Source organism: Sphingomonas telluris, assembly GCF_022568775.1.
Taxonomy (GTDB): Bacteria; Pseudomonadota; Alphaproteobacteria; order Sphingomonadales; family Sphingomonadaceae; genus Sphingomicrobium; species Sphingomicrobium telluris.
The window spans coordinates 665620-1570347 of the sequence record NZ_JAKZHW010000001.1 but is presented as its reverse complement, the minus strand read 5'-3'; the positions used below and the strand labels follow the sequence as shown (position 1 = coordinate 1570347).

The window sequence follows — 904728 nt, the reverse complement described above, 5'->3', positions numbered from 1 at the left end:
GAGGCTCCGCTCGTGCACTTCGTCGAACAGCACCGCCGAGACTCCGCCGAGTTCCGGATCGGACTGAATTCGCGCCAGGAACACGCCGTGCGTCATCACGACGACGCGGCTGCTCTTGCCGATCTTGCTGTCGAGACGCGTTGCGTAGCCGATCGTCTGCCCGGGCGCCTCGCCCAGCCCCGAAGCCATGAACTCCGCCGCCGCGCGCGCCGCAAGGCGCCGGGGCACGAGCAACAGCACCTGTCCGCTGCACCAGCTTTGGTTGAGGAGGGCAGGCGCAACCTGCGTCGTTTTGCCCGCTCCGGGCGGCGCCACAAGAAGCGCCCGCCGTTGCACGTGCAACGCTTCGAGCAGCTCCGGCAAAACTTCTGCGATCGGGAGCGTCATTGCTGGCGACCAGTCCGATCCGGACGAGGTGGGAGTGGAGGCCCGAGCCGGAATCGAACCGGCGTGCAAGGATTTGCAGTCCTCTGCGTAACCACTCCGCCATCGGGCCGCAGCGACGCCTTTCCCCGGCTTTTCACCGACGGTCAAGCCTTCGCGAGACGCTGGCGTGCCTCCACGAGGCCTACTTAACTTTCGACCAATGGTGGTGAGTACCCTTGGCGATATAGGATACGGTAGATAAGAGCAGGTTGCATCCAAGGTGTATTAGCATAATATAACAGCTATGACGGTTCATTCCCCTGTCCCCGATTTTGCTGCCGCGCGTCAGGCGATGGTCGACTCTCAGCTCCGTCCGCAGGGCGTGAACGATCCGGCGGTCATTGCTGCCATGTCGCTCGTCCCGCGTGAGGCGTTCGTCCCCGAGGGTCAGCGCCCGCTCGCCTATATCGACCGCGCGCTGCCGATCGGCCCGGGCCGTTCAATGCCGCCTGCCGCCGTCACCGGGCTACTCCTGACGGCGCTGACGGTGGACCGCGGCGAGAGTGCGCTCGTGGTCGGCGCAGGGACCGGCTATGCGGCTTCGGTCCTTGCCGAGATGGGTGTTCGCGTGACCGCTCTCGAATCCTCGCCCGAGCTTGCCGCCGCTGCGCGCAAGCACGGCGTGAACGTCGTCGAAGGCCCGTTGGAGGCCGGCTATCCCGCCAACGCCCCTTACGACTTCATCCTCATCGACGGCGCGGTCGAGATGATCCCAGATGCGCTCGTGGCGCAGTTGAAGGAGGGCGGGCGGATCGGCGCGGCTCTCGTCGACCAGGGCATCACGCGGCTGATCGCGGGCCGCAAGGCCGGCGGCGGTTTTGCCTTCCACTCGATCGCGGATTCGGCGACGCCTGCTTTGCCGGGCTTCCAGCGGCCGCGGGCCTTCACTTTTTGAGCGTTGGAGTTTCCTCAGCCGTGATCCGTAACTTCGTCACTGCAACGGTCGCTGCGTCCCTGCTCGCGGGGACGGCGTCGGCCGATACGCTGCGCGAGGCCTTGGTCTCGGCCTATCGTACCAACCCGACGCTCACCGGACAGCGCGAGAATCTTCGCGCGACCGACGCCAACGTCGCCATCGCCAAGGCGGCGGGCCGTCCGCAGGTCAGCGCCACCGCCGGCATCAACCGCGACCTTTCGCGCAGCGGCATCCTGGAAACCGGTGGGGGGACGACCTTTTCAGCGGGCGCGGACCTCAGCCTCCCGCTCTACACCGGCGGCCGGGTCAAGAATTCAGTGAGGGCCGCGGAAACGCGCGTCGAGGCGGGCAGGGCGACGCTCCGCGCGGTTGAAGGCGACGTCTTCACGCAGGCGGTCGCCGCCTACATGGACGTGATCCGCGACCGCGCGGTGGTCGAGCTCAACTCGAACAACGTGCGCGTCCTGACCACCAACCTGCAGGCGACGCAGGACCGCTTCCAGATCGGCGACCTGACGCGCACCGACGTCGCGCAGTCGGAAGCCCGCCTCCAGCTCGGCAAGTCGCGCCTCGTGATCGCGCAGGGCCAGCAGACGGCGAGCGAAGCCGTCTATCGCCAGGTCATCGGCCATGCGCCGGGCCAACTCGCTCCGCCTCCACCGCTCCCGCCGCTGCCGACGACCGAGGACGAGGCCGTCCGCATCGCGCTTTCGAACAACCCGGATCTGCTCTCGGTTCAGCGGCAGGCGATCGCGTCGGGCTATGACGTCCGCGTTGCCGAAGGCACCCGCCTGCCCACGCTCTCCGGCGTGCTCAGCGGCACCTACGTCAATGAGCTTTCCGGCACGATCGGCAATCAGCCGAGCACAGGCAGCCAGACGACCGCGGGCCTCAGCGCCAGCATCCCGGTTTTCCAGGGCGGGCTCCCCGCTGCCCGGATCCGCCAGGCCGAAGCGCTGCAGGGCCAATCGCTAGAGCAGGTCATCGGCACCGAGCGCGCCGTTGTCGCCCAGACGCGTGCCGCCTTCGCCAACTATCAGGCGTCGCTGAAGGCCATCCAGTCCCAGACGGTCGCCGTCTCCGCCAACGAGCTCGCTCTCGAGGGCGTCCGTGCCGAACAGAGCGTCGGCACCCGCACCGTTCTCGACGTCCTCGACGCCGAGCAAGAACTGTTGAACTCGCAAGTGCTGCTCGTGACCGCACGGCGCGATGCGTATGTCGCCGGCTTCCAGCTCCTCAACGCCATGGGGCAGGCGGAAGCGCAGGACCTCGGCCTCGATGGTGGACCGCTCTACGATCCGCTCGGCAATTATCGACGCACCGCGAACAATTGGAACGATTGGTCGCGGGACCCGAAATATGTGCCGGTCGCTACGCGTACGGTCGACCCGGCGGAGATGCCGGCGACGCCGATCGTCACTCCGGACCTGATCCCGCAGCAGACGATCACCACGCCTCCGGCCGCTGGAACGGCTGCGACGCCGAGCGTGACTCAGCCGCAGCAATAGCCCATATCCCCGCTCATGCAGGCAACCGGCCGTGAGCCCTCGATGGAAGAGATCCTCGCGTCGATCAAAAAGGTGATCGCCGAAGACAAGGGCATGCGCCCGCCGGAACCGGTGCAGCAGGCGCAGGACCTGGCCGAGGACGACGAAGAGGACGTGCTCGAGCTCGAAGAGACTCTCGCGCCGCCCGCGAACCTCGGGCCGCCGCTGCTAAACGAAACCACCACGCACGCCAGCCGCAGCGCGCTGGAGCAGTTGAGCACCGTCGCCGCGAGCGTTCCTGCCATGCCCCAAGCCAACCCGCTGGAGGACATGGTCCGCGAGATGCTTCGGCCGATGCTGAAGCAGTGGCTCGACGACCATCTTCCCGGCCTGGTCGACGAGCATGTAAAGCGCGAGATTTCGCGGATCACGGGACGCCCGCTCTAAGGCTGCTTGCGCCGCGCGGAGGCTTTGCTACGCCTCCGGCATGATCAAATCATCGCTGCTTGCGGCCGCTTCAGCCGCCGCCTTCACCTTCGCTTCGCCCGCACCTGCCCGGCCGATGACCGCCACCGACATGCAGTCGATGCATCGCGTCGGCGCGCCGGAAGTCTCGCCCGACGGCAAGTGGGCAGTGTTCACCATCTCCGACACGGACTTCGACGCGAACAAGCGCAACAACGGTCTTTACCTGCTCGACCTGACGAAGGCGGGTGCCGCGCCGCAGCTCGTGACGGGCGCGGAAAAGGGCCATGACGCGGTGTTCGGCAAGGACGGGGCGCTCTACTTCCTGATGAAGGCCGGCGACCGCGACCAGCTCTTCCGCATGCCGGTCGGCGGTGCCGCGCAGCAGATCAGCGACTTCGGCGGCGACGTTTCGGGCTTCAAGCTCGCGCCAACCGGCGACCGCGTCATCGTCTGGGCCGACCAGAAGGATTGCCCCGACCTCGCCTGCGCCGCGACGACCTTCCCCGCCAAGCCCGCGGGCAGCGGCCGCACCTACGACAAGCTGTTCGTGCGCCACTGGGATAGCTGGGCAGAGCCGGGCACCAAGTCGCGCATTTATGCCTTCCCGATCGAAGGCGGAAAGCTGACGGGCGGCGGCGTTAGGCTGACTGGCAATCTCGAAGGCGACACGCCGTCCAAGCCGATGGGGGGCGGCGAGGAGATCGGCTTCTCGCCCGACGGCAAGACCGTCTACTTCGCGCTTCGGGAGGCGGGTCGAATCGAGGCGACCTCGACCAACCTCGACATCTTCTCCTCGCCCGCCGATGGCGGTGCGCCGCCGACGAACCTCACCGACGCCAACGACGGCACGGACAACCTTCCGGTGGTTTCGCCGGACGGAAAGACACTCGCTTACTTCGCGATGGCGCGGGCGGGCTACGAAGCCGATCGGCAGGTCCTGCAGCTCCGCGACGTCGCCACGGGCCAGACCCGTGCGCTGACGCAGAACTGGGACCGCTCCGTCGGTTCCATCGAATGGGCCCACGACGGCAAGTCGATCCTCGTCACCGCCGAGGATACGCTGGAGCAGCCGGTGTTCCGCGTCGACGTCGCGACCGGCAAGGTCACGCGCCTCACCAAGGACGGCCATTACGGCAACGTCCGCGCTCTCCCGAACGGCAGCATTCTCGCCACGATGAACAGCATCATGGCGCCTGACGACATCTATCTGCTCGATCGCCGCGGCAAGGCGAAGCAGCTCACGAACGCCAACCGCGAGCTGCTGGCCGAGCTCGATCCGGTCACGTTCAAGAAGTTCAGCTTTACGGGCGCCAACAACGACACGGTGTGGGGATGGACGCTGAAGCCCACGACGGCGACGGGCAAGCTGCCGATCGCCTTCCTCGTTCACGGGGGGCCGCAGGGCACGTTCAGCAACAGCTGGTCCTTCCGCTGGAACCCGCGAGTGTTCTCAGGCCCCGGCTACGGCGTCGTCGCCGTCGATTTCCACGGGTCGACCGGGTACGGCCAGGCCTTCACCGACGCGATCCACAACAATTGGGGCGGCTGGCCGCTCGAGGACCTGCAGAAGGGCCTCGCCTACGCGACTGCAAGTGACGCCCAGCTCGACGCCGACAATGCCTGCGCGCTCGGTGGCTCCTACGGCGGCTACATGATGAACTGGATCGAAGGCCGCTGGCCCGACCGGTTCAAGTGCATCGTCCAGCACGACGGCGTCTTCGACGCCCGCGCCATGGCCTACGAGACCGAGGAGCTGTGGTTCGACGAGTGGGAGCACGGGGGGAAGACCTATTACGAGGATCCGGCGGCGTTCGAGAAGTGGAACCCGGTGAACTACGTGACCGCCTGGAAGACGCCGCAGCTCGTCATCACCAGCGAGAACGACTTCCGCATCCCCTACACGCAGGGGCTTGCGGCCTTCACGGCGCTCCAGCGGCGCAACGTCCCGTCGCGCCTGCTCGTTTTCCCCGACGAGAACCATTGGGTGTTGAAGCCCAAGAATTCCATCCAATGGTATGATGAGGTGCTCGGCTGGCTGAACCGCTGGACCGGCAAATCCACGCAGTAGTGCGGTTGAACGCTCATGCGGGCGCGGCTAACCGCCTCGCATGAGCGAGCTTCCCAAGACATTCGATCCTGCTGCGATCGAGCAGCGCTGGTACGAACATTGGGAGTCCAGGGGGCTCTTCCGGCCCGACCGGCCGAATGAGGAGCCGTGGACGATCGTCATGCCGCCGCCCAACGTCACGGGCTCGCTGCATATCGGCCATGCGCTCGACAACACGCTTCAGGACGTCCTGACTCGGCGCGAGCGCATGCGCGGCAAGGACGCGCTGTGGGTCGTCGGCATGGATCATGCCGGCATCGCCACGCAGATGGTGGTCGAGCGGAATCTCGCCGCCGAGGGCATTGCGCGCGCCGAGCTCGGCCGGGACGAATTCGTCAGCCGGGTCTGGCAGTGGAAGGAAGAAAGCGGCGGCCAGATCACCCGCCAGCTCCGCCGCCTCGGTGCGTCCTGCGACTGGAGTCACGAGCGCTTCACGATGGACCCGGGCTTCTCGAAGGCGGTCATCAAGGTCTTCGTCGAGCTCTACAAGCGTGGCCGCATCTATCGCGACAAGCGCCTCGTGAACTGGGACCCCAAGTTTCAGACCGCGATCAGCGATCTCGAGGTCGAGACGCGCGAGGTCCAGGGCCAGTTCTGGACTCTTCGCTACCCGCTCGCTGACGACGCTCGCACCGGGACGGGGTCGAGCCATATCAAAGTGGCGACGACGCGGCCCGAAACGATGCTGGCCGATATGGCGGTCGCGGTTCATCCGGACGACGAGCGGTACAAGGAACTGATCGGCAAGAATATCAAGCATCCCATCACAGGGCGCCTGATCCCGATCATCGCCGATGAGCACGCCGATCCGGAGCTCGGTTCCGGCGCGGTCAAGATCACGCCGGGGCACGACTTCAACGATTATGAGGTCGGCAAGCGCGCCGGGTTCGCTCCGCGCGACATGCTCAACATGTTCGATGCGACGGCCCATGTCGTCCAGACCCAGGACGGGCTCATCCCGCAAGAGCTGCTTGGTCTCTCTCGCGAGGAAGCGCGCAAGCAAGTGCTCGACATGCTGATGGCTGGCGGCTTCCTGGCCAAGGTTGAGGATCGAGCGATCCCGACCCCGTACGGCGACCGTTCGGGTGTGGTGATCGAGCCATGGCTGACAGACCAATGGTATGTCGACGTGAAGCCGATGGCGGAACGCGTGCTCGACGCCACCCGCTCCGGCGACATCAAGATCGTGCCGGAAACCTGGTCCAAGACCTGGTTCAACTGGCTTGAGAATATCCAGCCCTGGTGTGTCTCGCGCCAGCTCTGGTGGGGCCACCGCATTCCGGCGTGGTACGCCGACGACGGCAGCGTCTTCGTGGCCGAGAGCGAGGAGGAAGCGAAGGCGCAGGCCGGCGACCAGCCGCTACGCCGCGATCCCGACGTGCTCGACACCTGGTTCTCTTCAGCGCTGTGGCCGTTCGCGACGCTGGGCTGGCCGGAGCAGACGCACGATCTCAAGCGGCACTACCCGAACGACGTCCTCATCTCCGGCTTCGACATCATCTTCTTCTGGGATGCCCGCATGGCGATGCAAGGCCTGGAGTTCATGAACGACGTGCCGTGGCGCACGCTCTACCTCCACGGCCTGGTCCGCGACGCCAAGGGCCAGAAGATGTCGAAGTCGAAGGGCAACACGGTCGATCCGCTGGGCATCGTCGACAAGTACGGCGCCGATGCGCTGCGCTTCACGCTGGCCGCGATGGAAAGCCAGGGCCGCGACATCAAGCTCGATGAGAAGCGCGTCGAGGGCTACCGCAACTTCGCGACCAAGCTGTGGAATGCCGCGCGCTTCCTGCAGATGAACGGCGTCGGCGCCAGCGACAGCATCGCCGCTCCGGCCGCCGAGCTTCCGGTCAACCGCTGGATCATCGGCGAGGTGGTCGACACGCTCGCGAAGCTCGACACCGCGTTCGATGAACTGCGCTTCGACGAGATGGCCGACGCCATCTACCACTTCGTCTGGGGCACTTTCTGCGACTGGTACGTCGAGCTGGTGAAGGGCGCGTTCGACGAGGAGACGAAGCGCGTCGCCGCTTGGGCGTTCGACCAGATCCTCGTCATGCTCCACCCGTTCATGCCCTTCGTCACCGAAGAGCTGTGGAACGCGAATGAGCGCCCGTACGACCTGATTGTCGCGAAGTGGCCGGAGCCTCAAGCCGAAGCCAACCCTATCGTCGGAACCGTCGGAAACGAGGTGGTGGACGTTCAAGCCGAGATGCACTGGGTCATCGAGACCATCATGGCAGTCCGCGCGGCGAAGAATGAGGTCGGCATCGCGCCCGGTCAGCGTCTTCCGGCATACTTGGAAGATATCTCGTCGAGTTTGTGGAAGCGTCTACCCGCAGCGCAGTCGATGTTCGAGCGCGTCGGTAGGATCGATATTCATACCTCCGAGGAGGTTCCCTCGGGGAGCGCGCTTCGGATTCCAGCCCCCGGTGCGACTTTGGTGATTCCGCTTGAAGGAGTGATCGACGTTGAAGCCGAGAGATCGCGACTTCTGAAGTCGGCAGCCGCCGCCGAAAAGGAACGCGATAGCCTCGCTGGCCGCCTGTCGAACCCGCAGTTTGCCGAGCGGGCGAAGCCTGAAGCGGTGGAGAAGGCGCGCTCCGACCATGCGGAGAAGTCCGCTGAGGCCGAACGCTACCGCGCCGCGTTGGAGAGGCTCGGCTAAAGGAGTTCAACCATGGCGGATGCGTCCACCGCTCGACGCGGCGACCTGACGCAGGGCAGCATCGGTCCGACGCTGCTGAAGTTCGCGCTGCCGACGCTGGCGTCGTCCATCCTCCAGTCGCTGAACGGCACGGTCAACGCCATCTGGGTCGGCCGTTTCCTCGGCGAGCACGCACTTGCCGCCACGTCCAACGCCAACATGGTCATGTTCCTGCTGACGGCGTTCGTCTTCGGCTTCGGAATGGCCTCGACCATCCTCATCGGCCAGTATTGGGGCCGGAAGGACGTCGACGAGGCACGCAAGATCTTCGGCACGGCCGCCGGTGCGTTCGGGATCGTCACGATCCTGATCGCGGTCGCGGGCTGGTACCTGTCGCCCGCGATCCTGCATGCGCTGGGCACGCCTGGAGACGCAGCGCCGCTCGCGCTCGACTATCTGCGGGTCATCTTCCTCGCCATGCCGGCGCTTCTGCTGCTCACCTTGCTGATGATGGCGCTGCGCGGAGCGGGCGACAGCCTGACGCCGCTCTGGTTCATGATGGTCGCGGTCATTCTCGACAGCGGTCTGAACCCGGTCTTCATTCTCGGCCTCGGTCCTGCGCCGAAGCTGGGCATCGCAGGCTCGGCGACGGCAACGCTCATCGCCAACTACACCGCGCTGATCGGCCTGCTCGTCTTCATGTACGTCCGCGACCTGCCGCTCAGGCTGCGCGGAAGCGAGCTTCGCTATTTGCTGCCGAGCGGAGCGATCCTGAAGACGATTGTCGCCAAGGGACTGCCGATGGGCATCCAGATGATCGTCATCTCCATGTCCGCTCTCGCGCTGGTCGGCATCGTCAACCGCGAGGGCGTGGACACGGCGGCGGCCTTCGGCGTCGCGATGCAGCTGTGGACCTATGTGCAGATGCCCGCGATGGCGCTCGGCGCGGCGGTCAGCGCCATGGCGGCGCAGAACATCGGCGCCGGACGCTGGGAACGCGTCAATCCGATCACCCGGTCGGGCATCATCTACACCTTGCTCATCACCGGCGTGCTGATCGTCCTCCTGACCGTCTCCGACCGGTCGGTGCTGGCGCTGTTCATGGGCAGCGACAGCCCGGCGCTGCCGATTGCGCGGCACATCCATCTGCTCGCGACCTGGAACTTCCTGCTGTTCGGAATGACCATGGTCCTGTTCGGCACGGTGCGGGCGAACGGATCGGTCTGGGGCCCGTTGCTGATCCTCTGCGTCGGGTTGGTGCCCGTCCGCTTCGGCTTCATCTTCGCGAGCTATCCCAGCCTTAACGCCGACGCGATCTGGCTGAGCTTCCCCGCAAGCTCCTTCGTCAATTTGGCGCTCGCCTTCGCCTTTTACATGCACGGCGGCTGGCGGAAGGCGCGGATGCAGATCGACCAGCGCCCGAGCGAAGAAGAATGCGTCGAGGAGGCGCAAGCGACGCGGGAGCCAGGCGGAGCGCTCAACCCGGCAGGCTAGGCACGGCGACCGTCACGGCGTCGGCGACCGCGCTGATGTCCAGCGGGGTCTCGGCGCCGATCTCGCCGTCGATCGACACTCTGAGCCGCGGCTTGGTGCTTAGCCGGAATTGGCTTCCGACGAATTCGCGCACCGTCTGGTGGCGCGATCGCAGCTTCACCGCCGCCGCGAGATAGCTCCAGCCGAGCTTCACAAGGCTCCGTCCGGCCACGACCTGAACGACAATCTCGCCGCTCTTGATGTCGGCACTTTCGATCAGCTCCAGCCCCCCATGATAGCGCCCGTTGGCGATGCGCACTTCGGTGGCCCACATCCGCCGGGTCCGTCGGCTGCCCTCCAGCTTCACGCGGAAGGCATTGAAGTTCGCGGCGGACCAGCCCGCCCAGACCAGATAGCCGAGGCGCCCGAGGCGGCGCTTCAGCCCATGCGGCACGGTCTCGGCGACCTTTGGCGCGAGGCCCATGGCCGCCGCATTCAGGAAATAGTCGCCGTTGATGCAGCCGAGGTCGATCTTGCGCGGCTCGGCCGTGGCAATCGCCTGCACCGCGCCGTCGAGGTCCAGAGGCATCCCGATCGTCCGCGCGAAGCTGTTCGCCGTTCCCAGCGGCAGGAAGGCGAAGACCGTGTCCGTGCCGATGAAATAGTCGATCATCGACGACAAAGAACCGTCGCCGCCGCCAACGATCACCATCGGCGCACGCTTGATCGCCTGCTTGACCGCGCGCTCCATGCTGTCCGCGGTCTTGCACTTCTTCGCATCGATGAGCTCGATTCCGGCGGCGGTCAGCTTGTCCCGAGCTTCGTCGAACAGGTCCGCACCGCGGCGGCTGCCCGCATTGACCACGAGGATCGCCTGTTTCGGAAGTGCTGCGGGCATCCGCCGGTCAATGTTCGGCGCGCCCTTTCTTTCCAAGGGCGTCCCAGTCTATCTGCGCGGCCAATGACGACAGCCCCTTATCCCGCCCTGCGCATGCGCCGCGGCCGGTCGAGCGCCTGGATGCGTTCGATGCTTGCCGAGAACCGGCTTCACCCCAGCGATTTCATCCTGCCTCTCTTCATTTGCGAGGGCAGCGGTGCGGAGGAGCCTATCGGCTCGCTACCGGGCGCGAGCCGCTGGAGCGTGGACCGTATCGCGGCCAAGGCAAAGGAGGCGGCGTCGCTCGGCATCCCGTGCATCGCGCTGTTCCCGAATACGCCCAACGAGCTTCGCACCGACGATGCGCGTGAGGCGCTGAACAAGGACAATCTGATCTGCCGTGCGACGAAGGCGATCAAGGACGCGGTGCCGGACATCGGTGTGCTGACCGACGTCGCGCTCGATCCGTACACGTCGCACGGCCATGACGGCATGGTCGACGGGGCGGGTTGGGTCATCAACGACGACACGGTCGCGATCCTGGTCGAGCAGGCAGTCGTTCAGGCGGAGGCGGGCGCAGACATCATTGCGCCCTCCGACATGATGGACGGCCGCGTGGCAGCGATCCGCTCGGCGCTCGAGGACGGCGGGCACCAGAACGTCGCGATCATGGCCTATGCCGCGAAATATGCGTCGGCCTTCTACGGACCGTTCCGCGAGGCGGTGGGCTCCCTCGGCCGGCTGAAAGGCGACAAGCGCGGCTACCAGATGGATCCGGCGAACATCGAGGAGGCGCTGCGGGAGGTCGAACTCGATCTCGCCGAGGGTGCTGACTTCGTGATGGTGAAGCCGGGCCTGCCCTATCTCGACGTCGTCGCACGGGTGAAGGACGCGTTCGGCGTCCCGACCTTCGCCTACCAGGTGAGCGGCGAGTATGCGATGATCGAAGCGTCGGCAGCGGCCGGCGCGGGCGACCGCAACGCGCTGATCCTGGAGACGCTGATGGCCTTCAAGCGCGCGGGTGCCAGCGGCGTGCTCACCTATCATGCCATCGATGCTGCACGGCTGATCCAGGGCTGATGCTCGACGGGCTGCGCACCGAGATCGAGCGGTTGCGCGCGGCGGCTTCCCCGCTGGAGCCGGACGCGGAGCGGCGGCGCGATGTCGGCGGGCGAACCCTCGATCACGCGCTCGCCTATTGGGACCAAGTCGAAACTGCGCCGAGCAATCGGCCTTGGTCGGAGGTCTTCGCACAGACCCTGGACCCGGAGTTCACGGATTCCGGTCGCGATCCTGCCGCAGTGCTCGATTATGTCGCGGAGTGCATCGACCGGCCCGGCTTCGCGACGACCTCGCCACGTTTCATGGCCTACATCCCCGGAGGCGGACTGCCCTATTCAGCGATGGGCGATTTGCTTGCCGCGTCAGCTAACAAATATTCCGGCTTTGCCTCGGCGAGTCCCGGCGCCGTGCGCATCGAGAATGCCTGCACCCAGTGGCTGGCGAGCGTCATCGGCTATCCGGCGACGGCGGCCGGAACGCTGACGTCAGGCGGAAGCATCGCCAACCTCACCGGTATCGTCGCCGCCCGCGAGGCTCGCGATCCGGAGGGCGGCGGCGCGGTCTACACGACGAGGTTCGCGCATTATTGCATCGACAAGGCGCTCCACATCGCGGGCAGGGGTCGCTCGCCCCGACGGCAGGTCGAGACCGACGCGCGGCATCGCATGTCGGTGGGCGCGCTCGAAGAGGCGTTCGAAGCGGACCTGCGCACCGGCATTCGGCCGTGGCTGGTCGTAGCATCGGGCGGCACGGTCGACACGGGCGCAATCGATCCGCTGCCTGAGATCGCCGAGCTCTGCCAGAAATACGGCGCATGGCTGCACGTCGACGGTGCCTATGGCGGGCTGTTCTCGCTGTGCGACGAGGGCAGGGAGTTGCTGCGCGGCATCGAGCAGGCGGACAGCGTTGCGCTCGACCCGCACAAGACCCTGTTCCTGCCGTACGGAACCGGTGCCGCTTTGGTCCGCGACGGAAAGCATCTCACCGACGCCTTCAGCGCTTCCGGCGAATATATCCGGCCGCTCGGCGAGTCCGAAGTGGGCCCTTCGCCCGCCGACCTTTCGCCGGAGTTGACGCGCCATTTTCGTGCGCTCCGCCTGTGGTTGCCGTTGCAGATCGCCGGCGTTTCGGCGTTCCGCGCGGCGCAGTCGGAGAAGCTCGCACTCGCCCGCTACTTCCACGGTCGCCTGTCGGAGCTCGACGGCTTCGACCCCGGACCGCCGCCCGACTTGTCCGTCGTCGCCTTCCGCTATGTGCCGAAGGATGGCGACGCGAACGAGTTCACCGAGCGACTGCTGAAGCACCTCCAGCAAGGAGGGCGCGTGATGATGAGCGGCACGCGCATCGACGGCATCAACCTTATCCGCTGCGCGATCCTCTCCTTCCGGACGCATCTTGAACATGTCGATCAGGCGATCGAGGCAATTCTCGACGGAGTGAGGGCGCTCAATGGCTGAGGTCGCGGCCGAGACCGAGCGGCTCCGCCTCCGCACCTGGGACGCCGAGGACCTCGATGAATTCATCCGGCACACCAACACGGAAGGCGTCATGCGCTGGCTTGGCGGTGTCCGGTCGCGCGAATGGCATGAGGCCGCGTTCGGACGCATCGAACGTTACCAGCGCGAGTTCGGCCACACATTCTGGATCGTCGAGCGCAAGTCCGACGGCGCCTTGCTGGGCTTTTGCGGCCTCAAGCGCGTCAACAGCGACGGCGCACCCAATCCCGGCGACTTCGAAGTGGGCTGGCGCCTGCGCGAGGATGCGTGGGGGCAGGGCTATGCCAAGGAAGCAGCCATCGCGAGCCTCGACCTCGCCTTCGGCAAGTTCGGCGCTCCGCACGTCGTCGCGCTCACGGTCAACCAGAACGAAGCGAGCCAGGGCCTGATGAAGCGGCTGAGCATGACCCGCCGGCCGGACATGGACTTCCAGAGCAAGGACCTGCCGCCGGAAATCAATCCGACGATCGTCTACCGCATCGAAGCCCAGGAGTGGCCTGCGGCGCGCGCGGCCGCTCTCCGCTAACTGCGCAGGCGTTTCTCGAGGACGTCGAGGCGCTCCGCCTCGCGCTGATCGATTTCCGAGACGATCGCGGCCGCCTTCTGGATCGCGTCCATGTCCGCCTGCGAAATTCCGCCCTTGGTGGCGAGCGCGGTCGAGCCCAGTCCGTCGATATCGCCCATCGCTCGCGTCGTCGGCCCGCGGGCCGCCTGGGCCGCGGAAAGCGCCTGCTGCGCCACGACCCAGCTTTCAGACGATGGAGCGCCTGCCGAGGCCGCGAGGCGCTCCGCATTGGCTGCGGCATCGCGGAAAGCGGCGTCGCCCGACTGCGCCTGATCGACCAGCGCGGCGAGATGCGCCGCCAGTCCGGCACTCACCGGCCCCGACCGAATGGGGCTCACCACCGGAACGCGGGGATCGATGTTCTCGGCCGCTCGCGGTGCCAGCGACGGGTATGGCCCGCCTTGAGTCGAGCAGGCGGAAAGCAGGGCCAGCCCAAGGAACGCAGTGGAAACGCGGGTCCGCATGGCCGAAGCTCTAGGAGGCGTGTCGGCATGTCGCAACTTTCGAGGGTTGCGCGGCGCGAACGAGGCCCCTATGTCGCCCGCCTGCCGTTTCCACGGCGCCGCGCCCGTAGCTCAGCTGGATAGAGCATCAGACTACGAATCTGAGGGTCGGACGTTCGAATCGTTCCGGGCGCGCCATTTTCCTGAGGCACCGAGCGCAATTGAGCGGTTGCATCGCAATCGTGAGCTAACTCGCAGCCCGGGCATTCCGGCCGATGGAACCGTTGCGACCTGCCACTCGTATCGGCGGTTGCAACCGCGCGAGGTGAATATGGCGCAAGCGGATCCGGACGATCGACCGACAAAGACGCAAAAGCGCGGGGCGCTCGACGCGCTCCACGCCGTGTTCGGAGCATTCCCGCTCGCTTACTTCACCTTGGCCTTCATCACCGACATTGCCTACTCGCGGTCGTACAACCTGCAGTGGCAGTATTTCTCGATCTGGCTGATCGTCGCCGGCCTGGTGATGGGCGGCCTCGCCATATTCTTCGGCGCGGTCGACTGGCTGGTCGAGCGGCGCAGGTCCGAGGGCCGTCCGCGCGGGTCGGGATGGCATATCCTATTGCCCATCGTCGCCTGGCTTCTGGCACTGCTCAACGCCTTCATCCACAGCCGCGACGGCTGGACGGCGGTTGTTCCTGAAGGGCTGATCCTCTCCGGCATCGTCGCCTTGCTGATGCTGGTGGGCGCCGGGTTCTCGACTCTGACGTGGAGGAGAAACGCGTGATGAGACGGCTCCTCCTGATCGGCTGCGCACTGGCATCGGTGGCGGCCTGCAGCGATCCCAAGTTCGACGAATCCAGCCAGATGGGCACGAACCCGGTCCTGCCGGAGCCCAAGCAGTTCCTGCTTCCGCCGGTCAACGTTTCCCCCGGCGAGGGCTGGCCGGCGGGCAAGACTCCGACGGTCGCGGCGGGTCTGCAGATCAAGGCGTTGGCCACCAACCTCGCGCATCCCCGCTTCGTCTACGTTCTTCCCAACGGCGACATCTTGGCGGTGCAGGCCAAGTCGCCGCCGCCGGAGCCGGTCAAGCGGCCGAAGGACCCGATCGTCGCGCTCGTGAAGAACAAGGCGACGAGCTACCCCGGCGGTCCAAAGGCGGCGAGCCGCATTACGCTCATCCGCGATGCGGACGGCGACGGCAGGCCCGAGGTTCAGACGACCCTGCTCGACAATCTCCGGTCGCCGTTCGGCGTAAGCTGGGTCGACGGGACGCTGTACGTCGCCAACACGGACGGCGTGGTCGCCTATCCCTATACGCCGGGCCAGACGACGCTGACCGCGCCGGGCCGGACCCTCACGCCATTGCCGGGCGGGCCCATCGATCACCACTGGACGAAGAGCCTCGTTGCCAGCCCCGACGGTACGAAGCTGTACGCAACCGTCGGATCGAACAGTAATATCGTCGAGAACGGCTGGGACGCCGAGCGGGGCAGGGCCTCGGTCTGGGAGATCGACCGCAAGACCGGCGCCGCACGCGAGTTCGCGACCGGCCTCCGCAACCCGAACAGCCCAGTCTTCTACCCGGGGACCAATACGCTCTTCGTAGTGGTGAACGAACGCGACGAGCTCGGCGCGCACTTAGTGCCGGACTATCTGACCTCGGTGAGGGACGGCGGCTTCTACGGCTGGCCCTATTCCTATTACGGCCAGCACCTCGACCCGCGCGTCAGACCGCAGAACCCCGAGCTCGTCGCGAAGGCCATCGTGCCCGACTATGCCCTCGGCTCGCACGTCGCTGCTCTGGGCCTGACCTTCTACAACGGCACTCTCCTCGGCCGCTATCGTGGTGGAGCCTTTATCGGCGAGCACGGTAGCTGGGACCGCTATTCGCCTTCCGGTTACAAGGTCGTATTCGTCCCGTTCGCCGATGGAAAGCCGACCGGCAAGCCTGTCGACGTCGTGACGGGCTTCCTCGACATGGCGAAGGGCAAGACGTTCGGGCGGCCCGTCGGGGTGGCGGTAGACCGGTTCGGTGCGCTTCTGATTGCCGACGATGTCGGAAATACCGTGTGGCGGGTTACGCCGGCGGGTTGGCAGCCAAGTGCCGCGCCGGCTCCGGTTACGACTGCGGCGGCGCACTAATCCGAACGGCCGTAGGAGCCAGCGCGCTCCTCACCGGTTGAGCGCAGACCTTCTTCTCTGCGTGCACCTGTGAACAACTTCATCCGCGAACCCCTCGAAGCCGACACCCAGGTCGAGGCACCGCCTCCGCCGCCGGGGATCCTCAAGCTGGTCGGCGCCAGCGTGGTAACCGGCGCGGCCGACGACGATCCTTCGGCCATCGGCACGTACGCGAGCGCCGGGGCGAAATACGGCTTGGGCTTCCTCTGGGTCGCTCCCGTCCTGCTGCCGATGATGTACGTGGTCACCTACCTGTCGGCGAAGATCGGGCAGGTCTACGGCAAGGGGCTGTTCGCCTGCATCCGCGACCAGTTCCCGCGCTGGGTGCTTTATCCGCTCGTGACGCTCGCCTTCATCGGCAACATCATCGAGGCTGCGGCAGACCTGGGTGGAATAGGAGCCGCGCTCAACCTGTTCGTTCCGCTGCCAATCCCGGTGATCGTCGTCGGGACCGCGGCGATTATCTACGCGATCCAGTATTTCGGATCCTACACGCTGATCCGGCATGTCTTCCGCTGGCTGGCGCTCGTCCTGTTCGCCTACATCGCCGCGGCGATCATGACCCGGCCAGATCCGGCAGAGGTGCTTCGCGCGACATTCGTTCCAAGGCTGAGGCTCGACGCCGAATTCCTGGCGCTGGTCGTCGCCTGCATCGGGACTTCGTTATCGGCCTACGTCTACACTTGGCAGTCCAACCAGGAGGTCGAGGAACAGATTGCCATCGGCCGCAGGCGGCTTTGGCAGCGACGGGGGGCCACTCGCCGCGAGATGAAGAAGACCAGTCGCGATGTGCTGACGGGCATGATCTTCTCCAACGTCATCCTCTATTTCATCATCCTTGCCACGGGCACCACGCTCCACCCGGCGGGCCAGACCGAGATCGAAACGGCCGCCCGGGCGGCATCGGCGCTGGAACCTCTGGCAGGCGAGGGAGCGAAGTTCCTGTTCGCGGCGGGCGTCGTGGGCGTCGGCTTCCTCGCCGTGCCGGTCATGACCACTGGCGCAGCCTACGACGTCGTCCAGGGCATTGGCCGTCAGGCGAGCCTTCATGACGAGCCGGAGGACAATCGCCTGTTCTACGGAGTGATCGCTCTGGTCACGGCGATTGCGGTCGGCTCAACTTCCTCGGCTTCAATCCGATGCGCGCGCTCGTCTGGTCGGGGATCGTGCAGGGCTTTTCGGTGCCGCCACTGCTCCTGATCATGATGCTTCTGACGAACAGCCGGCGCGTCGTGGGCGCCCGGACCAACGGCTGGAAGACGAATTTCCTTGGCTGGATGACGACCGCCGTGACATTCCTGTGCACGGCGGCTCTGGTCGTTAGCTGGATCGCGTGAGCGCCCTTAGGCGCTTACAGCGACCGTCGTCGGATTAGCCCGCTCTGCAAAGTCCGCCGCCAGCTTGGCATGCCAGGCCCGAGCCTGCTCGGTCATGGCGCGTTGGGCGGCCATACGCTCCTCCACGGCCCTGCGACGATAATAACGCTCGTTCGACTCCATCGTACGCGCCTCCCCAAAAGGCATGTCCCTCTCCCACTGCCGCACGATGGTCCGGAGAAACCTAAGACTCGGTTAATATCCACAGGCAGTCCGACAGAACCCGCCAAACCGTTCCAGACTGAAACAGTCTGTGGTCCGAAGGCGACAATCTTGCCGCAATTGCAGATTATCTCTGAAACCTAACGACTCATCGCTCGTTGGAGGGTGAAATGGCTGGAAGGAACGACGAATGTTGACTTCGATCGACGCCCGCCGCGATCCGTTCGATCCCGCGGTGCGGGGCTATCATGCCGTGTATCGTGAGAACGAAGTGAACCACTGCCCGGGTTGCGGTCGGACTCACTGGTTTCTCGGTCGCTTGCTGGCGGAATGCGCATTCTGCGGAACGGCACTGCCGCTGCAGGAAGGCTATCGGCAGGGAAATGCAGTCACCGTGGTCGGTTGGAGCTCGCGTTCCAGCTATCACGAGCTGAAGGCCGCTTAGGCCCTCATTTGCGATTCCCGTTCGCGGGAGGGTCAAATGCGAATATACTGACGCTCATGCGTAAGCTGTTCGCCTTGCTCATTGCAGTATCGACAATCGCGACGCCCGTGCCTGCCATTGCAGGTGCGGGCGCTTTTTCCGTGGTCAACAATACCGGCCTGAACATGCAGGCGCTAACGATCCGCCGCTACGGGACGAAGGACTGGAAGCCTCTCGGCTCCGCTCCGTCGCCGGGCGGGCGCGGCTCGGTCACGTTCAACGACCCCGATTGCGCGTTCGACATCCAGGCGACGCTTCAGGGCGTCGGCACCGTCGTCTGGAGCGGCGTCAATCTCTGCGAAGTGAAAGCGGTGATCCTGAACCGGAACGCGTCTGGCGCGCTCTGGGTCGACTACGAGTAGAGGTCACGCGGCGCTGCACCCGCGGCGGGTAGGGCCCCATCGCGACCGCCGGAGGGGCCGGCTTCACTGAATCCAGCAGTTTCGCGCCGGCGATGAAGACGACGCCCGTGCACGCCAGGGCGAGCAGCCAGCCGCCAGTCCCCGGGTACAGATCTAGATAGTGGCGAGCCCGTTCGACTGCGCCCAAGGCGATGGCATAGGTCACCAGCCACGCTTCGGTGCGGGTCTTGATGGTGAATAGTCGACCGAGTTTTCGAAGCATCGCCATGTGTTAACGCCTGAACGATTCGACTCAGGTTTTGAGCCGATTCCGTCCTAAAAAACAGAGTTACGAAGGCGTTAAGAACCCGGATTTGTCCCGATACGGGATTCAGGCGAGTTCGGTCAGGTCCAGGGCTTCCAGCAAGGCGGTTCGCGCCGCTTCCACATCGGTCGCGAGCGACGGCTTTTGCAGGTCGGCATTGTCGATGTCGATCGGCCAGGTCCGGCGGATCACCTCCGCCAATTTATCGAGCTTGGCATCGTCGACGATGAAGCGGGGATCCACGGTCGCGGGGTCGGCGACTACGCGAAGCCTCAGGCAGGCAGGGCCGCCGCCATTGGCCATCGACTGGCGAACGTCGACGACCTCGACGCGGCGGATCGGGCCGTTGCCGGCGATATGCCGCTCGATCCACGACCAGACCGTAGGCGTCTCGCGAGCCTCGGTCGGAACGACCAGCGTCATCTCGCCGTCGGGAGGGGTCACCAGCTGCGCGTTGAACAGATAGGACGTAATCGCGTCGCCGATCGGCACTTCCGCAGCGGGCACCTCGACCAGCTCGAAACCGGGCAGGCGGCTCTCGCAAAAGCCGACCAGGCCGGCGCGGTCGGCGAACGCCAGCTCGTGCGCGAAGAGGACGTTCTCATTCGCCACGGCGACGACGTCGTTGTGGAAGGCGCCCGCGGCGATCGCCTCCTCGGACTGCTCGACGAACAAGGTGCGGTCCGGATCGAGGCCGTGAAGGCGCGCGATGGCCTTCGAAGCCTGCAAATGCTGTCGCGCAGGGAACGCGCCGCCGGTGACGCCGTATACGAACAGCTCCAGGCCGCGCTCGCCGTGCTTCGATGTCACGCGCATGTGGTTCGCAGCGCCTTCATCCCCGAACGCGGGCGGGACCGGGCCGTGGACGCGGAAATGCGCCGGGTCGGCAAAGGCGATCTTCAGCTGCGCCAGCGTGCCCGGCCATTCATGGCTGCGATGCGGCATGGTCCGCAGGTTGGCGGCGGTCAGGTGGCAGCGCCCGTCGCTCGTGTCGGGCGCCGGCGAGACCGTCGCGGCATTCGCGGCCCACATCGATGAGGCCGACATGGCGGCTGCGGCGAGGGGCGCGTCGGCGTGCTCGTAGTCCGTGCCGAGTTCCGCCAGCCAGCTGCGGTTCGGGCGAGCATTCGGCAAGAAGATGCCCTGGGCGAGCCCGAGCGCGAGGTTGGCGCGCATCTTGTCGATGCCCTGCAGCGCCGCCGCGCGCGGTTGCGAAACCTGGCCAGCGTTCTTCGTCGACGCGAGGTTGCCGAAGCTCAGCCCCGCATAATTGTGCGACGGTCCGATGATCCCGTCGAAGTTGATCTCGCGAAGGGCCACTAGCGCTTTACCGCAAGGACGGTGTCGCCTTCCTTCACGCCGAGCAGCTCGGCTGCTTCGGCATCGATGCAGATGCCCTTGCGTCCGGCGCGCTTCACCATGCCGAAGCAGGCCTTGAAGTCCTTCAGCTGGCCATGGGCGAGGAGCATCTTGGTTTTCCCGCCCTCCGAGATCTCGACGATCGTCTCCTCGTCCGACTCGTCGATCGTGCGCAGGTCGTCGATGTGCGCCGTCACTGTCGGCCCGCCGTCGAAGATGTCGATGTAGCGGTCGAAGGAGAATCCTTCCTCCTCGAGCATGCGCAGAGCTGCCCGGCCGGTTGGATGCGGAAGGCCCATGACGGCACGCGCGGACTCGCTCAGCAGTGAGACGTAGATCGGCGTCTTGGGCATGAGGTCGGCGATGAATTGCGTGCCGTGCACGGCGTTAAACTCGTCCGCCTCCGGGAAGGTCATGTCGAAGAAGCGCCCCGCGAGCCCATCCCAGAAGGGCGCGTTGCCGGCCTCGTCCATCACCCCGCGAAGCTCGGCGAGGACGCGGTCGCCGAAGCGCGCGCGGTGCGATTTGATGAACAGGTAGCGGCTGCGCGCGAGCAATGACCCGAGCCCGCCCGCGCGAGCGTTTGGGTGAAGGAACAGGCCGCCGACTTCCGACGACCCTTCGAGGTCGGTCGTCAGCGTCAGAGTCTGGTTACGGAAGGTCTTGCCGAGTTCAGGGCTGGTCTGGGTCAGCGTGCTCAGGTGATAGGAATAGAAGGGCTGGCGAACGCCGACTTGGCCGAACACCTGGCAGGTGCCGCGGATGACGCTGGCCTTCGGGTCCTCCAGGACGAACATATACAGGTCGTCGGATTGGCTGTCCTCGGCGCGCGAGAAGCCTTTGTCGGAACGCGCGATCTTCTGGACCAGGGTCGCGCGGTCGGGCGGAAGGTTGGTGAACCCGCCGCCGGTGAGCTTGGCCATTTCGTAGATGGCGCCGAAGTCATCGGCCGTGACCGGGCGGACGCGGAAGCTCATGCGTTCCCTCCGGCCAGTCGCAGGATGGTCAGCGCCGACAATGCCGCGCGTTCCTTCAGGCTTTCGACGATCAGAAATTCCTCCATGCTGTGGATCTTGCCGCCGCGCACGCCCATCGTGTCGACGACGGGCACGCCGCAAGCGGCGATGTTGTTGCCGTCGCAGACGCCGCCGGACGGTTGCCAGCCGATCGCCTGGCCGAGGTCGGCGCCGGCCTGTTTCACGAGGCCGAACAGGTTGTCCATCTCCGGCGTCATCGGCTTGGGCGGACGAGCGAAGCCGCCGTGCACGTGCATGCTGACTTCGCGCTCGGACGACACGGCGGAGACGGCCTGCTGGATCGACACTCTGGCGTCGGCTTCAAGCGCGGGCGTGGCGGGCCGCATGTTGACACGGAGGATGGCGATGTCGGGCACCACGTTGGTCGGCGATCCGCCATCGATCTTCGCAGGGTTCACCGACAGGCCCGGCTTGCGCATCGCCTCGAACCGGAGAGCGAGATCGGCCGCGGCGAGCAGTGCGTTGCGCCCGTCCTCGGGATTGCGGCCGGCGTGCGCAGAGCGGCCGCGGATCGTGATCGCGAAATTGCCGCTGCCCGGACGCGCGCCGGCTAGCGTCCCGTCCGGAAGTGCGGACGGCTCGTAGGTCAGCGCCGTGCGCTTCCCGCGAGCCGCTTCGGCGATCAGCGGTGCGGAGCCAAGCGAACCGACTTCCTCGTCGCTGTTAAGAACAACCTCGTAGCCGACGCTGGTTGCCGCATCGCTCTGCTCAACGGCTTTGAGCGCCGCGAGCATCACCGCGAGCCCGCCCTTCATGTCGGCAGTGCCGGGCCCATTGATGACCTGCTCGTCGATCCAGCGCGTTTCCTGGAACGCATGATCGGCGCCGAACACCGTGTCCATGTGGCCGGTGAAAAGAAGCTGCACCGGCGCGTCCGGGCGCACCTTCAAGTGCAGGTTGCGGCCATGCTCGATGGCTATGGTACGGCCGGAGGCATCGACCGCTTCCACCGGTGCGGGGTCGACCAGCACGATGCTTCCGGGAAGCGCCGAGAAGGCGTCTGCAAGAAGCCCCGCCACGGTGGCGAGGCCATCGAGATTGCGCGAGCCGCTGTTGACCGCTGCCCAGCCCAATACCTGGTCGAGCATCGGCTCTGCCGCCGCGCGCTCGACCGCCATCTGTTCGCTGGACGACAATTCCCCCATGCCCCCGGCTCCTAGCCGTAGCGCGGGCCGAACGCCACACCGTGGCTTACGCGGGAGAAGGCTCCTGCCCGGCGGCGGTCGGCGCAATCTCCATGATCACGTCGCCTGCTTCCAGCTTTTGCACCTGCGGCCGCCAGAAGCCGTAGGCGGTGCCTCCGCGAATGATGCGTACGCCCATGTCGCTAACGTCCTTGAGCGACCGCCCGATTTCCTCGGGAAGCACGTCGCGTTCGATCAGGCGCACCTTGCCCTTCATCGAGGCCAGGTCGGCGAGATAATCCGCAATGTGCTGACCCGCGTGCGTGGTCGCAAGCAAGAGACCCGCGAAGTCGAGCGGGTTTACGACGACGTTCGCTCCGGCGCGGCGGGCAGGGGCGATATTGTCCTCCTCGTTGACGGCGATGCTGATGCGAACGTCGGGCGCGAAGTCGCGAACGGTCAGGCAGATGAGGATCGACGTGTCGTCGCGGCCCGCCGAGATGATGACGAGCTTCGCCCTTTCGACATGGACCGAGCGGATCGTCTGGTCGCGCGCGGCGTCGCCCTGCAGCACGGTGCAGCCGAGCGCCTTCGCGCGCTCCAGCCGTTCCGGATCCAGGTCGATGACGACGATGTCCTCGGGATTGGCGCCGAGATCGATCAGCTCGTCCACGGCGCGCCGGTTCTTCGTTCCGTAGCCGGCAACGACGATGTGATCGGTGAGGCTGCGCTGGATTCGTCTCATGAGGAATTTCTCCCAGGATCGCCTCGCCACGAACAGATAGGCCGAGCCGACGAAGATCAGTAGAAAGAGGATGCGGATCGGCGTGACGACGAAGGCGTCGAAGAGCCTCGTGCGCGGCGTCACCGGAACGATGTCGCCGTAACCCGTCGTCGTCGCGCTGATCATCGTGAAATAAAGGACGTCGATGAAGCTGACGCTGCCGTCGTGCGTATCCTTCAGCCCGTCGCGCTCGAGCCAGTGGACGACGACGAGAAAGCCGAGCAGGCCGACGACCGCTGCGATCCGCCACGCGAGCCCGAACCAGCCAGTGACCCGCGGCTTGCGCCGCAGCATGAGCAGTTCGCTGGTGTCTTCTTCGGCGGCCATCTCTTCCCTTTGCCGCAACTCGACTAATGCCGTTTTGGTTCACGCTGTCAGATGAACGTCGCGACCTCTGCCTTTCGGTCAAGCGATTCCGCAAGGCGTTGAAGGCGCCGGCGGACCGCGTCTCCGGCAAGTGCTTCTTCGCGGTGCGGGACGCACAAGGTCACCCCGGTCCGGCTGAGATTGAGGTTTGTCCGCTCGAGCACCGAGGCCACGCCGCCGCTAAGCCGCTGGCCGAGGCGCATCGCCAGGCCCCAGCAATGCGCGCGCCTGAGGTCCTCAGGCCGGACCAACTGGTTCATCCGCTGATCCGGCAGGCCGTCCCGCCCGAAGTTGGACGTCAACGCCTGCGCCATGATGACGCGCCCCGCAGCATCCACGCCGGTCCAGTCGCCGTGCAGCGCCATTTCCACGCCGCGATCGGCCCGGAACATCGGCGCCGCCTGCCACGCGACGTCCGCGAGCAGGCAGGCGGCCCGCCGGAGCCGCTCCATTTTCGGACTGTCCTCGAATAGTGGCGACACCCATTCGTGGAGGAGGTCGCCATGCTGTCCGAAACGATGCTCGCCGCCGCCGGCATCCCGCGCCGCCTCGACGAGCGGATCGAGCGCGCGCGTCCTCTTGTCGAGCTGCGAGTAGAGCAGGCCTTCGCGAAGGCCGAATGCGGAGACGATGAGTTCGCTCGGCTCGAGCAGGTCGACGATGTGCGTCAGGAGCATCGCCGCGATCGGGGTCGCCGCATGGCGCGCGGGTGACACGACGCGCAGCAGGTCGCCGCCTTCCTCGGCCAGCTTCTTGAGCTCCGCTGCGCGCGATGGCTTCATCCGGTAATGATGCGTCGCCGGGAGCGGGAAGTTTGTCGCGGCCATGTCGATCTTGGCGAGCGCGCGCCACGAACCCCCGACCATGTAGAACGGCCGCCCCTTGCCGGCCTTGTGCAGGCCGTTCTTCTTCAATCCCTCGCGAAGGGCTTCGTAGGCCTTCTTGGAGCCCGCCTTGCTGCGGTCGGCGCGGAGCACGCCGAGCGGAAGCGAGATCCCGTTGAGCGCGTTGCCGCCGCCGACCTCCACCAACTCCAGGCTGCCACCGCCAAGGTCGCCCACGATTCCGCTGGCGCCGGGAAAAGCCGAGACGACGCCGAGGCCGGAGTAATGCGCTTCTTCGTCGGCGCTGATGACCTCGCAGGGGAGGCCCATCGCCTCGACCTCGCGGACGAAGTCGTCGCCATTGTGGGCGTCGCGAACTGCAGCAGTCGCCACCACTCGCGTTTCCTTCACGCGCACGTGCTTCAGCAGCAGCCGGTAGCGGTTCAGCGCGCGCAGTGCGGACTGCATGCTGTCCTCGTGGAGCTCGCCGTCCTCGCTGAGGCCCGAGCCGAGCCCGGCCATGACCTTCTCGTTGAACATGGGCGACGGCGCACGCTGCCGCCCGGAATAGATCACCAGGCGGACTGAGTTGGAACCGATGTCGATGACGGAAACGGGCTGACGACGCGTCAAGTCTTCCTCGTCTTAGCGGCCGCGCTGGAAGCGGAGCTTGGGGACCTTGCGGCCCTTCTTCAACGCCTGCCCGCGGCCGGATAGCGACGGGTTGCTCATGAAATATTCGTGCAGGTTGAATGCCTCGTTCGCCTTGGGCCGAAGCCGCTCGTACGTGCCGTCCGGCAGCAGCCGCCAGCTCTGCTCATTGTCGATCAGGTTCGCGACCATCACCTGGTCGAGAAGCTGGGCGTGGACGGTTTTGTTGTCGATGGGCAGCATGTACTCGATCCGCCTGTCCAGGTTGCGAGGCATCCAGTCCGCAGAGCTTATGTACACCCTCGCTTCCGGGTGCGGCAGCTCATGCCCATTGGCAAAGCACCACAGGCGCGCATGTTCCAGAAAGCGCCCGACGATCGACTTCACGTAAATGTTTTCAGACAGGCCCGGAACGCCCGGACGGAGGCAGCAAATGCCGCGGACGACGAGGTCGACCGACACCCCGGCCTCGCTCGCCTCGTAGAGCTTGTCGATGATGATCGGGTCGACCAGCGAGTTGAGCTTCGCCCAGATGCCCGACGGCTTGCCCGCCTTGGCCGCGGCAATCTCCACGTCCATCAGCCGCAGCAGCTCCGGCCGCATTCCTGCGGGTGAAATGACCAGCTGGCGCAGGTTCTTCGGCTCGAGATAGCCGGTGATGTAGTTGAACAGCTTGGCCGCATCGCGCCCAATGCGCGGATCGGCCGTGAAGTAGCTGACGTCCGTGTAGATGCGCGCCGTCACCGGATGATAATTGCCGGTGCCGAAGTGGCAGTAGGTGCGATAGCCCTTTGCCTCGCGCCGGATGATCATCGACACCTTCGCGTGCGTCTTCCAGTCGACGAAACCGTAGACGACCTGCACGCCGGCGCGTTCGAGCGCATTGGCCCAGAGGATATTCTGCTCTTCGTCGAAGCGGGCCTTGAGCTCGACCACGGCCGTCACGGACTTGCCGGCCTCGGCCGCGTCGATGAGCGCCTTGATGATCGCCGACTGCTTGCCCGCGCGGTAGAGCGTCTGCTTGATGGCGACGACCTCAGGATCGGCCGCCGCTTGCCGCACGAACTCGACCACCACTTCGAAGCTCTCGTACGGGTGATGGACGAGGATGTCCTTTTCCCGGATCGCGGCGAAGCAATCGCCGCCATGCTCGCGGATGCGTTCCGGAATGCGCGGGTCGAATGGAGGGAATTTCAGATCCGGACGGTCCTCATCGACGATGATCGAGAGGTCGTTGAGGCCAAGCAGCGAGAATTCGTCGGAGATGATTGCATTGCCGGCGTCGAGGCCCTGCTTGATGCCGCGCACCAAAGTGTCCGGCATGTCCGGCTCGATCTCCAGCCGCACGACGCGCCCGCGCCGGCGCCGCTTGATCGCGGTGCGGAAGTAGCGGACCAGATCCTCGGCCTCTTCCTCGACCTCGATGTCGCTGTCGCGGATGACGCGGAACGCGCCGCCGCCGAGCACCGTATATTTGGGGAAGAGGTAGTCGGTCTTCCGCCGGATCAGCGTTTCCAGAGAGATGTAGCGCGCCTTCTTGCCCGGAATCCGGATGAATCGCGGCACTGCCGTCGGCAGCATGATGAGCTCGCGGATCGGCTCGGTGCGACCCCGACGAAGCTCGAAGATCAGAGTGAAGCCCTTGTTCGGAATGAACGGAAAGGGATGCGCGGGGTCGATTGCCTGCGGCGTCAGCAGCGGGAAGATCTGCTCGCGGAAATGCTGGTCCAGCCAGGCTTCGGCCGCCTCGTCGAGCTTCTCATAGCCGATCGTAATGACGCCGACCTGCGCGAGAGCCTCCTGTAGCTGCGCGAGGACCTGTAGCTGGCTGCCGACCAGCCGGTCGGTCTCTTCGTCGATCGCCTGGAGCTGCTGAAGGGTGGTTAGCCCGTCGGGCGACATTTCCTCGATGCCGAGGGCCTGGTGTGCCTTCAGGCCGGCGACGCGGACCATGAAGAACTCGTCCAGGTTGTTGGCGGAAATCGACAGGAAACGCAGCCGCTCGAGCAGCGGGTGATGATCGTTGCTGGCCTCTTCCAGGACGCGCCGGTTGAAGGCCAGCCAGCTCAGCTCGCGGTTGAAGTATCTCGGCTCGGGAGCAGCGGGTATTTCCGGAGTGGCCTCGACCACAGGATCAGGCAGTTGTGTCTCTGCGGAAGTGGCCATTCGTTTCGCACGTGTTGCTGCCATGGTCCGCGTGTAGCAGGCCATGTGGTGGATGTCCCCGAACTGAAACAGAGGGACATTACAGTCGTATGACGCTACGAAGATATCGGGTGAATTCTCGGGAGGGCGCCACGGTGGCCAAGCAGACGACCAAGAGTACCAAGGCCGGAACAGCATCCAAGAAGCCTTCGAGACCGAGGGCCGCGGCGCCCGCCGCGAAACCCGCCAAGACCACGAAAGTCGCCAAGGTGGCGAAGGTGGCCAAGGCCCCCAAGGTCCAGAAGGTGGTGACGGGCGCGAAGAAGATCGCCCAGAACCCGGCCACCAGCGAAATCGTGGCGGCGACCCTGGTCGCTGCAGCGGCCGCGCTTCGCGATCCCAAGCGGGCTCGCGCTCTGGCGACCGAGGCCGGCCAGGAAATCAAGCAGGCGGCGAAGAGCGGCGTCGATAGCGGCAGCGCGCTCTGGCAGCTTGCGATGGACGTTGCGCGCCGGAGCATCGATGCGATCGGCGGCGACAGCGGCGGCAAGGGCAAGAAGTCAGGCGGCAAGAAGGCCAAGAAGGCGGGCAAGAAGAAGTAGCCCGTTCCGAGGCTCGACGTCCCTCCTAGGCCTGAATCAAATTTGTCCTCACGGCCCAGCGGACGAGCTCCGCCGTGGTCCGAACCTTCAGCTTTCGCATGGCGGTCGATCGGTGCGTCTCGACCGTCTTCAGTGCGATGTTCAGGTGGGCCGCGACCTGCTTGTTCAACTTCCCTTCGGCGATGAGCTGGACGACCTCACGCTCCTTAGGCGTGAGGATCGAACCGGGCGTATTTGGAGCCGAGTTCAGGAACTGCTCCAGAAGCGCGTCGGAAATCGTCGGCGAGAAATAGGGCCTGTTCTGCGACAAGGCATCGAGCGCCGTCAGCAGATGCTGCTGCGGGTCCGATTTCACGACGAAGCCGCGAACGCCGGCTCGGATGACTTCCGACACGATCTCCTGCCGATCGTGCATCGAATAGAGCAGAATCGACGTGTCCAGTTTCTCCCGCTGTACGGTTCGCGCCACGTCCAGTCCGTTGAGCTCTGGCAGCGAGTAGTCCAGCACCACGATCCGCGGATTGAGTTCACGGATCAGGCGGAGCGCTTCTCTTCCGTCGTGAGCAACGCCGACGACCTGGTAACGCTTGTCCGTCTCGATGAGCGATTGCACGCCGCGAATGATGGCGTCGTGATCGTCTGCAATCAGGATCCGAAGCGGAGCGTTGGTCAACGCGCGCTCATGTGAGTCTGTGGCGCACGCGCATAGACGTCATTTGACACCATCGCTTCCCCCAGGCCTAACTTACGTGGGGATTCTTCTAGATCGTCACGGAGGCAACGACCACCGTTTTCGAATTGGCGACAATTGTTGTTGCCGGGAAGCGCCTGGCTCAGGGGCGAAAGTGGCGGCTGATGGGCGATCCCATCATGCGTTGCCCTAAGGCGTCCTGCTCCAGGAAGTCCCGCATCATGGCGGGCACCATCTCGTACCGGCCGAGCCGGACCGAAGCGTTCGTTCCCGGCCAGCTTGCCCAGACGTAGCCGTCGCGCAGGCTGAAGATGATCTCATCTTCGGGGACAGATCGGCGGTCCGGCGGGCTAAGAGGTTTGAATTGCGCCATATCCTGCGTTTCTCGAACCCAAGGATGACTGGGGCTTCAAGACGCAGGCCCATGCACGTGCGACGAAGAACTGTCCTCGCACACGCACTATCTATTCATCTCGGGTTCACGAAAATCGGGAGGAATCAGGAGTTTGAGCTAAGGGTCCGGTCTCAGGCGAATCCCGGGCCGCAGGAGGGTTTGTTATGGATCGGGTGAACGGTGGCTGCCTCTGCGGATCGGTCAGAATCGAAGCAAGCGGACGTCCCTATCGCGTCGGAGTGTGCCACTGCCTCGACTGCCGCAAGCATCACGGAGCGACATTTCACGCGTCGGCGATCTTTCCGGCCGACGCAGTGGCAATCGAAGGCGAGACGGGTGAGTTCAGGGGGCGGCATTTCTGCCCACGCTGCGGCTCGTCCGTATTCGGGCGCAGCGGCGACGAGGTCGAAGTGAATCTGGGCGCACTGGACGAGCCGAGTCAGTTCGAGCCCACCTATGAATTATGGACGATCCGGCGCGAGCAATGGCTTCCGCCTTTCCCCGCCACGCGGACATACGAACGCGATCGCGGTTCCGGCCGCTTCGAGGATTAAGGCTCCAGCCGCCTGAGTGCTTCGGCCAGGACCGATCGCACGGACTGAAGCGTGTAGGGGTCGTCGGGGTGGGGCGCAGCGCCTTCGCGCTCAAAGAAGGGCCGTTCATCCATCGCGCGGCCCCATTCGACGTCGGCTTCGCGGACGACTTCCTTCAGCAGGTCATCGGAAGCGAGTACCCGGCGGCAGTAGCCCGCCAGCGCCAGCAAGGGATGTTCAGGGTCCTTCTGGAGCGCATCGCTGGCGTTGACGTGGCGGTGCATCACCGTCCGCAACGCTCCCGCGGTATCGGCAACATTGTGCCGCAACCAGTCGCCCACCGCATTCTCCGCCTGCTGCTGCGGAGAAAGAGCGGAGGCTCCCTTCATCGCGCCGGGTCCGGCCATCCGCCCAAGCGCTTCCTCCGCGCTGAACTTCCGGTTCCGCCGGATCTCCTGCTCGATGTCGGCGTCGGTCGGCTTGTCCGGGTCGGTGCTCATCGTCGGCGGAAGGTGATGACAAGAATGGCCGCGCCCGTCTCTACGGGAATGTCTCCAGTCCCAGTAGACATGCTGGTGTATTATGTATATAAGACACTACAGGAGGCATGAGATGCTTGAAGATCCACGGGCGAAGCGCGCAGCGATTGCGGCCGCCATCGGTGCAGTCGTGGCAATCCCACTGCCGTTCGTGGGCCCGATCTTCGGCGCCCTCGTCGGCGGCGGCATCGGCTATTTCACGGCGCCGCCGCGCACCTGACCTAGAGGTACTCCTCGAACTCCTTCAACAGCCGGCGGTAAAGGTCCCGCTTGAAGGGGACGATCAGGTCCGGAAGTTGCTCCGGCTCGATCCATTTCCAGTCGTTGAACTCGGGATGGTTGGTGGCGATGTTCACGTCGCTGTCGTCGCCCGTGAAGCGCGCCAGGTACCAGTCCTGCAGCTGGCCCCGCCATTTGCCGCCCCATAATTTGCCCTGAAGCTCCGGCGGCAGGTCGTACTTCAGCCACTCCGGGCATTCGGCAATTCGCTCTACCAGGTGCGGCGGGATGCCTGTTTCCTCTTCCAGCTCGCGCTTTGCAGTCGCCCACGGCTTCTCGCCCTTGTCGATGCCGCCCTGGGGCATCTGCCATGCCTCGTCGGTGTTATCGATGCGCCGCCCGACGAAGACCTTCCCATCCTTGTTCAGCAGCATGACGCCGACTCCGCGGCGGTACTTCTTGTCGTCGTCGCTCATGCGGGGCCCATAACGGCACTGTCCCGACGCGGGGAGTGTTTTCGTGACAGAAAGGTGGCGAAAGAGACGTCAGAGTCCTAAAGAGGGGGCAATCAAAACCATCAGCGTTTGTGAAGGGTAAGTATCGTGGCCACGGCCACCCATCTCATCACCGAGGACGAAGCCGCCTCGCATCCCCAGGCCGAAGCCGTCGTCGTCCGTTTCGCCGGCGACAGCGGCGACGGCATGCAGCTGACCGGAGGTCAGTTCACTCTTTCCACCGCCCTTGCCGGCAACGATCTGGCGACCTTCCCGGACTTCCCGGCGGAGATCCGCGCGCCGCAGGGCACGACGTTCGGCGTCAGCGCCTTCCAGATCAACTTCGGCTCGACTGCGATCGAGACGGCGGGCGACCAGCCGGACGTGCTCATCGCAATGAACCCGGCAGCGTTGAAGGTGAACGTGAACCAGCTTCGCGACGGCGGCCTGATCATTGCCGATGAGGGCGAGTTCACGGCGCGCAACCTCGCGAAGGCGGGATACGACCAAAATCCGCTGGAAGACGGCAGCCTCGCGCGCTGGCAGCTTGTCCACTTCAACATCTCGCAGCTGACGCTCGATGCGGTGAAGCCCTACGGCCTCGGCAACAAGGAAGCACTTCGCTGCAAGAACATGTGGACGCTAGGGCTCGCGCTCTGGATGTTCGACCGCGACCGCCAGCCGATCGTCGACTGGCTGAAGACCAAGTTCGCCAAGGCGCCTGAGCTTGCCGAGGCGAACATCGCCGCCCTCAATGCCGGCCACGCCTATGGCGAGACAGTCGAGATGGGCGCGCCGTTCAAGCAGCATCATGTCGCGCCCGCGCCTGCGGAGCCGGGCCTCTACCGCACCGTCACCGGAGCGGAATCGCTGGCGCTTGGTCTCGTCGCGGGTGCGCAGCTTGCGAACCTGCAGATGTTCTTCGGCTCCTATCCTATCACGCCGGCCAGCCCGCTGCTGCATCACCTCGCGCGGCTGAAGGAGTTCGGGATCACGACCTTCCAGGCGGAGGACGAGATCGCGGCCATTTGCGCGGCGATCGGCGCATCCTACGCGGGGCAGCTCGGCGTCACCTCGTCGTCCGGTCCGGGCATTGCGCTGAAGACCGAAGCGCTGGGCCTCGCGATCATGACGGAGCTTCCGCTGATCGTCGTCAACTCGCAGCGCGGCGGTCCGTCGACCGGCCTGCCGACGAAGACGGAGCAGTCCGACCTTTACCAGGCGGTCTACGGCCGTAACGCCGATGCGCCGTTGCCGGTGATCGCGGCGCGCTCGCCTGCCGACGCGTTCGACTGCGCGATCGAGGCGGTGCGGATTTCCACGCGCTACATGACTCCGGTAATGCTCCTTACCGACGGCTACATCGCCAATGCGGCGGAGCCGTGGAAGGTGCCGGACATGAGCGGCTACCAGCCGTTCCCGGTCACCTACTTCACGCAGGCGACGGCCGAGGGCGAGGGCGTGCTGCCCTATGCCCGCAACGGCGACCTCGCGCGTCCATGGATCAAGCCGGGCACGCCCAGTCTCGAGCATCGCATCGGGGGCATCGAGAAGGCGCCGGGCTCGGGCAACATCGACTACTCGCCGGCCGCGCACCAGGAGATGACCGACACCCGCGCGCACAAGGTCAACAAGGTCGCCGAGAGCATTCCTGATCAGGACGTGTGTCTCGGCAAGCAAGGGGCGAAGCTGGCCGTCGTCGGATGGGGCTCGACGTTCGGGCCGATCCACCAGGCGGTGCGGCGCTCGCTCGGCCGCGGGCTCGACGTCGCGCACGTCCACATTCGCCACATCTGGCCGATGCCGAAGAACATGGGCGCGCTGCTGAAGAGCTTCGACCGGATCCTCGTTCCGGAGATGAACACGGGCCAGCTCAAGACCGTGCTCCGTGACCAGTTCCTCGTCGATGCGCAGCCGCTGAACAAGGTCAGCGGCCACCCCTTCCGCATCGCCGAGATCGAAGCGGCGATCGAGGCCGCGCTGAAGTGAAGCCGATTAACCCCTGGCCGATGATCATCATGCTGATCCTCGTCTGCGCACTGATTTACTGGGTAATGTACCGATGAACGAGATGACCAAAGTGACCACCGCCAAGGATTGGGCGAGCGACCAGGAGGTCCGCTGGTGCCCGGGCTGCGGCGATTATGCGGTGCTCAAGGCCGTGCAGCGGACGATGCCGGACCTCGGCGTCGCGCGCGAGAAGACCGTGTTCGTAAGCGGCATCGGCTGTTCCAGCCGCTTCCCCTATTACATGGCGAGCTACGGATTCCACACGATCCACGGGCGCGCACCGGCCTTCGCGACAGGCATTAAGCTTGCAAACCCGGAGCTCGACGTGTGGATCATCACCGGGGACGGCGATGCGCTGTCGATTGGCGGCAACCACACGATGCACATCCTGCGCCGCAATCTCGACTGCCAGATCCTGCTGTTCAACAACGAGATCTACGGCCTGACCAAGGGGCAATATTCGCCCACGAGCCGGATCGGCACGCGCTCGCCGTCGACGCCGTTCGGTTCGGTCGACCGGCCGATCAAGCCGTGCATGTTTGCGTTGGGCTCCGGCGCTCGCTTCGTCGCCCGCGGCATCGACGTGCACAAGAATCTGCCGGACGTTCTAAAGGCTGCCCACGCGCACAAGGGCGCCAGCTTCGTCGAGATCTACCAGAACTGCGTCGTCTACAACGACGACGTTTTCGCCAGCTTCACAGAGCGCGGCGTGGCTCAGGAGAAGCAGCTCTGGCTCAAGGCCGGCGAGAAGATGCTATTCGCGAACGGGACCAAGGGCCTCGCGCTCGACGCCGAGAACCTATGCCTGAAGGTCGTCGATGCAGACGACCCGGCGGTCATCGTCCATGATCCGAGGAACAAGGGCATCGCCGCAATGCTGATCGGCCTTCCGCCAAGCTTCCCGGTCGCGCTGGGCGTCATCTACGAGAATCCCGCGCCGACGTTCGAATCCGCGGTCGTCGAGCAGAACGCCGCCGTAGCTTCCGGCAAGAAGGCCGACCTCCAGGCGCTCGTTTCGAAGGGCCAAACCTGGCAGGTCGAGAAAGAGCCGCACAAGCTCTGATCCGCTAGCCCAGCTTGGACAATCTCACCCATTCGATGGCCGGCTGGGTGCTGGGCCAGGCCGGTCTCAAGACGAAGACGCGCAAGGGGCTTGCAGCGCTGATCCTCGGCGCGAACATGCCGGACATCGATGTCTTCTTCGGCAATGCGCCGTGGGATCCGCTGGCGATTCACCGCGGCTTCACGCACGGCATCGTCGGCGGCGTGCTGGTCATGCCGCTGGTCCTCGCGGGCCTGCTGTGGCTGCTCGACCGGTGGCAGTCGAGCCGCGGCAAGGAGTTCAAGAGCGAGCTGCCAATGCGGTTCGGCTGGCTGATCCTGTTGTCCTATTTGGGCGCGATTACGCACCCGTTTCTGGACCTGCTCACGACCTACTCGGTGCAGCTCTTCTCGCCCTTTTCCAACCGTTGGTACCATGCCGACGGCCTGTTCATCATCGACGTCTGGCTATGGCTCGGTCTCGCGATCGCCATCGGCGTTTCGAAGCGGCGGGAGCAGAGCGGGCGCGAGTGGAAGCGCTTGCCGCAGATCGCGATCGGAGTTGTGTTCGCCTACGTCGCTCTAAACTTGCTGACCACGAACCGTGCCGCCACCGCCGTGCGCTCCGTCAGTCCGGTTGCAAGCTCCATCTTCGCCTCGCCACCGCCGGTCCTGTCCTGGCGCCGCGATCTCGTCTGGCGCGAGGACCATTGCTACCGCCGCAGCACTTACGTCCCGTTCCGTGGACTCGGCCCGGTCAGCGAGTGCCAGCCGACGAACATGGACGACCCGATCGTCCGCCGGGCGATACGCACCGACAAGCGCCTGCAGAAATTCCTCAAGTGGTCGGTCATGCCGCAGGCCGACGTGATCCGCGACCATTGCACGGCGCGCGTGACCATCGGCGATGCGCGCTACGGCGAGGGCCGGCGGTCGCGGCTGGCGCGCGAAACGGTCGTGCCGATCTGCGCGACCAACCTCGACAAGCGCACGCCGAATTCATAACTGGCGCGGGATGAGCACTCGCGGCGAACATCTGGTACGCGGCGGGCTGCTGTTCGTGAACGGCAGCGGCCTTCTCGGACGCCTTTTCGCACGCAGCTTTTCCGTCGTGCTCGACCAGATCGACGAGCGTCTCGCCGTTGGTGGGATCGACCTGTCCCTCCCTAACGGATCGCGCCGCCACATCGGGTTCAGGGCCGAGGGGCCGGTCGCGGTCGTCCGCCTGCACAGCTGGTATGCGCTGGTTCGCCTCGTCACTTCGGGATCGATCGGCTGGTATCGCGCCTGGTCGAAAGGCGAGTGGAGCTCGCCCGATCCCGTGCCGCTGTTCGCATTGTTCACGGTCAATGCGCGCAGTCTTGGCGACACCGGCCGCGCGAAAGGCGCGGCGCGGCTGTTCAATCTCGTGAAGCATCGCCGCCGCGACAACGATGTCGCCAAGGCGCGCGAGAACATCGCCGCGCACTACGATCTCGGCAACGATTTCTACGCGGCCTGGCTCGACCGCACGATGACGTACAGCTCCGCGCGTTTCGCGAGTGCTGACGACAGCCTCGAAGCGGCGCAACTGCGCAAGGTTCACGCGCTCCTCGACCGGCTCGACCTCCAGCCGGGTCAGCGCTTGCTGGAGATCGGTTGCGGCTGGGGAACGCTGGCGATCGAAGCGGCGAAGCGCGGGGTCGACGTCGTCGGTCTTACGCTATCGACCGAGCAGAAGGCCTGGGCGGACGAGAAGATCGCTGCGCAAAATCTCGCCGGCCGCGTCGAGATCCGCCTCCAGGACTATCGCGACACGAATGAGCAGTTCGACGCTATCGCTTCGGTCGAGATGGTCGAGGCGGTCGGCCAGCGCTGGTGGCCGGCCTATCTCGATTGCATCGCGCGCAACCTGAAGCCCGGCGGCCGCGCGGCGCTGCAGTTCATCAGCATCGATCATGCGATCTTCGACGGCTACGTTCGCAATCCCGATTTCATCCAGGCCTACATTTTTCCCGGCGGCTGCCTGCTCAATGAGCCGGCCTTCGAGTGGCTCGCGCGGGAGCGGGGGCTGTCATGGGAAAACCGCGAAGGATTCCGCCTCGATTATGCGGAGACTTTGAAGCGCTGGCACGTGCGCTATGACGAGGCAGTGGAGGCCGGCAGGCTGCGCGGCTTCGACGACGATTTCCATGCGCTCTGGCGCTACTATTTGATGTATTGCGAAGGGGGCTTTCGCGGCGGCGCAATCGACGTCGCGCAAGTGACGATGACGAAGGGCTGATCGGCCCGAATGGGGGAGGGGCTAAGTGCGTATATCGAAAGTCGCGGGTCTTGTTGCGTGCCTGGCGCTCGTAGCGTCGCAGGCGTCGGCAGAAACCACTCAGGAGGTGGTCAACAAGGCGCCGAACGGCCTCGCCCAAACGCCGCCCATGGGCTGGAACAGCTGGAACAAGTTCGCCTGCGACATCAACGAGAAGACGGTTCGCGCGACGGCCGACGCCATGGTCAGTTCCGGCATGCGCGACGCGGGCTACCAATATGTCGTCATCGACGACTGTTGGCACGGCAAGCGCGATGAGAATGGCTTCATCACCGCGGACGCGCAGAAGTTTCCCTCCGGCATCAAGGCGCTCGCCGACTACGTCCATTCGAAGGGCCTGAAGTTCGGCATTTATTCCGACGCCGGGCGCCTGACGTGCGGCGGACGCCCGGGCAGCCAGGGTCACGAATATCAGGACGCACTGACCTATGCGCGCTGGGGGGTCGACTATCTGAAGTACGACTGGTGCAGCACCGGCGATCGCAATGCGCAGGAAGGCTATGCGGTGATGGCCGACGCGCTTCGCCAAAGCGGCCGCGACATCGTCTTCTCGCTCTGCGAATGGGGCACCGCCAAGCCGTGGCTGTGGGCGAAGAACACCGGCAACCTCTGGCGCACGACTGGCGACATCTGGGACAGCTTTGCCAAGAATGACATGGCGCATGACTGGGCGCATCCTGTCCTTTCCATCGTCGACGCCAACGAGCCGCTGTGGCCCTTCGCCGGGCCGGGGCACTGGAACGATCCCGACATGCTTGAAGTCGGCAACGGTGGGATGACTCCGGCGGAATATCGCTCGCACTTCTCGCTGTGGGCGATGATGGCTGCGCCGCTGATGGCCGGGAACGACATCGCCAACATGGATGAGACGACGCGCTCGATCCTGCTCAACAAGGACGTGATCGCGGTCGACCAAGATAAGCTCGGCGTGCAGGGGCGGCGGATCGTGCAAGACGGGGACAAGGAAGTGTGGGTGAAGCCGCTCGCGGGTGGGGGCCGAGCCGTGCTACTGTTCAATCGCGGCGACACGCCGGCGACGATCGCGACGGACGCTGACCATCTCGGCTATCCACCGAAGGTCCGCGCGAAGGTTCGCGATCTATGGGCGCACCAGGCTCTGCCGAACTGGACGGGCAGGCTCGAAGCGACCGTCGAACCGCACGGGGTCGCGATGTTCCGGATCGACCCTAGCTGAGCGTTCGCGCGACTGCGTGTTGCCATCCGGCGAGGAGCGTCGCCCGAAGATCGGCGTCCATGGTCGGCTGGAAAGTGTCGGCCGCCGACCAGGTGCGCGACAGCTCGTCCAGCCCCGACCAGACACCCGTCGCGAGGCCCGCGTGGAACGCCGCGCCGAGCGCCGTCGTTTCGAGGTTCGCGGGTCGCTCGACAGGCACTTCGAGGATGCTGGCGAGGAACTGGCACAGCCAATTGTTGGCCGTCATGCCGCCATCGACGCGGATCGCTGCGGGCGGTGCGCTCCCGTCCGCGACCATCGCGCTGATCAGATCGCGGGTCTGGTAGGCGGTCGCCTCGAGCGCTGCCCGCGCGATGTGCGCGCCGGTCGCATCGAGCGTCAGCCCCGTGATCGCGGCGCGCACGTTCGGTTCCCAATAGGGCGCCCCAAGCCCGACGAACGCCGGGACCATGTAGACGCCGTGGCTGTCCGGAACGCGTGTTGCGAGGCCGTCCGTCTCCGACGCGTGTGCGATCACGCCAAGCCCGTCGCGCAGCCATTTGACCGCGGCTCCGGCGACGAAGATCGATCCTTCGAGCGCGTAGGTCATCTGTCCGTTCAGCCGGTAGGCGGGCGTCGTCAGCAGGCGGTTCTCGGACCGGACGGCCTCCGCGCCCGTGTTCAGCAGCATGAAGCAGCCGGTGCCGTAGGTCGACTTGACCATGCCGGGCCGGAAGCAGGCCTGGCCGACCAATGCCGCCTGCTGGTCGCCCGCCACCCCGGCAATGGGGATTTGCGGGTCGAACAGGCCCGGCGAAGTCAGCCCGAACATGCAGCTGTTGTCATGCACTTGCGGCAGCAGGCCCATGGGCACACGGAAGAGGCGGCAGAGTTCTTCGTCCCAGCGCTGCTCATGGATGTCGAACAGCAGCGTCCGGCCGGCATTGGTCACGTCCGTCGCATGTGCGGTGCCGGCGGTAAGCCGCCAGAGCAGGAAGCTGTCGATCGTCCCGGCAGCCAGCTCGCCGCGTTCGGCTCGCGCACGGGCGCCGGCGACATTGTCGAGGATCCAGGCGATCTTCGTCGCCGAGAAATAGGGGTCGAGCAGAAGCCCCGTCTTCCCCTGCACCATCGGCTCCGCGCCGTCGGCCTTCAGCCGTGCGCAGAGGTCCGCAGTCCGCCGGTCCTGCCACACGATCGCCCGGTGGATCGGCTCGCCCGTCTCGCGATCCCAGACGACGACTGTCTCGCGCTGGTTCGTGAGTCCAAAGGCGGCAATGCGGCTCTGCTCGAATCCACTCACCGCGATCACCTCGCGCGCGACCGCCAGGGTGTCGCGCCAGATGTCCTCGGGATCGTGCTCGACCCAACCCAGCTGGGGATAGTGTTGCTGGAACTCGCGCTGTGCCGTCGCGACCGGTCGCGCGGCGGAATCGAACAGGATGGCGCGCGTGGACGTCGTGCCCTGGTCGATCGCGAGGATGTGGTCGGACCGCATCGGGTCCGCAGACTAGCTCAAAGCGGCCGCGCGTCCACTGGTGGTCAGGGCGCCGCCCACTCCTTCGCCTTTTCCATGATCGTCAGCTCTCGGAGCAGTGCATCGACGCTTTCCGTCAGCTCGGGGAGGAAGCTGATCTGATGGCGCGCGCCGCGATAGGACTCCACCATCAGCAAGGCATCGATAAGGATCGGGAAGACCACGCTTTCGGCATCCTCCAGCTCCGCCAGCTCCCGCAGCTTTTCGACAGCCTTCCGTCTCGCATTTTCGGGATTGGACAGCGCAGCCGTCCTCCCAATCATCCAACCCATGACGCATACCCTCCGCTCAAAGAGGTGAGGATACGCCTGCTGTGCACGGCGTGAAGTTCGGGCGGGCTTATGGGTGGTGCGGCTCGGCGTTACCGGCGTTAGCGGATCAGGCGTCGGGCGCGCGGACGAGTTCGCCTGTGGGCACGTCGGAAAGCACGCGGCCGAGGATGAACTCTGCGACGACTTCGGGCGGCTTCACCTTCTCGGGCTCCTCGCCCGGGAAGGCGAGCTGGCGCATGCGAGTGCGCGTCGCACCCGGGTCGACGATGTGCACGCGGATGCGGGCCGCATGCTCCGTTTCGTCCGCGTAGGTGCCGAGCAAATTCTCGAACGCCGCCTTGGACGAGGCATAGCCGCCCCAGAAGGCGCGGGGCTTGCTGCCGACCGACGAGGTAATGCCGATGATGTCGGCGCGTTCGGCCTTGCGGATCATCGGATCGAACGCCGCGATCAGCGCCTGCGGAGCGAGCAGGTTGGTCGCGAGGACCCGGCCATATTCCTTGACGTCCAGATGCTCGACCGGCGTCAGCGACCCCAGCATGCCGGCGTTCAGCACCATGATGTCGAGCGCTTCCCAGCGCTGCCGCACGGCTTCCGCGAGCTTCGGAATCGAGGTGCCGTCGATCAGGTCGAGCGGAGCGATCGTCGCGCTTCCGCCGGCCGCATGGATGCGGTCCTCGACCTCCTCGAGCGCGCTCGCGGTGCGGGCGACAAGGATCACGTGCGCGCCTTCGCGGGCCAGCGCTTCGGCGGTTGCGGCGCCGATGCCGCGGCTCGCGCCGGTGACGAGCGCCAGCTTGCCGGCGAGCGGTTTCGAATCAGTCATTGCGGGGGCCTGTAGCGGCTAGCGCGCGGCGACCAAAGCGAGCGACGCGTCCGGATCGCTTTCCGCGAGATCGGTCAGGCGCGTCGGATAATCGCCGGTGAAGCAGGCGTCGCAGCGCTGCGGCGCGTTCGGGTCGCGGTCCTGGCCGAGCGCACGGTATAGGCCGTCGATCGAAATGAACGCCAGGCTATCCGCGTTGATATAGTCGCGCATTGCCTCGATACTCATCTGCGCCGCCAAAAGCTTTGCACGCTCCGGCGTGTCGACGCCGTAGAAGCAGCTGTACTTCGTCGGCGGCGACGCGATCCGCATGTGCACTTCGCGGGCGCCGGCATCGCGCATCATCTGCACGATCTTCACCGACGTCGTTCCACGAACAATGGAATCGTCGATGAGGACGATGCTCTTGCCGCGAATCAGCGCCGAGTTGGCGTTATGCTTCAGCTTGACGCCTAAGTGGCGGACCTCCTGGCTCGGCTGGATGAAGGTCCGGCCAACATAGTGCGAGCGGATGATGCCCAGCTCGAACGGGATGCCGCTTTCCTGGCTGTAGCCGATGGCCGCTGGAACGCCGCTGTCCGGCACGGGCACGACGAGGTCGACCTGGACCGGCGCCTCGCGTGACAGCTCCGCGCCAATGTTCTTGCGCACTTCGTAGACGGACGTGCCGTCGACGATCGAATCCGGACGCGAGAAATATACGTGCTCGAAGATGCAGGGGCGGGCGCTCGCCTTCTCGAAAGGACGAAAGGAGCGGAGTCCCGAGCCGTTGACGATCACCAGCTCGCCCGGATCGAGGTCGCGGATGAAGCTGGCGCCGATCACGTCGAGCGCGACCGTTTCCGACGCGAAGATCGTCGCTTCGCCGAGCTTGCCCATGACGAGCGGGCGAATGCCGAGCGGATCGCGGCAGGCGATCAGGCCCTGCTCCGTCAGCACGACGAGCGAGTAGGCGCCCTCCACCTGCTTCAGCGCGTCGATCAGACGGTCGGTCGGGCTCGCGGCCTGCGAGGTGGCGACGAGGTGGATGATGACTTCGGTGTCGCTGGTCGACTGGAAGATGGAGCCGCGGCGGTTGAGCGTGCGGCGAAGCTTCATCGCGTTCGACAGATTGCCGTTGTGGCCAACCGCAAATCCGCCGTCGTTCAACTCGGCGTAGAGCGGCTGGACGTTGCGAAGGGCCGTCTCGCCCGTCGTCGAATAGCGGACGTGGCCGATTGCCGCCCGTCCCGGCAGCTTCCGCATGACGTCGTCGCGGTCGAAGTTCCCGGCAACGTGGCCCATGGCACGGTGCGAATGGAAATGAGCGCCGTCGTAGCTGGTGATTCCGGCGGCTTCCTGCCCGCGATGCTGCAAGGCATGCAGCCCGAGCGCGACGAAGCCGGCCGCATTGTCGGCACCCCAGATTCCAAAGATGCCACACTCCTCGCGGAGCTTGTCCCCATCGAGGGTTTCAAACGGATTTGTGGTGAGCATTGTCCCCGGTCCGGCGCTGCTAGGCGCGTCATATAGGTGTCACGTTCGCGTTTGTCGCCCCCTGCCGCGATTCCGGTCGAAATCCTCACGCAGGTTGACGTTTACGTGAACGTAAAGCATAGGCGCGATTGATGGACGCTGAACGGCGCTATTACTCGATCGGGGAGATGTGTGACGCATTCGGCGTCACCGCCCGCGCGCTGCGTTTCTACGAGGACGAAGAGCTCATCTCGCCGGAACGGCGGGGCACCACGCGCCTGTACACCGAGCGGGACCGTGCGCGGCTCATCTGGATCCTTCGCGGAAAGCGCGTCGGCTTCAGCCTCAACGACATCCGCGAGCTGCTCGATCTCTACGACGTCGGCGATCAGCGGCACACGCAGATCCTGACGACGCTGGAACGCTGCCGCGACCGCATCGCCACGCTCCATCGCCAGAAGCACGATATCGACACGACCATCGCGGAGCTCGAGGAATTTTGCGCCGTGCTGGACGGACGACTGAACGAAAAGGACAGCTGAAATGCCGATCTACAACGCCCCCGTGCGCGAAACCCGCTTCATCCTGGAGGATGTGCTGGAGATCGGCCGCTATTCGAACCTGCCGGGCTTCGCCAACGCGACGCCGGACCTCGTCCAGGCGATCCTCGAGGAGGGCGGCAAGTTTTGCGAGGAAGTGCTCCAGCCGCTGAACCGCGTCGGCGACGAGGAAGGCTGCAAGCGCAACGACGACGGGTCGGTGACCACGCCTCCGGGCTTCAAAGGCGCATGGGACCAGTTCGTTGCCAACGGCTGGACGACCTTGTCTGCGCCGGAAGAGTATGGCGGGCAGGGCCTCCCGCAGGTCATTTCGACTGCGGTGTCGGAGTTCCTCTGTTCCGCCAACCACAGCTTCGAAATGTACAACGGCCTCACCCAAGGCGCGATCGCCGCCCTGGTCGTAAAGGGCACGGACGAGCAGAAGCGGACCTATCTGCCGAACATGGTCGCCGGCCGCTGGACCGGAACGATGAACCTGACGGAGCCGCACTGCGGAACCGACCTCGGCCTGCTCAAGACCCGCGCCGATCCCAATCCGGACGGAAGCTACTCGCTGACCGGCACGAAGATCTTCATCTCGTCGGGCGAGCACGACCTTTCCGAGAACATCATCCACATGGTGATCGCGAAGATCGCGGGCGCGCCCGACAATGTGAAAGGCATCTCGCTGTTCGTGGTGCCCAAGTTCCTCGTCAACGAGGACGGCAGCATTGGCGAGCGCAACGGCGTCAGCTGCGGCTCCATCGAGAAGAAGATGGGCATCCACGGCAACGCCACCTGCGTCATGAACTATGACGGGGCGAAGGGCTGGCTGGTAGGCGAGGCGGAGAAGGGGCTGGCCGCCATGTTCATCATGATGAACGCCGCGCGTCTCGGGGTCGGCTTGCAGGGCCTCGCGCAGGGCGAGGTCGCCTACCAGAACGCGGTCCTCTACGCCCGCGAGCGGCGGCAGGGTCGGGCGCTGCACAAGGAAGCGCAGGACCCGAACGCCAAGGCCGATCCCCTGTTCGTCCATCCGGACGTGCGCCGGATGCTGATGGAGATGCGCGCATTCAACCAGGCGGCGCGTGCGCTCATCCTTTGGGGGGCGCTGCAGGTCGACCTGTCGCGCAGCGCGCAGAGCGAGGAAGAGCGCCAGCGCGCGGATGACCTCGTTTCGCTGATCACGCCGGTCATCAAGGGCTATCTGACCGACAAGGGCTTCGAGGCAACCGTTTCAGCCCAGCAAATATTCGGTGGGCACGGATATATCCGCGAGCATGGGATGGAGCAGTTCGTCCGCGACGCCCGCATCGCCCAGATCTATGAGGGAACGAACGGCATCCAGGCCATGGACCTGGTCGGGCGCAAGCTGGCCAAGGACGGCGGACGGGCGGTGCGCACTTTCTTTCAGGTCCTGACTGAAGACCTGCTCGCGGCCGGCACGGCTGGTGATCCCGCAGGCATCGTCGTGCCGCTGGAGCGGGCCGTGGGCGAGCTCCAGGCCGCCACCATGTGGCTGGCGCAGAACGGCATGGCCGACCCGGACAATGCCGGCGCCGGCGCCTATGCCTACATGCAGCTCATGGGCCTCGTGACGCTCGGCTGGATGTGGCTGAAGATGGTCCAGGTTTCTGGCCCGCTCGCCGCCAACGGCTCGGCGGAGCGCGACTTCCACGAGGCCAAGCTTATCACCGCGGCCTTCTTCGCCCAGAGGGAGCTGCCTCTCGCAGCGGGATACCGCAAGCAGGTAGAAGCCGGCGCGGAGACCCTGATGAAGCTGCCCGAAGAGGCGTTCTAGCTCGCGGCTTTCTGCCCGGTGCCGACGTACCAGGGCTGGAGCATCGGCACATCGTTGAGCTTCTGCTTCTTCGGGGCGAGCCGCGAGAGCTGGAAGCTATCGTTGAACTGAATCCCGAACTTGCCTGACTGGGCCCACCGGACGACGCCTTCAACCGGTCCCGCACCGACGATGTCCATCGCGATCCGAGTGCCCGGCGCGACCGCGCGATCGGATTCGACGAGGGCGCCCATGGCCGAAATATTGCGCAGGCGGACCTCCACGGCCTTTCCGTCGATCGACGCGAGCGCGCGGCGCATCAGCCGCTGACGCGGTTCGCGCACGCACTGGAACCCCTCGGCCTCGACGCGGCTGCTGTTGGCGATGCCGCGCGCATCCTCGCCTTCCACGGGCTTGCCGAAAATGTAGCCCTGGATGTGGCTGCACCCGAGTTCGCGGATCAGGTGGAGGTCGTCGTGCGTCTCCACGCCCTCGGCGCACGTATCCATGTCGAGGCTCTCGGCGAGCGTCACGATGGCGCGAATGATGGCGCTGTTGCGGCTGGTCTTCGACGCCGCGCCGCGGACGAAGCTCTGGTCGATCTTGATCTTGTCGAACGGAGCCTTCTTCAAATAGCCGAGCGAACTGTAGCCGGTCCCGAAATCGTCGAGCGCCAGCCGAACGCCCAGGTCCTTAAGGCGGGCGAACGTGTCGTCCGTCGTCTCGCCCTCTGCCAGGAAAACGCCCTCGGTGATTTCCAGCTCGAGGCGGCTCGATCTGACGCCCGTCTTATTCAGCGCATTGCTGACGATGTCGACGATGCCCGGGTCGTTGAACTGGATGGGTGAGAGGTTGACCGCGATCCGAACGTTGTCGGGCCACTTAGCCGCCTCTTCGAGCGCAGTTTCGAGCACCCAGGTACCTATGCGCCCGATGAGGCCGCATTCCTCGGCCAGCGGGATGAACTTGTCCGGCGAGATCCTGCCGCGAAGCGGGTGGTTCCAGCGGACCAGCGCCTCGAAGCCGCAGACGTCCTCACCGGCCGCGCTCACGATCGGCTGGTATGCGACCCACAGCTCGCCCTTGTCGATCGCCTGACGAAGGTCGTTCTCGAGCACCTGGCGGTCCGAAGCCTCGGAGTGCATCGAGGGCTCGTAGAAGCAGTGCTTGCCGCGGCCGGCACCCTTGGCAGCGTAGAGCGCAAGATCGGCGTCGCGAATGAGGCTGTCGGCGGTGCAGCGGCCCGGATCGCCGATCGAAACGCCGACGGAAGCGCCGATGACCACGCGATGGCCCTCGATGTTGTAGGGGCGCGAGACTTGCTCGATCAGAGTGCGGGCCAGCGATTCCAGAAGGCCGATGTCGACCGTTCCCGGAAGCACGGCCTTGAACTCGTCACCGCCGAGACGGCCGACCTGGCCATGATCGCCCATCACTGACTTCAGGCGGTCTGCGACCTGACGAAGAAGCGCATCGCCGACGGGGTGGCCGAGCGTATCGTTCACATTCTTGAAGCGGTCGAGGTCGATCAGGAACAGCGCGCAGCCCTTCTGCCGGTTCGTGGCGTTGCGCAGTGCCTCGTCGAGCGTCTGGCGCATCATAGCGCGGTTCGGCAGGCCGGTGAGGGAATCGAAGCGCGCGAGGCGAGTGATTTCCTGCTCCGAACGGCGCTGCTCGGTCAGGTCGGTGCCGATGCCGCGGAAGCCGAGGAAACGGCCGCGCTCGTCGAAGATCGGGTTGCCCGACAGCGACCAGTGAATGTCCTCGTCGGAAGCGGCCGTCACGACCACGTCGGAGAAGGGGAAACGCGCCGACAGATGGAAGCCAAGCGTCTTGCCATGGCTGGTGTCAGCGGACAGCAGATCGGTGAATTGCCGCCCAAGAAGCTCCGGGGCCTCACACTTGAAGTCGTCGGCCAGCTGCTGAGACACGTACGAGAGGGTACCTTCGGCGTTGGTCTCCCAGAACCAGCCGCGCCCGCTGTTCTCGAACTCGTCGACGAAGTTCACCGCCTTGCGGGCCTCCGCGTCGAGATTGAGGCGCTTGCGTCCAGTCGCGATAAAGCTTCGCTCGCCCGCGATGCTGTAGGCAACCAACGCCATGGACAGCACGATCACGGCCGCCGGAATGATCGTCGTTCCGGCAAGCGCAATGGCTGCCAGAGCCGACGTGATCATGTTGGTGAAGATCAACGGCGGCGACTGGATCGAAACGATCGCGCCCATCGCGATCCCCACGCTCATCGCGATCGGGGCGGCGGAGAGCGGCAGGATGAAGCTGTCGTCCGCGACCGCCAACCCGAACCAAATCCACAGCAAGCCGACGGCGCCTAGATAGGCGCAGAGCCCACGAATCAGTGTGTGCGACGCGAGGTTGGCCTTCTCGCGAAAATGCAGGGCGGCTGCGGCAGCAGCGTCGAGTGCGATGACGAGGCCCGCCGGGATAAGCGGGTTGTCGAACGAGAAACCGGTGACCTTCGAGCTGAGCAAGAAGGCGCAGCCGATCGCGACGATGACGTGCGTTACGCCCAGCAACAGGGCGATGTGATCGAGGCCAGAGACGCGCCAGTCGAGAAGCGAGGCTTCATCGCTCGAGTCCGGCCGCCGGACATCGAACCACAACGCCTCCGAGATCGACACCCTCTTCGGTGTCGTCTCCGTCTGTTCAACAGCTCGTGCAAACCGCGTTCTACGCATTCCCCAACTTTCGAAACGGACGCCCCATCCGCAAAGAAAGTCCTTACGCCCCGGCGAGTTAACGCCAGGGCTAAGGAACAGGGTTAGCGCGACGTTACCTATTCTTCGGTAGGGAGAAAATCCGGCACGGAGAGGTAGCGCTCGCCGGTGTCGTAGTTGAAGCCGAGCACACGAGCGTTTGCGCCCAGTTCCGGCAGCTTCTGCTTGATCGCCGCCAGCGTCGCGCCGGACGAAATGCCGACGAGGATGCCCTCTTCACGAGCCGCCCGCCGAGCCATTTCCTTCGCATCGTCCGGCGTCACCTGGATCACGCCGTCGAGCAGGCTGGTGTCCATGATCGCGGGGATGAAGCCGGCGCCGATGCCCTGGATGGGGTGGGGTCCCGGATCGCCACCGGACAAGACCGGCGAAAGCGTCGGCTCGACCGCGAAGACTTTCAGCTCCGGCCATTCCTGCTTCAGAACCTCGGCACAGGCCGTGATGTGGCCGCCGGTGCCGACGCCCGTGATCAGCGCGTCGATCGGGTTTTCCTTGAACGCGGCGAGGATTTCCTGCGCGGTTGTGCGGCGATGGACTTCGAGGTTCGCGGGGTTTTCGAACTGCTGCGGCATCCAGCTGTTTGGCGTTTCCGCGAGGATTTCCTGGGCGCGGGCGATCGAGCCTTTCATGCCCTTTTCGCGCGGGGTCAGGTCGAACTGCGCGCCATAGGCCAGCATCAGGCGGCGGCGCTCGACGCTCATGCTGTCGGGCATGACGAGGATGAGCTTGTAGCCCTTCACCGCCGCGACCATCGCCAGGCCGATGCCCGTGTTGCCGGACGTCGGCTCGACGATCGTACCGCCCGGCTTCAGCTTGCCGCTCTTTTCCGCATCCTCGACCATCGCGAGTGCAATGCGGTCCTTGATCGATGCGCCGGGGTTGGAGCGCTCGGACTTCACCCAGACGTCGGCTCCGTCGCCGAACAACCGGTTGATGCGGATGTGCGGCGTATTGCCGATGGTATCGAGGATGCTGTTGGCCTTCATGCGGTCGATCTCCTGCCCAAGCTGTGGCAATTAAATCCTAGTTACCGACTAGACTATAGTGACTTCCGCTCCGAGTTGAAGGCCCGTTACACTCCACTCGACACGACGTCAGCCTCTTCCGGCGCAGGGACGGGCAACTCGAAGGTCCGGGCTCGCCGTAGTTCCGGGAAAATGCCCGCCCAGATCAAGGTGATGCAGATGGCCGCGATGCCGCCCGCAACGGTCGCTACAACTGGCCCGAGGAGCGCCGCGGTGAAGCCACTGCGGGTCTCGCCAAGCTCGTTGGACGCGGAAATGGCGAGCGTGGACACGGCCGATACCCGCCCGCGCATGTCGTCCGGCGTGTGCAGCTGGATCAGCGACTGGCGAATGTACACGGAGAACATGTCGGCGGCGCCCAGCAGCGCCAGCATGGCCAGCGACAAAGGATAATAGGTCGAGAAGCCGAAGATCGCGGTGGCTGCGCCGAAGACCACGACCGCGCCCAGCATCTTGACACCGACATCGGTCTTCAACGGGCGGATCGAGAAGAAGAGAGCAGTCAGCGTCGCGCCAACCGCGGGCGCGGCGCGCAGCGGACCGAGCCCGTCCGCGCCAACCTGCAGGATGTCGCGTGCATAGACCGGCAGCATCGCCGTCGCGCCGCCCAGCAGTACCGCGAACAGGTCGAGCGTGATTGCGCCCAGCACGAGCCGGTTGCGGCGGACATAGGATAGTCCGTCCGACATCTGCTTGAACGGGCTTCCCGGCTTCAACGCGGTGCGCGGAATGGGTCCGATCGAGAACAGGCAAACGACCGCGAAGGCGAAGAGCAAGGCGCTTAGCGCGTACGGGAAATGGGGCTCCACGTCGTAGAGGAGGCCGCCGATGGCAGGCCCGGCGATAGCTCCGGTCTGCCATGCGGCGGAGCTCAGCGCGATGGCCTGGGGCAGGATTTCCTTCGGGACCAGGTTAGGCGCGAGCGCTCCCAGCGCCGGTCCCGCGAAGGCCCGCGCGACGCCGAGCAGTGCGGCGACGCCGAACAGGATCGGCAGGCTGATGAACCCGCCCCATGTCGCGGCGAACAGGATCAGCGCGCACAGCAGTTCGAGCGAGACGACCGCCCGCGCAATCTTCCGGCGATCGAGCCGGTCCGCCGTCCATCCGCTGATCGGCGTCAGGATGAACAAGGGCACGAACTGGACGAGGCCGATCAAACCCAGCCGGAACGCCGCCTCGCGGATGCTCATCGTCTCGCGGGCGATGTCGTAGACCTGCCAGCCGATGACGATGACCATCGCCATCTGCGCGATCGTCGTCGCCAGCCGGGAGAACCAGAACGCCCGGTAGTCGGGGATACGCAAAGGGGCAGGGATCACGTCCTGCCCCCTAATCAGGCTTTCGGAATGCCGCAATCAGGCGGTTTGGCGAACAGCCGTGCGCTTGCCGTTGCGGGAGGCGGCCTTTACCCGTGCGCGCCCCAAGGGAGAGATGCATGCGTAAATTCTTGATTGCGTCGGTTGCGGTTGCGGCGTTGGCCGTCGGCGGCTGCCAGGTAAACGAGACTTCGAACCAGTCGGGCACCAGCTCGGCCGAAGCGCCGACCGGCGACTGGCCCTCGTTCGTCAACAATTTCATCGAGGCGACCTTCAAGGCCAATCCCGGCTTCGCGGTGATGCAGGGCCGGCACGAATATGACGGTCAGATCGCGGATCTCTCCCCGGCGGCGATCGACGCCGAGGTCGCGCGGCTGAAGAAGGCGATTTCCGATGCCCAGTCCTTCGGCGACGACGAGCTCACCGCCGAGCAGCGATATCAGCGCGACTATCTGGTCGCGGTGGCCAAGGGCCAGTTGTTCTGGGCCGACCCGGAAGGCGCGGACCAGCTGCACACCAACCCGGCCGCCTATCTCGGCTTCGTCGACCCATCGGTCTACGTGACCGTGCCCTATGCTTCGAAGGAGCAGCGGCTGAAGGCATACATCAAGTTCTTGTCGAACGTGCCGCGCGCGGTCGAGCAGATGCGCTCTAACATCAAGACGCCGATGCCGATCAGCTTCGTCGACTATGCGAAGTCCGCGTTCGGCGGGTTTGCCGAATATTATCCGGGCGACGGAACGGCGGCGTGGAAGGGCGTCGGCAGCGACGAGGACCAGCAGGCGCTCAAGGCGGCATCCGACAATGCCGTCAAGGCGATGAAGGACACGGTTGCGTGGGTCGAGAGCCAGCGCGCCTCAACCAAGCCGAACTTCGCGCTGGGCAAGGAGAAGTTCCAGCGGATGCTGGCCGACACCGAGATGGTGACGACGCCGGTGGAGGAGCTCGAACGGATCGGCCGCGCGGACCTCGAATCCAACCAGAAGCTGCTGAAGGAAGCGTGTGCGCGCTACGCAGCGGGCAAGACGATCCCCGATTGCATGGCAAAGATGAACTCCGACAAGCCCGAAGGCGGGCCGGTCGCGGAAGCGCGGCGGCAGCTCCCGACGCTCAAGCAGTTCATCATCGACAAGGACATTGTGACGATTCCGGGACCGGAAGAAGCGAAGGTCGAGGAATCGCCGCCCTACAACCGGCAGAACGGCGCCTACATCAACATCCCGGGGCCGTACGAAAAGAACCTGCCGTCGGTCTATTACATCTCTCCGCCGGACCCGACCTGGTCGAAGGCGGCGCAGGAAGCCTACATCCCGGGCAAGGCGGATCTGCTGTTCACCTCGGTCCATGAAGTGTGGCCGGGCCACTTCCTCAACTTCCTGCACGCCAACCGGTCCAAGGACATGTTCGGCCGCGTGTTCGTCGGCTACGCCTTCGCGGAAGGCTGGGCGCATTATTCGGAAGAGATGATGCGGCAGGCGGGCGTGGGCGGCGGCACGGACGAGGTGCTGATCGGTCAGCTGTCGAACGCGCTCCTGCGCGACTGCCGGTTCCTCTCTGCGATCGGCATGCACACCGGGTCGATGACGCAGCAGCAGAGCTACGACCTGTTCCGCAACCAGTGCTATCAGGACGAAGGCAATGCGAAGCAGCAGGCGGCGCGCGGCACCTACGATCCGGCCTATCTCAACTACACGATGGGCAAGCTGATGATCCGCAAGCTGCGCGACGACTGGACCGCGACCCGTGGGGGGCAAAAGGCGTGGAAGGCGTTCCACGACCAGTTCCTCAGCTACGGCGGCCCGCCAATCCCGCTGGTCCGCCAGCAGATGATGAACGGCAAGGCGGAAGCGGTTTTCTGATGCCTTGCGTTCTTGCTTCGTTCCGGTAGGTTCGAAGCGATATGGCGAAGCCCAAGACGCGTTATGTGTGCCAGTCCTGCGGCTCGGTTGCGAGCCGCTGGCAGGGCCAGTGCACGGACTGCAGCGAGTGGAACACGCTCGTGCAGGAGAGCGCGGAGGTGTCGAGCATCTTCGCCGCCAAGCATAACCTGCAGGGCGGCGGGCGTGTGATTTCGCTCGTCGGGCTCGATCATCCGGTTGCGCTTCCGGAGCGAATTTCGACAGGCATCGCCGAGTTCGACCGCGCGATCGGCGGCGGCATCGTCCCGGGCTCGGCCATGCTGGTCGGCGGCGATCCGGGCATCGGCAAGTCGACCTTGCTGCTGCAGGTCTGCGCGGACCTCGCCGCGAAGGGGCGCGGCGTCATCTATGTCTCCGGTGAGGAGTCGGCGGAGCAGGTGCGGCTTCGCGCCGTGCGGCTCGGCCTCGGCAAGGCGCCGGTGCGGCTGGCGTCGGCGACGTCGGTTCGCGATATCCTGACGACGCTCGGCGACAATGGCGGCGCGGACCTGCTCGTCATCGATTCCATTCAGACGATGCATTCCGACCTGATCGAGGGCGCGCCCGGCACGGTCAGCCAGGTTCGCGCCTCCGCGCAGGAGCTGGTGCGGTTCGCCAAGGAGCACGGAACCGCGCTGATCCTCGTTGGCCACGTCACCAAGGACGGCACGATCGCCGGCCCGCGCGTGCTCGAACATATGGTCGACACGGTGCTGAGCTTCGAAGGCGAGCGCAGCCACCAGTACCGCATCCTCCGCGCCATCAAGAACCGCTTCGGTGGCACCGACGAGATCGGCGTCTTCGCCATGGAGCGCGAGGGGCTGACCGAAGTCCCGAATCCGTCGGTGCTGTTCCTGACCCAGCGCGGCGAGCCCGTCAGCGGCACGAGCATCTTCCCCGCGCTGGAAGGCAGCCGACCGGTCCTGGTGGAGATCCAGGCGCTGACCGTGCGCCTCGCCAGTGGAGCCACGCCGCGCCGTGCTGCCGTAGGCTGGGACAGCGGCCGCCTCGCCATGATCCTTGCCGTGCTGGAAGCGCGCTGCGGCCTCAGCTTCGCGACGGCTGAAGTCTATCTCAACGTTGCGGGGGGATATCGCTTGACCGATCCCGCAGCCGACCTCGCGGTGGCGGCGGCGCTGATCTCGGCAATGTCGGAGCGGCCGGTGCCGAACGAGTGCATTGTCTTCGGCGAGATCGCTCTGTCCGGCGAGGTCCGGCAGGTCGCGCACGCTGGCCTGCGCCTGAAGGAAGCGGCCAAGCTCGGGTTCGAGCGCGCCTGGGCGCCGTCCGGCGCGAAGGAGGCGGAAGGCATCTCCACGGCCGGCTTCGGCAACGTCCGCGCGCTCGTGGATCAGATACTCGGTCGCTAATCCCCGATTGCGACCTGCCCGCCGTTGCTCGAGTTCGCCGGCACGGGCAATTCCATCCGGCTGTTCTTCCTAAGCCAGGCGTTGGTGCCGCCGATTCCGTGGAACGAGAATTCGAGGTCGGCCCGCCGTGGCAACTTGGAGACGCAGATCCGGTCCTTCTCGCCCATGTGGTTGAGCAGGTACTGCTTGAGCGCTCCAGCCGTGAAAGGCGCATTGACCAGATAAGAGGATTGCAGGACCTGATGGCCCTTCAGCTTGGCTATGGCTTTGCGGAGTGCGGGAAGCTGGTCGACGCTTCCCCCGTCCTGAACCTCGAAGCTGACCACGTACACAGGCATCCTGAACTCCCGTCCAGAAGTGTCGTGGCGTCCCTTTTATCCATGATACACAAATCGTTAGCGCCTCGCCACAATTACCGCGGGCAGTCTCCTCCGTCTTGGCGTCAGGACCGAGGCAGAGAAGCCGGGGCCGGCCGCGCTTTTTCTCGAATAGGCGGGACTGGCGCACCGCAAGGCCGTCGGCTAGCCGATGCCTGAATGAGCGCGCTCGACATCTTCGTGATCGTATTGCTTGGCGGCGGGGCCCTGCTCGGGCTCGTGCGCGGGCTGGTGCACGAGCTCCTCTCGCTGATGGCCTGGGTCGTGGCGATCGTCATGCTGCGCCTGTTTCACGCACCGATCTCCGCCGCGCTGACCGAGCCGGTGGGCACGGCGACCGGAGCCGCGGTGCTCGCCTTCGCCATCCTCTTCCTGCCGAGCTTCCTGTTCATGAAGCTGCTGGCGAGGTCGATCGGCAAGAGGTCGCGCAGCTCGGTGCTCGGCCCGTTCGACCGCGTGCTCGGCGGCGGCTTCGGCATGCTCAAGGGCCTGCTCGCCGCGACGCTCTTCTTTCTGCTCGCGAACCTGGCGACGGATCTGGTCTACGGGCCCGATGCCGAGCGGCCCGACTGGATGCGCAATTCGCGGACCTATCCGCTCCTCAACGCAAGCGGCCGGGCGGTCGTCGACTGGGTCGAGACACGTCGCAAGGGCAGCGAGCAGCTCGAAGAAGCGCAGAACCTCGAAGAAGCCCAGAATCTGGAGACGAAGGAGTGATCCGCCTGCATGACACGATGACGCGCCAGAAGCGGGACTTCGTGCCCGCCGACCCTAAGCGCATCACCATGTATGTGTGCGGACCCACGGTCTATGGCCGCGCGCACATCGGTAATGCGCGGCCAGCGGTCGTGTTCGACATGCTCGCGCGGCTGATCCGGCACGAGTTCGGCGCGGACAGCCTCGTCTATGCGCGCAACGTCACCGATGTGGACGACAAGATCATCGCCTCGGCGGAGAAGGAAGGCGTCGACCCCTCGGTGATCACCGCTCGCTACGAGCATTTCTACCTGGAGGACATGGGCGCGCTCGGCGTGAACCCGCCCGACCTCGCTCCGCACGCGACGCAGGAAATCCCGGCGATGGTCGCAATGATCGAGCGGCTGATCGAGAACGGCAACGCCTACGAGGCGGAGGGCCACGTCCTCTTCAGCGTGCCGAGCGACGCGGACTATGGCGCGCTCAGCAAACGTGACCGCGAGGCAATGATTGCCGGCGCCCGCGTGGAGGTCGCGCCTTACAAGCGGGACCCTGCGGACTTCGTCATGTGGAAGCCGAGCCCGGAAGGTGTCATCGGCTGGGACTCGCCGTGGGGCAGGGGCCGGCCCGGCTGGCACGTCGAATGCTCGGCGATGATCGCGCGGCACCTCGGCGAGACGATCGACATCCACGGCGGCGGTCTCGACCTCATCTTTCCGCACCACGAGAACGAGATCGCGCAGAGCCGCTGCGCGCACGGCGGAGCGCCGCTCGCCCGCGTCTGGGTGCACAATGGATTCGTCGACATGGGCAGTGAGAAGATGTCCAAATCGCTCGGCAATATCATCACGCCGGCGGAGCTGCTCGAGCAGGGCCATCGCGGCGAGACGCTGCGTCTCGCGCTGCTTTCGGCCCACTATCGCCAGCCCCTGCCGTGGACGGAGAGCCTGATCGCGCAGGCGAAGGCGACCCTCGATCGGCTCTATCGCGTGGCCGGTGAGGCCGAAGCGGGCGAGGTCGACGAGGGCGTCGTCGAGGCGCTCCGCGACGACCTGAACACGCCGCTGGCGCTGTCACGGCTCTCGGCCATCGAGGATCCCGCTACGTTGAAGGCCAGCGCTGCATTGCTCGGCCTGCTCGGCGCTTCCGCGGAGGAGTGGTTCAAGGGTGGCGGCGATGCCGATGCGATCGAGGCGCGCATTGCCGAGCGGGCGGAGGCGAAAAAGAACCGCGACTTTGCTACGGCGGACCGCATCCGTGACGAGCTGAAGGCGGATGGCATCCTGTTGGAAGACGGGTCTTCGGGCACCACTTGGCGCAAGGAATGAACGCACCCCTCTACACGACCGAGATCCTGCGGCTGGCAGCATCCTTGCCCGAGCCGCGTGGGCTCGATCGGGTAGATGGCGCTGCGGATGAGCGGTCGCCGACTTGCGGCAGCACTCTTCGCGTCGAGGTCCAGCTCGACGACGGGGGTCGCGTGAGAGCGATCTCGCAGACGGTGCATGCCTGCGCGTTCGGCCAGGCCTCCGCCGCTCTCATGGCCGCCAGTGCCGCCGGCAAGTCGCGTGACGAGGTGCGAGAGGCGCTCGACGATCTCACCAACTGGCTTGCGGGGAAGAGCGACGAGCCCGGCTCGTGGCTAGGTCTGCAGACGTTGGCGCCCGCGCGGTCGCGCAAGTCGCGCCATGGCGCGATCCTCCTCCCGTTCAGGGCACTTGCATCGGCAATGGAGCGAGCAGGCGGATGACAACGACACCCGCCGAACTCGTTGCCAACAGCACCCTGATCGCCGGAGCCATCATGCTCGGCTCTGCGCTCTTCTTCGTCACTCTGTTCCGCAAGCTCGGGCTCGGTGCCACCCTGGGCTACATCGTCGCCGGAGCGATCATCGGGCCGAACCTGCTCGGCCTCATCGGGCAGGCCGACGCGATCATGTCGGTGTCGGAAATCGGCATCGCCTTCCTGCTCTTCCTGGTCGGTCTGGAGCTGAACCCGAGCCGCCTGTGGCGGCTGCGCAGGGACATCTTCGGCCTCGGCCTGATCCAGGTGCTGCTGTGCGGCGTCGCGCTCGCCGTGCTGATCCATTTCGCCCTGGACTTCAGCATTGAGGCGAGCATCGCCATCGGCCTCCCGCTTGCGCTCTCGTCGACCGCGCAGGTCCTGCCGATGCTGCGCAACACCGGCCAGCTCAACCATCCACGCGGCGAGCGAGCCTTCTCGGTCCTGCTGTTCCAGGACCTGTCGATCGTTCCGATGATCACGATCATCGCCGCCATGTCGCGGGCGCCGGCCGATCCGGGGACTCCTCCCGGCTGGCTGCTGACGCTCTACACGGTGGGCGCGATCATCGGCCTCGTGGTGGCCGGCCGCTTCATCCTCAATCCGCTGCTGCGGCTGGTCGGCCGCTTCGGCGAGCGCGAGCTGTTCGTCGTCGTCGGCTTGTTCACGGTCATGGCGAGCGCGGCGCTGATGCACTCGCTTCACCTGTCGACCGCGCTCGGCGCATTCATCGCCGGCGTGGTGCTCGCGGAATCGCCGTACCGGCACGAGCTGGAAAGCGACGTTGAGCCATTCCGCTCGATCCTGCTCGGCCTGTTCTTCCTCTCGGTCGGCATGCTCATCGACTTCGGCGCGGTCGCAGCGCGGCCCGGCCTGGTGTTCGGCCTCGCGGTCGGGATCATCGTCGTGAAGGCGGTCCTGATCTCCGGAATCGCTTTCCTTTTCGGCATGCGAAAGGGGCGCGCCATCTGGCTCGGCCTGCTGCTCAGCCAGGCCGGCGAATTCGGCTTCGTCCTGTTCGGGCAAGCGGCGGACGCACAGCTCATCACGGTCGAGGCGGCGTCGCTGTTCAGCGCCGTCGTCACCCTGACCATGGTCTCGACGCCGTTCCTGATGGTGGTGATCGAATGGATCCTGCGGCGGCTTCCCGAACCCGCCGTCGACCTCGACGGACCGGAGCACTCGCCCGAGACCAACGCCATCGTCGTTGGGTACGGCCGCTTCGGCCAGACGGTCGCGCAGATGCTCATGGCCAAGCAGATCCCGGTCACGATCATCGACAGCAAGGCTTCGCAGATCGAACTCAGCGAGGAGTTCGGGACGAAAGTCTATTACGGCGACGGCACACGCCTAGACCTGCTGCGGACCGCGGGTGCGGAGACCGCCGAGGGCATCATCTTCTGCCAGAACCCCCAGGAACTGACGAAGGACAAGCTGGAGGCCGTATTCGAATCCTTCCCGCATGCAGCAATCATGGCCCGGGTCTACGACCGGCTGCAGGTCATCGAGTTCGACGGCCTCGACCTCGCGGTGTGCCAGCGCGAGCTTTACGAAAGCGCGGTCGTCATGGGGCGAAAGGCGCTGATGAAGCTCGGCGTTTCGCGGCGTGAGGCGGAGCGCGTCGAGCGCGAATATCGTGAGCGGGACCTCGAAAGGCTGGAGGCGCAGACCGTCACCGGCGATCTCCACGCCAAGTCCGACCGCAGCTTCGGAGTGGACCGTCCGCTTCCGGACGAGGTCGCGGACCCGGCCTAGCTCGCCGCTTGGCGGTCCTGGCCGTCCAGATGCTTCTCTATCGCGGTAACGATCGATTCGACGACTTCGCCATGCGCCGCGCTGCCGCTGGTCACGCGGATGTGGGCCTCGGCGTAGGACGGGCCGCGCTCCTCTGCGAGCCGTTCCAGCGTGCGCTTGGGGTCGCCGTTGCGAAGCAGCGGGCGCGTGTCGCGGCGGGACGTCCGGTTGGCAAGGATCTCGACCGGCGCGTCGAGCCAGATGGTGATGGCGCGCTCGTTCAACAGGCTTCGCGTGCGCGGATCGACGAAGGCTCCGCCGCCGGTGGCGATGACCCGGACTTCGCCGTCGATCAGGCGGGCGACGAGTCGGCGCTCCCCGTCGCGGAATTCCGCCTCGCCGAAGCGCTCGAAGATTTCCGCGGCGGAGCAGCCCGCCGCGCTTTCGATCGCTTCGTCCGTGTCGATGAACTCCAGGCCGAGCCGCCGCGCCAGGCGACGGCCGACGGTCGACTTGCCGGCACCCATCAGGCCGACAAGAACCAGCGGACGATCGAGGCGATCTGACAGCTTTCCCACCGGCAGGGCTATACAGCGGCGGGGCGGGGCGGCAAAAGCGGTCGCGTTCCAATTCCAACAGACGCGAGTGCCATGCCGCGAGCCGTAATCGTCCTTGTCGTCCTCCTCCTCTTGATCATCGGGCTGATGTTCTTCTTTTCGAGGCAGGCGGGTGAAGTGCCCACGAAAACCATCGAGACCGAGGTCACTGCCACTTCCAATGCAAGCTAGCCGCCTGCTCGCGGCGGGGGCCGCAATTGCGCTGGCGATTCCCGCGCTGGCGCAGGTGGCCACGCCGTCCAACGTCGCGACTCCCGCTCCCGCGCCGACGCCCGCACCGGCCCAGCCGGCGCCGAGCGGCACGCTGACGACGCCGACACCTTCGGCGGCCCCCGATTCCGTCGGCGAGGTCCAGGTCGGCGTCACCGACGGCACTCCGATCGAGCTGGTCCGGGAAGTCGCTCCGCCGGTCGAATATCCCGATCACGCGCGCCGCGATCCGCGGTTCGCCGGGCGCCTCGATGCCGCAGACCTCGGGCTAGACGCCGCTCCGTTCGGCGGCGCCAGCGGGGCTTACGTCGCCACGCTGATGCGGCGGATGCAGACTCCGCTGGCTTCGCGCTGGGCGCATATCGCGTTGCGCAACGTGCTGCTCGCCCGCGTGCCGGCACCGCGCAACATCAATCCCGTCGACTGGACGGCGGAGCGCGCCTGGCTGCTCGTGCGCATGGGCGAGGCGGACAGCGCGCGCATGCTCGTGTCCAGCGTCGACGTCGACCGCTTCACGCCGCGCATGTTCCAGGTCGGCGTCCAGAGCGCTCTCGCCAATGCCGATCCGGCGGGTCTCTGCCCGTTGGAGCAGGGCATCGAGAAGGTCGAGCCCAACATCTACCAGCTGGTCGACGCCATGTGCTCCGCGCTCGCGGGTGAACCGGAGGCAGCCGCCGAGCAGGTGGACTCCGCGCGCCGCCGCGGCCGCGTTCGTGGCATCGATCTCGAGCTTGCGCAGAAGGTCGTTGGCGCTGGCGGCAATACGCGCCGCGCAGTGACGATCGAGTGGGAGCCGGTCGACCGGCTCGACACGTGGCGGTTTGGCCTTGCCACCGCGACGGGGATGACTTTCCCCGATCGCCTGATCAACGATGCGCCGCCGCAGCTCCGCGCCTGGCAGGCGGCGGCTCCGATGCTTGCGCCGCAGGACAGGCTGGCCTCAGCGCAGATCGCGGCGGGGCTCGGCGTCTTCTCATCGCAGTCGCTCGTCGATCTCTATTCGCTGATCTATGAAGCGACGAGCCCGGACGATTTGCCGGACACGCCGGCGTGGCAGCTGCGGCTGGCGTTTGTCGGCAAGGACCTCGACACCCGGCTCGGCGCGATGCGCAAGCTGTGGGACGCGTCGAAAGACCCGCTCCAGGCGGAGGCCGCGCGCGCGATGCTCGGCAAGGCGGCGGCGCTCGTGACGCCGAGCAAGGACCTGCAGACCGACGCGCCCAACCTGATCGCATCGATGCTGGCCGCCGGATACGATCGCGACGCGGCGCGCTGGGCACGCGCGGTCAATCAGATGGACGACCAATATGCCGACCAAGCCTGGGCGATGCTCGCTCTCGGCGCGCCGGACGGCACGAGCAACGTCGACGTCAGCGCCGGCCGGATCAGCAAGTTCATCGATCGGGACAATAGCGAGGGAAAGAAGCGCAGTGCCTTGCTCGTCGCGGGTCTCGCGGGTCTTGGCCGGATCGACACGGCGACGGCAGGCCGACTCAGCAACCGTCATGGCCTCCGCCTGGGACACCGATCGAGTTGGACGAAGCTCATCGACCGCGCTGCAGCCCTCGGACAGTCGGGAACGGTCCTCGTCATGACCGGCACGGGCCTGCAGGCGGCGACCTTTGCTGACATCCCGCCCGCGCACGTCTTCCACTCGGTCGCCGCGCTGAAGCGCACCGGTCAGGACTACACCGCCCGAATGATCGCTGCGGAAGCGCTCGCACGGACGTGATCCTGGCGTGACCTTCGAAGACCGGGCGCTCGTCGATCGATTCCTCGACATGATGGCGGCCGAGGCGGGGGCTTCGCGCAATACCTTGCTGGCCTACCGCACCGACCTCGAGCGGGCAGCGGACGGGCTCGGACAGCCCATCGGGACTGCGGGCAGCGACGTGCTGTCGAAGCTCGGCGAACAGTGGCGCGACCTCGCGCCATCCACGGTCGCGCGGCGCTCGGCGGCGCTGCGGCGGTTCTACGGCTTCCTGTTCGACGAGGGACTTCGGAAGGACGATCCGTCGGGTGCTTTGCCGAAGCCGACGCTTCAACGGCCGCTGCCGAAGATCCTCGATTCCAACGAGGTCACCGCTCTGTTCGAAGCGGCGGAGGCCCGGGCGGCGAGCGACGAGCCGCTGGCGGTCCGAAACCTGACGCTGCTGGAATTGCTCTACGGATCGGGCCTGCGCGCAACCGAGCTCGTCAGCCTCCCACGCGGCGCGCTCCGCACCGGCCAGCCGTTCATGGTCCTGCGCGGCAAGGGATCGAAGGAACGGCTCGTACCCATCTCCAGCCGTGCCGAGCAGGCGGTCGTGCGCTGGCGAGAGCATGTTCCGACCGGCTCGCTATGGCTGTTTCCGAGCGGGAAGACGCATCTCAGCCGCATCAGGCTCTACCAGATCGTCCGGGCGATGGCGGCGGATGCGGGAATCCCGCCCGAGCGCATCAGCCCGCACGTCCTTCGGCATGCCTTCGCCACGCATCTGCTCTCGGGAGGAGCGGACCTGCGGGTCGTCCAGTCGCTGCTGGGCCATGCCGACATTGCGACGACCCAGATCTACACGCACGTCGACAGCGCCCGGCTGATCCAGCTGGTCAACACCAAGCATCCTTTGGCGGACCGTCGTTGACGCTAACGGCAAGCCGCCCTACCCGCGCGGTCAAATGGCATTGAACACCTACCTCGAATTCGAAAAGCCGATTGCCGAGCTCGAAACGCGCGTCGCGGAGCTCAAGGAGACGGCGAACTCCGGCGACCTCGATCTCGATGCGGAAATCGGCCGGCTCGAGGCGAAATCCTCGAAGCTGCTGCGCGAGACCTATGCGAAGCTGACGCCGTGGCAGAAGGCGCAGGTGGCCCGTCATCCGGAACGGCCGCACTTCAAGGACTATGTCGCCGGGCTGACCGACGACTTCGTTCCGCTCGCGGGGGACCGCGGTTTCTCCGACGATCCCGCGATCCTCGGCGGTCTCGCCACGATCGGCGGCCGCAAGGTGTTGCTCCTTGGGCATGAGAAGGGCGACGACACCGCCTCGCGCCTCAAGCACAATTTCGGGATGGCCAAGCCCGAGGGCTATCGCAAGGCGATCCGCCTGATGAAGCTCGCCGACCGCTTCGCTCTTCCGGTCGTCAGCCTGGTCGATACGCCCGGTGCCTTTCCGGGCGTGCAGGCGGAGGAGCGCGGGCAGGCGGAGGCCATTGCGCGCGCCACCGAGGAATGCCTCTCGCTCAAGGTGCCGATGATCGCCGTCATCGTCGGCGAAGGCGGGTCGGGCGGAGCGATCGCGATCGCCGCGGCCAACCGCGTGCTCATGTTCGAACATGCGATCTACTCAGTCATCTCGCCGGAAGGCTGCGCGTCGATCCTGTGGCGGACCGCGGACAAGGCCGCCGAGGCTGCGGAAGCGATGCGCATTACGGCGCAGGACCAGCAGGCGCTCGGCGTGGTCGACCGCGTCGTTCCGGAACCGCTCGGCGGGGCGCAGCGCGACCCGCAGGAGGCCATCGCGAACCTCAAGGAAGCGATCCTCGAAGAGCTGTCCGGCTGCTCGAACCTTGGTGGCGAAGAGCTTCTGAAGCAGCGCCGGGCCAAGTATCTCGCAATGGCCTGAACCGGCAACCGCAGGAACCCACACAGTCATCTCTCGTTCAAATCGCTTCGGGTCAGTTACGTGCCCGTAGCGAATTCGAGAGGTGGTTCATGCGGTCTGCGTTCCTTGTTCTCGGCAGCATCGCCATGGTGGCTGTGCCGACGGCGTCCTCGTCGCAAATGGCGGGGCGTCCGCTCAATCCGCGTTACGTCCAGGAAGCCCAGCAGGATCATCCGAAGCTGCTCGCCGAATTCGGGGGTGCAGAGACCGGGCCGCGCGCCAACTATGTCGACGGCGTCGGACGGCGGGTTGCCTCGTTCTCTGGAGTCACTCCGGGGGCCTACCGCTTCACCGTCCTGAATTCCGCCGTCGAGAACGCCTTCGCGGTCCCCGGCGGATACGTCTACATAACCCGGCAGCTGATGGGGCTGATGGACGACGAGTCACAGCTCGCCTTCGCGCTCGGCCATGAGGTCGGCCACGTCGCCGCCAACCATGCACAGGCCCGCGAATCCTACGCTAGCCGCAGTTCGGTGCTTGGCGTGCTCGGTGCCATCCTCGGTAGCGTCGTCGGCGGTGGACTCGGCAGCGCGGTCGCGCAGATGGCGCAAACCCGCTCGCAGCTCGCGACGTTGAGCTTCTCGCGCGACCAGGAATATCAGGCGGATACTTTGGGCCTGCGCTACATCACCGCGGCGGGCTACGATCCGGGGGGAGGCGCCGGCGTTCTTACCGCGATCACCCGCGCGACGGCGCTGGAGGCTCGCGTGCAGGGCCGCACCGGCCGCCAAACTCCGGAGTGGGCTAGCACCCACCCGCTGAGCGAGAATCGCGTGCAGCGGGCCCTTAATGAGGCTCGGCAGACCGGGCACCTCGGCCAGGGCATGCGCAACCGCGACCAGTTCCTCGCGAACGTGCAGGGCATGTACGTCGATGACGATCCCGCGCAGGGCATCATCGACGGACGGACGTTCACCCATCCGGACCTGAAGATCTTCTTCGCCGTTCCGCCCGGTTACCTGATGCAGAACGGAACGACGGCGGTGACGATCAGCGGTTCCGGCGGGAAGGCCCAGTTCAGCGGCGGCCGCTATTCCGGCAACCTCGACAATTACATCTATCGCGTGCTGCAGGGCCTGACCGGCGGCGAGATCCCCTTGCAGATGGGTCCGACGCAGCGGACGATGATCAACGGCATTCCAGCCGCCTACAACGTCTCCCGCGCGAATACCTCGTCAGGTCCGGTGGACGTCAGCGTCTTCGCCTATCAATGGGGACCGGACACGGTCTACCACTTCGTGATGCTCAGCCGCGGCGGGCAGGGCATCGGGCCGTTCGTTCCGATGGTGCAGTCGATCCGGCGCATCTCGCCGGCGGAGGCGGCGGCGATCCGGCCGCGGATCATCGATGTGTGGACGGTGCGTCCGGGCGACACGGTGCAAGGGCTCGCGAGCCGGATGGCCTATCGCGACTTCCAGCTCGACAGGTTCCTGTCGCTTAATGGATTGCAGGCTAACTCCCGCCTCGTCCCCGGTCAGAAGGTCAAGTTGATCGTTTACGGCTCCAGACGTGCGTGAAGTCCTGCGGCATTTTCAGCCGCAGGTCCTCACATCGAATTCTGCACGTTGCTCTGAATCTTGCCCCACAGGCCTCCCATGCCTCCGCCCATGGCGGAAAGGCCGCCCATCATCGCAACGATGATGAGAGAGGCGATGAGTCCGTATTCGATCGCGGTTGCTCCCGTCTGGTCGGCAAGGAGCCTGCGTAAAGTCATTCGGATAGCGATCACGCCACCCTCCTCTGGTCCACGTCCACGAGGCCTGAATAGTCGTAACGGGTTAACAAGTGATGCGGCGCAGAGGTTAACGGACCCTCATCCACTTCAACCGTGCGGCGTCCACGCCGCGAAGTGGATCAGCTCGAAGCGCTCGGTCACACGGCCGCTCTCCGCTTCCAAAGCGAACTGATTAACCGCAGCCGTGACCGCTTCGCGCGTCAGCGGCTTGCGGGATCGGGCGGTCAGGAGGTTGGTCGCGCCCATCGCCCGCAGGTCGCGGACCAGGTCCCAAAGGCTCGTGTAGCTGACGTTTACGCGATCGACGTCGACGACGGGCATGGCAAAGCCGGCATCGCTGAGAAGGCCCGCGACCGCGGACGGCTCGACCCGGGGATGGACATGCGGCGTTGCGGCCCCCGTCTTTTCGTCTGCGGCGCGCATGGCGGAACGCAGCGCGGGAAGGGTATCGCCGCCTGCAAAGGCGCCGAGCAGCAGCGAATCCTCCTGCAGGGCGAAGCGCAGCGTCAGCAGAGCGGTCGGCAGATCGTTGACCGTGTCGAGCCATCCGATGGCGATGCACAGGTCGTAGGCGCCCGGCTGCACCTGCATCAGCGCGTCCGGGTCGATCACGTCCACTGCATCGCACTGTTCCAGCAGCCGCTCCCGCCATTGCGGGCTGGCGTCGCCGACGAACAGTGCGGACCGGAAGCGGCGGCTGACCAGCGAGAGGCGATCGACGACATCCTCGAACGCGCGGTCGTGAAGGAAGCGCTCCGGCCCCTTGCGGTCGGCGCGTGCACGGCGAAGCGCGCGCAGCTTTTCATCGAACAGGTCGGCCACGGCGCGCTTGTGCGGCGACGGCGGAGCGGCGACAAGATGCGAGTGAGGGTGCGTTCAACGATCAACACTGCGCTGAAGGCGGTGCTGGATTTTGCTCTGCCGCCGCGCTGCGCCGGTTGCGGAGCGATCGTGGCCGACGTCCACAGCTTCTGCGGCGATTGCTGGTCGCAGGTCGAATTCCTGGGCGAGAGCGGCTGCATGACGTGCGGGATGCCGCTCGAAGCGACGGACGCGGAGCTTTGCGGCGTTTGCGTTGCAAAGCCTCCGCGCATCGAGCGCACGCGATCGGCGGTTGCGTACGACGAGCTTTCGCGGAGCATCGCCATCCGGCTCAAGTACGGCCGCAAAGTTGCGCTCGCGCGGACGATGGCGCGCTTCATGGCGCCGCTCGTCCGCCCCGAGCACGATCCCGTCCTCGTGCCGGTGCCGCTCCATCGCGGCCGCCTGTGGCAGCGCGGATTCAACCAGTCCTTGCTGGTCGCGAACGAGATCGCCCGCGCCACCGGATTGCGGTCCGAAGCGCGGCTTCTGCGGCGAACGAGGTCCACGCCCGCCCTGAAAGGCATGAGCATCGCCCAGCGGCGAAAGACCGTCGCGGGAGCGTTCGCCGTCGATCCGGCGGCGGACCTTCAGGGGCGTACGGTCGTTCTCGTCGACGACGTGCTCACGACCGGAAGCACCGCCAATGCCTGCGCCAAGGTATTGAAAAAAGCCGGTGCCGCCCGAATTGAGCTGGTAAGCTGGGCGCGAGTGATCAAGCCGACGCAATTGACTTGAGAGGAGTGAGGTGAGCGTGGTCCGGGTGGAGATGTATGTGAAGTCGGCCTGTCCCTTTTGCTATCGGGCGCAGCTGCTCCTGGATGCCAAGGGCGTCGACTATGAGCTGTACGAGCTGACCTGGGGCAGCCCGTTGCGTGAGGAGATGGTCCAGCGCGCGTCCGGACGGACGACCGTCCCGCAAATCTTCATCAACGGAACGCATGTCGGCGGGTGCGACGATCTTTATGCGCTGGACCAGCAGGGCAAGCTGGAGCAATTGCTGGCCGCCTGATGGTTCGGATCGCACTCTTCCAGTCCACGACGGGCGTCGACCCCGCAGCAAGCGCGGAGCGGCTGGTCCGCGCCGTGCGCGAGGCTGCTGACGGCGGAACGGCCATGCTGTTTACGCCCGAGATGTCGGGGCTTCTCGACCGGGATTCGGAGCGCGCGGCGCACAATGTGCGGCTCGAGGAGAATGACGAGGTCCTTGCCGCCGTCCGCGATGCCGCGCGCGAGCATGGCATCTGGGTCCATATCGGCTCGCTCGCCATCAGGACCGAGGGCCGTCAGCTCGCCAATCGCGCGTTCGTGATCGACCCGCGCGGCGAGATCCGCGCGCGTTATGACAAGATCCATCTGTTCGACGTCGACCTTCCAACGGGCGAGAGTTGGCGCGAGAGCAACACCTACAAGCATGGCAGCGAAGCCGTGGTCGTGACCGGAACGCCGGTCGGCACCTTGGGCCTCGCCATCTGCTACGACCTGCGCTTCCCGGCTCTCTTCTCGCGGCTTGCGGAAGCGGGTGCGGACGTGATCGCGGTGCCTGCCGCGTTCACCGTGCCGACCGGCCGAGCGCATTGGGAAGTGCTGCTGCGGGCCCGCGCGATCGAGGCGGGGCTGTTCGTCGTCGCTGCCGCGCAGGCGGGACAGCACGAGGACGGGCGCACGACCTACGGTCACTCGCTGGTTGTCGATCCCTGGGGCGACGTGCTTGTCGACATGGCCGAAAATTCCGGCGTCGCCTTCGCGGAGATCGAGCTGAGCCGGATCACCGACGTTCGCGGCCGCGTGCCTGCGCTCAGCCATCGCCGAACCGTCGAGCAGGCGGTCAGCCGGTGATCGTTTTCGACCTTCGGTGCATCGAGGGCGGAGAGGTCTTCGAAGGCTGGTTCAGCTCGACCAGCGACTATCAGGGGCAGCTCGAACGCGGGCTGGTGCAGTGCCCCGTGTGCGGGTCGGCCCAGGTCGAGAAGGCGCCTATGGCGCCGCGCGTCGGCCGATCGACGGCCGCAGAGGACGGCGTCCGCGCGAAGCTCGCTGAGATGGCCGCTATCCAGCAGAAGCTGCTCAGCAATTCCGAATATGTGGGCGAGCAGTTGCCGGAGACGGCGCGCGCCATGCATCTCGGCGAGGTCGAGAAGAAGGCGGTCCACGGGCAGGCGAGCGTTGCTGAAGCCAAGGCGCTGATCGACGAGGGCGTGCCCATCATGCCGCTGCCGCTGCCCATCGTCCCGCCCGGCCAAGTGAATTGATAAAACGGCTGCGGGTGCCTATTCCCGCACCGGATCGGCTCCGTAGCTCAGCAGGATAGAGCGACGGTTTCCTAAACCGCAGGTCGCAGGTTCGAGTCCTGCCGGGGCCACCAACTTGGTTCATGGGCCGATGGGGATATGGCTGTAGAACAGCAGAAAGCGCGCGCCGGAAACATCTTCACGGCACATCCGCGTGCACTCGGAATGACGTGGGCAAGCCACGGGTCGGGAGCAATCAAGATCGGTGCCGAGCTGATCGGGGCCGGGACCGCCTGCATCATTCATGCGATTGTACCTGGATGGTTCACGGAAACTGCCGGCCGGACGGTGATCCGGCTTCACGATCACATGGTGAAGCGGAAAGCCGGCGCAAAGAACCCGAACGCATGGCCCGACTATGAAATCTGACCGGGGTCTCCCGGTAGCGATTATCGGTGGCGGGTTTTCGGGAACGATCGTGGCGGCGCAACTGGCGCGGCGGGGCATCGACAATGTGCTGATCGAAGGCTCGGGCCGGGCAGGGCGCGGCGTCGCTTATTCGACGCGGGAGCCGGCGCACGTGCTCAACGTCTGCGCGGACGTGATGAGCGCGTGGGAAGACGATCTCGACCATTTCGTGCGAGTCGCGGAGGCGGAAGGCGCAACGCGCCGCGACTTCGTGCAGCGAATGCAGTTCGGACAGTATCTGCGCCGCATCCTCGACGAGGCCCTCGCCACCGGCCGGACGCGGCTGGTCCAACGGTTGGCCATGGAGGCGGAGCCGCGCGACGGCGGCTGGCGCGTCAGCCTGGACGGCGGCGAGCAGCTTCAGGCAAGCGCATTGGTCCTCGCGCTCGGCAACCAGCCGCCGGAGCCGCTGCCGTTTGGCGGCGGATCAACGCGGGTCATCGACAACCCGTGGGGACCGGAGGCGCTCGCTGCCATCGAGGACCTGGCGGCCACGAACGAAGACGTCCTGCTGGTCGGGACCGGGCTGACCATGGTCGACGCCGTGCTGTCGCTCGATGCCGCCGGCCATCAGGGACGGATCGTCGCGCTTTCGCGCCGTGGCCTGGTCCCTCGCGGGCACGTGGATTTCGAAGCTGCGCCCGTGGAGCGCGGCGACATCCCCGCGGGCAACGTGCGTGCCTTGTGGCGCTGGCTGCGCCGCCGTTCCGCCCAAGTGGGCTGGCGAGCGGCAATCGATTCCCTGCGTCCGCACAGCCATTGGCTGTGGCAGAGCCTTCCGCAGGATCAGCGGGAAAGGTTCGCTCGGCATGCGCGGCCGTGGTGGGACGTTCACCGCCATCGCATCGCCCCCACCGTTGCGCAGCGCCTTCACGAGCTGATCGCCGAGGGCAGGCTTCAGATCGTCGCCGGCCGCATCCAGTCCGTGCGCGAGGAGCATGACGCCTTGTCCGTGGTCTATCGCCGTCGCGGCAGCTCGACTGTTCAGGACGAGCGTTTCGCCTACATGATCAATTGCACCGGCCCGCTCGGTCGCATCGACCGGACCCGCGATGCCCTGCTGAAAGGCATGCTCGCCGACGGTCTCGCCAGGCCCGACGACATGGGCATTGCGCTCGACGTCGACGAGCACTCGCGGATCGCGGGATCGCAGCGTGCCTGGGCGATGGGACCCCTGACCAAGGGCCGGTATTGGGAAATCATCGCGGTTCCCGATATCAGGGGCCAGGCCGCAGCCGTGGCCGAAGATATTGCGATGGAGCTAAAGCGATGAGCGCGTTCGAACATGGCGAGCCGGAGGACGGGGACCTCGTCAATTCGGGTCCCGCCGTGGAAATTCCGGACGACGTCAGCGAAGCCATCCGCACGCTTATCCGCTGGGCCGGCGACGATCCCGACCGCGAAGGCCTGCTCGACACGCCGCGCCGCGTCGCCAAGGCCTGGAAGGAATATGCCAAGGGCTACGAAGAAGATCCCTGCAAACACCTCAGCCGCACATTCCACGAGGTCGGCGGCTATGACGAGATCGTGCTTTTGAAGGACATACCGTTCCAGTCGCACTGCGAGCATCACATGGCGCCGATCATCGGCAGGGCGGCAATCGCCTATCTGCCGGGTGACAAGGTCGTCGGCATCAGCAAGCTGGCGCGCGTGCTGCACGGCTTTGCGCGGCGGCTTCAGGTTCAGGAGCGGCTGACGGCGCAGGTCGCCGACTGCATCTGGGATCATCTGCAGCCCAAGGGCGTCGCGGTGGTCATCGAGGCGAGCCATGCCTGCATGACGGCGCGGGGAGTGCAGACTCCGGGTGTGATGATGACCACCAGCCGCATGATGGGGACGTTCCGCGCGGACGAGCGGAGCCGCCGCGAAGTGCTCGCGCTGATGGGATACTAACCCATATCAAATGTGAATTTACTTTCGGTTCAACCGGAGTAGTCTCCGCGCCCGGCCGACCTCGCCCGTTTTTGTCTGTGAAGACGGGGCCGACCTGCGAGCGGGCGGCCAATCGGGGTCCCCCTCGGTTATAAGGGGGACGTTCATGAGAACAGTCACGTGCACGGCGATCGCTGCCGCTCTCATCCTGATGGCGCCTGCCTGCAAGCAGCAGGAAACCGCTGCGAGCAACGAACCGGCCGCCGCGACGACCGAAGCTGCCGCTACCGATATCTCGGTGCTCAACGGCACCTGGAAGACCGATCGCGACAGCGTGAAGTTCGAAGGCAAGCCCGACGAATTCGTGCTGAAGGACGGCAAGTTCACCTGCAGCACCTGCATTCCGCCGGTGGATCTCGTGGCGGACGGCCAGTTCCACGAAGTCACCGGCCGGCCCTATGCCGACCACATGTCGATCAAGGCCGTCGACGACAAGTCGTTGGAATGGAAGAGCCAGAAGGGCGGGCGCGATACGTTCGCCGCGACGTTCTCAGTGTCGGCGGATGGCAACACGCTGACCCGCAAGTTCAAGGACATGACGACCCCGAATGCTCCGCCGGTCGAAGGAGCGAGCAGCTCCAAGCGCGTTGGCGCGGCGCCCGCGGGCGCGCATGCCGTTTCCGGCCAATGGATGGCTGAGCACGTCAACGAATATTCCGAGGACGCGCTGAACGCGACCTACAAGGTCGAGGGCAACAAGGTGTCCTGGTCGGGCATGGGCCAGAGCTATACGGCCGAGCTCGGCGGACCCGCCGTTCCTGTGACGGGCGACATCGGCGGAACGACCGTGCAGGTCTCTGTGGAAGGCAATGGCCTGAAGGAGGTTTTCACGCGCGACGGCAAGGTCGTGAGCGAAGCCGTGACGGTGCCGTCGGCCGACGGGCAGTCCGTGACCTGGACCAGCACCGATCCGCGTGACGGGTCGAAGGTCAGCGGAACGGCCAAGAAGACGAGCTAAGGGGGGTGGTGCCGGGCGGCCTAGGGGCGCGGCCGCCCGGCCTTTCATGACACCCTTGCGCGAATTTCGGCGTTGAACGGCCATGGCCAAGACGCCCAAGACATCCGCGCGGAAGCAGAAGCTCAAGGTCTTCCGGACTCCGATCGGCTTTCACGACGCCTATGTCGCGGCGCCGAGCCAGAAGGCCGCGCTCGAAGCCTGGGGCGCGGAAGCGAACCTGTTCGCGCAGAACATCGCCGAGCAGGTCACCGACCCCGAGCTGATGGAAGAACCGCTCGCCAATCCCGGGCAGGTCATCCGCCGGCTGCGCGGCAGCGAGGAGGAGCACGTCGCCGCGCTGGGCAAGCAGAAGCTGCCGAAACGGGTCGAAAAAGCGGAGCCGATCAAGCCTGCTTCACGGGGTCCCAAACCGAGCCGCGACGAGCTGGACGCAGCCGAGGCCGCGCTGGAGAAGGCGGAGAAGAAGCAGCGCAAGGAACTGCGCGAGTTCGACGAGAAGCTGGAGGCGCTGCAGCGCAAGCGTCGGGACCTGCAGCGCAAGCACGAAGCGAAACGGGATGCGCTCGCGGAGGCTCGGGACGAAGCGAAAGCTGCCTACGAAAGAGCGGTGCGGCGCTGGGAGCGTTAACATCCGCAAATTTGGTTACGGCACATCAACAAAACGGTTGTGAGGGTCCACCGCACATGCGATGCAGTGCGGGGGTGCACTCATGGATGATGTCGCCAAGCGACGGGAACTGAACGACAAAATCCTTGAAGGCCTCGCTCAGCTTGAGGCGCACCTCGAGCAACTTCGTCGGCATGGCGTGCAGAGCGAACTGATCGAAGAGATTGAGACGGTTGTGCGGGAAATCAGCGCCGAGAGCCGGCTGTCGTCCTAATGCTTGAGGACGCGCCTGACCTCGAGCTCGTCGAGATTGCGTTCGAGCTCGTCGGCGAGCTTGCGTAAGCTTTGCGCATTGGGAAGCGGATCGACTTCATCCGCCAGCTGACGGCAAAGTTTCACCGTCGCTCTCAATTTATGCAAAGATACAGTCAACGCCACACGCCCCGAATCCGCCCGGTCCATTGTTAGCAGAACTTCCGTTAATTCAAGACGGGTTAAACTGCTGTTACCGCCCATGACGGCCCACTAACTTTCGATGAGTTGGAGCCCCCATCGCCTCGACTTAGTCAGCGGCTGGGATTGTCGCCCCAAAGGCAATTCCCACTGTCGCAAATGGGAGGCGGTCCGGAGCCGGGGAGACACCGGACCGCTTCTTAGCGTTAGCGACGCGGGGGATCAGGGTCATGCCAGTTGCGGGAGTGTCCGGCCGCTCCGGCGGCGCAGCGCGACGCCGGCGACGCCCAAGCCCAGCAGCATCATCGCCCACGTGCCGGCCTCCGGCACTGCCGACAACGGCGTGACAGTCGCGCGGACGACGAAATCGTCGAAGTCGTCGTCCTGGTTCGTCACGCGATCGTCGTAGCCGAGGTAAAAGACCGAGGTCGTGCCGCCCGAAGTGAAGTCCGGACCGATGAAGATGCCGAAGCCGGGATCGCCGATCGTCGCGGATCCTCCGGCCGACGTGCTGAACATGAGCAGGCCGGCGAGATCGCCCGCTGCAAGCATCGAGCTGCCGAGCGCGATGGGCGTGGCGAAGCTGTTCAGGAGCGTCGTCATCTCCGTGTAGGAGACGCCGGGTGCGGAGAAGGTGTCGTCGAGGCTGCTCTCAGTCCCGAGCAGCTCGAAGCTGATCATAGAATCCGCATCGAGAAGGATGGAGGTGCCCGCACCCGTCGCGAGCTGCGTCAGTCCAAGGCCATTCAGGTCCGACTGGAAGTCGTTCGATCCAGGGATCGCGGTCGAACCCGTGAAGTTGATGGTGACTGCGGCACTTGCGGGTGAGCTAGCGGCGAGTAGCCCGGCAAAACCGAGCGCGGCTTTCGTAAGCATATGCATGGCGACGCCTCCGAACTCCGAGAATAGTTGGAGCCGGAACTAGCAAAGCGCCGTTAACCATAACGTTCCTACTGCTGTTCTTTTCGGGGTGAGTGTTTCATTTTGGCACAGTTGCCAGTGCAATGGCGTCGCCGAAATGCTCGTCGCCCGGACGCGTGATTATGGGAAGGCGCCGCTACTGACGTAGGTTCCTAGCAGTGGGCTGGGGTGGCTGGTCAGCGAAGCCTGAGAGACTCGGACCGAGAGCATCAATCCGTCAGACGACGGATTCCTGGTGCGCCTTCTCGCTCTCCCGCTGGGCTCGCATGGTTTCGGTGCGTTCGGCTCGAGCGGCCATCTCCATCCATGCGGCCTCGGCTCGCAGGCAGCGCTCGCGGACGTTGGCAAGTGTGGCTTCAGCCGCCTCCGCGCGCGCAGCTTCGGCGCGAAGCAAATAGGTTTCCCGATCCTTCGATCGGGTTGTTGTGTGGGCTTCGACCATCAAAGATTCCAATCAACTCCCTCGGCCGGCTCCGCACTTGGCGGAACTGGCTCGAGGGCCCTCCCGAAGGAGGAAAACAAGTCCGTTACGCGGACTGCAGGTTCACGGCGCTCAACTTGCCGTTGCGGCCCTGCTCCAGCTCGTAGCTGACGCGCTGTTCCTTCTGGAGCGTGCGCATTCCGGCCCGCTCAACGGCGGAGATATGCACGAACGCATCGCTGCCGCCGTCTTCGGGGGCGATGAATCCGTATCCCTTGTCGTCGTTGAAAAACTTTACTGTGCCGATGGGCATATGCTCATTCCTTCGTAGTGCGACCGCGTGCGCGGTCAGTGATCGCTAGGAGAAGCGAAAAGAGGGAATGAGGGCCGCAAAGCGCCTGAAAACCATCCGATTGCGACTAGTAGCGAAGGCTCCCTAGCACAGGCGCTTTCATCTTACGAATTTGTGCTCCGGGGGCGCCTGGGGCGCGACGCTGACCGAAGTGCCGTATCGAGACGCGACGGCCGTAGGAATAAGTGAGGAGCCTCAAATTCCATGGAGGCTTTCTATGTCCGTATCCCGTTTGCTGCTGCAGACCGCAGCCGTAGCTCTGCTGATCGCGGCGCCTTCAACCGCTTATAGTGCGCCCAAGGGCAATATCATCGCTGCAGCCCAGACTTCCCCCGATCACAAGACATTGGTCGCGGCAATCAAAGCAGCGAAACTGGTCGATGATCTGGCCAGCAAGGGGCCGCTGACCGTCTTCGCACCGACCGACGCCGCCTTTGCCAAGCTTCCGGCCGGAACAGTTGAAACCCTGCTGCAACCGCAGAACCGCGATCAGCTGGTGAAAATCCTGACCTACCACGTCGTGGCCGGCCAGTTCACCGCGGCTGCGATCGTGCAGCTGATCAATCAAGGCGGCGGCCAGGCCACTCTGACGACCCTCGAAGGCTCCCCGCTGGTCGCGAGACTGGTGGACGGGAAAGTCGTCGTCACCGACGAGAGCGGACGCACTGCCACCGTCGTCACCGCGGACCTTCAGCAGTCCAACGGCGTGATCCACGTGACCGATGGTGTCTTCCTGCCAAACTAAATGGACGGCAGCCTGCTGCCGGCTTTCGGCCTGAGCCGGCAGTACGGCACAAAGCGCGTACTGAACGAATTGGGGAATCGGCGTTGTACCGGTCGCTTAACTGGTGAACTGGAGTCACCGCGTGGCGTGCGATACTTGCCGTCCCCAAGCCGGCCCACCCGCTTCGGATCTTCCCCGGGCTTATGCGCTGCAGCTCATTGCCAAACTCCGCGAAACCTTGCGTTTATTGAAGGGCAGGGAGTCTGAGGGGCTCGACGATAAAGTCAGAGCTCTGGAGGCAGCGCTCACGGAACTCGAAGGCACCATAAGGTCAAGCGAGGCGACCCGCGTGGTCTGATGGAGACTAGCTGCCCCAGCTGAGGCGCGCCTTTCGCCTCACCCAACGAGAAGAGTTACTATTTCGACGAGCACGATAGCCAGGACGATGGGGAGGCACACAGCCAATCCGATCACCCATTTGTCCGACTCGAGTTCGCTCCATTTGTGACTTCTCATGGCCGGCGCGATTACCCGTCGGCCGCTGTTTTCAACAAGATAACCAACGGTAAGGGACGGCTCCGAAACGAAACGGCACTCGGGCGTGTAGTTCCCGTCGTCCGCGTCGGATCGCGGTCGGCGATTGGACGATGCCGTCGACATTTAGCAAATTCGCGTTGAATAACGTGCTCCCGGGGTCATGATGAGCAAAGGTGAATAAGGCTGCGCCATGACCGGCTCTTTCGTAAGAGCGCTGTTCGATGAGGCGCCGCCGGGCACCTTTGCGAAGGGATACGTTTTCATCGCGTCTCCCGATCTGACCGAGGCCGAAACAGATCCCGACGCCGGCTATTGGCACTGCGACATTGCGGGCGAGGACAGGCTTACGTGGTCAGCGAAAGTCTATGAGCTATTCGGCTTGCCGACGGGCAGCCCAATTGTTCGCGAGCAAATCGTAGCGCTTTACGAGGAATGCTCGAGAGAGGCTCTACAGCGCGTCCGCAAATATGCGCTGAGCCGCGCCTATGGTTTCATTCTCGACGCGGCGATCGAACCAGCGGCGTCGGAGGCGCGGTGGATCAGGATCCTGGCCGTCCCGATCTTGGCTGAGCGACGGATCGGTGCCTTGCACGGGTTGAAACGGAAACTCTAGCTGTGAAACCGTCGAGATTATGGTGGTCGCTAAAGCAACGTAAGTGCACGACCAGTTAACTTATGATAACCTCACAGCGCGTGGTTTTCGGAGTGAAACGACTCACGGCAAAACTGTAGAAAGTGGAGGGCGTAAGCGCGGCTCAGCCCGGCAGTAAGCGGGGCTTCACGCCGGTATCGGGGAGGACGTCCCATGATGATCTCGAAAATCGATAGCGCGTTTGACTCCTTCAAGTCTCCGAAAACCTCAAACGATTCAAACCGGCTTCCGCGAAGAGCGCGTATGAGGAGGCTAACCTCCGGGCTCTGCTCCATCGCCCTGCTCGCCGCCACCTTTGCATCCGGCCCCGCTTACGCGGCCGAGAAGGATGCGGTGCGCATGTGGAATGAAAGGGCCATCACGACCCTCGTCAACGGACCAGCTGCCGCCGTGCCAGGCATGCAGTTCACGCCTCCGGTCGCAACCATACATCTCGCGATCGTCCAGGGCGCGGTCTACGACGCGGTCAACGCCATCAAGGGCGGGCACGACGCCTATCTGCCCGGACTGAAGGCGCCGACCAGCGCGTCCAAGGGCGCAGCCGCTGCGACAGCAGCGCATCATGCCCTCAGCGGCCTCGTCGATCAGGCGCCGTTGACGGCGACTCTGACCGCCCAGGTCAAGGCCGCGATCAAAGCCCGTCTCGATTCCGAATACGCCAGCTCGCTGGCCGAGATCCCGGACGGTGACGCCAAGGCCAAAGGCATCGAAGTCGGAACCGCGGCTGCGGCAGCGATATTGGCCAACCGGGTCGGCGACGGCCGCTTCGGCCCGCCGGGTTATCCGGTCCCCGCGAACCCGGGCCCTGGAGAATGGCGCCCGAATCCGGTAAACGATCCGAACGCCTGGGTGCGCAACGTGCGACCGTTCACCCTGCCGAGCTCGGATTACATTCACACGGCAGGGCCGCCGCTCCCCTTGACAAGCGCGCAATACACGGCCGAGTTCAACGAGGTGAAGTCGCTAGGCCGGGTCGACTCAGCTACGCGCACGCCAGCTCAGACCTCGCTGGCGTATTGGACTGGCGGACACCCGCTTCCCATGCTGTATGGGGCGATGCGGCAGGTGGCGGCCTCGAAGGGGCTGACAATCACCGAACAAGCGCGGTTCCACGCCATGACCAGCATGTCGATGGCGGACAGCGCGATCAATTGCTTTGCAGAAAAGGCCCGCTGGAGCTTCTGGCGGCCCACGAGCGCCATCCAGCTCGCCGCCACCGACGGCAACGATGCGACCGAGGCCGATGGCGGCTGGACCTCACTCCTGCCCTTGCCGCCATACGCAGACGAGCCATCGGGCGCCAACTGCGTCTTCAGCGGCTTGATGAACGCCGCCAAGGCGTTCTTCGGCAACGACGCCGCGGAGTTCGATATCGTAAGCCCGGGCCTCGCGACGGTGCCTGGGAGCGGATCGACCCGGCACTACAGCCACTTCACCGATGTCATCCCCGACGTGATCGAGGCGCGGATTGTTGGTGGCCTTCACTTCCGCACGGCTGACGTTCATGGCGCCATGCTCGGGAAATCGGTGGCCGATTACGTGGATGCGCACTTCTTCAACTGCCGCAACTCTGGCCAGTGCAAGCAGGAAGAACGCGAGTAACGCCGGCGTAGACGCTCGGCCTATGGTAGGTGTCAGGTTGATGCGAACCGCTCTCTGTTTAGCGATTGGTTTCGCGGTCGTTTTTGGCGGTGTCCCCGCGTCCTTTGCCCAGGATTCGCGAGTTGTGGACCATGGCAAGTCCGCGGGGACCGCGACTGCGGTGAAAGGGCGGCAGCAGCAGACGCTCGGAAGGGGCATCTCTCTTGTCGTGCCGACCGGCAAGATTTCGGTAGATCCTGCCGCCGCGGCCGGCGAGCCGATTTACGTACGCCGGTCGACGGTCAGAGACGGCATGACGGTCGTGGAAGTTTCCACCACGCCCTTCATGCCGGTGTTGGCTTCGAACGCAGGCCCCGGAGGCACTCCGTTGAAAGTCAGACCGGACCAACCGGCGGGTTGGTAGGCTCGACGGATCCCTGACCTGCAGCGACCGGCGCTGGAACCCGAACAGCCATGATTGGTTTACGGTCCGCGCCGAATGTCGCCCCGGTGGCGTCGCTCCGGGTTCGGCGTTTGTAATCTCGGGAGTGGAGGCGGTCCCGCGTGCGGCGGGGCCGCCTTCTTTCGTTCCAGGAACGTCATGGGCCGGTTGTTCGTTTTACCCCTGCGAGCAATGACATCCCCGTTACCTCGCAGAAGGCGGCCCGCCCCCCTCCGGATGGGTCGCCTTCTTCCAATCGGGCTGCGCCTCTGGCCCTGAGCCGCGCCGCTATCATCCAGGTGCATTTGTCGCATCGCGATCAGAAAGTTGTGGATCGAAACTGATACTGCTGGCTACTGCCGTTCCATGACGAAAAAGGAGCTCCCGCCGTGTTTCAGGCGGGGTTGCGAGTACGCAGCGAGTATCGTTTTCAATGGGGTTCTTCTTTGTGGGACGCACGCGAACGAAGCGCTGGAGATGCGCCGTCAGGTATTGATGCGCGACAAAGAGGAAGGTAGCGGCGATCAGCCGTTGGAGCGGGAGTGAAGCTCAACGCTTATTCGGAACACGCGCGCCGAGTGGGTCGAGTAGAATGAATGACAAAGACAAGAGCGAGATCGCTCGCCTCGAAGAAGTGAACGAGCGGCTCGAGGACAGCCTGGATCGCTGTCGAGAACTCCTGAAAGAGTACCGTTCGAAGCTAGCCGCGAACGCGAATGACGAGCCTGAGTCTGAGCCGGACGAGGACGGGCAGAAGCAGTCAGGATAACCAGCTTCTATGGCCAACGATGTCCTGGATCACATCGAAAGCGCATCGCGGCGCTGATTCATTTTCGATGCTAACGAATGGTAAGGTGTCCCGCTTTGAGACAGGGAGTAAAGACGTCCGCGGAACCCTTTCCCTTGGTGAGCGACGCGAGGGGAGCGGGAACCGTCCTATGGCGCAGTAGGAAGGCGGCTCGGGCCTCCCCATTGTGGTCCGAGCCGCCGCTATCCAGCAGGGCGGGCGCCTAAGAAATAACCAGATAGGCGAAATAGCTGTTGACATCGTCACGCTGTTTCGGTACACGGTAGGCACAATGAAGAATTGGGTTTCGGGCCGGGCTCCTTCGGGAGTGACCGGCCCGAAGCCGTTTTGGGGGTCGGGGAATGGCGCGGAAGGCGGGGGCGGGCGAGCTGGTGCTCGTCGGAGGTAAGACGGCGCAGGTGCGCAAGGGGTCGGAACGCAGCTGGACCAAGGCGAAGGAGACGAAGTTCCTCTCGGTTCTCGCGGAGACGTGCAACGTCAGCCTTGCCTGCGAGCAGGCCGGCGTATCGCAAAGCCAAGCTTATCGCCGGCGCAAGAGCGACGCCGCCTTCCGCGCTGGATGGCTGGACGCGATCGGCACGGCCTATCAGCGGCTGGAGCTGGTGCTTCTGGAGCGGGCGCTCAACGGCACCGAGAAGATCGTCATCAAAACCGACGGACGCGAGGAAAGGATGCGCGAGTATCCGAACCAGATCGCGCTGACTTTGCTGCGGATGCATCGCGATACGGCGAGCGAGGCGGAGACGGAGATCGCTGCCGACGATGTCGAGGAGATCCGCGCACGACTGATCGGCAAGCTCGAGCGGCTGCGGGAGCGCCAGGAGAAGGCCGCGCCGTCCGAATGAAGGCGATGTCGATGCGCGAGCTGATGCTGCAGCTCGCGAAGGCGCCGATCGAGGAGGCAATCCGGATCATCGGCGCGATGAGCCCGCCCGACATTCTGAGGCTGGACGCATGTTTCGAAGCTTGGGCGCATGAGAGCCAGCTTCCGCCCAAGAGCGAAGGCTGGCGCGTCTGGCTGCTGATGGCGGGGCGCGGGTTCGGGAAGACGCGGGCAGGGGCCGAGTGGGTTCATGCGCTTGCAGGCGCGAAGCCCGGGGTCCGGATCGCTCTCGTCGGCGCAACGATGCACGATGCGCGCAACGTTATGGTCGAGGGCGTCAGCGGGCTGCTGCGGGTCGCCAAGTTGCATGGCGTGCGGTTGAGCTGGGAGCCGAGCCTTGGTCGCTTGAAGTGGCGCAACGGAAGTGAGGCGCAGATTTTTTCGGGCGAGAATGCCGACGGGCTGAGGGGGCCCGAGCATGATTTCGCCTGGGCGGACGAGCTGGCCAAATGGAGCCAGGCGGACGCGGCGTGGGACAATCTGCAAATGGGCCTGCGGCGGGGATCGCGGGCGCGGGTGCTGGTCACGACGACGCCGCGGCCGGGACCGCTGCTCGAGCGGATTAAAAAGGACAAGTGGACGGTGACGACGACGGGACGGACGAGCGAGAACCTCAACCTGGACCGGCGCTTCGTCGAGGTGATGACGGCGACCTATGGCGGGACGCGGCTGGGGCGCCAGGAGCTGGACGGCGAGCTGATCGCGGACGTCGAAGGCGCGCTTTGGCCGCGGGACCTGATCGAATGTTCGCGGGCTGACCGGCCTGCCGGGTTCGAGCGCATCGTGGTCGGGGTCGATCCGCCGGCAGGAGCGGGCGCGGAAAGCGATGCCTGCGGGATCGTGGTGGCCGGACGCTCGCAGGGGCGGCTCTACGTCATCGCGGACGAAAGCTGCCAGGGGCTGAGCCCCGACGGCTGGGCGCGGCGCGTCGCCGGTGCCGTGACTAGATGGGACGCGGACATGGTGGTCGCCGAGGCGAACAATGGCGGCGCGATGGTCGGAAGCGTGCTCGGTGCAGCCGAGATCGGCGTACGTGTGAAGCTCGTCCATGCATCGCGCGGAAAGGTTGCGAGGGCCGACCCGATCGCGCTGCGGTTCGAGAGCGGGCGGGCGTACTTCGCTGGGCGCTTTCCGGCGCTCGAAGATGAGCTGGCCGGACTGTCGCTCGGGGGCGGCTACGAGGGGCCGACGCGGTCGCCGGACCGCGCCGATGCGATGGTCTGGGCGCTCACCGAACTGGGCGAAACCCGGAGCGGGATTCCCCGCGTTCGGGCGTTGTGATTCGAAGGTGAAATATTCACAAATCAAGGAAATACCTGAGGGACGGCCGGCCTTGTTTGAATTACGGAAAGACGAGGGTCGCTGAACGCGCTGGGAAACGTTCCCATGACAATCAAAGCCGTGCTGAGACGCTGGCTTGAGTCGCATCCTTTTAACGGCCGCGCCGCCATTGTCGTTGGAGCGACGGCGGTCGCGATTCCAACGGCGATCCGGTTTGCGGTCGATGGGGTCGTCAGCGGCATTCCGGTCACCGGTTACGTGCCGTTCGTGCTGATTTCGGCCGTATTGCTGGGCTGGCTCAACGCGAGCATGGTCGCGGTGGCGTCCGCGCTGATTGGGGATGCCCTGTTCGTGGGGCCTGCCAACGAATTGCTTGAGGGCCCGTCCGACGTCTTTACGGTAGGATTGTTCCTGATCGTGTCGGGCGTCCTCATCGGCTTCGTGGAATTGGTGCGCCGGATCGTCGCGGAGGACGACCAGGTCGAGGCGCACAGGGAGCCGAGCGGGATTATCTTCAGCCTGGAGAAGGGGGTGGCCTGGGCGAGATGGCGCGGGCAGGGGGAGCCGGTGCGGCTGGGCCCACAAGCCGAAGTCGCCGAGATGATGGAGGATTTCCTCGGGCAGGTGGAGGTCGCGAAGCGCCTTAACGCTCACGCGAGGGAGACAAGAAAAAATGCCGCCGCACTCGCGCGCAGCGGCATCTCAACGAACGCTTAGCCGTTCAGGCGATTTGCGCGACTGCGGCGGGCTTGCGCCGGCGCAGCGAGAAGCCGACGGCCCCGAAGCCGACGAGCATCATCGCCCAGGTGGTGGGCTCAGGAACGCCCGAGCTGGTGCCTCCGGTCACGAACGTGAAATTGTCGAGCAGGACCCAGTCGTATGATTCCGTGGTCGACAGGTGCGCCGAGGTAATCCCGGGTACGCTCAGGCCATAATATTCGCCGGCATTGCTGCCGCCGATCGCCCCGAAGGTGAAGGTGTCGAGCAAGGTCGCGCCGTTGTAGGCCGTGATGGTCCACGACGAGTCATGAGCGCCGAGGTTGAAGCCGAACGCCGACACGGCGCTGTCGAATGTGAACAGGAGGTCCGTCGTCGAGCCCTGGTTGTTGTCGAGGTACGTTCCGGTCGTGTTGTACTGACCCGCATAGGTCGTATCGATGTTGACGTTCCCGCCGACGCCGCTGATCGTCACGGCGCCGAGATCGAGCGACGGATAGGTGCCGTTCGCCAGTCCGGTGAACGTGACCTGCGTGCCGCCCGCGAGAGCGGGATCGGACGCCGGGTTGCCATTTCCGCTGATCGAAGTTGCATTCGCGGCGGTCGCCGCAGTCAAGGCAAGAAGGGCAGCAACGCTGCCGGAGATTACTGAATTCACACGCGCCTCCTCAAGCATACATGCAAGTGGAACTGGGCTACCCCCCTATTCCAGGCGCACAGCCATAGTTAACTTTCGTTAAGTGACAAGAACGTAATGATTTGTGCGCCGTCCCATTTTGGGGCGGAGGTGAAGCCAGGAGAAGGCGGCCCGCGGTTAGGACATTGCGGGTCGCCTTCCCTAGCCGTCCGCGCGTCGGGGGGCTTCCCGCATGACGACGGCTATGCGCGCAACAGGGAAGTTCCGCGCAGAGGCGCAGTCACGCGCGCCCTCGAACGCCCCAAACTCTCGGAGCCGCGAGGGGTTGCCGAAGCTAATGTAGATCAGTCGCGCGGTCGTTCGCGCGAACACCAAGGAGAAAGCATGCGATTCTGGTTCGGCCGCAAGTCTGCGGCTCCGGACGCGCGGCCTTATGCGCCGGCGTGGTTGAGTGCGCGCGAGAGCGAGGGCTTTGCGCGCGGATACGAGACTCAGTTCGACGAGGTGTTCCGGCGTAATCCTGTGGGGCAGCGCGCGGTGCGGCTGGTCGCGGGGATGCTCGGTGCGCTGCCAATTTATGCCTCGAAGGGCGACGAGCGGGCTGCGGCGATCGTGTCGGCAGATGGATTGCTGGAGAGCATTGCGGCGCAGTTGCTGCTGCATGGGAACAGCTATGCGCAGCTGATCGTCGGCGACGATGGGGCGCCGGCGGAGATCTTCATTCTGCGGCCGGAGCGCGTGAGCGTCGTCGCGGACGAGCGGGGGTGGCCGACGGCGTACCTTTATCGTGTGGCCGGGCGCGTCACGCGGTTCGAGGCTCGCGATCCGCTTGGGCGAATGCAGTTGGCGCATTTGAAGAGCCTGCATCCGCGCGACGATCATTATGGCATGGGTTGCCTGGACGCGGCTTGCCCGGCCGCGACGGTGCACAATGGGGCGGCTCGCTGGAACAAGGCGCTGCTCGACAATGCAGCGCGGCCAAGCGGGGCGCTCGTCTACGATCCGGGTGACGGGACGACCTTGTCGACCGACCAGTTCACGCGATTGAAGGACGAACTGTCGGCGGAATTCTCCGGCAGCGGCAATGCGGGGCGGCCCTTGCTGCTCGAGGGTGGGCTCAAGTGGCAGGCGCTGGGCATGACGCCGGCGGACATGGACTTCGTCGCGCTGAAGGAAGGCGCGGCACGGGACATCGCCTTGGCGTTTGGAGTGCCGCCGGTGCTGGTCGGGCTTCCGGGCGATGCGACCTACGCCAATGCGCGTGAGGCGGGACGGGCGCTCTATCGCCAGACGATCCTGCCGATGGCGAGCCGGATCCTGAGCGGGCTCGGCACGATGCTGAGCGACTGGATGGGGCCGGTGAAGCTGGCCGTCGATACGGACCAGCTGAGCGAGCTGGCCGAGGACCGGTCGAAGCTTTGGGAGCAGGTCGGGGCGGCGAGCTTCCTCAGCGAGGAAGAGAAGCGCGAGCAGCTGGGCTTCGCGGCGAAGCGGGAGGAGGCATGACGGTGGTGACGGCGGATGCGCTGCTCGCGAGCCTGATGGCGCAGGCGGAAGGGCGCGGTGTGGACATGGTCACGCTGCGCGCGCTCGCCGAGGAGTCGAGCGAGAGCGGGGCGCGGCGAGCATTGGCGCAGCTCGGCCTGGACGACGCGCGGGCGCGGCGGGACATGGATGAGCTTCGCGAGCTTCTGTCGGCGTGGCGGGATGCGAAGCGGAGTGCGGCGCGGGCCGTTGCGGCCTGGGCCGTGAGTGTCGTGCTGGCGCTGTTGCTGATCGGATTGGCGGTGCGGCTTCGGCTGACCGAGCTGGTGACGCGATGAGCGTGCGCTTTGCGGGATATGCGGCGGTGTTCGACCGGCCGGACAGTGGCGGCGACATCATCCGCAAGGGCGCGTTCGCGGACGCGCTGAGGCGGGCGGGGGAGGTGCCTTTGCTGTGGCAGCACAAGGCGGGGCGGGTTCTCGGGCGGATCGAGCATCTGTCCGAGGACAAGCGCGGGCTGCGCGTGATTGCGCGGGTCGACGATGCGCGGGCCGGGTTGCTGCTGCAGAGTGGGAAGCTCGACGGGCTCAGCTTCGGCTATCGAGTACGCGAGGCGCGGTCGGGCGCGCATCGTGAGTTGATTGATCTCGCCCTGGTTGAGGTCAGCCTCGTCGCGAAGCCGATGCAGCGGCTCGCGCGGGTACATGTGGTCGAGGCAGATTAGGGCTTGGGCGGCTTGGCATTACGAAGCTCCGTCGCGAACGCGTTGAAGATCGGATCTGCGTTCGCACGCGCCGCGCAGGCATTGAGCGTATCGCGATAGGCTTTCGGGTCTTCGCCCATGGCTTTGACCATCGCGGTAAAATGCTCGCCCTGCCGGGGGTTCTCACCGGGATGATCCCGATCCCAGACCGTTTCGAACCAGAGGCCCATGATCAACAGTTCTTTCCGGATATCGGTCGGAGCCTGCTTGGCGGCGGCCATCCTGTCGAAGAATTCGAAAAGCACGGCCCAGTCGGAATCATTGTTCGGATCGACGGTCGCGACATTCGCATTTGAAGCGCCGGCGAGGGCCAGAAGAGCAAGGGAACGATGGAACATTCGACAGGGACGCTCAGCTTCGAGGCATCGTCGCCGAAGCTGATCGTACCTGCGGACGCGCTTGTCGGCGTGACGGGGTTGGTCACCGTCGGCGTCGCGCAGGTTGGCGATTATGCGAAGTCCCGGCCGGTCACGCTGCCATTCGACCTCGGCAGCTAGGCCGATGAGGCGCGTTCTTCTCGGGTGGCTTCGAGGTCGCCGATGCGGCGTGAGGCGATCCACAGGGCGACTAGCGTGAACGGCGGAACGACGTACAGCGAGAAGATGCCCGTCGCGAGGCTGCCGGTGATGGCCGCGACCTTGCCTGCACAATAAGGGCCGAGCGCGAGGCCGACCATGGATGTCCCGAGCACGTAGGTAGCGCCGGCCGTTCCGCGCATTCTGGGCAACACCAGATCCTGAAGCGTTGCCACCGCCGCGCCGACCCAGAGCGCGCTGCAGAGGCTGATGTACGGAGCGAGCAGGTAGAAGGTGACGAGGTTATCCGTCGTGAACGCCCAGAAGATTGCGGGCGCGGGCAGGATGATCGCGGCCATGTTCACGTAGAGCCTTCCGCCGGGGTGGCGACGGCGCAGTTTGTCGCTCACGATCCCGCCCACAATCACGCCGACTGCGGAAGCCAGTGCGGCGCTCCAGCCGAATAGGGCGGAGACTTCTTCCGCGGCGGTCGATCCGTTGAGGAAGACGGCGACGTCGGTCGGGCCCGCGTAAAAGGTTCTCAGCAGGTAGGGCGGAATCCAGAAGGCCACGGCGTAGGTCATGAAGCTGATGCTTCCGAACGCGACGACAAGCATGGTCGCGACAGGTGTTCCCCAAAGAAGCTTGTGGGTGGCAGGGTCGCGACGCTTGAGGGACTGGGTCCAGCTGAACACGGCGTAGATGCCGAGCCACCAGGCGATCCATTGCGGCCAGTCGCCGCTGAGGCTCCCGAGCAGGAATCCGCCTGCGACGCTAACGGCGAGAACCAGCAAGTTAGGGACGAGAGCGCCGGGAAGTCTCGCCACGCTGAACAAAGTCAGCGGCGGAATGATTGCTACCAGTTCTCGGCCGAACTCGCCCCAGGCATTCGGACGCACGATGTCCGCGGCGTGGCCGTCGATCGCGCCGCGCAGGGGTTCCTTGAGCGACCAGATCCATATGGCGAGGAGCAGCCCGGGCAAACCCACGGCGAGGAAGGCGGCCTGCCACGGAGCGATGGCGGAGTCGGGATAGTTGCGAGCCCACCAGGCGAGGACGAAGCCGCCCAGCGGAAGCGCGATGCCTCCGCCGATGTAGAGGCCGCTCGAATAGATCGAGAGCGCGGTTGCCCGCCGCTCCTTGGGAAAATAATCCGCGATCATCGAATAGGCGGCCGGAGACGCGCTTGCCTCGCCTATCCCAACGCCGATGCGAGCCGCGGCGAGCATCCCGAAGTTCTGGGCCAGGCCGGACAGGGCCGTCATCGACGACCAAAGTCCGAGCCCCATCGCCATCAGGCGGCCACGGTACCAGCTGTCGGCCAGGCGCCCGAGGGGTATGCCGAACAGGGCGTAGAAGACCGCGAAGGCGGTGCCGTAGAGGAAGCCAATCTGCGCGTCGTCGAGCTTCAGGTCGGCCTTGATGCTTTCAGCGAGGATGCTGACGATCTGCCGGTCGATGAAGTTGAAGACGTAGACGACCACGAACAGAATCAGCGCGTACCAGGCGTAACCCGACGCGCGCGCCGGTGAGGTCGTATCGTTGCTCATCGCCAGCGCTCTCCCTCACCAACTCGACAAGTCTGGCGGAGCGGAACAGAAAGGCAAGCCACGCATAGTTGCGAACGGGAGAGAGTGATGTTGCGTATCAGTGTTCTGGCATTGGGTCTGGCGGGCTGCGTCCCGATGGCCGCGCCCGACGTTCCTGTGGCGACGGTGCCGCTCGTAAACGCGAGTGGTGCAAGCATCGGTACGGTGCGCGTGTTCGCGGAGAATACCGGCGTGACGCTGCGGATCGACGCGACTGGGCTTCCCGCAGGAATGCATGGCGCGCACCTGCACGCCGTCGGCAAATGCGAGGGACCGAAGTTCACCTCGGCCGGCGGGCACTGGAATCCGACGAGCAAGCAGCACGGTCACCAGAACCCCGCGGGCTATCACACGGGCGATCTAGGCAACCTTGGTGTTGGCGCGGACGGCAAGCTGACGGCGGGTCTGCTGGTGCCGGGCGCGAGAGTGAGCAGCGATGGCTTCGGGGACGGACCGGTGTTGCTGGATGCGGATGGGGCGGCCCTTGTCATCCACGCGGGGCAGGACGACGAGAAGACGGACCCGAGCGGCAATAGCGGCGACCGCATCGCCTGCGCCGTGCTATAGCGTCCCCCATGACAAAAACCACAAAGCTGCCGAAGCACATCGCCGGCGTGAAGATTCCGAAGAAGCTGCGCAAGCGCGGTGGAAAAGCGTACGCGCTGCTTCAGAACCCACTGGTCGCCGACCTCGTGGCCGCTGGCCTGATTGCCGCCGCGGATGCGATGGCAAAATCGAAGTCGGCGAAGAAGGCAGGCAAGGCGGCCAAGCACGCCGCCAAGGATGCCGGAGAGGCGACCTCGTCGGCCGGTGGCATCAGCGCGATCGGGCTTGGGACGATCCTCGGCTTCGCGGCTCGCGAAGCCGCGCGAGCGATCAAGAGCAACGCGCGCTAGGCGGCTTCGATCTCCGGCGGCGCCGGGACGAGGATGAAGGCCGGGACGATAGCGCCCGATGGTTCTTCGTCATCCGTACGTGCGAGCTGCTGAGCGCGGAGGCGGTATAGGCTTGCGAGCTCCTCGTGACGCCAGCGGGCGGTTAGCGAGGCGGCGCTGCGGGCCGCGTCGTCCTCCTGCGAAGCGCGCTTGAGGTAGTAGTCGCGGTCTTCCGCCTTCATATCCCTTCTCCGCCCCTCAGGATTGAGAACGCGTACAGGGAAGCCCCCGCTTCCGACTCGGCAGTCGATGCCTGCCGAACTGTGCTTGGCGTTTGTGACACCCGCACGACGAATAAGTGCGCACGTGAAATGAACGCAGGATTACGGCTGTTCCGGCGAACCTCCCGCTGCCGACGAAACGTGCCTAGGCAGCGACGTTGATGTGCATGATCGGCTCGTGATCCTCGTGCCGTTCCAATGCCTCATGGCTGTCCGCCCGGTCGAAGAACTGCACGCGCATCTGGTAAAGCCAGGCGAGTTCTTCGTGCCGGCCGCGCACCTGTCTGTTGGTGGCGCACCGTGCCGCCCGCGTTTCCTGTTCCGCACGGAACATGAAGTAGTCCCGATCCTTCGACGTCATGTTCTGCCTCCGCCCCGGTTGGCAGTTGTAGGTCACGCACTCCCTGACGCCATCGAATCGAAAGCGGCACCTCACCCATTGAGAGTGTGACTCTCATCGGGGTGCCGCGCAATTGAGGATTCGTACGGGCGGTAAAAAACCTGAGCCGTAACGAGGGTTTATCCGAGCGGGTTGCCGTTTCGCCTGACTTGTGGCGCGGCTACAGCTGGCTTGAGTTGGCTGCCCGGCTGACTTTACGCCGGCCGGGCAGACCCCGTTTATCCGCGGTAGGTGTTGGCGCGGTTGATGCGGACGTTGGTGACGGCTCCGCGATAATCGACGTTGCAGCGGAAGCGCAGGTCGCCGGTCGCCGCATAGCCGTTGTTCTGATAACCGTAGGCCTGGCCGTGAGGCGGGTAGCCGCCGCGGCTGTCCAGCAATCCGGATACGCGAAGGCCGTTGTTCCGGCGCTCGACATTGGTGATCGCGGTGACCCGCATGTTCGGGGCGTAACCCTGCTGATAGCCGCGGTTGTTGTTGTAACCGTAGGCGTTGCCATAGGGCTGCGGGCGGTACTGGCTGGAGGCCTGAGCCATGGCCGCGCTCGCGCACTGTTGGACGGCCGTGCGGTCGTTCACATTGTAACGGTTGCCGAGCAGCTGGCCGATGATCGAGCCGAGATCGCCCTGCTGGCTATAACCGGGCTGGCCATAACCATAGCCCGGCTGGCCGTAGCCCTGCTGATATCCCTGCTGCGGCGGATAATAGCCGTAGCCCGGTTGGCCCGGCGCCGGCTGTGGCACAGGCGCCTGGTACTGATACTGCGCAGCGGCGGGGGCGGCGAGGCCGCCGATTACCGCGGCGGCGGTCAGAACGCTCTTGAACATGGTCATGCAAATTTCCTCATCTCATCCGGGAAACGCCGGTGAGTTCGGGGGGTAGAACGACTGTGCGCCGCGATTTGATGCATGAACTGAAAACAACAAGCCCAGCCTAGAACAGGCGCGAGGTGCTGACGGCGGCAAGGCATTCGAAGTGGAGGGGCAGGGTCTGCTCGTCGAATTCAGCCGCCTTGAGAGGCCCGACGGGCTTTTGGACGCGGAGGCGGACGAGGTCGGCCGGCGCGATGTCCCTGGCGCACATGGCGCATGGCTTGCCGTCCACGTCCCCAGCGTCATCGAGCAGCGGAGTCCGGCCGTGCCAGTGGCGGTGGAAGGTCAGCGGCATTTCGGGGCGCAGGTGCTTGCGCAGGCATTCGGTGTGGCAGGCGCTTTCCTGAACCATAAAGGGCGGCGTGTCGGGGTCGACGCGGATCAGGCGGAGGATCGTGCCCCAGGGGACGAGCTCGCCGCAGAAGCGGCAGAGATGGCCGGTCTTGAAGTCGGGATCGCGACGGCGGCCCACTTAGCCTTCGCTTCCGCCTCCGGGTGCGGGCGGCGCTGGTGGAGGCGGGGGCGGGGCCGGCGGTTCGGGGATGCCCGGCCCGCTGCTGCTCTTCTCCGCTCCGGGCTGGATCGCGCAGTCCTGCAGCCAGGGGTCGTCGCCTCCACCCGCCATGCGCTTGCAGCTGACGGTTACGCGCTGGCCCGGCACCAGCTTCTTGGCGTCTTCGATCGCGATGCCGGCGAGGTCGGCGCCGAGCGGGGCTTCCGGATTGGACGTCTTCAGGCGCATGTCGAGACTGCCGTAGCCGTCCGGCACGAGGCGCAGGAATTCGCCGCTCACCACCATTTCATGGCCCCTGAACCGCTTAGCGGCAGAGCCGGGGTCGTCGCGATAGGCGTCGTAGACCTGCTGCGCCTCGATGACGGTCGGTCCCTTGCGCGGACCGTCGGTGTCGATGTGGATCGCGGGGCCGGTCAGCCCGAACTTGCCCACTGCCGCCAGCGCGAGCAGGACCACGGCGCCGCCGATGATCACCTTTTTGCGGTTTGCGTGCAGCTCGTCTTCCGAACGTCCGACCGGCGCGCCGCGCCGGCTAGCGCGAATGCCCGGGTCCGTCGGCGCTCCGCAATTCGGGCAGAACTCCCGGAGCACAGGCACGTCGGCAGCACATTCCTGACACTGCACCTGACGCCCCTTTCCCTTGCCGCGAAAGTCGCGGCTGTTTGCCATGGAGGGGTAACGGTGAGCAAGGGGTGGCGACTAGCGCCCATAGCGGGCTGGCGCCGGGGCGCGGCGAGCTCAAGCTGTTTGCGCGCGAACCTCGCGGCGCTCTCTAGCCCGCTAAATCCAATCTACTGGACTCTCAGGATTCGTAACGGCAGTTTTACATCTGCCGGGTCTACCTTATGATATTGGGGCATCCAGTCAGTGAAACTGCTTCGTTTTGCAATCTCCAACTTTCGAGGGATAGAGTACACTTCGATTGAGCTAGATGCGGGTGCTCCGGGCAAAGTCGTGACTTTGATCGGGCTCAATGAGAGTGGAAAAACCACGGTCCTAGAAGCGATTTCAAACTTTCTATCTTCAGATGAAGAGACACAGAATCTCCTCGAGACCGTCTACGCTGAAGTAGATCCCCTAACCTTCATACCGAAGGAGCGTCGGGGCCTGTTCACCGATAGAATATCGATCGAGGCTGACGTTGAACTGGACGAATCTGACATTGAGGCCGTTAGGACTGCGCTCTGGGCAAGGCATAACGTCCGGCTGGTCCCAGGTTCACTGGAATCAGATCTAAATCTCGAACAGGCGTTCGACTTCGAAGATAGTACCTTAAAGAAAAGGAATCGCTTCTGGAGGCTCAGCTTCAAATATAAGAAAGGAAACTCCGGTTACATAGACTACAATTGCCACGTTGGATCAGACCCTATCTGGCAAACAGCAGTCGCAGTTCTAAACAAGCGAATTCCACAAATTGTATATTTTCCGACGTTTCTTTTTGACATGCCAGACAGGATATATTTGACCCAAACTCTGGAAGACGATGTCAAAGATTCTTATTACCGCAGAGTATTTTCAGACGTTCTGAAACACATCAATCCCAAGTACTCTCTTGATACGCATATATTAGATAGAGTGAAAAAGATCATAGATGAGTATGGTATAGCTGCGCTGAGCGACGCTAGTAAGACGGACCATGTAGACAGCGTAGTTAGAGCGGCTTCTAACGAAATAAGTCGCGTTATAATGGGAGCGTGGAAGTTTATCCTCGAAAAGGAAGAGCTACAACTTCGGGTTGAGTTAAAATGGGGTGTCGATGAAGCGCGCGAAAATTCGGTTTATGTTGAGCCGCATCTCATCGAGAGGCAGCAATATAAGTATGTCTTAAAAGAACGCTCACTAGGTTTTCGCTGGTTCTTTTCCTTTTTGCTATTCACGCAGTTTAGAGCATCCGGCACGAGCGAGCATGGAACCGTATTTCTATTTGATGAACCGGCGTCTCATCTACATCCATCAGCGCAAGTCGAACTACTGAAAAGTTTCGACAAAATCATGGGTGCGAAGGATCGCATTATATATTCGACCCACAGCCATTACCTTATAAACCCAAATTGGCTTGAGAAAGCCTATATAGTCAACAATAACGCAATAGATCTGGATGAAGCGGACTTTGCGTCATTCTACCCAAACAGCAACGATATAGTAGCGATTAGATATAAAAGATTCGTTTCAGATAATCCTACACGCATGACTTACTTTCAACCAGCACTAGATGCGCTGAGAGTGAAGCTTAGCCCTTTGATGCTAACTGGCCCAGCAATAGTCGTTGAAGGTAAGTTCGATTACTATCCCTTCGTCTATCTTTTGAGAAGGATCGCGCCCGACAGCAATCTGCATGTTTTCTCTGCGCTTGGTGCCGGGGAGATGGGCATCGTGGCTTCGGTTCTTCGGGGGCTTGGACTTAGTTTTGTAGTGCTCCTTGATGCGGATACCAAGGGGAAATCAGAGGCCAAAAGGTATCGTGACGAATACCGTTTTCAAGATGAGCAGATCATGACGTTGGATGAGGCTGATTCTTCGCTCAATGGGTCTGCGTTTGAAGGCATTTATGGGCAAGATGTTCATAAGTTGATTGAGGACAGCGGCTTGGACTCTGAGGCGAAGCTAAAGGCCAAGGGATCAGCGCTTTTCCAACTTTTATTGGCCACGCAGGACTATACTCCCCTCCTAGAAGAGACTTTCGCGACGTTCGAGAAGGTGCTCGCGACCCTTCAGGACAAACTAGCTCTGCAGTGATTGTCTAAGTCAGTCCGAACTGGGGGTCTCCTCCTACTTCGCCGCAATCAAATCGGGCTGATCCTCGTCCGCTGACACCTTGCGCGCCCGCTTGGCCTTCTTCGGCGCCGCCTCCACCACCTCCGGCTTCACGCTCGCGCGTTCGAGGAGGGGCTTCAGGTACTGACCGGTGGCCGACTTCGGCTCTGCAGCGACCGTTTCGGGCGTGCCTTCGACCACGATCTTCCCTCCGTTGACGCCTCCGCCCGGGCCGAGGTCGATGACCCAGTCGGCGGTCTTGATGACGTCGAGGTTGTGCTCGATCACGACGACGGTGTTGCCGGTCTCGACCAGGCGGTGGAGCACCTCCAGCAGCTTGCGCACGTCCTCGAAATGGAGGCCGGTGGTGGGCTCGTCGAGGATGTAGAGCGTCTTGCCCGTGGCCCGCCGCGAAAGCTCCTTCGACAGCTTCACGCGCTGCGCCTCGCCGCCCGACAGGGTCGTCGCCTGCTGCCCAACCTTGATGTAGCCGAGGCCGACCTCCTGAAGCATGCGCATCTTGTCGCGGATGCCGGGGACGGCCTTGAAGAACTCGGCCGCGTCCTCGACTGTCATGTCGAGCACGTCGGCGATCGACTTGCCCTTGAACTTCACCTCCAGCGTCTCGCGGTTGTAGCGCGCGCCGTGGCAGACGTCGCAGGTGACGTAGACGTCGGGCAGGAAGTGCATCTCGATCTTGATGACGCCGTCGCCCTGGCACGCCTCACACCGGCCGCCCTTGACGTTGAAGCTGAAGCGGCCGGGCTTGTAGCCGCGCGCCTGCGCCTCCGGCAGCCCAGCGAACCAGTCGCGGATCTGTGTGAAGGCGCCGGTATAGGTCGCCGGGTTGGACCGCGGCGTGCGGCCGATCGGCGACTGGTCGATGTCGATGACCTTGTCGAGGTTGGCGAGGCCGTCGATGCCCTCGCACGGGCCGCAGACGATGCGCGCGCCGTTCAGCGCGCGGGCCGCGCCGGCGTAGAGCGTGTCGATGGTCAGCGAAGACTTGCCCGAGCCGCTGACGCCGGTGACGCAGGTGAAGGTGCCGAGCGGGAACTTGGCCGTCACGTTCTGCAGGTTGTTGGCCCTGGCGCCCTTCACGGTGACGAACTTGCCGGTGCCCTTCAGCCGCTTCTGCGGGAGCGGGATCTCGCGGCGGCCGCTGAGGTAGTCGGCGGTGACGCTGGTCTCGCAGGCGAGCAGCTCTTCGAGCGTGCCCTGGCACACGACCTCCCCGCCGTGGACGCCCGCGCCCGGTCCCATGTCGATGACGTGGTCGGCGTGGCGGATCGCGTCCTCGTCATGCTCGACGACGAGCACGGTGTTGCCGAGCGACTTGAGGCGCTTCAGCGTTTCGAGGAGGCGGTCGTTGTCCTTCTGGTGAAGGCCGATCGACGGTTCGTCGAGGACGTAGAGGACGCCCGAGAGGCCTGAGCCGATCTGCGAGGCGAGGCGGATGCGCTGGCTCTCGCCGCCCGACAGCGTGCCCGACGTGCGGTCGAGGTGGAGATAGTCGAGGCCGACATTGTGCAGGAAGCCGAGGCGCTCGTTGATCTCCTTGAGGATGACGTGCGCGATCTCCCGCTGGGTCGGGTTGAGCTTCTCCTCGAGGCTGCCGAACCAGGCGTAAGCGTCGGCGACCGAGCGGCGGCTGGAGAGGGAAATGTCCTCTCCTGCGATCTTCACGCTGAGCGCCTCGGGCTTGAGGCGAGCGCCGTGGCAGACCTCGCACGGGCGGCTGGCCTGGTAGCGGCTGAGCTCCTCACGCATCCAGGCGGACTCGGTCTGGAGCATGCGGCGGTTGAGGTTGCCGATGACGCCTTCGAACGGCTTCTTCACCTCGTAGGACTTGCGGCCGTCGACGAAGCGGAGAGTGACCGGGCGGCCTTTGGTGCCGTGGAGGATGACATCCTGCGCCTCCTCCGGGAGCTGGCCCCACGGCGTTTCGAGGTCGAAGCCGTAGGCGCGGGCGAGCGAGCTCAGCACCTGCATGTAATAGGGCGAAGGCGGGTTGGACTTGGCCCAGGGGACGACCGCGCCCTTCTTGATCGACAGCGCGTGGTTGGGAACGACGAGGTCCTCGTCGAACACCAGCTTCTCGCCGAGGCCGTCGCAGGCGGGGCAGGCGCCCTGCGGCGCATTGAAGCTGAACAGGCGCGGCTCGATCTCGGCGATGGTGAAGCCGCTGACCGGGCAGGCGAACTTCTCGGAGAAGAGGATGCGTCCGGGCGGGGCGTAGTCGAGCTTCATGCCCTTGGGCGCGGGATCGGCGTCGGGCTGCGGGTCGGCGGGGTCGAGGTAAGCGAGGCCCTCGGCGAGCTTCAGCGCGGTCTCGAAGCTGTCGGCGAGACGCGGCTCGATGCCTTCGCGAACGACGATGCGGTCGACGACGATCTCGATGTCGTGCTTGTACTTCTTGTCGAGCGCCGGGGCGTCCTCGATGTCGTGGAACTCGCCGTCGATGCGGACGCGGGTGAAGCCGGCCTTCTGCCACTCGGCGAGCTCCTTGCGGTACTCGCCCTTGCGGCCGCGGACGACGGGCGCGAGCAGGTAATGCCGGCTGCCGTCCGGCAGGCTCATCACGCGGTCGACCATCTGGCTCACCTGCTGCGCCTCGATCGGGAGGCCGGTTGCCGGCGAGTAAGGGATACCGACGCGCGCCCAGAGCAGGCGCATGTAGTCGTAGATCTCGGTGACCGTGGCGACCGTCGAGCGCGGGTTGCGCGAGGTCGTCTTCTGCTCGATCGAAATGGCGGGCGAGAGGCCGTCGATATGCTCGACGTCCGGCTTCTGCATCATTTCCAGGAACTGGCGAGCGTAGGCGGACAAGGACTCGACGTAGCGGCGCTGGCCCTCGGCATAGATGGTGTCGAAGGCGAGCGACGACTTGCCCGATCCGGACAGGCCGGTGATGACCGTCAGGCTCTCGCGCGGGATGTCCACGTCGACGGCCTTCAGATTGTGCTCCCGCGCGCCGCGGACGGAAATATGGGTCAGCATCGGCTGGTTTTCGTTCCGTTTATGTTCTGATTGTAGCGAGCCACAGCTGATGGTCAACGCGGCTTTGTTTAGATGGGTGCAGTCGTCGCAAACTGCAACCAGCTTCCCTTCGCCTAATCGGGCATGTTAGCGCTCACATTCGGAGAGTTACAGGGAAGAGCGATGCCGAAGACGCGTATGCTGTTGAGTGCGGCAGTTCTGCTTTGCTTGATTACGCCGGCGAGAGCCGCGGATCAGGATCTGAAACCTAGCGCAGCGGGCTATCTGGAAGCGCGCGGCGTGAACTATCTCGTGTTCAACAATTGGTACGATGGCCTGTTCGCGGATTCCAAGATCAGCGGCGTCGAAATCGTCCAGCGCGGCAACCGCATCGCCACCAACGGCGACGTGCGCCTGTCCGCGACGCCCGGGCAGTGGGACCGGATCGGCCGGATGGTCGAGCGCAAGGTCGATCCGAGGACCGGCGCGACCGATGTCCTGCTCGAATATGCCAGTTTTGGTTTCCGCTATCGGATCCACACCGAGGCACGAGGCAGGGCGCTTGCCGTCTCGGTGATACTGGACCAGCCTCTGCCGGAAGCCTTGGCCGGCAAGGCGGGCTTCAACCTCGAATTCAAGCCGTCCGCCTACTTCCACAAAAGCTTCATGGCAGGCGGAACGGCCGGAACGTTCCCGTTGCATCCCGCGTCGAACATGGCCGCAGGCGGAGCGAGGCAGCCATCGAGCGGCCGGGACATCGGGCCGGGTGCCGAACCGCTTCCACTTGCAAGCGGGCAGACGATCGTGCTCGCTCCCGAGGACGAGGCTCACCGGGTGACGTTGCGGTCGGATGGCGGGACCATCGACATGTATGACGGGCGAAACCAGGCGAACAATGGCTGGTTCGTTCTGCGCGGCGCTCTACCCGCACAGCGCACCGGCAAGGCGCTCGAATGGACGATCGAAGCGAGCAGCGATCCCACTTGGGTGCGAGCGCCGGTCATCGGCCACAGCCAACTGGGTTACGCGCCGGAGCAACGCAAGGTCGCGGTCATCGAGCTTGACGCGAACGCGTCCGCCGGAGGCCAGGCGAAGCTCGTTCGGATCAATGCCGACGGGAGCTCAGCCGTTGCACTGACTGCCGCACCAAAGCCCTGGGGCAAATATCTCCGCTACAACTACCGGACGTTCGATTTCTCATCCGTCCGGACATCCGGAATCTACCGGCTCGAATATGGCGGGACCAGGACCGCGACGTTCCGCATAGCGCCCGACGTCTACTCCGATGCGTGGCACCTTGGTCTGGACGTCTACATGAACGTCCAGATGGACCACATGCTGGTCAATGAGGCCTATCGCGTGTGGCATGGTGAGTCTCATCGCGACGACGCGCTGCAGGCGCCGGTCAATGACGAGCACATCGATCTCTACCGGCAGGGATCCACGACCGACACGAAATACAAGCCGGGCGAGCACATTCCCGGACTAGCTGGCGGTGGGTGGCTGGATGCCGGTGACTTCGACATCCGGACCCAGACTCAATACGCAGTGATCAGGCAACTGGTCGAGACGTACGAGCGCTACCGCCCTGTTCGGGACGAAACGCTCATCGACCAGAAGCTCCGCCGGGTCGAAATGCATGTCCCGGACGGGAAGCCGGACTATCTGCAGCAGGTCGAGCATGGCGTGCTGCAATTGCTCGCGCAGCAGGACAATGTCGGCTTCGCGATCCATGGCATCGTCGAGCCGGATGTTGCCCAATATACGCATCTCGGGGATGCCGCCAGCAAGACGGACGCTCGGGTGGGGACCAAGGACGATCGCTGGGCCTTCACTAGCCGCGCTTCCGCCCTCAACTATGGTTCGGCGGCGGCACTGGCCGCGGCCGCTCGGGTTCTCGGCGGTTACGACGATCGCCTGGCCGCGAAGTGCCTCGAGAATGCAAAGCGCATCTGGGCCGACGAGCAGTCGCATCCGCCCTTCACCTTCAGTCACGGCAACACGACCGGCGGACCGGTCGAAGCGGAAAAATTCGGGGCTGCGGTTGAGCTTCTGCTGACCACGAAGGACGCGGAGTACGCCGCAGCCGTCGATCAGCTTTGGCCCACGGTGGCTGACAAATATCCGGTCGTGATCGGCGACGCGCTTCGGGCCGTCCCGGTGATGCCGCAAGCGTACCAAGCCGCGGTAAGAGCGAAAATCGTCGCGCTTCGAGCGAACGAAGCAAAGCAGTGGCCGCGCCCGAACCCCTACGGAGTACCGATCACGGAAGGCGGCTGGGCGGGCAACGGGCAGGTAATGCAATACGGCTTGCTCGATTATCTCGTGCACAAGACGTTTCCGGACCTGAGCGACGGTTCGGCAGCGTTCGCCGCGCTGAACTACATCCAGGGGACACACCCAGGCTCGGACCTGTCATTCGTGTCCGGCGTCGGCACCGTCTCCAAGGAGGTCGCCTACGGCAACAACCGCGCCGACTTCAGCTTCATCGCTGGCGGAGTGGTACCCGGCGTGCTCGTGATCAAGCCCGACCTGCCGGAGAATAGCGAAGACTGGCCGTTCTTCTGGGGCGAGAATGAGTATGTCGTAAACATGACGCCGACTTACTCGGCACTCGTTCATGCGGCGCTCGATCTGCTGGCCGAAAGGCGCGCGAAAGAGACCAGGAATCCATAGCTCCGCCCGCATCTCATCGACGGCAGTCGACCGTTGGTCGATGCCGGCTGTAAGCTGAGGAGTCGACGGCCGAAGTTGCCCCGTCAAATCAAGGATTTGGGGGATATGATGATCGGTCGGACCAAGCTGCGCCTCGGCGCCATCGTTCTTGCCGGAAGCATTCTCGCGTCGGTGCCGGCTGTCGCGCAGAATACATCAGGCGCTGCCGCTGCAACCGGCAGCCAGCCGCAGGTCGTGCGCTACGGCACCTGGGGCGTGGACATCGCCACGCGTGACACGTCCGTGAAGCCGGGCGACGACTTCCAGCGCTACGCAAGCGGCAAGTGGATGGACGAGAACGAAATCCCTGCCGACAAGTCCCAGAACGGTGTCGGATCAGAGGTCAACGACCGCAACCAGGAGCGGCTCCGCTCCATCGTCACAAGAGCTCCGAAAGACAGCCAGCTAGGCGCCTTCTACGCAAGCTACATGGATGAGACGCGGCTGGAGCAGCTCGACGCGTCTCCGCTTAAGGCCGACTTGGATCGGGTCGCCACGATCAAGTCGAAGGCGGACATGACGCACTTCATGGCCGCCTCCGCGCGGGAGTTCGGATCGACCGTTTTCGGACTGGGCGTCCTTCCGGATCCAGCGAACCCAACCATGAACATCGCTTTCGTGGCGACCTCCGGAATGGGGCTGCCCGATCGCGATTACTACCTGACGGACAAGTACAAGCCGCAGCGCGAGGCCTATCGCGCCTACATCCAGCGCACCCTGGACATGATCGGCACGCCCAATGCCTCAGCGGCGGCGGAGCAGGTGCTCGCGTTCGAGACCGAGATCGCTAAGATCTCGTGGCCGCAGGCCGACCTTCGGGACATCGACAAGCTCAACAATCCGATGACGCTCGTGCAGCTGAAGGCCTACGCGCCGCAGTTCGACTGGGACGGCTATCTTCATGAGACGAAGGTTCTGTCGCCGCACATGATCGTTGGTGACAATACGGCGGTGAAAGCGATGGCCGCGCTTTATGAGAAGACGCCGCTCGAGACGCTGAAAACGTGGGAGCGCTTCAAGGTTGCTGACCAGGCTTCGAATTATTTGTCCAAGCGGTTTGTCGACAGCAAGTTCGAGTTCACGAAGGCCCTGAACGGCGCGAAAGAGCTCCGTCCGCGTTGGCGCCGCGGCATCGGCGAGGTCGACGGGCGCCTCGGCGAGCTCCTCGGGAAGACCTACGTCGACCGTTACTTCCCGGCCCAGTCCAAGACGATGATGGAAGAGTTGGTCGCCAACCTGAAGCGGGCGGCGGCGAAGCGCATCCAAGGCAACAGCTGGATGGAGGACGCGACCAAGCAGGCGGCGCTTGCGAAGCTCGCCAGGATGGACGTGATGGTCGGCTATCCCGCCAAGTTCCGCGATTATTCGAAGCTCGTCATGAAGCCCGACGACCTCTACGGTAACATCAAGCGCAGCGCGGCCTTCGAATGGGACTATCAGCTCGACGACCTCAACAAGCCGGTCGACCGCAAGAAGTGGGCGATGAGCCCGGCCACGGTCGACGCCTACAATGGCTTTCTCGAGAACAAGATCGTCTTCCCCGCCGGCATCCTGCAGCCCCCGTTCTTCGATCCGCAGGCTGACGCCGCCGTGAACTACGGCGCGGCCGGCGCGATCATTGGGCACGAGATCATGCACGGCTTCGACGACCAGGGCCGCAAGGTCGACGAGAACGGAGCCGTCCGCGACTGGTGGACCAAGGGTGACGCAGAGCGCTTCAAGAAGCTGACGGACGCTCTCGGAAAGCAATACTCGTCTTATGAGGCGGCGCCCGGCGTGTTCATCAATGGCGACCTGACCATGGGCGAGAATATCGGCGACATGTCCGGCCTGGAGGTCGCCTACACTGCATATCAGATGTCGCTGAACGGGAAGCCGGCACCGGTGATCGACGGGCTCACGGGCGACCAGCGCTTCTTCCTGGCCTTTGCGCAGGCATGGCGCGGCAAGCAGCGCGACGATGCGATCAAGACTCAGGTCGCGTCCGACCCGCACAGCCCCCGCCGGTACCGCGTCATCGGACCTCTCCGGAACCTCGACGCCTGGTACGCGGCGTTCGGGATCGGTCCGGACTCCAAGTTCTACATCGCGCCGGAACAGCGCGTTCGCATTTGGTAATCGGCGACCGCTCGCCCGGATCGTCGAGGGAGTGCGCGGCTGAGCATCCTCGGCCGCGCATTCTTTCCGCTTACGTTAGCGCATAGTTCGCGACTTCCTCGTAATGCGCGCCGTGCCGCGAGAGGTGACTCTCGTAGAGGATGAAGCTGTCGATCTCGAACGGGTCGGACGCGAGTGTTGAATTGCGGCGAACGAACGATTCCACAGCCTCTCCACTTCCGCGGTTCCAGCGGGCGAGGGTAATGTGGGGCGCGAACGCCCGGTGCTCTGCGTCGAGACCGGCTTGCTGAAGTGCTCGTTCGACCTTGGCCGCAAGGGCAACGACTGGCTCCCGAGGCTCCACCGCTGCCCATAGCGCGCCGCCATTCCGGCGCTCGAACTTGCCAACCCCCCGAACACGAAGCTCGAACTTCGGGGCGCGAATGGCACCCAAGGCCGCAGTGATGTCGTTCGCCAGCGGGCGGTCCACTTCACCGATGAATCGCAGGGTCAGATGAAGCTGCTCATCGCCGACCCAGCGCAGCGCCGGACTGTCGTCCATGGCGTCGACTAGGACGTCCCGGACATCCTCCGGCGGACGGATGGCGACGAATAGGCGATGCATCAGAGGGACCTAGGTGAGTTCCCGATTGTTCAGACTGGCTCAGGTATCGATTGAATTGGCCTCAATCGCGAGGTTGAATCTTTGTCGCGCGTTTCAGTCCAGCGTGCTTTCGCGCGCCATCGACAGCGTGCTGTCGCAGGATTTGCAGGACTTCGAGCTGATCGTCGTCGATGACCGGTCGAGCGACGGCTCGGCGGACGTCGCTCGCGGGTATGGCGAAGGGCATGTGCGGGTGATCGAGCTCGATGAACATGCAGGAAGCAACGCCGCCCGTAATGCCGGTATCCGCGCGGCGCGCTCCGACCTGGTGGCTTTCCTCGACAGCGACGACGCTCTTCTGCCGCACAAGCTCTCCACGGTCGTTTCCGAGTTCGAGCAAAGGCCCGAGCTCGACGTCCTCGTGGACAGCTTCGTGAAATTCTCCCCTGGCTCGACCCGGACGCGGTACAATCCGCGGATTGCATCGACATCCGAATTCCGCAGGCGACTCTTCGGTCGCGAGCTTTGGAAATCGACATCCGCAATCACGGTTCGGCGAGACGCAGCCTTTCGCGCGGGCCTGTTCGACGAGAACGTCACGCGCCGCCAGGACATGGATTTTCTGATCCGGCTGAGCGAGGTCGCAAACTGCGGGGCAACGGACGCAGTCCTGTGGGTGAAGCATTGGTCCGCCGACGGAATTTCAGCCGATCCCACCTTCGTGCCGACCACACTCGATCTCGCGGCTCGCCACCCGAACTACGTGGAAGAACGTGCCTATCGCAGCGGCATTTCGCGCGACCTGACGCGGCATGTGTTGCTCCTGCTGCGGCAGGGACAGCTTAGCCAGGTCCGTACCGAAGCCACCATGATCATCGATCACTTTGGACGCCGGAAGACGGCGAGCCTTTTCGCTTCCGGGACGAAAGAGCTCGCCCGCCGCGCTATCCGGCGGCAACGGTTTTCCGCGATGGCGTCTCGCGCGGCTGCGGCTGGATCGGCTCGAACTCCCGGGTCAGCGCGCTCTTGATCTCGCCGACGAGGCCGACCCCGTAGAATCCGAGCGCGACCGCCATCGCGGCCGGACGCTGCCACACCGGCAGATCGACCTTCTTCCCCTTCTTCAGGATCCGCGACCAGGACTTGCCAACCTTCTTGCCGAAGAAGCCAAAGGCGAAGCCGATGCGGCCGCTTTTGCTCTGGGTGTCGGTCTGGAAGGCTTGGTAATCGCGATCCATCCCCATCGTCCAAGCGCGCCACGCAAGGAAGCGATAGCCGGGGTGGGGGGCGTGGATGGTCATGGCATCCGCGGTGCGGACGAACTTGAAGCCTTGGGCGCTCAGATCGCGCAGCCAGAAGCCGCATTGCTTCTTGAATGCCGGCAGATCGGGGAAGGAGTGCTCGCGGAAGAACGCCGTCCTGACCGCGCAATTGTTGGCGTGAATCTTCTGCCGCTTCTCCGTCTTCTCCCGCTCATCGCGCAGGTTGAAGATCCAGCTGAGAGCGAAAGTCTTCGACAAGAAATCGTCGTAACCGAGCACCGTGAATCCCCCGACCGCAACGATTTCGGGGTCTGAGAAGGGCTTCAGGAGCGCTTCGAGCCACCCCGGCTGGGGGGCAGCATCGCTGTCGAGCATGATCGAAATGTTAGTTTTCGCGCGGCCGATCCCGAAGTTCTTGAGCTTGTAGTAGGTCAGTCCGTCGGTCGGAACGATCTCCAGATCTGCGACTTTGGCCATGTTCGGCGCGGCGCTATCCAGCGCCCTTTCGATCGTTCCGGGTGCGACTGAATTCTTGTCGAAAAGGTAGGTAACTCTCGGCTTTTGGGCCATTTTCGGGCCGGCCGTTTCAAGCTCCTGCTCGAGCGCTGCCATGGCGGCGGCAGTCCATTTGTCCTCGACATCGATGGCGTTTTCCCACTCGATGACAATGGTCACGGGCGGGAGGTTTTCGGAGCGGCGGCTGGCCATGGCGATACAAGTATAATCGACGTCAACCGTTCCTCGTAAGCTTCCATGTCCGGTTTTGCTTGAAAGCAATTCAGCCATTCACGATATTCCGTGAGTGACGGGCCTCTTGTCCGCCACAAAGGAGATGAAATGCAGAACCAGTTTGACCCGCGCACGACCGGCGTGAATGCCGCTACGGTAGGCGTTCCGCGCGCCGCCCGCGATGCGGGCCTCCGGTCCTACATGCTGTCGGTTTACAACTACATGGCTTCGGGCGTGCTGCTGACCGGCATCGTCGCCTTGCTGTTCGCCAACTCCGGTTTTGCCGCGCAAGTGCTCGGAACGCCGCTGCAGTGGGTGATCATCCTGGCGCCGCTCGGCTTCGTCATGGCGATGAGCTTCGGCCTCAACCGCATGTCGACGGGCACACTCCAGATGCTCTTCTGGGCCTTCGCCTTCGCGATGGGCCTGTCGATGTCCTCGATCTTCCTGGTCTACACCGGGGTGTCGATCGCGCAGACCTTCTTCGCGGTGGCGGCCGGTTTCCTTGGTCTCAGCATCTACGGCTACACGACTAAGCGCGACCTGAGCGGCTTCGGCACGTTCCTGATCATGGGCGTCATCGGGCTCCTTGTCGCGATGCTGATCAACCTGTTCCTTCGCTCGCCGGCGATGGACTTGGCCATTAGCGCCATCGGCGTGCTGCTGTTCGCGGGCCTGACCGCCTACGATACGCAGAAGATCAAGAGCATGTACGCCTACGTCGCGGGCAGCGACATGATGGGCAAAGTCGTGATCATGGGCGCGCTGAACCTGTACCTCGACTTCGTGAACATGTTCATGTTCCTGCTGAGGTTCATGGGTGACCGCCGCTAAGCAATAGCGACACGAGAGAGGGAAGGGCCGGGGGAGCGATCCGCCGGCCCTTTTCGTTTGGGCGTCCAACTGCGAAGAGCGAGCCGCAGAACCGGTATCAAAGGAGTCGTTCCATGTGCGACAGTGACAATGACCGGAGTTTCATCGTCGATGCCTCGTTCACGCGCCGCTCGGCCGTCCTGACAATCACTTCAGCTGCAGCCGCGGCGGGCTTGCCGGGGATGGCCTTCGCGGCCGAGGTCGTCGAAACTGACGTCACCGTGCCGACGCCGGACGGGCATGCCGACGCGGTGCTGTTTCACCCTGCCGGTTCGGGCTCTTGGCCTGCCGTCCTGATGTTCCCGGATATCCTGGGGCTGCGGCCGGTCTTTCGCGACATGGGACGGCGGCTAGCGGCATCGGGCTACACTGTGCTGGTGCCCAACCCCTTCTACCGGACGCAGCGCGCGCCGGTCGTGACCGGCCCCATCGACTTCAACAAGCCGGAAGACCGCGCCAAGCTCATGAGCCTGAAGGACACGCTGACCGACGCGCGTGTCGACGCGGATGCGACGGCGTTCCTCGCGTTCCTGGACAAGCAGAAGCAGGTCGATCGCCGGAAGGGCGCGGGCGTCCAGGGCTATTGCTTCAGCGGCCCGTTCGCCTTCCGCACGGGAGCCGTCCGCTCCAATCGCATCCGTGCCGTGGCAAGCTTCCACGGCGGCGGCCTGGTGACGAAGGACGCCAACAGCCCGCACCTGCTGATTCCCAAGACCAAGGCCGACTTCCTGGTCGCCATCGCCCGCAACGACGACGAGAAGCAGCCTGATGCGAAGGAAGTGCTGAAGGCTGCGTTCGCTGCCGCCAAGCGCCCGGCAACGGTTGAGGTCTATCCTGCGGACCACGGCTGGACCGTGGCGGGAAGCCAAGCCTACAACGAGCCCGCTGCTGAACGCGCCTGGGCTGAGCTGCTGCGATTGTACCGGGCGCGCCTGCGCTGACGGGAGGGTCAGGCGGGCTGAGGTGCCTGCTGGGCCTGCATTTCGGCGATGAGCCTGCCGTCGATCTCTTGTGCGCGGCGATACGCGTCCCGATCGGTCATCCGCCGCGCGTAATCGACGAAGACTTCGCGCGGCTCGAGCAGGTTGAAGGCGAGCATGAAGTTGACGTTCGCGCCGACGAACAGGTCCGCCGCCGTGAAGTGGTCGGCAGCGATATACTCCCGGCCGGTCAGCGCCTTCTCGAGCGTATTGATGGCCAGATCGTAATTGCCATAGCCGAACATGCGCTGGCGCTCGGGCGTAGGCTCCCAGCCTGCGGCCTTGTTGCTGAACGCCGCCTCGATCGGTCCAGACGTAAAGAAGATCCAGCGGTAGTAGTCGGCCCGATCTGAAGTCGGGGGCGCAAGCCGCGCCTCCGGGAAGGCGTCGGCGAGATAGCAGCAGATCGCGGCGACTTCGGTGACGACCTTGCCCTTGTGCCTGATCGCCGGAACCTTCCCCATGGGATTGACCGACAGATACGGCTCTTCCTTCATGCTCGTGCCGTAGCCGAGGATTTCGGTGTCGTAGGGAGCGCCGACCTCCTCCAGCATCCAGCGCACCGTTTGGCCACGCGATTGCGGGTTCGTGTAGAAGATGAGGTCGGCCATTTCCGTTCTCCCTGTTCAGAACAAAACGGGAACTACTCCTAATCGAAGCATTGCTCAAGCATGTCGAGCATGACCTTGAGCGACTTCACCCTGATAGCGCCACGGCCGATCGGACCGAAATGCTCGACCCGATGGACGGTTGTTCGCCCGCGCCGGGCGAGTGCGAAATGGACCAGGCCCTCCTCACAGCCCTCCGCGGCGGGACCGGCGAACCCAGTGACGCCGATGGCGATCTCTGCCTTCGAACGCGCCAATGCCCCCTCGGCCATTGCCCGCGCAACAGTTTCCGAAACGGCATCGTTGTGGTCGAGCAATTCACGCCGAATGCCGAGCAGGTCGGTCTTCGCCTCCTTGCTGTAGGTGACGAAGCCGCGGTCGAAGGCGTGGCCGGCGCCTTCGATGTCGGTGAGCAAGGCGGCGAGCATTCCGCCGGTGCAGCTCTCCGCGGTCGCGACCGTCAGATCACGGTCGCAAAGGCTGTGCATCAGGCGTTCGGCCTGCTCGTCCAGATGATCCGGAAGAGCAGGCTCGAGAGTTTCGCTCAACCGCGTTCTCCGCCGGCGCCCGCCCGCTCGGCACCGCTCTGGTCGCGGGTCGCGCGGAATTCGCTGTCGGACGACCAGTTCGGCCATTCGCGCGAGTTCGCCAGACGCTCACCGACCATGTGCAGAAGCTGCGCATCCTCGGCCTGGCCACGGAAATCCCAGTCCGGCTGATACTCGTCGTCGGGCTGGTGGTAGCGCTTGGCGGTGTAGTCGCGAGCAATCGCCTCCCCGCGGGCCGTGCCGCCGTTCACCAGGTCGTTGCCCGATTTGAAGCTGATCGCCGGCACGCCGACCTTGGCGAAGGAGAAGTGGTCGGATCGGTAGAAGCCGCCGCTTTCCGGATGTGGATCGGCGGTGAAGTACCGGCCCTGCGTCTTGCCCTCCGCGATCAGGTCATCGAGCAGGCCGAGCTTCGCCGTCCCGGAGATGCTGAAGTTCTTGGCCGGACCCCACACGCCCATCGAGTCGGTGTTGAGGACGCCGACCGTCTTGGCGAGCGGATAGAGCGGGTTCGCCGCATAATATTCGGAGCCGAGCAGGCCTTTCTCCTCGGCCGTCACCGCAAGGAAAACGACCGAACGATCCGGGCGCGGACCCTTCGCGAAGGCGCGCGCCTGCTCGATCAAGTGCGAGATGCCCGTCGAGTTATCGAGGGCGCCGTTGTAGATGTTGTCGCCGTTCGCGTCCGGCTTGCCGATGCCCAGGTGATCCCAGTGCGCGGTGTAGATCACCGTCTCATCCGGATGCTTCTTGCCGGGCAGGATGCCGACGACGTTGTGCGACGTGATCGTCTCCGTCTTCGCCTGCACGTTGGCGCTCAGCGTCGCCTTCAGCGGGATGGGCTGGAAACCACGAAGCTTCGCCTGCGCCTTCGCCTGGTCGAAGTTCAGGCCCGACGCCGCGAAGATCTGCTCCGCCAGCGGGCGCTGGATCCAGCTTTCGAACGCCGTGTGCTCGCTCGCCGGATTCTGGCGAACGATGTCGAACATGGTGTTCGTGTTGGAATTCTTGACCGTGTTCCAGCCGTAGGAGGCGGGGGCGGTCTCGTGGACGATCAGGACGCCGGCCGCACCTTTGCGAGCGGCTTCCTCATATTTGTACGTCCAGCGGCCGTAATAGGTCATCGCCTTGCCGCCGAAGTCGCCTTCGCCACCTTCGAAGTCCGGGTCGTTGACGAGAACGACGAGCAGCTTGCCGCGCACGTCCTGGCCCTTGAAGTCATCCCAGTTCCGCTCCGGCGCGGTCACGCCGTAGCCAACGAACAGGAGCGGGGCATTGGCGAGGTTGACCGTGGTCTGGCCGTTGCTCGGGCTACGCACGGCAATCTGCTCGCCTTGCGTCAGCGCGATTCTCTGGCCGTTGCCGAGGTTGAGCGAGAGCTGCGGCGTGCCGACGATGTCGGACTGAAATAGCGGTACGTCCTGAGTCCACTTGCGCTGGCCGTTCACCAAGTCGCCACCTGGCTGGACGCCCGCCGCCTGGAGCTGGCTGACGATATAATCGACGGTCTTGGTTTCGGCGCGCGTGTTGACGCCGCGGCCTTCGAAGGCGTCGGAGCCGAGCGTCTGCACGTGCTGCGACAGGCGCTGCGGGCTGAAGGTGCCGGTCGGTGCGGCAAGCAGCGGAACGGCTACCAGCGCGAGGGCGCTGCCAGCGAGCCAACGGAATGTCTTCAAAATCTCTCTCCCCAGAGTCGCGGATGGGCTGCAGCGGCTGACTCAAGGAAATGGCCAGCCGCCGAATAGGTTGCAGGAGTGGACTAGTTAGCGAGCGGTCGCCGGGGAAGCCCCATTCGATAGGTCGGCAGTGGTGGCCGCAGGCTTCTGCCGATAGCGCTCGAACCAGGCGAGGATCGCGCTTGCTTTGGCCGCCGATTGCGAGGGCCGCGCGGCGATGCCGCCGTGGCTCGCGCCAGGCACTTTCACCAGCGCCGTCGGAATGCCGCGCAGCTGGAGAGCCGTATAATATTGCTCCGCCTGGCTGACCGGCGTGCGGAAGTCCTCGCTTCCGACCACGACGAGCGTCGGCGTCTTCACGTTGCCGACGAGGCTGAGCGGCGAATATTTCCAATAGGCTTGCGGGTCCTCCCACGGACGCTCTTTGCGCCAACCCGGCGAGAAGGCCGCGGCGAAGTCGGTCGTCAGTGCGAAGCTCGCGAGCTCGATGACCGGCTTCTGCGTCGCTGCGCCGCGAAAGCGATCGGTCTTGCCGACAATCCAGGCGGTCAACACGCCGCCGCCCGATCCGCCCGTCACGAACAGATTGTTCGGATCGACACGGCCCGTCGCGATTGCCGCGTCCACGGCGCTCATCAGGTCGTCATAGTCATGGCTCGGGTAGTTCTTGTCGATCTCGTCGGCGAAGGCCTGCCCGTAGGAGGTTGAGCCGCGCGGGTTCGCGTAAAGAACGACATAGCCGGCCGAGGCGTACAACTGATCGTCCGTCGAGAAGGTGGGCCCATAGGCTGACCAGGGTCCCCCGTGGATTTCCAAGATCAACGGATACTTCTTGCTGGGATCGTAATCGGGCGGCATCACCATCCACGCGTCGATCGGCCGCTGGTCGAAGGACGAGGTTACGGGGAGCTTGGTGACTTCCCCAAGGACCTTGGCACCGAGACTGCTGTCGTTGAGGCGCGTCAGCCGCCGTAGCGACCCGCCCGATGCGATCGCGATGTCCGACGGGCGCGACGGGTCTCCCGCCGTGACCGCAATCCTGCCGTCCCGCGACACCGTGAACTCGCCGCCGCTGTAGGGCCGGTCGAGGCCGCTGCCGGTGAGACCCGAAGCGACGTCGCGGACGGAGCCGTCGAGCCCGACACGCGCGACGCGGTTGCTGCCGTGCTCGTCGTACAGGACGTAGACAGACCGTCCGTCAGCGCTCCACACCGGATTGTTCACCGCCCGGTCGAACCCGCCAGTCAGGGCGCGCGCGCCCGAGCCGTTGAGGTTCATGACGTAGAGCTTGGTATCGTCGTAGGCTTTGCCGCTCTCGTCATAGCCGACATAGGCGATGAGCTTTCCGTCAGGCGAAACGATGGGTGAGGCATCCGGTCCCTTGCGCGTGGTGAGCGCGACCGGCGTGCCGCCATCAATGCTCACGCGATAGACTTCCGACTCGTTGAGGTTGCGGTCCCAGTCCTTGTTGAGGTTTGCGCTGAAGATCACGGAGCGGCTGTCCGGCGTCCAGGAAACCTGAGCGCCTGCGTTAGTCGGCCCAAACGTGAGCTGTGTCGGTGCACCGCCGTCGGCCGGTACCCAGAAAATTTGCTGGTATCCGGGCTTGAAATACCCGGCCCCGTCGAAGCGATAGGTGATGGCGTCGATGACCTGCAGGGGATCGGCCCACTTGGCGCCTTCAGGCTTGGCCGGCGCCTGTCCGAGCTTCGGCCCGTCGTCGGGCACGAACATAGAATAGGCGATGCGCTGTCCATCCGGCGACCAAGCAATGCTGTCGGGACTGTCAGGAAGGCCCGTGATGCGGGCGCTCTCGCCGTTCGCCATCCAGCGCACGAAGAGCTGCGGTGCGCCGCCCTCTGCCGCGACATAGGCGAGGCGGCTGCCGTCCCTCGACCAGCGCGGCGAGAAATAGGAACCGGAACCTGCGAGAAGCGGCCGCTGCTGCCCCGACGCGACATCGATCAGCCAGATCGTCGAGCGGGCATTGTCCGTCATGATGTCGTTAGACTTGCGGACGTAGGCGATCGTCTTTCCGTCCGGGCTGATCTGCGGATCGGTCGCGACCTCGAGGTTGAATAGGTCGGAGCCAGTCAAATGGCGGCTCGGCGCAGTGGCAGGCGCAGCGGAGGCCGGCGTATTGAGGCTGGTCGCAGAAAGCAGGAGCGCCAACGGCGCAAGCGAACGGGAAAGACGCATCAAAAAAGCTCCCCTCGATTGAGGCGCGCACGATTCAACTTCCCGGCGCGTCCGACAAGCACCTTATCGACGGTTCGACGAGCATAATTCAACCGAACGGTTGACAATGATCGCGGCAGAATTAATTAAACCATATGGTTGAAAATCGACTCGACATGACGTTCCACGCTCTCGCCGATCCCACGCGGCGGGGCATGCTCGCGAGCCTCGCGCTTGGCGAGAAATCGATCGGAGAGCTGGCAAGCCCCTTCGACATGAGCTTCGCCGGCGCGTCCAAGCACGTGAAGGTGCTCGAAGAGGCGGGCCTCATCGCCCGCCGCAAGATCGGCCGCACGCACGTCATCCGCATCGAAGCCAAGCCGCTCGAGGAAGCGGAGCGCTGGCTCAGGCAGTGGGAGAAGTTCTGGAGTGGACGCCTCGATCGCCTCGAAGCGCTGCTCGAAGCCGACAAGCAGAAGGAGAAACGAAATGACTGAAGCCACCGCGCAGGTCCGGGCGCCCCTCAAAAAGATCGCCCCGAACGCCATTCGCCTCGAACGAGTCCTCGATGCGCCTGCCGAGAAGGTCTGGCGCTATCTCACCGAGGCCGATCTTCGCTCGCAATGGTTCATGGGCGGTACCGATGCGCGGCCGGACAGGGACTTCGAGCTGCTCAACGACCACGATAATCTATCGGACGACGACGTGCCTTATCCGGAGAACTACGCCGAGTTCAAAGGCCGCACCTGGTCCGAGAAGGTCCTCCGCTTCGATCCGCCCCGGTTACTGGAAACAACGTTCCAAGGCGGCAAGAACGGGACGGTCACCTACGAGCTGAAGCCGGAGGGCGAACGCACCCGGCTGGTCGTAACGCACAGCGGCATCGAGAGCCCGACGGGCTTCCAGGATTTCGGAAGCGGCTGGAACTCGCATCTGACCGTTCTCGAGGAGCGCCTGGCAGGTCGGAGCATCCGCAACTTCTGGGAGCTTCACGCGCAATCGCGAGAAGCGGTGAAGGAAGCGCTGGAGGGCTGATCCGAGCGCATCGCTTCCGGCCATCGTGCCCGGGCCGGCGGAAAGTGGTAGGACTACGCGTGCCTACCACCCGCCGGCGAACGTCCCGTGCGTATCCGAGTGCCGTTCCCGCAAGGACCACCGAAAGGCACTCGCAATGGCCAAGATTCTTTGCGTTCTCTACGAAGACCCGGCCGACGGTTATCCGACTACCTATCCGCGCGACGACTTGCCGAAGATCGAGCGCTACCCCGACGGCCAGGCGCTACCCACCCCGAGAGCCATCGACTTCCAGCCCGGACACCTGCTCGGAAGCGTTTCAGGGGAACTCGGCTTGCGTCGCTTCCTGGAGGCTGCAGGGCACCAGTTCGTCGTTACGGCGGACAAGGACGGTCTGGACAGCCGGTTCGAGCACGAACTCGTCGACGCCGATGTCGTCATCTCGCAGCCTTTCTGGCCAGCCTATCTGACCGCCGAACGAGTTGCCAAGGCCAAGAATTTGAAGCTCGCCATAACGGCCGGGATCGGATCGGATCACGTCGATCTGCAGGCAGCGATCGAGCGCGGCATCACCGTTGCCGAAGTGACCTACTGCAACTCGATCAGCGTCTCCGAACACGTCGTGATGATGATCCTTTCGCTAGTTCGGAATTATCTTCCGTCGTGGGAAGTGGTGAAAGCGGGCGGCTGGGATATCGCCGATTGCGCGTCACGATCCTACGACGTTGAAGGCATGCACGTCGGTACAGTCGCAGCCGGACGGATCGGATCGGCCGTTCTGCGGCGGCTCAAGCCGTTCGACATGCATCTCCACTACACCGACCGGCACCGTCTGCCGCCGGAGGTCGAGCAGGAGCTTGGCCTGACTTTTCATGAGTCCGCAGCGGAGATGGTCCCGCACTGCGACGTGGTGACGATCAATGCTCCGTTACATCCGGAAACGGAGAACCTGTTCGATGATGCGATGTTCGCCCGAATGAAGCGCGGCGCTTATCTGGTGAACACGGCGCGCGGAAAGGTCGTCAATCGCGACGCCGTCGCCGCGGCACTGAAGAGCGGTCATCTTGCTGGATACGCGGGAGATGTCTGGTTTCCGCAGCCCGCGCCGCGAGACCATCCCTGGAGAACTATGCCTCATCAGGGAATGACGCCGCACATCTCCGGGACGTCGCTGTCGGCGCAGGCGCGCTACGCTGCCGGCACTCGCGAGATCCTGGAATGCTTCCTGGAAGGGCGTCCCATTCGGGAGGAGTATTTGATCGTTCACGGCGGTCACCTGGCCGGCGCGGGAGCGCACAGCTACAGCGAGGGCGATGCGACAAAGGGTTCGGAGGAAGCGGCGCGCTTCCAGGTTCCGAATCCCTTGCGGGCCTAACAAGAAGGGCCCGCCGAAGCGGGCCCTGGAGTTCGTTAGCTTATGTCTATTCGGTCGTAGCGTCGCCCTTCGGCTTCGTCGTAGCCTTCGGCTTGGCGGCCGCCTTGGCCTTCGACTTGGACGGCTTCGGAGCGGCAGGCACGATCTCGAACGTCGGAGCATTGTCCCTGATGCGGACCTTCACCTCGCCGCCGTTGACCAGCTTGCCGAACAGCAGCTCTTCCGCGAGCGGCTGCTTGATCTTCTCCTGCACCAGCCGAGCCATCGGACGAGCGCCGTAGAGCCTGTCGTAGCCGCGGTCGGTGAGCCAGGTCCGCGCCTCGTCGTCCAGCTCGATGTGGACGCCGCGGTCGGCAAGCTGCAGCTCCAGCTGCAGGATGAACTTGTCGACGACGCGGGCCACGACGGCCGGCGGCAGGTAGGCAAAGGGCACGATCGCATCCAGCCGGTTACGGAATTCCGGCGTGAACATCTTCTTGACCGCGTCCTCCTGCGCATCCTCGCGGGTGGCTGCGCCGAAGCCGATCGACTCACGTGCCATGTCGGCCGCGCCGGCGTTCGTGGTCATGATCAGGATGGTGTTCCTGAAATCGACCGTCTTGCCGTGGTGGTCGGTTAGCTTTCCGTTGTCCATCACCTGCAGGAGGATGTTGAACAGGTCCGGGTGCGCCTTCTCGATCTCGTCGAGCAGCAGCACGCTGTGCGGATGCTGGTCGACCGCATCGGTAAGAAGACCGCCTTGGTCGTAGCCGACATAGCCCGGAGGCGCGCCGATCAGGCGGCTGACCGAGTGCCGTTCCATATATTCCGACATGTCGAAACGCTGGAGCGGAATGCCGAGGACGGACGCGAGCTGGCGCGCGACCTCGGTCTTGCCGACGCCGGTCGGACCCGAGAACAGATAGTTGCCGATCGGCTTGTCGGGCTCGCGAAGGCCGGCGCGCGAGAGCTTGATGGCCGACGACAGCTTCTCGATCGCCAGGTCCTGTCCGAACACAACCCGCTTCAGGTCTGCCTCGAGATTCTCGAGGACGCGCTTGTCGTCGGTCGACACGGACTTCGGAGGGATGCGCGCCATGGTCGCGACCACGGCCTCGATCTCCTTGGTCGTGATGACCTTCTTCCGGCGGCTCGGCGGAACCAGCATCTGCATCGCGCCGACTTCGTCGATCACGTCGATCGCCTTGTCCGGCAGCTTGCGGTCATGGATGTACCGCGCGCTGAGCTCGACCGCCGACTTGATGGCGTCGGTCGTGTAGCGCACGTTGTGGTGGCCCTCAAAGGACGACCGCAGGCCGGCGATGATCTTGATGGTGTCCTCGACCGTCGGCTCGTTCACATCGATCTTCTGGAAGCGCCGGAGCAGGGCCCGGTCCTTCTCGAAGTGGTTGCGGAACTCCTTGTAGGTCGTCGACCCGATGCAGCGGATCGCGCCCGAGGACAGCGCCGGCTTGAGCAGGTTCGAAGCGTCCATCGCGCCGCCCGAGGTCGCGCCCGCACCGATGACGGTGTGGATCTCGTCGATGAAGAGGATGGCGTGAGGCATCTTCTCCAGTTCGGAGACGACGCTCTTCAGGCGCTCCTCGAAGTCGCCGCGATAGCGCGTGCCGGCAAGCAGCGCGCCCATGTCGAGAGCATAAATCGTTGCCGGCTTCAGGACGTCTGGAACGTCACCCTCGATGATCTTGCGCGCGAGGCCCTCGGCGATCGCGGTCTTACCGACGCCCGGGTCGCCCACGTAGAGCGGATTGTTCTTCGACCGGCGGCAGAGGATTTGCACCGTGCGGTCCACTTCGGCGCTGCGGCCGATCAGTGGATCGACCTTGCCGGCGCGGGCCTTCTCGTTGAGGTCGACGGTGAACTGCTTGAGGGCAGATTCCTTCTTGCCCTCCTTCTCACCGCTTTTCTCCTCGGTGCCGCCGACTTCACGCGGCTCGGCAGCGGCCTCGCCCTTGCCGACCCCGTGGCTGATGTAGGTCACAGCATCTAGACGGCTCATGTCCTGCTGCTGCAGGAAATAGACCGCATAGCTCTCGCGCTCCGAGAAGAGAGCGACGAGTACGTTCGCGCCGGTCACCTCATCGCGGCCGGACGACTGCACGTGCAGGATCGCGCGCTGGACGACGCGCTGGAATCCGCTTGTCGGAGTTGGGTCGGTGCCGGTGTCGGCGACCAGGGCCCCAAGCTCATTGTCGAGATAATGCTTCACGGAAGCGCGAAGCTCGTCCCTGCTGACGCCGCAGGCGGTCATGACCTTCGACGCATGCTCGTCGTCGATCAGGGCGATGAGAAGATGTTCTAGAGTCGCATACTCGTGTCTGCGCCGGCTGGCTTCGGCCAGCGCATTGTGAAGCGTCTGTTCGAGTTCGCGAGCGAAACTGGGCATTTAGATTTTACTCCTGCCCGGATCCCCGGAAATGGGCCGGGCTCTTTTAACGAATGTCATACGCGGCAAACGCGCAATCAAGGGGCGCGGACCCGCTTATCCCCAGAATATCGCTAGGGAAGCTTGTCGAAGGCTGAACGAGGAGGGCGATGTGTCACCCACCCGACACGTACTGCTACTTTTTGAACAGCTCTTCGGCCGCCGAGCGGTGCGCTTGTGCGCGATTCATGTGGGCCTCCACTCGGGCGATCTCGGCTTTTAGGGCTTCGATGCGGGCGTGGAGTTCCTCGATCGAGATGGGATCGAGATCCTGTTTTGCAAGCTCGGTCAGCGGGTCGCCCGGCTTGCTCGGAAAGAGATCGTCCAGGTCCATGGCGGGAATCGTTGACCCATGCGGTCCTGCTGTCAATAAGCCCGCGGTGTGAGCAAGACACCCGCGTCCATGAAGGCGATCGTCGCTCCCCAGCCCGACGGGGCTGAGGACCTCGCGGTCATCGAGCGTCCCGTGCCACGCCCGGGGGCCGGGGAAGTCCTGATCGAAGTCGCGGCGGCAGGGATCAACCGTCCCGACATCCTCCAGCGGAGAGGTCTTTACCCGCCGCCGCCCGGAGCTCCCGACATTCTCGGACTGGAAGTCGCGGGCGTGGTGGTCGAGGTCGGCCCCGGAGCGGAAAGCCAGCTCGGAAGGAGGGTCTGCGCTCTAGTTGCCGGGGGCGGTTACGCTGAATATTGCGTGGCGCCCGCCGGGACCTGCCTGACCGTCCCAGAGGTTATGCGGCTGCACGAAGCCGCGGCCATGCCGGAAACCCTCTTCACCGTCTGGACGAATCTGTTCGAACGCGGCTTTGCGGCCGACGGCGACTTCGTCCTGGTGCATGGCGGGACTAGCGGCATCGGAACAATGGCCATCACGCTCGGCAAGCTGTTCGGCCTCCACGTCATCGTGACCTGCGGCAGCGATGAAAAATGCGCCCGCGCACTGGAACTCGGAGCCTCCACCGCCGTCAATTACAAGACGCAGGACTTCGTGGAGGAAGTGAAGAAGGTCACGTCAGGTCAGGGAGTGTCCGTCGTGCTCGACATGGTCGGCGGCGACTACGTTCCGCGCAACATTGCCTGCCTGGCTGACGAGGGGCGGCACGTTTCCATCGCCTTCCAGCGAGGCGCGAAAGCGGAAGTGCCTGTGCCCGACATCATGCGCCGACGGCTGACGCTGACCGGCTCGACGCTGCGGCCGCGCTCGGTCGAGTTCAAGACGATGGTCGCCGACGAGCTCAACCGAACCGTCTGGCCCTATGCCGAAGGCGGCCGTCTGAAGCCGGTCATCGACAGCGTCTATCCGCTCGACCAAGCGGCAGCCGCGCACGCTCACATGGAGTCCGGCAATCACGTCGGAAAAATCGTGCTCGATGTGAAGGCGTGAACGAGACGCTCATCCTCCACGAATATGCGCAGTCCGGAAACTGCTACAAAGTGCGCCTGACCGCAGCGCTGCTTGGGGTACCGATCGAGCGGCGCGAATATGACATTCTGAAGGGCGAAACCCGCACGCCGGAGTTCCTCGCCAGCGTGAATTCCAACGGGCGGATCCCCGTCCTGCAGATCGGCGACCGCTTCATCCCGGAGAGCAATGCCGCGTGCTACTATCTCGCGACGGGATCGTCGCTCATTCCGGCGGACCGCTTCGATCACGCCGACATGCTCCGCTGGATGTTCTTCGAGCAGTATAATCACGAGCCGAACATCGCCACTTTGCGCTTCTGGAAGGGGTGGGTCGGCTTCGACAACCTAAGCGACGTGCAGCGGATGCAAATTCCGGCCAAGGAGGCGGCCGGTAGGGCAGCTCTCGAATTGATGGACGAGCATCTGACCGAGCGGGACTGGTTCGCGGGGGACCAGCTGTCGCTCGCCGACATCGCCTTGTTCGCCTATACGCATGTCGCGGAAGACGCCGACTTCGCGCTTGCGGATTACCCGGGAATTGCCGCCTGGATTGAGCGTATCAGGGCGGTTCCGAACTACATTTCTATCGACGCGTGACACTTGCTCCAGATTGGCATCGGGCGTAGAGCGCGAGCCAACGCCGGCCGCTCCGTGAGGGGCGGCCCTATTCATTTCTGAACTCTGGAGGATTCCAGTGGCCCAGCCCCTGATGCCCCATGCGACCGCTGCCTGGCTGGTCGAAAATACCTCGCTCACGTTCGAGCAGATTGCCGAGTTCTGCGGGCTGCACATCCTCGAAGTGCAGGCGATCGCGGATGACACGGCTGCCACCAAGCTGACCGGCCGGGACCCCGTTCGCGCCGGCGAGCTGACCCACGAGGAAATCGAGAAGGGCCAGAAGGACTCGTCCTACGCCCTGCAGATGCACAAGGCGCCCGATCCGGTCCGCCGCACCAAGGGCCCGCGCTACACGCCAGTCTCGAAGCGCCAGGACAAGCCGGACGGGATCGCCTGGATCATCAAGAACCATCCCGAGGTCAGCGACGGCCAGATCAGCAAGCTGATCGGCACGACCCGCACGACCATCGCCGCGATCCGCGACCGCACGCACTGGAACATGGCGAACATCACGCCGAAGGATCCGGTCACGCTGGGCCTCACCAGCCAGCGCGAGCTCGATGCGTCTATCGCCAAGGCCCAGAAGGCCGCCGGCGCCGCCGCTCCGACCGACGAGCGCTTCGAGAGCGACCGCGACGCCCTGATCGAGCAACTTCGCCACGAACGCGAGCAGCATGCCCGCGAGGCGGAGGCCGCTCTTGCGGCTGCGGAAGCTGGCGACGAGGCTCCCTCCGACGAAATCGTCCCGGGCATCCGCGACCCGTTCCGCCGTTGATTTGACTCCTCGCTAGGCTCATTCCTCGGCCATGGACGTGCCCGAACAGCAGAGCGACCTGAGCTTCGAAGCGGCCCTCGCGCGGCTGGAGGAGATCGTCCGTCTCCTCGAGCGCGGCGAGGCTCCGCTCGATCAGTCCATCGAGCTCTATCAGGAGGGCGATCGCCTCCGCCGGCACTGCGAGGCGCGGCTGAAGGCGGCGCAGGCCCGCATCGAGCAGATCGCTTTCGGTGCCGAGGGACGCCCGGCGGGAGTCACTCCCTTCGATGCCGGTTGAGACACTCGATCGCCTGAGGCTCGAGCTCGATGAAGAGGCGAGCCGTGTTTGCAGAGAGATCGACGAGCTCTTCGGCCAGTTGCTCGTCTCCCGCGACGATGGCCGCGACATCCTGTTCGCCGCGATGCGCCACGCGGCGATCGGTGGAGGCAAGCGTCTTCGCCCATTGCTGACCGTCGCCGGAGCGCGCCTGTTCGGCATCGACCGCGATCGAGCGCTGCGTGCCGGCGCGGCTATCGAAGCGATCCACGTCTACTCGCTGATCCACGACGACCTGCCATGCATGGATGACGACGACGTCCGTCGCGGCAAGCCGACCGTGCACAAGGCATTCGGCGAGGCGGCCGCAATTCTTGCCGGCGACAGCCTTCACGCGCTGGCCTTCGAGATCCTCGCCGATCCCGCGACCCACGAGGATCCTTTCGTCCGGTCCGAGCTGACGATCGAACTTGCCCGAGCGTCCGGCCCCAACGGCATGGCCGGTGGTCAGATGATGGACCTTGCCGCGGAGGGGCAGTCGCTCGATCTCCCCGCGATAACGCGGCTTCAGCAGCTCAAGACCGGCGCGCTGATCGAGTATGCGGTCGAGGCACCGTGCGTCATGGCGCACCTGCCGGCTGAGGCACGCACGCCTTACCGCGGCTACGCGCGCAACATCGGGCTCGCCTTCCAGATCGCGGACGATCTCATCGACCATGCCGGCGACCCTGAGCGTGCGGGGAAGCGCACGGGCAAGGACGCAGAAGCAGGGAAGGCGACGTTCGTTTCCGTCCTCGGTCCCCAACGGGCGGAGCAGCAGGCGCGCTTCCTCGTCGAGCAGGCTATCGAGCATCTGGCGGACCACGGCTCCGAAGCCGACCTGCTGCGGGCGCTCGCGCGCTTTGCTATTGAGCGGAACCACTAGGGAGAGCGTATGGCGGAGCGGATCGGCGTCTATCCGGGGACCTTCGACCCCATTACGCTCGGGCACATCGACATCATCCGCCGCGGCGCTCACCTGGTGGACCAGCTGGTCATCGGCGTGACCACCAATCCCTCCAAGGAGCCGATGTTCACCATCTCCGAGCGGTTGGCGATGGTCCGGCGTGAGGTGTCAGGACTCGGCGCCAACATCACGGTCGTCGAATTCGATTCCTTGCTCATGGACTTCGCGGAATCGCAGAAGGCGACCATGATCATCCGTGGTCTCAGGGCCGTCGCGGACTTCGAGTACGAGTTCCAGATGGCCGGCATGAACCAGCAGCTGAACGACGACATAGAGACCGTCTTCCTCATGGCCGACGTCTCCCTCCAGCCGATCGCGTCACGGCTGGTTAAGGAGATTGCGCGCTATGGCGGCTGCATCGACAAGTTCGTAACGCCCGCCGTGGCTCAGGACGTCAAACGTCATCTTGAAGGAGAAATGGGCGCATGATCGCTCGAGTTTTGCTTTCGTTCGCCGCAATCGCGCTCGTGGCGGCCAAGCCGGGGCCGCAGGCGCCCGCAGTGCCGGTTCAGAGCAGCATCGCCCCTCCGGAAGTCGCCAACGACCCCCAGAACCGCCTGACGCTCGAACTCAGCAATGGCGGGACGGTCGTGATCCTCCTCCGTCCGGACGTCGCGCCGCTGCACGTCGAGCGGATGCGCCAGCTCGCGAAGAACGGCTTCTATGACGGCCTCAAGTTCCACCGCGTGATCCCGGGCTTCATGGCGCAGAGCGGCGATCCGAAGGGAACGGGTGAGGGCGGTTCGACTCTTCCGAACGTGAAGGCCGAGTTCAGCTCTCTGCCGTTCATGCGGGGAACGCTGGGCGCGGCGCGCGCCGACGGTGACGTGGACTCGGCGAACAGCCAGTTCTTCATCGCCTATGGTCCGAACGCGATGCTCGACAAGCATTACACGATCTATGGCCGCGTCATTTCGGGCATGGACGCCGTCGACAAGATCGCTCCGGGCGAGCCGCCCGCCGAACCGACGACGATCGTTCACGCGAGGATCGGGAACTAGTAGGGCGCGCGGATGCGCGTCGACCTTTTCGACTTCGACCTTCCTGCCGAGCTGATCGCCTTGCGGCCGGCGAAGCCGCGCGATGCGGCGCGTCTGCTGCTCGTCGAGGGCGATCAGATCTCGGACAAAGCGGTTCTCGACCTGCCGAACCTGCTTCGGCCTGGCGACGTGCTCGTCTTCAACGATACGCGGGTCATTCCGGCGCAACTCGAAGGCCGCCGCCGCGAGGCCAGCATTGGCGCCACGCTCCACAAGCGGGAAGGGCCCCGCGACTGGTGGGCCTTCGTCCGCAACGCGAAGCGCGTCCGCGATGGCGACGTGATCGAATTCGGTGGAGGCGTTTGCGCGTCAGCGGTGGAGCGCGACGAGCAGGGCGCAATCCTGCTGAGTTTTCACGGCGACGAGCCCGTCGAAGTCCTGCTCGAACGAGCCGGTAGGATGCCGCTTCCGCCCTACATCGCCTCGCGCCGTCCAGCTGATGAAGCCGATCGTGAGGATTACCAGACGATGTTCGCGCGGGAGGAGGGAGCCGTCGCTGCACCGACTGCCGCGTTGCACTTCACGCCGCGCTTGATCGAGCAGCTGGAAGCACGCGGCATTAGCCGTGAGACGCTGACACTGCACGTTGGTGCAGGCACTTTCCTACCCGTGAAGGCGGAGGACACGACCGAGCACCGAATGCACGCAGAGTGGGGTCGCATCGACGCAGAAACGGCGGGTCGGCTGAACGCCGTCCGAGCCTCGGGAGGCAGGCTGATCGCGGTCGGCACGACTTCGCTCCGCCTGCTCGAAAGCGCCGCGGACGACGGCGGCATTATCCAGCCTTTCGAAAGCGACACGGCCATCTTCATCACGCCCGGCTATCGCTTCAAGGCGGTCGACGGCCTCGTGACGAACTTCCACCTGCCCAAATCGACGCTCTTCATGCTCGTCAGCGCGCTGATGGGCCTGGACGTCATGAAGGCGGCGTACCGACAAGCCGTCGAAAAGGGCTACCGCTTCTACAGCTATGGTGACGGCAGCTTATTGCTGCCCGCTAGGAGCTAAGCTTCAGCCGGCGCTGAACCTCGACACCAAACAGGCTGTCCTTGGGCCAGCGCTTCAGGATGACTGCCGCGCTGGAGGTAATCATTTGCTTGCCGGAACTGTTGCCCTGTCTGACGAGGCAAGCGCCGCGCGTGTTCTGCACCCAGGCAGTGCGCCACGGGTCGTCCGGATAACGCTCGCGCATTAGCGGCTCGGCCCGATCCAGCTTCCGCAGCCCCTCGGCATAGTTCCCGCCAGCGCAAGCCATGTCCGCAAGATCGACCAGGATGGGCGCAACGAGTCGATTGTCGTGCGACTCCGCAGATTTCAGCGCCTTCCTGAAAAGCTCCTCGGCTGCAGCTTCTTCTCCGAGTCCACGACGAGCAATCGCCTGGTTGGAGAAGATGAAGGACAAATCGTCGTGCGTCTCGGAGCGCTGCGCGAGGTATATGTTGGTGCTCCTGGTCAGGAGCGGGAGAGCTTCCTTGAACTTCCTCTGCTCGATCATCACTCGCGCGAGATTGTTCAGCGTCGCCGCCAGATCCGGATGCTGCGGACCGAGGACCTGCTGGTCGAGTTCCAGCGACTGCCGCCAATAGCCTTCCGCCGCTTTCGGATCGGTCTGCAGGTAGGCCACCGTGCCGAGTTGGTTGAGGTCTTCCGATACCTTCGGATGAAGGCGCCCCTGTACCGACGCGCGGATCGACAGCGCCTCGGCATAGTGCCGGCGCGACGCGGGCAGGTCGTCGCCCATCTGGTCCAGCAGCCCCAGGGATTCGAGGTCGCGCGCCACGGCAGGCGATCGATCGCCCTCGTTCGCCCGGTCCCATTCCAGCGCCTTGGCAATGAGCGGTCGCGCCTCGTCATATTTCTCGAGCGCGGCGAGCGATTCCGCCTTCCCGGTCAGCGCACGCGAATAGAGCGCGGGATCCTGCAGACTTTCCGGCTTCCCAAGTCCCCGAAGCACGCGATCGTAGATCGCGACCGCCTGCTCATACTCGCCCTGCAGAGCGCGCGAGGTGGCCAGCACCGCAAGCTGCCGATTGCGCGTCTCGCGGCTGCCGACGTTGAGGGCAAGGGACCGGCGGATGAGGTCGTCCGCCCGCCGGAACGAGCCGAGGCCGATGTAGACCTCGCTCAACGTGCTCACGAGCTCCGCCTTCACGTCGGGCTCGTTTCCGAGTTCGCCTTCGATCTGGCGCGCGCCGCGATCGAGGACTTCCATTGCGGTGATGCTCTCGCCCTTGGATTCCGACGGGTCCGAGACCTGGAACAGGCCTTTCACGAAGTCGGTCGTGCGTTGCGCCGTAATGGTTTTCTGCCGCGCAACATCACGCTCATGAACCGCCTGCGCGCGCGAGATCAGCGCAAAGATCGTGAGGCCTGTCATGATGAGGAAGCCAACGCTTGCCGCTGCGGCGAGCGTCAGAAGCCGCTTTTGCCGGCGTGATTGCTCGCGCTGGCGAAGCTCATCGTAGCGGACGCCGATGACGCCTGCGGCCAGCTTCAGGAAGGCGTTGCGCTTGCCGTCGCCAGTTGGCCGCGCGTCCGCTGCCAGCGGTTCGGCTCCAAGGTCGAGTAGGGCCGGCGGAAAGAGGTGGGCCTCCGGGTGAACCGTGCCGTCGCCGCTCGCTTCGGGGACGATGAGGCACTGGATGCGATGGCGCTTGCCGAGCGCTGCGAAGGTCCGGACTTCCTCGTTCACCCAGCGCGATTGCGCGCCGTTCGTCGAGCAGATGACGATCAGGCTCGATGCTTCGCCGAGCGCTTGCCGGACCGAGTCCGCAAGGTTCGTGGAAGCCGCCAGCTCCTCTCGATCCTGGAAAACTGGTGGAAGCTTCCGCTCGAGCGGGCCCCACGGCCCATCGCGGCCGACCAGCGCCTGCGGCAAGCGATAGCGTTCGAGCTCGCGGTGCAGCCACGCCGCCCAGGCGCGATCCTTGTGGTTGTAGCTTATGAACGCGGAGTAGCGGGTCGGCGGCTGCCCGGCGGCCATCGATTCAGGCGGGTTGGGGGAGGGCCCTGCGGCGCCTCATCGCCATACCCGCAAGGCCGAAACCCAGCAGCATGGTCAGCCACGTTGCCGGTTCCGGCACGGCCGGCAGCAACTGTCCGTTTGAATCGAACCGGTAGGTCTGGTTGGCTAGCGGGCCGCTTACCTCGTACAACCCGCCCGGCAGGTTGAACCCGTACAGTCCGGCGTCGCCCAGGGCTCCGAGATTGTAGGTGTAATCGACCTGGAACCCGTCGGCGAGATCCGTCAGCGTCATGGTGTAGACGGGGAGGTTGCCCTGCAGCTGCGCGAGGAGAGCTGCCTTGCCGGAGGCGAACACGTCGAGCGGATCGCACGGACAACCGCTGATGTCGCCGAAGGACATGATCATGTCCGTCAGGCCGCCGTCGGTCGGATCGAAGACGGCATTCTCAACGATATCGAACGTGGCCATGCCGCAGGTGAGTGGATTGGCGCAGGAATACCAGTTCACCGTGAAGCTGTTCGCGGTTGCGCTTGTTTCGGCGACCAGCTCGCCGTCAAACCCCAGATTCGGGATGAAAGTTGTCGGATCGCCTGGACCGTCGAGAAAATACGGGCTGAAGATCGGCGCTGCGTAATCTCCCAAGCTGTCGGCTGGGGCTGGGCCCGTGTAGGTCAGCGGGGAAGCGGTGCCTGTATAGCTGTTCTGCGCGGACAGCTGCGTTTCGATCGAGTTGAACGAAACCGTGCCGTTGCTGTTCACGTAGAAGGCGTCGTACGAACTCCCGCTGATCTGGATGGTGAAGGCCATTGCGTTGGGCTGGCAGTCCGACGTGAACGAGGTGAGCGGACTGCAGTAAGCGCCCGTGGTCATTGTCGAGCTGGCATCGATGACGGTTCGTCGAGCGGTGGCGGGCTGAGCCGCAAGCGCCAGAGAGAGAAACCCGAAGGATGCGAAGAAGCGCAGAAGCCGGCACAAATGCATGATTGCCCCCATGCGCGCGTGAAGGGCTGCTCATACCGCGTAACTCATGGTTAACAAAACGCTTTCTTGCGTGCGCGTTAATTCAAGCTGCTCCTGTGAAGCAGGCTTTCCATCTCTTGCTTGAGGCTCTCAAGCTTATCCCGCTGATGTCCCTCGCGAACCGCAAGCTGGCCGCCTGGAGCATCCATCCACAGCTTGAAGTATGGATCGCCGTCGCTGTCTTCGGTCTCTTCGATCCAGAAGCGGCCGCGGTCTGTCCACAGCTCCTGGCGACGGAAGGCCTTTCCTCGTTCGATGTGGATACTCCGGTTGCTGCGGATCCGAAGCACCGACGTTTCCTGGTTGAAGGACCAGATGAGGCCGCTGATTCCGACGGCCCAGAAGATGAGCATGATGACAGGCCACCATCTGCCTGGCTCGGGCGTTCCGTCGCGAAGAGCGACGAAAGTGGCGATTGCTACCGCGCCGAGCCACAAGGTCATGAAGCCACGGTAGAAGAGCGCGACATTGTTGCGGATGACGAGCGGGTATCTGCTCATGGCCTGATTGTAGCATGGGGCCGCTCGACTCCCGTTAACGCGCTTGGCATGGGTCGCGGCTAGTGACCCGCTTCTTGTTCAACATCGCCGCCATGGACGGAAAGGCCCGCACCGGGGCCATCGCCATGGAGCGTGGCGAAATCCGCACGCCCGCGTTCATGCCGGTGGGCACGGCCGCGACGGTCAAGGCGATGAAGCCGCAGGACGTTCGCTCGTCCGGCGCCGACATCATCCTCGGCAACACCTATCATCTGATGCTGCGCCCCGGCGCGGAGAGGGTCGCCCGTCTCGGTGGCCTGCACCGCTTTATGGGCTGGGAGCGGCCGATCCTGACCGACAGCGGCGGCTACCAGGTGATGAGCCTGTCTGAGCTCACCAAAGTCAGCGAGGAAGGCGTCTCGTTCGCCAGCCATCTCGACGGCACTCGCCACATGCTGTCGCCGGAGCGATCGATCGAGGTTCAGCGCCTTCTCGGTTCCGACATCGTCATGGCCTTCGACCAGCTCGTTCCCGCAACCGCGGCACGCGAGGAAGCGGCCGCGGCTATGGAGCGCTCGATGCGCTGGGCAAAGTGCTCCCGGGTGGAGTTCGACCGGGGCGGTCAGCATGCCGCGCGGGCGGCACTGTTTGGGATCCAGCAAGGGGGGCTCGACGAGCGACTGCGCAAGGCGTCCGCCGACGCACTGATCGACGTCGGCTTCGACGGCTATGCGGTCGGTGGGCTCGCGGTAGGCGAGGGGCATGAGGCGATGTGCGCGTGCCTCGACTATGCGCCGGCTCAGCTTCCCGAAGACAAGCCGCGCTACCTGATGGGCGTCGGCAAGCCGGACGATATCGTCGAGGCCGTGCGGCGTGGCATCGACATGTTCGACTGCGTCCTTCCGACGCGCTCGGGCCGGACCGGTCAGGCCTTCACGGCCGACGGCCCGCTCAACATTCGCAACGCACGCTTCGCGGACGAACAAGAGCCGCTTGAGCCCGGCTGTCCGTGCCCGACGTGCACCAAGTTCGAACGGGCGTACGTGCACCACCTCGTCCGTTCCGGCGAGATCCTCGGCGCGATGCTGATGACCGAGCACAACCTCTGGTTCTACCAGCGGCTGATGCAGGGCCTTCGCGATGCCATCGCCGCGCATCGGCTCGACGAGCACGCGTCCCAATTCTTGTCGCGATACCGTCGGCTGGCCTGACAGTCGCGGGCACCGTCGAAAGGACGGCCCTGCTGTGGTAAAGGGTGGCGCAGGGAGGAAGCCATGTCCCGTCCCATTGCTACTTTGTTGCTCATCGCTTTCGTCGCCGGCTCCGCCGCCGCCGCAACTTCACGCCAGACACCTCGCGAAAGCTGGGGCAAGACGGGGGTGACGCTTCTACAATATCGGCAAGATGCGGCGGACTGCACGGCGCAGGGCTACTTCCTCGACATCTCGCAGACCGACGATGCGAAGGCCTTTGTCGGAGCGTCGCGACGGCTCGATTCAGAAGTCGAGATGGGCGTCGACCCCTACCGATACCAATCGATCGTCAACGCCACCCGGCCGGATGTCCGCTACCAGAACCTCAAGAGCACGCTTCAGGCGACCGTCGATGAGTGCCTGGCCGCACGCGGCTATTCGAAGTTCCGCCTGACAGATGAGCAGCGGCATCACCTCGGAAGATTGAAGTCAGGCTCGGATCAGCGCCGTGCTTACCTCTACAGCCTGGCGACCGATCCGGCCGTCCTTCAGAGCCAGAAGCTCGACACAACGCATTAGGCTGGTTCGAGCTTGTCCTGCGTGCGCAGCGTGAAGTCGCTGGCGTCGTGGCGCTCATGCAGCTGCTCCGCCGGGTCGCCGTTGGTCTTGTTGACGATGCGGCCGCGCTTCACTGCGGGCCTTTCAGCAATCTGCCTGGTCCAGCGCTGAACGTGCTCATATTCGTGAACCGACAGGAAGATGTCCGCGTCCGGGTAGGACTTGCCGAGCGCGAGCTGGCCGTACCAGGGCCAGATGGCGATGTCGGCGATCGAATAGTCGCCCCCGGCGATGAACTCGCGCTGGGCGAGCTGGCGATTGAGGACGTCGAGCTGCCGCTTGGTCTCCATCGCGTAGCGGTTGATCGCATATTCGATCTTGGTCGGCGCATAGGCGAAGAAGTGACCGAAGCCGCCGCCGAGGAAGGGCGCGCTTCCCATTTGCCAGAACAGCCAAGACAAAGTTTCCGCCCGTTCCCGTCCTGAAGCCGGCAGGAACTCGCCGAACTTCTCGGCGAGATAGACGAGGATTGCGCCGGACTCGAAGATGCGGACCGGCTCGGGCGCGCTTCGATCGACGAGGGCTGGAATCTTCGAATTCGGGTTCACGTCGACGAAGCCGCTGCCGAACTGGTCGCCATCGCCGATGCGGATCGGCCAAGCGTCATATTCGGCGTCCCTGTGTCCGCGCTCGAGCAATTCCTCGAACATGATGGTCACCTTCTGCCCGTTGGGGGTGCCGAGCGAATAAAGCTGGAACGGGTGCTTGCCGACGGGAAGCGCCTCGTCGTGCGTCGGCCCGGCAATTGGGCGGTTGATGCTGGCGAACTGGCCGCCGCTCGGCTGGTCCCAGGTCCAGACCTGCGGGGGGACGTACTCGGCGCTGTCGGTCATGCTGCTGTCCCTTGTCGAATGGACAGGTCAGCTAGGAAGGCGCGCGGGCGCTTTCCAGAAACATCTTTGTGCCTAGGCGGCGCTCACCGAGAGGAAACTCGGGAGCGGCCCGTTCCAGTCGCTCTTGATGTCCTCGACGATCGGAGAGGCGCGGCGTTCGTCGCGCTCCTCACGATCTCCGCGAGGCGGACGCGCCGCGCGCTCGGGCCGGTCTTCGCGGGCCGGACGAGCTGCGCGTTCCTCGCGGTCTTCCCGCGCTGGCCGAGCCGCGCGCTCCTGGCGCTTGGGACGTTCCTCACGCTTTTCGCGCTTCGGCTCTTCGGCCTTGGGCGAGTCCTTTTCAGGCGCCTGCTGCTCGAGGCGCGGGATCTTGGTGCCGGTCAGCTTCTCGATCGACGCGACATTCTCGGAATCCTCGCGCGTGGCGAGCGTGATCGCCGTGCCTTTCGCCCCCGCGCGGCCGGTGCGGCCGATGCGGTGGACGTAATCGTCCGGCTGCCATGGCACGTCGAAATTGAAGACGTGGCTCACGCCCTTCACGTCGAGACCCCGAGCGGCGACGTCGGAAGCTACGAGGATGTTGATCTCGTCGCGCTTGAACCGGTCGAACTCGGCAATGCGGTCCGACTGCTCCATGTCGCCGTGGATCTGCCCGACCGCGAAGCCGGAGCGCTTGAGGCTCGTGGTCAGCTCACGAACGGTCGTCTTCTTGTTGCAGAATATGATCGCGTTCTTGACGTCCCCCGTCTTCAAAATCTGGCGCAGCGTGTCGCGTTTCTTGGCCGTGGTTACCACCACGATCTTCTGATCGATGTTCGTATTGGCGGATGCCGGACGAGCCACCTCGACCCGCTTCGGCTCGTTGAGGAATTTCTCGGCCAGCTTCTGGATCGGCGGCGGCATGGTCGCCGAGAAAAGCAGGGTCTGCCGGGCCTTCGGCAGCTTCGAGCAGATTTCCTCAATGTCCGGGATGAAGCCCATGTCGAGCATGCGGTCGGCTTCGTCAATCACGAGCAGTTCGCAGCCGTTCAGCAGAATCTTGCCCCGCTGGAACAGGTCCATCAGGCGGCCCGGCGTTGCGATGAGCACGTCGACGCCCCTTTCGAGCGCCTTCACCTGGTCGCCCATCTGAACGCCGCCGATGAGGAGGGCCATCGAGAGCTTGTGGTACTTGCCGTACTTCTCGAAATTCTCGGAGACCTGTGCCGCTAGCTCGCGCGTAGGCTCCAGGATCAGCGACCGCGGCATCAGCGCACGGCTGCGACCATGCGCCAGAATGTCGATCATTGGCAGCACGAAGCCGGCGGTCTTGCCGGTGCCGGTCTGGGCGATGCCGACCAGGTCGCGGCCCATCAGCACGGACGGGATCGCCGCCCGCTGGATAGGGGTCGGCTCCGTGTAGCCGCTGTCCTCGACAGCGCGAAGCAATTGATCAGAAAGGCCGAGGTCGGCAAAAGTCATGCAAAATCCGGAAGATGAAAGCTGAGTGGCTGCATATGTCACGCAGCCTCCCTCGTCACATTGGGGCTAAGGCGCGCATTTCAACCTTGTCAAGGAACTAGCGGGCGATCTTGGGCTCCAGGCGCCGGAATCTCTCGATCCTGCAGCTGCTGCCCATGCGCGAATGAATGGTGTCGCGCTTGATGCAAACCTGGCCGTCGTCGGGGGTCAGGTAGAAACCATTGTAGAAATCGAGGGCAGGACAGTCTTCCGAGAGCCTCGCCCGAAGCCGCGTCCGGTCATAGAGCACGAAGTCCACATGCTCGCGTCCGGACAACATCGCGCCGCGAATGCTCTTCGCCGGGATGCACTTGGGACCCTTATGCTCTTCCCACTCGATCGCGGGCGCCGGCCGCACGGGGATGCGCATGATCACTTCCTGCTCGACGACAAGAGTGCGCACCTCGTCCCTCGGGCCGAGAACCATCATGCCGAACATTGCCGGCAGTAGAGAGAGGAGCAGCGAAAGCGGCATTTCCAGTGAAGCTATGGGTCCCCACCGCGAGATGCGGCCAACCCGTTGAACAATGAATGAATTGCCGCCGCAAGCGAGACCTTCCTCACACAGGTGAACGGCACTTGCGAAACCGGAAGGCCTTGAATAGAGCGCACCGGACGATTTTTCCCGGCTCGTGGGAAGGCGCAACGGCGCACCCGGACCGGCACCCAGGAGACTAAATCGACATGGCGACTGCCGCGCCCACTCAGGAATTGCCGCTTTTTTACAATGCGCTCGAGCCGCTGAACTCCGGCCAGCACGCAAGCATGAAGATTCGCCGTATCGAAAAAGCGCCTACGATCGGCGCGACGCACGCGGTTCCGGTGACCGTCGACGAGTTCGCTCTGCTGCAGCGCCACTACCCGATCGTCTTCTCCGTTGGCCCCGAGCCGGTTCCCTTGGCCCTGATGGGTCTTAGCGAGGGAACCAACGTTTTCCTCGACGAGAATGGCATCCCGAAGGATCCGGCGACCTACATCCCGGCCTACATGCGCCGTTATCCGTTCCTGCTTGCTCGCCTCCGTCCGGACAGTGACGAGCTGTCGCTCTGCTTCGACCCGACTTCGGGCGCAGTCGGCGACTTCGAGGACGGCGAGCCGCTGTTCAACGGCACGGAGCCGTCGGACGCGACCAAGGCGATCCTTCAGTTCTGCGAGCAGTTCGAGACGGCCGGCCAGCGCACCGCGGCCTTCCTTCAGGAACTGAAGAAGTCAGACCTGCTGATGGACGGCGAAGTCGCCATCCAGCCGGAAGGCTCCGATCAGCCATTCGTGTATCGCGGCTTCCGCATGGTCGACGAAGAGAAGCTCCGTGAGCTTCGCGGCGACGAGCTGCGCAAGATGAACCAGAGCGGCCTGCTCGCGCTCATCTACGCGCACCTTTTCTCGCTGTCGCAGATCCGCGAGGTGTTCTCGCGCCAGGTGCAGCAGGGCAAAGGCCCGATCCCGGCGCCGCAGCGGGTTCCCGCCGAAGCGTGACCGGGTTGCGGCGGGTCGACTTGATCGGCCGCCGCAGCCTCCCAAATTGAAGGTGCCCGGGCAGCGCGGCTTCCCCTCATGCGCGACCCGGGCCTCGCACCCTCGGGTGCGTTCCTCCCTGAACTTGGGCCGTCCCGGCAACGGGGCGGCCTTTTTTGTTACCTATTCTGCGGCCTGAGCGAACCTGCGGTCCAACAAATGCTGGCCGAGGCGAAGGGCAAGCTGCTCAATCAGGCGAGCACAGCGCGCGAAGTCCTTGCCGGCGCTTGAATTGTCGGCAGCAAGGTAGAGTCGGCGATCCATTTCTATCTGGATCGCGTGCACGCCCGTGTGCGGGGCCCCGTGCCGCTGCACGATATGGCCTCCGGCAAAAGGTTGATTCACGCCCGCGCGGAAGCCCATCGACGTCACGATCTTCACTGCCTCGGAGGTTACCCAGGGCGATGCGCTTTGCCCGTAGCGATCGCCGATGATTACTGACGGGCCGCTTTCGGGGGACGGCATGGAATGGCAATCGAGAAGCAGCGCGCAGCCGAAGCGATCGAGCAACAGGCCAAGCTGCTCTTCGATGGCGCGATGGTACGGCCGGTGAACCTGGTCTAGCCGCTCCTCCAATTCCTGCCGCGGGATCGGCTGCCGCCACAAAGGCCCGTGCGCCGTCCGCCCGGGGACGATGCCAAGTCCCCCACGGGCGCGTGGGCTCAGTGACGCGACCGGTCCTGTTCGCACCACGGTCGGATCGATCTCGTCCTCCGCGCGATTGCAGTCGATCGCCGCGCGAGGCGCTTTCGCGACCACCGCACCGATCCCGGCGCCGATGGCTCGGCCCGCGAGCTCGTCGACCCGCGGGTCCTCAAGCGTGTGAAGAGCGCGCTCGCCACCTTTGGACAGCGCGACCAGCCACTGCGGATAATCGCGTCCCGCATGCGGGACCGAAAGGAGCACAGGAACGTTAGCGCTGGGAAGGTGGATGGCCGGCGGTGAAAGCGGCATGTGGGGCAGGTACTCCTGTTTCGACTGTCACATTTCGGGTCAGTCTCGTGCCATCACGCTGGAAAATATTAAACGTTCCGAGCATAAGTGCACATATGGCGAAAATTCTTCTAGCCGAAGACGACGGCTCGATGCGCGAGTATCTGCAGCGTGCGCTGCAGCGCGTCGGTTATGAAGTGGCTGCTGTCGGCTGCGGTACGGAAGCTATGCCGCTCCTCCAGAACGAGCGCTACGACCTCCTCCTGACCGACATCGTCATGCCGGAAATGGACGGGATCGAGCTTGCCCAAAAGGCGTCTGCGATCGACCCGGAGATCCGCGTCATGTTTATCACCGGCTTCGCGGCGGTCGCCCTGCAGGGCGGCCGAACGACCCCTGGAGCCAAGCTCCTGTCGAAGCCGTTTCACCTGAAGGACCTTGTCGCCGAGGTGGACCGCATCTTCCAAACCGAAGACCAGCACGGGCGGCTCTAGGCCGCTCTTTCTCCATTCAGCGTGATCCAGGTCGCGGTTGCCGCCGCGACAACCTCGCCATTCGCGTCGTGCAAGGCGCTGCCTACGCGATGCTTTCGGCCGTGGGTCTCGATGGGCCAGCCGGTGACGATCAGCGGCTCTCCGACTTGGACGGGACGGTGGAGGACCGCTGACATTCGCCCGAGCAGGGCCATCCCTGCTTTATCCTCTGCCGCGAAGTAGCCCGGACAATCGAGCGCGGCCCACAGGAACTCTGGCCGGACCCGGCCTTGGCCGTCGCTCACCGTCTCGTCAGGAGTCCATGTCGCTGCGACCCGGTTGGCCTTGTCATGGAGCGGGCCCGGGAAGATGCGCATGCCGTCGCCATCCCCCCGCTCCGGACCGCAGACGAAGCACCCGGGGAAGATATGGCGGTGATGCCCCGTGAAGCGAGGCTCGGCATCCTGCGCGTCCGCAAGGGTCGGAGCTGGCGGAACGTCGATGTCGACCGCCTCGGAAGACGCCGTGACGAGAACGGAATCGTCCTGCGCGAGGGTCGCCGTCACATCGTCCGTCGTCAGCGTCAGGTCCTCGTCTATGGGCGGTGGAGCCTTCAGCGTCACGGTGCAGTTGGAGCTGCCTAGAGCAGCGGCGACGAGGCCCGCCACATAGCCGCCATTGCCGGACTCCGGCGGTCCCCTGAACCGCCTTTCGATGCGCACTGTCGACATGGCGGCATCGTCTCATCTGAGCTCGGGCGAAGCAACTGCATTAGATGTCTTTGGAAGGGTTGCGTCCCCCGCCGCCGCTCTCTACATGCCCGTTCCCGAGTGGGCGTGTAGCTCAGTGGTAGAGCACTGTGTTGACATCGCAGGGGTCGCAAGTTCAATCCTTGCCACGCCCACCATTTTTCTTCTCTGAGATCAGAGATTTAGAGAAGTCTGGATGGTCTGCTCTGCAGCGGTCGGCTGGTTCAACTGCACCGACGTGTTGGTATTGACGCGCTTGATCTGAACGGTCCCGGTGTAGGATGAAAAGAGCGGGGAGACGACCTTGCTCATTGCGCCGGAGGAACCTGGAGATGACACCCTTAGGGTTCCGGTGCTTCGAATATTCGATGGCGACGGCTTTCTAACCCGCATCTCGATCCCAGGTCGCGATCTTGAGTTTGAGACCGCTGTTAGGTTTGGCTTCATCGACGCGCCGGAGCTGGGGCAAGCTGGCGGTTACGAAGCGAGGGACTTCCTTACGAGCTTGATTGGAGGCCGGTGGGTGGACCTTGGTATTCTTCTCAAGATGGACACTGGCCGCATCATCGACGGGCATGGCCGGATCGTCGCGGTTCCTTACTTGCGGCACGAAGGCTCGGTGTGCCGGAATATAGAGCTTGAGATGGTGCTGAACGGCTGGGCGTGGGTCTTGGATCGCTACGAACCGGATGCACGATATTTCGATGCTCTAGACGAAGCTCGCCGGAACCGACGCGGGATCTGGGCGCAGACTGGGAATATCCACCCCTGGGAGTTCAAGAAGCGAGCGCATCGCAAGCTAAGATCAGAACGCCACGAGCGACAATCGGGGTTTCTCTTTGACAAAGCGCCTGGGCCTCCCTGTCCAAACGATGGATGCCTGGGGCGGCTGGTCCAGCGCTCAGGAAAGTTCGGAGCGTTTTACGGTTGCTCCGAGTTTCCCAAATGCCGCTATGCACGTTCTGCGCTTGAATAGAGCCCTAGCCTTCAATCAGAACTCCAAGGCCGCCGCGGCATCTTTCATGAAAGACGGGCTGTAGCGTGCATACGTTCGCTCGGTCACCCTGGTCGAGGTATGGCCAAGGAACTGCGAGATCTTCTGCATCGGCACGTCTGCTTGAGCCATCCAAACGCCGGCCGTGTGGCGAAAGACGTGTGGCGAGCATGGGACCGCAGAGCGTTTCGCGGCCATCCTGATAGCTTTCTTAATGCTCTTTACGCGCTCGCCGCTCCACTCAATAACGAATCCAGTCAAAGCGCCGCGAGCAGCCTCCTCAAGGGCGGCGAGGGCGCGTTGATTGAGAGGCACGACGGGGCGTCGCTTGTTAGTCTGCTCGTGCTCTGGTGAGTTGAAGTTGATCGTCTGGTGTTTGAAGTCCACCTGGTCCCACCGGAGCTCCAAGATTGCGCTCATGCGGGCGCCGGTGGTGAGTGCGAGAATGATGAAGAGCCGCACATGCGCGGTCTCGACATTGCTCAGCAGCGTGTCGAACTCATCTCGCGTCAGGTATCGATCGCGAGGTGGGCTGCCAGTGGGAAGCCAAACTCGATTGTGACCGCGACCGTAGCGAAGATTTAGACAAGCCCTGAGGTATTCGAGCTCGGTTCTCACTGTTCCTGGAGCTGCACCAAAGCGCTGCCGCATCTTCGCATAGGCCCGGCAGTCGTCCTTGCTGACGTCAGTCCCAAGACAGTGCGCGAATACTGGCTGGAGGTGCTTCCAGGCGTTCTCCTGTCGGGTGACATCCTTCCGATCCTTACGGCGGTCAGCGAGATATGACTTCCAAAGATCTTCAACCCGTTCGGAGGCTGGCGCATTCAGCTTTTGCCAGACCTCTTCCGCTCGGACGCGAGCTAAGCCTTTGTCATTCGTGCCAAGCGAATATCGACGACGCTGCTTTCCGGCACCGATCGCGACTGCATATTTTCCACGGTAACTGACGAGTTCGTATTCTGCACAGGGCGCAAGTTGGCGCATTCGTATCTCTCAACTTCGGTGACGGGGATGCGGAAAAGCTTGCCGAGTGAAAACGCGGCGAGCTCTCCACGATGGATCATCTGACGGACCTTTTCCGCGCTACAGCTCCACCGCTTTGCCAAGGTTTCTGGCGTGAACGGCTTCGCTGGTGGCATGGGAGGTTCGAGCGGCGGGGACTGGATTTGCGTGCTAACGTTTGTCATATGGGTGCTATATAACACACATAAAGCAGAGTCTAGCTGGGAAATTGAGCATGACTGAACACCGTTGGGCGGAGACACCCGCAGCTCGGATGCTGGCATCTGGCCTGAGGATTGCCGCAATGGAGCGGGGCCTGAGTCTTCGCGAGATTGGTCGCCGTCTGGAATACAAACAGCCGGTAGTGCTCAGTCACATGGCCACCGGCCGCGTTCCTATTCCTTTGGACCGAGCGCTAGACATCGCTCGCGAGGTCGGCCTTCCTGAAAAGCAGTTTTTGCAGGAGGTTCTCCAACAACGACATCCAGGCGTGGATTGGCGTCTTATAACTGCAGCCGTAGATCCCTTCGTAGATGAGCTGGAGACGATCGCTCGAAAGCCACTCAGCGATCTCAGCTCCGAACATCAAAGAGTGCTCAAGGATGTCGTTCGCGATCCCGACCCTGGCTCGCGCTGGCTGTCTGTTCACGAGATCGCCGCTTTGCAGCAACTGCGGAAGATATTCCCTCAAATGCATCGAGAGGGATTGTCCTCAGATGATCGGAGCCTTCTAGACCTGATTCCCGCTCTCATCGACCGGGACGGCTAACCCCTCAAACGTTCGGCATGGCCCGATTGAGTGTTGAACAACACACAGACATGCAGTATTATGGCCTCACTGGGACCGACAGGTTCCTGCCATACGCACATGAGATTGGAGCCGGCATTCACCGGCGCAACGGCGATACCGGGACGAAGACCGGCGTTACGAGCAGTGCGAGCGAAGGGAAGATCGGCGTCGCCGGTTGTCGGCCCGGTTTAGCGCTCTAGGGGGCGCGAGACGAAAGGACGCCTTAAAGGATGGGAGCTCTGCATCGCCGCAACTCCCTGCCCCGGCCTCGTGGAAGATGAGAGCAAAGCCGGGGTGTTTCCAAATACCTGGATAACCGAGTGCTGCTACGGCAGCGGATTGGGGGTCTGATGGTTCGGTCACGGACTCCGCCGAACCGCCTTGTGAGCTACATAGGCCCTTCTCCACTTCTCATGGGAAGTCGCAATCCCCTTGCATACGAGAGATGCCGCCCTTGTGCCGTCACTCCGTGTGCAGGGGGGATATGCTTCTTTGGGAAGCCTTAGATATTGATTTGATTGGACTCGAAGTCTTCTTGAAAAAGACGAGGCGAGCGCCGGAGCGAAGCGGAGGCGGCGCCTGGTAGCGGCGGAACGCCGCTACCTACTTCCCATGAGCTTCCATGCAGAAGCCACCCGCATCCATTACGAGCTGACCATAACCATGAGGTTCATTCGAAATAGAAAGGTGAATCTCATGAAACTACTCAAGCTCTATAAGATCGAACCCATTGGTCTCCCTGTCACCCACGTTGCTGCACGCTCGGAAGAGCAGGCGATGCAGATGTATGTAACTTCGGCGGCAGCGCGGGAGCTTCCTGATCGGGCGTTCTCGGTCGAGCTCGTCGCACTCGATGGTCTCAACCGGGACAAGCGGATTCAGCTTGAAGCGCTCCTAGCGACTTCGACCGAAGGCATCGCCCGCTACGATCAAGATGCAGGATGGGTGATCGACTCCGAAGGCTGGTCTTCATTCGACAGCGATGAAATGGAGCTCTCGGGCGTGCGCATATTTGAAATGAGAGACCCGACGCCGATCGAAGCATTCGTGCTCGCCGCCGACTTTGATCGTGCGTCTGAACTTTTCGGGCTTCACCTCCAGGCGCACGGTGGTGATCGTGACTCCTTGCTTTATAGGGAGTGGTCGATCGATGCCCTGCCTAACCCCGGACAATCTGTGGTTCGCGAAGCCCTGGAGCTGCACCGCGAAGGGTTACTCACCAGCGATGCCGTTGGTCGGTGGGTCTTCATTACCCCACTCGCCGATCGCTCCGTTGCCGTCTGCGATCGATAGATAGCGATAGGGGCGGCGGCGTGTAATGCTGCTCGTCGTCGTCCCTGTTCGATTGCCGGTCCGTGTGCCTGCAATAGAAGTTTAGAGCGGTGGCGAATGAATCTGCCCTCCACTTCGGCGGCGGCATCGACGGCTGGTTCTCGGCAGTTTTCCGGCGCTTTCGGCGGGTCTGGGAACTTGTGTCGCAATCTTGGTGCGGTTGAACGCATCAACCAAATCCCGGCGGTCACTCCGTGGTATAATCGCTGATGCCAAAGAAGCACCGCAACCTCATCACCGAGAAGAAATGGCTCAAAGCCGTCGATGCGTATGAACTCGGCCATAGGAATGGTAGTCAACTCGCTCGCGAGCTCGGCGTTTCACCCGCGACGGTCTCCCGCGAGCTCAAGCGTCGCGGCGCTCTCAAGGGTCGCAGAGTTGCTGAGACCTTGGTCGAGCTGGAGGTGTCGCTGACTACTAAGGCGCGGCAGCGAGCTCGCGAGCGCTCATTGAAGGAGATCGTAGCGTTAGAGCGCGTAGCGCTGCTCAACGTCATGATCGAAGACATGGTGAAGAGCGTTCTCACGGCAGGGGGCGCGGAGGAGTTGGCTTTGGCTGCGTCCAAGGTTGCTGAGGTTCGAGAAGCCTTGGGTCGGTAACGATCCATCAGCGCCAGGCGCGATATTTCCGTTGCGGCTTGTTGCCTTAGGATAAGGCTGGCTATTACGGTTGCGCTCGGAACCAGCCGCGGGGTGTATGCCGCGGCTGATGGGGGAATAACGTGCCGGGCAGTTTCTACGAACAACCGATCCTGAATTCGCCTTACGCGATCCCCGCGCTCCACCATCCGCTGGACGAGCATGGGCAGCCGCTCGACCTGCCGCCCATAAAGGGGCGCCGCCCTTCGAAGTTCATCGTTCCGGTTCCGAAGTCCAGGAAGCGGCAGGCGCCGGCGCAAGGCACGCTCGATCTGGAGAGCTATACCGACAATGCTCTGATCAACGAGGTCAGAGGATACGTTGATGCGTGGCGCAGCATCCCCAACCCGGCAGACTGGGGTGTGACGGCAGCAAGCCAGCGGCTGCTCGATTACTGGCGCAATCATGAGTTCTCCGGCGTGCGACCATTCTTCTGTCAGGTCGAAGCTGTCGAAACGATGATCTGGCTGACCGAGGTAGCCCCTCAACGCTCCGCCACGAAGAAGCTCACCGAGCAGATCTTGCAGGCAAATCGGGAAGCCAATCCCGATCTCTTCCGCATCGCGATGAAGATGGCGACGGGCAGCGGCAAGACCACGGTGATGGCCATGCTTATCGCGTGGCAGACCGTAAACGCGGTCAGGCAGCCCCATTCGAAGAATTTCAGCAAGGCATTCCTCATCGTCGCGCCCGGCATTACGATCCGTGACCGGCTTCGGGTCCTGCTCCCCGAGGATCCCGACAATTACTACGTCACTCGCGAGATCGTGCCGCCGGAGATGATTGGCGAGGTCCGCAAGGCTGAGATCGTCATCACCAACTACCATTCCTTTCAGCACCGCGAGGTTCTGCAGGCGCCGAAGGTCGCGAAGGGGCTGCTCCAGGGTAACGATCCTGAACCGATCCGCACGACCGAGACCGACGGGGAGATGCTCAAACGAGCCTGCGGAAGTTTACTCAGCCACCGCAATGTAAACGTCATCAACGACGAGGCGCACCACTGTTACCGGCACAAGGTCGGCGGCGAAGAAGAGAAGATCACGATCGAGGAAAAGGAGGAGGCGGCCGAGAACGAGAAGGCTGCCCGCCTCTGGATCAGCGGCATTGAGGCGTTGAAGCGCAAGGTCGGCGTCCGTGCGATCTACGACCTCTCGGCGACGCCGTTCTTCCTGCGCGGCTCTGGCTATGAAGAAGGCACGCTCTTCCCATGGGTCGTGTCAGATTTCAGCCTGATGGACGCGATCGAGTGCGGCATCGTGAAGCTCCCTCGCGTGCCCGTCTCCGACAACCTGCCGAACCAGCAGGACGTGCTCTATCGGCACCTGTGGAAGCATATCGGCAAGAGCATGCCGAAGACAGCAGCGGCGGCGGGCAAGATGAGTCCGTTCGATTTGCCGAACGAGCTGCAGACTGCACTCTACGCTCTCTACAGCCATTACGAGAAGACGTTCCAGCTCTGGCAGGCCGAGAGCATCGGCGTGCCGCCGGTGTTCATTGTCGTGTGTCAGAACACAGCGATCTCCCGCTTGGTTTTCGAGTGGATTTCGGGGTTCGAGCGTGAAGTCGGCGAGAAGGGCGATGAGCGCGCTGCCTTCCACGGTGGCAACCTGGAGCTGTTCCGCAATTATGATGAGCATGGCGGACGTTTGTCGAAGCCGAGGACGTTGCTGATCGACTCTCGCCAGATCGAGTCTGGTGACGCCCTAGACAAGAATTTTCGCGAAATGGCTGTGCCGGAGATCGAGCAATTTAAGCGTGAGCTTGCCCAGCGCGGCGGCGCGGGAAGCGTCGGCGACATCAGCGACGAAGACCTGCTGCGCGAGGTCATGAACACCGTCGGTCGCGAGGGCCGCCTGGGCGAGCAAATTCGCTGCGTCGTTTCGGTGTCGATGCTGACCGAGGGTTGGGACACCAACACCGTGACACATATTCTCGGTGTGCGCGCATTCGGGACGCAACTGCTGTGCGAGCAGGTGGTCGGTCGCGGTCTTCGTCGTCAGTCATACGAGCTCAACCCCGAAACGGGATTGTTCGACGTTGAATATGCGGACGTCATGGGCATCCCGTTCGACTTCACCGGCAAGCCACAAGTGGCCACGCCCCGACCGCCGAAGCCGATTACCCGCGTCCACGCCATCAAGGAACGGTCCGAGCAGGAGATCATGTTCCCGCGGGTCACTGGTTACCGACGCGATTTGCCCGAAGAGCGGCTGGTCGCCGAGTTCACCGAAGACTCCAAGCTCATCATAACTCCCGAGGACATTGGCGCGACAAAGGTCTTCATGGAGGGCATCGTCGGCGAGGGAGTCATCATCACGCCGGAGGTGCTGGAAGGGCTGCGGCCCTCCACGATCAGCTTCAACCTCGCCAAACACCTGCTCTACACCTGCTTCCTCGACGAGGACCGCATCCCGAAGCAGCACCTGTTTCCGCAGATCCAGCGGATTGCTCGACGATGGATCGACGAGGGCTACCTTGTCACCAAGGGAGTGCCGACCGGCGCGATCCTCTACCTCAATCAGCTCGCCAAGGCGGCGGAGCGGATCGACCGTGCGTGTAACCGCGGCGCTGGCGAGGATGCCCGCATCAAAGCGATCCTCGACCCCTACAATCCGAAGGGCTCGACCAGGTTCGTAAACTTCATCACGTCGAAGACATGCCAAGTGACTGGATCGAAGCCACCCAAGTGCCAGATCAGCCACGTCGTCCTCGACAGCGACTGGGAAGGCGTCATGGCGGACGTGTTCGAAAGCCATCCGCGGGTGCTGGCTTACGCGAAGAACCAGGGCATGGGCCTTGAGGTGCCATATCTCGATGGCGGTATTTCGCGCCGCTACGTCCCCGACTTCGTGGTGCGATTGGACGATGGTGGTGACGAGCCGCTGAACCTGATCCTGGAGGTCAAGGGCTATCGCGGCGAGGATGCTAAGGCGAAGGGCGACACCATGATGAGTTACTGGGTGCCCGGCGTGAACGCGCTCGGCGAGTTCGGTCGCTGGGGCTTCGCCGAGTTCGGCGATTGGGCGGTCATGGATGATGACTTCGCGAAGCTGGTGGACCGCTTGCTAGTGAAGGAATTCGCATGAGTTCCAGGCCAACCCCAAGTCTCGACAAGCTGCTGTGGGTGAAATTCGGCTGGTCAGATTTCTATCGAGGTGGGCCGGTGGACGGGAACTTCCCGTGGATCAAAGGCGGCGAGCAGGGGCACGAAGCCTGGAACTTCCTGCGCCAAAGCGACGGCACCTACTACTGCTACACTCCGCCCCAGGGAGGCAGCGGGACGCCCTGGAACCCAGACCTTCATGGCTGGACAGTCGTCTGCCTTGCGAAGGATCCGCATCGCCAAGGCGTGAACGTCGTCGGCTGGTATGAAGACGCGGAACTGATGGGAAAATATGAGATTCGCCCCGACGGCTTCGACCCTGGCGGCGTCGAGCCAAGTGACGAATATTACTATTCGATCCGTGCGAAGAAGGCGTTCCTGGTCCCGCCGGAATTTCGGACCCACCCATTCTCTCACACGAGCATTCGGCAGGGCAAATACTCCTTCCTCGCCGGCCCAAATGTAGTCACGAACGACAACAAGCGCGAGGTTCGCGCAATTCTCGAGGAGCGCCTTAGGCGGCTCAAGAACGTCGCAATCGAGAATCCAGACGTCGAGACTGCGCCGGACCGTGACAACGACGAGATCGACCCACTTTGCGGCTTCGGTGACGCCGAGCACCGCAAGAGCGTCGAAGTGGCGGCGGTCGAAGCTGCCAAGGCGGTGTTGACCAAGCAGGGTTACAAGTGTGTGTCACGCGAGGATGACAATGTCGGCTTCGACCTCGAAGCGACACACAAGAACGGCAGCACCCTCCATGTCGAAGTGAAAGGGACGGCGAGCAAACAGGCCCGCTTCTTCCTGACAGCTAATGAGCACGGCTACCGCGAAGCCTCGGAATGGCGGCTTGCGATGGTCGTTGACGCACTCAGCAAGCCCCAGGTGCAAATTTACGACCTGCGGGAATTTGAACGAGAATTCGAAATCGCACCGATGGTGTGGAAGGGAACGAAGAGGACTCAATCGTAATGGCGCGGAATAACGGGCAAGGCAGCCGCCCGAAGCAGATCGGCACGCTCACGCATGACGAGGCGCGGCGGCGCAACATCCCGACGGCGGAGATGGAGAGCTTCTTCCTTCGCGAGGAGGATCGTGATCCACGCGAGCCGGTGCATTACGAGCGCTCACGGCCACTGCCGGAGGGAGAAATGAGGGACCGCGACCCCGATCTCGACCCGCAGATCATCTGGAACGGCGCTCGCATCCGGCTCAGCAAGGATCAGATGAAGCAGCTCGCCGAGACGGGTGAAGTCGAGATCGGCGACGCGCAGCTCGTCTGGCGCGGCAAGGACACGCAGGACTGGTCGGACCTGATTGTCCAAGTGCCGCCGCTCTACATTCAGGAGAAGGTCCACCCCAAGGCGATTATCGACGACCTCAAACGTCGCAGTAATACTACCCGCGAAGCAGAGAGCGACGCGCCGGACCTGTTTGCCGACTTCAACGGCCTGGACCCTGAGGCGAAGGCGGAGTTCTACGCCCACGATTTGCACTGGTCGAACCGTATGATCCTCGGTGACAGCCTGCAGGTGATGGCGAGCCTTGCCGAGCGTGAGAGCCTGCGCGGCAAGGTGCAGTGCGTGTATTTCGATCCACCCTATGGCATCAAGTTCGGCTCGAACTGGCAGGTTTCCACGCAATCGCGTGACGTGAAGGACGGCAAGCAGCAGGACATCAGCCGAGAGCCCGAACAGGTGAAAGCGTTTCGCGATACCTGGAAGGATGGCATCCACTCATACCTGGCCTACCTCCGCGATCGCTTCACGGTAATGCGGGATCTGCTTCACGACAGTGGCTCAATCTTTGTGCAGATCGGCGATGAGAATGTGCATCGCGTGCGGGCGGTATTGGACGAAGTGTTTGGCACTGAGCAGTTCGTTGCGCAGATCACCTTCCGCGTGAAGAGCCCGTTGGGTGTGTCTGACCTTGCACGAACAACCGATTTCATTTGTTGGTATTCGAAATCGAAAGACCACATGAAGTTTCGGCAGGCGAAAAAGCCCAAGCTGCTTTCAGAACATCCAGAGTTCACGCAGGCGTTGGATGATGACGGCCGCACTATCTCTCGCACGAGCGCCGAGGAGCACGGCGTTGCAGCTGAAAGATTCTTCACGGCGCAAAACCTGGCCTCGTCAGGCTACACTCAGTCTTGCACGTTTCCATACACTCTCGCTGGTAGGACGTTTGCGTCTCCCAAGGGTAAGAGCTGGAAGACGAATCTCGACGGCATGAATCGCCTCGCTATGGCGGATCGGCTGCAGCCTCTGACAACCAGTCTGCGTTGGCGCTACTTCTTTGGCGATGCACCGTCCGAGGTAATCACCGACGTCTGGACGGACACCTTTTCAGCGTCAGACAAGACGTATGTGGTGCAGACCTCAGAGGCTGTCATCCAACGCTGCATTCTCATGACAACCGATCCCGGCGATCTCGTTTTGGATCCCACCTGCGGATCGGGAACAACTGCTTATGTTGCAGAGCAGTGGGGACGGCGGTGGATCACAATTGACACCAGCCGCGTAGCGTTAGCGCTGGCCCGAACTCGGATCATGGCTGCGCGGTTTCCTTGGTATCAGTTAGCCGACAGCCGTGAGGGCGCCGCGAAGGAAGCTCAGTTGTCCGGCCGCGTGCCCGAAGATCGAGTCTTCGCGAACGACATTCGCCAAGGATTTGTTTACGAGCGAGCGCCGCATGTCACGCTCAGATCGATTTCCAACAATGCTGAAATCGATGTGATTTGGGAGAAGTGGCAAAAAGCGCTTGAGCCTCTGCGCGCATCTTTAAATGCGGCGCTCAATAAGAGCTGGGAGGAGTGGGATGTCCCACGCGCCGCGGGAGAGTCCTGGCCACCCAAAGCGAAAGCCGATTTGACCTCGTGGTGGACGGCGCGGACAGATCGTCAACGCGAGATCGATGAATCTATCGTCAGGGGCGCAGAGGTCGAAATGCTCTACGACCGCCCCTACGTCGATAACAGCCGTATACGCGTCGCTGGGCCCTTCACCGTTGAGAGCCTTTCGCCACACCGCGTGCTGCCTGCGAGCGATGCCGAACTGATCGAAGAAATCGATGCCGCCGAAGGCAAGCGCGTTCGCACGGAATCACCCGAGAACGATTTTGCGCAGATCGTCATTGAGCACCTCAAAACGGCTGGTGTTCACCAGCACGACAAGGGCGACCGCATCACATTCGACAGCGTGCACCCATGGCCGGGCAACTGGATAGGTGCGGATGCGAGCTTCACAGAGGGCGACACCGGCGTCGAACGCCGGGCAGGAATCTTCATCGGTCCAGAGTTCGGCACGGTTGGCCGCTCTGACTTGGTCGCTGCGGCTCGCGAAGCAGCCGATGCTCGCTTCGATGTAGTGATCGCCTGTGCGTTCAACTTCGACGCGCACTCGTCTGAGTTCGATGGCCTTGGCTCGCTCAAAATCATCAAGGCGCGCATCAATCCTGACATGCACATGGCCGGTGAGCTCAAGAATACCGGCAAAGGCAATATGTTTGTGGTGTTCGGTGAGCCTGACATCAACGTGCTCGACGACGGTGGCGAGACGATCCGCGTTAAGGTGAATGGTGTCGATGTGTTCGATCCGAACACCGGCGATATTCGCTCCAACGACACTCGCGGTATTGCCGCGTGGTTCGTGGACACGGATTACAACGAAGAGAGCTTCTTCGTGCGCCACGCCTACTTCCTGGGCGCGAACGACCCATACAAAAGCCTCAAGACCGCCCTTCGTTCAGAGATCGACGAGGAGGCTTGGAGCACGCTCTACAGCGACACGTCACGCCCATTCCCGCGGCCGACGAACAGTCGCATCGCGGTGAAAGTGATCAACCACTTCGGCGACGAGGTGATGAAGGTGTTCGGGGTCTAACGATGGCTCCGTCGGCTCAGGATCCGATGGCAGTATGGACCCATGGGGGGAATGCCAATTCAGACCTCTTTTCCGCGTTGCTGGACCGATCCGACCTTAGCGATCTTAAATCAATTGTTGGCGGGTTCGCATTCGTCTCGCTTTCGGGTGCAATGCATTTGAGGAACGTCTTGCAGTCGGACGCTCGCCTGCTGGCGTGCAAGAAGACTCTCATGATTGGAATCAGTCAGGGGATTACGGAGCCCCAAGCGGTAAGAATTCTTAGAGACATCCCGAACACCAGCGCAAAGCTCTTCACTCCGCAGAAGAAAGTGACATACGAGTCCCTGTTCTCCCCGCCGGTGTTTCATCCAAAATTTCTGTTCGTTGAATCCAAGAATCTCAACGACTGCTGGATGATTGGATCGGCAAATCTCACCGGAGCTGCGATCGGGCTGCAGGGAAAGAACATAGAACTTGCGTCGATTGCAAACCTTACAGGCAACCCCGCCAAGCAGAGGCGTCAGCAATTAGAGGAGTGGATGAGCGCGTTTGCCGGGCTATTGCGGCCAGCGACCGATCCATTGCTCGCTGCTTACTCAGAGGCAAGACTTGACGCTTTCAAAACGAATCCGGCGTTGCTTGCAGCCACCGAACCCAGCTCGGACTTGTCCCTCGCGTCAGAGCTGTTTGTGGAAGTTGGTGCAGCCAGTGGCATTGCTAGACACCAGGTCGAGTTCAACCGGCACTTGGCAACGTTTTTTGGCAAGCCGTCAAAAAAGCGGAGAGACTATGTCCTGACGGACGGCCACACGTCTTGGTCGGGGCGACCACTTACTCCTAAGACAACCAGCTTCGGGGTAGAAATATACCGTTTGGGAATGCCCACGACCACGAAGGGTGGAGAACCGATCGCTGGACGCGCAATCCATTTCAAGCGCACCAAAAATCCGCGCAAGTTTGAGTTCGATGTCACCGATCTTGGTAGCAATGCCTATGAGTCGTGGTTCGGACAGGCCAATCAATACGGACATGTCGGCTCAACCTCAGGGGGACGTCGGTTCGGCTACATTTTTTAGAGTCTGAACGAACCGGCTGTGGAGGGTAATGCGTAGATGGGTAAGGGGGGATACCTGGGTGGCTCGACGATCATTCGTGCATGGGGCGGGCAGCCGTCGCGTGCGAAGACGAGAGCCGCACCGATTGATCTAAATGCGCATCTGAAAAAGCCGAAGAAGCAAATCAACAAGAAGCCGAAACGCCAGAAGCTTACGGCTGCGCAGAAGGAGGCCGAACGAAAGGCCAGAGAAGCTGCCAAAAAAGCGCAGCCAAATGTCGTCGTCGAGGTGCGCGGCGCAAATCCACAGAACGCTGGGAGAGAGGCTGCCAGGCGGTCATTAAAGGGCAATGGGCTTACGATTCCTGACCAGGTCGCCAAAGCCAGCAAGACGGTGCGGACTATCGAAGCTGACATTGCGAAAACGAAGCTACGCCTGGTCAACCTGGAGCGTCTTTTGGTTGAAGCGCGGAAGCAGCTGGAGCGGGCAGAGAACTCGCCTCGCCGCACTGCTCTTGGGCAGGCCCTTGCAGATGCGCGCCATAAGCGGCGAAGCGAATGAACCTCCATCTTGCTGATACTTTCACGGCAGCGCTGGCGCGGCTGCCCGCGCATGAAGCGAAAGCCGTGAAATCCACGGTCGTTGACCTGCATATCGATCCGAGCGGCAACGGCCTACAGATGCACCGGATCGACAAGTCGAAGGATCCGAACTTCTGGTCAGTGCGCGTGAACCGCGACCTGCGTCTAATCGTTCACAAGAATGCGGACAGCGTGCTCGTTGCCTATGTTGGCCACCACGATCCAGCCTACGTGTGGGCCGAGCGCCGGCGGATTGAGGCGCACCCGCGCACCGGCGCAATGCAGATCATCGAAGTGCGGGAGTTGGTCGAGGAGACTCAGCAGCCCTCCGCCTTCAATTTTGAAAGTCTCACTGAGGCTCCTGCTGCCGAGGAGCTTCCGGTCTTTGCGGGACTCGATGAGGATCAGCTCATGTCTGTCGGCGTGCCGGCCGACTGGGTTGAAGACGTGCGCGGCGCAACCGAAGATGGCTTCTTCAAGCTTGCTGCCCACCTACCCGATGAAGCGGCGGAAGCGTTGCTCGAATTTGCGGCGACGGGAAAGCTTCCTGCGCCTGCACCAGCCGCTACGATCAACCCATACGAACACCCCGACACGCTCAGGCGCATCCGTCCGATCGCGGATCAGGAAGAGCTGGAGCAGGCCCTCTCGTTTCCTTGGGACAAGTGGGGCGTATTCCTGCACCCGTCGCAGCGAAGCTCGGTCGAGCGAGATCATGGCGGATCCGCACGAGTGGCAGGCTCAGCGGGGACGGGGAAGACGATCGTGGCGCTTCATCGTGCTGTTCGTCTGGCCAAGACTAATCCACGAGCGCGCATCCTTCTAACCACGTTCTCCGACCCGCTCGCCGATGCTCTCAAGAAGAAGCTCGCGGTGCTCTCGCCTGAGACGAGCGGAGTAGTGCGGCGGATCACGGTCGAGTCATTCCAGCGCGTGGCCGAGCAACTCTTCCAGCTGGTCCATGGCGCTCGACCGCGGATCGCAGGCGAGCAGTTGCTACGGGGCCTGCTCAAGAAGGCTGCTGAGCAGCACAACGTCCGTGGGTTTTCGGAGCGCTTCCTGCTGTCGGAATGGACGCATGTCATCGACGCCTGGGGTATTGCGAGCGCTGAGGCTTTCCGCGACGTGCAACGCATGGGCCGAAAGAGCCGCTTGGGACCGAACCAGCGGGAGCGGCTCTGGCCGGTGTTCGAGAGTGTCCGCTCTGTCATTACCGAGCAGGGCCTCACGACCTGGGCGACGATGTTTAGCGAGCTGGCCGAAACTTACTCGGCCAAGTCAGAGAAGCCATTCGACCACATCTTGATCGATGAGGCGCAGGATCTCGGTCCGGCCGAGCTTCGGTTCTTCGCGGCTATCGCTCCCGTCGGCGAGAACACTCTCTTCTTTGCAGGCGATTTGGGACAGCGGATCTTTCAGCATCCCTACTCATGGAAGAGCCTCGGCGTTGATGTTCGCGGTCGCTCATCGACGCTCAAGGTCTGCTATCGCACGTCACAGCAGATCCGCTCCGCGGCCGATCGGTTGCTTCCCGAACAACTGCGGGATGTCGATGGGGTGGAGGACGAACGCCGCGGCACAATCTCCGTATTCGAGGGACCACCTCCGCATGTCGAGGTCTGCGGATCGGCAAACGACGAAGCCGCTGCGGTCGCGCAGTTCATTGATGCTTCGATTGAAGCTGGCGCTGCTCCTGACGAGATCGGAATCTTCGTGCGCACTCCACAGCTTGTCGAGCGTGCGAAAGCAGCGGTTGAGCGTGCGTCTAATGGTGCGCGACCGACCATTAGCGTCATGCACCTTGCGAAAGGTCTTGAGTTCAAGTCGGTCGTGGTGATGTGCTGCGACGAGGGCGTGCTGCCCCTCGATGAGCGGGTCGCCGACGCTGCGGATGAAGCCGAGCTTGACGACATCTACGAGACAGAGCGACGGCTGCTCTACGTCGCCTGCACTCGGGCGCGGGACAGCCTTCTGGTCACCGGGACGAAGCCTGGGTCGGAGTTCCTTCGCGACCTCATGCGGGAGCGATCGCCCAGGTAAGCCGGTATAGAAAGGCTGTTTGAGCATACCGTTTCGAGCTTGCTGCCAACTGGTAACCCATTTCAGTGCAAGCTGAATCGAGGAAGCCCTAGGACCGGCGGCGTGCTGTCACCCTGATGCTGCCTATCAGGCGCCCTAAGCCAGCATTACCCATCCACTGGCCTTAACCTCGTTGGACTGTCGAGAGTAATCGGGGACAAGCGTCGGCATTGAGAACGTATCATGAACTAGCAACAACGCCTTGCAGGACCTATCAAGCCCCTATGGCGACAGTCGACACGCCGGATGAGGAGCAAGCTGCGCCAGAAGCGCCGGTCGCTTGGATGGAGCGCGCCCGAAAGTCTGCCATGACTATTCGGTCTCGACTACTGCTCGGTGCATCGGGTCGTTCTGTTCGTGCCCTCTATTGGCTGAGGCAGCATGGCCGGAGGGCGGAGGTCGTCGCATGGCTGATCTCGGTAGGCGTCGGGGCAAAGCTGCTCAGCGAATTACGGCTGGGAATCGCGGCGTGGTTCGCTCCGCCTCGCCTAGGGGGTCTCCAGACTTTACTGGTCGGAACCGGCACGGCCCTTATCGGCGGCACAGCTATTGCCGCATCGCTCGTCCTGTTCGCAATGCAGGTGAACGTCGAGCGCCTGCCGTTCGGGCTGTTTCGTCGCCTAAGTTCGGATCTCAAACTGCTGCTCGCGTTCGCTGGATCGTTTGGTCTTGCAATCGGTGTCGCCTCATTTTCGCTGATCTCTTCACCGGCAAACGCCGCCTTCTGCGTCGGCGCAGCCATCTTGTTCGTCCTGCTGATCTTGAGGTCGTTCCTCTATGCGTATCGGCGATCGCTGGCTTTGATCAGTCCAGAATACCAGCTCGAACTGATCAAGCTCGATGTAGCGAAGGAAGCGAGACGCTGGGATCGGCGCGCTCGTTGGGCAGAGCCGCTTTTGGACAAACAGCAGGCCGACGGCAAATTTGACCAATTGCGATACACAATCTCGCAGGTCGATCCGCGGCTGCGCATCGCTGCGGACAAAGGATTGAAGCACTCAGTCGCGCTGGCGCGCAAGCTTAGCGATCAGGGTGATGCCATTGCAGCTGAGTCAGCCCTCCAAACCGTGGTGGTTATCAATCAGCTTTATGTGGCGGCGCGGGGACGATCGTTCTTCGCGAGCACGTTGATCGGCGACAACGAGCATGTTCACGACCCGATCATTACTCACTCGATCGAGGCAATAAAGAACTACTATCGGTCAGCCCTGGGTCGTCGAGACGAAGAGCAGATGATCAGTGCGCTCGGCACCCTGAAAGCGCTGGCTGGGGCGTATCTAGGGATCGAGTATCGTGATGACTTCGATTCCAAGACCCACGCTTGCTACGCTGCGGGACAGTTGCAAACCGAAGTCGAGCAGCTAGTCGCACATTTGATGCCAGACGCGCTCTATCGAGCCGTGGGTATCCTTGGGACTTGCGCCCGCGAACTCGCCGTCAGATCTCGGCCTGAGGACGCCGTGCCGCTGGTTCAGAAGATTGCCGCGCTCGGAGCCACCGGCGCGGCTCGTGAAGATCACATCGTCATCACTCACGCTGCGACAGAGCAATTGGCGAAAATGACGGTCCTGCTCTTCGGCGTGGAGCGCTTTGATCCGGGCTATGCCACACGGGAAACCCTAGCGAGCACCATCAGTATGACGAAGCTCGTTCTCGGGAGTTCTCACGCCCGTCAGGCACCCTTCGGATCGCCGCTGGATTCTTATTTCAGTGGTGTTCCTCGTAAGCTAGGCGAGCTGACCAATGCGCTCTTGAAAGCGGACGTCGGCGACGAGCACGCGCAGCAGGTTGCCAGGAACGTCGAGGAATGGGCGGAGGAGCTCCATCGGCCCATCAAGGAACTGCTTCTGCAGTCGGTCGAGAAGCAGTCCATTTTCACGATTATTCTCATCCAGTTCGTTCACTCAGTCACAGAAGCGCTGCTCGCGATGGCTTCGGCCGAATGCTGTCGTGATCACGAGAGAGACGAATTGCGAAAGCACGCGCTCTGGCTGGTTTCTGTCTTCTCGTGGTTGCCGACAGAGCCCGACTCCGCGCTGCACGTCCATAATCTGTCGTTCATCGAGTATCTTCTGCAAATTGCGGGGGCTGCTCGGCGGTGGGGCGGCGATGATGTTCTTGACGAGGTGAGGAAACGCCTACTGAAATGGAGCATCGCCGTCTCGCTGCATCAATGGGACGCACTTGAGAATGGCATTTATGCCCTTGCTTCAATGGCAGTGGCCCAAGGCGATGGAGAGCGTGATCGTTTGCTCCGAGACCTCCAAGCAAATGTGAATGAGGCTTTCGTAGGCAAGGAGACTAGGGATCACGTCGCCCGCGAATTGCGAATGAAGGCAGAGAATTTGCGCGATCGCCAGTTCGAGATCAACGTGATCGAACGAGCGCTGACTTCGGTGGAGCGAGAGCCCATCAAAGCGCTGCTACGGGATGCTGCGAACATATTGTCGCCAGATACGAAGGACGAACCAGTAAGATCGGTGATCCTTTGAACGACATCGCCACGCCCGAGTAGGCGTCAGCTTCGGTCGAAACCGGATGATGTGCGCCTGCGGTCCACGCCGCGGCGTCGAAGCGCTTTATCGTCCGTAGAAGGAATCAAAGACCCGCACGACATCGGCATAGCGCCGCTCCAAGTTCACGAACCGCGAGCCGTTGTATGAGCCGATCCGGTCCTGATCGGACGGGAACTGATACCCCAAGGTCCGCAACGTGGGAATGATTGGCTTCCAGAGCGCCACAATGTGCGTCGGTGCAAGCGCGTCGATGAGCGCGCTGGTGTGCGTCTCCCAGCAGCGCGAGAGTATACCTGTGCCACGGAAAAGGCTGGGAAGATTGCTACCGAGCGGGCGCGTGGCGCATTTGACAACCTCGACGTATGCGATGTCGCGAATGTCGAAGCTCAATCGGCGGCGGGCATCGGTGTTCACCATTTGAGGCCAATGCGCCATGCTTTCGGGAAGAAAGGCCATGAGCTCTTCGAAGGCTTCCTGGTCACCCCGCGCAACTCGCTCTTGCAGTCGCAACATTCGCGCATCGTTCTCATGGTGGATGCCCGCATGCGCCAGGCCGGGATTACCCGCGATCACCACCAGCCCCCGGTAGTTCGGGCCAACGTAATCAGGCGCGGGAAACGCGAGCGGCATTTCCCCCCCGATGGCAGCGAACTCGGCTCTGCAGGTTGCCACGTGCGGACAGGCGGCAACCCGAACGGCGTGCTCGAAGAGGTTCCGGCGATCGATTGGCCTATTCACAGTGCGCTCTCTAAGACTACGCTACACGACCTTGCCGGTGTGCTGAAAAATTAGGTCCGCGTGGGTGTGTGGCCGCTCGCTCATCACGGCGGGAAAGACGACTTGTTGAAGGCACCGAGCGACGATTAGTTCGAAGTCGCGCACTGGGTCTCTTTCGTAGGTGCTGTAATATTCCTCGTATTTGCTGGACTCGTAAACGTTCGGCGCGCCTCCATGGATAACGCTGGCGCGCAACCTGAGAATGAGCCGGATGCGCTCGCTAGTATACTCCGGTCCCATTACCGGACCCACCGCGTCTACAACTGCCTGAGTGGCCTGAGACGCATCGCCGAAAATCGCATCGATAGCAGCGAACAGGGTCGGGAACCGCTTCACTGGATCGGGCGCCCATGCCCGATAGTAATATTCGAGAGCGCGCATTTGGCGTCTGTGCTCATTCGAGGGCGAGACCAGCTTTTCCGCAAGCACCGACAGCCACTCACGGTCCGATGCATCTAAGACTAAGCTCTCCATAAGGGGCGGGGTGTGAGGATCGCCGAAGGAGATCGTGCAGCGGTCGTCGAAACTCGTGTATCCGCCGAACATCTTTCGTCCGCTGAACATGTATCGTTCGCTCCGGTGGGGAAGCAGCGCCACGGCACCAAGGACCGCAGCTCGTATCTGCTTGGCCGCGTCCAGCGTCGGGGCTTCCACGCCGAGCCACGACGTCGGGCTATGGCGTATCCCGTCCCACTCTCGCACCGGGGGGAAACTATCAGGAACCAGGTCCGTGTGGACCTGGTGGGCGGTCAGTTGATCGGCGAGGGCGGGTGGAGAGCAGATAAAAAACCTGCTCGAGTCGAAGGCTGCATCGGATGCGATTGGGATCAGGGGGAACAGAACGATCTGCCGGGGTTCCACGAATAGAGCAGACGCGCCGGCCGCGTTTGCGAGCCGCTCCTTCGTGTCAGCGCTCAGGTGCTCATCATACGAGCAGCTGAATCGGACGCCGAAGGCTTGCTCAGCGAGTAGGTAGTAATGGTCGCTTATGAAGCGCTTGAGCCTGCTATTGACCTCATCCATCGAGAGCGAGCGCAGGTGGGGAGAACCGTGCCGTCGCACGTAAAGTGCCGCCTGGAGCAAAGCCTTGCTGTCGTAGTTTACCTCCGTCCCCATGCGAGCGAGGGCAATCGGCTCGCCGGGTCCGGCGAACATGAAACTCGACCGGAGGCGATCGGGGTGACGGCCCTGGAACATGGACGCGAGTAATAACGACACCGCTTGCATGGCATGATTCATGACCGAAGCAGATAGCAAACCGCGTATCACGAAGCGCTCGATTTTCGTTTCCGAAGCTCGATTTATGCAACATGCCGCGGATCATATTCTCACCTGCAGTGTTCGGTTGGTTCAAATTGAACTCGACCGGTTGTCGAATCGCGTTTTTGTTGGGCAAATCGAGCTCCAGCCGTGCGCATAGCATCGAAATATCAGTAGGTTAGCTGAGGCTGCTCGTGTTGACATCGCAGGTCCGTCCTATTGGCAATCCAGTGCGTCACAGTCGCGGATGATCGATCGGCGATCCAATCATTAGACGTCAGACGCCGTTCATCGGGAGGGTGCCAGGAATGGCCATCACCTGAGATCGCAACCGAGCGCCCTGTGACAGAGAGACCTATCGTGCTCTCGCTCGCAGGAGATGCATCATGGAAAAGGCATATTGGCTCGGCCGGAATAGGGCTTCGCTCAAGGCCGCCCAGCACGCAGTTAGCGCGGAGGCACGGCTGATTCATTACGATCTTGCCGGTCGCTACAGTTTGAAAGCCCTCTCAGCTGAGACGCAGGCAATCGATCTTGCTGATGTGCTGCCGCCCGCGATCTACGCGCGCAACGGCTCCAGCCCCAACAAGCTGCGCTCCAATGTCTGAGGTTGCACGCATTCTCGCTTTCGCCTCGGTGGTTCTGATGGCGATCTCATTCGCTATTTGGTCCAACAGGCTCCGAGGTCCGTTGCTGGAGCGGCTCGATGGGCAGCGGGCATCAAACGCGGCGCCGGCGACCCTTGCCATAACATTGCTCATGGTTGCGTTCGGCATCAGCGCCGTAGCAGCGGTGCTGGCGATCGGCGGCTGGATCGCTCCTTAGGTTAGGTGGGCGCGACCCCTCCGCTAGTTTACTCGCTCATCACTTCCCGCACTGCCGCCTCTACGTCACTCACGCGGAAGGGTTTGCTAAGCACAGGATGCTGAGGCATCCGGGACCGCGCGTCGTCGGCTCGCCCTGTGATGAAGATTACCGGGATTGGATTTTCAGAGCAGATGGTCTGGACCGCATCGATACCGGAACCGGGCTTCAGCTCGATGTCGGCAGTGATCAAATCTGGGCATCGTTGCCTCGCTGCGGTTACCGCTTCATCGAGCGACACAGCGAAGTCAAAAGATGTGAAGCCGCAGCTGCTCAGGAGCCCTTCAATCGTTATGGCGATCAGATCGTCGTCCTCGATAATCAACGCGTGCATCGCCTGCTCCCCTGGAAGTCAGGAGCGCGGCTGCACTCCAGCACTGGTCGATGGTGGCCAAGTGTAACGGGTCAACGCTTCGCGGGAACTAAGAGGCCCCGGATGTTTTGAGTTACTGTTCGGCTTCGGACAGTGTATTGTTGCAAAACCATCGGACAAGCTTGGCGAGCCGATGGCAGAGAGATGTGCGAAGCTCCCGCCCAAGGAGCGCTTCAATGAATCTGCCTCACGATCTGGCCCAAGCGCAGGCGCTCGCGCTGGCGATCGTTGACACTTTGCCAGAACCATTCCTGGTGCTCGATGACGAGCTCCAACTCTTAGCCGGCAGCCGTTGCTTCTACGAGGTCTACGGCGAGGATCCCGCCAGTGCGCATGGCCGTTCCATGTTCGAGCTGTCGGGCGGACAATGGGACATCCCTGGGCTCAGGCAGCTTCTTGCGGCCGTCGTTGACGATCGCACCGCCATCGACAGCTTCGAGTTTGAGCGTAACTTCGCGAAGCTCGGCAAGCGCACGCTGCACCTGAACGCTTTGCCCATCCGCGATAAAAGCGGGTCAGGGCGGATGGTGCTGGTCGCGATCAAGGACATCACCGAGCGACGCGCTGCTGAACAGGAGAAGCAGCTACTCTTGGAGCACACGGAGGAGCTGCTCGAACAGCAAAAAACGCTCCTGCGCGAGATGCGGCATCGCATCGCGAACAGCCTGCAAATCATTGCCAGTATCCTGCTACTGAAAGCGGGGGCAGTAAGTTCGGAAGAGACCAAGAACGAGCTTCGTGCAGCTCACCAGAGGGTCATGTCGGTGGCCGCGGTGCAAGGCCACCTGCAGGCCTCGGACGGTATCGAGCAGATCGAGATGGGTCCCTATCTGGCGAAACTGAGCTCGGGCCTCGCTTCGTCGATGGTCGACCCTCGGCAAAACATCGATATTACCGTTACTTCCGATCGAGGGGTGCTCCCAACGAGCCATGCGGTGAGCATCGGGTTGATCGTTACCGAACTGATCATCAACGCCGTGAAATACGCCTTCCCCGAGGGGCGCTCATCAGATCGCATTCGCGTGACCTTCGAGATGGCAAAATCAGACTGGAAACTCACCGTCGCCGACAATGGCACGGGACGAAGGCAAGAGACGGAGTCGGGCACATCGACGGGATTGGGCACCGCGCTCGTCGCGGCATTGGCTAAGCAGTTGAAGGCTCAAGTCTCTGAAACATCGTCCAGCGAGGGTCTCGTCGTGGCGGTGACCAAGGCGACATTTGAATCACGATTGCCGCGGGCGGCATGAAGAACGCTTAGCGGGGACATCGAGTGCGTGACTGGCGGGACAGCGGGTTCATCGATACAGGCAACGTTCTGCAGACGTCGCTTGCAAAAAGGCGCCCAGCCGAAGCCGGACGCCTTTCGCGTGACGAACAAACCTATCAACGCGTGATGTCGAGCAGTGCCAGGATCATCTGAGACTGACGGTCGATCTGGTAGACGCGCCCATTGTCATAACCGTAATAGACGCGAGCATCATCGACATACTGGCCGCGATACTCGGCTGGCAGGTTGACCATTCGGGCGGTGACGTGCTGACCAATCCTTGCATCACCGTTGAACCGATCGCCGGGATGCAATCCTGCAAACCTGGCGTCGGGCACCCACTGCCCATTGATACTGCGACTTTCCCAACTCGCCGTATCACCGCGGCGACCGTTGTGATCGCGACTGGCGATACGAATGTCCTCGGCTAGTGCGGTGCTGCGTTGCAGCAGCTGGGCATGTTCGCGGCCGCTGATACCATTTGGACTGAACCTGCGTTCAAGTCGCACCAGCTGGCTTAGTTCTTCGCGCAAGGCGAAGCTTTCACGCCGTGAGATCGCGCCCTCGCTGACACCCGCGTCAATCTGCATTCGGAGCTGCTGGCTGTAAGTGCGGCTATGGCCCCACTGCGTAGGTGCAGGCGTGTTCGGTGTCTGGCTGTAATTCGGCTCATGGACCCACTGGGCGGAGGCTGGCGCTGCGAGCGAAAGCGCGGCAACGCCGGCCATCAAGCTGTAAATCATTTTCATCGGATGTTCCTTTGGCTCCCCGGTCCGGGGGAGGCGGTCGCACCGCCAATCGCCCGAACCCCTTGAGGCTCGAGCGATCGGCGTCGAAGAGCGGGAACGGAGACGAGCTTCGCCGCCGTTCGCGCCACTTGGTTAGATGGTCTGAAGGTTCAGCGCGCAGGGCTGGCGCTGGGGGTTCGTGCCCACGTCATAGGAAAGACGCTGACCGACCGTCGGGACGGCGTTGTTTCCCCACGAGAAGGCGTTCCGCTCAAAGCGAAGCAGATCGCCGCCGGTCTCCGGCTTGATCTCGCCGTGGCCGTTGCCGGTGTCAAACGAGCTGACGGTTCCAAAATATTTCATGTTGAGTTCCTTTGTTGGCAGAGGCCGGAATGGCACCCTACCGCTAGGAGACGATAAAGATGGAGGAAGGTGCGGCTTAGCGCCCAAGACCGTCGATTGCGACTGGTAGCAACGAAAAGATAGTTGTTGTTGGACAGTTAAACAAGGCAATCCCTAAAATATAAATCGTCGTAACCTTAGAATATTCATAATAAACTGTCGTCGAGCATCTAGTAATATCCTCGCCGATCACTACCTTACATTTTGATAGAATGTTATCGAGGAGAAGCGCGATGTTCGGGTTTACTGGTGCTGACAGCGCAGAGACCGTCGTCCGCAAGCGGGGATATATGGCCGACGCGCAGGCGCGCTGGCCCTTCCTCACCCACTTCGATGCATCCACAATCAAGAACGAACGGCAACTCGCCACAATGGTAAAGGAGCGCTGCTCCCGGCCGCAGGAAGACGCGGAAGCCGACGTCCACGAATGGATGGAAGGCAAGGCGTTCTAACGATGGAGACGGAGCGCCGCACTCCGCCTGAGACCCCCCTGTTCTTCAACGAGCTCGGGGTGAACAGCATCCAGATCGGCGTTGCAGCCTTTCATTGTATCGGTGTGATGCCTCCCCACGATCATCCGCACGTCTATCTCAACATGGGAGAGGAAACAGATATTCTGTGCCCATATTGTTCGACAGAATACCGCTTCAACGCTGCGCTTCCGTGGAATGAAACAATCCCCCACAACTGCTGGGCGGCCCAAGCGAAGCAGCCCCGCCCCGTTCCCCACGTGCAATGAACAATGAGACACTTCGGAACCGTCAAATCGTTCGACGCCACGACTGGCCACGGTTCGATCTGCCCAAGTCGCGCCGGCGGACTCATCGGCTTTCAAAAGGGCCCCGCTCTTTGGCAACGAAGCGTCGATCCGGTTTCTGGGCAGCGCTTATCGTATGAGCTGGTCCTTACGGACCGCGGAGCACGAGCGGTCAAGCTGCGGAATGATTGCGAGCGCAGTTGAAGCGCATGCGCTCGTTTAGGGCAAATATTCGAAAGGAACCAAGATGAGCGCATATCCGGATGACGAGCCCAGCAATGCCGAGCTCGAGCACTATGGCATCGAAAGAGTTCCCGCTGACACCTTCGTTTGGCAGGGCTACCGTTATACACAGGCGAGAGACGCCCTGGCGGCGGCGAAGCGCGCGGAGAAACGATGAGCCGCGTAATCCTGCTGGCATTGAGCGAGGCAGACGTAAGAGCGCACTGCGCTCGCCTTGCGATCGGGGTCTCGTCGATTGAAGATCTGTTGGGCGGCGGTGTCCGGTTGGTATGCCAAAGTAGCGCGGGAGCCGAGACGATGAGGCACAAGCTGCAAACGGCTCTGATCCGCGGTGAGGTGGTTCGTGAAAGGGTTCGTCCGTCGAAGCATCGAATGTGAGGCCGAAGCCAGCTTGGCCTACGATCGGCTAGATCGCTCTCTCATTGCATATCAATCGTTACTAGTCCCATCGAGCTCGTCTAGGATGCGTTCGGTCTCGGCGACCAGTCTCAGACGCTCTTGTTCATCGATTCCCGCCATCGCTAAGCCACCGGCCAGCACGGATGCCGCATCTTCTGTCGAGATTTGTCGCAATCGCCGGTCAATGACTTTTAGCCGCGCAAGGATGCCCTCATCATTCATGATGCTTTTCGTTTCGGTCGGAGATGTTGCGAGCGCGGGTGCGGGTCGGTCATAGGTTGTGGCAAGGACGGCGCCTGGCACTGGTGTGTTCCGCTTGATGAACGCTTCGGCCTCTCGCATCGTCGCGAACGCATGTTCGCTGGTTTCGCCTCCGTGATGTTCCAAGAAAACGACATACGGCAGGTCGGCGTTTGAGGCGCGCGTGACCCGCCCGCTCGTCGAGCTCATGTGACCACCTTCATTGTCCCACGATTGCTCCTCCCGTTTCGTTGCGTCGCTGGCGAGCTTGGTGTCGACCTCCTCGGCTGCTGACCGAAAGGCGGTGAAGCTTTTGTCTTTCGCATTGCCGGGATCAGGCATGGGATTTCTCCTAAGCTCAGGCGTTAGGCGCCATGAGCGGACTTCTAGATATGGGGACGGACGTGACTAGTTGCGAGCTGCTCCCGGCTTTGGCTCGGCCGACCTCCGGTGGTAAGTTTGAGAGGGATTCTCACCTACAGTGTTCGGGTGGTTCAATGTGAACCAGAACCGTTGCTGAAACCCCTTTTTGTTGGCCAAATCGACTTCAAGCAGCGGTCAGATCATTGAAAAATCAACACGTTAGCTGAGGCTGCTCGTGTTGACATCGCAGGGGGGTGGTCGCGGAATCGACCGTTCGGCAACCGATGCGCCCAGACTGGGACGTCCTAGAATTTCGCCGAGCAACTGATCCTGATGGTGCCGATCAGCCGCGGTCCAAATTCAAACTGCCATCCAGCAGTCGAACTATTCGGCGCGGCGCTGCCAAAGCATTGGTCCGTAAGCCGCGAGGAAGAGAGCTAGACCGGCAATCCAAGTGAAACCGCTGATGTCTAGCAGCAACCGATAGGAAGCCAGCCCGAGCGATGCGGCTACCCTCAAGAGAGCGGCTACCGTCACGCAGATGTAGAGGACGACAGTTGCCCTGCTAGCTTTCAGAGCCCGTCCGGTATGGCCCAAAGTCGCTCGTGTCATCACGGCAAGGATCATCGTCGTCATCGCTCCGGCTGTTAAAGCGTGAATTGCGGCGCTGCGGGGAACGTCAAAGCCGCCGACGCTCAGGCCAAGGAGCAGAAGGCCGATCGGGATCCATGCATAACCAACATGCAAGATCAGGACGAGCGGATCACTCACCGCTCGCATTCCGCCCCAGCGCGAAAGTCGAAGGAACTGGGCCGCGCCGGCGAGCACAAGCGCGAAGCCTGTCAATTGATTGTCCGGGAAGCCAAGCCACAGCAGCAAAGCGACCGCGGTTGAGACGATCACCAGCAGGTCGAGGCGTTGCGGCTGCGTCGGCAGCCCCCGCTTCATTCCTTGCTTGGCCATCCAGTTGCGCGTGAACGATGGGATAATGCGACCACCGATCAGGGAAATTATGACAATTATTAGCGCGATCGCTCCTCGCCAGCCCAAGTCCGCAGAGACCATGCCGGCTGCGCCAGCGTAATCCGCGGCGTCGGCGAGTCCGAACAGAAGGACCAGGCCGACAATGGGCACATTGCGATTGTTGCTCGCGAGCACTTCGCGCGCTGCAAGCAGGGCAAGCGAAACAAACAGCCCGACATCGACGATAGCCGCGGGCCACAATCCGATGCGCGCTGACACCAGAACTGCCAATCGCGCCGTAGCCCACAAGCCGAACAGGCCGAGCAGCGGCGTCCCCGCAATCGGCAATCGCCCGGTCCAATTGGGGATTGCAGTCAGCAGAAACCCGGCTACCGCGGCGCCGACGAAGCCAAACAGCATTTCGTGGCGATGCCAGGCAACCGCCTCGAAAGCGGTAGGAAGGCCAACTTCACCGGCAAGGGTGCATAGCCAAAGCGCGATTGCGATTATTGCCCAGGTTGCAGCGCCGAAAAAGAAGGGACGAAAACCCCCGCGCAGGATCGGTGGCGCCGCCCCTTCGCGCCTTTTTCTCAGCGCAAGCATCTGCTCGCCCCGCGTCACATTTTTGATCGAACTCTGGGTCATGAATTTCTAACTAGAAACAGCAAGCAGTTTCTCGAACATGATCGTTACCAGGAGCGAGCTGTCCTCGTGCGCCACCACCGAATGCTTCTCGCCGCGATCAAGATACATCCACTCTCCCGCACTGAGCTTCACCTGCGTCGCCCCGTCGAGCGTGACCGAACCCTCCAGACAAACGATGGTCACAAAACCAGGAACGGCATGCTCCGCGATCTCCTCACCGGAGCGAAGGATCAACTGCATTGCTTCGAATGCATCAGTCTTTACGAGCGCCGCAGTTTTAGCCTCATCAGAGGCCACAGACGGAAGACGAACGATTTCGCTCGGCACAAGGTGATGAAGAGCCACAATTGGATCTTTCGTTTTCAGGCCGCCTGACCAGATCGCTCGCCGCTTGCGTGGGGCACGATTCCCCGTGGCTGGCGAAGCTTCATAATGAAGTCCCAGCTCATGATCAGTCCGCCCGCCGAGAAGACAACATCCCCCGGCAAGCGCATCCACTGCCAGAAGAGTGTCTGGTCGTAGAACGCTTGGCTGCGCGCCCATGCGTATCCGTGCTCGTAGACCGCGTTCAACTGCGGCCACCCAATGGGGAAGAAGTGCAGGAAGATCCACATCGCAAGCCCGCCGTTGTAGCACCAGAAGGCAATTCGGCCCGCCGTTTCATTGAATGGCGCACCGGGGCCGGCGCGGTAGCGAAGGCAGAAGTAAATCAGCCCGAGCGCCAGCAAGCCAAAGGCACCGAACAGCGAAGTGTGCGCGTGATTGAGCGTAAGGAAGGTGCCGTGCTCATAATAATTGACGAGCGGGGCGTTGAGCGTGCCGCCACCGAACACACCGGCGCCCACGAAATTCCAGAATGCCGACCCAAGGATGTAAAGATAGGCGAGCCCGTAGTCGAAGGTCGCGGCACCTTTGATCAATCGGTGCTGCGAAATGGCCTCAAGGATTAGCAGCACGAGAGGCAGGACTTCGATGAAGGAGAACATGCTCCCGAGGGGAACCCACATGCCGGGGCCGCCACCCCAGTAGAGGTGATGCCCCGTTCCGAGCACGCCGCCGAGGAAGATCAGAATGAGTTCGAGATAGACCGAGCGCTCCGCGAGCTTGCGAGAGACGAGCCCGAGCGACATCAGCAGGTAGGCGCTCATTGCTACCGCGAAGAACTCGAACGACTGCTCAACCCACAGGTGGACCACCCACCAACGCCAGAAGTCCGTGATGGTGAACGACTTCTCAATGCCGGTCAGCGGGATCATCCCGAAGATATAGAGAACGGCGACGTTGATCGTAGCCGCCCAGATCAGGTGCTCCAGGCGGATCGCGCCGCTCCAGAACTGCCGGGTCGCCTCGACCACCGTCTCCCGGCTCGGCCAAAGCGCGCGAAACATGAGGCCGCTCCAGCTTAGCAACGCGACGAAGAACAACATTTGCCAGAAGCGGCCGAGCTGAATGTAGGACAGGCCCTGGTTGCCGAACCAGAACCAGCCTTTGTCGATCACACCCTGGATGCCCAGGTAATTGCCGAGAAGGGCGGCGGCGACGACGAACAGCGAGACCCAGAACAGCAGGTCGACTAGAAAGCCCTGGCCTTTGGCTTCGCGTCCGCCGGCGATTGCCGGAGCGATAAAGAGACCGCTCGCGATCCAGCCGAGCCCGATCCAGATGATCGGTGCCTGCAAATGGAAGCTGCGCAAGAAGTTGAACGGCAGGATGTAGTTGAGCTGGACGCCGTAGAAGGTCTCCCGCTCATAATAAGAGTGCGCCATGATGGCACCGGCGCCCTGCGATGCAAGGAACACGAGCGCGACGACGATGAAATATTTGCCAGTCTTGATCTGGCTCGGTGTCAGAGCGCGGTAGACAGCGAGACCGCGCTCCATCGGCGCATCGTCGGGATGGTCGAGATAGGCCCGGTAGAGCCACAGCACGAAGCCCATCGCGAAGAAGGTGAAGCAGAAGCTGATCCACGTCCACTGGAAGGTGTTCGTGGTCGGGGTGTTGCCGACCGACGGCTCATAGGGCCAGTTCTCGGTCCACGATGTGCTCGGATGAGCCGGTCGGCGCGCAACAGTCGTAATCGCAGAATAGATAATGAAGTCGGCGGTCTGCTTCCGAAGCGTAGAGTTTAAGCTCTTGGCCGGCACCCAGCCCGCAGACAGGTTGACCGTGTTGAGTTTCATCGTGAGCTCGCCTTGAACGCCGCGGACCGCCTGGGCGACGGCATCTGGCAGAACAACCCTTGCTTGAGTCAGGTCGATGCCTTGCAGCTGCTTTTGCATCGTCGCTGCGGCAGCCGCGTCGGCTAGTGCAGCCGCTGGCGAAGTCGCCGAAGGCGTGGTGGGCGCCGGGGGCGTCCCGGCGGGGCCTGTAGTAGCGAGCGACTTGTTGCCTGGCGCAATGGTGCCCGGCGGCGTGGCGGCAGAGTTCGCGAGGCTCTGCTTGGTAAGCACCCCCAGGCGAACGAGCGTCGAAGCGGTATAATCCTCCCCGAAATAGGAGCCCATGCCGTAAATGCTGCCGTAATCCATGAGATCGGCTTTTTGGAAGCCGCCCTTGCCGGCGACGATGTCGTCGGCGGACATGATCACATTGCCCGCGGTATCGGTGAACGCTTGTGGGTGCGGCGGGGCGTTCTCGTATGTCTTCACGGTTGCCCATCCGAGAAGTGCGAAACAGAGGATCGCGGTTACGAGCAGCACCCACTTCAAGATGTCGCTGACGGGATCGACCGATGGTCGGCTAAGCTCGGCGTCGTTCACAAGCGGCTCCCCTGTTCATTACCAGCGACGTTGCTTCTTATCTGAGCGCAATTTCAAACGCCAAGACCGACGTTCGATACTTCTCGGTCCTGCGGCACCAACCGAAGTTCGCCTTCTCCGCGAGACGTCACGCTACGCACGAGGTCACGGTATCGGCCTGCCATTTCAATGTGCACGCGCCTGACTCGCGCGTCCTCGGAGCCGAGTGCAGCAATCTGTTCCTCGGTCACTCTACGACGATAGTAGCGTTGGTCGTCCATCATTGACCTCCAGAACACAGAATCGAGCGGCGATCGGGCACTGCTCCGCGCCAACAACTCAGACCAACGATGCGATCGTCACGACAGCGATGCCGAACATCAGAATGAGAAACGGGAGCAGCAAAACAAGCGTGGTCGCCTCGCGTGCGGTCGAATGACCGGTAGCGGTCATGATACCGCGGTCGGCAAACTCAGACCAACTCAGCGCCCTCGTGCTGGTCTCTCGCGCTGCAATGCGAGGGAACAGTGCCGGAACCGCAAAGAAGGCAGCGATGAAAGCGAATATGACTCCGACCACGACAGCCATGTGGCCGCCTCTAAAAGCGAGACCGAGCACGGCGACAAAGCCGGTGAACATCGTCGCCATCGCTATGTAGATAGGAGCTGGAAGTTCGAAGCTCTGATCGCGGCAAGCACGATCCGCAGGCGCGCTTACAATCTCGCCTTGAGAAAGCAGCTGTTCATGAGTTTGGCGACCCGTCATTTATCTGACTCCACTTCAAGTGCTTGTGCAACTCAAAATGGCGAACGGGACTCGAGCGCTCTATATGTAATGTTCCTTAGCCTGGCTCTCCGCTCTCCGCTGCGAACGCGATCCGCAGCGCTTCGGACAGGCTCTTCACTCCCAACTTGCTCATCAAATTGGCGCGATGAATCTCGACTGTTCGTGGACTGATGTTGAGGTCGTAGCCGATCGATTTGTTCGGAAGGCCCTTTGCGAGGCCGTCGAGCACTTCACGTTCGCGGGGCGTGAGCAGCTGCAATTTGACCGCCGCTTCGTGCGCTTGCTCGCGATTGGCGGTCGAATGATTCAAGCGAGCAAAACCCTGTTCGATCGCGCCGAGCAGAACCGCCTTTTGGAATGGTTTCTCGATGAAATCGACTGCTCCGGCTTTCATCGCTCGAACCGCAAGACTGACATCACCGTGGCCCGTCATGATGATCACAGGCAGAGTCACGCCCTTGGCGCTTAGCGCCGCTTGGGCCTCAAGCCCGTCCATTCCAGGCATGCGGATGTCGAGCAGAATGCAACCCGATTGGAGGTCTGGCGCAGCCTTCAACAGCTCGCTGCCGCTCTCGTAGATGCGAACCTGAAAGCCCGACGTCTTGAGGGCGAAGCCGACGGAGCGCCGGATCGCGTCATCATCATCGACCAGATGAACCAGCCGTCGATCATCAGTCATGCTTTTGTGTCTCCGCTTGGGAGCGTGAAGTGGAATGCCGTGCCGCCATTCGACCCCTGCTCGAACCAGATCCGCCCGCCGTGTGCTTCTACGATTGTCCGGCAGATCGATAGGCCGATGCCCATGCCGTTTTGCTTCGATGTGACAAACGGCTGAAAGAGTTGCGGCGCGACCGCCTCGTTGATGCCGGAGCCCGTATCCTCGATAGTGACGCGAACTAAGTCGTCCGCCTCACGGCTGGTGCGAATAGCCAGGCAACGGACCGTGCTGTCCATCATGGCATCGATTGCATTACGGATGAGATTGACCAGGACCTGTTGAACCTGGATGCGATCGACGAAAACCAGATCGGCACGAGGATCCAGCGACAGCTGAACGTCAATGCCGTGCTCGCGAGAACCGACGAGGGCGAGCGCATTCGCCTCATTCATTAGGCGTTGCAGACTTTCGACGCGCCTCTCCATTTCTCCGTTGCTCATAAAATCGCGCAGCCGTCGGACGATTTGGCCCGCTCGCACGGCCTGCTCTGCTGCTTCGTCGAGCGCTTCTCTGACCATCGCCAGAGTCTCTGCATCTGGGTCGTTCTCAAGAAGATCGCGGGCGCTTTCGCAATAGGTGGCTACGGCCGTGAGCGGCTGGTTGAGCTCGTGCGCCAGGGATGAAGCAAGTGTCCCCATCTCGCTGACACGGCCCACATGCGCGAGCTCCGACTGTAAGTCCTGCAGACGAAGCAGGGTCTCCTGTCGTTCAGTGAGGTCGCGGATGAAGCCGGTAAAGATGCGCCGTTTCCCAAGCCAGGCTTCGCCAACCGAAAGCTCCATCGGGAAAGTGCTGCCGTCGCGGTGCAGCCCCGTCGTGACGCGGCCGATGCCGATGATCTTGCGCTTTCCGGTCGTGAGATAGTTGGTCAGATACTGATCGTGCCGCTCGCGGTCTGGCGACGGCATCAGCATCTTGACATTTCGGCCAACGACTTCGTCTTCCCGATAGTCGAACATTTTCTCGGCTGCGGCGCTGAATGACAGAATGCTGCCATGCTCATCAATGACAACCATCGCGTCCGGCACGGTGGCGAGAATAGACCGCAGATGGGCTTCCGCTTCCGGCCCTTGTTCGGAACTTGGCTGATCCATGTGACGGCTCATAGCAATGCACGAGCCCAAAGGCAGTTTCGCGTTTGCGACGCCACTTAGGAAAGTTACTTATCCAAAGTGTGAGCGCGTCGCGCTACCTGCGAAGCGGAATGGATAAGCCTGACCGCACCATGAGCGATGAACGCAAACCCGGCAGTGCGGACCTCGCGCGCCGGCTCGAGCGCTATCGTCGCAGAGTTGAAGCCGAGGGAAGGCAGCGCTCTCTGCGCGTCATTGATCGCGCAATCGAAGATGTCGAGGGTCATGCAGGCAGGGCCCGCTGACGCGCTCGGTTGCGCAGTGGCGGTCAGCGCATTTCGACGCAACCGGCTTACGGAACATTACGGATAGGGGCGTTGAGCAGCGGATTCTACATGCCCCGCAGCAACGGTCATTGGCCGCCGCTCGAGTAAAAGGAGTTGAACATGACTGCCCCCTTCATCGACCTCTCGGTTCATCATCAGCCCAAAGGCCTTTCGGACCGCGTAGCCTATGGCTTCACCAAGCTGCTTCGCTGGACCGCTGACACCTTCTTCGCCGAGCGCTACGGCCATCGCGCCGTCGTGCTGGAGACCGTCGCCGCGGTTCCTGGAATGGTCGGCGCGACCATCAATCACCTCCACTGCCTGCGTCGCATGTGCGACGACAAAGGTTGGATTCGCACGCTCATGGACGAAGCCGAGAATGAGCGCATGCACCTGATGACCTTCATTGAGATCAGCCAGCCGACGCTGTTCGAGCGCGCTGTCATCATCGGGGTCCAGTGGGTCTTCTACTGCTTCTTCTTCGCTCTTTACCTGGTCAGTTCGAAGACCGCTCACCGCGTTGTTGGCTATTTCGAGGAGGAGGCGGTCATCAGCTACACACACTATCTGGCTGAGATTGATGAGGGCCGCTCCGAAAACGTGCCGGCGCCGGAGCTTGCAAAGCGCTACTGGGGCCTTCCGGCCGATGCCAGGCTCCGCGATGTTGTGCTGGTCGTCCGCGCAGATGAGGCGCACCACCGCGATGTGAACCACGGTTTTGCGAACGAGCTCGCTGGCCTTCCTCAGGGTGCTGTGGCGCCCTGCCCGCAGCACAATGAACTGCAGCCTCAATGGAAGCGCGCTGCGTGACGGGCAGGGGCGACACGAAATCGTCCCGTCGCCCCGGAGTCTGCTATACAACGCCGGTTGTGGGAGCTTTTGGATGGAACAGCCTGCGCTTGAAATCCTGAACGCGAACCGGATCATGACGATCGCAACGGTGCGGCCGGATGGGTGGCCTCAAGCCACGATTGTGGGCTACGCGAACCGAGGATTCTGCGTTTATTTCCTGATCTATCGCACCAGCCAGAAGTTCGAAAACATCGCACACGAGAACCGCGTGGCGATCACGGTAGCTCGCGAACCTGGACAGCTGCGCGACATCACGGCTGTCTATGCGGGTTGCACGGTTCGCGAAGTCATGGACCTCGCCGAACGCAGCCGTGCGTGGGAGCTTCTGGCGAAGCGGCACCCCAACCTTACGGACCTCGCGCCGCCCGAAGATGCGGAGGTCGCGACGATGGCAGCCGACTGCAAGCATCTCTCAGTGCTCGATTATAGTCAGGGCCTCGGCCACACCGAGACGGTGACGATCGATGCGGATGAGCCGGCCAGACCATGACAACGTGGTCCGGCATTTGACGTCCATAAGAATCGAGTGACACAAAGTCGTCCGCGTCGTTGAATGCGGTCAGCTCGACGGTCGGGACGCGATGAAACCCAAGCTTCTAACAACGCTGAAAGACTACTCTTGGCGCCTCTTCTTCGGCGACGCGCTCGCGGGAATTACAGTCGCACTCGTCGCGCTCCCACTCAGCATCGCAATTGCGATCGCCTCCGGCGCAACTCCGCAAGCGGGGCTTGTCACCGCAATCATTGGCGGCTTCCTCATCTCATTGTTGGGTGGGAGCAAGGTGCAAATCGGTGGCCCGACGGGTGCCTTCATCGTCGTAGTAGCCGGAGTCATCGCCCAGTTCGGTTTCGATGGGCTGCTGCTCGCGACGTTCCTTGCCGGCTTCATACTTGTAGCGGGGGGTCTCGTGAGGGCCGGCCGGTTCATTTTGCTTGTTCCCGAGCCGGTGATCGAGGGTTTTACCGTCGGCATTGCGCTCATCATAGGCGTCAGTCAGCTGAAGGATCTGCTCGGCCTCTCGGCCATCAAAGTGCCCGCCGATCTCATCCATGGCTTACCGGCTCTCTGGGCCGCACGCGGACAAGTAAATTCCTCGGCAGTGGTCGTGGGTATTGTCGCAATGGCCGGCATCGCCCTGCTGCGCCGTCGCATTCCGTGGTTTCCCGGCTCACTGCTTGTGATCGCTGCCGCTTCTGCGGCGGTAGCGCTGATCCCAATGCCGGTGGACACCATCTACTCTCGATTCGGCGCGCTTCCTGCTGGGCTGCCGCCGCCTCACATCCCGCATGTGAGCATTGCACGTATCGGCGAGCTGCTGCCCTCTGCCTTCTTGATAGCCTTCCTAGCAGCCGTTGAGTCACTCCTCTCTGCTATCGTGGCGGACCGGATGATCGAGGGCAGTCACCGCTCTAATGCGGAACTCCTCGCTCAAGGCGCCGCAAACATCGTCTCACCTCTGTTCGGAGGGCTGCCGGCGACCGGCGCGATCGCAAGAACGGCTACTAACGTGCGCGCTGGTGGACGCACTCCAATGGCCGGCATTGTGCACGCAGTCACGATCCTTCTGGTGGTCATCGCTGCCGCACCACTCGCGGGCTATTTGACCATGCCGGCGCTCGCCGCCTTGCTCATCGTGACAGCTTGGTTGATGAGCGAACCCGCACGGTGGTCTGAACGCATGAGCCTTCCTGCGGGGGACCGCGCGCTGTTCTTCATGACAATGATCTTGACGGTAGTTAGCAACCTTACGATTGCGATTGCCGTCGGCAGTGGAGCCGGTTTGGGATTGCGCTTGCTCCGCAGGAATGTGGAGCCCGCGGCGTGGAATCCGGTCGATCGCTCGAAGCTGTAACGGGGGTTTGCACCTGCAGTGTTCGACTAGTTCAAGTTGAACCCGAACCGTTGTCGAATCGCGGTTTCATTGGTCAAAGCGGCCCTTTTGCCAATGCAGAACTGCTAAAAATCAACAGGTTAGCTGAGGCTGCTCGTGTTGACATCGCAGGGGTCGCAAGTTCAATCCTTGCCACGCCCACCATTTTCTCCCTTATAAAGCCATGCTTTCGCGAGCTCAGACCTTAAGCTCTGTTTGGGTGAAACTTGGGTGAAGAGGAATGGGGCGACGTCGCGAAGGCTGGTCACACTACGACCTCTACGACAAGCCGGAGCCCGTAAAGATCGCGCTGGATAAGCTGGTACCGTTTACATGAAGCATCTGGGCCAAGCCGGAGCGGCCGCTAACGCGGACACTAGAGTTTCGGAGTTGGCTAAAAGGGTACCCTGACCAGCGTATTGCACTAGCGTCCGCTCTCCACCCATTCCTGCCGTCAGCGCGGTGCAGCTTTCGCCCCAAACCGGACGCTAGGAGCGAAAGTCCACTTTCAATCCCTTGTTCTGCCCGTTTCTGTTCATAGTGTCAGGCGATCGCCGGTCGGCGCGCCTGCCGTAGATCTAGTGCGCGCGTCTGCCCTCAGGCCGCTCGCTGACGTCGATCAACTCATTCATGATCGTCTCCGCGTCAGGGCCGATGATGATCTGAACTTCGGTTCCGATCAGGACCCAGCCGCGCGGCTGCCGATCGAGCTCTGCAGAAATGAGCTTCGAGGGGTCTTCGACTTCGACGATGATACGGCCGCCGCAACTGCGGATCCGGCGAACGCCGGCGGGCTGGACTGCTTCTCGGATCGACGCGGCGCCACCGGTTGAACGTCCCGACGCCGCGGATCGCATTTCGCTGGCAACCTGATCGGCAATGGGGCCAAGCACAACCTGCAGCGCTTGCCCACCGGGCCGCACGATCCCACGCGCTCCGAGGACGCGGAGTGCGGGCTCGTCGATCGCTAAGGTGTTTTTGAGGCTTAACCGCAGGCGTGTGGTGCAGGCGTCGATGGACTTGAGATTGGACGCGCCGCCCAAGGCAGTGACGAACTGCTGTCCGCGACTGCCGTCTTCTATTGGCGCTGCCGATGCGATGGCGCTCGACGGCTCACGGCCTGGCGTCGCGAGGTTGAACCTGCGGATGCACCAACTGAACGCCGCGTAGTAAACGAGGCCGTAGGCCACGCCGACGGGCAGGAGCAGTAACGGCCGCGTCGCGAGGCCGTAGTTGAGCAAATAGTCGAAGAGGCCGGCGGAAAAGCCGAAGCCGAGCTTCACCCCGAGCGCGTCCATGATCACCATGGACAGGCCGGTCAGCACCGCGTGGATGACGAACAACAGCGGCGCGAGGAAGATGAACAGGAACTCGATCGGCTCCGTGACGCCGGTGAGGAGCGATGTCAGGGCAACGCTGAGCAAGATGCCGCCAACCGCCTTCCGCCGTTCCGGAAAGGCGTTGCGGTACATTGCCAGGCACGCGGCCGGGAGCCCGAACATCATCACTGGGAAGAAGCCGGACATGAAGCCGCCGGCGGCCGGATCGCCGGCGAAGAAGCGCTTCAGGTCGCCCGTTGCCCCGTTGTAATCGCCCAGCAGGAACCAGGCGATGTTGTTCAGGATGTGATGCAACCCGGTGATCAGCAGCAGCCGGTTGAGCACGCCGTAGAGGAACAGGCCGATGGGCCCGGCGCTCACGACCCAGTGGCTCAGGGTGTCGACGCCTGACTCGAACCACGGGAATCCGTACCCGAACAGCACCGCCCCGATGATTCCGGCGAAGCCCGCGACGATCGGGACGAAGCGTCGGCCCGCGAAGAACGCCAGATAATCCGGCAGCTTGATGTTCGCGAAGCGGTTGTACAGCAGCCCCGCCACGATGCCGGAAAGGATACCGGCGGGCACACTCAGCTTGGAGATTTCCTTCGCTCGCCAGGCGGCCTGCTCGAGGTCACTGTTTCCTGCAATGTCCGGCGGGAGCTGCAGCAACGCCTTCGCCCCCTCAGTGGCGACGACATAGGCGACCACTCCGGCAAGCGCTGCAGCGCCATGATTTTCGCGCGCAAGACCTACCGCGACGCCGGCGGCGAACAGCAGGCCCAGGTTGGAGAAGATGGCGTTGCCGGCGGCCGCAATGAACGGGACGTCGAGCATGTCAGCCTGGCCAAGACGCAGCAGTAGCGCGGCGATCGGCAGGACGGCGATCGGCAGCATCAGCGCGCGGCCGAGCGGCTGCAGCTTTTCGACGTTAAGCCTCATGAGAGCGCCTCCGCCGCAACGGCGCGCACTTCTGCCGCGGATGCAGCCGCGCAAGCGCGCTTCGCGACTTTCCGGCACTGGTCCGTGCGCAACCCACGTACGACTGCCTTCACCGCGGGTATTGCGGCGGGGGCTGCAGAGAGCTCGGTCACGCCGAGACCGATGAGCAGGGCGGCCGCCAAAGGATCCGAAGCAAGGCCGCCGCAAACGGCGAGGCACCGACCGTGTGCGGCCGCGCCTTCGCCAGCGCAGTCTATGAGCCGCAGCACAGCCGGATGAAATGCATCGATCATCCCCGAAACGCCCGCGTTCGTGCGGTCCGCTGCCAGCGTATATTGGGTCAGGTCGTTCGTCCCGACGGACAGGAAGTCGGCCTCGGCAGCAAGCTCGCGCGCCAGCATCGCCGAAGCGGGCGTTTCAATCATGATGCCTAGCGAAACCCTGTCTGTTACGCCTACCGACCGTTGCGCCTCCTCGAGCGCCGCGCGGGCCTCGAGAAGCTCGGACACGTCCGCGATCATCGGCAGCATGATGCGCAGCTGTTCCGTGGGAACCGCCCGCAGCACGGCGCGCAATTGGGTCTGCAGCAGTTCGGGCCGGGCAAGGTTGAGGCGAACGCCGCGCAGGCCCAGCGCCGGATTCTCCTCTCGTGGAACGCCTAGGTACGAGACTTGCTTATCGGCGCCGATGTCAATCGTCCGCACGATCAACGGTCGGCCGTCGAGAGCTGCCGCGATTTTGGCATAGGCGGCGCGCTGCTCCTCTTCATCGGGCGCGCTGTCCCGTCCGAGGAAAAGGAATTCCGTACGAAGCAAGCCGCAGCCTTCTGCGCCGGCTCTTACCGCCGAACTCGCCTCGGCAGCCGAAGCGAGATTGGCGAAAACCTCGATCCGCGCGCCGTCGGCGGTGAAGCAAAGTTCCTGGGCGCGCTCGACTTCGGCCGAACGCCTGTTGCGGCGCTCCTCGACCTCGGCGCGCGCGTCTTGAAGCCGTTCCGGCGAAGGCGGCGCTTCCAGAATGCACCGCTCCGCGTCAAGTATGGCCACGCTGCCCTCGGGCAATTGAAGGACGCTTGGACCCGCGGCCGCGAGCATCGGAATGCCAGCAGACGCCGCTAGGATCGCCACGTGAGAGGTGGGGCCGCCCTCCGCTGTGCAGATGCCCGCGAGTCGGCTACGATCGAGCGCGAGGAATTCCGAGGGAAGGAGATCCGGCGCAACAATGAGCGCTTCAGCCGGAAGGTCGACAGACGCCGATCCTGCGTCGCCTGTCAGGAGCGCGATCACGCGTCGCTCGATATCGAGCAGGTCAGCGGCGCGTTCCATCAGCAAAGCGTCGCCGGTCGCGCGCAGCGTCTCGCGCGCAGCTTCGCAGGCGACACGCCAGGCAAATCCAGCGCTGCGGCCTTCCGCGATCTGGCGCGCTGCAGCGCCGTTGAGTTCCGGATCTTCGAGCAGCTCGAGATGGGCTTCGGCGAGCCCTGCCTCGACCGCACTGTCTCCGCTCAGCGAGCCTCGCACCGAGTTCAGTGCATTGGCGAGCAGCTCGCGCTCCCGAGCGAGGCCTTTCCCGTCCCGTTCGACCGTGAGGTCCGCAGCGCGGAATTGGACGATCGTCCCGACGGCGAGACCAGGCGATGCGCAAACGGCCCCGCCTCGACGGGCATGAACCGGCAACGCCGCTCCGCTTTGTTCTTCGCCGAGCCCCGCTTCGATGAGCGCGACGACGGCATCCGCCGCGGCTTGTCCTTGCGATCCTCGGCCGATGATGCGCAGCTCGTCGCCTTGGCGAACTCCGAGCCCCATCAGCGCGACGACGCTCTTCGCGTTCGCTGTGCGATCGGCGCGGGCGACGCTGACGTCGGCGGGAAAGGATTTGACCAGCGCCGCAATCCGCGCAGCAGGCCGCGCATGAAGTCCGTTCGCAGCGTCGACGCGTACGGAGCGCTCGTACGTCTCTCCTTCCGCCGACAGTGCCGACGCATTGGCAACGCCGCGAACCGTCGCAATCGGTTCGCCGTTTCTCACCGGTCTCGACAGCCGATCCGGGGTCAGGTCGAACCCCTCGTTCGCGACGATCAGGGGCGTGACGAGGCTCTTCGCTACCGCAGCGACTGCTGCAAGATCGAACTCGATAAGCGGATCGCCTGCCTTGACGACTTCCCCGGCCACGCAAAGTGCGCGGAAGCCCTTCCCTCCGAGGGCCACGGTCTCAAGCCCGATGTGAATGAGCAGCTCGGCCCCGTTCGCCAGGCGCAGCGTTACGGCGTGAGCCGTGTCGGGGATCGAAATGACGGTCGCGTCCGCCGGAGCGCGGATCAGGTTTTCGAGCGGGTCGATCGCCAGACCATCGCCCATCATTCGCTCTGCGAAAACCGGATCGGGCACTTCTTCCAGCGGCGTCAGCCAGCCGCGGACAGGCGCCTGCAGAACGACGTCCGTCATTCGGCGAGAAGCTCGACGCGATTGACTGCCCAGAGCGGGTCCACGCCTCGCGCAGTGTACGAGATGCACAGGTCTTCGCGGCCCGGCCGCGGTGCGATTGGAGCGATAAGGCGCGTCACGCCCGCGTTGACCGCAGCCGGTGCGAGCGGCACCGTTGCGACCACGTCGCCCTCACACCCGCCGGCACGAACTTCGAACTCCCCTTCCGGAGTGGCAGGCGGGCGAAAGTGGATTCCCTCTTTGTCCTTGCCCACCTGGAAGTTGAACGGAACCTGCCCGACGTCGATGGCGATGTGCTTGGTGCCGCCGAGGGGTGCCTGGGCAAAGATCCAGCACGGTTCGAAGATGTCCATCACGAACACCTCTCGTAGACCTTGCGCCGGAAAGTCGTCTTCGAGCGCGAGCTTCACCTTTTCCGCGCAGGTTCGGAGTTGCTCGTCGCCGCGTGTGCGCACGGACTTCTCGTCGACGATGCGGTCGAACGCCCCCGCACTGGGCGCGTCACCATAGAAGGTCGCGGCGCGCAGACGCGTCGGGAAAGGAGCGGCAACAGGCGCGGAATATAATGCCGACGCGGATGTCGGCACGCTTCCGTCGAGCGTGTACCGGATCGGCAGCCCCGACTGGCTCTTCAGCGCAATGGCCACCGTCTTCGCCGGCGGCGCGTAATCGAGCTCGGCGTCAACGGCGAAGGCGCTGGCTGCGGGCGTGAGGCCAAGTGTCTTCATCCGCTCCATCTGCGGCACAAGACGATCAATGAAGTTCGCGAAATCCCGGTTCGGCGGATTGGACCAGCCGATCTCGGCGACGGCACTCGCGCGCGGAAAGGCGTTCCACGCGAAGCGATCTTCCGTGCGGACGTGTTCGGTCCACAGGTTCGCCTGCAGTCCGAGCACGTGCTTGCGCTGCTCGGGCGCGAGCTCCGACGGAAGCGGGTCGAACGCATAGACGCTCTTCAGGTCGATGGAATTGCCGCGGCCGGGCGGTTCGATGTCGCTAAAGCCCTGGCGATTGTCGAAGTAGAGGATTGGGGCTGGACTGAGCACGGAATCGTGGCCGGCCTTGGCGGCGGCAATCGCACCGTTCGTGCCTTGCCAGGACATGATCGTGGCGTCTTTCGGAATGCCGCCTTGGAGGATCTCGTCCCAGCCGATCATCTCCCGGCCATGCGCGGACAGGAACTTGCCAATGCGCGACATGAACCAGCTCTGTAGCTGGTCTTCGTCCTTGAGGCCCAAGGCCTTCATGCGAGCTTGGATGGAAGCCGAAGCCTTCCACTGATCCTTCACCGCCTCGTCGCCGCCGACATGGATGTAGCGCGACGGGAAGAGCGCCATCGTTTCCCTCAGTACGTCTTCGAGGAAAGCGAAGGTGCTGTCGTCAACGTTGTACAGCCAAGGGAAGATGCCCCAGTCGGACTCCGCGCCGGCCGTTATGGGCGCGCCGGTGCCGAGCTTCGGATAGGCCCGGATCGCCGACAGGGCATGGCCTGGCATTTCGATCTCGGGAACGATCGTGACGTTCCGAGCCGCCGCGTAGGCGACGATCTGACGGACCTGGTCCTGCGTATAGAACCCGCCGATGCGCGGCAGAGGCGGAGCACCCGGCGCAGTCGCCGGAACGCGCCAACCTGATACTTCCGTCAGCCGCGGGTACTTCTTGATTTCCAGCCGCCAACCCTGATCGTCGACCAGGTGCCAGTGCAGTGTGTTGAGCTTGTTGACGGCCATCCAGTCGATGAGCCGCTTGACGAACTCCGGCGACTGGAAATGCCGCGCGCTGTCGAGCATGAGCCCGCGCCAGCGAAACTTGGGCGCGTCCTGGATGGTAGTTGCCGGAACGACGTTCTTCTTCTCGCCCGAAGCGAGCTGCCAAGTCGTGATCGCACCGTAGAGCAGGCCAGCGTCGGTCGACGCCGTGATGGTCACGCCAGTTCGATCGCTTTCGACGGTATAGCCTTCGGCCGCGAAGCCAGCTTTGCGAACGAGGCGGATCGGGCCGGTACCCTCTGCGACCTTTAGTTGAAGTCCGTTGCTCCGCGACAGGAGCTCGCGGAGATACTCCGCCGCGGCCAAAGCGCCTTTGTCATCGCTCGGCACCTGCATCGCCGAGGACGTGGACAGAACGAAGCTGCTTTCGTGCTCCACGACCTCCTGCGGCGCCGGAAGCAGTTTTGGTGGGGCAGCCCACCCGCACCCTGCGTGAAGCAAAGCGGCCACAAGCGACAGTCGAACCCAGCCTCTCACGCGTCGCAACCTCCGGCAGCGAAGGGCGCGAAGCTGCTTCAGCTCCGCGCCCTCATTCCCGCCCTCAATACTTGAAACGAACGCCGAAGTAGAACTGCCGGCCGTTGTCATAGATGGCACGCGGCTGCGCCTTGGAGTTGCCGTAGTATTTCAGGTTCTCGTCGGTGAGGTTGATGGCGTCGAACGTCACCGCCAGATTGTCCATCACGTTGACGCTGACCGACGCATCCAGCGACGAAGATGCGTCCGCCGTTAGCGCCGAGGCGCGGTCCTGATTGACGAAATATTTCGAGCGATAATTGTAGGCGAGACGCGCGCTGAGCAGGTCGTTTTCGAAATAGCCGACCAGGTTCACCGTGTGCTTGGAGTTACCCTCGACCGCGCGTCCGTCGGACTTCTTCGCGTCGGAATAGGTGTAATTCGCCTGGAAGCCGAAGCCGCCCCAGATCGGCTGCTGCCAGCTGATCTCGGCGCCCTTGTTCGTGCCGCCCGAACCGTTGACGGGACGCGTCACCTGGAATGCGCAGTTCCATAGGTTCGCACCTGCGGAGGTACAGCCCGCCGGGTTCGGATTGACGTTTTGCTCGACCAGATGGACTTCCGTGGCGGTCGCCGACGTGATGTAGGTCTGGATGTCCTTGTAGAAGAGGGCCACCGAAACCAGCGACTGCCGCGACGGATACCATTCGAACGAGATGTCGAACTGGTCGGCACGGAACGGATCGAGCTGCGGATTGCCGCCCGTCCCGGTCAGGATCGTCGGACGAAGCTCGATCTGCGGAGCCATCGACGCATAATCGGGACGCGTGACCGTCCGCGCGGCCGCGGCGCGAATGATCATGTCGTCCCTGACGTCGAACGCCACGTTCACGCTCGGCAGCCAGTCCGTGTAGCTGTTCTTGAAGGTGACCGGCGTGATCGGACCGAATGGATTGGGCTCCCCGCCCGGGTCACCGATCAACCAGCCGTCGGCGGTCTGGTCCGTGTGGACCAGGCGCAGGCCGAGATTGCCCCGCCAGCGCTCGCCTGAGAAATTCCCCATGACGAAGCCGCCATAGGTTTTTTCCGTGATCTGGAAGCTCGCCTGCGGATTGAGGAAGCGGATGTCGCGCGCCGTCGTGGTTGGCGTCCAATCGACGAAGTCGAGCGTGCCGAACAGGTCCTCTAGAGCGCCCTTGTCCACCTGCAGGTAGGAATCGAGGACGCCATTGCCGCCGATGTCCGACAGGAAGTTGCCGGGCGTCATGCTGCCGGCAACGGTGTCGAGACCACAGGGCGCCCCACCACCGCAATCGTTGCCGTTCCAGGGATAGAATGTCCCGGTGCGACCCGCGATGTGCAGCGTTTCGCGCTTGTGGTTGGTGAACTTCAGTCCCGCCTTGATCGACTGGAACGGCCCCGCTTCGATGAGCCGCGTCACGTCGCCGCGCGCGTAGAATTCCTGGTCCGTGTTCTTGATCGTGTCATAGGATGCCCAGCCGAGCGTCATCCCGTCCGCGCTCTCGGGGTCGAGATCCGTGAAGTGGATCTTCGGAACGCCGTGCAGGTCGAAGGTGAAGCCCGTCGGAGCGTTGGTTTCCCAGAACGGCTGCGCTTCGGTTTCGCCTTCGGCGTCGGTGTAGCCGATCTGGCCGTGGAAGGCCCATTTGTCGTCCGGCTTGAAGTCGACATTGTAATCGAGCGACCGCGTCTGGGTGTGCGCGAGACGATCGATCGCATCGAAGACCGCGCCGTTCACGCCCGGGATCATCGCGAACGTGCCGGAGGTAACGGTGCCGTCCTCGACGGTCGTATTGGTCGGGACAGCGCCGTTGTTCAGCATGTTCGAGAACCACGCCATGTAGTTCTGGTTGAAGTTGTCGGCGTTCATGTGGCTATAGAGCCCGGTCAGGCTCATCTCCACCGTATCGGTGGGACGCCATTGCGCCGTTGCGTTGAAGCCGATGCGCTCACGGGTCTGCTTGAACAGCACCGAGCCGACGAGGGCCGGGATCTGCAAGTCTTCGCCCAGCTCCTCGGGCGCGGCCGTATAACCCAGCACCTCGACGCCATCGCGGCGAAGATGGCGCTTCTGATAGATCGCGCCGAACAGCAGGCCGAACGTCTTGTCCTGATTGTGCCAGGAAATCATCGCCGAGGCGTTGGGATCCACCTTATCGGCGAGCTCGGAGTAGACACCCTGAAGCGAGCCGTTGATGGTCAACGGCTTCTCGTCGAGCGGCATGCGCGTCTTGACGTTGATGGTCGCGCCGATGCCGCCTTCCTCGATGTCGGCCTTCGGCGATTTATACACCTCGAGCGTCGACACCATCTCGGCGGGCAGCATCAAATAGTTGAACGAGCGAGAGGCCGCGAGCTGGTCGAGAACAAACCAGTCGGCGGTGGCGACGGCATGACCGTTGAGCAACGTGAGGCTGAGGTTCGGCGCCGTGCCGCGCACCGATACGCGTTCGCCTTCGCCGAAATCCCGGCTGATCGAAACGCCCGTTACGCGCTGCAAGGCCTCGGCGACGTTCTTGTCCGGGAACTTGCCGATATCTTCCGCCGAGACGGCATCGACGACCGCGTCGGCCTGGCGCTTGATCGCGATCGCCTGCTGAAGGCTCGCGCGGATGCCGGTGATGACGATCTCGTCGCCGCTCGCTGCGTCTGCCGGTGCCGACGGTGCCGGTTGAGCTGCGTCAGTGGCCGGTGCAGGCGGCGCCGGTTGGTTCGGATCTGCTGTTTGCGCGTGCGCCGTTCCAGCCATGAGCGCGAACGCGCTCGCCGAGCTGACGATCAAGTGCCGAATGGCCATACCCTGTCTCCCCCTTTCGAGCCGCGGGCAATCAGTGGACTAGTTCCAAATGAATACCAATGGTCCGTAATTTGCAGACCATTCCTTAATTGGTTTCAAACGTCAAGAGGGTCGGAATTGTGGCGGTATATAAGGCATTTGAAATTTTTCTGCTGGCATTTGGTAACAGATTGGTATTATGAGACTCGCGTAACCGGCGGGGGGCACGGGGTGACGGGCTTAGCGGAGCGGATTGGAAAGCTGGACGGGCGCGGGCCGCTGTACCGCCGGCTCCAAGACGCGCTGCGCCGGGCGATCGACACATCGGTCATTGGACCGCAGGACGCGCTTCCGCCGGAAAGAGACCTCGCAACCGATTTCGCGGTGTCGCGGATTACCGTGCGCAAGGCTCTCGACGGATTGGTCGCGGAGGGCCTCCTCCTTCGCAAGCAGGGCGCCGGTACGTTCGTGAGCGGACGGGTCGAAAAGCAGTTCGCCAAGCTCACGTCCTTCTCGGAGGACATGATCGCTCGCGGGCGCACGCCTCACAGCGAATGGCTCACGCGCACGGAAGGTTCAGTCACGCCGGAAGAGTCGCTCGCGCTTGGCTTGAGCCCTGGCGCCGCCGTCTATCGTTTCAATCGCATCCGATTCGCCGACGACCTGCCGATGGCTCTCGAATATACGAAGATCCCTGGGTTCGGGCTTCCGAACGTCCACGTCGTGGAGGACTCGCTCTACGCGGCGCTGCAGTCGGAGGGCAACCGGCCGACTCGCGCGCTACAGCGGCTTCGTGCCGTACTGCTCGACGAGGAGCGCGCGGAGCTGCTGGGGGTCGAGCCCGGCGCTCCCGCTCTCTACATTGAGCGCCGCGGATTTCTCGATGACGGCCGCGTGATCGAGGCGACCGAAAGCTGGTATCGCGGCGACGCATACGACTTCGTTGCAGAGTTGAACGCGCGCGCATGAGCATTCGTCACGTGCAAGAAACGCGGATGTTCGCCGAGGCTGCCGAAGCTCCCGCCGTCGTAGCGCGGCAATTCCTCGAGAACGGCGATCTCGTTCGATCTCTGGGTGAACGCCTGCGGGCGGAGCCTCCACGAGGCGTGATCACCTACGCACGAGGGAGTTCGGACCATGCGGCGACCTTCGCGAAATATGTGGTCGAGACTCGCGCCGGAGTCCTTACCACCTCGGCGGCACCGTCCGTGTCGTCGGTTTACGGGGATACGCTGGACGTTCGGGACATGCTGGCGCTCGCGATTTCGCAGTCGGGACGCAGCCCGGACATCCTTGCGGCCCTGGATCGCGCGAAGGCCGGACATGCCTTCACGGTCGCAATGGTCAACGCGGAAGGCTCTCCGTTATCCGAGCAATGCGATCTGACGATCCCGCTCCGTGCCGGCGTCGAGGAAAGCGTCGCCGCCACCAAGTCCTACATCGCGAGCCTTGCGGCCATTCTGCACCTCGTAGCGGCATGGAATGGCGACCAGGATCTGCTCGGCGCGTTGAACGGCGCACCCACCCTCCTTGAGGAAGCATGGAGTTCCGACTGGGAGCCGCTGGTCGAGTGCCTTGCTCATGCCGACGGCCTTTATGTAATCGGCCGCGGGCCGGGTCTCGGCGTCGCTCAGGAGGCCGCTCTCAAGCTCAAGGAAACTTGCAGAGTCCACGCCGAAGCGTTCAGCGCGGCAGAGGTCCGGCACGGTCCGATGGCGCTCGTCGGGCGCGATTTTCCTGTGCTCGTCCTCCGTCAGCCCGATGAGACTGGCGAACTGGTGGACCGACTCGTGCGCGATATGGTCGGGCATGGGGCGCCTGTTTTCGTCGCGGGCGGAGCCGTCGCCGGAGCGCACAGCCTCCCCGTCCCAACCAGCCATGAGTTGATCGCGCCACTGCTCCAGATCCAGGCCTTCTATCGTGCCGCAAACGCGCTCTCGCTTCGGCGAGGGCTCGATCCGGACCAGCCGATGCATCTCAAGAAGGTCACGGAGACTCTGTGACGAAAGTGGCGCTGATCAACGGTCGAGTCCTGATCGACGGAAGGATCTCCGAAGGGAAGGCCGTGCTGGTCGAAGGCAATCGCATCCGTGCCGTGACGGACGAACAGGAAGCCGGAAGCTTCGAGACTCACGATTTGCGTGGTGGGCTCCTCGTTCCCGGGTTTATCGATACGCAGGTAAACGGCGGCGGGGGCGTGCTCTTCAACGACGCTCCGACCGTAGACACGATCCGCACCATTGGCGCCGCGCACCGTGCGTTCGGAACGACCGGCTTCTTGCCGACGCTAATCAGCGACGACCTCCACGTGATCCGATCGGGGATCGAGGCCGTCGAAACAGCGATCGCTCAAGGCGTCCCGGGCGTGCTCGGCATTCACATCGAGGGCCCGTTCCTCAACGAGCACCGCAAAGGCATTCACGACGCCGACAAGATCCGTAACCTCGACGAGGAGGGCTTCCAGGTCCTGACATCCATGAAGGCCGGCCGGACTGTCGTTACGGTCGCTCCCGAATGCACCACGCCGGAAATGATCGCGCGCCTCGTCGGCGCCGGGGTCATCGTGTCGGCCGGCCATAGCAACGGCAGCTACAACGACGTTCGCGCCGCAATGGACGCCGGCCTCTCAGGCGTGACGCATCTGTTCAATGCAATGTCCCCGCTTGGCGCGCGTGAGCCCGGCGTCGTCGGCGCTGCGCTGGAAAGCGATGCGACCTGGTGCGGGATCATTGTCGACGGCCACCACGTCAGCCCGGCGACGTTAAAGATCGCATTGCGGTGCAAGGCGCACGACAGGTTCATGCTCGTCACCGACGCCATGCCGAGCGTCGGTTCGGCGTCGAAGGAATTCATTCTCCAGGGAAAGCCCATCTTCGCGAAGGACGGAGCCTGCCTTGATGAACACGGCAGGCTTGCTGGATCGGACCTCGACATGGCTTGGGCCGTCCGCAATGCCGTCGAGCTTCTCGATCTCCCCCTCGAAACTGCGCTGGCAATAGCAAGCGCCTCGCCGGCCGCGTTCCTCGGGCTGGATGGAGAGCAAGGCGTAATTGCCCCGGGCAGGCGGGCCGACTTCGCTTTGTTAGACGGAGAACTGACGGTGCGCGAAACTTGGATCGGAGGAGTTTGGGCGGGCGTTCCTGAAGCGTAACTTTACTCCGCTTCGCCCGCGTGTGGTGCAGCCCCGTTCGAGCGAGGCCCCTCTCCGACGAAAGCTGGCAGCAGGCCCAGATATTAGCGAAGTTCAACGACCGAAGCTAACCACAAACGGTAGCATGGCTAGGCATGCGCACCGACTTCAGGATACCATTGGCTCCGACTCACAGCTGAGGAGTGAGATCGATGGGGCTGAAGCGTCTACTCGTTGCCGCAGCGATAACGGCGGGACTGAGCGCTCAACCGGCGAGTGCCGAAGTCGTCGTCGTTTCGGGCAACAACTATGGGGCGGCCCTCGGAGCCCTTCCCGGGTTCGACTATTCACTCGGCACTCTCGACGGAGTGACTCTCGCGATCAGCGGGACCGAGAACCGCAGCGGGTTCGTGATCGGTGGTTGGCCGCAGGACGATCCAGCAACAGCGGATATTGGATGGTCGATCGACGGAACATCAAATTTTTCTCTCTTCCTGTTTCCGGTATCCCAGGGATCGGTAGAACTCGCCACGTTTGCGGTGCCCATCTCAGGCTCGGGCGAGGCGACGGTGAGGGATGATGACCGGAGTTTCGAGATGTCGGCGAACGGCGCGGCAACCTTTTCCGTCGATCCTTCGATCATACCGCAGTTGGGCACTTCGGGCATCTACGATTGGGACCTGGCTCTAAGGTTCTTCGGGCCGGGTTTCTACGACGGATCGGACATTACGTTCAGCTCAGATCCTCCGCTTCAACCGATCTCACTCGGCCCCGTCTGCTACGGTGGAGCGTTCCAGGGAGAAGAGCTCTGCAACTTCTTCAACTACACTTTGAGCTATTCTTACACGCCGAACGCGTCCGCGGTTCCGGAGCCCTCGACGTGGATGATGATGCTCGTGGGATTTGTAGCCGCGGGTGTTCGCGTCCGGCGAAACAAGGTGCATTCCCGGCTTCCATCACCCTTCGGAACATGAATTGACGAGGCTTGCCGGCGCAAACTGAAGAACCTCTCTCCGATCGAGCGCGCGCAATCCGATTGTTTATCGGCTTCTTAGGTGGGCTCTCGACTTACAGTGTTCGACTGGTTCAACTTGAACGCGAACGGTTGTCGAATCGCGTTTTGTTGGGCCAATCGGCATGTTCGCCTGCTTGGAACCTTGAAGAGTCAGCAGGTCAGCTGAGGCTGCTCGTGCTGACATCCCAGGGGCCGCAAGTTCATCCTTGTCACGCCCACCATTTCTTCCCTGAGATCCAAGCCATATCCGCAATTGACCCGACTGGTCTGGTCGCCGGTGCGAGCCGAGGCCTATCCTCCTGAAAATTCAGGCGGGCGGGGTGGTCCGTGTCCAAGAAGTCTCGCTGGTCCTTGCGCGGAGCAGCCGCCAAAAGAGGGCCGAATGAAGATTCTTCACGTCCTTCCCAGCCTCGCCAGGGGCGGCGGCGAGCGGCTCGCGATCGAGCTTGCGAACCGGCAGGTTGCGGCGGGCGACAAGGTGACGATGGTCCTCGGCCATCCGCTGCCGAAGGACCGCGCGCACGACGGCCTCGATCGACGGGTGAAGGTCCATCTCGTCTCGGACAAGCCGATGGGGCGCTTGGGCAAGTATCCGGAGATGGTCCGCTGGATTTCGGCCAACCGCTCGCTCATCGCCGACCATGACGTGCTGCACTGCCACCTGACTTACGGCGCGCTGTTCGCTGCGGGCGCGCGGGCGTTGGCGGGCAGGAACGGTCCGGCAGTGGTCGAAACCTACCACGCCGTGGGCATGCCCATTCCGCGCATCCAACGCTGGTTCCATGCGCAGCTCGCGGGGCAGTGGGACGGCCTCGGGATGATGGTCGAGGATCCCTACTGGCGCGAGTTTTTCAAGCGGAATGCGCATATCGCGTCGAAGGTGATTCCCATCGGGCTGGGCGAGACCGACACGAGCAACGTCACGCGCAAGCAGCAGGCGGATTATCGCGCGTCGCTGGGTATTCCGGCAGACGCCAAGGTTGTGACGACGGTCAGCCGACTCATCGAGGAGCGACGACCGCGCCGTTACGTGCCCGCGTTCGCGACGATCGCGGAGGAGCTTGGGCCCAACGTGTATTTCGTCATGGGCGGCGATGGACCCGAGCGTGCGGCGATCGAGCGTGATGCCGCAGCGGCAGGGATCGCGGACCGTTTGCATCTTCCCGGACTGATCGAACGGATCGAACTGCCGCTGTCGATCAGCGACCTCTACGTCACCGCGAACGTCGGGGCCGTGTCGGGCGTCGCCGGCCTTCAAGCGGTTGCTGCCAAGGTTCCCGTCATCGCAATCCAGTTGCGCGGCGATCATAGCGGAGAGAGCGACTGGATCTGGTCGAGCCGCAACCCGGCGGAGGTTGGAGACAAAGCGGTCGAGCTGCTGCGATCCGACCAGACACGCAACGAGCTTGCCAAGCGGCAGTACAGGCATTTGCAGGCGGAGCATTCCGCAGCGGCCATGGCGCGAAGCTATGGCGCATTGTACCGCGAGGCGATCCGGCGGCGGAGCGGGGGCTGAATGCAGTTCATCGACCTCAAGGCGCAATATTCGGCGCTTCGTGAACGCATCGATCGCCGCATCGAGGCCGTGCTCGAGCATGGCGCCTTCATCATGGGGCCGGAGGTGGCGGAGCTCGAGGGCGAGCTGGCCAGCTATTGCGGTGTAGGCCACGCCGTCACCTGCGCGAATGGTACGGACGCGCTGGTGCTTGCATTGCGAGCGCTCGGGATTGGGCCGGGCGACGCGGTGTTCACGACGCCTTTCACCTTCTTCGCGACGGTCGAGGCGATCATGCTGGCCGGTGCGCTGCCTGTCTTCGCGGACATCGATCCACGCACGTTCAATCTCGATCCGGTCGCGCTGCAGGAAGCAGTTGAGCGCACGCGCGACGCCGGTCGAGTTAGGCCCCGCGCAGTCATGACCGTCGACCTGTTCGGCCTCCCCGCAGACTATGCGACTATCGAACAGGTCTGTGCGCGGCACGGGCTGGAGCTAATCGAGGATGCCGCGCAGGCTTTCGGTGCGTCGGTTCGTGGGATGAAGGCTGGCGCATTCGGGCGCGTCGCTACGACCAGTTTCTTCCCCGCCAAGCCGCTCGGTTGCTACGGCGACGGCGGGGCGCTTTTCACGGAGGACGATGAGCTCGCGGACGTGCTTCGGTCGCTGCGCATGCACGGGAAGGGGGAAGACAAGTACGACAATGTCCGAGTGGGGACGAACAGCCGGTTGGACACCATCCAGGCTGCGATCCTCCTCGAAAAGCTGGACGCGTTCCCGGGGGAACTCGAACGGCGTCAGCAGGTCGCCGAGCGTTACCGGCAGGCCTTGCCGAACTGGCTGACGGCACCGCACGTGCCCGACGGACATGTCAGCAGCTGGGCGCAACATTCGGTGCTTGCCGCATCGGGCGACGATCGGGAGCGATGGATCGCCGGGCTGAAGTCCGCCGGGGTTCCCACCGCCATTTATTACGCGCGCTCGCTGCACCTGCAGACGGCGCTTGCGCATCTGAATCACTCGGCAGGCGACTTTCCGGTGGCCGAGGATGTCAGCAACAGGATCTTCAGCCTGCCGATGAGCGCGTACCTGACCGAGGCGGATCAGGACCGGGTGATCGATGCCCTGCGAGCCCTCGGCTAGCGCTTCAGGCGAGCGGCGATGCGTCTGACGCCGGCCAGCAGCGACACCCGCTCCTGGTACCAGTCGAACAGCATCTCGCCTTCGCGGAAATTGAGCGTGTGGGGTCCGTGCCGGTCGCCAAAGCGGACGGTGCCGATCTTGCGCTCCGTATAGCTGTCCGGAGTGAGCTCATCGATTTCGAAGGCGATCAGGCCGTCGCCGTAGCCGCCTGAGAAATCCTGCCCGAACCGGATGAGCCGCCCATCCAGATTGAGGATCGCTCCGCCCATTCGCGAACCCTCAGGCGAGATGCGGATCGGGCTTGCAGGATGCAGCTTGAACTCGCTGTCGATCGCGCTGGCGGACCAAAGGTGAAGGACGTTCGCGCCCGCACTCGCGCCCGCACTCCGAGGGTTCCCGAAGAGGTAGATCCGGCCTCCGTGCTGCAGCAGGGTGGGGTCGGTGACGCGTTCGTCATTCTCGATCCGAAGAGTGGGCAGGGGCTGGGCATCGGCGTCGGCGAGATAAGCGCGAGGCGTGGACCAGCTTGCACATTCCGGAACGATGATTTCCTTGCCGTCGATGCGGGTCGTCGCGGGGTACGACAGGTGACCAGCCTCCCGGATCAGGGGTCGCTCGCCGGTAGCTTCCACGCTGACGATTTCACCGCGCCGGGTCCGCTTGTTGAGGGCTTCGACGAGGATGCTCCCGAGAGCATCCGAATAAAAGGGATCGGCGTAGATGCGGTAATCTTTCGCAATCGGCAAGGTTTGCCATTCGCTCGCGGGAGGAATCTCGCCCGCGATCACTTGGGACGGCTCGCGTACGGATGCCGTGGAGACGTTCCACGCCTTCTCGACGAAGCCGCCGTAGAGGAGGCGGCGAACGAACCTTCCCGCCATTGCAAGCGTGAACGCCATGGTGCGCCCGTTCGACGGAAGGCGGCAATTTCGGCCATTTCGCTCCTTGGCGAGGGTGCGGCGCGCGAGCGCGTTCCGGATCGCGGTGTTGATGATTAGCGGTGAGTGCCGATACGCCTCGATCAGGGTCGCTCGGTAGGACCAGGGAAAGACCTTGGTCTCGCAGGTGGCGACGACCTCACCCGCATCGAGGCGATCGCCGATCACCTGCACGACTTGTCCCATGACAGGAGCGCCCTCGCTGATTTCCCAGAAGCCGGCGGGACGCCCGCGATATCGATCGGGGTCGCCGTGGTGATAGGACAGGATAGGGATGGGAAGCTCGCCCGTGCTCGGCACGCGAAGCAGACCCATTCCAAACTTGAGGATCACATCCGCGGCGCGAAGCCTCGCCACGATGTCGGGAGGCAGGCGCTGCCACGCCCCGTCATATTCGGACGCGAACTCGGTCGTGCTGGCGATACTTTTCTCGCCTGATGCGACGGGAACGAAGCGCGTCAGCCGGTTGCGGACGCTGAGGAGGTTCAGCGCGTAATAGGCGCCGTGCTTCAACCAGCGCTTCGGCAGGCGGGTATTAGTGCAGGAGAAAACGGCAATTTCGTCGACGCCATCGATGGCGTTCAGGGTGTCCAAAGCGAAGCGTTGAACGGCTCCGTTGTCGACGATGACGGCAATGTTCAAAGGCGTGTGCCTAGGCGTCGATGCGGCGGGCGGGGCATCCGGCATAGGTGCCGGCCTCGATTAGGTCGGTCACCACAGCACTGCCCGCGCCGACGACGATATCGGCGCCGATGGACATTCCGGGGCGGACTGCGGTGCCAACCCCGATCAGGCTTCGCTCACCAACCGATACGTTTCCGCAGAGGCGGACGCCCGGCGCGATGTGCGCGGCCTTCCCGATCTGGCAGTCATGATCGACGCTCGCGGCCGTATTGACGATCGCCGCTTCGCCGATCTTGGAGTCGGCAATCAGAACCGCACCCGCCGCCACGAATGCTCCTGCCCCGATCGACACCGTCGATCCGACGATCGCCGACGGATGAACGACGGGCTCGACCTCGCAGCCCTCGCTCGCCAGCCAATCGAGAAGTTCGCTTCGCCCGCGGTTGTTGCCAATTCCGAGAGCGACGGGAGAGCCGCTGATGTTGGACGCGATCCAGTCGCGGGTGCCGGAGACGGGGATTCCGAGCACGACGCGCCCCGCCGCGGAAGGGTCATCATCGATGAGAATGATCGGCCGGTCCGGAGTCCGTGCCCGCACCGCCTCGATCACGACCTTGGCGTGACCGCCCGACCCGAAAATGATCAGTTCAGACACGCCGCCCCCTGCGCTTCACTCAAGCGTTCGTACCGCGCCTTGTGAACGGGGTCACGACACCTTCGGCAACGCGTTCGATTTCGTCCTCCGGGTCGATCAGCTCACGGAGCTTCCGCCGGACCGTTCCGGCATGCCCGCTCCCGATCGCCTCGCGAAGCTCGTCGAGATGCGGCTGAAGGTCTTGGAGGCTGACGAACCGCTCCTTCGCCATGTGGATGCGCGGGTGAGTGGTCTCGAGCGTGTCCTCTCCTACGAACAATTCCTCGTAGAGCTTCTCGCCTGGACGGAGCCCGACGTACTGAATCTCGATGTCGCCGGCAGGATTGTTCTCGTCGCGCACGGACATTCCGGACAATTGCACCATGTTCCGCGCCAGCTCGTCGATGCGGACCGGTTCGCCCATGTCGAGCACGAAGACTTCGCCGTCCCGCGCCATCGCGCTTGCCTGGAGCACCAGCTGCGTCGCTTCGGGAATCGACATGAAGTAGCGCGTGATCTCCTGGTGGGTAACGGTCACCGGTCCGCCCTGGGCGATCTGCTTGCGGAAGCGCTGCACGACCGAACCGGAGGAATCGAGGACATTGCCGAAGCGCACAATGCCGAACGCCGTCTCGCAAGCCGGATGGTCGGCATAGGCCTGCACGATCAGCTCGGCGGTCCGCTTGCTGGCGCCCATGACGCTCTTCGGCCGAACAGCTTTGTCGGTGGAGATCATGGTGAAGCGGGTGAGCTTGGCTTCGAACGCAGCCCGAACGAGGATGAGCGTCCCGAGGACGTTGTTCTCCACGCCGACGACTTCGTTCCGCTCCAGCAGTGGGACGTGCTTGTAGGCGGCGGCGTGATAGATGCAGTCGACGTCATGCTCACGGAGCAGACTACGGATGAGGGCCTCGTTCAGCATCGAGCCGACGACCGGAACGATGTCCGGGCGTGTGTCGCGCGGAAGCTTGTCGAGCATTTCGCCTAGCGACTGGTCTATCGCGTAGAGCGTGAACTCCGAATGATCGAGGAGAACCAGCTTGCGCGGACCGCCCTGAAGCACCTGCCGGCAGATTTCGGCACCGATCGATCCGCCGGCGCCAGTCACGAGGATGGTATGATCCTGGATCGCGTCGCGGATGAGTTCTCCGATCGGTTCGACGGGATCGCGGCGCAACAGGTCGCTGACGTCGATCGGGCGGACGTCACTGACGGTGAAGCGACCCGAGACGATCTCTTCGGGCGCGGGGATCGTCTTCGCCTTCAGGTTCAGTCCCGTCACCCGGTTGATCGCGGCTAGGCGCTGGCTCCGGCTCGCGCTCGAAAGAGCGAGGAAGACTTCGCTGATCCGCTCCGCGCGTGAAATCTGCGGAAGCTCGTAGGAGGCGTGAATCGGCAATCCGGCCAGGATCTGGCCGCGGAGCGCAGGATCGTCGTCGACGAAGGCCACGAGCCGATACTGGGGCGTCATCCGCACCGAGTTGGCGAGGCTGATGCCGGCGGCGTTCGCGCCGTAGATGACGATGTTGAAGCGCGCATGCGGAGAGGGCGGGGGCACTCGCGCGGCACCTGAGAGCAGCAGGGCCATGACGTAGCGGCCCATGAACAGCATCAGGAACAGGAAGCCGCAGTAGATGAAGGCGACCGAGCGTGGCACGAAGCTCGGCAGGCCGCTGATGAGGATCCGCTCCTGCATCAGATAGACGAGGATCACCCAGGCGATGGCGGCGATTGCAGCGCCCGAGAAGATGCGGGTGACGGTCCGCAGGTCGAAGTAGCGCAGGACGATGTGGTAGACCTGCAAACGGTAGAGCGCGAAAATCCCAATTGCGAACGACACGCAGGCCGCCAGGATGAGCTTCGCGCTCTGAGGAACATACGGGATTCCAAGGCGAGCAGAAAATGCGCCCCACAGGGAAACGGCCATCGCGGCGCCGTCATAGCCGACGAGGATTGCTCGCTTTCGCACCCGGCTCAATTCGGGAAGGCGCTTTAGGAATTCGCTGACCATGACCCCGTTCAGGTTCCTTCTGGTCAATGGTCCTTAGCAGCTGATTCGGACAAAACATCCGAGATTATTTGAGCAAGCCGTTGAGCTCGCCGCATTATAAGGTCCGGGCGCAGCGTCGGGTGCACTTCGACCATCAAACTCGTTTCGCTGAGCCGCTGCGCGGTTGGGCAATTGGGCGTGGGCATCCCGTTGAAGGCCAGCTCACGATAGATTTCGCTGCAAGAGCCAGAGAAAACTCGAATCCCTTCTGCGGCCGAGCGGCGCAGAATTTCCGTCCGAGCAGACGTGCCAGTTCCCGGCTCAAGCTGAAAATACAACTTGTAGAAGGCGTGACGCATGCCTTCCCGCGGGAGGGGCATGCTGATTCCGCGAGTTTCGGATAGTGCGTCGATCCAGATCTGAGCATTCCGCGCACGCGTTTTGAGCCAAGCGTCGAGCTTGCCAAGCTGGGCAAGCCCGATCGCAGCTTGGGGGCCGGTGAGGCGCCAGTTCGTCCCGACGCTGTCGTGGAGCCAGCGGAATTGACCGGGATTGTCTGGCGGCGCGAGTGCCTTCGCGCGGTTCTTCCCATGGTCCTTGAATGCCCATGCCCGTTCATGGGCATCCGCGTCGCGGAAGCTGACGAAGCCCCCTTCGCCGCCCGTAGTGATGATCTTGTCCTGACAAAAGGAGAATGCAGCTGCGTCCCCGAAGCTGCCCGCGGGGCGTCCGTCCACGGTTGCGCCGGGGCTCTGAGCGCAATCCTCGATAACCTTCACTCCGTGACGGCCCGCGAGTTCCATGATCGCCGGCATGTCGGCAGGCCAGCCGGCGAGATGGACCGGAATGATCGCCTTGGTCCGCGGCGTCAGGACCCGTTCGACCGTCTCGGCGCTGATGTTTCCGCTGGCTGGCTCGACGTCCGCAAACATCGGCTTTGCGCCAACGAGCATCACGCAGAAAGCCGACGCCACGAACGATCGCGGCGTGACAATGACCTCATCCTTCGACTCAATTCCGAGAGCCCGAAGTGCCAGTTCCAGCGCAACCGAGCCGTTTGCGACAGCGACACCGTGGCACCCGCCAAAGCGTTCGGTACAGGCGCGTTCGAATGCTGAGACATCGGGACCGGTCCACTGGTTGACCTTGCCGGAGCGCAGCACCGCGCCCGCTGCCTCAATCTCGTCTTCTTCAAATGCGGGCCAGGCCTCGTCCGGTCGGAGCCGGAGATCCTCCATCGCACCGAGCTCCTTCGGAGCGCTGCTCATGCGGGCAGCTCTCGTGTTTCGGGCCGAACCTCGCGTGTCTTTACGTAATAGGCCCAGTTCGCCGCGAAGAAGGCTAACCAGGCCGGCAGGATCATGACTTTCTGGCGCAGTCCCAGCCCGACGTTATAGAAGACCATGGACAACAGGATCGTCAGCGTCGCCGCGAAGATGATGGCAAACTCCAGAAAGAAAACCGACCGGGTTAGCCTGAGAACCTGCTGCCACCTGCTCAGCAGGAAGAGAGTCATCGCGATGAAAATGCAGTTCTCGACGGACGCGATCAGCCCGAGAGCGCCATTCGCATCGAGGAAGAGTGGCCGGTAGAGCTGACTGAACAGTTTCATTGGCATCGAAGCGCCCGCAATCGAAGTCGTCCCGGCGATCGTATCGTTTACCTGTGCCTTGCGAGCGAAGAAGTCTGCCACGGAATCCGGGTTGCTGACCGTCATGTTGAAGGTTGTGTCCACGGACATGGCAACCAGGGCCGAACCGCCGAGTGCCAGGATGAGCAGGCCGATCCTCGCGCCGATGCTGCTGCGCGAATCGACCGCGGCCGCGAGCGCCAGGGACACCGCCGTAATGAGGGCGACGTGCGGTCTGAAGAGGACCATGACACCAAGTGCAATCGCGAATGGAATCAACCGTGTTCGCAAGGACAGGACTGACCAGACCGCGAGGCTGGTCGCGAACAACAGAGGCGCGTCCTTGCCGATGGCGCTCGTCCAAAAGTGAAGACCCGGAAGGAATAGCAATGCCGTGGTCAGTGCCGTCGGAGGTACAGCCAAAGCGATGTGGATCTCTTCGAAGGAGCGCATGATCAGAACGACGCCCCAGAATCCGACCGCCTGGAAGATCAGGAAGTAATCGAGATAGCTTCCCCCGATCGTCTCCTTCATGCTTTGAACCAGTTGCACGGTGAAGACAGTGCCCAGCTTGAATGGCCACCGCGCGAGATGCCAGCCATCATAGAAGTAGGTCGAGGTGTCTGCCGTATTGTGCAGCACGTAGACGTAGTAAACGACGGTCGAGCAAAGATGGACGATCAGCAGCGCAAGGAACAGCAGCAGCCGGCTTTGGGTCAGGCGAACGGACGCCATCGGCAGCGCTGCGAAGCTCAGGAGGAGGCCTATCAAACCGACCGGGGTCAAGTGAGCCGTCCTTCAATGATCGACGGGAAGGGCGTGGCGGCCAAGGTCGTGCTCGTCAAGCGCGCGCGGACATGATCGGCGCTGAATCAAGCCGTTCCAGCACTTTGGGCGGAGCTCTTCGCTTCCTCCTCGATCACCTGCCTCAGGCGCGGCGGCGTCAACTGGCGGGGCTGTCGGTCCTGATCGTCGTCGGCGCGCTCGCCGAGATGGCGACCGTAGTCGGCGCGCTGCCGTTCCTTTCCTTCCTCGCCGCCGATCACGCGTCCAAGGGTTTCGGGAAAATTTCCAACGCGCTCACCGGAATGGGCCTGCATTCGTCAACAGAGATGATTGTGGCCACCGGCATCCTGCTCATGGTTCTGGCCGTGATCGCCGGAGCGATACGACTCTGGCTGGTCGCGGTCGGCCAGCGATGGGCGTTCGGTGCCGGCCATGATCTGGGCGTCGACATACAGCGCCGGATCCTGCTGCAGCCGTACGATTTCCACATCGCTCGAAATAGCAGCGACGTGCTTGCCATTCTCGAGAAGGTCCACATGCTCTCGACGAGCGTGCTTCTGCAGCTCGTCTACGGCTCCAGCGCGGCGGTCGTCACGGTGCTGATCGTCGCGACGCTGGTCGCGATCGATCCCGTTGCAGCCCTGTTCTCGCTGGGCATCTTCGGCCTGCTCTACGCGCTCGTGTCGCGTGTTGCGGCGCGCCGTCTCCATCGCAACTCCGCGATCTCGGCGCGAAGCTACGACCAGCGTCTGCGGGTCGTGCTAGAAAGCCTCGGAGGGATTCGGGACGTCATCATCGATGGCAGTCAGCAACTCCACCTCGAATCTTTCCGCGCCATAGATCGCGAGTTCACGAAGGCCAGCGCGAGCACGCAGTTCATCGGAGCCGCGCCGCGCCATGTGATCGAGGCGGTGGGCACAGTCGTGATCATCGCGCTCGCGCTGCTGCTCTGGTCCCGCGAGGGGAGTCTTGCGCTTGCCCTGCCGATCCTTGGAGCCATGTCGATCGGCGCCTTCCGGCTGCTGCCATACCTTCAGCAACTGTATTTCAGCTGGGCAGTGCTCGCCGGCAATCGCTCTATCGCATTCGAGGTGGCCGACTTCATGACGCTTCCCGAGGGGCGAGAGGGCACGACGGACGCTCCGGCGCCGATGCCGTTTCGCAACTCCATTCGCCTCGAGAACGTGAGCTTCGCCTACGCCCGAGCCCCTCGGCCTGCGCTGGTCGACATCGCATTCGATGTTCCGCGCGGTTCAGTTGTGTTTGTCGCGGGCAGGACCGGCAGTGGAAAGAGCACGCTCGGCGACGTGCTCATGGGCCTGCTCGAACCGAGCTCCGGCCGCGTACTCATCGACGGTGAGCCCCTCCGGCCCGCACAATGGCGGTCATGGCGGCGAAACATCGCTCATGTGCCTCAGTCGATTTTCCTCGCCGATACGAGCATCGCCCGGAACATCGCTTTTGGTGTCGCGGAAGGGGCCATCGATCTTGAGCGGGTCGAGGCAGCCGTGCGAGGCGCCTGCCTGCAGGACGTGATCTTCGACTTGCCGCAGGGTCTCGATACGGTCGTCGGGGAACGCGGCGCGCGTTTGTCCGGAGGACAGCGGCAAAGGCTGGGGATTGCCAGGGCCATCTACCGCGACGCGCCGGTGCTGTTTCTTGACGAGGCCACGAGCGCGCTCGATAGCGCGACCGAGGATGCGGTGCTCCGGTCGATTACCCATGCTTCCGAAGGCAGGACGATCTTCATCATCAGCCATCGCGCCAGTGTCATGGACTATTGTGACTCGATTGTCCGTTTGGACGGCGGAAGGCTGATCGAGACGGCCACGACGCGCGCGCCGAGCCCAGGAAAAGCCGCCTTTCCCTAGCGTTCCAGTTCGGACCACAGGCGAAACGGTGGGCACCGCCGCCGCGTCTGCTTCGTTTATGCTGATGCAAATCAGTTTCGGAGCGCCGCCTTGGCGGAAGAAAGGATCGTTGCAGTCGGATTGCTTACCCAGCGCGAGGTGGAGCTGCTGGGGCACGGCTTTTCGCGACTGTGGCCTGTCGACGAGACTCCCTGCTTCCAGGAATTGCTGAAGGCCATCGACGACGCCGATCGCGAGTTCGAGCGGACTCATGCGGAAGAGATGGATCATGGCCCTGCGCTTGAGGGCGGCCCTGCGCCTGGAGGCGGGCGGTACTAGTAGACGCGCCGCTGGGCGGCGATCAGCATCCGCAGAAGCATCGCGACCGGGCGCGGAACGCCCACTTTGCCTTCGAGCCAGAGGCTGACCGCCGAGCGGCTGACGCCTATCGCGTTGGCGAGGTCGTTCTGCGTCCGATATCCCAGCGTCCGCATAGCCGTACGCAGCTCGTCCGGCGCCATGGACGCAAGCATCTCCTTGTCGGGCGCATGGCTCCTCATAAATGCAACTGTAGCCGCAGCTTACCGCAGACGAAAAGGGGATGACGCTAGATCGCGTCGGCGCCGCGGTCTCCGGTGCGGATGCGGACCGCCTGTTCGATGTCGGACACGAAGATCTTGCCGTCGCCGATGCGGCCGGTGCGGGCGGACTCCGCGATCGCTTCCACCACATTGTCGACCAGGCTGTCCTCGACGACGACCTCGATCTTCACCTTGGGCAGGAAGTCGATGACATATTCGGCGCCGCGGTAGAGCTCCGTATGGCCCTTCTGGCGGCCGAAACCCTTCACCTCGGTGACGGTTATGCCGGAGACGCCGGCGTCGTGAAGCGCGTCCTTCACGTCGTCGAGCTTGAACGGCTTTATGACTGCCTCGACCTTTTTCACTTCGGCCCCATCGTTGCTGTGCGCGGGATCGACCATGCCCAATCAGGGCCGCATTTGGAAGGCAGGGGGCGCCTGAAATGAAAGCAATCATCCTTTCCGCCGGGCAGGGATCGCGGCTCGGACATCTAGTCGACGGCCGACCGAAGTGCCTGATCGAGTTCAACGGGCGCACCTTGCTCGACCGACAGCTCGACACGCTCGAGGCGAACGGCGTGCACGAGGCCGTCGTCGTCACCGGCTTCCACGACGAGCTGGTCAATGCAGCGATTGCGGCTCGGAGCGGAGGACCGAAGGTCCGGACGATCTACAATCCGTTCTACAAGGTCGCGGACAACACCGGCTCGCTCTACATGGCCCGCGAGGAGCTGAGCGGCGATTGCCTCGTGTGGAACGGCGATACCTTGGTATCACGAGACCTCATGGCCAAGGTCGTGGGCAACACGCGGTCCGGGATCTGCGTCACGATCGACCGCAAGGACAGCTACGATGACGATGACATGAAGGTCGTCGCGGCCGATGACGGCAGTCTCCGAGCAATCGGCAAGCGGATCAGCGAAGGCGTCAACGCGGAATCCATCGGCCTTCTGGCATTCCGCGCGGGCGGCGCGGAGCAATTCCGCAACGCCATCGAGAAGGCGATGCGGACCACCGAGGGCACCACCATCTGGTACCTGCGCGTGATCCATCACCTGGCTCAGAGCGGTGAAGTGTGGACGCTCGACATCAACGGTTCCGAATGGGGCGAAGTCGACTTCCCGCCCGACGTGGAGGCCGCGCAGCAGCTGACGGCGCGGTGGGACGCGGCGAAAGTGACGGCCGCGGCTTAGCTAGTGCTTAGGTTGGAGCAGACGTAGAGCTATTCCGACCCAACTTCCGATTTGAACTTCGCCATTTCCTCCTCGTGCCGCCGCACGGCCTCCGCGTGCTCCGCCTTCGCCCGTTCGAATTCGGCAAGGGCTCGGTTCGCCGCCGCCTGCTGCTCCTCCCTCTGACGGACGAAGTCGTCGTTGGCGCGCACGAATTCGTCCATCCTGCGCTGCTGCTCGGCGACCTGCGCGGAATCCGTGATCATAACCGGCGTGCCGATCTCAGTGGCTCCGTAGAGGAGCTTGGCGAAACCCGTCGGCAGGCGGATGCAGCCATGCGAGGCCGCGTATCCCGGCAGGTTGCCTGCATGCAATGCGACGCCCTTCGACGTGAGGCGCTGCATGTAGGGCATCGGTGCATTGTCGTACGTGCTGGACCGATGCACGAGTTGCTTTTCCAGGATGGGGAACACCCCTGTTGGTGTCTCGCGATCCTTGCTGCCCGTCGAGATCGTCGACGCGCCAATGAGAACGCCGTCGCGGTAGACCATGGCGCGCTGCGACGCGAGATTGATGACCACGAACAGAGGACCGGTCGAAGCAGCCCTGGATTCCCAGGCGTATTCGCCGGGTTGGAGCGTAGCTGCCCTCAACACGACGGGCAGATTTTTGTCATTTGCTGGGCGCGCGGCAGCCGAAGCCGCAGCGCATGTCAAAACCAGTAATGCAATTAGCCGTTTCACCACTACCCTCGGTCAGACGTTGCTTCCGAACAGGCCCCCGGCTGCGTGGTGCTTTAGCGTAGCAGGGACGCCCGCACCATAGGGGAAGTCACGGACGGTCTACCCGACGCCTACGCAGTGGGCGGAAGAAACCTGCTGACGACGTCTCTCGCAAGCCGCGCCGGTCGCTGCGTGACCGCGTCGAGGCAGCACCAGCAGCTCTTCACTTCGCTGAGCACCTCCTGTCCGCGGCGGACGACGGTGGTGAAGTAGGCGCGGGCGCCTTCGACCTTGTCCGCGATCACCTCCGCGACCACGGTGTCCTGCAGGAACGTCGGCTTGCGGTAGGAAATCTCATGCTTGAGCGCGACCCAGAGGTGGCGCGCCACTGCGTCTGGCGGAGCGACGCTCTGCCAATAGTCGACCACCGCGTCCTGGACCCACTTCAGGTATACGCTGTTGTTCACGTGCCCCATGTGGTCGATGTCGGCAGGCTCGATCGCGACAGGGTGGCGGAACATGGCGGGGCAGCTCGACTCCATTGGGTTCACGCTCCCACTAGCTGACAGAAGTGTCAATAAGGTTGCGCCAGCACGCGACTTTGCGGGGATACGCTACTGTGCTACATAGGTAATACGGTAACCCAGTCTCGGACGGAGACTTGCCATGGCCATCGGCCTCTATTTGCTGCTGAACCTGGCGGTCCTCGTCATCGTGGCGCGCGCTTCTTCGGCGAGAGGCTGGCGCTTGGTTGGGATGCTGTTCCTGCTCGGCATTGTTGCCGGCTCGGCCAACAATTTGCTCGAAGCCGTCGCGTTCGGAGTGATGACTGTGCCGGACGTCGCGACGGCAGCGATCCCCGCATTGATCATCTTCGCGATTCTGGCGCCGCTGGCAGTGACTTTGGCCGGCCGCTGGAAGCGATCGAACGAGGCGCTCGCGGAGGAGGTGAGAGTCACCTTGCCGATCGTGCTCGCGGTGATCGGCGCCTATGAGATCCTGTACTGGAGCGCCGGGACACTCGTCTTCCCTTACATCGCCGACTTCTACGCCACGCGGCGGATCCCTCCGGCAGGGCTGGTTGCATCGCTGCAGATCGTGCGTTCGCTGATTTTCGTCGGCGCCGCCTGGCCGTTGCTGAAGTCAGGACTGAAGTCCGCGCCCCTGGTGCTTGCGCTCGTTTACGGAATCATCGCGGGCGTCGCGCCGCTTTTGCCCGACAATCCCTACATGCCGCCGGATATCCGCTTCTACCACGCGATCGAAACGAGCGTGTCGAACGCCCTGTTCGGTCTGATCGTCGGCTGGCTGTTCACCCGCCGGCCGAGGCTGGCTCAGGCGTAGGGAGGCTTGTCGAGGCCCTTAGGGCTCTTCGTAAAAATCTCGCAGCCGTCCTCGGTGATGCCGATCGAATGCTCGAACTGCGCCGAGAGCGAGCGGTCGCGCGTCACTGCGGTCCAGCCGTCGTCGAGCAGCTTCACGTCGGGGCGGCCGATGTTGATCATCGGCTCGACGGTGAAGAACATGCCGGGCTTGAGCTCGGGGCCAGTTCCCGGGCGCCCGGCGTGGACGACTTCCGGGCTGTCGTGGAACAGGCGGCCGACGCCATGCCCGCAGAAGTCGCGCACGACGGTGTAGCGCTGGCCCTCGGCATGGCGCTGGATCGCAGAGGCGATGTCGCCGAGGCGGTTGCCGGGCTTGGCCTGCTCCAGGCCGATCATCAGGCATTCGTAGGTGACGTCCACGAGGCGGCGCGCCTTCAGTGGAACGTCGCCGACCAGGTACATGCGGCTCGTGTCACCGTGCCAGCCATCGACGATCGGCGTCACGTCGATGTTGACGATGTCGCCGTCCTTCAGCTTCCGGTCCTCCGGAATGCCGTGGCACACGACGTGGTTGATCGAGGTGCAGCAGCTCTTCGTATAGCCGCGATAGCCGAGCGTCGCGGGAACCGCCCCTTCGCGCAGCATGTGCTCGCGGACGATGTCGTCGAGCTCTTCGGTCGTCACGCCGGGGACGACGTGCGGGACGAGCGCATCGAGGATCTCCGCAGCGAGCCGGCCCGCGCGGCGCATGCCCTCGAAGCCTTCGGGGCCGTGCAGCTTGATAACGCCGTTCCGTGCCTCGACGCGGTCGTCGGCATCGACTGTGATGTACTGGGTCATGGGCCCTACATAGTCCGAGCGGGCCCGGATTGCACCCGGGGCCTGGACCAAAAGTCGCTTTGAACCGAGGCGGGTCCTGTGCGTATGGGGCTGGAATGAACGACGAGCGGGTCTGGACTGCGGCGCTGCTGGTGATCGGCGACGAAATTCTGTCGGGCAGGACTCAGGACAGGAATGTCGCGCAGGTCGCGTCATGGCTGAACCGCCAGGGCATCCGCCTGGCCGAAGTGCGGATCGTCCCGGACGACGAGCAGCGGATCGCGGATGCCGTGAACGCAATGCGCACGCAGAACGACTATCTCATCACCACCGGCGGAATCGGCCCGACGCACGACGACATCACCGTGGATTCGATCGCGCTGGCGTTTGGCGTCCCGGTCATCGTGCATCCCGAGGCCAGGCGCATCCTCGAGGAGTATTACGCGACGCGGGGCGGACTGAACGATGCGCGCCTGCGTATGGCGCGGACGCCCGAGGGCGCCGAGCTCATTCAGAACGAGGAGTCCGGCGCTCCGGGCGTGAAGATCGGCAATGTCTACATCCTCGCGGGTGTGCCGAGCATCGCTGCGCAGATGCTGGAGGCGCTGGACGGCAAGCTGGAAGGCGGCCGGCCCGTCGTTTCGGTGACCGTGGGAGCCTATGCCGCCGAAAGCGAGGTCGCGGACATCCTGCGCGAGACCGAGGCCTCGCATCCCGGCGTTGTGATCGGCAGCTATCCCTTCTTCCGCGACGGGCGTCATGGCGCCAATTTCGTGCTTCGCTCGGTCGATGGCCCGCTTGCGGAGGGCACGGCGGACGAACTGAGCCGGCGCCTCGTCGAGGCCGGCCTGGACCCGGTTCGCGGCGGCATTTAGCCGGTCTGTTCGCGCTCGCCCCTCTGAGTTAAGCTCGCCGCATACGGGGGATGTGCGGACCATGCCGAACGACGATCATCGTCCGACGATCTTCCTTAGCTACGCGCATGCCGACAAGCCTCGCGCCCAGCGCGTCGCTGCTGCCTTGCAGCGCGATTTCACCGTCTGGTGGGACGAGCTGATCGAAGGCGGCTCCCGGTTCGCCCGGTCGATCGACGAAGCACTGGATGCGGCCGATGCCGTGGTCGTGCTTTGGTCCACGAATTCCGTCGAGTCCGACTGGGTCAGGGACGAAGCCACGCACGCACGCGACCGGCACCGGCTGGTGCCGCTGTCGCTCGACGGGACCAAGCCGCCGCTCGGCTTCCGGCAATATCAAATCATCGACCTGACGCATTGGCGCGGACGGCCGGACGCTCCGCAAATGGAGGCGGTGCGCCGGGCGATCGAGGCGGCGCTGGGGCAGGAGCCTGTTGAGCGGAAGCCATCGTCCGCGCCCGTGACACGGCGTAACGCGATCGTAGGCGCGGGCGCCGCGGCTGCAGCCGCCGTTGCGGGCGCCATCGCCTGGAAGACCGGGCTGCTCGGGTCGTCGCCGGCCTCCGCCCGAAGCATCGCCGTCCTTCCGTTCAAGAACGTCACGGGCGATCCGAGCCAGGCCTTCCTGTCCGATGGCCTTACCGAGGAGGTCCGCTCGGCGCTTGCACGAAACGCGGGCCTCATGGTGCTCGCGGCGACCACTTCGAACACAGTGAAGGACGATGCCGGCGATGCGAAGTCGATCGCCGACAAGCTGGGCGTGGCGTACCTGCTGGACGGCTCGGTGCAGCGGGACGGCGATCGCGTTCGGGTGGGCACGAACCTCACCAACGGCAAGACCGGATTTTCCGAATGGTCGCAGCGTGTCGACCGGCAATTGGGGGACATTTTCGCCTTTCAGTCCGAGATCGCGCGGAGCGTTTCGAATGCCCTGTCGGTGCAGATGGCCACGGATTCCCCGGGGCTGGGCGGGACAAGGGACGCAAGGGCGCTCGAAGCCTATTTGCGTGGGAAAGCCCTCTACAATCTCGCCAAGGATGCGGACACGGACCGCCAAGCGCGGGCGGAATATGAAGTCGCCATCGCGGCCGATCCGAAGTTCGCATTGGCGCATGCGGCCTTGTCTCGCGTGCTGGCGTCGATTGCCTCACAAAGCGCGGCCGCGAGCGAGCTAAAGCCGCTCTATACGGCCGCCGAGCGCGAGGCCGAGCAGGCGATCAGCCTGGCGCCTACGCTGCCGCAGGGACATTTGGCGCTTGGCTATTCGAAGTTTGCCGGCTTCATGGATGTTCGTGGAGCCCGGCCATCCTACGACAGGGCATATCAGCTTGGCCGGGGTGACGCCGACATTGTCCTGCTATGCGCCATCTACATGGTCCGCGGGCGGCGGTTCGACGAGGCGAGGGACGCGATCGACCGAGCTTTGGCGCTCGATCCGCTCAATCCTCGTACGCACCGTGCGGCCGGTGCGATTTCATACGCATCACGCAAATATCCTGAGGCCGTCGGTCAGTATCGCCGCGCGCTGCAGTTGAATCCCAGAATCTCAGTCGCCCACGCTTCCATGGGCGATGCCTTGATGGAAATGGGTAGGTTGAACGAGGCTCGGGCAGCCTATGAAGCGGAGCCTGCGAGCATGTTCCGGCTTCGCGGGCTCGCGATCCTCGAGCATCGCGCGGGGAATGAAGCCGCGGCTGAGAAGGCCTTTTCGCAGCTCGTGAACGAGGTAGGCGACGCGGCGACCTACCAGCAGGCCGAGGTCATGGCACAATGGGGGAAGCCGGTGGAGGCCCTGATGCTCCTCGGTCGCGCGAAGGTCATCGGGGATTCTGGCCTCAGCCTGATCGCCACAGACCCGCTGCTGGACCCGATCGCCAAGGACCCGCGCTTCCAGCGCTTCGTGAGCGACCTAGGCTTCGCCTGACGAGGACTATCGGAAAAGCGTGAATCGTGAGACACCACGCGCCGCTTCGTGAGGAGAGCGGTCATGATGATGCTCGAAGACATTCAACAGCGCGGCCCAAGAGACGAAGAAGAAGATCGCGGCAGCGGGGACGACCGTGGCAGCGGTGACGATCGGGGCAGCGGCGACGATCGCGGAAGCGGGGATGACCGCTAACGCAATTCGTTGACGGTTGGAGCGGCCGCCATTGCGCGGGCGATCCAGTCGCGGAAATGCTCGTTGTCGATCCGGAGATAAACGCCGGCGCTATCCGCGCGATAGCAGCCGATGCCCCAGTTCACGACGCCGACTAGCACTTGCGGATCGTCGAGCACGAGCGGTCCGCCGCTGTCGCCGGTGCAGGTATCGGCGTCGTCGCCGGGCGTGCGGCCGGTTGCGCACATCTGATACTCGCGCGTCTTGCCCTCGTATTGTGGGTAGTCCGCGCAATCGACCGTCCTGAGGTCGACGGCGGTGAGCTCCGCCTGGAAGCCCTTGTCCTTGCCTTCCTCGGCTTGGCCCCAGCCCGAAGCATAGACGTCCACGCCGGCTTCGAGCGGCGGACCCTCGTAGAGGGGGATGGGCGCGATCGGCCCCGCGCTGCCGACATGCGTATCCTTGTCGGCGACGTAGTGGATCAGGGCGATGTCGTAGAGATGCTCGGCCTTGTTCCAGTCGGCATGGCGCACCATCCGGTCGATACGAAAGGTCACGCCCTCGTCATTGTCGAGATAGTCGGCGCCGAGCCGTACCCGATAGCCCTTGTCGACCTTCGCCTGGTCGATGCAGTGCGCGGCAGTCAGGACCCAGCCGTTGGCGATCAGCGAGCCGCCGCAGCGGTGCGCGAGGTCCCATGGGTCGCGCTCGGCAAGCTCCTCGGGCGTCCAGCCCGTAAAGTTGCTGTAGATCTCGGCTTGCCAGGGAGACGCGCCGGTTTCCCCTTCTTGCTCTTGTTCGGGCTCGGCCGCCTGAATCGCGGCCGCGAGCAGCAGGATATGGAGCATCGGTGGCGTCCTCCCCGACGGCGCTTATGCCATGGGGCGAGGTTTCGGCCAATGTTGGTGACGGTCGCCCCGCCTTCGGCGTGCGCTCCAAAGCTTCGACATGCCCCCGGCATGTCGAGCCTTGGAGCGGGTAACGGGAATCGAACCCGTGCGTTCAGCTTGGGAAGCTGACAGGCTACCATTACATCATACCCGCTCGGCAGCGCCTCCGAATTAGGTCTTGCCTCCCGGACCGTCAACGCGCTCTAAAAACACTGTGGGGGACAGCGAGCAGGATCCGGTCAAGATCGAGGCAGGGGCGCTGCACGACCGCCGCCTGCGTTATTTCGACTTCGTGATGGCGGCATTCGTCACCATCCTCCTGCTTTCGAATGTGCTGGGGGCGGGGAAGGTTGCAGTCATCCGCTTGCCCGTCATCGGCGATTGGCCATTCGGCGCGGGCATTCTTTTCTTCCCCATCTCCTACGTCATCGGCGACGTCCTGACTGAGGTCTACGGCTACGCCCGCGCGCGCCGGTGCATCTGGGCGGGGACGGCGGCGCTACTGTTCATGGCGTTCATGGCGATGGTCGTCGTTGCCTTGCCGCCGGCCAAGGATTGGACGGGACAAGCGGCCTATGAGCAGGTGTTCGGCCAGGTGCCGCGCATCGTCTTCGCTTCGATCCTGGCGTTCTGGGCGGGTGAGTTCGCCAACAGCCTGGTCCTCGCCAAGATGAAGGTCTGGACCGAAGGCAAATATCTCTGGATGCGGACCATCGGCAGCACGCTAGTCGGGCAGGGCGTCGACAGCCTCATCTTCTACCCGCTAGCCTTCTGGGGCGCGACCGGATGGACCAACGACCTGGTGATCAAGGTCCTGCTGACCCAATGGGTGCTGAAGGTCAGCTGGGAAGTCATCCTGACGCCGGTCACTTACGCCGTGGTCGGCTTCCTCAAGCGCCGCGAAGGAGTCGACGTGTTCGACGAACGCACGGATTTCACGCCTTTCGCCGCGAAAATTTAACATATGTTGCTTGGCTGCGAGCGATGGGATCATGGCGGAGCTCCAGGCTGGCGAATGAAGGGGCTTCGAAACATGGCCATGCGCTCGAATGCGGCGGTGCTCGGAAAATGAGCAGGTTACCGCTCGGGAAGGCAATATTGTGGAATTTGGCAGTCATTGCCTTCCTGCCCCTGTTCTTCCTTGCTGCGCTGGTGCCTTCCAGGAAGCGCAAGAGCTTGGTGTGGGGCAGCATGCCGCTCATCTCGAACAAGTATTGGTCGAAAGCGATGCAACAGGCCGGGTACGCGAGCGTCACGGTCATGCAAAATCATTTCCCGATTAACGAACGGTCAGACTTCGATCTTTATTTCGAGGATTTTGCTCCCGCGTTCCTACCCGCCAAGGCTCGGTTTGGATTGGGAGGCTGCATCGCGCTCTGCTGGGTACTTCGAAACGCCCGAGTGGTGCACATTTCGTTTCTTGGGTTTGCGCTCGATGCCACGTTGTGCTGGCGGCTCGAATCCTGGCTGTTCCGCCGTGCGGGAGTCAGGGTCGTGGTCATGCCTTTCGGAGGGGACTTCTACATCTACTCGCGCATTGTCGACACTTCGCTGCGCTACGGACTCCTCGCATCTTATCCGGACCTCGCTCTTCGGGAGGGCCGAACGACGAAGCGGGTGGATCACTGGAGCAGGCGTGCCGATGCAGTTGTCGCCGGCATGATGATCGACGGGCTCGGGCGCTGGGACGTTACCTTGAACCAGTTCTTCGTTGTCGACACGGATGCTTGGACTGCCAAGCCGCGCTATTCCGCTCACGACGGCAGGACGGGCCCGGTGCGGGTGCTTCACACGCCTAATCACCGTGGCTTCAAGGGCACTGAAACCCGCTCGATCTTGAAGGGGACGTTCCGCTCCGCCTCCAGCGCGAGCAATGCTCCCCGTGAATCGCGCCGCACGTCGAGTGAATGAAGCGCGCAGTCGGGAAGGATTTGCTCCAGCAGCACGGCGAATGCGTAGGTAACCGGAGGTTTGGTGGCAAGCAGATTGCCGAGCGCCGTCGATGCGCTTAACCGGTCCGACGGTCGTGTTCATGGGCGCCAGGCATGGAGCCGGTTACGATGCGGGGATTTCGCCTTCACGCGTTGGATCCGGCAACGGCGAAATGTCTGTCCGACGGCGACTTGAGCACCCTTGAGGACGCGCCCAACTTCTCGGACATACACGAGTGCGTGCGCGATCTCGCACGTTCAACCAGCGAACTTTATCGCAAGCGGCGGAGCGTCTCACCCTGGCTAGGATATTTTTGCCGTGACGACTCCTATCGCGTTGTAGGAACAGCGGCCTTTGTCGGCCCTCCAGCGGCGGGTGCCGTTGAAATTGCCTACCACACGTTTCCTGAGTTCGAAGGTCGCGGGATCGCTACTGCGATGGCCGAACAATTGCTCGAGATCGCTCGCAAGGCCGACCCCTGTCTGCGCGTCATCGGCTTCACCCGGCCGGAGCAAGACGCGTCGACACGAATCCTCGAACGGATCGGCTTTCATCAAGTGGGCGAGGGCTTGGACGAGGCTTGGCGGTGGGAGTTTTCAAATCCTGACGCTCGGTCCGAATTGCGCTTGGCCCGCCCCCAAAGTGCCGCCGAGCGGCTTAGAGGCAGGCTTCGAGGTACGGCTGGTCGAAGCCGAACTGCTTGGCCTTTTCGAGCGTGTAGGGACGCAGGCCCATGGAGCGGTACTCGCCGATGATCTTTCCATCGGGCGTCTCGTCCAGATACTCGAACTTGAACAGCTCCTGTGTGACGATCACTTCGCCTTCCATGCCGATCACTTCGGTAACGTTCGTCGTGCGGCGTGAACCGTCGCGGAGACGCTTCACCTGGACGATGATGTCGACCGAGTCCGCGATCTGGCGGCTAATCGCCTCCTTCGGGATCTTGATGTCGCCCATCATGACCATGTTTTCCATACGAGCCAGGCATTCGCGCGGGCTGTTGGAGTGGAGCGTGGCCATCGAACCGTCGTGACCCGTATTCATGGCCGCCAGGAGGTCGAAACACTCCTGGCCGCGAATTTCGCCGAGGATGATGCGGTCAGGACGCATACGCAGGGCGTTGATGACGAGGTCGCGGATGGTGATCGCGCCCTGGCCCTCGAGATTCGGCGGGCGGGTTTCGAGCGGCAGCCAGTGCGGCTGCTGCAGACGAAGCTCGGCCGCGTCCTCGATCGTGATCACGCGCTCGCCCGGGTCGATCATCTTCGACAAGGCGTTGAGCATGGTCGTCTTACCGGAGCCGGTACCGCCGGAGATGATCACGTTCATGCGCGATGCGCCGGCGATCTTTAGCACTGTCGCCATCTTCTCCGACATGGAGCCGAAGCCCTTCATCATGTCGAGCGTGATCGGCTTCTCGGAGAACTTACGAATGGAGATGGCCGTGCCGCGAAGCGACAACGGCGGGATGATGACGTTGACGCGGCTGCCGTCTTGGAGACGGGCGTCGGCGAGCGGCGTCGTCTGGTCGACGCGGCGCCCAACCTTGTTCACGATGCGCTGCGCGATCTGGAAGAGGTGCTCTTCGTCGCGGAACTGGATCTGCGCGATCTCAAGCTTGCCCTTGCGCTCGATGAAGGTCTGGTCCGGCCCATTGACCATGATGTCGCTGACGGCTGGGTCGGCGAGCAGCTCCTCGAGCGGCCCGAGGCCCAGAAGCTCGTCGACGAGAACCTTCTCGAGAGCGAACTGCTCGCGGCGGTTGAGGGTGATCTTCAGCTCGGCGAGAACCTCGCTGATGATCGGGCGGAATTCTTCGGCGAGCTCGTCCTTGTTGAGCGTCGCCGCGGCTTCCGGGTCCACGCGCTCCAGAAGGCGAGGGAGGACCTGCTCCTTGATGCGGTGGACCGCAGCCTCGAAGCCCTCGGTCTTGCTGCTGGCGGCCTCGCCGCTGGCGTTCTGGCGGCTGTTGAGGCGATCCATCGCCGCCGACTGAACCTCTTGCGCCTCCGGGTAGCCGCCGCCGTCCACGTCGGACGTCAGATCGGCGACCGGCGGAAACTGTTCTCCGCCTTCAGGTGCGGGGGCGGTGGAGGAGGAAGACCCCCCACCGGAGCCACCCTTCATCGGTTTTGCGACGCCGAAGCTCGGGCGGCCACCGCCGCCGCTGCTCAGATTGCCGCGCTTGCCGAATGCGTTCATTCCGTTCCCGTTTCCTGCGATTCCGCCGAAAGTCAGGAATGGTGAATAGGAGCCAAACTTTTAGAAAAAGCTAACTGCGTTTAGTTTTCCGCGGTTCACGCGGCTCCGGGCGCATCCGGTTGATTGCGACGGAATTATCCGCGCGGAGCCAGCTTCCGGTTTCTGTGAGTTCCGGCAACGAAGCCGGAACGGGCGATTAGGCCCCCGCGCTCTCCGCCAGCACGGTCAGGCCGCGCTCACTGACTTCCGCGAAACCGCCGGTCACGGGAATGCGCTCCGGCTGGGCGCCCTGGGTGCGGTAAACGGCGATGTCGCCGTCGCGAAGCGTCGTCATGTACGGCGCGTGGCCGGCCAGGATGCCGGACTCGCCCTCGGTGCCGGGGACGACGACCATGTAGACGTCATCGGCCATGACCAGGCGGTCGGGGGTGACGAGCTCGAACCTGAGATCGGCCATTACTTCTTACCTTCAATCGCCGCGTCGAACGCGCTTGCGGCTGCTTCGAACTTGTCGCGGCAGCCCGTATTGCAGAAGCCGACGACCTCGCCCTTGTAGAGCGTCAGGCTGTCGGCGCTGACCGGCTCCCCCGACCAGGGACAGACGTCGTTGACGCAGTCCTCAAGGCGAAGCCGGTCGGCCAATTCCGCTTAGGCTTCCTGGGCCAGCTTCTCGGCCTTGGCGACGACTTCGTCGATGCCGCCGACCATGTAGAAGGCCGCTTCCGGAAGGTGGTCGTACTCGCCGTTCACGACCGCCTTGAACGAGCGGACCGTGTCTTCGACCTGCACGAACTTGCCCGGGATGTTGGTGAACACCTCGGCCACGTGGAACGGCTGCGACAGGAAGCGCTGGATCTTGCGGGCGCGGCTGACGACCAGCTTATCCTCTTCGGAAAGCTCGTCCATGCCGAGGATCGCGATGATGTCCTGCAGCGACTTGTACTTCTGCAGCGTCTCCTGGACCGCACGAGCGACTTCATAGTGCTCCTGACCCACGACCGACGGGGTCAGAACGCGGCTGACGGAGTCGAGCGGGTCGACCGCCGGGTAAATGCCCAGCTCGGAGATCGCACGCGACAAAGTGGTCGTGGCGTCCAAGTGGGCGAACGACGTCGCCGGCGCCGGGTCGGTCAAGTCGTCGGCCGGCACGTAGATGGCCTGCACCGAAGTGATCGAACCCTTGTTGGTCGACGTGATGCGCTCCTGAAGAGTGCCCATGTCGGTCGCCAGGGTCGGCTGGTAGCCCACGGCCGAAGGAATACGGCCGAGAAGCGCCGACACTTCCGAGCCCGCCTGCGTGAAGCGGAAGATGTTGTCGACGAAGAACAGGACGTCCTGTCCCTCCTGATCGCGGAAATATTCGGCCTGCGTCAGACCCGAAAGGGCGACGCGGGCGCGTGCTCCCGGCGGCTCGTTCATCTGGCCGAACACCAGCGCCACCTTGGAGCCTTCCGGCGTCGGATTGCCGTCGGCGTCCTTGGCGATAACGCCTGCCTCGAGGAACTCGTGGTAGAGATCGTTACCCTCGCGGGTGCGCTCGCCGACGCCGGCGAACACGGAGACACCGCCGTGGCCCTTCGCAATGTTGTTGATCAGCTCCTGGATGAGCACGGTCTTGCCGACACCTGCGCCGCCGAACAGGCCGATCTTGCCGCCCTTCGCGTAAGGCGCGAGCAGGTCGATGACCTTAATGCCGGTGACCAGAATGCTGGCTTCGGTCGACTGGTCGACGAAGGCCGGTGCGTCCGCGTGAATCGAGGCGCTGAGGTCGCTGCCGATCGGGCCGCGCTCGTCGATCGGCTCGCCGATGACGTTCATGATGCGGCCGAGAGTCTTCGGGCCGACCGGCACGCGGATCTGCGAGCCCGTGGCGCGGACCGTCTGGCCGCGGGTCAGGCCGTCGGTGGAGTCCATCGCGATCGTGCGGACGACGTTTTCGCCAAGGTGCTGAGCAACCTCGAGCACGAGACGGTTGCCCTGGTTCTCGGTCTCGAGAGCGGCGAGGATCGGCGGGAGCTCGCCTTCGAACGCGACGTCGACGACGGCGCCGATGACCTGGGCAACGCGGCCGACAAGGTTGCCGGTCTGCTGCTCGACTGAGGAACCCGAACCGGAAGTCGGCGCGTCGGCCTTCTTGGCTCGGCTGCGGGGCTTGGTCTCGGGAGCGGCGGTTGCCATGTCTGTCTTCCTTGGCTTCGTGTTTCGTTACAGCGCTTCAGCGCCGGAGATGATTTCAACGAGTTCGGTGGTGATCGCGGCCTGGCGCTGGCGATTATACTGAATCGACAGCCGGTTGATCATGTCGCCGGCATTGCGGGTCGCATTGTCCATCGCGGTCATTTGCGAGCCGTAGAAGCCCGCATTGTTTTCCAGCAAAGCGTGGAAAATCTGGATCGCGATGTTCCGCGGCAGGAGGTCGGCGAGGATCTCTTCCTCGTCCGGCTCATACTCGACCGCTGCGAGCGAAGCCGGCGCATTGCCCGCCTCGGAGGTTTCGACCTGCGGCACCGGGATGATCTGCTCGACCGCCGGCTCCTGGAGCAGCGTCGAACGGAAATTCGCGAACGCCAGGTGCACGACGTCGATCTTGTCGGTCGTGTACCGATCGATAAGGTCCTGAGCGATCGCCTGCGCGTCGGCGTAGCTCGGCGTCTTCATCGCGGTCGTGTCGTACTGGCCGACGATCGCCTTCGGGGCGATGCGCTGGATCAGCGGACGGCCCTTGCGGCCGACGATGTAGAACAGGACGGTCTTGCCCTCAGCCACCAACTGCTGCGCCTTCACGCGGACGGCGCGCAGGATGTTCGTGTTGAACGCGCCCGCGAGACCGCGGTCGCTCGTCACCACGACGATCAGGTGCGTGTCGTCCTTGCCCGTGCCGGCCAGGAGAGCCGGGCTCTCCGGGTTACGGGCGACCTTTGCAGCGAGCGAAGACACGACGCTGCCCATGCGGGCAGAGTAGGGACGGCCCGATTCCGCACCCTGCTGCGCACGGCGCAGCTTGGCGGCGGCGACCATCTTCATCGCCTTGGTGATCTTCTGCGTCGACTTCACCGAGCCGATGCGGATCTTGAGGGCCTTAAGGCTCGCCATGTTATGCGAACGTCTTCCCGAACTCGGTCAGCGCTTCCTTGAGCTTGCCGGCCGTGTCGTCGTCGAGCGCCTTGCTGTCGCGGATGCTCTTGAGGATTTCGCCGTGTTCATTGCGCAGGAAGGTCAGCATCGCCGCTTCGTAACGAACCACGTCACGAACCTCCACGCTGTCGAGGAAGCCTTGCGTACCGGCGAAGATCGAGGCGACCTGCTCTTCGACCGGCATCGGACTGTACTGCGGCTGCTTCAGCAGCTCGGTCAGGCGGGCGCCGCGGGCCAGAAGCCTCTGCGTGGCGGCGTCGAGGTCCGAACCGAACTGAGCGAAGGCGGCCATCTCGCGGTATTGCGCGAGCTCCAGCTTGATCGAGCCGGCGACCTTCTTCATCGCCTTGGTCTGCGCGGACGAACCGACGCGGCTGACCGAAAGGCCGACGTTAATCGCCGGACGGATGCCCTGGTAGAACAGGTCGGTCTCGAGGAAGATCTGGCCGTCCGTGATCGAGATGACGTTGGTCGGAATGTAGGCCGACACGTCGCCCGCCTGCGTCTCGATGATCGGCAGAGCCGTGAGCGAGCCGTTGCCGTTGGCGTCGTTCATCTTTGCAGCGCGCTCGAGGAGCCGGCTGTGGAGATAGAAGACGTCGCCCGGATAGGCTTCGCGGCCCGGCGGACGGCGGAGCAGAAGCGACATCTGGCGATACGCGACGGCCTGCTTGGAAAGGTCGTCGTACACGATCACGGCGTGCATGCCGTTGTCGCGGAAGTACTCGCCCATCGCGACGCCCGTGTAGGGCGCGAGATACTGTAGCGGAGCGGGCTCCGAAGCGGTGGCGGCGACGACGATGGAATATTCCATCGCGCCATTCTCTTCGAGCGCGCGGACGATCTGCGCGACGGTCGAGCGCTTCTGGCCGACTGCAACGTAGATGCAATAGAGCTTCTGGCTCTCGTCGCCCGAAGCATTGGCCTGCTTCTGGTTGATGAAGGTGTCGAGAGCGACGGCGGTCTTGCCGGTCTGGCGATCGCCGATGATCAGCTCGCGTTGGCCGCGGCCGATCGGAACCAGGGCGTCGAGCGCCTTGAGGCCGGTCTGCACCGGCTCGTGCACCGACTTCCTGGGGATGATGCCCGGCGCCTTCACTTCGACGCGGCGGCGCTCGGTGAACTCGATAGGGCCCTTACCGTCGATTGGGTTGCCAAGGGCGTCGACGACGCGGCCGAGCAGGCCCTTGCCGATCGGAACGTCGACGATGGTGCCGGTGCGGCGGGCAGTCGAACCTTCGCGGATGGTGGCGTCCGAGCCGAAGATCACGACACCCACGTTGTCGGCTTCGAGGTTCAGCGCCATGCCTTTGATGCCGCCGTCGAACTCGACCATCTCGCCGGCCTGGACGTTGTCGAGGCCGTGGATGCGCGCGATGCCGTCGCCGACGGACAGTACGGTGCCGACTTCCGAGACCTCCGCCTCGGCGTCGAAATTCGCGATCTGGTCGCGGATGACGCGGGAAATTTCAGCGGCGCGGATGTCCATATTCAGCCTTTCATCGCCTCGGCGAGTCTGTTGAGTTTGGTGCGGATGGAGGAGTCGATCATCTGGCTGCCCAGCTTGATGACGATGCCACCCAGGATTTCAGGGTCGATGCGGGTTTCGATCGAAACTTCACGGCCGACGCGCGAACGAAGCTGCAGCTTCAGTGCGGCCAGCTGGTCGTCCTTGAGCGCGTGCGCGGTGACGACTTCCGCTGTGGTTTCGCCGCGATGCTCGGCCGCGATCCGCCGGAAGAGACGGATGACGGGCTGCAGCTGGTTCTTCCGCCCGTTCTTGGCCAGAACGCCCAGGAAGTTGGCCGTGGTCGGATCGAGCGAGAGCTGCTGGCTGACTGCTGCGAACGCCCTGGCGGCTTCCTCGCGGTCGACGAGCGGACTCGCGACCAGCTCGGCAAAGTCGCGCGAATCCACCAGCGTCTGCGAGAGCAGGTCGAGGCTGCGGCTGACCGCATCGATCTGCCGTTCATCGCGTGCGAGGTCGAACAGAGCGGAGGCGTATCGTCCCGCTAAGCTGGCCTGAATGCCGCCGGATGTCTCCACGCGCCAAAAGCTCCCGAACTGGAATGTGCCCCACGAAAAAACAGGGCGATATCAAGGTTTCCCCCGACGCCCCATGTGGGATGCGCGGGGCCCTAGCAGCGGGTCTTTCGTGATGCAAGGCGGTCGTCGGGACTCTGCGGCAGAGGTCCTATCGGCGGCAGGCGTCGAGATCCGCGACAACCGGGAAATGGTCCGAAGCGACGCGATTGTCGTCGAAGTGCCAGGCGAGCACGCCGTAGCGTTCGACCTCGATCTTCGGGTCGACCAGCACGAAGTCTATGCGCATCCTGTCCTTCGGCAAGGGCAGGGCGTTGAAGTCGTTCCACGTCCCGTCCGGTCCGACGGGCGGTGTCCTCGAAACGACCCGGGAATCGCGCAGGCCCAGCTTGGCCGAGGTCAGTTCCTGAAGCGGAGGAGTGTTGGGCTCCGTGTTCATGTCGCCAGTGACGAGGACCGCCTCACCGGGTTGACGGTTGGCCGCCAGCCATCGGGTGATCTGGCGAGCGCCTTCGAGGCGCGCCTGCTGCCCTTCATTGTCCATGTGCGTGTTGAGTGCGAGGAACTTACGGCCGTCGCTCTTGCGGACCAGGTGCGCCCAGGTCGCGACGCGGCTGTACGCGGCGTCCCAGCCCTTCGAGGGAACGTTGGGTGTGGGGGACAGCCAGAAAGTGCCGCTTGTCTTCAGGCTGAAGACATTGCGGTCGAACGCAAGGTTGGCGGATTCGCCCGAAGGTCCCGGCTCCCGGGCAGTGCCGAGGACGCTGTAGTTCGGAAACGCCTTCTCGAGATCCGCCCTCTGGCCTGGCACCACCTCCTGCAGCCCGAGGATCGCGGGACGCATCAGCCCGATCTGACCGATGAATTGGTCGCGCCGGTTGGACCACCGGTTCACCCCATCGGATTCGAGGTCTAGCCGGATGTTGTACGTCATCACACGCATCGGCGGGCAGGTGGCCGGAGCAGGCGAAGAAGCGGCCAGTGCCGCGAGTGCCAAGGTAATCATGCGGATGGTTTAGAGGCGGTGTGTTTGACCGCAAGCCGCGGGAAGCGCTGCATCGCATGCGTCGGTACGAAGGTCTCCAATAAGGAGAACTCGAATGCCGACTTATCGCGTTTCCGGTCTCGATCCTGAGCCTTTCAAACCGCTCTTCGGCCTGTCCGACGAGGAACTGGCGAGCCGCGGTGCGTTCCGGATGACCGTCAGCAGCCCGACCTTTCCGTGCCGCGTGAGCCTGACGGACCGCGCGATCGGCGAGACGGTGCTCCTGCTCAATCACGTCAGCCACGACGTCGCGAACCCGTATCGCGCCAGCCATGCGATCTTCGTCACCGAGGGCGAGGACGAGGCCGCGGAATATGTCGATGAAGTCCCGCCGGTCTTCGAAAAGCGCGTGCTGTCGCTGCGCGGGTTCGACGCCGACGGAATGATGGCCGACGCTGTGCTCACCCAGCCGGGAGAGGCCGACGCCGGTATTCGCAAGCTGTTCGAGAACCCGGACATCGTCAGCATTCACGCTCACAACGCCACGCGCGGCTGCTTCTCAGCCAAGATCGAAAGGGCCTGACCCATGGAAGCGCTTGCACGCACAACTGCCGCGCCTAGATCGAAAACTGTGACCAACGTGTCGCGTCTCGATGCCGATACGGCCTGGGCGGCCTTCATGCGCCGCGACCGCCGCTGGGACGGCCGGGTCATCGGCGCGGTCAAGACGACGGGTATCTACTGCAAGCCCAGCTGCCCGGCGAAGCGCCCCAAGCGCGACAATGTCGAATTCTTCGCCACCGGCGAGGAGGCTCGGGCCGCCGGCTACCGCTCCTGCATGCGGTGCAAGCCGGACGAGGTCGGCCGGGACCGTGAGGCGGTGGCCAAGGCGGTGAAGCTTATCGAAGCAGCCGAAGACGCGCCCAACCTGGCGGAACTCGCGACCGAAGTGTCCTACGCGCCGCACCATTTCCAGCGCATCTTCAAGCGCGACCTCGGCGTCTCGCCCGCGGGATACTGGCGCGGCCTTCGCGCCAAGCGTGCGGCCGATGCCCTGGGGGAGACCGAGCAAGTGACCGAAGCGATCTACGAAGCCGGATACTCCGGTCCCAGCCGCTTTTACGCCGACGCCAAGGAGAGGCTCGGGATGACGCCCTGTGCGTGGCGCGACGGCGGACGCGGGGAGACGATCCGCTGGACCGTGGTCGACAGCATTCTCGGTCCGCTGCTGGTCGCGACGACCTCCAAGGGCATTTGCCGGCTGACCTTCGACGAAGGCGAGGAGGCGCTTGTCCGCCATTTCCCGAACGCGACCCTGGTCCCGGACGACGGCTCGATGGCGAACCTGATCAGCGGTGTCATTGCGGCGATCGACCATCCGCAGGATGCGCCGGAGCTTCCGATCGACGTGCGCGGCACCGCGTTCCAGGAGGCGGTCTGGAGCGAGCTCCGCAAGATCCCGCTCGGCGAGACGCGCAGCTATGCCGACATCGCCGCCGCGGTCGGCCAGCCCAACGCTGTTCGCGCGGTGGGAACTGCCAACGGATCGAACCCGGTGGCCGTGCTCGTGCCCTGCCACCGAGTGATCCGGTCGGACGGATCGCTCGGCGGCTATGCCGGCGGTCTGGACCGCAAGCGCAAGCTGCTCGATGCCGAGAAGGAGACCACGCAGGGAGCGCTCGACCTCTAGGCGTCAGGCGTCCTGGAAGAACTTCTGGGCCGCCTGCCACTTCTCCTTCGCCATCGCCTGGTTGCGGACTTTCAGCTGCTCCAGGACGGCCACGGTCGCGTCGTGCCATTTGCCGCGGTGAGGGCTGTAGGCGAGTGTTGAGATGGCCTGGCTGGCATCGTCGAGGCGGTTGTCCTCGATGAGGCGCCCGACGAGCTCCATGCGCAGCTTCGAATCCTGCGGCGCGAGCGCGACGGCGTAGATTAGGCCATCCACCGCGTTCTTCGTCGGCTTCACCCCTTCGGCGACGAAGCTGCGGTAGAAGAGCACCAGGGGCTCGGCCGCTTCCGGGTCGACCTTGTTCGCCTGCAGGAAGGGTGCGCGGACCGCATTCCAATCCGCGCCCGCTGGGTTCGCCTTGGCCAGAGCCGTGCCGGCACGCCCCTTGGCGATCAGCGCATCAAACGATTGCGGATTCTTTGCCAGCGCCTTGTTCGCTGCGTCGGCCGCTTCCTTCGCATTCCCCGCCGAGAGCTCCAGCTGCGACAGCGTGGTGAGCACGTTGACGTCCTCAGGGCTCTGTGCAGCGATGGCACGAGCCTTCGTGAGGTAATCCCTGGCGCGCACGTCATCTCCGCCGCGCGCGAGGCGGATCTTGGCGTCGATCAGCTGCTCCTCGCCGTTGCTGAGGTCGCGAATCGTGACCGGCGGAACGTTCAGCTTGGAGGCGGGGATCGTCGTCACCGTGAAGACGTCCTTGCGGAAGTAGCGCTCCAGCTCCTTGTCGAGCGCCTTGAGGTCGCCGAACGAATCCTGCGCCGCCTTGAGAGCCGGCACGCCGCTCTGGATCTCGTTGAGATATTTCGTGAGCTGGCCGCGGCGCGACATGTCGAACGAAAGCAGGTGGGTCAGCAGCCAGCCGCGCCCGTAGATGGACTCATATTCGGCGGCCGTGACGTAGAGGTAATCGCCGCTGATCATCTTATCGAGCGGCAGGCCCCAGATCGTATAGAGCGCTTCGGCCCGATAGAGCGGCGGGCGGCCGATCACGACGTTGCCGTCCGGCGTGAATTCCGGGTTTGCGAAGAATTCAGCGAAGCCCTCGCTTAGCCAGGTCGGCAGCGGCCGGTCCGCATCCTGAAGCATCAGGTGGTGCGTATATTCGTGGAAGAAGATGCTCTCGCCGCTGAGACCCCATTTGCTGGTGTCGTGGCGGTCGGGAACGAAGGCGACCGAGCCGTTGGCCTGCGGGAGATAGAAGCCGGCGACGCCGTCGCTCCCTTTGCCCAGGATCTTCTGAACCGCGCCGATGTCTCTCAGCACGAACAGGGTGACGCGCGTCGACTGTCCCGGCTTCACGTCCGGCACGCCACGCGCCTCGCGAACGGCCGAATCGAAGCGCTCCAGCTTTTCGGAGAAGGCCTTCAGCGCCGCCGGATCCTTATCCGCATAGACGATGAAATGCTTGGACTTTGCTTCGTGCCACGCGGCCTGGCCCGGGGTCGCTGCGAACAATGCGGCGGCGCCGGCCAGAAGATACTTCAACATCGACTTCAATCCCCCTCGAAAACGCGACGATTTCAGCTGGTTAGCTGCCGTTCGGAACCTCAGCAAGCACTCGGTCGCCGATTTAATGTGCCTGTGACCCGGTCGCGTCACCTTCGTCCGTTTCGCCCTGCTCAGCGAGCTTCTTCGCACCCGCAGCGTCGCCCGCGTCGATCTTGGTAATCATGTTCCTGGCCATCGACGCCATTCCCCGCCCGTGCGGGTCGTAGGCGATGGGAGCGAGCGTTTCGCGGGCCTTCTTGGCATCCTTGTCCTGCAAGTATCGCACGGCCGAATTGAGCCGAAGCCCGGCGTCCTGCGGAACGAGGTTGGATGCATAGTGCAGCGCCTCGACGGCATTCTTCGTCGGAGCCAGTCCCTCCATCACGAAGCTCTTGTAGAACTCCATCAGCGGCTCGGGATCCTCGGTGTCGAGCTTGTTCGCGCGCAAGAACCAGGTCCGCGCTTCGTCGAACCTCTTGCGGTCTTCGGTCTTGCTCTCCAGCGCGCCGGCGATGATCGCGCGGCCCTTGAAGATCATCGCTTCGATGTTCCTTGGGTCTATCGCGAGGGCGCGATCCGCCGCCGCTTCCGAAGCTTGAGGATGCCCGGAATCGATCTCCGCTTCCGCCAGGGTCACTTCGACCAGCAGGTCATTTGGATAGGCCGCCTCGATCTTGCGCACCTTCACCGCGAGCGGTTCCGCCGTCTTGCCATTGACGCCGCGCTTGGATTCCATTCGGAGCGGGATGACTTCGGCCGCGCCCGCTGAGAGCGCCTGGACGTCGATGGCAACCGGCTTGAAGATATCCGCACCGATGAACAGCGTGAGGATGGTCCGCTGCTTCAGATATTTGTCGAGATCGCGATCGAGCTGCTTGAGATCGCCGAACGCGGTGCGAGCGGCGTCCAGCGCCGGAGTGCCTTTGCCGATCGCGTTGATGTAGGTGTCGAGTTGCCCCTTTCGGGTATCGGAAAAAGCCAGATAGTGGGTCAGCAACCAGCCCTTGCCGTAAATAGACTCGCGCTGGATATCGGTCAGCCGGTCGTAATTGCCCGCGAGCAGCGTCTCGAGCGGCAGGCCTTCGGTGTAGAATAGTCCAACTGCACGGTGATTGGCTGCACGGCCGAGCGCCACGCGACCGTCCTTCTCGAACGTCGCGGTCGACATGAATTCGGCGAAGCCTTCGACCAGCCATTCCGGGACAGGCCGGTCGAGTTCCTGCAGCATCAGGTGGTGCGCATATTCGTGGAAGAACACCACGTCCGCATCCATGTCCGCGAAGCCCGTCGTCTTCGGCACGAAGGCCAGGGGCCCTTCCGCGCGCGGAATGTAGAAACCGGCCACCATGCGGCTCTGATCGTTCGCGAGCCGCTGCACGGCACTGACGGTGCGGGTGACATAGATCGTGACGCGATTGCCGTCTCCGACCGGATAGTCCGGCATCTTGCGCGCGTAGCGGACCGCCTGGTCGAACTTTTCGAGCTTCTCCGCATAGGCGCGAAGGCGCTCAGGCTTGTCGTCGGCGTAGATGATGAAATGCGGACTGCTGGCCTTCTGCCAGGCGGCCGGCGCCGCCGCCGACCAGGCCGACAGGACCAATCCCGCGACCAAGTATTGTACTCGCATGCTGTTCGCTCCCCCTCGAGCCCGAGCGGGAGTTAACCTAGGCAGTTGATCGGGCGCGTCTAGAGGAAGCTGTACGGGTCGACGTCGACGGCGACGCGCACCTTCGAGCTCCATTCAATGCCGGCCAGCCAGTCGCGAATGACGTCCTGGACATCGAGGCTCCGTGCGGCGTGAACCAGCAGACGCTGGCGATGGCGGCCGCGAAGCATCGCAAGCGGGGCAGGGGCCGGCCCGAAGACCGCCATGCCCTCCACCTTTGGGGCCGCATGCCCGATGCGGCGAGCGACTGCCTCTGCGTCGGCCGAGATCTCTGCCGAGACGATGATGGCTGCAAGCCTTCCGAACGGGGGCATGGCGGCGTCGCGGCGCGCTTCTGTTTCCGCTGCGTAGAAGCCTGGCGCATCGCCGGAGACGAGCGCGGCGATGACCGGCGCGTCCGGCTCATGCGTCTGCACGAGCACGCGCCCTGGCTTGTCGCCCCGCCCGGCGCGTCCCGCGACCTGCTGGATCTGCTGGAAGCTGCGCTCCGCCGCACGAAGGTCTCCGCCCGCGAGGCCGAGGTCGGCGTCGACTGCGCCGACGAGCGTCAGGTTGGGGAAGTGGTATCCCTTCGTCACCAGCTGCGTCCCGATGACGATGTCGATCGCTCCGGCTTCCATCGAAGCGACGAACTCCGCCGCACGAGCAGGCGACCAGATCGTGTCGGAAGTAACGATCGCGGTGCGCGCTTCCGGGAAGAGCGCCGCGACTTCGTCGGCGATGCGCTCGACGCCTGGCCCGCAGGCGACGAGGCTGTCCTCCTCGCCGCATTCCGGGCAGGCCTTGGGGGGCGGCATGACATGCCCGCAATGATGGCAGGCAAGGCGGTGCATCAGGCGGTGCTCGACCATCCATGCCGTGCAGTTCGGGCATTGGAAGCGGTGACCGCAGTGCCGGCACAGGGTTAGCGGCGCGAAGCCACGGCGGTTGAGGAACAGCAGCGACTGCTCGCCGCGTTCGAGGTTCGCCTCCAGCTCCGCGACCAGGCTGGGCGCCAGCCAGCGCCCGCGCGGCGGCGGGTCCTGCGTGAGGTCGATGGCGCGCATCTCGGGCATGCTCGCGCCCGCGTAGCGGTTGCTGAGCGTGACCTCGCGATAACGGCCGATCTCGACCATGTGTCGTGTTTCGATCGCCGGCGTAGCTGACGACAGGATGACCGGGATGTCCTCGAACTTGCCTCGCATCACAGCAACGTCCCGGGCGTGATACTGAACGCCGTCTTCCTGCTTGAAGCTGGGCTCGTGTGCTTCGTCGACGACGATCAGGCCGAGGTTCGCGTAGGGCAGGAACAGTGCCGACCGTGCGCCGACCGTGACTTTCGCCTCGCCGCTCGCGATTGCGCGCCAGGCCCGCCGACGCTGGGACGAGCGCAGGTCGGAATGCCAGGCGACCGGCGCACAGCCGAAACGCGCCTCGAAGCGCTTCAGGAAGGGCTCGGTCAGCGCGATCTCGGGAAGGAGCACCAGCGTCTGCTTGTCCTGACGCAGGGCCTCCGCGATCGCTTCGAAATACACCTCGGTTTTTCCGGAACCCGTCACGCCGTCGAGCAGCACGGGGTCGAAGCCCTTGCCGATGGCCGCGGAGAGCGAGCGGGCGGCTTCCGTCTGCTCCTCGGACAAGTCCGGCGGCGCGAAATCGGGGTCGGGGCAGGGGAGCGGTCGATCGGCTTCTACCGCGACAGCTTCCAGCGCTCCCGCGTTCACCAGCCCGCGCATGACCGCATCGCTGACGCCCGCATGGTCGGCCAACTCCCGCACCGTACCCTGCCGTCCTTCGAGCATAGCCAGCGCCTTCAACCGCTGAGGCGTCATCCGGTCGGGCACGAGCCCGGTGGGACGGTATTCCGTCAGCTGCCGCGGCCCTTCCAGTGCGCTTGATGACGGCACGATCATCCGCAGCACCGACGCCAGCGGCGCGAGATAATAGTCCGCCGTCCACTCGGCTAGGCGCCGGAGCGGCGCCGCGATCGGCGCTACGTCGAGCGTGCCGACGATCGGCCTAAGCCGGTTGTCACCGACCTCCTCCGTAGGAAGCCGCTCCGGCTCCCACGCCACGCCGAGCAGCTGCCGCGGCCCGAGCGGCGCGACGAGTACCGTCCCCGGCTCTACATGCATGTCGTCGGGCACGCGATAGTCGAGCGGCCCGAGCGCTGCATTGAGGGTAACGACACGGGCTCGGTTCATCGGCTAAGGATACTGCGGGGCTGCGGGACGAGGACCTCTAACAAGAGGACTAGTCCGATGATTGCAAGACGGTGGCACGGGCGAGTGCCGGCTTCGAAGGCCGAGGAATATCTGCGGCTGATGCGCGATGTAGGCCTTGCCGACTATCGATCAACCGAGGGCAACCGCGGCGCCTGGTGCCTGCACCGCCACGACGGCGATGTTGTCGACGTCGAGATGTTCACCCTCTGGGAGAATCTCGAAGCGATCGGCCGGTACGCGGGCGACGACCTGCTCAAGGCCAAATATTACGACTTCGACCGGGACTTCCTGCTCGAGCTGGAGCCGGAGGTCACCCACTTCGAGGTGATCGAAAGCTGAACCCTACTTGCCCCGCTTCTTGCGGTGCTGATCGAAGTCGAGGACCGCGTTCTCCACGTCGCCCTGAAGCAGGCCGAGGCGTCGCGCCACCTCCTGATAGGCTTCCTCGACGCCGCCGAGGTCCTGGCGGAAGCGATCCTTGTCGAGCTTTTCGTTCGACTTGAGATCCCAAAGGCGGCAGCCGTCGGGGCTGATCTCGTCGGCTAGGATGATGCGGGCGTAATCGCCGTCCCACACCCGTCCGAACTCCAGCTTGAAGTCGATCAGGCGGATGCCGATCGCCGCGAACATGCCGCTCATGAAGTCGTTCACGCGGATCGCCATGTCGGCGATGTCGTTCATCTCTTCCTGGCTGGCCCAGCCGAAGCAGGCGATATGCTCTTCGGAGATCATCGGATCGCCGAGCGCATCGTCCTTGTAATAATATTCGATGATCGTCCGCGGCAGCTGCGTGCCTTCCTCGATTCCGAGGCGCTTCGTCAGCGATCCCGCCGCGACGTTGCGTACGACGACCTCGATCGGGACGATCTCGACCTGCCGGATCAGCTGTTCGCGCATGTTGACGCGGCGTATGAAGTGCGTCGGGACGCCGATCGTCTGGAGCGCGAGGAAGATGTGCTCGGAGATGCGATTGTTGAGCACGCCCTTGCCGCTGATCGTGCCGCGCTTCTGCGCGTTGAACGCGGTCGCGTCGTCCTTGAAATATTGGATGAGCGTGCCGGGCTCCGGACCCTCGTAGAGGATCTTCGCCTTGCCTTCGTAGATCTGGCGGCGCCGGGCCATTGCTGTCGCTTCACTCCAACTCAAAAGAAGGGAGCGGGGCCTATAGGCGACCCGCTCCCCCGCCGCAATGAAGCAGCCGTTGCTTACTTGCTGGCCATCGATTGCTTCAGGCCGTTCACGATGTCGGCGCCTTGCAGCACCTGGATCGTCGAGCCCTTCAGGCCGTCGCCGATCGGCTCGGCGCGGCCGCCGAGGCAGGTCTGCAGGAAGTTCTCCGCCACCGCATTGAAGGCGATGTTGTTCGCAGGACGGGCGAAGCCGTGCCCCTCGTCGGGGAACAGCACGTAGGTGACCGGAATGCCCTTGGCCTTCATGGCCTCGACAATCTGATCCGACTCACGCTTGTTCACGCGCGGGTCGTTGGCGCCCTGGCCGATCAGCAGGGGCTTCTTGATCCTGTCGGCGAAGGTCAGCGGCGAGGCGGCCTTCAGTAGCGCCTTTCCGTCTTCGGTCGTGGGATTGCCCATGCGCTGGTAGAACTGCTGCTTGAACGACTCCCAGTAAGGCGGGATCGTGCCCAGCAGGGTGAAGAGGTTCGACGGGCCGACGATGTCGACGCCGCAGGCGTAGGTCTCCGGCGTGAAGGTCAGTCCGGCCAGCGTGGCGTAGCCGCCATAGCTTCCACCAAGGATCGCGACCTTGTCCGCTGTCGTGATGCCGTTCGAGACCGCCCAGGCGACGCTGTCGGTCAGGTCGTCCTGCATCTTCTTGCCCCACTGCAGGTTGCCTGCAGCGAGGAAGTCCTTCCCGAAGCCGGTCGAGGCGCGGAAGTTGACCTGCAGCACGGCATAGCCCCGGTTCGCCAGCCATTGCGAATAGGGGTCGTAGCCGTAGCCGTCGCGTCCCCACGGGCCGCCGTGGACGACCAGGACCATCGGGACAGGATGGTCGGGCTTGCCGTCCCGGTTGGCGTCGGCGTTCGCGGGGAGGGTCAGATAGCTCGGCAGCGCCAGGCCGTCGCGTGCCTTGATTTCGACCGGATGCATCGGGACCAGCGGCGCTCCGACGAGATCGGGACGGCCGGTGTAGAGCTTGGTCAGAGTGCCGGCCTTGCGATCGAACAGATAGACGGTCGCCGGCTCGGTCACCTTGTCGGCGGTGACGATCCACTTGTCGTCGGCATCCGTCCGTGCCTGGACGACCGGCGTGGCGCCCAGCTTGTACTTGAGCCAATCAAGGGTCGCCCCAATCTCCTTGTCGACCGGGGTCCATTCGGGCGTGAGATACTCCGCCTGATAGGCCTCGACCGCCAAAGTCTTCGGATTGGTCAGGACCGATCCGATGTCCGCCTTGGGGCTCTCGCCAATGACGGTCTGCTCGCCGCTGGCGACGTTTTGGGCGATCAGGGCTGCCGTGTTCCGGCCGCGACTATCGATCCAATAGAGGATGGAGCCGTCCGCGTTGAAGCCGGCGGGCGACGTCGTCAGCGAGTCGTCGAGACCAACGGTCGCGAACGGCTTCGCTTCGATTTTCCCGTTGGTGATCCTGTAGTAGTCCGTGCCGCCATCGTCGCGCGATTTGAGCGCCATGCGCAGCTTCAGATCGTTGTCGGCGAGGAAGCCGGCGTAGCCGTCGTTCTTCTGAACGAGCGTCAGCTTCCCGGTCTTCAGGTTGAGGCTGTAGACGTCGTGCCACTTCGCATCGCGATTGTTGAGGCCGACGAGGACGCGGTCCTTATGCTTGTTCGAAGAACCGACAAGCTGCGCGCGCGTCTTGGTGAATGGCGTGAGTGTCGTCTGCTTTCCGGTCGCGACGTCCACTCCGTAGAGCAAGAAATTCTCGTCGCCGCCCTTGTCCTGGATGAACAGGATCTGTTTCGAATCCGGTGACCAGAAGTAGGAGCGGACCGGCCGCTCGCGCTCATTGGTGAGCGGCTTCGCATTGTCCGGATCGCCGACCGGAGCGACGTAGACGTTCATCACGCCGTCGCGCGGCTGGGTGTAGCTGATCCACTTGCCGTCCGGAGAGATGCGCCCGATGGCTTTGGTGGGATTTCCGAAGAGCTTGGCGCGCTCGATCAAGGGAACGTCGCCCGATTGCGCCGCCGCGACAGACGGAGCGACCATCGTGGAAGCCAACAATACAAGCTTTGTGAATGTGCGCATTTGTGCCCCCTGGTTAATGCGAGGGCGGAAGCTGCACCTAAGTTGTTCGGGAAGCGAGTCTTTCTTGAGAAGTGCTTGAGTTAACAGGAATCATGAGGGGCAGGTCGCGTGCTTGTCCTGCCCCTCACGCGAGCGTCATGCGCATCCGACATCCTTCGATGCCTTGGCCTTGATGGCCCAGGGCGCATTCCACTCGAACTGATGCATTGCCTTCAGGCTCTTGCCGATCTCGCGGCCGATACCGCTGAAGAGCTGTCCGAAATCGCGGCTCATTTGAGCGCGGTTTTCCTGGAACATCCGATCGTAGATCTCGTCGACCATGGTGATCATCCTTTCCTGACCTAAAGCGCGAGCGGGAAAGCGTCGCGGTCGTTGGCGTGCTTCAGCGCCTTTTCGACGAGCTCGATCCGGCCTCTTGCGTCCAGGCGACCCCAGGCGTGAAAGGCGGCGCTCGAGCTGCGTGCATGCGCTTCGGCAGCCTGTATTGCGGGCCCGTTCTCGATAAACAGGCGCGGGTTCAGTCCATAAGCCATGTTTTTCGCTCCTCCTTTTTCGCCGCCGCCGGAAGGGGGCTGGGGAGAGGATCCCAAAAGGTCCGGCGACGGCGTGGGATTCATGTACGATTTCGATCGTTACGGCGCCAATCAAAGCCTCGACAAAGGTAATAAGCTGAGCTTATGTGAGTTGATGCGTCGCCTTCCTCCACTCGCCGCTGTCCGGGCATTCGAGGCAGCGGCTCGCCATGAGAGCTTCACGGCCGCTGCGGCGGAGCTTGGGCTGACCCAGGCGGCAGTCTCCTATCAGGTGAAGGCCTTGGAGGAGCGGCTGGGTGCGCCATTGTTCGTTCGGGAGCGCGGGCGGGCCCGTTTGACGCCTCTCGGCCAGCGCCTCCTCCCGACGCTCAGCCAGGCATTCGATTCCATCGAGACCGCGTTCGCCTCGCACCGCGAGGAGGATGAGAGCCTCCTGACGATCACGACGACGCACACATTCGCGAACACCTGGCTGGCGTGGCGGCTCGGCGCTTTCCAGATGGCGCATCCCGAGCTCGCAGTGCGCATGGCGACGAGCAACGAGCTGATCGATCTCAAGGCGGGCGATGCCGACGTCGCGATCCGTGCGGGACCCGGCAACTGGCAGGGTCTCGAGTGCCACAAGCTCTTCGAATCCCAGTTTACGCCGATGGCCAGTCCGGAATGCATCGCCGCCATCGAAGGCAAGCTCGGGCGAAAGCTCGAGCCGTCGGACATGCCGACCGCGCATCTCATCAATCCGGGCGACGACTGGTGGCAGCAATGGTTCTGCGACAATGGCGTGGCCCCGGACGAACAGGCACTGCGGCGGCCCGGTGTTCGCCTCGACAATCAGGCCAACGAGGGTCACGCGGCGATGGCGGGGCAGGGGTTCGCCTTGCTGACGCCCTTCCTATGGACCGGGGACGTGGCGGCCGGGCGACTGGCCATGCCGTTCCCCGATCGCATTTCCGCGCGTGGCTGGGCTTACTGGTTGTGCATCCCGCCAGAGCGCCGCATGGTGCCCAAGATCAAGCGCTTCCGCGAATGGCTGATGGCGGTAATGGAAGAGACCCGGAACCGCGAGGCCGCGTGACGTGCGTATCCATCGCGCGTTCAGGCCCGGCCCTCTAACCGGCCAGCGAGGAGTTCACGATGATCATTGCTCTCGGACTTTTGCTGGCTGCCGCCGCACCCCCCGCGACGAAGGCCGACGAGACCTGCGCCGCGACGAAGTTTACTCTGAATAAGCCGGTTGCCGCGCCTCAGCCCAAGCCTGAACCGAAGAAGGTGGAAACCGCGAAGGCTTCGCCTCCGCAGCCCAAGGCGGACAAGACGAAGATTGGCGATTGCGGGCCCAAGAAGGCCGGCTGATTTCAATCTTCCTCGGAGATCTGCGGATCCACCTGGATGCGCCCGACGAGCCTTTGTCCTTCCCAGATTTCGTAGCGGGTTGCCCCGTTGATCTCGCGGGCAGCAGCGAGCGCCGCGGAATCGTCTTCCGCTTCGATCCATTCGGCCGCCCAGACCTTTCCCGCCCCGTCGAGGCAGTAGACGCGATACGCTGACACCAACTTGCCCCCCAACGAGGAAGTCACGATTGAAAGGCGCGAAAAATCAATTCGCTAGGGATTGATACGGTGCCTGGATGATCGCCGCACTAACGTAGGTGACGAGCCCGCTCAGGCATTGCTAAGCGTGGGCAATGGACCCGAATTCCGAATCCTCCGTCATAGAGACGCCGCTCGACGCCGCACTATCCGAGCGGTACCTCGTCTACGCCCTTTCGACCATCACCGCGCGCTCGCTTCCGGACGTTCGCGACGGGTTGAAGCCGGTCCATCGCCGGCTGCTGTGGGCGATGCGGCTGCTTCGTCTCGATCCGGCCGGCGCCTACAAAAAGAGCGCGCGCGTCGTTGGCGACGTCATCGGCAAGTATCACCCGCACGGCGACCAGAGCGTCTACGATGCGATGGTCCGCCTCGCGCAGGACTTCGCGCTTCGCTACCCGCTCGTCGACGGGCAGGGGAACTTCGGCAATATCGACGGCGATAACGCCGCCGCCTACCGCTACACCGAAGCCAAGCTGACGCCCGTCGCCATGGCCCTGATGGCCGGCATCGACGAGGGCGCGGTCGACTTTCGCCCGACTTACAATGGCGAGGAAGAAGAACCGGAAGTTTTCCCCGGCCTGTTCCCGAACCTGCTCGCCAACGGCGCCAGCGGCATCGCGGTCGGCATGGCGACGAGCATCCCGCCGCACAATGTCGGTGAACTGATCGAAGCGGCGACGCACCTGATCGACAATCCGAAAGCCGAGGATTCGGCGCTGATGGACTTCGTGTCGGGGCCTGACTTCCCGACGGGCGGCGTGCTCGTCGACAGCCGCGAAAGCATCGCCCATGCCTATGTGACGGGCCGCGGCAGTTTCCGACTGCGTGCCAGCGTCACGGTCGAAAAGGAAAAGGGCGGCGGCTGGCACCTGCTGGTCAGCGAGATCCCGTACGGCGTTCAGAAGGGCAAGCTGATCGAGCAGATCGCGACGCTAATTGCCGACAAGAAGCTGCCGATCCTGAGCGACGTTCGCGATGAGAGCGCCGAGGACCTTCGGATCGTGCTGGAGCCGCGCGCCCGGACCGTCGACCCGGATCTGCTGCTCGAAAGCCTGTTTCGCCTGACCGACCTCGAGGTGCGCTTCCCGCTCAACCTCAACGTTCTGGACGAGAACCGCACGCCGCTGGTGATGAGCCTCAAGGAGGCCTTGTCGGCCTGGCTCAAGTTCCAGATCGAAGTGCTGGTCCGCAAGTCGCAGGTCCGCATAGGCAAGATCGACGACCGGCTGGAGCTGCTCGACGGCTTCCTCGTCGCCTACCTCAATCTCGACCGCGTCATCGAGATCATCCGCACCGAGGACGAGCCCAAGGCGGTCCTCATGGAGGAGTTCTCACTCAGCGATCGCCAGGCCGAAGCCATCCTCAACATGCGCCTGCGCAGCTTGCGCAAGCTTGAGGAGATGGAGATCGGTCGCGAGCGCGAGAAGCTCGCCAAGGAGCGAGACGAGCTAGAGAAGCTGGTCGCCGAGCCCGCGCGGCAACGGCGGCGGATCAAGAAGGACCTCGCATCCATCAAGGATCAGTTCGGCGACGACCGCCGTACGCGCATCGAGGAAGTCCCGGCGACGCGCGAGATCGACTGGTCCGCGATGATCGAGAAGGAGCCGATCACCGTCATCCTGTCGCAGCGCGGCTGGATCCGGGCCATGCGCGGCCATGTCGCTCTCGACGATGCCGAGACGCTCAAATTCCGCGAAGGCGATGCGCTCGACACGATCTTCCATGCGCAGACGACCGACAAGCTGGCGCTCTTCGCCGCCAACGGCCGTGTCTATACGCTTGGCTGCGACAAACTTCCGGGTGGCCGCGGTTTCGGCGAGCCCGTTCGGCTTTCGATCGACCTCGATCCGGAAGTCGAGATCGTCAGCCTGATGATCGCTCGGCCGGAGATGAAGCTCCTCGTCGCGTCGACGGACGGGAAGGGCTTTCTCACCAGCAGCGAGGCGACGCTGGCGGAAACGCGCAAGGGCAAGCAGCTGGTCAACCTTCGCACCGGCGCGAAGGTCGCCGTCGTGCGCGAGGTTCCGAAGGAGGCCGACACGGTCGCGGTCGTCGGCGAGAACCGCAAGATGCTGGTGTTCCCGATCGCCGAGCTTCCCGAGCTTGCGCGCGGACAGGGAGTCACGCTGCAGCGTTATCGGGACGGTGGCTTGTCCGATTTCATCGCCTTCCGGCTGACCGACGGCCTGAGCTGGGCGCTTGGAGGCGACAGCGGCCGCACCCGGACTGAAACCGATCTCACACCCTGGCGTGCCGCGCGCGGCGCAGCCGGACGGATGCCGCCGATCGGCTTCCCTCGCTCTAACCGCTTCGGCTGATCGCGGATATTGACTGAAATCAAGTCAATTGTGAGGCTATCGGATACTCCGCATTAACCTGCGGCTCGTAAACGATTCAGCATGCAGGCCGCTCTTAACCGCCTGCCGGATCGAAAGAGGGTTCGGCAGGGGGACAAAATCCGTGCAATGCCGCACCTGGCGACGGCCGACGATGCGGCCTTGCTCGGTGCGCTTCCGATTGCGGCCGCGATCATTGGGATGGGCGACGACGGCAGCCTGAACGTCCTATCCCATAACAACCGCTTCAAGGACACGGTCGAGCTGTCGACCTGCACCGCGCTCAACTGGAATGACGCCGAATGCCTGCGCGACGGCCCGATTTCCGACCTGCTCCACGCATTCTTTGCAAACCCGATCGGCCCGGATGAGCTCGACTTCCGCGATGGCGACGGGGTCGCAGGGCGCTATTTCCGCCTGAAGCTCGCCCCTTTGCCGGCCGGCGGGAAGGGCACGCAGCGTTGTCTCCTCAGCGTCGTCGACCGGACCGTGGAGGCTCAGGCCGAACGCGCACTGCGGGCCGAGATGCTGCGGGACAGCCTGACCGGTCTTCCGAACCGCCTGGCCTTCACCGAAAAGGTCGAGCAGGCTGGCGAGAATGTGACTCGCGAGGTGCAGCACGCGGTGCTGGTCGTGGATATGCTCCGCTTCTCGCGCATCAACGAGAGCATGGGCAGCCTCGCCGGCGACGAGCTGCTGATCACCTTCGCCCGCCGCCTGATGTCGGCGCTCCGCGGAGGCGACGTGCTCGCCCGAACCGGCGGCAATGAGTTCGGCGTGCTAGTGACCCTTCGCCGCGGTGTCGCGGACGCTTTGGCGGCCGCCGACCGCATCCAGGAAGTGATGGCGGCTCCCTTCAAGATTTCCGACCTGGAGATTCGGGTCGAATGCGCCATCGGCCTCGCGCTGATGAACGGGGGCGAGGAAGCGGAAGAGCTGTTCCGCAACGCCCAGTTCGCCGTGAAGCAGGCCAAGCAGGTCGGACGGCCTCAGGTCTATGAGGCCAAGCAGGCGAGCGAGGCGCGCCGCCGCTTCTCGATCGAGACCGAGCTGCGCCGCGCCTTGGACAAGGACCAGCTGAAGCTCTTCTACCAGCCGCTGATCAACCTGAAGTCGGGCGAGGTGGCGGGCTTCGAGGCGCTCGCGCGCTGGAACCACGAGGACCGCGGAGAGATCAGCCCGACCGAGTTCATTCCGGTCGCCGAGGAATCCGGCCTCATCCTGCAGCTCGGCCGCTGGGCCATGCACAAGGCGGCCGACACATTGGCGGCCTGGGACAAAGAGGCCGGTGAGCGGCTCCCCGTCTACGTCGGCGTGAACCTGTCGGCCATCCAGGTCGCCCGGGACGACGTCGCGTCGGTTGTCCAGAGCGCCCTCAAATCGAGTGGTCTAACGGGGGATCGGCTGACCCTCGAGCTGACGGAAAGCTCAATCGTCCAGGATCCGGCGCGCGCCACGCGCGTGTTCGACGCGTTGAAGTCGCTCGAAGCGACCGTGGCGATGGACGATTTCGGCACCGGCTATTCGAGCCTCGCATATCTGCAACGCCTGCCGATCGACGTTCTTAAGATCGACCGCAGTTTCGTGACCGGCATGATGGTTGATCCGGACAGCGTCGCAATCGTTCGCGCCGTGCTCAGCCTTGCCGACGCGCTCGGCATGTCGACGACGGCCGAAGGCATCGAAACGGTCGAGTTGGCGACCACGCTGGCAACGCTCGGTTGTGCAAGTGGGCAGGGCTTTTACTTTGCGAAGCCGCTCGAACCCGCAGAAGCGCTGGACTATTGGAAGTCGCGCCGGCGCCCCTGATCTTGGCGCGCTTGAACCTGTGCCCTCAGGCACACACTTTTTAGCGGATAATCATTAGGGGTGTGTCCCGGTTGAACCTGCGCAGCCGTAAGGGCATTGTTCAGGTAACGCCGGGTAGAGGGAAAATCGTGAGCCTGCACAGATTTAAGATGATCGCCTTGGCATCCGCACTTGCGGTTGCCGGTCCCACCGCCGCCATTGCCGCGGACCAGGCGCTTGCGCCTATCGCTGCGGCGCCGATCGTGAGCATTCCGACCGCTGGGTCGGTGAGCGCTCTCTACGACCAGTACAAGCTGAAGCCGATCTGGTTCAAGAACGGCGGTCCGTCGGTCGCCGTGACGCAGCTGACGCAAATCCTGCGTCGCGCCCGCCTCGATGGCCTTTCGAACGGCCCCGAGCTCGCCGTTCAGGTCGAGAATGCCGTGCGCGCAGCTTCGAGCGGCAATCCGGCCGACATCGCCGCTGCCGAGCAAACCATTTCGGCGGCCTGGGTGCTGTATGTCCAGACGATCAAGCGCCCGACGCCCGGCATGATCTACCAATATGACGTCCTGAAGCCGCAGGGCACGCGCACGGACCAAATCCTGCTCGCTGCCTCCAGCGCGCCCTCGCTAGAAGCGCACGTCTCTTCAGTCGCCGCGGTGAACCCAGTCTACGCGGGCATCCGCGATGCCGAATGGGCGCGAATGCAGCAGACGGGCACGCTCGACCCAGATCCGCGCGCTGTACTTAACCTGGAGCGCTCGCGCTCGATCCCGGCCAAGGGACGTTTCGTCCTCGTCGACGCAGGCGGTTCGCGCCTTTACATGTACGAGAACGGTGTGCCGGTGGATTCGATGAAGGTGATCGTCGGAATGCCGGACCGTCCGACGCCGATGATCTCCAGCGTCATGTATTACATCGTCTACAATCCGTATTGGAATGCGCCTGACCACCTCGTGCGCGGACCCATTGCGGCGAAGACGCTTGCCGGTGGCATGAAGTATTTCCATGGCAAGATGGGCTACCAGGTGATGGCCGATTGGAGCGCTAATTCGGCGACGATTCCCGCCGAGAGCATCAACTGGAAGGACGTTGCGTCCGGCAAGGTGAGGCTTCGCGTCCGTCAGGACCCGGGTCCCGAGAATTTCATGGGCGTGCTCAAGTTCCCCTTCCCGAACCCGGAAGATATCTATCTGCACGACACGTCGACGCCTCAGCATTTCAAGGACGCCGACCTGCACCAGAGCAATGGCTGCGTCCGTCTGGAAGATGCCAAGCGCTTTGGGCGGTGGCTGCTGGGGGGCCGCGATCCGGTTGCGCCGGGCCCCGACCCGGAAATCCAGGCCCAGGTGCCGCAGCCGGTGCCGATCATCCTAACCTATCTCACGGCGCAGCCGACGTCGGCGGGGCTGACCTATCTCAAGGATCCATACGGCTGGGATAAGCCGGGCGCTGCACAAATGGCCGCGGCCCAGATGGTGGCATCGCGAGTGCCGAGGGACTAAGCCTGAAAGCATAAATCAAAGGCGGCGGTGGGATCTCCCATCGCCGCCTTTTCTTTGCCCAAAAGAAAAGGCCGGCCCGGATTTCTCCGGACCGGCCGTTTTCCTGTGACCGCGATCTTAGCCGCGTTCCGGCGCCGGCGGCGGCGGCGGAGGAGGCGGCGGCGGAGCCGGGCACGCTTCGGTCGCCAGGATCACCGATCCGTCCGGGCACGTCTGCGTCGCCGGAGGCGGTGGAGGCGGCGGGGGCGGCGGTGGGGGCGGCGGCGGCGGCGGCGGCGAGTAGAAGTTGTAGATCAGGCTCGCCATCAGGCTGTGCGACCGGAAACGGCCGTGCAGCGACGCACCGTCGAGATCGTCCTCGAAGTCCATCGCCTTCGTCGTGAAGAAGCGATACTTCAGGCCCAGATCGATGTTGTCGCTCACCGCCGTGCGGACACCGGCAATGACCTGGTAGGCGATGCCGGAATCGGAATCGCTGAAACCGAAGTCGGTCGACGGAACGGTCGGGACCGTTGCGCTGAAGTCTGCGTTCGTCTTCACGCGGGCAAGACCGAGGCCGACGCCCAGGAAGCCGCTCCAGCCGTTGTCGCCGCCGAAGTCGACCATGCCGTTGCCCATGATCGAATAGACCTTGGTGCTGCCGTCAGCGTCGAAGTTGACCTGGTTGCCCGGGACGATGGCGTTGTTGATCGACACTTCGTCGATGCTCGCGCGCTTGTAGCCAAGCTCGAGCTCGACGCGGAACATGCCGAGGTCGTAGCCGCCGATGAGATCGACATCGAAGCCGGTCTTGTAATCGGTGCTGACGCCGTCGTTCACGTCGTGCGTTGCGTCGGTGAAGTCGTAGTCGGAATCCTCTGCGAGCATCGGTCCGAGATCGATGCCCACATAGCCCGAGCCGTCGCGAGCGGCGGCGGGCGATGCGATTGCAGCCGCAGCTACAGCGGCGAGCAGGTATTTACGCATTAAATAACCCCTCTGTGGCCAAGAAAAGCCTGCGGCGGTCATGCATCCGAAAGTATTGCAACGCAACCGGATCAGCCGCGTCCGCGGCGCGGTGTTGCAAATGCGCAACGGGGTCGGGACACATCAATTGTTGGCGCTTTTCAGCGCTTCCGCAACGATTTGGTCGAAGTCGGCACCCGTCGGGAAACCGCGATCGACCCAGCGGCGTTCCAGCGCTCGTAGCGTGCGAGCGACGACTGGCCCGGCAGTCAGGCCGCGCTCGATCAGCTCGCCTCCGCCGATCGGAAGACGGGGTGCGGTCCATAGGCCGATCTCGGCTGCATCCGTGGATTTGTTCGCCAGGAGAAGGCGGTCGATCGCGCACTCGGTGCCGATGAAATAGGCGAGCGCGTGCGCGTTCACGTCGAGGTCGCTCGCCACAGCGCAGCCGAGCCGCTTGCGCGCCTTTGTCGAAAGCTTGAGCCGAACCGCCACGCGCTCGGCGACGGCCGGATCACGTGGCAACAATGCCGCCAGGCGGCGGAGCGGATCGCCCGCTATTCCAGCCTTGCGCTCCAGCGCGACGAGTTTGTTCAACGCGTCGGCCGATGTCACAGCAATTTCGGGAATGACCGGCAGCAATATGCCGCGATCGAGCATGATGCGTACTGTCGGCGTCGGGTCGACGACCGCGAGGAGCTTAATCAGCTCGTCGGCGATCCGCTCACGCGAAAGCGCCATCAAGTCGTTCGCGCGTGCCGCACAGGCGTCGAGTGCGGCGGCGTCGGGGTCGTCCTTTCCGAACCGGGCGTGGAACCGGAAGAAGCGGAGGATCCTCAGATGGTCTTCGGCAATTCGCTCATAAGGGTCGCCAATGAAGCGGACGCGGCGCTCCAGCAGGTCCCCGATGCCGCCGAAATAATCGTAAATCTCGCCGGTGCGCGGATCGGCGAAGAGGGCGTTGATCGTGAAGTCGCGCCGGGCGGCGTCTTCCTGCCAGTCGTCGGTGAAGGCGACGGTCGCCCGCCGGCCGTCGGTCGCGACGTCTCGCCGAAGGCTGGTCACCTCGACCGGATGACCGTTGCTGATCGCAGTGACGGTCCCGTGCTCGATACCCGTCGGCACGGCCTTGATCTTCGCGGCCTCCAGCCGCTCCACGACGTCGTCGGGCCGAAGCTTGGTGGCGAGGTCCACATCGTTGACGGGGATGTCGAGCAGCTCGTCGCGCACTGCTCCTCCGACGTAGCGCGTCAGCCCCTCGTCGGCGCCAAGCGCATCGAGCAGGCGAGCCATCCCCCGGCGGCGACCCCACTTCGCGACGTTGAGCTTCAGCTCCACTGCAACCTGCGAGAGAGATTGACGATCACTGCCGCAGTTGCCCCCCAGATCCTGCGCCCATTCCAGACGATCTCGTAATAGTGGCGGGTCCGGCCCTGAAACAAGGCGCTTTGCCGCTGCTGGTTGGCCGGATCGAGGATGAAGGCGAGGGGGGCTTCGAACCAGTCTGCCACCTCATGCTCGTGCGGTTCCAGCGGCAGGTCGGGCGGGACCACGCCGACGACAGGAGTGATGATGTAGCTCGTCACGGTGCGATATGGGTCGAGCTCACGGATGACATCGACCTCGGCCGGATCGAGACCGATCTCCTCGTGGGCCTCGCGTAATGCCGCCGCGACTGTGTCTTCGCCGGGGTCGAGCCGCCCGCCGGGGAAAGCGATCTGTCCCGCGTGCGTGCGCATGTGCTCGCGCCGGACGGTCAGGATCACGCCAGGCTCCGGCCGGTCCGTGACGGCGATGAGCACGGCGGCCGGCGTATCCGCGTCCCTGTGGACTTCCGGAAGATCGCCGATCAGCATGTCTTCCGCCCCGCCATCCGAGATGGCTGCGCGCAATCGATCGGACAGGTTCATTGTGCGGCACCATCCGGATCGAGCGCGAAGAACGTGCCGTCGCTCCACACGCCCGCGGGTTCGCTGCCCTCGGCAAGCGCGATTTCCGCGAGCTCATAATAAAGAGGTCTCGACAGCTCAGCCTGCAGGCCATGCCGCACGGCCAGCCGCGGGGATGGACCGTGGTCCGTGGCTTCGATGACGAGCGGGTGATCCGGGCCGGCGATGACGAGATCGCCACTGTCGAGCTTGAACGCGATCTTCCGTGCCGGACCTTCGCCTTCCGACTGCATCTCGGTCGCGCGGAAGGCCGTGCTTTCGACCTCGATCTCGAGCTTCTCCACGGGGGTGACGAGGACGTGCGTTCCATCCGGTTCGCGGCGGAGCACAGTTGAAAACAGCCGCACCATCGCGGACCGGCCGATGGGACTGCCTTCGTGATACCAGGTGCCGTCGCGCGCGATGCGCATGCCACTATGGCCACAGTGCGTTGGATCCCACTTGTCGACTGGCGGCAGCCGGCGCTCGTCGATCAGCGTCTGCAATTCGGCAAGGCTGACACCGTGCAGCTCGATAGGGGCGCGACTTTCGGGCACGACTCGTCATTGCTTCGCCGCGCTCGCGATGACAACAGAGCGCGATGAACGAGGGACCGCGCACAGCAATCGTAACGGGAGCCGGAAAACGCGTCGGCGCCGTGCTCGCTGCCGCGCTCGTCGAAGACGGCTGGACCGTGGTCGCGCACGTTCATCATGCCGACGATTCCGTGCCCGAGGGCGCGGTGAAGGTCGTTGCCGCTCTCGCCGATCTTGCCTGTGCACACACCATCTTCGAAGCTGCCAGAGAACTTCCGCCGGTTCGGCTGCTGATCAACAATGCAGCGCGTTTCGCTCACGACGCGCTGGGTGACTTCAACCCCGACGAACTGGACGCCCATGTTGCGGTCAATGTTCGCGCTCCGATTCTTCTGACGGAAGCTTTCGCGCGGCAACATCGCGCGGGCGATGACGGCATCGTCATCAACCTTCTCGATTCAAAGCTCATCGCGCCCAACCCGGATTTTCTGAGCTACACTTTGTCGAAGCAGGCCCTCGCTGGATTCACCGAACTCGCGGCGCGGGCGCTCGCTCCGAAAGGGATTCGCGTCAATGGAATCGCTCCGGCGCTGATGCTCCGGTCGACAGGTCAGAGCGCCGAGAATTTCGCGATCATGCACGCCCGAAATCCGCTGCGGCGCGGCGTCGAGCCGCAGGATGTCGTCGCGGCCGTCCGGTACTTCGCGCAGGCGTGGGCCGTGACAGGCGAAGTGCTCGTGATCGACGGCGGCCAGCGCTTCGATCCGCCATCGCGCGACGTGCAGTTTCTGGAGGAATGATGACCGACGTAACCACGCGCCTTGAGGGCATGATTCCGGACAGTCTGCGTCCGCGCAGCGCGCGCATCTTTCTCGATTCGCTCGAGGTCATGGCCGACATCGGATTCCACGATTTCGAAATCGGGACACCGCAGCGATTGCTGGTTACTGTCGAAGTCTGGCTCGATCACATTCCGCCGGCTGACAGCGACGATCCTTCGACGGCTTGGGATTACGACTTCGTGCGCGAGCAGGTACAGGAGCTGGCGTCAGCGCGCCGTTATAATCTGCAGGAATCTCTGGTACATGCGCTCTTCGATCGCTTTGCTGCGATGCGCGGCGTGCGTGCTTTGCGCGTCGTGACGGCGAAGCCTGACGTCTATCCCGAGGCCCGCTCCGTTGGCGTGGAACTCGCTTCGTTCACGGGTGCTGCCCCGGAAGCGTGACCATAACGTAACAAGAGTGGAACAAAATCCGTTGCACGGCCTTTGTGCGATAGTTAAGGAGGCGCGCTTGTCGTCCATGTAACCATAGTACATGGACAACGTTCCTTCATTGGATCGGGCGGAGGGGGCTCGCCGGATCCGAACTTTGGTGATGGCGTGTCGAGGAGAACTGCGCGTTAATGTCATACGCAACACGCAAAGAGATGAGCGGCAACCGCACGGTCGCGATCGTCATCGTGGCGCTGATCCATGCCGCACTCGGCTACGCGATCGTGACCGGACTTGCTTACAACATCGTGAAGAAGGCCGCTGAGGACCTTAAGACGTTCAACGTCGAAGAGGAGCCGCCGCCCCCCGAGGAGCCGCCGCCCCCGCCGCCTGATCAGCCGGAAACTCCGCCGCAGGTCGTTGCGCCGCCGCCGTTGGTTCGCACCAACATTGCGCCGCCGCCGATCGTGCAGACGGTCCGTGAAGCGCCGCCGCCGGTGATCACGCCGACCGCGCCTCCGGCGCCTCCGGCTCCACCCGCACCGCCGCCTCCGGCGATCGTGACGAAGGCGCAGAGCGCCAAGGGTAACCTGCAGAGCCTGTTCAGCGCGGACGATTATCCGCCTGACGCGCTCCGCAACGAAGATCAGGGCACCGTTTCGGTCTCGCTTTCCATCGGCACGGACGGACGTGTCAGCGGATGCAACGTGACCGGATCGAGTGGATCGCGTTCGCTCGACAATGCGACCTGCCGCATCCTGCGCAGCCGCGCCCGGTTCACGCCGGCCAAGGGCAGTAATGGCCAGCCGATGCCGGATACTTACAGCCAACGTATTACCTGGCGTCTCGAGGGCTGAGCCCGCCGCGCCGAACTGAATTATTTTTCGAGAGGAAAGTAGACGGACATGTCAATTCTCGCACTCACCGCAGCAGCCGCTGCAGCTCCCGCCGGGGAGAACCCCTACGGCCTTTTCCAAGCCCTCGAGCAGGGTGGCATCATCGCATGGTCGGTGTTCATCATCCTCGTGGGTATGTCGATCTTCTCTTTCTACATCCTGTTCACGAAGCTGATGCAGCAGCAGAAGATCATCAGCCAGGGCCGCAAGGTCCGTGCGAGCTTCTGGAATTCGCCGAACCTGCGTGAAGCCGCGACCAAGCTCGACAGCCGCAGCGCCTATCGCTCGATCGTCGACGATGCGCTTCTGGCGCAGGAGCAGCACGACAAGCTGACCGACCCGATCGACCGCCACGACTGGATGGCAAACAGCCTGGCCCGCAGCCAGGGTGCGATCGGCGCCCGCCTCGGTGAGGGCCTCGCCTTCCTCGCGACCGTCGGTTCGACCGCTCCGTTCATCGGGCTGTTCGGTACCGTCATCGGCATCTACCGCGCTCTCATCAAGATCGGCGCGTCGGGCCAGGCCTCGATCGACGTCGTCGCGGGCCCGGTCGGTGAAGCTCTGATCATGACCGCGCTCGGCCTCGTCGTCGCCGTTCCGGCCGTGCTTGCCTACAACTGGCTCGTCCGTCGCAACAAGTCGATCATGGAGGACCTCGCGGCCTTCACGAACGACCTTCACGGCTACCTCGTTTCCGAAGGCCGCGTGAAGCCGCGCTTCGGCCCGACCTCGGCCAAGACTGAAGCCGCTCGTCCGGCGACTGCAGGTGGCCCGGCCGCCCGCACGCAGGAGCCGGTTCGCACCGGCGCGACGACGGCAGACCGCGTCTAAGGCAATCGGTTCCGTGCCGGCTTGGTCCGCCGGCCGGCACGGCCCGTGACGACATCGAACTGAAGAAAGCGAACTGCCAATGGCAATGGGCGTAAGTCAGGACGGCGACGAAGACGTCCCGATGTCCGACATCAACGTCACGCCGCTCGTCGACGTGATGCTCGTGCTCCTGATCATCTTCCTCATCGCGGTTCCCGTCGTGTTGCAGACCGTTCCGGTCGAGCTACCGAAGGTCCGCTATGAGCCGACGACCACGAAGCCCGAGAACGTGAACCTCTCGGTGAAGGCCTCTGGCGGCCAGTGCGAAGTGTACTGGAACCTCACGAAGGTCGATTCCAAGGAGTTGCTCGATCGCGCGGTCAAGAAGCTGGAAGATCAGATCAAGGCTGTCGGCGGTCCGCAGAACCTGACCGAAGAGACGATGCCTGAGGCGCATATCCGTGCCGACATCAACACGCCGTACCGTTGCGTTGGCGGGGCAGTGTTCACGATGCAGCGTGCGGGCTTCGCTCGCGTCGGCTTCATCTCCGAACCGCCGGCAGGTTCTGGCACTACCACGCGCCTGTAGATTTAGGAGTTTATCGCCATGGCGATGCAAACCACCGGTTCGAACACTTCGGGCGAACCCATGATGGACATCAACATGACGCCGTTGATCGACGTCATGCTCGTGCTTCTCATCATGTTCATCATCACGATCCCGATCCAGACGCACGCGGTGAAGCTCGACTTGCCGCAGGACTCGCAGGCGCCGCCTCCGCCGGTTGAGCCGACCAAGAACAAGGTCGTCATCACGGCCGGTGGTCAGGTCCTTTGGAACGGCGCTGCGGTCAATATGCAGCAGCTGCGCCAGTACCTCGAGGTCTCGCAGCAGATGAACCCGATCCCGGAACTTCACCTGCAGCCGGAACCCGATGCCCGATATGAGCTCGTCGACGAGGTGCTTGCGACGACCAAGCGCGCTCACGTCGAGAAGATGGGCTTCGTCGGCAACGAAGCGTACATGAACTTCTAGGAAGCTAGTCCACTACTTCCCTCAAGGGCGGTCCGTTCGGGCCGCCCTTTTGTTTTGGGGTTGGGCCGAAGCCGGAATCGGGGCCTGCAGGCCTTCTCAAGCTGCCCCTTAGAGCTCGGGGCTTGAACAAGCGTCGTTCGGCCCGCACTAGCTGGGCATGGCAGCTCGAACCCTGATCCGGCCCACCGGCTTCGTCGATTCGCCCTTCGGCCACGACGGAAAGGTCGCAAGACTCGCTGGCGGGATGAGCTGGTTTTCGTCCGTCGAGTTGCTGCGCATCGAAGGCAATCGCCGCAGGTCCGCCGAATTGCTCTCAGTCACCGACCTCGAACCGCATCTCGAAGGCGAACTCGAGGCGCAGTGGAAGGCGCTGACGAGCACACGCCAGCCATTGCAACTGGGTGAGCGAACTATCCGCCTCGACCAGCCGCAGGTCATGGCGATTCTCAACGTGACGCCGGACAGTTTCTCGGATGGCGGCCAGCTCGCCGACGCGAACTCAGCCGTCGAGGCGGGCGTGGAAGCGTCGAGCAAGGGCGCCGCCATCCTCGACGTCGGGGGCGAGTCCACCCGTCCTGGCGCGCAACAGGTCTGGGCCGAGGACGAGATCCAGCGCGTCGTTCCGGTCGTTCAGGGGCTCGCCATGAGCGGGGCCGCCGTATCGATCGATACCCGGAAGAGCGAGGTCATGACGGCGGCGCTTCAGGCCGGCGCGCGGCTCGTCAACGACGTCTCCGCCTTAACGTTCGACCCGCGCTCCGCGGAAGTCATCGCGGCGGCTGGCGCGCCCGTCATCCTCATGCACCATCTCGGCTCCCCCGAAACGATGCAGCAGGACCCGCGCTATGAGGACGTGCTGGTCGAGGTTTATCTCTGGCTGGAAGAGCGCATCGCGGCGGCCGAGGCGGCAGGCATCGACCGCGCTCGCATCCTCATCGATCCGGGCTTCGGCTTCGGAAAAACGGTGGCCCACAACCTCGAGCTGATGAACTGCCTCGCGACCTTCCATTCGCTCGGATGCCCGCTCGTCCTCGGCGCCAGCCGCAAGCGCACGATTGGAGCTTTGTCGGGCGAAGCGCCCGCGAACGACCGTCTTGGCGGAAGCATCGCGTTCGCCCTTAAGTCGGTGGAGCAGGGCGCTCAGATCGTCCGGGTGCACGACGTGCCGGAAGCGGTGCAGGCTCTCCGGATCTGGCGCGGTCTGCGCGACCAGGCGCTAACGCCCCGCCTTTCCTAAAGCGTGTAGCCACCGTCGCTGACGAGGACGGATCCCGTCACCGTCGGCGCGCTGTCCGAAAGCAGGAACGCGATCTGCTCGGCGATTTCCTCCGCTGTCGCGTAGCGACCGAGCGGCGTGGCCATTGCTGCCATTTCCGCGAAGGCGGCATCCGGCCGATCTTGCGCGCCCGATCCGCGAACATCGGCACCGCGTCCCACACCGGCGTTTCGACTCCGCCGGGCGCGATGGCGTTCACCCGGATTTGCCGGCCCGCCAGTTCCTTGGCCGCAATGCGCGCAAGCTGGATCAAGCCTGCCTTCGAGGCTCCGTACGCGGCAACTCCAGGTTCAGCCTTCAATCCTGCTGCGGATGCGACAGCCACGATCGAACCTCCGTCTCTCATGGCTCGCACCGCGGCCCGTAGCGAAAGGAAGGCGCCGTCGAGATTGACCGAGATAATCCGCCGCCATTCGGCGAAGCTGAGGTCGGCGATCAGTCCCGCCCCGGCAACGCCCGCGTTGATGACCGCGTTGTCGATCGCGCCGAGGTCAGCAACTTCCCAAAGGTCCTCATCGGCGACGTTGCCGGCCAGCCGGGTCACCGAACATTCGAGATCGAGCGCGGCAAGGCCCTCTGCATTCGCGTCCACCGCGACGATCCGTGCGGCGCCTTCACAAGCGACCAACTGGGCGCAGGCTCTTCCGATGCCGGACGCGGCGCCGGTTACGAGGACGGTCTTGCCTTTGAACCGCATGACCGCGCCTTAGCGGGCCTTGAAGACGACGACCATCGGTCCGAGCGGCTTGGTCAGGTCTCGACGGCCGTTGGCCGGGTCCCACAGAGCGCTGACCGCCCCATCGAGGAACAGCGCGTTCTGCGTCTTCAGCTGATCGCGGAAGAAGCGCCCGAACTTGCCGAGCGAGACCGGGCCTTCGCTGATCACGAAGAGTGCGCCGCCGCCGGGCGCAATGCCCACGCCATTGCGGATGTAGCGGGAGCTTCCATCGGCCTCGAATGCGGGATGGAGCTTGCCCGCGATCACGAGCATTGGACCCGATTGCGTCGCCAGTCGGATGTCGGACGATGGCTGCCATTGCGTGCTGGGAAGAATTTCAACGCGGTTATTCTTCCGAACCTGGAACACGCCATTCGGCATCAGGCGGAAGTTGCCGCCGCCTTTCCGCAGGTTAATCGCATGCTTCTGCTTTCCGTCGACGATAGCGAGCCCGATCGGTCGTCCGTCCTCGTCATACATCCCCGCATTCATCGCGAAGGCGACCTTGTCCGCTCGCCGGCCTAATCGCATTTCTAGGTCATTGAAGCGGCGGATCGCGATCTGATTCGGCGCTGCGGCGACCAGCTCGATCGCGCCTTTCCCGGGATCGCAAACGGTGAAGCGGCTGCTCTCGAAGACCTGCTGACGGCACGGCGATTGCGGTTGTTCGGCGGCTGCGTCCGTCTTGTCGCAGGCCGCGAGCAGCAGGAAGGAGAGAATGAGCACTCGCACCAGGCGAGGCTAACGCGTCAGGCGGCCGTGTCGATGCCGATGTCGCTGAGCTTGCGATAGAGCGTGGAGCGGCCGATGCCGAGGCGGCGCGCGACTTCCGTCATGCGTCCGCGATAGTGGCCGATGGCGAGCCGGATGATGTCGGCCTCGATCTCTTCCAGCGTCCGCAGGTGACCGTCGCTGGTGAACAGGGTCACGCCCGGAGCGCCGCCGAGCGCGAGGTCGCTCGACTGCTTGCTGATCTGCGGCGCGAAGTCGCTCTTGCGGTTGGTGAAGCGCGACTGGCTGGCGATGTGCGGGAAGTCCTCGGCGGTCAGGCCGCCGCGGTCGCAATGCAGGCCCGCGCGGAACAGCACACTCGCCAGCTGGCGCACGTTGCCGGGCCAGCCGTAGCGCATGAGCACCGCAAGCGCGTCGTTCCCGATCGAAAGCTCGGGGATCAGTTCCTGCTCGGCAAAGCGAGACAGTAGGTGGCGGGCGAGGGCAGGGATGTCGCCGCTGCGATCGCGAAGCGTGGGCAGCGTCACCACCGTCGTGCCGATCCGCTCCCGAAGCATTTCGTTGAAGCTATCGGATAGCGGCGCGCTCGTGGTGGCGATCAGGCGCAGGTCGACGGAAGAGCTTCCGTTGCAGCCGACCGGACGGACTTCGCCGGTGGCGAGGACGCGGTCCAGAGTTTCCTGAGTCGATTTCGGCAGTGCGCCGATCTCGTCTAGGATGAGCGTGCCGGTGTCCGCTTCGACCATCCGGCCGGTCTTCTCGGAGAAGGCGCCCGGAAAGGCACCCTTCACATGGCCGAACAGTTCGCTGTCGACGACGTTGCCGGGCACGGCCTTGCAGTCGACGATGACGAGCGGGCCCCGGGCGCGCAGGCTCGCGGAATGGATCGCGCGGGCGACGGTTTCCTTGCCGGTGCCGGGCTCGCCGACGATGAGGATCGGCAGCCGGTTGCGCGCTGCCTTGGCCGCGACGGCGAGGGCGGCGCGATATTCGGGCGTCGCGCCGACCAGTTGCTCCAGCGACAGGACGGGGGCCAGCTTCTCGGCAACTGGGATGAGCTCTCCGCCGGGCTTGCGGCGGTCGGCATTGGCGGCGAGCGCGTCGATCAGCCGCTCGGAGGCGACCGGACGCGAGAGGAAATCGGTGGCACCGGCACGCATCGCTTCGACCGCGACAGATACCGAATCGCTTTCCGCCAGGACGATGACGGGAAGCCCCTGCCTGGATGACCTGAGTGCGGCGATCGTGGACGGCCCGCTTTCCTCTTCCCAGTTGGCAAGAAGCGCCGCCTGGACTTCGCGGCCGTGCGGGCCCTGCAAGAGCGCCTGCGCGGTCTCGAGGCAATCGGCGCCGACGGTGCTCCAGCCGGCACGTGCCGCCACGGCCGAAACGAGCCGTCGTTCGGCGGGATCTGCTTCGATCAGCAGGAGGCAGCGGTTGGTCTGGTCTTCGCGCATCTCTGACTCTGTCCCGAGTCTAGACACCCAAGGGTAAAGACCTCCTTAAGAAAGCAGGGGCTTGGGGGCTGCGAAGCGCCTTGTTATGGGATGTGACGAACAGGTCGACATCATAAGGGGATTTTCATGGCGCATGACGAAGAGCCGTTGCTGGCCCACCCGCCCACGGCGGAAGTCGCACATCATGTCGAAGACTATGAGCGCTTCACCAAGCTGCTGAAATATGGCGCGATTGCCTGCCTGGCGATCGGGTTCCTCGTCGTACTGATCATCAGCTAGCGCCCGGCGATGAAGATCGCCGTCGTCAAGGAGACCGCGCCCGGTGAGACCCGCGTCGCGGCGACGCCCGAAACCGTGAAGAAGTTCATCGCTCTCGGCGCCGAGGTCGCGGTGGAAGCCCGCGCGGGGCAGAGCGCTTCGATTTCCGACAAGGACTTTGAAGCCGCCGGGGCGAGCGTCGCTCCTCGCGAGACGGTCTTGGCTGGCGCAGACGCCATCCTCTGCATCAACGGACCGGATGCGGCTTCGCTGAAGGGGGTAAAGCCGGGAGCGCTGCTCGTCGGCGCTCTCGATCCGACCAGACGCACCGACGCCATCGATGGCTATGCCAAGGCGGGCCTGCAGGCGCTGGCGATGGAATGGATGCCGCGCATCACGCGGGCGCAGTCCATGGACATCCTCTCCTCGCAGTCGAACCTCGCGGGCTACAAGGCAGTCGTGGACGGGGCCGCGGCATATGGCCGGGCGTTTCCGATGATGATGACGGCTGCCGGCACGATCAGTGCGGCGCGCGTGTTCGTCATGGGCGTCGGCGTCGCGGGCTTGCAGGCGATCGCCACCGCCCGCCGCCTCGGCGCCCAGGTCAGTGCGACCGACGTCCGCTCCGCCACCAAGGAGCAGATCCAGTCGCTCGGCGCCAAGCCGATCTTCGTCGAGAATGTCGCAGGCATCGAGGGCGAGGGAGCGGGCGGCTATGCGACCGAGATGTCGGAGGAATATCAGAAGGCGCAGGCCGAGCTGGTTTCCAGCCACATCGCCAAGCAGGACCTTGTGATCACCACCGCGCTGATTCCCGGCCGCCCGGCGCCGCGGCTGATCAGCGATGCGCAGCTCGCGTCCATGCGGCAGGGCAGCGTCGTCGTGGACCTCGCAGCGGATGCGGGCGGAAACGTCGAGGGCTGCGCGGCAGGTGAGAACGTGCAGAGGCACGGTGTCACCATCATCGGCGCATCGAACCTCTCGCGGACCCTCGCGGCGGATTCCTCGGCGCTCTTCGCGCGCAATCTCTACAATTTCCTCAGCGCCTTCTGGGATAAGGACCAGAGCCGGCCCGTGTTCCCTGACGACGATGAGATCGTGAAGGGCATCCGCCTGACGCAAGGCGGCAAGATCGTCAGCGAAAGGCTCGCGGGCTCGGCCAGTTGAGCTCAGCCGATATCCTGATCATCGGCGGCGGGATCGCAGGGCTTTCCGCCGCCTCCGCACTTGCTAACCACGGAAAGGTCGTCGTCCTCGAGGGCGAAGAGGCGGTCGGCTATCATTCGTCGGGCCGAAGCGCGACGATGCTGCACTATGCGCTCGGCGATCCGTTCGTCCGCGCACTAACGCTGGAGAGCCGCGGCTTCTTCGAGCAACCGCCCGAAGGCTTCACCGACGTCCCGCTCGGTCATCGCGTTCCGGTGCTCGTCCATGCGCGGGAGGATGAGCTTCAGGCTCTGGAAGCTCTGCATACCGGCATCGCGCGCTTCGCCGAGCTGGAAAGCGTCGACGAACGCGGACTCCTGGAGTTGTGCCCCGCTCTGCGCGTGGGTCAGGGTGGCGCCGTTGCCGGCATCGTCGACCGCAACGGCATTCGCCTCGACCCGCACGCCATGCTGCAAGGTCATGTGCGCGCCCTGCGCCGAGCTGGTGGCGAGTTGATGACAGGTGCCCGCGTTCGGTCGATCCGACAGGTCGGCACTGAGTGGCAGGTCGAGACAGAGGCCGGCGATCACTATTCCGCTCCGATCCTCGTAAATGCGGCCGGGGCCTGGGCCGACGCGGTCGCGGAGCTTGCCGGGCTGGACCGGATAGGACTGAGCCCGCTCAAGCGGACGATCATCACCTTCGACGGACCCGCGGACACCGACACGAGCGGCTGGCCCTTCACGAAGACCGTCGCTGACGAGCTCTACTTCGCACCGGAGTCCGGGCGGCTGTTCGCCTCGCCGATGGACGAAGTGCCCACGAACCCCTGCGATGCTCAGCCCGACGAATATGAAGTTGCCCTGGCCGCGCACCGCGTCGAAGAGCGCACCACGCTGAAGGTCGATCGCATTCACAGCCGTTGGGCAGGGCTGCGCACCTTCTCGCCCGACAAGCATCTGGTCGCAGGCTTCGATGCGAACGCTGAGGGTTTCTTCTGGCTGGCAGGTCAGGGCGGCTACGGGCTGCAAACGTCGCCGGTCGTGGCGCGAGCGGTGGAATCGCTGATTGCGGGCGCTCCGTGGCCGAGTGTCGCGATAAGCGCCGACGAGCTAAGCCTCCGGCGCTTCCTCGCGTAGCTTCGTGATGTCGACCCATCGGTCGGCCACCAGCTCGAACAGCCGATCCGTGCTCACCTCGACCGACGTGTTGAGCGAACCGCCGGCCGGATAGACCACGTCGAACGCTTTGAGCGACAGGTCGAGGTACACGGGTAAATCCGTTGCAAGCCCGAATGGGCAGACGCCGCCGACCCGATGCCCGGTCAACTCGAATGTCTCGTCCGGCCCCAGCATGCGCGGTCGGGCGCCGAACTCCTGCTTGCTCTTCCCATTGTCGAGACGCGCATCTCCTCTCGCGACCAGCAGGAAAGTGTGATCGCCGGTGCGTACGGCCAAAGTCTTGGCGATCCGCCCCGGCTCCACGCCGAGCGCCTTCGCCGCGGTCTCGACCGTCGCCGTGCTTTCCTCAACCTCGATCAGCGGGAGGTCGGGTGCATGTTCCGCGAGCCAGGCGCGGGCAGACTCGAGGCTCATTCGCCCACCGCGTGAAGCGTGATCTGCCGCGTCGACGGTTCGCGGCGATGCTCGAACAGGTAGATGCCCTGCCAGGTCCCGAGGACCATGCGGCCATCGGCGACCGGAATGGACAGCTGCGTCTGGGTCAGCGCGGACCGCAAGTGCGCGGGCATGTCGTCGGGGCCCTCATCGTTGTGCGTGTAGAGGACTGGGTTCTCCGGCGCCACGCGCTCGAAATAGGCTTCGAGATCACGGCGAGCGGCTGGCGCGGCATTCTCCTGGATCAGCAGCGAGGCCGACGTGTGCCGGCAGAACAGCGTTAGCAAGCCGCTCTGGACGGCGCGCTCGGCGACCCAGCGTTCTACCTCGTACGTAATGTCATGAAGCCCCCGGCGCGGGGCAGTGACGTCAATCGATCCCGACCACTGGCGAAGCATGCGCACGCCCTAAAGCGCTTCTCGCAGCGCGCAAATGGTTAAGAAATTCCGGGCCGATTCGCCCGATTCGCAGCCGTAATGACCGGCGCGTCCCGGGTCTTCCGCGCGGGCACGGATGCGCACGCTATCTCACGACGAGACCAACATGCCACAGACGCACGAAAGCGCCCGCTTTTGGCGGACGCTCCGGCAATCAACTGAAAAGCTTAGAGAATTGAGCCGGCATTCACCGGCTCAGGTTTCTCAGCCACCGGTGGCGGCGTTGCTCCAACCGGAACCAAGAAGATAGTTCCAGAGGCTCCACTTGGTCTGAGCAGGCTTCTTCATGCGACATCCCCTGTCTTCGAACTGCGATTCGGCAGCTGAGGGGATATTAACCTTAACTGGCATGGTTAGCAAAGCATTAACTATAAACTGCGCGCACACGTATTTTGCCTCCGCTGGGAGAGGGAAACCGGTGGTTTTTAGGAAGCCGTCAGGCGACGCTTGAGCGGCGCGATCCGGCAAGTCGCTTGGTGAGGCTTTCCAGGCTCATCGGGCGGCCGATGACATAGCCTTGGGCTACGTCGCACTTCATGTCGACGAGTGCGTCCAGAACGGTCTGGTCCTCGACGCCCTCGGCCACGACCTTGCGTTCCAGCGAGTGGGCGAGGGCGATCGTCGACTGGACCATCACCAGGTCGCTGCGGTTGTCGAGCATGCCCTTCACGAAGCTCTGGTCTATCTTGATCTCGCTTGCCGGGATCTTCTTCAGATAATCGAGCGTGGAAAGCCCCGTGCCGTAGTCGTCGATGGCGATGGTGACGCCGAGCTCACGCAGCGCCGCCAGCATGTCGAAAGCCGAACCGTTGCCGGCGAGGGCGGCAGTCTCGGTCAATTCCAGCGTCAGCAGGTGCGGAGCAAGCCCGTGCCGCGCAAGCATTGCGCGAAGGCGAAGCACGAAACCTTTGTCTCCGAGCAGCCGCGCGGACAGGTTCACGGCCATTCCGAAGCCGGGGTCCTTGCGGTTGAGCGCGGCGGCGGACTTGATCGCGCTTTCCAGAACGAAGTCGGTCAGCTTGCCGATGCGGTCATGCTGCTCGGCCGCGGCAATGAACTCGGATGCCGCGATGGGGCCCTTCTCCGGGTGCGTCCAGCGCGCGAGCGCCTCGGCACCGACGATCCGACGGGTCTGGAGGTCGAGCTTGGGCTGATAAGCGACCCACACCTCGCCCTTGTCGACGGCATCGTCGAGCTGGCTGAGCATGGACAGCTTCCACGACGCATCCTCAAGCGTCTCGGGGTCGTGGTATTTCCACTTGAGGCCGTCGTGTGCCGCTTCGTCGGCGGCGACGAGCGCGCTGGCAAGACGGTTGGAAAGCGTGCGGCTGCTGCCGAGCTCGACGCCGAAGCTGACCGACAGATCGATCGGCAGGCCGTCGACGCGGGCAGGATTGCGAAACAGCACGTGCAGCGCCTCGACGTGGTTGCTGACCGGCTGCTCCGAATCCTCGAACCAGGCGAAGATGCCGCCGTCGCCCTGATAGAGCACGCGTTCCGGCGAGCCGACGCGGAGGCGAGAAACGATCTGCTCGATCAGCTGTCGCTCTTGGCCCGCGGGAAGAGCCGCGGCGATTTCGTCGTAGTTGAGCACGCGTGCCGCGATGAGCGCCTGCGTGCGACCGGCGCGGTTGTTGCGCAGCGCGTTCAGGTTCGGAAGTCCCGAAACCGCGTTGGTCAGGCCGCCGGTGCGGAAGCTGCGGCGTGCAAGGATGCCCCACACGATCCAGGTCACGGCGAGGGCGGGCACGACCTCCACGAAGATCAGGTTCATCTCGAGCAGCGCGGGGGCGAGCAGAAAGAGCGCCGTCGCCGCGCCGAAGATTACACTGCGCGGACGCTCTATGCGCCTCAGCGCGACAAACGCGGCGATAGCGACAGCGGCGAGATACGGCAGGATCCAGCCCAGCTCGACCGGCGTGCCTCTTTTCAGGGTTTCGGCGCCGATCGTGTGCACATAGGCGCCCGGCATCTTGCCGGTACCTGGGATGAAATATTGATCGCCCAGGATTTCCGCTGCGGCGCCGATAATGACCTTCTTGCCCGCAAACTGGCCGAGCCCGATTTTGCCCGTGAGCAGGTCACCCGCCGAAACGAACGGGACGCTCTTCGGGTCGATCGAATAATCGAGCATGTACGCTTCACCGGACGGCGAAGCCTTGCCGCCCATCAAAGCCGAGAAAGTGGGGACGTCCTGTCCGTCCCATCGGGTCGCAAAGGGCAGGTGCCACGCCGCGTTCTGATAATTGTAGAAGAGGCTGACGCTGCCCAGCCGGGCATCCTTGAGGAACGGATTGGTGCGAAGCGAACCTACCTTTTGCTCCGTCCCGGGTCCCGACCGCGAAAACACCGGCACGGTGACCTTGCCCGAGCGACGCAGCGCAGCCGCGAAGGCGGCATCGTCCGCGGGATCGCCGCGAGTATCGACCTGGATGTCCAGATAGATTTCCTTGGCACCGCCGGCGCTGATCTTGTCGATGAGCTGCCCGTGTTGCCGCCGGGGCCAGGGCCAACGGCCGACCTGGCGAAGCGAGTCCTCGTCGATGCCGACGACAACGATGTCCCCGCTGGCGGAATGAGTGTGAAGGTTATTGCGCGCGGTGCGCAGGAAGTCCTCGGCGATTTCGCCGAGTTGAAGCAGCCCGAAAAGCAGGCCGACGAAGGCCGTCCAGGCAATCAGCTTCCACGCTGAGGACTCAGCAGACTGAGACTTCCGCAATGGCACCGAGCGTTTCCTTTTCCTTCCCAAGACCTGCTGTGCCGCAGAAAGGTTATCAAAACGGAAACCGTGACGCGGTTAACAGGCGAGCTCGGAGTCATTCTTTGCCTCTGTCCTACGGCTTCCGAATTGTGCATGTTCGCGCCGGATGACCCGCGACCACAGCGCACCCGATCCCAATATCTCCGCTCCGATGCCTGACGAGCTCACGCGTCCTCGCGCGTTGAGGGGTGAACTTAGCGAACTTCCGATCTTGAAGAGGGGCTGATGGACTTCATTTCGATCCTGTCGATTTTCGTGCTGGCCTGCTTCGTCGGCTATTTTGTCGTCTGGTCGGTGACCCCGGCGCTCCATACGCCGCTGATGAGCGTCACGAACGCCATCTCCTCGGTCATAGTTGTGGGTGCACTGATCGCCGCCGGTTCGATCGCAGCGGAAGAGTTCGGCCAGGGATGGTCGCAGTGGCTGGGCCTGCTGGCCGTCGCATTAGCGAGCGTCAACATCTTCGGGGGTTTCGCCGTCACCGCGCGAATGCTTGCAATGTACAAGAAGAAGGAGCGCAAGGATGCCTGAGGCGGCGCACGCACAGCCCGCCTGGGTCCTGCTCGCCTATCTGATCGCGGGCGTCTGCTTCATCCTCGCGCTGCGAGGTCTTTCGAGCCCGGAGAGTAGCCGCCGCGGCAACCGGGCTGGCATGATCGGCATGGCGATCGCCGTTGCGACAACGCTAGTCACCCACTTTCCCGACTTTTCCGCGACGTTCAGAGCCAATGGCTGTCCTCCGGACACCTACGTCTGTGACTCGCTTTTCTTCCGTTTGATCAACCCGAATTCCGCTCTCATCTATGTCGCGATAGCGCTGGGCGGCACGGTCGGACTGATCATCGCTCGCCGCATCCAGATGACGGCAATGCCGCAATTGGTTGCGGCGTTTCATAGTCTCGTCGGCATGGCGGCCGTGCTGGTAGGCGCTGCCGCCTTTCTCAACCCAGGCGCATTCGGCATCGTCGACGCGGCCGGGCACATTCTCCAGGTCAGCCGCGTCGAGATGGGCCTTGGCGTCGCGATCGGTGCGGTTACCTTCTCCGGCTCCGTCATCGCCTTCCTGAAGCTCAACGGAAACATGTCGGGCAAGCCGATCCTGCTGCCCGCGCGGCACGTCATCAATCTCGGCACCCTCGTCGCGATCCTGGGGCTCATCGGCTACTTCACGCAGGATCAGGCGCCGTGGATTTTCTTCACGGTCATGGGGCTGAGCTTCGCGATCGGCTTCCTGCTGATCATCCCGATTGGGGGCGCGGACATGCCGGTCGTGATCTCCATGCTCAACAGCTATTCGGGGTGGGCAGCGGCGGCGATGGGTTTCACGCTGCACAACAGCGCAATGATCATCACCGGCGCTCTGGTCGGCAGCTCCGGCGCCATCCTCAGCTACATCATGTGCAAGGCTATGAACCGCAGCTTCATTTCGGTCATAGCCGGAGGCTTCGGCGGCGATGCCGTGGGTAGCGGTGGCGGCGAAGTCATCGACCGCGCCTACAAGCGCGGCTCTGCCGAGGATGCCGCTTTCCTGATGAGCCAGGCCGACCAGGTCATCATCGTCCCTGGCTACGGCATGGCGGTCAGCCAGGCGCAGCACGCGCTTCGTGAGATGGCCGACCTGCTCAAGGAACAGGGGGTTCGCGTGAAATATGCGATCCACCCGGTGGCAGGCCGCATGCCCGGCCACATGAACGTCCTGCTCGCCGAGGCGAACGTGCCGTATGACGAGGTCTTCGAGCTCGAGGACATTAACAGCGAGTTCGCGCAAACCGATGTCGCCTTCGTCATCGGCGCCAACGACGTGACGAACCCCGCTGCCAAGACGGACAAGAGCTCGCCGATTTACGGCATGCCGGTCCTCGACGTGGAGAAAGCGCGGACGGTATTGTTCGTGAAGCGATCGATGGGCGGTGTCGGCTATGCCGGCGTCGATAACGAGCTCTTCTATCGCGACAATACGATGATGCTGCTCGCCGACGCCAAGAAGATGGTCGAGGAAATCGTCAAGAACATCGGCTGAGTCTGCCGCTTCAACGGCTCGGCGCATCGCGATTCATTTCGCGTAAAATCAGGCGTTTACCGCTTGCCAGCAGCGTCAACCTTGCGAGACAAGGCCTGAGCGGGGCGAGTCAGCCCCTCGTTCCAGCGTTCGGGGTAATGGGGAAGGGGCAGCGGCGTTGCGCAAGCTTGGAATCATTGGCGGTGCCACCTGGTCGTCGACCGCGCTCTACTACGAGCAGATCAATCGCGGCGTCGCGCAGCGGCTCGGAGGGCTGCACAGCGCGCGGCTGATCATCGAGAGCCTCGACTTCGAGGAATATGCCGCCTTCCATCGGGCGAACGACCTTTCGGGCGGCAACGCCCTGATCGTGGAAGCAGCGAAGCGGCTGAAGGCGGCGGGTGCGGAAGGGTTGGTGCTCGCGTCGAACACCATGCATCGCGCTCACGCCGAGGTCACGATGGCGACCGCCCTCCCGCTGATCGACATCCGGCAGGTGACCGCGGAGCAGCTGACGGCCGATCGCCGTACGCGGATCGCGCTGCTCGGCACCCGCTTCACGATGACAGAACCCTTCGCTCGCGAGCCCTATGAAGAGCGCGGGATCGTCGTTCACGAATTGACGCCGGAATGGCGCACCGAAGTCGACCGCATCATCTATGAGGAGCTTGCCGCCGGCCGGGTCGTCCGCGACAGCCAGCGCAAGCTGAAGACGCTGATCACCGAGCTTGCCAAGCAGAAGGTGCAGGCCATTGTCCTCGGCTGCACGGAGCTGGTGCTCGCCGTCGACGTCCGCGCCAATATCCTGCCCGTCTATGACACGACGAGCATCCACGCCCGCGCCTGCGTTGACTGGATGCTGGCGGAACAGGAGCAGGCTAGGGCCGCCGCCTGACCCCTCGCGCAGTCCGCGCCTAGCGCCTATCTCGTCACGGTGAGTAAGGCAGACCGTCCCGAACATCCGCGATCGTCCGAGCGCTTCAACGAAGAGCAGGCGACCTATGCCGTGCGCGGGGCGGACCAGCCGGACCTGGAGAAGGGCGTCGCCGCAATACGCGAGGTCCTGAAGACGCTGCCGGTACGGCCGGGCGTCTATCGGATGCAGGATGTCCGCGGCGACGTGCTTTACGTCGGCAAGGCGCGGGCGCTCAGGAACCGCGTCACCAACTACACGCAGGTTGCGCGGCTTCCGAAGCGGTTGCAGCGGATGGTCGCGCAGACGCGCTCGATGACGATCGTCACGACGCGCACGGAGGCGGAGGCGCTGCTGCTGGAAGCGCAGCTGATCAAGCGCTTCCGGCCCGCGTACAACGTCCTCCTCCGCGACGACAAAAGCTTTCCCTTCATCCTGCTTCGAGAGGACCACGCCTTCCCGCGGGTGCAGAAGCATCGCGGGGCCCGCCGTCTGAAGGGCCAATATTTCGGGCCATTCGCGAGCGCTGGATCCGTGACGCGCACGCTCAACGCGCTGCAGAAGCTTTTCCTGCTGCGGAGCTGTTCGGACAGCTATTTCGAGAACCGCTCGCGGCCCTGCCTGCTTTATCAAATCAAGCGCTGCTCGGCCCCGTGCGTCGGCCGGATCAGCGAGCATGACTATGACGAGCTGGTCGACGACGCGAAAAACTTCCTGTCGGGAAAGTCGACCGGCGTGCAGGCTCGCCTCTCAAAGCAGATGGCCGAGGCCGCGGAGCGGCAGGATTATGAGCTCGCCGCCGTTTATCGCGACCGCCTTCGTGCGTTGACCTATATCCAGGGTTCCCAGACGGTGCATGCGGAAGGTCTCGGCGATGCCGACGTGTTTGCGCTCGCCTGCAAGGCCGGGACGATGTCGATCCAGGGCTTCTTCATTCGCGGCGGCCAGAACTGGGGCCACCGCGCCTTCTTTCCCGCGCACACCAACGACGTGCCTGAGGCCGAAGTTCTCTCCAGCTTCCTGGTGCAGTTCTACGAGGACATGCCGCCGCCCAAGCGCATTCTGGTCGACCGCGAAGTGGTGGACAAGGAAGTGCTGGAGGAAGCGCTCAGCGAACGGGCCGGGCGCCGGGTCGCAATCGAGGTCCCGAAGCGCGGGGACCGCAAGAAGCTGCTCGAGCAGGCGCAGCGCAATGCGGAGGAGGCGCTCGATCGCCGCCTCGCCGAGACGACGACGCAGGGCAAGATCCTGCGGGAGCTTGCCGACACGTTCGAGCTGCCCGACGTGCCCAAGCGCATCGAGGTCTACGACAACAGTCACATCATGGGGACGAACGCGACCGGTGCGATGATTGTCGCCGGGCCCGAGGGCTTCCGCAAGAACAGCTATCGCAAGTTCAACATCAAGCGCCCGGAGACCAATCCGGGCGACGACTTCGCCATGATGCGGGAGGTGCTCGAACGCCGGTTTGCACGGTTGGAGAAGGACGATCCCGACCGCCAGAGCGGCGAGTGGCCCGACCTGATCCTGATCGACGGCGGCAAGGGGCAACTCTCGGCGGTCTGCGAAGTGATGGAAGACGCCGGGGTCCACGACGTGCCGGTCGTGGGCGTCGCGAAGGGACCGCATCATGGCCGCGAAGGCCGGGAGGTCTTCCACTTCCCCGGCGGTCGCGAGATCACGCTTCCGCCGAACTCGGCGCTGCTCTTCTATCTGCAGCGTCTGCGCGACGAGGCGCACCGCTTCGCCATCGGCACGCATCGGGCGAAGCGGGCGAAGAGTCTGACCACGTCGACGCTGGACGATGTCCCGGGCATCGGCCCCAGCCGCAAGCGCGCGTTGCTAATGCACTTCGGAACGGCGAGGGCGGTGAAAGGCGCGGCGCTGGAAGACCTCGAACGCGCGCCGGGCATCAGCAGGACGATGGCCCGCCAGCTTTACGACTATTTCCATCCCGCGGGTTGACCGGGTGCAGATCGAGACACCTGCCATCGTCTGCGCTTTGAGAAATCACGGCGAACATGGCGCGGTCGTGCGCCTGATGACTCCGGACGATGGCCTGCAAGCCGCCTATGTGCGCGGTGCTCGCGGTCGGCGAATGCGGCCGGTGCTGGTTCCGGGGAATCAGGTCGAAGCGCGGCTGCGTGCCCGGACCGAGGAACAGCTTGCCCATGCGGAGGTCGAGCTCACCCACAGCCGCGGGCCGCTTCTGACGGAGCCTTTGCCGGCGGCGGCAATCGAATGGGTGACGGCTCTCACCGCCGCCGTGCTGCCGGAGGCGCAGCCCTATCCGCGTCTCTATGCGGGGCTGGATGCTTTTTTGGCGTTGATCGAAGCGGCGCCATCGGCGCTGGGCTGGGCGAGCTCGTTGGTACGCTACGAAATGCTGCTGCTGGCCGAGCTCGGCTTCGGGCTTGACCTCGAGCGCTGCGCCGTGACGGGTTCAAATGACGACCTCGTCGCCGTCAGTCCGCGGTCGGGCCTTGCGGTTAGCGCAGCTGAGGCCGAACCCTATTCCGGCAAGTTGCTCCCGCTTCCTCCCTTCGTCCGCGCGGGCGGGGCCGCGACCTGGGACGAAATTGCGCAAGGGCTCGATCTCACCGGTCACTTCCTGCAACGGGACGTGCTGACCGGCCGTTCGCAGGCTCTCGGGGACGCACGAAGCCGGCTCGTTGAGCGAATTCTTCGCGCGGGCGGACTGATCTAGCCGGTTGTTTGCGCGCAAAAGCTATTCTAGCCCATTGCGGTGACTGCGATCGACACGCTCGCAATGCTCTTCCCCAATGGGGCGACGACGCGCGGAATTACCGTCCGCGTGGCGGTGAGCTATCTCGCCGAGCAGTCCGACCCGTCCATCAGCCGGTGGTTCTGGTCCTATCACATCCGCATCGAGAACGGCGGCGACCTCTCGGTCCAGCTGCTGTCGCGAAGCTGGCAGATCACCGACGGGCGCGGGGTCGTTCACGAGGTTCATGGCGAGGGCGTCGTCGGCGAAATGCCGCTGATCGCGCCCGACAGCAGCTTCGACTACGTTTCCGGCTGCCCGCTCGACACGCCGACAGGCTCGATGAAGGGAAGCTATCGGATGGTCGACGAGGAGGGAGAATCCTTCGACGTGGAGATCCCCGAGTTCTCCCTGATTGCGCCGACCAGCTGAAGCCCTTACGGGTTGAAACAATACCCGTTTCGGAAAGTTGTCTGCTAAGATGCCCCGGCTGGGCATCCGTGCGCCTCATCGGTTGAGGAGACTGCCATGGTCGGGCGTTTGATCACCAAAGCTTTTGTTGGAGCGATGCTCCTTGGCGCATCCGCGGTTGGCCTGACCCAGACGGGGTGGGCGCCGGGGTCCGAGATCATGGGCCAATCGGTACAGGTCGAAACCAACGGCGTGACCAACACGGTCTTCTTCGATCCGGGCGGGGTAGCCCGCATCCAGACGCCGGGCGGCAACATGGTCCCGGGGACCTGGACGGCGGCGGGCGGCCAGCTTTGCCTGTCCACGGGATCGGCGCGCGAATGCTGGCCTTATTCCCAGCCGTTTCAGGCCGGCCAGCAGGTAAGCCTGACCAGCAGCTGCAACGCGGCGTCGCGATGGACTGCGCTTGGCACCAATCAGCCGCAACAGCAGAGCGCCGGCGAGCGCGGCTGAGCGCCCAACGCTGCCAATAATCCAAGAATAGGCTGGACCGGTCTGCGGCCGGGTGGAGACTTGCACTCCATCGGGGATACATTGGCGCGTCACAGGGGTTGAGCGCGCAAAGGAGATTGACTCGATGGCGAAGAAGGCAAGCGCGAAGAGTGACAGCAGCGGCAGGAAGAGCACGAAGCGGAGCAGTTCTTCCGGTTCGGCTAGCAGGGTGATGACGACCAGCTCGCGGCAGAAATCCCGCTCGGACGGCGTTCAGTCCGACATGGTGGATGCCTTGATCAAGCTGCTCCAAAGCCCGCTGGTCATCGATCTTCTCGCCGTCGGAGCTACCGCCGCGCTGGCCGCGATCACCGAGAGCCGGTCGAGCCGCATTGAGGGCGCAGGCGGGAACAACAAGAAGACGCTGAAGGCTGCGGGCAAGGCCGCTGCCGCGGCCGTGGGTCGCCGCATCGCCACCGAGTTCGACGAAATCCGCGAGGCGTCGAAGCGGGCTGGCGAAGACCGGACTGCTAAGGCCGACGCAGCAGCGTAAGCTTCGCGCGGCCGACGTCGCGCTCCAGCTCTACGGAATATTCCAGGGGATCGATGCGCTCGCCGCGCGGGCCCTCCACGGACATCCAGCCGCCAGAGGCGAGCCAATCGGCATCCGCCACGGCCCTTACGACGGCTGAACCTGAGCCCGGGGCGTACGGCGGGTCGGCAAGGACCAGGTCGAACGCGTCCGAGCGCGGGAGCTTCAAGGCCGAGCCGCCGATCACCTGAGCGCGGTCGAGAAGACCAAGCTTTGCCAGGTTCGCCTTGATGGCCGCCTGCGCTTTCGCGTCGCTTTCCACGAACGTCGCATGAGCGGCGCCGCGCGACAGGGCTTCCAGGCCGAGCGCTCCGCTTCCAGCGTAGAGGTCCGCAACGCAGAGTTCGTCGAACGATCCGAGCCGGCTCGCGAGCATGGAGAAGAGCGCCTCGCGCACGCGGTCGGTGGTGGGCCGCGTGTCCAGTCCTGCGGGCGCCTGCAACGGACGGCCGCGGAATTGACCGGCGATGATCCTCACTTCAGCGAGGCTCTGAAAGCGTCGAGCTCGACCTGCGGCACTTCGTCGGCATCGCCCGGCTCCAGGCCTTCGAGGCCGAGCGGACCGTAGGACGTGCGGATCAAGCGCGAGACCTGCAGGCCCAGATGCGCGAGTACGCGCCTGACTTCGCGGTTCTTGCCCTCGGTGAGGCTCATCTCGACCCAGCAGTTGCGCCCCGTCCGGCGCTCCAGGTTCGCGATGATCGAGCCGTAGTGGATGCCCTCGATCGTGATGCCCTCGGCGAGGCGATCCAACTGCTCCTGCGTGACATGGCCGAAGGCGCGCGCCCGATATTGGCGGACGACAGCAGTCTTCGGCAGCTCCAGCTTCCGCTTCAGCTCGCCGTCGTTGGTCAGCAGCAGCAAGCCTTCCGTCATGAAGTCGAGCCGGCCCACCGGGATCACCCGCGGCAGGCCGGGCGGCAGGCGATCGTAGATTGTCGGACGCCCCTTGGGGTCGCGCTCGGCCGTGAGTGTGGCCTGCGGCTTGTAGAAGCGGAACAGCCGGGTCTTGGCGGCCGGTCGAACGGGCTTCCCATCGACCGTCACGCCCGCCAGGCTTTCGAGTAAGGTCGCGGGCGTGTTGAGTTTTTCGCCGTTAAGAGCGATGCGGCCCTCGGCGATCATGCGCTCTACGTCGCGACGGGATGCGATGCCGGCGCGGGCCAGGAGCTTGGCGATCCGCTGCGGCCCGTCCTCGCGCGGCTCGGGTCTCGGCCGGTAATTGCTGGGTCGCGGCCGATGTCGCGGCACAGGTTTTCGGTTCGTTCGTTGCGGGGGCGTAGACATAAGGATTGTGGGCCTGGATGCTGTTCGGAAAGCGTAAGCGCGTCGTCAATCGGATTCTCATCGTCGAAGACGAGCCGCTGACCGCGTTCGACAATGAAGTGATGCTTGGAGACCTCGGTTACGAGGTCGTGGCGACTTTGGACAGCTTCGAGGATGCGATCGGGCTTCTGGAGAACGAGAAGGTCGACCTGATCCTCAGCGATTACCGGCTTTCCGGGCGGAAGACTGGGATGGATCTTGCCCGCGCCGCGAAGAACCGCGGGATTCCGATCGTCTTTTCTACGGGCCACAAGCTGCCGGCGGAATCAGTCAAGCTTGCGGTCGGCTGCATCAACAAGCCCTACAGCGAGCGGACGCTGAAGCTCGGCATCAATGCAGTGGACAAGCATTTGGCGGGCGAGAAGGTCAAGCCGCCCAAGGGCATGGAGATCTTCGTTCCGACCGTCGCTAAAGAATAGCCGCCAGCCTCTCGTGGAAGGCCGCGATGCCTTGTTCGAGCGCACCGATCGTAACCGATTTCACCAGGCCGGATTCGATGCCGCGCTGACACAGGGCTGCGGCGCGGAAGTCCTCTCCCGCGAAGGTGCCCGCGTCGAGCAAGGTCCAGCTTCGCTCCCAATGCGCTTCCGCCTCCGGTGTCCGCGGCGGCTCGGGGATCAGCATGAAATCTTCGACGAGGCAGGTGCCCACGGTTTGCGGCATCACGACCAGTAGGTTGATGTAGTCCGGGCTGACGATGAGGATTGAGGTCGGGAAGAAGGCGTAGGTATAGGTCAGCACCCGGCGCACCGCAGCCCAATCTTCGCGGTCAATCTCCGACAGATAGTCCGCCCGTCCGACGACTGCGCGTTGGTGGGGTCCGATGTAGTCGGCGGCGGAGATTCCGTCGGTGAAGAAGGGCGCGATCGTCTCCGCATGCAGCCGCTGCACGTGATAGCTTTCGAGGAACGCGTCCATCACCTGCTTCCAGTTGGACGCAACCTCGTGGGTGCGACGGCGATAGAGATGCAGACCGGACATGCCGAACGCATCCATGTCCTCGGAAAGTGCGAAGACGTTGCCGAAGTCGGCGTCATGGTCGCGCGCGAACCAGATGAAGCCGCCGCTCTCGAAGGCGGTGAAATGGTTGAGCGGCCGATCGGCCTTGTCGAGCCCGGGGAAGCATTCGGCCCGCGGAATCGCGAGCAGGGACCCGTCCGATCCGTAGGTCCAGGCATGATAAGGGCAGACGATCCGTTTCGCGGAGACAATTTCGTTGCTCTCGATCAGGCGCGTTCCGCGATGGCGGCAGACGTTCGCCATGACGTGGATCTGGCCGTCATTGTCGCGCGAGATGATCAGCGGGACGCCGTATCCTTCATGCGCGACCGCGCTGTTCCTCTCGGGCAGCAGGGCCGACGGTGCGAGCAGCAGGGGTAGCTTGTCGAAGACCGCACGCTTCTCGCGCTCGAAGCGCAGCGGGTCGATGTAGACGGACGAATCCAGCTCGACGACGCCGCGAGGTGCGAGCGCTTCTCCGCGCACGATCCTTTCGGCGAGGGCGCGCTGCCCTGCGCTCGGCCGCGAAGTTCTCGCAGGGACGTCCATGCGGTAAAGGGTGCGCTCGCGCCGACGCCTGCGCAAGTGCAAACGCTCACCCCCTGTTCAGCCGCCGACGGGCTGCTTAAGCATGGTGCACGTACGGAGGAGGGGTGAATGGCGACGACGATCGAGGCTGAGCGGGGTTGGCGTTCCGCGCTTCCGGCGGGCCTGCGGCCTTATACGGAATCGGCTCCCATCGCCGCCTTCTTCCTCGGCGTCTCGTCCGGCTTTCCCTATGCCATGATCGGCGCGACGCTGACGACGCGTCTGAAGCAGGACGGCATCGACAAGTCGACGATCACCGCCTTCACGCTCGTCTTCCTCGCCTACAATTTCAAATTCCTCTGGGCGTGGATAATGGACGGCGTCCGGCTGCCCATCCTCGGGCGGCTGGGGCAGCGCGTTTCCTGGATGCTGGTCACCGGTGCTGCGGTCATTGCAGCGGTCGTCAACCTTGCCCTTGCCGATCCGGCAAACGGTATCGGAACGGTGGTCACGGCGGCCATCCTGGTCGGCATTGCCGGCGCCAGCTTCGACATCGTGATCGACGCCTATCGCATCGAAATGCTCGAACCTCGCCAGCTGGGCGTCGGGTCGGGGATGTCGCAATATGGGTGGCGCATCGGTTCGGCGGGCGCAGGCGCCCTGGCGCTTGTTGTGGCCGCACGAGCAGACTGGAGCTCGGCCTATCTGGCGTGCGCCGCGCTGGCGCTTCCGGCGATGCTCACTGCGCTCCTCATGGGCGAGCCGCAGCGTCACCGCGAGCCCACGGAAAAGAAGGGCGTCGCGCGGACGATTGAGGCGGTGTGGCGGCCCTTCTTCGAGTTCTTCGCAAGGCAGGGTGCCTTCCTCGTTCTGCTCTTCATCCTGCTGCACAAGATCGGCGACACGCTCGCGAACCTGACGTTCCGCCTGCTGTTCGACGACCTCGGCTTCACCAATGACGAGATCGCGATCTACGACGTTGGCGTCGGCTTCTGGGCCTATCTCATCGGCATCTTCATTGGCGGCGTTCTCTACAGCCGCCTCGGCCTCAAGCGGTCGGTGATGATCAGCCTCATCCTGATGGCCGTATCCAACTTCAGCTTCGCGATCCTCGCAGGCGCAGGACACAGCAATCTCGGCATGGCGGGAGCGATCGGCTTCGAAAATACCGCGAGCGGCATCGGCGGAGTCTGTGTCGTCGCCTACTTCTCCGCGCTCTGCGACCTGAGGTTCACCGCGGCGCAATATGCGCTGATCTCGGCGGCCGCGAGCATCGTCGGGCGCTTCCTGACGGGCACGACGGCTGGCGCGCTGATCGACGCCATGGGCTATGTGAACTTCTACCTGATGACCACGGCCGCTGCCGTTCCAGGCATCATCCTGTTCTGGATCATGATGCGGTCGGGGCTGGTAGATCAGTCGATCGGCAGCGCGGGAAGAGCCGGCGAGGGCGATGCCCGGGCCGATCAGGCGGACGAAGAGGTTCAGTCCGGAAGCTGACCGTTCAGCCTGAGCGCTTCGCCGGCCAAATAGAGCGAGCCCGCGATGAGGCGCGGCTCTGGAAGCTCACGCAGCGCGTCTTCCAATGAGGGCGCCGCCTTGCCGCCGAACGTATTCGCCAACTCGCCAGGATCGTGATGCGCGTGGTCCGGAACCGGCACGAAAGTGAAGGAGAGGGCGTACGGCGCCAGCGCCGCGATGACGCCTGAAGCATCCTTGTTGGCGAGGATCCCGAGCACGAGGTGCTTGGGCCCATGATCCGCGAGGAGGGCGGCCAGCGCTTCGGCAGCTTCCAGATTGTGCGCCCCGTCGAGCCAGGTCTTCGCGGTGCCAACCAGCGGGCCCGGCGCCAGTTCCTGAAAGCGGGCAGGCCATTGCGCGAGCGTCAGACCGCTCTGGAACGAGGCACGGCCCACGGGCAGAATCTGCTGCTGCTGAAGCATTTGCCAGGCGAGATTGGCGTTGCGGACCTGATGTTCTCCGAGCAGCGACGAGCGAAGCGTCGGGTCCAGCGTCCAATCCCGCCCTTCCAGCCACACAGGCGCACTGCGCTCGTTCGCGACGCGCAGTATCGCGGCTTCCGCTTCAGGTGCCTGCGCGAGCATGACGAGCGGGACGCCCGACCTGGCGATGCCGGCTTTCTCGGCCGCGATTTCGACCAGGCTCGTCCCGAGGAATTGCTGATGGTCGATCCCGACATTGGCGATGCCGGTGATCAGCGGAGCCTCGAAGACGTTGGTCGAATCGAGCCTTCCGCCGAGCCCGACTTCGATGATCGCCGCGTCCGCGGGAGTACGCGCGAACGCGAGGAAGGCTGCAGCCGTCGTCACCTCGAAGAAGCTCGGTTCGATCCCGTCACTGGCGTCGAGAACCTCCGCCAGCAGTTCTGCGAGGTAATCGTCCGAGATCAGCTTCCCGGCGATGCGGATCCGCTCGTTGAAGCGGACGAGGTGCGGGCTGGTGAACATGTGAACGGTGCGCCCGCTCGCCTCCAGCGCCGCGCGCAGGAAAGCGCAGGTCGAACCTTTGCCGTTGGTGCCTGCGACGTGGAAGACCGGTGGAAGCGCATCCTGCGGCCGATCGAACCGCTCCAGCAGCCGCGTAACTCGGTCCAGGCCGAGTCGGTCATCGCCCGGGGAGAGTTGCGCCAGCCGGTCGAGCTGCGCCTGGACGGCCGGACTGTCCGACCGCGCGAAGTCCGGCATCAGGCCGCCTTCTTCTTCTCCGGTGTGAGATAGCCGATCAGTTTGCCGAGCGTCGTGCGGATCTCGTGGCGCGGCACGACCATGTCGACCATGCCGTGATCGAGCAGATATTCGGCGCGCTGGAAGCCCTCAGGCAGCTTTTCGCGGATGGTCTGCTCGATGACGCGCTGGCCGGCGAAGCCGATAAGCGCACCTGGTTCTGCAAGCTGGACGTCGCCCAGCATTGCGTAGGACGCCGTGACGCCGCCCGTCGTCGGATCGGTAAGAACGACGATGTAGGGCAGGCCCGCTTCGCGAAGCTCCGCCAAGGCGACGGTCGTCCTCGGCATCTGCATGAGCGACAGGATGCCTTCCTGCATGCGGGCGCCCCCGGCAGCCGTGAAGATGATGTAGGGCGCGCGGTCCTTGATCGCCTGACGGACGCCGGCCACGAAAGCTGCACCCACGGCGACGCCCATCGATCCGCCCATGAAAGCGAAGTCCTGCACGCCGACGACGGCACGGCGGCCCTCGATCTTGCCACGCGCGTTCTGCAGCGCGTCGCGCACTTCATTGGCCGAGCGCGCGGCCTTGATGCGGTCGGTGTAGCGCTTGGTGTCGCGGAAACGGAGCGGGTCCTCCCGCACTTCGGGAGCGGGCAGCAGCTCGAACTCGCCCTTGTCGAAGATCTGAGCGAACCGAACCTGCCAGCCGATGCGGTCGTGATGATCGCAGCGCGGGCAGACGCGGAGATTGTCTTCCCATTCCTTGGTGAAGACCATCGTCCCGCACTTGCCGCACTTGTGCCAAAGGTTCTCCGCGGTCTGCCTCTTCGGCAGGAAGGGAATGCCGCTGCGGACCCTGCTTAACCAGCTCATCGATGCCTCATCTGTCTTGGCGGTGGCGGCTAGGCCCGCTCCGCCGCGCTTGTCCAGCCCTATAGGGTCAGGGCGATGTCGCGAATGGCGACCGACGCGTCCTCGGCCGCGGTGATCGGCCGCCCGATGACCAGGATAGACGCGCCCGCCTCGCTCGCCTCTCGGGGAGAAACGACGCGCTTCTGGTCTGCCGTGCCGCTGCCCGCGGGACGCACGCCCGGAACGACGAAAAAGCCGTCGGGCCAGGCCTCGCGAGCAGCACCGACTTCCGCGCCCGAGCAGACGATGCCGTCCAGGCCCGCGTCGCGCGCCAGTTGCGCCAGCAGCGCCACCTGCTCCGCCGGGCCCGACGAGACGCCGATGGCGTTGAGGTCGGAAGCGTCGAGGCTGGTAAGCACAGTCACGGCGACGACCTTAGTCGTCGGTCCTGCAGCAGCTTTGGCCGCTTGCATCATCGCACGTCCGCCCGCGGCGTGAACCGTCAGTACCGCAGGCTCCAAGGGCCGCAGTGCCTCGACGGCCTTCGCGACGGTGTTGGGAATGTCGTGAAGCTTGAGGTCGAGGAAGACCGGCAGTCCGAGCTCCTGGATAGCGGTGACGCCAGCTGGCCCGTTCGCCGCGAAGAACTCCAGCCCGAGCTTTACCCCCGCCGCGCTGGTGCGGACCTGCTCGGCAATCAGCTTCGCCCGTTCGAGACTGGGCGTATCGATCGCGACGTAGATCGCGCTCACGACAGCACGTCCTCTTCGACGGCTGCAGGAGCGGGCGCGATGGGTTGAGCCGCCGCCTGCTGCCGCTCGAAATTGTCCAATCTCGTCCGGACCCGCCATAGCTTGGCGCGGAAAAGCAAATAGGTCGGGAGCCAGCCGATCAGGAACAGAATGATCACCAGGAACGGGAGTTTGATGTCGACCTGAATGTCGCCCCAGAGATTCATGGTGACGTCGTGCCAATTTCGGCTGCCGAGGATCGCAAGGAAAACCGCGATCACGACCCAGAGGAGCGTCTTCAGGAACTGCATCGAGAGGGGCTTTAAGCGACGCGAACGGTCAAGGCTAGGGATGCGTTCGTCGCGATGCTCCCTCGGTTCGGCGCAGCGTTGCCCCTAGGCCGTTGAGCAATGGGCGCTTTCGGGGTCACAGCGGTGTTGGGGTAGGGGAGAAATTTTGGAAAAACCGCATCTGATCGGCCTGGGCGCGTTCGTGCTGCTCGCCACTGCAGCACTCGCAACGCATTCGGCTGAGCCGAAAAGGGCGGCAGCGGCCCATACGATTCCGAACTCTCATGTCCGGCTCGCGTCGCTTTCGACCGAAGCGCGCAAGGATGTGGACTATGCATCGCTCGATCGCCGCCTTCAGGCGTTGGTCGAAAAGCCCGCCATGGTCGGCCTCGCCGTGGGCGTCGTGGAAAATGGCCGGATCACCTTCTTGAAGGGCTATGGCGAGACCCGCGAAGGCTCAGGCGAGCAGGTGACGCCGGAGACCGTCTTTCGCTGGGCATCCGTCTCAAAGGGCGTCGCCGCGACGATGGTCGCGAAGTTGGCCGAGCAGGGAAAGGTCAATCTCAACGGCCCCGTCGGTACCTACGTCCCGACCCTGAAGCTGCCAGCCGGGGCCGAGAAAACGGCGACCGTGGGCGATATGCTGAGTCACCGGCTCGGGCTTTATCGCAACGCCTACGACAACAAGCTGGAAGAAGGGCAGGACCCGCATTTCCTTCGACAGACGCTGGCTCAGCTGAACCTCATTTGTCCGCCGGGCACGTGCTGGAGCTACCAGAACGTCGCCTATGACGGCGCGTCCGAGCTCGTCGAGCACGTCACGCGGCAGAATTACGAGCATGCGGTCAAGCAGATGCTGTTCGACCCGATCGGCATGACCAATGCCAGCGTGTCGATGAACGGTCTTACGGGCTCGAAGAGCTGGGCGGCGCCGCACGGGGCAGGGCGGCGGCCGCTGGAGCTGACCGACGCCTATTACCGCGTCCCCGCAGCGGGAGGCGTCAACAGCAACATCAAGGACATGTCGCTGTGGATGCTCGCCCAGATGGGCGAGATGCCGGACGTGCTGTCACCGCGCGTGCTCAACACCATCCACGCCTCGCTGGTGAAGACGCCGGGAGAGCGCGGGCGCATGCGCAAGTTCCTCGAGCGTCTCGGCGAGGCCGACTACGGCTACGGCTGGCGCAGCTACGACTATGCCGGGCACCACATCATCGGCCACCGTGGCGGCGTGAATGGCTACCGCTCGCTGATCCTGTTCGACCCGCAGAAGAAGAGCGGCGTCGTCGCCCTTTGGAACAGCAACACCAGCCAGCCGGGCGGCCTGGAGTTCGAGGTGATGGACATGATCTATGACCTGCCCTTCCGCGACTGGCTGGAGCTGGACGGCAAGGGTCGTGCGAACACGAATGCAATCGCTCGGGCCGATGCCGACGAGGAAGTGTCGAGGGTGACGGCGGGCCGAATAAGGGGCGCCGCAAACGCGGCTGAGGCCTAGCTCCGGCGAGCTTCCGCCTTCGTCTTCCTGATTTCCTTCTGCTGCTGCAGATGAGCGAGATAGCGGAACGCCATGCCGCAGATGGACGCGGCCATGCCCAGGATCAGCACCGGCATGTGCCACCGCGGTTCGCTGCCGGTCGGCCAGGCGATCGCGCCGAGCAGGAATACGCTCACGATCGAGACGAGGTACCCGAGACCTTTCCAGTCCACGCCCGAACCTGCCGAAATTGTTACCTTTTCGCGACGCACGAAGCAGGAACATCCAACAGCCGGAGTTTGTTTCATCCCCCAAACGAAGGAGGAACATGCCCATGGCGGAGAGTAAAACTCAGGATGCAATCGCATTGCTTAAGGAGGATCATCGCAAGGTCGAGGATCTGTTCGAGCAGTTCGAGAAGGCGAAAGGGGACGGCCGCAAGCAGAAGCTGGCCCTCGAGATCTGCAAGGAACTGACGATCCACACGATCCTCGAGGAAGAAATCTTCTACCCAGCTTGCGAGGGGAAGGTTGAAGAGGACCTTTTGAAGGAGAGCTTCGTCGAGCATGATGCCGCGAAGGTGTTGATCGCCGAGATCGAGGCCGGCGAGCCTTCGGACGAATTCTACGATTCCAAGGTGAAGGTGCTTTCGGAGGAGATCGAGCACCACGTCGAGGAGGAAGAGCAGCCGAAGAAGGGGCTCTTCGCTCAGGCTCGCGAGGCTGACATCGACCTGAAGGCGATTGGCGAGCAGATGGCGCGCCGGAAGGCGCAGCTCGAGGAGGAAATCCAGGCCAGCGGGCTTCCGGAGCCGGAAACGACGACGCTGGATAAGGTCGAGGTTTAATCCGGCTAAACCCGGTATCGTAAAGGCAAAGCCGCGCCCGGCGATTCGGTTCGGGCGCGGCTTTGTGATATTCGGCCCGCATTGGCGTCCCGGTAGCATGCAGGCACGGCGCCAACTGACAGCGATCCCATTGGCTGCCGCTTGTGAGCCGGAGTTCGTACATGAACCTCGAAAACCAGGCGTATCATCGCCAGCGCGAGCAGAATTGCCGCGAGATGGCGCAGACCGCGACCGACCCCGACGTCCGCCGCCGCCACGAAGAACTGGCGGACCTGCACGCCGGCCGGGCATCCGCCGCGAGCGAATCCCCGGCTTGATCCTCAGGCCCTGCGCCGTTCAGTGATCGACCCATGAGCGCAGCGCCGGAAATCCGCGGCTTCTTCGACGACCAGACGAACACGATCACCTATCTCGTCTGGGATCCCGCGACGCTGAAAGCGGCGGTGATCGACCCCGTCCTCGACTATGATCCCAGCGACGGGACCGTGGACACCCGCTCGGCGGAAAAGGTGCTCCGGACCGCCGATGAGCTCGGCCTGGCGGTCACGCACGTCCTTGAGACCCATGCTCACGCCGATCACCTGTCCGCCGCGCCGCTATTCAAGGCGAAGACGGGCGCACGGATCGGCATCGGTGCACGAATCCGCGACGTTCAGAAGGTCTTCCGGCCGATGTTCTGCGCCGATGACTTGAAGGTCGACGGCAGCGATTTCGACCTGCTCTTGGCGGACGGTGACAAGGTCCCGCTGGGAGAGCTTGATATCGAGGTCATCGAGACTCCCGGACATACGGCGGCGGACGTTAGCTATCGTGTTCAAAGCGCAATATTTGTCGGCGATACATTGTTCATGCCCGACTACGGCACGGCGCGGACCGACTTCCCGGGCGGGGATGCGCGTCAGCTCTATCGCTCGATCCAGAAGCTGCTGGCGCTGCCGCCGAAAACGCGCCTTTTCATGTGCCATGACTACAAGGCGCCGGGCCGCGATGAGTATCGCTGGGAGACGACCGTCGCGGAGGAGCGCCGCAACGTGCACCTCGCCGGCGACGTGACCGAGGAGCAGTTTGTAGCCATGCGCGAGGCGCGAGACGCGACCCTATCTACGCCGAAGCTCCTGTTGCCGTCGATCCAGGTCAACATCCGGGCGGGCCGTTTGCCGCCGGCCGAGGAGAATGGCGTCTCCTATCTGCGGATCCCTGTCCGGTTCAGGAATAACCCGCAGGCGACCTGAGACGGAATCGCAAATTTTTCGCGCACATCCACGGACTTATGCACAGAAGAGTCCGACTCCGCGCGATTTCGTGCTAAGTTTCAAATCAGTGGTACGCGCGACTCGGGGCGTAATTGGGTCGGCTGCGTGTTTTGGTGGGGGAAATTTTCGGGTTGATCCCGCCGTTATCCGCAGTTCGTCCGTAAGTACGCAAAGCCGCGCTTAGAGACCTTGTATCGCGATCCCTCAGGGGGCCGAGGATGCAAGCATCGGAAGGTGATGGGAAGGGAGCCTGACACCCCACCCTCCACCCGGACGGCTTTCGGCTCGTCACCTTCCGAATCCACAAAGGCGCGCTTCGGCGCGCCTTAATTTTTTGGGGGATCGGCGAAGTACTTCTGGCCGCGGGCTTTCATCGCGCCGGTGTTCAGCCGCTCCGACGTTTCCTCGGCGGCTTCCGGGGTGAGCCGGATATCGACGGCATCGGGACCCTTCATCGAAACCACGCCGTCCGTCGCATCGACATCGCCGGCTTCGTCGTAGATCGTCTTGTCTTGCGTCATGCGCTCACCCGGCTGCTTGGCGCGGCCGCTCCTCGGTTGTGAGTCCTGCTGGCTTTAACGGCTGTACCGGGCACGAAGTTGCTGTTGTTCCGCTCACGAAGCGTTCGGCGCCATCTCAGCTTGTACAGCTCGCTTGACGTGTGGTGCGCCGAACCGGCTGGCTCCGCGGGATGCCGCCGGAGCCAGCCGTGCCGGAACTTAAGCCCCAATCAGTACCGGCGTTCCGATAGCGGTGACAGTGTAGAGCTTCTTCGCGAACGCGCTCGGCAGGCGCACGCAGCCATGGGACGCCGGCTCGCCCGGGTTGAACCCGGCGTGCAGCGCGATCCCGTAATCGTCGATGCGCTGCATGAACGGCATCGGCGCATTGTCGTACTTCTTCGAACGATACATCGGACGCTTGTCCTGGATCGTGAAGATCCCGGTCGGCGTATCGTGCCCGGTCTTACCGCTGGAGACAGTGGCAACGGCCATCAGCGTCTCGCCGCGATAGAGATAGGCGAGCTGATCGCCGAGGCTGACCACGACACGCTCGTCACCCGCGCTCGCGGGCACGTCGCGCCAGAGGTACTGGCCGGGCTTCAGTTCCTTGTCACCAAATGCTTCGTACATATCCTGCCGAGCGAGGGCAGCCGCACTGCTGGCGGTCATTTTAGCTTCGACAGTCTCCATGGACGCGGCGATTGCCGAATTTGAGGGGACGCTCAGGGCGCAGACAGACGACACCGCAAGCGCTAGCGCTAGCTTCTTCATATCATTACTCTTTTCGACTTGACTTTTGCGCCGTTAATGCCGGTGGCCCGAGTCGGGTTCCCGAAAGCCTCAAAAAACAGCCATTGCCGGTGGAGATTCGCGGGTCACACGATGGATGAGCCGTTCGCACGCGTCAGCGACTGGCTTGACCTATGCGGTCATGGTTGAGACGAGCGAAACGCCCGTTAGCGACTTGGCTCGGGGCCTTCCGAAGCTTCTGCGGGTGCGACCGCGATCAGGACGACGCCGGTCGCGACGAAGCTGGCTGCTAGCACCCAGGCGAAAGTTGCAACGATCTCGCTGGTCCGGCCGAAGAGACCCCAGACGACGACGGCGATCGGCAATCCGGACAGAAGGAGGATCGCGAGGAGGAAGTCCGTCGCCGCACCGAAGATGAACCAGCGTTCCAGACTGCCTTTGCAGCGGCTGGCCGCGAAGGCGAGCGCGGCGCTGCGAACCACCAGCCACAGGATGACGAGGTTTAAAACCGGGAAGAAGCCGGCACCGGGATCGAGGACCAGGCGAAGGCCCGCCAGGACGGTCGCTCCTCCCGCAACTGAGGCGCTCGGCCGGTGAATGCGACGGGCAAAGGCCGCGACCAGTTCAATCGCGCCCGCAGCGACCAAAAGCCATCCTACGACCAGCCGGCCCTCGAGGTGACGTTGCAGCGGCAAGGCAGCGGTGCCGAGCGCGAGCAGGATGATCAGCACTCCGGCGCCGCCGATTACGAACTTCCTGGCTTGGTCGGACAAACTGAGCCTCCGGTCCCGGAGCCTAACCGATTTGTTACGGTGCCGGTTCCGTCTGCTTCTTGCGCCGAGAGCCTCCGGCTTTGCCGGCCGGGAGCGGCTTGCCGCCGAGCCAATGGTCCAGATCGCGGTCGAGAAGCCGGGAAAGGAGCAGGCGGTCCTTATGAAGCGTCTCGCGGATGTCGTTGGCCAGCGCATCGCTGATACGCACAGGCGGCGCCGCGGTCCGGTTCCAGCGGAGCAGGGCGGTGCGCGTCGCCATCACCCGTCCGGAAAGCCACGACGGCTTTTTGTGCGGCTTGGTGCTGACGCGGCGGCGGAAGTGCTGTCCCGCGAGAACGGTCCGGGCGACTGGCGGGCGCTTCAGCAGGCGCTGCAGCCAGCCGATCTTGAACCCCTGACCCGCGCGATGCTTCTTTCCGGTCGGAAGCGGCACTTGGCGAAGACCCAGGAAGTCCAGCATCTCCGCATAGACCTTGGCAGGGTTGGCCTTGAGGTCGTCGAACACCACGACATGGCAATGCTCGCGTCCCATAACTTCGAAGAAGTGGCTGACATTCTTACCCAGCCGCCCGGCCTCATCATAATAGAGCTGCCGCGCATCGAGGCATGTGCGCGGGACCTTCCGCCCCTGCCGCCGCTCGCCGACGAGCTTCCAGGCCTTCTGCAGGTCGGCGACCGTTTCGTCTCCCTGGTAAAGCAGGCGCTGGTGCAGTGACGGGATGAGCTCCATCGGGTCACGCACGGCGAGAACGAACTTGGCATCGGGCCAAAGCCGAAGGAGCGGGAGAAGGCGCTCGGGCGCGTAGAGATAGGATACCGACGCCTCGGCGATCACTTCCGCCTTTGGGTCGATCTGCGGAAAATAGCGGTCGAGATATTCGGCAGCCACCGCGTCCCGCAGTTCCTCGTCGTCGAGGTCGTTCAGGTCGAACAAAGCGAAGTAGTGCGGCTCCTTGACCTTCGAGAAGCTCACGTCGGGGTGGCTCGCCAACAGCCGCGACAAGGTGGTCGTGCCGCAGCGCGGCGCCCCTACGATGCAGGCGAAGCGCTGCGTTGGCCATTTCGCGGAGGCCGGCCTTACCTGGTTCTGATCTTCGGCTGCGTGGGGCTGCATTTTCCTGGGATAATAGTGGAATCAGGCGGAAATCGGTTCAGTGCGATGAGGTTCTAAGTCGCTGCTACGCGAACCCAAGTTTGAACCGCCACTCGGGTGCGAGCAAATCCCGCACTTCCGCATGCTTCTTCATGTACGCGGCCACGAAAGGGCAGAGCGGTACGACCTCGAGTTCGCGGGCACGGGCGCTGTCCAAAGCGAAGCGGATCAGCGCGGATGCGATGCCCTCGCCCTCGTGCTCCGGCGGCACCTCGGTATGCGTGAAAATGATCTTCCCCGGAGACAGCCGGTATTCCGCGACGGCGACTGCGCCGTCCGCCAGGAGTGCTTCGAAGCGCTGCTTTTGGGGATTATCGCGGATGTCCATCACTGCCGCTTACAGAGGTCTGGGAGCATTGGAAGACGAGCATCTGCTCCGCTGATACAGTGCGCACATGCAGCGCGCATATTGGGGCAGGGCGATTGCGGGGATCGCCGCAGCCGCTGGGTGGGCCGGGCTCGCTTTGCAGCTGGCGATCCTTGTCCGCGGCCTGGGGTTCGCAGCTGGCCTATGGCGCTATCTCGGCTACTTCACGATCCTCACGAACCTCGGTGCAGCGTTGGTAGCGACGTCATGGGTGTTGGGCCGGGGAGACCTGCTTTCCAGCTCGCGTTCGCGGCTGACGGCGGCGACGTGCATTCTGATCGTCGGACTGGTCTATTCGATAGCGCTTCGCGGCTTGTGGAGCCCAAGCGGATGGCAAAAGGTCTCCGACGTCCTTTTGCACGACACGACGCCGCTGCTTTGGTTCGTGCTTTGGATCGTCGCTCCGCCCGCCGGGCTAGAGTGGCGCGACATCAAGTGGGCCATTCTGCCCGCGCCAATTTATGCGGCCTACTCACTGGCGCGCGGCGCATTCAACGGCTGGTATCCCTACTGGTTTTTGGACCCTGCCATGCAGTCGCCCATCGAATTGTTCGTGAGTATCGTCTTGCTGCTCTGTGCGTTCGCGCTCGTGGCAGCATTCCTGATTGGACTAAGCCGCTTCCGCCCCCTTAGGCCGCATCCTTCAGCTGCCAGCCCCGCCACCTCTCGATGACCTGCAGGGAATCGTGGCGGATGTGGTTCGCCGCCATTTCCTGCACCAGCTCCTGCTTTGTCACGAGACCGGCATCGACCATCTCAGCCAGCAGCGAATAGACGAGTGCTTCCTGGCGCGGGTCCGGATGGCGTTCGTAGCGCTGAAACCGCAGGCGCCTGAAGAAGTCGAGCGGGCCGCGCTCGCGCAATGTGTAATCGACCGGAAGCCCCGTTTTCCACGGCTGCGTCCGGCGCTTGGTCGTGTGAAGCAGTTTCGTCTGCGGGGTCAGCCGATCGAAGTCGTTCCACTCGGGCTCGAGGTGACCGATCGACGATGCCGGCTCCCGCTTCAACTCGATCCAGTCGACGTAATCGAAACGATGAGCAAAGAGATCGTCGAGATCCTTGTCGAAGTCCCAGTGCCGAAGCTGCGCGCAGTCGAGCAGCATGACTGAGGTAGCGACGTAGTTCGCCTGATTGTTGTGGCCGGGGCGCGGCACCGCCCAGATCGGCTTGCCATCCAGATCGCGCGAGAACAGCTCGCCGACGTCTCCGGCTGCGAAGATGTCCGGGTCGGTAACGACCGCCCGAGTTTGGAAGCCCATCGCCTGAGGCGGATAGAAGCGCAGCGGCGTGAAGCTTTGCAGGTCGTCCGGATCCCACGGGCGGACGTGACCGCCCCGCAGGATCGTTTGACCGGTCTTCATCAGGCGCGGATGCTCAGCCGTGTCGAGGATGCGGACGTCGAAGCTGCCGGGCTTCGCCGCGTTGCGCTTGTAGCTGTACGCCGAAATGCGCGCGCCCAGCATCTGGCGGGCGTTGGCCTGGATGAAGACTGTCTGAGCCATGACGAGGTCTGTATGCCAGCCCGCACCCAATGTCCGCAATGACTTGGCGGTGGATCAGCTCTGCGGTTGACCCCGCAGGAAGAACATCAGGTAGATGAGTCTTCCGTTTTCCAGACTGTCGCCGAAGCCAGGGCCGGCCGTGTGCCAATAGTGAGGCTGAAGCAGCACCAGCCGGTTGAAACGCATGGGCACGGTCATCGTGTGTTCCCATTGCGAACGGTCAAGCGCGTCCTTGTCCAGGATATCGTGTTGCAGCTCTTCGTAGCTGGAGTAGCCGATGGCCTTCAGGCTTTCCGTGTCCATGGGGACGCGGTCGGTATTGGTGCGCTTGTGGCGGAAGAATTCGGTCCCGCCTTGGCAGTCCTCCGGGCGGCTGAGGTAGAGAATACCGGACCAATGACTTTGGTCGATATGGATTCGCGCTTGCTGCTCGTCGGATGCCAGCGCGATCCGGCAGCTGCCATGTGAGAAATCGTTCGTCCATGGAGCCCGCACAGGCTCGCGGACTAACATCGACACGATCTCGTCGAGCCCTTCGATCCGAAGCTTCTGCTTCGAGTTGAGGCCGGGATACCGTCCGCCGATCATGTATTCGAGTGCGAGGGCTTGCCGACGCACTTCCTCGGCATTGCGCAGGAAATCGTCGATCACAAAAACAGCTGGAACCATGAGCCCCCGCTCTGCCCGGTGAGGCAAAGCTTAGCTCACTTACATAAGTTGGCAAGCGAACGGCTGTTAAATTTTAGGACACCAAAAATCAGATAACTTACGATAACTATGGACATTCCCGGCCGCAGATAAAGATGCGAGTGGGTTCGCCCCAACGAGTCGCGACAACTCAGGGCGCGGGCCCAAAAAGAAGGCGGTCCACAACTTCATGTTGTCGGGCCGCCTTCGCTTGTCACGGCGGGTTCAGATCATGCGAAACGCGCAAAAGAATAAGGAGGAGCACGGGCCGGGGCGCTCGTGCTCCTCCTTCGAGGAAAGGGTGTGTCACCCGGTGCAAAGGTTAACGATGCACCGGGTTGGGCCAAGCTATCGAAAGTTAGCTGGTTAGATTGGGAACTGTGCCCTCATGGAGCGGGGCTGTAGAGGCCCTGTGCGACGTCCACTCGCTACGCTACGGTCGTATTGTGAGACGGGGACTGCACCTTCCGTCCGGACGCGTAATCGCGATCGGTCGCTACATGCTGGCGACCCTGTTCGTGCTCGTCATCTGGTTGGATGTGACCCAACCGCACCTGGCGCCGGCGGTCACCTATACGCTGATGGCAGGATACGTAGCCTTCTCGCTGGCAATCGTCGCGTTCACCTGGGACGATTGGTGGCTCGATGCAAAGCTGGCCGGCCCGGCGCATGCGATCGACATCGTCGTCTTCACTCTGCTCGCGGCGCTCACAGAGGGCTATGCGAGCCCCTTTCTTACCTTCTTCATGTTCCTGCTGCTGTCGTCGGCGATCCGATGGGGTTGGCGCGCGACGGCGCTGACTGCGCTGCTCCTGTCCATTCTGTACCTCATCGCAGGCATCATCATTTCGGGCTCGGTTGCGCACGTCGCATTCCGGCCGTTCGCGATCCGGACGGGCCACCTCGTGATCCTTTCGTTGATCCTGATCTGGTTCGGCGTGAACCAGTGGAGGTCAGGAGCGCTCACTCGGAACGAGGGCAGCTTCGCCGATCCCGCGCTGGACCAGTCGCCGCTGGAAACGAGCCTGAGGACGGCCATGTCCATTCTCGGCGCGAGCCGGGGAATCCTCATATGGCGGGAGCAGGGGCCGGGCGATGCCGACGCGCTCATCGTTCGCCACGGCGAAATGACTGCTGTTCGCATAAAGGGGCGCCTCTTCCAGGATGCGGTCGAGCGCTCGTTCCTTTACGACCTGCCCAAGGACCGCGCCTTGAGGCGCGACGAGAGCCGGAACCTCTACGCACCCGCGGCTCGCATGCTCATTCGATCGAAGGCGGCTGCACCTCTCGAGCTCGGGCAGGGGATCGCTATTCCTGTCCGGACAGGGGCAGGAGAGGGCGAGCTCTTCCTCGAGGACCTGCCGAACCTTTCCACCGATCATATCGACCTAGGCGACCAGATCGCGCTCGATGTCGCGGCGCATATCGACAGGCACGCCCTGATGATGGCTGTCGAGGAAAGCGCCGAGGCACGGTCTCGGCTTGCGCTGGCTCGCGACCTTCATGATAGCGTGGTGCAGTTCCTTGCCGGCGCCGCGTTCAGGCTTGAAGCGCTCAAGCGCGACCATGCCTCGGGACGCAACCTGGAACCCGAGCTGAATCATCTGAAGCAGATGATGCTGCAGGAACAGGGCGAGCTGCGGTCCTTCATCGCGGCCTTGCGCAGCGCACCTAAGATCGGGGTCAAGGACCTCGCCAAGGATTTGCGAATCTTGTCCGGCCGCCTTGCAAAGCAGTGGAACGTGTCTTGCGACTTCAAGTCGGACACGACCGATATGGTCGTCCCCACGCGGCTGCAGTTGGAAGCCCAGCACCTGACGCGGGAGGCTGTTGCCAACGCCGTACGCCACGCGGGCGCTAAGACCGTCTCGATCAAGTTGCGAAGCAGGCCGGATGAATTACTGCTAGACTTCATCAACGATGGCTCGCCTTACCCGAAGTCCACGATCGGCGGTGAAATGCCGTGGACTTTAAGTGAGCGCGTCAAGCTCGCCGGAGGTGCGCTCGATGTTACACGTGGGATGGGCGTGACCCGCATTTCCGTTTCGTTGCCACTAAGTGGAAAGCTCCAGTGATGCGCATCTTGCTGGCCGACGACCACCCGATGATTCGAACCGCGATTGAGGCGCTGCTGCGAGGCACGGCGTTCGAGATCGTCGGGCAGGCAGCCACCGGAGAGGAGGCACTTCAGAAGGTCGAGCAGCTCGATCCGGACATCCTCCTGTTGGACCTACAGATGCCCGGCGGCACGGGAATGGATGTCCTGCGGCGCGTCCGATCGGACGGCCAGAAGCTCCGGGTCGTCCTTCTCACCGCGGCGATCGACGACGCCTCTTTGATCGAGGCCCGGTCGTTGAAGGTTCAGGGCATGGTGTTGAAGAATTCCGATCCCGCTTACCTGCTGGACTGCCTGGAGCGCGTCAGCAAAGGTGGCCGGTGGCAGGATCCTGAGCTGGTTGAGCGGACGAAGCGCATCTCTCAGATGTTCGCAGACCGGGAAGGGCCGGCGCTTTCACCCCGCGAGAGAGAGCTGATCAACCTCGTCCGCCAGGGCCTGCGCAATCGCGAGATCGCTGAGAAGCTCGGGGTCACGGAAGGGACCATCAAGGTGTACCTGCACAACGTCTTCGAGAAGCTGGGCGTGGGTAGCCGCACGGAGCTGGCAATCCGCGCCGACGAGTTTCTTGCCGAAAGCTATCTCAGGAATTGAGTGCCCCGCCGCGGGTGTTGAGGCCCGCGGCGTCGGGGACGCCGTAGCACCGCGGGCCTCGCGGGGTGACACACCACGATTTTCTCTCGGTGAAAAATCGCGAGCCCCGCCGGCCGAATGTTAATCAAGAGTTAAACGCGAGTCGAGCGACCTTGCTAACAAATATATTCATTTGGCGTTCAACCTTTGTCGGTGACCCGACATTTCGGCGCGATGAGAAATGCCGCCATACCGGCGCGCGTTCGTTTTTAGGCTCAAAGGCTCCAGTAGTTTGAAAGGAGTTTGAGCCATGACCAACCTGACGAAGATCCTTGCTTCGGCAGCCACCGTTGCAGCGGTTGCGGTAGCAACCCCTGCCAGCGCCCAATATTATGGGTATGCGCCCAATGCTTACGGGCAGTACAACAGTCCCTACGGCTACGGCGCCCAGTACGGCAACGGCTACGGCTACAATAGCAGCTATAACAACAACCTCACAAATATGGCCGCGCAGCAGTGCTCGGCCGCAGTCCAGAACCGTTTAAACACCCGCGTCGGTCTGACCGGGATCCTCGGCGCAGTGCTCGGTGCGCAGACCACCGGAGGCCGCGTTCTTCAGGTGACCCAGGTCAATCCGAACCGTGGCTCGGTCCGCGTTCGCGGTCTCGCTACGAGCGGTGCCAATGGCTACGGCCGCTACGGTTACGGCGCTTACGGCGCGGTGGGCTACGCTTCGCAGCCGGATCTCTCGTTCAAGTGCGACGTCGATTATCGCGGCTATATCCGGGACGTAGACATCTATCGCCGATAGATCGGCCTGAAGGAAATGGAGGAGCGCCGGCCTAACCGCCGGCGCTTTTCTTGTGCACGCCTAGTTCCGGACGAAATCGGAGCATTCTGAAACTTGTTGTTCACGATTGTCCGCCACTTGATCGCGCTGGGGGTGGACCATGCCAGTTACCGCACGTCTTGAGACTTTCGAAGCCGACGACAGACGATCTCAGGGGCGGCGAAGACTCCATCTGGAATCGTCCCTCAGCGCCTCAGGCGACGAGGTTCTCGTCCACGACATCTCGATGACGGGCGTGCTTCTCGAAACTGCAGCGAAACTGCAGCCGTTCGAAAGCCTGCAGTTCGATCTTCCCGAAGTGGGCGCCATGCAAGCGGTCGTCGTCTGGAACAGCGGGCCTTTCTTCGGCTGCGAGTTTGCCACCCCGATACCGCGTGCCGCCGTCAGCGCCGCTTTGCTGCGCAGTCCCGTGGCGACGAAGCTGCTCGAAAGCTCATCGGCGCTCGACGAGGCTCACGAGGCCGAGATCTTGGATGGGGAGAGGCTTCCGCTAGCGGCGCGGGGATGGATCATCCTCGGCGTTTCGCTGACGCTCTGGGCGTTGATTCTGTGGGCGGTCGGCATCTTCTGAGGCGCGCCGGGAAGCGCGGTCAGTCGGCGCGATGTTCGAAGATGTCTTCGATCGTGGTTTCGAACAGACCTGCAATCTTGAATGCCAGTGGCAACGACGGGTCGTATTTCTGAGTCTCGATCGCATGGACACTTTGCCGTGAGACGCCGAGCCTTTCGGCAAACTCGCGCTGTGTCCACTTTCGTGCCGTGCGCAATGCTTTCACACGGTTGTTCATAACGCCGTCCCCCACACGCAACGCGACTTTGGCCCTCCTCATTCTCCGAGAAGGAGGTTCAACTTCGCTCCACCACCCTGACGTCAATGTAGATTGACGTCACAACTCAACTCACGGATACCGGCCGAGAGGTTCCGCCTTCGTTGAGCAAACTCGGGAGACGGACCTCTCCCTCGTAGATCCCCAAGGCCTATCGAGGGCGGGGGGCGGTCTAGCTAAGAGCACCCACTCGGCACTGGATCGCTCCCCATTTTCTATCCGAAGGTCGGCTGAACCGAACCTTATCCAAAGTTAACCGCCTGCTTTGCAGGGTTTATTAGGCGAAGTTCGGCCCCTTCTCCCCGTAGGTGAATCTCCCGATTGGGAACCGTCGCCGGCGAAGCGATATTGTACCAACCATTCGAGGAGCGGAGGTTTCGGTGCGCTGGTACAGGATGCCCGTCGAGGATCTTCCGCCGCAGGAATATCGCGAGCGCGCGGAGCGACTTCACAAGACAGCGGAAGAGATTTCCGATCCCGTTGCCGCTAGCCGCTTCGAAGCGATGGCGGCGGATGCTATGGCGATCGCCGAAAGCAAATCGCGCGAATTCGCTCTCTGACTTTCCTCTACTGACCTGTGTAGCGCTGCTGGCGCATGCGCTGCTCGCGGACGCCGCCGCGTTCCGGAAGGACGCCGGGTTCGGGCAGAACACCGCCCTTGGGAACGACCGGGCTGTTGTAATAGTCGCGGTCGGCCTGGTCCTTCATCGCCTTGTCGACCGCCGCGCTCGCGGTTCCCATCGCGGCCTGCGCGGCTCCCATCGGGTTCGCCGTCGCCTGAGCGACGAGGAACTGCTTGAACTGGCCCTGGTCCACGGTCTTGCCGGTCAGGGCCGCATCGACGCTGGCTTCGGCGGCGGCCTTGGCGAGATCGCGGAGGAAGCCGAGCTGGTTCGACAATTGAGCGTCGTTGGACTTCTCGAACCAGGTCGAGACGTTCGTGGCGTTCGGCCCGTCCTCCTTCAGCTTGGCGACGAAGCGGCCGTAATCCTTCCCTTCGTGCCGGAAGTGCCACACCAGGCGGTCGCCCTGCGGCTCGACGAAATAGTCCGTCCCCGGAAACTTCGTCGTGTAGGTCAGCGCGTTCGCCTGCGGCGGCAGAGCGGCGAGCTTGTCGTGAACGACGCCGACCGGCTGATCGACATGAGTGGTCTTGCCGCATGCAGCGAGGAGCAGCAGGGCGAGCGGAAATCCAATGCGCGCGAGCTTCATCGGCGAGTCCCCCTAGTGGGAACAGGATGCACGATTTTCGCCCATTTACCAGCCGTTTACTGCGATATCCGGCAGGGGGTAGTGGACGCGGGCTTCTCACCCTTGAGGATGGCGTAGATCTCTTCCGGGGTTCCGCGCACCGTGTTGATCTCCCCGCCGCCGATGAAGCCGACCTTAGAGACGTTCGGCGCTGCCATCTGGATGAAAGCAACCTTATCCGGATCGGCCAGGAAATCGCCGAACGGGCATTCTAGCTTGATCAAGTTCATGTGCTGGCCCCCTATCTAACGGGGGCAGCGTAACTCATTATTCCAACGCTGTTCAGCCCGCCTTTACTGGTTTGGCGCGGCCGCCGCCGGTGCGGCAGTTGCGGGGAACGAGGTCATGAACTTCTGGATCGCGGAATCGACCTTCGACTGATTGGGCTTGTCGGGGTTGATCGTCTCGCTGGCCTGGCCATGCCACACGGCCTGCTGGGTCTTCGTGTCGAAAGCGTCGAGAGACAATTGGCCCTGAGTGTACTGATAGACGCTCGTCTGGAGACCGAACCGGCCCCAGCTCTCGACGTCCGTCTTCTCGCGTGCGCCGAGCGTCAGGATGAGGCTCATGTCGCCGTTCGCGGGCGTCTTTTGATAGCCCTTTCCCGCAAGGGCGGTGTCGATATCGTTCATGATCTGCTGCTGGATGATCGGATTGCCACCCGCCTGAACGTTCGCCTGCACCCACGAATAGGTCTTGTAGGCGCTGAAGTTCACGCCCGGGGCCGACTGCGCCGAGACCTGCGGTCCCGCGACGGCGGCGGCCGGGGAAAAAATGACACCAGCGGCGAACGCGACAAGAAGTGTGCTCTTGCTGTGCATGGATCGGCTCCATTGTGTGCGCTTGGTAACCTCCCAGTACGGCGAGCCCTCCAACGGCGAAATAAGCTAAAGTCCCGATGGCCGGCGTTCCGTGGCCACTGCCTCGTCGAATTGAATTATCACGCCTGCGACGGCCCCGAAGTTCGCTAAGTTCACTCCTCAACGCGCGAGGCGTTGCCGCCCTCCACGTGGGAGACGAACGTGTCCATGAACTCGATGCGGTCGAGGCGACCGTCGAGCTCGACATCCTCTTCGACCTGGGACGGCGGATCGTCCGGGAGCTGGCGAGTCCATTTGCCGAAGCGGGCGCGGCGGCGGTTGTGGAGGAGGAAGAGGGTCAGCCGCTCGTCATACTCGCGCCATTCGCCGACCTGCTCGCCCTTATAGAAGATCGGCCGCGGTACGCCGTTGAGCGCGCGGGACAAAGCGGCCTGCTCCAGCCGGTGAAGCGCATAATCGAGCGCGGCGTCCCACGCCTGGCGAAAGGGCGCCCCGCGCGGACTGCGGCGGAGGCGGTAGGCGGAGCTGTCCGACATGCCCACCCGCCGGCACGCCTCTTCGACACAGGCGGTCTCGGCCAGTGCCTCGATGAAGGCGATCTGCCTTTCCGCCGTCCATCCGTCATGGCGGCTGCTGACGTGCTCCGGGGCAAAGTTGATGATTGGTTCTTTGTGCGATGGTTTCATGAACCGTATTGGATCATAGAACAGCAGCTGTAGGACAGCACAAACTGCCGAGCCGAAGGGAGCGAATGCGCAGCATTCGGGAGCTTCGGCGTAGAGCCAGTGCGTGCCGGCCGGCGCGCGAGCGAGCGGCCTAAGCCGCGCCGCGAGACGCGTCCGACGTCACGGGATTTACTCCCGTGACGGCTGTTGCCTGACGCTTGGTGGCTGTCCGAAAGGAGGAATGTCCTCGGGAAACGATGGCATTGGCGGAAGCGATAGCCTGTACTCCCTGCGTTCATGAGCTTGAGCCCATGCGCCTGAATTTTCTCTTTCAAGCCGTTCTCGATGTTGGTCGGAAATTCCGCCACGCGTGAGGCGGCTCCTCCGTTCCAGAATTTCCCAGAGCGACCATAGCTCGTTCTTGAGCGCGACGAGGCGATTGTAGAGTCCCTCTAGCGCTTCCAACGATAAGAGTACTTCCGACGTCCGCCCCTGCCGCTCTGGTACACGTGCCACGCCGGTCCTGAAGTCGAAGAGACGCGCGTGAATGACGGCGTCGCGCCACCGCTTCAGCATCATGAATCCGGCGTCACCCAGCGCTTCAGCAAGGAATAGCTGTTCCTTATCGCTGAAGCCCCAGTGAGCCGCAGAGAATTTGATGAGAGCCACCTTTCCCTCAACGCCATTTATGCGGCTGAGGACCTCCGCAGGCTGGATAGGTATGCGAAGTCCCTCTGCCAACATATCGTCGATGCGACTCTCAACCGAGTTGTACATCAGGGCGACCGCGCCAATCGTGGCAAGCTGGTCCGCAGCTAGATCAAAGAACGGATCGCCACTGGAAACGCCAGTGCGGCTCTGCGGCGGGCTTCGTTTCATCCCGCTTTGTAATCAGCCGCTTGCGGCATTTCCAAGTGGCCAATGCCGACCCTGAACCTCCCTCACCGAACGGCGGTCGTCGTTTGCGGGTCGCCGATTGAATGCACGAGTTGCGATAACTCACGGACGTTGAGCGGCTTTGACGTCGTCAAGCTCTGCGGATCGGAGGACCTCCGCAGGCTCCAGCACCGTTTCAAATGCTCCCTATGTGGAGCGCGAGAGGCAAGTCTTACGGTGCTGTCCCCCCACCGGCACCGGGGAGTTAGCCGCTAGTGGCAGCTTTGGGTCGAAAGCTGCCACTAGGCCGCTAGCGGCAGCTTTGGGTGGAAAGCTGCCATTGCGGATGGCAAGCTAAGATGATGTCAGCCGCCGCAATCGCCCTGATGATTTTTGCGACCACTACGGGCTATGCGGCAGGCAAAGAGGATGCGGTAGCGGCGTTCGTTCAACAGACGCTCGGCACATCAAGTTATATGCGTGCGGACGCCGACCTTAATGGTGACGGTCGTTCCGAAGCCCTCCTTTACGTGACCGATAAGGATTACTGCGGAAGCGGTGGCTGCACATTGTTGGTCTTGTCCAAAAAAGGAGGCCGCTATCGCGTCGTTCTCCGGTCAACCGTGACGCAGCTTCCCATCCGCGTCCTTTCCACGTCCACTCGCGGCTGGCGTGACATCGGCGTGACCGTTGCGGGTGGTGGCATCACTCGGCCTTACGTTGCTCGCTTGTGGTTCAACGGCAGTAGCTACCCGGGCAATCCAACCGTCGCGCCCGCAATCCCGCTTAAACGGCCGTCCGGGAAAATTCTAATCGGCGGCTAATGTCCGCAATGGGTCGAAAGCTGCCGTTAGCGTGAGGCCGTCACCCCGTACTCACAAAGCTATCCAACACCTTCTTCAACCCCGCATGCTCGAACTCGATCTCGAGCTTGTTGCCCTCTTGCGCGACAATCTTTCCGTAGCCGAACTTGCCGTGGAACACGCGCTGGCCGAGCTCCAGGTCCGTGCGGCCCTGGTTGCCTAAGGACACCGCCGAGGCCTTGGCCTCGATCACGCGCTGGGGGTCGGGGCTAAAGCGGCCGCTTTGGCTCGCGCGCTGCCAGCCGGGGCCGCGGGTGCTGGCCCGCATCGACTGGGCGGGGCCGAGGTGGGCGAAGGGGTCGGCGCGCTCGCTCCATTGCGCGCGCCACAGGCTCTCGCCGCCGGACATGGTCGTTTCCGTCTCGATGTGCGCTTCGGGAAGCTCGCCGACGAAGCGGCTGGGGAGCGAGCTGGTCCACTGGCCGTAGATGCGGCGGTTGGCGGCGTGCATGACCGTCGCCTTCTTCCGCGCGCGGGTAATGGCGACGTAGGCCAGGCGGCGCTCCTCCTCGAGGCTGGCGAGGCCGCCTTCGTCGAGCGCGCGCTGCGACGGGAAGATGCCTTCCTCCCAGCCGGGCAGATAGACGATGTCGAACTCCAGCCCCTTGGCGGCGTGGATGGTCATGATGGTGACCTTCTCGCCCTGCCGGTTCTCGTCATTGTCCATGACGAGGCTGACGTGCTCGAGGAAGGCGGGGAGGCTTTCATATTCCTCCATCGCGCGGGTGAGCTCGGCGAGGTTTTCTAGGCGTCCGGCGGACTCCGCGCTGCGGTCGGCCTGGAGCATGGCGGTGTAGCCGCTTTCGTCGAGCATGATGCGGGCGAGCTCGGCATGGGGAAGCTCGTTGGCCATCTGCTTCCAGCGGTGGATGTCGGCGACGAAGCGGCCGAGGCTGGAGCGGGCGCGGGCCTGAAGCTCGTCGGTGTCGAGTAGCTTGGCGGCGGAGATGAGCAGGGGCTCTTGAGTCGCGCGCGCGTGCGCGTGAATCGTGGCGAGCGCCTTGTCGCCGAGGCCGCGCTTGGGCTGGTTGACGATGCGCTCGAACGCGAGGTCGTCGGCGGGCTGGTGGATGAGGCGGAGGTAGGCGAGGGCGTCGCGGATCTCTGCGCGCTCGTAGAACCGGAAGCCGCCGATGATCTGGTAGGGCAGGCCGATCGCAATGAAGCGCTCTTCGAACTCGCGGGTCTGAAACTGGGCGCGGACGAGGATGGCGACGTCGTCCAAGGAGAGCCCGCGGCGCTGCATGCCCTCGACGTCCTCGCCGATGCGTCGCGCTTCCTCCGGGCCGTCCCAGATGCCGATGACCTTGACCTTCTCGCCGTCGCCCTTGTCGGTCCACAGCGTCTTGCCCAAGCGTCCGGCATTGTTGGCGATGAGGCCATCCGCGGCGGCGAGGATGTGCGAGGTCGAGCGGTAGTTCTGCTCGAGCCGGATGACCTTCGCGCCGGGGAAGTCCTTTTCGAAGCGGAGGATGTTGGCGACCTCGGCGCCGCGCCAGGAATAGATGGACTGGTCGTCGTCGCCCACGCAGCAGAGGTTGCGGCGCGGCTCGGCGAGGAGCTTCAGCCAGGCGTACTGCGACTGGTTCGTGTCCTGATATTCGTCGACGAGGATGTAGCGGAAGCGGTCGCGATAGCTCTCCAGCACGTCGGGATGCTCGCGGAAGATGGTGAGCATGTGGAGCAGGAGGTCGCCGAAGTCGCAGGCGTTCAGCGTCTTCAGGCGGTCCTGGTAGGCGGCGTAGAGCTCGCGGCCGCGGCCTGGGCCGAAGCTCTCCGCTTCGCCGAGGTCGACGTCCTTCGGAGTCCAGCCTCGGTTCTTCCAGCGGTCGATGAGGCCGGCAAGCTGGCGTGCGGGCCAGCGCTTCTCATCGAGGTTGGCGGCGCTGATCAGCTGCTTGAGGACTCGGAGCTGGTCGTCGGTGTCGAGGATGGTGAAGTTGGACTGGAGGCCGACGAGCTCGGCATGGCTGCGGAGCATGCGCGCGGCGACCGAGTGAAAGGTGCCGAGCCAGGGCATGCCCTCGATCGCGCCACCGCTGATCTTGGCGATGCGCTCCTTCATCTCGCGCGCCGCCTTGTTGGTGAAGGTGACGGCGAGGATCTGGCTCGGCCAGGCCTTGCGGGTCGCGATCAGGTTGGCGAGGCGCGCGGTGAGGGCGGAGGTCTTGCCCGTGCCGGCGCCGGCGAGGACGAGGACCGGGCCTTCGGTCGTCAGCACCGCCTCACGCTGTGGCGGATTCAGGCCGGCAAGCCAGGGCGGCTCGCGAGTCGAGTCGGGCAGGTTGGAAGGGGCTTCGGACACGAATCAGAGGTAGGGAAGGGAGAACGGAACGGCAACTTCAACGCGGGTTAGAGTCCCCGATTTCCAAATGTGACGAAGGTTCCGACTGTTGTTCCCAATATCCCCGTTATCCACAGCCTTGAGCACCTATTTTTCGCTTCCCCGACTCGGCGGCGAGGTGCATTGTCCAAGGGTGATCGGGACGGAAGTCCCCGCCTCCACCGGAAGGCCGGCAACGGCAAGAAGGAAGCGGCAGGCGACAGAAGGACCGATCTCCGCCGACAGGCAATGAGAGGCTCCCTCGGAGCAACTCGGGGCCAGTCGGGAAGAGGCGCCGGAAGAGTTGATCTTCCCTCTAGCGCGACGCGGTTCGGAAGCTTTCGAGCGGAAGAGCAAAGCGGAACGCAAGAGTGATCGACCCAAGAAGGGCCGCGGAACATCGGACGGTTTTGACCTTCGGGTCAGGCGAAAGTGGTTGAAAGACAGGCGGGCCTTCGGGAAGCGCAGTCGAGTAAACGCCAAGCTCCTCTCACGAGGGAGCGGTACGATGGAAAGCGACGCCTGAGCTGGTGAGCTCGGACTTTGAGAAGACTGTCCCCTGGGACGGATTTCACGAGGACCGGCAGATCCTTCGCTCGGCGCAGTGGGGGCTGGCAGCAATGCCGGCCCCCATTTCTTTTGTGCAAAGCGCGCGTGGTTGGCGGCGCTGTTTCGCGCCGACGTCTGAGGCTCCGGCGATTATCCCAGGCGGCGGAAGTGATAGCGGCCGCGCAGGGGCGTGGCGCGGTAGGAATGTCCTGAGGTGCAGGTCACCGTGAAGACGCCGGGCTTGCCTTCGACCGCAGATGTCGAGGCGACTTCGCCGCAGGCATAGCCGATGCGCCCGATCGTGCGTGCGATGACGGCGTTCGGAAGAGGCATCGTCGCAGAGACCGCCTCTGCCGCGGGCGCGTCCGTGGGCGCCTGTTCGGCTGGAGGCTCGATCACCACTTCCTGCGAGGCAACGTCCGTCTGTGTTGGCTCGGGTTCGACCAGCTGAGGCACCGGACGAGCCGCGACGCGAGTTCTAGGAACGACCGGACGAACTTGCTGCTCGGCGGCAGGCTCCTCAACCACCGCTGCGGGCGGAGGGGAGGCGACCGCGAGCTGCGGCGCAGTCTTGGCGGGCACCATGTTCAGCGCGTCCGCGGGTTTGGCTCCGTCTCCACCGTTGCCCGCGCCGAGGCCCAACCAGGCGCCGACACCGACAGCCAGGACCAGAGCGCCCATTCCGAGCGCCGGCAGCTTCCATGCATCCGGGATGCGAGAAGCACCGCGAGCGCGGTCCATTTCGTCGAAGTAGAGCGCCGTCAGGGATCCGGCGTCCGGTTCAGGCCGTGGACGGGCGGGCTCTGCCGGCTCGTCTATCTTCGGCGGGCTCGGTCGATGCGTTTCGGCGGGGACGAACGTCGCCTGAGCTTCGATGCTTGGGGCCTCCACCGGTTCCGGCACGCCGGAGGGTCGCGCGACGAAGGACGCACCCTGGAGCCTTTCGATCAGGCGGCTTGCTTCGCTCTCGGGCTCCGCGCGCAGCGAGGCGTCGTAAGCCTTGCGCTTAATGGGATCGCGCAGGGTTGCATGCGCAACGCTGACCTGGGCGAGATGGCCCATGGGTCGCAGGGCCGTCAGGCTCAGTTCCTTCGCGAAGGCCTGGGCAATGTCCTGGCTGCTCGCGTCGGGTGTCAGCCCAAGAATTTCATAATGGTTCGGCCCCGTTTTGACCGTGGCGTCCATGGATCCCTCCCCAGAGCACGATCATCCGGCTCATAAGTGCCGGAAGTGTCTGAGGTTTCTCACCGGAATCCCAGTTCGGGCCGCCGCAAAAGCAACGCCGCTGATCTTTACCGCATTTACGTTTGAGCAGGTGCTTCGAAGTAAATGAGCCTTCTGGCTGCCTTGTCCATCAGGGCGATCATTCTAAGCTAACATGCAACAGTGGGGTTGCGTTCATGCGTCTGTATCTCGCCGGGGCGATCTTCGCGCTGCCATTTGCCACGACTGCCAACGCGGCGAACAACATCTACATGGCTTGCCACTATCAGGACGACATGGGCATCAATCCGGTTACCCAGCTATTCACGCTGGAAGGAGACGCGATCGGCGATTCCTATTCGACCTGGAAATACGACGGAATCAAGGAATGGGAGGCCAGCGTTCCCGGCGAGGTACACTACACCAGTTCCTACACCACGAAGAATTTCGTCGGCCAGTTCAAGAAGTTCGCCGAGGAACAGGGCGACAGCCACAGCAATTGCTGGGTCTCTACGTCCAAGGATCTCGCCCGCGCCTGGTTCACGAAGATGAGCGCAGATCGCAGATACGACTTCATACGGATCCAAGACTGGCGGCCCAAGAACGCCGGCGTGCTCGCCGTGGAGGATTGGTCCGGAAACCCGTCCGGTGGCGTCGTCGAAGCGGAAAACGAAGCTGACAGTCCAACCCCACGCCAGTCGGACGAGGCATCCGCCGACAGCACCCCAAAGCCTCACAAGATGACCAATGCCGAGGCCGATGCCAAATATGCGGCCGAAATGGCGGAATACAAAAAGCAGCTCGGCAAGCAGCAGGAGCAGGTCGACGACTTCAAGCGCGCCCAAGGGGAGGTGGCGCGGAAAAAGCAGGAGCAGAAGCTCGCCGCCGAGCGCGCCGCTGCCGATTATCAGCGCCAGCTCGAGGCGCACGCGCAGACGGTCCGTAATCAGCAGCTCGAATATCAGAAGGAATTGGCGCGGCCGGCTGGTGTCCCGAACGCCGTCTATCGCGGCTTCTGGGCTCGGGACTGCGATGCGGCGCGCAAGAGCGCAACGTTGGGCGCCGGCACCTCGTCCACTACTCGCTTCAAGGAGGTGACGACCGAAACCAGCGCCAGCGGCTGCGTGGTTCAGGGCTGGTGGTGGAACGTCGCCGGCGGAGGCACCGCGACGCGGCAGTAGCACCTGTTCCCCAGCCTCTCGCGCCGCTATCCATAGCGCGGTGGAGAGCGTCAACAGGAGCATCTTGGTTGTCGGCGGCGGTACGGCCGGATGGCTTTCGGCCGCTTACCTCGCGAAGGCGCTGGCGCTTCGCGACAATCCGCACCTGACGATCACGCTGCTTGAATCGCCCGACATCGGAATCGTCGGGGTGGGCGAGGGGACTTTCCCGACGATCCGCGAAACCCTGCGCTTCCTCGACATCGACGAGCGCAAGTTCATCCGCGAGTCCTCCGCGACCTTCAAGCAGGGCATCCTGTTCGCCGACTGGCTGCACGAACCGACGGCCGCGAAGCGCCATTGCTTCTTCCACCCGTTCGAAGCGCCCTTCTATTCGGAAGAGACGAGCCTCGTTCCCTATTGGCTGCTGCAGGACGAGAATTCGCGGCCGTCTTTCGCGGAGGCCGTGACGATCCAGAATCGGGTCGCAGGCGCGAAGCGTGGGCCCAAGCGGCCGGGCGAGCCTGATTTCGACGGGCCGCTCAACTATGCCTACCATATCGATGCGCACAGCCTGGCGCGGCTGCTTTCCGAGCGCGCGAAGGAACTCGGGGTCGTCCACGTCCTGGGCGAAGTCGAGCATACGGAATTGGGTGCGACGGGAGCGATCGACCGCGTCGCCCTGACCGACGGGCGGGAGATTGACGCGGATCTGTACGTCGATTGCAGCGGCTTCCGTGCGGAGCTGATCGGGCGCGCGCTGGGCAGTCCGTTCCGGTCGGTGCGCGACCATCTGTTCACGAACAAGGCGGCGGCCTGCAAGGTCCCTTACGACCGGCCGGACGCGCCGATCGAAAGCTACACCTTGGCCAATGCGCACGAAGGTGGTTGGACCTGGGACATCGGCTTGTCAGGTGCGCGGGGGATCGGCTGCGTCTACTCCAGCGACCATGTCGACGACGAGCGCGCGGTGGCGATCCTGCGCGATTATATCGGTGCGCCGTTCCGCGAGGACGCTGTCCGCATCCTGGGGTTCGAGCCAGGCTACCGTGAGAAGCAGTGGGTCAAGAACTGCGTTTCGGTCGGACTATCGGCGGGGTTCCTCGAGCCGCTCGAAGCCACCGGCCTCGTCCTGATCGAAGCGGCGGTCGGCATGATCGCCGAACTCTTCCCGCATTACGGGCCGGTCGACGCTCCGGCACGGCGCTTCAACCAGCTGATGGCGGCGCGGTTCGAAAACATCGTGAAGTTCCTGAAGCTTCACTACTGCCTTTCGAAGCGCGAGGAAGCGTTCTGGCGCGAGAATTCGGATCCGGCGACCATCCCCGAAGAGTTGCAGGAGCTGCTTGCGCAGTGGCGTTATCGGCCGCCGGGACGGTTCGACTTCATCCTCGACGTCGAGAGCTTCGCCTTCTTCAACTACCAGTACATCCTCTACGGGATGGGATTTCAGACGGACCTGTCTGCCGGCCGTTCGGACTTTTCGAAGGTCGCCGCGGCGCGCCGGCTGTTCGAGCGCATCCAGGCGTTCGGCGAGAAGGCTGCGCGTGACCTGCCGTCGCACCGCGCCCTCGTGTCCGAGCTGACCGAAGCCGCCTGATCAGGCGCGGACGAACAGGCTCTTGAGCCAGATGGGCGCGCTTCGCGATGCGCGTCGCCAGTCGAGGTCGTCCGCGTCGGGCGTGAAGGTCCAGGGGTTGATGGTCTTCACCTTCCCCGCGCGGAAGTTGGCGGGCTCGCGGGTCGCGATGACGAAGCCATACTCCAAGGCGGTCGCCGCGAGGATGCCGTCGCGGAAGTCCGAATAGCCGAGGTGGGACCAGCGGCGGACGACGGCTTCGTCGATTGCGATGATCCGCCCTTCGAAGGCGGGGCGGAAGCGGGTGTCGATCCAGTCGCGGATCACGGCGGCGGCCGCCTTGTCCTGCCGCTCCAACTGGCGGGTGCCGTCTTCGAACTCCATCAAGGTGATGGCCGAGGCGAAGAGGGTGCTTGGCATCTGTCCGGCAACCCAGTCGAGCAACTGCTCGTCCGACCGCGCCGCATCCCCTCCGCGCAATGCCCAGATCACGCCGGTGTCGAGCAGGTGCATCTCAGCCCTTTCGCATCCAGGGCCCGGCGGCGCGCCAGTCCGGCTCGGCATGAATCGGTTCCGGGGACGCAAGAAGGTCGGCGAGCGTGTCAGACTTACCCACCAGGTGCCGGTAGGCCTCAATGCTGAGAAGTACGTGCGTCGGCTTGCCGCGGTCCGTCACGAAGACGGGTTCGTAGACCGCGAGTCGCTTCGCCTGGCTGACGTCCTGATTGAATTCGCGGCTGCTGAAGCTCTTCAAAGCGGCCTCCGGATTGGCGCTACGTTGCTACATTCTTGCTCAGAATATGTAGGCACGTTACTACAACGTGTCGGACCCGCAACAGAATTCTCGATGCGCCCGGAAATCGACATTTTCGCGGGAGATTGGCTGTTGCGGCAGAGCGCGTTTGCTTCCCTCATCGCACCTGTCCGACCGGCAAGAGACGGCGGCGGGGAGGCAAATCGGTGACGGAACTTTGGAATGAGACGATCAAGGCGTTCTCGGACATCCTTGGAGCGCATGGACCTGCGGTGAATTCGGCCGCCAGCTTCGCGCCGGGCGACTACAGCATCCACTTCTTCCTTCAGCTCGCGATCATCATCCTTGCGTGCCGCGTCGTCGGCTGGATCGGTCAAAAATTCCTCGGCCAGCCCCAGGTCGTGGGTGAGATGATCGCCGGCGTGGTCCTCGGACCGTCACTGTTCGGCCTGCTCGTTCCCGACCTGCAGGGCGCGATCTTCCCGAAAGAGACCAAGGGCGTCCTTTATTCCGGCGCGCAGCTCGGCGTCGGCCTCTACATGTTCATCGTCGGGCTCACGCTGCAGCTCGACCATTTCAAAACGAAGGCGAAGAGCGCGGCGAGCGTCTCCGCATCGGGCATTCTTGCGCCGTTCGCGTTGGCCATCCTTATCACGCCGTTCTTGCTGACAGTGCCGGGCCTGTTCGCGCCGGGCATCAGCCAGTTCAACGCGACCCTGTTCATGGGCGCCTGCATCGCGCTCACTGCCTTCCCCATGCTCGCGCGGATCATCAACGAGCGCGGGCTTGCGAATTCCTCGCTCGGCACGCTTTCGCTGACTGCTGGCGCATTCGACGATGCTGCGTCATGGTGCGTGCTGGCGATCGTGCTCGCGACTTTCGGCGCCGGACCTGGCGTCGCGGTCATCGCGATCGTCGGAGGCGTCGGTTACGCGGCATTCATGCTGATCTTCGGCCGCAGGCTTCTCGCCCCGCTCGGCCGCATGGTCGAGGCCAAGGGCGAGATGAGCATGACCATCCTCGCGGTCACGCTGATGCTGTTCTGCCTGTCGGCCTTCTTCATGGATGCGATCGGCATTCACGCGGTGTTCGGCGGCTTCCTGCTGGGGGTCGTGATGCCGCGCGGCCTGTTCGTGCAGGAGCTCAAGAAGAAGCTGGAGCCGATGACGGTCATCCTGCTCTTGCCGATGTTCTTCACCTTCTCGGGCCTCAACACGCGTCTCGACATGGTGAACTCGCCTTCGCTGCTGCTGATCGCGCTCGCAATCCTGGTGGTGTCGATCCTGGCGAAGTTCGGCGCCTGCTGGGCGGCCGCTCGCCTGTCGGGTGAAGACAACCGCACGGCGCTGGGCATCGGCGCATTGATGAACTCGCGTGGGCTGATGGAGCTGATCATCATCAACATCGGCCTTCAGAAGGGCGTGATCGGACCGACCCTGTTCTCGATGATGGTGCTGATGGCGATCGTCACGACGATGATGGCGAGCCCCCTGTTCGAGATCGTCTACGGCCGCAAGGCGCGGCAGTCGGGCGAGCTCGGGAAACTCGAAGGCAGTATGGTAGCAGACGCCGCCTGACCTTCGTCGCCGCCCGTCCCGTCTCTCCAATAGGGACGGGCGGCGATCCCCTTTGATCAGCCGCTCAGGCTTCCATCGGAGCAGTGGACAGGCCGAGTTCGGGTATGCCGACCGAGCGTCGGCCACCGAAGTCGGTGCGCAGGACGATGAGGCCGCTCTTTTCCAGATGTTCGATCAGCCGGCGGATGCGGCCCGACGAGCTGGTGCCGTAGGCACGCGCGAGCATCTGGTCGTCGGGGCAGGGCTCGCCTTCCTGCGCGGCTTTCGCGAGGAGCAGGAACGGCGCCAGCAGGTCATCGGGGACTGTTCGCGCGAGGCGGAGGATGCCGGCCCAGCGCTGGTCCGAGGGGTCCGCGATTCCAGCGACGGCAATGGCGAACCGGCGGCGGAAGGCGTTGAGGTCCAGGTGCGTCGCGGCAATCCGCCGCATCCGGCAGCGGACCGAGAAGTCCTGATAGAGCGCCGCTGCGGCGTGGAACGTGCTGCCGTCCTCGCCGGCCATATCGCTGAGGATTTCGTTCAGCGCTTCTTCGATTTCGCGCGCGTCCGGGCCGCTCGGACCTTCCGCCTCTTCGTTAGTCTCGGCGCGGCTCTCGATTTCCTGCAGCAGCACTTCCGCCGCCACCGGCTCGGGCTCTGGCTCAGCATCGCGGCGGGGTTCCTCGCGGGTCTCTGCATGCAGCAGCGCATGAAGGTCCTCCGCAGACGTGCCCGGCAACGGCATCAAACCATGTGAGAAGCTTCGCGATTCCGTGCGCACGTCCCCGATCTTCACTGCCAGCGGCCGGCGGCTGATCGCCGGTCCGAGCGCCAGGAAATGGCCGCGCTCGAGGTCGCGGATCTGCTCTGCCTGCCGGCGCTCCATGCCGAGCAGGTCGGCAGCGCGGGCCATGTCGATGTCGAGGAAGGTGCGGCCCATCAGGAAGTTCGAGGCCTCGGCCGCGACGTTCTTGGCGAGCTTGGCGAGGCGTTGCGTCGCAATCACGCCTGCGAGCCCGCGCTTGCGGCCGCGGCACATGAGGTTGGTCATCGCAGCCAGCGATACTCGGCGCGCCTCGTCGCTGACTTCGCCGGCGGCCGCGGGTGCGAAGACCTGCGCTTCATCGACGACGACGAGGGCAGGATACCATTGGTCTCGCGGCGCATCGAAAAGGGCGCCGAGAAATTGCGCGGCGCACTTCATCTGGGCGTCGACTTCCAGCCCGTCGAGCGCGAGCACAACCGAGGCTCGGTGCTTGCGAATGCGGGTCGCGAGGCGCGCGATCTCGGTTCCCGCATAGGCGGAGCCGTCGACGACGACATGGCCGAACGGCTCGGCGAGGGTGACGAAATCGCCTTCAGGATCGATGACGACCTGCTGCACCAGTCCCGCGCTCTCCTCGAGAAGACGGCGCAGCAAGTGCGACTTGCCGGACCCGCTGTTGCCTTGGACGAGCAGGCGGGTCGCCAGCAATTCCTCGATATCGATGCGGATGTCGGCGCCGCCGGGCGCGGAGCCGATACTGACTGAAGCACTCACCAGACGGTCATTAAAGATGGCTCGCGCGGCTTCAACCCGCTCACTGTTGCGGGGTGGGCCAAGTCGGCAGCATCATCCTGCCGCTTCCGCAGGAGGGCCGTCATGAACCAATTCTTCGAGCGCATTTCCGCCCGCGTGGCATTCGCCGCGGGTCAGCCGCAGGCATTCATCGTCGCATCCCTGGTGATCATCGTCTGGGCCCTCAGCGGTCCGTTATTTCACTGGTCCGACACGTGGCAGCTGGTGATCAACACCGGCACGACCATCATCACCTTCCTGATGGTCTTCCTGATCCAGAACGCTCAGAACCGCGACGGATCGGCGATCCAGGCCAAGCTCGACGAGTTGATCCGCGCGGGCGGAAAGGCGCGCAATGAATTCATCGGGATCGAGCACCTGACCGCGTCCGAGCTGATGCTCCTGACGGCAAGACTGGAGGAGTTGGCAGGGGACACGCGGGCGCACCAGCGCTCGATCGAGCAGCTGATCCGGCGCCGCTAGCGAACTTCGATCTTCGTGTGCATTCCCAGGGCCGAGTGGAACGGGTGGCCGCAATGGGCGTGATACTCGCCCTTCGTCGGGACGAGCGTCACCGTCTTCGTTTCGCCTGCTCCGAGGTCGATTTCGCCTTCCTTCAGATCGCCTGAGACGATGCGGGAAGCCGCGAAAAATTCCGGCGCGGTGAAGTCATGGCCCTTCGTCGCCGTGTTCACGAACTTGAGGGTGACCTCCTGGCCCGCCGTCAGGTTGATAGGCCCAGGATTGTAGCCGTAACTGAAGAGATTGATGGTCGTCACCGGCGGCGTCGCGGCCGGCGCGACGGACGCAATTGCGAACGCTGGGACAAGCAACAGGAGGCGGCGCATGGCGAAACTCCTTATTCGGAGCGCGGCTTCTAGCACAGTCACATGAACCTGCGACTTCCATCAGGTACAGATGAAAGGGCGGCGGCGCGAAGGGGGAGCGCGCCGCCGCCGAACCGGCCCGGAAGAAGGGCTCGGGGGAAATCCTAGGCGTTCGTTTCCAGCCCGTGCTTGAGCTGGCTGATCTGGTCGTGTCCCGAACGAACGGACTGATAGGCGCGCTCCACGACCTGGCGGGCCTCTCCGGTCAGCTCACCGCTTTCGAGCGCCGTTTCGAACTTCTCCTTGAGATAGTCTTCGCCGCGCTCGACCTCGTTCACGATCGCCTTTTCGTCGCGGCCGGTAATCGCCGACTTGAGATCCTCGAAACGCTGGTGGGTCTTGCCCAGGAACGAGCCCGAGTCTTCGGGATCGCCGCCTAGCCGGCGGACTTCGCTGCGGAGTTCTTCCACGACGCGCTGGCGCTCGTCCGCGCGTTCGCGGAAGATCTGGCGGAGACGGTCGTTTTCGACGTTTTGCGCGGAGTCCTCATAGCCGGTGACGCTGTCGATCGTCGTAGCGATGAGCGTGTTCAGCGTGGTGATTTGGTCCTTGTTGTCCATGCGAGAGCCTCCTGAGGGGGGTGAATGCTTGCGGGGACAACGCGCAACTTTCACAGCCGATGCCGCCGTAAATCGAAAAAGTGGGGCATGCATCGCGTTTGGCTGTCATTCTGCCGAACAGCAGTGCCGCGGCATCGAGTCGGCACAGAAGTTCAATACGCCTGGAGAACATTCACCGAGATCAGGGGGGCAGCATGACGATTAGTCGGCGTGAAGTGCTGATGCGTGTCGGCGGGGTTGGGGGAGCAGGCGCTGCCCTGGCTGCGATGCAGATGCTGGGTCTGTCGATGCCGACGCCCGCCGCCGCCGCCGATTTCGCCCTTCGGCCCAGTTCGGGCTCCGGCCGTTCGGTGGTGGTGTTGGGCGCGGGCATCGCGGGGCTCGTCGCGGCCTACGAGCTTCGGCAGGCAGGCTATGACGTGACCCTGCTCGAAGCCCGAGACCGCGCCGGCGGGCGCGCGTGGACCATTCGCGGCAACGACCGCATCGTCCAGAACGATCGGCCACTACAGCAAGCCAGCTTTTCCGACGGGCTCTATTTCAATGCCGGCCCGGCGCGCATCCCCTCGTGGCACCACGTCATCCTTGGCTATGCGCGGCGGCTGAACGTGCCGCTCGAGACGTTCGTGAACAGTCAGCTCGCGACTGGGTGGGACTTCGGCGGCAAGGTGCGGCGCGGTCGCCAAATGGTCTACGACCTGCACGGGCGGATGGGCGAGTTGCTGGCCAAGGCGATCGACCAGCACGCTCTCGATTCCGCGATGCCGAAGGACGAGCTCGGCGCCTTTCGCCAGTTCCTGCAATTCTATGCGTCGCTCGACGACAAGGGCGTCTACCGGCCGGTCGGGAGCTCCGGGTATTCGGCCTGGCCCGAGGGCTATGCGCATCCCCCCGTGCCGATCGACCCCCTCACGTTGAAGGACATATTGCCGTCGCGCGGGGCGGCCTTCCCGCAGATCTTCGATTCCATCATCGACATGCAGCCGACCATGCTGCAGCCCGTCGGCGGCATGGATCGCATCGCTCATGCGATCTACGAGCAGGTGAAGCCCAGCGTCCGGTTCAACGAGCCGGTGACCGCCATCTGCCGGGAAGGAAAGCGCGTCCGCATCGAACATCGGGGTGGAGTGACGCGTGCCGATTATGCGGTCGTGACTTTGCCGGGCCATCTGCTTGCGCGGATTCCCAACGATTTCTCACCGGCGAAGAACGCCGCGCTCAAGAACCTCAACTATCTCAAGAGCGCCAAGGTCGCGTTCGAAGCGCCGCGCTTCTGGGAGGCCGAGGGGATCTACGGCGGCCTCGCCTGGACGGACCGGCTGAACGAGAACGTGATCTACCCCAGCGACCATCACCATGCGCCGCGCGGAGTGCTGGTCGGAGCTTACGTTGCGGGCTGGACCCATCAGGACACGCCCGAAGCCTTCACGAAGCAGCCGATCGCCGAGCAGATCAGGATCAGCCGGGATTCGATCGAAGCGCTGCATCCGGGCAAGTCGCAGCTTCTTCAAGGGCCGGTGGCGGTGAATTGGGGGCAGGTGCCTTATTCCGAAGGCGTCGGCGCGCTCTGGGGCGACGGCCCGGCAGAGATCGGCCCGCGCGGCGCGCAATATTCCGAGCTGCTGAGGCCGGAGGGGCCGATCGTCTTCGCGGGTGAGCATCTGTCCTACGTCGGCCTGTGGCAGGAAGGCTCCGCCATGTCCGCGCACGAGGCGCTGAAGCTGATCCAGTCGATGGCCGCGGAGAAGGCTGGCAAGGCGGCAGCGGCTTAGGCTACGCCTGACCGGCTCGGTACGAGTTGTGAGGGGGTTTGTTGCATGTTTTCTGGAGCGTTTGCGCTCGCCGCTGTCATCGTTTCAGGAACCACTACCGCTGAGCCGGAAACCAGGCAGCCCACCGCCAAATGGGTGGTCGATTTCGATGATGCACAGTGCGTGGCGTACCGCAATTGCGGCACTGAGCAGGACCCTATCTACCTGGCGTTGAAGGCTCCGCCGATTGGCGAGGTCATGCAACTTATCGTGATGCGGAAAGGCTCCGCCATTCAGCCTGAGGAAGCCACCGTGAGAGTCACGATGGGAGAGAACTCACCACTCAAGAAGACGATGCTCGTCTTCCGGTCGGACAAAGCGCAGTATCGCACGTATCTGGTGAACCTGCCGAAGGCGGACTTCGCGCCATTTCGCACTTCATCGTCACTCACGATCAAAAGCGGCTCGTTCAACTATAACTTTGCGCTTTCCGATGCGGGACCGCTTCTCAAGCTTGTCGACGAGTGCGTCACTGATCTGAAGAAGTACTGGAACGTCTCGGAACCCGGCGAGAAGAGTCCGCGACTGAAGGAAGGCGCCAAGGGCGACTTGCGGGACGTGTTCTCGTCAGCCGACTATCCCTGGGATGCCTTGAGATTCAACGAGGAGGGAGTGACGCATATCGTCGCTTTAATCGATGAGAAGGGCGCCGTCGCGGACTGCACGCTGATCAACACGAGCGGGGCGGCATCGCTCGACGGTCAAGCCTGCGCCATCGTATCCGAGCGCGCCAAGTTTCAGCCCGCGATCGATCTGGAAGGCAAGCCCGCGCGCGATGGCCTCTCTCAACGCATCGTGTGGAGAATGGCATTCTAGTGGTGAGGGGAATAGCACAATGCGTCTTAGGGTAATTGCGCTCGCCGCAATCGGGGTTTCGAGCACTTCTTTCGCTGCGTCCGCGCCGAAACAGCCTTCGGGAAAGTGGATCGTCAATTTCGCCGATGCGCAGTGCGTAGCGACGCGCAACTACGGCTCGGAGGAAGACCCGTTCTATCTCGTTCTAAAAGCCCCGGCGGTTGGGGACGTTCTGCAACTGGGCCTAGTTCGCAAAGGGGCGACGGACGAGGCAACGCAGATCGATGCGGAAATCCTCTTCGATGAAAGTGCACCCGTTCGAACCAGCTTGCTGGATTTTGGGAATCGTAAGTTGAACCAGCGCGCGATGATGGCGAACTTACCGGCCAAGCAATTGTCGCCGCTGACGACCGCGAAGACTCTGCGAATTCGAGCGCGCGAAGATGGCGTATCAACGATCGGTACGCGCCTCGCAGTGAACACGAGCCGCGCCGATGAGGCCTTCACGCTCGCCCAGATGACGGCCGTCCTGAAAGCATTGGACACTTGCGCCGCGGACCTGCGGAAAATCTGGAAGGTTTGGGATTATGAAAAGGGCGGCGCACAGGCGGGGCTAAAACAGGGACCGACCGGCGATCTGGTACGCTTGTTCGATGCCGACGATTATCCAGCCATCTCCATTCTCAAGGGGCAAATTGGGGACGTCGGGTTCGTCTTGCTCATCGACGAATTGGGAAAAGTCGCCGATTGCACGGTGATACGCACCAGCGGCGTTGCAGCACTCGACGCGCAAAGCTGCGCGATCGTCAAGGCGCGGGGGAAGTTCAAACCGGCAGTCGGGCTCGATGACAAGCCGTCGAAGAGTGCGTGGTTTCAGCGCGTCAGGTGGGCGCTGATGCGCTGAGCTAGGTCCCGACACCCGGCAGGTGCTCGGCGATTGGCGCCCAGGTCCTTGTCGCGATCAGCGTGAGCGGGATGATGACTGCCAGGGCCGATGCGATGAAGGCGTGCCAAGTCGCGGGGTGCACCTTGCCGAGCGTTCGCCTGTCCCAGACGAACAGTGGCGCGAAGAGCAGGCACATTCCGGCGATCAGCTGGATGGTGAAGCCCCAGAACGTCGGCGGCGACAGCGGGATACGAGAGAATCCCGGGCCGAAGACGACGAGGATGGTCGCTCCCAGCATGAGCCTCTTGTGCCAGGGCGCTTCGCGACGCTTACGCCACGCTTCGTAGACGAGGTAAGCGAAGGCCGGGATTACGCCGAGCGGGATGGCGGTCCAGTTGAGCCCATCCGTGAAGGGCGGATGCGACTCTCGCGCTACGCCCCAGACAGCGGTCACATACATGATCGGGACCAGCAGCGCGGCGAGCACCACCGTTGCGATGCCCATCTTCATGTGCACGTCGCGGCGCCCGGCGGCGACGAGCTGGGTCTGTGCAACGAACGCCAGCATCCACAAAGTGAAGGCGAGACCGTGCAGGATGACGGCCGGCGGCAACGTGGGATTCGGCCGCGGGTAGGGCGGCACGATGTCCTTCAAGTAGAAGCTGGGCGCGAAGCCGATGAAGACGACGGCGACCAGGAAAAGCGCCATTCGGCAATAGAAGCGACGCTCGCGAGTTTGCGCGTCGATGGGCTGCGAAGCGATAGTAGCCATTGCATTCCCCCGAAAGACCATGGCTGATGGTGATGCGGAGCCTAGCGCGAAACATTTGGTCGCGCCATGCTGCGTGTTGATCGAACGCCACTTGCTGGCCGCATCCAGGGCTGGGCAGCCGCGCCCGGCAACCAGAAGGGGGAATGCAATGCGCAAACTGAAACTGATCACGCTGGCGATCGCGCTGTCCGGTGCATCGATGACTGCGATGGCCAAGCCCGCGGACGTGTCCGCGGCCGTTGCTGCCACGCCGAGCCGGTCGGAAGACAATGTGAAGCTCGACGAGTCCCGCAAGCCGGCCGAAGTGCTGAAGTTCCTTGGACTTCAGAAGGGCGCGCAGGCGATCGATCTGTTCGGCGGTAACCGCTACTGGGCCGAGATCATGGCGCCGGCCGTCGGTCCGAAGGGGCATGTGACGGTTTGGGAGCCGACCCAATTCTACGACAAGGAAGGCGCGGAGAAGTTCGCGGCCTTCCAGGCGAAGACTCCCAACACGCATCTGATCGTTTCGCCGTTCGAGGCGTTGTCGCTCGAACCGAATTCGTACGATTTCATGATGATCAACCTGAACTATCACGACGTCTATTGGGAAAGCGCCAAGTACGGCATCAAGCGCATGGAGCCGGACAGCTTCCTGAAGACCGTCTACGCGGCGATGAAGCCGGGCGGGATCGTCGGCGTGATCGACCATGTCGCGAACCCGGGCGACACCCGCGAGAATGTCGAGAAGTATCACCGGATCGACCCGGCGACGGTAAAGGCGGACTTCGAGCGTGCGGGTTTCAAGCTGGAGGCTGAAAGCGATCTCTTGCGCAATCCCGCGGACGATCACAGCTTGCTTGTCTTCAACCCGCAGATCCGCGGCAAGACCGACCGCTTCATCTACAAGTTCCGGAAACCGTAAATGAGTGAACAGGGCGCGGCCGCGGAGGCCAAGGCTTCACGGGGCACGCGCCCTTATCTCGTACTGGTCGCCCTCGTTGTCGGCCTCCTGGCCGGCACGTTCGCGCAAGCATCCGGCGACGGAGTCCGCGAGCCGCTGATCCAGGTCGCAAGCTATGTCGGCGGGCTGTGGCTCGACGCGCTGAAGATGACGGTCATCCCGCTGATCGTCGCGTTGCTGATCACCGGCATCGCGGCGGGTGCGGAAGCGGCGAGGGCGGGACGCATCGCGCGCACCTCGATCATCTGGTTCGTCATCGTCTGCACCAGCTCGGCGATCTTCGGCGCGGTGATGATGACGCTGCTGACCAGCGCCTTTCCGCTTCCTGCCTCGGCCGGGCAGGCGCTCCGAACGGGTCTCGCGGCGATCGATCCGTCGACCGCCTCGGCTCCGATCCCCAGCATCGGCGATTTCTTCCGAGGCATCGTGCCCGGCAACGTGATCGCCAGCGCGTCGAACGGGGATGTCCTGCCGCTCGTCGTGTTCACCGTACTGTTCGCGCTGGCCCTGGCGCGTATCGCCAGCGTTCGGCGCCAGGCGGTCGTGACCTTCTTCGAAGGCGTTGCCGACGCGCTGCTCGTGGTCATCGGCTGGGTACTCTACATCGCGCCCATCGGCGTATTCGCGCTGGGCTTCGCCCTTGGCGCGAGCGCCGGAGGCGCGGCATTCGCGGGGCTGGCGCACTACATCGTGCTGGTCTCGGTCATCGGCATTTTGGTGACCCTATGGGGCTATCCCATCGGCGTCCTTGCCGGCCGCAAGCCCTTCGGCGAGTTCGCCAAGGCGCTGATCTCTCCGCAGAGCGTCGCCATCTCGACGCGATCTTCGCTGGCGTCGCTTCCGGCAATGCTCGGCAGCGCCCGTGCGCTTGGTGTTCGCGAGCAGGTCGCGGATGTGACTTTGCCCATGTCAGTCGCCTTGTTCCGCGCGACGGGGCCGGCGATGAACGCCGCTGTCGCTTTCTATGTGGCGAGCTGGATGGGCTACCAGCCGAGCATCGGCGCGGCGATCGCTGCAACCGCCGTCGCGTCCGTCATTAGCTACGGCGCGGTTAGCCTTCCGGGCGAAGTGAGCTTCATCAGCTCGATCGCGCCGATCGCCATGGCGCTAGGTGCGCCCATCGCACCGCTGGCGCTGCTGGTGGCGGTCGAAATGGTGCCCGATATCTTCCGCACCCTGGGCAATGTGACCATGGATGTCGCCGTGACCACGGCCGTCGACAAGAGCACCGAAGAGGGCTGACGTTCGTCGAATGGCCGCCCGACGAACGGCCTTCGTCGAGCGAAACGTTCAACCGCCGACAGTCGGACGGCGCTCGTCGAGCCGCCCACGACCCGCCGCGAATGCCCGCCTATCGGGGTCCTGCGACGCGGCGGACCTAATCCCCTCGATTCCCCGATGACCGCCGCGTCGCGCCCAAAAAGGAGCGAGACGATGAAGTTCGTGATTGTGATCGCAGCCTCGATCGCCTCGGCCGTTCTGCTAGTGCCCACCGTTACGCAGGCCGAGCCGACCTCGACGGCGCAGCACGTACATGTCGCAGCGACGAAAGCAGTGAGCGAACTGCGCGCCTGAAACCCCAACAGCGACGCGTCCGGCGCCGGCTTCCCTCCCCAGCCGGTGCCGGTCGTTCGCGCTTAGCGGCGGGCGATCGAGCGGACCTTGTCGGTGTAGAGACGGCCGACGGGCTGTTCCGTGCCGTCGGACAGGCGTGCGAGCCAACGGCCCGACGGATTGCGCGTGAAGCCCGCGATGAAGTCCTTCCGCACGATCGCGGAACGGTGAAGGCGGACGAACAGCTCCGGATCCAGCCCTTCCTCCAGCGCATTCATGGAATGGTGGATCAGCCAGCTGCGGCGGCCGACGTGCAGCCGCATGTAATCGCGCTCCGCCGAGACGCGATCGACGTCTCGCGACGCGATGCGAACGAGACCGGACAAATCCGACGCCCAGAATTCCTCCAGGTATGGCGATGAGGGCGAAGGCCCTTTGATGGGCGCCTTCTCGCGCCGGTGGAGATGGTCGCGGGCGCGCTTGAGGGCACGCTGCAGCCGGTCGGGCGTGACCGGCTTCATCAGATAATCGACGGCCTCGACCTCGAAGGCGGCCACCGCGAACTGGTCGAAGGCCGTGATGAAGACGACCGCGGCCGCCGGCTGGTTCGCGGCGAGGGCGCGGGCGACGTCGATGCCGTCAAGGCCCGGCATTTCGATGTCGAGCAGCAGCAGGTCCGGGGTCAGCGCTTCCGCCATGCGGACGGCGCCTTCGCCGTCGCTGGCGGTACCGACAAGGTCGACGCCCGGGCATTGCGCGAGCAGAAGCTGAAGCCGCTCCGCTGCGAGCGGTTCGTCATCGGCGATGAGGAGTCTTAGCGGCCGTTCATCCATCGGCGCGGTCCAACGGCAGTGTCATCAGCACACGATAACCACCATCAGCCGTTGGGCCAAATTCACATTTCGCAGCGGGTCCGAACCGCGCTTCAAGGCGCTGGCAGACATTGCCGAGGCCGACTCCAGTGCCGTCCGGCTTCTCGCCGCGCCGCTTCTTCGCGGCCGTGCCGGCGCTGTTCACGACCTCTATCGTGAATCGGCCCGGGCCGGCTTCGGCGGCCCTGATCTCGAGCGTGACCGTCTCGCGCGATCCGGACACGCCGTACTTGATCGCATTCTCGACGAGCGGCTGAAGGATGAGTGCCGGAACACGTGCGTTCTCGAGATCCTTCGGGATGTCGATCTCGACCTTGAGACGGCGCGGGAAACGCACTTTCTCGATGTCGAGATAGAGGCGTTGAAGGGCGATCTCTTCTTCGAGCGTGACGTCCGCGCTCGGATCGAGCGACAGGCCGCTGCGGAAGAAGGTCGACAGCTTCAGGATCATGCTCTCCGCTTCGTCGGGCCGCCCGGACATGACGAGCGACGAGAGCGAGTTGAGCGTGTTGAAGAGGAAGTGAGGGTTGATCTGGTAGCGGAGCGCGCGAACCTGTGCCGCTCTCGCCTCGCTCTCCGCCTCGACCGCGCGCCGTCGTGCGTTCAACGCCTCGGCCTGGGCGACTGTCGCCAGATAGAAGGCGCTCCACGCCATGAAGAAGAACAGCCACACGACGGCCGTGTCGGCGGCGAAGCGCAGACGCTTGTTCGCGTCGAGCTCGCCGAGGTTGGGGAAGGTAACGACGAGCGGCTCCTGAGCGCGGCGCTCGACCGTCAGCGTGCGGCCCTTTTCGATGATCACGAAGCCTTCGCGCGACTGGTAGCGGATGACTTCCTTTGGCTCCTTCATGAAGTCTTCGATGAGGAGGAAGGCGCCCGCCATTCCCCAGGCGGCCGCGACCGAAGCCAGGCCCGCCACGACGACCTTCTTCCGGATGCTCGCGCCCGCAGTGAAGGACGCGATCACGACGTATACCAGGCCGGTCAGCAGGATGCCGATGGCGATGACGACCAGCTTGTTGATCAGCATCGTCCATGCGTCGGCGCCCAGCAACGCGCGGGCGACGACGGTGAGGGCGTAGAAGATCCAGAAGCCGAGAATCGACTTCAGTGCGAGCGGCCAGTCGGAAAAACGGCCCGGGGTCTCGAAATTTAGCGTCCGGGACAGAGGTGCATTCATCGCTTCGCTTGTATGCACCGAATCCTGCGAGCAGCAATTGCCCTTCGTCCTTTGGCAGAAGCGCTGCCACCTCTCGTCGAAGCTGAACCTCAGATAAACGCGTTTTGAACAGGAACGGGGCCCGCTGTCGGTCGTTCACTGCGTGAAACGATTCGCCGGAAGGAATTCGCAGTGACTGAAGTCGCGAACGACAAGGAAAAGGTCCCGCCGCCGGTCATCTCGGCGCCGCCGGAGAAGGAGCTCGAACGCAAGCTCCAGAAGAACCCGGACGACTCGGACACGAAGGTCGACGTCGGCAGTGACGAATCGATGGACGCTTCCGATCCGCCTGCCGCCTCGCAGCCCGGACGGAGCGACGATCCCGCGCCGTCATCCGGTTTTCCGGACAAATAAGGCTGCTGAATCGGGAATTTATCCACATTCCCGTTGCAAAGAATCTACAGCAGCACCGTCTTGCGACGAGCCGTTAAAGTTTAACGTTGCCGTCATCCCGCCCGTCTGATTCAATCTGAATGGGGGGTGGGATACGTGGTTAAGCAATACGAAACTATGCTGACCGCATGATCCTGCCGATGGGTGAGGAGTCGGATCATGATCACGCGGACCAGCCAGCCGGCTAACGGCGCGCTGTTGATCTCTGAAATGAAAGAGTTCGCCAGCTTCCCGAAGGCGACGCAGCGGTACATCCGCCGCAGCCTCGATGTGGCCTACGGTCGCCGCGATGCGATCGACTGCTGGGCCCGCGATGAAGGTGAGGCGGCGTCGATCCGCGCCCAGTCCCGAATCTACAAGCAGCTCGACCACCTGCGCCTTCAGGTGCCGGATGACAGCGGCCTCGACATGATCGAGCCGTTCATGGGCATGATGATCACCATCTCCGCGTTCGACCTTGGCCAGGACCGCCTGCCGAACTTCGCGGCCTTCCGCTTCCTGTACGAGCGGCTGGTCGGTGCTTCAGCCCGTCCGTGGCTGCCCGCGGCCTTCTGCGCAGCAGCGGCTCTTCCGCACCTGCACCCGGATCGCCGCCGGACCCTGCTGCAGTCGATCAGCGAGAGCGCTGCGACTGCGCCGGGCTGGTCGAACCGGGAGCCGGTGTTCTGGCCGGAGTGGGTCGAGAAGGTCGATCTCAAAGCCGCCGCCTAAGCGTCGGCTTCCACCTTCACCGACGGATAGATCTTCGCCAGCTGGCGAACCGAGTCTCGCGCATTCTTGTGGTGAATGAAGATGCCGCCGGCGTCTTCCCACAGCTTCCTGTGATTTTCGCGATCGTCGACGAGGACGTCGCCCCGCTCCATGTGCAGATGCTTCTGCCGCGCCATGGTCGTGATGATCGGCACGCCGGGAAAATGCTTGGCTGCCCAGCGCTCCTTCTGAGGGGCGGCCCAGGTGCCTAGTGGCAATCCCGTGAGGATCGTCGGCTTGAGGTGCTTCACGGCATCGAAGAGCAGGCGGGCGTCAGGCATTTCTTCAAGCTCGCCGTAAAAGTTGCCGTGGCGCGCAAGGCGCTTCCAGAATTCGCCGCGTCCGTGCCTCGCTTCGAATTGCGCCGGCGTGCCGCCGAGAAGATCGCGCGCGCCGGCATCGAAGTCCGCGAGGACGCCATCGCAGTCGAGGAACAAGTGCGGCCGCTTCGGCATCAGAAGCGGCCCGGCTCCAGCTTGATCGGGATAGGATGATCAAGCTCTTCCCAGCCGCGTTCCTTGAGCACGTCGTTGCTCTCGCGGGCTCGGCGGCCGTCACCGAGCGACCAGGTGATGTGATAGGTCGATCCGTCGGGCCGGTCGGTGCTTCCGTCGATCGCCACGACCATCGCTTCGACCCCGGATTCGTCGTCGGTTCGGCCGACAACCTGTGCGAGGACTTCGTGCGGTAGCGGGTCGCGCTCCGCCTCGGTCTTCAGCGTCACGTGATGCGCGACGGTCTTTTCGTATTTCGGTTTGTACTGTTCGAGCAGGCGCCCGCGGTCGTCTTCCGCAAGCAGCCAGCCGATGACGGAGCCGGGTTTAGCCATGCCTGTCTGACGCGGCAGGCGCGCTTCAGTTCCGCTCGAGCAGGCGCTCGATGAGATCGACAGCGAACTCGCTCAGGCTGTCGTCGCGCGCTCCCATGATGACGATGCGGTCGCCCTCTCGCGCTTCGGCTAGCAGGGCTTCGCCGATCGCAGCTCGCTCGGGGATGTGCTCCGCCTTGGCGCCCTTGGCGCGGACCTGCTCGGCCAGCCAGTCAGACCCGCGCGTCCGCTCGACCGTGCCGCCCTGGTAGACGGGATCGGGAAGGTAGAGCCGGTCGTCCGGAGCCATGCCGGCGGCAAGGCTGGCAGCGAGCTCGTCGCCCATCTTGGCGAGCGGTCCGTAGCCGTGCGGCTGGAACATGATGAGCAGGCGGCCGGGCTGCGCACGCAACGTCGCGAGCGTCGCGTCGATCTTGTCGGGATTGTGCGCGAAGTCGTCGATGAGAGTGACGCCGGCGGCTTGCCCGACTGTTTCCAGACGGCGCTTGAGCCCTTCGAAGCGCTCGATGGACTGGGCGGCTTCGGCGAGCGGAACGCCAAGCGCGCGCGCTGCGGCGATGGCGGCGAGGGCGTTGGACGCATTGTGGCGACCGGGAACGCTGAGGCGAACCTCCTGCTGCTCATCGCCCGAGATGACGGTGAAGGTGCTGCCATTCGGCTCAAGGGTAAGGTTCCTGCCGAGGAAGGTCGCGCCGGGGCTATCGAAGCCATAGCCGATGCACTGGTCCGCCGGGACGACGTCGGCGATCGCCCGCGTTTCCGGATCGTCGAGGTTGATCACGGCTTTTCGTGAGCGCAGGAGAAAGGCCGCGAACAGGCTGCGCAGCTCGCCCATTTCCTTGTGGTCGAGGCTGATGTTCGTCAGCACCGCGACTTCCGGCCTGTAGAGCGCGATGGAGCCGTCGCTTTCGTCCACTTCGCTGATGAACAGTTCCGGATCGCCGACCAGCGCGCTTGCGAACGGCGCCGACGGTGTGACGAAATTCTTCATCACCGCGCCGTTCATCACCGTCGGCTGGCGATGCGTCGCGTGCAGGATCCAGCCGATCATGCCGGTCACGGTCGACTTGCCGCTGGTGCCGCCGACGGCGACGCTGTGGTGCGCGGCATTGAGAAGCTGCGCGAGGAACTGCGGGCGGGTGAGCTGTTCCAGGCCGAGCTCGCGGGCGCGAACGACGTCGGGCACCGTCTCCTCAACGGCGGCTGAAGTGACGAGCGTCATCCCAGGCTGCAGGCCTGATCCGTCCTGCGGGAACAGGCCGATGCCGAGCGAGCGCAGGTAGGCGAACTTGTTGGCGACGCGCCCCGCATCGAGCGAACGGTCGGAGCCGGACACTCGCGCCCCGGTTGCACGAACGATGGAGGCGAGGGGAAGCATCCCGCTGCCGCCGATCCCGCAGAAGAAGATGGTGGATTCAGTCATTGTCCACCGGCCCTATTGGCCGCGGGCTTATTTGCAAGCGCCCCCGTCGGCCCATCCCGTCCAGCCCGGCCCGCGAACGACACGGCCGGGCTTGGCGCCCGTGTGCTTGCCGTCCTTCAGCACCTGCGTGCCGTTGATGAAGACGTCGCGGACGCCGGTGGAGAGTTGCTGCGGCTTTTCGAAGGTCGCGTGGTCCTGGATCTTGGCCGGGTCGAAGACGACGACGTCTGCATAATAGCCGTCGCGAAGCACTCCGCGGCCCTTGATGCCGAGGTTCGTCGCCGGGAACGACGTGAGGCGACGGACGACGTCGGCGAGCGGCGCAGACTTCTCATCTCGCGCATAATGGCCGAGCGCACGCGCGAAATTGCCGTAGGCGCGCGGGTGGTTGCTCGACTTGAGGAACACGCCTTCGGGCGCTTCGGAATCGGCGTCGGAGCCGAAACCGACCCACGGCAGGCCGACCTGCCGCTTCACATTGTCCTCGTTCATCAGGAAGTAGACCGTGCCGACGCGGCTGCCGTCCTCGATGACAAGGTCCATGGCGGTCTCTTCGGGGCTCTTGCCGCGCATGCGGGCGACTTCGCCGAGCGTCTTGCCGGTCAGCGGCTTCAGCTTGGGGTTCTTGAAAGCGATCAGGAGGACCTTGTCGGGGCTGCCGGCGCCCAGCAGCAAATTCTCCCAATCCTTTGAGGGCGTGCGCATTTCCTGAACGAGCCTGGCGCGGACCTGCGGGTCCTTCATGCGCTTGATCCACTCCTCGAGGCCGCCCGACTGCACCCACGTCGGCATCGAAGCGTCCAGGCCGGTTGCGCCCGCGGTGTAGGTGTACATGTCGGCGGTGATGCGCTGACCCGACGCGCGGGCCGCCTCGACATGCTTGATGACCTCGTCGAGCTTGCCCCAATTCTCCTTGCCGGCCTGCTTGAGGTGATAGATTTCCGCCGGAGCCCCAGACTCCTTGCTGATGGTGATCAGCTCGTCGACGGCTTCGACGAGCCGGTCTCCCTCCGAACGCATGTGGCTGATGTACATGCCGCCGCATTTCCCAGCCTCGGTCGTGATGGCGACGAGTTCGGGAGTCTCGGCATAGCTCGCCGGCGCGTAGATCAGCGACGAACCGACGCCGAGGGCGCCTTCCTTCATCGCGTCGCGGACCAGCGCGCGCATGCGGTCGAGCTGTTCGGGCGTCGGGTCAACGTCCTTCTCGCCAAGCTCGTGCACGCGGACGGTGGTGGCGCCGATGAAGGAAGCGACGTTGGGCGTGATGCCCTTCTTCGTCAGATAGGTCAGATATTCGCCCAGCGTGGTCCATTTGATCGGGTATCGGATGTCCGACTGGCGATCGACGGCGAGCTTCTTCATCTCCGGGGTGAGCGGGCCCATCGAATCGCCTTCGCCGAAGACTTCGAGCGTGACGCCTTGCACGGTGTCGCTGAGGCCGCGGCCGTCGGCGATCAGGCTTTCGACCGCCCAGCTCAGCATGTTGATGAAGCCGGGCGAGACGGCCATCCCGCTCGCGTCGACGGTCTTCCTGGCGGTGCCGGGCGCCTTCGGCCCGACATAGACGATGCGGTCGCCCTTGATCGCCACGTCGCCGGTGAAAGGCTGGCCGCCGAGGCCGTCGTAGACCGTGCCGTTGTCGATCAGCAGGTCGTAGGTCTCGGCCGGCGCCTGGGCCATGCCCGACGACGCAAGAAGCCCGGTAGCAACGAATGCGAACGCAACTCTCTTTTTCATGCAATCCCCCCGATCAATGGCCGTGAAGCTGCATCATGTTGGAGGGCGATGCCACAGCAAAGGTGCAGGGGGGTGTCACGAAATTGACCGTGCCGCGAGCGGCGCGGCCGAGACGCGACCGTGGTTCGAAACGGTGCACGTGTGACCTTGGTCAACTTCGGGTCTGGCGGCAGGCCTGTGGGGGGCACGAATGCACTAAGGCACAAACGGGGTGCTGTGGGACAGCATCTAAGGGCTGCTGCCGTCCGGGCTCGTCCGGGCAGCAGTGGCAGCTATCGACCCATTGCGGACATTATGGCCGTATGAGAGCATCCCGCCCCATGAAGTTGACAAGCTGGGTGGCATTGGTGGCGCTCGCGTTGATGGCCGATGCGTCCAACGGGCAAAAAGTTCTAGCCCCACGACCCGACAACCCGACTAGCGACGACAAAGCCACGCTGATGCAAGTCGCAGCCAAGTGTCAACTGCACGAAGGCGCACTCTATTTCGTCCAATATAAGGCCCCCACCGAGCCGGTTATTCATATGACCGGTACAATGGGAGAAGCACAAAAGATTTGCGTACTTGAGAACCTACCGAACGACTTCTCAATGAGATTTGGCATGGACATTTTGGCTCCGGCGAAGCCCTAAACCGCTAGCGTCCGCTTTCCACCCAAAGCTGCCGTTATCCAGAGTCAGCTTTCGGCCCATTGCGGACGTTTGATATCCGCATATGATGCTGAGGTGTTGAGACGCCACTCAGACCTATCGATTTGGATATATGCCGGTCTCTTTGTAGGGCTTTTCATCGGCGATTGGCTCTGGGGCGGACTTAGCTTCGCTGTCTCAGGGCTTCCCCTCCGCGCAGCCGTGTTCGCGGTCCTACTTGGAGCGATTTTGGTTCTGCGACGCCGATCGGGCTCTGTCCGCTAACCACCCGTTCCCGCCGCTAGCTTAGTGGCAGCTTCCGAGCCATTACGGACATTAGAATTGGTCAGCCGACGGGTTGGGCCTCAGGGAATTTCCAGCGGCCGTCCAGAACTTCCGCTCGCGGCCGGTAAAGGCGGACGAGATAGTTCCAGCCGGGCATGATGGGCAGGCAGTTGCTCACCCCCTTGTCGCAGCCGCCGAACTGGATCGTGTAGCCGCCATTCGCGTCTTTCTTTGCCGTGATATTGTTGAGCGAGTAGGCGTTCTGCGGGTTGGGCACCATGAAGCCCGCTTCGTTGTAGACCGTGATCGACCAGAAGCCGTCGACCGGAACATCCTTGACCTTCAGGCGATGGATCGTCTTGCCGTCGTTCGCTTTAGGTGAACCCGCAACATAAAGAGCATCCCGAGCAGGATTACCGCCCCAACCCGCCGCGGTGGCGATCAGATGCTGCTTCGGATCGACCTCGCCGGGCTTCCCGAAAGCTCTGCTCAGATCGGCCATTCCCTGCGCATTGCTCTTTAATTCGTTGCGCACTGCTGTGAGTGAGGCTTGATCCCAGGCCGGGATATCGAACTTCCCGGGGCCACCGGCCTGCTGAACCTTGATCGCGTCTTGGGCCGCGTGAGCCCTTTGGAGATCGGCAGGGTCATTTGGATCGACAAACGTGCGGAATGCGAGGGTCACATAACGAGTGCCCACCTGCTCGCGCGTGATGGTGTGCGGTCCCGCATCATAATAGGTCGCAGGGTTGTAGTGATCCTCGTTGATCAGGAGCAGCGACATGAAACGGCCCTTCGTATCGGGCAGATCGACCGTGACTGGTCCTGCGTCCAGATCGAAGACGCCGAAGGAATAGAGCGTGTCACGGTTCAACCGGACCACCTTCTGATCCTTGACGTCGGCTAGGTCACGGTTGTGTGCGATCTTCCCGAGCCCACCGTCCTTTACGAATGTCGCAAAGTAGTTGTCGGTCTCGGCGCGGGCGAAATTGTCCAGCGTCACCGTTGGTCCTGCTGCGAGCTGTGCCGCGGGTGTTGCAGCTTGAGCCGCGGCCAGAAGAAGAGATCCTAAGAGGTATGTGCCGTTCACAGTAGCGCTCCTGCTATGGTTGCCCCGGCCTTCGCCAATCGGCCAAGCGGTTGGAATTAGGGGTAGTCCCTAGGTGCGGATTGGATGTCCTATCCACCCATTGCGGACATTGTTGTTAGTCGCGCGTTACGGCAGCTATGACCACGAAGGCGTATTTGTACGACGCCGAAGGGCGCGACCGTGAGATCGGGCTGCAGGATGTGTCGGTTGACGCTCTCAGCTCCGACAAATTGCTGTGGATCGACATCGACGAACCCGATGCGGGCGAATTGGAACGCTTGGGCCAACTGTTGAACCTTCGTCGCGGCGCGTGGACTGCACAAGACGCGGGCCGCCCGATGCTGGAGAATTACGGTGAGTACTTCCGCTTCTCGGTGAGCACGGCTCCCGCCCCGAATCATGGGACGGACGATCGTCTCCCGAACTCGACCGAGGAACGCGCAGTGCCGGGGAGCATTCGTGTCGACTTCATCGTGTCTGAACGCTGGCTCGTCACTGTTCATGCGGGGAATGTCCCGTGCCTCGATCGCTTCCGGGAACAGGATAAGGCGGAAACGCTGATCGGGCTTCTTACAGGACAGGCATTGGCCGCATCGCTGCTCGATTGGCATCTGGGAGAATACTTCCAGGAGGTATCCCGGATCGAGGAGGCCGCCGACAAGCTCGACGAGCGGGTGCTTAGAGAGTCCGCTTCCGGGATTTTGCTCGGAAGAATGGTCGCGCTTCGCCGGCGCGTGTCGCGGCTTCGGAGTTTGCTCGTTGCGCAGCGAGAGGTTTTTTACGGTCTTTCTCGCCCGGACTTCGCGCTCGTCACGGATTCAGGCGCCGCGCCTTTCTACGAAGGGCTGGTGACGCGGTTCGAAAGGGCCGTGGACGAGGTGGAGCGCACCCGAGACGTGGTCGTAGGGAGCTTTGAGCTCTTCACCTCTCGTACCGGACAACAGACCAACGACCTTGTGAAAGTGCTGACGTTTCTGACGGCCATCGTCGGATTTTGCGCCGCCATCGCAGGTCTCATGGGGATGAACTTCAAACTGCCCTTCTTCGAAACCGGCACGACTGGTTTCTCGATCGTGACCGGCGGGCTCGTGTTCATCGCGCTGATCTCTGTCGCTTACGCACGGCACCGCGACTGGATTTGAGCCGCGGAGGAATGCAGTTTCCCCAGGGCTTCAATCCGGGTGGGTCTTATCCGCTTCACTACATCAGCGTCGCAGCACCCAAAGCAGACACAGGGATCGGACGCTCTGCAATCGATCCGGTCTGTGCTAAAAGTTGTTCTTCTACCTCACAGGAGGGGACAGTGGCGCACTGGGAGTTTCGCGGCCGTGAGCTCGTCAACTGCAGCTGTGAATATGGCTGCAATTGTCAATTCAATGCGCTGCCCGACAAAGGCCATTGCTACGCCGTCGCGGCGATACAGATCGACGAAGGCCGCCACGGGGACACGCCGTTGAACGGCCTCAGGATCGCGGCCATTTTCAAATGGCCAGGAGCGATCCACGAAGGCAATGGAGAGGCCATCGCCTTCGTCGACCGGCAAGCCGACGAAGCGCAGCGGACGGCCCTGCTACGCATCATGACAGGCCAGGACACCGATCCCTTCGCGACCATGTTCGCGGTCTATGCCGCGACCGTGACCAACATGCATGAGCCGGTTTTCACCGACATCGAGTTCGAGGTCGATGTCGAGGGACGCAAAGGGCGGCTTTCGATCCCCAATTATGTCGAGATGGTCGGTGAGCCGATCCGCAACAAGGTGACTGGCGAGGCGTCCCGCGCGCAGATCGTCCTGCCCGCCGGGTTCGAATATGAGGTCGCCGACATCGGCAGCGCCTCGAGCAAAAGCGCTGGGCCGGTACAGGTCGATTTCAGCGACAGTTACGGACAGTTCGCGAACCTCCACCTTTCCAGTCACGGAGTGGTGCGCAGCTGACCATGGCGGCCGTTCGGCGGACAATGGCCGAGCGGGTCGCGATCCGAAGCCGTGCAGTCACGATCGCCGGGCTGGCGGTCCTTGTGCTGCTCGCCTGGGCCTACCTCTTTCTCGGCGCGGCAATGCCTGCGATGCCTGGCATGGATGCAACTCCCGGCTTCGCCGCAATCGCGATCATGTGGTGGGTCATGATGTTTGCGATGATGATCCCATCCGCGGCCCCCACCATCCTGCTCTACGCGCAGGTTCACCGCCATTCCGACGGACTGGAAACGTCGCCCCCGACCGCCGCGTTTCTTGCGGGATACCTCGCCTGCTGGCTCGCCTTCTCCGTGATCGCGGCGGGATTGCAATCGTCGCTCCTGCCTTCTGCAACCATGGCGGTCGTCGGGCGGGATGCCGCAGCCGCCTTGTTCATCGCATCGGGGCTGTACCAGCTGTCGCCGTTGAAGGACGCCTGCCTCAGCCGTTGCCGCTCACCCGGGTCATTTCTTAGCCGCCACTACCGGCCCGGCCCGTCGGGCGCCTTCCGGCTCGGCTTGCTGCACGGAACCTATTGCGTTGGCTGCTGCTGGTTGCTGATGGCATTGCTGTTCGCCGGCGGCGTCATGAATCTCATCTGGGTGGCCGGACTGACATTGCTGGTCGCGGCGGAGAAGCTGCTTCCCGGCGGACGATGGCTTGCAAGGCTTGCCGGCGTCGGAATGATCCTCTGGGGCGCAGCTCTGCTCTTGATTTAGTGTCCGCCTTCGACCCATTTCTGCCATTCGCGCTAGCGGCAGCTTTCGACCCATCGCGGACTTTCAGACGCCATTTCTCACATCTTCCTCACTGCGCCCTCATGCCGCTCATTCGCCCTTGAGCCATGATAGGAACCCCAATGCGACAGGAGGACCAAGATGATCAGTGCGAGCGAATGCACGAGCCGGACACGTCTTTACCGGTTCGGAGTTGCGATCGCAGTTGTGACTTCGTTCCTCATCGTCTGGACGACGATCGTTCGCGACGACGGTAACGGCGCTGCCTTCTTCATGGTGATCATGGCCGCGATGGTGGGCGCATTCGCCGCATCATTCCGACCCGCAGGCATGGCCCGAACGATGCTCGGGGTCGCCATCATGCAGGTGGCGCTCGGATCGTTGATCGCCACCGCGCCCGTGATTGCGAGCACGCCGGATGGCTCGCTCAAAGCCTTGGTTTACTCCGCCGCCATCGCGGCGCTGTGGCTGGTATCGGCAACGTTCTTTCGGGCAGCCGCGAGACAGGCCCTGCCACCGCAATGACATCCGACGTCCTTCTCGGCACCAGCGCCACCGGTGATCGTGAGCGCCTGCGGAGCTTGATCCCTGGTAATCTGGTCGCCGCTAACGTCCGCATTCCACCTAAGGTGCCCCTCGTGCTAACGGCAGCTTTCGACCCATTGCAGACATTCGCGTCGCCCTGCACAAAGGTGCAATGAGATTGGTACCCGTACTTGCGCTCGCTCTAGCGCTGACTGGATGCGGGCCAGAAAGCTCAACCAGTCAAAATGAAGAACCACCGTTCAGCAAAGCGCCGGTTAACGAGGCTGCCTACCATCTGAAGGTCCAGCGCGACGGCACGTTCACTTGGAACGGGCAAGCCGTGGATCGGCAGACGTTGCAGACCTATCTTGGGCAGTTCGCAGCAATGCCGAAGGATGCCGGGCCGCTTTCGGTGGAATTTGAGCCTGGCACTTCGACGAGGGTTAGAGATCTCACCCGAAGCGACATGGCTAGCGGCTTATGCCGACAGGAACGCTGCGTTGAAGTTAAATGGGGCACGCCGACGCGCATCGTGAACTAGCCGTCGCGTTAATGGCAGCTTTCCACCCATTGCAGACATTCGGCGTATCACCCTAAGCAGCGTCGATGCGGATCGCCGTCGTTGCTCCCAGCTGTACGTTGTCGCGCACCGCCGCCGAGCGGTTGGAGCAGTTCGTCCAAGCGCGCGGCGACTGCGAGGTCGCGGTTCATCCGCAGTGCTTCGAAGTCGACGGGCATTTCGCCGGCACCGACGAACAGCGGCTCGAAGCGTTACGCGAAGTGATGGCCGATCCGGCCGTGGAAGCGGTGTGGTTTGCGCGCGGCGGATACGGGTCCAATCGGATCGCGGAAGCTGCGCTCGCCGATCCTCCTGCAGCTGCGTCGTCCAAGGTTTATCTCGGCTACAGCGACGCGGGTTTCCTGCATGGCGGTTTTCACAAGGCGGGGCTGCAGGTCGCCTGGGGACCGATGCCGCAGGACCTGATGCGCGAGGGCGGGCAGGCGGCGGTAACGCGGGCTCTCAACTGGCTGGTCCGGCGCGATCCGGCGTCGCTGGAACCAGGGCTAGATGGCGGGCCTGCGCTGGCGTTCAATCTGACGGTGTTTGCTGCGTTGCTGGGAACTGTGCTGGAGCCTGACCTCAAAGGCGCCGATCTCCTCATCGAGGATGTGAGCGAGCATCACTACCGCATTGACCGCACGATGTTTCACGTCACCGCCAGCGCGAACGTGCGCAGCGTTGCGCGGCTGCGGCTGGGACGGGTCGGCGACATCCCGCGCAACGACCCCGACTTCGGCCGCGACGAAGAGGCGATCGTCGAGGAATGGTGCCAGCGTTCCGGCATCGTCTACGGCGGCCGCGCGGACATCGGTCACGACGTTCTGAACCGGATCGTTCCGTTCACGAGATAATTTCAGGCGTTTCCCCTCTGAAAACGCATTGCCAAGAGCGCAGGTTTGCGCTCTATCAATTGGAGAACAACAGGAGGGCCGTATGGCAACAAAATCATCGGGGTCGGGCAGGAAAGCAGGCGGCGGATTGGCGCGGCCGGTTCAACCTTCGGCGGACCTCGCTGCGATTACGGGCAGCTCGCCGCTGCCGCGCAGCGAAGTGGTCTCCAAGGTCTGGGATCACATTCGCAAGAACAACCTGCAAAACCCTCAGAACAAGCGGGAAATTGTTGCTGACGACAAGCTGAAGAAGGTCTTCGGCGGCAAGGATCGCGTCAGCATGTTCGAGATGAACAAGCATCTCTCGAACCACCTGAAGTAAGACGCGTCGCCGCTCTAGGCGATGAGGGGACTCGCAGCGATGCGGGTCCCCTTTTTCATATGTCCGGGCCGCGACTCGCTAATGTCGATTAGTGGACTCAACCGCGCCAGAGGCCCTCAAGGCGCTCCCTTACGACGGGAAAACCCATTCCCTCCGGAATTGCGATGAACCGCTCGTCGCCGATCTCCTCTACCCAGGGCGTGATCGGTTCGATCGAATGTGAGCGCGCGTCGGCGACGATCGCATCGTAATACGAATGCTGAGCCAGCCGTTCGAGCGTGCGGCGTGTCGGGAAAATCAGCTGCACTTCACCGGCTCGATCGCGGTGCAGGATTTCGGCCGCGCTGACCCATGTCGCGCCCGTGCATTCGCCTTCTATGACGTTGGGCATCCAGTCGCCTTCGGGCGCACGCGCGACGAAGAAAAGGGTGTCGAAGCGGCGCTTGGCGTGGAAGCGCGGCACCCAGCGAGCGAGCGGCGTCAGCGCGCCCACGTCCAGGCTTAATCCGGCCTGCGCGACGACTGCCGCGAACTGCTGGCCCCCGGCGAGCGCCGCCTGAATCTCCAGGCAGTGCTCCGGGCGGGGTGATGCACCGAGACCGACCGGGATTGCCGTCTCCTCGAGCGTCTCGCGGATCGCGGCGATGCGGGCGCCCCCATGCTCGTCGTCCAGCGTAGCGCCGAGCTCCTCATCGGCTGCGTCGATCCTGCCGCCGGGAAACACCCACGCCCCGGCCGCGAAGGCCATGCCCGCGGCGCGCTCGACCATCAGCAGCTCGGGCGGGCCGCTCTCGCGGTCGCGAACGAGGATCAGGGTCGCGGCGGGGATCGCTTCGTCTTCGGCCATTGCGTGTCCGCCTAGGCGCGCCGCGCATAAAGAAAAAGGCCGCCGCCCGGATGAGCGACGGCCCCAGAACCCCTTAAGGGCGATTACATGCCCTGGACGTCGTCCTCGACCTTCGACGGGTCGGTCTTCACCGTGTCATTCGAGGCCGCGTCCGTATTCTCGACCGCCGTGGCCGAATTCTCGGCCTCGAGCTGCTGTTGCTGATTGCCCAGAGCCTCCATCTCCGCATTCGCGGCGTTGGCTGCGAGATCGTTCAGCGCGCTCGCCTCCACATTGTGCGCCTCGCTCTCATTGAGCTGATCGGCGTTGTTCTTGCCGCAGGCCGCAAGAGCCAGCGCGGCGACGCCCATTGCGACAAAACCAAGCTTCTTCATTGACTTATCCCCAGTTGCGACATTCCGTGCCGAACGCATAGCAACTGACTCAAAACGCCGCAAACTTGTCCTTGCGAGCAGGAACGCCTATCTTGGCTCCTGCCGGGGCAACCCGGCTATGTCGGTAGATTGTCGGGTGGAATAGGCATTTCGGACCCGGGGGGCAGTACCCCGGCGCCTCCACCACCAGCCGCCGTTTCGACGGTTGCTGATGGGGGCGAAATAGGATCGACGAGTGCAATAAAGGCCTGGTTGCCGATCGGCTTGAGCCACCGTGACGGTTCATTCACACAAGTGCCAACGATAACGAGGCGCTCGCAATTGCTGCGTAACTGACGGCCTAACGGTCTAAGTTACAAAGACAAAAGCGCGGTCGGACCCCACCGGGCAACAGAAGGGGATTCCAGCGGCACGGGAGGCGCCGGGCAACAGAAGCCTCCCACTTCCTTCATTGCTGTTTGTTGGCGCTTTCGCCTTGCTCGGCTAGTCTCCGGTCAAGGGGGATTACCGATGCACATCTGGGGCAAGCGCATCTTCATGGCGGCGGCACCGCTGCTGCTCACCGGCTGCCTGTGGGGGCCGGGCAAGTTCGCGTCCGATCTGACGCTGAAAAAGGACGGCAGCTTCGTCCTCGATTATCGCGGCGAGATCGTCCTGCAGACTCCGCCGGACGCGGAGGCCAAGGCCGAGCCGTGGAGCACCGAGAAGGCGCGTTGCCGTAAGAGCGGAAAGGTGGAGGTGCAGGCCTGGCTGCCTCCGGTCGATGACGACGACAAGGACGAGGTCCGGCCCTGCACGCCGACCGAGCTCGCCAAGGCGAAGACCGACTTCGAGAAGCAGGCTGCAGAACGCGCGAAATCCAAGCGCGAAGACACCGAGCAGATGGCCAAATTGTTCGGCATGCCCGGCTTCGACGACGAATCCTCGCGGGCCTTCGCGGCGAAGCTCGGCAAATATGCCGGCTACCGTTCCGTTCAGTACCGCGGCCGCGGAGTGTACGACGTGGACTATCACTTCGAGGGCCGCGCGACGCAGGACTTCGTATTCCCGGCTCTGCCGGACAACGACTTCATCATCCCCTTCATTGCCATCCGGCGCCGGAAGGACGGTTCGGTGTTCGTGACCGCTCCTGCTTTCACGGGCCGGGCCGGCCCCCTCGGAGCGCGCGCGGGTGCGGCGGCAGCGAGCCAGATGAAGGACGGTCCCGTCTCGAAGGCGCAGGGCCGCTTCATCATCATCACCGACGGCGAAGTGCTGACCAACAACAGCGAGGACGGGACGGCTCCGCACGCCCTCGGCCGGCAGGTCCACTGGGACGTTGGGCCCGGATCGAGCAAGATTCCGGAGGCACTCGTTCGCTTGCAGTAGGCACGCGTTCGTCGAACACGCGGTTGCTTACTGCCGCTTGCGACGCCACGGTGCGCGCCTTCGAACAGGGGGAGCCTTCATCCGTGCGCCACACGATTCTCGCCGCTTTGCTTGTCGCCGCCGCGCCTGCCGCGATCGCCGCTCCGGTGCCGAAGGATCAGCTGCTGGTCCCGCCCAAGGACGCGGCGCACTACGTCATCGTCTCGACGGCCGGAAAGCATGGCGACGAATATATGTGGACGCTTCCGGACGGCTCGATCGCCTTCCGTCAGTCGCTCCTGCTTCGCGGCCTGATCTTTGAGGTCGACGAGACGATCAAGCTTGGCGCCGACAAGATGCCGAGCGACGTCGTCATCCGCGGCGTGACGCCGAGCGGCGATGCAGGCGAGGAGTTCCACGTTCACGGTCATGAGGCGAGTTGGACGAGCCCGGTCGACAAGGGCAGCGCTCTCTACGGGAACCCCGCGTATTACGTCCCGCAGGGCGGCACCTTCCTGTCCGGTGCTCCGCAGGTCGAACGTTTGCTTGCGGTGGGACGCGCGGGGATGGCGCTGCTGCCGTCGGGCAAGGCGAGTCTCGAAAAGATCACGCAGCTCGAGGTCGATGGGCCGCAAGGCAAGAAGACCGCCGAGCTTCAGCTTCTCCGCGGTACGACGCAAACGCCGCAGCCGATTTGGACGTCGGACGGCAAGTTCTTCGGCGCCTTGGTCGGCCTCGGCCTGCTGCCCGCGGGTTACGAAGGGAACATGGACAAGATGCAGGCAGCCCAAGATGCGGCTTTGGCCGCGCTAGCTCCGGCGACAGCTGCCAAGTTCCTCACGGCCGAAGCGAAGCGTCCGGTGCTCTTCAAGGGCGTGCAGATCTACGACGCGGACGGCGAGAAGTTCGTCGTCAACCAGAATGTGCTGGTTGCCGACGGAAAGATCGTCAGCGTCGGCGCCGCGCCGGCTTCGCTACCGGCGAACACGCGCGTGATCGCGGGTGCGGGCAAGACGCTCGTCCCGGGCCTTTGGGACAGCCACATGCACGTGTCTGACGATTTCGGCACCGTGAGCGAGCTTGCGCTGGGCGTGACGTCCTGCCGCAACCCCGGCGGTCCGCTGGAGCTCGAAGTGTCGCAGCGTGAGCGCCGCGCCAAGGGTACGCTGCTCGCGCCGGAATGCTTCAGCTCCGTCATCGTCGACCAGAAGGGCCCGCTGGTCGCCCAGGGCAGTATTGCCGTCGGAAGCCTGGACGAGACGCTCGCTGCGGTTCGGAAGATCCACGATGCCGGACTCACCGGCGTGAAGTTCTACACGTCGATGAATCCGGCATGGATCCCGCCAGCGGCCAAGCTCGCGCACGAGCTTGGGCTGCACGTGCACGGCCACATCCCCGCAGGCATGCGGACTCTGGACGCGATCAATGCCGGCTATGACGAGATCACCCACATCTACTTCGCGACGATGCAGGCGATGCCGGACGAGATCGTCGCCAAGTCGAACACGACGGCGCGGATGACCGGGCCTGGGCGCTACTTCAAGGACGTCGATCTCGATGCCGAGCCGATGCGGGCAGTTATCAAGACGATGGCTGAGAAGAAAATCGCTCTCGATCCCACGCTGGTCGTGGTTGAGGGCGTGCTTCTGGCGAATGCCGGCACGGTGCAGCCCGCCTACACGGCCTACGTCGGCACGCTGCCGCCGGCCACGGAGCGAGGCTTCAAGTCCGGAGCCATTCCTTATCCTGAGGGCATGACTCGCGCAGATGCCGAGGCCAGCTTCAAGAAGATGGGCCAGTATGTGAACAAGCTTCGCGCGGCGGGCGTGCCGATCGTGGCCGGCACCGACGGCTACGGCATGGAGATCGTCCGCGAACTGGAGCTCTACGTCGCCGGTGGCATGACGCCCGCGCAGGCGCTTTCGACCGCGACCATCGTTGCCGCCCGCAACGTCAAGGCAGACAAGCGCACGGGATCGATCGCGGCCGGCAAGGAAGCGGACCTGGTGCTGGTCGACGGCGACCCGTCGAAGCGCATCGGCGACTTGAGGCACGTCGACCAGGTGATGAGCGACGGCGTCCTGATGGACGGCGATGCCCTTCGCGCGGAGGCGGGCTTCAACGGAAAGCCGAAGTGAGCGCCTAGCGCCGCTTCAGCTCGTCCCTGATCTCGGCCAGCAGCTCGACCTCGGTCGGGCCGGCCGGCGCATCGTCCGCTTTTCTCATCATCTTGTTGGCCGTCCGGACCAGCATGAAGATGATGAAGGCGAGGATGACGAAGTTCAGGACCACGGTCAGGAACTGTCCCCAGCCGAACACGGCCACACCGGCCTTCTTGAGCGCGGCATAGTCCGTCGGCGAGCCCGCGTAATCGGCCGGGATCGGTCCCAGCAGGACGAAATGGCTGGAGAAATCGAGGCCGCCGAAGATTGCGCCCACGACCGGCATGATGATGTCCTGCGTCAGGCTGGTGGCGATGGTGCCGAAGGCGGCGCCGATGATGACGGCGACGGCGAGGTCGAGCACGTTGCCGCGGGCGATGAAGTCGCGGAATTCCTTGAGCATGAGTTCCCCTTTTCGCGTCCCCCTCGGAACCTAGCGCAGATGCCGCTGATTGGAACAGCAGCAGATATTCACGTGTATTGTTCTTGTAAAACAGTGTGGCGATCTCTATTTCCGCCGCCGTTTCGTTCTTTAGGGGAAACGACATGACCGTGCTTCGTCGAGTTGGCCTTTTCACTCCGCTTGCAGCGCTCAGCCTGGCCGGATGCGGCCTCAACAGCGTGCCGACCGCGGAGGAGCAGGTGAACGCCAAGTGGGGCGACCTGCAGGCCGATTACCAGCGCCGTTCGGACCTGATCCCCAACCTCGTTGCGACGGTGAAGGGCTATGCCCAGCAGGAAAAGTCTGTGCTGACCGAAGTCACCCAGGCCCGCGCCAGTGCCACGCAGATCAAGCTTTCGCCGGGCGATCTGAGCGATCCGCAGAAGGTCAGCGCGTTCAACGATGCGCAGAACCGCGTCACGTTGAGCCTCCAGCGGCTGCAGGAGGCTTATCCGGACCTCAAGTCCAACGCGAACTTCCTGGCGCTGCAGGACCAGCTCGAAGGCACCGAGAACCGCATCAACGTGTCGCGGCGCGACTACAACGAGGCGGTGCAGGCCTATAATACCCGCATCCGGACCTTCCCCGACGCGATCGGGGCGAAGATCTTCTACGGCGCCAAGCCGAAGGTGCCCTTCGAAGCCGCCGCCGGCGCGGAAACGGCGCCCTCGGTGAACTTCAACGCGAGCTAGTCCCGTGCACAGGGTGCTCGTTGCGCTCGTGCTTGGCCTGAGCGCGTGCGCTCCGGGCGACGCACATCAAGGGCAGAAAGACGCGGCGCCGTTCGGCATCGCGCTTACGGGACGCGTCGTGGACGCCGCAAACATCCTGCCCGCCAACGTCGAGCAAGATCTTACCGCGGAACTCGCGCAACTGGAGCAGTCCACCACTGATCAGGTGGTCGTCGTCACGGTCCCGCAATTGAAGGGCCACGCAATCGAAGATGTTGCGCTTGGGTTGGGTCGCGGATGGCGCTTAGGTCGAGCAGATGTGGATAACGGCGTAATGCTCGTTGTGGCTCCCAACGAACGCAAGGTTCGGATCGAAGTCGGTTATGGGCTCGAAGGTCTTCTGACCGATGATCGGGCCGGCAAGATCGTTCGCCTGATGCTTCCCGAGTTCAGAGATGGCGATTTGCCAGCTGGCATCATGATCGGCGTGCGGGAAATCGACGCACAGCTCCGTTCCAACACCAAGCGTCCGCAGTATCTTAACGAAGCTCGGAGGAAGGCGGCGGCGTGAAACCGGTTCTGCAATTTCTGCTGCTTTTCGCGTTGATCGTGGCACCTGCGACCGCACAGACCTTTCCCAAGCTGACGGGAAGGGTCGTCGATCAGGCCGACATCCTGCGTCCAGAGCAGGAGCTCGACATTTCGAGCAAGTCGGAAGCGTTAGAGGCGCAGACCGGGCGTCAGTTCGTCGTCGCCACGGTTAAGAGCCTCGAGGGCTATCCGATCGAGGACTACGCCTACCGGCTCGGGCGCGAGTGGAAGATCGGCGACAAGGATAAGGACGACGGCGTGCTCCTTTTGGTCGCTCCCAACGATCGGAAGGTGTGGGTCGCGACGGGCTATGGCGCGGGCGCGTTCCTGACGGACGCGATCTCGGGCGTGATCGTTCGCGAGAAGATCTTGCCGGAGTTCAAGAAGAACCCGCCGGACTATGGCGTTGGGATTACCGCCGGCGCGGATGCGATCATCAAGCAGATGTCGCTTCCGCCCGAAGAGGCGCAGGCGAACATCGCAAAGGCGCAGCAGCAGAAGGCGAGGGCGTCTGGCGGCATCGGGCAGTTCATTCCCGTGATCGTCATCATGATCATCTTCTTCTCGATCATCGGGTCGCTTTCCCGCCGCTCGAGGGCTCGCCGTTATCGTTCGCAGCGTGGCGGGATCAGCCCGTGGGTCGTGCTCTGGGGCCTTAATGAGCTCAGCCGCGGTTCGCGCGGCGGCAACTGGGGCGGCGGCGGCTTCGGCGGCGGAGGCGGCTGGGGAGGCGGCGGAGGCGGCTTCTCCGGCGGCGGCGGATCGTTCGGCGGCGGCGGAGCGGGGGGAAGCTGGTGATCCTGCGATTGAGCGACGAGGACCACGCCAAGGTCAGCGCGGCGATCGCTGCTGCGGAGGCCAAGAGCGACGGCGAGATCGTGGCGGCCGTCACGGACCTCAGCGACAAATATCACGACGTGGCTCTGCACTGGGCCGTGCTGGTGCTGTTCGCCGTGCTCGCCTGGGCGGCGATCTGCCCGTCGTGCCTCAACTGGTGGCTCGACCTGTTCCTGGGCAGTTGGCGTGAGGAAACGACCCAGCGCGAGCTGCTGACCTTCCTGATGATCCTGGCGGTGCTGAAGTTCACCGTCGTCCTGCTGATCCTGCGCTACATGCCGCTGCGGCTGCTGCTGACGCCTTCGGCGACCAAGGAGCGGCGGGTCCGGCGGCGCGCCATCGCGACCTTCAAGGCTGGCGCCGAACGGCGGACGGTCGGACGCACTGGCATTCTCATCTATCTGTCGATGGGCGAGCACCGCGCCGAGATCGTTGCCGATGAGGCAATCACGAAGGTGACGACACCCGAGACCTGGGGTGAAGCGATGGCCGCGCTGCTGGTCGAAGTGAAGGCCGGGCGTCCGGGCGACGGCATCGTTGCCGCGGTCGAGCGGGTCGGTGTCGTGCTCGCGGAGCATTTCCCCAAGACCTCGACGGACACGAACGAAATCCCGGACAAGCTGATCGAGCTATGAACTTCGAAGAGCTGGGCCCCGTCGAGACGATGTGGGAGGGCAAGTACGTCAAGGTCTCTCGCCGGGGCACGTGGGAATATGCGGGCCGCGCGAACGATATCCGCGCGGTCGTTATCCTTGCCGAGATCGACGGCAAGGTCATCCTGGTCGATCAGCCCCGCGTGCCGCTGCAGCGGCGCTGCCTCGAGTTGCCGGCCGGGCTGATCGGCGACGAGGATCCGAACGCGACGGTCGAGAGCACGGCGATCAAGGAGCTGGAGGAAGAGGCCGGCTATACCGCCGACCGCGTGGAAGTACTCGGCGACTTCTATGCCTCGCCGGGCATGCTGTCGGAGAGCTTCACGCTCGTCCGCGTCCACGGCGTCCGCAAGATCGGCGAGGGCGGCGGAACGGAGCATGAGGACATCCGCGTCCACCTCGTGCCGCGGGCCGAAATCCGCGACTTCATTGTGAAGAGCCGTGCCGAGGGTCTCGGCATCGACGTGAAGCTGCTTCTGTTCCTCAACGGCTGACAAAAGAAAGGCCGCGGAGCGAGTGCCCCGCGGCCAGATTTTCAGAGACTTCGAACCGACTAGGCCGTCGCGAGAGCCTGCCCGCCACGACGGCGGCGCATCGCGAAGCCGATGGCGCCGAAGCCGACCAGCATCATCGCCCAGGTCGACGGTTCCGGAACCGCTGCCTGCACGAAGGAGACGTTGCCGCCGAACGAACCGTTGACGCCCGTGCTGCCCTGGATGGTCAGCGTAAAGGTGCCGACGCCGAGGTTCAGGCCGGCGAGATCGAAGTTCTCGATCAGGTCGTTGTCCATCGTCGAGCTGAAGTTCTGCGGGATCGAGACCGGATCGGTGATGCCGGTTCCCGTCAGCAGGATGCTGCTGAAGTCGACATCGTTCGGGCCTCCGTCGATCGACGTGCTCGAGCCGACGTGGAAGCTGTAAATGCCCGCCAGCGTGTTCATGAACGTCAGCGTTTCGGTGAACGGGTCGGTCAGTCCGGAATCGCTGTACCCGAAGGTGAAGCTGTTGCCGCCCGGCGTTTCGTCGATCGGGGCCGTCAGGACGGTCGTCGGATCCTCGATCGTAATCTCTGCTTGAGCCCCAGACGCTATTGCAAGCGTAGCGACACCAAGCAGCGCAAGCACTGCTTTACGCATAACTTCTCCCACCGTGAGACGCGAAGACCAGGAGAGGCTCCGCGCGAGGTGGTTAATTCCCGTTAAGAACTTGCGTTCCCACCGTTGTTGATTGTTTTTTGACCGTGTCGTTCTGACACAGGTCGCTACAGCCTCGCGGCCTGTGCTTCCGACCACGCTAGTTCCGCCAACGGTTCAAGGCGCTCGATCATCTGCGCGGCGTGAGCGGACGAAGCGTTGCCGCGAACGAGCCGACCCTTGATGCCGTGGAGAATCGCCGCGAGCCGGAACAGACAGAAGACGACCAGATAATCCTTGTGCGGCAGGTGATCGCGGCCGGTGCGGCGGCAGTAGGCGGCGACATATTCGTCTTCCGAGGGGATGCCCAGCGCGGTGAGGTCCTGACCGGCCAGTCCGCTGAAGTTGGGGCCTCCGGGCATCCGGTACATGAGCAGGTGATAGGTGAAGTCGGCGACCGGATCGCCGAGCGTCGAGAGCTCCCAGTCGAGGACGGCCCGCACTTCAGGCCCCTCCGCGTCGAAGATCATGTTGTCGCAGCGGAAGTCGCCGTGGATGACGCGCGACTCTCCACTGTCGGCAGGCAGGTTCGTGCCAAGCCAGTCCACGAGCCGGTCCATGGCCGGTACGCGGCCGCCGTCGGTGTCGGTGAGATACTGCTTGGACCAGCGCGCGACCTGGCGTTCCACGAACCCCAAAGCCTTGCCGTACTCGCCGACGCCGATTGCTTCGGGATCGTAGCTGTGCAGTCGCGCGATGGTGGCGTTCATCGCGTCGAAGTGGGCCGCGCGCTGCTCGCGCGAGAGGCCGGGAAACTCGGCTTCCCAGACGATGCGGCCGGGCACCATGTCCATCACATAGAACGCGGTGCCGATGACGCTCTCGTCCTCGCAGAGCGTGTAGACACGAGGCACCGGAAAGCCCTGTGCGCCGAGCGCGGCGAGCACACGATACTCGCGGTCGATCGCGTGGGCTCCAGGCAGAATCTTGCCCGGCGGCTTGCGGCGAAGGACGTAGGACGCTTCGGGCGTGTCGACGCGATAAGTCGGATTGGACTGGCCGCCCTTGAACTGGCTGACGCTGGCCGGTCCGCGGAAGCTGTCGACATGGTCCTGCAGCCAGCGCTCCAGCGCGCCTTCGTCGAAGCGCAGCGGCCCGCTGACTTCGCGTGTGCCCGTGTTCGCTTCGGTGCGGTCCATCTGCGACCGTTTAGCAGTGAACCGTGGCGCTGCCAGCGCGTTGCTGTTCCATGGCTCGCCTGCTTCATCTGTCCGACCTGCATTTCGGCGCGCACGACCCGGTGGTCGTCGAGGCGTTGGAACGGCAGGTCGATGAGGAAAAACCCGACCTCGTCGTCATCAGCGGAGACTTCACGCAGCGCGCTCGGACCGAGCAGTTCGAAGAGGCGTGCAAGTTCCTCGAGCGCCTGCGCGATGCTGGGCACGACGTGCTCGCGGTGCCGGGCAACCACGACGTGCCGCTTTACGATGTCCTGCGGCGGTTTCTGTCGCCGCTGACCCGGTACAAGCGCTTCATCGATGAGACCCTCTGTCCCTATCACGAGCTGAAGGGCGTTTCGCTCCTAGGCATCAACACCGCCCGGTCGCTCACGTTCAGCGAGGGCCGGATCAGTCACGAGCAAATGGAGTTCATCCGCCGCTCGTTCGAGCGCAGCGATCCCAATTCGATCCGAATCCTGGTGACGCACCATCCCTTGTTCGCGCTTCCGGTCGGCGATACGGGCGAGGTGAAGAGCGCGGTCGGCCGTCACGAGCTGGCGCTGGATGCCGTGGCGGATGCGGGTGTCGACATGCTGCTCGCCGGTCACCATCACACCGCATCCACGCATAGTGCCCGCGATCTCGTCACGCGCGCTGGTCCAGCGCTGGTCGTCCAGGCCGGAACCGCGACGTCCATTCGCCTGCGGGATGAAAAGCAGAGCTTCAATCGCATCGAGATTGCCGGCGACTTGGTCACGATCACGCTGCAGGCGTGGACGGGCGACAGATTCGAACCGCAGACGTCCCAGCGCTACGAGCGGGAGGACGAGCAGTGGCGAGTAGTTGGCGCGGAAAAAGAGCTCGACCAGCCCGCGCACTAGCGGTGCATCCCGCCCTCGCTTAGAGCCGGCGCATGCCCATCGATCCCCAGTTCGACGTTCAGGATTTCGTTCGCCGCGTCCTCGCCGAGGATCTCGGTTCGGGTGGCGATGTTACGTCCAAGGCGACGATTGCCGAGAAGGCTCGCTTCACGGCGGAAATGAATTGCCGGCAGCCGATCGTTGTTGGCGGTCTCGACATCGCCGCCGCCTTCTTCCGCGCGCTCGACCCCGATGTGCGTATCGATGAGCTCGTCGCCGATGGGGATGCCATTGACGCCGGTACGGTGATCATGCGGCTAGAAGGAAATGCGCGCGCGATGCTGTCCGCTGAGCGGTCCGCGCTCAACACGCTCCAGCATCTGTCAGGCATCGCCACTCTGACGCGTCAATACGTGGACCGGATTGCCGGAACCGGGGCGACCCTGCTCGACACACGCAAGACCATCCCTGGTCTGCGCAGCCTGGAGAAATATGCGGCGCGGATGGGCGGCGCCGAGAACCACCGTATGCGGCTGGATGACGGGCTGCTGATCAAGGACAATCACGTCGCCGTGGCAGGGGGCGTTGCCGAGGCGGTGAGGGCGGCGAAGGCCGCGAACACGGGCCTGCCGGTGCAGGTCGAGGTCGATCGCGTGGAGCAGATCGAGCCGGCCCTCGGAGCCGGGGCCGATCGCCTGCTGCTCGACAACATGCCGCCGCCGGTGCTGCGCGAGGCTGTCGCAGTTGTCGGCGGAAGAGTGCCGCTCGAAGCCTCGGGTGGTGTCAATCTCGACACGATCCGCGCCATCGCTGAGACGGGCGTGAACTACATTTCCGTCGGCCGGATTACGCAGTCCGCGCCGGCCGTCGACATCGGCCTGGATTATTCGCTTCACCCGATTGTTTGATGAACGGCGCATTCAGTGCGTTGTCAGTTGCAATCCAATACTTAACTCCTCGACTGGCCCTTAGTGGCCCGCGTTGATCGACGAGTAATTCGATGTTGAAGACTGCCTTGCTTGCCGCTTCGGGAGCATCCCTGGTCGTGGGGCCGACGGCAGCGTCGGCCAAGGACCATGGTTGGAAGCATGGCCGCAGCGTCCAGACGGTCCGCACCGTCCGCTACGTGCCCACCACGCGCTATGTGACGACCCGCAGCTATGCGAACCCGTATTACGGCTCGCGCTATTACGGCGGGTATGCGTCGCCCTACTACGGCGGTGGATACTCCGGCTCGTACGGCACGCCGTACTACGGCAGCGGCTACGGCTCGCCCTATTACGGTTCGCGCTACTACGGCGGCAACTACCGCTGCGGGAACGGCACGGCGGGCGCGCTCGTCGGCGGCGCTCTCGGCGCCGTGGTCGGCTCGCAGGTCGCGACCAGCACCAACCGCTACGGCTATCGCTCCGGCAACGGCACGGCCGGCGCATTGATCGGCGGCGCGCTCGGCGCAGTCGTCGGCAGCCAGGTCGCCAAGGGCAGCTGCTAAGCGAAGCCCTTCCGACAGTGTTAAAGTGGGCGGGCCGGGGAGCGATCTCCGGCCCGTTTTTCATCGGGCCGGGTCCGTAATAATCCGAGTTCACGAAGCGGAATGAGAAGAGCAGAGAGCGACCTTCTGACGGCTCGACGAGTCGCGTTTCGGCCGCCGCCCTGACAGGACCGGTTCGATGATCTCCAGGATCTTTATCGCACTCGCAGCGACGTCATTGATTGTATCGCCAGCGGCCGCGCGCGGCGGTCACGGCGGTCATGGTGGCGGCTGGGGCCATGGCGGCGGATGGCATGGGGGCCACGGCGGCGGCTGGCACGGCGGCCATAGCGGCTATCACGGCCATTACGGGTACGGATATTCGGGTGGGCGTGTCGTCGTCGCACCGGGGTACGGCTATTACGGTGGGCCGTATTACGGCACGCCCTATTACGGCGGATATGGCGGACCTTATTACGGCCGAGCCTACGCCGTGCCCTACGGCTACTACGGCGGCTCGTATTACCGCGGCTACGGCTATCCCTATTACGGTGGCTATTACGGTGGCTATTACGGTGGCTATTACGGCCACTACTATCACCACCACTGTGACGGCGGCGCTGCAGGTGCAGTCGCGGGAAGCGCTGTCGGCGCGGCTATCGGTTACGGCATCGACCGCAACTCTGGATACCACGGCTATTACGGACATTCGGATGGCACCACCGGCGCCGTCGTGGGGGCTGTCACGGGCGGATTGATCGGCTACGGGCTCGCCCATCATTGCTAGCCTTGGGAACCGCCCAAGCCGGATTCACTTTTTACGCGCATAGAGGGCGATACGGCCCTATATGGTCGCAAACCCACAGGGAGACTGAAGTTGTTCAAGGGGCTGCAGCCCATCCTCTACGGCGGCCGCGAAGTCTGGCCGCTGGTCGAAGGCGGCAAGGGCGTCAGCGCCACGAACCACGCAAGCTCCGGCGCCTGGGCGGCTGCCGGCGGCATCGGAACCGTCTCTGCAGTGAATGCGGACAGCTACGATCCGGAAGGCCGGATCATCCCGCAAATCTACAACGGAATGACGCGCCGAGAGCGGCATGAAGAGCTGATCCAGTACGCCATCGACGGGGCCGTGGCCCAGGTCCAGCGCGCTTACGAGATGGCGTCCGGACGCGGCGCCATCAACATCAATGTCCTGTGGGAAATGGGGGGCGCGCAGCGCGTGCTGCATGGCGTCCTCGAGCGCACCAAGGGACTCGTCACCGGTGTCACCTGCGGCGCCGGCATGCCCTACAAGCTCAGCGAGATCGCCGCTTCGTATGGCGTGAACTACCTGCCTATCATCAGCTCCGCGCGCGCGTTCAGCGCCCTGTGGAAGCGCGCCTATCACAAGGCGGCGGAATGGCTTGCGGCGGTGGTCTATGAGGATCCGTGGCTGGCGGGCGGTCACAATGGCCTGTCCAACGCCGAGGATCCGCGCGCACCGCAGGACCCCTATCCGCGTGTTGCGGCGCTTCGCGCGACCATGCGTGAGAACGGCATTGCAGACACCGTCCCGATCGTCATGGCCGGCGGCGTCTGGCGCCTTGATGAGTGGGAAAACTGGATCGACAATCCGGAGCTCGGGCAGATCGTCTTCCAGTTCGGAACGCGACCGCTGCTGACCCAGGAAAGCCCGATCCCGCCCGAGTGGAAAGCGCGGCTCCTGACGCTCGAAGAGGGCGACGTGCTGCTGCACCGCTTCTCGCCGACGGGCTTTTATTCGTCGGCAGTCCGCAACCCCTTCCTGCGCGAGCTGGAAGCGCGGTCGCACCGCCAGGTTGCCTTCACCAAGGAGCCGCTCGGCGATCACCATTTTGAGCTCGACGTCGGTGTCGGCAAGAAGCGCGGATACTGGGTCACCAAGGGCGATTTGCAGCACGCGCGGGAATGGTTCGCGGCGGGCTACACCGAAGCGCTGAAGACTCCGGACGAGACGCTCATCTTCGTCAACACGGAAGAGAAGAACACCATCCGCCACGACCAGGCGGAGTGCATGGGCTGCCTTAGCCAGTGCGCCTTCTCGTCCTGGGCGGACAATGAGAAGAACTCAACGGGTCGCCTCGCCGACCCGCGCAGCTTCTGCATCCAGAAGACGCTTCAGGACATCGCGCACGGTGGTCCGGTCGAGAACAATCTGATGTTCGCTGGCCATGCCGCTTTCCGCTTCAAGTCTGATCCTTTCTATTCCAACGGCTTCATTCCGACGGTGAAGCAGCTGGTGGACCGCATCCTGACAGGCGCCTGATGCTGAAGCGGGGGGTCGTTACAGCGTTCCTGGTTCTTGCAGTGGCCGCACCGGCCGCCGCGCAGGAGAAGAAGCCGCCATATTGGGCGTCGATCGCGTCGGGTGAAGCGATGATGCGCACCGGACCCGGGCGAAATTACCCCGGCACCTGGCTCTACAAGCGGCGCGACCTGCCGATCCGCGTCGTGAAGACCTATCCGAATTGGCGGCTGATCGAGGACCCGGAAGGGACCCGCGGCTGGATGCTCGTCTCGTTGCTGAGCGACCGCCGCACGGCGATCGTCAAGCAGGGCGATCCGCGGCCTCTTTACTCCAAGCCCGACGAAAGCAGCCCGGTCCGTTATCGTGCGGAAGTGGGGGTGGTCGGCCGCATCGATCATTGCCGCAATAATTGGTGCCGCATCGAGATCGGGAAGCGCGAAGGCTATATCCACACGTCCGAAATCTGGGGCGTCAGCGAAGGCGAAGTCATCGACTAAGAGGGAGGCGCGAATGAAATATGCGATTGGCATGGCTGTGCTGCTGAGTGCAGCGGCCGCGAATGCTCAGCCCCAGCGGCCCGCAGTCGAATATTTTCCCGCTCCCGCATTGAATGGCCGCCCAGCTCCGTTCTCGACGGCCGTGCGCGTCGGAGACGTCCTCTATCTCTCCGGACAGATCGGCATTGGTCCTGACAGCAAGCTGCCGGACACGTTCGAGGGCCAGGCCAAGCAGACCATGGAAAATGTCGGCGCCGCGTTGAAGGCGAGGGGGCTCGGCTGGGGCGACGTCTTCAAGTGCACGGTGATGATCGCCGACATGAAGAACTGGCCCGCGTTCAATGCTGTGTACGTGCCCTACTTCCCTGCCGGGAAGCTTCCGGCACGCAGCGCCTTCGGGGCCAACGGGCTTGCGCTAGGGGCTGGGCTCGAACTCGAATGCCTTGCTTACGCGGGACCAGCGAAGGGGCAGTAGGCGTGTCGAAGATCGTGTGGTGCGCGTTCCTGGTACTCGCCTGCGGATCGAGCGTCGCAGCGGCACCTCGACCCGATCCGTGGGCGGAACAAGCGAGCGCCGAAGCGAGCGCGAAGCTTGTCCTCTCGCAGTGCCTCCAGCGTGCAGAGAGCACACCGCCGGACCACTCGGAGCCCTGCGTCAGAGCCGTCTACCTGAAGTGCGAATCCGAGCACGGAACCATGAGCCAGCACGACCTCAACGATTGCGCTTACTTTTCGCGGTACGCGTGGGAAGATCGGCTTGCAAAGTTGAGGGCGTGGCTGCTGAGCGCAAAGACCATCGATGCGAAGTTCGGGGAGGCTGGACCGATGGTTCAGCGGTTCGAGGAAAGCGAACGGCATTGGGACGATTGGAACAGGGCAGACTGCGAGATGCAGGCTGCCTTATCCGAAGGCGGGACCATGCATTCGCTGGAAATCGGCATCTGCCTGCCCGATCATGCGGCGCATCGCGCGCGGGAACTCGAAGGCATGAGCTTCTGGTGGAGCAAGATCTACGACCTGCCCGGAAGTCCGCTGTACGAATGAAGCGGAGATTCCCCGCGGCGCGGAACTCAACCGGAATGCCTTCCCTGCGCCGGGAAGAAAGAGGCCCCTGTAAAGAGCTCTTGACTGTCCAGAACTCTTTACAGATGATCCGCGCATGGAGAATCGGGTCAAGGCCAACCGCGAAGGCATGGGGTGGAGCCAGGGCGAGCTAGCCCGCCGCCTCGGCGTCTCGCGGCAGACGATCAACGCGGTTGAGACCGACAAATATGATCCGAGCCTCCCGCTGGCACTGCGCATGGCCAAGCTTTTCGCCGTGCCGGTCGACCAGCTGTTCATCGATCACTGGACCGCGGAGGATTCAAAATGAGCGTGACGGCCGAGAAGGATAAAATGCGCGTGATGCTCTGGCGCATGCTGGCGGGAGCCGTTGTCGGCGCTGCCGGAACGGGGCTTTTCCTCGCTTTCGTCGGCGAGCCGCACATGGATCTCAAGGATCCTGGCGTCATGATCGCAATCGTGTCTGGCCTGACTTACGTGCTGATCGGGCTGATCGTCGCGCTAGGGCTCGCATCGCCGAAAGCAGGCGCGAAGTTCCTCAACGTGGAGGATGCCGAGGAGATTCGCGAAGAGGGGCCGAAGCTGTGGCTAAGCGCGCTGTGCTGCCTGTTAATCGGCGGATTCCTGCTGGCGCTGGCAATGGCCGGAGGACTGATCGGCACCCAGCTCGCCCTGATCGTCGCTGGCGCATGCCTTGCCGGCGTGCTCTTCGTCGGCACCATCAGTGCCAGGAAATATGACGAGCTGACTCGGCAGATTAGCCTCGAAGCGTCCGCCTGGTCCTTTTACGTCATCTTGCTAGGAGGAGGCCTGTGGGCGGCCCTAGCGCACCTCGGCTACGGCCCGTGGATCAGCCCGATCGCCTTCGTGGCGGCGCTGCCCTTGCTGCTGCTCGTCGTGTGCTTCGTCGTCATTGCCCGGAAGGGCATGCTGATCCGCTGAAGAGTGCGGCGTCGCCTCCGGCCGAGGCGACGCCGTCACATTCACGACTTCGGCATCGACATCGGGACGTAGGCGACGCGAGTCACCTTTAGCTTCTCGCCCTTGTCGCTGGTCGTATCCATCGACTGGCCGATCTCGACCGGCTGGGTCGTCCAGCAGACCTCGCCAGACTTATCCATCGCGCTGGTGAAGCAGGCCTTGCCATCCTTCATCACGCTTGTGCCGTGATCGATATGCTTCTCGCCCGCGTTGGCGATGTAGTTACCGCTTGCGTCGATCGATTCATGAACGGCCTGGCCGTCTTTGTCCCTGAAGGTCCACGTGGTCTCGTTCAGCTGGAACGCTGCCGGCGTTGCCATCGCGGCATTGGCGTCGACGGCATTCGCATCGGCCAGGTTCGCTTCGGCGACGTTGGCGTCCGCGGCAGGCTCTTCACTCTTCTGCGAGCAGGCGCAAAGCGCGGCCGCAGCCGTAAGGCAGATGATGAGGCGCATGGGCTTTTCTCCCCTTGAGAGGGAGAGCCTCATACCACCTGATCGTTTCGCCAGCGACTCGTTCTTAGACGAGCTCGACCGCGACCGCCGTGGCCTCGCCGCCGCCGATGCAGAGCGAAGCGACGCCGCGCTTCAGGCCCCTGCCCTTCAGCGCGTTGACGAGCGTCACGAGAATGCGCGTCCCGCTGGCGCCGATCGGGTGACCGAGCGCGGTTGCGCCGCCGTGAACGTTGATCTTCTCGTGCGGAATGCCGAGGTCCTTCATCGCGAACATGGCGACGCATGCAAAAGCCTCGTTCACTTCCCACAAGTCGACGTCGCTGACGCTCCAGCCGGCCTTCTTGAGCACCTTGTCGATGGCGCCGATCGGGGCGACCGTGAACTGCGCGGGCTCCTGCGCATGCGCGGCGGTGGCCACGATGCGCGCGACCGGATCGAGTCCCTTGGCGCTCGCGACGGACTCGCGGGTCAGGACTACTGCGGCGGCGCCGTCAGAGATGGACGAGCTGGTCGCTGCAGTGATCGTGCCTTCCTTCGAAAAGGCCGGCTTCAGCTGCGGGATCTTGTCCGGGCGGCCACGGCCCGGCGCCTCGTCGGTGTCGACGACGGTCTCGCCCGCGCGGCTCTTGATGGTGACGGGGACGATTTCGTCCTTGAAGCCGCCGTTGTCGATGGCCGCCTTGGCGCGGCTGAGGCTCTCGATGGCATATTGATCCATCGATTCACGGGTCAGCTGATATTCGTCGGCGGTGCACTGGGCGAAGCTGCCCATCGCACGGCCTTCCTCATAGGCATCCTCGAGTCCGTCGAGGAACATGTGGTCGTAGGCCGTGTCATGGCCGATGCGGGCACCCGAACGGTGCTTCTTCAGCAAATACGGAGCGTTGGTCATCGACTCCATGCCGCCCGCGACGATCACGTCGGCGTTGCCGGTGCGGATGGCTTCGTCGCCCATGATAACCGTCTGCATGCCGGAGCCGCAGACCTTGTTGACCGTGGTCGCCTGGACGGACTTCGGCAGGCCGGCCTTGATTGCGGCCTGGCGGGCCGGGGCCTGGCCGAGACCGGCCGGAAGCACGCAGCCCATGTAGATGCGGTCGATGTCTTCGCCGCTCACTCCGGCGCGCTCGACGGCTGCCTTGACGGCGGTCGCGCCGAGATCGGTCGCGGAAACGTCGGCGAGTGCGCCCTGCATCGAGCCCATCGGGGTGCGGGCGATCGACAGGATGACGGTGGGATCTTCAGCGGTGGTGGCCATCGAAATTGCTCCGGAGTCGGATTGTTGCAGTGCACATAAGACTGCTGGCTTGCTTGTTCAAACGGCAATCCGGGTGCTAGGCGCGCGGCCAACTGGAGAGGCTTCACATGTCCGACGCGCCTTTTGATTTTCAGCTCGGCGAGATGGCCGACACAATCCGTGAAACCACGCAGCGCTTCGCTGCGGACAAGATCGCGCCGATCGCCGCGGAGATCGACGAGAAGGACGAATTCCCGCGCCACCTCTGGCCGCAGATGGGCGAGCTCGGCCTTCACGGGATCACGGTCGACGAAGAAGATGGCGGCCTTGGGCTCGGCTATCTCGAGCATGTCGTCGCGCAGGAGGAAGTCGCACGGGCTTCGGCGTCCGTCGGCCTCAGCTACGGCGCGCACTCGAACCTGTGCGTCAACCAGATCCGCCGCTGGGCGAACCCGGAGCAGAAGCAGAAATATCTGCCCAAGCTCATCAGCGGTGAGCATGTCGGCGCGCTTGCGATGAGCGAGGCGGGCGCGGGGAGCGACGTCGTCGGCATGAAGCTGAAGGCCGAGAAGGTCGGCAACGGCTACCGACTCAACGGCACCAAGTTCTGGATCACCAACGGGTCGGAAGCCGACACGCTGGTCGTCTACGCCAAGACGGGCGAGGGCAGCCGCGGCATTACCGCCTTCATGATCGAGAAGGGCATGGACGGCTTCTCGATCGGCCAGAAGGTCGACAAGCTCGGCATTCGCGGTTCGCCGACCGCTGAGCTGGTGTTCGACGACTGCTTCGTTCCGCCCGAGAACATCTTGGGCGAAGAGAACAAGGGCGTCGAAGTGCTGATGAGCGGCCTTGATTACGAGCGGACCGTGCTTGCCGGCATGCAGATCGGCATCATGCAAGCATGCCTCGACGTCGTCATTCCCTACGTCCGTGATCGAAAGCAGTTCGGAAAGCCGATCGGCACCTTCCAGCTGATGCAGGCCAAGATCGCCGACATGTACGTCGCGCTGAACTCAGCGCGCGCTTACGTGTACCAGGTCGCGAAGGCGTGCGACGCGGGCAAGACGACGCGCCATGACGCGGCAGGCGCAATCCTTCTGGCGTCGGAGAACGCCGTGAAGGTCGCCAACGAGGCGGTGCAGGCGCTTGGCGGGGCCGGCTACACCAAGGATTGGCCGGTCGAGCGGTACTATCGCGACGCGAAGCTGCTCGACATCGGCGCAGGCACGAACGAGATCCGCCGGATGCTCATCGGCCGGGAGCTTATCGGGGTCTGAAGTCGAAGAAGTCGCGGCCACTTTGCCGCTTCTTCGGCGCTTCATCGCGCGCCTAACCGCGCGCAGTGCCGCGCCGGCCCGATCAGCGGCACAGTCTTGACGGGCGAGTGGTAGGAATGGGTGGAAAGCTGACATTAGCCCACCGGGCGAAATGGCCGGGCTTTATCGTCGAGAAGTCCGCGCCCATCGCCTCGTTGCCACGCCCGAAAAAATCGCTAGCGTCCGACCATAATTTCAAGGAATGAGCTCGCGGCTATTACAATTGTTAGAAGCATTGTGGGCGTGAAAGTACTGGGGGATAGATGGCGATTATTGTTACTGGTGCAGATCAGGATCTGGATATGTTCGATCTGCTCGCGTATGGATCTCTTGCGGATCTCTTCGACGGCGCAACCGTGGTGACGCATACAGCGAGCACCTTTCATATAAGAAACGACCTTACCGACGAAGACCTGACGATCACAGGAAGTTTCACTTATTCGTCTGGTAGTAACACTCCGTCGTCTGGAACGATTACGGGCATTGTCTATGAAGTCGGCCACTCTATGGTGTTCACGGCGAGCGATGCGTCCCTGTCAGTTTCTCACTTCAACGACTACGTGGTTGCCGACGATATGCTCGGCCTGTCCGGGAAGTCCTGTCGGGCAATGACCATATCAACGGCGGTGACTATTACGACTATCTCGTAGGATTCGCCGGGGACGACATCATCGATGGCGGAGATGCGGTTGATTACGCTTCCTACGTCTTCTCACCAAACGGCGTTCACGTTTCGCTTGCCGTGAACGGCCCTCAGGATACCGGTCACGGAACTGATACTCTCATCAATATCGAAGGTCTGGTTGGTAGCCTCTTTGCCGACACCCTGACTGGAGGTGCCGCAAACGACCTGATTCACGGGATGGCGGGCGACGACCATATTTATGGTGCCGAGGGCAGTGATCTCCTGCTGGGGTATGAAGGAGACGACTATATCGATGGAGGCACCCTTGGGGATCAGATGTTGGGTGGCGAAGGCGACGACACATTCATCGTCGACGACCTATCCGACGACGTCACGGAATACGCGAACCAAGGTACGGACACCATCATCTCATCCGTTAGCTATAATCTCTACCCCACTAGTTCTGAAGTTGAGAACATTTCGCTGGTGGGAACCGCTGACGTCGATGCCGTCGGCAACAGTCTAGACAACACTTTCATTGGAAATCGGGGTGCCAACGCCCTCACAGGCTGGGGTGGCAACGACTCTCTTCAGGGAAATGGTGGCAACGACACGCTGGATGGCGGTCCGGGCTCCGACGTTCTCAATGGAGGCGACGGAAACGACGCGTTATCTGGGGGCGAGGGTAACGATACGCTCGACGGCGGCAGTGGCGGTGACGCGATGGAGGGCGGAGTTGGCGACGATGTGTACTACGTCGGCAATGCATTTGATCAAGTGATCGAAGCACCGGAGTCTGGGAACGACAAGGTATACAGCTCGGCGAGCTATACGCTCGGTGCGAACGTCGAAAGCCTTCAGTTGCTCGGATCGAGCTCGATCAACGGCACCGGCAACGAGCTCGACAATAAGCTGACCGGGAATTCTGGCGCAAACGTATTCGATGGCGGCCTCGGTGCAGATACACTCGATGGCGGCTCGGGTGCCGACGTTCTGCGAGGAGGCGCCGGCAACGATATTTATTACGTCGATGCCGCTGGTGATCAGATCGTCGAAGTGGCTTCGTCGGGTAACGACAGCGTGAATAGCTCTGTTACTTACGCACTGGGGGATTTCGTTGAAAACCTGCGGCTGACTGGCGGGAGCAACGTCGATGGTACCGGCAATAATTTGAATAACCTGCTGGTGGGAAACTCCGGCGCCAACGTACTCGACGGGCGCGCCGGTGCTGACAAGATGGGCGGCGGTGCCGGCAACGATACGTACTATGTGGACAACGCCGGCGACCAGGTAGTCGAGAATGCGAGTTCCGGCAGCGATACGGTTTACAGTTCGATCAGCTACTCGCTCGGCGAAAACGTTGAGACCTTGCGGCTCGTGGGCTCCTCCGCGATCACTGCAACCGGCAACAGTCTCGATAATGTCATCGCCGGCAATAGCGGCGCAAACACGCTCCAAGGCGGCGCGGGAAACGATAAGCTTTACGGAGCAAAGGGCACCGACCAGCTATGGGGCGGTTCAGGTGCCGATGAGTTTGCGTTCGGCGCTGGACAGTTTGGCGGCTTCACTGCGGCCACCGCCGAGCGCATTCATGACTTCAGCCATGCAGAAGGCGATCGCATTGGCCTCGACCAGATGGATGCGAACACGTTGATCGCGGGCAATCAGAGCTTCACGTTTATCGGCAACCAATCATTCCACAATATCGCCGGCGAGCTTCGGACCGTGCAGTCAGCTAGCTTCACGTACGTTTACGGCGATACCAACGGCGACGGCATCGCCGACTTCCTGGTCCTGCTCGACGGCGTCCAATTGCTGAGCGGAGCAGACTTCATTCTCTGAAGCTCCCTTGTGAATCCGGAACGCGGGATCGGGTTCCGCGACTGGGCTAGTGGCAGCTTTGGGTCGAAAGCTGCCGAGGACTCTAAGCACTTACCCCCAAACCCTGACGCGCTTGTCGGGGGCGAGGTAGAGCTTTTGGCCCTGCTGCACATTGAACGCCGGGTACCAGGCGTCGAGATTGCGGACCGTCAGCGCGCGGAAGTTGCCGGGGGCATGGCCGTCCGTCGCGATCCGCTGGCGCAGGAGCTCATCGCGCTGCTTGGTCGCCCATGACTGCGCGTAGGCGATGAAGAAGCGCTGATCGCCGGTGAAGCCTTTGATGACAGGCGCTTCCTTGCCGCCGAGCGACGCCTTGTACGCGTCATAGGCAGCGGCGAGACCGGCGACGTCGGCGATATTCTCGCCCAGCGTCAGCTTGCCGTTGATGTGCAGGCCCGGAAGCGCCTCATAGGCGTCGTACTGCTTAGCGAGTGCGTCGCCCGCCTCCTGGAAGCGCTTGAAGTCCGCCGGGGTCCACCAGTTGCGCAGGCGCCCGGCGGAATCGAACAAGGCTCCATTATTGTCGAAGCTGTGGCTGATCTCGTGGCCGATCGTCGCGCCGATGCCGCCGTAATTGTAGGCGGCGTCGGCCTTCGGATCGAAGAAGGGCCTCACGAGGATCGCTGCGGGGAAATTCAGCGCGTTCTGCACCGGCAGGTTCACCGCGTTCACGAGCTGCGGCGGCATCCACCATTCCTTGCGGTCCATCGGTTTGCCGATCTTCGCGATCTGGTGGCGGTATTCGAACAGGCGCGCGTTCTTCAGGTTGGCGTAAGCGTCGTTGCCGATGTCCACCGACGAATAGTCGCGCCACTGGTCAGGATAGCCGACGCCGACGACGATCGTTTCGACCTTCTTGAGCGCTTCTTCCTTGGTCGAGGGCGCCATCCAGTCGATCGACTTCACGCGGGTCGCGAAGGCGGACTTGATGCCGTCGACCATCTTCTGGACCTCGGCCTTGGCGGAGGCGGGGAAGTATTTGTCGACATAGGCCTTGCCGACCGCGTCCTTCAGGTCAGCGCTAACGGCGTTCATCGCGAGCTGGTCGCGAGCGCGCTCCTTGGGCGTGCCCTGAAGGGCAGTACCGTTGAAGGCGAAGCTCGCATCGCGGAACGGCTTCGGAAGGACCGTCGCCTCCTGGTTCAGCGTGTGGAACGCCAGCCAGTCCTTCCACGCCTGGATGGGCTCCGACCCGACGAGCGCGGCGAGCTGCGGAATGGCGGTCGAGTGGAAGGCCTGGAACTTCTGCACGCTGCCGAGCTGCGCTGCGCTCAGGAGAGCGCTCCAGTCGAGGCCTGGAGCATTCTTTTCGAGCTCCGCTCGGGTCCAGACCTTAGCGCCCTGCGAGAAGTCCTCCGACTGTTCGCGGGTGGCATGCGCACGGGCGATCTTGGTCTCGAGGTCGATGATCCGCTGAGCCGAGCCTTGCGGATCAGGATAGTTGGCGAGAGTCAGGATCTGCTGGACGTAGGCGCGGTACTTGGTCCGCAGGTCGGCCATCTTGGCATCGCCCGAAAGGTAATATTCGCGCTCCGGAAGACCGATGCCGCCCTGCATCAAATAGGGCAGGGTCTCGCCCGGCGTGTTGAGGCCTTGCGTGACGAAGATGCCGAACAGGTTCTCGGTCTTGAAATTGGTCGCGTTGAGCGGGTCTGTGTCGGCGCGCAGCGCGCCACCGAGCGCGGCGCTCAGCTGCTTCTTGTCGGCGATCCGCGCGATGGCATCCAAGTCGGCTTTCGCGGGGTTCAGTCCCGCCTTGTCGATCGCATCCGTGTTCAGGAACGCATTGTAGTAATTGGCAATCTTCGCCTCGTTGCTTCCCGCCGCCGGGTTCGACTTCAGGATTCCGTCGAGCAGCTCGCGCGTCTGCTTCTCGCGCTGCAGGTCGGCGATGGTGAAACCGCCGATCCGCGACCTGTCCTCCGGGATGGGCGTGTTCTTGATCCAGTTCCCGTTCGCGTAGGCGTTGAAGTCGTCGCCCGGCTTCACCGACGTGTCCATCGATGCGGGGACGATGCCCAGCTCGCTGCCTTGCGCCTGCGCGCCCTGTTCGGAGCTCGTTCCGGCTTGCTGACAGGCGCTCAGCGAGAGAGCGAACGCAGACGCGACGATAAGCAACTTGGAGCGGTTCATTCGAGGCCTTTCGTGGGGTTTTGCCAAGCGCTGCCGCAGCAGCTAGTCGAGCGCAGGGCTATTTCGACCAACGGACGTATACAGGGCATGAGCGCACCCAGGTTGCAGACGGGCATCAGCACCGAAAGCGAAGAATTCCGCGCTCGCCGCGACCATAACGCCTCGCTTGTTCAGAAGCTGCGTGCGGATGTTGCGGAGGCGGCGCGCGGCGGCCCCGAGAAGCACCGCCAGCGCCACGTCGAGCGCGGCAAGTTGCTTCCGCGCGACCGGGTCGAACGCCTGCTCGATCCGGGGTCGCCGTTTCTCGAGATCGGCCAGCTCGCTGCGTTCGAGATGTATCATCACGAGGTTCCCGGCGCGGGCATCATCGCCGGCATCGGCCGCGTGTCGGGCAGGCAGGCGATGATCGTCTGCAACGACGCTACCGTGAAGGGCGGAACCTACTATCCGCTGACGGTGAAGAAGCACCTCCGCGCGCAGGAGATCGCGCTCGAGAACCGGTTGCCGTGCATCTATCTGGTCGACAGCGGCGGTGCGAACCTGCCGCACCAGGCGGAGGTCTTCCCGGACCGCGAACATTTCGGCCGCATCTTCTTCAACCAGGCGCAGATGAGCTCGAAGGGCATTGCCCAGATCGCGTGCGTGATGGGCAGCTGCACCGCCGGCGGCGCGTATGTCCCGGCGATGAGCGACGAGAGCGTCATCGTGCGGAACCAGGGCACGATCTTCCTCGGCGGCCCGCCCCTGGTGAAGGCGGCGACGGGCGAGGAGATCAGCGCCGAGGATCTGGGCGGCGGCGACCTCCATGCGCGCAAGTCGGGCGTGGTCGATCATCTCGCCGAGAATGACGAGCATGCGCTGACCATCGTCCGCGACATCGTTTCGACGCTGCAGCCGGAGACTGGCGCGGGCATCGAGCTGCGCGAGCCGCGGCCGCCTGCGTACGACCCGGAAGAGCTGTACGGCGTCATCCCCGAGGACGTCCGCGCTCCATACGACGTGCACGAGGTGATCGCACGCATCGTCGACGGCTCCGAGTTTCACGAGTTCAAGCCGCTCTACGGATCGACGCTCGTCTGCGGTTTCGCGCACATCTGGGGCACGCCGGTCGCGATCCTCGCGAACAACGGCATCCTGTTCAGCGAGAGCGCCGTGAAGGGCGCGCACTTCATCGAGCTCGCCTGCCAGCGCCGCACGCCGCTCCTTTTTCTGCAGAACATCAGCGGCTTCATGGTCGGTGGGAAGTACGAGGCGGAAGGCATTGCCAAGCATGGCGCGAAGCTGGTCACCGCCGTCGCCACCGCGAGCGTGCCGAAGATCACCGTCCTGATCGGCGGAAGCTTCGGCGCCGGCAATTACGGCATGAGCGGGCGAGCTTACTCGCCGCGCTTCCTGTTCACCTGGCCAAACTCTCGCATCAGCGTCATGGGTGGAGAGCAGGCGGCGAGCGTGCTCGCAACCGTGCACCGTGATGCGGATAAGTGGACTCCGGAGGAAGCAGAGGCTTTCAAGCAGCCGATCCGCGACGATTACGAAGCGCAGGGCAACCCCTGGCATGCGACGTCGCGCCTGTGGGACGATGGTATTATCGATCCGGCGCAAACGCGCGATGTGCTTGGGCTGGCATTCGCGGCCTGCCTGAACGCGCCGATCCCCGAGCGGCCGCAGTTCGGCGTGTTCAGGATGTGATGGCGATGATGATCTTCGCTTTTGCACTCGCGCTGCAACCGGCCGACCGTCTGCCGCTCGCCGATCCCGCTTCCAGCGAAGCTTCCGTGCTCGCGCCGATCAACGAAGCCTTCCGCGCACTGGAAGCGCAGGACTCCGCAGCGCTGCTACGGGTGGTCGATCCCGATGGCCGTGTCACCGCGGTTGGGAAGCTACCCGATGGCACGGCTGCGCGGCGCTCGCGGAGCTGGACGGAATATGCTTCCAAGATGAGGCCCGGCCATGGGTTTAAAGAGCGTATCATCAATCCAATGATCGAGGTGGATGGCGATGTCGCATTGGTCTGGGCGCCTTTCACCATTGAGGTCGGCGGCAAGATCGTGAGCTGCGGAACGGATCATTTCGACATGGTTCGCCAGGGCGGCGCTTGGAAAATCATGAACATCACCTTCTCCACCATGAGCACGGGGTGCCTCGGCCAATGATGCGAACCGACTGGACCCGCACCGAGATCGGGGAGCTTTTCGACCTTCCGTTCACGGAACTCGTGTTCCGCGCGGCGGACGTGCATCGGCATTACCACGCGCCTGGCGAGGTGCAGCTGTGCACCCTGCTGTCGATCAAGACCGGCGGCTGCCCGGAGGATTGCGGCTATTGCTCGCAGTCGGCGCATGCCGACACGGGGCTCAAGGCCGAGAGGCTGATGGACGCCGAGGCCGTCATCTCTGCCGCTCGCGAAGCGAAGGCGCATGGGTCGCAGCGCTTCTGCATGGGCGCGGCGTGGCGAGAGCCGAAGGAGCGCGACATGCCCGCGCTGCTGCAGATGGTCGGCGAAGTGAAGGCGATGGGTCTCGAGACCTGCATGACGCTCGGCATGCTGACGGGCGATCAGGCGCGGGCGTTGAAGGATGCCGGCCTCGACTATTACAACCACAACATCGACACCTCGCCCGAGCATTACGGCGACATAATCTCCACGCGGACGTTCCAGGAGCGGCTGGATACGCTGGAGGAAGTGCGCAAGGCCGGGATGGCGGTGTGCTGCGGCGGGATCGTCGGCATGGGCGAGACCCGAGAGGACCGCGTCGGCTTCATCCACGCCCTCGCGACGCTCCCGCGCCATCCGGAGAGTGTGCCGGTCAATGCGCTTGTGCCGGTGAAGGGCACAGTGCTCGGCGACATGTGGGGAGACGAGAAGCCGATCGACGACATCGAGTTCGTCCGCACCGTCGCAGTTGCGCGCATCACCATGCCACGGTCGATGGTTCGCCTCTCGGCCGGCCGTGAAAGCATGTCGGAGAGCACGCAGGCGCTGTACTTCCTTGCCGGGGCGAACAGCATCTTCACCGGTGACCGGCTGCTGACTACGCCGAATGCGGGTGACGACAGCGACGCGGCTTTGTTCGCGAAGCTGGGGCTCAAGCCGCTGGCTGCGGAAGAGCCGATGCGGGTGGCTGCGGAGTAGACGGTGATGCTGTCCTACACCCGCTCGCCTGCGCTAAGCGACGCGACGATGATTATGACGAATGATTATTCTGCAAGCGTCGCTCGCGTACGCGCACACGCGGGCACGCCCGGATACGCGCGTTTGGGAGTGAACTTAGCGAACTTCCGCGCATGCTGACCTCGCTGCTCATTGCCAATCGCGGCGAGATCGCCTGCCGGATCATCCGCACCGCGCGGCGGATGGGGATCCGGACGGTCGCGGTCTATTCGGATGCCGACGCGAAGGCGCTGCACGTGCGCATGGCCGACGAGGCGGTGCACATCGGGCCGAGCCCGGCGCGCGAAAGTTATCTGGTCGGCGAGAAGATCATCGAGGCGGCGACCGCCACCGGCGCTGAGGCGATTCACCCGGGCTACGGCTTCCTTTCGGAGAACGCCAACTTCGCCCAGGCCGTGATCGACGCCGGCCTGGTCTGGGTCGGGCCCAAGCCGGACAGCATCCGTGCCATGGGCCTGAAGGACGCAGCCAAGAAGCTGATGGCCGACGCCGGCGTGCCGGTGACGCCGGGGTATCTCGGAGAGAACCAGGACCCGCAGCATCTCAAGCAGGAAGCTGACGCAGTCGGCTATCCCGTGCTGATCAAGGCGGTCGCTGGTGGCGGCGGAAAGGGCATGCGTCGCGTCGATGAAGGCGCGCAGTTCGACGATGCGCTCGAAAGCTGCAAGCGCGAGGCGGCGAGCAGCTTCGGCGACGACCGCGTGCTGATCGAGAAGTACATCCTCTCGCCGCGCCACATCGAAGTGCAGGTGTTCGGCGACAGCCACGGCAACGTCGTCCATTTGTTCGAGCGCGACTGCTCGCTCCAGCGCCGCCACCAGAAGGTGATCGAGGAAGCGCCTGCTCCGGGCATGGACGAGGCGACGCGTGAGGCCGTCTGCGGCGCCGCCGTGCAGGCGGCCAAGGCCGTGAACTATGAGGGCGCGGGGACGATCGAGTTCATCGCCGACGCGAGCGAGGGCCTCAGGGGCGACCGCATCTGGTTCATGGAAATGAACACGCGGCTGCAGGTCGAGCATCCGGTGACCGAGGAGATTACCGGGCAGGACCTGGTCGAGTGGCAGCTGCGCGTCGCATCGGGCGAGAAGCTTCCGAAGACCCAGGACGAGCTGTCGATCAACGGCTGGGCGATCGAAGCGCGACTCTACGCCGAGGATCCCGCCAAGGGCTTCCTGCCGAGCGTCGGCAGGCTCAACCATTTCGATCTCGGCGACGAGGGTCGCATCGAGACCGGCGTCGAGGAAGGTGATGCCATCTCGCCGTTCTACGACCCGATGATCGCCAAGCTGGTTGCACGCGGGGACGATCGTGCCGAAGCGATCGGCGAACTTGCGGCCATCCTGGATGAAGTCGAAGTCTGGCCGGTCCGCACGAACGCGGGCTTCCTGTTCAACGCGCTTCTGCAGCCGGAATTCGGTGCGGGCGAGATCGATACGGGCTTCATCGAGCGGCACCTCGACGAACTGGTGCCCGACGCCGAACCCGACGATGCGATCTGGCGTGGCGCGGTAGCCGTCGCGCTCGCGATTGACGAGGAAGAGGAGCCGCTCGGCGGCTTGGCCGGCTTCCGGTTGAACGCCCCTGCGCAAACCGGCGTGGCGCTCGGCCGTCACGGCGAGTTCCGTGTCGCGTCAACGGACGAAGGCGAGTTCGCGGCGGTGTCGGGCTTTCGCGATGACGAGCGGGTTGTCGTCTTCTACGAAGGCAGTGCCTACGAGTTCGAGCTTGCCGCCCGCGGCAGCGTCGGCGGGCATGGCGTTGCCGACGGCGTGATTGCCGCGCCAATGCCCGGCAAGGTTACCGCGGTCGAAGTTTCGCAGGGCGACATGGTTAACAAGGGGCAACGTTTGCTCACGCTGGAAGCCATGAAGATGGAGCATGGACTGACCGCGCCGTTCGACGGCACGGTCGCGGAATTGAGCGCCACCGCCGGCGCGCAGGTGGGTGAGGGCACGGTCCTTGCCCGGCTTGAACCCAAGGAGACGAAATGAAGATTCAGGGCATTGCCGCGGTCGTGACCGGCGGCGCTTCCGGCCTCGGTGAGGCCACCGCTCGCGAGCTTGCCAAGCGCGGCGCGAAGGTCGCCGTGTTCGACCGCGACGTCGAAAAGGGCGAGAAGGTCGCGGCCGAGATCGGCGGCGTCTTCTGCGAGGTTGACGTGACCAGCGACGAGAAGGTCGCCGCCGCCTTCGCAAAGGCACGTGAGGCGCATGGGCAAGAGCGGGTGCTCGTCAACTGCGCCGGCGTCGCCAATGCCGCCAAGACGGTCGGCCGCGACAAGGAAACCAAGGAGCCGAAGTTCTACCCGATGGTCCAGTTCGAGCTGGCCATCCAGATCAACCTGATCGGCAGCTTCCGCTGCATCGCCAACTCGGCGTTCGGGATGGTCGGCGTCGATCCGCTGGAAGACGGCGAGCGTGGCTGCATCATCAACACCGCATCGGTCGCGGCTGAGGACGGGCAGATTGGGCAGGCGGCCTATTCGGCGTCGAAGGGCGGCGTGCTGGCCATGGCGCTGCCGATTGCGCGCGACCTGATGAACGACGGTATCCGCGTGAACACCATCCTTCCCGGCGTGTTCAAGACGCCGATGGTCGCGATGATGCCGCCGAACGTGCAGGAGGCACTCGGCGCGCAGGTGCCGTTCCCGAAGCGCCTCGGCAAGGCCGAGGAATATGCGGACCTGGCGGCCTTTATCGTCGAGACCCCATATCTGAACGCGGAATCCATCCGGCTCGACGGCGGCATCCGCATGGCGCCCCGTTGACCGATTACGCCAGGCTTCTCGACCAGATTGCGGAAACGGCACGCGAGGCGGGCGAGGCGATCCTCGAGGTCGTCCGCCGCGGCTTCGAAGTCGAGCATAAGCAGGACAGCTCGCCCGTCACGGAGGCCGATCGCGCAGCGGAGCGGGTGATCCTTGCGGCGCTGGCGCGTTACGCCCCCGGCATCCCGGTGATTGCGGAAGAAGAGGTCGCGGCCGGCCGCATACCCGCGCACGGCGACACCTACTTCCTCGTCGATCCGCTCGACGGGACGAAGGAGTTCGTTCGCGGCGGCGACGATTACACCGTGAACATCGGCCTGATCGTCGAGGGGGCGCCGCTCTTGGGCGCGGTCTATGCGCCGGCGACGGAGCGTCTCCACGGCGGGCTTGTAGGCGAGGGCGCCTGGCTCGAAGATGTCAGTGGCCGCCAGCCCATCCAGACGCGCGAACCCGGCGAGCAGCTCGTCGCAGTCGCGTCCAAGTCGCACTTCAACCAGCCGACCGCGGATTATCTTTGCGAAGCGGCGAAGGATTGCGGCTACGTGGCGATCGGCTCGTCATTGAAGTTCTGCATCGTCGCCGAAGGGCGTGCGGACATCTATCCACGCCTCTCTCCGACGAGCGAATGGGACACTGCGGCAGGCCACGCGGTGCTTCTGGCCGCCGGCGGACGCGTCGACGGCCCGGACGGCGGCCCGCTCGCTTACGGCAAGCGCGCCTTCCTCAACCGCGGCTTCGTCGCAACGGCTGGCTGGCAGGCACCCGCGATCGGTTCATTCCTCGAGCCCTTCTCGGGTGGGGGTGATCTTCCGCAGGGGGTCTGAGCCCGGCGGAAAGGCCGTGCTCGGCGTCCGGGCAAGATTTCGGAAGTCCTGGTTGCGAATGGCATCAAGCTCGGCGCGGAGCATCTCCAGCTGAACGTAGAGCTCTAGCGCCTGCGCGTTGCGGCCTTCGACGACGCCGATGCGCCAGGCGAGCCACTGCGCCTCATCGATCGCTCGGCCCAGTTCCGATAGCCATTCTGCGCGCGCCTCCCACGGCACGGCCTTGTTCGACGCGTTCACTTCGCGAATTCCCCCGCAACGCCCTGATTATGCACCAGCTATTGCGCGCGCGTTGCGGATTGATCCGTTTCGGACTCAGTTTTGGGCTGACTTTGGTCCGGAATGCCGACTAACAACGTTGTTGCTCGGTACCGTTTTGAAACTAGGTGTTCGATGGACGCGTACACGACCGAGTTCGAAGGCAATTCCTATTTCAGCGCCGCACCGGTTCTGATCGTCAGCGACAGCGACGCAGCAAGCCGGCGGGCGGCGCGGACGGTAGAGGCGTCCGGCCTGCGGATCGGCGCTACCGTTCAGATTGAGCAGGCGGTGAGCGTCTGGCGCTACAGGCATCGGCTTCCGCCATTTGGGTCGAGCTGGAGGGGGACGGTGGTGCGCCGATGGATCGCCTGCTCGAGCGGGTCGACACGGACGCGGCGGACGGCCGTTATCCGGCTGTCGTCGCGGCGCCTCGCGCTCTCGTCGATCCCTTGTTCTCGAAGATCTCGAGCCGCGCCGTCGAGCTGGTCATCGACGGGAGCGAGGCCGACCGCATTGCCGCGCTTTCGCTCGCCACGTCAGGCGCGTTCCAGGCGGACAAGCTGTCGGACGTCGCTTCGGACCAAAGCGCCGAACGCCTTCGCCAGCTGAGCGATGAGGTCAGCCGAATCGCGTCGACCCTGGCGCGTCTTTCGACAGGACCGGACACGACACCACGTCCGATGCCAGCTGCACCGGTTGGCGACGTGCCCCAAGTCTCGGCAGACATGGTTAGGCAGGTGATCCGGGCAAGGCGCCTCCGCAGCCGCTTCTTCGAAGAGGATCTGTTCGCGGATCCCGCCTGGGACATGCTGCTCGACCTGCTGCAGGCCGAAATTGCCCAGCTGCGCGTGCCGGTTTCGAGCCTGTGCATCGCCGCGGCGGTGCCTGCCACCACCGCTCTGCGCTGGCTGACGACGATGACCGACAAGGAGATATTCACTCGCCGTGCCGACCCGCATGACGGCAGGCGCGTCTTCGTGGAGCTGTCTCGCGACGCCAGCGTCGCCATGCGGCGTTACTTCGCCGAGGTCGGGCAGGCGATCGTGGTCTGACTGACGAGGGGGCCGGCGCGGAGTGAATCGCGCCCTCGGTCCTTTCGCGCAGGTGCGCGCAGACCGTCCGGCCTTCGATCTCTCTGCGCAGTAGCTCTCGATTGCTTTGCAATCGGTCGCTTCTGCTTGGGATCTCAAGACTGGTGGGCGGTGACGGGCTCGAACCGCCGACCCTCTCGGTGTAAACGAGATGCTCTACCAGCTGAGCTAACCGCCCGATGCGAAGCCGAGTGCCATGCCGCGAGCGGTGCGGCAAGGGCAGGGAGCCTTAGCGGCTGCCGATGCTCCGGATCGCGTCGCCGACGAGCGCTTCATCGGCCGTTGCATCGACACGCTCGCGGATGATGCGGACCGCTGCCTCGCGAGCGGCGTTCGCGGCTGCAGCGCGAAGCTGGTCCACGGCCGCGCGCTCTTCGGCGGCGATCTTGTCCTCGGCCATTCGCTGGCGGCGCTCGACCAGGGCTTCGGCATTCTGTTTCGCCTGGGCGACGATCGAGTCCGCCTCGTGACGGGCCTGGTCGACGATGGCGGCAGCTTCCGTGTCGGCGGCCTTCGCCTTGGCTTCGTACTCGGCCTTCAGCGCCTCGGCGTCCTTGCGGAGCGATTCCGCCTCGGCGAGCTGCTTGCGGATGACGTCGATCTTGTCGTCGAGCGCCTTGCCGATCGCGGCAGGCACCTTCTTCCAGACGAGAGCGACGATGATGACGACCATCGCCAGCGAGATGAAGAAGGGCGCGCTAATGAGGCCGCCTTCCGCTTCATGCTCGGGAGCGGGGCCGCTGCCCTGCTCGACGGTCGCGACGGTGGTGGGGTGGGCATTAGCCATGGAGCACAGCCTTCACAGCCGGTTCGGCATCTTTAGCGGAAACCTTCTGGCCCGTCAGCTTGGTGACGAGTTCGCTCGCCGCTTCGGCCGCCACCGGTTCGAGCTCAAGCCGCGCCTGGTCGGCCGCTGCGCGGATGCGCGCCTGCGCCTCCGCGATACGCGTGCCGACCTTCTCGTCGACGGCCTTGAGCTTCTTCTCGGTGTCGAGCGCGGCCTTCGTCTTGGCCTCCTGAGCGACCTTCAGGGCCTCGCTGCGGCCAGCCTCGATCCGCTCGCGGTAAACGCCTTCCGACGTCTCCGCCTGCTCGCGAGCCTTCTGAGCGGCTGCGAGGTCGTCGGCGATCTTCCGGTCGCGGTCTTCGACCACGCTTTGAATCTTCGGGACCATGCCCTTCGCAATGACGAAGTAGATGATTCCGAACACCACCACGAGCCAGAACAGCTGCGAGGCGAAGATCAGAGGAAGCTGAACGATCTGAGGCATTTGCCGTCCCGGTCTAACCGGGCCCGAAGGCCCGGCCGCGAGTTGAACTTAACGCGCGTAGAGGATGATCATGGCGACCGCGAACGCGATCAGGCCCAGAAGCTCAGCGGCGGCGAAGCCGATGAACAGGCGGCCCTGCTGGCCGTCGGCAGCTGCCGGGTTGCGAAGCGCGCTCTCGAGGAACGAGCCGAAGACGTTGCCCACGCCGATGGCGGCGGCGCCGACTCCGATCGCGGCCAGACCAGCACCGATGACCTGTGCGGAAGCGAAATCCATGTGAAACTCCTTTGCCCTGAACTTTAGTGAAGGTTGATTGCGTCGTTGAGATACAGGGTCGTCAACAGCGCGAAAACGTAAGCCTGGATGGCGCAGACGAGCAGCTCGAGCAGCGTCACGAAGATGATGAACACGAAGCTGAGAGCGCTCACGCCCCAGCCGAGCGGGCCGCCGCTGAGGCCGCTGACGATGAAGCTGCCGAACACTTCCATGAGGATGTGACCAGCGATCATCGCGACGAACAGTCGGAGGCCGAGGCTGAAGGGGCGGACCATGAAGGACAGCAGCTCAACCAGGAAGATGAGCGGTACCATGACGGCCGGCGTGCCGTGCGGCACGAACAGCGAGAAGAAGTGCAGCTTGTGGCGCCAGAAGCCGACGATCAGCACGATCGCGAAGCTGACCACCGCGAGAACGCCGGTGATGCTGAAGTGGCTGGTCGTCGTGAACTGGTGCAGCCCGGGAATGATCGCCAGCGGGAACAGTCCCAGGAAGTTCGCCGTCAGGATGAACACGAACAGCGAGAAGATGTAAGGCATGAACTTCTTGCCCTCGGGCCCGATGTTCACCTTCACCATATTGTCGACGAAGCCGGTCACGCCCTCCGCGGCCATCTGCCAGCGGCCGGGCACCAGCTCACGCTTCGAACCCAGCGCGAAGAAAATCATGATCAGCGCGAGCGCAATGAAGAGCCACAGCGAACTGTTCGTGAAGCTGATGTCGTAACCGCCGATGTGCAGTGGAACGAGGGGTTCCACCGTGAACTGGTGCATCGGGTCGATCTTGCCTGCTTCGGCCACGTCGCTCTTACCTTCTTACGATCCAGCTCCGGGATTTCCGCCCGGCGGCGTCTTCGAAATTCGCATGACGTTCCTGATGCCGACGCCGAACCCGAAGAACAGCAGCAGCAACATGAACACGGGCCGGGTGCCGAACACAGCGTCCAGCCCAAGCCCGATCAAGAACCCTCCCGCGGGCGCGCCGACGAGGTGCCCTAGCACCTGCTGGCCGATCCTATAATTAGGGTCAGGCCGTACGACGTGCGTCCGCTTCGCTTCCTCCTCCTGCAGCCGGTCGAGCCGCTTTTCGAGCGAATCGAGACGTGCGTCTGGTGGAAGCTTTGGGTCCTGCCCGGTCTCGTCCGTCGCCACGATCTTTCCCCTATGCGTCGCCCCGCCAGAATTGGGGTGTGCGAAGGGCGAGAAACATGGCGGCGACCGAGGCCGCCTAGGCGCCGCCCCTTTATGAACGGGAGTTTAGATAGTCAACCGCGCAGCCGCGCGTTACGGCTGCTTCATGATCCGTGCTTCTGGATTGGCAGCGGTCCTCGTCCTGCTGTGCGCTTCGGCGGCGGATGCCAAGGCCGTCAAGGTCGAGCGAAACAGCAAGGCGCTCCAGTTCACCTTCGAATGGTCGTCCGAGGCGGCGACAATCCCTGCGCTGAGCAAGGATTTCCGCGCCAAGATGGAGAAGGCGTTCAAGCGCGCCGCTGCCAATGCCGCGGAAGATGCGAAGTCCGCCAAGGACATGAAACGTGAATTCCACGCGCATTTTTACAATGAGGCGTGGACGACTGCGGGGCAGAGCACCCGCCTTCTCTCCCTGCAGGGCCAGATCGGCACGTTCACGGGAGGAGCACATCCGAACAGCACGGACGTCGCGCTGCTCTGGGATCGCGCCCTCAACCGTAAGGTCGATATGGCGAGGCTATTTACCTCTCCAGCAGGCTTCGAGACGGTGACGCGGCAGGCCTATTGCCGTGCGCTGGACGCCGAGAGGAAGAAGCGCCGGCAGGGCGAGGATCTCGGCGCGATGTTCGGTGAGTGCCCCAAGTACTCCGACCTGGCGATCGCGCCCAAGGACAAGAACGGCGACGGACGTTTCGACACGATCGACTTCATCGCGTCGCCTTACGTCGCCGGCCCCTATGTCGAGGGCGATTATGAGATCGACCTGCCGGTCACGCGCAAGCTGATGATGGCGCTGAAGCCGGCCTATCGTGCGTCCTTCAAGGCTCAGCCGCAATAATCCGGGCGTGGCGCAGGCTGGCCTGCCTGTCGCCGATGCCAGGTCCCGTCTTGCAGCATGTAGACTTCCCCAACCGAGATTCGCGCCAGCAGCTCGCAACCGGTCGCCAGCGCGGCCACCTGCGTCGTCACGCCGCGGCGGCTTGCGAGATCCGAATAGAGCGCGCGGCGCCGAATGTTGATCGCCTGGACCTGCCGCTGGACGTTCGCCGGCGGCGTCACTGCGTATCCGAGATAGCCGTCGAACCGCTCGCCGACCTGACCTGCGCGCCGCGCGGCCTGCAGATCGTCGCTCTGGGCCGGCGCGGCAGACGGCGCTGCGAGCGCCAACGCAAACAAGGCGAGCCGTAGGTTCACGGGCGCTTCCCGGGCTGCTGCGCCTGCGGGAAGGCATCCGGGTTCTGGTTGATGAGCTGCTGAGCGTCCTGCTGCAGCTTCACGAGGACTTCCTGCCGGATGTCGACGTTGAGGTTGATCTCGATCGGCTTGTCGGGCGGCTTCACGCTGATGCAGCCGGACAAGGGCACGCCGAGGATCGCGGCAATCAGCGACGCGCGGACATTTCTCTGGGTTCTCGTCATCGTCATCTCTCGGTTGGGGTGGGGGGTGGCCGGACTTCGACCTGCTCGTCGGGCGGGGTCTGGGTCTGTGTCTTCTCTTCCTCGATGCGCCGCACCTCGGTGGTCAGGCCGGGGGCATCGAGCGGGAACGGCAGGACGGGCGCGATGATCGAGGTCGGGTCCTTGAAGCCCTTGGCCATCGAAATCAGGGCGCGGAATGGGCCGCGGATGGACACGTTGAGCTTGAGCGGAATCTTCTTGAAGAAGCCGCGGATGATCGACTGGGTCGTGGTCTGTCCGAGCGCGACGCCTTCGATGGTGAGGCGCGTCGTGAATTCACCGGCGAGGTCACCGTCGAGGCGGATGACCATCGAGCGGAAGCGAAGGTCGCGCAGGGCGTCGAACGCGATGCCGCCCATCATGCCGAGGTTCGCTTTGTTGATCTCACCATTGTAGGCGAGGCTTCCGCCCGGATCCTCGCTGTCGAGCCGTCCGCCGATGATCCGGCCGCCGTTCTCGTCGAAAATCATCGGCAGGACGCCGTCGAACTTGCCCGTCGCGTCGAGCCCGGCGAAGCCGAAGCTGTTCACGAAGGTTTTTGCGTCGAGGCCCTGGACCTCAAACGTCAGTCGCTTGGCGGTGGGCTTGCCGAAGTTGAGGATCGTCTCGTGGAGGATGAGGCGGCCGCCCATGAACGGCCATTCGCCCCGCTCCACCTTCACCAGCTGATCGGGCAGCAACTGATAGTGGATCACGCCATTCTCGACCAGGATGCCGGGGTTGATGGTGGCGATCGTCGCGGTCTGGCCCGGTGCGCTCACGAGGCCGAGCAGATCGGTGAAGTGGATCGTGCCCTTCAGACCCGTTACGGGACCGAACGGGGCTGCCAGGTCCATTCCGGCGGTCGAAAAATCGCCCGTCGAAGTGACTGCGCCCGATCCCGTCCAGTTGATCTGGCCGCGCCCGGTAAGGGTGCCTTGGACAAGAGCGATCACGCCTTCAGTGGCACGCGTCAGCTCTTCGGGCTGAAGACCTTCGCCGAACGTGATTCCCGGTACGTCGAGAATGGCACTGCCATTGCCGGACGCCAGCCGGTGATGGATGGTGACGTCGGTGATCTTGGTGCCGCTGTCCGGATGCACGAGCGTGCCGCCCGCGTCCAGATTGTTGCCCTTCATCGTCAGTTGGAAGTCGTTGCTCCGCAGCGGATAGAAGCGCGATTCCGGTGTCAGGTCGGACAGGGTCAGGGCGCCGTTCACAGCCAGATTGCTGTTCTGGAAGCGCCAGCGACCGTCGGCGTCGCTGACGAGGAGCTTGATGTCGCCAATGGTCGAACGGCCGCCGTTGAAGGTGCCGCTGATGCCATTCGCGGCGAAAGTGCCTTGGAGGCGCTTGGCGTCGAGCACGACCGGGGCTTCCGGCTTGCCAAGCTTGGCAGCCAGGTCGACGAACGAGAATTGCTTGTCGACGATCCGGCCGCTGCTGGCTGCGAGGCTGAGCGGCGACTTGCCGATATGCCCCTGGAGGCGTGGATTGTTGGTGACGCCGGCAATCCGCAGGGCGCCGTTCGCGGGCTTGGTCACGACCGCCGGTCCGATCGGGCAGACCGGCAGGCGGGTCGGCCCGAACTGGATTTCGTTCATCCGGAAGTACCGCCAGCTCGCGACGAGGCAGGCGTTTCCGACGGAAAACGCCCCATTCGGGCCGAGCCGGCCGTTTAGTGGCAAGCGGAAGGCCTTGACGCGGCCGTCAGGGAAGGGACCGTCCAGCGTGGCAGCGGTGGTGAACTCGGTCGCTCCGTTCGCTCTCGCCTGGAAGCGCATCGGATCGAGCGCGAGGCGCGACGCGCCGACCTGATACGGCTGGAAGCGCGCTTCACCGCTCATCGGTGCGCCGCTGCGTGGCTGGCGGAGAAGAATCTTCCCGGTCGGAAGGCCGCCGCCCGCCGTCTCGATGAGCCCGTCTATGCGCAGTCTCGACACCGGCCAGTAATAGGTGACACCGTCGCCTCCAGAGACGCGCACCCGTGCCCCGGTCGCGGCGTACACGTCGGCGGATTCGATCCGTGCCGCACCTCCGCCTGGGAAGTTGACCATGCGGATGCCGCCGCTCGCGTCGAAGTTGCTCGCGAAGCCGCCGACCGCCTTGCCCATGGCGGCAGCGATGGGGCCGAGCGGCGTGGAGCCCGCAGCGGCCAGCGGGCCCGTGACCGATGCGAGCATGGAGGGTGCGAGGTTCGCGTTGTTGGCATCGTATTTGCCGAGGAAGGCGAGCGTTCCGGCCGATGCGCCGAGCAGATAGCGGCCCTGGATGTGCGTACGTTCGGCGTAGATGGGGCCGAGGCGAGACTTCTGCGCAGCCGCGTCGATGCTTCCGAACGCGGTCTTTGGCGTGCCAGTGAAGCGCACGTTGCCGGTGAGCGCGGCAAGGCCGTTGGCCCCGGCGATCATGCGCTGTGTTGTGATGCGCGCGCTGCCGTCGAAGTTCGTCAAGCTCTCGCTGAAGCTGGCGTCGAGATCGAAGCGGGGCTGGTCCATCAGCAGGTTGCTGGCGGGGCATGTGAACCCTCGCGCGACCAGCGGGCCTTCGACCTGTGGACGGCGGGCAACGACGCGAACTGCGGCATAGGTCCGAAGCGCGGTGACCTGGCACTTGCCGAGAACGATTTTCTGGCTGACCGCCGCGACATTGCCCTTGAAGCCGCCCGAGAGATTGCCGTTGCCCGCGACCGCGAAGCCCAGGTCTCCGAAGGGCGTCTCAAGGCCGATGCTGCTGTCCGCGACGTCGAGGACGATGTTCGGAAGCGCGAAAGGCTTGTTCGAGGGCGGCGGCATCATCTTGCTGACGTCGCCCCACACGACGCGGTTGTTGATGAGTTTGCCCTTCAGGCGGACTCCGCGTGCGACGATGCGGTAGACGCTGACGTTCCCGGTAAGACCCCATCGCAACTGGATGAGCGCGTAACGCGCGACGAGGTCGGGATTCTTGGGATTGCCGATGACGAGGTTGCGCACTTCCTGAGTGCGCAATCCGACCTTGGTCAGCTCATAGGTCGCACGGACGCCGCGCTGCTCGAACTGATCGTGGAGGACTTCGCTGGCGATCGGGCGGCGCGCGATCCACAGGCCGATGATGGCGACGACGAAGAACAGCAGAAGCGCCACGAGGCCGATGACGACCACGCGTCGCCATCCGCGGGCGCGTATGACCACCCTTCGTTCGGAATCCCCCTCTTCCACACTCCACCTGTCAGCCATCGGGCTTAACTAACCCCCCCGATACGGAGCCGTTCCGTTCTCAGCACGAACGCCGTTGCATAGGGAAGGGCTTGTCGCCTAGCAGTCACGGCGGATGGGGGACTTTGCGAGTGACGCGTCAGGGCATCGCGCCCGCTTGCGGCGCCGCCTTTTCGAAGGCGGGCCAAAGGCTTTGCTCGACCATGAACTGGTCGAATATCTTCTCGCGCTGGCCATCCCGCGCCGCGACACGAAAGCGCAGGCGAAGAAGCTCATTGCGCAATTTGGCGGCATCGGTCCGCTCCTCGCTGCCGATGCCGAGACCTTGCAGCGCGAAGGCTTGAGCGAAGGCGTCGTCGCAGCGCTCAAGATCGCCGAAGCGACCGCGCTGAGGCTGCTGGAGACGCGGCTGGAGGGACGGCCAGTGCTTTCGAGCTGGGACGCTCTGGGCGATTATCTGACGGCGCAGATGGCGCACATCGCGGTCGAAGAAGTCCGCGTGCTGTTCCTGAACGCCAAGAACATGCTGCTGGCGAACGAGGCGATGTGGCGAGGCTCGGTCGATTCCGCCTCCATGCACGTCCGCGAGGTGATGAAACGCGCAATCGCCCACGGGGCGACGGCGATCATCATCGTCCACAATCACCCGAGTGGCGATCCGACGCCGAGCCAGGCCGACGTTCAGCTGACGCGGGAGCTTGTCGAAGCGGGGCGGCACATGAAGGTGGCAGTCCACGACCATGTGATCGTCGGTGCGCAGGGACGCTCGAGCCTCCGCGCAATGGGGCTAATGTAGCGGGCCTTCAGCCGATGGTGCGAACGCCTTCCTTCGGCCAGTCGTGATCCACATCGACGCCTTGCTCGGCCCACTCTTCGCGTGTCCAGCATTTGACGTGCTCGATGCGGCTTCCGGTAATGGCTTCAATATGCATGCAATATTTGGTCGACGGCGTTCCCGGGGGAGCGCCGGTGGCCGTTGGATCCTGACTCGCGGCATACAGCGGCGAGGCAAGCGCGATCATGCCGAGGGCGATAAGCGATTGCTTGAATGCCATGTCGTTTCTCCTTGGATGGCAACGCTGGCCCGCCCATCATACCCGTTGCTTTGACTTGGCGCGACCCGTCGGGCGAGCCGATGGAATTTGATGCATCGCGGCGGCTCTGCTAGCCGCCCCGCCCATGGTCCCCCGCTATTCCCGCCCCGAGATGACGGCCATCTGGTCGCCCGAAAACCGCTACCGCATCTGGTGGGCGATCGAAGTCTTCGCCGCCGAGGCGATGGGCAAGATCGGCATGATCCCGGCCGAGGACGCCGCGACCATCCGCAAGGCGTACGACGACGACGTCCTTTGTGAGATCGACGTTGCCGCGATCGACCAGATCGAGGCCGTCACCAAGCACGACGTGATCGCCTTCCTGACCTGGGCCGGGGAGAAGCTGGGGCCGGAGCGGCGCTGGCTGCACCAGGGTATGACGAGTTCGGACGTGCTGGACACGGCTCTGGCCGTCCAGCTGAAGCAGGCCGCCGAGCTCCTGATCGCCGATCTCGACGAACTCCTTGCGGCGCTGAAGCGGCGGGCGTTCGAGCACAAGAACACGCCGACGATCGGACGCAGCCATGGTATCCATGCGGAGCCGACCAGTTTCGGTCTGAAGCTGGCGCAGGCTTATGCCGAATTCGATCGCAACCGCACCCGGCTGATTGCCGCACGAGACGAGATCGCCACTTGCGCGATTTCCGGCGCGGTGGGGACGTTCGCCAACGTGCGGCCCGAGGTAGAGGCCCACGTCGCTGAGGAACTCGGCCTCAGCATCGAGCCGATTTCCACGCAGGTCATTCCGCGCGACCGCCATGCGATGTTCTTCGCGACCTTGGGCGTGATCGCATCGTCGATCGAGCGGCTCGCCACGGAAATCCGTCATCTGCAGCGCACCGAAGTTCTCGAGGCGGAGGAGTATTTCTCCCCCGGGCAGAAGGGCAGTTCGGCAATGCCGCACAAGCGCAATCCGGTCCTGACCGAGAACCTGACCGGCCTGGCGCGCGTCATCCGCAGTGCGGCGATCCCGGCGATGGAGAACGTCGCGCTCTGGCACGAGCGAGACATTTCACACTCGTCGGTCGAACGCTTCATCGGTCCGGACGCAACGATAACGCTCGATTTCGCGCTCTGCCGCCTGACGAGCGTCGTTCAGAAGCTGCTCGTCTACCCTGAACGGATGCAGAAGAATCTGGATCGCATGGGCGGGCTCATCCACTCGCAGCGGGTGCTTCTGGCGCTGACGCAGGCGGGGCTAAGCCGCGAGGATTCCTATGCGCTCGTTCAGCGCAACGCGATGAAGGTCTGGGAGTCGGATGGTCAGCTGTCGCTGCTCGACCTTCTGAAGAAGGATCCGGAAGTCACCGGCAAGCTCAGCACCGAGCAGCTCGATGGACTCTTCAACCTCGATTACCACCTGAAAGAGGTGGACACGATTTTCGACCGGGTATTCGGCGAGGCCTAACCGCCGATCGCGTCGCGGATCCGGCCAAAGAAGCTCTTGGCGGCCGGGCATTCGTCGCCGGTCTCGGTCGCCCGGAACTCCTCAAGAAGCTTCTTCTGCTCCTTGCTGAGCCTCGTCGGGGTCTCGACGAGAACGCGTGCAACCAGGTCGCCGCGCCCGCGGCCGTTGAGCACGCTCATGCCGGCGCCGCGATGACGAAGCTGCTCGCCTGACTGGATGCCGGACGGAATCTTTATTTCGACCGGCTGGCCATCGATGCCCGGCAGGCTGATCGATCCGCCGAGCGCCGCGGTCGTGAAGGTCACCGGGCACTCCGCGACTAAGGTCGTGCCTTCGCGCGCGTAGATGGCGTGCCGCTTCATGTGCACGAAAATGTAGAGGTCGCCGCTGGGTGCGTTGCGGACGCCGGACTCGCCTTCGCCTGCAACGCGGATGCGGGTGCCTTCGTCGACGCCGGCAGGAATCTTCACGGACAAGGTGCGACGCTTGAGCGCGCGGCCTTCACCCTCGCAGGAGTGGCACGGGTCGGCGATGACTTCGCCGCTGCCGCGGCACGTCGGGCAGCCCCGTTCCACCACGAAGAAGCCTTGCTGCGCGCGAACGCGCCCAGCGCCGCCGCAGGTGCCGCAAGTCCGTGCGCAGTCCGCGGTGTTGGTGCAGCCGCGACCTTCGCAAGTGTCGCATTCGGCGAGCGCTTCGATTGAGATATTGGCTTCGGTGCCTGCGAAGGCTTCTTCAAGGCTCAGCTCAAGGTCGTAGCGCAGATCGGCTCCGCGCGCGGGATTGGCCCGGGCGTTCTGCCGGTCGGCGAACTCGCCGAAGATAGAGGAAAAGATGTCGGAGAAGCTCTCGAAGCCGGCGCCGCCGAACGGATCGCCGCCTCCGCCATTCTGGAACGCCGCCTTGCCAAAGCGGTCGTATGCAGCCCGTTTCTGCGGGTCCTTCAGGCAGTCGTAAGCCTCGTTGATCGCCTTGAACTGCGCTTCCCGCTCGCTGCAGCCATTGTGCCGGTCAGGATGATGTTCCTTGGCGAGCTTGCGATAGGCGGCCTTGATAACTTCAGGGTCCGCCGTGCGCTGCACGCCGAGAACATCGTAATAATCCTGCTCCACCATTTACACGTCCCCGGTACGCACGATGAGTGCCGGCTGATCGAAACCAGCCGGCATCATCCTTAGCCCTTGTTCTCGTCGTCGACCTCGGAGAACTCCGCGTCGACGACTTCTTCGTCGGGTTGCGTCGAAGAGGTGCCTGCCTCAGCGCCCTCGGCGCCCTGGCCTTGCTCCTGCTGCGCCTTGTACATGGCCTCGCCGAGCTTCATTGCCGCCTGGGCCAGCGCATTGGTCTTCTGCGTCATCTGGTCGGCATCGCCGCTCTCGACGGCAGTCTTGGCTTCGGCAAGCGCAGTCTCGATCTCCGACTTCACCGACGCGTCGACCTTGTCGCCATGCTCCTGGAGCTGGCGCTCGGTCGTGTGGATGAGGCTTTCGGCCTGGTTCTTGGCCTCGGCCGAAGCACGACGCTTCTTGTCGTCCTCGGCGAACTGCTCCGCTTCCTTGACCATCTTCTCGATGTCGTTGTCGGACAGGCCGCCCGACGCCTGGATGCGGATCTGCTGTTCCTTGCCGGTACCCTTGTCCTTCGCCGTCACGTGAACGATGCCATTGGCGTCGATGTCGAAAGTGACCTCGATTTGCGGCACGCCGCGTGGGGCAGGGGGGATTCCGACGAGGTCGAACTGGCCGAGGATCTTGTTGTCCGCAGCCATCTCGCGCTCGCCCTGGAAGACGCGAATGGTCACCGCGTTCTGATTGTCCTCGGCGGTTGAGAAGACCTGGCTCTTCTTCGTCGGGATAGTCGTGTTGCGGTCGATCATCCGGGTGAACACGCCACCCAGCGTCTCGATGCCCAGCGACAGCGGCGTGACGTCGAGCAACAGCACGTCCTTGACGTCGCCCTGCAGAACGCCGGCCTGGATGGCGGCGCCCATGGCGACGACTTCGTCCGGGTTCACGCCGGTGTGCGGCTCACGCCCGAAGAACTCCTTCACCTTCTCGCGGACGCGCGGCATGCGCGTCATGCCGCCCACGAGAACGACGTCGGCGATGTCCTTCGTCTCGAGACCGGCGTCCTTCAGAGCCTTCTTGCACGGCTCGATGGTGCGCTCGATCAGGTCGTCGACCAGCTTCTCAAGGTCGGCGCGGGTGATCGTCTCCACGAGGTGGAGCGGCGTGGTCGCGCCGCCTTCCATGCGCGCGGTGATGAACGGCTGGTTGATCTCGGTCGACTGGGCCGAGGAGAGCTCAATCTTCGCCTTCTCGGCAGCTTCCTTCAGGCGCTGAAGCGCAAGACGGTCCGTGCGAAGGTCGATGTTTTCCTTCTGCTTGAACTTGTCCGCGAGGAAATTGACGATGCGGGCGTCGAAGTCCTCACCGCCGAGGAAGGTGTCGCCGTTGGTCGACTTCACCTCGAACACGCCGTCGCCGATTTCGAGGACGGAAATGTCGAAAGTGCCACCGCCAAGGTCGTAGACCGCGATCGTCTTGCCGTCGTCCTTCTCAAGGCCATAGGCGAGCGCGGCCGCGGTCGGCTCGTTGATGATGCGCAGGACTTCAAGACCCGCGATCTGGCCGGCGTCCTTCGTCGCCTGACGCTGCGCGTCGTTGAAGTATGCAGGAACGGTGATGACCGCCTGAGTGACCGTCTCGCCGAGATAAGCCTCCGCGGTTTCCTTCATCTTCTGCAGGATGAAGGCGGAGATTTGCGAGGGGCTGTAGTCCTTGCCGCCGGCGTGAACCCACGCGTCGCCATTCGCGCCCTTGACGATCTTGTAGGGCACCAGTTCGGTGTCCTTCTTCGTGATCGGGTCGTCGAATCGGCGTCCGATGAGGCGCTTCACGGCGAAAACGGTATTGTCTGGATTGGTGACGGCCTGGCGCTTGGCCGGCTGGCCGACCAGACGCTCTCCGTCCTTCGTGAAAGCGACGACCGACGGGGTCGTGCGGGCGCCTTCGCTGTTTTCGATGACCTTGGGCTTGCCGCCTTCCATTACGGCAACGCAGCTGTTGGTCGTGCCCAAGTCGATGCCAATGACCTTGGCCATATATAATCCCTCTCTTCAATGCCCCTCTTCGGCCCAGTGAGGCGGCCGAAGGTTGATTTCGCAGGCGATATAGGTGCCCTTAAGGCGACGACAAGGATTGCTATTGCAAGACTTGAGTGCGCCCGATTTTCTTCGCGTAACCGTGGCTGGGGGAAAGTTTGGAAAGATTGGCAAGCGGCAGCTGGCTTACCAGCGCCCGCGTACGGCGGATCGCGGGCCTTGCCGGGCTTGCGACCATGCTGACCATCTCCTGGCTGTTCCTCTCATCCACCGGCACCGTGGACTGGATGGGCCGGCCGCTGGGAACGGACTTTTCCAACGTCTGGACAGCGGGTTGGATGGCGCTTCACGGCCGCGCTTCCGAAGTATGGAGTTGGCAGGCCCATTTCCAGGTGCAGCAGGCCCTGCACGGGAGCCCCACCGTCGACCTGTTCGGCTGGCACTATCCGCCGCCCCTCCTGCTTGTCGCGGCCGGGCTGGCGACGCTTCCGTACGTGCACGCGCTCATCCTGTGGCAGCTCGCGACGCTGCTTCCCTTTGCATGGCTGATGCAGAGGCTGATTCCGGGCTGGGACGCACTCCTGCTCACCCTGGCGGCGCCGGTGGTGCTGATTTGCCTGACGCACGGTCATAACGGCTTCCTGACCGCATTCCTGCTCGCCGGCGGCCTCATGCTGCTGGAGCGGCGGCCGTTGCTGGCGGGAATCCTGTTCGGCTGCCTCATCTACAAGCCGCAGTTGGCTTTGGTGCTTCCGGTTCTGCTTCTCGCCGGCCGGCATTGGAGAGCGATCGCCGGAGCAGCGCTGTCGGCCGGAATCCTCATCGCAATCACCCTGGCCGCGTGGGGGTGGCCCGTCTGGCAGGCCTTCTTCGACAGCCTGCCGCTGACGCGCAGCGTCGTGATCGAGCAGGGCGCTACGGGCTTCCACAAGATCATGAGCCCCTTTGCCGCGGTCAGGTTGTGGGGCGGCGACATATCCACCGCTTACGCGGTGCAGCTCGTCTTCACGGTAGCCGCCATGGCAGTCGTTGGCTGGGTATCGTTTGCGCCGCAGCGGAAGGCACTCCGAAACGCCATAGTCTGCGCTGCCGTCGTGATTTCGACGCCCTACGTGCTCGATTACGACTTGGTTGTCTTGCTTCCAGCGCTCGCCTGGCTCTGGCTCGACGGCCGCGAGCACGGCTTCCAGCACTGGGACCGCACCTTGATGGGTCTCGTATGGATCGCGCCGCTGTTCGCCCGCTCCCTCGCGGAATTTGCGCTTGTGCCCCTGGGGATGATGACCGGATTGATCGTTGCTGCAATCGCCCTGAGGCGACTTACGGCATCGCCATTCCGCCATTTACGTGCAGCGTCTGCCCAGTGACGTAGCCGGCCTCGCGGCTGGCCAGATAGACGACCGCCGCGCCGATATCCTCGCCGGTGCCCATGGCACCCAGCGGAATGCGCGACAGGATGCTCTCGCGCTGCTGGTCATTGAGAGCGTCCGTCATCGCTGACGTCATGAAGCCGGGCGCGACCGCGTTGACGGTGATCCCGCGGCTGGCGAGCTCCTGGGCGACGGCCTTGCTCATGCCGATGAGTCCGGCCTTGGAGGCGACGTAGTTCGCCTGGCCCGGATTGCCCGTTACGCCGACGACGGACGTGACGGAGATGATCCGGCCGAAACGCGCCTTCATCATCGGCTTGGCGGCCGCGCGCATGAGGCGGAACGCAGCCTCGAGATTGACGCGGATGACGTCCTCGAACTCCTGGTCCTTCATGCGCATCAACAGATTGTCGCGCGTGACGCCGGCATTGTTGACGAGGATGTCGAGCCTTCCGCCGAGAGCCTCGACCGCCTGCGGCACGAGCTGGTCGACGTCGTCGCCGTCCGACAAATTGCAGGGAACGGCCACGTGATCGCCGCCCAGTCCAGCGCGGAAGGCCTCGAGCTTGTCGACGTTGCTGCCGGAGACGGCGAGCCGGGCACCTTGCGACGCGAGCGATTTCGCGATGGAGCTGCCAAGGCCGCCGGAAGCGCCCGTCACGAGCGCGGTCATGCCGGTCAAATCGAACATCATGCGATCTCCTTTGCGAGCGTCTCGACATCTTCGATGGAGACGACACTGGTAACCTTGGCATCGGGCGCGATGCGCTTGACCATGGGGCCGAGCACCTTGCCGCCGAGCTCGACGAATTCCTCGACGCCGGCGTCGAACATGTTGCCGATGCTCTCGCGCCAGCGGACCATCCCGGTCACCTGCTCGACGAGCAGGTTGCGGATCGTGTCCGGATCGCTTTCTGGCTGGGCGGTGACGTTGGCGAAAACGGGCACGGCGGGATCGTCGACGACGACATAGCTGAGCGCATCCTGCATTGCCTCGGCGGCAGGCTTCATCAGCGGACAGTGGAAAGGCGCGGAAACGGGCAAAGCGATGGCCCGCTTCGCGCCCATCTCCTTCGCGATCTCTATCGCCCTGTCGATGGCGGCCTTGTGCCCGGAAATGACGACCTGGCTCGGATCATTGTCGTTGGCGACAGTGCAGACTTCGCCTTGGGCTGCGGCGTCAGCAATCTTCTGCGCGAGCGCTAGATCCGCGCCTAGGAGCGCCGCCATTGCGCCTTGACCGACGGGCACGGCTTTCTGCATCGCCTGACCGCGCAGCTTCAGCAGCTTTGCCGTGGTCGCGAGGTCGAACGATCCGGCGGCGCACAGAGCGGAATATTCGCCGAGGCTGTGGCCCGCGACGAAGTTCGCTGCCTTGCGCAGATCGACGCCGCCTTCCTTCGTCAACGCCACGAAGACCGCGAGCGAGTTCGCCATGATCGCAGGCTGCGCATTTTCGGTCAGCTTCAGCTCCTCGTCTGGACCTTCGCGCATCAGGCGCGAGAGGTTCTGGCCGAGCGCCTCATCTACCTCACCGAACACGTCGCGAGCGGCGCGGCTCGCCTCCGCCAAAGCGGCGCCCATGCCGACCGCCTGGCTGCCTTGTCCCGGAAAAAGGAATGCGCGCATTTGTCCCGTCCTGTCTTGAAGGCCGCGCCGATTGCACAGGCATCGTGAAGCTGCAACACCTGTGCCCCGATGACTCAAGAGATACAGGCGCCTCCACGCCAAATCGGCTTCTGGACCTGTCTCGCCCTTGTCATCGGCAACACCATCGGAACCGGCATTTTCCTGATCCCGGCGGCGCTGGCGCCCTACGGCTGGAATGCCCTGTACGGCTGGGGGATCACCGTCGTCGGCGCCCTGAGCCTGGCCTATGTCTTCGCGGGTCTCGCCAAGCTGATGCCCGAAGCCGGCGGACCATTCGATTACATCACCAGCGCCTTCGGCCCGATGGCCGGTTTCTTCGTCATGTGGAGCTACTGGATCTCGCAGTGGGTAACCAACGCGGGGATCGGCATAGGTCTCGTGAGCTATCTGACGCCATTCGCTCCCCAATTCTTCGGCCAGCCCGAAGTCGGGCCCTTATCGGCGATCGTCATCGTGATCCTGATGACGGGCGTTGCTCTTCAGGGAGTTCGGGCCTCCGGGACCGTGCAGATTGCCACGACCTTCCTGAAGATCATCCCGCTTGCGGCCGTCATCCTGCTCGCCCTTTTCGTGTTCGGTAGCGGCGAGGGTGCTGCAGTGGCGGCAACGAACGTCGCGCCGACGCCCATCGGGCTCAGCGCCATCGCCGGTGCGGCCGCCTTGGCGCTTTGGCCCATGCAGGGCTTCGAGTCCGGAACGGTCCCCGCGGGCCGCGTGATCGATCCGGCGCGGACGATCGCGAGGGCGACCCTCATCGGCACCTTGCTCGTCGGTGTTCTCTACGTGCTGGTCACCCTGGCAGTGCTTCTCCTGCTCCCATCGGACGTCGCGGCGAAGTCGTCGGCGCCGCTGGCGGACCTGATGAGTAGTGTGATGGGCTCGGGCGCCGGCAAGCTCGTTGCCGCCTTCGCAGCGATCAGCGCTCTCGGCGCGCTCAACGGCTGGGTGCTGCTTCAGGCCGAGGTGCAGCTGGTCCTCGCCGAGCGCGGCGTGTTTCCGAAATTCTTCACCCGCGTGAACAAGAACGGGATGCCGGTCTATGCGCAGCTACTCGGCTGCACGCTCAGCGTCGCACTGATCGCCACCAATCTCAGCGGCGGGATGATCGAGATTTATTCGTTCATCGTCCTGCTCGCGACCGTCGCGACGCTTGTGCTCTACCTCGCCGGAGCGGTGACGATGCTTGCGCTGATCAAACGGGGGCAGGCGAAGGGAGCGCTCGTGACCGGCTGTGCTCTCATCGGCGCCGCCTACGCGATTTGGACTTTCTACGGAGCCGGTGGCGAAGCGACAGCCTGGGGCGCGGCGCTTCTGGCGACCGGCATTCCGGTCTACTTCCTGATGAGGCGGGTCCAGGCCCGCGCCTGAGTAAGGGTAAGCGTTTGTAGCGTCAGCGTCGTTCGAAACTGGCGGGGGCGGGACGATGACAGAACGCGACGACGGCAAGATGGGGATTTGGATGACCTCGGCCCTGGTGGTCGGAGGCATCATCGGGGCCGGCATCTTCATGCTTCCAGTGAGCCTCGCGCCGCTGGGACAGAATGCGCTGATTGCGTGGCCGATCAGCGGCGTGGGCATTCTCTGCATCGCGTTCGCGCTTGCGCAGATGTCCAGGCTCGGCGGAGACGGGATCCAGGCGAATATCGAACGTGAGTTCGGGCCGACGGTCGCGTTCCTCGTCGCCTGGTCTTTCTGGTTTTCGAACTGGGTCGCGGCGGCTTCCGTCGCCATTGGCGCCTCGGCCGCTCTTTCCTTCATCGGAGCCCCCTTCAACTCCACCCAGTCCGTCGTTCCTCTCGCGATTCTCTGCGTCGTGATCCTCACGGTCGTAAATGCGATGGGCGTGCGCGCGGCTGGCGGACTGTCGATCCTCACTGTCGCGATCAAGGTCCTGCCGCTTCTGGCGGTCATCTGGCTGTTCGCAGAGCGCGGGGCCGGCGCGACCAGGTTCGAACCCCTCGCGCCAATGCCGATCACATTCGCAAACCTCGCTGCCGCAACAGCACTCACGTTCTACACGCTTACCGGGTTCGAAAATGCCACTGCACCGGTCGGAAAGGTCCGGGACGCCGAGCGCACCCTTCCGCGCGCCATCTTTCGAGGGACGATCTTCGTCGTCCTCCTCTACATGCTTGCGGGTACGGCTATCTTGCTGCTGCTTCCAGCGGGCACGATCGTCAGCTCGCCGGCACCCTATGCCGATGTCCTGGTATCGCGATGGGGAATTGTCGCCGCTTCTCTTGCCGCGCTCGCGATCGCAATCAGCGCGTTCGGCTGCCTCAACGGATTGATCCTCGGGACCGGCGAGCTGACCTATTCCTTAGCGTTGCGAGGCGACCTTCCGGCATCGCTGGCGAAAACCAGGGGCGCCGGGACGCCCGTCAACGCTCAGATTCTCGTCGCCGTTTTGACGATCCTCCTGCTTCTCGCGAACAGCAGCAAGGCGACCGCAAGCCTTTTCACGTTCATCATCTTGCTCTCGGCGGCGGGCATTCTGCCCCTCTACGGCGTTGGAGCTCTGGCCGCGTGGAGAGCGAGTCCCACGCCAGGCGCTCGGATCGTGTGCGCTGTCGCGCTGCTGTTCGTCCTGTTCGCTGCTTATGGGGTTGGCCTTGAGGCCAATCTGTGGGGCCTTGTCCTCTTAGCAGCCGGCTTGATGATCCGCCTCGCCATGCACCGCCTCAATTCGCGTGCCGGCTCCATCCCGCTGGAGGCGGCGATTCCTGCCGCGACTCCGGGATCATCCGCCTGAGCTTCTTGGCGAAGCTGCGCAGGCAGACCTCGCTCGTTCCCAGTGGTCCCGCGACGTAGGTCGGCGACTGCATGCCCAGTTGGACGCGGGTGATCAGCTCCGTGTCTTCCGCGTTCACGCGGCGGTTGATGCGCCAGTTGAGGTAGCGAACCGCCTTCATCTCGCGGCGCCCGTCCGGCAGGCCATAGCTGATCTCGCGGATCACGGACTCCGTCGCGCTAATCGGCAGGAACTGCATGAAGTCGACCTGGTCCGGGTAGATGTCGAACGCGACGTTCGGGAAGAGCTTGTAATAGAGCCACTTGCGCTGGTGGCTCTCCGGCAGGTGATCCACCCTCGGCAGATGGTGCTGGTAGACGCGCTCGGACGGATTGGCCGAGACCTTCTCGACAAGGTCGCCTTCCATCTTGTCGACCCACTCCTGCGCCTCAATGCGGTAGCTGCGGCCGAACAGGCGGGTGAGACCGGGGTGGCCGACCGGAATGTGCAGGTGGTCGGAATAATTGTCCGAGATCGTCTTCCAGTTGAGCGCGCGGGGCCGGAGGCGGACCTGCTGAAGCGCCCGAAGCTCCTCGAACCGGTACGGCTCAATCTCATTTTCGTACGGCGCCATGACCTCGGCGACCGACGGCACTCCGGGTTCGAGCGTGACGAACAGGAAGCCGCGCCAATTCTCCAGCGACACCGGGAACAGGCTGAGCTTCTCCGTCTGGAGTCCGGGATATTCCTGGCGATGGGGCACGCCGACCAGCCGTCCGTCCCGGGAGTAGCTCCACGCATGGTAGGGGCAGGTCAGGACCTTCGAGCAGCCGGCCTCGCCATCGACCAGCCGCGAGCCGCGGTGGCGGCAGACGTTCGAAAAGGCGCGGATCTCACGGTCGTCGCCGCGCATGACGATGATGCTCTCGCCAAGATACTCGAGCGTGCGCCAATCGCCGGGATTAGGGATCTCGCTTTCGTGGCAGACGACCTGCGGCGAGGCACGGAGGAAGGCGCGCTTTTCGGCCTCGAAGAACTCCTGGTCATAATAAAGCCATCCGGGGAGGCTCATGTCCTCCAGCGGGTCCTTCGTGGGCTCGATCGATTTCAGCTGCGTCGCCATGGTCTGCACTTGCCATTTCGGGGCATTTGCGGCAATGGGCGCCGCGATGGGGTGCAGGCTTGGCCTGTGCCCCAGTTGTTTTTGGAAGACAGCCGGAGGGGCGTCCGCATTGGGCGGCGTCAGCGATCGGCCAAAAGAGAGACGAAGAAACATGCCGCTCTACGAGCATGTTTTCCTCGCGCGTCAGGACTTGGCCCAGGCCCAGGTCGATGCGCTGGCGGAAAACGCTACCAAGATTCTCGAGGACAACGGCGGGAAGGTAGTCAAGACGGAGACCTGGGGTCTTCGCAACCTGGCTTACCGCATCGCCAAGAACCGCAAGGCGCACTACGTCGCCCTCGACATCGACGCTCCGGCCCCGGCGATCGCTGAGCTCGAGCGCCAGACCAACATCAACGAGGACGTGATCCGCTTCCTCACCATTCGCGTGGACGAGCATGAGAGCGGCCCGTCCGCGATGATGCGCCGTGGCGAGCGCGACCGCGGTCCGCGCGGCGATGGCGACCGTGGCGGTTTCGGCCGCGACCGTGGCGACCGTGGCGACCGTGGCGACCGCGCTCCCCGCAACGAAGAACTGGAGGCCTAAGCGATGGCACGTGCATTCTTCCGCCGCCGCAAGAGCTGCCCGTTCTCCGGCAAGGACGCCCCCAAGATCGACTACAAGGATGTCCGCCTGCTCCAGGGCTTCATGTCCGAGCGTGGTAAGATCGTCCCCAGCCGCATCACCGCGGTTTCCACCAAGAAGCAGCGCGAGCTGGCGAAGGCGATCAAGCGCGCCCGCCACATCGGCCTGCTTCCCTACGTCGTGAAGTAAGGAGAGGACGACATGGAAGTCATCCTGCTCGAGCGCGTCGAGAAGCTTGGCGGCATCGGCGATGTCGTGAACGTCAAGAACGGTTTCGCGCGCAACTATTTGCTGCCGAACAAGAAGGCGCTCCGCGCCAACGAAGCCAACCGCAAGGTCTTCGAAGCCAACCGCGCGAAGATCGAGGCCGACAACGCCGAGCGCCGCTCGGATGCCGAGAAGGCCGCCAAGGGCGTCGACGGCAAGACGGTTCAGCTGATCCGTCAGGCTTCGAACACCGGCCAGCTCTACGGTTCGGTTTCGGCCCGCGACATCGTCGAGGCTCTCGAGGCCGACGGCGCGAAGGTCACCAAGAGCCAGATCGTTCTCGATCGTCCGATCAAGAACATCGGCGTTCACGACGTGAAGGTCGCGCTGCACCCGGAAGTCGCCATCACGGTGAAGGTCAACGTCGCGCGTTCGCCGGAAGAGGCGGACCTGCAGGCGCAGGGCGTCGACGTCCTCGCCCAGATGTTCGAGGAAGAGGCTGCTCCGGCGGCTGAGGACCTCGCTCCGGAGGCTCCGGCCGAGGAGGCTGCTGCCGCTCCCGCCGATGCGGGCGAGCCGGCCGCGGAGACCGAGACGGCCGAAGAAGAACAGTAAGCTCTTTCGACTGCTGAAGAATTGGGACCGTCGGAGCGATCCGGCGGTCCTTTCTTTTGCCCGAACTTCGCTTCGTCGCGGAAACGATCTTCGGCGCGTCCGTTCGTCGCAATCGCGGCCCACGGCACGGAACGGCAGTGGCTTCATCCTTGTTCTGGCAGAGAGAGCAAGCGGGGCGACGTGTAGGAGTAACGACCCATGGAGAGTGAACGCGAACAGACCCGCGATCAGAACGAAGGCAGCGGACAGCAGCAGCCTCTCGGCCAGCAGAACGACAATCAGACGGGTCAATCGAACCAGCAGCAGTTCGGCCAGTCCGGGCAGCAGCAGGCGACCGGGCAGGGCGGCCAGCAGCCGCTCGATCAGCAGGGCGACTTCGGCTCGCAGGAGCCGGGCCTCAGCAACCAGGGCCAGCAGGAATATGGCCAGAGCGGCGGACAGTCCGCCACGGGCCAGAGCCAGGACAGCGATACGCAGACGCTGAACCAGGACGAGCAGGAAGGCCTCGGCGGCGGTGCTTCGGACCTTGGCGGCGGTGAAACCGGCGAGGGCTCAAGCGGTTTCGTCGGACGCCAGAGCAAGGATTCGAGCGAATGCCTGCAGCAGCAGGGCAATCCGCAATCCGGCTTCGCGGAGCAGGGCCGTGGCGCGTCCAACGAGAGCGCGCAGGATTCGGATAGCGGCGACAGCGACATCGACGGATCGAACGGCAGCATCTGACGCTCGACCGATCGTGAAGGCGTCGCGCCCGTGCCCTGGGTGCGGCGCCTTCTTTAAATGCTACCGAATAGCTTCCTGGCCGCGACGATTGACGTGCCCCGCGCATCCATTCCGAACGGCGGCTGCGGGTCTCCGCCCGGTGACAGCTTCGACAATAGCTCATCGTGCAGCGCGCAGGTCTGCGTTGAGACGTTCACGTCCAGGTCGCGCTTGAGGACATTCCGCATCTGACGGAATCGCGTCTGGATTCCCGCCGGATGACCGGCCTGGAACTCCGCCCGCATGGCCAGCCTTAGCCAGTCCTCATTGTAGGGATCGATCTGCTCCATGCGGTCGATCAATTGCAACGCGCCGGACTCGTCTCCGTGCTTCAACTTCGCTTCGGCCTTCCGGGAAAGGTCGCTCCATTCCCGGCTGCCCTGCTTCGTTCTTTCACGCCGCAGCCACTCGTCGAATTCGGGCGTGATTCCGTCGAGGTCGCCGAACAGCACTTCGTCTCCCGAAAGATGCTCCGGATCGTGGATCTGCACAGTCCTGCTGGATAGCCAGGCGTGCTGCTGGTCGGTCGCGATCAACAGGGGCGCCGCCCGGCGGATCTCGAGAAACGACTGGCGCAGGCTGCCGCGTGCTTGCGACTCCGGCCGGTCCGGCCAGAGGAGCTCGATCAGTCGATCGCGGCTGACATGTTCGTCGAGGTGGGCCGCCAGATAGGCGATGATCGCCCGAGCCTTGCGTCCCCGAGGCCCGACATCCAGCCCGTCGGCGCGCTTCAGCGCGAAGCTGCCACGGCATTCGAGATGCCAGAAGCGCACGCGCGGTCTCAGTTCGACCAGGTCTGCCAAAGTTGCCATTTCTATCTTCCCGCCGAGCCGGAAAGGGCACGCGAGCGACTGGATTTACGGGGCATGTAACACGGAGCGACCGAGTCGGGCAGTCAACGAAAGATATTTAGTGAGCCGGAGGGGAGGCGTGGCTTCACGCCTCCCCTCGGCGAGCGATCGTCACCTGCCGCTGATGACCAGGCTTGCAGTTGCCAAGGTTGCGCCGTTGGCTCTCTCGGCTATCGCGCGGTTCATCTGCGTCATCCCGCTGTCGAGTGCGGTCGAATAGCAATGACGCCGTGCCGCCTCGAACTTCACCTGCTCCTTGCTGCTGTCGAGGCAGATATCCTCGGCGGCTGAGCGGATCCGGTGGACCAGGCGGTCCTGACCGGCTTTGGAGCTAATGTTCAGGTCCGCATAGCTGACGACCTGAAACGGCGCAGTTCCGCCCGTTACGACGACGGGAGGCTGAGCAAAAGCGTTGCTGGAGGCAAACAACAGCGACCCCAAAAGGAGGACCGATTTTCTCATTTTCCCACTCCCGTCTCTTCGCTCAAAGTTGATCCGGGCGTCCCCCGGACCGTCAGCGGGAAGTACGTAGTGGGCGTCACATCCGCGTCAGTTTGCCGTTAAAAACGCGTTAAATCGGTTTTAATCTCGTTAAACCAAGTTAGGCCGCAGTGCGCTCCAGCAGGGCCGCTTCCTTCTCGATGAATGGCCGGAAGCTCGGCCGGGCAAGGATGCTTTCCGTATAGGCCCGCGTGCGCGGATGCCGCTCCGAATCGAGCTCGACGTTGAGGTGGAAGAAGTTTGCAAACGGGCTCGCCACGGCAAGATCGGCAAGCGTGAGCGCGTCCCCAACCAGGTAACCGCCGGGATCGGGAACGACCTTTTCCAGATAGTCGAGGATCGGCGGCAGTTCGTCCCTCAGCGCCGTCTCCGCGGCGCTTTCATCTCCCGGCTGGCCGAGGAAGCGCGGCGCGACGATTCGGTTGAAGAAGACCTTCGCACCGCAGGCGACGAGGATGGTGTCGGCAAATTCGTCGTACCAGATCGTCCGACCACGCGCCTCCGGCTCCGCGGGAATGAGAGGGCGATCGGGATACTTCGCCTCGAGGTAGTGGCAGATCGCGGTCGAATCGCAGAGTCGATAGTCGCCGTCCTGAAACGCCGGCATCTTGCGGAAGGGGCTTGCCGCGCAGAAGTCCGGATCGGGGCTGCCGAGGCCCGTCGGCTTGATCTCGAACTCCAGGCCTTTTTCCGACGCGAAGGCGGCCGTCTTGCGAACATAGGGCGATAGCGTCGAGCCGAAGATAATCATGACGAGTTGCCTCCCGGTGAGCGGTGAGCCGCGGAAAGGTCCGCCGGCTCACCCGTTCTTTCTCCATTAGCATGGGAGACAGATGATGCGCAGCAACAGCGGGCGCGACGAAGCCCGAAATAACATGCACGACCCGACCATCCGGGACCGCAACGAGGATCGCGATGTGAAGAAGAGCGCGATGCACGGGCGTACTACTGAAATGGGATCTTCGGCCCGCAAGCGCGGCCAGAAGGGCCACAGCGGCCACCGCTAGTCTTCAGCGAATGCGGTAATAATCCGCGACCCGGTCCAGCGCGAGCGTGAGCACCAGCTTGCCCGCTCGCGCTGGCCATCCCAGCGCCGTCTCCGCCTCACGCATCCCTTCACCCGAGCAGACCACTCGCCAGAGGATATCGGCAAGACCGGAGCCCGCATGGGCTATTGCCTCGTCGAACCGCCGCTTCGCATCGATCTGGGTGCCCGAGACGTCGATCCCCCTCGACGCGCCTCCGCGCTGGCTGCTGATCGGAGCGGCGTCCCAGGCCATGGTAATGCGCGGGGCGAGCTGGGCTCGCTCCCAGTCCGACCGCAGCCGCTCGCCCGCATCGAATTGCCGAAGCGTCACGAGACCCCGCGCGAAGAGCCAACCCAGGGGCGACTCCGCCAAGTTGACCGTAACCGACCGCGAGGGGCGGCGCCCACGCTTGCTCTTCGGGGCTTCGTCGCAGTCGAGCGCGCGTTCTTCCAATAATCGTCCGTCCCGCAGCTGAGCCAAATTAGTCCTCCCGTCCGAGTCGGGCGGGGCTTGCCACAGCGGCGAATCTGTAGGACAGAAGAAAAACCATATTGGTTCGCGCCTTTTGCGCAGGGGGGCTCATGATCACACGAATTCGCGAAGTGCGGCGGGCGAAGGGGATGACGCTCGACGACGTTGCGAAGGCCTGCAAACCCGCCACGACCCCGCAGACGATCGGTCGGCTCGAAACGGGAATGCGCACCGTATCGGTCGGATGGCTCAACCGCATCGCCGACGCGCTCGGCGTCGACGCGAACGATTTGGTGGCTGGCGGGGCGGGCAAGGCCGAGCTGCCCGTCGTAGCTGTGCTCGGCCCCGGCGGGGCCTCGGCGCCCCGGAAGACCGCAGTGGTCATGGCTCCACGGCCCAAGGGCGACCAGGCGGCAATTACCGTCGCGGCGAGCACCGGCGACTACCGCTCGGGAGACGAGATCTGGTGCGAGATGATCGAGGCGGATGAATTTGCGCGAGCCATGAACCGCGACGTGCTCGTTCCACGGCCCGCCGGGCGGTTCCAGTTCGGCCGGCTGATCGGGCGCGACGATGAGAAGCTACACCTGCTCCCGCTCGGTGCAGGCGGAAGGCAGCAGGTGGTAACGAATCCGCAGTGGATTGCAGTGGCGACGAAGCTGGTTCGGAACCTGTAGGCGCGGCCGTCATTCGACAGCCATGTTTCTTTTCTTCTCCAATCGCCTCGGGTGCGCGTCGTCCCTGCTGATTACCGCGCTCGGAACGCTGCTGATCCTTTACCTGCTCGGCTGGATCGGCCGTTAGGGCACATTCTCAGTCAGAAGGTCGTAGGTCGCGACGAGTTCGTCCTTCTGGTTGTAGACTTCCACGGCCCACCGAACCTGTCCGGTTTCCTCTGACTTGATCGACTTGGAACGCACCGTGAGTTCGACGCGCAGGGAGTCGCCCGGATAGAGCGGCGTCAGAAAGCGCAAATTCTCGAGGCCGGTGTTGGCCAGTACGGGACCAGGATCGGGATCGACGAACAGCCCTGCGGCGAAGCTCAGGATGAGATAGCCGTGCGCAACCCGGCCTTCGAAGATCGGCGACGCCTTCGCCGCCTCCTCGTCCATGTGAGCGTAGAACTTGTCGCCCGTGAACTCCGCGAAATGCTCGATGTCCTGGACGCTGACCGTCCGGCTCGGCGTTTCCCAGGTGTCGCCGATGTTCAGCTCGGACATCTTCAGCCGGAACGGGTGGACGTCGATGACGTGCTTCGGACCGCCGGGAACGTACTGCCCGGTGATCGCGGCGATCATTGTCGGCGATGACTGGATCGCCGTCCGCTGCATATAGTGCTTCACGCCCCGGATGCCGCCCATCTCCTCGCCGCCGCCGGCGCGGCCTGGGCCGCCGTGGACGAGAACGGGCAAGGGCGAACCGTGCCCCGTCGATTCCTTGTGGTTCGTCCGGTCGATCACGAGCATCCGCCCGTGATAGGCGGCCGCCCCACGCACGAACTCCTGTGCGGCGTCCGGCGAGAGCGTGAACAGCGACAGCGCAAGGCTTCCCTTGCCGCGGTTCGCAAGGGCGATCGCATCGTCCATGTCGCGATAGGGCATGATCGTGGACACCGGCCCGAACGGCTCCACGTCGTGGACGGCTTGGGTCGCCCATGGATCGTCGGCGCGTAGCAGCACGGGTGAAAGGAAAGCGCCGCCTGCGAGTGCTGGCTCGGCCGCCGGATCTCCCGCGACGATGCGGGCGCCGGCCGCTTCGAGTTCGGCGATCTTCTGGCGCACATCTTCGCGCTGCGCGGTGCTGACGAGTGCGCCCATCCGCGTGTCCTCGGCCCGCGGATCCCCGACCTTTGTGCTTGCAAGCCGGTCTGCCAAGGCCTCCTGCACCGCATCGAGATATTGCGCCGGGGCCATCGCGCGACGGATCGCGGTGCACTTCTGCCCAGCCTTCACCGTCATCTCGATCGCGACCTCGCGGACGAACAGGTCGAATTCCGGCGTGCCCGGCGCTGCGTCGGGCCCAAGCACCGAGGCGTTTAGGCTGTCCTGCTCGGCTATGAAGCGCACGGACTCGCGCATCACCACGGGATGCGTGCGCAGCTTGAGTGCCGTCGACGCCGATCCCGTGAAGCTGACGACGTCCTGTCCCGTCAGATGATCGAACAGGTCGCCGACTCCTCCGACGATCAGCTGGACGGCGCCCGTTGGCAGCACGCCGCTCTCGATCATCACCCGGAACGCCGCTTCGGTCAGATAAGCGGTCGCCGACGCGGGCTTCACGATCGCCGGCACGCCCGCAAGCAGGGTAGGGGCGAGCTTTTCCAGCATGCCCCAGACGGGAAAGTTGAAGGCATTGATGTGAACCGCCGCGCCCTGCAGCGATGTGTAGATGTGCTGGCCGACGAACGTGCCGTTCTTCGACAGCGGCTCGAGCGCCCCATCCATCAGCACATGCGCGTCCGGAAGCTCGCGCCGGCCCTTCGACGAGAAGGAAAAGAGCGTGCCCGCGCCGCCCTCGATATCGATCCATCCGTCCTTGCGCGTGGCGCCGGTCAAATAGTTGAGCTCGTACAGCTCTTCCTTGCGCGCCATGATCGCCTGACCGAGCGCCTTCAGCATCCGCGCGCGTTCGTGGAAGGTCAACTTGCGCAGTGCCGGGCCGCCGACTTCACGGGCGTGCTTGAGCATGCCGCCGAAATCCAGGCCGCCCGAGCTGGTCGTTGCAACCGGCGACCCGTCGATGGCGCTGGCGATTTCCGCGAGCTGGCCTCCGCCGGGCGTCCAGCTGTCGAGCGCGTAGTTGAGTAGCTGAACGGTCTTCATCGCCTCACCTCTGTCGCGCCGTCATTGGGAGCAGCAATGCGGCGACGCAATCCACTTCCGACGAATCCGCGCTTCAACTCGCGGCTGGCGGTCCCTAGTTACGCAGGTCATGAGCCCGCAGCGTCGCCTCGCGATTCTTCGCATCGCTTTCTGGGCCGCGGCCTTGTTCGCATTCGTCATGGCGATCCTGCCGCACCCGCCGGAGGTGCCCGGAGCGCCGTCCGACAAGGTCCAGCACATTGCAGCGTTCCTGACGCTGGCTGCCTTGGCCTCCTTCGCTTACCCGACGACGAGCCCGGTCTATCTCGGCACCGGGCTGTCGCTCTTCGGAGCGTTCATCGAGCTGGTGCAATATGTGCCCTCGCTGCACCGCGATAGCGATCCACTCGACTGGATCGCGGATACGGCTGCTACGGCGCTGATGCTCATCTTCCTACACTGGCTGCGAGGCAAGTTCAGCGAGGCGGTCAGCCGGAAAAGCTGATCGCGCTTGTGCAACCCGAAAAGTTGCGGCAATCCTACCTCCCGCGAAGGCCAGATGCGGGTTAAAAATGCATAAACTGATCAAGGGTTTAGCGGTGGTTAGCGCCGCTCTTTTAGCGGGCTGCGAAACGGCGCCGCCGCCACCTGTTGCGCCGGTGATTGCGCAGCCGGAACCGCAGCCGGTTCCGTATCGCTGGACCAACGGATTTTCCGAGAAAGCGCACAAGGCGATGGTCGATACGTTCGGTCGCGCCTGGCTCACGCCCGGCAACTACGTTTGGGCCGAGAGCGTGCCGAAGGAAGGCGATCCCAAGATCGTCGTGGATCTGGTGACTCAGACTGCCTACGCCTATCGCGGCGATGTGTTGGTCGGCGCTGCGTCGATCTCGAGCGCCAAGACGGGGATGGTCACGCCGCTGGGCTTCTGGAAGATTCAGGAGAAGCGGCCGATGTACCGCTCCAAGAAGTACGGCAACGCGCCGATGCCCTTCATGCAGCGAATCGACGAGTACGGCATCGCGTTCCACGGCGGGAATAACCCGGGCTATCCGGCGAGCCACGGCTGCATTCGCATGCCGATGAAGTTCGCCGAAAAGCTGTACGGGCTGACGAAGCTCGGCACGGAAGTCGTGATCGAGGGCTAGGCCCTCAAAACACGCCGATCAGAAGACAGGCCAGTAGGACCATGTGGTGAAGCCGCATGGCCGGTGAGTAGCGCGCGCCCGACTGACTGGCATTCGGGAGCGCATCCGGATCGGACCGATCAGCGTCCGACGAAATTCGGCTGCCGTTTCTCCAGGAAAGCAGCGACCCCTTCGCGATAGTCGGCGGTGTAGCCAAGGCGACGCATGCGATCGCGCTGGTGATTGAGTTCTTCGTCGAGCGTGTGCCCCCAGCTCGCGCGCATCATTTCCTTGATCGCTGCCAGCCCAAGCGGCGGGAGCGATGCCAGCTTTCGCGCCAAGGCGTCCACCTCATCGTCGAGAGCTTCGTCGTCGACGCACTTCCAGATCATGCCCCATTCCTCAGCCGTCTCTGCCGGAAGCGGGTCTCCGGTCAGCGCCAGCCCGAGGGCGCGGGCATGGCCGAGGAGGCGGGGAAGGATCCAGGTGCCGCCGCTGTCCGGAATTAGGCCGATGGCCGAGAAGCTCTGGATGAACTTCGCCGACCGGGCCGCCACGACGATGTCGCAGGCGAGCGCGACATTGGCGCCTGCGCCGGCGGCGACGCCGTTGACGCGCGCGATTACCGGCTGCGGCATGCTGGTCAGCCGCCGGATCAGCGGATTCCAGCACGTCTCGACGGTCATGCCGAGGTCGATCGGATGTTCCTCGGTCGTCACCGCACGATCGTTGAGGTCCTGCCCGGCGCAGAAGCCGCGACCTGCACCCGTCAGGACGATCACACGCGCGTCGCCGACATGCTCGCGTAGTGCGTCGCGAACTTCCTGGTGCATCGCGGCGGTGAAGCTGTTGAGGCGGTCCGGACGGTTCAGCGTGATGCGCGCAACGCCGTCCTCCTGTTCGAAGATGATGTGCTCGTACTCGCCCATGGCGCTCTCCCCGATTTCCCGGCAGGGAAGAAGCAAGGTGACGGCCCGGTCAAGGGGAGGAAAGGTGGACGCGGACGATCTCGCCGATCGCGTGGCGCATGAGATGCTCGCGTCGGAAGGCACAGGGCCGGCGTGGGGCATTGAGATCGAGGAGGCCCGGCTCGGCTACGCCCGAATCCGAATGACGCTGCGCGAGGACATGTTGAACGGGCATCGCATCGCGCATGGCGGGATCGTGTTCAGCCTGGCCGACACGGCGTTCGCTTATGCCTGCAATGGCGGAAACGTGCGGACCGTGGCCGCTCAGGCATCCATCGTCTTCCTGGATGCGGCAAAGGAAGGCGAGACCCTGATCGCCGAAGCCGAGGAGACCACACGCGTTGGCCGGAGTGGCGTGACGAGAGTGTTCGTCAGAACGGCGGACGGTCGCCCGATCGCCGAATTCACCGGCTATTCCCGCACCATAGGCGGTGCTGTTGTCGATGTTTGAACGTTAAGGCTGACAGAGGTACATCGCACGCCATGTATACGACCGAGCTTCAGAAGACGGCGAAGATCGAGAACCTCGAGGACCCCAAGCTCCTCGAAGCTTTCGAGGCGCGCGTCGCGGCGGACGAGTTCATCGAGCCCAAGGACTGGATGCCCGAGGCCTATCGCCGCACGCTGACGCGGCAGATCTCGCAGCATGCGCACAGCGAAATCGTCGGCATGCTTCCGGAGGGCAATTGGATCACTCGCGCTCCGTCTCTGCGGCGCAAGGCGATCCTGCTCGCCAAGGTGCAGGACGAGGCCGGACACGGGCTCTACCTCTATTGCGCTGCCGAGACGCTCGGCACGAGCCGCGACCAGATGATCGAGGCGCTGCACAGCGGCAAGGCTAAGTACTCGACCATCTTCAACTATCCGACGCTCACTTGGGCGGACATCGGCGCGATCGGCTGGCTGGTCGACGGCGCCGCGATCATGAACCAGGTGCCGCTGCAGCGGACGAGCTACGGTCCCTACGCCCGCGCTATGGTGCGAGTGTGCAAGGAAGAGAGCTTCCACCAGCGCCAGGGCTACGAAATCATGATTGCCATGGCGAACGGCACGGCCGAGCAGAAGCGGATGGCGCAGGACGCGCTCAACCGCTGGTGGTGGCCGTCGCTGATGATGTTCGGCCCGCCCGACGCGGACAGCCCCAACACGGCGCAGTCGATGCGCTGGCGGATCAAGCGCGAGACCAATGACGAGCTCCGCCAGAAGTTCGTCGACATCACCGTTCCGCAGGCCGACTTCCTCGGGCTGACCGTCCCCGACGCCGACCTCAAGTGGAACGAGGAAAAAGGCGGCTACGACTTCGGCGAGGTCGACTGGGAGGAATTTTACTCGGTCGTTCGCGGCGAGGGGCCGGTCGCCAAGGAGCGCATGGAAGCTCGGCGCAAGGCCTGGGAAGACGGCGCCTGGGTCCGCGACGCGGCTGCCGCGCATGAAGCCAAGCGCCGCGAAAGGAAGGCGGCGTGAGCCATGACTGGCCGCTCTGGGAAGTCTTCGTCCGTACCAAGGGCGGTCTTTCGCATCGCCACTTTGGCAGCGTTCATGCTCCTGACGCGGAGCTCGCGCTCCGCCACGCGCGCGACACGTACACGCGGCGCCAGGAAGGCGTGAGCATCTGGGTCGTCCCCTCGGCGGAGATCGTTGCCTCCGACCCTGAGCAGGCGGGCGCGCTGTTCGAGCCGGCGGCCGACAAGATCTATCGGCACCCGACCTTCTACGACATCCCGGACGAGGTGAAGCACATCTGATGGCTTCGCTGCCGCCGATCGACCTGCCGACCGGAGCGACCGGGAAGGGCAGTTTCGACGCGCCGTCCGCCGGGGAGCCGGATGCCGCGCGCTTCGACTATTTGCTCCGCCTCGGCGACGACTCGCTGATCCTGGGTCAGCGCCTCAGCGAATGGTGCGGCCATGCGCCGGTGCTGGAGGTCGACCTCAGCCTTGCAAACCTGTCGCTCGACCTGATCGGACAAGCCACGCATTTGCTGGAGGAGGCGGGCGACGGTGACAAGCTGGCGTTCCACCGCGACGTTCTCGACTTTCGGAACTGCCTGCTCGTCGAGCAGCCGAACGGCGACTTCGGACGCACGATGGCGCGGCATCTGCTGTTCTCGACGTGGCAGCACATGCTGTTCCAGCGCCTGACACTGTCGAGCGACCGCTTCCTCGCCGAGTTCGCAGCGAAAGCGGTGAAGGAAGTCGCCTACCATCGCGAGCTGTCGGCCGAGTGGGTCGTCCGCCTGGGTGACGGCACCGAGGAAAGCGCCCAACGAATGGCGGAAGGGCTCGACTGGAACTGGCGCTTCGTCCCGGAGCTGTTCGAGGTGGATGACGAGCTTCAGAAGTTGATCGATCGCGGCATCGCCCCGGACCCGCGTGAATTCGAAGACGAATATCGCTCAGCGATCGCGGGCGTCCTCGCCGCGGCGAAGCTCGAAGTCCCTGCCGACCAGCGCCCGATCCTCGGCGGCCGCCGCGGCCACCACAGTGAGCATCTCGGGCACCTGCTAGCGGTGATGCAGTTCCTGCCGCGCACCTACCCCGACGCGACCTGGTAATGAGCGCGCATTTCTACCCGCTGAAGGTGGCGGAGATCGTTCCGGAGACCGCCGAAGCCAACTCGATCCGCTTCGACCTGCCGGTCGATCTGCGGGAGGTCTTCGCGTTCAAGGCCGGACAGCACCTCACGCTCAAGGCAACGATCGACGGCGAGGAAGTGCGCCGCAACTACTCGCTCTGTACCGCGCCCGAGGAACAGGACTGGATGGTGACCGTGAAGCGGATCGCCGGCGGCCTGTTCTCCAACTGGGTCGGAGACGCCCTGAAGGCCGGTGACACGATCGAAGTAATGCCACCGCACGGCAGCTTCACGACTGAGTTCGCGCCATCGGCCAGGCGTCACATCGTAGGCATCGCGGGCGGTTCCGGCATCACGCCCGTCCTGTCGCTGCTCAAGACCACACTGAAGGAAGAGCCGGAGAGTCAGTTCACCCTGCTTTACGGCAATCGCGACAGCAGCTCGATCATCTTCCTCGATGCGCTTGCCGACCTGAAGGACCGCTACGTCGGCCGACTCTCGCTCCACCATTTTCTCGCCGAGGAAGAGGGCGACATCGACCTGTTTAACGGTATGCTCGACCGCGCGCGCTGCGACGTGGCGATCACGGCCCTGGTCGGCGATCCCTCCAGCGTCGACGCCTGGTTCATCTGCGGCCCGGGTCCGATGATGGATGCGGCGGAGGGCGCCCTGCTCGACCGGAACGTCGACAAGGAGCGCATCCACATCGAGCGCTTCACCGCCGACCGTCCTTCCGCCGCGCTCGCAGCCGAGATGGCGCAGCTTCAGACCAAGGCGGCGGGAGCGACCATGTCGGTCACGCTCGATGGCCGCACGCGCCGCGTCGCTTTCACCGAGAGCAACATACTCGACAGCGCCCGTGCGTCCGGTCTGCCGGCGCCCTTCGCCTGCAAGGCGGGCGTCTGCGCCACCTGCAGAGCCAAAGTGACCAGCGGCAAGGTCGAAATGGCTGCGCGCTACGGCCTTACGGACGAAGAAGTCGCCGCCGGTTACGTCCTCACCTGCCAGTCCGTGCCGGTCGGAGAGGGCGTCGCAGTGGATTACGACGCGTAGCCGCGCTAAGCGCGGTTTCATGCTGACCGAAACCGATACTCGCGCTCGTGGACTGGCCGATCTTCCGGCTGTCGAGACCGATTCCCTCCTTCAGCTGATCGCGCTCTGCAACGCCGATCCGCGGCCAGAAAAGATCGACGCCGGAGTTGGCGTTTTCCGGGACAGCGAAGGCCGGACGCCGATCCTCAAGGTCATCAAGGAAGCCGAGCAGATCCTCGTCGATACCCAAGAGTCGAAATCGTACCTCGGGATGGCGGGCGACAAGCGCTACACGGAGCTTCTGCGTCCCATCGCGCTCGGCCGGCACGCTGAAGACCCCCGCATCGCCGGCTTGCAGACCCCGGGCGGCTGCGGTGCGCTCCGTCTCGGCTTCGAGCTGATTGCGACCGCGAACCCGCAGGCGCGCGTAATCGTCGGCACGCCCACCTGGCCGAACCACCCGCCGATCATTCGCGCGGTCGGTCTGCAGATCGTCGAATATCCCTATTACGACCGCGAGGCCGGAAGCATCCGTTTCGACGCAATGGTCTCAGCGCTGAAGGAAGGGCGCCCGGGCGACGTCGTTCTCCTCCACGGCTGCTGTCATAACCCGACCGGCGCCGATCTCAGCGACGACCAGTGGGACGAGGTCACGCGCATCGTCGTCGAGCGCGGCCTGCTTCCCTTCGTCGACATCGCCTACCAGGGCTTCGCGCGCGGCCTTGAGCAGGATGCCCGCGGCCTGCACGGCCTGCTCGACGTTTGCGACGAGCTCATTGCCGCTCACAGCTGCGACAAGAACTTCAGCGTCTATCGCGATCGCGTCGGGACGCTGTTCCTCAAGACGGGTTCGGCCGAAGCGACCGCGCGAGCGATGGCGCACGTGTCGCAGCGCGCGCGCGAAATGTGGTCGATGCCGCCCGATCACGGCGCCGCGGCCGTTCGCATCGTCCTCGACACCCCGGAACTGAAGCAGCGCTGGCCGGGCGAGCTTTCCGCGATGCGCGACCGGATCAATGCCGTGCGCCAGCGCATCGCGTCGGCCGACCCGCGTCTCGCCTACATCGGCGGCCAGTTCGGCATGTTCTCCATGCTGCCGGTCAGCAAGGAGCAGGTGCTGGCGCTGCGTGAGAAGCATGCGATCTACATGGCGGACAGCGGCCGCTTCAACGTCGTCGGCCTCAGCGACGCGCAGGTCGATCGATTTGTCGCCGCCGTGGTCGAGACGTTGAACGCGTAACTCGTCATGGCAGATCGCGACCCCGGCAAAGTATCGTCCAAGGTGAATTGGCGCGACGTCGCGCGCTGGGTTCTGACCAGCCGCGAACTCGACAGGATCGAAGAGCAGGAGCTCGTTCCTGCCAAGAAGGTCCTCTACCAATTCTCCGCGCGAGGCCATGATCTCGCGCAGGTTCTGCTGGGACTTCAGCTTCGTCGCGGCGATGCGGTCGGCGGTTATTATCGGTCGCGCCCGCTGCTGCTGACGCTCGGCGTTCCGCTGACCGACGCGCTTGGGTCGCCGATGGGTCTCGCTGGAGGATATTCCGACGGCCGCGACATCGGCGCCGTCTTCAACCATCCGGGACCGGATGGGCCGATTGCCTTGCCGATGGCCGGCGGGGTGGGGACCCAATACACGCCGTCGGTCGGGTGGGCGCAGGCGATCGAGTACAAGCGCAAGGTGCTGGGCGAAGGGCCGGAAGACGCCATCGCGGTGGTGCTCGGCGGCGATGCCAGCTGCGCAACGGGCGGATTTTGGTCCGCACTAACCATTGCTACGACTCAACAATTGCCGCTTCTCATTTATATCGAGGACAATGGCTACGGCATCTCGGTTCCGTCCGAATATCAGACGCCAGGCGGCAACATCGCGGCGAACCTCGGTAGCTTCAAAGGTCTCACGATCCTGGGCGGCGACGGCACAGATCCGGGGCAGGCCGCGCAGCTCACCGAAGAGGCGGTCGACTTCGTACGCCGCAAGCGCGCGCCCGCGCTGCTGCGGCTCACCGTGCCCCGTCTTGAAGGACACAGCTTTCAGGACACGCAGGCCTACAAGTCCAAGGAGTTCATCGAGGCCGAATGGGTGCGCGATCCCTTGCCCAAGCTGAAGTCGCATTGCGCCAAGTTCCAGATCGGCGATGACGATTGGGAGCGGCTGGAGCGGGAGGTCGCCTGGGAAGTGGGCGCGGCCCTCGCGGAAGCGCAGCAGCGGCCGACCTCGGAGCCCGAGCAGGTCACGCGCCATGTCTTCTTCGAGGACGAGGTTCAGGAAGTCGGCGGGCTGATCAACGCCGGTTGGGCTCCTCCGGCGTCCACGGACGTTGCGGCGACCGACGGGCAGCGGATCAACATGGTCACCGCGATCCGCCGCACGCTCGAGCAGGAGATCGAGTCCAACGAGCGCGTCCTGATGTTCGGTGAGGACATCGGGCCGAAGGGCGGCGTCCACGCCGTCACCTTGGGCCTGCAGGAGAAGTTTGGTCGCGACCGCGTCTTCGACACCTCGCTCAACGAGGAAGGCATCATCGGCCGCGCCGTCGGCATGGCTCTCGCGGGCCTCATGCCCGTGGCCGAGATCCAGTTCCGCAAATATGCCGAGCCCGCGAGCGAGCAGCTCCACGACTGCGGCACGATGCGCTGGCGCACGCGCAACCGCTTTGCAGCGCCCATCGTAGTACGCATGCCGGGCGGGTTCCTGAAGACGGGCGATCCGTGGCACAGCCAGACCAACGAGGTGGAATTCGTCCACAATCCCGGCTGGCTCGTCGCTGTGCCCTCGAACGCCGCGGATGCGGTCGGCCTCCTGCGCGCTTCGCTTCGCGGCAACGATCCGGTGATCTTCTTCGAGCATCGCGCAATGCTCGACGATTCATGGGCGCGCCGCCCGTGGCCCGGGGACGACTACGTCCTGCCGTTCGGCCGGGCGAAGAAGACGCGCGAAGGCGACAAGATCACCATCGTCACCTGGGGCGCGATGGTCCCCCGTTGCGAAGCGGCCGCCGAGGGCGTCAGCGCCGACGTCATCGACTTGCGCACGCTCATGCCGTGGGATCGGGAGATGGTGCTGGAAAGCGTCCGCCGGACTCGTCGTTGCCTCATCGTGCACGAAGACCTGCGCAGTGGCGGATTCGGTGCGGAAATCGCGGCCGTAGTCGCCGACGAGGCCTTCCTGGACCTCGATGCTCCCGTCGCGCGCGTGACCATGCCGGACATCCCAAGCCCGCATCACCCGCGGCTGCTGGAATGGGCCGTCCCGTCGGTCGAGCGGATCCGCGCCGAGATCGACCGCCTGGTGGGGTTCTGAGTTGATCGACGTCCGCGTTCCCGACGAGCAGGAGGGCACGAAGGCGATCGTTCGCGCCTGGCTCAAGCAGATTGGCGATGCGGTCGCCGAGAACGATCCACTCGTCGAGATCGAGACCGACAAGGTCACGCAGGAAGTGTCGGCGCCGGCGGCCGGTGTGCTATCCGAAATCGTGCTCGACACGGACGCGGAGGCGGTTCCGGGTGCGCTCCTGGGTCGCATCTCCACGGACGACGTAGCGGCGACCGAGGTCGCGCCGAAGGCTGAAGCCGCTCCTTCGGTCGCAGAGCGAGCAGTCGCAAGGCCGGCGCCGCTATCGGGCGATCAGGAAACGCGTCTTTCACCCTCCGTCCGCCGCGCCTGTCTTCAGCACGGCATCGATCCTTCACGCATTGCTGGGACCGGCCGAAACGGGCGCATCACGCGCGAGGACGTCGATCGCCTCGTCGCCTCCGCGACAGTTGTCAGCGTGGGCGAGCCCGCAACCGCTCAGCCGCGGCAATTTTCCGCGCAGGACATTCCGCACGATAGAATGCGGACGACGATCGCCGAGAACATGGTGCGCGCCGTCAGCGAAGCTCCGCACGTCACCGCCGTGTTCGAGGCGGACTTCTCGGCCATAGCGGCGCACAAGGCAGCGCTTGCGGCCAAGGGCAAAAAGCTCAGCTACACCGCCTACATCGTGAAGGCGGTTGGCGAAGCGATGGCCGTCGCGCCCGCGATCAACGGGCGGTGGGAAAAGGACCGGATCGCGATCTCCCCGACCATCGATGTCGGCGTCGCCACGGCGCTCGGCGAAAAGGGTCTCGTCGTACCCGTCGTGAAGGATGTCGCGAGCCTCTCGCTCGAGCAGGTCGGGGCGAAGCTGGAAGATCTCACTCGCCGCGCACGCGACGGCAAGCTGGAGCGCACCGACGTTTCGGGCGGCAGCTTCACCATTTCCAATCATGGCGTATCGGGCTCGCTGCTCGCTGCGCCGATCATCCTGCACCAGGGGCAGGCGGCGATCCTTGGGGTGGGCAAGCTCGAAAAGCGCGTCATCGTTCGCGAGGTCGATGGGCAAGATGCGATCCTGATCCGCCCAATGGCTTACGTGACGCTCACCATCGACCATCGCGTCGTTGACGGGCATCAGACCAATGCATGGCTGACGCGCTTCGTGGAAATCATCGAGACGTGGCCCTCGGCGTGAGTCATGGCTGAGCCCGCGCCGATGAGCGACGAGCGGCGTTTCGTCCGCCGCGTGCTCATCGTCCTTGGGCTCACCACGCTCGTCATCCTCGCCTGGCAGCTCCGAACGCTGCTGCTCATGCTGTTCGGCGCGATCGTCGTTGCGACGGTCTTCCGCGCTTTCGCCGACCGCATCGAGAAGCTCGTGCGCTGCCGGCAGGGCATTGCCATCGTCGTGTCGATCGCTATTGGGTTGGCGATCATCATCGGCCTCGTCGCTTTGTTCGGCTCGCACGTCGTGCAGCAGGTCGCCCTGCTCAGGGAGACACTGCCCGCCGCCTGGAAGACGGTCGAAGCCCGCCTAGGTGACGTCGGCCTTGGTGAGCAGGTCAAGCATCTGGCGCAGAGCATCAAGGCGCCGGGGGGGAGCAGCTTCTCCGCCTTTGCCGCGACGGTTCTGTCCATCGGGAGCGGCATCGCCGACGTCATCGTGGTCATCGTCGCCGGCATATTCCTGGCGACCCAACCGCGCTTCTATCTCACAGGTGCAGTAAAGCTCATTCCGCCGGGCAAACGCCACCTTGCGCTCGAGGCCATCACGGAGTCCGAGACGGCTCTTCGCCTCTGGCTTCGCGGTCAGCTGATCGCGATGGTTGCCGTCGGACTGCTGACCGGTATCGGGCTCTGGTATCTCGGCATGCCTTCCGCGCTGACGCTCGGCCTGCTTGCCGGCGTCCTCGAATTCATTCCATTCATCGGTCCCATCCTGTCGATGGTACCGGCGGTCCTGTTGGCGCTCGCGGTGAGCCCCGATCTCGCGCTGTGGGTGCTGCTGCTCTACTTCCTGGTGCAGCAATTCGAGGGCTACCTGCTGACGCCGCTCGTCCAGCAATACGCAGTCGATCTCCCCGGGGTTGTCCTGCTCTTCTCGCTCATTGCGTTCGGCGCCTTGTTCGGAACGCTGGGCGTGATCCTCGCGGCGCCTCTGACAGTCGTCAGCTACGTGCTGGTGAAGCGGCTATATGTAATCGAAACGCTTCACACGCCGACGCCGATTCCCGGCGAAGACGTGGCGCATCACACCTCCAGCAAGGCGTAGGGCCGCCCGAACTTCGGCTTCACCACGAATTGCGCGACATTGTAGACGGGCGTCCCGCGGCGTGTCCGGCCCTCGTATGTCCCGTGGTGCGCGTGGCCGTGGACGACCGCCTTCACATTGTCGAACCGGTCGATCGCGTCTGCGAGGCGGGCGGAGCCCAGATACTGGAAGATCTCGATCGGTTCGCCCTCGAGCGTCTCAATGATCGGGGAGTAATGCAGCACGGCGACGCTTCGCTCGGTCCGAAGCGTCCGCAGGCCATTCTCCAACTTTCGCGCTTCGTTCATCGCTTCGTCGACGAACGCCTTGATGATGGGCTCGCCGAATGGTGCCAGCTCACCACGGCCGAAACCGCCGACGAAGCCCTTCACGCCTGCGAACCCGACTCCCTGGACCTCGACGGCCTGCTCATCGAGCACCGTCATGCCGGCCTCGTGCAGGATCGCCGCCACGTTCTCGGGCTGACCGCATTCGTAGTCGTGATTGCCCAGCACGCCGAGGACGGGAATGTCGCAGGTGCGGATGTCCTCGGCCAGGATCTCCGCCTCCGACGTCTTCCCGAAATTGGTGAGATCCCCGCACAAAACCAGCACGTCGGCCGTGCGGGAAATCTCCGCGAACATCTCCCGGTAGGGGGCGACGCTTCCTTCGGTGACGTGGAGATCGCCGATCGCGGCGACCGTGATGGTGTCATTACCTGTTGGCATAATCTTCTTCGAGATTTCCGACCGCTTCCGAGAAGCCCCACTGGTCGACGTCGATCATGTAGTCGCGGGGGCTGAAGATGCGTCCGCGGCAGACCCGCTTCTCGGCGGCCGGCATTTCCAGCTGGGCATTGAGCCGCTCGAGCAGTTCGTCGATCACCCAGCGCGGCACAAGATCGCGCTCGCTGGGGTAGACGAAGCGGAAGTTCAGCACCGCCATCAGCAGGACTTCCCAGTAGAGCTCCATGTCCGAGATGAGCTGCTGCCAGTCGATGTCCTCCGATCGCTTCAGGATCATGTGGTTCACGTCCGCGCCGTCGTAGCGGTAGCGGTCGGCCACGAAGATCTTCGACCAGACGAACTGGGTCGGCGGCACCAAATGGACCTTGGTCCCGAACAGGCGAGCCTCGGGCGCATGCGCGAACCATTCGTCGTTCACATGCGTGGAGGATGTCGGCATGTTCGTGATGACATCAACGAACAGGTCGCCCCGAGTCACACGGTAGAGCCAGCGCTCGTCGACGATCTGAACGTCGAATCCGCGTTCCTTGAAGAAGGACAGGATGCGCAGTGCATCGCCCGCCTTGGCGAATACGTCCACGTCCTTCGTCGGCCGGACGATGCCCGTGTAGCATGACAAGGCGTAAGTGCCGGACAGCAGGAACGGGATTTCGGATTCCGCCATCAACCGGATGACTTCCGCGTAGAATCCCTCCGCGGATTCAGGCGCGGAGAATTCGTCGGGCGGCGTTAGCGGTTGATGCATCATCCGCCACTCAACGGGGCGGAGGCGAGGGGGGTTCCGTCAGGGGATCAGCGCGGCGCCGGCAAAACTGGCGACGACTCCGGCACCCAGCAGGATGCTGACCTTGTCGCACACCGCGAACTGGATGGGATCGTCGTGCAGCAGCCCGCGCCCGCACAGCAGCCACACGCGGCCAAGCCAAAGGCCGATCAGGACCGGGGCGACCCAGAGCAACTGGGGAAAGCGGTAGAGACTGTCGGAGAAGGCGTCGTTGATCAGGTAGAGCACCAAGACGTGGATCGCCGCGATGGCGGAGGACAGGCCGAAACCGGCGATGAGCGGGACATCGGCGGCAACGTAGCCGCGACCATGGCTCGGTGCTTCGCCATGACCCGACGCCGATTTGCGGCCCATCTCCGTCGATCGTTTGGCGAGAGCAAGCGAGAGGAAGAGGAACATCGAAAAGACGAGCAGCCAGGCCGAAATGCGCACCTGGGCTGCCGCCGCTCCAAGCACGAGCCGCAATGTGAAGAGCGATGCGAGAACCGTGACGTCGAGGACCGGAACTCGCTTGAGGTTGAGCGAATAGCCGAGCGTGACGGCGCAATAGACGACCAGCAGTCCGGCAGCCGGCAGGCCGGCGCCCCCGATCGCAAGCAGGAGCCCAGCGCTCAGCAGCACTATAGATGCGATGACCGCCTGCGGAATTCCGATTTCGCCGGCGGCGATTGGCCGGCTGCGCTTGCTCCAGTGCTGCCGGTCGGCCTCGAGATCGAGGAGGTCGTTGATGATGTACGTCGCCGAAGCCGTCAGCCCCATGGCGACGAATGCCGCGATGCAGGCGGACCAGCGGTCGAGATCCAGAAACTGCCCGGCGAGCAGGAGTGGGAGGAAGAGGAGTCCGTTCTTCGCCCACTGATGGACGCGCGTGGCGCGCAGCCAGGTGGAAACGTTCGGCTTGGGCTTGCTGAAGTCGGCTTCCAGCGCTGTATTCTTGCTGAGCTCGGCGAGAATGTGCGGATCGCGGCCTGCGAAGACCCCGGATTGGGCGGCGCGCCACACCTGCACGTCTGCGGCCGAATCTCCGGCATAGGCGAAGCCTTCCGGGAAACGCTGCGTCAGCACCTGCGCCTTCCGCGTTCCCTTGAGGTTCTGCCGCTCGCAGGACGACAGGACTTCGCTGATGAAGGGAAATCGTGTGCAGACCTTCGCCGCGAGCTCGTGGTTCGCGGCGGTCGCTGCGATGACCGTGCGCCCGCCTTCTGCGGCGCCGCGTGCATATCCGACCAGTGCTTCGTTCACCGGCAGGAGCTGAATGGCGAGATCGCTCCGCATCGCGACCTGATGCTTGAGGTAGGCAACGCCGCGGCAAAGCCACCAGGCGAGCAGGAAAATCCCGAACGGCCGGCGCTTCAGGAACTGCAGAGTGGCCTCGTAAAGCAGGTCGGTTCGCAGCAGCGTACCGTCGAGATCGAGGACGAGCGGATAGCTCTTGATCGCATCCGCATCCGGCGCGGCAGTATGCGCGAGCGCCGTCTTCATGCCGCCATTTCCCGGATCCACCCCATGCGCCAGCCGTCGCACGATCTTGGTAAACGAGACGCTAAGATCGTCAGCCGCGCTGCGGCTGCGGCCGGCGGACCTTCAGGATCGAGAAAAACGACCCGCGATGGACCTCGGTCAGCAGTTCGGGTCGAAAGTTGGCGAAATGGCCGAAATGATAGAAGATCACATAGTCGAAATGCTCGGGCCAGCGGAGCTTGAAGCGGCCGTTGCCCTTCAGCATCTCGTTCTGAAGGTCTGCGGTGGGGTGCTCGAGCTTCCGCGCCTGCGCGGGCGTTACCGGGAATGATCCCGGCGAATCGATCGGCCCGAACTTCGGCGTGGACGAGAGGGGCTGCATCCCGATGCCGCTGAATTCCAGCGGGTTGAACACGCGGCGGTCCACGGTCGCATAGCTCGTCAGGTGATTATATCCGAAGGGGAAGACGCGCATGCGCGGACCATCCTCCGCTGCCACCGAAAAGACTGAGACTTCGGGCGGCAAAACTCCGAACGCGCCGCGCAGCTCCTCCACCTGGCGGCTGAATGGCAGCCAGAACAGCACGGCCATGACTGCCCCGTATCCGACTAGAGCAGCCGACGCGCCGAACAGAGTCCCCGAAATCTCTCGCTCCTTGTCGATCGGCCGAAGCGACATGAAGAACAGATAGGCCAGGGGAATAGCCGTCCGGGAATCGATGTCGATCGCGTCCTGGATGCCGTTGGGAACGAGCAGAACGTAGAGTGCCAAAACGGCCAACGGCACTCGCAACGCGGGGTGGATCTCCACGCGACGATTCCGGATCAGCAGATAGATCGGCACAAGAAACAGCAGACCGAACACGCTGGGGTTCGGGTGCGGCGCCATGAACAGCGCTGGAAGCACCCGGATCTTTCCGATGTAGTGAATGGCAAGAGGCTTCCCTTCGCTAGGCACGAGCGGGACCATCAACAGCGGCAGCGCGAACATTGCAGCGGTCTTGAGCGCCGCCGTTGCCAAACCCCGGACCGTTCGCGGCTGGTCGCGCAGCATAAGGCCGAAGAAGAAGACGCCGACGAAAGCCAGCGCGAAGATGTGGCAGAAGAAGAGGACTATTCCGCCGACGTTTCCGATCAGCAGCAATTGGGTGAACTTCTTCTCGCGGCCAAGCGCCAGCGCAATCATCGCGCAGCCGATGGCGGCGCCCGCAAGGAAGTTTATGTAACCCATCGTCGTGACGAGGTTGAACGCCACGGCTGGCAGCAGCAGAAGGAACGCATTCGGGGTACCGAACAGCTTCCGCTGGATCGTCCAGCCAGAAAGATAGATCAGCGCCAATGACGCCGCGGTCACAGCCTTGAGCACCGCGGAAGGGCCCAGCACTCCGCATAGGGGCGCATTCGCCAGGTCGACCGCAAGGTTGGGAATGATCCCCAGCCGATAGACGTACATGTCGGCGACCGCGGGATCCTGAATGTTGCAGGCGAGCGAAAGACGGGCTGCATGGTTCGCGAAATCGACGATCGGGGGATTGGCGATCAGCACGAACGGCAGGAGGCTGATCAGGCACAACAGGACGTAGAACGGGACCAGAATCGTCGCTCGCGAGGCCGCTTGCCCTTCACTGGCACGCCAGAAAGCAGCCAAGCCTCCGCTAATGACTTCTACGCTGGATGACATTCGCCTCGCCCCTGTGCACGAGTGAAGCGGTAACCAGTCTTGGTAAAGATCGCCTTAAATCTTGTCGGACTGTTAGGAGAACCGGTCGCCCGTGATGGGCAGGGCGTCGGCCTTCAGCACGGTCCGATGATGACGGACGGAGCAGCGCAACGAATTCGGCCACTCATGGCACCAGGTGTCGACCGAATAATCGAGCACCGCCAGGGCAATGAAGAAGGCGAAGGGTGCCATGAACAGCTTGTTGGCGTCTAGGCTCGCCAAGCCGCGCTTCAGATCATCCAGGCACCACGCAAAAGTCCGCCGCATCGGTCCACCCACTCATGCTTCGAGGGCTCAAGGTACCAGTGTGCAACGGCGGCTGTAAACTTACGGTTGCTGGATCAGCTATATGGGGGTGGCGCACCCGACAGGATTCGAACCTGTGGCCTTTGCCTTCGGAGGGCAACGCTCTATCCAGCTGAGCTACGGGTGCTTGGCCGCCGACTTAGCGACGGCAACCGTCAGCGGCAAGCGGGGTCGAGGAAACGGGCGAGCGACCGGTGCAGCTGGCCTCGCGCCGAGCCGACGACCATTCCGACGTGACCGGCGGGGATGTTCTCGCGGCTTCCGCAGCCTGCGCTTTCCGCAGGCGTGATGCGGTCTTCGGACGCGGTGAGGTTGAGAAGGGGAACGCTCAAGCCGTCGCTGATCGTCTTCCCCGCCACAATCCACCCGCCGCGGCCGGGCAGGTCCTTGCCGAAGAAATCCTCGATCAATTCTCGGGCTCCGGAAAGCGGCAGGGGTTCGCCGTCATTGGCCCAGTCTTCCAGGATGACGAAGCGCCGCGCATCATCGCTGTCCGGATCGAGCAGTGAGAAGCGTGCGAACTTTGAGACGGTTCGCTTCGGATCGAGGGACCAGAACGCCGCCTGCAGGACCTCCATCGGAAGAAGGTTCAACGCCAGGGCGGCCTGACGTGCGGCCTGCCAAAGATCGCCGACGGAATTGCGGGACTGCTTCGAATAGCCCGCGAAGCTCCAGGGCGAGGCAATGGTGCAAACACGCTGAACCTCGACGAGATTGGCTGCGGCGATCGCCATGGTCCCGCCAAGGCAATAGCCGACGGGTGCGACATCCTCACCGAGGCTTCGAAGCAGCGGAACCAGCAGTTCGCTCACGTGCCCGCCCACGTCGAGATCGGCACGCGCGCGAGCCGGGCCCCAGTCGAGGAGGAGGGCACGCCGTCCCATCCGCGAAACCGCGGAGGCGAGCGATACCTCCTCGTCCAGGTCAAGCACGCGCGGCGGATTGATGAGGGAAGGGACGAGGACCGCGGGAGGCCCGTCGCCGCCATGATCTCGCAGCACGGCTGAACCTATACGGGCGGCAATCGGCATCGCGGGGCCTGACACCGGGCGGCGGGCGCGCTCATACGCTGCCAGTCCGTTCAGCGCCGCCCGGGCGGTTTCCGGATCCTGCTCCCCGACGCGACGTACCATTTCGAGAAAAAGCGGAAGCGGCCTTGGTGCGCGTTCATGTTGCGGTGCACACTCGTCCGGTAGTAGGTGGTCTTGGGATTTCGCGGAGCGCTTCATGGCCAGGTCTTCGGACAAGGTGACAATCAAGAAATATGCTAACCGTCGTCTCTACGACACGGAAAGCTCCGCATACATCACGCTCGACCGTCTCGCGGAAATGGTTCGCGAGGGACGCGAGTTCGAAGTGGTCGATGCGAAGACGGGCGACGACATTACCCGTCAGGTTCTCACACAGATCATCGTCGAAGAGGAAGCGCGCGGTTCAACCATGCTTCCGGTCAACTTCCTGAAGCAGCTGATCGGCCTCTACGGCAACTCGATGCAGGGCATGGTCCCGCAATATCTCGAAGCCGCGATGGACGCCTTCCAGCGCAACCAGAGTGCCATGCGGGATGCGTTCGGCGGCAAGGTCTTCGCCGATATCGCCAAGCGGAACATGGAGATGTTCGAAGGCGCGAGCCGCGCATTTTCCGCCGGAACGCCAAAGCCGAAGGCCGCAGCTGCGAAGCCGACTCCGTCCGCGGACGAGGACGAGCTGGATCAGCTGAAGGCGGAGCTTGCGGCGCTTCGCGATAAAGTCGACCGCCTCACGAAGTGATTGGAATGAAATTGAAGAGGTTCGCGCTCGCCGCGTTCGCGTGCGCCGCTGCAATCGCTCCTGCACAAGCCCAGACGGATTTCAGCTATTCCGCCGTATCGTCGGGATCGTGGAGCTATCGCGCAGTTACCGGTGGCTCCGAGGCGGTGTTCGCCGACGGCTCCGGCGCGACGCGCATGTCGATCGCTTGCGGCAAGACAACGCGGCTCGTCACATTGTCGCGAATCAGTGCGGCGCCCGCTGCGAATATTTCAATCTGGACGAGCTCCAGTTCGCGTACTTTGACGTCGCGTTTCGAGCAGCCGTCGAGCCGCGTGATCGCGCAGGTTGGAGCGACCGATTCGCTGTTGGATGCAATCGTTTTCAGCCGCGGACGCTTCGCAATCTCCATGCCGGGAGTGCCTGCGCTCGTGCTGCCCACGTCGCCGGAAGTCGATCATGTTGTCGAGGATTGCCGCACTGCCTGACAGGCACGCGAAGTTCCGAGAATTACAGATTTGCAGCGCAATACAAGTCTTGTGATTTGGTCGTGCTCGAATCATTCTTCCTTCAGCTTCAACGCAGCGAAAGGAGGTGATCCGATGTCTCATGGTTCAGCAGAGAGGTCGGAAAGGGGTGTTCGTCGGCCGTAGGAGCTGAACGGACGGCCATCACTTCCGGCCGCTGACCATGTTCGAGGGGATCGCTGCTTTGGCAGCGGTCCCCTTTAACGTATGTACGCAACCCGAAAATTGGGATCGAGCGAGTCTGTTCGTTGCCGAAACGGAACCGTTACGGCTTTGAAGTGTCTTTGCGGACAAGCACCGAAGGGAGGTTTGCGATGGCGAAATCCACCACCAAAACTGGGGGTTCGAAAGGCGAGATCAATTTCGACAAGATTGCGAAGGCGGCAATGAGCCGCGAGATGCTCGCAGCGGGACTGGCCGCTGCAGCAGCCGCGATCAGCGCCAGCCCGGCAGCGCGGCGCAAGATTCGCGATGCGGGACTCGATGCAGCGGATTCCGCTCAGGCGGCCGCAAGCACCGTCGTGTCGAACGCGTCCAAGCTTGGATCGCTGATTGCCGAGGCGGTCGCCGATGCGGCGCAGCGCGTCTTGTCCGGCAAGTGGACCGACGACAGCGGCACTGCGCAGGCAGCATCTTCCGCAGGCAGCACGAAGCGCTCGACGGGCGCGCGGCGCACGACTGCGAAGCGCTCGACCTCTGGCGCGAAGAAGGCGAGCACGAGCCGCGCCAAGTCGGCGGGTACGACCAGCTCGCGTGCATCGACCGGCACGCGCAAGGCGGCAACCGGCAGCACCACACGCAAGGCAGCAAGCGGAACGACGACTCGCAAGGCGAGCACGCGTTCGCGCTCGACCTCGGCGCGGGGCGGATCGCGTCGGGGCACGTCGACGCGCGGTCGTGGAAAATCCGGCGGCAGCACTCCGCCGGCGGGTGGCGGCGGCGAAAGCTAAGCCGCGCGGTCTTCGAACTGAAGACGGGCCAAGCGTGAGTAGAGGCCGCCGTGACGCGTAAGCGTCGCGTGCGTGCCTTCCTCGACGATCCGGCCCTTGTCCATCACTACGATGCGGTCCGCCGCGCGCACGGTCGCGAGGCGGTGCGCGATGACGATCGTTGTGCGGTCGGCCATGAGGCGATCCAGCGCGTCCTGAACCAGGCGCTCGCTCTCCGCGTCCAGCGCTGACGTCGCCTCGTCGAGGAGCAGCAGCGGAGCGTTGCGCAGGAGCGCGCGGGCGATAGCGATGCGCTGCCGCTGTCCGCCAGAAAGCCGAGCGCCGCTTTCACCAAGATATGTGTCCAGGCCTTCCGGAAGCGCACGCAGGAACTCCTCCGCATGCGCATCCTTCGCGGCCTGCCAGATCTCGTCCTCCGTCGCGTTCCAGTTGCCGTAGCGCAGATTATCCCGCGCCGACGCGGCGAAGATGATCGTCTCCTGCGGAACCAGTGCGATGCGCTGACGGATGTCGGCAGGATCGGCGTCCCTGAGGTCGACACCGTCGAGCAGGACCCGGCCCTGCTGCGGATCGTAGAACCGCTCGGCCATCTGGAAGATGGTCGTCTTGCCCGCACCCGACGGGCCTACAAGCGCGAGCCGCTCCCGAGACTTGACGGTCAGGCTGAAGCCCTCGAGCGCGGAGACGTCCTGACGCGTCGGGTAATGGAAGGTCACGTCCTCGAAGGTGAGCTCGCCGCGCGCTGGGACTGGCAGCTGCACCGGTTGTGCGGGCGGCTTGATGTCCGGCTCGGCCTCGAGCAACTCGGTCAGCCGCTCCGACGCTCCAGCTGCCCGCAGGAAATCGCCGTAGACCTCCGACAGCGCTCCGAACGCACCCGCGAGCAGCCCGCCGTAAAGCACGAACGCCGCAATCGTGCCGCCTGTCATATTGCCGGCTGACACGTCGATGGCGCCCTGCCAGATGATCATCGTGATCGCGCCGAAGAGCAGGAAGATCGCCATCGCGGTCATCAGCGCACGAATGAGGATCCGGCGCTTGGCGGTGGAAAAGACCTTCTCGACCGCCTCGCTGAAGCGCCCGGTCTCGCGCCCTTCCTGGCCGAACGCCTGGACGATCTTCATCGCGCCAAGCACTTCGCTCGTGACTGCGCCGACGTCGGCAATGCGGTCCTGACTTTTGGTGGAGATCGCCCGCACGCGGCGCCCGAGAAGCGTGATGGGACCTATGATGAAGGGAATGCCGAGAAGCATCATGCCCGCCAGCTTCGGTGACAGAACGAACAGGATGATGATGCAGACGATTGCCAGGACGATGTTGCGCAACGCCACAGAGACGGTCGTCCCCACGACCTGCTCGATGATCGTCGTGTCGACGGTAATGCGAGAGGTGATCTCGGCCGGGCGGTTCTCCTCGAAGAAGCCGGGCGACAGGCGGAGCAGGTTGCGGTGGACCGCCAGGCGAATGTCCGCAACGGTCCGCTCGCCGAGCCAGCTGACGAAATAGAAGCGGAAGGCCGTGGCCACGGCCATGACGCCGACGAGCAGCAACAGATATTCGAACCACCTGGCGATGTCGCGCGTGGTGCCGGCGCCGGTCGCGAAACCTTTGTCGATGATCAGCTTGAACGCGTAAGGAACGCCCGAAGTCGCGGCAGCCGCCACCAGCAGCGCGAGCGCGGCCCCGGCAATGTGGCCGCGGTATTTGGTGGTGAAGCCCCATACCATGCGCAGGTTCTTCACGGATCGGCCCGGGGGGCGAGTAGGGGCTATGGCCATGCCTCCGACTAGCAGCGTGGCAGCCTCGTCTCAATTCCGCACTGCGGAAGTTGCACTGCAGCAACCAGCGCTTGCGGAGGGAGCAAATGGGGTCCACATCGGTTGGTGTCCGGTGGTGGAAGGGTCCCATTTGAATGCTCTATGACGCCTATGAAGTTCAGCGCTCGTTCCTTGCGGGCGCGAGCAAATTGGCGGGCATGGGTGCGGGTTGGCTGCATAATCCAGCAAATCCATTCGCTTATGCTACGGGGAGCCCGCTGGTGGCGGCCGCTCTCGACGTTTTCGCCCATGCTGCAGCGCCGCGAGGCAAGCCGGATTTCGGGCTCCATCAGACGGTCGTTCGAGGCAAAAAGGTTGCGGTTCACGAGGAAATCGTTCGCCGGGAGCCGTTCGGTCAGCTGAAGCGCTTCGTGCGCAAGGGTGGTGGCGAGAGCGATCCGCCCCTCCTGATCGTGGCGCCGATGTCGGGGCACTATGCGACGCTCCTGCGCGGCACGGTCGAGCGGATGCTGCCGAAGCACGATGTTTACATCACCGATTGGCGCGACGCGAAGATGGTGCCGCTCAGTGACGGCACCTTCGATCTCGACGACTACATCGACTATCTGATCGAGTTCCTGGAAACGATCGGCGAAGAGACCGGCAAGCGCGCTCACATGCTTGCGGTCTGCCAGCCGGCTGTCCCAGCATACGCCGCGACGGCGCTCATGAACGCCTCCAACAACAAGTGGCGTCCCAAGAGCCTGACCATGATGGGCGGACCCATCGACACGCGCAAAGCGCCGACGGCGGTGAACACGTTGGCGACGGAGCGGCCGCTGGGCTGGTTCTCGCGCAACGCGATCGCGACGGTGCCGCTCTACTATCCGGGCGGAGGACGGAAGGTTTATCCAGGGTTCCTGCAGCTTGCAGGTTTCATGGCGATGAATCTCGGCGATCACCTCATCAGCCACTGGGAGATGTTCAAGCATCTCGTGGAGGGCGATGAGGAGAGCGCGACGTCGACGCAGAAGTTCTACGACGAGTATCGCTCCGTCTGCGACATGGCCTCGGAATTCTACCTCCAGACGGTGGAGGAGGTGTTCCAGAAGCATTCGCTGCCCAAGGGCAAGCTGATGCACCGGGGTAAGAAGGTCGATCCGGGCGCGATCAAGGACACCGCGCTTCTCGCCATCGAAGGCGAGCGCGACGACATTTCCGGCATTGGCCAGACCAAGGCGGCGCTCGACATCGCGACCGCGCTTCAGGGCAAGAAGAAGCAATACTTCCTCGCTCCGGACGTCGGTCACTACGGCATCTTCAATGGCCGCAAGTGGCGCGAGAAGATCGCCCCGGTCGTCGAGGACTGGATCGCCGCGAACAACTGAGGCGGGCTAGAGCCTGTCCATCCTCAGCCAGGCGGGGTTGCCCGCCCAGGCCTTTTTGAGTGCTTCGTTCGCCGCTGCAGCCTGAAGCTGGCGTCCTGACGCCTTCTCGGTCGCGGCCAGGCCGTAAAGCGCCCAGCCGTTGTTCGGATATTGTGCCAGCGCAGTCGTGAACGCTTCGCGCGCCTCGTCGTACTTGCCGGCCTTGTACAGCGCGGCGCCAAGCGATTGACCGACCGGGAAGTACCACCAGGGCGGTTCCATGTAGGAGATCTTGCCCTCGGTGGTCATCGCCTCGCGGTAGAGGTCGATCGCCTCCGCATTCTTGCCGTTGGCATAGGCCCAGCGCGCCTTGGCGACGGTTTCCGCCAGCTGGAGGAGGTCCGGCACCGGTACGCCTTGGTCGACCATCAGCTTGAAGTCGCCGGACTGCTTCATCTTGCCGAATGCAGCGACCTCGCGGTCGAAGCCGGCGCGGTTGTGCAGGTTCGCATAGGCGATTGCCCGCGCGTAATGGCGCATCGCCATGGGGTAGGGGAGCCGTTTGTCCGGAGCCACCATCGCCAGGATCTGCGCCGGCGTCGCGAACTGCGCCGCCGCGAAATAGGGCGCGGCGTTCACGGCCTGAATCCACCCAATCTGGGAGCTGACCGTCGGATCGAGCAGCTTCGACAGCTTTGTCGCCTCGCGGATCGCCAGCGGCATGTCGCCCGCCATCTGCGCCGAGGTCACGATGAAGTGCACGTTGTGCGGATAATATCCGTAGCGGACGAACGCCTTGTCACCGCTCTGCTTGATCCACGCCTCGTCGGCCTTCGCCGCGTCGACGTTCACGCGGATCGAATCCTTCCAGCGGCCAACCCGGTAATAAATGTGCGCCGGCATATGCACGAGGTGACCGGCGGTCGGCGAAAGCGGCGTCGCGAGTTTGTCGGCTGCCGCTTCCGCAACCTTCGGGTCGGGCCCGTTCTCCATCAGGTGGATCCACAGGTGTGAGGCCTGCGGGTGGTCCGGATTGCGGGCATAGACCGTGCGCACGAGGTCGACGGCCTCTCCCAATCTCGGCTGCGGCTTCTTGTCCGCGGTCCAGTAATCCCACGGCCGCGTATCCATTGCCGATTCCGCCGCAAGCAGCAGGATGTCGTCGTTGTTCGGATAGGCCTTCGCGACCCCGAGCATGGCATCGGCGAACGCGGCGTCGAGCGCGGCACGATCGGCGCTCGCGTCCGGCGAATAGCGCTTCAGCATAGCCGCGGTCAGCGCCTGCTCTTCCGGACTGCCCTTGCGGGCAAGCCAGTTGGCGTAGCGGGCTAGGCCGACGGTGCGGGCATTCGCCGCCGGGTCCATCGGCACGTTGATGTTCGGGCCGTGCGCAAGCGCCTCACCCCAGAAGCAAAGCGCGCAATTCGGATCGAGCCGTTGCGCCTCGCGGAAGGATGCGATCGCCGCGGCGTGATTGAAGCCGTAGGCGAAGCTCAGCCCCTGATCGAAATAGCGCTGCGCCAGCGGGTTCGACGTCGTGATCGGGAAATGGACCTTGCCGAGCCCGTCGTAGAGCGGCGAGGTCGTCGCTTCCGGCGTGCCGGCCGCCTGGAGGATCGCAGCGCTGACCATCAGGGCCGCGCGCATCGACTTGGCACCATCGCCGCCACCGCCGCCGCACAGGCCGGACTGCATGGCGCTCGGGCTCAGCATCGCGAGCAGCTCGGCGGAATAGGTTGGCTGGGACGGCGGGCTGACGCTCATCAGAGCACCCGCAGCAAGAAGCAGGCCCACCGGGCGCGCAATCCGTTCCATCGTGACCCCCGCGTTCAGAAGTGTCGGACGGTCGACGCATATACCAGATCGAATCAGCAGTGTCCGCTGCCGAAGCTCTTCGAACAAACCTTTGAGATGGCTTGAAAAATTGCTGCCGTTTCCCATCTCCGTTTCAGTTTACAACTAGCGAAAGGAGGTGGTCTGATGTCTCATTGTCATATGCCGAATGCGGTTTTGGTGAGCGCAGCCTCCGCGGAGGTTTCCGCTTAACGTCAGGCCGCTTCAGGCAGGACAATGGAAGGGCCGTCCGGGCGACTGGGCGGCCCTTCGTTCGTCTAGGCTTTGCGCATCTTCACAGCGCCGAGCATCGTCAGCGCGACGATTCCCGCGGCCGCCGCCGCAGCTGCCGATACGAACATCGCGCCGTGGAATCCGCTAAACAGGGCCTCGCCTTCCTGTCCAAGGACCGACCCAAGCAGCGCCGTTGCGATCAATCCGCCAAGCCGGGCGACCGCGCTGTTGAAGCCGGACGCCATGGCGACATGCTGCTCCTCGACAGCGCCGAGAACGGATGAGGTCAGCGGCGCGACCGCAATGGTCATGCCTACCGCCATCACGAGGACGGTCGGAAATGCGCTGGTCCAATAAGCCGAGTTCGGCGTCATCAGGCGCGACAGGACCATTCCCAGCGCGACGATCATCGGCCCGACGGTTAGCGGTATCCGCGGTCCCATGCGCATTGCGATACCGCCCATCCTCGGCGACAGGCTAGTCATGAGGACGGGCAAGGGCAGCATGGCCAGGCCCGCCTGCACGGGGGAATAGCCGCCGCTCGTGATCAGCACGTACGGGATGAGGAGCATCGCTGCCCCGAAGGCTCCGTAAAGCAGGAAAGTCATCAGGTTGAGCCCGGAAAAGCAGCGGTCCTCGAACAGGGTCAGCGGCATCATCGCGCGCTGTTTTCTCCGCAACTCGACCAGAAGGAATGCCGCCAGCAGTACCGCGCCGGCGACCAGCGTCGCGATCGCCGCGACCGAGAACCGCGTCGACGCAGACCAGAGCGTCAGCGCATAGGTGACGCCGCCCAGGCCAGCGGTCACGAGCAATGCACCCGCATAGTCCGTTCGCCCCGCGCCTGCCTCGCTGCTCTCCGTCACGAAGCGAAGGGCCAACAGGATCGCGCCCAGGGCGAGGGGCAGGTTGATGTAGAAGATGGCGGGCCATCCTACGGAGCCGACCAGCCATCCACCGATGAGCGGGGCGATCGCGGCCGCGGCAGCCCCGCAGGCGGCCCATATGCCGACAGCTCGTCCGCGCTTCTCGCCTTCGAAGGCGGAATTCAGCAAAGCGAGGCTGTTCGGCAGCAAGAGCGCCGCGCCGATGCCCTGCCCTGCTCGAGCCGCCAGCAAAACCGGGAGGGAGGGGGCGAGGGCGCAGAGCAGGGACGTAACCGCGAAGATGCTCGTGCCGATAATCAGCAACAGCCGGCGTCCGTAATGGTCGCCCAGCGCTCCGCCGAGCAGCAGCAGCGCCGACAGCGGCAGGAGGTAGGCGTTCACCACCCACTGGACCTCGGCTGCGCCCGCGCCGAAGCTTGCGCGTATGGCGGGCAATGCGACGCTGAGCACCGAGCCCTCGACGAACGAGAGGCTCGACGCGAGGACGCAAGTTACGAGCGTCCAGTTGGGATGATCAGCCTGGGTACGCGGCTTTTCGCGTGCCCGTGCACTCACGCGGTTACGTCCGTCTCCTCAATCGCGACCTCAACCATTCGCCTCCACGTGTCCGCATCTCCCGCCGCGGCCATCTGGGCGTCGGGCTCGCGCATCGTGTGGAGCACGGCCACTGCCTGATTCAGGTGTTCGCGCCAGACCATGTCGACCTTCTCGCCGGCCGATGGATCGCTTCCTTCCGCATTGCTGCTGTGCGCGGCGCCGGCAAGGACTCGTGCGATGCGCTCGGCCAGCGGCTGTTCCGAAACGGGCATTTCAAACCTCCTGTTGGATGCTCAACCCGCTTGCCGTCGTTTGGGTTCAAGCAGCCGCTTCAACGCGCGCCGGGCTGCGATGACGAGCCAGATCGACACGGCGACGAGCAAGGCCGCGATGATCGCCGCCGCGACTGGGTAGGCGATGGCCAGCGCGAACAATCCACCTGTCGCTACGTCCTCAGCGGTGGAGACCACCACGTTCGAAAATGGCTCGGGGCTCGCGTTGACGAGGATCCGCGCTCCGGCTTTGCCTGCATGGGCGACGAATGCCGCTCCCCCGCCGAGAAGGAAGCTGGCGACCTGCCACGTCGGATCGGCGGAATCGACGATCGCTGCGCTCAGCAGCGCGCCTCCCAAGGGGCGGATGACCGAGTGAATAGCGTCCCACGCGCTGTCGACCCACGCGACCTTGTCGGCGAAGAACTCCGCGAACGCGCCGACGCCCGCAATGCCGACGATCCAGTTGTTGGCGAGGATATCGAGCGCGCGGAGCTGGTCGGGCAAGGCGATCCAGCCGAACTTCATCGCAATGCCGGTGGCGAAGACGACCAGATAAAGTCTCCAGCCGGCCAACAGGCTGACGCTAGCCGCCAGTGCGACGAGATCGACTGCGCTCATGTGCCTCCACGATCCGGGTCGGGCGGCAGGTTGCCATCCGGGCCAAGGCGGCGTCAATCAGCGGGCGAGCCTGAACCAGGCTCAGCTCCGCCATCTGATGAAGGCTGTGCGTCCGGCCGATGTCCGCTGCGACCAGATAGCCGATGTAGTAGCCCATCCGTGCGGGGAAGTTGCCGAGGTGCGAGTCCGCCAGGAAAAGGTCGGCGAAGTGTTCGTTGGTCGTGGACTCCAGCCTTCGGGCAACGGCGCAAATCGCAGCGGCACGATTGGCCTCCACGGCTGGCCGGATCGGCTCAGGCGCCGACAGGCTGAGCGCGTCATCGTCCGCGTTGGGATCGAGCCTGCTGGCGACGTAGGTCGCCAGGCCTTCTTCCCAGAGTGCGCACCAGATCGCGACGCACTTGGTCACCTTCGGCTCATGATAGAGGTGGAAGAGCTCGTGATGGAAGAAGGCCGTCATGTCCTTGCCGGAATGTATCTCGGCAATGACGTCGGCTCCGAACAACAGAGTCTGCTTGCCGTTGAGCTCGCGTGTCCCGCCATCAAGCTCCCCCAGGCTGTCGACGAGGAAGACGGGCTGGTCGGAAGCGACTGGACCAAACTTTGCTTCGAAGCTGCGCCGGGCGTCGTTGAACAGCTGAGGAACCTGCGGCTCACCGCGAGCACCGCCTCGCGTCGCTCGGGATAGGTGCGAAGGTTGGCGAGGACGCGCAGGTCGTAATGACCAGGCCGGCGATCGCGAGCGTAGAAGCCGTCCGCCATGGGTCCGACCTGCGCTTCGAACGCCGCGAGGCGCTGTGCATCAGGCATCTCCGCCGTGCTCATTGCGAACTGATCGAACTGCCCCGTCACGTCGACGAGCCGCAGCGCACCGCCGGCCAGTGCCGGGCCCGACGCAACCAATAATGAAACGGCTAACGCGGCACTGAACATTCTCACCGAGCAAACAACCGTACTATAGAGATAATACGGATCTCAACTCAGGGCATGTTCCTAAGTGCCAGCCACTAGCCAATCTGTGCTTCGATCGTGCCCGGAAGAGCTAAAGGACCTCGAACAGCCCCGCCGCGCCCATGCCGCCGCCGACGCACATGGTGACGACGACATATTTGGCTCCGCGGCGCCTGCCCTCGAGCAGCGCGTGGCCGGTCAGGCGCGCGCCGGACATGCCGTACGGGTGGCCGATCGAAATCGCGCCGCCGTTCACGTTGAGCTTTTCGTCGGGGATGCCGAGCTTGTCCTGGCAGTAAAGCACCTGGACCGCGAACGCCTCGTTGAGCTCCCACAGGTCGATGTCATCGGTCTTGAGGCCGAAGCGATTGAGCAGCCTGGGCACTGCGAAAACCGGGCCGATGCCCATTTCGTCCGGTTCGGTGCCGGCGACGGCCATGCCGATGTAGCGGCCCAGCGGCTCAAGCCCTCGCTTTTCGGCGAGGCTGGAATCCATCACGACGACGACGGACGCGCCGTCCGAGAGCTGGCTGGCGTTGCCAGCGGTAATGATTTTTTCCGGTCCACGCACCGGCTCGAGCTTGGCAAGGCCTTCGAGCGTCGTCTCGGGACGATTGCCCTCGTCCTTGTCCAAAGTGACTTCGTGGGTAGAGACCTCGCCCGTCTCCTTGTTCTTGACCTGCATGCGCGCCGTCACAGGGATGATCTCATCCGCGAAGCGGCCCTCGGCCTGCGCCGCGGCGGTGCGCTGTTGCGAGCGGAGGGCATATTCGTCGCAGCGCTCGCGGCTGATCGAATAGCGCGCGCCTACCACCTCCGCGGTGTCGATCATCGGCATGTAGACGGCGTTGTGCATGGAAAGCAGCTCCATGTCCGGCCCGAGCCGCATCTCAGGCGTCTGGACCAGACTGATGCTTTCCACGCCCCCGGCCACGACGACGTCCATGCGATCGACGATGACCTGCTTCGCTGCCGTCGCGATCGCCATGAGGCCTGATGCGCACTGGCGGTCGAGCGACATGCCGGCAACCGTCACTGGAAGGCCGGCGCGAAGCGCGGCGGTACGGCCGATCGTCGTCTGGACGCCCTGCTGAAGCGCTGCACCCATGATCACGTCGTCCACCTCGCCGGGATCGAGCTTCGCGCGCTCGATGGCGGCGCGCATCGGATGAGCTGCCAAAGTGGGCGAGGGCGTGGCGTTGAACGCTCCGCGATAGGCTCTGCCGATCGGGGTTCGCGCGGTCGAAACGATCACGGCATCGCGGACGGACATTCTTCTCTCCTCAAACGAAAATCAGGCCGAGCCACTCGGCCGTCAGAGCGGGCTTTTCCTCGCCTTCGATCTCGACGGTCACGGTGTGGCGAAACAGCAATTGTCCGGGCGCTTTCTCCTCGACGGAGTCAAGCCGGAAGCGGCCACGGATGCGCTTGCCGCTACGGACTGGCGAGATGAAACGGACGCGGTCCAGGCCGTAATTGAGGGCCAACTTCGCGCTGTCCGGAATAAGCATCGCCTCGGCCGCCATTCGCGACAGCATTGAAAGCGACAGGAAGCCGTGGGCGATGGTCCCGCCGAACGGGGTTTGCGCGGCGCCTGCAGGGTCGACGTGGATGAACTGCCGGTCCTCGGTCGCGTCGGCGAACTGGTCGATGCGCGGCTGGTCGATCAGCAACCAGTCGGACACGCCGATCTCCTGGGCGACACGACCGCGGATTTCTTCGATGGCAGCCACTGGCATGGGCACGGCTGTAGAGGGGCGACGGGTCTTCGAGCAAGCGGGCCCCCTGTGGGCGGCCGGAAGAAGGGACTACGCTTGCGGCTTCGCTTCGCTCTGATCCGTTCGCATATAGGGCATCACGAAAGTGCCGTCGGGCGCCGCGGTGAAGCTGGTCTGCGTTGGGTAGGCGAAGGCGATGCCTTCTCGTTCGAAGGCGCGCTTCACGCCGACGACGATTTCGGACTTATGCCTGGCGATCGTATCGAGGTCGCGCGTGCGGTCGTCGTAGACGAGCTCGCAGTCGACCGAGCTCGCCCCGAAGCCGGTGGCGCAGCAGCGCACCAGCTTGCAGTTCTTCACGCTCTCGACCGCTTCGGTCACGATCTCGGGCAGGCGCGCGATCGTATCGGGGGAGGTTTGATAGACCAGCCCGAACGTCAGCCAAGAGCGCCGCATCCGCGCGTCGGTGACGTTGTGCAACTCCTGCTCCAGCAGCTTGGTGTTGGCCATGATGACTTGCTCGCCACCGTTTCCGCGCAGCCGTGTGGTCTTCAGGCCGATCCGCTCGACCGTGCCGGTGGTCGTTCCGTAGCGGACGACGTCGCCCTTGCGGAATGGCTTGTCGAACAGGATCGACAGGGCGGCAAAGAGGTCCGCGAAAATCCCTTGCGCGGCCAGGCCGATGGCGATGCCGCCGATGCCCAGGCCGGCGACCAGCGCGGTGACGTTGACGCCCAGGTTGTCGAGGATGACGACGATCGCGAGAGCAAAGAGCGTGATGCTGACGAGCACGCGGATGATCGCGGTGGCATTCCCCAGCGCGGACTCCGTCGTCCCGTCACCGACGCGGCGGGCGATGAGCGCCAGGATCAGCTCGCGCAGCCAGATCGCGCCCTGAAGGGCGAAGGCGATGATGAAGCCGATGTCGACGAGGTGCTGGAAACGGGCCGGCGGCTGCGCATAGGTCGCAACGATGTCGAGCGCGGCCATGACCATGAAGAAGATGGTCGTCTTGGCCAGCACGCGACCGAGAACCGAGCGCCATCCGAGATGCTGGCCCGCCGTTTCGCCGGCGACCATCCGGTGCCCAATCCACCGGGCGACAAGCATCAGCGCGACGATCGCGGCGGCGACGAGCGCTCCAACCAGCACGCCTTCGCGGTTCGCGATGAGCCAGGAGAGCACGCTCTGCGTGGGGCGGATGGGGTTCAAGCCGTTCATCGGCAAGGCTTGTGACGGTGCCGGGACGGCGGATCAAGCGCTGGCGGGCGCGCTCTCTGCCGCTTGCCGGACCTTGGCCGGTCCGGCGGTCTCCGCTGCACGAATTGCGGCCGCGGCAGTTTTCTCGACGGCTTCGGCCTTTTTGGCCCGGCGCTTCTTGCCGCCAAGAAAGTCGAGCAGGCCGACCTCCTCGGACGAAAGCCATTTGCGTCCGCGCGGTCTTTCCATACCGTTGAGCGGATCGCGAGGACGCTCGCGCGCGACCTCGATCAACTTTGGATGCACGTAGGACTTGCGGCTGATCGCAGGCGTGTTGCCCAAGGCTTCCGCGACCGGCTCCAAGACGGTCTTGAGGCTAATCTTCGCTTTCTCCCCCTCCGCCGCGCTCAGCATTTGGTCGAAGGCGATGACGCTTGCGCCCCAGGTCCGGAAGTTCTTCGCGGTGAAGTCGCCGCCGGTCGCTTCCCGGATATACTCGTTCACATCGGCCGACGTGACCGCGCATGGCTCGCCGCCTTCGTTCATGTATTGGAAGAGGTGCTGCCCGGGCAGGTCCTGGCACTTGGCGACGATGCGCTTCAGGTTGCGGTCGCTGATCGGGACTTCATGGACGATCCCGTGCTTTCCCGTGAAACGCATCAGCAGCTTGTTGCCCTTGCGCCGAACGTGCCGCGTTCTCAGAGTTGTCGCGCCGAAGCTCTTGTTCTCGCGGGCATATTGCTCGTTCCCGATCCGCAGATATTCCGTGTCGAGAAGGCGAACGACGGCCGCCAGAACGGCGTCGCGGCTGACCGCGGGCTTCTTCAGGTCCGCGGCGACTTTCCGGCGCAGCTTCGGAAGCGTCGCGCCGAACTCCAGCGTCCCGACATATTTCTTCTTGTCGCGCCTGGCCCGGAAGTCCTGGTGATAGCGGTATTGCTTGCGGCCGCGTGCATCCACGCCTGTCGCCTGCAGATGGCCATTCTCGTCCTTGCAGAACCATGCGTCCGTATAGGCGGGGGGAAGGGCGAGCGAGTTCAGGCGGTCGATCGTATCGCGCTCGGTGACGCGCTTCCCGTCCTCGTCGAAATACTGCCAGTAATTGCCCTGCCGTCGGCGCGCGTAGCCGGGCTCGCTGTCGCTGCTATGGCGCAGCCTGACGCTGCCGGGCTTCTCGTCGCTCATCGGCAGCACTAAGCGCACGGCGGAGCGGGCAGGTTCCTCTCAGCCCAGGAGCGACGTCGCAATGACCGATATTTCCAGTGCCAAAATCCTGATCGTAGCCAGCGACGGCTTCGAGGAGTCGGAGCTGTTCGGCCCGCGCGAGATCCTGCTCGGACGCGGCGCGAAGGTGACGCTCGCCTCGCCTGATATGAAGCCGATCCAGGCAACCGTTCACGACGATCCCGGCAAGACGATCCGGCCGGATCTCACGATCGATCAGGCTCGGGCCGAGGATTTCGACGCGCTGATCCTGCCCGGTGGGGTCCGGAACCCCGATCACCTTCGCATGAACGCGGCGGCCATCGACCTCATCCGCTCGTTCGCTGATGCTGGAAAGCCCATCGCGGCGATCTGCCATGGGCCGTGGCTGCTCGTCGAAGCGGACCTCGTGCGCGGCCGCACCGCCACAAGCTGGCCGTCGATCCGGACGGACCTCAAGAACGCCGGTGCGAACGTTGTCGATCGGCCGGCAGTTACTGACGGCAATATCGTCACCAGCCGGAATCCGGACGATGTTCCCGCCTTCACAGAAGCTTTGATCCAGCTCGTCGAGCAGGCACCCGCTGAAAGCGACGCGCGGCAGACAAGCGAGGCGCCTGCCTAACCGGCTGGAAAGGAATTTCGCCTATTGCCGTTTTCATGAGTGGGGACGGCGAAGACATATTCTCTTCGCTGGCGTTCGAGTTCGCGCCGGCGGCCATATTCGGGAGCGCGGTCGCCTTCGCAGCGTCGAGGGCGCTCGCACTGCCGCCTTTCGGTATGGAGTCCATGGCAGTCGGCGCGGCCCTGTTCGGCGTTGCGCTGCTGGTGCTGCGCCGCCTCGGCGCATCGTCGCGTCGCTATGCCTTGCCCGAGTTCGAGATCGCGGAATTCGAACCCGAAGAAGCGGATAATATCGACGAGCTGGTGCTGGCACTGTCTGGGCCGCAGGATCGAGCGGCAGCTGAGGAGGAGGAACTCCTCCTAGATGAAGTCGCGCCTACCTCGATCTCGGAAGAATTGGTCCTGGATGACGTCCTTAAGGCGCTCGACCCGGAATCCCGCGTCGTGCAGCTCTTCGACCCCGCCAAATCACCGACTGCCGGAGAACTGCACGCCCGTATCGAACGCCATCTGAAATCGGGACCGCGGGTCGTTCCCGATGCCACGCATGAGCTGCGCGAAGCCTTGTCGGCGCTCCGGCAGTCCTTGCGCTAGCTCACTCCTCGATCGTCAAAGCCTCGATTTCGAAGCTGACGGCGCCCTCGGCCTCATGGGTCGGCGCTCCGTGCACAATCACGTCCGCGACGATCTGCCTTGGAATGGCGAATTCGGTGTCCGTCAGGTCGCCGGTCAGGCGGTCGTAAATCTCTTGCGCACCGGGTCCCGGAATCCGGAAGCGCAACTTATGCCGTTCGCCCACAAATGTTAGCGACTGCCAATCCGTTGAACGATACTCAGTAAGCAGAATCCTATCACTACCAACGAGCGCTCGGGCGAGGAGGGCGCGCAGCAAGGCGGCGCCGGCTTTGGACATGGGCAAGCGGTTCACTGAACGGTCTCCATGAAGGTGCGGACTCGCTTTACGGTCGTCGGCCGGGGCTCTCGGCCCCTCCGTAGATCGAAGACGAAGCGGGGGTCGCCAACCGCGTCGCGGCCGAAGCGGGTTGGCGCGGTTTGACTCCGATTCAGGAACTTCTCGACTTCACGCAGTAAATTCACTTGGTAATCCTCATTGGCCCGGAATGCGACTCGGCTGCCCATTCAATCCCAACGCAATTCCTACTTGTCTAGGCACTTACCTATAATTATGAGGAAACCATGTTGAACGACCCACGTGCGGTGCTGGAACGTTTATGTGCCGAGCGCGGGGAGGACTTTGCCGGCCTTTCGCGAATGCTCGGGCGCAATCCGGCCTACATCCAGCAATTCGTGAGGCGCGGTGTGCCCAGACGGCTTGGCGAGGCGGAGCGTCGGAAGCTCGCCCGTTATTTTTCGATTTCCGAATCTCTCCTGGGCGGTCCGGCGGACGAAGAGCCCGTTGCCGGACTGGTGCCGGTGAAGCGCAGCCCGGTCCGCGCTTCCGCCGGTCCCGGAGCAATTCCCTACGATGAAGCAGGAAAGCCCTATTTCGCCTTCGACGAGAGCTGGCTCAAGGGGCTGACCGCTTCACCGCCCGGACGGCTTTCGATCATTCGCGTCGAAGGGGATTCGATGGCGCCGACGCTCAACGCGGGCGACGATATCCTTGTGGACCTCGGTGATTGCGAAGGGCCTCTGCGCGACGGCATCTACGTGCTTCGCGCCGACGATGCGCTGGTCGTGAAGCGCCTGGCGCTGCATCCGGCGGGCCGCCGGGTCACGGTGCAGTCGGACAATCCCGCCTATCCGGACTGGCCCGATTGCGACATCGACGATCTCAATTGCATCGGCCGCGTCATCTGGGCGGGCCGGCGGATCGGCTAGCGCCGAACGCGGTCGACCAGCCACACGGCGAGAGCGATCGCGGCGCCCGCGGCCGTACCGATCAGGAGGCCTTTCATCGGATTGCCCGCAGCGACGCCCCAAAGGGCTCCGCCCAGGATTGCGATCATGAAGAAGCAGCCGCCCGCTCGCGCATTTTGTCTTGGCATGCGGGCCCCATGGCAGAGGCGCGTGTCCGGTTCCAGCGCCTGCCGAACATGGTGAATGCATCGTTGACCGCATTCATCGGCCTTCGGGAAAGGGCCCATAGGTTAATCGGCAGCCATGAACGCAGTGTACATCGCGGGCCGCCTCGCACTTTCCGAGGCGGCTGAACTTATGGACCGGTTCGGCGATGACGCCGGACTGGAGGCTGCCGCGCGCGCCGAGCAGAGCCGCGACAAGGGCAATCTGATCCGCTTCTGCCATTGGCGGCAGATCGAGCGCGTCATCGCGACTCTTTCCAGCGACGAAGTGCGCGGAACGGTTCACTAACGGGTTGGTCCGGACTGGCGCGGTTCAGGAGCGCCGGTTACTCTTCCCGCATGAGAGCAATGGGTTGGGCGCGAATGGCCGCGCGGCTGTCGTGCACGGCCGCCATCGCTCTTGCTTGCCATTCTCCCGCCGCGGCCCAGCAGCCCGGCTCCGCTGACCTCGATCCGACGGCTCCGCTCGACCCGATGCCCGACCTGGGCGTCGAGTGGCCCGACATGAATGCCGCGCCCGTGGAGCCTTTGGACGAGGCTGCTCCGGATACAGGGCCCGACCAGGCGACGATTGCACAGCCAGAAGGACAGTTGCAGCTGGGCGCCGACGAAGTGCGCCGCTACTCCGTCGTGCTCGAAAGCATCACTGGCGTCGACGATGAACCCGAGCTGGTGAAGTCCTTCGACGCTCAGTCGGCGCTGCGTCAGGGGAAGGGGCAGGCCGCCAACGCCGCGCAAATCGACCGGCGGTCGCGCGCGGACGCCGACTTGCTTGCCGAGCTCCTCCGATCGCGCGGCTATTACGACGCTGTGGTCGAGCCGCGTGTCGAACAGGCGCAGGGCGAACTCTCGATCTTTCTCACCGCCGAGCCGGGTAGGCAGTACACGTTCGATTCCGTTGAGCTTCCGGGGCTCGAGGCTGCCGGCGCGGATGCCGCTTCGCTGCGTAAGACCTTCGCGGTGCAGCCGGGTGACGCGGTGATCGCGCAGGACGTTATCGATGCGGGGACGGCGCTGCGGGTTGCGTTGGGAGAAGATGGCTTCGCGCTCGCTGAGATCGGTGACCAGCAGGTCGAGGTGAACCACCAGACGCATACGGCTAGCCTGGTGCTGCCGGTGACGACCGGCCCGGTGGCGCATTTCGGGAAGTTCACGGTGAGTGGCAAGCCGCCCTTCTCGGCCCGGCACGTGGCGACGATCGCGCGATTCCGCCCTGGCGACCAGTTCAAGCAGTCCAAGGTCAACGACCTCCGACGAGCGCTAATCGCGACGGGACTCGTCGCGTCGGCGGACGTGCAGATGATCCCGTCTGCCGACAAGCGCACGGTCGACGTTGCGGTCCGCCTCGAGCCCGCACCGGTCCACACTATCGCCGGCGAGCTCGGTTATGGGACTGGAGAGGGCATCCGGGCGGAGGCAAGCTGGCAGAATCGCAACTTCATCAACCCCGAAGGCGCGCTGACGGTGCGGGGGGTCGCGGGTACCAAGGAACAGCTCGTCGCCGTAGAGCTGAGGCGGAGCAACTTCCGCCGCCGCGACCAGGTGCTCGACGTGCAGGCCTTGGTCAGCAACAGCGAGTTCGACGCGTATCGCGCGAAGACCGCACGGATCGGCGGCTACATTGAACGTCAGAGCAACATCATCTGGCACAAGAAATGGACCTACAGCCTGGGCGTCGACATCATCGGCACCGACGAGCGCGGCATCTTCGACGATCCGACGACGAAGGAGACGCGCAAGTTCTTCATCGCCGCACTTCCTGCAACCCTTCGCTACGACGACAGCAACGATTTGCTCGATCCCACTACCGGTTTCCGCCTCGGCGGCAGTCTGAGCCCGGAAATCTCGTTCCACGGCGGCAGCTTCACTTATGGGCGGACTCAGATCGACGCCAGCGCCTATCATCCCATTGCCGGCCGGACCGTCATTGCCGGGCGCATACGGCTCGGCACGATACTTGGCGCGAAGTCGTCGGAGATCGCACCGTCGCGGAGATTCTACTCGGGAGGCGGTGGATCCGTTCGCGGATACGGCTACCAGCAACTGGGCCCGCGCGATGCCGACGGCGACCCCATCGGCGGCCGCGGGCTTGCAGAGTTCGCCATCGAGGCACGTGTTCGGATCGATGCCTTCGGCGGCAATTTCGGTATCGTGCCCTTCCTCGATGGAGGCACGCTGACAACCGACCTGATGCCGGACCTCAGCAAGTGGCGGCTCGGTGCCGGCATCGGCGTTCGATATTATTCGAGTTTCGGGCCTATCCGCGTCGATGTCGGTACTCCGCTGAACCCGCAGTCAGGCGATGCCCGGATCGCGGTCGTCGTTTCGCTCGGGCAGGCTTTCTAGCGTGTCCGAGATCGCAGTCGCCGAGTCTGAACGTCCGCAGCGGGTGCGCCTGCGCCGGAACTGGGGGCGCCGGCTCGCGATAGAATTGCTCAGCCTGTTCCTCGGCCTCCTAGTGCTCGCGGGGATAGGGCTGATCCTTCTCGACACCGCGCCGGGTCACCGTTTTATCGTCGACCGCATCTCCAAGATCGAGACCGCGTCCGGCCTGCGTTTTCGCATCGGGCGGATCGACGGATCGATCTTCGGCGCGACACGGTTGAAGAATGTCGCCGTCCTCGACAAGCAGGGCGTGTTCGCGACCTCTCCGGAAATCGACGTGGACTGGGCACCCAGCGCCTGGTTCAGGAACTCCCTGCGGCTCGATAAGGTGTCGTCACGCCAGGTGACGCTGGTGCGTGCCCCCAGGCTGATCAAGACCGGGCGCAAGGGGCCAGTCCTTCCCAAGTTCGACATCTATATCGGCGAGCTTTCCATCCAGCGGCTCGAGCTTGCGCCGCAAGTCACCGGCGTTGCGCGAAGCGGCAGCGTCCATGGCAAGGCGGATATCAGGGCGGGACGAGCGATCATCGACTTGCGAGTCGTGATGGATCGCGGCGGCGACCGCCTGTTCCTCAACCTGGATGCGGAGCCCGACGGCAACCGCTTTGACATCGAGGCCCGCGTGAACTCTCCCGCGAACGGCCTTGTCCCGGCGCTGGTCGGAACGAAGCGGTCCATCGATTTCATCGTGACGGGCGACGGCACCTGGACGGCGTGGCGCGGCCGTGCGGCGCTCAACCTGTCCGGGCGTCCAACCGGCCGTCTGCAGCTGATGGCGCACGATGGCCGCTATGGCCTCAGCGGTGCCGTGGCGCCGGCGCCTTTTCTCAAGGGCCGTTTGAACCGGCTGACGGCGCCTGTGGTGAAGGTCACCGGGGACGCAACGTTCAAGGACCGCGTCCTGGACGGCAAGTTGACGCTTGGGTCGGCAGCGCTTCGAGCAGCCGCGACCGGCGCCATCGATTTCGCTGACGGCGCTTATCGCGATCTGCGCTTGGGCGTGGATCTGTTGCGTCCGCAGGACCTGTTCACGAACATGACCGGCCGCGACGTCCGGCTCCTGTGGACGCTCGACGGGCCGTACGCGACGGCGCGTTATTCCTATCGACTGACATCTCCCGCAGTGAAGTTCGACAATACGGGCTTCGTCGACGTTCGTGCGGAAGGGAGCGGCCGGCTTTCGCCTTGGCCGATGCGCGTTCCGCTGCGCCTCTCCGCAAGGGCGATCACCGGCGTGGGCGATGTTGCGGGCGCGATCCTCGCCAACGCGAAGCTCACCGGCATGCTGACCATCACGCCGAAGTTTATCCGCGGTGAAGGACTTCAGCTCACCAGCGCGAAGCTCAACGCCAAGATGGCAATCCTGATCGACCTCGTAACGGGCCGCTTCCAGGTGATCCTGTCCGGCGGTCTGACGCGCTACTTCATCGAAGGGCTGGGCATCGTCGACGTTCAATCCGAGTTGACGGTCGAGCCCGGACCCGGCGGAAAGGGATCGCGGATCGTAGGCACCGGCAAGGCCTGGGTTCGGCGGCTCGACAACAGCTTCTTCGCGAGCCTGACGGGCGGGCTTCCGCGTATTGAAACGCGTCTGGAGCGAACGCCCGACGGCATTCTTCATTTCACCAACCTGCAGCTCTACTCGCCGAAGCTCAGGCTGACGGGCGAGGGGTACCGCAACCGCGACGGCACGTTCCACATCACGGCGCGGGGGCGGCAGGCGACTTACGGACCGCTGCGGCTGGTCCTCGACGGACATATCGAGCGGCCGCATGTCGAACTATTCCTGGAGCGGCCGAACGATACGCTCGGCATCCGCGATATGCGCCTGTTGCTCCTGCCCACCGCCGCAGGGTTCGATTATCGCGCGAACGGCCAGTCGCGGCTCGGCCCGTTCACGAGCAGTGGACGCATCCTGCTGCCGAAGGGTGCGCCCACGATCATCTCGATCGCAGCGCTCGATGTCGACGGTACGCATGCAACGGGCAACCTGCGGGCGGACCCGGGCGGCTTCACCGGCAATCTCGCGATCGCCGGCGGAGGTCTGGATGGGCAGTTGCTCTTCTCGCCCGTCAGCGGCGCGCAGAAGATCGAGGCGCACCTCAACGCTAACCGAGTGACCTTCCCGAATGCCATCGCAGTGCGCGCGGGCCGGCTCGATGGCAGCGTCATCCTGGCGGACGGCCGCACGACGCTCGAAGGCGTCATCGACGCACGAGGGTTCGAGATGAGCGGCATCTCGCTCGCCCGGCTGACGGCCAACGCCAAGCTCGTGAATGGCAGCGGGCAAGTGAGGGCAGCGATGGCAGGCCGTCGCGGCGCTGCGTTCGAGTTTTCGACTTTGGCGAATGTCGAACCCGATCGGATCGAGATCACCGGGCACGGTTCGGTGGAGCGGCGGCCTTTGGTGCTCAACCAGGCGGCGGTCCTGACCCGCTCGGGCGACGGTTGGGCTCTCGCGCCGACGAGCATCTCCTTCGCCAGCGGCAGGGCGGTCCTCTCAGGCCGGAGCGGATCCCTGCCGGAAGTCCACGCCCAGTTGCAGTCGATGCCTCTCGAAGTGCTTGATCTCGGTTGGCCGGACCTCGATCTCAGCGGAATTGCGAGCGGACGGCTCGACTATGCGTGGAAAGGCAATCGCAACGGCCGCGTCGACCTGCGCATCAAGGGGCTCAGCCGAGCCGGTCTGGTGCTCGCGTCTCAACCGATTGACGTTGCGCTCGCCGCCGTCGTGTCGAACAACCAGGCGGCGATGAGGGCCGTCGCCGTTTCGGGCGGGAAGACGCTGGGCAGGGCGCAGGCTCGTTTCGCGCCGATCGGTAATGGTCCACTCCTCGCCGAGCTGATGAACGCGCCGTTGTTCGCGCAGCTTCGCTACGCTGGTGCCGCCGATACCTTGTGGCGGCTGACGGGCACGGAAATCTTCGACCTGACGGGCGGTGTAGCGATCGGCGCGGACATTGGGGGCCGTCTCGTCGATCCGCAGATCCGCGGATCGGTCCGGAGCAACAATGCCAGGCTCGAAAGCGCAATCACGGGAACCGTGATTTCCGACCTCAGCGTCGATGGTCGATTCAACGGTCCGAAGCTCGTTTTCAACAAGCTTCAGGGCACGGCCGGCAGCGGAGGTTCGATCAGCGGTAGCGGCACCGTCGATTTCTCCGGCGGCATCGCGGCGCTCGATCTGTCATTTACCGCGCAGAAGGCGCAGCTCCTGAATCGCGACGATTTGGCGGCTCGTGTCACCGGACCGCTGAAGATCAAATCCGACGCAAAGACCGGGACGATCTCGGGCGACCTTCACCTCGACAGCGGACGTTTCACACTCGGGCATGCGACCGCTGCATCGACTGTCCCACAGCTCCAGGTCCGGCATGTCGGACTAGAGGATGACGAGGTCATCGAGGCCGCGGACCTTCACCCGTGGCGCCTCGACTTGAAGGTCGCAGGCGGCCAGCTCAAGGTTCGCGGGCTCGGGATCGACAGCGTCTGGACGACCAACATCAACGTTGGCGGCACGGCGGACTCGCCGAGCTTCACGGGGCGAGCCGACCTCGTCCGCGGAGACTATGATTTCGCGGGCCGCAATTTCCGGCTCGACCGCGGGGTTATCCGGTTCAGGGGAGAAAGCCCGCCGGATCCGCTGCTCGATATCCGCGCGCTCGCGCAGGTGCAGGGGCTCGACGCAAGCGTCGTCGTGACGGGGACGGGCCTCCACCCGGAAATCACCTTTGCCAGCACTCCGCAGCTTCCCCAGGACGAATTGCTTTCGCGCATCCTGTTTGGGACTTCGATCACGAACCTGTCGGCGCCCGAGGCGTTGCAGCTTGCCAGCGCGGTCGCTGCTCTCAATTCCGGATCCGGTAGCCTGGACCCGATCAACAGCATCCGCAGGGCAGTCGGCCTCGATCGCCTTCGCATCCTTCCCGCCGACATCGCGACCGGCCAGAAGACGGCTCTCGCGGCCGGCAAATATGTGACCCGCAAATTGTTCGTCGAGGTGATCACGGACGGGCAGGGCTATTCCGCCACGCGCGCCGAATATCAGGTCACGCGCTGGCTCTCCCTTCTGTCATCCGTGTCGACGATCGGCCGGACCAGCGCCAACGTCCGCGTCAGCAAGGATTATTGAGCCGCGCCAGCCGCCGTGCCAGAACGGGCGGAGCAGGGGAGGGCTTCATGAAGAACTGGAACGTGCGCAAGGCGGTCGTCGCTCGCGAGGACATGCCTGAAGAGCACCGGCTGAAGCAGTCGCTTTCCTGGCCCCACCTGATCGCGCTCGGCGTCGGCGCCATTGTCGGCACGGGCATCCTGACCCTGATCGGCGTCGGCGCCGGCAAGGCGGGTCCTGCGGTCATCCTGTCCTTCGCGATCGCCGGCGTCATCTGCGCCTGCGCGGCGCTCGCCTATGCCGAAGTCGCTACGATGTTTCCGGCCTCGGGAAGCGCATACACCTATGCCTACGTAGTCTTCGGCGAGCTTCTCGCCTGGATGATCGGTGTCGCCCTGATCCTGGAATATACTTTGGTCGTCAGCGCCGTCGCGGTGGGTTGGTCGGGCTATGCCGCGGGCTTCCTGACGTCGATCGGGCTAGGCTTACCGGCGGAGCTGGTGAACGGCCCGGCACTCGGCGGAATCATCAACCTTCCCGCCATCTTCATCATCTTCGTCGTCGCCGGATTGTTGATCGCCGGAACGCGCGAGAGCGCAACGCTCAACGCGATCCTTGTCATGATCAAGCTGGCCGCACTGGCGCTGTTCATCGCCGTCGCGCTACCGGTATTTGACGCGTCGCACTTCCAGCCCTTCATGCCCTATGGCTTCCCGCGCAGCGGTCCGTCGGGCAGCGAGGTTGGCGTCATGGCGGCAGCCGCCATCATCTTCTTCGCATTCTACGGGTTCGATGCGATCGCCACCGCCGCGGAGGAAGCGAAGAACCCCAGCCGTGACCTCGCGATCGGCATCGTCGGATCGATGGTGCTGTGCGTCATCATTTACATGGTGGTCGCTGCGGCTGCCATCGGCGCGGTCGCGACGACCGGCTTCGCAAACAGCGCGGAGCCGCTGGCGCTGATCCTGCGCGAGATCGGGCAGCCATGGGCGGCCCGCGTACTCGGAGCCTCCGCCGTGATCGCGTTGCCGACCGTGATCCTAGCCTTCTTTTATGGCCAGAGCCGCATCTTCTTCACGGTAGCGCGCGATGGCTTGCTGCCGAGCTCGCTAGCCCGAGTGTCGAGCCGGGGGACGCCGGTCCGCATCACCATTTTTACGGCCGTGGTCACGTCGGTCTTCGCGGGCCTCATTCCGCTCACGGCCATCGCCGCACTCGCGAATGCGGGAACGCTGGCGGCCTTCGTGGCCGTCTGCGCGGCCATGCTGGTCATGCGCCGGCGCGAGCCGAACCGTGAGCGGCGATTCCGCGCGCCGGCAGCGTGGTTCGTCGGCATCTTCGGGATCCTCGGCTGCTTGTACCTGTTCATCAGCCTGCCAACCCGGACGCAGCTATTCTTCCTCTATGCGCAGGTGATCGGGGTCGTGCTCTACTTCATCTACGGGCACGGCGCGGCGGCTCGGGCGCGGGAATCGGGGGCGGCCTGATCCATGGCTACGGCCGTCATGTCCGACCGGGAAAGCACGAGCAAACGCGTCCGGGACATTTTGGGCGGGTCGGCCGGGAACCTCGTCGAATGGTATGACTGGTACGCCTACTCGGTCCTGACGATCTACTTCGCGCCCGTCTTCTTCCCGAAGGAAGATCCCACGGCGCAGCTGCTCAGCGCCGCGGCAATTTTCGCGGTCGGCTTCCTGATGCGGCCGATCGGCGCCTGGATGATGGGCATCTATTCGGACCGCCATGGCCGGAAGTCCGGCCTGACGCTGTCGGTCGCGCTCATGGCCGGCGGATCGCTGATGATCGCGCTGGCGCCGACCTATGCGACTGCCGGATGGATCGCGCCGATGGTCCTCGTGCTCGCGCGCATGTTGCAGGGCTTGTCGGTCGGCGGCGAATATGGAGCGAGCGCGACCTACCTCTCCGAAAAGGCGATGCGGAACCGCCGGGCCTTCTGGGCAAGCTTCCAGTACATCACCCTGATCGGCGGCCAGCTCCTGGCGCTTGCCGTTGTGGTGCTGCTGCAGTCCACCATGCCCGACTCTGAGGTTCAGCGGTGGGGATGGCGGCTGGCGTTCGGGATTGGTGCCCTGCTCGCGTTCGGCGTCTATTTCCTGCGCGCGAGGCTGACGGAGACGGAATCCTTCGTCAGGCTCGGCACCGATCGTGCGCGCTCATCGATGATCGAGCTGTGGCGCAATCATCCGCGCGAGTTCCTGATCGTCGCTGGGATCAGCGGCGGAGGCTCGGCGGCCTTCTACGCCTACACGACCTACATGCAGAAGTTCCTCGTCAACACTAGCGGCTTCTCGCGCCCGACCGCGACGATGATCATGACGATCGCTCTGGTCGTCTTCATGCTGATCCAGCCGTGGTGGGGAATGGCTGCGGACCGCTGGGGCCGTAAGCCGATGCTCTACATCTTCGGCTTCGGCGGCGCGCTGGTCTCAGTTCCGATCTACAGCGCGATCGCGGTAGTGGAAACGCCGCTCACGGCGCTCGCCCTGGTTCTCGTCCCGCTCGTGATCCTTGGCGCCTACACGTCGATCAGCGGTCTCATCAAAGCGGAGTTGTTCCCCGCGCACATCCGCACTCTCGGGGTGGCTTTGCCCTATGCGGTCGGCAACACGATCTTCGGCGGCACTGCCGAATATGTCGCCCTCTGGTTCAAGCAAGCCGGGATGGAGAGCGGCTTCTACTGGTATTTGTCGGCCGTGATCGGAATGGCCGCAATCGGTTTCCTGATGCTTCCCGAAACGAAGACCGAAAGCCGGATCCTGGAAGACTAGCGCTTCAGGAAGCCTTCCAGCTCCGAATGGAGTTCCGCGATGGAGCTGCGGCTCCACTGCGTGTGCCAAGGCGAATCGTCTTCCGCGACGTCGAGGAATCCGGGCACCGTCCAGCTGTGCGGCGTGATTTCGGGCCGCGCGTTCGCGAGGCACTTGATATCGAAGAGTTTCGTGAAGCGAAGCCCGACCTGGTCGCCGCACGACCACATGACGGACGCGAAGAACTGGCCGGCCGCGTGCAGATCCAGAAGCACTTCCGCGCCGACCGGATAGTCGACGGCGACTTCGACGAGCGCACCGCCTTCGGACACGTTGCGCAAGCGGACCGGATTGCTGTCGTGGGCGTAGTGCACTTCGCCCATCCAGATCAGCGGGTGGCGCTTCTCATCGCGACTTCCGAGATCCTCTTCGGGCTCCGCTTCCGCAGCGTCCTCGAGAGCTTCGAGGTAGATTTCCTGATCGTCGAAGCTGCGCTTGATCACCGACAGCAGGATTTCCGCGCGTTCTCGCGGATCCGCCTCGATTTGCGTCTCATGCGCGAATTCGAGGCCGATCAGATCGCCTTTCAGCCAACGCACGGCGGCATCGAGACTGAACGTGTCGCCAAGCTGGAGCTGGATGATGTCCCACAACTTCGGGCCGAAGTCGGCGCGGATCATGGCGCCGCCCGACGACAGGTTCACCAGCTCGACATCATGCTGTTGGCCGTCGTAGCGGACCGTCGCCGTCTCTCCAGTGAGCCGGTGACGGTCCTTTTCGCGATGATTCCCGCGCCGCGTCTCCGAGCGCGAAACCAGGACGCTTTCAAGGGCATCGCCGTCGCCCTGGAGGCGGCGGTTCTTGTCCTCAATTACGAGCGGCGGTTTCTCCCCGCGAAGAATGGACGCTCGGAAGCTGTTACGCGGGATTTCGACCGACATGCTCCGTCTGGTAACTGATTGAAGTTACCAAAGAGTGTGTGACTATCCCGAGTAGTACATGTCGAACTCGACGGGGCTCGGCGTGGTCTCCCAACGCATCACTTCGTCCCACTTGAGCTCGATGTAGGCGTCGATCTGATCGTCGCTGAAAACGTCGCCCTTCGTGAGGAAGGCGCGGTCGTTCTGCAGGTTCACCAGAGCTTCGCGGAGCGAGCCGCACACCGTCGGGACGTTCACCAGCTCCTGCGGCGGCAGGTCGTACAGGTTCTTGTCCATCGGATCGCCCGGGTGGATGCGGTTCTGGATGCCGTCGAGACCGGCCATCAGCAGCGCTGCGTAGGCCAGGTACGGGTTTGCCAGAGCATCCGGGAAGCGGAACTCGACGCGCTTGGCCTTTTCGCCCGCGCCGTACGGAATACGGCAGGAGGCCGAGCGGTTGCGCGAGGAGTAGGCGAGAAGCACGGGAGCCTCGAAGCCCGGAACCAGGCGCTTGTAGCTGTTGGTCGTCGGGTTGGTGAACGCGTTCAGCGCGCGGGCGTGTTTGATGACGCCGCCGATGAAGTACAGGGCGGTCTCGCTGAGACCCGCATAGCCATTGCCGGCGAAGAGGGGCTTGCCGCCCTTCCATAGCGACATGTGGGTGTGCATGCCCGAGCCGTTATCCTGGGCGATCGGCTTCGGCATGAACGTGGCCGTCTTGCCGTACGCCTGCGCCACCATGTGCACGACATACTTGTAGATTTGCATGCGGTCCGCCGTCGTGACGAGCTCGCCGTAGGTCAGGCCAAGCTCGTGCTGGGCGGCCGCGACCTCATGGTGGTGCTTGTCGCACGGCAGGCCCATCTCGATCATCGTCGAGAGCATCTCGGCGCGGATATCCTGCGCGCTGTCGACCGGCGCGACCGGGAAGTAGCCGCCCTTGGCGCGCGGACGGTGGGCTAGGTTGCCGCCCTCATATTCTCGGCCGGTATTGGTCGGCAGCTCGATGTCATCGATGCGATAGGACGACGCGTTGTAGCTGTCCTCGAAACGCACGTCGTCGAACATGAAGAACTCGGCTTCCGGTCCAACGTAGACGGTGTCGGCGATGCCGGTCTGCTTGAGATAAGCTTCTGCGCGCGTTGCGGTCGAGCGCGGGTCGCGGGCGTATAGTTCGCCGGTCGAAGGCTCGACGACATTGCAGAACAGGACAAGCATCGGCGTCGCGCTGAACGGATCGACGTAAGCGGCGTCGAGGTCCGGCTTCAGGATCATGTCGGACTCGTTGATGGCCTTCCAGCCGGCGATCGAGCTGCCGTCGAACATGAAGCCGTCCGTCAGCTGGTCTTCGTCGATCAGTCCCGACGCCATGGTCAGGTGCTGCCACTTGCCCTTGGGGTCGGTGAAACGGAGATCGACCCAGTCGAGCTCCTCGTCCTTGATGCGCGAAAGGATTTTGCCTGCGTCCGAAGCCATCATGCCCTCATCTGAAAATGATTCGCCGCGATTGCGGTTCGCGCACACCGATTCCCGAATGGTTCCCAAGAGTCAGGAGGGGCGTGAACTTTTCACGAACCTGATCGAGACTGCTGGAAGTCGGGCGGCCAGCGCTGGACCTTCCGGTCACCGCACCAAAGCTCCATCGCGAGATGGCCGCGGTGCGCCTCCGCCGCTTGAGAGGCTTGGCCGTCCTCATTCGCGAACACTTCGACGAAGGTCGTCACATGGCCGCTGAGCTCATCCATGAAATAGAGCCGGTAGTACGGCATAGGCTCGTTCCAAGAAGCCGGGACCTCCGGTGCAAAGAATACACCGATTCGCTGCCGGAACGAGTTAGGTCATATCAGGAGCGGCGTTCCCCGATGAGCTACGGGAAACAATACGGGGATGGCCATCGGGAAAGGGACTGAAAGGGAAAGGGTCCTTGTCAAAGCCCAAAAATTCGCGGTTAAAGCGGATTTCATCCGAATTGGCGGCAACCCATTAACCCCAACTTGTTTACTAACTTGGATTGGGTGGGGACATGTTTGCGGGTCCCATTTCATGCTGAGATTTGGAAGGCGAGTGGACGCCCCGGAGGGCTGTCGCAAGGCACAGCGAGAGCCGGCCCTGTTGGCCGCTGCGTTGCTGACACTGGAGCGCTCGCACGCCGTAGAGATCATCGAAGTTTCGGCCGCGGGAGCCCGGATCCGTGGCTGCGGCCCCGTCTCACTCGAGCAGGATCTCTGGCTCAAAGTCGGCACGATCGACGTCCTCGCGACGGTGGCCTGGATTGCCGACGATCTTTGCGGAGTGACGTTCGAGCGGACGTTGGACGAGGAGGAGCAGGCGCATCTCCGTCATGAAGCCAGACACTCGCTGGTAACCCGGCTGACGCCGGAGGAACGGCTCGCGGCGCTCGACTGGAAGGCCTGTACCGCCCGTTAACTGCAAGCTTACCGGAATCCACCTTACACGGAGCACGGCTCGGCATATCTCCGCTGGCCTCCTGTGGCGCGACGCGCCGACACATGCTCTGTTCGAACCTTAGTAACCGGGCCGGGGGGTCCTAGATGGATTATCGACTGTATTTTGTGCGCCAGGGGCGCTTCCACGACGTCGTGGACATCCACGCGGCTGACGATGAAATGGCGCTTCGCCTGGCTGAACGGGAGGCGGGCAGCCTCGCCGCCGAGCTATGGTGCGGTGGCCGGCGTGTCGCGAATCTTCTCGGGCGCGAGGCCGCGTAGCCGGAAGCTGGTCTTTCGCGGCAGTCGCCATTCGACGGTGGGCGCTTTCGCTTCGGACTGAGCAGCCAGATTTCTGCCGCCGGCGATGCCTTTCAGCGCCAAGCGCAACGCACCCGGGCTAACTGAGCCCAAGGTCGTCCACCCCAATGCGAAGAGGGTGCGCAGGTTCGGCTGAAGCTTGCCGCGGCGCAACAGGCGCCCAAGCAATCTCGGTCGATGGCCGGACCAGAGGACCACCGATCCCCGGGCCTGGAATATTCTCGGATCGAGCCTGCGAGATTCGGTGCTTTCCGCCAGCAGATCCTCATAGTCTCGACCTTCGTCGAGCCGTGCGAGGCAGCGATACTCAAGGTCAACTGCACGTTCGACACGGTCGGGATCGCACTTGATCCGGGTGCTGCTGCCCGACTGGCGGTGCTCGTACAGCGGCTCCGACATCGTAAGAACCTTCGATAATGAAGCCATCCTCAGGAAAAGATCGAGGTCTTCCCAGTAGACGCATTGATCGCGATAGCCGCCGATCCCGTCGAACAGTTCGCGACGGAACATGATCGACCCGTGAGGGAAGGGCGCGAACCAGCCGCTATGCCGTAGACGCCATGGATCGGGACCTCGAACCGTCCGTCCTTGATCATCGATGACGTGGCAGAGCGTACCGACGAGCCCGGCGTCGGGTCTGTCGGTCAGGACCCTAAGCTGGCGCTCCAGCCGTTCGCGATGGGAGATGTCGTCCGCATCCATTCGCGCGATAAGCGGGCCCTTGGCTTCGCGAACGACGTAGTTCGAGCTTGCGGCCGGACCGATGTTCCGCTTGCCGACGTGAAGCCGGATACGGGAGTCTTTCCCCGCCCAATGACGCAGCCGCTCCGTCGAGCCATCGGTGGACCCATCGTCGAGGATGACGAATTCAAAGTCGCCGTGCGACTGGTTGAGAATGCTCGAAACGGCTCCGTCGAGATGTGGCATCGCGTTGTAAACCGGCATGACCACGCTGATCGCATCGGTCCGCGATTGAAGAAGCATCTGTCGGGTCTCGGCACAACAATCGGAGCGAGCTGCTCCACGTCAGGAGTGAAACACAAAAGTCTTTGATTAAGCAACGCTTGTGCCACAGTGACTCCGAATGGCTGATCAGGACCCAGGCACCGATTTGGATGCCGCGGTGGCGGTCGTGATTCCCTGTTACCGCCAAGCGCATCTGATCCGCGGCGCAATCGAGAGCGCTCTTCTTCAGAGCGTCCCTCCGGCCGAGATCATCCTCGTGGACGACGGGTCGGACGATGATCTGCAGTCCGTTGCCTGCAGCTATCCGCAAGTGACGTTTCTTCAGCAGGGGAATCGGGGTCTGGCCGCAGCCCGCAACGCTGGTCTTCGCGCTGCCGCCAGCGACAAGGTCATCTTCCTCGACGCGGACGACCTACTTCTCCCGGATGCCGTTGCGTCGGGTCTCGCTTGCTTCAGCGCGTTTCCCGATGCGGGCTTCGTTTTATGGCGGCTTCAGAGAGGCAAAGGACGACGAGCTGTCCGAGCGGCCGAGTTCGCCGCTAACCCGCAGCGATCTTATCCGATGCAACTGGATCGCCATGATCGCCAGCGTCATGTTCGATCGCGACAAGCTCGTCGGCATCGGCGGCTTCAATGAGAACCTCGGCATGTGCGAGGATTGGGATGCTTACCTGCGCCTCAGCCGGCGCTATTCCTTTGGATGCCACTCCAATATCGTCGCAACCTACGTCAGGCATTCCGGCAACATGTCCAACGCCGTTCCGAAGCTAAGGAAATGGATCCGGACGGTTCGCAAGCTCGAGAAGGCGCGTGGACTTACGATCGACGAGATGGCGGCTTGGCATGAAGGCGAAGCCGTCTGGCGGTCATTCTACCCGCGGCCGGCTCGCGACCCGGTCTTCGTGCGCGTTCGACGTCGACTTGCTCTGATGGGCTGGGCCGCGTGAGCCGCGATCTAGTCTCGGTAATTGTGCCTGCCTGGAACGCGGAAGCCACTCTGGGTGCGACGTTGGAATCGGTGGCCGCGCAGACTCACACGGAACTCGAAATCATCATCGTCGATGATGGGTCGGAGGATGGCACTGCGCAGATCGCGGAGCGCTTCACCAACAGGGATCCGCGAGCGCGGCTCATCCGACAAAGGAATGGCGGCGTCGCTTCAGCACGCAACATCGCGATTGCTCACGCTCGTGGCACATGGATTGCCCCCATCGATGCCGACGACCTCTGGCACCCGACGAAGATCGCGAAGCAGCTGGACGCGGTTCAGAGCGCGCCGGTCACTTCCGGCTTCGTTTACTGCTGGCACCGTTCTCTCGACGCGGACGGCAATATCGTCGGCTCAAGCGCCCGTTGGCCGATCTCGGGATCGGTGATGATGCGGCTCTCCTATTTGAACTTCGTTGGCAACGGGAGCTCGCCTCTTTTTCTGCGTGACGCGGTGGTTGCCGCCGGGGGATACAGCGAGGCACTTCGGGCGAACCGGGCGCAGGGGTGCGAGGACCTGTTGCTGCAGCTTCGAATCGCGCGGCAATATCCGGTCCTCATCGTTCCGGAGCATCTCGTCGGTTATCGAGTGCGCACCGGCAGCATGTCGCGAGACGTCGGCCAAATGGTCCGCTCGCTCGATTTCACGCACCAGCTTGTTGCTCAGGATGGCGAACATGCTCCGCCAGCGGTGCAGCGCCGTGCTCAAGCCATTTTGTACATGTGGCTCGGACAGTCGGCTGCGGCGGCAGGTCACTGGGGCACCGCGATTCAGGCACTTGTACGTGGCGCGCTGATTGACCCGGCTCGCGGAGCCGTTTTCGGCGGTTATGCGCTCAGCCGTGTCGTTGCCTTTGCTCTGAGAGGTGGCCGCCGCAGCGACGCGGGACCGCCATTTCTTGTGGTCGAGCCCGCCGAGGACTTAAGCTCCCGCCTGTCCATTCCGCTGCTTGTAGATCGCTTCGATCATCACAGGCTGCAGCAACTCAAGCGCTCGGAACTGCCGCTCTGATGCCCCAGTTTCATGCGCGAGCCCGCGCTGCCACGATCACCGGATAGGAAGGGTCGGTCAGTTGCACCTTGTGCTTGCTGACCTCCTCTAGCGCTGCGCCATGCAGGAAGGCCGTGGCTGCATAAAGATTGCCGTACGAGTAGATTTTGACCTCCGTATCGTCGAAGTGCGGCTGCAAGAGCAAGCCAAGCCCAGTCGCGCTGAACGACCAGCACCACTGCGACCCATCTGCCTCTGGCGGCAAGGGTGAGATGCCAGGGGCCGTGACAAGCAGGGTCCCGCCAGGCCGCAGCGAAGCGCGCAACTCTCCGAGCGCCGCCGCTAACTGAGGAATGAACTGAAGCGTCTGCGTCAGGATGATGCAGTCGAATGTGGACGCGGGCAAAGCGCCCCTTTGCATGAGGTCGCCGAAGATCGTCGCATTGGCGTTCGCCGAGTCGATGTCGAGAACGTCTCGCCTAGTGACGCGCTCGCCCCCGAAGCGTCGGGAGTAAGTGTCGTCCTTGATTTCCAGCACATGGCCTCGAACCAGCCCCGCGTTCGCGGACAGGAACGCTTCAATATAAAATCGATCGACGGGCGTGCCGCGGCCAAACCCGTAGTGCTTGCACAAAGGCTGCGAACTCGCCGCACGCCCGACAGACATTGAGAGCCTGCCGTGGAGGTGTCGAAGCTTCGAGCGCGCAAGGCGATAGAGCGCCATCTTCATTCGTGCCCAAGGACTCGAGCGAGGTCGGCCAGTTCCCAATTGCCGACTTGCATCCTGGGCAATCGCAACGCCGAGCTGCCTCGCGTGACGGTGCCGTTTTCAATCGTGCACGCGCAGACGAAGCCCGCTTCGCCGACCAGTCTTTCGCTCTCCAGATCGCGATCGCCATAGGGATAAGCGAAGGTCTTCGGCGCTCGCCCGAGTAATTCGGTGCAACGCTCAACGCTTTGCACGATCTCGCGCCTTTTCTCCTCACTGGACAGGCTCGGAAGGGACGGATGCGTGAGCGCGTGCGAACCCCATTCCAGCAAGTCGGAACTTCGAACGCGTGCCTCCGATGGAGTGATCGGTCGTAAATTCTCACGGACGATCGGCTGCACGCCTGATTGGTCGCGAAGCGACTTCATCGCAGCATCGAGCTCGGTAGGGGTCTTCAGGCGGAGGCACGACCAAAGGCGGTGAAAAGCTGTTTGCCGCTGAGTTTTCGGCTGCGATCCGAAACGCCAGTCGCGATCCTGTTGCGACTTGGGGCAGAGAGCAACGGTCTCACCGTCCAGCTCTAACGAAACGCAATCGCTCGTCAGAACTATGCGTTCCAGTTCATCCCACCAGAACTCTTGCTGCCGTTCGAGAAGGTCGGCCGGCACGAAGATCGTGGCCGGCAGTCCGAGACGTTCGAGGACTGGAGCAGCCACCTCGACTGCGGCCGCATAACCGTCATCGAAGGTCACTGCCGTGGCGGTCGCAGGTAGTTCTCCGTTGCGTTGCAGATGGGCAAAATCGCTCAGCGGCATCACCGTGCGCTCGGCCGCCAACCAGTTCATCTGTTCTTCGAACAGCCGAGGGGACACGGCCAGACCCCACGGGTCAAACGCTTCTTCGGATATCCGGTGGTACATTAGGATCGCAGGACCTCGCAGATTACGGGAGAGTCCGCTCACGACACGACTAGCTAGCGTGCGCCAAGTCACCAGCCCGACTTTCTGACTGCGCAGCTAACCACCATTCGCTCGGCATAAAGAGATCGCCAGTTATCGCCAACCGGAGTCACCGCAGCGATGAACGGTGGGCGCAGGCGCCTGAACCCGTTCCGCATCCCGGCACGGCTCCATAGGTTGATTCCGCCGCTCAGGGGTGGGGGTACCATGCTTAAATCGTTTTTCGCGAACGCCGCACTCGGTATGGCTTTTGGCGTGGGCGCCTCCGCACAAGCGGCGAGCTATCCATCAATCACGCAATTGGCCGCTTCTCGTATCCTTGCCGCGCATAATGCCGAGCGGGCGCGAATGGGTGTCGCGCCCTTGCAGTGGGATCCGATGCTTGCAGCTTCGGCGGCCGCGTACGGCCCGACGCTCGCTCGCCTGGGCCGGCTCCAGCATTCGCCGCGCTCGATCCGCCCCGGCCAGCGCGAGAATCTTTGGATGGGCCAACGGGGACGGTTCAGTCCCGAGCAGATGGTCGGCGCCTGGTCGGCGGAGAAAGCCTATTATCGCCCAGGACTGTTCCCGTATGTCAGCCGGACCGGCAATTGGTACGACGTCGCGCACTACACGCAGATGGTGTGGCGCGGCACCACCCACGTCGGTTGCGCAATCTATCCGTCCCCCCAGTGGGACTATCTGATCTGCCGTTATTCGCCTCCCGGCAATCAGGACGGTCGCCCCGTCACCTGACCGCTCTGCGGCGCACAATTTTTCATTCGCCTAACGGCCTTGGCACCGGCTAAGTCGCTTGCATGACGGTTCTCGTCACGGGGGTGGCTGGCTTCATTGGCTCTACGACCGCTCGCGCGCTTCTGGCGCGGGGCGAGCAGGTCGTCGGCATCGACAATCTCAACGATTATTACGATCCGGCGCTGAAGCGCGCCAGGCTCGATCGGCTGAGGAATGACTTCGGCGATCGCTTCCGCTTCGATCAACTCGACTTCTCGAACGCCGGGGCGCTGGAAGAACTGGGACGATCCTCCGACTTCGACCGGATCGTGCATCTCGGCGCGCAGGCCGGCGTCCGCTACAGCCTCACCAATCCGGAAGCCTACGCACAGTCGAACCTCGTCGGGCATCTCAACATGCTCGAGCTCGCACGACATCGCGGCTCTAGCCACTTCGTCTACGCATCCTCATCGTCGGTTTACGGCGGCAACAAGAACCTGCCGTTCCGGGTCGAGGACCGTGTCGATCATCCCCTCTCGCTCTACGGTGCGACGAAGAAGGCGGATGAGCTGATGAGTGAGGCTTACGCGAGCCTCTACAAGCTGCCGTCGACCGGCCTGCGCTTCTTCACCGTTTATGGACCGTGGGGACGGCCGGACATGGCCATGTGGATCTTCACCAAGGCGCTTTACGCCCGCGAACCCTTGCCTTTGTTCAACGGCGGCGAGATGCGCCGCGACTTCACCTACATCGACGATATCGTCGCCGGCATTGTAGCTTGCCTGGACTCGCCGCCCGCGAACGACGGCGAGCCGAAAGCGGGCGGCAGCCATGCGCCGCACGCGCTATACAATATCGGAAACAACCGCAGCGAAGACCTGATGCGCGTCGTCGAGCTGCTGGAACAGGCGACCGGCGTGAAGGCGCTGATCGATCCGCAGCCGATGCAGCCGGGCGACGTACGCGACACGTTCGCCGACATTAGCGCCATCGAGCGCGACCACGGCTTCTCACCAGCCACGACCATCGACGAGGGCGTTCCGCGCTTTGTCCAATGGTATCGCGAATTTCACGGGGTCTGATGCTTCCACCCATCCTTCAGCGCCTGCGCCTGCCGGTCATCGCAGCACCGCTTTTCATCGTCTCGAATCCGAAGCTGGTCATTGCCCAGTGCAAGGCCGGAGTGGTCGGAAGCTTTCCGTCGCTTAACGCACGGCCGGCATCCCAGCTCGACGAGTGGATCCACGAGATCACCGAGGCGCTCGCCGAGCATGATCGGGATCATCCGGATGCGCCCTCTGCGCCCTTTGCGGTCAACCAAATCGTCCATCGCACGAACGACCGCTTCGAAGTAGACATGCAGGTCTGCGCGAAGTGGAAGGTGCCGATCGTCATCACGTCGCTCGGTGCGCGCGAAGACCTCAATCATGCGGTTCACGACTGGGGAGGGATCACGCTCCACGACATCATCGACGACCGCTACGCGCGGAAAGCCATCGAAAAGGGAGCGGACGGGATCATCGCCGTGGCGGCCGGGGCAGGGGGACACGCAGGCCGCTGGTCGCCCTTCGCGCTCGCCCAGGAAATCCGAAAATGGTTCGATGGTCCGCTCATTCTCTCGGGCGCCATCGCCACGGGCCGCGCCGTGCTCGCAGCGGAGGCCATGGGAGCGGATTTCGCCTATATCGGCTCGCCCTTCATCGCGACGCCCGAAGCGCGCGCGACCGATGAGTACAAGGCGGCGATCTGCGCGGGCGGAGCGGCGGACATCGTCTATTCCAGCCTCTTCACTGGTATTCCGGGCAACTATCTGCGCAGTTCCATCTCGGCCGCCGGGCTCGACCCCGACAATCTCGAAAGCGGAACTCCGGCGGATATGAAGTTCGCTTCGGCTTCGGGCGCCAAAGCCTGGCGGGATATCTGGGGTTCCGGTCAGGGCATCGGCGTGATCGACAAAGTTCGCCCCGCGGGCGAGCTGGTTGCCCGCCTGGCCGAGGAATATCGAGCAGCGAAAGCTGCGCTCTGCGCTAGCTGATCGCTTCGAGCTTCCTGCGCCAGTCCGGAGGAATGTCGGTCGGCCGGCGGCTGGCGCGGTCGACGACGACGTGGACAAACTCCCCCTCGGCAGCCGCTGACCCTACGCCCGCCGCGAACACACCGATACGATAGCGGATGCTCGATCGGCCCAGTTGTCCGACCGCAAGACCCACCTCAACATCTTCCGGGAAAGTCAACGCCGCCGCGTAACTGCAGCGGGTCTCGACGACCAAGGCGATGGGATCGCCGTTCGCAATGTCGAGCATGCCTTGCTCGACCATCCACGCGTTTACGGCGCTGTCGAACCACTCGTAATAGACGGTGTTGTTGACGTGTCCGTATACGTCATTGTCCGCCCAACGCGTCGTGATCTTGCGCCAGACCTTGAACTGCGAGCGCGTCGCCGCCGGCGCTCGGCTCACCAGGCGGCCTCGTAGAGCCGCTGGGCATCCGCCTCCGTGATCTCGCACGGATTGTTCACCAGCAGCCGGGTCTGCTTCATCGCTTCTCTCGCTAGCATCGGCGCTTCCGCGACATCGATGCCGTAGTCGCGCAGGCGGGGGGCGATGCCGCTCTCGCGCACGAGTTCGTCGAGGCGGTCGATCAGGAGCGCGACACGGGCTTGGCTCCCTTCCGCCTCGCAATCCGGGACCACGATTGGTGCGAGCTCGGCGTAATGCTCGCGGGCGGCCTCGGAATTGTGCTGCAGCACGTGGCGCAGCATCAGCGCGTTGGTCACGCCGTGAGGCAAGTGGTGAAGCCCACCGAGCGGATAGGCGAGGGCGTGCACGCCAGCGACGGGCGCGTTCGAGAATGCCAGCCCGGCGAGATGCGCCCCAAGGAGCATGGCCTCGCGCGCCGCGATATTCCGCGGTTCCTCGCAGGCCGTCATGAGATTGCCGGTGAGCAGCCGCAGGGCCTTGCGCGCGAGTGCATCGGATAGCGGGTTCTTCAGTCGCGCAGACGTGTAGGCCTCGACCGCGTGGACGATGGCATCGATACCCGTAGCGGCCGTCACGCCGCGCGGAAGTCCGACGGTTAGTTGCGGATCCAGAACGGCCCAGTCCGCAGTCAGCGGCCGCGCATTGACGGCCAGCTTCACGCCGCCGTCACAGGTGATCACCGAGATTGGCGTCGCTTCGGAACCCGTGCCGGCAGTCGTCGGAACGAGGACGAGCGGTAGCCGCCGGCCTCTCGCGATATCCACGCCCCATATTTCGTCCAGCACATCGCCGGACCCGAGCAGATATGCGGCGAGCTTGGCCACATCCATCGGGCTTCCGCCGCCGAACCCGACGACCGAAACCGCGCCCGCTGCGCGGCCCGCTTCGACGGCGGCTTCCAGCGTCGCCCGCGAGGGATCGGCTTCGACCTTGTCGAAGACCGTCGGATGCCGACCCGATACTTCGAGCGCTTCGAGTGCGGGCTCGGCCAGTCCGAGCGCGATCAGCTGTTCGTCGGTTACGAACAGGCACGGGCCTTCCGGCAGGAAATCGGCGATGTCTGTAGACTTGTTGGGACCGGCGCTGAGCCGCGGCCCGGGATGGAAAGTGAAGCTGCGCATCGCGCAACTTCCTTAGCGTTGCTTAGCCGAAATTCCCACCGAGGCCGCGCTCCAGGCGGCCCATGAGCGCGCGGGCAGGGCTGGCCGGCAACTCCTCCATGACCACGCCTTCGTCGATGCGCTTGATGCGGGCATAAAGGTCGCTGCTCGCCTCGATCAGCCGGCGCGCTTCCTCCGGCATCTTGGCCACAACCTCGGGATCGCTCTCCTGCGCATGACCAAGGCGCCTCTCCGGACGGCGGCCGTCCTGGCCCTGAATCTCGCCGGTCTCTACGGCGCGCTGAGTGAGCAGCCAGGCAACGATGTGCATGATGCGCGTCGTCACCTTCAGCGACTCGCAGGCGAAGCTCACCCGGTCGAAGGGCTCCAACGTCAGCCGGTCGTCGCGCCCGGCATCGTCGAAATAGGACCGGGCCTCGTCCGCCAGCAACATCGACTCCGTATAAAGGGAGTCGATCAGGCGCGACGTGATCCGGATCTCGGGCTGTGGGATGCTCGACTCGTCCATCAATCTATCAGTGCCATTCTTGCCGTCGGCTGGAAACGCTTGAGAAAGGCGCCTGCCGCCCATTTCGCCCACAAGGTCCCGTTCCGGGACGCTCGCTCATGCGATGATGTCCGGCGTGTGCTGGTTAATGAACAGCTGGATTTGATCCTTCAGGAGCAGCTTCCGGCGCTTCAGGCGCGCGATTTCCAGCTGGTCAGTGATGCCTTCGGACGAAAGCGCTGCGATCTCGTCATCAAGCCGTCGGTGCTCGGCCCTCATGGTCTCCAATTCGACCCGGATTGTCTCGTCCATCACGTTCCAAACTAGCCGAGTCGGAGGGCGCCGTCACCGCCCAACTGGAGCGACGAGGCGCGGGCTGAGTCGGTTCAATGGACGTTTTGGATGCGAGACAAAGCGTCCGAAAAGTGTTTTACTCCTGACGCTGTTCAGTCGCTTTCAAGGAAAGGAATGGCACCGATGGACAAGGCACATGTCGAGGAGCTTGAAACGCAGCATGCGGCTCTCGCGGCACAGATTGACGAAGAAGAGCACCGCCCGCTTCCCGACATGATCAAGCTGCACGATCTGAAGAAAGAAAAGCTCAGATTGAAAGACGAGTTAGCCGGCCACTTCCACTAGAAGGGTCGGTTTTTTAATGCGCTGGGCGGCCGAAGCCGCCCGGCGTCTTGTTGCTCAGGACGGTCCCCAAACCGTCCCAAGCCCCCTCAATCGTCGCGAGAAACCTTTTCGACACGCTCGTGGCGCTCTTGCGCTTCAAGCGTCATCGTGGCGATCGGCCGCGCTTCCAGGCGACCGAGGGAAATCGGATCGCCCGTCACCTCGCAATAGCCATATTCGCCTTCGTAGAGCCGGCGGATGGCACAATCGATCTTGGCGATCAGCTTGCGCTGCCGGTCGCGGGTACGAAGCTCGATCCCCCAATCGGTCTCGCTCGACGCGCGGTCGGCGATGTCCGGCTCGCGGAGCGAGTCGACCTGGAGCTGCGCCATCGTCTGGCGCGACTCCGCGATGATGTCTTCTTTCCAGTCCTTCAGCTTGTGAAGGAAATACGCCCTGTGTGCGTCGCACATGAAATCGTCATCGTCCGAAGGCCGATAGCCTTCAGGAAGAATGATCCGATCAAATGGTATCGGTTGCCCGCCGTACAGGTCGACAAGTGCAGTCGCCATTACAACCCTCCCGCTCAGACCAGCGCGCGCCCCATGCTCGCTGGCACCCCCGTATGCACCACCTTGAGCTGCACGGACCCCCCGAGCAGCCGGAGGTGGATTACATAGACTTTACCAAGACTTACGTCTGGTTCAGCCGGTTTAACCCCACCTCGCCTATAATTACGGCTGAAGAGCTTAACAAGCGCTGTCGAACGCACTGTTCTGAATCGGGAAATCTGTTGCCGAATTAGCGCATTAGCCTCTGCCGGTTGCGGGTCCCGCCGCCCTCCCGCATAGGCCGGCAATGCGAATTCTTCTCACGAACGACGACGGGATCAACGCGCGCGGCCTCGATTTGCTCGAAACGGTAGCGCAGCGATTCTCCGACGACATCTGGGTCGTCGCGCCCACTGAAGAGCAGTCGGGAGCGGGGCATTCCCTGACCCTGACGCAGCCAGTGCGGGTCAGGCGGCATGACAATCGGCGATTCTCGGTGACCGGGACACCGACCGACGCGGTCATGATGGCGCTCGCCTACATCATGAAGGACTCGCCGCCCGACCTGATTCTCTCCGGCATCAACCGGGGCGCCAACTTGGCCGAGGACGTGACATATTCGGGCACCGTCTCGGCGGCGATGGAGGGCGCGCTAGCCGGCGTCCGCTCGATCGCGCTGAGCCAGAGCTATTCGCGCGAGGGCATGGGCGACACGGTTCCGTTCGCCGCAGCGGAGGCTTGGGCCGAGAAGGCGCTCGCGCCGCTCATTGAGATGGACATGGCGCCGGGCACGCTCGTGAACGTCAACTTCCCCGCGCTTCCGCCTGAGGAAGTGAAGGGCGTTCGGGTCTGCCGGCAGGGTATCCGCGACTACGGACGCCTCCGGATCGTCGAGCGCACGGACCCGCGCGGCTACACCTATTTCTGGTTCGGTCTCGCGCCGGTCGTAGAAACGCCCGGCCATGTTACGGACTTGGAGGTGATCGCCGACGGCTATGTCTCGGTTACGCCGCTCCACCTCGACCTGACTCACGACCGCTCGCTCGACCAATTGCGAGCGCGCTTCGCCTAGCCACGGTAGCTGATCGCCATCACCTCGTAGCTCTTCTCGCCCGACGGAAGGCGAACGATTCGTTCGTCGCCGACACGCGCACCGATAAGGGCGCGGGAGAGCGGGGCGCTCCAGCCGATTCGGCCGGCGGACGCATCCGCCTCGTCATCGCCCACGATGGTGAGCGTACGGCGATTGTCCTCCTCGTCGGCAAGTTCGACCGTCGCGCCGAAGCGGACCTGACCCCGTGATCCCTGCGCCCCCGGTTCGACGACCTTCGCGGCCTTCATGGCCTTGGCGAGATGGCCGAGCCGGCGGTCGATCTCGCGCAGTTTCTTTCGCCCATAAATATAGTCGCCGTTCTCCGATCGATCGCCGTTGGCGGCGGCCCAGGAGATTGTCTCGACGAGCTTCGGGCGCTCGACAGCGAACAGCTCGTCATATTCCGAGCGGAGCTTGGCAAAGCCCGCGGCAGTGATGAACCGCGGTTGAGGCTGGGTCATGCGCGCTTCTTAGCCCGGAGCGCTCTTTCCGAGGAAGCGGGACACGTGAACCGTCCGCGGCGGGCTGTGCGGATTCATCCGGTCGTAAACAACGCTGTTCTCGATGACCCGCTGCACATAGGCCTTGGTCTCGCTGAACGGGATCTGCTCGATCCACTGCACGACGTCCTTGCGCCCACGCGGATCGCCGTAGCGGTTGACCCATTTCCCCACATTGCCGGACCCGGCGTTGTAGCTGGCAACTGCGAGCGGAACGCTGCCGTCCCAGATGTTCATCATGCGCCGGAAATAGGACGTGCCGATCGAGACGTTGTACGAAGGATCGGTCGTCAGGCGGTAGCCGTCATAGCCGATCCCCATCTTGCCGGCCTGCTCCCGCGCGGTGCCAGGCATCAGCTGCATCATGCCGCGCGCCCCTGCGTGGCTCACCGCGGCACGGTCGAAAGAGCTTTCCTGGCGGGTGATGCCGTGCGCCAGCGACCACATCTGCGCGTCGCCGATCTGCGTCTGCAGCCGCGGGTAGGCGGTCTCGACGTAGAAGGCATTGCCCTTCACCCGAGCCATGCGTGCGACCCAGACGCCGATGTCGTCGCGTCCGATCTGCTGGCCGAACTGCGTGGCGAGGACGCGCTCGGGGTCCGTGTTGAGGGATTCCGCGAGTGCGCGGACAAACAGGGTCTGCTCATCGCGACGGCCCTGCTGACCCGTGATCCGCGTGGCCTGGACAAGGCGGCGGTTGGCGAACTCCGTCCTTTGCGCCGGGCTTACTGCAAACGTCGGCAGTGGTCCGGGCGCCGGAACCGTCCGCCCGAGCTGTTCGAGCGCGAGCTGGCCGTAGAAGAGCTCGGGGTAGGCGGCCGCGCGCTGGAAATAAGTCGTCGCCTCGGTTCCGCGCCGTGCCGAAAGCGCAGCCCGGCCGGCCCAGTACAGGCCCTTCGACAGCACCTGCAGCGACTTGCCGCCGCGTGAGTAGCGGTCGAACATGGCCATCGCATTGCCCGGCTGATTGAGCCCGCTCCAAGCAGCTGTTCCGCCAAGCCACATCAGCGTCGTATACTTGTCGCGAATGTCATAGGGCTGGTCGCCCATGTCGACGGTGGAGTTGATCACGTCGTCGGTCTGCCGTGCGATGTTGTAGGCGAGACTCCACGAGCCGCTCTGCGCCGCGCCATCTGCGAGCCCGATCTGCATATCCAGGAACCGCTCGGGATCGGCTGGCCGGTACGTGAAATTGTGGTCGCGGGCGAAGAGTTGACGCGCCGCAACGTCCCAGTTCGCATCGCGCAGGTAGCGCGCACGATCCATCATCAGGCCAGCGTCGGTGGTGACCTGCCCAATGACCGCTTGGTAGCGACTTTCGGCATCCGGCCAGCGGGCCTGCAGCGCAACGCGTGCCGTGAACGCCCCACGCCGGGCCGGCGAGGTCATCATCAGGAAGCGCTGGGCGTCGGTCGGGTCCTTCGCGAACAACAAAGCGTCGGTCCGCCGGTCATGGTCCTGCACCGTGAAGTTGCGGCCGTAGCGGGCGAGAATGGTCTGCTCGTCGTAGGCGCTGAGATCGGCCGAGGCCCACGCCAACCTAGCGGCTGCCAGGGCTTCGGCCGTGCGCCCGGTCGAGCTCAAGGCATCGGCGAGGCGCGCGTAGCCGTTGCCGGTCTCGGGCTGCTTCGTCGAGAAGAACGCCAGCACCACGCCGGCATTTTCGCCGGGGCGCATCGCCTTCTCGGCCCAGCCGCGCAGCTTGTTCTCGTCGGGCCAACCGGGGTTCGCGTTCAGAAAGCGCGCATAGTCGCCGAAGGTGTAGCCGCTGCTCTGACGCAGGCGGCGCCAGTCGTTCAGGGCCAGCCCAACGCTGTAGCCATAGGAAGGCGCCGGGGTTGCGGCCGTCTGCACCGGCGGCGCGTACGGCGATTGCGTGGATGCAGCCGTCGATGTGACGAGCAAGAGCGTTAGTGCGACACCTCTCATGCTGGACATTGTCAGGCCGCCCTCCTTATCAGTCCCTGAACGCTCGCGAGTATCCACTTCGACGAGTCTCTCGTGAAGGCAAAAAGTTCATGTTTTACGGGTCGATACCGGCACTGGTGACACCTTTTTCCGGCAACTGTGTCGATGAAGACTCACTTCGCGAGTTCGTCGACTGGCAGATCGCCGAAGGTTCGAACGGCCTGGTTCCGTGCGGGACCACCGGTGAAGTCGCGACGCTGACGAACGAAGAACAGCACGGCATCTTCCGGCTGGTCGTCGATCAGGTGAAAGGCCGGGTGCCGGTGATTGCCGGCTGCGGCAGCAACTCGACCGCAACGAGTCTGGAGCATCTGAAAGCTGCGAAGGATGCCGGTGCCGATGCGGCTCTGGTCGTCGTGCCGTACTACAACCGCCCCAGCCAGGCCGGTCTCGCCGCGCATTTCCTCGCACTCGCAGACGCATCGGCCCTTCCGATCATCGTCTACAACGTACCTGCGCGGACGGTCGCCGACATATCGGTCGAAACCCTTGCCGAGATTGCGAAACACCCGAAGATCGCAGGCATCAAGGACGCGACCGGGAACCTCGCGAGGGTGACTGCGCAGCGCCTGACCTGCGGAGATGACTTCATCCAGCTCTCCGGCAACGACGATATGGCCCTGGGCTTCAACGCCATGGGTGGCACGGGATGCATCTCGGTCAGCGCCAATGTCGCGCCGCGCCTTTGCGCCGAGTTCCAGACCGCCACGCGGGAAGGCCGCTGGGATGATGCGCTGAAGCTGCAGGATCGGCTCTATCCGCTGCACGCGGCCTTGTTCTCGGATGCCTCGCCGGGGCCGACCAAATACGCGCTCACCCGGGTCAGGCCCGGCTATCCGGATGCATTGCGTCTGCCATTGACCGGGGCCTCGGATGCGTCGAAGCGCGCAGTCGACAAGGCCTTGGAGCATGCCGGGCTGATTTGAGCCCCTATATAGGTTGACGTGTCCAAGCCCCTCCCAGCACCGTTCGACAAAAAGAAGGTCGTCGCCGAGAACCGGCGCGCGCGCTTCGACTATTTCGTCGACGATCGCGTCGAAGCCGGGATCGCGCTCGTCGGGACGGAAGTGAAGTCGCTCCGCCACGGCGAAGGGTCGATCGCGGAGAGCTATGCGACGGTCGAGGGCGAAGAGGTGTGGCTGATCAACAGCCACATCCCCGAATACAGCCACGGCAATCGCCTGAACCATGAGCCGCGCCGGCCGCGGAAGCTGTTGCTCAAAGGCCGCGAGATTTCGAAATTGCAGGGTGCTGTAGCTCGACAGGGGCTAACGCTTGTTCCGCTATCCATATATTTTAACTCGAGCGGAAGGGCCAAGGTCGAACTTGCCCTGGCCAGGGGCAAGAAGGTGCACGACAAGCGCGACACAATCAAAGAGCGCGACTGGAAGCGTGAGCAGGGCCGGCTGTTGAGGGCCCGTGGCTGATCTCGCGACCACCGTCCGTGCTTTCATGGCCAAGCACGCTCCTTCGCGCGAGGAGGTGCAGAACAGCCCGCTGTTGAAACCGTTCGGTCAGCGAATTCGTAATTCAGAACTGTGGCGCTTTACGCGTCGTTCGGTGCCGCGTGGCGTGGCGATCGGCCTGTTCGTCGGCATCTTCCTGATGGTTCCGGGGCTCCAGATCGTTGGAGCAGCGCTGGTCTGCATGGCCCTGCGCGGCAATGTCGCGATCGCCGCGGCGATGACCTTCCTCTCCAACCCCGCGACGACACCTTTCTTTCTCGTCGCCGCAGTGAACGTCGGCAACCGCCTCGGCTTTCACGCCGACCTGACGACCCTGAAGGTGTTGTCCAGTACGCATGCCAGCATCGGACGCTGGTTCGACTGGCTCGTCTCCGACGCGGCCCCGGCGATGGTCATGGGACTAGTCGTGATCGCGGCGCTCTTTGCGTTCGCAGGATATTGGGTGTCGCTCGTCGGATGGCGCTGGTGGGTCGGGCGTAAGTGGTTGCATCGGCGGGCTTTGGCGCGGGAGGGCGCGCCGGCCGAATAGTATCTTGGGGAGTCGTCTACATGGTTCGTTGGATTGCCGTTCTCGCGGCGGGCACTGCGCTCGCCGGATGTGCGACGCATAGCGCCGATATCGCACCGCCGTCGGCTGAAGCCGCGCCGGCTGTTCCTGCGGCGGAATCCCCGCCGGCTCCGAAGCCCACCTACGGCACCTTCGGATTTGACGCGGCCGGCATGGATACTTCGGTGGCCCCAGGCGATAATTTCTACGCCTTCGCCAACGGCACCTGGACGAAGAACACGCCGATCCCGGCGGACAAGTCCAACTATGGCGCCTTCACCGTCCTCGACGATCTTTCGCGCCAGCGCACGAAGGACCTGATCGAGGAGCAGTCCAAGGATCCCAACAGCCGCATCGGCGCCGCCTATGCCAGTTTCCTCGACGAAGCGGCCATCGAAGCGAAGGGCCTCGCACCGTTCGAGCCGTGGCTGAACGAAATCCGGGGCATGAAGTCCAAGGCGCAGCTGGACGAGCTATACGCCAAGGCCGACCATCTCGGCATCGGCGGTCCGTTCGCGAGCTACATCGGCCAGGACGCAAATGCGCCTGACGTCTACACGCTCGTCATGCTGCAGAGCGGCCTCGGCATGCCGGACCGCGATTATTATCTGTCGAAGGATGCCAAGCAGCTCGAGACCAAGGCCAAGTATCTCCAGCACCTGACGAACGTCCTGACGCTCGCCGGCGAGACCAACGCCGCGGCTCGCGCCCAGGCGATCCTCGATTACGAAACGAAGATCGCGCAGGTTCATTGGACTAAGGCCGACAGCCGCGATCGCACCAAGACCTACAACAAGATGACGCTTCGCGATCTCGCCAAGCGCGCTCCGGGCTTCGACTTCGCCGCCTACATGAGGGGTATCAACGTCAACCTCGACAGCGTGGTCGTTGCTCAGCCGAGCGCCGTCGCCGGCGAAGCGGCGTTGCTGGCCAAGGCGCCCCTTGGCGTTCTCAAGGATCAGCTGTTGGTCCGCTCAATCGACAGCTATTCGGCCTATCTGCCGAAGAAGTTCGATCAGGAGAGCTTCAGCTTCTACGGCCAAACCCTCAACGGCACTCCGGAGCAGGAAGTCCGCTGGAAGCGCGCGGTCGATTTCACGACCGGCGTCCTCGGCGACGATGTCAGCAAGCTCTACGTTGCGAAATACTTCCCGCCGGAGACCAAGGCCAAGGCCGACGAGATGGTGAAGAACATCATCGCCGCCATGGACCGCCGCATCGACAAGCTCGAGTGGATGACGCCCGAGACGAAGGTCAAGGCGCACGCCAAGCTCGCCGCGTTCACGCCGAAGATCGGCTACCCAACCCAGTGGCGCGACATGAGCGGCGTCCAAATCGATCGCAGCGACCTCATCGGCAACGCGATGCGCTCGGCCCAGTTCGAGCACAATTACGAGACGGGCAAGCTCGGCGGCCCGATCCGGCGGTGGGAGTGGGGCATGACCCCGATGACCATCAACGCTTATGCCAACCCGACGATGGTCGAGATCGTCTTCCCGGCGGCCATCTTGCAGCCGCCGTTCTTCGATCCCAACGCCGACGATGCCGTCAACTATGGCGGTATCGGTGCTGTGATCGGCCACGAGCTCAGCCACCATTTCGACGATCAGGGCGCGAAGTATGACTCGAAGGGCCAGCTGATCGACTGGTGGACTCCGGGTGACACGAAGGCGTTCACGGCCCGCCTCGACAAGCTCGTCGAGCAGTACAACCAGTACGAGCCGCTTCCGGGCCTGCACGTGAACGGCCGCCTGACGCTGGGCGAGAATACGGCGGATCTCGCCGGCCTCACCGTCGCGCACGATGCGTACATCGCCTCGCTCAATGGGAAGGCTCCGCCGGTCCTCGACGGAATGTCGGCCGACCAGCGCTTCTACCTCGGCTGGGCCCAGGTGTGGCGACGCAACTATCGCGAGCCGAACCTCCGTCAGCGCCTGCTGACCGACCCGCACTCGCCGTCGGAGCAGCGCGGCAATATCGTCCGCAATATGGACCCCTGGAATCAGGCGTTCGACGTGAAGCCCGGCCAGAAGCTTTACCTCGCGCCCGAGGACCGCGTACGTATCTGGTAAGGAGACGCTAGGGGAACATGCTGCACCAGGAGTTGCCGGCGATTGCGGACCGTCCGCTGGACGGGGATCGCTTGCTGCTCCCGGCGCTTGCTGCAGCCGCTACGCTGAGCGCGGCGGCTGTCTGGTTCCTCTTCGGTCCGATTCCCGCGATGGTGCTGATCGCGCTCGCGCTGGTTGGTGCGGTCGCAGGCGGACTTGCGGTCCGGAAGCCGAGTGTCGCCTCCGACGCGAGCACGCTCGTCGCAGGTCCCGACTATGCGCTTGTCGGTGCCGCCCTCGCACTGTGCGATGGACCGGCCGCGATCACCTCGACCGAGGGCGCGCTCCTCGCCGCCAATGAGGCATATCGCGACCGCTTCGATGCGGTGCCGCCGCTCAACCTTCCTGCCGACGATGAATCCGGGCAATCGCTGCTGGCAGCGGTTTCCATGGCCTGGCGGGACGGGGCGGGCTGCGCCGCCAATGTCGCTACGCTCGCCGGATCAGCGGCCATCGAGGTCCAGCGCGCCGGCATTCGCAACGACATGCTCATCTGGCGCTTCCCGAGCGCGCCTGCAGCGGACCCCCTGGCGCTGACCATCCAGGGCATTTCGGGTCCGACCGGTGAGCGGCTGACGCGGGCCGGGCTCCTCGCCGCCGTGGTGGATGGGGAAGGGCGTTTGCTCGCGGCGAACAAGCTGTTTGCGGACCGCGCGGTCCCTACGGGTCACGCTGACGAAAATCTGCGTTTCAACGAGTTGGTAGAGGTGGGCGAAGACGGTCTCTTTCGTCTTGTCGCGGAGGGTGAGTCTGGAACGGCGATGCGCGCTGTGCACGTTCCGGTCCACCCCGGACAGCCGAATGGCGTAGGCACGTTCATGCTATTCGACAGTTCGGAGGCATCGAGCAGTTCGTCGAACCTTCAAGCCCTGCTGGACATGCTTCCGATCGGACTCGCGCTCGTCGACCGCGACGGCCGGTTCCTGACGATGAACCAGGCGTTCCGCGGCGCCGCCGGCATCAAGGGCAATTCCAAACTCGTCTATCCCGGCGACCTCGTCGTGAAGGAAGACAAGGCCGCCGTCGCGGACGCCGTCCGCCGAAATGCGCGCGGACCGGCTACGTCGGGCGATATCGCAGTGCGTCTGGCTCGCGATCCCAGGGAGCCCGTCGCGCTCACCATCGGTGGCCTTCGCGGGCTTGGCGATGCGGCGGTGCTCCTGCTGCTCAAGGACAATAGCGAGGAAGCGAAGCTCAAGCGGCAGATCGCGCAAGCGACCAAGATGCAGGCGGTCGGCCAGCTCGCGGGCGGCGTTGCGCACGACTTCAACAACATCCTGACCGCAATCATCGGTCATTGCGACCTCATGCTGATGCGGCACACTCCGGGCGACAGCGACTACGACGATATCCAACAGATCAAGTCGAACTCGAACCGCGCGGCGGGACTGACGCGACAGCTGCTCGCTTTCTCTCGCCAGCAGACGTTGCGCCCGCAGGTCCTTCAGCTTCCGGACGTCGTGTCGGAAGTCTCCCACCTCCTGAAGCGCCTGCTCGGCGAGACCACGGTTCTGGTCGTGAAGCACGGCCGCGGTCTTGGCCCGATCCGCGCCGACCCGGGCCAGCTCGAGCAGGTGATCATCAACCTCGCGGTCAATGCGCGGGACGCCATGGCGAACCAGGGCGGCGGAACGCTGACCATCCAGACCTACGCCGTGCGTGCGGATCAGGTCGCGGAGCTCGGCTCCGAGATCCTGCCGGTCGCGGATTATACGGCGCTGTCGGTCAGCGACACCGGCTGCGGCATCCCCGCGAGCGTCCTCGGCAAGGTATTCGAGCCCTTCTTCACGACCAAGGAAGTGGGCAAGGGAACGGGCCTCGGCCTCTCCACCGTTTACGGTATCGTCAAGCAGTCCGGGGGTTTCATCTTCGCGGACTCCAAGGTCGACGAGGGAACCCGCTTCGTCATCTACTTGCCGGTCCACGGCGCGGAGGAAGCACCCAAGCCGACCCGCCGAGGCAAGGAAGGCCACAACGAACTTTGGGGCACGGGTACCGTGCTGCTCGTCGAGGACGAACCGATGGTTCGGACCGTGGCCGAGCGGGCGCTCACTCGCCACGGTTATTCGGTGGTCACGGCCAACAATGGTCAGGAAGCGCTGGAGATCCTGGACCGCGGCGAGGAATTCGCTTTGCTGATCAGCGACGTCGTCATGCCGGAGATGGATGGACCGACGATGGTTCGCGAAGCGCGCAAGACGCGGCCCGATCTGCCTGTCCTTTTCATGTCCGGCTACGCGGAAGAACAACTTCGCAAATCCATCGACATCGACAAGGTTGCTTTCCTCCCCAAGCCGTTCTCGGTGCAGGAGCTTGCCGAGGCGGCGCGCAAGGCTCTTACTCCGTCTTAACAATTAGGGGCTTTGCTCCGGACGAACCTCAGCTTATCGCAGGGAAATATGGGGCAGCGTAGCATCCTGGTTGTAGAGGACGAGCCACTCATCGCGATGATGCTCGAGGACTTTCTGGAGTCGCTCGGTCATTCTGTGCGTGCGACGTGCGAGTCCGTGGGCGATGCCCTCGTAGAAGCCGACAAGGGCGGGTTCGATGTCGCGATCCTCGACGTGAACCTGAAGGGAGAAAGCGTCTGGCCCGTTGCCGAGCGCTTGCGCGACAAGCAGATCCCGTTTGTGCTCGCGACCGGCGGGCACGTCGATCCGCCGCCCGCGGAATTCGCCAACGTTCCGGTGATCGAAAAGCCCTATACCGTCGATCGGGTCACCCCGGCTCTCGAAGCGGCCTTCGCCCAGTAAGCATCCAACCGTGATCAAGCTCGTTACGGTCGGGCTTGTCCTGTTCCTTATCTTCGCGTTGGTCGTGTCGCTTTTCCAGAACCGCATCCTCTTTCCGACCCACATGGTCGGCCGTCCGGGTCCGCTGCCGCACGGCACGCAGCGCCTCAGCCTGAACACGCCCGACGGCTATCGGCTGCAGGGCGTTCACATCCCGCCTTCGCGGGATGGCGGCGAGCGGCTCCTGATTGTGGCCTTCGCGGGCAATGCCTGGAACTCGGCGGACGCCGCCGATTACCTCAGCGAGGTCTATCCCGAAGCGCACATCGTCGCGTTCCACTATCGGGGATATGCGCCGTCGACCGGCTCGCCTTCGACCGAAGCGCTGATGGCGGACGCCCCGCTGATCTATGACGCCGCGACTGCCCGCGTGAAGCCGCAGCGGACGATCGCCGTCGGCTTCAGTATCGGAAGCGGCGTTGCGGCGAGCCTGGCGGAAAAGCGTCATCTCGATGGACTCATTCTGGTGACGCCCTTCGACTCTCTAAAAGCGGTCGCGCAGGGCCATTGTCCCTGGCTCCCGATCGGAATGGTCTTCCATGAGCAAATCGATGCCGCGGGCAGCCTGCGCCGCGTCGACGCGCCGGTCGCCATCATCGCGGCGGGCAGGGACACTTTGATCCCGGGCCGGCGGACGGATGCGCTCCGTCGCCGGGTGCCGAACCTTGTCTTCGACAGGACAATCGAAGGAGTCGGGCACAACGACATCTATCACACGACCGCCCTTCACGAGGCGATGAGCGACGCGCTTGCCGCTCTTTCAAAATAGATTTCGAGTGAGATGGGTGCGCGGTGACCTGGCCCATTCGCGACTTCCCACCTGTCGGCGATCAAGTCCAGGTCCAAAAGTCTCGGCAAAGGGCCGGCTCTCCGTGACTTTACTGACTTTACTAAGACTAGTTCCCCTCTTGTTCTCACGGAACAAAGCATGTACAAAAAGAATATGGGGGCGGCGCTCGGACGCCCGTTGACGAGGGGATGAATAGCATGGCAGCGCAGCTCAAAGTCATCGGTAGCGGATTGGAAGTACCCGGAATGGATAGGCAAAAGGCCCTTGAGGCTGCGCTCGCGCAGATCGATCGCGCGTTCGGCAAGGGCTCGGCAATGAAGCTCGGCAGCCGTGAGAAGATGGAGATCGAGACGATCTCGACCGGCAGCCTCGGCCTCGATATCGCGCTCGGCGTCGGCGGACTGCCACGCGGCCGCATCGTCGAAATCTACGGTCCGGAAAGCTCGGGCAAGACGACGCTTGCGCTGCACGCGATTGCGGAAGCGCAGCGCGTCGGCGGCACGGCAGCGTTCGTGGACGCGGAGCATGCGCTCGACCCGGTCTATGCGAAGAAGCTTGGTGTCGACATCGACGAGCTGATCGTGTCGCAGCCCGACACGGGCGAGCAGGCGCTGGAGATCGTCGACACGCTCGTCCGTTCCAACGCGATTGACGTGCTGGTGATCGACTCCGTGGCCGCGCTGGTTCCGCGGGCCGAGATCGAGGGCGAGATGGGCGACAGCCACGTCGGCCTTCAGGCGCGCCTAATGAGCCAGGCGCTGCGCAAGCTGACGGGTTCGATCAGCCGCTCGCGCTGCCTGGTGATCTTCATCAACCAGGTCCGCATGAAGATCGGCGTCATGTACGGAAATCCCGAGACGACGACCGGCGGCAACGCGCTGAAGTTCTACGCTTCGGTCCGTCTCGACATCCGCCGCACCGGCCAGATCAAGGATCGCGACGATATCATCGGCAACACGACCCGCGTGAAGGTCGTGAAGAACAAGGTCGCTCCGCCGTTCAAGCAGGTCGAGTTCGACATCATGTACGGCGAAGGCGTGTCCAAGGTCGGCGAGGTTCTCGACCTCGGCGTCAAGGCCGGCTTGGTCGAGAAGTCGGGCGCCTGGTTCAGCTACGACTCGGTCCGGATCGGGCAGGGCCGCGAAAACGCGAAGGTCTTCCTCAAGGAGAATCCGGACATGCTCGATCGCATCGAGCGCTCCATCCGCGGCAAGACCGAGGAGGTCGGCGAGGCGCTAATGGTTGGTCCGTCGCCAGACGACGACGTCGCTGCCGAATAATTTCTAGCTCTTCAGAATTGGACCGCCGCGTGAGGACAGCTCGCGCGGCGGTCTTCTTTGGCTTAAGCGAGATCCTCGGTGAGCCCGGACGAGTCCGGTTTCTCGTCCGCGTTCAGTCGTTCGAATAGCCGCGTCGGCTCCGTGAGCACGATCACCAGGAAGCCGCCCGTTGCGCAGAGAGCTGTGCCGACCACGAAGGGCGTGGCCGTCCCGTCGAACTGTTGTCCGATAACGAAGCCCAGAAGTGCCGCGCCGATCGTACCAACGACGCCCTGCACGGACGACGCTGTGCCGGCGATGGGCGCCATATTTTCCATCGCCAATGTGCCGAGATTCGATGAGGTGAAGGCGAAGCAGCACATGGTCAGCGCCTGCATGCCGATGAACACCGGAAGCGACTCAAAGCCTGCCAAAGCGATGATAGCGTGCACGGCGGTCACCAGCGCGAAGGCCGCGGCTGCGCTGTGACCGACCCGCCTCAAACCGAAGCGCCCGACCACGCGCGAGTTCATGTACGATGCCAGCGCCATCGGCGCGGCAATCGCAGCGAACACGAGGCCGATGAAGCGGCCTTCGTGGAAGGCGTCAAAGACGATTTGCTGGATCGAGCTGATGTAGGCGACCAGGCCCGCAAAACTGATCGTGACAGCAAGCGTGTATCCGAGGGACTGCCGGTCCCGGACGGTCTCGGCCACGGCGGAACTGATCTCGCGCCAGTCGAGCTTCCGCCGGAACTCCGGATGCAGCGTCTCGGGCAGGCGCAGCCACGACCAGGCGAGCATGAGGAACGCATAGCCGCCAAGGACCAGGAAGATCGCGCGCCACGGGGCGAACAGAAGGATCAACTGCCCGATGTTCGGAGCGAGCACCGGGACGAGCATGAAGACCATGAAGACGAGGCTCATGACTCGAGCCATGGCTTCGGCCTCGAAAAGGTCGCGAACCATCGCCACGACGAGCACGCGTGTAACGGCGGCCGAGGCGCCCATCGCCACTCGCCCCGCTATGAGCAGCGGAAAGCTGCCGGCAAAGGCGCAGAGAAAGGCGAAGATACCGTAGAGGATGACGCCGCAGGCCAGGATCGGCTTCCGTCCGAACCGGTCCGCCAGCGGTCCCCACAACAGCTGCGTGGAGGCGAACCCCAGAAAGTAGGCGATCACGACCAACTGCCGCTCGTTCTCCTCCGCGACGTTCAGCGAGCGGCCGATGTCCGGAAGGGCCGGGATCATCGCGTCGATCGCGAAGGCGTTGAGCGCCATGAGCCCGGCGAGCATGGCCGTCATCTCGCGCGTGCCGGGGCGCTTCACCCCGTCCTGGAAAGCCGATTCGAACATTTGGTGATCTTTCGCGGGCGTGCTGGCCGAAGCTGCGGCGGCATGCAACACTTGTCCCGATCGACAGGGGGAAGAGATGGCCGGAATGACGCTCACACGCCGGTGGATGATGAAGGGAGCGGGAGCACTCGCTGCATCGGCCGCGCTCCCCCCGAGCATCCTTCACGCCGCGCAGTCCGATTTCAAGCCGGTCAAGCTTCCGCCGCCGATCAGCCGCGAGGAGCGCATGGCGCGGCTCGCACGGGCGAGGGAGCTTATGCAGCGCAATGGGATCGGCGCTGTGCTCGTCGAGTCCGGCCCCAGCCTTGATTACTTCACGGGCATCCAGTGGTGGCGCAGCGAACGGCTGACCGGCGTGGTCATCCCGGCGCAGGGCGACCCGATTATCGTTACGCCTTTCTTCGAGAAGCCTTCCATCGAGGAAATGCTCCTCGTGCCCGCGGAGATCCGCACCTGGCAGGAGGATGAGGAGCCGCTCAAGCTCGTTGCCGACTTCCTCAAGGAATGCGGCGTTGCCAACCAGCCCGTCGGCTTCGAGGAAACCAATCGCTTCTGGATCGAGGATCGCCTGAAGCGGCAGCTGCCGTCGGCATCCATCGTGAGCGCCAATCCGGTCGTTCGCCAGCTCAGGATGATCAAGACGCCCGCCGAACTCGCCCTGCTGCAGGCCGCCAACGACATCATGCTGGCGTCGATGCGCTACGCGGGCGAGCGAACGAAGGAAGGGATGACGGGCGCCGATATCGACGCACTGATCGCCGCCGCCCAGGAGAAGCTCGGCGGTGTCTATGATCCCGGCCTCGCTCTGATCGGCGAAGCATCGGCTTATCCGCACGGCAGCAAGAAGCCGCACGTGGTCAAGCGCGGCGATATCGTGCTGATGGACTGCACCTGCTCGGTCCACGGCTACCAGGCCGACATCACGCGCACGTTCGTGTTCGGCGCCGATCCAACTCCCGAGCAGCGCAAGGTCTTCGACCAGGTCCATCGCGGCCAGCAGATCGCCATGGCCGCCGCGAAGGTCGGAGCACCGGCAGGAAGCGTCGATGACGCAGTGCGCCGCACCTACGAAAGCTGGGGCTACGGTCCGGGCTACAAGCTACCGGGCACGTCTCACCGGACTGGGCACGGCATCGGGATGGAGGTCCACGAGCCGGTCAACCTCGTGCACGGCGAGACCACGCCCCTGGCCCCCGGAATGTGCTTTTCGAACGAGCCCGGTATCTACATTCCCGGCAAGTTCGGCGTCCGTATCGAGGACTGCTGGCACATGACCGAAGCGGGCCCCAAGTTCTTCACCTCACCTCCGCCAAGCATCGACGATCCGTTCGGACCGCCCTCATGACGGACGCAAACCTCGCGGCGGGCGTTTCGCAGTGGGCGACCAGGAGCGGGTCGGTCTGGGCGAGACGCTGGCGCGACACGGATGCGGGTCTCGCCGGCCTCGCTCCCTACCTCCTCGCCGCGGTGAAGGAGAGCGCACCGGGGGCCGTCAGGGCGTTCGAAATCGGCTGTGGTCCAGGTTCTACTGCATTGGAGGTCGCCGCGGCCTTGCCTGACGCGGAGATCGTCGCCTGCGACGTTTCATCCGAACTGGCCGGCATCGCTCGTCAGCGTGCTGTCGATTTGCCCCACGTCCGTGTCGTCGAAGGCGATGCAGAGGTGGTCGCCCGAAGCGAAGGGCCGTTCGACCTCTTCTTCTCTCGGCACGGAACCATGTTCTTCGACGACCCGGTGCAGGCGTTTGGAAGCTTCCGTTCGGCTGCCACGACCGGAGCCTCCCTGGTCTTCTCATGCTTCCAGAGCTGGGAGTCGAATCCGTGGGCCTCAGCCTTGGCGTGCGCGGTCGCGGATCGCGAACTGCCCGCACCCGGCAGAGAGCCAAGCGGCTTCGCATTCGCCGATCCCGCTTACGTCCGCGACATCTTCGCCGCCTCCGGCTGGGTAGAGAGCGACCTGCACGACGTTCGCTTCAACTATGTGGCGGGTCAGGGCGCAGATGCCGTCGACCACGCTCTCGGCTTCTTCAGCGAACTGGGCCCGTCCGCGCGCCTTCTGGAATCACCTTCTAAGCAAGAGCGCAGCGACGCCCTCGATCGAATGCGCACCCTGATCGAGCAGCATCACGACGGCGGGAGAGTCTCGTTCCCGGCCGCAGCGTGGATCTGGTCCGCGAAAGCCGGCGCCTAGAAGTGATCGTCGATCGGGGCGGTACGAGCCACGTGGGACGGCGCGTGCGGCGGCTCGATGTCGGCGGGCGCCTCCGGATCGAGATCGCCCTCCCACTTGGCGACGACTGCTGACGCGACCGCATTGCCGACCACGTTCGTCGCCGAACGGCCCATGTCGAGGAAATGGTCGACCGCAAGGATCAGCAGCAGGCCAGCTTCCGGGATCTTGAACATCGACATGGTCGCCGCGATCACGACGAGGCTGGCGCGCGGAACGCCCGCCATGCCCTTGGAAGTGATCATCAGCACCAGAAGCATGGTGATTTCCTGGCCGATGGTCAGGTCGATGCCATAGGCCTGCGCGATGAAGATCGTCGCGAAGGTCATGTACATCATCGATCCGTCGAGATTGAACGAATAGCCCAAGGGCAGGACGAAACTCGCAATGCGCGGGGGAACGCCGAACCGGTCGAGCGCTTCCAAAGTGCGCGGGTAAGCGGCCTCGCTCGACGCGGTGGAGAAGGCGAGGACGATCGGGTCGCGAATGTAGCGAACGAGATGCTTGACCCGCGGGCCGACGATGACGAAGGCGGCGGCGATTAACAGTGCCCACAGGATCGCCAGGCCGAGATAGAAGCTGCCGACGAACTTGCCGAAGGTAATCAGGATCTCCGGGCCTTTTTCGGCAATCGAGCTGGTCACTGCCGTGAAGACCGCGAAGGGCGCGAACCGCATCACGTAATCGGTGACCTGCAGCATCACTTTCACCAGCGCTTCGACGCCGCGAACGATCGGCTTTCCGGCATCGCCGACGGCTGTGAGGGCCACGCCGAAGAAGATCGAGAAGATGACGATGGGCAGGATCTCGTTCGTGCTCATCGCCTCGAAGATCGAAGCCGGCACGAGGTGGGTGACGAAATCCTTGAGGTTGAAGGCGGCAGTCTCGACCCCGCTTGCGGCAGTGGCCGGCGGCAGCGGCAGGTTCAGCCCGACGCCAGGCTGGAGCAGGTTCACGAGTATTAGGCCAAGCGTTAGCGAGACGAGGCTCGCCAAGATGAACCATGTGACCGAACGCAGCCCGACGCGGCCGAGCGCGGCGATGTCGCCCATGTGGGCGATGCCCGCGACCAGGGTTGAGAAAACGAGCGGAGCGATGATCATCTTGATCAATCGCAGGAACAGCGCTGTGACGATGCTGAGGTAATCGGCGATCTGCTTCAGCTGCTCGGCGCTTTGCAGGCTGCCGTCGTCGATGGCGGCGTTGATCGCCCAGCCGGCAATCACGCCGAGCAGGAGCGCCAGCAGGATGAACCGAGTCAATTTCTTCGCCACACACTCTCCCCTTGGACGGCGTCGTGGACCCAAGCTGCTGGGCCGCAGTTCGTCAAGCGCTCGGCTTCACAGCCGCTTCTGCGCTGGCTAGGTGCGGCGACATGAATGACGCGTTGTCACAAAGCGGTTCGACCGAAGGGATTCTCGATTTCGGCCGCCACGTCCTGCACGACGAGGCGCGCGCGCTCGATGCCCTTGCCGACAGTCTTGGCGAGCAGTTCGAGCGCGCTGTGGACCTGATCCGCAACTGCGGCGGCAAGCTTATCGTCAGCGGGCTCGGCAAGTCTGGTCATGTCGGGCGCAAGATCGCGGCGACCTTCGCGTCGACCGGCACGACCGCCACGTTCCTGCACCTGGCGGAAGCAATCCACGGCGATCTCGGCATGGCAGCTAAAGGGGACGTCGCGATCCTCATTTCGCAGAGCGGCGAGACGTCGGAGCTGGAGCCGGTCATCGACCATTTCGATGCGATCGGCATCCCGATGATTGCGATCACCGGCAATGCCCAGTCGATGCTGGCCACCGCAGCCACGGCTCCGCTCGTACTTCCCGAGTGGAAGGAAGTCGGTCCGGAATCGGTCGCTCCGACTACGTCGACGACGATGACCCTGGCGCTCGGCGATGCGCTCGCCATGACGGTGATGCACCTCAAGGGCTTCACTCGGACAGACTTCGGCCGGCTCCATCCGGGCGGGTCGCTCGGTGCACGGCTCAAGCCGGTGAAGCGCCTCATGCACGCCGGACGGGATACTCCGCTCACGGGCGCCGACAGCTCGATGCACGATGTCATCGTCGTGATGAGCGAGAAAAGGCTTGGACTAGTCGGCGTGACGGATGCGGACGGCTTTCTCGTTGGCGTGATCACCGACGGAGACCTCCGCCGGCACATGGAAGAGGGTCTCGAGCACATCGCTCGCGAGTTCATGACTCCCGATCCGAAAACCGTCCCGCAGGACGCGCTGGTCGACGACGCGCTGCACCTCTTCGAGCAGTATCGGATTACAGCCCTGTTCGTGGTCGACGAGAGCGAAGGGCGTAAGCGGCCGGTCGGCGTTCTTCACATCCACGATTGTCCGGCGGCACGATGAACACGGTCATCCTGATCCCGGCGCGCTATGCATCGTCGCGCTACCCCGGCAAGCCGCTCGTCGAACTGAAGGGAGCGGGCGGAGCCGCCAAGCCTCTCATTCAGAGGAGCGTCGAGGCGGCTCTCAAGGTGTCCGGCGTGTCCGGTGTCTACGTGACGACCGACGACGAGCGGATTGCAGATGCGTGCACCAAGTTCGGCGTCGGTGTGATCATGACATCGCCGGAGTGCCGCAACGGCACGGAGCGCTGCGCTGAGGCGCTCGCATCGCTTCACGATCCGGACCTGGTGATCAATTTCCAGGGAGATGCGCTGCTGACGCCCCCGGGTTTCGTGGAGGCGCTGATCGCGCGTATGCGCGACGACAGCGATGCGCTGGTCGCGACGCCCGCAATGCGCCTTCGCAGCGACGAAGTGCGCGTGCTGCAGGCCGAGGAAGCGGCCGGCCGGGTCGGAGGCACGAGCGTGGTGACGGACGCGCAGGGTTATGCACTCTATTTCTCGAAGCGGCTGATCCCCTATCTGCCCAAGCATGCGCTGGATGAGCGCATGTCGCCAGTGCGGCTCCACGTCGGCGTCTATGCGTATCGCCCGGAGGCGCTGGAGCGCTACGTCGCCACCCCGGCCAGCGAGTTGGAGACGCTCGAGGGCCTGGAGCAGCTTCGGTTTCTCGTAGCTGGAGTGCCGATGGCCGTCGTAGACGTCGAAACGCCGCCGTTCGCGATGCGCGAACTCAACAATCCCGAGGATGTCGAGCCGATCGAGCAGGCTCTGATCGATTCAGGTCTCGAATGAGCTTCTTCGACGCGCTTCCCGAGCGCTACCGGCTGATCCTCTGCGATATCTGGGGCGTCGTCCATGACGGTGTCGAGCTCTACCCTGGTTCGGCGGATCGGCTGCTCCAATGGCGCGAGCAGAGCCGCACAGTCGTGCTCATCACCAATGCTCCGCGAACGGCCGACGCCGTGAAGGAACAGCTCGGACGGATTGGCCTCCCGGGAGCGGCGTGGGACGGCATTGCGACGAGCGGTGAAGCTGGGATCGCGGTGCTGAAGACGGTGGGCAGTCCAGCCGGCTTCATCGGGACGCGGTCGGACCGCGAGATATTCGAGGGCAGGGGATTGATCCTGGTCGAAGACGGCTTCACAGAGATCGCCTGCACCGGCCTCGACGACGAGCGCAGGCATGTCGAGGACTATCGGACGCAGCTCGAAGAACTCGCAGACCGCGGCGTCCTCCTGCACTGCCTCAACCCCGACCGGGTCGTCGTGCGCGGCGGCATGACCGAGCCGTGCGCTGGCGCGCTGGCCGACATCTATCTCGGCCTGGGCGGCCGCGTGGAATGGTACGGCAAGCCTTTCCCGGCGATTTACCGTCACGCGCTTTCACTGGGCGGAAATCCGCCCGCAAGCGAGGTCTTGGCCATCGGCGACGGCCTCCAGACCGACGTCCTTGGCGGTGCAAGAATGGGGTTCGACACGGTCTTCGTGACCGGCGGAATTCACGCGGGCGAGCCGTTTCCGCCTGATTTCGGCTCACAAAACGGGCTTGGCGACTGGCACCCGGTGGCGGTCGTCGACTCCCTTCGCTAAAGGCGCGCGCATGCAATTGTTCGGACGTGACATCGGGCTCGACCAGCCCTTCTTCCTTATCGCCGGCCCGTGCGTGGTCGAAAGCGAGGAGCTTCAGCTCAGCGTCGCGGAGCGCCTGAAGACCATCGCCGACAAGCTCGGCATCCTGTTCGTCTTCAAGTCGAGCTTCGACAAGGCAAACCGCTCCTCCGACAAAAGCTTCCGCGGTCCCGGCATGGATGAGGGGCTCCGGATCCTCGCCAACGTCCGCGAGAAGATCGGTGTGCCGGTGCTGACCGATGTCCACGACATTCCGCAGATCGAGCCGGTGTCGCAGGCCGTCGACATGCTGCAGACCCCGGCGTTCCTGGCGCGGCAGACGGATTTCATCCACGCGGTGGCCGCGTCGGGCAAGCCGGTGAACATCAAGAAGGCGCAGTTCATGGCGCCGCACGACATGGTCAATGTCGTGGACAAGGCACGGAGCGCTGCCCAGGCGGCGGGCGTCAACGAAGACACGATCATGGTCTGCGAGCGCGGCGTCTCGTTCGGCTACAACAACCTCGTGTCCGACATGCGCAGCCTGTCGATCATGCGCGAGACCGGCTGCCCCGTTGTGTTCGACGCCACGCACTCGGTCCAGCTTCCGGGCGGGCAGGGCACCAGCTCGGGCGGTCAGCGGGAGTTCGTGCCGGTGCTCGCTCGCGCTGCAGTGGCGGCGGGCATTTCCGGCCTGTTCATGGAAACGCACCCCGATCCCGCGAACGCCAAGTCGGATGGGCCCAACGCATGGCCTCTCGACCGGATGGAGAGCCTGTTGACGACGCTCGTGGACATCGACCGCACCGTGAAGCAGGACGGCTTCGAGGAAATGTCGCTCTAGTCCAGAAGTGCACCGACCGCCTCCGCCGCGGTCCTCACAGGGTCCGCGATCTTGCCGGCGATGGGCTCGTCGATCGTCCCGAGAAGGCCATTTGTCTGAAGCTCTGCCCAGACGCGACGAACGTCGCGCACGGAGCTGGAAAGGCCCTCGGAGCCCAGCGCCTTGCGGCCTTCGGCATCCAGCTCGACGGGGATCAGGCCCACGGGCTTTCCAGTCACGATCGCTTCGGAAATCATGGAGACGCTGTCGCCCGTGACGAAATGCTCGTCCGCGTCGTCTAGCAGCACAGGGTAGCGCAGGCTTTCGTCAGATATGAGTTTGCAGTCCGGGCGATTGGCGAGTGCGCGCTGGATTGCTGCGGTAATCTCCGTGGTCGTGCGTGGGCTACTCGCCACGATCAGTGACCCGCCGGAAGCTGTGGCGCGCTGCGCCAAGCGTTCGACCGCGCCCACGATTTGCGCCTCGGGCAAATGCCAGTAGCGGGTCCTCCCACCCACCGACACGAGCAGGTGCGGCCGAGGGAGCTCTTCGAGCCATGCTCGCTCAGAGTCCGTCAGCTTCGGCGGAGAGCTGTGCCTGTCCATCGACAGCGGCAGCTTGAGCACGCTTGGCGCCGGCGGCACCGGATATTGCGGCGTTGTGATGACAAGGTCGAAGAGTCCCGAACTCGTTCTAGGATTGCCGACGCGTACGAGCTTCGTGCGGCCGCCGCTCATCCGCTTGATCCACCGAGCAACCGCCACGCTGCGGCGTCCGATGCCGATTACGACGTCCGGCCAGGGAGGCCGGAGATGGCCGCGGGACTCGCTTGTCACGAGTGTCGGCCGCTGCGGAAAGAGCCGGAGTAGCAAGCCCCACGAAAGCCGATACTTCAGCGTCCGCGTCTCGAACGGCGTCTTCAGCGCTTCCGCAAGCGCGAGCAGCTGGTTGTTGTCGCCGCGTCTCTGGCCGAGCAGGACCCAAATGCGCGGCATCTGGCTGCTCATCAGGCCTTCGCGCGCACCCGCTTGTATTCTGCGCGGACCTGGAGCGCGAGCACCACGAACATGGTCGCGTAGGCGCTGACGAACGCAGCAGCGGCACCCATCACTCCAAAGCGGGCGCAGAGTGGAGCGATCAAAGCGAAATAGACGATCGTTCCGACCAACCGCGCCTTGAGCGGCGCATCCGGACGGTCGAGCGCGTAAAGCATCGACGGCAGCGGGAAACTGAAGATGCCGATCACCGGCGCGATGATCAGCACCATCAGGATCGGATAGGCACCGAGGAACTGCTTTCCGAACAGCAGGTGCACGAGCGGCTTGCCGCCGACCAGCAGCAGGAGGACCGCGGTCAGCGCGATCATGCCGGCCATCACGGCACTTCTCAGCATAAGCTTCCACGGCTGCTTCGTGCGGACGTCCATGCGGACGATCTCCGGATAAAAAGCTCGGGCAAGGAATTCAGCGGGCTTTTGAGCGCTATCCGCAAGGCTCGATGCGACACGGAACAGCGCTGCTCCGCTCGGCCCGAGGAGTCCGCCGACGACGAGACGCGCGATTGGTCCCCATGCCGCAATGAGGCTGGACGTCAGGTTCACGTGAATCGCGAACCGCCAGGCGCCCGGAAGTGTAGTCGGCCGCAAGGTTGGGCGAATGCCCTGCATCAATCCGCGCCGGCGCAGCTCTCGGACGGCCAGGAACCACAGGAACATGTCGCCGCCGAGATCCGTGACCCACCAGATCGCGACATAGGCTTCGAACGGTGCGTTCGAGAAGAAAGCGATCGAGGCAAGGATGGCGCGGGCGATCGGGTAGCTGCTGCCCTGCCAGCTGATGAGGTCGAACCGGTCCAGCGACCGCAACACTCCGACGGGTGTCGCCGCACCCATCGTCGGAAGCAGGGTGCAGTAAAGCATGCCCAGCCACAGATATTGCTCGGGGATGCCGACCCATTTGCCGATGAACGGCAGGAGCATCACCGCGACGATCATCCCGCCGATGCCGCTGACCACGTCGAGCGCAAAGGCGAAGCCCGTGGACGCCTTGAAGTCCTCGTGTTCGCCAGCGGCCAGCGCCTTGCCGCCGTAGCGGACGATGAGCTGCCACGACTGGAACTTGCTGATGCCGCTCGCGGCCTTCGCGTAGCTGGTGATGAGGATGAGGGTCCCGAACAGGACGACGCCCAATCCGCGTCCAGCGAATGCCAGTGTCGCCACGCCCGCAAGCGCAGCGATCACTTTGGATATCGCGAGATAGCTGCTGTTCTTCAGCAGCGATCGGAAGTGCGCGTCCTTGAACCAATGCTTCATGTGCCGGCTCGTCTAGGCGAGCCGGCAACTGCTGTCGCGTGACTTTTTGGACAGCCGATCAGGCGGGTTCAGGCACCTTCTGCTGGATCACCTTGTCCGCCAGCGGCCCGTTGAGTTCGGCCAGATGGTCCAGCTCGGCCTCGTAGGTCGCGAGGCCTTGGCTCTGCGATCGAAGCTCTGCCTCGAGCCCGTCGAGCTCGGCCTCCGGAATGAGGGCATCAATGCGGTCCCAGCCGGCCCAGCCATCGCGCGGCGCCATGCCGAGCATCTGCCCACGACGTCCGGCAACCGCCGAAGTGATGCGGCTGGTCGCGCTCGACGGACAGACGACGCCAAGCTTGTGCATCGGCTCGAGCAGGTGCGGGTGGGCTGCGGCGAGTGCTTCCTGCATGGCGAGCCGACCCGCCAGGCGAAACGCCAGTTCGGAACTGTCGACGCTATGATAGCTGCCGTCCACGAGGGTCACCGCCACATCGACGACCTGGAAACCGAGCGGGCCCTTATCCATCGCCTCGCGGACGCCTTCCTCCACGGCCGGGATCCACTGCTTTGGAATGGCTCCGCCGTGGATCTTCTCCTCGAAGACGAAGCCCGAACCGCGGGGCAGCGGCGTGATGTCGATGATGACGTCGCCGAACTGGCCATGGCCGCCGGTCTGCTTCTTGTGGCGCCCGCGCTGGTGCGTGACGGCTTTGCGGATCGATTCCCGGTAGCCGATCGCCGGCGGATGCGACGTGACCTCGACGCCGTAACGCCGCTTCAACTTGGCGAGCGTCGTCTTGAGGTGCTCGTCGTTCACGCCCCGAAGGCGGAGCTCGTGGTTCGCCTCGTCATGTTCGAGGATGAGCGCGCTGTCCTCTTCCGTCAGCTTCTGGAGCGCGCCTGACAGCTTCACGTCGTCCTTGCGGTCGGATGGCTGGATCGCGAGTGCGCAGTTCCGAGCGGGAAGTTCAACCTCGACCTCCGGCGGCAGAGTGCCCTTGCCCAGCCATTGGCCGGGTTTAACGCTGTCCACCTTGGCGACGGCGACGATGTCGCCATTGCGCGCCTCAGTGACCTTCTGCGTCTTCTCGCCCTGCACCTTAAAGAGGGCGCCTAGCCGCGACGCTTCGCCGTCCCGCGCCTTCAGGTCCGAACCTTCGGCTATGTTGCCGCCGAGCGCTCGGGCCAGGGCCAGCCGGCCGACGGACCCGCCATTGTTGATCTTGAAGGCGTAGAGCGCCGGGTCGGACACGCCGAGGCGGTCGGCGGTGCTTTTCGGTCCGGGCGCTTCGTGACGGAGAGCCTTGAGGAGGCGGCGCACGCCCCATGCGCTGCTCGCCGAACCGAACAGCACCGGGACCGCGAGGCTCTCGCCCGTCTCGCGCGCCAGGTCCTTGAGGACGCGGTCCTGCTCCGGCGTCTGATCCATGAGGAGCTGCTCGAGCAACTCGTCGTCATGATCCGCGAGCTGCTCCAGCATCTGGGTGCGGGCCTCGGCCTCGCGCTGCTGCAGATCCTCTGGGATGTCGATGCGCTCGGATTCCTTGCCGGGCACGTAGTGATAGGCCCGCTCAAGCGCGAGGTCGACGAACCCGGTGACCTTCTCGCCTTCGCGAATGGGGATCTGGCGCGCGATCAGCGGCTCGACGCTGACCGGCTGAAGCGCCGACAGAAGGTCGCGCACCCGCCCATGCGCCTGGTCGATGCGGTTGACGAAGATGAGGTGAGGGATGCCGAGCTCGTCGAGCATCCGGAGCGCCGGCGCAGCCAAGGGGGCGCGCGCTGGATCGGGGTCGACGACGACGATCGCGAGGTCGGCGACTGCGACTGCACGCGCGCCATCCGCTGCAAAGCCGATCGAGCCGGGGCAATCGATCAGCGCGAATTCGTCATCGAGATATTTGAAATTGTAGAGGTTGAGCTCCGTGGAGCCGCCGCGAGCGCGCGCCTCCGCGCTGCTGTCGCCAATGCTCGTGCCATTCGCAGTCGAGCCCAGCCGATCGGACGCGCCGGCTGCAAACAGCATCGCTTCGGCCAGGCTGGTCTTTCCCGCGCCGGCCGGTCCGACCAGCGCGATTGCTCGAGTGCCGTTGGCAATACCAGGCATGCGACTCTCCCTTCGTCCGTATCCGGGCGCTCCGAGTCGCATGAAGGCGCTCAGGCGCGCTCTTCGAAACGATCAGCGTCGGACTGTTTCGAACGGTTGGCAAGAGCCTTGCTCGATTCGAGACCGCAACGACGAGCCGGACCGATCCATTTCGAAGGTGGCGAAGAATCGGTCGCGCTCGGCTTCAGCCTGGGCGCGGACAACGTCGGCCGGCTTGACTCCGCTTGACCTTGTGGCGCCGCTTGAGGTGCTGCGAATTTCGTTACCTTCGACGCGAGGCGTAACGCCGTTCCGCCTGGCTTTGCCGGCCATCGCAAGCGCCCGTCCCCAGAGGAAGCAAAGCTTCGATCGCGCTTTCGCAGCGCATAGGCGGACTTGCGGCTGAGGCCGACGGACGCGCATGCGAAGGTGACACTGCCGGTCGCAGCCAGGGTAACAAAGAAGGTAACACGTCTGCCGTTGGTCCAACCGTCGCGGCGGACGCGCGGAGAGGATGAGAGGCTAAGTCGATCGCTCATCCGCGAGTGTGAAGCACAAGCGCCGTACTGTAGGACAGGGTTTCCCAATGTCCGGAATGGGCGGGAAGCTGGCGCTCAGCGAAGCTCACTTTGACGCGAATTGGACAAAGCGCGTGCTTGGCGACTTCGCGCCTCTTCCATGAGCTTCACCCACCTGCTGTCGTCTTGACGCGACTTCTCGAACTCTCCCAGCTCATAGTAGAGTTCGGATCGAGTGCGGAGCGCCCATAAGTTATCGGGATCGTCGGTCATTGACGCGCTGAGGCTTTCAACCGCGCCCTTTTTGTCGCCCGCATTCATCTTCAAAAGCGCTTCGCCTCGGAGCATGACTACGTTGGAGGGGTCGATGGCCCGAACTGCTCGGAAGTCTTCCTCCGCGCGTGCCTGATCCTTCTTCCACGCGTAAGCGAGACCGCGATTCGCGAGCGACCAGGGATCTCCGGAGTCCAGTTCATGCGCCCGCGTAAGGTCGGCGACGGCCTGATCGTAGTCGCCCACATTGATCGCGATCAGGCCACGATTGAAGTAAGCATAGGGATCGTTGGGCCGACGTTGTATCAACTCCTCGCACGCGGCCAGCTTGTCCTTCAGCAGGGCGACCTTCTCATACGTGCACGGATTTTCAGCGGCGTTCGTAGGAACTCCAAAGCCCAGCCAAATTAGCATGGCTCCAAACGCTGCGTTCCACGCCATGGAGGCCCAATAGCGCTTCGGATGCGCGATGCGTTCGTACGTATTGTTGAAGCCTCTAGCTAAGGGCTCAATCCGTCCGGTCTTAAAGCCTCGCGCGACGGTAAAGAGAGCCCAAACGCCAAAGGCTGCCATAAGCAGCGGCCAGAACTGAGGGGAACGCGCAAAGTGCTGGGCGGTGGGCGTAAAAATGAAAATTGCAAATGCGACCAGCGCGACAAGAAGGAGCAAGTTGCGAGCCAATTGGCCCGATGTTCGCCAACTGAGGTCTGGAGCTCGTTGAGTGATATCGCGGCGGGAGGGTGAATGCACGACGTGGCGGTAAATATACCGGGCAGGCATGAACGCGATCGCTCCGATCGCTAACAGCAGCCAGACGCGCGCAGGAACTCGATCGAACATTCATGCCGATGCTGTCGGATCGGACTGAAGTCCGCAATGGGTGGAAAGCTGCCACTAGCGTGAGTGGCGGGAATGGGTGGAAAGCGCCATTCGCGCTCGACCCAGACGGCGCCGATCGCAAATCGTAACACCCCTCAATTCCTGGCTGTCCGCCAAGGAACCCTAAGTATCCGGAAGCATTTGGAGTTGTGGGCGAGAAGCACTTCCCGCGCTGTAAACGTTGCTTGACCCCGTGGGTGTCAACAACTGCGTCGCGAGCCGATCGCCGACAGTAGGCGGCTTCCTGGGGGAGCCGTTTGCTCCTGCCAATGTAGGCGTGGCCCAGCGTAGGCCAGCCTTTCTCTCAGACCGTAAACCTGCGCGCCATCGGCAATTCCGCCGCGGGCGCACACTGTATCGGAGATTGGTAATGGCTTGCACGACTATCGAAGAGTTCGAAGCGATCCTGGGCCGCTTCGGATCGCACGACTTGTTCGCCCCGGTCAGCTTCACGGACGACGGCGACGAAGGTGACGAAGGCGACGAGGGCAACGAAGGCGACGAGAACAACGAGGGTAACGAAGGCGACGAGAACGACGAGGGCAACGAGGGCGACGAGAACGACGAGGGCAACGAGAGCGATGAAAACAACGAGGGCGATGAGGCGGACGAGGACGATGAAGGCGACGAGGGCGATGAGGGCGACGAGGGCGTCGATGGCGATGAGGGCGACGAGGGCGATGAAAACGACGAGAACGACGAGGGCGACGAGGGCGATGAGAACGACGAGGGCGACGAGGACGACGAGGGCGACGAGGACGACGAGGGCGATGAGAACGACGAGGGTGACGAGGGCGATGAGGGCGACGAGGGCGTAGATGGCGACGAGGGCGACGAGGGCGATGAATCGGACGAGGGCGATGAAAATGACGAGGGCGACGAGGGCGACGAGGACGATGAGAACGACGAAGGCGATGAGAACGACGAAAACGACGAGGGCGATGAGGGCAACGAGGGCGATGAGAACAACGAGGGCGATGAGGGCAACGAGAGCGACGAGGGCGACGAGAGTGATGAGAATGACGAGGGCGACGAGGGCGACGAGGGCGACGAAGGCATAGATGGCGACGAGGGCGACGAGAACGACGAGGGGGACGAGGGCGACGAGGCCGATGAGGGCAACGAGGGTGATGAAAACGACGAGGGTAACGAGGGCGACGAGAACAATGAGGACGATGAGGGCGATGAGAGCGACGAGGGCGACGAGGGTGACGAGAACAACGATGGTGACGAGGGTGATGAGGGCAATGAGGACGACGAAAGCGATGAGGGCGACGAGGGTGATGAGAGTGATGAGGGCGACGAGGGCGACGAGAACGATGAGGGCGACGAGGGCGATGAAGGTGACGAGGGCAACGAGGGCGCAGATGGCGACGAAGGCGACGAGGACAACGAGGGCGATGAGGGCGACGAGGGCAACGAGGGCGACGAGGGTGACGAGAACGATGAGGGCGATGAGAACGATGAGGGCGACGAGGGCGATGAGGACGATGAGGGAGACGAAGGCGACGAGGGGGATGAGGGCGACGAGGGCGACGAGGCTGATGTGGCCTAAGCAAGCCTGATCAGCAGGACTGTGGTTCGACCGCACCGTGCGGTCGCACCACTCAGCTGAGAAGCCGACCGGCTTTTCAGGAGGACCCCCGGCTCCGGCCGGGGGTTCTTTCTATGTGTTCTGTCAGCGCTGACCCCTCAATCGGCAGCCTGCAGCTGCGTCCAAGAGTCATCCGCGGCCCACGCACTATCGTGAGCTTTGCGGGAACGAGCTGCTGCCGCCAGGCTTTGAATTAGTCATGTCACTGAAGAAGAAGAAGAAGAGCGGAATCCCCGATCCGAAAGGCCATCAGGCCACGTCGCCGTGGGAGATGCCCAAGGCGGCGTGGAAGGATATCGCTAGCCGCACCTGGCAGCGAACATGGGACGACAATGTCGGGCTCGTAGCCGCGGGCGTCGCCTTCTACGGCTTCTTCGCTTTGCTCTCGCTCCTAGTCATGATCGTGCTCGTCTACGGCTTCGTCGCGGACGTGCAGACGCTCGTCGATACGATGCACACGCTGACGCGCATCCTCCCACGGGACGTCGCGACCTTGATCGGCGACCAGCTTGTCCAGGCCATGAAATCGTCAGAGGAGAGGAAGGGCACGGGGCTCCTGATTGCCTTCCTCGTCGCGCTTTACGGCGGAACCAACGGCGCAAGCGCGATCATCACCGCCCTCAACATCGCCTATGAGGAGAAGGAGAAGCGCAGCCTTCTCCGCTTCTACCTGATCGCCATCACGATGACGCTGGCGGCGGTGATGCTCGCGGTCATCGCATTGACGGGCGTCACGGTCGCCGCCTCGCTGGAGAGAGTGTTTCCGCTGGCGCCCGATGTCCTCGTTCTGCTCGGGCAAGCGATAGCGTATGTTGCGCTGATCTTCGTCGCGGCAGGCGTTGCGGCAACCCTCTATCGTTACGGTCCCTCGCGGGAGGACGCGCGCTGGAAGTGGATCACCCCGGGGTCGATGTTCACGTCGATTTCGTGGCTGCTGCTGACCATCCTGTTCGGGGTCTGGGTCAGCACGGTGTCGGATTACAGCGCGACCTACGGGCCGCTCGGGGCGACCGTCGGCCTGCTCACCTGGATGTACCTGTCGGCCTACGTCTTCTGCGTCGGCGCCGAGCTCAACAGCGAGATCGAGCACCAGACTGCGAAAGACAGCACAACCGGCAAGCCCGAGCCGCTGGGCGAGCGGGGTGCCTGGGCCGCAGACAATGTCGCGACCGATGACAGCGTTCAGGATCGTCCGGAAGAAGCGCGCGAAGGGGAGAAACTTACGGAAGCCTCTCCCACAGTCGCGGATGCTGACGAGCGGCGCTAGGCCGCTGGAAGCAGTCGCTTTTCGCCGGCAAGGCGGATCAGCGCGGCCTGCAGCTTCTCGAAGGCGCGAACCTCGATCTGACGGATGCGCTCGCGGCTGACGTCATAGACCTGGCTCAGCTCCTCGAGCGTCTTCGGATCGTCGGTGAGGCGCCGTTCGGTGAGAATATGCTTCTCACGGTCGTTCAACGTTTCGAGCGCGTCCATCAGCAGATCGTGGCGAACGCGGGTTTCCTCGTTGTCGGCGATGATCTCGTCCTGCAGCGGACCGCTATCGACGAGGAAGTCCTGCCACTGGCCTTCGCCCTCGGTGCTCGCCAGCGGAGCATTGAGGCTGGTGTCGCCCCCCATGCCCATGCGGCGGTTCATCGAGACGACTTCTTCCTCGCTGACCCCGAGATCCTTCGCGATCTTGGCAACGTCGGCGGGCTTCAGGTCGCCTTCCTCGAACGCCTCGATCTGGTTCTTCATCCGGCGAAGGTTGAAGAACAGCTTCTTCTGGGCAGCCGTGGTGCCCATCTTCACGAGGCTCCACGAGCGCAGGATGAATTCCTGGATCGACGCGCGAATCCACCACATCGCGTAGGTCGCGAGGCGGAAGCCCCGATCGGGCTCGAACTTCTTCACGCCCTGCATCAGGCCGATATTGCCTTCGCTGATCAGCTCGCTGACCGGCAGGCCGTAGCCGCGGTAGCCCATCGCGATCTTCGCAACGAGGCGGAGGTGCGAATTGACCAGCTTCGCGGCCGCTTCCGTGTCCTCATGCTCACGCCAGCGCTTGGCCAGCATGTATTCCTCTTCAGGAGCGAGGATCGGGAATTTCTTGATCTCGGCCAGGTAGCGATTCAGCCCGGCCTCCCCGCCACTAGCGGGGATCGAGACGACATTCTTTTGTGCCATATGCTTCAAACGTCTCCCTGGCCGGCTGCTTATTACGCTGCCTGGCGCGTTAAATCCTATACCAAAAGGGCGGTGAACAGTTCCTGCATGTCCGCTGGCATGCCACTGGCGAACGACAGGCGGTTTTTCGTTACGGGATGCGTAAATCCCAATTCTGCGGCGTGAAGCGCCTGGCGCTGAAAATTCAGCCTTTTCAACACTTCACGGCTGTTCTTTCCCGAACGGCCGTAGACCGGGTCGCCGAGAAGCGCGTGGCCGAGCGAGGCCATGTGTACTCGAACCTGGTGCGTGCGGCCAGTGTCCAGACGGCACTCGACCAGCGCGGAATCCTTCAAAATCTGCATCCGACGCCAGTGCGTGACGGCTCTTTTGCCCCGATTCCCTTCGACGATGGCGATCTTCTTCCGGTTGGTCGAAGACCGAGCGAGCGGGGCGTCGACCGTGCCTTCGGCCGCCTTCGGAACGCCGCTCACGATCGCGAGGTAGCGCCGCTCGATGCTGTGAGCCGCGAACTGCTTCGCTAGGCCTTCATGGGCGACATCCGTCTTCGCAACCACGAGCAGGCCCGACGTGTCCTTGTCGATCCGGTGGACGATCCCCGGGCGTGCGACGCCTCCAATGCCTGAGAGGCTGCCGCCGCAGTGATGGAGCAACGCATTGACCAGCGTCCCATCCGGGTTGCCGGCTGCCGGATGGACGACCAGCCCGGCAGGCTTGTCGATGACCAGCAGATGTTCGTCCTCGAAAACCACTCGAAGCGGTATGTCCTGCGCTTCGTTGTGAGCCGGGGTTGGTTCCGGCACCGTAAGCTGGAAGACCTCGCCTCCGCGAACCTTTTGCGCCGGGTCCCGAACTGCCACCGAAGCAAGAGATTCCAGCGCTCCGCTTCGGATCAGCGCTTTCAGCCGCTCACGTGAAAGAGTCGGGACCGCATCGGCAAGCGCGCGATCGAGCCGCCATCCTGAATGGCTCGGCTGAAGCTCGATGCTGATGACCTGGTGGCCCCCCACGTCGACGATATGGGGATTTGTTCCGGGAATTCAATAACCCGTCAGTCGCCCTTGGGACCGAGGTAATTGTCGCCGTAGACGGCTCGCCGAATGTCCCGGTGCAAGCTCCGGTTGAAGGGATCGCTCTGCACAAAATAGACGGCGGCAAGGTTGTTGGCCGGATCGACCCAGAAGAGCGTGGTCCAGGCTCCGTCCCAGAAGAACTCGCCCACGGCGCCCCGGTTTTCTTCAGCGGTCTTGGGTTGACCTGTGCGAACGGCGAAGTCGAAGCCGAACCCGCCGTTCCCTTTGTCCGGGAGCCACTGCCGCTCCGTCACGCGGGCATCGAGGTGGTTGGTGGACATCAGCTTGACCGTCGACGGCTTCAGGAGCTGGACGCCCTCGAGCGACCCCTTGTTCAGGAGCATCCGGGCGAAGCGCATGTAATCGTCGAGCGAGGAGACGATGCCGGCGCCGCCCATCGTCAGCTTTCGGGCCGGGTCGAAGTTCATTCGGCGCAGATCGGTGTCGCTCTTGCGCTGCAATGTGCCGTCGGGGCCCTTTACATAGCCGCGCGCAAGCCGCGCGAAATTCGCCTCGGGCTGCGTCCATCCGCTGTCCTTCATGCCGAGCGGATCGAGGATGTGCTGGCGGACGTAGGTTTCGTAGGGCTGGCCCGACAGCTTCTCGACCAGAAGCGCCTGCACGTCGACCGCGCTGCTGTAGCGCCACTTCGTCCCCGGCTCGTAAAGCAGTGGCACGGTCGCCAGGCGGCGGCCGAATTCGGTCAGCTCGTTGTTCAGGTTCAGGGGGTCCGCCGTCGCGAACGCCTGTTCGGGATAGCTGTCGCCCGGACCATAGCCGAAGCCGGCGGTGTGCCGCAGCACGTCGCGGATCAGGATCGGTCGACGCGGCGCCTGCAGGATCGGATTGCCGGCGCTGTCCTTGCCTATGAACACCTTCGTGTTCGCGAAGTCCGGCAGGTACATCGAGAGCGGGTCGTCGAGGCCGAACTTGCCCTGTTCCCACAGTTGCATGATGGCGACGCCGGTCACCGGCTTGGTCATCGAGAAGATCTGCACGAGCGTATCGCGGCGCATCGGCTTCTTCGCCTCGCGATCGGCATAGCCTGCCGTGCCGAAATAGACCTCGCGGCCGTCCTTCCATACCAGTGCGGAAGTGCCGGCGGCGCGACCGTCGGCGACCATTTGCTGAAGCGCCTTGTCGATGCGCGCCTTGTCTATGCGGAACTGTGAAGCCGAAGCCACCGGCTTCTTGGGCGCTGCCGCAGATGCACCCGAAGCCATGACGGCCGCCGCCGCAGCGAGCATTAGAGCTTTCATGTCTGGTCTCCCCCAGCCGGACTTTGGCGCAACGCTAAAGCGGCCTTCCGGAAGAGCAACGGAAACTTGCCCAATGTTAAATCTTGGCTCATCACCGCGCCTATGAACGCCGTCGATTTCGCCAGCTTGCTGTGCTCCCGGCTTTGCCATGACCTGATGTCCCCCGTCGGTGCCCTCAACAATGGCATCGAGCTGATGGCGGACGAGCAGGACCCGGAAATGCGCGAGCGCTGCCTCGAGCTTCTCGCGGACAGCGCACGAGCCACCGCGAACAAGCTCAAGTTCTTCCGCCTCGCTTTCGGCGCCGGCGGCGGCTTCGGCGATGCGATCGACGCGACCGAGGCCCGGATCGCTCTCGAAGGGATCTTCGGTCCGGAGCGTCGGATCGAGCTGGGCTGGATGGTGGCCGACGGCAAACTATCGAAGGGCGCGATGAAGCTGCTCCTCAACCTTGCCCTGATCGCCGGCGATGCGCTGGTTCGCGGCGGACGGTTGGACGTCGGCGCGGAAACCACTGGCGATGGGCTGGAGCTCGCGATCCGTGCCGAAGGACCGCGGATCATGCTCGACCCTTCGCTCCGTGAGATGCTGGTGAAGGGCGCGAGCGGCACGGACATCGAGCCGCGTGCGGCAGGGGCCTGGCTCGCGCATTCACTGGCGCAGCAGGCTGGCGGATCGATCCAGCTGTCTGAGCCCGCGCCGGAAGTCCTGATCGTCGGAGCAATGATCCCCCGACAGGGCTAACGCGGCATTAACTCCTCGGCGCCATAAGCGGCCCAGTAACGGGGCCGAACAAGCGCTTGGGGACTGCCGCTCAGATGGACGATCTGATTTCCGAGTTCATTGCCGAATGCCGTGAGATGCTCGAGGCACTCGGGGGAGAGATCGTCGCGTGGGAAGCCTCTCCGGACGACCGCGCCCGGCTCGATTCCATCTTCCGCTTCGTTCACACCGTCAAAGGCAATTGCGGCTTCTTCGACTTCCCGCGGCTCGAGGCGCTGAGCCACGCTGCGGAGGATGCGCTTGCCGAAGTTCGCGCCGGCCGCCGCCAGCCCGATCCGACTCTCGTCAGTGCCGTCCTCGCGATCATCGACCGTATCGCCGAGATGATTGCCGCGCTCGATGCCGGTGAAGAACTTCCCGGCGGCGACGACAGTAGCCTGATCCATGCGCTTCAGGCTCATGCCGAGGCCGTGCCCGCGCCTGTCGCCACGACGGTCGCGGAAGCCCAGAGCAAGGCAGTTGCGCCTCGCACGATCCGGCTTTCTGTGGAGCTGCTCGACCGTTTGATGAGCGGCGTGTCGGACATGGTTCTCGCCCGCAACGAGCTTGCCCGCAGGCTTCGCGAAACGGCCGGCGACGTCGCCGTGGACGGTGCGTTCGAGCGTCTCTCCTCGATCATCGCCGAGATGCGCGATGCGATCACCCGCACTCGGATGCAGCGCATCGAGAATTTGTTCGTCGCGCTGCCGCGGATGGTCCGCGATCTTTCGGCGGAGCTTGGCAAGCAGGTGCTTGTCGATATCGAGGGCGGCGACGTCGAGCTCGATCGCGAAATGATCGAGATGATCCGCGATCCGCTGACGCACATCATCCGCAACGCCGTGGATCATGGCATCGAGCTTCCGGTCGACCGGCTCAAGGCGGGTAAGCGCGAAATTGGACTCCTGTCCGTCGCGGCTCGCCAGTCCGGCAACCAGATCCTGATCGACATTCACGACGACGGGCGGGGCATCAACGGCAAGAAGCTGGTCGAAAAGGCGATTGCCGCGGGCGTAATCGACAAGTCCGACGCGCCCGAACTCAGCCCGCGCGAGCAGCTTGCCCTGATCTTCGAGGCGGGGCTTTCAACCGCCAAGGAAGTGACCGCCATTTCCGGCCGCGGCGTCGGAATGGACGTCGTTCGCTCCAACATCGAGCGGATCGGCGGGATCGTCGAGGTCGACAGTACGCTCGGCGAAGGCACGCGCATGACCCTTCGCGTGCCGCTGACGCTGACGATCATCCCCGCGCTGACCGTATCGGTGGCCGGCCATCACTTCGCCATTCCGCGCTCGGCGATCGACGAGATTGTGCGCGCCAACGGTGAATCGGTGACGCTCGAGAAGCTTGGCGGAGCAGGTGTTGCCACGATCCGTGGGCGCCGGGTCCCCGAAGTGGCCCTAGCCGACGTTCTCGGTCTCGAAAGCGACGTGAAAGAGACCGACCGGACCTTTGTCGTCCTGCGTCCGGCCGGTGGCGACGTCTATGCGCTCGCGGTCGATCGCATCCACGATCACGAAGAACTGGTGGTGAAGCCGGCCGCCCCGGCGGTGATGGCGACCGGCCTCTACGCCGGAACGACCCTGGCAGATGACGGCAGCCCGATCCTCCTGTTCGACCCTGCGGGCCTTGCACAGGTCGGTGGTGTGAAGCTCGAAGCGCAGGAGCGCGCCTCGCGTGTCGCGGAAGCACCGCGTGCCGCTGTTGAGGAAGATGTTCCCGTTCTGCTTTTCCGCGGACTCGACGGCGCTCGCCGCGCGATGAGCCTGGCGGTCGTCGACCGGATCGAAGAAGTGCCTGCCTCTGCAATTCGTCCGGGTGCTGGACAACTCCGTGTTCAGCTCGGCGAGGCCATCCTTCCGCTCGCAGGCGCCAACGGCGATTTGCCGGAGGAGAAGGTCCGACTGTTCCGCCTCAACGACGGCACGTGCGAGATCGGCTACGCCTTCCGCGAGGTCATCGACCTTTCCGCCCTCGCGCATGAAATCATACCGTCGGAATTCCCGGGCGAAGTTTGCGCAGTCACTCTCGTGGCCGGCGAACCCGCCGAGATCGTCGATCCGCACTGGCTCTTCTCGACATTCCTGACCTCGTCCGAGCGCACCCCGGAGCAGCCGGTCTGCCGGCTCCCTGCGGGCGATCCGTGGATGCAGAACCTGCTCCGCCCGATCGTCGAGGCGGCGGGCTATCGCGTCGTGTCGGAATCGGATGAATATGAGGTCGACCTGGCGATCCTGTCCGAGATGTCGGAGGCGCCGACGGGGCAGGCCGCCCGCGTCATTCGCCTCCGCTCCGAGCCGGATCCGGCATCGCGCAAGGACGAGAGCATTTACCGCTACGACCGCGCTGGCCTGCTGCAGGCGCTCAAGACTGCCGCTGGAGGGAGGGGCTGATGGCCGAGCTTCTGCTTGTCGTGACCATCGGCGGTGAGCGCGTGGCTCTGCCCGCCGCCGCCGTCGAATCCGTTGTCGAACTTGAGGCGCTCATCCCGGTGCCGCGCGCGGCTGCCCATGTCGCGGGGCTTTCCGCCCTGCGCAGCCGGGTGCTGACCGTCATCGATTGCATGCGTTCCCTCGAACTTGGCGTCACCGACTGCTCCGACGGCATTCGCGAAGCCGCGGTCGTCGAGTTGGAGGGGCATCATTACGCACTCATAGTCGATCTCGTCGAAGACGTGGTCGAAGCACTTTCCGAGCCCGTGGCCGTTCGCGCTGCGATGGGGCCGGGGTGGGAGCGAGTTTCTCAGGGCATGGTAGAAACCGAGCAGGGGCCGCTCCTGCTGGTGGACATTGCGGCGTTGGTCAGCGGCGTGGAAGCCAAAGCTGCTTAAGCTCTTCGTTACCCTTGGCGTTTAAGTGGCAAAGCTTGAGTGAGGAACGGGACGCGTTCTGTATGAAGACCTGTCTGATCGTCGACGACTCCAAGGTAATCCGGAAGGTCGCTCGACACATTCTCGAAACACTTGATTTCGAGGTCGATGAAGCCGGCGATGGCCGCGAAGCACTGTCGCGTTGCGAGGCCAAGATGCCGGACGTCGTCCTGCTCGACTGGAACATGCCGGTCATGAGCGGGATGGAGTTCCTGCGCATGCTCCGCCAGCGCGGGCATAGCGATCAGCCGAAGGTCGTGTTCTGCACCACCGAGAACGACATGGCGCACATCCGCGCTGCGTTGGAGGCGGGTGCCGACGAATATGTCATGAAGCCGTTCGACCGAGAGACGCTGCACATAAAGCTTCAGCTCGTCGGCGTAGCCTAAGAGAGTGTCCGTGGAGCGGGCGCTCGCCACATCGCGGGACCGCCATTCGGCTCCGCCCGTCAAGAATCGCCGCATCCGGCTGATGATCGTCGACGATTCGATGATCGCGCGGTCCGTCTTGTCGCGGATCGTCGAAAGCGACGACAGCTTCGAACTCGCGGCGGTGGCGGGGACTGCCGAAGACGCGATCGAAGCGCTTCAGTCGGTTCGCGTGGACACGATCCTGCTTGATTTGGAGATGCCGGGGGCAGGGGGCTTGAGGTCGATCCCGCGCATCCTCGATTCCGCCTGCGGCGCGCACGTCATGATCGTATCTTCTTCGGCCGATGAAGGCACCGAGGAGACGATTGCCGCTCTCGCGATGGGGGCCGCCGACGCTCTTCCGAAGCCGGGCACTGGGCGCTTCAACGGGCGCTTCTCCGAAGTCTTGCTCTCGAGGCTGAAGGCGCTCGGCTATGCCGACGTTTCGCGCACTCCTGCGGCACCTCTCCCGGTCTCCGTCGTGCACGCTCCGCTTCGTGCGATGGCCGCCGACCCGATCAAGCTCCTGGCGATCGGGGCCTCGACGGGCGGCATTCACGCGCTCAATACCTTCTTCGAAGCGCTGCCGAAGCGCATCGGCGCGCCGATCCTGGTGACGCAGCACCTTCCGGCGCCCTTCATGCCGGTATTCGCCCGCCAGCTAGCCATTGCCGCGAAGCGGGAGGCGCTGGTGGCCGAGGACGGGATGATGCTGCTTCCCGACCGGATCATCATCGCGCCGGGGGATGCTCACCTGACGCTTCGGGACGGGCCCGTCGTCCGGTTGGACCGGAGCGCTTCTTATTCAGGCTGCATGCCCTCGCTCGACCCGATGTTTCAGTCCGCCGCGACCCTGTTCGGACCGACGGCTGTTGCCGTCGTCCTCACCGGAATGGGCCGCGACGGAGTTCAGGGTGCCGCGCGTCTCGTTGCAGAGGGGGGCTCCGTCCTCGCGCAGGACGAGAGCAGCTCAGCGGTGTGGGGCATGCCCCGAGCCGTGCTCGAAGCAGGCCTCGCGTGCGGCCTGATGTCACCAGACAAGCTTGCCCGGCGTGTTGCGTCCCGGCTGGGAGACGGATCTTGCAAATAAGCGATAGCTCGAGCCGTATCCTCGCGGGGCTGCTCGAAGCGCGTACCGGCCAGCAATTGACGATGAGCCGCCGCTGGAGGATCGAAACGGCCCTTTCGGCACTCCTTCGCGAGCGTGGCATCGCTACTCTCGACGAGCTGATCACCATCCTGGTCATGGGCAAGGAGCGGGGGCTGTCCGATCAGGTCGTCGAAGCGCTTCTCAACAACGAAACCTATTTCTTCCGCGATCGTACGCCCTTCGACACGCTCGCGAAGCACGCATTGCCCAGCCTTGCCGTGAAGCGCGCCGCGAAGAAGCGGCTGAGCATCTGGTCGTGCGGCTGCTCAACGGGGCAGGAAACCTATTCGCTCGCGATGCTGTTCGCCGACCATCCGGAGCTGTGGAAGGGCTGGTCGATCGACATTCTCGGCACCGACGTGTCGAGTGCCGTCATCGACCGCGCTCGCAGCGGCACCTACTCGCAGTTCGAGGTACAGCGCGGGCTGGCTATCACGCAGACGATCAAATGGTTCGAGGAAGCGGGCGACGGCTGGCGGATCCTCGAGCCCCTGCGGAGAAACCTGCGCTTCCAGGTCCACAACCTGCTGGAAATCGCGCCTCAGCCCCGCAACTTCGACATCGTGCTGTGCCGGAACGTGCTGCTGTATCTTAGCCCGGAGAAGAAGACTTTGGCGTTCGACCGGCTGGCCTCCGCCATGGCGCCCGACGGCTATTTCATGCTGGGCGCCGGCGAGACGGTGATCGGACAGACGAGCAAGCTCGTCGCCGATGGTCAGGCACGCGGACTCTACCGGCTCGACGGCCGCGACAAGGGCGATCGCCGCACTGGCGACGAACGCCGCAATGCCGTGAGGGGTTGACCGAATCTACCGCTGATGCGCCATTGGCGCCCGTGATCGACATGGACATCATCGATCGGCCCTCGCCGAACTTCGACGAGCGTACTCTGCCGGTGTCCATGATCGTCCTCCACTACACCGGTATGCCGGACGCGGAATCCGCGCTGAACCGGCTCACGTCGCCGGACGCGAAGGTGTCCTGCCACTATCTCATCGATGAGGATGGCACGGTCTTCAGGCTCGTCGATGAGGAGAAGCGCGCCTGGCACGCCGGCAAGTCGCGCTGGCGCGGAACATCCGACGTGAATTCGGCGAGCGTCGGGATCGAGATCGTCAATCCCGGTCACGAGTTCGGCTATCGCAACTTCCCGGACGAGCAGATCGCCTCGCTCATCCCTCTGCTCGCGAACATCAAGGATCGGCACGGCATCAGCCGCGGCAACGTGGTCGGGCACTCGGATGTCGCTCCCGCCCGCAAGGAGGACCCCGGCGAGCTGTTTCCCTGGGAGGCTCTTGCACGCCGCCGCCTGGCGTTGCCCAGCCCCACCCGCGAACTGATCGACCCCTTCTGGACCGACGCCGCATTCCTGCTCGCCCTCGAGCGGTTCGGTTACGACGTTGCGGATACGCAGAAGGCTGTCATCGCCTTCCAGCGCCGCTTCCGCCCCGATCTGATCGACGGGATCATCGACGGCGAATGCCGGGCGAAACTGCTCTCACTGTTGCTGCCGAGGCCGCAGTAACGAACCTCCATCTTGGGAATGGCGCCATGAAGCGATTGCTGATTCCGACTCTCCTGCTCTCGTCGGCAGCGCTGGCGCAGCCCGCGGCAGATCCGACCGCCTTCGCTTCCGCGGCCGACGTGAATGCCCAAGTCACAGCGATGCGTAACGCGATGAAACCGGATCAGGGCTTCATGTGGAAGCCGCTGGTCCGTGACGGCGAAGTCATGGCGGCCCTCGAATATTGGAAGAAGCCGGCCAAGCCGGCGGTCCACCCTGACCAGGCGGAATATGTCACCGTGATCGCCGGAAGCGGCACGATGGTTTCCGGCGGACGGCTGGTCGACCCTGTCAATTCCAATCCGACGCTGATCGAAGGAAGCCGGATCGAAGGCGGTACCACTCGGACTCTCAGGCGCGGCGACGTCTTCCTCGTCCCGGCTGGCACGCCTCACTGGTTCGGAATTGCCGGCGATCGTCTTGTCCTGCTTGGCACCAAGATTCCGCAGCTGTCTCACTGACTCGAACAAATCGCCGCTTCGCCCTATATGCGGTCTCGCCAGAGGGCCGGGCGGCCGCGGCTCGCGCAAGCGAGGCGAGGAAAGTCCGGGCTCCACGGAACGACGGTGCCGGGTAACGCCCGGCGGGTTTCGCTTCGGCGAGGCTCAGGGAAAGTGCCACAGAAAGAATACCGCTCGTCCTTGGGCGGGTAAGGTCGAAAGGGTGCGGCAAGAGCGCACCGCGGGGGCGGCAACGTCACCGGCACGGAAAACCCCACCGGGAGCAAGACCGAATAGGGGCGGCGAAGGGTCTTCGGACTCTGGGGCAAGTTCCGGCCCAGTCGCCCGGGTTGGTTGCTTGAGGGGCGGGGTAACTCGCCTCCTAGAGGAATGGCCGCACAGACGCAGCAATGCGTTGGACAGAACCCGGCTTATAGGCCCTCTGGCGATTGTATGAGTGACTGGCGAACGTACCCGCTCGCCATTAGGTGGAGCGGAGATGGCTCGGCAGAAGAGATCGGACGATTGGGGTTTCCCGCGCTGGCGTTCCTACGGGTCCGGCCGTGGCGGCGCGTCCAAGGTGCGGTTGTGCGACCGCGAGGGCTGTAACGAGGTCGGCGACCGGCCCGCGCCCAAGGCCCCGAACAGCCCCGACCGCTGGTACTTCTGCGAAGGCCATGCCGCCGAATACAACAAGAACTGGAACTACTTCGCGGGTCTGAGCCCGGAGGAAGCGGCAAAGCGCGCGCAGGAGGAAGAGTCAGGCGCCTCGGCATTCCGCAAGTCCGCGCACTGGCAGTGGGGCGGTCCGGGAGACGGCACCCGTAGCCGCGACGAGATGCGGGCTCTCGATGCGCTCGAATTGGACGGCGACGCCGAATTCAAGGACGTGAAGACCGCCTATCGGCGCCTTGCCAAGGAATTCCATCCCGACACGAACCCTGACGACAAGGCAGCGGCCGAGCGCTTCCAGAAGGTGCAGGCGGCCTATGAAGTCCTCCGCAAGGCTGAAGAGCGCAAGAACGGGAAAGCGGCTTAGCTGCTGAGCATGAAGGTCGCTGCGCTATGCGCGATCGGCCGCTCCGGATCGCCGCCGTGGGCGACGCCGCGGATGAAGGCGATCTGCCTCGTCAGCTTAACGCACTCGCATCGGGCGATCACCGTCTCGCCCTTCACCGCCGGCCGCATGTAATCCAGCCTGAGGTCCAACGTGACGATCGGCGTGAAGCGCCCAAGCTTCATCCAGATCGATGCCCCGCTCGCCGTATCGATCAGGCTGACGATTGCTCCGGAAGCGAGAACGCCGGTTTCCGGGACGCCGACCAGCTCCTTACGCCAGGGGAGGGACAGCTCGATCCAGTTCGGCCCTGAAGCCTCGTATTGCAGGCCCAGTGCCTTTCCGTGGCCGACGCGGCGCGCGAGCTCGATAAATTGCTGGGCGTCGAAGGCTGGCGGTACAGCGTCGTCGCTCACGCGGCGATCCGCTGAGCGGTTTCGCGAACGAGCGCGATCATGTTCGGAACGCCCTGGGTGCGGTTGGCGCTGAGATGGCTGGACAGCTCGAAGGGCGCCAAGGCTTCCTGGATATCGAGCTTGGCGACCTCGGCGGCGGGCTTGTCCTGCACGGCCGACAGGACGAGCGCGACAATGCCCTTCGTAATTGCCGCATTGCTGTCCGCCAGGAAATGCAATCGCCCATCGACCGTAGTGGGATAGACCCAAACCGACGCGGAGCAGCCGCGGACCTTCGTCGCATCGGTCTTCAGTGCATCGGGCATGGGTTCGAGCTTGCGGCCGAGATCGATCAGCAGCCGGTAGCGATCCTCGCCCTCGAGCAGCTCATACTCGTCATATATTTCCTGGAGAGGCGGCAGGCTGGTCACTTCACTCGCCTAGCAGGCGCCTACACCGCCTTCTAGCGGTTGCGGAGGTCGTCGATCTCCCGCGCCAGAGTGTTTTCCTTCTCGACCGTAATCCGCTCGAGCACCTTGATGCGCTCTTTCAGCTCCCGCACCTCGTCGCGGAGCCGCAGGGTCTCCGCAGAATCCTCCGCACTTCGGCCCTGCGCGTCCCAGGCATCCCGCGAGGCCATGCGGTTCTTGATGAGCGCGAAGCCGAACACCATCGCGATAATGATAAGGACGAACTCAAAGGGGTTCATTGAACCTTGTCTCCACCTTCGATCCGCGCCTGATCGCGCAGAGCTTCGATCTGGGTCGCAGTGTGAATGCCGCCGTCTGTAGCGATTTTCTCCAGGACTCTCACGCGCGCTTCGAGCCGCTCGACGTGCGCCGCATATTGCGCCGCCTTTTCGGCCGTCTGGTTGGCGATCAGCGAGCCCATCTTCTCCTTGTGCTGCAGCCAGCGCTGGAAGCCGGCGATGCTGAAGGCGCCCACCAGCGGAAGGGCAACGACGATCAGGAAGAACAGCAGGAGGGAAACAGGCATGATCGCTCTCCTCAATGAAGCTTAGCCAAGCGGTTCCTTGTCGCTTTGGCGGATGCGCGACGGTATGCGGTCATGATCGCGCAACGCCTCGATCTGGGCGGCCGTCTGGACGCCGCCGTCGGTGACGATCTCTTCCAGCACGCGCAGGCGCTGCTCGATGCGTTCGACATGGGCGGCATATTGAGCGGTCTTCTCTGCAGCAAGGCTGCTCTGCGCCTCGATCTGCCGTTCCTTGATCTTCAGCCACATCTTGAACGGCGCGATGCCGATCGCTGCCAGTGGGATCAGTACCCAGATCCAGCTTGCGGGATTGTCCATTCGCTCAATCGCCCCTTCGCGATGAATGTCCGTGGAAGTTGGTTACGACCGCGTCGTTATCAAGACGAAGCCGACTCGCTCCGCTCTTGCTGAGGCTTCGTCAGGCGCGGCTCGCGAAACGCTTCGATCTGGGCGGCCGTATGCATGCCGCCGTCCGTCACGATCTGTTCCAGGACTCGGACACGCTGTTCCAGCTCCGCGTTGCTCGTCGCATATTGCGCGGCCTTCTCGGCAGTCATGCTCGCCTGGGAGTCCAGTTGCTTCTCTCGGAGGGTGAAGAAGCGGCGCGCAAGATAGGTGAGGAATATCGTCGGGATGAGGACGACGATCAGCAGCGCGAAGACGTCACCGGGTCCCATCAGGCATTGCCTCCCTTGTCGATCGCCAGGGATTCAATCTCGCGAGCGAGCCGCGAGGGCTGATCGGTGACGATGCGCTCGAGGTTCTCCAGCCGGTCCTTCATCGAACCGATCTCCGCGCGCAGCTGCGCATTCTCGTGGGTGAGAAGCTTGATGCGCTCGCCATTCTCACGGCTGTTCGTGGGGTGCAGCGGCGTGCCCCAGGACGTTTCAAGCGGATAGCCGTGCTTGATGCGGAGCCAGGTCGTCAGCACCCATCCGCCGACGGACACGGCGACGATGATACCGATGATCGGGACGAAGGTAGTCAGCAGGCGAAAGATTTCCGGATCCATCTGATCCCCCGTTAGCGTAGTTGTTCGATCTCACGCGCAAGCGTGCGATTTTCAGTTGTGACGTAGCTTTCGACGTCGCCCAGACGGCGGTCGATGTCTTTCAGGCGTAGCCGGATGTCGCGCGCGGTGCGGGCAGGCGACCTGCGTACCGACTGCCAGAACTCCTTCTCATCTGCATTTGTCGCATCGAGCTCGCGCGGCCGGTCGGGCGCAACCATGCCGGCGATGAAATAGACCGGCAGGATCGATCCGCTGCTCAGGAAGATCGCCGCGATCATCGTGATGCGGACGAGCGTGACGTCGAACCCGGCATAATCGGCAATTCCGGCGCAGATGCCCATGAACTTGCCGTTGCGCTTGTCCCGATAGAAGCGGGTGCGGCTGGGGGGCTGGTACGACATGGCTTAGTCCTCCGAACCGACCTGGCTGCGGGCCCGGCTGCGCGACCGCGTCTCATGAAGCTGCTCCACGATGCGGTCGCTGGCGTCCGGCAGGCACTGTTGGCGCCAGTTCGGGTTTTCCGCGGTCATGATCCGCTCGATCGAGCAGAGCCGATCGTCGAGGCGCCGGGCGAGGTCGTACAGCTCGTCGAGGAGCTTCTCGTCAGCGCCGGTGATGGTCGCTGCAGTCTTCCACTTGGTCACATAGTGAAAGACCAGCCACGGCAGTCCGATGAACAGGATCGAACAAATGACTACCGGGATAAGCACATCTTCCATTCGTTATTCCCCTTTGCGCTTCAGCGCGGCTTTCATGGCCTCGAGCTCGGCGTCGACCTGCTCGGACGCTCTCAGCTCGGCAATCTCTTCTTCCAGGCTCTTCGGGCCGGTCATGCCCAAAGCATCGGCGCGTCCTTCCGCAAAATCCGCGCGCCTCTCGAGCACGTCGAATTTCGAGAAGGCGTCTTCCGTCCTTCCGCCGTTGAGGATCTCGCGCGCCTTGGCGCGGGTGACAGCGCTTTCGAGCCGGGTCGCGATCGCGTTCTGACGGGCGCGCGCCTCGCGCAGCTTTCCCATCAGCTTGGCGATGTCGGCTTCGTAGCCCTTCAGCGTTTCGTCGATCTGGTCGATCTCGGCGCGCAGGCCGCCGGCCATGTCGGCGGCCTTCTGCCGCTCGATGAGCGCGGCCTTGGCAAGGTCTTCGCGGTCCTTGCTAAGCGCCAGCTCGGCCTTTTCGGTCCAGCTCGTCTGCAGTTCATCGAGGCGCTTCAGCGCCCGGCGCATTTCCTTGCCGTCGGCAATCGACCGGGCCGCGCTTGCCCGGACCTCGACCAAAGTCTCCTCCATTTCGAGGATGATCATGCGGATCATCTTCGCCGGGTCTTCGGACCGGTCGAGAAGCTCCGTCATGTTTGCCGCGAAGATATCCCTCGTCCGAGAGAATATACCCATTTGAAACTCCGCAATCGTAATCAGGCCTGTATGCTAAAGAGATATACAAGAGTCGTGCCACTTTCCTGGAAATCAGAGAAAGCGGCGAAAACCGTAGAAATCCGCCCCTTTTTCGACCGAAATATCTTGCCAAATGGTGGTATGCGACACCAATTGTCGGGGCGATGGAGCGGGCAAATCAGTTCGTCGGGCAGAGCCTGGCCTTTCTCGACGCGGTCGAGCGGGCGAGCCGCGCTGCGCCGCTCAATCGCCCCGTCCTTGTGATCGGTGAGCGCGGCACGGGCAAGGAGCTGATCGCCGAACGTCTGCACCATCTGTCCTCGCGCTGGGCCGGCCCGCTGGTCGTCATGAACTGCGCCGCGCTTCCGGAAAGCCTGATCGAAGCCGAGCTGTTCGGCCACGAAGCGGGCAGCTTCACCGGCGCCGCAAAGACCCGCCACGGCAGGTTCGAGGAAGCCGATGGCGGCACACTGTTCCTCGATGAGCTCGGTACTCTGTCGATGCCCGCTCAGGATCGCCTGCTGCGCGCCGTCGAGTATGGGGAAGTTACGCGCATCGGCGCGTCGAAGCCGATTTCGGTCGACGTTCGTATCGTCGCGGCCACCAACGAGAACCTTCCGGCCGCCGTCGACAAGGGGCGGTTCCGAGCTGACTTGCTCGACCGACTTTCCTTCGAAGTGGTGACCTTGCCACCGCTCCGTGCGCGCCAGGACGATATACCCCTTCTTACCGACCATTTCGGACGGCGCATGGCTGTGGAGCTGGATTGGCCGAATTGGCCCGGGTTCTCGCCGCGAGCAGTCGCGGAGTTGGAGGCCTACCATTGGCCGGGAAATGTCCGTGAACTGCGGAACGTCGTGGAGCGCGCCGTCTACCGCTGGGAAGATCCGGAGCGTGACATCGACGCTTTGCAGTTCGACCCATTTCATTCGCCATGGGCGCCAGCTGCCTCGCAGACGCTTCAAGCGCATGCCGACGTCAGTGTTGCGCAGACCGCGCTGGCAGAAGACGCCTCGGTGCCAGTTTCAGCTGCGGCAACGGCCGCGCCGCCCTCTAGCACCAGCGACTTCCGCGCGGCGGTCGCGGACTATGAGAAGGCACTTCTTCAAAATGCGCTGGCGGCCAATCGCTTCAACCAGCGCGCGACGGCGTCCGCTCTCAATCTCAGCTACGACCAGCTTCGGCATGCGCTGAAGCGGCACAAGCTGATGGAAACGGACGCCGCCTGACGGTCCCTAGTGCATGTTGGTCATGGCCAGCAGCATCGGGATCGAAAGCAGGGTGTTCAGGCGCGAAAAGATCATCGCGGTGCGCGCCGACTTCGCCTTGGTCGCGTCGTCGGCCTCGACCAAGCCGAGCGCCTTCTTCTGGTTCGGCCAGATGATGAACCAGACGTTGAACGCCATGATCAGCGCCAGCCACATGCCGATACCGATCAGGCGGTTCGCCGGATCGTTGAGCAGAAGCGCTTTCTCTTCGCCGTACAGATAGGCAACGATCAGGCCTGTGAGGACGGTGAAGGCAGCGCCCCAGCGGAAGTAGAAGAGTGCCTTCGGCGCGATGTACTTCGAAACGCCGGGCTTCAGCTCCGCGGGCACTGTCGGCATCGTCGGGATCTGCACGAAGTTGAAATAGTAGAGCAGGCCGATCCAGGTAATGCCGAAGAAGACGTGCAGCCACTGGAATATGCCGAGCCAGAGGTCGCTTGCGCCGACCGAGTTGGCGTAGCCGCTGTCTGGAAACAGCGCGATCAGGATCGCCAGCACCAGGCCGCCGATCAGCACGAAATTCAGGTTTTCGAAGAATTTGCCCATGTCATTCCCCCTTGAGACCGCGAGGCGGTTGAATGCTTCTTACGGCCCCGAAACAGTGAATCGCAAGCGTGTGCGATGAACAGTGGAGCGACTAAGCGTCGGCATCGTTGTTGGGGTGAAATCACCCCAAGGAGACTGACCGCCATGGCCTTCCAGCTGCCCGAACTGCCGTACGCGAAGGACGCGCTCGCGCCGCATATTTCGGCCGAAACCCTCGAGTTTCACTGGGGCAAGCATCACCGTGCCTACGTCAACAAGACCAACGAATTCGTCGGCGCCAAGCCTGACCTCCAGGGCGCCTCGCTCGTCGAGGTCGTCCGCGCGGCCAAGCAGGGTGGTGAGAACAAGCTGTTCAACAACAGCGCCCAGCTCTGGAACCACAGCTTTTTCTGGCAGTGCCTGAGCCCCGAAGGCCAGCAGCCAAGCGGGCGTCTGGCGAACCTGATCAGCGACGCGTTCGGCGGCACGGAGCAGCTTCTGCAGAAGCTCGGCGACGAAGCCGTGAACCATTTCTCGAACGGGTGGGCGTGGCTCGTGCTCGACCGCGACCAGTTGGAAATCACCTCGCTGCACGATGCCGACACGCCGCTTGTCCACGACGGCATGGTGCCGCTGTTCACGCTCGATGTGTGGGAGCACGCCTATTACATCGACTATCGCAACGAGCGGCCGCGCTTCGTGACCTCGGTGCTGTCGAACATCGTCAACTGGGACTTCGTCGCCCAGAACCTCGACGGGAATGGCGCGGATCGTGCGGACCAGGAAGGCGAGACGGCTCGCCAGCCGGAGACTACGACTTGAGGCGGTAGCCGGTCCGGAAGATCCACCAGACTACGCCTGCGCAGGCCAGGAAGAAGGCGAACGTCGCTGCCAAGGCAGCGCCAAAGGACACGTCCGCAGTCCCGAAGAAGGTCCAGCGGAAGCCGTTGATCAGGTAGACGATCGGATTGAAGAGCGTGATCGACCGCCACGGCTCCTTCAGCATGTCGATCGAATAGAAGGCGCCGCCGAGGAAGGTGAGGGGCGTGACGATCAGCAGCGGAATCACCTGCAGCTGCTCGAAGCCCTTGGCCCAGATACCGACTATGAAGCCGAACATGCAGAAGGTGCCTGCTACGAGCAGCAGGTAGAGCAGCATGAGCAGCGGATGCTTAACCTGCACGTCGACGAACAGGTGGGCGGTCACGAAGATGACCAGCGCGACCGTGATCGCCTTGCTCGCGGCCGCTCCGACGTAGCCGAGCACCGTCTCCAGCGCTGACATTGGCGCCGACAGGATCTCGTAGATGGTCCCGGTAAATCGCGGCATGTGAATGCCGAAGCTCGCGTTGAAGATGCTCTCGGTGAAGAGGGACAGCATCATCAGGCCAGGTACGATGAAGCTGCCGTAGTCGATCCCGTTGATCTCGCTCATGCGCGATCCGATCGCGGACCCGAACACGATGAAGTAGAGCGAGGTCGTGATCACCGGCACGGCAAGTCCGGTCCACAGCGTCCGCGCGAACCGGTGCATCTCGAACTTGTAGATGGCCCAGACGCCGCGAAAGTTCATGCCGCAGCTTTCTTGTGGTGGATCAGACCGACGAAAATTTCCTCCAGGCTGGATTGGTGCGTGTCGAGGTCTTTGAAGGCGACTCCGGCATCACGCATAGCGGCGAGAAGGGACGGGACTCCCGTGCGATCGGCCTTCGCATCGAACTCGTAGGTCAGCAGCCCGCCGTCGTCGCTGAGCTTCAGGTTCCATTCGCCGAGCGTCGCGGGAACTTCCTTCAACGGTTCGGCAAGCTGCAGATGCAGGACCTTGCGGCCGAGCTTCTTCATCAGCTCCGTCTTTTCTTCGACCAGGATGAGCTCGCCCTTGTTGATGACGCCCACCCGGTCGGCCATCTCCTCGGCTTCCTCGATGTAATGCGTGGTGAGGATGATCGTGGTGCCGTTCTCGCGGAGACGGCGGACCATGTTCCACATGTCGCGCCGGAGCTCGACGTCGACGCCGGCCGTGGGTTCGTCGAGGAAAAGGATGTCGGGATCGTGGGCGAGTGCCTTGGCGATCATGACGCGGCGCTTCATGCCGCCCGACAGCTCCTTCAGGATGGTCTTGCGCTTGTCCCAAAGCGACAGTTCACGAAGGATTTCCTCGATACGCTTCGGGTCGGGGCGGCGGCCGAAAAGCTCGCGGCTGAAGCTGACGGTGCTGATCAGCGGCTCGAAAACGTCCATCGTCAGCTCTTGCGGGACGAGGCCGATCCGCTTGCGCGTTTCGCGATAGTTGCGTTGCCAGTTCTTGCCGTCGACCAGCACCTCTCCTGAGGTCGCGTTGACGATGCCGCAGACGATGCTGATCATCGTCGTCTTGCCGGCGCCGTTCGGCCCGAGCAGCGCGAAGATCTCCCCGCGGCGAATGTCGAGGTCCAGCGGCTTCAGAGCCTCCGTGCCGCTGGGATAGACCTTGGTCAGCCCGCGGATCGAAAGGACCGGATCGCTCATTCGACCGGCCCGGGCTCCGCGGGCTTTGCGTCGGTGAGGTTCATTCCGTGCTTAATCAGCATCGGGACGTTGGCGATGGCGAAGAGGAAGGTGAGGGGGATGGCTCCCCAAAGCTTGAACCCGACCCAGAAGTTCGTGGTCGTGTTCCGCCAGACAGCTTCGTTCAGGATCGCCATGCAGACGAAGAACAGGGCCCAGTTGCGCGTCAGCTTCTTCCAGCCTTCCTCATCCAGGCCAGGATAGGTGCTTCCGAGCACCGCTTTCAGCAGCGGACGGCCGGTATACAGCCCGAAGCCTAGAATTGCGGCGATCAGCGTGTAGTAGAGCGTCGGCTTGATCTTGATGAACGTCTCGTCGTGCAGCCAGATCGTGATCCCGCCCATCACCACGACCATCAGGCCCGAGAACCAGAGCATCGGCGAGATCTTGCCGAAGCGGATCTGGGAAAAAAGCATCGCCGCGATCATCGCGATCATGAAGGCGCCGGTGGCGTAGAAGATCTTGATCGGCCCCGGGACGGGCGCGAAGAAATTCGCCAGGAAGAAGACCAGCAGCGGACCGAAATCGATCAGCAGACGCGCGCCGCCCGTCGGCTCCTCGCGGGATTTGTCGAGTTCGCTCATTCCGGTGGAAGTCCAGCGATAGCCCGCGCCACCGCACGAGGATCGAAGGGGCGGAGATCGTCCGCCTTCTCGCCGACGCCGATCGCGTAGATGGGCAGACCGAACTTTTCGGCGGCCGCCACGAGCACGCCGCCGCGCGCGGTGCCGTCGAGCTTGGTCATGATCAGGCCTGTCACTCCCGCGGTTTCACGGAACACCTCGACCTGCGCAAGCGCGTTCTGGCCGGTGGTGGCGTCTAGGACCAGCAGCACGTCGTGAGGAGCCTCCGGATTGAGCCGTCCCAGCACGCGGCGGATCTTCGACAGCTCCTCCATCAGGTGCGACTTGTTCTGAAGGCGCCCAGCCGTGTCGACGATCAGCACGTCGATGCCCTGCGCGGTCGCCTGCTTCACGCCATCGAAGACGATGCCGGCAGCGTCGCCGCCTTCCTTGCCGGAGATCACCGGCGCGCCGATGCGGTCGCCCCATATGTTGAGTTGCTCGATTGCGGCGGCGCGGAAGGTATCGCCCGCTGCCAGCAGGACACCGTAGTCCTGCTCCTTCAGCCAGTGGCCAAGCTTGCCGATCGTGGTCGTCTTGCCGGAGCCGTTGACGCCAATGACAAGCAGCACGTGAGGGCGGGGAAAACCCCAGACTTCCATAGGCTTGGCGACTGGCGTGAGGATCTTTTCGATTTCCTCGGCGAGGATAGTTCGCAGCCCACGCTCGTCGAGCCGCTCGAACTTCTGGCGCGCAATGGCTTCACGGATGCGATGCGACGCTTCCGGACCAAGATCCGACGCGATCAGCGCTTCCTCGATGTCGTCGAGGGTCGCCGTATCGAGCGCCGCCCGGCTCGTCAGACCCGTGAGGTTGTCGGCGACCCGTTCCGCAGTCTTTGCAAATCCGCCGCGCAGGCGGTCGAGCCAACTCATGCCCACACCGCCGTCAGGTGATCGCCTTCGAGGCCGGTCATCCGGGCCACGCCAGCATCGCCGCGCGAGGATTGCTCGATGCGAACAGGCGCGAAACCGTCGCTGTGGCCCTTGGCGTTATTCTCCATCAGCACTCGCTGAGAGGATCCGACGAGGCCTCGCAGCCAACGAGTCCGGCGCTCCGACGCGGCCTGCCTCAGGCGCGCGGCACGGACTTTCACGACCTCGCGGGCCAGCTGCGGCATGCGCTCGGCCGGCGTGTTCGGACGTGGCGAGAAGGGAAAGATGTGGGCCGCGATCACGTCGCAATCGTCCAGCAATTTCAGACTGTTCAGGGCCATTTCCTCGGTTTCTGTCGGAAAGCCGGCGATCAGGTCCGCCCCGACCGTTGCGTCCGCGCGCGCGCTCTTGATTCGCTCGACCATGCGGACGGCATCGGAACGGCTGTGGCGGCGCTTCATCCGCTTCAGGATCATGTCGTCGCCCGCCTGTAGCGATAGATGGAAGTGCGGCATGAGGCGCGGCTCGCCGGCGATCAGTTCGAACAGTGGCTCGTCAATCTCGATGCTGTCGAGCGACGACAAGCGCAGGCGCCCAAGGTCAGGCACCGTCGCGATGAGGCGCTGGCACAACTCGCCAAGGCCAAGGGCATCATAGTGGTAGCTGGTGATGTCCACGCCCGTGAGCACGATCTCCTTCGCGCCGCGATCCAGTTCGCGTTGCACCGCATCGCGGATGGCTTCGAACGAAAGGGACCGGCTCGGACCCCGGGCCCGCCAGATCGAGCAGAAGGTGCAGCGGTGGTCACAACCGGTCTGGACAGCGACGAAGCTGCGCACGTGACCAAGAAACCCGGCCGGAACGACCTGTGACGTCTTGGCGGCAAGCATTGCCAGGCTACCGATCTTGTTGTCATTTCCAACGACACGATCGACTTCCGGCATGTTCGCGAAGGACCCGCGATCGAGCTCCGCAGCACAGCCTGTCACCAGGATGCGGGCCTCCGGGCGCTGGCGTCTGGACTGGCGGATCGCCTGCCGCGTCTGTCGCACTGCCTCGTTCGTAACCGCGCAACTGTTGACGACGACCCAGTCCTCGTCCGCCTTGGCCAACCGCTTGATCGTCTCGCTCTCCGCGAAGTTCAGGCGGCAGCCGAGCGTGATTGTCTCGACGCTCATGCGAGCGCCTCGAGGTCGATCTCGCCCTTGAAGACGTAGGTTGCGCCGCCACGCATGCGGATCGGCTGGCCCGGCTCCCAGGAAATCGTCAGGGAGCCACCGCGCATGGTCACCTTTACCGGCGATTGGACTCGCTTGGTGAGGATCGCTGCGACGGCAGTTGCGCTCGCACCTGTTCCGCAGGCGCGGGTGATCCCTGCGCCGCGCTCCCACGTGCGCAGGCGAATGCCTTCCTGCCGCACCTCCGCGACATTCACGTTGATGCGGTCGGGGAAGACTGGATCATGCTCGATCCTCGGCCCCAACTCGTCCAGGTCGATGCCCTCGGCGTTCTCGACGAAAAAAACCACGTGCGGGTTGCCGACATTCAGCGCGATCGGATGCTGGAGCTCGCCCCAGGCCATCGGCATGGGGTTCGTCGGCATGGCATAGGTGAGCGGCACGCGGTCCCATTCGAAATGCGGCTCGCCGAGCGACACTTCGATCTCGCTGCCATCCTCTTCGCCCGTCACCAGACCACCACCGGTCTCGATCGTCTTGGCGTGGGTCAGCGCGACGACGCAGCGTGAGGCGTTGCCGCAGCTTTCGACCTCGATCCCGTCATGGTTCCAGATCCGCATGCGCAGATCGGCGACGCCGGATTTCTCGAGGACGATCAACTGATCGCAGCCAACGCCCGTCTTCCGGTCCGACACGGAGCGGGCCAACGGCTCGTCCATGGCAAGCGGCTCTTCGCGCGCGTCGAAGATCACGAAGTCGTTCCCGAGGCCGTGCATCTTGTGGAAGGTGCGTGTCATGACTTGCAGCGGCAATTAGGGACGGGCAGAGGGCAAGTCCACCAGCCGCGATTGAAGGAATCATGCAGAGAGCCGCCAACGAAGTGATGCAGTCGATCATATTCTCGGCTGTGCTCGATGCCGTTGCTGCGCTGAAGGCTGCTTCCGGCGGCCTTCCGAACCAGCTTCTGAGAGACGTTCAGGCGATCCATCCCAATGTGACGCTGGGCGACCTGCCCAAGCAGCTGCAGGACGCGATCGCCGAGAGCACGCGGACCGCGTTTACGCAGCTTCTGAAGGAGGGCTACGCAGTGGGCCCCCGCCAGCAGATGCAGGCTACGCGGCCCATGGACCGCGTCCCTGACCGGCAGCGACCGGGAGGAGATCGCCGCGGTCCTCCGGGTGACCGACGTCCGCGCGGACCACGCGGCGACCCTAACGGCAAGGGTCCGGGCGATGGACCGGGCAGGGGGCCTCGCGGTCCGGGCGGCGGACCGTCGCGCCCGCGCAAGCCTCCGAAGGGAAAGCCGCGGCTTGGTTGATTTAGGCAGGCGCATCCGCTAGGGCGCGCCCGTCTTTTAGACACAACATCGATGTGCGGGTCCAAGGATCCACGCTGGCCGACGAGGTTTCGTCCGCCGGCGTATTTTGCGTTTTGCGTCCCCACATGGGGCCGGACATCGATTTGGGAGACGTGAATGTTCGACAGTCTGAGCGATCGGCTCGGCAGTGTTTTTGACCGGCTTCGTGGGCGCGGCGCGCTTACGGAAGCGGACGTGCGTGCGGCAATGCGCGAGGTGCGCGTGGCGCTGCTCGAGGCGGACGTCGCTTTGCCCGTGGCCCGCGACTTCGTCGACAAGGTCACCGAAAAAGCCGTCGGCCAGGAAGTCATCCGCTCGGTCACGCCGGGCCAGATGGTCGTCAAGATCGTCAACGATGCCCTCGTCGAGACGCTCGGGTCCGAAACCGCCGAGCTGAACCTCGACGTTTCGCCGCCAGCCGTCATCATGATGGTCGGCCTGCAGGGTTCCGGTAAGACGACCACGACCGCCAAGCTGGCGAAGCGGCTGACCGAGCGTGAGCGCAAGCGGGTTCTGATGGCCTCGCTCGACGTGGCTCGTCCGGCCGCGCAGGAGCAGCTCGCGGTTCTCGGCCGCCAGACGAACGTGGACACGCTTCCCATCGTCGCCGGTCAGCAGCCGGTCGACATCGCCAAGCGCGCGATCCAGGCCGCCAAGCTGCAGGCCTATGACGTGGTCCTGCTCGATACGGCAGGCCGCCTGCACGTCGACGATGCGCTGATGGGCGAGATGAAGGCCGTTGCGCAGGCGTCGAGCCCGACCGAAACCCTTCTCGTCGTCGATAGCCTGACGGGCCAGGACGCGGTCAACGTCGCCAAGGGCTTCGCGGGTGAGGTCGAGCTCACCGGCGTGGTGCTGACCCGCATGGACGGCGATGCCCGCGGTGGTGCTGCTCTGTCGATGCGTGCGGTTACCGGCAAGCCGATCAAGTTCGCCGGCGTCGGCGAGGCGCTCGACAAGCTCGAGGCTTTCCACCCGGACCGCGTCGCCGGCCGCATCCTCGGCATGGGCGACGTCGTCAGCCTGGTCGAGCGCGCTGCCGAGACCATCCAGGTCGATGAAGCCGAGAAGCTCGCCGCCAAGATGGCCAAGGGCAAGTTCGACCTGGACGATCTCTGGTCGCAGCTTCGCCAGATGCAGCGCATGGGCGGCCTCGGCGCGCTCGCGGGGATGATGCCCGGCATGAAGGGCATGAAGGGCGCGATGGACAAGGCGCAGGATTCGAAGGCGCTGGTCCACATGGAGGCGATGCTGTCCTCCATGACCGCCAAGGAGCGCGCCAAGCCCGACGTCATCAATGCCAAGCGCAAGATCCGCATTGCCAAGGGCAGTGGGACGACGGTTCAGGAAGTGAACAAGCTGCTCAAGATGCACCAGGAAATGTCCACGGTGATGAAGCGGCTGAAGAAGATGGGCGGGCTCGGCAAGCTCGCCGCGATGTTCGGGACGGGTGGAATGGAAGGCGCCCTAGGTGGGCTTGCTCCCGGCGCGGTGCCGCCAGGCGGGTTCGGTGGCGGGGCCGCGTTGCCCGGCCTCGGCGGCCAGCCGTTTAACCTCCCTCCAGGATTCGACAAATTCGGTAAAAAATAAAAGCGTTTAGAAGAAGGATAGAAGACATGGCAGTAGCAATTCGTCTGGCCCGTGGCGGGTCCAAGAAGCGTCCCTATTATCGCATCGTCGTGGCCGACAGCCGTAATGCGCGCGACGGCCGCTTCATCGAGAAGGTCGGCACCTACAACCCGCTGCTGGCGAAGGATTCGCCGGAGCGCGTGAAGCTCGACAACGACCGCATCACCCATTGGCTGTCGGTCGGCGCGCAGCCGTCGGACCGCGTCCTGCGCTTCCTCGATGCCGCCGGCCTGAAGGAGCGTCCGGCTCGCAACAACCCTAAGAAGGCGGAGCCGGGCGAGAAGGCCAAGGAGCGCGCCGAGGAGCGTGCGACCAAGGCTGCCGAGGCCGCTGAAGCCGCGGCTGCTCCGGCCGAAGAGCCCGTCGCCACCGCCGACGAAGCCGCCGAGGCCGAAGCTGTCGTCGCCGCGGAAGTCGAGGCTGCCACTGCCGAGCCGACTCCTGAAGCCGAGCAGGTTGCCGAAGCCACGGCCGAGGAGACCCCCGCTGCCGAGGAAACTCAGGCTGCAGAGTCTTCGTCTGAGCCGGCCGAGGGTTCGGTCGAGGACGCTCCGGCTGAGGGCGCCGAGACGGCTGAGCAGCCGACGGCCGAAGCCGAGGGCGTGTCCGCTGAAGAGCCCGCCGAGGGCGCCGCTGAGGACGCTCCGGCCGAGGGCGCCGAGAAGGCCGAGCAGGCCTAACTCGGTCCCATGACCGAAAAGCGCGTCGCACTCGCCGCAGTGGCCGGCGCGCATGGCGTGAAGGGCGAGGTTCGCTTGAAGCTGTTCAGTGACAGCGCAGCGAGCCTCGCCTCCCACAAGATTGTGTTCGTAGGTGACGCCGAGCGCCGCCTGCTCTCGGTACGCGAAGGCGGGAAGACGGCCGTCGCGCGCTTCGAAGGCATCGGTGATCGTTCAGCGGCCGAGGCGCTTCGCGGCCAGCTGGTCGAGGTCGACCGCTCCGCTCTCCCGCCGCTCGAAGAGGGCGAATATTACCACGCAGACCTGATCGGAATGCCCTGTGTCGATCGCGACGGGCAGGCGGCTGGGACGGTCGCGTCAGTCGAGAACTTCGGCGCAGGCGACCTGCTCGAGGTCGAGCTTCCGAACGGTCGCAAGTCGCTCATCTCTTACAGGCAAGGCATCGCCGATCTGGAAGGCGATCGGATCGTGATCGATCCCGAATTCCTCGCCTAGCTGCCGCTGGCGGCTTCATCCATTTCCGCCGGCGGCTCACGCCAGCGCGGCTCCTTCGCATAAAGATCGTTCCGGATGGTCGTTGCGGCGACCCCGCCTTCGCCCATCGCATGGCTGATCTGGTCCAGCCCGATGACCACGTCGCCCGCAGCGTATAGCCCAGGGACACTGGTGCGCTGGTGACTGTCCACCTTGATGCATGCGTCGTTCGAAAGGTCCGCGCCGACCATCTTTGCAAGCTGCGTGTGCGTATCGCTGCCGAGCGCGGGATAGATGCTGTCGAAGGTATAGTGCCCCTCGGCGGTGTCGACGACGATGTGATCGTGCGAGATGGCGGCCGCCTGTGCGGGCCCATCGACGCAGTCCACGCCGGCTTCTTTCAATTTCTCCTGGTCCTCGGGCTTCAGCCGAAGCGACTTGTCCGGCGCGATCAGCGTCACGTCGGCGGTGAAGCTGCGGATGAACAGGGCCTCGGCGACGCCGTGGCTGTCGCTGCCGATGACGCCCACCTTCTTGTCGGTGACTTCGTAGCCGTCGCAGATGGGGCAGTAGCGAACGAGCCCGCGCGATAGCGCCTCGTCATGAAGCTCCTCGTCCATCGGCGGGCGGCGATTGGTGACTCCCGTCGCGATCAGCACGGTCCCCGCTGTCGCGGAGCCGGAGCCCCAGGTCGCCGTAAACAGCCCGGTCGTTTCGTCGCGTTCGAGCTTGGTGACGAACTCCGTGACGACCTTCGCGCCATATTTGCAGGCGTGATCGCGCATCCGCTGCAGCAGCTCGTTCCCGTTGATGCCGTCGGGGAAGCCCGACACGTTGCGCGTGCAAGGGATCCAAGAAGCGCGGCTCTTGGCGGCGTCGACCACCAAGATGTCGAGGTGGAAGCGGGCGAGGTAGATCGCCGCGGTCAACCCGGCCGGGCCACCACCGATGATCAGGCAGTCGAGAGGTTCGTCCATCTGCGGCCCAATGGATTGTCGCGGCCACAGTTCCCGACTAGCCCGCGCGCATGGCTTTCGCAGCGACCGTCCTGACGCTTTACCCGGAGATGTTTCCTGGGCCGCTGGGCGTCAGCCTGGCGGGGAGGGCCCTCGGCGAAGGGACCTGGTCGCTCGATACGGTCCAGATCCGCGACTTCGCCACGGACAAGCACCGGAGCGTGGACGATACGCCCGCCGGCGGCGGAGCCGGGATGGTCCTGAAGCCGGACGTGCTGGCGGCCGCGGTGGACAGGGTCGCCGATGGCCGGCCGATCCTGGCGCTGACGCCGCGCGGGGCGCCGCTGAGCCAGCAGCGCGTGCGGGAACTGGCGGCGGGCGAGGGGGTCATTCTCCTTTGTGGCCGCTTCGAGGGATTCGACGAGCGAATCTTCGAAGCGCGGTCCATCGAACCGGTCTCGATCGGCGATTACGTGCTCTCCGGCGGAGAACTTGGCGCCATGGTGATCCTGGATGCTTGCGTGAGGCTGCTTCCCGGGGTAATGGGCGCGGCCTCCAGCGGTGAGGAGGAGAGCTTCGAAGCGGGGCTACTCGAATATCCGCACTATACCCGACCAGTAACATGGGAAGGGCGCACGATCCCCGAAGTGCTGCGGTCGGGGGATCATGCGAAGATTGCCGCGTGGAGACACGCAAGAGCGATCGAAGATACACGGCTAAGGCGGCCGGACCTGATCGAGCGCCACGGGGGCGCATCGCAGGCACCGCCCTCTGGCGCGCAGCGTGAAGATAGAGCGAGTAAGAAATGAACCTGATCGAGACTCTTGAGCGCGAAGCCATCGAAGCGCTTACCGCTGACAAGAAGGTCCCCGAATTTCGCCCCGGCGACACGCTGCGCGTCGGCGTGAAGGTCGTCGAAGGCGACCGCAGCCGCGTCCAGGCGTTCGAAGGCGTTTGCATCGCCCGTTCGAACAAGGGCGTCGGATCCAGCTTCACCGTCCGCAAGATCAGCTTCGGCGAAGGCGTCGAGCGCGTCTTCCCGCTCTATTCACCCGCGATCGATTCGATCGAGGTCGTCCGCCGCGGCGTCGTCCGCCGCGCGAAGCTCTACTACCTCCGTGGCCGCCGCGGCAAGTCGGCTCGCATCGCCGAGCGCCGCGACACGCGCCACACTGAGACGCAGGGCGCCTGAGCTCTACTCGCAGCTCGCTCGTATCGAGCTGCGATCCACCAGCTTCGTGTACAAATGCCAGGTCGCATAGCCGAGCCATGGCAGCACGGCTGCGAGCCCGATGAAGAGCGGGATCGAGCCGACCACGAGAAGCGCTGCCACCGTCAAACCCCAGCGTAGCATTACGCCGGGGTTGGTGCGTGCGGCGCGCCATGACGTCGAGACGGCTTCCGACGCGCTGACGTTGCAGTCGACGAGCATCGGCAAGGACACGACGCTGATCGCGAGCACCAAAGCCGCGAAGGCGAAGCCGATCGCATTGCCGAGGATGATCAGGGCCCAACCCTCGGGTGTCGTGAACAGCCGGCGCACGAACTCGCTGAGGGAGTGGGGCGAGTACCAGACGAACTCGGTCAGCCACGGCGGCGCCCAGAAGCCCCAAAGGGCGACGTAGAGCACGCCTGCTACAATCAGCCACGCGGCAAAGACGGTCAAAAGCAACCCTGCCACGCTGGCGATATCATCGGCTGCGGGCCGCCTTCGGACGTCGAAGAAATGCTGCCAGTTGGACTGAAGGCCTTGCTCGCGGCGGCGAGCCATCTCGTAGAATCCGATCGCTGCTACTGGGCCCAGAAAGGCGATCCCGGCGACAATCGGGAAGAGCAATGGAAGCAAGGCGCCGCCGATGATCGCCGTCGCGGCGACGACGCCGATCAAGGGATAAAGCAGGCCGACGAAGATCAGGTCGCCGCGCATCTCCATGAAATCGCCCCAGCCTTCACGAAGAGCGGCGCGGGCGTCATCCCAGCTGATCTTGCGAACAGCAATGTCTGAAGAGGCGGTTGAGCGGGACGCGGATACGGTAGTCGCAGGCACGAGGACCTCCCTTCACCAGAAAGGGCGCGTCTCGCGATCTGCGCGGGGCGCGTCGCTTGGACCCATTGCATATCAAATTATTTGGGATCCCGACACTTGGTTAATCCACCCGCGTGCACTAGGTGCGTCGGCGAAACGGAGGACGAAATGGGTTATCGGGTCGCAGTCGTAGGCGCGACGGGCAATGTCGGGCGCGAGATGCTGAACATTCTCGCGGAGCGTCAATTCCCGATCGACGAGATCGCTGCGGTGGCGTCGGCACGCTCGACGGGTGATGTGATCGACTTCGGCGACAGCGGCGTGGAGCTCAAGGTCAAGAACCTCGAACATTTCGACTTCACCGGCTGGGACATTGCCCTGTTCGCCGCGGGATCCGAGGTCACCAAGGTGCACGCGCCGCGTGCGGCTCAGTCCGGCTGCACGGTCATCGACAACAGCTCGCTGTACCGGATGGACCCGGACGTGCCGCTGATCGTGCCGGAAGTGAATGCCGAGGCCATCGCGGGCTACACCAAGAAGAACATCATCGCGAACCCCAACTGCTCGACCGCGCAGCTCGTCGTCGCTCTCAAGCCGCTTCACGATGCCGCGAAGATCAAGCGCGTCGTGGTGGCGACCTACCAGTCCGTGTCGGGCGCCGGAAAGGCCGGCATGGACGAACTGTTCGAGCAGTCGCGCAACATCTTCGTGGGCGACGCGAACGAGCCGCATCACTTCTCCAAGCAGATCGCCTTCAACGTCATACCGCACATCGACACCTTTCTGGACGACGGCTCGACGAAGGAAGAGTGGAAGATGGTCGTCGAGACCAAGAAGATCCTCGACTCGAAGATCAAGCTGACCGCGACCTGCGTGCGCGTGCCCGTGTTCGTCGGACACAGCGAGGCTGTGAACATCGAGTTCGAGAACGAGATCTCAGCCGACGAGGCTCGCGACATTCTGCGCGAGGCGCCGGGCCTGATGGTCGTCGATAAGCGCGAGCCGGGCGGCTACGTTACCCCGATCGAGGCCGTGGGCGAATATGCGACCTACGTGTCCCGTATCCGTGAGGATCCGACCGTCGAGAACGGCCTCAGCTTGTGGGTGGTCAGCGACAATCTTCGCAAGGGCGCAGCGTTGAACGCGGTGCAGATTGCCGAGCTGCTAGGACGCAAACACCTGCAGAAGGCCGCCTAAGCCTAAGGCTGGTCGCCCCAGTAGCGCAGCAGGTTCGCCTGAATCAGCTGCATCCGGCTGAAATTTTCCTGGCTCATGTTGTTGCCCTCCAAGGCTGCAACCTCGTTAAGCTCGAACAGCATATTCCGGTGGAAAGGGTCCTTCACGCGGCTCTGGATGAAGGTGATCGCGACCAGCCGCTCGCCGCTCGTGACGGACTCGACTTCGTGCAGAGTGTCCGACGGATAGACGATTGCCTGCCCGGGCTGGAGCTTGAACCGGATGCTCGCATCGGCCAGCCGGATGTGGAGCGAGCCGCCCTCGTACGTCTCCGGCTCGTTGAGGAAGATGGTGCAGCTGAGGTCGCTGCGCACCGTCCCGTGCTGCAACTTCAGGTAGGCCGCGTCGGCATGGGCGCCGTAATGCATCCCCGGCTTGTATCGGGTGAGTAGCGGGGGAGCGACCTGCACCGGGAAGGCGAATTCGTGGAATTCCTCGCTTCGCAGCATTGCGTCCAGGACGATCTTGGCGCTGCGCTGATAAGCCTGCTGCTCGTGCAACTGCTCGTTCTGCTTGGCCTTGTTGTGCGGGTTGCTGATCTTGCCGTCGACGAAAGGCGCGGTCGCCGCGATCTGCCGGCATTCCGCAATTTCCTGCGGCGATAGGATGTCCAGCACTCGATACATTCAGCTCTCCGCCTGTGCCCGATCGAGGGCTTTCCGAAGCAAGGGCGCTGTTTCGGACGCCCGGTCGAGCATGGCAAGCGCGGTTTCGATGTCGGACGCGTGCCGGCCGGCGGCCTCGCTCAGCAAGTCGCGGCGAAGCTGCGGGCTGTATTCGTACTCCGTCGCCTTGGAGTAGCGCCGCATGAGCGGCCCGTTGGCGATTTGGGAGAGGAACTGAGCTTTCGCGTCCAGATTCAGGAAATCGGCAAAACGCCTCAGCGAACCTTCCATGTCTGACAATGCCTGGTCGAAATCGGCCCATAGGACTTTCGGTCCGTCCGCGGCCGTCAGCGCCGTCATCTCGCAGGCCCATGCAGCGGCAGCGAGATCTGCTTCGCTGCGAGCATCGGGCAGGCTGATTGCGCGGCTGGCGAGCCGCTGGCGGCGAGTCTCGGCGAGTGCGCTTAGCTCCGCTCGCGAATTCTCGCCGGCGAGAATCCCCGCGATGTACGAATGCGGCGTCGCGTAGAGATATAGGGCGCGACTCTCGTCGGGTATCAGCTCGGACGCGATCTCGCTGACGAAGCTTGTGGCCTTTACCACCGCTGTCTGGCCCGATCCGAATGTGCGGGAATGGAGGGCGCGAACCGTCGGAACGAACGGCGCGCGCACTGCCCGCGGGAAGAAGGCGAGGTCTCGCAGAGAGCGCGGCTCGCGCACCGACAGCACACTTTCCAGCTCTCCCAGCAAGCGCGCGATCAGCGTCGACCCTACATGGCCGATGTGGAATATCCAGCGCGCGTCGGCTCGCGCATCCGCTGGAGACGAACTCGCGACCTCGCTCCAAGGCAACAGGTGCGTTGTCCGCGGCTGCTGCAGCATCCGGTCGTCGAGGAAGCTCGCATCGCGATAGGCCTCCGGGGTCATTTCGACGACCCGGACCAGCCCCGCGCGCGGATCGACGGCTTGGGCCAGCCAGCGCGCATCCTTCCAGATCTCTTCGGGGCTCGGTGCGCTGGACATGCCATCCCTTAGCCGGGCAAATGGCGCGGCTCCAAGGGAGGATGATTTGGCTGGCGAGATGACCGGAGGCTGCGCTTGTGGCCGAGTACGATACACCGCGAAGATCAGCGACGACGAAGCCTACCTTTGTCACTGCCGTATGTGCCAGAAGGCGACCGGCTCCGTCTCGATCGCCTTCAAGAGCGTGAAGCAGGCGGACGTCCAGTGGACGCACGAGCCCGACTGGTACGACAGCTCTCCCATCGCCATGCGTTCCTACTGCCGGGAATGCGGGACCTCGTTCGGCTTCCGCTTCAAGGAAGGCAGCGAGAACATGGACCTGACCGTCGCCAGCTTCGACGATCCGTCACGGTTCAAGCCGAAGCATCACTTCGGCGCGGAAAGCATCCACCGGGCCTGGCTCAACACCGAAGGCCTGCCGGAGATGCGGACCCAGGACTACCAGAAACTGGTCGACAAATGGGTCGGAGCGACGGGCAAAGTGCCGGAATAATGGGCTGAGCCCCTTACTTATCTGAAAAATCAGCGTATTTGCCGATGCCCAAGCGGTCTGGGCCGCGCGAAGTCACGAGTCCAACCAGTCGGGACGGTCGCTCATGGATTTCCATTTCTTCGGATCGTTGGGCACCCGCGACATGGCCATGGACTTGGGGACGGCGAACACGCTCGTCTATGTCCCGGGTGAGGGCATTGTCGTCGATGAGCCGTCGGTCGTCGCCATCGAACTGGTGAACGGAGTTCAGCGCGTGCGCGCCGTGGGAAGCGACGCCAAGGTGTTGATGGGCAAGACACCCGACAACATCGAGACTTATCGGCCGCTGACCGACGGAGTGATCACCGACCTCGTAGTTGCTGAGGAGATGATCAAATATTTCATCGAAAAAGCGGGCGGCGCTCATTCGCGGCTGTCGCGGGGGCCGGAGATCGTGATCTGCGTCCCGTCAGGATCTACGCCGGTTGAACGACGAGCGATCCGGGCGGCGGCGTTCAACGCCGGAGGTCGCGAAGTCTGGCTGGTGGAGGAGCCGATGGCTGCGGCGATCGGGGCGGGCCTTCCGGTGTCCGACCCAATTGGATCGATGGTGGTCGACATCGGCGGCGGCACCACCGAGGTCGGCATCATCTCGCTGAGGGGTCTGACCTACAGCACCTCCGTCCGCGTCGGCGGAGACAAGATGGATGAGGCCATCGCCGCTTACGTCCGCAGGAAATACAATCTGCTGATCGGACCGGGTACGGCCGAGCGGATCAAGAAGGAGATCGGTTCCGCGCTCGCGACGCCCGAGAGCATGCACATCATGGGCATGGTGTCGGGCCGCGATGTCGCGGTAGGTCGCCCTATGGAAATCAGCCTCAGCCAGGCGGAGATCGCCGAGGCGCTGCACGAGCCCGTCTACCAGATCGTGCAGGCGGTCGCCGACGCCCTCGAGCACACCGAGCCCGAAATCGCGGCCGACGTCATCGACCAGGGCATCACCATGACTGGCGGAGGGTCTCTGCTGAGGAATATCGACCTGCTCCTGGCGGACGAGGTCGGCCTCCCGGTGCGCATCGCCGAAAGTCCGTTGAGGTGCGTAGCATTGGGCGCCGGCAAGGCGCTGGAGGACCGTGAGCTGAGAGCGTCGCTCTGTCCGGCTTGATCAGAGCTTTCTGATCGTCCCGTCGGAACTAGCCACGCGCATCCCGTACTTCTTCACCGTGATCTTGCTCTGGGCCGTGCGTCCATCGGCCTGCGGCGTCACCCATTGCTCGACCGACAGGCTGCCCTTCATCCGGAACTTGAAGCGGAACTGGTTTCCAGCTTCCTCGACAGTAACCGGCCCCACAGCCTCCGACATGGTGCCGGTGAACTTGCCGGGCCCGGTTTGCTTGATCCGCCAAGTGCGCTGGTGAGGCGGCTGCCCGTCCTCATTGACCTGCTGGACAAGCGATAGTGAGCCGTCCGGAAGAATTTGGCCGCGGCCGATCGTTCGCGACCGGTATGGCTTCTTCATCACCACCTTCACGATGCTGACGATTTCCGTCCGCCCTTCGAAGAAACGCAGGGGCTGAGTCATGGGCCCCGCCGCAACGGCCGACGAAGCGGGTAACGCAGCCGCGATCAACGCCAATGCGGTCAAGGCACGCAAACTGGTGATACTACCGATACATCCGAACACGCACGCATAACGCGGCGCTCGGCAAAGCTTTCCATCGGCTGGTCATCGAAGACAGACTGTACCAATTCCGCGTTGCAATGGAATGGCCCGGCTGACATTTCGCGAGTCCATGGCCGAACCGACACTTCATTTCTGGAACGCATCGGACGGGGTCCAGCTCGCCTATCATGAGGTTGGGGAGGGAAGGACAGTGATCCTTCTGCATGGGCTGTTTTCCAGCGCGGAGATGAACTGGATCAAGTTCGGGCACGCCGACCGAATTGCGAGCGAAGGCTTCCGCGTGATCATGCCGGACCTACGAGCGCACGGTCAGAGCGGTAAGCCGCACGACCCAGCCAACTACCCCTCGGATATTCTCGTGCGAGACCTCAGGGATCTGATCGCGCTTCTAGGACTAAGCGACTTCGATCTCGGCGGCTTTTCCCTTGGAGCCCGAACGACGATCGACGCCGTCAGCAGCGGAATGACGCCGCGCCGCGCGATCTTGGCGGGTACCGGGGTCGACGTCCTCACGAACTGGGAGCGCCGTTCCCACTTCTTCCTCCATGCAATCCATCATTTCCACGACACGCCGCGCGGCGATCCGCACTGGTTGTCGGTGCAGTTCATGCGGACGATGAAGATCGACCTCGAGGCGGCGGCACTTTTGCTCAAGGGCCTTGGAGACCATCCCGATCCGCAGCGGGCAATCGCGTCCTTCGCAATGCCCACGCTGGTGGTCTGCGGAAGCGAGGATGAGGACAATGGTTCGGCGCGCGAGCTAGCGGCCATGCTTCCGAATGCGACCTATGAGGAGATTCCGGGGACGCACATGAGCTCGGTGACGAAACCGGAGCTCGGCGAGGCGATCGCCCGCTTCCTCGCCGCCTGACGAAACATCGCTGCCGCTTGACGAAATGGGCTGGCCCGTTCCAGTCGCGCTGCATCCGTGCTTGTCATCGGAATTCAGGGGAGAAATCAGCTGTGATGAAGTTTGCCTGTAGCGTTTCGTTTGCGGCTCTGGCCCTTGCGGGTTGTGCCACCAACGTGTCGGCTCCGACTGTGGAAGGGGCGCCCGCACCCGCGGCAGCGCCTGCTGCGGCGAGCTCCGACGCGCTGCCCTATCCGGCGACTCCCGACGGTGCGCGCCAGTTCATCGCGGATGTCGAGAAGGACCTGTTCGAGCTCAGCGTGATCGGCGGACGCGCCCAATGGGTGAACGCGACCTACATCACCGACGATACCGACGCGCTCGCCGCCTATTTCGGAACGATCGGCACCGAGAAGGGCGTGAAGTACGCCAAGCAGGCTGCCGAGTATGCGAAGGTCGCGGGTCTCGATCCCGACACGGCCCGCAAGCTCAACATCCTGCGCGGCGCCCTAGTTCTTGCGGCGCCGAGCACGCCGGGCGCGGCCGCTCAGCTGAACGACATCACGACGCGGCTGCAGTCGACCTACGGCAAGGGCCGCGCGTCCCTGGACGGCAAGACGATCACCGGCGACGAGGCCGAGGAGCGCATGGGAACGCTGCGCGACCCGGCGAAGACCAAGGAGGTCTGGACGAGCTGGCACACCAATGTCGGTCGTCCGATGCGCGGCGACTATACCCAGATGGTCGAGATCGCGAACCAGGGGGCCAAGGAGCTCGGCTATGCCGACACCGGCGCCATGTGGCGCAGCCAGTACGACATGACGCCGGAGGAATTCTCCGCGATGTACGACCGGCTGTGGGCGGAGATGAAGCCGCTTTACGACCAGCTTCACTGCTACACGCGCACCAAGCTCAACCAGAAGTACGGCGAGGCCGTGCAGCCCAAGACGGGCCCGATCCGCGCCGACCTGCTCGGCAACATGTGGGCGCAGGAGTGGGGCAACATCTATGACGTCGTCGCGCCGAAAGGGTCGGGCGACATCGGCTACAATCTCGAGGACCTGCTCAAGGCCAAAGGCTACACGCCGGTGGAAATGGTGAAGGCCGGCGAGCGCTTCTACACTTCGTTGGGCTTCGCGCCGCTTCCCGACAGCTTCTGGACCCGCTCGCAAATCACGCGTCCGCGCGACCGTGAGGTCATCTGTCACGCCTCGGCCTGGGACCTGAACAATGTCGACGACCTGCGCATCAAGATGTGCACGCGGGTGAATGCCGACGACTTCGTCACCATCCACCACGAGCTCGGCCACAACTTCTATCAGCGCGCCTACAACAAGCAGCCGTATCTCTATCTGAACGGTGCGAACGACGGGTTCCACGAAGCGATTGGCGACTTCATCGCGCTCTCCGTGACGCCGGAATATCTGGTGCAGATCGGACTGCTCGACCGCAGCAAGGTGCCGTCGGCCGACAAGGACATCGGCCTTCTGCTGCGGCAGGCCATGGACAAGGTCGCGTTCCTTCCGTTCGGCTTGCTCGTGGACAAATGGCGCTGGGGCGTGTTCGACGGATCGATCCCGTCGACGGGCTATGAGAAGGGTTGGACGGACCTACGGCAGCAGTATCAGGGCATCGTACCGCCGGTGGAGCGCACCGAGGCCGACTTCGACCCGGGCGCCAAGTTCCACATCCCCGGAAACACGCCCTACGCGCGTTACTTCCTCGCCCGCATCCTGCAGTTCCAGTTCTACAAGGCCGCTTGCGATATGTCGGGCTGGAAAGGGCCGCTTCACCGCTGCAGCTTCTACGGGAACAAGGAGGTCGGCCAGCGGCTGAACCAGATGCTGGCGATGGGTGCGTCGCACCCGTGGCCGGATGCGCTGCAGGCCTTCACCGGCTCGCGCGAAATGTCAGGCAAGCCGATGCTCGAATATTTCGCTCCGCTTCAGCGTTGGCTGGAAGAGCAGAACCGCGGGAAGCAGTGCGGTTGGTAGAATGAAAAAGGGGCGCCTCCCGGCGCCCCTTCGTTACTCGGATTAGTCCGGTTTTAGGAAGCCGAGCCCGACCCCGAGCCCGTGTGCGCGCCGAGCGAGGCGTTGCCGCCCCCGGTTTCGCTCATGCCGCGGTTCGACCGGTTGCCGCCTCGCGTGCTGGTCGGGCGCGAACCCGTCGAGCGCGACGTCCGTGCCGACGTGCTTCCGCTCGCCGCGCCGGAAGGAGAGCTGTCGCCCGCGCTTGCCATCTCGAACTCGTCGTCGCTGCCGGAGCGCATGCTCTCGGTCCAGTCGCTAATCTGGCTGCTGAGATTGCTCATTTGCTCGCTGAGAGCGTTGCGCTTCGACCAGAGGAATACGCCGGCACCGACCGACGCTGCGGCGACCGCCGCGGCTGCGATCGGACGCTCCTTCACGGTGCTCATCCAGTCGCTACTGTACTGGTTGCGGCCCGACGGATTGTTGTTGCGGCTACGATTATTGTTTCTCGCCATTATGGTCCTCCTCGTTTTCGTTGGGTTTTCAACGCGCTGGACCGAGTGATGTTTCGGTCCAGCGGTGAGGAGAGGCGACGAAGCGACGCGCCGTTAAAGTTGCTCGAGCAGGGTCTCTGCGCTCGATGCGCGATACTCGCCGGGAGCTTCGACGTTCAGCTGCTCGACCACGCCGTCATTGACCAGCATCGAGTAGCGCTGGCTGCGCTTGCCCATGCCGAACTTGCTTCCGTCCATGGTCAGCCCGACTGCTTCGGCGAACGCGCCGTTGCCGTCCGCGATCATGGTGATGTCCCGCGATCCGTCGCGCTGGCCCCAGGCTGACATGACGAACGCATCGTTGACGGAGATGCAGGCGATCTCGTCGACTCCCTTGCCCTTCAGCTCCCCCGAGCGCTCCACATAGGAGGGCAGGTGGCGCGCGGAGCAGGTCGGCGTGAATGCGCCGGGGACCGCGAAGAGGGCGACGCGCCGTCCGCCGAAATACTCGCTGGTGGTGGTCTGCTCCGGTCCATCCGCCGTTGCGATCGTGATCGGAACGTCCGGGATGCGGTCACCGACGGAAATGGTCATTCGGAGTCTCCTTGAAGGCAATTCGGTGAATGCCCCTACAGCCCTCACGGCCTGTCGCTCAAGGGTTGCGGCAGCCGAAGCAGCGGCTCAATGTCGTTTCGATGGATGAGCCGCGTTTCCTGTCGGGCAAGTTGCTGTTGGCAATGCCCGGAATGGCCGATCCGCGCTTCGAGCGGGCGGTGATCGCTCTTTGCGTGCATGATGAAAATGGCGCCGTCGGCATCGGCATCGGGCACAAGCGTGCCGGAATGCGATTCCGGACCCTGCTCCAGCAACTCGACATCGATCCGGGCGAGGCTCCGGATCGCGCCGTACATCACGGCGGGCCTGTCGAGCCGGGCAGGGGCTTCGTGCTCCACTCGACCGATTGGGGCGGACAGGACTCGCTGCAGGTCAATGGACCCAACGGCACGACCTTCTCGATGACCGGCACGATCGACGTGCTGAAGGCGATCGCGGAGGGCAAGGGGCCTTCCCAATGGATCGCGGCGCTCGGCTATGCGGGCTGGGGCGACGGGCAGCTCGACGAGGAGATGACCAGGCATGGCTGGTTCGCGGCCGACGTGAGCAAGAAGATCCTGTTCGACACGCCGACCGACGAGCGCTGGGCTGCGGCATTCAAGTCCGAAGGCGTCGATCCTCGGCTGCTCTCCAGCGAGACCGGTGCGGCCTAGAATACATATAAAGAATTCTTTATATTTGCCTTAGCGCTCTGCTCCCGCTAGGGGCAGCGCCGAGCGCAAGACGCGCATCAGCACATCACAAACCGGAGATACTCGACGTGGCGACGCAGGCTGACACCCGTTTCAACGATTATGTCGTGAAGGACCTCGGCCTTGCCGATTTCGGCCGCAAGGAGATCGAGATTGCCGAGACCGAAATGCCGGGCCTCATGGCGCTGCGCGAGGAATATGGCGCGTCGAAGCCGCTGAGCGGCGCGCGCATCACCGGCTCGCTGCACATGACGATCCAGACGGCCGTCCTGATCGAGACGCTCATCGCTCTTGGCGCGGAAGTGCGCTGGGCGAGCTGCAACATCTTCTCGACGCAGGACCATGCGGCCGCTGCGATCGCCGCGCGCAACATCCCGGTGTTCGCGGTGAAGGGCGAGACCCTCGAGGAATACTGGGATTACGTCGTCCGCATCTTCGACTGGGGCCGCGATACGACCTGCAACATGATCCTCGACGATGGCGGCGACGCCACGATGTTCGCGCTCTGGGGCGCCCGCGTCGAAGGCGGCGAGGAGCTTTTTACGCCGTCGAACGAGGAAGAAGAGATTTTTGCCGCGACGCTGAAGCGCTTCCTGGGTGAGCGTCCGGGCTACCTCACCAAGACCGTCGAGACGATCAAAGGCGTGTCGGAAGAGACGACCACCGGCGTCCACCGGCTCTATGACCTTGCCAAGAAGGGCAAGCTCCCGTTCCCGGCGATCAACGTCAACGACAGCGTCACCAAGTCGAAGTTCGACAATCTGTACGGCTGTAAGGAGTCTCTGGTCGACGCCATCCGCCGGGCGACCGACGTCATGCTTGCCGGCAAGGTCGCTTGCGTCGCCGGCTTCGGCGATGTCGGCAAGGGCTCGGCCGCATCGCTTCGCAACGGCGGCGCCCGCGTCATCGTAACCGAGGTCGATCCGATCTGCGCGCTCCAGGCCGCGATGGAAGGCTATGAGGTTGTGACGATGGAAGAGGCCGCTCCGCGCGCCGACATCTTCGTCACCGCGACCGGCAACATGGACGTCATCACGCTCGAGCACATGCGCGCGATGAAGGACATGGCGATCGTTTCGAATATCGGCCACTTCGACAGCGAGATTCAGATCGGTGCGCTGGCCAACATGAAGTGGACCGAGATCAAGCCGCAGGTCGACGAGGTCGAATTCCCGGACGGCAAGCGCATCATCGTGCTGTCGAAGGGCCGCCTCGTGAACCTCGGCAACGCCACCGGCCACCCGAGCTTCGTGATGTCCTCGTCCTTCACCAATCAGGTGCTGGCGCAGATCGAGCTGTGGACGAAGTCGGACCAGTACAAGAACGACGTCTACGTCCTGCCGAAGCACCTCGACGAGAAGGTCGCGCGCCTTCACCTCGGCAAGCTGGGCGTGCACCTGACGGAGCTCAGCGAAAAGCAGGCCGCCTACATCGGCGTGTCGCAGCAGGGGCCGTTCAAGCCCGAGCACTACCGCTACTAAGCGGAGGGGCCGAACCTCTTCTGTCGGATCCAGCGGGAAGCGACGACCTTCTCGCCGGATTCGACCGGCAGGCCCGCATGCAACGAATCCGGATCGGCGACGCCGTTCGCGTCGGCGTTCCGGAAGAGCAGGCCGTCTCCCGCCTTCCCGCGAACCTTCAGGTCGTTGCTCAGGAACAGCGTCTCGCCACCGGTGTAGGCGTCATTGAGATAAACGAGCATCGTGAGGACCCGCTGGTTCTCCGTATCCTCGGTCGAATCCCGGTGCGGCTTGAATTCCTGCCCCGGCCGATAGCGCAGGATCTGCAGCGGCTCGCCCGTCTCAACGGCAACGCCCGCGGCCGCCGCGATGCGCCTGTTGAGTGCATGAATGACGGGGTCCTCCGCGATCCACGGAAAGGCGGCCACGTCGCACGTCCGAACCTGCTGGACGATTTGCCGAGCGTGCCCGCCCGCGACATGACCGACCGTCGCCGGACGATAGGCAGGAAGTGCGGCATCCATCAGGTAACGCCGCTCGGCCTCAGTGAAGAGGCCGTCGAACAAGGTGACTTCAGGCCGGTCGCTTAGACGGTCTCCTTCAAAAGCGCTCCGAGGATCGCCTTCCGCACCGAGGTCCATAAGGCCGAGCAACTCGACTTGGCGGGCGGCTTGCGCGTCGCCGGACGATTTTAACTCCTGAAGCCTTTGCATCGCAGCTTGCCAGTCGCTGCCGCCCGTCGTCCCATTGGCCAGGAGCGCGATCAGGATCCGTTTCGCCTGGAGGTGGCCAGCGTCCGCGGCTTTCCGGAAATGATCACGCGCAAGCGCAAGATCGCGCGCTACTCCACGGCCCTGAAGGTAGGCGAAAGCTATGTTGAAATCGGCGACGGCGTTACTCAACCGGATCGGACTCCTTTGGCTCGCTCGTAGCCCGCGGTTGACGACGCTTCCAAGCCGCATCTAAGCGCTGGGGCGCATAGGCGGTTGCCCCATGGCATTGACGATCTGCCTCTCCTGAACATAAGCCTCTGAGGATGCTAGCTAAATTGACGGTCCAGGAAGAAATCGAAGCATTGTTGGACGAGGATCTGGCGAAGGCTTGCGAAAAAGCGCGCGAGCATGTCGCCGAGAACCCCAAAGACGAGAATGCGTCGCTCCTTCTTATGACGCTTGTTCGCCGCTTCGCCGAAGCCGCGGAAAGCAGAAGCCGCCACGGACCCTCCGTCGCCCCAGCAGTCGCGGAAGCGACGGACCTCATTGCGAAGGGTGACATGGAGCGCGCCGAGATGCTCCTTCGCCAGCATTTGAAGTTCCAGCGCCACGATCCGCCGGCGATGCACTTGATGGCGGAGATCGCGGCGCGGTGCGGTTTCCGTGAGGATGCCGAGCGGATCCTCAACCAGTCGGCCGTCATCCACGCCGCTTCGGCGGAGGCATGGGCGAGCCTCGGACGCGTGCTGCACCGGATTGCCTGCGCCCGCGACTATCCTGACTACATCCCGCGATCGATCTCGGCACTGGATGAGGCTGACCGGCTCAGTCCCGGGCATGAGGGCGCGCTGGCCTACAAGGCCGCCATCCTCGTGCAGGTTCGGGACCTGAGCGAAGGCCGCGCGGCGTATGAGCGCCTGCTCGCAGTGCATCCGCACGTTTCCGCGCACTGGATGAACTACGCTCACCTGATCAAGACGATAGGGGAGTTCGGGCCGGCCGTGGCGGCTTACCGAACCGCCATCGCCCTCGAGCCTACCAACGGCGCGGCGTGGTGGGGCATGGCCAACCTCAAGCTGGCGGCCTTCTTCGATGAGGATCTGCGCCTGATGGCAGAGGTTCTCGACGGCGATCAGCTCACTGATGCGAGCCGTGTCGAAATCAACTTCGCGCTGGCGAAGGCGCTCGATCAGGCGAAACGGTTCGACGAAGCCGCCCGACGCCTAAAGGACGGCAACGACCTCCGGGCGCGAACTCATCCCCCGGATGCGGAGATGGTCACGGGCGACGTCAATTTCGTGACCAGCGTGTTCACGAGGGAGTACTTCGCTAAGCGGGAAGGGTGGGGCGATCCCAGCCCCGACCCCATATTCATTCTGGGCATGCCGCGTTCCGGGTCGACGCTCTTGGAGCAAATCCTATCCAGTCACTCGTCCATCGAGGGGACGGAGGAACTCTTCATCATCTTGCAGCTGGCGGGCGAAATCGCTCATGCACACCGCGGCAAGCAGCCCGAAGAGATCATGGCGGCCTTGCGCGAAGACGAGGTGGCGACGGTCGGCAAACGCTACGTCGATCTCGCAAAGCGGTATCGCATGACCGACAAGCCGTTCTTCACCGACAAGAATCCGTCGAACTGGCGCTACACCGGGCTCATCCACTGCATGCTGCCCAATGCCAAGATCATCGACATCCGTCGCAACCCGCTCGACTGCTGCTTCGCCAATTATATTCAGCATTATCAGGTCGGCGCGAACTTCAGTTATAACCAGACCGAGCTCGGCCGATATTACGCCGACTATGTGCGTATGATGCGGCACTTCGACGAGGTCCTTCCGGGCCGTGTCCACCGGGTCATTTACGATGATCTCGTCGACAACACGGAGCATGAGGTGCGCCGGCTTCTCGACTATCTAAGGTTGCCGTTCGAGGAGGGGTGCCTCCGCTTTTTCGAGACCAAGCGCGCGATCCACACGCCGAGCTCCGAGCAAGTCCGGCAGCCGATCAACCGCTCGGGCTTCGGCCGCTGGCGGAACTACGAGCCGTGGTTGGGTGATCTTCGGAGCAGTCTCGCCGAGGTGATGGAAGACTGGCGCTAAATTGTCGTTTTCACGACTTTTTGGTCATGTGGCATTAATGTGACACGTTTCTGGTAAGTTGCGCAGCGGGACGGGAAAGTAATTTTCTTTCCACGGACCATACGCCACTAACCCCCCGGGAATCTTAGTATCCGTACCTCGAGGGGATATCCAACACATGCGCCGCACGAACGCACTCATTTTGTCTACGGCATCGCTTTTTGCGCTGACCACGACCCCGGCCTTTGCGCAGACCGCGCAGGCTCCGGTTGACACCACGCCTGAGAAGCAGGCGGAAGGCGAGGCGGTTCCGCCGTCTAGCGAGACCACGAACGCCGAAGGTCAGGCCACCTCTCAGGGCGAGATCGTCGTCACCGGTTCGCGCATTCGCCGCGACAATTTCAACACGCCGCAGAACATCGACATCGTCACTCGTGACGACCAGGTGCTCGCGGGCACCCGCTCGACCGCGGAAACCCTGCAGAGCGCGGCGATCACGTCGGGTACGGCGCAGATCAGCGGCTCGTTCCTGGGCTTCGTGTCGGAAGGCGGCCAGGCTGCCAACACGGTCGGTCTTCGTGGTCTCGGCTCTTCGCGTACGCTCGTCCTGCTCAACGGCCGCCGCCTGGCGCCGGCGGGCGTCGGCAACCAGCTGATCGCGGCCGACCTCAACGTCCTTCCGACTGCCATCGTGCAGCGCATCGAAGTGCTGCGTGAGGGTGCTTCGTCGATCTACGGTTCGGATGCGATCGCGGGCGTTATCAACATCATCACCGACTCGTCGCTCAACGGCATCACCGTCGATGCGTACGCTGATGCCCCGCTTGAGGGTAACGGCCGCACGCTTCGTGGCTCGATCACCGCCGGCAAGACCTTCGACCGCGGCCACATCACGGCTTCGTTCGAGTATCGCAACTTCCAAGGCCTGCGTCAGAACGACCGCGACGACTATCGTTGTCCCCGCGATCTGTTCCATGTGAACGGTCAGGAGGTCGGTCAGCTCGATCCGTCGACCGGCCAGCTGCGCTGTTTTCCATTCCAGTACGATAGTTTGGGCATCGCCAGCGGCTATGGCATTTACTACAGCTTCAACACCGGCGCGCTCGGCCGTATCACTTTCCCGGGTTACACAACCGGCAATTTCGACATCAACGGTGCGCCGGTTGTCGTGAACGACAGCAACCTGCGTCCGCCGCCGAGCCCGTCCCAGCTCTTCGGTCACGTGCTCTCGCCGGTCCAGACCTACACCGGCTACCTGAACGGCGCCTATGACCTCGGGGTCCTTGGCGACGCTGAGCTTTACGGCGAAGCTCTGTACACCCGTCGCCAGTCTCACCAGGATTATGCGACGCAGCTGAATTTCAGCGGCGGCCTGAATCCCGGCGTGCAGCTATACGGCGGTAACTATGCCGGCACTCCGCTGGAGGAATATGGCTTCCCGGTGTCGCCCTTCTTCCCGACCGCTTGGGCTAACGCGGGCATCAACTACTTCACGCCGTTCATCGTGCCGGAGCAGCTGGGATTCCAGAGGCAGAAGGTAAACTTCTTCCGCGGCAACATCGGTCTTCGCGGTGACACGGGTCTCGGTGACTGGCGCTACGACGCGAATGCGCAGATCTCGCGCACTCGCGCCAAGGAGAACGTCTGGAACCCGACGACGACCGCGCTCAGCAATGCGCTGATCGCCGTCGAGGCGCCGTCCGGAACGCCTTCGCAGTACATCACGGTCGGTCTTCCGGGTCAGACGGGCGCGGGTATCAACTACACCTGCTCCAGCAACCTGACGAATGGCACGTACAACGGCGGCACCTGCGTCCCGCTGAACTTCATGGATCCGCAGATCCTGTTGAACGGTGCCATCCCGACGAACGTCTACAATTACATCTATCAGAACAACGTCAATCGCACGAAGTTCGACCAAGACACGTTCCAGTTGGTCTTCGACGGTTCGCTGTTCGACCTCCAGGGTGGATCGGTGAAGGCGGCCGTCGGTGCTGAGCATCGCCGCGACCACATCAACGACAAGCCGTCGGATGCTGCTCTCGCGGGTGAACTCTACAACCGCGCCTCGGCTGGCATCACAAAGGGTTCGGACGCGGTGAATGAGCTGTTCGCCGAGCTCAACATCCCGATCATGAAGGACAAGCCGTTCGTGAACCTGCTCGAGGTCGATCTCTCGGGCCGTTACACGCACTACAAGTCCTACGGCGGGGATACGACGTACCACATCAATGCGCAGTGGGCGCCGGTGGCGGCACTTCGGTTCCGCGGCAACTACGGCACCAACTTCCGTGCCCCGAACCTTTACGAGCAGTTCGTTGCCGATCAGACGGGCTTCTACCCGCCGTCGATCGATCCATGCAGCGACTTCGCGAACAACTTCGACCCGGGTTCGACGCGATACAACAACTGCCTCGCGGCTCTTGAGCCGATCCTTGGTACCGAGGGCGCCTTGGGCTACATTTCGACTGCTGGCCCACAGGTTACTACCAAGGGGGGTCGTGACAACCTGAAGGCAGAAACCGCGAAGACCTGGGGTCTTGGTGCGATCTTCACGATGCCACGGCACATCGCGGACTTCTCGTTCGCGGTCGACTACTTCAACATCAAGGTGAAGGATGAGGTCAGCATCCTCAACAGCACGATCCTCACACTTTGCTACGATGCGGAAGACTTCCCGAACAACGTCTATTGTAACCTGATCCAGCCGCGTGCGGCTGAAGGTACGGCGCACCCGGGCCAGATTGTCTCCTTCGACAACCCGTACATCAACGTTGCTCGTCAGGACGTGTCGGGTATCGACTTCGATGCGCGTTATGCGACGCGTCTCTTCGGCGGTAAGTTCCAGACGCAGCTTCAGGCCACTCGAATGCTTCACCAGAAGCTCGAGCTGTTCGCTGGGAACGGTGTGTTCGACTACAACGGAACGCTCGGCTATCCGGGCTTCGGAGCCGGTCCGAAGTGGGTCGGCACGCTCGACACGCGCTTCACGCTTCCAAACGACATCACGTTCCGCTGGGGCGTCGAATACATCGGCAAGCAGGACTCTGCGAAGCTGGTTGAGCCGTTCACGATTGGCGGCCAGCCGGTTGATGTCGATCTGGAGGCGGAGGCCTACTGGAAGCACGGCGTGTCGGTGCAGTGGCTGTGGCGGAATGTCGGCCAGTTCACGGTCGGCGTGAACAACCTGTTCGACGCCAAGCCGCCGACGATCAGCGGTCACCCGCAGGTTAACGGTCAGTACTTCCGCATCGGCAACTACTTCGGTGGGGGTTCTTACGACTATCTCGGACGGTCGGTGTTCGTGAACGTCACGCACACCTTCAAATAAGCTCAACAAGGGGAGTGAGCGGGACGGGCGGGAGAAATCCCGCCCGTCTTTGTTTGTGTAGCGTGTATCGGCTTTTTGCTTTCAATGCTTTGCAAGCCGCGCGCAGCGTCTAATGTCATCTGATGCTGGTCGGCAGCGGGGACTGAATGAGCGGGCTGGGGGGCTCAACTTGGATCGTGCTGATCATCGCCGGCCTGTGGCTGGCGATCGCCGGCGCTCTCCTGGTGATCGCCGCCCGGAGAATGCGCGACGCTCGCGCCGTGGTGCAGTCCGCGAAATCCATGGCTGCCTTGCTCGACGTGGCTCCGGTCCGCCCGATGATCGTCCGCTCCGACGGGTCGATCGAGGTCGATCACCGATTGATCAGGGAACTCGGCGCTGATCAGACTCCGAAGTCCTGGGACGACCTTCAGGGCCTCGATGAGAGCGACATGGAGACGCTTCGGGAAGCGGTGCAGGGTGCCTCGCTTTCCGGTTCCTCAATTGAGTTGCAGGTAAAGTCCGCGGGATCGAACCGGGTGTTCGAGGTTAGGGGCTCACCAGCTCCGCCGCCAAACCCTGCGGGTTCCATGCTCTTGTGGTTCTCGGACACTAGCTCAGCAGAGGCGGAGCGCTCCAAGCTGGCGTTACGCATCCGTCAAACCGAGGCCGCGCTAGATTCCCTGACGCACCTCATCGAGGCCGCGCCCTTCCCCATGTGGTATCGCGGGCCTGATCTACGGCTCGGTCTCGTCAATCGCGCCTTTGTCGAGGCGGTCGAGGCGCGAGACGCTTCCGACGTCATTGGCCGGTCCACGGAACTCATCGACTCAGCGGGCCCGGACAGCGCGCGGTCGTCCGCGGAATCGGCCCTGGAGAGCGGCGGGCCTACTTCAAGCATGCAGCCCGCCACGGTTCGTGGCGAACGTCGCATGATGCGTATCGTCAACGTGCCGCTGCCGACGGGCGCGGTCGCGGGATTCGCGATCGACGTGCAGGAGTTGGAGGACGCTCGCACGGAACTGGGGCGGCACGTTCAGTCCCAGCGCGATCTCGCCGACCGCATGACGGCTGGAACGATCCAGTTCGATGCCGATCGGGCAGTGAGCTTCTTCAACCGACCATTTGCGGTGATGGCGCAGCTCGATCCGGAGTGGCTCTTCGAACGGCCCGAGTTCGACCGCGTCCTAGAGCGAATGCGTGAGCGCAACAGGCTTCCCGAAGTTCGCGACTTCCCGGTGTGGAAAGCCGAGCGGCGCGCCTGGTTTACGAGCGCCGAGGAGGTCATCGAGGAAGACTGGATCTTGGCCGATGGCGACCACTTGCGCATCGTCGCTCAGCCGCTGCCGGACGGCGGCCTCCGCATGTTCCTCGAGGACCGCACAGAGCAGGTCCGGCTAGCGTCGGCCCGCGACACCCTCCTTCGCGTTCGTGCAGCGACCTTCGACAATCTCTTCGAGGCGATCAGCGTCTTCGCTAGCGACGGTCGGCTTTACCTCTGGAATCGCCGCTTCCGTGACGTGTGGGAACTGGAAGAGGAGCGCCTCTCCGAGCATCCTCGTGTCGACGAGTTGATTCCAGCCATGGCGCGCAAGCTCGTCAATCCGACGGCCGCCGCGCAAATCCGCGAGATGGTCCGGCACACGACCAATGAGCGGCAGGCCGCAAACGGCCGCATTTCTCTCACCGACGGGCGGCATTTCGAGTTCGCCGCAGTTCCTCTGCCGGATGGCAATGCGCTTTTCACGATGGTGGACGTTACAGACTCCACGCGCATCCAATCGGCGTTGCGCGAGCGCGCGACGGCGCTGGAGGAGGCCGACCGGGTTAAGACCGACTTCGTCGCGAACATGAGCTACGAATTGCGCACGCCGCTGACCTCCATCGGCGGCTTCGCGGAGATGCTGGCAGGCGGATATGCGGGCAAGCTTGCTCCGGCGGCGTCCGGCTATGTCGATGCCATTCTCGAAGCGGTCTCGCGGCTTTCGAAGCTGATCGACGATGTCCTCGACCTGACGCAGGGCGATACCCAGGGGATCGTTCTCGAGCGCGAGCGGGTAGATGTGGCGGGCCTTTGCCGAATGGCGGTGGAAGCCGTGCAGCCTCGGGCCGCCGAGAAGAACCAGAAGGTCCAGGTCGAGATCGCCCCGAGCGCGGGCTTCACGTTCGGCGACGTGCGCAGGCTACGGGAGTCGATCGAGCACGTCCTCGACAACGCCGTCGCCTACACGGATCGGCGGGGGCGGATCCGACTGGAAGCTGCTGGAAACGACGACAAGGCGGTTATCCGCATCAGCGACAATGGGATTGGCATCGCCAAGCAGGACCTCCCGCGCGTCTTCAACCGCTTCGATCGCATCGACGAGGCGGGTGTTCGCGGCGAAGCGGCCCTGGGTCTGGGCCTGCCGCTCACGCGCCAATTCATCGAGGCGCACGGCGGGACCATCGATCTGGAATCGAAGAAGGGGAAAGGCACGACCGTCACCCTGACGATCCCGCGCGCATCGAAATGATCCTAACGGACGAACGATCGACCGAGAATTTGGGCAAGCGGATCGCCGCGAACTTGCGCGCAGGCGATGTCGTCACCCTCTCCGGGCCTCTGGGAGTGGGCAAGACCGCCCTTGCGCGCGGAATCCTCGCGGCGCTTGGGCATGAAGGCGAGGTGCCGAGCCCCAGCTTCGCGATCGTCCAGCCCTATGACGATCTTGATCCGACAGTCTGGCATGTCGATCTCTACCGCGTCGAGGACATCTCGGAGCTCGACGAACTCGGCCTGGACGCTGCTGCCGAGGGTGTATTGCTCGTTGAGTGGCCTGAGAGGGCCGGCGTTGCCGCCTGGCCCTATGCGCTCCGCCTAACCCTGGATTTCGCGGAGGACGGCGCGAGGCGCTTGACAGCAGAGGTCCCGCCTTCATGGCAGGATCGATGGCCTCCTCAATGATTCCTCCGGCACACGCTCCCGAATTCCTCGCGTCTTGCGGCTGGGCTGGTGCGGAAATTCTCCCCTTGGCGGGCGACGCGTCGTTTCGGCGTTACTTCCGTATTCGTCACGGCGATCGCACCGCGGTCCTCATGGATGCTCCGCCGCCGCATGAGGACCCGAGGCCCTTCGTCGCCGTCGCCGAATGGCTTGCCGACAAGGGCTTGAGCGCTCCGGAAATCCTGGCCCGTGATCTGGAAAAGGGCCTCCTGCTGCTGGGCGATTTCGGCGACTGGCGTCTCCGCGAGTTCCTGGATGACGATCCTTCGCGCGAGCAGGAACTGTACGAGCTGGCCACCGACGTTCTGGTCCACCTGCACCAGCACCCGCCAATGCCGGGCTTGCCACCGCATGGCCTCGAGCATTGGCTGGAGGAGCTGAAGCTCTTTACGCAATGGTATTGCCCGGCAGTCGGCTTGACGGTGGACGAAGCTGCATATCTGGACGCCTGGGCGACGGTGCTGAAGCCGGTGGCGGAGGACGGTCTCGCGCCTGTCACAGTCCTGCGCGATTATCATGCCGAGAACGTAATGCTCGTGAAGGGTCGCGAAGGCGTGTCCCATTTTGGCCTGCTCGATTTTCAGGATGCCCTTGCCGGTCACCCTGCCTACGATCTCGCGTCGGTGCTGGAAGATGCGCGCCGAGATGTCCCGCCGGTGATCGAACGGACGATGATCGATCGCTATGTGGCCGCGACGGGCGGCTCGAACGTATTCGAACGCGCCTATTGGGCGCTCGCCGCACAACGGAATACCCGGATTCTTGGCGTCTTCACCCGTTTGTGGAAGCGCGACAACAAGCCCGGCTACCGCCGCTTCCAACCGCGAATGTGGGGGCTGTTGGAACGCGATCTTGCTCAGCCGGGTCTCGAGCCTGTGCGTGATTGGTTCGACGTGAATGTGCGGCCTGAGCACCGGATCGACCCGTGGAGGCAGGCCGCGTGATGTCCGCTCGCCGCGCCCTCAGGCTTCGCGCCGAAGTTGCGGCCGAAGTGCCGAAGACGGCGATGGTTATGGCCGCAGGCCTGGGCAAAAGGATGCGCCCGCTCACTGCAACGCGACCGAAGCCGCTCGTCGAGGTCGCCGGGCGCGCGCTTCTCGACCATGTGCTCGACCGTTTGCGTTCCGCGGGCGTGCAGAAGGTCGTCGTTAACGTGCATTACCTGCCCGGTGCGGTGGAAGCGCACCTGGCGACGAAGGCGGACGGCCTCGAGGTCGTCATTTCCGATGAGCGCGATGTCCTCCTCGAAACCGGCGGAGGATTGGTCAGGGCCGGGCCGCTGATCGATGCCGACCCATTCCTTGTCGTCAACAGCGACAATCTCTGGATCGACGGTCCCGCGGATACGCTCAGGCTGCTCGCGTCGCATTGGGATAGCGAGCGAATGGATGCGCTCCTTCTGCTCGTGCCCCACGCGCGCGCGCAGAACCATCGCGGCATGGGAGACTTCCACATGGACCGGACGGGGCGCCTTCGCCGCCGCGAGCGGTCGCGCGTCGCGCCCTTCGTCTACACCGGCATCCAGATGATGGCGAAATCGCTCCTGGAAGGCGCGCCCGAAGGACCCTTCTCCACCAACATCCTGTGGAACAAGGCCATCGAAGCGGGCCGCTGCTTCGGCGCGGTTCACCAGGGTCTTTGGTTCGATGTCGGAACGCCAGCCGCCATCCCGAAGACGGAGGCCTTTCTGGCCGATGCTTGAGGGACTAGCGGCGCGGCCGTCAGTCTTCACGATCCCGATCCACCGCTCGTTCGCGGACTCACTAGCTGCGGGCCTCATCGCCAAATACGGCGCCGACCCACTCGCCTTGGCGGGCGGCCGGATCCTCGTGCCCAACAACCGTGCGGTTCGAACGGTCACGGAAGCCTTCGTCCGCGCGAGCGGGTCCGGATTGCTCCTCCCAAGACTGATCCCGATCGGAGATCCGGACCTGGAGGAGCGGGTAGGGGGCGCGCTCGATCCGGCCGATGACGTCGAGCCGCTTCCCCCTGCGATCGAACCGCTGGAGCGCTTGGCGGCGCTCGCATCGCTTGTCCGAAAGCCTGACGAGTCTTCCGCCGAGGCGCTAAGGCTCGCGTCCGAGCTGGCACGCACGATGGATGCGCTGACGATCGAGGAAGTGGACCCGCGATCGCTCGCAGAGGCGGCGGCTGATGCGCCCGAGCTCGCCTCGCATTGGGAGAAGGCGCTCGAACGATTTCGGCCCGTCCTGGACCGCTGGCCGGCGATGCTCGCCGAGCGTGGCCGCCTCGATCTCACCGACCGGCGCAACCGCCTGCTTCGCCGGACGGCCGAGCGATGGAGCGCGGCACCGCCGAGCGGCTTCACGGTCGCTGCGGGCGTGACCACCGCCGCACCCGCGGTCGCTGCCTTGTTGGCGTGCGTCGCGCGTATTCCCAACGGCATGGTCGTCGTCCCGGGCCTGAGCCTAGACGGTGCGATGCCGGACGAGGAATGGGAGGCACTCGGACCCGACGACCGGGGCCGTACCGAAGAAACTCATCCGCAATTCCATTTGAAGGTCTTGCTCGATCGCGTCGGCGTGGCTCGCGGCGAAGTGCAGCTTTGGCCTGCCTCGGGGAGGGCGTCGTCGCCCGCAGTTCGCTCCCGCGCGATTTCCCATGCCATGACGGCCGCAGACTTCAGCGACAAATGGAACAGCCTGAAGCCGGCCGAGCGCCGTCTAACGGGCGTCCGGGCAATCGAAGTCGCCGATCCGGCGGCCGAGGCGCAAGCCATCGCCTTGGCCATCCGAGAGGCCCTGGAAACTCGCGGTAAAACAGCGGCCCTGGTCACGCCCGACCGCCTTCTGGCCGAACGCGTGTCTGCTCTTCTCGGCCGATGGAGCATCGAGGCGGACGACAGTGCCGGGCGAGCGCTGTCACAGCTCGCCCCGGGCACTTTCCTCTTGGCCTTGGTCTCAGCAGCCGCAGAGGATCTCGCCCCGGTTCCGCTCCTTGCGCTTCTCAAGCACCCGCTGGTCGGCGGGGAGGGAGAGGCGCGACGGGCGTGGATGGACGACGTGCGCGAACTAGACATCGCGTTGCGTGGCCCCCGGCCCGCCGGTGGTCTGGAAGGCCTCGACAAGCACTTCAGCGGGCATCATCGCGCCGAGCGCGCGTGGCGCCGTATCCGTCCGCAGCTTGCAGCCGTCGAGACTCTTCTCCGACATGATCAGCCGCTTTCGGCCTTTGCGGGTTCGCTGACGCACGCGGCCCAGCAATTGGCTGGAGGTCGTGTCTGGAGCGGGTTCGCAGGTCGATCGGCGGCCGAACTGATCGCAAGGGTGCAAGCGGTTGCCACGGATCTAACCGTGACGGCCGACGACGCGCTGCCGATCCTGCATCGTCTGCTCGAAGAGGTGCGCATCCGCCCACCTTATGGCGGTCATCCGCGCGTGTTCATCTGGGGCCTTCTGGAAGCGCGTCTGCAGCAGGCCGACCTGATGATCCTCGGCGGCCTCAACGAGGGGGTGTGGCCAGCGCTTCCGTCGCCCGATCCATGGCTGGCGCCGAAGATCCGCGCGAACCTCGGATTGCCCGGGCTGGAGTTCAGAGTTGGGCTCTCCGCTCACGATTTCGCTAGCGCCCTTGGCGCTCCGCAGGTCCTGATCACTCGCTCGCGGCGAGATAGCCGTTCGCCGACCGTGGCGTCGCGTCTGTGGTTGCGGCTGCAGGCGATGACGAGCGGACTGGCGCATGAGACGCGCCTTGAGAGGCTGGCGCTCACTCTCGACAAATCCAGGACGACGAAGCCTGCCGATCGTCCCGCTCCGCGCCCTGAACGAGAACAGCGGCCAAGAAAGATTTCCGTGACGTCGGTCGACCGCCTGAAGGCCGATCCATTCGCCTTCTATGCGCAGGCCGTACTCGGTCTGAGAAGGCTCGACCCGGTCGATGCGGACCATAGTGCAGCGTGGAAGGGGACGGCGGTCCACGAGGTCCTCGAGCAATGGCTCAAGAACGACGACTGCAATCCTGACAAGCTCGTCGAGCGCTCGCGGTCGTTGCTTACGAGCGAGACCATCCACCCGATGCTGCGCGCGCTCTGGCAGCCGCGGCTGATGGAAGCGATCCGCTGGATCGAGGAGCAGGAGCGGGAGAACCAGGCGCAAGGGCGCGTGCCGCTCGCGGCCGAGCTACGCGGTGAAGCTGAATTCGACGGGGTCACGCTTCACGGCAAGGCCGATCGCATCGACAGGCTGGCTGGCGGTGGCATCGGCATCGTCGACTACAAGACCGGGAAGGCGCCCAGGCAGAAGGCTGTCGAAGCTGGCTTTTCGCTTCAGCTCGGATTGCTGGGAATGATCGCTGAAGCAGGCGGGTTCGAGGGCATTTCAGGCCTGCCGCGCGCGCACGAATATTGGTCGCTGAGCAAATATGGTGATCAGTTCGGCAAGTGCGTTCGCCCCGACAGGAAGACGGGGCCGGAAGAATTTCTCGACCATGCTCGCCGCAATTTCATGGAAGCCTGCGCCAAATGGCTGACCGGTGACGAACCGTTCACGGCCAAGCTCAATCCCGCCTACGCGCCCTATGGCGATTATGATCATCTGATGCGGCTGGAAGAATGGTACGGCCGCAGATGAGCCTAGCGGCGCGGCCTCTTCTTGATCTTGGACGCGTAGAGAAGCGCGGCGACGATGGCTGCCGAACCGATGCCGACGGCAACACCCGCCTTCACGAGCTTCTTGCTGCGCTGCTCGCTGGCTTCGTCCCTGTTGCTGTCGTCGGCCATGATCTTCCTCTGAAAGCTAGTCCTTGCCGTCCCTCTATGGGGCTGCGCTGGACAATGGAAGCGGGTGCGCGCGCATGAGGAAGCGCTTCAATCCGCTCCCGGTGCTGGAGGGTGCGCAGGCGTCCGCGGTCGAGCCGAACATCCATGCCTCGCTGTCGGCTTCCGCAGGGACGGGGAAGACACAAGTTTTGACGGGCCGGGTGCTCCGCCTCCTGCTGAGCGGTGTCGATCCCGAAGCAATCCTCTGCCTGACATTCACGAAGGCCGGCGCCGCGGAAATGGCGAACCGCATTGGCGCCCGCCTCGCCGCCTGGGTGCGTCTCCGTGACGCCGAGCTCCGCAAGGAATTGTACGCGCTCCGCGAAGACACCGGACCGGAGATGCTTCAGCGTGCGCGACGGCTGTTTGCGAAAGTGCTGGAGGCGCCTGGCGGCCTTCGCATCCAGACGATCCACGGCTTCGCGCAGGCCCTGCTCGCCTCGTTCCCGGCGGAGGCGGGAATTACGCCGGGGTTCACGCCGATAGAAGGCCGAGCGGAGCAGGAGCTTGCGCGCACCACGCTCGCCAACCTGATCGCCGATGCCGAAGCCCGCAACGACGAGCGCCTGATCAGCGACGTGCAGTGTCTGAGCCTTCGCCTGGGGGAAGAAGGGGCGGCAAAATATCTGATGCTATGCGCCGGAGCGGCCGACGCCATGGCCGCTTTCGGGTCTCCGGAGACGATCGAGCCGCTGTTGCGCCGGGTGATGCAATTGCCGGACGAGTCCGTGGCGGATTTCATCGCGCACCAATGCCACGACGACCGTTTCGACTGCGACCTTTTGCAAGCCATTGCCGATGCCAACCGACGGTGGGGCGTGCAGACGGGATTGGGCCACGCGGAGGCAATCGACCGCTGGCTTTCGTTGAGCCCGATCGAACGAGCGGCGGCGCTTCCGAAGCTGCGCAAAGTGGTGATGACCGACAAGGACACTCTCCGGGTGTCTGCTGGCCAGTCGAAGGCCGAGCCGCACTATGAAGCGCATGCCGGACGCCTTTCGAACCTGATCGGCGAGCTCGTGCGCATTCAGAACGGCGCCAAGCTTGCCGCGGACATGGCTGCCGGTCTGCGTGCCGGACAAGCCTTCGCCGCTTCCTACACCCGGGCGAAGCGGAGTGCCGGCGTCGCCGACTTCAACGACCTGATCGCCTGGACCAGGCATCTGCTCGCGACGCCGGGCATGGGCGAGTGGGTCCGCTACAAGCTGGATCGGCGGACCGATCACATCCTGGTCGACGAATCCCAGGATACCAATCGCGAGCAGTGGGAAATCGTTCAGGCGCTCGCCTCCGAATTCTTCGTGGGGCTCGGCGCAGCGGAGAGCCGGGGACGCTCGATCTTCATGGTGGGCGACTTCAAGCAGGCGATCTTCGGCTTTCAGGGCACCGACCCGCAGGAATTCGAAAATGCCCGCCAGTGGGTGCGCGAGCGCTCCGCCGCTCTGCTGGAAGCACAGGGAGATGAGCGCTCGGGATCGGCACTCGAGTTCAGGGACCTGTCCATCGAGGCGAGCTTTCGCTCGGCGCCCGCCGTCCTCGACGTTGTCGACGCGGTCATCGATGAGGTCGGTTACCGGAACATGGGTCTTCCGGATGAGCCGAGGCGGCATCAGCCGCATTTCTACGGCCGCCCGGGGGCCGTCGAACTGTGGGCGCCCTTCGCGCCGGAGACAGACGCAAACGGCGAAGAAGGCGAGGAGGGCTGGCTCGGCGAGGATGCGCGCCTCTACGCCAGCGTGCTGGCGAAGCAGGTTCGAAGATGGCTGGATGAAGCGCCCGTCCTCGCTTCGACCAAGCGGCCGATGACGCCCGGGGACGTGCTCGTCCTTGTGCGTAGCCGCGGTGAACTGGCGTCGCTGATCGTGGCCCGGTTGTTTGAAGAGGGCGTGCCGGTTGCGGGGATCGATCGCCTGCACTTGCAGGAACCGCTTGCGGTCAAGGACCTGCTGGCGGCCATCACCTTCGCTGTTCAGCCCCTGGACGACCTCAACCTCGGCAATTTGCTGGTTTCGCCGCTGGTCGGTTGGAGCCAGGAATTGCTGCTCGAGCTGGCTTACGGACGTGGGCAGGTTTCGCTGTGGCAGCGACTAGGTGAACGCGGCGATGACAGGCCCGAGTTCCGGCAGGCGCGCGACCTTCTGACCTCGCTGCTGGCGATGGCGGATTTCACCACGCCGCATCGCTTTCTCGAGACCATCCTGTCGGGTTCGATGGACGGCCGCCGCAAAATTTACGCTCGGTTGGGAATGGCTGCCCGCGATCCGATCGACGAGTTGCTGTCGAGCGCGCTGGAATTCGAGCAGAAGGAAATCGCTTCCCTGGACCGCTTCCTCGCGTGGTTCGCGAGGGGCGATGTCGAAATCAAGCGCGACCCGTCGGCGCCATCCAATGCGGTGCGCGTGATGACCGTGCACGGCGCCAAGGGCCTCGAAGCGCCCGTCGTGATCCTCGCCGATGCGACGGCGGACCCCGCGCGGCTCGGGGGCATCTCGCGCATCTTGAGCTTCCCGGTTCCGGGTGTCGGCAGCGTCCCGCTCCTTCGTCCGCGAAAGGTGGAGCGTGTCACGCCATTCGATACGCTGATTGCAGCGGAGGAGGAGCGGGACCTTCAGGAGCATTGGCGCCTCCTCTACGTGGCCCTGACGCGAGCCGAGGAGCGACTGGTGATCGCTGGGCTCCAGCCCAAGACCAAGGATGGGATTCGCCCCGAGAATTCCTGGCACGTCCGCGCTGAGCGCGCCCTCAGGTCTCTCGCTGCGGAAGAGTTGGAGGATCCTGCGTGGGGTCGTGTTCTGCGCTATCGTGGTGACGTCGCACCGGCGGCGATCAAGCTGAAAGCACTTCCCAACGCCGTTCCGGGGCCGGCCATTCCAGAGTGGGCGCGAACGCCGGCGCCGCCTGAGGCGCGCCCGCCGCGCCCGCTCGCGCCCTCCGCGATCGCCGAGGACAAGGAGGCCGCGCCTCCGCCGAGCGCTGCCATGCGGGCAGCGGCCGAGCGGGGTACGCTCATCCACGCGCTGCTCGAACGGTTGGCAGACGTCGCGCCCGACCAGCGCCATGCGACGGCGCTGCGTTGGCTGGAGCGGTCCGCCGGTCTCTCTGACGCCAAATCGCGAAAGGAGATCGCGGACACCGTATGCAACGTCCTCTCCGATCCCAGCTTTGCACCGCTATTCGGCCCGGGTTCGCTCGCCGAAGCTCCGCTCGCGGCGACGCTTCCGGACGGCACGGTCGTCGCCGGCACGGTCGACCGGCTTCTCGTGGAGCACGACCGCGTTTCCGTGATCGACTTCAAGACCGGTCGCGTTCCGGACTCCGCTTCGTCGATTCCGACCTCGCACCGCGCGCAGATGAGTGCTTATGTGGAGGCGCTGCGAGTCATTTTTCCGGGACGGGAGGTGCGCGCGTCGCTGCTCTACACCAGCGGTCCTAAGCTCATCGCGGTGTAGGATTGAGGTGATGACCCACAGTCCCCATATCTGGGCCAACTTCCGTTAGGAGATTTGTTGAAATGGCCACCAAGACCGTCACCGACCAGAGTTTCGAAACCGACGTGCTGGGCGCCGAGGGCGCTGTCCTCGTCGACTTCTGGGCCGAGTGGTGCGGTCCGTGCCGCATGATTGCCCCGGCTCTGGAGGAAATCTCCAACGACCTCGGCGACAAGGTCACGGTCGCCAAGCTTAACATCGACGAGAATCCCGACATTCCGGGCCGCTATGGCGTCCGCGGCATTCCGACGATGTTGCTGTTCAAGGGCGGCCAGCCGGTTGCCCAGAAGGTCGGCGCCGCTCCGCGCAGCCAGATACAGCAGTGGCTCGAGAGCAATCTCGACGGCCAGTCGCAGGCGAACGGCTGACTGTGACAAATCACTCGGGCGGCTCGGTTCCTTCGAGCCCCCGAGTGTCCGGCCTGAACTTGTCATGCCGCGGCAGGTCGTCTCCCGGGTCGAACCAGGCGACCTTGCTTCCCCAGAAGATGTGAAACCCGGGCGGGACATCGTCCGGCTGATCCAGCGTCGCGATCGGGAAATCGACCGTTTCCGGCTGATGGTCGACCTGGATCCGCAGCGGTGACCCGCATTCGCCGCAGAACTCGCGGTGTCCGAAGCTGGAGGAGCGGAAACGGCCAACCTTGTCTTTGCCCGCGGTCCATCGGAAATCCTCGGTCGGAACCGAGGCGAAGGCCATCGCGGGCGCGCCGCCGAACAGCTGGCAGGTCCGGCAATGGCACCAGCCGGCATCGAACGGATCGCTGGAAAGTTCGTACCGGACGGTCCCGCAAAGACACCCGCCGGACCACTTGCGCATATACTTCCCCTTCATTGACTACGGCTGGGGCGCTGCCTACATCGCCCGCCACAAATTGCCGGCTGTGTGGGGGCAGTCGTTCAGGCCTTTCTAAGCGCCCGGCACGTAAAGGATTTCCATGATCGCCGCACTGGCAAAGAGCATCTTCGGATCGGCAAACGACCGCTATGTCCGAGGCCTCGGGAAGTATGTCGAAGCCGTAAACGGCTTCGAGCCCACGATTTCAGCCATGACGGACGACGAGCTGCGAGGTCAGACCGAGATTTTCCGTCGTCGCCTGTCGGAAGGCACGAAGCTCGACGACCTCCTTCCGGAAGCGTTCGCCACGGTCCGCGAAGCAGCCAAGCGAACGCTCGGCCAGCGGCATTACGACGTTCAGCTGATCGGCGGCATCGCGCTTCACCGCGGTGAGATCGCCGAGATGAAGACGGGCGAAGGCAAGACGCTCGTTGCCACGCTCGCGACCTATCTAAATGCGCTGCCCGGCAAGGGCGTCCACGTCGTCACCGTGAACGACTATCTCGCCCGCCGCGACGCGGAGTGGATGGGCCAGATCTACCGCTTCCTCGGCCTCACCGTCGGCGTGATCGTTCCGAACATGACGGACCAGGCTCGGCGCGAGGCGTACGACAGCGACATCACCTACGCGACGAACAACGAGCTCGGTTTCGACTACCTCCGCGACAACATGAAATACTCGCGGGACCAGATGGTCCAGCGGCCGTTCAATTTCGCGATTGTCGACGAGGTGGACTCCATCCTCATCGACGAGGCGCGGACTCCGCTGATCATTTCCGGCCCTACTGACGACAAGTCCGAGCTCTACGTCTCGGTCGACAAGATCGTGAAGGGCTTCACAGCCGAAGATTACGAGAAGGACGAAAAGCAGAAGAGCGTCGTCCTGACGGAGGACGGCACCGAGAAGGCGGAGCGCATGCTCGAGGAAGCCGGCCTGATCGAGGGCCGCAACCTCTATGACATCGCCAACACGCAGGTCGTCCACCACCTGAACCAGGCGCTCAAGGCGATCGTCATGTTCAAGCGGGACATCGACTACATCGTGAAGGATGAGAAGGTCGTCATCATCGACGAGTTCACCGGCCGCATGATGGACGGACGCCGCTGGTCCGATGGTCTCCACCAGGCCGTGGAAGCCAAGGAGGGCGTCCAGATCGAGCCGGAGAACCAGACGCTCGCCTCGATCACCTTCCAGAATTACTTCCGCATGTATCCGAAGCTGTCGGGAATGACCGGAACGGCCGCGACGGAAGCGCCGGAGTTCTTCGACATTTACCGGATGAACGTCGTTACCATTCCGACGAACGTGCCCGTGCGGCGCGTCGACGAGGACGACGAGTTCTACAAGAACATCACCGACAAGTTCGCGGCAATCGCGAAGGAAATCCGCAAGCGCCAGGAGATGGGCCAGCCGGTTCTCGTCGGCACGGTGTCGATCGAAAAGTCGGAGATGCTATCGGAGTTCCTGGAGCGCGAAGGCATCAAGCATTCGGTGCTCAATGCGCGCTTCCATGAGAGCGAAGCGCACATTGTCGCGCAGGCCGGCCGCCTTGGTGCGGTGACCATTGCCACCAACATGGCGGGCCGCGGCACCGATATTCAGCTCGGCGGCAACCTCGAGTTCCGCATGCAGGACGAGTTCCCCGACCTCGTCGAGGGCACTCCGGAATATCAGGCGCACGCAGACAAGATCCGCGCCGAGATTGCGGTGGAGAAGCAGCAGGCGCTGGATGTCGGCGGTCTCTTCGTGCTCGGCACGGAACGTCACGAAAGCCGGCGCATCGACAACCAGCTCCGCGGCCGTTCAGGCCGTCAGGGCGACCCGGGCCTCAGCCGCTTCTATCTCAGCCTCGACGACGACCTGCTGCGCATTTTCGGGCCGCAGACGATGTTCGCGCGACTGATGAACAAGAACCTTGAGGACGGCGAGGCAATCATCAGCCCGTGGATCTCGAAGGCCATCGAGACCGCGCAGAAGAAGGTCGAAGCCCGCAACTACGACATTCGCAAGCAGGTCGTCGAATACGACGACGTGATGAACGACCAGCGCAAGGTCATCTACGAGCAACGCGCCGAGATCATGGACGCGGACACCGTCAGCGACGTGGTCGCCGACATGCGCGCCGAGACGGCCGTTTCGCTCGTGACCGCTTCATGCCCGCCGGGCAGCTATCCGGAGCAGTGGGACGTCAACACGCTCAAGGAGAGCGTCGAGTTCATCTTCGGGCTTCAGCCTCCAATCGACGAGTGGCTGGAAGAGGATGCTGTCGAGCAGGACATCATCATCGAGCGGCTTCAGAAGCTGGCCGACGAGGCGATGGCCGCCAAGCTCGCCGATTTCGATCCGGAGCATTGGAACAACGTGGAGAAGAACATCCTTCTCCAGACCCTCGACCATTTCTGGAAGGAGCACCTCGCGACGCTCGATGCGCTGCGTGCGGTGATTCACTTGCGCAGCTACGCGCAGAAGAAGCCGATCGACGAGTACAAGCAGGAAGCCTTCCTGCTGTTCGAGCGCCTGCTCATCTCGATCCGCGAGGAAGTGACCCGCGTCCTGATGCGTGCGCAGGTGCAGTTCGCGCCTCCGCCGCCGCTGGAGCTGCCGGACTTCATCACGCAGCACATCGATCCGCTTTCGGGCGATGACGACACGGCCGACTTGGATGCCGCCGCCTTTTTGTCGGGCCCTGGCACGCAGCCGCTGAACATCCCGACGCCCAATCTTCCTAAAGGTGAGAATGGCGAGACGCTTGCGCAGCCGGTGAGCCGCAACGCTCTCTGTCCCTGCGGCTCCGGCAAGAAGTTCAAGCATTGCCACGGGCAGCTGGCGTAGCGCCGCCGCCTGCGGCGGAACTGGTCGATCGCACAGAGCTGAGGCTTGCCTACCGGGCCGACGAGGAAATCGTCGTCCCGGAGCGTTTGGATCAGGCGCGTCTCGATCCTGCCGCGCTCGGCGAAGCGCTGGCGACTGCTCGTGCGCTGGTGAAGGGCGTCCGCGCCCACAAGCCGTCTGGGCTGGACGCTTTCCTGCAGGCCTACGATCTCGGCAGCGACGAGGGCATCGCCATGATGTGCCTTGCCGAAGCATTGCTCCGCATCCCCGATGCGCACACGGCCGACGAGCTCATCGCTGACAAGCTGTCCGGTCCGGATTGGGCGGAGAAACTGGGGCGTTCGGAATCTTCCTTCGTCAACGCAGCGACTTTCTCGCTGCTGCTGACCGGCAAGGTGCTGGAAGGGGCGCAGGATCGGTCCGACAACTGGAAGGCAGCTCTCGGCCGCGCAGTCGGCCGCCTGGGTGAGCCTGTCGTCCGTACGGCGGTCCGCGAGGCGATGAAGATCCTCGGCCGCAACTTCGTGTTCGGGCGCAACATCGACGAAGCTCTTCGCCGCGCGGCACCGGAACGCTCGCAAGGACTCAGCCACAGCTTCGACATGCTGGGCGAGGCGGCGCGTACGATCGAGGACGCAGAGCGCTACGCGGAAGCCTATCGCAAGGCGCTCGACCGTATCGCCAAGGAAGCCAAGGGCGGGTTCGCGGTGTCGCCGGGCATCTCGGTCAAGCTGTCGGCGCTGCATCCGCGGTACGAATGGAGCCATGCGGACGAGGTGAAGGCGTATATTCTGCCGATCCTCCGCGAACTCGCGCTGAAGGCGAGCAAGGCCGACGTTCACCTGACCATCGACGCGGAAGAGGCGGATCGCCTCGAGCTGCAGATGGACCTGTTCGAGGCGATGCTGGCGGACGAAGAGCTGTTCGCGAACGGCTGGGGCGGCTTCGGAATCGCGCTGCAAGCTTATCAGAAGCGCGCCGCGCCGCTCTGCGACTGGGGCATCAATGCTGCCCGCGCGCACCGTCGCAAGCTCATGGTGCGCCTGGTTAAGGGCGCCTACTGGGATACCGAGATCAAGGCCGCGCAGGTCGCAGGCCTGAGCGATTACCCCGTCTACACGCGCAAGGTCGCCACGGACGTGTCGTACCTCGCCTGCGCCAAGAAGCTGCTCGCGGCGAAGGATGTCATCTATCCAGCCTTCGCCACCCACAACGCGAACACGATCGCGGCCGTTAAGGCGCTCGCGGGCAAGACGAAATTCGAGTTCCAGCGGCTCCACGGCATGGGCGAGGCGCTCTACGAGGAAGTCGCCAAGCTCGAACGCGCGATCGGCGACGAGCCGACGCCGGTACGCATCTACGCGCCTGTCGGTAGCCACAAGGAACTGCTCGCTTATCTAGTCCGCCGATTGCTCGAAAACGGCGCCAACTCGTCGTTCGTGAATCGCATCGCCGACGAAGACGTCAGCCTCGACGAACTGGTCCGTGATCCCGTTGCGGACCTCGCGGCCGTGGAGCCGAAGCGGAACCCGAAGATTGTTCTGCCGCAAGAGATCTTCGGCGAGGACCGCCGCAACAGCGCCGGCGTCGACCTTTCCGATCCGCTGGTTCGCGAGCCGCTTCTGGAGCGTCTGACCGCGCTGGAGAGCCGCGAGTGGACCGCGTCGCCGACCGGATCCAAGCGCAAGGGCGAGACCGTCACGTCTCCCTACGATCACGGCGCAAAGGTCGGCACCGTGGTCGACGCCACCCAAGCAGACGTCGACCGCATGGTCCGTACGGCGACCACGGCGCAGCCCGCGTGGGATGCTCTTGGCGGCCAAGCGCGTGCCCGGCTGCTCGACCGCACTGCCGATCTGTTCGAAGAGCATCGGGAAGAATTCTTCTCGCTGTGCGTGCGCGAGGGCGGGAAGACGCTCCCCGACGCAGTGCTGGAAGTGCGCGAGGCGGTCGATTTTCTCCGTTTCTACGCCTCCGAAGCCCGCCGCCAGTTCACGGCTGCGCTCCCGCTCCCTGGCCCGACGGGTGAGCAGAACGAGCTTCGCCTCCACGGTCGTGGTGCTTTCGTCTGCATTAGCCCGTGGAACTTCCCGCTGGCGATCTTCACCGGCCCAGTCGCCGCTGCGCTGGCCGCCGGCAACACGGCGATTGCCAAGCCGGCCGAGCAGACTCCGTTGATCGGAGCCTTGGCCATCGACCTCATGCACCGCGCCGACATCCCGGAGGATGTGGTGTTCCTCGCTCCCGGCGATGGAAAGGTGGGGGCTGCGCTCACTTCCCACCCGATGATCGCGGGCGTCGCCTTCACCGGCTCGACCGAAGTCGCGCGCATCATCAACCGTACGCTTGCCGATCGCGACGGGCCCATCATCCCGTTCATCGCCGAGACCGGCGGACAGAATGCGATGATCGTCGACAGCTCGGCCTTGCCTGAACAGGTCACGCGCGACGTCATGTCCTCCGCTTTCCAGAGCGCGGGCCAACGCTGCTCCGCTCTACGCGTCCTGTTCGTGCAGGAAGACGTGGCCGACGGCATGGTCGCCATGATCGCTGGTGGCATGCAGGCGCTCGACATCGGCGATCCGCGCGACCTGACGACCGACGTTGGACCCGTGATCGACGCAGAGGCAAAGAAGGCGCTCGATCAGCACCTCGCGTGGCTCGACAAGAATGCGAAGAAGATCGGACGGCTCGAGCTGCCGGCCGCTGCGAAGAAGGGCACCTTCGTCGCTCCCGCAATGTACGAGATCGGTTCGCTGCGCGAGCTGAACCGCGAGAATTTCGGCCCAATCCTTCACGTGATCCGCTTCTCGGCGGAAGGTCTTGGCAAGGTGATCGATGAGATCAACTCGACCGGCTACGGCCTGACGCTCGGCCTTCAGAGCCGCATCGATACGACCCGCGACTTCGTCGAGCAGCGCGCGCGCGTGGGCAACCTCTACGTGAACCGCAATCAGATCGGTGCGGTCGTCGAGAGCCAGCCGTTCGGAGGCGAGGGGCTTTCCGGCACGGGTCCGAAGGCGGGCGGCCCGCACTATGTCGCGCGCTTCGCCACCGAGCGCGTCACCTGCATCGACACGACCGCCGCGGGCGGCAACGCCAGTTTGATGGCCGCCATCGAAGGCTAGACTGTCCCGCCTGTCCCTCGCCGGGACGGGCCGGACCCGCCGGAACAAGCAGCCGTTGTTATGGCGCGGGGTGGTCTTCCCAGACACGAACGCGCCTCGCCGGAGCGGTCGGGTCGAGCCCGGCCGCTTCGTTCGTTTCTGAGCCATGAGAAAAATGGCTCCCCGGGCCTGATTCGAACAGGCGACCATTCGATTAACAGTCGAACGCTCTACCGCTGAGCTACCGGGGAGCAACCTCGCGACGATGTCGCGCAGGCAGGCGGGCTAATTAGCGAAGGCTGCCCCAAAGGCAAGGCCGAAAGCCGCAATCAGGTGGCGAATTGTTCCATCGCGATCCGTTCGTCCAGCGCATGCTCGGGGTCGAACAACAATGTCAGCGACCGTTCTCGGTCCAGGGTGACCTCCACGCGGGACACTTCGCGAACCTCGACCTGGTCGGCGACCGCCGAAACCGGGCGATTCTCGGCCTCGAGGATGCGGAAGCAGACGGCTGTGTCGTCCGGGAGGATTGCGCCGGACCAGCGCCGTGGCCGGAACGGACTGATCGGCGTAAGCGCCAGCATCTTCGCCTGGAGCGGCAAGATCGGCCCCCGCGCGGACAGGTTGTACGCAGTCGAACCGGCCGGGGTCGCGACCAGTACACCATCGCAGGCGAGTTCCGGCAACGCGACACGCCCGTTGACCAGGATCTCGATCTTGGCGGTCTGGCGGGTCTCGCGGAGCAGGGAGACTTCATTGATAGCGGCGCTGCGGTGGACTTCTCCGTTTACAGTCGTCGCCTGCATCTGCAGCGGGGCGACCCGAACCGCCTTTGCGCCCGAGATGCGCTCCGCAAGCCGATCGAGGCGCCAGTCGTTCATGAGGAAGCCGACGGTGCCGCGGTTCATCCCGAACACCGGCCGCGGCCTTCCCGCGTCCAGCATGCTGTGAAGCGTTTGAAGCATGAAGCCGTCGCCGCCGAGGGCCACGAGCGTCTCGGCCTCATCCGCATCGGCCCAGGTGTAGCGGCGCCGGAGCATCGCTTCGGCAGCCTGCGCCACCTCGGTGTGGGAGGAGAGGAGCCCGATCTTCAGGCTGGCGAGGTCGGTCGGTCCGTCCATTCCGCCAAGCTTGGCCGCGTCAGCGCTCAATCCGCTGCTCCTTTCGCGCCCGAACATAGGAAGTTTTGCAGGCGGCGCTACTGTCCCGTTGTGGGTCGAGCCCTGGATGGCCCGTTTCCGACAGACCGGACGAGCGCTAGCCAAGTCGCATGAATGGTCGGGGCGCAGAAATCGAAGAGCGGGTCAAGGACCGGCGGGGGGGGGCACCGTCGCAAGAGAGGCGTCGTGACGACCTCCTCGCGGCGGTGATCGCACATCAGCAGATCGACGTAGCCTTCCAGCCGCAGATCGATCCGGTCACGGGGGAAGTTGCGAGCGCCGAGGCGCTGGCTCGCTGGGCACGCGCCGAGAGCGCCGATCAGCTCTTCGAGCGCGCTGCAAAGGCTGATCTTTCCGAACAGCTTTCGCGCCTTGTCCAGCGCAAGGCGCTGCGCGCCGCAGCGGCATGGGAAGGGCCGCTGCGGCGCCTGGGCATCTCGATGAACCTGCTTGCGCACGAGATTGCGCAGGAAGGCTATGACGATTGGCTGCTGAAGCAGGTGCGCTCGGTCGGCATCGACCCGAAGCGTGTGACGATCGAGATCACCGAGAACGCACTTCTAAGTGACCTCGAGAGCGTGGGCGCACGCCTGCAGCGGTTGCGCGACCAAGGGATCAAGGTTGCGCTCGACGATTTCGGAACGGGTTACGCAAGCCTCGCCTATCTCGGCAGCTTGCCATTGGACGCGCTGAAGATCGACCGCGGGTTGGTTGCCAAGATTGGCACCAGTGAGCGCGACCGCATCGTCGTTCGGTCGATCTTCTCTCTTTCCCGCGAATTGGGCCTGACGATCATCGTGGAGGGTGTCGAAAGCACCGCCCAGCTCGTGCATCTCGCGGAATGGCGCTGCGACCTCTACCAGGGCTTCCTCGGCGCCGGCGCGCTGACGGAGGAAGAGCTCGCGCGCTTCGTCGCCGTCTCGCAGCGTAACGGCAGCTAAGCCGGCTCCAACTCCCTCGCGCGTTCTCCAGCCGCTACGACCCGGGCGAGACCCGTCGAAAGCTGCAGCGCGCCGTTGAGCCGGGCCTCCGGCGTCGACCAGTCCCGCGTGATCACGAGCTTGCTGTCCGGCCGTAGCTTCGCGGCGCCCTTCAGCCGCTGCACGTAGGCGAGCAGGCCGTCGAGGTCTGGGAAGCCGCTCTCCGCGAAAGTGACGAGCGCACCCTTCGGCCCAACGTCCAGCTTGGCGATCATCGCCTTCTTCGCGTTCAACTTCGTCTCGACGATTTTCAGCAGGTTCTGCGTCTCTGACGGAAGCGGCCCAAAGCGGTCGATCAGCTCGGCCGCGAAGGATTCGACCTCCGGCTTCTCGTCGAGTTCGCCGAGGCGGCGGTACAGGCCCATGCGCAGGTCGAGGTCCGGAACATACTCCTCCGGAATGAGGATCGGCACGTCGACGTTGATTTGCGGCGTGAACTCTTCCTTGCGAACGACCCCGCCGGCCTTCTCCTCGACGATCGCGTCCTCGAGCATGGACTGGTAGAGTTCGAAGCCGACCTCCTTGATGTGCCCCGACTGTTCGTCGCCAAGCAGGTTACCGGCGCCGCGGATGTCGAGATCGTGGCTCGCGAGCTGGAAGCCAGCACCCAAGCTGTCGAGATTGGCGAGCACCTGGAGGCGCTTCTCCGCCGTCTCGGTGATCGAGCGGTCGGACTGGGTTGTTAGATAGGCATAAGCACGCGCCTTCGAGCGGCCCACGCGGCCGCGAAGCTGGTAAAGCTGGGCCAGGCCGAAACGGTCCGCGCGATGCACGATCAAGGTATTCGCGCTCGGAATATCGAGCCCGCTTTCGACGATCGTCGTCGACAGCAGCACGTCATATTTGCGGTCGTAGAAGGCGCTCATGCGCTCCTCGACCTCGGTCGGGCTCATCTGGCCGTGGGCGGTGACGGCCTTCACTTCGGGTACTTCCTCGCGAACCCATTCCTCCATGTCGGGGAGGTCCGCGATGCGGGGCACGACGAAGAAGCTCTGCCCGCCGCGATAATGCTCGCGGAGCAACGCCTCGCGCGCCACCACCGGATCCCAGGGCGAAACGTAGGTGCGTACCGCGAGGCGATCGACCGGCGGCGTCTGGATGACGCTCAGCTCGCGAAGACCGCTCATCGCCATCTGCAGCGTCCGCGGGATCGGGGTCGCCGTGAGGGTGAGGACGTGAACGTCCGTCTTCAGCGCCTTGAGCCGTTCCTTGTGAGTGACTCCGAAATGCTGCTCCTCGTCGACAATGACGAGTCCCAACTTCTTGAACTTCACGCCTTTTCCAAGGATCGCGTGCGTGCCGACGACGATGTCGACCTGACCGTTCTCAAGGTCTTCCTTTGTCTTCTTCGCTTCGGCCGATGGTACGAGGCGCGACAGACGCCCGACCTTGATCGGGAAGCCTTCGAGCCGTTCCGTGAAGTTCCGATAGTGCTGCCGGGCCAGGAGCGTGGTCGGCGCTACGACGGCGACCTGCATGCCCGACATCGCAACGACGAAGGCGGCACGAAGCGCGACCTCTGTCTTGCCGAAGCCCACGTCGCCGCAAACGAGCCGGTCCATAGGCCTGCCGGACTCGAGATCGGCAAGAACCTCTTCGATCGCGCGATCCTGATCGTCCGTCTCCTCGTACGGAAAGCGGTCGACGAACTGCGGATAGGCGCTGTCCGGCTCTGCCACCGCACCCGGCCGTGTCGCGCGGATCGCGGCGGTCCGGATGAGCTCGCCCGCGATCTCGCGGATCCGCTCCTTCATCCGCGACTTGCGGCGCTGCCAGGCTTCGCCGCCGAGGCGGTCGAGCGCAACACCGTCGCTCTCGCTGCCGTAGCGGGTCAGCAGCTCGATGTTCTCGACGGGGACGTACAGCTTGTCCCCGCCCGCATATTCGAGAGCGACGCAATCGTGGGGCGCCTTGCTGACGGGGATCGAGGTCAGGCCCTCGTACCGGCCGATTCCATGGTCGGCATGAACGACGAGGTCGCCGGGCGAGAGTGTGGCCAGCTCCTCGAGGAACGCGGCGGCTGCTTTGCGCTTGCGCCGACGGCGAACGAGCCGGTCCCCCAGCATGTCCTGCTCGGTCAGCACCGCGACGTCCGGCCCGGTGAAGCCATGGTCGAGCGGCAAGACCATGAGCGTCGGCTGCGTCTTGCTGCCGAGCGCTTCCTGCCAATTGTCCGCGAGCTTCTGCGACTTCAGGCCGTGATCGTGGAGCAGCCCCGCGAGGCGTTCGCGGGCGCCGGTGGTGTAGCTCGCGAGAACGACCTTTTTGCCCGCCTTGCGCAGCTTCGCGACATGGTCGGCGACCGCTTCGTAGACATTCTCCTGCCGCGTGCGCTCAGGCGCGAAGTCGCGCGCAGGTTCGACCTCGAAGCTGACGGTCTTCGCGCTTTCCGGCTCCGGAAACTGCGAGGTCAGGTGGATGGGTCGCTCGGCGATCGCGGCGTCCCATTCTTCGGCGGTGAGATACAGCGCCTGCGGTTCGAGCGGGCGATAGCTGCCTGCGTCGCCCGTCATCGTCCGCTTGCGGTTGCCGTAATAGTCGTCGATCGATTCCCGACGCGCCGCCAACGCTTGGTCGACACCGGCGTCCCGCAGGATGAGGTCGTTCTCGCCAAGATGGTCGAGGAGCGTCGTCAGCTTCTCTTCGAACAGCGGCAGCCAGTGCTCCATCCCGCTCATGCGGCGGCCGTCGGAAATGGCTTCGTAGAGCGGATCGCCCGTCGCAGTGGCCCCGAACGTTTCACGGTAACGCGAGCGGAAGCGCTTGATCGTCTCCTCGTCGAGCAACGCTTCCGACGCGGGCATCAGCGTGAAGCCCTTGGCGCGGTCCGTCGAACGCTGATCGGACGGATCGAACTGCCGCAGGCTCTCGATCTCGTCACCGAAGAAGTCGAGGCGAAGCGCGTAAGGCTCGCCCGCCGGGAACAGGTCGATCAGCGACCCCCGCACGGCATACTCGCCATGCTCGGCGACGGACTCGACCCGTTCGTAGCCTAAGGACGTCAGCTGCTTCACCAGCTGATCGCGGTCGATCCGCGCGCCTTCCTCGATCCGCTTGGTGAGCTGACGAACCCGGAACGGCGTCAGCAGGCGCTGCGTGATCGCATTCTCGGTGACGACCAGCAGCTGCGGGCCCTTCGTCTTCGCCTGAAGCGCGTTCAGGGTCGCAAGTCGCTCCGCCATCACGCGCAGCGCGGGCGAGGTCCGGTCGTAGGGAAGGCAGTCCCAGGCCGGGAACGTGAGGACCTCCACCTCCGGCGCGAAGATCGGAACGGTCTCCGCCAGCGCTCGCATTGCCGCTTCGTCCGACGCGATCAAGACGACGCGGCCGCCCTTCGACGAGCCATGCGCAGCTCGCGCAAGATCGGCTGCAAGCCAGGGCATGAAGCCGGCAGGGACGCCCGCAAGGGTAAGAGGGTCTTTGGCGCGGAGGACGCGCTGCAGCGTGTCCGTCATCGCGCGATCCGGATGTAATCGAGGCGCTTCAGGGAATCGATCATGGGACCTCCGAAGCGCTCCGGCGGCTCGGCGGTTCCTATAGCCCAGGCCATGATGTCGACGTCCTGCTCTTCCAGCATATCGGAAAAGAGCGCGCGCTCCTCGGAGTCCCACGACGCATGGTGCGCGTCGAAGAAGCCGCCGATGAGCATGTCCGCCTCACGCGTGCCGCGATGGTGCGCGCGCCAGTGCAGGCGTCTCAATTCCGGGTCTGAAAGCATGACGGTGATGTAAGCATCCGCGGCCTCGAGGGAAAGCCTTTGCGCCTGCGGAACAGCCGCTAAAACCGTCTTCGATGCGGCCCGACGTGCTCAATCCCCTGTTCGCTGAGGTCGAGACGCTTCCGGGTGTCGGCCCGCAGGTTGCCAAGCTGTTGAAGCGCCTCGACATTACGCGCGTCGTCGACCTGCTCTACCATTTGCCGACGGGCGTCATCGAGCGCGTGCGAGCGAAAGCCGCGCACAATAGCTTGTTGGGCTCGAACGTCATCCTCGACGTCATTCCGATGGGTACCCGCGAGCCGCGGTCGGGGAGGGGCCCGATGCGCGTGTTCGCCTCCGATGCCGACGGCAACACGATCAGCCTCATCTATTTCAACAATCCCGGCTGGGCGAAGAAAAGCCTGCCGATCGGCGAGAAGAAGACGGTTGCCGGCAAGCTCGAAGCCTATGGGGGCGAGTGGCAGATCATCCATCCCGAGGTGCTGCCGCCGGCGCAGGGAGCCGAGCTGTCGATCCGCGAGCCGGTCTATCCGCTGACGGAGGGGCTCACGAGCAAGCGGGTTCGGGAGCTGGCCGCCGCCGCTTTGGAACGGACGCCGGATCTGCTTGAATGGGTAGAACCGAGCCTGGCGACGCGGGAGGCGTGGCGGACGTGGCGCGCGGCCATCGCAGAAGCGCATCGTGACCCCGGCACTGAGGATAGTCGGCGCCGGCTCGCCTACGACGAGATCTTCGCGAACCAGCTGGCGCTGGTGCTTCTCCGGCAGGCGTCGCGCCGCAAGCTTGGCGTGCCGCTACCCGGGACCGGCGAGCTGATCGGTAAGCTCAAGCTGCCCTATTCTTTGACGGGAGCACAGCGGCGGGTGGTAGAGGAGATCCGCGGGGACATGGCGCAGAGCGCGCCAATGCTGCGGTTGCTCCAGGGCGACGTCGGTTCGGGCAAGACGCTGGTCGCCCTGATGGCCATGCTGACGGCGATCGAGTCCGGCGCGCAGGCGGCGTTGCTGGCGCCGACCGAAATTCTCGCTCGGCAGCATCATGCCACTTTGTTGAAGGAGCTCGACAGTATCGGAGTTCGCGTCGCGATCCTGACGGGGCGTGAGAAGGGCAAGGCGCGCGAGTCCGTGCTTATGGGTCTCGCGGATGGCTCCATCGACATCCTCGTCGGCACGCACGCCATCTTCCAGGAAAAGGTCGCATATCGGAGCCTCGGCCTGGCAGTGATCGACGAGCAGCACCGCTTCGGCGTCTCGCAGCGCCTGCTCCTCGCTTCGAAGGCAGAGCGGCCGCCGCACCTGCTTGTTATGACGGCAACGCCGATCCCGCGAACGCTGACGCTTACCCAGTATGGCGAAATGGACGTCAGCCGCATCGACGAGATGCCCCCGGGGCGAACGCCTGTCGAAACCCGCGTGATCAGCGACGAGCGGCTCAGCGACGTCATCGACGGTCTCGGTCGGCACGTTTCCAGCGGAGGCCAGGCCTACTGGGTCTGTCCTCTCGTCGAAGAGAGCGAGAAGAGCGACGCAGCCGCCGCCGAGGAACGCGCCCGCGTGCTCCGCCAGCGGCTCGGCGATGAGAAGGTGGGCCTCGTCCACGGCCGCATGAAAGGGCCTGAGAAGGACGCGGTGATGGGCCGGTTCGCTGCCGGCGATCTCGCTGCCCTCGTCGCGACGACGGTGATTGAAGTCGGCGTTGACGTGCCCAATTCGACCCTCATGATCGTGGAAGGCGCGGAGCGGTTCGGGCTGGCCCAGCTTCACCAGCTTCGCGGGCGTGTCGGGCGCGGATCCGGAAAGAGCACGTGCCTGCTCGTACGCGGCCAGAACCTCAGCGAGACTGGGCGCGCACGCCTGGCTCTGATGCGCGAGACCAGCGATGGCTTCCGCATTGCCGAGGAGGACTTGCGGCTCCGAGGACCGGGCGAGATCCTTGGCACGCGCCAGTCCGGCGATGTCGCATTCCGCGTAGCTACGCCGGAAGACGTGGCTGAGCTCGCTCCCGTCGCGCAGAGTGACGCGCAACTGCTCCTCGACCGCGACGGTGGTCTATCCGGTCCCCGCGGACAGGCGGCGCGGATTTGCCTTTATCTCTTCGAACGCGACCAAGCGGTGGGACTGATCCGAAGCGGCTAGGGGACCAGAAGCGCGTGGCGCTTCTTGCCGAGGCTCAGCTTGCCCTCGTTCACCGTGAGGCCGGGATCGCTCACGACCTCGTCGTTGAGGCGAACCGCGCCCTCGGCGATCTTCCGCTTCGCTTCCTTGTTTGAAGGCGTGAAGCCCAGCTGGGTCAAGGCGGCGACGATGCTGACACCCTCGCCAGTCGAGAGGGTCGGCAAATCCTCGCCAACGCCACCCTGTTCGAAGGTGGTCCGCGCGGTCTCTGCCGCTGCTCTCGCAGCTTCCTTGCCATGCAGCATCGCCGTCGCTTCAGTCGCCAGCACGACCTTTGCATCGTTGATCTGCGCGCCAGGAAGGCTCTCAAGTCGTCTGATCTCGTCGAGCGGAAGGTCGGTGAACAGGCGCAGGAACTTGCCGACATCCGCGTCCGCTGCGTTCCGCCAGAACTGCCAGTAATCGTACGGGCTCAGCAGCTGCTCATCGAGCCAGACAGCTCCCTGGGCAGTCTTGCCCATCTTGCCGCCGTCGGCTGTCGTGATCAGCGGCGTCGTGACGCCGAACACCTCGGTGCCGTCGATACGGCGCGCCAGCTCGATGCCGTTGACAATATTGCCCCACTGGTCCGACCCGCCAAGCTGCAGCCGCAATCCGTGACGCCGCGAAAGCTCCAGGAAGTCGTAGGCCTGCAGGATCATGTAGTTGAATTCGAGGAAGGTGAGCGGCTGTTCCCGGTCGAGGCGCAAGCGCACGCTGTCGAACGTCAACATCCGGTTGATCGTGAAGTGCCGGCCGACGTCCCGCAGGAACGGGATGTACTCGAGCTTGCTCAGCCACTCGTCATTGTCGACCATGATCGCGTCGGTCGGACCGTCGCCGAAGCTCAGGAAACGCTCGAACACGCGGCGGATGCCGGCGATGTTCGTCTGGATGTCGTCGTGCGTGAGCAGCTTCCTGCTCTCGTCCTTGCCTGACGGGTCGCCGATCTTGGTCGTCCCGCCGCCCATCAGGACGATCGGCTTGTGGCCGGCCTGCTGCATCCGGCGCAGGATCATGATCTGCACGAGGCTGCCGACGTGAAGGCTCGGTGCGGTGGCGTCGAAGCCGATGTACCCGGTCACAGGCTCCTTCGCAGCGAGGGCGTCCAGCCCCTCCGCGTCGGTCACCTGGTGGATGTACCCGCGCTCGTCGAGCACTTTGAGCAAGGAAGAACGAAACTCGGTCATGAAGGCCGCTTAGCGTCATGCGCGGCGCGCTGCTACACCGTGACGATGCAGCTGAATCTGGCCCCTCACCCGGCGACGCCGCCTGCCGCCCCCGAGTTCAAGCTTTGGGCAAACGTCGACCATGCAGCGGCGTTCGGGGCGACGGCGACGCTGAACATTTGGTTCGGGATCGGAGCGCCGGCGTCGCGCTTCGTAGTGCCGCAGGCTGAGGAGCCTTCACGGGCGGACGAATTGTGGAAGACGACCTGCTTCGAAATCTTCCTGCGGGAGCGCGGCGAGGCGGCGTATCGCGAGTGGAACTTCGCGCCCTCCGGCCAGTGGGGCGCCTACGATTTCTCTGCCGAGCGCGAGGGCATGCAAAACGCGGCGGTCGAGCAACCCCCCTACATCCGGGTGGAGGACAATCTCATCTGGTGGACGCTGGGTGCGACCATCTCGGTCCCATCCGGGAAGCAATGGGACGCGAGCCTGTCAGCGGTGCTGGAGGAGCAGGATGGGACCAAGTCCTACTGGGCGCTGGCGCATCCCGCTGAAAAGCCGGATTTCCACGCTCCGGATTGCTTCGTCGCGAGGCTTCCTTAAGCAGCTTGCATGACCCTGTTCGGAATCGACCGGCTCCTCGCCGAACCTGAGCTTCGCCGCCCGCTCGAAGGCAAGCGCGTGGCTTTGCTCGCGCATCCTGCTTCGGTGACGAAGGACCTGACCCACAGCCTCGATGCGCTAGTCGCGTCGGGCCTTAACATGTCGGCCGTGTTCGGTCCGCAGCACGGTGTGCGGGGCGATCTCCAGGACAATATGATGGAGTCGCCGGATTTCACCGATCCGATCTACGGAATGCCGGTCTTCAGCCTTTACGGCCAGGTCCGCCGACCGACAGGCCAGTCGATGGGGACGTTCGACACCATCCTGGTCGACCTCCAGGACCTCGGCTGCCGCATCTACACCTACGTGACGACGCTGCTCTATGTGCTCGAAGCGGCCGCCGAGCACGGCAAAAGCGTTTGGGTTCTAGACCGTCCCAATCCTGCTGGTCGCCCGGTCGAAGGCCTGACGCTGCGCCCGGGCTGGGAGAGCTTTGTCGGCGCGGGCCCGATGCCCATGCGCCACGGCCTCACGCTCGGCGAGCTGGGCGCCTGGTTCATCGACCACTTCAATCTCGACGTCGATTATCGAGTGATCGAGATGGACGATTGGCAACCCGAGGGTCCGGGCTTCGGCTGGCCTGAAGAGCGCGTCTGGATCAATCCGAGTCCGAACGCCGCCAACCTCAACATGGCGCGGGCCTATGCCGGCACGGTGATGCTGGAAGGCACGACCTTGAGCGAGGGCAGGGGCACCACGCGCGCTCTCGAGCTGTTCGGCGCGCCCGACATCGACCCGCGCGACGTCATTTCGGAGATGCACCGGACTGCGGCGCAGTGGCTCGCTGGCTGCAAGCTCCGCGACATCTATTTCCAGCCGACGTTCCACAAGCATGTCGGCGAGCTTTGCCGCGGCGTCTTCATCCATGCCGAAGGACCGTTCTACGATCACCAGGCCTTCAAGCCGTGGCGGCTGCAGGCGCTGGCGTTCAAGGCCATCCAGCGCCTCTGCCCGAACTACGATCTCTGGCGCGACTTCCCGTACGAATATGAGTTCGACAAGCTCGCCATCGACGTGATCAACGGCTCGACCCTTCTTCGCGAATGGGTGGACGACGACATGTCTACCGCCAACGACCTCGACGCCATTGCCACTGTCGACGAGCGCGAGTGGGCAGAACAGCGGGCACCCCTCCTGCTCTACTGAGGGGCCGAACGCCCGTCCTCTGTTGGCGAGGAGCGAACAGGCGTATCTCCGCTGCTGCACGCGAGTCCCTGCGGCGCAATCTTGCGTACCCTCAACGGGGAGGCAAAAATCATGAGGGCAACCAGCATTGCGGCGATGACCGCCGCACTTTCGATCGCGAGCATGACCGGCGCCTGCAACAAAGCAGCCGAACCGAGTGCGCCGGCGGCCACTTCAGTCTCTGAAGAAGATGCCGCGGCTGTCGCGGACGCAACGCAAGCGGCCTGGGTATCGCAAGATGCTGCAAAGATTGAAGCGGCCTATGCGAAGGACGTCGTAGCCTTCGATCCGGTCGACCCCCCACTCTCAACGACCTGGGAAAACTGGGACAAGCTCCAGAAGGGCTTTGCAGATATGAAGTTCGATCACATCGATGTGCCGGACCGAAAAATTCAGACGCTCGACGCGGATCATTTCATCGTTTCCGGCACGGGCGCCATGACGAGTACGAGCGGACCGGTGAAGTCCGCAGCAATGCGCTTCACGGACGCTTACGAGCGGCAGGCGGACGGCAAGTGGCTGATCGTGAACGAGCATGTCTCGATGAAGCCCGAGCCTGAGGCCAAGGGCTAAGCTCGCTCGCTTTGGGCGTCGTGGTTAACGAAGAAGTAGAGGTTTCCGCCTATCGCTAACCCTCGAATTTTGGAGTGGGAGCGGCGAGAGGATGGCCACGCAGGGCATCGAGGAAGTTACCGAGAACGCAATCCGTGCGGTTGCGCGCGACTGTGGTTCGCTGTCGATGGAATGCAGCGACGTCGCCGGGTACGTCCAGGACGTCTCGATCCGCATCAACGAGCATTTGAAGATGCTCGACGGTCTCGAGGAAGTCACGACCCGGCTTCTTGCCGACCAGGCTCGCGTGTCGGATTCGACCGACGAAGCCCGGCTCCTGTCGGAGCAGGCCCGCGCCAAGCTCGAATCCGGCCGCGAGGCGATCGAGGGCACGATTGCGGGTTTCAAGGGTCTCACCGACCTCGTCGTCCAGCTCGGCGAGCGGATGGCCGGTTTCGCCTCCGCCATGAACCAGGTTCAGATGGTCAGCTCGACCATCGAGACGATCGCCCGCAAGACGAACATGCTGGCGCTGAACGCCACGATCGAGGCCGCCCGGGCCGGCGATGCTGGCCGCAGCTTCGCCGTCGTTGCCGCTGAGGTGAAGAAGCTCGCTCACGATACACGCGCAGCGACTAGCCAGATCGCCTCGACGATCGGCGAGCTCACTCGCGAGGCCAGCGCCGTGACCACCGAGATCAAGACCGGTGTGGAGCGCAGCCGCGCGGCTCAGTCGGGCTTCGGACAGATCAGTGAGACGGTCCGCGAAGTATCCGAGATCGTGACCATGGTCGACCGGCAGACGGAGGGCATCGCCCACTCGACCAGCATGATCCAGACCAGCGTCGATCGCGTGAAGGCGGGACTGACGGACTTCGCCGGGGACGCGCGCGACAATGGCAATCAGCTCAGCCAGGCTCAGAAACGCCTGACGCATCTGGAAATGCTTACGAACACCATGCTCGACACGCTCGCCAATTCGGGCGCCGAGATCGACGACACGCCGTTTATCCTGAAAGCCCAGGAGGCGATGCGCGCAATCCAGACTGCAGTCGAGCGGGGCATCGATGCCGGCGAGATCACGGTCGATGACGTGTTCGACCGTGACTACAAGCTGATCGAGGGTACGAACCCGCAGCAGTTCGACTGCCGCTTCTGCGACTTTGCAGACCGACATGTCCGACCCGTTCTCGACCGCGTTAAGGCGAGCGACGAGCGTCTGATCGGCTCTGCCATCACGGACGTGAACGGCTATCTTCCGACGCACCTTTCGGAGCGCAGCCATGCGCCGGGTCCGGATCCGGTGTGGAACGACGCCCACTGCCGCAACAAGCGGATCTTCATGGACGACACGACAATGTCGGCGATCATGAGCGAGAAGCCCGCAATGCTTGCGACTTACCGGATGGAGCTGGGCGAGAAGAACATCCCGGTGAAAAACGTCTTCGTCCCGCTGTGGATCAAGGGCCGCCGCTGGGGCAATTACGAACTAGCCTACCGCGACGATTGATCGCGGTTCGCTCGATCATTCGAGGAAAGTGCAGGGGCTCCGGCAGTCGCCGGGGCCCTTCTCTTTGTGAGGATCAGTAGTCCGAGCGCGCTTCGGCGCGGGCTTCGAGCAGGTCGAACAGCCCGCGGTGCTGCAACAGGAGCTGCTCGCCGCCAAAGGCGAGGGCGCGCTCGCTTGCCGGCGTGTCGGAAGCCGCTTCGATCGCCGCGACGATCGACGCCTCATCCGGAAGCGCGGGCGCGGGAGAATCGATCCCGGCGCGAGAAGCGGCACGGTCGAGCAGGCGGCGGATGGGCCACCAGTCGCTGACGAGGGCAGCGGCCGAGCCCAGGGCGCAACCGCGCCGCTCGGATGCCGCGAGAATTTCCAACGCATTGCGCTGCGAATTGAGCGAAGCCTCGGTCTCCGCGGCGCCCGGCGTGCTCGGCAACGGGCCGACGGCGGAGGTCAGGCGAACGAGAAAAAGCCGCTCGCGCTCGAATCCCTCGGCCGCGCGCGCGAGCCAATCGCGTCCGGGGCCTTGCTCTGCATTGCGACAGGCCACATCGACCAGACTCGGATGGCTGCCATGAAGGCTGCAGAGCAGGTGCACGGCGTCGGCCAGGTCGCGGGCGGAGTTGTGGCCCGACGATTCCAGGAGCGCATTCAGATGACGATGACGCGCAGAGCCTTCCGCGCCGACGCGCGCAAGGTGAGCTTCGGCAACGCTGACCGTTTGACGGCCGACGGACCGATTGATCGCCATTCCTTTCCCCTCGTCACAAGCAAGGCGGAAGCCTTAGTTCGGGGAACCTACGCGCAAGGGCGTAAAGAGGAGGTTAGCGTGGCCTTTGCTGAATTCGCGCAAGCTGTCCCGTAGAGGGATTTTCACCGCTTGTACTACCAGCGCTGGCCAACGCTTATCGGCTTGAGCCCGAGCACAGCCCAAGCATCGTTCGCAAGTGCCACCGCGGGCACACATAAAGAAGCCGCCCGCGGAAGGGTTGGACTTCCGCGGACGGCAAGGGGCTAAGCGAGGGGTGTTAGGCTGCGATCAGTTCGGGCTGCGGCGCGATCGCCTCGGAACGAACCACGGCAGCAGGAACTTCCACGACCTCGGCAGTCGCAGGCTTTGCACGCGGGAATAAAAAGCGCGAGGCGACTACGGTGACCGCCAGCGTTGCATAGGCACCGAGCACGGCCCAGGGGCTGAAGAACAGCAGGGCGAGCAGCACGACGCGCAGGTAGAACGGATTGAAGCCGAAATCCTCGCCGATGGCCTGGCAAACACCGAACAGGCTGTCGGGTTCGTTCGACTCGTAGGCTCCGTTCTCGACATTGGCTGACTGCACGTTCTGCATTGATCTTCCCTTTTCCTTTCGAGGCCCCTCGGCCCGATGATGCAGAGACAAAAGCAACAGTCGTGCCAGTTAAGAAGAATGGCTGATTTGCTGGAGTTTCGAGTGGCAGAGACCGTGAATCAGGGGCGCGTTGATCGGGCCGTACCCCGGATGTTGGGAAATTCCACGAACTCGCAAGGTCGTACGGACTTTCGGCCATATGCCGGAGCGACGTCGCTCGTGTGGCGTTTGAAGTCCGAACAGAAATGGGAGGACCGCCGTGAGCGACCTGAAGCTAGAAGATATCTCCGAAAAGATGCGCGACATCGACTTCGCCGTGCTGTCGACGCGCACTGAAGGCGGAGCGATTGCCGGACGCCCGATGAGCAACAATCGGCAGGTCGAGTTCGATGGAGACAGCTATTTCTTCACTCTGGAGAGTACCCGGACAGTCGGCGACATCAAGCGCGATCCGAGCGTGGGACTGACCTATCAGTCGAAGGCCGGCATGCTTGGAATGAAGCCCTTCTTCATCACGATCGAAGGCCAGGCCGAACTCATCCAGGACAAGGATCGTTTCGCCGACCATTGGACGAAGGATCTCGACGCTTGGTTCAAGGAGGGCATCGACACGCCGGGGCTGACCCTGGTCAAAATCGTCGCGCAACGTCTCCATTACTGGGACGGGTACGAGGAGGGCGAGATCGCGGTCGGCAACCGTGAGGCCGTGACCGGGTAAGCGGCCGCCCCCGTTACGATCTCACATTGCCCCGCGGCATTCGTGGTGCAACGACCGCCGCATGAATGCCGCGGGGGTGACCGTTCGAAAGGCAGTTGAAGCTGATGCTGCGGAGATTGCTGCGATTTACGCTCATCATGTGATCCATGGGACGGCGTCTTATGACACCGAGCCTCCCTCCGTCTACGCGATGCGCGCCAAGATCCGACAGATCCTCGCCGCCGGCTGGCCCTTTCTGGTGGCCGAACGGGACGGGGCGGTTGTCGGCTACGCCTATGCCACCCAGTTCCGGGACCGAGCCGCTTATGCGTGGACCGCTGAGGACAGCATCTACGTGCATCCCGACTTCGCGGGCCAAGGGATCGGACGTGCGCTGCTAGAAAAGCTGTGCGTCGCCGCCGAGCAGTTCGGTTTCCGCCATATCGTCGCGGTCATCGGCGGCGCAGAGGAACCGTCCGTGAGGCTCCACGCCGCTTGCGGGTTCAAGGAGACTGGACGGCTGCACGCAGCTGGCTGGAAGAACGGCCGCTGGCTCGACAACGTCTATATGCAGCTGGCGCTTGGGGAGGGATCGGCGACGCCGCCGAAATCCTTGGGTTCTAGATAGCAAGAAGCCCTGCCCTGGGCCGGGGAGGCAGAGTGGGGCAGGGCTTCACACTTCGTTCCGGCAGGCCGCTCGAGCTCGAATGAGTGGCTCTGCTGTGTCCTTATTTACCGGTCGGTGTTTAAGGGCCTCCCAAGGCAAATGGTTGTCGTGAATTTAAGGTTTGAGGCATCCAAATCAGGCTGTCGCGGCGTCGGCCCGGTTGCTGCCGATGCGATTGTCGAGAGCCCAGGCCCCCGGGCCTGCAGCAGCCAGGTAAAGAAAGATGAAGCAGAACAGGATCGCGGCTTCGCCCTGGTTGGCGACCGGCCAGAAGCCGCCCGGCGCGTGGAACATGAAATAGGCCACCGCCATCTCGCCGGAGGCGATGAATGCTGCGATGCGCGTGAAAAGGCCGAGTGCGATCAGAATGCCGCCAACGGTCTCGATGACTGCGCCAGCGAGCAGCAGCGTGGACAGCTGCCCGGGGAACGGCACCGGAAAAGCGAAGAGCTTCACCAGGCCATGCTCAAGGAACAGCAAGCCGGCGATAATTCGAAGCAACCCCAGTGCGCGCGGGGCCCAGGCGGTAGTGTCCACGATCGTTCCCTCCATCTGTTCGGCACATGAAAGTCTCATGCCGTGGAATGCAGCATTGACACTTTCGGTCACGAACTCCACTCATTCGACTAAGGCGCTGGAATCACGAGAATATTGGGGATGAGATGCGCGGCCGTATCCTTTTGTTTTCCTTGGCGGTTGCGGGTCTTGGCTCAGGGGCCTGCGCAATGACCGGGTCCGAGGCGCAACGCTGCACCGTGGTAGGCGCTGAGAAGCTGCCCGCCGAAGCGGGTGATGCGAGGACGCTTTGCGAGAAGATTGAGGCCGCGGTGGCGGCTCAGGCCCCGAACAGCCATTACACCGCGCAAATCACAGTTGTGTCGAAATCGATCCTGGCAGCGGATGTTTCGGTTGGCGGTCGACAACTACCGGTGAGGAAGCTCGGAGTAACAGATCGCGATCTGAACGCCGGCTCGATATCCCGCTTCGCGAACGCGATCGCGGAGGATGTGGCGAAGGCTACGAAATCTTGAGGGCAGGTCCTTAGAGGACGAAGCTTGTGCGATTGCGTGTTGAGGGTGGGGAGTAGTAAAGTTGGTCGACGTACCGGGAAACGCCTCAACGACGGTGAACGTCACCGTTGGAAGCACGACCAACGGAGCTCTCGAGCTCATTGGGGATCACGATTGGTACCGCATCGCCCTGACGGCGGGGCAGTCGGTCAGCATCTCCCTCAACGGGCTTACGGTCACCGACCCATATCTCTACATCCGTGACAGCTCCGGAAATATCCTGTTCGAAAACGACGACATTGCCGACGGCAATCTCAACTCCGAACTGGCGTTCAAGGCGACCTATTCCGGAGCCTACTACATCGATGCGAGCGCCTGGAACGATGAGGAATCTGGGACCTACCAACTCACGGTCCAGTCCTACACTCCGCCGACCATTGCGACCAACGACCAGATCGCGAACCAACTGGTCTACGGCTACTGGGGCGGCGACAGCCATCATTTCAATGTTAGCCAAGGCGGGACGATCACCGTCAACATCACTGCGCTTACCACGGCCGGCAAGACGCTAGCCCGGGCTGCGCTTGCCCAGTGGTCCGACATCATCGGTGTCAAGTTCCAAGAGGTTGCGACCGGCGGTCAGATCACGTTCGATGACAATGAGGATGGCGCATTCACGGATGCCAACTGGTCAGGAGGACTGACATCGACTGCTCACGTCAACGTCTCGACGCAGTGGCTCGCGGACTATGGGACGACTCTCGATAGCTACAGCTTCCAGTCCTACGTTCATGAGATTGGCCATGCGCTCGGCCTCGGCCACGCCGGAAATTACAACGAAACAGCCAGCTATCCCTACGACGCACAGTTCGAGAACGATGCATGGTCGACGAGCGTCATGTCGTATTTCAGCCAGCGCGAGAACACTTACTTCGCCGGCCTGGGCTTCTCCGAGGATTATGTCGTCACGCCAATGGTCGCAGATATTCTGGCCATGGAAACCCTCTACGGCCTCTCGACGGCCACGCGCACCGGCAACACGACGTACGGGTTCAATTCGAACGCCGGCCGCGACGTGTTCAACGCCCGTCTTTATCCAGACGTTGCCTATACGGTTTACGACAGCGGTGGTGTGGACACACTCGACTTCTCGGGATTTCGTGACAACCAGCGGATCGACCTCAACGCCGAATCCTTCTCGAACGTGGGAGGACAGATCGGCAATCTTGCCATCGCACGTGGAGTGACCATCGAAAACGCGGTCGGAGGTTCCGGAAACGATGAGCTTCTCGGAAATGCCTACAATAACGTTCTAGACGGCGGCGCTGGTGGTGACACCATGAAGGGCGGGGCCGGCAACGACAGTTATTATGTCGGGAACACGTACGACAAGGTTTACGAGAATAGCTCGGCTGGCGCTGACATCGTTTACAGCACCATGAGCTACAGGCTCGGAGCAAATGTCGAGAAGCTGACGCTCACCGGTACTGCGTCGATCAATGCTACCGGCAATTCCCTGAACAATGTCCTTGTCGGCAATTCCGGCGCGAACAATCTCGACGGCGCAGCCGGCGCGGACACCATGTCCGGCGGCGCCGGCAATGACACCTACCATGTCGGAAACCGGTTCGATCAGGTTATCGAGAACGCCGCCGCGGGCGCGGACACGGTTTTCAGCACGATCAGCTACACCCTCAGTGCCAATGTCGAGACGCTGCGGCTCCAGGGCTCAGCGGCGATCGATGCAAGCGGCAACGGTCTCGACAATGTGCTGGCTGGGAACTCCGGCGCCAACACGCTCAGTGGCGGTGCTGGCAACGACAAGCTCCTTGGGGGCAAGGGCACCGATCAGTTGTGGGGCGGCAGCGGTGCCGACGAGTTCGCGTTCGGAAGCGCGGATTTCGGCGGCCTCGCGGCAAGCACGGCCGATCGCATCCACGACTTCAGTCAGGCCGAAGGCGACCACATCAACCTAAACCAGGTCGACGCCAACAGCCTCGTCACTGGCCGTCAGCACTTCAGCTTCATCGGCGAAGACGACTTCCACAACGTCGCGGGCGAGCTCCGCTACGAAGAATCCGGCGGCAACACCTACGTCACCGGCGACACCAACGGCGATGGCGTGGCCGACTTCCTCATCCTGCTCGACGGTACGCACAACCTAACGGGCAGCGACTTCCTGCTCTAGGAGAAGCTCGAACCTCGCGTTATGGCGGTGCGATGTTCGAGGGCTGGGGCGAATTCTACCTTCTTACGGGATCCGCTGCGGCGGTCTTGATCGGCCTGATCTTCGTCGTTGTGACGCTCATGCACGATCGTCCTCGCTCGAGCGTCCTCTACAGCTCGAAGCTCTACATGGGACCGGTCGTACTCCACGTCAGCTTCGTCCTGGCGCTGAGCGCTGCGGCCTTGCTCCCCCACATATCAGCACATGCGATGGGCTTGATCGCCGGAATCGTCGCAGTCTGGGGTCTGATCCGAGGGATTATGTCGATCGTCGGCATCCGCAACCTGACGGGCGAGGACACGCCGCATTGGAGCGACGTCTGGTTCTATGGAGTGATTCCGACCGCCATCTACGTCCTGCTGGGGGGCGTGGTTGCCGGTTTCTGGGCTGACAAGGGTTGGGCGCCCTACGGCGTTGCCGCGATCATCACCGTGTCCCTGCTGGTCACGATCCGCAACGAGTGGGATCTCGTTACCTGGCTCGCTCCGAAGCCGGACGGGGGTTCGCAGACCCACTAGGATAAGACCCTCTCCGGGAATGCCCCAAACCATTCGTCGATTGGCAGCCCCGTTCGTCTACGGGCCGAAGCCACGGCTTGGTTCGGCGAAGGACCAATGAATTCAGCTCCAAAGGAGGGCAGTGCCCCGCTGTCCACAAACGGACAGATGGGATGGCTTTCAATGACGAACGGAAAGACACTCGTAAGCTGTGCAGCGGCAGCGCTTGTATTGCTGCCGGTTGCGCCCGCCGCGGCGAAGCCCGTTGTCGTGACGGCGCCGACGGACCAGCTAGTTGTTCGGCACGTCAGCTACGCCGACCTGGATCTCGCCACAAACGAGGGAGGCGCGCGCCTGCACCAGAGGGTAGGCAGCGCGGTCAGCGACGTCTGCACCGAGGCCAACAACTGGGACAATGGCAGCTTCGAGTTCAAGGCCGGCGTGATGAAGTGCTCGACCAGCGCCTGGAACCAGGCTCAGCCGCAGATCGACCGGGCCATGCAGAGAGCTCGTGAGATCGCGTCGAGCGGATCGTCCACGATCGCGGCGGCCGCGATCAGTATTTCCGTCGGCCGATAGCGGCGATCCCAGGCAGTGTGGCTCCCAGCGTGGAGCCACGCTGTCGTTTCAGGAGACGGGCCTGATCGCGCGCAGCATCGAACGCGCCATGCCTTCGGGCGAGTGTTCGAGCGGTTCCCAGCGCATGACTTTCCGCGGCCCTTCCCACAGCTCCATGGCGCCCGTTTCGCGCCACTCGTCGCCGGGAGCGACAGCGTCGGCATCGGTTATGGCCTCGAATTCGCGAAAGTGGTCGATATGGCCACTGAAACGGTCAAGGAAGTAGAGACGGTAGTAGGTCATAGGTTCCTCCCCAGAACCCAAACGATCCCACGCTAGTCGTCCCCCTAGGCGCTGTGCTTATACCACGGCACGGCGTGCGGGCGCGCGGGGAAAATGTGTCCCGCAGGGGCACATTTCTGCAACATGGATCAATCGTCTAGATGGTCCATGTTCCAGTATATCCGGATGCGGACCCACTCGCCGACCATTTCGCGACCGTTCTTGCGGGGCGGGCGGACGCGGAACTGCCAGGCTGCTTGGCGCACTGCGCTAGAAAGGTGCGAGCCCCGCGGATAATTGTCGAGTTCCTGGCAATCGTCCACGCGGTTTTGGGGCAAAGTCTTGCAGATGATCGTGCCGTAGCCGCCATCTGGCATTTTCGAAGGCAGATAGCCGTTGATCTCCGCATTCGTCGGCTCGCGAGCCCATTCGGCCGCGTAGAGAACTTCGCCGTGCGGGCCGCGGCCGACTTCCCTTGAGTCGCCGGCGCTGCTCGTCCCAGCTCCGGTACCCGCCTTACCGAGCTTGCTGATGTCGGCGGCCGCCATTTCCTCCTTGGTGAGTTCGAGCAGGTCTAGCGGCTTCTTGGGTGCTTTCTCACGGGGAGGAAGCATGATCTGGGGGCGCGGGAGCTTCTGTTGCTCCTTAACCTCCTGCTTGCGCTGTACGGTCTGCTTCTGCGCCGTCTTGGGCGGGCCGGCGGATTCGGGGATCAGGTCGACGAACGTGGGATTGCCCTGCTTGCCCAGAGGCACCGTCCGCATCACGCCGATACCGAGCAGAACGAAGAGGATCGCCAGGTTGATCGCGATGGCGAGCGCCAGGCCCGACGCGCGGCGGCGAAGCGGGGTCTCGTCTTGCGCGGAGCGCTGGCGATAAGTTCTGGCGGACAGTGTCTAGGTCTTGGAATTGCGTCGCGTGCGGGTCCCAATAGCCCGGTCGAACTTGAACCGCGAGTGAAAGCGCTAGCGGGTCAAGGAAGCACGGCTCGAAAACGCTCTACGCACGTTCCCCTCATGGCTCGCCATGGCTCGTTGGAAGATCCCCAATTCATCCATTGCGCGGAAGAATCGGCGCGGCTGTTTCCTCGTGGTCGGACTGCTGTTGCTGCTGATCGCGGCCTTAGCGCTCGTCGGGTTCCACGCGAACCCGATCAACGAGTTGAAGTCGGACATCCCGGTACTGGGCTGAGCGCGCACAAGCTGCCGTCCATGGCTGCAGCGGCCGCGATTATGAACTATGGGGAGGTAAGTTCGTTCGCACCGCATCGCCAGCTTCGCCCAGCATGCTGGCGGCTGAGAGACAGTCGTCGTGCTCCCGCTAATCGAGGAGCACATTCATTGCCTCAACTCGAAAGGATTCGTGCACGCCTGAGCGCTGAGACTGCCGAGCGCGTCTCCGCTGCCGATGTCTCGAACGAGGGCTCGCGAGAGCATATTCGCTCGTCCCGCGACGCAATTGCTCGATCGTTCGAGACTCTCGCCATGCGGTACTTGAGGACCGTGTCCTCAGGTTGAGGCGCCCTGGAACTCGTCCCGGCGCACATGCGGAGCGGCTAGGCTAATGCGTTTCGTCAGCCAGTATTCCTTGGTTCTCGCCGCATGTAACGGCGCCGACTCGCGGCGCGACTCCGCCGCGATCAGGGAGGAGAAACTCCTATGGCTTCTGCACTTCGGGGCTACCAATCGGTGGAGCGTTTCGAGGCATTCTCGGTGCTTGCGAGCGGATGCCGGCAGCTTGCTCAAACCTGCATGACGGACGGCGCCAAGACGATGCTCAGAGCGCTCGCGGACGATCTGGATCAGCAGGTGTCCGGCACGGCAAGCCTTGGCGCGATCGTGCAATCCGGCTTCACGGATGCTCAGCCCGCACCCCCGGTCTACGGCTAGGCGCTCCGCAACAACCAGTTCCGGACCGGCAGGCCGTCGTTCCGCTCCATGAGGCGCGTGAGCAGCGACACGCCCGTGGTCCAATAGCCGAGCCCCGAGTCCGCATTGATGTGCCCGGCATTGCCGCAGTCGACGAGCTGGCTGCCCCACGTACGGGCCATTCGCTCGGAGCTTGCGAAGCAGGCGAACGGGTCGTTGCGGCTGGCGACGAGCGTCGAGCGGAAGGGCAGGGCGCCGTCGGGCGCCGGCCGGAAGTCGCGGAGGACGTGAGGACAGTCCTCGCGGTCCACGTCCGGCGGGGCGACGAGCAGGGCGCCGGCAACCTTCCGCGCCTGAGTCGAAGTCCTCGCCCACCAGGCGGCGGCGAGACAGCCGAGGCTGTGGCCGACGAGGATAACGCGCGCCGGAGCGTCGGACACGGCTTCGTCGAGCCTGCTGGTCCAGCCGTGCAGCGTCGGAGCGTCCCAGTCGCCGAACTCGACCTTGGGGAAGCCGAACAATTGCTGCCAGTAGCTCTGCCAGTGCAGCCGGGGTGAGTCGTGCAGGCCGGGCAGGATGAGCACTGCGGGGTCTTCGGCGGCGGCGACTTGCGATTGGATCTTCTCGAACAGCACCATTGGTATCTCCCTTCCGTTGCGGTGAGAGCCTCCGGTGGTTCGGTCGGCCGGGGTATTAGAACAGGCGGGTCTTCTCGGTCCTCTCCAGTTGGACGATGCGGCCGTCGTGGACCGTGATCACCAGCGATCCGAACGACATTCCCTCAAGCTGCGCGACGATCGCATCGAGCAACTGGCCGCGGGACTGACGCCCGGCCTTGGGCTGATCGGCGATTGATGAGGCACGTTCCGACATTGAGGCGATCGATACCCTAGTCACTCGCTAGGGTTCAAGTGGGCCGTGCCACGAAACGGCTTGCCCGCGCGCCGAATTGAAGGCGCGCGGGCTTCGGGAGGTTTCTAGTTCCTGAGGCTCTCCGGGACGACGCCTCCATTTTCGGCGAGCTTCTGCATCACGGCCTTGTGCAGGGCGATGTTCTCCTCGGCGCTGCCGTCGGCGCCGACGTGCACGTTGAGCTCGTTCGCGAGCTCCTTGCGGGCGCTGAGGCTGGAATCGAGGTCGAGCAGCTTGAGCAGGTCGACGATCGACGTCTGGTAGTTCCCGCCGCCACCCTTCATCGCCGCCATTTCGCTGAGCACCACGCCGACGTCGACGTTCTGGGCCGGAGCGGCCTGAGCCGGGGCGGGGGCCGCGATGGTGGCGCCGTCATGCGTGATAGGCTGGGTCTGAGGCGTGGCGGGCGCCTGGGCCTTGGCTTCGCCGTGATGGAAAATCTTGTTCATGATCTTGCCGAAAATGCTCACCGCTGCCTCCTGTAAAATGGTCGCGGTCTTCAACGACCGTAGCGGGGCTAAGCTCCTTCAAAACAAGCGGAACGCCCTCCGCACCGGCTCGTTTTGCCGCAGCGAGGAGAGCCAATATGCAGAACAGGCTAGTGATTTTCGTTTCCGGTGCAGTGCTGGCGCTGGGCGCCTGCGGCAGGCACGACGAGGCGGCCGACAACACGGCGGCGGACATGAACGTCGCGATCGACAATGGCGTGGTCGTCGACAATGGCATGGTCGCCAACGACGCGGCCGTCGCGCCTTCGCCGCTGACGGCGCAGGGCTTCGCCAATACGGCGGCGGCGAGCGACCGGTTCGAGATCGAAAGCTCGAAGCTGGCGGAAGCGTCGGCGAGCTCCGCGGCGGTCAAGAAGTTCGCCGCGCAGATGATCAAGGCCCACACCGAATCGACCGCCAAGCTGAAGAGCACGGCCAGCGGGCTCAGCCCGGCGATCACGCCCGACGATACGCTGACGCCCGAGCAGCAGGCGACGCTCGACAGCCTCAAGGCGGCGAAGGGAGCGGCGTTCGACACCGCCTACGCTTCGGCGCAAGTCGATGCTCACCAGAAGACGCTCGATGCGCTGAAGAATTACGCGGCCTCGGGCGACAATGAGCAGCTGAAGACCTTCGCCAACGGGCTGGTGCCGACGGTTACGGCGCACCTGAACATGGCGAAGGGGCTTAAGTAAGCCCAAGCGCCCGAGCGCAGCGCAGGGATTGCTCAGCAATCGCGACGCAGCGCGAAGAGAGCGCGAAGGCCGGCCGGCGGGTCGGCACCGCCGAGCCCGTCCGACGTCACGGGATTCACTCTCGTGACGGCCCCCTGCTGTTGGAGATTTCCCAAGGGGAAATTGACCAAGTTGACTGTGCCGCGCGCGTGAGCGCCCGCGCCGAAGTTCGCTAAGTTCACTCCTCAACGCGCGAGGCGGCCGCGGGTGGGCCCGATCGGCATAATAGAAGATCGACAGGTTGAGCGGTTGCGCCGGCATCCGCCGGGTTAAGGCACAGGCGTTGGGATGTAGGACAGCGCTTAATGCGCACTGGAGGATCGCGCGCGTGATCCTTTGCCCCGCGCTGGCATCCAGGACGAAGAACGGGGCACATCAAGCGCAGGTACGCGTTTCAACAGTCGAGCTGCGATGAGGTGTTGAATGCGTCTGGTAATAGTCTTGCCCCTGCTCGCCGTGGCCGCCGCTTGTCAGAAAACTCCGGACCAGAAGTATGCGGAGCAGGTACGGAGTGACGCGCAACAGCGTGGCGCGGCCATCGAGAACCAGGCTGAAGCCGAAGCCACCCGCCTCGACCGGCAAGCTTCCGACTTGAAGGAGCAGGCCAAACAGTCGGGGGGTTTGACGGGAGAACGCCTAAGTGTCCGCGCGGACGCCCTGACCAAGGAAGCGAAGATCGTTCGCAAGCAGGCGGACATGCGAGCCGATGCCGTCAAAGAAGCTGCGGACGCACAGATCAAGACTTCCCAGAGTCGGTAGCCGCCGGGCCGGTAAGTTCTTCAGCCTCTGCGGCGTCGCTGGCGGCCGCCGAGAAACAATGCACCGGCAAGGCCCGCAATGAGCGCTGCGGCCAGGGGCTGCCGACGAACGAAGTCGCGCAATCCTCCGAACCCCTGCCGCAACGAACCGGCGGCCTGGTCCATCATGCCATCGCGCTGGAGCAAGGGGTCACCTGTCGCGTCACCAAGGTTTTCCTTGATCCGACCTTTCACAATCGTGCCTTCGCCTGCGACCGTGTCGATGTTCATCCGAAACTCCCTCAGTTCGTTTGTGAGGCTAAACGCGCGAACGCCGACCAAGATGCTGCAGAAACCGCCGAGCGCAGCGACGCCGGCGCGGAGCGCCGCCGGAGCAGCGCGAAGAGCCGGTGAAGGCCGGCCGGCGCGCGAGCAAGCGGCCTAAGCCGCGCCGCAAGTCGCGTCCGACGTCACGGGATTTACTCCCGTGACGATTTCTCCAATATTCTCAGCATTCAAGCGGGGGCGCTGATGTCGACGATCTGTAGAAATGCGCTAGTTGGGTTCGCTGTTGGCTTTGCGACGCCTGCTAACGCCCATGAATATCTGACCAGCGTAACGAGCCAAATCTATCAAGCTCAAGGCACCAAGAAAGAAATCGCTCAGCGAGCCAACATTTGCATTGCGCAGCACCTAGCTGGCGGGACCGTCGATGCTCAACTCATCATTAGCCAAGACCTGGACAACGGGATCATAGTCGCGCGCAACGCCACGACGCACGGCAGTTTCCCAGTTTTCAAGATACGCAGTCGTTTTACCTTCGAGGCTCGCGAGGGTCGCTTCAGGATCGATCAGACGGCTTTGGAGAGATTCAATGACACCGCTGGCGGAGGTTGGGGCCCAATCGGCAAGTGGTGGGGGTCGCAATGGAAGAGCGCCGAGGCGGCCTTCACCAATTCAGCGACCGCCGTTGCCATTTGCGTGATGAAGGGGCCGACGAAAACTGATGATTGGTGAGCAGAATGGTAAAACCTAACGCTAAGACGGCCGAGGTCACAATCGGACTGTGGTTCGATGAGACTGCCGGAGATATTCACCTCCGCATTCCCGAGCACGGTCTCTCCACGATCAACGCCGATCCCACCAGCAAGAGAGGCCACCCCCACTTATTCAACAAACTTGCGAAGGCGCTGCGTGACCAAGGCAAGCCTCATCCCTCCGGCATCGTCGAAGAGTGGGATTACGGGAGAAGTTAAGACAACACGTAAGCAGTGAGCTGAGCCGCGCGGCGCGAGACGCGTGCGAGGTCACTGAACTTAGTCTCATAAGGGCGTTTCACTGAGCATTCGTTTGAGCTACGCAGCGAACCGCTCGGTGAAGTTCAGCCGGAGGTGTCGATGCTTTTGCGTGATACTGCCAAATTCAACGGACTGGATAATAAAGAAGGCCTGCTTTTCTTCGCGCAACGGTTTGAGGAAGCCACATTCGACTACTCGCTAGATAGCCACCGAGCGCCAGCCGTTAATATACCCAGTCTGGTTTATGAGGCCTTCTCGCAAGTCGGACGACTGATGCGAGAAGAGCCTGGCGTCTCGGAAGCATCAATCGAACCCATTATATCTGAATTATGTAAAAGGCTGTCCGCTAGATCGGCTTATAAGTCTATGTTCGTTCCTGAGCGCGACATTTTGTCGAAACTTAGGACGTCGGACATGGCGGAACTTCAACGAAACCTCTCCGTGTTGCGCGACGAGATATCACAGCGCACGTATATCAACGAGGTAATGAAGCAACTCATATCCGCAGTAAACGAAGGTAAGAAAGGGATAATAGAGCGGCTGGTACTGGAGCTCGTCTCATCTCTTGAGAACATGGGTGTAAGCAGGAAGCATTTGTATTTATCCGTCGTAAAGTTCTTTTTTGAGAACGTTGAAGACGTGTTAGATGATCATTCACTTCAGGACTTTTTCAAAGAAGTATATCCTCATCATCATAAGTTCGAAGTGTGTTTTTCGGCCGATAGGGTTGTCACCGATATCTCCCAGTCAAGTCTATCCATGCTAGGTTTGAAAGTCTCGACCAAGCTTCCAAAACCGTTCGCGACGAACGCCGAGGCGAAGGACTTCATGGGCGAGACACTTGGTAGCCGATATCTCCTGGTTTCTGATGTTCCAGCCTACGACCCGTATTCAGCTATCCAGACTGCTGAGGCCAAAGTCGGGATCATCCAGAATCTGTTCCGGGTGTATCACCACAAGCGCCACTTCTCGCTTGGTCCGAAAGTCGTGCTGGAACAGGGATGCTGCGCGAACGAAATCAAATGTGTCTTCAGAGATCAGTCACGTATCCATTCCTCAACTGACGATCGGCCCCAGAAGGCGGCTAAGCGACTAGATACGCTGCTTCAGAAATCCGCCCTCCCACGAGGGGTGGATAGGACGCGTTTTGAAAGCATATCTGAGTTTCACTCAATGAGCCTTGAGGCAGAGTCGCCTCAGAACCAACTTCTAAATCTTTGGATATCCCTGGAGACTTTGGCGCCGTCCCGCGCGGGCAAGAGTAAGGTCGATGATGTAATTGCCGCCGTGACGCCGTGTATCGGACTTGCTTACGTCAGACGTCTGTTTGAGCGTGCATCATACGACCTGCTCCGCTGGAATCGGAGGGAGGTGACACGCGCACTTCAAAATTTTGGCGGGAAGGACTCTTCGATTACGCAGCGCGTTCTGCTCTTACTGACTCATTCCTCTTCGGAGCCCGCATTAGCTCAATTATTCGATAAGATGGGCGACTTTGAATTGCTGAGATATCGCTGCTTCACCCTGCGCTCGGAATTTAGAGATCAAAAGGCGGCGCTTGAGAAGATCAACGCTCACCAAGAGCGAGTAGTCTGGCAGTTGCGTCGTATTTACCGTGCGCGAAACTTGGTTGTTCATCAGGGAACGTCGCCCGCTTGGCTGCGAAGCGTCATCGAAACAGCGCACGAATATTTCGACCAAGCGCTTGAATCCGCTAACGACTTTTCGTGCGGATCCAGCGGATTCAAAACCTACGCTCGGATCTTTAATTACGCGAAGATGGAACTTGAAGCCTACCATCGGAGGCTGGAGGACGCTGCGTTGTCGGAAGAAGACTTCCGGAGCAGGTTGATATGGGCGCGTCCGCGTTACGCAACTCGCGCCGACGTGCTGATCGGCGCCCCCGAATAGGTGGCGTCGGACGCGTCTCGCAGCGCGGCTTAGGCCGCTCGCTCGCGCGCCGGCCGTATCTCGCCGTCTCTTTGCGCTGCTTCGCCGACGCTACGCGTCGGCGGCGCTGCGCTCGGCGGCTCAACTACTGGTCCAGGAAACTCCGCATCTTCCGGCTCCGGCTAGGATGCTTGAGCTTCCGCAACGCCTTCGCCTCGATCTGACGAATACGCTCACGCGTCACCGAGAACTGCTGCCCGACCTCTTCCAGCGTATGATCGGTGTTCATCCCAATCCCGAAGCGCATGCGCAGCACGCGCTCCTCACGCGGCGTCAGAGACGCCAGCACACGGGTGACGGTCTCTTTCAAATTAGACTGGATCGCGGCGTCCACCGGGATGACGGCGTTCTTGTCCTCGATGAAATCGCCCAGGTGGCTGTCTTCCTCGTCGCCGATCGGCGTTTCGAGGCTGATCGGCTCCTTGGCGATTTTCATCACCTTGCGGACCTTTTCGAGCGGCATCGAAAGGCGCTCGGCGAGCTCCTCCGGCGTCGCTTCGCGGCCGGTCTCGTGCAGGAACTGGCGGCCCGTGCGGACGAGCTTGTTGATCGTCTCGATCATGTGGACCGGGATGCGGATGGTCCGCGCCTGGTCGGCGATCGAGCGGGTAATCGCCTGCCGGATCCACCAGGTGGCGTAGGTCGAGAACTTGTAGCCGCGGCGGTACTCGAACTTGTCGACCGCCTTCATCAGGCCGATGTTGCCTTCCTGGATGAGGTCCAGGAACTGCAGGCCGCGGTTCGTGTACTTCTTGGCGATGGAGATCACCAGGCGGAGGTTGGCCTCGACCATCTCCTTCTTCGCGATGCGCGCCTCTCGCTCGCCCTTCTGCACCATGTTCACGATGCGGCGGTATTCGGGCAGCGAGGTGCCGACCTGCTGCGCGATTTCCGAGATATCCATGCGGATACGCTCGACGCTGTCGCGCTCCGACGTGGCGAAGGCGGCGAACTTCTTGTCGATACCGGACGCGCGGTCGAGCCAGCCGTCGTCGAGCTCGTTGCCCGTGTAGCTTTCGAGGAACGCCTTGCGCGGCACGCGATGGCGCTCGGCAAGGCGCAGCATCTGGCCGCCGAGCGTCATCAGGCGGCGGTTGTAGCTGTACAGCTGCTCGACGAGATATTCGATCTTGGCGCCGTGGAACTGGACGCTCTCGACCTCGGCCGTGAGGTCCTCGCGGAGCTTCTGGTACTTCTTCTCGTCGGACGCGGGGAATTCGGCGCCGCTCTGGAGGGCGTCGAGGCGCGAGGCCTGGAGCTTCGAGAATTTCTTGAAGAGGGCCGTGATGGTCGCGAACTTCTCGAGCGCCTGCGGCTTGAGGGTCTCTTCCATCTGGGCGAGCGACAGAGCGTTCTCGTCGTCCTCCTCCTCGGCCTGCGGCTTGGCGCGCCGCTCGACCATATCGTCCTCTTCCTCGCCGTCGGCGGAGGCCTCTTCGGGCTCGTCCTCTTCTTCCTTGATGGTCGGGCCGGCGGTCTTCTCGCTGATCTCGCCGTCGCCGCCTTCCTCGCCTTCCTCGCTCTCGGCGATCTGCTCGGCGGTCGGGCCCTTCGAGAGCATGGCTTCGAGATCGAGGATCTCGCGCAGCTGCATGCGGCCTTCGTTGAGGGCGTTCGACCATTCGATGATGGCGTTGAAGGTCATGGGGCTTTCGCAAAGGCCCCAGATCATGATGTCGCGGCCGGCCTCGATGCGCTTGGCGATGGCGATCTCGCCCTCACGGGAGAGAAGCTCCACGGCGCCCATCTCGCGCAGGTACATGCGGACCGGGTCGTCGGTACGGTCGACGGCTTCCTTCTTGACCGCCGCTGCAGGACGGGGACCGCCGTCGTCGAGGGGATCGACCTCGTCCTCGGGCTCGGCCTCTTTCTCCTCGTCCTCGTCGTCGTTGTCCTCGGCATTCTCGACGACGGTCACGCCGCGCTCGGACAAGCGCGACATTATGTCCTCGATCATCTCGTTCTGGTCGGCCGGGATCGCCGCGTTGATCTCGTCGATGGTGATCGTGCCGCGCTTTTCGGCGCGCGCCATCATCTTCTTGATCGACGCATCGTTCATGTCGATGAGCGGAGCATCGCCCTCATCGGCCGTTTCAACTTCAGTCGCTTCGTTTTTCGCCATGGTGCCGCCGCTTATTCGCTGCCGGCGAGTGACGCCAGCCGCTCATTGTTGTCCCTCCGCGCGAGATGCAGCCTGCGCTGCTCCTCTAACGCGTCTTCGTCGCCTTCCTTCAAGCGCTCGGTCGCGGCCTTCAAGGCTGCTCCGATCTCTCCGTCCGCCATCAACGCATCGATCGCGATCCCGAGGTCGCGAACCGCGCGGTCAGGCGCCGTGTCGCTGCGGGTGAAGGAAAAGGCCATCGTCCCGGTCCGGCGCGCTTTCTCCAAATCGCTCGCCGCTCCACTGGCCGCCAATATGGTAGCAAGTGTCTCTCGATCAAGCGTTTCGCCGGAAACAGCCGCATCGACGAGCTTGTCGCGTAGACGGGCGAGGCTCTGTTCGCCGATCGGAAGCGTCGCGAGCTGCTCGCAATGCTCCACCAACGCCTGCGGATAATTGGTGAACCCGAGGACGAGGGCGCGGGCCATGGTGCGGTCGATGCCGGTCGCTGCAATGGCGCGGGCGGCGGGGCCTGCGGGCGGCTTGGGCGGGACGAAGCGGCCGCGCTGGCCGGGCTGGAACGGGCGTCGGGGCTGGAATGCGGGGCGGGGAGGGGTGACCTCTCCCTGGAAGCGACGGAGCCACTCTTCCCGGTAGAGGCGGCTAAGGGCATGGTCGCCGATCGCCTGGGCATGCTCAATGAGGCGCTGGCGAAGGCCGGCGCGGGCCTCGGGGGTGGTGAGCGGCTGGGCCTCGCGCTCGTGACGCCAGAGGCGTTCGACGAGGGGCTCAGGCTCGGAGAGCAGCGCTTCCAGCGCGTCGCGGCCGCCGTTGCGAACGACGTCGTCGGGGTCCTGCCCGGCCGGAAGCTCGACGAAGCGGAGGGTGCGTTCGGCGCCGAGGAAGGGGAGAGCGCGGCTGGCGGCGCGGATCGCGGCCTTCTGGCCCGCGCTGTCGCCGTCGAAGCACAGGATCGGGTTCGGATCGAGGCGCCACATGCGTTCGAGCTGGTGCTCTGTGACGGCCGTGCCGTTGGGCGCGACGGCCTCGGCCACTCCGGCGCGGTCGAGGGCGATGACGTCCATGTAGCCTTCGACGACGATCAGGCGCTTGGCCTGGCGGCTGGCGGGGCTGGCGCGATCGATGTTGTAGAGCGTGCGCCCCTTGTCGAAGAGCGGCGTGTCCGGGGAGTTCAGGTACTTCGGTTCGCCGGGACCGAGGATGCGGCCGCCGAACGCGATCACCCGGCCCCGCGCGTCGCGGATGGGGATCATCAGGCGCCCGCGGAAGCGGTCGTACGTCTCGCCCTCGTCGTTGCGGATGAGCATGCCCGTTTCGACGAGCTTGTCCTCGCCGAGAGAGTTGAGGGCGGACTTGAGCTTGCTCCGGCCCTCCGGTGCGAGGCCGATGCCGAAGCGGGCGACGGTGCCTGGGTCGATGCCGCGGTTCTTCAGATACTCGCGGGCCTCCGCTCCCTCGATGCCGCCGAGCTGCTCGGCAAACCACTTCTGACATGACGCCATGACGTCGGTGAGTGTGGAGGTGCGTTCAGCGCGCTCGCGGGCCTTCGGGTCGGGCGCGGGAACCTCAAGCCCAGCCTTTGAGGCGAGCTCCTTCACCGCGTCCATGAAGGGCAGACCGCGATTGTCTGTCAGGAAGCGGATCGCGTCGCCATGCGCCCCGCAACCAAAGCAGTGGTAGAAACCCTTCGCGTCGTTGACGGTGAAGCTGGGCGTCTTCTCATTGTGGAAGGGGCAGCAGGCCTTCCACTCGCGGCCCGCGCGGATCAGCTTCACCGACGGCGAAACGACCGCCGACAGCAAGGTTCGAGCGCGAAGCTCGTCAAGAAAGGCTGGGCTTAAGCTCATGCGGCGACAGGAATTAGTCGCATCCGACTCGCGCGCCCGCAAGCGCGCGAAAAGCACTTATCCACAGATGCGACTCCGTTCTTTCGGGCGCCAAGAATCGGTGCCTGCCCGTAACGATCAGATTCAAAACGATTCATTCCGCTCCTGAACCAGCCGAATCAGGGTTAATCTTGACCTGTTCCGAGATGCAGCGGCGGCAGAACCGCTGGGCGGGACAATCAGGAGGGGATACCATCATGATGACCAAGATCGGCGGGCTCGCCCGCGCTCTCTACATCCTACTCGCAATCGTAGCCGGGTTCGTAGCGCTCGGTGGAATGAATGTAGCGTTGATCCTCGTCGTACTCGGCCTCATCGCAGGCCTCGCCGTGCCAAGAGAGAGGCTTGTCATGGCCATGGTCGCCGCAGTCGCGGCACCGGTAATCGGCGCAGCCTTGAGCCAGATCCCGGCAATAGGCACGCAGCTGAACGCCGTGATGATGAACCTGCAGTTGGGCGTTGCCGGCTCAGCCGCTACCGCACTCGCCATTTTCCTTTACGAGATGGTGATCGCGGGGGTGACCGGCCTCACCAGCAATGAGGCTGCCGGCAAGACGGCCACAGCCTAGCAAGTCGATCGTTTCGCAATCTTCGGCTCCGCCGCACCCGCGGCGGGGCCTTTTCAATGCCTCAGGACAGGGCGGCTTTCACCAGGCCGCTGGCGCGAGCAGGGTCGATCTGGCCCGCCAGCCGCTCCTTCACCAGCCCCATGACCTTGCCCATATCCTTCATGCCCGACGCGCCGGTCTCGGCGATGATTGCGGAGATGGCGGTCCGGGCTTCGTCTTCGCTCATCTGCCTGGGCAGGAAGCGCTCGATCACCGCGATCTCGGCTTCCTCGGCATCGGCGAGCTCGGCACGGTTGCCCTTGCGGTAGAGATCTGCGGATTCGCGGCGCTGCTTGATCATTTTCTGCAGCACTTCGGTGACGAGCAGGTCGTCGTCCGGCGTCGCGCTGGACGTGCGCAGCTCGATGTCGCGGTTCTTCAGCGCCGACTGGATCAGGCGGATCGTCCCGGTCGACGCCTTGTCGCCGCCCTTCATTGCGGTCACCAAGGCAGCCTTGATTTCGTCGCGGATCATCGTCGCTCCAGCGGAGAAAATTGAAGGGACCGCACGTAGCGGGGAAATTCGCGATTTTACAGCGTTGACCTGACGCCACTCGACGCCTAGCGGCAGTGCCTTAGCGACATCGCTGAAAAATTCTAACGGAAGGCTCCTCCGCCGATGGCCGACGCACGACGCATGTCCGCGCCTCAACCCAAGGGCGCGACGGGAGTCGTTGTCTTCGCCGATGGCCGCCGTGTTTGGGGCAGGGGCTTCGGCGCCGAGGGCGAAGCGGTCGGCGAACTCTGCTTCAACACCGCCATGACCGGCTACCAGGAAGTGATGACCGATCCTTCCTACGCGAAGCAGGTCATCGCCTTCACCTTCCCGCACATCGGCAATGTCGGAGCCAACGACGAAGACGTCGAAGCAGCGGAAGCGCACGCACTCGGCTGCCTGGTCCGGGAGGTCGTGACCGAGCCCAGCAATTACCGGGCGAACGAGGGCTTTTCCGACTGGATGCGCAAATGGGGCCGCATCGGCATCTCCGGCGTCGATACTCGGGCCCTGACCAAGCTGGTGCGCGAGGAAGGGCCGCCGACGGTCGTCATCGCGCACAACGTCAACGGCGACTTCGATCTCGACCGGCTACAGAAGCTCGCCGCCGAATGGCCGGGCCTGGAAGGCATGGACCTCGCCAAGGACGTCAGCCGGTTGCAGGTCGAGCGCTGGACCGGCGGCAAGTGGGAGTGGGGGCAGGGCTACGACCTGGGCGGAGACGATCCGGATCGCCCGCACGTCGTGGCCGTCGATTACGGCAACAAGCGCAACATCTTCCGCAACCTCGTCGAGGCCGGCGCGCGAGTGACGGTCGTGCCGGCGACGGCGACGTTCGAAGAGATCATGGCGCACGAGCCGGACGGCTTCTTCCTGTCGAACGGACCGGGAGATCCGGCGGCGACGGGCGAATATGCCGTGCCGGTGATCCGGCAGATGCTGGAGACCGGGAAGCCTCTGTTCGGCATCTGCCTCGGCCACCAGATGCTCGCGCTCGCCGTGGGTGGAAAGACCAGCAAGATGTTCCAGGGGCATCGCGGCGCCAACCATCCGGTCAAGCGACTGTCCGACGGACGTGTCGAGATCACCAGCATGAACCACGGCTTCGCGGTCGAGCGTGAAGGGCTGCCCGAAAACGTCCGCGAGACCCACGTCTCTCTATTCGACGACAGCAATTGCGGGATTGAACTGATCGATAGGCCCGCGTTCAGCGTGCAGTACCACCCGGAGGCTTCTCCGGGTCCTCAGGACAGCTTCTACCTGTTCCAGAGGTTCGTGAAGCAGCTCACGAAGGAGACGTAGCATGTTCACGCGCCTGATCCCCCTCGCACTGTTGTTCGCTTCCACTGCCGTAGAGGCGCAGGAAGTCGTGGAGGTGCCCGCCAGCAAGGCGAATGTCGGGCGGCCGGACGACCTGTTCGCTCTGCCGCCGGGCCAGTGGATGATGGCGAAGTCGATCGCTCAGGGATCGGACGCATGCGTGTCCAACCAGTGCGAGGCGGGCTTCACCAGCGGCGACCTGGTCGTCAGCGTCGAGCACGCCAAGGACTTCGTCCGCATCATCGCCGGCTTCAAAGGCTGCGAGAAGACCGCCTATAGCGAGGTCGAGGTCGGATCGAAGCCGGGCAAGCCGACCTTCGGCCGGGTCGCCAAGCAGGTACAGCAGGTCGTGAAGGGCGCCGCCAAGACGTGCGGCGTGACGGCTCCCTCGGTGCCGAAGCTCGATGTGGCCAGCATGTTTCCGAAGGCGGCCGGGTGAGCAGAGCGGGGGCGCCTCTCTGGCCGCTCGCGCCCGCAATCCTATTGCTTTCTGGTTGCGTCACCGCACGCATGCACTCGGAGACCGAGATCAACGCCGTTGGCCAGCGCTGTGGTCTGGCGCTCGGCGAACTCTTTCAGGACGAAAGCGAGAAGAGATTGCTTTTCATGATGCGCAATGGCGCGACGGCTGCTGAACGCGCCTGCGTCTTGCAGTGGGCGCGTGAACGGAACCTGCGCCTCGTCTACGTCAACGCCACGCCGGATCCAACGAGCTGATGCCAAAACGCACTGATATCTCCTCCATCCTCATCATCGGCGCGGGCCCGATCGTCATCGGGCAGGCGGCGGAGTTCGACTATTCCGGAAGCCAGGCGATCAAGTCGCTGAAAGAAGAGGGCTATCGGGTCATCGTCGTGAATTCGAACCCGGCGACGATCATGACCGATCCGGAGCTGGCGGATGCAACCTACATCGAGCCGATCACGCCTGAGTTCGTCGCCAAGATCATCGAGAAGGAAAAGCCCGACGTCGTCCTTCCGACCATGGGCGGACAGACCGCGCTGAACACGGCGCTGGCGCTGGCGAAGGACGGGACACTGGAGCGGCTGGGGGTCGAACTGATCGGCGCCAATGCCGAGGCGATCGAGAAGGCTGAGGACCGGTTGAAGTTCCGCGAGGCGATGGATGCGATCGGGCTGGAGAGCCCCCGCTCAGCCATTGCGCACAGCATGGAAGACGGCTGGGCAGCGCTCGACCATGTCGGTTTGCCTGCCATCATCCGGCCGAGCTTCACGCTGGGCGGGACGGGCGGCGGCATCGCCTACAACCGCGAGGAGTTCGAGGCGATCGTCCGCGGCGGCCTTGAAGCCAGCCCGACGACCGAGGTCCTGATCGAGGAATCCGTCCTCGGCTGGAAGGAATATGAGATGGAAGTCGTGCGCGACCGCGCCGACAACGCCATCATCATCTGCTCGATCGAAAATATCGATCCGATGGGCGTCCATACGGGCGATTCCATCACGGTCGCTCCGGCGCTGACGCTGACCGACAAGGAATATCAGCGGATGCGGTCGGCGAGCATCGCCGTCCTGCGGGAAATCGGCGTCGAAACAGGCGGTTCCAACGTCCAGTTCGCAGTCGATCCGAAGACTGGGCGCATGGTGGTGATCGAGATGAACCCGCGCGTTTCGCGGTCATCGGCGCTCGCGTCCAAGGCCACGGGCTTCCCGATCGCCAAGGTCGCGGCGAAGCTGGCCGTCGGCTACACGCTCGACGAGATCGCCAATGACATCACGGGCGGAGCGACGCCGGCGAGCTTCGAGCCGACGATCGACTATGTGGTTACCAAGGTCCCGCGCTTCGCCTTCGAGAAGTTCAAGGGAGCGCAGGCGCTGCTCAGCACGTCGATGAAGTCGGTCGGCGAGGTCATGGCGATCGGCCGCTCGTTCCCGGAGAGCCTTCAGAAGGCGCTTCGCGGGCTGGAGACCGGCCTGACCGGCCTCGACCGTGTGCGCGAGCTGGAAGGCGCGGATCCGCAGGTGATCGAGAACGCGCTGGCCAAGGCGACGCCGGAGCGGCTGCTGGTCGCAGCGGAAGCGCTTCGCCAGGGCTTCACTGTCGAGCGCATCAACCAGATCGCCGGCTTCGACCCCTGGTTCCTGCAGCGCCTGCAGGAGATCGTCGACGCCGAGGCACAGGTTCGCGACCAAGGCCTTCCGCAGGATGCCGCCGGGATGCGGCGGCTGAAGGCGATGGGCTTCTCCGACGCTCGCCTGGCGCAACTGGCGCTGAGGTCAGCGCACGTCGAGCGCGAGATGAGCGAACTGGCCGCTGCGGGCGGCGGGGTCGTCCATGCAGCGCTGAAGGGGATTACGGGCGGCGTCACTGAAGCGGAAGTGCGTGCGCACCGGCTGAAGCTCGGCGTGCGGCCCGTGTTCAAGCGCATCGACAGTTGCGCGGCCGAGTTCGAGGCGGCCACGCCCTATCTCTACTCGACCTATGAAGCGCCGCTGTTCGGCGAGCCCGAGGACGAGGCGGAGATCAGCGATCGCAGGAAGATCGCGATCCTGGGTGGCGGGCCGAACCGGATCGGCCAGGGCATCGAGTTCGATTATTGCTGCTGCCACGCGGCCTTCGCACTGGGCCGCGACGGGGCAGGGTTCGAGACCATCATGGTCAACTGCAACCCGGAGACCGTCTCCACCGACCCGGACACGTCGGACCGGCTCTATTTCGAGCCGCTGACCGCCGAGGACGTCCTCGAAATCCTCCATCGCGAGGCGGAGAAGGGCGAATTGCTCGGCGTAATCGTGCAGCTCGGGGGGCAAACGCCGCTGAAGCTGGCGGCGGACCTTGGCGCGGCGGGTATTCCCATCCTGGGGACGAAGCCGGACTCGATCGATCTTGCGGAAGACCGCGAGCGCTTCGCCAATCTGGTGGAGCGGCTTGGGCTGAAGCAGCCGGCCAATGGCCTGGCGCGCAGCCGCGAAGAGGCGCTGCAGGTGGCTTCGCGCATCGGCTATCCGGTGCTCCTGCGCCCTTCGTATGTCCTTGGCGGCCGGGGCATGGAGGTCGTCGACGGGCCGGAGCAGCTCGACCATTACATCGCGACAGCCGTGGCGGTTTCCGGCTCGAGCCCGGTGCTGATCGACCGCTACCTGCGCGACGCAATCGAAGTGGACGTGGACGCCATCTGCGACGGCACGGATGTGGCTGTCACGGGAATCCTCGAACATATCGAGGAGGCGGGTGTGCACTCTGGGGACAGTGCTTGCTCCATTCCTCCCCACAGCCTGTCGAGCGAGCTCGTCGCAGAGATCGAGCGGCAAACGCGTGAACTGGCCCTGGCGCTGGGGGTGAAGGGGCTGATGAACGTGCAGTTCGCGGTGAAGGACCGCGACGTCTACCTCATCGAGGTCAACCCGCGCGCCAGCCGGACGGTGCCGTTCGTCGCCAAGGCCATCGGTCGGCCCGTCGCCAAGATCGCCGCGCGGGTGATGGCCGGCGAGCCGCTATCGAGCTTCGACCCTATCAGCCGCGAGATCGGCCATATCGCCGTGAAGGAATCCGTATTCCCCTTCGCGCGCTTTCCCGGCGCCGATCCCGTGCTCGGACCGGAAATGAAGAGCACCGGCGAGGTCATGGGAATCGATAGCGATTTCGACCTCGCGTTCGGAAAGGCCCTGATCGGTGCCGGCATGGTCCTGCCGGACAGCGGCACCGCCTTCGTTTCCGTAAAGGATGCGGACAAGGACAATATCGTTCCCGCGGTTCAGAAGCTGCTCGAGCTTGGCTTCTCCGTGATCGCGACGAGCGGGACCGCCAGCCACCTGGCAAGCAAGGGATTGGCGGTCGAGCAGGTCAACAAGGTGCTGCAGGGACGGCCCCATATCGTCGACCGGCTGATGGACGGCGAAGTGCAGCTGGTCTTCAACACGACCGAGGGCTGGCAGTCGCTGAAGGACAGCCACTCGATCCGCTCGACGGCTCTCACGCGGAAAGTCCCATACTTCACAACGGCAGCGGGCAGCCTGGCCGCGGCACGGGCTATCGAGGCGTTGCGGGGGCACGCGCTTGAAGTCCGCTCCGTCCAATCCTATTATTCCGCTTCCAAAAACTAGAACTCAGCTGACAATCCGTACTGCAATCGCGGACCCTCCCAAGGGCGCGGCAGGCGGGGTTTTGAGAGGAAAGACTGATGGCAACCGCCGAAAAGGTGCCGATGTTGGCAGAAGGTCATCGCAAGCTGACCGAGCAAGTGCGGCACCTGAAAACCGTCGAGCGGCCCGAAGTCGTCCAGGCGATCGAAGACGCCCGGGCACACGGGGACCTCAGCGAAAACGCCGAATATCATGCGGCCAAGGAACGCCAGGGCCACATCGAGGCGACGATCGCCGACCTCGATGACCAGCTGAGCCGCGCGATGGTGATCGATCCGACCACGCTGTCTGGCGACAAGGTCCTTTTCGGCGCCACGGTCACTCTCATCGACGAGGATGAGAAGAAGGTTCGCTACCAGCTCGTCGGCCAGGTCGAGGCGGACGCGAAGGACGGCAGGATCAGCTACAATTCGCCGCTTGGGCGCGCCCTCATCGGCCGCCACAAGGGCGAGGAGGTCGAGGTTTCCACCCCGTCCGGCGACCGCTACTACGAAATCGCCAAGATCGAGTTCGTCTAGGTCCTGACCTGAACGTGACAGGCTTTCGCCTGCCCAGAACGGCGACAATCGCCATCGTCATCGTAACAGCCGCGGTCTGGCTGTTGACGGTGCTGCTAGGCGCGCAGGATCGCGCCTCAATGGTGCTGGGGGTCATTCCGGCCCGGCTCAGCGGCCTTATCGAGATCACTCCGGCCGTTCCGGCCTGGCTCACGCCGCTGACCTGCACGCTCGCACATGGAGGTGCGCTGCACCTCGCGCTTAATATGCTCATGCTGGTTTGGTGTGGGTCCCAGGTGGAGCGCGTCCTCGGTTGGGGCTCGCTGGTCGGCCTGTACGTCGTCGGAGCCTATGCCGCGGCCATTGCGCAGTGGGTCGTGAACCCAATCTCGCCGATCCCGATGATCGGCGCGAGCGGGGCGATTAGCGCGGTCATTGGGGCCTTCGCGCTGACATTCGGACAGCACAAGAGGATCGTCCGATCGCCGGGCCTGAACCGGGCGCTGAATGCCCTTTGGCTACTCGTCGCCTGGGTCGTTCTCCAGGTGATGACCGGCTATCTCGCTGGCGCGCAGGGCTTCCTGCTGGCAACGCCGGCGCACATCGGCGGGTTCGTCGCGGGGCTGCTGCTGGAGCGCCCGCTGCTTCTCTGGCGGTACCGGAAGGCCTAAGCGGCCGACGCCGTGCTGCTGTCGCTTTCCGGCTCGAGCAGCCGGTGCAGATGGACGACGACATATTTCATCTCGGCATCGTCCACGGTCCGCTGAGCGCGGCCACGCCAGGCCTCCTCGGCCTCGGCATAGTTCTGGAACAGCCCGACGAAATCGATGTTGGCGAGGTCGACGAAATCGAGGCCCTGCGGGTCCTTCACGCGCCCGCCGAATACAAGGTGAAGCTTGCTCATGGCCCGCCCGCTAGCAGGATTCGTCGACCTTGCGAACTATTCGCCCCTGCGAACCGTGCCGGCCGCAGCCTGAGCCGAAGCGCGGACGGCGTCTTTCGCTCCATCGAGGATCTGGCGGACGACTTCGTTGCCCTTTTCGGTCGTAAAGCCGAGCTCGCTCAAGCGCGACTTGCCGGCGTCCTTCGCGGCCTGGGCAGCGGACTTCGCAGTTTCACGTGCCCGGTCGGCGACGGGGCGGATGAGGCATGCCTCGGTGCGGGTGCGCGGCAAAAGGGCCGCTATCGCCGCCCCTGCGGCCAAGCCAGCCGCGAGTGCCACCAGCGGTGCTTCCTCGAGCGCCTCGCCCGCCTTGCGACCGGCGCCGGTCACGCGATCCCGTGCGCTGCCGTAGGCTTCGATTGCCCGCTGGCGGCGGCTTCCGGTTTCAGTGCTGGTGTCCTGATCGAGGTTGCGACTGTCCGTCATGCGACTTTCTCCGTGGATTTGGCTTTGGGTTTCTTCTTGCGGCGCACGCCGTCGGTAACTTTTCCCGCGAGGTCCTTGAGCGGCTCGCGCGCAAGGAACAGCGTGATCGCCGCGACGACTCCGGTCGCAGCAAGCGGGCGGTTGCGAACGGCGTCCACCGCGTTTTCGGCAAGATCCGCGCCCTTGTCCTTCGCACCTTCCCACGCATTGTGAGCAAGATTTCCGGGACTGATGCGCGTCTGGAGACGCTGGGCCGTGTCCATCAGCTGGGCGCGGGCCCGCTCGGCCTCGATCCGGGCGGCGGTCACTTCGGGAGCTTCACGGCTCACAGGCCCTCCCTCAGCTTGTTGATCCCAATCCAGACCAGCACGCCGGCAATCCCGCCCAAGAGCAGGAAAGCGACCACGCCACCGCCTAGCGGTCCGATCAGTGTAGCCAAGCCCATCGCGACACCGACGGCCAAGGCCGTGATTGCCGCAAGAGCCAGCAAGTAGGCCAGACCGAACAGGATTGCCGGGAGCTTGAATGCCTGGACCTTGGAGACAGCAGTGGCCTTGACCACCGCGATCTCTGCCCGGGCATAGGCCTTGCCGTCCTCAATCAGCTCATGAACGAGTTCGCCGACCGGGCGGACGTTCTCCGCCGGTTCGGACGCAGGTTCATTGGGCGGCTTGAGCACGGCGAGTCCTCCTCTGACGAAGCCTTACGCCTCGTCGTCATCCCCATCGCGTCCGCCCAGGCCCGACTTCAGGAGCCGAGCCACGGCGAAACCGACGATGGCGGCGCCCGCGATGGCGACGCCCGGGCTGTTGCGGACGAAATTGCGCGTATCCTCGATCAGCTCATCCGAGTCCTTGGATGCGAGGCTGTTTGCGGTGTTTTCGATCGCCGCGGCGGCGCGGCGAGCATATTCGCCATATTCCTCGCCCAGGCGCTCATCGAGGCCGGCGGCCGTGTCTCCGACCAGGCGGCTGACGTTCGACAAGGCTTCGGCTGAGCGCTCCAGCCCTTGCGTGACAAGCCCGCGGGCACGCTCGCCGGCTTGCGACGAAAGCTTCTCGCCGCCGTCGCGGAGTCGCTGGCGCAGATCGGGCGCGCTGCCTGTAGCGGCGTCTGCCGTTGGCCTGCGGGTGTCGGCGGATACGGTCGGCGGTGTGCCGGTGGAAGCGCCGGAAGTCGTCGTGTCGACGTCTTCAGGAAGGATTTCGGTAGCGTCGGTGTCGATGATTTCGTCGGTACCTTCGGGAAGGTCACTTCTGTTGTCACCCATGCGAGTCCTCCTTTTCGGCACTCAACCCGGCAGCCACGGCCTTCGTTCCTGCCTGTCGAAGTGAAAGTTGCACGCTCCGCCGCCCGGCCTATAGGTCGCGGCATCCGCAACATCATTACGCTCGCGCAAGAAGGATTTCCATGACTGCGATTGTCGACGTCCACGCCCGCCAGATCCTCGACAGCCGCGGAAATCCGACGGTCGAGGTCGATGTTACGCTCGAAGACGGCAGCATGGGCCGTGCGGCCGTGCCGTCGGGCGCATCGACCGGCGCGCACGAGGCGGTCGAGCTTCGCGACGGCGACAAGAGCCGCTGGGGCGGGAAGGGCGTCCAGAAGGCTGTGGATGCCGTCAATGACGAGATTGCGGACGCGGTCCTTGGCCGCGAAGCCGAGGATCAGACGGATCTCGACGCCGCCCTGAACCTGCTCGATGGGACGGAGAACAAGGGCCGGCTCGGCGCCAATGCGATCCTCGGCGTCAGCCTGGCGACGGCCAAGGCGGCCGCGGAAGCCGTTGGCCTGCAGCTCTATCGCTACGTTGGCGGAGTCAGCGCGGACATCCTGCCGGTGCCAATGATGAACATCGTCAACGGCGGTGCGCATGCCGACAACCCGATCGACTTCCAGGAATTCATGGTCATGCCGGTGGGCGCGGGAAGCTTTTCCGAAGCGCTCCGCTGCGGCACCGAGATCTTCCATGCGCTGAAGTCTGCACTGCATTCCGCCGGCCTCGCGACGGGCGTTGGCGACGAGGGAGGGTTCGCTCCGAACATCGCTTCGGCGCGCGAAGCGCTCGATTTTATCCTCAGGGCCGTCGAATCCGCCGGATACAAGGCTGGAAGCGACGTCCTACTAGCCCTGGACTGCGCCGCGACAGAGTTCTTCAAGGGCGGAAAGTACGAGCTGGCGGGCGAGGGACGCAGCCTGACTCCAGTCGAAATGGCCGACTATCTCACGGATCTCGCAAGCGCATATCCGATCGCTTCGATCGAAGACGGCATGGGCGAAGACGATATGGAAGGCTGGGCTGCGCTGACCGAGCGGCTGGGCGATCGCGTGCAGCTCGTCGGCGACGATCTCTTCGTAACAAATGAAAAGAGACTGGCTCAAGGCATTGAAAACGGGATTGCAAATTCGATCTTGGTGAAGGTCAATCAGATCGGCACCCTGAGTGAGACGATCAACGCCGTTCGCCTCGCTCAGACGTCCGGTTACACCGCGGTCATGTCGCACCGTTCGGGCGAGACGGAGGATTCGACGATCGCCGACCTCGCCGTCGCCTTGTCCTGCGGGCAGATCAAGACGGGCAGCCTCGCCCGCTCAGACCGGACCGCCAAGTACAACCAGCTGCTCCGCATCGAGGAGGAGCTTGGCGACAGTGCGCGTTATCCTGGCGTTAGCGCTATCAAGGCTTACCGTCGCTAAAAAATCCACAGATTCGCCCACTAAGTTCAAGGTTTCACTTGCCTTCGCGACTCTGTCGTGATTCTTAAGGGGCATGGGTGGGGAAAAGCGTAGTTTCAGTATGCTTCGCCGGGCGTTCTGGCCGGCGCTGGCGCTGATCATCGTCGGCAATTTCGCCGGCTATGCAGTCGCCGGACCCAATGGCTTGCTCGCGTGGGGCGGATACCACCGCGACCTCCAGGTCCGGAAGGCCGAATTGGCGCGCCTGGAAGCCGAGAAGGCCACTTTGCGGCATCGCTCGCAACTCCTCGACCCGCGCAAGGCCGATCCCGATCTCGCGGACGAAATGGTGCGCGACAAGCTTGGCCTCGTTCGGCCTGACGAGGTGATCGTCCCGCTCGACTAGTTGCCGCCCGAGGCGCTGCAACCTATAGACGCGCCGCTCATTCGACATCGCGCGATAAAGAGGAAAAAACGTGGCGCGTCCTGCCAAGCCAAAAGCCGCTGCACCCGCAGCACCTTCCATTCCGAATAGAGAGCGCCCGGCAGAGCCCAAGCGCTACGAGGCTACCCGTGATGAATTGATGCAATTCTATCGCGAGATGCTGCTCATCCGCCGCTTCGAAGAGCGCGCGGGTCAGCTTTATGGTCTCGGCCTGATCGGCGGCTTCTGCCACCTCTACATCGGTCAGGAAGCTGTCGCGGTCGGTCTTCAGTCGGCGATGACCGTCGGCAAGGACAGCGTCATTACGGGCTACCGCGATCACGGCCACATGTTGGCCTACGGCATCGACCCCAAGGTGATCATGGCCGAGCTCACGGGCCGCGCCGCGGGCATCTCCAAGGGCAAGGGCGGCTCGATGCACATGTTCAGCGTCGAGCACGGCTTTTACGGCGGTCACGGCATCGTCGGCGCGCAGGTGTCGCTGGGCACGGGCCTCGGCTTCAAGCACCAATATGCGGGCGACGGAGGCGTATGCCTTGCCTATTTCGGCGACGGCGCGGCCAACCAGGGCCAGGTCTACGAGAGCTTCAACATGGCCGAGCTGTGGAAGCTGCCGGTCATCTACGCGATCGAGAACAATCAGTATGCGATGGGCACGAGCGTCGAGCGCTCGGCGTCCGAGCCGCTCTTCTACCGCCGGGGCGAGAGCTTCCGCATTCCCGGCATCCAGGTCGACGGCATGGACGTGCTCGCGGTCCGCGGCGCAGCGGAAGAGGCACTCGCATGGACCCGCGCAGGCAAGGGCCCGATCATCCTGGAACTCAAGACCTACCGCTATCGCGGTCACTCGATGTCCGACCCTGCCAAGTACCGGACTCGCGAGGAGGTGCAGGACTATCGCGAACATCGCGACCCGATCGATCGCGCCGCCAAGGAGCTCGAAGCGCTGGGCGTGAAGGAAGAGGAGCTCAAGGCGATCGACAAGGAAATCAAGGACATCGTCGTCGAAGCTGCCAAGTTCGCGGAGGAGGCGCCTGAGCCCGCTCCGGATGAGCTTTATACCGACGTGCTGGTGGGGACGTACTGATGGCGACCGAGCTGAAGATGCCGGCGCTGTCGCCGACGATGGAAGAGGGCACGCTCGCCAAGTGGCTGGTCAAAGAGGGCGACGACGTGAAGTCGGGCGACATCCTCGCGGAGATTGAGACCGACAAGGCGACCATGGAATTCGAGGCCGTCGACGAGGGCAAGATCGCCAAGATCCTGGTCCCGGAAGGCACGGACGGCGTGAAGGTCGGTCAGCCGATCGCGCTCCTAGCGGCAGACGGTGAGGCCGTGGATGCGCCTGCGGCTCCGGCTGCGCCCGCCGAGGCTCCGAAGCCGGTCGCGACCGAAGAGCCGTCCATTCCCGTCCCCGCATCCCAGCAGACCGAAGGAACGCCGACGCCGCACGTCTTCGAGACGGCAGCTCGCGATCTCGTCGCGGACGTAGCGAAGACGAGCGATGAGCCCGACGTCCCTGAAGGTACGCCGCTCGTCAGCACGACCGTGCGCGAAGCCCTTCGCGATGCGATGGCCGAAGAAATGCGCAAGGACGACCGCGTCTTCGTCATGGGCGAGGAGGTCGCGGAGTATCAGGGCGCCTACAAGGTGACCCAGGGGCTGCTGCAGGAATTCGGCGGCAAGCGCGTGATCGATACGCCGATCACCGAATATGGCTTCGCGGGCGTCGGCAGCGGCGCGGCGATGGGCGGCCTCCGTCCGATCATCGAGTTCATGACGTTCAACTTCGCCATGCAGGCGATCGACCACATCATCAATTCGGCGGCCAAGACGAACTACATGTCCGGCGGCCAGATGCGCTGCCCGATCGTGTTCCGCGGCCCGAACGGCGCCGCCGCGCGCGTGGGTGCCCAGCACAGCCAGAACTACGGCCCCTGGTACGCGAGCGTCCCCGGCCTGATCGTGATCGCCCCGTACAGCGCGGCGGATGCGAAGGGACTGCTGAAGGCTGCGATCCGGACGGACGATCCGGTGGTCTTCCTCGAGAACGAGCTTCTCTACGGACAACATTTCGACGTTCCGCAGCTCGACGATTACGTCCTGCCGATCGGCAAGGCGCGCATCGTGCGCCGGGGCAAGGACGTCACGCTGGTGAGCTATTCGATCGGCGTCGGCGTCGCGCTAGAGGCCGCGCAGGAACTCATGGCGGAGGGCATCAATGCCGAGGTCATCGACCTCAGGACGCTTCGCCCGCTGGACAAGGCGACGGTCCTCGAGAGCCTGAAGCGCACGAACCGCATGGTGGTGGTCGAGGAAGGCTGGCCGACCTGCTCGATCAGCTCCGAGATCATCGCCATCGCGATGACCGAAGGCTTCGACGATCTCGACGCGCCGGTGCTTCGCGTGACCGATGTCGACGTGCCGCTGCCCTACGCTGCCAATCTCGAGAAGATGGCGCTGATCAAGGCTTCGGATGTCGTCGCCGCCGCAAAGGCCGTCTGTTACCGCTGACGAGGAGCTGGCCGCGGCCATAGGCGCCGATCGCGCGCTGATGCTGCGGCAAGTGCCGGCCGAGGTGAGGCCCGCGTTGGAGGCTCTCTTCCAGATCGATGCGGCCATGGCCGACGTTGTCGCCCGCTCGACGCAGCCCGCGCTCGCGGCTGTGAAGCTGGCATGGTGGCGCGAGCGGCTCGAGGATCTCGACAGAGGCAGTGTTCCCGCGGAGCCGCGGCTTCAGGCGGCCGCTGAGATTCTCCTGCCCCGGGGGGTCAGTGGCGCCGATCTGGCGATCCTCGAAGACGGTTGGGCGACCTTGCTTGAAGAAGCCGTCGAACCCGCACGCGTGGAGACGCGTGGTGCGCAACTGTTTTCGCTCGCTGGGAGGCTTCTCGCCAGCCAGGACGAGAAGATCGCCGACGCCGGTTCGCTCTACGCTTTAGTGTCCGTGGGCCGCAGGGGCGTGCCGGAATTGCTCCAACAGGCCAACGGACCGCGAAAGCGGGTTGCGAAGCACCGCTTCGCGAGGGCGCTGAGGCCGCTTACGGCACTTGCGCGTCTCGCTATCCGCGACCTTGAGAGTGGGCCGCCCTTCGAGCAGGAAGGCAGTCCTCCGCGGTTGGCGGCCATGCTTCGCCATCGCTGGAGCGGAATCGTCACGCGGGGCGATTGACAGCACCGGTTCCGGCGGCAAATTCCTCCGTGCCGAATCTCCTAGTGTTGAAGGAGTTTCGCCTTGGCGCGTTTCCTTGCCGGGGCTGCGGCCTGTTTCCTGCTGCTCACTGGAGCTTTTCTTTTCTGGCAAAGCCGAGCCGAGGAAGCCCCGTTGCTTCCGGCGGCTCCGCCCGCGCGTGCCGCGTCCGGCGTGCTGAGGCTTCCCGACCCGCCCGAAGCCACCGCCAAATCGCGCGAGGAAAGGCGCTTCTCGCGCGCCGACAAGGACAAGGACGGCAAGATCCAGCGAGAGGAAATCCTCGCCCCGCGGCGCAAGGCGTTCGCGAAGCTCGACACCAACGGGAACGGTTCGCTGTCGTTCGAGGAGTGGGCGGACAAGTCGATCGACAAGTTCGACGGAGCCGACAAGGACCGGTCGGGATGGCTGAGTGCCTCCGAATACGCGACTACGGCACCTCCTCCGCCGAAGAAAAAGCGCTGTTCGTGTTAATTCTGTCTTGAACCCGACGTTACCGGCTTGAGACGTTATAAAATGCATCTATCGGCGAGGCATGAAGTTGACCTCGGTGACGTACACCAGCCTCGCCCGCCTCGATCTCCAGACAGACGATCTCGAAGACATTCACCGCAGCGCGCGAGAGCATAACGCGCTCGACGGCATTACCGGTTTGCTCGTGTTCAACGGGACGCATTTCCTGCAGATCATCGAAGGGGCGGAAGACGCGATCGAGGACTTGATCGGGCGGCTCCGGCAGGACACCCGTCACACCGGCTTCGAGATCCGCGATCGGCGTAAGGTGGAGGCCCGCAGCTTCCCGGATTGGGCGATGGAGCTGGTGCGCGTGAAGGCCGGATATTTCGAAGCCCGCGAGACGATCACCGACCGGCTTCCCGACAGCGTGCCGGAAGCCATCCAGGCGCGCCTGTTCCGGATGACCGAGCTGATCTCGCGGATGGAATTTCCGAACTAGGCAGGCTCCGCCACCGGCTCGCGCTGCAGCCACTGAGCCAGTGCAGCACGGGCCCGATCGGTATACATCTTCTTGCGGTCCGCTTTCTTCGAACGTCCCGGAATGGGCGGCATGAGGCCGAAATTGACGTTCATCGGCTGGAAGGTCTCCGCGTCCGCACCGCCGGTGATGTGGCTCAGCAGCGCGCCGAGCGCAGTCTCGACCGGCGGTGAAGCCAGCGTTTCGCCGCGCAACTCAGTGGCAGTGAAACGCGCGACCATCAGCCCGACGGCGGCGCTTTCCACATAGCCCTCGCAGCCGGTGATCTGGCCGGCAAAGCGGATGTTCTGCTTCGATTTCAGGCGAAGCTTGCCGTCGAGCAGGCGCGGCGAGTTGATGAAGCTGTTGCGGTGAATTCCGCCAAGGCGTGCGAACTCGGCATTTTCCAGCCCCGGGATCGTGCGGAAGATGCGGACCTGCTCGCCGTGCTTCAGCTTGGTCTGGAAGCCGACCATGTTCCACAATGTACCGAGCGCATTGTCCTGGCGAAGCTGGACGACGGCATAGGGCCAGCGACCCGTCCGCGGATTGTCGAGCCCGACGGGCTTCATCGGGCCGTAGCGGAGCGTGTCGTCGCCGCGATCGGCCATGACCTCGATGGGCATGCAGCCCTCGAAGTAGGGCGTATCCTTCTCCCACTCCTTGAACTCGGTCTTGTCGCCGTCGCGGAGGGCCTGGACGAAGGCCTGGTACTGCTCCTTGTCCATTGGGCAGTTGACGTAGTCCTTGCCGCCCTTGTCCCAGCGCGCAGCCATCCAGGCCACGTCCATGTCGATGCTGTCGCGGTGCACGATGGGCGCGATGGCGTCGAAGAAGGCCAGGGCCCCCTGGCCCGTCTCGGCGGCTATGGCCTCCGCCAGCTTCGAGCCGGTCAGCGGTCCGGTGGCGATGATGGTCGGGTGGTCGGGCAACGTGTCCGCGCGCTCACGGACGATCGCGATGTTCGGGTGGTTTTCGACCGCCTTCGTGACCTCCGCGGCGAAAGCTTCGCGATCCACCGCAAGCGCCGAGCCGGCGGGGACGCGATGCTTGTCGGCCGCGCGCATGATCAGTGAGCCCAGTTCACGCATCTCCTGATGCAGAAGGCCCACGGCATTGTGCTCGGCGTCGTCGGAGCGGAAGCTGTTGGAGCAGACCATCTCAGCAAGCCGGTCGGTTTCGTGCGCCGGTGTTGTGTCCGCACCGCCGCGCATTTCGCTGAGGCGCACGCGCAGGCCCGCTTCGGCGAGCTGCCATGCCGCCTCCGACCCGGCGAGGCCGCCGCCGATGATGTGGATGTCGAAGGACATGAGGGGGCTGTTAGTCGCCAGCGAGCGCGCTATCCAGCCGCCATGCGCATCTTCACCATCGGATATGAGAACGCGACGGTCGGAGATTTCCTCGCCGCGCTCCAGCAGGCGGGGGTCCAGCGCGTGATCGACGTCCGCGCCGTGCCGAATTCAAGACGTCCGGGATTCTCCAAGACGCCCTTGCGCAACGCGCTCGCTGAAGCGGGCATCGATTATGTGCATTTGCGGGCGCTCGGCACGCCGGCCGACGGGCGGGCGGCAGCGCGAGCCGGCCGTCACGCCGAGCTGGAACGGATCTACGCGGGCCAGCTGGAGCTGCCCGAAGCGATCGCCCAAGGTGCGCAGATGCTGGACCTGGCGCAGGACAAGCCGAGCGCGCTGCTTTGCTACGAGCGGGATCCGGCGGGGTGTCACCGCACGCTGCTTATCGATGCGATCGCGTCAGACGCAGAGGTGAGCCACCTCTACGCCTGACGTTCGTCCGCCCACCTCAGGCTGCGCTCGCGACCTGAAACGTCACCACCCAGTCGCCGACCGAGCCCTCGACACGGCCCTGCGGATTGACCGTCAGGTGGAAGGTCTGGCCGGTCTTGCGGTTGATGCCGGTGAGGTGCGTCGTGCCGGTGTCGTCCGTCGACTCCGAATAGCGGCCGATTGCGCTTGCCTGGTCCTTGGAGACGGGCTGCACGACACCATCCTGTCCGATCGGCGTGAGGCCCAACGCGACTGCGACGATCGTCGTCATCATGGTCATTATGATCTCCTTTTTGACGCAGCGGTCTGCTGCGCGGAGATCTCTTCAAGAACCATGCCAAGTCGACGGACACAGAGAAGGCGCCGACAAATCGGCGAACGGCGGGACGAGCGGATGGGCAGTAGTGCTATATATTAGCAATACACCCCGACATCACGCGGGGGGCGCGGCTTCGCCTACCAGCAGCTCTTCGATGTCCGGGATGGGCCGTCCGACCATTTCCTTGTTGAGCGTGACGACGACCCGCTTTTCGACTTCTTTGTGGAGGCACTTCTTCAGCACGCCGAGAGCCTTCGGCGGAGCGATGATCGCGAGGGCGTCGAAGTCGTTGCGAAGCGCGCGTTTCTTCAGCTCCTCGGCTGCGTCCTTGATCCAGCGATCTTCCTCCTGCTGGTGGAAGTCGGTTTCGCTCATCGCGGGCCGGAAAACTTCGGCGCCGCCCGAGGACATCCTCGTGGCGGCGGTCCCCGGAGCGTCCGTCTTGATCTCCCGATCCTTGCGATCCTCGCGCTGGTCGTGCGCTTCGGTGCGGAGATCGATCTGGTTCTGATCACCGTGATTGCGCAGGAACAGGCACTTGGTGCCATCGGCAACTAGGACGAGCGCATTGTGGGGAAGGGCCATTCAGGTTCTCCTTTGGACTTTCCAAAGCGAACGCGGAGCGCCTGAAGGCCGTTCCCACGGTTGGCCGCAAGACAGAACGGCTAGGCGCTACTCCTGACCGGGTTCCGGATCGACCGGGCGATCAAGCTCGCTCTCTCCGACCACGGCCCCTTCTTCCGGCGCCTTTTCGTCGCTGACGTCAAGCTCGATCTCGTCCTCTTCGCTCTCGTCGATCTTGGCGACGCCGACGACATGCTCGTTCTGGGCGACTTTGAAAATGGTCACGCCCATCGTGTTGCGACCCGCGATGCGGATGTCGCCCACTGTGGTTCGGATGATCTTGCCCTGGTCAGTTACCAGCATGAGCTGCTCACCCTGGCGCGCAGGGAAACTGGCGACGACGCAGCCGTTGCGCTCGGACGTGTCGATGTTGGTGATGCCCTGTCCGCCGCGGTTGGTGCGGCGATACTCATAGGCCGAGGAACGCTTGCCGTAGCCGTTCTCGGTGACGCTGAGGATGAACTGCTCCTTCTCCGCCATCTCGGTCAGGCGATCTTGCGACAGCGAGCATTCGCCTTCCTTTTCGCCCTTCCACGGAGCGAAGCGGAGATAGGCCTCCCGCTCCTCCTGGGTCGTGCCGACACGGCGAAGGATCGACATGGAGATGACCTCGTCGCCCGGCTGCAGCCGAACGCCGCGGACGCCGGTCGATGTACGTGACTGGAATTCGCGCACGTCGGTGGCGAGGAAGCGAATCGCTTTCCCCTTGCGGGTCGCGAGGAGGACGTCATCCTCTTCTGTCAGGAGTTCGACGCCGATCAGGCGATCGGTGGGATCCGCCTGCTGCTCGTCATTGTCGTCGGTCTCGGCGCCTTCGATGGTGCCGAAGCGCATGGCGATCTTGCCGGCGGTAGGGATGTTCGTGAAGGCGGCCATGCTATTGCGCCTGACGGTGCCATGCGCGGTCGCGAACATGATGTGCAGGCCGTCCCATTCCGCCTCGTCCTCGGGCAAGGCTAGAACCGTCGAGATCACCTCGCCCTCGCGCAGCGGGAGCAGGTTGATCATCGGGCGGCCCTTGGTGTTCGGACCGCCCTCCGGCAGACGCCACACCTTCATGCGATAGACCCGGCCGAGGTTGGAGAAGAACAGCACTGGATTGTGGGTCGAGGTCACGAACAATTGGGTGACCGCATCCTCATCCTTAGTCTGCATGCCGGCGCGGCCCTTGCCGCCGCGCTTCTGCTCGCGGAAAACGGCTAGCGGAGTGCGCTTGATGTAGCCGGACATGGTCACCGTCACGACCATGTCCTCGCGCTCGATGAGGTCCTCGTCCTCGATGCCTTCGGCGGCGGGGGCGAGCTCGCTGACGCGCGGCGTTGCGAACTCGCGTTCGACCTCGTCGAACTCCTCGCGCATCACCTCGTAGAGGCGGGCGCGGTTCGCGAGAATCTCGAGCAGTTCGCCGATGGACTCCGCTAGCTCCTGGAGCTCCTTGCCTATGTCGTCGCGGCCGAGCGCCGTCAGTCGGTGTAGGCGGAGCTCGAGGATGGCGCGGACCTGCGCCTCGGACAGCTGGTAGGTGTCCGACTTGCCCTGCGGCTCGACGGCTTCGACGAGCGCGATGTACGGGCGGATCTCCGCGCCCGGCCACTTGCGGGCCAGCAGCTTCTCGCGGGCCTCGACAGGGCTCGCCGAACCACGGATCAGCTTCACGACCTCGTCGAGGTTGGTCACTGCGACCACGAGGCCGAGCAAGATATGCGCGCGCTCGCGGGCCTTCAGCAGCTCGAACTTCGAGCGGCGAGTGATCACTTCCTCGCGGAACCGGACGAAGCTCTCGATGATGTCGCGAAGCGTCAGCGTCTCCGGGCGGCCGCCGCGGATCGCGAGCATGTTCGCCGGGAAGGAGGATTGCGCCGGCGTGTGCCGCCACAGCTGATTGAGCACGACTTCCGGAGTGGCGTCGCGCTTCAGGTCGATGACGACGCGGACGCCTTCGCGGTTCGATTCGTCGCGAATGTCGGAGACGCCTTCGATGCGCCTGTCCTTCGCGGCTTCGGCGATCTTCTCGACGAGCCCGGACTTGCCGACCTGGTACGGAATCTCGGTGAGCACGATCGAGCGGCGGTCGCCGCGGCCTTCCTCGATCTTGTAGCGTGAGCGCATCAGGATCGAGCCGCGGCCCGTGGTGTAGGCCTGGCGGATGCCGGACTGGCCGAGGATGAGCGCTCCGGTCGGGAAGTCGGGGCCCTTCACATGCTCCATCAGGCCTTCGGTCGAGATCGCCGGGTCGTCCATGTAGGCGCGGCAGGCGGCCAGAACCTCGCCGAGGTTATGCGGCGGGATGTTGGTCGCCATGCCGACCGCGATGCCGCCGGCGCCGTTGACGAGAAGGTTCGGGAAGCGGGCCGGGAGGACCTGCGGCTCGCTCTCCGACGCGTCATAGTTCGGCTGGAAGTCGACGGTGTCCTTGTCGATGTCGGCAAGGAGGAAGTTCGCGACCTTGGCGAGGCGCGCTTCCGTATAACGCATGGCGGCCGGCGGATCGGGGTCCATCGAGCCGAAGTTTCCCTGACCGTCGACCAGCGGCACGCGCAGGGACCAGGGCTGCACCATGCGGGCGAGCGCGTCGTAAATCGCGCTGTCGCCGTGCGGGTGATACTTACCCATCACGTCACCGACGATGCGGCTGGACTTGCGATAGGGCCGACCGGCGACATAGCCCGCCTCCTGGCAGGCATGCAGGATTCGGCGGTGAACCGGCTTCAGGCCGTCGCGAACGTCCGGAAGCGCTCGGCTGACGATGACGCTCATCGCGTAATCGAGGTAGCTGGTCTTCATCTCCTCGACGATGGAGATGGGCGCAATGTCGCTGCCGTCGGGGGTATTGGGATTGCTGTCGCTGAGGTCGTCGACCGGCGGTTCGGTGGCCAAAAGACTAGTCCTGTCGGTTCTTGCTGATACGAATACGAATGAAGGATGCGCCGGAACCGGCGCTGCCCCCCATATGGGAATGGACTAGCGGCAATTGAATGCTCGCGCCAGCCCGTGCGCGCGTGCGTGCGCGCGAGGAAGCCACAAATTCAAAGCGTGTTCAGGCGCGCTTCCTCAGCAGCCTTGGCGATACAACCGGCTGGGTTTATTGGCCGGGCCAATTCAGTTGGAAGCGCCTTCAAAGGCGATTGGGAGACGCATAGTGAAATCCACCCTCAAGATGCTCGGCATCGTCCTTGTTGCCTCAACCGCCCTGGCGACTGCCGCACAGGCGCAGCGCGACTATGGGAGCACCTCGCAGGCGACCCAGAACCCGCAGTCGCGGCAGCCGCAACAGCAGGAAGAGAAGAAGCCGGCCAAGGGAGGCGGTGCGACCGTCACGCTGGGCGACAAGAAGATCAAGATTTCGCCGGAATTTGCCAAGGCATACCAAGACCTGCTCGCAGCGGTGAGCGCCAACGATGCGACGATCTCGGCCAAGTCACAGGCCGCGCACGCGGCCGCGAAGACTCCGGAAGAGCATTACCTCGCGGCCCAGCTCGACCTGAAGGCCGCCGTCGCAGCGAAGAACGACGCCGGCATCGGCACTGCGCTGGAGACGATGATCGGCAGTGGCCTGCTCGACCAGCAGCAGCTTCCCGCGGCCTATCTCAGCCTCGGCAAGACGCGCTACAATCTGAAGCAGTTCCCGCAGGCTGCTACGGCGTTCGAGAAGGTCCTGCAGCTCGATCCGAACAATGCGGAGGCGAAGACGCTTCTCGACCAGACGCATGTCGTCGGGGCAGCCAATCCGGCGGAGGCAGTTGCGCTTCTGCAGAAGTCGATCGCTCAGCAAAGCGCCGGTGGAGCGAAGCCGCCGGAAGACCTCTACAAGCGTGCCCTGTCGACCGCGTACAAGGCCAAGCTGCCGGCCGCCGTCGATATCAGCCGCGACTGGGTGTCGAAGTATCCGACCCCGGGCAACTGGAGCGACGCGATCAAGATCTACCGCAGCCTGCATGACACCGACGATCAGGCCACGCTCGACCTGCTCCGTCTCGCTCGCGCCGCCGGCGCGATGAAGGATGAGGCGGACTACGACCGCTACGCCTATGCCGCGCTGACGAAGGGCTATCCGGGCGAGGCCAAGACGGTTCTCGAAGAGGGCGTGAAGGCGGGCGTCGTCGATCCGAACAAGACTCCGTTCAAGGAAGAAATCGCCCAGGCGAAGCAGAAGGCTGCCGGCGAAGAAGCCACGCTGGACAATGCCGCGAAAAGCGCAATCGCCGGCGGCACCGCGAAGTCGGCGCTCGCCAATGGCGATCTGCTGTATGGCTACGGGCAGTATGCGAAGGCCGCTGAAGTCTATCGGGCCACGCTGAAGAAGCCTGGCGCGGATGCGAGCCTCGTCAACCTGCACCTGGGCATGGCGCTCGCTCGCTCGGGCGACAAGGCGGGTGCAGCGGCAGCGCTCAATGCGGTTACGGGTCCGCGCGCCGATATCGCCAAGTACTGGCTCGCGTACGTTTCGACCCAGTCCTAATCGAGTTCTCTTTGCCGAAGGGGCGTCGGGAAACCGGCGCCCCTTTTATATTGGTTTATTTTACGTTTAGAGCTGTCCCGTTTCGGGATGGTTAAGCAGGAACCCCTTTCATACGAGACCGCGGCGCGAGAACGGTGTTCTGACCGGTCTTGTGAGGAAGCGGAAGTAACGCAGTGCGGTTCGACGATCGCTTGAATACGGTGCTGGCCCAGCCTGCGGCCAATCCGCACGATCGCGCCGTCCGCTGGCGGCAGCTGATCGAGCTGATTGCGCGCGCCTCCGACCTGTGGACGCCGCCGGCACGGCAGGCGCTTGCCGAAATCCGCAGCGAAGCTCCGTCCATCGATCCGCAAGTTCGCGGTGCGGCCGCCCGTGCGGTGGCGCGTCCCCAGCTGCCCGTGGAGCTGGTCGAGGTCTTCGCCGAAGATTCGATCGCGGTTTCGGCACCCGTCCTCGCTGCCGTATCGCTGACACCCAGCGAATGGCAGATGGTCATCGAGGCCTCGAGCCCGGACAGTCTACGGTTCATTCGTTCGCTCTATCCCGAGCTTCCCGGCTGGCAGGTGTCGGATCGCTCGCGACCTGCCGAAGAGGCCGAGTTCGAGCCGATTCACGAAGGCGAGGTCCAGGTCGAGCCCGAGCCCGAGCCCGAGCAGAGTGTCGCGCCAGAACCGGAGCCCGAGCCCGAACCAGAGCCAGAGCCTTTCGTGGCTCCTCCGCCTCCGCCACCACCTCCGCCGCCGCGACCGCAGTCGTCGCCCGGGCCACGCATCACCATCCCCTCCATCAGCGAAGTCTTGGCGCGGATTGAGAATCTGAAGACTGAGCGCCAGTTCGCTCAGGACGAGCCGGCTGAGACGCCAGCGCCTCAAGCGGTTCCGGTTGCGCCTCAGCAAGCCAGGCCTATCCGGCAGCCAGCAGCAACGGCCGCGCGCCGTCCAGCCGAAAGCGCGGCCCCCTTGTTCCGGTGGGAATGCGGACCGTCGGGAGAGATTGCCTGGGTTGAGGGCGTTCCGCGCGGCGCACTGATCGGGCGGTCGCTAGCGAATCCCGGTGAGCATAACGGCGTCGATCAGCGCATCCAGCGCGCGTTTTCCGTGCGCGCGCCTTTTCGCGAGGCAACGCTCACCGTCTCTGGTGACGGTCCTGCGTCCGGGGAGTGGAAGCTGAGCGGCGTTCCTGCGTTCGAGCCCTCCGATGGCCGGTTCGCGGGATATCGCGGCGTGGGCGTTAGGGCAGGGGATAGCGCGGCCGCTGAAGCTGCAACGCCTCGTGAACCGCTCGACGAGGATTCGCTCCGCGAGCTCGTCCACGAACTGAAGACGCCGCTCAACGCGATCATCGGCTTTGCCGAGGTGATCGACGGCCAATATCTCGGTCCGGCGGACACCAAGTACCGGGACCGCGCCGCGGAGATCGTTTCGCAGGGGCGGCTGCTTCTGTCCGCGATCGAGGATCTCGACGTCGCGGCCCAGTTGCGAGCATCCGCGGCGGCGATGAACAGCTCGACGGACTTGAATGCGCTGCTGACCGGTCTGCTGCCGGACCTGAAGGACCGTGCGGCGCGGCGCGGTGCGCGTTTCGACCTGGCGCTGTCCCGCACCCCAGCGGTTTCCACACTGGACCGCGCGGTGCTCGACCGGCTCATCCGTCGCTTCACGTCGGCGCTGATCGATGTGGCGCAATCGAAGGAGCAGGTTGAGATCAACCTCGATTGCGACGTCGGGCAGTGCCTGATCAGCGCAAGCCGGCCCCAGGCGATGCGGACGCTGAGCGAGGCTCAGATCTTCGGCCGCGACGGGCATCAGGCTGACGTGCTTGCGAGCGGCTTCTCGCTCAAGCTTGCGCGGGGCATTGCCCAGACCGCCGGCGGGGACCTCCGCGTATCGGGCGATCGGATCGCCTTGGTTCTCCCGCGGCGCATCAGCTAGTTGCGCGCCACGCCTTCGCGGCGCTAGGCCGGACGTACCGGTGAGGGCCTGTAGCTCAACGGTAGAGCCGGCCGCTCATAACGGCTAGGTTGGGGGTTCGAATCCCTCCGGGCCCACCATTTCCCCTTTCGGACGCTCGCTGAACGATAAGGGATTGTCCGGATGGCGCCCGCACCAGAAAACGGCTGTTCCACATGCTCCGCCAACTCATTCCAGGAGCGGGACATGGAATATGGGATCATCGGCTGGATTCTCGTTGGATTGGTCGCAGGCATTCTCGCCAAGTGGATCATGCCCGGGGACGATCCCGGCGGGATCATCGTCACGATCCTGATCGGTATCGCGGGCGGCCTGCTTGGCGGCTTCGTCGCCAGCCATATGGGCATCGGCGGCGGCAATATCATGAACATCATCATCGCCACACTCGGCGCGATTATTCTGCTCGGCCTGTACCGGGTCGTGAAGGGCAGGCGGGTTTAAGCTCGTCCCGCATGAAATAAGAGCCCCGGTCGCTTGAAAGGGCGATCGAGGCTCTTTTGCGCGGTGGCGAAGGGAGGGAGCGGGAGACTTCGCCGACCGCAGCTAATCAGGCGGCGAGGCGGACAGTTTCTCCCAGCGCCTGCTTGATCGACGCATCGCGCTGGTCCGGGCTGATAGCGAGGCCGTCGGCACGAACGAATTCCGGCTCGATGCCGATGAAGTTGAACACGCCACGCAGGTAGGTCTCGAGATGTTCGAGGGCCGCTGCGGGAGAGTTCGCGTCGTAGAACCCGCCACGAGCGAGCGCGATGATGACACGCTTGCCGCCCGCGAGGCCTTCGGGGCCGTTGGCGGTATAGTGAAAGGTTTTCCCGGCGATGACGATGCGATCGATCCAGGCCTTGAGCTGGGTCGGCAGCGAGAAATTGTACATCGGCGCGCCAATCACGACCGTATCGGCCGCAAGGAATTCGTCGAGAACCGACGTGTCCGCGAACGCGTCGAGCGTCAGATGCGGCAGCGGCTCCGACACGAGGTCGCGAGTGACGACCTGCTCGCCCCATTCGGCCGTCTTCAACTGGTCGATGATCGACCGGCTGAGGGTGCGGCTCGCGCTGTTCTCGCCGTTGATGCTGCTGTCGATATGCAGGATGGTCACTATTGCCTCCTAAGTATTGATTTGTTACCGAGGCGCTCTAAGTAACCATCACCAAATCGCCCGCAAGAACGCACTTTTTTGTGGCGAGCGAACAAATTTGTGAGCCGGTCACACGGAAGGAACCGACACGATGAAGGACCCCAGCAATCCCGTTTGCCGGACGATCAGCACCTTGCTCGCGCGCATCGGCGACAAGTGGACCGTTCTGGTCGTGCAGACGCTGGGCGAGGGATCGAAGCGCTTCAACGAGCTGCGGCGCGAAATCCCGAGCGTATCGCAGCGGATGCTCACCCTCACGCTGCGTAACCTCGAGCGCGACGGGCTCGTGAATCGTACGGTGACGCCCAGCATTCCGCCGCGCGTCGACTACGAACTCACGGAACTCGGCAAGTCGCTGCAGAAGCCGATTTGCGGCCTTGCGACCTGGGCGACCGAGAATGTGGAAACCATACATCAGGCTCAGGCGCGCTTCGATGCGGAGCAGGATGCTCGCGACGCGGCCTGATCTCTAGCGGGTTCGCTTCTTCGCCGTTACGGCAGCACCGCTAGAGGGAGAGTCATGAGACGAATTGCTGCTGCCGACGTCGGTGGAACTCATGCGCGTTTCGCGTTGGCGACGATCCACCACGGTGTCGTCACGGAGCTGGGAGAGCCCGTTACCGTCAAGACGAGTGAGTTCGCGAGCTTCCAGCACGCGTGGCAGGAATTCGGACGGAGGATCCACGAGCCGCTTCCGACGGAGCTTGCGATTGCGTTCGCCGGTCCGGTTGGCGGCGAAGTGCTCAAGCTAACCAACAACCCGTGGGTGATCCGCCCCGCGCTGATGGAAGAGAAGCTCGGCGTCGAGCAGTTCGTCATCGTTAACGATTTCGCGGCCATCGCTCACGCGGTCGCGGGCCTCGATCCGTCCGCATACCGGCATGTCTGCGGTCCCGAGATCGACCTGCCCGAAAACGGTGTGATCAGCATCGTCGGTCCGGGAACAGGCCTCGGCGTCGCGAGCCTGGTGCGGCGATCCGACAGTTATGAGGTGATCGCGACAGAGGGCGGCCATATCGATTGGCCGCCGCTGGACCCGCTCGAAGACCGCATCCTCATGCAGCTTCGCGAGAGCTTCCGCCGCGTGTCGGTGGAGCGGCTCGTGTCGGGCAGGGGGCTGCTCAATATCTACGAGGCCTTGGGCACGATCGAGAACCGCCCCTACACGCTGCGCGACGAGAAGGATCTGTGGACAGCGGCGCTTCAGGGGACCGACAGCCTCGCGGCCGCCGCGCTCGACCGCCTCTGCCTGATTTTTGGAGCCGCCGCCGGCGACTATGCACTGGCACAGGGCGCGCAAGCCGTCGTGCTTGCCGGCGGGCTTGGATTGAGACTCGTCGACTACCTGCCGCGATCAGGCTTCCGCGACCGTTTCATCGCCAAGGGCCGTTTCGAGCGCATGATGGACGAGATGCCCGTCAAGGTGATCGTCCACCCGCAACCAGGCCTATTCGGTGCGGCCGAGGCCTTCGCCACGGCGCACCGCGACCTTTAGCGGGGGACCTTCACCGTCTGCGGTTTCCCGTCGTAGGCGACCGTCACGTCGCTGCTGTCGAAGGCGAGCGTCCGCGGGTGATCGGGCCGGAGCAGGCGAACGCGAATGGTGCGCTTGGCTGTCATGCCTGGGAAGGTGCCTTCGCGCGCGCCGATCGTAAGGGTGCCGCTCTTGTCGTCATACGTGAGCGGAATGCGTGAGTAGGCGCCGTTCAGATACTGGCGGCTGACCCCGTCATCTTCGTAGAGGCTGAAGCTGCCATCCGCGCCGGCGTACACGAGTAGCGCGAGTGGCCCGTTCCGGCCTTCGCGCGTGTTCTGGATTGCGGGTCCCGTCGGCACGATCGACCCGGCGCGAACGAACACGGGCATGCGTTCGTACGGTGCCGTCGCGGAGATCGTCTGGCCGCCGTTGAAGCTGCGCCCGCTGTAGAGGTCGTACCAGCGCGTCCCGGACGGCAAGTACACGTTGCGGCTGCGCGCCTTGAACTCGGTGACCGGCGCGACGAGGAATGCGGGGCCGAGCAGATATTGGTCGTCTACGTTCCACGTCTTCGGGTCGGACGCGAAATCCATGACCAGGCCGCGCATGATCGTGCCGTCATGGAAATGCGCGTCTGCGCCAAGGGTGTAGATGTACGGCATCAGTCGGTACCGCAGCCGGTCGTACCATTCCATCGAGCGGTAGGTGGGCGAAGCTGCCGGGGCGAGCTCGTAGATCTCACGGTAAGGGAACTCGCCGTGGCTTCGGAACAAGGGTGAGAAGGCACCAAATTGGAACCAGCGGGTCTGCAGCTCGCGCCATTCTGCGAGGTGCGCCGGGTCCTGCTTGGCGTAGCGCTCCTCGTTGGCGAAACCGCCAATGTCGTGCGTCCAGTTCGGAATGCCGGACATGGAGAAGTTCACGCCCGCGGAGACCTGGTCTCGCAGGTCGTCCCAGCGCGACGCCACGTCACCTGACCAGACTGCGGCGCTGGCTCGCTGGATACCGCCGAATGCCGAGCGGGTGAGAATGAAGGGCCGGACGTCCGGCTTGAACTTCACCAGGCTGGAATAGAAGCCTTCAACGTGGACGAGGGGGAAGGAGTTGAAGAAGGCCGCTCCCGGTCCGGCAGCTGTCGGACCCATTCGCCGCTGGCGCTCTTCAATCGACAGGTTCGAATGGAAGTCGGGCTCATCGGAATCGAGCCACCAGGCGTCGAAGTTCTTCGTGGCGAGGCTCCCGATCACCTGCCGTGAGAAGATGTCCTTCGCCTTGCTGTTGTACGGATCGTAGAAAGCGCTCGCGTAACCGGGCCCCACCCAGTCGCGATAATTGGCCTTCAGGAAGTCCTTGTCCTTCACCTTGTCTTCGGGCGGCGTGACCATGCGCCGGTAGATTCCGCCGACGGCGTCCAGTTCCTTGTACTGCTCGGTCGTCGGATAGAATTTCGCCCAGACCGAGATCATCACGTTGGCGTTCGCGCGATGGATCTCCTCGACCATCGCCTGCGGGTTCGGAAAGCGCTTCGGGTCGAAGCATTGGCAGCCCCAGCTGTCCTCCGGCCAGTAGAACCAGTCCTGCACGATATTATCGAGCGGCAGGCCGCGCTTGCGATACTCGCGGAGGACGCCGAGCAGCTCGTCCTGCGTGTTGTAGCGCTGGCGGCTCTGCCAGAATCCGTAGGCCCATTTTGGCATCAATGGCGCCTTGCCCGTCAGCGTCCGGTAACCCGAAATGACGCCGTCCATGCTGTCGCCGGCGATGAAGTAATAATCGAGCGCCTTGCCAACCTCGGAGGACAGCGTCAGCGAGTGCCGGTCTGGATCCGGCATTGGATCGTTGTGCAGAAGCGCGATGTAGCCGGCGTTCGGCTCCCATTCGACGCGGATGTCGGCGCCCTTCCCCGCCGTCAGCGGCAGATCGAAATTGTGGTACCAGGGGTTCCAGTTCTGCCGCCAGCGCTGCAGCACTTCCTTGCCGTCGACGACGACCTTCACATAGCTCGACGAATAGAGCCTGAACTTGTGCGTTCCGGTCGCGGTCGGATGAAGCGTGCCGGTCCAAAGGACGCGTTGCTTGCCGACGGCATTGCCGGCCGTGTTCTGCCCGGAAGTCGCAGCGGTCGTTTGCGCCTTTGCTGCGGTGGGCCACTTGGCCTGGTCTTCGATGTATTGGTAATCGATCGACCGCTCCTGCCGCGTGACGATTTCGCGGTCGCCGAGGAAATAATGCGCAGTGAATCCCGGCTCCCCGCCGTCGGCCGTGACCTTCAGCTGTTCGTCGACGAGCGCATAGGGTTTCGGGTTTCCAAACCGCGTGATCGAATTGTTGTCCCACAGGACGCCGTAGTTGCGGGTGGAGACGACGAAGGGGATTGCCACGTCCATGTTGTGCTGAGCCAGCTCAACGTCCTCGCCATTGTAATTCATCTGGCGGTTCTGGTGCTGGCCCAGGCCGTAGAAGCCTTCGTCCGTGCCGCGGTTGAATTGCTGGCTGACCGAGAGGAACGGCTCTCCATCGGCGGTCGTCGGCACGAAGGTCGGCGATCCGCTTTCAGCCAGGACCGCCTCGCCGCGAGCGTTCCGGAAGCTGACGTTTCCGGTTGCGAGATCGACTTCCGCAGAGGCCTTGGGCGTCTGCAGCGTCACGTGGCCCGGCGCTTCCGAAACGGTGAAGCCGTTCGAAAGCGGTTTGGCGACGACCATCAGGCTTTGTGTCGCAGGGAGTTGCGCCGAGGGCGCGGATGTGACGCGGATGATGCCGTCGCCATAGACCTGCAGGCGAATGGTTTTCTCCGACCCGGCCGCAGGAGACACGAGGATGCCGTCGGAGGTCTGCTTCCAGTTCTGCGCGAGCGCGTGCCCGCTCGTGCATAGAAACAATGCGGCGGCGAACGGGGCAGCAAAGTTACGCATGCACGTCCTCTTCAGCGATAGGTGCCGAGCCGCACCCTGAGCAGGGTCGGTCTCGCGAGGTTGATTCCGTAGTCGACCTGATCGCCGTTCCAGCGCCTGGACGTGGTCCAGCGGCCGCTTTCGAACGTGCCTTCTTCGACCGAAAGGAACTGGACGTTCTCTCCGGGCGCAGCTTTGTCGAGGCCGAAGCGGATGCGGACGTGATCTCCGGCGAGGAAGAATTCATCGGGTCCCACCTGGATCAGCGCCGCGCCTCCTACGGGGCGGTCCTTGTCGGGATGAGGCGGCCTCTTCAGGCCGGTCCACTCCGGTTCCCCGAATGGCCAGAGCGCAAACTGTCCCGTGATCTTCCACCGTCCCATTGTTACGGCTTGTGATGCAGCATCGGTGCCGCGCGCAAAGCCATCCGTGGGATGCTGAAACGCAAGTCGCGCCCAATCTCGCGCAATCGGTTTGAGCAGGCTGAACTTCGAAGCAAACGCCTCGAGCGCGTCGCTGTCGCCGCTTTCTGCGCCGAGCGGGAAATTGGAGTCGCCCGTCGCGTCCATCCCGAAAGGTGAAAAGCCGATCGTGCCCTTACCGAGTGCAAGCCAAAGGAATCTCGCGAAGGCTGGCGCGTTGCTCGTTTCGGGGATGAAGAGCGGATTGTCCGGGCGGCCGTAAAGCTCGACGAAGCGGGCGTAGGCGCGGGCATCCGGCTCGTAGATGTCCGGAGCCTCGATCGCGAGGTGCGGTGCGCCGGCTTTCCAGATGTCGAGCACATTCCAGTTCGGGCCGCCGCTCGCGCCGTTCATCGCGTTTTCCTCGCTGAAGGCATCGGAAAGCGCAGCGTTCACATACATGGCGAGGTCGAGCTCGGATTGTCCCGCGGCGGCGATCTCGTCGACGTAGCGAGAGACATGCCAGGCATTGAACGCCTGGTCGGCCTTGGTCCCGAATACCTGGGACCAGTTCCCGCGCTTGCCTGTGACGCGTGCAAGCTCCGGCGGGATTGCCCCTTCGAAGAGGCGCTGAGCTTCCGACGAGAAGTCGCGCGGGCTTCCGTAGCTGCCGGTCTCGTTCTCCACCTGCATCATGATCACCGTATGCTGCGGATCCACCTCGCGCAGGTGCTTCATCAGTTGCACGAACGCTCGCTTGTCTGCTTCGAGCGTGGTGCGAAAGTGAGGTGAGAGGACGTAATGCACCTTGCCGTCGCGCAGCCGCATCCGCGGAAAGCGCCGCGTGTCGGTCTTCACCCATTCGGGCGTGTATTGCGGGTTTGTATTCTTCCACGTGCCGAACCAGAGCAGCACGAGACGGACGTCGTTTTGCCGCGCCTGCTTCAGAAGCTCATCGACAAACGAGAAGTCGAAACGGCCCTCCTGCGGTTCGATCTGTTCCCATGCGACCGGCATTTCGACGGTGTTGGCATTGAGCGCTCGAACCGTGGACCAGACCTTCGGCAGCGTGGCCGGGTAATTGCTGGAGTTGTGGACTTGGGCGCCCAGGATCAGGAACGGTGCACCGTCGACGAACAATGCGTGACGACCGGCTTTCGTCTCGATTCTCGGGAGCGCGGATTGCGCGAACGTTGGCGCGGCAAGGCAAAGCAGGAAGGCCGAAAATAACAGGCGCCGCAGTGCGTTCAAACTTGCCCCCTTGAACTTGCGCGATCACTGCTTTCGGCAATGCAAAGCGGTTGCTAATGATAGCGCTATCATGCGCCATTCGTTCGATGCAACCAGGCACGAATCAAGGCAAGCGGGGAGAGAGATTGATGCGGATTTCGAGCACCACGGCGAATTGGCGTCTGCTTGCATCGGCGGCGTTCCTTGCGAGCACCGCCTGTGCAACTCAGCCGGTCGAGGCGCCCGCAGCCGCGGCGGAAGCTCCTGCGCCTTCGACCGATGCGCCCGTTGCCGATCCCAACGCCTGGCCCAGCGTGCACAGCCGTGTCGCTCTCGATCCCGCACAGGAAGCACGCATCGATGCGATCCTCGCGAAGATGTCGCTTGAGGAAAAGGTTGCGCAGACCGTCCAGCCGGACATTTCCAGCGTCACTCCCGACGACATGCGCAAGTACAAGTTCGGGTCCATTCTTGCGGGCGGCAACAGCGGCCCCGGCAGTCATGAGAAAGCGGCTCCGGCCGAATGGCTGAAGCTGTCCGACGCGTTCTGGAATGCCTCGAATGAAGCGCAGTGGACCGGTGAGAAGATCCCGACATTGTGGGGCATCGATGCAGTTCACGGTCACGCGAATGTCGTTGGTGCGACGATCTTCCCGCAGAACATCGGTCTAGGCGCAATGCGCGATCCGGAGCTGATCAAGAAGATCGGCGAAGTGACTGCGCGCGAGATGGTGATCACCGGGATCGACTGGGATTTCTCGCCGACGCTGGCCGTGGTCCGCGACGATAGGTGGGGGCGCACGTACGAGGGCTTCTCCGAAGATCCGGAAATCGTTCGCTCGTACGCGGGCAAGATGGTGGAAGGCCTTCAGGGTACTCCGGGGACGCCGGACTTCTTCGGCCCTGGCCACGTGATCGCAACGGCGAAGCACTTTGTCGGCGACGGTGGCACTGCGAACGGCAAGGACCAGGGCGACAATCCCTCGACCGACGCCGAGATCCGCGACATCCATGGCGCGGGATATCCGCCCGCCGTCGAGGCCGGTGTCCAGTCCGTCATGGCGTCCTATTCGAGCATTCGCGGTCAGAAGATGCACGGGAACCGCGACCTGCTCACGAACCGGCTGAAGGGCGACATGCACTTCGACGGCCTGATTGTCGGCGACTGGAACGGCCACGGTCAGGTGCCGGGCTGCACGGCGACGAACTGCCCCGCAGCGATGAATGCCGGCCTCGACATCTTCATGGCGCCCGACAGTTGGAAGGGCATTTACGAGAACACGCTGGCCCAGGCGAAGTCGGGCGAGATTCCGATGGATCGGCTCGACGATGCCGTGCGCCGCATCCTGCGCGTGAAGATGCGCGCGCGCCTGTTCGAAGAAGGCGCCCCATCGACGCGCCAATTCGCAGGCCGCTTCGACCTGCTCGGGTCGGCGGAGCATCGCGCGATCGCTCGGCAGGCGGTGCGCGAATCCCTCGTGCTGCTGAAGAACCAGGGGCATCTTCTCCCGCTCTCGCCTGCCGCGAATGTCCTCGTCGCGGGCGATGGCGCCGACAACATCATGAAGCAGGCGGGCGGCTGGACGATCACCTGGCAGGGATCGGACTTGACCAAGGCCGATTTCCCGCATGCGCAGTCCATCTACAGCGGCATCCAGGAAGCGGTGACCGCCGCCGGTGGGAAGGCGACCCTTAGCGTCGACGGGAAGTTCTCGCGCAAGCCCGATGTCGCGATCGTCGTGTTCGGCGAGAATCCCTATGCCGAGATGGTTGGCGATCGCCCGACGCTGGAGTTCAGCCCGAGTGACAAGACAGCGCTGGAGACCTTGAAAAAGCTGAAAGCTGCAGGAGTGCCGACGGTGTCGGTCTTCCTGTCTGGACGTCCGATGTGGGTGAACCCCGAGCTCAACGCGTCCGACGCATTCGTCGCGGCGTTCCTGCCCGGCAGCGAAGGCGGCGGCATCGCCGACGTCCTGTTCAAGGATGCCGCCGGGCAGGTCCGCAACGACTTCCGAGGGAAGCTCTCGTACAGCTGGCCCAAGCGAGCCGACCAGACGCCGCTCAACCGGGGCGACCCCAATTACGACCCCTTGTTCGCGTTCGGCTATGGCCTGACCTACGCCGACACGGCGGACGTCCCGCAGCTGTCTGAAGAACGGCCCGCGGGTGGCGGCGCGAGCGACTTGGGTACCTTCTTCGAGCGCGGCGTGCTGCAGACCGGATGGTCCTTCGCACCAAGCTCCGGCGTGACGGTTCGCAACATCGATCGCCGAGGGCAGGAAGACACGAGGCTGGTGACCTTCGACGGGGCGGGCGAGCAGTTCCTCCGCCTGATCGCAGCCCAACCGCTGGACATCGCGCGCGAGACGAACGCCGAACTCAGCCTGATCGTCGACTACAGTGTTCGCTCAGGTCCCACGAGTCCGGTGAAGCTTGGCGTCGAAGGTACGTCGGTTCCCGTCACCGAAACAATCCGGTCAGCACCGAAGGGTGAGTGGCGGACGCTGGCGGTGCCCTTGAAGTGCTTCCAGCGGGCAGGGGTGGAGATGTCGAAGTTGTCGACGCCGTTCTTCCTCAGCACGAACGGCAAGCTGACGATCGCAATTTCGGGTATTCGGGTTTCGAGTGCATCTGTTCCACAGGACCGCTGCAGCCTGTAAGGGCTGCCGCGACCTATGATCAGCACCAGCACGCTCGCCGATCGCCGCGGCCTTTGGGCCTTCGTACTCGGCGTGATTGCCGTCACCGCCGGCGTCCTGCTCCACCTACCCATGTTCCTCATGGGCAGGTCGATGCACTACCAGCTCTACGGCATGCCGATGGGCACCGACATGTACATCGGCATGGCCACGATCATCGCCGGAGTGGGAGTGGCTGCATACGGACTGTTGCCGCGGAACATCTCGAAGCAGCTGGCGGCGTCCCAGGACATCGTCGTCTCGCCGCCCGAAGAGGCACCGCTCACTTCGGCGCATTGGAGCCTGATGGCGGTCCTCGTGATCGCGCTGATCATCGACATCATGAAGCCGGCGAGTCTCGGCTTCACGATCCCCGGAATGGTGGGCGAATATCAGGTGCCCAAGGCGACGGCGTCGCTAGTGCCCTTCTTTGCCCTGACCGGCACGGTGGTCGGTTCGATCGTCTGGGGCGTCATCGCCGACATCTATGGGCGCAAGGCGTCGATCCTTCTGTCCGCGGTGATGTTCGTCGGCACGTCGATCTGCGGCGCCATGCCCTCGCTCGCATGGAATATCGGCATGTGCTTCATGATGGGCGCGGCCGCCGGCGGAATGCTTCCGGTTACCTACGCCCTTCTCGCCGAGATGATGCCCAGCAAGCATCGCGGCTGGGCGCTCGTGCTGGTCGGCGGTCTTGGAGCCGTTGGCGGGTATTTCGCCGCCAGCGGCTTCTCGGCCTTGCTCCAGCCGACCTTTGGCTGGCGGATCCTCTGGCTCCTGAACCTGCCGACCGGACTGTCCCTCGTGCTGCTGGGCGCGCTCATTCCGGAGTCCGCGAAGTTCCTGCTGGCGCGCGGACGTCGGGAGGAAGCGAGCCACGTGATGGCACGCTTTGGATCCAAGGCTCGGCACAGCAGGCCGGCGGAAGCTGTCGCTTTTGCGAAGGGGCCGAGCGTTGCGCTGACAGGCCGCGCCTTCCTTGGCAAGCTGATCGCGCTCAGCCTCGCGGCGATTTGCTACGGGCTGATCAACTTCGGCCTGCTGCTCTGGCTGCCCACCGACCTCGTGGCGCGCGGATACAGCATGGAGGTGTCCAGCAAGCTATTGGCCGAGTCCGCGCTCATTGCGTTTCCGACGGTGTTCGTCGTCGCCTACCTCTACAGCCGCTGGAGCACGAAGTGGTCGGTCGTGGGCTCAATTGGTGTAACGCTCGCGGGCCTGATCGGAGTGCTGTGGCTCGAGTTCACGGGGCAGGGGAGCCCGGTCCTTCCAGTGGCTCTGCTGATCATCGGCACGAACGCGCTGATCGCCATGCTGCTGCCTTACGCAGCCGAAAGCTTTCCGCTCCGGATCCGTGGACGGACGACCGGCACGGTGGCGGCGTGCACAAAAGCCGGCGGAATGCTCGCCCAATTCCTGGCGATCCTCGCGCTGGTTCCCGCACTCGACGTCGTTTCGACCATCATCATTTTCCCGACGCTCGTCGCGCTGCTTCTTGTCATCCGCTTCGGCAAGGAAACGCGCGGGAGAGACCTGCGCGACCTTGATCCCGACGGGCACACCTTCGCGGCGACGGGAATATGAATTGCTCGCCGTGCCTCTTGCGCAACCCCGTATGGTAGCGCTAACAGTCCTGTCCTGTTTGGGGAGAGACAAACTTTGAGTCTGGCGTTTTCGCCTGAGATGATTCCCGTCGACTCGGCGGATGCCGTGCTCGCGGGACGACTGCTGCTCGACGACGGTCCGACGCCGGTTCTCATCCGCGATGGCCGGGTCGAGGTCGTGTCCCGCCAGGCCCCGACCGTATCCGACCTTCTGGAGCAGGACATCAGCGCCGTTCGCGGCGAACACTTGTTCGATCTCGACGCATTGTTTTCTGCGGAATGGAAGCGCTTCCTTTCTCCATTCGACCTGCAGGTCATCAAGGCGGCTGGGGTTACATTCGCAATCTCGGCGATAGAGCGCGTCATCGAGGAACGGGCGCGCGGAGATTATCGCGCCGCCGCCTCCATCCGCGAGAAGGTCGAGGCCGCGATCGGCGGCGCAATCCGTTCGCTCGTGCCGGGCAGCGAAGCGGCAGATCGCCTCAAGGCCACGCTGATCGAGGATGGCCTCTGGTCGCAGTATCTCGAGGTTGCGATCGGTCCGGACGCCGAGATCTTCACGAAAACCGCGCCGCTCGCGAGTGTCGGCTGGGGCGCCGAGATTGGCGTCCGCTCGGATTCCAGTTGGAACAACCCGGAACCGGAAGTCGTGCTGGCGGTGAATAGCCGTGGCGAGATCCGCGGAGCGACACTCGGCAACGACGTGAATCTTCGCGACTTCGAAGGCCGCAGCGCACTCCTGCTGAGCAAGGCCAAGGACAATAATGCGTCCTGCGCGATCGGGCCGTTCATCCGGCTCTTCGACGACAAGTTCACGCTCGACGATGTCCGCACCGCGGTGGTCGAGCTGGACATCGAGGGCGAAGACGGCTTCACCCTGAAGGGCCGGAGCCTGATGAGCGAGATCAGCCGGGACCCGGAAGAGCTCGTCCGGCAGGCGCGCAGCGAGCACCATTATCCGGATGGCTTCGCCCTGTTCCTCGGGACCTTGTTCGCGCCGACGGACGACCGCGATGAGCCGGGCCGCGGCTTCACCCACAAGATTGGCGACGTGGTGAGCATCTCCACGCCGAAGATTGGCGCGCTGGTGAACCGCGTCACGACTTCGAAGGCCGCTCCTCCGTGGAAGTTCGGCGTTCGAGACTTGATGCGCAACCTTGCCTCGCGCGGCTTGCTGGAGACTGAAGTTCAATGACCGATACCCTGACCCACTTCATCGGCGGCGAAGCGGAAGGCGGCGATGCCGTCGGCGAAAGCATCAATCCGTCCAACCTCGATGATGTCGTCGCGCGCTATCCCAAGGGCACCGCAGCCGATGTCGACCGCGCAGTGAAGGCTGCCCGTGAGGCTTTCCCCGGTTGGTCGGAGGCTTCGCCCGAGGTTCGTTCGGACGTCCTCGATCGCGCGGGCACCATCGTCATGCAGCGCGCCAAGGAACTCGGCGAACTGCTGTCCCGCGAAGAAGGAAAGACGCTGCCCGAGGGCATGGGCGAGGTCATGCGCGCAGCGCGCATCCTGAAATATTTCGCCGGTGAAGCTCTGCGCCGCCACGGTCAGACGCTTGAATCGACCCGGCCCGGTCTCGACGTGTCGACCTATCGCGAAGCCGTCGGCGTGTTCGGCCTGATCACGCCCTGGAACTTCCCCATCGCCATTCCGGCGTGGAAGGCGGCTCCGGCACTGGCGTTCGGCAACACCGTCGTGATGAAGCCGGCGACGCCGACGCCTGCGATCGCGCATGCGCTTGTGGCCATCATCCACGAGGCCGGCGCGCCTCCGGGCGTGTTTAACCTGATCATCGGGGAGGGCGGCATCGGAAGCGCGATCGTCGATCATCCAGACGTCGACGGGATCTCCTTCACCGGCTCGCAGGGCGTGGGTGCGTTGGTCGGGCAGGGCGCCATGAAGCGCCAGACGCGGGTGCAGATGGAGATGGGCGGCAAGAACCCGCTCGTCGTCCTCGACGATGCTGACCTCGAGCGCGCGGTCACTTGCGCAATCGACGGCGCTTTCTTCGGGACGGGCCAGCGTTGCACCGCATCCTCGCGGATCATCGTGACCGAGGGCATTCACGACCGCTTTGTCGAGGCGCTCGCCGAACGCGCTCGCTCGCTTCGCGTCGGCGATGCGCTCGATCCAAATAGCCAGATCGGGCCGGCGGTCAGCGAGAGCCAGCTCGAGCAGAACCTGAAGTATGTCGAGATCGCCAAGGGCGAGGGCGGCAAGGTGCTGACGGGCGGCGGGCCGCTCGAGCTCGACAAGCGCGGCTTCTACATGGCGCCGACGGTGATCGCGGATACGGCTCCCGACCAACGCATCAATTGCGAGGAAGTCTTCGGGCCGGTCGCAAGCACAGTTCGCGTCAAGGATTATGACGAGGCGCTGGAGATCGCGAACCGCGGCCAGTTCGGCCTGTCGGCGGGCATCGTGACCAATTCGCTCAAATATTCGCGCGACTTCCGCAAGCGGATCCGTGCCGGGATGGTGATGGTCAATCTTCCGACCGCTGGCGTCGATTATCACGTGCCGTTCGGGGGCACTCGCAAGTCCAGTTATGGCGCGCGCGAGCAGGGCTTCGCCGCCGTCGAATTCTACACCCAAACCAAGACCGTTTACGTGGGGGGCTGAAGTAATTGGCTGACGAACAGAATCTCCGGGCGGTCTATCCAAGCCTGCGGGGTAAGAGAGTACTCGTTACGGGCGGGGGCTCGGGCATCGGGGCAGGAATCGTCGAAGGGTTCGCAAGCCAGGGCGCGGACGTCACGTTCTTCGACGTATCGAACGGCGAGTCACAGGCCGTCGCCGACAAGTTCGGCGCCCGGTACGTCGAGAACAACTTGATGGATGTAACCGGTACCAAAGCGGCCATTGCGCGCCTGATCGACGAGGGCGGCGCATTCGACGTGCTCGTCAACAATGCCGCGAACGACGACCGCCATTCCATCGACGACGTCACCGAGGAATATTGGGACAACCGCCTCGGTGTGAACCTGAAGCACATGTTCTTCTGCTCTCAGGCAGTCATCGCCGGCATGCGCAGCAAGGGCGCTGGATCCATCATCAACCTCGGCTCGATCAGCTGGCACCTCGCGCTGCCGGACCTGGTCCTCTACCAGACCTGCAAGGCTGCCATCGAAGGCATGACGCGCGCGATGGCCCGCGACTTGGGCCCGGACAATATCCGCGTCACGTGCGTTGTCCCCGGCAACGTGCGGACTCCCCGGCAGCTGCAATGGTACACGCCCGAAGGCGAAGCGGAGATCGTCGCTGCCCAATGCCTGAAGGGAAGGCTCGTACCGGAGGATATCGCTGCGATGGTCATGTTCCTGGCATCGGACGACGCGCGGTTGACGACCGGGCACGAGTATTGGGTCGACGCGGGGTGGCGCTGAGGTGACGACCGAACCGCGGCTGATCTGGGAAGTCGAAGCCGAGCTCGGCGAGGGCCCCGTCTGGGTCCAACGGGACGCCGCACTGTGGTTCACCGACATCAAGCGGCAGCGGATCTACCGCTTCCATCCGGCCACCGGCGCTCAGGAAAGCTGGCACGCTCCCGAGCAGGTCGGGTTCGTCCTGCCCACAGCGAGCGGAGGCTTTATCGCGGGGCTCCAGAGCGGGCTTTACAGTTTCGACCCGGAGCAGCGCTCGTTCGATCTTCTCACGGAAGTTGAGCCGGAGCGCCCGACAAATCGCCTCAACGATGGCGTCGTCGATCCGTCGGGCCGTTTGTGGTTCGGCACGATGGACAATGGCGAGCGCGAGAAGACCGGCGCCTTCTATTGCTACCATCACGGCCAATTGTACCGCACGAACCTCAGCGGGATCAGCATCACGAACGGCCCTTGCGTCTCGCCGGATGGCAGCATGCTGTACTGGGTCGATACGCTCGGCGGGACGATCTCGGCCTGTGAGATCGGAGCTAGCGGTGAGCTCGGCCCGGCGGAATTGATCGTGACGATCGACCCGAAGGACGGTTACCCCGACGGTCCGACGATCGACAGCGAGGGCTGCATCTGGATCAGCCTGTACGCGGGGTGGGAAGCGCGCCGCTATTCGCCTTCCGGTGAGTTGCTGGCGCGGGTGTCTTTCCCCGTCGCCAACATCACGAAGATCGCCTTCGGAGGGCCGGACCTGCGCACGGCCTATGCGACGACCGCGCGGCAATTGCTGACGCAGGACCAATTGGACGCCCAGCCACTGGCAGGCGGACTGTTCGAGTTCGAAGTGGATGTTCCGGGAGTGGCTTGCCCGCTGATCGCTGACTGAGGGGGGAATTATGCGTCGACTTGCGTTCGTGCTCCTGTTGGGCACCTGTTCGGCCGCCAATGCGGTCCCGCAACTTGGCTCCCCATTGTCGGACCATGTCGTCCTCCAACGCGACAAGCCCATTCCCGTCTGGGGAACGGCATCTCCAAAGGAGGCGGTCACCGTTACTCTCGGTGAAGCGAGCCGAAGCACGAAGGCGGACGCAAAGGGTCGGTGGCGAGTGGATCTCCCTGCCATGCAGGCCGGCGGTCCGTTTGTTCTCACGGCCAGTAGCACTTCGGGAAGCGCCAAGGCGGACGATGTCCTCATCGGTGACGTCTGGTTGTGCTCGGGCCAGTCGAACATGGAGTTTCCGGTCCGCCGGGCGCTGAATGGGGAAGGCGAGGCCCAGGCCGCGAACGATCCTCAACTGAGGCTCATCAAGATCCCGCAACAGCTCGCCGAGACGCCGCAGACCGCTCTTCAAAAGCCGGCGGCGTGGCAGGCTGCGACGCCGGACTCGGTAAGCGGATTTTCCGCCGTCTGCTATTTCATGGTCCGCGATTTGCGCGCCTCGCAGAAGGTGCCGATCGGAGCGATCGACGACAGCTGGGGCGGAACGCCGATCCGCGCCTGGATGGAAGAGGCCTCGGTACGTGCGAGCGGCGGCGAAGAGCTTGCGCGCCTCGCAGCTTCGCATCGTGCGAGCCCAACGACGGCGACGCGTCAGTTCGGCGAGAAATGGGGGGCCTGGTGGCGGTCGCAGACGGGCGACGCCGTCGGAAGCGAACCCTGGATCAGCGGCGCAGCCCTGAAGTGGGAGCCTGTTCCGTCGCTTGCCTATTGGGACAGCTGGGGTCCGGAATGGACCCGTCACGTCGGTGCGATCTGGGCTGAGCGCACGGTCACGCTGACGGCCGCGGAGGCGAAACAGGCCGCGAAGCTGGGGCTGAGCGCCGTGGACGACCTCGACCAGACCTTTGTGAACGGCATTGCCGTGGGCGGGCTCAACGATCCTGCCAATCCGCGGAGCTATCCCGTTCCGCCGGGTGTGCTGAAGGCCGGCGACAACCGGATTGTCGTTTACGTTCGCAATGCGTGGGGGCAGGGCGGATTGGCGGGTCCGTCCGACAAGTTCTTCCTGACTCTGGCGGATGGGACGACGAAGCCGCTCGGCAGCGATTGGCGCTATGCCAAGATCGCGGACTCCGTTCCGGGCCCGCCGGCAGCGCCGTGGGGAAGCTCTTCCGGCGTCGCGACGATCTACAATGCGATGGTGGCTCCCTTGGGGCCGATGCACCTGACGGGGGTCGCCTGGTACCAGGGCGAAGCCGATGTCGGACAACTCGGTTATGACCAGCGACTTGCCGCATGGATGGCGAACTGGCGGACGCAGTTCGGAGACCCGCAGCTTCCCTTCCTGATCGTGGGACTTGCGGGGTGGGGACCGGTTTCGGCCAAGCCGACGGAAAGCGGCTGGTCGACCCTGATCAATGAGCAGAGGGCGGCGGTCCAGCGCGACCCGCGCTCCGCGCTCGCCAGTGCGATCGACGTCGGCAATCCGGCGGACATCCACCCGTCCGACAAGCAGACCGTAGGTCGCCGCCTTGCGCTTGCGGCTAAGTCTCTGGTCTATGGTTCGTCAAACGGAAGGTTCGGGCCAATGCCGCTGCGGGCAGAGCGCCGCGATGGGGCCGTCGTCATCACCTTCAGCAAGCCCCTCCAGACGCTGAGCGGAGCGGGGGCCTTGGCCTTCGAGTTGTGCGACGCTGCCCCCAACAGCTGCCGCTATGCGGCGGCGCGGACGGAAGGCAGCTCGGTTGTCTTGCAGGCGGACAGCCGCGCGGTGACGCGGGTTCGCTACGCTTGGTCGGACTATCCGATCGTCAATCTCTACGATCTGGACCTGTTGCCGGCCCCGGTCTTCGAATTGCCGGTGAACTAGCCTTCGACCGATTTGCCTCTCGTCTCCGGCAGGAAGAACAGGCCGACAACGAGGGTGATGACCGCGATAATGACCGGGTACCACAGACCCGAATAGATGTTGCCCGTGGCTGCCACGATGGCGAAGGCGATTGTCGGAAGGAAGCCGCCGAACCAGCCGTTGCCGATATGGTAGGGCAGGGACATCGACGTGTAGCGGATGCGCGCCGGGAACAGCTCGACCAGCAGTGCTGCGATAGGCCCGTAGACCATGGTTACGTAGAAAACGAGGACGGCCAGAAGCAGGATCGTCAGCGGATAGTTGGTCTGCGCCGGATCTGCCTTGGCGGGATAGCCGGCACGTGCCGCGACGTCCTTCAGCGTCTTCGCGAAGTCGTCGCCCGGTCCGATATCGAAATGCTGATTGCCGATCGTGACGGTCGCGCGGTCCCCGAATGCAGCGGCTTCGCTCGAGTAGGGGATGCCTGCCTTGGCGAGCGCGGATTTGGTGATGTCGCATCCGGACTTGTTGAACTTGGTCTTGCCGATCGGGTCGAACTGCCATGAGCAGGATTCAGGCGCGGCCGAGACAACGACCGGCGCACGCGCCTGAGCCTGAGCCAGTGCGGGGTTGGCTGCTGCGGTCAGCGCGTGGAACAAGGGGAAATAGGTCAGGGCCGCAAGCAGGCAGCCGGTGAGGATGATGGGCTTCCGGCCGATCCGGTCCGACAGCCATCCGAAGAAGACGAAGAACGGCGTGCCTATAGCCAGCGCCGCCGCGATCATGACGTTGGTCGTCATGCCGTCCAGCTTCAGCGTCTTTTCTAGGAAGAACAGAGCGTAGAACTGGCCCGTGTACCAGACCACCGCCTGGCCGGCGACGGCACCGAGCAAGGCGATCAGCACAATGCGCAGGTTCTTCCACCGGCCGAACGCTTCCGTGAGCGGCGCCTTGGACGTGGCGCCTTCTGCCTTCATGCGCTGATAAACTGGGCTCTCGTTCAGTTGCAGCCGGATCCACAGTGAAACGCCGAGCAGCAGGATCGAGAGCAGGAAGGGGATGCGCCAGCCCCAGGCGGCGAAGGCTTCCTCGCCAATCGCCGAGCGCGTTCCGATGACGACCAGCAAGGTCGCGAACAGGCCGAGCGTGGCGGTCGTCTGGATCCAGCTGGTGTAGAAGCCCCGCTTCCCCTCGGGTGCGTGCTCGGCGACGTAAATCGCAGCACCACCATATTGGCCGCCTAGCGCCAAGCCTTGGAGCAACCGCAAGGCCACGAGCAGCACGGGAGCGAGCACGCCCGCGGTCGCATAGCTAGGCAGCAAGCCGACGGCGAACGTCGAGAAGCCCATGATGCCCATGGTGACGAGGAAGGTGTTCTTCCGGCCGACGAGGTCGCCGATGCGGCCGAAGACGAGAGCCCCGAACGGCCTGACGAAGAAGCCCGCGGCGAATGCGGCGAGCGCCAGGATGAAGCCCGTCGTCTCGTTGACGCCCGAAAAGAACTGCGCGGTGAGAATCGTCGCTAGCAGGCCGTAGAGGTAGAAATCGTACCATTCGAAGATCGTGCCGAGCGACGATGCCGCGATCACGAGTTTCGAGTTCTGGCTGGTCACCGAAGCATCGTCGAACGTGTCGCTTGTCGCTTCGGTAGCCATGATTTCTCCCTAGTGATTGTGCCGTGGGGTGCGGTTCGACGTGCCGCGATATTTTACCGCGAACTCCAATACCGCGCCTTCGCCCATCTGCCCCGTCTTCTCGCGATAGAGTTCTTCCCAGGGCGTGTTGCTCTCGGGAATGGGTGGGGGGGCGTCGTCTTTGCGGCGAGCGATTTCCGCTTCGTCCACGAGTGCGTCACAGCGGCCGTTTTTGAGATCAATGCGGATGGTGTCGCCGGTATGGAGCCACGCCAGTCCGCCGCCTACTGCACTTTCGGGCGAGGCATTGAGGATCGAGGGACTGTCGGACGTGCCGGATTGGCGGCCATCGCCGAGCGTCGGAAGGCTCGTGATGCCACGCTGAAGCAAGGCGTCCGGCGGCTGCATGTTTACGACTTCCGCCGAACCCGGCCAGCCCAGCGGACCCGATCCGCGGATCACGAGGATGCAATTCTCGTCGATGTTCAGTGAGGGGTCGTTGATGCGGTGGTGATAGTCGTCCGAGCCGTCGAACACGATCGCGCGCGCTTCGAACACGTCCTCATGCCCGGGCCGAGAGAGGTAGCGGTTGCGGAATTCTTCCGAGATGACGCTCGTCTTCATGATCGCAAAGTCGAACAGATTACCGTGGAGGACGAGGAAACCCGCGTGCTCCTTCAGCGGCTGATCGAAAGGCCGTATGACCTCGCGGTCGGTGGCTTCGCGACCGTTCAGGTTCTCGGCCTGGGTCTTGCCGGTGACCGTCAACGCGTCGCCGTCAAATTTTCCGGCTTGCAGCAGCTCCCACATCACCGCGGGAACTCCACCGGCTCGATGGAAGCGCTCGCTGAGATACTGGCCCGCGGGCTGCACGTTGGCGAGCAAGGGGACGTCGTAGCCGAACTCCATCCAGTCCGACGGTCGAAGCTCGACACCCGCATGGCGCGCCATGCCGACGATGTGCGGCTGCGCGTTGGTGGAGCCGCCGAGCGCGCTGACGAGGCGGATCGCGTTGAGAAAGGATTCGCGCGTCAGGATCTTCGAGGGACGCAGGTCCTCATAGGCCATGTCCACGATGCGCCGGCCCGTCTCGTAGGCAATTTGTCCGCGCTCCCGGTACGGCGCCGGAATTGCCGCATTGCCGGGCAGGGACAGGCCGAGTCCTTCGGAGACGGCATTCATGGTCGAGGCCGTGCCCATCGTGTTGCAGTGACCCGGCGATGGTGCCGAGTCCGCGGCGCGGCGGAGGAATTCCTCTTCGTCGATCTTGCCCGCGCCGAGCAGCCGGCGCGATCGCCAGATGACCGTGCCTGAGCCGACGAGTTCGCCTTCATGCCATCCGTCGAGCATCGGCCCGCCCGACAAGGTGATGGCAGGGATGTCGACGGTGCACGCGGCCATGATGCTGGCCGGCGTCGTCTTGTCGCAACCGGTCGTCAGGACGACTGCATCGATCGGGTAGCCGTTCAGCACTTCTACAAGGCCGAGATAGGCGAGGTTGCGGTCGAGCGCCGCCGTCGGCCTGCGGCAATTCTCGAAGATCGGATGCATCGGGAATTCCATCGGAACCCCGCCCGCATCGCGGATGCCCGCCTTCACTCGCTCGACGAGCTGTAAGTGGATGCGGTTGCATGGCACCAGGTCCGAACCAGACTGCGAGATGCCGATGATCGGTTTCCCGCTGCGCAATTCGTCCGGTGTCAGACCGTAGTTCATGTAGCGCTCGAGATAGAGCGCGGTCATGTCGCTACGGCCCGGCGCGTCGAACCACTCGCGCGAACGGAATGGGCGGGCAGGCGTACGGGTCATTCAAAACTCCAGGCAGGGATGGGCGCGACCGCCGACGGCCGCGCCCCGGATTTCTCAGCCCTGCATTTCTTCGAGCTCTTTCCCCTTCGTCTCGTGGATGAACTTCTGCACGAGGAAGAAGCTGATCACCGCGCAGACGCCGTAGAAGACGTAGCTGCCGGTTAGGCTCCACGCGGCCATCGCCGGGAAGGTGAACGAGATCAGGAAGTTTGCAAACCACTGGAAGAAGCCTGCGACTGCAAGCGACGATCCGCGGATCTGGTTCGGGAACATCTCGCCGAGCATGACCCACATCACCGGTCCCCACGAGACGTTGAAGAAGATCACGTAGAGGTTGGCGGCGACGACTGCGATCATGCCGAGGTCCTTCGAGAGAACCAGGCTGCCGGTTGCGTCGAGCGAGCCGTGGCTGAAGGCATAGACCATCACGAACAAGGTCACGGCCATGCCCGCCGAGCCGATCAGCAGGAGCGGCTTGCGGCCGATCTTGTCGATCACTGCAATGGTGACGAAGCAGGCCGCGATCGAGACCGCGCCCGAGACGATGTTGATGAGCAGCGAGTCATTCTCGGTGAACCCGGCGAGCTGCCAAAGCGTCGCGCCGTAGTAGAAGATGACGTTGATGCCGACGAGCTGCTGGAAGACGGCAAGCATGATGCCGACCCAGACGATCGGCCGCATTCCGAGGAAGCCCTTGGTGCCGGCAGGTGCGAGAACGTCGCTTAGCCGCGGACGGTGGTCCGTGCTGAACGTCGCACGGATTTCCTCGAGCTTGGCTCGCGCGATGTCGGCTCCGAACAGCTTCGTCAGGACGCGCAACGCGGCCTCGTCACGGCCCTTGGACACGAGATAGCGCGGGCTCTCCGGAATGAAGTAAAGCGCGACCAGGAAGATCGCGGCAGGAAGTGCCTGCATCAGGTACATCCAGCGCCATGCCGCCAGCCCCAGCCAGAAATGCGCCGTCGAGACGCCGGCTGCCGCCGCGAGGAAGTAGTTGACCAGGAACGCGCCGGTCAGGCCCGTGATGATCATGATCTGCTGTACCGTGGTCATGCGGCCGCGAATGCTCGCGGGCGCGACTTCGGAAATGTAGGCGGGCGAGAGAACGCTCGCTGCGCCGACGGCCATGCCGCCAATGATCCGCGCAAGCACGAACAACGTGTGATCATGCGCCAAGCCCTGGATCACCGCGCCGATCAAGAAGAGCAAAGCGGAGATGCGCATGACGTTACGGCGCCCCGCAAGATCGGCGAGGCGGCCCGCGAAGAAGGCGCCGATGAAGCAGCCGATCAGAAGCGAAGCGACCGTGAAGCCCAGTCCGTTGCTGGGCGAGAAGCTGCCAGGAACGAGACTGAACGCGTCGGTCAGCCCCGGCTGCGTTCCGTTCACGGCGCCGCTGTCATATCCAAAAAGAAATCCCCCAATCGTCGCCACTGCGACGATCGCGCCAATAAATCCCATGTTGGCGCGCTGCGGACTCGCCTCGACCATACCCTCTCCCTGCATGGTGCCGAATCACTCGATGCGGCTACTGAATGTTAGCGTTAACTTCTCCTGTCGCTTTCGCGAATTGCAAGTGTTCCGCTCAAGCGGGACGCGCTTTTGTTCGTGAGCCTTGCTGGGTCAGCTTCGGAGGCGGTCCCGAAGACTCGCGTACGATCAGCTCGTGCTCGAGCACTCGCTCCGCGGGCGCCGGCGGAAGGCCATGGCGCCGGCTGCGCACTTCGGCGAGCAGCAGGTCGAGAGCCGCGTCCGCCATCTCCTCGACCGGCTGACGGATGGTGGTGAGCTCCGGCCATACGGTCGTAGCCGGCGCTGTGTCGTCGAAGCCGACGACGCTGAGGTCGCGGGGCACGTCCAGGCCCCGGCGATGCGCGACGCTGACGGCCGCCGCCGCCATATCGTCGTTGCTAGCGAAAATGGCTGTCGGCCGATTGGGACGATCAAGGAGCTTCTCGGCCGCCTCCAGTCCGGAGCGGAACGTGAAGAAGCCCTGCTCCACGGCGATATCGGCAGGGTCTAGTCCCGCAGCGTTAACGGCGGCGCGGAAGCCGCGCTCGCGCTCGGCGCTGGCGATTTGCTGCGGATGGCCTTTGATGAGAGCGATGCGCCGGTGGCCGAGATTGATGAGGTAGTTCGTCATCTCCGCAGCGGCCGCGAAGTCGTCGATGCGCACGTTCAGCGCGCTTTCGTAGAGCTTGCCCATGGCGACGGTGACCACCGGCGTTTCCGACAGCGCCAGTTCCGTCAGGATCGCGACGGATTCGGAGAGGGGAGGCGGAAGGACTACGCCCTCCACGTCGGCGGCAGCGATGTGACGAGCGGCCTGCGACTGCGCTGCCTCGTCCTCGCCCTCACAGGATTCGATGACCAGGTGGATGCCGTTCCTGCGGGCGCCATCCAGCGCACCAACCAGGAACTGGCTGAGGTAGGCCGCGCTGGGGTTGGAATAGAGGAGGCCGATGTGGGTCGCGTCGCCGGCCGCGAGACTGCGCGCTGCCATGTTCGGCGAATAGTTGAGTTCCTTGATCGCCTTCTGAACGCGATCTCGCGTCTTATCCCGGACGTTCTTCTCTTTGTTTATGACGCGCGAAACCGTCATCGCAGACACGCCCGCGGCCTGCGCAACATCTTCGATCGTGACGGTCCCCCGGCTCCGGCGACTTGGCCTGTTCATTGCGTCTCCTTTGTCGGGTCTAGGTGGCGAATACGCCCATTGCAACGTCCCAGCCGCTGGCTATGGTAGCGCTATCATTTCGCGCTGAATCTGGGGAGAGAAGAATGAGAAAGCGCAATGCGGCGGGAGCACGCGCCCTGGCGGCCGTGGCCGCAGCTGCACTGATTGGTGCGTGGGGAGTTTCGAGCGCGGCGCAGCCTCGTGCCGCGACCAAGGTCGTTGGCGGAGCGCTGTACAAGGACCCGTCGAAACCCGTCGAAGCGCGGGTCGACGATCTCCTGAAGCGGATGACGCTGGAGGAGAAAGCGGCGCAGCTGATGACACTTTGGGAGCAGAAGGCGAAGATCCAGACGGACGCCGGCGTATTCTCCCCAGAGAAAGCATCGGCGAACTTCCCGAATGGTATTGGTCAGATCGCTCGCCCGTCCGACAAGCGCGGAGTTACGCAGACCAATGTTGGCGCGGCGGGAGCCGCGGCAGGCAGCGTCAATCGCGACGCGCGCGACACCGCCGAATACATCAATGCCGCGCAGCATTGGGCGGTCGAGCGCACGCGCCTCGGTATCCCGATCCTGATGCATGAGGAAGCGCTGCACGGCTATGTCGCCCGAGGTGCGACCAGCTTCCCGCAGGCGATCGCTCTGGCGAGCACGTGGGACCCAGCGCTGTCGGAGCGGATCTTCTCGGTTGCGGCACGCGAAATGCGTGCGCGCGGAGCGACGCTCGCGCTCGCCCCGGTCGTAGACGTGGCGCGCGATCCGCGCTGGGGGCGGATCGAGGAGACGTACGGCGAAGATACGTACCTTGCAGGCGAGATGGGCCTGGCGTCCATCCGCGGCTTCCAGGGAACGAAACTCCCGTTGCCGGCCGACAAGATCATGGTGACGCTGAAGCACCTGACGGGTCACGGTCAGCCGGAGAGCGGGACCAACATCGGGCCGGCGCATCTGGGCGAGCGTGAACTTCGCGAGACGTTTTTCCCGCCGTTCCAACGCGCGGTAACGGAACTGCCGGTCCGCTCGGTCATGCCTTCGTACAATGAGATCGACGGCGTTCCCTCGCATGCGAACCGTTGGCTGCTTCGCGACGTGCTGAAGGGCGAGTGGGGTTTCAAGGGCGCTGTCGTCAGCGACTATTACGCTATTAACGAGCTCGTGACCCGCCACCGCATGTTCGGTGACGTCAAGGATGCGGCCGAGCGCGCGATCAAGTCGGGCGTCGATTCCGAAACGCCTGATCCGCAGGGTTATGTACATCTCGTCGAGCTGGTTCGGGAGGGCCGTGTTCCGCAATCGTTGGTTGACGACGCCGTTCGCCGTGTGTTGCGGTTGAAGTTCGAAGCCGGATTGTTCGAGAACCCGTATCCGGACGTGGCCTCGGCCGAGGCGAAGACCGCGACGCCCGATGCGATCGCGCTTGCTCGCGAAGCCGCGCAGCGTTCCATGATCCTTCTAAAGAACAGCAACGGGCTGCTTCCGCTCGACGCTTCGAAGATCCGCCGCATCGCCGTCCTCGGCACCCATGCGAAGGACACGCCGATCGGCGGTTACAGCGACGTGCCGAAGCGTGTTGTCAGCGTGCTCGAAGGCCTGCAGGTCGCGGGGCAGGGCAAGTTCGACGTCGATTTCTCGGAAGGTGTCCGCCTGACGGAAAGCCGTTGCTGGTCGTGCGACGAAGTGAAGCTCGTCGATCCTGCCGTGAACAAGAAGCTCATCGCGGATGCGGTCGAGACGGCGCGCAAGGCCGACGTCGTCGTCATGGTCCTTGGCGACAACGAGCAGCTGAGCCGCGAGGCGTGGGCGGACAATCACCTCGGTGATCGCTCGTCGCTCGACCTCGTCGGTCAGCAGGAGGATCTCGCCCGCGCGGTCCTCGCTCTTGGCAAGCCGACGGTCGTACTCCTGCTCAACGGTCGTCCGCTTGCAGTGAACTACCTTGCGGAGAATGCGCCGGCGCTGATCGAGGGTTGGTATCTGGGGCAGGAGACTGGGAATGCCGTTGCCGACGTTCTGTTCGGCAAGGTGAACCCCGGCGGGAAGCTGCCGGTGACGATTGCGCGGTCGGTTGGACAGTTGCCTGTTTTCTACAACCGGAAGCCGTCATCGCGGCGTGGCTATCTGCTCGACACGACCCAGCCGCTTTACCCGTTCGGTTACGGCCTGAGCTACACGACGTTCGACATTTCAGCGCCGCGCTTTGCCAAGGCTACGATCCGCAAGGACGAGAACGCTCAGGTCAGTGTCGACGTCACCAACACGGGCAGCCGCGCGGGCGACGAGGTCGTTCAGCTGTACTTGCGCGACGACCAGGCGTCGGTCACCCGGCCGCTGATCGAGCTAAAACGCTTCCAGCGCGTGACGCTTCAGCCGGGCGAGAAGCGGACGGTGACGTTCGAGCTGAAGCCCGACGATCTGGCGCTTTGGAACGTCGATATGAAGCGCGTGGTCGAACCGGGCACGTTCACGGTTTCGGCTGGCCCGAACTCGGTCAACCTGAAGAGCGCCACGCTGACGGTGGCTGCGCGCTAGCCCTTGCACATGCCGTCGAGGACCGACTGAAAGTCCGTCCTCGGCGGTAGGGCCTGTTTCGCCGCCGCCTTGTGGTCGAGCCCTTGTGGCTCGGCGGAAAGCTTTGGGTCGATCTGATCGTGATAGGCCGGATCGGCCTCGACTTCCTCGAGTGTTGCGAAGCGGAAACCCTCTTCACGATAGAGCTTCAAGAGGCGCGGCAATATGCGCGCCTCGAACGGACTGACGTGCAGCAGAAGGACGTAGGGGATCTCGCGGCCGTAGACGGTCTGCGACAGGTTCCGATGATAGCCGATGCTCTCGCGCGCGGCCTGCATGTATAGCTCTTCGAGCTTCGAGATTGCCGCAGTGTCGCCGGCATCCTTGCAGCGCTGATAGGGCCCGGTCCAGGCCCAGTCGCTGAAGTCTGCGGTGACCGAAGCGATCTTGTAGCCGTGCCGCGCCAGCACGTCGCGCGCCGCAGCGCGCTTCTCCGCCGTCTCGCCTTCGTCGAGGAAGGGGTAGCGGAACCAGTGCCAGTCTTCGCTGCCCGCCTGCAGCAGTGGTTCGTTGCGCACGAGCTCCTGTTCGAACTCGACGGGTGTCATTTCGCTCAGATGTCGGTGCGACCATCCGTGGTTCGCCAACGGAAGACCGGCCGCCCTCCACATCGTGAGCACGGGCGCAGTGGCGGGATCGTCCACTGTCCAGTGGCCGTTGATGAACCCGTATGCAGGAACATGCTCCGCGGTCAGGGCGGAGATGACGCCCTCCGCAACGCTGACTGCAGTCTCGCCGTGCGGTGTCGGGCCGTGAAGCGGAAGATCGTCGACGGTGATCGCGATCGCCCGTTGATTGGCTTGCGGGGTCGCACAGGCGGGCAAAAGGACTACGATCGACGCTGCAAACGCAACTTTGAGCTTCATCCGCGACCTCTTTCCGTCGTTACGCTCTGGGGTTGGTAGGCGTGCACGCCGAACATCGACCCCACAAAGCCTCCGGCGCGCTTCGTGCTGAGGATGGTGCCGTCCGCGTCCTTGACCAGGATGTGCCAGCGTCTTCCGTCGGCGCTCCAGCTGAAGTCGTAGTTCGCCCCACGCGCTTCGGCACGGAGATACACGGCAGTCCCGGCGGGGACGGGCAGGGCCGCCTCCTTCACCACTGCGCCGATCTTGGGCTCATTCGGGCCTGCCCGCCGATGCAGTCGAATGACCGGCTTACCTTCATTTTCCCCGACAGAGAGGAAGTAGAAATATTCATCGCTCTGCAATGCAACGAGGCCCGCCTCCCCTCCTGCGGTGGGCGTGAAGCGCAGCGCTGTCGTCGCGGTCGCGTTGAGGTGCTGCTGCCGCCTCGCGAGGAAGGACGGGTTCCCATTGTCGCCGAGGGCAACCGGACGCGCCTGGAGCGTGAGCTGCCCGTCACCGATACGCCACCAATGCTCACGGGGATTGCGCATCATCATCCAGTTGAGAGGCAGCTTCGTGGAATTGAATTCGTCGCGCGCCGTGAAAGAGCCGTTCGTCGGCGGCGCGGACCTGCCGTCACTCTGCAGGTTCGGCTTCGGCGCGGTCCACGGGATGACCGCGCCCGGATCGGTGATGCGCGGCCAGCCGTCAGCCCAGCGCACGGGCATGAGGAAGGTCTCACGTCCCGTGTTGTAGAAGTCACCTGCGTAAGGTCGCGTCGCGAGAAACGTCGCCCACCACTCTCCGTTCGGCGTCTCGACGAAATCGGCGTGCCCGGCGGACGTGATCGGATTGGGCCTATCGCGCGGCAGATCTCGCTGGGTGAGGATTGGATTGCCGGAGAAGGCTTCGTACGGCCCGATCACGGCGCGGCTGCGAAGAACGACCTGCGAGTGATTCTCCGCCGTGCCGCCTTCCGCCGCGATGAGATAGTACCAGCCGTCCTTGCGGAAGATGTGCGGCCCCTCGATCCAGATCGGCTTTTCTTCAGGACGTACCCCGCCGTTGAGGATCATCGTGCGCGGACCGAAAGACCTCAGCGTCTCGGTGTCGAAGCGTTGGACCCAGATGGCGCGATGGCCGTCGTACAGCGGCGTGCCTGGCGGAGCGCCATTGTTGATGATCCACGCGCTGCCATCCGCGTCGAAGAAGAGCGACGGATCGATCCCGCCTTCAAGGTCCGGCAGCCATATCGGATTGGACCACGGGCCTGCGGCGTCCTTCGCTGTAATGACGAAATTGCCGCCGCAATCGACGCAGGTATTGAGGATATAGAACGTGCCATCGTGCCAGCTGATGTCCGGCGCGAAGACGCCGCGTGATAGGCCGAGTGACTTGAAGTCGAGCTGGTCAGGGCGGTCGATCGCATTCCCGATTTGCGTCCAATGCACTAGGTCGCGGCTGTGAAAGATCGGGATGCCGGGAAACCAGTCGAAAGTGGAATTGATCAGGTAATAATCGTCGCCGACCCGCGTAATGCTGGGGTCGGGGTAGAAGCCCTGCAGGATGGGGTTTGCATATTCTGATGGGCTCGGTTTCGGCAGCTTGTCGTCGCCGCGATATTCAAACCAATCGAACCGGGCGACGGCGGCAGCAAGCAGCAGGCTCATCAGCATCTCACAGGCTCTCGGCGATCTGTTTCAGGGTCGCTCGCATCCGCGCGAGCAGCTGCGGGGTAAGCTCGCCGAGGACACCGCGCGCGTGCTCGGGCAGATGCTCGCCGGGATCTCCGTTGGCACCGAAGATGTAATGGTCGAACATTGTGCGCCAGACGTCCCGCTGGTCGGGCGGCAGATGCTTCAGCGCGTAGAACGCATACATGAGCGCGTCGTAGGGACGGCCGAGTTCAGGCCTCGCGTCGCTCCACCAATAGTTCACGAAGAAATTGAATGGTTCGAGCGAGTCGACCCCGTGCCACCAATGGTAGGGAATGTAGATGGCGTCGCCCGGCTCGAGCTCCGCGAACTGCGCAGTCTCCATGGCTTCCGTGAACCGTGGGTAGCGTTCGAGATCGGGCGATTGCGGATCGACCACGCTGACGGGTGTTCCCGCAGGCGTCGGATCAAATGGCCCGGCGTAGAGATTGGCGATTTGTTCGGGCGGGAAGACCGTAAACCGCCGACGCCCGGCGACGACGATGCCGATGTTTTCGTAAAGGTCGTAATGCGGCGCAACGTGGATGCGATTGCCGATCCACATGCGGGGCAGGATGTCGCTGCGGATGAGGCTGGTGGCGTTCTCCTCCGCAAAGCCCGGAAGGACAGCGGGGATGGTCTCCGACTGAACCGCCATCGCCAGCGGCGCGTCGATCTGGCGGTCGCGAAGAAGCCGGTCGAGGAACGGGTCGAGCGCGGTCTGGCCGCGCTGGAAATTCAGTCCCCTGAAGTCGTCCGAATAGAAGAAATGACCCTTGATCTCAGGCTCGCCCACGATCGCGGCGACGCGGGCCTTTGCGGAGAATCGCTTCACATAGTCGACGAGCGCTTCGTCCGACTCCCGCGCGGCGCGGACCGCAGGCCAATCCGTCGCAATGCCGCGCAGAACCGCAGGTTGCCGCGAAGGGCGGATCTCGTCGTCGAGCAGCGTGCGGTCGGCGCGTTCGTATTCGCGGATCGGGCTCGGCGTGGGAAGGTTCATTACGACGCGCGCTGGAGCGCCACATCGCTTAGGCCGCCGATCCGGCGCAGGAATTCATCCTGCGACGGCATCGCCCGGGCGCTGTTCGCAATGACTTCGCGAATGTGCACGAGCCGCTTCTGCGTTTCATCGTCGGGGAGAATATCCGCAGCCGGGTGGTAGCTTTCCGCCTCGATCCCCTGACCGACCATCACGGCGAGCCAGCTCGTCTCGGTGAACAGCTCGTTGCGCTCGCGGTAGATGCGTCCGTTCGCGCGAAACATGTCCAGCTTGTACGCGAGCCCTTCCGGCGGCTCGAGCGTCCGACAGTAATCCCAGAAATCGGAATCGTCGCGCGTCGTGGCCTTGTAATGAAGGACCAGGAAGTCGCGGATGTCGACATATTCCTGGATCGTCTGTTGGTTGAAGCGGTCGATTTCCTCTTGGTCGAAACGGAGCGACGGGAACAGCGACATCAATCTCGCAATGCCCGATTGAACCAGGTGAATGCTCGTCGATTCAAGCGGCTCGAGGAAGCCGCCGGCAAGTCCAAATGCGACTACGTTTTTCACCCACGGCTTCCTGCGATGACCCGCAGTGAAGCGAAGCGGACGCGGATCGCCGAGCGCTTTGCCGTCGAGATTGGCGAGCAAGGTCGCAGCCGCTTCGTCGTCGGAGATATGCGCGCTCGAATAGACGTAGCCGTTGCCGATGCGATGCTGGAGCGGGATGCGCCACTGCCAGCCGGCCGTTCGAGCGGTCGAGCGGGTGAGGGGCTGGTGATCGCCGCCAAGCTCGCACGGCGCCGCAAATGCCCGGTCGCACGGAAGCCACTTCGACCAATCCTCGAAGCCGGACTTGAGAGTTTGCTCGATCAGGAGTCCACGAAAGCCCGAGCAGTCGATGAAAAGCTCTCCCTCGACGCGGGCGCCGCTTTGCAGAACGAGCGCTTCGACGAAGCCGTTCTCACTGTTCTGAACCACCTCAACGATACGGCCCTCGGTGCGGACCACGGCGGCCGCTTCGGCCATCCGGCGCAGGTAGCGCGCGTATAGGCTGGCATCGAACTGGAACGCGTAAGCGATCTTCGAGAGTGGCGAGTTCGGCTGGTCGAGACGGGGATGTGAGAACTTGCCCATCAGGCCAGCGATGGCACCGAGCGAATAATCTCCGAGCTGGGTCTCATCGCCGAGTGATCGGCCCTTGAGCCAGTGGTGGTGGAACTCCACCCCTTTCATGTCGAGACCGTAGTAGCCAAACGGATGCACGTACCGGTGCCCAATATGCGTCCAGTCCACGAACTCGATGCCGAGCTTGTAGGTGGCGTTGGTCGCCCGGCAGAAGTCACCCTCGTCAATGTCGAGCAGCTGGTTGAACAACGTGATTTGCGGGATCGTCGCTTCGCCTACGCCGACGGTGCCGATCTCTTCGGACTCCACTAGCTCGACCGAGAAGTCGGCAATGTCTCCCATGATCTTCGAGATTGCTGCGGCGGCCATCCAGCCGGCGGTGCCGCCGCCAACAACGACGACCTTACGGATGCGATCAGGTCTCAAAAGACGAACTCCGGAAGCTCGGACTCACGACGGCCCTGTCCGAGGATTTGCGCGATGAACTCGCCATGGCTCGGCATGCGCTGCGCGGTTTCGAGATAGCCCTTGCGCAGCTGCTCCATCGCCGCGGCGACCTTTCCGTCGTCCAGGCAGTCGGCGATCGGGTCGTAGCTTTCCGGCAGGATGCCCTGTCCAAGCATGACCGCTACCCAGCTGGGGGTGGCGAACAGTTCTGCGCCGTCGCGCAGCACCCGAGCTTTCGAATGCCACATTTCCACACGGCGGCTCAGGCTGTCCGGGATATCCATCGCCGCGCAAGACTTCCAAAACTCGGTGTCGGTCCGGCGGTTCGCCCAATAGTGCAGGATGATGAAGTCACGAACGTCTTCGAACAGGTCGCGGATCTGCCGGTTGTATTCGTTCCGCTCGTTCGCACCGAAGCGCTTGTCCGGGAACAGAGCGAGCAGCTTGGCGATGCCGGCCTGGATCAGGTGGATGCTCGTTGATTCCAGCGGTTCGACGAAGCCGCTCGACAGGCCCAGGGTAACGACATTGCGGTTCCAGGCTTCGAGGCGGCGGCCCGTGGTGAACGTCAGCTTCCGCGGGTCGGCGAGCTGCTCGCCTTCGAGATTGTCGAGCAGCAGCTTCTCAGCGTCCTCATCAGAGATATGGGCGCTCGAATAAACGAGCCCGTTGCCCATCCGGTGCTGCAGCGGAATGCGCCACTGCCAGCCGCAGCCGTGTGCGGTCGAGCGCGTGAACGGGTCGGGCTGGCCGTCGTAGGCGCACGGCACGGCCACGGCCCGGTCGCATGGGAGCCAGTGCGTCCAGTCCTCGTAGCCTGTCTTCAGTGCCTGCTCGATGAGGAGCCCGCCGAAGCCGGAACAGTCGATGAAGAGATCGCCCTCGATGATGGTGCCGGCCGCGAGCGTGACCGATTCAACGAACCCGGTTTCGCCGTTCAGGCGCGTGTCGACGACCTTGCCCTCGATGCGTGAGACGCCGCCGCGTTCGGCGAAATTGCGCAGGAATTGAGCGTAGAGCCCGGCGTCGAAGTGGAAGGCGTAGGTCAGCTGCGACAGCGGCGGGCGCGACTGCGGACCGGGCCGCGCGTATTTGCCCAGCGATGCTGCAACACCGCTCATCGACCATGCCGAGATGTCCTGCATGACCCGCTTGCTGCGTTCGCGCAGGTAGAGCTGGTGGAAATGAACGCCCTGCAGGTCCTGGCCGAAGAAGCCGAAGGGATGGATGTAGCGGTGGCCGATCTCATCCCAGTTCACGAACTCGATACCGAGCTTGAACGTCGCCTTGGTCGCCGCGACGAACTCGTTCTCGCTGATCCCGAGCATCGCGTTAAAGTTGAGCAGCGGCGGGATCGTCGCTTCGCCGACGCCGATGGTCCCGATTTCCTCGGATTCGATCAGCGTGGTCTTCGTGTAGCCGTTGTTGAGATATCGCGAGAATGCAGCAGCGGCCATCCAGCCGGCTGTCCCGCCACCCACTATGACGACGTTGCGGATGGCGTGTTCGTTCATCGATTCTCCTGAAGCGCGAGATTGCGCAGATAAGCGGTTTGGGTTGGCGCGGGCGCGATCGCCGCGTGGATGGCGCTCCGCAATTGCTCCATCGCGCGCAGCGATTCCTTCGGGGGAACCCCGTCCAGCAGCGGATCGAGGCGTCGCGGGATCACGCCCTGGCCGATGAGAACCGCAGCCCAGCTATCGCGAGCGAAGGTCTCTTCTTCATAGAAGGGGAGGCGACCGCGCTCGCGGAACTGCGTCAGCGTGTGCTGCAGTGAACTGGGCAGGGGACGCGAGACCGCGTCGTCCCAGAACGGCTCATCCCGCTTCGAGGCGGCGTAATGAAGAAGCACGAAGTCGCGGACGCGATCGGCCTCCGCGGTGACCTGCCGGTTATAGTCCCATAGCTCGACCGGATTGCAGTCGCGGTCGGGCATCATCGCGACCAGCCGGTCGATCGCGCTGTGGGCGAGATGCAGGTTCGTCCATTCGAGCGGCTCAATGGCGATCGCAGAGTCGCCGATCGCGACGCAGTTCTTTGCCCAAGGATTGTCGAAGCGGCCCGGTTTGAGCGTGACTTCGGTCGCGCCAGGGAGCAGGCGCCGTGCGTTCTCGTTGCTCAAGTGATTGGATGAATAAACGAGCCCGCTGGAGCGCCGGAACGGGGAGGAGGCTTCCCATCTCCAACCCTGCTCGAGCGCGATTGCTTGGTCGAGTGCCGGAGCGTCCGATTGAACCGCTTCCTCGCTCATCATGAAGCGGTCGCAGGTGAAAAGTTCGCTCCAGTCCAGCCATTCGCGATCGATTCGGCTGCGGAGCAGCGCTGCGGGACCGCTTGCGTCGACGAACAGGTCGGCGCGCGTCTCCGAACCATCGACCGTGACTCGATCGATGAAACCATCGTCACGCAGGTGAACGTCCTGAATCGAAGAGCCACACTCCTCGGCACCGAGATGGAGCGCGTAGGCGCGCATCATCATGCAATAGCGCTCGGGGTCGATGTGGAGGCCGTAGGCATAGTTGGATAGCTGGGCGACCGGCGACTTCTCCGGCGGCAGGAATCGGCCCGCTGCAGCGAACCCCACAGCGCCGCTGTAGCTGTCGAACGGCGCGGCTTCTCCGGCCGCGTTCGCCCGCAGCCAATGTTGATAGAAAGCCGACGCAGCTAGGCTGCGCCCGTAATCGCCGTAACCGTGAATGTACGATGCGCCTTGAGTCCAGTCTTCGAACCGGGTGCCCAGGCGGAACCCGCTTCCGGCGCGAAGGATTGCATCGGCTTCGCTCAGGCCGATGTCGTGATGAAAATCGGCAATCGAGGGCAGTGTGCAGGCGATACGATCCGCCAACGCGTCCGCAGGTGGCGGGACCGCTACGACAATGACCCGAACGGCGGGAAGCTTCTTGCGGAGGGCAGCGGCGGCTGAGCAACCAACGATTCCGCCGCCGGCGATGAGCACGCTTGAGATCGCACGCTCGTTCATGCCGCCATCGGACAATATTGAGCGATCATCCCGAGATGATCCGGCATGGACTCAGCCGCGATAATGACTTCGCCCTTGAAGCTTTCCATGCCTTTCTGGAGCGCGTCGGGGTTCGGCAGGTCTGCGCGCAGGTCGTGGTCTTCGGGATAGATGCGCTGCCCGAGATAAACCGCGATCCAGCTCGCTTCGAGAAACACGCCCTCACGGTACTTCACGACGCGGCCGCGGCGGCGGAACAGCTCCAGCTTCTCGGCGAGAGAGTCCGGGATCACCATTGTCCGCGTGTAATTCCAAAACTCCGAGTCCGTGCGCTCCGTCGCGTGATAGTGCAGGATCAGGAAGTCGCGGATGCGGTCATATTCCAAATCGATCACGCGATTGAATTCGTCGCGGTCGGCGTCGGCGATATCCTTCTCGGGAAAGAGCTCCAGAAGCGCGGTGATTGCCGCCTGTATGAGATAGATGCTGGTCGACTCGAGCGGCTCGAGGAAGCCGCTGGCCAGACCGATGGCGACGCAATTCTTCACCCAGCTCCGCTCGCGTCGCCCAGCCTTGAAACGCAGCACTCTGGGTTCGGCGATCTTTTCGCCTTCGACCGCCGCAACGAGCGCGTCCGTCGCGCTCTGCTCGTCGATGAAAGCGCTGGAGTGTACGTATCCGTTTCCGGTGCGATGCTGCAGCGGGATGCGCCACCGCCAGCCGGCCTCCATTGCGATGACTCCCGTATAAGGAGTGACTGCGGTTTCGGTGCGGCAGGGCATGGCGACCGCGCGGTCGCATGGGAGCCACTTCGACCAATCCTGGAAGGGTTCGTTCAAGGCCTTGCCGATCAGCAACGCCACGAAGCCCGAGCAGTCGATGAACAGGTCGCCTTCGATGCGTTCGCCGCTCGACAGCTTCACCGCACGGATGTTGCCCGTCTCGCCATCCAGCTCGACGTCGACGATGCGGCCTTCCGTGCGCTTGGCGCCGAGCCCTTCGGCGATCGAGCGCAGGAACGGTGCGTACAGGGTCGCGTCGAATTGATAGGCGTAGTTGAAGGTCGAGGTGACGTCCGCCGGATCCTGAGAGGGCAGGGCGAACTTGCCGAGGCGGGCCATCATGCACGCCATCGAATAGCGCTCCAGTTCGTCGACCGGTCGGCCTTCGTGGAGCATACGCAGCCAATATTGGTGGAAGTCTACTTCACCCTGGCCGCGGCCGAATGTGCCGAACGGGTGGATGTAGCGATCGCCGATGCGTCCCCAATTCTCGAAGTCGATTCCGAGTTTGAAGGTCGCTCGCGTGCGCGCCATGAATTCGGCTTCGCGAATACCCAGCCTCTCGTTGAACGAGCGGATATGGGGGAGGGTGGCTTCGCCGACGCCGACGATGCCAATTTCCTCGGATTCCACGAGGTGGATATTGCAGGCGTTGGGAAGAAGCTTCGCCAAGGCGGCAGCCGTCATCCATCCGGCAGTGCCCCCGCCGACCACAACCACATTGAGAGATGTTTGCGCTAACATGCCTTCCCCACAAAGGGTTCTAGGCGCGCGTTTCCCGTTCGGTCAATTTTCCTGTCTCACGCCGTAACCCACCGAGAAATCACGACAACATCACCGCTTATAACCCGTGTTGTTGCAGATTCAGCACAGCGACGACGAACTGTAACAAAGCCCCTTGCTTGTTACATTCTGCTCGTCATAACTTCGTCATCGGAGAGACAGAAGCGCTGGTCGTTGTTAGCGCTAACATTAAGGGGGAGAGTATGGCTTCACCGGATACGGTCAGCACTCGTCAGCAATTTGGCGTCGGTATTTCACTTCGCTGCGGCGTGTCCGCACTGGCGATGTGTGTATTCGGTATTGCACCTGCTTACGCGCAGACGGCTCCCGCTACGACGGATAGCTCCGCTACAGCGACGACTACTCAACCCGGCATGGTCGCGGTTACCGGTCAGGCAACCGAGGATGATGATAGCCAGACGGGCGGCATCTCGAACACGACGAACCCAGAGGAAGCGACGAGCGACAGCGGCACGATCGTTGTCACCGGCATCCGGGCCAGCCTTGCGAATTCCCAGTCGATCAAGCGCAACGCGGACACCGTTGTTGACGCCATCACGGCGCAAGACATCGGCGCGCTGCCTGACCGTTCGGTAACCGAAGCGCTGCAGCGCGTTCCGGGCGTTTCAATCAACCGCTTCGCCGGTTCGAACGACCCCGATCACTTTTCGGTCGAAGGCTCGGGCGTTCAGATTCGCGGCCTCAGCTTCGTCCGTTCCGAATTCAACGGACGTGACACTTTCTCCACCGGCGTCGGCGGCCAGGCCATCAACTTCTCCGACGTGCCCGCCGAGCTCCTCGGCTCCGTCGAGGTCTACAAGAACTCGACTGCCGACCTGATCGAGGGCGGGCTCTCGGGCGCGGTGAACATGAACCTGCGCCTGCCGTTCGATAACAAGGGCCTGCACGTCGGTTTCGACCTCGAGGCAAACTACAGCGACCTTGCCGAGAAGTGGTCGCCGGTCGGATCGATCCTCGCCAGCAACACCTGGGATACGGGCATCGGCCGCGTCGGTTTGCTGGGTGCATTCTCCTATTCGCAGGTCTTCAGCCGCGCAGACGGCCTGCAGATCACGAACTTCCAGGCGCGTGACAACACGCTGGTCCCGGGCGCGAACAACGGTCCGCCGACCTGCCGCAACCCGCTTCCGGGCGACACGGACACGACGACCCTGCCTCCTGGCGGTTCGGCATGTGGCACCGCGAGCACCCCGGGCAGCGACGGCTTCGCGGATCCGCTTGCGCTTGCATATGCACCGTTGGGTGGACAGTTCCGTACGCAGGATTTCAACCGTGAGCGTACTGGCATCGCCGGCGCGTTTCAGTGGGAAAGCGTCGACCGCCGCGCATTGCTGACGGTGCAGGGCCTGCATTCGCATGCAAGCCAAAAGTGGGGCGAGCACACGTTCGAGGCAGCTCCGGACCTGTCGGAATACAACACCTATCCGGCGGGCTGCTTGCCGAACACCAATGGTCCGGGCGGCACTACTCGCGCGGAGTGCCCGGTGGGTGAATTCGAGAATTACCAGTATAACGACGATGGCGTTTTCGAGAGCGGCTACATCACCGTCCCGACGGGCGGCTGGCGCGGCAGCCCGTATGGCGCGGGTTGGGGCACGCAGGTCGTGGGCGACCGCGTCCCGGTCGGCGGCATGCAGCACTCGCTGGCTCGTCGCCAGGTGGATGACGACAACAAGGTCACCGACCTCGGCGTTAACTTCAAATACAACATCGACGATCACTGGTCGTTCAATGTCGATGCGCAGCGCGTGAAGGCGAAGCACGACAACCTCGACGTCAGTGTCTTCGGCTCACTGTTCGCCGATCAGGAAGTCGACCTCAACGGCACTCCGGATGTCATTCCGCACAAGCCTCTGAATCTCGGCAGCCCGACTTCGCCGGATCTGGCTGGCGCTTCGGACGAGGAATATTTCAGCAATCCACGCTACACGTTCTGGCGTGCGGCGATGGATCACGCCGAACACAGCCGTGGTAACGAATGGGCGTTCCGTGGCGACGTCACCTACAACTTCCTCGATGACGTGCCCTTCCTGCGGCGCGCGAAGTTCGGCGCTCGCTACGCGGACCGCGACCAGACGGTGAAGTACAGCACGTACAACTGGGGTTCGCTGTCCGAGGTGTGGAGCACCGCAGTCTTCATGGACCAGATGGGCGGAAGCAACGTCAAGCAGTACGAGTTCGACAATTTCTTCCGCGGGGACACGACCCAGCCGCCCACTGCGAACTACTACGGCGGGAACCTGATCGACGGCTATCAGCAAGCGATCGATTTCTTCGAGAGCGTCCAGTCGGCGGGTGCGGCCAACGGCGGCACAGCGACCAGCTGGAACTCGCTCGCGAACCGTCCTGGCGTGGTACCGGGAACGCTCTTCCTTCCGAGTGAAATCCAGGAAGTCAGCGAAACGAACAAGGCCGCCTACGCGATGCTGAACTTCGGCTCTGACGATCCGATCTTCGGCAACGTGCGGCTCGATGGTAACATCGGCATCCGTTACGTGTCGACGAAGGTGGGTTCGCTGGGGTCGATCGGCGTTCCGTCGCAATCCGCGCTCGGCATCTCGTTGCCGTTTGACGAGCGGTGCGCAATTCCGCCGCCACCTGCGCCGCAGGTGCCGCCGACGGGCGTCTGCGAGCTCGGCGAAGCCGGATACGTCGCGCTACAGAATTGGGCGACCGGTGAAACTGTCGAGGATGACGCCAAGAACGATTACAGCTACTGGCTGCCGAGCCTGAACCTGAAGTTCGGCCTGACCCGGGACCTGATCCTTCGTTTCGCGGCGTCCAAGAACCTCGCCCGTCCGGAAATGGCGAATATTCGCAACTTCCTGACGGTAGGATCCGACACGAGTGCCGGATTCCAGCTGACTGCAACGGCAGGCAATCCGTTCCTGAAGCCGGCAATCTCGAAGAATTTCGACGCCAGCCTCGAATGGTACTTTGCGCGGGTTGGCTCGCTGACGTTCAACGCGTTCTACAAGACGATCCATAACTTCTTCTTCCAGAACGTTACGCAGCGTGAGATCGAGAGCAACGGTGTCACGCAGACGGTCATCGTCCGTGGTCCCGCCAACTTCGATGGTAACGGGAAGGTCAAGGGCTTCGAGCTGGCATACCAGCAGACCTACGACTTCCTGCCGGGCTTCCTGAGTGGTTTCGGCCTCAACGCCAACTACACGTACATCAAGAGCAAGGGCCTTCCGAACTCGATGCTCAACGGTGGTGCTCCGGTGAACACGCCTCCGGGCGGCGTCTCCGGCAACCTGCCGCTCGAGCAATTGTCGAAGCACAACGTGAACATCGAAGGCTTCTACGAAAAGGGACCGGTGTCGCTTCGTCTTGCGTACAACTGGCGGTCGAAGTTCCTGCTGACCGCGGCGGACGTCATCTTCCCGTACGATCCGATCTTCAACGACAAGACGGGTCAGCTGGATGCCTCTGCGTTCTTCTCGATCACAAAGGACCTGAAGGTCGGCGTCCAGGCTGTGAACCTGACGAACGAAGTCACGAAGACGCTGCAGCAGTTCACGACGACGGGCCTGCTTGGGCCGCGGTCGTACTTCATGAACGACCGGCGTTTCTCGTTCATCGTTCGCGGCACCTTCTCGCCGCCCCCGGCAGCAGCGCCGGTGGAAGCCCCGCCGGCTCCGCCCCCGCCGCCTCCGGCACCCCCCGCGACGCAGACCTGCGCCGATGGGTCGGTGATCCTGGCGACGGATGCTTGCCCGGCGCCACCTCCACCGCCTCCGCCGCCACCACCGGCGCCAGAGCGCGGCTAAGGAAAGGCACAGAACACCTCAGAGCCCCTCCTAAGCGGAGGGGCTCTTTTTATGTGCTCAATGTGACCTAGTGGCCGGGAACGTACGGGAGGCTGATCGCCTCGTAATAATCGAGGCTATGAGCTGGCGTCTTGCTACCCTTCGGGAGCGGGCGCTTGGAAATGCTCTGGAAATAGGCGACCGACGCATCGCGCCACCATTGGGCCTCCTCTTCCTGGATCCCGAGGAAAGCATCCACCTGCTGGAAGCGCTCGTCGTCGATACGGCTGCGGAGAGAGTCCCACGTCCGCCGCATGTCGTGCACCTGCTGGACCCCGAGGTCGTAGCGGCCGACCAGCTCGTCCCAGAGGGTGCGGCCTGAGCGCATGCGGTACGTCCATGGGACGTGATGAAACCAGAGCAGATCGTCATCTGAAACGCAGTTCAGCCTCGCGAAGCAATCCCGCACCGGCGGTGCGTATTGCGACACGGCATTGCTACCGGTCGATGTCCGGTCGAAGCCGATGCCCTTCGCATCCGCACGATGGAAGTAAGTCGGATTCCAATCCTCGCGCTTCAGGTTGTTCACCCACGGACTTGGTCCATAGTGATGGTCAGTCGCCATCAAATGATGAAGCCCGAGCGGCGTCATGTAATTCACCACGGCCTGGCGCGACTGCATCATCATTCCGACGACTGGCTTCACGACCGAATCGTTATTGCTCCAGGTCATCCGCGCCCATTCTTCGGCGATGTCGCGGGCGGCGATATCGTGGTTCCAGGCCAGTCGCCCGAACGCGTACCAATTGGCTTGATCGAATTGTGAGCCGGTCCAGTTGCGGTCCGCCCCAATATTCGAAACGCCCGCCATTCCGGCGATCGTTCTGGAAACCGGCGTTCCGCATTTCGGCGAGCAGGTGTCGGCCCTCAGGACCTCCTCCCACATGGTGCCGAGGTAGGCGAGGTGGGTTGCGAACCCAAGATATTCCTTCGTGATCTGCACTTCTAGAACGACAGGCGTCTTCGGCATCTGGCCGAACAGCGGATGGAACGGCTCGCGCGGCTGGAAATCGATAGGGCCGTTCTTGACCTGCAGCATCACGTTCGGACGGAACTGGCCGTCCAGCGGATGGAATTCTTCGTAGGCCTGCTTGGCTCGATCTTCGCCGGGCTTGGCATTGTAGACGAACGCGCGCCAGATCACCGTGCCGCCATGAGGAGCCATTGCATCTGCAAGCATGTTGGCGCCGTCCGCGTGTGAGCGACCGTATTCCTGCGGCCCTGGCTGGCCTTCGGAATTCGCCTTCACAAGCAAGCCGCCGAAGTCCGGAACCACGCGGTAAATCTCGTCGGCCTTGGCTCGCCACCATGCGCGCACCTCGGGGGCGAGTGGATCGGCAGTTTTCAGGTGTCCGATCTCGATCGGGGCGCTGAAGCGAGCGGTCAGGTAAACGCGAATGCCCCAGGGCCGGAAGGTGTCGGCGAGGGCTGCAACTTTCTTCAGATATAGCGGCGTCAGGACCTGAGCGTTGGCGTTGACGTTCGTCAGGACCGTACCGTTGATCCCGACGGATGCATTGGCACGCGCGTAGTCCGTGTACCTCGGGTCGCGCCATTGCGGCAGCTTGTGCCAGTCCCACAGCGAGAAGCCCGCGTAGCCGCGCTCCACGGTGCGGTCGAGATTGTCCCAGTGATTGAGAAGGCGAAGGCCGGAAGCGGGCGCCTCACGCATCGCAAGGTGATCCAGCAGTTGTCCGGTCTGCATCCGTCGCAACAGCGCGAAGGTCCCGTACAGTGCGCCGACGTCGTCGTTCGCAGCGATCACCGTGACATCGTGCCCGGCTAAGCGGGCGCTCTCGATCACGAAGCCTTCGCGACCGAGGCCCGTAAGCGGGAGCCGCAGATCGGCAATCAGCCTCGACGACTTCGGCGTACCGATGAGGACAGAACCGTCCGTGGCGGTCTCGGAAACCGGCAGTTGAGCACTCAGCATTCCACCGATGCCCCGCTGCAGTTCAGTCCGGGCGGCATCGAGCGTCGGCGACTCCGCGATCACGATGTTGCGGGTGAGGGGAGCGTAAGCAGCACGCAGCTTTGGCTCGACCGGTTTGTAGCGGAGCCATAGATCGTAGCCGTCCTCGGCGCGAGCGGGCGCGGCCGCCTGGCATGCTGCCGCAACAATCAACAGGAAAACTGCCCGCACGCGTATCCGATCTATGGAGTCGTTGAGAGATTTGTCGCAGCCTGTTAGCGCTATCACCGCAAATCAAGGGCAGGAGCGTTTCATTGCTCGATCGTAGGACTGTACTCGCCTCCGGACTTGCTGCCGGTCTCGCTGCTTCGTTCAGCTCGCCAGTTCTTGCGGCCGAAGCTGATGGCCTTTCCAAGCTCGCCGAGAGAAGCGGCCGCCGCTTCGGTTCCGCGGTAGCGTGGGGGAAGCCCGGTGCCGATCGCGGGAGCTTCGCCAACCCGGCATACGCGTCGATCCTGGAGCGCGAATGCTCGCTGCTCGTCCCGGAGAACGAGTTGAAGTGGCAGTGGACGCGTCCGGGCCCGACGACGTTCGACTTCAAACAGCTGGATGCGATCGCGGATTACGCCAAGAGTCATGGTTTCGACTTGCGGGGACACACGCTCTTCTGGCTACCGGAGAAATGGTACCCAAAGTGGCTCGTCGCTCACGATTTCGGGGCGAAGCCCGCCGAGGCCGCGGAGGCGCTTCTAACCGAGCACGTCCGCACCGTTTGCCGGCGCTACGGAACGCGCATCACATCCTACGACGTCGTCAACGAGGCGGTGCAGCCGGAAACGGGCGAGATCCGCGACACTGTCGTAACGAAAGCCCTCGGTCACGAGCGAACGCTGGACGTCATGTTCCATGCGGCGAAGGCCGAAGCGCCGCACGCGCAGCTCGTTTACAACGATTACATGAGTTGGGAGCGCACCGGCGAGGACGAAACGCACATGCGCGGCGTGCTCAAATTGCTAGAGGGTTTCCGCAAACGCGGCACGCCCGTCGATGCGCTAGGCATTCAATCGCACATTCGGATCCTGAAGCCCCTGACTGTGGCCGAGCTCGTCAGCGAGGCCGAAGGGCCCTGGCGCCGCTTCCTGGATGAGGTCGTGGGCATGGGCTACAAGCTGCTGATCACCGAGTTCGACGTGAACGACAGGAAGGCTCCGTCGGACGTTGCGAAGCGCGATCGCATGGTTGCGGACTATGCCAAGGCCTACCTCGACATCATGCTCAGCTATCCGCAGCTCAAGGACGTTCTCGCTTGGGGAATGGTGGACCGGTACAGCTGGCTCGAAGGGTTTGATCCCCGTCCGGACAAGCTCAAGAAGCGCGGAACCCCGTACGACGCGAATTTCAAGGCCAAGCCTTTGCGGGAAGCGATCGCGTCGGCCTTTGCCTCAGCAAGCGTTCAGGCTGCCTAGCGGAAAGGGTTTCGCGAAGGAGAAGAGTCATGAGGGCATCGACTCCGTTGACCGTGCTCGCGGGATTGGTCCTGGCATCCTGCACCGCGGCGACCGCGAGGCAGCAAGAACAGCCGCAACAGGCTGTGGCCAAGCCGAAATCCTGCATCCCGATCGACCAGATCGTTGCCCGGCGAGTGGCAGGGCCAGGCGCAGTGGAATTCGACGTCGTCGGCAAGACCTATCGCAACGACCTTGCCAGCTCCTGTCCTGGGCTGGCGCGTCTCGGCACGAGTGCGGCGATTGCCGTTACGACGGGTGCGGAAACCGGAATGCTCTGCGCAGGTGACCGGGTGAAGATCTTCGACCCGGTCGAGATCAAGTCGACAGGCCTTCGCAACTATCCGTTCTGCCAGCTCGGCAAGTTCACGGAAGTCGCGCACTGATCATCTGAGCGTGCTCCGGACTCAGGTGTAGTTGCCTTTCACCTACAGACCGCTCCCGACTGTCCACCCTCTAGCTGAGGGTTACAAAAAGGCACGGAGGGTGTCGTGTCCTTCTATCGCTTGTATTGCCGCGATCGCGATGGCCACTTTAGTGGCGTCATTGACTTCGAAGCGCACAGCGAGGCGCAGGCCCTCAGAATGGCCGACCGAATGTGCTGGCGCGAGAAGCGCGAGCTCTGGCACGAGAGCAGCCTGCTCATGCAGTGGGACGGACAGCGGCGACTAGCTGGCTCAGCGAAACCGCAGCCTCGCTAAGCTACAAAAGCGATGATGGTCGGGGAGACAGGATTCGAACCTGCGACCCTCTGCTCCCAAAGCAGATGCGCTACCAGACTGCGCTACTCCCCGACGGAGCGCCTGCTACACGGAGGGTAGCGCAGGGACAACCGGCCTATTGATGGTTTCCGTCGGCGTGGTCCGAAGTGTTCCGGCTGACGTCCACGTTGACGTCCACGTCGCCGACCTTGTTCTGGACCTTGTCGGCGCCTTCCGAGACGTCGTTGGCGATCGCGCCGCCTACGTTCTGAGCGAAATTGCCCGCGTCTTCGAGTGTGTTCTGAGCCACGTCCTCGTTGAACGAGACGGTCGTGGTGTCATTGCCGGAGTCACGATCGACGTTGCAGGCGCCGAGCAGCAGGAACGGGGCAGCAAATAGAATTCGCATGTTCAATCCTCCCAATTTGGAGGCTCAACGCCGCTTATGCCGTTTCGGCTCCGACTCAATTCCGCCGGTCAATGTTGCGAGCATCGTGGTCCACGCGGCCACGTTCTGCCGCAGGCTCTCGGGATCGACCTTGTCGAGCGTGTCATCCGGCGTGTGGTGGATGTCGAAATAGTGAGTGCCGTCCTGGCTTAGCGCGACACCCGGTAGGCCGGCATTGAGCAGAGGCTCGATGTCCGATCCATCAGCCTTCTCGAGCGAGCCAGGCACGATCCCAAGTGGGGAGAGGGCGAGCTGCAGCGCCTTGGCTTCCGCCTCACGAGCCTTGCCGAGCTTGCTGTCGACCTTCCAGATCTTATCGGCACCGAAGTCGCTCTCGGCGATCGCGTAATGCGGCTCCGTGCCGTGCTTTTTCTGGTAATTGATACCGCCGAAAAGGCCGACTTCTTCCGCACCGAACCAGACGATCCGGATCGTACGAAGCGGGCGGCCAGCATCCATGATGCGCTTGGCCGCGGCCGTGGTGATGGCGACACCGGACGCATCGTCGATAGCACCTGTTCCAAGATCCCAGCTGTCGAGATGACCGCCGACGAGGATGACGGGCGCCTTCGGATCGCGCCCCGGCACTTCGGCGATGACGTTGCCGGATTTGCCCTGGGTAACCTGCGACACGAGCGTGAGACGCATCGTCACGGGTTTCCCTCTCTTGAGGATGCGCTGAAGCTGTTCGGCGTCGGGAATGCTGAGCGCGCCTGCGGGTATCGGCTTTACGCCGTCCTCGAAACGCTGAACGCCTGCGTGCGGATTGCGATGATAGTCCGTGCCGATCGACCGCACGACGATGGCCAGCGCGCCCTTGCGGCTTGCGACCGTCGGTCCCTGGCGTCGCGGTCCACCGAAATAGCCGTAGCTTGAGCCGTCCTGCGTGCGCGGCATGGCGTGCGACACGAAAACGATCTTTCCGCGGACGGCACTGTCCGCCGCCGCCTCGAACTCTGCTTCAGAATTGAAGCCGACGACCTCTCCAGTAATGCCTTCGGGCGGCGTCGAGGCACTGTTGCCCAGCGCCGTGATCACCAGCCGCTGCGGATAGGGACCGAGAATCTCCGCGGCTTCGTGACCGCGCGTCCAGACGGGCATGTCGAACGGCTCGATGCGGACGTTTGCAAAGCCCATCGCGGTGAGCTTGCGCACGGCCCACTCGCGAGCGCGCGCCTCGGCCTCGGTACCCGCCATTCGCTGCCCGACTTCAGTCGTCAGGCCTTCGACGATATCCCAGGCGTAATCGTCTTTCAGCGCCTGATCGCGGAGGTCAGCGACCTGCGGCGGGACTGTCTGGGAGAGAGCAGGGGTTGCGGACGCGAGAAGCAACGCGGCGACGATAGAACGTGTCATGCCGCTACGCCTAGGACAGCGGGCTGCAGGAAGTCACGCGGCTCTTCGATTAAATGTTCGCTGTGCTCCATCAAAGAAGTCGAAGCTGGTCGCCCTGCGGCGGCTGGAAAAGATCGCGGCGAAGCCCGAACTTCGCCTGGCGCAGGCCATATTTCTGAGCAGCCTTCTCGAACCTTGTCTTCAAAAGGTCTGCCCAAGGACCCTGTCCGCGCATCCGGCTGAAGAAATTGGGATCATTGTCCCGCCCGCCGCGCAACGACTGGATGGTGGCCATGACCTTCTTCGCGCGATCGGGGAAATGTTCTTCGAGCCAGGCGCGGAACAGGGGCGCGACCTCCTGAGGCAGACGTACGGGCAGATAGAAACCGCCGGGCGCTCCCGCTTCCACGGCCGCTTCGACGATATGCTCGAGCTCGTGGTCGGTGATCTGCGGCACAACGGGCGCGATGGCGACGTAGCAAGGCACGCCTGCGGCATTCAGCTGCTTTATCGCTGCGATGCGCCGGGGAGGGGTAGGAGCGCGCGGCTCGAGTGTTCGCGCGATCTTCGGGTCCAACGATGTCACCGACAGCGCCACGGACACGATCCCCAGCTCTGCCGCCGGCTTCAGCAAGTCGAGGTCCCGCAAGACGCGGTCCGATTTCGTCGTGATCGTGAAGGGGTGCCTCGTTTCGACCAGCAGCTCGATGACCGAGCGGGTCACGCGCCACCGTTCCTCGATCGGCTGGTATGGGTCCGTGTTCGTTCCCATCGCGATCGGCGCGCATTCGTAACCGGGCTTCGACAGAACGGCGTGGAGCAGCTGCGCCGCCCTTGGCTTCACGAACAGGCGGGACTCGAAATCCACTCCCGGCGACAGATCGTGGAAAGCATGCGAGGGCCGTGCGAAGCAATAAATGCAGCCGTGCTCGCAGCCGCGATAGGCGTTGATCGATCGATCGAACCCGATGTCAGGAGAGGCATTGCGCGTCAGGATCGTCTTGGGATGCTCGATTGTGACGGTCGTCCGGCGCTTCTGCATCCCGTCGAGCGCCTCGACGCTGTCCAGCCAATCGCCGTCGACCGTTCGCTCCTTTAGATTGAAGCGGGTGGGCGTCGCATTGCGCGTCGCTCCGCGCCCTTTGATCGACTCGACTGGCATGCGCGGAATCTACTCGGCGCATGAGAACAGAACAAGAACAGAGTTGAGCTTTAGGGCTCTCCGGCCGCCTTGACCTGCGCGGCAGCGAGGTTGGTCCGTGCGGTCGGGAACTCCGGCCAGCGATGCTGGGCAAGCGCGCTAAGCGTCGGCGTAGCGGCCTTTGCAAGGCCCTGATAGACCCACAGGTTCCGGAAGACCGCGGGCACGTAATAGCGGGTCTCCCAATAGGGGATGCTCTCGATCCACAGCAGCGGATCACTGGGGGCCATGTACGACCAGCGGGCAACCGGCAGCGGTCCGGCGTTGTAGGCGGCGATGATCTTCGGCAGCTGGCCCTGCGTCGCCGACGAAGCGCGCATCGTTTCGATGAAGCTTTGGCCGTATTCGATGTTCGCGGTCGGATCGTAGAGGCTGCCCGCGTTGTAGCCATTGCGGCGAGCCATATGATCGGCTGTGACCGGAAGGACCTGCATCAAGCCGACGGCCCCCGCCGGGCTAACGACATCCGTCCTGAAGTTCGATTCTTGCCGCATGTGCGCCAGCGCCAGGGCAGGATCGATCCGCCAACCATTGCGAGGCATCCAGCGCGGGATCGGGTACCGGTCCACCGCATCGACGACCGCGCCATACTGGCCATTATGCGCCAGCCAATATTGCGCGGAGGGAAGGTCGAGCTTCCGGGTCAGTTCGATCAAAGCGTGGTGATCCTGGGGGCGGCCGATCAGCGCCTGATGCTCGATCATTTCCTGAGCGAGCCAGGGCTGGCCGATATTCCTCAGTTCTTCCGCTCGGCGCACATTGGGCAGGTTCTCGATGCCGCGAAGGCCGTTGTGAACGTCGGGTGGCAGGGACTTGTCGATGCCGAGCGTCTCCCGGGCCAACAGTCCATAGAAGCTTTCCGGGGAGGTTGCCGCCTGTTTCAGCAACGGCGCAACCGAACGGGGTCGCCGGCACGCCTGCTCGGCGCGCGCAGCCCAATAGAAGCCTGCAGCGGAAAGCTCCCGCTGCGTGGCAGTCGAAGCGACTTCCTTGAAGGAGCGGGAGGCGGATTCACAGTCGCTCAGGCGCCAGGATGCGAGTCCGGACACCCAGGCGGCCTGGCTCGCCCATTCGCCGGTCGCGCCGAGACGATAGGTGTCGGCGACGCGGCGCGCATCGGCATCCCGGCCGATCGAGAAATAGGACCAAGCAACGCGCTGCCCGGCCTCCGCACGTGCGATGTACGATAGGTACGGCGCGTTCTGCATCAGCAGAATCTCGGCGTTGATGGCGTCGTCGGCCTTGACCAGCGGGTCGAGCTGCGATCGCAGCTGGTCCGCTGCAGGCTCCCCGGTGACAGGCTTGGCCTTGTAACGGCTCGGTGAGTTGCCAAGCCATGCACTTGCGCGTTCGGCGACATAGTAAGGCGTCTGAACCGCACCGCGGGTGATCGCCATTCGCGCAAGCTGCGACGCCTGCGGCAGTTCCGGCGCTTCCGCGAGAAGTGCCGAAATCTGCGCGAGCGAGGCGGCGGGCGAGCCCTTCGCCGTGTAAAGTTCCGCCTTGGCAACGGGTGTCAGCACGCTCTGGGGCAGCGCGTAGATGCCCGCCTGCGCGTCGGCCCAACGGCCGCTGCGGATATCCGCGAACACTTCCGCCCAGTTGCGCGGAACCTGGACAATCGGCGTGACCACTGGCGGAGGCGCGGAGGCGACCGGCTGCGCTGCGGCGGGCGGCGGAGCGCTGACCACGGTCGGAGTGCTGCTCGGAACGTTCGTTACGACCGGCGGCACGTTTCCGGGCGGGGTGGTGACCACCGTCGGCATGTTGCTGGTCGCCGGTGGGCTCGTCGGCACCGGTACGAGGACCGGTGCCGGCGTGGGCGCCGGTTGAGCGGGGAGCGGGGCGAGCGGGTCCGATGCCTGGCCCTGCACGCCCGCGAATGCGGCTGCCGCAAGCAACAGATTCATGCTCAAACTTCTTCCTCCATCAAGAGCAGCAGGTCGGCCCAGGCGCGCGGCTTGTCGGAAGCGCGCTCAAGCAACCAGCGCGGGTGGAACGTTGCTACCGTCCGCACCCCTTCAATTTTGTGAACGCTGCCGCGTGCTGCGGCCATCGGCTTCCCCAGCAAGGCCTTGCTGGGAATATCCCCTAGAAGCAGCAGCCGCTTGGGCTTGGCAAGGGCAATGTGCCGCCGTGCGATCGCCGCGCAGGCTTCCAGATCCTTGCCAGCAAGGCGGCTTCCCGGGCTGTGCGTGCAAGTCATGCTCGCGACATAAGCCTGCTCGGGGGTGAACCCGATCGCGGCGAGCATTCTTTGCGTCAGCTCCCACGCCGCACCTGCAATCGGCTGGTCCTGCGCGACATCCTCGGCGGTCGGCATGTCGGCCAGCAGCATGACTTCCGCGGATTCCAGTCCTAACGGGAGCACTCGCCGGGAAGTGGCCGCCGCGAAGGGCAATTCGGTCGTGTGGGTGAGCCAGCCGCGGAAAGCTTCGAGGGTGGCCGGAAGCTCCTGCGCCGGTTCGGGCCGAGGCAGGTCCTGGATTTCAGCCGTGCGTGCGGTCGCTTCGCCCAGCCAGGCGCGCGGCCCTTCCTGAATTGCCACGTCGACCCCCGCCTCGATCCACCAGCCAATCACGCTGGCAGCCTCGGCCGCAGTCAAGCGGTCGTGCTCCCCACCCATGCCTTTGAGTCTCCACCAGCATTGACGGCGGGGTCAAGGAAAAGCAGGGCTATCGCAGGCAAGGCGCCCCAGCGGCGCGACGAGGGGAACGATGAGCGAACGCGAATCCATGGCTTACGACGTGGTGATCGTCGGTGCGGGGCCTGCCGGCCTTTCCGCGGCGATCCGCCTGAAGCAATTGGCGGCGCTCGCCGAACGCGAAATCTCCGTTTGCATCCTGGAGAAGGGGAGCGAGGTCGGCGCGCATATCCTGTCGGGCGCGGTCATCGATCCGAAGGCGCTCAATGAGCTCATTCCCGATTGGAAGGAGCGCGGGGCGCCGCTCAACGTGCCGGTGACAGAAAACCACCACTGGGTGCTTACCAAAACGGGCAAGTTCGGCATGCCGCACTTCCTGCTTCCGCCCTTCATGCGGAACAAGGGGACGTACACGCTAAGCCTCGGCAACCTCTGCCGCTGGCTAGCCGGGCAGGCCGAAGAGCTGGGCGTGGAAATCTTCCCGGGGTTCCCTGCCGCGGAAGTCCTCTTCAACGAAGACGGCTCGGTGAAGGGGGTGGCGACTGGCGACATGGGCATCGCTCGAGACGGTTCGCATCGTCCCGACTACCAGCCCGGCATGGAGCTCCACGCCAAGTACACCTTTTTCGCCGAGGGAGCGCGGGGCAGCCTGACCAAGGAACTGGTCCGCATTTTCGGGCTCCGCGACAAATCCGGACCGCAGGTTTATGGCTTAGGCGTCAAGGAGTTGTGGGACGTTCCTGCCGAAAAGCATAAGCCGGGGCGAGTGATCCACACGCAGGGCTGGCCGCTCGAAGACGCCTGGGGTGGCGGCTTCCTCTATCACCAGGAGAACAACCAGGTCGCTCTCGGCTTCGTAGTCGCGCTCGACTATTCCAACCCGTACGTCTCGCCTTTCGAGGAATTCCAGCGCTGGAAGACCCATCCGGCCATTCGCGCCGAGATCGAAGGCGGCCGTCGCGTCTCTTACGGCGCGCGCGCGATCAATGAAGGTGGATGGCAGGCTATCCCGGAGCTGGTCTTTCCAGGCGGCGCTCTGATCGGCTGCTCCGCAGGATTCGTGAACGTGCCGCGCATCAAGGGCACGCACACGGCGATGAAGTCGGCCATGCTCGCGGCCGAAGCGGCGTTCGAGGCCATCACGAACGACCGTTCCGCGGACCTGCTTCAGGACTATCCGACGCAGCTGCGGTCGAGCTGGGTTGAGAAGGAGCTCCGCCTGGTGCGCAACGCGCAGCCCGCCGTGGCGCATTTCGGCGGTACCCTGGGTACCCTCTATGCTGGCCTCGACATGTGGCTGGGGCAGATCGGGATGAGCCTGCCGTGGACGCTCAAGCATAAGGCGGACAACACGACCCTGCGCCGCAAGGACGCGGTCAGGCCGATCGCCTATCCCAAGCCGGACGGCGTGCTCACCTTCGACCGCCTCACGTCGGTGTTCCTGTCGAACACCAATCACGAGGAAGACCAGCCTGTTCACTTGACGCTAAAGGATGCGGCCGTACCCGTAGAAGTGAACCTGGCGCTCTACGACGGCCCGGAGCAGCGTTATTGCCCCGCGGGCGTTTACGAGTTTGTCGAGGAAGCGGACGGGAGGCCGCGGCTGCAGATCAATGCTCAGAACTGTGTTCATTGCAAAACCTGCGACATCAAGGACCCGACCCAGAACATCAACTGGGTCACTCCCGAAGGTGGTGGAGGGCCGAATTACCCGAACATGTAGCCTGCTGATCGCTTCGGTCGCTGTCGCGGCGCTTGTGCCGACGCCCGCCGCGGCGTTCAGCCGCCTGGATCCGGGCCGCGTCTATTTGGAAGCCCGCGCAGCCGCGATCGACGGAAACCATGCGCGCTCAGCGCAGCTTCTGGCGCAGCTCGTCGATACGAGCGTTGCGAACCCGACGGTCGCCAAGGAGGCCGTCTCGCAGGCCATCAGCGCCGGGGACATGAAGCTGGCGCTGAGGCTGTCAAAGAGCATGCCGGCAGCGTCCTTGCCCAGCGAGGCGCGCATGCTGCTGGTGGCGGATGCGCTTCGCTCCAACGACACCGCACGTGCTTTGGCTTTGCTGCAGGGCGGGACGGATGCGACGGACTTCGGTTTTCTCAAGCCCTTCGTGCAGGCTTGGGCGGCTGCGGACGCCGGGAATCAGGCAGGAGCTTTGTCGGCGCTCGACACTCTCGCAGCGCCCAACCTGCTTGCTGCGCTCGGGCCCGAGCATCGCGCACTTATTCTGCTGAAGTTCAGGCGGTCGGCCGAGGCCGAGCCTTATGTCACCCAGGCGCTGAAGGTTGCCGGCGGCCGCGACATGCGCCTCAGGATCGCTTTCGCGGACGGCTACCTGGCTGCGGGGGACCGCGCTCGCGCCGTTGCCCTGTTGGACGATCTCGGAACGGAGGCGGACCGCGCTCGGGAGGGGGTGCTCCAAGGCAAAGCCGACAACCTGCGCGTCGACAATAGCCGTGAAGCCTTCGCCGAGGTGCTGATCGTGCTCGCCGCCGAGCTCAACCGGCTGCGCAATCCGACGCTTCCGGTGTCATTCTCACAGGTCGCTCGCTTTGCGGCCCCCGATAACAGTGCGGTGGCTGTGATGCTGGGGGCTTTGCTCGACCGCCGCGACCGTACGCCTGAAGCACTAGCCGTTCTCCGGACCGTGCCGAACAGCGACCCGCTCGCGCCGCAGGCTCGGGATGCTGAAATTCGTGCATTGATCGGCTCGGATCGTGACCAGGAAGCGCTGCAAGCGGCGCAGCGGGCCATCGATTCCGGGATGACGGCCGTTTCGGATTATGCGCGGCTCGGCGACGCCTTTGCCGCGCTCAAGCGCTACGGCGATGCGGCCGGGGCCTACGATCGCGCCCTACAGCTGGCCGCGAACGCGAAGCCGGAAGATCGCTGGCCCTTGCTCCTCTTGCAGGCGAGCGCGTTGGAGCAGGGCAATCGCTGGCCCGAGGCACGCGCGGCTTTGACCACCGCGCTGGCATTGGCTCCTAACGAGCCGCTCATCCTCAACTTCCTCGGTTATGCGCAGCTTGAGCGCGGCGAGAACATGGATGCGGCCGAAGCGATGATCCGGAAGGCGAGTGCGCTCGCGCCGGACGACGCATCGATCACGGATTCCCTCGGCTGGGCGCTCTACAAGCGAGGGCGTACGGCCGAAGCGATCGAGATCCTGACCCGCGCCGCCAAGGGCGATCCGACGCAGGCCGAGATCCACGAGCATCTCGGGGACGCGCTGTACAAGGCCGGAAATCGCTTCGAGGCGCGTTACGCCTGGTCGGCCGCCCTGATCACGGGCGATGATGAGATCACGCAGAGGGTGAAGGCAAAGCTCGAGACCGGCCTGACGCCGGCGAGCGCCGCTCCTTGATGGAACTGGTCGAGCCGGCTCCAGCCAAGCTGAACCTTGCTCTCCACGTCCGCGGCAAGCTGCCCGATGGGCGGCATCGGATCGAGACGATCTTCGCATTCTGCACAGACGGCGACCGCTTGGCGGTCACGCCTGCCGATGATCTTTCGCTTAAGATATCCGGTCCGTTCGTTTCGGATCTTGGTTCTTCAGATGAAAATCTCGCGCTCCGCGCCGCGCAGGCCCTGCAGGAGCGCGCAGGCGTCAAAGGCGGTGCCGCGCTCGCTTTGACCAAAAATTTGCCGGTCGCATCCGGGATAGGGGGCGGGTCGGCGGATGCAGCCGCCACCCTGCGCCTGCTGACGCGACTGTGGGCGATCGATCCGAAGCATGCAGCGGCTATCGCGCCGACGCTTGGCGCGGATGTCCCCGCGTGCCTCCTAAGCATGACGGCGAGGGGGGATGGGGCAGGGGACGACCTCCAGCTTACGGATGCAGGGGTGAGCGGCAAGCCGGTCCTGCTCATCAATCCACGGGTCGAAGTGTCGACCAGAGAGGTGTTCGCCCGCTGGAACGGTGAGGACAAAGGATCCTTGGACGACTGGCGCGATGGCCGGAACGACCTTGAGCCGATCGCCACTGCGATGGTCCCGCTCGTCGGTGCAGTGCTCGCCTGGCTTTCGGTTCAGCAGGGCGCGGAAGTAGTGCGAATGTCGGGCTCGGGGGCAACCTGCTTTGCCTTGTTCGACAGCGAAGAGGCCCGCGATGCAGCATCTGTCGCTGTTCCGCGCGAATGGTGGAAGCTGGCGACCTATCTGCGCTAAGGCGCCCGCAATGACCGGCGACCGCCCCATCCTCACGACAGCGCAAATGATTGCCGCCGAGCAGGAGGCGATCGACGCTGGGACTGCGGTTGAAACGCTTATGGAGCGGGCCGGCGCAGCACTGGCAGAAGCCGCCTACCTCTATGCAGGCAAGATGCCCATCCTTATTCTCGTGGGGCCCGGCAACAATGGCGGCGACGGCTACGTCGCGGCAAGACACCTCGCGAAGCATGGTGTGCCTGTTCGGATTGCCGCTCTCGGCGAACCGAAGAGCGATGCCGCGAAATGGGCGCGCGATCAGTGGGAAGGTGATGTCGAGACGCTCAGTGAGGAGACTAAATCCGCGCCGCTGCTGATTGACGCTTTATTCGGAACCGGCCTCAAGCGCGGTCTGGAAGATATTGTAGTTTTGATATTATCCAGGCTTGCGACGGAAGCCCACGTGCGCGTGGCCTGCGACCTGCCGAGCGGAGTACAGAGTGACTCTGGCGTCGAGCTAAGTCCCGTTCCGGATTTCGACCTGACCGTGACCTTTGGGGCGCTGAAGCCGTGCCACCGTCTCTTCCCGGCTAGCCACAAATGCGGTCGCGTCGTGCTGGCGGACATCGGCGTTGATGCAACGAGCGCGTGGGCCGAGATCGGCCAACCACGGCTGGCGCCGCTGAAGCCCGACGCGCACAAATATTCCCGCGGGCTTGTGCATGCCTTGGCCGGGACAATGCCTGGCGCCATCGCCTTGGCGGCCAAGGCCGCGGCGCGGTCCGGTGCTGGCTATGTGCGCGTCAGCACGTCCCGCAGCATCGACGGTCTTCCGTCTGCGATCGTCCAGACCGACACCGCCGAGATCAATGACCAGCGTATCGGCTGCCTGCTCGTAGGCCCCGGGATGGGCAACCTGCCGCAGGTGCTTACCATGGCGCTCACGTCGCATGTTCCGAAGGTGATCGACGCTGACGGCATCACCCACCTGGGCGATCCGGAGCGGCTGCGGGGCCAAAATGCTATCGTCACGCCCCACGAAGGCGAGTTTCAGCGCCTCTTCGGCAGGCTGGAAGGCTCGAAAGCCGATCGGGCGCTGGAAGCGGCGCGCCGCTCCGGCGCCGTCGTCGTCTACAAGGGGCCGGATACGGTGGTGGCTGCGGATGACGGGCGGCTCGGCTTCGCTCTGCCCGCACCCGCTTGGCTCGCGAGCGCCGGAACGGGCGACGTCCTCGCGGGAATGATCGCCGCCATGCGTGCGCGCGCGCTCGACGGGTTCGAGGCTGCTTGTGCCGCCGTCTGGCTGCATGGCCGCGCGGCCGAGATCGCTGGTCCGAGCATGATCGCCGACGATCTCATTGCGGCCATCCCGAAGGCTCTGTCGCTCGTCGATGCCTGAGGACGTCGTCCGGATTGCCGCCCGCGGAGACGGTGTCACCGCGTCGGGGCGTCACGTGCCGTTCGGAGTGCCGGGCGATACGATCACCGACGATGGGAGCCTCACACCAGGGCCTCACCATCAGAAGCCGCCTTGCCGGCACTTTCCCGAGTGCGGTGGGTGCCAGCTCCAGCACGTCGATGACGAGGCCTACCGATCCTACCTCGTCTCTCGCTTAGAGACCGCGCTTGACCAGCACGATCTGCAGGCCGAGGTTCGGGTCCCGCACCTCTCGCCCCCGAACAGCCGCCGCCGAGCCACGCTGCGTGCGCTGAAAGTCGGAAAAGGAGCTGTCGTCGGCTTCAACGCCGCCAAATCCCATCGCATCGTGGACATGCGCGAGAACCATATCCTCAGGCCAGAACTCGTCGAGTTGGTCGGTCCGCTGCGCGAATTGATCGCGGGTCTCCTGATGCCGCGGAGGACGGGAGAGGTGCAGCTGACGCTGGTCGATCAGGGCGTTGACGTCATGCTGAAGGGCGTTGAGCCGCAGGGACTGCAGGCGATGGAGGCGCTGACCGCCTTCTGCGAGCGCCACAAGCTCGCGCGGCTGTCGATCGACCAGGGTCTCGGTCCAGAGACGCTCTTCGAGCCTGTCCCGACAACGATCTCGCTGTCGGGCACGCCGGTGACTCTTCCCGTCGGCGCATTTCTCCAGGCGACGGCGGACGGCGAGGCTGCGCTGGTTGACTGCGTCCGAGAGGCTGTGGGGAACGCAGAGAGGATAGCTGATCTCTTCGCTGGCCTCGGCACGTTCGCGCTTGCGCTGAAGGGGAAGGTCTATGCGGCCGAGGCGTCGCGTGACGCCGTGCTGGCGCTGAAGCGCGCGGCTTCCACGATCGCGGTCGAACATCGCGATCTGTATCGTCGACCGCTCGACGTTAGCGAAATCAACAACTTCGACGCCGTCGTTCTCGACCCCCCGAGGGCGGGAGCGGAGCAGCAGATGAATGCTCTTGCAGGCTCAGCCGTTCGGAAGATCGCCTACGAGAGCTGCAATCCGGCGACCTTCGCCCGCGACGCCAGGATGCTCGTCGACGGCGGCTATTCGCTCGAATGGGTCCGTCCGGTCGGCCAGTTTCGCTGGTCGACTCACGTGGAGCTTGCGGCGGCCTTCAGCCGCTAGTGCACGAAAACTCCGGTACCGAGGCAGTCGTGCAGGATCCGGGCGCCTGCGTGCACGGTCAATGCCAGCAGGCACAGTGAGGCCAAAGCGAAGATCGGGAACCGGATGGCCACGATGTTCACGGTCGACTGCACGATGCTGTGGATCATGCGCAGCCCGACATAGCCCCAGGCCAGCCAGTAGTTGAGGCCGTGGCCCATATCCATCATCGCGAGGGTCAGCGCGATCGCATAGAAGATCGTGGGCTGTTCCATGAGGTGATTGTAGTTGTGGGACGGCCATTGGGCCTCGTCGGGCGCCCGCCCGTCGAGGTTCACTCCCCGGGAGCCGCGCGGGATCGTCCCCCAATTGATGCCGAGTTTCGCGAATGCTGCCCGGCGTGCGATCGCCATCCACACCAGCATGACGAGCGTCCACGCGACCAGTGCAACGACCGGCGCGAGAATTGGGCTGTACTGCATGAAAAAGCCTCCCCCTGTTCCCAGGGGGAGGCTGCTTCACTTCGTACCGCTTGGCAATCCTAGTCGAAAAGCTTGGCGAAGCGCCGCTTCTCGCGATTGCGCCAAGCGCCGCGATGCCATGCGTCAGACGCGAGCAACGGAAGGACGCTGGTCGCCTCGGCGAACACCATCTGCTCCATCGCGGTCGAAACCTTGCCCCAGCTCGCCGCTTCCTGAAGCGTCGAGGAGGAGCAGGCGCCGTCGCGGACGTCCGCAACGGTGATCTGCACCGCATACTTGTGGACCTCGACATCCTCGTGGCCGAGGATCTCGGCGCAGACGACCGTGTCCTGCGTGAAGTTCTTCGGAACGCCGCCGCCGATCATCAGCAGGCCAGTGGTGCCCGCCTTGATCTTGATGTCGGTCAGCTCACGGAAGTCCGCGATCGCGTCGAGCACCATGTAGTGGCCGCCGCGCTTCATGGCGTCGACCTGGTGCTTCACGAGCCCGAAGCCCGCGGAGCTGTCGACGAACGCCGGGCAGAAGATCGGCACGTCATGCTCATAGGCGAGCTGCACGAGGCTGCCCTGCTTCTTGGCGTTGCCCTCGCTCAGCCACTTGCCCATCTCGCGGATGAACGCGCGGCTGGAGTAGGCGCGCGGCTCCAGGCTGTCGGCGATCTTGCCGATCGTGAAGTCGCAATCCTGAAGCTGCTGCTCGTCGATGTACGTGTCGTAGATGCGGTCGATGTAGAGCGACCGAAGCGTATCATCGTCAGGAATTTCATTGGCTTGGTAGTGCTTGTGGCCAAGCGCTTCGAAGAAATCCATGTCGACGATCGAGGCGCCGGTGGCGACGATCGCGTCGACCATGTTGGACTTCACGAGCTCTGCGTAGAGATCCATGCAGCCACCGGCGGAGGTCGAGCCCGCGATCACCAGGATAATCGAGCAATCCTTGTCCTCGAGCATCGTGTTGTAGATGCCCGTGGCGCGCGACAGGTCGCGGCTGGTGAAGCTCATCTTGCCCATCGAATCGATGATCGGGCGGGCGTCGAACTTGGTGATGTCGATGTGCTCGATCGGCGTCGCGAGCAGTTCCGCCTTACGGGTATCGTTGATCCGGTCGGCGTCCTGAACCTTGTTCAGCGTATCGGTCGTCATTTCATGCTCCAATAGGCGCCGGCCTCGCGGTCGAGCCCGGCTTCAGCAAAAAGGGCATGTCGTTTCATGCGGGGGACAGCCTCACCCCGAAAATGCCGCGCGCGGCGGTTAGCTCCCCTTCCGTCGCAACGGAAGGGGAGAAACGGTTACAGCTTTACGACGTTCGAGCGCCTGTGCTCGACGGCCGCATAAAGGCTGGCCATCGGCTCGTCCTGGACGATTTCCGTCCGCTCCGTACCGAAGCCGTTGAAGCCGGTGCGCATGGCGCAGCCATAGGCACCGAGCATGCCGATCTCGATATAGTCGCCGGCCTGAACGTCGGCCGGAAGCTCGAACGGGCCAGCCATATGGTCGAGATCGTCGCAAGTCGGGCCGTAGAAGCTGAACTCGATCGGCCGAACGTCCGATTCCTCGTCGCGTAGCAGCCGCACCGGATAGCGCCAGCCGATGTGCGCAGCGTCGAACAACGCACCATAGGCGCCGTCATTGATGTACAGCTCGCTGCCGCGACGCTTTTCGACGCGGACGACGATGCTGCTGTACTCGGCGCACAGGGCACGGCCCGGCTCGCACCACAGCTCGGCCGAGTAGCTTATCGGCAGTTTCTCGAAGCTCTCGTGGATGATGGCGAAGTAGTTCTCGAGCGGCGGAGGCTCCATGCCCGGATACCAGGACGGAAAGCCGCCTCCGACATCGACGATGTCGACGGTGACCGCGGCCTGTACGATCGCATCGCGAACGCGGCCCATCGCCTCGGCGTAGGCCGCCGGGCTCATCGCCTGGCTGCCCACGTGGAAGCAGATGCCGAGGGCATCGGCCGCCTGGCGGGTCGCGAAGAGAAGCGCCTTCACGTCCTCGGCCTGTGCGCCGAACTTGGCACCGAGGCTGAGCTTGGCATGCTCGTTGTTCACCTGGAGGCGGACAAGCAAATTGAGATCGGTCGCGGGGACACCGTCCTTCGACGTCGCCTCGACGATTTTCTCCAACTCCTCGAGCGTGTCGAGGCTGAAGGTCTTCACGCCATGCTCGAAATACGCCTCGGCGATCGCCTCAGCCGCCTTCACCGGGTGCATGAAGCAGAGAACGGCTTCGGGCAGCGTGTCATGGACCAGCCGCACTTCACCGATCGACGCTACGTCGTAGTGGGTCACACCCGCGTTCCACAGCACCTTCAGCAGGTCCGCCGAGGGGTTCGCCTTCACCGCATAGAGCGAGCGGCCTGGAAACTTCTCGGCGAAGAAACGGGCAGCGCGACGCGCGGCATGCGGACGCAGGAGAGTGACCGGCTGAACCGGACGAAGCTTTGCGATATCGGCACCGCTCAGGATGCCGGACGGGGTGGCAGCTAGCCCCAGCGCGCTATGGTGCTTGTGCAACTCAAGGGACCTCCAACTGGGTAGTTCGACGAAAGAGCTGCCTTGCGGTTGGAAGTCCCATGGGGCAGCGGAGGCGCGATATATGTAGGGGGTCCGGTTAAGTAAAGGTTTTTTGCCCCCTCAAGTGAATTCGTCGGAACATTTGTCGCCGAGCTGCAACGGTTGATCGAAACGGTAGGAAATTCAGAGAGTTGAGCACCACCCCAATCGTCACAAGAGACGACGTAATCGCTGCCGGGGAACGCATCTCAGCGTCGGTGGAAAGTACCCCGCTGATCGAATCGGATTTCGAAGGACAACGAATCTGGCTGAAGTGCGAGTGCCTTCAGACCGGCGGGGCCTTCAAGCTTCGGGGCGCGAGCAACCGGCTGCTCCAGCTTTCCGAAGACGAGCGGAAGCGGGGCGTGGTGGCGTTCTCCTCGGGCAATCACGCCCGCGGAGTGGCGATCGCGGCTCGTCGGCTGGGTATGCGTGCGATCATCGTCATGCCGTCGGACGCCCCGGGCGTGAAGATCGAGGGAACGCGCGCCGAGGGAGCCGAGATCGTCTTTTTCGACCGTTACAGGGAGAGCCGCGAGGAAATCGCTGCGAAGCTGGCTGCGGAGGGCGGCGCCACGGTCGTTCCGAGCTTCGATGATCCCGCTATCGTTGCGGGGCAGGGTACTGCAGGCCTGGAGATCCTCGAGCAGATGCCCGAGCCGCCTCGACGCATCATCGTTCCGTGCGGTGGCGGCGGGCTCGCGTCTGGGATCGCGCTCGCCTGTCCCGACGCGGAGATCGTTATCGTCGAGCCCGAAGGCTGGGACGACATGCGGCATTCGTTGGAAGGGGGTGAGATCGTCCCGGTTGGCGTGGATGCGCCTCCCACGCTCTGCGACGCGCTACAGACGCCCCGCGTGTCGCCGATCACGTTCGGTATCCTCCGCGAACGCGCATCGCAGGCCCTGTTCGTTAGCGACGCCGAAGTCCGCGACGCCATTCGTTGGGCCTGGGAGAAGCACGAGCTGACTGTCGAACCGGGCGGCGCGGCGGCACTTGCAGCTCTTCTGGCTGGGAAGGTCGCGCCGGAGGAAGGCACCGTCGTCGTGCTGTCTGGAGGGAATGTCGATCCGGCGCTTCATGCCGAGATCGTGTCGGTCGAAGCCTAAGCGGCCGCCGTCTTGTACTCGCCGGGCTCGAGATGGACAGGGCTGCTGCGCTCCACGGCGCGGGTCAGCTCTTCCAGCTCCGCCGCAAGGATCTGCAGCTCAGCCGCGAGCGCCTTCGGGTCGGTCTCAGCGATGCTCTTCGATGCGTCCAGCAGGGATTCCAGCATCATGGCGATGCACGGCAGGATCGTTTCCTCGATCCGGTCGAACGCCTCTTCGAGGCGCGCCTGCTGCTCTTCTATGCGCATGCCTGCCTTCATGCGGCAGCACATGTTAAGCCTTAGTGAAACTGGGAACCTGTTTTGAGCGATCTGACGTCAGCAGTCATGGCGGTCGCGATGATCGCCGCGCTCCTGCTCGCGATCGGAGGGATCCGGCTCGCGCGGCGCAAGGCCGATCGCGGCCGCGGGCTGCTGATGCTCGCCGCGGCCGTGGTCTTGATCGGCAATGTCCTGATCTGGACGCTCTAGCGCTTGGAGATCGTCGCCGGACGGATCGGGTCGGTGGCGAGGCGCATGTCGAGATAATCGTCCACGCTCTTCATCAGCAGATCGAGCTCGTTTGCGAAGAAGTGGTTCGCGCCCGGGATGAGGTCGTGATGGATGGTGATGTGCCTCTGCGTTCGAAGCTTGTCGACCAGCTTCTGGACCGCGCTTGGTGTTACGACTTCGTCCGCCTCGCCCTGGATTATGATCCCCGAAGAGGGGCAGGGGGCGAGGAAACTGAAGTCGTACATGTTCGCCGGCGGTGCGATCGAAATGAAGCCGCGGATCTCGGGACGACGCATGAGCAGCTGCATGCCGATCCAGGCGCCGAAGCTGACGCCGGCGACCCAAGTCGTCTCGGCCTCGGGATGGATCTGCTGCACCCAATCGAGCGCGCTGGCTGCGTCGGAAAGCTCGCCGATGCCGTTGTCGAACGTTCCCTGGCTCTTGCCGACGCCGCGGAAGTTGAAGCGGAGCGTCGCAAAGCCGCGCTTCACAAAGGTTTGGTAGAGCAGCTGCACGATCTTGTTGTTCATCGTGCCACCCGCCTGCGGATGCGAATGCAGGATCAGGGCGACAGGCGCGCGGGGACGCGTGCCGGGATGAAAACGACCTTCGAGACGCCCCTCCGGGCCGGGAAAAATGACTTCGGGCATGGAATTCCGTGTGTTCGCGATAACGGCTTCAGCCGCGAGTGCGGGTGCACCGCGGCGGCGGGTCCTATATAGGCGAGGGCTTCAAACTGGCAATCTGCAGGAATCCGCTAGAATTGACCGCTTCGAATCGACTTTATCTCGACCACGCAGCGACGACACCGGTGCTGCCGGCTGCGCTCGCCGCCATTGCTCAGGCGCTCGAGACGTGGGCCAATCCCAGCTCTCCTCACGCGGAAGGGCGAGCTGCCCGATCGACTCTCGAGAAGGCCCGCCAGGATATCGCCGAAGCGCTCGATTGGCGCCATGACGTCATCTTCACTTCGGGCGCCAGCGAGGCGGTCGAGATCGTCGCGAAGCGGGCGCGGATTTCGGGACGCGCACACGGCGCGACGGAGCATGCGATCGTGCCGCATGCGATGGGGCCCGGATCGAAGGTCCTGCGCGTTCGGCAGGATGGCCTAATCGACGAAGCCTCTCTCGATACCGCATTGACCGCGGGACCAGCGCTCGTTGCGATCCAGCAGGTGAACAATGAGACGGGCGTCATCCAGCCGCTCGACCGCATTGCGGCCCGAGTTCGCGATGCCGGATCGCTACTTCTCGCGGACTGCGCACAGAGCGCCGGTAAGATGCCGCTTCCCGACGCTGACTTCATCGCGGCCTGTGCGCACAAGCTTGGCGGCCCGCCCGGCGTCGGCGTTCTCCTGGTCAAGGATTCCTCGACGCTGGAGCCGGTCGGCGGGCAAGAGAGGGGAAATCGCCGGGGAACGCAGGATGCGCCGAGTGCGGCTGGCTTTGCCGCGGCTCTGACTGCTCAGCCGTACGACATGGATCGCTTGACCGCGCTTCGTTCGCGCGTGGAGACGGGCATCGTCGACGCGGGCGGGGTGATCGTCGCCGGAGAGAGTCCCCGCATTGCCACCATCGGGTCCTACGCGATGCCCGGGGTCGCGAGCTCGAGCCAGCTGGTGCAGTTCGATCTTGCGGGAATTGCCGTGTCGGCGGGCAGCGCCTGCTCATCCGGAAGTATGAAGCCGAGCGTCGTGCTCGAAGCGATGGGACTACCGGCTGAAATCGCCTCCTGCTTCGTTCGGGTCAGCTTCGGGGCAGATACCGGCGAAGCCGACGTCGACCGCTTCCTCGGCGAATGGCGGCGCATCCACGACAGGGCTTCGTAGAGAGCAGCATGATCTACCTCGATTACCAGGCGACGACCCCCGTGGCTCCCGAGGTTGCAGAGGCGATGGCGCCCTGGGTGGAGGAGAAGTTCGCCAATCCGCACTCGCCTTCGCGCTCGGGGCGGGAAGCTGCCGCGGTCATCGAGGTTGCACGGAAGCAGGTCGAGCGGGCGATCGGCCTTTCGGGCGGAGGTCTGGCCTTCACCGGGGGCGCGACGGAAGCCCTGAACTGGGCGCTGAAGGGCAGCTTGGAGAAAGCGCCCACGGGCCGGACTCGCACCGTCACCGTCGGGACGGAGCATGCCGCAGTGCTCGACACGTGCGAGTGGCTCGAGCGTCGGGGCCACGAAGTGACGCGCTTGCCCGTTGGTCCCGACGGCCTGCTGAGCCTCGATGACGTCAAGGCAGCTTTGCGCGACGACGTCGCGATCGTGGCCGTCATGCTTGTGAACAATGAGATCGGCGTCATCCAGCCGATCGCCGAAATTGCAGCGCTCGCGCACGACGCCGGAGCGTTGATGCTATGCGATGCGGTCCAGGGGCTGGGCCGGGTGACCATCCCGGAGGGGCCGGACCTCCTTGCCGTGTCTGCTCACAAGATTCACGGGCTGAAGGCAATCGGCGCGCTATGGATGCGCGACGGCCTCCAGCCGACCCCACTGATCCACGGCGGTGGTCAGGAGATGGGCATTCGCTCCGGAACGCTTTCGCCGGCTTTGTGCGTCGGCTTCGGCGCTGCGGCGAAGCTGGCGTCAGAGCGTCGCGAAAGGGACGACGAGCACGTGGAGCGCCTTTGGAATGCGGCCGTCGCAGAGCTCGGCCCCGGCTGGACCGTGAACGGCAGCGCTGAAGCCCGTTACCACGGCAATCTAAACATCCGGCGTGAAGGTCTCGATGCGGCGCGTCTCATTTCCGACCTTCGCGACATCGCTTTCTCGCTCGGAAGCGCCTGCGCGAGCGGATCAGGGCGCCCCAGCCACGTGTTGCGTGCGATCGGGCTCAGCGATCGCGAGGCACGATCATCGATCCGCCTCGGCTTCGGACGTTACACCGGCGAGGAAGAGCTCGTGAGCGCCGTTCGACGGATTGACGCCACTGCTCGCGACCAACAGGGGCTCGCCGCGTGATCAAGGTGCGCTTTCACAAGCCGGATGGCACGCTCGACAAGGAAGTCGAGGCCAAGGCGGGCACGCGCCTGCTCGATATCGCCTGGGCGGCGGACCAGCCACTCGAAGGCGCCTGCGAAGGCGTGATGGCCTGTTCGACCTGCCACGTGATCGTCGACAAATCGGATTTCGCGAAGCTGCCGCGCGCGAGCGACGAAGAAGAGGATCTGCTCGATCTCGCCGCTCATGCGACGCGCACGTCACGGCTAGCCTGCCAGATCATCCTGTCTGAGGGGATGGAGACGCTCGACGTTCGCATTCCCGCCGGGTCCAAGAACTGGCTGTACGGCTGAAGAAGGTCGTGAGCGCACTGAGGGACGCGCGGCCAGCTAGTTCCCTTCTGGCAGCGGAAGACCGATTCTCGTGTCGTGGGTTTTCTTGGGGCGTTTGACGCGCTGTCCCTCCTTCGGTCGGGAGGGTAGAAGATCTTTCAGGCTGTCAAACGTGAGCCTGCCTGTGTGGTCGCTGTCCAGCAGCTGAAATCGATAGGAGGCGGCGCGTCTGAATTCGTCCAGTGAGACGAACCGGTCGAAATCCGCATCCGCTCCTGCAACGGGTTCCGGGAGATTGAGCAAGCCGTATCGGGCTGCGCCCTGAAGGCCGTCGGGTTGATATCCATCGACATCCTTCGCCCATCGCCGTCTTCGGTCGCTTCGTTCCGAATCATCATCTGACCAACGCTCCGCGGCGATCTCCTGCCGGGTCTGTTTCCACTTTGAGTTGGACTCAACCTCCGGTGCGATTTCCGCTTCGTAGGCCATGCGTTCCTCGGAATCGATTCTCCCGTCTTGATTGGCGTCCAGCCTGGCGAAGAACCGTTCGGCGTCGGCACGCATCTCGTCGGACGTCAGCACCCCGTCCTGGTTGCGGTCAGCCTCGCGAAACCAACGCGCGAACGGATCGTCAGTCGACGCCCGTGACCGAAACGGCTCTCCCATCGGGCTGATGAACGGCGCCCAAGGATATGCCGTGACGACGATGGGTGACGGCGCTCCGCTCGCCTGCGCGGCGGCAGCGAGAAACGGGATCAAAGCGAAAAGTAACATGCGGGCGCCTCCGGCTCAGCCAATGCGACATCCGGCGGGCTGCGTGAATGGCCAATGAAGGAGCGCGGATAGCGGCAAGCTTGCACGGTCCAAGCTCTTCACCCATATGCGCCGCGGGAGTCGGGCGGACGAGGCTGTCGCCAACCTGGTCAGATCCGGAAGGAAGCAGCCACAACGATTTCGTCTCGGGTCGTTCCGGCTCCCACCTCCAGCCCTTGGCGCGGACCCACCAGCGCCCCTAAACCAAAGCTGATGGACGAACCCGAATCGCCTGGCCTCGGCCTCGATCTGCCCGAGGTGCCTCAGAAGGCTGCTGCCTCTCCCTATCGCGTGCTTGCCCGCAAGTACCGCCCGCAGAATTTCTCCGAGCTCATCGGCCAGGACGCGATGGTGCAGACGCTGGCGAATGCGATCGCGCGCGGCCGCATTGCGCATGCATTCCTGCTGACTGGCGTTCGTGGGGTCGGAAAGACTTCGACCGCTCGTCTCGTGGCCAAGGCGCTCAACTGCGTCGGCCCGGACGGGCAGGGTGGTCCGACCATCGCGCCCTGCGGCGTCTGCGAACAGTGCAAGGCGATCGCCGAGGGACGACACATCGATGTGATCGAAATGGACGCCGCATCACACACGGGTGTGGACGACGTCCGCGAGATCATCGATGCGGTACGTTATGCGTCCGTCAACGCCCGCTACAAGATTTACATCATCGACGAAGTCCACATGCTTTCAAAGAGTGCTTTCAACGCCTTGTTGAAAACTCTTGAGGAGCCGCCTGAGCATGTGAAGTTCCTCTTCGCAACGACCGAGGTGGACAAGGTTCCGCTGACGGTGCTGTCTCGGACACAGCGCTTCGACCTCAAGCGCATCCCCGCGGAGAAGCTGGCGGCCCATTTCGCCGACGTTTCCGAAGCCGAGGGCGTCGAGGTCGAAGAGGATGCGCTGCGCATGATTGCGCGCGCGGCCGAAGGGTCAGCGCGCGACGGCTTGTCGATCCTCGACCAGGCAATCGCTCATGGTGGCGGGACCGTTACCGCCGAGCAGGTGCGCGACATGTTGGGTCTCGCGGACCGCGGACGCATCCGGCGGTTGCTCGAGCATGCGCTCGCCGGCGACGCGGCTTCCACTTTGCTGGATCTCGACGAAGCGCACGACCTTGGCATGGATCCGAGCGCGCTCCTGCGCGGCCTGATGGAAGAGCTTCATTTCGCCACGCGCACCAAGGCGGGTGCGGCCGCCGAAGGTCTCCCGGCAGAGCAGCGCGACGCCGCGGAGCGCTTGGCCGATCAGCTGGGCTGGGGGCAGATCCACCGCGTCTGGCAGATGCTCTTGAAGGGTCTGGCTGACGTCCAGATCGCTCCCGACCCGCGCGAAGCTGCGATGATGGCGCTTCTGCGGCTCATTCACGCAGCCGACCTTCCGGACCCCGCAGCCGTTCTGTCCCGCCTGTCGGGCGAGGCTGCCGCGGCTCCCGTCGCGCCAAGTGCCTCGTCAAAGCTCACCGGCCCAACTGCACAACTCCCTTCAGACTTCCCGGCGCTGATCGCTTTGCTCGAGAAGAATGGGAAGCATCAGATCGCCGTCCAACTCCATGATCAGGTTGGACTGGTGCGCTTCGCCCCGCCAGAGCTGGTGCTGAGGCCAACGCGACCGTTGGGCGGCGATTGGCCGCGAGACCTCGGAGCCGCTCTCAAAGCGGCGACCGGGGCGCCCTGGCAAGTGTCCCTTTCCGACGAGGCCGGCGAGCCGTCGCTTCTCGATCAGGAGAAAATGGCCGAGGAGCGCGTTCGCTCTGAAGTACTCGCGGATCCTGCGGTCCGCGCGGCGTTCGAGGCTTTCCCGGACGCTACGCTTGAGTCCTTTGCTTCCACGAAAGGCGCCTGAGATGCCCGACCTAGACCTCAACAAGCTCATGGAGATGGCGCAGAACGCGCAAAACGAGCTTCAAAAGGCCCAGCAAAGCCTCGAAAGCATCGAGGTCGAAGGGCTGGCGGGCGGCGGTCTCGTGAAAGTGCGCGCCACGGCCAAGGGCACGATCCTCGGTGTATCGATCGACGAGAGCCTGCTTCAGCCGTCAGAGAAGACGATGGTCGAGGATCTGATCGCCGCCGCCATCAACGATGCTCGCGGCAAGGCCGATCAGGCCGCGAATACGGAGATGCAAAAGGTCACCAGCGGCCTGCCTCTGCCGCCGGGAATGAAGCTGCCGTTCTAGCTGTCACAGTTTCGCTAGTCCCCGTCGCTGGGTAGCAAATTTAAACGAGTTGTCTGCGCCACTGAACCCAGCCACACTGTTGAGTGCCTGCTGGGGAGAGAGCGGTGCAGCTAGGAGCAATGCAAGATTGGTCGCTGCGCGTCACGCGGCTGATCGACCACGCCGAACGCGAGCATGCGGGCGGCGAGGTCGTGACCGCCTGGGCTGACGGCCGCAAGACGCGGTCCACCTGGGGCAAGGTTGCCCTCGATGCCCGCAAGATGGCGCAGGCGCTGGAGCGCCTCGGCATCAAGCGCGGGGATCGCGTTGCGACGCTGGGCATGAACCACGAGCATCACCTGATATCGTGGTATGGCACGACCGGGATGGGCGCGATCCTCCACACGATCAATCCGCGCCTGTTCGACGACCAGCTGGAATATATCGCGAACCACGCGGAGGACCGCGTTCTCCTCTATGATCGCGCCTTCACGCCGATCGTCGAGCGGATGAAACCGAAGTGGACGACGATCGAGCATTTCATCTGCTTCGATCCCGATCCGGGCCAGCCCGGCTTTCGCGAATGGATCGATGCCGAAGATGGGAATTACACCTGGGCGGATGGCGACGAACGCGATCCGATCGGCCTTTGCTATACCAGCGGAACGACGGGCAACCCAAAGGGTGTCCTCTACGAACATCGCTCTACCATGCTGCACACGCTGGCTGAGATCGGCCCCGACATCATGGGCCTCGCACAGCAAGCCGTGGTCCTTCCAATCGTGCCGATGTTTCACGCCAATGCCTGGGGTGTGCCCTGGGCCGCTCCCGCGACGGGGGCGAAGTTGGTTCTTTCGGCGGATTACCGCCCGGAGACGATGTGCGCGCTCTTTCGCGAGGAGAAGGTCACCCACTCGGCGGGCGTTCCGACGGTGTGGCTGACGATGATCGACCATATCGAGCGTACCGGTGAAGAGCTCGGCGACCTGAAAAAGGTGACGATCGGCGGCTCGGCCGCTCCGCGAGCCATGATCCGCTGGCTCCGCGACCGTGGTGTTGACGTCACGCACGCCTGGGGAATGACCGAGACGTCGCCTATCGGCACCTGCGGCGCTCGCCCGACGAACTGGAGCGACCTCAACGACGAGGAGCAGGTGGATCACATCGCGATGCAGGGAAGGGCGCCTTTTGGCGTCGAGCTTCGCATTGTGGACGACGAGGGGGTAGTCCAGCCGCGCGACGGCAAGTCGTCCGGCCGGCTTCAGTGCCGCGGACCATGGGTGATCAAGCGCTACTTCAAGGCCGATCAGGACGCGACTGACGACGAGCAATGGTTCGATACCGGCGACGTGGCCTGCATCCACCCCGATGGGACCATGCAGATCACCGACCGCTCCAAGGACGTCATCAAGTCCGGCGGCGAATGGATCAGCTCCATCGAATTGGAGAATGCCGCGGTATGTCACCCGGGGGTTGCGGAGGCGGCCGCCATCGGCATCCCGCATCCCCTGTGGGACGAACGGCCGCTGCTCTGCGTGGTCCGAGCGAACGGCAGTGACGTCACTTCCGAGGAGATCATCGGACATCTGCGCGGCCACGTCGCGTCATGGTGGCTGCCCAACGCCATCGAATTCGTCGACGAGCTTCCCCACACGGCGACGGGCAAGCTGTCCAAGCTTCGCCTGCGCGAGCAGTTCAAGGGCTACAGGTTCGCGAATGCCGAGGAGATGGTCGGCCGCGACTGACCGGGGTGGAAATTAGGCGCCCCATCGCCTAACTCGCGTCCAATTCCCGTACTCCTGAAGGACAGACGCGACCCCATGGCCGCCCAATATGCTTTTGTGATGAAGGACATGACGAAGTCCTTCCCCGGCGCCCAGAAGCCGGTTCTGAATAACATCAACCTGCAGTTCTATCACGGCGCCAAGATCGGCATCGTCGGCCCGAACGGCGCCGGCAAGTCGACGCTGATGAAGATCATGGCGGGCATAGACAAGGACTTCCAGGGTGAAGCCTGGCCGGGTGAAAACGTAACCGTCGGCTATCTGCCCCAGGAGCCGCAGCTCGATCCTAGCAAGACGGTGCTCGAGAACGTCAAGGACGGCGCGCGCGAGGTCGCGGACATGGTCGACCGCTTCAACGCTATTTCGGCCGAGATGGGCGATCCGAAGGAAGACACCGACTTCGACGCGCTGATGGAGGAAATGGGCGAACTCCAGGGCAAGATCGACGCCGTCGACGGCTGGACGCTGGACAACCAGCTGGAAGTCGCGATGGAAGCGCTGCGCTGTCCGCCGTCCGACTGGTCGGTCGAAAGCCTTTCCGGCGGTGAAAAGCGCCGCATCGCGCTGACCCGCCTGCTGATCCAGAAGCCCTCGATCCTGCTTCTAGACGAGCCGACCAACCACCTCGACGCGGAGAGTGTCCAGTGGCTGGAGCAGCACCTCAAGGAATATGCGGGTGCGGTGCTGATGATTACCCACGACCGCTACTTCCTGGACAATGTCGTCGAGTGGATCCTCGAGATCGATCGCGGGAAGTACTTCCCGTACGAGGGCAACTATTCGACGTACCTGGAGAAGAAGGCCAAGCGCCTCGAACAGGAGGATCGCGAGGAATCGGGGCGCCAGAAGGCGATCAAGGACGAGCTCGAGTGGATCCGTCAGGGAGCCAAGGGCCGTCAGACCAAGTCGAAGGCGCGTATCGCCAAGTTCGACCAGCTCGTCGCCTCCCAGGAGAAGCGAGTCCCGGGCAAGGCCGAGATCCTCATCCAGGTACCGGAGCGGCTCGGCGGCAAGGTCATTGAGGTCAAGAACGTCACCAAGGCCTATGGCGACAAGCTGCTGTTCGAGGACCTGTCGTTCACCCTTCCGCCGGGCGGCATTGTCGGCGTCATCGGTCCGAACGGCGCCGGCAAGTCGACACTATTCAAGCTGATCACGGGCCAGGAAAAGCCGGACGCGGGTGAGATCGACATCGGGCCGACCGTGCACTTGGGCTACGTCGACCAGAGTCGCGATCACCTGAACGACAAGAACAACGTCTGGGAAGAGATTTCGGACGGCCTCGACTACATGAGGGTCAACGGCCACGACCAGTCGACGCGCGCCTATGTCGGTGCCTTCAATTTCAAGGGCCAGGACCAGCAGAAAAACGTCGGCAAGCTGTCCGGCGGTGAGCGCAACCGCGTCAACATCGCCAAGATGCTGAAGCGCGGCGGCAACGTCCTGCTGCTCGACGAGCCGACCAACGATCTCGATGTCGAGACCTTGGGCGCGCTCGAGGAAGCGATCGAGAACTTCGCCGGTTGCGCCGTGGTTATCAGCCACGACCGCTTCTTCCTCGACCGCCTTGCGACGCACATCCTGGCGTTCGAGGGCGACAGCCAGGTCGAATGGTTCGAGGGCAACTTCGAAGCCTACGAAGAAGACAAGGTTCGTCACCTCGGCGAGGAAGCCACGCGCCCGCACCGCATGAGCTACCGCAAGCTGACGCGGTAGTCCGATGCATAGGGGAGCCGCTCAACGTGATCAGGATCATGTTGTCAGCGGCATCCTCTGCCGGCTCGGTTCCGGACTGAGCTTTTCGACCATGGGCGCGCTTCTGAAGCTCGCGTCCATGGACGGGATGAATGCGCCCGAGCTCGTCTTCTATCGCTCGATCTTCAGCCTTCCGGTCGTCCTGTTCTGGGTGCTCCAGACCGAGAATCTGGCGGCGTTGAAGCCCAATCGGCCTCTAGCTCACGTGTGGCGCAGCGCGCTCGGCCTCACGTCCATGGGTCTGACGTTCCAAGCGCTCATTCTGCTGCCGCTGGCGGATGCCACGGCAATCAACTTCACGGCGCCGATCTTCGCGACCGTCCTATCCTTCCTCATTCTTCGCGAGGACGTGCGAATCCACCGCTGGGCCGCGGTCGTCGTCGGCTTCATCGGCGTGCTGATCGTCGCTCGTCCCGGTGGATCGAGCCTCCCGGCAGTTGGTGTCATGATCGCGTTGATCGCCGCGCTCGGCCAGGCTGGAGTGACGACGACCCTGCGCCAAATCCAGCGCAGCGAGAACATCTCGGCGATTGTGTTCTGGTTTGCAGTTGCCGGAATCCTCGTGGGAGGACTACTGATGCCCGTGTTCGGCCATGCGCATCCGGTGCAGGCGTTCGCCTTTGTTGCCGCAGGCGGCCTTGCGGGCGGGATCGGTCAGCTGCTCATGACCAACTCGCTGCGCGCCCCGGTCTCCGTCGTTTCGCCCTTCGATTACCTGCAAATCGTCGGAGCGACCATCTACGGCTGGCTTCTTTTCTCTGACGTCCCTAGCGCACACACGATCACCGGCGCGGCACTGATCGCGGCGAGCGGCATCTACACGGCTTGGCGCGAACACCGGCGGCGGCTGAAAGAAGGGCCGGCAGCGGTCTCGGCCGTATGATCACTTTCACGGGGCCATTGAAGCTGTGGCGGGGAGAGGAGGGCAGCTCTCACTTCATGAGCCTCCTCGATGAATCCGGCGAGATCTTCTTGCACGCCATGGAAAATCCGCGCGGCTTCCGCTCCGTGAAGGTTGAGGCGCGCATCGGTGACGTCACCTGGCGCACCTCGGTGTTTCCGGTGAAAGGCGGCGGCTATTTCTTGCCCGTGAAGATCGATGTGTGTCGGAAGACCGCCATCGTGGAGGGCGACGAAGTCACGGTCGAACTGAAGCTATTGTAAGCCAGTGGCTAGTCAGCCGTGATGGAGCAGCGCAGCCGTCTCTTCGTAGCCGTTCGCCATGTCCTTCAAGATCGTCGAGGTGTTGGCATCGTTGGTGGAACGCGCCAGCCGGCGGCAGCGTGACGCCTGTTCCTTGAGGATCTCGGACTGCTCATCGCTGATGTCGATGAGCATGTTGATGGCTCCCGTGAGCGCTCCGGAATCGTCCGCCAGCGGCGTGGGATAGGCTCGGAACGCGACCCTGCTGCCATCCGGGCGCTTTGCAATCGCGATCTCATTGCGCACCGAACTTTTCTCCCGAAGGGCTCTCGCCATCGGGCACTCGCCATCCGGGAAAGGTTCGCCGTCGGCGGTATAGAGCTGCCATGTGACACACCACCGGTCGCTCCCAAGCTGGGGCTCACGCCCGGCGAAATCGATACAAGCTTGGTTCCAATATGTTACGCGGCCCTCCGCATCAGTCGTGTAAACGGGCACGGGGATACGGTCGATCGCCGCAGCATATCCGCTGCCGCTCTTGAGCGCGGACAAGGCGGTATTGAGCAAGTCTTCAGGTTTGCTGGACTCCAGCATGATATTCGGCACGCCCGCTCTGGTCTCTCGTGCCCGGTGAACTGCTGCAAGAAGCAGTAGTTCCTGATTTAAGTGAAGAAATTGTCGGGAGCTGAATTCTGTGCTCGGCTAGCCACAGATGCCTACGGAGGAACCCCTAACGCAGCCGCTTTACGAGCAGGCTTCCATCCGTCGCCGGCTTCACCTCGAAGTTGGGAATCGCCCTGATGAGGTCCGAAAGTCGAGTGAACCCGTAGTTGCGGGCTGCAAAGCTGGAGACCGCAGTGGCGCGCTGCCCCATCTCCGATAGCGACGCATATCCCTCGTCATCGCGCTTCGAGGCCTTGTAGGCCGAGCCCAACAGATCGATCAGCTCATCGTCCACGGTGCGATGCAGCGTGAGTTCGTCGGCATTGCCCGTGGATTGCTCCTCGTCGTCCAACTGCAAGGCTGCAATGTCGAAGAAGCGCGTGCAGGCCTGGCGGAAGCCGAGGGGCGTCTTGGCGGTTCCAAATCCATAGACGGGCAGGCCCTCCTCCCGGATGCGCTGGGCGAGGGGGAGGAAGTCGCTGTCGCTCGACATGATCCCGAAGCCGTCGACATGGCCGCGGTAAAGCAGGTCCATTGCATCGATGGTCATGCGCATGTCGGTTGCGCTCTTGCCCTTGGCGACGTCGAACTGCTGCATCGGCACGATCGAGTGGATGCCGGTCAAGTTTCCCCAACCTTTCAGACTTGCCTTCGCCCAGTTGCCGTATGCGCGCCGGATGTTGATCGTGCCGAGCTCGCCAAGCACCAGCAATACTTCATCGAAATGGTCGGGACTGGCATTGTCGGCGTCGATGAGCAGCGCAATGTTGTCTTCGCGCTCGTCGTGCCTGTCATTCATGTTCGGAATCCATTCATGTTAGCTTGCCGTAATGATCGCCCGGGAACGAAACGCTGTTCGAGCAATTGAACCCGCATTGGGAGGAATAACGGGCTTGGAGGATGTTTCTATGAAGAAGTTTGCAATCACGGCAGCTCTCGCCGCAAGCGTAGCGGTTAGCGGCTGCGCCACGAACCCGTACGGGTACAATGACCCTTATTACGGCAACAATAACGACCAGGCTCGTCGCGCGGCGACGGGTGCGGCGCTCGGCGCTGCAGGCGGCGCGGCGGTTGGCGCCGTCGTCGGCGGTGTCAGCCCCGTCGAGGGTGCCGTTGCCGGTGCAGTCCTTGGCGGCGTCCTGGGCGCGGTCATCAAGGGCAAGCAGTATTATCGCGATACGCGCGGCTACTGCTACTACGTCGACCAGTACGGCCGTCCGGTCTACGACTACAACACGCGCTGCTAGAGCGGCGGCAAACGCTAGACGGGGCGGAACTCCGCTTCCGCCTCGTCGAGCACGTACAGCTTACCTTCTGAAATCGAGAAGTGCGCGCCGTGGAGCTTCAGCTCGCCGGCGCGTTCGCGTTCTGCGATCCACGGAAATGTGCGCAGGTTGGCAAGGCTGACCTTCACCGCTTCCCGCTCCATTTCGAGAAACGCAGCGCGGTCCAGCGCCTCGTGACGCGCTTTGACCTCGTCGCGAGCACCACTGAGCATCCGCACCCAGTCGGCGATGAAATGACCTTCCCCGGGTTCCGTTTCGTCGAACTGGCCGGTCAGCGCGGCCGCGCAGCCGCCGCAGAGCCCATGCCCCATCACCAGGATTTCGCTGACCTTCAGCTGCGTCACCGCGAACTCCAGCGCGGCGGACACGCCGTGAAAGCCGCGGCTGGTTTCGTAAGGCGGTGCCAGCGCCGCGATGTTGCGCACCACGAACATCTCGCCGGGACGAGCGTCGAAGATCTGCGCAGGATCGACGCGGCTATCTGCGCAGGACAGGATCATCACCCGGGGGCTCTGGCCCTCGGCGAGCTCCGACCAACGCTCTCGCTCATGCTCCCAATCCTTTTCGCGGAAGCGGTGATAACCTTCGATGAGCCGGTTAAGGTAGGGCATGAGGTCCGCTAGCCGCAGCGGGGGAGGGGTGGCAAGCGGCGGATCCAGTCGCTATCTGGCGCGCATGAACGCTCCCATCGCCGTTCCGAGGCAGCGCAAGCCGGACTGGATCCGGGTGAAGGCGCCTACCAGCCCCGGCTACCACTCAACGCGTCGCCTGATGCGCGACCTCGGTCTTGCGACGGTGTGTGAGGAAGCGGCCTGTCCGAATATCGGCGAGTGCTGGACGAAGAAGCACGCGACCGTGATGATCCTCGGCGACACGTGCACCCGTGCCTGCGCCTTCTGCAATGTGAAGACCGGCATGCCCCAGTCCGTCGATCCGATGGAGCCGGAGAATGTCGCGGTGGCGGCCGCGGAGCTTGGCCTCGAGCATATCGTCGTGACCTCGGTCGATCGGGACGATCTGCCGGATGGCGGCGCTTCGCAGTTCGTGAAGGTAATCCAGGCGCTCCGCCGGAACACGCCGAATACGACGATCGAGATCCTGACCCCCGACTTCCGCAACAAGAGCGAAACGGCGGTCGCCGCGATCGTCGAGGCAGGTCCCGACGTTTACAATCACAACCTCGAGACTGTGCCGAGGCTATATCCGACGATCCGTCCGGGTGCCCGCTACTATGCCTCGCTCCGCCTGCTCGAAAGTGTCAAGCGCCAGGCGCCTCACATTTTCACCAAGTCCGGCGTGATGGTCGGTCTCGGCGAGCAGCGCCTCGAAGTCCATCAGGTGATGGACGACATGCGCTCCGCCGGCGTCGATTTCCTGACCATGGGCCAGTACCTGCAGCCGACGCCACGCCATGCGAAGGTGGAGGAGTTCGTGACCCCGCAGGCGTTCGACGCCTATGCCTCGATCGCGCGGGCGAAGGGTTTCCTGCTCGTAGCGGCATCGCCGCTGACGCGTTCGAGCTATCACGCCGGCGACGACTTCAAGAAGATGCAGGCCAACCGGAATGCACAGCTGGAGCGGGCGAACGGCTAATGCCGCGTCACACCGAGACGAAGCATCTCCCCTATACGCCTGAACAGCTCTTCGACCTGGTCGCGGACGTTGCCCGCTACGACGAATTCCTGCCCTGGGTCGTGGCCGTCCGTATCCGCTCATCGACGCCTGAAGAGACCGTCGCCGACCTTGTTGTTGGCTTCAACGCGTTCAAGGAGCGCTTCACCAGCCGGGTAGAGAAGGAGCGGCCGAACCGGATATGCGTCGACTATGTCGAGGGCCCGCTGAAGTATCTGCACAACGAGTGGAAGTTCGATCCTGCGCCGGACGGCGGAACGAACCTCTGCTTCTCCGTGGACTTTGCATTCCGCTCGCGCATTTTCGAGACGCTGGCTGGCCAGATGTTCGACCGAGCTCTGCGCCGAATGACCCGCGCCTTCGAGGAGCGGGCGGCGGTCCTTTACGGCATCAACAGTTCAAGCGCGCAAAGCGCCGCCTGAAGGCGGACCCCGCCGCGGCCTTCGGCATCAAAATGTCTTTGGTCGGCAGAGATTTGCGACGGGTCTTTGCCACGCTCTGCGCGAGCGAAGACAACCGTTCCGACGGGTTTGGTCGGAGTACCGCCGCCCGGACCGGCGACACCCGTAATGGCCACGGCGATGTCCGCATCGGACGCCATCAAAGCACCTCTCGCCATCGCCCAAGCCGTGGCTACGCTCACCGCTCCGAAGGTCTCGACGACTTCCTGGCTTACGTGGAGGTCCTCGATTTTCGCTGCGTTGGAATAGGTGACGTAGCCGGCTTCGAACACGTCGGATGCGCCGGCGATCTCCGTGATAGCCGCGCTGACGAGACCGCCCGTGCAGCTTTCAGCGACCGCGATGCGCTTGCCCGCTACGCGATTGGCCTCGACGACCTCGCGTGCCTTGTCCACCAGCGCGGAGGGAAGGAGTGTCTCAGGCACTTGCAGGCATCCTGATGCTGACGACTGCCTGTGCTGCCATGCCCTCGCGGCGACCGGTGAAGCCCAGGCCCTCCGTCGTGGTCGCCTTGATGCTCACCTGGTCCGGCTTCAATTGAAGAATCTCCGCAACGCGCATGCGGATGGCAGAACGATGCGGACCCACCTTAGGCTCCTCCGCAATGATCGTCGCGTCGACATGGTCGACGATGCCGCCTCCGTCGCGCACGAGGCGAGCAGTGTGGGCGAGGAATAGGTGCGAAGCGGCACCCTTCCACTGCGGATCCGAAGGCGGGAAATGCTCACCGATGTCTCCTAAACCTCCCGCGCCCAGCAGGGCATCGGTGATTGCATGCAGGACGACATCGGCGTCGCTGTGGCCCGCCAATCCGCGGCTGTGCGGAACGGCGACCCCTCCAAGCATGATCGGCCCATCGCCAGCGAAGGCATGGACGTCGAAGCCCATGCCCGTGCGCGGCACCAGCCGAGACGAGAGAATGGCTTCGGCTCGGGCCCAGTCCCCCGGCGTCGTCAGCTTCTCGAGCATCGGATCGCCCTCGACCGTCGCCACCTTCAGTCCTGCAGCCAGCATGACCGTGGACTCATCCGTTGCAGCGCTTCGCCCGGCTTCCTCATAGGCATAGATTAGGTCTTCCACATGAAAGGCTTGCGGCGTCTGGACGCGGAGGAGGCGCTTCCGGTCGACGGGAGAGTCGAGGAAAGCTGCGCCTTGTGCGAGCGTGTCGGCGACGGCGAGTACGGGCACCGCGCCATCGGCCTTGTCGAGGGCCGCGATCAACCGATCGACGACCTCGGGCGGGCAGAAGGGCCGGGCAGCGTCGTGGACCAGGACCGCACCTTCGCTGATCGCTTCAAGACCGTTGAGAACGCTGTCGGATCGCTCCGGACCGCCCTCGATCGGGTCGCCGACGTTCATGCCGTGCAGCGCCGCGCTCGCCAGATCCTGCTGCCCAGCTCCAACTACCACACGCACGGCGTCGATCGACGGATGGCCGGCAAGTGCCTCCACCGCCCAGCGGAGCGCCGGCTTGCCGCCGATCGGCAAGTATTGCTTCGGGATGTCGCCGCCCAGGCGTTCGCCCTTGCCGGCGGCTACGATGAGTGCAGTAACGGACATTCCGCGGGGACTTAGGGCGGCTCGCCTTGTCCGCCAAGGGCTGTTCCCCTACATGCGCCGGACCCATGACAGTGCTGAAGCCCATCTCGATCGGTCCGGTGACCATCGCCACGCCGGTGATTCTGGCGCCGATGACGGGCGTCACCGACTTGCCGTTCCGGCGGGTGGTGAAGCGTTTCGGGGCGGGTCTCACGGTCAGCGAGATGATCGCCAGCCAGGCGATGATCCGGGAAACGCGCCAGTCGCTGCAGAAGGCGCTGTGGGACCCGATCGAAGAGCCGGTGTCGCTCCAGCTGGCCGGTTGCGAGCCGCGCGTCATGGCCGAGGCCGCAAAGCTCAATGAGCAACGCGGCGCGGCGATCATCGACATCAACATGGGCTGCCCCGTCCGGAAGGTCGTCAACGGTGACGCTGGATCCGCGCTCATGCGGGACTTGCCGCTTGCCTCGGCACTGATCGATGCGACGGTGAAGGCGGTTTCGGTACCGGTCACGCTCAAGATGCGCATGGGCTGGGACAATTCCACCCTCAATGCCCCCGAGCTTGCGCGCATCGCCGAGGACCTTGGGATCAAGATGATCACCGTCCACGGCCGCACGCGGTGCCAGATGTATAAGGGTAGCGCCGACTGGGCCTTCGTCCGCGAGGTGAAGGACGCGGTCTCGGTACCGGTCATCGTCAACGGTGATATCTGCTCGATCGAGGACGCTCAAACGGCGCTTGAGCAATCGGGCGCCGACGGCGTGATGATCGGTCGCGGCGCCTACGGAAAGCCGTGGCTTCTCGGCCAGACGATGTCAGCGCTTTGCGGGGGAGGGGCCAAACCCGACCCGGACCTCGACGAACAGCTGACGACGATGCTCGAGCAGTATGACGAGATGCTCTCGCTCTACGGCACGCACACAGGCGTCAATCTCGCTCGCAAGCACATCGGCTGGTACACTAAGGGCCTGCCGGGATCGGCTGACCTTCGTAATAAGATCAACCAGCGGGACGACCCGGCGACCGTCGTCTCCATGCTGCGCGAATTCTATTCGCCATGGCTCTCGCGCGCTGCGGCGTGAAAAACAGCGGCAACGCATCAGCTACTGTGTTTTTCGTGCAACTACCGTGCTAGGCCGAGCGCGTGGACGCGCCTGCCGCCGAATCGCGATTGAACAATAGCTCGCTCTCAGACTGGCTCGCTCGTAACCGGGCGAACGGCAGGGTGTCGCGCTATGCGACGTGGGGCGTCGCGGCAGTCCTCATTGCCACAGTGGCGTTCAGTTTCTGGGTGCTGAGGCGAACGGCGGAGCCTGGCTCGTTGCTATCGCCGCCACTTATTGCGGTCCTCCTCGTCGCGAACCTGATCCCGGCGATTGCGCTGATGGTCCTTTATTCGCGCAGGGTCGCTCGGTATCGGGCAGCGCGCGAAGGCCTCGGAAGCGGTCGGCTGCACGCGCGGCTGGTTACCTTGTTCTCGGTGCTGGCGTCCGTTCCGACCGTCTTCGTCGTGATCTTCGCATCGCTGCTCTTCCAGAGCGGGCTAGAGTTCTGGTTCTCCGACCGGGCGCGCAGCATGCTGGAGAACACGGTTCAGGTCGCACGGGCGACCTATCGTTACGAGCTTGGCCGGGTAGGCGCCGAAGCAACGGCGATGTCGGGCAACGTGGCGGAGATGTTGCAGAAGGTTACGCAGGACGACCCTCGCTTCAATGAAGCACTCGCGTATCAGGTCTATCTTCGCTCGCTGAACGAGGCGGCGATCCTTGAGATTCGCCCCAACGGACAGGTTCAAACATTCGGCGTCGTCAACGGCTACGACGGCATGATCAACGACAAGCGGATCAACGCCGCCGTCACGAAGCTGAAGAATGCTCCGCCCGACCAAGTGGTGGATGTGGGAACGCCCGACCGCATCTCGGTCCTGACCCGGCTGAACTACGGTCCCAACAGCTTCCTCTACGTCGCGCGGCACGTAGACCCCGAGATTGCATTGCAGATCAACCGCGCCAACGAGGTGCTCGGGGACTACCAATCGCTGCTCGCCCGATCGCGGATCAATCAATTCAGGTTCAATGCCGCTCTGCTGCTTGGTGCGCTCGTCATCGTTGGCCTCGCGATCCTTGCTGCCTTGAAGATGGCGGATCGCCTCGTTCGTCCGCTCGGTCAGCTGGTGACGGCCGCCGGGCGGATCGAGGAAGGCGACTTCTCGGCTAGGGTGAAGGCCACCAAGACCGAGGATGAGATCCAGACTCTGGCGAGCGCATTCAACCGCATGTCCGGACGCCTGGAAGAGCAGACCGGCGCTCTCCGGTCGGCGAACACCCAGCTCGAGGCGCGGCGCGCGTTTACCGAGGCAGTCCTTTCCAGCGTTACCGCTGGCGTGATCGCGCTCGATGCGAGCAACCGCATCCTGCTCATCAACCGTTCGGCCGAAAGCCTTCTGCAGCACGAGCAAGAGCCGCTCGAGGGCGTCGCGCTGGCTGACGTCACCTCGGAACTCGACGAGTTCATGCTGGGCGAACAACGCGAGGCGGACGTTTCGGTCATCGCTGGTACGGGCCAGCGCACGCTCGCGGTGAAGCGCGTCCGCTACGAGGGTGGCGCGGTCATCACCTTCGACGACATCACAGACCAGCTCAGCGACCAACGGCGCGCGGCATGGTCGGACATCGCGCGGCGCATCGCGCATGAGATCAAGAATCCGCTTACGCCGATCCAGCTTGCCGCCGAGCGGCTCCAGCGTCGCTTCGGCAAGGAAATTTCGTCGGATTCAGAGACGTTCGAACGACTGACGGGCACCATCGTGCGGCAGGTCGGCGACCTTCGCAGGATGGTCGACGAGTTTTCGAACTTCGCGCGCATGCCCAAGCCGATCTTCCGGCTGGAGAACGTCTACGACATTGCCCGCCAGGCGCTCTTCCTTCACGAAGTCGCACATCCTGGGATTACGTTCGCGCTTCAGCCGCAGCAGGGCGAGTTCAAGATGGTCTCCGACCGGCGGCAACTGGGCCAGGCGCTCAGCAACGTGGTGAAGAACGCCGTGGAAGCCATTGAGGCCAGGCGGAGCCGCGGCGAGCACAGCCTCGCCGGCGATCGCGTCGAGCTCAAGCTGCACTACGAAGAGGGGCAGTTGGTCATCGACGTGACCGACACGGGCGTCGGCCTTCCGGAGGACCGGGAGCGGCTGACGGAACCTTATATGACGACGCGGGTCCGCGGCACGGGGCTAGGCCTCGCGATCGTCAAGAAGATCGTCGAGGAGCACCTCGGCGAGATTGCGTTCCTGGATCGGCCAGGGGGCGGCACGCATGTGCGCATCGCCTTCGATGCCGAACGGCTTTCCGGTCTGGAAACGCATGATGCCGCGCCGCTAGCCGAAGCGGATGCGGGTGGGGATCAACAGGGCGACAGCGACGGTGGAGTAGTTGATGGCGCTTGAAGTGCTGGTTGTGGACGATGAGGCGGACATCCGCGAATTGGTGAGCGGAGTCCTGGAAGACGAGGGCTATGCGGTTCGCGCCGCGGCCGACAGCACGTCGGCGCTCGACGCGATCGAGGACCGCCGGCCCTCGCTCGTGCTTCTCGACGTATGGCTGCAGGGCTCGCGGATGGATGGGCTCGAGATGCTGCAGGAGGTGAAGCGCCGCGATCCGAGTCTGCCGGTGCTGATGATCTCGGGCCACGGCAATCTCGACACCGCCGTTGCGGCTATCCGTGAAGGCGCCGTCGACTTCATCGAAAAGCCGTTCGAGGCCGAGCGCCTCGTCCATCTCGTCGCCCGCGCGACCGAAACAGATCGTCTTCGTCGCGAGAATGAGACGCTGCGCCAGCAGGTCGGTCACGACGACCAGCTCGACGGAACGTCCGTCGCCATAAACAATGTCCGTGCCACGCTGAAGCGTGTGGCGCCGACCGGAAGCCGTGTCCTGATCACCGGGCCCGCAGGCGTCGGCAAGGAAATCGCCGCGCGCATGATCCACCAGTGGAGCCCGCGTGCGAGAGCGCCCTTCATCGTCGTTTCCGCGGCCATGATGAGCCCGGATCGCGTCGAGGAAGAGCTCTTCGGCAGCGAGGCGGACGGTGTTGCGCGCCCAGGCCTGCTGGAACAGGCGCATGGCGGCACCTTGTTCCTCGACGAGATCGCGGACATGCCGCTGACGACGCAGGCGAAGATCTTGCGAGTCCTGACCGACCAGAGCTATCACCGCGTCGGCGGGCAGCGCCCGATCAAGGTCGACGTGCGCGTGCTGTCGGCCACGTCGCGCAATCTCGCGGACGAGATCACCGAGGGCCGGTTCCGCGAGGACCTCTATTACCGCCTGAACGTCGTTCCGGTTCGGATCCCGGCGCTACGTGAGCGCCGGGAGGACATTGCGGAGCTTGCGAACCACTTCCTGACGCGCTTCGCCGTCGACCGGCGCATTCCGCCTCCCACATTCTCGGACGAAGCGATTGCCGCGCTACAGGCGCATGACTGGCCCGGGAACGTGCGCCAGCTCAAGAACATCATCGAGCGCACGATCATCCTTGCGCCCGGCGATCGCGTGTCCTCCATCGATGTCGATCTGCTTCCTAGCGAAGTGATCGACAACCAGGGTTCCGTGGGCATGTCGAGCGCGACCCTGACGATCATGGGCAGTCCGCTGAGGGAAGCTCGCGAGTCCTTCGAGCGTGAGTATCTGAAAATCCAGATCCGTCGCTTCTCCGGCAACATCTCGCGAACGGCATCGTTCATCGGCATGGAAAGGTCGGCGCTGCACCGGAAGCTCAAGGCTCTCGGCATCGCCGACAAACGCGACGGAGAAGAGTGAGCCGGGAGAAGCATGCCGGACAAGCCGCTAAGCCTGCAGGACCAATTCCTGAACAGCGTTCGCAAATCGAAGTCGCCGGCGACGGTGTTTCTTGTGAAGGGCGTGAAGCTTCAGGGCGTAATTACCTGGTTTGACGCCTTTTCCATGCTGCTGCGCCGCGATTCATCCTCCCAGCTCATCTACAAGCATGCGATCTCCACCATCATGCCGCAGCGCCCACCGCTCGATGTGGTGAAGGATTTTGCTGCACCTGCGCCAGGCGGTTCCCGCGCAGGCCTGCAGGACGTGTTTCTCGCGGCAGCTGCTCGCGAGCAGGCGGCGATGACGCTCTTCCTGGTAAACGGCGTGATGCTGCAGGGTCATGTGGCAGGCTTCGATCAGTTCTGCGTGATCCTCGAGCGCGATGAGCAGCTTCAACTCGTCTACAAGCATGCGATTTCGACGCTGCAACCGCCGCACGCCCTCGATCTGGGGGAAGGCGGCGGACCCCATGAGGAAGACGCGTGACCTTCTACGATCCGAACAATGACGTCACTCGCGGCGAACGGGCGCTCGTCGTCGTCCCCGAGAGAGTAGGGGAGGGCGCACGCCGCTCGACAGAGGCTCGACTGGACGAGGCCGAGGGATTGGCGAGGGCGATCGGTCTCGATGTCATCGCGAAACGCGCCTTTCGCCTGCGCCAAATCCGGCCTGCGACCTTGCTCGGAAAGGGTCAGGTGGAGGAGATCGCCGAGGCCGCGCGCGAGAATGAAGCGGGGCTTCTCATCGTCGATGCGCAGCTGACGCCGGTCCAGCAGAAGTCGCTGGAAGAAGAGGTCAAGGCGAAGGTCATCGACCGGACCAGCCTGATCCTAGAGATTTTCGGCGAACGCGCAGCCACCGCGGAAGGGCGGCTGCAGGTCGAGCTGGCCCATCTGGACTATCAGGCGGGACGCCTGGTCAGGACCTGGACCCACCTCGAACGGCAGCGCGGCGGTTTCGGCTTCCTCGGAGGTCCTGGTGAAACGCAGATCGAGGCCGACCGTCGGCTCATCCGCGACCGGATGGCCCGCATTCGGCGCGAACTGGAGCAAGTAAAGCGCACCCGCGCACTGCATCGCGGCCGAAGGCAGCGCGCTCCGTGGCCGGTCATTGCGCTAGTCGGATACACGAACGCTGGGAAGTCGACGCTTTTCAATTATCTGACGGGCGATGGCGTACTTGCCGAGGACATGCTGTTCGCCACGCTCGACCCGACGATGCGCAACGTGCGGATTCCGGGCTTCGACAAGGCGATCCTGTCCGACACGGTTGGGTTCGTTTCCGACCTGCCGACGGAGTTGATCGCTGCATTCCGAGCTACCCTGGAGGAGGTCGCGTCGGCCGACGTGCTGATCCACGTGCGCGACATGGCGCATCCGGATCGGGACGCGCAGGCCGAAGACGTTGAAGACGTGCTGAAATCGCTCGGGATTGACGAGGGCGAGGGGCCGCAGCGTCTCGAAGCCTGGAATAAGATCGATCTTCTCAAGGACGATGAGCGGCAGGCGCTGCTGGCGGAGGCCGATAGACGAGAAAATGTCGTGCCGATCTCAGCGATAACGGGCTGGGGCGTGGATCACCTGCGCGAGCGGGTTGCCCAGGTTCTTCAGCGCGGCACCGAAATTCATCGCATCCGCCTGAACCCTGCCGAAGGAAGCCGGCTGGCCTGGCTCCATTCCCGCGGCGAGGTGATCGAGCAGCGTATGGATGGAGACCAGCTAGAGCTTTCCGTGCGCCTGTCGCCCGACAATTGGGCGCGTTTTCAGGCGACCGAGTCCGCCTGAGCGGCCTTGGCCTGCTGCCAAAGCTGTTCTTTTTCCTCGAGAGACAGGTCTGCGAAGCCGGGCGCCTGCTCGATGGTGCGGAAACGCCGCTCGAACTTTCGATTGGCCTCACGCAGAGCGGCTTCGGGTTCAATGTTAAGATGCCGTGCGAGGTTCACGACGGCGAAAAGAAGGTCTCCCATCTCTTCCAGCATCCGTGGGTGATCGCTTTCTCGCTCCAGTTCGGCCAGTTCCTCGTCGATCTTCGCGCGTGGGCCCGTCGCATTTGGCCAGTCGAAGCCAACGCGGGCTGCCCGTCGTTGAAGCTTCGCTGCACGTTCCAGGGCCGGCAGCGCCAACGCCACACCGGCCAATGCGCTCTTGTCCGGGTTGGCCGAGCGTTCCTCGGCCTTGATGATTTCCCACAGATGATGGCCGCCATGCTCCGCATCGCCGAAGATGTGCGGGTGGCGTCGTTCCATCTTGTCGCAGATGCGATCGAGGACATCTTCGAGCGTAAACTTGCCGGCTTCTTCGGCCATGCGCGAGTGAAAGACGACCTGGAGCTGCAGATCGCCAAGCTCATCCGCGAGCGCGTCCATGTCGTCGCGCGCGATCGCGTCGGCCACCTCATAGGCTTCCTCGATCGTGTACGGCGCGATCGTCGAGAAGGTCTGCACGCTGTCCCATTCGCAACCGGTCTTGGGGTCGCGAAGCCGCTTCATGATGGCAACCAGCCGATCCAGGGTCACCTGGGGTCTCCGGAAAGCGATGCGTCTCTCATATCCGGAAGTATGATAATATGTACTACCTCTCTCAATAGCTGGGGCGAGATGAGCCCCCTCGGGGGGGGTAGACCCCCCTATTAGAGTATGGGGGTCGGCTCCGCCTACCTCGGTAGCTGTGTACGTCATTTGCGCGGTGCGCGGCGCTTGGCGCGTCCGTCCTCGCTGCGCTGCGGTTCGGGCGCGCCAGGTGCCGCGTCCAACAAATCCAGCTGATCCATTTCCCGTAGGAGTTCCGCGAGCGGACCGCGCAGTTTCTCGCGTGCATCGCTACGATGCATGTCCAGCTCCTCCGCAGCGGCGCGCATAAGCGGCACTGTTTTACGAAGGAGGGGCGTCACCTGATCAAGCATAGTGCGCAGGAAGGCCGAGGCCGACGGCACGGAGGCGGGATCAAGGCGCGCTAGCTCGAAGAGGAGCGCGTGTTGTTCCTCGGTGACGACGACGTTCACACGGGGTTTACGCGTTGGCATTTGCAGGCGATGCCTCACTTCGAGCCGGTGTTCCTAAGAGCCTAAGGTGTAACACACCGGACGGGTGGTGCAATGGCTATGTTGCTGGCTTGGCAGGGGGTGCAGACGAGAAGGGCAGTCACTCGGTCCGGGCGGTCGCTCCGCGACCCTCGTGCCACCCATCGAAGCAGGAACGGGCTAGTGGCAGCTTTCGACCCATTTCTGCCATTAGGCATTCCGATGTAGCATGGCTGATTGCGAGGGAGGCCAGGTTGGCGATCAAGATCGTGCGTGTCGGCAAGGATGAAGCTCCCGACACAGCTGACCGACTTGCGGTCCATCGAAGCGCATGTGGCCTTTACGCGTGGTCTGGCGCGATTGAGATTGATGGCCGCGCGGTCTTTGGCGGAAGTGACCCTGAGTTTGAGAACGCCGATCAGGCAGAGATGGAGGCGCTAAGTTGGGCCGCCCAGCATGGCGTGACCGAGGTAATGATCGAGGTCTGAAGTTGCGTCAGCTTTCGACCGATTGCGGACATTGGAATGGCAGCTACGCTTAAAGGATGAGACGAGTGCTAGCCAAGTCTGCTCTTGTAACTGCGCAGGCATCGTCATTCGTAATTTTGCTCGGCTACCTTGTTACGCGTAGCCAACTTGTAGTGGTTCCGGCGTTCATAGCCGTAGGGTACCTGCTGACGCTCAAGTGCACGCATTGCGGCACATCATTCAGGGACCAGCGGGTAAACCAGCGCCTGAAGCTACTGCGGTTCTGGGACGTCTCTGTCATCGACAAGTGCCCGGTTTGCCAGAACGAGATGGTTGCTCCGTAGTGGCAGCTTTCCACCCATTGCGGACATTGGGCGTCGCGGCCATTCTCACAGATCATGTCACGGCGACGCCTCCAAATTGCGCGATGGCTACTCATGCTGATGTTCGCGGCAGGGTTCATCGCGAACTTGGTCTTTGAACCGAAAGGCGGCTGGGCGCTTTCGCTCTTCGCCTTCATGACGCTCACCTTGTTACCGGCCTCAATGCTTTCGCTGCACCTGCACCCGCCCAAGTTCTTCAGGTTTCTGGAGCGGCCTAAAAGGTAGAGAGCAATGCCGCTTTCGACACATTGCCAGAAGTCTAGGGCGCTTCCTCGTCGTCGCCGCTCAATAAGCGGATAGTCAGCACAACGACATAGCCGCCAATGCCTAGAAACAGAATCCAAGGCAGCAGCAAGAGCAGGATTGCCAGCGAGCTCTCAGTGCCCATCAGCCCGTCGCCGGCCTCATCATGAAACCACGATGCGAAGAACCTGCTGGAAATGCTAGTGGCAGCTTTCCACCCATTCCTGCCACTAGGGGCTAACGACTCCCGCATCGATCAGGGCCGTTAGGCCGGAGTTGAGCGAAAGGAATGTGATGAAAGTCAGCGCAATGATAAACGCGAACGAGGCGAGCATAAGCACCCGGTTCCGCTTCTTGGCGGGTGCCTGTGTGTCGGGCCAGCGAGCCAGCGCCCAAATGGGCTTCATCGCGTGCCAGGCGAGACATAAGAACATTAGGAACGCCAGAGCTTGGATAGCCCAAAACTGTATCTTTTGAGCGGCGTACTGGAACACGCATGCGAGGAGGAGCAGCTCTCCGAACCTTACGAGCCAATCACTGCCTTGGTCGACAGCAACTCGTAGTAGCTCCCGCTTGTCTTTGCCGAGGCTTGCCAACGTCAAGGTGACCACGATGATTTCTGGCGCCGAAGCGTAGATAATGAGCTGAAGATAGCTGACCTGCACCGATGGGCGCACGCCATGTTGGTGTATGCTCGCGGCTAACGTGTCTCCGAGGAAGGTGGCGGCCAAAGCGATGGCGCTGCCAACTATCGTCAATATCATCAGGTACAGAGCAGCGGTGGAGATAATCATTCCCACCACAATGACGCCCAATATGCCCCACTCGAGAGCTTTGTTGGCGCTGGAATTCGACGAGCTGTCCATGCCGTTACTCTACCAGCATCAAAGCGTCAGAATAGACACTCTGCGAACGTCAACACTGGTTAGCAGGGGCGAGTGTCGTCCAACTCTTTCCGTACCCGTTCCATAACTCGGTCAAGTTCGCCGAGCGTTTCGCTAGTAATTGGGCAGGACGCACTCTGCCTTCGCGCGGTGGCTATTCGGCAGATCGTCTCTTGCCAAAGATTATCCCAACCGAACCAGCTGTAGGGACTGATGCGGCTAAGCGCAGATCGCAGCTCGGCAATCCTTTGTCGTAGGAGAGCCCGAACATCGATCTTCGCAGGATAAAGCTTTCGATACGCCTCATAGCTCGCGACATTATCGGGGTGTGGCTGCGTCGGAATCCGAGGCCGACGGGTATTATAGTAACGTCTATTCTGACATTTTTTGGCTGGTGAGGCTGACGGGCCGTTAGGCCCAAGAGGTTCAGGCGGCCTGAGCCGCTTCGCCACCTGCCAAGTTAGCGAGTCTGATCAGGGCAGTGCCGAACTGCGCCGGATCGTGACCGCAATCGTCGAAAAGAGATTGAAGATGGCGCTGATACTGCGTGCAGGCGGCGCGCAAAGCGCGGTCGCGGTCGCTCTCGCGGCGTTGGCTGATGTTGATGCGCTGCACGTTCATGGAAAACGCCTCTGCCGCGAAATGCTGAAGCCACTGCGCGGTTCCCCATATTGCATCCGGTGTGATGCAGCGCGCAATGCTTTTCGAGCGAGGGTTTTGCGGCTTGTACTCTACCTCGACGCGGACCCATTCCCGAAGTTCGTCGGTCAGAGGAATTCCGAGATCGTGCGCGTATTTGAGACCCTTTTCGTAGATGCGGATGAAGGTCTGAGAATGCCGCGATCCGACGTAGATCGTGCGGCCGGCGTCCGGTGTAAGCCAATCGCCTGTCGGCTCCCAACGAACGCCGTGCTTCTTGGCGATCCGTTTGGATAGTCGATGCAGGCGCTGGAACAGGCCAGGTGCACGCATATCCCGCGCGATGTCGATGCGTGATGGGCGGTGGTCGTGAGCTTGCCGGAGGTAGCTGGCGATAAGCGCCGAGGTTTCGCCTTTGCACTCGACAAAGGGATGCGGGTTGGATCCCGGTGAGCGGACTTGCACAAGCCGGTGGCCGGTCGGATCCATCAACAACAGGTTTCGGCCATAGTGAGGGACCTTTGGCCCCAACATGCACCGCGGAGAGGCACCGGATGCCGTTAGGAGGCCGAACAGCTCCGCATAAAGCAAATCCGCATTGGTGAAGGTGGTAGCGCAATACGCGTCGACTCCGACGATCGGCGCGCAAGTATGATAATATGTATTATGTAAAGTTTTGTCATAGTCATGGCACCAGGATCAGCCATCTCCCCTCGACGCCCCAACGCTGAAGCGACGACAGGAAGTTCATTCCAAGAACATTGAGATCGTCGCCGTCCGCAACGTGCATCGGAATATTATTTCGCTCGATTGAGCCCACCTGCAGCGTGTGCGCCGTTCCAGTTGCGACGCGGATAAAGCCGTTGCCGGTGCGCACGATCTGATTGCGCGTCGGGCTGACCGGCATTCCGACCCTCGCCGCCGTGTCGCGTCCGACGGTCGTCATCGTCGCGCCGCTGTCGATGAGAAACTTGACCTCCTTGCCGTTCAAGCGGCCGTCGACCCAAAAATGCCCGTCGATGGCCATCGGGATGCGGATCTCGCGGCCCTGTACCACGGGCTGGCCCGTAGCTTCGGCACGAAGGCGCTGCGCGACGTATCCGAGATCGTCGCGAAACGTGAACAGCACGAACCCGCCGGCGAAAATGGCGATCCAGGCGAGCGCCATGGTCAAAGCGCGCGCGAACGGCTCCCGCCGGGCCATGAGTGAGCCGAGCACGAGCATCATCGCCATCAGAAGATAGACGCCGCCCAGCATCAGGCTGTTCGTCACGGCTGCAGCACCAGATAATTGCCCTCGACACGCCAGCTGCTCAGCGACCTCAGGAAGTTCATGCCAAGCAGGTTCAGGTCATCCTGCTCGTTTACGTCGATTGGGAAGTCGCTGCGCTCTATCGAGGCCACTTCGAACCGGTCTGCGGAGCTCTGCTTCACGCGGGCCGAACCATTGGCGGTGCTCACGACCGCTGGGAAGCCGTCCATGTCCATACCGGCAGCTTGGGCAGTCCTGCGTGACACCGTCGTGATCGTTGCTCCGCTATCGACCATAAAACGCACGGACTGACCGTTGAGCTTGGCGTCGACCCAGAAATGTCCGTCCTCGCTGATCGGGATACGGATGATCTTGCCCTCGGCGATCGGATTGCCGGTCGCTTCGGCTCGCAGCCGCTGACCGAAGCTGGTGAACTCGCTCCGGAAAGCGAACAGAGCAAAGACGACGGCGAAAATTGCCAACCAGGCCAGCAGCAACTTCATCGTTTTGCCCAACGGCTCCCGCCTTCCGATGAAGGAACTCACGAGGAAGACGACCGCGACCAGATAGAAGAGGATGTACGGCCCGTTGTCGTTCATGAAAGCACGATCTCCAGGCCGTCATGCGCAGGCGCGGCCCAGTCCGGAAGCTCCGCCAAGAGAGAGCGATAGTCCATGCTGTTGTTGAGGTGTGACAGGTAGAGCTGCCCGACGTTCATCTCTCGCGCCCAGCCAAGCACGGCATCGAGATGCGCGTGCGTCGGATGAGGACGCCGGCTCAGGCAGTCGCTGATCCACACGTCCGCGCCTTCGTACAGGCTCCTCATTTCGTCCGTGAGGTCGCTGAAATCGATGGCGTAAACAGCCGATCGCCCCTCTTCTTCGATGCGCATGCCCACGGACGTGATGCCGCCGTGGGGCTGGTCGACGAAGCGAAGCTGCGCCTTGCCGAGGTCGAGCATGGCCGCCAGCTCGACCGCTTCGGCGACGGTGCGATAAATGGCCCGGCTGCTGAAGATGTAGCTGAAGCGCTTCTGCAGGCTTTCTAGAACCTGGGCACGCGCATGAAGCGGAACGGGCTCTCCCCGACGCTGCTCGATGGCGCGTAGCTCGTCGATACCGTGGCAATGGTCGGCATGGTCGTGGGTGACGATCACGCCGTCCAACTTGCCGATCTCTGCGGCCAGCAACTGTTCTCGAAGATCTGGTCCACAGTCGACGAGCAGCCTTTCGCCGTCGCTCTCGATCAGGATCGATGAGCGCGTGCGACGATTGCGCGGCTCGTTCGGATCGCATTCGCCCCAATCATTCCCGATGCGCGGGACACCGAATGACGTCCCGCACCCGAGAATTCGAATCTTCACGCAGCGGCCCGGGAAAACAGCCGGAAGAAGTTGGCGGTCGTAGCTTCAGCGAGGGCGAGAGGCTCTTCCTCGCGAAGACCGGCTACAAAGTTCGCCGTATCGGCCACAAATGCCGGCTCGCAGGTCTGGCCGCGGTGCGGGACCGGTGCCAGGAATGGCGAATCCGTTTCGACCAGCATGCGGTCGGCAGGCACCCACTTGGCGGTGTCCTGAAGGTCCCTGGCGTTCTTGAACGTCACGATGCCCGAGAGAGAGATGTAGAAGCCGAAATCGAGCGCCTTCCGAGCAAGACCCGCCGTACCCGTAAAGCAGTGGAGCACGCCGGTGACGCCCCCTTCCCGCACGGCGCGGCCGAGAATCTCCGCCGTATCGTCCTCTGCGTCTCGAGTGTGAACGATCAGCGGCAGTCCAGTCTGGCGGGCGGCATCGATATGTGCCTCTAACCGCTCTCGCTGAGCGGCGCGGTCGCTCTTGTCGTAGTGATAGTCGAGCCCGCACTCGCCAATTCCGATCACACGCGAATGTGATGCGGCCTCGATGAGCGCGGCCGAGCCGAGATCCGGGTGCGCATCCGCTTCGTGCGGGTGAACGCCTACGGTCGCCCAGACGTCCTGGTTACGCTCTGCCGCGCCAAGAACGTCATCCCACTCGCTCCTTCGGGTGGAGATATTGAGGAAACCGGCGACTCCCCTCGCCCGCGCATTGGCGAGGACCTCGTCCTGGCGCTCGGCCAAGCCCGCGTAGTTGAGGTGGCAGTGGCTATCGATCAGCTTCACGCCGCTGCCTCCGCATCCTCCGAGAGTTCCAGGCGCGGGAACAGCGGCTGCGGCTGGGCGATCGGCTGCCCGCCGTCTCCGCTCGCGATCACCGCAAGAAGCTTCTCGGCTGAGTCAGGGATGACGGGGACCACGGCCTCGGCCAATCGCCGCACGGCTGCCACTAGCGTGCCCAGCACCGCCGCCATCCGCTCGGGATCCGTCTTCCGCAGCGTCCAGGGTGCCTGTGCGTCAATGTAGGCGTTGCAGGCGAACACGGCGCCCATCCAGGCCTCCAGGCCTGCAGAGAACGCATATTCGCCGAAGCGCTGGTCGAGTTCGGAACAGGCAGCGGCGACGCGCTCCAGCAATTCCTTGTCCTCCGCGGCCTCACCCGGTGGCGGAAGAACGCCGTCGAGATTCTTGAAGATCATCGACAGGCTACGCTGGGCGAGGTTGCCGAAGCTGTTGGCAAGCTCAGCGTTCACGCGATTGACGATCGCTTCTGCACTATAGCTGCCGTCCTGCCCGAACGTGACCTCACGCATGAGGAAGTAACGAAGCTGGTCCACGCCGAAGGTCTCCGCGAGCGAGAGTGGGTCGACGACATTGCCGACGCTCTTCGACATTTTCTCACCGCGGCTCAGCAGGAAGCCATGCCCGTAGACCATCTTCGGAAGCTCGATACCCGCGGACATCAGGAACGCCGGCCAGTAGACCGCGTGGAAGCGGACCACATCCTTGCCGATCAGATGGATATCGGCGGGCCAATAGCGTTCCCAGAGCTCCGTTTTGTCAGGATACCCGAGACCCGTGATGTAGTTGGTCAGCGCGTCGAGCCAGACGTACATCACATGATTGTCGCTGGCCGGCGCCGGCACGCCCCAGTCGAAGCTGGTGCGCGAGATGCTAAGGTCCTTGAGACCGCCCTCCACGAAGCGAACGACCTCGTTGCGGCGGCTCTCTGGCTGAATGAAGTCCGGGTTGGACACGTACAGGTCGAGCAGCGGCTGCTGATAATTCGACAGGCGGAAGAACCAGCTTTCCTCGACTGTCCACTGAACCGGCGTGCCTTGAGGCGAGAGTTTCGTCCCGTCTTCGGGCTCGGTCAGCTCCTCGGGCTCGTAATAGGCTTCGTCTCGAACCGAGTACCAACCCTCGTAGCGGCCGAGATAGAGGTCTCCCCTCTCCTCCATCGCCGTCCAGATCGCCTGGCTCGCCCGGTAGTGATCGGGCTGCGAGGTCCGGATGAACCGGTCGTAAGAGACGTTAAGAATGTCGCACATCTCTTGGAAAAGCCGCGACATTTTGTCTGCGAAGGCGCGGGGCTCGACACCTTCGGCGCGGGCGGTCTGCGCCATCTTCAGCCCATGCTCGTCCGTGCCGGTCTGGAAACGGACGTCTCGCCCTTGCGAGCGCCGGAAGCGTGCGATCACATCCGCGGCAATCGCCTCATAGGCGTGACCGATGTGGGGCTTCCCGTTCGGGTAGCTGATTGCGGTGGTGATGTAGAACGGCTCGCCCATGCCCCCGCCCTAGCGGCGGCGGTTTGGCGCTTCAAGGAAGCGGCGCGGCAACCGAGGCAAGGAATCCGCCGAGCTGGAACACGGTGGACGCAGGATCGAGCGAAAGACGCGGCGCGACGGCCGTTAGCTCGCGGGCCTTCGCATAAGCCTCGACGGCACGCTGGCGCGACGCTCCGCTTAAGCTGCGAGCCTCTCGCGCGACCACCGACGGCAGCATCTCCAGAAATGCCGCGTAGCGGTCGCCTGCCCCACGTTTGCCGAGCTCCGACGCGAGGCCGGAGCGGCGACGATTGGTGGGATCGCCCTCCCTCAGGATGGCGACAGCCGCTTCTTCCAGGCCGATCAGGTTCAATTGCGCCAGCGCCAAGGCCCGCCCCGCCGAACCCCCGGCAGCAGCGATAACCTGGTTGCGTTCGCGATCGCTGAGTTCGACGTGCTGCGCCAGAATTGACGCCATGGCGTCATCGCTAAGCGTCTGGAAATCCAGCCGTCTACAGCGGGAGCGGATCGTCGGGAGCAAGCGGCCCGGAGCGTGGGTCACGAGCAGGAAGAGACAGTTGGCCGGCGGCTCCTCAAGCATCTTTAAGAGTGCGTTTGCCGCGGACTTCTCAAGATCGTCAATGGAATCGATGACGACCACGCGCCAATCCGACAGGGCAGGCGTCAGATCGAACAAATCGCTCAGCGAGCGCACCTGATCGACTGTGATGTTCCGAGCGAGGTTCTCGGTTTTGGTGTTCACGAGACGCTCAAGCCAGCGAAGGTCGGGATGGCTACCCGCCTCCACCAGCTTGGCGATGCGATGCTCCTCAGGCGTTGCGAGACCCGGCGCGTCGACCGCGGGCCCCGCGGCGTCCGCCAGCACCCGGGTGGCCGCTTCGCGAGCAAACGTGGCTTTCCCGACGCCCTTCGGGCCGGCGAGCAGCCAGGCGTGATGCAGGGTCCCGCGCTTCCACGCCTCGGAAAATTGCTCGACCGCCCGATCCTGTCCGACGAACATCAGAACAGGTCCGACAGATTATCGAAGAGGCGCTGGGTGACTTCTTCAGGGGTTCCCGAACCATCGACAATGCGAACGCGATCGGGCTCTTCCGCGGCGATCAGGCGAAACGCCAGGTCTACCTTCTGGTGATAGCCTTCGGGCCGCCCGCCAATCCGGTCGCTTCCCTCATTGTCGCGAGCACGGGCGCGCGCACCCCCTTCCGCCAGGGCAAGCACGAGCGTGCGATCGGGAAGAAAGTCACCACAGGCGAAGCGATAGATATCTCTCACCCGCTCGATCCCGAGGCCTAGCGCTCCGCCCTGGTAGGCAAGCGAAGAGTCGAGGAACCGGTCGCTAAGGACCCAGTGTCCCTGCTCAAGAGCGGGGCGGATCGTCTTTTCGACGTGGTCGGCGCGTGCGGCGGCGAACAGCAGAGCTTCCGCCTCGGCCGACCAGCGCGAATCATCACCATCGAGCAGGAGAGAGCGAATTGACTCGGCGCCCTCGCTTCCGCCGGGCTCACGCGTGATCTCGCAATGGATCCCACGTGCAGCCAAGGCAGAGTGGAGGTTCTTGAGCTGGGTCGACTTGCCGACCCCCTCACCGCCCTCAAGCGTGATGAAGCGCGGTTCGGCGCTCACGCCATCCCGAACAGCTGCTTGAGGCCGATCCAGACACGCGTGAAGAAGCCTGCCTCGCCGACGGCTTCACCCGCGACGAGCGGCATGACCTGCTCGCCGTCCGGCATCGTCACGACGAGGTCGGCAATGTGCTGCCCCTTGGTGATCGGCGCCTTGACCGGACCCTGGTAGCGGATCTTCATCGCGCCGGTCTTGGAAAGCACCCCAGCGGGAATCGTCAGAGCAAGATCTCGGGGTGCTACGAGCGGCACCTCGCTGCTGCTGCCCATCTGCACCTTGGCCGAGCCGACGTTCGTGCCGGACTTGAAAAGCGGCTTCGACTGCCAGGCGTTGAAGCCCCACTGCATGAGCCGCACCGACTCCTCGATGCGCTGATTGAAGCTGTCGAGACCGGCGACGACCATGATGAGGCGGCGGCCGTTCTGCTCAGCGGAGCCGGTGAAGCCGTAGCCCGCTTCATCAGTATGACCGGTCTTCAAGCCGTCCGCGCCGGGAACGCGGCCGAGCAGCGGGTTGCGGTTGGCCTGGGTGATTGCAGCGCCCGATCCCAGCGTCTGACCGTGGGTGTATTCGGTGAGGCTGTAATATTTCTTGTACAGGTCCGGATAGTTTTCGATCTCCGCTCGAGCAAGCGTGGCGAGATCGCGGGCGCTGACATAGGTCTTGCCCTCGTCCGGCCAGCCGTTGGAATTGCCAAAATGGCTATTCGTGAGGCCGAGACGCTTCGCATTGTCGTTCATGACGTTTGCGAAGGCCTCCTCGGTGCCGGCGATACATTCGGCCAGCACGACCGAGGCGTCATTGCCCGACAAAGTGATAATGCCCTTGAGCAGCTCATCGACGCTGACCTGCTCATTGGGGCTCAGGAACATGGTCGAGCCCGCCTGAGGACCGTGCCACTTCTGCCAGGTCTCCGGGCGCACGGTGCACTTTTTGTCGAGGCTTAGGTCGCCCTTTTTCACGAGCTCGAAGGCGACATTGGTCGTCATCATCTTCGCCATCGAGGCCGGCGGCATGCGGACGTCCGCATTCTTGGACAGCAGCACGGCTCCCGACGAGAGGTCGATCAGGTACGCGACCCGAGCCGGCGTTTCGAACGGCGGCGCGGCCGCAGGGGCGGCTGTGGTGGTGGCGAGAACGGCGGCGGCGGAAGCGAAGAGAATGACGCGTTTCATCGAATCGGATGCGACCCTGCTGAGGAATTGAACTGCCTGTCTATCGACGGTCCGCGCCGGGCGCGAGAGGCTTAGCGACGCGTAATCGCGTTTGCGAGCAAGCCGACGGACAGGGCGTAGAAATTCGAGCAATTGTAATCGAGAATCGCGCGGTAATTGTTCGTCAGAAGGAAACCGCCGCCGTCGGGACCGTCAGGCTCCATCAACGTTGCGACGTCCCTGTCCGTCAGCCCGCTCTGCACCGGGACCACGCCAAGCGCGCGCCACTGACCGACCGTCAGCCAGCGGCTGTGCCGCGCGTAGACGCGTTGGCAGCGCGGAGCCTGCAGGGTTGAGCGGATGGCCGCGCGATTGAGCGTCGATGGTACCCGCACCACGACGCCCCAGGTCAGACCGGGCTTCCATCCCGCGTTGCGAAGATAATTGGCGATGGAGGCCAAACCGTCCGCCTCGCTCCCCCAGATGTCGGCGTAACCGTCGCCGTCGCCGTCCGCACGAAGGCGAACGACGACCGATGGCATGAACTGCGGATATCCGGTCGCTCCCGCATAGCTGCCTTTCAAGCGCCAGCGCGGAACACCGAGGTCGATGAGCTTGAGCGCGGAAACAAACTCGCTCTCGAACATCTCGCGGCGGCGGCCTTCGTAGGCAAGGCTCGCCAGAGCTTCGAGCAGGTCAAAGCCGCCGGTGACGGCACCGAAGCTCGTCTCGTGGCCGTAGATCGCCAACAGGACCCCCGGATCGACCCCATAGCGCGCCTGGATGCGGTTCAGGCTGCTGTACGTGGACGTGTAGCGTGCCTGACCGCGGCGAATGAGGTCGGCCGTCACATGCTGCCGCCGATAGGGCGAGAATGGCGGGATGTAGCTGCTGTTCGGGGGTCCGCCCGGCTGGGAGCGATCGAGCTCCATCACGCGCCGGTTGAGGCTGATCGGCGGCACGTAAGCCTGGATCGTCGATTCGCGGACGCCTTCGCGTCGCGCTCGTGCCATCAGCTGATACTTGTAGCCTTCGAAGCTCGTGGGAGCGGCATATTGCGCGTAAGTCGCGGCGGCCGGTTGCGCCATTGGCGCGAGAGGATCGACCTGGGCATTTGCACTCCCTGCCCCAATGCCGGCCAAGATCGCCGCAGCCCCTGCACCCCAAATTCGCAACACCAAGCTCCTCCAATACGCGAGGCTACAGAACAAACGTTGATGAAGACCATCCGGGCTCACCCCGAGCCTTGCACGTCCCGTCGCGAGCCGCGATAGCGGTCAAATCTGAACGTTGGATGGGTGGCCGAGTGGTTTAAGGCAGCGGTCTTGAAAACCGCCGTGGGTGCAAGCCCACCGTGGGTTCGAATCCCACCCCATCCGCCATTTTCCTAAAAATACCGTTGTTCTCGTGGCTTGGTTGCCGAAGTTGAGACGAGATATTCGTCTCCCTCGTCGTCGTCGAGCAATTCTTCGCTCCACTTCGCCTTGCCATTGCCCGCGTTCTCTTTCTGCATTTCGGGTGTGAGCGGCGTCAAACCTCCACCCTGAACGACGATCGCAAGCCGCTCCAGCGTTTCTAGGATGAGCCGGTCGATATCGAGGATCACTGCGGCGCGAAAGTCGTGCCCCTCTCTCGCAGTACCTGGACCAAAGGGCACGTAGAGCCACTTCCCCTCTTCCGGTGAAGGCATGATTGCGATCGCCCTGCCCCACTGGAACGTCCTGTCGAGCAGGATGCTGGATGCGCGCTTGGACATGTGACGAGCATGTGACAAGCGATTCGCCACTTGCATCATGCCGAATGGCTGAAGCTGAAGGCCGAAAGCGATGCTGATCGCATCCTGGCCCGTGTAAAGGCGCCTCCTACCCTTCCCCGGATGCTGCTCGCCAGAAAGAGTGATCCACCTTCGGGAAACCCAGTTGTGAAGCTGGTGCTCTGCGACGCCGGTGACCTCGATCACTTCCTTCCGCGTGAACTGCGGCTGATGAAGAATTCTGCGCAGTCGTGGCGAGTCGTCGTTCGCAAGCTCACGTAGTTTCGCAACTCGGGCGGCCAAGGACATCGCGTTCCCCCGATTTTCCGTACGGCAGTTCACGCGGTGCACTTGATGAACCCGCAAGTTCACCGAGTGATCTTACAACAGTGAAATCTCTTTGCACGTCTTCGCGCTAGGTTCGCCTCGCTAATCCCAGCTGTTTTAGCTATCCAGCACACCTGATGGCTGACGAGGGGAAGAGCCGCCACAATTTGTGGGCCAGCGAGGCGTCGCTCTCGCTGCTCGGTCCGCTGCGGCTGTTTGGCCGTGCGGGAGAGGATCTCACGCCGAAGCCACGCAAGACGCGCGCCCTGCTCGCGATCGTCGCTCTTGCCAAAGGGCCCGTGCCGCGGGGCCGCCTAGCCGACCTCCTTTGGGGCGATCGCGGCGAGGAGCAGGCGAAGGCCAGCCTGCGCCAGGCGCTCTACGAGCTCCGCGATCTCGGAACTGCCGGATTCCTGACGGTAGAGCGCGGCTTCGTTGCCATCGGCCCGAAGAGGCTTTCGACGGATTTGGGCGAGATCGAAGACCTGGTCGCCAAGGGGCAGCCGGCGGACTTCGCCGACGCTCTGCAGGAGGCCGGCTGGCCTGTCCTGTCTGACCTGGATGACGTCACACCGGAGCTCGACGAATGGCTGCGTGAAGAACGCAGCCGGATCGTGACGCTTATCGTCCAGCGAGGAGCGGAGCAGGCAGAGATCGCCCTTTCAAGCGGCGATGCGGCCTCGGCTCGCCGGATCGCGGACTGCCTCGAGCGGATGGACCCGATAGACGAACGGGCGGTGCGCGTCGGCGCCAGGGCCGATCTTGCGACTGGCGATCGTGCAGCCGCGCACCGACGGGTCGGCCGGCTGGAGCAGAAACTTCTCGAGGAGCTTGGACTGGAGCCGGCGCCTGAAACACGGGCACTGCTCAGCGAAGCGCCGGGTCGCGTCGAGGCGCCTAAAGGGCTCGAGCAACGGCCGGTTGCTGTCGGCGGCCGAATATCGCGCCGCGTCATCCTTGCGTGTGTTGCTGCCCTCGCGCTCCTCCTTGCCGGGGCGGCACTTGTCTACTGGCGCGGCGGGGCCGCGGCAGCCAATCCCAGCGTGGCGGTCCTGCCTTTCCATGAGGCCGGACAGCGGACGCAGGGATATTTTGCGTCGGGCGTATCGGACGAGATCCTGAACCTGCTCTCGCACGAACGAAGCGTCCGAGTGATCGGTCGCGTCTCGGCAGCAGAAATAGCGGGGCGGCCGAATTCGCTCGAGGCTGCCCAGAAGCTCGGCATCTCGCACCTGCTCGACGGGAGCGTTCAGACAGCGGGCGATCGTGTGCTCGTTATTGTGACCCTCACGCGTGTTTCAGACGGCGCGCAGATGTGGTCCGAGAAATACGAGCGAAAGCTGGGCGACATCTTCGCGGTCCAGAGCGAGATTGCCTCCACGGTGGCATCACGCCTGTCCCGCTCGTTCGGGTCGTCCGTCAACCAGACGACCACGCCGGAAGTCTACGACCGCTACCTCGCCGCACGGCAGCTGCTGCGTGATCGCCGGGAGGTCACTCTCAAGGAGGCCGACCGGTTGCTCAGGGAGGCGATCCGGCTCGACCCGAATTATGCGCCCGCCTACGCCGAGCTATCCCAGGTCCTGATCCTGCGCTCGGACCATCCGACGTCGTACGGGACCCTGCCTTTCCGGCAGGCGCGGGCGGAAGCCGAGACGCTGGCACGCAAGGCGATCGCACTCGATCCGAACCTCGGAGACGCCTACGCGGCGCTTGGCTTCCTCTATCTCTACGATAAGCGGGCAACGCCTTATTATCAGAAGGCCGTCGCGCTCAGCCCGCAGCGCTCGGAGTACCACCGATGGCTCGCCCAGTCGCTCTGGCTGCTCAACCGCTACGACGAGGCGATTGCAGAGTATCGCCGAGCGATCGAGATCGATCCACTCTGGGGTATCAATTACGAGCATCTGACCGGCCAGCTGCATTTCATCGGGCGGGACGCCGAAGCGAACGAGGTCGCTCGCCGCTTCCTGGCGCTGAGCAGCGATCAGCGGGGCAAGCTGCAGCTGCTGCGTTCGATGGCCAACGACGAGAGCCGAGCCGCCGACAACCTCCGCTACGCGCGCGCGCTTTATGCCGCCTATCCGCAGGAACGGATCATGAAGTTCTGGCTGGCTTCGCCTCTATCCCTGCTGGGTGAGAACCGCGAAGCGGCGGAGCTGATGTCGTCGGAGCCCATTGCCCATGCGGCACTGACCGGGAACTGGGTTGAGCTTGCGAAAAGGGCCGAGGGCCTGGGCCGGGACTATTGGGAAAGAGCGACGCTCTGGAACACCGAGAAGCTCCTTATCGCTTCCGGCCGCTCGGACGTCGTCGTGCGACTCTATGACCAGGCGGTACCGTTCATTCGTTTCGGTGCGATCGATCCCGCGCTGATTTACACGCCCGACACGGTGCTGGCTCTTCGGACCGTCGGACGCGACGCCGACGCAAATGCGGTTCTTGTGGCTGCGGAGAAGGCCTCCGCGAAGCTCCCTCCCCGCGGCGTTGGGCATATCCAGCGCGAGCTCGACCTGATCTCTTTCGCAGCGCTGAGGGGCCGCAATGACGATGCGCTGAACCGTCTGGATGCGCTCACCCGCGGCAATCCGGTCGCCGTCGGCTCCCTCCCGGCCATGTCTCTGGTCAACAACCCGATCCTTGCCGGCCTAAAGGACGATCCTCGTCTCCTGGCTAGCGATGAGCGCGTTCGTGCGGCTGTGAATGCCGAACGCGGGAAAGCCGGCGTCCCGCCGATTAGCAACGAAGCGTGGGTCGGCGATCCCAAATCACTTTTGACGAAGAATTGACGATCCTCCCACGCGCGCTTTCACAGGCGCGATCGAGGCCGTGGCGTTCCTCAAGCCACGGAGCTCCGAGTGTCGCGTCCTCAATTCCCCCATTCGACCACCGGTAAGTGCACGAAAAGCGCTCATCGAACCGTTCGTCGATTGATCGAACCCAAATCGCGGGTCTGTGCCCCGTCCCTTAGCTCCCCCTCTCACAACAGGAGGGGCTGCTGGATGGCGCGTGCGCTTTGGTTAGGTGGGATTGCCGCGAGTGCGGTCGCGTTTTCGCAGGCCGCTGCCGCGCAAACACCTAGCCCAAGCGATCCGCAGTCAACGGCCGCTGTGCCTTCGAACGGAACGGCATCGCGTACGACGACCTACGACGCCGCGTATTTTTCGCAGTTCGCGCCTCGAACGGCTCTCGATATCGCGCGCCGAGTTCCGGGCTTCCAGCTCGACCTAGGCGTGACGCAATCCGATCTCGGCGCCGTCGACGTTCGCGGCTTCTCCGGAACGGCGGGAAACGTCGTCTTCAATGGCGCTCGCCCCAGCTCGAAAGCCGAGAACCTTCAGGACACCCTCTCGCGAATTCCCGCACAACGCGTCGTTCGCGTCGAGGTCGGGCCCGGCGATCTCTACGGTTCCGATTACGCGGGCAAAAGCCAGGTCTTGAACGTCATCCTGTCGGAGGCCTCGGGCTTCGATGCCAACCTCACCGCCGCGACGATGCGTCGCTACACCGGCTACATCAACACCGACCTTCAGGGCTCCGCCCTCATTCGCAAGGGGCAGCACACTATCAACCTGTCCGCAGGCACGGGCCGTAACAAGCAGCTCGAGGAAGGCACGGACACGCTGACCGACGAGATCACGGGCGAACCGGTCGAATTCAGGCGCAAGCACAACAGTTATTTCAACCGCGACCCCTTCCTCGCGGGAAGCTGGGCGCTCGAACAGTCCTCCGACAGCGCGTTTCGCCTGAATGCGCGCTGGCAGCCGAGCCGCTTCGACCTGACCCAGGACAATCGCGTCACGCCCGCCGACGGGCCGCAGCACGACGACAATCTGTTCCAGAAGTATCGCGATCCGGTGTTGGAGCTTGGCGGTGACGTCACGCGTCCGCTCGCGGGCGGCGCGCTCAAGTTCGTTGGGCTAGCGACGCGCCGGAAGCGCGACGACATGGACACCTACCTGCAGCGCGACGGGCTCATCGAGAACAATGCGATGGTCGTCGGCGGCTTCGAGCAGACGGTGAAAGCGCATCGGAACGAGACGATCGGCCGCCTGACGTGGACGCGTGCGAATCTAGCGGGCTTCTCCTTCGAGGCCGGTGCAGAGGCGGCGCTGAACACGCTCGACAGCACCGTGGACCTGTTCGAGTTCGACGAGAACGGCGACCGGGTGCAGATTAACCTGCCGCTGGACGATGCGACCGTGAAGGAGAAGCGCGGCGAGATCTACTTCAGTATGGGCAAGAACCTCTCGCCCGACCTGCGCATAGACGGCGGCATGAACTACGAGTTCTCGAACCTAAAAGTTCGCGGCGACGCATTTGCGGACCGAACTCTCAAGTTCTGGAAGCCGAACCTCGCAGTCGACTGGAAACCGGGCGGAAAATGGCACACGCGTGTCTCGATCCGCCGCGTCGTCGCCCAGCTCGACTTCTACGATTTCATAAGCGTCGCAGAGCTATCAACTGATCGGGTCAATGCCGGCAATGAGAATTTGCAACCCCAGCGCACGTGGGAGTTCCGCGCGATGGCCGAGCACCCGATCCTGGGCGACGGCCTGGTCAAGCTCGATCTCGGCTACGACCTCATCACCATGCTCCAGGACCGGATCCTCATCTGCGACCCCGAAGATCCGACGGATCCCGAGACCTGCTTCGACGCGCCTGGCAACATCGGCACCGGAAAGCGGGCATTCGCGACGCTCACCCTCGACGCGCCGCTGTCGCGGATCTGGAACGGCCTCCGTATCAAGTTCGACGGGACGCTTCAGCGGACGCGGGTCGACGACCCCATCACCGGTGATCCGCGCAAGTTCAGCGGCTTTTTCCCCGCCTGGCAGTGGAACGTCGACGTCCGCCGTGACATCGGGAAATGGTCCTACGGCTTCAACGTCGGCGACAACCAGCGCTTCACCTTCTACCGAACCGACGAGTTCGATACGAACTTCAACGGCGGCCCCTATGGCACTGCTTTCGTTGAATATCGTCCGACTGCTCGCACTGCGATTAGCTTCAATGTGGACAATGCTTTCGAGACGAGCGGCAACCGCGAGCGCATCCTGTTCTCCCCTAACCGGGCGACGCCGGAGGACATCGTTCACGAGTTGCGCGAGCGCAACCGTCACATCAGTGTCGGCCTCACCCTAAAGCAGAGCTTCGGCGGCGGGAGCAGCAGTGGGGTGGCCAGCAAGAACTGAGAGGGGTAAGGAGCCCGCGACCTCTTCCATCGCAGGGAACATCCCGTGGCCACTTCACTCAAGGCGGACGCTCACTCTCATGAGCCCGCCATCCTGCCGTTCGACTGGGCGGATCCGTACGACCTTGAGCATCAGCTCACTGAGGAGGAACGCCTCGTCCGCGATACTGCGGAAAATTACGCGCAGGAGAACCTCCAGCCGCGGGTGACCAGCGCCTATCTCGAAGAGCGCTTCGACCGCGAGATCATGAGCGAAATGGGCGAGCTCGGCCTGCTCGGTGCGACCGTGCCCGAAGAATATGGCGGAGCCGGCCTCGGCTACGTCAGCTATGGCCTGATCGCCCGCGCGGTGGAGCGAGTGGACAGCGGTTACCGCTCCGCCTGCTCGGTGCAATCGAGCCTCGTGATGTACCCGATTTATGCATACGGCTCCGAGGAGCAGCGCCGGAAGTATCTTCCGAAGCTCGCGCGGGGCGAGTTCGTCGGCTGCTTCGGCCTGACGGAGCCGGACTCAGGCTCCGATCCGGGCAGCATGCGTACCCGCGCGGAGAAGACCGCGAACGGTTACCGACTGACGGGCACCAAGATGTGGATCACCAATTCCCCCATCGCCGACGTGTTTGTCGTCTGGGCGAAATCGGACGCGCACGGCGGCAAGATCCGCGGTTTCGTGCTCGAAAAGGGCATGCCGGGCCTTAGCGCTCCCAAGATCAAGGAAAAGCTGTCGCTCCGCGCCTCCATCACCGGCGAAATCGTGATGGACAATGTGGAAGTCGGCGAGGACGCGCTGCTTCCCAACGTCGAGGGCCTCAAGGGGCCGTTCGGCTGCCTTAACCGCGCCCGATACGGTATCGGCTGGGGGTCAATGGGCGCCGCCGAGGCCTGCTACGCGGCATCGCGTCAGTACACGCTCGACCGAAAGCAGTTCGGCAAGCCGCTCGCCGCCAACCAGTTGGTGCAGCTGAAGCTGGCGAATATGGTGACCGAGATCACGCTCGGCCTGCAGGCCGCCCTTCGCGTCGGCCGCCGGCTCGAGGAAGGCACGTTGATCCCGGAGACGATCAGCCTCCTGAAGCGCAACAATTGCGGCAAGGCGCTCGATATCGCTCGGGTCGCGCGCGACATGCACGGCGGCAACGGCATCAGTGCGGAATTCCAGGTCATCCGGCATGCGGCCAATCTTGAGACCGTGAACACCTACGAGGGGACGCACGATGTCCATGCGCTCATCCTGGGCCGCGCGATCACGGGGATCCCTGCCTTCTAGCACAGACGTGCCTTCCCCCTTATGGTCTCCACGGGGACAGTAAGGGGGCACTTCCATGGGAATCGGCGTCTGGATCATCCTGGCAGCGGTCGTTCTGCTGCTGGTGTTGGCGGTGGGCATCTACAATCGGCTGGTTCGCCTTCGGGCCTTGGCGAAGGAAGCGTTCAGCGGAATCACCGTCCAGTTGCGCCGCCGCGCCGACCTCATCCCGAACCTTGTCGAGAGCGTGCAGGGCTACGCGACGCACGAGCGCGAAGTCTTCGACGAGGTCACTGCCCGGCGCGCGGAAGCGACGAGCGCCGGCAGCGTCGAGGCTACTGCTGCGGCTGATGCGCACATGACCGGGCTGCTGAGCCGCCTGTTCGCGGTCGCCGAGGCCTATCCCGAGCTCAAGGCCAATACGAACTTCCTGCAGCTCCAGGATCAGCTCGCGAACATTGAGGGCGAGCTGCAGAGCGCGCGACGCTATTACAACGCGACGGTCCGCGACCTGAACTCGACCATCCAGAGCTTCCCACCGGTGCTGATCGCGCGTCCGATGGGCTTCACGGAGGAGCCGTTCTACCAGGACGACGATCCCGCCATCCAAAGTGCTCCGAAGGTGTCGTTCGCCCGTCCGGCTGCCTAAAGTGAAGAGCGCGCTTCGCGCCCTCCCCTTCCTGGCCCTCCTTCTCACGCCTGCCGCCGCGCAGGCGGAGGAGCGGATCTCGCATTTCTGGAACGATGTTCGGATCCAGCCGGACGCGTCGCTCGAGGTCACCGAGACCATCGACATCCGCGCCGAGAACGAGCGGATCAACCACGGCATCTATCGCGACTTTCCGACACGCTATCGCGGCCGAAACGGGAGCCGCGTCAACGTCGGCTTCACCTTCAAAGGCGCCACGCTGGACGGAAAGCCCGTACCGGCGAGCACGGGCGCGCATGCCAACGGCATTCGCATCAAGATCGGCGATCCCGACAAGATCGTGCCGGTTGGCGAGCATCGCTACGTACTCCACTACCGCACCACGCGCCAGGTCGGGCATTTCAAAGACTATGACGAGATTTACTGGAACGCGACTGGCAGCGGCTGGATCTTCCCGATCGACATTGCCGAAGCACGCATCCGCTTGCCGCAGCCTGCGGCGTACGGTCAGCGCGCGGTTTACAGCGGCCCCCAGGGCTCCACGTCGGGCAACGCCCGGGTCGTTGAGGAAAAGCCCGGAGACATCACCTTCCAGACGACGCAGCCGCTGCAGGCCAATGAAGGCCTGACCGTCGCCGTTGCCTTTCCCAAGGGGATCGTCGCCGATGCCGCCCAGGCCAATCCGTCGGCCTGGTGGCTGACCGACTATGGTCCGCCGTTTGTCGGCCTCGCGGCTCTGATCGGCATCATCGGCTTCTATTTCTACGCCTGGCTTCGGGCAGGCCGGAATCCGCGAGCCGGGACGATCGTCCCGATCTTCTCACCACCCGATGAGCTTTCACCGGCGGGCATGCGCTACATCACGAAAATGGGCGCCGACAACCGCGCCTTCGCGGCCGCGCTCGTGGACATGGGCGTGCGCGGCCATATCAAGCTATCCGAGGAAGAAGGCGGCTGGTTCTCCAGCGACAAGACGCGGCTCGATCGCCTTTCGAGCGAGACCGCCCTCCCGCCCGAGGAAGAGGCCGCGCTGCGCGAGCTCGCCGGAACGGGCGAGGCGATCATGATGGAGCAGAAGAACCACGAGAAGTTCTCGTCTGCACTCAGCAGCTTGCGGGATGTCCTGAAGGAGAAATACGAAGGCAAGCTGTTCCTCCGCAACTGGGGATGGGCAGGTGCCGGCGTTCTCCTCTTCGCCGCGGCGGTGTGGTTGCCCGCCGCGGCAGTGGTTGCCGTCACGGATACGGGCAGGATTTGGCAGGTCGGTTTCGCCGTCGGATCTCTGGCGCTCGCGGCAGTCCTTCTGGTCCTCGCGCCCGGGTTTCAAATGGCCATGAAATGGCTGTTGATCCTCTGCTCTTTCATCGCGGCGGCCGTAGCCTTCGCCTTTGGCTTGCCTATCATGGGCGAAGCACTTGAGAGCGGCTGGCTCTTCCCGATGTTCCTGCCCGCGCTCGCTCTGCCCGTGGTCGTCAGCGCCTTCTGGTGGATCGCCGCGCCTACCAGACAAGGCCGCGCCGTTCTCGACCGAATCGCCGGTTTCAAGCAGTATCTCTCAGTCACGGAGCGCGAGCGCTTCGACCGCATGCACCCGCCCGAGGACACTCCGGAGATTTTCGAGCGCTATCTCCCCTACGCGATCGCGCTGGGAGTGGAGAATCGTTGGGCTGACCGGTTTGCCGGCGTCCTCGCGGCGGCTGCGGCCCAAGGCGGTCAGCAAGGCTTCGGATGGTATTCCGGCTCCGGCAATCCGTGGTCGGATCCCGGGCGCTTCGCCGATGACGTCGGTTCCTCGCTCGCGAGCACCATCAGCTCAGCGTCCACTGCACCTGGATCGAGCAGTGGCTCGGGCGGAGGGGGTTCGTCCGGTGGCGGCAGTGGCGGCGGTGGCGGCGGTGGCTGGTGAAAATCAGGCCGGGCGCAGCCAGATGGTCTGCGGCTTTTCTCGATAGGTTCCGTCGGGCTGCCGTATGAAACCGAGCTTGGATGCGAGCTTCATCGAGGGGTCGTTGCCTGGGGAGATGAGGGCCCAGATCGCCCGCTTGCCGAACTGCGCATCGAACCAGTTGAGTATCCCCTCGCAAGCTTCCCGCGCGTAGCCCTTGCCGTGAGCGGACGGGGCAAGAATCCATCCCATTTCGGCTTCACCGGCGATTGAGGGCTCAGAACCGCGAAGGAAGTCGAAAAAGCCGACGTGGCCAATTGCCGGACCGCCATTTCGCTCGGCAACTGCCCACATGCCTATGCCGGTCAGTTGCCATAGCCCGGCGCCGGCAAGCATTCGGCGCCAGGTGTCTTCCGTACCGCTCGGCCCGCCCACGTGCTGGCTGGCGTCGGCGTTCTCGAAAAAGCTCAGGAAATAATCGAGGTCGCGCAGCTCGAAGTCGCGCAGCACAAGGCGCTCCGTTTCGATCCGCGGGGCGGACCGAAAACGGTGTGCCGAGTCATGAAACGGAAGCAGGTGGGGTGCCCGCTTACTTCTTGCCGAGGGTCAGTCCGCCGAAGCGCTTGTTGAAGCGCGCAACCTGGCCGCCCGCGTCGAGCATCCGCTGCGAGCCACCGGTCCATGCCGGGTGCGAGGTCGGATCGATCTCGAGGTGGAGCGTGTCGCCTTCCTTGCCCCAGGTGGAGCGCGTCTGGAAGGTCGTTCCGTCCGTCATCTGAACGGTGATCGTGTGATAATCGGGATGGGTACCGGATTTCATGTCTAAGTTCCTTGGAATGGCGCTGGTTTCCGACCAGCTGCCGGGAGTGTCGCGGGCACTTAAGGGACGCAGCGCTTCTTGACAAGGCTGATCGCCGGACCCTAGCCAGCGGGCCGGATCGAGGTCCGGCGGTTACGGCCGCCGGCCAAGAAGGAAGCCGGTGAGAAGCCGGCGCTGTGCCCGCAACTGTAGCCGCCTTCGCGAAGGCGGAAGTCAGACACTTGCCTTGGTCCGTCGTCCGTTTCCCTGGCCGGGCCCAGCCATGGAGCGTGGATGGGACCGCATCCGCGGCCGCGCATCCTCCGTGACGACAGGTTCGTCACAGCAAGGAGGATGACATGATCGACGCAGTTCCACCCACCGAGATCGTCGTTACGGCCGAGCGCGCGCCGGAGAACGCGGCAGACACGCCAGCCAGCGTGAGCGTAATCGACGGCCAGCAAGTCGAGCTGCTGGGCGACCCACTGGTCTCTTCGGTCCTGCGCCTCACCCCATCCGTCTCCGTCGCGACGTCGGGGCCTGCGGGATCACTGACGGAAGTTCGTATCCGGGGCGCGGAGAACAACCACACCCTATTATTCATAGATGGCATCCGGGCCAACGATCCCGCGACGGGCAACCAGCCCCGCTATGAGCTTCTGAACGCCGACCTCGCGTCTCGCATCGAGGTCGTGAGAGGCCCGCAATCGGCCCTGTGGGGATCGGAGGCCGTCGGCGGCGTGATCGCCATCGATGGCGTGCAGGCGCCGGACACGGGCGGCGACGGTACCGCCGAGCTGGGTTCCTTCGGCTTTCGCCGTGCTTCGACCTCGGGAGCGCTTGCCAACGATCGCACCAATCTCGCCGCTGCGGTCGGATGGCAGCGGGCCGATGGCATCAACGCGGTCAACGGTCCGGGGGACAAGGATGGGTATCGTAACCTCTCTGGACGTGCCCGCGGCACCTGGAACGCCGCGCCAGGCCTGCAGCTGGGTGTCGCAGGCTTTGCGCTGTCAGGTCGGAGCGACTTCGATGGTTTCGATGACTTCGGCCGTCACGACGACACGCTCGACAACAGTCGCAATCGCCTCCTCGCGGGCCGGGTGTGGGGCGAGTACGGTTCGCGGCAATCGGACTGGCATGCGCGGCTGGGCGTATCGTTGCTCGAATCGCGGAACCGCAACTTCCTCGATGAGGACGAGATCAACCTCACGTCCGGTCGCAGGGCGACGGTAGATGCTCAGGTCGAGCATGTCTTCCAGACGGGCAAGCTTCATCATCGGCTGATCCTCGCGTTCGACCATGAGTCGGAGGACTTCAAGGCCAGCGACACCATCTACGGCGGAGCCACCAACCAGGACCGTGACCGCAAGCACCAGGCGGGAACGCTGGAGTGGCGCACGGACGCGGGCCCGGTAGTCACCGACCTCGCCCTGCGACGTGACTGGTTCAACCGGTTTGAGGACGCCACCACTGTTCGGGCCTCTGTGCTCGCGAAAGTCGGCGGGGGCTTCTCGATCGCGGCCTCCTACGGCGAAGGGATTGCACAGCCCACCTTCTTCGACCTGTACGGCTTCTTTCCCAACTCCTTTGTCGGAAATCCGTCGCTTAAGCCGGAGAGTTCTCGCGGATTCGAAGGTTCGGTGCGATTTCGGAAGGGCGCGTTCGGAACTTCGTTGACTGCCTATCGCCAGCGCCTGCGGGACGAGATCGTCGACGTGTTCGATCCGGCCACCTTCCTGTCGAGCACCATCAACCGTTCGGAGAAAAGCAATCGCTCGGGCATCGAAGCGGCTGCGGACTGGACTCTGGGCTCGGAACTTCGGCTCTCGGCCAACTATGCTTACCTGAAGGCCACAGAGCGCAGCGATCTCCGGTCCAATGTGCGCGAGGCTCGCCGGCCCAAGCACAGCGGCTCGGTAACCGCCGATGGGCAAGTCGGCCATGTCCTCTACGGCGCTTCGATTGCCTACACGGGCGAGCGGGCCGACACCGACTTCGAGGTGTTCCCGTTCCAGCGGGTCAAGCTGGGCGCCTACTGGTTGGCCGGCGCGCGGATTGCTTATGAAGTGCATCCCGGGGTGCAGCTGTTCGCGCGTGCAGCCAATGCCTTCGACGCGAAGTATCAGGATGCCTTGGGCTATCGCACGGAAGGAAGGAGCCTCTATGCCGGCATCCGCCTTGGCAGCCGCTCTTAGCGTCGCCTCCCTGAACCTGTGCACGGACGAATATCTCTTGTTGCTCGCCAGGCCACAGGAGATCGCCAGCGTCAGCTTCCTGTCGCAGGATCCGCAGGAATCGCCCTTGTGGAGGCTCGCACGAGGCCATCGACCCAACCGCGGGTCGCTGGAAGACGTTCTCGCCGCAAAGCCGGACGTCGTACTGACGGTGGGCGGCGGCGGACGCGCCACGTCTCTGATCGCAGGGCGGCTGGGGATGAAGGTAGTGGACCTTCCGCCGGCGATGTCGGTCAACGACGTGTCCGCCAACCTCGCGAGGGTTGCTCAGGCTTTGGGCGACCCGAGCCGAGCGGCTGCCTGGCAGTCGCGGCTCACTCGCCTGCGGGCCACGGCGCCGAAAGCGTTCACGGACGGCATTTGGCTTGGAAGCGGCGGGTCGACCCTGTCGGTGCCGTCTGCGGGGTCAGAATGGCTGCGCCTCGCCGGCATCCGTCAGCGCGCGTTGAGCGGCGACCGTGTGTCGCTCGAGACGCTCCTCGTTCGGCCGCCCTCTGTCTTGGTCGAAAGCCGATATCGCTCCGCCCAAATGTCGCGAGGGGCTGTGTGGCTCAATCATCCCATCGTACGGAATGTAAAGGCCAAACGCGTTTCGGCCGATGGCCGGGCCTGGACCTGCATGGGGCCTCTTTTGATCGGTGAAGTCGAGCGGCTGAGAGCGCAATTGCGGTGAAAAGCACCTGGCTCCTCCTTTGCGCTCTCGCGCTGGCCGCAGTTCTTCATCTCCTGCTGCCTCTCGAGAGCATCCTCGAGCTGAAGCGCGCCGATCCGAACCTCGCCTGGCAGTTGATCGAGCAATTGCGCCTGCCCCGAACCCTCCTCGCCGTGGGGTATGGTGCGGTGCTCGGAATGACCGGCGCGGCTCTGCAGGCGACGTTCGCCAATCCGCTCGCTTCGCCTGACATTACTGGAAGCAGCAGCGGGGCCGCGCTTGGAGCCGTCGCGGGCAGCTATTGGCTAGGCGTCACTAGTCCACTGACGTTGGCCGCGTGCGGGGCGGCGGGCGCGGCATTGGCGCTTCTCGCGCTGTTCGCGCTTGCAGGGCGCCGAAGCGATCCCGCAACACTTCTGCTCGCAGGGATTGCCATCGCGCTGGCAGCAGGCGCTGGAACAAGCCTCCTGCTGGCGCTCGCCCCCTCTCCGTTCGCTTTCTACGACAGCTTCGAATGGCTGATGGGCAGCTTCGTCGATCGTAGCCTGCCGCAGGCGGCAGTGGCGCTCGTGCCTGCAGCGACTTCATGCCTGTTCCTGGCGCGGCTTGGAGGCCCGCTCGATATGCTCGCGCTTGGCGACGATGTCGCCGCCTCCGTGGGCTACCATCCGCGCCGGCTCGCGCTGGAGGTCGTGGCGCTGAGCGCAATCGCTGTCGGCGCCTGCGTGTCCGTGTGCGGCGCCCTCGCTTTCGTCGGCCTGATCGCGCCGTACGTCGCCAGGCAGATGACGCGCGGACATCCCGGTAAGGCTTTAGCGCCGGCAGCCGCGGTCGGAGCGCTGCTTCTCTTGCTTGCCGACCTGCTGGTGCGGACTGGTCCTGCGGGGCGCATCATTCCGGTCGGGGTCGTGACGACGGTGCTGGGAACCCCGCTGTTCATCTGGATCGTCGTTCGGATGCGCCGAAGCGTGACGTCATGACGCCCCTGCTCAAGGCGCAGCAAGTGGCGATCGACGGGCGCCTGAGCCCGGCGGACCTTGAGGTCGACGCTGGGCAAATGGTTGCGGTCGTCGGACCCAATGGCGCGGGCAAGACGAGCCTCTTGCGGGCGCTCGCCGGGATCGAACTGGACAGTGGCGGGGTGAGTATCGACGGCGAGGATATTGCGTCGGCAAGTCCGGCACGCCGGATGCATCTCTTGTCGTTCCTGCCCGCGACGCGGGGCCTCGTCTGGCCCATCAACGCGCGCGACGTGATCGGACTAGGCCTACCCACTCGCGATCCGGAGCGCGTGGACGAATTGATCGAGCTTCTCGAACTCGATCCTCTGGCCAACCGGCCCGTGAACTCGCTCTCCACCGGCGAGCGGTCGCGAGTGTTGCTAGCCCGCGCCCTCGCGGCCAAGCCACAGGTCTTGCTGCTCGACGAGCCGCTCTCAAACCTAGATCCCTATTGGGTGATCAAGACGCTGCAGATCGTTCGTGAGGCCACGGTATACGGCTGCGCGGTTCTCGCCTCGCTCCACGATCTCGCGCAAATGCGAGCGTTCGATCGCGCGATCCTGGTCAACGAGGGAACTGTCGCCGCGGACCGCACACCAATGGAGCTGATGCACTCACCTGAGCTGGCGGATGCGTTCCGGATCGAAAGCAGCGGAGAGGGTTGGCGGATCAGCCCTGCGGCGGATCGGCGATCATCGCGGTGAATTGCGCTTCGGCGGCCAGCTTGCCCTCGATGCTGGCGCGGCCCGCGAACTTGCACACGCTGGCGCGCTTTTGGGTGAATTCGACGTCGAGCTTGAGAAGAACGCCGGGCTCCACCGGCTGGCGGAACTTAGCGCCTTCGATCGCCATGAAGTAAACGAGCTTCCCCGAGTTCGCGAGGCCGAGGGACTCGACCGCTAGCACGCCTGCGGCTTGAGCCAGGGCTTCCACGATCAGCACGCCAGGCATGATCGGCCGTCCCGGGAAGTGCCCCTGGAAGAAGCTCTCATTGATCGTCACCGCCTTGATGGCTGTGATAGATTGGTCGGGGACGATGCTTTCGACCCGATCGACCAACAGCATCGGGTAACGATGCGGAAGCGCCGCCATCACTCGCTTGATATCGAGCGGGCCGATGGCGGCGCTGTCCGTCATTCGCTTAGCGGCCCTGCGGCTGCTGCTGCGCAGGAGCAGCCTGCGCCGGAGCCGTCGTCGAAACGCTCGGCAGAGCGGCGTTCAGCGCGGCGAGGACGTCGTTGCTGACGTCGAGCGCGGCGCCCGTCGCAAGCGTGTTGCCGACTTCGACCATGACGTTGGCGCCACGGCGCTGCATCACCTGCTGGTAGATCGGGCCGAGCTTGGTCTGGATCTGCTGCGAGATGTAGGCTTGGTTGCGCTGGATCTGGACCTGCTGGCGCTGGAGCTCCTGGGCTCCGGTCTGTTGCTTGGTCTGGAAGGCCTTCACGCGAGCCTGGAGGGCTGCGTCGGGCTCGGCACCCTTCAGAGCATCGATCGACGCCTGAATGGCCTTGCCTTCGGTCTGCAGCGGAGCCGCAAGCGCCTGCTCGCGAGCCTTCAGCGCATTGACCTGGCCCTGAAGAGCGGCAGTTGCCGTCTTGCAGGCGGTGCACTGTCCGGTGACCTTCTCGAGGTCCACGACCGCGACCACCGCACCCGGAATAGCCTGGGCACTGGCGACAGTCGGAGTGAGAATCGTCGCTGCGAAAGCCGCAGCCAAAGCAATTGTCTTCATCAGAATTGTGTTCCTACGTTGAAGCTGAACAATTTTGTTTCGTCGCCATCCTGCTTCATGAGCGCCTTTGCGAGGTCGATCCGAAGCGGGCCGAATGGCGAAACCCAGTTGACGCCAATACCGACGGAGAGACGCGGCCTGGCGGAGTTGCCAACGAAGCTCTCCCGATAGCCCGGCGCGGCATGAGTTGCGTCATCCGCATATCCCGTCGCGCCGCCCGTGTTGAACTGCGTGCAGCTTGTATTGCTGTTGCTCCCGAAGATGCTGCGCACCGGCTGTCCTGCTGCCGAGCAGAACTTCAGGATGTCGAGTGTGGTTGGCTTAACCAGGTTCCACACCGAACCGACATCGATGAAGGCGGACGGTCTTAACCCGAAGCTCTTGAGCGTCGAGCTGACCGGGAACTCGAGTTCGAGCCGGCCCATGTAATAGGCCCGGCCGCCGAGGGCATCGCTCACGACATTGGAGTCCGTGTTGATGGTGCCGTCGGAATTGTACTGCTCGCGGATGACGCGCGGACCGATGCCGCGAATGTCGAAGCCGCGTAGCTGCGTTCCGAAGAAGCGGTCCGTGATCCGGACGGCGTCCTCGTTCACACCCGGCGCCTTCTCCAGCGGGTGGATGTACCCGCCTTCAGCGTGCGCCGAGAACACCCATCCCCCGCCCAGCAGTCCGAGCGACCAGTACTTGGTGCCGTTCACGCGGGTACGGATGTACTTCACGTCGCCGCCGAGGCCCGCGAAGTCCTGCGAGAACGAGGCAACCTGGCCCTGCGTCGGATGGATGCCGTTCGCATTGTTGAAGATGACCGAGTAGCCAACCGCCGAAGTCAGGCGCTTGCCGAGCTCGTTGCAAAGGTACGTACCGGCCTTGCGCGGGTCGCAGACCGGCGGGAGCGGTCCGTTGCTGCCCGTGAGCGGTCCAGAGCCGTCAGGATCGGTGACCAGGTCCGGGTCGGTGAAGAACGTGCTCTCGTCGAGCGTGATATTGTCCATGACGAGGGAGTAGCGGGTCCCGAACGACACATATTCGTTGACCGGGAAACCGAGGCGGAGCCGCGTACCCGTGCTCGTCTGCGAGTAGGTCGTGTTTCGGTCGTTACCGATATAGTTGAAGCTGTTGTAATCCTGACGGAAGATGTCGCCGCCTACGAGGATGTTCTTGTCGAGGAAGTAAGGCTCGTCGATGCCGAGCTGGATCGACTTCGAATAGCGCGACCAGTTCACGCCGGCCTGAAGGATCTGGCCCTTGCCCATGAAATTGCGCTGGGCGATCGAGGCGGACAGAATGAACTGTTCGAGGCTCGAATAGCCTGCTGACAGCTGCAATTCGCCCGTCGATTTCTCTTCGACGTTGACGCCCAGGACGACGCGATCGGGCGTCGAGCCTTCGGTCTGCTTGATCTCCAGATTTTCCTGGAAGAAGCCGAGCGACTGAAGTCGGTCCTGTGAGCGCTTTACCTTCAGGGCGTTAAAGGCGTCGCCTTCGTTGATGCGGAACTCGCGGCGAATGACCTTGTCGCGGGTCGCGGTGTTGCCCTGAATGTCGATGCGCTCGACGTAGACACGCGGGGTTTCGCCGACGCGGAACGTGATATTCATCAAGCGCTTCTCGGCATCGCGGTCGTACGACGGATTGATGTCGGCGAACGCGTAACCGAGGTTGCCCGCTTCTTCGCTCAGCTTGGTGACTGCGTCCTCGACCTGCTTGGCGTTGAACCAGTCGCCCGACTTGATCTTCACGCCCTCGACGATCCGCTCGTTCGGGAGGTCGCGAAGGGCGCTCTCCGCCTGCACCGTACCGAACTTGTACCGCGGACCTTCCTCGATCACGTAGGTGATGACAAAGTCGCGGCGATCCGGGGTCAGCTCGGCAAGAGCCGAAACGACGCGGAAATCGGCATAGCCCTGCGTCAGGTAGAACGCGCGAAGCTTCTGCTGGTCGGCTGCGAGCCGGTCAGGATCGTAGCTATCGTTGGACTTTAGGAAGCCGAGCGGGCCGCCGGCCTGGCGAGTGAACATCTCCTTGCGCAGACGATCGTCTCCGAAGGCGTTGTTTCCGATGATGTTGATGCTGCGAACCTTGGACTTGTCGCCTTCGTAGATCTCGAAGACGAGGTCGACGCGGTTCTGCTCGAGGTTGACGATCTTGGGCTCGACGCGCGCGGCGAAACGGCCCTGGCGCTTGTACAGCTCGATGATGCGGTCGACGTCCGCGCGCACCTTCGACCGCGTAAAGATCTCGCGCGGCTTCAGCTTGATCTCGGGGACGATCTTGTCGTCCTTGATCCGCTTGTTCCCTTCCAGGATGATGCGGTTGATGACCGGATTTTCCTGGACGGTGATCACGATCGCACCAGTCTCGGCGCCGGTGATGACGACGTCGGAGAAAAGCTCCGTCGCGTAGAGGTCTTTCAGCGCGGCATCGAGCGTCTCAGCCGTATAGGTCTGGCCCGGAGCAAGGTTCGCATAGGCGCGGATCGTTTCCGGCTCGAGCCGCTGGCTTCCGCGCACCGCGATGGAGCGTATGACCCCAGACGCTGCCGGCCGCGCCACGGGAGCGGGCGGAAGCGGGGCAGGCTGGCCGGCCGCCGGAGCTTGGCCCTGCGCTGGCGCAGTCTGCGCGGGCGTCGGCGCCGCAGGCGGCGTTTGAGCTGGTGCGGGAGCGCCTTGCTCCGGCTGTGCAGCGAGCGGGTCAGCTTGCTGGGCAAGGAGGGGCGCAGACCAGCCACCGAGGATGGTTCCGACCAGGAAGACCGCGCTTGCGCGATTTCCAATATTCCGACGCTTTGAAACCACGAGCTCCCCGCCCTTTTTGTGCAAGAATCAGCGGCCGCTCCTAGCGGTCCGCGAAGATGGTGTGCAGCCCTGCCCTAACCGACCTAGCCAATCAAGCGCCCAAGCCTTTCCCACAGGCCGAACGACCCCAGATCGTTGACGGTCGTGAAAAGGAAAAGGGCGAGAATGACGGCCAGGCCACCCCGAAAAGCCCAGTCCTGCGCTCGCGCGCTGACGGGACGCTGCTGAACGGCCTCGATGGAATAGAATAGGAGATGTCCACCATCCAGCATCGGGACTGGCAAGAGGTTGATGAATCCGAGATTAATTGAGAGCAAAGCGATGAGGCTGATGAAGGCGATCGGCCCGGTGCTCGCCTGCTGACCGGCCACCTGGGCGATCTTCAGGAAGCCGCCGAGCTCCTTCACTGAACGTCGTCCGCTGAGCATCTGCCAGAGTGCATCAAGCGTCGTTCGCGTGATGTCCCACGTGTAGCTCGCGGCAGCCGGGATCAGCTCGAGGGCCGAAGGCCTTTCGTAAACTAGCCCCGCGGGAGTTACTCCAAGCAGGCCGCGGCGATACTTCTGACCGAAACGATCGACCTCTTCGTCCACGCCCAACTTCACCTGGATGGTCCGGGTCTGGCTCGATCTCTCGATCTGCAGCGGCACCGTTTCGCCCGGACGCAAGAACACGTAGTTCCGCAATTCCTCGAACGTCCCAATCTCGCGCCCGCCGATCGACACGATGCGATCGCCCGGCTGAACGCCCGCGCCGTAAGCTGCGCTCGTCTTCTCGACCGCGCCGACAACCGGTGGTGTTCGCGGCGCTCCGATGGTCGCGAAGAAGGCGGCAAAGATCGCGATCGCGAGAAGGAAATTGGAAACAGGGCCCGCGAGAACGATCAGGAACCGCTGGTAGATCGGACGCAGGTGGAAGCTCCGCGCCTTGTCTTCAGCGCTGAGTTTGTCGTTCTCCCCCGCGGCGCTCGCAACGTCCTCGTCACCGATGAACTTCACATAGCCGCCCAAAGGCAGCCAGCCGACCTTCCAGCGCGTCCCACGCTTGTCGGTCCAACCCGCGATCTCATGGCCGAATCCGATGGAGAAACTCTCGGCGCCGACGCCGAACCAGCGGGCGACGAGGTAGTGGCCCATCTCGTGAATGAACACCAGCGGCCCGAGCGCGCAGATGAAGGCGATGACGATGAACCAGACGGGCGGTTGCGAAAGCATCAGACGCAGCGTTCCTCGATTTGCATGCTCACGGCACCACGCACTTCGCCGTCGATTTCGATGACATCCCGCAGCGACGATGGCCCATTCCTGCGGTTCCCCTCAAGAGCGGACTCGACGAGACGAGCGATGTCCGGGAACGGAATACGGCCATCGAGGAAGCTCGCAACAGCGACCTCGTTGGCGGCGTTCAGAACAATCGGCGCGGAGCCGCCAGCCTCCAGCGCCTCACGAGCCAGGCGCAGGGCAGGAAAACGCTCGAGGTCCGGCGCTTCGAAGTCCAGTCGCGCGATCGCTGCGAGGTCGAGGCGCTGGGCGGGCGTGGCTATCCTTTCGGGCCAAGCCAGCGCATGGGCGATGGGAATGCGCATGTCCGGCGAACCCAGCTGCGCCAGCACTGATCCGTCCACGAATTCGACGAGCGAATGAACGACCGACTGCGGGTGCACCAGAACGTCGATCCGCTCCGACGGAAGGCCGAACAGATAATGCGCCTCTATCAACTCGAGGCCCTTGTTCATCAGCGTCGCGGAATCGACGGAGATCTTCGCGCCCATGGTCCACTTAGGGTGTGCAACCGCCTGCGCCGGCGTGACCGAACGCATCTGCTCAGCGGTCGTGGAGAGGAAGGGGCCGCCGCTGGCGGTCAGGATGATCCTTGCCACGTGATTGCTGGAGCTACCGGCAAGACACTGGAAAATCGCGTTATGTTCGCTGTCGACAGGCAGCAAGGTCGCATTGTGACGAGCAGCCGCCTCGGTCATCAGGGCACCGGCAGTCACGAGTGCTTCCTTGTTGGCGAGTGCAACGGTCTTTCCGGCCTCAACCGCGGCCATGGTCGGCATCAGTCCGGCACAACCGACGATGGCCGCCATGACCAGCTCAGCTTCGCCTGTCGCCGCTTCAACCAAGCCCTCCTGCCCAGCGGCGGTGCGGCAGCCGCTGCCCCGAAGGGCGTCATCCAGGTCCTGCAGGCGGCCCCCGTCGGCAATCACCGCGAGCTTGGCACTGGTCCGACGCGCCGCATCCGCCAATGCTGCGACGTTCGAAGCCGCCGTCAGTGCAACGACTTCAAAGTCCTCAGGGGAGCGCTCAACCAGATCGAGCGTCGATTTCCCGATCGACCCCGTCGCGCCGAGGATGGAAAGCTTCTTCACACCGCCCCTGCAAGCACGGCGACAGAGGTCAGGACTGCCACCGGCACGAGCCCGTCAAGCCGGTCCAGAAGGCCGCCATGCCCGGGAAGCCAGTCGCCGGAGTCCTTCACTCCTGCCCTGCGCTTGAGACCACTCTCGAACAGATCACCTCCCTGCGCCGCGGCAGCGAGGATCGGCGCAAGAACCAGGAACGCTGGATGCAGACCGGTCGCCCAGACCCAGGCCCCTCCGAGCAATGCCGCCGCCGCAACTCCACCCCATAAGCCCTCGACGGTCTTATTGGGACTGATCGTGGGCGCGAGCTTGCGCTTGCCGAAGCGACGTCCCGCAAAATAGGCCCCGATGTCCGTCGACCAGGTCACGATGAAAACCCAGAGCAGGAGGTTAAGTCCTTGGTCCCCGCTGCGGTCGCGGATCCAGAGGAGCGCCAGTGCCGGAAGCAGGCAGTAGACGAAGCCGGCTACCGACCAGCCAAAACCCCAGCCGCGGGTTATCCGCATCCATTCGTAGAACATGCCCGTGGCGAGCGCGGCCACCATCACGGCGAAGTAATAGCCGCCCACGATCGCCGCCATGAGCGCGATCGCGATCATGACGACGCCGGAGACGATGCGGGTAGTCAGTTCGTTCACCGGCCTCCGAAGCGCCGTTCCCGCGCGGCGAACTGGTGGATGGCCTCTACAAGTCCCTCCTCGCCGAAGTCCGGCCACAGCGTCGGCGTGAACACAAGCTCGGCATAGGCGGCCTGCCACAGCAGGAAGTTCGAGAGGCGCACTTCTCCAGAAGTCCTGATGAGGAGGTCCAGTTCCGGAAGGTCGTGCGTCTGCAACTGCTCGCCAAGCAAGTGTTCGTCGATCGACACCGGGTCGATCTCACCAGCGGCAGCTTTGCCTGCGAGATTTCGAGCCGCCTCGGCAATTTCGGCGCGCGATCCGTAGTTCAACGCCACGACCAGCGTCAGCCGGCTGTTCCCCTTCAGCTTTTCCACGGCCCGCTCGAGCCGTTGGCTGAGATCAGGCCCGAAAGCGCGATAATCGCCGATCAGCCGAAGCTGCACGCCTTCCTTCGCAAGCGAATCCAGCTCGCGCTCCAAATAATAGCCGAGCAGGCCCTTGAGGTCGGAAACCTCCTCCTCCGTCCGCCGCCAGTTCTCGGAAGAAAAGGCATAGAGCGTAAGGACTTCAATGCCGTTCTTGACGGCTGCCCGCAGCGTCCGGCGAACAGCCTCCGCCCCCGCCTTGTGCCCGGCGACGCGCGGCAGGCCGCGCTGCTTCGCCCAGCGGCCATTGCCATCCATGATGATGGCGACGTGGCGCGGCGGCGAGCCACCTTGGTTGGCCGCCCGCCCAGCGTCCTTCGGCGCGGCGGCAGGGCTCACTTGCCGAGGATTTCCTTTTCCTTCGTCTGAGCGGCTTCGTCGATCTCCTTGATCGTGTCGTCCGTTAGCTTCTGCACCTCATTCTCGAGGCGCTTGCGCTCGTCCTCGCTGATCTCGTGCTTCTTCTCGTCGGCCTTGAGATGCTCCATGCCGTCGCGGCGGACGTTGCGGACCGCAATTTTCGCCTTCTCAGCGTATTGGCCGACAAGCTTTGCGAGCTCTTTGCGGCGCTCTTCCGTCAGCTCCGGGATTGGCAGACGGATCGTCTGCCCGTCGGTGATCGGATTCAGCCCGAGACCCGCGGAACGGATGGCCTTCTCGACCGGGCTCACGTTCGAGCGGTCCCAAACCTGCACGGAGAGCATCCGCGGCTCCGGCACGGCAACGGTCGCGACCTGGTTTAGCGGCATGTTGGAGCCGTAAACCTCGACCTGAATGGGATCGAGCAGAGCAGTCGACGCGCGGCCCGTGCGCAGGCCCCCGAGGTCGTGCTTTAGCGCTTCCACCGCGCCATGCATCCGGCGCTGGATGTCGGATTTGTCCATGGTCGTCGTCATGCTTGCTCCCCTTGCACGATGGTGGCCGTTCCACCGCCCTCGATCACCTCTGCGAGGTTGCCCGTCTGACGGATGTTGAAGACCACGATCGGAATATTATTGTCGCGGCAAAGCGCAACCGCCGCCGCATCCATGACCTTAAGGTCGTCGCTCAACACCTTGTTGAAGCTGAGCTTGTCATACCGCTGGGCGTCCGCCGCCTTCTTGGGGTCGGCCGTGTAGATGCCGTCGACGCTGGTGCCCTTGAAGAGCGCGTCGCAACCCATCTCTGCCGCACGAAGCGCCGCTGCCGTGTCCGTGGTGAAGTACGGATTGCCGGTGCCCGCCGCGAACAGGACGATGCGCCCCTTCTCTAAGTGCCGAAGAGCACGCCGGCGAATGTAGGGCTCCGACACGCTCGCCATCGGAATTGCGGACATCACCCGCGTGTCGACACCCTGCTTCTCGAGTGCGTTCTGCAGCGCCAGCGCATTCATCACCGTCGCAAGCATGCCCATGTAGTCGGCCGTGGCGCGGTCGAAGCCCCGTGCTGCCGCCGCCATGCCGCGGAAGATGTTGCCGCCGCCGACCACCAGGCAGAGCTCATGGCCCTTGCCCTTGGCGGCCGCGATCTCGCTCGCTAGCCCGGCGGCCGCTTCCGGATCGATGCCGAACTGCCCCTGCCCCATCAGCGCTTCGCCCGAGAGTTTCAGCAGGATCCGGTTGAAGCGAGGGCGGGTCATGCGGTGGGCACGTCCTTGAGATATGGAAAGGGCGGACACGCTTTAGCGCGCCCGCCCCATTTTCCAACAGCGAACCTGTGTCTTAGGCGACCGGTTCGGCCTTCGAGGTGCCGGCAGCGGCCGCGACTTCCGCCGCGAAGTCTTCCTGCTTCTTCTCGATGCCCTCGCCGAGCTGAAAGCGGGTGAAGCCCTTCAGCACGATGCCCGTGCCGGCTTCCTTCGCCGCCTGGGCAACGACCTCGGCAACCGGGGTCTTGTTGTCCATCACGAACAGCTGCGACAGGAGCGCGCTGTCCTTGCGGAATTTCGCAAGACCGCCTTCGACCATCTTCTCGACGATGTTCTGCGGCTTGCCGCTTTCCTTCGCCTTTTCCATCGCGATCGAGCGCTCACGCTCGATGAGCGCCGGATCGAGCTCGTCGGCATTCAGCGCCAGCGGGTTCGCAGCAGCAACGTGCATGGCGATCTGCTTGCCGAGAGCGTTCAGCGTTTCGGCCGGAGCCGCGCTCTCGAGAGCGACGAGCACGCCGATCTTGCCGAGGCCCGGAACGACCTGGTTGTGCACGTAAGGCACGATCACGCCTTCGCTGACTTCCACGACTGCAGCGCGACGCAGCGACTGGTTTTCGCCAATCTTCGCGATGTTGTCGGTCAGCGTCTCGGCAACCGTTCCACCCGTCGGATACGCAGCAGCGCCGAGCGCCTCCACGTCCGAGCCCTTGTCGAGCGCGATCTGCGCGACGTTGCGGACGAAATCCTGGAAGATCTCGTTCTTGGCGACGAAGTCCGTCTCCGAGTTCACCTCGACTACGGCGCCGCGGTTGCCCGCGACGGCAACGCCGACGAGGCCTTCAGCGGCCGTGCGGCCAGCCTTCTTGGCGGCAGCAGCGAGACCCTTGGCGCGCAGCCAATCGATCGCGGCTTCCATCTCGCCATTGGCTTCGGCGAGCGCCTTCTTGCAGTCCATCATCCCGGCGCCAGTGCGCTCGCGGAGTTCCTTTACGGTCGCGGCCGTAATCTCAGCCATTTGTCTAATCCCTCTAAGCGCCCCTTCCATGAGGGGCCCATCACGCCTTGATATAGGAACTGGCTCCCCGCATTTCGCGGGGAGCACAGAATCAAGCTTCGAGCGCGGCCTCCGCCGGCGGCTCGGCCATGGCGCCGACGTCTTCGCCACGCGCTGCCGCGTTGCCGGTGCGGCCGTTGCTGACGGCTTCGGCAACTGCGTCCGTGTACAGGCGGATCGCGCGGCTGGCGTCGTCATTGCCCGGAACCGGGAAGGCGATGCCGCTCGGATCGCTGTTCGAATCGAGGATCGCGACGACCGGGATGCCCAGGACGTTCGCTTCCTTGATGGCCAGCTCTTCCTTGTTCGTGTCGACCACGAACATGATGTCAGGAAGGCCGCCCATGTCGCGGATGCCGCCGAGCGACTTCTCGAGCTTGTCGCGCTCGCGGGTCAGCTGGAGGACTTCCTTCTTGGTGAGGCCGGCGGTGTCGCCCGACAGCTGCTCCTCAAGGGTCTTCAGCCGCTTGATCGAGTTCGAGATCGTCTTCCAGTTGGTCAGCATGCCGCCGAGCCAACGATGGTTCACGAAGTGCTGGCCCGAAGCCTTGGCCGCCTCGGCCACCGCATCCTGCGCCTGGCGCTTGGTGCCGACGAACAGCACCTTGCCGCCGCGCTGGACGGTCTGGGTGACGAAGTCGAGAGCGCGCGCGAACAGCGGCACCGTCTGCGACAAGTCGATGATGTGGACACCGTTGCGGTCGCCGAAAATGTACGGCTTCATCCGCGGGTTCCAACGGTGGGTCTGGTGGCCGAAGTGCGCTCCGGCTTCGAGCAATTGCTGCATGGTGACGACCGTGGCCGCCATAGTCTTTCTCCTTCCGGTTCTGCCTCAGCGGAGCCGTGTAACCAGCCTTACGGCCGGCACCGGTATGTTAGCTCCGCCTGTGGGATGGCCGCGCCCCTAGCCGAAGCGCGCCGTGCTTTCAAGGGCTTGGCCTGGGGATCGGACATAGATCCATTTTGGCTCTTGACTTGAAGGAACAAAGCAGGAACATTGTTCCGTCCCAGCAACTTGGCAGACCGGCGACGCGGAACAAAGCAAGTCCGTTACGGTTGTGCCGTCAAACAAGGGACGACGTTGATGCTTGCACCGCTGATCACCCTCGCCTTCCTCGTGACTCTATGGGCGTGTGCCGTCGTGGCGGCCGAAATCCTTGGCGCTTCCCGTACACGCATTCTCGTCGCCCTTCGCGGCGAGACACGGGAACCTCAAACGATCCTTGAAATCCGTATGCCGCCTAGGCGGACGGGTTATGCCCGCCGGACGCCGATCCGGGCACGGCCGCAGATGCGCGCCGCCGCTTGACCCGAGCGAAGGACGCCCAGCTGAACGGAATGACCGCCAGATAAAGTAGCCCGACGAGCAGAAGCGTGTGCCAGGGTGCGCGGATCAAGGCCGCACCCAGCAGCGCCACCCCCGCCAGTGCGAACAGACGCCAGCCGCTCCGGATGCGGATGCTCGACCAGCTGTAGGTCGGCAGGCTGGAAATCATCAGCAGAGCGATGAAGATGGTCCAGGCCATCACCAGCTCCCACCGGCGGAAAAGTTCGTTGCCGGTGATGAGCCAGAGGTAGATGGGAATGAAAGCCACGCCCGCCCCCGCTGGCGCCGGAACGCCGGTGTTGAAGCCCGCGGACTTGTGAGGCTGCTCGACCGCGTCGATCCGCGCATTGAAGCGGGCCAGCCGGAGAGCACAGCAAACGGCGAGCGCGAGGGCAGCGATCCAGCCGAACCTCGGCGCCGTCTGCAGGGACCAGAGGAAGAGGATCAGCGCAGGTGCAGTGCCGAACGCGATATTGTCGCTAAGGGAATCGAGCTCCGCCCCAAACTTGCTCTGCGCTCGAAGGAGCCGCGCAATGCGCCCGTCCATGCCGTCCAGGACGCCGGCGAAAACGATGGCCGCGAGCGCCTTCTCCCATTCCCCGCCGATGGCGAAGCTGACGCCCGTGAGACCGAAACAGAGTGCGAGCGCCGTAACGGCGTTCGGGATCATCGCGCGGAACGGTATTCCGCGCGCCTCGCGCTCGTCGATCACTGGCTGAATCCGACCAGCTCCGGCTGAACGCCATATTCGGCGATGACGGTTTCACCGGCGATGGTGCGCTGACCCAAGAGCACTCGAGGTCCGGTACCCGCCGGCAGATAGACGTCGACGCGGCTGCCGAAGCGTATGAGGCCGACCCGCTCGCCCGCATCGACTAGGTCGCCTTCGCGGACGAAGGTCAGAATGCGCCTGGCGACGAGCCCCGCAATCTGCGTGAAGCCGATGCGTAGACCCGTCGCCGTCTCAACGACGATGTTCTGGCGCTCGTTCTCTTCGCTGGCCTTGTCGAGATCGGCGTTGACAAACTTGCCGGGAACGTAGGCGACCTTGCGTACATGCCCGCTCACCGGCGACCGGTTCACGTGCACGTCGAAAACGCTCATGAAGATAGAGACGCGAGTATATTCCGCATCCGGAAGGCCGTCGGCACCAGCCAGCTCGCGCGGCGGCGGCACCTTGGCGATCATGGTGATCAGCCCGTCGGCGGGCGCCACGATGAAATTATCCCCCCTTGGGGTGGTGCGGATCGGATCGCGGAAGAAGGCGAAGACCCAAATCGTCAGGCCGAGGAGCAGCCATCCCAGTATCCCCCATCCCAGCAGGAATGCGAAGAGAGTGATCGCAGCGGATCCCACGACGAACTTGCGTCCTTCCGGATGCGTCGAAGGGAAACGCCACTTGACGTTGGTGGTGGTAAGCGCGCCGCCAGGCTTGTCCAGAGATGGCATGGGCGCATCCTTAGAGACGCTGTTGATCATGCACAACGGCGCGGTTGCCCAATCGCAGAGCGCGTCCTAATGCGCGCGCCAACTCCATAAAATACGGGAAAAGCAGGAAGGCGCATGGCCAAGATCAAGGTGAAGAATCCTGTCGTCGAGCTCGACGGCGACGAAATGACCCGCATCATCTGGCAGTGGATCCGCGAACGCCTGATCCTGCCGTACCTCGATGTGGACCTGCTTTACTACGACCTCGGCATAGAAAAGCGCGACGAGACGGAGGACAAGATCACGGTCGAGGCCGCCGAGGCCATCAAGAAGCATGGCGTCGGCGTGAAGTGCGCCACGATCACCCCGGACGAGGCCCGCGTCGAGGAATTCGGCCTCAAGAAGATGTGGAAGTCGCCGAACGGCACGATCCGCAACATCCTGGGCGGCGTCGTCTTCCGCGAGCCGATCGTCATCGCCAACGTGCCGAGGATCATCCCGGGCTGGACCGACCCGATCGTCGTCGGCCGCCACGCCTTCGGCGACCAGTATAAGGCGACCGACTTCAAGGTGCCCGGCCCCGGCAAGCTGACCATCAAGTGGATGGGCGAGAACGGCGAAGAGATCGAGCATGAGGTGTTCGACTTCCCGAGCGCCGGTGTCGCCATGGGTATGTACAACCTCGACGAGTCCATCCGCGACTTCGCCCGTGCCTGCTTCAACTACGGCATCAACCGCCGCTGGCCCGTCTATCTCTCCACGAAGAATACGATCCTGAAGGCCTATGACGGCCGCTTCAAGGACATCTTCCAGGAGATTTTCGATAGCGAATTCAAGGCGAAGTTCGACGAGATTGGTATCGAGTACCAGCATCGCCTGATCGACGACATGGTCGCTTCCGCCCTGAAGTGGAGCGGCAAGTTCATCTGGGCCTGCAAGAACTATGACGGCGACGTCCAGTCGGACCAGGTCGCGCAGGGCTTCGGCTCGCTCGGCCTTATGACCTCGATCCTGATGACACCGGACGGCAAGACCGTCGAGGCGGAAGCCGCTCACGGCACCGTCACGCGCCACTTCCGCATGCACCAGCAGGGCAAGGCGACGTCGACCAACCCCATCGCTTCCATCTTCGCCTGGACCGGTGGCCTCAAGTTCCGCGGCAAGCTCGACGAAACACCCGACGTCGTGCGTTTCGCCGAGACGCTCGAGCGCGTCTGCGTCGACACGGTCGAAAGCGGTCACATGACCAAAGATCTCGCGATCCTTGTCGGCCCGGATCAGCCGTGGATGACCACCGAGCAGTTCTTCGACCAGATCGTGAAGAACCTCGAAACGGCGATGGTCGAGGGGAGCGTCGCTGCGTAACCTGCTGCAGGCGCTCAGCGGCTGGCGGGGGTTGGCGATCGTCGCCATCCTCGTTTCGCCGCTGGCCGCGCCGCAATTGCTGGCTTTCCCGCACGTCGTCCAATCTAACGGCGACACGGTCTACTCGGTAGCGCCGGTCGACCGCCGCGCACTCGACCGGGTGACGGCGCGCGCTAACGCGCTGGTCGCCAAAAGCCCCCTCGCGCGCACGGCCGAACCACGTTCGATCTTCCTCACCGACGGCGGTTGGCGCTGGTCCTTGCTGGCCCTTGGTAATTCAACGACGCTCGCGCTCACCCGTCCGCTTCGCGAGGCGGTGATCGTACGGCGCAGCGACCTCCGCGCGGACCAGGTGGCAACAGCCTTCGGGACGCGAACGCTGTCAGGCATCATTGCCCACGAGAAATGTCACGGGATGGAGCGGCGGCACTTCGGCCTGACCGTCGATTGGACGAAACCGCAATGGCTGCGAGAGGGCTATTGCGACATCGTCGGCGCGGAAAGCACCTTGTCCGACGAGCAGGCGCGGCAGCTGATAGCGAGCGGACAGAAGGCGCCCGCGCTGATTTACTGGCAGGGCCGCAAGCGGATCGAAACGGTTCTGGCGGCGAACGGCGGCGACGTGGACGCGCTATTCGCCTCAGCGCGCTAGCGGCGAACTCACATGCTCGCGCCTGACGCCAAGGCCGATGATGCGGCCGGGAACGCGCCGTAGCAGAGGAAATCGGTCAAGAAGCCTCACGAGTAACGGCGCCTGCCGGATCGGCTCCGTGCCCTGAAGCAGCCGACCAATGATCCGATCCTGAGCCGCCTTCTGACCGCCTTGAATCACTCGCGTCGGAAACATCCGCCGTTGCTGAACCTTGGTGAGCAACGGATTCACGTCTTCCCCGCGCGCCAGCGGACCAGCCAATATGTTCGCCGCGGCGACTGCATCCTGCACGGCAAGATTGATGCCGATGCCGCCGATGGGCGACATGGCATGCGCGGCATCGCCGATCGCCAGCAGCCCGGGCCGCCACCAGGTCGTCAAACGATCGAGCTTCACCGTGAGCAGGTGAAGGTCGGAAATCTCATCCAGCTCGGAAAGATTGAGGCCGCTAGGCGCTGCGATGGCGACTTCTTCCCGAATGGCGTCCATGCCGCGCGCCTGGAACTGCTCGGCCGCGCCCTTCGGTATCAGGAATGCGCACTGCCAATAGTCGCCGCGATCGATCATCACGAGTAAGCGGCCGCGTTCGATATTGCCGCGCAGATCGCCCCGCTCCTCTCGCGGCTTGGCGATGCGGAACCAGAAGACGTCCATGGGCGCGCCGAGATCTTCGAGCGGCAGCATCTGGCGAACGATCGACGCGCGGCCGTCCGCCGCGATCGTCAGGGACGCTTGAAGCTCACGACCATCCCACAGGCGTACGCCGACGATTGCACCGTTTTCCTCGATGAAGCTTGTCACCGGCGCATTCATCTCCAGCTGAAAGCCGGGAAACGCCTTTGCTTCTTCCCGAATGAAATCGAGGAAGTCCCATTGCGGCATCATCGCAATGAACGGCGCCGGCGTATCGAGGTGCGTCAGGTCGCCAACGGTCCATTCCCTGCCGGCTACCCGGATCTGCGCGCGATCCACGCGGTTGTGCGGCCGGTCCAGGAAGCGGCGGAGCATCCCGAGCTGATCGAGGATCTCCATCGTCGAAGGATGAACGGTGTCGCCACGGAAATCGCGAAAGAAGTCGGCATGCTTCTCGAGGATGCGAACGCTGCAGCCTGCGCGAGCGAACAACATGCCGGCCATCATTCCGGCTGGGCCGCCGCCCACGATGATCAGGTCTGCGTCGCGCTTCGACGTCATGCCGCCACTTGCTTACAGCCGTAAGCAACATTTGAAAACGCGGGCGCCCACGCTCAGGCTTTGGTCAGCGCTTCCGCCTTGTGCGCAGCCTCTTTCCCTTCCTCCGTCTCAACGAGATATTCGGGATTGTCCTTCGACGCCGCGACCTTGTGCCCCTTGATCTCGCTCGGCGCGGTCAGCTTCCGAAGGACCTTTCCTTCGGCTGTGCCGCCGTGCGATTTCCAGGTCACGCGATTGCCCACCTTGAGTTGCTTCGTCATCGAAACCTCCGTTCGCAAAGACAACGAACGGTGTTCGCCGGGGTGACACCCTTCGACCCACCTGCTCTAAAGCCCGTATGCAGGATCAATTCAGCACTTCGGGCTTCAGCGACGCGCTGGTGATCCTCGGAGCCGCTGGGCTCGTCATTCCCGCCTTCGCCCGCATCCGGATCAGCCCGATCATCGGTTTCATCCTTATCGGGATGCTGGTCGGGCCGCACGCGCTGGGATCGCTTACGGGACGCTATCCGTGGCTTCACTTCGTCACGATCTCGAACGCCCACGCGATCGAGCCCTTCGCAGAGCTTGGAATCGTGCTGTTGTTGTTCTCGATCGGCCTCGAGCTGTCTTTCCGACGACTTTGGGGAATGCGGAAGCTCGTCTTCGGGGTCGGGGCCGCGGAGCTGTTCGGATCCGCCGCCCTTATCGCGCTCGTGCTCTATTTCCTTGGGCAGACCCCGGCAGCATCGATCGGGCTCGGTCTCGCCTTGGCACTTTCGTCGACGGCGATCGTCCTTCCGCTGGTTGGCACGCATGGGCCGGTGGGACGCGCGTCCCTCGCGATGCTGCTGTTCGAAGACGTTGCGCTGGTCCCCATCGTCTTCGCCCTGGGTGCCATGGCGCCGCAAGCCGCCAATGTCGGGATCGGGCCGCTTCTCCAGACGATGCTCATCGGCGGGCTGGTGGCCGTCGCGATGCTCTTCGCCGGCCGTCTGCTCCTGCCTCAGCTATTTGAACAGGCCGCACGCACGAAGAGTCCGGAGATGTTTCTCGCGGCCTGCCTGCTCGTCGTCATCGTCGCCAGTCTCATCACCCGCGGCATCGGCTTCTCGCCGATCCTCGGCGCCCTGATCGCTGGCATCGTCATCGCCGAGACGGAATATGGCGGCGAGGTCGAGGTCATCACCGCTCCGTTCCGGGGCCTGGGTCTCGGCATATTCCTGATCACGGTCGGGATGAGCGTCGACATGAGGGTGGTCGCCGAGCAATGGTCAAACATCCTGGTCGCGCTGCTAGCGGTCCTCTTGATCAAGGCGCTCGTCACGGGCTTCCTCCTGCGCATCAGCGGCGCCAAGGCGAGCGTTGCAGCCGAGACGGGCGTGCTCATGTCCTCGCCGTCCGAGACCACGCTCATCGTCCTCGCGTCCGCAGTGGCCGCGAAGCTGATCGCTCCGGAGACGGCGGCCTTCTGGCAGATCGTCACGGCTCTTGGCCTGACCGTCACGCCGCTTCTGGCAAAATTGGGTCGGCTGGCCGGAAGCCAGGTGGGACGGCAGGAGCTCGCCGGAGAGATCGATGCTTCGCTCGATACTGCAGCGGAGGGCCAGGTGATGATCCTGGGCTTCGGACGCGTCGGACGGCTGGTCGCCGACATGATGGAAACGCACGGCAAGGATTATATCGCTGTCGATGCGGACGTCGACGTCGCCGCTTCAGCGCGCAAGGAGGGCTATGACGTCATCTTCGGCGACGTCGCCCATTCGGAGCTGATCGAACGGGCGCGGCGAAAGAACCCGAGCGCCTTCATCCTCACCATGGACAATCCCGTGCTGGTCAGGCGCCTCGCGCGGCAGCTTCGCGAGGCCTTCCCCGACCTTCCTATCGTCGCCCGTGCTCGCGATACGACGCACGCAGCGCAGCTTTACAAGGCGGGTGTAACCGACGCGGTTCCGGAGACGCTGGAGGCCTCCCTCCAGCTATCCGAGGCAGCTCTCGTCGACTTGGGCGTCGCGATGGGTCCGGTTATTGCCTCAATCCACGAGAAGAGATCCGAGCTCCGGGCCAAGATCATGACCGACGCGAATTTGGAGGAAATCCCGAGGCTGGGCCGGCGCCGGGCGCGCGATTCTCAGCCTCCGGGAGAAGGCTCGAAGCGGAGCACGCCCGCCCTATAGGTTCGATGCTCCGGATTGTCGGAAGGATGGCGCTGCCCGTCGTGGACGATGACTGCCTCAAAATCGAACGGCGAGACGCCCTCCAGGCAGGCGACGTTTACGCCCAATTGATTGGGGTTCGAGCGGCGCTTGTGATGCGTGTGGATCCCGCAAATGCTGCAGAAATGATGTTCGGCGGTCTTCGTATTGAACCGATAGGTGACGAGCTTGTCCTCGCCCTCGGTGATCCGGAACCCTTCAGGGTTGGATGTCACGGCAACGGCGCCGCGCATCCGGCAAATCGAGCAGGTGCAGCGCCGATAACAGCCCCACCGACAATTCAGCCGTGAATTTGACCGCGCCGCAATGACAGGAACCGTTGAGCGTCAGCGGCTCGGCTGACGTGGTGTCGGTCACGCGGCGACCTTCTCCAGTGCCTCCTTCACGGCTTCCAAGGCGTCCTGGGCCTTCGATCCGTCGGGACCGCCGCCCTGCGCCATGTCCGGGCGCCCGCCGCCGCCCTGCCCACCGAGCGTCGCGACAGCGGCCTTCACGAGGTCGACGGCGCTGACTTGGCCGGCGAGATCGTCCGTGACGCCGACTGCAACGCTGGCGCGTCCATCATTCACGGCAACGAGCGCGGCAATGCCGGAGCCGACGCGCTGTTTCATCGTGTCGATCGTCGACCGCAAGTCCTTCGGATTCAGGCCTTCCACGACCTGCCCAAGGAACTTGTGCCCGTTGACGTCTTCGGGTCCGGCCGCGTCGGTCGAGGGACCGCCTCCACCCATCGCCAACGCTTTTTTGGCGTCGGCCAGCTCACGCTCAAGGCGGCGGCGCTCTTCGACCAAGGACGCGATGCGCGCGGGCACTTCGTCCGGAGATGCCTTCAGCGTCGCAGCGGCTTCGCGAAGCTTGGAGTCCCGCTCAGACAGCCACTGGCGAGCCGCTTCTCCCGTCAGCGCTTCGATACGACGAACACCAGAGGAAACGGCGCTTTCCGAGATGATCTTCAGAAGCTGGATGTCGCCCAACGCGCGAACGTGCGTGCCGCCGCACAGCTCCACGGAATAATCCGTCTCGGACGAACGGCCCATGGAGAGCACGCGCACCTCGTCACCGTACTTCTCGCCGAACAGGGCCATGGCACCTGCCTCGATCGCCTCATCGAGCGTCATCAGGCGCGTGGTCACGGGCTCATTGCCGCGGATTTGCGCATTCACGTCGGCCTCGACCTGGTCGATTTCCTCGCGCGTGAGCGCCTTCGGGTGCGAGAAGTCGAAACGGAAATAGTCCGGCGCGACCAGGCTGCCCTTCTGTGTGACGTGCGTCCCCAGCCTGTGACGCAGCGCCGCATGCAGCAGGTGCGTCGCGCTGTGGTTGGCGCGAACGCGATCACGCCGCTCGCTGTCGACCTTCTGGTGGACGCTTTCGTCGACGGTTAGCTCGCCGGCAACAACCTTCGTGCGGAGGACGTGCAGCTTGCCCAGGGGCTTCGACGTATCTTCAACCTCGCCGACAAACCCCTTGAGCGTAGTCAGTTTTCCGGTGTCGCCGATCTGCCCGCCGCTTTCGCCGTAAAATGGCGTCTGGTTGAGCACGATGTCCACGGTTTGCCCGACGTCCGCGGCCTGGACGCGCTCGCCGTCCTTGACGATCGCGAGAACGACGCCTTCGCCTTCGTCCCCCGCGTAGCCGGTGAACTCGGTCGTGCCATATTCTTCGACCAGGTCGAACCAGATGTCCTCGCTCGCCTTGGCGCCGGAGCCTTTCCAGGCGGCACGGGCGGCCGCCTTCTGCTGCGCCATGGCCGCATCGAAACCGTCACGGTCTACGCCGAGACCACGAGCGCGCAGGGCATCCTCGGTCAGATCATAGGGGAAGCCGTAAGTGTCGTAGAGCTTGAACGCCGTCTCGCCTGGAAGCGTGTCGCCGTTCTGAAGCTCCGCAGTGGCCTCGTCGAGCAGCTTGAGGCCGTTCGACAGCGTCTGGCGAAACCGCGTCTCCTCCTGCTGCAAAGTCGCCTCGATCAGCGGCTGAGCGCGAATGAGTTCTGGATAGGCAGCGCCCATTTCGGCGACGAGCGCCGGCACAAGCCGGTACATCAAAGGCTCGCTGGCGCCGAGAAGATGAGCGTGACGCATGGCTCGGCGCATGATGCGGCGCAGGACGTAACCGCGCCCCTCGTTGGCCGGCAGCACCCCGTCCGCGACGAGGAAGCCCGAAGTACGCAGATGGTCGGCGATAATGCGATGGCTGGCGACCATGTCGGCCGAATTGTTGCTGGTCAGCTCCTCGCTGGCGCGGATCAGTGCCTTGAACGTGTCCGTGTCGTAATTGTCATGGACACCTTGCAGAACGGCCGCGATCCGCTCGAGCCCCATGCCGGTGTCGATGCTCTTCTTCGGCAGCTCGGAGACGATTTCGCCCGCCGCCTGCTCGTACTGCATGAAGACCAGGTTCCAAATCTCCACAAAGCGATCACCATCCTCATCCGGTGAGCCCGGAGGCCCGCCGGGGATGTGATCGCCATGGTCGAAGAAGATTTCGGAACAGGGCCCGCACGGACCGTCATCGCCCATCGACCAGAAATTGTCCTTGGTCGGGATGCGGATGATGCGGCTGTCCGGTAGGCCGGAAATCTTCTTCCAAAGGTCGAAGGCCTCGTCGTCGGTATGATAGACGGTCGCCGTCAGCCGGTCCGGGCTGATCCCCCACTCCTTGGTCAGCAAATTCCAGGCCAGCTCGATCGCGCGATCCTTGAAATAATCGCCGAACGAGAAATTCCCTAGCATTTCGAAGAAGGTGTGATGCCGGGCGGTGTAGCCGACATTGTCCAGATCGTTGTGCTTGCCGCCGGCGCGGACGCACTTCTGCGCGCTCGAAGCTGTCGAATAGGGCCGCGATTCCAGTCCCGTGAAGACGTTCTTGAACGGGACCATGCCAGCGTTCACGAACATCAATGTCGGGTCGTTCTGCGGCACCAGCGAAGCGGAGGGCACACGCGCGTGCCCGTTCTTCTCGAAATAGTCGAGGAATGAGCGGCGAATATCGTTGGTCGAAGTCATCTTGAGCGGCATGTAAATGCGCTGCTGCACTGCGGCAAGGCGAGGCTTGGCAGTGTCGCATCGACGCGGCTAGGCAAGGGCGATGGCGAAACGGCCCAAGAGCAGCATCCCGAGGTACAAGCGCCGGCGACAGAAGTCGGGCTCGGTCGTCGGCCGAATCTTCGGCTGGATCGTCAAGCTGGTCCTGATCTTCCTCATCGGCTCGGTCCTTTGGGTCTTGGCCTACCGCTTCGTGACCCCCCCGATCACGGCGACGATGATCGGCGACCTCGTGGCTGGACGCGGCGCTACGCGCGACTGGATGAGCATCAAGGAAATCGACCGCGACATGGTCCGTGCGGCGATCGGCGCGGAAGACAGCAAATTCTGCTCGCATAACGGGTTCGACGTGGAAGCTATCGAAGATGCGATGAAAAGGAACGCATCGGGCGGGCGTATTCGCGGCGGCTCGACGATCAGCCAGCAGACGGCGAAGAACGCCTTCCTGTGGCAGGGCGGCGGCTACGCCCGAAAGGGTGTAGAGGCCTGGTTCACGTTCCTCGTCGAGCACCTTTGGGGCAAGCGCCGGATCATGGAGGTCTATCTGAACCTCGCGGAGACCGGCATCGGCACCTACGGCGTCAACGCCGGATCGCAACGCTATTTCGGGCATGACGCGAGCGCCATGAGCCGGACCGAAGCCGCCCGGATCGCGGCTGTGCTGCCCCTGCCCAAGAAACGGGGTGCCGTGGCACCGAAGGGCTTTACCCGGCGCTATGGAAATTCAATCTCCTCGCGCATCGCCATCGTCGCTCGCGATGGCCTTGATGCCTGCGTCTATCAGGACATCGTTCCGCCCAAGGACAAGACGCCACCGGCAACGAAGGCGCCGCAGCAGCTTCCGGGTGAGGAATATGAGAGCGCGAAGCCGCTGCCGCCGCTAAAAGACGCGGTCGACGCGCTGCCGACTGAGTCGGAACAGACACAGGTGGTCAATCTGCCCGCTCCGGCCCCGGAACCGCAGCCTTCGACGAACGAGGCCACTCCTCTCGTGCAGGAGCCTGAGGAGCCACCGCCTCCGCCGGTCGGTCAGTAGCGTAAACCCTTCATCGGCCGGCTTTTTGCGTCCGGCGGAGGAACGCACCTCCGCCGCTCCCGTTCTGCAACGCAAAGTAAACGGAGGAGCATAATGGCTACGCGTACTCAGTCCCGATCCGCGTCGAGCAACCGCAGTTCGTCGCGCGGCAGCGACAGCGGCACCGGCAATCGCAGCGGCCGAAGCCCGTCGTCGCGCGGCAACGACAGCAATGAAGGCAGCGCCTTTTCCTGGGGCGGCCGCGGCGGCGGAAATGCCGGCCCGCTTCTCGGCGCGGCCCTTGCCGGCATGGCGATAGGCCTTGCCGCCAACTATGGCCGCAAGTTCCTGATGCAGGGCCTCGAGGCGACTGCGGGCGACTGGGACGACATCCTCGCCGCAGAGCATGAGATGGCTCTCGGCATTTTCGACAAGATGCTCGCGACGGATCAAACGCAGACTTGGAAGCGCAGCATGCTTCTGATGAAGTTGACCCATGCGCTCGACAAGCACGCGCACCAGGAAGAGATGGTCGTCTATCCCGCCCTGCGCGAGGCGAATCAGGCTGTGGAAGCCGACCAGCTCGAGGGCGAGCACGGCTACATCAAGACCTATATCTATGAGCTGAAGAACATGGGCCCAAGCGCGTCCGACTGGCTCGAAAAAGTTCGCGAGTTCCGCGCGCTCGTGTCGAAGCACGCGCACATGGAAGAGGAGCAGGTCTTCCCCGCCTTCAAGCAGAACCTGTCCGAGGCGCAGAACGCCAAGGTCACCAGCCTGGTGAACGCCGACGGCTTCTGGATGGCGTAGGCCTAGCCGACGAGGGCGAGCTTCGGCGGTTCCTGCACGGACAAGTCGACGCTCCCTTCGCCGGCAATCCGCTCGATCCTGGCCTGAAGCTCGGCATCCAGAGCGAAATCCCGGCCCGCGATCACGATCGCCTCGCCGCCGGCAGACAGCGGAAGTATCAGGCGAACCAAACCCCCGCCGCCGCGTACACCGCCCAGTTCACGGGCGATCGCCGGGACAAGCGCCTCCGACGAGACGCGGATCTCCATCTGAAGCCGGGTCCGCTTCGCAAGCGTGTCGAGCGGCTGGAATTTCTTGATCGCCACGCGCGGCAGTTCGTCGCCTTCGCGCTTGTCCAACTCCACCGTCAGAAGGCCGCAAGTCCCGGCCTTCGCGGCGTCTTCGATGGCCGTGCTGGCCTCCTCGTCGAAGACGCTGGCCTGGAACTGGCCCGAAGAATCACTCAGCGTGGCCATCAGGTAGCGTCGGCCTTTCTGGGACACGCGCCAACGCGCTTCCTCGACCAGGCCAGCCATGGTCGCCCCTGCCCGGCCCTCTGCCGGCATCGGCATGTCGGCGAGCTGCGCGAAGGTCTTGGCCTTGTTCGCCTCCAGGATGTGACGGTGCGCGTCGACTGGATGCGCCGAGAAGTAGAAACCGAACGAATCGCGCTCCGCGGCCATGCGCTGGGCGAGGCTCCACTCCTCTGTCCTGGCGAGCCGGATCGGCGCCGCTGCAGACTCCGGCCCGCCGAACAGGCCGTGCTGGCCACTCGAACGCTGGTCGGCGGCGCTCGCGGCGTGCGCCAGAATAGTCTCAGCCGATGCGAACACCGCGGCTCGCTGCGGCTCAAGCACGTCGAAGCCGCCGGCTGCGGCGAGTCCTTCGATCTGCCGCCGGTTCAGTAGCCGAGGATCGATTCGATCCGCGAAGTCGTCGAGCGACTTGAACGGGCCCTTCTCCTCGCGCTCCGCGACCAACGCCTCCATCGCCTTCTCGCCCACGCCTTTAAGCGCGCCAAGCGCGTAACGGACCTTGCCGTCTTCCACCGAGAACGCGGCCTCGCTTGAGTTCACGTCGGGTGGAAGGCACTCGACCTCGCCGCGCCGCATGTCCTCGACGAACAGCGCGAGCTTGTCCGTCAAGGCGATGTCGAAGCTCATCGACGCCGCATAGAATTCCGGCTTGTGGTGCGCCTTGAGCCAGGCCGTGTGGTACGCCACCAGCGCGTAAGCGGCGGCGTGGCTCTTGTTGAAGCCATAGCCGGCAAACTTGTCGATCAAGTCGAACAGTTCGGACGCCTTGGCGGGAGTGATGCTGTGCGCCTTGCAACCCTCGACGAAGCGAGCCCGCTGCGCATCCATCTCCGATTGAATCTTCTTGCCCATGGCGCGGCGCAGAAGGTCCGCTTCGCCGAGCGAGTAACCGGCGAGCACCTGCGCCGCCTGCATCACCTGCTCCTGGTAGACAAAGATCCCATAGGTCTCCTTGAGCACGCCTTCGAGCATCGGATGCGGATATTCGATCGGCGCGCGGCCGTTCTTGCGGTCTCCGAACAGCGGAATGTTGTCCATCGGACCCGGCCGGTAGAGGGAGACCAGCGCGATGATGTCGCCGAAATTGGTCGGCCGAACGGCGGCGAGCGTCCGCCGCATGCCCTCCGATTCCAGCTGGAACACGCCAACGGTGTCGCCGCGCTGCAGCAACTCGTAGACCTCTGGGTCGTCCCATTCGAGCTTGGCGAAGTCGACCTCGATGCCCTGCAGCAATAGCAGTCTCTTGGCCTCGCGCAGCACCGACAGCGTCTTCAGGCCGAGGAAGTCGAACTTCACCAGCCCCGCCGCCTCGACATATTTCATGTCGAACTGCGTGACCGGCATGTCGGAACGCGGGTCGCGGTAGAGCGGGACGAGATCGTCGAGCCGGCGGTCGCCGATTACCACGCCCGCAGCGTGCGTCGACGCGTGACGGGGCAGGCCCTCCAGCTTCATCGCGAGATCGAATAGCCTCTTGACGTCAGGCTCGCCCTTATACTCCGCCGCGACCTCGGAAACCCCGTTTAGCGACCGCTCCAGCGTCCACGGATCCGTCGGATGGTTCGGGATCATCTTCGCGAGCCGATCGACCTGGCCGTAGCTCATCTGGAGCACGCGGCCCGTGTCCTTGAGGACGGCGCGAGCCTTCAGGCGCCCGAAGGTGATGATCTGCGCGACCCGGTCGCGGCCGTACTTCTGCTGGACGTAGGAGATGACCTCGTCGCGCCGGGTTTCGCAAAAGTCGATGTCGAAGTCCGGCATCGATACGCGTTCGGGATTGAGGAAACGTTCGAACAAAAGGTTCAGTGCGATCGGATCAAGATCCGTGATCGTCAGCGCCCAGGCAACAACCGAGCCCGCGCCCGAGCCGCGGCCCGGTCCTACCGGAATGTCGTGCGCCTTCGCCCATTTGATGAAGTCGGCCACGATCAGGAAGTAGTCCGCGAAGCCCATGCGGATGATGACGTCGAGCTCGAATTCGAGCCGCTCGCGGTACTTCGCCTTGTCCTCTTCGCTGCGTCCTGCAAGTCTCTGATCGAGGCCGGCAAATGCATCGGCGCGAAGCTGTTCGTCGCCATGATCGGACAAGCGCGGGAGGATCGGCTTGCGCTTGGGTGCCCCGACTGCACAGCGCTGCGCAATCACTGCCGTGTTGGCCAGAGCTTCGGGTAGATCGATGAAAAGCTCCGCAATTGCTGCCGAGTCTTTGAGCCAAGCCTCCGGCGATGACGTCGTGCGGTCATTGCTTTCGACATAAGCGGACTGCGCGATGCACAGCATGGCGTCATGCGCCGCGTGAAAGCTCGGATCCGCATAGGCCGCCGGGTTCGTCGCGACGATCGGCAGGTCGTGCTCGAGCGCGAGTTCGATCAGCGCGTCTTCCGACGCTTCCTCGACCGGGTCATGACGCCGGATAATCTCGACGTAGAGGCGGTCTTGAAAGATGGCGTGGAGCCGTTCGAGATAGGTACGCCCCTTGTCCGCCTGGCCGTCTGCCAGAAACCGGCAAACAGCGCCCTCCGAGCCCGCCGTCAGCGCAATCAGGCCTGCGCTCAGCTTCTCGAGCACGCCAAACGACACGTGCGGATCAAGTTCGACCGGACGATCGAGGTGCGCGGAGGACACCAGGTGACAGAGGTTCGAATAGCCCTGCTCGTCCTTGGCGAGGAGGACGACCCAATCGACGCCGGAAACGCCCAGTTCCGCAGGGCGCGCGACAGCGAGCATGGCACCGACGATCGGCTGGATGCCCTTACCGCTGCACGCCTCGGTGAAGGCCATCGCCGCGTACAGGCCGTTACGGTCCGTCAGCCCAACCGCCGGGAAGCCGAGCTTTGCCGCCCGCTCGGCGATCACCTTGGGCTCCATTGCCCCTTCAAGCATCGTGAAGGAGGAAAAAACGCGAAGCGGTACGTAGGGCTGAGTCACACCGAGACTATGGGACGCAGGGCATGCAGATGGAAGATTTTGCGGGGACTTATCCCCAGCTTAGCGCGCCTGCCAGTCGCCCCGCATGATGTCGCGAATCTCGCGCATACGGCCCTGATACGTCTGCGCGATGCAGTCGTTGCTCGGGCACTGATCGCGATAGCGCAGGAAAGCGTCGCGGGTCCGGGAGAGCACAGCGCGCTGCTGGGGGTTTGCACCCGCCATGGCACTGTTGAACTGGCTCGCCATGCGGCGATCGAGAGCGGCGAGGCCGGGATCGTTGCAGACCGCGACTTCCCCTGACGATCGCGCGGCGGAGCAGCTGAAGCTTGGGTTCGCAGTTCCAGTGTTGGCAGGCGACTGTCCCACCTCGGGCGCCGGCGCCAAGGGATCTGTCGGCGCGACGGGCGATGTCACGACGTCATTCGCAACGCCGTTCTGGACAGCGTCGTCCGCAGGCGGCGCGGCCGTTTTCGCGAGAGTGGCGAGAGGCGTGATGATGCCGTCGGCATTCGTCAGCGTCACCACGTTGCCGGTCCCATCAGCCGCCGGCTGGACCGCATAGGTCAGCTCGGCGCTGAGGGAACGCCGTCCGCCGACGACCGAAACGCCCGGCGGCAAATCCACCGTAAGCGTTCCGCTGCAGGTCACGCCGCCGGTCTCGCCATTCTCGTCGGTCATCATCGGCGCTTCGATGCGGATCGAAGAATAGCCGCCAATCGCATCGAACGTCGCCCGATCGCTGCCCCTTAGCGCGGACGCCCGGCGGAAGATCTCGCGTTTGATCAGGTCGTAGGTTGCCTGGCTGGCGCAGAGCTTTTCGGGATCTTCCCCTTGCGCCGTCCGCGCTCCCGTCAGGCGATCGTCGTCGCCGCTCGAGCTTCGGAACACCATTGTGCCTACAATAACGAGGACGAGGAGACCGAGCGCGATGGCCGCGATCATCGTTGGGCTGAGACGCTGTTGCACGGGTTCGCCAACGTCCGTCCGCTCGCGAGGGTCCACTATTGCAGAAGACCTTCGTGCAGGCGGACTACCCGATCCATCTTCGCCGCCAGCCGTTCGTTGTGAGTGGCGACGAGCGCCGCGCTCCCCTCGCCGCGAACGAGCGAGAGGAATTCCGCAAGGACGGTGTCGGCCGTAGTCTCGTCGAGGTTGCCGGTGGGTTCGTCGGCGAGGACGAGCGGCGGCTTGTTCGCAAGTGCTCGTGCAACCGCAACGCGCTGCTGCTCACCGCCCGACAGTTTCGATGGGCGATGGTCTAGACGCGCCGAGAGCCCCAATGCAGTCAACAGCTGCTCTGCGCGGGTATTAGCGGCATCGGGAACGGCGCCGTGAATGAGCTGCGGAAGCACGACATTTTCCCGTGCGTTGAACTCAGGCAGCAGGTGATGGAATTGGTAGACGAAGCCCAAGGCGTCGCGCCGAAGCTCCGTGCGAGCGTCATCCGAAAGCGACGCGGCTTCCTTGCCCTGGATGCGGATCGATCCCTGGAAGCCGCCTTCGAGCAAGCCGACGGCCTGCAGAAGCGTCGACTTTCCTGAGCCGGAAGGTCCCAGCAGCGCAACGATCTCCCCCGGCTGTACGTCGAGATCGATGCCGCGAAGCACCTCGATGGTGACGTCACCCTGGGTGAAGCTCCGCTTGAGGCCGCGGAGCGAAAGGACGGCCTCACTCATAACGGAGCACCTGTACGGGATCGGTGCTGGCAGCCTTCCACGCGGGGTAAAGCGTCGCGAGGAACGACAGGATCAGCGCGATGAGGATGATTGCAGTCACCTCGACGGGGTCCGTCTTGGCCGGGAGCTCAGACAGGAAGCGGACCGACGGGTCCCACAAATTCTGCCCGGTGATCAGCTGGACGAAGTTCACGACCCCCTGCCTGAAGAACAGGAAGATCGAACCGAGGATCAGTCCCAGAACGATGCCGAGGGAGCCGATGGTGACGCCAACAGTGACGAAGACCTTCATCATGCTCCGCCGGCTCGCGCCCATTGTTCGCAGGATCGCAATGTCCCTCGTCTTGGCCCGGACAAGCATGATCAGCGACGACAGGATGTTGAACACCGCCACAACGACGATGAGCGACAGCACCACGAACATGGCGACGCGCTCGATCTCCAGGGCTTCGAACAGCGCCGAGTTCATCTGCTGCCAGTCGACGACGATGCCCTTGCCCTGCAGCTGCGGCTGAAGCGGCGCCAGGATGTCGCGCACCTTGTCCGGATTCGTCGTCTGGATTTCAACCATCCCGACCTGATCGCCCATCAGCAGAAGCGTCTGAGCATCCTGCATGGGCATCAGCACGAAGGCCTTGTCGTAATCGTAGACGCCCACCTCGAAGATCGCGCCGACCTGATACGTCACTATGCGCGGTACCGTGCCCATGACGGTGGAGCGGCCATCCGGGCTGATCAGGCTGATCTCGCTGCCCGGATAAGCGCCGAGCGTCTCCGCAAGCCGCGATCCAATGGCCACGCGTCCGCTCCCCGGCGTAATCGATGCGAGGCTTCCGGCCTTCACATTGCCCGTGATGACCGGATTGCGGCGAATGTCGTCGAGCCGCATGCCGCGAACAATAACGCCTTCCACACGACCGTTGGCTGAGGCCATGAGCGGCTGCTCGATGAGTGGCGTCGCGGACGTGACACCCGGCAATTTCTTCGCCGTATCAGAGATTTGCTGCCAATTGCTCAGACGGCCGTCATAGCCCTGGACGATCGCATGGCCGTTCAGGCCGACGATCTTGTCGAAGAGCTCGGCGCGGAAGCCGTTCATCACGCTCATCACGATGATGAGCGCCGCGACGCCGAGAGCGACAGCGAACAGGCTGATCGACGCGACGAGGAATATGAACCCCTCGCCCTTGCCGGGAAGCAAGTAGCGGCGAGCGACGGTGCGCTCGTACCTGTTGAGGATCATTCGGTGAGCCTTGCCAGCGCGGATTCCACACTCAGCTCATGGCGCTCGCCAGATGAACGGCGCTTGAGTTCCACCGTGCCCCCGGCGACCCCGCGCGGGCCGACGATCACCTGCCACGGCAGCCCGATGAGGTCCATCGTCGCGAGCTTGGCCCCGCCCCGCTCGTCGCGGTCGTCATAGGCGGTCTCGACCCCCGCGAGCTGCAGATTGCCGTACAGCTCCTCGGCGGCGGCGACGCTGGCATCGTCGTCCTGGCGCATCGTGACCACGCCAACCTTCCACGGTGCGACGCTTTCGGGCCAGATGATGCCCGCATCGTCATGGCTCGCCTCGATGATCGCTCCGACAAGGCGCGACACGCCTACGCCGTAGCTGCCCATCATCGGCGTGACCGGCTTTCCGTCCTGCCCGGAGACCTTGAGGCCCATGGCTGCGGAATATTTGTCGCCGAAGTAGAAGATGTGGCCGACCTCGATTCCGCGTCCGGTGCGCTGACGATCCTTCGCGATCGTCGCCCAGCGCGACTCGTCATGCGTCTCGTCCGTGGCGGAATAGGTGGAGCTGACCTGGTCGAACAGCTTCTGAAGGCCCTCTGCATCGCCGTACTGCAGGTCGGACTGCTGCCAGTCGAACTCCTCGAAGGCCGCATCGTAGAACACTTCGCTCTCGCCGGTCGGAGCGAGAACGATGAACTCGTGGCTGAGGTCTCCGCCAATCGGACCCGACGCCGCCTTCATGGGTACCGCCTGGATGCCCATGCGCTGGAAGGTGCGGAGATAGGCGAGAAGCTGCGTGTAATAGCTCTGCCGGGCGCCCGCTTCGTCAAGGTCGAAGCTGTACGCGTCCTTCATCAGGAACTCGCGGCCGCGCATCACGCCGAACCGCGGACGGACCTCGTCCCGGAACTTCCACTGGATGTGGTAGAGCGTGCGCGGAAGCTCGCGATAGCTTTTGAGCTCATCGCGAACGATCGCCGTAAGCATTTCCTCGTTCGTCGGCCCGTAGAGCATCTCGCGATCGTGGCGATCTCGTATACGCAGCATCTCGGGCCCGTACGCGTCGTAACGGCCGCTCTCGCGCCACAAGTCTGCGGCCTGGATTGTGGGCATGAGCATTTCGATGGCGCCGGCGCGGTCCTGCTCTTCGCGAACGATCTGCTCGATCTTCTGAAGGACCCGGTAGCCGATGGGCAGCCAGGCATAGATACCCGCTGCAGTCTGACGAACGAGGCCGGCGCGCAGCATCAGCTTGTGACTGACGATTTGCGCGTCCGAAGGGCTCTCTTTCAAAACCGGCAGGAAATAGCGGGAAACGCGCAATTCTGGTCGCTCCGGGAAGACGCTTGAGCAGGTGCCCTAAGGCGCTCGGCCGTTCTGCGCAATGCAGTGGCGCTCAGTGGCAATGTGGCACTAACGACACAGGAGATGCGGAAAAGCTGCGCCCTTAACCTTCATCACGTGACAAGCCGGGCCGGACAGGCCTAGCTTCAACTTCTCCTTAGCGGGCTGCCCCTTGGGGCCGATGCGAGGGGCTTGCCGCGAGATGCCTCCGGGCTGACGCGGCAGGAAATCCAAGGGGGCTGACGAGCAATCGTCACGCAGGACGCCCGGGCCGCCACGCGGTCCGGGCGTTTGCTTTTTTGGCGGAAATCCTCACTCTTGGGCAAGAGCGCATACGGTGGTATTGCGCGCGTTGCGCATCACTTGGCGCAATCAAGGAGGGCACCATGCGAATTCGATGGATGCTCGGCATGCTCGTCGCGGCGGCCTTGGCTGGCCCCGCTGCACAGGCGCAGGACACCAATGAGAGTGGCGTGAGGACCGAAACGCAGGAACGCCTGCGCAGCGGCCCGCCCGACATTTCTTGGTTTGACCTACTCGGTGCCTTGGGGCTGCTGGGATTGCTCGGGCTTAAGAAAGAACATGGCGAGGACAGCTACCACCCGTCTTCTGTCGAATAGTGCCGACGGCGAGGGAGATTTGAACATGCGCAATGCGACAGTCTTCATCCTGGCGGCAGCGCTGATTGCAGCGCCAGCAGCCGCGCAAAACGATACCAACGCAAGTACGGACGCAGCGAACGTCACGGCGACGAACGACGTTTCAGCGGTCGACGCTAATGCCGCGATGGCCGCGAACACCGTGGCCGTCGAGCCGGGACCGCTTCCGGACGAATCCGCGGCGGCACCTCCGCCCCCGCCTCCTCCGCCGCCTAGGGAACGTGGCTTCCCGTGGGGCGCGATCGGCTTGGTCGGACTCGTTGGCCTTCTCGGCCGTAGACGCCGCGACTGACAAGGGCGGGCCGCCGCCGCAGGCCTGATCCTCGTTCGCCCGTTCAGCCGGGACGGACGAGCCCTTTTCCCGTTCTCGCGGCTATCCTCGTGCTCGGGAGCGTCGCGTGGACACTGCGCGATACATGGCCGAGTGATCCTGAGGAGCCTCAAAGCTCGCAATCTGGTGAGCTAGCCACCGAATCTGCGCATTCGGCGGGTAGTCCCGGCGGAGCCCAGCCTGCACGTGGTTCGCTGGCGACCCTGTTCAGCGCAGACGACTATCCAATGGAAGCTCTTCGGAATGAGGACCAGGGGACCGTCACCGCTAAATTGGCAGTCGACGAGCGCGGGAGAGTTATGCGGTGTGAAGTAAGCGTGAGCAGCGGCTCAGACGCGCTCGACTCCAGGACCTGCGAAATCCTCTCGAACAGAGCTCGCTTCGAACCCGCGAGGGACGAGAGCGGTCATCCAGTCGCGGATACCTACACGCAGCGCATCACCTGGCGGCTGGAAGGCTAAGTCTGTTTGGGGTGGTAGCGGAGGAGGGACTTGAACCCCCGACACGCGGATTATGATTCCGCTGCTCTAACCAGCTGAGCTACTCCGCCCCGGGCAAATGTGATTTCCCCCGATATGCTCGGAGGAGCCGCGGCCATATAGGTGCGTGAACCGACCCGGTCAACGCGAGGAACCGCTTACGGCTGCTCTCGTTAAGCCCGAGTAATCGGAGAGCGCTGAATGGACCCGTTGACCCCTCTGGAAACCCTCTGCCGGATCATCCTCCGGGCGCGCGAGTACGAGGCCCAAACCCCCACCGACTATGATGGCGGCGAAGCAGCCGACAACGTGGACGATGAGCAGGAGGGCGCGCTTTCGGTGCTCGATGATTCGATCAACGACAGCGTGGAAGAAGAGCTTCGCGCCGTGTTCGAGGATCTCGGCGAGGATCAGCTCGCCGAAGTTCTCGCCTTCTGCTGGGTCGGCCAGGGCACCTACGACGTCGGCGACTGGGATGAGGCGATGGAGGAAGCTAGCGATCTCACCAAGGACGGCAGCGACGCGGCAATCGACGAGCTTATGGAGATGCCAATGCTTGCTTCGGTCCTCGATGCCGGCCTCGCTGCCTTCGACCTGAGCTGCGAAGGCATCGGGAATCTCTCCTAGGATCGGAACGAATAGGTTCTCAGGGTCTCCCACGGCCCGCCAAGATACTGGTGGAGACCGAGTCCCGAGATCCTTAAGGGCCGCCGATCGTACCTGGCGCCGATCGAGTTACTGAGCGCCCTCGCCTCCCGCGGCGGCACCTTGTTTTGTATGGTGACGTGAGGGATCCAGCCGCCGGCATCCTGAGCGCTGAGCAGACCGTGAAAACGGGCGGATATTTCCTCCCGCAACCGATCGAGTTCCTCGGAGACGATTCGGAAGGCAACCCCGCCGCCCAGATCCATCAGGCCGGAGAGAGCGGCGCGCGGTGCTTTGCGTGAAGCAATCTCCGCGAGCACGTGCCTAATTTCGGCCTCGGCGGAGGGCGGCAAGGCTCTGAACAGCGACATATGAGCGGGCACGACGTTGCGATCGGCAGGATAATGCTGCCGTCTCAACCCATTGAGCCATGCGAAGTCGTCCGAACCGAGTTCTGCAGTGACTATCAGCGGGCCGGCCACTGGTCCCGCTCCAGTTGCTCAAGTTTCGGCAATTGTTTCGCGCTGACCTTCGACATCAACCGATCGCCTTCGGGACTAACGTCGGACCATTCGAGCCGCCGCAGGGTCTCCCCCACCCCGGCTACACCGCCTTCGGAAGCCACGACATAGCGAAGCCTTCCGCTCGCGCATCCAGCCATCGCATCGACGCAGGTACCAAGGACCTGCCCATTGCTATCCTCGACTGGCGCGCGCAGCAGCAAGGATACCGGAAACAGCGTTTCGCCGGGCGTCTCCTGGCTTGCCGCAGCGGCCGATGAACCGCCTTCCTCGATCTTCGCCTGTCGGCCTAGCCAGCGCCAGATCCCGAAGACGTTCAGCACCGTCAGAACCGCATTGGTCGAGACGAGCGCAGGCTGATCCGTCATCAGGCCTGAGGCCAGCCATGAGAGGGAGCCCACGAGAAACACGCAGAAACCATATCCGGTGATTCTCGATCCGAGGTTCGCCGCAGTCATCGACGCCGCAATCACAGTGGCGACAGTCGCTATCCAGGAAATCACTTCAGCCATGGCGCGGCAATGCGCGGACAGCAGCGAAGGTTCAGATTTCCACCTGACTGCCGAGCTCGACCACCCGATTGGTCGGAAGCTTGAAGAACTCCATTGCGCTTTCCGCATTGCGAAGCATCCAGGAGAACAATTTCTCGCGCCAGATCGCCATGCCGGGCCTGGCCGATGCAATGAGGGTCTGCCGCGCCAGGAAGAAGCTGGTGTCCATCATCTTGCAGGCAGGCCCGCATTGCTCGAGCTTCGTCAGCTCCGCAGGGACGTTCACCTCTTCCATGAAGCCGTAGTGCAGAACGACGCGATAGAAGCCCGCGGAATAGTCGCGCGTTTCTGACCTCTTCTCTTCCGGAACGTAGGGTACGTCCTCGATCTTCACGGTCAGCAGGAGCACGCGCTCATGAAGCACCTTGTTGTGCTTGAGGTTGTGCAGGAGGGCGTGCGGAACGCCGCTGGCGGAGCTCGTCATGAAGACCGCCGTTCCCGGCACACGAGTGGCGCTCGGCGCCGCCGACTTGATGAAGATTTCCATCGGCAAGCTGGCTTCGTCCATGCGCGCGATCAGCAGCTGCCGGCCTTTCGCCCAGGTCGTGAGGAGCGTGAAAGCAATCGCGCCAATCAACAGCGGGAACCAGCCGCCGGCGGGGATCTTCAAAAGGTTCGCGCCGAGATAGAGTCCGTCGACGGTAAAGAAGAGCACCAGGAGCGCAATCGAAAGCGCGCGGTTCCAATTCCACAGCTGCAGCAGGACGACGGAGATCAAGACCGCATCAATGAGCATCGCGCCGGTAACCGCGATACCGTAGGCCGCAGCGAGGTTCGAAGAGCTGCCGAACATGATCACGAGCAAGATGACCATAATCATGAGCGCCCAGTTCACGACCGGAATGTAAATCTGGCCGGCGGCGCTCTCACTGGTGTGAGCGATCCTCAAGCGAGGAACGAAGCCCAGCTGGATAGCCTGCTGCGTCACGGAAAAGGCGCCCGAGATTACGGCCTGGCTGGCAATGATCGCGGCGGCCGTGGCGAGAAGCACCAGCGGCAGGCGCAGCATGTCCGGCGCGAGATAGAAGAATGGGTTCTTGACCGTCTCCATCGCCTGCGCAGGGGTCATCGACATGAGCATCGCGCCCTGACCCATGTAGTTGAACAACAGGGCAGGCAGGACAAAGTAGAGCCACGACACGCGGATCGGCTTGCGCCCGAAGTGACCCATGTCCGCATAGAGAGCCTCGGCTCCGGTCACGGCGAGAACGACCGACCCGAGCGCGATGAAAGCGCGCGTCGGCTCATCGATGAAAAACTGGACGAAGTGCCATGGGTTGAACATGGCGAGCGCAATCTCGGGCCGGTGCACAGCATGCATCAGACCCAGGACCGCGATGGTGGCGAAATAGAGGAGCATGATCGGCCCGAACATGGCGCCGACGCGCGCGGTCCCGTGCGACTGGATCGCGAAGAGCCCTACCAGAATGCCAACGGAAATTGGCACGACCCACGGCTGGAGCCCGGCGTTGACGGTCGTCAGACCCTCGACTGCAGAAAGCACGGACACTGCTGGCGTGATCATCGAGTCGCCGTAGAAGAGCGAAGTCGCAAAAACGCCGAGGAGGACGATCCCCGCCGTCCATCTCTTCTTCCCACCGATCTGACGATTGATAAGAGCCAGCAACGCGAGGCTGCCGCCCTCACCCTTGTTGTCGGCGCGCATGATGATCGTGACGTACTTCAGCGTCACGATGATCATCATCGACCAGAAGATGAGGCTCAGCACGCCGTAGACGTGGAGCTGGTCCACTCGCAGCGTGTGATGCCCCGCGAAGGTCTCGCGGAAGGCGTAGATAGGCGACGTTCCGATATCGCCGAAGACGATACCGACGGCGCCGATGGCGAGCTTCGTCAGCGACCCGTGCGCGTGCCCATGTGCAGCATCTTGTGGGACCGCAGCTTCTGCTGCTCCCGTGCTCGTGACATTCATGTGATCGAATACTGCCTGGACAGACCGCGAACGCGCATCCCTTGAGCCCCCGCGCCATCGGCGGAGCCGTGGCGCGCCGCACTAGCACCGGTGCGCAACAGCCGCAAACCCCGGTGCAATCTGGGGGGACAAGGGCGATTCACGCGTCTATAGGCCCGCGCAATCATCATTAGCGGAGCGAACGAATAATGCGCGTTGGGGTGCCCAAGGAAATCAAGGTTCACGAGTACCGCGTCGGACTGACGCCGGCCTCGGTCGCCGAGCTCGTGGCGGCGGGACACCAGGTGTTCGTTCAGACGGGTGCCGGCGACGGCATCGACTGTCCGGATACGGCCTACACCAAGGCTGGGGCAGAAATCCTCCCGGACGCCGCCTCCGTATTCAAGTCGTCCGACATGATCGTGAAGGTCAAGGAGCCACAGCAGCAGGAAATCGCGCTGCTCGAGCCGCGCCACATCCTCTTCACCTACCTCCACCTCGCCGCGGACAAGCCGCAGGCCGAAGGTTTGATGAAGTCGGGCGCCACGTGCATCGCCTATGAGACGGTAACGTCGCGTTCGGGCGCTCTGCCCCTGCTCAAGCCGATGAGCGAAGTCGCGGGCCGCATGTCCGTCCAGGTCGGCGCGCATTACCTCGAAAAGGAACAGGGCGGACGCGGAGTCCTGCTCGGCGGCGTCCCCGGGGTTGCTCCCGCGAAGGTCGCGATCCTCGGCGGAGGGGTCGCGGGCGTGAACGCCGCGCAGATGGCGACGGGCATGCGCGCCGACGTCACCATCTACGACATCAACAACGACCGCCTTGCAGAACTCGACATGTTCTTTTCGAGCCAGATCAAGACCGCCTACGCTTCGCGTGCAGCCATTGCCAATGCGGTGAAGGAAGCCGAGTTGGTCATTGGTGCGGTGCTCGTTCCGGGTGCAGCGGCTCCGAAGCTCGTCACACGGGACATGCTGAAGACGATGAAGCGCGGCTCCGTCCTCGTCGACATTGCGATCGACCAAGGCGGCTGCTTCGAGACCTCGCATGCGACGACGCATGCCGACCCAGTCTACGAGGTCGATGGCATCATTCATTACTGCGTCGCGAACATGCCGGGCGCCGTTGCCCGAACCAGCGCCTTTGCACTGAACAACGCCACCCTGCCCTTCGCGCTGAAGATCGCGAACCTGGGTGCGGAAGAAGCGATGCGGCAGGATCCGCATCTCGCGGAAGGCCTCAACGTTTCCGGCGGCAAGATCCGCCACGAAGCCGTGGCCGAAGCGCTCGACCTCCCTTACGAGCCGGTCGCAGCCTGAGGAGCTTTGGGTTGCGATCGCGGCTGAACGGCCGTGATCGCGCCTTCGACCAGCGGTCGCCAGCTCGCATCGGCAGGCGCCTCTGTCAGGATCTCGCGCCACAGCTTGGTCCCGTCCTGCGGATCGCCTGAGCGCGCAAGCGCCAGGCCGTAGAAAAAGCGCGGCGCGGGATGGTTCGGCGCCAGCTCTGCCGAGCGGCGGAAGGCCAGCTCGCTCGCAGGAGTGATCGTTCCCGCATGGTCGGCGAGCGCATTGCCGAGGCCGATCCACAGCATGGGATCGCCCGGATGTTCGCGGACGGCAGCAGTGAGTGTTGCCACCGCCTGCTCGGTTTCGCCGCGGCTGGCGTAGGATTCGGCGATGACCAGCCAGTGTTCGGTCGGGGTGAAGGTGCCGAAGAAGGCATGGCGGAACTTGGTCAGAGGTATGGGCGCGGGGCGCTGAGCAGTGCTCCGTGGCGACCCAGCAAGGTTTGGATGCCCCTGGACCGCATAGCCAGCCGCACCGAACAGGAGTGCCGCTCCGGTCAGTTGCAGCATCGCACCGCGAACGCCGATGGCCCACACACTCGCTAGTGCCGCGCACATGAGCAGGAGCAGAAGGAACCAGCCGGTCACTTGCGCCTCCTCCTCATACGGCCAGCCGCCGCGGCGGCGCCAAAGATCAGCAGGATGATCGGAGCCGCCCAGAGCGGCCACGAAACCGGCTTTGCCGTGGGCCGATAGCTGATCCAGTCGCCGTAGCGATCGACAAGCCATGCACGAATAGAATCCGGCTTCTCACCGGCGGCTATGCGCCGACGAACAAGATCGCGCATGTCCCCCGCTAGGTCGGCATCGGAGTCGGCGATCGACTGACCCTGGCAGACGAGGCACCGCAGCTCCTCCATGAGGGCCTGTGCCTTGGCCTCCTGCTCAGCATCGGGCAGCTGGCGGTTCGCCCAATAAGCAGGCGGCATGTTGGAATCCGCGATTGCCGGCGCGCCGAGCAAGAAGGCGATGGCGAGAACGAGGCTCCTCATCGCACCTTCTCCAGCTCGGCCATGATGCGCGGAAGATCGCTCCGCTCGATTGCGCCGACGTGCTGAAGGCGGATGACTCCCTTGCCGTCGATGATGAAGGTCTCGGGAACACCGGAAGAGCCGAGCGCGAGCTGCGTGCGGCTGGTCGGATCGGAGCCGATGCGCTCGTAAGGGTTGCCGTGGCGGTTGAGGAAGGCGCCGACCGCGCCGTTGTTATCGCGGATTGCGATGCCGTCGATCGCGACCCCGCGTTTGCGAAGTTCATCCAGCACCGGAGCTTCTCCGATGCAGGGCACACACCAGCTCGCGAACAGGTTCAGCAGCCGTGGCTTGCCCGTCGCGAGATCTGTCGACTTCAAGCCTGCGGTGTTCGGCAGAACCGCAGGAAGCGCGAACTCGGGGACTTCGCGATTCACGAGCTGCGAGCGGATGGTAGGGTCGTCCGGCTGAATCAGACGCCACGCGAAGGTGCCGAGGATCCAGATCAGAAGAATGATTGGCAGCAGGCGAAGACCGCGGCTCATTGTGCGAGCCTCTTGCGCCACGACCGCCGTGCATGTCCCGCGAATGCTAGCAGACCGCCGAAGCCGATGAGCCCGCCTCCCAGCCAGATGAGCGTGACAAGCGGCTTCCACCACAGCCTCAGCTGCCAGCGGCCTTCCTCGTCCGAGCGACCGATCACCGTGTAGAGCTGGCCGTTGAGGAAAGTGTCGATAGCGGCTTCGTTCGTCTCCGTCGGCGGACTGGTGAAGAAGCGTGTTTGCGGGCGGAGGACGCTCACCCCTCCACCGCGAGACGCATGCAGTTCGGCCTCTACGGCCGTCCAGTTCGGACCAGCGACAGGGCTGATCCCCTGGAAGGCGACGAGCCAAGGGCCGACCGAGACGGTTTCGCCGAGTTTCACCGCCGTGAGCCGTTCCGTCGTAAAGGCACTGTCGGCCGCCATCCCCGCGACGGACACTGCTGCACCCATGTGGGCGATGGCCATGCCCCACGTCGCAAGCGGCGTACGCAGCGGGTTGCGCCCGATAAGTGGGACCAGCGACGCGGGGATGAGGCCCGCGGCGAGCGCCAGGCCGAACTTGGAGAGCGGGCTCGCTTGTGGGATCGCAAGGAAGGCGATCACGAGAGCTGTCGCGGCGAACAGAGCCGGTAATGCAAGCTTTCGCAGGATCGGCCGCCCCTCCCTACGCCAACTCAGCAGCGGCCCGACTGCGAGAAGGATGCCAAGCAGGATCGCGAGCGGTCCCGCAACGGCATTGAAATAGGGCGCTCCGACGGAGAGCTTCTCACCGCTGAGCGCCTCAACGAACAGTGGATACAGCGTTCCGATGAAGACGATGCCGAGGATCACCGTCAGCAGCAGGTTGTTGACGACGATCCCCGCTTCGCGGCTGACAGGCTCGAACGGGGCGCCCTCGCGCAGGGAACCTGCTCTGACCGCGAACAGGGCAAATGCCGCGGACACGTAGATGCCAAGCAGCAGCAACAGGAATGCGCCACGCGTGGGATCGACCGCGAAGGCATGCACGGACGTCAGGATGCCGGATCGGACGAGGAAGGTGCCGACCATCGACATCGAGAAAGCGATGACGGCCAGCATCATGGTCCATGCCTTCAGCGCGTTGCGGGCAGCGAGGACGGCGACCGAGTGCAACAAAGCCGTTGCCGCGAGCCAGGGCATGAGCGACGCGTTCTCGACTGGGTCCCAGAACCACCAGCCGCCCCAGCCAAGCTCATAATAAGCCCAGTAGCTTCCGGCAGTGATGCCGAGCGTCAGGAATATCCACGCGCCGAGAACCCAGGGACGCATGGCCCGTGCTAGACGCCGGTCGACATCGCCGGCCAGCATCGCTCCGACCGCGAGGCTGAAGGCCACCGATAACCCGACATAGCCCAGGTAAAGCGTCGGAGGGTGGAACGCGAGACCTGGGTCCTGGAGCAGCGGATTGAGCCCCCTGCCCTCCGGCGCGGCCGGGTTCAGCCGCGCGAAGGGATTGGACGCACCCAGCAGAAAGGCATGAAAGCCCAGCGCGAGCGCGGCCTGTGCGCCGAGCGCGGCGATCAGCGTTCGGCTGGACAATTGCCTCGAGAAGGTGGCGAGCGCGGCACCCGACAGCCCGAGGACCATGACCCAAAGGAGCATCGAGCCTTCGTGGTTCCCCCACGCTCCGGCGACCTTGTAAAGGAAGGGCTTCTCGCTGTGGCTATTCTCGACAACCAGCGCGACCGACAGGTCCGTCCGCGCGAACACGAGCAGCAGCATCGAAAAAGCGAAGAGGCACATCGCGCCCTGCACGATGGCAAGCGCGCGAACGGGACGATCGGCCTCCAGCGTACCGCGAACGTGCAGCACGCTGAGGAACAGGCCGAGCAGCGAAAGCGCAGCCGCAAGCCACAGAGCAGCGAGGCCGGCTTCGGCGATCATCGCTTGAGCGTCTGCCCCGCCTTATGCTCCGCGGCCTGATTGCCGAGCTCCGGCGGCATGTAGCGCTCGTCATGCTTGGCCAGGATATTGTCGGCAACGAAGGTTCGGTCGGACCCAAGCTTGCCCTCCGCGACCACGCCGCTCCCCTCACGGAACAGGTCGGGCAGGATGCCGCGATAGGTCACCGGCACACGTCCTTCGCCGTCCTCGACGATGAAGCGGGTGGTGACACCGTCGCTCTGGCGCCTTACCGAGCCGCGCTCGACCATTCCGCCGAGCCGCATCGCTTTTCCGTCACTGCCCTTGCCCGCGACAATATCCGCCGGCGTGTAGAAATAGGCTGCGCGATCCTTGAGGCCCCACATCGCAAGGAGGACGGCCCCAAGCACGGCGATGGCTGCGAGAAGTACAAGCACCAAGCGCTGGTGCTTTGGGCGGGCGATCATTGGCGCTTCAGCTCGTCCGCTGCGCCTTCGGCCTTGCGCATGGACGTCCAGCTCCACAGCAGCAGACCCGCCGTTGCCAGCGAGGCGATCGCATAGGCGGCCGTAACAAAGATCCAGTGGCTCATTCGGCCGCCGCCCGGCGCAAGCGCGCCTCCACCTTGGCCTCCGCAAGCTCTGCTCGCATCCGCATCAGGACCGCCGCTCCGAAGAGGCAGGTGAAGCCGATGGCCGACACGAAAAGCGGCCACAGGATCGAGCCGTCGATTGTCGAGCCGCTGAGGCTGATGCTCTGTCCCTGATGCAGGGTCCGCCACCAGAGAACCGAATAATGGATGATGGGCAGGTTGATGGCGCCGATGAGGCCGAACAGTGCGGCGATACGCCCCTCGCCGCCTCGCTCCTTCTCGGCGCCGGCCAGAGCGATGTAGCCGAGATAAAGGAAGAACAAGATCAGCATCGACGTCAGTCGCCCGTCCCACTCCCACCAGGTGCCCCAGGTCGGACGGCCCCAGATGGAGCCGGTGAGAAGGCACACTGCCGCGAAGGTCGCGCCCGCCGGCGCGAACGCCCGTCCGGCGATCGCCGCGAGCGGATGGCGCCAGACGAGCTGACTTACGGATGCGGCAGCGACGCCGGCCCACCCGACCATGCCGAGCCAGGCTGCCGGAACGTGGACGTACATGATCCGCACCGTCTCGCCCTGCAGATAATCCGCCGGGGTCAGCGTCAGTCCGCTCACCAACGCGAACGCCGTCAGCGCTAGTCCGACCAGCAACAGCCAGGCTGTCGCGGGCCGCGCGATCTTCAGGAACCTTGCCGGATTGGCAAAGCGGTGCACGTCAGCCCTTTACCCTCTGCCGATGAGGCGCTGAGCCATGAAGTCCGCGACAGATGCAGGGTCGCGGCTGGTCTCGGCGCTTTCCGACCAGATCTGCTCCAGGCGAACCGGGATGCCCTCGATCTTCTCGCGCACGGCGCGCGCGTCTCCGCTGCGCAGATATTCGATGCAGACGTTGATGATGCCGCCGGCGTTGATGACGTAGTCCGGCGCGTACAGAATGCCACGCGCGTGCAGACGGCCGCCGTCTTCCGGAGTCGCCAGCTGGTTGTTCGCGCCGCCGGCGATGATCGGCGTCTTCAATGCGGCGATCGTCTCTTCGGTCAGGATCGCACCGAGGGCGCACGGGCTGAGGACGTCCGCCTCCAGCCCGAGGATTTCGTCGGTGCCAACGACCGTTCCGTTGACCGCATCCGCCAGGTGGCGCGCCTTTGCCTGATCGACGTCCGCGATTGAAATGCGTGCACCTTCGGCAGCTGCGTGAACCGCAACGCCGGTCGCAACGCTACCCGCGCCCTGAAGCGCGATGTGCAGCCCGTTCAGGCTGTCCTTGCCGAGGGCGCGGCGGACCGCCGCCTTGATGCCCAGGAAAACGCCGAGCGACGTATGCGGACCGGGATCGCCACCGACCTCACCGCCCTCGACCGGAAGCCCTGCGACGAACGGCGTCTGTCGACGGATCTCGATCATGTCAGACACACTCATTCCGACGTCTTCGGCGGTCACATAGCGGCCGCAGAGCTGATCGATCGCCTTGCCGAACGCGTGCAGCATTTCCGGCGTCTTCTCGCGCTGGCTGTTGGCCAGGATGACTGCCTTGCCGCCGCCCAGCGGAAGGCCCGCCATGGCATTCTTGTAGCTCATTCCGCGGGACAGGCGCAGCGCGTCCGTCAACGCGTCGGCGGGATCGGCATATTGCCAGAACCGGCAGCCGCCGCCGGCGGGACCGAGGTGCGTGGAGTGAATGGCGACGATCGCCTTCAGCCCGCACTCCTCGTTCCAGACGAAATGCAGGTTCTCGTGTGCGTCGAAATCCTCGAAGCCCCAGGGCGTATTCATAGTTTGGGAAGGTCCGATAAGTCGTAGAAAATGGGGCGATCGACGGGACTTGAACCCGCGACCCTCGGTACCACAAACCGATGCTCTAACCAGCTGAGCTACGATCGCCACGGCGCGCCCCTGAGATCCTCTCCCGAAGGCGCGCGCGCTCCTTAGGGTTGCCGATATCCGAACGCAAGCGACGGGGACGACAAGTGCGCAGTCCGACGGCCTTTAGGTTCACGGGTCAATATGGACCTGAATAGGACCATTTTAAGTTGCTTGCTAAGAACGTTTCAGAGGCGCATCGTCTTTTCGAAGGGGAGATGCGAGATGTTGGCGAGTCGCCGCTCGGGGCCGACTGCCGGATCGACCGTTTCGCTTCGCGAGACGTTGGTGGCGGCGGGGCTTCGTCAAGAATTAGCCGATGAGCTCGACCGCATGCCTCAGAAGGTCGTGCAGGTCGATCCCCGCCGGCCCTTTCGCGAAAGCGGGATACCGCGCGACGAAGTCGTGTTCGTGCGTTCCGGCATTCTCTCCAAGTTCAAGGTAGACAGTTCAGGCCGGCGGCAGATCGTCGCGCTCAGATTCCCCGGCGAAGGCATCCTGCCTCGTGAAGGCATGTCGAGCTATGGCATACAGGCCGTCGTCCCGAGCGAAATCCTGGTCGGCGATGCTGAAGACTTCAACGCAATCGTCGAGAAGTATCCGGAACTCCACAAGTTTTTCTGGCAGCTGACGCAACGCAACGAGAATATCGGCTACGAATGGCTCGTGAATTGCGGGCGAAGGGATTCGACGGCCCGGGTCGCTCACCTGCTCTGCGAAACCGCCGTTCGCAGCCGCACGAACGTTCCCGAAGAGCCGCTCCACAATCCCTTCACGCAGCAGCAGATTGCGGAGATCACCGGCCAGACCTCGGTCAACGTGAACCGGGTGATGGCGGATCTGGAGCGCCAGGGACTCATCGAGCGTCACGGCCGCGACATCCTGTTCCGCGATTGGTCGGAGATGCGGCGGGTCGCGAGCTTCCAGCCCAGTTACCTGGAGTAATTACCGGATTTCGGGGTTCATCTCGCCAGCCCGCGGATGTCCATGCTCGGCTGTCCGGGGAACAGCCTGTGCGTGGACATGGTGGGCGCGACAGGGATTGAACCTGTGACCCCACCCGTGTGAAGGGTGTGCTCTACCGCTGAGCTACGCGCCCATGCCCTCGCAGGAACCGGGCAGATAGGGACGCCGGAGCGCCCTGTCCAGCTATTGAACGGCGTCCTTGAGAACCTTGCCCGGACGGAACTTCGGCTGGGCGCTCGCCTTGATCTGCATGGGTTCGCCGGTCCGCGGATTGCGCCCCGTGGAAGCCTTTCGACGCGTCACCGAGAAATTGCCGAATCCGACAAGACGCACCTCGTCACCTCTCTTCAGGGCAGAGGTGACCACTTCCAGCATCGTCTCGACCGCACGCGCCGCATCGTTGCGGCTCAGGCCGGCGCGATCAGCGACATGGCCGATCAGTTCCTGCTTGTTCATCGGACGGCTCTCCCGGAACTGGGCGGGAGACTCGGCCCCCGCCTGCAGCAACCTTAAGGCAAGACTCTAAACACAAGTAAAGGTCACCGGTCAGTGCGTGCCGTGTTGGACCACTAATGGCGAAGCGGTGACTCCGAGTCCGAAGGATGGCCCGGGAGTGGCGGTTCGGCCGCATGCTCGTCAGTCTCGCTCCACTCGATCGGCTGCATCGGCTGGGTCATCGCCCGCGCGAGCACGTCGTCGACATGCGCGACGGGCACGATCTCCAGCTGCTCCTTAACGCTCGTCGGAATGTCAACGAGATCCTTCTCGTTTTCCGAGGGGATGAGCACGGTAGTGATGCCGCCACGAAGAGCCGCGAGAAGCTTTTCCTTGAGCCCGCCGATTGGAAGCACCCTGCCCCGCAGCGTCACTTCGCCTGTCATTGCCACGTCGCGGCGAACCGGAATAGCCGTAAGCGTTGAGATCATCGCCGTAACCATGCCGATGCCGGCGGACGGACCATCCTTCGGCACCGCGCCTTCCGGCAAGTGAACGTGGATGTCCTTGCGGGCGAAGATCGACGGCTTCACGCCGAACGCCGGCGCGCGAGCCTTCACGAAGCTCATGGCCGCCTGGATCGACTCCTGCATCACTTCGCCGAGCTTGCCGGTCGTGCGGATCTGGCCCTTCCCGGGGACGGTGACCGCTTCGATCGTCAGCAGCTCACCGCCGACCTCGGTCCACGCCAGTCCCGTGACCGCACCGATCTGGTCCTCTTCCTCACCGACGCCGAAGCGATAGCGGCGAACCCCCAGGAAGTCGGACACATTGTCAGGCGTTAGCTCGACACGCTCCATCTTGCCTTCGAGGATCTGACGCAGCGACTTGCGGGCGACCTTGGCTAGCTCGCGCTCGAGCGTGCGGACGCCGGCCTCGCGGGTATAATGGCGGATCATCGAGCGAAGGCCTTCATCGGTGAAGACCAGTTCCTCGTCCTTCACGCCATGCGCTTCCATCTGCTTCGGGATGAGGTGGCGCTTGGCGATCTCGACCTTTTCGTCCTCGGTGTAACCCTCGAGACGGATGATCTCCATGCGGTCGAGCAGCGGCTGCGGCATGTCGAGCGAGTTCGCGGTGGTCACGAACATCACGTCCGACAGGTCGTAGTCGAGCTCCAGGTAATGGTCCTGGAACTTGTTGTTCTGCTCGGGATCGAGAACCTCGAGCAAAGCGGACGACGGATCGCCGCGGAAATCCTGGCCGAGCTTGTCGATCTCATCGAGCAGGAAGAGCGGGTTCGAGGTCCCCGCCTTCTTCAGGTTCGAAATGATCTTGCCCGGAAGTGACCCGATGTAGGTGCGCCGGTGACCGCGAATCTCGGCCTCGTCGCGGACGCCGCCCAGTGACTGGCGAACGAACTCGCGGCCTGTCGCCCGAGCGATCGAGCGTCCGAGCGACGTCTTGCCGACGCCAGGAGGTCCGACGAGGCAGAGGATCGGGCCCTTGAGGCGGTTGGTCCGCGCCTGCACAGCGAGATATTCGACGATGCGGTCCTTGACCTTCTCAAGGCCGTAATGGTCCTCGTCGAGCACGCGCTGCGCTTCGGCGATATCCTTCTTCAGCTTCGACTTCTTGCCCCACGGAAGGCCGAGAAGAACGTCGAGGTAGTTGCGCGCAACCGTCGCTTCGGCGGACATCGGAGCCATCGCCCGGAGCTTCTTCAGCTCGGCGGTCGCTCGCGTTCGGGCCTCCTTCGACAGGCGCGTCTTGGCGATCTTGTTGGCAAGCTCCTGGAGCTCGTCGCCGCCCTCTTCGCCTTCATTGCCGAGCTCGCGCTGGATCGCCTTGAGCTGCTCGTTCAAATAATATTCGCGCTGCGTCTTCTCCATCTGACGCTTCACCCGGCTGCGGATCTTCTTCTCGACCTGCAGCACGCCGAGTTCGCCTTCCATGAAGGCGAAGACCATCTCGAGGCGGCGCGCGGTGTTCAGTTCACCAAGAAGGGCCTGCTTGTCGGAAACCTTGATCGACAGGTTCGACGCAACAGCATCCGCGAGCACCGACGCATCGTCGATCTCGCCGAGCTGGATGCCGGTCTCGGGCGGAAGCCGCTTGTTGAGCTTCGCGTAATTCTCAAACTGATCGATGACCGAGCGCATCAGCGCCTGGACTTCGGGCCCGTCGGCCGGCTCTTCATCGATCTCCTCGATTTCGGCATTCATGAACCCGTCGCCCGGAACGAGGTTCAGCAGGCGCGCGCGCTTGGCTCCTTCGACGAGCACGCGAACGGTGCCGTCGGGCAGCTTCAGAAGCTGCATCGCGGTTGCAACCACACCGAGGTCGTAGAGCGCGTCCCGATCGGGATCGTCATCGGCCGGATCGAGCTGCGCAACGAGGAAGAGTTCCTTGTCCGCCGTCATGGCCGCTTCGAGCGCTGCGACGCTCTTTTCACGGCCTACAAAGAGAGGAACGATGCGCTGCGGAAATACGACGATGTCGCGCAGCGGAAGGATCGGGAGTAAACGCTTCATGCGAGACTATATGGGCGGCGCATCTTGAAGGCGCAACAAAGCCAGGAACAATCGCGCCAAGCCGTTCGCTGATCGCCAAAGGAGAGCGAGATGGCCGATAGAGAAAAGATCAGCAACGGTCCGAACGATCGTCCGCTGAACGAGTCAATCGCCGGCACCGGGCCCGGAATTCCGGATGAGGCGCTTGCGCCCGGCGAGGAAGAACTGCCGCAGCCACCGACAGCCGAAGAAGAGCAGCGCATTCGCCAGCGCCTCGGCGTTGCTGAAGAAGTGGACACGCTCCCGCTCGAAGGTGAGTGAATTACTGTATTGCTGCCATAATACAGTTATGATAGTGGGAGTGCCATGACTTAGTCGTATCCCGTGAGTCCATTCCAGTTCGGGCTGTTCTGCGCGCTCGTGGCGATTTTCGCGATTGGATTGGCGCGGTCGTTCGCGAACCGCGGTCAAAGCACGGACGGCAAGCGCGACTATCGCTCGCGGGTCGGTGCCTTTCCAGCTGGCTGGCGTTTCGATCGTTGTCCTGGGCCCGATCTACGCCCCTCTCGAAGCGTCCGACTCAGCGGCGCTCGCAGGTATTCTCGTGGCCACCGTCTTCGGTAGCGCAACGCTCGCTCTCTATCGGACAAGCGCTCAGGCCCTCGCGACCCGGCGGGCCCTCGTGCAGCACGGGCCCTATCGCCGCGTGCGCCATCCCATCTATTTCGCAATGCTTTGCCTGATGATCGCGCTGGCGGCATCGTCCGGGCACTGGCTGCAGTTTCTTTTCGCCGTTCCGATTTTCATCGCTGGCACCGCCATCCGCGTTCACTTCGAGGATTTGAGCCTGGCGCGCCGGTTCGGCGACGAATTCCGGAACTACGCGCGGAGCACTCCGCCGCTGGTCCCGCGTTTCCGCTAATTCAGAACGGCTTTCCGTAGGCGACGACGAGCGCGCTCGGCAGGTTCTGCATGGCGTGCACGGCCATCGGCATAGCGAAGGCCGCTAGCAGCGACCGCTCCCGCCACGTCACGAACAAGGTCGAAAAGATCAGGAACGGCCACCAGATCACCATGCCCCAGGTCGGCGCGAGACTCGAATGGGCGATGCCCCAGCCAATGCTGCTGGCGAGGATTGCCACCGGCGGGCTGAAGAAACGAAGCAGGATCAACAGGAAGCCGCCCATGATCAGGCTCTCGACCACTGGCGAGAAGACGGCGAGCAGGAAGACCGCGAGCAGACCTTTGACGTCGAACTGCGGCTGGGGGACATCGGGCGCAACCATTCCGATCAGCCAGGCGAGAGCCAGACTCGGAATGATCGCGGTCAGCCATCCGACGAGGATCGCCAGCAGAGGGCGGCGAGCCTCGCGGATCGGCTTCGGAAGGAAGTTCAGGAATTTGAGATCGCCGGGGTAATCCGCGGCCAACTCACCCGTCACGCGGCGTCGCCCGCCTTACCCTTCTTGGCGTAGACTCGGACGGGCTCCTTGCGGCCTTCGACGACCTCCTTGTCGACATGCACCTCGTCGACCCCGTCCATGGACGGAAGATCGAACATGGTGTCGAGCAGGATGCCTTCGAGGATCGAGCGTAGGCCTCGAGCGCCGGTCTTCCGGTCGATTGCCTTGCGAGCAACCGAATGCAGCGCGTCGTCGCTGAAGCCCAGCTCCACGTCCTCCATGTCGAACAGCTTCTGGTATTGCTTCACCAGAGCGTTCTTCGGCTGAACGAGGATTTCCACGAGTGCCGCTTCGTCGAGGTCCTCGAGCGTCGCGATCACCGGCAGACGGCCGATGAACTCCGGGATCAGGCCGAACTTCAGCAGATCCTCGGGCTCGCAGTGGCGAAGCGTTTCGCCCGTCTTGCGCTCTTCCGGAGCCGCAACGTGGGCACCGAAGCCCATCGACTTGCCTTCCATACGGTCGGAGATGATCTTCTCCAGCCCCGCGAATGCGCCGCCGCAGATGAACAGGATGTTCGTCGTGTCGACCTGCAGGAATTCCTGCTGCGGATGCTTGCGGCCGCCCTGCGGAGGAACCGACGCAGTCGTGCCTTCCATCAGCTTGAGCAGCGCCTGCTGCACGCCTTCGCCCGACACGTCGCGGGTGATCGACGGATTGTCCGACTTGCGGGAAATCTTGTCGATCTCGTCGATGTAGACGATGCCGCGCTGCGCCTTCTCGACATTGTAGTCGGAAGCCTGGAGCAACTTGAGGATGATGTTCTCGACATCCTCGCCAACGTAACCGGCTTCGGTCAGCGTCGTCGCGTCAGCCATCGTGAACGGGACGTCCAGGATGCGCGCGAGCGTCTGGGCAAGCAGCGTTTTGCCGCAGCCCGTCGGGCCGATCAGCAGGATATTCGACTTCGCGAGCTCGACCTCATTGCCGGTCTTCGAGCCATGGCTTAGCCGCTTGTAGTGGTTGTGTACCGCGACCGAGAGCACGCGCTTCGCACGGTCCTGGCCGATCACGTAATCGTCCAGAACCTTGCAGATTTCTGCGGGCGTCGGGACGCCGTCGCGAGTCTTCACGAGCGCCGACTTCGACTCCTCGCGGATGATGTCGTTGCACAGCTCGACGCATTCATCACAGATGAACACCGTCGGCCCGGCGATGAGCTTGCGCACCTCGTGCTGCGACTTCCCGCAGAAGGAGCAGTAGAGGGTGCTTTTGCCGTCGCTGCCTGAAAGCTTGGTCATTCCTGTCCTTGTTCAACCGGTCGCTTGCGACCGTCCCTCGAAGGCCATGCTAGCCTTCTTTATCTCACAATCAATCTAGCTTGGCGGTTAACGCCAGCCCCGGTCGATTGCTCCTGTCCCGAATATGGATTGTGGGTGGGCAACCGGCAAGTAGCGGATTTTGCTGGAACAGTCGCCCCGCCCGACCTGTTGGCGCCAAAACGAAGGAGTATCAGAATGGCGCAAAAATCGGCGCGCGGAAATCCCGGAGGTCAGTTGAAAAAGGGTGATGCGGGCGCCCAGGGCGGTCGCGGCGGTGCCGAAAAAGGAGGCAGCGGCAACAAGGGCGGATCCAAAAGCGGGAAGAGCGGCAACAAGTAGACGCTCAGGCGTCCCGTTTGCGGCGGACCTTGTCCAGGTCAACCGCACCCTCGCGCCCGATTCCCAGCGCGTTGGCGATGTGCGACGCGAGTTCCGTCATCCGAAAAGGCTTCCGCACGAGCATGCTCGGGTCGAGGTCGTCGCCGAATTCCTCGACATCAGCATAACCGGTGGCGAAAAGGAGGGGCACTTCCGGCCTCAGCCGCTTCACCTCCCGGGCGAGTTCGACGCCGTTCATCATCGGCATCATCACATCGGTGATGACGAGATCGAAGCGCTGCTCCCGGATCAAATCCAGTGCCTCGGGAGCGTGATCGACCGCGACGACGGAGTATCCCAGCTCCTCGATGATTGCGGCAGCCGCGGTCCGGACGTCATCGTCATCGTCGACGACGAGGATTCGAGCGCCCGCGTGGCCGCTGCTCTTGGGGATTGATGCTGCGGCGCCTTCTGCCGCCTGCAGCGTCCGTGGAAGATAGAGCGTGACGGTAGTCCCCTCACCCTCGCAGCTTTCTATCCGGGCCGTACCGCCGGACTGCCGGGCAAAACCATAGAGTTGAGACAGGCCGAGACCGGTCCCCTTTCCGGGCTCCTTGGTCGTGAAGAAAGGCTCGAAAGCGCGGGCGACGACGCTGGGTGCCATACCCTTGCCGCTGTCCGAGACCGCGATGGAGACGTATTCGCCTTCATGAAGGTCCGACCGAAGGTCCAGGGGCACCTCCGACAGGTTCGTCGTCGTGATCTTGAGCTTCCCGCCCGACGGCATGGCATCGCGGCCGTTGATCGCCAGATTGAGGATCATCATCTCGAGCTGCGTTCGATCGGCAAGAGCCGACCAGAGGTTGGGTTCGAGCTGAGTCTCCAAGCGGATCCGGGGCCCCAAGGAGCGCGCCAGTAGATCGCTCATATGAGACACGACGTCGTTTGCATCGATCGGCGCAGGCGAGAGGCGCTGACGCCTCGAGAAGGCTAAGAGCTGCGTCGTGAGCTTCGCACCGCGCTCTGCTGCCAGCAGCGCGTTTCCGGCGAGCTTCCGCTCCCGTTCGCCGACCAACCGCCGCATAAGCAGATCGATCGAGCCGATGACGGCCGTCAGCAGATTGTTGAAGTCGTGGGCGATGCCGCCAGTCAGCTGGCCGACCGCCTCCATCTTTTGAGCCTGGATCAGGCGCGCTTCCGCCTTCTCGCGCTCGGCAATTTCAGCCGTGAGCCGATCGTTCGCTGCGGCCAGATCCCGCGTGCGCTCACGGACCTTCGTTTCAAGCGAGGCCGCGAGCTGCCTCAATTCGCCACGCGCGGCTTCGAGATCCTCCAGGTGGCGTGCCGCGAGCCGCTGGCGCAATCTTCCGCGGACCGCCGACCGCGCCGAACTCACGAGGGAGGCGGGATGTAGGGGCCGCTCGAGCAATGTGGCGTTGAGAGATTGCTCCAGACCCGCCGTAGTGCGGGCCTCTCGCTGATTGCGCCTGACGAGAATGATGAACGGAAAGTCGGACCAGGGAGGCTGCCGGTCGACTGCGGCCCGGAGCTCCGCCAGCCCCACGCGCGTGATTGCTTCGTCCGTGATGATCGCGCCCGCATGACCGCCGGTCTCGATCGCTCGCAGCAGGGCGTCGCCTGTCTCGTCGATCTGCGCGGCAATGCCCACGTCGCGCAAAAGTGAGAGCAGCACGGACGCATCGCGGCCCTCCGGGGCAACGATCAGCATTGCATCGTCGGAGGTCCGGTCGCGGCTCACGAACGGTCTTTCAGAAGCTGCTCCCCACCCACATAGGTCGGAACGCCGGTCAGGATGCCCCGGAAGCCCGACAACTTCTGCCCAACCTGAATACCCTGGGCATCGATCATCATCTCGCGGATCGCGTTCTCGTGCGCTCCAGTGCGCTTCTTGATGACCGAAATCGCCCGGCGGATTTCGCCATCGGCTTCGAAGAAGCGCAGCAACAAGGCCGCATCACAAAGGTAGGTCATATCGACGGGCGTCTGCATGACGCCAACCATGCCGCTCTGCGCCAGAATGACGAATGTCAGCACACCCTGCTGGTTCAAATATGTCAGCATTTCATGCATTTGGAGCAGCAGGAATTGCTCCTCAGGCATTGCGTGCTGGTAGCCCGTCAGAGAGTCGAGAACGACAACGCTCGCTCCGTCCTGCTCGACCGCCTTGCTCACTGTGCCGGCAAACTCGCCGGGGGATAGCTCAGCCGGATCCACTTGCCGGAAGACGAACTGCTTCGATGCGAGCACCTCGGAGAAGTCCCAGCCAAGACCTTGTGCACGGTGGAGGAATACGCGCTCGGTCTCGTCGAAGCTGATAAAGAGCGCTTTCTCGCCCCGCTCGAGCGCAGCCTGGACGTAACGCATGGCGATTGTCGATTTGCCGATGCCCGACGGCCCCACGATGAGGGTCGAAGTTCCGTAATCCAATCCGCCACCCACCAGCGCGTCGAGTTGCGGCACACCGCTCATCGCCTGCTCGCGGAAGCCGCCCATATCGGGATGCGAGCCCGCCACGAGCCGTGGAAAGACTTCGAGCCCGCCGGTACGAATGATGTAGTCGTGGAAACCGCCATGGAAGGCGCGGCCGCGCATTTTGAATACCCTGAGGCGGCGGCGTTCCGCACCGTAGGTTTGCGCAATCTGCTCCAGCCGGAGGACGCCATGCGCGAGGCTATGGAGGCCGAGATCCTCTTCTGCCTGTGTGAGGTCGTCGAGGAACAGCACCGTGCAGTGCCGTGTGGCGAAGAAATGCTTCAGTGCGAGCACTTGCCGCCGGAACTTCAGAGCGCCCTGCGAAAGCAGCCGGATCTCGGAAAGGCTGTCGAACACGACGCGCGCCGGGGCCACACGCTCGACCTCCTCCATGACAAGGCGCAGCGTTTCGCCGAGTTCGAGATCGGACGCATACAGGATCGACTGCTCGCGATCGGGGTCAAGGCTAAGCTCCGGTGGAACGAGCTCGAAAATCTCGATGCCGTCCACGGACCAGCCATGGGTGCCGGCCACCTGGATCAGCTCGTCCCGGCCCTCGCTGAGCGTGATGTAGAGGCAACGCTCGTTCTTCGTCCTGCCTTCGAGCAGGAACTGCAGTCCGAGCGTTGTCTTCCCCGCGCCGGGCTCGCCTTCGATCAGATGGACGCGGTTGGCGGCATAGCCACCCCGCAAAATGTAATCGAGCGCGGGCAGCCCGGATGTAACCGGGCCCGCATCCTGCAACAATTCACGCTCACCACTGATATCTGCCATCCGACTCCCTCTTCGCGGGCGACCCGTAAGCCTCCCAAAGCTGCCAGGTAAGTAGCTGCGCAGCACAAATGCTGCTCATCACATTTGTTAAGTCACGGGGAACAGGGCTGAAACAAACGGCCGTGGGGAGCACAATGCGCTAACCTGCCATTGCGTTCCGCCGCTAGCGGACGAGCTCACCGCCCTTGATCACGGCATCGACATGCTCGAGCAGACGGATATCGGTTAGCGGGTCCCCGCTGACCGCGATGAGATCGCCCCATCCGCCCGGACGGAGCGTACCGACCTCGCCTTCCAAGCGCAGCGCCTTGGCCGCCTCCGTCGTAGCCGCCTGGATGGCCCCCATCGGCGTCATTCCGTAGCGGACCATGTAGGCGAACTGGCGGCCTCCGAGGCCGTAGGGATAGACGGCTGCATCGGTGCCGAAGGTCAATTTCGCGCCGGCCTTTACCGCCGCGGCAAAGCCATTGCGCTGAACGTCGGTCGTCTCGCGGTTCTTGCGGAGATATTCGGCGGGCCACCCCTGCTTGGTCCCGACTTCTTCGATCCAGTCGCCGTTGTAGATGTCCATGTCGAGCCAGACGCCCCGCTTCTTGGCGAGGGCGATACCTTCGGCGTCGAGATAGCTGGCGTGCTCGATTGTCCGCGCTCCCGCGCGGATCGCGGCCTTGATGCCTTCGGCCCCGTGCGCGTGCGCGATGCAGTAGCTTCCGCGCAGTTTCGCTTCGTCACAGGCTGCCTTCATCTCTTCCGGGCTGAGTTCGAGCGCTCCGGGCTCGCTGCCGATGGCGAGAACCGCGCCGGTGGCGATGAGCTTGATGAAATCCGCTCCGTGATCGAGGAGATAACGCGCGCGGTCGCGAGCGTCGGAGGCATTGTGGACCTCACCGATGCGGAAGGTCTCCGGCAGCGAAATATCCGGCGCGAGGGCGTCGATCTCGCCCCCGCCGCCGGGCGTCGTGATGTACCCGCCCGCGACGAACATGCGCGGGCCTTCCACGTCACCGGCATTGATCGCATCCCTGAGCGCGATGTCCGTCAGCCCGCGATAGACGCCGACGTCCCGGACCGTCGTGAAGCCCGCGCGCAGCATGGTCTTCGCGGCCGGAACGGCCTTGAGGATCGTGGCGGCCTCGCTGTGCTTCAGCGGCTCCGCTGGATCGCTGCCTTCGGTCGCGCCGTCGGTGATGTGGGTGTGAAGATCGATTAAACCGGGAAGGACGGTGTAGGCAGACCAATCGATGACGATCGCCGTGTCGGTTGCGTCCCACGGACCGATAGAGACGATCTTTCCGTCGACGATCCGGATGCGCTGGTCGGTGCTGACCTTGCCGCTGTCGGGGTCAAACAGTCGGCCCGCGCGAACGTCGACCGTTGCAGCGAGGGAGGGCGACGCGGCAGCCAACGCACAAGCAAATGCCAGCGCCAGCCGTGCCGCCATGTCCTCCTCCCCCGTCTTGCGCTTAACCGGGCGTTACGTCCCCGGCGCCGGTGCCGGCATCTTCGCCCTGCTCCGGACGCTTGTCGAACACCTCGTCGATGAGGCCGAATTCCTTGGCTTCGTCGGCTTCAAGGAACTTGTCGCGGTCCATCGCCTTCTCGATCTCCTCGATCGATTGGCCGGTGTACTTTGCGTAAAGCGTGTTGAGACGCGAGCGCATCCGCAGAATCTCGCGCGCCTGGATTTCGATGTCGGCAGCCATTCCTTGCGCGCCGCCCGACGGCTGGTGGACCATGATGCGGCTGTTGGCGAGCGCGATGCGCATCCCGGGCTCGCCGGCGGCCAGCAGGAAGCTGCCCATCGACGCCGCCTGGCCGATGCACACCGTCGCGACCTTCGGCCGGATGTATGCCATGGTGTCGTGGATCGCGAGACCAGCGGTCACCACGCCTCCCGGCGAGTTGATGTACATGAAGATGTCCTTCTTCGGGTTCTCTGACTCGAGGAAGAGCAACTGGGCAGTAACGAGCGAGGCCATGTGGTCCTCGATCGCGCCTGTGATGAAGATGATCCGCTCGCGGAGAAGTCGGGAGTAGATGTCGAAGCTGCGTTCGCCGCGGTTCGACTGCTCGATCACGATTGGAACGAGCTGAGAAACGATGTCCTGATGGTCAAGCACGTGAAGCGGATCCCTTGAAGGTGGTGCCACCTACATCGGGCGGAACTGCGAAAGGTTCAAGCGGCCCGCCAAAGGAAAAGGGGCGGCCCGGGATTGCCGAACCGCCCCACCCCCTCGAGCGACGCGAGACTTAGAGCTTCGCGTTGATGCGGAAGTAGAAGTAGCGACCTGGGATGTCGTAGGTCGTCGGGTCGAAACCGTTGACGTCGCAGGTGAAGCAGGCCGGAGCCTTGACGTTGAACAAATTGTTCACACCGAAGGCGAAGCCAAGCCGGTCGACGAGGTGCGGACCGGCCCAAAGGCGGAGCTGGACGTCCGTGTAGAACTTGTTGCCGAGGTCGTGACCCGTGCTCTCCTCGACATTCTTGATGTAGCGCCCCGTCAGAGACGAGCCGAACCAGGCGTAATCCCAGTCGATGATGCCGATGGCCTTCCACTTCGGATAGGCCTGCGACGGGCTTCCAACTTCCGTGCCTTCGCGGCTGATCTTCTGGGTACCGTCGCCGGTCGGCAGGATCAGGTCGTAGTTCTGCAGGAACGTGTTGTTCCAGGTGAACCCGAACGATCCGATCGATGTCTTCGGCGTGCGATAGAGCAGGTTGAAGTCGATGCCCTTCGTCTTGATCCCGGCGACGTTCTCCAGCTGGCTCTGGATGCCGACGATATCACCGGCGGCGCGCGTGATGCGGGCGCAGGCGGTCGGATCGTTGTTGTAAACGCAATTCTCGACGCTCGTCTGGGCCGGGAAGGCCTGAATCGCGTCGTTCACGTCTATCTTGTACCAGTTCAGCTCGGCCGAGAAGCGCGGGATGAACGACGGGCTGTACACCGCACCGAAGTTCCAGCTCTTAGACGTTTCGGGCTTCAGATCGCGGTTGCCGCCCGTGATGACGGACAGCTGGTCGTCGGGCTGTGTCGACGAGCCCGCCGGCGCGCCCTGAGCGGCGCAGTTGGCAGCGACCTGCGCGTCATTCGTGAAGTTGCGCGGCAATGCGCTGTGGATCGAGCAAGGATCGTCGAACGCAGAGTCGAAGCGCGAGAAGGTCCCGAACAACTCGCCAATCGACGGAGCCCGGAAGCCTTCGGCCCACGAACCACGCAGCCGCAGGTCCGCGATCGGCTTCCAGTTCGCACCGAACTTGAAGGTCGTGGCAGAGCCGGACGTCGAATAGTCCGAGAAGCGGACGGCGCCGGTCAGCTCCAGCAGCTCGGCGAACTGCACGCCCTTCAGCAGGGGTGCGTTCAACTCGGCGTAGAGTTCCTTGACGTTGTACTTGCCGCTGGTCGGCTGGGCCGGAATGTCCGCGCCGAGTCCGGCCGCGATCACCGGATCCGGATTGAACGCGCCGCGCTGCTTGCGGAACTCGAAGCCGGCGGCGATCCCGAGCGGGCCGCCCGGAAGCTCGAAGAGGGAGCCGGTCACGTTGCCGGTCCAATCCCACTGCTTCTGCCAGCTTTCGTCATGCTGCTCGAAGGTGATCCAATCCAGCTGATCCTGGGTGATCGTCCCCGCGCCGCCGAAGATATTGAACGGTACGCAGCCCGGCGTCGCGTTGCAGACGGCGAGCGGACCGAGGGCGGTCTGGAGACGAGCCGCATTGAGGTTCCCGAGCATGGTCTGCTCGGCCTTGTTGCGGCCGTAGGCCATGTTCAGGTCCCAGAACCAGTCGGTTCCGCCCAGGTTGAACTTACCATCGAGTGTGCCGACGCCGTAGAAGGTCTTCACGCTCTGGCGGAACCGCCGCGGCCCAAGCTCCATCATGCGGCGGCGGATGACGATGTAGTTGCTCTCATCGAGCGTAACACCGAACGGATTGTACGGGTTGGTCGCATCGATATCGATCGTATCGAGCAGATTGAGGTTGCCCGCCGCCTGGCCGATCAGCAGCGGCAGCGGCGCGGCCTGGTTCTTCGACGAACGATGGTTGTAAGTCAGTTTCCCGGAGAAGTTCACATTGTCGGTGACGGCGGTCTTGAAGTTGCCGAATACGCCCGCGCGTTCGACCGGGATCTGGATGTAGTTGTACGGCGCGAAGTTGAACGCATCCGCATTGCCGGCGTAGTCACGGAAATCATCCGGGAACGTCGGTCTGCCATTGACCGCGTGAATGAGCGTGAGGTCCTCGCCCAACACGCGGAAGCGTCCGAGCGGGATCGTTCCCGAGCAACCGCCGGCAAGGCAGCTGTCCGCATAGGGCTGCGGGAAGCGGGAGATGGAGCGGTCTTCCGACCTGACGCCTTCCTGCTTCACATAGTTGGCGCCGACGACGAACGTGACCGGATTGTCCGACCCATTACCCCAGCTCAGCTGGTAATTCTGCGTGGTGCCGTCGCCCTGGCCGTACTGGCCGACCTGGGCGCTGGCCTGGAAGCCCTCCTGCGAGTGCTTCGTGATGATGTTGACCACGCCCGCGATCGCGTCCGAGCCGTAGATCGGCGACGCGCCGTCGAGCAGGACCTCGATACGCTCGATCGCGCTGTCAGGGATAGCGTTGAGGTCGGTCGACCCGGGGACGCCGCTGGCGGATGCGCCGTTCACGAAGCGCAGACCGTCGACAAGGACGAGGGTCCTGGCGGAGCCGAGATAGCGAAGATCGATTTCGGCAGCACCCGCGCCCACGCCCGCGCCGCTCGGCGGGTTGCCGAGGTTGCCCGAGTTGTTGAACTTGCTGTTGATGCCGCCCGCGGCTGCCGGAAGGCGCTGGAGAACGTCGTTGACCGAATTCAGGCCCGTCTTCGCAATGTCCGCCTGATCGACGAACACCACCGGAGAATCCTGCGAAAGGGGGTCGCGGCGAATGCGCGAACCGGTGATGACAATGTCGTCGCCGGATGAGGGCTCCGTAGCCGTTGACGCCGGATTCTGCTGCGCCTCAGGTGGCGGCACATTGTCTTGCGCAGATGCTGACGTGGCGATTGCCACCACGGCCAGAGCTGTACCAGCGCGCAGCGCGAACGGAATCCGCTTCATCGGAAAGCCCCCTTTTTCAAGCGGCCAAACGTGCCGCTCACGAAACGAGGCTAACGCATGTCAAAGTATGAAAACAACGGTGGTCACATATCAGTCACAGATTTGCGGACGAGTGATGCAAATCGTCTACACTTGCCCGTTCGCGTTCGGCGCGGGCTGCGACAAATAAGCGAGGCGCCGCATCTCCCGCCGTCCTCGTGTGACCGTGTCCAGGATGAGGCCCGCAAAGAAGCAGAGAACGGCTACGATCGTCATGCCGGTCACGAGGATGGCCGTCGGGAAGCGCGGCACCAATCCGGTCTGCGCGTAGGTCACCACCAGCGGCACGGCCAGGAACAGCGCTGCAAGAAGTAGCAGGAGGCCGATGCCGCCAAAGAAGAGCACGGGACGCTCGATGCGATACAGAGTCACGATCGTCTTCAGGATCCGCCATCCGTCGCGGAAGGTCGAAAGCTTGGAATGAGATCCTTCCGGACGCGCAAGATAGCGGGTTTCGATCTCGCCCACCGGCATGCGGAGCTCTAACGCGTGGACGCTGATCTCCGTCTCGATCTCGAAGCCCTCCGACAAAACAGGGAAGCTCTTCACGAAACGTCGTGAGAACGCCCTGTAACCCGAGAAGATATCGGTGAAACTTCGTCCGAACAGGCCTGCAAGAAGGTTGGTGAAGAGCTTGTTCCCAAGCACGTGACCACCTCGATAGGCCTCGACGGCCTCATGACGGCGAGTGCCCACGACCATGTCCAGTTCTTCGGTCAGGACCATGTCGACCATTTCGGGGGTCGCAGCGGGATCGTAGGTCAGGTCGCCGTCGGCCATGATGTAGACGTCGGCTTCGACGTCCGCGAACATGCGGCGGACCACGCGGCCCTTGCCCTGCTGAGTCTCCGAACGAACGACTGCGCCAGCCGCAGCAGCGACCTCTCTCGTGCGATCGCGACTGTTGTTGTCGTAAACGTAGACGGTTGCTTCGGGGAGAGCGCGCCGGAAGCCTTCCACCGTCGCAGCGATTGCCGCTTCCTCGTTGTAGCAAGGCAGAAGTACGGCAATGCGCGGTTGCTGCTTGGCGGCCATGATCCCCCCGGAGCCGTGCTGCAGATGCGTCAAAGCCCTGCCCCTCCCCTAACGATGTAGAGAGAAAGGCAGGGCTTCGACAAGTCAGTCAGACGATGTGGCTACTTCGCCTTCTTGGCCGGAGCCTTCTTCGCAGCCGGCTTCTTTTCGGCGGCCTCGGCCGCGGCCTTGTTGGCGGGCTCGCTCTTCTTCGGCTTGGCAGGCTTCGGGGCTTCCGCCTTGGTCTCGACGACATCGGCCTGCTTTGCGGCCGGCTTTGCAGCCTTGGCCGGCTTCTCCTCGGCAGCGGGCTCCGCCTTGGCCTTGGCGGCCTTCTTGGGCTTGGCCTTCGCTTCCGGAACGTCGTGTCCGCAGCCCGGACCATGGACGTGGCCTTCCTCGGACTCGAGATCGGCCTCGAGCTCTGCGCGGGTCGCCGTGCGATCGGCGATTTCCGCCTTCGAGAAGAGGAAGTCGACGACCTTGTCTTCATAGAGCGGCGCACGAAGCTGGGCAGCGGCCATCGGCTCCTGCTGGACGTACTGGATGAACCGGTCGCGATCCTTGCCCTGATACTGCGAGGCCGCCTGGCCGATCAGCTGGTTCATCTCGCGCTGGGAGACTTCGACGCCGTTGGCCGCGCCGATCTCCGAAAGCAGCAGGCCGAGGCGCACACGGCGCTCGGCAATCGTGCGATACTCGCCCGCCTCGCTCTCGATCTCCTCGAGAGCAGCCTTCGGATCGGATTCGTGGCTCGCTTCATGCCGCAACTGCTGCATGATGTTCTGGAATTCGGCCTCGACCATCGACTTCGGCACTTCGAACGAGTGGCGCGACGCCAGTTCGTCGAGGAGCCGGCGCTTCATGTGCGTTCGCGTAAGGCCGTTCAGCTCCTGCTGCTGCTGATCGCGAAGGATCCCGCGCAGCTGCTCGATGTCCTGAAGACCGAGGGCCTTGGCGAAATCGTCGTCGATTTTCGTCTCGCCGGCAGTCTTCACGGCCTTGACGGTTACGTCGAACTTGGCTGCCTTGCTCTTGAGGTTCTCGGCACCATAGTCGTCCGGGAACGTCACGTTCACTTCGCGCTTGTCACCAACCTTCGCGCCGACGAGCTGATCCTCGAAGCCTGGGATGAGCTGGCCGGAACCGAGCTCGACCTGCATGTCGCTGCCGGTGCCACCCTCGAACGGCGTTCCGTCGACCGAGCCGACAAAGTCCATGACGACGAGATCGCCGTTAGCAGCCGCATGGCCCTTCTTCGCATCGTTCCAGCTCTTGTTCGCGCTGGCGAGACGCTGGATCTGCTCTTCGATGGCAGCTTCGTCAGTCTCTACGGTCAGGCGCTCGAGCTTGAGATCGTCGATATTGGCCGCGGGAATTTCCGGCAGAGCTTCGAGCTGGACGCGCACCTGCAGATCCTTGCCCGGAGCATAATCCTCCTCGAGAGCGACCTGCGGTTGCATCGCCGGGCGGAGCTTCTGCTCCTGCAGCAACTGCTGCACGCCTTCCTGCACGGCCGTGTTCAGCGCATCCTGCTGGATCGCTTCGCCATGCATCTTGCGGATGAGGTTCGGCGGCACCTTGCCTGGGCGGAAGCCGGGCATCCGCACCTGCGGAGCAAGCCGCCGGACTTCCTGATCGACACGGGCGTCGATGTCCTCGGCGGGAATGGTAAGCATGAAAGCCCGCTTCAGGCCCTCGTTTTCAGTCTCAACCGTCTTGATCACTGTTCAATCCCGTCAAAAGAATTTCGTGTTCCCCGCGCCGCCCAAGGCCGTGCGTGGTGCGCGCGGAGGGACTTGAACCCCCACGTCTTGCGACACTGGAACCTAAATCCAGCGCGTCTACCATTTCCGCCACGCGCGCGCGGACAAGGAGCGGCGCTATAGCAAGGATCGCCGCAGGGGCAACCGCTTAAGGTTCCACAGCGTTCATGGCTTCGAGAAAGGACCATGTAACGTGCAGCAGCAACCGCCCCCTGAAACGCCCGTACCCCAGACGCCCGAGCCGACACAGCCTGGCCAGCCCACTCCCGTTCCGCAGGAAACCCCTCCGCCGCAGGCGCCGATAGACGTGCCGGCGCCCGGCACGACGCCAACGCCGGCGCCGACATCACCGGTCGGCGTAGGCGTGGCTGCTCCGCGGGATTAACGCTGTTGCGGCGGGAAGCGGCGCAAGATGAGGTCGACCGCTTTCTCGGCTACCAGTCCAAGGGCGGCTCCCGCGATGACGTCGCCCAGGAAGTGCTTCCCGCGGACGACTTGGAGAATGGCGATCGTTCCAGCGGCCGCGAGCGCTGCCTCGTGCTGTCGGGGATAGGAGCGGCCCAGGGCTCGCGCCACGGCGATTGAACTCGCCGTGTGGCCGGACGGGAAGCTGTTGTAGGCCGGCTCGTAACGGCGACCCTCTCGCATTTCATAGTGACCGTTGGCGGCGGCAGGCGGTCTCGTACGGTCAATCGACAATTTGAGAATGGTCTTGGCGACAGTGGCGGCGACATGTGCGGCCATCATCCGTGCACCGGCACCGACCAGACGCCAGTCGCGCGTGACTGCACCAGCCGCGATGACCCCGCCCGTGATCGCGTACAGCGGGGGCTGGTCGCCAAGGTCGGCGGCAGGGCCGATCACCCGCACCGGGGAAGACTTGCTGACCGGCTCCAGGCGCTCGGCAACGGCGACGTCCAGCTTCTCCAGCCTCGATAGCTTGCGCTTCTTTCCGGTCTTCGCAGCCGTGACCTCTTCCTGACGGTTTGAAGAGGCCGAACGGCCGTGACGAGCCGCCGTTCCCTCAGGCGCGGATGTGCGCGTTGTTCGCCATTGCCTCGAAGTCGGGCAGCGCATTCGCGTAATAGTGCGAGCGCGCCGCATCGTAGAGCATTAGGTACAGGCGGCCGTCGATGACCGCGCCCACTGCCCTGCCCTTGCGCCATAGCTCATCGCCGTCGAGGTGCTCAAAGTCGAACTGGAAGCCCGGGTATCCCATGAACTGCCTCGGCTGCAGGGCGAGCGTGCGGAATTCCACGGCGCCGCCGCGAACGCGGAAGGCGCTTTCGAGCATCGCCGTGACTTCGGGCGCGGTCATGTCGGAGCGGAACTTCGGAACCTGCCGTTCCTCGGTCTTCCGCTGGCGTATGAGATATTCACCGCTAGGCAGCCCAGAAACGAAGGTGATGCCGTCGAGATAAGGACCGTTCAGGGTCCAGTCCTCGACCCAGCGGATGCTGTCGAAGAAGAAGAACCGCCGCTGCTTGTTCCACGCCCGCGGAGGAATGACCTCGACCGAACCGTTTCCGACCCTCGTCGGCTTGGTCCGTACCAACTGATAAACGCCGAGGTCTGTCCCCTCGCCGACGGATGTGCACCCGCCGAGCAGAAACGCGGCCGCCGTCAGGGCCCACAAAGGCTTACGCATGCTCATCACCCAATCATTTGCCGGATGAACGGCGCGTCGGGCGCCGTCGGCTTCAACTGAAGATATTTGCCGAGAGCCGCCTTGCCCTCACCGCTGCGGCCCTCCTTGATGAGGGACAGGCCGTGCCAGCGCCAGGCATCGGCGGGAGCATCGGGGTAGGCGACCGCGACCGCATAGCTTTGCGCCGCGCGGGCATCGTCCCCGGCGCGGTTGCGAAGGCGCCAGACCTCGCCCTCATAATAGCGGAGCAGACCGTTCCACCCGTCGAGCGCCAGTGTGTTCAGCAGATATTGGCTCGCACCTGGGTCGTTCAGCTTGACCTGATCTTCGAGGAGCATCTCTCGGATCGGACCGATCGTCCTGATGTAGCGGTCTCGCCCGGTCTCATAAGCGCGCCCAGGCACCGTAACTTCAGCCGCCGAAATGCGGAGATCCGCAAAACGTGCATCCTCGGACGGGTGCGTATCGAACAGGTCCGGACGTCGGCGATGCTTGCGTCTGTACGCCGCGCTCGCATTCTCCTCGCCGATGAGTTGTTGCCAGACGTTTGCCATTTCCATCGGCTGATAGCCGGCCTCGGCGATCAGGCGCGCTCCCATCGCGTCGGCTTCCGCCTCCATCTCGCGGCTGTACCGGAACAACGACAGGATCGTCGCCAGCTGGGCGAGCTGAATGTAATCGCCCATGTAGACGCCCGCCCCAGCCCCAGCGACGCCCGCAGCCATCGCGCCGATCGCAAAAATGTCGCTCTTGCGCTTCATGTCGCGCCACGAGCGGATCATGTGCCGCCGCAGGAAGTGGCCGGACTCATGGGCGACGACGCCCGCAAGCTGAGCCTCGTTCCGCATCCTGAGCAGCAAACCGCTAAAGACGACCGCGAACCCCGACGGGAACATCATCGCGTTGAAGTCGGGGACGTGCGCCAGATAGATGCGCATGTCCTTCGCTGCGGGACCGCCGACGTGCCCGATGATGTCCTGAAGGTATCCGACCAGCTGCGGATCCTTGATCAGCAGATTGGACCCCGAAATCTCTTCCTCCGCGCGCTCCATGAGCTGCCACAGGCCTTGCTCGTCGGTGTCGGTCGGCTGGAAATGTGGGCCGATCAGAGGGGCCATGTCCGCGGGACGGATACGCGCTTGCGCGATTCCGGTCGTCAGCGACGCGGCCAGAGCGCCGCCCCCGAGGAGAAGGGAGCGCCGGCTGATGTCGCAGCGGGCGCACATCAGTGCCTCTCCATCGCTTCGCGGACCTCGCGACCGGGCCTCATCCTACCGAGCAGCCGCTCGACCATCTGAGCCGATCCTTGCGGCGTGCGGATGTCACCGAAAGAGACGCCGGGAAGCTGGCTGCCGGTCTGCAGCACGTTGAACCAGACGACTTCGCCGGTGCGAAGATCGACGAGCGAAGCGTAGGCGAACTGGTTGCTTCCACCACTCGGCGCGCAGAAACCGATGAAACAGCCGGCGACGCCCAGAACCTGCAGCGCCGTCCGTCCTGTGGAGGCGATATTGTCCTCGGCGTGGATGAAGAGCGCATAGTCATAACCCGTCCGTCGGCCGAGCGACACGGCGTCTTCACCGAGCGTATATTCAAGGCCTTTGCCACGCTTCGTCGGAAGGGCTGCACCCGAATACTTGTGAAGAGCGATCGACTGGGCGACCGCGAAATTCAATCGCTCGACATCGGCGACCTCGTCTGCGGAGACGTTCGGCAATTCGTTCCGATGGGCGAGGATCAGGATCTTGCCGCCTCGCGCGCCCTGCTCAGCGCGCAATGCCTCGACGATGTTGGCTCGCGCCCGTTCGCTCCAGTCTGCCCGCGGCTGCGCCACCCCGCCCGTCGTCAGCGAATTCACCGTCACGTCCGGCCTCATGACGAGCAGACGGTAATCACCCTGCGGCGGCGTGAACTGGACGTCGGCATACTGGCGCGACTGAACGCAACCCGAAGTGGCTGCACTGGCCACCAACGCGAGCGCCATGCCTGACTTTCGCATCATCACTCCCCCGGACGCAGACACGGTCTGCCACTTTCCAGGACAAAGTGCCCTCAAAAATCTGAACGGCAGATGAAAGAAGGCAAAAAGTGCAGTGAAAAGAATGCACTAGCGCTGCGGGCAGCCAACCCCTTGGACCGAAAGGCAGACCCCGTCGATGGAGTTCGGAGCCAGCCCAAGGCCGATCATCGCAGCGAGTGTGGGCATGATGTCGACCGTGTCGGCGGCCCGCTCGCTCGGCGCCGGGCTCATGCCTTTCCGCCAGAACAGGATCGGCACGCGCCGGTCGTAATCCCAGACGCTGCCGTGGGTCGACGCATAGCCTGGACCCGGTGTTGGAATGGCCAACACATACTTCTTGAGCACCACATAGAAGTCGCCCGAGCGCTTCGGATCGAAGGAAGCACGGACTCGCTGCTCGATCGTCCAGCGATCCGGCGAACCTGATGGGACCGGAAGCTTCGCCAATTGTTCGGCGGTGAAGACGGCTTCGGCCTGCGGATGCGCCTTGTAGAATGCGACTGCTTCCCGCTGGGCCCGGCGCCGCGCGGACGGCGGCAGGCTTCGGTCGACATAAACGTCATTGCCAAGGTCGCCGAGCAGAACTGGGCCGGACAGCTTCAGCCTTTGGCCGATGGTCTTACCGACAAGCGTGGCAGCGAGCGCTGAATCGGCGCGCGTCGCCTGGACGATCCCATTGGCGCGCAGCCGCTCCGGGATGTCGAGACCACCATGATCCGCGGTGAGCACGACGGCATAGTCGATGCCCTCTGCATCCAGCGCGCGGAAGAAGTCGCCCAACTCCCGGTCCAGCGTGAGGAGCTGCAGGCACATCTCGCCGCCGCCGGGACCGTAGCTGTGCCCGACATAGTCGGTTGCGGACAGTCCGACCGACAGAATGTCCGGCGCGGCGTCCTTACCGAGCCGCATTTCCTGGACCAGCCCAGCAGCGACCGCGAGGACCGCTCCGTCGAATTCCGGCGAGGCGCGGAATGCCCGAAGGTCGCCCGCAGCACGCCCAAAGCGGCCCGCGCCGACAGTGAGAGCCGGAGTGAGCGTGATCGGCGTCGCCTTACCCTGGCAAAGGGGCGGCGAATCCAGCGGCGCGCGAGCAGTCGCCAACGCCGCAATAATCGCTGCATTCGCTTTCTGGATCGTCGCCGGAAGCGCCGCTGACTGGCGGTCAGTCGAGAACTTCTTGCCGTCCCAGTACCAGCGCTGGTCGACGTCGTGGCCGCCCATCATCACGGCTGCACGATCTTTGCCGGCCACGGCAACGTTCATGCTCGCCGGCGACCGCTTCTTGAGCAGGTCGCCCAGCGTCGGAACCTGCAGGTGCATCGGAGAAACGGTGTAGTTGGTCGTCGACGAGCCGGGCACACGCTCGTCCTCGGAGCAATAGACGGTCCGGTCGGAGCGGGTCAGCGATTGATCGACCCAGGTATTTGCAATGATCCCGGTGTGCGCGGGATGGGCGCTGGTCAGGATCGTAGAATGGCCCGGGCAAGTCTCCGTACCCGAATGCGCCTGATAGCCGTTGTGGAAGGCCGCGCCGCCGGCGATCCGAGCCAGGCCGCCCGTGAAGTGCGGGCGGTACTCATCGAAAAGGTCGGCCGAGAACTGGTCGACCGAGATGACGACGATCAATTGGGGCGAGCCCGGCTTCAGCGCGGCCGGTGCGTGCGCTGCAACCGGTGCGGCGAAGAAACTCAGAATAAGCGCCGCCAACCCGAGCATACGTACTCCCCGAGACAACATCCTAGCCGTCGAGCTTGGTCCGCAGACGTTCGTTCACGACCTGCGGATTGGCCTTGCCCTGCATCGCCTTCATTGTCTGGCCGACGAAGAAGCCGAAAAGCTGCTGTTTTCCGCCCTTGTACTCTGCGACCTTGTCGGCATTCGCGGTGAGGATCTTGTCGATCTCAGCATCGATGGCACCCGTATCGGACGTCTGCTTGAGCCCGCGTTTTTCGACGATCTCGGCTGCGCCCTCACCTGACTCTAGCATGATCTCGAGCACCTGCTTGGCGATCGTGCCAGAAATCGTGCCGTCCGCGACGAGGCCTAGCAGCTCGGAAGCCTGCGCGGGAGAAATGGGTGAGTCCTCAATGCCTTTACCGAGCCGGTTGAGGGCACCGAACAGTTCGGCGACCACCCAATTTGCGGCCTGAGCGGGCTGAGCCCCCGCTTCGAGCAGTCCGTCGAACCAGCGCGCGGTCTCGACCTCGGCCGTCAGGACACTGCCGTTGTAAGGCGTGATGCCGCTGCTCTCGTAGCGGCGGCGCTTGGCATCCGGCAGCTCGGGCAGCGACGACCGGCACTCCTCGATGAAGGCGTCATCGAGCTCCAGCGGCAGCAGGTCCGGATCCGGGAAATAGCGATAATCGTGCGCATCTTCCTTGGACCGAAGCGTCCGCGTCGTCCCGCGATCGGGGTCAAACAGGCGGGTTTCCTGAGCGACGGTACCACCCTCCTCCAGCACTTCGACCTGGCGGCGAGCCTCATATTCGATGACCTGCATGACGAAGCGCACGGAATTGACGTTCTTCGTCTCGGTCCGGGTGCCGAATTCGGCTCCGGGCTTACGCACGCTGACGTTCACGTCGGCGCGCATGGAGCCCTCCTCCATGTTGCCGTCGCACGATCCGACATAGCGTAGGACCGCTCTCAGCTTCCGCAAATAAGCCCCTGCTTCCGCTGGAGAACGCATGTCCGGCCGCGACACGATTTCCATCAGCGCCACGCCCGCTCGGTTGAGGTCCACGTAGGACATCGTCGGATGCTGGTCGTGCATCAGCTTGCCCGCATCCTGCTCGACGTGGATGCGTTCGATGCCGACGCGCTTGGCGCTCCTCTCGTCCTTTTCGTCGAGCAGGATTTCGACCTCGCCCTCTCCGACCAACGGATGGAAGAGCTGGCTGATCTGGTAGCCCTGCGGAAGGTCCGCGTAGAAGTAGTTCTTCCGGTCGAAGCGGCTCCAGCGATTGATCTGCGCTTCCAGAGCCATCCCGGTGCGCACCGCCTGGCGAATGCACTCCCGGTTGGGCACCGGAAGCATGCCTGGCATGGCCGCGTCGATCAGCGAGACCTGGGTGTTCGGCTCAGCGCCAAACGCCGTGGCAGCTCCGGAGAAGAGCTTGGAAGCCGTTGCGGTGATCTGCGCGTGGACCTCGAGGCCGACGACGACCTCCCACTCGCCTGTCTCGCCCCTGATCCTGAAGGGCGCGGTTGCGTCTGCCATTACCACCACCTCTGCGGCTTCGCCGTGAAGCCGGCTCGTTCTTCGATCGCGAGGCCCGCGTTCAGCACGACCTGCTCATCCAGCTCGCGGCCGATCAGGTGGAGACCGAGCGGCAGTCCCTGCTCATCCAGTCCGCCCGGCACCGACATGGCCGGCAATCCTGCAAGGCTCGCTGGGACGGCGAAGACGTCGTTGAGGTACATCGACACTGGATCCGCCGTCTTGTCCCCAAGGCCGAAAGCGGCGGAGGGAGCCGTTGGAGTCAGGATCAAGTCGCACGCCTCGAACGCCTGCTCGAAGTCGCGCTTGATCAGGGAACGGACCTTCTGCGCCTTGGTGAAATAGGCATCGTAGAAGCCTGCCGAGAGCACGTAAGTGCCGATCATGATGCGCCGGCGTACCTCCGCACCGAAGCCTGCAGCACGCGTTGCCGCGTACATCGCATCGAGATTGCCGCCTTCCGGCACCACGCGGAGACCGTAGCGCACGCCGTCATAGCGGGCGAGGTTCGAGGACGCCTCGGCGGGAGCGATGATGTAATAGGTCGGCAGCGCATATTTCGTGTGCGGAAGGCTGATCTCGACGGGCTCGGCGCCTGCGTCGCGCAGCCATTCGATGCCTTTGTCCCACAGGGCGTTGATATCGCCGGGGACGCCCTCGATGCGATATTCCTTGGGAATACCGATGCGCTTGCCCTTGAGATCGCTCGATAATCCAGCCTCCCAAGCGGGGACCGGCAAGTCGAGCGAGGTGGAATCCTTCGGATCGAACCCGGCCATGGCCTCAAGCATGATCGCGCAGTCGCGAACCGTCTTTGCCATCGGGCCCGCCTGGTCGAGTGAGCTCGCAAACGAGACGATCCCCCAGCGCGAGCAGCGGCCGTAGGTCGGCTTTATGCCGCAAATGCCGGTGAACGCGGCCGGTTGGCGGATAGAACCGCCAGTGTCGGTACCTGTAGCCGCCGGAGCGATGCGCGCAGCGACCGCTGCGGACGAACCACCTGACGAACCGCCAGGTGCGAGGGCTGCATTGCCGCCGTCCTTCCGCCGCCACGGCGAGATGACGGGGCCGTAGGCGCTCGTCTCATTGGACGAGCCCATGGCGAACTCGTCCATGTTCAGCTTGCCGAGCATGCCCGCGCCCGCGCGGCGCAGGTTGGCGGTGACAGTGCTCTCGTAGGGAGGCCTGAAGTCCTTGAGGATCCGGCTGCCGGCGGTCGTATCTACACTGCGCGTCGCGAACAGGTCCTTGATGCCGAGCGGTACCCCGGCCAGCGCTCCCAGTTCGCCGTTACCGCGCGCCTTGTCCGCTGCGTCAGCCGCGGCAAGCGCGTCTTCGGGCGTCTCGACCGTATAGGCATTCAGGGCGCGCGCAGACGCTACTGCCGCATTGTACTGCTCGGCGATCTCGCGCGCCGTGAACTCGCCGGAGCGGAAGCCGTCGCGAAGCTGGGCGATCGTGAGATAGGTCAGATCGCTCATTCGATCACCTTCGGCACGGCGAAGAAGCCGTGTTCCGCGACAGGCGCATTGGCGAGCACATCGTCCCTGCAGTTGCCGTCGGTCACCTTGTCCTCGCGGAGGCGTAGCGTGTTGGGCACGACGGCCGTCAGCGGTTCGATGCCGTCGGTATTCACCTCGCCGAGCAGCTCGACCCAGTCGAGGATGTTGTTGAGTTCGGGCACCAGCCGTTCCAGCTCCTCATCGCTCATCGCGATGCGGGCCAGCTTGGCGATATGCCGCACCTGTTCGTTCGTGACTGACATTGTGCCGCGGGCGATAGCCGCGAGGGTCAGAGGCGGCAAGCCGGACGAAGAGCGTCGGGCCCGTTCAGATCATGAGCAGGAGGAGCCCGAGGTCTCGATGCAGACCCCCGCCTCGTTGGTGGCGGTCGCAGCGACATCGCCCAGCAGCAGAGCCGCGAGGACGAGCCCGGTCCCCAGTATGGCGAGGATGAGCGCATACTCGGCGTTCGAGCCGCCGTCGGTTTTGCGCAATAATGCCCTCAGACTCTTCACAGCGACTTGGCTCCGATGCTCCGCGGCCACCCGAGAGACGGGGCCATAACCGGGAGACTCGAACAACAGGAACTAGGTCCCACCAGGCCTCTCGCATATGCATATCACGTTACCGGTCAATACGGGAACCTCAGCAGGCGCAAATGTCCGAAATTGAAGCGCTTGCCGCATCGGCCGCGTGGCATCGGCTCGTCGAGCAGTGAATTGGCCCGTGAAGGTTGCCCCTCGACCGCCGCGCCAATAAGGGCAGCCGCCAATGTGCGCGCGTCGCTTCCTGCTCGTCATCTTCTGGCTTACCCTGCTTTTCGTCGCAGGCGCGTTCGCCATTTATCAGTTCGGCCAGCAGGTCCTCATCAAGACGGCAACGCCGCAGGGCCACTATCAGCCGCCTGCCGCAACCAGCGGACCGGACTATTCCAAGAACGAAAACTGGATATCCCGCCCCGACAATCCGGACGATCCGTCCGAATGGCTGCCGCAGGGCGTGGCGGAAGCCCAGGATCGGCCTGCAGCGATCTTCTACATCCACCCGACAACTTACCTTGAGCGCGATAAATGGAACGCGCCACTGTCGGGCAATGCGCAAAGCGACTTCCGCGACCGGCTGTTCGTGCAGAGCCAGGCATCGGCCCTGACCAGCGCGGGCCGCGTCTGGGCGCCTCGTTACCGTCAGGCCGCCTTTGGCGCCTTCCTGCTGCGGAACGAGGACGCCCAGAAGGCGCTGAATCTCGCCTTCGCCGACGTGAGCGCGGCTTTCGACGAATTCCTGAAACATTTGCCCCCGGATCAGCCAATCATCCTTGCCGGTCACAGCCAGGGAGCGCTGCACCTCTCGCGGCTGCTTCGGAAGGGGTCGGCACAGCTCAAAGGTCGCCTGGTCGCTGCCTACGTGGTCGGTTGGCCGCTCAGCACTGTTGCCGACCTGCCGCCCTTGGGTCTTGCGGCCTGCACGACCCCCGACCAGACCGGCTGCGTGCTGTCGTGGCAGAGCTTTCGGTCGCCTGCGAACCCTGACCTCATCATGGATGCGTGGCAGGGCACGGTCGGTCCCACCGGGATCAAGCGCGAGCGCAAGGACATGCTGTGCGTCAACCCGCTCACGGGAACGAAGGACGGGAGCGCTGCTCCACAATCGAACCCTGGAACGCTGGTGCCTTCGGCCGACCTGACAACCGCCACGCTCGAGGCGGGCCAGATCGGCGCGCATTGCGACAATGGCCTGCTGATACTGGACGGAAATATTCCCACACTCGGCCCGTACGTGCTGCCGGGAAACAATTTCCACGTGTACGACTATGCGCTCTTTTGGGGCGCAATCCGGAACGACGCGGAGCGGAGGCTGCGGGCTTGGCATCCCTGATTACGACCAGCACGACGGAATTTCTGGCGGCGATCTCGCCGGGAAAGCTCGCCGGTCTGGATGTCGGAACCAAGACGATCGGCCTTGCTGTCTGCGATACCGGCTGGAGCTTTGCCGGGCCATCGGATACCATTCGCCGCACTAAGTTCACCAATGATCTCCAGCAGTTACGGCAGTTCGTTGAGACGAACTCGGTTCGCGGATTGGTCATTGGTCTACCGCTGAACATGGACGGTACCGACTCACCGCGGACCCAGTCCATCCGAGCGTTCGCGCGCAATCTTGCACCTCTCGATCTTCCTATCCTGCTGTGGGACGAGCGCTGGTCGACGCAAGCCGTCGAGCGCGCGATGATCGACGCCGACGTCAGCAGGTCCAAACGAGCGGAAAAAGTCGACGCCCTCGCCGCCGCACACATCCTTCAGGGCGCGATCGACGCTCTGGCAAATCTGCCGCATCAGCATTAGGCGACCCGCTCGTGGACCTTATCTCGATCGACTCCCTCAGCGACAGCCAGATCGAGCGCCTCCTCGCAGAGGGCCGGCGCTGGTTGGAGTACAATCGTTCGGAATCGCGCGGGACGGACAAGCGGCTCCAGAGCAAGCTCGTCTTCAATCTCTTCTACGAGAATTCGACGCGGACGGCGATGTCCTTCGCGGCGGCCGCGCACCGGCTCGGCGCCTCTTCAGTCTTCCTGCCGGTCGAGCAGTCGTCGATCAAGAAGGGAGAGACGTTCGAGGACACGGCGCGCACGCTCAATGCCATGCGCCCGGACGTCGTCGTGATCCGGCATCGCGAGAACGGCGCCCCTGCCGCAATGGCCGGGATCATGGAGTGCGCCGTGATCAACGCGGGCGACGGCACCAATGAGCACCCGACGCAGGCGCTGCTCGATGCCTTGACGCTCTCGACCAGGTTTGGCCGGGTGGAGGGCCTCAAGGTCGCGATCTGCGGCGATATCCGCCACAGCCGCGTCGCCCGGTCCAACGCGAAGCTCCTTCCGCGCCTGGGCGCCGAAGTGCGGCTCGCAGGACCGGCTTCTCTGATGCCTGAGGGTCTCCCTGCCCTCTCGATCGACGAGGCCATCGACGGCGCGGACGTGGTTATGATGCTGCGCGTGCAGCGCGAGCGGCTGGAAGAAGAGCTGGGCGATGCGCCCGGGGAGTATCTGGAGCGCTACGGCCTCACGTCAGACCGGCTGGCGAAGGCGGCTCCGGGCGCAGTCGTCATGCACCCCGGTCCAATGAACCGCGGCGTCGAAATTGCCGACGATGTTGCCGACGATCCGCACCGGTCGCTCATCCAGCTTCAGGTAGAAGCCGGAGTGGCGGTGCGGATGGCCTGCCTGGACCTGCTGTCGGTCGGTTACCGCGACGCGAACTGAACCGGCGCGTCGCCGGCATTGGAGCGCACGAAGCAATTGCCGCCGCGGCTGCGGAGCGACTTGCAGCTGGCGAGGGCGTCACCTTGGGTCTCGAAGCCCTGGATCGACAGACGCCACACCGTGCCCTTTGGTCCGTCGAACTTGGCGCGGACCGGCGCGTAATTGGCAAGCGCCGGATACTTCTTCGACAGCTGCGCCCAGGCCGCGGAAACCCGCTCGGATGAGCTGTAGGCTCCAAGCTGGACGACCGACTTCGACTGGCCCGAGGCCCTCGGGAGCGAGGCACGGCGGACTGGCGCCGGCTTCTTCGGCGCAGCAGCGGGCTTTGCCTTGGGCGCGAAGTTCGAAGCCATGGCCGCGAACGCTGCCGGAGCTTCCGGAGCGATCGCCGCGGCCTGCGAGATAGCGGCAACGTTCGACTGGGCTGCAGGTGTAGGCGTAGGGGCAGGCGCAGGAGACGCCTCAGCGACTGCCGGCACCGGAGCCGGCTGCACCGGAGCGGGCGCCTGAGCAGCCTCGGCAACCTGGACCGGCGGCTGAGCTTCTGCGGCAGCGACTGCTACGCCCGGATTCGTCGGGCTTAGCGCAAGGCGGAACGGCTGGCCCGGATCGACGGCGGCGGGCGAAACGCCAACCAGCGCTGCGACCTGGTCAGAAGCGCGAGCCGGCTTGGCCAATGCCATCCACTGCTGAACCCGCGCATCGACATCCGCAGGCGAAAGGTCCTGGGCGGCCACGGTGCGAGCCGCGACCCAATCGCCCCCAAGAGCATAAGCCAGTGCCAGATTCTGGCGGACACGAGCGTCTGCATCGGACGAGCGAGCGGCGGGCTCGAGAACCTCGACCGCCTGAGCTGGCTGCCCGGCCAGAGCGAGGGCAAGTCCATAGTCCGCCGGCTCGATCATGTTGCGAGCCGAGTCGAGCAGCGCGAGAGCCTGACCATTCTTGCCCTGCGCAATCTGCACGAGCGCAAGCTTCAGGATGACCTGCGGCTGGTTCGGCGCGAGCGAGAGCGCATCAGTGTAAGCCGCTTCAGCCGAGGCGAAGCGTCCCGCACCGAAGTAAGCGTTGGCGAGCACGGCGCGAACGGTGGCGTCCTGCGGGCTGGCCTCGACCGCCTTCTCAGCGAAGTCGATGGCCGAGCTAAAGTCGCCGGATTCGAGCGCCATCTGGGCGCGCAGACCGTAGGCCACATTGGCTTTCGCCGTGTTGAGAGCAGTGCCGTTCCGAGAGGTCGGCGCCGCGCAACCGGCGAGGATCGTTGCAAGAGCTACAGCGGAAACAGCGGAACCGAAACGAAGCGCTTTCATCTCTTTACCCCTTGCGTTTGGCCCTTTCGGCCATTGCCTCGAGCTCAGGCATCCCAGAGAGAAAATGGTCGAGTGCGTCAGTGACCAGAAGCTGTGCCGAGCGGCCATTTACGGCGCATGCCAGACGCAGCTTCAGGTGGCGCTCCCCATCCAAGCGGAGCGTGAAAGCCGCCTTGCCCTTGCTCCCCGGCGCGGCACGCGGCTTCGACGACCGGCGGGCGGCGGGAGCCGGCGCCGGTACGACTGGCAGCTCGAACACGGGCGCCTTGGCGACCGGCTGCTCAGGCAGCTCACCTTCGGGTTCGAAGATCTCGGCAGTCTCGTCGAGAGATTCTTCCTCGTCATTGGAATTGTTGAAACGGTCGGCGATCTCTGCCTGCTGCGTGTGCACGTGCGAGTGCACCGGAGTCAGGCCGGCATGGCCGTTGAGGACCGGATGGTCGGCGATCGGCTCGCCGAATGCGTCATGCTCCTCGTCGCGAGCCGGGACGGCCGCTGGCTTCGGCGGTTCGAAACCCATGTCGTTCCAGCCGAGGTCCTCGAGGTTACCGCCGATCTGGCCGAAACCCTGGGGACGCATGGCGGGACGAGCACCACCCTTGCGGGCGAGCAGTCCGGAGGAGAGGGAAGCAAAAGGCTTCGGTTCGGGATTCACGTACAGGCCCTCCTACTAGCCGGCCACACGACGGCCGAAGCCGCCAACCGGACGGGGCGCTGCCGGAGCCGCCGAGGCGCCACCCGGCGCCGCGAATACAGTCCGGCGGAAATTCTTTTCGAGACGGTCCGAGATGTAGTCCCACAGCTCGGTCACTTCCTGAGCGGAGCGGCCGTTGGGATCGACTTCCATCACCGTGCGGCCGTCGATCATCGAGGCGGCGAAATCGGTGCGATGGTGGAGCGTCACCGGAGCGACCGTGCCATGCTGCGAGAGGGCGACGGCCGCCTCGTAAGTGATCTTGGCTTTCGGAGTGGCCGCATTGACGACGAAGATCAGCGGCTTGCCGGCGCGATCGCACAGATCGACGGTGGCGCCGACGGCGCGAAGATCGTGCGGGCTCGGGCGGGTCGGGATGACGATCAGCTCGGCGACTGCGATGACGCTCTGGATCGCCATGGTGATTGCCGGCGGAGTGTCGATGACAGCAAGGCGGAAGCCCTGCTGGCGAAGGACCTCGAGATCGGAAGCGAGACGGGCAACGGTCGTTTGCGCGAAAGCAGGCATTTCCGCTTCGCGCTCGTTCCACCAGTCTGCAAGGCTTCCCTGCGGGTCGATGTCGATAAGGCAGACTGGGCCTGCCCCCGCTAGCTGCGCCTGCACCGCAAGATGTCCGGACAGGGTCGTCTTACCGGACCCGCCCTTCTGCGATGCCATTGCCAGAACGCGCATGCTTTTCCCCTCGCCCAATCCTTTAATTCGGGGGCTGGAGTGACACTCAAGGCTCTAAAATCTGGTTAACATCGCCAAGACCCTTTTCGGGTTAGCCCCGCCGCCGTACCGTTGTTCAAACGGGAGTCGTACCCATGCGGCCAAGCCAGTTGTCATTGCTTGTGATGTTTGCGTCGCTGTCATGGGCAGCGCCTCTTCAGGCGCAGAGCGTGAAGGCCGGGATAGATGCCTGGCAGCAAGCTGACTATGCGAAAGCTGTCTCAATCTGGCGCCCGCTCGCGGAGGCAGGCGATGCCGACGCGGCCTTCAATCTCGGCCAAGCCTACCGGTTGGGCCGCGGCGTCCCGCTCAATCTCGGCACGGCACAGACCTGGCTCCAGCGCGCAGCCGAAAAAGACCATCTCGACGCGCAGACGACTCTCGGCCTTCTCCTCTTCGGCAACGGCAACCAGGCCGAAGGAGCTCGCTGGCTGAAACAGGCCGCCGAAAAGGGAGACGCCCGGGCCATGCTGATCTTCGGCACGGCGCTGTTCAACGGCGATGGCGTCACGCAGGACCAGGTTCTCGGCTACGCCTACGTCAGCCGTGCAGCGGCCCAAGGGCTCGAACCGGCAAAATCGACGCTGGAGCAAATGAATTCGGTCATGTCCGTCGAGGATCGCAAGAAGGGCGTTGCCATCGCGATGCAGAAGGCGAAGACGCAAGCGAAGGCGGCACCAAAGCCCTCGAAAGTTGCTCAAGCCGCAAAACCTGCTGCTCCCAAACCTGCGGCGATCAAGCCGATGGAGAGATCTCCCTCGGTAGTCGCGACTTCAGGCGCGTGGCGGATCCAGCTTGGCGCGTTTTCGCAGCGATCCTCGGCGGAAGCGCTATTCCGCAAGCTGGCGGGCAGCTCACCGATCGCAGGTCACCAGATGGTCCTGGTTCCGGCTGGCTCCATCACGCGACTTCAGGTCGGTCCGTTTGAGAGCAAGGCGGCGGCATCGTCGGCCTGCGCATCTTTGTCCGCGAAGGGACAGGCGTGCTTCCCGGTCTCGGGCCGCTAAGCAGACACCCAATCGCGCTTGCGGATGCCTTGAGCCCAAAGCAGCGCATCGAGACCATGATAATCGAGCCGCGCGTCGGCAACCTCGGCCAATGCCGGCTTCGCACGATAAGCGACACCTAACCCTGCCTCCTCGATCATCAGTTTGTCATTCGCCCCGTCGCCGATTGCGACAACCTCCTCCGGCTTCAGGCCTAGCTCGCCGCGCATTTCGACGAGCGCGTCGTGCTTCGCTTGCGCATCGACGATCGGGTCTTCGACAGTGCCGTTAAGCTGGCGGCCGTCGAATATGAGCCGGTTGGCACGGATAGAGTTGAAGCCCAGCAGCTTGGCGATGGGATCCGCGAACGATACGAAGCCTCCGGTCACGAGCATGCAATAGGCGCCGCCCACCCGCATGGTGCGGATGAGCGTAGCCGCGCCCGGATTGGGAACGACGCGCTCGGCGACGCAGCGCTTGATCGAGTCCTCGTCGAGGCCCGATAGCATCGCCACGCGCTCGCGAAGCGCCGACTTGAAGTCGAGCTTGCCCTGCATCGCCCGCTCAGTGATCTCGGCGATTTCCCGTTTCAGCCCGACGAAGTCCGCGAGTTCGTCGATGCATTCCTGACCGACCATCGTCGAATCCATGTCGGCCACGAGCAGGCGCTTGAACCGATTCTCCTCCGGCTGAACGAAGACGTCCGTCTCGGGAAGACCTTGGAGCGCCCAGCGGATGGACTTCAGGTCACCTGCGACGCGTAGGTCGACCGCATCGCCCTCATCGACCCAGGCTGCGAAGGCGGCCGTCGGGTCGATCTCTCGAAGCGATCCGAGTGCTCGGTCGATCAGCCTGTCATCAAGTCGCCCGGCTGCTATCAGCGTCGCAATGGCCATACGGGTCGAGAAACCTCCTGTCGCACTCATTGCCGGGCCGACCGCCAGCGGCAAGTCGGCTATGGCTTTAAAATTCGCAGAGCAGGTCGGCGGGGTCGTCGTCAACGCCGACAGCGCGCAATTGTATCGCGATCTTCGCGTGCTGAGCGCCGCCCCTGGCGCGGACGAGCTCTCTCGGGCCGAGCATCGCCTCTACGGCGTACGGAGTGGCGACAATCCATGCTCCGCAGCGGATTGGGCGGAGATGGCACAACGCGAAATCGCAGACGTTCACGAGTCCGGACGCATGCCCATCCTCGTTGGAGGGACCGGCCTCTACCTTCGCACACTGCTGCAGGGCATCGCGCCGGTGCCGCCGATCGATCCGGATATCCGTAAAACGGTTCGCGCGGCCTCATTGGAGACAAACCGAGCGCGATTGTCCGAACTCGACGCGGAGGCGACAGCCAAGCTGAACGCAGCGGACACCACTCGGATCGCGCGTGCGCTCGAGGTCGTTCTGTCGACGGGGCGGACGCTCTCCCAATGGCAGGAAGAACGCGAAGGTGGCATCGGCCATCAGATCGACCTTAGACCGATCATCCTCCTTCCTCCTCGGGACTGGCTCTACCAGCGCTGCGACGAGCGCTTCTCGCGGATGGTTGATGAGGGCGCAGTCGATGAGGTCCGGGCACTGCTGGAGCAAAACCTCGACCCCAACCTGCCTGTCATGCGCGCGATCGGTGTACTCGAGATCCGGGCGTGGCTTCGCGGCGGCCTCGACCGCAACGATTCGATTGCGGCAGGTCAGCAGGCGACACGCCGATATGCCAAGCGCCAATATACCTGGTTCGCTCACCAGCCTCCCTCGGACTGGCCCCGCTTTCACGAGCCGCTGGATACGTCGATGGCCGCAGCGCTGGCCCTGCTCAAAGTGACAGATTAGGCAGCCGTCATGGATATGCTGCACGACGGCGACATCGATGTTGCACCGCTATCGGGGAAGCGCGTTGCGATCCTCGGCTACGGGAACCAGGGCCGCGCGCAGGCGCTGAACCTGAAGGACAGCGGCGTGAATGTCGTCGTTGGCCTTCGCGGAGCCTCTGGAAGCGCGAATACCGCCGAAGAGGCAGGCCTTGAGGTCGGGCTGATAGAAGATGCGGTCGCCTCAGCGGACATCGTTATGTTCCTGGCGCCGGACGAAGTGCTCGGCAGCATCTACCGCGAAGTCGAGGCACGCATTCGCTACGGCGCAGCGATCGGCTTCAGTCACGGACTGGCAATCCACTTCGGCTTCATTCGTCCGCGAACGGACCTCGACGTCTTCCTCGTCGCTCCCAAGGGCCCAGGGAGCGCGCTCCGGTCTCTCTTCCAACAGCGGCGTGGAATGGTCGGCCTGTGGGCGATCGCGCACGATGCCAGCGGACATGCGCGAGAACTTGCGCTGGCCTACGGAAAGGCGATTGGCTGCGCCCGTGCCGGGCTGATCGCATCGACTTTCGCGGAGGAATGCGAAGCCGATCTGTTCAACGAGCAGGCGGTCGTCTGGGGAGCGGTGCCCGAGATCCTCATCGCCGGTTTCGAGACTCTCGTCGAGGGGGGAATCGCGCCGGAAGTGGCCTTCCTCGAGTGCGTCGGCGAACTGAAGCTGATCGCCGAGCTCATTGAGCAGCGAGGCATCGCCGGGATGCGCGAGGCCATCTCCAACACGGCAAAACTTGGCGCTGTTCTGGGCGGTCCACGCATCGTGGATGACAGCATCCGCGCGAAAATGCGCGAGGTGCTCGCTGAAGTTCGCAGCGGAAAGTTTGCGCAGGAACTCAAGGCGGAAGCCGACGCCGGCTATCCTCTGCTCGAAAAGGCGCGAGCCGAAGCAAGCGGTAAGACGGTCGAACAGGCTTTCAGGGCGCTGAAGGACGCCGAACCGCGTCCCTAGCCGATCTCCTCGGGAAGTTCGGTAATCCGAGCGCCCACGGAGGCGCGCTCGATGTAGACCCGCTGCAGCTTACGATGTGCCTCGGCGGCATCCGCATCCTCGGCGTGGAGAGCGAGCTCCATCTCTTCGGCAGCGCGCTGCGCGAAATAGGCGCGGTCGCCTGCGACGCCATTGAGATCGTCCATGTGCCGTCTCCTCCGGAGCCGCGACCCTAGCACTTCGAAACGCGCATGTCCCATCGAAAGCCCGGATTTCAGCGCCTTCCGAAGAGCTTCTCCATCTCGGCATGACCCAGCTTCACCCACGTTGGCCGACCATGGTTGCACTGCCCCGACCTCGGCGTGACCTCCATCTCCCGGAGAAGCGCGTTCATTTCGGCTACAGAGAGAACCCGCCCTGCCCTCACCGACCCGTGGCAGGCGATCGTAGCTGCGACGTGATCGAGCTTTTCCTGGAGCGAAAAGGCGCTTCCCAGCTCGGCAAGTTCCGCGCCCAAATCGGTCAGCAACTGCTTCACGTCGGTCTTGCCGAGCGCCGCGGGCGTGGCACGAACCAGCACAGCGGTCGGGCCGAACCGTTCGACTTCCAGCCCCATGCCCCACAGTTCCTGCGCCGCGCCCTCGATCCGGTCGCAGTCAGGTTCATCGAGCTCGACGACTTCCGGCATCAGCAGCGGCTGGCTGGCAGTCGTCCCACCTTCGCGCGCAGCACGCATCCTCTCCAGGACGAGACGCTCGTGCGCCGCGTGGTGGTCGACGATCACGAGCCCGTCCTCGGCTTCCGCGATGATGTAGGTCGCGGCCACCTGCCCCCGAGCGACCCCCAAGGGGTACTTGGGCACGTCGGCGACCGCGGGCTCGGCGCGCGCGGCCGGAGCATGGTCGAAAAGCGCACGTGCCTCAGCGACCATCGCCGCGGCCGCCAGGTTCGGTTCGAGCTCGATGGGCCGCACCGGTTCGGAGGGAGGTTCCGGCGGAGTGTAGTCCGCGCTGGTGGTCCAGAGGACCGGAGCGGCAGGCTGTTCGCGGGTCGCACTCCGCTGGCTCGCTTCGTCCAGGGCCGCGCGGAGACCGCCGACGATCAAGCCGCGCACTGCCGCGGGGTCGCGAAACCGGACCTCGGTCTTCGCCGGATGGACGTTCACGTCCACCTCGTCGAGCGGCACCGACAGGAACAGGGCCGCGATCGGATGACGGTCGCGGGCGATGAGGTCGCGATAGGCGCCCCGCAGCGCACCCACGAGAAGCCGGTCCTTCACGGGGCGTGCGTTGACGAACAGATATTGCTGGTCGGCAAGGCCGCGATTGAACGTCGGCAGACTAACCACGCCCGTCAGCCCGAGGCCATTGCGCTCGCAGTCAATGCCAATGCCATTGCGATCGAGCTCTGCCGCCAGAAGCTCCGCGACCCGCGTCGGCGGGGTCGTCGGCTGAAGGGAGAAAATACGACGCCCGTCATGCTCGATAGTAAAGGCGACATCGCTCCGCGCCATGGCCAGTCGCTTCACTGCATCGAGGCATGCTGCATATTCGCCACGCGGGCTGCGAAGAAACTTGCGCCGCGCCGGTACCTTTTCGAAAAGCCGCTCGACGCGGATACTGGTACCGGGCGGGAGCGACGCCGGCCCCTCGCCCATCAAGTTGCCGTGATCGATCTCGATCCGCCAGCCGTCCGCGCCGCGGACCCGGCTATCCAAGGTGAAATGAGACACGCTAGCAATCGAGGGCAGCGCTTCTCCGCGGAAGCCGAAGCTGGTGATGCGGTCCAGCCCGTCGTCCGGAAGCTTCGAGGTCGCATGCCGCTCTAGGGCGAGCCGCATTTCGTCGGGCGACATGCCGCATCCGTCGTCGACCACCTCGATGAGCTCGAGCCCGCCGGCCATGAGCCTGATTCGGATCGTTGCCGACCCGGCATCCAGCGCATTCTCAACAAGCTCCTTGAGGGCGCTCGCCGGGCGCTCTACGACCTCGCCAGCGGCGATGCGATTCACGAGCTCGGACGGCAGCCTTCTTATTGACATGTTAAGCATTCCTAGCCGATTACCACCGAGCCGGCGAAGCGCTGATTTGTCGCGAAAATTCAGTTTGCATTCAATGGGATGAGTTTAATCGTCGGTAAAGCGGTGGGGGGATGCTCCGCTGATCTAGCCGATTAAGGGCGAGAGACGGGGATAGAATGTTCTGGACGCGCTGGTTCAAATGGATGTCGCATGACATGGCGATCGATCTTGGGACCGCCAATACTCTGGTTTACGTACGCGGTCGCGGCATCGTCCTGAACGAGCCGTCGGTCGTCGCGATCGAAACCATCAATGGCGTGAAGAAGGTCAAGGCGGTCGGTGACGACGCCAAGCTGATGATGGGCAAGACGCCCGATCAGATCGAGGCCATCCGCCCGCTCCGCGACGGTGTCATTGCCGACATCGATGTCGCAGAGCAGATGATCAAGCACTTCATCCACAAGGTGCACGGCGGCAAGATGCGCGCTTGGCGCTTCCCGGAAATCGTGATCTGCGTCCCGTCGGGATCGACCTCGGTCGAGCGCCGCGCGATCCGCGACGCCGCTTCGAACGCCGGCGCCAGCGCCGTCTACCTGATCGAAGAGCCGATGGCCGCCGCGATTGGCGCAGACATGCCAGTAACCCAGCCGATCGGTTCGATGGTCGTCGATATCGGCGGCGGCACGACCGAAGTCGCGGTGCTATCGCTGCGCGGTCTTGCCTACACGACGTCGGTTCGCGTCGGCGGCGACAAGATGGACGAAGCGATCAGCTCCTACGTCCGCCGCAATCACAACCTTCTGATCGGCGAAGCCACGGCCGAGCGGATCAAGAAGGAAGTCGGCATTGCCAAGCCGCCGACGGACGGCATCGGCAAGACGGTTCACATCAAGGGCCGCGACCTTGTGAACGGTGTTCCCAAGGAAATCTCGATCAACCAGGGGCAGATTGCCGAAGCGCTTTCGGAGCCGGTCGGCACGATCGTCGAAGGCGTCCGCATCGCGCTCGAGAACACGGCGCCGGAACTTGCGGCGGACATCTGCGACCAGGGCATCGTGCTCACGGGCGGCGGTGCGCTGCTCCAGGGTCTCGACGAAGTTCTGCGGGACGAGACGGGCCTGCCTGTGACGGTCGCTGAGGATCCGCTGACCTGCGTTGCACTGGGCACCGGACGGGCGCTCGAGGAAGAGCAGTTCCGCGGCGTCCTGCAGACCGCCTAGAGGAATCAAGGAATGGCGGCGCCGGGGGGCCCTCGCCCAGGCTGGTCCCGGCGAGCACAGTACGGCCTGTTCTTCAGCTTCATCGCCGCCATCGCTGGCCTGGTGATCGGGCTCGCCCTGCTTGCCGTGTCTCTTGTCGCGCCAAAGACCTACGCCTCTGTTCGAGGCGCGGCGCTGGACGCCACGTCGCCGATCACCGGAGGCCTGAGGGAAGTCACCGCGACCGTCGCGGGCGTCTTTGGAGGTGCCGGCAATTATTGGGACGCCGCCACCCAGAACGCGAAGCTGAAGCGCGAACGCGAGCTGATGATCCAGCGGATCATCGAGGCGAAGGCCATTTCGCAGGAGAACCGCGAGCTGAAGGCGGCCCTCCAGCTCCGCGAACGTACCCGTGATCCCATCGCGACCGGGCGCATCGTGGGCTCCTCCTTCAGCAGCCCGAGGCGCTACGCCATCTTCTCGGCTGGCGGCTCGGATGGCGTTCGGGTCGGAATGCCCGTCCGCTCGCCCAAGGGCCTGATCGGCCGCGTCGTCGATTCGGGAGCGCTGGCTTCGCGAGTGCTCCTCGTTTCGGATCGCGCAAGCATCATTCCCGCCCGAATTCTCCGCACCGGCCAGCCGATCATCAGCCAGGGACGCGGCGACGGCACGGTGGACCTTCGCCCGCTGGAGGTCGGTCGGAACCCGTTCCGCCGCGGCGACATCGTCATCACGTCTGGCACGGGCGGCCTGTATCCGCCCCTCGTCCCCATCGCTCGCGTTGTTCGCCTGGACGACGACGGAGCCATTGCGCTTCCTCTCGCCGACCCCAGCTCCACAAGCTTCGCCATCGTCGAGCGGCCCTATGAGCCCGCGGCGGTCGCGGAAGAGGTCAGCGCCTCGGCTGAGGCGCCGTAATGGTCCGCGCCGCCCTTACGCAGCGAAACATCGGCAAAGGGCCAGTCACGGCGGCCGAATACATTCCTGCCGTGTCCGTCATGGCGGCATCGCTGCTGGCGGCTCTCCCGATCGTGTCGACGATCGGCTGGTTCCCCGACTTCGGTTTCGTAATGCTGGTCGCCTGGCGCTTGCTTCGCGCCGACGTGTGGCCAGCCTGGTGGGCAGCGCCCCTAGGACTTTTCAATGACTTGATGACGGGAAATCCGGTAGGGTTGTCCATTGCAGTCTGGACGGCGGCGATGCTCGCACTCGATATTGCGGACCGGCGCACCATGTGGCGCGGCTACTGGCTCGAATGGGCCATCGCCAGCTTGCTTCTGCTCGGGAACGAAGCCGCCGAGTGGCGCGTCGCCCAAATCCAGGGTGCCCCCCTGCCCTTCATCACGGTCATGCCTCCGCTGCTGCTCTCCATCCTCGCCTTTCCGATTGCGGCCTTCATCGTGTCCCGCCTCGACCGCTGGAGGCTTGGCCGATGAAGATGGAGCGGCGCTTCAACTCCGTTCACCAGACGATCACCTTCTCACGGCGGATGGCGATCACCGCGGGCGCGCAGGCGGCGATCGGCGCGGTGCTTCTCGGCCGCCTTTCGTGGCTGTCGGTTGCCCAAAACCAGAAATATCAGCTGATGAGCGAGAGCAATCGCGTTCAGCTGATCCCCGTTCCTCCGCGGAGGGGCTGGATCCTCGACCGCAACGGCAAGCCCATCGCGATCAACCGGTCGAGCTTCCGCGTCGACATTATTCCGCAGCAGTTGACAGATGCTTCAGGCGTCGTTGCGCAGTTGACGAGCATCATGAAGCTCCCGCCCGACGAGGTGGAGCGGATCACCCGCGAGCTGAAGGAGTCTCGCGGCTTCCAGCCGGTCTCAGTCGCGGAGAACATTCCTTACGAGCAATATGCGGCGATTACGGTTCGACTCCCGGACCTTGCCGGTGTCTCGGCCTCTCGCGGCTTTACGCGCTACTATCCGGCGGCCTCGGCTGTCGGCCAACTTATTGGCTATGTCGGCACGGCCAACGCCAAGGAATATGAGAAGGAAGACAAGAACCCGCTGCTGCTGATCCCCGGCGTGAAGATCGGCAAAGAGGGTCTTGAAAAGACGCTGGAAATGCGACTCCGCGGAGAGCCGGGAGGGCAGCGCGTCGAGGTCACCGCGCGCGGCAAGCTGGTCAAGGAACTGGATCCCAAGCCTGACCGAAGCGGCCATTCTGTCCAGCTGACCATCGATTCCGATCTACACACGTTCGCCGCCCGGCGCATCGGCGACCATTCGGGCTCGGTGGTCGTACTCGACGTACACACCGGCGACATCCTCGCCATGCCGTCCATGCCGTCTTTCGATCCCAACGCCTTCTCGGACGGAATCAGCAGCAACGAATGGAAAATGCTATCGCAAGACGACCACCTCCCCCTCGTCGACAAGGTTTTGGAGGGTCTCTACCCCTCAGGATCGACCATCAAGCCGTTGATGGCGCTCGCGCTTCTGAAAGCCGGCGTCGATCCGAGCCGCAAGGTAGTCTGCAACCGCGCCTACCCTCTCGGCAATCACGTCTTCCACTGCGACGCGCGGCATGGCCCTGTGAACCTTGAGGATGCCGTGATTCGGAGTTGCGACATCTATTTCTACGACACCTGCCGCCGCGTGGGCGTCGAGGCCTTCGCCCCCCTCATCAAGGAGATGGGCTTCGGCCAGAAGTTCGACATGCCGTTCGACTTCCAGCGCTACGGTACCGTCCCCGATCCGGACTGGATGCGGCGGAAGTACCACCGCGACTGGCAGACATACGACACCATCAACATGTCGATCGGCCAGGGCAACGTGCTCATCAATCCGCTCCAGCTCGCGGTGGCGGCCGCCCGGGTAGCCAGCGGCCGCCACGTCGTGCCGCGCCTGTTGCGGGAAAGAGGCACGCCGAATTTCGCTCCGATCGACGCCCCCGCGGAGCATCTTGAATTCGTGCGTCGCGCGATGGGGGGCGTCGTTCAGCGCGGAACGGCGGCGGCGGCCAAGCTCCCGCTCGATACCGTGCAGATGGCGGGCAAGACTGGGACCGCGCAGGTTCGCCGGATCACAATGGCAGAGCGCAACAGCGGCGGCGTCCGCTCGAATGAAAGCCTGGCCTGGCGAATGCGCGATCACTCGCTCTTCATGGCCTTCGCTCCAGTGGAAAACCCCCGCTACGCGGCCGCCACAATCATCGAGCACGGCGGCTTCGGTGCTCAGGTCGCCGCTCCGCTAATCCGCGACACGATGCTCTACCTCTTCGACAAGCAGAAGGCGCTCGCGAACCTGGCCGCGTTCGAGGAGTCGATTGGCGGATCGCTGGAAGCACGGGTCGCGCGGAAAGCCGCGGCCTGGCGCTCGGCGAATGGCCTGCCGCCGCTTCCGGTATCGAGCACATGATTACCTCGGCGATCATCCCGCAACCTCTTGCGAAGCTGCCGTGGCGCCTGATCTTCCTGATCGGCGGCATTGCGACGATCGGGATCATGACCCTCTATTCGGCCGCCGGCGGAGCGATCCAGCCGTGGGCGCTGAAGCAGGCGATCACCTTCATGGTCTTCCTGGCGATCGCGGTCGCCATGTCGTGGACCAAAGAATCCACCATCAAAAGCGTGGCCTTCCCCCTGTACGCGGCGGTGATCGTCATGCTGGTCTTCGTCGAGGCCTTGGGCTTCGTCGGCAAGGGCGCGCAGCGTTGGCTCGACCTGGGCTTCATTCGGCTCCAACCGAGCGAATTCATGAAGCCGGGCATCGTGCTGGTCCTCGCGCGCTTCTACGAACTCCTTCCAGCGGGCGACATTCGAAGCTGGCGTGCGATCTGGCCCGCAGCGGCCCTGATCGGCCTCCCGGCAGGGCTGATCATTCTTCAGCCCGACCTTGGAACGGCGCTGATGATCACCTTCATCGGCGTCACGGTCATGTTCATCGCCGGTGTGCCGCTGCGGGTGTTCCTGATCCCCGGCGGAGCGCTCGCGGTCGCCATTCCGCTCGTTTACCAGCTGCTCCACGGTTATCAGCGCAAGCGGATCGACATCTTTCTCGACCCCGAAAGCGATCCGCTCGGCGCCGGTTATCACATCACCCAGTCGAAGATCGCCATCGGATCCGGCGGTATCTTCGGGAAAGGCTACCTCAACGGCAGCCAGAGCCACCTCGACTATCTTCCCGAAGGCCACACCGACTTCGTCTTCGCGACAATGGTCGAGGAATGGGGCCTCCTCGGCGGAGCACTCCTCATTTTCGCCTTCGCCTTCGTTATCCGCTGGGGAATGCGGGTCGCTAACAATGCGCGCAGCCGCTTCGCTCAGCTCACGGCCGCGGGATTATCGGCGACGATCTTCTTCTACGTAGCCATCAACCTGATGATGGTGATGGGCCTCGCTCCCGTCGTCGGCGTGCCGCTTCCGCTCGTCAGCTTCGGCGGGTCGGCGGTGATGACCGTAATGCTGTGCCTGGGTATCCTGATGGCGCTGGAGCGACAGCAGCGGACGACCTCGCGACTTCTTTAGCCGGAGTTGCAATCCCCCGGTTGCGCAGCAAGTTTCGCCATGCTACCGGCCACGCCGCTCAAGGCGCAATTGCCGCCGGAGCATCCGCCGAATGGCAGTGGACGCATAGCTCAGTTGGTAGAGCAGCTGACTCTTAATCAGCGGGTCCTAGGTTCGAGCCCTAGTGCGTCCACCATTTTCTCCTCTCAGCTCGCAGCGCCGGTAGCGGCGCTCCAGACGCTGTCGGGCAGCGTGACTGGCACGGTCTGCATTTCGCCGTCGGAGGACTGCCCGAGCCTTAGCTCGTAGGTCCCTGCGCGGATGTGCCAATTGTTCTCCGCCGCTTCGTATGTCGCCAACAAGCGAGGATCCACCGTCAGCTCGAATCGCTTGCTCTGGCCAGGCTTGAGACTTGCCTTGGCGAAAGCGACGAGTCTCCTTGGCGCTTCCCAGCCGACCTTCTTCCAGTCTTGGGGCGAAACATAGACCTGCGCCACGCCGCTACCGGCGCGCTTGCCGGTGTTGCGGATGGAGAAGCTGAGCTTGATGCCCTTTCCGTCCGGCTGAGCGGTCAGGTCCGACAGGCCGAAGCTCGTGTAGCTGAGCCCGTGGCCGAACGCCCACAGCGGTTTGTAGCCCTTCACGTCGTACCATTTGTATCCGATGGCGGCGCCCTCATCGTAGGTGATGTGGGCTGGCGTCCCATCGGGCGATCCGCGGCCGGGCAATTGCGGATGCGCGAGCTGGTCGAGCGATGCCGGGAAGCTGATCGGCAGATGGCCCGACGGGTTCACCTTGCCAGTCAATGTCCGAGCAATTGCAGCGCCACCCCGGATGCCAGGATAGAATGCTTCGAGGATGGTGGGCACCTGGGAGGCCCATGGCATGAGCACCGCTCCGCCTGTTTCCAGCACGACGATCGTCTTTGGGTTGGCTTGCGCAACCGCAGCGATCAGGGCGTCCTGATTGTTTTGGAGCTCCAGGTCGCCGTCCCAACCCTCGGTATTGTGCTGCGTCACGAAGACGATAGCGACGTCGGCGGCTGCTGCGGCTGCGGCGGCGGCTGCCGGGTCGGTCCCGCCATCGAAGCTGATCTTCGCTCTCGGCAGTTCGCGCTTGAGCTCCGCCAGGGGCGCCGACGGCATGTAGGTATGCTTGTCGATCAGGATCGCGCCGCCCACCGGCGTCACGTCCGACGAACCGCCACCGGCGATGACGCCGCGGTCCGCGTTTCCGCCAATAACGGCGATCGTTTTTACACCACGCAGGGGCAGCAAGCCGCCTTCGTTCTTGAGGAGGACCATCGAGGCTTCCGCCGCGGCCTGCGAGACCTTCGCATGGGCCGCATAGTCGATCGGCGCAGCCTTCACCGGATTGTCCACGGCGCCCTTCGCATAGAGCGCCCACAGGATGCGCTCGACCATGTCGTCCAAGCGTCGTTGCGAGAGCTCGCCCGACTGCAATGCGGCCTTGATCGCGGGCGGCGCGAACCATGGCTTGTCGCCGACGCAGCAGAAGCCGGTGAACTGGTCGAGGCCGTCGTTCGCCGACAGGGTTGAGTGGACCGCGCCCCAATCACTCATGACGAAGCCCTTGAAGCTCCAATCGCGCTTCAAAACCTTGTTGAGCAGGTAGTCGTTCTCACAGCCCCAGCGGCCGTTGATGAGGTTGTAGGAGCACATCACCGATCCGGGCTTGCCGCGCTCCATGGCGAGCTCGAATGCCAGAAGGTCGGATTGCCGCATGGCCTCGGCCGAAATGGTCACGTCCACGCTCGTACGAAGGGTCTCGGCGTCGTTCACGGCATAGTGCTTGATCGTAGAGACGATGTCGTTGGACTGGATACCGTCTATGAGTGCGCCGGCCATCATTCCGGCGAGCAGCGGATCTTCCCCGACATATTCGAAATTGCGGCCGTTCCTGGGCTCTCGCGCCAGGTTCACGCCCCCGGACAGCATCGTGTTGTGCCCTGTCGCCCGCGTCTCTGCGCCGATCATGACGCCGCCGGCACGAACGACCTCAGGATCGAAGCTGGCCGCCGTCGCGAGCGATGATGGCAAGGCCGTGCTCGGGATGAGGCTGTTGCGAACGCCGATGGAGGCGTCGGTCTGCGTCTGGTCCGGAATGCCGAGGCGCGCGACACCCGGGACGAAGCCCGCCGAGCCCTTGACCGCACGGGTCTGAATCGCGGCCTTGAGCTCCGGCGAGACGATCTCGTCAGGAACCTTCGCGACGTCGGTCACGGCCTGATCGGAATAGCCGAAGATCAGTCTCAGCTTCTCGTCTAGCGTCATCGCGCCGACGGCCGCCTTCGCCCGTTCCTCAGGTGAAAGCTTGGGATTGAGCCAGGGTTGGTCCGAATCGGTCGCGGCCGGCTGAGCAGCCGCCGCTTTTTGGCCAATCGCCTGAGCTGAGATGGAAAGCGCGACAGCGGCGGTCGCAAGCAACGCAATAGTCTTTCCCACGAACATCTCCCTGTTACCCGCGCTCGCCCGGCGCCACCTGCCACACACGAAAATAATCGACCTCCATGCGCTGAGGCATGGCGGCATCATCGATCCCCTTGGCCCCTGCCCAATCGCCGCCGATGGCGAGGTTGAGGATCATCTTGAACGGCGTGTCGAAGGGCCAGGCGCCCTTCCCTCCCGGCTGGTCGTTGCGCACCCGTAGGATACCGCGATCGTCGACGCCGATGGTGATCGAGTCCGGCCTCCAGTCGAGCTGGTAGCGGTGGAACTCACTGCAGCTCGTCGGCAGCAGCTTCTGGGCGCTGCGCTGGGTCTTCTTCACGTGATTGAAGAGGCCAGTGTGAAGCGAAGCGTAGATCAGGTTCGGTTCCGCCCCGACCTGCTCCATGATGTCGATCTCGCCGTCATCGGGCCACGTCTTCATGTCGACCGGGAGCATCCAGATCGCCGGCCAGCTGCCCCGGGCGCAGGGGAGCTTCGCACGAACTTCATAGAATCCGTAGGTCCACCCCGGTCCCTTCGAATAGATGCGCGCCGACGTGTAATCCTGACCTCCCCAGTCGGGGAATTTCGCGGGATCGAGCTTCTCGTGCCGCGCCTCGATCGTCAGGACGCCGTTCGCGACGCGAATGTTCTCGGGCCGTCCCGCTGAATAATATTGGCGCTCCTTGTTGAACCAGCCCTGCTTGTTGAAGGCGGTGTCATACACCCAGCGCGCTTGATCCAGCGCATGCCCTTCGAATTCATCAGCCCACACGAGGCGAGCATCCGCGGGACGCTCGACCCGACCGTCATAGGAGGCGTTGGTGACCGTAAAGGTCGATTGGCCGGCAAGGAGAAGGAGCATGAGCGGCGACATGAGCAATCTCCAGTCTTAAGGCAGTGGCGAGCCGGCGACGGCTGGCTCCACGCCAGCCTCACCCCAGCTCTCGTTGCGAGATGACAGTGCGAACAATGCGATGAACAGATACGCGAGCAGCGGAATCGCGAAGGCGGCCCCCAAACCGAGCTGATCGGCGAGCGTGCCGACGCAGATCGGCAGGAGCGCGCCTCCGAAGATCGCCAGGCACAGCAGGCCAGACGTGGCGCTTTGGGAGACGCCGGAGCGTTCGAGCGTGATCGTGAAGATCGTGGGGAACATGATCGAATTGAAGAGGCCGATCGACAGGGCGGCATAGCCCGCCTGCGGCCCGTCGCTTGCGAGAACAACGACGCAGAGAAGCCCCGCGGCAAGGCCGCAGGCCGTCAGGAGCCGCGAGGCGCGAACCCTTGTCAGCAAGAGCGTGCCAATAATCCGCCCGCACAGCGCGCCGCCCCAATAGAAATTGGCGAGATGGCCGCCGGCGTCCTCGAAGGACAGCCCAAGCACGTGCGGCTGGTTGAGGAAGTTGATCATGATGCTGCCAACCGACACCTCGGCGCCGACGTAAAGCCCGATGGCGATTGCGCCGAAGATGGCCCAACGCGACCGCAGCGCCTCGAACATGCCTGCGGGAACCGGAGGCGGTTGATGAGGCGCTACCTCCGCCAGGAACCGCCTGATCAGCGCGAATAGCAGAAGCAAGGCACCGAGAAGGGTCGCCATCATGATGAAGGCGCGGTCGACGGCTTGGAGGACCTCACCCCGGCTCGCGACAGACATCGCGCCATGCCCTCCCGACTGCAAAGCCGGATCGCCGAGCATTACCAGCGACCCGAAATGAACGCCGATGACCACGCCCAGCGAGTTGAAGGCTTGCGCGAAGTTTAGGCGGAAGTGGGTGCGCTTCTGAGGACCAAGGTCGGCTGCAAGCGGATTGGCCGCGACCTGCAAGGCCGTGAATCCGGAGGCGAGCACGAATAGCGCTCCGAGGATCGGCCAGAAGGCTCCGAAGTTCGTGCTGAAAACCACGAGCAGGCAGCCGCCGGCCATCACCGCCAACGCCCCCAGGATCATGTCGACCGGGCCGATGCGGCTGGTGAGCCAGGCGGCGGGCAGCGACAGGATCCCGTAGGCTAGGAAGAAGACGATCTGCGTGAGCAGAGCCTCGGTGTAGTTCAAGCTGAAGGCGGCGCGCAGGGCAACGATCAGCGGATCGTTGTTCGACGTGATGAAGCCCCAGGCAAAGAAGAGCGTGGTGACCGCCGCGAAGGCGAGGAAGGTGCGCTGCCTGTCGTCGGTCGCCGCGGTCACTTTGCGCCGCTTGGCGCGCTCCAGCGCAGGGTCGCGACCGCGCCGCCTGGAAGCGTGACCGTGTAGCGCTGACCGTCGAGCACCAGCGTCGTCGGTCCATCGCCCGACTTGCGGTGGAGGATTACGACGCGGCTGCCGTCCGTGTTGAGGAAGGCGGCTGCCTCGACGGAGTCGTCCTTGCTGGCGGCGGCCACCCTGTAGGCGCCCGGAAGCACGAAGCGGCTCGCGTGACCCAGCACGTAATATTCGACGTTGCGCGTGACTGCTCCCGTCGCCGGATCGATCGTCACGACGCCCCGGCAATCCCCGCAGCCGCCCTTGTGCGGACCATGCGCTGGATCGAGCGCCAGGTTCCAAAGGAGCGTGCCGCGTGACCAATTGTTGGCGCCTCCGATGATCAGCTTGCTGGTCATCCAACCCAGCGTCTCGCCAAATTTCGGCTGCCATTCCCCGCCGGAGCATTCGGTGAACCAGACGTCCTTGTCGGGGAATGCGTCATGCACCTGGGACTGCGCCGGAACGTCGCCTTCGTAGCAATGCCATGCGACTCCCGAGACGTACTTCCGTGCCACCGGGTCCGACAGCACGGTCCACGGCATCTCCGGATTGTCCCAGTTATGGTCGTAATCGAGAATCTGCGTCTTGAGCCCGCGAGCGCGGAAGACGGGCCCAACATGGCGCCCAATGATGATCGCGCGATCCGGCGAGTTCACGCGCATGCCCGGATAGTCGGCCGGCTCGAAGTCCGGCTCATTCTGGATCGTCAGCATCGAGACGCGCACGCCCTCGCGGCCAAACTCCTCGACGACGCGCGCCAGGTAATTGGCAAAGGCGGGATAATGTTCGGGTGCCAGCTGCCCCTTGATCAGGCTCTTGCTGGTCTTCATCCACGCGGGCGCGCTCCATGGGCTGATCATCACCTTGAGATCGGGATTGATCGCCAGCGCCTCGCGCGTGCGCGGCAGGACGAAACGGCGCGCGTAATCGATCGAGAAATGCCGGAGCTCAGGATCGGGTGAATTATCCGGCGTGTCGTCGTAGCTGTAGTGATCGGGCGAGAAGTCGGATGCTCCGACGGTCAGCCGCGTAAAGGACAATCCCAGCCCATTGGGTCCCCGCCCGAAAAGCTCCATCATCAGCGCCTTGCGCTGGTCCTCGGGCAAGCCGCTGATCAGCTGCGCCGAACCATCGGTGATCGCTGCCCCGAAGCCGTGCATCCTCTGGAAGCGCTCTGACGTATCGACGATCAGGCTTTCGCCACCGGTTGCGGGACCCTGCGGCTCAACCGCCGGCTGCTGTGTCAGCTTTTGCGTCTCGTCCGCCGTTGTCAGCCAAACATCAGCAGACTGAGGAGGGCCGAGCGAGATGCTCGTGCAGCCGGCGAGCGACAGCGCCGCCAGCGCAGCCGTAACGAGGCGCCTCAAGAGACCGGCTCCGCGGGGCAGAACTTCTGCACGAAATCCGAGTGTGAGGGCATGACGTCAACGCAGCGGTCGATGGTCGCGGCGATGTTGCCGAGGAATTGTTCGATCTGCGCGTCGCTCTTGATTGCAACCAGCGGGTCGCAGGAGCGCGGGATCACGCCTTGTCCGATGAAGACTTGGATCCAGCTTTCCTCGCTGAACAATTCCTCGTCCTCGCGGAAGACGCGCCCGTTGGATTTCCACAGGTCGATCTTCCGCTGCAGCGTGTCGGGCAACTCCATCGTCCGGCAGTAGCGCCAGAAGTCCGAGTCATCGCGTTCGGTCGCGCAATAGTGCAGTACGATGAAGTCGCGGATGCGCTCCCATTCGAAGTCCGACTGGCGGTTGAACTCCTCGATCGTCGCCTGGTCCGTCGCGCGATCCGGGAACAGCCGCACGAGGCGGATAGCTGCCGACTGGACTAGGTGAAGGCTCGTCGATTCCAGCGGCTCGAGGAACCCGGCGGCAAGACCGATGGCGACGCAGTTGCGATTCCACATCTTGCGCCGCTTACCAGCAGTGAAGCGCAGCTTGTTCGGGTCCGCGAGTTGTTCGCCGTCCAGGTTCGACAGCAGTAGCTTCTCGGCGGAGTCGTCGTCGATATGGCGGCTCGAATAGACCAGACCGTTGCCCGTCCGGTGCTGCAGGCCAATGCGCCATTGCCATCCGCTTTCCCGCGCCGTCGAGCGCGTGAGCGGGATCAGCGGGTCGGTACGCGTGCAAGGAACCGCCATCGCGCGGTCACAGGGAAGCCAGTGGCTCCAATCCTCGTATCCGGTCTTGAGCGTCTGCTCGATCAGCAATGCGCGGAAGCCGGAACAATCGATGAAGAAATCCGCCTCGATCCGGCGATCGTCTTCAAGCCGGACAGCAGCGATGTCGCCGTTGTCGTGCATCTCGACGTCGAGGATCTTCCCCTCGGTGCGCTTGACGCCGTGCTGCTCGGCGAAGCTCCGCAGATATTTTGCGTAGAGCGAGGCGTCGAAGTGAAAGGCGTGGGCGATGTGGCCGATCGGCGAGTCCGCCATGTCGGGACGTGCGCGCATGAACTTATTCTTCAACGCCGCGGCGCAGTTGATCGAATAAGCGGAAAAGTCGCGCGCCCTGCCCCGTTCGTTCGCGCGAAGCCAGTAATGGTGGCAGCGGAGCCACTCCCAGTCCTGCCCGATGACGCCGAAGGCATGGATGTAGGTGTGACCCTGCTTCAACCAGTCGACGAACTCGATGCCCAGCTTGAAGGTGGCCTGGGTGCGCTGCATGAACTCGGCTTCGTCGAGCGCGAGCAGTTCATTGTACTTCTTGATCGCCGGAATGGTGGCTTCGCCGACGCCCACCGTTCCGATGGCTTCGCTCTCGACCAGCTCGACATCGTAGAGGCCCTGGAAGAGCTTCCCCATCAACGCGGCGGTCATCCATCCGGCTGAGCCGCCACCAACGATCAGAATCTTGCGCATGCGTCCTTGGTGCTAACGGCTTTCTGCGGGGCAGACCATCGTGACGGCGGCCTCGGGAAGCTTGCCCAGGTTGGACGAGCTCGACAGCGACAGTCCGTAACCCCGGGCGAACTGGAAACCGCCGTGTTGCGGCATGCAGTCGCCTGCGGGCCAGTCGAACGGAAGCTTGCCGGTGAAGTCGTACGCCGCATTACCGGACTGTCCCGCGAGCAGAAGGTCGGTGATGCCGAGTCCTTCCGTTCCCGGAAGCCAGGCAGCCACAAACGCATCGGACCGGTTGATCAGGTCGTTCGCCGCAACCGGGCGTCCCGAATACAGTACCGTGACGACCGGGACGCCCTTGCCGCTGACGCGATCGAGTGCCGCGAGATCGTTCGGATACCGAGCGGAGTGGCGCATCGAAGCGGGGAATTTGATATCCCCGGCACCCTCTGCATACGGCTTTTCCGCAGCCACGAAGACGACTGCGTTGTAGCGTCGAACATCGACGTTGGAGCCGTCCGCGCTGTAATCCACATCCCCTGAACCGAGCTTCTTGCGCATCGCGGCGAGCAAGGTGTCGGCGTTCGGGTAATCCGAGGTCCTGGTGTTGTCGCCCTGCCAGGTCAGCGACCAACCGCCCGACTGCATCGGAAGGCTGTCCGCGGCTTGGCCGACGACGAGGACCTTGCCCGTGCGGCGCAGCGGCAGGACACCGTTGTCGTTCTTCAGCAACACGAGCGACTTGCGCACGGCTTCGCGCGACAGATCCCGCACCGCTTGCGAATGCATGACCGACGCGTCTGGATGCGGATCGGCAGCCGGGGACGCATCGAAAAGCCCCGAACGAAGCTTCACACGGATGATCCGGGTCACGGCATCGTCGATCCGGCTCATCGGAATTCGGCCGGACCGCACGTCGTCAACGGTGGTGGCGATGAACTGCTTCCAGTCGTCCGGCACCATGATCATGTCGATGCCGGCATTGATCGCCTGCGGGCAGTGCGACTTGGTGCAGCCCGGCACTTCCTCGACGCCGTTCCAGTCGCTGACCACGAGACCGTCGAAGCCCAGCTGCTGCTTGAGCACGCCACCGACAAGGTGGGCGTTACCATGCATCTTGCCCCAGGCCTGGCCGGAGGCGGTGTCCGTGAAGCTGGAGTAGCTCACCATCACCGTCTGCACGTTCGCACGCAGCGCGCCGTAGTAGCCGGCGCCGTGCGTGCGCGCGAGATTGGCTTCGCTGGTCCGGGTCTCGCCGCGATCGACTCCGTGCCAAGTGCCGCCATCGCCAAGCCAGTGCTTGGCCGTCGCGAGGACCGACGTGGACGAACCGAGCTGGCCCTGAAGACCGCGCACCATCGCCTCGCCATAACCGCGGATTAGCTCTGGGTCGGAACTGTAGCTTTCGTACGTGCGGCCCCAGCGCGGGTTCTGAACTACTGCAAGCGTCGGCGCGAAGGCCCATGTGATCCCCGTCGCCCGCACCTGCTCCGCGGTCGCCCGTCCGATCCGCTCCATCAGCTGCGGGTCGTGCGCGGCGCCAAGGCCGATGTTGTGCGGGAAGAGCGTCGCGCCGTAGACGTTATTGTGCCCATGCACGGCGTCTGTGCCCCAGACGACGGGAATCTGGACCGGCATGTCGGTCGACATCGACGCGCGGTAGAAAGCGTCCGACAGCTTAAGCCAATCGCCGACGCTCGAATGCATGTTCATCGCAGGCCATGCGCCGCCGCCGTTCAGGATCGACCCGATGTAGAACCGCCGTACGTCGTCGGGCGTGACCGACCGGATGTCCGGCTGGGTCATCTGGCCGATCTTTTGCTCGAGCGTCATTCCCGCGACGATCGAGCGAACTCTGGCCTCCAGCGCCGCATCCGCGGGGGAAGCGGATGCGACGCGTGAAGGCCATGGTGCCGAAACCGTCTCGCACGACGCCAGAAGCGTCGCCGAAAGGCAAAGCAGGACCTTTGGCCCGTGCTTTCGGACCTTCGACACAACAGTCATGAGTACGCCTAGAACTTGTAGTTGAAGCCGAGCAGGTACTGACGGCCGTACTTCTCGTACGTCTCGATGAACGTGCCGCCATTTGCCGTGGTCGGACCGCCCTGATCGAGGCCGATGCGGGTCCGGTACGGCGAGTTCGTCAGGTTGTAGACCTGGAACAACACGCCGAAGCCCTTCAGGTCGCTCGTTTCCGCAAAGTCATACCCAACCTGGGCATCGACCTGCTTGTCCGCGAGGATCTGGGTGAAGCCGCGGTTCGTGAAGAGCTGGACCACCTCACCCTTGAACGGAGAGCGGTAGCGATAGCTGATGCGCGCCTGGAAGCCGTACTTCTCGTAATATCCGGTCAGGTTGTAGACCGTCCCGGAAAGGCCCGGGATCCGGACATCCTCACCCGAATTGTCGGTCGGATTCAGGTTAGACTTGGTTTTCGAATAGCTTCCGAGAACGCCGAAGCCGTCGAGGAAGCTGGCCAACCTCTTCAACTCGAGCGCGCCGCTGAGCTCGAAGCCCCACAGCTTCCCGCCCGGCCCATTGTCCGGCATCGTGATGGTGCCGATCGGGCTAACGACCACATCGTCGGGGATGTTCGACGCCGTCGACGGCGGCGGGAACGCGCTGAAGTCGAACGGCAGCACACGGGTGTAAATGTAGTTGTCGAGCTTCTTGTAGAACGCGGCGACCGCGATGTAGCTCGCCGGCCCGATGTACCATTCGTAGCTGACGTCGAGTGCTTTGGCACGCCAAGGCTGCAGGTTCGGATTGCCGCCACTTCCCGACCAGGGGTGAACCTCCTGACCCGGGGCGCAAGGGGGGCTGCCTCCGCAAACCTGGTCGTTGAAGCCAGGCGTCAGGTTGGCGCGCATCTCGTCCATACGCGGACGCGCAAGGACCTTCGACGCGGCAAAGCGCAAGCGATGCCCGCCGCCAAAGTCGTAATAGGCGTTCAGGCTGGGCAGCCAATCCCAATAACTGTCGCCCTCGGTGACTTCGGTAATCGTCGGCGGCTGATCGATGAAGTTGATTCGCTGACCAGTCGATTCCTGCTTCTGGTGAACGCCTTGCAGGCCGATGTTCCCGTGCAGGCCACCGAACGCGAACTGAGCACGCGCCTTCAACGTGAGGACGTCTTCCTTAATCTTCCACGCCTTGTCGAAGTGCGCGGAATCCTCGGTCGGTGTGAAGTCGTAGTAACGATCCATCACGTCCGGGACATCGTAAGCGAGGACATTGCCGAAGCCGGCGAACCCAAGGGAGGTCGCGTCGCGAACGAAGTCGGGATCGACCAGCGTCTGCAGGCGGCCGTTTTTCAGGTTCATGTCGAACTCGTCGACGTGCTTGCGCTTGTCACGGCTCGTCCAGTTGAAGCCGACGTCGATCGCCTCGATAGCGCTTGCAACCGGTTGGTAGCGAACACCCTCGTCGATCGCGAAGATTTCTTCCTTCACGTGCGGCGACTTCGTGAGGCCGTCGTGGCCCCAGCCGCCCCAAGGCGCGCGGTCGCCCAGCGAGACCTGGTTCGCATCGCCGTAGTTCAGGCCCTCATCGTACTGGAGGAAGCCGTTGCCAGTGAGATCCCAGCTGATCGAATCGAATGCGCGGTTTGCATCCTCGGTGGCGCCCGTAGCGCAGCAGCCGTAGCCCGCGTACGTCTCGGTCACGCTCTCCACGCGCTTGTTGCGCGAGTAGCTGAGGTCGCTGATGAGCGAGAGCTCGTCCGTAAACTTGTACTCGTTGTTCAGGCCCGCCGAAAACAGCCAGTCGTCGCGCTTGTTGTAGTCGTTGCGGATGATCGGGGTGACGTTGTTCGCCGTGCCGGTGACGGCGACTTCCGTGCCGTCGCGGTCTTCCGTCACTACGTTCGTGAATGTCTGCTCGCCGAGCCAGACGTTGGAGAACCACTGCGCGCCGCGCATGGTCTCGCGCTGCTTGAACCGCGAGTAGTAGAGGTCGACAATCGTGTGGACCTTATCGCTCGGCTCCCACTCGATGATGCCGATGCCGGCAAGGCGCTTGTTGGTGCGCGAAGTCGCGAAGATCTCCTGACCGGTCAGGAATGTCGCATCCTGCGCGCCCGCCGGAGAGATCTGCTGCTCCGGTCCGCAACAGAACGTCTCGTAGTTATAGGCTTTGGTGTGGCGGTTGCTGGAGGGCGAATCCAGGTAAGCCACGCCTAGAGCAATGCCGAGTTCAGGCGTGATCTTGCTGATGTAGCTCGCCGAGGCGCGACCGCCCCAGTCCTTTACGTCATCGTTGAGCTTGCCACCGCCGTTCAGCTCTCCACGGACGTTCACTGCAAACGTGGTCTTTTTGAACGTCAGCGGACGCACGGTGCGCAGGTCGGCGGTGCCCGAGAGGCCGAAGCCCGCAATGTTCGCGTCCGGCGTCTTGTAGATGACGACGCTGGAGAGGAGCTCTGACGGATACTGGTCGAACTCGACGGCGCGGTTGTCGCCGGAGCTCGCCTGCTGGCGTCCGTTGAGCAGCGTCGTCGTGAAGTCGGGCGCAAGGCCGCGAATGGAGATGGACTGCGCACGTCCGTTCACGCGCTGCGCGGCAAGGCCCGGCAGGCGCGCGATGGATTCGGCGATCGAGATGTCGGGAAGCTTGCCGATGTCTTCGGCGGACACCGCCTCCACGATACCCTGCTCGCGCCGCTTCGTGTCGATCGAGCTCTGCAGGCCGCGGCGAATGCCGGTGACGACGATCTCTCCGGCGCCCGGTTGATCGGCTACATCGGCATCACCCGGCGTCGGAGCAGTATCGGCGTCCTGCTGAGCGGCTGCGGCCTGCTGCGCAGCGGTATCGGCCGGCTGCGTATCCTGAGCGAAGGCTGTGCCGGACGTTGCGAATAGAATCGACGTACCAGCCAGCAATAAGGCGCGGCGGCCCCTCAACGACGCGTTCAACAAACCGTCTCTCCCCTGTTCAGCCTGCTCGCACGCGAACGGGCTCCGCCCCCACCCCTCATGGAAGCGCTTCCATTGCGTGCGTCAAACGATTTAAGGAGTCAAGCGACGTGACGGTGAGATTTTGGCGGCGCCGTCGATTCCCGCACGATGAGCTCGTGAGGCAACGTTTCGTAAGGCGCGACTTCGTCGAAAGCGGCGTCAACCAGGATGTGAACGACGCGCTCGGCGATGTCCTTGATCGGCTGCCGGATCGTCGTCAGCGGCGGCCAGATGATGTCCGACATCGGCGTGTCGTCGAAACCCATCACTGAGATATCGCCAGGAATATCGAGATGAGCACGATGGATGGCCAGCATGGCACCAGCAGCCATGTCGTCGTTGGCGCAGGCGAGAGCTGTCACCTGTCCCGTCTCCTGCAGGAGCCGCTCAGCCGCCTCGACTCCCGATTTGAAGGTAAAGTCGCCCGAAGCGGACCACGGCTCTTCTTCGATGCCGGACTGGCGGAGCGCGTCGACAAATCCGTCGTAACGGAGCGCTGCGGCCAGATGGTCCGGGGGCCCCTTCACGAAGCCGATCCGCCGATGACCCAGCGACAGAAGATATTCTCCCATCGCCCTTCCACCCGCGCATTCGTCGATGCCGGCGCCGGCGACCACGCTTCGGGCATGCTCGCCCGCCGAAACGGCGACTACTCGGACGCCAGCGCTTTTCACGTCCTCCAGGAGCTGCACGTCGTCGGACAAGGGCGGAGGGAGCACGATACCCGCCGGACGCTCGCGTTCGATAAAAGACGAAAGCAAGCGAGCCCTGTTGGCGTTGGCCGGATCGACCGCCCTGGTAATGAGGTCGTAGCCGAGCGCCGAGCAAGCGCGAAGCGCTCCAAGCTCAAGGCCGGAATGATAGTAGCTGTTCGGCTCGCGGTCGGGATCGTGAGAATGGATGAGCAGGATCGTTCGGTTTATGCCGCTCGCTAGAGCCCGGGCCTGCGGATTGACCGAATAGCCTAGGGCTTCGACGGCCCGGCGAACCTTCTCTCGGGTCTCTGGCCGCACGTTCTGCTCGTTGTTGAGCACCCGCGAGACGGTGACTCGAGCGACTCCGGCGGCCTCGGCGACATCGTCGATCGTGAAGTTGCGTTTGCTCACGCGCGCAAGGTGACAAGCGGTTTTGAGTCTCGCAACAACAACGCGATTTACTCGACGACATTCAGCGCATGCTTGCGAACTGCTCGCGCGCATTCCGCAGGTACTCAATCGTCGTGTCGCGCTCGCGCGCGGTCCTGAAGTCGGTGCGGCCGCTTGCATTGGCGATAACGCGGTCCAGCCATGCAACGAAATAACCAGCGTCGGCGGAGTTGCGGGGATGCTCTCCCGGAAGGTCGAAATAGATCGGGCTCGTCGTAGCGTAGGGATAGAGATCCAGGACCTGCGGATCCGATCCGTCATTCCATGCGCGGAGCACCAGCCAGCCGTCGTTATCGACCTGGAGAACGCCTTTCGCGTCGAGGTTTTGCCGTTTCCCCTTCAGCTTGAAGGACTTCACGACGCGACCGTTCTGCACAAGCTCAAGATGGTCGACGCCGACGGGTGAACGCAGTGCCACGCGGTAGTGAACCTTGCCTGTGCCGTTCCGCGCGATGGTATCGCCCGGATGCCTGCCCTCCACTTCCAACCCGAGCAGCGGGCCATTGCTAGCGAAGGTTCGCCCTGCCTTCAGCGCGTTCTTGGCCGCGGCCGGGCTAAGGTCTCCGCCGGTGTCGAGGAAGACGCGGTTCATCCCCACGGGCCCGCGCAACGAAGCATAGTTCGCCATCGCATCCGTCCCTGCTCCTGCGGGCAGGCGGAAGCCGAGGTTCAGCAGCCGGTACCAGATGGCCGCGGTCGACTTGTGATCGGAGAAGCCGACGACCTCGATATAGTCGACCTTTCCGTTCACGACGTCGGCCGGAAACTCGTTCGAAAGCGTCGTTTCCCTGGCTGGATCGATGATCCAGTCGAATGGATGTACATAGCCCACCAGCCCGCCTTGGGCATGCGCGAGGTCGGCGACCACGCCATTAAAGGGATAAGGGCTCGCCAGCGGCGTGTGCTGGTATGCCGAGAAGTCCGGCGTAATCACATGATCGGACAGGTGCAGGAGCCCCAGGTGCCCCCAATAGCTCGTGTGGAATTCCTGCGAGTGCATGATCAGCGTGTCGGGCCCGCTCGCCGGGTCGGGATCGCCGCGGAAGTAAGCGATGTCGGGAACCCGTTCCTCCTTATTGACGATCAGATTGTAGACGACGTTGAGGTCCTCGGCCTGCGCCTGCTTCGCCAGGTTCTCCGGCGTGTTCCGGTACGTCCCGCCGTAGTTCATGTGGACGTGCAGGTCGGCGCTCCGCCAGGTCCCGAACGAAGCCGGCAGATCGTTGAGCTGCAGGCTGACGGGCACGGTTTTTTCCGTGCTCGGGGCCAGCTTCACGGTCTGCCGCCAGGGCAAGTGGCGAAAGCCTCGCTGCACCCAGATTTTCGCGTCGCCGGCGGGCGCTTCGACTGTACACGTAGACGGGCAGTGGAAGTAGTGAGTCTCGGCAAATTGGAGCGTCCGGTCGTATCCATCGTCCGCATGCATCCACGCGGACGCAGGCGCCGTCGCCCTCCCATCGCTGCCGAGAACTGAAACTCTTGCCGGCACGCTGCGGCCGCGCTCGTCGCGAATGTCGATCGTCAGCCTTGCGCGAGTGCCCTTGTACCGCCGGGTCTTGACGACGATCTGTGTCGTCGCACCGCCGATGAAGTCACGAACGGCGAGGCTCGTATTGCCGCCCTCGTTGCTGATGAAGGCCACGCGCTCGCCATCCGGCGACCATCGCGCCCCGGAACGATCGAACTCACCGAACGTCAGCGGAAGTGGCGCGGCGCCTTCCGGCGTCGTTAGGCAGAGCTGGCGCCATTGCCGCCCATGATAGCTCGCGAACAGGACCTGCTTCCCGTCCGGCGACGTCTCCGGGCGCGCGCTCCAGCTCGTCTCCTCGCTTAGAACTTTCCGGCGATCGCTCGGGTCATCGACGGCAACCGACCAGAGGTCTCCCGTGCCCCAGGCGACCTCGTTGTTCGTCACGTAAAGGATGCGCTTCCCGTCGGGAGTCCACGACGGGTTCAGCACGTGATCGAATTTCGAATAATAGTAGCGGCCGATCTTGCTCTGGCGCTCGCCGAGCAGGCGGCGGGCGTTGCGCAAGCCTTCCGTCGCGACGTCGGCAACAAACAGGTTAAAGTGCCCGGTGCCTTGCGTCGAGATCCACGCGATGCGCTTGCCGTCAGGTGACAAACGCGGCTCGACGTTGACGGCCTTGCCGGTCGTAAGCTGTTGCTCCCGGCCACTTTCCAGATCCAAGCGCCAAAGCTCGATCCCGTATCCGTCGTACCGGCTGAAAAGGACGCTCCGCCCGTCAGGCGAAACATCGGGCTGGTAATCGTACGCACCCTGCGGGTGAGTCAGCTCGACCGCCTCGCCCAAGCCGATCGTCTGCCGCCAAAGCGATCCTTCCATGCTGTAGACCAGCGCCTCGCCGTCCGGCGTGAAGCTCAGGCTCGATGGTCCACTAGTGAGCTGCGGGATGTAAAGCTCGCGCCAATAATATGTGTGCGGTAGGTCGACCTGCTTCAGGACCGGCTCGCGCTCAGCGTGCGCCGCTGTGGCTGCACCGAGCAATGCGACAAGAACGAGCCAAAAGCGCACCGGCTTCACAGTGTGCCGAACAAGGTGTGGCTCTGCTCGCGCATGAACTGCGGGACGTACCAGCTGCCAAGCCCGCCCTTCCCGGTCGTTCCCGAGCCCTTCCATCCGCAAAAGGTCTGGAAGCCGGGCCAGGCGCCCGTCGTCGCTCCGCTCGCGCGGTTGGCATAGAGCACGCCGGCCTCGATCGTGTTGAGGAAGAGTCCGAGTTCCTGCTCGTCCTGCGTGTAGACACCCGCGGTCAGTCCGAAGGCGCTCCGGTTCGAGTCCGCGATTGCCTCCTCCAGGTCTTCGAAAGGCAGCAAGCTCAGGAAGGGGGTGAAGAGCTCGTCTCGATTGATACGATGACCGCTCGGGAGTCCGGAAACGATCGTCGGCTCGACGTAGGGCCCGCCGTCGAACAGGCCGCCTTCGAGGCGCTCGCCGCCTAACAGAACGGTCCCGTGCGTGTCCGCCTCACGCGCTGCCCGCGTCAGCCGTTCCTGGGCCTCATCATTGATGACCGGCCCCATGAAGACTTCCTGCCGGCGAGGATCGCCCACGACAAGCTTGTTGGTGGTACCGATCAGCGCGCCGACGAAGTCGTCGAAGATGGATCGGTCGACATAGGCCTTAGACGCCGCACTGCACTTCTGTCCGGACAAGCCGAACGCGGAGCGGGCAACGCCCAGAGCCGCAACGTTGAGATCCGCGGTCGCGGTGATGAAGGCGGGGTTCTTGCCGCCCATCTCCGCGAGGACCGGTCGGGTCGCGGTTGACGCCGCCGCACGGCGCAGGATGGTCATGCCGACCGCATTCGAGCCCGTGAACGCGAAGCCGTCGACCCGCGGATGCTTGGCCAGCAATTCGCCCGTCTCACGGCCGCCTTGGACGAGGTTGAGAACGCCGTCCGGAAGTCCACCATCTACGAGCGCCTCGACGACTAGCCGTCCGGTCAGTCCCGCTGCGTCGCTCGGCTTGAAGACCGCTGTGTTGCCCGCCACCAGCGCCGCTGACATCATTCCGACCGACAAGGCGACGGGGAAGTTGAACGGCGCGATCACTCCGAAGACGCCGTAGGGCCGAAGCACAACGCTGCATTTCTCCGCCGCTGAGGCGCCGGGTCGCTCCTCGCGGAAGCCATCCGTGCGCTCCATCTCGTCGCAATAGTGCCGTACTAGATCGATCGCTTCCTCGACCTCTCCGACCGCCTCGAGCCGCGACTTTCCAACTTCGATCAAGCACGCGACCGACAAGTCCCACTTGCGCTCTTCGAGCACGTCCGCTCCGGATCGAAGGATGGCGATGCGCCGTTGCCAGCCCATGGCGCGCCACGACGGATAGGCCGAACGCGCGGCTTCTACCGCCTCGTCCACGATGGCGCCGTCGGCTTGCGGGAAGTCGCCGAGGATGACGCTATAGTCGATCGGACTTCGCGCGGTGACCACATGGCCCTCTGGACGATCCAGCCCGCCGATCAGTCCAGGCCGAATATTGCCGAAGAGGCGCGCCTCGGCATCCGGAATGATCTCGTCGAGGAAAGCATGAACGCCGGAAAAATCCTCGCCGGTGTTGGAATAAGTAACGCGCGGCAGGTTCATTTGCGGGCCTCTAGCCGGTTGTAGCTCTTCAGAATGGTGCGGAGCTCGTCGTGCGGGATGCCGAAGTATCGTGCTCCGTTCGCGCCGGTCATCGTGCGGGCAGCGACGAGCGCGTTGACGATCGCTTCCTCTGTCGCCTGCACAGTTGCTTCTAACAATGGATCGATGTTCGCGTTCGCGACGGGCATGACCGCGTCCGGCTTCTGCTGGTCTTCATGGTTCACTTCAGCCGGCGCAGTCGAGAAGCTGACGATCAGATCGCCCGAACCGTTGCCCGAGTAGGAACCGAGCCGCGCCAAACCCATGGCAGCGCGCTTGGCCACGCGGTCGAGCTGCTTCGGCATCAGCGGGGCATCGGTGCCAACCACGATGATGATCGACCCTTCGTCAGGCGACGGCAGGCCTCTCGATCCGTCAGCGGTGCAAGCGGGCAGATCGCCAGGCTTCGCCGCGAGCTTCGGATCGAAGCAGGGAAGCCAGCGCTTCGCTAGCGCTGCGCCGACGGGCGCGCCAGCGATCCGCAGTACCTTCCGATCGCCCGTATTGCATTGGACAAGCACGCCGAGAGTGTAGCTTCGATCGGCCAGGGACACGACACGCGACGCAGTGCCGATGCCGCCCTTGAAGCCGAAGCAGACCATGCCGGTCCCGCCGCCGACGTTTCCTTCCTCCACGGAACCCGAGCGAGCCGTGTCCAGAGCCGCAATTGCCGTGTCGGCAGTAACGTGAAAGCCTTCGAGATCGTTGAGATAGCCGCTCCAGGTCTCGGCGACGACCGGCCAGGTCGCGCTTGAGAAATGCTTGGCGCTCCATTGCTGGATACCGGCATAGACCTGCCCGACGCCGTTCGTGTCGGTAATGCCGATCGGTCCCTGCACGATGCCGAAGTCGTCGAGATAGGCGCGGCCCGTCATCTCGCCATTGCCGTTGAGGTTGAAGAAGCCACCGTAAACGGGGCGCGGATCGGCATGACCGCGCGGGAATACGACGGTCACACCAGTGCGCACCGGCCCCACGCCGAACTTCAGCGGCCCCTCGCCATCAATCAGCGTCTTTTGGCCGACCTCCACACCGCGCACGTCCGTGATCGCGTTCAGCGGTCCGGGCGAACCTTCGAACGGAACGCCGAGGTCGCGTGCTCGCGCATCCGCTTGGTTCGCCGCGACGACCATCGCGAGGAGCGCGAGCGCAAGCCTCATAGATCGACTTTCAGGCGTCCGGACTCGATCCTCGGCAGCTCGCGAGGAATGAGAAGCTCGGGCTCCTCGTCGAGGCCCCTGGCCCACTTATGCCCCGTATAGACGGCCTGCTGGATCGTGCTCGGCGCCCAGCAATCGCCGATGCGCGTGAGCGAGGCGATGCCGGCATCGGTCCACCGGTCGCGGGTGCCTTCGAGGTCGAGGTACAGTGCCTCAACGGGCAGCCGCGCCGTGAGCGTGACCAACGACGCACACAGCAACTCGCTCGCCTCACCGGTCAGGCCGCTCACGAGCACGACTTTCGCGCCATCGAAGCTGACCACGCTCGCGTACGTCACGACATCGATCCCGAGGCGCGCGATCCGTTTCGCGATCGGCACGGCCTCCAGGGTGTTCACCGTCCAGGCTGAGACCATCGCGGCGGGCGTGACGATCGTCACGTCCAAACCCGCGGCCCGGCAGCGCTCAGCAAGCACGCCGCCCATGTAATAATGATCGTCGTCCCAGATGATGACGGGGCCAGCCGACGGAACGCGCTCGCTCATCAGGTCGTCGGGCGTGAAGACATTCTGAAGGTCGAAGCCCGGCACTTCGAAGCCTGAATCCCGGCCTATGCCGTCGCGCCGCCACGTGGAGCCCGTCGCAAGAGCGACATGCCGCGCTCCGAATTCCAGCACATGTTCGGCCTCCAGCGTGCTGTCGCGATAGATCGAGACATTGGCCATCCGCTCGAGCTGACCCACGCGCCAGTCGCGCACACGCGCCCACTCCGAAAGGCCCGGCAAGCGGCTCTCGCGCGTGACCCGACCGCCGAGGTCGGAACCCGCCTCGGCGAGGTGCACCTCGAATCCGCGCCGGGCGGCGGCGAGCGCTGCTTCCAGCCCGGCAGGACCCGCGCCCACGACCAGCACCGAACCCTCGGACTTTTTCGGCGGGATGATCTCCGGGTGCCAGCCCCTTCGCCACTCCTCGCCCATCGTCGGGTTCTGCGTGCAGCGCAGGTTGGTCGACGTGTAGTCGCTCGACACGCACATGTTGCAGCCGATGCATTCGCGGATCTCGTCGACCCGCCCTTCCTCGATCTTCTTCGGAAGGAAAGGATCGGCGATCGAGGGCCGCGCGGCGCCAATGAAGTCGAGAATGCCGCGCCTGATCTGCGAGACCATGGTGTCTGGCGAAGTGAAGCGGCCTACGCCGACCACGGGCTTGGTCGTCAGCGACTTCACGAAGCTCGTGTACTGCTCCTGGAAGCCCTCCTTGGCGAAGCGGGACGTCTGGCTGTCGTTAGGCCAGTTCGAGATGTTGACGTCCCACAGATCGGGCAACTCGGCGAGCATGGCGATCACGTCGCGCGCCTCGCCATCGTGGGTCAGACCGATGTCGCCGATCAGCTCATCTGCGGCGATGCGAACGGCGACGGCGCATTTGTCGCCCACGGCCTCCTTCGTATCCTCGATCAGCTCTCGCAGCAGTCGCGCCCTGTTCTCCAGGCTGCCGCCATATTCGTCGATGCGATCGTTCTTGCGCCGCTCGAGAAACTGCTGCGCGATCGACAGATCGTGCGTCGCATAAACGTAGACGATGTCGAAGCCCGCCTTCTTCGACCGGATCGCCGCGTCGCGGTGCCATTTGCGCAGGTCGCGAATGTCCTGCTTGTCCATCCGCCGAGCCTGGACCGGCGAGTAATAGATGATCGGGCGGTGCGAAGGCGCCATGGGCGCGAGTCGGGTTCCCCAATTCGCCGCCGAGCCGCCGTGGTGCATGATCTCGATCGCCGCGAGCGCTCCATATTCGTGCACGGCGTCGGCCATGATCGCCATCGCCGGAATGTCGCGGTCGTCCCACAGGCGCCCCTCGTGGAACGGCTCGCAGTCGCCGGTCGGATGAATCTCCGTTTCCTCGGTCGCGACGACGGCCCAGCCGCCCTCCGCCTTGATCCCGCGCAGGCGCGCGAGGGTCTCCGGCTGCGTCCATCCGATGCCGGTGCAGTGGGGGACCTGGTAGAAGCGGTTGCGCGCCGTGACCGGACCGATGCGGACGGGTTCGAACAGGATGTCGTAGCGTGGATCGCGAGTCATGAGGGCAGTATCGAATCCAGGGTTTTGGCGAGCAGGTCGACGATCAGTTCGAGTTCGCCGTCGGTGACGTGGTAGGGCGGCGCGAGCAGGATGTGGTCACCGCTGCGGCCGTCGATCGTGCCTCCGCCCGGATAGATCAGCAGCCCGCGTTCGAATGCGTCCTCCTTAGCGCGCTGATGCAGCGCGAGTGCGGGATCGAACGGCGCCTTAGTCGCGCGATCCTTCACGAGTTCGATGGCCCGCAAAAGACCCACACCGCGTATGTCGCCCACGTTGGGATGGTTGGCGAAGCGAGCTTCAAGCAGGTTGCTCAATTGCTCACCCGCCTCACAAACCCGCTTGAGAAGCCGATCGCGCCGTATGACGCGCTGGACTGCAAGCCCTGCCGCGCACCCAACGGGGTGGGCATTGTACGTCTGGCCGTGCTTCAACGCCCCCGAACCGCTCGCAACCGCGTCATAGACCTCGCTCGTGCACATGACCGCCCCGATGGGCTGGTAACCGGCACCAAGGCCCTTTCCGAGCGTGAGAATATCGGGAACGACCCCATATTGTTCGCAGGCCAGGAAGGTGCCCGTTCGCCCACTTCCGCACATGACTTCGTCGAGGATGAGGAGAACGCCATGGCGATCGCAAGTCTCGCGGACTTGCCGGAGATAATCGCCGGCCGGCGGAACGGCGCCGGCGGTAGCTCCCACGATCGTCTCGGCCAGAAAGGCAATCACCGTATCCGGGCCAAGCCGAACGATCTCGTCATCGAGGGCCTGCGCAGCACGGCGACCGTAAGCCTCAGCAGTCTCGCCCGGCTCCGCGAAGCGATATTCGAAGCACGTATCGATCTCCGGCACCTCGATCAGCAGCGGCTCGTAAGGCGCGCGCCGCCAGACGCTTCCGCCGGCGGCGAGCGCACCGAGCGTATTGCCGTGATAGCTCTGCCGACGCGTGATGACGCGGCTTCTGCCGATGTCTCCGCGCTCCAGATGGTATTGGCGAGCAAGCTTCAGCGCTGCCTCGATCGCCTCCGAGCCGCTGCCCGTAAACCAGACCCGTTCGAGCCCCGGCGACATCTCCGCCATCGTATCCGCAAGCTCTTCGGCTGCTTCGGACGTGAAGAAACCGGTGTGAACATATTCGAGCTTGGCGACCTGCTCCGCCACTGCCGCTGCGATCTCCGGGTGCGCATGCCCGAGGCACGAGACCGCCGCTCCGCCGCACGCATCGACATACCGACGGCCTTCGGCATCGAAGAGGTAAATGCCTTCGCCGTGAGTGGCGATTGGGGGGCGCGCCGATGTGAAGCGGTGAAAAACGTGCGCCGAGGTCATTACGCTAGACTAACGTCCGTAGCTTCGGCTTCAATGCCGCCCGATGAAGTCGCTACGGTTCTTCTTTCTCGCGTTCGCCGTCGCCTGTGCAGCCCCGGCCTCCGCCAAGCTCGATCTCAACAGGGCCTCCGTCAGCCATCTGCCGAACGGCCTCACGGTCATTATGCTCGAAGATCACAGCTTTCCGGTGGTCAGCGTGCAAGTTCTCTACAAGAGCGGTTCCGCGGCCGAGGTGACCGGCAAGACGGGCCTCGCTCATTTCCTTGAACATCTGGCGTTTCGAGGCAGCGCCAACTTCCCGCGGGGACGCGCGACGGAGCTCATCTACGACGCGGGCGGCGAATGGCACGGCTATACGGCCATGGACCAAACGACCTACTTCGCGACCATGCCGCGCGATGGGCTGGAACTGCTCCTGAGAATCGAGGCCGACCGCATGGCACGAACGGTGATCGACCCAGGCTCGATTACTGCGGAAAAAGGCGCGGTCGTCACGGAGCTTCACAGCTACGAGAACGATCCAATGTCGGTGCTCCAGGACGCCGTCGCCCGAACCGCGATCCAGTCACATCCCTACGGAAGCCCGATGGCCGGATACGTGAGCGATGTGGAGCAGCTCACGATCGATGATGCGCGTAGTTATTACGCGAGCCATTACGCGCCGGGGAACGCGGTTCTCGCCATCGCCGGCGACTTCGATCTCGCGCAGGCCAAGGCACTAGTGGAGCGAACCTTCGCAAACGTGCCCGCAAGAGCCGTCGCCGCGCCGCACTTCACGGCGGAACTGCGTCAGCGCGGCGAGAGGCGAACCCAGCTCACCGGGCCCGTCGACCGGCAGTATTTCCAGATCGCATTCCCCTCGCCCGCCGCGTCAAGCGGTGACTTCCCCGCGTTTCTCCTCGTTCAGCAATTGTTTTCCGGGACTCCGGGCCTCAACCCCCGGCAGAGCGGCTGGTCCGCGAGCCCGGCGGCCGAAGGGTCCCTCCTTGCCGGTATCACCGAAGACATCGGCGCCTGGCTGCCCGCGACGCACGACCCGTTTCTGTACATGCTCAGCGGCACGATCGCAGCGCAAGCGGATCAGGCAACGGTCGAGCGACAGATACAAAGCAAGATCGCTGACCTTCGCGATCGACCGATTTCAACGACGCAGCTTCAGCAAGCAAAAACGCACCTCGCCAAGACGCTGAGCGAGGATATCCTCACGACCGAGGATGCGGCGCACCAGCTCGCTTATTTCGAAGGGATCGGTGCACTGGATGTGCTGCTTGGCCTCCCGGCATCCATAGCAAAGGTCAGTGCGAAAGACGTTCAGCGCGTCGCCCGAACCTATCTCGCGCCCGAAAAGCGGACGGTCGCATGGATGGTCCCCGGCCCCCAGCCCGAAGCTACGCTCGGCGTGGCGAACCAGAAGTCTGCAGAGAATCGCCAAGGCTCACATCCGCCCGCGACGCAGGCGGCAGCGCCGGAGATGAGGCGCCTTTCGGGAGGGCTATCTGCCATCGTCCAGCATAGTCCACTCTCCGACACGGTTTCGGTCGAGCTTCTACTATCGGCGCCTGTGAAGAACGGAAGGAGACCTGGTGACTTGCCGGGACTCGGTCTCGTTCTCCGCTCGGGGGACCCGGCCGCGTTGGGCGACCTGGTGAAGCGGACGCTCGCGGCGCTGCGCGAAGGTCCGGCGGGCCCGGCCGAACCGAGCAGCGATCCCGAGACCCGGCTTCAACAGATCATCGAGGCGCAAATGATCACGGGCGCCGCCGTTCCCCCACAACCGATCGCGGTCGTCGTGGCCGGCAGTGTCGATCCTTCTAAGACCTTTGCCATGCTTGAGAAGGAACTTGGCACGACGCCTGCAGCCAAGGTGCCCGCCGACCATGCCGCACCACGCGGCCAGGGCGTCCGGGAGAAGATTGCCAAACCCCTTGCGCAAGGAGGCCTCGGGTATGTCGTCGAAGGCCCGGCACCCGGCACCCGTGAAGCGCTGGCGTGGCGAATGCTGCTCTACGTCCTGACGCACGATTACTCCGGCAGGCTGGGGAGGTCCGCTATCACCGAGAAGGGGCTCGTCTATCACATCTACAGCGCGCTGGGGACCGATGGACGGCGAACCTGGGTGGCGATCTCGACCGGCGTCGACCCGGACAAGGCAGATGCGATGGAAAGCGAGCTCAAGGCGCAACTCGCGAAGCTGATCAGCGAGCCGCCAACGCAGGCGGAGGTCGATGCCGCCCGCGCTCACCTGCTCGGCCGTGATGTGTCCGCAGCCCAGAGCAATGACGAACTCGCCGACAAGCTCATCCGCAATTTCGTCGCGACAGAAGGGCTAGTGTCTCACGAGCAGTTGCGCGCAAGTCTCGACAGCATCACGCCCGCCGATCTTGCCGCCGCGGCGCGATCTTTCACGAAGGGTGCGATCATTCGCGTGGATGTCCAGAACGCTAAGCACTAAACGGCGCGAGGTAGCTTTCCGCGACCGGACCGAGTTCCGCGATGTCCCGCACGCGTTCGACTTCATCCAGGAAAGCCCTCCCGCCCGTAGCGACGAGGAACGCGGAATCATTGTGATTGCCGCCCCGTCCGGTCGCGAGGAACACTTCGATCTCCCCAATGTCGTGTGAACCCACCCCGCTGACCGGCGCATCCGGGGCCCATTCAAGGATTAGATCGGGAAGGAAACGTCGCCGAGATCCCGGCAGTTCGTCGTCGACGACACTGATCCGGCGGATCAACGGCTCGCCCGTCGCAGTGACCTTGATCGCGCCCAGCCGCGCGCACAGCCAATCCACATAGTCCGCGAGATCGGCGCTTCCCGGCTCGAAATAGCCCGGTGCTTCCCTGCCCTTCACGCTCAGACGAATAAGCCCCTCGCCTCCGCTCAATATCGGGAAGGACGGGGTACGGCTCCAATAGCGACCGCCCGTCAGCGATCGATTGACCACCCAGTCCTGCACATCTTCGCCGAGGAGGCTTGCCGCACGATATTGCAGCGTCGGGGGAAGAGCCGCCCGGAGGAAGGCCATCGTGTTCAGCGCCGACGACCTGGTCGAGCCACTGGTTGCCTGCCCCAGGTAAAGCCGGTTCAGCCGGTTCAGGATTTCACCGAGGAAATGGTCCTGAGCGCGGTTGGGCTCCATTCCGTGAAGCGAGAACAGGAGTACGGACGTCTCGGCATCCTGTTCGCGAAGCGCCGCGAGCACCCGCCCCAGTTGACGATCGGTCTCGCGGTAGACTTCGAGCATCGCATCCGGCGCAGCGTCAGAGGCGAATTCGCCTTCGACGGGCCAAAGGTTGTGACCCGCGCGATGCGCCTCGTACCAGCCGGTCACGAACAGGCTCCAAGGCCTTTGCATGAGGTAGATCGTGGCGTCCGCCTTGGCCCGAACCGCAGAGCTCAGGTGTTTCTGGATCGAGGCGCACTGCCTGGCCGTCTTCGCGACAGGCACTTCCGGGCCGATTGGTCGCTTTCCGAAGCGCCGCTGGATCTCGCGCAAGATTTCTGGATGTGAAGACTTGGCCGCGCCGGAGCTTTGGTACGACCAATTGGTGATCTGCAAGCACGGTGCGCGCTCGTCGTGAAGCGCGTGAGCGACGTCGAATGCGATCACCGGATGTCCCGCTCGCGTCACGCGATGCCAAAAGGGCTCACAATCGAACTGGTTCGACCATCGCGGGTCGGCGACACGCCGATAGTGCCGGGTTTCGCCGGACCATTGAAACGGGAAATACTGGCCGTGCTCGCCTGGCTGCACGCCGGTGGAGAACGTGGGCCAGACGCTTGCCGACAAATAGGTCGCTGACGATTTGAGGTCGCGGAGCATGCCCTCACTGAGCAGTGACGCGAGGGTTGGAAGGGCGTCGAGATTCTCTCGAATGAAGGGGAGGCTCACCGCATCGAGGCCCAGCATCAACAGCTTGGGGCTATTGGGCAACGCTGCTTGTCCGAAGTCAGACGTCACCCGCACAAGCCCCTGCTAGCCTCGCAACGAGCGAAAACTACTGCGATAGATACGCTTGCGCAAAGAATTCCGGGTAACGCGCTGTGTCATGTTGGAACCGGGGCCGCTGTGAAACTCGCGATCAAATGTCTGGTCACCGCTCTCTTGCTGTGGATCGCCTTCCGCACGGTCGACTTCCGTGGCGTCGCGGTTCTCCTTTCTGATCTCAACGTCGGCTGGGCGGCCGCCGCCCTCCTGCTGACGGGACTGCTGGTCGTCTCCGACGCCGTGCTGCTGGCGGGCATCCTGCGCACGTTCGGGCGTCGGCTGTCCGCCGGCTCGGCCCTGCTCTACAGCCTCGTCGGGTGGTTTTTCGCCAACCTGGCGCCATCGACGATCGGCGGCGACGTGTTCCGCGGCGTGCAACTGTCTCGCGTCGGCATGTCCGTCGGTGCCGCAGCGCGAGTGATCATCGCCCAGCGCGCATTGTCCTACGCCACGCTAGTGCTGGTCATGATGGCGGGATTCCCGATCGCGCTGCGACTGGCCGATAGGAAGCGCGAGACGATGCTCCTGTCGACGATCCTGCTCGCAGCGGTTGCGGCCTTCGCCGTCCTTCTCGTGCTCGTCCACCTTCCCTTGCGCGACTCCTGGCTCGAGAGATGGCCGTTATTCCGGAAGCTTGAGACTGCCTCCGAGGAGTTCCGGCGATTACTCGTTCCAAGTTCACGCAACGCGGTCAGCTGGGTCGCCGCTCTCGTTCAGCACCTGCTGCGCGTCGCAATACTCGCGTGTCTAGCCGTTGGGCTGAGCATCCCGATCTCGGTCGCCGCCCTCTTCGCGCTGACGCCCGCCGCGCTACTGGTCGCAATGGTCCCAGTATCCCTTGGCGGCTGGGGCATTCGCGAGCTCACCTTCGTCTACTTTTTGGCCATCGCGGGGGTCGGCGCGAAGGAGGCGTTGGCTCTATCGATCGTCTTCGGGCTGGTGCGCCTTGTCGTGGGCGCGATCGGAGGACTGACCTGGCTCGTGATCAACGAGGATCATCTTCGCGTACATGCTTCTTCAGATGAGCGAGCACCTGCTCAGAAAGAGGCGGCGCGAGAGCGGACCTGACGTTCTGACGCAAGTGCTCCGGATTGCCGGTGCCTGTCAGCACGACGTTCAATCCTGAGTGATGGCGGCAATAGCGATAGGCCAGATCCGCCAGATCGAATGCACCGGCTTCGGCGATCTCCCTTGTGAAGGTCTCGATGTGGCGCGCCTTGCGCCTGAAAAGGCCGCGAAGCGCGAACATCCCTACCGTGCCCATGTCGGCTTTCGCTGCAGCGGGTATGACATGCTCGCCGGCACTTGCATTGCGAAAGTTGAAGCCAACCATCACGACATCGAGATTGGCGTCCGTCACCGCTGCCTCCAGCATCCGGTGCTTCGGATCTTTCAGGAACGCCTCGGTAATGCCGATGGCTTGGACCTTCCCCTCTTCCCTTAGACGCAGGAGCTCAGGCAAGATGCGCTCGGCTACCAAAGCGTACTGCCTGGGAGAAACGGCGTGCAGGTACAGGACGTCGACCCGATCGGTCTTCAACGAACGGAGAGTCCGTTCGACCCTCTTTCTCAAGGTTGCGGCCGAGCAGACCAATCCGGACCGCCGCGCCGTCCATGAGGAAAGGCGCTGCGCCGATTTGCCACTGGCGAAGGGAGGATCGATCCCAAGATGCACTTTGGTCGCGAGGAGGATGCCCTGGCGCCGTCCGGCGAGCCCCTCAACCAGCAGCTCGTCCACGCCTCCAGCAAGTCCGGCACCGTCGAAGTGAGTGATGCCGAGATCGAGCGCCGTGCGGATGAGCCTCACCGCATCGGACTTGGTGCCGCCCTTCGCCAGGCCGAAGCGGCCGCTGCTTCCGCCACCCAGTCCGATGACGCTGGAGATCAGCTGGGATCGGCCAAGGCGAACGGTGTCCATCCACTCGAATTTCAGTCATTTGCATTCGGAGTTCAACAACGGCTGGTAACATGCGATAATCCCGGCCGATCGCCGGCATCGTCTCGAAGCGGGACGCTCGATTTAGAGCAGCAGTCATTCCCCGGTATTCAGGATACTTGCCGGCCGATCGAAACTCGGTGCGGACGTGAATGACAGACAGTGAAGAGCAAGTCTCAGTCGCGTGGGATGCTCCGACTGAACGGCCAGAAGGCTCGTCCGGCTCCGTCGTAATCATCGGCGGCGGCCCCGCTGGGCTCACTGCGGCCTACGAGCTCGGAAAGCTCAACCCCGCGCTCAAGGTCACCGTCCTCGAGGGAAGCAACCAGGTCGGGGGCATCGCCAGGACTGAGGAGTACAAGGGCTACCGCTTCGACATCGGCGGACACCGCTTCTTCACCAAGGTCAAGGAGGTCGACGATCTCTGGCATGAGGTTTGCGGCGAAGAGTTCCTCCTTCGCCCGCGCATGAGCCGCATCTACTACCGCAGCAAATTCTACGATTACCCGCTCCGCCCCTTCAACGCGCTGAGAACGATCGGCGCTTACGAGACCGTCCGGATCGCGCTCAGCTACGTGAAGTGGCAGGTCCGCCCGCATCCGATCGAAGAGAATTTCGAGCAGTGGGTGATGAACCGCTTCGGCGGCCGCCTCTTCCAGCACTTCTTCCGCACCTACACAGAGAAGGTCTGGGGCATTCCCTGCGCGGAAATCCGGGCGGACTGGGCGGAACAGCGGATCAAGAATCTGTCGCTGAAGAAAGCCGTGCTCAGCGCCTTCACCGCGAAGAACGACAGCACAAGCCTGATCGAAGAATTCCGCTATCCCCGCCTTGGTCCGGGCATGATGTGGGAGATGTTCCGCGATCGCATCGTCGAGCGCGGCCAGACGGTCCGGATGAACAGCGAGGTCGTCCGCATCCTGAACGACGGCAAGAAAGTAAGCGCGGTCGAGGTTCGGGAAAACGGTAAGGCACACCCATCGACCTGTGTCGTGGAGGGCAGCGAGTTCATCTCGTCAATGCCGCTTCGAGACCTCGTTCGAGCCATGGACCCATCTGCGCCGGAAAGCGTGAAGAAGGCAGCCGAGCATCTCAAATATCGCGATTTCCTGATCGTCGTCCTCATCCTCGATCACGCAGATCCGTTCGCCGACAATTGGATCTACGTTCACAGCCCCGAACAGCGCGTCGGACGGATCCAGAATTTCCGCGCATGGTCGCCCGACCTCGTTCCCGAGCCGGGCAAATCGAGCATCGGTATGGAATATTTCTGCGACACCGGCAGCGAGTTGTGGGATTCGGACGATGCCCACCTGATTGCTCTGGCGACAAAGGAATTGGAGGAACTAGGTCTGGCCCGCCCGGGATCGGTCGTCGATGGAACGGTGATCCGGCAGGAGAAGGCCTATCCGGTCTACGACCGAGACTATCGCGCGGCGCTCGCGGAAATCCGGGCCTGGATCGAAGGCTTCGAGAACCTCCAGGTCGTCGGCCGCAACGGAATGCATCGCTATAACAACCAGGACCATTCGATGCTGACGGCCATGCTCGCGGCACGGAACATTTTGGGCGAGAGCCACGACCTCTGGGACGTGAACGTGGAGCGTTCCTATCACGAGGAGTTCCAGGTCGGTGGGCAGCGCGGTGAGCCGGCTAAGGCGGAGCGCCAGTGAGCGCATCCCAGGGCAAGCTCGCCGTGGTCATTCCCGCATACAATGCGGCTTCGACCCTTTCGGACTGTCTGAACGCGCTGGCCAAGTCGAACCGGAAACCCGACGCAATTATCCTGTTCGACGATGGGTCGACCGACGACACGGCATCAATTGCACGCTCTGCCGGTGCGGTCGTAGTTGGGAATGGCGGTTCGCAACAGGGACCCGCGATCGGAAGGAATTACGCCGCTGGCCTGACCGAGGCCGACACTATCGTGTTTGTGGACGCAGATGTGGCAGTCCATCCGCAAGCGCTCGGAAGGCTCGAGGAACCGCTAGTCAGGACGGACGCCGTTGCCGCTTTCGGCTCCTACGATGATCATCCGAAATCGCGGCGCTTGTCAGCGCTCTACGCAAACCTCCGCCACCACTGGGTTCACCAGCAAGGCCGCACGGAAGCCTTCACCTTCTGGAGCGGTCTCGGCGCCATTAGGCGGGCAACCTTTCAAACGCATCGCGGATTCAACCCGATGTTCGAAGAACCGAGCATCGAAGACGTCGAGCTTGGCATCCGCATCGTCGAAGGAGGCGGCCGAATTGTGCTGGTAAAGGATGCGCTCGGCACGCACCACAAGGACTGGGGCCTAGGCCAGCTCTGGAAGACGGACATCTTCCGCCGCGCGATCCCATGGGCCCGCCTGATGCGCGACGGCCGCGGCAAGGCGAACGATCTCAACATTTCAAAGCGTGAGCGGGCCGCGGCGGTTTGTGCACACCTCGTCTGGGTGGCCGCGCTGTTCACGGCCTGGCGGCCCAGCCTATGGCCCTTCGTCCCTCTCGCAGCGGCCGCTTACATCGCCCTGAATTTCAGGTTTCTCGCTTTCCTGTTCAGGACCGCAGGTCTGCGAGCCGGCTTGGCAGACATTGCGTTGCACTGGTGCTATCACCTCTATGCCAGCGTGACCTACGCGCTGGTGACGGGCGGTCTGCTTCCATTCCAAACACGCAACAGGATGGCGCAAGCGAGCGCGGGCAGCACCCAGGCCACGCGTCCCTGATAGCGGTCGGTGACGGCAGACAGGATTCCGCAGACCGCCGCGTTCGCGAGTAGTCCGACGGCCACGACGCAGATCGCCGCCACCTCCTCTCTCGTCAGGCGTCGCCGGTAAGCAATCAGCGCCACAATGCTGGCCAGAAAGCTGGCGTAGATGAGGAAGAAGCCCGCAACCTTTAGTGCTGGCCGGTCAGGGCTCGCCTGTTCCAGCGTGGGGTCTTCGGCGCCAACAATCCGCCGCCCGAAAATCAGGCCCTGCGGACCGAATCGGAAAAGCTGCACGAACGTGTTCGTCACCGACCGCCGGATCTGCACACCCGGATATTCCATGGCTGCGGCGCGGACGATCATGCTCTCTTCCGCCCGGATGCGGTCCATCTGCTCCGGTGTTGCCCGATACCGGACGCCAGTCTTCGCCCACAGGAAGTCGCCGACATCGCGCGGAGGATTGCGCCCGAACAGCTCGCAGATCGCGTAATGCTGGGTCGCGCAATGGTCGCGCAGGTACCAGGCGCCGGGTCCGTCTGCGACCGACCGCGCAAGCTGGATCGGATAGCGCTTCGGAGCGAGGCTCAACTCGCCGAACGCCACGTAAGACGTCGCTAGCAAGGCAAGAACCGCTAGCACCAACGGGCCGGCTGCCCACGCGAACAGAGGCACTGACGTTTTGCGCCTTAGCCACAGATTGGCGGTCACGCCCGCCACCAGCACCGCGAACGTCAAAGGCAGGTGACTGCCGTGCACGGTGATGGAAAAGGCCGTTAGAAGCACGAGCAAGGCGCGCGCCAATTTGCTCAGGCGATCGAAGAAGACCGTCAATGCGAGAGCGCCGCAGATCGCCACGCCGGCGAAAATGTCGGGGACCGCGTAGGCCGCGTACCAGCCCGCCGAAGTCAGGAAGGCGATGGCCGCACCCGCCATGACGGCCACCGAGACGCTTAAGCCGGGTGCGATCAAGCGCCGAAAGCAGCCGATCATGGCCGTCACGGCAGCAGCCTGCGCGACCGCAAGAGCAACCAGGGTCATCCCGGGCGCACGTAACAAGTAGGTCGTGACGCTGTAGATGACCGACCGTGTCCCGCCCGCCTCGGCAACCGCGGTCGAAACGACGGCATGCGGATCGGGAGCAGCGCTCACCGCAGAAGCGCTCCCGAGAAGCGCCTGCCACCAGTGGCCCAGGATCAGAAACCCGGTGCTGAATCCAAAAGCTCCGCCGCGGAGATAGCTAGGGCTATCCTCGGAATAGAATGGCGCGCCATTAAGAAGCAGCGGCCACAGCATGAACAGCAGGGTGGCGGCGAAGATCGCGCCCTCCCCCCTCCAGGACCGAGTGCCGTCGCCGGATCCAGCTGGATGCCCCATTCGTGCATGGTTTGACCGCTGAGTTGAGCGGTGGCAACGCCCCTCTGTGTCCGACGATTCTTCCGCTCAGAAAACCTGGGGCGGCCGCTTCCGCGGCAAGGCCTCCAACCTGATGACGCGCATAAATGCCTCGATCACATTCGACAAGCGCCTGTGGCGGCAGGACATCGAGGCATCGAAGGCGCACGCGACGATGCTCCGCGATCAAGGGATCGTCGGTGCTGAGGATGCGGATGCGATCCTGAAGGGCCTCGAGGTCATCGCCGAGGAGTTCGAGCGTGACGGGGTTCCTGAGCGCTTAGAGCTTGAGGACATCCACATGACCGTCGAGCATCGACTGACCGAACTGATCGGTCCGGCGGCTGGGCGGTTGCACACCGCGCGCTCACGCAACGACCAAGTCGCGATAGACTTCCGCATGTGGGTACGGAGCGCCTGCGACGACGCAATTTCGAACGTCCGCGATCTTCAGCGGACCCTCGTAGAACTCGCGGACAAGCATGCCGAAACCGTCATGCCCGGCTTCACGCACCTGCAGGTCGCGCAGCCGGTGACGCTCGGTCACCACCTCCTGGCCTATTACGAGATGCTTCGCCGCGACCTGTCGCGCTTCAAAGACGCTCGCGACCGGATGAACGAGAGCCCACTTGGCAGCGCGGCCTTGGCGGGAACCGGATTCCCGCTCGATCGCGAGGGCACAGCTAAGGCTCTTGGGTTCGATCGGCCCACCGCGAACAGCCTCGACAGTGTCTCCGACCGCGACTTCGCACTCGATTACCTTTCTGCGGCCGCGCAGTGCAGCCTGCACTTGTCGCGCCTTGCGGAAGAGCTGATCATCTGGGCCAGCCCGCAGTTCGGCTTCCTCGAGCTAGCGGACGAGTTCTCGACCGGCTCATCGATCATGCCGCAGAAGCGCAATCCCGACGCGGCAGAGCTCGTGCGCGGACACAGCGGGCGCATCATGGGCTGCCTCACATCGCTAATGGTGACGATGAAGGGCCTTCCGCTCGCCTATTCGAAGGACATGCAGGACGACAAGGAGCCTGTCTTCGAGGCGGCCGACCTGCTCACGATCTCCCTTCAGGCGCTCGGCGGCATGGTCGAAACCTGCGAGTTCGTGACGGAGCGGATGCGGGCCGCGACCGAGCAAGGCTTCTCGACCGCCACCGATCTGGCGGACTGGCTCGTGCGCGAAGCCGGCGTCCCGTTTCGTGAGGCGCATCACATCACCGGTGCAGCGGTGAAGCTTGCCGAAGACCGTGGATGCGGGCTCGACCAGCTCCCGCTCGAAGCCCTGAAGAACATCGACCCGCGCATCGATGAGCGTGTGTTCGACGTGCTCAGCGTTGACGCATCCGTGCGCAGCCGCACCAGCTATGGCGGAACCGCTCCCGACCGTGTCCGGGAACAGGTCGCGAAGGCGAAGGCCGACCTAGGCCTTTAGCCGCCGCTCGCGCTGGCCAAGCGTCCGCAGCCGCAACGCGTTCAGCCGGATGAAGCCCGCCGCATCACGCTGGTCGTAATCGCCGGTGCCTTCCTCGAACGTCACGAGGTCTTGGTCGTAGATTGAATGGTCGCTCGTCCGGCCGATGACCGTCGCATTGCCCTTGTAGAGCTTCATCGTGACGCGGCCGGTGACATGCTCCTGGCTCTTGTCGATCGCCGACTGCAGCATCTCGCGCTCCGGCGAGAACCAGAAGCCGTTGTAGATGAGGCTCGCGTAGCGCGGCATCAACTCGTCCTTGAGATGCATCGCGCCGCCATCGACGGTGATGCTCTCGATGCCGCGATGCGCCGCAAGAAGGATCGTCCCGCCCGGCGTCTCATAGACACCGCGAGACTTCATGCCGACGAAGCGGTTCTCGACGAGGTCGAGGCGGCCAATGCCATTGTCGTGCCCAAGCTGGTTTAGGCGTTCTAACAGTGTCGCAGGCGATAGCTTCTCGCCATCAATCGCGACCGGATCGCCGCGCTCGAAATCGATCGTGATCGTCGTTGCCTTGTCCGGGGCATCCTCGGGCGAAATCGTCCGCTGGTGCACATATTCCGGCGCATCCACCGACGGATCCTCAAGCACCTTACCCTCCGAGGACGAGTGCAGGAGGTTCGCGTCGATCGAGAACGGCGCGTCGCCGCGCTTGTCCTTGGCGATCGGAATCTGGTGCTTCTCGGCGAAATCGATCAGCGCCTCCCGGCTCGCGAACTTCCACTCGCGCCACGGCGCCATCACGCGGATGTTAGGTTCCAACGCGTAGTAGCCGAGCTCGAAGCGCACCTGGTCGTTACCCTTGCCGGTCGCACCGTGGCAGACGGCGTCCGCGCCGACCTGCCGCGCAATCTCGATCTGCCGCTTGGCAATGAGCGGACGGGCGATCGACGTGCCGAGCAGATATTGCCCCTCATAGACCGTGTTGGCGCGGAACATCGGGAAGACGAAATCGCGAACGAACTCCTCGCGCAAATCGTCGATAAAGATATTCTCCGGCTTCACGCCCAGCATCTCGGCCTTTCGCCGCGCCGGCTCGACTTCCTCTCCCTGCCCGAGGTCAGCAGTGAAGGTCACGACCTCCGCGTCATATTCGGTCTGCAACCACTTCAGGATGATTGAGGTGTCGAGGCCGCCCGAATAGGCGAGCACCACCTTGAGCTTCTTGTTCGTCATTCTTCGTCCTTGATTCTCAGGCTTTGCCGCGGGCGAGCCAGAGCATCGCTCCGCGCGCCGTGTGCATCCGGTTTTCTGCCTGTTTCCATACGGCCGATTGCGGTCCGTCGATCACGTCGGCGGTGACTTCCTCGCCCCGGTGCGCGGGCAGGCAATGCAGGAAGCGGGCGCCGGGCGCCTTCGCCATCAGCGCGCTATTCACTTGATACGGTGCGAAGGCCTTCCGGCGATCGGGACTGTCCTCGTCGCCCATGGACACCCAGACGTCGGAATAGACGATGTCGGCTCCCTCGACCGCCTCGGCGGGGTCGACCACCTGGTTCACCGCGAGCATCGGCCGACCGAAGCCAAAGCCCACCGGACTCGCGACATTGAGTTCGGCACCCAGCAGAACACAGGCCTCCGCGAGCGAGCGGGCGACATTGTTTGCTTCTCCGATGAACGCGATGCGCACGCCCTCGATGCGGCCGACCAGCTGCTTGATGGTGAGCAGGTCGGCCAGTGCCTGCAGCGGGTGATCGCTTCCCGAAAGCAGGTTGAGGATGGGTACCGCATTGACCGCCGCCATCTGCTCGAGAAGCGCGTGATCGAACACCCGCGCGGCAATGATTGCGTGGTAGCAGGCAAGCGTGCGGGTCACGTCTTCCACGCTCTCGCGCGAACCGATGCCGAGCTCGTTAGGCTGAAGGTACATGGGGTGACCGCCAAGCTGGGCCGAGGCGACCTCCATCGAGTTGCGGGTGCGAGCACTCGGCTTCTCGAAGTAGAGCGCGACGCCCTTGTCCTGCAGGACGTGAGTGTAGGCGCCTTCCGACAGCGCGAGGATCTCCTTGAGATCGTCGGCGCTCAGGTCGCGAATCGCGAGAAGATGTCTCACCAGCTTGCCTCCCGCTTTACCATCGTGCCGACGCCGTGGTCGGTCAGAAGCTCGATCAGGAGCGAGTGGTGCACTCGTCCGTCGATGATGTGCGCGAAGCCGACGCCCTGGTCGACCGCATCCGCGCAAGCCTTGAGCTTGGGGATCATGCCCTTGCCCACGCTCTCGTGCTCGATCCGGTCACGAAGCTCCGCGGAGGTCAGGCGGTGCACCAGCGTGTTCTCGTCCTTGGGGTCTTCGAGGAGACCGGGGACCGCGGTCAGATAGACGATCTTCTCGGCCTGCATCGCGACCGCGATGGCGCGCGCCGCCTCGTCCGCGTTCACGTTGTAGGGCTGCCCCTCAGCATTGGCTCCGATCGTCGACACGACCGGCGTCAGCCCGTCGTCGAGCAAGCGGTGCAGCAACTCCGCGCGGACGCCCGTGACGTTGCCGACGAAGCCAAGCGCCCGGTCGGCGGGCGTGACGGTCAGTAACCCTGCGTCTTCGCCGGAGACGCCGACGGCGACCGGCTCAGCGCCCGCCTGGCTGTTGATCGTCGCCACTAGGTCGCGGTTGATTTTTCCGACCAGGACCATGCGTACGATCTCGAGCGTCTCCTCGTCGGTGACGCGGAGGCCGTCGCGGAACTCGGGCTCCTTGCCCACACGTCGGAGCATCGTGTCGACCTGCGGGCCGCCGCCGTGCACCAGCACACAGCGAACGCCGACGCTCCGCAGCAGGAGCACGTCCTGGGCTAGAGCAAGATCGGACTCGCGATCGATCGCTGCTCCGCCGAGCTTCACGACGATCGACTTGCCGGCGAACTGGCGGATGTAGGGCAGCGCCTCGACGAGGACCTGCGCCGTCTCGGTTGGCGTCATGACGTCTTGCTATTCTCTTTGATGTAACCAGGGCCGAGGTCGATGCCGATCATCTTTGCGGAGGCTTTGCCCGCGCCGAGGTGAACCTCGATCTGCACTTCGTCACCCATCATGTGGCGCGCCAGCGCTACGCCATCATGCTCAATTCCCGCGCCGCCTCTGGCGACGACGATGCCGCCGTAAGCGACTCGCGACTTGGCAACGTCCAGCGCAACACCTGCGGAGCCCGCGGCGGCCATCAGACGTCCCCAGTAAGGGTCGCCGCCGTACCAGCTGCATTTGACGAGATTGTTCTCGACGATGTTTTTCGCGGCGATCCTCGCCTCATTGTCATTAGCGGCTCCGGTGACGACGAGGCGCGCGATCCGAGTCATGCCCTCAGCGTCCCGCGCCATCTGCATGGTCAGGTCCTCGCATGCCGCCAGAAGCGCGTTCCCGAACTCCTCGTGGCTCGCCTGCCCGCGCCGGCCCGAAGCGAGCACCATGGCGGTGTCGTTGGTCGAGGTCGCGCCATCGACGTTGAGCGTGTTGAAGGTCGCGTCCGAAGCCGAGCGGAGCACCTTCTGGATCAGCTCCCGCGGCACATCCGCGTCCGTAGTCAGGAACGCCAGCATCGTCGCCATGTTGGGCGCGATCATGCCGCAGCCCTTGGCCATTCCGCCGAGCGTGAAGGTCGATGCCTTGATCACAACCGTCTTAGGTTTGTGATCGGTGGTCAGAATGCCCCGTGCGGCGTCGTCGCCCCCATCCACCGAAAGCTTCTTGGCTAGCTTGGGCGTCGCATGAAGGATCGGCTCCATCGGTAGAGGAGTCCCGATGATGCCGGTCGAGCAGACCAGCACCTGCGACGCATCGATGCCCAGCGCATCGCCGGCAGCCGCCCCCATCAGCTGCGCGTCCTTGTAGCCCGACGCACCCGTTCCGGCGTTCGCATTGCCGGAATTCACGATGACGGCGGAGACACGCCCGCCGTTGGCAGCAAGCAGCTTACGGTCGAGCTCGACCGGCGGCGCCGCGAACTTGTTCTGAGTGAATACGGCCGCGCAGGCGACGGGTTGACGATCCACGGTCGCCAACAACGCCATGTCGAAGCGCCGCTTCTTGATCCCGGCATGGCAACCGGCCGCGACGAACCCTTCGGCCGCAGTAACGCTCATGGATAAACTCCGCATGCAGTGAGCCCGGCCGCTTCGTCGAGGCCGAGCATGAGATTGGCGCACTGGATCATCTGACCTGCCGCGCCCTTTCCGAGATTGTCGATCGCCGAAAGCGCGAGCACCTTGCCGGTGCGATCGTCGTAGCGCGCCGTGAGCTGCACGCCATTCGACCCGCTAACCCACTTCGTCGCCGGCGCCGCATCCGTAGCGTGCACGAACCGCTCGTCCGCATAGGCGGCCTTAAGCGCCTCCAGCGGATCGCCCGCGCCAGTCGCTTCGGCATAGCAGGTCGCGAGAATGCCGCGGGTCATCGGCACGAGATGCGGCGTGAACAGCACGCGCGCCTCTAACGCCATTTCCATTTCGGCCGTGTGGCGGTGACTGAGCAGGCCGTACGCAGCGAAGCTTCCGTCGACGGTACTGAACCCAGTGGCTTCCTTCGCCTCGCGACCGGCGCCGCTGACCCCGGAAGCTGCGTCGACGATAATGTCCTTCGAATCTACGATGTTCGCATCCACCAGAGGCTTCAATGCCAGAATCGCGGCCGTGGCGTAGCAACCTGCGGCGGCTACCGCCTTCGAACCACGGATCGCCACGCGATTGATCTCCGGGATGCCGTAGACGAACTCGCCGAGGAGGTCCGGCGCCTCGTGCGCGTGACCGTACCAGCGCTCGTAGGTCGCCGCGTCGTCAAGCCGGAAATCGGCGCCGAGATCCACGAACGGAATTCCGCGGGCCAAGATCGTGGCGGCCAATGCCTGGCTATGGCCATGCGGGAGCGCGGCGAAAACGAGATCAACATCCTCGAGCGCCGCCTCGTCGAAACGCCCGAAGGTGGTATCTGCATAAACCGGCGCGAGATGGGGATGCACTTCGGCTACAGTCCGTCCAGCCTTGCTTTCGCCGAACAGTTTCGTGGCGCGCAGGCGCGGGTGCGCAGCGATCAAGCGCAGCAGCTCGCCGCCGACATAGCCCGAGGCTCCAAGAATTGCCGTCCGAATCATGGGATGGGCTGTATCCACGCATTTGCATTTGTATGCAAGTTTGTGCATAAGTATTGCATGAGCGAATTGAAGGAACGGCGTCAGCGCGCGGTCGCGGAACTCATCCGAACGGAAGAGCTCGCGAGTCAGGAAGAGGTTGCAGAGCGTCTTGCCAGCCTCGGCTTCGCCGTCACTCAGGCCACGGTTTCGCGTGACCTGGAGCAACTCGGTGCCTTCAAAGTCCGTCGCGACGGGCACATCACTTATGCGCTGCCCGATCAGGTCGGAACCACCGCATCACCGTCCCGCCTGGTCTCGGTCATCCGAGACTGGGTTCGATCGATCGACGTTGCTGCGAATCTCGTCGTGATGAAGACGCCGCCGGGGTCGGCGCACCTCGTGGGCGTTGCGCTCGACGAGGCTCCGCGCGCCGAAATCGTCGGCACGATCTGCGGAGATGACACGATCTTCGTCGCATGCCGCACTTCGCAAGACGCGGCAGCGCTCGCTCAAACGCTCAATGCAATGCCCAGGCCGGGCCTGCAGTAGGCCTCAGCCTTCCTGCTTCTCCAGGACTGACGGCGCCGGCTTGTCGGTCTTCGGGACGTCGACGATCCGGATGTGAAGCTCCTTGAGCTGCTTCGGCATGACCTCGGCCGGAGCGTTCATCATCAGGTCTTCCGCCTTCTGATTCATCGGGAAGAGGATGACCTCGCGGATGTTCGGCTCGTCGGCCAGAAGCATTACGATGCGGTCGATGCCGGGCGCCGAGCCGCCGTGCGGCGGTGCGCCGAACTTGAAGGCGTTGATCATGCCCGCGAAGTTCGTGTCGACCTCTTCCTTCGAATAACCGGCGATCTCGAACGCTTTGTACATGATGTCCGGACGGTGGTTCCGGATCGCGCCGGAACTCAGCTCCACGCCGTTGCAGACGATGTCGTACTGCCAAGCGAGGATATCGAGCGGGTCCTTCGTCTCTAGCGCCTCGAGCTCACCCTGCGGCATCGAGAAAGGGTTGTGCGAGAAGTCGATCTTCTTCTGCTCTTCGTTGTGTTCGAACATCGGGAAGTCGACGATCCAGCAGAAGCGGAAGGCGCCCTTCTCGATCAGGTCGAGTTGCTCGCCAACCCGCGTGCGAGCGAGGCCCGCGAGCTTGGCCGCCTCGTCTTCGTTCCCGGCCGCGAAGAAGATGCCGTCGTCAGGACCAAGGCCCATAACCTCGGCGATGCGGTTCATGCCCTCTTCGCCATGGTTCTTGGCAATCGGGCCGCCCCACTCGCCGCCCTTGCGGGTGGCATAGCCGAGGCCGGCGAAGCCTTCGCTCCGCGCCCACTCGTTCATGTCGTCGAAGAACTTGCGGCTCTTCTCGGCAGTGCCCGGAGCCGGGACGGCGCGAACTACCGCGCCCTTCTCGACGAGGCCTGCAAACAGCCCGAATCCGGAGCCCTTGAAGTGCTCGGACACGTCGGTGATGAGGAGGGGATTGCGGAGGTCCGGCTTGTCGCTGCCGTACTTCAGGATGGCCTCGCGATACGGGATGCGCGGATATTCGCCCGCCGGAGTAACGGTGCGACCGTTAGCGAACTGCTCGAATACGCCTGAAAGCACCGGCTCGATCGCGTTGAACACGTCGTCCTGGGTCACGAAGCTCATCTCGAAGTCGAGCTGGTAGAACTCGCCCGGGGAACGGTCGGCGCGCGCGTCCTCGTCGCGGAAACAGGGCGCGATCTGGAAGTAACGGTCGAAGCCGGCGACCATGATCAGCTGCTTGAACATCTGCGGGGCCTGCGGGAGCGCGTAGAACTTGCCCGGGTGGACGCGGCTCGGAACGAGATAGTCGCGCGCGCCTTCCGGCGAGCTGGCGGTCAGGATCGGCGTCTGGAACTCGGTGAAGCCCTGATCGATCATCCGGCGACGGATCGAGCTGATCACCGACGACCGCAGCATGATGTTCGCGTGCACCTGCTCCCTGCGCAGATCGAGGTAGCGGTACTTGAGGCGGATTTCCTCCGGATAGTCCTGCTCGCCGAACACCGGCATGGGCAGTTCCGCCGCAGCCGACTGCACCGAGACATTCACAGCGCGCACTTCAATTTCACCGGTGGGAAGGTTCGGATTCACAGTCTCCGGGGACCGCGCAACCACCTGGCCTTCCACCGTCACCACGGACTCGACGCGAAGGCGGTCGAGAGTCTTGAACGCCGGAGATTCGCTGTCCGCCACGATCTGCGTGATGCCGTAGTGATCCCTGAGGTCGACGAAGAGCAGATGGCCGTGATCGCGGCGGCGATGGACCCACCCAGAAATGCGGACGGTCTGGCCAACGTCGGAAGCGCGGAGCTGGCCACAGTTATGGGTGCGATAAGGGTGCATGGGTCTGCCGATTAGCGATGTGCGGAATGCGGGGCGGCACTCACTGGCTGAAAGGCTTTTGTCAACCCGAGGACAGGTCGCTAATGCCGCCGCAGAATCATGCGAATACACCCTCTGATCACCAAGTCCGAAGACCTGGTTCCCCTTGTCGACCGTCTCTCCAAGCAGCCGTTCGTCGCCGTGGACACCGAGTTCATGCGCGAAAACACTTATTGGCCAGACCTGTGCCTGATCCAGATCGCCAGCTCCGAAGAGGCTGCCGCGATCGATCCGAAGGCGGACCTCGACCTGTCCCCGCTCCTCTCGCTCCTCGTCGACAATGAGGACGTGCTGAAGGTCTTTCACGCCGGCGGCCAGGACCTCGAGATCATCCACAACCTCAGCAGCAAGGTCCCTCACCCGCTCTTCGACACGCAGATCGCTGCGATGGCGCTCGGCCACGGCGAGCAGGTCGGATACTCGAACCTGATCGAATCGATGCTCGGCCACAGCATCGACAAGGGCGCGCGCTTCACCGACTGGAGCCGCCGGCCGCTCGACAAGCGTCAGATCGACTATGCGATCGCCGACGTGACGCACCTCGCGACCGTTTTTCCCAAGCTGCTGCAGCGCCTCAAGAAGACGGGCCGCGGCGGCTGGCTGGACGAAGAGATGGAGCGGCTGGCCGATCCGTCGAGCTTCGCCTTCCCTCCCGAGGACGCGTGGAAGCGACTGAAGCTGCCGAGCCGGAACCCACAGGTCCTCGGCCGCCTCAAGGCACTGGCCGCATGGCGCGAGACGGAAGCGCGCGCGAAGAACATCCCGCGCGGGCGAATCGTGAAGGACGACACGCTCGGCGAGCTCACGGCACACCCGCCGAAGTCCCAGGAGGATCTCGGAAACGTCCGCGGCCTGTCCGCCGGCTGGCGTACCAACGACATCGGCGCGCGCCTGATCGCCGCGATCAATGCCGCCAAGCCGCTGGAGCCGGACGAGATGCCTGACCGTGAACCGCGTCGCCCGGGTCTGACCAAGGAGGGCGCGCTGGTCGCCGACCTTCTCAAGCTGCTCCTCAAGATCCGCGCGAAGGAAGCCGGCGTCGCACCGCGCCTGATCGCGCGCTCCGACGACTTGGAAGCGCTGGCCGCCGGCGTCCGGAAGGACCTGCGCATTCTTCAGGGCTGGCGATTCGAGGAATTCGGCAGCGACGCGCTCGACCTCGTCGAGGGCCGCCTCGCCTTTGCGATCGAGAACGGGAAGCTCAAGATGAGCCGTGTGGTGCAGGAGGCGGCCGTTGCGTAGCGGGATTGCCTTTGCACCGCTGCTGGCTGCAGCCTGCAGCACCGTGGCAGCTGAAGAACCCACCCCTCCCGCGCATGGCGAAACGCCCGGCTATGAGTGCAAGAGCGACGGGCTCGACGGGTTCGTCGGCCGCGACGGCACGCCCGAAGTCGGCAAGGAGGTACTTGCGAAGTCGGGCGCGAAGTCGCTGCGCTGGCTCAAGCCCGGGATGGCCGTAACGATGGAGTTCCGCTCCGACCGGGTGAACATAGCGGTCGACGCGAATAACAAGATCGAACGCGTGAACTGCGGCTAGGCCGCGTCACCAATCATCTTGGAAGCCGAAAGAGCGCGCCGGATCGTCGGCAGAGTCACGCGCGCCCGCTCCGCAATCGCGTAACGGTCGACTTCCTCGACCGCCCTCTCCGCCGTCCAATATTCGCGGTTGAGCCGCTCGCCCATGAAGCGCAAGGCCTCGGGCGCCACGTGCAGGCCGCGATCGGCGAACAGCAACTGCATCAGCGCCATGAACAAGGCGTCGTCGGGCGGGCTGATCGAGGCGACGGGCGTGATCGCAAGCCGCGTCCGCAGATCCGGCAGCTTGGGGGACCAGGCTGGTGGCGCCTCGTCGGCCACGAGGACCAGTGGCAGCCCGCTGTCCTGAGCCTCGTTCCAAGCGTGGAACACCTCTTCCTCGTCGCGCCGGTCGGCTTGATCGATCAGGCGGCCGCCGACGCGTTCGACGAAGGTTCGGGCGAGCAAGGTCCGACCCGAGCGGCGCGGGCCGGTAAGGATCGTCACCTTGACCGGCCACATGCTCAGCCGGCGGAAATGTTCGAAGGCCTCCCGGTTTGCGTCGGAGACGATGAACCGCGATTCGTCTTCCGTCTGCGGCCAGTCGAGCGGGAGCGCGATCTGGTCCGCGGGGCGCTTCATTGCGGGCGCCCCTGGGGTTGAGGGGGAGTCGTCCCCTGCGGCTGCGGCGGTGGGGCCGGCTGAGGTTGCGGAGGCGGCGCAATCGGCGGGGGCGCCTTCCCGCTCGAAGTCATTCGCAGCACGAACCCATTCTGCTCGACGCTCCAGCCGCGCGCCGCGAGCGCCGAACGAAGATTCGACAGGTCGCCACGGTAGGTGACGTTCACGTAGCTCACGCCGCCCGGATTGATCGCGACGGGCACGACCTGTTCCACGCCGGCAGTCGTCCGAAGATGCGCCATGGCGAAATTATAGATGTTCACTTCGGGCGAGACGATCTGGACCTGATACGTCCACGGCCGCGCCTGCTGAACCGGAGCCACCTCGATCACTTCCTCCGGCGGAGGCGGTGGCTCAGGGATATTGAGGCTCGGATCGCGCACGAGCTGTCCCGCCGCGAGGGCATCCGCGAACAGGCGGTCCATTCGCTGCACGCCGGCCCGCATGATCGCAAGGGAGCTCACGCCTGCCGGGCCGCTGATTGTGAATGTACCGATCGGCTGATGATCGGGTCCGTGGAACCCGATGAAGCGCGCGTAGGCCGGGCCGCCCGGATAGAGGCGGTGGAACTGCACCTGCGCGACCAGGATATCCGCCGCGCCGTACAGGTCGATGACGTTGCGCCACCAACCGCGTCCCGGACGATCGACCTGGGCCGCATTCACGAGCAGCGGGTCGATGCCGGTTCCGGTGACGCGCACATAATCGATCGGGCTCTGTGACGTCCTGAATTCCGCCCATGCGCGCTGCCACGGATTGCGCAACTCCACCGTGGTGTCGGTCCCGGCTGTCAGGAAGACCGGAATCAGCAGCATTGGCACCGAGCGCCTCACTTGCCCGGTCATGCCGAGCAGCTCGGCGGAGCGGGCGCGATCGAACAGGATGCCGAGGTCGGCAATATAGCGGTTCGGTCCGATCTGCTCGCGATCGACCACGATCGAGGCGACCAGTCCGTCGAGTGTCGAGTCCGGAACCGTCGGTGCTTCCGCCTGGGGCCGATTGTGAGTCTTGGCCCACAGGGCTTTGAAGCCCTGCCGCTGCGCGATGCGCCAGCCGTCGTAGCGAGCGGACTGCGCATCCTTGCTCGTCACATCGACGTGAATGCCGGTGACTTCGAGCGTTCCTGAGCTGTCGACGGGCGCAATACCTCGGTCGCCCGTCTCCAGCTGCGCGTAGACGACGCCGGAAAGGCCGACGGCGACAAACAGCAGGATCAGGAGGGAAACGAAGGGGCGTCGCAGCATTCGCGCACGCTTTTGGCGACAACGGCGTGGAAATCCAAGCAGCTTCTCGGTAGGCGCCTTCGGGATGTCTCAAAAGCCGCTCACCTACGCCGACGCCGGAGTGTCCATCGACGCCGGAAATGCGCTCGTGAAGACGATCGGACCGATCGCGAGATCGACCTCTCGACCCGGCGCGGACGTCGAACTCGGCGGATTCGGCGGATTCTTCGATTTGAAGGCGGCGGGATACGACAATCCGCTGCTGGTCGCGGCCAATGACGGGGTCGGAACCAAGCTCAAGCTCGCAATCGAGGCCGGCAAACATGATGGCGTGGGCGTGGACCTCGTCGCAATGTGTGCCAACGATCTGATCGTGCAGGGCGCCGAGCCCCTGTTCTTCCTCGATTATTACGCGACCGGGAAGCTCGACAATGCGGTAGCCGCGGAAGTCGTCGCCTCCATTGCCGAAGGCTGCCGCCAGGCCGGCTGCGCGTTGATTGGCGGAGAGACAGCCGAGATGCCGGGCATGTACTCGGCCGGCGACTACGACCTCGCCGGGTTCTGCGTCGGAGCCGTAAATCGGGACAAGGTGCTGACCGGAGCGGACATCGCCCCCGGGGACGTCATTCTTGGGCTCGCGAGCTCGGGCGTGCACAGCAACGGCTTCTCGCTAGTCCGTCGCATCATCGCCGAGCGCGGCTGGAAGCTCGAAGAGCGTTATCCCTGGGCTGGCGGACGCTCGCTCGCCGATCTGCTTCTCGAGCCCACGCGAATCTATGTCCGCTCGCTCCTGCCGCTCGTGCAGCAGCGCAAAGTGAAGGGCCTGGCGCACATCACAGGTGGTGGACTTCTCGAGAATATTCCGAGGGTTCTGCCGCAAGACTGCCACGCGGTCGTAGAAATCGAAGGCGCATTCCCGGCGCTGTTCGAGCTGCTTCGGGAAGGCGGCGGCATAGAACCGTCGGAGATGGTGCGCACCTTCAACTGCGGGTTTGGCATGGTCGTCGTGGTTTCCGAAGCGCTCGCCCGCGAAGTTGCCACGGCGCTCGAAGGCGCAGGGGAAACGGTCTCGCGCATCGGAGGCATCGAGGCCGGACCTCGCGGCTGCACGGTGAACGGTCCTGAAGGCAGCTGGACCGCGACCCATAATGCCTGATCCGCGGCGCGTTGCCGTGCTCATCTCCGGGCGCGGCAGCAACATGCAGGCGCTCATCGAGAAGGCAAGCGGCTACGAAGTCGTCCTGGTCGCGTCCAACAAGCCTCAGGCCGCGGGGATCGACTGTGCCCGCGCGGCGGGGATCCCGACCTGGACCTGGGACAGCAAAGGCGTCGACAGGCTCCTCTTCGACCGGACGCTCAGCGCGGCACTGAAAGACCATGGCGTCGGCACGATCGCGCTCGCAGGCTTCATGCGCATCCTCACGCCCTGGTTCATCGCCGAGTGGGAAGGCCGCATCGTCAATATCCACCCGTCCCTTCTCCCGAAATACAAGGGCCTGGACACCCATGCGCGGGCGATCGAGGCGGGAGACACGATGAGCGGCTGCTCCGTCCATGTCGTCACGGAAGAGCTGGATGCCGGCGCTATCCTCGGCCAAGTCGAGGTCCCGATCGAGGCCGGCGACACGCCCACCAGCCTGGAGCAGCGCATCCTGGCCGCCGAACATGAGCTTTACTCCCGAATCCTGAGCGAGTTCGTGAGGCGATGATCGAAGTCCTGGACCGAATCCGCCAAGCTGCGCTCGAGCTGCCCGAGACGGAGGAGCGAGTGTCCCACGGACAGCCGACTTTCTTCGTCGCCGGCAAGCAATTCGCTCAGTTCCGGGACAATCATCACGGCGACGGGAAGACCGTCGTCTGCGTGCGCACCAGCGGCCTCGACGAGCAGGCCATGCTGCTTGAAAGCGACCCCGAAACCTATTCGAAGCCGGCCTATTTCCATTCATCGGGCTGGGTCTCGATCAACCTCGCAGGCGACAAGGTCGACTGGGACCATGTCGCGGATCGCATCGCCGAAAGCTGGGAGCTTGCGGCGCCGCGAAGGTTGCTGGAAGCAGGCGGTCGATGAGCGAATCACAAAGCGCCGAAGAAAAGCGGAAGTCGCGGCTGCGCTGGGTCACGTTGGGCGAGTCCATCGCAATTTCCGCGCTGGTCGTCTCCGCCGTGGGGGTCTGGATCAGCTGGAAAGACGGCGACAAGCCCTCCGGCCCGACCAAGATCGTCGAGGAGCGGCAGACTGTCCCGCTCGCCCTGCGCGGAAAGGTACAGGACGAGGGGAAATCGCTCGAAATCGCGCCGGCCAATTCCGACCACGCGCTCCAGTCCCTGAACGTCATCATCGGGAGCAATTCGGTGGTCGATGTCGGCAGCAGCGGCGAAATGAGCGCCAGCGACTTCGAGCGTGCCCTTGGGGACAAGGCGGCGGACGGCAAAGGCGTCAACAGGGTCCGCGTGCGCATCGACGCGAAATATCTGGACGGGGGCACCGACAAGTCCGCCAGCGGCTCCTACGTCATCGCCTACAAATGGGAAGGCGGAGGCCTGTTCGGCGGCCGCTCACTGCGCTTCACCGGGCTGACGCGCGGCTAGAGGGGCTGGACAGACGGGCCGCGATATGCGGCACTGACTGTCATGCAGCCCCTCCAGATGATCCTCGCCGGGCTGCTGACGCTGGCCGAGATCGCCGTTCTGATTCGCGCGATCCTTCGCCCGCATCGGGAGCCGGCCTCTCGCCTTGCCTGGGCTGTCGTCATCATCGTTGCCCCTGTAGTCGGTCTCGTCGCCTATCTTCTGCTGGGCGAGGTCAGGATCAGCCTGGGCCGGCGGGAGAAAGGGCGAGCCATCGAGGCTGCTCTGCACCGTCCGCCGGGCGGCGACCCCAGGGCGCGTGAGATCGACGCCGGATTCTATCGGGCTCCGTTCGCGCTTTCGGAAAGCATCAACGGCCTTGCTCCGACCAGCGCGAACGAAGCGACTTTGGCCGCCGACAGCAACGTGGCTATCCGGGAGATGGTCCAGGATATCGATGCCGCCAAAGAGACCGTTCACCTGCTGGCTTACATCTGGCTGGACGACTGCAACGGCTGCCTGGTCCGCGATGCGCTGATCCGCGCCGCTGAGCGAGGTGTGAAGGTGCGGGCCCTCGCCGACGCGCTGGGCTCAAGGAAATTCATCCGGTCCAAGAACTGGCGCGAGCTGGTGGCAAGCGGCGGGGATTTCCGCGTCGCTCTGCCGGTCGGGAATCCCTTCTGGACCTTCATTCGCGGTCGCGTGGACCTGCGCAACCATCGCAAGATGCTGATCATCGACAATATGATCGCCTGGTGCGGAAGCCAGAACGTCGCGGACCCCGAGTTCCGCATCAAGCCGCACTACGCACCTTGGGTCGACGTCATGAGCCGCTGGCGCGGGCCCGTCGCGCGGCACTGCCAGTATCTGTTCGTGTCCGACTGGATGGGCGATGGCGGGGACGACATCAGCGGCTTGCTGTCAGCGCCCACTACGGCACCCGTCGGCGGAAAGATCACGGCGCAAGTCATCGGAACCGGTCCAACGGTCCGTTACGACGCCATGCCCTCCTGCTTCTCCGAGTTCATTCATTCGGCGCGCGAGGAGTTGGTCGTTACGACGCCCTATTTCGTCCCGGACGAGCAGGTGCTGTTCGCCCTGCTGGCGGCGGCCCGCCGGGGAGTGCGGACCGTCCTCGTCTTGCCGCAGCGTAACGATAGCCGCGTTGTGCAGGCCACCAGCCGAAGCTATTACGAGGATCTGGTCCACGCGGGCGTGAACCTGTTGGAATATCGTTGCGGGTTGCTCCACGCGAAGACGATGGTCGCCGACCGCAAGATCGGTCTAATCGGGTCCGCCAACCTCGACCGGCGGAGCTTTGAGCTGAATTTCGAGAACAACATCCTGTTCGCGGACGAGGATTTTGCCGCGGCCATCCGGGCCCGCCAGGACGAATATATCGCCGATTCCGACCCGGTGACTCAGGTGGATATCGACCGGTTCAGCATCGCGGCCCGCCTGTGGCAGAACAGCGTCGCGATGCTGAGCCCGATCCTTTAAAGCCTTAACCGACGATTTCTTCCGGCTTGAAGAAGAAGTCGATCTCGATCTGCGCGTTCTCGTCGCTGTCCGAGCCGTGAACCGAGTTCGCCTCGATCGATTCCGCGAATTCCTTGCGGATCGTGCCCTCGTCGGCCTGCGCCGGATTGGTCGCGCCCATCACTTCGCGGTTGCGGAGGACGGCGTTCTCACCCTCGAGGACCTGAACCACGACCGGGCCCGAGGTCATGAACGTGCAGAGGTCGTTGAAGAATGGACGCTCGCGGTGAACGCCGTAGAAGCCTTCCGCCTGGTCGCGGGTCATGCGGATGCGCTTCGAAGCGACGACCCGCAGGCCGGCGTCCTCCAGCTTCTTGGTGATCGCGCCCGTCAGGTTGCGGCGGGTGGCGTCGGGCTTGATGATCGAAAAGGTGCGCGTAGCGGCCATGGCCGTGCGATCTCCGTAGCTTGGGGTGAATGGATTGGCGGCAGCGCCTAGCGGTGCGCAGCAGCCGGGGCAAGGGTCAGCTCTTCTGGACCCACTTTCCTCGCTCGTCCTGCGCCCAGTAGCGGCGCTCGACCCCTTCCCGCCCGGCCAGAAGCTTCCATGCGAGTCGCGCGCCTTCGAGTGTCGATGCATCGAACAGGAAGAATGCGCGGTCGAACGTCAGTGCGACGTCCCTCCACTCCCCGTCGGCGATCAGGATGTTGCGCGCGAGATTGGGCGCGTCGGCCTCACTGGCGAGGAGGATGGGCTGGCGCGTGTCGTCGCTTCCGCCGGCGAGACCATGCGGGAGAAAGCTGGTCGGGCCGTTATCCCACAACATCCGGTCAAGCCGCCCGCGCAGGCCCTCATCGCTCGCGACGATCAGCAGGCGTTTGTCTTCGGCCAGCAGCCTTTGCGAAATGGTCGCGATGACCTGCTCAAGCGGTGTGCGTCCCAGCTGGTAGAAGTCGACCTGCATCCAGCTGTCAGCGCGGCTCCACCGACGTCTCGACGAAGCGGTCGAGCAGCCTCACGCCGAAGCCGGTGGCGCCCTTGTCATACGTGTTGTTCGGCTTGTCCGACCAGACCATCCCGGCGATGTCGAGATGCGCCCAGCGCGTTCCGTTCTCGACGAAGCGCTGGATGAATTGAGCCGCCGTGATCGAGCCGCCCTCGCGCGGACCGACGTTCTTCATGTCGGCGATCGGGGAATCGATCAGCTTGTCGAACGCATCAGCCATCGGCTGGCGCCACATCTTGTCTCCCGAGGCCTGGCCTGCGTCGAGAATCTGGGCCGCAAGCTCGTCGTCCGGCGTGAACAGACCGCCGTATTCATGGCCGAGGCTGATGACGATGGCGCCGGTCAGCGTAGCGAGATCGATGATGAGCTTGGGGTGATAGTTGCGCTGAACCCAGGTGATCGCGTCGGCGAGCACTAGACGACCCTCGGCGTCCGTGTTGATGACCTCGATCGTCTGGCCCGACATGCTGGTGACGACGTCGCCCGGGCGTTGGGCGTTGCCGTCGGGCATATTCTCGACGAGCCCGCAGACTGCGACGATGTTCGCCTTCGCCTTGCGCTTCGCCAACGCAACCATCGCTCCGACGACAGCGCCGGCGCCGCCCATGTCCCACTTCATGGCCTCCATGCCCGCGGCCGGCTTGATCGAGATGCCGCCGGTGTCGAACGTCACACCTTTGCCGACGAAAGCGATGGGCGCTTCGCCCTGTGCGTCGCCGTTCCAGCGCAGCACCAGAAGGCGCGGGTCACGTACGGAGCCCTGTGCGACGCCGAGCAGCGCACCCATGCCGAGCTTGCGCATCGCCTCGCCGTCGAGAACGTCGACCTCCAGGCCGAGGCCGGAAACGGCGGCTTGCGTGCGCTCCACGAAGGTTTCGGGGTAGATGATGTTCGCCGGCTCGGTGACCAGTTCGCGGGTGACGCTCACGCCCTCGAACACGGGCTTCCAGCGCTGCTCCCAGCGATCCGAGGCTCCAGCCCCCGCGCCGACGATCGTCAGTTCCTTGAGCGTCGGCTTCTGCTTGTCCTTCAGCTTCGTCCGGTAGCGGTCGTAGCGCCAGGACCGCAGCGCGGCGGCCAGGGCCGCTCGAGCCGCCGCGTCGCCCTCGTAGTTGAGACCACTGACGTCGAGGACGGCATGCGTCTCGCCAGAGACCAACAGGCGGGCCACGAGAGTTCCGCCGAGCTTCTCGGCCGCGTCTTCGCTCGATCCCTCGCCCGTGCCGACGACCAGGACGCGCCGGACGCCGCTCTCAGCGGGAACGAACAGCTCAGCCGCGCTGCCCGCATCGCCGTCAAAGCGCTGGCGGTTCAAAGCAGATTCCGCCTGGGTCCGGCTGTCGCCAAGCGCTTCGAGCGCGCTGCGGTTCTTTCCGGCGACCGGAAGGACGAGTGCGAAGTCTCCGGCGGGGCGGGTGTCGGCAAAGCGAATCTGCATCGAGAAACAATCCTGGAACTAAAAGGAATTGAACGGGCTCTTAGGGCCGCCCTGCCGCATTGGCAAAGCCTCCGCGCGAACGCGGATTGTGAAGGAATGGCTGAGGTGCCAATAGGCACGCAGGCTGGGATCACCGGAAGCTGCGGGACAGGGGTTTGCGTAGATCATTACTTTGCTGTGCGGCGCTTCCCATTGCGCTGATGCCCGCCGCCGCGGCCGCGCAAGTGCAAGACACGGTCAGCCCCGCTCCTCCCGCCCCAGCTCCTTCGACACAGGCTCCGCCTGAAGCCGACCAGCTGATCGAGTTCAGCTCGGACCAGGTCACCTACGACAGCGACAAGGACGTCGTCGTCGCGTCGGGCATGGTGCGCATGTCGCGCGACGGCAATTACCTCGCTGCCGACCAGGTCACCTGGAATCGCGGCACCGGGCAAGTGCTCGCGACCGGCAACGTCGTCGTGATGACCCCGCAGGGCGACAAGCTTATCGGCGAGAATGTCGTCCTGACCGACACGCTCAAGGAAGGCACGATGGATAACCTCCTGGTCGTGCTCGAGAGCGGCGGCCGGATCGCTGCGACCAAGGGCCGCCGGACGGGCGACCTGGCGGTTCTCGACAACGCAATCTATTCGGCATGCCCCGTCACGACACCGACCGGCTGCCCGCGCAATCCCAGCTGGTCGATCACGGCCGCGAAGGTGATCTACGATCCCGACGGCGAGCGCGTCCGCTTCCAGGGCGGGCGGATGCAGATCTTCGGCGTCACCCTGCCGCTGCTGCCCATCTTCAGCATCGCGACCGGATCCGGAGGCGGCGGAGTCAGCGGGTGGCTCGTCCCGGACTTCAGCATCTCTCACAAGAAGGGCCTGGAGCTCGCGGTTCCCTACTATCACCGGCTCGGGCCGAACCGCGACATCACCATCACGCCGCACGTCTACACGTCGGCCTTCCCCGCGATCGAAGCCAAGTATCGCGAGCTCAACAGCCTTGGTGCATTCCAGCTCGGCGGCTTCGTCACCTACGGCCGCATCGAGAAGCTGACCGAGCTCGGCGAGATCGAGGAATCGGAAAAGAAGGGTATCCGCGCCTACTTCGAAGGGAACGGCAAGTACCAGCTCGACCCGCTGTGGAGCGTCACCGGCTCCTTCCGCTTCGTGACCGACAAGACGTTCGCTCGGCGCTACGACATCACACACGACGATCAGCTGCGGAGCTTCATCAACGCAGAGCGGATCAGCCCCAACAGCTACATCAGCATTGCCGGCTGGGCCTTCCAGGGCCTCCGCGTGGACGACGTGCAGAAGCGCATTCCGATCGCGCTTCCAGCGATCGACGCCCGCTTCCTCATCGATCCCCCCGTCCTCGGCGGAAAGATCGAGCTTCAGGCCAACAGCCTGTCGATCCTCAGGATCGAGGGACAGGACACGCAACGCGCCTTCGCCAGCGCCAAATGGGACATCCGGCGGCTGACCAACTGGGGTCAGGAAGTGACCTTCACCGGCTACGTCCGGGGCGACGTGTACCACACCGATGATGCCGAGAGCACGCTTGTGCCCCTCTACCGCGGCACAGATGGCTGGCATGGCCGCGGGATCGCGGCGCTGGCGGCGGATGTTCGCTGGCCCTTCATCGGCCCTCTCTTCGGAGGCGTGCAAAAGCTGACGCCCCGTGTGCAGGTCGTCCTCACGCCGCCGACGAAGAATCTCGACATCCCGAACGAGGACGCCCGATCCGTCGACCTCGAGGACAGCAATCTCTTCGCTCTCAACCGCTTCCCGGGGTACGACCGTTGGGAAGACGGATCCCGCGTCACCTACGGCGTCGACTGGTCTTACGAGCGGCCGATGCTGTCGATCATGACTACGATCGGTCAGAGCTACCGGCTGACCAACAAGGAAGGCATCTTTCCCGAGGGAACGGGCCTTGCCGGCCGGACCTCGGACATCGTCGGACGAACCCGCGTCCGCTACGGCCGTTTCATCGACGTCACGCACAGGTTCCGGCTCGACAAGGACAATCTCGCCTTCCGCCGCAACGAGCTCGACCTGACCGTCGGCAGCGAGCAAACCTATTTCCAGATCGGCTATCTGAGGCTCAATCGCGACATTGACGAAGCCGTCGAGGACTTGCGGGACAAGGAAGAGCTCCGCGCCGCGGCGCGTATCAAGTTCGCGCGCCACTGGTCGGTATTCGGCGCAACGGTCCTCGATCTTACCGGCAAGGGCGAAGATCCATTGGCGCTGTCAGACGGATTCGATCCCGTACGCCAGCGCCTCGGCATCGATTATGAAGACGATTGCATTGCTCTTGGCGTGTCGTGGCGCCGGGACTATGAGCGCTTTGGCGGGTTCTCGGAGGGCAGTACTTTCTCGTTCAGGATATCCCTGAAGGGACTCGGCCGCTAAGCCTGCGTTCAGCGGGCGGGGTTAAACGCTCTCCCGCGCCTATTCGACTGGAACAACGAGGGAATTTCGCACGTGTCAGCAGCATTCGACTTCTTTCCGGTGCGTGCACGGTATGCCGCGGCAGCATTTGCGCTGGCCGTCGCCACCACCGCTGCGGCACAGAATGCAGCCGACGCCGGCCCTGCTCAGCCGAACAGCACGAGCGCTCTTCGTCTTCCGGAAAACCCTCAGATCTTCGGCGCGGCCATGCCTTCGGTCGTGAAGGCCACCGCCATCGTCAACGGTGAAGTGATTACGCAGACCGACGTCGACCAGCGGCTTGCGCTTCTGGCGATCGCAAACGACGGCAAGCTGCCGACCGATCAGATGGAGGCACTGCGCCAGCAGGTCCTCCGTAACCTGATCGACGAAAGCCTCCAGATCCAGGCGGCCAAAGCGGCGGAGATCAAGGTCACCGATAAGGATATCGACCGCACGCTCGAGCGTGTCGCGGGCAACGTAAAGATGAACTCGGCGCAGCTCGGCGACTATCTCAAGAACAACAATTCCTCGGTGCGCAGCCTTCGCCGGCAGATCCAGGGCGAGATCGCGTGGCGGCGCCTGCAGCAGCAGAAGATCGAGAGCTCGGTCAACGTCGGCGACGAAGAAGTGAAGGCCGTTCTCGAGCGGCTGAACGCAGCGAAGGGTACGCAGGAATATAAGGTCGGCGAGATCTTCCTGTCTGCTAGCCCTGCCACGATGCAGCAGGCGATGGCCAACGCCGGCAAGATCATCGAGCAGCTCCGGCAAGGTGCTTCGTTCGCGGGATACGCGCGGCAATATTCGGAAGCGTCTACCGCTGCCGTCGGCGGCGACCTCGGTTGGGTCCGGCCCGAGCAGCTTCCCGACCAGCTGTCGAACGTGCTGCGCCAGATGAACACCGGGCAGGTCAGCGCTCCGATCCCGGTTCCGGGCGGCGTCTCGATCATCGCGGTCCTCGACTCGCGCAAGATCCTCGGCGCGGATCCGCGCAATGCGGTCCTGAGCCTAAAGCAGGTGTCGATCACCTTCCCGGCGGGAACCACTCGCCCGCAGGCCGAAGCTCGTGTCGCCAAGTTCGCGGAAGCGGCGCGTAACGTGGGCGGCTGCGGCGGTGCCGACAAGATCGCCGCGGAGTTCAACGGCGAGGTCGTCCAGAGCGATCAGATCCGTCTGCGCGACCTGCCGCCGGCGCTCCAGGAGATCATGCTCCCGCTGCAGGTCGGTCAGGCGACTCGTCCGTTCGGATCGATCGAGGAAGGCGTTCGCACCCTGGTGATCTGCGGTCGCGACGAAGCCGACGCGAGCGCTCCGACCTTCGACCAGGTCTACAACCAGATCAGCGAGGAGCGAGTGAACACTCGCGCCCGCCGCTACCTGCGCGACCTTCGCCGCGATGCGGTGATCGAGTTCCGTTAATCTCGGAACCCGTATAGGCGTCGGCCGATGGCTCACGCTCCCTTCGGTCCACTGGCCGTCTCCCTGGGAGACCCCGCGGGTATCGGCCCGGAAGTCGTGGCAAAGTGCTGGGACGGGCGCGACGGGTTTAACCTCCCTGCCTTCGTCGCGATCGGCGACCCGCGCTCGATCACGAACGTCTGGGACGGACCCATCGAGATCGTCGAAGATCCGCGTCAGGCAGACGCAGTCTTCGATCACGCCCTGCCGGTCATCCAGATTGCCGCCGCGAGCGCCGACGCTCCGGGCCAGCCGAGCGTCCACGGCGCGCATTGCTCGCTGGATTCGCTGGAGATCGCGGTCGGACTGACACGCTCCGGATCGGCCGCGGCGGTCGTCACCGGTCCCGTGTCGAAAGAGCAGCTCTACTCCATCGGGTTCAGCCATCCCGGCCAGACCGAATTCGTTGCGGAGCGCTGCGGTGTGGGTAGCGGCAACGTGGCAATGATGCTCGCAGGACCAACGCTTCGCACCGTGCCCGTCACGACGCATCTACCGTTGGCCGATGTCGCGCAGCGCCTGTCGCCTGGGCTCATCGAGGCTCGGGGCCGCACGACGCTACGCGGACTTCAAAGGAATTTCGGGATCGCGAATCCCGTTCTCGCCATTTCGGGGCTAAATCCGCATGCGGGTGAAGGAGGCATGCTCGGCCGCGAGGAGGTGGAGATCATCGAGCCAGCGATTGCTGCCCTGCGCGCCGAAGGCTGGCGAGTCACCGGCCCCCACCCCGCCGACACCATGTTCCACGCGGCGGCACGCGCTCGTTACGACGCGGCGCTCTGCATGTACCACGACCAGGCGCTCATCCCGGTGAAGGCGCTGCACTTCGAGGATGGGGTCAATGTGACCCTCGGCCTGCCGATCATCCGCACCGCGCCTGACCATGGCACGGCATTCGACATCGCCGGCCAGGATCGCGCCGATCCTCGCCCGTTGGCAGCGGCAATCCGCATGGCCGCGATTTGCGCGGCGAACCGGGAAGTGGCGGAGTGACGCCAGAAGCCGAGTTCGAACCGCTCCGCGCCGTCATTTCCCGCCATGGGTTGCAAGCGAGCAAGGCCCTTGGACAGAACTTCATCCTCGATCGGCACCTGCTGGCGCGCATTGCGGCGGTGCCGGGGGACCTGAACGGTCAGCGGGTCTATGAAGTCGGGCCGGGCCCCGGAGGTCTCACGCACGGGCTGCTTGCGGCGGGGGCGAATGTCGTCGCGGTCGAGCGCGACCGGCGTTGCCTGCCCGCACTGGCCGAGCTCGAAGCGCTATTCCCGACGAAGCTTCAGGTGCTCGAAGCCGATGCATTGTCCATCGACGAGCAAGCGGCCGTCGGTGCAGGAGCGCACATCGTCTCCAACCTCCCCTACAACGTCGGTACGGCCCTGCTCCTGCGGTGGCTGAGCGGTCCGTGGCTGCCCTGGTGGCGTTCGGCCACCCTGATGTTCCAGCGCGAGGTCGCCGATCGCATCGTGGCGAAGCCCGGGAGCAAAGACTACGGGCGCCTCTCCGTGCTTGCCCAATGGCGCGCTGAGGCGCGGATTGCGATGAACGTGCATCGTTCCGCCTTCACGCCTCCACCCAAGGTTATGTCGGCGGTTGTGCACATCGTTCCGCGGGAAATGCCGGCCAGCGTCACGCCCGCGGTGCTGGAGCGGCTAACCGAGGCCGCGTTCGGGCAGCGCCGGAAGATGCTGCGCTCGAGCGTGAAGGACGTTCCCGGCGCTCTGGAGGCGCTCGAAAAGCACGGGATCGACCCCACGCGTCGCGCGGAGACGGTGAGCGTCGCCGAATTCGTGGAAGTTGCGCGCGAGCTTTCCGCCCGCCGCTAGCGTCAATTCTTCTTGGGAACCTCAGGCGCCTTGGCCGACGCCACGGTCGGACCGCGCGAGATTGCCGCAGAGAGTTCGGCGACCTGCGGACAAGCGCCCGGGCACAGCTTCTGCAACTTGGCCAAGTTTTCCTTGGCACGCGCCACGGCACCCATCTCGACCATCGCCTCGCCCTGAATGGCGATCGCGTCCTTGTCGTTTGGCTCGAGGATTAGCGACTTCTTGGTGTAGCGGATCGCCTGCCCGTAAAGCTTCTCGCGCTGAGCGACCTTCGCCAGCGCATTGTAAGCCGCCCGGTTGCGGGGATCGACCGCCAGCGCCGTCTCGAGAGCGCCATCCGCCTCGGCAAAACGGCCGGCGGCGAGATGCCCTTCACCGACCTTCAACAGTTCCATGGAACGCGGAAGGATCTGATCGTCCGGTCGCTGACCGACGGCGGCGGAAGCCACCAACGCGACCGAGGCACCGGCAATCAAAACGGACGACAAAAGGCGCATTCTCTTCTCCTGGCCCGGCGGTTCTAACAAAAGCGAACCAGCCGCGCGACGAAAAAGCCGTCAGTAGCGTCATGTCCCGGTGTGAGCAGGCGCCCTGCACCGTCCAAACGCCCGGCGGCGATAGGCGTTTCCTCCACAATCCACGATGAATGGCCATCGAGAAAGCCCTGTATCTGGCCTGCCCCCTCCCGGGACAGCAGCGAGCAAACCGCATAAACAAGGCGCCCGCCAGGCTTGACCATCTCCGCCGCCATTTCGAGCAGTCGCTTCTGCACCCCAACGACACGGTCCAGCCGCTCGGGAGTGAGCCGCCAGCGGCCCTCCGGATTGCGGCGCCAGGTACCGCTTCCGGAGCAAGGCGCGTCCACGAGCACCACGTCCGCCTGCCCGCGCCAGTCGGACAGCTCCTGAAGCTCATTCGGCGGGTTCAAGAGCCGCACCTCGATGGCGGCCTGCGCTCGCTCCGCGCGCGGCCCTAGCTTGGAGAGTCTGGCGCGATTGCTGTCGGTCGCGAGGATCGCCGCTGACGGAGCCGCAGCGGCTAGCGCCAGCGATTTGCCGCCTGCTCCGGCGCAAAGGTCGAGAATGCGCTCACCGCCCTTCGCGTCGCACGCGAGCGCGATCAGTTGGCTGCCCTCGTCCTGTACCTCCACAAGCCCACGAGCGAAGGCGGCATGCTCGTCGATCCGCGTGTCCGCCGCCAGGCGGATGCCCCATGGGCTGAGCGGCGTCGGTTCTGCTCCCTCGAATTCTCCGAGAACGTCTTCGCGGCTGGCGCGAGCGATGTTCACGCGCAAGTCGAGTGGCGCCCTTTCGAGCATCGCTCGCCATTCATCGGGCTCGACGAGAGGCGAAAGTTCGGCGCCCAGCCATTCGGGCACCACGCCCCTCTCGGAGACTTCCTCGCCGTCGACCAACGGCTCCGGACCGCGGGGCTCGCCGAAGAGGTCATTCAGCGAAGGATCGTCCTCCGCGAGCGCGAGAACGGCGGCACGTCCGCTTGATGGCCGCTGGGCGACGGCACGGATGGCTCGAAATACAAGCTCCCGCACCGCGCGACGATCCTTCGACCCCGCGTACCGCCGTGTCTTGAAATAGCGCGTGACGATCGTGTCCGCCGGCGCCCCGTCGTCACGAGCTGATACGATGACCTCGTCCAGGATCTCGATCGCCGCCTGGAGCCGTGCGGCCGGAGTCATGGCCTAGCGCGTCGGATAATTCGGCGCCTCGCGCGTGATCGCGACGTCATGCACATGGCTTTCCGACAGGCCCGCATTGGTGATGCGAACGAACTGGGCGCGTTTCTGGAGCTCGGAAATCGTCTTCGATCCGGTGTAGCCCATCGCCGCCTTCACGCCGCCGACGAGCTGGTGGACGATCTCGCGGACGGGGCCCTTGTACGGTACCTGCCCCTCGATGCCTTCGGGCACGAGCTTGAGCTGATCCTTGATGTCCTGCTGGAAATAGCGGTCGGCCGACCCGCGAGCCATCGCTCCGACGGAGCCCATGCCGCGATAGCTCTTGTAGGCGCGGCCTTGGTACAGGAACGTCTCGCCCGGTGCTTCTTCGGTTCCGGCCAGAAGCGAACCCACCATCACGCTCGACGCGCCTGCGGCCAGCGCCTTGGCGATGTCTCCGCTGGTTCGGATGCCGCCGTCGGCGATAACCGGGACGCCGTTCGCTGCCTTGGCAGCGTTCATGATCGCTGTGAGCTGCGGGACGCCGACGCCGGCGACGATACGGGTTGTGCAGATCGAACCCGGACCGATGCCAACCTTCACCGCGTCAGCGCCGGCGTCGATCAGTGCCTTCGCCGCATCGGCGGTCGCGATGTTGCCTGCGACGATCTGGATGGAGTTGGACAGGCTCTTTACCCGTTCGACGGCCTTGCCGACGTCCTGGTTGTGGCCGTGGGCGGTGTCGATGACGATGCAATCGCAGCCGGCCTCCACCAAAGCCTCGGAGCGGGCAAAGCCGGCATCGCCCACAGTCGTCGCCGCAGCGACGCGAAGCCGTCCTTCGGCGTCCTTGGTAGCGTTCGGCGCTGCGACAGACTTCTCGATGTCCTTCACAGTGATCAAACCGACGAGGTGATCGCGGTCGTCCACGACGAGCAGCTTTTCGATGCGCCGCTGGTGGAGGATGCGGCGAGCCACTTCTTCGCTCGTGCCGAGACCCACGACCGCGAGGTTCTCGCGCGTCATCAGCTCAGAAACGGGCTGCTTCAGGTTTTCGGCGAAGCGGACGTCGCGATTGGTCAGAATGCCGCAGAGCTTGCCCGACCTTTCGACGATCGGAATGCCGCTGATGCGATTGGCCTTCATCAGCTCCAGCGCGTCGGCGAGCGTCTGATCCGGCGCCATCGTGATCGGATTGACGACCATGCCGCTTTCGAAGCGCTTCACCGCGCGGACGGCGGCTGCCTGCTCTTCTACGGACAGGTTGCGGTGCAGGACACCGATGCCGCCGAGCTGGGCCAGCGCGATCGCCATGTCGGCTTCGGTGACCGTGTCCATCGCCGAGGACAGCAATGGGATATTGAGCGGGATTTCGCGGGTCAGCTGGGTGCGCGTGTCGGCCTGGCTGGGCAGGACCGAAGATTCGAGCGGCTGTAGCAGGACGTCATCGAACGTCAGGCCAAGCGGAATGTCGGGAGAGTCGTTGTGGAGAGCCATATCGGCCCATGCCAAGGTTCGCCCGATTCGCCAAGGGGCGGGTCAGAGAAGCGGCGCGACGGTTCTCAGCCAGCGCGCGGTTTGCGGCGAAATGTCGGTGGGCAGATCGTCGAGAGGTGCCTCGCACACCTTCTCGACCTCCCAGCTCCAGCGTTTCGGTCGGTATTCGACGTCGCGCACGACCACTAGCGAGGCCAGGTCGCGCTTGAAGTTAACGGACTCTTCCAGCTCGCACGCGAGTTTCGCTTCGCCATGCGATGTCATCCCAATCTCTTCATTCAGTTCGCGCAGCGCCGCCTCGATCGCCGGCTCGCCGGCACTTCGCCCACCGCCAGGCACTCGCCAGCCGGGCGCATAGCGCAACCTGACGAGGACGATCCGGCCTGCCGGCGTCAGCGCAACGGCATGCGCGCCGAACGTGCGCGGGCGTCGGAAGAACCATCCCGCAGCCAGCACTCTATGAGCGGCAGTCGCGCCGATCCGCAGCAGGCGATCGAACATCCGAAGCTAAACGCGGCCGGCGCGCTGAAGCACGCGTTGCGCGGCCTCGATGTGCATGCGCTCGATCATCTCATCCCCGAAACGTTCTGCGCCGCCGGAAAACGCGTCGACCAGCCGACGCGCGCGGTCGATTTCCTCGGTCGCGGGCGCGAAGGCCTCGTTGCAGGGCGCGATCTGGTCGGGATGGATGAGCGACTTGCCGTCGAAGCCGAGGCTCCTGCCCTCCTCCGCCTCTGCACGAAGGCCATCCAGGTCCTTCAACTGGTTGAACACGCCGTCGAAGGCGGGGATGCCGTTCGCACGGGCGCCGAGCACGATCATTTGCAGCGCTGTGGAAATCGGCGCTCGCGTCGCCCCCAACGGCAGACGCAGGTCCGCGCGAAGGTCGTTCGTGCCTGCGACGAGCGCGGCGGCTTCCTTGGCGATCTCGGCGGCGGCCAGGACACCGGCCGCGGTCTCGATCATCGCGAGCATGGGCTTTCCGACGGCTTCACGCGCGCCGTGGAAGAGATGAAGCGACGAGGCCCTCGGCAGGATCGCGAACTGACAGTTCGATCGCGCCACAGCGTCTAGATCGGCGGAGTGCCATTCGGTGCCGACTCCGTTCACTCGGATGGCCACCGGCATGCGCCACTCCGCCTCCACGGCCTCGAGCGCAGCCGCGCGGGCATCGTCCTTGTCGGCAGGCTTCACCGCATCTTCGAGATCGAGAACCACCAGGTCCGCATCGCTGTCACGCGCTTTGGCGATTGCGCGCGGGTTGGAGGCCGGCAGGAACAGGAGCGATCGCACTGCGAACAAGTCGGAATTCACCTCGATTTTCCTTTCGTTCGCTGTCCGGCCACAGCATGATGCTAGAGGTTATCCATTTGGGGGAAGAGATGCTCGTCACTTTCATGACCGCCGTCGCGGTCCTGGCCCTTCTGTACGTGATGGTCGGCATGAAGATCATCCACCAGGGCTATCGTTATACGATCGAGCATTTCGGGCGGTTCGTTCGCGTGGCGCAGCCTGGTTTCAACTTCGTGCCGCCGTTTTTCTATCGTGTCGGCCACCGGATCAACATGATGGAGCAGGTGCTCGACATCCCGGGTCAGGAGATCATCACCAAGGACAACGCCATGGTCGCGGTCGATGGCGTCGTCTTCTTCCAGGTGCTGGACGCTGCGAAGGCGGCTTACGAGGTCAGCGATCTCTACACGGCGATCATGGCGCTCTCGACGACCAACCTGCGCACGGTCATGGGCTCGATGGACCTCGATGAGACCCTCTCTAAGCGCGACGAGATCAACGCCAGGCTGCTCGCGGTCGTCGACCATGCGACCGAGGCGTGGGGCGTGAAGATCACTCGCGTCGAGCTGAAGGACATCCGCCCGCCCCGCGACATCGTCGACGCCATGACCCGCCAGATGAAGGCAGAGCGCGAGAAGCGGGCGGCGATCCTAGAATCGGAAGGCATGCGCGCTTCCGAAATTCTCCGCGCGGAGGGCGAGAAGCAGGCCAAGATCCTGCAGGCGGAAGGTCTTCGCGAAGCGGCATTCCGCGAGGCCGAAGCTCGTGAACGCGCGGCCGAGGCGGAAGCCAAAGCCACCACACTCGTCTCCGACGCCATCGCAGGCGGCAACGCGCAGGCGATCAATTACTTCGTCGCACAGAAATATGTGGAAGCGGTCAGCGAGTTCGCCCGCTCACCCAATGCGAAGACGATCCTCTTCCCTGTGGAAGCGACCCAGTTGATCGGAACGCTCGGCGGCATCGGCGAACTAGCGCGTGAGGTCATGGGCGGCGACAATTCGCCCAAGCCGCCCAGCTCGCAAAAGCCCAAGACGGTCGCCACGCGCGGCGCTCCGCCCAGCGTTCCGGGAGTGCCGAGGGTCGAAGGATGAACTTCCTCGAGACCATGGATCCCGCCTGGCTCTGGCTGATCGGCGGGGTGATCCTGCTCATTGCCGAGATCATCGCGCCGGGCTTCTTCCTCGTCTTCATCGGCGCCGCTGCGATTGCGACGGGCGCGTTCACGTTGCTCTTCGATCTCGGCACCGCGCCACAGCTGGCTTTGTTCGCGCTCTACGCGGTCATCGCCTTCATGGTTGGGCGCCGCGTATACGCGAACCAGAACGTCGACAGCACAGACCCGCTGCTGAACGACCGCTCGGCGCGGCTCGTCGGAAAGGTCGTGACGGTCATCAACGAAGTGGACGAACATAGCGGCCGGGTCCGCGTCGGCGACAGCGAATGGTCGGCGCGCGGCGGGCCCGGTCGTCCGGGCGAGCGCGTTCGCATAACGGGGGTTGATGGAAACTGCCTTCTGGTCGAGCCTGAGCGCCTGATTCCTTCCGCCTGATCCCGGAGTTCTTCCTTGTCACATCTTCAGTTTTCCCGCCGTGATGCGCTGAACGCGCTCGCCGCCAGTGCCGCCCTACCGCTCGTTTCCACCTCCGGTCTCGCCTGGGCGAAACCTGCGTCCGAGGCGGAAGCGAACGCGCTTCTCGAGTCGATTGGTAACAATCTCCTCGCGACTAACCCCGAATACGCCACGGCTCTCGGACTGGACGTCGGCGCCCGAGCTAAGATGCGCTATCAGATGGAAGATCGGTCTCCGGCGGGCCGGCGCCGTCTCGCCGCGACGCTCAAGGCGGATCTCGCCCGGGCCGAAGCGCTGGACACGCCTGCCCTCTCCTTCCCTGTCCGCACGAGCGTCGAGGTCGTGAAGAGCGCCTACACAACCGCGCTCGAAGGCTTCGCTCTACCCTACGGCGACGTGGCTGTCGGCGGCTGGCGCAACACCCCCTACGTCGTGATCCAGAACGTCGGCGCCTACATCGACACGCCGCAGTTCCTCGACACCGATCACCCCATCGAGAACCGCGACGATGCCGAGGCCTATCTCAGCAGGCTCGCGGAATATCCGGCGCAGCTCGACGGCGAGCTCGTTCGCATGAAGGAAGCTCGCGCCAAAGGCCTCGTTCCGCCGAACTTCCTCATCGACAAGGCGCTGACTCAACTCGACATCTCGCTGAAGGGTACGCAGCAGGGCGGCACAATCGTCGATTCCCTCGTCAAACGAACGAAGGACAAGAACATTGCCGGCGACTGGGACGTGCGCGCTCGCAAGATCGCGGTCGAGCAGGTTGCGCCCGCACTTCAGCGCCAGATCGACGAACTCAAGGCCGAGCGTGCCGTCGCAACCGACGTCGCCGGCATGTGGTCGCGCCCGCACGGGGACGAATATTACCGCTGGGCACTCAAGGCGTCGACCACTACGAACATGAGTCCCGACGAGGTCCACAAGATGGGCCTTGAGCAGCTCGCCGAGCTGCACGGCCGCATGGACCCGATCCTCAAGTCGCTTGGCTACACGCAGGGCACGATCGGCGAGCGTATGCAGGCCCTGGCGAAGGATCCGCGCTACAAGTTCAGCGAGGGCGACAAGGGCCGCGAGGAGATCAAGGCCTACATCGCCGAGCGCATCGACAAGATTCGCGCCGTTCTCCCGCGCGGCTTCAACACTCTGGTCCCCGGCCACCTCGAAGTCCGTCGCATGTCTCCGGAGCAGGAGCCCGGAGCGCCGGGCGCCTACGGCGGCGCGGGCTCCATCGACGGCAAGATCCCGGGCAAGTTCTGGATCAACCTTCGCAGTACCGACCTGCACAGCAAGTACAGCTTGCCCGACCTCGCAGCGCACGAAGCGATCCCAGGTCACGTCTGGCAGGGCGAATATGCGAACAAGCTGCCGCTGATCCGCACGCTCTTGGCGTTCAACGCTTACTCAGAAGGCTGGGCGCTGTACGCGGAGCAACTGGTGGATGAGCTCGGCGTCTACGACGACTTCCCGGTCGGCCGCCTCGGCTATCTGCAGTCGATCGCCTTCCGCTGCTGCCGGCTCGTCGTCGACAGCGGCCTGCACGCAAAGCGGTGGACGCGCCAGCAGGGTGTCGACTTTTTCGTCCAACGCAACGGCTCGAACCCGCTCGAAGTGGCGTCGGAAGTCGACCGCTACTGCAGCTGGCCCGGCCAGGCGTGCGGCTACAAGGTCGGGCACAGCACTATCAACCGGTTGCGCGACAAGGCGAAGGCGGAGCTAGGCGCGAAGTACGATCTGAGGGCCTATGACGATGCGGTCGTCCTCGGCGGTAACGTTCCGATGGACGTGCTCGCCAAGAACGTCGACGACTATATCGCGCGGACTAAGTCTAAGGCCTGACGCTTACTGCTGAGCGACCGGCTGAGGCGGGAAGTTTGCCAGCGCAGCGTTCACCGCCTCGTCGATCTTCACGTAATTGACGTTGTCCGAGTAGGCTCGGTTGGTAGCCACACCATGCCAAACGGGCCGCTTCGTGGCAGCGTCATAGACGTCGATGATCACGCTGCGTTCGACATATTGGTCGATGTCGACGTTGGAGTACGGTGCGCCCCACCAGCCGCCGCCCCAGCAGCAGCCCCATCCGCCCCATCCCCAACCCGCTCCGGGATAGAATGGGCCGTAGTCGTAGACCTGGAGGCGATCACGCTCACCAATGGTGAAGGATACCTGGAAATCACCCGGGTTTCCCGGAGTGAACCCGCGCGCTGCGAGCGAGCGGTCTATGGAGGATCGCACTCTCGCAAACATGAGCGGATTCATGCCTTGCGGCACCGCCGGTTCCAGCCAGCTGTAAGTCCGATACTGATGAAAATTCGCCGCGGGATCGAAGTCGGTACGTACTTGCGGTCCGTAAGCACATGCTGCCAGGAGGAGCGTGGCTGCCAAGGGTAAAGCGCGCATTACTCGTCTCCCGTACATACCCCGTCCTCCCACTATACGCCGATCATATTCACAGAACCATCGATAACGGTTCATGAACGCGGCATGCTCATGAGGTCCGGTTCGACATATGTCAGGCGGGCCTCGACGCAGAATAGACGCTCACGGCTGTAGAACCGCAAGGGCCAGTCGCGCCGGCCCATCGGAGATTTCAGCAGATCGTTGACGAGCCTGTGCAGAGGCGCGCTCCCGTCCGCGTCAGCGAGAAACAGCCGCACCCCGTATAGGAAGGCCCGCGTGATCGTCTCGTGATACCCCTCGGTCTCGCTGTTCACACCGCCGACGCTCTCGTTGAAGCGTCGGATTATTCCCGGAAGCTCGACGTCGAGCGATATGTCCGGGCGCCTCTGTTCCAGGTAGGTCGTTGCAGCGAGGTGGGCCTCGTGAGTCCATTCCGGCCGCGTGAGCGTGCAGGCGAGCAGGCCTTCGCCGAGATGCTCGATCTCGCCGTCGGTGGTGAAGAGTCGTGGTGAATATTCGGTCATTGGATCGGGTCCTAAATTTGGGAACCCGATCCTCGATGACGGGCAATTACGCGGCGGCGGGAACCTTGGGGGCAGCTTGTCGCACGCCCTCGTCCACTTGGTCCGCGAATTGCGCGAAGTTCTCGATGAAGAGATCCACCAGCTTGGCGGCCGTGCGATCGTACTCGTCCTTGTCCGCCCAGGTGCTACGCGGATCTAGGATCGAGCTGTCGACGCCAGGGACGGCAACCGGCACTTCGAAGCCGAAGTTCGGGTCCTTGTGGAACTCGACGTCATTGAGGCTACCGTCGAGCGCGGCGTTCAGCAGCGCGCGCGTTTCCTTGATCGGCATGCGCTTGCCCACGCCATATTTGCCACCAGTCCAGCCGGTATTGACCAGCCAGCATTCCGCGCCGCCCTCGGCGATGCGCTTCTTAAGCAGATTACCATAGACCGACGGCGGGCGCGGCATGAATGCGGCGCCGAAGCAGGTGCTGAAGGTTGCGGTCGGCTCGGTCACGCCGATCTCGGTGCCGGCAACCTTGGCGGTGTAGCCCGAAAGGAAGTGGTACATCGCCTGATCGGGGGTGAGCCGCGCGATCGGGGGCAACACGCCGAACGCATCGGCCGTCAGGAAGATGATCGTCGACGGCGGAGGGCCGAGGTTCTTCTCGCTAGTGTTCGGAATGAACTCGATCGGATAAGCGCCGCGGGTATTCTCGGTCTTGCTGGCGTCCGTGAAGTCCAGCTCGCGCGTAGCCTCGTCCATCGTCACGTTCTCGAGGATCGTGCCGAACATCTTGGTCGTGGCGTAAATCTCCGGCTCGCCCTCGGCCGAGAGGTTGATCATCTTCGCGTAACAACCGCCTTCGAAGTTGAAGACCGCCGTATCGGACCAGCCATGCTCATCGTCGCCGATCAGTGTGCGGCTTGCATCAGCCGAAAGCGTGGTCTTGCCGGTACCCGAGAGGCCGAAGAAGATCGCGCTCTTGCCGTCCGCGCCAATGTTCGCGGAACAGTGCATCGGCATCACCCCCTGCGCCGGGAGCAGGAAATTGAGGAGGCCGAACACGCCCTTCTTCATTTCCCCTGAATATTCGGTGTTGCCGATCAGAATCATCTTCTCAGTCAGATTGACCGCGATCACCGTGTCGCTGCGGCTGCCGTGGCGCTCCGGATCCGCCTTGAAGCTGGGCAGGTTGATGATCGTGTACTCGGGCGTGAACCCGGCCAGCTCATCCGCATTCGGCCGCACGAGCAGGGTGCGGACGAACAGATTGTGCCAAGCCATCTGCGTGATCACGCGCACGTTGACGCGATATTCCGGCTGGCTGCCGCCGAAAAGATCCGCGACGTAGAGCTCGTTCTGCTCTTTCAGCGCGGCCATGAAATCGGCCTTCAGGTTCGCCCAGTGCTCACCCGTCATCGGCTGATTGATCGAGCCCCAGTTGATCGTGTCCTCGGTCGTGGCGTCGCGAACGACAAATTTGTCCTTCACGCTGCGACCCGTGAACTTGCCAGTATCGACCAGAAGCGCGCCATCCTTCGTCAGCCGGCCCTCTCCGTGCTGAACTGCGGCTTCGACGAGGGGTGCCGTGGACAGGTTCCAGTGGAGGATCGCACCAGTTTCGATGCCCTGTTCTTTAAGGCCGATATTCGGCACCCTGTCGGTCAACTAAAATCCCCTTTCCTCAATACATTAAACGGCGGCGACCGGGCTGGCCTGCCGCCGCATACGTATGCGCTGAGCGCCTATAACCCCTAAGAAGTTGCCTCGTCAAAGCGGTTCGGCCCCTGCTTGTGTCACTCCGGCACGATGCTAAGCGATAGCTGGATGAGCGACACAGGGCCCCAATCTACGGCATGAATCAAGAGATCGCGCTGGTCGACGACGACCGCAACATCCTGACCTCGGTGTCGATCGCGCTTCAAGCGGAAGGCTTCGTCACGCGGGTCTACACGGACCCGACCGCGGCGCTCAAGGCGTTCCTGGAGAAGCAGCCCGACCTTGGCGTCTTCGATATCAAGATGCCTCAGATGGACGGCATGGAGCTGCTTCGGCGCGTTCGTGAATTCAGCGCGATGCCCGTCATCTTCCTGACATCGAAGGACGATGAGTTGGATGAGGCGCTCGGTCTCGCCATGGGTGCCGACGACTATATTTCGAAGCCATTCTCGCAGCGGCTGCTGATCGCGCGGATCCGGGCACTGCTCAGGCGTCAGGAGCTCGCGAAGGGCGAAGCGATGGCCACGGACGATGAGCCCGAACCGATCCTTCTGGAGCGCGGCCGCCTTCGAATGGACCCCGCGCGCCACAAGGTCATCTGGGACGGAAAGGACGTAACCCTCACCGTTACGGAATTCCTGATCCTGGAAGCGCTGGCGCAGCGGCCGGGCGTTGTGAAAACCCGCAACCAACTGCTCGACGTCGCCTATCACGACGACGTCTACGTAGACGACCGCACCATCGACAGCCACATCAAGCGAATGCGGCGCAAGTTCCGCGCGGTGGATCCGGTCTTCGACGGTATCGAGACGCTCTACGGCGTGGGGTACAAGTTCGAGGATGAGTAAGCCTCGCTCCCTGTGGTTCGGCCACTGGACGCTGGCCCACCGCATCCTGGCGGTGAATCTGCTCACGATCGTATTGTTGGCCTGCGGCGTTCTCTACCTCGATGCCTTCCGCAACCAGCTAAGCGAGGAGCGGCTGGGGCTTATCCGTCGCGAGGCGAACATGAGCGCGGGCGCGCTAGCCGTTTCGCCGCGGGAAGCCCGCCCAAAGGTGCTGGAATCGCTTGCGCGCTCAAGTGACAGCCGGATTCGCGTCTTCGGGCCGGACGGTCGCCTTGTAGCAGACAGCTGGCAGACGACGGGCCCGACATACGAGCTTCGCGATCCCAACACGCAGAAATGGACGAAGGACGCCGCCAGGGCGATGGACCGCGGCTTCAACATTCTCGTCGGTGCGACACCGCTCGACGACTTCATCGAGCCTGAAAAGGATAGCCTGCAGGCCTGGCCCGAGGCGCTTCAGGCCAAGGCATCCAAGACTGCGGTCACTCAGGCGCGCAATGCTCCGGATCTCACCCCCGTCTTCTCGGCCGCCACGCCTGCCGCGGACGGTGTCGTCCTGCTGACCACCAACGACCGCGATTTCACAAGAACGGTCCGCAGCCAGCGCCGGTCGCTGTTCGTCGCCATGGCGCTCGCAGTCCTGCTTTCGGTCCTGCTTTCCCTGTTCCTGGCGCGGACGATTGTAAGGCCACTGAGGCGCATTGCGCTGGCAGCTCACAGAGTTCGCCTCGGCCGCGCGCGCGAGGTGAAGGTCCCGCGGCTCCCATCACGCACCGACGAGATCGGCCTACTGGCCCGCTCGATCTCGGACATGAGCCAGTCGCTCCGGCACCGTATGGACAATATCGAGCATTTCGCAGCCGACGTGACGCACGAGTTGAAGAACCCACTGGCGTCCCTGCGCTCTGCGGTCGAGGGTCTTGAGCGGGTTCAGGATCCGGAGTTGCGCACGAAGCTCCTTGCCGTCGCCCGCAACGATGTGGTCAGGCTCGACCGGCTGATCGGAGACATCAGCGAAGCGGCTCGCACGGACGCCGAGCTTGCCCGCGCCCGCTTCGAGCCCGTCGACCTGGGCTCGCTGATCGAGCAGATCGTCGGCGCTTGGGAGCATCGCCGCGAGACGGGAGACGCCCGACTCGCCTTTGCGCGTCCACGCAAGGACACGGCCGTCATTCTGGGCGATCCAGGCCGTCTGGCGCGGGCCATCGATAATATCATCGACAATGCGATCAGCTTCTCGCCGTCCGGCGGCCTGGTCGAAATCGCGGCCGCGCGCGTCGGGGAGGAAGTCCGCATACGCATCGACGACGAAGGCCCCGGCGTGCCCGAAGAAGCACGTGAAGCCATCTTTAACAGGTTTCACTCAGTAAGGCCGGAGAGCGAGGATTTCGGGCGACACAGCGGCTTGGGGCTGGCGATCGCCCGAGCCATCGTCGAGGGCCATGACGGGGAAATAGACGTGCAAGACCGTGACGACGCGCCATCGGGCGCCCGATTCACTATTCGCCTGCCGGCAACGGAGCTCGCATGAGCAGGCTCCTTTCATCCGAAACCGTTCACGCCAGCACTGTGGCGACGGAGGGTCGCGCAGTCCTGATCACCGGACCGTCGGGATCCGGCAAATCGGATCTGACACTGCGCCTTCTCGATCGCGGCTTCACGCTGGTCAGCGACGACCAGACCATCGTCCAGCGAACGGGCGATCGCTTAATCGCCACCGCTCCGGCGAATATTTCCGGCAAGCTGGAGATCCGCGGAGTCGGGATCGTCGACATGGACACGGTAAAGGACGTTCCAGTCGCCCTCCTCGTCGAGCTGACGAGCGAAATTCAGCGACTCCCGGACGATCGACGGGAACGCCCGGTGCTCGGCGTGAACCTGCCGCTGGTGACAGTCGACGCGCTCACGGCATCGGCCGCGTCTAAGGTTGCGCTCGCTCTCGACCGCCTCGGCTTGAAATTCTAAGACCGAGGCGGTGTCCAGCCGCCGACAATCCCCTCGCCTCCTTCTCGTCACCGGCATGTCCGGCGCCGGCAAGTCGACCGTCCTCGATGCGCTCGAAGACATGGGATGGGATTGCGTCGACAATCTGCCGGTTTCGCTCCTCGATAGTTTCGTCCACGGCGATGAAGGCAAACAGTGCCGCTTGGTGCCCGCCGCCGTCGGCATGGACGTCCGCAGCCGCGGCTTTGATGTCCAAGCCGTGCCGGCCGTCCTGAGATCGATCGAAGGCGTCCAGCCCGAGATTCTCTACCTGGAGTGCGCCGGCAGCGAGCTGATGCGCCGGTACAACGAGACTCGTCGCCGTCATCCGCTTGCGCCCGATCGGCCGGCGGAAGATGGAATCGCCCGTGAACGCGCCCTCACGGAGCCGCTGAAGCGCGCCGCCGACAGCGTCATCGACACCACGGACCTGACCCCGCCCGAGCTCCGTGAAGAACTTCGCCGACGTTACGGCGATCACGACGACCAGCCCGTGCTGACGATCGTGTCCTTTGGATATGCCCGCGGAGTATCGCGCACGGCGGACCTGATGTTCGACATGCGATTCCTCGATAACCCGCACTGGGTGCCCGAACTTCGCCCGCTCACGGGCAAGGACCGTCCCATCCGGGAACATCTGGCACAGGACCCGGCATGGAATGACGCCATGACGCGGCTGGAGGCGCTTCTCACCGACTGGATTCCCCGCTACTGGGCAGCAGGTAAGAGCTATGTCACCGTAGCTTTCGGCTGCACTGGGGGACGGCATCGGTCGGTTTGCGCCGCGGAGGAAATGGCCGAACGGCTGCGGAAGGCGGGCTTTTCCCCGAACGTCCGTCACCGGGACCTCTCCTCCGAGCCGAGCGACACGATTGAGGAACACCGGGGGGACGCCGAATCCGGCGAGTTGGGTTAGCGAGTTGAAAGAATGATCGGATTGGTTTTGGTGACCCACGGCCGGCTTGCGGCCGAGTTCGTGGTTGCCATGGAGCATGTCGTCGGACCGCAGGACGCGATCGAAGCCATCTGCATCGGCCCTGACGACGATATGGAAGCCCGGCGGCAGGACATTGCCGACGCCATCGGCCGCGTCGATCGCGGCAAGGGCGTCATCATCCTCACCGATTTGTTCGGCGGAACACCGTCCAACCTCGCCATCTCCCTGATGAAGACGGAGAACATCGAGGTGATCGCGGGAGTGAACCTGCCCATGCTCATCCGGCTGGAGGGCGCCCGCAAGGTCATGGGCGTGCACGCGGCCGTCGCTGCCGCCCGCGAAGCCGGCCGCAAGTATATCTCGGTGGCTTCCGAGATCCTCGGGGAAGCCGCGGCTTGAACGCGCTCCGGCGCGAGGTCCAGATCACCAACCAACGCGGCCTTCACGCGAGGGCCAGCGCCAAGTTTGTCAATCTCGCCAGCAGCCTGGATGCGACCGTCGAAGTCGAGAAGGACGGCAACAAGGTCTGCGGAACGTCCATCATGGGTCTCATGATGCTCGGCGCTGCGATGGGCGACGCCATCGTCATCCACGTGTCGGGCATGAATGCCGAGGACGCCCTGTTGAAGCTGGCGAGCCTCGTCGAGGAACGTTTCGGCGAGGACTGAGCGCATGCCGCCGTCCCAGGGGCATGGTGGACCGCGAACTCGCGCCTCCGTAGGAGGCGAGTATGCCTCGGCTCGTCACTGCCTTTTCCAATCCGACCGTCAAACGGCTTCGGTCCCTCCGCGACAAGAAGGCACGCAAGGAGGAAGGTCTCTTCCTCGCCGAGGGGCTGCGTATCATCGCCGAAGCCCGCGATAGCGGCCGCCTGCCCGAGATCGTCATGTTTTCCGCCGAAGGCGCGAGGCACTCGCTGGCTGCGGACATCATCGCAGCGACCGAAGCCGCCGGCGGCGAGGCGATCGAGACGACGCCGGACATCCTCTCCAAGGCATCCGGCAAGGACAATGCGCAGATGTTGATGGCCGCGTACCGTCAGCCAGAGACGACCCTCTCCAACCTGGATCGATCGGCCGCCCCGCTGTGGTTCGTCGCTCAATCGCTGCGCGACCCCGGAAACATTGGAACGATCCTGCGCACGGGAGATGCAGTCGGCGCCGGCGGCCTGATCCTGATCGACGACAGCGCGGACCCTTATTCGGTCGAAGCCGTGCGGGCGTCGATGGGCGCAATCTTCACGCAGCAGGTCGCGAAGGCACCCTGGAACGAATTCCTGACTTGGCTGCGGTCGGGAAGCGGACAGCTCGTCGGGACGAGCCTGAAGGCCATGCAAGACTATCTCGACGCGGACTATCAGCGCCCGTGCTTCCTTCTCATCGGGAACGAGCAACAGGGATTGCCGTCCGCATACGAGGACGCCTGCGATCTGCTGGTGAAGATCCCGATGGCCGGACGGGCGGACAGCCTGAACGCCGCGATCGCCGCCGCTGTCATGGCCTTTCAGGTCAAGGCAAGCTGGCGGTAGGCATCAGGAACCCGCATGAACTGCAGTGGTTGTTCCGGCTATGAAACTTTGGACCGCCATGCCCGCATCGCTGCTCCTGAGCGCGTGTCTCTCGCATCCGGATCCTTCGCCCGCTCCCTATCGCGCCGTTGGCCAAGAGCCCGGGTGGACGCTGATCATCGACGAGCACGACCTCACCTTCATCGGCATGGGTGCCCAGCCCATCCGGCAGCCGCGGCCGGAAGCGATCGTCGGGTTTGCCGGCGAGATTTATCAGACGCCGAGAATCCACGTGAATGTCGTCCATGCCGCCTGCACCGACCCCATGTCCGGGCAAGGCTACCGAGACCGGGTGCAGGTCGATGTTGACGGGAAGCGCTACGAAGGGTGCGGCGGCGACGCAGCCGCGCCCGCGCGCCTCGCGGGAACGAATTGGCATGTCGAAGCCGTCAATGGGCGCCCGACGCCGCCAGACGGACAGTATTACGTTCGCTTTGACGGCGACCGCATCTCGGCCAAGTTCGGCTGCAATGGGATGGGCGGCACCTACACGGAGAACGGCGGAGTCGTGACCGTCGGGCCCATGATGTCGACGCGCATGGCCTGCCCGGGTCCCGCGATGAGCTTCGAGAATGAAGGCGGCGCGATCCTGGCTCGGCCGGTCACCGTCACGGCAAACGGCGACCGCATGACCCTCGGCAACGACGTCGGCCGGATCGACCTCAAGCGAACGTACTGATCATTCGGCCGCGATTTGCGGCGGCTCCTCGTCGTCGTTGTATCGCGGCAAGGCCTCGACCGGCGGCACGATCTCGATTTCTCGTGCGCCTGGCTCGATGTTGAGTTCTCTGAACTTCCGCGCCGTAACCAGCGATCGTGTCTCAAAGGACGATACGAAGCTGTTGTAATTGTTCACGGCAGTGGTCAGTCCGCCGCCGACGCGTTTGAGATCCTGAGCGGCCTTGGCAAGCCGGTCATAGAGCTCCTTGCCAAGCTCGCCGATTTGCCGCGCTTCCTTCGCCAGCTTCTCCTGCCGCCACACTGCAGCCACTGTACGCGCAATCGCGATCAGGTTGGTCGGTGTGGCCAGAAGCACGCGTCGTTCGAAGGCGTAATCCCAAAGCTTTCCATCCTGCTCGAGTGCAGCCGAGAGGAAGTGCTCTCCAGGAATGAACATCACGACATAGTCGGGCGCATCGGCGAACTGGGCCCAATAGGCCTTGTTCCCCAACGTGTTCACGTGTGCCTTGATGGCCGCGGCATGAGCCGTGAGGTGCATCGCGCGCTCGCTCTCGTCGACCGCACCGAACGCGTCCTGATATGCGTTCAGGCTGACCTTGGCGTCGATCACGAGGCAGTGACCGCCTGGCACGCGTAGGGTGACGTCCGGCCGCAAGCGTCCGCCATCCTCGTCGGTGCGACTGACTTCGGTCTCGAAGTCGCAATGCTCCGTCAGACCGCAACTCTCCAACACGTTGCGAAGCTGCTGCTCACCCCAACGGCCGCGGGCCTTGGGGGCGTTGCGCAGCGCGTTGACCAGTTTCGCGGCCTCCGCCGAGACGCGCTCGGTTCCGCTCTTCATCGCCTCGATATGGCCGGTGAGCAGACCGAAATCCTTGCGGCGCTCTTCCTCGACTTTAGTGACGGCGTCTTCGTAGCGCTGCAGACGCTCGTGAACCGGCTGCAGCAAGGCCTTGAGATTAGTCCCGGCGCTTTCCTCCGATTGGCGGAAGCGCTGCTCCGCGCGCTCCAGGAACTGCTTCTGCGCCCCCTCGAGGAGCTTGCTGCCGACTTCCGCGAATTGCGCCGACAGCGCCTCGCGTGCTGCGGTCATCTCGGCAATGCGTTCCTCGAAGGCTCGCTCCCGCGCTTCCTGAGCGGCTTTCACAGCCGCCAGCTCCTGCGCCGCATCGCGATTCGCGTCGCGTTCCTTGACGACTTCGTCAAGCTGCAGGCGGAGGCTGTCGACGGTCTGCTTAGCGCCAACGCCATCGCGGCTGCCGATCAGCCAGCCGATGAGAGCACCGACTGCCAAAGCCGCCAAAACACCTGCTACAAGCCCCACACCCATCTCGATTCCCCCACGGAACGAAATGTGAACTTACGACCGTCGGACCCGCTGCTCAAGCGGAACGTTGGTCATTCGAGCGAGGAGAGAAAATCCATGTCCATCCGCAAGATGATCAGCCTTCACCCCGACGTGCACGGCCATGTCAATCAACCGCTCGGCGATGCGGTCCATCACCTGATGTATTGCGCGAAGATGTGCCTCAGCTGCGCGGACGCGTGCGCCGCCGAGAAGATGGACATGCGCGAGTGCATTCGCACCTGCATGGACTGCGCGGATGTCTGTGAGGCTGCTTGCCGGGTCGCGCTGCGCCGCACCGGCTCCAACGAGGAAGTCATCCGCGAGATGCTCGAACTATGCGCTCGCGTCTGCGACGTCTGCGCGGCCGAGTGCGAGAAGCACGACCACGAGCATTGCCGGCTGTGCGCGCAAATGTGCCGCGAATGTGCCGAGGATTGCAGAAATGCGGCCGCGTCGGTGACGCCGGCGATGGCCTAAGCCGCGACCTTCCGCTGCTTGGCGAGCTTGTTGAGGATCATGTTGCGCTTCAGGCGCGACAGATGGTCGATGAACAGCACGCCGTTCAGGTGATCCATCTCGTGCTGCAAGCAGACTGCTAGAAGCCCTTGGATCTCCTCCTCGCGGACCTTTCCGTCCAGCTCCATCCAGCGTGCGCGGATGCGATCGGGGCGATCGACTTCGGCGAACTGATCCGGAACAGACAGGCAGCCCTCGGTGTAGGGTACCTCCTGCACGGAGGCGGTAAGGATCTCCGGGTTGATGAAGACGCGAGGGTCCCTGACCGGCTCGCCGTCCTCTTCCTCCGGCTCCTGAAGGTCGATGACCAGGACGCGCAGCGGGACACCCACCTGGATTGCGGCGAGGCCGATGCCCGGCGCGTCGTACATCGTCTCGAACATGTCGGCGACGAGCGTGCGCAGTTCATCGTCCACGCCTTGCACGGGCTTGGAGATTTCGCGCAGGCGCGGGTCGGGAACTTCAACGATCGGACGAATGGCCATGGCGTAGATTTAGTCTTTCAGCCCAGTCGCTTCAAGCAACCGGCCGACGCGCCCTGAGAGCCTGCGCGAGCGTCCCCTCGTCGAGATAGTCGAGTTCGCCGCCGACCGGCAATCCATGAGCCAGTTGGGTCAGTCGGATGGGGAATTTCTCGAGCCGTTCCGCCAGGTAGTGAGCCGTGGTCTGCCCTTCGAGCGTCGCGTTCATGGCGAGGACGACCTCCTCGATGCCGCCAGAAGCCACGCGCTGGATGAGCCCGTCAATGGCGAGATCCTCGGGCCGAATGCCTTCAAGCGCTGAAAGACGACCGCCAAGCACATGATATCGCCCGGGAAAGAGCCGTGACCGATCGAGAGCCCATAGGTCCGCCACCTCCTCCACCACGCACAGTGATTTCTCGTCGCGGCGCGGATCGCGGCAGATGCCGCAGGGGTCGGACGTATCGACGTTGCCGCAGACGGAGCATGTCGACAGCTTCTCCGATACCCGTTGCAGCGCCGACAGGAGCGGCTCCAGGGCCGTTTGGCGCTTCTTCACGAGGTGGAGCACGGCACGGCGCGCCGAACGGGGCCCAAGCCCCGGCAGCCGTGACAGAGCGCCCGCGAGCGCCTCGATTTCCTCAGAAGCCATTGCAGCGCTGAGGTAGGCAAATTCCCCGACGTCCGCCATAGGGCGCCGCAATGCGGATCATCTTCATGGGCAGTCCTGACTTCGCGGTGCCGGCGCTGAATGCGTTGGCCGATGCCGGTCACGAGGTGGTTGCGGTGTACTGCCAGCCTCCGCGCCCCGCCGGACGCGGCAAGGCCGATCGCAAGACGGCTGTGCACGAACGCGCGGAACAGCTGGGGCTGGAGGTGCGGACCCCCCGCAGCCTGCGAAGTGATGAAGAGCAAGAACGGTTTGCGGCCTTGAAGGCCGACGTTGCGATCGTAGCCGCCTATGGGCTGATCCTGCCCAAGCCGATCCTGGATGCGCCAAAGATGGGGTGCGTAAACATCCATGCTTCGCTGCTTCCACGCTGGCGCGGTGCGGCCCCCATCCAGCGCGCGATTTTGGCCGGCGATACGGTGAGCGGCGTGACCATCATGCAGATGGATGTGGGGCTCGACACGGGGCCGATGCTGCTGACACGTAAGCTCATGCTTGAACGAAAAAATGCGGGGCAAGTTACTGAAGAGATGGCTCGACTAGGCGCTGACGCGCTGACGGAATGGCTTTCGGACCCGACAAGCTATCGACCGCAGCCACAGCCGGATGAGGGCGCTACCTATGCGCCGAAGATCGACAAGGCGGAGGCGCGGATCGAGTGGACTCGGTCGGCCGAAGAGATCGAGCGGCAGGTCCGAGCCTTCGCGCCAGCCCCTGGGGCATGGTTCGACGTGAACGGCGAGCGGATCAAGCTTCTGGACGCGGCGGTCGGGAACGATGCATCCGGCCGCCCCGGCGAAGTGCTCGACGACTGCCTGAGCATCGCAGCCAGCTCTGGTTACGTCCGGCCCTTGCGGGTCCAACGTGCGGGCAAGAATGCGATGACGGCGGAGGAACTTCTTCGCGGCTTTCCCATCCCGAAGGGCACCGTCCTTCCGTGACGCGGTGGCGGCTGACCATCGAGTTCGACGGCCGTCCCTTCATGGGGTGGCAGCGGCAGGACCATGGGCCCTCGGTGCAGCAGACGCTTGAGGAGGCCATTCATCGCATGACGGGCGAGGCGACATCCGTTCATGCCGCAGGCCGTACCGACGCCGGCGTTCACGCGCTGGCGATGGCCGCCCATGCCGATATCGAGAAGACGGTGACGGAGCACCGGCTGCGCGAGGGCCTGAACGCGCTCGTGCGTCCCCAGCCGATCTCGGTCACGGCGGCCGAGCAGGTCGCCGATGACTGGCACGCCCGATTCTCATGTATCGGGCGCAAGTATCTGTATCGCATCCTAAATCGCCGAGCACCGCCTGCGCTTGATCGGGGCCGGATCTGGCACATTCCAGTCCCACTGGACGCGGAAGCAATGGCGGAGGGCGCTGCGTTGCTAGTCGGCAAGCACGACTTCACGACCTTCCGCTCCGTCCATTGCCAATCCGATAGTCCGCTGAAGACGCTGGACCGACTGGACGTGAAGCGGGTCGGCGAAGAGATTCACATCGAGGCAGCGGCGCGAAGCTTCCTGCATCATCAGGTGCGGTCGATGGTTGGATGCCTTGCGCTGGTCGGTCGAGGCCAATGGCAGCCGGATGACATTCGCAAGGCGCTGGATGCGCGTGATCGCGCAAAGCTCGGACTGAATGCGCCTGCCGAAGGTCTTTACTTCGTGGAAGCGATTTACCCTTAGACCAGCAACTCGCGCGCTCTCGGCTGGCTGAGGAATTCCTGGGGGCTGGCGCTGAGGCCGTAGGCCCCTGCGCAGAAGATGGCGACCAGATCGCCCGGCTCAGCGCGCGGAAACGCAACTTCGTGCGCGAGCAAGTCCAGCGGAGTGCAGAGGCATCCTGTAATCGTGATCGCCTCCGAAGGTTCGGACGTGAACTTGTTGGCGATCGCCACCGGATAGTTGCGGCGGAGGAGCTGACCGAAGTTGCCGGTCGCTGCCAGCATGTGCTGAAGGCCGCCGTCGGCGACCAGGAAGGTTTCGTCGCGGCTTTCCTTGCGGTCGACGATGCGGGTTAGGTAGACGCCAGCTTCTCCTACGAGCCAGCGGCCGAGCTCGATAGCAAATCGTGTCTCAGCGAGGATCTTCGGGCGCTCTGCCAATACCTTGCTCAGCGCTGCTCCAACGGCCTCGAGGTCCAGCGGCTCATCGCCGGGGAAGTATGGAATGCCAAAGCCTCCGCCGAGATTGACCTCGGGTGGAGATGCCCCCGCCTGGGCAGCCAACTCAGCCGCGAGCGCGACCGTCGCTGCCTGAACGTCGATCAGGGCCTCGGCGTGAAGCGACTGGCTTCCGGTGAAGATGTGAAGGCCGCGCCACTCCGCGCCCGCCGCTACCAACCGACGGATCAGCGCAGGCGCGCGCTCGTGATCGACGCCGAACTGGCTCGCCAGCCCGCCCATCTTCATCCCAGCCCCCTTCAAGGTGAAAGGCGGGTTCACGCGAACGGCCAGCCTGGGCGGCCGCGACCCATGGGCAGCAATGGCCAGAGCGCGCTCCGCCTCGCCTTCGCTCTCCAGGTTGATGGTGACGCCCGCGCGGATGGCGGTCTCCAGCTGCTGATCGGTCTTGCCCGGGCCCGCGAAGCTGATGGGCAAGCCGAGGTGAGCGACGCGCCCCAATTCCCCGAACGACGCAATGTCGAACCCGTCGACCTGCTGCGCAATCCATGAGAGCAACTCGCCGTAAGGATTTGCCTTTACTGCATAATGGAGAGCTACCTCGGACGGCATCGTCGCGCGGAAACGCTCGATCTGCCGCTCAATGATCCGGGTGTCGTAGACGAAGAGCGGCGTACCGCCCGCCTCCGCCACGATGTCGGACACGAGCCGCCCACCAATGAGCAGCTGCCCGCTTGCATTCGCCTCGAAACCGGGCGGGATTGGGCCCATGGGCTTCATGCGAACTCCTTCACGAGCGCAGCCCGATCCACCTTACCGTTGGGCGATACCGGCAGCGCGTCGCGCCAGACAATCTCCTTCGGCAACATGTAGGCCGGAAGCTCCCTCGCGAGATGAGCCCTCAGCCGCTCTTCGGCATTTTCATCCTTTGCTACAGCAATCAGCATCACGGCCTGGCCGAGGCGCTCGTCCTTCACACCCAATGCAAGGACCTCGCGGACTGCTCCGCTGGCCAGCGCGGCTTCCTCGATCTCAGTCGGGCTCAGGCGGTTGCCGCTGACCTTGATCATCGCGTCGTCGCGGCCGCGGAAGCGGATGAGGCCGTCTTTCCCTCGGACTGCACGGTCTCCAGACCAGACAGCAGTCCCACCATATTCGGAGAAGGCCGGTGCCGGCTTGTAGCGCTCGGCCGTCTTAGCCGGATCGTTCCAATAGCCCTGCGCAACCAGTGGCCCTGCATGGACCAGCTCACCCTCTTCGCCGGCTCCGGCTTCGCTTCCATCGGGACGCACGATCATCACCTCGGCTAGGGGGATGGCCGAACCCACACTGTCGGGATGCTCATCGCCGAGATCAGGGTCGAGGCTGGTCGAACGGAAAGCCTCGGTTAGACCGTACATGAGATGGATCTTGGCCTGCGGGCACAGGTCGCGGAGCTTCCAATACACCGTCTCGGGCAAATGCCCTCCGCTGTTGGTGAGCGTCCTCAGAGACCCGCCCACGCCCTTTGACCAGTCGGCGTCGGCGAGCTGGATCCACAGAGGAGGTACGCCAGCAAGGACGGTGACGTCATGGCGTCCTACTGCTTTCAGCACGTCCTTCGGCAAGAGATAATCCAAGGCGATGGCATGACCTCCGGCCGCCCAGGTCGAGAGCAGCTGGTTCTGGCCATAGTCGAATGCGAGCGGGAGCACGGCGAGAGTCCGGTCGGCCCGCGACAAGCGGAGGTAATGAGCGACGCTGATCGCTCCAAGCCAGAGGTTTGCATGGCTGAGCATGACGCCCTTTGGCTTACCGGTGGACCCTGAGGTGTAGAGCAATGCCGCAAGACTGGCGGGGTCGTTGGACGAGAACGGCAGGGACTCCACGCCGGCTTGCCAGGTTTCGAACGCCAGCAGTTGCGCGCCGGCGCCCTCGCCCTCCGCAAGCGATCCGAGCCGCGCTTGGTTGGCGATCAGAAGCTTGGCATCACTGTCCACCAGAATGTGGGCCGCCTGCGCATGCTTGAGCACCGGGTTGATCGGGACGTGCACCAGTCCCGCCCGCGCTGTCGCCAACGGCAAGATGCAGGCCAACTGTGTCTTGGTCATCCAGCTTGCGACGCGGTCGCCGGGCTCCAGACCATGCTCGAGCAGAGCCGCGGCGGTGCGGCCCACCTCGCGCTCCAGCTCGGAGTAGGTCAGGCTCTCACCGCCCACAGTCAGCGCGGGCACACTCCCGTCCCCTCTTCCCGTGAGGTGATCGAGCGGAAATGGCGTCGGGTCCGGCGTCACGCCTGCCGTCATTGCCGCGCCGGAACGCCGACGCAATGATATTGCCGTTGAGCAATGGGTCGAGTAGGCGCGCGAACGTGCTGAAGAAGGTTGAGAAAGCGCCCGACGAGGTCATCGCCGAGGTGACCCTGCGTGAGTTGCTCGCGCAGGTTCTCGGGCTTGCAGAGGGGCAGGTCAGCGGCTTCGCGGATTCGACTGCGCTGTTCGGCGCTCTTCCCGAATTCGATTCGATGGCTGTCGCGAATTTCCTGACCGCGCTCGAAGAGCGGCTCGGCGCCCTCATCGAAGACGATGACGTCGACGCCGAAGACTTCGCCAGCTTCGGTAGCCTGCTGGCCTTTGTAGAGCGGCTTCAAAGCCGCTGACGTCTATTCGGCGGCCAGCGCCTCGAATTCCTGCGCCGCCAGATACCTTTCAGCGTCGAGCGCGGCCATGCAGCCCGTTCCAGCGGCAGTCACCGCCTGGCGGTAAATCTTGTCCATGACGTCACCGCAGGCGAACACGCCCGGAATGCTGGTGCGCGTCGTCCCCGTCTCGACCCCGATGTAACCATCGCTGTCGAGCTTGAGCTGATCGGCGAACAACTCCGTAGCGGGCTTGTGGCCGATTGCGACGAAAGCGCCCTCGACCGGAATGCGGCTAACCTCCCCCGTGAGCCGGTTCTTGATGTCGAGACCGACGAGCGCTTCGGGTTCACCGCCGGCAACGAATTCGGCGACTTCCGAATCCCAGATGATCTTGATGTGTGGATTGGCAAACAGACGGTCCTGCAGGATCTTCTCGGCGCGAAGGCTGTCGCGGCGATGGATCAGCGTGACGTCATGGCTATGGTTCGTGAGGTAGAGCGCTTCCTCGACCGCCGTATTGCCGCCGCCGATGACCGCGACCCGCTTCCCGCGGTAGAAGAAGCCGTCGCAGGTCGCGCATGCGGACGCGCCCCTGCCCTTCATATGCTCTTCGGACGGCAAGTTGAGCCACTTCGCCTGAGCGCCAGTGGCGATGATCAACGTATCGGCGAAATATTGCGTGCCGCTGTCGCCGGTCAGGCGAATCGGACGGCTCCGCAGGTCGACCGCAGAAATGTGATCCCACACCATGCGCGTTCCGACATGCTCGGCCTGCGCCTGCATTTCCTCCATCAGCCACGGCCCTTGAATGACGTCACGGAAGCCGGGATAGTTCTCTACGTCGGTGGTGGTCGTGAGTTGACCACCGGGCTGGATGCCCTGGATCACGATGGGCGAAAGACCGGCCCGAGCGGCGTAAATGGCCGCCGTAAGGCCTGCCGGGCCCGACCCGAGAATCGCGACGCGGGTGGAAATGGTGTTCGTCATGCCGCCGATTTAGGGGCCGCTTCCCGCAGCCGCAACGGCTGAACTAGACCGCCCTGCGCCCGCGAACGAAGTGCAGCACCAGCATGATCACGCCGATCAGCAGGAGGATGTGGATCGCAGCGCCCACCGTCTTGAAGGCGACGAGGCCGACGAGCCACAGAACGATGAGGATAATGGCGATGGTTGCGAGCATGAGCGCGTCCTTTCGCGCGCCCAACCCTCGCGGGCTTCGACGTGTTCCGTGAAACCTAGCCGATCAGCCGAGCAAACTTACGGACACTGCATCCGAGAGACACGAGTGCCCCTCTTCATTTCGCAGTAGAAGCTGTTCTGCTGATTGGCGCACATCCGCCAGCTGATCCCATTCGTTTGCGGGACCCAGGCGCCGCACGTGCCGGGCAACGGAAGATTGATGGCGGCCGTTGTGACCGCAAGTGCAATCGTCAGATAACGCATGCCGGTTCTCCCCATCGAAGAACTGACTCGTTCTATCAGAATCCGCGTCGATCCGCCACGTTAGGGGCGGATGTTCCCCTAGACCAGCCGCGACTGCTTCAGCGCGGCACCGATGAAGCCGGCGAAGAGCGGATGCGGTTCGAACGGCCGGCTCTTCAGTTCCGGGTGGAACTGGACCCCGATGAACCATGGGTGGTCCGGACGCTCGACGATTTCCGGCAAGCGGCCGTCAGGCGACATCCCGGAGAACACGAGGCCGCCCTTCTCGAGTGCGTCCTTGTAGTGGATGTTGACCTCGTAGCGGTGGCGATGGCGCTCGCTGATCTCGTCCTGACCGTAGACGCCACGGACGACGCTATTGCCGTCGAGTTTCGCCGGATAGGCGCCGAGACGCATCGTTCCGCCAAGGTCGCCACCGGCGGCACGCTCCTGCAGGCCCTCCGCGCTCATCCACTCGGTGATGAGGCCGACAACCGGTTCCGAAGTCTCGCCGAACTCGGTCGTGGATGCTTCCTTGATCCCCGCCTGGTTCCGGGCGGCCTCGATGCACGCCATCTGCATGCCGAGGCAGATGCCGAAGAAGGGCACTTTGCGCTCGCGGGCGAACTGGACCGACGCGATCTTGCCTTCGCTTCCACGCTCGCCGAAGCCGCCGGGAACGAGGATGCCGTGCAGTGGCTCGAGCTCCTCGGCGAGCTTGGCGTCGGGATGTTGGAACATTTCCGCGTCCAGCCACTGGATGTTGACCTTGGTGCGGTTGGCGATGCCGCCGTGGATGAGCGCTTCGCGAAGGCTCTTGTAGGCGTCGGGAAGCCCGACGTACTTCCCGACCACGCCGATCGTGACTTCGCTGTCGTAATGGTCGATCGCGTCCATCACCTCGTTCCAGCGGCTCAAATCCGGCCGAGGCGCGTCTTCGATCCCGAAGGCATAGAGCACTTCATCGTCGAGACCGGCTTCATGATACTGAAGCGGCACGTCGTAGATATTGCGCGCGTCGAGCGCCGGGATGACCGCCGTCTTCCGGACGTTGCAGAACAGCGCAATCTTCTCGCGCTCGGATTCCGGCAGCGGTCGGTCGCAGCGGCACAGCAGCACTTCGGGCTGCACGCCGAGGCTGGCGATTTCGCGCACCGACTGCTGCGTCGGCTTGGTCTTGAGCTCGCCCGCGGCCGCGATCCAGGGAACCAGCGTCGTGTGAACGCTGACCGAATTGCCGCGTCCAAGGTCGTTCCGGAGCTGCCGGATCGATTCGATGAAGGGAAGGCTCTCGATGTCGCCGACCGTCCCGCCGATCTCACAGATGACGAAATCGCAACCGTCGATATCGCTGAGCGCGAATTCCTTGATGGCGTTCGTGACGTGCGGGATGACCTGCACGGTCGCACCGAGATAGTCGCCGCGGCGCTCCTTCGCGATGATGTCGCGGTAAATGCGGCCGGTGGTGATGTTGTCCGACTGGCGCGACGAAACGCCGGTGAAGCGCTCGTAGTGGCCGAGGTCGAGGTCGGTCTCCGCGCCATCGTCGGTCACGTAGACCTCGCCGTGCTGGTACGGGGACATCGTGCCCGGATCTACGTTGAGATACGGGTCGAACTTACGAATGCGGACCTTGTAGCCACGCGCCTGAAGGAGAGCCCCGAGAGAGGCTGAAAGGAGACCCTTACCAAGCGATGAGACCACGCCGCCGGTGACAAAAATGAACCGCGCCATGGGAGTCGGGGCTTAGGGGCGAACCGCGCGACCGCGCAACCCGCCCAACGAAAAAAAGTTGGCTTGAGCCTTACTGCGCCAGCGGAACGGCCGGTGCGTTCTGGTTCTGCGTCGGACCAGCGGGCGTGGTGGCCGGCTGGGTCGACGGAGCCGGAGCACCCTGCTGCGGCTGCTGCTGCGCGGGGGCGACCTGGTTGACCAGCGACGTGTCGACCTTTGCTGGCTCACGCGAGGCGCCCGCAATCGCCGCGAGCAGGATCGACAGGACGATGAAAAGTCCGCCGAGGACGGCCGTCGATCGCGTCAGGAAGTCGGCAGCGCCGCGCGCCGTCATGAAACCCGAGGAGCTGCCGCCGACACCGAGGCCGCCGCCTTCCGAGCGCTGCATCAGGATGACGCTGACGAGCGATGCGGCAACGAGCGTCTGAACGATCAGAAGAAACTTGAACATGACGGCCTTTCGGGAGGTGCGGCGGCCATCTAGCTGTCGATGGCCGCCGTTTCAATGCCGGGAGCTTACTTGCCTTCCGGCTTTGCTTCCGCGGCCGGAGCGTTCGCCTGTAGCTCCGCTGCGGTGAGGCCGACGACGACCTCGCCGTTGCCGGCTGCGATACCCGACCGCGGGACGCGGACGAGGGCACCCGAGGCGAGCTCGATCGTGACCGTGTCGGCATCGACCGCGTCGATCGTGCCGGCGGCCGCGCCGTCGCTGCCCTTCACCGCCGCGCCCGGTGCGATCGCCTTGGCCGCTTCGGCCTGGCTCTTTTCGACTTCCGCATTGAGCTGCGCCTGCGTCATTCCGAACAGGAGCTTGCCCTCGTTAGCAGTGAAGCTGGTCTTCGGAAGCGCAACCTCATGCTTGTCGGTCTTCACGACGACATTCCCGCCGTCCACGCGGACGACCGTGCCGACGGCTGCGCCGCTCGTGTCAACGACCTGCTGGCCGGCGGTCTGGGCGAAAGAAGGCGCGATCGGCGCCGCAACGGTCAACGACAGGACCGCAATCGAACGAAGAACGAGTTTCATGGTCTCCTTTCCCATAGCTTCGCTACTGGACTGTCAAAGCAAGGCTGATTGAAAGCTGAACAGGGCGACAAGGCCCGGAATCTCAACGGTGAATCGCTGCTGCGGCTTCCACGATCGGAAGGAACTTGTCCGCGGTCAAGCTGGCGCCGCCGACCAGGGCTCCATCGACATCCTCTACCGCGAAAATCTCCGCCGCGTTTGATGCATTCACCGACCCACCATACAGGATGCGCACTTCGCGGCCGGCATCGCCATAAGCGACCAGCAGGCGCTCCCGCAGGGCCGCATGCATCTCACCAAGGTCGGCCAGCGACGCGACCTTGCCCGTTCCGATCGCCCAGATGGGCTCGTAGGCGACGGCCAGACGGGTGGCGACCGAACCGACGGCTCCCTCGGGCAGAGACGCGTCGAGCTGCGCCTGAACCGTCATAACGGCTGTACCGGCTTCGCGGATGGCGAGGCTTTCGCCGACGCAAAGAATGACTGAGAGGTCGTCGGCGAGCGCGGCCTTGGCCTTCGACCGGACTTCCTCGTCGCTCTCATGCTGGCCTTCGCGGCGTTCCGAGTGACCGACGATCGTCAGTTTCGCACCCGCATCGCGCAGCATGGCGGAGGAGACGCAGCCCGTGTGCGCACCCTTCTCGGCGAAATGGACGTCCTGCGCTCCGATCGGAAAGCCGGGAACGGCGCGAGCCGCGCGTTCGATCAGGATCGAGGGCACGCACAGAGCAACATCGACGCCCGGATACGACTTCGCTCCCTCGGCGATGGCCTGGATCTGAGGAATATCCTCGGCCACGCCGTGCATCTTCCAGTTGCCCACCACGTACATCCGCCGCGTCATGCAATTCCTCGCGAAGTTGAAGTACGGGCTCGTAGCGGGGCGCACGCGCTGTTGGAAGCGGCGCTTGATGACCCGTTGAACCCCACCTAAAGCGGCCTTTCCCTATCGGCCTCACAAGAGACCTTCATGCTTGCTTCATTCCGCCGCCTGTCGAAATCGACGGTCGGCACGTCCATCATGGTGCTGATCCTTGTTCTGATCCTGGTCGGCTTCGCGCTCGGCGACATTCAGAGCATCATTCGAGGCGGCGGTTTCGGCAGCCCCGACACGCTTGCGAAGGTCGGGTCCGAGCGGATCACCGAGCGTGAGGTCAGCAGGGCGATGGAGCATCGTCTGTCGCAGGTGCGACAGCAGAACCCGGCCGCGGACTATTCCGCGATCATGAAGGACTATGATCCGCTTCTCAACGCGCTGATCGACGCCAAGGCGCTGGAATCCTTCGCGAACAAGAACGGTTTCTCGCTGTCGAAGCGGCTTGTCGACGCGCAGATCGCGACGCTACCCGGCACGAAAGGCCTGAACGGCCAGTTCAGCGAGCAAGCCTATGCGCAGTTCCTGGCGCAGCAGCGCATGACGGATGAGGAAGTGCGCACGATCATCCGCAACGGCCTTTTGCAGCAGCTGCTGATCGCGCCGGTTGCGGTAAACGCACGCGCTCCGGTCGGAATGGCCACGCCCTATGCCTCCATTCTCCTCGAGGGCCGCGAGGGTGAGGTCGCCTTCGTGCCGACCGCGGCGTTCCGCTCCGGGCTCAATGCCACGGACGCGGATCTACAGAAATATTACGCTGCGAACCGGCAGCGCTACGTGGTGCCCGAGCAGCGCGTACTGCGCATCGCCAAGATCGGCCCGGAGATGGTCGCCAACGTCCAGCCGACGGACGCGGAGATCGCCGAATATTACAAAGCGAACCAGGCTGCTTACGCCCCCAAGGAAACGCGGGTCATTAGTCAGGCCGTGGTCGCCGACCAGGCAGCGGCGCAGGCGATCGCCAACCGTGCGAAAAGCGGCCAGACGTTCGCAGCGGCCGCAGCTCCCGCGGGCCTTAGCGCGGCAGACATCTCGGTCGGGCCGCAAACTCGCCAGGAATTCACAGATTTGGCAGGCTCGAAGACGACCGCGGCCACCTTCAGCGCAGCTCAGGGGGCGATCGTCGGTCCGATCCAGGATCAGGGCACGTGGCACGTCGTGAAAGTCGACGAGATCCGCCGAGAGGGCGGCAAGACGATCGAGCAGGCTCGCGCCGAAATCTCGGCCAAGCTGATCGCGGACAAGCGCAAGGAGGCGCTCGAAGCCCTCGTCGACAAGGTCCAGGATGCGCTCGACGGCGGGTCAAGCTTCAGCGAAGCGGCCGCCGCTGCCAAGCTCAAGGTCATGGAGACCCCGCCGATCACATCCGACGGCAAGTCCCGGACCGATCCCGGCTTCCAGCTCCCCGCGGAGCTCGCTCCCGCGCTGAAGAGCGGGTTCGATCTGGCGGAATCGGACGAGCCAGTCGTCGAGACCCTGCCGAACGATGCGGGATACGCACTCGTGGCGCCTGCCCGGGTGATTGCCGCCGCTCCGGCTCCGCTGGCGCAGATCCGCGACCGCGTTGCCCAGGACTGGCTCGCCTCGCAGGCTTCGCAGCGGGCGAAGCAGCTGGCGGATTCGATCACGGCCAAGGCGGCCCGTGCTCCGCTCACCCAGGCGACGGCGGGCGTTCAGGTCCCCGTCCGCGTCGAGCCCGTGCGTGCGCGCAGGTTGCAGCTCGCCCAGTTCCAGGGCCGCGTTCCCCCGCCCCTCGCCGTCATGTTCAGCATGAAGCAGGGCACCACCCGCACAGTCGCAGGCGCTCAGGGCGAAGGCTTCTACGTCGTGAAGCTCAACAACATCATCCCGGGCAACGCCATGGCGCAGCCGGGACTGATCGGCTCCACCCAGAAGCAGATGTCTGAGACGCTCTCGCAGGAATACGGCATGCAGTTCCTGAACGCTGTTCGCAACGCGACCAAGGTCAAGCGCAACGACAAGGGCATTGCCGAAGCCAAGGCGCGAATGGCAGGCAGCGGAAGCTAAGTCGGTATCGCTACCGTCCGCTTGACGGGCTTCATTTTGTTGCCTACACGTTCCCTGTCTGTTCCAAGGGGGATGGCTGGCAATGCTCACCGCCAAGCAGCACGAGCTGCTCCTGTTCATCAATACGCGCCTCAACGAGTCCGGCGTCAGTCCGAGCTTCGACGAGATGCGCGAAGCGCTCGACCTCAAGTCGAAGTCTGGCGTCCACCGCCTGATTTCGGCACTTGAGGAGCGCGGATTCATCCGGCGGCTGCCCAACCGGGCCCGCGCACTTGAGATCCTGAAGGTACCGGAATCTGCGGCTCCTGCCGCCCATGCCCCGAGGCCGGTCATCCAGGCGGCTGCGAACGACACGATCGAAATCCCGATGCATGGCCGGATTGCCGCCGGCACGCCCATCGAGGCATTGCAGGGCACTGAAGGCTTTGCGGTTCCCGCCGCGTTGCTCGGGCCCGGCGAGCATTATGCGCTGGAGGTGTCGGGTGACTCGATGGTCGAAGAAGGCATTCTCGACGGCGACTTCGCTCTCATCCGCAAGGTCGACACAGCGCGCGATGGCGAGATCGTCGTCGCGCTCATCGACAATGAGGAAGCGACGCTCAAGACTTACCGTCGCGAGGGCCGCACGATCCGCCTCGATCCGGCGAATGCCCGATACGAGCCGCAGCGCTACGACGAAGGCCGTGTCAGCATCCAGGGTCGCCTGGCCGGCCTGATCCGCCGGTACTAACATGGCGGCCGCGCGCATCGATTACGTCGAGCTCCCAAGCGCGACGGCACATGAGCTCACCCGAGCTTTCTATTCGAAAGCTTTCGCTTGGGCGTTCACCGACTACGGTCCTGACTATTCCGCGACGACCACGGGCGACGTGGACGTCGGGCTCAACGGGCAGCCGGAAGAGGCGCTCTCCGCTCCTCTCCCGGTCATCCGCGTCGGCGATCTCGAAGCCGCCTTTGATGCAGTAACCAAGGCCGGCGGCACGATCGCAAAGCCGATCTTCGCCTTCCCCGGAGGACGGCGCTTCCACTTCATCGACCCGTCGGGAAGCGAGCTCGCAGTCTGGCAGTCCGCCCAATAGACTAAGGCTGAAGCAGCTCGGCAGGCCTGACGTCGATCGAGCGGTAGACGATCGTACTGTTCACTAGGATGAAGACCAGGATCGAGCCAACTAACTGAACACGCATGCTCTTCGACCAAGCCATCAGGCCGAAGATGGCGAGCAAGGGTATCGTCTGCCAGGGGAATTTCGTGGCCAGCTCGAAACCGCTGACCGACCGGCCCACGACTGCTTCGAATAGGTCCATCAATCGCACGAAAACACCGATGACCCACAAGGTCGTTAGCAGGTAGAGCAGCCTTCGGTTGGCCATGTAGTGCTGGGCGAGGTCCAGGCCCTCTTCCGGAATATCATCCGGAAGAACCGTCATGGCCGCGAGCGAAAGAAGAATTGCGGGGACGATCAGCGTCAGCAAGTCGAAGTAGGTGAACCTCTCCACACCGGTGAACCGCCAGAGCCCGAAGAACTCTTCGAGAATGGCCATGAAGACGGTCGCCGCCGCGATGAGGGCTGTAAAGCTCCACTTCACCCGGCCCCGGGCTCTCAGCAGCTTGTGAAAGCTCTGAACGAGATCGCTTACGGCAAGCGCAAGGATGATGCTGACGAACGCCGCCAGGTACGCGAACATGTCGATGCTCGTCGCCATCGGCTTGCCCCCTGTCCCGAGCGGCGCCCCCGCGCCTGACTTCTACTCCGCCGTGGTCGGATCGATCACGTTTCGGACCTGCGAAATCCTGTTGGCCGGGAACCCGCCTCGCTGCGCATGCTCGCGGATGATCTCCTCATTCGGCGCCCGATAGATGCAATAGATCTTGTCGTCGGTGACGTAGCTCTGCACCCACTGGATCTCAGGACCGAGTTCCTTGAGAACCGAACAACTCGTCTGCGATGCGCCCTTGAGCTCGCTCTGCCCCAGCGATCCTACGCCCGGCATGTCCCGCTCGATGACATATTCTGGCATACGCGTCCCCTTCACAAAGGCGACCGGCATAGCGGATTTTCACGGTTCCGTCAGTGCCCAGGGATGCTCGCCCAAGCGCTCGGAAACGCTCGTCGCCCGAGGTTCGGAACCCAGATAGAGCGCGACGCCTCCGGCTCGGGAAAGAGCCTGACGATCGAGCTTCAGCCAGCGCGGCTCGCATCCCAATGGCAAACGGCGGTCCGAGACGACGATGTCGGCGTCCGCGCAAGCCTTGGTAAGCGCCTCCCAATCGATGCGGGTGCTCGTACGAGTGGCGAGAAGGCGCCATTCCCGGCCTTCGCGCCGAATGACCGCGACGCAGCTGTCCTTCGAACAGGTGCCGAACGGGGCGCTCGCGAGCAGGCCGGGCACATCGTCGAATCCTGACGCCTCGCTCATCAAATCCTGTGTGAAATCGCCACTGCGCTCGCGAAGCATCATGGGCTGCCCGTCCGGCGCGACGATCGCCAGATAGCGCCCGTCGCCGGTGATGAGGACGTCGGAAGCCTGCGTGCTCCATGCAGCGACCGCGCCGACGAACACTGGCATGAGACCCAGCAGCCGCTGCCGGCTCGTCCACAGGCAGAGCCAGAGCCCGCCAAACACGATCAGCCCAAATGCCCATGTCGGCATTCCTGCCTGCGTCACCACCGCGCCGCGCGCGTCGGCAACGTTGTGGGCGACCCACAACAGCAGCCCGATGGCCTTGCCGGTGAGCCACCAGAGCGGCGCTCCGAGGCCGAACGCGTCCAGCAGCAGCGCGGCGGCCTCGAGGGGCATGATAGCGAAGGTTGTCAGCGGAATGGCGATCAGATTGGCCCCGACGCCGTACAGTCCCGCCTTGTGGAAGTGGTAAAGTGCGAAGGGCAGCAGCGCGACCTCGACGACCAGGCCGGTCAGGAAAGTGCCGAGCAGCATGCGTCCGAAGCCTGCGATCCTCCCATCGTCCTGCCGTGTGAGGTGGCGCTTGGCCCATTGCGAGGAGTGCAGGACGATGATCGCCGTCACGGCGGCGAAGGAGAATTGGAAGCTCGGTCCCGCCAGGGCTTCGGGCCGGATCAGGAGCACAACCAGCGCGCCCACCGCCACGAGCCTCAAGCTGAGCGCCTCCCGGCCTAACGCAATGCCGAGCAGCACCAGCAAAGCGGCGATGCAGCTTCGGACGGTGGGAACCTGGGCGCCTGTCAGCAACGTGTAGAAGATGCCGGCCACGGCCCCTGCCCCAGCCGACACGAGGACGAGGTTGAAGCGCAGCGCGAGCCGCTCGCTGAGCGATAGAAGCTTCAGCGTAAGCAGCATCGCCGCTCCGATCGCGGCGGCAATGTGCAGTCCGCTCACGGACAGTAGGTGCGCAAGCCCGCTCCTGCGCATCGCATCCGCATCCTCGTCCGAAACCGCGTTCTGGTCTCCGGTCACGAACGCCGTCGCGATGGTGCCGGCGGCCCCAGGGAGTCGCTCGCGGACGTGCCTGTCAAGCCGGTCGCGAACGGCATCAAGGCCGCTCGCCCCCGCGGACCGAAGCACTTCGATGGGCCCCAATGCCCGGCCCACGGCTCCAATCCCCCAGAACCAGGCATCGCGAGCGAAGTCGTGAGTTCCAGGAAGAGCCATCGGGGGTGGCGGCGCGAGCCGCGCGCGAAGGCGGATCCCTGCCCCCGGCACGATGCCCTCCGGCGCTCCGTCTGCCTTGATGGACACACGGACAGTTGGCGGAAGTGCTGAGTCGACGGGATGCAGCAAAAGCCGCAGGTCGCCTTTTGCCGCCATCGGCTCCACGCGCTCCACGGATGCTTGGAACTCCGTCACGACTGGCCGTTTGAGAACCGGCGCTCGCACCCACCCCGACCGCAGCCAGATCAGGGCGCAGCCTAGAGCAAGCGCCAGCCCCAGCCAGCCGACCGCGCGTTCGATCCGTCCCCCCTCGACGGCGAAGCCTCCAATCGCCGTTCCAGACGCGAGCAACAGCAGCGCCGACCACTGGACCGGCCCGCTCAACGCAAACCAGGCGGCAATGCCTGCGCCGAAGCCGGCGACCAGCCACAAGGGCAATTGGCCGCGCTCTCGCTCGAGGAAGCTTTCCACTTCCCCGCGAGTTGCGCTGATACGCGCCTTCCAATAGCCCCGAGCACGCTGTGGAAGAGGCGCACCCGCTATGTTAGGGGCGCTCGTCCGTTGCATTGCACAATCGAAAAAAGAAGAAAGCGCGCCCGAGCGCAAGCGGAGATAATTTGAACAGTTCGAGTAGCACCGTCGTCACGCGTTTCGCGCCCTCGCCCACGGGCTTCCTGCACATCGGCGGGGCGCGCACGGCCCTCTTCAACTGGCTGTTCGCGCGCCATCACGGCGGCAAATTCCTTCTGCGCATCGAGGACACCGACAAGGTGCGCTCCACGAAGGAGGCGATCGACGCCATTCTCGACGGGATGAGCTGGCTCGGTCTCGATTGGGACGGCCACGAATATTACCAGTCACAATTCTGGGCTCGCCACGCAGAAGTCGCTCACCAGCTGCTGGAGCGCGGGCACGCCTATCGCTGCTACATGACGCAGGAGGAGCTGGCGGCGCAGCGTGAGAAGGCTCAGGCCGAGCGACGTCCCTTCCGCATCGAGAGCCCGTGGCGCGACAGCACGGAAGACCAGGGCGACAAGCCTTTCGTCATTCGCCTTAAGGCACCTCGCGACGGCGAGACGGTGATCGAGGACCGCGTACAGGGCCGTGTTGCGGTGCAAAACGTCGAGCTCGACGATTTCGTCCTGCTCCGGTCGGACGGTTCGCCGACCTACATGCTTGCGGTGGTCGTTGACGACCACGACATGGGGGTCACTCACGTGATCCGCGGCGACGACCATCTCAACAATGCCTTCCGGCAACTCGCCATCGTTCGCGCGATGGGTTGGTCGGAGCCGGTTTATGCCCACGTCCCTCTGATCCACGGCTCGGACGGTGCGAAGCTTTCCAAGCGTCACGGCGCGCTAGGCGTCGACGCCTATCGCGACGAGCTCGGCTTCCTGCCGGAAGCGCTCTCAAATTATCTCTTGCGCCTCGGTTGGGGACACGGGGATGACGAAATCATCAGCCGCGACCAGGCGATCGAATGGTTCGACATCGACCATGTCGGCAAGGCGCCGTCGCGGATGGACCTCAAGAAGCTCGAGAATCTCAACGGCCACTATATCCGCGAAAGCGACGACACACGGCTCGCGGACCTGATTTCGCCGAAGCTGGGACTCTCCGAAGATCAGAAGCAGCCTCTCATCCGGGCCATGCCTGAGCTCAAAGCTCGTGCGCACGATCTCAATCAACTCGCTGACGGTGCTCGCTTTTTGTTCGTATCCCGGCCGCTCGAACTCGACGATGCGGCGACTGCTTTGGTCGTGCCAGAGTCGCGCCTGTTGCTGAGCTCCATCCATGCAACGCTCAACCGGGTTGCGGATTGGGACGTACCCTCGTTAGAGGCGGCAATCCGCGAGGTCGCGGAGGGTAGCGGACTGAAGCTCGGCAAGGTTGCCCAGCCCCTTCGTGCTGCCCTCACGGGGCGCACGACGTCTCCCGGAATTTTTGATGTGCTGGCGTTGCTCGGCCGGGACGAAAGCCTCGCGCGGATCGCCGATCAGATGTTGGAGCCGAATGAATGACCGATAAGACCGCTACCCTGGGAGTCGACGGCAACAATCACGTCTTCCCGATTCTGGAAGGATCGGTCGGTCCTGAGGTCGTCGACATCCGCAAGTTCTACGCCGAGACGGGGATGTTCACCTACGACCCCGGGTTCACGTCGACCGGAAGCTGCCGCAGCGCGATAACCTACATCGACGGCGAGAAGGGCATCCTCCTCCACCGCGGCTATCCGATCGACCAGCTCGCAGAGCAGTCGAGCTTCATGGAGGTCGCGTACCTCCTGCTTCACGGCGAGCTTCCGAAGAAGGATGAGCTCGACAAGTTCGTCTACACGATCAGCCGGCACACGATGGTGCACGAGCAACTGGCGACCTTCTATCGCGGCTTCCGCCGTGACGCGCACCCGATGGCCATTATGTGCGGCGTCGTTGGCGCTCTGTCCGCCTTCTACCACGACAGCACGGACATCACCGATCCCGAGCAGCGAATGATCGCGTCGCATCGCCTGATAGCGAAGATGCCGACCATCGCGGCGATGGCGTACAAATATTCGATCGGCCAGCCATTCCTCTACCCGGACAACTCCTTGTCCTACACGGGGAATTTCCTGCGCATGACGTTCGGCGTCCCTGCCGAGCCGTACCGGGTCAACCCCATCGTCGAGAATGCGATGCGTCGGATCTTCATCCTCCACGCCGACCATGAGCAGAATGCGTCTACCTCGACAGTCCGCCTCGCCGGTTCTTCCGGCGCGAACCCCTTCGCCTGCATCGCCTCGGGCATCGCCTGCCTGTGGGGGCCGGCGCACGGCGGCGCCAACGAAGCCGCGCTCAATATGCTGCGCGAGATCGGCCGTCCGGAGCGGATCCCGGAATATATCGCCCGCGCCAAGGACAAGGACGACCCGTTCCGGCTGATGGGCTTCGGCCACCGGGTCTACAAGAACTTCGATCCGCGCGCGAAGGTGATGAAGGAGACGGCCGAGGAGGTCCTGAAGGAGCTCGGCGTCAACGATCCAGTCTTCGACGTTGCCCGCGAACTCGAGCAGATCGCGCTCAATGACGAATATTTCATCGAGAAGAAGCTCTACCCGAACGTCGACTTTTACTCGGGCATCATCCTGTCGGCGATCGGCTTCCCGACCGACATGTTCACGGCCCTCTTCGCCCTTGCCCGCACCGTCGGCTGGGTAGCGCAGTGGAATGAGATGATTTCCGACCCCGAGCAGAAGATCGGCCGTCCGCGTCAGCTCTACGTAGGATCGCCGCAGCGCGAGTACGTTCCGGTCGGCCAGCGCGGCTAAGCCGCGTCAGGCTGCCGGCAGGATCAGCGTGAAGCGCGACCCTTCGCCGGGCGCGCTTTGCAGCTCGATGTCTCCGCCCATCGAATGAGCGAGGCGGCGGGCAATGGCGAGACCCAGGCCGGTGCCGCCCTCGCCGCCTTTGACGCGCTCGAAGCGCTCGAAGATGCGCTCCTGGTCGGCCGGATCGATTCCGGGCCCTTGGTCGATCACGTGAGCCTGGGCCTTTCCGTCTGAGCTTTCGAAGCTCAATGTCACGGTCGAGCCCGCGGGCGAATGCCGGACGGCATTGCCGATCAGGTTGACAAGGATCTGGATAATCCCGCGAGAATCGCCGCGAGCGCCGATCGGCGCACTCGGGTCGAGCGCGATCCTTACCCGGCGCGCATGGGCGGTGGTTTCTAACATACCGCCGGCTTCGGTGCCGAGGGCGACGAGATCGACGCGGTCCTGCTCGCCCTCGCCTTCCCCGTTCATCGAGCGAATCACCGACAGCAGGTGGCGCGCCGCGGCGGCGATGTCGCCCGCATAGTCGGCGTAGTCGCTGCGCAGCGGCCCTTCGGACTGCTGAACGATTCGGTCCGCGCTCTCGATGATGCGATCGAGCGGCGAGCGCAGGGCCTCGTCGATCAGCTGGTCAAGCTCGGACGAGTCCACGCTCGAGCCGGAGCGGCGATCGAAGTCCCCAACGACATCACCCTGAAAGCCGGCAAAGCGGCCATCGGGCGCGCTGACCGGCGTCCCGCGCAAGGTCAGCACCTCGTCCGCTCCATGACGAGGCCGCGCGCGCTGGCCATCGAAGTCGCTGCGGCTCGTCGCCGCCAACAGCAGCGGCAGCTCGCCATCTTCATTCTCTTCCAGCTTCAGCAGGCGTGTCAGTGGCTTGCCGATCGCTTCTTCAGGCGTCGTTCCAAGTTTCTCGGCCAGTCCCGGCGAGATCGAGACGATCGACAGATCCTCGTTCGTGGCCCACTCCTCCGGCGCTCCGCCAAGATCGATCTGCTGCTCGTGAGGCACCAAGGTCCCGAGCCGGGGTGCGGCCGGGGGGCGATAAACCAGTCGCTCCAATGTCAGGTCGACATCGTTGCCATCGGGAATCGCCCGAACGCCCATCTCCACGTCCTGGTCGGCTCCCGCCGCCAAGGCGTTCCGGTAGATCGGGACACCCAGCTTCCGGGCGAGGCGTGCGATCGAAAGAATCTGTGGAAGCGCGAGTTCCGATCCAACGTGCGATCCGGCTTCGGTTTGAAGCGTGACGAGCTCAGGATCGGCCGAGATCAGACGGTCTTCGCCATCGAGGCGGCCACGAACGGGTCCGCGTTCGGATGGTGCGGTCGCCACTCTAGGCTCCCAACGTCCTGAGCGCGGCGCGATACGCGGGGTCGAGCCTCAGCCATTCGCACATGGAGCGCGCCTGCGCCTCGTCGAGTGCATCGAAGCGGGCAATCTCGGTTCCGAGGTCGCCGATGCCGACCAGGTCGCCAAGAAGCGCCAGCAACCGCGCCGCGAACTCGCGCGATACACCTGCCAGCCGGAGCAGCAGGACCAGGCGCCCATCGTCACCGTCCGCCAGATAATCCCACCCAGCAGGGCCGCTGAGGCCTGCAAGCTCGCCGAGAGCGTAGGCGACGAAGGGCACATCCCCCTCCTCCGCCGCATTCTCGAGCAATTGCTCCTGAAGCCGTCCGGCATCCTTCAAAGCCGCCACGAGAGCAGCCGTAAGGCCGTCGATGGCCTTCGCCGCGTCGCGGCCGTCGCAAAGCTGGGCGGCAGCACGACCGAAGGGCACATGCCCTTCCTTGGAAGCGACGCCCCCCACTCGCTGCCGCAGCGCGGCTGCAACCGCGTAGGCCAGTGTCTTTGCCAGCGGCCCCGGCAAGTCCTCAAATTCAATTCGTGGCTGTCCGAGGCGATTACGGCGGCGCCCGCGCGCCAGGATCAGGGCCATGGCTGACGCCGAAACTCGCTCATTTTCATCGGCGATCAGCGCCTGCAGATAGGACCCGCGCGGCGCGGATCGGCCGCGCACCGCGTTCGCAATGCGCTCTTCGTCTGCACGGCGGAGAAGAAGCGCGATCAAATCGGCCTGGTCGATCAGGCCCGCGGCGGTGAGGTCCCGCAGCAATTGCTGGCTATCGTCGTCGTTTGCCGGAAGCAGCCCGCTGGGCAGAGCGGCACGAATTTCCTCTTCAATCGCCTCGAGCAGCTCGACGAGCATCGCCGTCATCAAGGCGCGTTCCTGCTCCGTCAGTCGATCGCGGGGATCGAGAAAGAAATCCTTCCGCACGGTGGGCAAGCGGCGGCGCCCCGCGGGCCGCGCAGGATAACCCCCATCATCCTCTGGCGGGGTCGCGATCGGCCATTCGTCTGGCGCCATTACCCGGCCATTATCGGATTGAGGTTAATGCGCCGTCAATTCTGGCCGAACGCGGTGCACAATATATTGCACGAAGAAGAACGAGATAGCGGCGTATACGAGCACGCCAACAACATAACCCGTCCACGCTCCGGCAATCGCGAACGGCAGGCCGGCGAGGATCGCGTTGCGGCGTGACAAAAGCCAGGCGGGCATCGGCAAGTCCGACCCTGTCTTTTCCAGGTCGTAAGCCTGGGCGAACGCTAAGCCGGTCGCCACAGCCAGCATCGCTCCCCACCCTGATCCGGCCTGTGCCTGCCACCAGCCAAGCGCGAGCAGCGCGAGGCCGGCTGCGGGCCACAATAGACGCCGTGAAAGAGATTTCTCTGCAAGTGGCCGGAGCCGAAGAATGCCGAGGCGGCGAGCAATCAGATCGAGCGGCGTGGAAAGGACGAGAGCGATCAGCCCCGTCCAAAGCCATCCCCGCGTGAACGCGAACGCACCTGCCAGCGTGAGGATCAGCGCTGCGTAGATCAGTAAGACCGGCCTGACGTTGGTCTCCATTAGCCGCTCGGTCGCGAAGTCCTCGACCAGCGGAAGCGCGAAACGGCTAGCGAGATCGGTACACGGACCGCGGGAAGCGGCGACCAACGAGCGCTCAAAAATCGCAAGCTCGCCTGCATTCCGGGCCAGCAGGGGTTCGCTGCCCGGCGCGACAGGCACCAGCCGCGCTCCGTCCTGAAGCGTGCGCCGCAGAAGCGTCGACGGCAGGTCCCAGTCGCCGAGCATGGCCGCGGTTGCCCCAAGCATTCGCGCTTCGATCAGTGCCACACCGCTCCAGCGGCTCGCGCCATCGATGCGCTCGTAATCCTGATGCGGCTCATCATCTGGAACCGTCACCACGAGGGATTCGGCGTCGGCTTCGAGCCCGATGAGGAGATCGAGTGGCGGCGCGACTCCATCACCGATCAGAAGCACCAGTTCTCCGGCCTCAAAGCGGGTCGCGGCTTCACTGCCGTCGCTGACCGGGATGACGTTCAAGCCCTCGCCGCGAAGCCGATCGAATGCTTGGTTGAGCGCGGCTGGGATGCGTTCGACAAGTACGATGATCGGTGACGCACCCGCGGCAGACACGGCACGCACCTGATATTCGAGCAAAGTCCGGCCAGCGAGCGGCAGGAGCGCCGCCAGTCCGCCCGAATCATCCTCCTGGTATGCGCCAATGAGAGCGCCGAGCGCCAAACACCCCTCCCAATATCCCGAACGCGACGGGTCCCCGGATTCGTCGTGTGACTACACTCTCTAACCGCTTTCGCAGCAGGACAAAGATGGTAAACTGCCACTCATGAGCCCGAACCCGCAACGCGCCAAGCATCCGACCACTCAGGAAGAAGGGTTCGCAGCCGCGAACGCGGAACCGGAGGTTGCGACGAGTTTCGACCCAATCGCGTGGCGCGAATCCGAGGCGGAGAAGGAATTCAGCGGCGCCGGCGGACGCGCAGTCCTTGGCAGTGCTCTCACTATCCTCGCCGCGCTCTGGCTCGGCTATTGCGCCTGGGCCGCGGGAAGATCGCTCGCCGGCCAGCCGCTGACCTCCCCGCAAATTGCCCAATGGCTGGCACTTGCTGCTGGCCCGCTGGCGCTGCTCGGGCTCATCTGGCTCATGTTCGGCCGCACGCGCCGCAAGGAAGCCGAGCGCTTTACGCGGTCGGTCGTCGCGATGCGGGCTGAGGCACGTTCGCTCGAAGGGCTTCTGGGTGTCTTGTCGCAGCGCATTCAGGACAGCCGTTCCGAGCTCAGCATGATCGCCCAGCACCTGATGCAGCTCGGCGACGAGACTACCGGCAAGCTTGGTGGCATCACCCGCGAGTTCGATTCGAGCACCGAAAAATTGGTGAAGCACGGCGTCGCGCTTGATCGCGCGGCGGAATCCGCCCGCAACGACATCGCCGTCCTCCTTGATGACCTTCCACGCGCCGAGGCGACGGCAAGGAGCATGTCGGAGCAGCTTCAGGTGGCCGGAAGCGCGGCATCGCGCCACGCCTCGGCATTCTCCGAGCAAGTCGAGGCGCTTTCGGCGCAGAGCCAGGCTGCCGAGCGCAACGTCGCAACTGCAGTCCAGAGCCTCTCCGACCAGCTCGCCCGCATCGACTCTGCCGGCGCAGCGGCGGCTGCAACGATCGGTGACGCCAACTCCCGCCTGTCGGCTACGGCAGACGATCTGATGCGCCGCGCCGCGGGTACGCTCGAGCAGATCCGCGCCGGTATCGATGCGCAGGCAGCCGCGGTAGCGTCGCTCGTCGAGCAGGCGTCCGCCGGCATTGGACGTGCTGGAGCCGAATCGGCAGAGGCTCTCGCCGCGAACGTGGGAAGCGCGAACAGCGCGCTCGATGGGCTGACGGCCCGAATCGCCGAGCAGGAGCGAGCCTCGCAGCGCATTGTTGCCGAGACGAGCCGAGCGCTCGCGGACCTCGATCAGCACTTCACCAACCTCGCCGAGCAGGGAGATCAGCGCTCGGCCGCCTTCCAGCAAGCCATCGGCCGGGCCCGTGGCGAGCTTCAGCAGCTCTCGCAGGAGACTGGAACACAGGGCGATGCAGTCGCAGCGCTGGCCGAACGCGCCGAGGCGCTGCAGACCTCTGTCGGCCGCCTGACGGGCGAAGTCCGCGAACAGCTTCAGACCGCCATCGGCGATGCCGAAGCGGGCGCGAACCGCCTCACGGAAGCAACGACGACGATTCGGCCCGAGCTGGAATGGATGCGCAATGCCGCCATCGAGGCCAGCGACCGCATCAGCTTGTCCGCGGCGGGCATTGCAGAGCAGCAGGACAAATTCGCCGCGCTGCTCGCCGCGCTGGATGAGGGCGTGAGCGGCGCCGGCGAACAGCTTCTGTCGCTCGCAACCGCAATTTCGGCGGCTCAGAACGAAGCGACGAAGCTCAGCAACGAGACCGGCCCTGCCCTCATCGATGCGATGGTGCAGGTGAAGGAAGCGGCATCGCACGCCGCCGAGCGCGCTCGCGAGGCGATCGCCAACGTCGTTCCGCAGAGCGCTGCGAGCCTCTCTTCGGCGACGCGCGAGGCGCTCGAAGGCGTGATCCGCGAAGAGGTCGAGCAGCGGCTGGTCGACGTTCAGACGACCGCGGCCAGGGCAGTGGAAGCAGCGCGAGCCGCTTCGGATCGCCTGACCGAGCAGATGCTTACCCTCGGCCGCACTGCTGCGGCGCTCGAGCAGCATATGGAGCAGGTCAGCACCGAGCAGCGCGAAAAGGACAGCGAGGCATTCGCCCGCCGCGTCGCGATGCTGATCGACTCGATGAACTCAGCCGCGATCGATGTCGGCAAGATCCTGTCCGACGAAGTCGACGACAAGGCTTGGGACTCCTATCTCAAGGGCAACCGCGGCGTGTTCACCCGGCGCGCCGTGCGCCTGATCGACGGATCCGAGACTCGGGCAATCCGCGCCCACTACGACACGGAGCCGGAGTTCCAGCAGTCCGTGAACCGCTACGTCCACGACTTCGAGTCGATGCTGCGGCGCGTGCTGGCGGAGCGCGACGGCGGCATGATCGCCGTGACCCTGATGTCGTCGGATATGGGCAAGCTCTACGCAGCGCTCGCGCAGGTGGTCGACAAGCGCCGCTAGGCGCCGAACCTAATTGTAGAAGTCGAGGTCCTCGGCTGTGATCCAGCCGTTGACGTAATTCACGTAGTAGGCGGCGGTCAGTATCGCGCCCAGGAGCGCGGCCTTCAGCAGATGCCGCTTGAGGTCGAACCGGTGCGGTGCGCTGTCCGCCTGTCCCGGGACCTTTTCGATCCCGGCTTCCTCATGCGTCTTCACTCCGAACGGCAGAAGCACGAAGGCGCTGGCGACGAAGAACAGGAAGTAGATCGCGGAGATCGACGTCCACTTCATTCCTTGGTCTTCACCAGCATGACATCGACCAGCGGCCGCTTGCCCGTCCAGGCAGTCGCGCAGCGCCTGACGGCGAGGCGCACCGCTTCGCGCATCTGGTCCTCGCTTGCCGAAGGGTTGAAGGCACTCTCGGCGGAGTTCGTGGCGTCGGCGATGAAATCGTCGCGGTCTTCCTCGACGGGGATGCCGAACGGGCGGACGACCGGCGAGCCCGCAAGTTTCCCGTCCGTACCGACCGGCACAGCGACGCTCACTAGACCTGTAAACATTAGCCGGCGGCGCTCGGTAACGGTTGACCCGTCGGCGGGAAGGATAACGTCACCATCTAAGACCATCCGCCCGACGCGAACTTCGTCGAGCTTCTTGGGTCCATTCGGAGCCAGACGAACGAGATCGCCATTATGCTGGATGATGGCGCGCGGAACGCCGTGCGCCAGCGCGAAGCGGGCATGTTCCGCCATGTGCCGCGGCTCGCCGTGGACCGGCACGATGATCTCCGGCCGGATCCAGTCGTACATCTGCGCCAGCTCCGGACGCCCCGGATGCCCGGAGACGTGAACATGGGCCTGCCGGTCGGTGACGATGATCACGCCCATGTCAGACAGCGCGTTCATGATGCGCCCGATGGCGGCTTCGTTGCCGGGGATGATCTTTGAAGAGAAGATCACCGTATCGCCTTCGGTGAGCTTGAGGTCGTGATTGCCCGTCGCAATGCGCCCGAGGGCGGCGCGATGCTCGCCCTGCCCGCCCGTCGCGATGATCAGAACCTCGCTCTTCGGCAGCCGCATGGCGGTGTCGAAATCGACCGTCTCGGGGAAGTCGAGCAGATAGCCCGTGGATTTGGCGACGCGCACGATGCGGTCGAGGGAGCGGCCCGCCATGCAGACGCGCCTGCCAGTTTCGTTCGCGACCCAGCCGATCGTCTGGAGGCGTGCGGCGTTCGAAGCAAAGGTCGTGACGAGCACTCGGCCACGCGCCTTGGCGACTTCGTTGCGAAGGCCTTCGTGGACCGCCGCTTCAGAGCCCGAAGCCGAGTCCTGGAAAACGTTCGTGGAATCGCACACCAAAGCGAGCACGCCCTCGTCGCCGATCGCCTTCAAAGTGTCGTGACTGGACGGCGTGCCGAGCACCGGCGTCTCGTCGATCTTCCAGTCTCCGGTGTGGAAGATGCGTCCGTACGGCGTTTCGATGAGCAGTCCGTTCCCTTCCGGGATCGAGTGCGCGAGCGCGACGTAGGTGATCTTGAACGGGCCGACCTGAAAGCTCGAATCGCGCGGGATGACGTTGAGCTTCACCTGTCCGGTCAGCCCCTCCTCCTCCAGCTTCTCGGCGATAAGGCCGGCGGTGAACGGCGTCGCATAAAGCGGTGCCCTCAAGTCCGCGGCGAGATACGGAATCGCGCCGATATGGTCTTCATGACCGTGCGTCAGGACGACGCCCGCGAGGCTGTCCCGTTGGCGCTCGATGAACTCGAGATCAGGCAGGATCAGGTCGATCCCCGGATAATCCGGATCAGCGAAGGTCAAGCCGAGGTCGACCATCAGCCACTGGCCCTGGCAGCCGTAGAGATTGACGTTCATGCCAATCTCGCCCGACCCGCCGAGCGCGCAAAACAGCAGTTCTTCGCCTGGAACCATCTACTTCGCCGCCACCTTCTCGTGCAGCAGGCCCAACCCCTGGATGGTGAGATCGGGTTCAACGGCGTCGAACAGGTCCGTGTGCTTGTCGAAGAGGGCGGCAAGCCCGCCCGTCGCGACGACTTTCACGGGACGACCGATCTCCCGTGTCAGGCGCTCGACGAGCCCTTCCATCATCGCGACGTAGCCCCAGTAGATGCCGATGAGCATCTGGCTTTCGGTCGTGCGTCCCACGACCGACTTGTCGTCCGGAACGTCGATGGCGATGCGGGGCAGCTTGGCCGCTGCGTTGACCAGCGCATCGATCGACAGGTTGATTCCGGGCGCGATGATCCCGCCCTTGTAGGCCCCCGAATAGTCGACGACGTCGAAGGTCGTCGCCGTACCGAAGTCGATGACGATCAGGTCACCGGGGAACTTGGCATGAGCGGCGATTGCGTTGAGGGCACGGTCGGCGCCCACGTTTTGGGGCTCGTCAACGTCCAGGGCAATGGGCCAGGCGGCCGTTCCCTCCCCCGCCACGAGCGGATCTACGTGGAAATATTTGGTCGCGAGCACTTCGAGGTTGTGTGTCGCCCGAGGAACGACCGTTCCGATGATCGCGGCCGTCACGTCCGCCTTCGAATATCCTTCGAGCTGCAGAAGCTGGTGCAGCCAGACGGCATATTCGTCCCCGGTCCGCCGAGGGTCCGTTGCGATACGCCAGCGCGTCTTGATCTCGCGTCCGTCCACGAGCGCGAAAACCACATTCGTATTGCCGGCGTCGATGGCGAGCAGCATGGTTGCGCCCTAGCCGTCCCTTCTATCGTTCACAACTTGGCGGTGGACCGACAAATGCAGATCGCCGAAAACGCGCCCTACCATGCCCACATCTACTTCACAGCCGAGGACCGTTCCGCCGCCGACGAGCTCAGGAGCCGGTTTGAGGCGGAGCCGTGGGTTCTCTTCGTGGGCAGGATGACCGAGGGAAAGGCAGGGCCGCATCCCATCCCTCAGTATGAAGTACATTTTCGTAAGGCCTCGCTCGACCGGGCGCAGGGGATGATCCGTGCCTCCGGCCTCCGGGCTCTGGTCCACCCGCTCACGAACGATGATCTGGCCGATCATACGGCCCTCGGCGAATGGATTGGTGAGCCGCTGGAACTTGACCTGACGACGCTCGACCCGCCGGGCGTGAACCAGGGAATTCCCAGGTTCGGAAAGACCGACTTTTAAAGTTCGACGTCGCCTGCGCGGATGATTTCGACGTCGGCTCCCCGGCGCAGGCGAAGGGCGCCATCCGGCTCAATCCCGTCGAACGCGCCAGTCACCACCTCGCGGGTGCCGCCGTGCACCGTAAGCTGCGTGCTGATCGGATGGGCACGGGCAAGCCAGGCCCGCGCAAAGGCTTCGGGCTGCGAGGCTCTCCACAGTGTCAGCATTCGCGCGAAGCTTCCGGCGAGCAAAGGCGCGAAGGCCTGCGGGAGCATCGCCTCGCTGAGTGCAGCAGTTTCGCGACCTGGAATTCCAGGCGCAAGGGCAAGGTTCACGCCGAATCCCACGACAACACGGTTGGCGCTACGCTCCATCAAGATACCCGCGGCTTTGGCGCCGCCCAGCAAGAGGTCGTTCGGCCATTTGAGCATCAGCGGCAGGCCGGGAAAGGCAACGTCCGCCGCCTCGATCAAGGCCAAGCCGGCGACTAGCGAGAGCGATTGGGGCTGCGGGTCGGACGGCGCAAGCTCAACCAGCGTGCTTCCGAAGAAATTGCCGGTTTCGCTGACCCACTGCCGTCCCTGCCGTCCGCGACCGGCCTCCTGCACCATGGCGACGAGCCAATAGCCTTCCTTGGCATAAGCGTCGGCCAGCAGGTCTGCATTGGTCGAGCCGGTCCGCTCGACGATCCGGATTCGGCTCAGAAGAGCGATCCCGCCGCCCGGTCGGTGATCGCACCCAGCGGTCCGATCAGAAGATAGCCGATCGGCGAGATGACCAGCGCGGCAAGGAAGATCAGCGCGCCCTGGATCGGTTCGCGTACGCGTCCGAGCGGCGCCGCCGCATCGTCGAAGTACATGACCTTCACAATCCGCAGGTAATAGTAGGCGCCGACGACCGTGCCGACGATCGCCGCGACTGCCAGCGCCACGAAGCCGGCGTCGACCGCGGCGCGGAACACGAGCAGCTTCGGCCAGAACCCGAACAAAGGCGGGATGCCGGCCAGGCTGAACATGAAGATCGCGATCGCAGCCGCATAAGCCGGGCGAGTCTGCGACAGGCCAGACAGCGCGGAGATTTCCTCGATCGGCTCGCCGTTGGCATCGCGCATCCACAGGACGCAGAGGAACGCGCCGAGCGTCATCACGACGTAGACTGCCATGTAGAAGAGCACGGACGAAGCGCCCTGCGGCGTGCCGGCGGCGAGGCCGACAAGGGCGAAGCCGACGTTGTTGATCGACGAATAGGCCAGCAGCCGCTTGATGTTCGACTGCCCGAACGCCGCAACCGCTCCAAGGAAGATGGAGGCGAGCGCCGCAAAGATGACGATCTGGCGCCATGCGTCGGTCGCTGGCGCGAGCGCGTCGAGGCAGATGCGGGTGCCGAGCAGGACCGCAGCTGCTTTCGGCGCCGAAGCGAAGAACGCAGTGACCGGTGTCGGAGCGCCCTCGTAGACGTCCGGCGTCCACATGTGGAACGGGACGGCGCTGATCTTGAAGGCCACGCCTGCTAGCACGAACACGAGGCCGAACAGCAGCCCCAGCGACGGAGCGCCGCCCCGGTCGAACGCCGCGGCAATGCCGTTGAAGTTCATCGTGCCGGTGAAGCCGTAGAGCAGCGAGATGCCATAGAGCAGGATGCCGCTCGCCAGCGCGCCAAGCACGAAATATTTTAGGCCGGCCTCAGCGGAGCGGTCGTCGGTGCGGCGATAGGAAGCGAGAACGTACGCCGCCAGGCTCTGCAGCTCGAGACCGACGTAGAGGGTCATAAGGCTGGTCGCGGAGACCATGACCGCTCCACCTAGTGCGCTGAACAGCACGAGCACGGAATATTCGGGGCCGTGCTCCGTATCGCGCTCGAACCAGCCGTGAGCGGCGATGATCGCGACCGCAGATGCTAGAAAGACGATGGCCTTGCCGAACGCGCCGAAGAGGTCGGCTGTAAGCAGCCCACCGAAGATCCCACCCGCGTTCGAGGGTGCCCCGTTCAGCGCGAAGGTGGCGGCGATCAACAAAGTGACGGCGGCCCAGGCGGTCAGGCCGCCGCTGCGACGCCCGCCGAACGCGGCGACCATCATCAGGACGATGCCGCCGACCGTCAGGATCAGCTCAGGCAAGATGGGTGCGAACTGGTTCATTAGTGTGCTGCCTCGGGCGCCGCATGAGCCGCATGCGGCCGCGGCTTGCCCGGCGTGAGTTGCATGTCACCCGGCGGCGTCGCGCGCTCCACCCGCTCGAGCAGGCGGCCGACGTCGTTGCGGAACGGACGGATGAAGCTTTCCGGATAGATGCCCATCCAAAAGACGCCAGCGGCGATCGGGGCGAGCAGCCACCACTCGCGGGCGGAGAGATCGACCATCGTCGCCGCCTCCTCTGTCCGAGCGACACCAAACGCGATGCGCCAGTAGAGCCACAGCATATATGCTGCGCCAAGGATGATGCCCGTCGTAGCGACGATCGCGGCCCAGCTCGACACCTTGTACGTTCCGAGCAGGCTCAGGAACTCGCCGACGAAGTTGCTCGTGCCGGGAAGCCCGACGCTCGCCATGGTGAAGACCATGAACAGCAGGGCATAGCCGGGCATGTTGTTAGACAGCCCGCCGTACTTGGCAATCTCGCGGGTGTGCATGCGGTCGTAGATCACGCCGACGCAGAGGAAGAGCGCGCCCGACACCAGACCGTGTCCGAGCATCACCATCATCGCGCCCTCGATGCCCTGCCGGTTGAAGGCGAACAGGCCGAAGGTGACGAACGCCATGTGCGCGACCGACGAATAAGCGATCAGCTTCTTCATGTCGGTCTGAACCAGCGCGACGAGGCTGGTGTAAACCACGGCGATGCCGGACAGAACGAACACGAACGGTACGAAGAAAGCCGATCCTTCGGGGAACATCGGCAGCGAGAAACGGATGAAGCCGTAGCCACCCATCTTCAGGAGCACGCCGGCCAGGATGACCGAGCCTGCCGTCGGCGCCTGCACGTGAGCGTCGGGCAGCCAGGTGTGGACCGGCCACATGGGCATCTTCACGGCGAAGCTGGCGAAGAAGGCTATCCATAGCCACTTCTGCACATCCACGGGGAAGTCGTGGGCCATCAGTGCCGGGATCGAGGTCGTGCCGGCGTCGACCACCATGTAGATCATGGCGATCAGCATCAGGACCGAGCCGAACAGCGTATAGAGGAAGAACTTGTAGCTCGCCTTGATGCGCTCGGCGCCGCCCCAGATGCCGATGATCAGGTACATCGGGATCAGGCCGCCTTCGAAGAAGACGTAGAAAAGGAACAGGTCCTGCGCGGCGAACACGCCGAGCATCAGCGCTTCCATCAGCAGGAAGGCAGCCATGTACTCTGGAACACGCTTGGTGATCGCCTGCCAGCTCGCGCCGATGCAGATCGGCATCAGGAACACCGAGAGCATGATCAGAACGAGCGCGATGCCGTCGATCCCCAGCGCCCACGAAATTCCGCCCCCGAGCGGCAAGTTCTCGACGAACTGCCACTGCGCGCCGTTCGGATCGAATGCCGCCCACAGGTAACAGCCGATCGCCAGGTCAGCGAGGGTCGCGATCAGCGCGATCCAGCGCGCGCCGTTCGCATTCACGAACAGGCACGCGAGGCCCGCGAGCAGCGGGAGGGCGATAAGGATGGTCAACAAGGGCAAATCGGTCACTTCTGCGCCCACCAAATTGCCCAGGTGGCCGCGCCGATCAGGCCAAGCAGCATCACGAGCGCGTAAGAATAGAGATACCCGGACTGCAGGCGGGCCGTGATCCGATTGCCGACGCTGACCGCATAGGCCGCGCCGTGCGGGCCGAAGCGGTCGATCGTTCCCTCGTCACCGCCCTTCCAGAACAGGCGGCCGAGCCACAGCGAGGGTCGCACGAACAGGAAGTCGTACAGTTCGTCGAAGTACCACTTGTTCTTCACGAAGGCGTGGATGCCCGGGAACTGACGGACGAAGGCATCGGCCGCTCCAGGATTGCGGATGTAATTGTTGTACGCGATCGCGAGGCCGATCAGCATCACGACCGTCGCCGTATGTTTCACCCACACCGGCACCTCGTGCATCGCGTGCGCCAGATGTTCGTTGAACGCGATGCTGCCGTTCCAGAACTCGGCCGAGCTCAGGAAGTAGTGGGAGAAGGCGAAGCCGGCGCCGATGGCGCCAATCGCCAGCAGGCAGATCGGCACGAGCATCGAAAGGGGACTCTCGTGCGGATGGTATCCGCCCGTGCCTTCCGGCGGCATGCCGCTGTCGTGCGAGCTGTCGCCATGCTCATCGTCCGGATGATCTTCGTGATCGCTGTGGACCGCGTGTTGGATATGCTCCGAGGCGCCCCAGCGCGGCTTCCCCCAGAATGTCAGGAACATGAGCCGCCAAGAGTAGAAGCTGGTCAAGAGAGCCGCGAAGGCACCGAGCCAAAAAGCGATGATGCCGTGCGTCGTGCCGCTCGCAAAGGCGCTTTCGAGGATCGCGTCCTTCGAGTGGTAACCCGCGAAACCGACACCAAGAATGCCAACGCCAGTGATAGCGAGCGTTCCGATCAACATCACCCAGAAGGTGACCGGGATTTCCTTCCGCAGGCCCCCGTAAAACCGCATGTCCTGCTCGTGGTGCATGGCATGGATGACCGAGCCCGCGCCCAGGAACAGCAGCGCCTTGAAGAAGGCGTGCGTGAAGAGGTGGAACATGGCCGCGCCATAGGCGCCGACGCCTGCCGCGAAGAACATGTAGCCAAGCTGCGAGCAGGTCGAATAGGCAATGACACGCTTGATGTCGTTCTGCGACGTACCGACCGTCGCCGCGAAGAAAGCGGTTGCCGCGCCGACGAAGGTCACGACCATCATGGCCGTGTGGCTTTGCTCAAACATCGGCGACAGGCGGCAGACCATGAACACGCCCGCAGTCACCATGGTCGCCGCGTGGATCAAGGCGCTAACCGGCGTCGGGCCCTCCATTGCGTCGGGGAGCCAGGTGTGCAGGCCGAGCTGGGCCGACTTGCCGCAAGCGCCGACGAACAGCAGCAGGCAGAGCAAAGTCATCGTGTCGACGTGCATGCCGGCGAAGCCGATCGTCGAACCCGCCATCGAGGGTGCCGCCGCGAGCACTGCAGGGATCGACAGCGTGCCGAAGACCCAGAAGGTGCCGAAGATGCCGAGCGAGAAGCCGAAGTCGCCAACGCGGTTGACGACGAAGGCCTTCAGCGCCGCCGCATTGGCGGACGGCTTGTGGTACCAGAAGCCGATGAGAAGGTAGGACGCGAGGCCGACACCTTCCCAGCCGAAGAACATCTGGACGAGGTTGTTCGCGGTGACGAGCATCAGCATCGCGAAGCTGAACAGCGACAGATAGGCGAAGAAGCGAGGTTGGCCCGGGTCCTCCGCCATATAGCCCCAGCTGTAGAGGTGAACGAGCGACGAGACCGTCGTCACCACCACCAGCATCACCGCCGTTAGCGTATCGACGCGAAGCTCCCAGGCGACCTGAAGGGCGCCCGAGTTGATCCACGACAGGACCGGGACCACCGCCTCCTGCGATCCACCGCTCAGATAGCCAAAGAAGACCGGCCAGCTGAGAGCGGCGCCGACGAACAGCGACCCCGTTGTCACGACCTTGGCCGGCGTCTTGCCGATCCAGCGGCCAAACAGGCCGGCGATGATCGCGGCCAGCAGCGGCAGGAAAACGATGAAGAGTACGGGGTGCATCAGCCGTGCATCCGGTTGACGTCGTCGACCGCGATCGAGCCGCGGCGACGGAAGAAGATGACGAGAATGGCGAGGCCAATAGCCGCTTCAGCGGCGGCGACGGTCAGGACGAACATCGCCATCACCTGGCCGACGAGATCGCCGAGGAAGGCCGAAAAGGCCACGAGATTGATGTTCACCGCGAGCAGGATGAGCTCGATCGCCATCAGGATGAGGATGACGTTGCGGCGATTGAGGAAGATCCCGAGCACGCCGAGCACGAACAGGATCGCCGCGACGGTCAGGTAGTGGGCAAGCGTGATCACAGGGACATGCCCTCCCCTACCTCCGGGTTCTCAAGTCTAACGGCGTCTTCCGGCCGGCGGTCGACCTGACGCCAGACCTTCTGTCCACGGACGTCGCCGCGGCTACGGTGAGTCAGTACGATCGCACCGATCATCGCCACCAGCAGGATCAGCCCCGCAATTTCGAACGGGAACAGGAAGCGGCTGTAGAGCACCTGGCCAAGGCCGACGATATTCGGCTGCGTCGCCTCATGCGCGACGGCGCCGCTCATTGCAGGACCAGCCCGCCACGCGCTCCCCGCGATGATGATCTCGAGCAGGAGTACGACGGCGAGTATGATCCCGAACGGCAGGTTCTTGGTGAAGCCGGACCGCAGCTCCGCAAAATCGATGTCCAGCATCATGACGACGAACAGGAACAGCACTGCGACGGCGCCGACGTAGACGATGACCAGAAGCATCGCGATGAACTCGGCGCCGATGATCAGCATCAGGCCCGCAGCGTTGAAGAACGCCAGGATCAGCCAGAGCACGGAGTGCACCGGGTTGCGCGCGAAAATGACCGCCACCGCGGATGCGATGGTGACCGTCGCGAAGAGGTAAAAGGCAATGAGAGCGATCAAGTGCTGGACCCTGTTGCGGCGCGCTTATCTGTAGGGGGCATCGGCGGCAAGATTGGCGGCAATCGCCCGCTCCCAGCGGTCGCCGTTCTCGAGCAGCTTCGCCTTGTCGTAGAGCAATTCCTCGCGTGTCTCGGTCGCGAACTCGAGGTTGGGCCCCTCGACAATGGCGTCAACCGGGCAGGCTTCCTGGCACAGGCCGCAGTAGATGCATTTCACCATATCGATGTCGTAGCGGGTGGTGCGGCGGCTGCCGTCCTCGCGCGGCTCCGCCTCGATCGTGATCGCCAGCGCCGGGCAGATCGCCTCGCACAACTTGCACGCGATACAGCGCTCTTCGCCGTTGGGATAGCGGCGCAGGGCATGCTCACCGCGGAACCGTGGGCTCTGCGGCGCCTTCTCGTACGGGTAGTTGATCGTCGCCTTGGGCTTGAAGAAATACTTAAGCGTCAAGGCGTGCGCCTTCACGAACTCCCAGAGGGTGAAAGCCTTGATGGTGCGGGAAATCATGCCGCGCCTCCGTAGCGGGAGAACATGAGCCAGCCCGAGATGATGACGACGAAGAGGATGCTGAGCGGCAGGAAGATCTTCCAGCCGAGCCGCATGAGCTGGTCGTAACGGTACCTCGGCACCGTCGCCTTCACCCAGCTGAAGACGAAGAAGAAAAAGCAGATCTTGGCGAACAGCCAGAGAATGCCCGGAATGTAGTAGAGGGGTGCCCAGTTCACCGGCGGAAGCCAGCCACCCCAGAACAGGATGGCGTTGAGCGCGCACATCAGGATTACATTGCCGTACTCGCCAAGCCAGAAAAGTGCGAAGGCCATCGAGCTGTATTCGGTCTGGTGACCGGCAACGAGCTCGCTCTCCGCCTCGACCAGGTCGAACGGCGTGCGAAACGTCTCGGCCATCGAGCTGATCAGGAAGACGATCGCCATCGGGAACAGCAGCGGGTTGAACCCGTAGCCGTTCAGAAGGCCGAACAGCTTGTGGCCCTTCTGCGCCATCACGATGTCGGTCAGATTGAAGCTGTTGGCATAGAGGACGACGCAGATCAGCACGAAACCGATCGAGACCTCATAGCTCACCATCTGGGCGGCCGCCCGAAGCGCCGAGAAGAAGGGGTATTTCGAGTTCGACGCCCATCCGGCGACGATCACGCCGTAAACGCCGAGCGACGAGGCCGCGAGGACGTAGAGCAGTCCCACGTTGATGTTGGCGAGCACCACGCCGTAGTCGAAGGGGATCACCGCCCACACGATCAGCGCGGTCGTGAACGTCACGATCGGCGCGATCAGGAAGAGGCCCTGGTTCGCGCCTGACGGGACGATGGTTTCCTTGAGGAAGACCTTCAGGCCGTCCGCAAAGCTTTGCAGCAAGCCCCAGGGCCCGACCACGTTCGGACCGCGGCGGAGCGCGATCGCGGCCCAGATCTTGCGGTCGGCATAGATGATCATCGCGACCGCCAGCATGAGTGGCAGTGCAATGATCAGCACTCCGATGAGCATGGACCAGAACCATGCCCATTCGTAGCTTACGCCCTGCGACATGAAGGCGCCGGTCGGCGAATGAAAGAACTCGCACCAGAAGTGCCCGAATGCGCTCACTCCGCGGCCTCCTGCACGGCGCGGCCATGGATCAGCTCCGCCGAGCACTGGTGCATCGTCGGGCTGGCTCGAGTGATGGCGTTCGTCAGGTAGAAGTCGCGGACCGGGTAGACGACCGCACCCTCCGCCTTTGTAGAAAGCTTTGGCGGCGACCATTCCAGGGGAATGATGCCGGCAACGCCAAGCTGCGGATATTCCTCGATCATCTTCGCGCGAAGCTGATCGAAGCGATCGAACGGCAGCGGTGACCCGAGCAGGTCGGAAACGGCGCGGAAGATCGTCCAGTCCTCGCGAGCCTCGCCCGGAGCGAAAGCCGCGCGTTCGCTGCGCTGAACCCGGCCTTCCGTGTTGACGTAGATGCCATGCTTCTCGGCGTAGGCCGCGCCCGGAAGAACCAGGTCCGCCTGCCGCGCGCCATTGTCGCCATGGTGCCCGATGTAGACTTTGAAGCTGCCAGCAAAGCGCGCCGGGTCCATCTCGTCGGCGCCGAGGAAGAGCACGACTTCCGGCTTCGCGGCCTCGAGATCGGCAATGCCGCCGGTCTGCGCGTATCCGAGAATAAGTCCCGCCATGCGCGATGCGCTGGTGTGGAGGACGTTGAAGCCATTCCAGCCGTCGCGGACGAGGTTCAGGGAGTTCACCAGGCCGAGCGCCGCGCCGAGCGCGTTCGCAGCAAGCGCGCCCGCGCCAACGACAACGGCTGGTCGCTGAGCATTTGCAAAGGCTTGTGCAACGTCCTTTGGAAGTTTTCCGAGCATCCTCAGGTCGTTGCCGAGCCAGGTGACGCGCATGCCGAGATCGGCCTCGGGACCGACCGCGAACACTTTCGCGCCCTTGCGAACTGCCTTGCGCAGGCGGGTGTTGAGCAGCGGGGCTTCCCAGCGCGGGTTCGATCCGACCAGCAGCATGACGTCCGCGTCCTCGATGCCGGCGATCGTCGAGTTGAAGTTGACAGCCGCCAGGTTGGAGACGTCGTAAGTCAGGCCTGTCTGCCGCCCCTCGATCAGCGACGAGCCCTGCCCCTGGAGGAGCTTTTTCGCCGCATACATCGTCTCGGCATCGAGCAGATCGCCAGCGACAGCTGCGACACTGGCGCCGGCGCTCTTCAACTTGGCCGCGAAGAGCTCGAGCGCTTCGGTCCACGATGCCTCGCGGAGCTTGCCATTCTCACGGACCCATGGACGATCGAGCCGGTTCCGAACCAGCGCGTCCACGTGGTGGCGCGTCTTGTCGCTGATCCACTCCTCGTTCACGTCGTCGTTGACGCGCGGAAGGATGCGCATGACCTGGCGCTGGCGGACGTCGAAGCGGATGTTCGAACCCACCGCGTCCATCACGTCGATGCCGGGAACGCGACGAAGCTCCCACGGACGGCTCTCGAAGCTCTGCGGCCGCTGCAGCAGCGCACCCACCGGACAGACGTCGGCGAGATTGCCCGCCATCTCCGTCTCAACCGCATGCTCGAGGTAGGACGTAATCTGGCTGTCCTCGCCCCGGTAGAGCATGCCGAGCGCCGGAACGCCGGCCACTTCTTCCGAGAAGCGGATGCACCGCGTGCACTGGATGCAGCGCGTCATCGCGGTCTTGATGACCGGACCCATGTACTTGTCGTCGATGGCGCGCTTGTTCTCTTCGAAGCGGGAGAACGGGCGGCCATAGGCCATCGCCTGATCCTGAAGGTCGCACTCACCGCCCTGGTCGCAGATCGGGCAGTCGAGCGGGTGGTTGATGAGCAGGAACTCCATCACCCCTTCGCGAGCCTTCTTCACCATCGGCGTGTCGGTGCGGATCGTCTGGCCGTCGGCGGCAGGCAGCGCACAGCTCGCCTGCGGCTTGGGCGGTCCCGGAGCGACCTCGACAAGGCACATGCGGCAGTTGCCTGCGATCGACAGCCGCTCGTGATAGCAGAACCGCGGGATTTCCTTTCCGCCGAGCTCGCACGCCTGCAGGACGGTCGCGCCCTGCGGAACCTCGATCTCAGTGCCGTCGATTGTAACTTTAGGCATCGGTGCCGCTCTTCTGGTCTTCTGTTTCCCGCCGCGTTTCGATCGTCGTGACGCGAGGGCCGGAACGCTGGCTCGCAATGACGACCACGAGAAGCGCAATCACCACGGCCACAAGGGAGATGATCAGCGAAGTGCTCATTCCGCGGCCTCCAGCATGCCGCGGGCAGTGCGTTCGGCAATGCGACGCTCCAACTCGGGACGGAAGTGGCGGATGAGGCCCTGAATCGGCCACGCGGCGGCGTCGCCGAGAGCGCAGATGGTGTGGCCTTCCACCTGCTTGGTAACGTCGAGCAGCTTGTCGATGGTGGCGACATCGGTGTCGCCGGTCCGTAGGCGCTCCATGATGCGCCACATCCAGCCTGTCCCTTCGCGGCACGGCGTGCACTGGCCGCAGCTCTCGTGCTTGTAAAAGTAGGAGATGCGGGAAATCGCGCGGACGATGTCAGTCGACTTGTCCATGACGATCACGGCCGCGGTTCCTAGACCCGATCCGACCGCTTTCAGGCCGTCGAAGTCCATCGGCGCGTCCATGATCTCGGCTGCGGGAACTAACGGGACAGACGAACCGCCCGGGATCACGGCGAGAAGGTTGTCCCAGCCGCCACGAATGCCGCCTGCGTGCAGATCGATGAGCTCACGGAAGCTGATGGACATGGTGTCTTCGACCACGCAGGGCCGATTCACATGGCCGGAGATCTGGTAGAGCTTCGTGCCTTCGTTCTTCTCGCGGCCGAAGCTTTTGAACCAGGCCGCACCACGGCGAAGAATAGTCGGGACAACCGCGATGCTCTCGACGTTGTTGACGGTCGTCGGACATCCGTAGAGGCCGGCGCCAGCCGGGAACGGCGGTTTCAGGCGCGGTTTGCCCTGCTTGCCCTCTAGGCTTTCTAGCATCGCCGTCTCTTCGCCGCAGATGTACGCGCCGGCGCCGCGGTGGACGAAGAGGTCGAAGTCGTAGCCGGAACCGGCGGCGTTCTTGCCGAGCAAGCCAGCTTCATATGCTTCCGCAACTGCCCGCCGTAACACTTCGGTTTCGCGAATGAATTCGCCGCGGATGTAGATGTAGCCGGCCCGCGCACGCATCGCGAAGCCTGCGATCAGCGCGCCTTCGATCAGCTTGTGCGGATCGTGACGAATGATCTCGCGGTCCTTGCACGAACCAGGCTCAGATTCGTCCGCGTTGATGACCAGGAAGTTCGGCTTACCTGGCTTCGGCTCCTTGGGCATGAAGCTCCACTTCATGCCGGTGGGGAAGCCGGCGCCGCCCCGGCCGCGAAGGCCCGAGGCCTTCACTTCCTCGATGATCGCGTCTTGGCCGACCTGCATCAGCTTGGCCGTGTCGTCCCAGTCGCCGCGCTGGCGAGCGGCCTTCAGCCACGGCTCCTGGAAGCCGTAGAGGTTGGTGAAGATCCGGTCCTTGTCGGAGATCGGGGTCACGCTACCCATTACGCGCCCTCCCCTACCGTCGCCGAGTTCCACTGCGGCCGATAATCGTAGTTGCGCTCGGCCATCTTCTTGAGCGTCGTCGGACCGCCCTCGGGGCAGCTTGTCTGACGATCGATCTGCGGACCGGGCTTGGGATGCTCACCGCGAGCCAGCGCGTCGAGCACCGCGCCCATGCTCTCCTCGGTGAGGTCCTCGAAATTGTCGTCGTTGATCTGGACCATCGGCGCATTGGCGCACGCGCCAAGACACTCGACCTCGGTCAGGGTGAACAGTCCATCCTCGGTCGTGTGACCCTTGCGAAGGCCGCGCGCCTCGCACGCCTTGAAGACGTCGTCGGAGCCACGAAGCATGCACGGGGTGGTCCCGCACACTTGCACGTGGAAGCGCCCAACCGGCTGCAAATTGAACATCGTGTAGAAGGTCGCGACCTCGAGCACGTGGATCGGCGCCATGTCGAGCTCGCGCGCGACAAATTCCATCACCGGAAGCGGCAGCCAACCTTGAGTATTCGTCTCCGCACCAACCTGGCGCTGCGCCAGGTCGAGAAACGGGATAGAAGCCGACATTTGGCGGCCTTCCGGATAGCGCGCGACGATTTCCTTCGCCTTGCGCGCATTCTCCGCCGTCCACTGGAAGCCTTCCCAGCGTGCGCGGACTTCCGGATCGTCGAGGATTCCGCCCTGACCGGCCATTAGAGACTTCCCCCGGCTCGGGCGCGAAGTTGGGCTCCGATGACGGCGGCCAAGCCGATCCCGAGTCCGAAGATCAATCCAGCTGGTAGATAGAAAGAGGCACCCGCAAGACTACTCCCGAGCCAGGAGCCGACGGTCGTCAGTCCTGCGGTGAATGCGAAAAGTGCAAGAAGTTTCAAAGGGCTCACCGGTCCACCTCCCCGAACACGATGTCGATGGCGGAGAGAACGGCGGTGACGTCCGCGAGCATGTGACCCTTCATCATGAAGTCCATCGCCTGCAAGTGCGAGAAGCCTGTCGGCCGGATCTTACAGCGATACGGGCGGTTGGTTCCGTCGGAGACGAGATAGACGCCGAACTCGCCCTTCGGGCTCTCGGTGGCGACGTAAACCTCACCCGCGGGGACGTGATAGCCCTCGGTGTAGAGCTTGAAGTGGTGGATGAGCGCTTCCATCGACGTCTTCATCGTCGAGCGGCTCGGCGGGAACACCTTCTGGTTGTCCGAACCGACAGGGCCCTTTGGCATTTCCTTCAGGCACTGACGCATGATGCGCGCCGACTGCCTCACCTCCTCGACGCGGACCATGAAGCGGTCGTAGCAGTCGCTGGCCGTGCCGACCGGAACGTCGAACTCCATGCGGTCGTAGACTTCATAGGGCTGCGAACGGCGGATGTCCCACGGGATGCCGGCGGCGCGGATCATCGGACCCGAGAAACCCCAGGCGATGGCGTCTTCCTTGCTGACCACGCCAATGTCGACGTTGCGTTGCTTGAAGATGCGGTTGTCGGCGACGAGGCTGATCGCGTCTTCGAACAGCTTCAGACGGTTGTCGAGCCAGTCGCCGAGGTCGACCAGCATCTTCTCCGGCAGGTCGTAGCGAACGCCGCCCGCACGAAAGTAGTTGGCGTGCATGCGCGCGCCGGAAGCGCGCTCGTAGAACTGGAGCGTGTCCTCGCGCACTTCGAACAGCCACAGGTTTGGCGTCATGGCGCCAACGTCCATGATGTGGCTGCCGAGGTTTAGCATGTGATTGGAAATGCGGGTCAATTCCGCCATCAGCACGCGGATGTACTGCGCGCGTAGCGGGATCTCGATGCCGAGCAGCTTCTCGATCGCCAGCACGAAGCTATGCTCCATGCACATCGGCGAGCAGTAATCGAGCCGGTCGAAGTAGGGCAGCGCCTGTGCGTAGGTTTTGTATTCGATCAGCTTCTCGGTGCCGCGGTGGAGCAGGCCGACGTGCGGGTCGACGCGCTCGACGATCTCGCCGTCGAGTTCCAGGATCAGGCGGAGCACGCCGTGCGCGGCCGGGTGCTGCGGCCCGAAATTGATCGTGTAGTTGCTGGTCCGGTCATCACCCGGATCGTGCCCCTCGGGAGGCTCGGCGGTGCCGGCGGCGAGAGCGCCGACATTCATCTCGACGGTGCGCGTGCTCATCCTGCACCTCCACCGGGCCGGCGGCGGCCAGAGGGTTGGGGCTTCGGATCGGCCACGTCGCCGTCCTTGCTCACTTCCTTCTTCGCCTTCGCAACGACAGGCTTGCGAGCCTCCTTCGTCGCCTGCGCATCCGCGGGCGCGCCGCCACCCGTCTGGGCCGGCGTGTCGGTCGTCTTCGGCGTTTCGGCAGGCGTCTTCACGTTCGACGGCGGATTGCCCGCCGGCGCCGGCGTGGGCGTAGGACCGCCGGCACCCTCCGGCTTCGCCTTCTCGTCGCCGGGCAGGACATATTCCGGCCCCTGCCAGGGCATCAGGAAGTCGAACGTACGGAAATCCTGCGGAAGCTGGACAGGCTCGTAGATGACGCGCTTCTCTGCCCCGGAGTAACGGTACTCCACATGGCCGGTCAGCGGGAAATCCTTGCGGAGCGGATATCCCTCGAAGCCGTAATCCGTCAGGATCCGGCGAAGATCCGGGTGCCCGGTGAAAAGCACGCCGTAGAGATCGAATACTTCGCGCTCGAGCCAGTTTGCAACAGGCCACAGCACGGTCGCGCTCGGAACCGGCGCGGTCTCGTCGGTTAGAACCTTCACGCGGATGCGGCGGTTCTTCGTCAGCGAGAGGAGCATGTAATTGACCTCGAAGCGCTCGGGCCGCTCCGGATAATCGCAGCCGGCGATCTCCATCAGCTGCTGGTATTCGAGGCCCGGCGTGTCACGCAGCGCGCGAAGCGCATCAACGAGGCCTTCGCGGCGCACCGTCAGCGTGATCTCACCGACGTGATCCTTCGCGTCGAGCAGCAGGTCGCCGAGCGCAGCCGTCGCCGCCTCGATCACCCCCTCGTCCGACGCGGTCTTGGGGACATGCGGAGCAAGATTGACGGCCATCAGCGCTCGATCGTCCCTTCGCGGCGGATCTTCCGCTGAAGCTGAAGGATTCCGTACAGCAGTGCCTCGGCCGTCGGCGGACAGCCCGGCACGTAGATGTCGACCGGCACGATGCGATCACAGCCTCGCACCACCGAATAGCTGTAGTGGTAGTATCCGCCGCCATTGGCGCAGCTACCCATGGAGATGACGTAGCGCGGCTCGGACATCTGGTCGTAAACCCGCCGAAGCGCGGGAGCCATCTTGTTGCAGAGCGTTCCCGCGACGATCATCACGTCCGACTGGCGCGGGCTGGCGCGCGGAGCGGCGCCGAACCTCTCGAGGTCGTAGCGCGGCATGTTCACGTGGATCATTTCGACCGCACAGCATGCGAGGCCGAATGTCATCCACCACAGCGAGCCGGTACGTGCCCAGTTGAACAGGTCTTCGGTCGTGGTGACCAGGAAGCCCTTTTCGTCCAGGCTCTGCTTAAGCTCTTCGAGCTTCTTTCGGTCGATGTCGCCCGGAACCAGGCCCGCCAGGCGTGCGAGCTCCTCCTCGGTCGGCATGCGGTCATGCCGCGGATCGAGCATCACTCCCATTCGAGCGCACCCTTCTTCCACGCATAGGCAAGGCCGAGGCCGAGTTCCGCAAGGAAGATCATCATGGCGATCCAGCCCGACATCCGGGTGAAGTCGAGGCTGACCGCCCATGGGAAGAGGAACGCCGCTTCAAGGTCGAAGACGATGAAGAGGATCGCGACGAGGTAGAAGCGGACGTCGAACTGCGCCCGGGCATCCTCGAAGGCCGGGAAGCCGCACTCATATTCGGCAAGCTTCGCCGGGTCCGGCTTGTGCGCACCGGTCAGGCGCGACACCAGCATCGGCAGAACGACGAAGGCGCTCGACAGCGCCAGCGCGATGCCGAGGAAGAGCAGGATCGGAAGATATCCGGCAGCAACGCTGGACAAGGGGAAACTCCGGGGCTCGAAACTTGGCGGGGCTTTAGGCCAGCGAGTTGCGCCCCGCAACCCGCTCGCACATGCAAAAAGGAGCGGTTTTTCCTAGCGGAGCGCTCCGGCAATCAGCTTCTGCAGGCGGCTGTGAATGGAACCTGCCGCCGCGATATATTCACGGCGCTCGAAGATGCGGTCCGAACCGCGATAATCGCTGACGAAACCGCCCGCCTCACGAACGAGAAGAACGCCCGCCGCGCTGTCCCATGGATCGAGGTCGTCTTCCCAGAACCCGTCCATTCGGCCAGCCGCCACCCAGGCGAAATCGAGCGCGGCGGAACCGAAGCGGCGGACGCCCGAAACCTCGGGCGCCACGGCGGTGTAGACCTTCGCCCAGTTTGCAGGGACGCCGCGTCCGCAATGCGGAATTCCCGTTCCGATGACACAATCGATCAGGTCGCGGCGCGCCGACACGCGAAGGCGACGATCCTGGAGCCAAGCGCCCCTGCCCTTCTCCGCCCAAAAGCTCTCGTCGGTCAGCGGCTGATAAACCAGCCCGTGTGTGATCTCAGGGCGGCCGTCCGGACGCTTCTCCTCGACGGCGATCGAGATCGAGAAGTGCGGAATGCCGTGAAGGAAGTTGGTCGTGCCATCCAGTGGGTCGACTACCCACCGAGGCTTCGATGGATTTCCCTCAATCTCACCGCTTTCCTCGGCCAGCACGCCCCAGTCCGGACGCGCATTGCGCAGCTCTTCGAGGATCGTCTGCTCGGCGCGCTTGTCAGCCATGGAGACGAAGTCGGCAGGCCCCTTGCGGCTGACCTGCAGTTGTTCGACCTCGCCGAAGTCGCGACGCAGACGCGGAGCAGCCTTGCGAGCTGCTCGCTGCATGACGGTGATCAGGCCGGAGTGGGCTACCAATGTGCGTCTACTTAGTCGGCGCGGCGGACATATTCGCGGGAGTACGTATCGACGACGATACGGGTTCCGCTTGCAATGTGCGGCGGGACCATGACGCGGACGCCATTGTCGAGAACCGCCGGCTTGTAGCTGGATGAGGCCGTTTGGCCCTTCACGACGGCGTCTGCCTCGACGATCGTCGCTTCGATCTGGTCGGGCAGCTGAACGCTGATCGGACGCTCGTTGTAGAGTTCCATGACGACGTCCATGCCGTCCTGCAGGAAGGCGGCCGGCTCGCCGATCAAATCTTCGGCAAGCGAGACCTGCTCGTAATTATCCTTGTCCATGAACACGAGCATGTCGCCGTCATGGTAGAGGAACTGGAAGTCCTTGGTGTCCAGGCGGACGCGCTCGACGGTCTCGGCGGAGCGGAAGCGCACGTTTGTCTTGCGGCCGTCGATGAGGTTCTTCATCTCGACCTGCATGTAGGCGCCGCCCTTGCCAGGCTGCGTGTGCTGGATCTTCACGGCGCGCCAGATGCCGCCCTCGTACTCGATGATGTTGCCGGGACGGATGTCCACGCCGCTGATCTTCATGATCGCCTACCTGCCAAGACTGAATGAAAGAGCCGCCACGGGACTTAACGGCCCGCGGATTGGACGCGCCCTTAGCCGCTGGCCTTTTTTCCGGCAAGCAGGGGGTAAGGATTGATCGGAGCGCCCTGCCACCATTTCTCACCCGGCTGCATGCGGTTGATGGCGAAATGCAGGTGCGGTCCTTCGGGGTTGGCGTTGCCCGTGTGGCCGACGCGACCGATCAGCTGGCCGCGCTTCACCTGCTGTCCTTCCGCAAGCCCAGGCTGATAGCCCTGCAGGTGAGCGTAATAATACGTCCAGCGCTGGTCTGGCGAGCGGACGTAGATAGTATTTCCCCCACCCCCGTTGGAATAGAAGAGCTTCTCCACTGTGCCGTCCGTTGCGGCGATTACCGGCGTTCCTTCGGCGGCCATGATGTCGATGGCGTCATGAATCCGGGCGCCACCCGCGCGCGCCTGGGTGAACGTGTCCGAGAGCTGGTTAGCCTTGATCCCCTGCACCGGGATCGCCAACCCCGCCGGCCCGACCTCGACGCCTTCAGCGATTGCGACCGGCTGGCCGCTCTGCGGCTGGACCACGGCGACATCGCCCGAGGCTTCGACCTTGCCATTCTCAGCGGGTGCGGAGCCGAGGTTGAAATAGAATATCCAGAAGGCGCTAGTCAGGATCGCAGTCACGATCGCAGTGCTGAAAATCCTGAACATCGCGCCTCCTGTTTACGCCACGAACTTCGCCTGGAAGCCAGGCTTCATCATCCGCGAAAGCCGCATCACATCCCAGTTGGTGAGGCGCAGGCAACCATGGCTCTGCGTCTTGCCGATGACCTGGGGCTCCGGCGTTCCGTGAATTCCGTAATGTTTCTTGGTCAGGTCGAGCCAGGCCACGCCCACCATCCCGTTGGGGCCCGGCGGCAGCTTCCGCTCGGCCTTTTCGTCAGACACGTCCCAGAAGAGATCCGGCTGATAGTTGAACGGCGGAAGGTAGGAGAAGGTCGGAACCTTCCAGTTGCCGAGCGGCAGCGGGTCATGGCCCGAGCCGGTCGTCACCGGGAATTGCGCGATCAGCTGACCGTCGACCTTGGCCGATCCCGCCGGGAACTCGCCCTTGTAGACCTTCAGTGTGCCTTCGCTCTTGTCGACGACGATATAGTCGCCCTGCGGCTGGTTCCCGTCGACGTTGAGCGCGGCTAGCAGCGGTTCCTGCTTCTCGTTGGCGCCCGAGTAATCGCGGGATTGCGGAACGACGTTGGGCAGTCGCAGCGTCTGGCCGATGCCGATGCTCTTGTCCGGGCCGTTCAGGGCTACGATCGTCTGCGGCGTCGTGTGATACCGCTCCGCCAGCTTCTCCAGCATGTTTCGATAGCCGAGGAAGCTCAGCTTCTCCTGATCCTCGGGCTTCTTCGGGAACGGATAGGTGAACGGACCGCCGACATCGTCGGCTGTCAGCTTCACGTCGACCGTGGAAGGACGGTTCTGGCTCAGCAGGGCCGACCGCGTTTGCCCGTCCAGCTTGCCGGTGACCTTGAGCCCCTTCGACTCCTGGAAGCCCCTGATCGCCTCCGTCAGCGAGCTTCCGCTGCGGCCGTCGATCACACCCGGCGAGAAGCCGGCCATGTCGAGCAGGACCTGTGCGTGAAATTGCTCTCCCTTGATCGGAGAGCCCGGAGTACCCGGCGCAACCCAGGACTTCTTGCCCTCCGAGGCGGACGCATTGTCCGCTGAATTCTGGGCGATTGCTGCTCCGGCGACGAAAGCTGCCGCAGCGGCACTGATCAACATGGGACGATAACGCACGCAACTCTCCGAGAAAAACAGTGTTCGAAGCTGCAACGATGCAGGCAACAACTGTTTCCAACGACCGCGGGCGGACGATCCACGTCGGCTGCTCCGGATGGGTCTACAAGCACTGGCGCGGGCTCCTCTATCCCGAGGGCCTGCCGCAGAAGCGCTGGTTCGAGCGCTACGCCGAGGATTTCGACACAGTCGAGATCAACGCGAGCTTCTATCGAGTGCCGCTCGCCTCGACGTTCGAGGGTTGGCGCGAGAAGGCACCTGCGGGCTTCCGCTATGCGGTGAAGGTCAATCGCTTCATCACGCACATGAAGAAGCTGCTCGGCTGCGAGGACGCTCTGCAGCAGTTTATCGACCTTGCCCGGCCATTGGGGCCGGCGCTGGGGCCCCTGCTCTACCAGCTTCCGCCGAGCTTGCACAAAGACCTGCCGCGGCTGGAAGCATTCCTGAACCTGCTTCCGACGGATCTCGAGCACGTTTTCGAGTTCCGCCACAAGAGCTGGTACGAGGAGGACGTCCGCGCGCTCCTCGACCGCTACGGCGTCGGCTTCGTCGCTCACGACCTGAAGGGCTTGGTGTCACCGCGTTGGGCTAGCGGGCGAACAGCCTACGTCCGCTTCCACGGCGCCGGCGGCAAATATTGGGGCAGGTATTCGGACGAGGCTCTGCTCGAATGGAGCGACTGGATCTTGGACCAGTCCAGCCGCGGGCGAAGCGTGTGGTGCTATTTCAACAACGACATCCACGGCCACGCGATCGAGGACGCGCGGACCCTGAAGTCGATGGTCGGCCAACTCGCCCGCTGATCAAAAGAATTCCCGGGCGAAGCATGTGCCTCGCCCGGGACCCCTTTAGCTCAGATCTTCGGTTTAACCGCGTTCCGGCGCCGGCGGCGGCGGCGGAGGCGGAGGCGGCGGAGCCGGACAGGTCTCGGTCGCCAGGATCACCGTTCCGTCCGGGCAGGTCTGCGTCGCAGGGGGCGGCGGCGGAGGCGGCGGGGGCGGAGGCGGCGGAGGCGGCGGCGGAGCAGCTTCCGCACCACCGAAGTTGAAGATGAGGCTGGCCATCAGGCTG

893 protein-coding genes, 16 tRNA genes, 3 other RNA genes, 4 pseudogenes and 1 riboswitch (2 of these 917 cut by a window edge) are annotated in these 904728 nt (G+C 63.9%); of the genes and pseudogenes, 457 read left to right on the top strand and 459 right to left on the bottom strand.

The genetic code is table 11. The annotated features are described in order from the left end of the window. Both hrpB and LZ016_RS08015 read right to left on the bottom strand, forming a co-directional pair. A protein-coding gene (hrpB, locus tag LZ016_RS08020) for an ATP-dependent helicase HrpB (RefSeq protein ID WP_241446868.1) crosses the window boundary here: on the bottom strand, positions 1-387 show its 5' end (the start). Its footprint begins 2055 nt before the window's first position; only the first 387 of its 2442 coding nucleotides appear in the window; its start codon is at positions 385-387; the stop codon falls past the left edge of the window. 35 nt (positions 388-422) lie between these two features. Further along, positions 423-496 (bottom strand) — tRNA-Cys (locus tag LZ016_RS08015). 174 nt (positions 497-670) lie between these two features. On the opposite strand from LZ016_RS08015, the gene LZ016_RS08010 reads away from it, so the two are divergent. From LZ016_RS08010 to LZ016_RS07985, 6 genes are read left to right on the top strand one after another with little or no spacing between them, the layout of a single operon-like run. After that, positions 671-1321 carry a protein-L-isoaspartate O-methyltransferase family protein gene (locus LZ016_RS08010; RefSeq protein WP_241446867.1) on the top strand — a complete coding sequence of 217 codons (651 nt, stop codon included), beginning with the start codon at positions 671-673 and terminating at the stop codon, positions 1319-1321. Between the two features lie 20 nt (positions 1322-1341). After that, the gene (locus tag LZ016_RS08005) at positions 1342-2850 is read left to right on the top strand and encodes a TolC family outer membrane protein (protein ID WP_241446866.1); all 1509 of its coding nucleotides are present in this window, start codon (positions 1342-1344) and stop codon (positions 2848-2850) included. Positions 2851-2892: 42 nt separating this feature from the next. Beyond that, positions 2893-3276: a DUF2497 domain-containing protein gene (locus LZ016_RS08000; RefSeq protein WP_241446865.1), complete on the top strand. Its 384-nt coding sequence runs from the start codon at positions 2893-2895 to the stop codon at positions 3274-3276. A 40-nt stretch (positions 3277-3316) separates the two neighbouring features. Then, entirely contained in the window at positions 3317-5365 is a 2049-nt protein-coding gene (locus LZ016_RS07995; RefSeq protein ID WP_241446864.1) for a S9 family peptidase, read from the top strand. A gap of 40 nt (positions 5366-5405) precedes the next feature. Then, the gene (locus tag LZ016_RS07990) at positions 5406-8072 is read left to right on the top strand and encodes a valine--tRNA ligase (RefSeq protein WP_241446863.1); all 2667 of its coding nucleotides are present in this window, start codon (positions 5406-5408) and stop codon (positions 8070-8072) included. 12 nt (positions 8073-8084) lie between these two features. After that, complete coding sequence (locus LZ016_RS07985; protein ID WP_241446862.1) at positions 8085-9545, top strand: MATE family efflux transporter; 1461 nt, start codon at positions 8085-8087, stop codon at positions 9543-9545. Here LZ016_RS07985 and LZ016_RS07980 read toward each other — a convergent pair. After that, on the bottom strand, positions 9529-10422 hold the full coding sequence (locus tag LZ016_RS07980) for a diacylglycerol/lipid kinase family protein (RefSeq protein WP_241446861.1): 894 nt from the start codon (positions 10420-10422) through the stop codon (positions 9529-9531). The two genes, LZ016_RS07985 and LZ016_RS07980, sit on opposite strands and share 17 nt — an antisense overlap. Positions 10423-10485: 63 nt before the next feature. On the opposite strand from LZ016_RS07980, the gene hemB reads away from it, so the two are divergent. The 3 genes from hemB to LZ016_RS07965 are packed head-to-tail and all read left to right on the top strand — an operon-like array spanning position 10486 to position 13485. Continuing rightward, the gene (gene hemB / locus LZ016_RS07975) at positions 10486-11481 is read left to right on the top strand and encodes a porphobilinogen synthase (protein ID WP_241446860.1); all 996 of its coding nucleotides are present in this window, start codon (positions 10486-10488) and stop codon (positions 11479-11481) included. Next, positions 11481-12920, top strand: coding sequence for a pyridoxal phosphate-dependent decarboxylase family protein (locus LZ016_RS07970; RefSeq protein WP_241446859.1), 1440 nt, complete (start codon positions 11481-11483; stop codon positions 12918-12920). Before hemB ends, LZ016_RS07970 begins: the two co-directional genes overlap by 1 nt. Further along, entirely contained in the window at positions 12913-13485 is a 573-nt protein-coding gene (locus tag LZ016_RS07965; RefSeq protein ID WP_241446858.1) for a GNAT family N-acetyltransferase, read from the top strand. The genes LZ016_RS07970 and LZ016_RS07965 overlap by 8 nt, the downstream gene beginning before the upstream one ends. Here the strand turns inward: LZ016_RS07965 and LZ016_RS07960 are convergent. Then, complete coding sequence (locus LZ016_RS07960; RefSeq protein WP_241446857.1) at positions 13482-13988, bottom strand: hypothetical protein; 507 nt, start codon at positions 13986-13988, stop codon at positions 13482-13484. The genes LZ016_RS07965 and LZ016_RS07960 overlap by 4 nt on opposite strands. Positions 13989-14088: 100 nt before the next feature. Between LZ016_RS07960 and LZ016_RS07955 the strand changes: the two genes are divergently transcribed. The 7 genes from LZ016_RS07955 (at position 14089) to LZ016_RS07925 (ending at position 18535) form a co-directional block, all read left to right on the top strand. Beyond that, positions 14089-14165: transfer RNA gene (locus LZ016_RS07955), tRNA-Arg, on the top strand. Between the two features lie 133 nt (positions 14166-14298). Then, positions 14299-14754, top strand: coding sequence for a DUF2231 domain-containing protein (locus LZ016_RS07950; protein WP_241446856.1), 456 nt, complete (start codon positions 14299-14301; stop codon positions 14752-14754). Continuing rightward, the gene (locus tag LZ016_RS07945; protein ID WP_241447486.1) at positions 14754-16112 is read left to right on the top strand and encodes a PQQ-dependent sugar dehydrogenase; all 1359 of its coding nucleotides are present in this window, start codon (positions 14754-14756) and stop codon (positions 16110-16112) included. Before LZ016_RS07950 ends, LZ016_RS07945 begins: the two co-directional genes overlap by 1 nt. Before the next feature lie 69 nt (positions 16113-16181). Further along, on the top strand, positions 16182-17351 hold the full coding sequence (locus tag LZ016_RS07940; protein WP_241446855.1) for an NRAMP family divalent metal transporter: 1170 nt from the start codon (positions 16182-16184) through the stop codon (positions 17349-17351). Next, the gene (locus tag LZ016_RS07935) at positions 17333-17488 is read left to right on the top strand and encodes a hypothetical protein (RefSeq protein WP_241446854.1); all 156 of its coding nucleotides are present in this window, start codon (positions 17333-17335) and stop codon (positions 17486-17488) included. The genes LZ016_RS07940 and LZ016_RS07935 overlap by 19 nt, the downstream gene beginning before the upstream one ends. 391 nt (positions 17489-17879) lie before the next feature. Further along, a complete protein-coding gene (locus tag LZ016_RS07930; RefSeq protein WP_241446853.1) occupies positions 17880-18134 on the top strand; it encodes a hypothetical protein in 255 nt (84 codons plus the stop codon). A 56-nt stretch (positions 18135-18190) separates the two neighbouring features. After that, positions 18191-18535 (top strand): hypothetical protein, encoded by a 345-nt coding sequence (locus LZ016_RS07925; RefSeq protein ID WP_241446852.1) that lies wholly within the window; start codon positions 18191-18193, stop codon positions 18533-18535. Between the two features lie 370 nt (positions 18536-18905). On the opposite strand, the gene LZ016_RS07915 is transcribed toward LZ016_RS07925, so the two are convergent. The 6 genes from LZ016_RS07915 to LZ016_RS07890 are packed head-to-tail and all read right to left on the bottom strand — an operon-like array spanning position 18906 to position 27150. Continuing rightward, positions 18906-20159, bottom strand: a complete 1254-nt coding sequence (locus tag LZ016_RS07915; protein WP_241446851.1) for an N-succinylarginine dihydrolase — start codon at positions 20157-20159, stop codon at positions 18906-18908. Next, complete coding sequence (locus tag LZ016_RS07910) at positions 20159-21175, bottom strand: arginine N-succinyltransferase (RefSeq protein ID WP_241446850.1); 1017 nt, start codon at positions 21173-21175, stop codon at positions 20159-20161. Before LZ016_RS07910 ends, LZ016_RS07915 begins: the two co-directional genes overlap by 1 nt. Beyond that, positions 21172-22380 (bottom strand): hydrolase, encoded by a 1209-nt coding sequence (locus LZ016_RS07905; RefSeq protein WP_241446849.1) that lies wholly within the window; start codon positions 22378-22380, stop codon positions 21172-21174. Before LZ016_RS07905 ends, LZ016_RS07910 begins: the two co-directional genes overlap by 4 nt. A 46-nt stretch (positions 22381-22426) precedes the next feature. Continuing rightward, positions 22427-23470: a potassium channel family protein gene (locus tag LZ016_RS07900; RefSeq protein WP_241446848.1), complete on the bottom strand. Its 1044-nt coding sequence runs from the start codon at positions 23468-23470 to the stop codon at positions 22427-22429. 47 nt (positions 23471-23517) lie between these two features. Continuing rightward, positions 23518-24966: a Ppx/GppA family phosphatase gene (locus tag LZ016_RS07895; RefSeq protein ID WP_241446847.1), complete on the bottom strand. Its 1449-nt coding sequence runs from the start codon at positions 24964-24966 to the stop codon at positions 23518-23520. Between the two features lie 12 nt (positions 24967-24978). Beyond that, positions 24979-27150 (bottom strand): RNA degradosome polyphosphate kinase, encoded by a 2172-nt coding sequence (locus tag LZ016_RS07890; RefSeq protein WP_241446846.1) that lies wholly within the window; start codon positions 27148-27150, stop codon positions 24979-24981. 134 nt (positions 27151-27284) lie between these two features. On the opposite strand from LZ016_RS07890, the gene LZ016_RS07885 reads away from it, so the two are divergent. Next, on the top strand, positions 27285-27731 hold the full coding sequence (locus tag LZ016_RS07885; RefSeq protein WP_241446845.1) for a hypothetical protein: 447 nt from the start codon (positions 27285-27287) through the stop codon (positions 27729-27731). A 25-nt stretch (positions 27732-27756) separates the two neighbouring features. On the opposite strand, the gene LZ016_RS07880 is transcribed toward LZ016_RS07885, so the two are convergent. Beyond that, positions 27757-28404 (bottom strand): response regulator, encoded by a 648-nt coding sequence (locus tag LZ016_RS07880; protein WP_241446844.1) that lies wholly within the window; start codon positions 28402-28404, stop codon positions 27757-27759. Between the two features lie 160 nt (positions 28405-28564). Then, the gene (locus LZ016_RS07875) at positions 28565-28795 is read right to left on the bottom strand and encodes a hypothetical protein (protein WP_241446843.1); all 231 of its coding nucleotides are present in this window, start codon (positions 28793-28795) and stop codon (positions 28565-28567) included. A gap of 185 nt (positions 28796-28980) precedes the next feature. On the opposite strand from LZ016_RS07875, the gene LZ016_RS07870 reads away from it, so the two are divergent. Further along, positions 28981-29370, top strand: a complete 390-nt coding sequence (locus tag LZ016_RS07870) for a GFA family protein (RefSeq protein ID WP_241446842.1) — start codon at positions 28981-28983, stop codon at positions 29368-29370. On the opposite strand, the gene LZ016_RS07865 is transcribed toward LZ016_RS07870, so the two are convergent. Further along, positions 29367-29849 carry a hypothetical protein gene (locus tag LZ016_RS07865; protein ID WP_241446841.1) on the bottom strand — a complete coding sequence of 161 codons (483 nt, stop codon included), beginning with the start codon at positions 29847-29849 and terminating at the stop codon, positions 29367-29369. The two genes, LZ016_RS07870 and LZ016_RS07865, sit on opposite strands and share 4 nt — an antisense overlap. Before the next feature lie 112 nt (positions 29850-29961). On the opposite strand from LZ016_RS07865, the gene LZ016_RS07860 reads away from it, so the two are divergent. Continuing rightward, on the top strand, positions 29962-30108 hold the full coding sequence (locus tag LZ016_RS07860) for a hypothetical protein (RefSeq protein WP_241446840.1): 147 nt from the start codon (positions 29962-29964) through the stop codon (positions 30106-30108). A 1-nt stretch (position 30109) separates the two neighbouring features. On the opposite strand, the gene LZ016_RS07855 is transcribed toward LZ016_RS07860, so the two are convergent. Beyond that, positions 30110-30583 (bottom strand): RNA pyrophosphohydrolase, encoded by a 474-nt coding sequence (locus LZ016_RS07855; protein ID WP_241446839.1) that lies wholly within the window; start codon positions 30581-30583, stop codon positions 30110-30112. A 126-nt stretch (positions 30584-30709) separates the two neighbouring features. Here LZ016_RS07855 and LZ016_RS07850 point away from each other — a divergent pair, with 126 nt between their 5' ends. From LZ016_RS07850 to LZ016_RS07830, 5 genes are all read left to right on the top strand, one after another. Further along, a complete protein-coding gene (locus tag LZ016_RS07850; protein WP_241446838.1) occupies positions 30710-32590 on the top strand; it encodes a 2-oxoacid:acceptor oxidoreductase subunit alpha in 1881 nt (626 codons plus the stop codon). Positions 32591-32663: 73 nt separating this feature from the next. Further along, positions 32664-33674, top strand: a complete 1011-nt coding sequence (locus LZ016_RS07845; protein WP_241446837.1) for a 2-oxoacid:ferredoxin oxidoreductase subunit beta — start codon at positions 32664-32666, stop codon at positions 33672-33674. Between the two features lie 14 nt (positions 33675-33688). Beyond that, a complete protein-coding gene (locus tag LZ016_RS07840; protein ID WP_241446836.1) occupies positions 33689-34657 on the top strand; it encodes a metal-dependent hydrolase in 969 nt (322 codons plus the stop codon). Positions 34658-34667: 10 nt separating this feature from the next. Then, on the top strand, positions 34668-35915 hold the full coding sequence (locus LZ016_RS07835) for an SAM-dependent methyltransferase (RefSeq protein ID WP_241446835.1): 1248 nt from the start codon (positions 34668-34670) through the stop codon (positions 35913-35915). 25 nt (positions 35916-35940) lie between these two features. Further along, complete coding sequence (locus LZ016_RS07830; protein WP_241446834.1) at positions 35941-37149, top strand: glycoside hydrolase family 27 protein; 1209 nt, start codon at positions 35941-35943, stop codon at positions 37147-37149. On the opposite strand, the gene glpK is transcribed toward LZ016_RS07830, so the two are convergent. The 4 genes from glpK to purF all read right to left on the bottom strand — a co-directional run bounded on the left by glpK (position 37142) and on the right by purF (position 41239). Continuing rightward, a complete protein-coding gene (gene glpK, locus LZ016_RS07825) occupies positions 37142-38626 on the bottom strand; it encodes a glycerol kinase GlpK (protein ID WP_241446833.1) in 1485 nt (494 codons plus the stop codon). The genes LZ016_RS07830 and glpK overlap by 8 nt on opposite strands. A gap of 44 nt (positions 38627-38670) precedes the next feature. After that, a complete protein-coding gene (locus LZ016_RS07820; RefSeq protein WP_241446832.1) occupies positions 38671-38937 on the bottom strand; it encodes a hypothetical protein in 267 nt (88 codons plus the stop codon). 106 nt (positions 38938-39043) lie between these two features. After that, positions 39044-39763: an SDR family NAD(P)-dependent oxidoreductase gene (locus tag LZ016_RS07815; protein WP_241446831.1), complete on the bottom strand. Its 720-nt coding sequence runs from the start codon at positions 39761-39763 to the stop codon at positions 39044-39046. Between the two features lie 18 nt (positions 39764-39781). After that, positions 39782-41239: an amidophosphoribosyltransferase gene (gene purF, locus LZ016_RS07810; RefSeq protein ID WP_241446830.1), complete on the bottom strand. Its 1458-nt coding sequence runs from the start codon at positions 41237-41239 to the stop codon at positions 39782-39784. A 131-nt stretch (positions 41240-41370) separates the two neighbouring features. Between purF and LZ016_RS07805 the strand changes: the two genes are divergently transcribed. Both LZ016_RS07805 and LZ016_RS07800 read left to right on the top strand, forming a co-directional pair. Further along, a complete protein-coding gene (locus tag LZ016_RS07805) occupies positions 41371-41760 on the top strand; it encodes a MerR family transcriptional regulator (RefSeq protein ID WP_241446829.1) in 390 nt (129 codons plus the stop codon). Position 41761: 1 nt separating this feature from the next. Beyond that, complete coding sequence (locus LZ016_RS07800) at positions 41762-43558, top strand: acyl-CoA dehydrogenase C-terminal domain-containing protein (protein ID WP_241446828.1); 1797 nt, start codon at positions 41762-41764, stop codon at positions 43556-43558. Here the strand turns inward: LZ016_RS07800 and LZ016_RS07795 are convergent. The 3 genes from LZ016_RS07795 to LZ016_RS07785 all read right to left on the bottom strand — a co-directional run bounded on the left by LZ016_RS07795 (position 43555) and on the right by LZ016_RS07785 (position 48616). Continuing rightward, positions 43555-46176, bottom strand: a complete 2622-nt coding sequence (locus LZ016_RS07795; RefSeq protein WP_241446827.1) for an EAL domain-containing protein — start codon at positions 46174-46176, stop codon at positions 43555-43557. The genes LZ016_RS07800 and LZ016_RS07795 overlap by 4 nt on opposite strands. A gap of 155 nt (positions 46177-46331) precedes the next feature. Continuing rightward, on the bottom strand, positions 46332-47258 hold the full coding sequence (gene cysK, locus LZ016_RS07790; RefSeq protein WP_241447485.1) for a cysteine synthase A: 927 nt from the start codon (positions 47256-47258) through the stop codon (positions 46332-46334). A gap of 86 nt (positions 47259-47344) precedes the next feature. Continuing rightward, entirely contained in the window at positions 47345-48616 is a 1272-nt protein-coding gene (locus LZ016_RS07785) for an MFS transporter (protein WP_241446826.1), read from the bottom strand. 116 nt (positions 48617-48732) lie between these two features. Here LZ016_RS07785 and LZ016_RS07780 point away from each other — a divergent pair, with 116 nt between their 5' ends. After that, positions 48733-50472: a DUF885 domain-containing protein gene (locus tag LZ016_RS07780; protein WP_241446825.1), complete on the top strand. Its 1740-nt coding sequence runs from the start codon at positions 48733-48735 to the stop codon at positions 50470-50472. A 41-nt stretch (positions 50473-50513) separates the two neighbouring features. Further along, positions 50514-51881, top strand: coding sequence for a DNA repair protein RadA (gene radA / locus LZ016_RS07775; protein WP_241446824.1), 1368 nt, complete (start codon positions 50514-50516; stop codon positions 51879-51881). Here the strand turns inward: radA and LZ016_RS07770 are convergent. Continuing rightward, positions 51878-52219, bottom strand: coding sequence for a hypothetical protein (locus LZ016_RS07770; RefSeq protein ID WP_241446823.1), 342 nt, complete (start codon positions 52217-52219; stop codon positions 51878-51880). The genes radA and LZ016_RS07770 overlap by 4 nt on opposite strands. 198 nt (positions 52220-52417) lie before the next feature. On the opposite strand from LZ016_RS07770, the gene LZ016_RS07765 reads away from it, so the two are divergent. The 4 genes from LZ016_RS07765 to LZ016_RS07750 are packed head-to-tail and all read left to right on the top strand — an operon-like array spanning position 52418 to position 56491. After that, a complete protein-coding gene (locus tag LZ016_RS07765; RefSeq protein ID WP_241446822.1) occupies positions 52418-52975 on the top strand; it encodes a CvpA family protein in 558 nt (185 codons plus the stop codon). Further along, a complete protein-coding gene (gene cysS / locus LZ016_RS07760; RefSeq protein WP_366512892.1) occupies positions 52972-54282 on the top strand; it encodes a cysteine--tRNA ligase in 1311 nt (436 codons plus the stop codon). Before LZ016_RS07765 ends, cysS begins: the two co-directional genes overlap by 4 nt. Continuing rightward, positions 54279-54704 carry an iron-sulfur cluster assembly scaffold protein gene (locus tag LZ016_RS07755; RefSeq protein ID WP_241446821.1) on the top strand — a complete coding sequence of 142 codons (426 nt, stop codon included), beginning with the start codon at positions 54279-54281 and terminating at the stop codon, positions 54702-54704. Before cysS ends, LZ016_RS07755 begins: the two co-directional genes overlap by 4 nt. After that, positions 54701-56491 (top strand): cation:proton antiporter domain-containing protein, encoded by a 1791-nt coding sequence (locus LZ016_RS07750; protein WP_241446820.1) that lies wholly within the window; start codon positions 54701-54703, stop codon positions 56489-56491. The genes LZ016_RS07755 and LZ016_RS07750 overlap by 4 nt, the downstream gene beginning before the upstream one ends. Here LZ016_RS07750 and LZ016_RS07745 read toward each other — a convergent pair. Then, positions 56488-57048, bottom strand: a complete 561-nt coding sequence (locus tag LZ016_RS07745) for a shikimate kinase (protein ID WP_366512891.1) — start codon at positions 57046-57048, stop codon at positions 56488-56490. The genes LZ016_RS07750 and LZ016_RS07745 overlap by 4 nt on opposite strands. Positions 57049-57120: 72 nt before the next feature. Between LZ016_RS07745 and LZ016_RS07740 the strand changes: the two genes are divergently transcribed. The 5 genes from LZ016_RS07740 (at position 57121) to LZ016_RS07720 (ending at position 62459) form a co-directional block, all read left to right on the top strand. After that, positions 57121-57258 carry a hypothetical protein gene (locus LZ016_RS07740; RefSeq protein WP_241446819.1) on the top strand — a complete coding sequence of 46 codons (138 nt, stop codon included), beginning with the start codon at positions 57121-57123 and terminating at the stop codon, positions 57256-57258. After that, positions 57248-59029, top strand: coding sequence for a hypothetical protein (locus tag LZ016_RS07735; protein ID WP_241446818.1), 1782 nt, complete (start codon positions 57248-57250; stop codon positions 59027-59029). The genes LZ016_RS07740 and LZ016_RS07735 overlap by 11 nt, the downstream gene beginning before the upstream one ends. 7 nt (positions 59030-59036) lie before the next feature. Continuing rightward, positions 59037-59921, top strand: coding sequence for a tyrosine recombinase (locus LZ016_RS07730; protein ID WP_366512890.1), 885 nt, complete (start codon positions 59037-59039; stop codon positions 59919-59921). Positions 59922-59961: 40 nt separating this feature from the next. Beyond that, the gene (locus tag LZ016_RS07725) at positions 59962-60903 is read left to right on the top strand and encodes an acetyl-CoA carboxylase carboxyltransferase subunit alpha (RefSeq protein WP_241447481.1); all 942 of its coding nucleotides are present in this window, start codon (positions 59962-59964) and stop codon (positions 60901-60903) included. A gap of 89 nt (positions 60904-60992) precedes the next feature. Further along, positions 60993-62459 carry a M48 family metalloprotease gene (locus LZ016_RS07720; RefSeq protein ID WP_241446817.1) on the top strand — a complete coding sequence of 489 codons (1467 nt, stop codon included), beginning with the start codon at positions 60993-60995 and terminating at the stop codon, positions 62457-62459. 29 nt (positions 62460-62488) lie between these two features. On the opposite strand, the gene LZ016_RS07715 is transcribed toward LZ016_RS07720, so the two are convergent. Together LZ016_RS07715 and LZ016_RS07710 are read right to left on the bottom strand one after the other, a co-directional pair. Continuing rightward, positions 62489-62671: a Flp family type IVb pilin gene (locus LZ016_RS07715; protein WP_241446816.1), complete on the bottom strand. Its 183-nt coding sequence runs from the start codon at positions 62669-62671 to the stop codon at positions 62489-62491. A 93-nt stretch (positions 62672-62764) separates the two neighbouring features. Beyond that, entirely contained in the window at positions 62765-63499 is a 735-nt protein-coding gene (locus LZ016_RS07710) for an SAM-dependent methyltransferase (RefSeq protein WP_241446815.1), read from the bottom strand. A gap of 48 nt (positions 63500-63547) precedes the next feature. Here LZ016_RS07710 and LZ016_RS07705 point away from each other — a divergent pair, with 48 nt between their 5' ends. The 11 genes from LZ016_RS07705 to LZ016_RS07655 all read left to right on the top strand — a co-directional run bounded on the left by LZ016_RS07705 (position 63548) and on the right by LZ016_RS07655 (position 70008). Next, a complete protein-coding gene (locus LZ016_RS07705; RefSeq protein WP_241446814.1) occupies positions 63548-64276 on the top strand; it encodes a ComF family protein in 729 nt (242 codons plus the stop codon). A gap of 16 nt (positions 64277-64292) precedes the next feature. Then, a complete protein-coding gene (gene grxC / locus LZ016_RS07700; RefSeq protein ID WP_241447480.1) occupies positions 64293-64550 on the top strand; it encodes a glutaredoxin 3 in 258 nt (85 codons plus the stop codon). Continuing rightward, entirely contained in the window at positions 64550-65377 is an 828-nt protein-coding gene (locus LZ016_RS07695) for a carbon-nitrogen hydrolase family protein (protein ID WP_241446813.1), read from the top strand. Before grxC ends, LZ016_RS07695 begins: the two co-directional genes overlap by 1 nt. Next, positions 65374-65790 (top strand): DUF1178 family protein, encoded by a 417-nt coding sequence (locus LZ016_RS07690; RefSeq protein WP_241446812.1) that lies wholly within the window; start codon positions 65374-65376, stop codon positions 65788-65790. The genes LZ016_RS07695 and LZ016_RS07690 overlap by 4 nt, the downstream gene beginning before the upstream one ends. A 36-nt stretch (positions 65791-65826) precedes the next feature. Continuing rightward, positions 65827-65903 (top strand) — tRNA-Arg (locus tag LZ016_RS07685). 25 nt (positions 65904-65928) lie between these two features. Continuing rightward, positions 65929-66198 carry a DUF6356 family protein gene (locus LZ016_RS07680; RefSeq protein ID WP_241446811.1) on the top strand — a complete coding sequence of 90 codons (270 nt, stop codon included), beginning with the start codon at positions 65929-65931 and terminating at the stop codon, positions 66196-66198. Beyond that, entirely contained in the window at positions 66188-67510 is a 1323-nt protein-coding gene (locus LZ016_RS07675) for an FAD/NAD(P)-binding protein (protein ID WP_241446810.1), read from the top strand. The genes LZ016_RS07680 and LZ016_RS07675 overlap by 11 nt, the downstream gene beginning before the upstream one ends. Further along, complete coding sequence (folE, locus tag LZ016_RS07670) at positions 67507-68130, top strand: GTP cyclohydrolase I FolE (protein ID WP_241446809.1); 624 nt, start codon at positions 67507-67509, stop codon at positions 68128-68130. The genes LZ016_RS07675 and folE overlap by 4 nt, the downstream gene beginning before the upstream one ends. 145 nt (positions 68131-68275) lie before the next feature. Then, a complete protein-coding gene (locus LZ016_RS07665) occupies positions 68276-69127 on the top strand; it encodes a hypothetical protein (RefSeq protein WP_241446808.1) in 852 nt (283 codons plus the stop codon). Positions 69128-69209: 82 nt separating this feature from the next. After that, positions 69210-69755, top strand: a complete 546-nt coding sequence (locus LZ016_RS07660) for a hypothetical protein (protein ID WP_241446807.1) — start codon at positions 69210-69212, stop codon at positions 69753-69755. A gap of 82 nt (positions 69756-69837) precedes the next feature. Continuing rightward, positions 69838-70008 carry a hypothetical protein gene (locus tag LZ016_RS07655; RefSeq protein WP_241446806.1) on the top strand — a complete coding sequence of 57 codons (171 nt, stop codon included), beginning with the start codon at positions 69838-69840 and terminating at the stop codon, positions 70006-70008. On the opposite strand, the gene LZ016_RS15530 is transcribed toward LZ016_RS07655, so the two are convergent. From LZ016_RS15530 to LZ016_RS07640, 4 genes are all read right to left on the bottom strand, one after another. Beyond that, entirely contained in the window at positions 70005-70133 is a 129-nt protein-coding gene (locus LZ016_RS15530; protein WP_277622523.1) for a hypothetical protein, read from the bottom strand. The genes LZ016_RS07655 and LZ016_RS15530 overlap by 4 nt on opposite strands. A 282-nt stretch (positions 70134-70415) precedes the next feature. Then, a complete protein-coding gene (locus tag LZ016_RS07650) occupies positions 70416-71069 on the bottom strand; it encodes a PEPxxWA-CTERM sorting domain-containing protein (protein ID WP_241446805.1) in 654 nt (217 codons plus the stop codon). A 256-nt stretch (positions 71070-71325) separates the two neighbouring features. Further along, positions 71326-71550 carry a hypothetical protein gene (locus LZ016_RS07645; RefSeq protein WP_241446804.1) on the bottom strand — a complete coding sequence of 75 codons (225 nt, stop codon included), beginning with the start codon at positions 71548-71550 and terminating at the stop codon, positions 71326-71328. A gap of 85 nt (positions 71551-71635) precedes the next feature. Then, positions 71636-71842 (bottom strand): cold-shock protein, encoded by a 207-nt coding sequence (locus tag LZ016_RS07640; RefSeq protein WP_241446803.1) that lies wholly within the window; start codon positions 71840-71842, stop codon positions 71636-71638. 256 nt (positions 71843-72098) lie between these two features. On the opposite strand from LZ016_RS07640, the gene LZ016_RS07635 reads away from it, so the two are divergent. From LZ016_RS07635 to LZ016_RS07600, 8 genes are all read left to right on the top strand, one after another. Further along, a complete protein-coding gene (locus tag LZ016_RS07635; protein ID WP_241446802.1) occupies positions 72099-72626 on the top strand; it encodes a fasciclin domain-containing protein in 528 nt (175 codons plus the stop codon). Between the two features lie 706 nt (positions 72627-73332). Then, positions 73333-73755, top strand: a complete 423-nt coding sequence (locus tag LZ016_RS07630) for a hypothetical protein (protein WP_241446801.1) — start codon at positions 73333-73335, stop codon at positions 73753-73755. A 282-nt stretch (positions 73756-74037) separates the two neighbouring features. Continuing rightward, the gene (locus LZ016_RS07625; protein WP_241446800.1) at positions 74038-75396 is read left to right on the top strand and encodes a vanadium-dependent haloperoxidase; all 1359 of its coding nucleotides are present in this window, start codon (positions 74038-74040) and stop codon (positions 75394-75396) included. A 40-nt stretch (positions 75397-75436) separates the two neighbouring features. Continuing rightward, positions 75437-75799 (top strand): hypothetical protein, encoded by a 363-nt coding sequence (locus LZ016_RS07620; protein WP_241446799.1) that lies wholly within the window; start codon positions 75437-75439, stop codon positions 75797-75799. Between the two features lie 610 nt (positions 75800-76409). Beyond that, a complete protein-coding gene (locus tag LZ016_RS07615; protein ID WP_241446798.1) occupies positions 76410-76586 on the top strand; it encodes a hypothetical protein in 177 nt (58 codons plus the stop codon). A 380-nt stretch (positions 76587-76966) separates the two neighbouring features. Beyond that, positions 76967-77470 carry a hypothetical protein gene (locus tag LZ016_RS07610; protein ID WP_241446797.1) on the top strand — a complete coding sequence of 168 codons (504 nt, stop codon included), beginning with the start codon at positions 76967-76969 and terminating at the stop codon, positions 77468-77470. Positions 77471-77475: 5 nt separating this feature from the next. Beyond that, positions 77476-78789: a DNA-packaging protein gene (locus LZ016_RS07605; RefSeq protein ID WP_436286361.1), complete on the top strand. Its 1314-nt coding sequence runs from the start codon at positions 77476-77478 to the stop codon at positions 78787-78789. A 105-nt stretch (positions 78790-78894) separates the two neighbouring features. Beyond that, the gene (locus LZ016_RS07600) at positions 78895-79506 is read left to right on the top strand and encodes a DUF4118 domain-containing protein (protein ID WP_241446795.1); all 612 of its coding nucleotides are present in this window, start codon (positions 78895-78897) and stop codon (positions 79504-79506) included. 4 nt (positions 79507-79510) lie between these two features. On the opposite strand, the gene LZ016_RS07595 is transcribed toward LZ016_RS07600, so the two are convergent. Continuing rightward, a complete protein-coding gene (locus LZ016_RS07595; RefSeq protein ID WP_241446794.1) occupies positions 79511-80164 on the bottom strand; it encodes a PEPxxWA-CTERM sorting domain-containing protein in 654 nt (217 codons plus the stop codon). A 363-nt stretch (positions 80165-80527) separates the two neighbouring features. On the opposite strand from LZ016_RS07595, the gene LZ016_RS07590 reads away from it, so the two are divergent. Genes LZ016_RS07590 through LZ016_RS07580 form a run of 3 tightly spaced genes read left to right on the top strand, consistent with a single transcriptional unit; the run spans position 80528 to position 82352 of the window. Continuing rightward, a complete protein-coding gene (locus LZ016_RS07590) occupies positions 80528-81649 on the top strand; it encodes a phage portal protein (RefSeq protein ID WP_241446793.1) in 1122 nt (373 codons plus the stop codon). After that, a complete protein-coding gene (locus LZ016_RS07585; protein ID WP_277622522.1) occupies positions 81646-81966 on the top strand; it encodes a DUF6127 family protein in 321 nt (106 codons plus the stop codon). The genes LZ016_RS07590 and LZ016_RS07585 overlap by 4 nt, the downstream gene beginning before the upstream one ends. After that, complete coding sequence (locus tag LZ016_RS07580) at positions 81963-82352, top strand: HK97 family phage prohead protease (protein ID WP_241446792.1); 390 nt, start codon at positions 81963-81965, stop codon at positions 82350-82352. The genes LZ016_RS07585 and LZ016_RS07580 overlap by 4 nt, the downstream gene beginning before the upstream one ends. Here the strand turns inward: LZ016_RS07580 and LZ016_RS07575 are convergent. Beyond that, positions 82349-82729 (bottom strand): hypothetical protein, encoded by a 381-nt coding sequence (locus LZ016_RS07575; protein WP_241446791.1) that lies wholly within the window; start codon positions 82727-82729, stop codon positions 82349-82351. The two genes, LZ016_RS07580 and LZ016_RS07575, sit on opposite strands and share 4 nt — an antisense overlap. On the opposite strand from LZ016_RS07575, the gene LZ016_RS07570 reads away from it, so the two are divergent. Beyond that, on the top strand, positions 82721-82888 hold the full coding sequence (locus tag LZ016_RS07570; RefSeq protein ID WP_241446790.1) for a hypothetical protein: 168 nt from the start codon (positions 82721-82723) through the stop codon (positions 82886-82888). The genes LZ016_RS07575 and LZ016_RS07570 overlap by 9 nt on opposite strands. Here the strand turns inward: LZ016_RS07570 and LZ016_RS07565 are convergent. Next, complete coding sequence (locus LZ016_RS07565) at positions 82885-84456, bottom strand: spinster family MFS transporter (RefSeq protein ID WP_241446789.1); 1572 nt, start codon at positions 84454-84456, stop codon at positions 82885-82887. The two genes, LZ016_RS07570 and LZ016_RS07565, sit on opposite strands and share 4 nt — an antisense overlap. Positions 84457-84543: 87 nt before the next feature. Here LZ016_RS07565 and LZ016_RS07560 point away from each other — a divergent pair, with 87 nt between their 5' ends. Next, positions 84544-85062: a superoxide dismutase family protein gene (locus LZ016_RS07560; protein WP_241446788.1), complete on the top strand. Its 519-nt coding sequence runs from the start codon at positions 84544-84546 to the stop codon at positions 85060-85062. An 8-nt stretch (positions 85063-85070) separates the two neighbouring features. Then, positions 85071-85391, top strand: a complete 321-nt coding sequence (locus LZ016_RS07555; protein WP_241446787.1) for a hypothetical protein — start codon at positions 85071-85073, stop codon at positions 85389-85391. Here LZ016_RS07555 and LZ016_RS07550 read toward each other — a convergent pair. From LZ016_RS07550 to LZ016_RS07530, 5 genes are all read right to left on the bottom strand, one after another. After that, on the bottom strand, positions 85388-85612 hold the full coding sequence (locus LZ016_RS07550) for a hypothetical protein (protein ID WP_241446786.1): 225 nt from the start codon (positions 85610-85612) through the stop codon (positions 85388-85390). The two genes, LZ016_RS07555 and LZ016_RS07550, sit on opposite strands and share 4 nt — an antisense overlap. A gap of 184 nt (positions 85613-85796) precedes the next feature. Beyond that, positions 85797-86012, bottom strand: a complete 216-nt coding sequence (locus tag LZ016_RS07545; protein WP_241446785.1) for a hypothetical protein — start codon at positions 86010-86012, stop codon at positions 85797-85799. Between the two features lie 257 nt (positions 86013-86269). Beyond that, on the bottom strand, positions 86270-86884 hold the full coding sequence (locus LZ016_RS07540) for a hypothetical protein (RefSeq protein ID WP_241446784.1): 615 nt from the start codon (positions 86882-86884) through the stop codon (positions 86270-86272). Positions 86885-86984: 100 nt separating this feature from the next. Continuing rightward, positions 86985-87395, bottom strand: coding sequence for a hypothetical protein (locus LZ016_RS07535; protein WP_241446783.1), 411 nt, complete (start codon positions 87393-87395; stop codon positions 86985-86987). Next, positions 87396-88061, bottom strand: a complete 666-nt coding sequence (locus LZ016_RS07530) for a hypothetical protein (protein ID WP_241446782.1) — start codon at positions 88059-88061, stop codon at positions 87396-87398. 243 nt (positions 88062-88304) lie between these two features. On the opposite strand from LZ016_RS07530, the gene LZ016_RS07525 reads away from it, so the two are divergent. After that, complete coding sequence (locus LZ016_RS07525; protein WP_241446781.1) at positions 88305-90173, top strand: ATP-dependent nuclease; 1869 nt, start codon at positions 88305-88307, stop codon at positions 90171-90173. A gap of 33 nt (positions 90174-90206) precedes the next feature. Here LZ016_RS07525 and uvrA read toward each other — a convergent pair whose 3' ends face one another. Beyond that, positions 90207-93191, bottom strand: coding sequence for an excinuclease ABC subunit UvrA (uvrA, locus tag LZ016_RS07520; protein ID WP_241446780.1), 2985 nt, complete (start codon positions 93189-93191; stop codon positions 90207-90209). Between the two features lie 162 nt (positions 93192-93353). On the opposite strand from uvrA, the gene LZ016_RS07515 reads away from it, so the two are divergent. Both LZ016_RS07515 and LZ016_RS07510 read left to right on the top strand, forming a co-directional pair. Then, positions 93354-95846, top strand: a complete 2493-nt coding sequence (locus LZ016_RS07515; RefSeq protein ID WP_241446779.1) for a glycoside hydrolase family 9 protein — start codon at positions 93354-93356, stop codon at positions 95844-95846. Between the two features lie 105 nt (positions 95847-95951). Next, positions 95952-98003 (top strand): M13 family metallopeptidase, encoded by a 2052-nt coding sequence (locus tag LZ016_RS07510; protein WP_241446778.1) that lies wholly within the window; start codon positions 95952-95954, stop codon positions 98001-98003. Positions 98004-98073: 70 nt separating this feature from the next. Here the strand turns inward: LZ016_RS07510 and thpR are convergent, their stop codons facing one another. After that, the gene (gene thpR / locus LZ016_RS07505; protein ID WP_241446777.1) at positions 98074-98607 is read right to left on the bottom strand and encodes an RNA 2',3'-cyclic phosphodiesterase; all 534 of its coding nucleotides are present in this window, start codon (positions 98605-98607) and stop codon (positions 98074-98076) included. A gap of 103 nt (positions 98608-98710) precedes the next feature. Between thpR and LZ016_RS07500 the strand changes: the two genes are divergently transcribed. After that, positions 98711-99616, top strand: a complete 906-nt coding sequence (locus tag LZ016_RS07500; RefSeq protein WP_241446776.1) for a glycosyltransferase family 2 protein — start codon at positions 98711-98713, stop codon at positions 99614-99616. Here the strand turns inward: LZ016_RS07500 and LZ016_RS07495 are convergent. Continuing rightward, positions 99531-100523, bottom strand: coding sequence for a glycosyltransferase (locus LZ016_RS07495; RefSeq protein ID WP_241446775.1), 993 nt, complete (start codon positions 100521-100523; stop codon positions 99531-99533). The genes LZ016_RS07500 and LZ016_RS07495 overlap by 86 nt on opposite strands. 162 nt (positions 100524-100685) lie before the next feature. Here LZ016_RS07495 and LZ016_RS07490 point away from each other — a divergent pair, with 162 nt between their 5' ends. Both LZ016_RS07490 and LZ016_RS07485 read left to right on the top strand, forming a co-directional pair. Then, positions 100686-101411: a Bax inhibitor-1/YccA family protein gene (locus tag LZ016_RS07490; RefSeq protein ID WP_241446774.1), complete on the top strand. Its 726-nt coding sequence runs from the start codon at positions 100686-100688 to the stop codon at positions 101409-101411. A 113-nt stretch (positions 101412-101524) separates the two neighbouring features. Continuing rightward, a complete protein-coding gene (locus tag LZ016_RS07485; RefSeq protein ID WP_241446773.1) occupies positions 101525-102391 on the top strand; it encodes a dienelactone hydrolase family protein in 867 nt (288 codons plus the stop codon). Positions 102392-102399: 8 nt separating this feature from the next. Here the strand turns inward: LZ016_RS07485 and LZ016_RS07480 are convergent, their stop codons facing one another. The 4 genes from LZ016_RS07480 to LZ016_RS07465 form a co-directional block, all read right to left on the bottom strand. After that, positions 102400-103041, bottom strand: coding sequence for a glutathione S-transferase family protein (locus LZ016_RS07480; RefSeq protein ID WP_241446772.1), 642 nt, complete (start codon positions 103039-103041; stop codon positions 102400-102402). A gap of 38 nt (positions 103042-103079) precedes the next feature. Further along, a complete protein-coding gene (locus LZ016_RS07475; protein ID WP_241446771.1) occupies positions 103080-103586 on the bottom strand; it encodes a CinA family protein in 507 nt (168 codons plus the stop codon). Then, positions 103583-105262 carry a M28 family metallopeptidase gene (locus LZ016_RS07470; RefSeq protein ID WP_241446770.1) on the bottom strand — a complete coding sequence of 560 codons (1680 nt, stop codon included), beginning with the start codon at positions 105260-105262 and terminating at the stop codon, positions 103583-103585. The genes LZ016_RS07475 and LZ016_RS07470 overlap by 4 nt, the downstream gene beginning before the upstream one ends. An 87-nt stretch (positions 105263-105349) precedes the next feature. Beyond that, entirely contained in the window at positions 105350-107461 is a 2112-nt protein-coding gene (locus LZ016_RS07465) for an alpha/beta hydrolase family protein (RefSeq protein ID WP_241446769.1), read from the bottom strand. A gap of 134 nt (positions 107462-107595) precedes the next feature. On the opposite strand from LZ016_RS07465, the gene LZ016_RS07460 reads away from it, so the two are divergent. The 3 genes from LZ016_RS07460 to LZ016_RS07450 all read left to right on the top strand — a co-directional run bounded on the left by LZ016_RS07460 (position 107596) and on the right by LZ016_RS07450 (position 109829). Further along, positions 107596-107937, top strand: a complete 342-nt coding sequence (locus tag LZ016_RS07460; protein WP_241446768.1) for an ArsR/SmtB family transcription factor — start codon at positions 107596-107598, stop codon at positions 107935-107937. After that, a complete protein-coding gene (locus LZ016_RS07455) occupies positions 107930-108475 on the top strand; it encodes an SRPBCC family protein (protein ID WP_241446767.1) in 546 nt (181 codons plus the stop codon). Before LZ016_RS07460 ends, LZ016_RS07455 begins: the two co-directional genes overlap by 8 nt. A gap of 136 nt (positions 108476-108611) precedes the next feature. Then, positions 108612-109829 carry an NAD-dependent formate dehydrogenase gene (locus LZ016_RS07450; protein WP_241446766.1) on the top strand — a complete coding sequence of 406 codons (1218 nt, stop codon included), beginning with the start codon at positions 108612-108614 and terminating at the stop codon, positions 109827-109829. A 46-nt stretch (positions 109830-109875) separates the two neighbouring features. On the opposite strand, the gene clpA is transcribed toward LZ016_RS07450, so the two are convergent. Both clpA and LZ016_RS07440 read right to left on the bottom strand, forming a co-directional pair. Further along, a complete protein-coding gene (gene clpA, locus LZ016_RS07445; protein WP_241446765.1) occupies positions 109876-112215 on the bottom strand; it encodes an ATP-dependent Clp protease ATP-binding subunit ClpA in 2340 nt (779 codons plus the stop codon). A gap of 175 nt (positions 112216-112390) precedes the next feature. After that, positions 112391-112588: a DUF1192 domain-containing protein gene (locus tag LZ016_RS07440; RefSeq protein WP_241446764.1), complete on the bottom strand. Its 198-nt coding sequence runs from the start codon at positions 112586-112588 to the stop codon at positions 112391-112393. A gap of 48 nt (positions 112589-112636) precedes the next feature. On the opposite strand from LZ016_RS07440, the gene LZ016_RS07435 reads away from it, so the two are divergent. The 8 genes from LZ016_RS07435 to queA all read left to right on the top strand — a co-directional run bounded on the left by LZ016_RS07435 (position 112637) and on the right by queA (position 118361). After that, positions 112637-113638 (top strand): NAD(P)H-quinone oxidoreductase, encoded by a 1002-nt coding sequence (locus tag LZ016_RS07435; protein ID WP_436286350.1) that lies wholly within the window; start codon positions 112637-112639, stop codon positions 113636-113638. Then, entirely contained in the window at positions 113635-114255 is a 621-nt protein-coding gene (locus tag LZ016_RS07430; RefSeq protein WP_241446763.1) for a glutathione S-transferase family protein, read from the top strand. Before LZ016_RS07435 ends, LZ016_RS07430 begins: the two co-directional genes overlap by 4 nt. Before the next feature lie 112 nt (positions 114256-114367). Next, positions 114368-115051, top strand: a complete 684-nt coding sequence (locus LZ016_RS07425; protein WP_241447477.1) for a DUF1013 domain-containing protein — start codon at positions 114368-114370, stop codon at positions 115049-115051. A gap of 31 nt (positions 115052-115082) precedes the next feature. Next, positions 115083-115328, top strand: coding sequence for an exodeoxyribonuclease VII small subunit (locus LZ016_RS07420; protein ID WP_241446762.1), 246 nt, complete (start codon positions 115083-115085; stop codon positions 115326-115328). After that, on the top strand, positions 115318-116232 hold the full coding sequence (locus tag LZ016_RS07415; RefSeq protein WP_241446761.1) for a polyprenyl synthetase family protein: 915 nt from the start codon (positions 115318-115320) through the stop codon (positions 116230-116232). Before LZ016_RS07420 ends, LZ016_RS07415 begins: the two co-directional genes overlap by 11 nt. Positions 116233-116241: 9 nt before the next feature. After that, positions 116242-116742 (top strand): pantetheine-phosphate adenylyltransferase, encoded by a 501-nt coding sequence (gene coaD / locus LZ016_RS07410; RefSeq protein ID WP_241446760.1) that lies wholly within the window; start codon positions 116242-116244, stop codon positions 116740-116742. Beyond that, positions 116739-117314, top strand: a complete 576-nt coding sequence (locus LZ016_RS07405; RefSeq protein ID WP_436286349.1) for a peptidylprolyl isomerase — start codon at positions 116739-116741, stop codon at positions 117312-117314. The genes coaD and LZ016_RS07405 overlap by 4 nt, the downstream gene beginning before the upstream one ends. 12 nt (positions 117315-117326) lie before the next feature. Further along, positions 117327-118361 (top strand): tRNA preQ1(34) S-adenosylmethionine ribosyltransferase-isomerase QueA, encoded by a 1035-nt coding sequence (queA, locus tag LZ016_RS07400; protein WP_241446759.1) that lies wholly within the window; start codon positions 117327-117329, stop codon positions 118359-118361. Here queA and LZ016_RS07395 read toward each other — a convergent pair. The 3 genes from LZ016_RS07395 to LZ016_RS07385 all read right to left on the bottom strand — a co-directional run bounded on the left by LZ016_RS07395 (position 118351) and on the right by LZ016_RS07385 (position 121839). Beyond that, positions 118351-120336, bottom strand: coding sequence for a toll/interleukin-1 receptor domain-containing protein (locus LZ016_RS07395; RefSeq protein ID WP_241446758.1), 1986 nt, complete (start codon positions 120334-120336; stop codon positions 118351-118353). The genes queA and LZ016_RS07395 overlap by 11 nt on opposite strands. A 4-nt stretch (positions 120337-120340) precedes the next feature. Continuing rightward, on the bottom strand, positions 120341-121300 hold the full coding sequence (locus LZ016_RS07390; protein WP_241446757.1) for a PEPxxWA-CTERM sorting domain-containing protein: 960 nt from the start codon (positions 121298-121300) through the stop codon (positions 120341-120343). 77 nt (positions 121301-121377) lie between these two features. Beyond that, positions 121378-121839 (bottom strand): hypothetical protein, encoded by a 462-nt coding sequence (locus LZ016_RS07385; RefSeq protein WP_241446756.1) that lies wholly within the window; start codon positions 121837-121839, stop codon positions 121378-121380. Between the two features lie 62 nt (positions 121840-121901). On the opposite strand from LZ016_RS07385, the gene tgt reads away from it, so the two are divergent. Together tgt and LZ016_RS07375 are read left to right on the top strand one after the other, a co-directional pair. Further along, positions 121902-123029, top strand: a complete 1128-nt coding sequence (tgt, locus tag LZ016_RS07380) for a tRNA guanosine(34) transglycosylase Tgt (RefSeq protein WP_241446755.1) — start codon at positions 121902-121904, stop codon at positions 123027-123029. A gap of 63 nt (positions 123030-123092) precedes the next feature. Continuing rightward, entirely contained in the window at positions 123093-123590 is a 498-nt protein-coding gene (locus LZ016_RS07375) for a hypothetical protein (protein WP_241446754.1), read from the top strand. Here LZ016_RS07375 and yghU read toward each other — a convergent pair. The 3 genes from yghU to LZ016_RS07360 form a co-directional block, all read right to left on the bottom strand. Next, entirely contained in the window at positions 123587-124462 is an 876-nt protein-coding gene (gene yghU / locus LZ016_RS07370; protein ID WP_241446753.1) for a glutathione-dependent disulfide-bond oxidoreductase, read from the bottom strand. The two genes, LZ016_RS07375 and yghU, sit on opposite strands and share 4 nt — an antisense overlap. A gap of 72 nt (positions 124463-124534) precedes the next feature. Then, complete coding sequence (locus tag LZ016_RS07365; protein ID WP_241446752.1) at positions 124535-125923, bottom strand: DEAD/DEAH box helicase; 1389 nt, start codon at positions 125921-125923, stop codon at positions 124535-124537. A gap of 97 nt (positions 125924-126020) precedes the next feature. After that, entirely contained in the window at positions 126021-126437 is a 417-nt protein-coding gene (locus tag LZ016_RS07360; RefSeq protein WP_241446751.1) for a hypothetical protein, read from the bottom strand. Between the two features lie 209 nt (positions 126438-126646). On the opposite strand from LZ016_RS07360, the gene LZ016_RS07355 reads away from it, so the two are divergent. Further along, positions 126647-127438 (top strand): SapC family protein, encoded by a 792-nt coding sequence (locus LZ016_RS07355; RefSeq protein ID WP_241446750.1) that lies wholly within the window; start codon positions 126647-126649, stop codon positions 127436-127438. 162 nt (positions 127439-127600) lie between these two features. Here LZ016_RS07355 and LZ016_RS07350 read toward each other — a convergent pair whose 3' ends face one another. Continuing rightward, the gene (locus LZ016_RS07350; RefSeq protein ID WP_241446749.1) at positions 127601-128431 is read right to left on the bottom strand and encodes an N-formylglutamate amidohydrolase; all 831 of its coding nucleotides are present in this window, start codon (positions 128429-128431) and stop codon (positions 127601-127603) included. Positions 128432-128526: 95 nt separating this feature from the next. Between LZ016_RS07350 and cpdR the strand changes: the two genes are divergently transcribed. Then, positions 128527-128904 carry a cell cycle two-component system response regulator CpdR gene (cpdR, locus tag LZ016_RS07345; RefSeq protein WP_241446748.1) on the top strand — a complete coding sequence of 126 codons (378 nt, stop codon included), beginning with the start codon at positions 128527-128529 and terminating at the stop codon, positions 128902-128904. On the opposite strand, the gene LZ016_RS07340 is transcribed toward cpdR, so the two are convergent. Then, on the bottom strand, positions 128901-129614 hold the full coding sequence (locus LZ016_RS07340; protein WP_241446747.1) for a PaaI family thioesterase: 714 nt from the start codon (positions 129612-129614) through the stop codon (positions 128901-128903). The genes cpdR and LZ016_RS07340 overlap by 4 nt on opposite strands. Before the next feature lie 101 nt (positions 129615-129715). On the opposite strand from LZ016_RS07340, the gene LZ016_RS07335 reads away from it, so the two are divergent. Beyond that, a tRNA-Val gene (locus LZ016_RS07335) sits at positions 129716-129790 on the top strand. A 146-nt stretch (positions 129791-129936) separates the two neighbouring features. Next, positions 129937-130608, top strand: a complete 672-nt coding sequence (locus tag LZ016_RS07330; RefSeq protein ID WP_241446746.1) for a topoisomerase DNA-binding C4 zinc finger domain-containing protein — start codon at positions 129937-129939, stop codon at positions 130606-130608. Between the two features lie 15 nt (positions 130609-130623). Here LZ016_RS07330 and LZ016_RS07325 read toward each other — a convergent pair whose 3' ends face one another. Then, positions 130624-131610: a tyrosine-type recombinase/integrase gene (locus tag LZ016_RS07325; RefSeq protein ID WP_241446745.1), complete on the bottom strand. Its 987-nt coding sequence runs from the start codon at positions 131608-131610 to the stop codon at positions 130624-130626. Positions 131611-131624: 14 nt separating this feature from the next. After that, positions 131625-131765, bottom strand: a pseudogene (locus tag LZ016_RS15685) (excisionase family DNA-binding protein); the annotation flags it as partial. A gap of 98 nt (positions 131766-131863) precedes the next feature. Here LZ016_RS15685 and LZ016_RS07320 point away from each other — a divergent pair. The 10 genes from LZ016_RS07320 (at position 131864) to LZ016_RS07275 (ending at position 147561) form a co-directional block, all read left to right on the top strand. After that, complete coding sequence (locus LZ016_RS07320) at positions 131864-132397, top strand: hypothetical protein (protein ID WP_241446744.1); 534 nt, start codon at positions 131864-131866, stop codon at positions 132395-132397. Between the two features lie 717 nt (positions 132398-133114). After that, positions 133115-133711 carry a hypothetical protein gene (locus LZ016_RS07315; protein ID WP_241446743.1) on the top strand — a complete coding sequence of 199 codons (597 nt, stop codon included), beginning with the start codon at positions 133115-133117 and terminating at the stop codon, positions 133709-133711. Positions 133712-133959: 248 nt separating this feature from the next. Continuing rightward, on the top strand, positions 133960-134349 hold the full coding sequence (locus LZ016_RS07310; protein WP_241446742.1) for a helix-turn-helix domain-containing protein: 390 nt from the start codon (positions 133960-133962) through the stop codon (positions 134347-134349). 122 nt (positions 134350-134471) lie between these two features. Further along, the gene (locus LZ016_RS07305) at positions 134472-137474 is read left to right on the top strand and encodes a BPTD_3080 family restriction endonuclease (protein WP_241446741.1); all 3003 of its coding nucleotides are present in this window, start codon (positions 134472-134474) and stop codon (positions 137472-137474) included. Next, positions 137471-138460, top strand: a complete 990-nt coding sequence (locus tag LZ016_RS07300) for a protein NO VEIN domain-containing protein (RefSeq protein ID WP_241446740.1) — start codon at positions 137471-137473, stop codon at positions 138458-138460. The genes LZ016_RS07305 and LZ016_RS07300 overlap by 4 nt, the downstream gene beginning before the upstream one ends. After that, a complete protein-coding gene (locus LZ016_RS07295; RefSeq protein ID WP_241446739.1) occupies positions 138460-141372 on the top strand; it encodes a site-specific DNA-methyltransferase in 2913 nt (970 codons plus the stop codon). The genes LZ016_RS07300 and LZ016_RS07295 overlap by 1 nt, the downstream gene beginning before the upstream one ends. Positions 141373-141374: 2 nt before the next feature. Then, positions 141375-142430, top strand: coding sequence for a hypothetical protein (locus LZ016_RS07290; RefSeq protein ID WP_241446738.1), 1056 nt, complete (start codon positions 141375-141377; stop codon positions 142428-142430). A 36-nt stretch (positions 142431-142466) separates the two neighbouring features. Further along, positions 142467-142970: a hypothetical protein gene (locus LZ016_RS07285; protein ID WP_241446737.1), complete on the top strand. Its 504-nt coding sequence runs from the start codon at positions 142467-142469 to the stop codon at positions 142968-142970. After that, positions 142967-145030, top strand: a complete 2064-nt coding sequence (locus tag LZ016_RS07280; protein ID WP_241446736.1) for a UvrD-helicase domain-containing protein — start codon at positions 142967-142969, stop codon at positions 145028-145030. Before LZ016_RS07285 ends, LZ016_RS07280 begins: the two co-directional genes overlap by 4 nt. Positions 145031-145293: 263 nt before the next feature. Further along, positions 145294-147561: a hypothetical protein gene (locus LZ016_RS07275; protein ID WP_241446735.1), complete on the top strand. Its 2268-nt coding sequence runs from the start codon at positions 145294-145296 to the stop codon at positions 147559-147561. 87 nt (positions 147562-147648) lie between these two features. On the opposite strand, the gene LZ016_RS07270 is transcribed toward LZ016_RS07275, so the two are convergent. Continuing rightward, the gene (locus LZ016_RS07270; protein ID WP_241446734.1) at positions 147649-148215 is read right to left on the bottom strand and encodes a hypothetical protein; all 567 of its coding nucleotides are present in this window, start codon (positions 148213-148215) and stop codon (positions 147649-147651) included. A gap of 129 nt (positions 148216-148344) precedes the next feature. Beyond that, a complete protein-coding gene (locus LZ016_RS07265; RefSeq protein WP_241446733.1) occupies positions 148345-149601 on the bottom strand; it encodes a hypothetical protein in 1257 nt (418 codons plus the stop codon). Positions 149602-150008: 407 nt separating this feature from the next. Between LZ016_RS07265 and LZ016_RS07260 the strand changes: the two genes are divergently transcribed. Together LZ016_RS07260 and LZ016_RS07255 are read left to right on the top strand one after the other, a co-directional pair. Continuing rightward, positions 150009-150230 (top strand): hypothetical protein, encoded by a 222-nt coding sequence (locus LZ016_RS07260; protein ID WP_241446732.1) that lies wholly within the window; start codon positions 150009-150011, stop codon positions 150228-150230. Continuing rightward, positions 150223-150447: a hypothetical protein gene (locus LZ016_RS07255; protein WP_241446731.1), complete on the top strand. Its 225-nt coding sequence runs from the start codon at positions 150223-150225 to the stop codon at positions 150445-150447. The genes LZ016_RS07260 and LZ016_RS07255 overlap by 8 nt, the downstream gene beginning before the upstream one ends. A 28-nt stretch (positions 150448-150475) precedes the next feature. On the opposite strand, the gene LZ016_RS07250 is transcribed toward LZ016_RS07255, so the two are convergent. After that, positions 150476-150820, bottom strand: coding sequence for a response regulator (locus LZ016_RS07250; RefSeq protein WP_241446730.1), 345 nt, complete (start codon positions 150818-150820; stop codon positions 150476-150478). 215 nt (positions 150821-151035) lie between these two features. Between LZ016_RS07250 and LZ016_RS07245 the strand changes: the two genes are divergently transcribed. Beyond that, on the top strand, positions 151036-152109 hold the full coding sequence (locus LZ016_RS07245; protein ID WP_241446729.1) for a sensor histidine kinase: 1074 nt from the start codon (positions 151036-151038) through the stop codon (positions 152107-152109). Positions 152110-152245: 136 nt separating this feature from the next. Here the strand turns inward: LZ016_RS07245 and LZ016_RS07240 are convergent, their stop codons facing one another. Continuing rightward, a complete protein-coding gene (locus LZ016_RS07240) occupies positions 152246-152878 on the bottom strand; it encodes a hypothetical protein (protein ID WP_241446728.1) in 633 nt (210 codons plus the stop codon). A 132-nt stretch (positions 152879-153010) separates the two neighbouring features. Further along, complete coding sequence (locus LZ016_RS07235; protein WP_241446727.1) at positions 153011-153220, bottom strand: hypothetical protein; 210 nt, start codon at positions 153218-153220, stop codon at positions 153011-153013. A 272-nt stretch (positions 153221-153492) separates the two neighbouring features. Here LZ016_RS07235 and LZ016_RS07230 point away from each other — a divergent pair, with 272 nt between their 5' ends. The 3 genes from LZ016_RS07230 to LZ016_RS07220 all read left to right on the top strand — a co-directional run bounded on the left by LZ016_RS07230 (position 153493) and on the right by LZ016_RS07220 (position 154416). Next, positions 153493-153711, top strand: coding sequence for a hypothetical protein (locus tag LZ016_RS07230; protein WP_241446726.1), 219 nt, complete (start codon positions 153493-153495; stop codon positions 153709-153711). A 2-nt stretch (positions 153712-153713) separates the two neighbouring features. Further along, positions 153714-153998 (top strand): zinc-finger domain-containing protein, encoded by a 285-nt coding sequence (locus LZ016_RS07225; protein WP_241446725.1) that lies wholly within the window; start codon positions 153714-153716, stop codon positions 153996-153998. A 265-nt stretch (positions 153999-154263) separates the two neighbouring features. Then, positions 154264-154416 (top strand): hypothetical protein, encoded by a 153-nt coding sequence (locus tag LZ016_RS07220; RefSeq protein ID WP_241446724.1) that lies wholly within the window; start codon positions 154264-154266, stop codon positions 154414-154416. A gap of 272 nt (positions 154417-154688) precedes the next feature. On the opposite strand, the gene LZ016_RS07215 is transcribed toward LZ016_RS07220, so the two are convergent. The 7 genes from LZ016_RS07215 to LZ016_RS07185 all read right to left on the bottom strand — a co-directional run bounded on the left by LZ016_RS07215 (position 154689) and on the right by LZ016_RS07185 (position 162205). Further along, complete coding sequence (locus LZ016_RS07215; protein ID WP_241446723.1) at positions 154689-155240, bottom strand: hypothetical protein; 552 nt, start codon at positions 155238-155240, stop codon at positions 154689-154691. Positions 155241-155645: 405 nt separating this feature from the next. Beyond that, on the bottom strand, positions 155646-156869 hold the full coding sequence (locus LZ016_RS07210; RefSeq protein ID WP_241446722.1) for an NnrS family protein: 1224 nt from the start codon (positions 156867-156869) through the stop codon (positions 155646-155648). Between the two features lie 6 nt (positions 156870-156875). Continuing rightward, the gene (locus LZ016_RS07205; protein WP_241446721.1) at positions 156876-157214 is read right to left on the bottom strand and encodes a cupin domain-containing protein; all 339 of its coding nucleotides are present in this window, start codon (positions 157212-157214) and stop codon (positions 156876-156878) included. A 17-nt stretch (positions 157215-157231) separates the two neighbouring features. Beyond that, complete coding sequence (locus tag LZ016_RS15680; protein ID WP_241446720.1) at positions 157232-159628, bottom strand: nitric-oxide reductase large subunit; 2397 nt, start codon at positions 159626-159628, stop codon at positions 157232-157234. A 318-nt stretch (positions 159629-159946) separates the two neighbouring features. Then, positions 159947-160255, bottom strand: a complete 309-nt coding sequence (locus LZ016_RS07195; RefSeq protein ID WP_241446719.1) for a hypothetical protein — start codon at positions 160253-160255, stop codon at positions 159947-159949. A gap of 193 nt (positions 160256-160448) precedes the next feature. Further along, complete coding sequence (locus LZ016_RS07190; RefSeq protein WP_241446718.1) at positions 160449-161072, bottom strand: response regulator transcription factor; 624 nt, start codon at positions 161070-161072, stop codon at positions 160449-160451. Beyond that, the gene (locus LZ016_RS07185; RefSeq protein WP_366512889.1) at positions 161069-162205 is read right to left on the bottom strand and encodes a PAS domain-containing sensor histidine kinase; all 1137 of its coding nucleotides are present in this window, start codon (positions 162203-162205) and stop codon (positions 161069-161071) included. The genes LZ016_RS07190 and LZ016_RS07185 overlap by 4 nt, the downstream gene beginning before the upstream one ends. Positions 162206-162630: 425 nt before the next feature. On the opposite strand from LZ016_RS07185, the gene LZ016_RS07180 reads away from it, so the two are divergent. The 3 genes from LZ016_RS07180 to LZ016_RS07170 all read left to right on the top strand — a co-directional run bounded on the left by LZ016_RS07180 (position 162631) and on the right by LZ016_RS07170 (position 165215). After that, positions 162631-163320, top strand: a complete 690-nt coding sequence (locus LZ016_RS07180; RefSeq protein ID WP_241446717.1) for an alternative oxidase — start codon at positions 162631-162633, stop codon at positions 163318-163320. A gap of 73 nt (positions 163321-163393) precedes the next feature. After that, positions 163394-163852 carry a pyridoxamine 5'-phosphate oxidase family protein gene (locus tag LZ016_RS07175; RefSeq protein WP_241446716.1) on the top strand — a complete coding sequence of 153 codons (459 nt, stop codon included), beginning with the start codon at positions 163394-163396 and terminating at the stop codon, positions 163850-163852. A gap of 91 nt (positions 163853-163943) precedes the next feature. Further along, on the top strand, positions 163944-165215 hold the full coding sequence (locus LZ016_RS07170) for a SulP family inorganic anion transporter (protein ID WP_241446715.1): 1272 nt from the start codon (positions 163944-163946) through the stop codon (positions 165213-165215). A 596-nt stretch (positions 165216-165811) separates the two neighbouring features. Here the strand turns inward: LZ016_RS07170 and nagE are convergent. The 4 genes from nagE to LZ016_RS07150 form a co-directional block, all read right to left on the bottom strand. Continuing rightward, positions 165812-167494 carry an N-acetylglucosamine-specific PTS transporter subunit IIBC gene (nagE, locus tag LZ016_RS07165; RefSeq protein ID WP_241446714.1) on the bottom strand — a complete coding sequence of 561 codons (1683 nt, stop codon included), beginning with the start codon at positions 167492-167494 and terminating at the stop codon, positions 165812-165814. Continuing rightward, positions 167491-169938, bottom strand: a complete 2448-nt coding sequence (ptsP, locus tag LZ016_RS07160; RefSeq protein WP_241446713.1) for a phosphoenolpyruvate--protein phosphotransferase — start codon at positions 169936-169938, stop codon at positions 167491-167493. The genes nagE and ptsP overlap by 4 nt, the downstream gene beginning before the upstream one ends. After that, on the bottom strand, positions 169935-172157 hold the full coding sequence (locus LZ016_RS07155; protein ID WP_366512910.1) for a beta-N-acetylhexosaminidase: 2223 nt from the start codon (positions 172155-172157) through the stop codon (positions 169935-169937). Before LZ016_RS07155 ends, ptsP begins: the two co-directional genes overlap by 4 nt. 91 nt (positions 172158-172248) lie before the next feature. Continuing rightward, a complete protein-coding gene (locus LZ016_RS07150; protein WP_241446711.1) occupies positions 172249-174981 on the bottom strand; it encodes a TonB-dependent receptor in 2733 nt (910 codons plus the stop codon). A gap of 210 nt (positions 174982-175191) precedes the next feature. On the opposite strand from LZ016_RS07150, the gene LZ016_RS07145 reads away from it, so the two are divergent. From LZ016_RS07145 to LZ016_RS07120, 6 genes are all read left to right on the top strand, one after another. After that, the gene (locus tag LZ016_RS07145) at positions 175192-175929 is read left to right on the top strand and encodes a GntR family transcriptional regulator (RefSeq protein WP_241446710.1); all 738 of its coding nucleotides are present in this window, start codon (positions 175192-175194) and stop codon (positions 175927-175929) included. Then, positions 175926-176963: an SIS domain-containing protein gene (locus LZ016_RS07140; protein ID WP_241446709.1), complete on the top strand. Its 1038-nt coding sequence runs from the start codon at positions 175926-175928 to the stop codon at positions 176961-176963. The genes LZ016_RS07145 and LZ016_RS07140 overlap by 4 nt, the downstream gene beginning before the upstream one ends. Then, a complete protein-coding gene (gene nagA, locus LZ016_RS07135) occupies positions 176960-178111 on the top strand; it encodes an N-acetylglucosamine-6-phosphate deacetylase (RefSeq protein WP_241446708.1) in 1152 nt (383 codons plus the stop codon). Before LZ016_RS07140 ends, nagA begins: the two co-directional genes overlap by 4 nt. Positions 178112-178302: 191 nt before the next feature. Beyond that, complete coding sequence (locus tag LZ016_RS07130; protein WP_241446707.1) at positions 178303-179064, top strand: PEPxxWA-CTERM sorting domain-containing protein; 762 nt, start codon at positions 178303-178305, stop codon at positions 179062-179064. 423 nt (positions 179065-179487) lie between these two features. Further along, complete coding sequence (locus tag LZ016_RS07125) at positions 179488-180621, top strand: glycosyltransferase (protein WP_241446705.1); 1134 nt, start codon at positions 179488-179490, stop codon at positions 180619-180621. Beyond that, complete coding sequence (locus LZ016_RS07120) at positions 180622-181743, top strand: DegT/DnrJ/EryC1/StrS family aminotransferase (protein ID WP_241446704.1); 1122 nt, start codon at positions 180622-180624, stop codon at positions 181741-181743. On the opposite strand, the gene LZ016_RS07115 is transcribed toward LZ016_RS07120, so the two are convergent. From LZ016_RS07115 to LZ016_RS07095, 5 genes are all read right to left on the bottom strand, one after another. Further along, on the bottom strand, positions 181740-183323 hold the full coding sequence (locus LZ016_RS07115; RefSeq protein ID WP_241446703.1) for a glucosamine inositolphosphorylceramide transferase family protein: 1584 nt from the start codon (positions 183321-183323) through the stop codon (positions 181740-181742). The genes LZ016_RS07120 and LZ016_RS07115 overlap by 4 nt on opposite strands. Before the next feature lie 10 nt (positions 183324-183333). Continuing rightward, positions 183334-183960: a NeuD/PglB/VioB family sugar acetyltransferase gene (locus LZ016_RS07110; protein ID WP_241446702.1), complete on the bottom strand. Its 627-nt coding sequence runs from the start codon at positions 183958-183960 to the stop codon at positions 183334-183336. Positions 183961-183979: 19 nt separating this feature from the next. After that, entirely contained in the window at positions 183980-185908 is a 1929-nt protein-coding gene (locus LZ016_RS07105) for a polysaccharide biosynthesis protein (RefSeq protein ID WP_241446701.1), read from the bottom strand. Between the two features lie 65 nt (positions 185909-185973). Continuing rightward, positions 185974-187197, bottom strand: a complete 1224-nt coding sequence (locus LZ016_RS07100) for a DegT/DnrJ/EryC1/StrS family aminotransferase (protein ID WP_241446700.1) — start codon at positions 187195-187197, stop codon at positions 185974-185976. Next, a complete protein-coding gene (locus LZ016_RS07095) occupies positions 187194-188345 on the bottom strand; it encodes a hypothetical protein (RefSeq protein ID WP_241446699.1) in 1152 nt (383 codons plus the stop codon). The genes LZ016_RS07100 and LZ016_RS07095 overlap by 4 nt, the downstream gene beginning before the upstream one ends. Before the next feature lie 71 nt (positions 188346-188416). On the opposite strand from LZ016_RS07095, the gene LZ016_RS07090 reads away from it, so the two are divergent. Together LZ016_RS07090 and LZ016_RS07085 are read left to right on the top strand one after the other, a co-directional pair. Next, complete coding sequence (locus LZ016_RS07090) at positions 188417-190216, top strand: ABC transporter ATP-binding protein (RefSeq protein ID WP_241446698.1); 1800 nt, start codon at positions 188417-188419, stop codon at positions 190214-190216. 90 nt (positions 190217-190306) lie between these two features. After that, positions 190307-190534: a hypothetical protein gene (locus LZ016_RS07085; protein ID WP_241446697.1), complete on the top strand. Its 228-nt coding sequence runs from the start codon at positions 190307-190309 to the stop codon at positions 190532-190534. Here LZ016_RS07085 and LZ016_RS07080 read toward each other — a convergent pair. Then, positions 190531-190716, bottom strand: coding sequence for a helix-turn-helix transcriptional regulator (locus tag LZ016_RS07080; protein ID WP_241446696.1), 186 nt, complete (start codon positions 190714-190716; stop codon positions 190531-190533). The genes LZ016_RS07085 and LZ016_RS07080 overlap by 4 nt on opposite strands. 86 nt (positions 190717-190802) lie before the next feature. Then, a complete protein-coding gene (locus LZ016_RS07075) occupies positions 190803-191141 on the bottom strand; it encodes a P-II family nitrogen regulator (RefSeq protein WP_241447476.1) in 339 nt (112 codons plus the stop codon). Between the two features lie 77 nt (positions 191142-191218). Here LZ016_RS07075 and LZ016_RS07070 point away from each other — a divergent pair, with 77 nt between their 5' ends. Next, positions 191219-191968, top strand: coding sequence for a phosphocholine cytidylyltransferase family protein (locus LZ016_RS07070; RefSeq protein ID WP_241446695.1), 750 nt, complete (start codon positions 191219-191221; stop codon positions 191966-191968). Positions 191969-191997: 29 nt separating this feature from the next. Here LZ016_RS07070 and LZ016_RS07065 read toward each other — a convergent pair whose 3' ends face one another. After that, positions 191998-192690: a L,D-transpeptidase family protein gene (locus LZ016_RS07065; protein WP_241446694.1), complete on the bottom strand. Its 693-nt coding sequence runs from the start codon at positions 192688-192690 to the stop codon at positions 191998-192000. Positions 192691-192800: 110 nt separating this feature from the next. Next, positions 192801-193211: an acyl-CoA thioesterase gene (locus LZ016_RS07060; protein ID WP_241446693.1), complete on the bottom strand. Its 411-nt coding sequence runs from the start codon at positions 193209-193211 to the stop codon at positions 192801-192803. A gap of 124 nt (positions 193212-193335) precedes the next feature. Between LZ016_RS07060 and LZ016_RS07055 the strand changes: the two genes are divergently transcribed. Further along, the gene (locus LZ016_RS07055) at positions 193336-194013 is read left to right on the top strand and encodes a hypothetical protein (RefSeq protein WP_241446692.1); all 678 of its coding nucleotides are present in this window, start codon (positions 193336-193338) and stop codon (positions 194011-194013) included. Here LZ016_RS07055 and map read toward each other — a convergent pair. Then, positions 194004-194834 (bottom strand): type I methionyl aminopeptidase, encoded by an 831-nt coding sequence (gene map, locus LZ016_RS07050; protein ID WP_241446691.1) that lies wholly within the window; start codon positions 194832-194834, stop codon positions 194004-194006. The genes LZ016_RS07055 and map overlap by 10 nt on opposite strands. A gap of 95 nt (positions 194835-194929) precedes the next feature. On the opposite strand from map, the gene LZ016_RS07045 reads away from it, so the two are divergent. The 3 genes from LZ016_RS07045 (at position 194930) to LZ016_RS15520 (ending at position 197846) form a co-directional block, all read left to right on the top strand. Further along, on the top strand, positions 194930-195688 hold the full coding sequence (locus tag LZ016_RS07045; protein WP_241446690.1) for a competence/damage-inducible protein A: 759 nt from the start codon (positions 194930-194932) through the stop codon (positions 195686-195688). 61 nt (positions 195689-195749) lie between these two features. Next, positions 195750-197651, top strand: coding sequence for a TIR domain-containing protein (locus tag LZ016_RS07040; protein WP_241446689.1), 1902 nt, complete (start codon positions 195750-195752; stop codon positions 197649-197651). Between the two features lie 63 nt (positions 197652-197714). Then, positions 197715-197846, top strand: a complete 132-nt coding sequence (locus tag LZ016_RS15520) for a hypothetical protein (protein WP_277622520.1) — start codon at positions 197715-197717, stop codon at positions 197844-197846. On the opposite strand, the gene LZ016_RS07035 is transcribed toward LZ016_RS15520, so the two are convergent. Together LZ016_RS07035 and LZ016_RS07030 are read right to left on the bottom strand one after the other, a co-directional pair. Beyond that, positions 197843-198673, bottom strand: a complete 831-nt coding sequence (locus LZ016_RS07035) for a serine protease (protein ID WP_241446688.1) — start codon at positions 198671-198673, stop codon at positions 197843-197845. The two genes, LZ016_RS15520 and LZ016_RS07035, sit on opposite strands and share 4 nt — an antisense overlap. A 122-nt stretch (positions 198674-198795) precedes the next feature. Continuing rightward, positions 198796-198869, bottom strand: a tRNA-Gly gene (locus LZ016_RS07030). Positions 198870-198929: 60 nt separating this feature from the next. Between LZ016_RS07030 and LZ016_RS07025 the strand changes: the two genes are divergently transcribed. The 3 genes from LZ016_RS07025 (at position 198930) to LZ016_RS15675 (ending at position 201402) form a co-directional block, all read left to right on the top strand. Beyond that, positions 198930-199676, top strand: a complete 747-nt coding sequence (locus LZ016_RS07025) for a queuosine precursor transporter (protein WP_436286348.1) — start codon at positions 198930-198932, stop codon at positions 199674-199676. Positions 199677-199783: 107 nt separating this feature from the next. Continuing rightward, entirely contained in the window at positions 199784-200626 is an 843-nt protein-coding gene (locus LZ016_RS07020; protein WP_241446687.1) for a hypothetical protein, read from the top strand. A gap of 134 nt (positions 200627-200760) precedes the next feature. Further along, positions 200761-201402, top strand: a complete 642-nt coding sequence (locus LZ016_RS15675) for a GNAT family N-acetyltransferase (protein WP_366512888.1) — start codon at positions 200761-200763, stop codon at positions 201400-201402. On the opposite strand, the gene LZ016_RS07010 is transcribed toward LZ016_RS15675, so the two are convergent. From LZ016_RS07010 to LZ016_RS06975, 8 genes are all read right to left on the bottom strand, one after another. Next, positions 201305-202849, bottom strand: coding sequence for a TadA family conjugal transfer-associated ATPase (locus LZ016_RS07010; RefSeq protein WP_241446684.1), 1545 nt, complete (start codon positions 202847-202849; stop codon positions 201305-201307). The genes LZ016_RS15675 and LZ016_RS07010 overlap by 98 nt on opposite strands. A 196-nt stretch (positions 202850-203045) precedes the next feature. Continuing rightward, entirely contained in the window at positions 203046-203306 is a 261-nt protein-coding gene (locus LZ016_RS07005) for an ATP synthase F1 subunit epsilon (protein WP_241446683.1), read from the bottom strand. Beyond that, positions 203306-203491 (bottom strand): glutathione S-transferase, encoded by a 186-nt coding sequence (locus LZ016_RS07000; protein ID WP_241446682.1) that lies wholly within the window; start codon positions 203489-203491, stop codon positions 203306-203308. The genes LZ016_RS07005 and LZ016_RS07000 overlap by 1 nt, the downstream gene beginning before the upstream one ends. A 6-nt stretch (positions 203492-203497) precedes the next feature. Then, positions 203498-205027: a F0F1 ATP synthase subunit beta gene (gene atpD / locus LZ016_RS06995; RefSeq protein WP_241446681.1), complete on the bottom strand. Its 1530-nt coding sequence runs from the start codon at positions 205025-205027 to the stop codon at positions 203498-203500. A 27-nt stretch (positions 205028-205054) separates the two neighbouring features. Next, entirely contained in the window at positions 205055-205942 is an 888-nt protein-coding gene (locus tag LZ016_RS06990; RefSeq protein ID WP_241446680.1) for a F0F1 ATP synthase subunit gamma, read from the bottom strand. A gap of 1 nt (position 205943) precedes the next feature. Next, positions 205944-207473 (bottom strand): F0F1 ATP synthase subunit alpha, encoded by a 1530-nt coding sequence (atpA, locus tag LZ016_RS06985; protein WP_241446679.1) that lies wholly within the window; start codon positions 207471-207473, stop codon positions 205944-205946. Positions 207474-207475: 2 nt separating this feature from the next. Continuing rightward, on the bottom strand, positions 207476-208030 hold the full coding sequence (locus LZ016_RS06980; protein ID WP_241446678.1) for a F0F1 ATP synthase subunit delta: 555 nt from the start codon (positions 208028-208030) through the stop codon (positions 207476-207478). A 148-nt stretch (positions 208031-208178) separates the two neighbouring features. After that, positions 208179-209033: an endonuclease/exonuclease/phosphatase family protein gene (locus tag LZ016_RS06975; RefSeq protein ID WP_241446677.1), complete on the bottom strand. Its 855-nt coding sequence runs from the start codon at positions 209031-209033 to the stop codon at positions 208179-208181. A gap of 94 nt (positions 209034-209127) precedes the next feature. Between LZ016_RS06975 and LZ016_RS06970 the strand changes: the two genes are divergently transcribed. Continuing rightward, positions 209128-209595, top strand: a complete 468-nt coding sequence (locus LZ016_RS06970) for a DUF1203 domain-containing protein (RefSeq protein ID WP_241446676.1) — start codon at positions 209128-209130, stop codon at positions 209593-209595. Positions 209596-209691: 96 nt separating this feature from the next. Continuing rightward, a complete protein-coding gene (locus LZ016_RS06965; protein WP_241447474.1) occupies positions 209692-210702 on the top strand; it encodes a bifunctional transcriptional activator/DNA repair enzyme AdaA in 1011 nt (336 codons plus the stop codon). Between the two features lie 3 nt (positions 210703-210705). On the opposite strand, the gene LZ016_RS06960 is transcribed toward LZ016_RS06965, so the two are convergent. The 3 genes from LZ016_RS06960 to LZ016_RS06950 all read right to left on the bottom strand — a co-directional run bounded on the left by LZ016_RS06960 (position 210706) and on the right by LZ016_RS06950 (position 216078). Further along, positions 210706-212229, bottom strand: coding sequence for a hypothetical protein (locus LZ016_RS06960; RefSeq protein WP_241446675.1), 1524 nt, complete (start codon positions 212227-212229; stop codon positions 210706-210708). 82 nt (positions 212230-212311) lie between these two features. Then, complete coding sequence (locus LZ016_RS06955; RefSeq protein WP_241446674.1) at positions 212312-213856, bottom strand: hypothetical protein; 1545 nt, start codon at positions 213854-213856, stop codon at positions 212312-212314. A 59-nt stretch (positions 213857-213915) separates the two neighbouring features. Next, complete coding sequence (locus LZ016_RS06950; RefSeq protein WP_241446673.1) at positions 213916-216078, bottom strand: primosomal protein N'; 2163 nt, start codon at positions 216076-216078, stop codon at positions 213916-213918. Positions 216079-216135: 57 nt separating this feature from the next. On the opposite strand from LZ016_RS06950, the gene LZ016_RS06945 reads away from it, so the two are divergent. Continuing rightward, the gene (locus tag LZ016_RS06945) at positions 216136-216438 is read left to right on the top strand and encodes a hypothetical protein (protein WP_241446672.1); all 303 of its coding nucleotides are present in this window, start codon (positions 216136-216138) and stop codon (positions 216436-216438) included. A 3-nt stretch (positions 216439-216441) separates the two neighbouring features. Here LZ016_RS06945 and purC read toward each other — a convergent pair whose 3' ends face one another. The 4 genes from purC to LZ016_RS06925 all read right to left on the bottom strand — a co-directional run bounded on the left by purC (position 216442) and on the right by LZ016_RS06925 (position 219859). Next, complete coding sequence (purC, locus tag LZ016_RS06940; protein WP_241446671.1) at positions 216442-217221, bottom strand: phosphoribosylaminoimidazolesuccinocarboxamide synthase; 780 nt, start codon at positions 217219-217221, stop codon at positions 216442-216444. An 83-nt stretch (positions 217222-217304) separates the two neighbouring features. Next, the gene (locus LZ016_RS06935; protein ID WP_241446670.1) at positions 217305-219326 is read right to left on the bottom strand and encodes a S9 family peptidase; all 2022 of its coding nucleotides are present in this window, start codon (positions 219324-219326) and stop codon (positions 217305-217307) included. Positions 219327-219461: 135 nt separating this feature from the next. Further along, on the bottom strand, positions 219462-219647 hold the full coding sequence (locus LZ016_RS06930) for a hypothetical protein (protein ID WP_241446669.1): 186 nt from the start codon (positions 219645-219647) through the stop codon (positions 219462-219464). 20 nt (positions 219648-219667) lie between these two features. Continuing rightward, the gene (locus LZ016_RS06925) at positions 219668-219859 is read right to left on the bottom strand and encodes a hypothetical protein (RefSeq protein WP_241446668.1); all 192 of its coding nucleotides are present in this window, start codon (positions 219857-219859) and stop codon (positions 219668-219670) included. A gap of 82 nt (positions 219860-219941) precedes the next feature. Here LZ016_RS06925 and LZ016_RS06920 point away from each other — a divergent pair, with 82 nt between their 5' ends. Together LZ016_RS06920 and LZ016_RS06915 are read left to right on the top strand one after the other, a co-directional pair. Continuing rightward, positions 219942-220934, top strand: a complete 993-nt coding sequence (locus tag LZ016_RS06920) for a LysR substrate-binding domain-containing protein (protein ID WP_241446667.1) — start codon at positions 219942-219944, stop codon at positions 220932-220934. Positions 220935-220993: 59 nt separating this feature from the next. After that, the gene (locus LZ016_RS06915; RefSeq protein ID WP_241446666.1) at positions 220994-221212 is read left to right on the top strand and encodes a hypothetical protein; all 219 of its coding nucleotides are present in this window, start codon (positions 220994-220996) and stop codon (positions 221210-221212) included. Positions 221213-221214: 2 nt separating this feature from the next. Here LZ016_RS06915 and LZ016_RS06910 read toward each other — a convergent pair whose 3' ends face one another. Further along, positions 221215-221409 (bottom strand): hypothetical protein, encoded by a 195-nt coding sequence (locus LZ016_RS06910; RefSeq protein WP_241446665.1) that lies wholly within the window; start codon positions 221407-221409, stop codon positions 221215-221217. A 134-nt stretch (positions 221410-221543) separates the two neighbouring features. Here LZ016_RS06910 and parC point away from each other — a divergent pair, with 134 nt between their 5' ends. The 3 genes from parC (at position 221544) to LZ016_RS06895 (ending at position 227083) form a co-directional block, all read left to right on the top strand. Then, a complete protein-coding gene (gene parC, locus LZ016_RS06905) occupies positions 221544-223769 on the top strand; it encodes a DNA topoisomerase IV subunit A (RefSeq protein ID WP_241446664.1) in 2226 nt (741 codons plus the stop codon). Positions 223770-223916: 147 nt separating this feature from the next. Further along, a complete protein-coding gene (locus tag LZ016_RS06900; RefSeq protein ID WP_241446663.1) occupies positions 223917-225596 on the top strand; it encodes a putative bifunctional diguanylate cyclase/phosphodiesterase in 1680 nt (559 codons plus the stop codon). 128 nt (positions 225597-225724) lie between these two features. Next, positions 225725-227083, top strand: a complete 1359-nt coding sequence (locus tag LZ016_RS06895; RefSeq protein ID WP_241446662.1) for a L,D-transpeptidase family protein — start codon at positions 225725-225727, stop codon at positions 227081-227083. Positions 227084-227200: 117 nt separating this feature from the next. Here the strand turns inward: LZ016_RS06895 and LZ016_RS06885 are convergent, their stop codons facing one another. From LZ016_RS06885 to LZ016_RS06870, 4 genes are all read right to left on the bottom strand, one after another. Beyond that, entirely contained in the window at positions 227201-228049 is an 849-nt protein-coding gene (locus tag LZ016_RS06885; RefSeq protein ID WP_277622518.1) for an outer membrane protein, read from the bottom strand. Between the two features lie 123 nt (positions 228050-228172). Beyond that, complete coding sequence (locus LZ016_RS06880) at positions 228173-229321, bottom strand: CCA tRNA nucleotidyltransferase (protein ID WP_241447473.1); 1149 nt, start codon at positions 229319-229321, stop codon at positions 228173-228175. A 35-nt stretch (positions 229322-229356) separates the two neighbouring features. Beyond that, on the bottom strand, positions 229357-229938 hold the full coding sequence (locus LZ016_RS06875; RefSeq protein WP_241446661.1) for a CoA pyrophosphatase: 582 nt from the start codon (positions 229936-229938) through the stop codon (positions 229357-229359). Next, positions 229935-230513 (bottom strand): DUF1285 domain-containing protein, encoded by a 579-nt coding sequence (locus LZ016_RS06870; protein WP_241446660.1) that lies wholly within the window; start codon positions 230511-230513, stop codon positions 229935-229937. The genes LZ016_RS06875 and LZ016_RS06870 overlap by 4 nt, the downstream gene beginning before the upstream one ends. Positions 230514-230557: 44 nt before the next feature. Between LZ016_RS06870 and LZ016_RS06865 the strand changes: the two genes are divergently transcribed. From LZ016_RS06865 to folP, 7 genes are all read left to right on the top strand, one after another. Continuing rightward, a complete protein-coding gene (locus LZ016_RS06865) occupies positions 230558-231292 on the top strand; it encodes an SDR family oxidoreductase (protein WP_241446659.1) in 735 nt (244 codons plus the stop codon). Then, positions 231292-231717 carry a dihydroneopterin aldolase gene (locus LZ016_RS06860; protein ID WP_241446658.1) on the top strand — a complete coding sequence of 142 codons (426 nt, stop codon included), beginning with the start codon at positions 231292-231294 and terminating at the stop codon, positions 231715-231717. The genes LZ016_RS06865 and LZ016_RS06860 overlap by 1 nt, the downstream gene beginning before the upstream one ends. 179 nt (positions 231718-231896) lie before the next feature. Next, a complete protein-coding gene (locus LZ016_RS06855) occupies positions 231897-232562 on the top strand; it encodes an energy transducer TonB (protein WP_241446657.1) in 666 nt (221 codons plus the stop codon). 48 nt (positions 232563-232610) lie between these two features. Continuing rightward, positions 232611-233432, top strand: a complete 822-nt coding sequence (locus LZ016_RS06850) for a MotA/TolQ/ExbB proton channel family protein (protein ID WP_241446656.1) — start codon at positions 232611-232613, stop codon at positions 233430-233432. Positions 233433-233511: 79 nt separating this feature from the next. Further along, positions 233512-234000 carry an ExbD/TolR family protein gene (locus tag LZ016_RS06845; protein ID WP_241446655.1) on the top strand — a complete coding sequence of 163 codons (489 nt, stop codon included), beginning with the start codon at positions 233512-233514 and terminating at the stop codon, positions 233998-234000. An 18-nt stretch (positions 234001-234018) separates the two neighbouring features. Next, entirely contained in the window at positions 234019-234447 is a 429-nt protein-coding gene (locus LZ016_RS06840; RefSeq protein ID WP_436286347.1) for an ExbD/TolR family protein, read from the top strand. 157 nt (positions 234448-234604) lie between these two features. Next, positions 234605-235684 (top strand): dihydropteroate synthase, encoded by a 1080-nt coding sequence (gene folP, locus LZ016_RS06835; RefSeq protein ID WP_241446654.1) that lies wholly within the window; start codon positions 234605-234607, stop codon positions 235682-235684. Here folP and LZ016_RS15515 read toward each other — a convergent pair. From LZ016_RS15515 to LZ016_RS06820, 4 genes and pseudogenes are all read right to left on the bottom strand, one after another. Next, positions 235681-235809 carry an SDR family oxidoreductase gene (locus LZ016_RS15515; RefSeq protein ID WP_277622517.1) on the bottom strand — a complete coding sequence of 43 codons (129 nt, stop codon included), beginning with the start codon at positions 235807-235809 and terminating at the stop codon, positions 235681-235683. The genes folP and LZ016_RS15515 overlap by 4 nt on opposite strands. A 113-nt stretch (positions 235810-235922) precedes the next feature. After that, a pseudogene (locus LZ016_RS06830) lies at positions 235923-236420 on the bottom strand (SDR family NAD(P)-dependent oxidoreductase); the annotation flags it as partial. Positions 236421-236429: 9 nt separating this feature from the next. Continuing rightward, positions 236430-237173, bottom strand: a complete 744-nt coding sequence (locus LZ016_RS06825) for a phosphodiester glycosidase family protein (RefSeq protein WP_241446653.1) — start codon at positions 237171-237173, stop codon at positions 236430-236432. 17 nt (positions 237174-237190) lie between these two features. Beyond that, on the bottom strand, positions 237191-238630 hold the full coding sequence (locus LZ016_RS06820) for a sigma-54-dependent transcriptional regulator (protein WP_241446652.1): 1440 nt from the start codon (positions 238628-238630) through the stop codon (positions 237191-237193). Between the two features lie 126 nt (positions 238631-238756). On the opposite strand from LZ016_RS06820, the gene LZ016_RS06815 reads away from it, so the two are divergent. The 3 genes from LZ016_RS06815 to LZ016_RS06805 are packed head-to-tail and all read left to right on the top strand — an operon-like array spanning position 238757 to position 241173. Further along, positions 238757-238909, top strand: coding sequence for a hypothetical protein (locus LZ016_RS06815; RefSeq protein WP_241446651.1), 153 nt, complete (start codon positions 238757-238759; stop codon positions 238907-238909). A 9-nt stretch (positions 238910-238918) separates the two neighbouring features. Further along, a complete protein-coding gene (locus LZ016_RS06810) occupies positions 238919-240055 on the top strand; it encodes a Re/Si-specific NAD(P)(+) transhydrogenase subunit alpha (RefSeq protein ID WP_241446650.1) in 1137 nt (378 codons plus the stop codon). Then, positions 240052-241173, top strand: a complete 1122-nt coding sequence (locus LZ016_RS06805) for an NAD(P)/FAD-dependent oxidoreductase (protein WP_241446649.1) — start codon at positions 240052-240054, stop codon at positions 241171-241173. The genes LZ016_RS06810 and LZ016_RS06805 overlap by 4 nt, the downstream gene beginning before the upstream one ends. Here the strand turns inward: LZ016_RS06805 and LZ016_RS06800 are convergent. From LZ016_RS06800 to LZ016_RS06790, 3 genes are all read right to left on the bottom strand, one after another. Further along, positions 241147-241629, bottom strand: a complete 483-nt coding sequence (locus LZ016_RS06800; RefSeq protein WP_241446648.1) for a YbaK/EbsC family protein — start codon at positions 241627-241629, stop codon at positions 241147-241149. The genes LZ016_RS06805 and LZ016_RS06800 overlap by 27 nt on opposite strands. Beyond that, positions 241626-242048 (bottom strand): secondary thiamine-phosphate synthase enzyme YjbQ, encoded by a 423-nt coding sequence (locus tag LZ016_RS06795; RefSeq protein ID WP_241446647.1) that lies wholly within the window; start codon positions 242046-242048, stop codon positions 241626-241628. Before LZ016_RS06795 ends, LZ016_RS06800 begins: the two co-directional genes overlap by 4 nt. A 475-nt stretch (positions 242049-242523) precedes the next feature. Then, positions 242524-244812, bottom strand: a complete 2289-nt coding sequence (locus tag LZ016_RS06790) for an EAL domain-containing protein (RefSeq protein WP_241446646.1) — start codon at positions 244810-244812, stop codon at positions 242524-242526. Between the two features lie 261 nt (positions 244813-245073). Here LZ016_RS06790 and LZ016_RS06785 point away from each other — a divergent pair, with 261 nt between their 5' ends. The 8 genes from LZ016_RS06785 (at position 245074) to LZ016_RS06750 (ending at position 251941) form a co-directional block, all read left to right on the top strand. Continuing rightward, positions 245074-245379, top strand: a complete 306-nt coding sequence (locus tag LZ016_RS06785; RefSeq protein WP_241446645.1) for an NAD(P) transhydrogenase subunit alpha part 2 — start codon at positions 245074-245076, stop codon at positions 245377-245379. After that, complete coding sequence (locus LZ016_RS06780; protein ID WP_241446644.1) at positions 245372-246868, top strand: NAD(P)(+) transhydrogenase (Re/Si-specific) subunit beta; 1497 nt, start codon at positions 245372-245374, stop codon at positions 246866-246868. Before LZ016_RS06785 ends, LZ016_RS06780 begins: the two co-directional genes overlap by 8 nt. Before the next feature lie 157 nt (positions 246869-247025). After that, positions 247026-247742 carry an aspartate/glutamate racemase family protein gene (locus tag LZ016_RS06775; protein WP_241446643.1) on the top strand — a complete coding sequence of 239 codons (717 nt, stop codon included), beginning with the start codon at positions 247026-247028 and terminating at the stop codon, positions 247740-247742. 39 nt (positions 247743-247781) lie between these two features. Beyond that, on the top strand, positions 247782-249725 hold the full coding sequence (gene uvrC / locus LZ016_RS06770) for an excinuclease ABC subunit UvrC (protein WP_241446642.1): 1944 nt from the start codon (positions 247782-247784) through the stop codon (positions 249723-249725). A gap of 4 nt (positions 249726-249729) precedes the next feature. Then, a complete protein-coding gene (gene recO / locus LZ016_RS06765; protein WP_241446641.1) occupies positions 249730-250467 on the top strand; it encodes a DNA repair protein RecO in 738 nt (245 codons plus the stop codon). A gap of 63 nt (positions 250468-250530) precedes the next feature. After that, positions 250531-250917, top strand: a complete 387-nt coding sequence (gene apaG / locus LZ016_RS06760) for a Co2+/Mg2+ efflux facilitator ApaG/CorD (protein ID WP_241447471.1) — start codon at positions 250531-250533, stop codon at positions 250915-250917. A 96-nt stretch (positions 250918-251013) separates the two neighbouring features. Beyond that, positions 251014-251409, top strand: a complete 396-nt coding sequence (locus LZ016_RS06755; RefSeq protein ID WP_241446640.1) for a hypothetical protein — start codon at positions 251014-251016, stop codon at positions 251407-251409. 124 nt (positions 251410-251533) lie between these two features. Next, the gene (locus LZ016_RS06750) at positions 251534-251941 is read left to right on the top strand and encodes a hypothetical protein (protein WP_241446639.1); all 408 of its coding nucleotides are present in this window, start codon (positions 251534-251536) and stop codon (positions 251939-251941) included. Here LZ016_RS06750 and rsmD read toward each other — a convergent pair. Both rsmD and LZ016_RS06740 read right to left on the bottom strand, forming a co-directional pair. Beyond that, entirely contained in the window at positions 251919-252458 is a 540-nt protein-coding gene (gene rsmD / locus LZ016_RS06745; protein WP_241446638.1) for a 16S rRNA (guanine(966)-N(2))-methyltransferase RsmD, read from the bottom strand. The two genes, LZ016_RS06750 and rsmD, sit on opposite strands and share 23 nt — an antisense overlap. Beyond that, entirely contained in the window at positions 252455-253231 is a 777-nt protein-coding gene (locus LZ016_RS06740; RefSeq protein ID WP_241446637.1) for a pseudouridine synthase, read from the bottom strand. The genes rsmD and LZ016_RS06740 overlap by 4 nt, the downstream gene beginning before the upstream one ends. A 53-nt stretch (positions 253232-253284) precedes the next feature. On the opposite strand from LZ016_RS06740, the gene LZ016_RS06735 reads away from it, so the two are divergent. Beyond that, entirely contained in the window at positions 253285-253725 is a 441-nt protein-coding gene (locus LZ016_RS06735; RefSeq protein WP_241446636.1) for a response regulator, read from the top strand. Here LZ016_RS06735 and LZ016_RS06730 read toward each other — a convergent pair. Then, the gene (locus LZ016_RS06730; protein ID WP_241446635.1) at positions 253715-254890 is read right to left on the bottom strand and encodes an aromatic ring-hydroxylating oxygenase subunit alpha; all 1176 of its coding nucleotides are present in this window, start codon (positions 254888-254890) and stop codon (positions 253715-253717) included. The two genes, LZ016_RS06735 and LZ016_RS06730, sit on opposite strands and share 11 nt — an antisense overlap. Before the next feature lie 72 nt (positions 254891-254962). On the opposite strand from LZ016_RS06730, the gene LZ016_RS06725 reads away from it, so the two are divergent. Then, positions 254963-256333, top strand: a complete 1371-nt coding sequence (locus LZ016_RS06725; RefSeq protein ID WP_241446634.1) for an AmpG family muropeptide MFS transporter — start codon at positions 254963-254965, stop codon at positions 256331-256333. Here the strand turns inward: LZ016_RS06725 and LZ016_RS06720 are convergent. Genes LZ016_RS06720 through LZ016_RS06705 form a run of 4 tightly spaced genes read right to left on the bottom strand, consistent with a single transcriptional unit; the run spans position 256318 to position 259416 of the window. Next, the gene (locus LZ016_RS06720) at positions 256318-257538 is read right to left on the bottom strand and encodes a bifunctional folylpolyglutamate synthase/dihydrofolate synthase (RefSeq protein ID WP_241446633.1); all 1221 of its coding nucleotides are present in this window, start codon (positions 257536-257538) and stop codon (positions 256318-256320) included. The genes LZ016_RS06725 and LZ016_RS06720 overlap by 16 nt on opposite strands. Next, positions 257538-258395 (bottom strand): acetyl-CoA carboxylase, carboxyltransferase subunit beta, encoded by an 858-nt coding sequence (gene accD, locus LZ016_RS06715; RefSeq protein WP_241446632.1) that lies wholly within the window; start codon positions 258393-258395, stop codon positions 257538-257540. Before accD ends, LZ016_RS06720 begins: the two co-directional genes overlap by 1 nt. Before the next feature lie 59 nt (positions 258396-258454). Continuing rightward, positions 258455-259126: an orotidine-5'-phosphate decarboxylase gene (gene pyrF, locus LZ016_RS06710; RefSeq protein ID WP_241446631.1), complete on the bottom strand. Its 672-nt coding sequence runs from the start codon at positions 259124-259126 to the stop codon at positions 258455-258457. Beyond that, positions 259123-259416, bottom strand: a complete 294-nt coding sequence (locus LZ016_RS06705) for a hypothetical protein (protein ID WP_241446630.1) — start codon at positions 259414-259416, stop codon at positions 259123-259125. The genes pyrF and LZ016_RS06705 overlap by 4 nt, the downstream gene beginning before the upstream one ends. A 145-nt stretch (positions 259417-259561) precedes the next feature. Here LZ016_RS06705 and LZ016_RS06700 point away from each other — a divergent pair, with 145 nt between their 5' ends. Beyond that, entirely contained in the window at positions 259562-260893 is a 1332-nt protein-coding gene (locus tag LZ016_RS06700; protein ID WP_241446629.1) for a serine hydrolase domain-containing protein, read from the top strand. Here the strand turns inward: LZ016_RS06700 and LZ016_RS06695 are convergent. Further along, positions 260890-261144, bottom strand: coding sequence for a hypothetical protein (locus LZ016_RS06695; protein WP_241446628.1), 255 nt, complete (start codon positions 261142-261144; stop codon positions 260890-260892). The two genes, LZ016_RS06700 and LZ016_RS06695, sit on opposite strands and share 4 nt — an antisense overlap. Positions 261145-261206: 62 nt before the next feature. Between LZ016_RS06695 and LZ016_RS06690 the strand changes: the two genes are divergently transcribed. The 3 genes from LZ016_RS06690 (at position 261207) to LZ016_RS06680 (ending at position 262951) form a co-directional block, all read left to right on the top strand. After that, positions 261207-261719: a hemerythrin domain-containing protein gene (locus tag LZ016_RS06690; protein ID WP_241446627.1), complete on the top strand. Its 513-nt coding sequence runs from the start codon at positions 261207-261209 to the stop codon at positions 261717-261719. Between the two features lie 161 nt (positions 261720-261880). After that, positions 261881-262036 carry a hypothetical protein gene (locus LZ016_RS06685; protein WP_241446626.1) on the top strand — a complete coding sequence of 52 codons (156 nt, stop codon included), beginning with the start codon at positions 261881-261883 and terminating at the stop codon, positions 262034-262036. 33 nt (positions 262037-262069) lie between these two features. Continuing rightward, positions 262070-262951 (top strand): MBL fold metallo-hydrolase, encoded by an 882-nt coding sequence (locus LZ016_RS06680; protein WP_241446625.1) that lies wholly within the window; start codon positions 262070-262072, stop codon positions 262949-262951. Positions 262952-263298: 347 nt separating this feature from the next. Here the strand turns inward: LZ016_RS06680 and LZ016_RS06675 are convergent, their stop codons facing one another. The 4 genes from LZ016_RS06675 to LZ016_RS06660 all read right to left on the bottom strand — a co-directional run bounded on the left by LZ016_RS06675 (position 263299) and on the right by LZ016_RS06660 (position 265989). Continuing rightward, positions 263299-263493, bottom strand: coding sequence for a hypothetical protein (locus tag LZ016_RS06675; RefSeq protein WP_241446624.1), 195 nt, complete (start codon positions 263491-263493; stop codon positions 263299-263301). 198 nt (positions 263494-263691) lie between these two features. Then, positions 263692-264246: a L,D-transpeptidase family protein gene (locus LZ016_RS06670; protein WP_277622515.1), complete on the bottom strand. Its 555-nt coding sequence runs from the start codon at positions 264244-264246 to the stop codon at positions 263692-263694. A gap of 185 nt (positions 264247-264431) precedes the next feature. Further along, a complete protein-coding gene (locus tag LZ016_RS06665) occupies positions 264432-264998 on the bottom strand; it encodes a hypothetical protein (protein WP_241446622.1) in 567 nt (188 codons plus the stop codon). Positions 264999-265032: 34 nt separating this feature from the next. Next, positions 265033-265989, bottom strand: coding sequence for a sulfotransferase (locus LZ016_RS06660; protein ID WP_241447470.1), 957 nt, complete (start codon positions 265987-265989; stop codon positions 265033-265035). Between LZ016_RS06660 and LZ016_RS06655 the strand changes: the two genes are divergently transcribed. Next, positions 265952-266089, top strand: coding sequence for a hypothetical protein (locus LZ016_RS06655; RefSeq protein WP_241447515.1), 138 nt, complete (start codon positions 265952-265954; stop codon positions 266087-266089). The genes LZ016_RS06660 and LZ016_RS06655 overlap by 38 nt on opposite strands. Before the next feature lie 87 nt (positions 266090-266176). On the opposite strand, the gene LZ016_RS06650 is transcribed toward LZ016_RS06655, so the two are convergent. Continuing rightward, on the bottom strand, positions 266177-266479 hold the full coding sequence (locus LZ016_RS06650) for a GNAT family N-acetyltransferase (RefSeq protein WP_241446621.1): 303 nt from the start codon (positions 266477-266479) through the stop codon (positions 266177-266179). 67 nt (positions 266480-266546) lie between these two features. Between LZ016_RS06650 and LZ016_RS06645 the strand changes: the two genes are divergently transcribed. Further along, a complete protein-coding gene (locus LZ016_RS06645) occupies positions 266547-267191 on the top strand; it encodes a Pr6Pr family membrane protein (RefSeq protein ID WP_241446620.1) in 645 nt (214 codons plus the stop codon). Here the strand turns inward: LZ016_RS06645 and LZ016_RS06640 are convergent. Continuing rightward, on the bottom strand, positions 267148-268020 hold the full coding sequence (locus tag LZ016_RS06640) for a glycosyltransferase family protein (RefSeq protein ID WP_241446619.1): 873 nt from the start codon (positions 268018-268020) through the stop codon (positions 267148-267150). The genes LZ016_RS06645 and LZ016_RS06640 overlap by 44 nt on opposite strands. A gap of 54 nt (positions 268021-268074) precedes the next feature. Then, entirely contained in the window at positions 268075-268689 is a 615-nt protein-coding gene (locus LZ016_RS06635; RefSeq protein WP_241446618.1) for a DUF6445 family protein, read from the bottom strand. 464 nt (positions 268690-269153) lie between these two features. Between LZ016_RS06635 and LZ016_RS15670 the strand changes: the two genes are divergently transcribed. From LZ016_RS15670 to LZ016_RS06615, 4 genes are all read left to right on the top strand, one after another. Then, complete coding sequence (locus tag LZ016_RS15670) at positions 269154-270782, top strand: sensor histidine kinase (protein ID WP_241446617.1); 1629 nt, start codon at positions 269154-269156, stop codon at positions 270780-270782. Next, a complete protein-coding gene (locus LZ016_RS06625; RefSeq protein WP_241446616.1) occupies positions 270782-271417 on the top strand; it encodes a response regulator in 636 nt (211 codons plus the stop codon). Before LZ016_RS15670 ends, LZ016_RS06625 begins: the two co-directional genes overlap by 1 nt. Before the next feature lie 289 nt (positions 271418-271706). After that, a complete protein-coding gene (locus LZ016_RS06620) occupies positions 271707-272207 on the top strand; it encodes a hypothetical protein (RefSeq protein ID WP_241446615.1) in 501 nt (166 codons plus the stop codon). A gap of 139 nt (positions 272208-272346) precedes the next feature. Beyond that, the gene (locus tag LZ016_RS06615; protein WP_241446614.1) at positions 272347-272817 is read left to right on the top strand and encodes a PilZ domain-containing protein; all 471 of its coding nucleotides are present in this window, start codon (positions 272347-272349) and stop codon (positions 272815-272817) included. A 19-nt stretch (positions 272818-272836) separates the two neighbouring features. Here the strand turns inward: LZ016_RS06615 and LZ016_RS06610 are convergent, their stop codons facing one another. Further along, complete coding sequence (locus LZ016_RS06610; protein WP_241446613.1) at positions 272837-273034, bottom strand: helix-turn-helix transcriptional regulator; 198 nt, start codon at positions 273032-273034, stop codon at positions 272837-272839. Between the two features lie 419 nt (positions 273035-273453). Between LZ016_RS06610 and LZ016_RS06605 the strand changes: the two genes are divergently transcribed. Then, entirely contained in the window at positions 273454-273633 is a 180-nt protein-coding gene (locus tag LZ016_RS06605) for a hypothetical protein (protein ID WP_241446612.1), read from the top strand. 7 nt (positions 273634-273640) lie between these two features. On the opposite strand, the gene LZ016_RS06600 is transcribed toward LZ016_RS06605, so the two are convergent. The 5 genes from LZ016_RS06600 to LZ016_RS06580 form a co-directional block, all read right to left on the bottom strand. Then, entirely contained in the window at positions 273641-274285 is a 645-nt protein-coding gene (locus tag LZ016_RS06600; RefSeq protein ID WP_241446611.1) for a hypothetical protein, read from the bottom strand. 56 nt (positions 274286-274341) lie between these two features. Beyond that, positions 274342-274554 (bottom strand): hypothetical protein, encoded by a 213-nt coding sequence (locus LZ016_RS06595; protein ID WP_241446610.1) that lies wholly within the window; start codon positions 274552-274554, stop codon positions 274342-274344. Positions 274555-274617: 63 nt separating this feature from the next. After that, positions 274618-275145 (bottom strand): DUF4136 domain-containing protein, encoded by a 528-nt coding sequence (locus LZ016_RS06590; RefSeq protein ID WP_241446609.1) that lies wholly within the window; start codon positions 275143-275145, stop codon positions 274618-274620. A gap of 152 nt (positions 275146-275297) precedes the next feature. Continuing rightward, positions 275298-275831 (bottom strand): hypothetical protein, encoded by a 534-nt coding sequence (locus tag LZ016_RS06585; RefSeq protein ID WP_241446608.1) that lies wholly within the window; start codon positions 275829-275831, stop codon positions 275298-275300. 168 nt (positions 275832-275999) lie between these two features. After that, positions 276000-276689 (bottom strand): hypothetical protein, encoded by a 690-nt coding sequence (locus LZ016_RS06580; protein ID WP_241446607.1) that lies wholly within the window; start codon positions 276687-276689, stop codon positions 276000-276002. A 356-nt stretch (positions 276690-277045) separates the two neighbouring features. Between LZ016_RS06580 and LZ016_RS06575 the strand changes: the two genes are divergently transcribed. Beyond that, the gene (locus tag LZ016_RS06575; protein ID WP_241446606.1) at positions 277046-277510 is read left to right on the top strand and encodes a COG3650 family protein; all 465 of its coding nucleotides are present in this window, start codon (positions 277046-277048) and stop codon (positions 277508-277510) included. 40 nt (positions 277511-277550) lie between these two features. Here LZ016_RS06575 and LZ016_RS06570 read toward each other — a convergent pair whose 3' ends face one another. Together LZ016_RS06570 and LZ016_RS06565 are read right to left on the bottom strand one after the other, a co-directional pair. Continuing rightward, a complete protein-coding gene (locus LZ016_RS06570) occupies positions 277551-279854 on the bottom strand; it encodes an ATP-dependent helicase (protein WP_241446605.1) in 2304 nt (767 codons plus the stop codon). Positions 279855-280571: 717 nt separating this feature from the next. Then, the gene (locus tag LZ016_RS06565; RefSeq protein WP_241446604.1) at positions 280572-281606 is read right to left on the bottom strand and encodes a J domain-containing protein; all 1035 of its coding nucleotides are present in this window, start codon (positions 281604-281606) and stop codon (positions 280572-280574) included. 215 nt (positions 281607-281821) lie between these two features. On the opposite strand from LZ016_RS06565, the gene LZ016_RS06560 reads away from it, so the two are divergent. Further along, positions 281822-282805, top strand: coding sequence for a hypothetical protein (locus LZ016_RS06560; protein WP_241446603.1), 984 nt, complete (start codon positions 281822-281824; stop codon positions 282803-282805). 64 nt (positions 282806-282869) lie between these two features. Then, positions 282870-284384 (top strand): tryptophan halogenase family protein, encoded by a 1515-nt coding sequence (locus LZ016_RS06555; RefSeq protein WP_241446602.1) that lies wholly within the window; start codon positions 282870-282872, stop codon positions 284382-284384. On the opposite strand, the gene LZ016_RS06550 is transcribed toward LZ016_RS06555, so the two are convergent. Together LZ016_RS06550 and LZ016_RS06545 are read right to left on the bottom strand one after the other, a co-directional pair. Then, positions 284385-284876, bottom strand: a complete 492-nt coding sequence (locus LZ016_RS06550) for a PIN domain-containing protein (RefSeq protein WP_241446601.1) — start codon at positions 284874-284876, stop codon at positions 284385-284387. A 1-nt stretch (position 284877) separates the two neighbouring features. Further along, positions 284878-285117 (bottom strand): type II toxin-antitoxin system Phd/YefM family antitoxin, encoded by a 240-nt coding sequence (locus tag LZ016_RS06545; protein ID WP_241446600.1) that lies wholly within the window; start codon positions 285115-285117, stop codon positions 284878-284880. Positions 285118-285323: 206 nt separating this feature from the next. Here LZ016_RS06545 and LZ016_RS06540 point away from each other — a divergent pair, with 206 nt between their 5' ends. Next, a complete protein-coding gene (locus tag LZ016_RS06540; protein ID WP_241446599.1) occupies positions 285324-286694 on the top strand; it encodes a cation:proton antiporter in 1371 nt (456 codons plus the stop codon). 64 nt (positions 286695-286758) lie between these two features. Here the strand turns inward: LZ016_RS06540 and LZ016_RS06535 are convergent, their stop codons facing one another. Beyond that, positions 286759-288213, bottom strand: a complete 1455-nt coding sequence (locus tag LZ016_RS06535; RefSeq protein ID WP_241446598.1) for a helicase HerA domain-containing protein — start codon at positions 288211-288213, stop codon at positions 286759-286761. 102 nt (positions 288214-288315) lie between these two features. On the opposite strand from LZ016_RS06535, the gene LZ016_RS06530 reads away from it, so the two are divergent. Continuing rightward, entirely contained in the window at positions 288316-288714 is a 399-nt protein-coding gene (locus LZ016_RS06530) for a low affinity iron permease family protein (protein ID WP_241446597.1), read from the top strand. Here the strand turns inward: LZ016_RS06530 and LZ016_RS06525 are convergent. Continuing rightward, on the bottom strand, positions 288711-289079 hold the full coding sequence (locus LZ016_RS06525; RefSeq protein ID WP_241446596.1) for a cupredoxin domain-containing protein: 369 nt from the start codon (positions 289077-289079) through the stop codon (positions 288711-288713). The two genes, LZ016_RS06530 and LZ016_RS06525, sit on opposite strands and share 4 nt — an antisense overlap. Positions 289080-289222: 143 nt before the next feature. Then, positions 289223-289678 carry a ferritin-like domain-containing protein gene (locus LZ016_RS06520; RefSeq protein WP_241446595.1) on the bottom strand — a complete coding sequence of 152 codons (456 nt, stop codon included), beginning with the start codon at positions 289676-289678 and terminating at the stop codon, positions 289223-289225. A gap of 194 nt (positions 289679-289872) precedes the next feature. Here LZ016_RS06520 and LZ016_RS06515 point away from each other — a divergent pair, with 194 nt between their 5' ends. Genes LZ016_RS06515 through LZ016_RS06505 form a run of 3 tightly spaced genes read left to right on the top strand, consistent with a single transcriptional unit; the run spans position 289873 to position 293188 of the window. Beyond that, complete coding sequence (locus LZ016_RS06515) at positions 289873-291450, top strand: flavin monoamine oxidase family protein (RefSeq protein ID WP_277622514.1); 1578 nt, start codon at positions 289873-289875, stop codon at positions 291448-291450. Positions 291451-291495: 45 nt separating this feature from the next. After that, positions 291496-292305 (top strand): energy transducer TonB, encoded by an 810-nt coding sequence (locus LZ016_RS06510; protein ID WP_241446594.1) that lies wholly within the window; start codon positions 291496-291498, stop codon positions 292303-292305. 19 nt (positions 292306-292324) lie between these two features. Next, the gene (locus LZ016_RS06505) at positions 292325-293188 is read left to right on the top strand and encodes an energy transducer TonB (protein ID WP_241446593.1); all 864 of its coding nucleotides are present in this window, start codon (positions 292325-292327) and stop codon (positions 293186-293188) included. Position 293189: 1 nt separating this feature from the next. Here LZ016_RS06505 and LZ016_RS06500 read toward each other — a convergent pair whose 3' ends face one another. Then, entirely contained in the window at positions 293190-293942 is a 753-nt protein-coding gene (locus LZ016_RS06500) for a hypothetical protein (protein ID WP_241446592.1), read from the bottom strand. Positions 293943-294090: 148 nt separating this feature from the next. On the opposite strand from LZ016_RS06500, the gene LZ016_RS06495 reads away from it, so the two are divergent. The 3 genes from LZ016_RS06495 (at position 294091) to LZ016_RS06485 (ending at position 296460) form a co-directional block, all read left to right on the top strand. Beyond that, positions 294091-294846, top strand: coding sequence for a class I SAM-dependent methyltransferase (locus tag LZ016_RS06495; RefSeq protein WP_241446591.1), 756 nt, complete (start codon positions 294091-294093; stop codon positions 294844-294846). After that, the gene (locus tag LZ016_RS06490; RefSeq protein ID WP_241446590.1) at positions 294847-296127 is read left to right on the top strand and encodes a dicarboxylate/amino acid:cation symporter; all 1281 of its coding nucleotides are present in this window, start codon (positions 294847-294849) and stop codon (positions 296125-296127) included. 192 nt (positions 296128-296319) lie between these two features. Next, positions 296320-296460: a hypothetical protein gene (locus LZ016_RS06485; protein WP_241446589.1), complete on the top strand. Its 141-nt coding sequence runs from the start codon at positions 296320-296322 to the stop codon at positions 296458-296460. Positions 296461-296522: 62 nt separating this feature from the next. On the opposite strand, the gene LZ016_RS06480 is transcribed toward LZ016_RS06485, so the two are convergent. Both LZ016_RS06480 and LZ016_RS06475 read right to left on the bottom strand, forming a co-directional pair. Continuing rightward, positions 296523-297272, bottom strand: a complete 750-nt coding sequence (locus LZ016_RS06480; protein WP_241446588.1) for a LytR/AlgR family response regulator transcription factor — start codon at positions 297270-297272, stop codon at positions 296523-296525. Continuing rightward, positions 297265-298491, bottom strand: coding sequence for a sensor histidine kinase (locus LZ016_RS06475; protein ID WP_241446587.1), 1227 nt, complete (start codon positions 298489-298491; stop codon positions 297265-297267). The genes LZ016_RS06480 and LZ016_RS06475 overlap by 8 nt, the downstream gene beginning before the upstream one ends. 171 nt (positions 298492-298662) lie before the next feature. Here LZ016_RS06475 and LZ016_RS06470 point away from each other — a divergent pair, with 171 nt between their 5' ends. Continuing rightward, the gene (locus tag LZ016_RS06470) at positions 298663-298884 is read left to right on the top strand and encodes a hypothetical protein (protein WP_241446586.1); all 222 of its coding nucleotides are present in this window, start codon (positions 298663-298665) and stop codon (positions 298882-298884) included. Positions 298885-299082: 198 nt separating this feature from the next. Continuing rightward, entirely contained in the window at positions 299083-299634 is a 552-nt protein-coding gene (locus LZ016_RS06465) for a hypothetical protein (RefSeq protein ID WP_277622513.1), read from the top strand. Here LZ016_RS06465 and LZ016_RS06460 read toward each other — a convergent pair. Genes LZ016_RS06460 through LZ016_RS06445 form a run of 4 tightly spaced genes read right to left on the bottom strand, consistent with a single transcriptional unit; the run spans position 299631 to position 303665 of the window. Further along, positions 299631-300128, bottom strand: coding sequence for a 5' nucleotidase, NT5C type (locus LZ016_RS06460; RefSeq protein ID WP_241446585.1), 498 nt, complete (start codon positions 300126-300128; stop codon positions 299631-299633). The two genes, LZ016_RS06465 and LZ016_RS06460, sit on opposite strands and share 4 nt — an antisense overlap. Next, complete coding sequence (locus LZ016_RS06455) at positions 300128-300502, bottom strand: hypothetical protein (RefSeq protein WP_241446584.1); 375 nt, start codon at positions 300500-300502, stop codon at positions 300128-300130. Before LZ016_RS06455 ends, LZ016_RS06460 begins: the two co-directional genes overlap by 1 nt. 25 nt (positions 300503-300527) lie before the next feature. After that, the gene (locus LZ016_RS06450) at positions 300528-301925 is read right to left on the bottom strand and encodes a UDP-N-acetylmuramate--L-alanine ligase (protein WP_241446583.1); all 1398 of its coding nucleotides are present in this window, start codon (positions 301923-301925) and stop codon (positions 300528-300530) included. A gap of 27 nt (positions 301926-301952) precedes the next feature. Beyond that, complete coding sequence (locus LZ016_RS06445) at positions 301953-303665, bottom strand: N-acyl-D-amino-acid deacylase family protein (protein ID WP_241446582.1); 1713 nt, start codon at positions 303663-303665, stop codon at positions 301953-301955. A 320-nt stretch (positions 303666-303985) separates the two neighbouring features. Here LZ016_RS06445 and LZ016_RS06440 point away from each other — a divergent pair, with 320 nt between their 5' ends. Continuing rightward, positions 303986-304297 (top strand): hypothetical protein, encoded by a 312-nt coding sequence (locus LZ016_RS06440; protein WP_241446581.1) that lies wholly within the window; start codon positions 303986-303988, stop codon positions 304295-304297. 343 nt (positions 304298-304640) lie between these two features. Here the strand turns inward: LZ016_RS06440 and LZ016_RS06435 are convergent, their stop codons facing one another. Continuing rightward, positions 304641-305669, bottom strand: coding sequence for a DUF1254 domain-containing protein (locus LZ016_RS06435; RefSeq protein ID WP_241446580.1), 1029 nt, complete (start codon positions 305667-305669; stop codon positions 304641-304643). Positions 305670-305899: 230 nt separating this feature from the next. Between LZ016_RS06435 and LZ016_RS06430 the strand changes: the two genes are divergently transcribed. The 6 genes from LZ016_RS06430 (at position 305900) to LZ016_RS06405 (ending at position 310662) form a co-directional block, all read left to right on the top strand. Continuing rightward, the gene (locus tag LZ016_RS06430; protein ID WP_241446579.1) at positions 305900-306811 is read left to right on the top strand and encodes a magnesium transporter CorA family protein; all 912 of its coding nucleotides are present in this window, start codon (positions 305900-305902) and stop codon (positions 306809-306811) included. Positions 306812-306972: 161 nt separating this feature from the next. After that, positions 306973-307605: a DUF1326 domain-containing protein gene (locus LZ016_RS06425; protein ID WP_241446578.1), complete on the top strand. Its 633-nt coding sequence runs from the start codon at positions 306973-306975 to the stop codon at positions 307603-307605. A 2-nt stretch (positions 307606-307607) separates the two neighbouring features. Next, complete coding sequence (locus LZ016_RS06420; RefSeq protein WP_241446577.1) at positions 307608-308345, top strand: DUF2182 domain-containing protein; 738 nt, start codon at positions 307608-307610, stop codon at positions 308343-308345. Positions 308346-308504: 159 nt separating this feature from the next. Next, entirely contained in the window at positions 308505-308888 is a 384-nt protein-coding gene (locus LZ016_RS06415; RefSeq protein ID WP_241446576.1) for a hypothetical protein, read from the top strand. Between the two features lie 606 nt (positions 308889-309494). Further along, positions 309495-310301, top strand: a complete 807-nt coding sequence (locus LZ016_RS06410) for an LD-carboxypeptidase (protein ID WP_241446575.1) — start codon at positions 309495-309497, stop codon at positions 310299-310301. An 82-nt stretch (positions 310302-310383) separates the two neighbouring features. Further along, a complete protein-coding gene (locus tag LZ016_RS06405) occupies positions 310384-310662 on the top strand; it encodes an SWIB/MDM2 domain-containing protein (protein ID WP_241446574.1) in 279 nt (92 codons plus the stop codon). 97 nt (positions 310663-310759) lie between these two features. Here LZ016_RS06405 and LZ016_RS06400 read toward each other — a convergent pair whose 3' ends face one another. Further along, positions 310760-311509 (bottom strand): NUDIX domain-containing protein, encoded by a 750-nt coding sequence (locus LZ016_RS06400; RefSeq protein WP_241446573.1) that lies wholly within the window; start codon positions 311507-311509, stop codon positions 310760-310762. An 83-nt stretch (positions 311510-311592) separates the two neighbouring features. Further along, positions 311593-311883 (bottom strand): hypothetical protein, encoded by a 291-nt coding sequence (locus LZ016_RS06395; protein ID WP_241446572.1) that lies wholly within the window; start codon positions 311881-311883, stop codon positions 311593-311595. A 61-nt stretch (positions 311884-311944) separates the two neighbouring features. On the opposite strand from LZ016_RS06395, the gene ssrA reads away from it, so the two are divergent. From ssrA to LZ016_RS15665, 3 genes are all read left to right on the top strand, one after another. After that, positions 311945-312288: a transfer-messenger RNA gene (gene ssrA / locus LZ016_RS06390) on the top strand. Between the two features lie 105 nt (positions 312289-312393). After that, on the top strand, positions 312394-313251 hold the full coding sequence (locus tag LZ016_RS06385) for a hypothetical protein (RefSeq protein WP_241446571.1): 858 nt from the start codon (positions 312394-312396) through the stop codon (positions 313249-313251). A gap of 83 nt (positions 313252-313334) precedes the next feature. Next, positions 313335-315368 carry an amidohydrolase family protein gene (locus LZ016_RS15665; RefSeq protein WP_241446570.1) on the top strand — a complete coding sequence of 678 codons (2034 nt, stop codon included), beginning with the start codon at positions 313335-313337 and terminating at the stop codon, positions 315366-315368. A gap of 4 nt (positions 315369-315372) precedes the next feature. Here LZ016_RS15665 and mscL read toward each other — a convergent pair whose 3' ends face one another. Next, complete coding sequence (gene mscL, locus LZ016_RS06375) at positions 315373-315795, bottom strand: large conductance mechanosensitive channel protein MscL (RefSeq protein ID WP_241446569.1); 423 nt, start codon at positions 315793-315795, stop codon at positions 315373-315375. A gap of 143 nt (positions 315796-315938) precedes the next feature. Here mscL and LZ016_RS06370 point away from each other — a divergent pair, with 143 nt between their 5' ends. Genes LZ016_RS06370 through LZ016_RS06350 form a run of 5 tightly spaced genes read left to right on the top strand, consistent with a single transcriptional unit; the run spans position 315939 to position 319080 of the window. Continuing rightward, entirely contained in the window at positions 315939-316526 is a 588-nt protein-coding gene (locus LZ016_RS06370; protein ID WP_241446568.1) for a LemA family protein, read from the top strand. Positions 316527-316530: 4 nt separating this feature from the next. Next, on the top strand, positions 316531-317076 hold the full coding sequence (locus tag LZ016_RS06365; RefSeq protein WP_241446567.1) for a TPM domain-containing protein: 546 nt from the start codon (positions 316531-316533) through the stop codon (positions 317074-317076). Further along, on the top strand, positions 317073-317894 hold the full coding sequence (locus LZ016_RS06360) for a TPM domain-containing protein (protein ID WP_241446566.1): 822 nt from the start codon (positions 317073-317075) through the stop codon (positions 317892-317894). The genes LZ016_RS06365 and LZ016_RS06360 overlap by 4 nt, the downstream gene beginning before the upstream one ends. After that, entirely contained in the window at positions 317891-318568 is a 678-nt protein-coding gene (locus LZ016_RS06355; protein ID WP_241446565.1) for a TPM domain-containing protein, read from the top strand. Before LZ016_RS06360 ends, LZ016_RS06355 begins: the two co-directional genes overlap by 4 nt. Beyond that, positions 318565-319080 carry an NUDIX hydrolase gene (locus tag LZ016_RS06350; RefSeq protein ID WP_241446564.1) on the top strand — a complete coding sequence of 172 codons (516 nt, stop codon included), beginning with the start codon at positions 318565-318567 and terminating at the stop codon, positions 319078-319080. Before LZ016_RS06355 ends, LZ016_RS06350 begins: the two co-directional genes overlap by 4 nt. A gap of 59 nt (positions 319081-319139) precedes the next feature. Here the strand turns inward: LZ016_RS06350 and LZ016_RS06345 are convergent, their stop codons facing one another. Together LZ016_RS06345 and LZ016_RS06340 are read right to left on the bottom strand one after the other, a co-directional pair. After that, positions 319140-319721, bottom strand: coding sequence for an FxDxF family PEP-CTERM protein (locus LZ016_RS06345; RefSeq protein WP_241446563.1), 582 nt, complete (start codon positions 319719-319721; stop codon positions 319140-319142). A gap of 125 nt (positions 319722-319846) precedes the next feature. Next, the gene (locus tag LZ016_RS06340) at positions 319847-320917 is read right to left on the bottom strand and encodes a phosphotransferase family protein (protein ID WP_241446562.1); all 1071 of its coding nucleotides are present in this window, start codon (positions 320915-320917) and stop codon (positions 319847-319849) included. Positions 320918-320967: 50 nt separating this feature from the next. Between LZ016_RS06340 and LZ016_RS06335 the strand changes: the two genes are divergently transcribed. From LZ016_RS06335 to LZ016_RS06290, 10 genes are all read left to right on the top strand, one after another. Continuing rightward, complete coding sequence (locus tag LZ016_RS06335; RefSeq protein WP_241446561.1) at positions 320968-321819, top strand: metallophosphoesterase family protein; 852 nt, start codon at positions 320968-320970, stop codon at positions 321817-321819. Positions 321820-321851: 32 nt separating this feature from the next. Next, positions 321852-322706, top strand: coding sequence for a carboxylating nicotinate-nucleotide diphosphorylase (gene nadC / locus LZ016_RS06330; protein ID WP_241446560.1), 855 nt, complete (start codon positions 321852-321854; stop codon positions 322704-322706). Positions 322707-322798: 92 nt separating this feature from the next. After that, the gene (locus LZ016_RS06325) at positions 322799-323290 is read left to right on the top strand and encodes a glycine zipper 2TM domain-containing protein (protein ID WP_241446559.1); all 492 of its coding nucleotides are present in this window, start codon (positions 322799-322801) and stop codon (positions 323288-323290) included. Positions 323291-323468: 178 nt separating this feature from the next. Next, positions 323469-324056: a hypothetical protein gene (locus LZ016_RS06320; RefSeq protein WP_241446558.1), complete on the top strand. Its 588-nt coding sequence runs from the start codon at positions 323469-323471 to the stop codon at positions 324054-324056. 90 nt (positions 324057-324146) lie between these two features. Beyond that, positions 324147-325553, top strand: coding sequence for an NAD(P)H-dependent flavin oxidoreductase (locus tag LZ016_RS06315; RefSeq protein WP_241446557.1), 1407 nt, complete (start codon positions 324147-324149; stop codon positions 325551-325553). After that, positions 325553-326032 (top strand): SH3 domain-containing protein, encoded by a 480-nt coding sequence (locus LZ016_RS06310; RefSeq protein ID WP_241446556.1) that lies wholly within the window; start codon positions 325553-325555, stop codon positions 326030-326032. Before LZ016_RS06315 ends, LZ016_RS06310 begins: the two co-directional genes overlap by 1 nt. A 13-nt stretch (positions 326033-326045) precedes the next feature. Further along, on the top strand, positions 326046-326507 hold the full coding sequence (locus tag LZ016_RS06305) for a RidA family protein (RefSeq protein WP_241446555.1): 462 nt from the start codon (positions 326046-326048) through the stop codon (positions 326505-326507). A gap of 2 nt (positions 326508-326509) precedes the next feature. Next, complete coding sequence (locus LZ016_RS06300) at positions 326510-327076, top strand: lysozyme inhibitor LprI family protein (RefSeq protein ID WP_241446554.1); 567 nt, start codon at positions 326510-326512, stop codon at positions 327074-327076. A 115-nt stretch (positions 327077-327191) separates the two neighbouring features. After that, positions 327192-327404 carry a helix-turn-helix transcriptional regulator gene (locus LZ016_RS06295; RefSeq protein ID WP_241446553.1) on the top strand — a complete coding sequence of 71 codons (213 nt, stop codon included), beginning with the start codon at positions 327192-327194 and terminating at the stop codon, positions 327402-327404. Further along, positions 327401-328036 (top strand): hypothetical protein, encoded by a 636-nt coding sequence (locus tag LZ016_RS06290; protein ID WP_241446551.1) that lies wholly within the window; start codon positions 327401-327403, stop codon positions 328034-328036. Before LZ016_RS06295 ends, LZ016_RS06290 begins: the two co-directional genes overlap by 4 nt. Positions 328037-328077: 41 nt before the next feature. On the opposite strand, the gene LZ016_RS06285 is transcribed toward LZ016_RS06290, so the two are convergent. After that, positions 328078-328530, bottom strand: a complete 453-nt coding sequence (locus tag LZ016_RS06285; RefSeq protein WP_241446549.1) for a hypothetical protein — start codon at positions 328528-328530, stop codon at positions 328078-328080. Positions 328531-328594: 64 nt separating this feature from the next. Next, the gene (locus tag LZ016_RS06280) at positions 328595-329788 is read right to left on the bottom strand and encodes a thiolase family protein (RefSeq protein ID WP_241446547.1); all 1194 of its coding nucleotides are present in this window, start codon (positions 329786-329788) and stop codon (positions 328595-328597) included. Positions 329789-329895: 107 nt separating this feature from the next. Here LZ016_RS06280 and LZ016_RS06275 point away from each other — a divergent pair, with 107 nt between their 5' ends. The 3 genes from LZ016_RS06275 to LZ016_RS06265 all read left to right on the top strand — a co-directional run bounded on the left by LZ016_RS06275 (position 329896) and on the right by LZ016_RS06265 (position 333553). Then, positions 329896-331047 (top strand): isovaleryl-CoA dehydrogenase, encoded by a 1152-nt coding sequence (locus LZ016_RS06275; protein WP_241446545.1) that lies wholly within the window; start codon positions 329896-329898, stop codon positions 331045-331047. A gap of 302 nt (positions 331048-331349) precedes the next feature. Next, positions 331350-331736, top strand: a complete 387-nt coding sequence (locus LZ016_RS06270) for a hypothetical protein (protein ID WP_241446543.1) — start codon at positions 331350-331352, stop codon at positions 331734-331736. Beyond that, entirely contained in the window at positions 331685-333553 is a 1869-nt protein-coding gene (locus LZ016_RS06265; RefSeq protein WP_366512909.1) for a calcium-binding protein, read from the top strand. The genes LZ016_RS06270 and LZ016_RS06265 overlap by 52 nt, the downstream gene beginning before the upstream one ends. 90 nt (positions 333554-333643) lie before the next feature. Here LZ016_RS06265 and LZ016_RS06260 read toward each other — a convergent pair whose 3' ends face one another. After that, positions 333644-335725 carry a M13 family metallopeptidase gene (locus LZ016_RS06260; RefSeq protein ID WP_241446539.1) on the bottom strand — a complete coding sequence of 694 codons (2082 nt, stop codon included), beginning with the start codon at positions 335723-335725 and terminating at the stop codon, positions 333644-333646. Between the two features lie 87 nt (positions 335726-335812). On the opposite strand from LZ016_RS06260, the gene LZ016_RS06255 reads away from it, so the two are divergent. The 6 genes from LZ016_RS06255 to cysQ all read left to right on the top strand — a co-directional run bounded on the left by LZ016_RS06255 (position 335813) and on the right by cysQ (position 342488). Then, complete coding sequence (locus LZ016_RS06255) at positions 335813-337414, top strand: carboxyl transferase domain-containing protein (protein WP_241446537.1); 1602 nt, start codon at positions 335813-335815, stop codon at positions 337412-337414. A 5-nt stretch (positions 337415-337419) separates the two neighbouring features. After that, positions 337420-337878 (top strand): nuclear transport factor 2 family protein, encoded by a 459-nt coding sequence (locus LZ016_RS06250; RefSeq protein ID WP_241446535.1) that lies wholly within the window; start codon positions 337420-337422, stop codon positions 337876-337878. After that, positions 337878-338858, top strand: coding sequence for a biotin synthase BioB (gene bioB, locus LZ016_RS06245; protein ID WP_241447467.1), 981 nt, complete (start codon positions 337878-337880; stop codon positions 338856-338858). Before LZ016_RS06250 ends, bioB begins: the two co-directional genes overlap by 1 nt. A gap of 152 nt (positions 338859-339010) precedes the next feature. Continuing rightward, positions 339011-340888 (top strand): acetyl/propionyl/methylcrotonyl-CoA carboxylase subunit alpha, encoded by a 1878-nt coding sequence (locus LZ016_RS06240; RefSeq protein WP_241446533.1) that lies wholly within the window; start codon positions 339011-339013, stop codon positions 340886-340888. After that, a complete protein-coding gene (locus tag LZ016_RS06235; RefSeq protein ID WP_241446532.1) occupies positions 340885-341664 on the top strand; it encodes an SDR family NAD(P)-dependent oxidoreductase in 780 nt (259 codons plus the stop codon). Before LZ016_RS06240 ends, LZ016_RS06235 begins: the two co-directional genes overlap by 4 nt. Continuing rightward, a complete protein-coding gene (gene cysQ, locus LZ016_RS06230) occupies positions 341661-342488 on the top strand; it encodes a 3'(2'),5'-bisphosphate nucleotidase CysQ (RefSeq protein ID WP_241446531.1) in 828 nt (275 codons plus the stop codon). The genes LZ016_RS06235 and cysQ overlap by 4 nt, the downstream gene beginning before the upstream one ends. Here the strand turns inward: cysQ and LZ016_RS06225 are convergent. After that, complete coding sequence (locus LZ016_RS06225; RefSeq protein WP_241446530.1) at positions 342438-342728, bottom strand: hypothetical protein; 291 nt, start codon at positions 342726-342728, stop codon at positions 342438-342440. The two genes, cysQ and LZ016_RS06225, sit on opposite strands and share 51 nt — an antisense overlap. 380 nt (positions 342729-343108) lie before the next feature. Between LZ016_RS06225 and LZ016_RS06220 the strand changes: the two genes are divergently transcribed. Beyond that, positions 343109-343801: a hypothetical protein gene (locus LZ016_RS06220; protein WP_241446529.1), complete on the top strand. Its 693-nt coding sequence runs from the start codon at positions 343109-343111 to the stop codon at positions 343799-343801. A gap of 141 nt (positions 343802-343942) precedes the next feature. Here LZ016_RS06220 and LZ016_RS06215 read toward each other — a convergent pair. From LZ016_RS06215 to LZ016_RS06190, 6 genes are all read right to left on the bottom strand, one after another. Continuing rightward, a tRNA-Val gene (locus LZ016_RS06215) sits at positions 343943-344018 on the bottom strand. A 51-nt stretch (positions 344019-344069) separates the two neighbouring features. After that, positions 344070-344627, bottom strand: coding sequence for a F0F1 ATP synthase subunit B family protein (locus LZ016_RS06210; RefSeq protein ID WP_241446528.1), 558 nt, complete (start codon positions 344625-344627; stop codon positions 344070-344072). Then, a complete protein-coding gene (locus LZ016_RS06205; protein ID WP_241446527.1) occupies positions 344620-345111 on the bottom strand; it encodes a F0F1 ATP synthase subunit B family protein in 492 nt (163 codons plus the stop codon). The genes LZ016_RS06210 and LZ016_RS06205 overlap by 8 nt, the downstream gene beginning before the upstream one ends. Before the next feature lie 48 nt (positions 345112-345159). Then, positions 345160-345387 carry a F0F1 ATP synthase subunit C gene (locus LZ016_RS06200; RefSeq protein ID WP_187480483.1) on the bottom strand — a complete coding sequence of 76 codons (228 nt, stop codon included), beginning with the start codon at positions 345385-345387 and terminating at the stop codon, positions 345160-345162. A gap of 23 nt (positions 345388-345410) precedes the next feature. Then, on the bottom strand, positions 345411-346160 hold the full coding sequence (locus LZ016_RS06195; protein WP_241447466.1) for a F0F1 ATP synthase subunit A: 750 nt from the start codon (positions 346158-346160) through the stop codon (positions 345411-345413). Positions 346161-346202: 42 nt separating this feature from the next. Next, positions 346203-346538, bottom strand: a complete 336-nt coding sequence (locus tag LZ016_RS06190) for an AtpZ/AtpI family protein (protein ID WP_241446525.1) — start codon at positions 346536-346538, stop codon at positions 346203-346205. A 145-nt stretch (positions 346539-346683) separates the two neighbouring features. On the opposite strand from LZ016_RS06190, the gene LZ016_RS06185 reads away from it, so the two are divergent. Then, entirely contained in the window at positions 346684-347415 is a 732-nt protein-coding gene (locus tag LZ016_RS06185) for a PdaC/SigV domain-containing protein (RefSeq protein ID WP_241446523.1), read from the top strand. Here LZ016_RS06185 and LZ016_RS06180 read toward each other — a convergent pair. From LZ016_RS06180 to LZ016_RS06170, 3 genes are read right to left on the bottom strand one after another with little or no spacing between them, the layout of a single operon-like run. Next, on the bottom strand, positions 347403-347771 hold the full coding sequence (locus LZ016_RS06180; RefSeq protein WP_241446520.1) for a YdbL family probable chaperone protein: 369 nt from the start codon (positions 347769-347771) through the stop codon (positions 347403-347405). The two genes, LZ016_RS06185 and LZ016_RS06180, sit on opposite strands and share 13 nt — an antisense overlap. Then, positions 347768-347995, bottom strand: a complete 228-nt coding sequence (locus LZ016_RS06175; RefSeq protein WP_241446518.1) for a YnbE family lipoprotein — start codon at positions 347993-347995, stop codon at positions 347768-347770. Before LZ016_RS06175 ends, LZ016_RS06180 begins: the two co-directional genes overlap by 4 nt. Positions 347996-347997: 2 nt before the next feature. Then, on the bottom strand, positions 347998-351231 hold the full coding sequence (locus tag LZ016_RS06170) for an intermembrane phospholipid transport protein YdbH family protein (RefSeq protein ID WP_241446517.1): 3234 nt from the start codon (positions 351229-351231) through the stop codon (positions 347998-348000). A 94-nt stretch (positions 351232-351325) separates the two neighbouring features. On the opposite strand from LZ016_RS06170, the gene radC reads away from it, so the two are divergent. Next, the gene (radC, locus tag LZ016_RS06165; RefSeq protein WP_241446516.1) at positions 351326-352006 is read left to right on the top strand and encodes a RadC family protein; all 681 of its coding nucleotides are present in this window, start codon (positions 351326-351328) and stop codon (positions 352004-352006) included. Positions 352007-352013: 7 nt separating this feature from the next. On the opposite strand, the gene LZ016_RS06160 is transcribed toward radC, so the two are convergent. Beyond that, on the bottom strand, positions 352014-352265 hold the full coding sequence (locus LZ016_RS06160; protein ID WP_241446515.1) for a hypothetical protein: 252 nt from the start codon (positions 352263-352265) through the stop codon (positions 352014-352016). A gap of 124 nt (positions 352266-352389) precedes the next feature. On the opposite strand from LZ016_RS06160, the gene purB reads away from it, so the two are divergent. Next, positions 352390-353712: an adenylosuccinate lyase gene (gene purB, locus LZ016_RS06155; RefSeq protein ID WP_241446514.1), complete on the top strand. Its 1323-nt coding sequence runs from the start codon at positions 352390-352392 to the stop codon at positions 353710-353712. Here purB and dnaJ read toward each other — a convergent pair. Together dnaJ and dnaK are read right to left on the bottom strand one after the other, a co-directional pair. Next, positions 353709-354827 carry a molecular chaperone DnaJ gene (dnaJ, locus tag LZ016_RS06150; protein WP_241446513.1) on the bottom strand — a complete coding sequence of 373 codons (1119 nt, stop codon included), beginning with the start codon at positions 354825-354827 and terminating at the stop codon, positions 353709-353711. The genes purB and dnaJ overlap by 4 nt on opposite strands. A 59-nt stretch (positions 354828-354886) precedes the next feature. Further along, on the bottom strand, positions 354887-356815 hold the full coding sequence (gene dnaK, locus LZ016_RS06145) for a molecular chaperone DnaK (protein ID WP_241446512.1): 1929 nt from the start codon (positions 356813-356815) through the stop codon (positions 354887-354889). A 158-nt stretch (positions 356816-356973) separates the two neighbouring features. Here dnaK and LZ016_RS06140 point away from each other — a divergent pair, with 158 nt between their 5' ends. Next, complete coding sequence (locus tag LZ016_RS06140) at positions 356974-358182, top strand: glycosyltransferase family 87 protein (RefSeq protein ID WP_241446510.1); 1209 nt, start codon at positions 356974-356976, stop codon at positions 358180-358182. Here the strand turns inward: LZ016_RS06140 and fabG are convergent. Together fabG and fabD are read right to left on the bottom strand one after the other, a co-directional pair. Beyond that, entirely contained in the window at positions 358136-358876 is a 741-nt protein-coding gene (gene fabG, locus LZ016_RS06135) for a 3-oxoacyl-[acyl-carrier-protein] reductase (protein ID WP_241447465.1), read from the bottom strand. The genes LZ016_RS06140 and fabG overlap by 47 nt on opposite strands. After that, positions 358876-359814 (bottom strand): ACP S-malonyltransferase, encoded by a 939-nt coding sequence (fabD, locus tag LZ016_RS06130; RefSeq protein WP_241446509.1) that lies wholly within the window; start codon positions 359812-359814, stop codon positions 358876-358878. The genes fabG and fabD overlap by 1 nt, the downstream gene beginning before the upstream one ends. Positions 359815-359883: 69 nt before the next feature. Between fabD and LZ016_RS06125 the strand changes: the two genes are divergently transcribed. After that, positions 359884-361203 (top strand): amino acid permease, encoded by a 1320-nt coding sequence (locus LZ016_RS06125; protein WP_241446508.1) that lies wholly within the window; start codon positions 359884-359886, stop codon positions 361201-361203. Positions 361204-361258: 55 nt separating this feature from the next. Then, entirely contained in the window at positions 361259-362587 is a 1329-nt protein-coding gene (locus tag LZ016_RS06120) for an APC family permease (RefSeq protein ID WP_241446507.1), read from the top strand. Here the strand turns inward: LZ016_RS06120 and LZ016_RS06115 are convergent. Continuing rightward, on the bottom strand, positions 362517-363689 hold the full coding sequence (locus LZ016_RS06115) for an aromatic ring-hydroxylating oxygenase subunit alpha (protein ID WP_241446506.1): 1173 nt from the start codon (positions 363687-363689) through the stop codon (positions 362517-362519). The genes LZ016_RS06120 and LZ016_RS06115 overlap by 71 nt on opposite strands. A 151-nt stretch (positions 363690-363840) precedes the next feature. Between LZ016_RS06115 and rpsF the strand changes: the two genes are divergently transcribed. From rpsF to LZ016_RS06095, 4 genes are all read left to right on the top strand, one after another. Beyond that, positions 363841-364275 carry a 30S ribosomal protein S6 gene (gene rpsF, locus LZ016_RS06110; RefSeq protein ID WP_241446505.1) on the top strand — a complete coding sequence of 145 codons (435 nt, stop codon included), beginning with the start codon at positions 363841-363843 and terminating at the stop codon, positions 364273-364275. Between the two features lie 3 nt (positions 364276-364278). Then, a complete protein-coding gene (gene rpsR, locus LZ016_RS06105; protein ID WP_241446504.1) occupies positions 364279-364503 on the top strand; it encodes a 30S ribosomal protein S18 in 225 nt (74 codons plus the stop codon). Between the two features lie 12 nt (positions 364504-364515). Further along, positions 364516-365136 (top strand): 50S ribosomal protein L9, encoded by a 621-nt coding sequence (rplI, locus tag LZ016_RS06100; RefSeq protein ID WP_241446502.1) that lies wholly within the window; start codon positions 364516-364518, stop codon positions 365134-365136. Between the two features lie 198 nt (positions 365137-365334). Further along, positions 365335-365856, top strand: coding sequence for a hypothetical protein (locus tag LZ016_RS06095; RefSeq protein ID WP_241446500.1), 522 nt, complete (start codon positions 365335-365337; stop codon positions 365854-365856). Positions 365857-365909: 53 nt separating this feature from the next. Here the strand turns inward: LZ016_RS06095 and LZ016_RS06090 are convergent, their stop codons facing one another. The 3 genes from LZ016_RS06090 to LZ016_RS06080 all read right to left on the bottom strand — a co-directional run bounded on the left by LZ016_RS06090 (position 365910) and on the right by LZ016_RS06080 (position 367998). Further along, a complete protein-coding gene (locus LZ016_RS06090) occupies positions 365910-366707 on the bottom strand; it encodes an AfsR/SARP family transcriptional regulator (RefSeq protein ID WP_241446498.1) in 798 nt (265 codons plus the stop codon). A 150-nt stretch (positions 366708-366857) separates the two neighbouring features. Continuing rightward, complete coding sequence (locus LZ016_RS06085) at positions 366858-367208, bottom strand: UrcA family protein (RefSeq protein WP_241446496.1); 351 nt, start codon at positions 367206-367208, stop codon at positions 366858-366860. Positions 367209-367347: 139 nt separating this feature from the next. After that, positions 367348-367998 carry a glutathione S-transferase family protein gene (locus LZ016_RS06080; protein ID WP_241446495.1) on the bottom strand — a complete coding sequence of 217 codons (651 nt, stop codon included), beginning with the start codon at positions 367996-367998 and terminating at the stop codon, positions 367348-367350. An 85-nt stretch (positions 367999-368083) separates the two neighbouring features. Between LZ016_RS06080 and LZ016_RS06075 the strand changes: the two genes are divergently transcribed. After that, complete coding sequence (locus LZ016_RS06075; RefSeq protein WP_241446494.1) at positions 368084-368254, top strand: hypothetical protein; 171 nt, start codon at positions 368084-368086, stop codon at positions 368252-368254. Between the two features lie 3 nt (positions 368255-368257). On the opposite strand, the gene LZ016_RS06070 is transcribed toward LZ016_RS06075, so the two are convergent. Next, positions 368258-368746 (bottom strand): DUF6456 domain-containing protein, encoded by a 489-nt coding sequence (locus LZ016_RS06070; protein ID WP_436286360.1) that lies wholly within the window; start codon positions 368744-368746, stop codon positions 368258-368260. Positions 368747-368856: 110 nt separating this feature from the next. Here LZ016_RS06070 and LZ016_RS06065 point away from each other — a divergent pair, with 110 nt between their 5' ends. Then, entirely contained in the window at positions 368857-369423 is a 567-nt protein-coding gene (locus LZ016_RS06065) for a helix-turn-helix domain-containing protein (protein WP_241446493.1), read from the top strand. Positions 369424-369546: 123 nt separating this feature from the next. Here LZ016_RS06065 and paaZ read toward each other — a convergent pair whose 3' ends face one another. After that, positions 369547-371568: a phenylacetic acid degradation bifunctional protein PaaZ gene (gene paaZ / locus LZ016_RS06060; protein ID WP_241446492.1), complete on the bottom strand. Its 2022-nt coding sequence runs from the start codon at positions 371566-371568 to the stop codon at positions 369547-369549. Positions 371569-371677: 109 nt separating this feature from the next. On the opposite strand from paaZ, the gene LZ016_RS06055 reads away from it, so the two are divergent. After that, the gene (locus LZ016_RS06055) at positions 371678-372052 is read left to right on the top strand and encodes a VanZ family protein (RefSeq protein ID WP_241446491.1); all 375 of its coding nucleotides are present in this window, start codon (positions 371678-371680) and stop codon (positions 372050-372052) included. Between the two features lie 67 nt (positions 372053-372119). Beyond that, positions 372120-372695, top strand: coding sequence for a L,D-transpeptidase family protein (locus tag LZ016_RS06050; RefSeq protein ID WP_241446490.1), 576 nt, complete (start codon positions 372120-372122; stop codon positions 372693-372695). Between the two features lie 119 nt (positions 372696-372814). Here LZ016_RS06050 and paaG read toward each other — a convergent pair whose 3' ends face one another. Further along, entirely contained in the window at positions 372815-373603 is a 789-nt protein-coding gene (gene paaG, locus LZ016_RS06045) for a 2-(1,2-epoxy-1,2-dihydrophenyl)acetyl-CoA isomerase PaaG (protein ID WP_241446488.1), read from the bottom strand. 64 nt (positions 373604-373667) lie between these two features. On the opposite strand from paaG, the gene paaI reads away from it, so the two are divergent. Genes paaI through LZ016_RS06000 form a run of 9 tightly spaced genes read left to right on the top strand, consistent with a single transcriptional unit; the run spans position 373668 to position 382821 of the window. Next, the gene (gene paaI, locus LZ016_RS06040) at positions 373668-374093 is read left to right on the top strand and encodes a hydroxyphenylacetyl-CoA thioesterase PaaI (RefSeq protein ID WP_241446486.1); all 426 of its coding nucleotides are present in this window, start codon (positions 373668-373670) and stop codon (positions 374091-374093) included. Positions 374094-374125: 32 nt separating this feature from the next. Then, positions 374126-375106 (top strand): 1,2-phenylacetyl-CoA epoxidase subunit PaaA, encoded by a 981-nt coding sequence (gene paaA, locus LZ016_RS06035; RefSeq protein WP_241446484.1) that lies wholly within the window; start codon positions 374126-374128, stop codon positions 375104-375106. Further along, complete coding sequence (paaB, locus tag LZ016_RS06030; RefSeq protein ID WP_241446483.1) at positions 375103-375387, top strand: 1,2-phenylacetyl-CoA epoxidase subunit PaaB; 285 nt, start codon at positions 375103-375105, stop codon at positions 375385-375387. Before paaA ends, paaB begins: the two co-directional genes overlap by 4 nt. Further along, a complete protein-coding gene (gene paaC / locus LZ016_RS06025; protein ID WP_241446482.1) occupies positions 375387-376196 on the top strand; it encodes a 1,2-phenylacetyl-CoA epoxidase subunit PaaC in 810 nt (269 codons plus the stop codon). The genes paaB and paaC overlap by 1 nt, the downstream gene beginning before the upstream one ends. Next, positions 376196-377269 (top strand): ferredoxin--NADP reductase, encoded by a 1074-nt coding sequence (locus tag LZ016_RS06020; protein WP_241446481.1) that lies wholly within the window; start codon positions 376196-376198, stop codon positions 377267-377269. The genes paaC and LZ016_RS06020 overlap by 1 nt, the downstream gene beginning before the upstream one ends. 19 nt (positions 377270-377288) lie before the next feature. Further along, positions 377289-378488 (top strand): amino acid aminotransferase, encoded by a 1200-nt coding sequence (locus LZ016_RS06015; protein WP_241446480.1) that lies wholly within the window; start codon positions 377289-377291, stop codon positions 378486-378488. Positions 378489-378494: 6 nt separating this feature from the next. Next, positions 378495-380552, top strand: coding sequence for an alpha-ketoacid dehydrogenase subunit alpha/beta (locus tag LZ016_RS06010; RefSeq protein WP_241446479.1), 2058 nt, complete (start codon positions 378495-378497; stop codon positions 380550-380552). Position 380553: 1 nt separating this feature from the next. After that, a complete protein-coding gene (locus LZ016_RS06005) occupies positions 380554-381744 on the top strand; it encodes a dihydrolipoamide acetyltransferase family protein (RefSeq protein ID WP_241446478.1) in 1191 nt (396 codons plus the stop codon). A gap of 3 nt (positions 381745-381747) precedes the next feature. Beyond that, positions 381748-382821: an AI-2E family transporter gene (locus tag LZ016_RS06000; protein WP_241446476.1), complete on the top strand. Its 1074-nt coding sequence runs from the start codon at positions 381748-381750 to the stop codon at positions 382819-382821. Here the strand turns inward: LZ016_RS06000 and LZ016_RS05995 are convergent. From LZ016_RS05995 to LZ016_RS05965, 7 genes are all read right to left on the bottom strand, one after another. Then, a complete protein-coding gene (locus tag LZ016_RS05995; RefSeq protein WP_241446475.1) occupies positions 382800-383528 on the bottom strand; it encodes a metallophosphoesterase family protein in 729 nt (242 codons plus the stop codon). The two genes, LZ016_RS06000 and LZ016_RS05995, sit on opposite strands and share 22 nt — an antisense overlap. After that, complete coding sequence (locus LZ016_RS05990; protein WP_241446474.1) at positions 383515-384294, bottom strand: nucleotidyltransferase family protein; 780 nt, start codon at positions 384292-384294, stop codon at positions 383515-383517. Before LZ016_RS05990 ends, LZ016_RS05995 begins: the two co-directional genes overlap by 14 nt. 36 nt (positions 384295-384330) lie before the next feature. Next, entirely contained in the window at positions 384331-385812 is a 1482-nt protein-coding gene (locus tag LZ016_RS05985; protein ID WP_241446473.1) for a UbiA family prenyltransferase, read from the bottom strand. 70 nt (positions 385813-385882) lie between these two features. Beyond that, positions 385883-387439, bottom strand: coding sequence for a hypothetical protein (locus tag LZ016_RS05980; RefSeq protein ID WP_241446472.1), 1557 nt, complete (start codon positions 387437-387439; stop codon positions 385883-385885). A gap of 105 nt (positions 387440-387544) precedes the next feature. Next, positions 387545-387778 (bottom strand): hypothetical protein, encoded by a 234-nt coding sequence (locus LZ016_RS05975; protein ID WP_241446471.1) that lies wholly within the window; start codon positions 387776-387778, stop codon positions 387545-387547. 89 nt (positions 387779-387867) lie between these two features. Next, a tRNA-Arg gene (locus tag LZ016_RS05970) sits at positions 387868-387944 on the bottom strand. Between the two features lie 28 nt (positions 387945-387972). Further along, the gene (locus tag LZ016_RS05965) at positions 387973-388818 is read right to left on the bottom strand and encodes an alpha/beta hydrolase (RefSeq protein WP_241446470.1); all 846 of its coding nucleotides are present in this window, start codon (positions 388816-388818) and stop codon (positions 387973-387975) included. A 226-nt stretch (positions 388819-389044) separates the two neighbouring features. Here LZ016_RS05965 and phaR point away from each other — a divergent pair, with 226 nt between their 5' ends. The 3 genes from phaR to LZ016_RS05950 all read left to right on the top strand — a co-directional run bounded on the left by phaR (position 389045) and on the right by LZ016_RS05950 (position 391043). After that, positions 389045-389587 carry a polyhydroxyalkanoate synthesis repressor PhaR gene (gene phaR / locus LZ016_RS05960; RefSeq protein ID WP_241446469.1) on the top strand — a complete coding sequence of 181 codons (543 nt, stop codon included), beginning with the start codon at positions 389045-389047 and terminating at the stop codon, positions 389585-389587. A 5-nt stretch (positions 389588-389592) separates the two neighbouring features. Next, complete coding sequence (locus LZ016_RS05955; RefSeq protein WP_241446467.1) at positions 389593-390054, top strand: hypothetical protein; 462 nt, start codon at positions 389593-389595, stop codon at positions 390052-390054. Positions 390055-390407: 353 nt separating this feature from the next. Continuing rightward, positions 390408-391043, top strand: coding sequence for a hypothetical protein (locus tag LZ016_RS05950; protein ID WP_241446465.1), 636 nt, complete (start codon positions 390408-390410; stop codon positions 391041-391043). Here the strand turns inward: LZ016_RS05950 and LZ016_RS05945 are convergent. Further along, complete coding sequence (locus LZ016_RS05945) at positions 391040-392821, bottom strand: ABC transporter transmembrane domain-containing protein (protein ID WP_241446463.1); 1782 nt, start codon at positions 392819-392821, stop codon at positions 391040-391042. The two genes, LZ016_RS05950 and LZ016_RS05945, sit on opposite strands and share 4 nt — an antisense overlap. A 134-nt stretch (positions 392822-392955) precedes the next feature. On the opposite strand from LZ016_RS05945, the gene LZ016_RS05940 reads away from it, so the two are divergent. Beyond that, entirely contained in the window at positions 392956-394188 is a 1233-nt protein-coding gene (locus tag LZ016_RS05940) for a polyhydroxyalkanoate depolymerase (protein ID WP_241446461.1), read from the top strand. 6 nt (positions 394189-394194) lie between these two features. Here LZ016_RS05940 and LZ016_RS05935 read toward each other — a convergent pair whose 3' ends face one another. From LZ016_RS05935 to LZ016_RS05915, 5 genes are all read right to left on the bottom strand, one after another. Beyond that, entirely contained in the window at positions 394195-395982 is a 1788-nt protein-coding gene (locus LZ016_RS05935; RefSeq protein WP_241446460.1) for a tetratricopeptide repeat protein, read from the bottom strand. A gap of 296 nt (positions 395983-396278) precedes the next feature. Continuing rightward, positions 396279-397676: an MFS transporter gene (locus LZ016_RS05930; RefSeq protein ID WP_241446459.1), complete on the bottom strand. Its 1398-nt coding sequence runs from the start codon at positions 397674-397676 to the stop codon at positions 396279-396281. Beyond that, entirely contained in the window at positions 397673-397930 is a 258-nt protein-coding gene (locus tag LZ016_RS05925) for a hypothetical protein (RefSeq protein ID WP_241446458.1), read from the bottom strand. The genes LZ016_RS05930 and LZ016_RS05925 overlap by 4 nt, the downstream gene beginning before the upstream one ends. A 21-nt stretch (positions 397931-397951) precedes the next feature. Further along, entirely contained in the window at positions 397952-398551 is a 600-nt protein-coding gene (locus LZ016_RS05920) for a DUF4126 domain-containing protein (protein WP_241446457.1), read from the bottom strand. Beyond that, positions 398517-399056: a hypothetical protein gene (locus LZ016_RS05915; RefSeq protein ID WP_241446456.1), complete on the bottom strand. Its 540-nt coding sequence runs from the start codon at positions 399054-399056 to the stop codon at positions 398517-398519. The genes LZ016_RS05920 and LZ016_RS05915 overlap by 35 nt, the downstream gene beginning before the upstream one ends. Before the next feature lie 215 nt (positions 399057-399271). On the opposite strand from LZ016_RS05915, the gene LZ016_RS05910 reads away from it, so the two are divergent. Continuing rightward, a complete protein-coding gene (locus LZ016_RS05910; RefSeq protein ID WP_241446455.1) occupies positions 399272-399457 on the top strand; it encodes a hypothetical protein in 186 nt (61 codons plus the stop codon). 136 nt (positions 399458-399593) lie between these two features. On the opposite strand, the gene LZ016_RS05905 is transcribed toward LZ016_RS05910, so the two are convergent. The 4 genes from LZ016_RS05905 to LZ016_RS05890 form a co-directional block, all read right to left on the bottom strand. After that, the gene (locus tag LZ016_RS05905) at positions 399594-400775 is read right to left on the bottom strand and encodes an acetyl-CoA C-acyltransferase (RefSeq protein ID WP_241446452.1); all 1182 of its coding nucleotides are present in this window, start codon (positions 400773-400775) and stop codon (positions 399594-399596) included. A 10-nt stretch (positions 400776-400785) separates the two neighbouring features. Then, positions 400786-401241, bottom strand: a complete 456-nt coding sequence (locus LZ016_RS05900; protein WP_241446449.1) for a MaoC family dehydratase — start codon at positions 401239-401241, stop codon at positions 400786-400788. A 69-nt stretch (positions 401242-401310) separates the two neighbouring features. Beyond that, complete coding sequence (locus LZ016_RS05895; protein ID WP_241446447.1) at positions 401311-402441, bottom strand: mechanosensitive ion channel family protein; 1131 nt, start codon at positions 402439-402441, stop codon at positions 401311-401313. A 33-nt stretch (positions 402442-402474) separates the two neighbouring features. Beyond that, a complete protein-coding gene (locus LZ016_RS05890; protein WP_241446446.1) occupies positions 402475-403605 on the bottom strand; it encodes a DNA topoisomerase IB in 1131 nt (376 codons plus the stop codon). Between the two features lie 61 nt (positions 403606-403666). Here LZ016_RS05890 and LZ016_RS05885 point away from each other — a divergent pair, with 61 nt between their 5' ends. Together LZ016_RS05885 and LZ016_RS05880 are read left to right on the top strand one after the other, a co-directional pair. Beyond that, positions 403667-404248 (top strand): type 1 glutamine amidotransferase domain-containing protein, encoded by a 582-nt coding sequence (locus LZ016_RS05885; protein WP_241446444.1) that lies wholly within the window; start codon positions 403667-403669, stop codon positions 404246-404248. 35 nt (positions 404249-404283) lie between these two features. Continuing rightward, positions 404284-404841, top strand: a complete 558-nt coding sequence (locus LZ016_RS05880; RefSeq protein WP_241446442.1) for a hypothetical protein — start codon at positions 404284-404286, stop codon at positions 404839-404841. Between the two features lies 1 nt (position 404842). Here the strand turns inward: LZ016_RS05880 and LZ016_RS05875 are convergent, their stop codons facing one another. Next, positions 404843-405028 carry a hypothetical protein gene (locus tag LZ016_RS05875; RefSeq protein ID WP_241446440.1) on the bottom strand — a complete coding sequence of 62 codons (186 nt, stop codon included), beginning with the start codon at positions 405026-405028 and terminating at the stop codon, positions 404843-404845. A gap of 416 nt (positions 405029-405444) precedes the next feature. Between LZ016_RS05875 and LZ016_RS05865 the strand changes: the two genes are divergently transcribed. Further along, positions 405445-406089, top strand: a complete 645-nt coding sequence (locus LZ016_RS05865) for a S24 family peptidase (RefSeq protein WP_241446437.1) — start codon at positions 405445-405447, stop codon at positions 406087-406089. Here the strand turns inward: LZ016_RS05865 and LZ016_RS05860 are convergent. Further along, a complete protein-coding gene (locus LZ016_RS05860) occupies positions 406086-406256 on the bottom strand; it encodes a hypothetical protein (protein WP_241446436.1) in 171 nt (56 codons plus the stop codon). The genes LZ016_RS05865 and LZ016_RS05860 overlap by 4 nt on opposite strands. Before the next feature lie 115 nt (positions 406257-406371). Here LZ016_RS05860 and LZ016_RS05855 point away from each other — a divergent pair, with 115 nt between their 5' ends. From LZ016_RS05855 to LZ016_RS05835, 5 genes are read left to right on the top strand one after another with little or no spacing between them, the layout of a single operon-like run. Continuing rightward, a complete protein-coding gene (locus tag LZ016_RS05855; RefSeq protein WP_241446435.1) occupies positions 406372-406581 on the top strand; it encodes a hypothetical protein in 210 nt (69 codons plus the stop codon). A gap of 59 nt (positions 406582-406640) precedes the next feature. Beyond that, complete coding sequence (locus LZ016_RS05850) at positions 406641-408638, top strand: autotransporter assembly complex protein TamA (RefSeq protein WP_241446434.1); 1998 nt, start codon at positions 406641-406643, stop codon at positions 408636-408638. Between the two features lies 1 nt (position 408639). Beyond that, complete coding sequence (locus LZ016_RS05845; protein ID WP_241446433.1) at positions 408640-412809, top strand: translocation/assembly module TamB domain-containing protein; 4170 nt, start codon at positions 408640-408642, stop codon at positions 412807-412809. 47 nt (positions 412810-412856) lie between these two features. Beyond that, on the top strand, positions 412857-414275 hold the full coding sequence (locus LZ016_RS05840; RefSeq protein WP_241446432.1) for an amino acid permease: 1419 nt from the start codon (positions 412857-412859) through the stop codon (positions 414273-414275). A 3-nt stretch (positions 414276-414278) separates the two neighbouring features. Next, on the top strand, positions 414279-415577 hold the full coding sequence (locus tag LZ016_RS05835; RefSeq protein WP_241446430.1) for an MFS transporter: 1299 nt from the start codon (positions 414279-414281) through the stop codon (positions 415575-415577). Here the strand turns inward: LZ016_RS05835 and LZ016_RS05830 are convergent. The 3 genes from LZ016_RS05830 to LZ016_RS05820 all read right to left on the bottom strand — a co-directional run bounded on the left by LZ016_RS05830 (position 415574) and on the right by LZ016_RS05820 (position 418245). Beyond that, on the bottom strand, positions 415574-416497 hold the full coding sequence (locus tag LZ016_RS05830) for a PilZ domain-containing protein (protein WP_241446429.1): 924 nt from the start codon (positions 416495-416497) through the stop codon (positions 415574-415576). The genes LZ016_RS05835 and LZ016_RS05830 overlap by 4 nt on opposite strands. A gap of 42 nt (positions 416498-416539) precedes the next feature. Then, entirely contained in the window at positions 416540-417952 is a 1413-nt protein-coding gene (gene glnA, locus LZ016_RS05825) for a type I glutamate--ammonia ligase (RefSeq protein WP_241446428.1), read from the bottom strand. A gap of 92 nt (positions 417953-418044) precedes the next feature. Beyond that, positions 418045-418245, bottom strand: a complete 201-nt coding sequence (locus tag LZ016_RS05820) for a hypothetical protein (RefSeq protein WP_241446427.1) — start codon at positions 418243-418245, stop codon at positions 418045-418047. A 118-nt stretch (positions 418246-418363) separates the two neighbouring features. Here LZ016_RS05820 and LZ016_RS15660 point away from each other — a divergent pair, with 118 nt between their 5' ends. Beyond that, positions 418364-418903, top strand: coding sequence for a PilZ domain-containing protein (locus LZ016_RS15660; RefSeq protein WP_366512887.1), 540 nt, complete (start codon positions 418364-418366; stop codon positions 418901-418903). 248 nt (positions 418904-419151) lie between these two features. Here the strand turns inward: LZ016_RS15660 and LZ016_RS05810 are convergent, their stop codons facing one another. Continuing rightward, positions 419152-420228 (bottom strand): glycosyltransferase family 2 protein, encoded by a 1077-nt coding sequence (locus LZ016_RS05810; protein ID WP_241446425.1) that lies wholly within the window; start codon positions 420226-420228, stop codon positions 419152-419154. A 100-nt stretch (positions 420229-420328) separates the two neighbouring features. On the opposite strand from LZ016_RS05810, the gene LZ016_RS15655 reads away from it, so the two are divergent. Genes LZ016_RS15655 through LZ016_RS05800 form a run of 3 tightly spaced genes read left to right on the top strand, consistent with a single transcriptional unit; the run spans position 420329 to position 422209 of the window. Next, a complete protein-coding gene (locus tag LZ016_RS15655) occupies positions 420329-420847 on the top strand; it encodes a glycosyltransferase family 2 protein (protein WP_366512886.1) in 519 nt (172 codons plus the stop codon). Beyond that, on the top strand, positions 420789-421157 hold the full coding sequence (locus LZ016_RS05805; RefSeq protein WP_366512885.1) for a hypothetical protein: 369 nt from the start codon (positions 420789-420791) through the stop codon (positions 421155-421157). Before LZ016_RS15655 ends, LZ016_RS05805 begins: the two co-directional genes overlap by 59 nt. Then, positions 421154-422209: a glycosyltransferase family 2 protein gene (locus tag LZ016_RS05800; RefSeq protein WP_241446423.1), complete on the top strand. Its 1056-nt coding sequence runs from the start codon at positions 421154-421156 to the stop codon at positions 422207-422209. The genes LZ016_RS05805 and LZ016_RS05800 overlap by 4 nt, the downstream gene beginning before the upstream one ends. A gap of 10 nt (positions 422210-422219) precedes the next feature. Here the strand turns inward: LZ016_RS05800 and LZ016_RS05795 are convergent, their stop codons facing one another. Continuing rightward, entirely contained in the window at positions 422220-422855 is a 636-nt protein-coding gene (locus tag LZ016_RS05795) for a class I SAM-dependent methyltransferase (protein ID WP_241446421.1), read from the bottom strand. A 59-nt stretch (positions 422856-422914) separates the two neighbouring features. Further along, the gene (locus LZ016_RS05790) at positions 422915-423769 is read right to left on the bottom strand and encodes a polysaccharide deacetylase family protein (protein WP_241446419.1); all 855 of its coding nucleotides are present in this window, start codon (positions 423767-423769) and stop codon (positions 422915-422917) included. A gap of 294 nt (positions 423770-424063) precedes the next feature. On the opposite strand from LZ016_RS05790, the gene LZ016_RS05785 reads away from it, so the two are divergent. The 3 genes from LZ016_RS05785 to LZ016_RS05775 all read left to right on the top strand — a co-directional run bounded on the left by LZ016_RS05785 (position 424064) and on the right by LZ016_RS05775 (position 426605). Then, entirely contained in the window at positions 424064-424591 is a 528-nt protein-coding gene (locus LZ016_RS05785) for a CAP domain-containing protein (RefSeq protein WP_241446417.1), read from the top strand. Between the two features lie 62 nt (positions 424592-424653). Beyond that, on the top strand, positions 424654-425652 hold the full coding sequence (locus LZ016_RS05780) for a GDP-mannose 4,6-dehydratase (protein WP_241446415.1): 999 nt from the start codon (positions 424654-424656) through the stop codon (positions 425650-425652). Further along, on the top strand, positions 425652-426605 hold the full coding sequence (locus LZ016_RS05775) for an NAD(P)H-dependent flavin oxidoreductase (RefSeq protein WP_436286346.1): 954 nt from the start codon (positions 425652-425654) through the stop codon (positions 426603-426605). The genes LZ016_RS05780 and LZ016_RS05775 overlap by 1 nt, the downstream gene beginning before the upstream one ends. Here the strand turns inward: LZ016_RS05775 and LZ016_RS05770 are convergent. From LZ016_RS05770 to LZ016_RS05755, 4 genes are all read right to left on the bottom strand, one after another. Next, the gene (locus tag LZ016_RS05770) at positions 426598-427029 is read right to left on the bottom strand and encodes an acyl-CoA thioesterase (protein ID WP_241446414.1); all 432 of its coding nucleotides are present in this window, start codon (positions 427027-427029) and stop codon (positions 426598-426600) included. The genes LZ016_RS05775 and LZ016_RS05770 overlap by 8 nt on opposite strands. After that, the gene (locus LZ016_RS05765; protein WP_241446413.1) at positions 427026-428171 is read right to left on the bottom strand and encodes an iron-containing alcohol dehydrogenase; all 1146 of its coding nucleotides are present in this window, start codon (positions 428169-428171) and stop codon (positions 427026-427028) included. The genes LZ016_RS05770 and LZ016_RS05765 overlap by 4 nt, the downstream gene beginning before the upstream one ends. Positions 428172-428193: 22 nt before the next feature. After that, positions 428194-428679: a DUF1465 family protein gene (locus LZ016_RS05760; RefSeq protein ID WP_241446412.1), complete on the bottom strand. Its 486-nt coding sequence runs from the start codon at positions 428677-428679 to the stop codon at positions 428194-428196. A gap of 96 nt (positions 428680-428775) precedes the next feature. Then, entirely contained in the window at positions 428776-428970 is a 195-nt protein-coding gene (locus tag LZ016_RS05755; RefSeq protein ID WP_241446411.1) for a DUF465 domain-containing protein, read from the bottom strand. A 165-nt stretch (positions 428971-429135) separates the two neighbouring features. Between LZ016_RS05755 and LZ016_RS05750 the strand changes: the two genes are divergently transcribed. Beyond that, a complete protein-coding gene (locus LZ016_RS05750) occupies positions 429136-429297 on the top strand; it encodes a YdcH family protein (protein WP_241446410.1) in 162 nt (53 codons plus the stop codon). Between the two features lie 86 nt (positions 429298-429383). Here the strand turns inward: LZ016_RS05750 and dksA are convergent, their stop codons facing one another. Beyond that, positions 429384-429848 carry an RNA polymerase-binding protein DksA gene (dksA, locus tag LZ016_RS05745; protein ID WP_241446408.1) on the bottom strand — a complete coding sequence of 155 codons (465 nt, stop codon included), beginning with the start codon at positions 429846-429848 and terminating at the stop codon, positions 429384-429386. A gap of 286 nt (positions 429849-430134) precedes the next feature. Here dksA and surE point away from each other — a divergent pair, with 286 nt between their 5' ends. Then, on the top strand, positions 430135-430899 hold the full coding sequence (gene surE, locus LZ016_RS05740) for a 5'/3'-nucleotidase SurE (RefSeq protein ID WP_241446406.1): 765 nt from the start codon (positions 430135-430137) through the stop codon (positions 430897-430899). Here the strand turns inward: surE and greB are convergent. Together greB and LZ016_RS05730 are read right to left on the bottom strand one after the other, a co-directional pair. Then, a complete protein-coding gene (gene greB, locus LZ016_RS05735) occupies positions 430896-431381 on the bottom strand; it encodes a transcription elongation factor GreB (RefSeq protein WP_241446404.1) in 486 nt (161 codons plus the stop codon). The genes surE and greB overlap by 4 nt on opposite strands. 9 nt (positions 431382-431390) lie before the next feature. After that, positions 431391-433358, bottom strand: coding sequence for a lytic transglycosylase domain-containing protein (locus LZ016_RS05730; RefSeq protein ID WP_241446402.1), 1968 nt, complete (start codon positions 433356-433358; stop codon positions 431391-431393). Positions 433359-433438: 80 nt separating this feature from the next. On the opposite strand from LZ016_RS05730, the gene dapA reads away from it, so the two are divergent. From dapA to recA, 8 genes are all read left to right on the top strand, one after another. Then, positions 433439-434314, top strand: coding sequence for a 4-hydroxy-tetrahydrodipicolinate synthase (dapA, locus tag LZ016_RS05725; RefSeq protein ID WP_241446401.1), 876 nt, complete (start codon positions 433439-433441; stop codon positions 434312-434314). A gap of 18 nt (positions 434315-434332) precedes the next feature. Next, positions 434333-434815 (top strand): SsrA-binding protein SmpB, encoded by a 483-nt coding sequence (gene smpB, locus LZ016_RS05720; RefSeq protein ID WP_241446400.1) that lies wholly within the window; start codon positions 434333-434335, stop codon positions 434813-434815. Next, entirely contained in the window at positions 434808-435383 is a 576-nt protein-coding gene (locus tag LZ016_RS05715) for a DUF2062 domain-containing protein (RefSeq protein WP_241446399.1), read from the top strand. The genes smpB and LZ016_RS05715 overlap by 8 nt, the downstream gene beginning before the upstream one ends. 20 nt (positions 435384-435403) lie before the next feature. Beyond that, positions 435404-437473: a M13 family metallopeptidase gene (locus LZ016_RS05710; protein ID WP_241446398.1), complete on the top strand. Its 2070-nt coding sequence runs from the start codon at positions 435404-435406 to the stop codon at positions 437471-437473. 17 nt (positions 437474-437490) lie between these two features. Continuing rightward, positions 437491-439863 (top strand): hybrid sensor histidine kinase/response regulator, encoded by a 2373-nt coding sequence (locus LZ016_RS05705; RefSeq protein ID WP_241446397.1) that lies wholly within the window; start codon positions 437491-437493, stop codon positions 439861-439863. A 48-nt stretch (positions 439864-439911) separates the two neighbouring features. After that, complete coding sequence (locus tag LZ016_RS05700; protein ID WP_241446396.1) at positions 439912-440265, top strand: response regulator; 354 nt, start codon at positions 439912-439914, stop codon at positions 440263-440265. A 10-nt stretch (positions 440266-440275) separates the two neighbouring features. Next, positions 440276-441073, top strand: a complete 798-nt coding sequence (locus tag LZ016_RS05695; RefSeq protein ID WP_241446395.1) for an alpha/beta hydrolase — start codon at positions 440276-440278, stop codon at positions 441071-441073. A 218-nt stretch (positions 441074-441291) separates the two neighbouring features. Further along, a complete protein-coding gene (gene recA / locus LZ016_RS05690; RefSeq protein WP_277622510.1) occupies positions 441292-442374 on the top strand; it encodes a recombinase RecA in 1083 nt (360 codons plus the stop codon). Between the two features lie 62 nt (positions 442375-442436). On the opposite strand, the gene LZ016_RS05685 is transcribed toward recA, so the two are convergent. Then, the gene (locus tag LZ016_RS05685) at positions 442437-443708 is read right to left on the bottom strand and encodes a multidrug effflux MFS transporter (protein ID WP_241446393.1); all 1272 of its coding nucleotides are present in this window, start codon (positions 443706-443708) and stop codon (positions 442437-442439) included. 85 nt (positions 443709-443793) lie between these two features. Here LZ016_RS05685 and LZ016_RS05680 point away from each other — a divergent pair, with 85 nt between their 5' ends. Further along, positions 443794-445053, top strand: a complete 1260-nt coding sequence (locus LZ016_RS05680) for a M24 family metallopeptidase (RefSeq protein ID WP_241446392.1) — start codon at positions 443794-443796, stop codon at positions 445051-445053. Further along, a complete protein-coding gene (locus tag LZ016_RS05675) occupies positions 445050-445898 on the top strand; it encodes a class I SAM-dependent methyltransferase (protein ID WP_241446391.1) in 849 nt (282 codons plus the stop codon). Before LZ016_RS05680 ends, LZ016_RS05675 begins: the two co-directional genes overlap by 4 nt. Here LZ016_RS05675 and LZ016_RS05670 read toward each other — a convergent pair. After that, positions 445895-447211, bottom strand: coding sequence for a dicarboxylate/amino acid:cation symporter (locus LZ016_RS05670; protein ID WP_241446389.1), 1317 nt, complete (start codon positions 447209-447211; stop codon positions 445895-445897). The two genes, LZ016_RS05675 and LZ016_RS05670, sit on opposite strands and share 4 nt — an antisense overlap. 101 nt (positions 447212-447312) lie before the next feature. Here LZ016_RS05670 and LZ016_RS05665 point away from each other — a divergent pair, with 101 nt between their 5' ends. Genes LZ016_RS05665 through kdsA form a run of 4 tightly spaced genes read left to right on the top strand, consistent with a single transcriptional unit; the run spans position 447313 to position 450752 of the window. Beyond that, positions 447313-448299, top strand: a complete 987-nt coding sequence (locus LZ016_RS05665; protein ID WP_241446388.1) for a KpsF/GutQ family sugar-phosphate isomerase — start codon at positions 447313-447315, stop codon at positions 448297-448299. After that, positions 448296-449093: a 3-deoxy-manno-octulosonate cytidylyltransferase gene (gene kdsB / locus LZ016_RS05660; RefSeq protein ID WP_241446387.1), complete on the top strand. Its 798-nt coding sequence runs from the start codon at positions 448296-448298 to the stop codon at positions 449091-449093. The genes LZ016_RS05665 and kdsB overlap by 4 nt, the downstream gene beginning before the upstream one ends. After that, complete coding sequence (locus tag LZ016_RS05655; RefSeq protein WP_241446386.1) at positions 449090-449890, top strand: TIGR01459 family HAD-type hydrolase; 801 nt, start codon at positions 449090-449092, stop codon at positions 449888-449890. Before kdsB ends, LZ016_RS05655 begins: the two co-directional genes overlap by 4 nt. Positions 449891-449900: 10 nt before the next feature. After that, positions 449901-450752 carry a 3-deoxy-8-phosphooctulonate synthase gene (gene kdsA, locus LZ016_RS05650; protein WP_241446385.1) on the top strand — a complete coding sequence of 284 codons (852 nt, stop codon included), beginning with the start codon at positions 449901-449903 and terminating at the stop codon, positions 450750-450752. On the opposite strand, the gene LZ016_RS05645 is transcribed toward kdsA, so the two are convergent. The 4 genes from LZ016_RS05645 to LZ016_RS05630 form a co-directional block, all read right to left on the bottom strand. After that, on the bottom strand, positions 450749-451726 hold the full coding sequence (locus LZ016_RS05645) for an ELM1/GtrOC1 family putative glycosyltransferase (RefSeq protein WP_241446384.1): 978 nt from the start codon (positions 451724-451726) through the stop codon (positions 450749-450751). The two genes, kdsA and LZ016_RS05645, sit on opposite strands and share 4 nt — an antisense overlap. 11 nt (positions 451727-451737) lie before the next feature. After that, positions 451738-453042, bottom strand: coding sequence for a lipopolysaccharide biosynthesis protein (locus LZ016_RS05640; RefSeq protein ID WP_241446383.1), 1305 nt, complete (start codon positions 453040-453042; stop codon positions 451738-451740). A 58-nt stretch (positions 453043-453100) separates the two neighbouring features. Next, the gene (locus LZ016_RS05635) at positions 453101-455131 is read right to left on the bottom strand and encodes an elongation factor G (protein ID WP_241446382.1); all 2031 of its coding nucleotides are present in this window, start codon (positions 455129-455131) and stop codon (positions 453101-453103) included. 593 nt (positions 455132-455724) lie between these two features. Continuing rightward, entirely contained in the window at positions 455725-456315 is a 591-nt protein-coding gene (locus LZ016_RS05630) for a tetratricopeptide repeat protein (RefSeq protein ID WP_241446381.1), read from the bottom strand. Positions 456316-457150: 835 nt separating this feature from the next. Here LZ016_RS05630 and LZ016_RS05625 point away from each other — a divergent pair. Both LZ016_RS05625 and LZ016_RS05620 read left to right on the top strand, forming a co-directional pair. Beyond that, entirely contained in the window at positions 457151-458335 is a 1185-nt protein-coding gene (locus LZ016_RS05625) for a hypothetical protein (RefSeq protein WP_241446380.1), read from the top strand. Between the two features lie 238 nt (positions 458336-458573). Beyond that, positions 458574-459641: a YihY/virulence factor BrkB family protein gene (locus LZ016_RS05620; RefSeq protein ID WP_241446379.1), complete on the top strand. Its 1068-nt coding sequence runs from the start codon at positions 458574-458576 to the stop codon at positions 459639-459641. Here the strand turns inward: LZ016_RS05620 and rpoH are convergent. From rpoH to LZ016_RS05605, 3 genes are read right to left on the bottom strand one after another with little or no spacing between them, the layout of a single operon-like run. After that, positions 459638-460540, bottom strand: coding sequence for an RNA polymerase sigma factor RpoH (gene rpoH / locus LZ016_RS05615; protein ID WP_241446378.1), 903 nt, complete (start codon positions 460538-460540; stop codon positions 459638-459640). The two genes, LZ016_RS05620 and rpoH, sit on opposite strands and share 4 nt — an antisense overlap. Before the next feature lie 56 nt (positions 460541-460596). Next, positions 460597-461550 carry an RluA family pseudouridine synthase gene (locus tag LZ016_RS05610; RefSeq protein ID WP_241446377.1) on the bottom strand — a complete coding sequence of 318 codons (954 nt, stop codon included), beginning with the start codon at positions 461548-461550 and terminating at the stop codon, positions 460597-460599. Positions 461551-461591: 41 nt separating this feature from the next. Continuing rightward, positions 461592-462872: a serine hydrolase domain-containing protein gene (locus LZ016_RS05605; RefSeq protein WP_241446376.1), complete on the bottom strand. Its 1281-nt coding sequence runs from the start codon at positions 462870-462872 to the stop codon at positions 461592-461594. Positions 462873-462974: 102 nt separating this feature from the next. Between LZ016_RS05605 and LZ016_RS05600 the strand changes: the two genes are divergently transcribed. The 10 genes from LZ016_RS05600 to LZ016_RS05555 all read left to right on the top strand — a co-directional run bounded on the left by LZ016_RS05600 (position 462975) and on the right by LZ016_RS05555 (position 471106). Then, complete coding sequence (locus tag LZ016_RS05600) at positions 462975-463616, top strand: histidine phosphotransferase family protein (protein WP_241446375.1); 642 nt, start codon at positions 462975-462977, stop codon at positions 463614-463616. Positions 463617-463690: 74 nt separating this feature from the next. After that, entirely contained in the window at positions 463691-466027 is a 2337-nt protein-coding gene (locus LZ016_RS05595) for a chemotaxis protein CheA (RefSeq protein ID WP_241446374.1), read from the top strand. Then, positions 466027-466464, top strand: a complete 438-nt coding sequence (locus tag LZ016_RS05590; protein ID WP_241446373.1) for a chemotaxis protein CheW — start codon at positions 466027-466029, stop codon at positions 466462-466464. The genes LZ016_RS05595 and LZ016_RS05590 overlap by 1 nt, the downstream gene beginning before the upstream one ends. A gap of 62 nt (positions 466465-466526) precedes the next feature. Continuing rightward, the gene (locus tag LZ016_RS05585; protein ID WP_241446372.1) at positions 466527-466892 is read left to right on the top strand and encodes a response regulator; all 366 of its coding nucleotides are present in this window, start codon (positions 466527-466529) and stop codon (positions 466890-466892) included. A gap of 10 nt (positions 466893-466902) precedes the next feature. Continuing rightward, the gene (locus tag LZ016_RS05580) at positions 466903-468003 is read left to right on the top strand and encodes a chemotaxis protein CheB (RefSeq protein WP_241446371.1); all 1101 of its coding nucleotides are present in this window, start codon (positions 466903-466905) and stop codon (positions 468001-468003) included. Further along, positions 467994-468866, top strand: coding sequence for a CheR family methyltransferase (locus tag LZ016_RS05575; protein ID WP_241446369.1), 873 nt, complete (start codon positions 467994-467996; stop codon positions 468864-468866). Before LZ016_RS05580 ends, LZ016_RS05575 begins: the two co-directional genes overlap by 10 nt. Before the next feature lie 41 nt (positions 468867-468907). Next, a complete protein-coding gene (locus tag LZ016_RS05570) occupies positions 468908-469588 on the top strand; it encodes an N-acetylmuramoyl-L-alanine amidase (protein ID WP_241447462.1) in 681 nt (226 codons plus the stop codon). A 26-nt stretch (positions 469589-469614) separates the two neighbouring features. Beyond that, positions 469615-470088, top strand: a complete 474-nt coding sequence (locus LZ016_RS05565) for a cupin domain-containing protein (protein ID WP_241446368.1) — start codon at positions 469615-469617, stop codon at positions 470086-470088. A 38-nt stretch (positions 470089-470126) separates the two neighbouring features. Continuing rightward, positions 470127-470517, top strand: an RNA gene (gene rnpB, locus LZ016_RS05560) — RNase P RNA component class A. Between the two features lie 49 nt (positions 470518-470566). After that, positions 470567-471106: a J domain-containing protein gene (locus LZ016_RS05555; protein ID WP_241446366.1), complete on the top strand. Its 540-nt coding sequence runs from the start codon at positions 470567-470569 to the stop codon at positions 471104-471106. On the opposite strand, the gene LZ016_RS05550 is transcribed toward LZ016_RS05555, so the two are convergent. From LZ016_RS05550 to pspA, 10 genes are read right to left on the bottom strand one after another with little or no spacing between them, the layout of a single operon-like run. After that, positions 471103-471540: a PaaI family thioesterase gene (locus LZ016_RS05550; protein ID WP_241446364.1), complete on the bottom strand. Its 438-nt coding sequence runs from the start codon at positions 471538-471540 to the stop codon at positions 471103-471105. The two genes, LZ016_RS05555 and LZ016_RS05550, sit on opposite strands and share 4 nt — an antisense overlap. Beyond that, a complete protein-coding gene (locus tag LZ016_RS05545; protein WP_436286345.1) occupies positions 471537-471950 on the bottom strand; it encodes a SufE family protein in 414 nt (137 codons plus the stop codon). Before LZ016_RS05545 ends, LZ016_RS05550 begins: the two co-directional genes overlap by 4 nt. A 32-nt stretch (positions 471951-471982) precedes the next feature. Next, complete coding sequence (locus LZ016_RS05540; RefSeq protein WP_241446362.1) at positions 471983-472228, bottom strand: hypothetical protein; 246 nt, start codon at positions 472226-472228, stop codon at positions 471983-471985. Continuing rightward, complete coding sequence (locus LZ016_RS05535) at positions 472225-472515, bottom strand: hypothetical protein (RefSeq protein WP_241446361.1); 291 nt, start codon at positions 472513-472515, stop codon at positions 472225-472227. Before LZ016_RS05535 ends, LZ016_RS05540 begins: the two co-directional genes overlap by 4 nt. Before the next feature lie 21 nt (positions 472516-472536). Beyond that, positions 472537-472833 carry a hypothetical protein gene (locus tag LZ016_RS05530; protein WP_241446360.1) on the bottom strand — a complete coding sequence of 99 codons (297 nt, stop codon included), beginning with the start codon at positions 472831-472833 and terminating at the stop codon, positions 472537-472539. Between the two features lie 59 nt (positions 472834-472892). Further along, a complete protein-coding gene (locus tag LZ016_RS05525; protein WP_241446359.1) occupies positions 472893-473192 on the bottom strand; it encodes a hypothetical protein in 300 nt (99 codons plus the stop codon). Beyond that, entirely contained in the window at positions 473192-473527 is a 336-nt protein-coding gene (locus LZ016_RS05520) for a hypothetical protein (RefSeq protein ID WP_241446358.1), read from the bottom strand. Before LZ016_RS05520 ends, LZ016_RS05525 begins: the two co-directional genes overlap by 1 nt. An 11-nt stretch (positions 473528-473538) precedes the next feature. After that, complete coding sequence (pspC, locus tag LZ016_RS05515) at positions 473539-473928, bottom strand: envelope stress response membrane protein PspC (RefSeq protein ID WP_241446357.1); 390 nt, start codon at positions 473926-473928, stop codon at positions 473539-473541. A 3-nt stretch (positions 473929-473931) separates the two neighbouring features. Next, entirely contained in the window at positions 473932-474246 is a 315-nt protein-coding gene (gene pspB / locus LZ016_RS05510) for an envelope stress response membrane protein PspB (protein WP_241446356.1), read from the bottom strand. Positions 474247-474249: 3 nt separating this feature from the next. Next, complete coding sequence (pspA, locus tag LZ016_RS05505; RefSeq protein WP_241446355.1) at positions 474250-474918, bottom strand: phage shock protein PspA; 669 nt, start codon at positions 474916-474918, stop codon at positions 474250-474252. A gap of 164 nt (positions 474919-475082) precedes the next feature. Between pspA and pspF the strand changes: the two genes are divergently transcribed. Beyond that, positions 475083-476147: a phage shock protein operon transcriptional activator gene (pspF, locus tag LZ016_RS05500; RefSeq protein WP_241446354.1), complete on the top strand. Its 1065-nt coding sequence runs from the start codon at positions 475083-475085 to the stop codon at positions 476145-476147. Positions 476148-476153: 6 nt separating this feature from the next. Here pspF and LZ016_RS05495 read toward each other — a convergent pair whose 3' ends face one another. Beyond that, positions 476154-476732 carry a urate hydroxylase PuuD gene (locus tag LZ016_RS05495; protein ID WP_241446353.1) on the bottom strand — a complete coding sequence of 193 codons (579 nt, stop codon included), beginning with the start codon at positions 476730-476732 and terminating at the stop codon, positions 476154-476156. 144 nt (positions 476733-476876) lie between these two features. Here LZ016_RS05495 and LZ016_RS05490 point away from each other — a divergent pair, with 144 nt between their 5' ends. Further along, the gene (locus LZ016_RS05490) at positions 476877-477533 is read left to right on the top strand and encodes a superoxide dismutase (protein ID WP_241446352.1); all 657 of its coding nucleotides are present in this window, start codon (positions 476877-476879) and stop codon (positions 477531-477533) included. Here LZ016_RS05490 and LZ016_RS05485 read toward each other — a convergent pair. The 6 genes from LZ016_RS05485 to dapF are packed head-to-tail and all read right to left on the bottom strand — an operon-like array spanning position 477523 to position 482731. Then, positions 477523-478284 (bottom strand): ABC transporter permease, encoded by a 762-nt coding sequence (locus LZ016_RS05485; RefSeq protein ID WP_241446351.1) that lies wholly within the window; start codon positions 478282-478284, stop codon positions 477523-477525. The genes LZ016_RS05490 and LZ016_RS05485 overlap by 11 nt on opposite strands. Continuing rightward, entirely contained in the window at positions 478281-479219 is a 939-nt protein-coding gene (locus tag LZ016_RS05480; RefSeq protein ID WP_241446350.1) for an ABC transporter ATP-binding protein, read from the bottom strand. Before LZ016_RS05480 ends, LZ016_RS05485 begins: the two co-directional genes overlap by 4 nt. Beyond that, positions 479216-479842, bottom strand: coding sequence for a septation protein A (locus tag LZ016_RS05475; protein ID WP_241446349.1), 627 nt, complete (start codon positions 479840-479842; stop codon positions 479216-479218). The genes LZ016_RS05480 and LZ016_RS05475 overlap by 4 nt, the downstream gene beginning before the upstream one ends. Beyond that, complete coding sequence (gene ftsY / locus LZ016_RS05470; protein WP_241446347.1) at positions 479839-480756, bottom strand: signal recognition particle-docking protein FtsY; 918 nt, start codon at positions 480754-480756, stop codon at positions 479839-479841. The genes LZ016_RS05475 and ftsY overlap by 4 nt, the downstream gene beginning before the upstream one ends. After that, entirely contained in the window at positions 480753-481934 is a 1182-nt protein-coding gene (mtaB, locus tag LZ016_RS05465) for a tRNA (N(6)-L-threonylcarbamoyladenosine(37)-C(2))-methylthiotransferase MtaB (protein WP_241446344.1), read from the bottom strand. The genes ftsY and mtaB overlap by 4 nt, the downstream gene beginning before the upstream one ends. Further along, the gene (gene dapF, locus LZ016_RS05460) at positions 481931-482731 is read right to left on the bottom strand and encodes a diaminopimelate epimerase (protein WP_241446342.1); all 801 of its coding nucleotides are present in this window, start codon (positions 482729-482731) and stop codon (positions 481931-481933) included. The genes mtaB and dapF overlap by 4 nt, the downstream gene beginning before the upstream one ends. 62 nt (positions 482732-482793) lie before the next feature. On the opposite strand from dapF, the gene LZ016_RS05455 reads away from it, so the two are divergent. From LZ016_RS05455 to rimM, 4 genes and pseudogenes are all read left to right on the top strand, one after another. Continuing rightward, positions 482794-483252, top strand: coding sequence for a hypothetical protein (locus LZ016_RS05455; RefSeq protein ID WP_241446341.1), 459 nt, complete (start codon positions 482794-482796; stop codon positions 483250-483252). A gap of 156 nt (positions 483253-483408) precedes the next feature. Then, positions 483409-484881 (top strand): signal recognition particle protein, encoded by a 1473-nt coding sequence (gene ffh / locus LZ016_RS05450; protein ID WP_241446340.1) that lies wholly within the window; start codon positions 483409-483411, stop codon positions 484879-484881. A 26-nt stretch (positions 484882-484907) separates the two neighbouring features. Continuing rightward, positions 484908-485369: pseudogene (rpsP, locus tag LZ016_RS05445) on the top strand (30S ribosomal protein S16); the annotation flags it as partial. A 240-nt stretch (positions 485370-485609) separates the two neighbouring features. Further along, the gene (gene rimM / locus LZ016_RS05440; RefSeq protein WP_241446339.1) at positions 485610-486095 is read left to right on the top strand and encodes a ribosome maturation factor RimM; all 486 of its coding nucleotides are present in this window, start codon (positions 485610-485612) and stop codon (positions 486093-486095) included. Here the strand turns inward: rimM and LZ016_RS05435 are convergent. Beyond that, complete coding sequence (locus LZ016_RS05435; RefSeq protein ID WP_241446338.1) at positions 486092-487051, bottom strand: NAD(P)/FAD-dependent oxidoreductase; 960 nt, start codon at positions 487049-487051, stop codon at positions 486092-486094. The two genes, rimM and LZ016_RS05435, sit on opposite strands and share 4 nt — an antisense overlap. A gap of 50 nt (positions 487052-487101) precedes the next feature. Between LZ016_RS05435 and trmD the strand changes: the two genes are divergently transcribed. After that, positions 487102-487839 carry a tRNA (guanosine(37)-N1)-methyltransferase TrmD gene (gene trmD, locus LZ016_RS05430; RefSeq protein WP_241446337.1) on the top strand — a complete coding sequence of 246 codons (738 nt, stop codon included), beginning with the start codon at positions 487102-487104 and terminating at the stop codon, positions 487837-487839. Further along, the gene (gene rplS, locus LZ016_RS05425; RefSeq protein WP_241446336.1) at positions 487836-488222 is read left to right on the top strand and encodes a 50S ribosomal protein L19; all 387 of its coding nucleotides are present in this window, start codon (positions 487836-487838) and stop codon (positions 488220-488222) included. The genes trmD and rplS overlap by 4 nt, the downstream gene beginning before the upstream one ends. Positions 488223-488225: 3 nt before the next feature. On the opposite strand, the gene LZ016_RS05420 is transcribed toward rplS, so the two are convergent. Then, positions 488226-489077 (bottom strand): DUF2189 domain-containing protein, encoded by an 852-nt coding sequence (locus LZ016_RS05420; protein ID WP_241446335.1) that lies wholly within the window; start codon positions 489075-489077, stop codon positions 488226-488228. Between the two features lie 147 nt (positions 489078-489224). On the opposite strand from LZ016_RS05420, the gene LZ016_RS05415 reads away from it, so the two are divergent. Further along, positions 489225-490253, top strand: a complete 1029-nt coding sequence (locus tag LZ016_RS05415) for an aspartate-semialdehyde dehydrogenase (protein ID WP_241446334.1) — start codon at positions 489225-489227, stop codon at positions 490251-490253. A 2-nt stretch (positions 490254-490255) separates the two neighbouring features. Here LZ016_RS05415 and LZ016_RS05410 read toward each other — a convergent pair whose 3' ends face one another. Both LZ016_RS05410 and LZ016_RS05405 read right to left on the bottom strand, forming a co-directional pair. Further along, positions 490256-490918: a Fe2+-dependent dioxygenase gene (locus LZ016_RS05410; protein WP_241446333.1), complete on the bottom strand. Its 663-nt coding sequence runs from the start codon at positions 490916-490918 to the stop codon at positions 490256-490258. Further along, positions 490919-491920, bottom strand: a complete 1002-nt coding sequence (locus tag LZ016_RS05405) for a hypothetical protein (RefSeq protein WP_241446332.1) — start codon at positions 491918-491920, stop codon at positions 490919-490921. Positions 491921-491966: 46 nt separating this feature from the next. On the opposite strand from LZ016_RS05405, the gene LZ016_RS05400 reads away from it, so the two are divergent. Then, entirely contained in the window at positions 491967-492413 is a 447-nt protein-coding gene (locus tag LZ016_RS05400; RefSeq protein ID WP_241446331.1) for a GFA family protein, read from the top strand. Between the two features lie 103 nt (positions 492414-492516). Further along, a complete protein-coding gene (locus tag LZ016_RS05395; RefSeq protein ID WP_241446330.1) occupies positions 492517-493560 on the top strand; it encodes a rod shape-determining protein in 1044 nt (347 codons plus the stop codon). On the opposite strand, the gene LZ016_RS05390 is transcribed toward LZ016_RS05395, so the two are convergent. Further along, entirely contained in the window at positions 493561-493977 is a 417-nt protein-coding gene (locus LZ016_RS05390) for a DUF3833 family protein (RefSeq protein ID WP_241446329.1), read from the bottom strand. A gap of 292 nt (positions 493978-494269) precedes the next feature. Between LZ016_RS05390 and LZ016_RS05385 the strand changes: the two genes are divergently transcribed. Together LZ016_RS05385 and LZ016_RS05380 are read left to right on the top strand one after the other, a co-directional pair. Beyond that, on the top strand, positions 494270-494950 hold the full coding sequence (locus LZ016_RS05385; RefSeq protein WP_436286344.1) for an alpha/beta fold hydrolase: 681 nt from the start codon (positions 494270-494272) through the stop codon (positions 494948-494950). A 95-nt stretch (positions 494951-495045) separates the two neighbouring features. Further along, the gene (locus tag LZ016_RS05380; protein ID WP_241446327.1) at positions 495046-496923 is read left to right on the top strand and encodes a M2 family metallopeptidase; all 1878 of its coding nucleotides are present in this window, start codon (positions 495046-495048) and stop codon (positions 496921-496923) included. A gap of 53 nt (positions 496924-496976) precedes the next feature. Here the strand turns inward: LZ016_RS05380 and LZ016_RS05375 are convergent, their stop codons facing one another. Together LZ016_RS05375 and LZ016_RS05370 are read right to left on the bottom strand one after the other, a co-directional pair. Next, positions 496977-497417: a hypothetical protein gene (locus tag LZ016_RS05375; protein ID WP_241446326.1), complete on the bottom strand. Its 441-nt coding sequence runs from the start codon at positions 497415-497417 to the stop codon at positions 496977-496979. Between the two features lie 93 nt (positions 497418-497510). Then, positions 497511-497990 carry a peroxiredoxin gene (locus tag LZ016_RS05370; protein ID WP_241446325.1) on the bottom strand — a complete coding sequence of 160 codons (480 nt, stop codon included), beginning with the start codon at positions 497988-497990 and terminating at the stop codon, positions 497511-497513. 101 nt (positions 497991-498091) lie between these two features. Here LZ016_RS05370 and LZ016_RS05365 point away from each other — a divergent pair, with 101 nt between their 5' ends. Together LZ016_RS05365 and ahcY are read left to right on the top strand one after the other, a co-directional pair. Next, positions 498092-498664: a YqgE/AlgH family protein gene (locus tag LZ016_RS05365; protein ID WP_241447460.1), complete on the top strand. Its 573-nt coding sequence runs from the start codon at positions 498092-498094 to the stop codon at positions 498662-498664. Between the two features lie 107 nt (positions 498665-498771). Continuing rightward, positions 498772-500184, top strand: coding sequence for an adenosylhomocysteinase (gene ahcY / locus LZ016_RS05360; protein ID WP_241446324.1), 1413 nt, complete (start codon positions 498772-498774; stop codon positions 500182-500184). On the opposite strand, the gene LZ016_RS05355 is transcribed toward ahcY, so the two are convergent. Beyond that, a complete protein-coding gene (locus LZ016_RS05355) occupies positions 500181-501065 on the bottom strand; it encodes a 2OG-Fe(II) oxygenase (RefSeq protein WP_241446322.1) in 885 nt (294 codons plus the stop codon). The genes ahcY and LZ016_RS05355 overlap by 4 nt on opposite strands. Before the next feature lie 134 nt (positions 501066-501199). Between LZ016_RS05355 and LZ016_RS05350 the strand changes: the two genes are divergently transcribed. From LZ016_RS05350 to addB, 7 genes are all read left to right on the top strand, one after another. Next, entirely contained in the window at positions 501200-502975 is a 1776-nt protein-coding gene (locus LZ016_RS05350) for a tetratricopeptide repeat-containing sulfotransferase family protein (RefSeq protein ID WP_241446320.1), read from the top strand. 157 nt (positions 502976-503132) lie between these two features. Beyond that, a complete protein-coding gene (locus LZ016_RS05345; RefSeq protein WP_241446318.1) occupies positions 503133-506285 on the top strand; it encodes a TonB-dependent receptor domain-containing protein in 3153 nt (1050 codons plus the stop codon). A gap of 146 nt (positions 506286-506431) precedes the next feature. Then, positions 506432-508777, top strand: a complete 2346-nt coding sequence (locus tag LZ016_RS05340; protein WP_241446316.1) for a PAS domain-containing sensor histidine kinase — start codon at positions 506432-506434, stop codon at positions 508775-508777. Then, a complete protein-coding gene (tsaE, locus tag LZ016_RS05335) occupies positions 508774-509208 on the top strand; it encodes a tRNA (adenosine(37)-N6)-threonylcarbamoyltransferase complex ATPase subunit type 1 TsaE (protein ID WP_241446314.1) in 435 nt (144 codons plus the stop codon). Before LZ016_RS05340 ends, tsaE begins: the two co-directional genes overlap by 4 nt. After that, a complete protein-coding gene (locus tag LZ016_RS05330) occupies positions 509205-510191 on the top strand; it encodes an aminoglycoside phosphotransferase family protein (protein WP_241446312.1) in 987 nt (328 codons plus the stop codon). Before tsaE ends, LZ016_RS05330 begins: the two co-directional genes overlap by 4 nt. Beyond that, a complete protein-coding gene (locus LZ016_RS05325) occupies positions 510191-510949 on the top strand; it encodes a nucleotidyltransferase family protein (RefSeq protein WP_241446310.1) in 759 nt (252 codons plus the stop codon). Before LZ016_RS05330 ends, LZ016_RS05325 begins: the two co-directional genes overlap by 1 nt. After that, positions 510942-513836 (top strand): double-strand break repair protein AddB, encoded by a 2895-nt coding sequence (gene addB / locus LZ016_RS05320; RefSeq protein WP_241446308.1) that lies wholly within the window; start codon positions 510942-510944, stop codon positions 513834-513836. The genes LZ016_RS05325 and addB overlap by 8 nt, the downstream gene beginning before the upstream one ends. Before the next feature lie 2 nt (positions 513837-513838). Here the strand turns inward: addB and LZ016_RS05315 are convergent, their stop codons facing one another. Further along, positions 513839-513985, bottom strand: a complete 147-nt coding sequence (locus LZ016_RS05315) for a hypothetical protein (RefSeq protein WP_241446306.1) — start codon at positions 513983-513985, stop codon at positions 513839-513841. 74 nt (positions 513986-514059) lie between these two features. On the opposite strand from LZ016_RS05315, the gene addA reads away from it, so the two are divergent. Beyond that, positions 514060-517473, top strand: coding sequence for a double-strand break repair helicase AddA (gene addA / locus LZ016_RS05310; protein ID WP_241446304.1), 3414 nt, complete (start codon positions 514060-514062; stop codon positions 517471-517473). Between the two features lie 62 nt (positions 517474-517535). Further along, entirely contained in the window at positions 517536-517880 is a 345-nt protein-coding gene (gene trxA / locus LZ016_RS05305) for a thioredoxin TrxA (RefSeq protein ID WP_241446303.1), read from the top strand. Positions 517881-517890: 10 nt separating this feature from the next. Here the strand turns inward: trxA and LZ016_RS05300 are convergent, their stop codons facing one another. Then, positions 517891-518331 (bottom strand): GFA family protein, encoded by a 441-nt coding sequence (locus LZ016_RS05300; protein WP_241446302.1) that lies wholly within the window; start codon positions 518329-518331, stop codon positions 517891-517893. Between the two features lie 118 nt (positions 518332-518449). Here LZ016_RS05300 and secA point away from each other — a divergent pair, with 118 nt between their 5' ends. After that, positions 518450-521182 (top strand): preprotein translocase subunit SecA, encoded by a 2733-nt coding sequence (gene secA, locus LZ016_RS05295; RefSeq protein ID WP_241446301.1) that lies wholly within the window; start codon positions 518450-518452, stop codon positions 521180-521182. Then, positions 521161-524310 (top strand): bifunctional proline dehydrogenase/L-glutamate gamma-semialdehyde dehydrogenase PutA, encoded by a 3150-nt coding sequence (gene putA, locus LZ016_RS05290; protein ID WP_241446300.1) that lies wholly within the window; start codon positions 521161-521163, stop codon positions 524308-524310. Before secA ends, putA begins: the two co-directional genes overlap by 22 nt. Before the next feature lie 155 nt (positions 524311-524465). On the opposite strand, the gene LZ016_RS05285 is transcribed toward putA, so the two are convergent. Further along, positions 524466-524540 (bottom strand) — tRNA-Asn (locus tag LZ016_RS05285). 78 nt (positions 524541-524618) lie between these two features. Continuing rightward, the gene (locus tag LZ016_RS05280; protein WP_241447459.1) at positions 524619-525410 is read right to left on the bottom strand and encodes an NAD kinase; all 792 of its coding nucleotides are present in this window, start codon (positions 525408-525410) and stop codon (positions 524619-524621) included. A gap of 149 nt (positions 525411-525559) precedes the next feature. Here LZ016_RS05280 and LZ016_RS05275 point away from each other — a divergent pair, with 149 nt between their 5' ends. Beyond that, complete coding sequence (locus LZ016_RS05275; protein WP_241446299.1) at positions 525560-526390, top strand: EAL domain-containing protein; 831 nt, start codon at positions 525560-525562, stop codon at positions 526388-526390. Here the strand turns inward: LZ016_RS05275 and mfd are convergent. Both mfd and LZ016_RS05265 read right to left on the bottom strand, forming a co-directional pair. Beyond that, on the bottom strand, positions 526387-529884 hold the full coding sequence (mfd, locus tag LZ016_RS05270; protein WP_241446298.1) for a transcription-repair coupling factor: 3498 nt from the start codon (positions 529882-529884) through the stop codon (positions 526387-526389). The genes LZ016_RS05275 and mfd overlap by 4 nt on opposite strands. After that, on the bottom strand, positions 529881-530147 hold the full coding sequence (locus LZ016_RS05265; protein WP_241446297.1) for an FAD assembly factor SdhE: 267 nt from the start codon (positions 530145-530147) through the stop codon (positions 529881-529883). The genes mfd and LZ016_RS05265 overlap by 4 nt, the downstream gene beginning before the upstream one ends. 74 nt (positions 530148-530221) lie before the next feature. Between LZ016_RS05265 and recG the strand changes: the two genes are divergently transcribed. After that, positions 530222-532282, top strand: a complete 2061-nt coding sequence (gene recG / locus LZ016_RS05260; RefSeq protein ID WP_241446296.1) for an ATP-dependent DNA helicase RecG — start codon at positions 530222-530224, stop codon at positions 532280-532282. Here the strand turns inward: recG and tyrS are convergent. After that, the gene (gene tyrS, locus LZ016_RS05255) at positions 532279-533490 is read right to left on the bottom strand and encodes a tyrosine--tRNA ligase (RefSeq protein ID WP_241446295.1); all 1212 of its coding nucleotides are present in this window, start codon (positions 533488-533490) and stop codon (positions 532279-532281) included. The two genes, recG and tyrS, sit on opposite strands and share 4 nt — an antisense overlap. A gap of 45 nt (positions 533491-533535) precedes the next feature. On the opposite strand from tyrS, the gene LZ016_RS05250 reads away from it, so the two are divergent. The 4 genes from LZ016_RS05250 (at position 533536) to LZ016_RS05235 (ending at position 537379) form a co-directional block, all read left to right on the top strand. Next, positions 533536-534072: a DOMON-like domain-containing protein gene (locus LZ016_RS05250; RefSeq protein ID WP_436286359.1), complete on the top strand. Its 537-nt coding sequence runs from the start codon at positions 533536-533538 to the stop codon at positions 534070-534072. Between the two features lie 9 nt (positions 534073-534081). Then, positions 534082-535278, top strand: a complete 1197-nt coding sequence (locus LZ016_RS05245; protein ID WP_241446293.1) for an exo-beta-N-acetylmuramidase NamZ family protein — start codon at positions 534082-534084, stop codon at positions 535276-535278. Positions 535279-535389: 111 nt separating this feature from the next. After that, positions 535390-535890 carry a YybH family protein gene (locus tag LZ016_RS05240; RefSeq protein WP_241446292.1) on the top strand — a complete coding sequence of 167 codons (501 nt, stop codon included), beginning with the start codon at positions 535390-535392 and terminating at the stop codon, positions 535888-535890. A gap of 91 nt (positions 535891-535981) precedes the next feature. Then, the gene (locus LZ016_RS05235) at positions 535982-537379 is read left to right on the top strand and encodes a methyl-accepting chemotaxis protein (RefSeq protein WP_241446290.1); all 1398 of its coding nucleotides are present in this window, start codon (positions 535982-535984) and stop codon (positions 537377-537379) included. Between the two features lie 73 nt (positions 537380-537452). On the opposite strand, the gene LZ016_RS05230 is transcribed toward LZ016_RS05235, so the two are convergent. Continuing rightward, complete coding sequence (locus tag LZ016_RS05230; RefSeq protein ID WP_241446289.1) at positions 537453-538124, bottom strand: DUF6975 family protein; 672 nt, start codon at positions 538122-538124, stop codon at positions 537453-537455. Between the two features lie 277 nt (positions 538125-538401). Next, positions 538402-538719, bottom strand: a complete 318-nt coding sequence (locus tag LZ016_RS05225) for a PspC domain-containing protein (protein WP_241446287.1) — start codon at positions 538717-538719, stop codon at positions 538402-538404. Positions 538720-538978: 259 nt separating this feature from the next. On the opposite strand from LZ016_RS05225, the gene LZ016_RS05220 reads away from it, so the two are divergent. Together LZ016_RS05220 and LZ016_RS05215 are read left to right on the top strand one after the other, a co-directional pair. Beyond that, positions 538979-539437 (top strand): pyridoxamine 5'-phosphate oxidase family protein, encoded by a 459-nt coding sequence (locus LZ016_RS05220; protein WP_241446286.1) that lies wholly within the window; start codon positions 538979-538981, stop codon positions 539435-539437. 61 nt (positions 539438-539498) lie between these two features. Then, positions 539499-540044, top strand: coding sequence for a GNAT family N-acetyltransferase (locus tag LZ016_RS05215; RefSeq protein ID WP_241446285.1), 546 nt, complete (start codon positions 539499-539501; stop codon positions 540042-540044). A 174-nt stretch (positions 540045-540218) separates the two neighbouring features. Here LZ016_RS05215 and LZ016_RS05210 read toward each other — a convergent pair whose 3' ends face one another. Further along, positions 540219-540692, bottom strand: a complete 474-nt coding sequence (locus LZ016_RS05210) for a DoxX family protein (protein ID WP_366512884.1) — start codon at positions 540690-540692, stop codon at positions 540219-540221. Positions 540693-540808: 116 nt separating this feature from the next. On the opposite strand from LZ016_RS05210, the gene LZ016_RS05205 reads away from it, so the two are divergent. The 4 genes from LZ016_RS05205 to LZ016_RS05185 all read left to right on the top strand — a co-directional run bounded on the left by LZ016_RS05205 (position 540809) and on the right by LZ016_RS05185 (position 544396). Further along, a complete protein-coding gene (locus LZ016_RS05205; RefSeq protein WP_241446284.1) occupies positions 540809-541114 on the top strand; it encodes a hypothetical protein in 306 nt (101 codons plus the stop codon). A gap of 61 nt (positions 541115-541175) precedes the next feature. Beyond that, positions 541176-543281, top strand: coding sequence for a M10 family metallopeptidase C-terminal domain-containing protein (locus LZ016_RS15500; protein ID WP_277622509.1), 2106 nt, complete (start codon positions 541176-541178; stop codon positions 543279-543281). Positions 543282-543313: 32 nt separating this feature from the next. Beyond that, on the top strand, positions 543314-543838 hold the full coding sequence (locus LZ016_RS05190) for a hypothetical protein (RefSeq protein ID WP_241446283.1): 525 nt from the start codon (positions 543314-543316) through the stop codon (positions 543836-543838). 162 nt (positions 543839-544000) lie between these two features. Then, the gene (locus LZ016_RS05185) at positions 544001-544396 is read left to right on the top strand and encodes a UrcA family protein (RefSeq protein ID WP_241446282.1); all 396 of its coding nucleotides are present in this window, start codon (positions 544001-544003) and stop codon (positions 544394-544396) included. A 48-nt stretch (positions 544397-544444) separates the two neighbouring features. On the opposite strand, the gene LZ016_RS05180 is transcribed toward LZ016_RS05185, so the two are convergent. Both LZ016_RS05180 and LZ016_RS05175 read right to left on the bottom strand, forming a co-directional pair. After that, positions 544445-544678, bottom strand: coding sequence for a hypothetical protein (locus tag LZ016_RS05180; RefSeq protein WP_241446281.1), 234 nt, complete (start codon positions 544676-544678; stop codon positions 544445-544447). A 128-nt stretch (positions 544679-544806) separates the two neighbouring features. Next, on the bottom strand, positions 544807-545421 hold the full coding sequence (locus LZ016_RS05175; protein WP_241446280.1) for a hypothetical protein: 615 nt from the start codon (positions 545419-545421) through the stop codon (positions 544807-544809). A 262-nt stretch (positions 545422-545683) separates the two neighbouring features. Between LZ016_RS05175 and LZ016_RS05170 the strand changes: the two genes are divergently transcribed. Then, a complete protein-coding gene (locus LZ016_RS05170; protein ID WP_241446279.1) occupies positions 545684-545848 on the top strand; it encodes a hypothetical protein in 165 nt (54 codons plus the stop codon). Positions 545849-546315: 467 nt separating this feature from the next. After that, positions 546316-546546 carry a hypothetical protein gene (locus LZ016_RS05165; protein ID WP_241446278.1) on the top strand — a complete coding sequence of 77 codons (231 nt, stop codon included), beginning with the start codon at positions 546316-546318 and terminating at the stop codon, positions 546544-546546. On the opposite strand, the gene LZ016_RS05160 is transcribed toward LZ016_RS05165, so the two are convergent. From LZ016_RS05160 to LZ016_RS05150, 3 genes are all read right to left on the bottom strand, one after another. After that, the gene (locus LZ016_RS05160) at positions 546543-547163 is read right to left on the bottom strand and encodes an RBBP9/YdeN family alpha/beta hydrolase (protein ID WP_241446277.1); all 621 of its coding nucleotides are present in this window, start codon (positions 547161-547163) and stop codon (positions 546543-546545) included. The two genes, LZ016_RS05165 and LZ016_RS05160, sit on opposite strands and share 4 nt — an antisense overlap. Before the next feature lie 55 nt (positions 547164-547218). Continuing rightward, complete coding sequence (locus LZ016_RS05155) at positions 547219-547398, bottom strand: YezD family protein (protein WP_241446276.1); 180 nt, start codon at positions 547396-547398, stop codon at positions 547219-547221. A 104-nt stretch (positions 547399-547502) separates the two neighbouring features. Beyond that, positions 547503-547907 (bottom strand): DUF3597 domain-containing protein, encoded by a 405-nt coding sequence (locus LZ016_RS05150; RefSeq protein ID WP_241446274.1) that lies wholly within the window; start codon positions 547905-547907, stop codon positions 547503-547505. 116 nt (positions 547908-548023) lie between these two features. On the opposite strand from LZ016_RS05150, the gene LZ016_RS05145 reads away from it, so the two are divergent. Then, positions 548024-548620: a DUF4142 domain-containing protein gene (locus LZ016_RS05145; protein ID WP_241446272.1), complete on the top strand. Its 597-nt coding sequence runs from the start codon at positions 548024-548026 to the stop codon at positions 548618-548620. Between the two features lie 480 nt (positions 548621-549100). Then, a complete protein-coding gene (locus LZ016_RS05140) occupies positions 549101-549418 on the top strand; it encodes a hypothetical protein (protein ID WP_241446271.1) in 318 nt (105 codons plus the stop codon). A 20-nt stretch (positions 549419-549438) separates the two neighbouring features. On the opposite strand, the gene LZ016_RS05135 is transcribed toward LZ016_RS05140, so the two are convergent. Next, positions 549439-549687 (bottom strand): CsbD family protein, encoded by a 249-nt coding sequence (locus LZ016_RS05135; protein ID WP_241446270.1) that lies wholly within the window; start codon positions 549685-549687, stop codon positions 549439-549441. A 240-nt stretch (positions 549688-549927) separates the two neighbouring features. Here LZ016_RS05135 and LZ016_RS05130 point away from each other — a divergent pair, with 240 nt between their 5' ends. After that, positions 549928-550413, top strand: a complete 486-nt coding sequence (locus LZ016_RS05130) for a hypothetical protein (RefSeq protein WP_241446269.1) — start codon at positions 549928-549930, stop codon at positions 550411-550413. A gap of 380 nt (positions 550414-550793) precedes the next feature. Continuing rightward, positions 550794-552605: a hypothetical protein gene (locus LZ016_RS05125; protein ID WP_241446268.1), complete on the top strand. Its 1812-nt coding sequence runs from the start codon at positions 550794-550796 to the stop codon at positions 552603-552605. A gap of 124 nt (positions 552606-552729) precedes the next feature. On the opposite strand, the gene rpoD is transcribed toward LZ016_RS05125, so the two are convergent. Beyond that, positions 552730-554766, bottom strand: a complete 2037-nt coding sequence (gene rpoD, locus LZ016_RS05120; protein ID WP_241446267.1) for an RNA polymerase sigma factor RpoD — start codon at positions 554764-554766, stop codon at positions 552730-552732. Positions 554767-554777: 11 nt separating this feature from the next. Continuing rightward, positions 554778-556613, bottom strand: coding sequence for a DNA primase (dnaG, locus tag LZ016_RS05115; protein WP_241446266.1), 1836 nt, complete (start codon positions 556611-556613; stop codon positions 554778-554780). A 236-nt stretch (positions 556614-556849) separates the two neighbouring features. On the opposite strand from dnaG, the gene LZ016_RS05110 reads away from it, so the two are divergent. Continuing rightward, complete coding sequence (locus LZ016_RS05110; protein WP_241446265.1) at positions 556850-557221, top strand: hypothetical protein; 372 nt, start codon at positions 556850-556852, stop codon at positions 557219-557221. A gap of 61 nt (positions 557222-557282) precedes the next feature. Here LZ016_RS05110 and LZ016_RS05105 read toward each other — a convergent pair whose 3' ends face one another. Continuing rightward, positions 557283-557735, bottom strand: a complete 453-nt coding sequence (locus tag LZ016_RS05105) for a GatB/YqeY domain-containing protein (RefSeq protein ID WP_241446264.1) — start codon at positions 557733-557735, stop codon at positions 557283-557285. 144 nt (positions 557736-557879) lie between these two features. Between LZ016_RS05105 and carA the strand changes: the two genes are divergently transcribed. From carA to LZ016_RS05075, 6 genes are all read left to right on the top strand, one after another. Beyond that, a complete protein-coding gene (gene carA, locus LZ016_RS05100) occupies positions 557880-559058 on the top strand; it encodes a glutamine-hydrolyzing carbamoyl-phosphate synthase small subunit (protein WP_241446263.1) in 1179 nt (392 codons plus the stop codon). A 1-nt stretch (position 559059) separates the two neighbouring features. Beyond that, entirely contained in the window at positions 559060-559515 is a 456-nt protein-coding gene (locus tag LZ016_RS05095) for a hypothetical protein (protein WP_241446262.1), read from the top strand. Then, positions 559512-559793 (top strand): hypothetical protein, encoded by a 282-nt coding sequence (locus LZ016_RS05090; protein WP_241446261.1) that lies wholly within the window; start codon positions 559512-559514, stop codon positions 559791-559793. Before LZ016_RS05095 ends, LZ016_RS05090 begins: the two co-directional genes overlap by 4 nt. After that, positions 559793-563137: a carbamoyl-phosphate synthase large subunit gene (gene carB, locus LZ016_RS05085; RefSeq protein WP_241446260.1), complete on the top strand. Its 3345-nt coding sequence runs from the start codon at positions 559793-559795 to the stop codon at positions 563135-563137. The genes LZ016_RS05090 and carB overlap by 1 nt, the downstream gene beginning before the upstream one ends. 77 nt (positions 563138-563214) lie before the next feature. After that, positions 563215-563694, top strand: coding sequence for a transcription elongation factor GreA (greA, locus tag LZ016_RS05080; RefSeq protein WP_241446258.1), 480 nt, complete (start codon positions 563215-563217; stop codon positions 563692-563694). Positions 563695-563708: 14 nt separating this feature from the next. Further along, complete coding sequence (locus tag LZ016_RS05075) at positions 563709-564344, top strand: rhomboid family intramembrane serine protease (RefSeq protein WP_241446256.1); 636 nt, start codon at positions 563709-563711, stop codon at positions 564342-564344. Here the strand turns inward: LZ016_RS05075 and LZ016_RS05070 are convergent. Genes LZ016_RS05070 through LZ016_RS05050 form a run of 5 tightly spaced genes read right to left on the bottom strand, consistent with a single transcriptional unit; the run spans position 564341 to position 566312 of the window. Continuing rightward, on the bottom strand, positions 564341-564577 hold the full coding sequence (locus tag LZ016_RS05070) for a DUF4170 domain-containing protein (RefSeq protein WP_241446254.1): 237 nt from the start codon (positions 564575-564577) through the stop codon (positions 564341-564343). The genes LZ016_RS05075 and LZ016_RS05070 overlap by 4 nt on opposite strands. 36 nt (positions 564578-564613) lie before the next feature. After that, the gene (locus LZ016_RS05065) at positions 564614-565042 is read right to left on the bottom strand and encodes a hypothetical protein (RefSeq protein ID WP_241446253.1); all 429 of its coding nucleotides are present in this window, start codon (positions 565040-565042) and stop codon (positions 564614-564616) included. After that, the gene (locus LZ016_RS05060; protein ID WP_241446252.1) at positions 565039-565371 is read right to left on the bottom strand and encodes a DUF3618 domain-containing protein; all 333 of its coding nucleotides are present in this window, start codon (positions 565369-565371) and stop codon (positions 565039-565041) included. The genes LZ016_RS05065 and LZ016_RS05060 overlap by 4 nt, the downstream gene beginning before the upstream one ends. Beyond that, positions 565368-565721, bottom strand: a complete 354-nt coding sequence (locus LZ016_RS05055) for a phage holin family protein (RefSeq protein WP_241446251.1) — start codon at positions 565719-565721, stop codon at positions 565368-565370. The genes LZ016_RS05060 and LZ016_RS05055 overlap by 4 nt, the downstream gene beginning before the upstream one ends. 24 nt (positions 565722-565745) lie before the next feature. Next, entirely contained in the window at positions 565746-566312 is a 567-nt protein-coding gene (locus tag LZ016_RS05050) for a hypothetical protein (RefSeq protein WP_241446250.1), read from the bottom strand. Between the two features lie 140 nt (positions 566313-566452). On the opposite strand from LZ016_RS05050, the gene eno reads away from it, so the two are divergent. The 7 genes from eno to LZ016_RS05015 all read left to right on the top strand — a co-directional run bounded on the left by eno (position 566453) and on the right by LZ016_RS05015 (position 572308). Next, the gene (gene eno, locus LZ016_RS05045) at positions 566453-567739 is read left to right on the top strand and encodes a phosphopyruvate hydratase (protein WP_241446249.1); all 1287 of its coding nucleotides are present in this window, start codon (positions 566453-566455) and stop codon (positions 567737-567739) included. A 100-nt stretch (positions 567740-567839) separates the two neighbouring features. Continuing rightward, positions 567840-568124: an FtsB family cell division protein gene (locus LZ016_RS05040; protein ID WP_241446248.1), complete on the top strand. Its 285-nt coding sequence runs from the start codon at positions 567840-567842 to the stop codon at positions 568122-568124. 70 nt (positions 568125-568194) lie between these two features. Then, positions 568195-569250: a pyruvate dehydrogenase (acetyl-transferring) E1 component subunit alpha gene (pdhA, locus tag LZ016_RS05035; protein ID WP_436286343.1), complete on the top strand. Its 1056-nt coding sequence runs from the start codon at positions 568195-568197 to the stop codon at positions 569248-569250. After that, a complete protein-coding gene (locus LZ016_RS05030) occupies positions 569250-570677 on the top strand; it encodes a pyruvate dehydrogenase complex E1 component subunit beta (RefSeq protein WP_241446245.1) in 1428 nt (475 codons plus the stop codon). Before pdhA ends, LZ016_RS05030 begins: the two co-directional genes overlap by 1 nt. Continuing rightward, positions 570640-571335, top strand: coding sequence for a squalene/phytoene synthase family protein (locus tag LZ016_RS05025; protein WP_241447514.1), 696 nt, complete (start codon positions 570640-570642; stop codon positions 571333-571335). Before LZ016_RS05030 ends, LZ016_RS05025 begins: the two co-directional genes overlap by 38 nt. A gap of 63 nt (positions 571336-571398) precedes the next feature. Further along, on the top strand, positions 571399-571827 hold the full coding sequence (locus tag LZ016_RS05020) for an EF-hand domain-containing protein (RefSeq protein ID WP_241446244.1): 429 nt from the start codon (positions 571399-571401) through the stop codon (positions 571825-571827). Positions 571828-571888: 61 nt separating this feature from the next. Further along, positions 571889-572308 carry a BLUF domain-containing protein gene (locus LZ016_RS05015; RefSeq protein WP_241446243.1) on the top strand — a complete coding sequence of 140 codons (420 nt, stop codon included), beginning with the start codon at positions 571889-571891 and terminating at the stop codon, positions 572306-572308. Here the strand turns inward: LZ016_RS05015 and trmFO are convergent. After that, on the bottom strand, positions 572305-573636 hold the full coding sequence (gene trmFO / locus LZ016_RS05010) for a methylenetetrahydrofolate--tRNA-(uracil(54)-C(5))-methyltransferase (FADH(2)-oxidizing) TrmFO (protein WP_241446242.1): 1332 nt from the start codon (positions 573634-573636) through the stop codon (positions 572305-572307). The two genes, LZ016_RS05015 and trmFO, sit on opposite strands and share 4 nt — an antisense overlap. A gap of 42 nt (positions 573637-573678) precedes the next feature. Here trmFO and LZ016_RS05005 point away from each other — a divergent pair, with 42 nt between their 5' ends. Continuing rightward, a complete protein-coding gene (locus LZ016_RS05005) occupies positions 573679-574110 on the top strand; it encodes a DUF488 domain-containing protein (RefSeq protein ID WP_241446241.1) in 432 nt (143 codons plus the stop codon). Positions 574111-574126: 16 nt separating this feature from the next. Here LZ016_RS05005 and LZ016_RS05000 read toward each other — a convergent pair whose 3' ends face one another. The 3 genes from LZ016_RS05000 to gyrA all read right to left on the bottom strand — a co-directional run bounded on the left by LZ016_RS05000 (position 574127) and on the right by gyrA (position 577930). Next, a complete protein-coding gene (locus tag LZ016_RS05000; protein WP_241446240.1) occupies positions 574127-574390 on the bottom strand; it encodes a hypothetical protein in 264 nt (87 codons plus the stop codon). 153 nt (positions 574391-574543) lie between these two features. Continuing rightward, positions 574544-575014, bottom strand: coding sequence for a host attachment family protein (locus tag LZ016_RS04995; protein WP_241446238.1), 471 nt, complete (start codon positions 575012-575014; stop codon positions 574544-574546). An 87-nt stretch (positions 575015-575101) separates the two neighbouring features. Next, on the bottom strand, positions 575102-577930 hold the full coding sequence (gene gyrA / locus LZ016_RS04990; protein ID WP_241446237.1) for a DNA gyrase subunit A: 2829 nt from the start codon (positions 577928-577930) through the stop codon (positions 575102-575104). Between the two features lie 262 nt (positions 577931-578192). On the opposite strand from gyrA, the gene LZ016_RS04985 reads away from it, so the two are divergent. From LZ016_RS04985 to LZ016_RS04970, 4 genes are all read left to right on the top strand, one after another. Continuing rightward, positions 578193-579512 (top strand): tetratricopeptide repeat protein, encoded by a 1320-nt coding sequence (locus LZ016_RS04985; protein ID WP_241446236.1) that lies wholly within the window; start codon positions 578193-578195, stop codon positions 579510-579512. Between the two features lie 173 nt (positions 579513-579685). Further along, the gene (locus LZ016_RS04980; RefSeq protein ID WP_241446235.1) at positions 579686-581443 is read left to right on the top strand and encodes a sensor histidine kinase; all 1758 of its coding nucleotides are present in this window, start codon (positions 579686-579688) and stop codon (positions 581441-581443) included. Between the two features lie 44 nt (positions 581444-581487). Beyond that, positions 581488-581562: transfer RNA gene (locus LZ016_RS04975), tRNA-Ile, on the top strand. A 106-nt stretch (positions 581563-581668) separates the two neighbouring features. Next, the gene (locus LZ016_RS04970; RefSeq protein ID WP_241446234.1) at positions 581669-581923 is read left to right on the top strand and encodes a GlsB/YeaQ/YmgE family stress response membrane protein; all 255 of its coding nucleotides are present in this window, start codon (positions 581669-581671) and stop codon (positions 581921-581923) included. A gap of 106 nt (positions 581924-582029) precedes the next feature. Here the strand turns inward: LZ016_RS04970 and LZ016_RS04965 are convergent, their stop codons facing one another. Then, entirely contained in the window at positions 582030-582581 is a 552-nt protein-coding gene (locus LZ016_RS04965; protein ID WP_241446233.1) for an FMN-dependent NADH-azoreductase, read from the bottom strand. Positions 582582-582711: 130 nt separating this feature from the next. On the opposite strand from LZ016_RS04965, the gene LZ016_RS04960 reads away from it, so the two are divergent. Together LZ016_RS04960 and glk are read left to right on the top strand one after the other, a co-directional pair. After that, positions 582712-583086: a winged helix-turn-helix transcriptional regulator gene (locus LZ016_RS04960; protein ID WP_241446232.1), complete on the top strand. Its 375-nt coding sequence runs from the start codon at positions 582712-582714 to the stop codon at positions 583084-583086. A gap of 54 nt (positions 583087-583140) precedes the next feature. After that, on the top strand, positions 583141-584115 hold the full coding sequence (gene glk, locus LZ016_RS04955) for a glucokinase (RefSeq protein ID WP_241446231.1): 975 nt from the start codon (positions 583141-583143) through the stop codon (positions 584113-584115). Here the strand turns inward: glk and LZ016_RS04950 are convergent. Together LZ016_RS04950 and LZ016_RS04945 are read right to left on the bottom strand one after the other, a co-directional pair. Further along, positions 584112-587012 carry a TIM-barrel domain-containing protein gene (locus tag LZ016_RS04950; RefSeq protein ID WP_241446230.1) on the bottom strand — a complete coding sequence of 967 codons (2901 nt, stop codon included), beginning with the start codon at positions 587010-587012 and terminating at the stop codon, positions 584112-584114. The genes glk and LZ016_RS04950 overlap by 4 nt on opposite strands. Positions 587013-587023: 11 nt before the next feature. Further along, complete coding sequence (locus tag LZ016_RS04945) at positions 587024-588643, bottom strand: DUF5597 domain-containing protein (RefSeq protein ID WP_241446229.1); 1620 nt, start codon at positions 588641-588643, stop codon at positions 587024-587026. Positions 588644-588771: 128 nt separating this feature from the next. On the opposite strand from LZ016_RS04945, the gene LZ016_RS04940 reads away from it, so the two are divergent. The 7 genes from LZ016_RS04940 to LZ016_RS04910 all read left to right on the top strand — a co-directional run bounded on the left by LZ016_RS04940 (position 588772) and on the right by LZ016_RS04910 (position 599094). Then, positions 588772-591282: a glycoside hydrolase family 3 protein gene (locus LZ016_RS04940; RefSeq protein WP_241446228.1), complete on the top strand. Its 2511-nt coding sequence runs from the start codon at positions 588772-588774 to the stop codon at positions 591280-591282. 15 nt (positions 591283-591297) lie between these two features. Further along, positions 591298-592884 (top strand): MFS transporter, encoded by a 1587-nt coding sequence (locus LZ016_RS04935; RefSeq protein WP_241446227.1) that lies wholly within the window; start codon positions 591298-591300, stop codon positions 592882-592884. A 99-nt stretch (positions 592885-592983) separates the two neighbouring features. Then, the gene (locus tag LZ016_RS04930) at positions 592984-594099 is read left to right on the top strand and encodes a fumarylacetoacetate hydrolase family protein (RefSeq protein ID WP_241446226.1); all 1116 of its coding nucleotides are present in this window, start codon (positions 592984-592986) and stop codon (positions 594097-594099) included. Then, complete coding sequence (locus tag LZ016_RS04925; RefSeq protein ID WP_241446224.1) at positions 594096-595532, top strand: aldehyde dehydrogenase family protein; 1437 nt, start codon at positions 594096-594098, stop codon at positions 595530-595532. The genes LZ016_RS04930 and LZ016_RS04925 overlap by 4 nt, the downstream gene beginning before the upstream one ends. A 5-nt stretch (positions 595533-595537) precedes the next feature. Continuing rightward, a complete protein-coding gene (gene xylB / locus LZ016_RS04920) occupies positions 595538-596296 on the top strand; it encodes a D-xylose 1-dehydrogenase (protein WP_241446223.1) in 759 nt (252 codons plus the stop codon). A 1-nt stretch (position 596297) separates the two neighbouring features. Continuing rightward, the gene (locus tag LZ016_RS04915; RefSeq protein ID WP_241446222.1) at positions 596298-597170 is read left to right on the top strand and encodes an SMP-30/gluconolactonase/LRE family protein; all 873 of its coding nucleotides are present in this window, start codon (positions 596298-596300) and stop codon (positions 597168-597170) included. 10 nt (positions 597171-597180) lie between these two features. Further along, entirely contained in the window at positions 597181-599094 is a 1914-nt protein-coding gene (locus LZ016_RS04910) for a sialate O-acetylesterase (RefSeq protein WP_241446221.1), read from the top strand. On the opposite strand, the gene LZ016_RS04905 is transcribed toward LZ016_RS04910, so the two are convergent. The 4 genes from LZ016_RS04905 to LZ016_RS04890 all read right to left on the bottom strand — a co-directional run bounded on the left by LZ016_RS04905 (position 599091) and on the right by LZ016_RS04890 (position 605193). After that, complete coding sequence (locus LZ016_RS04905) at positions 599091-600728, bottom strand: MFS transporter (RefSeq protein ID WP_241446220.1); 1638 nt, start codon at positions 600726-600728, stop codon at positions 599091-599093. The genes LZ016_RS04910 and LZ016_RS04905 overlap by 4 nt on opposite strands. Before the next feature lie 9 nt (positions 600729-600737). Beyond that, complete coding sequence (locus LZ016_RS04900) at positions 600738-602516, bottom strand: IlvD/Edd family dehydratase (RefSeq protein ID WP_241446219.1); 1779 nt, start codon at positions 602514-602516, stop codon at positions 600738-600740. A 54-nt stretch (positions 602517-602570) separates the two neighbouring features. After that, on the bottom strand, positions 602571-604007 hold the full coding sequence (locus LZ016_RS04895) for a sugar porter family MFS transporter (protein WP_241446218.1): 1437 nt from the start codon (positions 604005-604007) through the stop codon (positions 602571-602573). Between the two features lie 94 nt (positions 604008-604101). Next, the gene (locus tag LZ016_RS04890) at positions 604102-605193 is read right to left on the bottom strand and encodes a LacI family DNA-binding transcriptional regulator (RefSeq protein ID WP_241446216.1); all 1092 of its coding nucleotides are present in this window, start codon (positions 605191-605193) and stop codon (positions 604102-604104) included. 104 nt (positions 605194-605297) lie between these two features. Between LZ016_RS04890 and LZ016_RS04885 the strand changes: the two genes are divergently transcribed. After that, entirely contained in the window at positions 605298-607721 is a 2424-nt protein-coding gene (locus tag LZ016_RS04885) for a glycoside hydrolase family 3 N-terminal domain-containing protein (protein WP_241446214.1), read from the top strand. Here LZ016_RS04885 and LZ016_RS04880 read toward each other — a convergent pair. Genes LZ016_RS04880 through LZ016_RS04850 form a run of 7 tightly spaced genes read right to left on the bottom strand, consistent with a single transcriptional unit; the run spans position 607718 to position 617346 of the window. Next, positions 607718-608626 (bottom strand): polysaccharide deacetylase family protein, encoded by a 909-nt coding sequence (locus LZ016_RS04880; RefSeq protein WP_241446213.1) that lies wholly within the window; start codon positions 608624-608626, stop codon positions 607718-607720. The genes LZ016_RS04885 and LZ016_RS04880 overlap by 4 nt on opposite strands. After that, positions 608623-610278, bottom strand: a complete 1656-nt coding sequence (locus tag LZ016_RS04875) for a glycoside hydrolase family 43 protein (protein ID WP_241446212.1) — start codon at positions 610276-610278, stop codon at positions 608623-608625. Before LZ016_RS04875 ends, LZ016_RS04880 begins: the two co-directional genes overlap by 4 nt. Before the next feature lie 7 nt (positions 610279-610285). Beyond that, positions 610286-611305 carry a cupin-like domain-containing protein gene (locus tag LZ016_RS04870; RefSeq protein ID WP_241446211.1) on the bottom strand — a complete coding sequence of 340 codons (1020 nt, stop codon included), beginning with the start codon at positions 611303-611305 and terminating at the stop codon, positions 610286-610288. Beyond that, positions 611305-612840, bottom strand: coding sequence for a tryptophan halogenase family protein (locus LZ016_RS04865; protein WP_241446210.1), 1536 nt, complete (start codon positions 612838-612840; stop codon positions 611305-611307). Before LZ016_RS04865 ends, LZ016_RS04870 begins: the two co-directional genes overlap by 1 nt. Continuing rightward, complete coding sequence (locus LZ016_RS04860) at positions 612837-614375, bottom strand: tryptophan halogenase family protein (RefSeq protein WP_241446209.1); 1539 nt, start codon at positions 614373-614375, stop codon at positions 612837-612839. Before LZ016_RS04860 ends, LZ016_RS04865 begins: the two co-directional genes overlap by 4 nt. After that, complete coding sequence (locus tag LZ016_RS04855; RefSeq protein WP_241446208.1) at positions 614372-615841, bottom strand: tryptophan halogenase family protein; 1470 nt, start codon at positions 615839-615841, stop codon at positions 614372-614374. Before LZ016_RS04855 ends, LZ016_RS04860 begins: the two co-directional genes overlap by 4 nt. Further along, positions 615838-617346, bottom strand: coding sequence for a tryptophan halogenase family protein (locus LZ016_RS04850; RefSeq protein WP_241446206.1), 1509 nt, complete (start codon positions 617344-617346; stop codon positions 615838-615840). The genes LZ016_RS04855 and LZ016_RS04850 overlap by 4 nt, the downstream gene beginning before the upstream one ends. A gap of 242 nt (positions 617347-617588) precedes the next feature. On the opposite strand from LZ016_RS04850, the gene LZ016_RS04845 reads away from it, so the two are divergent. Continuing rightward, complete coding sequence (locus tag LZ016_RS04845) at positions 617589-621182, top strand: TonB-dependent receptor (protein ID WP_277622507.1); 3594 nt, start codon at positions 617589-617591, stop codon at positions 621180-621182. A gap of 67 nt (positions 621183-621249) precedes the next feature. On the opposite strand, the gene LZ016_RS04840 is transcribed toward LZ016_RS04845, so the two are convergent. Continuing rightward, positions 621250-623364 (bottom strand): alpha-glucuronidase family glycosyl hydrolase, encoded by a 2115-nt coding sequence (locus LZ016_RS04840; protein ID WP_241446204.1) that lies wholly within the window; start codon positions 623362-623364, stop codon positions 621250-621252. 83 nt (positions 623365-623447) lie between these two features. Here LZ016_RS04840 and LZ016_RS04835 point away from each other — a divergent pair, with 83 nt between their 5' ends. Together LZ016_RS04835 and LZ016_RS04830 are read left to right on the top strand one after the other, a co-directional pair. Continuing rightward, a complete protein-coding gene (locus tag LZ016_RS04835; RefSeq protein WP_241446202.1) occupies positions 623448-624599 on the top strand; it encodes an endo-1,4-beta-xylanase in 1152 nt (383 codons plus the stop codon). Positions 624600-624628: 29 nt separating this feature from the next. After that, complete coding sequence (locus tag LZ016_RS04830; protein ID WP_241446201.1) at positions 624629-625024, top strand: hypothetical protein; 396 nt, start codon at positions 624629-624631, stop codon at positions 625022-625024. 331 nt (positions 625025-625355) lie between these two features. On the opposite strand, the gene LZ016_RS04825 is transcribed toward LZ016_RS04830, so the two are convergent. The 6 genes from LZ016_RS04825 to LZ016_RS04800 all read right to left on the bottom strand — a co-directional run bounded on the left by LZ016_RS04825 (position 625356) and on the right by LZ016_RS04800 (position 630949). Continuing rightward, positions 625356-625432: transfer RNA gene (locus tag LZ016_RS04825), tRNA-Pro, on the bottom strand. A gap of 43 nt (positions 625433-625475) precedes the next feature. After that, positions 625476-625748, bottom strand: a complete 273-nt coding sequence (locus tag LZ016_RS04820) for a hypothetical protein (RefSeq protein WP_241446199.1) — start codon at positions 625746-625748, stop codon at positions 625476-625478. A 24-nt stretch (positions 625749-625772) separates the two neighbouring features. Further along, positions 625773-627143, bottom strand: a complete 1371-nt coding sequence (locus tag LZ016_RS04815) for a M28 family peptidase (protein ID WP_241446197.1) — start codon at positions 627141-627143, stop codon at positions 625773-625775. A gap of 70 nt (positions 627144-627213) precedes the next feature. Continuing rightward, entirely contained in the window at positions 627214-628284 is a 1071-nt protein-coding gene (locus LZ016_RS04810) for a PA0069 family radical SAM protein (RefSeq protein WP_241446196.1), read from the bottom strand. 50 nt (positions 628285-628334) lie between these two features. Continuing rightward, the gene (locus LZ016_RS04805) at positions 628335-630233 is read right to left on the bottom strand and encodes a lytic transglycosylase domain-containing protein (RefSeq protein ID WP_241446195.1); all 1899 of its coding nucleotides are present in this window, start codon (positions 630231-630233) and stop codon (positions 628335-628337) included. A gap of 2 nt (positions 630234-630235) precedes the next feature. Continuing rightward, complete coding sequence (locus tag LZ016_RS04800; RefSeq protein ID WP_241446194.1) at positions 630236-630949, bottom strand: uracil-DNA glycosylase; 714 nt, start codon at positions 630947-630949, stop codon at positions 630236-630238. 91 nt (positions 630950-631040) lie between these two features. Here LZ016_RS04800 and LZ016_RS04795 point away from each other — a divergent pair, with 91 nt between their 5' ends. Genes LZ016_RS04795 through LZ016_RS04775 form a run of 5 tightly spaced genes read left to right on the top strand, consistent with a single transcriptional unit; the run spans position 631041 to position 637678 of the window. After that, positions 631041-632690 (top strand): electron transfer flavoprotein-ubiquinone oxidoreductase, encoded by a 1650-nt coding sequence (locus LZ016_RS04795; RefSeq protein WP_241446193.1) that lies wholly within the window; start codon positions 631041-631043, stop codon positions 632688-632690. A 34-nt stretch (positions 632691-632724) separates the two neighbouring features. After that, entirely contained in the window at positions 632725-634332 is a 1608-nt protein-coding gene (locus LZ016_RS15650) for a tetratricopeptide repeat protein (protein ID WP_241446192.1), read from the top strand. Beyond that, the gene (locus LZ016_RS04785; RefSeq protein WP_241446191.1) at positions 634329-635135 is read left to right on the top strand and encodes a 4-(cytidine 5'-diphospho)-2-C-methyl-D-erythritol kinase; all 807 of its coding nucleotides are present in this window, start codon (positions 634329-634331) and stop codon (positions 635133-635135) included. The genes LZ016_RS15650 and LZ016_RS04785 overlap by 4 nt, the downstream gene beginning before the upstream one ends. A gap of 10 nt (positions 635136-635145) precedes the next feature. After that, positions 635146-636513 carry an NAD(P)H-hydrate dehydratase gene (locus LZ016_RS04780; protein WP_241446189.1) on the top strand — a complete coding sequence of 456 codons (1368 nt, stop codon included), beginning with the start codon at positions 635146-635148 and terminating at the stop codon, positions 636511-636513. Next, positions 636506-637678, top strand: a complete 1173-nt coding sequence (locus tag LZ016_RS04775) for a class I SAM-dependent RNA methyltransferase (protein ID WP_241446188.1) — start codon at positions 636506-636508, stop codon at positions 637676-637678. Before LZ016_RS04780 ends, LZ016_RS04775 begins: the two co-directional genes overlap by 8 nt. Here LZ016_RS04775 and LZ016_RS04770 read toward each other — a convergent pair. From LZ016_RS04770 to LZ016_RS04760, 3 genes are all read right to left on the bottom strand, one after another. Next, the gene (locus tag LZ016_RS04770) at positions 637675-638139 is read right to left on the bottom strand and encodes an MAPEG family protein (RefSeq protein WP_241446186.1); all 465 of its coding nucleotides are present in this window, start codon (positions 638137-638139) and stop codon (positions 637675-637677) included. The two genes, LZ016_RS04775 and LZ016_RS04770, sit on opposite strands and share 4 nt — an antisense overlap. A 59-nt stretch (positions 638140-638198) precedes the next feature. Beyond that, entirely contained in the window at positions 638199-639281 is a 1083-nt protein-coding gene (locus LZ016_RS04765) for a 1,9-bis(guanidino)-5-aza-nonane synthase (protein ID WP_241446184.1), read from the bottom strand. Between the two features lie 146 nt (positions 639282-639427). Next, positions 639428-640657 carry a type III PLP-dependent enzyme gene (locus LZ016_RS04760; protein WP_241446182.1) on the bottom strand — a complete coding sequence of 410 codons (1230 nt, stop codon included), beginning with the start codon at positions 640655-640657 and terminating at the stop codon, positions 639428-639430. Positions 640658-640848: 191 nt separating this feature from the next. Here LZ016_RS04760 and LZ016_RS04755 point away from each other — a divergent pair, with 191 nt between their 5' ends. Then, positions 640849-641805: a threonine ammonia-lyase gene (locus LZ016_RS04755; RefSeq protein ID WP_241446180.1), complete on the top strand. Its 957-nt coding sequence runs from the start codon at positions 640849-640851 to the stop codon at positions 641803-641805. Here the strand turns inward: LZ016_RS04755 and LZ016_RS04750 are convergent. Beyond that, positions 641802-642065 (bottom strand): hypothetical protein, encoded by a 264-nt coding sequence (locus LZ016_RS04750; protein ID WP_241446179.1) that lies wholly within the window; start codon positions 642063-642065, stop codon positions 641802-641804. The genes LZ016_RS04755 and LZ016_RS04750 overlap by 4 nt on opposite strands. Before the next feature lie 42 nt (positions 642066-642107). Between LZ016_RS04750 and LZ016_RS04745 the strand changes: the two genes are divergently transcribed. Next, the gene (locus tag LZ016_RS04745; RefSeq protein ID WP_241446178.1) at positions 642108-642275 is read left to right on the top strand and encodes a hypothetical protein; all 168 of its coding nucleotides are present in this window, start codon (positions 642108-642110) and stop codon (positions 642273-642275) included. Here LZ016_RS04745 and LZ016_RS04740 read toward each other — a convergent pair. Continuing rightward, a complete protein-coding gene (locus LZ016_RS04740; RefSeq protein WP_241446177.1) occupies positions 642272-642946 on the bottom strand; it encodes an alpha/beta hydrolase in 675 nt (224 codons plus the stop codon). The genes LZ016_RS04745 and LZ016_RS04740 overlap by 4 nt on opposite strands. A gap of 113 nt (positions 642947-643059) precedes the next feature. Here LZ016_RS04740 and LZ016_RS04735 point away from each other — a divergent pair, with 113 nt between their 5' ends. From LZ016_RS04735 to LZ016_RS04725, 3 genes are read left to right on the top strand one after another with little or no spacing between them, the layout of a single operon-like run. Then, positions 643060-644124, top strand: coding sequence for a cysteine desulfurase family protein (locus LZ016_RS04735; protein ID WP_241446176.1), 1065 nt, complete (start codon positions 643060-643062; stop codon positions 644122-644124). An 8-nt stretch (positions 644125-644132) separates the two neighbouring features. Beyond that, positions 644133-645251, top strand: a complete 1119-nt coding sequence (locus LZ016_RS04730) for a cysteine desulfurase family protein (RefSeq protein WP_241446175.1) — start codon at positions 644133-644135, stop codon at positions 645249-645251. Continuing rightward, the gene (locus tag LZ016_RS04725; RefSeq protein ID WP_241446174.1) at positions 645248-645583 is read left to right on the top strand and encodes a 2Fe-2S iron-sulfur cluster-binding protein; all 336 of its coding nucleotides are present in this window, start codon (positions 645248-645250) and stop codon (positions 645581-645583) included. Before LZ016_RS04730 ends, LZ016_RS04725 begins: the two co-directional genes overlap by 4 nt. Before the next feature lie 36 nt (positions 645584-645619). Here the strand turns inward: LZ016_RS04725 and LZ016_RS04720 are convergent, their stop codons facing one another. Then, the gene (locus tag LZ016_RS04720; RefSeq protein WP_241446172.1) at positions 645620-646336 is read right to left on the bottom strand and encodes an EF-hand domain-containing protein; all 717 of its coding nucleotides are present in this window, start codon (positions 646334-646336) and stop codon (positions 645620-645622) included. A 112-nt stretch (positions 646337-646448) separates the two neighbouring features. Here LZ016_RS04720 and ffs point away from each other — a divergent pair. The 7 genes from ffs to LZ016_RS04685 all read left to right on the top strand — a co-directional run bounded on the left by ffs (position 646449) and on the right by LZ016_RS04685 (position 653230). After that, an RNA gene (gene ffs, locus LZ016_RS04715) (signal recognition particle sRNA small type) lies at positions 646449-646546 on the top strand. A 42-nt stretch (positions 646547-646588) separates the two neighbouring features. After that, a complete protein-coding gene (locus LZ016_RS04710; RefSeq protein ID WP_241446170.1) occupies positions 646589-648217 on the top strand; it encodes a DNA polymerase III subunit gamma/tau in 1629 nt (542 codons plus the stop codon). A gap of 1 nt (position 648218) precedes the next feature. After that, positions 648219-648548 carry a YbaB/EbfC family nucleoid-associated protein gene (locus LZ016_RS04705; RefSeq protein WP_241446168.1) on the top strand — a complete coding sequence of 110 codons (330 nt, stop codon included), beginning with the start codon at positions 648219-648221 and terminating at the stop codon, positions 648546-648548. Positions 648549-648667: 119 nt separating this feature from the next. Further along, positions 648668-650272: a long-chain fatty acid--CoA ligase gene (locus tag LZ016_RS04700; protein ID WP_241446167.1), complete on the top strand. Its 1605-nt coding sequence runs from the start codon at positions 648668-648670 to the stop codon at positions 650270-650272. 75 nt (positions 650273-650347) lie between these two features. After that, positions 650348-652027 carry an energy-dependent translational throttle protein EttA gene (gene ettA, locus LZ016_RS04695; RefSeq protein WP_241446166.1) on the top strand — a complete coding sequence of 560 codons (1680 nt, stop codon included), beginning with the start codon at positions 650348-650350 and terminating at the stop codon, positions 652025-652027. 4 nt (positions 652028-652031) lie between these two features. Next, entirely contained in the window at positions 652032-652949 is a 918-nt protein-coding gene (locus LZ016_RS04690) for a DMT family transporter (RefSeq protein ID WP_241446165.1), read from the top strand. Beyond that, positions 652946-653230: a DUF1905 domain-containing protein gene (locus LZ016_RS04685; RefSeq protein WP_277622506.1), complete on the top strand. Its 285-nt coding sequence runs from the start codon at positions 652946-652948 to the stop codon at positions 653228-653230. The genes LZ016_RS04690 and LZ016_RS04685 overlap by 4 nt, the downstream gene beginning before the upstream one ends. A gap of 12 nt (positions 653231-653242) precedes the next feature. Here the strand turns inward: LZ016_RS04685 and LZ016_RS04680 are convergent, their stop codons facing one another. Together LZ016_RS04680 and LZ016_RS04675 are read right to left on the bottom strand one after the other, a co-directional pair. After that, the gene (locus LZ016_RS04680; protein WP_241446163.1) at positions 653243-653803 is read right to left on the bottom strand and encodes a PAS domain-containing protein; all 561 of its coding nucleotides are present in this window, start codon (positions 653801-653803) and stop codon (positions 653243-653245) included. A gap of 136 nt (positions 653804-653939) precedes the next feature. Then, positions 653940-654671 (bottom strand): NYN domain-containing protein, encoded by a 732-nt coding sequence (locus LZ016_RS04675; protein ID WP_241446162.1) that lies wholly within the window; start codon positions 654669-654671, stop codon positions 653940-653942. A 109-nt stretch (positions 654672-654780) separates the two neighbouring features. On the opposite strand from LZ016_RS04675, the gene LZ016_RS04670 reads away from it, so the two are divergent. Then, on the top strand, positions 654781-655119 hold the full coding sequence (locus LZ016_RS04670; RefSeq protein ID WP_241446160.1) for a YMGG-like glycine zipper-containing protein: 339 nt from the start codon (positions 654781-654783) through the stop codon (positions 655117-655119). A 14-nt stretch (positions 655120-655133) separates the two neighbouring features. Here the strand turns inward: LZ016_RS04670 and LZ016_RS04665 are convergent, their stop codons facing one another. Continuing rightward, positions 655134-655769: a carbonic anhydrase gene (locus LZ016_RS04665; protein ID WP_241446159.1), complete on the bottom strand. Its 636-nt coding sequence runs from the start codon at positions 655767-655769 to the stop codon at positions 655134-655136. A gap of 64 nt (positions 655770-655833) precedes the next feature. Here LZ016_RS04665 and lipA point away from each other — a divergent pair, with 64 nt between their 5' ends. After that, entirely contained in the window at positions 655834-656751 is a 918-nt protein-coding gene (gene lipA / locus LZ016_RS04660) for a lipoyl synthase (RefSeq protein ID WP_241446158.1), read from the top strand. Then, positions 656751-657212 (top strand): type II toxin-antitoxin system RatA family toxin, encoded by a 462-nt coding sequence (locus LZ016_RS04655; RefSeq protein ID WP_241446157.1) that lies wholly within the window; start codon positions 656751-656753, stop codon positions 657210-657212. Before lipA ends, LZ016_RS04655 begins: the two co-directional genes overlap by 1 nt. On the opposite strand, the gene LZ016_RS04650 is transcribed toward LZ016_RS04655, so the two are convergent. Beyond that, positions 657173-657676 (bottom strand): CinA family protein, encoded by a 504-nt coding sequence (locus LZ016_RS04650; RefSeq protein ID WP_241446156.1) that lies wholly within the window; start codon positions 657674-657676, stop codon positions 657173-657175. The genes LZ016_RS04655 and LZ016_RS04650 overlap by 40 nt on opposite strands. Continuing rightward, on the bottom strand, positions 657669-658811 hold the full coding sequence (locus tag LZ016_RS04645; protein ID WP_241446155.1) for a bifunctional 2-C-methyl-D-erythritol 4-phosphate cytidylyltransferase/2-C-methyl-D-erythritol 2,4-cyclodiphosphate synthase: 1143 nt from the start codon (positions 658809-658811) through the stop codon (positions 657669-657671). Before LZ016_RS04645 ends, LZ016_RS04650 begins: the two co-directional genes overlap by 8 nt. A 65-nt stretch (positions 658812-658876) precedes the next feature. On the opposite strand from LZ016_RS04645, the gene dusB reads away from it, so the two are divergent. The 5 genes from dusB to hflX all read left to right on the top strand — a co-directional run bounded on the left by dusB (position 658877) and on the right by hflX (position 665412). Further along, on the top strand, positions 658877-659875 hold the full coding sequence (dusB, locus tag LZ016_RS04640; RefSeq protein ID WP_241446154.1) for a tRNA dihydrouridine synthase DusB: 999 nt from the start codon (positions 658877-658879) through the stop codon (positions 659873-659875). Between the two features lie 62 nt (positions 659876-659937). Continuing rightward, entirely contained in the window at positions 659938-662235 is a 2298-nt protein-coding gene (locus LZ016_RS04635; protein ID WP_241446153.1) for a sensor histidine kinase NtrY-like, read from the top strand. Then, entirely contained in the window at positions 662225-663607 is a 1383-nt protein-coding gene (gene ntrX, locus LZ016_RS04630; protein ID WP_241446152.1) for a nitrogen assimilation response regulator NtrX, read from the top strand. Before LZ016_RS04635 ends, ntrX begins: the two co-directional genes overlap by 11 nt. A 12-nt stretch (positions 663608-663619) precedes the next feature. Next, the gene (gene hfq / locus LZ016_RS04625; protein WP_241446151.1) at positions 663620-664114 is read left to right on the top strand and encodes an RNA chaperone Hfq; all 495 of its coding nucleotides are present in this window, start codon (positions 663620-663622) and stop codon (positions 664112-664114) included. Further along, positions 664111-665412: a GTPase HflX gene (hflX, locus tag LZ016_RS04620; RefSeq protein ID WP_241446150.1), complete on the top strand. Its 1302-nt coding sequence runs from the start codon at positions 664111-664113 to the stop codon at positions 665410-665412. Before hfq ends, hflX begins: the two co-directional genes overlap by 4 nt. Here the strand turns inward: hflX and mazG are convergent. Continuing rightward, a complete protein-coding gene (gene mazG, locus LZ016_RS04615; protein WP_436286358.1) occupies positions 665391-666137 on the bottom strand; it encodes a nucleoside triphosphate pyrophosphohydrolase in 747 nt (248 codons plus the stop codon). The two genes, hflX and mazG, sit on opposite strands and share 22 nt — an antisense overlap. A gap of 164 nt (positions 666138-666301) precedes the next feature. After that, the gene (locus tag LZ016_RS04610; RefSeq protein ID WP_241446149.1) at positions 666302-666628 is read right to left on the bottom strand and encodes a hypothetical protein; all 327 of its coding nucleotides are present in this window, start codon (positions 666626-666628) and stop codon (positions 666302-666304) included. Positions 666629-666900: 272 nt separating this feature from the next. On the opposite strand from LZ016_RS04610, the gene LZ016_RS04605 reads away from it, so the two are divergent. Both LZ016_RS04605 and LZ016_RS04600 read left to right on the top strand, forming a co-directional pair. Beyond that, positions 666901-667134 carry a hypothetical protein gene (locus tag LZ016_RS04605; RefSeq protein WP_241446148.1) on the top strand — a complete coding sequence of 78 codons (234 nt, stop codon included), beginning with the start codon at positions 666901-666903 and terminating at the stop codon, positions 667132-667134. Between the two features lie 416 nt (positions 667135-667550). Further along, positions 667551-667721, top strand: coding sequence for a hypothetical protein (locus tag LZ016_RS04600; protein WP_241446147.1), 171 nt, complete (start codon positions 667551-667553; stop codon positions 667719-667721). Between the two features lie 248 nt (positions 667722-667969). Here LZ016_RS04600 and LZ016_RS04595 read toward each other — a convergent pair whose 3' ends face one another. The 11 genes from LZ016_RS04595 to LZ016_RS04545 form a co-directional block, all read right to left on the bottom strand. Then, the gene (locus LZ016_RS04595) at positions 667970-668605 is read right to left on the bottom strand and encodes a hypothetical protein (protein ID WP_241446146.1); all 636 of its coding nucleotides are present in this window, start codon (positions 668603-668605) and stop codon (positions 667970-667972) included. A 444-nt stretch (positions 668606-669049) separates the two neighbouring features. Continuing rightward, positions 669050-669751 (bottom strand): replication initiation factor domain-containing protein, encoded by a 702-nt coding sequence (locus LZ016_RS04590; protein WP_241446144.1) that lies wholly within the window; start codon positions 669749-669751, stop codon positions 669050-669052. Between the two features lie 196 nt (positions 669752-669947). Next, positions 669948-670535: a retropepsin-like aspartic protease family protein gene (locus LZ016_RS15645; protein ID WP_241446142.1), complete on the bottom strand. Its 588-nt coding sequence runs from the start codon at positions 670533-670535 to the stop codon at positions 669948-669950. Continuing rightward, positions 670532-671113 (bottom strand): TIGR02281 family clan AA aspartic protease, encoded by a 582-nt coding sequence (locus LZ016_RS04580; protein WP_241446141.1) that lies wholly within the window; start codon positions 671111-671113, stop codon positions 670532-670534. Before LZ016_RS04580 ends, LZ016_RS15645 begins: the two co-directional genes overlap by 4 nt. Continuing rightward, positions 671110-671877: an MBL fold metallo-hydrolase gene (locus tag LZ016_RS04575; RefSeq protein WP_241446140.1), complete on the bottom strand. Its 768-nt coding sequence runs from the start codon at positions 671875-671877 to the stop codon at positions 671110-671112. Before LZ016_RS04575 ends, LZ016_RS04580 begins: the two co-directional genes overlap by 4 nt. Continuing rightward, a complete protein-coding gene (locus tag LZ016_RS04570) occupies positions 671874-672653 on the bottom strand; it encodes a TatD family hydrolase (protein WP_241446139.1) in 780 nt (259 codons plus the stop codon). The genes LZ016_RS04575 and LZ016_RS04570 overlap by 4 nt, the downstream gene beginning before the upstream one ends. Continuing rightward, positions 672650-674158, bottom strand: coding sequence for a methionine--tRNA ligase (gene metG / locus LZ016_RS04565; protein ID WP_241446138.1), 1509 nt, complete (start codon positions 674156-674158; stop codon positions 672650-672652). Before metG ends, LZ016_RS04570 begins: the two co-directional genes overlap by 4 nt. A 31-nt stretch (positions 674159-674189) precedes the next feature. Next, positions 674190-675158, bottom strand: a complete 969-nt coding sequence (locus LZ016_RS04560) for a DNA polymerase III subunit delta' (RefSeq protein ID WP_241446137.1) — start codon at positions 675156-675158, stop codon at positions 674190-674192. Then, on the bottom strand, positions 675158-675781 hold the full coding sequence (tmk, locus tag LZ016_RS04555; RefSeq protein WP_241446136.1) for a dTMP kinase: 624 nt from the start codon (positions 675779-675781) through the stop codon (positions 675158-675160). The genes LZ016_RS04560 and tmk overlap by 1 nt, the downstream gene beginning before the upstream one ends. After that, positions 675778-676956 (bottom strand): D-alanyl-D-alanine carboxypeptidase family protein, encoded by a 1179-nt coding sequence (locus LZ016_RS04550; RefSeq protein ID WP_241446134.1) that lies wholly within the window; start codon positions 676954-676956, stop codon positions 675778-675780. Before LZ016_RS04550 ends, tmk begins: the two co-directional genes overlap by 4 nt. Before the next feature lie 71 nt (positions 676957-677027). Next, on the bottom strand, positions 677028-678110 hold the full coding sequence (locus LZ016_RS04545; RefSeq protein ID WP_277622649.1) for a lytic murein transglycosylase: 1083 nt from the start codon (positions 678108-678110) through the stop codon (positions 677028-677030). Positions 678111-678227: 117 nt separating this feature from the next. On the opposite strand from LZ016_RS04545, the gene LZ016_RS04540 reads away from it, so the two are divergent. Next, positions 678228-678317: transfer RNA gene (locus tag LZ016_RS04540), tRNA-Ser, on the top strand. 5 nt (positions 678318-678322) lie between these two features. On the opposite strand, the gene LZ016_RS04535 is transcribed toward LZ016_RS04540, so the two are convergent. Continuing rightward, positions 678323-678997 carry a hypothetical protein gene (locus LZ016_RS04535; RefSeq protein WP_241446130.1) on the bottom strand — a complete coding sequence of 225 codons (675 nt, stop codon included), beginning with the start codon at positions 678995-678997 and terminating at the stop codon, positions 678323-678325. Positions 678998-679152: 155 nt separating this feature from the next. On the opposite strand from LZ016_RS04535, the gene LZ016_RS04530 reads away from it, so the two are divergent. The 5 genes from LZ016_RS04530 to LZ016_RS04510 all read left to right on the top strand — a co-directional run bounded on the left by LZ016_RS04530 (position 679153) and on the right by LZ016_RS04510 (position 688010). Further along, positions 679153-681804, top strand: a complete 2652-nt coding sequence (locus LZ016_RS04530; RefSeq protein ID WP_241446128.1) for a BTAD domain-containing putative transcriptional regulator — start codon at positions 679153-679155, stop codon at positions 681802-681804. Between the two features lie 213 nt (positions 681805-682017). After that, the gene (locus LZ016_RS04525; RefSeq protein ID WP_241446126.1) at positions 682018-684210 is read left to right on the top strand and encodes a TonB-dependent receptor plug domain-containing protein; all 2193 of its coding nucleotides are present in this window, start codon (positions 682018-682020) and stop codon (positions 684208-684210) included. 90 nt (positions 684211-684300) lie between these two features. Then, positions 684301-685476: an acyl-CoA dehydrogenase gene (locus LZ016_RS04520; protein ID WP_436286357.1), complete on the top strand. Its 1176-nt coding sequence runs from the start codon at positions 684301-684303 to the stop codon at positions 685474-685476. 55 nt (positions 685477-685531) lie between these two features. Further along, complete coding sequence (locus LZ016_RS04515) at positions 685532-686104, top strand: LemA family protein (protein ID WP_241446123.1); 573 nt, start codon at positions 685532-685534, stop codon at positions 686102-686104. 1 nt (position 686105) lies between these two features. Next, positions 686106-688010 (top strand): DUF2207 domain-containing protein, encoded by a 1905-nt coding sequence (locus LZ016_RS04510; protein WP_241446121.1) that lies wholly within the window; start codon positions 686106-686108, stop codon positions 688008-688010. A 3-nt stretch (positions 688011-688013) separates the two neighbouring features. On the opposite strand, the gene LZ016_RS04505 is transcribed toward LZ016_RS04510, so the two are convergent. Further along, positions 688014-688499 (bottom strand): GNAT family N-acetyltransferase, encoded by a 486-nt coding sequence (locus LZ016_RS04505; RefSeq protein ID WP_241446119.1) that lies wholly within the window; start codon positions 688497-688499, stop codon positions 688014-688016. 79 nt (positions 688500-688578) lie between these two features. Further along, the gene (rpmE, locus tag LZ016_RS04500; protein WP_241446117.1) at positions 688579-688809 is read right to left on the bottom strand and encodes a 50S ribosomal protein L31; all 231 of its coding nucleotides are present in this window, start codon (positions 688807-688809) and stop codon (positions 688579-688581) included. 104 nt (positions 688810-688913) lie between these two features. Continuing rightward, a riboswitch (cobalamin riboswitch) is annotated at positions 688914-689052 on the top strand. Positions 689053-689147: 95 nt separating this feature from the next. Here rpmE and LZ016_RS04495 point away from each other — a divergent pair. From LZ016_RS04495 to LZ016_RS04480, 4 genes are read left to right on the top strand one after another with little or no spacing between them, the layout of a single operon-like run. Beyond that, a complete protein-coding gene (locus LZ016_RS04495) occupies positions 689148-690986 on the top strand; it encodes a TonB-dependent receptor plug domain-containing protein (protein WP_241446116.1) in 1839 nt (612 codons plus the stop codon). Then, the gene (locus tag LZ016_RS04490) at positions 690955-691698 is read left to right on the top strand and encodes an ABC transporter substrate-binding protein (RefSeq protein ID WP_241446115.1); all 744 of its coding nucleotides are present in this window, start codon (positions 690955-690957) and stop codon (positions 691696-691698) included. Before LZ016_RS04495 ends, LZ016_RS04490 begins: the two co-directional genes overlap by 32 nt. Next, a complete protein-coding gene (locus tag LZ016_RS04485; RefSeq protein WP_241446114.1) occupies positions 691695-692657 on the top strand; it encodes a FecCD family ABC transporter permease in 963 nt (320 codons plus the stop codon). The genes LZ016_RS04490 and LZ016_RS04485 overlap by 4 nt, the downstream gene beginning before the upstream one ends. Beyond that, positions 692654-693382: an ABC transporter ATP-binding protein gene (locus LZ016_RS04480; protein WP_241446113.1), complete on the top strand. Its 729-nt coding sequence runs from the start codon at positions 692654-692656 to the stop codon at positions 693380-693382. Before LZ016_RS04485 ends, LZ016_RS04480 begins: the two co-directional genes overlap by 4 nt. On the opposite strand, the gene fabZ is transcribed toward LZ016_RS04480, so the two are convergent. The 13 genes from fabZ to LZ016_RS04415 form a co-directional block, all read right to left on the bottom strand. Continuing rightward, complete coding sequence (gene fabZ / locus LZ016_RS04475; protein ID WP_241446112.1) at positions 693348-693815, bottom strand: 3-hydroxyacyl-ACP dehydratase FabZ; 468 nt, start codon at positions 693813-693815, stop codon at positions 693348-693350. The genes LZ016_RS04480 and fabZ overlap by 35 nt on opposite strands. A 4-nt stretch (positions 693816-693819) precedes the next feature. After that, positions 693820-694413, bottom strand: a complete 594-nt coding sequence (locus LZ016_RS04470) for an OmpH/Skp family outer membrane protein (protein ID WP_241446111.1) — start codon at positions 694411-694413, stop codon at positions 693820-693822. After that, the gene (bamA, locus tag LZ016_RS04465; RefSeq protein ID WP_241446110.1) at positions 694413-697211 is read right to left on the bottom strand and encodes an outer membrane protein assembly factor BamA; all 2799 of its coding nucleotides are present in this window, start codon (positions 697209-697211) and stop codon (positions 694413-694415) included. Before bamA ends, LZ016_RS04470 begins: the two co-directional genes overlap by 1 nt. Positions 697212-697294: 83 nt before the next feature. Then, positions 697295-698425, bottom strand: coding sequence for an RIP metalloprotease RseP (rseP, locus tag LZ016_RS04460; RefSeq protein WP_241446109.1), 1131 nt, complete (start codon positions 698423-698425; stop codon positions 697295-697297). Continuing rightward, positions 698425-699582, bottom strand: coding sequence for a 1-deoxy-D-xylulose-5-phosphate reductoisomerase (locus tag LZ016_RS04455; RefSeq protein WP_241446108.1), 1158 nt, complete (start codon positions 699580-699582; stop codon positions 698425-698427). Before LZ016_RS04455 ends, rseP begins: the two co-directional genes overlap by 1 nt. Then, positions 699579-700214 (bottom strand): phosphatidate cytidylyltransferase, encoded by a 636-nt coding sequence (locus tag LZ016_RS04450; protein ID WP_241446107.1) that lies wholly within the window; start codon positions 700212-700214, stop codon positions 699579-699581. Before LZ016_RS04450 ends, LZ016_RS04455 begins: the two co-directional genes overlap by 4 nt. Continuing rightward, entirely contained in the window at positions 700211-700960 is a 750-nt protein-coding gene (gene uppS / locus LZ016_RS04445; RefSeq protein WP_436286342.1) for a polyprenyl diphosphate synthase, read from the bottom strand. The genes LZ016_RS04450 and uppS overlap by 4 nt, the downstream gene beginning before the upstream one ends. Next, on the bottom strand, positions 700957-701505 hold the full coding sequence (gene frr / locus LZ016_RS04440) for a ribosome recycling factor (RefSeq protein ID WP_241447455.1): 549 nt from the start codon (positions 701503-701505) through the stop codon (positions 700957-700959). The genes uppS and frr overlap by 4 nt, the downstream gene beginning before the upstream one ends. 8 nt (positions 701506-701513) lie before the next feature. Beyond that, a complete protein-coding gene (gene pyrH, locus LZ016_RS04435) occupies positions 701514-702239 on the bottom strand; it encodes a UMP kinase (protein ID WP_241446106.1) in 726 nt (241 codons plus the stop codon). A gap of 82 nt (positions 702240-702321) precedes the next feature. Continuing rightward, the gene (gene tsf / locus LZ016_RS04430) at positions 702322-703266 is read right to left on the bottom strand and encodes a translation elongation factor Ts (protein ID WP_241446105.1); all 945 of its coding nucleotides are present in this window, start codon (positions 703264-703266) and stop codon (positions 702322-702324) included. 91 nt (positions 703267-703357) lie between these two features. Beyond that, on the bottom strand, positions 703358-704113 hold the full coding sequence (gene rpsB, locus LZ016_RS04425; protein ID WP_241446104.1) for a 30S ribosomal protein S2: 756 nt from the start codon (positions 704111-704113) through the stop codon (positions 703358-703360). Positions 704114-704546: 433 nt separating this feature from the next. Continuing rightward, complete coding sequence (locus LZ016_RS04420) at positions 704547-705302, bottom strand: CDP-alcohol phosphatidyltransferase family protein (RefSeq protein ID WP_241447454.1); 756 nt, start codon at positions 705300-705302, stop codon at positions 704547-704549. Positions 705303-705340: 38 nt separating this feature from the next. After that, positions 705341-706081, bottom strand: a complete 741-nt coding sequence (locus LZ016_RS04415) for a phosphatidylserine decarboxylase (RefSeq protein ID WP_241446102.1) — start codon at positions 706079-706081, stop codon at positions 705341-705343. Positions 706082-706195: 114 nt separating this feature from the next. On the opposite strand from LZ016_RS04415, the gene LZ016_RS04410 reads away from it, so the two are divergent. Then, positions 706196-707425 (top strand): NADP-dependent isocitrate dehydrogenase, encoded by a 1230-nt coding sequence (locus LZ016_RS04410; protein WP_241446101.1) that lies wholly within the window; start codon positions 706196-706198, stop codon positions 707423-707425. A gap of 31 nt (positions 707426-707456) precedes the next feature. Next, positions 707457-708077 (top strand): hypothetical protein, encoded by a 621-nt coding sequence (locus tag LZ016_RS04405; protein WP_241446099.1) that lies wholly within the window; start codon positions 707457-707459, stop codon positions 708075-708077. Here the strand turns inward: LZ016_RS04405 and LZ016_RS04400 are convergent. Next, on the bottom strand, positions 708066-709271 hold the full coding sequence (locus LZ016_RS04400; protein WP_241446098.1) for an FAD-dependent oxidoreductase: 1206 nt from the start codon (positions 709269-709271) through the stop codon (positions 708066-708068). The genes LZ016_RS04405 and LZ016_RS04400 overlap by 12 nt on opposite strands. Before the next feature lie 53 nt (positions 709272-709324). Beyond that, entirely contained in the window at positions 709325-709531 is a 207-nt protein-coding gene (locus LZ016_RS04395) for a hypervirulence associated TUDOR domain-containing protein (protein ID WP_241446097.1), read from the bottom strand. A 77-nt stretch (positions 709532-709608) separates the two neighbouring features. Between LZ016_RS04395 and LZ016_RS04390 the strand changes: the two genes are divergently transcribed. Then, the gene (locus LZ016_RS04390; protein WP_241446096.1) at positions 709609-711426 is read left to right on the top strand and encodes a cation:proton antiporter domain-containing protein; all 1818 of its coding nucleotides are present in this window, start codon (positions 709609-709611) and stop codon (positions 711424-711426) included. Here the strand turns inward: LZ016_RS04390 and LZ016_RS04385 are convergent. Genes LZ016_RS04385 through alaS form a run of 3 tightly spaced genes read right to left on the bottom strand, consistent with a single transcriptional unit; the run spans position 711381 to position 714473 of the window. After that, entirely contained in the window at positions 711381-711680 is a 300-nt protein-coding gene (locus tag LZ016_RS04385; RefSeq protein ID WP_241446095.1) for a GFA family protein, read from the bottom strand. The two genes, LZ016_RS04390 and LZ016_RS04385, sit on opposite strands and share 46 nt — an antisense overlap. After that, positions 711664-711822 (bottom strand): hypothetical protein, encoded by a 159-nt coding sequence (locus LZ016_RS04380; RefSeq protein ID WP_241446094.1) that lies wholly within the window; start codon positions 711820-711822, stop codon positions 711664-711666. The genes LZ016_RS04385 and LZ016_RS04380 overlap by 17 nt, the downstream gene beginning before the upstream one ends. After that, the gene (gene alaS / locus LZ016_RS04375; protein ID WP_241446093.1) at positions 711819-714473 is read right to left on the bottom strand and encodes an alanine--tRNA ligase; all 2655 of its coding nucleotides are present in this window, start codon (positions 714471-714473) and stop codon (positions 711819-711821) included. Before alaS ends, LZ016_RS04380 begins: the two co-directional genes overlap by 4 nt. A gap of 82 nt (positions 714474-714555) precedes the next feature. On the opposite strand from alaS, the pseudogene mtgA reads away from it, so the two are divergent. Beyond that, positions 714556-715290: pseudogene (gene mtgA / locus LZ016_RS04370) on the top strand (monofunctional biosynthetic peptidoglycan transglycosylase); the annotation flags it as partial. A gap of 351 nt (positions 715291-715641) precedes the next feature. Continuing rightward, on the top strand, positions 715642-716337 hold the full coding sequence (locus LZ016_RS04365) for a hemerythrin domain-containing protein (RefSeq protein ID WP_241446091.1): 696 nt from the start codon (positions 715642-715644) through the stop codon (positions 716335-716337). Between the two features lie 2 nt (positions 716338-716339). Here LZ016_RS04365 and dnaE read toward each other — a convergent pair whose 3' ends face one another. From dnaE to proS, 5 genes are all read right to left on the bottom strand, one after another. After that, positions 716340-719735 (bottom strand): DNA polymerase III subunit alpha, encoded by a 3396-nt coding sequence (gene dnaE, locus LZ016_RS04360; protein ID WP_241446089.1) that lies wholly within the window; start codon positions 719733-719735, stop codon positions 716340-716342. 105 nt (positions 719736-719840) lie between these two features. Further along, complete coding sequence (locus LZ016_RS04355; protein WP_241446087.1) at positions 719841-720749, bottom strand: lysozyme inhibitor LprI family protein; 909 nt, start codon at positions 720747-720749, stop codon at positions 719841-719843. A gap of 35 nt (positions 720750-720784) precedes the next feature. Further along, entirely contained in the window at positions 720785-721459 is a 675-nt protein-coding gene (locus tag LZ016_RS04350; protein WP_241446085.1) for an ABC transporter ATP-binding protein, read from the bottom strand. Beyond that, positions 721452-722702, bottom strand: a complete 1251-nt coding sequence (locus tag LZ016_RS04345) for a lipoprotein-releasing ABC transporter permease subunit (RefSeq protein ID WP_241446082.1) — start codon at positions 722700-722702, stop codon at positions 721452-721454. Before LZ016_RS04345 ends, LZ016_RS04350 begins: the two co-directional genes overlap by 8 nt. After that, the gene (gene proS / locus LZ016_RS04340; RefSeq protein WP_241446080.1) at positions 722699-724021 is read right to left on the bottom strand and encodes a proline--tRNA ligase; all 1323 of its coding nucleotides are present in this window, start codon (positions 724019-724021) and stop codon (positions 722699-722701) included. The genes LZ016_RS04345 and proS overlap by 4 nt, the downstream gene beginning before the upstream one ends. Positions 724022-724428: 407 nt before the next feature. Between proS and LZ016_RS04335 the strand changes: the two genes are divergently transcribed. From LZ016_RS04335 to LZ016_RS15640, 3 genes are all read left to right on the top strand, one after another. Next, positions 724429-724662 (top strand): hypothetical protein, encoded by a 234-nt coding sequence (locus LZ016_RS04335; protein WP_241446078.1) that lies wholly within the window; start codon positions 724429-724431, stop codon positions 724660-724662. Between the two features lie 25 nt (positions 724663-724687). Beyond that, positions 724688-724993, top strand: a complete 306-nt coding sequence (locus tag LZ016_RS04330) for a WGxxGxxG-CTERM domain-containing protein (protein WP_241446076.1) — start codon at positions 724688-724690, stop codon at positions 724991-724993. 266 nt (positions 724994-725259) lie between these two features. After that, positions 725260-725493 carry an energy transducer TonB gene (locus LZ016_RS15640; RefSeq protein ID WP_366512882.1) on the top strand — a complete coding sequence of 78 codons (234 nt, stop codon included), beginning with the start codon at positions 725260-725262 and terminating at the stop codon, positions 725491-725493. Positions 725494-725505: 12 nt separating this feature from the next. Here the strand turns inward: LZ016_RS15640 and LZ016_RS04325 are convergent. After that, positions 725506-725582: transfer RNA gene (locus LZ016_RS04325), tRNA-Met, on the bottom strand. A 130-nt stretch (positions 725583-725712) separates the two neighbouring features. Here LZ016_RS04325 and LZ016_RS04320 point away from each other — a divergent pair. Next, positions 725713-726138: a DUF3775 domain-containing protein gene (locus LZ016_RS04320; RefSeq protein WP_241446075.1), complete on the top strand. Its 426-nt coding sequence runs from the start codon at positions 725713-725715 to the stop codon at positions 726136-726138. On the opposite strand, the gene LZ016_RS04315 is transcribed toward LZ016_RS04320, so the two are convergent. Genes LZ016_RS04315 through LZ016_RS04305 form a run of 3 tightly spaced genes read right to left on the bottom strand, consistent with a single transcriptional unit; the run spans position 726135 to position 729161 of the window. Further along, entirely contained in the window at positions 726135-726638 is a 504-nt protein-coding gene (locus LZ016_RS04315; protein ID WP_241446074.1) for a 2'-5' RNA ligase family protein, read from the bottom strand. The two genes, LZ016_RS04320 and LZ016_RS04315, sit on opposite strands and share 4 nt — an antisense overlap. After that, on the bottom strand, positions 726623-727189 hold the full coding sequence (locus LZ016_RS04310; protein WP_241446073.1) for a PRC-barrel domain-containing protein: 567 nt from the start codon (positions 727187-727189) through the stop codon (positions 726623-726625). The genes LZ016_RS04315 and LZ016_RS04310 overlap by 16 nt, the downstream gene beginning before the upstream one ends. Positions 727190-727220: 31 nt before the next feature. Beyond that, on the bottom strand, positions 727221-729161 hold the full coding sequence (locus tag LZ016_RS04305) for a potassium transporter Kup (protein WP_241446072.1): 1941 nt from the start codon (positions 729159-729161) through the stop codon (positions 727221-727223). Between the two features lie 188 nt (positions 729162-729349). Here LZ016_RS04305 and ald point away from each other — a divergent pair, with 188 nt between their 5' ends. Beyond that, on the top strand, positions 729350-730456 hold the full coding sequence (gene ald, locus LZ016_RS04300) for an alanine dehydrogenase (RefSeq protein ID WP_241446071.1): 1107 nt from the start codon (positions 729350-729352) through the stop codon (positions 730454-730456). On the opposite strand, the gene LZ016_RS04295 is transcribed toward ald, so the two are convergent. The 9 genes from LZ016_RS04295 to LZ016_RS04255 form a co-directional block, all read right to left on the bottom strand. After that, the gene (locus LZ016_RS04295; RefSeq protein WP_241446070.1) at positions 730435-731073 is read right to left on the bottom strand and encodes a tetratricopeptide repeat protein; all 639 of its coding nucleotides are present in this window, start codon (positions 731071-731073) and stop codon (positions 730435-730437) included. The two genes, ald and LZ016_RS04295, sit on opposite strands and share 22 nt — an antisense overlap. Then, a complete protein-coding gene (locus LZ016_RS04290; RefSeq protein ID WP_241446069.1) occupies positions 731070-731477 on the bottom strand; it encodes a cytochrome c-type biogenesis protein in 408 nt (135 codons plus the stop codon). Before LZ016_RS04290 ends, LZ016_RS04295 begins: the two co-directional genes overlap by 4 nt. After that, complete coding sequence (locus tag LZ016_RS04285) at positions 731474-732001, bottom strand: DsbE family thiol:disulfide interchange protein (protein ID WP_241446067.1); 528 nt, start codon at positions 731999-732001, stop codon at positions 731474-731476. The genes LZ016_RS04290 and LZ016_RS04285 overlap by 4 nt, the downstream gene beginning before the upstream one ends. Continuing rightward, entirely contained in the window at positions 731998-733905 is a 1908-nt protein-coding gene (locus LZ016_RS04280; protein WP_241446065.1) for a heme lyase CcmF/NrfE family subunit, read from the bottom strand. Before LZ016_RS04280 ends, LZ016_RS04285 begins: the two co-directional genes overlap by 4 nt. Beyond that, positions 733902-734351 carry a cytochrome c maturation protein CcmE gene (gene ccmE, locus LZ016_RS04275; RefSeq protein WP_241446063.1) on the bottom strand — a complete coding sequence of 150 codons (450 nt, stop codon included), beginning with the start codon at positions 734349-734351 and terminating at the stop codon, positions 733902-733904. Before ccmE ends, LZ016_RS04280 begins: the two co-directional genes overlap by 4 nt. Beyond that, a complete protein-coding gene (gene ccmD, locus LZ016_RS04270) occupies positions 734348-734476 on the bottom strand; it encodes a heme exporter protein CcmD (protein ID WP_241446061.1) in 129 nt (42 codons plus the stop codon). Before ccmD ends, ccmE begins: the two co-directional genes overlap by 4 nt. Beyond that, positions 734473-735189 (bottom strand): heme ABC transporter permease CcmC, encoded by a 717-nt coding sequence (gene ccmC, locus LZ016_RS04265; RefSeq protein ID WP_241446059.1) that lies wholly within the window; start codon positions 735187-735189, stop codon positions 734473-734475. Before ccmC ends, ccmD begins: the two co-directional genes overlap by 4 nt. Before the next feature lie 9 nt (positions 735190-735198). After that, positions 735199-736248, bottom strand: coding sequence for a Glu/Leu/Phe/Val family dehydrogenase (locus tag LZ016_RS04260; protein WP_241446057.1), 1050 nt, complete (start codon positions 736246-736248; stop codon positions 735199-735201). Between the two features lie 31 nt (positions 736249-736279). After that, positions 736280-736356 (bottom strand) — tRNA-His (locus LZ016_RS04255). A 204-nt stretch (positions 736357-736560) separates the two neighbouring features. Here LZ016_RS04255 and LZ016_RS04250 point away from each other — a divergent pair. Further along, on the top strand, positions 736561-737280 hold the full coding sequence (locus LZ016_RS04250) for a Crp/Fnr family transcriptional regulator (protein WP_241446055.1): 720 nt from the start codon (positions 736561-736563) through the stop codon (positions 737278-737280). A 79-nt stretch (positions 737281-737359) separates the two neighbouring features. Here the strand turns inward: LZ016_RS04250 and LZ016_RS04245 are convergent. The 3 genes from LZ016_RS04245 to lon form a co-directional block, all read right to left on the bottom strand. Continuing rightward, positions 737360-737434, bottom strand: a tRNA-Val gene (locus LZ016_RS04245). 50 nt (positions 737435-737484) lie between these two features. After that, positions 737485-737805 (bottom strand): HU family DNA-binding protein, encoded by a 321-nt coding sequence (locus tag LZ016_RS04240; RefSeq protein WP_277622640.1) that lies wholly within the window; start codon positions 737803-737805, stop codon positions 737485-737487. A 65-nt stretch (positions 737806-737870) separates the two neighbouring features. Then, positions 737871-740270, bottom strand: coding sequence for an endopeptidase La (gene lon, locus LZ016_RS04235; protein WP_241446054.1), 2400 nt, complete (start codon positions 740268-740270; stop codon positions 737871-737873). 90 nt (positions 740271-740360) lie between these two features. Between lon and LZ016_RS04230 the strand changes: the two genes are divergently transcribed. After that, positions 740361-740570: a hypothetical protein gene (locus LZ016_RS04230; protein WP_241446053.1), complete on the top strand. Its 210-nt coding sequence runs from the start codon at positions 740361-740363 to the stop codon at positions 740568-740570. 187 nt (positions 740571-740757) lie between these two features. Next, positions 740758-741171, top strand: coding sequence for a methyltransferase family protein (locus LZ016_RS04225; protein ID WP_241446052.1), 414 nt, complete (start codon positions 740758-740760; stop codon positions 741169-741171). A gap of 1 nt (position 741172) precedes the next feature. Here LZ016_RS04225 and LZ016_RS04220 read toward each other — a convergent pair whose 3' ends face one another. Both LZ016_RS04220 and clpX read right to left on the bottom strand, forming a co-directional pair. After that, positions 741173-741691: a CPBP family glutamic-type intramembrane protease gene (locus LZ016_RS04220; RefSeq protein ID WP_241446051.1), complete on the bottom strand. Its 519-nt coding sequence runs from the start codon at positions 741689-741691 to the stop codon at positions 741173-741175. Next, on the bottom strand, positions 741688-742953 hold the full coding sequence (gene clpX / locus LZ016_RS04215) for an ATP-dependent Clp protease ATP-binding subunit ClpX (RefSeq protein WP_241446050.1): 1266 nt from the start codon (positions 742951-742953) through the stop codon (positions 741688-741690). Before clpX ends, LZ016_RS04220 begins: the two co-directional genes overlap by 4 nt. 216 nt (positions 742954-743169) lie before the next feature. On the opposite strand from clpX, the gene LZ016_RS04210 reads away from it, so the two are divergent. After that, positions 743170-743313, top strand: coding sequence for a hypothetical protein (locus tag LZ016_RS04210; protein WP_241446049.1), 144 nt, complete (start codon positions 743170-743172; stop codon positions 743311-743313). Between the two features lie 4 nt (positions 743314-743317). On the opposite strand, the gene LZ016_RS04205 is transcribed toward LZ016_RS04210, so the two are convergent. The 17 genes from LZ016_RS04205 to LZ016_RS04125 form a co-directional block, all read right to left on the bottom strand. Then, positions 743318-745051: a response regulator gene (locus tag LZ016_RS04205; protein WP_241446048.1), complete on the bottom strand. Its 1734-nt coding sequence runs from the start codon at positions 745049-745051 to the stop codon at positions 743318-743320. Continuing rightward, positions 745048-746559 (bottom strand): ATPase domain-containing protein, encoded by a 1512-nt coding sequence (locus LZ016_RS04200; RefSeq protein WP_241446046.1) that lies wholly within the window; start codon positions 746557-746559, stop codon positions 745048-745050. The genes LZ016_RS04205 and LZ016_RS04200 overlap by 4 nt, the downstream gene beginning before the upstream one ends. A 163-nt stretch (positions 746560-746722) precedes the next feature. After that, the gene (locus tag LZ016_RS04195) at positions 746723-748000 is read right to left on the bottom strand and encodes a Xaa-Pro dipeptidase (protein ID WP_241446045.1); all 1278 of its coding nucleotides are present in this window, start codon (positions 747998-748000) and stop codon (positions 746723-746725) included. 22 nt (positions 748001-748022) lie between these two features. Beyond that, on the bottom strand, positions 748023-748679 hold the full coding sequence (clpP, locus tag LZ016_RS04190; protein ID WP_241446044.1) for an ATP-dependent Clp endopeptidase proteolytic subunit ClpP: 657 nt from the start codon (positions 748677-748679) through the stop codon (positions 748023-748025). 130 nt (positions 748680-748809) lie between these two features. Further along, the gene (locus LZ016_RS04185) at positions 748810-751650 is read right to left on the bottom strand and encodes a TonB-dependent receptor plug domain-containing protein (RefSeq protein ID WP_241446043.1); all 2841 of its coding nucleotides are present in this window, start codon (positions 751648-751650) and stop codon (positions 748810-748812) included. A 126-nt stretch (positions 751651-751776) separates the two neighbouring features. Next, entirely contained in the window at positions 751777-752724 is a 948-nt protein-coding gene (locus tag LZ016_RS04180) for a glycosyltransferase (RefSeq protein WP_241447453.1), read from the bottom strand. 101 nt (positions 752725-752825) lie between these two features. Then, positions 752826-754427: a trigger factor gene (gene tig / locus LZ016_RS04175; RefSeq protein ID WP_241447452.1), complete on the bottom strand. Its 1602-nt coding sequence runs from the start codon at positions 754425-754427 to the stop codon at positions 752826-752828. Between the two features lie 57 nt (positions 754428-754484). Further along, a tRNA-Leu gene (locus LZ016_RS04170) sits at positions 754485-754569 on the bottom strand. A 281-nt stretch (positions 754570-754850) separates the two neighbouring features. Continuing rightward, positions 754851-755546, bottom strand: a complete 696-nt coding sequence (locus LZ016_RS04165) for a phosphatase PAP2 family protein (RefSeq protein ID WP_241446042.1) — start codon at positions 755544-755546, stop codon at positions 754851-754853. Continuing rightward, a complete protein-coding gene (locus tag LZ016_RS04160) occupies positions 755494-756123 on the bottom strand; it encodes a hypothetical protein (protein ID WP_241446041.1) in 630 nt (209 codons plus the stop codon). Before LZ016_RS04160 ends, LZ016_RS04165 begins: the two co-directional genes overlap by 53 nt. Next, positions 756123-757343 carry a M48 family metallopeptidase gene (locus tag LZ016_RS04155; protein WP_241446040.1) on the bottom strand — a complete coding sequence of 407 codons (1221 nt, stop codon included), beginning with the start codon at positions 757341-757343 and terminating at the stop codon, positions 756123-756125. The genes LZ016_RS04160 and LZ016_RS04155 overlap by 1 nt, the downstream gene beginning before the upstream one ends. Beyond that, positions 757343-758116 (bottom strand): hypothetical protein, encoded by a 774-nt coding sequence (locus LZ016_RS04150; protein ID WP_241446039.1) that lies wholly within the window; start codon positions 758114-758116, stop codon positions 757343-757345. Before LZ016_RS04150 ends, LZ016_RS04155 begins: the two co-directional genes overlap by 1 nt. A 108-nt stretch (positions 758117-758224) precedes the next feature. Continuing rightward, a complete protein-coding gene (locus LZ016_RS04145) occupies positions 758225-759853 on the bottom strand; it encodes an alkaline phosphatase family protein (RefSeq protein ID WP_241446037.1) in 1629 nt (542 codons plus the stop codon). A gap of 22 nt (positions 759854-759875) precedes the next feature. Then, positions 759876-761357, bottom strand: a complete 1482-nt coding sequence (gene gatB, locus LZ016_RS04140; RefSeq protein WP_241446035.1) for an Asp-tRNA(Asn)/Glu-tRNA(Gln) amidotransferase subunit GatB — start codon at positions 761355-761357, stop codon at positions 759876-759878. Further along, positions 761357-762838: an Asp-tRNA(Asn)/Glu-tRNA(Gln) amidotransferase subunit GatA gene (gene gatA / locus LZ016_RS04135; protein WP_241446033.1), complete on the bottom strand. Its 1482-nt coding sequence runs from the start codon at positions 762836-762838 to the stop codon at positions 761357-761359. Before gatA ends, gatB begins: the two co-directional genes overlap by 1 nt. After that, entirely contained in the window at positions 762835-763122 is a 288-nt protein-coding gene (gatC, locus tag LZ016_RS04130; protein ID WP_241447451.1) for an Asp-tRNA(Asn)/Glu-tRNA(Gln) amidotransferase subunit GatC, read from the bottom strand. Before gatC ends, gatA begins: the two co-directional genes overlap by 4 nt. Before the next feature lie 69 nt (positions 763123-763191). Continuing rightward, positions 763192-763353, bottom strand: a complete 162-nt coding sequence (locus LZ016_RS04125) for a Flp family type IVb pilin (RefSeq protein WP_241446031.1) — start codon at positions 763351-763353, stop codon at positions 763192-763194. A 277-nt stretch (positions 763354-763630) separates the two neighbouring features. Between LZ016_RS04125 and LZ016_RS04120 the strand changes: the two genes are divergently transcribed. The 3 genes from LZ016_RS04120 to LZ016_RS04110 are packed head-to-tail and all read left to right on the top strand — an operon-like array spanning position 763631 to position 766118. Next, positions 763631-764734 carry a DUF3089 domain-containing protein gene (locus LZ016_RS04120; RefSeq protein ID WP_241446030.1) on the top strand — a complete coding sequence of 368 codons (1104 nt, stop codon included), beginning with the start codon at positions 763631-763633 and terminating at the stop codon, positions 764732-764734. Continuing rightward, the gene (gene ruvX / locus LZ016_RS04115) at positions 764731-765201 is read left to right on the top strand and encodes a Holliday junction resolvase RuvX (protein ID WP_241447450.1); all 471 of its coding nucleotides are present in this window, start codon (positions 764731-764733) and stop codon (positions 765199-765201) included. Before LZ016_RS04120 ends, ruvX begins: the two co-directional genes overlap by 4 nt. Before the next feature lie 11 nt (positions 765202-765212). Then, the gene (locus LZ016_RS04110; RefSeq protein WP_241446029.1) at positions 765213-766118 is read left to right on the top strand and encodes an aspartate carbamoyltransferase catalytic subunit; all 906 of its coding nucleotides are present in this window, start codon (positions 765213-765215) and stop codon (positions 766116-766118) included. Here LZ016_RS04110 and LZ016_RS04105 read toward each other — a convergent pair. From LZ016_RS04105 to LZ016_RS04095, 3 genes are read right to left on the bottom strand one after another with little or no spacing between them, the layout of a single operon-like run. Beyond that, positions 766100-767428, bottom strand: coding sequence for an SPOR domain-containing protein (locus LZ016_RS04105; protein ID WP_241446028.1), 1329 nt, complete (start codon positions 767426-767428; stop codon positions 766100-766102). The two genes, LZ016_RS04110 and LZ016_RS04105, sit on opposite strands and share 19 nt — an antisense overlap. Positions 767429-767432: 4 nt before the next feature. After that, a complete protein-coding gene (locus LZ016_RS04100; RefSeq protein ID WP_436286341.1) occupies positions 767433-768083 on the bottom strand; it encodes a hypothetical protein in 651 nt (216 codons plus the stop codon). Between the two features lie 15 nt (positions 768084-768098). Next, complete coding sequence (locus LZ016_RS04095; RefSeq protein WP_241446027.1) at positions 768099-768815, bottom strand: AAA family ATPase; 717 nt, start codon at positions 768813-768815, stop codon at positions 768099-768101. 164 nt (positions 768816-768979) lie between these two features. Here LZ016_RS04095 and LZ016_RS04090 point away from each other — a divergent pair, with 164 nt between their 5' ends. Beyond that, the gene (locus LZ016_RS04090) at positions 768980-769861 is read left to right on the top strand and encodes an SPOR domain-containing protein (protein ID WP_241447448.1); all 882 of its coding nucleotides are present in this window, start codon (positions 768980-768982) and stop codon (positions 769859-769861) included. On the opposite strand, the gene serB is transcribed toward LZ016_RS04090, so the two are convergent. Next, positions 769858-770736 carry a phosphoserine phosphatase SerB gene (gene serB / locus LZ016_RS04085; protein ID WP_241446025.1) on the bottom strand — a complete coding sequence of 293 codons (879 nt, stop codon included), beginning with the start codon at positions 770734-770736 and terminating at the stop codon, positions 769858-769860. The genes LZ016_RS04090 and serB overlap by 4 nt on opposite strands. Here serB and miaA point away from each other — a divergent pair. Beyond that, positions 770729-771661, top strand: a complete 933-nt coding sequence (miaA, locus tag LZ016_RS04080; RefSeq protein WP_241446023.1) for a tRNA (adenosine(37)-N6)-dimethylallyltransferase MiaA — start codon at positions 770729-770731, stop codon at positions 771659-771661. The genes serB and miaA overlap by 8 nt on opposite strands. A gap of 9 nt (positions 771662-771670) precedes the next feature. After that, positions 771671-772651: a ketol-acid reductoisomerase gene (ilvC, locus tag LZ016_RS04075; protein ID WP_241446022.1), complete on the top strand. Its 981-nt coding sequence runs from the start codon at positions 771671-771673 to the stop codon at positions 772649-772651. Here the strand turns inward: ilvC and LZ016_RS04070 are convergent. Both LZ016_RS04070 and mutL read right to left on the bottom strand, forming a co-directional pair. Then, positions 772648-772836, bottom strand: coding sequence for a hypothetical protein (locus LZ016_RS04070; protein ID WP_241446020.1), 189 nt, complete (start codon positions 772834-772836; stop codon positions 772648-772650). The genes ilvC and LZ016_RS04070 overlap by 4 nt on opposite strands. Before the next feature lie 68 nt (positions 772837-772904). After that, the gene (mutL, locus tag LZ016_RS04065; RefSeq protein ID WP_241446019.1) at positions 772905-774671 is read right to left on the bottom strand and encodes a DNA mismatch repair endonuclease MutL; all 1767 of its coding nucleotides are present in this window, start codon (positions 774669-774671) and stop codon (positions 772905-772907) included. A 155-nt stretch (positions 774672-774826) separates the two neighbouring features. Between mutL and LZ016_RS04060 the strand changes: the two genes are divergently transcribed. The 6 genes from LZ016_RS04060 (at position 774827) to LZ016_RS04035 (ending at position 780497) form a co-directional block, all read left to right on the top strand. Continuing rightward, on the top strand, positions 774827-775870 hold the full coding sequence (locus LZ016_RS04060; RefSeq protein WP_192607281.1) for a rod shape-determining protein: 1044 nt from the start codon (positions 774827-774829) through the stop codon (positions 775868-775870). A 12-nt stretch (positions 775871-775882) separates the two neighbouring features. Continuing rightward, entirely contained in the window at positions 775883-776767 is an 885-nt protein-coding gene (locus LZ016_RS04055; RefSeq protein WP_241446018.1) for a rod shape-determining protein MreC, read from the top strand. After that, on the top strand, positions 776767-777285 hold the full coding sequence (locus LZ016_RS04050; RefSeq protein ID WP_241446017.1) for a rod shape-determining protein MreD: 519 nt from the start codon (positions 776767-776769) through the stop codon (positions 777283-777285). Before LZ016_RS04055 ends, LZ016_RS04050 begins: the two co-directional genes overlap by 1 nt. Then, a complete protein-coding gene (gene mrdA / locus LZ016_RS04045; RefSeq protein WP_241446016.1) occupies positions 777282-779213 on the top strand; it encodes a penicillin-binding protein 2 in 1932 nt (643 codons plus the stop codon). Before LZ016_RS04050 ends, mrdA begins: the two co-directional genes overlap by 4 nt. Beyond that, positions 779210-780322 carry a rod shape-determining protein RodA gene (rodA, locus tag LZ016_RS04040; RefSeq protein ID WP_241446015.1) on the top strand — a complete coding sequence of 371 codons (1113 nt, stop codon included), beginning with the start codon at positions 779210-779212 and terminating at the stop codon, positions 780320-780322. The genes mrdA and rodA overlap by 4 nt, the downstream gene beginning before the upstream one ends. A 99-nt stretch (positions 780323-780421) precedes the next feature. Next, positions 780422-780497, top strand: a tRNA-Lys gene (locus LZ016_RS04035). A 10-nt stretch (positions 780498-780507) separates the two neighbouring features. Here the strand turns inward: LZ016_RS04035 and LZ016_RS04030 are convergent. The 13 genes from LZ016_RS04030 to LZ016_RS03970 form a co-directional block, all read right to left on the bottom strand. Beyond that, complete coding sequence (locus LZ016_RS04030; protein WP_241446014.1) at positions 780508-782766, bottom strand: beta-glucosidase family protein; 2259 nt, start codon at positions 782764-782766, stop codon at positions 780508-780510. A 13-nt stretch (positions 782767-782779) separates the two neighbouring features. Further along, positions 782780-783628 (bottom strand): glycoside hydrolase family 16 protein, encoded by an 849-nt coding sequence (locus LZ016_RS04025; protein WP_241446013.1) that lies wholly within the window; start codon positions 783626-783628, stop codon positions 782780-782782. Positions 783629-783643: 15 nt separating this feature from the next. Continuing rightward, positions 783644-784942: a sugar MFS transporter gene (locus LZ016_RS04020; protein WP_241446012.1), complete on the bottom strand. Its 1299-nt coding sequence runs from the start codon at positions 784940-784942 to the stop codon at positions 783644-783646. Continuing rightward, a complete protein-coding gene (locus LZ016_RS04015; RefSeq protein ID WP_241446011.1) occupies positions 784939-786366 on the bottom strand; it encodes a glycoside hydrolase family 30 protein in 1428 nt (475 codons plus the stop codon). Before LZ016_RS04015 ends, LZ016_RS04020 begins: the two co-directional genes overlap by 4 nt. Next, positions 786363-787859, bottom strand: coding sequence for a tryptophan halogenase family protein (locus tag LZ016_RS04010; RefSeq protein WP_241446010.1), 1497 nt, complete (start codon positions 787857-787859; stop codon positions 786363-786365). The genes LZ016_RS04015 and LZ016_RS04010 overlap by 4 nt, the downstream gene beginning before the upstream one ends. 12 nt (positions 787860-787871) lie before the next feature. Next, entirely contained in the window at positions 787872-789845 is a 1974-nt protein-coding gene (locus LZ016_RS04005; protein WP_241446009.1) for a glycoside hydrolase family 3 protein, read from the bottom strand. Positions 789846-789853: 8 nt separating this feature from the next. Beyond that, complete coding sequence (locus LZ016_RS04000; RefSeq protein ID WP_241446007.1) at positions 789854-792757, bottom strand: TonB-dependent receptor; 2904 nt, start codon at positions 792755-792757, stop codon at positions 789854-789856. Between the two features lie 98 nt (positions 792758-792855). Continuing rightward, positions 792856-793902: a LacI family DNA-binding transcriptional regulator gene (locus LZ016_RS03995; RefSeq protein ID WP_241446005.1), complete on the bottom strand. Its 1047-nt coding sequence runs from the start codon at positions 793900-793902 to the stop codon at positions 792856-792858. A gap of 61 nt (positions 793903-793963) precedes the next feature. Further along, entirely contained in the window at positions 793964-796477 is a 2514-nt protein-coding gene (locus LZ016_RS15635; RefSeq protein WP_241446004.1) for a CehA/McbA family metallohydrolase, read from the bottom strand. Positions 796478-796482: 5 nt separating this feature from the next. Beyond that, the gene (locus LZ016_RS03985) at positions 796483-798054 is read right to left on the bottom strand and encodes an aldehyde dehydrogenase family protein (protein WP_241446003.1); all 1572 of its coding nucleotides are present in this window, start codon (positions 798052-798054) and stop codon (positions 796483-796485) included. Next, on the bottom strand, positions 798051-799253 hold the full coding sequence (locus LZ016_RS03980; RefSeq protein WP_241446002.1) for a DmpA family aminopeptidase: 1203 nt from the start codon (positions 799251-799253) through the stop codon (positions 798051-798053). Before LZ016_RS03980 ends, LZ016_RS03985 begins: the two co-directional genes overlap by 4 nt. Then, positions 799250-801331 carry an oxidoreductase gene (locus tag LZ016_RS03975; RefSeq protein WP_241446001.1) on the bottom strand — a complete coding sequence of 694 codons (2082 nt, stop codon included), beginning with the start codon at positions 801329-801331 and terminating at the stop codon, positions 799250-799252. The genes LZ016_RS03980 and LZ016_RS03975 overlap by 4 nt, the downstream gene beginning before the upstream one ends. Continuing rightward, entirely contained in the window at positions 801328-802656 is a 1329-nt protein-coding gene (locus LZ016_RS03970) for an aspartate aminotransferase family protein (RefSeq protein ID WP_241446000.1), read from the bottom strand. The genes LZ016_RS03975 and LZ016_RS03970 overlap by 4 nt, the downstream gene beginning before the upstream one ends. A gap of 43 nt (positions 802657-802699) precedes the next feature. On the opposite strand from LZ016_RS03970, the gene LZ016_RS03965 reads away from it, so the two are divergent. Beyond that, complete coding sequence (locus LZ016_RS03965; RefSeq protein ID WP_241445999.1) at positions 802700-805108, top strand: M16 family metallopeptidase; 2409 nt, start codon at positions 802700-802702, stop codon at positions 805106-805108. On the opposite strand, the gene LZ016_RS03960 is transcribed toward LZ016_RS03965, so the two are convergent. After that, the gene (locus LZ016_RS03960) at positions 805098-806621 is read right to left on the bottom strand and encodes an alkaline phosphatase family protein (RefSeq protein ID WP_241445997.1); all 1524 of its coding nucleotides are present in this window, start codon (positions 806619-806621) and stop codon (positions 805098-805100) included. The two genes, LZ016_RS03965 and LZ016_RS03960, sit on opposite strands and share 11 nt — an antisense overlap. 102 nt (positions 806622-806723) lie before the next feature. On the opposite strand from LZ016_RS03960, the gene LZ016_RS03955 reads away from it, so the two are divergent. Next, the gene (locus LZ016_RS03955; RefSeq protein WP_241445995.1) at positions 806724-807710 is read left to right on the top strand and encodes a lysylphosphatidylglycerol synthase transmembrane domain-containing protein; all 987 of its coding nucleotides are present in this window, start codon (positions 806724-806726) and stop codon (positions 807708-807710) included. Here the strand turns inward: LZ016_RS03955 and LZ016_RS03950 are convergent. Beyond that, positions 807628-808560 (bottom strand): aldo/keto reductase, encoded by a 933-nt coding sequence (locus LZ016_RS03950; protein WP_241445994.1) that lies wholly within the window; start codon positions 808558-808560, stop codon positions 807628-807630. The two genes, LZ016_RS03955 and LZ016_RS03950, sit on opposite strands and share 83 nt — an antisense overlap. Positions 808561-808730: 170 nt before the next feature. On the opposite strand from LZ016_RS03950, the gene LZ016_RS03945 reads away from it, so the two are divergent. Continuing rightward, on the top strand, positions 808731-810251 hold the full coding sequence (locus LZ016_RS03945) for an NAD(P)/FAD-dependent oxidoreductase (RefSeq protein ID WP_241445993.1): 1521 nt from the start codon (positions 808731-808733) through the stop codon (positions 810249-810251). Next, positions 810248-811288: a glycosyltransferase family 2 protein gene (locus LZ016_RS03940; RefSeq protein WP_241445992.1), complete on the top strand. Its 1041-nt coding sequence runs from the start codon at positions 810248-810250 to the stop codon at positions 811286-811288. Before LZ016_RS03945 ends, LZ016_RS03940 begins: the two co-directional genes overlap by 4 nt. On the opposite strand, the gene LZ016_RS03935 is transcribed toward LZ016_RS03940, so the two are convergent. Further along, positions 811195-812646, bottom strand: coding sequence for a hypothetical protein (locus tag LZ016_RS03935; RefSeq protein ID WP_241445991.1), 1452 nt, complete (start codon positions 812644-812646; stop codon positions 811195-811197). The two genes, LZ016_RS03940 and LZ016_RS03935, sit on opposite strands and share 94 nt — an antisense overlap. A gap of 46 nt (positions 812647-812692) precedes the next feature. Here LZ016_RS03935 and argH point away from each other — a divergent pair, with 46 nt between their 5' ends. Continuing rightward, the gene (gene argH, locus LZ016_RS03930) at positions 812693-814090 is read left to right on the top strand and encodes an argininosuccinate lyase (RefSeq protein ID WP_241445990.1); all 1398 of its coding nucleotides are present in this window, start codon (positions 812693-812695) and stop codon (positions 814088-814090) included. Here the strand turns inward: argH and LZ016_RS03925 are convergent. The 5 genes from LZ016_RS03925 to argC are packed head-to-tail and all read right to left on the bottom strand — an operon-like array spanning position 814079 to position 819209. After that, on the bottom strand, positions 814079-815308 hold the full coding sequence (locus tag LZ016_RS03925) for an argininosuccinate synthase (protein ID WP_241445989.1): 1230 nt from the start codon (positions 815306-815308) through the stop codon (positions 814079-814081). The two genes, argH and LZ016_RS03925, sit on opposite strands and share 12 nt — an antisense overlap. Positions 815309-815324: 16 nt before the next feature. Further along, positions 815325-816185, bottom strand: a complete 861-nt coding sequence (gene argF, locus LZ016_RS03920; RefSeq protein WP_241445988.1) for an ornithine carbamoyltransferase — start codon at positions 816183-816185, stop codon at positions 815325-815327. After that, positions 816182-817048, bottom strand: a complete 867-nt coding sequence (gene argB, locus LZ016_RS03915) for an acetylglutamate kinase (protein WP_241445986.1) — start codon at positions 817046-817048, stop codon at positions 816182-816184. Before argB ends, argF begins: the two co-directional genes overlap by 4 nt. Next, on the bottom strand, positions 817045-818205 hold the full coding sequence (argJ, locus tag LZ016_RS03910) for a bifunctional glutamate N-acetyltransferase/amino-acid acetyltransferase ArgJ (RefSeq protein WP_241445984.1): 1161 nt from the start codon (positions 818203-818205) through the stop codon (positions 817045-817047). Before argJ ends, argB begins: the two co-directional genes overlap by 4 nt. Next, positions 818202-819209, bottom strand: coding sequence for an N-acetyl-gamma-glutamyl-phosphate reductase (gene argC, locus LZ016_RS03905; protein WP_241445981.1), 1008 nt, complete (start codon positions 819207-819209; stop codon positions 818202-818204). Before argC ends, argJ begins: the two co-directional genes overlap by 4 nt. A gap of 57 nt (positions 819210-819266) precedes the next feature. Here argC and argR point away from each other — a divergent pair, with 57 nt between their 5' ends. Next, positions 819267-819737 carry an arginine repressor gene (gene argR, locus LZ016_RS03900; RefSeq protein ID WP_241445979.1) on the top strand — a complete coding sequence of 157 codons (471 nt, stop codon included), beginning with the start codon at positions 819267-819269 and terminating at the stop codon, positions 819735-819737. A 3-nt stretch (positions 819738-819740) separates the two neighbouring features. On the opposite strand, the gene aspS is transcribed toward argR, so the two are convergent. Further along, positions 819741-821561, bottom strand: coding sequence for an aspartate--tRNA ligase (aspS, locus tag LZ016_RS03895; protein ID WP_241445977.1), 1821 nt, complete (start codon positions 821559-821561; stop codon positions 819741-819743). Between the two features lie 99 nt (positions 821562-821660). On the opposite strand from aspS, the gene rnd reads away from it, so the two are divergent. Together rnd and LZ016_RS03885 are read left to right on the top strand one after the other, a co-directional pair. Beyond that, positions 821661-822842, top strand: coding sequence for a ribonuclease D (gene rnd, locus LZ016_RS03890; RefSeq protein ID WP_241445975.1), 1182 nt, complete (start codon positions 821661-821663; stop codon positions 822840-822842). Next, a complete protein-coding gene (locus LZ016_RS03885; RefSeq protein ID WP_241445974.1) occupies positions 822835-823137 on the top strand; it encodes an I78 family peptidase inhibitor in 303 nt (100 codons plus the stop codon). The genes rnd and LZ016_RS03885 overlap by 8 nt, the downstream gene beginning before the upstream one ends. On the opposite strand, the gene LZ016_RS03880 is transcribed toward LZ016_RS03885, so the two are convergent. Both LZ016_RS03880 and LZ016_RS03875 read right to left on the bottom strand, forming a co-directional pair. Beyond that, entirely contained in the window at positions 823134-823757 is a 624-nt protein-coding gene (locus LZ016_RS03880; protein ID WP_241445973.1) for a P-loop NTPase family protein, read from the bottom strand. The two genes, LZ016_RS03885 and LZ016_RS03880, sit on opposite strands and share 4 nt — an antisense overlap. Next, entirely contained in the window at positions 823754-825040 is a 1287-nt protein-coding gene (locus tag LZ016_RS03875) for a heavy-metal-associated domain-containing protein (RefSeq protein ID WP_241445970.1), read from the bottom strand. The genes LZ016_RS03880 and LZ016_RS03875 overlap by 4 nt, the downstream gene beginning before the upstream one ends. Positions 825041-825104: 64 nt before the next feature. Here LZ016_RS03875 and purM point away from each other — a divergent pair, with 64 nt between their 5' ends. Genes purM through cls form a run of 5 tightly spaced genes read left to right on the top strand, consistent with a single transcriptional unit; the run spans position 825105 to position 829087 of the window. Continuing rightward, positions 825105-826175, top strand: coding sequence for a phosphoribosylformylglycinamidine cyclo-ligase (purM, locus tag LZ016_RS03870; protein WP_241445969.1), 1071 nt, complete (start codon positions 825105-825107; stop codon positions 826173-826175). Continuing rightward, on the top strand, positions 826168-826728 hold the full coding sequence (gene purN / locus LZ016_RS03865) for a phosphoribosylglycinamide formyltransferase (protein WP_241445968.1): 561 nt from the start codon (positions 826168-826170) through the stop codon (positions 826726-826728). Before purM ends, purN begins: the two co-directional genes overlap by 8 nt. Beyond that, the gene (locus LZ016_RS03860) at positions 826725-827087 is read left to right on the top strand and encodes an MmcQ/YjbR family DNA-binding protein (protein WP_241445966.1); all 363 of its coding nucleotides are present in this window, start codon (positions 826725-826727) and stop codon (positions 827085-827087) included. The genes purN and LZ016_RS03860 overlap by 4 nt, the downstream gene beginning before the upstream one ends. After that, entirely contained in the window at positions 827084-827608 is a 525-nt protein-coding gene (locus LZ016_RS03855) for a hypothetical protein (protein ID WP_241445964.1), read from the top strand. The genes LZ016_RS03860 and LZ016_RS03855 overlap by 4 nt, the downstream gene beginning before the upstream one ends. Before the next feature lie 42 nt (positions 827609-827650). Further along, positions 827651-829087, top strand: a complete 1437-nt coding sequence (gene cls, locus LZ016_RS03850) for a cardiolipin synthase (RefSeq protein ID WP_241445962.1) — start codon at positions 827651-827653, stop codon at positions 829085-829087. Between the two features lie 4 nt (positions 829088-829091). On the opposite strand, the gene ndk is transcribed toward cls, so the two are convergent. The 3 genes from ndk to LZ016_RS03835 all read right to left on the bottom strand — a co-directional run bounded on the left by ndk (position 829092) and on the right by LZ016_RS03835 (position 831511). Continuing rightward, on the bottom strand, positions 829092-829514 hold the full coding sequence (ndk, locus tag LZ016_RS03845; RefSeq protein WP_241445960.1) for a nucleoside-diphosphate kinase: 423 nt from the start codon (positions 829512-829514) through the stop codon (positions 829092-829094). Between the two features lie 76 nt (positions 829515-829590). Then, the gene (locus LZ016_RS03840) at positions 829591-830031 is read right to left on the bottom strand and encodes a DNA polymerase III subunit chi (protein ID WP_241445958.1); all 441 of its coding nucleotides are present in this window, start codon (positions 830029-830031) and stop codon (positions 829591-829593) included. 7 nt (positions 830032-830038) lie between these two features. Next, complete coding sequence (locus LZ016_RS03835; RefSeq protein WP_241445956.1) at positions 830039-831511, bottom strand: leucyl aminopeptidase; 1473 nt, start codon at positions 831509-831511, stop codon at positions 830039-830041. A 224-nt stretch (positions 831512-831735) separates the two neighbouring features. Between LZ016_RS03835 and LZ016_RS03830 the strand changes: the two genes are divergently transcribed. The 4 genes from LZ016_RS03830 (at position 831736) to rsmA (ending at position 837215) form a co-directional block, all read left to right on the top strand. Then, on the top strand, positions 831736-833916 hold the full coding sequence (locus LZ016_RS03830) for an LPS-assembly protein LptD (protein WP_241445954.1): 2181 nt from the start codon (positions 831736-831738) through the stop codon (positions 833914-833916). A gap of 72 nt (positions 833917-833988) precedes the next feature. Continuing rightward, complete coding sequence (locus LZ016_RS03825) at positions 833989-835353, top strand: peptidylprolyl isomerase (protein WP_241445952.1); 1365 nt, start codon at positions 833989-833991, stop codon at positions 835351-835353. A gap of 27 nt (positions 835354-835380) precedes the next feature. After that, positions 835381-836385: a 4-hydroxythreonine-4-phosphate dehydrogenase PdxA gene (pdxA, locus tag LZ016_RS03820; RefSeq protein WP_241445950.1), complete on the top strand. Its 1005-nt coding sequence runs from the start codon at positions 835381-835383 to the stop codon at positions 836383-836385. After that, positions 836382-837215 carry a 16S rRNA (adenine(1518)-N(6)/adenine(1519)-N(6))-dimethyltransferase RsmA gene (rsmA, locus tag LZ016_RS03815; RefSeq protein WP_241445948.1) on the top strand — a complete coding sequence of 278 codons (834 nt, stop codon included), beginning with the start codon at positions 836382-836384 and terminating at the stop codon, positions 837213-837215. The genes pdxA and rsmA overlap by 4 nt, the downstream gene beginning before the upstream one ends. 2 nt (positions 837216-837217) lie before the next feature. Here the strand turns inward: rsmA and LZ016_RS03810 are convergent, their stop codons facing one another. The 5 genes from LZ016_RS03810 to LZ016_RS03790 are packed head-to-tail and all read right to left on the bottom strand — an operon-like array spanning position 837218 to position 841701. Continuing rightward, entirely contained in the window at positions 837218-837712 is a 495-nt protein-coding gene (locus LZ016_RS03810; protein WP_241445946.1) for a tetratricopeptide repeat protein, read from the bottom strand. 23 nt (positions 837713-837735) lie between these two features. After that, positions 837736-838911 carry an RsmB/NOP family class I SAM-dependent RNA methyltransferase gene (locus LZ016_RS03805; protein ID WP_241445944.1) on the bottom strand — a complete coding sequence of 392 codons (1176 nt, stop codon included), beginning with the start codon at positions 838909-838911 and terminating at the stop codon, positions 837736-837738. A 3-nt stretch (positions 838912-838914) separates the two neighbouring features. Continuing rightward, positions 838915-840387 carry an IMP dehydrogenase gene (gene guaB / locus LZ016_RS03800; RefSeq protein WP_241447447.1) on the bottom strand — a complete coding sequence of 491 codons (1473 nt, stop codon included), beginning with the start codon at positions 840385-840387 and terminating at the stop codon, positions 838915-838917. A 42-nt stretch (positions 840388-840429) separates the two neighbouring features. Then, positions 840430-840888 carry an NUDIX domain-containing protein gene (locus LZ016_RS03795; RefSeq protein WP_241445943.1) on the bottom strand — a complete coding sequence of 153 codons (459 nt, stop codon included), beginning with the start codon at positions 840886-840888 and terminating at the stop codon, positions 840430-840432. A gap of 6 nt (positions 840889-840894) precedes the next feature. Further along, positions 840895-841701, bottom strand: coding sequence for an HpcH/HpaI aldolase/citrate lyase family protein (locus tag LZ016_RS03790; protein ID WP_241445941.1), 807 nt, complete (start codon positions 841699-841701; stop codon positions 840895-840897). Positions 841702-841769: 68 nt separating this feature from the next. Between LZ016_RS03790 and LZ016_RS03785 the strand changes: the two genes are divergently transcribed. Genes LZ016_RS03785 through LZ016_RS03775 form a run of 3 tightly spaced genes read left to right on the top strand, consistent with a single transcriptional unit; the run spans position 841770 to position 845092 of the window. Continuing rightward, positions 841770-842774: an SPFH domain-containing protein gene (locus tag LZ016_RS03785; protein ID WP_241445940.1), complete on the top strand. Its 1005-nt coding sequence runs from the start codon at positions 841770-841772 to the stop codon at positions 842772-842774. Then, complete coding sequence (locus LZ016_RS03780) at positions 842771-843232, top strand: NfeD family protein (protein WP_241445939.1); 462 nt, start codon at positions 842771-842773, stop codon at positions 843230-843232. The genes LZ016_RS03785 and LZ016_RS03780 overlap by 4 nt, the downstream gene beginning before the upstream one ends. 15 nt (positions 843233-843247) lie before the next feature. After that, complete coding sequence (locus LZ016_RS03775) at positions 843248-845092, top strand: DUF885 domain-containing protein (RefSeq protein ID WP_241445938.1); 1845 nt, start codon at positions 843248-843250, stop codon at positions 845090-845092. 3 nt (positions 845093-845095) lie between these two features. Here the strand turns inward: LZ016_RS03775 and LZ016_RS03770 are convergent, their stop codons facing one another. The 3 genes from LZ016_RS03770 to LZ016_RS03760 form a co-directional block, all read right to left on the bottom strand. Then, positions 845096-845653, bottom strand: coding sequence for a DUF4136 domain-containing protein (locus LZ016_RS03770; protein WP_241445937.1), 558 nt, complete (start codon positions 845651-845653; stop codon positions 845096-845098). A gap of 71 nt (positions 845654-845724) precedes the next feature. Further along, a complete protein-coding gene (locus LZ016_RS03765; RefSeq protein ID WP_241445936.1) occupies positions 845725-846177 on the bottom strand; it encodes a hypothetical protein in 453 nt (150 codons plus the stop codon). A gap of 46 nt (positions 846178-846223) precedes the next feature. Then, positions 846224-847831, bottom strand: a complete 1608-nt coding sequence (locus LZ016_RS03760; protein WP_241445935.1) for a phosphoenolpyruvate carboxykinase — start codon at positions 847829-847831, stop codon at positions 846224-846226. Between the two features lie 188 nt (positions 847832-848019). On the opposite strand from LZ016_RS03760, the gene LZ016_RS03755 reads away from it, so the two are divergent. From LZ016_RS03755 to LZ016_RS03720, 8 genes are all read left to right on the top strand, one after another. Continuing rightward, positions 848020-848730 carry a response regulator transcription factor gene (locus tag LZ016_RS03755; RefSeq protein WP_241445933.1) on the top strand — a complete coding sequence of 237 codons (711 nt, stop codon included), beginning with the start codon at positions 848020-848022 and terminating at the stop codon, positions 848728-848730. Next, the gene (locus tag LZ016_RS03750) at positions 848723-850261 is read left to right on the top strand and encodes a sensor histidine kinase (RefSeq protein ID WP_241445931.1); all 1539 of its coding nucleotides are present in this window, start codon (positions 848723-848725) and stop codon (positions 850259-850261) included. The genes LZ016_RS03755 and LZ016_RS03750 overlap by 8 nt, the downstream gene beginning before the upstream one ends. After that, entirely contained in the window at positions 850258-850695 is a 438-nt protein-coding gene (locus LZ016_RS03745) for an HPr kinase/phosphorylase (RefSeq protein WP_241445930.1), read from the top strand. Before LZ016_RS03750 ends, LZ016_RS03745 begins: the two co-directional genes overlap by 4 nt. A 10-nt stretch (positions 850696-850705) precedes the next feature. Then, positions 850706-851629 carry an RNase adapter RapZ gene (gene rapZ / locus LZ016_RS03740; RefSeq protein WP_366512881.1) on the top strand — a complete coding sequence of 308 codons (924 nt, stop codon included), beginning with the start codon at positions 850706-850708 and terminating at the stop codon, positions 851627-851629. Between the two features lie 12 nt (positions 851630-851641). Beyond that, a complete protein-coding gene (locus tag LZ016_RS03735; protein WP_241445929.1) occupies positions 851642-852049 on the top strand; it encodes a PTS sugar transporter subunit IIA in 408 nt (135 codons plus the stop codon). Next, a complete protein-coding gene (locus LZ016_RS03730) occupies positions 852046-852318 on the top strand; it encodes an HPr family phosphocarrier protein (RefSeq protein ID WP_241445928.1) in 273 nt (90 codons plus the stop codon). Before LZ016_RS03735 ends, LZ016_RS03730 begins: the two co-directional genes overlap by 4 nt. Positions 852319-852380: 62 nt before the next feature. Then, the gene (locus LZ016_RS03725) at positions 852381-853178 is read left to right on the top strand and encodes a TrmH family RNA methyltransferase (protein ID WP_241445927.1); all 798 of its coding nucleotides are present in this window, start codon (positions 852381-852383) and stop codon (positions 853176-853178) included. 58 nt (positions 853179-853236) lie between these two features. Next, positions 853237-853896: an META domain-containing protein gene (locus LZ016_RS03720; protein ID WP_241445926.1), complete on the top strand. Its 660-nt coding sequence runs from the start codon at positions 853237-853239 to the stop codon at positions 853894-853896. Here LZ016_RS03720 and LZ016_RS03715 read toward each other — a convergent pair whose 3' ends face one another. Beyond that, positions 853897-855228, bottom strand: a complete 1332-nt coding sequence (locus LZ016_RS03715; protein ID WP_241445925.1) for a DNA recombination protein RmuC — start codon at positions 855226-855228, stop codon at positions 853897-853899. 93 nt (positions 855229-855321) lie between these two features. Between LZ016_RS03715 and LZ016_RS03710 the strand changes: the two genes are divergently transcribed. Beyond that, positions 855322-855723: a four-helix bundle copper-binding protein gene (locus tag LZ016_RS03710; protein ID WP_241445923.1), complete on the top strand. Its 402-nt coding sequence runs from the start codon at positions 855322-855324 to the stop codon at positions 855721-855723. Here LZ016_RS03710 and def read toward each other — a convergent pair. Then, positions 855720-856247, bottom strand: a complete 528-nt coding sequence (def, locus tag LZ016_RS03705; RefSeq protein WP_241445922.1) for a peptide deformylase — start codon at positions 856245-856247, stop codon at positions 855720-855722. The two genes, LZ016_RS03710 and def, sit on opposite strands and share 4 nt — an antisense overlap. A 31-nt stretch (positions 856248-856278) precedes the next feature. After that, positions 856279-856875, bottom strand: a complete 597-nt coding sequence (recR, locus tag LZ016_RS03700) for a recombination mediator RecR (RefSeq protein ID WP_241447445.1) — start codon at positions 856873-856875, stop codon at positions 856279-856281. A gap of 50 nt (positions 856876-856925) precedes the next feature. Between recR and fmt the strand changes: the two genes are divergently transcribed. Both fmt and truA read left to right on the top strand, forming a co-directional pair. Continuing rightward, positions 856926-857834, top strand: a complete 909-nt coding sequence (gene fmt, locus LZ016_RS03695; protein ID WP_241445921.1) for a methionyl-tRNA formyltransferase — start codon at positions 856926-856928, stop codon at positions 857832-857834. Then, positions 857831-858571 (top strand): tRNA pseudouridine(38-40) synthase TruA, encoded by a 741-nt coding sequence (gene truA, locus LZ016_RS03690; RefSeq protein ID WP_241445920.1) that lies wholly within the window; start codon positions 857831-857833, stop codon positions 858569-858571. The genes fmt and truA overlap by 4 nt, the downstream gene beginning before the upstream one ends. On the opposite strand, the gene LZ016_RS03685 is transcribed toward truA, so the two are convergent. Further along, positions 858568-859788 (bottom strand): pyridoxal-dependent decarboxylase, exosortase A system-associated, encoded by a 1221-nt coding sequence (locus tag LZ016_RS03685; protein WP_241445919.1) that lies wholly within the window; start codon positions 859786-859788, stop codon positions 858568-858570. The two genes, truA and LZ016_RS03685, sit on opposite strands and share 4 nt — an antisense overlap. Further along, positions 859785-861293 (bottom strand): acyl-CoA ligase (AMP-forming), exosortase A system-associated, encoded by a 1509-nt coding sequence (locus LZ016_RS03680; RefSeq protein ID WP_241447444.1) that lies wholly within the window; start codon positions 861291-861293, stop codon positions 859785-859787. The genes LZ016_RS03685 and LZ016_RS03680 overlap by 4 nt, the downstream gene beginning before the upstream one ends. Positions 861294-861358: 65 nt before the next feature. Here LZ016_RS03680 and LZ016_RS03675 point away from each other — a divergent pair, with 65 nt between their 5' ends. Further along, positions 861359-861646 carry an acyl carrier protein gene (locus tag LZ016_RS03675; protein WP_241445918.1) on the top strand — a complete coding sequence of 96 codons (288 nt, stop codon included), beginning with the start codon at positions 861359-861361 and terminating at the stop codon, positions 861644-861646. Positions 861647-861649: 3 nt separating this feature from the next. Here LZ016_RS03675 and trxB read toward each other — a convergent pair whose 3' ends face one another. The 6 genes from trxB to tpiA all read right to left on the bottom strand — a co-directional run bounded on the left by trxB (position 861650) and on the right by tpiA (position 866654). After that, entirely contained in the window at positions 861650-862615 is a 966-nt protein-coding gene (trxB, locus tag LZ016_RS03670) for a thioredoxin-disulfide reductase (protein ID WP_241445917.1), read from the bottom strand. A gap of 43 nt (positions 862616-862658) precedes the next feature. After that, positions 862659-862808, bottom strand: coding sequence for a lmo0937 family membrane protein (locus LZ016_RS03665; RefSeq protein ID WP_241445916.1), 150 nt, complete (start codon positions 862806-862808; stop codon positions 862659-862661). 341 nt (positions 862809-863149) lie between these two features. Next, complete coding sequence (pyrG, locus tag LZ016_RS03660) at positions 863150-864784, bottom strand: CTP synthase (protein ID WP_241445914.1); 1635 nt, start codon at positions 864782-864784, stop codon at positions 863150-863152. A gap of 70 nt (positions 864785-864854) precedes the next feature. After that, entirely contained in the window at positions 864855-865235 is a 381-nt protein-coding gene (gene secG / locus LZ016_RS03655; protein WP_241445913.1) for a preprotein translocase subunit SecG, read from the bottom strand. Between the two features lie 65 nt (positions 865236-865300). Then, positions 865301-865810 carry a preprotein translocase subunit YajC gene (locus LZ016_RS03650; protein WP_241445912.1) on the bottom strand — a complete coding sequence of 170 codons (510 nt, stop codon included), beginning with the start codon at positions 865808-865810 and terminating at the stop codon, positions 865301-865303. Between the two features lie 82 nt (positions 865811-865892). Beyond that, positions 865893-866654: a triose-phosphate isomerase gene (tpiA, locus tag LZ016_RS03645; RefSeq protein ID WP_241445911.1), complete on the bottom strand. Its 762-nt coding sequence runs from the start codon at positions 866652-866654 to the stop codon at positions 865893-865895. A gap of 126 nt (positions 866655-866780) precedes the next feature. On the opposite strand from tpiA, the gene LZ016_RS03640 reads away from it, so the two are divergent. From LZ016_RS03640 to LZ016_RS03630, 3 genes are all read left to right on the top strand, one after another. Then, positions 866781-868712: a peptidylprolyl isomerase gene (locus LZ016_RS03640; protein ID WP_241445910.1), complete on the top strand. Its 1932-nt coding sequence runs from the start codon at positions 866781-866783 to the stop codon at positions 868710-868712. An 82-nt stretch (positions 868713-868794) separates the two neighbouring features. Beyond that, a complete protein-coding gene (gene lexA, locus LZ016_RS03635; RefSeq protein ID WP_241445909.1) occupies positions 868795-869442 on the top strand; it encodes a transcriptional repressor LexA in 648 nt (215 codons plus the stop codon). A 1-nt stretch (position 869443) separates the two neighbouring features. Beyond that, positions 869444-869791: a VOC family protein gene (locus LZ016_RS03630; protein ID WP_241445908.1), complete on the top strand. Its 348-nt coding sequence runs from the start codon at positions 869444-869446 to the stop codon at positions 869789-869791. 1 nt (position 869792) lies between these two features. Here LZ016_RS03630 and LZ016_RS03625 read toward each other — a convergent pair whose 3' ends face one another. From LZ016_RS03625 to LZ016_RS03615, 3 genes are read right to left on the bottom strand one after another with little or no spacing between them, the layout of a single operon-like run. Continuing rightward, entirely contained in the window at positions 869793-870416 is a 624-nt protein-coding gene (locus tag LZ016_RS03625) for a hypothetical protein (RefSeq protein ID WP_241445906.1), read from the bottom strand. 42 nt (positions 870417-870458) lie between these two features. Then, on the bottom strand, positions 870459-870731 hold the full coding sequence (locus LZ016_RS03620; RefSeq protein WP_241445904.1) for a DUF4242 domain-containing protein: 273 nt from the start codon (positions 870729-870731) through the stop codon (positions 870459-870461). A gap of 39 nt (positions 870732-870770) precedes the next feature. Continuing rightward, positions 870771-872813 carry a ComEC/Rec2 family competence protein gene (locus LZ016_RS03615; RefSeq protein ID WP_241445902.1) on the bottom strand — a complete coding sequence of 681 codons (2043 nt, stop codon included), beginning with the start codon at positions 872811-872813 and terminating at the stop codon, positions 870771-870773. Positions 872814-872959: 146 nt separating this feature from the next. Here LZ016_RS03615 and gltX point away from each other — a divergent pair, with 146 nt between their 5' ends. Both gltX and LZ016_RS03605 read left to right on the top strand, forming a co-directional pair. Continuing rightward, entirely contained in the window at positions 872960-874366 is a 1407-nt protein-coding gene (gene gltX, locus LZ016_RS03610) for a glutamate--tRNA ligase (protein WP_241445900.1), read from the top strand. Further along, a complete protein-coding gene (locus LZ016_RS03605) occupies positions 874363-875652 on the top strand; it encodes a citrate synthase (protein ID WP_241445898.1) in 1290 nt (429 codons plus the stop codon). The genes gltX and LZ016_RS03605 overlap by 4 nt, the downstream gene beginning before the upstream one ends. 6 nt (positions 875653-875658) lie before the next feature. On the opposite strand, the gene LZ016_RS15630 is transcribed toward LZ016_RS03605, so the two are convergent. Genes LZ016_RS15630 through LZ016_RS03590 form a run of 3 tightly spaced genes read right to left on the bottom strand, consistent with a single transcriptional unit; the run spans position 875659 to position 879247 of the window. Then, a complete protein-coding gene (locus LZ016_RS15630; RefSeq protein ID WP_241445896.1) occupies positions 875659-876990 on the bottom strand; it encodes a sensor histidine kinase in 1332 nt (443 codons plus the stop codon). A gap of 1 nt (position 876991) precedes the next feature. After that, positions 876992-878026: a DUF2336 domain-containing protein gene (locus tag LZ016_RS03595; RefSeq protein WP_241445895.1), complete on the bottom strand. Its 1035-nt coding sequence runs from the start codon at positions 878024-878026 to the stop codon at positions 876992-876994. Between the two features lie 24 nt (positions 878027-878050). Beyond that, the gene (locus LZ016_RS03590) at positions 878051-879247 is read right to left on the bottom strand and encodes a glycosyltransferase family protein (protein WP_241445894.1); all 1197 of its coding nucleotides are present in this window, start codon (positions 879245-879247) and stop codon (positions 878051-878053) included. 103 nt (positions 879248-879350) lie between these two features. On the opposite strand from LZ016_RS03590, the gene LZ016_RS03585 reads away from it, so the two are divergent. After that, positions 879351-881651, top strand: coding sequence for a coiled-coil domain-containing protein (locus tag LZ016_RS03585; RefSeq protein WP_241445892.1), 2301 nt, complete (start codon positions 879351-879353; stop codon positions 881649-881651). Positions 881652-881660: 9 nt separating this feature from the next. Here the strand turns inward: LZ016_RS03585 and LZ016_RS03580 are convergent, their stop codons facing one another. Genes LZ016_RS03580 through LZ016_RS03570 form a run of 3 tightly spaced genes read right to left on the bottom strand, consistent with a single transcriptional unit; the run spans position 881661 to position 884338 of the window. Further along, positions 881661-881921 (bottom strand): DUF1467 family protein, encoded by a 261-nt coding sequence (locus tag LZ016_RS03580; protein WP_241445890.1) that lies wholly within the window; start codon positions 881919-881921, stop codon positions 881661-881663. Then, on the bottom strand, positions 881918-883558 hold the full coding sequence (locus LZ016_RS03575; RefSeq protein WP_241445888.1) for a ribonuclease J: 1641 nt from the start codon (positions 883556-883558) through the stop codon (positions 881918-881920). Before LZ016_RS03575 ends, LZ016_RS03580 begins: the two co-directional genes overlap by 4 nt. Next, positions 883559-884338, bottom strand: coding sequence for a type III pantothenate kinase (locus LZ016_RS03570; protein ID WP_241445887.1), 780 nt, complete (start codon positions 884336-884338; stop codon positions 883559-883561). It abuts the gene before it with no gap. Positions 884339-884392: 54 nt separating this feature from the next. Here LZ016_RS03570 and LZ016_RS03565 point away from each other — a divergent pair, with 54 nt between their 5' ends. Continuing rightward, positions 884393-884773 carry a DOPA 4,5-dioxygenase family protein gene (locus tag LZ016_RS03565; RefSeq protein WP_241445886.1) on the top strand — a complete coding sequence of 127 codons (381 nt, stop codon included), beginning with the start codon at positions 884393-884395 and terminating at the stop codon, positions 884771-884773. Here the strand turns inward: LZ016_RS03565 and LZ016_RS03560 are convergent. The 20 genes from LZ016_RS03560 to LZ016_RS03465 form a co-directional block, all read right to left on the bottom strand. Next, complete coding sequence (locus tag LZ016_RS03560) at positions 884770-885441, bottom strand: biotin--[acetyl-CoA-carboxylase] ligase (protein ID WP_366512908.1); 672 nt, start codon at positions 885439-885441, stop codon at positions 884770-884772. The two genes, LZ016_RS03565 and LZ016_RS03560, sit on opposite strands and share 4 nt — an antisense overlap. 11 nt (positions 885442-885452) lie before the next feature. Then, positions 885453-886889 carry an NADH-quinone oxidoreductase subunit NuoN gene (nuoN, locus tag LZ016_RS03555; protein ID WP_241445885.1) on the bottom strand — a complete coding sequence of 479 codons (1437 nt, stop codon included), beginning with the start codon at positions 886887-886889 and terminating at the stop codon, positions 885453-885455. Next, positions 886889-888421, bottom strand: coding sequence for an NADH-quinone oxidoreductase subunit M (locus LZ016_RS03550; protein ID WP_241445884.1), 1533 nt, complete (start codon positions 888419-888421; stop codon positions 886889-886891). Before LZ016_RS03550 ends, nuoN begins: the two co-directional genes overlap by 1 nt. Continuing rightward, positions 888418-890457, bottom strand: a complete 2040-nt coding sequence (gene nuoL / locus LZ016_RS03545) for an NADH-quinone oxidoreductase subunit L (RefSeq protein WP_241445883.1) — start codon at positions 890455-890457, stop codon at positions 888418-888420. The genes LZ016_RS03550 and nuoL overlap by 4 nt, the downstream gene beginning before the upstream one ends. Next, entirely contained in the window at positions 890457-890762 is a 306-nt protein-coding gene (gene nuoK, locus LZ016_RS03540; protein ID WP_241445882.1) for an NADH-quinone oxidoreductase subunit NuoK, read from the bottom strand. The genes nuoL and nuoK overlap by 1 nt, the downstream gene beginning before the upstream one ends. After that, positions 890759-891364, bottom strand: coding sequence for an NADH-quinone oxidoreductase subunit J (locus tag LZ016_RS03535; RefSeq protein WP_241445881.1), 606 nt, complete (start codon positions 891362-891364; stop codon positions 890759-890761). Before LZ016_RS03535 ends, nuoK begins: the two co-directional genes overlap by 4 nt. 24 nt (positions 891365-891388) lie before the next feature. Continuing rightward, positions 891389-891871 (bottom strand): NADH-quinone oxidoreductase subunit NuoI, encoded by a 483-nt coding sequence (nuoI, locus tag LZ016_RS03530; RefSeq protein WP_241445880.1) that lies wholly within the window; start codon positions 891869-891871, stop codon positions 891389-891391. Continuing rightward, the gene (gene nuoH, locus LZ016_RS03525; protein ID WP_241447442.1) at positions 891868-892908 is read right to left on the bottom strand and encodes an NADH-quinone oxidoreductase subunit NuoH; all 1041 of its coding nucleotides are present in this window, start codon (positions 892906-892908) and stop codon (positions 891868-891870) included. Before nuoH ends, nuoI begins: the two co-directional genes overlap by 4 nt. Before the next feature lie 53 nt (positions 892909-892961). Beyond that, positions 892962-894971, bottom strand: a complete 2010-nt coding sequence (gene nuoG / locus LZ016_RS03520) for an NADH-quinone oxidoreductase subunit NuoG (protein WP_241445879.1) — start codon at positions 894969-894971, stop codon at positions 892962-892964. After that, complete coding sequence (locus LZ016_RS03515) at positions 894964-895110, bottom strand: hypothetical protein (protein ID WP_241445878.1); 147 nt, start codon at positions 895108-895110, stop codon at positions 894964-894966. Before LZ016_RS03515 ends, nuoG begins: the two co-directional genes overlap by 8 nt. Next, a complete protein-coding gene (gene nuoF, locus LZ016_RS03510) occupies positions 895107-896417 on the bottom strand; it encodes an NADH-quinone oxidoreductase subunit NuoF (protein WP_241445877.1) in 1311 nt (436 codons plus the stop codon). Before nuoF ends, LZ016_RS03515 begins: the two co-directional genes overlap by 4 nt. Beyond that, on the bottom strand, positions 896417-897109 hold the full coding sequence (locus LZ016_RS03505) for a complex I 24 kDa subunit family protein (protein ID WP_241445876.1): 693 nt from the start codon (positions 897107-897109) through the stop codon (positions 896417-896419). The genes nuoF and LZ016_RS03505 overlap by 1 nt, the downstream gene beginning before the upstream one ends. 184 nt (positions 897110-897293) lie before the next feature. Then, positions 897294-898526 carry an NADH-quinone oxidoreductase subunit D gene (locus LZ016_RS03500; protein WP_436286356.1) on the bottom strand — a complete coding sequence of 411 codons (1233 nt, stop codon included), beginning with the start codon at positions 898524-898526 and terminating at the stop codon, positions 897294-897296. A gap of 17 nt (positions 898527-898543) precedes the next feature. Beyond that, complete coding sequence (locus tag LZ016_RS03495) at positions 898544-899434, bottom strand: NADH-quinone oxidoreductase subunit C (protein WP_241445873.1); 891 nt, start codon at positions 899432-899434, stop codon at positions 898544-898546. Then, entirely contained in the window at positions 899434-900015 is a 582-nt protein-coding gene (locus tag LZ016_RS03490; RefSeq protein ID WP_277622500.1) for a NuoB/complex I 20 kDa subunit family protein, read from the bottom strand. The genes LZ016_RS03495 and LZ016_RS03490 overlap by 1 nt, the downstream gene beginning before the upstream one ends. After that, complete coding sequence (gene ndhC, locus LZ016_RS03485; protein ID WP_241445871.1) at positions 900006-900383, bottom strand: NADH-quinone oxidoreductase subunit A; 378 nt, start codon at positions 900381-900383, stop codon at positions 900006-900008. The genes LZ016_RS03490 and ndhC overlap by 10 nt, the downstream gene beginning before the upstream one ends. Before the next feature lie 93 nt (positions 900384-900476). After that, positions 900477-901289 carry an inositol monophosphatase family protein gene (locus LZ016_RS03480; RefSeq protein ID WP_241445869.1) on the bottom strand — a complete coding sequence of 271 codons (813 nt, stop codon included), beginning with the start codon at positions 901287-901289 and terminating at the stop codon, positions 900477-900479. An 11-nt stretch (positions 901290-901300) separates the two neighbouring features. Beyond that, a complete protein-coding gene (gene efp, locus LZ016_RS03475; protein ID WP_187713901.1) occupies positions 901301-901864 on the bottom strand; it encodes an elongation factor P in 564 nt (187 codons plus the stop codon). Positions 901865-901935: 71 nt separating this feature from the next. Continuing rightward, complete coding sequence (locus tag LZ016_RS03470; RefSeq protein ID WP_241445867.1) at positions 901936-902568, bottom strand: M23 family metallopeptidase; 633 nt, start codon at positions 902566-902568, stop codon at positions 901936-901938. A gap of 12 nt (positions 902569-902580) precedes the next feature. After that, positions 902581-903657 carry a L,D-transpeptidase family protein gene (locus LZ016_RS03465; protein ID WP_241445866.1) on the bottom strand — a complete coding sequence of 359 codons (1077 nt, stop codon included), beginning with the start codon at positions 903655-903657 and terminating at the stop codon, positions 902581-902583. A gap of 20 nt (positions 903658-903677) precedes the next feature. Here LZ016_RS03465 and LZ016_RS03460 point away from each other — a divergent pair, with 20 nt between their 5' ends. Beyond that, positions 903678-904460 carry a DUF72 domain-containing protein gene (locus tag LZ016_RS03460; RefSeq protein WP_241445865.1) on the top strand — a complete coding sequence of 261 codons (783 nt, stop codon included), beginning with the start codon at positions 903678-903680 and terminating at the stop codon, positions 904458-904460. A 63-nt stretch (positions 904461-904523) separates the two neighbouring features. On the opposite strand, the gene LZ016_RS15475 is transcribed toward LZ016_RS03460, so the two are convergent. Further along, positions 904524-904728 carry the 3' portion of an outer membrane protein gene (locus LZ016_RS15475; RefSeq protein WP_277622499.1) on the bottom strand. The gene runs 812 nt beyond the window's last position, so the window shows 205 of its 1017 coding nt (coding positions 813-1017); its start codon lies off the right edge, out of view; its stop codon occupies positions 904524-904526.

Bases quoted from the DNA above. Each gene is read 5' to 3' on its own strand.
- LZ016_RS08010 (WP_241446867.1), top strand. From the start codon at position 671: ATGACGGTTCATTCCCCTGTCCCCGATTTTGCTGCCGCGCGTCAGGCG.
- LZ016_RS08000 (WP_241446865.1), top strand. From the start codon at position 2,893: ATGGAAGAGATCCTCGCGTCGATCAAAAAGGTGATCGCCGAAGACAAG.
- LZ016_RS07995 (WP_241446864.1), top strand. From the start codon at position 3,317: ATGATCAAATCATCGCTGCTTGCGGCCGCTTCAGCCGCCGCCTTCACC.
- LZ016_RS07990 (WP_241446863.1), top strand. From the start codon at position 5,406: ATGAGCGAGCTTCCCAAGACATTCGATCCTGCTGCGATCGAGCAGCGC.
- LZ016_RS07985 (WP_241446862.1), top strand. From the start codon at position 8,085: ATGGCGGATGCGTCCACCGCTCGACGCGGCGACCTGACGCAGGGCAGC.
- LZ016_RS07980 (WP_241446861.1), bottom strand. From the start codon at position 10,422: ATGCCCGCAGCACTTCCGAAACAGGCGATCCTCGTGGTCAATGCGGGC.
- hemB (WP_241446860.1), top strand. From the start codon at position 10,486: ATGACGACAGCCCCTTATCCCGCCCTGCGCATGCGCCGCGGCCGGTCG.
- LZ016_RS07970 (WP_241446859.1), top strand. From the start codon at position 11,481: ATGCTCGACGGGCTGCGCACCGAGATCGAGCGGTTGCGCGCGGCGGCT.
- LZ016_RS07965 (WP_241446858.1), top strand. From the start codon at position 12,913: ATGGCTGAGGTCGCGGCCGAGACCGAGCGGCTCCGCCTCCGCACCTGG.
- LZ016_RS07960 (WP_241446857.1), bottom strand. From the start codon at position 13,988: ATGCGGACCCGCGTTTCCACTGCGTTCCTTGGGCTGGCCCTGCTTTCC.
- LZ016_RS07950 (WP_241446856.1), top strand. From the start codon at position 14,299: ATGGCGCAAGCGGATCCGGACGATCGACCGACAAAGACGCAAAAGCGC.
- LZ016_RS07945 (WP_241447486.1), top strand. From the start codon at position 14,754: ATGAGACGGCTCCTCCTGATCGGCTGCGCACTGGCATCGGTGGCGGCC.
- LZ016_RS07930 (WP_241446853.1), top strand. From the start codon at position 17,880: ATGTTGACTTCGATCGACGCCCGCCGCGATCCGTTCGATCCCGCGGTG.
- LZ016_RS07925 (WP_241446852.1), top strand. From the start codon at position 18,191: ATGCGTAAGCTGTTCGCCTTGCTCATTGCAGTATCGACAATCGCGACG.
- LZ016_RS07910 (WP_241446850.1), bottom strand. From the start codon at position 21,175: ATGAGCTTCCGCGTCCGCCCGGTCACGGCCGATGACTTCGGCGCCATC.
- LZ016_RS07905 (WP_241446849.1), bottom strand. From the start codon at position 22,380: ATGGGGGAATTGTCGTCCAGCGAACAGATGGCGGTCGAGCGCGCGGCG.
- LZ016_RS07900 (WP_241446848.1), bottom strand. From the start codon at position 23,470: ATGGCCGCCGAAGAAGACACCAGCGAACTGCTCATGCTGCGGCGCAAG.
- LZ016_RS07890 (WP_241446846.1), bottom strand. From the start codon at position 27,150: ATGGCCACTTCCGCAGAGACACAACTGCCTGATCCTGTGGTCGAGGCC.
- LZ016_RS07875 (WP_241446843.1), bottom strand. From the start codon at position 28,795: ATGGCGCAATTCAAACCTCTTAGCCCGCCGGACCGCCGATCTGTCCCC.
- LZ016_RS07870 (WP_241446842.1), top strand. From the start codon at position 28,981: ATGGATCGGGTGAACGGTGGCTGCCTCTGCGGATCGGTCAGAATCGAA.
- LZ016_RS07865 (WP_241446841.1), bottom strand. From the start codon at position 29,849: ATGAGCACCGACCCGGACAAGCCGACCGACGCCGACATCGAGCAGGAG.
- LZ016_RS07860 (WP_241446840.1), top strand. From the start codon at position 29,962: ATGCTTGAAGATCCACGGGCGAAGCGCGCAGCGATTGCGGCCGCCATC.
- LZ016_RS07855 (WP_241446839.1), bottom strand. From the start codon at position 30,583: ATGAGCGACGACGACAAGAAGTACCGCCGCGGAGTCGGCGTCATGCTG.
- LZ016_RS07845 (WP_241446837.1), top strand. From the start codon at position 32,664: ATGAACGAGATGACCAAAGTGACCACCGCCAAGGATTGGGCGAGCGAC.
- LZ016_RS07835 (WP_241446835.1), top strand. From the start codon at position 34,668: ATGAGCACTCGCGGCGAACATCTGGTACGCGGCGGGCTGCTGTTCGTG.
- glpK (WP_241446833.1), bottom strand. From the start codon at position 38,626: ATGCGGTCCGACCACATCCTCGCGATCGACCAGGGCACGACGTCCACG.
- LZ016_RS07820 (WP_241446832.1), bottom strand. From the start codon at position 38,937: ATGGGTTGGATGATTGGGAGGACGGCTGCGCTGTCCAATCCCGAAAAT.
- LZ016_RS07815 (WP_241446831.1), bottom strand. From the start codon at position 39,763: ATGACTGATTCGAAACCGCTCGCCGGCAAGCTGGCGCTCGTCACCGGC.
- purF (WP_241446830.1), bottom strand. From the start codon at position 41,239: ATGCTCACCACAAATCCGTTTGAAACCCTCGATGGGGACAAGCTCCGC.
- LZ016_RS07805 (WP_241446829.1), top strand. From the start codon at position 41,371: ATGGACGCTGAACGGCGCTATTACTCGATCGGGGAGATGTGTGACGCA.
- LZ016_RS07800 (WP_241446828.1), top strand. From the start codon at position 41,762: ATGCCGATCTACAACGCCCCCGTGCGCGAAACCCGCTTCATCCTGGAG.
- cysK (WP_241447485.1), bottom strand. From the start codon at position 47,258: ATGAAGGCCAACAGCATCCTCGATACCATCGGCAATACGCCGCACATC.
- LZ016_RS07780 (WP_241446825.1), top strand. From the start codon at position 48,733: ATGCGTAAATTCTTGATTGCGTCGGTTGCGGTTGCGGCGTTGGCCGTC.
- radA (WP_241446824.1), top strand. From the start codon at position 50,514: ATGGCGAAGCCCAAGACGCGTTATGTGTGCCAGTCCTGCGGCTCGGTT.
- LZ016_RS07770 (WP_241446823.1), bottom strand. From the start codon at position 52,219: ATGCCTGTGTACGTGGTCAGCTTCGAGGTTCAGGACGGGGGAAGCGTC.
- LZ016_RS07765 (WP_241446822.1), top strand. From the start codon at position 52,418: ATGAGCGCGCTCGACATCTTCGTGATCGTATTGCTTGGCGGCGGGGCC.
- LZ016_RS07755 (WP_241446821.1), top strand. From the start codon at position 54,279: ATGAACGCACCCCTCTACACGACCGAGATCCTGCGGCTGGCAGCATCC.
- LZ016_RS07750 (WP_241446820.1), top strand. From the start codon at position 54,701: ATGACAACGACACCCGCCGAACTCGTTGCCAACAGCACCCTGATCGCC.
- LZ016_RS07740 (WP_241446819.1), top strand. From the start codon at position 57,121: ATGCCGCGAGCCGTAATCGTCCTTGTCGTCCTCCTCCTCTTGATCATC.
- LZ016_RS07735 (WP_241446818.1), top strand. From the start codon at position 57,248: ATGCAAGCTAGCCGCCTGCTCGCGGCGGGGGCCGCAATTGCGCTGGCG.
- LZ016_RS07720 (WP_241446817.1), top strand. From the start codon at position 60,993: ATGCGGTCTGCGTTCCTTGTTCTCGGCAGCATCGCCATGGTGGCTGTG.
- LZ016_RS07695 (WP_241446813.1), top strand. From the start codon at position 64,550: ATGGTTCGGATCGCACTCTTCCAGTCCACGACGGGCGTCGACCCCGCA.
- LZ016_RS07680 (WP_241446811.1), top strand. From the start codon at position 65,929: ATGGCTGTAGAACAGCAGAAAGCGCGCGCCGGAAACATCTTCACGGCA.
- LZ016_RS07675 (WP_241446810.1), top strand. From the start codon at position 66,188: ATGAAATCTGACCGGGGTCTCCCGGTAGCGATTATCGGTGGCGGGTTT.
- folE (WP_241446809.1), top strand. From the start codon at position 67,507: ATGAGCGCGTTCGAACATGGCGAGCCGGAGGACGGGGACCTCGTCAAT.
- LZ016_RS07665 (WP_241446808.1), top strand. From the start codon at position 68,276: ATGAGAACAGTCACGTGCACGGCGATCGCTGCCGCTCTCATCCTGATG.
- LZ016_RS07660 (WP_241446807.1), top strand. From the start codon at position 69,210: ATGGCCAAGACGCCCAAGACATCCGCGCGGAAGCAGAAGCTCAAGGTC.
- LZ016_RS07655 (WP_241446806.1), top strand. From the start codon at position 69,838: ATGGATGATGTCGCCAAGCGACGGGAACTGAACGACAAAATCCTTGAA.
- LZ016_RS07650 (WP_241446805.1), bottom strand. From the start codon at position 71,069: ATGCATATGCTTACGAAAGCCGCGCTCGGTTTTGCCGGGCTACTCGCC.
- LZ016_RS07645 (WP_241446804.1), bottom strand. From the start codon at position 71,550: ATGGTCGAAGCCCACACAACAACCCGATCGAAGGATCGGGAAACCTAT.
- LZ016_RS07640 (WP_241446803.1), bottom strand. From the start codon at position 71,842: ATGCCCATCGGCACAGTAAAGTTTTTCAACGACGACAAGGGATACGGA.
- LZ016_RS07635 (WP_241446802.1), top strand. From the start codon at position 72,099: ATGTCCGTATCCCGTTTGCTGCTGCAGACCGCAGCCGTAGCTCTGCTG.
- LZ016_RS07630 (WP_241446801.1), top strand. From the start codon at position 73,333: ATGACCGGCTCTTTCGTAAGAGCGCTGTTCGATGAGGCGCCGCCGGGC.
- LZ016_RS07625 (WP_241446800.1), top strand. From the start codon at position 74,038: ATGAGGAGGCTAACCTCCGGGCTCTGCTCCATCGCCCTGCTCGCCGCC.
- LZ016_RS07620 (WP_241446799.1), top strand. From the start codon at position 75,437: ATGCGAACCGCTCTCTGTTTAGCGATTGGTTTCGCGGTCGTTTTTGGC.
- LZ016_RS07615 (WP_241446798.1), top strand. From the start codon at position 76,410: ATGAATGACAAAGACAAGAGCGAGATCGCTCGCCTCGAAGAAGTGAAC.
- LZ016_RS07610 (WP_241446797.1), top strand. From the start codon at position 76,967: ATGGCGCGGAAGGCGGGGGCGGGCGAGCTGGTGCTCGTCGGAGGTAAG.
- LZ016_RS07605 (WP_436286361.1), top strand. From the start codon at position 77,476: ATGTCGATGCGCGAGCTGATGCTGCAGCTCGCGAAGGCGCCGATCGAG.
- LZ016_RS07600 (WP_241446795.1), top strand. From the start codon at position 78,895: ATGACAATCAAAGCCGTGCTGAGACGCTGGCTTGAGTCGCATCCTTTT.
- LZ016_RS07590 (WP_241446793.1), top strand. From the start codon at position 80,528: ATGCGATTCTGGTTCGGCCGCAAGTCTGCGGCTCCGGACGCGCGGCCT.
- LZ016_RS07585 (WP_277622522.1), top strand. From the start codon at position 81,646: ATGACGGTGGTGACGGCGGATGCGCTGCTCGCGAGCCTGATGGCGCAG.
- LZ016_RS07580 (WP_241446792.1), top strand. From the start codon at position 81,963: ATGAGCGTGCGCTTTGCGGGATATGCGGCGGTGTTCGACCGGCCGGAC.
- LZ016_RS07570 (WP_241446790.1), top strand. From the start codon at position 82,721: ATGGAACATTCGACAGGGACGCTCAGCTTCGAGGCATCGTCGCCGAAG.
- LZ016_RS07575 (WP_241446791.1), bottom strand. From the start codon at position 82,729: ATGTTCCATCGTTCCCTTGCTCTTCTGGCCCTCGCCGGCGCTTCAAAT.
- LZ016_RS07565 (WP_241446789.1), bottom strand. From the start codon at position 84,456: ATGAGCAACGATACGACCTCACCGGCGCGCGCGTCGGGTTACGCCTGG.
- LZ016_RS07560 (WP_241446788.1), top strand. From the start codon at position 84,544: ATGTTGCGTATCAGTGTTCTGGCATTGGGTCTGGCGGGCTGCGTCCCG.
- LZ016_RS07555 (WP_241446787.1), top strand. From the start codon at position 85,071: ATGACAAAAACCACAAAGCTGCCGAAGCACATCGCCGGCGTGAAGATT.
- LZ016_RS07550 (WP_241446786.1), bottom strand. From the start codon at position 85,612: ATGAAGGCGGAAGACCGCGACTACTACCTCAAGCGCGCTTCGCAGGAG.
- LZ016_RS07545 (WP_241446785.1), bottom strand. From the start codon at position 86,012: ATGACGTCGAAGGATCGGGACTACTTCATGTTCCGTGCGGAACAGGAA.
- LZ016_RS07540 (WP_241446784.1), bottom strand. From the start codon at position 86,884: ATGACCATGTTCAAGAGCGTTCTGACCGCCGCCGCGGTAATCGGCGGC.
- uvrA (WP_241446780.1), bottom strand. From the start codon at position 93,191: ATGCTGACCCATATTTCCGTCCGCGGCGCGCGGGAGCACAATCTGAAG.
- LZ016_RS07515 (WP_241446779.1), top strand. From the start codon at position 93,354: ATGCCGAAGACGCGTATGCTGTTGAGTGCGGCAGTTCTGCTTTGCTTG.
- LZ016_RS07510 (WP_241446778.1), top strand. From the start codon at position 95,952: ATGATGATCGGTCGGACCAAGCTGCGCCTCGGCGCCATCGTTCTTGCC.
- thpR (WP_241446777.1), bottom strand. From the start codon at position 98,607: ATGCATCGCCTATTCGTCGCCATCCGTCCGCCGGAGGATGTCCGGGAC.
- LZ016_RS07490 (WP_241446774.1), top strand. From the start codon at position 100,686: ATGCAGAACCAGTTTGACCCGCGCACGACCGGCGTGAATGCCGCTACG.
- LZ016_RS07485 (WP_241446773.1), top strand. From the start codon at position 101,525: ATGTGCGACAGTGACAATGACCGGAGTTTCATCGTCGATGCCTCGTTC.
- LZ016_RS07480 (WP_241446772.1), bottom strand. From the start codon at position 103,041: ATGGCCGACCTCATCTTCTACACGAACCCGCAATCGCGTGGCCAAACG.
- LZ016_RS07465 (WP_241446769.1), bottom strand. From the start codon at position 107,461: ATGCGTCTTTCCCGTTCGCTTGCGCCGTTGGCGCTCCTGCTTTCTGCG.
- LZ016_RS07460 (WP_241446768.1), top strand. From the start codon at position 107,596: ATGGTTGAAAATCGACTCGACATGACGTTCCACGCTCTCGCCGATCCC.
- LZ016_RS07455 (WP_241446767.1), top strand. From the start codon at position 107,930: ATGACTGAAGCCACCGCGCAGGTCCGGGCGCCCCTCAAAAAGATCGCC.
- LZ016_RS07450 (WP_241446766.1), top strand. From the start codon at position 108,612: ATGGCCAAGATTCTTTGCGTTCTCTACGAAGACCCGGCCGACGGTTAT.
- clpA (WP_241446765.1), bottom strand. From the start codon at position 112,215: ATGCCCAGTTTCGCTCGCGAACTCGAACAGACGCTTCACAATGCGCTG.
- LZ016_RS07440 (WP_241446764.1), bottom strand. From the start codon at position 112,588: ATGGACCTGGACGATCTCTTTCCGAGCAAGCCGGGCGACCCGCTGACC.
- LZ016_RS07425 (WP_241447477.1), top strand. From the start codon at position 114,368: ATGCCCCATGCGACCGCTGCCTGGCTGGTCGAAAATACCTCGCTCACG.
- LZ016_RS07420 (WP_241446762.1), top strand. From the start codon at position 115,083: ATGGACGTGCCCGAACAGCAGAGCGACCTGAGCTTCGAAGCGGCCCTC.
- LZ016_RS07415 (WP_241446761.1), top strand. From the start codon at position 115,318: ATGCCGGTTGAGACACTCGATCGCCTGAGGCTCGAGCTCGATGAAGAG.
- coaD (WP_241446760.1), top strand. From the start codon at position 116,242: ATGGCGGAGCGGATCGGCGTCTATCCGGGGACCTTCGACCCCATTACG.
- LZ016_RS07405 (WP_436286349.1), top strand. From the start codon at position 116,739: ATGATCGCTCGAGTTTTGCTTTCGTTCGCCGCAATCGCGCTCGTGGCG.
- queA (WP_241446759.1), top strand. From the start codon at position 117,327: ATGCGCGTCGACCTTTTCGACTTCGACCTTCCTGCCGAGCTGATCGCC.
- LZ016_RS07395 (WP_241446758.1), bottom strand. From the start codon at position 120,336: ATGGCCGCCGGGCAGCCGCCGACCCGCTACTCCGCGTTCATAAGCTAC.
- LZ016_RS07390 (WP_241446757.1), bottom strand. From the start codon at position 121,300: ATGCATTTGTGCCGGCTTCTGCGCTTCTTCGCATCCTTCGGGTTTCTC.
- LZ016_RS07385 (WP_241446756.1), bottom strand. From the start codon at position 121,839: ATGAGCAGATACCCGCTCGTCATCCGCAACAATGTCGCGCTCTTCTAC.
- LZ016_RS07375 (WP_241446754.1), top strand. From the start codon at position 123,093: ATGTCCCGTCCCATTGCTACTTTGTTGCTCATCGCTTTCGTCGCCGGC.
- yghU (WP_241446753.1), bottom strand. From the start codon at position 124,462: ATGACCGACAGCGCCGAGTACGTCCCCCCGCAGGTCTGGACCTGGGAC.
- LZ016_RS07365 (WP_241446752.1), bottom strand. From the start codon at position 125,923: ATGACTTTTGCCGACCTCGGCCTTTCTGATCAATTGCTTCGCGCTGTC.
- LZ016_RS07360 (WP_241446751.1), bottom strand. From the start codon at position 126,437: ATGCCGCTTTCGCTGCTCCTCTCTCTACTGCCGGCAATGTTCGGCATG.
- LZ016_RS07355 (WP_241446750.1), top strand. From the start codon at position 126,647: ATGGCGACTGCCGCGCCCACTCAGGAATTGCCGCTTTTTTACAATGCG.
- LZ016_RS07350 (WP_241446749.1), bottom strand. From the start codon at position 128,431: ATGCCGCTTTCACCGCCGGCCATCCACCTTCCCAGCGCTAACGTTCCT.
- cpdR (WP_241446748.1), top strand. From the start codon at position 128,527: ATGGCGAAAATTCTTCTAGCCGAAGACGACGGCTCGATGCGCGAGTAT.
- LZ016_RS07340 (WP_241446747.1), bottom strand. From the start codon at position 129,614: ATGTCGACAGTGCGCATCGAAAGGCGGTTCAGGGGACCGCCGGAGTCC.
- LZ016_RS07325 (WP_241446745.1), bottom strand. From the start codon at position 131,610: ATGCGCCAACTTGCGCCCTGTGCAGAATACGAACTCGTCAGTTACCGT.
- LZ016_RS07320 (WP_241446744.1), top strand. From the start codon at position 131,864: ATGACTGAACACCGTTGGGCGGAGACACCCGCAGCTCGGATGCTGGCA.
- LZ016_RS07315 (WP_241446743.1), top strand. From the start codon at position 133,115: ATGAAACTACTCAAGCTCTATAAGATCGAACCCATTGGTCTCCCTGTC.
- LZ016_RS07310 (WP_241446742.1), top strand. From the start codon at position 133,960: ATGCCAAAGAAGCACCGCAACCTCATCACCGAGAAGAAATGGCTCAAA.
- LZ016_RS07300 (WP_241446740.1), top strand. From the start codon at position 137,471: ATGAGTTCCAGGCCAACCCCAAGTCTCGACAAGCTGCTGTGGGTGAAA.
- LZ016_RS07295 (WP_241446739.1), top strand. From the start codon at position 138,460: ATGGCGCGGAATAACGGGCAAGGCAGCCGCCCGAAGCAGATCGGCACG.
- LZ016_RS07290 (WP_241446738.1), top strand. From the start codon at position 141,375: ATGGCTCCGTCGGCTCAGGATCCGATGGCAGTATGGACCCATGGGGGG.
- LZ016_RS07285 (WP_241446737.1), top strand. From the start codon at position 142,467: ATGGGTAAGGGGGGATACCTGGGTGGCTCGACGATCATTCGTGCATGG.
- LZ016_RS07280 (WP_241446736.1), top strand. From the start codon at position 142,967: ATGAACCTCCATCTTGCTGATACTTTCACGGCAGCGCTGGCGCGGCTG.
- LZ016_RS07275 (WP_241446735.1), top strand. From the start codon at position 145,294: ATGGCGACAGTCGACACGCCGGATGAGGAGCAAGCTGCGCCAGAAGCG.
- LZ016_RS07270 (WP_241446734.1), bottom strand. From the start codon at position 148,215: ATGCCGCTCGCGTTTCCCGCGCCTGATTACGTTGGCCCGAACTACCGG.
- LZ016_RS07265 (WP_241446733.1), bottom strand. From the start codon at position 149,601: ATGAATCATGCCATGCAAGCGGTGTCGTTATTACTCGCGTCCATGTTC.
- LZ016_RS07260 (WP_241446732.1), top strand. From the start codon at position 150,009: ATGGAAAAGGCATATTGGCTCGGCCGGAATAGGGCTTCGCTCAAGGCC.
- LZ016_RS07255 (WP_241446731.1), top strand. From the start codon at position 150,223: ATGTCTGAGGTTGCACGCATTCTCGCTTTCGCCTCGGTGGTTCTGATG.
- LZ016_RS07250 (WP_241446730.1), bottom strand. From the start codon at position 150,820: ATGCACGCGTTGATTATCGAGGACGACGATCTGATCGCCATAACGATT.
- LZ016_RS07245 (WP_241446729.1), top strand. From the start codon at position 151,036: ATGAATCTGCCTCACGATCTGGCCCAAGCGCAGGCGCTCGCGCTGGCG.
- LZ016_RS07240 (WP_241446728.1), bottom strand. From the start codon at position 152,878: ATGAAAATGATTTACAGCTTGATGGCCGGCGTTGCCGCGCTTTCGCTC.
- LZ016_RS07235 (WP_241446727.1), bottom strand. From the start codon at position 153,220: ATGAAATATTTTGGAACCGTCAGCTCGTTTGACACCGGCAACGGCCAC.
- LZ016_RS07230 (WP_241446726.1), top strand. From the start codon at position 153,493: ATGTTCGGGTTTACTGGTGCTGACAGCGCAGAGACCGTCGTCCGCAAG.
- LZ016_RS07225 (WP_241446725.1), top strand. From the start codon at position 153,714: ATGGAGACGGAGCGCCGCACTCCGCCTGAGACCCCCCTGTTCTTCAAC.
- LZ016_RS07220 (WP_241446724.1), top strand. From the start codon at position 154,264: ATGAGCGCATATCCGGATGACGAGCCCAGCAATGCCGAGCTCGAGCAC.
- LZ016_RS07215 (WP_241446723.1), bottom strand. From the start codon at position 155,240: ATGCCTGATCCCGGCAATGCGAAAGACAAAAGCTTCACCGCCTTTCGG.
- LZ016_RS07210 (WP_241446722.1), bottom strand. From the start codon at position 156,869: ATGACCCAGAGTTCGATCAAAAATGTGACGCGGGGCGAGCAGATGCTT.
- LZ016_RS07195 (WP_241446719.1), bottom strand. From the start codon at position 160,255: ATGGCGACGATGTTCACCGGCTTTGTCGCCGTGCTCGGTCTCGCTTTT.
- LZ016_RS07190 (WP_241446718.1), bottom strand. From the start codon at position 161,072: ATGACTGATGATCGACGGCTGGTTCATCTGGTCGATGATGATGACGCG.
- LZ016_RS07185 (WP_366512889.1), bottom strand. From the start codon at position 162,205: ATGGATCAGCCAAGTTCCGAACAAGGGCCGGAAGCGGAAGCCCATCTG.
- LZ016_RS07180 (WP_241446717.1), top strand. From the start codon at position 162,631: ATGACTGCCCCCTTCATCGACCTCTCGGTTCATCATCAGCCCAAAGGC.
- LZ016_RS07175 (WP_241446716.1), top strand. From the start codon at position 163,394: ATGGAACAGCCTGCGCTTGAAATCCTGAACGCGAACCGGATCATGACG.
- LZ016_RS07170 (WP_241446715.1), top strand. From the start codon at position 163,944: ATGAAACCCAAGCTTCTAACAACGCTGAAAGACTACTCTTGGCGCCTC.
- nagE (WP_241446714.1), bottom strand. From the start codon at position 167,494: ATGAGGCTTAACGTCGAAAAGCTGCAGCCGCTCGGCCGCGCGCTGATG.
- ptsP (WP_241446713.1), bottom strand. From the start codon at position 169,938: ATGACGGACGTCGTTCTGCAGGCGCCTGTCCGCGGCTGGCTGACGCCG.
- LZ016_RS07150 (WP_241446711.1), bottom strand. From the start codon at position 174,981: ATGGCCATTCGGCACTTGATCGTCAGCTCGGCGAGCGCGTTCGCGCTC.
- LZ016_RS07140 (WP_241446709.1), top strand. From the start codon at position 175,926: ATGAGCATTCGTCACGTGCAAGAAACGCGGATGTTCGCCGAGGCTGCC.
- LZ016_RS07130 (WP_241446707.1), top strand. From the start codon at position 178,303: ATGGGGCTGAAGCGTCTACTCGTTGCCGCAGCGATAACGGCGGGACTG.
- LZ016_RS07125 (WP_241446705.1), top strand. From the start codon at position 179,488: ATGAAGATTCTTCACGTCCTTCCCAGCCTCGCCAGGGGCGGCGGCGAG.
- LZ016_RS07120 (WP_241446704.1), top strand. From the start codon at position 180,622: ATGCAGTTCATCGACCTCAAGGCGCAATATTCGGCGCTTCGTGAACGC.
- LZ016_RS07100 (WP_241446700.1), bottom strand. From the start codon at position 187,197: ATGAGCAGCGCTCCGAAGGAGCTCGGTGCGATGGAGGATCTCCGGCTC.
- LZ016_RS07090 (WP_241446698.1), top strand. From the start codon at position 188,417: ATGATCGGCGCTGAATCAAGCCGTTCCAGCACTTTGGGCGGAGCTCTT.
- LZ016_RS07080 (WP_241446696.1), bottom strand. From the start codon at position 190,716: ATGGCGCCGGACGAGCTGCGTACGGCTATGCGGACGCTGGGATATCGG.
- LZ016_RS07070 (WP_241446695.1), top strand. From the start codon at position 191,219: ATGAAAGCAATCATCCTTTCCGCCGGGCAGGGATCGCGGCTCGGACAT.
- LZ016_RS07060 (WP_241446693.1), bottom strand. From the start codon at position 193,211: ATGGAGTCGAGCTGCCCCGCCATGTTCCGCCACCCTGTCGCGATCGAG.
- LZ016_RS07055 (WP_241446692.1), top strand. From the start codon at position 193,336: ATGGCCATCGGCCTCTATTTGCTGCTGAACCTGGCGGTCCTCGTCATC.
- map (WP_241446691.1), bottom strand. From the start codon at position 194,834: ATGACCCAGTACATCACAGTCGATGCCGACGACCGCGTCGAGGCACGG.
- LZ016_RS07045 (WP_241446690.1), top strand. From the start codon at position 194,930: ATGAACGACGAGCGGGTCTGGACTGCGGCGCTGCTGGTGATCGGCGAC.
- LZ016_RS07040 (WP_241446689.1), top strand. From the start codon at position 195,750: ATGCCGAACGACGATCATCGTCCGACGATCTTCCTTAGCTACGCGCAT.
- LZ016_RS15520 (WP_277622520.1), top strand. From the start codon at position 197,715: ATGATGATGCTCGAAGACATTCAACAGCGCGGCCCAAGAGACGAAGAA.
- LZ016_RS07035 (WP_241446688.1), bottom strand. From the start codon at position 198,673: ATGCTCCATATCCTGCTGCTCGCGGCCGCGATTCAGGCGGCCGAGCCC.
- LZ016_RS07020 (WP_241446687.1), top strand. From the start codon at position 199,784: ATGAGCAGGTTACCGCTCGGGAAGGCAATATTGTGGAATTTGGCAGTC.
- LZ016_RS15675 (WP_366512888.1), top strand. From the start codon at position 200,761: ATGGAGCCGGTTACGATGCGGGGATTTCGCCTTCACGCGTTGGATCCG.
- LZ016_RS07010 (WP_241446684.1), bottom strand. From the start codon at position 202,849: ATGAACGCATTCGGCAAGCGCGGCAATCTGAGCAGCGGCGGCGGTGGC.
- LZ016_RS07005 (WP_241446683.1), bottom strand. From the start codon at position 203,306: ATGGCCGATCTCAGGTTCGAGCTCGTCACCCCCGACCGCCTGGTCATG.
- atpD (WP_241446681.1), bottom strand. From the start codon at position 205,027: ATGGCAACCGCCGCTCCCGAGACCAAGCCCCGCAGCCGAGCCAAGAAG.
- LZ016_RS06990 (WP_241446680.1), bottom strand. From the start codon at position 205,942: ATGGCGAGCCTTAAGGCCCTCAAGATCCGCATCGGCTCGGTGAAGTCG.
- atpA (WP_241446679.1), bottom strand. From the start codon at position 207,473: ATGGACATCCGCGCCGCTGAAATTTCCCGCGTCATCCGCGACCAGATC.
- LZ016_RS06975 (WP_241446677.1), bottom strand. From the start codon at position 209,033: ATGATTACCTTGGCACTCGCGGCACTGGCCGCTTCTTCGCCTGCTCCG.
- LZ016_RS06970 (WP_241446676.1), top strand. From the start codon at position 209,128: ATGCCGACTTATCGCGTTTCCGGTCTCGATCCTGAGCCTTTCAAACCG.
- LZ016_RS06965 (WP_241447474.1), top strand. From the start codon at position 209,692: ATGCGCCGCGACCGCCGCTGGGACGGCCGGGTCATCGGCGCGGTCAAG.
- LZ016_RS06960 (WP_241446675.1), bottom strand. From the start codon at position 212,229: ATGTTGAAGTATCTTCTGGCCGGCGCCGCCGCATTGTTCGCAGCGACC.
- LZ016_RS06955 (WP_241446674.1), bottom strand. From the start codon at position 213,856: ATGCGAGTACAATACTTGGTCGCGGGATTGGTCCTGTCGGCCTGGTCG.
- LZ016_RS06950 (WP_241446673.1), bottom strand. From the start codon at position 216,078: ATGAACCGAGCCCGTGTCGTTACCCTCAATGCAGCGCTCGGGCCGCTC.
- LZ016_RS06945 (WP_241446672.1), top strand. From the start codon at position 216,136: ATGATTGCAAGACGGTGGCACGGGCGAGTGCCGGCTTCGAAGGCCGAG.
- purC (WP_241446671.1), bottom strand. From the start codon at position 217,221: ATGGCCCGGCGCCGCCAGATCTACGAAGGCAAGGCGAAGATCCTCTAC.
- LZ016_RS06935 (WP_241446670.1), bottom strand. From the start codon at position 219,326: ATGCGCACATTCACAAAGCTTGTATTGTTGGCTTCCACGATGGTCGCT.
- LZ016_RS06930 (WP_241446669.1), bottom strand. From the start codon at position 219,647: ATGGTCGACGAGATCTACGATCGGATGTTCCAGGAAAACCGCGCTCAA.
- LZ016_RS06925 (WP_241446668.1), bottom strand. From the start codon at position 219,859: ATGGCTTATGGACTGAACCCGCGCCTGTTTATCGAGAACGGGCCCGCA.
- LZ016_RS06920 (WP_241446667.1), top strand. From the start codon at position 219,942: ATGTACGATTTCGATCGTTACGGCGCCAATCAAAGCCTCGACAAAGGT.
- LZ016_RS06915 (WP_241446666.1), top strand. From the start codon at position 220,994: ATGATCATTGCTCTCGGACTTTTGCTGGCTGCCGCCGCACCCCCCGCG.
- parC (WP_241446664.1), top strand. From the start codon at position 221,544: ATGGACCCGAATTCCGAATCCTCCGTCATAGAGACGCCGCTCGACGCC.
- LZ016_RS06900 (WP_241446663.1), top strand. From the start codon at position 223,917: ATGCCGCACCTGGCGACGGCCGACGATGCGGCCTTGCTCGGTGCGCTT.
- LZ016_RS06885 (WP_277622518.1), bottom strand. From the start codon at position 228,049: ATGCGTAAATACCTGCTCGCCGCTGTAGCTGCGGCTGCAATCGCATCG.
- LZ016_RS06880 (WP_241447473.1), bottom strand. From the start codon at position 229,321: ATGGCTCGCCTGCTCGATGCGCTTGGCGCCGACGAGGGGCTGACGCGC.
- LZ016_RS06875 (WP_241446661.1), bottom strand. From the start codon at position 229,938: ATGAACCTGTCCGATCGATTGCGCGCAGCCATCTCGGATGGCGGGGCG.
- LZ016_RS06865 (WP_241446659.1), top strand. From the start codon at position 230,558: ATGAACGAGGGACCGCGCACAGCAATCGTAACGGGAGCCGGAAAACGC.
- LZ016_RS06860 (WP_241446658.1), top strand. From the start codon at position 231,292: ATGACCGACGTAACCACGCGCCTTGAGGGCATGATTCCGGACAGTCTG.
- LZ016_RS06855 (WP_241446657.1), top strand. From the start codon at position 231,897: ATGTCATACGCAACACGCAAAGAGATGAGCGGCAACCGCACGGTCGCG.
- LZ016_RS06850 (WP_241446656.1), top strand. From the start codon at position 232,611: ATGTCAATTCTCGCACTCACCGCAGCAGCCGCTGCAGCTCCCGCCGGG.
- LZ016_RS06845 (WP_241446655.1), top strand. From the start codon at position 233,512: ATGGCAATGGGCGTAAGTCAGGACGGCGACGAAGACGTCCCGATGTCC.
- LZ016_RS06840 (WP_436286347.1), top strand. From the start codon at position 234,019: ATGGCGATGCAAACCACCGGTTCGAACACTTCGGGCGAACCCATGATG.
- folP (WP_241446654.1), top strand. From the start codon at position 234,605: ATGGCAGCTCGAACCCTGATCCGGCCCACCGGCTTCGTCGATTCGCCC.
- LZ016_RS15515 (WP_277622517.1), bottom strand. From the start codon at position 235,809: ATGGCCACGCCGCTCGGTCGCTACGCGACAGCGGAGGAAATCGCCGAG.
- LZ016_RS06820 (WP_241446652.1), bottom strand. From the start codon at position 238,630: ATGCGCGAAGACCAGACCAACCGCTGCCTCCTGCTGATCGAAGCAGAT.
- LZ016_RS06815 (WP_241446651.1), top strand. From the start codon at position 238,757: ATGGCGCATGACGAAGAGCCGTTGCTGGCCCACCCGCCCACGGCGGAA.
- LZ016_RS06810 (WP_241446650.1), top strand. From the start codon at position 238,919: ATGAAGATCGCCGTCGTCAAGGAGACCGCGCCCGGTGAGACCCGCGTC.
- LZ016_RS06800 (WP_241446648.1), bottom strand. From the start codon at position 241,629: ATGAGCCTCGAGTCTGCCCGCGCCTGGCTCGCGGAACATGCACCCGAC.
- LZ016_RS06795 (WP_241446647.1), bottom strand. From the start codon at position 242,048: ATGCTTCGCCAGTGGTCGGGATCGATTGACGTCACTGCCCCGCGCCGG.
- LZ016_RS06785 (WP_241446645.1), top strand. From the start codon at position 245,074: ATGGACTTCATTTCGATCCTGTCGATTTTCGTGCTGGCCTGCTTCGTC.
- LZ016_RS06780 (WP_241446644.1), top strand. From the start codon at position 245,372: ATGCCTGAGGCGGCGCACGCACAGCCCGCCTGGGTCCTGCTCGCCTAT.
- apaG (WP_241447471.1), top strand. From the start codon at position 250,531: ATGCTCTTCCCCAATGGGGCGACGACGCGCGGAATTACCGTCCGCGTG.
- LZ016_RS06755 (WP_241446640.1), top strand. From the start codon at position 251,014: ATGGTCGGGCGTTTGATCACCAAAGCTTTTGTTGGAGCGATGCTCCTT.
- LZ016_RS06750 (WP_241446639.1), top strand. From the start codon at position 251,534: ATGGCGAAGAAGGCAAGCGCGAAGAGTGACAGCAGCGGCAGGAAGAGC.
- LZ016_RS06735 (WP_241446636.1), top strand. From the start codon at position 253,285: ATGCTGTTCGGAAAGCGTAAGCGCGTCGTCAATCGGATTCTCATCGTC.
- LZ016_RS06725 (WP_241446634.1), top strand. From the start codon at position 254,963: ATGGCGACGACGATCGAGGCTGAGCGGGGTTGGCGTTCCGCGCTTCCG.
- LZ016_RS06720 (WP_241446633.1), bottom strand. From the start codon at position 257,538: ATGCCGGACTTCGCGCGGTCGGACAGTCCGGCCGTCCAGGCGCAGCTC.
- accD (WP_241446632.1), bottom strand. From the start codon at position 258,395: ATGAGCTGGTTAAGCAGGGTCCGCAGCGGCATTCCCTTCCTGCCGAAG.
- LZ016_RS06705 (WP_241446630.1), bottom strand. From the start codon at position 259,416: ATGCAGTTCCTGAAGACGCTCCTCTGGGTCGTGATCGCGGTTTTCCTT.
- LZ016_RS06690 (WP_241446627.1), top strand. From the start codon at position 261,207: ATGGCGGAGAGTAAAACTCAGGATGCAATCGCATTGCTTAAGGAGGAT.
- LZ016_RS06685 (WP_241446626.1), top strand. From the start codon at position 261,881: ATGAACCTCGAAAACCAGGCGTATCATCGCCAGCGCGAGCAGAATTGC.
- LZ016_RS06680 (WP_241446625.1), top strand. From the start codon at position 262,070: ATGAGCGCAGCGCCGGAAATCCGCGGCTTCTTCGACGACCAGACGAAC.
- LZ016_RS06675 (WP_241446624.1), bottom strand. From the start codon at position 263,493: ATGACGCAAGACAAGACGATCTACGACGAAGCCGGCGATGTCGATGCG.
- LZ016_RS06670 (WP_277622515.1), bottom strand. From the start codon at position 264,246: ATGAAGAAGCTAGCGCTAGCGCTTGCGGTGTCGTCTGTCTGCGCCCTG.
- LZ016_RS06650 (WP_241446621.1), bottom strand. From the start codon at position 266,479: ATGGACATCCGCGATAATCCCCAAAAGCAGCGCTTCGAAGCACTCCTG.
- LZ016_RS06645 (WP_241446620.1), top strand. From the start codon at position 266,547: ATGCAGCGCGCATATTGGGGCAGGGCGATTGCGGGGATCGCCGCAGCC.
- LZ016_RS06640 (WP_241446619.1), bottom strand. From the start codon at position 268,020: ATGGCTCAGACAGTCTTCATCCAGGCCAACGCCCGCCAGATGCTGGGC.
- LZ016_RS06635 (WP_241446618.1), bottom strand. From the start codon at position 268,689: ATGGTTCCAGCTGTTTTTGTGATCGACGATTTCCTGCGCAATGCCGAG.
- LZ016_RS06625 (WP_241446616.1), top strand. From the start codon at position 270,782: ATGCGCATCTTGCTGGCCGACGACCACCCGATGATTCGAACCGCGATT.
- LZ016_RS06620 (WP_241446615.1), top strand. From the start codon at position 271,707: ATGACCAACCTGACGAAGATCCTTGCTTCGGCAGCCACCGTTGCAGCG.
- LZ016_RS06615 (WP_241446614.1), top strand. From the start codon at position 272,347: ATGCCAGTTACCGCACGTCTTGAGACTTTCGAAGCCGACGACAGACGA.
- LZ016_RS06610 (WP_241446613.1), bottom strand. From the start codon at position 273,034: ATGAACAACCGTGTGAAAGCATTGCGCACGGCACGAAAGTGGACACAG.
- LZ016_RS06600 (WP_241446611.1), bottom strand. From the start codon at position 274,285: ATGAAGCTCGCGCGCATTGGATTTCCGCTCGCCCTGCTGCTCCTCGCT.
- LZ016_RS06595 (WP_241446610.1), bottom strand. From the start codon at position 274,554: ATGAACTTGATCAAGCTAGAATGCCCGTTCGGCGATTTCCTGGCCGAT.
- LZ016_RS06590 (WP_241446609.1), bottom strand. From the start codon at position 275,145: ATGCACAGCAAGAGCACACTTCTTGTCGCGTTCGCCGCTGGTGTCATT.
- LZ016_RS06585 (WP_241446608.1), bottom strand. From the start codon at position 275,831: ATGAAACCATCGCACAAAGAACCAATCATCAACTTTGCCCCGGAGCAC.
- LZ016_RS06580 (WP_241446607.1), bottom strand. From the start codon at position 276,689: ATGAAACGAAGCCCGCCGCAGAGCCGCACTGGCGTTTCCAGTGGCGAT.
- LZ016_RS06575 (WP_241446606.1), top strand. From the start codon at position 277,046: ATGATGTCAGCCGCCGCAATCGCCCTGATGATTTTTGCGACCACTACG.
- LZ016_RS06565 (WP_241446604.1), bottom strand. From the start codon at position 281,606: ATGGACGCCACGGTCAAAACGGGGCCGAACCATTATGAAATTCTTGGG.
- LZ016_RS06560 (WP_241446603.1), top strand. From the start codon at position 281,822: ATGCGTCTGTATCTCGCCGGGGCGATCTTCGCGCTGCCATTTGCCACG.
- LZ016_RS06550 (WP_241446601.1), bottom strand. From the start codon at position 284,876: ATGCACCTGCTCGACACCGGCGTGATCTGGGCATTGCGCGGAGGGGAT.
- LZ016_RS06530 (WP_241446597.1), top strand. From the start codon at position 288,316: ATGAACCAATTCTTCGAGCGCATTTCCGCCCGCGTGGCATTCGCCGCG.
- LZ016_RS06525 (WP_241446596.1), bottom strand. From the start codon at position 289,079: ATGCGCCGCCTCCTGTTGCTTGTCCCAGCGTTCGCAATTGCGTCCGTC.
- LZ016_RS06520 (WP_241446595.1), bottom strand. From the start codon at position 289,678: ATGGACAACAAGGACCAAATCACCACGCTGAACACGCTCATCGCTACG.
- LZ016_RS06515 (WP_277622514.1), top strand. From the start codon at position 289,873: ATGACGATTAGTCGGCGTGAAGTGCTGATGCGTGTCGGCGGGGTTGGG.
- LZ016_RS06510 (WP_241446594.1), top strand. From the start codon at position 291,496: ATGTTTTCTGGAGCGTTTGCGCTCGCCGCTGTCATCGTTTCAGGAACC.
- LZ016_RS06505 (WP_241446593.1), top strand. From the start codon at position 292,325: ATGCGTCTTAGGGTAATTGCGCTCGCCGCAATCGGGGTTTCGAGCACT.
- LZ016_RS06500 (WP_241446592.1), bottom strand. From the start codon at position 293,942: ATGGCTACTATCGCTTCGCAGCCCATCGACGCGCAAACTCGCGAGCGT.
- LZ016_RS06495 (WP_241446591.1), top strand. From the start codon at position 294,091: ATGCGCAAACTGAAACTGATCACGCTGGCGATCGCGCTGTCCGGTGCA.
- LZ016_RS06490 (WP_241446590.1), top strand. From the start codon at position 294,847: ATGAGTGAACAGGGCGCGGCCGCGGAGGCCAAGGCTTCACGGGGCACG.
- LZ016_RS06485 (WP_241446589.1), top strand. From the start codon at position 296,320: ATGAAGTTCGTGATTGTGATCGCAGCCTCGATCGCCTCGGCCGTTCTG.
- LZ016_RS06480 (WP_241446588.1), bottom strand. From the start codon at position 297,272: ATGGATGAACGGCCGCTAAGACTCCTCATCGCCGATGACGAACCGCTC.
- LZ016_RS06475 (WP_241446587.1), bottom strand. From the start codon at position 298,491: ATGAATGCACCTCTGTCCCGGACGCTAAATTTCGAGACCCCGGGCCGT.
- LZ016_RS06465 (WP_277622513.1), top strand. From the start codon at position 299,083: ATGATCACGCGGACCAGCCAGCCGGCTAACGGCGCGCTGTTGATCTCT.
- LZ016_RS06460 (WP_241446585.1), bottom strand. From the start codon at position 300,128: ATGCCGAAGCGGCCGCACTTGTTCCTCGACTGCGATGGCGTCCTCGCG.
- LZ016_RS06455 (WP_241446584.1), bottom strand. From the start codon at position 300,502: ATGGCTAAACCCGGCTCCGTCATCGGCTGGCTGCTTGCGGAAGACGAC.
- LZ016_RS06450 (WP_241446583.1), bottom strand. From the start codon at position 301,925: ATGACTGAATCCACCATCTTCTTCTGCGGGATCGGCGGCAGCGGGATG.
- LZ016_RS06445 (WP_241446582.1), bottom strand. From the start codon at position 303,665: ATGAAAAAGAGAGTTGCGTTCGCATTCGTTGCTACCGGGCTTCTTGCG.
- LZ016_RS06440 (WP_241446581.1), top strand. From the start codon at position 303,986: ATGAAGTTGACAAGCTGGGTGGCATTGGTGGCGCTCGCGTTGATGGCC.
- LZ016_RS06420 (WP_241446577.1), top strand. From the start codon at position 307,608: ATGGCGGCCGTTCGGCGGACAATGGCCGAGCGGGTCGCGATCCGAAGC.
- LZ016_RS06415 (WP_241446576.1), top strand. From the start codon at position 308,505: ATGATCAGTGCGAGCGAATGCACGAGCCGGACACGTCTTTACCGGTTC.
- LZ016_RS06410 (WP_241446575.1), top strand. From the start codon at position 309,495: ATGCGGATCGCCGTCGTTGCTCCCAGCTGTACGTTGTCGCGCACCGCC.
- LZ016_RS06405 (WP_241446574.1), top strand. From the start codon at position 310,384: ATGGCAACAAAATCATCGGGGTCGGGCAGGAAAGCAGGCGGCGGATTG.
- LZ016_RS06400 (WP_241446573.1), bottom strand. From the start codon at position 311,509: ATGGCCGAAGACGAAGCGATCCCCGCCGCGACCCTGATCCTCGTTCGC.
- LZ016_RS06395 (WP_241446572.1), bottom strand. From the start codon at position 311,883: ATGAAGAAGCTTGGTTTTGTCGCAATGGGCGTCGCCGCGCTGGCTCTT.
- LZ016_RS06385 (WP_241446571.1), top strand. From the start codon at position 312,394: ATGCACATCTGGGGCAAGCGCATCTTCATGGCGGCGGCACCGCTGCTG.
- mscL (WP_241446569.1), bottom strand. From the start codon at position 315,795: ATGCTCAAGGAATTCCGCGACTTCATCGCCCGCGGCAACGTGCTCGAC.
- LZ016_RS06370 (WP_241446568.1), top strand. From the start codon at position 315,939: ATGACCGTGCTTCGTCGAGTTGGCCTTTTCACTCCGCTTGCAGCGCTC.
- LZ016_RS06350 (WP_241446564.1), top strand. From the start codon at position 318,565: ATGAACTTCGAAGAGCTGGGCCCCGTCGAGACGATGTGGGAGGGCAAG.
- LZ016_RS06345 (WP_241446563.1), bottom strand. From the start codon at position 319,721: ATGCGTAAAGCAGTGCTTGCGCTGCTTGGTGTCGCTACGCTTGCAATA.
- LZ016_RS06340 (WP_241446562.1), bottom strand. From the start codon at position 320,917: ATGGACCGCACCGAAGCGAACACGGGCACACGCGAAGTCAGCGGGCCG.
- LZ016_RS06335 (WP_241446561.1), top strand. From the start codon at position 320,968: ATGGCTCGCCTGCTTCATCTGTCCGACCTGCATTTCGGCGCGCACGAC.
- nadC (WP_241446560.1), top strand. From the start codon at position 321,852: ATGCCCATCGATCCCCAGTTCGACGTTCAGGATTTCGTTCGCCGCGTC.
- LZ016_RS06325 (WP_241446559.1), top strand. From the start codon at position 322,799: ATGTTGAAGACTGCCTTGCTTGCCGCTTCGGGAGCATCCCTGGTCGTG.
- LZ016_RS06320 (WP_241446558.1), top strand. From the start codon at position 323,469: ATGATCTCCAGGATCTTTATCGCACTCGCAGCGACGTCATTGATTGTA.
- LZ016_RS06310 (WP_241446556.1), top strand. From the start codon at position 325,553: ATGCTGAAGCGGGGGGTCGTTACAGCGTTCCTGGTTCTTGCAGTGGCC.
- LZ016_RS06305 (WP_241446555.1), top strand. From the start codon at position 326,046: ATGAAATATGCGATTGGCATGGCTGTGCTGCTGAGTGCAGCGGCCGCG.
- LZ016_RS06295 (WP_241446553.1), top strand. From the start codon at position 327,192: ATGGAGAATCGGGTCAAGGCCAACCGCGAAGGCATGGGGTGGAGCCAG.
- LZ016_RS06290 (WP_241446551.1), top strand. From the start codon at position 327,401: ATGAGCGTGACGGCCGAGAAGGATAAAATGCGCGTGATGCTCTGGCGC.
- LZ016_RS06285 (WP_241446549.1), bottom strand. From the start codon at position 328,530: ATGCGCCTCATCATCTGCCTTACGGCTGCGGCCGCGCTTTGCGCCTGC.
- LZ016_RS06280 (WP_241446547.1), bottom strand. From the start codon at position 329,788: ATGGCCACCACCGCTGAAGATCCCACCGTCATCCTGTCGATCGCCCGC.
- LZ016_RS06275 (WP_241446545.1), top strand. From the start codon at position 329,896: ATGTCCGACGCGCCTTTTGATTTTCAGCTCGGCGAGATGGCCGACACA.
- LZ016_RS06270 (WP_241446543.1), top strand. From the start codon at position 331,350: ATGGCGATTATTGTTACTGGTGCAGATCAGGATCTGGATATGTTCGAT.
- LZ016_RS06260 (WP_241446539.1), bottom strand. From the start codon at position 335,725: ATGAACCGCTCCAAGTTGCTTATCGTCGCGTCTGCGTTCGCTCTCTCG.
- LZ016_RS06255 (WP_241446537.1), top strand. From the start codon at position 335,813: ATGAGCGCACCCAGGTTGCAGACGGGCATCAGCACCGAAAGCGAAGAA.
- LZ016_RS06250 (WP_241446535.1), top strand. From the start codon at position 337,420: ATGATGATCTTCGCTTTTGCACTCGCGCTGCAACCGGCCGACCGTCTG.
- bioB (WP_241447467.1), top strand. From the start codon at position 337,878: ATGCGAACCGACTGGACCCGCACCGAGATCGGGGAGCTTTTCGACCTT.
- LZ016_RS06240 (WP_241446533.1), top strand. From the start codon at position 339,011: ATGCTGACCTCGCTGCTCATTGCCAATCGCGGCGAGATCGCCTGCCGG.
- LZ016_RS06235 (WP_241446532.1), top strand. From the start codon at position 340,885: ATGAAGATTCAGGGCATTGCCGCGGTCGTGACCGGCGGCGCTTCCGGC.
- LZ016_RS06220 (WP_241446529.1), top strand. From the start codon at position 343,109: ATGGATCGCCTGCTCGAGCGGGTCGACACGGACGCGGCGGACGGCCGT.
- LZ016_RS06210 (WP_241446528.1), bottom strand. From the start codon at position 344,627: ATGGCTAATGCCCACCCCACCACCGTCGCGACCGTCGAGCAGGGCAGC.
- LZ016_RS06205 (WP_241446527.1), bottom strand. From the start codon at position 345,111: ATGCCTCAGATCGTTCAGCTTCCTCTGATCTTCGCCTCGCAGCTGTTC.
- LZ016_RS06200 (WP_187480483.1), bottom strand. From the start codon at position 345,387: ATGGATTTCGCTTCCGCACAGGTCATCGGTGCTGGTCTGGCCGCGATC.
- LZ016_RS06195 (WP_241447466.1), bottom strand. From the start codon at position 346,160: ATGCACCAGTTCACGGTGGAACCCCTCGTTCCACTGCACATCGGCGGT.
- LZ016_RS06185 (WP_241446523.1), top strand. From the start codon at position 346,684: ATGATCCGTGCTTCTGGATTGGCAGCGGTCCTCGTCCTGCTGTGCGCT.
- LZ016_RS06175 (WP_241446518.1), bottom strand. From the start codon at position 347,995: ATGACGAGAACCCAGAGAAATGTCCGCGCGTCGCTGATTGCCGCGATC.
- LZ016_RS06170 (WP_241446517.1), bottom strand. From the start codon at position 351,231: ATGGCTGACAGGTGGAGTGTGGAAGAGGGGGATTCCGAACGAAGGGTG.
- radC (WP_241446516.1), top strand. From the start codon at position 351,326: ATGGGGGACTTTGCGAGTGACGCGTCAGGGCATCGCGCCCGCTTGCGG.
- LZ016_RS06160 (WP_241446515.1), bottom strand. From the start codon at position 352,265: ATGGCATTCAAGCAATCGCTTATCGCCCTCGGCATGATCGCGCTTGCC.
- purB (WP_241446514.1), top strand. From the start codon at position 352,390: ATGGTCCCCCGCTATTCCCGCCCCGAGATGACGGCCATCTGGTCGCCC.
- dnaJ (WP_241446513.1), bottom strand. From the start codon at position 354,827: ATGGTGGAGCAGGATTATTACGATGTTCTCGGCGTGCAGCGCACGGCG.
- dnaK (WP_241446512.1), bottom strand. From the start codon at position 356,815: ATGGCCAAGGTCATTGGCATCGACTTGGGCACGACCAACAGCTGCGTT.
- fabG (WP_241447465.1), bottom strand. From the start codon at position 358,876: ATGTTCGATTTGACCGGCATGACCGCGCTCGTGACGGGCGCTTCCGGC.
- fabD (WP_241446509.1), bottom strand. From the start codon at position 359,814: ATGCGCGCATTCCTTTTTCCGGGACAAGGCAGCCAGGCGGTCGGCATG.
- LZ016_RS06125 (WP_241446508.1), top strand. From the start codon at position 359,884: ATGACTCAAGAGATACAGGCGCCTCCACGCCAAATCGGCTTCTGGACC.
- LZ016_RS06120 (WP_241446507.1), top strand. From the start codon at position 361,259: ATGACAGAACGCGACGACGGCAAGATGGGGATTTGGATGACCTCGGCC.
- LZ016_RS06115 (WP_241446506.1), bottom strand. From the start codon at position 363,689: ATGGCGACGCAGCTGAAATCGATCGAGCCCACGAAGGACCCGCTGGAG.
- rpsF (WP_241446505.1), top strand. From the start codon at position 363,841: ATGCCGCTCTACGAGCATGTTTTCCTCGCGCGTCAGGACTTGGCCCAG.
- rpsR (WP_241446504.1), top strand. From the start codon at position 364,279: ATGGCACGTGCATTCTTCCGCCGCCGCAAGAGCTGCCCGTTCTCCGGC.
- rplI (WP_241446502.1), top strand. From the start codon at position 364,516: ATGGAAGTCATCCTGCTCGAGCGCGTCGAGAAGCTTGGCGGCATCGGC.
- LZ016_RS06095 (WP_241446500.1), top strand. From the start codon at position 365,335: ATGGAGAGTGAACGCGAACAGACCCGCGATCAGAACGAAGGCAGCGGA.
- LZ016_RS06090 (WP_241446498.1), bottom strand. From the start codon at position 366,707: ATGGCAACTTTGGCAGACCTGGTCGAACTGAGACCGCGCGTGCGCTTC.
- LZ016_RS06085 (WP_241446496.1), bottom strand. From the start codon at position 367,208: ATGAGAAAATCGGTCCTCCTTTTGGGGTCGCTGTTGTTTGCCTCCAGC.
- LZ016_RS06080 (WP_241446495.1), bottom strand. From the start codon at position 367,998: ATGATTATCTTCGGCTCGACGCTATCGCCCTATGTTCGCAAGACGGCC.
- LZ016_RS06075 (WP_241446494.1), top strand. From the start codon at position 368,084: ATGCGCAGCAACAGCGGGCGCGACGAAGCCCGAAATAACATGCACGAC.
- LZ016_RS06065 (WP_241446493.1), top strand. From the start codon at position 368,857: ATGATCACACGAATTCGCGAAGTGCGGCGGGCGAAGGGGATGACGCTC.
- paaZ (WP_241446492.1), bottom strand. From the start codon at position 371,568: ATGAAGACCGTTCAGCTACTCAACTACGCGCTCGACAGCTGGACGCCC.
- LZ016_RS06055 (WP_241446491.1), top strand. From the start codon at position 371,678: ATGAGCCCGCAGCGTCGCCTCGCGATTCTTCGCATCGCTTTCTGGGCC.
- LZ016_RS06050 (WP_241446490.1), top strand. From the start codon at position 372,120: ATGCATAAACTGATCAAGGGTTTAGCGGTGGTTAGCGCCGCTCTTTTA.
- paaG (WP_241446488.1), bottom strand. From the start codon at position 373,603: ATGGGCGAGTACGAGCACATCATCTTCGAACAGGAGGACGGCGTTGCG.
- paaA (WP_241446484.1), top strand. From the start codon at position 374,126: ATGTATACGACCGAGCTTCAGAAGACGGCGAAGATCGAGAACCTCGAG.
- paaC (WP_241446482.1), top strand. From the start codon at position 375,387: ATGGCTTCGCTGCCGCCGATCGACCTGCCGACCGGAGCGACCGGGAAG.
- LZ016_RS06020 (WP_241446481.1), top strand. From the start codon at position 376,196: ATGAGCGCGCATTTCTACCCGCTGAAGGTGGCGGAGATCGTTCCGGAG.
- LZ016_RS06015 (WP_241446480.1), top strand. From the start codon at position 377,289: ATGCTGACCGAAACCGATACTCGCGCTCGTGGACTGGCCGATCTTCCG.
- LZ016_RS06010 (WP_241446479.1), top strand. From the start codon at position 378,495: ATGGCAGATCGCGACCCCGGCAAAGTATCGTCCAAGGTGAATTGGCGC.
- LZ016_RS06000 (WP_241446476.1), top strand. From the start codon at position 381,748: ATGGCTGAGCCCGCGCCGATGAGCGACGAGCGGCGTTTCGTCCGCCGC.
- LZ016_RS05995 (WP_241446475.1), bottom strand. From the start codon at position 383,528: ATGCCAACAGGTAATGACACCATCACGGTCGCCGCGATCGGCGATCTC.
- LZ016_RS05990 (WP_241446474.1), bottom strand. From the start codon at position 384,294: ATGATGCATCAACCGCTAACGCCGCCCGACGAATTCTCCGCGCCTGAA.
- LZ016_RS05985 (WP_241446473.1), bottom strand. From the start codon at position 385,812: ATGAAGACGGCGCTCGCGCATACTGCCGCGCCGGATGCGGATGCGATC.
- LZ016_RS05975 (WP_241446471.1), bottom strand. From the start codon at position 387,778: ATGCGGCGGACTTTTGCGTGGTGCCTGGATGATCTGAAGCGCGGCTTG.
- phaR (WP_241446469.1), top strand. From the start codon at position 389,045: ATGGCCAGGTCTTCGGACAAGGTGACAATCAAGAAATATGCTAACCGT.
- LZ016_RS05955 (WP_241446467.1), top strand. From the start codon at position 389,593: ATGAAATTGAAGAGGTTCGCGCTCGCCGCGTTCGCGTGCGCCGCTGCA.
- LZ016_RS05950 (WP_241446465.1), top strand. From the start codon at position 390,408: ATGGCGAAATCCACCACCAAAACTGGGGGTTCGAAAGGCGAGATCAAT.
- LZ016_RS05945 (WP_241446463.1), bottom strand. From the start codon at position 392,821: ATGGCCATAGCCCCTACTCGCCCCCCGGGCCGATCCGTGAAGAACCTG.
- LZ016_RS05940 (WP_241446461.1), top strand. From the start codon at position 392,956: ATGCTCTATGACGCCTATGAAGTTCAGCGCTCGTTCCTTGCGGGCGCG.
- LZ016_RS05935 (WP_241446460.1), bottom strand. From the start codon at position 395,982: ATGGAACGGATTGCGCGCCCGGTGGGCCTGCTTCTTGCTGCGGGTGCT.
- LZ016_RS05925 (WP_241446458.1), bottom strand. From the start codon at position 397,930: ATGCCCGTTTCGGAACAGCCGCTGGCCGAGCGCATCGCACGAGTCCTT.
- LZ016_RS05920 (WP_241446457.1), bottom strand. From the start codon at position 398,551: ATGAGCGCAGTCGATCTCGTCGCACTGGCGGCTAGCGTCAGCCTGTTG.
- LZ016_RS05910 (WP_241446455.1), top strand. From the start codon at position 399,272: ATGACCAGGCCGGCGATCGCGAGCGTAGAAGCCGTCCGCCATGGGTCC.
- LZ016_RS05905 (WP_241446452.1), bottom strand. From the start codon at position 400,775: ATGTCCGTCCGCGATGCCGTGATCGTTTCGACCGCGCGAACCCCGATC.
- LZ016_RS05900 (WP_241446449.1), bottom strand. From the start codon at position 401,241: ATGCCAGTGGCTGCCATCGAAGAAATCCGCGGTCGTGTCGCCCAGGAG.
- LZ016_RS05895 (WP_241446447.1), bottom strand. From the start codon at position 402,441: ATGAACGGCTTGAACCCCATCCGCCCCACGCAGAGCGTGCTCTCCTGG.
- LZ016_RS05890 (WP_241446446.1), bottom strand. From the start codon at position 403,605: ATGAGCGACGAGAAGCCCGGCAGCGTCAGGCTGCGCCATAGCAGCGAC.
- LZ016_RS05885 (WP_241446444.1), top strand. From the start codon at position 403,667: ATGACCGATATTTCCAGTGCCAAAATCCTGATCGTAGCCAGCGACGGC.
- LZ016_RS05880 (WP_241446442.1), top strand. From the start codon at position 404,284: ATGAGTGGGGACGGCGAAGACATATTCTCTTCGCTGGCGTTCGAGTTC.
- LZ016_RS05865 (WP_241446437.1), top strand. From the start codon at position 405,445: ATGTTGAACGACCCACGTGCGGTGCTGGAACGTTTATGTGCCGAGCGC.
- LZ016_RS05860 (WP_241446436.1), bottom strand. From the start codon at position 406,256: ATGCCAAGACAAAATGCGCGAGCGGGCGGCTGCTTCTTCATGATCGCA.
- LZ016_RS05855 (WP_241446435.1), top strand. From the start codon at position 406,372: ATGAACGCAGTGTACATCGCGGGCCGCCTCGCACTTTCCGAGGCGGCT.
- LZ016_RS05850 (WP_241446434.1), top strand. From the start codon at position 406,641: ATGGGTTGGGCGCGAATGGCCGCGCGGCTGTCGTGCACGGCCGCCATC.
- LZ016_RS05840 (WP_241446432.1), top strand. From the start codon at position 412,857: ATGAAGAACTGGAACGTGCGCAAGGCGGTCGTCGCTCGCGAGGACATG.
- LZ016_RS05835 (WP_241446430.1), top strand. From the start codon at position 414,279: ATGGCTACGGCCGTCATGTCCGACCGGGAAAGCACGAGCAAACGCGTC.
- LZ016_RS05830 (WP_241446429.1), bottom strand. From the start codon at position 416,497: ATGTCGGTCGAAATCCCGCGTAACAGCTTCCGAGCGTCCATTCTTCGC.
- glnA (WP_241446428.1), bottom strand. From the start codon at position 417,952: ATGGCTTCGGACGCAGGCAAAATCCTTTCGCGCATCAAGGACGAGGAG.
- LZ016_RS05820 (WP_241446427.1), bottom strand. From the start codon at position 418,245: ATGCCGTACTACCGGCTCTATTTCATGGATGAGCTCAGCGGCCATGTG.
- LZ016_RS15660 (WP_366512887.1), top strand. From the start codon at position 418,364: ATGGCCATCGGGAAAGGGACTGAAAGGGAAAGGGTCCTTGTCAAAGCC.
- LZ016_RS05810 (WP_241446425.1), bottom strand. From the start codon at position 420,228: ATGCTTCTTCAATCGCGGACCGATGCGATCAGCGTGGTCATGCCGGTT.
- LZ016_RS15655 (WP_366512886.1), top strand. From the start codon at position 420,329: ATGGCTGATCAGGACCCAGGCACCGATTTGGATGCCGCGGTGGCGGTC.
- LZ016_RS05805 (WP_366512885.1), top strand. From the start codon at position 420,789: ATGATCGCCAGCGTCATGTTCGATCGCGACAAGCTCGTCGGCATCGGC.
- LZ016_RS05795 (WP_241446421.1), bottom strand. From the start codon at position 422,855: ATGTCTGTCGGGCGTGCGGCGAGTTCGCAGCCTTTGTGCAAGCACTAC.
- LZ016_RS05785 (WP_241446417.1), top strand. From the start codon at position 424,064: ATGCTTAAATCGTTTTTCGCGAACGCCGCACTCGGTATGGCTTTTGGC.
- LZ016_RS05780 (WP_241446415.1), top strand. From the start codon at position 424,654: ATGACGGTTCTCGTCACGGGGGTGGCTGGCTTCATTGGCTCTACGACC.
- LZ016_RS05775 (WP_436286346.1), top strand. From the start codon at position 425,652: ATGCTTCCACCCATCCTTCAGCGCCTGCGCCTGCCGGTCATCGCAGCA.
- LZ016_RS05765 (WP_241446413.1), bottom strand. From the start codon at position 428,171: ATGCGCAGCTTCACTTTCCATCCCGGGCCGCGGCTCAGCGCCGGTCCC.
- LZ016_RS05760 (WP_241446412.1), bottom strand. From the start codon at position 428,679: ATGGACGAGTCGAGCATCCCACAGCCCGAGATCCGGATCACGTCGCGC.
- LZ016_RS05755 (WP_241446411.1), bottom strand. From the start codon at position 428,970: ATGGACGAGACAATCCGGGTCGAATTGGAGACCATGAGGGCCGAGCAC.
- LZ016_RS05750 (WP_241446410.1), top strand. From the start codon at position 429,136: ATGGACAAGGCACATGTCGAGGAGCTTGAAACGCAGCATGCGGCTCTC.
- dksA (WP_241446408.1), bottom strand. From the start codon at position 429,848: ATGGCGACTGCACTTGTCGACCTGTACGGCGGGCAACCGATACCATTT.
- surE (WP_241446406.1), top strand. From the start codon at position 430,135: ATGCGAATTCTTCTCACGAACGACGACGGGATCAACGCGCGCGGCCTC.
- greB (WP_241446404.1), bottom strand. From the start codon at position 431,381: ATGACCCAGCCTCAACCGCGGTTCATCACTGCCGCGGGCTTTGCCAAG.
- LZ016_RS05730 (WP_241446402.1), bottom strand. From the start codon at position 433,358: ATGTCCAGCATGAGAGGTGTCGCACTAACGCTCTTGCTCGTCACATCG.
- dapA (WP_241446401.1), top strand. From the start codon at position 433,439: ATGTTTTACGGGTCGATACCGGCACTGGTGACACCTTTTTCCGGCAAC.
- LZ016_RS05710 (WP_241446398.1), top strand. From the start codon at position 435,404: ATGGTTCGTTGGATTGCCGTTCTCGCGGCGGGCACTGCGCTCGCCGGA.
- LZ016_RS05705 (WP_241446397.1), top strand. From the start codon at position 437,491: ATGCTGCACCAGGAGTTGCCGGCGATTGCGGACCGTCCGCTGGACGGG.
- LZ016_RS05700 (WP_241446396.1), top strand. From the start codon at position 439,912: ATGGGGCAGCGTAGCATCCTGGTTGTAGAGGACGAGCCACTCATCGCG.
- recA (WP_277622510.1), top strand. From the start codon at position 441,292: ATGGCAGCGCAGCTCAAAGTCATCGGTAGCGGATTGGAAGTACCCGGA.
- LZ016_RS05685 (WP_241446393.1), bottom strand. From the start codon at position 443,708: ATGTTCGAATCGGCTTTCCAGGACGGGGTGAAGCGCCCCGGCACGCGC.
- LZ016_RS05680 (WP_241446392.1), top strand. From the start codon at position 443,794: ATGACGCTCACACGCCGGTGGATGATGAAGGGAGCGGGAGCACTCGCT.
- LZ016_RS05675 (WP_241446391.1), top strand. From the start codon at position 445,050: ATGACGGACGCAAACCTCGCGGCGGGCGTTTCGCAGTGGGCGACCAGG.
- LZ016_RS05665 (WP_241446388.1), top strand. From the start codon at position 447,313: ATGAATGACGCGTTGTCACAAAGCGGTTCGACCGAAGGGATTCTCGAT.
- kdsB (WP_241446387.1), top strand. From the start codon at position 448,296: ATGAACACGGTCATCCTGATCCCGGCGCGCTATGCATCGTCGCGCTAC.
- LZ016_RS05655 (WP_241446386.1), top strand. From the start codon at position 449,090: ATGAGCTTCTTCGACGCGCTTCCCGAGCGCTACCGGCTGATCCTCTGC.
- kdsA (WP_241446385.1), top strand. From the start codon at position 449,901: ATGCAATTGTTCGGACGTGACATCGGGCTCGACCAGCCCTTCTTCCTT.
- LZ016_RS05645 (WP_241446384.1), bottom strand. From the start codon at position 451,726: ATGCCGCGCATTTGGGTCCTGCTCGGCCAGAGACGCGGCGACAACAAC.
- LZ016_RS05640 (WP_241446383.1), bottom strand. From the start codon at position 453,042: ATGAAGCATTGGTTCAAGGACGCGCACTTCCGATCGCTGCTGAAGAAC.
- LZ016_RS05635 (WP_241446382.1), bottom strand. From the start codon at position 455,131: ATGCCTGGTATTGCCAACGGCACTCGAGCAATCGCGCTGGTCGGACCG.
- LZ016_RS05630 (WP_241446381.1), bottom strand. From the start codon at position 456,315: ATGCTAATTTGGCTGGGCTTTGGAGTTCCTACGAACGCCGCTGAAAAT.
- LZ016_RS05625 (WP_241446380.1), top strand. From the start codon at position 457,151: ATGGCTTGCACGACTATCGAAGAGTTCGAAGCGATCCTGGGCCGCTTC.
- LZ016_RS05620 (WP_241446379.1), top strand. From the start codon at position 458,574: ATGTCACTGAAGAAGAAGAAGAAGAGCGGAATCCCCGATCCGAAAGGC.
- rpoH (WP_241446378.1), bottom strand. From the start codon at position 460,540: ATGGCACAAAAGAATGTCGTCTCGATCCCCGCTAGTGGCGGGGAGGCC.
- LZ016_RS05605 (WP_241446376.1), bottom strand. From the start codon at position 462,872: ATGAAAGCTCTAATGCTCGCTGCGGCGGCGGCCGTCATGGCTTCGGGT.
- LZ016_RS05600 (WP_241446375.1), top strand. From the start codon at position 462,975: ATGAACGCCGTCGATTTCGCCAGCTTGCTGTGCTCCCGGCTTTGCCAT.
- LZ016_RS05595 (WP_241446374.1), top strand. From the start codon at position 463,691: ATGGACGATCTGATTTCCGAGTTCATTGCCGAATGCCGTGAGATGCTC.
- LZ016_RS05590 (WP_241446373.1), top strand. From the start codon at position 466,027: ATGGCCGAGCTTCTGCTTGTCGTGACCATCGGCGGTGAGCGCGTGGCT.
- LZ016_RS05585 (WP_241446372.1), top strand. From the start codon at position 466,527: ATGAAGACCTGTCTGATCGTCGACGACTCCAAGGTAATCCGGAAGGTC.
- LZ016_RS05570 (WP_241447462.1), top strand. From the start codon at position 468,908: ATGGACATCATCGATCGGCCCTCGCCGAACTTCGACGAGCGTACTCTG.
- LZ016_RS05565 (WP_241446368.1), top strand. From the start codon at position 469,615: ATGAAGCGATTGCTGATTCCGACTCTCCTGCTCTCGTCGGCAGCGCTG.
- LZ016_RS05555 (WP_241446366.1), top strand. From the start codon at position 470,567: ATGGCTCGGCAGAAGAGATCGGACGATTGGGGTTTCCCGCGCTGGCGT.
- LZ016_RS05540 (WP_241446362.1), bottom strand. From the start codon at position 472,228: ATGAACCCCTTTGAGTTCGTCCTTATCATTATCGCGATGGTGTTCGGC.
- LZ016_RS05535 (WP_241446361.1), bottom strand. From the start codon at position 472,515: ATGCCTGTTTCCCTCCTGCTGTTCTTCCTGATCGTCGTTGCCCTTCCG.
- LZ016_RS05530 (WP_241446360.1), bottom strand. From the start codon at position 472,833: ATGGACAATCCCGCAAGCTGGATCTGGGTACTGATCCCACTGGCAGCG.
- LZ016_RS05525 (WP_241446359.1), bottom strand. From the start codon at position 473,192: ATGGGACCCGGTGACGTCTTCGCGCTGCTGATCGTCGTCCTCATCCCG.
- LZ016_RS05520 (WP_241446358.1), bottom strand. From the start codon at position 473,527: ATGGATCCGGAAATCTTTCGCCTGCTGACTACCTTCGTCCCGATCATC.
- pspC (WP_241446357.1), bottom strand. From the start codon at position 473,928: ATGTCGTACCAGCCCCCCAGCCGCACCCGCTTCTATCGGGACAAGCGC.
- pspB (WP_241446356.1), bottom strand. From the start codon at position 474,246: ATGGAAGATGTGCTTATCCCGGTAGTCATTTGTTCGATCCTGTTCATC.
- pspA (WP_241446355.1), bottom strand. From the start codon at position 474,918: ATGGGTATATTCTCTCGGACGAGGGATATCTTCGCGGCAAACATGACG.
- pspF (WP_241446354.1), top strand. From the start codon at position 475,083: ATGGAGCGGGCAAATCAGTTCGTCGGGCAGAGCCTGGCCTTTCTCGAC.
- LZ016_RS05495 (WP_241446353.1), bottom strand. From the start codon at position 476,732: ATGGGCAAATTCTTCGAAAACCTGAATTTCGTGCTGATCGGCGGCCTG.
- LZ016_RS05490 (WP_241446352.1), top strand. From the start codon at position 476,877: ATGGCCTTCCAGCTGCCCGAACTGCCGTACGCGAAGGACGCGCTCGCG.
- LZ016_RS05485 (WP_241446351.1), bottom strand. From the start codon at position 478,284: ATGAACTTTCGCGGCGTCTGGGCCATCTACAAGTTCGAGATGCACCGG.
- LZ016_RS05480 (WP_241446350.1), bottom strand. From the start codon at position 479,219: ATGAGCGATCCGGTCCTTTCGATCCGCGGGCTGACCAAGGTCTATCCC.
- LZ016_RS05475 (WP_241446349.1), bottom strand. From the start codon at position 479,842: ATGAGCGAACTCGACAAATCCCGCGAGGAGCCGACGGGCGGCGCGCGT.
- ftsY (WP_241446347.1), bottom strand. From the start codon at position 480,756: ATGAGTTGGCTCGACCGCCTGCGCGGCGGATTTGCAAAGACTGCGGAA.
- mtaB (WP_241446344.1), bottom strand. From the start codon at position 481,934: ATGAGCGTCGAGACAATCACGCTCGGCTGCCGCCTGAACTTCGCGGAG.
- dapF (WP_241446342.1), bottom strand. From the start codon at position 482,731: ATGACACGCACCTTCCACAAGATGCACGGCCTCGGGAACGACTTCGTG.
- LZ016_RS05455 (WP_241446341.1), top strand. From the start codon at position 482,794: ATGCAGAGAGCCGCCAACGAAGTGATGCAGTCGATCATATTCTCGGCT.
- ffh (WP_241446340.1), top strand. From the start codon at position 483,409: ATGTTCGACAGTCTGAGCGATCGGCTCGGCAGTGTTTTTGACCGGCTT.
- rimM (WP_241446339.1), top strand. From the start codon at position 485,610: ATGACCGAAAAGCGCGTCGCACTCGCCGCAGTGGCCGGCGCGCATGGC.
- LZ016_RS05435 (WP_241446338.1), bottom strand. From the start codon at position 487,051: ATGGACGAACCTCTCGACTGCCTGATCATCGGTGGTGGCCCGGCCGGG.
- trmD (WP_241446337.1), top strand. From the start codon at position 487,102: ATGGCTTTCGCAGCGACCGTCCTGACGCTTTACCCGGAGATGTTTCCT.
- rplS (WP_241446336.1), top strand. From the start codon at position 487,836: ATGAACCTGATCGAGACTCTTGAGCGCGAAGCCATCGAAGCGCTTACC.
- LZ016_RS05415 (WP_241446334.1), top strand. From the start codon at position 489,225: ATGGGTTATCGGGTCGCAGTCGTAGGCGCGACGGGCAATGTCGGGCGC.
- LZ016_RS05410 (WP_241446333.1), bottom strand. From the start codon at position 490,918: ATGTATCGAGTGCTGGACATCCTATCGCCGCAGGAAATTGCGGAATGC.
- LZ016_RS05405 (WP_241446332.1), bottom strand. From the start codon at position 491,920: ATGTCCAGCGCACCGAGCCCCGAAGAGATCTGGAAGGATGCGCGCTGG.
- LZ016_RS05395 (WP_241446330.1), top strand. From the start codon at position 492,517: ATGGATTTCCATTTCTTCGGATCGTTGGGCACCCGCGACATGGCCATG.
- LZ016_RS05390 (WP_241446329.1), bottom strand. From the start codon at position 493,977: ATGACTCAGCCCCTGCGTTTCTTCGAAGGGCGGACGGAAATCGTCAGC.
- LZ016_RS05380 (WP_241446327.1), top strand. From the start codon at position 495,046: ATGAAGTTTGCCTGTAGCGTTTCGTTTGCGGCTCTGGCCCTTGCGGGT.
- LZ016_RS05375 (WP_241446326.1), bottom strand. From the start codon at position 497,417: ATGGCGAGAAACAATAATCGTAGCCGCAACAACAATCCGTCGGGCCGC.
- LZ016_RS05370 (WP_241446325.1), bottom strand. From the start codon at position 497,990: ATGACCATTTCCGTCGGTGACCGCATCCCGGACGTTCCGATCACGATC.
- LZ016_RS05365 (WP_241447460.1), top strand. From the start codon at position 498,092: ATGGATGAGCCGCGTTTCCTGTCGGGCAAGTTGCTGTTGGCAATGCCC.
- LZ016_RS05350 (WP_241446320.1), top strand. From the start codon at position 501,200: ATGCTAGCTAAATTGACGGTCCAGGAAGAAATCGAAGCATTGTTGGAC.
- LZ016_RS05345 (WP_241446318.1), top strand. From the start codon at position 503,133: ATGCGCCGCACGAACGCACTCATTTTGTCTACGGCATCGCTTTTTGCG.
- LZ016_RS05340 (WP_241446316.1), top strand. From the start codon at position 506,432: ATGAGCGGGCTGGGGGGCTCAACTTGGATCGTGCTGATCATCGCCGGC.
- tsaE (WP_241446314.1), top strand. From the start codon at position 508,774: ATGATCCTAACGGACGAACGATCGACCGAGAATTTGGGCAAGCGGATC.
- LZ016_RS05330 (WP_241446312.1), top strand. From the start codon at position 509,205: ATGATTCCTCCGGCACACGCTCCCGAATTCCTCGCGTCTTGCGGCTGG.
- LZ016_RS05325 (WP_241446310.1), top strand. From the start codon at position 510,191: ATGTCCGCTCGCCGCGCCCTCAGGCTTCGCGCCGAAGTTGCGGCCGAA.
- addB (WP_241446308.1), top strand. From the start codon at position 510,942: ATGCTTGAGGGACTAGCGGCGCGGCCGTCAGTCTTCACGATCCCGATC.
- LZ016_RS05315 (WP_241446306.1), bottom strand. From the start codon at position 513,985: ATGGCCGACGACAGCAACAGGGACGAAGCCAGCGAGCAGCGCAGCAAG.
- addA (WP_241446304.1), top strand. From the start codon at position 514,060: ATGAGGAAGCGCTTCAATCCGCTCCCGGTGCTGGAGGGTGCGCAGGCG.
- trxA (WP_241446303.1), top strand. From the start codon at position 517,536: ATGGCCACCAAGACCGTCACCGACCAGAGTTTCGAAACCGACGTGCTG.
- LZ016_RS05300 (WP_241446302.1), bottom strand. From the start codon at position 518,331: ATGCGCAAGTGGTCCGGCGGGTGTCTTTGCGGGACCGTCCGGTACGAA.
- secA (WP_241446301.1), top strand. From the start codon at position 518,450: ATGATCGCCGCACTGGCAAAGAGCATCTTCGGATCGGCAAACGACCGC.
- LZ016_RS05280 (WP_241447459.1), bottom strand. From the start codon at position 525,410: ATGGACGGACCGACCGACCTCGCCAGCCTGAAGATCGGGCTCCTCTCC.
- LZ016_RS05275 (WP_241446299.1), top strand. From the start codon at position 525,560: ATGAATGGTCGGGGCGCAGAAATCGAAGAGCGGGTCAAGGACCGGCGG.
- mfd (WP_241446298.1), bottom strand. From the start codon at position 529,884: ATGACGGACACGCTGCAGCGCGTCCTCCGCGCCAAAGACCCTCTTACC.
- LZ016_RS05265 (WP_241446297.1), bottom strand. From the start codon at position 530,147: ATGCTTTCAGACCCGGAATTGAGACGCCTGCACTGGCGCGCGCACCAT.
- recG (WP_241446296.1), top strand. From the start codon at position 530,222: ATGCGGCCCGACGTGCTCAATCCCCTGTTCGCTGAGGTCGAGACGCTT.
- tyrS (WP_241446295.1), bottom strand. From the start codon at position 533,490: ATGACCGAGTTTCGTTCTTCCTTGCTCAAAGTGCTCGACGAGCGCGGG.
- LZ016_RS05250 (WP_436286359.1), top strand. From the start codon at position 533,536: ATGCAGCTGAATCTGGCCCCTCACCCGGCGACGCCGCCTGCCGCCCCC.
- LZ016_RS05245 (WP_241446293.1), top strand. From the start codon at position 534,082: ATGACCCTGTTCGGAATCGACCGGCTCCTCGCCGAACCTGAGCTTCGC.
- LZ016_RS05240 (WP_241446292.1), top strand. From the start codon at position 535,390: ATGAGGGCAACCAGCATTGCGGCGATGACCGCCGCACTTTCGATCGCG.
- LZ016_RS05235 (WP_241446290.1), top strand. From the start codon at position 535,982: ATGGCCACGCAGGGCATCGAGGAAGTTACCGAGAACGCAATCCGTGCG.
- LZ016_RS05230 (WP_241446289.1), bottom strand. From the start codon at position 538,124: ATGGCGATCAATCGGTCCGTCGGCCGTCAAACGGTCAGCGTTGCCGAA.
- LZ016_RS05225 (WP_241446287.1), bottom strand. From the start codon at position 538,719: ATGCAGAACGTGCAGTCAGCCAATGTCGAGAACGGAGCCTACGAGTCG.
- LZ016_RS05215 (WP_241446285.1), top strand. From the start codon at position 539,499: ATGAATGCCGCGGGGGTGACCGTTCGAAAGGCAGTTGAAGCTGATGCT.
- LZ016_RS05205 (WP_241446284.1), top strand. From the start codon at position 540,809: ATGACCGGGTCCGAGGCGCAACGCTGCACCGTGGTAGGCGCTGAGAAG.
- LZ016_RS05190 (WP_241446283.1), top strand. From the start codon at position 543,314: ATGTTCGAGGGCTGGGGCGAATTCTACCTTCTTACGGGATCCGCTGCG.
- LZ016_RS05185 (WP_241446282.1), top strand. From the start codon at position 544,001: ATGACGAACGGAAAGACACTCGTAAGCTGTGCAGCGGCAGCGCTTGTA.
- LZ016_RS05180 (WP_241446281.1), bottom strand. From the start codon at position 544,678: ATGACCTACTACCGTCTCTACTTCCTTGACCGTTTCAGTGGCCATATC.
- LZ016_RS05175 (WP_241446280.1), bottom strand. From the start codon at position 545,421: ATGCGGACGGTGCCTCTGGGCAAGCAGGGCAATCCCACGTTCGTCGAC.
- LZ016_RS05170 (WP_241446279.1), top strand. From the start codon at position 545,684: ATGGCTCGTTGGAAGATCCCCAATTCATCCATTGCGCGGAAGAATCGG.
- LZ016_RS05165 (WP_241446278.1), top strand. From the start codon at position 546,316: ATGGCTTCTGCACTTCGGGGCTACCAATCGGTGGAGCGTTTCGAGGCA.
- LZ016_RS05160 (WP_241446277.1), bottom strand. From the start codon at position 547,163: ATGGTGCTGTTCGAGAAGATCCAATCGCAAGTCGCCGCCGCCGAAGAC.
- LZ016_RS05155 (WP_241446276.1), bottom strand. From the start codon at position 547,398: ATGTCGGAACGTGCCTCATCAATCGCCGATCAGCCCAAGGCCGGGCGT.
- LZ016_RS05145 (WP_241446272.1), top strand. From the start codon at position 548,024: ATGCAGAACAGGCTAGTGATTTTCGTTTCCGGTGCAGTGCTGGCGCTG.
- LZ016_RS05135 (WP_241446270.1), bottom strand. From the start codon at position 549,687: ATGAACATCGACACGGTCGCAGGCGAAGGCACGATTGTGAAAGGTCGG.
- LZ016_RS05130 (WP_241446269.1), top strand. From the start codon at position 549,928: ATGTCGACGATCTGTAGAAATGCGCTAGTTGGGTTCGCTGTTGGCTTT.
- LZ016_RS05125 (WP_241446268.1), top strand. From the start codon at position 550,794: ATGCTTTTGCGTGATACTGCCAAATTCAACGGACTGGATAATAAAGAA.
- rpoD (WP_241446267.1), bottom strand. From the start codon at position 554,766: ATGGCGAAAAACGAAGCGACTGAAGTTGAAACGGCCGATGAGGGCGAT.
- dnaG (WP_241446266.1), bottom strand. From the start codon at position 556,613: ATGAGCTTAAGCCCAGCCTTTCTTGACGAGCTTCGCGCTCGAACCTTG.
- LZ016_RS05110 (WP_241446265.1), top strand. From the start codon at position 556,850: ATGATGACCAAGATCGGCGGGCTCGCCCGCGCTCTCTACATCCTACTC.
- LZ016_RS05105 (WP_241446264.1), bottom strand. From the start codon at position 557,735: ATGATCCGCGACGAAATCAAGGCTGCCTTGGTGACCGCAATGAAGGGC.
- carA (WP_241446263.1), top strand. From the start codon at position 557,880: ATGGCCGACGCACGACGCATGTCCGCGCCTCAACCCAAGGGCGCGACG.
- LZ016_RS05095 (WP_241446262.1), top strand. From the start codon at position 559,060: ATGTTCACGCGCCTGATCCCCCTCGCACTGTTGTTCGCTTCCACTGCC.
- carB (WP_241446260.1), top strand. From the start codon at position 559,793: ATGCCAAAACGCACTGATATCTCCTCCATCCTCATCATCGGCGCGGGC.
- greA (WP_241446258.1), top strand. From the start codon at position 563,215: ATGGCAACCGCCGAAAAGGTGCCGATGTTGGCAGAAGGTCATCGCAAG.
- LZ016_RS05070 (WP_241446254.1), bottom strand. From the start codon at position 564,577: ATGAGCAAGCTTCACCTTGTATTCGGCGGGCGCGTGAAGGACCCGCAG.
- LZ016_RS05065 (WP_241446253.1), bottom strand. From the start codon at position 565,042: ATGACGGACAGTCGCAACCTCGATCAGGACACCAGCACTGAAACCGGA.
- LZ016_RS05050 (WP_241446250.1), bottom strand. From the start codon at position 566,312: ATGGGTGACAACAGAAGTGACCTTCCCGAAGGTACCGACGAAATCATC.
- eno (WP_241446249.1), top strand. From the start codon at position 566,453: ATGACTGCGATTGTCGACGTCCACGCCCGCCAGATCCTCGACAGCCGC.
- LZ016_RS05040 (WP_241446248.1), top strand. From the start codon at position 567,840: ATGCTTCGCCGGGCGTTCTGGCCGGCGCTGGCGCTGATCATCGTCGGC.
- LZ016_RS05030 (WP_241446245.1), top strand. From the start codon at position 569,250: ATGGCGACCGAGCTGAAGATGCCGGCGCTGTCGCCGACGATGGAAGAG.
- LZ016_RS05025 (WP_241447514.1), top strand. From the start codon at position 570,640: ATGTCGTCGCCGCCGCAAAGGCCGTCTGTTACCGCTGACGAGGAGCTG.
- LZ016_RS05015 (WP_241446243.1), top strand. From the start codon at position 571,889: ATGAAGTTGACCTCGGTGACGTACACCAGCCTCGCCCGCCTCGATCTC.
- trmFO (WP_241446242.1), bottom strand. From the start codon at position 573,636: ATGTCCTTCGACATCCACATCATCGGCGGCGGCCTCGCCGGGTCGGAG.
- LZ016_RS05005 (WP_241446241.1), top strand. From the start codon at position 573,679: ATGCGCATCTTCACCATCGGATATGAGAACGCGACGGTCGGAGATTTC.
- LZ016_RS05000 (WP_241446240.1), bottom strand. From the start codon at position 574,390: ATGACCATGATGACGACGATCGTCGCAGTCGCGTTGGGCCTCACGCCG.
- LZ016_RS04995 (WP_241446238.1), bottom strand. From the start codon at position 575,014: ATGGCCCTTCCCCACAATGCGCTCGTCCTAGTTGCCGATGGCACCAAG.
- LZ016_RS04970 (WP_241446234.1), top strand. From the start codon at position 581,669: ATGGAATATGGGATCATCGGCTGGATTCTCGTTGGATTGGTCGCAGGC.
- LZ016_RS04960 (WP_241446232.1), top strand. From the start codon at position 582,712: ATGAAGGACCCCAGCAATCCCGTTTGCCGGACGATCAGCACCTTGCTC.
- glk (WP_241446231.1), top strand. From the start codon at position 583,141: ATGAGACGAATTGCTGCTGCCGACGTCGGTGGAACTCATGCGCGTTTC.
- LZ016_RS04950 (WP_241446230.1), bottom strand. From the start codon at position 587,012: ATGCGTAACTTTGCTGCCCCGTTCGCCGCCGCATTGTTTCTATGCACG.
- LZ016_RS04940 (WP_241446228.1), top strand. From the start codon at position 588,772: ATGCGGATTTCGAGCACCACGGCGAATTGGCGTCTGCTTGCATCGGCG.
- LZ016_RS04935 (WP_241446227.1), top strand. From the start codon at position 591,298: ATGATCAGCACCAGCACGCTCGCCGATCGCCGCGGCCTTTGGGCCTTC.
- LZ016_RS04930 (WP_241446226.1), top strand. From the start codon at position 592,984: ATGATTCCCGTCGACTCGGCGGATGCCGTGCTCGCGGGACGACTGCTG.
- LZ016_RS04925 (WP_241446224.1), top strand. From the start codon at position 594,096: ATGACCGATACCCTGACCCACTTCATCGGCGGCGAAGCGGAAGGCGGC.
- LZ016_RS04910 (WP_241446221.1), top strand. From the start codon at position 597,181: ATGCGTCGACTTGCGTTCGTGCTCCTGTTGGGCACCTGTTCGGCCGCC.
- LZ016_RS04905 (WP_241446220.1), bottom strand. From the start codon at position 600,728: ATGGCTACCGAAGCGACAAGCGACACGTTCGACGATGCTTCGGTGACC.
- LZ016_RS04900 (WP_241446219.1), bottom strand. From the start codon at position 602,516: ATGACCCGTACGCCTGCCCGCCCATTCCGTTCGCGCGAGTGGTTCGAC.
- LZ016_RS04895 (WP_241446218.1), bottom strand. From the start codon at position 604,007: ATGGTCGAGGCGAGTCCGCAGCGCGCCAACATGGGATTTATTGGCGCG.
- LZ016_RS04890 (WP_241446216.1), bottom strand. From the start codon at position 605,193: ATGAACAGGCCAAGTCGCCGGAGCCGGGGGACCGTCACGATCGAAGAT.
- LZ016_RS04885 (WP_241446214.1), top strand. From the start codon at position 605,298: ATGAGAAAGCGCAATGCGGCGGGAGCACGCGCCCTGGCGGCCGTGGCC.
- LZ016_RS04880 (WP_241446213.1), bottom strand. From the start codon at position 608,626: ATGAAGCTCAAAGTTGCGTTTGCAGCGTCGATCGTAGTCCTTTTGCCC.
- LZ016_RS04875 (WP_241446212.1), bottom strand. From the start codon at position 610,278: ATGAGCCTGCTGCTTGCTGCCGCCGTCGCCCGGTTCGATTGGTTTGAA.
- LZ016_RS04870 (WP_241446211.1), bottom strand. From the start codon at position 611,305: ATGAACCTTCCCACGCCGAGCCCGATCCGCGAATACGAACGCGCCGAC.
- LZ016_RS04860 (WP_241446209.1), bottom strand. From the start codon at position 614,375: ATGAACGAACACGCCATCCGCAACGTCGTCATAGTGGGTGGCGGGACA.
- LZ016_RS04855 (WP_241446208.1), bottom strand. From the start codon at position 615,841: ATGAACGAGCGTGCGATCTCAAGCGTGCTCATCGCCGGCGGCGGAATC.
- LZ016_RS04850 (WP_241446206.1), bottom strand. From the start codon at position 617,346: ATGTTAGCGCAAACATCTCTCAATGTGGTTGTGGTCGGCGGGGGCACT.
- LZ016_RS04845 (WP_277622507.1), top strand. From the start codon at position 617,589: ATGGCTTCACCGGATACGGTCAGCACTCGTCAGCAATTTGGCGTCGGT.
- LZ016_RS04830 (WP_241446201.1), top strand. From the start codon at position 624,629: ATGAGGGCATCGACTCCGTTGACCGTGCTCGCGGGATTGGTCCTGGCA.
- LZ016_RS04820 (WP_241446199.1), bottom strand. From the start codon at position 625,748: ATGCGAATTCTATTTGCTGCCCCGTTCCTGCTGCTCGGCGCCTGCAAC.
- LZ016_RS04815 (WP_241446197.1), bottom strand. From the start codon at position 627,143: ATGACACGTTCTATCGTCGCCGCGTTGCTTCTCGCGTCCGCAACCCCT.
- LZ016_RS04810 (WP_241446196.1), bottom strand. From the start codon at position 628,284: ATGCCAGTCGAGTCGATCAAAGGGCGCGGAGCGACGCGCAATGCGACG.
- LZ016_RS04805 (WP_241446195.1), bottom strand. From the start codon at position 630,233: ATGAATCTGTTGCTTGCGGCAGCCGCATTCGCGGGCGTGCAGGGCCAG.
- LZ016_RS04800 (WP_241446194.1), bottom strand. From the start codon at position 630,949: ATGGGTGGGGAGCACGACCGCTTGACTGCGGCCGAGGCTGCCAGCGTG.
- LZ016_RS04795 (WP_241446193.1), top strand. From the start codon at position 631,041: ATGAGCGAACGCGAATCCATGGCTTACGACGTGGTGATCGTCGGTGCG.
- LZ016_RS04780 (WP_241446189.1), top strand. From the start codon at position 635,146: ATGACCGGCGACCGCCCCATCCTCACGACAGCGCAAATGATTGCCGCC.
- LZ016_RS04775 (WP_241446188.1), top strand. From the start codon at position 636,506: ATGCCTGAGGACGTCGTCCGGATTGCCGCCCGCGGAGACGGTGTCACC.
- LZ016_RS04770 (WP_241446186.1), bottom strand. From the start codon at position 638,139: ATGCAGTACAGCCCAATTCTCGCGCCGGTCGTTGCACTGGTCGCGTGG.
- LZ016_RS04765 (WP_241446184.1), bottom strand. From the start codon at position 639,281: ATGACGACCGATACGCTGAACAAGGTTCAGGACGCCGACCGGATCAAC.
- LZ016_RS04750 (WP_241446179.1), bottom strand. From the start codon at position 642,065: ATGAAGGCAGGCATGCGCATAGAAGAGCAGCAGGCGCGCCTCGAAGAG.
- LZ016_RS04740 (WP_241446177.1), bottom strand. From the start codon at position 642,946: ATGCCCGAAGTCATTTTTCCCGGCCCGGAGGGGCGTCTCGAAGGTCGT.
- LZ016_RS04730 (WP_241446175.1), top strand. From the start codon at position 644,133: ATGATCTACCTCGATTACCAGGCGACGACCCCCGTGGCTCCCGAGGTT.
- LZ016_RS04720 (WP_241446172.1), bottom strand. From the start codon at position 646,336: ATGTTACTTTTCGCTTTGATCCCGTTTCTCGCTGCCGCCGCGCAGGCG.
- LZ016_RS04710 (WP_241446170.1), top strand. From the start codon at position 646,589: ATGGACGAACCCGAATCGCCTGGCCTCGGCCTCGATCTGCCCGAGGTG.
- LZ016_RS04705 (WP_241446168.1), top strand. From the start codon at position 648,219: ATGCCCGACCTAGACCTCAACAAGCTCATGGAGATGGCGCAGAACGCG.
- LZ016_RS04700 (WP_241446167.1), top strand. From the start codon at position 648,668: ATGCAAGATTGGTCGCTGCGCGTCACGCGGCTGATCGACCACGCCGAA.
- ettA (WP_241446166.1), top strand. From the start codon at position 650,348: ATGGCCGCCCAATATGCTTTTGTGATGAAGGACATGACGAAGTCCTTC.
- LZ016_RS04690 (WP_241446165.1), top strand. From the start codon at position 652,032: ATGCATAGGGGAGCCGCTCAACGTGATCAGGATCATGTTGTCAGCGGC.
- LZ016_RS04685 (WP_277622506.1), top strand. From the start codon at position 652,946: ATGATCACTTTCACGGGGCCATTGAAGCTGTGGCGGGGAGAGGAGGGC.
- LZ016_RS04680 (WP_241446163.1), bottom strand. From the start codon at position 653,803: ATGCTGGAGTCCAGCAAACCTGAAGACTTGCTCAATACCGCCTTGTCC.
- LZ016_RS04675 (WP_241446162.1), bottom strand. From the start codon at position 654,671: ATGAATGACAGGCACGACGAGCGCGAAGACAACATTGCGCTGCTCATC.
- LZ016_RS04670 (WP_241446160.1), top strand. From the start codon at position 654,781: ATGAAGAAGTTTGCAATCACGGCAGCTCTCGCCGCAAGCGTAGCGGTT.
- LZ016_RS04665 (WP_241446159.1), bottom strand. From the start codon at position 655,769: ATGCCCTACCTTAACCGGCTCATCGAAGGTTATCACCGCTTCCGCGAA.
- lipA (WP_241446158.1), top strand. From the start codon at position 655,834: ATGAACGCTCCCATCGCCGTTCCGAGGCAGCGCAAGCCGGACTGGATC.
- LZ016_RS04655 (WP_241446157.1), top strand. From the start codon at position 656,751: ATGCCGCGTCACACCGAGACGAAGCATCTCCCCTATACGCCTGAACAG.
- LZ016_RS04645 (WP_241446155.1), bottom strand. From the start codon at position 658,811: ATGTCCGTTACTGCACTCATCGTAGCCGCCGGCAAGGGCGAACGCCTG.
- dusB (WP_241446154.1), top strand. From the start codon at position 658,877: ATGACAGTGCTGAAGCCCATCTCGATCGGTCCGGTGACCATCGCCACG.
- ntrX (WP_241446152.1), top strand. From the start codon at position 662,225: ATGGCGCTTGAAGTGCTGGTTGTGGACGATGAGGCGGACATCCGCGAA.
- hfq (WP_241446151.1), top strand. From the start codon at position 663,620: ATGCCGGACAAGCCGCTAAGCCTGCAGGACCAATTCCTGAACAGCGTT.
- LZ016_RS04600 (WP_241446147.1), top strand. From the start codon at position 667,551: ATGCTGATGTTCGCGGCAGGGTTCATCGCGAACTTGGTCTTTGAACCG.
- LZ016_RS04595 (WP_241446146.1), bottom strand. From the start codon at position 668,605: ATGGACAGCTCGTCGAATTCCAGCGCCAACAAAGCTCTCGAGTGGGGC.
- LZ016_RS04590 (WP_241446144.1), bottom strand. From the start codon at position 669,751: ATGGATCCGACCGGCCACCGGCTTGTGCAAGTCCGCTCACCGGGATCC.
- LZ016_RS04580 (WP_241446141.1), bottom strand. From the start codon at position 671,113: ATGAACGACAACGGGCCGTACATCCTCTTCTATCTGGTCGCGGTCGTC.
- metG (WP_241446138.1), bottom strand. From the start codon at position 674,158: ATGGGCGAGCCGTTCTACATCACCACCGCAATCAGCTACCCGAACGGG.
- LZ016_RS04560 (WP_241446137.1), bottom strand. From the start codon at position 675,158: ATGTTCGTCGGACAGGATCGGGCGGTCGAGCAATTTTCCGAGGCGTGG.
- LZ016_RS04550 (WP_241446134.1), bottom strand. From the start codon at position 676,956: ATGAAACGCGTCATTCTCTTCGCTTCCGCCGCCGCCGTTCTCGCCACC.
- LZ016_RS04535 (WP_241446130.1), bottom strand. From the start codon at position 678,997: ATGTCCTTGGCCGCCCGAGTTGCGAAACTACGTGAGCTTGCGAACGAC.
- LZ016_RS04530 (WP_241446128.1), top strand. From the start codon at position 679,153: ATGGCTGACGAGGGGAAGAGCCGCCACAATTTGTGGGCCAGCGAGGCG.
- LZ016_RS04525 (WP_241446126.1), top strand. From the start codon at position 682,018: ATGGCGCGTGCGCTTTGGTTAGGTGGGATTGCCGCGAGTGCGGTCGCG.
- LZ016_RS04515 (WP_241446123.1), top strand. From the start codon at position 685,532: ATGGGAATCGGCGTCTGGATCATCCTGGCAGCGGTCGTTCTGCTGCTG.
- rpmE (WP_241446117.1), bottom strand. From the start codon at position 688,809: ATGAAATCCGGTACCCATCCCGATTATCACACGATCACCGTTCAGATG.
- LZ016_RS04495 (WP_241446116.1), top strand. From the start codon at position 689,148: ATGATCGACGCAGTTCCACCCACCGAGATCGTCGTTACGGCCGAGCGC.
- LZ016_RS04490 (WP_241446115.1), top strand. From the start codon at position 690,955: ATGCCGGCATCCGCCTTGGCAGCCGCTCTTAGCGTCGCCTCCCTGAAC.
- LZ016_RS04480 (WP_241446113.1), top strand. From the start codon at position 692,654: ATGACGCCCCTGCTCAAGGCGCAGCAAGTGGCGATCGACGGGCGCCTG.
- fabZ (WP_241446112.1), bottom strand. From the start codon at position 693,815: ATGACGGACAGCGCCGCCATCGGCCCGCTCGATATCAAGCGAGTGATG.
- LZ016_RS04470 (WP_241446111.1), bottom strand. From the start codon at position 694,413: ATGAAGACAATTGCTTTGGCTGCGGCTTTCGCAGCGACGATTCTCACT.
- rseP (WP_241446109.1), bottom strand. From the start codon at position 698,425: ATGCTTTCGCAACCGCCCGTCTGGTTCATCGTCATCGCCTTCATCTGC.
- frr (WP_241447455.1), bottom strand. From the start codon at position 701,505: ATGGACAAATCCGACATCCAGCGCCGGATGCATGGCGCGGTGGAAGCG.
- pyrH (WP_241446106.1), bottom strand. From the start codon at position 702,239: ATGACCCGCCCTCGCTTCAACCGGATCCTGCTGAAACTCTCGGGCGAA.
- tsf (WP_241446105.1), bottom strand. From the start codon at position 703,266: ATGGCTGAGATTACGGCCGCGACCGTAAAGGAACTCCGCGAGCGCACT.
- rpsB (WP_241446104.1), bottom strand. From the start codon at position 704,113: ATGGCGGCCACGGTCGTCACCATGCAGCAATTGCTCGAAGCCGGAGCG.
- LZ016_RS04420 (WP_241447454.1), bottom strand. From the start codon at position 705,302: ATGATCCCGAACGCCGTTACGGCGCTCGCACTCTGTTTCGGTCTCACG.
- LZ016_RS04415 (WP_241446102.1), bottom strand. From the start codon at position 706,081: ATGCCATCTCTGGACAAGCCTGGCGGCGCGCTTACCACCACCAACGTC.
- LZ016_RS04410 (WP_241446101.1), top strand. From the start codon at position 706,196: ATGGCCAAGATCAAGGTGAAGAATCCTGTCGTCGAGCTCGACGGCGAC.
- LZ016_RS04400 (WP_241446098.1), bottom strand. From the start codon at position 709,271: ATGACGTCGAAGCGCGACGCAGACCTGATCATCGTGGGCGGCGGCCCA.
- LZ016_RS04395 (WP_241446097.1), bottom strand. From the start codon at position 709,531: ATGACGAAGCAACTCAAGGTGGGCAATCGCGTGACCTGGAAATCGCAC.
- LZ016_RS04390 (WP_241446096.1), top strand. From the start codon at position 709,609: ATGCAGGATCAATTCAGCACTTCGGGCTTCAGCGACGCGCTGGTGATC.
- alaS (WP_241446093.1), bottom strand. From the start codon at position 714,473: ATGACTTCGACCAACGATATTCGCCGCTCATTCCTCGACTATTTCGAG.
- LZ016_RS04365 (WP_241446091.1), top strand. From the start codon at position 715,642: ATGGCTACGCGTACTCAGTCCCGATCCGCGTCGAGCAACCGCAGTTCG.
- dnaE (WP_241446089.1), bottom strand. From the start codon at position 719,735: ATGCTTGAAGGGGCAATGGAGCCCAAGGTGATCGCCGAGCGGGCGGCA.
- LZ016_RS04350 (WP_241446085.1), bottom strand. From the start codon at position 721,459: ATGAGTGAGGCCGTCCTTTCGCTCCGCGGCCTCAAGCGGAGCTTCACC.
- LZ016_RS04345 (WP_241446082.1), bottom strand. From the start codon at position 722,702: ATGATCCTCAACAGGTACGAGCGCACCGTCGCTCGCCGCTACTTGCTT.
- LZ016_RS04335 (WP_241446078.1), top strand. From the start codon at position 724,429: ATGCGAATTCGATGGATGCTCGGCATGCTCGTCGCGGCGGCCTTGGCT.
- LZ016_RS04330 (WP_241446076.1), top strand. From the start codon at position 724,688: ATGCGCAATGCGACAGTCTTCATCCTGGCGGCAGCGCTGATTGCAGCG.
- LZ016_RS15640 (WP_366512882.1), top strand. From the start codon at position 725,260: ATGGAAGCTCTTCGGAATGAGGACCAGGGGACCGTCACCGCTAAATTG.
- LZ016_RS04320 (WP_241446075.1), top strand. From the start codon at position 725,713: ATGGACCCGTTGACCCCTCTGGAAACCCTCTGCCGGATCATCCTCCGG.
- LZ016_RS04310 (WP_241446073.1), bottom strand. From the start codon at position 727,189: ATGGCTGAAGTGATTTCCTGGATAGCGACTGTCGCCACTGTGATTGCG.
- LZ016_RS04305 (WP_241446072.1), bottom strand. From the start codon at position 729,161: ATGAATGTCACGAGCACGGGAGCAGCAGAAGCTGCGGTCCCACAAGAT.
- ald (WP_241446071.1), top strand. From the start codon at position 729,350: ATGCGCGTTGGGGTGCCCAAGGAAATCAAGGTTCACGAGTACCGCGTC.
- LZ016_RS04290 (WP_241446069.1), bottom strand. From the start codon at position 731,477: ATGAGGAGCCTCGTTCTCGCCATCGCCTTCTTGCTCGGCGCGCCGGCA.
- LZ016_RS04285 (WP_241446067.1), bottom strand. From the start codon at position 732,001: ATGAGCCGCGGTCTTCGCCTGCTGCCAATCATTCTTCTGATCTGGATC.
- LZ016_RS04280 (WP_241446065.1), bottom strand. From the start codon at position 733,905: ATGATCGCCGAAGCCGGCCTCGCTGCTCTGTGGCTTGCGGCTGCGCTT.
- ccmE (WP_241446063.1), bottom strand. From the start codon at position 734,351: ATGATCGCCCGCCCAAAGCACCAGCGCTTGGTGCTTGTACTTCTCGCA.
- ccmD (WP_241446061.1), bottom strand. From the start codon at position 734,476: ATGAGCCACTGGATCTTTGTTACGGCCGCCTATGCGATCGCCTCGCTG.
- LZ016_RS04260 (WP_241446057.1), bottom strand. From the start codon at position 736,248: ATGAATACGCCCTGGGGCTTCGAGGATTTCGACGCACACGAGAACCTG.
- LZ016_RS04250 (WP_241446055.1), top strand. From the start codon at position 736,561: ATGTTGGCGAGTCGCCGCTCGGGGCCGACTGCCGGATCGACCGTTTCG.
- lon (WP_241446054.1), bottom strand. From the start codon at position 740,270: ATGAAGCGTTTACTCCCGATCCTTCCGCTGCGCGACATCGTCGTATTT.
- LZ016_RS04230 (WP_241446053.1), top strand. From the start codon at position 740,361: ATGGCCGATAGAGAAAAGATCAGCAACGGTCCGAACGATCGTCCGCTG.
- clpX (WP_241446050.1), bottom strand. From the start codon at position 742,953: ATGACCAAGCTTTCAGGCAGCGACGGCAAAAGCACCCTCTACTGCTCC.
- LZ016_RS04210 (WP_241446049.1), top strand. From the start codon at position 743,170: ATGGCGCAAAAATCGGCGCGCGGAAATCCCGGAGGTCAGTTGAAAAAG.
- LZ016_RS04200 (WP_241446046.1), bottom strand. From the start codon at position 746,559: ATGGCAGATATCAGTGGTGAGCGTGAATTGTTGCAGGATGCGGGCCCG.
- LZ016_RS04195 (WP_241446045.1), bottom strand. From the start codon at position 748,000: ATGGCGGCACGGCTGGCGCTGGCATTTGCTTGTGCGTTGGCTGCCGCG.
- LZ016_RS04185 (WP_241446043.1), bottom strand. From the start codon at position 751,650: ATGAAGCGGATTCCGTTCGCGCTGCGCGCTGGTACAGCTCTGGCCGTG.
- LZ016_RS04180 (WP_241447453.1), bottom strand. From the start codon at position 752,724: ATGGCCGCCAAGCAGCAACCGCGCATTGCCGTACTTCTGCCTTGCTAC.
- LZ016_RS04165 (WP_241446042.1), bottom strand. From the start codon at position 755,546: ATGCGCTGCCCGACTTCGAGGCAATGGCGAACAACGCGCACATCCGCG.
- LZ016_RS04160 (WP_241446041.1), bottom strand. From the start codon at position 756,123: ATGAGCATGCGTAAGCCTTTGTGGGCCCTGACGGCGGCCGCGTTTCTG.
- LZ016_RS04155 (WP_241446040.1), bottom strand. From the start codon at position 757,343: ATGTGCGCCCGCTGCGACATCAGCCGGCGCTCCCTTCTCCTCGGGGGC.
- LZ016_RS04150 (WP_241446039.1), bottom strand. From the start codon at position 758,116: ATGCGAAAGTCAGGCATGGCGCTCGCGTTGGTGGCCAGTGCAGCCACT.
- LZ016_RS04145 (WP_241446037.1), bottom strand. From the start codon at position 759,853: ATGCTCGGGTTGGCGGCGCTTATTCTGAGTTTCTTCGCCGCACCGGTT.
- gatB (WP_241446035.1), bottom strand. From the start codon at position 761,357: ATGGCAGACGCAACCGCGCCCTTCAGGATCAGGGGCGAGACAGGCGAG.
- gatA (WP_241446033.1), bottom strand. From the start codon at position 762,838: ATGAGCGATCTGACCTATCTCACGATCGCCCAGCTTCGCGACGGCTTC.
- gatC (WP_241447451.1), bottom strand. From the start codon at position 763,122: ATGTCAGTCACGAACGAACAGGTGCGGCATATCGCCAAGCTGGCCCGC.
- LZ016_RS04120 (WP_241446030.1), top strand. From the start codon at position 763,631: ATGTGCGCGCGTCGCTTCCTGCTCGTCATCTTCTGGCTTACCCTGCTT.
- LZ016_RS04105 (WP_241446028.1), bottom strand. From the start codon at position 767,428: ATGAAAGCGCTTCGTTTCGGTTCCGCTGTTTCCGCTGTAGCTCTTGCA.
- LZ016_RS04095 (WP_241446027.1), bottom strand. From the start codon at position 768,815: ATGCGCGTTCTGGCAATGGCATCGCAGAAGGGCGGGTCCGGTAAGACG.
- LZ016_RS04090 (WP_241447448.1), top strand. From the start codon at position 768,980: ATGTTTGCGTCGCTGTCATGGGCAGCGCCTCTTCAGGCGCAGAGCGTG.
- miaA (WP_241446023.1), top strand. From the start codon at position 770,729: ATGGCCATACGGGTCGAGAAACCTCCTGTCGCACTCATTGCCGGGCCG.
- serB (WP_241446025.1), bottom strand. From the start codon at position 770,736: ATGGCCATTGCGACGCTGATAGCAGCCGGGCGACTTGATGACAGGCTG.
- ilvC (WP_241446022.1), top strand. From the start codon at position 771,671: ATGGATATGCTGCACGACGGCGACATCGATGTTGCACCGCTATCGGGG.
- LZ016_RS04070 (WP_241446020.1), bottom strand. From the start codon at position 772,836: ATGGACGATCTCAATGGCGTCGCAGGCGACCGCGCCTATTTCGCGCAG.
- mutL (WP_241446019.1), bottom strand. From the start codon at position 774,671: ATGTCAATAAGAAGGCTGCCGTCCGAGCTCGTGAATCGCATCGCCGCT.
- LZ016_RS04060 (WP_192607281.1), top strand. From the start codon at position 774,827: ATGTTCTGGACGCGCTGGTTCAAATGGATGTCGCATGACATGGCGATC.
- LZ016_RS04055 (WP_241446018.1), top strand. From the start codon at position 775,883: ATGGCGGCGCCGGGGGGCCCTCGCCCAGGCTGGTCCCGGCGAGCACAG.
- LZ016_RS04050 (WP_241446017.1), top strand. From the start codon at position 776,767: ATGGTCCGCGCCGCCCTTACGCAGCGAAACATCGGCAAAGGGCCAGTC.
- mrdA (WP_241446016.1), top strand. From the start codon at position 777,282: ATGAAGATGGAGCGGCGCTTCAACTCCGTTCACCAGACGATCACCTTC.
- rodA (WP_241446015.1), top strand. From the start codon at position 779,210: ATGATTACCTCGGCGATCATCCCGCAACCTCTTGCGAAGCTGCCGTGG.
- LZ016_RS04025 (WP_241446013.1), bottom strand. From the start codon at position 783,628: ATGTCGCCGCTCATGCTCCTTCTCCTTGCCGGCCAATCGACCTTTACG.
- LZ016_RS04010 (WP_241446010.1), bottom strand. From the start codon at position 787,859: ATGCGCAAGATTCTGATCGTTGGTGGCGGCTCAGCCGGATGGATGACC.
- LZ016_RS04005 (WP_241446009.1), bottom strand. From the start codon at position 789,845: ATGACTGTTGTGTCGAAGGTCCGAAAGCACGGGCCAAAGGTCCTGCTT.
- LZ016_RS03985 (WP_241446003.1), bottom strand. From the start codon at position 798,054: ATGAACCTGCCGCGCGTTACTTATTCCAACACCGGCGAGGATTTTTCC.
- LZ016_RS03980 (WP_241446002.1), bottom strand. From the start codon at position 799,253: ATGAGGCTTGCGCTCGCGCTCCTCGCGATGGTCGTCGCGGCGAACCAA.
- LZ016_RS03975 (WP_241446001.1), bottom strand. From the start codon at position 801,331: ATGACTCGCGATCCACGCTACGACATCCTGTTCGAACCCGTCCGCATC.
- LZ016_RS03970 (WP_241446000.1), bottom strand. From the start codon at position 802,656: ATGACCTCGGCGCACGTTTTTCACCGCTTCACATCGGCGCGCCCCCCA.
- LZ016_RS03965 (WP_241445999.1), top strand. From the start codon at position 802,700: ATGAAGTCGCTACGGTTCTTCTTTCTCGCGTTCGCCGTCGCCTGTGCA.
- LZ016_RS03950 (WP_241445994.1), bottom strand. From the start codon at position 808,560: ATGGACACCGTTCGCCTTGGCCGATCCCAGCTGATCTCCAGCGTCATC.
- LZ016_RS03945 (WP_241445993.1), top strand. From the start codon at position 808,731: ATGACAGACAGTGAAGAGCAAGTCTCAGTCGCGTGGGATGCTCCGACT.
- LZ016_RS03935 (WP_241445991.1), bottom strand. From the start codon at position 812,646: ATGGGGCATCCAGCTGGATCCGGCGACGGCACTCGGTCCTGGAGGGGG.
- LZ016_RS03925 (WP_241445989.1), bottom strand. From the start codon at position 815,308: ATGACGAACAAGAAGCTCAAGGTGGTGCTCGCCTATTCGGGCGGCCTC.
- argB (WP_241445986.1), bottom strand. From the start codon at position 817,048: ATGACGCCAACCGAGACGGCGCAGGTCCTCGTCGAGGCGCTGCCCTAC.
- argJ (WP_241445984.1), bottom strand. From the start codon at position 818,205: ATGAGCGTTACTGCGGCCGAAGGGTTCGTCGCGGCCGGTTGCCATGCC.
- argC (WP_241445981.1), bottom strand. From the start codon at position 819,209: ATGATTCGGACGGCAATTCTTGGAGCCTCGGGCTATGTCGGCGGCGAG.
- argR (WP_241445979.1), top strand. From the start codon at position 819,267: ATGAGCGAATTGAAGGAACGGCGTCAGCGCGCGGTCGCGGAACTCATC.
- aspS (WP_241445977.1), bottom strand. From the start codon at position 821,561: ATGCACCCTTATCGCACCCATAACTGTGGCCAGCTCCGCGCTTCCGAC.
- rnd (WP_241445975.1), top strand. From the start codon at position 821,661: ATGCGAATACACCCTCTGATCACCAAGTCCGAAGACCTGGTTCCCCTT.
- LZ016_RS03880 (WP_241445973.1), bottom strand. From the start codon at position 823,757: ATGAAGCGCCCCGCGGACCAGATCGCGCTCCCGCTCGACTGGCCGCAG.
- LZ016_RS03875 (WP_241445970.1), bottom strand. From the start codon at position 825,040: ATGCTGCGACGCCCCTTCGTTTCCCTCCTGATCCTGCTGTTTGTCGCC.
- purM (WP_241445969.1), top strand. From the start codon at position 825,105: ATGTCTCAAAAGCCGCTCACCTACGCCGACGCCGGAGTGTCCATCGAC.
- purN (WP_241445968.1), top strand. From the start codon at position 826,168: ATGCCTGATCCGCGGCGCGTTGCCGTGCTCATCTCCGGGCGCGGCAGC.
- LZ016_RS03860 (WP_241445966.1), top strand. From the start codon at position 826,725: ATGATCGAAGTCCTGGACCGAATCCGCCAAGCTGCGCTCGAGCTGCCC.
- LZ016_RS03855 (WP_241445964.1), top strand. From the start codon at position 827,084: ATGAGCGAATCACAAAGCGCCGAAGAAAAGCGGAAGTCGCGGCTGCGC.
- cls (WP_241445962.1), top strand. From the start codon at position 827,651: ATGCAGCCCCTCCAGATGATCCTCGCCGGGCTGCTGACGCTGGCCGAG.
- ndk (WP_241445960.1), bottom strand. From the start codon at position 829,514: ATGGCCGCTACGCGCACCTTTTCGATCATCAAGCCCGACGCCACCCGC.
- LZ016_RS03840 (WP_241445958.1), bottom strand. From the start codon at position 830,031: ATGCAGGTCGACTTCTACCAGCTGGGACGCACACCGCTTGAGCAGGTC.
- LZ016_RS03835 (WP_241445956.1), bottom strand. From the start codon at position 831,511: ATGCAGATTCGCTTTGCCGACACCCGCCCCGCCGGAGACTTCGCACTC.
- pdxA (WP_241445950.1), top strand. From the start codon at position 835,381: ATGGCTCACGCTCCCTTCGGTCCACTGGCCGTCTCCCTGGGAGACCCC.
- LZ016_RS03810 (WP_241445946.1), bottom strand. From the start codon at position 837,712: ATGCGCCTTTTGTCGTCCGTTTTGATTGCCGGTGCCTCGGTCGCGTTG.
- LZ016_RS03805 (WP_241445944.1), bottom strand. From the start codon at position 838,911: ATGACTCCGGCCGCACGGCTCCAGGCGGCGATCGAGATCCTGGACGAG.
- guaB (WP_241447447.1), bottom strand. From the start codon at position 840,387: ATGGCTCTCCACAACGACTCTCCCGACATTCCGCTTGGCCTGACGTTC.
- LZ016_RS03795 (WP_241445943.1), bottom strand. From the start codon at position 840,888: ATGTTCGATCGCCTGCTGCGGATCGGCGCGACTGCCGCTCATAGAGTG.
- LZ016_RS03785 (WP_241445940.1), top strand. From the start codon at position 841,770: ATGCTCGTCACTTTCATGACCGCCGTCGCGGTCCTGGCCCTTCTGTAC.
- LZ016_RS03780 (WP_241445939.1), top strand. From the start codon at position 842,771: ATGAACTTCCTCGAGACCATGGATCCCGCCTGGCTCTGGCTGATCGGC.
- LZ016_RS03770 (WP_241445937.1), bottom strand. From the start codon at position 845,653: ATGCGCGCTTTACCCTTGGCAGCCACGCTCCTCCTGGCAGCATGTGCT.
- LZ016_RS03765 (WP_241445936.1), bottom strand. From the start codon at position 846,177: ATGACCGAATATTCACCACGACTCTTCACCACCGACGGCGAGATCGAG.
- LZ016_RS03755 (WP_241445933.1), top strand. From the start codon at position 848,020: ATGAATCAAGAGATCGCGCTGGTCGACGACGACCGCAACATCCTGACC.
- LZ016_RS03750 (WP_241445931.1), top strand. From the start codon at position 848,723: ATGAGTAAGCCTCGCTCCCTGTGGTTCGGCCACTGGACGCTGGCCCAC.
- LZ016_RS03745 (WP_241445930.1), top strand. From the start codon at position 850,258: ATGAGCAGGCTCCTTTCATCCGAAACCGTTCACGCCAGCACTGTGGCG.
- LZ016_RS03735 (WP_241445929.1), top strand. From the start codon at position 851,642: ATGATCGGATTGGTTTTGGTGACCCACGGCCGGCTTGCGGCCGAGTTC.
- LZ016_RS03725 (WP_241445927.1), top strand. From the start codon at position 852,381: ATGCCTCGGCTCGTCACTGCCTTTTCCAATCCGACCGTCAAACGGCTT.
- LZ016_RS03720 (WP_241445926.1), top strand. From the start codon at position 853,237: ATGCCCGCATCGCTGCTCCTGAGCGCGTGTCTCTCGCATCCGGATCCT.
- LZ016_RS03715 (WP_241445925.1), bottom strand. From the start codon at position 855,228: ATGGGTGTGGGGCTTGTAGCAGGTGTTTTGGCGGCTTTGGCAGTCGGT.
- LZ016_RS03710 (WP_241445923.1), top strand. From the start codon at position 855,322: ATGTCCATCCGCAAGATGATCAGCCTTCACCCCGACGTGCACGGCCAT.
- def (WP_241445922.1), bottom strand. From the start codon at position 856,247: ATGGCCATTCGTCCGATCGTTGAAGTTCCCGACCCGCGCCTGCGCGAA.
- recR (WP_241447445.1), bottom strand. From the start codon at position 856,875: ATGGCTTCTGAGGAAATCGAGGCGCTCGCGGGCGCTCTGTCACGGCTG.
- fmt (WP_241445921.1), top strand. From the start codon at position 856,926: ATGCGGATCATCTTCATGGGCAGTCCTGACTTCGCGGTGCCGGCGCTG.
- LZ016_RS03685 (WP_241445919.1), bottom strand. From the start codon at position 859,788: ATGAAGCCCATGGGCCCAATCCCGCCCGGTTTCGAGGCGAATGCAAGC.
- LZ016_RS03680 (WP_241447444.1), bottom strand. From the start codon at position 861,293: ATGACGGCAGGCGTGACGCCGGACCCGACGCCATTTCCGCTCGATCAC.
- trxB (WP_241445917.1), bottom strand. From the start codon at position 862,615: ATGACGAACACCATTTCCACCCGCGTCGCGATTCTCGGGTCGGGCCCG.
- LZ016_RS03665 (WP_241445916.1), bottom strand. From the start codon at position 862,808: ATGCTCGCAACCATCGCCATTATCCTCATCGTTCTGTGGCTCGTCGGC.
- pyrG (WP_241445914.1), bottom strand. From the start codon at position 864,784: ATGGCGCGGTTCATTTTTGTCACCGGCGGCGTGGTCTCATCGCTTGGT.
- secG (WP_241445913.1), bottom strand. From the start codon at position 865,235: ATGTTCAAGTTTCTTCTGATCGTTCAGACGCTCGTTGCCGCATCGCTC.
- LZ016_RS03650 (WP_241445912.1), bottom strand. From the start codon at position 865,810: ATGAAACTCGTTCTTCGTTCGATTGCGGTCCTGTCGTTGACCGTTGCG.
- tpiA (WP_241445911.1), bottom strand. From the start codon at position 866,654: ATGACGCGGCGGATGTACGTGGTGGGCAACTGGAAGATGCACGGCGTG.
- LZ016_RS03640 (WP_241445910.1), top strand. From the start codon at position 866,781: ATGCTTGCTTCATTCCGCCGCCTGTCGAAATCGACGGTCGGCACGTCC.
- lexA (WP_241445909.1), top strand. From the start codon at position 868,795: ATGCTCACCGCCAAGCAGCACGAGCTGCTCCTGTTCATCAATACGCGC.
- LZ016_RS03630 (WP_241445908.1), top strand. From the start codon at position 869,444: ATGGCGGCCGCGCGCATCGATTACGTCGAGCTCCCAAGCGCGACGGCA.
- LZ016_RS03625 (WP_241445906.1), bottom strand. From the start codon at position 870,416: ATGGCGACGAGCATCGACATGTTCGCGTACCTGGCGGCGTTCGTCAGC.
- LZ016_RS03620 (WP_241445904.1), bottom strand. From the start codon at position 870,731: ATGCCAGAATATGTCATCGAGCGGGACATGCCGGGCGTAGGATCGCTG.
- LZ016_RS03605 (WP_241445898.1), top strand. From the start codon at position 874,363: ATGACCGATAAGACCGCTACCCTGGGAGTCGACGGCAACAATCACGTC.
- LZ016_RS03595 (WP_241445895.1), bottom strand. From the start codon at position 878,026: ATGGCGCCAGACGAATGGCCGATCGCGACCCCGCCAGAGGATGATGGG.
- LZ016_RS03585 (WP_241445892.1), top strand. From the start codon at position 879,351: ATGAGCCCGAACCCGCAACGCGCCAAGCATCCGACCACTCAGGAAGAA.
- LZ016_RS03580 (WP_241445890.1), bottom strand. From the start codon at position 881,921: ATGAAGTGGACGTCGATCTCCGCGATCTACTTCCTGTTCTTCGTCGCC.
- LZ016_RS03575 (WP_241445888.1), bottom strand. From the start codon at position 883,558: ATGGTTCCAGGCGAAGAACTGCTGTTTTGCGCGCTCGGCGGGTCGGGC.
- LZ016_RS03570 (WP_241445887.1), bottom strand. From the start codon at position 884,338: ATGCTGCTCGCCATCGACGCCGGCAATACGAATGTGGTTTTCGCGCTC.
- LZ016_RS03565 (WP_241445886.1), top strand. From the start codon at position 884,393: ATGCAGATCGCCGAAAACGCGCCCTACCATGCCCACATCTACTTCACA.
- nuoN (WP_241445885.1), bottom strand. From the start codon at position 886,889: ATGAACCAGTTCGCACCCATCTTGCCTGAGCTGATCCTGACGGTCGGC.
- nuoL (WP_241445883.1), bottom strand. From the start codon at position 890,457: ATGCACCCCGTACTCTTCATCGTTTTCCTGCCGCTGCTGGCCGCGATC.
- nuoI (WP_241445880.1), bottom strand. From the start codon at position 891,871: ATGATTTCCCGCACCATCAAGGCTTTCACCCTCTGGGAGTTCGTGAAG.
- nuoH (WP_241447442.1), bottom strand. From the start codon at position 892,908: ATGTCGCAGGGCGTAAGCTACGAATGGGCATGGTTCTGGTCCATGCTC.
- nuoG (WP_241445879.1), bottom strand. From the start codon at position 894,971: ATGCCTAAAGTTACAATCGACGGCACTGAGATCGAGGTTCCGCAGGGC.
- LZ016_RS03515 (WP_241445878.1), bottom strand. From the start codon at position 895,110: ATGAGCACTTCGCTGATCATCTCCCTTGTGGCCGTGGTGATTGCGCTT.
- nuoF (WP_241445877.1), bottom strand. From the start codon at position 896,417: ATGGGTAGCGTGACCCCGATCTCCGACAAGGACCGGATCTTCACCAAC.
- LZ016_RS03505 (WP_241445876.1), bottom strand. From the start codon at position 897,109: ATGGCCGGTCAGGGCGGAATCCTCGACGATCCGGAAGTCCGCGCACGC.
- LZ016_RS03500 (WP_436286356.1), bottom strand. From the start codon at position 898,526: ATGAATGTCGGCGCTCTCGCCGCCGGCACCGCCGAGCCTCCCGAGGGG.
- LZ016_RS03495 (WP_241445873.1), bottom strand. From the start codon at position 899,434: ATGGCCGTCAATCTTGCTCCGCATGTCCCCAAGACCGCGTCGGACGAG.
- LZ016_RS03490 (WP_277622500.1), bottom strand. From the start codon at position 900,015: ATGGGAGTGATGCTCGATCCGCGGCATGACCGCATGCCGACCGAGGAG.
- efp (WP_187713901.1), bottom strand. From the start codon at position 901,864: ATGAAGATCAGCGGCGTGGACATCCGTCCCGGCAACATCATCGAGTAC.
- LZ016_RS03470 (WP_241445867.1), bottom strand. From the start codon at position 902,568: ATGTTCAGGATTTTCAGCACTGCGATCGTGACTGCGATCCTGACTAGC.